The sequence below is a fragment of the Angelakisella massiliensis genome (assembly GCF_900104675.1).
GTDB classification, from domain to species: domain Bacteria; phylum Bacillota; class Clostridia; order Oscillospirales; family Ruminococcaceae; genus Angelakisella; species Angelakisella massiliensis.
Window position 1 is genome coordinate 2,193,627 of sequence record NZ_LT629945.1, and the last position, 800,056, is coordinate 2,993,682.

Sequence of the window (800,056 nt, forward strand, 5' to 3'; positions counted from 1 at the left end):
CCAAAGGGGGCTTTCCGGGAGAGAAATTTGATGTGGAGCTGGAGCTGAAGCTGCTGGCGGACGTGGGCCTGGCGGGATTCCCCAATGTGGGTAAATCCACCCTGGTTTCGGTGGTCAGCGAGGCGAAGCCTCAGATCGCCAACTATCATTTCACCACCCTGACCCCTGTGCTGGGTGTGGTGAAGGTGGATGAGGACCATAACTTTGTGATGGCGGATATTCCCGGCCTCATCGAGGGGGCCAGCGAAGGGGTTGGCCTGGGCCATGAGTTTCTGCGCCATGTGGACCGCTGCCGTCTGATCGTCCATGTGGTGGATGTCTCCGGCTGTGAGGGGCGGGACCCCAAGGAGGATTTCCGCATCATCAACGAGGAGCTGGAAAAATATAATCCAGACCTGGCCGCCCGTCCCATGCTGGTGGCGGGAAACAAGTGCGATATCGCCCAGCCGGAGCAGGTGGAGGAGTTCCGCCGCTTTGTGGAGGAACAGGGGTATGAGTTCTATCCTATTTCCGCCGCTTCCGCCACCGGAACCCGGGAACTGGTTTATGCCATCGCACAGAAGCTGCAAACCCTTCCGCCCATTGTGGAATATGAGCCGGAGCCCGCTCCTGTACCGATGGAGCGTCAGGAAAAGAACCAGTTCAAGATCACAGTGGATGAGGACGGCGTCTATGAGGTGGAGGCCGATTGGCTGATGCACACCCTGGGTATGGTGAATGTGGACGACTATGAATCCCTTCAATATTTCCAGCGGGTGCTGCGCAGCAGCGGCATCATCGACAAGCTGGAGGAGATGGGAATCCAGGAAGGGGATACCGTTCGTATTCTGGGCTTTGAGTTCGATTTCATCAATTGACAGATTGTCAAAACGGAAAGGAAGTGGCCTATGGAGGCTCTTCACGGGGAGCACACCGCCCCTCAGCTGCTCAGCCCCTTGAACTTGGCCTTTATCGGGGACGGTGTTTATGAGCTGTTGGTGCGGGAATACCTGCTTGGGCTTGGTAATCGCCCGGTGGGTCAGCTTCACTCCATGGCGGTGGAACTGGTGTGTGCCAAGGCTCAATCCGACGCCTACCAGGTGTTGGCGCCGCTGCTGACAGAGGAAGAGGAGGCTGTTTATAAACGGGGCCGCAATGCCCATAACACCAAGGCCCCGAAACATAGCGATCCAGCCCAATATCGCCGGGCAACAGGCGTAGAGGCACTGTTTGGCTTTTTGTATCTTTCCGGCCGAGTGGAGCGGCTTCATCAGCTGTTTCAGGCTATTCTGGCAGCAGAGGAGCAAAAGACAGTATAAATGTGTTTGTGAGGAGGGTCGTGATTGTATTGAATAAGGAAAAAGGGAACATCAGACGGTATCTGGGGGATATTGTCTATGACGTTGTAGGCTCCTTGTTTTTTGCTGTGGGTCTGAGCTGTTTTTCGGCTCCCAGTGAAATCGCTCCTGGAGGAGTATCCGGTATTGCCGTTATTCTCAATTACTTGTTCGGCCTTCCTCTTGGTATGGTGACGATGGCCATCAATATACCGCTGCTGCTGCTGGCCTGGTTCTTTCTGGGGAAAGATTTTACCGTCAAGACGCTGAAATCTGTTTTGATCCTCACCATCATGCTGGACTATGTGGCGCCCTATTTTCCCATCTACAAAGGGGAATACATTCTGGCGGCACTGTTCGGCGGTCTGGGCATCGGCGTGGGATTGGCCATCATCTTTATGCGGGGCTCCACTACAGGAGGCACCGATATTCTCTCCCGTCTGATCCAGCGGCGCTACCGTCATGTTCCCATTGGAAAAGTCATGATGGGCATTGATGTGGTGGTGCTGATCTGTTCCATGATGGTGTTCCACAACATTGAAGCGGGTCTGTATGGACTGATTTGTATCTTTGCTTCCGCCAAAGCACTGGACAGTATCCTTTACGGTATGGACAATGGAAAGGTGCTGTTGGTTTTCTCCTCCAAGGTGGAGGAAATGAGCAAAAAAATCCTGGTGGATCTCTACCGTGGTGTTACCTTTTTACGGGGCGTCGGCGCTTATTCCGGGGAGGAGCGTCAGGTGATGCTCTGTGCCGTTCGTTCCAATGAGTACCACAAGGCGGAGGAGATCATCAAGGAGTTTGATCCTGAGGCGTTTGTCATTACGCTGGAGGCAGGCGAGATCCAGGGCTACGGATTCCGTTATCTGACCGAAGAAAAAGTGACCTGACAGACAAAGAAGAGCCGTTTTTAGATGTGAAGCTATTTTGCTTTACAGCTTAAAAACGGCTTTTTTACTGCATTTTTTCGGATTTCCCGGGAAATGTGGTTCCATACTTCTCCATCTGAACCAAAAGCAGCCGTCTCCATCCTGCCAGGACGAAGGCGGCTGCTTTACTTGTTTGAGGGGAAAATATTGTCTCGAAAATTTATTGCTGGTGGGGGAGAGTCTGTCATTTTTCCATGGAAATGGAGCGGCTTTAGCTGTTTGCAGCGATGCCTATCTCTCACCTATGGCATTCAGGCTGCCGGAAAACTTCCTGTAACGCTGTTCAATCTTCCTTGTGCGTCGCTGCCGTTCATTCTGGAAAACAACAGGAATCAAATGTTCCAGTGTGCTTTCCTTTCCCTGAAATACAGCAGTGTTAGTTTCACCGCAGCAGTGAAAGAGGCGTCTTACCGGTGCTTATCCCGGTTCCTTTTTCCATGGTTTGACAGGCGATTGCTTTTTGTCTGGCAGCCTTTGGTGAGGTAACCACGAACAGGCTTTATTCTTCCAGATGATCCGCAATATCTTTGAGGGAAAAGAAAATCGCGTCAGGCTGAACCTCAGAATTTTCAACATCCACCAGTTTGGTCTCGCCGGTCAGCACCAGTAAGCCCTTGGCCCCGTTTTTGACGCCGGTGGCGACGTCGGTATAAAGCCGGTCGCCCACAAAAGCGATCTCGTGGCGCTTGAAGCCGGTTTCCGCCAGGATCATTTCCACCGTTTCAGGGAAAGGCTTGCCCAAATACTTGGGCTTTTTGCCGGTGGAAAGGGAGATCATGGCGCACATACTGCCGCAGTCGGGAATAAAGCCATCCTCGGTGGGACAGTTGATATCCAGGTGGGTAGCCAGAAACAGCGCGCCATTGCGGATGAAGGTGCAGGCCCGCTCCAGTTTTTCGTAGGTGAGGGTCATGTCAAAGCCCACCACCACAATATCAGGCTGCTCGTTTGTCAGGGAGATACCGGCGCTGCGAAAGCTTTCTTCCAGCACCGGGGTCCCCAGCAGATAAACGGTTTTGCCTGGATAATGGGTCTGGAGATATTTGATGGTCACATCCCCGGAGGTCATGACATCCTTTTCTGTGACATGGCAGTTCATCTTTGCCAGCTTTTCTACATAAACAGAGGGGATCTTGGAGGAGTTATTGGTGAAAAACAGGAATTTTCGTCCGGTTTTACGGACTGTTTCCAGGAAATCCAGAGAACCTTCAATAATTTTGTCTCCCAGATAAAATGTTCCGTCCATATCCAGCACAAACAACCGGATACCTTTGAGCAGCTGTGTTTTGTCCATAGAGATAATCTCCTTTGTCAGGGATGTTTTGAGAAGGATAAGCCGCTGTGTGTTCATCCACAGCGTCCGGATACCGACCTGAGCCGGGACCCTGCCTGGAGGCGAAAAACATATCGCTTTCCTTGTGGGATTATTGTACCATGGGACCTTTCCCTTTGCAACCAAAAAGATGGACAGACAGAAGAAAAGTCATTTAAAAAAGGGGTTGCCTCCAAAACCGGTTCTAAAAAGACTTTCAGGAAAGAAAATTATTCAAACTATGGACGTATATTTGTGGTATAATAAAAAAAGCTGTGCAAAACAGCAAATATTCAGAAGGAGGCGTGTTTGATGAAACGCCAAATGAAAAAAGCGGCTGCGCTGGCTGCCGCGGCTCTGCTGGCCCTGTCGGTTGCAGGCTGTTCTGAAAAAACAGATCCTGCCTCCGCGGCCGGTTCCCAGAGCGAGGAGAAGAAGGGAACAGTGGTGGTATACACCTCGGAATCCCAGGACCTGGTGACCGATATGCTGGAGGATTTCAAAGCCAAAACCGGCTATGACTACTCCCTCTTCCGTTCCGGCACCGGCGACGTCATCGCCAAGCTGAACGCGGAATTGCAGACCGGCAGCACAGAAGCCAACGTGCTCTGGTTTGCCGATATCGGGTACCTGTACCAGCTGGATGAACAGGGACTCATTGAGCACTACACCCCGGCCGGAGCGGATCAGATCGACAGTAAATTCAATTACAATGACTCCATGGCCTTTGAGGTGCGGCAGATCTTCAACATCATCGCTGTCAATACCCTGAAGAATACAGTGGAGATCAAGGACTGGTATGATTTGTGCGATCCCGCCCTCAGCGGAAAATTCGCCATGGCCAATCCCAGCTACTCCGGCGGAGCCTTTACCACACTGGTGGCCCATGTAAACAACGATCAGCTGGGCTGGCAGTTCTATGAGGACATGAAGGCCAATGACATCAAATTTGAGCAGTCCAACGGCAACCTCCAGACCAAGATCTCCTCAGGAGAGTATATGGCGGTGTCGGTGGTGGATTTTATGATCCGCAACGCCCAGAATGAGGGAGCCCCGGTGGAGATCATCTGGCCGGAATCCGGAGCGGTGATGGTTCCCACTCCCGTGGCGATGCTTTCCAATGTGCCTGAGGAGAATCAGGCCGCCTGCCGGGCGCTGATGGATTATATGCTCTCGGAGGATGGACAGAAGTTCTTTGTGGAGCAGGGATATATCCCCGTCAGCGAAAATGTGGGTGTGCCGGAAGGGGCCCCCAACGTCAGCGATATCAAGGTGATGGATATGGCCCTGGATTCCTTCATCCAGGATTCCTCCGCCATCCGTGAACAGTTCGAAACCATCTTTACCGCCAACTGAGCCTGTTTCCTGACAGCCTGCCGCCTCATGGCAGAACATGAGGGGCGCTGTCTGTGAAACAGCCGACAGCGGACACAATCCATCCGGTACATCCGGAAAAAGCGACAGAAAGAAGGATGTGTTTGAACTCTTCACGGGAAAAGCTCCGGCAGCGGTGGAATTTGGAAGAGATGGCTCCCACACTCATCTGGTGGGTGACGGTGGTACTGCTTACCTTTGTGGTGGTGTATCCCTCTTTGGTGCTGATCTGGAACAGTTTTCAGACTGCTGACGGAATTGGCTTGGGGAACTATCTGGCGGTTTTTCAGGACCCCGGCATCCTCAAAAGTGTCAAAAACACACTGGTGGTGGTGATTCCATCCACCATTTTGTCCACCGCGCTGGGGGTCTTTTTGGCCTGGGCGGTGGTGCGCACTGATGTCCCCGGAAAGCGCCACTGGAAAACCTTGCTGGCCATTCCTTACCTGATCCCTCCCTTTATCGGGGCGGTGGCCTGGACCTTTATTCTGGGGCCGGTGGGCTTCTTCAACGAATGGCTGATGAAGCTCTTTGGCCTTACCGACGCTCCCATTAACCTGTATACTTTGGGAGGAATGGTTTTTGTCATGACCATCTACCGGTATGCCGTGCCCTATGTGGTGGTACTGCCGGCTATGAAAAAAATCGATTCCACCATTGAGGAAGCGGCAAGAGTGTCCGGAGCAAATCCATGGCGCACCATGATGGATGTCACCCTGCCGCTGCTCACGCCTTCCATTATGGGGGCGACGCTGCTGGTTTTTATGTTCATTCTGGCGGATTTCGGCGTATCCGCAGTGCTGGGCGCGCCCAACCAGATCCGCCTGATGACAACACAGATCTATTATCTCATCAATCGCCCCGACCTTCCCAATAATCTTCAGCTGGCGTCCGCTTATTCACTGCTGCTGGCGCTGTTTGGTCTGGCAGGGTTGTGGGCTTACAACCGGGTGCTGCGCACCAACAAATATGTGGTGGTAGCGGGAAAGAGCACGGCGGCAAAGCCTTCTCCCCTGGGAAAAGGCAAATGGCCTTTGTTCACTTTCCTGACGCTGATATTTACCGTCACCACAGTGGCGCCCATTGCGGCTACCGTGGTAACAGCGCTGACCAAAACCTTCGGTTTGCCCTTTGGCCCAGGCAATATCACCCTGCGGAATTTCGCACGGCTGCTGGACCTGTCCAATATCAAGAGGGCCTTTGGCAACAGTCTGTTTTTGTCGGCGGTATCCGGACTGCTTGTAACGGTGATTGCCCTGGCAGTGGCCTATGTGGCCATCAAAGGAGGGATCCGGCGGTTTCATGGTGTGCGCCTGATGCAGGTGATGGTGACGCTGCCTTACGCTGTGCCCGGTACCATTATTGCCCTGGCGATGATCCTGGCCTTTGCCCAGCCGCTGCCGGTGGTGGGGGTCAAGCTGTACGGAACCATCTGGATTCTTTTGATCGCCTACGTCGCCCGCTTTATGAATCTGGGATACAACAACATTTCCGGCGCCATCAGTCAGATTGACCGCTCCCTGGAGGAGGCATCCAGAGTTTCCGGAGCCTCTCATCTGCGAACCTTCCAAAAAATCATGCTGCCGCTGCTGATGCCCAGCCTGTACAGTTCTTTTTTCCTGGTGGTAGCGCCCACTTTGTCGGAGATCACCCTTTCCTCCCTGCTGTGGTCGGTGGGGAATGAGACCATCGGCACAGTGGTATTTTCCACTCAGGAGGAAGGGAAGATTCTGCTGACAGCCGCGCTTGCGGTCATCTTGATTTTGATCGTGGTAGTGCTGAATTACCTGGTGCGTCATTTTTCCGGCGACGATGTAGGAATTTAGAAAACAGGATAAGCCTTTGGCGCCAATGAAAATGAGCCATGAAACCAAAGCGGGATGCTTTCGTTTCATGGCTCGTTTTTTGTACGCCGAAACCGCCGGCAAAGGGAGGACGCTGTTCAGCTCTTTGTTATCACCACTCTGGCCAGCCGGTTCTGTCATTGGCGGTGTGCTGCCCGGCGGGGCGAGGGTCAGACCTGCTCAGGATCAGGGATGGCAGCAATGTCGCTCTTGACTGTTTTCAGCACGAAATGAGTATGAGTGGCGGAAACCCCCTGAATACTCTTGATCTGCCGGTGGATCTGCTCCAGGCTGTCTGAGGAGTGGGTGAGGATCTTGAGAATAAAGTCATAATCCCCGGTGAGGTAATAGCAGGAAACGATATTCTTGTTCTCCTGCACCATTTTGACAAAATCATCATAATAGTTGGGATGCTCCAGGCTGACTTCCATCACCGCGGTGACATCATTGCCCAGGCGCTTTTGATCCAGAACGACAGTATATCCCTGAATAATTCCGGAAGTTTCCATTTTATGGATACGGTCGATGACCGAAGAAACAGAAAGATTGATCTCGTCACTGATGGCGGAAGCCTTTTGACGGGCGTTATCCTTGAGGCAAGTCAAAATCTTGTGATCAATCTGATCCATGAAAAACTCCTCCTTTTATGCTTTAACGGTGAAAAACCGCTTGTTGGACCGATAGAAAACAGTGGAACAAGACCGAAAGATCCTGCTCCTGAACTTATTAAAGAGTAGCATATTTTGGGCGATCTTTCAATGATAATTTGGTTAATTTTATTTTAAGGCGGAATTTTTAAGGATATTGGCGATAAAATCCAGGAAATGGAGCTGTCGAAGGATGGTTCTGTTTTTTGCTTTTTTAAGATAACGCCGGTAAAATGCTGCACTTCCCAAAAATGGGAATCGGTCAAATCTATCCTTTTCTCAAAAAGAAATACTGATGGAATAAGGGCTGGAAATTTTTCATATCCAAGCTGCGGGGAGAGAAAAAGAGGAACATTTCATTTCAGCGGCAAGAGTCCCGGAACAGCCACGCTTTTTTGGAAAGAAGCGGTGACTTTTTCACTGATAAAACAAAACAGAAGTAATGGTTCTAAAACCTGTCCGCTTTTTCATATACTGGGACCAACGACCAGGAGGAGGGATGTCCATGACCAACATGGAGGAACTGGAAAAGGCGCTCAGGCTGCTGCCGGAACAGCTGGCCGCCGCGCTGAGAAAGCTGCCGGAAGGGGAACTGGCGCGGATCCAGGAGCTTCGCCTGCGGACAGGCTGCCCGGTATCCGTATTTGATGGAAGCGGCAGCCGGTTTCTGTCCCGGACAGGCCGCCTTCATAGCTTTCCCGCCCAGGGGGACTGGACCCTGTCCCGGCGGGAGGTGGAGGACTGCTTCTACCGGCTGTGCGAATTTTCCGTTCATACCCATCAGCAGGAGCTGTCCCAGGGCTTTGTCACCACCTCCTGGGGGGACCGGGCGGGTGTGTGCGGTGTAATGACGGCAGATCAACAGGGACAGGCCGCCTGCCGGGAAATTTCTTCCCTGTCCATCCGCATTTCCAGAGAAGTGCCGGGAGCGGCCCTGCCCTTACTGGAACGGGTGAACCCGGCAGAGGGGATTTTGATAGCGGGAATGCCGGGAAGCGGCAAAACGACCCTGCTGCGGGATCTGGCCAGAAGCCTCTCCATGGGGCTTGCGGGCCCCTGTATGAAGGTGACGGTGGTGGATGAACGTCATGAACTGTCCGCCATGATGGAAGGGGAGCCCAGGCGGGACCTGGGATGCTGCGACATCCTGTGTGGACTGACCAAAGCTGCCGCCATCACCCAGGCGGTGCGGACCCTGTCGCCCCAGCTGATCGTCTGCGACGAGGTGGGCAGCCTGGAGGAAGCGGAACAGATCTCTCAGGGATTGTGCTGCGGAGTGGCCTTTGCGGCCTCAGCCCATTGCGGAGGACGAAGGGAGCTCTTTGAAAGCCCCATTGTAAAGCGGCTGATGGCTACAGGAGCTTTTGGAACGGTGGCTCTGCTGGGTTCTTCCGCCCGGCCCTGTACCCTGGAAGCGTTGCTGTCAAAGGAGGAATATGATGCTCAGACAGATGGGAGTGCTGATGGTGGCAGGCAGCATCGGCCTGTATGGATGGTGGCGCGCGGCTCAGCTGCGGCAGCGGAGGGAACTGATGGAGGGGATGGGACGATACTGGGAACAGTTTGCCCTTCAGTTAGGCTGTCTGCGCCGGACACCGGGGGAAATTGCGGGACTGCTGGCGGGTTTGGAAGAATTTAAGCGGATGACCTTTGCCCAAAAGCTGGCGGAAACCCTCCGGGGGACGCCGGATTTTTCCTGGGCCCTGCGGCAAACGCTGAGCGCCTGCGGTTTGGAGGAGGATGGTGAGGTGATGGGGGCGCTTGCTCCCCTGTGGGATACAGTGGGCCGCCTGGAGCTGGAGATGCAGCAGACGGCGCTGCGCTCCGCCATCCAGCTTTTTGGAAGGGGAGGAAAGCGGGCCCTGGAAAGGGAGGAGCGATACGCCGGCCTGTACCGCCGTCTGGGGCTGCTTTGCGGCTGCTTGGCGGCGGTGGTGCTGCTGTAAGGTGAAAAAAGGAGGAAGATAAAGATGGATGTGGATCTGATCTTTCGCATCGCTGCCATCGGGATCATTGTGTCGGTCCTGTACCAGGTGCTGCTCCGCTCCGGCCGGGAGGAGCAGGCGATGATGACCTCTCTGGCGGGTCTGATCGTGGTACTGATGATGATGATCCAGGAGATCAGCAACCTGTTTGAGACGGTAAAGACGGTGTTTGACTTATGATGGTATCGTGGGAACAGATCGCGGTATTTTGTCTCATTTCCGCTATTTTGGCCCTGGTACTGCGGCAGTACCGGCCGGAGTTTTCCATGCTTATCTCCATGGCCTGCGGTATTGCGGCGCTGCTGTTCCTGCTGGAGGGGATCGGGGAGATCCGGCAGGAGCTGGAACGGATGCTGGCGGCCACCATGCTCCCCTCGGAGCTGCTGACGGTGGTTTTCAAGGGGCTGGGGATCTGTGTTCTGGGGGAATTTGCCGGACAGCTTTGCCGGGATGCCGGAGAAAGCGCCATCGCCCTGAAGGTGGAGCTGGCGGGACGGACAGCTCTGCTGCTGTTGGCGCTGCCCCTGTTTTACCAGCTGCTGCAAACGGTTTCCCAACTGCTGTCGGCGGTGGGATAGGAGGACGGAGATGAGGCATTTTGTTCTTTTTTTCGCTGCGGTGCTCATCCTGTTCTCCGGTATGGTCCACGCCTGGGCAGAGGAAGCAAGCTCTCAGCCCCAGGACAGCTTTCAGGAGGCTTTGGACGAATATCTGGAGCAGGGGGATGGGGAGGAACTGGTGCAGCAGGTGCCTCCCTCCGCCCGGGAAGTAGCGCCGGAGACGGGGGAAAGCATCCGGGATACCCTGGACAGCTTTCGGCCTCAGGTCCTGCTGGCCCGCTGTACGGCGCTGATCCGGCAGTATATCTCCGCCCCTGCCCAGGCGCTGCTGGTGCTGACGGGGGTGTTGATTCTGTGCAGCGTGCTGGACGCTATGGGTTCTTCTCTGAGCCAGGGAGAACAGGGGGCTGTGATGAAGATCCTTTTATGCGTCTTTGTGGCGGCTTTTATCACCGGTCCGGTGGTGGACTGTATCCTGGACGTGGTCAACGCCCTCCATGACTTTTCCCTGTTCATCACCACCTTTATCCCCATTCTGGCCGGGGTGATGACGGCAGGTGGGCAGCCCCTTACCGGAGCGGTTTACAACATCCTCCTTTTTGGGGCTTGTCAGCTGATGGCTTCCTTTGTCAGCGCCTTTCTGGCGCCGCTGCTGTGTGCTTACCTGGCCCTTTCCGTCACCTCGGTCACCTGTCCCGGATTTCATCTGGAGGATGCCGCAGCGGGCTTGAGGTCCTTCGGTGTCTGGGCCATGACGCTGTTTCTCACCGTCTTTACCGGACTGCTGACCATCCAGGGGGTGGTGGCTTCGGGAGGGGATCAGGCCACCGTCAAAACGGCCAAATTTATGATCGGCAGCCTCATCCCCGGCATTGGCGGAGCCCTCTCCGATTTATATGTGGCGGCCCAGGGCTATCTGCAAATCGCCAAGGGGACCCTGGGTGCTTTTGGGGTGGCGGTGACTGTACTGACCTTTCTGCCACTTTTGCTGCGGATTCTTCTGTGGTATCTTTCCCTGAATCTGGCGGCGCTGATGAGCGGGATTCTGGGCTCCGGCAGCATCTCCAGCCTGCTGCGTCAGCTGTCGGGAGCTTTGGGGCTGCTGCTGGCGGTGCTTTGCTGTCAGCTGCTGCTGGTGGTCATCTCCACCACCATGGTGATGATCGCCTTTCAGACCCCATAGGAAAGGAGGAAAAAAGATGGAGGAAGCGGCCCGATGGGTATACGCCATCTGTGTGGGGGCGATGATCTGCGGTATTGTTTCGGTTTTGTCCCCGGCCAAGGTTCTGGCGGGACCACTGCGGATGCTGCTGGGGCTTTTTTTGCTCCTCTGTTTTCTGCTTCCCGCTTCGGTGTCATGGGAAATACCGGATATTCAGTGGCAGGAGGCGGAGCAGCAGCGGCAGCAGGCGGCCCAGCGGGCCGGAGAGCCCTTTCGCCAGCGGCTGGAAGAGGAAGGGGAACGGCAGTTGGAGGAGGAGATCGGTCAGGTGATGGCCCGGATGGGGGCGGAAGAAGGGGAGTACACCGTATATCTGGAGCTGGAGACGGATGAGGCGGGAGAGCCTTCCCTCCGGGTCCGTCTGACACTGCCCCAGCAGCTGATGCAGCAGCATCTGGAGATCCAGGAGCAGCTGGAAAAACAACTGGATTTTCCCCTGGTAATCCAGTATAAGGAGGAGGAAGCATGAAACTGAACTGGAGCAAGCTGCTGCCGGAGAAAAAGCTGTTGTATCTGGTGCTGCTGGGCTTTGGAGGTATTTTTTTGATCGCCCTGACCCCGGCTCTGGAGAAAAAGCCCGCCCAGACGCCACAGGTGATCCAGCAGGAGGACAGCGAGCTTTATGCCGCCCGCCTGGAGCAGCGGCTGGAGACCCTGCTGGGGGAGGTATCGGGCGTGGGGCGGGTGGAGGTGATGGTCACCCTCAAAAGCGGGTACAGCAATGTTTACGCCCGTTCCGAGAAAAATGACCTGGACCGAACCCTGGATGACCGGGCGGAAGGGGGACAAAAGACCCAGGAACGCAACACCACCGAACAAACTTATGTGTTGGTGGACGGAGCAGACGGGGAAACGCCCCTGGTGACGGTGCGCATGGAGCCGGAGGTCCGGGGGGTGGTGGTGGTTTGCGACGGCGGCTCAGACCCTTCCACCGTGCTGTCGGTGACCGACCTGGTGCGGGTGGCGCTGGATATTCCGGCGGCAATGGTGTCTGTCTGTCCCATGAGCGCGGCAGCAGGAGAAACAGCGGGATGAAAGTTTGGGAAGGTTGTATATTCCGGGATCTTGCGCCATAAGATGTACCAACGTACAACGGGAGGAGAAGGTTGGATGAAGAAGATCAGACTTAACATGATTGTCAGCAAACGTCATATCATACTGTCCGCGCTGGTATTGTCCCTGAGCATCGCGGTATACCTCAACTGGCAGTATGTGCAGTCAAACGGCACGGATTTTATCGCCACGGAAAACATTGCCGCCAGCGCCGCCGCAGGAGAGGAACTGGACGGAGAGGTGACGGAAACGGCGGCCTATGGGGAAGCTTATTTCGCGGAAGCGAAGCTCTCCCGCAGCAAGTCCAGGGATGAAGCCATGGACGCGCTGAAATATATGCTGGAGGACGCCGATCTCTCCGATGAGGATATGGCTTCCCTGACCACCCGGGCGGCGGATCTGGCCGAGAGCATTGAAAAAGAGGGCAAGATCGAAAACCTCATCAAGGCCAAGGGCTTTGCCGACTGTATGGTTTATCTGGAAGAGGATAAAATCGATGTGCTGGTCAAGTGCGACGGCATGACAGACAGCGAGGCCGCCCAGATCAAGGACGCCATTCTGGGGGAGGTTACGCTGCCGGACGAAAAAATTTCAATTATCGAAATCAAATAGGTTGTTTCACCGAGAAAACATGGTATAATAACAGAAAAGGGAGAAGTGGAACAGGAGGTTCTGTTGCAGGCTTCTCCGTTCCGGACAGTCCGGAAACGAACTTTGACAATGTAAACTCAGATGAACCGGAGGTAGTACAATATGCAGGACATCAAAATGGACCGGTCCACTGCCGGCAGCCTGAAAATCTCTCACGATGTGTTGGCTTCCGTCGCGGGCTATACCGTCACTGAGATGGAAGGCGTGGCCTCTCTGGCGCCCATGAGCTCCAACCTCACCGGCTGGCTGCTGGAAAAGCAGACCATGAAGCCCATTTCCATCGATATCACCGACGGCGTGGCCACCATCGACATCCGCATCATCGTCAAGAACGGCGCCAAGATTCCTGAGCTGTCCAAGCGGCTCCAGTCCGCCGTCAAGGAAGCGGTCCAGAATATGACGGGCATCGTCGTTTCCAAGGTGAACCTTTACATCGCGGGCATCGAATTCGAAGAAACTCCCGCAGTCTGAGAAAAAACGAAACACCCTCCTTATGCGGCCTGCGGGACGCGGGAGCACCGGCCCCGGGGCTGGTTCGGATCTTTTGAAGGTCCGGCCGTTCCGGGGACTTGGGTTTTCTTCCGGGTCCAGGGCTGAATACGGGGGGTAGTTTGCTGTCCGGGGAAAAACTTCCCGCAAAAAACAGGAATGACCAAAACGGAGGAAAAGCATGACAAGAAGAGAAGCCAGAGAGCAGGCCTTTGCCCTGGTCTTTGAAATGGTGTTCAACAATATGCCTGTGGCAGAGCTGGTGGAAAACGCCACCGAATGCCGGGAAATTGAGATTGATGATTACGCGGTGGAAGCGGCACGGGCCGTACAGCTGCACCGGGATGAGATTGACAAGGTCATCGAGGCCAATTCCACTAAATGGAAGCTCAACCGTCTGCCCAAGGTGACGCTGTCGGTGCTGCGGCTGGCCATCGGCGAGCTTGATTATATGGAGGATGTTCCCACCGGCGCCATCATCAACGAGGCGGTGGAGCTGGCCAAGAAGTACGGCGGCGAGGATGACGCCTCCTACGTCAACGGCGTTCTGGGCGGATACGTCCGCGGCAAGGATCATCCATGACGCCGGGCGTGGTGCTGGGGCTGGATACCAGCAACTATACCACCTCCGCGGCTGTATTCGATCCGGAAAGCGGCGTCATCCTGCAGCGCAAACAGCTGCTCCCTGTTAAGGAGGGGGCCCTGGGCTTGCGGCAGAGCGACGCCCTTTTTCATCATGTGCGCCAACTGAGCGACCAGGTGCGGGGCGTGATGGCCGAAACGGACTGCCCTGTGGCCGCCGTCTGCGTATCGGACCGTCCCAGAGAGGTGGAGGGCTCCTATATGCCCTGCTTCCTGGCGGGGAAGATGGCGGCGGAGTGTATCGGGGCAGCGCTGCGGGTGCCGGTTTATTACACCTCCCACCAGGCGGGTCATGTAGCGGCCGCACTGTATTCCGCCGGAAAGCTGGAGCTGCTAGACAAGCCCTTTCTGGCCTTTCATGTCTCCGGCGGCACCTTTGAGGGACTTCGGATCACCCCGGATCAGCAAAAGGTGTTGTCGGCGGAAATTCTTGCCCATACTCTGGATATCAGTCCAGGACAGCTCATTGACCGTACCGGCGTCCGTCTGGGGCTTCCTTTTCCCGCCGGCCCCCATCTGGAGCGTCTGGCGGAGGGCGGGCACTGTGGCAAGGTCCGCAAACCGGTTCTCAAAGACGGCTGCTGCTGCCTGTCGGGGATGGAGAACCAGGTGGAGAAGATGCAGAAGGAGGCAGTGCCCCCTGCAGATATCGCCTGCTACATTCAAACCTACCTGGCGGGTGTTCTCACCGCTATGACCGACTGGTGTCTGGAGCGGACGGGACCGCTGCCGGTGCTGTATTCCGGGGGTGTGATGTCCAACCGCTTTCTGCGGGAGCGTCTGGCGGGGCCGGAACGGTATTTCGCTCAGCCCGCTTTTTCGGCGGACAACGCCTGCGGTGTGGCGCTGCTGGGCGGGTTTCTGGCCCAGAGGGAGGTACAGCCATGAATCAACCGGGACTGATTTCTGTCGCCCAGCTTACCCGGTATGTCAAATCCCTGCTGGAGGAGCAGCGGCAGCTGAAGGACCTGCTGGTGCGGGGGGAGATCTGTGATCTCTACTACCGCTCCGCCTCGGGACATCTGTATTTTTCCCTCCGGGAGGGGGAAAGCCAGCTGCGGTGCGTCATGTTCAGCCGGTATGCCGGTCAGCTGAAAAAGTGGCCGGAGGAGGGCAGCGCCGTTGTGGTCCGGGGAACGGTGAGCCTTTATGAGCGGGACGGCAACTTCCAGCTGATCGCTTACGACATTCAGACCCTGGGGAAGGGAATGCATAAAGAAACACTGGAGGAACTGAAAAAGCGGCTGTATCAGGAGGGGCTGTTCGACCCGGGCAGGAAAAAGCCGCTGCCCCCCATGCCCAGAACAGTGGGGGTCATCACTTCTCCCGAGGGCGCAGCCCTTCAGGACATTATCTCCACCTTCCGCAGGCTCAATCCCATGGTGCGTCTGATCGTCTATCCCGCTGCTGTACAGGGGGACAAGGCCGCTTCCTCAGTGATGGCCGCACTGGACCGGATGGAAGGGGAAGGGCTCTGCCAAAGCTGTGTCATTGCCCGTGGAGGCGGCTCCAGTGATGACCTTTCCGCCTTCAACGACGAGGCTCTGGCCCGGCGCGCGGCCGTCTGCCGGATCCCACTGGTGTCCGCTGTGGGGCATGAGGTGGATTATACCATCCTGGATTTTGTGGCGGACGCCCGGGCGGCCACCCCTACGGCTGCCTGCCAGCTGATGACCGGCAGCGTCTCCCTGCTGCGGGAAGAAGTGCTGCGGCGGCAGCGGCGGCTGGAGGACAGCTACCGGGGAAAGTTGGAATCCATCCGCAGACGGACGGAACGGCTGTCCCTGCTGCTGTCCCAAAATTCTCCCAGAAATGAACTGAAAAAAAATAGACAAACTTTAGAATATTTGATAAAATCTATGCAGGACATCCAACAGCGGCGGCTGGAACGGCTGCGCAGTCAGACCCTGTCCGTCCTGGCCCGTCTGGAGCTGGTCAACCCCGCCGCCCTGCTGCTGCGGGGATATTCCATCACCTGGCAGGGAGATCGGGTGCTCCGTCATGCCGCCGATGCGCTGCCGGGACAAACGCTGCGTACCAGACTGGAGGACGGAGAGGTTTTTTCCTCCGTCACGGAGGTACGGCTGCTGACAAAGCGGGATGACTGCGGTCCTCAACAGGACCAGAATGGAACGACTGTATGAAAAAAGAAACCTTGACCATTGAACAAGCCCTCAAACGCATGGAGGAGATCGTGCGGAAGCTGGAAGACAGCGGAACCACGCTGGACGATTCCATCCAGCTGTATGAGGAAGGACTCCAGCTGTCCCGGCAATGCCTGGGACAGATCGACGCGGCCCAGCAGATCGTGGAGCAGCGTCAGCCCCTGGAATAAGTGGAGGAAGGGATCTGTTTTGAACTCTTATACACAACAGTATCAGGTTTATCGGGACGCCGTGGAACAGGCGCTGCCGAAATATCTGCCTCACAGCGGAGGCCCCCACAGGACAGTGGAGGAGGCTATGGCCTACAGTCTGCTTTCCGGGGGGAAGCGGCTGCGGGGCGTATTGGTGCTGGCTTTTCATGAGGCCTGCGGGGGAGATTTTCATCACGCTCTGCCGGCGGCCGCCGCACTGGAGATGATTCACGCCTATTCTCTGATTCACGATGATCTGCCCTGCATGGATAACGATGACCTGCGGCGGGGGAAGCCCTCCTGCCACATCCAGTACGGAGAAGCGATGGCGCTGCTGGCAGGGGACGCTTTGCTCACCCATGCCTTTCAGGTCCTTTCCACCTGCACGAAAGAGCTGTCCGCCCGGCAGATCTGTGCCGCGGTGGCCGCTTTGTCCACAGCGGCAGGCACCGGCGGGATGATCGGCGGTCAGGTGATCGACATCCAGCAGGAGGGAAAGGAACTGTCCCCGGAGCTGCTCCACACCCTTCACAGAATGAAAACAGGGGCCCTGATCCGGGCCAGCATCCGGGTAGGCTGTGTGACTGCGGGAGCATCCGATCAAGAGTTGGCTGCTGCCAATCTGTACGGGGAAAAGCTGGGGCTGGTCTTTCAGATCATTGACGATATTCTGGATGTCACCGCCACGGCGGAACAGCTGGGTAAGTCCGTAGGCAGCGATGCCCAGAACCACAAAACCACCTATGTCACCCTGTATGGGGTGGAGGGCGCCCGAAAAATGGCCCGGCAGATCTCGCAGGAGGGAGCCTGCGCTTTGGCGGGCACCCGTCTGGACCAGCCATTTTTCCGGGAAATGGCCCGGCAGCTGGTGGAGAGAACAAAATAAACGAAGGGGGCCGCTGCATACCGGTTTTCCGGTAAGCTCCTTTTATCCGGTCCCAAAACATCAATGAGGAGACGAACCACATGGGGTCTACCTGGAAAGCCATTACAAGTAACTATATCATCAATCTGGCCTTTATTTCCTGGAGCCTGGCGCAGGTGATCAAAACCCTGCTGACACTCATTCAGGTCAAAGAGTTTCGGGCGGAGCGGCTGTTCGGTGCCGGGGGAATGCCCAGCTCCCATTCCGCTCTGGTCTGTTCCATTACAGTGGGAATGGCCAAGCTCCAGGGGTATGATTCCCCTCTTTTCGCCCTGACCCTCTGCTTCGCTGCGGTGGTCATGTATGACGCCATGGGCGTCCGCCGGGCGGCGGGAGAACAGGCAAAGGTCCTGAACAAGATGATCTTCAGCTTCAAGGATATCAGCAAAGTTTTTGATCTGCTCAATGAGGAGATCGAAGAGGAATACAACGAAAATACCGACAATATCGTGGGACACAAGGAGCTCAAGGAGTATTTGGGCCATACGCCTTTGGAGGTGTTTGGCGGCGCGCTGCTGGGAATCCTCATTGCCTCCCTTCTGCCGATGCCGGTATAAGGGGGAAAGGGTAGGATATGGAAAAAAAAAGACTGGATGCCGCTGTGGTGGAACGGGGCCTTGTTTCGGGGCGTGACCGTGCCAAAGGCATCATTATGGCCGGGCAGGTTTATGTCAACCAGCAGAAGGCGGACAAGCCGGGACAGCTGGTCAGTGAAACCGATCAGATCGAGGTGCGGGGGGAGACTCTTCGGTATGTCAGCCGGGGCGGGCTGAAGCTGGAAAAATCCATGGAGACCTTTCCCATCACTTTACAGGACTGCGTCTGCGGGGATATCGGGGCCTCCACCGGCGGCTTTACCGACTGTATGCTGCAAAACGGAGCCAGCAAGGTGTACGCTATAGATGTGGGCTACGGCCAGCTGGCCTGGAAGCTGCGGACCGACCCCCGGGTGGTGAATCTGGAGCGGACCAATGTCCGGTATTTGACAGAAGAACAGGTGCCGGAGCAGCTGGACTTTATTTCCATTGACGTTTCCTTCATTTCGCTGGCGCTGGTGCTGCCGGTGGCGTGGAAGTTCCTGAAAAATGACTGTAAAGTTGTTTGCCTTGTCAAGCCTCAATTCGAGGCGGGACGGGAGCTTGTGGGGAAAAAAGGTGTGGTCCGGGACCCTGCCACCCACCTGATGGTGCTGGAAAAGATCCTGGGGGTTGCCTGGGAGATCGGCTTGCGTCCCATGGGGTTGACCTATTCTCCGGTACGGGGGCCGGAGGGAAATATTGAGTATCTGCTGTTTCTTTCCAAGGAGGAGGGAGAGCCTCTGGTGACGGCGGAGGACGCCAGGCTTACGGTGGAGCAATCCCACCAGGAGCTGGATCACTGACGGCCCGTCACCAAGAGGAGGTAGTCCCCATGCGCTTTTTTATTGTACCCAATTACGGCAAGAGAGAAACGGAGGAGATTCTCGCAGAACTCCTTCGGCTGCTGGAACAGGGGAAGGACGAATACCTGGTGTTTCCCCTGGACCGGGAGCTGTTGGAAGCGGGCGGCGAGGATTTGGGCGCGCGGCTGACGGAATCACAGCGGGATTTTCTGGCCGGCTGTGATATGGTGTTGTCCATTGGTGGGGACGGCACCATTATCCACTGCGCCCGGTTCGCCTCAGCGGAAAACCGGCCTGTGGTGGGCATCAATGCCGGACATCTGGGCTTTTTGGCGCAGATGGAGCGGGAACATATTCCCCGGTATCTGGAGCAGCTGCGTCAGCGGCGTTATCATGTGACGGTGCGTAACGCTTTGGCTGCCACATTGGATGGGGAGGAATGTCCGGAGCTGGATTTTGCTCTCAACGACATCGTGCTGAGCAAAACCCCCGAGGAGAATATCGCCTGCTTTGAAATGCGCTGCAATGGCCGGAAGATCGACGCCTACCGGGCAGACGGGGTCATTTTTTCCACTGCTACCGGCTCCACCGCCTATGCGCTTTCGGCGGGCGGACCTGTGCTGGACCCCCGGCTGAAGGCCACTGTCATGGTTCCTATCTGCCCCCATGCCATTTCCATCCGCCCCATGGTTTTCTCGGCTGAAAACCACATTACCATTTCGTCTCCGGATTCCTCTCTGGCCATTATCGCCGATGGCAGAGGAAGAGTCACGGTTCCGCCAGGCTGCGTCATTGATATCCAGCAGTCCCGATATGAAGCCCGCTTTGTGGATTTTCACGATCAGGAATTCTTTGAGATCCTGACAACCAAGATCAAGCAAAGAGGATAAGCAATCAGATTGTCGCTGTGCTGACAGGAAAGGATTGTATCAACATGAAAGCAAAACGTCAAAGCAAAATTCTGGACATTATCGCCGCCCACACTGTCACCACTCAGGAAGAGTTGCAGAACTATCTGGCGCAGGAGGGATTTTCCGCCACCCAAGCCACTATTTCCCGGGATATTCGGGAAATGCGGCTGATCAAGGCTCTGTCGCCCAATGGTACCTATTATTATACTGTTCCTCAGGAAAGAAAGCCTGAGACCTTCACCGTCAATGTCAATTCCGTTTTTATGGAGTCGGTCAAAACGGTGGACCACGCGGGTAATTTTGTAGTGGTCAAATGCTTTACCGGCATGGCCAACGCTGTCTGTGCTACCATCGACAACATCAGCTGGAATGGACTGGTGGGTACCATTGCCGGAGACGACACCATCTTCCTGCTGCTGCGCAGTGAGCATAATGCCGAGGAATTGGCGGCTTACCTTTCTCAGATCACAGGAAGATCATCCCAGTAATACGGGAAGCGGGAGGCGATGAGGGATGCTCTCACAGCTTTACATTGAAAATATCGCTATCATCCAGAAAGCCTCCATTGAGCTGAGGGAAGGGCTGAATGTCTTTACCGGTGAGACCGGAGCGGGAAAAACCATGCTCATCAGCGCCATCAACGCGGTTCTGGGCGGACGCACCTCACGGGAGATCATCCGCAGCGGGGAGCGGCGGGCATTGGTTTCCGCTCTGTTTACCGATCTGCCGGAAGAGGTCTGCTCCATGGTGGAAGAGCTGGGGTATGAGGCGGAGGACGGCCAGCTGATGATCTCCAGGGAACTGGATACAGAAGGACGGGGCAGCTGCCGTATCGGAGGACGTCCCGCCACCACCGGGCTGCTGCGGCAGCTGGCGGGACATCTTATTGATGTTCACGGCCAGCGGGACAGCCAGGAGCTTCTTTCGCCGGACCGTCACCTCAGCTTTATCGACAACTTCGGCGGCATCCGTCTGGAGGAATACCAGGAGATTTTCCGCCGTCTTGCCGGTGTGCGGGAGGAGCTGGAGCAATCCAGAATGGATGAAAGCTACCGCCTCCAGCGTCAGGATATGCTTCGGTATCAGGTGGACGAGATCACCGCCGCCCAACTGAGCGAGGAAGAAGAGGAGGAGCTTGTTTCCCAGCGGGAGATCATACGCAACGCCGAAAAGATCACCAGTGCCCTGGGGGCCATCTATGACCTTCTCAACGGCACCGAGGATCAGCAGGGGCTGCTGAGCTCCTTTGAGCTGTTGGGGGAGGAGCTGTCCACCGCTTCCCGTTATCTGCGGCAGCTGTCGGAGTATGATGACCGTATCACCGAGACCGGTTATGATCTGCAGGAGCTGTCTTCCACCGTTCGGGACTGCCTGGACCAGTATCAATTTGATCCCCGGCAGCTGGATGATATTGAAAACCGGGTGGATCACATCCAAAAGCTGAAAAAGAAATACGGGGGCGAGATCCCGGATATTTTGGCCTATCTGGAGCGCATCAGCGATGAGCTGGAGCAGCTGGACCATTCCGACGAACGCATTGCTTCTTTGGAGGAGCAGCAGCGGCAGTTGGAGCAGCAGGCAGAAAAGATGGCCGGGGAACTGACCCAGCGGCGGAAAAAGGCGGCTGCGGAACTGATCCGTCTCATCCAGCAGGAACTGACCTACCTGGATATGCCTCATGTCCGGTTAGCGCTGTCCTGTCAAAAAAAGGATCTGGCCCTCAACGGCGCCGATGTGATGGAGCTGCTGATTTCTGCCAACCCTGGGGAAGAGCCCAAGCCTCTTTCCAAGATCGCTTCCGGTGGTGAGCTGTCCCGGGTGATGCTGGCGGTGAAGAACGTGCTGGCGGATCGGGATGATATTGGTACCATGATCTTTGACGAGATCGATACCGGCGTCAGTGGCCGGGCGGCTCAGAAAATCGGCCGCAAGCTCCGGGAGGTGGCCCGTCACCGTCAAGTACTCTGCGTGACCCATCTGGCTCCGGTGGCCGCCTACGGTACCCATCACCTGAAGATCTGTAAAGAGATCCAGGGGGACCGGACCTATACCAAAGTGCGTTCCTTGTCGCCGGAGGAGCGGGTGGAGGAGCTGGCCAGAATCACTGTAGGGGAGAACATCACCCCCAAGGCTCTGGAAAGCGCCCGGGAGATGCTGACACTGGCTGAAAAGGAGTTTGCCGGAGCCGATGGTGTTTGAACCGTTGTTTTCGGACTTTGCCAAGGGCCCCAATTTCAAAGCGGGCTTGACTTTTGGAAATAAATCATCTATAATCCACTTAATTGCTGTGAAAAGAATCAGTACTGCGGATAAACCGGCCTTCAGAGAGCTTTTGGATGGTGGAAAAAAGCGACCGTCTCCGCGGGAAATACCTCTTGGAGCTGCGGCCTGAACGGAATAAAGTAGGGCTTGCCGGGTGTGACCGTTATATCACGGGAGTTTCAGTTGGAACTTCCAAAGGGCAGGTACGGTGACGTCCTGCTGAACTGAGGTGGTACCGCGAATTGTTTCGCCCTCTGCACAAGCTTGTGCGGGGGGCTTTTTGTTTTTCCTCAGGCCTTTTGCACAAACCACATCAAAACAAAAGGAGATCAACAAAAAATGAGCAAGGTTTTTGAAGAACTGGAACGCCGGGGCCTCATTGCCCAGATGACCCATCCCGAGAAGATCCGGGAGAAGCTGGATAACGAAAAGACCACCTTCTATATCGGCTTTGACGCCACTGCGGACAGCCTCCATGTGGGACATTTCCTTCAGCTGATGGTGATCAACCACATGATCCGGGCGGGTCATACCCCTATCCTGCTGCTGGGCACCGGCACCACCATGGTGGGCGACCCCACCGGTAAAACCGATATGCGCAAGATGCTGTCGGTGGAGGAGATCAATTATAACGCCGACCGCTTCCTGGAGCAGATGGGACGGCTGGTGCCTCTGGACAAGTGCATTGTGGAGCGCAATGGCGACTGGCTGATGAAGCTCAACTATATCGAGCTGCTGCGGGATATCGGCGTTCATTTCTCCGTTAACCGGATGCTGACAGCGGAGTGCTTCAAGTCCCGTCTGGAGCGTGGTCTGTCCTTCATCGAGTTTAACTATATGATCATGCAGAGCTACGACTTCCTCAAGCTGTATCAGACCCACAACTGCACCATGGAGCTGGGCGGAGATGACCAGTGGTCCAATATCATTGGCGGTGTGGAGCTGGTGCGCCGTGTGGAAGGGGAGGAAGTGTGCGGCATGACCTTCACCCTGCTGACCACCAAGGAAGGCAAGAAGATGGGCAAGACCGAAAGCGGCGCCGTCTGGCTGGATCCCAAGAAGTACTCTCCCTACGACTTCTTCCAGTACTGGAGAAACGTAGGGGATGATGATGTCATCAACTGCCTGAAGCTGATCACCTTTGTTCCCATTGAGGAGATCGAGGAGATGGAGAAGTGGCAGGGCAGCGATCTGAACAAGGCCAAGGAGCGTCTGGCCTATGAGGTGACCAAGTTTGTCCATGGCCAGGAGGAAGCGGACAAAGCGCTGGCAGCGGCAAAAGCGCTGTTTGTTTCCGGCGGCCATGATGAAAATATGCCCACCACTGTCCTGGCGGAAGCGGACTTTACCGACGGCGCTATTGGCCTGACCGATCTGCTGGTAAAAACCGGCCTTGCGCCCTCCAAGGCAGAGGCCCGGCGGCTGATCCAGCAGGGCGGTATTTCGGTGGACGACCAGAAGGTGACCGACCCCGCCGCCAAGGTGGAACGGGAAAACATCTCCGGGCATATGATTATTAAGAAGGGCAAAAAGGTTTACCACAAGGTTACTCTGGCCTGATGCCCTGACGAAAGGAGCTGTTGACCATCGAGCGTATGTTTTTTGCCCTGGGGCTGTCCATGGCATCCGGATTGGCTACCTTGCTGGGGGCGGTAGTGATTTTTGCCGCCAGCAAAAAAAGCGAGCGGTTGGTGACGGTCTCTTTGGGATTTGCCGCAGGGGTGATGCTCAGCGTTTCCTTTGCGGATCTGATGCCCAACGCGGATGAACTGCTCCGCGGCGTGGCGGGGGAGAAGATGGGTACAGTTTTATCCATACTCTTTCTCATTGCGGGCGTATTGATGGCGGCGGCTCTGGACCACTTTGTTCCCCACGAGGCATATGACGATGCCACCGGGGAAAAGCCCCACAAGGATTTGTTCCGGGTAGGCTTTGTGTCCATGCTGGCCATTGGTCTGCATAATTTTCCCGAGGGAATCGCCACCTTTATGGCGGGGTATGATGACGCTGCTCTTGGCGCGTCCATTGCTCTGGCCATCGCTTGCCACAATGTTCCGGAAGGGATCTCTGTGGCAATGCCGGTGTATTTTGCTACCGGCAGCCGCTGGAAGGCTGTGCAGTATACCTTCCTTTCCGGTATTTCGGAACCGATTGGTGCGCTGCTGGCGTTTCTGGTGCTGCGCCCCTTTATCACCGATCTGCTGCTGGGGGCGATTTTCGCCCTGGTATCCGGTATCATGCTCCATATTTGTCTGGAGGAGCTGATCCCCAGCTCCAGACAGTACGGCCATGACCGGGACGCCCTCATCGCCACCTTTACCGGTATCTGCCTGATGCCCCTGACCCATTTGCTTTAAAATAAAAAACTCCCCTCTGCGGCGATATCAAACCGTTCCAGAGGGGAGTTTTTTCTGTACAGCAGAAACCATCAGCTCTGCCGGTAAAGGTCTTACACAAAAGGCTTTCGCCAACTATGGGGTAAAGCAGGCCGCCAACAATAATATCAGCGGTCAGAAGCTCCCGAAAAAACAGCTGTTATCCGTCTGTGTCCTGGGACAGGGAACATCAAGTGGGTTCTGGGAGGTATGTGGGGGACAAGAGCTGCTCAGACTATCCCGCTGTCGGTTACGCCTCATCGTAGGGGAGAAAGGATCAGCCCTTTTGCTTGATTACGCCCCGGCGGTAGGCGTCCAGCAGGTTTTCCAGTTCCACAATTTTGGCGGAAATGATGCGTCCCTCATCGGTGTCCCGGATCTTGACCCTTTGTGGGAATACCTCAATGGAGATATTCTTGGAGTGCATATCCTGATTTTCCTGGATGATGGCATCCAGGGAGGTAAAGGGCTGATGCTCCGAGAGCACCAGTTCATGGGAATTGGATACCAAGGTATATCCCGCGATGCCGGTTACCGGCTGGTACGCCTTGGAGATGCCCCCGTCAATGATCAGCAGCTTGCCGCCCGCTTTCACCGGCGATTCTCCCTTTTTGATCTTCACCGGTACATGACCGTTGACAATATGAGCCCGCTTGGCGGTGATGCCGAACTCCCGCAGGATCATCTCGGCGGTGGCTCTGGTGTTGATATAGCTGTAATACCAGTCCTTGTGCTCCTCCCAGCAGCTCTGATCGTCGATGAAGCAGCGCTCAAAGGTGGTCATTTTGTCCTTGCCGTTGAGGGGAGACATGGGGCCGCACCACAAAAACCACATAAAATCCTGGCCCTCCCGCTGGTCCTGTCCGGTGCTGTAAATGCCCCTGCGGCAGATGCGGTCACAGTAGTCCAGCAGCGATTGACCGCTGTATTCTACGCCATCTACAATAAATCCGGCGAATCCGCCATCCTCTGAAAGGGGGATGCAGCCGTGATACATCAGATTATCATTGTAAATTTTATACATTCCGCCCTTTTTGAACAGGAACCGGGTGTGTTGCTGGAGCTTTTCACTGTGAAGGAAGGACAAGCGCAGTCCCTCCATCAGTTCAGATTCCTCCGGCGGCAGCTGATAAGGATTGGCCGGGTCCACGGTGGGCATGGAAAGGTCGTTCATGGGCAGTTCTTTTCCATCAATAACTACCGTGCCCTTTTCCCAGTTGATTTTGTCCAGCAGCAGGCGGGACTCCATCTGATACTCCGGATGGCGCATGATCACCTGGCCCTCCAGCTTGAACTGGATGATGGAAATGGCTTTGTTGATTTTGGCGGCCATTTCCTGATCGTGGCTGCTCAAAGCGTTTTCCACCTCTTTTGGACGGAAGGAGACACAGGGATCGTTGCGGTATTGTTCCATAGCGAATACCGCCAGTGGCCGGACATTGATGCCGTAGCCGTCCTCCAGGGTGTCGAAATTGCCGTACCGAATACAGTTGCGGATCACATTGGCGATGCAGGCCAGCTGCCCGCAGGCGGCACCCATCCACAGGATATCGTGATTGCCCCACTGGAAATCCACATTATGATGCTTGCACAGGTCGTCCATGATAAAATGAGCCCCTGGCCCCCGGTCAAAGATATCCCCGATGATATGGAGCTTGTCGATGACCATCCGCTGTACCAGCTGGGAAATTTTGATGATAAATTCATCCGCCCGGTCAATATCAATGATGGTCTCCAGAATATTGGCGAAATACTCCTGCTTATTGGTCTCAAAATTATCTGTGTACATCAGCTCATCGATGATATACTGAAAATCCACCGGCAAAGCCTTACGTACCTTGGAACGGGTGTATTTGGAGGTAGCCACCCGGCACACCATGATCAGCCGCTCCAGGATAGTGCGGTACCACTCTCTGGTATTGAGGCCCTGGGCACAGATGGAGGCCAATTTTTTCTCCGGATAATAAATGATGGTGGCCAGCAGCTTTTTTTCCTCATCCGGTACAGTATCTCCGAAGCATTCGTCAATCTTCCGCTTGATGGAACCGGAGGCGTTTTTCAGAATATGGGTGAAAACCTCGTATTCTCCATGAATATCACTGATAAAGTGCTCGGTGCCCTTGGGCAGATTGAGAATGGCACGGAGATTGATGATCTCTGTGGAAGCGGTTTGAATGGTGGGATAGCTTTGAGCCAGAAGCTCCAAATACTTTAACGTCAGATCCTGAGGCTGCAGGTAGCGCTCCATATGGTTGTTCCTTTCTGTCCAATAATCTTTTCCCTCAAAATGGAAGGCAATAGGCTGAACTATCCCCCCTGGGGAATAAAAACCGCGCCGGCCCTGCTGTACAAAGGGAGCGGCGCGGGAAAAATCAAGCCTTTACCTGAAAGGCCCGTTCCAGTACCTGTGTCGCCCGCAGCTGATTGGCGGGGGAGACAATGAAAGAAATATCAATTTCAGAGGTGGTGATCATGATAATATCAATGCCCTGCTCCAGCAGCGACTGGATCGCCCGAGAGGCCACACCGGTCATCTCTCGCATCTCCTCACCATAAAGCTGCAGCTTGCAGTTGCCGGTGGAGACCATGATCTTGATCTGGCGGTACTGGTCCCGGATCCGGCTGATAACGGTAAGCACCTTGACTACCTGATGGGAATCAGTTGTAAAGGAAACATCCATTTCGGACCCCTGAGGCGCTGTTTGGGAAATCATATCAATGATGATACCTTCCTGGGAAAATTCCGAAAAGATCTTTCCGATCAGCTGGCTTTCACTGGTTTCATGACGCAAGGTAATGAGGGCCACGTCTTCGGTGACGGAAATTCTGGATACACCGTTCATATTTCATCCTCCTCAAGCTTGTTCCACAAGGTCGGCCATGGTGTACAGTCCCGGCTTTTTGCCCTGAAGGAACCGGGCCGCGTTGATCGCCCCCTGGGCAAAAATTTTCTTGGAATAGGCGGTGTGGGTGATGGTGATCACTTCATCCTCCCCGGCAAAAATCATCTCGTGCTCTCCCACAAGGGTACCGCCCCGGACGCTGTGGATGCCAATTTCGTGGGGGTCCCGCTTGGCCCGGACACTGTGACGGTCATAAACATATCTGGGCTGGTAGGGAAGGGCTTCCGCCACCGCGTCCGCCAGCATCAGAGCGGTCCCGCTGGGGGCGTCCACCTTCATATGATGATGCTTCTCCACCAGTTCCACATCATATTGGCCCCCCAGCACCTTGGCCGCCTTGACGCACAGCTCCCGCATCAGGCTTACGCCCAGGGACATATTGGCCGAAAAGAATACCGGCACCTCCAGGGAAGCCTTGTGAATGCGGTCAATCTGCTGCTGGGTGAAGCCGGTGGTGGCGATGACTGCCGGGACCTTGTTTGTTCCCACAAAGCGCAGCAGCCCGTCCAGATTGTCCGGATGGGAAAAATCAATCACCCCATCGCAGGAGCCGTTCCAGTCCTCCCACCGGTGAAAAACAGGGAAGGACTGGGACGATTCCTCCCGGGGATCAAATCCGGCGGCCAGCTGGCAGTCGGTCTGCTCTTGTATCATCTGGGTCAGAACCTTTCCCATGGTTCCGCCGCATCCGGAAACGATCAACTTCATCTTTTTTGAACCATCCTTCCAGGGTAAATCAGCCTAACAGTCCGGCGTCTTTCAGCGCTGCCGCCAGCTTTTCCCGATTTTTTTCTTCCATAGGCGTCAGAGGCAGACGGCATGGACCGCAATGGAATCCCATCAGATTCAGCGCTTCCTTGACAGGGATGGGGTTGACCTCGGAAAAGAGCGCTTCAATAAGAGGGATGTATTTCAGCTGCAACGCGGTGGCTTTGGCGGTCTCTCCCGCCAGATAGGCTGCCACCATTTCATGGGTCTCTCTGGGAGCCACATTGGCCAGCACCGAAATGACACCCTTTCCTCCCAGAGAAAGGATGGGCAGTACCTGGTCGTCATTGCCGGAATAGAGGGTCAGCGCGTCGCCGCAAAGTCTGGCAGTGCGGGCCGCCGCCGAAAGATCCCCGCTGGCCTCCTTGGCCGCTACGATACGGGGATGCCGGCTCAGCTCCAGATAGGTCTCCGGCTTGATGTTGACGCCGGTACGGCTGGGCACATTGTACAGGATGATGGGAAGGGTGGTGGCGTCGGCAATGGCGGTAAAGTGGGCCACCAGCCCTTTCTGGGTGGCTTTGTTGTAATAGGGGGTCACCTGGAGCAGGGCGTCCGCTCCTGCGGCCTCCGCCTCCTTGCTCACCCAGATGGCATAAGCGGTATCATTGCTGCCCGCCCCTGCGATCACCGGTACCCGGCCGGCCACCCGCTTGACAGCATAGGCGATGCACTCCACATGCTCCTCATCGGTCATGGTGGAGGATTCACCGGTTGTGCCGCAGATGATCAGGGCGTCGGTACCGTTGTCCAGCTGGAAATCAATGAGCCTGCCCAACTCCTCATAGTCAATGGAGCGGTCCTCCCGCATGGGGGTGACGATGGCGACACCGGAACCGGTAAAAATGGTTTCTTTCATAGCTTTGGGCCTCCTGACTTGATGAATGGGTGGGTTAGTCCAGATATCCCTTGGCCGCCAGCAGCTCCGCCATCAGGATCGCTCCGCCGGCCGCGCCCCGGACGGTATTGTGGGACAGGCAGACAAACTTGTAATCATACTGGGTATCGGGACGCAGCCGCCCCACAGAAATGGCCATGCCGCCCTCCAGATCCCGGTCCAGGCGGGTTTGAGGCCGGTCGTTCTCGGTGAAATAATGGAGGAACTGTTTGGGAGCCGAGGGCAGGCCCAGGCGCTGAGGCTCTCCCTGGAAGCGGGCCCAGCGGTCCAAAATCTCTTCCACAGAGACCTTGTTTTTCAAAGAGAAAAATACCGCTGCCAGATGTCCGTCGGAAACAGGTACCCGGATGCACTGGGTAGTGATGGGGGGCTCTTTGGCGGGATGGATGCCGTCCGCCTCCACGGTGCCCCAGATCTTCAGCGGCTCCTGCTCACTTTTTTCCTCCTCACCGCCGATGTAGGGGATCACATTGTCCATCATCTCCGGCCAGGTATCGAAGGTTTTGCCGGCGCCGGAAATGGCCTGATAGGTGCAGGCCAGAGCCTTGGTCACCCCCAGATCCAGCAGGGGATGGAGAGCGGGAACATAGCTTTGGAGAGAGCAGTTGGATTTGACGGCGATAAAGCCCCGCTTGGTGCCCAGACGCTTGCGCTGCACGGGGACGATCTCAGCGTGGTGGGGGTTCAGCTCCGGAATGATCATGGGGACATCAGGGGTGCCCCGATGAGCGGAATTGTTGGACATCACAGGGCACTCCAGGCGGGCATACCGCTCCTCCAGAGCCCGGATCTCATCCTTCTTCATATTCACCGCGCAGAATACAAAATCCACCTGAGCGGCGATGGCATCCGCGTCCTTTTCCGCGTCCAGAACGATGGTTTTGGCAAGTCTCTGGGGAATGGGGGCTTTCATGGCCCAGCGTGAACCCACCGCCTCCTCATAGGTTTTTCCGGCGGACCGCCCGGAAGCGGCCAGAACGGTAACCGTAAACCAGGGATGTCCCTCCAGCAGTGTCAGAAAGCGCTGTCCCACCATTCCCGTGGCGCCAATGACGCCCACCTGATAATTTTTCATTGCTGTTCTCTCCTTCGATCCGTCCAAAGACGTCAAAATATTGGTGATAGAAAAAAAACCGGTTGAAAACCGGCACTGAACACAATATAATAGAAGCGTTGACCATGAGACACCCCATGCCCAAGTCTCCCTGATAGCGCTTCGCCGGGATCTCCGGCGACAGTCGAATCCTTGTTCAGCAGTCCGACCAGAGAAGCGGATGCCGTTCCGTCCTCTTCGGCGGCGTTGCCTTTCTTTCCATTCGACCGGGCGGTCATAGCAAAAGGAAATACTCATCAAAGCCGCGCCTCTATCACTTCCTTAATATTATCATTATGCGGCGGGTCTGTCAATGTTTCCAGGAAAAGCCGAAAGCGGGAAAAAAGGGAAGAACAGGACTTTTTGAGCGGGATGACCGGGAGTGGAAAACACTGTTTTTCACTGAAGGTGTGGGGAAGAAAGGGCTCTATTATTTCAGGTCCCCCGGGGGACGCAAACAGGAGAATGACAACATCATGCAGAAATCGGATTTTTACTTTGACCTGCCGCAGGAGCTGATTGCCCAGACACCGCTGGAACAGCGGGACAGCTCCCGGTTGATGTGTCTGGACAAGAATACAGGGGCGGTGGAGCACCGGCATTTTCATGACCTGGTGGAGCTGCTCCAGCCGGGGGATGTGCTGGTGCTCAATGATTCCCGGGTACTGCCTTCCCGGCTGCTGGGACACAAGGAGGGCACCGGCGGCGCTATGGAGTTTCTGCTGCTGGAGCAGAAGGGGACCGACCTGTGGGAGATCCTGGTGCGCCCCGGTAAAAAGGCCAAGCCGGGAGCCCGGTTCGTTTTTGGGGACGGGCTGCTGACCGGGGAGATCGTGGAAGTGCTGGAGGACGGCAATCGCCTGGCCCGCTTTGAGTATGAGGGCGGCACCTTCTTTGACGTTTTGGAGAAGATCGGTCAAATGCCCCTGCCTCCCTATATCACCGCCAAGCTGGAGAACAAGGAGCGGTATCAGACGGTCTATTCCAGGGAAATGGGCAGTGCGGCGGCACCTACCGCGGGGCTTCATTTTACGCCGGAACTGTTGGAGGAGCTGAAAAACAAGGGCGTGGAGATCCGGTATGTGACTCTCCATGTGGGATTGGGTACCTTCCGACCTGTAAAGGTGGATGACATTACACAGCATCATATGCATTCTGAGCACTATTTTGTGCCGGAAGAGACCGCCCGTGCCGTTACCGCCGCCAAGGAAGAGGGGAGAAGGGTCATCGCCGTGGGCACCACTTCCTGCCGCACGCTGGAATCCGCCTTCAAGGATGGACGGCTGGATCCCTGCTCCGGGTATACGGATATCTTTATCTATCCCGGCTACCAGTTCAAATGCCTGGATGGGCTGATTACCAATTTCCATCTGCCGGAGAGCACCCTGATTATGCTGGTCAGCGCCCTGGCCGGCTACGAGCACACCATGGCCGCCTATGAGACGGCGATCAAGGAGCGTTACCGCTTCTTCAGTTTCGGAGACGCCATGTTTATCCATGACTGAAGCTTTTCAAAAATAACCTTTCTCAAACAAAACAAGAGGAGCGAATGTATCACCGTGTATCAGTTGATCAAAAAGGAAGGCGCCGCCCGCCGGGGTGTTTTTACCACCGTCCACGGAACGGTCCAGACTCCGGCCTTTATGAATGTGGGAACCTCCGCAGCCATCAAGGGGGGTATTTCCTCCCATGACCTGCGGGATCTGAAATGCCAGGTGGAGCTGTGCAACACCTATCATCTCCATGTTCGTCCCGGAGACGATGTGATCCGCAAACTGGGAGGACTGCACAAGTTTATGGGCTGGGATGGCCCCATCCTTACCGACAGCGGCGGCTTTCAGGTATTCTCCCTGGCCAAGCTGCGGCGTATCGAGGAGCTGGGGGTCACCTTCAACTCCCATGTGGACGGCAAACGGATCTTTATGGGGCCGGAGGAAAGTATGCGGATCCAGTCCAATCTGGGTTCCACCATTGCCATGGCCTTTGATGAATGTATTGAAAACCCGTCGCCCCGGCCTTATGTGGAGCAGTCGGTAGCCCGCACCACCCGCTGGCTGCGCCGGTGCAAAACGGAGATGGACCGTCTCAACAGCCTGCCGGATACGGTCAATCCCCACCAGATGCTCTTCGGCATCAATCAGGGGGGAACCTATGAGGACATCCGCATCGCCCATATGAAGGAGATCGCCCAGCTGGATCTCAATGGATACGCCATCGGCGGTCTGGCAGTGGGAGAGCCGGCAGAGGTGATGTATCAGATCATTGAGGCGGTGGAACCCTATATGCCGTCGAACAAACCCCGCTATCTGATGGGAGTGGGAACGCCGGTCAATATCATTGAGGGGGTTGCCCGGGGTGTGGATCTGTTCGACTGTGTCATGCCCAGCCGCAACGCCCGCCACGGCCATCTGTTCACCTGGAAGGGGATCATCAACATCCAGAATGCCAAATACCAGTTGGACGACAGCCCCATTGACAGCGAGTGCGATTGTCCTGTCTGCCGGAAGTATTCCAGAGCCTATCTGCGGCATCTGGTGCGGGCAAACGAGATGCTGGGAATGCGTTTGGCAGTGATGCACAACCTCTATTTCTACAATACCCTGATGGAAGTTATCCGCAAACATCTGGACGAAGATACTTTCCTTCGCTTCCGGGAGGAAATGGTTCCCATTCTTGGACGGCGGATCTGATTGCGGCACAACTTTTGTTTTTTTACTGGCTCAGGCTATTGAAACCGTAAGTGTTTCTGTGTATAATGATGAAAGTACATTTTGGAGGTAGTTAAAAATGAATTTATCTTTCCTGACCGCGGCACAGGCCGGCGGCACCATGAGCATGATCAGCACCTTCGGCAGTCTGGCTCTCATTATCCTGATCTTCTATTTCTTTATGCTCAGACCTCAGCAGAAGCGGGATAAGGAAGCCCAGAATATGCGCTCCAGCCTGGAGGTCGGAGATGACATCATCACCATCGGTGGTATCGTGGGCACTGTTGTCAGCCTGAAGGAAGACACTCTGGTCATCGAGACCAGCGGCGACCGCAACAAGATCCGCATTACCCGCTGGGCGGTACAGCAGAATGTCACCCCCAAGGAAACCAGCGACGACAAGAACAAGAAATAATTGGCCCGCTTCGCAGCGCATAACAAAACGCCCTGCTGAATAAAATGAATCGTATCAAGTATGAAGGGGGCGCTTTCCTTGAAAAAACCGTCCACGGCCCCGGAGGCCAGACAGTTTTCCCGCCTGTACCGTACCGTAGGGCTGTCCAGTCTGTTGGGGGTGGGCATTACCGCGGTGCTGCTGCTGTTGTTCGCTTTGGCGATGTCCTCGGTGGACCTTCCCCATGGGGCGGTCTTTCCGCTGGCGGCAGCGGCTGGCGTTGCGGGATGTGCCGGAGCAGGTTTTATCAGCGGTTATGTCGTCCGTAAAGGGGGGCTCTTGCTGGGGCTTGCCTGTGGTGGACTGATTTTTCTGCTGACCCTTTTCTGCGAGCTGACCTTCTGCGGCGGGGAAGTGGGCACACAGGCGCTGTATAAACTGGCGATCTGCTGTTTCAGCGGTATGACAGGCGGCGTGTTTGGCGTTAACTGTAAAAGAAAAGTGCGCTGAATGATTGAAAAGTTCTGTCACATATGGTATAATCACAATAACATCGATCTCAAGCAAAGGAGCGTTCATCCATGAAACACGTTAAAACTATCAATCACGCGAACCTCAAGGCTACTGCTGCCAAGGGCGGCTGCGGCGAGTGCCAGGCTTCCTGCCAGTCCGCTTGCAAGACTTCCTGCACTGTCGCCAACCAGAAGTGCGAGAACGGTAAATAAAACCGGAACAATTCCAAAAATGGGGGACAGTTACTGTCCCTTATTTTTTTGGCAGTTCCCAAAAGTTGATGCAAAGGTGATAAAGAGAAATGATCCACGCTTACAAGCTAAACGGCTACAACATTATTCTGGATGTTCACAGCGGCGGCGTCCATGTGGTGGACGATTTGTTCTATGATCTGACCACCTCGCTCACCCCGCCTTTGGGGGAGAGCTGTCCTCAGGACGTGCTGGACAAGCTGAAAGCAACCTATCTTGAGGAGGAGCTGAAGGAGGCTTATGAGGAGATCCTCACCCTCTACAAGGAGGGAAGCCTGTTCAGCGAGGACGACTATGACAAGTTCCAGAACCTGATGACCCTTTCCCCGGTGAAGGCCATGTGCCTGCATATCTCCCATGACTGCAATCTCCGGTGTGATTACTGCTTTGCAGGCACCGGCGATTACGGCAATGGCCGGAAGAATATGCCCCTGGAAGTGGGTAAAAAGGCCATTGATTACCTCATTGCCAAGTCGGAAAACCGCCGCAATCTGGAGGTGGATTTCTTCGGGGGCGAGCCGCTGCTGAACTTTGATGTGGTCAAGGAAGTGGTCCTCTACGCCAGAAGCCTGGAGGAGAAATACAACAAGAAATTCCGCTTCACCATCACCACCAATGGTCTTCTGCTGACCGATGACAAGATTGATTTTATCAATGAGCAGATGTACAATGTGGTCCTTTCCATTGACGGCCGCAAGGAGGTCAATGACCGGGTGCGCCATCGGGTGGATCACAGCGGCTGCTACGAGGCTATCATGCCCAAGTTCAAAAAGCTGGTGGACAAACGGGGAGACGGTCAGTATTATGTGCGGGGCACCTTCACCAAATATAACCTGGATTTTGCCGAGGATGTGCTTCACCTGAACCGCTGCGGTTTCGACCAGATCTCGGTGGAGCCGGTGGTTTCCGACCCCAAGTATCCTTATGCCATTACCGAGGCGGATCTGCCGGTCATCGACGCCGAGTACGAGCGTTTGGCCAAGATCCTGATCCAGCGGCGCAAGGAGGGGACCGGCTTCAATTTCTTCCATTTCATGCTGGATCTGGATCAGGGACCCTGTGCCATCAAACGTCTGCGCGGCTGCGGAGCCGGTAACGAGTATGTGGCTATCACTCCCGATGGTGATGTTTATCCCTGCCATCAGTTTGTGGGTCATCCGGAATGGAAGATGGGGGATGTCTTTACCCAGTCCATTGATCTGGAGATGAAGAAAAAGTTTGCTGCCTCCACCGTTTATGGCAAGGAGGACTGCCGCAACTGCTGGGCCAAGTTCTATTGCAGCGGCGGCTGCAACGCCAACAGTCAGACCTACTGCGGCAGCATCCTCAAGCCCTACCACCTCTCCTGTGAACTGGAAAAGAAACGGGTGGAATGCGCCATCATGATCAAGGCGGCCCTGGCCGACGGCACTCCTGTTTCTGCGCAGAAGGACTGCGGCAGCTGCGGTGAAGAAGGCTGCGGCGTCTGTGGGGAATAATGGTGAACATCCATGATCCTGTCTGACAAAACGATTCTGGCCCTGATGTCCGCCGGTCAGCTGGGGATCGAGCCGGTCACGCCGGAGCAGATCCAGCCCGCCAGTGTGGATATCCGCCTGGGCAACACCTTTTCTTATTTTTCCTCTGATAACCCGGACGTACCTCTTTCCATGAGCAGCCAGCCTACATATACCACTGTCACCTGTGACCGGTTTGTGGTTGCCCCCAAACAGTTTGTGCTGGCCACCACCATGGAGTACTTCCGTCTGCCGGACAATCTCACCGCTTTTGTGGAAGGCCGCAGCTCCATCGGGCGGCTGGGCCTGTTTATCCAGAATGCAGGATGGGTAGACCCTGGTTTTGAAGGGGAAATTACCCTGGAACTGTTTAACGCCAGTGACCGGGCCATTGAGCTGGAGGCTGGACGGAGGGTGGGGCAGTTGGTTTTCGCCCAACTGGACCGGGATGCCCTCAATCCCTACCGGGGAAAATATCAAGGGCAGAAAGGCGCTACCGGCAGCCGGATCTACCTGGATGCTGAAACTGGTAGCCTATAATATCTGGCGGGTCAGCTGTGAGTGAAGAAAATTTTCTCCTCTGATCAACCCTTCCGGAAAGTCCATCCTGCCGCTTTCCTAAAAAAGCTTGTACTAAACAGAATAGCCCCCGCATAGGATTGCATGAGAGAAGATCCTGTGCGGGGGCTTTTTCCATGTGTAAAAGGGGAGGAAGAACAGATGGTACGGATGGTAGCGACAATCACTCCAAAGGGAGGCAGGCAGTCCTGGCTGCGCTATGCCCGGGCACGGAAAAGTACCCTCCAGTTCTTTTTTCTGCTGTGCTGTGGGCTGGCCTGGGGCAGCTTTTATGCCCTGGGAGAGGGGGATGGAAGCCAGCTGCTGCGGGCTATCATGCTTAAAGAACTGGTTTTGCAGCAACAGCGCAGCTTCCGGGAGCTGGTCATCAGCGGGGCAGTGGGAATGCTGGGGATGCTCCTTTATCTTTACCTTTGCCTTTATTGCAGTAAGGGAAACTGGCTGGTCCTGCTGATCCCTTTTATATTTGGTCTGGCTACCGGCAGCCAGATGGCGGTGCTGCTGACAGAATATGGGCTGTCCGTTTGGGCCTATTTGATCAGCTGTGTTTTTATTCCCCGGCTGCTGATAGTGCTGTTGTTGCTGTCAGCCTGCAACAAATGTATCCGAAGCTGCGTTCAGCAGTCAACAGCATCCCGGACCTCTTTCAGAAAAGAGGAGAGGGGAGAGGAAATTTCAGTCCGTCTGTACTTTGTGCTTTTTTTGCTGGCGCTGCTCTTCCAGAGCTTCCTGCTGTACATCTTCCGGGGATTGCTGTGGCTCCAGTGAAAGCTGGAGGGGCTGGGGAGACTGATGGAAAGAGGCCAGGGGAGAGGCATCCGCCGCTTTTTCGATCTGACTGCCTGCCAGATGGGTATAGATTTCCGTTGTGCCCAGGTTGACATGCCCCAGCACATCCTTCAGTACCCGGATATCCACATGACCATGCTGATACATCAGTGTGGCGGCGGTGTGACGGAGCTTATGGGGGCTGATGCCTCGTCCGCTTAATCCGGCAGCCTGGAGATGTCCCTCCAGAATCTGCTCCACCCGGCGGGGGGAGAGGGGACGGCCCTGCTGGGAAAGAAAGTAGAAATCCTTGTATTTTGTCACGGAGGGCTCGCTGCGCACCTTGTCGTAGGCTGCCTTGGCTTCCAGGCAGGACTGATTAAGAAAAACAATCCGCTCTTTGTTTCCTTTTCCCAGCAGCCGCAGACCGTTGTCTCCCTGAAAGCTGGTGGTTTTGATCCCAACCAGTTCAGACAGACGCATCCCACAGTTGAGGAGAAAAACGATCATACAGTAATCACGCTGCCGCTGCTTGCCGCCGATGGCTTCCAATAACTGTATACTTTCCTCCAGGGTGAGATATTTGGGCATGGCCTTTTTCTTGGCAGGGGTCTCCAGGTGCTCCATGGGGTTGGTGGGAAGTTTTGTGGTCTTGGTTTGAAGATAGGTGTAAAACGCCCGAATGCTGGATACCTTCCGGCAGCGGGTGGCGGCGTTGTTTTCATTTTCCCGCAGGGCAAAGTTGAGAAAGCCGTAGGCGTCGGAGATGGTGGCCTGAAGGATCATTGTTTCCGGAATATCAGAGATGGTGACATCGGACAGATTTTTTTCCTCCATAGGCAGCCCGGTTTTGGAGGCTTTGAGATAGCGCAGGAAAAAACGCAGATCTATGTAGTATCCGTCTACTGTCCGGGGGGAGCGCCCCTTGATGGTGAGCATATAGGACAAAAATTCCCGCAGCAGCTGCGGCGCTTCATATTGATTTACATTAGTCATATTCGTTTCCTCAAATCAGTTATTGTTTGCGGTCTTTTTAATGCCTGGGTCTCCATCGAAGCTTCCGGGAGAACGAATCAGAGGTATCTGAAGGGCATAGGTATTTTTTTATGAATATAATTTCGCTAAATACAAATTTAGCGAAATTTAGGGGAGCGTAAATTTGAGTTCTTCAGGAAAACCCATCATTCCAACTTTTCTGGAGCTGTTCATCTGTCTGACTCGACCTTTCTCTATGTAACGATTTTTTCTCTATAAAACGCCTTGCTTGTTTATCTTCATAGCTTTGTCAATCCACTGTTGCCAGCGGAATAATTCCGCCAACGTCCAGCAATTTTCCTTTCCTTAGAAACACCGGCTCTACCTGATATCGTTCCAGAAAACGTACTACAGCCATTCCGCTGTGATAATACTCCAGGCTTCCGGTAAAAGCCATTCTTCTGGGATGGATCAGTCCACAGCAGCCACCAATGAATCCTGTATCATAGCCAGGCAGCAGGATGTCTCCAGGCGGCAGCTTTAATACATCCAAACCGGCGGCTGTCAGCAAACCATATAAAGTGGGATCGCTGGTGATGGCGCTATTGGAACTTACCAGACAGACTGAACATCGGGCGTATCCCTGGCGGCTGTGGAGGAAATGCCAGCGGTTTTCCAGGATGATATTCTTTAATGTATGGGACATGGCTTTTTGATGTCCGAAAACCATTTTTTCCACAACTAAAAAATTTAGCGAAATATCCTGGGGGTAACGATCCCCCAGAGGCAGATCGTTTATCACAACCTCATAGCCCTTTTGACGCAGTTGTTTTGATGGTTCCGCAGCCTCCTCAGCCGCCAGGACGCGATTTCCACCCAGCGGCATCAGCTGAAGATCCGCATGTGAAGCAACCGGCGCCGGAAGGACCGACAAGGGTGGAACAGTTAGTACCTCTATCCCCTCCCCTGCCAGAGCTTCCGTTATCGAAGGGAATCGGGAGGACACTGCGCACAGGCTGACCTGCTTTTCAGGCAAACCTGGAATCTCCAGAAATGCCATCCGTATGACCTCCTTTTTCTCTTGTATTTTGGCTTCAAATATCGAATAAAGGGAGGATAAGTGACACTTTGTCTTGAACAAAAAGCTGCCGCCGCAGCGGCAACCGGCTGTTTATGGGGCGCCGCGCAGGTGGTGGAAAAGCGAATAATTCAGCGTCTCTGGAAAGGCTTGTGAGGATAAAGCTTTTCTGATGGCTCCCAGCTGGGATATGGCTTTTTACAGCGATAATCCCAGGGATGGGATGGTCCTCATCCATCCCATCTCAGCGCTTCCACGGGACTGAGGCGGGCGGCAGACCTTGCCGGAACTACACCAAATATACCACCAATCAGCAGCGAAAACAACAGTACACCAGCCAGAAGGCCCATAGAAATCCTGGTTTCCAGGCCCACAACAACCCGCAGCAGCAAAAAGGTGGCCACCGAAGCTCCGGTTCCCCAAAGACCGCCCCGGAAGGTCAGCCAAAGAGCTTCCGCCAAAAATTCCAGCAAAATATCCCGCTTTCGGGCTCCAATGGCCTTTTTGATCCCAATTTCTTTGGTACGTTCCCGCACGGCGGAGGTCATAATGGTCATGATGCTCAGCCCCGATACCACCAGGGAGACCCCACCGATCCCCATCAGAACCAGGGTGATGCCATCAAAAATCCGACTCAGGCGGTCTTTCTGCATGGCCAGATCACTGGAACGGTACAGACCCCGATAGCCAGACTCCCTGTCCAAAACGCCGCAGATATTGGTACCGGCGGTCTCCGCGTCTATACCGTCGGTCAGCTGTACAAACAGCTGGTCCACAGCGCTGCGCTGCGTCATCTGAATCTGCCGGGTATAGGGAAGGTACAAAAAGGCCGGAATATAATCTCCCGCCAGGTTGGTGAGAATGTTCTGATCGTCCTGTACCACACCGATCACTGTGAAGGTTTCACTTTTATCCCCAATGGTGAGGGTCAGTTGTTTGCCCACAATATTGGAGCGGTGGTAGAAACTTTCCGCCAGTGCCCGGTCCACCACGCATACGGAGCTGGCGGAAGCGGTTTCGCCCTTGGTGAACATCCTGCCATGGAGCAGCTCCAGGTGAATGATATCCTGTCCGCTTTGATCAATACCGCAGGCAACTACATTGGCCACCATCCCACGCATGGAAAGCTGGCCAAAATCAGTCACCAAAGGCGCGGCAAGAGTCACCTCCGGCAGTTGAGCCAACAACTGAGCGCTTTCAGTATTCAGCTGATTGAGGGACTTGTCCGTGGGAGAAATGGTGATGCAGTCAAATCCCATCCGGCCCAGCTCTGTGTCCAGCAGCTGTCTGCCGGTCATGCCGATGATGGCGATAGTACATACAGAATAGACCCCGATGGCCACCCCCAAAATCGTCAAACGGGCTCTTTTATTCCCTCTGCCGGAGAAAAACAGGGCGCTGCCCACGCTCATTCAGTCTCCCTCCTTTGTCAGAAGGTACTGCTCCGGAATCTCTCCCGTTACAGCCAGGAGATCTCCCGGATTCAGTGAGCCTGAAACCTCCACCCGCTCCGCCAACTCTTCTCCTGTGGTCACCGGTACAGCGGACAGCCCCTGTTGTGAGACCAAAAACACAAACTCCTGGTTTTGGTCGTCCTGCTGTACACATTCATAGGGAACGGTCAAACACTGGCGGGGTTCTCCGGTGAGAATCCGACACTGGATGCCCGCTCCATGGCGGATGGTTTGGCCCTGCTGGGGATAAACCCGCACCCCCACATCCACCATAGAGACCAAGGCTGTCCCCTGAAGAGATTTTGAAACGGTGCTGCTAATCTGACAGACAAGCCCGGAGAGGTGCTGATCGTTGATCTCGCCCCCTGAGATTTCAGCAGTATCCCCGAGGGAAATTTTATCTACTTCATCGGCGGGAACCTGAACGGTAGCCAGATAGGAGTCATTTCCAAGGATGGTGCAAAGGCTTTCTCCCGGTCCCAAATACTGGCCTTCCTTGACCGTCAGCTGTGTGACTTTTCCGGAAACGGGAGCGGAAATGATTTCCTCTGAGGGCATCTCCCACTGGGACAGCTGTGAAAGGCCCTCGGTAAGCTGTTCCAGATCCTCGGGCACCATGGAAGGGTCCACCCCCTGCAGTGCTGCCAGCGCCGCCAGCTGCTCTGAAGAGTACCCGCCGAAAACAGCTCCGCTTTGCTGAGGGTCGCATATCAGAAAGGGCGATTCCACCGAGGATTGGGGCCGGACGCGCGCCAGAGGCGTTCCAGCTTCCACCAGGCTTCCCTCTGTCACCAGCAGTTCTTCCATCACCACGCCGGAAACCGGCATCAGACGGCAGCTGTTTTCTGCCTCAATGACGCCGGTACAGGATATTTCCGGCTGGACCTCAAAAGCTTCCACGGCGGCCACTTCCACAGCGGGTGTTTTTGCCAAAATCGCTTCCGGGATCATCCCGCAGCAAAATACCGCCCCCAAAGCCGCGGCGGCGCAAAATAATCTGTACTTCATGTCAGCTCTCCCTTCCGGCAGGGTAACGGAATGCTTGTATGATTGCCATTCCGTGTCCATACGCTGACAGATAGTTTTTGCGTTTGAGCGCCAAATATGTTGGCTGCTGTATATTTTTCCTGTCACTACGGGAAACTAATGATCGAAAATCCGTTCCCAGAAAAGGAGTGATCGGTTTATGTCCTGGATTCCCTGCACAGAGCCATGCCTGTATCAGCAGGAGGGCTACTGCACCCTGGACAAAGCGGATGATCCGCCACCGCAGCCTGCCGCCGGAATAAGCAGCTGCTTCTTCTTCGCCCCCCGGAAAGATGGCAAGCCGCCCTTATTTCTGGATGGCCCGGAAGGCCTCTGAAATATTGGAAACACCATAAAAGGTGGCCTGAGGAAACTGGCTTTGATCGATATGCCGCAGATTGCTCCTAGGCAGTACAAAGGTATCAAAGCCAAGGCGGTATGCCTCGCCTACCCGCTGGGCCACATGGGAGGCGGAGCGGACCTCACCGGTCAGACCTACCTCTCCCAGAGCAAGCAGCTTGGAGTGGATGGGGCGGTCCACCAGATTGGATACCAAGGCCAGCACCACCGCCAGATCCGCCACCGGCTCGTCGATTCTCATTCCTCCGGCGATGTTGAGGAAAACGTCCAGATTCCCCATGAAGTATCCCGCCCGCTTTTCCAGCACAGCGATCAGCAGCGCCGCCCGGTTGTAGTCAAAGCCGGTGGAAATCCGTCTGGGATTGCCGAAGCTGGTTTTTGCCACCAGAGCCTGGACCTCCACCAACAGCGGACGGGTACCTTCCATCAGACAGGTGATGCAGGTGCCGGAAACATCCAGAGGACGCCCCGCCAGCAGCATTTCGGAGGGATTTTCCACTTCATGAAGGCCCCCCTCCTCCATTTGAAACACACCGATCTCATTGGTGGAGCCAAAGCGGTTTTTGATGGAACGCAGGATCCGGTAGCTGAGGTTCCGATCCCCCTCAAAATAGAGGACGGTATCCACCATATGCTCCAGCACCTTGGGTCCGGCTATGCCGCCGTCCTTATTTACATGGCCCACAACAAAAAGGGGGATCTCGCTGCTTTTGCAGACATTCATCAGCAGCTGGGTGCATTCCCGCACCTGGGTGACGCTGCCGCAGGAGGAGGAGATGGAACGGATGGACAAGGTCTGGATGGAATCTACGATCACCAGATCGGGCTTATTCTGCAAAATAGTTTCATGCAGCTGCTCCGCGTCGGTGCTGGCGGTCATGAGAATATTGCCGCCATCCACCCCCAGACGGTTGGCCCGCAGCTTTACCTGACGCATACTTTCCTCGCCGCATACATAAAGAATCCGCAGATCCCGCTGGATGGTGCCGCACATTTGCAGCAGGATGGTGGATTTGCCAATGCCGGGATCACCGCAGACCAGGATAGCTGCGCCGGGCACGATGCCGCCTCCCAGTACCCGGTCCAGCTCCCTCATACCGGTTTTGTACCGCACTGATTCATCGGCGGAGACCGCCTCCAAACTGCGCACCTCAGAGGGCAGCGCTGCCGGTGGGGCAGAGATGCTCCGTCCCGCCGAACCGGAAACAGTCACCCGGCTTTCCTCCGTCATGGTATTCCAGCTTTCACATTCCGGGCATTTTCCCAGCCACTTGGGGCTTTCGTACCCACATTGAGAACAAACATATAATGTTTTAACCTTGGTTTTCTGTGCCAACAGGCTCCTCTCCTCCATGATAAAACTTCATCAGGGAATGACAGATGACCATTGCCACCTGGTCCTGATAATGAGACTGCTGCAGCAGGGCGGCCTCCTCCGGATTGGAGATGAAGCCGCATTCCACCATTACAGCAGGGGTGACCGTATTTTGATCCAGTATAAAAAGGGACTGATCCGCCGGTTTGATCTGTCTGGTATTATCCGGCTGAAGGTACTGGCAAAAACCCTGCTGAATGGTTTCCGCCAGAATATCGCTTCTGGGAGAACCGGGAGCGTAGAAAACCTGCGCCCCATGAACATAGGATTCTGGAAATTTATTCAAATGGATGCTGACAGCGATGGAACCGGGATCGGAAGTCATGATGGCCAGACGGTTATGAAGATCGGAAGTTTTTTGCTCCCGAATAGTTTTGGCCTGCTGATCATGGATGGAGCGGTCATCATCCCGGGTCATAACCACCTGAAAACCAAAGAGCTGACACAGCAGCCGTTCCTTCCGGGCCAAAATGAGGTTGATTTCCTTTTCATTGACGCCGTTAGCCTGGGCGCCGCCATCCTCTCCGCCATGGCCGGGGTCCAGCACCACCACCGGACGGTTTGCCGCGGTGGTGCGCATCACGCCGGTCATCAGTGTATCATCCAGCTGCCGCAGCCCGATAAGGCCCCACGCCAGCAGGGTCAGTACAAAGATGACAGCCAGATGAGGACGCAGATCGTGTTTCATGATGGGATTCCTCCTTGAGCAGGTCGTTTTCTACACTATATGCTCAGAAGGAAAACAGTATGGCTTTCCCTTCACTTCAAGGGGTGGCGGAGATAAACCATATCCCGCAGCACAACGCCATCCTCGATAATGGGATGATCGTAATGCCGGGTGAAAAAATCCTTGACCCGATGGGAAAACACAAATCCGCAGCGCTCATAAAAAGGCACCGTCAAGGGACTGTCCCCTGTTCCCACCAGCATCGCCTCCCCTTTTCCCTGGTAGAGGCGCAGCAAACGGCAGATCATCTCCTGGCCGAACCCCAGCCCCTGATCCTCAGGATTGGTGGCCAGGTTCTTCAGCTCAAAAAGCCCTTCCCCTTCCTGGGTGACCACAGCGCAGGTTCGTACTTTTTCATTCCACCACAGCAGGTACATTCTGCCCCGCTCCAGGTACCGATCGATCATGCTCTCCTGCTCATCCCCAAGAAGCAGCAGCTCCAGCCACCGCTTTTTCCCCTCAGAGACCTCTTGGAGAAGGACCGGCGGCAGCGGACAGATCAGGGGCATATCCTCTTTTGAGGCGAGAAAAGAGCCTTCCTCTCTCTGGGCGTCCCGGCATCCCAGGCCCCGATAAAAGGCGATGGTTTCTTCCGCGGGGTTGGCTCCTATCAGCAGCTTTTGGGCGCCGTGATTGACCGCCCAGGCACCGCAGCGGAAAAACAGCTCCTTTCCAAGCCCCTGGCGGCGATGCTCCCGGGAAACGTGGAGACTTGTCAGCTCCAGCAGATCTCCCGCTTTGTCCGGAGAAACTCCCTCCACAGACCCAAAGGCGATCAACTGCTCCCGATCCAGCGCTCCCAGCACCAGGCCGCCGGTTTCCAGCGTATTTTTCAGGCACTCCAGAAGGAACTGACGCTGTTGGAGACTCCAATTCTCCTGCGTCATACAAGAGGAAATCAGCTCCCACTGCCCATTTTTCTGTTTCTGCCACTGCCTCGGACAATACTGGGAACGGTCAAAGGGCGCAAAAAGCTCCAGAGCCAGCTCTTCTTTTTTCAACTTTCGGATCTGGACGGGCATACCGCTTCATCCTTTCCATCACTTTATAAAATAATCCCCTTGGGGGTTGAAAAAAGCGGGACAAAGGTCTATCATAATAGGCGGTCAAACACCCCCGGCATCATCCGCTTTTCTATTATACCGCCTGAGCACAATGGATGCAAATATTTGTTCTTGCTTTTCCTGATGGATCGGGCCGGGAAAATAAAGAACACTGACAGAAAGGTTGGTTCCGTATGAATGTATTGATCCTCAATGGCAGCCCCAGAAAAAATGGAAATACCCGCGCCCTGCTGGAACGTTTCGCGCTGGCAGCGGAAAAGCAGCATACCATCACCTTTGTGGATCTGCAAAATTTGAAGATCAACGGATGTATGGGGTGCGACGCCTGCCGTAAAAACGGCGGCAGCTGCGTCCAGAAGGATGACGCGCCTGCGCTGCTGGAGCAGGTATTGGAGGCGGACTGCATCATTTTTGGCTCCCCTGTTTACTGGTGGGGCATCTCCGCGCAGATGAAATCCGCCATCGACCGGATGTACGCGGCAGGAGAAAAGCTCAAAGGAAAAAAGATCGGTGTGCTCTCTGTGGGTGCCGACAATGTGGATACACCCCAATACCGCATTATCCGGGAGCAGTTCCAATGTATTGCGGAATATCTGGATTGGGATCTGCTGTTTTTCCAGGCTGTCAGCGCTTCCGCCGCCGGAGAAGTGAAAAAGCAGCCTGAGCTGATGGAAAAAATGACCGCGCTGGCAGGTAAACTGTAATCAAACGGCTCAAACTAAAAAATCAAGCAGGGACTGTTTTGTGAACGGTCCCTGCTTTTTCCATACAAGCTTTGCCAAAGACAGATATCACCACCGTCTGGGCCGACGGCTTGGTTTGGATTCTCAGCACCCACTGCCCTATACCCGCACTCGGGATATTGAAAAAACAAAACGTTCTTTTGCTGATCTGCTGGAGCGTCTGCATACTGACTATATCGACATCGGTATGATACATTATGTTGACAATGAGGAAGATTTCCAAACCGTTTTTGAAGGACCTGTTCTGGAATATGCAAAGGAACTGAAAGAAAAAGGAATCATCCGATACATTGGTATGAGTTCTCACAATCCCCATATAGCTTTGAAGGCTGTAGAAAGCGACTGGATTGATGTGCTGATGTTCAGTATCAATCCTGCCTATGATATGGAGGCTGCCGACACCAACATTTATGATCTGATGGAATTTAAAGGAATGGAAAAAAGCGGCCTTATGGTTGACGAAGCCCGTCAGAAATTATATTCTGCCTGCGAAAATACCGGTGTAGCTATCACTGTCATGAAGCCGTTAGGAGCGGGCACACTGCTGAAAGCAGAAAGTTCTCCTTTCGGTGTAGCTATGACCGTTCCCCAATGTATCCAGTATTGTCTGGACCGCAATGGTGTCAAAGTTGTAATCGTTGGATGCCACACTGTAGAAGAAGTATTGGAAGCCGTAAAATACTATGATGCCACTGATAAAGAGCGCAGTTATGCTCATATTTTCAGTGCAGGAAATGTAATCCACATGACAGGACGTTGTATGTACTGTAACCACTGCCAGCCTTGTCCTGCCCATATTGATGTTGCGGCTGTGACAAAGTTCCTGGATTTGGCGACACAACAGAATACAGTTCCAGAAACAGTAGCACAACACTACTGGGCTCTTCCAGCCACAGCGGATGATTGCCTGATGTGTGGGAAATGTGAATCAAATTGTCCCTTTGGCGTTAAAATTCGGCAAAACATGAAGAAAGCTCAAATTATCTTTTCCAAAGGAAAGTAATATCCTTTTACGCTGACTAAAAAACAGGAGCAGAAGCGGCTATACCGCTGCTGCTCCTCAAGATTACCCAAAGTATTGTGTTTTCAAGAGGGAAAAAGCTATTGTAATACACCCTTCCCCTGCAAAACTATTACCATCAAAACATCCCACAGATGCATCTCTTTCACCATCTTAATAACACTTCGCAATATAGCAAGGTAGACATAGATTTTATGGATCATTTTATCCGACAAAATTTTCAAAAGTATTTGCCACCAACATCATCGAAAGAGGTTTCGCGCTTTGTTTTCCCTAGTTTGATAAAATCCTTTGATTGCTCCTTTTCGCGGAACAAAAAATGCAACTAAAAAGTTGACTATCAGTTATTTCGTCTTACACAACCCATCCTGTGATTTTAGCTGTACTCAAAACCCTCATGGAACAACTGTTACACAGCAGTGACCATGGGGGTTCTTTCTATTTTGATCAGAAGACAGCTGGGAGACTGCTGCAAATTATCCCGTCACAGAGAACTACTCTCTGTTTCAAATCATTTTCCCGAAACTAATCCTATTAATACAAACGTCCCTTATTGCTTGCGTTTCATATCAAACACGCACCTCTTCCAGCAGCTCTTTCATCGTATGAAGATGCTTTAAAGATTTATGGTATCTGCGAATGGATACCATGGTATATAAAGCGTCCAGCAGTGCTATCTGAGCGATACGGGATGATACTGCTTCCCGCAGATACTGGGTTTCAGCTGTGGTCGTGACCAGACATATATCCGCTAATTGCGTAATGGGACTTTGCAGGTAGCTGGTGATGCACATGGTAACAGCTCCCGCTTTTTTTGCTGTTTCCAGCGCTTTAATGGTATCTTTTGTCCTGCCCGTATGTGAAATGGCAATAGCCAAGTCTTTCTTGCCCAGCTGTGCCGCAGAGATCCGCATGATATGTGGGTCCACAGCAAAAAAAGCAGGAAATCCCACCCGCATAAAACGATAATAGACATCTACTGCAATCTGTGCAGAGGTTCCCACACCATAAAATTCAATTCTATGAGCACTGGAAATTGCTTCACACGCCTGTTCAAAAGCATCCAGATCCAGCATTGACACCGTATCTTCCAAAGCTTTGCAGCTGGAAGAAAAAACTTTCTTTACAACATCCCCCGGAGCATCATATTGGTTGATTTCACCCAGTGGAATTTCTTCGGGATAAGCGGTAGATCGTGCTAAATCAATTTTCAGCTCCCGAAAGCCCTTATAACCTACCCTCTGGCAGAATCGCACAATACTGGACTCTGCAACACCTGCCCGTTTTGCGAGCTCTTTAACTGGCAAGCGCACAGCTGTGTCAGGATCACTGAGAATGGTCTGGGCGATTTTTTGTTCTGTTTCCAGCATATTAGGCATTAAATTCCCAATTTTCACAAGACAATCTATTTTCCGTTCCATATTGATTCCCACCTAAAAAACAATATTCCATTCTTAATTGTATTATAAAAATCAATATCCTGAATTTCAAGCAGTTTTTACAATGAAAAATTTTTGTAAATGTAAAATTTATATATAATAATTTGTTTAAACCGATAAAAAATAGTAAAATTTTAATTACCCATTGAATTGTTCATAATGTTATGATAAATTTGTATTGGAACAAAATGCTTCGAAAAATAATATTTTGGAATAAAACTCCAAGTAGAAGGTTGGTGTTCTCCTGTGGATACAGATGTGAGGGCGTATGTTTTGGACATGGATGGAACCCTTTATCGAGGTAATGATCCGTTGGATGGCGGGCAACGCCTCCTGGAATGTTTAAGCGGATTACCGTATCTGTTAATGACCAATTGTCCCCTTCACTCCCCCATATCTCTTTCACAAAAGCTTCTGAAAATGGGAATGAGAGTTGAACCCAATAAAATTGTGACTTCCGGACAGTTGGCCATCACCAGCTTAAAGAAAAAGGGAATCAGCAAAATTTTTCTCATCGGCAGCACGGAATTGGAACAACTGGCCGAAAAAGCTGGGTTGGTAATATCCGAAGATTCCCCCCAGGCGGTATTGGTTGGATATACAAACCCTGTATCGTCTTTTCATCTGGATGCTGCAGCCGCACACATCCGCAAAGGAGTCGCCTTCTACTGTACCAATATGGATATGACCATTCCCGATGGGCCGTCCTTCATTCCCCATACTGGCAGCTTGGTGAAGCTTCTGGAAGAGCAAACAGGCAAAAAAGCCATCAATATCGGCAAACCTTCTTCCAACTTTCTGTCTTATGCTTGTGAGCAGTTCCAGTGTACTCCTGACAGGATCTGCCTGATTGGTGATAATCTTGAAACTGATATTTTGATGGGGCAGCAATTTGGCTGCACAACATACCTGCTTTTGACCGGTGTGACCTCGCAGGAAGACCTATGCAAAAATCCTGCCATCCGCCCAAGTCGTATCTTTCAGGATCTGATGGAACTCATTACATATGAGTTTCCAAAAGAAAATAGAGTCGAATGAAAAGAAAGGAAGAATTTGTATGAAAATCTCGATCCGAAAACTTTTCGCGCTGCTATTGTCAATTTGTATGATCCTCTCCTGTTCTGCCTGTGGACAGACTGCCGCCTCCAGTCAGGGCGAGCCGGCTGCGTCCGGTTCTTCTTCTGCAGATGCAGCAAACTCAGGTGAAGAGATCACGCTATCCATCGCCGTCAACCAAAGTTGGAACAAACCCAATTTTGAACCCTTGCTGAAAAAATATGAAGAGCAAAATCCCGGTATTAAATTCGATCTCCAGGTCATTCCTGACGGTCAATTTGATGAGTTGCTGCTCTCCAAACTGCGTACTGGTGAAGGACCGGATATGGTTCACTATGGCATGACGCAGCTTTTCCAGAAATACAGTGTTGACGAGACACTGGTTCCCCTGGACGACGAAGCCTGGGTAAAAGATCTCATCAATCCTGACAGCGTCACCGTAAACGGCCATATTTACGGAGCGCCTTCCAACAGCATGGGCGCCATCAGCGGTCTGATCTATAATGAAAAAATGTTTGAGGAAAACGGTGTAGCTGTCCCCACTACATGGGATGAATTCCTCACCGTGTGCGAAACCTTTAAATCCAAGGGCATCACTCCCATCATGATTCCCGGAAAAGATGCCTGGACGATTGGAATGTGGATCTGCACCATGTTCCCCAACGTGATTGTGGATCAGGCACCGGAAATTTATGACAAGATCAACACCCAGGAAGTAAAATATGCTGACATCCCCGGTTTTGCAGACTGCCTGGACAAAATGAAGGAACTGGTGGACAAGGGTTATGTCAACTCCGATTATCTTTCCACTACAGTGGATATGGGACTTGTCATGCTGATGGAAGAAAAAGCTGCTATGGCTGTCAGCGGCGATTACTGGATTTCCGATGTTTATGCAAAAGATCCTGAATCCCGTCTGCGGATGGCTCCCCTGCCCGTTGTGGACAATGCTCGGCTCACCTGCGGAACCATCCGTGTTGTCAGCATCTTTAACAGCAGCGAACACATTGATGAATGCAAAAAGTTCCTCAACTTCTTGCAGGAATCTGAGCAGCAGGTAGCTACCAACAGCGACTGGGGTACACTGCCGGCCATGAATGGTGTGGAAATGGAATTGCCTGCATGGACTCAGGCTGTTAACGACAACTATGTCAGCAAGGGCCAGGTTCCCCTGGAACAGCTGGGAATGCGTCAGTATGTCGGAACCGGCGAAATGACCACCCTTACTTATGAAGTCCTTATGGGGAATATGAGTTCACTGGAAGCACTTCAAGAGTGGGATATCTATTATGAGAAGTTGGCCCGGGAGCAAAAATTCCCCGGCTGGGAAAATAAGTAATTCCCTTTTTCAGGGCCTCTGCTCCGTCTGTTTTTTCGGGGCAGAGGCCCGCACCCAACACCGTTAAACGGAAGAAAGGTGATTTTACCATGAGATCTGCCCTTAAAAAAGCTTATAATCCTTTTTTTCTGATACCTGCTGCTGCCATTTATCTGATTTTCTTTGTACTGCCTGTTTTAATGGGATTTATACTCGCCTTTACAGATTGGAACTCCTATACCACTGAACTGCATTTTGTTGGCTTACATAATTTTGTAGAGGCTTTTAATCATCGAGTAATCAAAGTCGCCATCAAAAATACGTTGATTTTTGCCATCATCTCTACTTTGGGAAAAAATATCATCGGACTGATGCTGGCGATCTTTTTTAATGAAAAATTTCGGCTGCGCAATTATGCCAGAACCATCTTTTATGTTCCATCCATTCTCAGCAGTGTTGCCATTGGCCTGATGTTCACTTCCATCCTTCATCCCTCTGGCTTGCTCAACACAGCTTTAAAGGCGATCGGCTTGGATTTTCTGGCACATGACTGGCTGGTGGAACCTGGTATGGGCATTATCAGTGTTGCCTTTGTGGAAATTTGGCAATGGGCCGGATATCATATGACCATTTTCCTTGCCGGTTTGCAGGCGATTTCTTCCGACTATTATGAAGCAGCAAGAATAGATGGCGCCGGTTGGTGGACCTCGCTGCGGCGCATCACCATTCCTTTGCTGATGCCGGCTTTCAGCGTGAATATTGTTTTATCTCTGATTGGCGGCTTTAAAGTGTTCGGCCCGGTCTATGTCCTTACCGGAGGAGGCCCCGGATATTCCACCCAAGTGGTCAGCACCTTTGTCTTCAAGGCTTTTGGTGAAGGAAACTGGGCTTTGGGTAATGCCGCAAATATGATCCTGTTTATTGTTATCGCCATCATCTCCATGACCGTCCTGCGCTATCTCAGAAAGAAGGAGGATGAAATCACATGACATTGTCTCAAAAGAAGCGATTGGAACTCGCCGTCGGTGATTTATGTATCCTTCTGCTTTCTTTGATCATTCTGATTCCTTTGAGCATGGTTCTGTTGGGTTCCTTTAAAACATCACGGGAAGCAATGGATATGTCCCTCTCTCTGCCTGCTCAATGGATCTGGCAGAACTATGTGGAGGTATTCATCCGGGGAAAACTCGCCAAGCCCTTTTTGAACAGCATGATCTTTTCCGTGTCCACAGTCGTGCTGAACATCACCATTACATCCATGGCTGCCTTTTATCTTTCCCGTGTTCAGTCCCGGATGAACAGCATCCTGAATATCTTTTTTACAGTGGGTATGATCTCCCCTCTCGCTATGATCCCCACCATCAAGGTTCTTCAGGCTCTTTCTCTGAATAACACCTACCTGGGAGTCATTCTGATCTATACAGCAATGAAAATTCCTTTTTCCATTTTCCTTTTTGTCGGCTTTATCAAAACTGTCCCCAAAGAGATGGATGAGGCAGCCATCATTGACGGATGCAACAGCGTACAGCTGTTTTTCCGTATTGTTCTTCCCCTTTTGGTACCGGTAGTGGTAACGGATGCTTTTATCGTCTTTATGTCGGTGTGGAACGATATCAACATTCCCTTGTACTTCCTCAACAGCACTGAAAAATGGACGATGTCCCTGACCGTATACAACTTCTTTGGACAATACTCCCGTGACTGGAATCTGGTATTTGCCAACCTTATCATTACCAGCGTTCCGGTAGTTCTCATGTATATGTTCGGCCAAAAATATATTGTCAAAGGGCTTACCGCCGGTGCGGTGAAAGGATAAGCAGGAGGAAATTGTCATGGCACCGCAATATCAAAAAGAATCTGCCCAAACCATTCGTTTCCCTCTGGGCGGAATTGGAACAGGCTGTATTGAACTGGATGGAACAGGCCGGCTGACAGATTGGGAAATTTTTGGTCGTCCCAACAAAAGCGGCCATAATGGATTAAGTCATTTTGCCATTAAGGCGGAAAATGCTCCGGGGACACAGGTTTTGGATGCCCGTCTGTTGTGCGGTGATCTTCAAAGTCCCTTCATAGGTGAAGTGGGAAACACCTTATATCGGGGATACGGCTTTGGACCGGACAGCTCATTTTTGGGGGGAATGCCCCATTTTGAGGAATGTGTGTTTGAAGATCATTTTCCTTTTGGCACACTTCACTTTCAGGATGCTCATTTTCCAGGGAAAGCTGCTCTTACCACTTTTAATCCCATGATCCCTCTTGACGTAGAAAATTCCAGTCTGCCAGCTGCTTTCTTTGAAGTTCATATCACAAACAACACCTCACAGCCTGTACGATATACCGTTTGTCTGTCAGTGACAAATCCTGCCCCCAGTGGACAGACCTGGAATCAGGCCATTGATGAGAACGGCTGTTATCTTGTGGAATTGAAAGACCGTCGTCAGGATGCCGGCATAACAGAAATGGATGTTGGCGAGGTAGTAATTGCCTCTGTGCAGCCGGAATGCGGCAGTGAAAATGGCGGAAATGTTCAGGAATATTGGTATCGTGGGCACTGGTTTGACAGCCTGAATATGTTCTGGCATGATTTTACCAAACCTGGTCCCCTGGTTCCACGGCAATATCATCAGCCATATCACCGGATGGACAGCGCCTCTGTATCCTCCTGGACACTTTTGTCCCCAGGGCAGGAGGCACAGCTAAAATTCATTATTACCTGGCGATATCCTCATATGTGCAACTACTGGACGAAATTGGAGCCTCAGGATAATGTGGGATGGTATTATGAATCTGCTGCTGAGGACCAGAAGCATCACTCTTCCCCTTGGTGGAAGCATGATTATGCTGTGCGTTTTTCTTCGGCGGCAGACGCAGCTCATTACTGCGTGAACAATTGGGACAGCCTGAAAGAAAAAACCCAGTTGTTTTCCCAAGCATTGTGGGAAACGACATTGCCCCAGGGGATGATCCAGGCCACAGCAGATAATCTGGCGATTCTGAAATCCCCCACCTGCCTGCGCCTGGAAGATGGGTCCTTTTATGCCTTTGAAGGCTGTCACAGTCATTGCGGAAGCTGCGAAGGCTCCTGTACTCATGTATGGAATTACGCCTATGCTCTGGCATTCCTTTTTCCACAGCTGGAACGCTCCATGAGACAGCTGGACTATCACTACTGTATGGATCAATATGGCGGAATGCATTTTCGTCTTCAATTGCCGCTGGAAGAAGGGAAACTCTCGGATCACCGTCCCTGTGTTGACGGGCAGATGGGAGGCATCATCAAAACTTATCGGGACTGGAAAATATCCGGTGATCTGGACTGGCTGTGTGCGCTGTGGCCAAAAGTCAAGCGTTCAATGGAATATGCCTGGAGCCCCGATAACCCGGACCGGTGGGACCCGGACCGCTCCGGCATCATCACCGGAAGACAGCACAATACATTGGACCTTGAATTTTTTGGACCGAACAGTTGGCTTACAGGATTTTATCTGGCTGCTCTGCAGGCATCGGCTCTGATGGCGGATGCTTTGGGTGATTCTGATTTTGCAGACCTGTGCCGGACCATTTGCGCCAAGGGCAGTAAGTGGGCGGCAGAAAACCTGTTTAACGGAGAATATTTTATTCAGAAAATTTCTTTGGATGACCCATCCATTCTAAAGGGATATTCCCTGTTCCGTGGAAAGGCAGATGACGATCCTGCCAGAATCTATTGGAATCAGGAAACCCATGAGGTAAAATATCAGTTGGGAGACGGATGTGCCATCGATCAGGTGGTGGCAGACTGGCATGCGCGTATTTGCGGCTTGGAACCAGTATTTGATCCAAATCAGACCCGCAGTGCTTTGACAGCTGTTTTTCGCCATAATCACCGCAGTTCCATGCGGCAATGGCCTAATCCATGCAGAGTATATGCCCTTAATGACGAAGGAGGCACTGTTCTGTGTTCCTGGCCAGAAGGCGCCAGACGTCCCGCTGTACCTGCACTCTATTCAGAAGAAGTATGGAGTGGGTGTGAGTATCAATTTGCAGCCCATCTGCTGCTGATGGGACTTACAGAACCGGCGGAACAAGTGGTAAATGCTGTACGTAAACGGTATGATGGCCGGGCAAGAAATCCTTTTAGTGAAATGGAATGCGGCAGCAGTTACGCCAGGGCTTTATCCAGCTACACACTGCTTCTGGCTGCTACAGGCTTTTCTTTCGATGCAGTTACAGCATCCATGGGATTTGCACCCAGATATCCCCTGCCCCTCCGTAGTTTTTGGTGTTTCGGAACAGCATGGGGCAGAGTAAGCATTACGGAAGAACAACTGATATTACAAGTGTATGATGGTAACTTAAAACTGGCCAGACTGTGTCTCCCCAAAGGCTTTCTTGCTTGTGATATCGTACAGGGCGCTGCTTCCCTACGCTGGAATCAACAGGAAGATACCGTATTCTTTGATCATACTTTACAACTGTCCTGCGGAGAATCCATTGTGATTACAATGGAAAAAGAGGAGGTTTAAAAATGTATCAAAATCCTTATGAAGAACTGGATTGGGAGAAATCACACTGGCTGCGGGGAAATTTTCACACCCACTGTGGAGCGAGGCCGGGAGATAACTGCGGAAAGCTCCCCCTGGATGACGTAGCTGCTTGCTATAAAGATTGCGGATATGACTTCCTGGCCATTACCAATCATGACGCTCTTACCATTTTGCCAAAGGCTGAACCCCATCTTCCTCTGCTATTGGAGGGCTATGAATATAGTTTTGACGGACACATGCTTTGTATCGGCAGTAAAAGCCTGTCGAAAGATGCTCACGAACAGGCAGCTTCCCTTTGCTGTCAGGAGGGAGGAGTCGTTATTGCCTGCCATCCCCACTGGAAGAGAGAGGATTATTGGACTGCTGAAAAAATTCTTTCTTACGGGGATATTACAGGGATGGAGGTTTATAACGGCGTTATTTCACGGCTTTCCGGCCGCGGACTGGCTTCCGACACATGGGATGAAGTTCTTTCATCAGGACGTTTGATCTGGGGCCTTGCAAATGATGATTTCCACCGATGGTATGACCTTGCCAGATGTTGGAACATGTTTTTTTCCGCCCCAAATCAATGCGCCATTATAGAAGCTGTGAAAAAAGGCAGGTTTTATGCGTCCACCGGTCTTTATCTCACGGAGCTGAAAATTACCGAGGGACAAATGCTTTCTCTTTCCGCCGTCCATCACAATGGATTTGAGGAAGAAATGCGGTATGAATTTATCGGCTCCGGTTCAAGAATTCTGTCTGTGAAATACGGTACATCAGCTTCGTTGCTGCTGGATTTCGAAGAGCCTTATGTGCGCGTTTGCATTACCGCTCAAAACGGTGCCAAATTATGGACCCAGCCTGTTTATCGGTCTGAATTTTTTGAAAGGAATCAATTATGAACCCTGCCAGCGTAACCTTTGGTATTTTCGCAGATATTCATACCGAAATTATGCCGGATGGCAAAAAAAGATTAGCTGCATTTCTGGATGCCTGCGAAAAAGAACAGGTGGATTTTATCATTCAGTTAGGAGATTTTTATTATCCCTCCCACAGATCCCCTCTCAAATGCCCTCCTGAACAAACTCCTGTAAATGTAGCGTACGCGCTTCATGCAGGAAACCTGTCCGAGGGCGAAGAAATTTTTCAACTTTTTCGCAGCTGTCCTATCCCCCACTACAGTGTATTGGGCAATCACGATTTGGACTTCTGGAACAAAGAGGAAGCCATTCACGCTTTGGATATGCCTGCGCCTTACTACTCATTTACCGCCAATGGCTTCCATTTCATCGTATTGGACGGAAACTGGTACCGGGACAGCAGTGGTATCTTTCACCCCTATGACCACGGGGACTATTTTGCCTGTAAAAGCAATGAACTTCCCTGGCTGGACCCACAGCAGTTGGATTGGCTGGAAAATGAGCTGAACAAGATTCAAGGGCCAGTGGTGATCTTCTCCCATCAAAGCCTTCATGATCAATTGTATGCCATTCATAATCACAACCTCCTGCACCAGCTGCTTCGCCAGAAAGCACAGCGAGATGGAAATTTGGTTGTGTCTATTAACGGTCATAATCATATTGATCATATCGTTCAAAAAGATCAGGTCTGGTATTGGAATCTCAACAGTATGTCCAATTGCTGGCTGGGAGAAGATTTTGCCACCGAAAGATATGGAGCGCAAACAGATAACGCCTATCCCAATGTCCGTTACACCGTTCCCTATCAAGAGCCCCTTTTTGCTATTGCTGTACTGAACAACAATACTTTGGAAATAACTGGACGGGAAAGCTGTTTTATAGGTCCTTCCCCTGATGAACTGGGCTTCCCTGCCAACCGTACATTTGCTCCGGTATCCGCAAAAGTCTCCTCTTTTACCATATCTGTATAAACTTTCTTCTTTCTCCCTTTCAGAAAGGCTCCTTGAAGATGGATTCCAAACCATCCTCACGGAGCCTTTCATTGCTGAAAGAAAAAGCTTGAGCACATCTCGGTCCAAGCCCTTGCCGACAGAAAACTGGAACCCCTCATATTTCTCTTGGTCGGAAAACCGATCCGCCCCCCAAAAGCAGGAGCACGTCCTGATCCCAGTCCTGGTGGGCAAAACTTAAATATCTTCTATTTTTCCTGATATGGAAAACTCACCTAAGCCAAAGAAAGAAGTGAAGGCGACTTTGCCCCAGTCCTGGCCCATAAAAAGCCCAACCTCTTATATTTCTCTGCAAGCGGACGCTTATCCCCCGCAAAGCGGGGGGTATTTCCGTTTCAGGCATAGCCTTAATACTACACGCATAGGATTTACTTGCTACCCGTAAACGGGTCTCTGGGATCGTAAAGACTTATTTGATCACTTTCCAGGTCCATCTTTCATTGATTCTCGACATACTCTTTTATTGCTTTTGTATTCTTTCCTACTGTGTCCACGTAATATCCTTTGCACTAAAATTCATGGTTCCCATATGCAAACTTCATATTCCCAAACTTTTGAAATATCATGAAACTGCTTTTTCCCTTGAAGTATCCCATAAATCCCGATACACTCATTTTTGAGGGGATACTTAGAAGCAAATGGATGTGATCTGGACATACTTCTTCCTCTATGATCTCAACCCCCTTCCATTGACACAGTGTTCTGATGATATCTCTTATTGCTGCTCTTTTTTCGTTATAGAATACTTTTCTTTTGTACTTTGGTACAAATACCACATGATATTTATAATTCCACTTCGTATGTGTCAGACTGTTTATGACGTTATTTTGCTCTGTCCTCCTAATGTGTTTTTCGGCGTAACTGGCAGGTCACGCTTTTACTTTGACACATTAGGAGCTTTTTTATCTTTTCCACCGCTTAACCTCTTTTGAACCACGCGACTATTTGCGTGGTTTTCTTTACACAAAAAGGCCCTCTACCTTTGGTGAACACCGATAAGGAAGTATTAAAAACATACTAACTTAACGGCTGACAAACAGGTGCTGCTAGTCAGGACCCCCGGCTAAGCCGGGGGCTTGGGATAGCCCTAGAAGGGCATGATACGGACAACGCCCCTAAAGGGGCCACGAATGGGTCGGCCAACTGCATTGCTGACTCATGGCGGGCCCCTGAAGGGGCGTTCCTTTACGCCTTGGTATTCTTGCTACCCGTAAACGGGTCTATGAACTCCTTTAAACTCATTTGATCCGCTATCTGGTCTGTCTCTAACTGTTGTTTGATGTATTCCTGTATTTGCTTTTTATTTCGCCCCACTGTATCTACATAATATCCTCTTGCCCAGAAATGTCTGTCCCTATACTTATACTTCAGATTCGCATGTCTGTCGAAGATCATTAAACTGCTTTTTCCTTTGAGATATCCCATAATTTGTGATACACTATACTTCGGTGGAATACTCAGAAGCATATGGATATGATCTGGGCACGCTTGTGCTTCTATAATTTCCACTCCCTTTTGCTCACACAGCTTTCGCAGTATTTGTCCGATATCTTTCCTGATCTGACCATATATTGCCATTCGCCGGTACTTTGGCGCAAATACCACATGATATTGGCATCTCCATCTTGTGTGCTGCAAACTTTCTATATCTTTTTCTTTCATAGAAAAGACCTCCTGGTTCTTTATTGTTGCAGTTGGCCGACCGCAACTCTATTCTACCAGAAGGTTTTTTCACTATATAATTTCTTTTACTCTCCCCGGCTTAGCCGGGGGTTCTCTTTTCGCTAAAGCATACTAAAAGAACGCTCATGATTCTCAATTGTAGAATCATGAGCGTTCTCCTTATTTTTTCTGGCCTTCTTTTATAGCCATGGCAATTTTTCGTTTATGATTCTTTATTAAGGCATCTGCTTCTTGATCGTTGAGCTTCAATATTCCCTTTGCCTTTTTTGCATAGTCAATAAACGTTTGTTTTTCGTCATTACGAGAATAAATACTATATAATTCTTTTGCTGATATATGCCTACCTTTAGATGATGTCCAATTACTGCGTCCAATGGTATGAGCTTTTCGACGCATCCTGTAATAATATTTTGTTATTGCACGTGGCCTTATTATGAATTTTTGGGGGTATATAAAAACAGCGCCCTTTTTGAAATGCAAAATCAAAAAGGGCGCTGGGATTTTTTCTGAAAACAAAAGGTTCGAATCATGCCAGTGCCTAAAATCGGCCATAGGCGATCTTTTGTTTCAGAGCTGAAATTTGGGACACAAAAACCCCGGAAAAGGGCGATCGGATGCGGGTTTATCCGCATCCGATCTAAAGTGTTCCCACTTGATGGTTGGGCTGGCAGGATTCGGACCTGCGGGATGGTAGAGTCAAAGTCTACTGCCTTACCGCTTGGCTACAGCCCAGAATAGAAAATGGGATTAGGCCAAGAGATGACCTCTTAAAAACCTAATCCCATATGTTGGGGTGGATAGTGGAATTCGAATCCACGACCTCCAGAGCCACAATCTGGCGCGCTAACCAACTGCGCTATACCCACCATATATGCACACATCTGATGATGTATGTATCAAGTTGTCGCAAGGGAAAAGTGGTGCGCCAGAAGGGACTCGAACCCCTGGCCTACTGCTTAGAAGGCAGTTGCTCTATCCAGCTGAGCTACTGGCGCATAATGGAGCGGGTGATGGGAATCGAACCCACGTAACCAGCTTGGAAGGCTGGAATTCTACCATTGAACTACACCCGCAAGGACACATCACTTCAAGCGACGCGTTTTATTTTATCAAACATTCTCTGCTTTGTCAACAGCTTTTTCATTTTTTTACGCAATTTCTTTCCAGCTTTTTTATTCAACCAGAAAAAGGCTTGTATATCAAGAAATAAGCAGTCCAGCATTGTCTGGTTTTTTATCCTGCCTAAGCCCCGGAAAGCTCTGATTTTGAGCCTTTAACAAATCTGTTTTCCCTCCTGTCCTGTAAGCAGAAGTTTTTATAGGATGGGAGGGCATCCTCAGACTGGCTGGCAGCGCAGCACTCCTTTTCCAAAGCATAAAGACGGAAAAACAGATTTCTTGGAAATGCATCCATTTTAAAAAACATTTTAAAACTTGTCTTTGGAAGATAACAATTCCCCGCTCCCTTATCCCAACATCTCAAACAGATCCTTCCGTTCCAGACTGTCAAAACCAAAGGTCTTTTTACCGACATGGCGGAAATGCACAGAAAATGTTTTTCGCTGGAGATTGATCTCTTCTATCGAGCCAGTACCAAAAATGACATGGGCAACTTCCATTCCCTGACGCAGCATCTTGCCATTGACGGCGAAAACGGTATTTTCCGCAAAAGGAAGGAACCGGCTTTCCAGCAAATCGTATCCCATTCCCACGCAGGGAGCAAAAACAGACAAAGTATTTTTGGCTCTGGTCATGGCGGTGTAGAAAAGGCGGGTCTCTTCTTCCAATGCAGCATGATCCCCCAAAATCTCATCATCCACAGCCTCTTTGGCTGGGAAAATTCCCTCCAGAGCGTCCCCAATGATCACATGGTCATATTCCTGTCCTTTGGCCGAATGAACTGTAGACAAGCGGATAGCTGCGTCAGCATCATTTTGTCCCAACAGCTGTTCCGCTGACGGCAGCCAAAGCAGAAATTGTTCTGCGGAATGAAAATCCTCCGCCAGCTGTCTGAGTAATATCAGACGAAGAATATAGCTGTTGAGCTGATAGGTTGTGGCATCGCGCCGCTCCAGGAACTCCAGATATCCCAGCTGATCCACAATTGTACGGATTTGTACTTCCGGTGCTTTTCCCCGCATCTTTTGCAGCATTCTATCGGTGTAAAGTATTTTACCTGTACGCTTATTTACTGCCGTATCATGGTCCACAATCCACCGCAGATAGGAATCTCTCTTCTCCTCCAGCGCCCTTTGCACGGTTTCTCTGGAGATGCCGCATCCCAGCAGCGGGTATGCCCGGCGAAAATAGTCTGGATTGGAGGGGTCCAACGCCAGACGAAGGAGAGCGGAAATATCCCTGGTGATAAAGTCAGCGCCATATCCCAGCTTGCTTTCACTGGCAGAGTATGGAATCCCTTTCTTTCTGAGGATTCTGGCCACGCCCATACCAGTATAAGAAGAGCGGTACAAAACCGCACAGCTTCCCTGTCGGCTGAGCCCAATAGCCAGCTGAGCAATGGCTTCGTATTCCTGTTCCAGGGTACAATCCCGATACAAGCGCACCTGTTCCCCCTCCTCACGGCTGGTGAAGATCGCTTTGGGATACCGGCTGCTGTTATGGCGGATGAGCTTGTCCGCGGCGGAAACAATACTGCTGGTGCTGCGATAGTTTTCCTCCAGCTTCATCAGATGTCCATCGGGAAAGGTCTCAAAAAATTCCAGCATTCCCTGAGGATAGGCACCCCGAAAGCCATAGATACTCTGGTCCTCGTCCCCCACCAGAAAGAGGCTCCCCTCTGTCAGCAATTTCAGCAGTTCATACTGAATTTTGGAAATATCCTGGGCCTCATCCACCAAAATATGGTCATAGCGCTGGCGGGTACGCTGCAAAAGCACAGGATAACGTTTCAGTGCAGTAACGGAAAACAGCAGCATGTCATCAAAATCCATGAGATTTTCATTACGCTTGACCTCAATATACCGCTGATAAAGCCGCGCAAAATTTTCCAGGGAAAAGCGGGCCTGCACATCTACCGCTTTAGCCCCCATATTGACGGTATAGCTGATGGCGCTGGAGAGGCGATTGAGCTGTTCCTCCCCGATAAACTCCCCTGTCAGCTCTCTATAGATACTGGACAGCAGCCGTTCCCGGCCACCTTTCTCCCCTTCCAGCAAAGTGGGCATTTTGGAGCCTTTCCAGCTGGCGTAATCCCGCAGCAGGTGGAAGCAAAAGCTGTGAACGGTGGAAAAACGGGGCTGCGGCAGCTTGAGGGGATCAAAGAGCTTGTTCCATCTGACCAGCATATCTTTGGCAGACTCCCGATTGAAGGTAAGCACCAGGATCCGCCGGGGATCTGCCCCGGTATTCTTCAGCAAATGGGCGACGCGGGAGGTGAGGACGGTCGTTTTGCCGGCCCCCGGCACTGCCAGCAGTAAAATTCTGCCCACCGGGGCCTCCACCGCTTCCCGCTGCTGCTGAGATAAGAAAATATGCTGCTGTGCACTCAGATAATCAGGGACTGAAAACATAGGGTTGGAAATTTCCCTCCTCCGCGAAAAAACAACTGCCGCTCCAGCACAGAAAGCGGCAGCTGTCCCATAAAACCAATTATTTTTTCTTTTTCCTGTCGGTCAGCAGCTGATGGCGGGCCGAAGCGTAATCGGATACCTGGGTGGAAAGTCCTTTTTTCTCCAGACGCCAGCTGAAGAATTCTCTGGCCAGGCCGAAGAGAACCGCCAGCAGCGGCACACCAATGATCATACCCACAAAGCCATACAGTCCGCCGAAGAGGAGAATGGCAAAGATGACCCACATGGCACTCAAACCGGTGGATTGTCCCAGGATAGCCGGCCCCAGGATATTGCCGTCAAACTGCTGAAGCACCAGCACGAACAGGGCAAAGCCCAACGCCTGGGCGGGACCGCCGCCGATGAGCACCAGCAGGATACCGGGGATGGCACCGATAAAGGGGCCGAAATAAGGGATGATGTTGGTCACGCCCACGATGAGGCTGACCAGTGTAATAAAGGGCATCTTGAAGATCCACATACCAATGCCGCACAGGATGCCGATGATGAGAGAATCGATGATCTTGCCGATGATGAAGCCGCTGAACTTTTCATTGCTGTCATGGGCGATATCGATCAGGCGGCAGACCATCCGCTCAGGAAAGAGGGCGTAGAGGATCTGCTTGCACTGTGCGAAGAGGGTCTCCTTGTTGGCCAGCATATACAGCGAGATGATGGCTCCCATGATCAGGTCGATGACGCCGGAGGTCACCCGAGTGGTGAGGCTGACCGCCTGGAGCATGGTCGTTACCACAAAGGAGGTAATGCCCTGGACAAACTGGTCGATAGCCTTGCCCACCTCTTCCGAGAACAGCTCCTCAGGAATCATGGCCGTCAGCTCCGAAACGATGGTATCCACCTGAGTGGAATAGAAGGCAATATTTTTAGCGATTGCGGTGACGCTTTCGGCCAGGGTGGGGATGACCACCAGAAAAAAGATGACCGCCACAAACAGGGACAGCAGATAAGCCAGCAGCAGCGCCAGATTTCTGCGCATCCGCCCCGACAGCTTCTGTCCCGGCAGCCGCCGCTCAAAAAAGACCATAAGGGGATTAAGCAGAAAAGCGATGCCAAAGCCATAAACAAAGGGCACCAGATAAGCGAAAATGGTTTTGACCAATCCCCATACCTTTTCGTAATTGACGGCAAACATTCCAAACAGGATGGATGCCGCAATGACCAGGAAGGCATAAATGGCGATGGTAGTGTAACGAGGCTCCCAGTCGAATCGTTTCATTCCATGTTCCTTTCTTACTGTTCTTGGGCCTGCTCCTCCAGCAGCAGCCAATGGTCCATACATTCCTCCAACTGCTGCTGCTTCTCCTGCTGCTGAGCGCACAGCTCCTGAAGGAGAAGATAGTCCGCGGCGGTTTCCGGCAGCGCCAGCTGACGCTGGATGTCCGCCAGCTCCTGTTCCAGAGCGGCAATGGCCTTTTCGGTCTCAGCGTGGTCCTTCCGCCGCTGCGCCTCCTCCCGGCGGGCTTCCTTTCCTCTGCGGTAGGCGGCCTTTTGAGGAGAATCAGGCTTTTGCTCGGCAGCCGGTTCCTTTTTGGAAACGGAATGCTCCACCTTTGCTTTCAGATATGCGGTGTAGCCCCCTTTATAGGCTGTCAGGATACCGTCCTCCAGCTCCATGATCCGGTTGGGCAGACGGTCCAGCAGATAACGGTCGTGGGAGATCATCACCAGTGTACCGGTGTAGGCGCTCAGGGCCTCCTCCAGTACCTCCTTGGTAGCCAGGTCCAGATGGTTGGTGGGCTCATCCAGCAGCAGGACGTTGGAATCCGCCAGGCAGATGATGGCCAGCTTCAGCCGTGCCCGCTCTCCGCCGGAAAGCTGTCCCACCTGCTTGAAGGCGTCCTCTCCCGTCAGCCCCAGAGCCCCCAGCATGGAGCGCAGAGGCGTTTCATAGCTTCTGGGATAGTGCTTCCACATGGTATCCAGTACTGTCAGCTGCAAATCCAGGTTTTCGCTCCCCTGTTCGTAGTAAGACAGGCGCACACCACGTCCCCAATCCACCCGGCCTTTACAGCCCTCCGGGTGCATCAGGCACTTGAGCAGAGAGGTCTTTCCCGCGCCGTTGCCGCCGATAATGGCCACCTTGTCCCCGCGGGCCACCTCAAAATCCGCCTGAGGAATCAGGATTTTCCGCTGTTCCCCTTCCCCTACCGCTACTTCCAGACCAGAGACCCGCAGCACGTCCTTCACCGGCTCGCTGCTGTAATGCAGCCGGATCACCGGAGGCTTCAGCCGGGGCTTGGGGGCTTCCACCGGCTCCATCCGCTCCAGCATTTTCTGGCGGCTCTGAGCCATCTTGGTGGTGGAGGCCCGCACCAGATTTCTGGCTACATAATCCTCCAGCTTGGCCCGCTCCTCCTGCTGGGCCTCGTACAGCTTTTGCTGTCTTGCGTCCCTTTCCTTGCGCAGAGCCAGATACCGGGTATAGTTTCCGGGAAAAACCGTCAGCTCTCCCCGGTCCATCTCCCAGATCCTTGAGCACAGGCGGTCCAGGAAATACCGGTCATGGGAGACCACCAGCAGTCCTCCCTTGTAAGTGGACAGATAATCCTCCAGCCAGCCCAGGGTTTTGAAATCCAGATGGTTGGTGGGCTCGTCCAGAATCAGCAGCCGGGGCTCCTCCAGCAGCAGTTTGGCAATAGCCAGCCTGGTCTGTTCCCCGCCGCTGAGCTTGTCGATGGTCTGGTCCTCGCTGAACTCCGAAAAGCCCATACCGGTAAGCACCGTGTTGATCTTCACATCCACATGGTACCCATCCCGGGCCAGGAAGCGGTCCTCCAGCAGATGATACCGCTCCTCCGCCTCCCTTCTACGGGGGCCCTCAGGCGCCTGGGCCATCTCCTCCGCGGCGGCCTGCATCTGTGCCTCCAACTCATAGACGTCCGCAAACACCCGACGCATTTCTTCCCTGATGGTGTTGCCCTGACGCAGCCCGCTGTTCTGCCGCTGGTAACCGATGGTCAGGTCAGTGCCACGGGCCACCTCCCCTTCGTCCGCCTCCAGGCTTCCGGCAATGATGTTGAGCAGGGTGGTTTTTCCGGCGCCGTTGGCCCCTACCAGACCCACACGGTCATGATCCTCTATTTTTGCGGTCACGTTCTGAAAGATCAGATCGCTGCCATAGGATTTTTTAACATTCTGTAATGAGATGAGCAATTGATTCCCTCCTGGCCGCCGCTTCCTTTATAAAAACGACGGACGATTTCTCCCGCCTTCAAGGGAAGAGCTTCGATTCAAAAACAGTATAACACAATCATCACAGATGCACAACAAAGGGCCCGGTGTCGCCGGGACCCTTATGATGATAGTATATTTTTTCCATTCCTTCAAGTATCATCCTGTGATCAAAGTGTGAATATAAAAGCTTTTTCACAATTGCATTTTCCCGAGCGCCGCCCGTCTTTCTCCCCTGCCCGGATTGTTCGTGGGAAAACGGTTGCTGCCCCGGATCTCCAGGCAGTCAGAGGGATTGCGTTGGTTTTGCCGTGAGCAGACGACCTATGATCTGGAACGCTGACGCTTTTGAACCTCTGAAAAGCTGGAGATGTGTCCGGGAGAATGTCCAGATTCCCCTCTTTCTGATTTTGCAAGCACAGCAGGCGGGCAAAAGATCAGGACGTGTGCCTCTTTTTATGATGACGGCTTCTATTTTTCCGGCACACTTGCCTTGCAGCGATTTTTCACTCTCCCCTGCACTGTAAAAATGCATACCGCCTTGATGGGACACCAGGGATATGATAAGATAGGAGCGGTGAAAATGATGGTGGAAGAGCGGCCGCAAAAAGTTCCGCTTTTCCGTGAAAATAAGGAGAAAGAATAAGATGCTTCAAAAAAATGATGTCATCCAATTGGAGATCCAGTCTGTCACCAATGAGGGCAGCGGTGTGGGCCGTCACGAAGGTATGGCGGTGTTTGTCCCCATGACCGCCGCCGGCGAGCTGGTGCAGGTGAAGATCGTCAAGGTACTCAAAAACTACTGCTACGGCATTGTGGAGCAGGTGCTGCGCCCCTCTGAGCAAAGGCTCGTTCCCGACTGTCCTGTTTTCCGCCGGTGCGGGGGTTGTTCCCTGCGCCATTTAAGCTACCAGGAGGAGCTGCGCTGCAAGGGGGAATGGGTACGGGATGTATTGCAGCGGATCGGGGGGCTTTCCCTGACTGTTCCGCCGGTTCTCCCTTCCCCTCTGGAGCGGGGATACCGCAACAAAGCCCAATATCCCTTCGGCCTGTCTCCGGATGGAAAAGCCTACTGCGGCTTTTACGCCTCCCGAAGCCACACGATCATACCGGCGGAGGGGTGCCTGCTTCAGCCGCCCTTTTTTGAGAAAATCTGCCGGGCCGTTTGCGCCTACATCGACCAGACCGGCGGGGATATATATGAGGAGAATACCGGCAAGGGTTTGTTCCGGCATCTGTATCTCCGTTGGGCGGAGGCTACAGGGGAGGTCATGGTTTGCCTGGTGATCAACGGCGAGCGCATTCCACGGCCCCAGCTGCTGGTGGAACGGGTTCTGGCCACCTGTCCTCAAACCGCCTCCATTCAGCTGAACATCAACAAGCGCAATACCAATGTGATCCTGGGGCAAAAGAGCACCGTTTTGTGGGGCAAAGAGGCCATCACCGACATTCTGGCGGGGGTACGGGTGCGGATCTCTCCCCTCTCCTTTTATCAGGTCAACCATCAGGGAGCGGAACGTCTGTACCGCACCGCCGCTGAGATGGCCCAGCTCCAGCCGGAGGACCGTCTGCTGGATCTGTACTGCGGAGCGGGCACCATCGGCCTGTCCATGGCGGGGCAGGTACGGGAGCTGACGGGGGTGGAAATCGTGGAAAGCGCAGTTCGGGACGCCCGGCAGAACGCCGCGGAAAACGGCATTCACAACGCCCGTTTTTACTGTGAGGACGCCGGGATGGCAGCGTCCCGCCTGGTTCGGGAGGGACTGCGTCCCGATGTCATCGTTCTGGACCCGCCCCGGAAGGGCTGTGATGAAACCACCATCGACGCGGTCTGCGCCATGGCCCCCAAACGGCTGGTGATGATCTCCTGCAATCCCGCCACTATGGCCCGGGATCTGAAACTGCTGGTCCAGCGGGGCTACCAGGTGGAGCGGGTCCAGCCGGTGGATATGTTCCCCAGGACCAACCATGTAGAATGCTGCGCCGCCCTTACAAACAGCGGCAAATGACCGAAAGCATCTGCTATGGGATATAGAAGCGGGAGGGGTTTTTCCGTGTTCCACAAATGGGAACAGCCAGAAGGACTGTGTTTCCTTTTTGCAGCGTCCAAACTGTTTCCCGGTGATGCCTCCCGGGGCGCGGGCGGCCCTCTGCCCCGGCAAAAGGAAAGGCGGTCCCGCCTTCGCTTTTAAAAAGCCGGGCCCTAGGCAGGGATGATGAAGATCGGATCAAAAGGAGCGTATTTCCATGAGGCAAAAACTGGAACAACTGTTTCTTTGCTTTATGCTCTATTCCTTTTTGGGCTGGTGCTACGAGGTGTTTCTGGAAGTGGTGGTCTACCGCTGGGGTTACTCCGATCGGGGGGTGCTGGTGGGGCCCTATTGCGTGGTCTATGGCTTTGGGGCGCTGCTGATCATTGGCTGTCTGAGCGCCCTTAAACGCAGAAGGATTCCACTGGGAGCGGTAAACATCACACCGGTTTTGGTGTTTTTAGCCATTGTGGCGCTGACCACAGCGGTGGAACTGGCGGCAAGCTATCTGATGGAATGGACAACCGGCGGCTGGATGTGGGATTACACCCGCTTTTCCCCCAATTTCCAGGGACGCATTGCCCTCAATCCCAGTCTCCGCTTCGGGGCGGGGGGAATGGCGATTTTGTATCTGATCCAGCCCTTCTTTGACCACCTGCTGAACCGTATTTCAGTCCGTAACCGCAGCGCTGCAGCGGATTTGCTGGGAGTTTTGCTGGCTGTGGATGTGGCCTATACCCTTTGCCGCCTGTAAAGAACGGATAAGAGCCTGTAAACCTGGCGGAATGAAGCAGCACTCCCAGCCTGTGGAAAAATCTATTGATTGAAAAGAAATTCAGCCTGATTTTGATAGCACCGCCCATGTCCGCAGGGGCTGGAAAACGGGGTATCCCGCCGGCTTTGTCCTCAACCAAGCGGACCTGCTCAGAGACACTGGGCATTTCCAGCGTATCTAACTTTTGTTACACACCCCCTCTCCCTCCAGTTCCATCTTGTGGTTCCCCGACGGACGTTTTTATGGCGGCAAGGCTTTTCTTCGTAAGCGTCCTTGCCTATTTTTTGTTCCCTCAAACAACGAAAGGAGCCTTTGATCATGACACAGAAAATCCCGGATTCTTCCACCAGCCCCTGCTGGCAAACCGACGGTGCCGGCATACGGCTGCTGACAAAGGAACAATACGCCTCTCTGGCAAAGGAACTGCCCAAAGGGGATGTTTTACTCCGGGGTTTATCTCATATCCGCTACTCCAAGGAAGAAAATTTTTCCTCCTGCAGTCAGGGGTTGATCCATGTCCCTCACAAGCGTCTGTCCTTCGGATTTTATTTTGACGCCCGCCAACTGCTGCTGATTGACAGCGGAACTTCCAGAGAGCTGGCCGGCGCTCTGGAGCGGCTGGCTCCGAATCTTCCCGCCCGGTCCACCCCTGCGTGCCTGCTGCTGCGGCTGCTGGAGCTGCTGATTGCCGACGATCTTCCCATGCTTCAGCAGACAGAGGAACGCCTGAGCAAGCTGGAGGACGAATTGCTCCGGCGCACTCCGGAGCATTTTTATGAAACCATCATCGCCTTCCGGAAGGAGTTATCCGGCTATCATTCTTATTATGAGCAGATGGGAACGCTGGGCGAACAGCTCCAGCAGTGTCTCTGCCTGACCATGGACGAGGAACAGGTGAGAAACTGGCAGCTGTACATCAACCGCACCGACCGGCTTCACGACCACTGCGAACGTCTGCGGGAATATCTGCTGCAAATCCGGGAGTTGTACCAGTCTCAAATCGAGGTGCGGCAGAACAAGATCATGACCTTTTTGACGGTGGTGACCACCATTTTTCTTCCCCTGACGCTGATTGTGGGCTGGTACGGCATGAACTTTCCGGATATGTTTGCTCTGCGCTGGCGGTACGGCTATCCGGCGGTGATTCTTATTTCCGTTGGAGTTGTGGCTGCGGAAATCATCTATTTTCATAAGAAAAAAATGCTGTGACGCAGCGCAGTTCATTGATTGGAGGCTTTCCTATGGCGACAGAAAACCGGTCCATGCGGGTCATCGCACGGATTCACTCAGATTTTCCCACCAAGTTCGGCATTCCCCGCCAGAGCGGTTTAGTAAAAAGCCTGCGGTCCCGGATCATATTCGAGCCGGAGTTCCGTGTTCCCGAAGCGGTGCGGGGTCTGGAGGAATTTTCTCACATCTGGCTGGTGTGGGAGTTTTCCCAGTCGGTGCGGGAGGGCTGGTCCCCCACCGTTCGCCCACCCCGTCTGGGGGGCAACAAAAGGATGGGGGTTTTTGCCACCCGTTCCCCCTTCCGGCCCAATCCCATCGGTCTGTCCGCCGTCCAATTGAAGCGGGTGTATCTGGATGATGAGCTGGGGCCGGTACTGGAGGTGCTGGGGGCGGACCTGATGGACGGGACCCCTATTTTCGACATCAAGCCTTATCTCCCCTTTGCTGACAGCTATCCAGAGGCATCGGGCGGATTCGCGGAGCCCCTGCGGGCTCACCGGCTGGAGGTGGAGCTTTCGGAGCCGTGGAGAAGCATGGTTCCTCAGCCGCTTTTGGAAGGGCTGCTGGAGGTATTGGCCCAGGACCCCAGGCCCTCTTATCAGCATGATCCCACCAGAGTATATGGTTTTACCTTCGGCGGGATGGAGGTGCGCTTTACCGTAAAAGAGGACCGGCTCACCGTTGGGGAAATCCTTCCCCTGTCCCGGAAGGAGGAGTGAAAACGGCGATGCCCGTTTCAGTGTTAAGAAAAAGTTCGGCACACTTTCAGAGGTATCCCATATTGCTGGATCTGCAGCAGATTCCTGACGAAACCAGCGTCGGTCCCCTCCGGTCTCACACCCCTGCTGGTCCGGAGCTATGATTTTAGACTTTGCTTTTGGGACACAGGTTTTTGGCCGTGCGAAGCGGAGCTGTCCGTTTCTTTTTCAGAATACTGCCGTTGCCAGCTTAAAAATTTCTTTTTTCGCCCGGAAAGCATATTGTTCCAGAGGGCAAAAAATGCTATAATCAAACGTCGTATGGAGTAAAGACTGCGGCAAAATTCCACTGGCTTTCATGCCGTTTTCATTGGAAAGGAGCAATCGTAGATGACCATTCGTATCGGTATTCTCGGCTATGGCAATTTGGGACGGGGTGTGGAGTGCGCTGTCCGTCACAATCCGGACATGACCCTCGCCGGCGTATTTACCCGCAGGGATCCCGCCTCGCTCACTCTGCTCACCCCTGGTGTAAAGGCTTATTCCATCGCGGAGGCTCCCGCTATGGCCGATCAGATTGATGTGATGATCCTCTGCGGAGGAAGCGCCACCGATCTGCCGGTACAGACCCCGGAGTTTGCCGCGCTTTTTAATGTAGTGGACAGCTTTGATACCCATCCCCGCATCCCGGAGCATTTTGCCGCGGCTGATGAGGCGTCCAAAAAAGGCGGGAAGGTCAGCGTCATTTCCGCCGGATGGGACCCCGGTATGTTCTCTGTCAGCCGTCTGTACGCTCAGTCCATTCTTCCCGGAGGCAGCACCTACACCTTCTGGGGCAAGGGTGTCAGCCAGGGCCATTCCGATGCCATCCGCCGCATTTCAGGGGTAGTGGATGCCCGTCAGTATACCATTCCTGTGGACGCAGCGCTGGAGGCTGTACGCTCCGGGTCTGAGCCGGTCCTCACCACCCGCCAGAAACATACCCGTGAATGCTTTGTGGTGGCGGAGGAAGGGGCCGATACCGCCAGAATCGAGCATGAGATCAAGACTATGCCCGACTATTTCGCGGATTATGACACCACCGTACATTTTATTTCTCTGGAAGAGCTGCGTCGGGATCACAGCGGCATTCCCCACGGCGGTTTTGTCATCACCAGCGGAAAGACCGGCTGGAATGATGAAAACACCCATGTGGTGGAGTACCGTCTGAAGCTGGATTCCAATCCGGAGTTTACTTCCTCCATTCTGGTGGCCTGCGCCCGCGCCGCTTTCAGAATGAATCAGGAGGGCCGTACCGGCTGTGTGACCCTGTTTGATATTCCCCCGGCTTATCTGAGCCCCAAGAGCGGCGAGGAGCTTCGCAAGGAGCTGCTGTAAGCCTGCTTGCCCGTATGGTTTTTACCCGGCGGCCTTTCGCTCCAACGGAGGGCTGTCGGGTTTCGTTTGCACAAGATTTTGGGATGAAATCCATCGCTCCGGCCGGTCCGGAGTGTCTGGGAGGAACCATTGATGAAACAAGATCACAGTGAAGCGCTGGAGATTGCCGTTTATGCCGGAAATATTCTGCTGCAAAGCGGCGCAGAGATTTTCCGGGTGGAGGAAACCATCGACCGCATCACCAGCGCTTACGGTGTGGAATCCTGCAATTCCTTTGTATTGAGCAGCGGCATTTTTACCACCGCCGGAAGCCAGCGGGAGGAATATTTCGCCAAGGTCAAGCACATTCCTCTCAGCGGCGCCAGGCTGGACAAGGTGGAGGCGGTCAATCAGCTTTCCAGAGAGATCTCCCGTGGAGAGCACACTCTGGAGGAGGCTCGCCGCAGGCTGGAGGAGATTGATGCCATGCCCAAAAAGTCTGCCCGCTCCAGGATTCTGGCCTCGGGGGTAGGCAGCGGGTGCTTCTGTCTGCTGTTTGGCGGCAGTCTGCCGGATTGCTTTGTTTCTTTTTGGGCCGGGCTGCTGCTGTACTGCTATCTGTATGGGATCGAAAACCGTTCCCTTTCAAAAATCACCTCCACCATCGGCGGCAGCGCCCTGGCGACGCTGGTTTCGGTAGTGCTGTTCCGTCTTGGACTGGGGGCTAATCTCAATCAGATCGTCATTGGTTCCATCATTCCTCTGCTGCCCGGGGTTTCCTTTACCACCGCCATCCGTGACATTGCCGACGGAGACTATATTGCCGGCAGCGTGCGGATGCTGGACGCCATGCTGGTATCGCTGTGCATCGTGGCCGGCGTGATGCTGGTATATACTCTTTATCACCGACTGACAGGAGGCTTTCTGTAATGCTGCTTCAGATCATAGCCGCCTTCACCGGCACCATTGCCTTCGCGCTGCTGTTTCATGTGCCAAGACCCTATTACTTCACCTGCGGCGTCACCGGCGCTCTGGGTTGGGCCTGTTATCTGCTGCTGGCGCCATCCACTTCTCCAGCAGAGGCTGCGTTTTTCTCAACCGCTCTGGTGGCGCTGCTGTCTCGCTTTTTCGCCATTCGGGAGCGGTGTCCTGTAACCATTTTTCTTATTTCCGGCATTTTGCCTCTGGTGCCTGGAAGCGGCATTTACTGGACCGCTTACTATTTGCTGCAGGCGGAAACTGAAATGTCCTCGGCCAAAGGCTTTGAGACAGTCAAAATCGCCGTTGCCATGGTATTGGGGATCGTATTCGTTTTTGAATTACCCCAAAAGCTGTTCCGCATCTTCATTCCCCATACTAAACCGTCGAAATGAGGTTCTGTAATGAAACCCTACGAGAAGCCGTCAAAAAAACAAAAAGAAACGGTGCGTACCGCCAATCCCGCTGCCTGTCCCCTGGCTAAAAAATGCGGGGGCTGCCAGCTGCAAAACATGAGTTACCCCCAGCAGCTCCAATGGAAGCAGCGGAAGGTAGAGCGTCTGCTGGGAAAATTCCATAGGGTGGAACCCATCATCGGGATGGAGCATCCTGTTCATTACCGAAACAAGGTTCAGGCCGCTTTTGGGCTGGATCGCGGCCGCAGGATCATTTCCGGAGTGTATCAGTCCAGCACCCACCGCATCGTACCGGTGGACAGCTGCATGATCGAGGATCAAAAGGCGGATCAGATCATCACCTCCATCCGCCATCTGCTCCCTCAATTCCGTATCCAGCCCTTTGATGAGCGGACCGGCCAGGGGCTGCTTCGTCACGTTTTGGTCAAGCGGGGCTTTTCCAGCGGGCAAATCATGGTGGTGCTGGTGACGGTCTCCCCTATCCTGCCGGCCAAAAACCGTTTTGTGGAAGCGCTGCTGCAAAAACATCCTGACATCACCACGGTTGTTCAGAACATCAATCCCGGTTTTACCAGCATGGTTCTGGGGGAGCGGGAAAAGGTGCTTTATGGTCCAGGCACAATTGAGGATACCCTGTGCGGCTGTGTGTTCCGCATTTCCGCCAAGTCCTTTTATCAGATCAATCCCGTCCAAACGGAGGTTCTCTATTCCAGGGCGCTGGAAATGGCCCGGCTGGCCGGTTCAGAACGGGTGATCGACGCTTACTGCGGCATCGGCACCATCGGGATGATCGCGGCCCGCCAGGCTGGACAGGTTCTGGGAGTGGAGCTGAATCGGGATGCTGTCCGGGACGCCATTTCCAACGCGAAGCGAAACAACATCACCAACATCTACTTTCAGTGTGCTGACGCTGGAGAATTTATGCGGGAAATGGCTGCCGAAGGCGAGACAGCTGATGTGGTGCTGATGGATCCGCCCCGTGCGGGCAGCGATGAGGCGTTTCTGTCCTCTCTGGTAAAGCTTTCCCCCACAAAGGTTGTATATATCTCCTGCAACCCGGAAACCCAGGTGCGGGATGTAACCTATCTGACCCAAAATGGCTACAGTGTCTGCGCCATTCAGCCGGTGGATATGTTCCCTTATACCAACCATGTGGAAACGGTAGTACTTTTGTCCAAACTTAATACCAAGCAACATATCGAGGTGGAGTTGAATCTGGACGAACTGGATTTGACGTCGGCGGAAAGCAAGGCTACCTATGAGGAAATCAAGGCGTATGTACTGGAGCATACTGGCCTGAAAGTCAGCCATCTCTATATCGCCCAGGTCAAACAGAAGTATGGCATTATTGAGCGGGAGAACTATAATAAGCCAAAGTCTGAAAATGCCAAACAGCCGAAATGTCCGCCAGAAAAGGAAGCGGCAATTACAGAGGCACTGAAGTTCTTTGGGATGATTTGAGGTGAACAACGTGGAGCGTGCGATCTCTTGTGAGTTCAATTTGGATACAGCCTGCGTTGAACTGAAATTTGCTGATGGTAGCATGATTTCGATTGATACGGTTGCTGTTGAAAATGAGGTAGCAGACAATATGTATCAACGATCCGAATTGGACTGGTTAATCTATAACCAGCCACTAGAATATGCAAATGTAGTGTTGAACGGAGGCTTGGAGAAATATATTCACGGAACACCCCAGCATCGTTTGACAGATTAACTGCATAGATTTGTAAAGCCCATCGGTCAATACTGACCGATGGGCTTTGTTTTAAGGTTCTTTCCACAACTCTGTAAGATTTATGGTGCTACTTTGTGGTTGCTGTTGTTTTGGCAATAAATCAACCTGCACCAAAACAGGGAAATTGGAAGCAACGCCAGTAAAGATACACGCTCCTTGTGGCAGGACAGAGATCATTTCATATGAAGTGTTGTCAATGAATGCCACAGCTTTACCAATGGCTCGTATATCCTCATTGTTAACCAATCGATGAATGAAATAGTTATGCAATTGAGAAATAATGGTTTCCGATATGTCAGATGGACGCTGACTTGATATAGTTAAAAACGTTCCAAACTTTCGCCCTTCTTTGATGATTTCTTCAAAAGTTTCTAAGCGGTAATCTTTCCATGTCTGACTTTCTCGCTCCGATGTTGTAGACAAGACATTATGCGCTTCGTCAATGATAATATGTAAACTACTACCGTTGAAGTTTAGCCGTTGACGTTCATAGAAATACTTGCAAATAATTAGGGGAACAATCTTTTTGAATTCCACATTAACATCAACCAATGAATATATTGCCAGCCAATCAGCGGGAGGATTGTCACATATTTTGAAAAGACGCTTTACTCGTTTTACACGATTTTCAAATCTTGAGATAAGTGGACCAACGTGCTCCTCATTGATATACTGCGAGCATAAAGAATCTAAGTATTTATACCGTAAAGCATACTCAAATATCAAATATTCATCTTCATTTTTATAATTGTTAGGGAAAAACACTGAATCCAAAATAACAGAAACAAATTGTTGTTCGTAATCATCAGAAGTATTTCCCCAGTGATCACCATCATCATCTGCACGGCAAAATTTTGTGCCATTTGCACGAACTTGGATGCTATTTAAAATTTTGATTCCAGGTTCGGCATCAACAAATAGCAATGCCAGAATATTCTTAAGTCCTGTCAATTGCCGCAAAAACATTTGAGGGTCATCATAATATCGGAGAAGCAGATTTCTTAACATTCCACGGATATATGCCATAAGATTATCTGTCTCGCGCAACCGACGGTATAGATCAATGCTCTTGCTTAGGAAAGGCTTTTGCGTTTTCTCTGTTGCCTCACATATTATTGACCAGAGTTCAACATCTTCCAAGAAAGATTGATGAATAGGGATTGAATCTCCTGTATCAACTCTTGTTGATAGTCGATATACCCGCTTGCTGTCATCGAAGGCTTGGGTGTACTCCCCATTAAAATCGATAAGAAGAAATCTACTTTTAGCAAATCCGGGCATTCCTTTAAAACGTTGAAAGCACTCAGTGTATATTTTGGCTAACGTATTTGATTTACCACTTCCGGTATTCCCGAATATTCCTATATGACTGGCGAAGAGCGAATTTGCCGAGATAAAAAGTTTTTCTTCTTTGTAATCGTTAATAGAGCCAATGCACACAGAAGTAGTTAAATCAGAGCTAAACTCAAAAATCTTTTGTACTTCTGTATCAGCAAGCATATATGCGTCCGAGAAAACCAGCGGAATGTCAATTAAGCCTCTCTGGAAACGCCCGTCATTCAGCACACCCATAATGCTTACTTCGATAATGCGATCAATGGTTTCGCTTTCTTTTGAAAAGCGGGGTTGGCAGTTATTCTCACCTGTAGACTTATTCTCTTGAATGTATTCTCCTTCTATACGGCCAATGATATTGCTGAATCCTTTTGGAATCTTTACAAAACTACCGACAGACACATTTTTAATAACGTGTCCTTGATATACCAAAATATTGCTGTTTTTGTTTTCAAAAACACGTATACGAAGTTTTTGTCCGCGTACTTCAATCACTTGTCCGATTTTATAAAAATCGTTCATACCAATTCACCTCTATTACAATAAATTTGGACAGAAAAGCCGGGCAGCCAGTCCGGCTTTCCCTCCATCTCGTGCCTAAGCTACAATAAGAGGAGCAACTGGCTAACCTATCACCTCTTGGACTTCCATGTCCGCAAGAAAGACTGTTAGCCATCCTCTTGTTGCAGCGTTCGATTTAAGCAGGTTGAGCCACCGGATGCCGGAGAGTTCGCGTCACGCAATAGATTGAATCGGCAGCGAGAAAAGATGGATTCCAGTTGCGGATTCTTTGTATTGGGGGAATGTGAATGAACTGCGTTGGCGTCGATGTTTCTAAAGGGAAAAGCATGATCGCTGTCATGCGCCCCTTCGGAGAGGTGGTGGCTTCACCCTTTGAAGTGCGGCACACCGCCAATGAACTAAGCGAGCTGGCAGGGCTGCTCAAAAGTCTGGACGGTGAGACCCGTGTAGTGATTGAATCCACGGGTAATTACCATGCGCCGGTGGCCTGGCTGCTCCACGACGAAGGCCTTTATGTCTCGGTAGTCAATGCAATGCTGGTGCATGACTACGGAAACAACAGCTTAAGACGGGCCAAGACCGACAAGAAGGATGCCGTGAAGCTGGCCAACTACGGCCTTGACCACTGGCTCACACTGCCGAGATATGTCCCCGAGGAGGATACCCGTCTCATGCTGAAGACCTGCTACCGGCAGTACCAGCAGTATTCCAAAGTACAGACCATGTTGAAGAACAACTTGATCTCTCTACTGGACACCGCTTTCCCGGATGCAAATCGCCTGTTTACCAGTCCGCCCCGTGCTGATGGCAGCGAGAAGTGGGTGGACTTTGTAGCTGCTTTCTGGCATTGCGAATGTGTCTGTGGTCTGTCTAAGAAAGCTTTTACATCCAAGTACCAGAAGTGGTGCAGAAAGCACGGCTACTATTTCAGCGAAGATAAGGCATTGGACATATACGCCTCTGCCTGTGGGCACTTCGGTGTCATGCCAAAAACGGATACGGCAAAGCTTTTGGTAGAACAGACTATTTCCCAACTCCGGGCAACTTCCGCCGCATTAGCTGCTCTCAAACAGGAGATGCAGTCTCTGGCAGCTTCTCTGCCGGAGTATCCTGTAGTGATGGGGATGTTTGGTGTTGGCTCCACACTTGGCCCCCAACTCATAGCTGAAATTGGCGATGTGCGCCGTTTTCATTCCAAGAAAGCGCTGGTGGCCTTTGCGGGCATTGACGCCCCGCCCTACCAATCTGGCCAAATAGATGTCCGCAGCCGCAGCATTTCTAAACGGGGATCTGCATCATTGCGCAGGACACTTTTTCTGGTGATGGGCGTCATCCTGCAATGCGCTCCAATAGATGAGCCGGTCTACCAGTTCATGAACAAGAAACGCTCTGAAGGCAAGCCATACCGTGTCTACATGATGGCATCCGCCAACAAGTTCTTGCGCATCTACTACGCTTCTGTGAAAGCCTACTTGGATTCCCTGGAACACGGCTGATTTCCCTGTTTTATTCCATCTGGCTGGCCGCCGTTTCGATTTTGAGATGCTCAGCGGCTCGATTTTGTGTTGCCTTTTTTCCCGCTCCCAAAAGCTGAAATTTTTACTTGACTTTTATTAGCAGGTCTTTCTTTTAGGAATGGATATGCGACAAAATCTGATTGAAATAGTTCAAAGACAGGTTTTCTCCATCAAGTGCAATATAAGTAATGTTATTATTTTTCACTTCACCGAATAGCTTTTGGAAATCCTCAATTGCGGTGGCCTGATATACAAAAATGAGTATTTTCAACGATGGGTTAACCATAGAGCGTTTTACTAAATCTAGGATATGCTCATCCCTAAAAGAAAAACCATTGACCACCAGAAGTGAGTTCTCCTTCTCTAATTCATTAGAGAAAATACGTAAAAGCTCATAGTAATTCTTGTTCAACAGCGTGTCACTAAATTTTTCCTTGGTTGGATTCACAATTAGAAAAGCCATTTTGTACGCTTGAATGAATTTGCCGTAGTCGTCTTCTTTAGCAAGCAATGTATCGAAAATACTGCTTGCAAATAAAGATTGAATTTGCTTATTAGCTTCATCTGGCCGATTCGCTGTGAAACGTGCATCAATAGTTGACACCATAGTAGTATCGAACCACGTTGAATAAGTATTTGTAAAGTACCCTATTTTATCGCGATACTGCCGATATATAATACCGCCCCAGAAAATGTCTTGGCCCCAAGTAACAGATCCGTGTAATTTCAAAAGATTCACCGAAGGAATTTCTGCTTTCCTATTGGAGAATATGGCTTGTCTGTAATATGTTTTCGAATAATTATCAGTGGAAAAACGAGGCTCGATTCTCCCCTCAAAACCATCATTGCATATGCAATTTGAATGGTCAAAAATCAGCTCGATTATTGGATCATAATTGGTTGTAAAAATGCTAAACTGCCTATCTAACGCCGGATTGCCTCTTTCAGAAAAAATTCGGTATACAATATCTCCGAAATTTTTATATGGATCAAATGAGGAATCATATGTCGATATCTTAGAAATCGGTTCAATACATCTAACGAAAAACGACCAATACAAAAAAGCGGATAATATCGTAACTTTTTTCCTTTCATCCTCATTTTTCGCTTGGTATTTTTGCAGCGCTTCAAAAATCACCTCATTATTGCTCAAAGTTCCTAACAGATTTGCAGAGAATCCGGCGCCAAACAGGAAATTCACTCTACATCCAGAAAACAAGTTTCTGAGTATGGATTTTGTATCTTCTGAAATTGTAACCTTTCCAGCATCTACTGGAATTTCAATTATTTTATCCATGATTTCCTCTTTTTCTAATACTTATTTGTGCAGACCTTTCAGATGTTCTCTTATGCGAATCGTCTCATCGAGAGCACCCACAATATTTTCGATGTGAGTAAAGGAATCAATCGTAAGTGCTTCACCCTTATGTTCCTTGAACCACTTGTCCAACACTTGATGCCCACCAATTTGATATTTCCATACTTCTTGAGAAATGCCGGTGATACGTTTATTGGCATTTAACTGGAGCACTCCATTTTTATATTTAATGGCTCCGATTTCCATCTCATCAGGGGTATTGGGTTCAAGAGCTAGTTCTGCTGGGGCTTTAATTTGCATTAGATGCAGCTTTCTCAATCGCTCACCCGCAGAAACATACTCTCGATATAGTTCTTCGCTAACATAAAATTCCCCTTCGTCTCGTTCTTTCTCCGGTGTGTTGATGATTGGGACACGAGGAAAATCCCTGCAAAGATACTGTTCGTATTTCTCACAATATACAGGGTCATGTAAGATACCATACACATAATCAAATATCTCTATTGGCTCCGGCTTTTCAGACAGATATTGCGTTAATTTATTGAATGCTTCGTCGTTCAAATTGGCAGTCCAGCTTTCGCCAGTCAGTCCAGATTCAGAGCGGAGATAAAGTGGGGCAATATAGGTAATCTCGCACATAGCTGAGAACAGCCGATGGGCAATAATATTTTGTGATACAAACGGGGAAAAGAAACTTCTGGAAGTTTTGCAAAAGACCAAACCGATATTCGCTCCAATCGGGCAATTTGGTTCTGCCAGCAAATGTCCCATCGTGTTCTTTTCTCGGGGCCAAAGAACCCATCCACAAGAATTCCCAGAATAATATGTCCAACGAGAATCAAACGGACGAAATGAAATCGGAGTTATAGTGCCTCCGGACAATACATCATTTTGGATTTTCTCAGCTGTTTGTCCACGGCTAAATCTGCCCCATAAATCGAAAATATCTTTTTCCTCTGTGGCATTCTTAACAATGTCCATTCTCCTAATCAATTCAGCTTTTGTAGGAGCAATGGATGCTCCGTCATTACCAGAGACAATCCCTGTCACATTTACTGGGAACAGTTCGGCTACGCTAACACCTTTATCATAGGCTTCCTTCCCATTACTTCCAAACGGGATAAAATACGCCATCTTTTGATCTAGTTTCAACTGAGAGAAAACCAGGTTGCCCTTGGCCAAGGCTTCAAATTTTGCTTCTCGAGTTCCCCAAATATCCGTGTAGTACACCTTTGCCCAATCGGTTTTTTTAGTTTTCTTGACACCAATAAACAAAGAAACCCCCTGCATAATGTCAAAGATGTTTTCATCCTTGCTTCCATCTGGAGCAGTTTCCTTTTTGTTGGCACTACCGTGAAGATTCACAATATAAATTTTATCAAAGGTTCGCAGAAGGCTACCACGCATACCTCTAAAGGTCGGATTATCTAGATATCCATTATTAGATACAAAGGCGAGGACACCTTCTTTATTCTTATCAATGATCTGTTCGGAAAAACGGAAGAATTTTACGTAGTCATCATTCAGCCAGTGTTTCTTTTCACCGAAGTCGGTTACTCCATCTGTTTCGGTCTTGTATGCTGAAATGTCGTACGGGTTTGTAGATGCTGCCAAATATGGGGGATTGCCAATAATTACCTTAATTGGGCGGCGTGTTTTCCATGTATCAGCATTATAGGCTTCCTCTGTTATGGCAGCCGAAAAATCAAACAAGGTCAATTGTTCTCCACGTTCCAAATCGGACATGGGCGGTGTCAGAGTGTTGGTCAAAAAAATGTTTGTGGGAAGCTGAGTTGTCGGCAAATGACCAAGTGTTTCATCAATGGTACGGCGAATCTTCAAGTGTGCAACAACATAGCTCGTCATCATAATCTCAAACCCAATTAAGCGGGAAAGCAAGCCGTTCTCTTGCTGAATATAGTTTTCGTAAAATACTGACCGAGCACCAGAAAAATATGTGTTTTTAATGTATTTGATAATTTCCGCACCAAAAGAGCCAGTACCGCAGGCTGGATCTAGAATGGCTACACGGGGTACGGAAATCGTCATCTCGTCTGACCACTTGTTTTTCGTTATCTTGTATGGCGCACACGGAACTTTCGCAGTGATCTGTTCGTTATTAGACAACCCACCTTCAATAGCAAAATCTTCGACCAAAATTTTATCTACAAAGGAAATCAGGTATTGCACAGCTTGAACTGGTGTGTAAAAAACGCCAAGAGATTTTCTTAATGCCGGGTCATAAAAAGTCAAAAATTCCTCGTAAAAGTGGATGATCGTATCTTTCTTCTCGTCTCTTTCCAGCAAATTAGAAATATTACAAATGCGGTACAAAGAGCATAGCTTATCAATAACACCTTCAAGGGTGGGATGTTTTCTTCCAGTTCCTGTAATATGTAAAAAGAACTGCTTGAGAAGTTCAGATTCTTCTTGTAAATATTTGATGGCCTCATACCTATCAAATGAATCCGGCGTTGTGTCATTATACCTGGCAATAAATAACCCATAAACGATAGTCTGGGCATACATATCTGCAAACTCACGAGTGTTCATTAAGGGACGAAGGTCAGATTTAATCCTGCGATATAACCCGTATAGCTCCATGAACATAGGCAACTTCTTTTGATTATCAGTCAAGAGCGGTTGCCCAGTACCATCATCTTTAAGAATACCAGAAATAATGCTGCGTATTGTACGGGCGTGCATTGCCATATACTCAGCCAGCTTAGTAGATGATTTTATTTGTGCGGGGTCACGGAGCAAAAAATCTTCTAAAAGGCTAAAAAACAATTCGATATTGTCTTCTCTCAGAACTAGCTTTCCATCAACCAATTCCATAATTCGCAGACCGGTATACATCTCTGTATCACCTGCACGCCAAAACCGCCATTCAATATTGTCAGTCAAAATAGCGTTGCCATATCTATCAGCTTCAATCTTGATCTGAGAGAGCGCCCTTTTATCAATGCCACCAACCTTTTTAACTTCAACGCCGGCAAAAGGTTCGGTTTCTGTAACTTCTTCTTCGGTATGCCAAAGCTTGATATCAATATTTTCTCCAGATTGTCCTTTGCGTTCACCAGACAAATCACGGGCTGCACAGCCAATATCCGTAAATAAAGCCATTATTGGGGCATTATAAGATGATTCGACATTCCCGAGGCTATATGCGTCACACACCGCCTTGAAGTATTTCGTGATAATTTCTGTTATATTGGTTTTCTCCATGTTAGCCTCCTGCTTATACTCTATATAAAATCATACGAAAATCGTTCTTTCTTCTGCTTTTGCCATAGCGGACACATGGGAATTTGCAAAAACAAGGCAATATCCCATGTAGGAAAATCTGAGAACCACGACCCTATGGTGAAAGTGTTTTTCAGATTTTACATTTTTGACAGCGTGGAAACCACCCAGCTTTGAGAGGGTGGATACCATTGCTGCCAAAAATAATAGGGTATCCAAAGGGGAATATCCCCTTGGCTCTGGGTTTCCAATAGGGGCGAGCAGCATCCCTGTTGGCACACGATTTTCCGTAGGAAAGTCTAGTGTGTTATACCTTTGCTTCCGGCTGATGCCGGGAAGGGGCTGTCTGCGGCATCTGCAACCTGGGCAGATGGGCAGCGGACAGACACTTTTTGGCGGCAGTAGGGCAGGCGGATTTTGTACGATTGCGGACGAAACCGGGATTTGCACACAGGGCAAAATCCGCCTGACCGAAAAAGGAAGCAAAGGTATATCAACCCCTCGTCCCGCCGCAGCGACAGCGCACTAATACCACCACGGCAGTTCCAGCCAGAGATTGTCCAGCGCCAATGCTTCAGTTGACCTTGCACGGCTCTCACTAAGATGGAAATGCAGAGCTGTTCCTACAAGAGGATGCTCCATGTCATCCTCAAAGCCAAAACGGTACAGCAGATAAACCCGCTCCCGTTCTGATATGCGCCGCAGTCCTTCATAGAGCTCTTTCCGTTTTTCCGCTTCCTCCATAATCTTATCCGGCTCTGACGCATAGGGGTCGGCAATCAAGTCGGAACGCTGCATGGAATCCTCGCCGGGAAGCAAATCATCCAGATTGATTCTCTCCATGGGGATACCATCTTTGTCAGACTGCATCCGCTGTTCAAAGGTCGCAAAAGCAGCCGAGATCAAATCCATCATGGCGTTGCGGATGGCAGGCCCCGCATAGGTCAGAAACTTAATTTTTTTGCCCGGGTCATACAGGGAGATAGCCCGGAGCAAGCCGATGCTCCCCTCCTGAATCAGGTCATCGTGGTCAATACCCAACTCACTGTTTCCAAGGCCAACACTGATGTACAATTCATTTGCAGTTTTTCGGATATACCCCAGATTGTTCTGCACCAGCTGCTCCTGCGCCTGTGTATCTCCTCGCTGCGCCAGCGTGCAAAGCCGCTCATTGGTCATCGTTTTCATCGCTTTGCTTAGGCTGCATACTTTCCATCATGTGAAGCAGCGCCTGCTGTAATTCCGCCAGTGATTCATCCTCTGCCAGCCCCATCTGGGATATAGGCTGCACGACCATAGCGGCAAGCTGCTCTGGGGAAACCGATGGATGATGAAGATCCTGTCCTTTGGTCAGTTCTGAGAACATCTGCTCGGTAAGCTCTTTTGTCATGTTCTGGGAAATCCCCTCCCCAGAAGTCATTTCCTTTTTGATCTCTCGAAGAACGGCCATAAATTGATTCTGAATATTGGTCAAATCGGCTTGGAAAACCGGAACCTTGTTAAGAGAGACTGCCTGTGCCGCTTGCTGTGACGCTTTCCGAATGTCCGGCTGTTCTTTTCCGGTCATCAACAGCATGGAACTTAACGATTGCAGGATTTGGTTCTGTGCGGCAAATCCGGAAGCCATCGTTTCATCAAAATACAGGGCAATCATACTGGTCAGCTGGGCAAAACGGCGATTTTCCAGCAGGCGGCTCACCACTTCCGGGTTTACCCGTCCCGTATAGAGATTGCGTGCGGCTTCGGCAGAAAGGCCAAGCTCAGAGATGTCATAATTCTTCTTGTCCGGCACATTGGTCAGACAAAGGAGAAAATCCGAGGATACATTAAAAATCCGGGCAATACGGATGATTTGCTCGATAGTCAGTTTATTCTTTGTCCCATTCAGAAAACGGCTGATGGAGCTTTCCGCAACGCCAATTTTAGAAGCAAGCTCTGCCTGCGTAATTTTATACTCCTTCATCAAATCTTGTAATCTCTGCTGTGGAGTATCACCAGGGAGATATTCCTGTCCCATAGGCAGATCACCTCGTTTCTTTTCTGTATTTCCCGCTTTTAATGCGGGCATCGGTTGGTTTTTCTGCATCCTCCGGGATAATCCAGCGGCTTCCTGCTCTTTGTGCACCGGGAATCCGGTCTTGGTTGCAGAGGATGCCGACCCGTCGGGGAGAAATCCCCCATTTCTCTGCAATTTCAAACGTAGAAAGATATTTCATAACCAGCCCTCATTGTTTATAATTCTACTTTTTATTATATTCCATAACAGGAATAATCTCAATCCATATTTTAAGAATCCAGCCGCCTTCTATCTTGCAATTCTGCAAGTTTGGGAGGCGGTATTTTATTTTCTTGCAAGACTGACGGATTTTTTGAGCCATGCCCTTTTTCTCCGTACATTGAGGTGACAGGAGAAACCTGTACAAAGATGAAGGAGGAACATGGCATGGATATTTTTGTAACTGTAAAGGCGGCAGTTACCGTAAGTCAAGCCGCTGAACACTATGGGCTGCAAGTCAATCGAAACGGTATGACTTGCTGTCCCTTTCACGATGACCGGCACCCCAGCATGAAGCTGAACGAACGGTATTTTTACTGCTTCGGCTGCGGGGCCACTGGAGATGTGATCGACCTGGTGGCGAAATTGTTTGATCTGAGCAGCTACGAGGCGGCTAAAAAGCTGGCTCATGACTTCGGAATTGGCCCGGACAAGCCCCCTTCGGCAGTTGCACTGCCCAAACCGGAGCGTCCCCTGCTAAAAGCATATCGGCAGGAGGAAGTGCGCTGCTTACGGGTGCTGTGCGACTATCTGCATCTTCTGGAACGCTGGAAGGTGCAGTACGCACCCAAGACAGCGGCAGATACTCTGGATGATCGGTTTGTGGAAGCCTGCCAGATGCTGGATTATGTGGAGTATCTGGCGGATTTGCTGATTGCCGCCGAGCTGGAACAGCGGGTAAAAATCGTAAAAATGCTGAACAAAGATGGCCTGATCGCCGGTTTGGAGGAACGGCTAAACAGGCTGAAAAAGGAGGACAACGCCCATGAAAAACAAAGCGCAGCTTGACGGGATGCCCGTCTGGTTTGATGGAAAAAGCATCAACGAAGCCCTGTTTTGTGAGGAGTTCTTGCAGACGCACAAGATCATCTTCACAAACGGGGCTTTTTTCACGCCCGAAGGCCGTGTGACCGATGAGCTGCCCATGCGGGGAGAGATTTTTGAGGAGCTGAAATACTGTGCGGTCAGCAACATCCCCCGCAAAATCAGCAATATTGTGGAGCTGATGAAGCTGGCGGCGCTGGCGGAGGATTTTCCCCCGGAGCCGGACCGGATTCACCTTTCCAATGGGACGCTTTTTCTGGACGGAACCTTTGCGGAGGGAAAGCCGAAAATCGTCCGTAACCGCTTCCCTGTGGCCTACAACCCCAATGCCCCAAAACCTGTTCTCTGGCTGCAATTTCTGGATGGCCTGCTCTACCCGGAGGACATTCCCACCTTGCAGGAATATATCGGCTACTGCCTGATTCCCAGCAATAAGGGACAGCGGATGATGGTGATTAAAGGCAACGGCGGCGAGGGAAAGTCTCAGATCGGCGCTGTGCTGGGAACTTTGTTCGGCTCCAACATGAAGGACGGCAGCATCGGGAAAATATCGGAGAACCGATTTGCCCGTGCCGATTTGGAACATACCCTCCTGTGCGTGGACGACGATATGCGGATGGAAGCCCTGCGCCAGACCAACTATGTGAAATCCATTGTGACTGCCCAGGGTAAGATGGACTTGGAGCGCAAAGGCAAGCAGAGCTATCAGGGATGGATGTGCGCCCGGCTGTTGGCATTCTCCAACGGAGATTTGCAGGCGCTGTTTGACCGCAGCGACGGATTTTACCGCCGCCAGCTGGTGCTGACCACGAAAGAAAAACCAGCTGGCCGTGTGGATGATCCCGACCTTGCGGAGAAGATGAAAGCCGAGGTGGAGGGCATTCTGCTGTGGGCTTTTGAGGGATTGCAGCGTCTGGCCGCTAATAACTTCAAGTTCACCGAAAGTGACCGCACCAGAGGGAACCGGGAGGCAGTCAAACGGGAAAATAACAATGTCTATGATTTTCTGGATTCTGACGGATATGTTCGCCTGAAAGCCGATATGTCCGCCAGTTCCAAAGAGCTGTATGAGGCGTACCAGATTTATTGCACCGAGAACAATCTGCCCGCCCTGAAACCCCGCAGCTTCAGCGAAGCCCTGATTGCCTGCCAGAGCCGCTACAATCTGGAATACTGCAACAATGTGACCAACGCCGCCGGACGGCGGGTGCGTGGTTTTCTGGGGATTGAGGTATTGGTGAGAAATCATATATCAGTGTTTTCCGGTGATTCGATGCGTACGTACGTACCGGAAGATGTGCCGGAGGAATGGCGGCGCTGAACCGTGTACGTACGTACGCTTTGATTGACCCTTGTTCTCCCTTTTATAGCAATTCGGCGGCTATGGCAGTCAGAATCACCGGTCAAATCCCCATGCTAAATCAAGGCAAGTGGGAATCGAAAAGTATTTGACGGTTGGAAGAAATCATTTTGCGAAACCGTGCTTCTCGCTCCGGTGAACCGGGTACATGGAATCATGGGAAAATGCACGGTTTCAAGCCAAGTCACACGGAACGGAAAAGTCGGATGGTGCGGCTTATGGACAGGACATCACACCGGCAATTCTGAACGGATTTGGTGACAAGGAGATTTTGCACGACACAGCGAAGCGGTTATGCCAGAGGGCATACCGGCTTCGCTTTTTTATCAAGTAAACAGGAGGATTTTTGATAATGACGGTACGCAACGAAATTAAGGCACAGATCGTCCGGGCGGGATACACCATGCAGGAGGTAGTTGACCGGCTCCATGAGGAATACGACTGGTCGGACAGCGTTTCCAACCTGTCGGCCAAGCTCCAGCGGGAATCTATCCGCTATAAGGAAGTTGTGGAGCTGGCCGATGTGCTGGGATATGACATCGTCTGGCAGAAACGGAGGGACAGAGCATGAGCAAGCCGCAATATGCCATCCTCCGCTTTGCCAAGTACAAAGGGCCGGAGATCGGGAACATTGAAGCCCACAACGAGCGCACCAAAGAGAAATACGCCAGCAATCCCGATGTGGACATCAGCAGGAGCAAGTATAATTTCCATCTGATCGAGCCGGAGCAAAAATATCGTGCGGAGGCAGAGCGGCAGATCAAAGAAGCCGGTTGCCGTACCCGGTCAGACAGTGTTCGAGTCGTGGAAGCCCTAGTAACTGCCACACCGGAGTTCTTTCAGAGAAAGAAGAAATCTGAAATCAGAGCCTATTTTCAAGAGGCGCTGGCCTTTCTCCAGCAAAACCAAGACCCCAAAACAATCATATCTGCTGTGGTGCATATGGACGAGAAAACGCCCCATATGCACCTTTCTTTTGTCCCGCTGACTGCGGATGGCAGGCTCAGTGCCAAGGAGATCGTGGGAAACAAGAAAAAGCTGACCCAGTGGCAGGACAAGTTCTGGGAACATATGGTGCGGAAATATCCTGACCTGGAGCGTGGGGAAAGCGCCAGCCAGACCGGACGTGACCATATCCCGCCCAGAGTGTTCAAAGAGATGACCCGCTTGACCAAGCAAAAGGCAAAACTGGAGGAACTACTGTCCGGTATCGGAGCCTTTAACGCCAAAAGCAGAGCTACCGAGATTGCAGCTCTACTGGATAAGTATATCCCAGCGGTGGAGCAGATGCACAGCACTATGAAGAAGTATCAGGTGGCATTCACGGAAACCACCGTAGAGAACAAAAAGCTGAAACAGGAGAACGCTCAGCTGGAGCAATCCCTAGAGAAAGCAACCCAAGAAAGCACTTTGAAGCAGCTGGCCGATGCCAAACTGCAACGGGATTATGAGGATGCTGTGGCTGTACTGGATCGTATCCCGAAAGAAGTGCTGGCGGAGTACATGCACAAACCGGACAGACGGAGGATAAATGCCTATGATAGATGAGTGGAACGGCCTTGCCGTTTTGCTGGCAGATATGATTGAAAAATATGCTGGGGAGCTGGACTTGGATGCTTTGCCTGATCCGGTGTTCCCCGAGGATAAAATCACAAACCACGACACAAATAAAAATGTTTACAAAGAAAATGTTGAAACGTCAAAAGCAGCATGATACAATAATCGTGAGAAAAGTGTCCAAACTAATTTTCCAAGGGAAGAAATACTTCCCTTGGAAAATACATAAGGAACTGTTGAGCAGTATAAGCGAGGAAGAACCATGGCAAAAGAAAAGATAAAAGTTTATACCTATACACGAGTGTCTACCGCCATGCAGATTGACGGCTACTCGCTGGATGCCCAGAAATCCCGCATGAAGGCTTTTGCGGAATTCAATGATTATGAGATTGCTCACGAATATGAGGATGCGGGAAAATCGGGTAAATCAATTGAAGGCCGTACACAATTTAACCAGATGATGGAGGACATCAAAACCGGCAAGGATGGTGTTTCCTTTGTTCTGGTATTCAAGCTATCCCGCTTTGGCAGAAATGCGGCAGATGTCCTTTCCACCTTACAGGTCATGCAGGATTTTGGCGTCAACCTGATCTGCGTGGAGGATGGTATTGATTCCTCCAAAGATGCGGGAAAGCTGATGATTTCCGTCCTATCGGCAGTGGCGGAAATTGAGCGTGAAAACATCCGTGTCCAAACCATGGAAGGTCGTATCCAGAAGGCCAGAGAGGGCAAGTGGAACGGCGGCTTTGCCCCCTACGGCTATAAACTGGTGGATGGCAAGCTGGAAATCAACGAGGAGGAAGCTCCGGCGATTCGCACCATCTATGAGCAGTATGTTACAACCGATTCCGGTGCAAATGGGATCGCAAAATATCTTGAAAATCATGGAATCAGCAAAGTCCAGCGCCAAAACGGGAAAAATCCTCTTTTTGATGCCCGCCTGATCCGCATGATTCTGAAAAATCCGGTTTACTGCGGCAAGATTGCCTATGGTAGGCGAAAAACTGAAAAGGTGCATGGAACCAGAAACGAGTACCGTTTAGTAGAACAAGAAAACTTTTTGTTGGTGGATGGCCTGCATGCGGCCATTATCCCGGAGGATGTATGGCAGGCAGCACAGGTCAAGTTGGCTGCTCAAGCCAAGCGATATGAACACGTCAACAAAGGGAAAAACGAATGCACACACCTGTTGTCCGGCATTGTAAAATGTCCCATATGCGGTGTTGGAATGTATGGTAATAAGTGCGTAAAACGGAAAGCAGACGGCAGCAAATACAAGGATTTCTACTACTATGGCTGCAAACATCGCTCTATGACCCGTGGACATAAATGCGATTACAAGAAGCAAATTCGGAAAGAGCTTCTGGACGATGCTGTGGCGGAGGTAATCTGCAAGCTGGTCAGCAATCCCAAATTTGCGGCGATGATGCAGGAAAAGATCAACATGAAAGTCGATACCACGGCGATTGAGCAGGAAATCAGCAACTATGAAAAGCAGCTTCGTCAGGCTTATTCCACCAAATCCAAGCTAATTGAAGAAATCGACTCTCTTGACCCAGATGACCGGCATTACAGCAGGCGGAAATCAGACCTTGATGATCGGCTCTATGGGATGTATGATAAGATTGAAGAATTGGAATCTCTACTGATTGCAGCCAGAGCCAAGAAACAGGCTATTGAGGCAGAAAAGCTGACCGGCGATAATATCTACAAGGTTCTAATCTACTTCGATCAACTCTATGGAAAGATGAACGACAGAGAGAAACGGCAGCTGATTGAGGAACTGATCTCTGAAATTCAGATTTATCCGGAGCGTCAGCCCAATGGACAGTGGCTGAAATCCATTAAGTTCAGACTGCCTATCATAGAGGAAGATATGAATATCAGTTTGGACAATGAACAGCAAGTTGAAAATATCTGTCTTTTAGCCAAAGCCCCCAAAGCAAAGCCACAAAATGACAGTTTTCTCCATGGGAAAAATTAACGTGCAGATGATGCGAACGCTGAGTATGCTCGTGTTCCTGTCTTTTCCAGAACTCTGATCCTCTGTCCTTGAAGATCCTGGTTTTACTTGTCTTTCCCATCCTCAGAAAATTCTCACAGACATATGGCGTATTTGGGAAAAGATTAATGATGGAATCATTTTTTTGGATGGTAGGGAGAACTGCCCCCAAGTCCCGTCAGGTTCGGGAAAGTCTTCTTCCCATTGGAGAGAGACAAGATTTTTTAAGCATCATACCCCGAAACGAGTTGTCAAGGACTTTTTAATCAAATTCACAAAAAAGCCACAAAAAAAGTGCCAGGAAGCAGATTTTAGCTCCTGACACTTTGGCGGATGGGTTATTTTCTCCTGCTTAACAGTTCGTCGCAAAGGTACGCATATTCCGGCAGTTGGTCGATATAGGGTTTCCAGCGCCACTTAATCTCGGCCAGTTCCAGCGGATCGGCGTCCTCGAAGTCATGGTCGTTTCCGGTCATTCCAAAAACATCCAGTGCTATATCATTCAAGCACTCATAACAAAGGCCAGTAGCGGACTCTATCCAGTTGCCGGTATCAATATAGACCGGGTCGATAGATATTGCCAGCCACACATAGCCGACCTTGTCCGACCAAACCAAATCATAAGCGGTCATTTGTTGGATATGTTTCTCAAACACTTTGCGGACGCGCTCAATCTCATTTTTCTCTTTTTCTGTGTACAGCATTTTCATGTCCTCCTTGGATAAAAGTTTTGGTGTGTACCGTCATCAGTTTAACACAAGGCGACTGGCTTTATCAGCCGGTCACATCTGCTGTATCTCGTTTTTGAGCATACGCTTGATTTTGTCGCTCATGGTTTCGGTGCTGGTCTGGCTGAAATGGACGCGCACCTTGTAGGTGGTCTTGCCGATTTTCTTTACCAGCGCGGGGGCATCCTCCGGCGCTCTGGTAGGGGTGGTGTCTGCGGTCTGTATGGTACGGGTTTCTTCGCTCATGGTGCTCCTTTCTCCGGGCGGGGCTGTGCCGTCCGGCAAAAATTACTCATGCTTGCGGTTTACAATGTCTTTCGCCGCCTGTCTGGTGGCCCCGGCGTTTTCCTCCCGGAAGTTTTTCCCGGCAAAGAGGATCGGGGCGCACCGTTCCAGGATGCGGTCATAGATACGGGCGTGGGCCAGATCGGGCGGGTTTTTGAGTTCGGCCAGCTTCAGGTTGGTGGTGATGATCATGGGCCTGCGGCTGCGGTAGCGGCTGTCAATGACGAAAAACATCTGCTCCATCGCATACTCGGTACTGCGCTCCACACCCAGATCGTCAATGATGAGCAGGTCGTACTCGTCAAAGCTGGCGATAAAGTCAGCCCTGTCCTCAGAGAACATCCCTGTCAGGCGGTTCAGGATGGTGGGAAAGTTTGTCATCAGCACCGGCACATCCCGGTCAAGCAGGGCGTTGGCGATACAACCGGCGAAAAAGGACTTGCCGGTTCCCACATCCCCAAACAGAAGCAGGCCGGTGTTGTTTTTGTATGCCTCCTTCCAGTTCTCCACATAGGCGCGGGCCTTGTCCATCAGGGGATTTTTGCCGTTGTCATTGGCAAAGGTGTAGTCGTACAGATAGCGGTCTTGCAGGCCCTGGGCCTTCCTGCGCTTGATACGCTCCATGCGGCGCTGCCGTTCCTCGGCGGCCTTGCGTTGTTCCTCGGCCTCCCGCTGGCACTGGCAGATACAGCGGGGCATGAAGTAGCCGGGTTTCCCAAAGCATGGCACAACGGTCTGCCTCTGGCCGCCGCACTTTTTACAGTGAATGAGGCCGTCTGCCGGGTCTATGTACTCGTCCCCGGCCAGTTCCATACCGGCGGCTGCCTTGTCGATCAGTGCCCGGATTTCTGCGGTAATCTCCATCATACGGTTTCATCCTCCTTTACGCTGTAATCCCGGTTTCGGGTGGGTGGGGCTGCTTTCCTGGCGTCCTCACCGGCCCAGCGCCGGATGGTGGCGGCATGGCTCTGATACCGCTTGCCGGTAGAAGCCATGTACTCGGACAGCTTTTCGATGTACTGGCCCCATATCGTGGGAAAGCTGGCCTGCAGGTCTGCCAGTTCCTCGTCCGTCAGGAAAACATTCTGGTAACGGCCATAGGCGCGGGCGGGGCGTCCCTTCTCTATCTCTCTCTTTATCTCTATCTCTTTCTCTAACTCTATCTCTATCTCTGGTGGACGAATGTCGGACAAATGTCCGCCGTTTGTCCGGGGCGCGGAAAGGGCCTTGTTTTGGAGCCTTGCCGCCCGCTTTCGCTCGGCCTCGGTGGAGGACTGGCCGATCAGCAGTTCGATATTGCTCATGTAGAAGGTGCCGCTGTCCAGCACTTCCACAAGGCCCAGCTTCAGGAAGATTTGCAAGGCCCTCTCCACAGTGCCGATCTGCTGGCGGGTGATGGTGGCAATCATCTGTGCCGTGTAGGGGATATTCTCGTCAAGCTGGAGCCGCCCGCCGTGTTTCAGGGATTTCAGATACAGCTTGAGCAGGATGTTGGAGTACAGAACACCGTCCTGCATACTTTCCAGCAGCACGATGGAGTCATCGTCAAAATAGTTCTCTTTGAGTTTCAGGTAGTAATATTTTCGATTGTCTGACATGGGTTCCTCCTTGGGGTTTGTTTCAGGGGTCTGTACGCCTTTAGAGGGCCGTTTTGGGGGCCAGAGGATAAATCTATCAGGCCCCCAGCGACACCCTCGAAAAAGTCCTTGATTTACAAGGGTTTTTCAGCCCCTAAATGCGTAGAAAGGTAGTATCTTTTCCGCTGTCGTTCTGCCTCTTTGCGGCGGCGTACCTGAACAGCACATTCCGGGCAGTATTTGGCCCGGTTGGAGCCGGGGGTGAACAGCGTCCCGCAGACGGCGCACCGCTTGGCGTCCAGGCGGTGGAACAGGGCCGTTTCCAGTTCTCTGTCCAGCGGCAGCACCGCCGCCCTAAACCACTGGCACAACAGGGAGTAGGAAATGGACTGGACGCAGACACATTCCTCCCCATCGTCCAGCGCGAGACAGTTGCCGCCGTCATAGTTGCAGCACTCATGTACCAGCCGCCGCGCCCTGCGGTACTGGCGGTAGTCCATGACGGGGACGGGTTCAGGCTTGCTTTTCTTCATGCTGGCATTTCCCGCATCCGCCACAGTTGCCGCAGCCCTGGCAGGCATGGGCCTCCGGCTCCGGGCCGGTGGGCGCGTCTGCCGGTTCCGGCTCCAACAGGGCAAGGGGCAGGCGGATGTTCAGGTGGACGGTGACAGGTAAAATAATCTGCTTCATAGGGCACTCTCCTTCCGTGAGTGAATGTTGACAGTTCTGTGCAAAGGTGTGTCGTGAAACGCGACGCCCCTGAAAGGGGGCGGCAAAACGCCGTACCCTTTACCGTTCCGGCCCCCGGGCATGGGACTTGTCCTGTCCCTGGCGGGCCAGTTGGTCGGCGGCCTTGCGGAGCCGTTCAACGGCTTTCAGTTCCTCCCGCATGGCTTTCATGTCGATGGTGTCCACCTGCTTCTGGGCGGTCAACAGGTCGATCTCGCGCTGCCATGCCTTGGGGGTGATTTCCTCGCCGCTGTCCTTCAGTTCTTTCAGATACCGGGCCGCCGCGTCATAGAGGATCAGTTCCCGGCTGTAGCGCTGCTCGAACAGTTCCCGTTTCTCCGGCTTTACCTTGGCAAGCTGCTTGCGGATGGGCTTGTACTTGTTGTACTGCGCCCACATCTCCCCACGCTCGGTGAGGGTGGCAATCCGGCGCTCGGCCTGGACGATTTTCCCCCGCAGGTCATAGTAGCTGCTGTTCATATCGGAGATTTTATCGTGGAGCTGCTGCATGGTCTTAATTTCGTTTGCCTGCATAAAGCTGAACAGGGCGGCGCTCTCCTGCAAAGCCCGGATTTTGCCGGTGCGGGTGTCAGGCCGCTTGAGCTGCTGCTGGGCCTCCCACAAGTCAATCATGCTGGGCTGCTGGCCCTCCGGCTTCTCCGCCTCGGCCTTAGACCAGTTGTAGAGGCGGGTAATGCGGGCCTTGATTTCCTTGAGCAGCTTATTGTCGGCGGCGATCTGCCGGTTGACTTCTCCCTTGTCGGTGCGGATGCCGCGCTTCTCCATCTGGCTGGCCGCTGGCCCCAGGTGGACAGAGGGGATTTTATCAATGCCCCGGCGCTTGTAGCTGCGGTGGTCTACCAGGGCGGGCTGACCGGCGGCCTCCAATGCCCGGTTGGTATAAGCCGCCCATGCCGCCCGCCAAATCTCCACATTCCCTTTGTCGTTCCAGTCGGTGGTGTCCTCCCGGTGGTTTTTCCAGCCGCCTTTCCCATCCGGGATACGCTGGCCGTTCTCGTCCAGGTCGTATGCCTTGCGGCACTTCGCGCCCCATGCGCCATTTTCCTTCAGGGGCCGGACAGTCAGCATGACATGAACATGGGGGTTGCCGGTTCCCTTGTCATGGATGGCAAAATCAGCACACATCCCCTTGTCTACAAAGTTGTCCTTCACATAGGCCCGGACAAGGGCAAGCTGCTGTTCCCTGGACAGTTCACGGGGCAGGGCTGCCTCAATCTCGCGGGCAAGCTGGCTGTCCCTGGCTTTCTCGATCTGCTCCACACTGTTCCAGAGGGTGGAGCGGTCTGCAAACTCCGGCGGGGCGTGGGCGGGCAGCATGATTTCCGCATGGACAACACCGCCCTTCCGGGTGTAATCATGGGTCAGGCCGTCCCATTCATTCGTCAGTTTGGTTCCGCTGCGGTAGGCGGCTGCGGCAACAGCGGAACGGCCCTCGCTGCGCCTGATGATACTGACGGGAATATGACAAAAATCTATGGGTAGCACCTCCTTTCGGCGGGGATATTTCAGGCTCCGTGGAGCCGAACAGACGCGAAGCGGGTGTTTGGCTGCGCGGGGCGCACAAGGGGTTTGGGGAGTGTAGCTCCCCATCGCGGACGAAGTACGCAACAGCCCCCGGCAGGGCGCACGACACCGGCAACGGTGTATAAGTGCGCCCTTGTAAACAAGGGACTTATGGCGTGTCCCCGGATTTTGGCAGGTTTGCAGTCAATTCCGCAGCCCCCGGAAGATGGGACAGGGCAATCAGGAACGCTTTAACCTCTGCGCCGGAAAGGTCGGGAGCCAACGGGAAAATCCCCTCCAAAACGGCTCCACGCTCAATCAGACGGCGGGTGCGGGCCTTGCGTTCCTCGTTGCGCTGCTTGTTCTCCAAAATCTTCTGGCGGTTCTCAAGCTGCCGGATTTCCTTCAGGACTTCTTCGCGCTCGTCTTTTTTCTGTTTCGCTTGGGCGGTGCTGTCTTTGTGCATATCGTTTTCTCCTTCGGCGGCTTCATCCAGCCGCGCTTGATATAATATTTCTGTAACTTGATAATGGCGTTGCGAACCGTGACGATGGCTGCTGATGTCGTGAAGCCTTCGGCCTCGGCAATCTCCTTAAACTGCTTGCCCTCCCAAAACCGGGCGTGCAGGCAGCTTGCCTGCCGTGGCGTCAGGGTGGCAAGGGCCTCCCGGAGCCGTTCCATCATCAGGGCATAGGCGGCCTCCTGTTCCCGTTCCGTTTCTTTCTCCATCAGAATATCTTCCGGGGAGATGACCTGTTCCGGGAAATGGTGTTCTATGCCGGGTGAAGCGTCCAGAGAGTAACAGTGATAGTGCTGCTTTGCGTCATTTGCGTTCTCTGCGCGGCTTTCCTCCACAATGGCGTCTGCAACCTCGTCCGGCACTTCCACAAAAGTGTCCTTCTTGCAAATTGGGTAGTAGTATTTTTTCAGGTTGATGGTTTTCATAGGCCGCTTGTCCATTTCCGGCGTATGAAGTACCGGCGCAGACGCCGGAGCGCCGCATGGATGGACTTCCCGGCCTGGGATGGGGTAATGCCCTCCATCGCGGCAATGTCCTTCACTTTCATCCCCAGCATATACCGGGCATGGACGCGGCGGGCCTGCGCTGGGGTCAGAGAGGAAATGGCCTCATAGAGCCGCCGGAGCAGTTCAGCATATTCGGCCTGCGCCTCCTTTTCCATCAGGCAATCCTCCGGCGATGGCTGCGCCCAGCCAATGGCGGCGTTCTCAATCCCATCATTGCAGTCAAGGGAATAAAACGCCTTGTAGCGGTACATCTTGCGCTCCCTGGCGGCTTCGGCCCGCTTGTCCAGCAGGAACGCCTCGACAATTTCATCCGACACCTCCACAAAGGTGTCCTCGGTGCAGAACGGGTAATATTGCTTGAGGTTGATGGTCTGCATAGGCACGCCCTCACTCTGCCGGAAAAAGGCAGTCATAGCAGCGGCGCATATTCCGCAGGCCCCGACGGATGGCAACGCTAACCTTGCTGCTGTCTACGCCCTCCCTCCGGGAGATTTCCGGCTGGCTGATACCGGCGATGTAGTAGGCCCGGACGCGGCGGGCCTGTGTGGGGGTGGCATGGGCCAGGGCCTCCGGCAAGGCAGCCAGCAGCCGCAGATGGGCGGCCCGTTCCTCGCGCTCCAAAATGATTTCCTCTGACGATCTGCCGTGTTCCAGCGCGTAGTTCTCCGTCCAGCTATATGCGTCCAGGGAGTAGTAGGCGTGGTGGTAGACCTTCCGGCGCTCATAGTTGTTCATCTCGCGCTGGGCCTGCCGCATAACCTCCCAAACCTCATCGCTGACCTCCACAAACTCGTCATACCGGTAGTGGGGATAAATCCACCGCAGATTGATTGTTTTCATAGGCTTACCTCCTGAAAATGGGAGAGGCGGGCAGCTTGTCCGCTGTCCGCCTCTCACTGGGATAAGGGAAACAATCCCTTTCACTTGGTAGCCCGAAAAGGGGTCATTCGTTAGGGTAGTTCGCAAAGAATTTCAAAAATTTTTTCCGAACCGCGTCAATGCTCTCATAGACGGATACTTTGGAGCAGCCGCACACCGTTCCGATCTCCGCAAGGGTCAGCCCGTCCAGGGCATAGAGCAGGAACCGGCGGCGCTGGGCCTCGGTGCAGGTGTCCAGGACGGCCATCAGCTCGCCCAGCGTTTCCATGCGGCAAAGGTATTCCTCCGGCGTTTCGCCGTAGATGCCCACGCCCTCGGTAGCAACTATGTATTCGTCAAACTCCCGGCCATCCCAATGCCGCCGCTGCTCATGGGACAGGTTCTCGGCTTTGTGGTCGGCCCGGTCAAGAAATTCATAGACTTCCAGCGTGACTTCCACGGCCACAGCTTGTCCGTTGTAATTGATGGTGACTTCCATCGGCCTTTCCTCCGTTCAGATTTTTGCGGGAAAATCTGAACGGGGTGGCGGGGAACGGCACCGGGGGCAAGGTTCGGGCCATGTTGGCCCGATGTTCCGGCCCCACAGGTATGAAAAAACGCCCGGACAGCATGAAGCTATTCGAGCGCAAAAAATACGGTATTCAGTTACATTGTGACAATTTTCGCACTGGCTGCCAGACGGAGCCGGTTCAGTGGCCGGGCTTTTTTTGACGATAGTGCAAATATCGTCTGAATTTGTTGGCGGTCAGTGTGCTTCATGGCGGCTCCCTCCTAAAGCCGCCGTGTCAGCGTATGGGCGTCACTCCTTCGTTGAGGGAATAAGGAACGGCGGCCTTGACTTTGTCAAAGCCGCCGCGATATATAATGATGGCATGATGATTGCCTACTGAACGACGGCTTTTTTTCTTTTGCCGTCGTCCGGCAGGTAAAACTAATTATTTTGCTTTCCTGTTCAGCCCTTTCAGAATGAAAAGCGCCAGAGCAGCACAGGCCAGCAGAACTATGATACCAATGAAAACCTGAACCATATTTGCATCGTAATAGCCGGAGATATTGAAAACGGCTGTCATGGGATACACCGTTTTTAGCTGGCTGGACATACTTGCGAACAGTCCGGCGAACGAATAAATTTCAGCAAATACCAGCGCCAGCCAGTAACCCTTTTTCATCCGGGCCACCAAAGCGATGATCGGAGAAATGGCAAGGAACACACCAATCCCGTCCAGAAGATATGTTTTCAGGTTTTCCAAAACAAGGCCAATGGAAAGAGCTTCAAAGTGTAAAACGGCCTCAACGAGAAAGGTAATCGCAAAAAGCAGAAGATAGATTAAGACGCTGAACACCAGAGCAAGCACCATTTTGGAGAGCGTCAGCTTCACTTCATCCACGGGAATGAGCCGCAGGGATTTTAGGGTGTCCTCCTGTTCCTCCCGGCAGATCATATAGCTTCCCAGCAGGGCAATGACCGCAGGCAGCACATAAAAGGTGGCGAGGGATTGGGCCGCTGTCATAAACCATCCGGCACCGTCAATATAGCGGCTTTCATAAAATGTGAACTGCCCCTGTGCAAAGACAATCAACGCCACCATGACCGTTGCAAAACCGGCAATCCACAAAATTTTGGAACGGCGGAGTTTCCGGCGCTCCGCCCAAAGTAAAAGCTCCATTTCAAATGCACCTCACTTTCTCTTTTTCAAAGCAGCCCCAGCCAGCAGGACAGAAGCAACGCCCCACACGCCTATGCAAAGGAACGCCCCCGGAATATTGAGTGGCTGGGTAATTACGACACCCGGAATATCCCGCATAACAATGGCGGTCATGCTGGACAGCGGATGCAGGTACATATTCACCATCAAGAGGATAAAGCCGAGGAATGTATAAACCAGCGTCAGGCAGACGGGAAGAATATACCCCTTCTGCGCTGCGGCAGCCGCCAGTATTGGCAGTACCGCAAAGGCGGTCAGCAGAGAGATTTCCATACACTTCCGCAGAAGATAAAGGACGCTCCCGCTGTCAAAGGCAATATAGCCGGGCAGTACGCCGGTAAGGATGGACGCGGCTGCGGTAATCAGCATGAAGCAGACCGAGTACACCAGCACCACAGCAAATTTGCTGAAAAAGTACGCCATCTTATTGACCGGCACGATCCAGAGCTGTTTGAGCATATCATATTGGTTTTCGTTATACATCAGCATGGTACACAGCATCCCCAGCACCACCGGCAGGATGATCCACGGGGTATAGCTGAACGCCGTCCACTTGTAAAACTCGATGGGTTCCACGCCGGTTCCCTTGACACTTGCAAAGTAGAACACGGCGGCCAGCGGCATAAACAGAGCTGCCAGCAGCATGAGCCAGATAAACTTTCTCCGGCGCAGCTTGAGAAATTCAACCTGTATCAGTTTAAGCAATGCCCTCTCCCCCCGTGATCTGCTTGAAATAGTCCTCAAGGGTATCATTGCAGATTTGGGAGCTGATTACAGCCACATCCTGCACCACAAGGGCCTTGTTGATTGCTGCCATATCCAGTGCGGTGTCATAGAGCCGCAGGTTATGTTCGTCCTGCACCGCATAATCCGTCACATGGAACTGCCGTTCCAAAATCAGTGAGGCTTTGGGGACATCCGACACCTGAAGCTGGATGTATTTCCGATTTTTCTTTTCCAAATCCTCCATGCTGCTTTCTTCCAGCAGTACGCCGTGGTCGATGATGCCAATATCATCTGCCAGAAGTGCGATTTCGGAAAGAATGTGGCTGGAAATCAGGATGGTTTTGCCGCGATCCACGCTTAAATCCTTAATAAAATTTCGCACTTCGGCAATGCCGATGGGGTCAAGCCCGTTGGTCGGTTCATCCAAAATCAAAAGCTCCGGGTCATGCAGAATGGCGTTGGCAATGCCGAGGCGTTGTTTCATGCCGAGAGAATACTTGCTGAACAGCTTTTTGTCCCGGTAAGGAAGCCCCACGACTTCCAGTGCGTTCTTGACGGCGTTGGGCCGGGGCGTCCCGCGTAGCTTCGCAAAGATTTCAAGGTTTTCTGTGCCGGTCAGGTTCGGGTAAAAGCCGGGAGTTTCGATGATAGCCCCAATACGGGGATAAATGCGTTTCTCATGGCCTTTGATGTTCTGGCCGAACACATCCACTTCGCCGGAAGTGATTGGCGTAAGGCCCAAAATCATTTTCATAATGGTGGTCTTACCGGCTCCATTTCGGCCCAAAAGCCCGTAAATCCGGCCCGGCTTCACATGAATATCCACAGAACTGACGGCGGTTTGCTCGCCGTAAATCTTCGTCAGCTTTTTGGTTTCAATCACAAAGTCACTCATAAAGATGCCTCTCTTTCTTATTCTGCTTCATTTTTCCAAATGACATAGTTGTAAAGGCTGCCATCCGGGGAATAGTTGATGAACACTTTGAAATCGCCCTTTTCACAGGGCATGACAAATTCAACACGGATTTGGTCGGAGTGTTCCGGCACATAACAGGACACCTCCGGGGAAGCGTCCTCCGGCAATCCGCCCAGCTTATCGGATTCTTCCTCCCATGTTTCCTGTATCGCCTCCGCAGAAGTGTTGTCCTGTACGCCCTGCGGCAGCGCATTGAAGAAAGTTTCAAAATCTCCATCCATCATCTGGTTAAAGTATTCGGTTGCTTCCTCTGTAATGGCCTGCTGGTCGGGGGCCTCGCTGGAAGATGGGGCGGCCTGCTGGCAGGCGCAAAGTGAAAAAGTGAACAGAACACAGAGGAATAAACTAATCAATCGTTTCATAGGTCTTTCCTTTCAGTAAGATTGCTTTTTTAGAGCCACGACGGATGCGGCGGCAAACGCGGCACCGATCAGGAGCAGCGAACCGGCACAAACAAGCGGCGAAGTGTTAGGCAAAACGCCTTGCATCAGGCTTTCTACCATAGCGGCGGCCGCTTCGGAAATATGGGGATAAATTCCCATCACGCTTGCCAGCGGGTGTATTCCCGTAAGATAGGCCGGGGCAATGACTACGGGAACCAGATACAGCAGCGTTGCACCAATAGGCAGGATATATCCTTTTGACAGTGTGGCAAGAAATACAATCGGAAGCATGGCTATGGGAACCAGAAACCCGCCCGCCAGATACAAAAGGCCGGCATCCATCAGTGTATGGGCGTTCAGATCGGGAAATCCCCCGGCAATCAGCCCGCCGACAACGCACAAAAGAAAGGTAATCAGGCACAGCCCTACGGACATCAGAATCACCACAGCGACTTTTGAAAAGTATAGCTGCGCTTTCGAGATCGGGATAATAAGCAGTTCTTTCAGCGTGTCGTTCTTGTGTTCGTCAAAAAACAAGGTTGTGGCGAACATTCCCAGCACAATCGGCAGGAACAGGCTGGACAGGTTCTTAAACGCCAAAGTGTAGAGGTCGCCAAAGCTATCCATGTAGGGGCTGCTCCTTGCAATGCTGCAAGCCCGCTCAATCGCAAATGCTCCAAACAGCAGCGTCAGAGCCAGAATACACCAGACAATCTTATTTCGTTTCCATTTCTGGATTTCAGTTGCAATGATCGTCATGCGGTTTCCTCCTTTCATGGTTCCCATTATAAAGGCCAAACCTTGCCATAACCTTGCCGAGAAAAAATTTTTTCAAAAAAAGCTCTGTGATTTCACAGAGCTTTCGGAAGTATGATGGTAAATGTTGTTCCAGCTTCAAGGATACTGTCTGCCGTGATGGTTCCTTTATGGACGCTTACCAGTTCCTTAGCAATGGAGAGGCCCAGCCCGTTCCCTTTGGCAGATCGGGAGTGGTCGCATTGATACATCCGCTCAAAGATATGGGGGAGATCAGCGGCGGAAATCCCTTTCCCGTTATCAGCCACTATGATTTTTGCCTGCTGCTCCGTTTCGGTCACGGTCAGGGTCACTTGTCTTGCGCCGCTGTGCGTCAGGATATTTTGCAGCAGGTTATTGAGAATACGGGTGTAGGCGGTAGGGTCAACCCTCGTCATGTATTCTGTTTCGGGTATCTCAATTTCATAGGTGAGATTGTGACTTTCCAGCAGCGGCACCCAGTCGGCCATGATGTCGCGGGAAAGCTCGTTCAGGTCGCAGACTTCAAAATGAAAAATCTGCTCCCCGGCATCCAGCTTCACCCATTCAAACAGGGCGGTCACAAAGTCTTTCAGGTGGTGGGCTTTTTCCATAGCTACCCGAATATATTCTTCCTGCTCGGCCCCTGTCACCATCTTGCTTTCCACGGCTTCCAAATAGCCCACCAGAGAGGCAAGCGGCGTTTTCACATCATGGGAAAGGCTTGTCATAAGCCGTTTATAAGCCTGCTCGGATTGCTTCTGCTGTATCAGTCGGGATTGGCTGCTCATAGCAATCTCGTTGATGTCATAGCAGATTTGTTTCGTCAGATCGCTTTCCCGCGCCAGTACACGGCGGTTCAAGTTCCCGTTCTTTATATCTGCCAGAGCGTCTTTGATAAGGGAAAGCTGGCCCCGGACGCGGTGAAGTTTTGCCAAAAGGTAACCGATTACCAGTAGGGCAATCAATAGGGCCAGCAGCAGATAAAGATTTAACTCCATGCTCATGCCTCCTTATTGAACCGATACCCCACACCCCGGACGGTTTGGATATAAAACGGCTGTTCTGGATTTGGCTCAATCTTCTTCCGTAGTTTACTGATAAAGGCCATGATATTGTTATCGTCAAAGTCGTATTCTTCCGTCCATACCTGCGTGTAAAGTTGCTTTTTTGTAAATACCCGTCCCTTATTGGACGCCAAAACCAGAAGCAAATCAAATTCCTTGCCGGTTAGCTCTACCGGGATATTTTGGACAGTCACCGTCCGATTGACTTTATCAATCACCATATCTTTCAGAAGTATGGTGGCGGCCTCGTTCCCGGTCACGGGATTTAGGGTGGTGTAGCGCCGGATTAGGGAATTGACGCGGGCCATCAGCTCGTTAATGCTGAAAGGTTTTGTCAGGTAATCGTCCGCCCCCAGCCGCAAGCCGGAAACCTTATCTTCCTCGTCGCTTTTGGCAGTCAGCATCAGCACCGGCACATTATTTTTCTCCCGGATTTTCTGCAATACCTGAAAGCCGTCCATACCCGGCATCATCACATCCAGAATAATCAGGCAACAGGTGTCTTTGTTTTCTCCCAGCAGCCGTAAGCCCTCTAAACCGCCATGCGCCACCACCGCAGACAAGTTTTCCTGTTCCACGCATTTCTTCATCAAGGCACAAAGTTCCTTATCATCGTCTATAATCAAAACACTATTCATGTTTCAAAGCCCTCCCTTGCTTTGTCCTGCCGTCCACCGGCTTTTTAGCATCTTTGGGAATTAACCATAGTGTTGCCATTTTCACAGCGCCGGGAATACGGCCAGCTACGCAGTAGTAGTTTATTTGACGGGCGGAAATGCCCCATTTTTCGCCAGCTTCTTTCAAAGTCATGTATTCCATCTCGCATTCCTCCAATATATCCATTATATTTCTTGATCTCGAAGAATACAAGATACAAAGCGTGTCGGAATTATGAATTTAGGCAGAGGCCAAAGCCTCTGCCTAAAAACTAATTGTGGTAAATCAGTTCGTCTTGAATAATTTCCTCTGCCTGCGCTTTCAGCGTGTTCATCAGCCCCACCCAGCGCATAGGGTCACGGGCTTTCAATTCCTCGGTGACGCCTGCCGCCTCCATCATGCGGGGCAGCATGGCGTCCATCCGTTCACACGCCGCCCGGTCAATCTCCAACAGGTGCGGGTACAGCTTTTCGCTCAAAATCAAGCTGCTGTAAAGGCCGGGCCGGTGTTCCTTCAGGTAGCGTTGCCGCATACGGCCATACTTGCCGATGGGGGCCTCCGGCTGCTCGGAAAGTTTCAGGTCGGGGATGTAGTAATCCCCGCAGCGGGTGTAAGTCAATTCGTTCATGTTCGTCCTCCTTTGCACTGTGATGATTAAACTGCGGCGCTGGCCGGTAAGGTGGCCTTGCGCGGCTCCTGCTTTGGTAACTGACTAACAGGAATAAAAACGCCTTTTTCCATATCCTCGGCCCGTATTGCGGCCTTTGCCGCCTCCACTTGGGCCTTGCGCTTGGCGTTGTAGCGTTCTTCCCATTCCTTCTGCTTGCCGTTTGCCTTTCGGCGCAAGTAGTTCTGGTGAAGCCTGTCTTTGCGTTCCTCCTTCTTCCGCAATTCTTCCTGTTCCTCCGGGGTCAGGGGAACCGGCTGCAAGGCAGGTGGGATATACCGGCCCACAAAATTGAAGTAGATTTCAACCTCCTGCGTAGTGTCCTGGCTGCCTTTGCGGGCGCGTTCATGGACAAGGATTTTCTCTACAAACTCGTTGAGCATGGTATTTGTCAGCGTGTCGAAATTCTCATACTTGTCAATCAGGGCTATAAACTTCTCCGCAGATTTCCGGCTCTGCTCATAGCCGGTAACGGCCTTTTCCAGTTCCGTGATTTCCGCATTGAGGGCGTCCTGCTCTTTGGCGTACTGTGCGTCCAGAGCCTCATACCGGGCGTCCGGCAGCTTACCCAGGGCGTTGTCCTCATAGATTTTGCAAATCAGCCGTTCCAGTTCCCCGGCCCGCTTTTGGGCGGCGGCCAGCCGTTTCCGCTTCTTGGATATGTCGGCGGTCTGCTGGGCGGCCTGCGTTTCCTGAACGGTGCGGATAAACTCGGCCCGGTCATTCCTGGAATACTCCGCGATAGCCCGGAGCATATCGGTTATCAGGGTCAAAACAGCCTCGGCCCGGATGCGGTGCTGTGTGCCGCAAAGCGTCCCGCATGGGATTTTGCTGTACTGGCTGCAAGTAAACTGTGGGTCACGCTTGCCGTTATTGACGCGATGGACATACATCTTCCCGCCGCAGTCAGCGCAGTACATCAGGCCGGTCAGGGGCTGGGCCTCGCCCCAGCCGTCCGGGTAGCGCCGGACATTTGCCCGGATACGCTGCACATTGTCAAAGGTTTCCTGGTCGATGATGGCCTCATGGGTATTCTCGAAAATCGTCCACTCGCTTTCGTCAACATAGTGGCTTTTCTTGTCCTTGAAGTGCTTGCGGGTTTTGAAATTGATGGTGTGGCCCAGGTATTCCCGCTTTTTCAGGATGTTCACAATGGTGGATGATCCCCAGCCGTAGGGGTCTTTGACCGGCTTCGTCCTGTTTACTCCTTCGTCAAAGCGTGCCAGATGGACAGCGGGAATTTCAACCTTTGCCTCGGACAGCAGCTTGGAGATTTGATAGGGGCCGTAGCCCTCCATCGTCAGGGAAAAGATACGGCGTACCACTTCGGCGGCTTCTTCGTCCACAAGCCAGTGTTCCCGCTTTTCGTCCCACAGGTAGCCGTAAATGACAGTGCCGGTCAGGTGCTTGCCGCTCATGCCCTTGGACTTGAACACAGAACGGATTTTCCGGCTGGTGTCGCGGGCGTAAAACTCGTTCATAATGTTGCGGAAAGGGGTAAAATCATCATCTCCTCTCAGACTGTCCACACCGTCATTGATGGCGATCAGACGGACGCCGTGCTGCCGCAAAATCTCCATAACCTGGCCGACTTTCAGATAGTCACGCCCCAGGCGGCTCATGTCTTTGATAACAATGGCCTCCACCCGTCCGGCCTCGACTTCCTCCATCATCGCCAGAAAGCCGGGGCGGTCAAAACGGGTTCCCGATACGCCGTCATCGGTGAAGTGGGTGGGGTTCGGTAGCCCATTTCGGCGGGCAAAGTCCTCCAACATCTTTTTCTGGGAGTTACTGTATAAAGGGTGGTTTACGCTACCTACTACATTACATCGGCTGACGGTTCATTTGTGGCAAAAGTGAAAAGTGATAACCAGCAGAGGGAAAGGAGTCATATATGCAACGGGGCATGGCGCTACGGGAAGCGCCATGCCCCATCTTATTCGGCCCCCCGACAAATGGGAAGTTACTTGTTCCTTTTTGCTTTAGCTGCTTTTATGCCCCAGCCAATCAACAATATAAGCCAAGCGCATAATCCTGCGATAAACCCTGTAGTCCCTATGCTTTCAAACTGCAATTTCAGCGCAACATTGAATATTTTTACAACAATAGTTCCACATAGCATCAAAGCAAGCAATAAAAGAACTTCCAATCCAATATATTTAAAAATTTTATTTTTCATAAATGGCCGCCTCCACAGCTTCTAATTTGTTGCCCTGTTTGTTCTTAATTATAACACATAAAGGAAATCGCTTTCAAGTTGTCCCTGGCCAGAAAGTAATTATACCTAGGGCGCACTTACTCACCACCCGCAAGCGGGCGGAGGTACTGCCTGACGGCAGCCGTGCGCTCTCCGAGGGGGACGCTCCAGCGGGCCCACGTCCTGCTGGTAGCACCGAAGCTGGGAGCCGTCAAAGGACCGGCTTCGGTGCTACCAGCTTCAGTGCTTTATGGTGGCCAAGAGGGGCTTAAGCCCCTCTCTTTCAAAATGTGTGCTTTTCAGGGGGAAAAACCCTTGACAAATCGCTTACTGGTTCGATATGGAGTTACTCTCGCCCTGTAACTCATCATCGCGGCTCAAACGCTCATACAGCGGGGTGATTTTTTCGTTTCTCATGGCTGTACCTCCTGAAATGAAAATGCTCTAAGTGATTGCTTCACTAACCATGACAAAAACCATGATTAAGAAGTCACTTAGAGCATACATCTCCTGTTCGTGAAAAGGATTTTCTGCCTTCTATCACGGGCAGGGTATCTCTATTTTAGAGCAAAATATTTATTTTTCCATGGATCTGGCGTCCCGTGAAGGCATCCCTTTCGGACCAATGACCCCAAATATGCCCATCTTTTCAGGAAACTGTCTGGGGAAATATCTTCCGGAACAACAGCCTGGTCACCGGTCCTGCCGCAAACAGATTCCATAACAACGCCATGGGAAAGTTTTGCAGCACAGTCCTGACCCAGTAAGCCGGCAGCTCTCCCCAGCTTCCGCCCCCCAGTACTACCGAGAAGAGCACAGCGGCCACAGCGCTCATACTGGGGCACATCACCAGCACTGTTGTAGCGGAGGTCATCAGCCATACCCACAAAGGATTATTCTCTTTGCCGAGAACCTTTCCCGCCACAAGATGTCCCAGACGGTTTCCCCACAGATTGGAAATAACAAAAACAAACAGCCACATATATGATGTTTCCAGCAGCGCCTCTCCAAAAACTTTGTTTGTCATTACGGAAAGACCGCCCGTCTTGATTGCCATGTTGTACACCTCCATTCCGTAGGCCATCGTGATGGACATCAGCAGTCCAAAAAACGCTCCCTGTAATTTTGTTTTCGGCATTGTTTCTACTCTCCTTTCAAAAATAAAAAGCGCATGATCGCTCTCGCCATCATACGCTTTGCCGCTTTATTATTTGCTACACGCTGAGAATATTATAGCTCTTGAAAAGCAAAAAGTCAAAACAGCCGATAAATTTTTTGCTGGACACCTTGGCAAAAGAGGACTACCGACCCGTAGCAGTCCAAAAGGAGGAGGCATAAAGGTCATCTTTCTCCCCCTCCCAAAGGACTGAGGAGCGTGCCAGAGCTCTGCTGCTGAGATGCGTTTCGCGTCAAAAGCCGTCCTTTTTAATCCCTTTGAGCGGAAAAGGTCATCCATCCCCTCTTTTTCACCAGGGACAACCATCACTTCCGGGCCACTCCGCTGCGCCGTGCGGCATCCGCTACCGCCGCCGCTACAGCGGGACAAATCCGGGGATCAAAAGCAGCGGGAAGGATATAGTCGGTCCTCAACTCCTCCATGGGGATCAGCTCCGCGATAGCATGGGCCGCGGCGATCTTCATTTCATCGTTGATATCCTTGGCCCGAACATCCAGCGCCCCCCGGAAAACACCTGGAAAAACCAGAACATTATTGATCTGGTTGGGAAAATCCGAACGTCCGGTACCTACCACAAAGGCTCCCGCCGCCAGCGCCTCATCAGGCATGATTTCCGGTACGGGATTAGCCATAGCAAAGATGATGGGGTCCTTGGCCATAGAGCACACCATTTCCGGGGTAACCAGTCTCGGAGCGGAAACGCCCACAAAAACGTCGGCACCCACAAGCGCCTCCGCCAGTCCTCCCCGCACCTGAGGCTGGGTCATCTCAGCCAGTTCAGACAAAGCGGGATTATCGGCCAGATCAGGGCGACCGGGATAAACCACGCCGTTGATATCGCACAGAACCGCTTGACGCATTCCCATTTTCCACAGCAGCTTGAAGATGGCGGTACCAGCGGCCCCTGCCCCGGAAAAGACCACCTTTACAGAGGAAAGCTCCCGGCCCTTGAGGCGCAGGGCGTTGAGCAGAGCGGAGGCCACAATGATGGCCGTTCCGTGCTGATCATCATGAAAGATGGGGATGTCACACTGTTCCTTCAGCAGCCGTTCCACTTCAAAACAGCGGGGCGCGGCGATATCCTCCAGATTGATTCCCCCAAAGGAACCTGACAGCAGAGAGATGGTACGGACAATCTCCTCCACCTTTTGGGAACGGACACACAGCGGAATGGCGTCCACGCCTCCAAAGGCTTTAAACAGCACGCATTTGCCTTCCATTACCGGCATACCCGCCTCGGGTCCGATATTCCCCAGGCCCAGAATGGCAGAACCGTCTGTTACCACCGCTACAGTGTTCCACCGACGGGTCAGTTCAAAGCTTTTTTCGGGGTCCTTTTGGATCTCCAGGCAGGGCTGGGCTACTCCCGGCGTATAAGCCAGCGCCAGAGCCTCCGCGCTGTCCACAGGAACCCGGGGAGTAATCTCCAGCTTCCCTTTCCACTGATAATGTCTCTCCAGCGCTTCCTTCGCGTAATCCATCTTTATGCTCCTCCTTTTCATTGTCTGGTACTGACTTCTATGATATACATCACCATTACATATGTCAAATATCGTTTTCTTTTGATTTTATAATTTTTATCTATAATAAAACTCTTTTTCTCTCCCCTCCAGGAAAGCTCTGTCCCCAGGCAACTGCCTTCCGCCTTTGTTATCCAGTAAAAACCCGGAAGATGACCTGGGCACATTTGAACCATTTCTTTGAGACGGGGGCAGAAAGTTCCTGCACTCTGCCGATCTTTTCCCTTTCCTACAGCTTTCATTCCATGAGAGCGGTCCCGGCATTTTTCACCGTAAACAAGTTTTCCCTTGGAGATAAGAAGGCCAATGACAAAAATGGAAACGGCACCTGCCTTTTCCCTGCCCCGCGCCTAGAGCCGCTATCCGCTGAGGACAAGATCGCCCATTGGTCAATTTATTTTTCCTGCTGCCTGAACAAAAGGCTCTTTATTTTCAGCAGTGGAGCCGGCGTCAAAGCTGCACAAAAAAGCGGCATGATTTTAAAAACCATACCGCTTTCTCTGAAACACTTTAAAATTGTTTTTGACCTTGCCGGAAACCGATTCCAGCACCCCGGAGAGCGTCAGCCCTCCGCCTCGATCTGATGGATCTTCTCCACCCGCTTGGCGTGACGTCCCCCCTGGAACTCCGCACCCAAGTAAGCCTTGACGATCTCCCAGGCCAGCTCCACACCGATGGTCCGTGCGCCCAGGGTGATGATATTGGCGTCATTGTGCTCCTTTGTCATTCTGGCGGAATAGCAATCGCTGCACAAAGCAGCCCGGATTCCCCGCACCTTGTTGGCCGCGATGCTCATACCGATACCGGTGCCGCAGATGAGGATTCCACATTCTGTTTCACCTTCTGTAACGGCATGGGCCACTTTGACGGCGATATCAGGATAATCCACGGAATGAAGGGTCTCGATTCCCTTATCCGCCACGGTATATCCCGCTTCGGTCAATCTTTTTTTCAGCTCTTCCTTCAGCTCAAAGCCGCCATGATCGCATCCAATTGCAATTGTTTTCATGATGTAAACTCCTTCTCCGCCCTTGAAATCCTCGGACTTCTTTTTCCGGCAAATGTTCTCATCAGCCATGTCCCATTCTAAGGCTTTCCACCTGTTCCGTCAAGAGGGCCATGGGCGGCTTTCCCCTCTTTTTCTTTGATGGTCCTGCGCTGGTGATGAAAACAAATCCACGCGGCAGCCACTGCCGTCAGCGTCAGCTGCGGAATCAGAAAAAGGAGCACAAGATCACGAAACTCACCATGATTATATCCCAGCGCTTTGCCCCAAACCAGTAAATCCACCGCCATTACAGCCGGTATGGAAATCCATGCCAGATTCCTTTTCCATTTCCAGAAGAAGATCAGCGAAATTACAGCAGGCAGAAAATAAGCCATATAAGAAAATACCGCGCTGCCGTTTACAGAGCAGAACCAATCTCTCAAAGCCCATTCCTCCCCTTCAAATTCCGCTTCCAAAACCCCTAAAAATCGTTTCTTACTCCTTGGGGCAAAGGGCGAAGCACCGGGCGGGAAAACCTGTTCCGCCGGAAACCGCCGGGAAGGTGCAGAAAACCAGTCCGCCCACCGGGGGACACCGGTCCACATTGGTCAGCAGCTCCAGATGCATCTTGTTTTGGGAGAGGATGTAGTATTCCACTTCATAGTTGGTTTTTCCGGAGGTGATGGGCGCTTCTGTATCGGAGGTTTCGTGCCCCACCCCGCCGATGTTCCGCTGCTCCACCAGGAATTTCAGCGTCTCCAGCTGCCAGCCGGGGAAATGACGGTTGCCTTCGGCGTCCAGGTTATCCATCTCCGCCGCGGGGCGCTTGCTCCAGCCGCTCTGGAAAATGACAAAAGCCCCAGCGGGAATCTGTCCCCAGGTCTTTTCCCACTCCAGGATACCCTCCACGGTGAGCACATAGTCAGGATTCTCTGCCACAGCGTCCCGCTTGTCCACCACGCACAGGGGCATGACCATCTCCTCCACCGGAATCTGATCCAGGGTCCTGCCGCCCCGCACCATATGAGCGGCTGAATCCACATGGGTGCCATATTGTCCCACCGTGGTATAGCTGTGGGCGCTGAAAAGCGAATTGTCCAGGCTGGCCATGGTTTCCACCTTCAGCGGGGGCCATCCCACCCAGTGGGGTGTCTCGGGGCTGAGAGGATGGGTCAGGTCCACCCAATCGCATTGTGTTTTCCATGCGGCGTATTGCTGCCAAAGCTGTAGATTTGCCATGTGCATCCTCCTTTTGTCAAAAAAGCTGCGGGGCCGAAAGGCGCCTCTTGGAAAATATTATAACATCCCCCCATATTGAAAACAAGAGCGCCCCATCCCATCAGATGAAGCGCTCGATACTGCAGAAAAACCTGTTGCACAGGGTGCAAAATGGGCCTTACAGCTGATAGGGCAGATAAACACCCTGGCAAGGATTGCCCCGGCAGATGTAAGCGGTCTCGTTTTTAAAGTCACAGATCAGGGAAGCCACCGTCATCAGCCCTGCCATGGGATCCTGGGTGGGATCATTTTTGTGGTTGCAGATGGCTTCGGGGGCATATTCGTGGTCCTTCATGCACTCCATGATCACAGCAGGGTCAATGGCACCCCAATGCTTCCGCAGCAGATAGGCCAGCCGGTTATCCCGGTTCTTTCTCCGGTCGGTCAGGCGGTCGATCTCAGGGTTGACCACAAAATGGTTGGCATGGGTGAGAATACCGTCCACAGGCTTCAGCTGGTCTACACCGCCGGGATGAGCTTCGATATCCACGGCCCGGCCAAAGCGTCCATCCACCAGCAGCATATTGTTGGAGACGCACCGCTTGGAGTGGACCAGCCAGCCGTAGGCTTCCTCGAAGGTTTTACTGGCCAGAACCCGGCGGCGCAGGAAGGTGACGGGAATACCGGTGCCCGCCGTATCATAAATGGATTCGATCATATTGTTGCACAAACCGACACCGTTGGAATTAAAGCCCTCCCGGATCAGCTGTCCCGCTTCGGTCTGGCCCAGGATTTTTGTGCCATCCGGCTGCTCCAAATGGACAATAACGATTTTATCCAGCACGCCGGGACGGTAATCCCAGTTTTTGATAAGATAGGTTCGGCCGTCGGAACTGGCTTCCGGCAGGACTGCTGCCGTGGTGCACTCCTGGGGCCGCAGGGGATATTGGGTGATCTCATACCGGGTGTTGAGGACCATCAGCTCCTCCAGGGTGATACCAGCCCCCTGAGCGATACCCTTGGCTTCCTCCAGTATCTCCGGCATAACGGCTTCTATTGTGGGCAGATAGGCCGCGGCGTATCCCAAGGTTTCATCCCAGGTGCGTCCGTGAGTCTCAAAATAGTGCCGGTAGTTCTCCACTCCCGCCTGGATTTTGTCTGCGGCTTGCTCGCCGTATTGAAGGCCCCGCTCCAGAGGCGTTTTCCCCGATACTGTCACCAACTGAAAACGATCTTCCATACTTCTGCTCCTTTCCAAGTCCATAACTTTTTGTTATTTTCTGTTTTCTGTTCTGATTTCGCTAAAATACCAGAGAAAATCAGGGCATTTATTCCTAAAAATCAGTGGGCAATCCTTGTATTTTTATGGAATACCCCTTACAATTACTATTGTACTCTTTCATGAAAATTTGTCTAATAGAAATCTTTCATTTTATCTATAACTATAAGTTATGGACAAAGGAGCCCTTTGTATGGACCTCAACCGCATGAAATACATTATCACCGTCGCCCGAACCGGGAACATTTCACAGGCGGCCCGGGAGCTGTATCTGTCCCAGCCTGCCCTCACCAAAGCCATCCAGAAAACCGAGGAGGAACTGGGAGTAAGGTTGTTTGAACGGGACAGCCTTCCCCTTCGCCTGACCTTTGCCGGGGAGCGGTATGTGCAGCAGTGCAAAAAAATTCTCAACATCCAGCGAACCCTGACCCGGGAAATGCAGGACATCGCCCAGGGGAAAAACGGGCGGATCGTGGTGGGAATCCCCCGGGAGCGAGGCTGTTTGTGGCTTCCCCACATTCTTCCCGACTATTGCCGCACTCATCCGGAAGTGGAAATCATCATCAAAGAAGGCACCAGCCAATACTTTGAGGAGGAGCTGCTCCGCGGAAATATGGATTTCTGCGTTTCCAGCCTGCCAGTCTATTCCGAGGAATTGGATTATGAAATCGTATGCGACGATCCTATCCTGCTGGTTGTGCCGCAGGAGCACCCTCTCAGCCGGAAGCTGGGAGAGCAGGGCCGTTCTCCTCTTTCCCCCTGTTTTCTGCCTGCGGGACTGGTGGAGACAGAAACCTTTCTCACCCTGACGCCGGAACAAGGGATGTACCGCACTGCCCAGGAGCTTTTTATCCGCCATGGCATCCAACCCCAGATCCGGATGCGCCTGCGGGGAAACGAGACCGCCTACCGCCTTTCCACAGCGGGAATGGGGCTGATGTTCACCCCTCTTTCCACCACCTTGCGGACCGAGCCGGTATCTCCTCCCAGATTTGCCACCCTGGACCAGCCTCTTTTCTGCCGGAAAATCATCATCGCCCACGGGAAAGGAGACTGCCTGTCACAGAACGCCCGGGACCTGGTGGATCTGACAGTGGAGCGGGTGAGGACCGTTCCGGAACTGTCCCCTCCCCTGCCTCTGGAGCAACTGAACCGGCAGATTCTTTTCCCCCAGCTGTAATTGGGAACAAACGCCCCTCCAGGAAAGAAATCCTCCTTGGAAAATCATTTTCTATGACGTTTTTGGGGGGGCGGAGATTCTTCCCTCTTCTACGGAAAAATTGTACAGAAGCACACAGGCCCGGAGTACTACAATGAACTCCGGGCCTGTCTTATCCAAAAAAGGGGCCAGCTTTTTGTCCTCCAATTTTTATTCCAATAAAAGGCCCGCTCCATTCAGACCTCAGGGAAGCTCCACCACCAGCGCCGATGTACAGGAGAGATACTGATATTCTTCTCCTGAAATACTCATTTGCAGGCTTCCGCTGCGGATAACGGTAGTGTCGTCGGCGGGACTGTAATATTCAAAGGAAATGCTCAGCCGGTCCCCGTTCCATGTCGCTCCCACCACCTTGGAAGAAGCGGCTCCCCCTAAATAATTCATTACATAAACGCCCCTGTCCGGGTCATACTCCTGCGACTGCCGGAGAAACTCCCGGGAAACGTCGAAGTGGGACATCACTTCCTGCTCCAACACCTGCTGATCCACTGTCTCCTCCCTCTCCAGGTCCCGCTCTGCAGGATGAACAGGATCATAATACATGGATAATGGGGCGTATGGCGGTGCGCCGTATCGCCTGCCGGAGAAATTCGGACTGGCTGATACCATAGGGCGCAAGCCGCGCTGTGAAGTCGGCGTATTCTTCTTCGGACAGCCGGGTTTTCACAACGCGGCTGCGGTGGGGCGTGTTGTATTTCTTTCGCATAGGCTGAAAACCTCCTCTCACTATTCTTATTGCTGAATTTTTTCGGATTTTGGGCGGAGAAATTTTTCCCCTCATTCCTCCTATTGGGCAACTTTTTTGCACTTTGGGCGGAGAAATCTCTCTATTCCTTTCATTGCTGAACTTTTCGGGAAATAACAAAAACTGTTTTCAGTTTTTTTCGCCCGTAAGGGCGCAAAGCAGGGTTTGGGGAAGGCACTCCCCAACAAGTTTCCCGCGAGGGGCAAAACCGCAGAATTGCGGATTTTGGCACCGTGGTAGAAACTTGCTCTGTAACTGCCGCAGACTGCTCCTGTCGGGTTTTTCCGTACATAGAACGGACAGGACAGGACTTCTGGCCCGCTGTGGGCGGCCTTTTTTCCTTTCGCCAATATGACGCCGGAACGGGGCTTTGCTGCCCGCTGGCTGCGGCTTTTTCCCTTTCCGCTAAAGATACATTTCAAAGGCCGCCAGCTACCCGCTGGACGGGGATTTTTCAAAATTTCTTTTGCTTCTGTAATGTGGAAAACAGGATTTTGGCAACCGGCGGGCAGAGAATTTTTCCTTTCACTCCCTACAACACCGGCATATCCCAGTTGGACGGGAAAACTGGAATTTTTCGCTTTGTTCTCTACTACGGACAAAAATCAAAAATGCCAAACGCCGGGGCAAAAAAATTTCCCTTTCACTTACTACTACAATCCGAACAGGGCAAAATGGCCGGGAACGGAGCCGGGCAACAAAAAAAGCAGCAAATCTTTTTCAGACTTACTGCTTTCGCTGGCCGCCGGTGGGCGGCTGGTATTCAGTTTAGTAAAAGGTTATCAGTCAAATAATGTTGCAAGTGATTTTGTGGTGACTTAAAGCAGTTCTAACGCTCTTTTATACAATGGGTCTAATTCACACCCGCAACTTCCACATTCCTCATCAGCCTGCTTAATTGCTGATATTAAAGATTCTTTATCAGATTTTCCGTCTAACCATTGTTGCGCGGGAATAGCTATTAAATCCCAACCGGATGCAACAAATTTTTGCATAATAGTTTTTAATTCTTCCATAGTGCGGCTCCTTTCAAGATGGCAACTGACAAATTTGCGGGTACTCTGATTTTACCATATCTACGGTACAAGGTCTATGCTTATCGGTCAAATCGAAACTTGAACAGGGCAGAAATTAGCTTCTGCTTCACATGTTCCTCAACCTCCGCGTTGACTTTCCCGTGTACTCTGGAACAGTAGCGGATATATCCGGCGTAGTGGGAAAGAACGGTGTCGATTGCGTCCGGGTCGCCCTTATGCGCCTTGACGATTGTTTCATAGGGGAGAAGTTTACTCATAGCGTTTTCCCTCCCTCCATAAGCCGCCGGAGCCGCTTCAAGGCAAGCTGGATATGCCGCCCCGCTGTGCTGCGTGTCCGGCCGATATGTACGCCGATCACGCGCTGCGGCTGGCGCAGGAAATAATAGCGGAAAATTTCTTCCTGTGCCTGCTCCGGCAAGAGTGCAAGGGCGGCGGCAAGCTCCGCATGATACAGAACGGCGGTCTGGCCGCAGGCATTAAAAAGATATTCTTCAATCTGCTCCGTCTCGGCAAACTGGACAAACTTCTCATTCATCAGGTAGTCAAGGGAAACTTCCCGTTCCCACCTCCGGCGCAGCTTCAAAATTATATCTATGGCGGCGTGACGAATGACAACCTTGCAAAAGGCGTTAAAGGTGTACTGGATATGCACCTTGTAGGCTTCATCTTCGGTCATGGAAATTCCCCCTCTCTGATAATAGTGCGGGGCGGCAGCACTCCTTGCTGTCGCCCCCTTGATTGCCTATCAGCAAAGGCGGGCGGGGCTGTCAACGGCGGCGCGTATGCGCCGTTTATCTTGACCGTTGACTGGCTCGGCTGGCTTTGCTATGACAATATAGTTATTTCCAGTGCTTTAATTGCGAAAGGTACAAATCAAACTGATTACGTCTGGTTTCTTCATCTGCGTTATCGGGATTTGGCATATTCGCAACCAGATAATCCAATAAAGATTCCTTGGATTGATATGCAAATTCCCCATTAGCATAGCACCATTTACAATAGTCCTCGTTATAGCTTCCGTCTGGTTCTCGGCTAATCAGACCATCTTCATTCAATGGCATTCCGCAACACTGACAAACAAGTTGCCGTGGAGAACCCAGAAGCGTATTGATTGACACATCAAAAACTCGTGATAACAGTTTTAAGGTATCTGTATTTGGCTGTGTTTCGCCTGTTTCCCAGCGACTAACCGCCTGTCGGGTAACTTGCACACGTTCAGCCAGTTGTTCTTGCGTAAGGTTGTTTTTCTCGCGTAAATTTTTAAGAATACCTTGTATTTCCATGCCCGTCCCTCCTAAAGGTTGTTTTTACTCATTATAACTTCAAAACGGGGTTTTAACAAGCAACTCGCTGTTGCTGCGGAATAGTGGGCTGCTGTCTATCAATTCTTATGTGTTACTTTATGGCACATGAGCATTGGGGAAGGGCTGCCAACACCTGCCCCAGCCGCAGAAAAAGCTGCTCCTCGCCGTCATCCGAATATTCCCGCCATACCGGGTCCTCCGGTGCCTCCTCCAGCGCCTCCGCGGCAAAGGCTGTCCTGCTCCGTGCCGCTTCCCTGCGGCAGTAGTCCAGGGCGCAGGACTGCACCGTTTTGACCCCGTAGGCCACCAGCTGGGGCTGAGAGAGCTTTTTGATGGTTTCCATCCGCTTGATGAGCCGAACCATAGCGTCCTGTACCAGGTCTTCGGCCAGGTCCCCCCGGCCCGCCCATCCACACCGACCGAGAATGTCCAAAGCCTTATTTTTGAGCAAGGCAGAATAGTTGAGATAAAATTCCGTCAGACGGTCCCTGTCCTTCGGGTCCTCTATATCCTGCAACAGCAGCAGAAACAACATCCACCACCTCCAATACAAAATTCACTCAAGGCAGTTTCTCTTATTCTTTCAATCAATAAGACGCAGCAGATTGCTCTTTGCAACGTTTTTTCAAAATAAATTTTCCATTTCTCCGTTTTCACACCGTACCGCCATTGGCGAAGATTTTTCTCATTCCAAGGGGAACGGATGAAGACGTCTGTACTCCCCCGCCTTGTACGGTCCTCTGTCCCCTATCCATCATCTCACAAACAAAAAAGCATCCCCGAAACTTTTTTGGAAGCTTCGGAGATGCTTTTTCATTACAGGTAAGGGGCACCGCTGGAGTAATCAGCCCAGCGCTTTTAGAAGCAGTTCCCGCATAACGGTGGGATTGCCCTGTCCCTTGGACAGACGCATACACTGACCCACCAGGAAGCCCAGAGCGTTGCTCTTGCCGCCCTTGTAATCCGCCACTACCTTGGCATTGGCCTCCAGCACCTGCTGGACAATCCCCTCCAGGGCGGAGCTGTCACTGATCTGGGCCAAGCCCTTCTCCTTGACCACATCATCGGCGGTCTTGTCGCTGAAAATGATCTCCTCCAGCACCGTCTTTCCAGCGGTATTGGAGATGGTCTTTTTCTCAATGAGAGCGATCATATCGCACAGCTTGTCAGGGGTGAGGCTGGTCTTATCCAGACCGATGTTCTTTTCATTGAGGATACGGGAAACATCTCCCAGCAGCCAGTTGGAAACATTCTTGGGCTGGCAGCGCTCCAGAGCCATGCAGTCCTCAAAGAACTTGGCCTTATCCACATTCTCGGTGAGGAGATTGGCGTCAAAATAAGGCAGACCATACTGGGTCATATACCGTTTGAGCTTGACGTTGGGCAGTTCGGGGATCTCGTTTTTCAACTCCTCCAGCCGGTCCTCATCCACCACGATGGTAAGCAGATCCGGCTCGGGGAAGTAACGGTAATCCTGGGCGTCCTCCTTGGAGCGGAGCAGTTGGTTTGTGCCGGTGGCGGCATCCCAGCGGCGGGTCTCCTGTTGGATGGTACCGCCCGCTTCCAGGATTTCGATCTGGCGCTTGGCCTCATAATCAATGGCGGCCACCACATTGCTGAAGCCGTTGACGTTCTTCATCTCGCAGCGGGTGCCGAATTTGTCGCTGCCCTCAGGATGGACCGAAACGTTGACGTCACAGCGGATGGAACCCTCCTGCATCTTGCAGTCGGAGATATCCAGGTATTGGAGGATGGAGCGGATGGTCTCCAGATAGGCTCTGGCCTCGGCGGAAGAGCGCATATCCGGCTCAGAGACGATCTCGATAAGGGGCACACCGCAGCGGTTGAAGTCCACCAGGCTCTTGCCGGGATAGGGGTCGGCGTGGATGATCTTGCCCGCGTCCTCCTCGATATGGATACGGGTGACGCCGATGCGCTTGGTATTGCCCTCCTCGTCGATGATGGCATCCACATAACCATGCTCACAGAGAGGAATGTCAAACTGGGAGATCTGGTAGGCTTTGGGCAGGTCGGGATAGAAGTAGTTCTTCCGGTCGCTCTTGCAGACATTGTTGATCTTGCAGCCCAGAGCATAACCCATCTTCACTGCGTACTCCACCACCTTCTCATTAAGGGTGGGCAGGGTGCCGGGCATACCGGTACAGACGGGGCAGCAGTTGGAGTTGACTTCGGAACCGAAAGAGTTTTTGCAGCTGCAATAGATTTTTGTTTTGGTGGAAAGCTCGGCATGGACCTCCAGGCCGATGACGGTAACATAGTTCATTTTTTCGCCCCTCCCTTAAAGTGCCGCGACGGCGCACAGGCCGCCCCGCTCCTGCTCCAGCACCCGGGAGACGTTGAAGAGCCGTCCCTCGGAGAACCGGGGTCCGATCAGCTGGAGACCAGCGGGCAGGCCATCCACCATGCCGCAGGGCAAGGAAATGGCGGGCAGGCCGGCGATGTTGACGGTGACGGTGCAGATATCGGAGGCATACATTTTCAGCGGATCGCCGACGTTCTCCCCCAAGCGGAAGGCGGTGGTGGGAGTGGTGGGGGTGGCGATGATGTCGCACTGCTCAAAGGCGGCGGTGAACTCCTCGGCGATGGTCTTCTGCAGCAGCTTGGCCCGGTTGTAGTAGGCATCATAATAGCCAGAGCTGAGCACGAAGGTACCCAGCATGATGCGGCGTTTCACCTCGTCGCCGAAGCCCTCGCTGCGGGTGCGCTCATACATATCGGTGAGGCTGGTGTATCCTTCTGCCCGGTAGCCGTACTTGACGCCGTCGAAGCGGGCCAGGTTGGAGGAAGCCTCAGCGGAAGAAATGATGTAGTAGGCGGACAGGGCGTAATCGGTGCTGGGCAGGCTCAGCTCCACAACCTTGGCGCCCTTCCGCTCCAGGGTATGGATGGAATCCATCACTGCGGCGCGAACGCCCTCCTCCACACCGGGGCCGAAATATTCCTTGGGCAGGCCGATCCGCATTCCCTGCACATCGCCGGAAATCTGGGCAGCAAAATCGGGATACTCCCGGCGGGCGCTGGTGGCGTCCATGGGATCCCGGCCGCAGATAATACTGTACAGATTGGCCACATCCTCCACCGTCCGGCCCATGGGACCGATCTGGTCCAGAGAGGAGGCAAAGGCCACCAGACCATAACGGGAAACGGAGCCGTAGGTGGGCTTCAGGCCGATGATACCGCAGCAGGCGGCAGGCTGGCGGATGGAGCCGCCGGTATCGGAGCCCAGGGTGACCACCGCTTCACCAGCGGCCACAGCAGCCGCGGAACCGCCGGAGGAGCCGCCGGGAACCCGGTCCAGGGCCCGGGGATTATGGGTGAGCTTGAAGTGGGAGTTCTCACAGGAGGATCCCATGGCAAACTCATCCATATTCAGCTTGCCGATCATGACCGCATCCACGCCCTCCAGCTTGTCCATTACCGTGGCATTGTAAGGGGGAACGAAGTTATACAGCATCTTGGAAGCGCAGGTGGTGGTGACTCCCTTGGTGCAGATGTTGTCCTTGATACCCATAGGGATGCCGGCTAGAGGATGGATTTCCTCCCCGGCAGCGATTTTGGCGTCCACTTTTGCGGCCGCGGCCTTTGCCTGCTCGCCGGTGACAGTCAGATAAGCTCCTACCTTCTCCTCACAGGCGTCGATACGCTCCAGCACCGATTCGGTGATTTCCACGGCGCTGCACTCCTTGGCCAGAAGCTTCTTGTGAAGCTCACCAGCGGAATATTCAAACAAATTCATGGGTGTGCATCCTTTCCTTGTTGTTACAGTCAAAACCTGTCAGGATTCGGTGGTCTTGGGCACCACCACACAGCCTGCGGCTGTTTCCGGAGCGTTTGCCAGGATCACATCCCGGCGCAGGGAGGGCTTGATTTCATCCTTCCGCAGCTCCATGCGGTTGGCGCGGTCCACCGGCAGCACCCGGCTTTCCATTTCCGGCAGCCGCTCCACCATGGCGATGATGTCCCCCATCTGCCGCTGGAACATTTCCACCTTTTCATCCTCAATGCGAAGTCTTGCCAGCTTCGCCACATGTTTGATATCGATCTCCAACATTCTATCCCCTTTCAGCCATGGCTAAAAATTCGCTTTCACTGATCACCGGAATCCCCAACTGGTTGGCTTTGGTCAGCTTGCTGCCCGCTTCCTCACCCGCCAGTACATAGGTGGTCTTTTTGGAAACGGAGGAGGAGGTTTTCCCGCCGTTTCGCCCAATGATGGCGGTAGCCTCGCTCCTGGTGAGGGTGGGCAGGGTCCCGGTGAGAACAAAGGTCATTCCCTCAAAACGGTTTCCTCCTTCTCCCTGAAGAGAAGAGGTATTGACACCCAGCTCCTCCAGCTGACGGCAGAGGTCCTGGTTGTTTTCATTGGAAAAATACTCCGCTACACTGCGGGCCATAATGGCGCCGAAGCCATCAATGGAGCTGATCTCCTCCTCGGAGGCTGCCCGGATGGCATCCAGGGTACGGAAGCGGTTTGCCAGCAGCTTGGCCGCCTTCTCCCCGATATTGTGGATACCCAGGCCGAACAGCAGCTGCCACAGATCGTTCTCCTTGGATTTTTCGATGGCCGCCGTCAGCTTTTCCGCTTTCTTTCTGGCGAAGCCCTCATATTCCATCAGGTCCTCCGGACGCAGCCGGTACAGGTCCGCCACCGATTTGGCCAGCCCTTCCCGGTACAGCAGCGAACAGACGGAAACACCCATGCCGTCGATGTCCATGGCGCCCCGGGAACAGAAGTGAATCAGGCTGCGGACCACCTGGGCGGGACAGCTGGAATTGGGACAGCGGATCACCGCCTGGTCAGGATCCCGCACCAGCTGGGCCCCGCAGGAAGGACAGTGCTCCGGCAGCTGATAGGCGGATTTTTCCGGGTCATGCCAGGCCACCGACACCACCTCGGGGATGATATCCCCCGCCTTGCGGATGATGATCCGGTCTCCAATGGCCAGATTCTTTTCATTGATGAAATCCTGGTTATGAAGCACTGCCCGGCTGACAGTGGTGCCCGCCAGAAGGATGGGCTCAAACACCGCTGTGGGGGTCACCGCGCCGGTACGCCCCACCTGAACCTGAATATCGGTTAACAGCGTCTCCTTTTCCTCCGGGGGATACTTATAGGCTACCGCCCACTTGGGATACTTTGCCGTGGCCCCCAGCCGCTCCCGGTGGTCGAAGCGGTCCACCTTGATGACCGCCCCGTCGATGTTGAAGGAATAATCCCCCCGGCGCTTACCGATCTGCTCTACCTCCCGGATAGCGTCCTCAATATCGGCGCAGCGGAGATAGGAGGGAGAAACGGGAAAACCCTGGCTTTTCAGGTAATCTAAGGACTGGCTGTGGCTCTCCAGGGTCTTGCCCTCGATCTGCTGGAGATTAAAAACAAAAACGTCCAGTCCCCGTCCGGCGGTCACCCTGGGGTCCTTCTGCCGCAGAGAACCGGCGGCGGCGTTCCGGGGATTTTTGGCCGGCTTTTCGTCATTGAGTTCCTGCTGCTCCACCAGACGCTCAAAGCTGGAAATGGGCATATACACCTCGCCCCGGGCTTCCAGCCGGGGAAGCTTGTCCGGCAAGGTCTGTGGAATGGAACGGATGGTGCGGATATTCCCCGTCACATCCTCCCCTACAAAACCGTTGCCCCGGGTGGAGCCGATGGTCAGAAGGCCATCCACATAATCCAGGGAAACGGACAGGCCGTCGATCTTGGGCTCCACCACATAAGTGGCCTCAGGAACCGCTTCTTTCACCCTGCGGTCAAATTCCCGCAGCTCCTCAAAGGAAAACACATCCTGGAGGGAGCCCATCTGCACCCGATGCTCCACCTCGGCAAAGGTATTGAGGGCCACGCCCCCCACCTTGACTGTGGGAGAATCGGGGGAAGCGTATTCCGGATGAGCCTGCTCCAGGTCCATCAGCTGATGGAGCAGTTTGTCATATTCAAAGTCGGAAATCTCAGGATCGTCCAGATTATAATACCGGTTGGCGTGGTAGCTGACCAGCTCCCGCAGCTGTCGGATCTGTTTTTCCACGGATTCACTCATCATCTCACCCCATTTTTGGGTTTAGTATGCCCCAGAGGAACACTTTTCCCTGGAACAAGCTCAAAGTATGCGGCAGCGGGAAACGGGATGGGAGACTTTTTCCCCATAATCTTTCCTCCTGCATCCCCTTTTCCAAACACCCAATGTCTGCCGCCGCATATCGCTCCGGCTATTATATCATATCCACTGGTAAAATTCAAACAAAACCGCTGTTTCTGCCTCACTGTCCCAGTTCCATACGCTGCTCGGCGGCGTCGTAATCCTGTATCAGCCCCACCAAGGGATCTGTGCCATCCCCCACCATGGTGTAGGCATCCGGCACCAGCCCCACAATGACCGTCTCTCCCAACACCACATCGGTCTCCACATCGCTGGAAACCGCATACCCCGGCAGCACCGCGCTGATGGTCAGGCGCACATGGAGGAGGATCTGATGCCGGGTCTGATTGATGCCGGCTGCCTCAAAGTGATTGCGGATACTGGTCTCGATAAATCCCGCCGGAATCAACCGGAATTCCAGCTCCGGGCCTCTACCGGAAAAAAGCTGGCCTCCAATAATGCTGCCCAGCGGCACCAGTACCGACTGGGTACGGAACTCCATCACCCTGTCAATGATCTCCCGGGTAAGGGTAGCCTGAAGGCGATTCATCTCCACCACATTGGTCTGCAAAGCGGCCACATTGCCCTGATCGTTGTATTCCAGCGTCACCAGCTCTCCATAGGAATTGCCCTCCTCGGCCAGTTCATCATAAACCGCGTCATTAATGGCCTGGACGGCGAACACCCGCGCTTCATGAGAAGCCAGCAGTTCAATGGTGGGGCGGATACTGGAATCCAGCAGCATCACCGCCGCCAGAAGTCCAAAGGCCGCCATAAAACATTTTATTTTCCGGGTCATTTTCCATTTTTTCCGCCATCCCCTCATCCAAAACGCCCCTTTTTTCGGAATAGTACAGTATATTCCCCAGCTGGCTTTTGTTGAATGGAAGGCGTTTTTTTCCTTCCGGCATAAGATAGAGCAGCGCATCCTGCGCGGGAAAGGAGTTTTTTCAATGGATCTGAGCCGTTACCAGGCGGAGGGACCTTATCCGGAAATGGAAAACCGTTGCCCCAATCCCAAAGCTCTGACCATGCTCTACCCCCTGTATGCCGGCGCGGCCAGTGAGCTGAGCGCCATTCATCAGTACACCTATCAGCGTTTGCTCTGCTGTCCGGATGAGGTGACAGAGACACTGGGAGGAATCGCCGCGGTGGAGATGCACCACCTGATGATGCTGGGACGTCTTATCCGCAGCTTCGGCGGGGACCCCCGTTTCTGTCAACCCAGCCGCCGCCGGTGGTGGGACGGTGGGATGGTCTGCTACGAAAACCGCCTCTGCAAACTGCTGCTCAAGGATCTGAGCGACGAACATAACGCTGTCACCGCCTATCTTTACACCGCCCAGCGGATCGGTCATCCCTGTGCCGCCGCGCTGCTGCGCCGCATTGCCAAGGATGAAGAGCACCATATCATTCTGCTGACCAAGCTGATCAACCAGTTCTGCCGCAAAGGCTGACCCCTGCCCCATGGGCAAAGCCATGGGATTCCCCTTTCAGCGATCATGGCAGCGGCGCCGGAGAGAAGACTTCCCCTCTCTCCGGCGCCGTGCTTTTGTTATGAAGGCAACACCGCACAATTGACGGCGAACGCCTCAGGCGACGTGTCACCCCAAAATTTTCCGTGATATTTCCCCAAATCCTTACCAATCCATCAAGAATCCTTTGTACTTTCCGGTTCATTTCACAAAAAATTTTCAGGTGCACCCCACCACCTGGAATCTTGCGATATTGCCTTAAATCAGCTCGGGTACACTTAACTCGCCCCGCAAGTCTTTTTCCATGGCAGCCTTGATCTGGGCTTCCTCATATTCCTGACTGAACAGATAATAGAGTTTGGCTACAGCCGCTTCCACTGTCATATCATATCCGCATACCGCGCCGCCCTTCTTCAGTTCAGCGCTGGCCTCATAGGCGCCGATATGAGCGGAGCCCCGAAGGCATTGGGTACACACCACCACAATGGTACCGTTTTGCTTTGCTTTATCCAGCAGTTCAAGGAGACCGTTGCCCTCACTGGGAATATTTCCGGCTCCGAATGCCTCCAATACAATTCCCTTCACGCCTGATGTGACAAGATTCTCAAAAACCTCGAAGCGGATTCCCGGAAAGACCTTCAGCACAGCGATCTGAACCGGCTGGAATAGATGGACCCGCAGCTCGGTCCCCCTTGGGCGAATATTCTGGGGGCTGAGGGTGATCCGCACCCCCGCTTTGGCCAGTGCCGGATAGTTGGGGGAATCAAAGGCGATCAGCTCATCGGCGCTGAGCTTAGTGGCCCGGTTGCCCCGAAGAAGGCGGCCGCTGAAATAAAGACATACCTCCGGTACCTGCCCCTGGGCGGCGATCATCACAGCGGTGGTAAGATTGTCCCGGGCATCACTGCGCAGCTCACAGAAAGGGATCTGGGAACCGGTGAGGACCACCGGTTTTTCCAGCCCCTCCAGCATAAAGGAAATGGCCGATGCCGTATAAGCCATGGTATCGGTGCCATGAAGCACCACAAAGCCATCGTAATCAAAATACCGCTCCCGGATGGCGGCGCCGATCTGATTCCATTCCCGCACCGACATATTGGAGGAATCCAGCAGCGGATCAAACTCCACCAAATCATATTCCGGCATATCCGGAGAAGAAAATTCCGGCATCCTTGCCATTTGGCTTGCCAGATAATCCTTTCGGGGAACATAACCCTGCTCGCTGGGCACCATACCGATGGTGCCGCCGGTATAGATGATGCACACTCTTTTTTTCATCCCAAACCCTCCCCGGTTACAAATTACCGCAATGATGCAAAAAAAGCGCTGATCGTTCCCAATCAGCGCTTTGTTGGAGCGGGTTACGAGGCTCGAACTCGCTACCTCCACCTTGGCAAGGTGGCGCTCTACCAGATGAGCTAAACCCGCGAAATGGTGGCCCCGGTCGGAATCGAACCAACGACACGCGGATTTTCAGTCCGCTGCTCTACCAACTGAGCTACAGGGCCAAAAATAAAGACCGGAACAAAGACCGGCTCTTTATTGGAGCGGGTTACGAGGCTCGAACTCGCTACCTCCACCTTGGCAAGGTGGCGCTCTACCAGATGAGCTAAACCCGCAAAAAATGGTGGCCCCGGTCGGAATCGAACCAACGACACGCGGATTTTCAGTCCGCTGCTCTACCAACTGAGCTACAGGGCCAAAAAATTGGCGACCCGGATGGGGTTCGAACCCACGACCTCTAGCGTGACAGGCTAGCGTTCTAACCAACTGAACTACCGGGCCATATGGTGGGAACAACAGGGCTCGAACCTGTGACCCTCTGCTTGTAAGGCAGATGCTCTCCCAGCTGAGCTATGCTCCCATTCATAATAAAATCGTCCGAAGCGTTAACCGCCCCGCGGCGACGAATGTTATTATACTATAGCTTGTCCCATGTGTCAACACTTTTTACAACTTTTCCCGAAAAAATTACCATGATCATCGATGAAGCGGCGGTGGAACACTATTTTGGCGGATGATAGCCTGATTCTGTCATACCGCGAGAAAAGGAGTGTGAAACCATGAACGAGAACCATATGCTGGAAGAAATCCATCAAAACGCGGAAATGGCCCTCTATTCCCTGGACACTCTGCTGCCCAAGGTAGCGGACGGAGAAATTCACGGGGAATTGACCCAATACAAAACCACCCTGGAGGACATTGCCGGGCGGGCCGAACAGATGCTCCGCAAGCGGGGCCTGGAGCCGGAGGAAACCGGCGCTGTCAGCAAGATGGGCGTCTGGAGCGGTATCCAGTGGAACACCATGAAGGACGCTTCCCCCTCCCATATTGCCGAGATGGTCATTCAGGGAGACACCATGGGAATCACTTCACTGACCCGGGAACTGAACAACAATCCTCTGGCCAGCAGCGAAGTGACCGCCTTGGGACAGGAGCTGATCCGCTCCGAGCAGCGAAATATTGAATCACTGAAAAAATATCTGTAACCCACCTGCCCGAGCCCAATCCGATCCCGCAACGCGTATCGTCAAACCTCCCAACCCTGATCCTTCCTGAAGAGGGCTGAAAAACAGGACAAAAAATACAAGCTTTCTCCCAGACAATCAGAACAAACTGTGTGGCGTCTCAGAGACGCTTCCTTCAGGTGCAGGCATAGTCCAGCAGTCCCCGGACTGTCTGTTCCCCGATTCCTTCCAGACGTTCCAATTCCCACAGATCTTCGTAGGGGCCGTCCAGAAGCCGGCGCTCCACAATACGCTGGGCAAGGGTGGGGCCGATTCCCGGCAATTGGCACAGCTCTTCCACGGAAGCGGTGTTGATGTTGACAGCCCCTTCCTCCAGAAAAGCTGTCACTGTGATTTCATCGCTGTAAACCGGCGTGCCCACTGTACTCTCCCCCTGACGGTACTCACGCAGTGAAACAAGGGCGGGAGTGGTAAGAACGGCACAGGCAATCACAGCTGCCGAAAAAAGCAAGTAGGCCGCTGTACCAAAACCTTTTTTCATCCTACTCTCTCCCCTTTCCTTTTCAAAGCCCGACAGTGTGGCAGGAGGACTTCCCGGCATTTTCCCTCTGCTCAGGCCAGAAGAATCCAGACTTGTGCCCGTTTCGGCCCAAAGCCGGCGGTTACACTTATTTTGTCAGAAACCTGGCCGCGCACCTGAGGAAATCGCTCATTCGCCTGGAAGCACATCTCAACTTTCCCAACACACTCAGCGGAGCAGAAGGACTTTCCTGCCCTCCTGCTCCGCTTTTTACGTTTTATTTATTTTTTCAGTGTCAAAGCCCGCTTGGTCTCCGCCACGATGTTGGAAGCGCACAGACCAAACTCCTCCAGCAGCTCAGCGCCCTTACCGGAATGACCAAACTGGTCCTTGATGCCGATGCGCACCACAGGAACAGGGCAGGTCTCGGAAATGGCATCCAGAACAGCACTGCCCAGGCCGCCGATGATGGAATGCTCCTCAGCGGTGACCAGGACGCCGGTCTCCCGGGCGGCCTTCTGAATCAGCTCCTCGTCCAGAGGCTTGATGGTATGGATGTTGATGACCCGGGCGGAAATACCCTCAGCTGCCAGCTGTTCCGCTGCTTTCACAGCCTCCCACACCAGCAGGCCGGTGGCCACGATGGTCACATCGGAGCCATCCCGCAGAGTAACGCCTTTGCCCCAGTGGAACTCATAGGTGTCGGGATCATTGAACACCGGCACACCCAGACGGCCAAAGCGGAGATAAACCGGACCTACATACTCAGCGGCAGCCTTGACAGCGGCTCTGGCCTCCACATCATCAGCGGGGTTGATCACCGTCATGCCGGGGATCGCCCGCATCAGGGCGATGTCCTCGTTGCACTGATGGGTAGCGCCGTCCTCACCCACCGATACACCGGCATGGGTAGCGCCGATCTTGACATTCAGGTGGGGATAGCCGATGGAGTTGCGCACCATCTCAAAGGCTCTTCCCGCCGCGAACATGGCAAAGGTGCTGACAAAGGGCACATAACCGCAGGTGGACATACCGGCGGCGGTGACCATCATATTTCCCTCGGCAATACCGCAGTCAAAGAAGCGCTCGGGGCAGGCCTTTTTGAACAGGTCGGTCTTGGTGGCCTTCGCCAGGTCCGCGTCGAAAACCACGATCTTGTCATTGGTCTGAGCCAGTTCCACCAGAGCCTCGCCGTAGCTTTCTCTGGTAGTTTTTTTCTTCATATCCGCCATCTTACCGCACCTCCGCATCGATCTTGTCCAGGTCTTTGACCGCTACCTCATACTGCTCGGCATTGGGAGCCGCGCCGTGCCAGGAAGCCTGATTCTCCATAAAGGAGATGCCTTTACCTTTGACGGTCTTGAAGATGATGGCCACAGGCTTGCCCTGGACCTTCTTCGCTTTGTCGAAAGCGGCCTCAATCTCATCAAAGTCGTGTCCGTTAGCGTTGATGGTCTCAAAGCCGAAGGCGGCAAACTTCTCATCAATGGGATAGGGAGAACAAACATCGGCAATATCGCCGTCAATCTGCAGGCCGTTGTTGTCGATGATGTAGCAGAGATTATCCAGCTTGTGCTGGGCGGCGAACATCGCGGATTCCCAAACCTGGCCTTCCTGAATCTCACCGTCTCCCAGGATGGTGTAAACCCGATAATTCTTACCGGCCAGCTTGCCTGCCAGCGCCATACCCACAGCAGCAGAAACGCCCTGTCCCAGAGAACCAGCGGTGAAATCCACACCGGGGCACTTGTTCAGATCGGGATGTCCCTGAAGGCGGGAACCCACACGGCGGAAGGTTTTCAGCTCCTCCACCGGAAAATAGCCCCGCAGTGCCAGCGCCGCGTACAGTGCCGGGCAGACATGGCCCTTGGAGAGCACCAGACGGTCCCGGTCCTCCCAGCGGGGGTTCTCAGGATCGATTCTCAGCTCCTGGAAATACAGATAGGTCATCACATCGGCAATGGACAGCGATCCGCCGGGATGGCCGGATTGGGCGGCGTAAACCGCTTCCACAGCCCCTCTGCGGACCTTATTGGCCGTTTGCTGGAGTGTTTTTTTCTGTTCATCCTTCATGTTTGTTCCTCCTTTTGATTGGGGCGCGACGTGCGCGATGAACCAATTATCCCTGCTGCCGCAGCTTCTCCAGTAATCGCTGGAAATATTCCGGCAGCGCAGAATCAAAAAACAACCGCTCCCCTGTGCGGGGATGGGTAAAACCGATGGTCTTTGCGTGGAGGCATTGTCCCTGGGTATCTTTGATGGGCGTCTTTTTTGGCCCATACAGCGGGTCTCCCGCCACCGGATGGCCCAAATAGGACAGATGGACCCGGATCTGATGGGTGCGTCCTGTTTCCAGACGGCACCGCACATGGGAGAAGGCCCGGAATTCCTCCAGCACCTCCACATGGGTGACAGCCGCACGGCCTCCCCGATCTGTAACACACATCTTTTTCCGGTCCACAGGACTGCGCCCGATGGGAGCATCCACCGTAAAAGCAGCCTCTTTGAAGCGCCCATGAACGATGGCGGCATATTCCCGGGTAAAACTGTGGACCTTGATCTGTTCCGACAGAGACTGGTGGGCCAGATCATTTTTGGCGACGATAAGAAGCCCGCTGGTATCCTTGTCGATGCGGTGGACGATGCCCGGGCGGATCACCCCGCCAATGCCGGACAAACTCTCTCCGCAATGGGCAAGGAGGGCGTTGACCAGGGTTCCGGTATAATTTCCCGGTGCGGGATGGACCACCATCCCCTTGGGCTTGTTGACCACCAGCAGGTCATTGTCCTCGTAGACGATCTCCAGAGGAATGTCCTCCGCCTCCACCTCCAGGGGCTCCGGGTCCGGCACCTCCACCGTCACCTGATCCCCCGCCCGCACCTGAGCGCTTTTGGAAGCGGGAGCGCCGTTGAGCAGAACCTGTCCGGCGGCGCAAAGGTTCTGTACCGCGGAACGGGACAGCTCCGGCAGCAGCGCTGAAACCGCCTTGTCAATACGGAAGCCCTCCTGCTCCTGGGTCACTTCCAGCAACTGAGAGGTCATGGCTCCTGTTCCTCCGTCTCAGCCTGCTCCGACTGAGCCTCCTCTTCTGCTTCGGTCTGCCGGGGCTGCTCTTCCACCGAAGCGCTCTCCTGTCCCTCTGTCTGGGAGGGCAGCTCCCCTGCCTGATGGACAGCGGCAGCCTTTTTCCCCTGCCGTCCGTCGATAAACAGCAGATAGAAGGCCAGCAGCACGGTGCCGCAAACCACACAGCAATCCGCGAAATTAAAAATGGGGAAATTGATCGGCTCAAAATAGATGTAATCGATGACGTAGCCCAACCGCACCCGGTCCACCAGGTTCCCGGCTCCTCCGGCAATGATCAGCCCCAGAGAAGTCAGCAGCAGAGGCCCCCGTACTTTCCGCAGCAGGATGGCCCCGGCCAGCACAAGGAGCACCACTGCCGTTACCGCCACCAGAAAGAAGCGTTTCTGCTGCAAAATCCCGAAGGCGGCGCCGAAGTTCTCATGATAATGGAGGCTGAGAACATCGGGAATCAGATCAATGGAACCCACCGGTTTCAGGGAGGTGGCAGCCCAATTCTTGATCAGAGCGTCCACACCCACCAGAAGAGCGGATAAAATCAGCGTTACGATTCCTGACATAGAAAAACTCCTGACGGCCAGCCGGAAAAAGGAAGTGCGGTCCGGCTGCAACCGGCCGCACTCCGGCCCTTTCGGGCTCGCCTGTTTTAATTATTTCAGCACGGCGGCGCAGCGGCTGCACAGGGTAGGATGCTCGGGGTCCTGACCCACTGTTTCGCTGTACATCCAGCAGCGCTCACACTTCTGGCCCTCCGCCTGGAGAACATCCACAGACAGGCCGGCCACATCACCATGGAAGCTGCCTTCCCCGCCGGAGACGATCTCCACAGCGGAGACGATAAAGGCGGCGGGAAGCTCGCCCTCCACCGACTTGGCGAAGGTGTAGGTGTCCTCATCGCAGTGGAGCACCACCTTGGCCTCCAGGGACTTGCCGATGGCCTTATTGGTACGGGCAATCTCCAGAGCCTTGTTGACATCGTCACGGATGGTATGGATCCGCTCCCACTTGGCCAGGAACTCCTCGGTCACCAGGTTCTCGGTGGGCAGAGGCATATCGTTGAGCATGACGGAATCCTTGTTGTTCTCCTTGCTGTCCGGCAGGCAGTCCCAGATCTCCTCACTGGTGAAGGTGAGGATAGGCGCCAGCAGCAGCGTCAGAGAACGCAGGATGGTGTAAATGGCAGTCTGAGCGGAACGGCGTTTGAGACCGTCGCTCTTTTCGGTATACAGACGGTCCTTCAGCACATCCAGATAGAAGCTGGACATATCCGCCGCGCAGAAGTTATGGATGGCGTGATAGACCAGATGGAAGTCGAAGGCGTCATAAGCGTTTCTGGCATCGGCAATGAGCTTTTCAGTCATGGCCACCGCCCACTGGTCGATCTCCATCATCTCATCGAAGGGCACGCTGTCGGTATCGGGATGGAAGTCGCTGATATTGCCCAGGATGTAACGGGCGGTGTTGCGGATCTTCCGATAGCCCTCGGAAAGCTGCTTGAGGTACTCAAAGGAAATGCGGACATCGGAGTGATAATCGGAGGACGCCACCCACAGACGGAGGATATCGGCGCCATACTGGTTGATGATCTTCTCCGGGGCGGTACCGTTGGCCAAAGACTTGGACATCTTCCGGCCTTCGCCATCCACCACCCAGCCGCAGGAGCAGCAGGTCTTGTAGGGAGCGGAGCCTCTGGTGGCCACAGCGGTCAGCAGAGAGGACTGGAACCAGCCGCGATACTGGTCAGCGCCCTCGATATACAGGTCACAGGGCCAATGGAGACCGTTTTCCTCGGTGAGCACCGCCGCGTGGCTGGAGCCGGAATCGAACCAGACGTCCATGATGTCCTTCTCCTTGCGGAAATGGGTACCGCCGCATTTGGTGCACTTGGTGCCGGCGGGAAGGATCTCAGCGGCCTCATGGAGGTACCAGCCATCGGAGCCCTCCTTGCGGAACAGGTCGGCCACCGCCTGAATACTCTCCTTGGTGATGTAGGGCTCACCGCAGTCCTCACAGTAGAAGATGGGGATGGGCACGCCCCAGGTACGCTGACGGGAAATGCACCAGTCGCTGCGGTCATTGACCATGTTGCGGATGCGGCCCTCGCCCCAGGCGGGAATCCACTCCACATCCTCAATGGCCTTGAGAGCCTGGTCCTTGAAGCCGTCGATGGAGCAGAACCACTGCTCAGTGGCCCGGAACAGCACCGGCTCCTTGCAGCGCCAGCAATGGGGATACTGGTGCTCGATGTGCTCGGAGGCCAGCAGGCTGTTCGAAGCGATCAGGTCCTCCTTGATGGCCTTGTTGGCCTCGGTGGTGGTCAGGCCCTCGAACTTGCCCGCCTCGGCGGTCATGCGGCCCACGCTGTTGACAGGCACCACAATACCAATATCAGGATAGTTCTGGCAAACCTCAAAGTCCTCCACACCGAAGCCGGGAGCGGTATGGACGCAGCCGGTACCGCTGTCCAGTGTGACGTGGTCGCCCACGATGATGGGAGATACCCGGTCCATAAAGGGATGGGTGTAGGTCATGTACTCCAACTCGGCACCGGTGATGAGGCCCAGGATCTCATACTCGGAGATACCGGCAGCCTTCATGGTGTTGTCCGCCAGCTCCCGGGCCACTACATAATATTCACCGTTCGCCTTGACCACACAGTAGTCATAGGAGGGACCCACACAAATGGCCAGGTTGCCGGGGAGGGTCCAGGTGGTGGTGGTCCAGATGACGAAATAGGTCTTGTCCAGCTCTGCACCCAGGGCTGCCAGCTTGCCCTTGTCGTCAGCTACCTTGAACTTCACATAAACGGTATCGCAGGGATCCTCGGCGTACTCAATTTCCGCCTCAGCCAGAGCGGTCTGGCACTCGGGGCACCAGTAAACCGGCTTGAGGCCCTTGTAGATATAGCCCTTGCTGGCCATCTCGCCGAAAATCTCAATCTGCTTGGCCTCAAACTCGGGGCGGAGAGTCAGGTAAGGATGATCGAAATCACCCAGAACGCCCAGGCGCTCAAACTGCTCCCGCTGGACCCCTACATAATGCAGGGCGAACTCCTTGCAGATTTTCCGCAGCTCCACGGGGCTGATGCCGCTGTCCACACCGGCCTTTTTCCGGGCCTTCAGCTCAATGGGCAGGCCGTGGGTATCCCAGCCGGGGATATAAGGGGCCTTGTAGCCGGTCATATTCTTATGGCGGACAATGATATCCTTCAGCACCTTGTTGAGGGCTGTACCCAGATGGATATCGCCGTTGGCATAGGGAGGGCCATCATGGAGGATGTAGAGGGGCTTGCCCTCGTTGCGCTCCATCATCTTATGGTAAAGGTCCTGCTCCTGCCAGTGCTTGAGCGTCACAGGTTCCTTCTGGGGAAGACCCGCCCTCATGGGAAAATCTGTCACAGGCAGGTTTAAGGTGGCATTGTAGTCCTGAGCCTTCATTGTTTTTATCTCTCCTAAAAAATGATCTGAGACGGCGCCGTTGGAAGGATCCCCTCCGGCGTGTCCCGATAAAAAGGACATTTTCGGCACACCGAAACCCTTCGGCGTCCTTTTGGGGAATATTTTCCACTCCCCTGCCGGCCCTGGTTCCGGAAGAATCCGGGGCAGGCCCCGCAGCCTGTCCCAAAGGACGGACCGGGGTATCAAAATCAGGTATAGATCCTGATTTTTTCACATCGTCAAATCTTTAAAAGCTTGTCTGAGGCTGGAAAAATCTCCGATTTCTCAGTCATCCTGCAAATCAAAGGAGTCACCGAATTTCAGCACCCCATACTTGGAGCTGACAACACGCTTTTTCCTGGTAGGAATCTGGAAATCCTCCTCTTCCTCATCGTCCTCATCTTCATATTCCGCCTCATGACGAGGGACACGGGGCCGGCGCTCCTGCTGGAACTCTTCCTCGTCCTCCTCTTCCTCTTCTTCCGGCTGCTGAGGCGCGGGCTGAGGGGCAGGACGGGATTCAGCGGCTTTTCTTACAATCGCTTCCTCCGGAATCTCCTCTTCCTGCTCAGGCTCGGCTTGTTCTTCCTCTTCCGCCTCCTGAGCCTGGGCCTTGGCTTTGGAAGCGGCGGCCTGCTCGGCGGCGGCCTTCCGCTCCTGCTGCTTCTTGGCGGTGGCGTCGTCTACAGGGATATATTTGATCTGATCCAGATGTGCCTTGTATACCCGGATGAGGCCCTCTTTAAAGTCCGCTGCCGCCAGCTTGACCCGCTCCAGCTCCTCTTTTTCATGCTCCAGCTGGATGTGGGCGTCCTCAATGATATGGCCCGCCTTGGTGGTGGCGTCCCGGATAATGATCTCCGCCTTGTTCTTGGAGTCCTTGAGGATGCTGTCCCCCAGCTTCTGGGCGCCGATGAGGGCGGAACGGAGACTGTCCTCCTCCTCCCGATACTTTTCCAGACTGGTGGCCAGCACTGTCATCTTTTCCTGAAGGACCTCGTTTTCCTCCTGAAGCTCCTTGATCAGGCGTAGCGCTTTTGTTACAAATTCATCCACATCCTCGGTCTTGTAACCAAAGGCCACCGCTTTATTAAAGGATACGTCGAAGAAGCTCTCCGGAATTTCCATACCCAAAACCCCCTACTGATACTTTCTGAAGATAACCTTCCATTTATTTTTCTTACTCAGTCCCGTCTCGCCGTCATAGATAAATTTCCCGGTTCCCCGAATGGAGATCTTGCTGCCGGGAACAATGGGATGATCACACCGCAGCTCCGGCTGGCCGTCCACCGACACCAGGCCGCCGCGCACCAGCTCCGCGGCCCGGCTACGGGAAGTATTGGCCAAAAAAGCGGTAACGCAGTCCATCCGAAGGGAAGAAAGTGTGCCGGACAGCTCCTGAAAACTGCACTGGAACGTTACTTCCGCCGGAGAGATCTCCTTACAGCTGACGGCAGCGCCGCCCACCCGGGTCAGTTCCCGCAGAATGACCGGCTCCACGGTGTCGGTAACAAACACCACCGCCCGCTCCGGTTCCACCAGGATGTCTCCTATGGTTTCCCGCTTCAGGGCAAGGCCCATCAGCGAACCCAATATATCTCTGTGGGTCACCTTTTCGCCCCGGTGCCAGCGCAGCTCCACACAGCGGATGGGATAAGCCTCCTCCGGCAGTTCCGCCTCCAGGGACATCCCCACCATAGTCCGCTCCGCATCCTCATATCCGCCAAAAAAGCGGACGGACAGGCCGGAATACCGCAGCCCGTCCTCCGCTAAGCGGCGCTGTGAATCATCCAGAAAACCCAGAAAGCAGCGGATCGACCGCTCTCTGGCCCGTCTGGCCTGATCCTCCACCCGGGCAAGAAAAAGCTCCCGTTCCTGCTTAATAGTAAACGCCATTGCCGCCGGAAGTGTCGCCCTCCTCTGAGGTGGAGTCTCCCATTACGCCCACAGTGCTGGGGGTAATGACAAAGGTGGTGTTGGAGGCCTTTTTGATGGTACCGCCGTCGGCGTAGGCCACACCGCTGAGAAAATCAATGAGTCTGCGGCGGATATCCTGGGCCAGCGAATCGGTATTGACCACCACAGTACGTTTGGCCTGCAGATGGTCCGCGATGGTGCTGGCATCCTCAAACCGCTCCGGCTTGACCAGCACTACCTGAAGCTGGCCGTCGTCATGGATCCTTGCCACTTTGCCCGACTCCTCTCTGCTGGAACTGAAGGGATTGCCGATGGAGGCGTACGGGTCCGATCCTCCAACAGAATCCAGTCCGCCCGCATCGCTTCCATAACTATAGGAAACAGGCTCCTCCTCGCTGTCCATTTCATCCTGCATCGTATCTTCATCATCTTCCAGATCTTCATCCGGGGGGATCATTCCCATGAATTTCCTGAAGCCTTCGAATGCCATACCCGTTTTCCTCCCGATCACGCTCCAAAGCGTTTAATTCTGATAATTCCGTTTGCCGAACAGCGCGGTTCCCACCCGCACCAGGTTGGAACCGTGGCGAATTGCCAGCCCGTAATCGGCAGACATTCCCATTGATAAATATTCCATGTTACCATTATCTATTTTTTTGTGCTTTGTGTCAACAAACAATTTATACATTTGGTCAAAATATCGCCGGGTTTCTTCCTCTTTTTCGCACACCGGAGGGATGCACATCAGCCCCCGGACCCGCACCCCCGGCAAAAGAGCCGTCTGCTCCAGCAGTCTCTCCAACTCCCCCGGCAGGACGCCTCCCTTGGACGCTTCCCCGCCGATGTTCACTTCCAGAAAGATATCCATCGCCTGCCCTGCTGCCAGTGCCCGCTTGCTGATCTCCTGGGCCAGGTGCAGGGAATCCACCGATTCAATACAGCTGACCTTCCCAATGATCTGCCGGACCTTGTTGGTCTGAAGGGTGCCGATAAAATGGATATTGGGAGCCTTGAAGGCATAATCCTCATATTTTTCCGTCAGCTCCTGGGCGCGGTTTTCTCCAAAAAGGGTGATCCCCGCCTCCCAGGCATAGTTGACCACCGCGGCAGGTACCGTTTTGGTCACGGCCATCAGATGTATCTCCTCCGGCCTGCGTCCGGCAGCCAGGGCCGACTGCTCAACGGTTTGACGAATCTCACAGACACGGCGCTCAATATCTTCCCTGCTCCAATGGTTTTCCATCATAAAGGTCATTCCCTTCCACAATGATGACATCAAAGATATTCAGATAGATGTCGCTGGAATAATCCAGCTTGCTCAAATAAAAATCTTTGCCTGTATACACAATATCCACCTGTTTGAACTTGACTGCGGAATTTCCCTTGACGAAAACGCCTTTCTTGCCATCCTGTATCCGCAGGGCCTGGCGGCTGAAACGCACTCCCTCATAATCGGAAAAGCCCAGTTTTACTGAAGCGGTACGGCGGGAAACCGTATCCCCATTGACATCGGTGCTTCCAATGACCAGCACTGCCTGGTTTTTTTCCTTCTCCTCCTTGACCTGCTCCACCCAGCCGCTCACAGGGTCTTCTGTGCTGCCTACAAAGGTGATGGTCAGGTCCGCTCCCTCCTGAAACATTTCCGCGTCCTCCAGCGGAATAACGGTCACATAATACCACTGATAGCTGTTGACGCACTTGCCAAAGGCCTGGGTATCATACGGATACTCCTGCTCCAGCATCTGCTGAACAGTATCTCCGTCCAGCGTTTCCAGCAGCTGGGGAGAAAACTCTTCCTCACAATGGTCCACAAAGCGGGAAAAATAACCGATCCGGTTGCAGTAAATCGGCGTCCCCTCCTCTACCGCAGGCATTTGCTGCGTCAGGGTGCGGATCCGGCCATCCAGGTCTCCCTCTTCACCGGTGATCAGCTGACGCCGTCCCGCCGCCTCCAGCAGATCCAGACGGCTTCCCTCCATATCGGTCACTGTGCCCAGAGAACCGTCCGCTGTCAGCTGGCGAAGGGTCACCGACACATCGTTATTGAGCAGCGACAGCTCCGCCAGTTCATCAGGGTTGGTGCTCTGCTTGATCCCTTGTAAGGTTTGGAGCTCCCTTTGAAGGGCGTCCCGTTCCTCGGCGGCCTGGGCGGCCTCCTGGGAACTGTAAACAGTGGCGATGGGGGTATCGGGAATGAATTTGTGCCCCTCTTCCAGCGTATAACGAACCACACCGTTTGTCTGCTGATCAATGACCGTTTCATCCCGCAGCAGGATCCCATGGGTATTGTAGGAACGGGCCACCTCAAAGCGATAGGCGTTTTCTGTTCTGTAGCTGGTATAAATGTAGCGGAATGCCTGATAACCGGTATAAGAGAGCAAAAACAGGGCGATCATCACGGTCATAAATTTACTCAGCGCATTGTTCATTCCCTATCTTCGCCTCCCGTCACACCATCCTCCACCGCCAGCTCCAGAGCCCTGGCCAGAATATGTTCAAAATCTCCCAAAACATCGGTTTCCAGCCAATGAATCCGCTGGTCCCGGCGGAACCAGGTCAGCTGCCGTTTGGCATATCGACGGCTCTCCTGCCGTACCCGCTCCAGGGCGGCCTCCAGAGACTCCTCCCCTGCAAAATAACCTTTCAGTTCCTTATAGCCGATGGCCTGGGCGGCGGTGGCTGACAAACCCTCCGCCAGCACCTGCCTTGCTTCCTCCAGCAGCCCCTGGCGGACCATCTCATCCACCCGGCGGTCGATGCGGTCATACAGCTTCTGTCGGTCCCGGCAGCACAGCCCGATCATAGACAGCCGGTAAGGAGACGGCACCAACCGGGAGCGTCTGCGCTGCTCTGTCATGGTGATGCCAGTGGTGTGGTACACCTCCAGTGCCCGGATCACCCGCCCCAGATTGTTGGGATGAATGGCCGCCGCGCTCTCCGGGTCCAACTGCTGCAGCTGGCTGTAAACCGCCAACACACCCTGCTCTTCAGCCAGCTTTCTCAAGCTCTCCCGATATGCCTCATCGGAAGGAGCCTCGGAAAAGGTGATGTTATCCGCGACGGTGTTGACATAGAGCCCTGTGCCTCCCACCATGATAGGCAGATGACCCCGGGCTGCCACCTGGGCGATACAATCCCGGGCCTGCTGGGCATATTCAGCCACGGAAAAACTCTGATCCGGCTCCAGAAAGTCCATTAAATGATGAGGGACCCCCTCCATCTCCTCCGCCGTGGGCTTGGCGGTGGCAATGTTCATCCGCCTGTACATCTGCATGGAGTCGGCGGAAATGACCTCCCCGGAAAGAGCCTTGGCCATGGCCACCCCCAGCCTGGTCTTGCCTGACGCTGTAGGGCCCACAATAATCAGTAAGGGCTGTTTTTTCTCTTGTGCCATCGCCATCCTCCTTTCACCGGCGCTTTGATTTCTTACTGGATTCGCCCGAACATTTTTTCCAATTCTCTTCTGGTCAGGGCGATCATCACCGGACGCCCATGAGGGCAATTCCGGATACTTTGGTCTTTTTGCAGCAATTTCAGGAGATTTCTTTGTTCTTCCTCACCAGTAAAGTATCCTCCCTTTACAGCTGCTTTGCAGGCGATGGAGTGGAACAGCTCGTCAAAAATATCCAGCTCCAGGTGGGTGTAGTTGCTCAGCAGCATCTCCGCCATCTCCTGCACCACCGTCTCTACCTGCTCCAGTTCCACAATAGAAGGGATTTCCCGAACCAGTACCGATCCATCCCCGAAATCCTCAATGACAAAACCCACCTGCTCCACCAACTGGGGACGTTCCAGCAGCGCGCCCGCGCCTTCCCGTGTCAGACGAATACGGACCGGCGCCAGCAGCAGCTGACGGTCCACTCCCCCCTTGCGGTGGGCGGCTTTCAGCTTTTCAAACAAAATCCGTTCATGGGCAGCGTGTTTATCCACCAGCAGCAGCCGGTCTCCCTGCTCTCCGATGATATAGGTACGGAAAGCTTCCCCCACCAGCCGGATCTCCGGTTCCTCCTCCTGAAGAACCGGTGGATTGGCCTGGGAAGGAACTTCCGCCATCATCCCTGGGGAATCAACAGCAGAAACCTGCGTTTTTTCTGGAAGGGATGCCGCTGGAGGCTTGTCCAATTGCCGGACGATAGGCTCTGGAGGCCGTTTCTCCGCTTCTCCAGAAAGAACAGGCTCTCTTTGTTTTGATTCCACCCCGAAGGAAGCTGTTTTGTCTGTCTGGGGTGAAATCTCCGCCCTGTCTTGTCTCAACGGAACAGCCGTCTCCGAAGAAGGGCGCCGCTCTACAGCCGCCCCGGTATAAGCGACGGTTTTGGGGGGAAGATCCGCCGCCGGCTCTTCCGGCTGGCTGTTTCTCCGTTCCAGCTGCCGCCGGTACAACTGTTCCACAGGGTTATCCCCCAGCAGCAGTGCGCCTTTTTTGACAGCTCCGCCGACGGGGCGGACAACAGCGGATTTGTTTTGCTCCGGCTGATGACGGCTATTTTGTTCCGCCGCCACTGTTTCCCGGTATTCCCGGGCGGACATCCGCTGCTGTTCCCCGGAAAGAGGACGATTGGTCAGATCAAAATAAGTGAGCTTCTGGATCTTCTTGCTGGTATCCGCGGCGGAAACTGCCTGATCCATCCGCTGCAAAGCACCCTTGCAGGCGGCATAAACAGCCTCAAAGAGTACCCGCTCATCGGAGAATTTCACCTCCAGCTTGGCGGGATGGACATTGACATCCACCATCCCCAGGGGCAGCTCCACATTCAGTACACAGCCGGGGAACTTTCCGGTCATGATGCTGTTTTTATAGGCTTCCTCCAGAGCAGCCAGCATGGTTCCGCTGCGGATGTACCGCTGATTGATGAAAAAATGCTCCATGGAGCGGCTGGCCCGGGCTTTCTCAGGCCGGGTGATATAGCCTATGACCCGGATATTGCCGCTGCGCCCATCCACCGGAATCAGCCCGCCGCTGAAATCACTGCCGTAAACCCCATGAATAGCGGAAAAGAGCTTGCCGTCTCCGGGGGTCTGGAGCTTTCTTGCTCCCTCCCGGATGAGACGGAAGGAAACCTCGGGATGGGACAGGGCCAACCGGTCCATCAGTGTGGCGATAGCGTTGCCCTCGGTGACATCCTTTTTGAGGAACTTCATCCTGGCGGGCACATTGTAGAAAAGGTCCCGCACCTGGATGGTGGTGCCCTGAGGGCAGCCCGCCTCCTCCAGTCCCAAGTCCTCACCGCCTTCAATGCGGTACCGGCAGCCCAGGGCTTCACCCTCGGTCCGGGTCAGCAGCTCCACCCGGGAAACGGCACAGATGGAGGCCAGCGCCTCCCCCCGGAAGCCCAGGGTCCCGATCTGATACAGGTCCTCCTCGGTGCGCACCTTGCTGGTGGCGTGGCGGAGAAAAGCGGTGGGCACATCCTCCCGGAGGATGCCGCAGCCGTTGTCCGTCACCCGGATCAGACGGATACCACCATTTTTGATTTCCACCGTCACCGAGGTTGCTCCGGAGTCGATGGCGTTTTCCACCAGTTCCTTGACCACCGAGCTGGGACGCTCGATCACCTCTCCGGCAGCGATCAGTTCAGCGGTTTTCCGGTCCAGAACATTGATTCTGCCCACGGCTGTCCCCTCCTTTCCTGTGATGTTCGATCTATGTTATGTAGGGAAATGTCTTGTTCTCTCTGGCGCTCAAACCAGCTTTTTCAGCTCATAAAGAAGATTCAAGGCGTCCCTAGGGCTCATGGCATCCACATCCGCTTCCCGCAGCCGGCGCTTGAGCAACTCCGCGTTTTCGTCCACAAAGGCCATCTGCTGCTGTTCCTCGGTGCGGGCCTTGCCCCTGGTGCGGATCTTGGCCGCTTCCACCCCGGTGCCATTTTCCAATCCCTCCAGCACCTGGAAAGCCCGGTTGATGACCCACTGGGGAATTCCTGCCAGCTTGGAGACCTCGATGCCGTAGCTGTCGTCCACTCCGCCAGGGAGGATACGACGGAGGAAAATGATTTCCTCGCCCCGTTTTTTGACGGCAATATTATAGTTTTTGACGCAGGGTATGATGCTCTCCAGCACCGTCAGTTCGTGGTAATGGGTGGCAAAAAGGGTCTTGGCCCCCAGCTTCTTTTTGTCGGCGATGTATTCGATCACCGCCCGGGCGATGCTCATTCCGTCAAAAGTGGAGGTGCCCCGTCCGATCTCGTCCAGAATCAGCAGGCTTTTGCTGGTGGCGCATTTGAGGATTTGGGCCACTTCATTCATCTCCACCATGAAGGTGGACTGCCCGGTGGAAAGGTCATCGGAGGCCCCTACCCGGGTGAAGATGGCGTCCACCACGCCGATATGAGCGGAACGAGCCGGTACAAAGCAGCCGATCTGAGCCATGAGGGTAATGAGGGCCACCTGGCGCATATAGGTGGACTTACCGGCCATATTGGGGCCGGTGATAATGGCGATCTGGTTTTCCCGGTTGTTCAGGTTCACATCGTTGGGGACGAAGGGGGTGCCTGCCAGCAGTTCCTCCACCACCGGATGGCGTCCGTCCTCGATGACGATCTCGTCGGAGACATCCACCACCGGCCTCACATAATCCCCCCGCACCGATACCACCGCGAAGCTGGTGAGCACATCCAGCCGGGCGATGGCTGCCGCCGTAGACTGGATACGGGACAGCTGGGCACTGACGGCATTGCGGACCTCCTCAAAGATCCGGCTTTCCAGCTCCAGGATCTGCTGCTGGGCTCCCAGCACCCGGGCCTCCAGGTCCTTCAGCTCCTGGGTAATGTACCGCTCACAGTTAGCCAGGGTCTGTTTGCGGATATATTCTGCCGGAACCTGATCCAGATTGGTGCGGGTGACTTCGATATAGTAACCGAAGACCTTGTTATACCCTACCTTCAGGCTCTTGATGCCGGTGCGCTCCCGCTCCTTGGCCTCGATAGAGGCGATCACTTCCTTGGTGTGATCCGCCAGGTACCGCACCTCGTCCAGCTGCTGGTCATAGCCCTTGCGCACCACATCCCCGTCCTTGAGGGCGATGGGAGGATCATCACTGATTGCTTGGGCAATCAGCTGGGCCACATCGGTCAGAGGGTCCAGACGGCTGTAGATGTCCTGCAATTCCCCGCACCGCACTTCCTCCAGCAGCTGACGCAGAGGAGGAATCCGCTGGAGAGCGCAGCCCAGGGAGGTGAGGTCCCGGGGAGAGGCACTGCCGTAGACGATCTTGGTCATCAGCCGCTCCATATCGTAGATTCCCGTCAGCTGGTCCACAATATTATCCATAAGGACCCCGTCCCCCGTCAGCTCCTCCACCGCGTTGAGGCGGCGGTTGATGATGGCGGCGGAAATCAAGGGCTGCTCAATGGTGGCTTTCATCAGCCGTTTTCCCATAGAGGTACGGGTCTTGTCCAGCACCCACAACAGGGAACCCCGCTTCTCCCGGCTCCGCATGGTTTCCGTCAGTTCCAGGTTCTTCCGGGCGGTCAGGTCCAGGCGCATATACTGGGCCTCGTTATACAGCTTCACTGTCTGGATCCGCTCCATACCAGTGCGCTGAGTCTCCCGCAGATAGGCGATCAGCCCTCCCAGGGACTCCACCGCAAGGGGCATATCCTCCAGGCCCAGCTCCAGCAGAGACCGGACCCCGAACTGCTGCAACACCGCCAGTTGGGCGGCATTTTCTTCAAAATATTCCTCATCCCACTGGTCGGCAGTGCAGCACAGCTTCTCCCGAATGAAAGCGATCACCTCCTGCCGGTCCATAAAGGCGGCATTATAAATGATCTCATTGGGGCGGAACTTGCCCAGCTCGTTGATGACCATCCCCTGGTCCTTCCCCTCCAGCTGGGTGACATTCATCTCGCCGGTGGAAATATCGCAGAAGGACAGACCGCAGCCGTTTTCTCCGCAGCAGATGGAGCAGATGAAGTTGTTGCTCCCCTCGTCCAGAATATCCGATTCAATGAGGGTGCCCGGCGTAACCACCCGGATAATGTCCCGCTTGACCATTCCCTTGGCCAAAGCGGGATTTTCCAGTTGCTCACAGATGGCCACCTTATAGCCCTTTTTGATCAGGCGGGCAATGTAGGTATCCACACTGTGATAGGGCACACCGCACATAGGAGCCCGCTCAGGCAGGCCGCAGTCCCGTCCGGTGAGGGTCAGCTCCAGTTCTCTGGAAACCAGCACCGCGTCGTCGAAGAACATCTCGTAGAAATCTCCCAGACGATAGAACAGCAGTTGGTCCTGGTGGGCCCGCTTCATCTCCACATACTGGCGCATCATGGGGGAAAGCTGCTCCACATTCACCTGATCCATCAGTTGGCTGCTTAGTTTCATCCTTTTTCCTTCCTCCTGTCCCGGAACGGCCAAAAGACTCCCTTTGGTCCCTGCCAAAAAAGGGATTTCCCGGGAAATCCCTCCTTTGGCCGCTGCCCGTCAAAATGGACAGCGCCGAAATTCTGATGTTTGAAGCGATTCCACCGGGCACCTGAAAATTCTGAGTATAAAGGTAAACTCTCCTTCACTTCACCTTTTCGGTGCCCGGCTCCCTGCCTATCCCTTTTGGTTCTCAGTGGCAACCGGAGCAGGAAGAGCAGCTGCCGGTGCAGCCCTCAGTCTCCTCCTCCACGGTGTAGGGGTCCTCGCCGTTGGCGGCGCTCACCAGAATCTGCTGCATAAAGTTCAGCACCCGGTCCAGCTCCACCTTGGTGGTGTTGTAGGCCAGCATACTGGGGTTGGCCATGATGGTGTTATAGAGGCTGCGGACCTCGGTATTCAGCTGATTGATCCGCTCCTCGTTCTTCTCGGACTTCTGGACCTCCTGGCTGAGGGTGATCTTCTTCAGGTTAAAGTCCCCGATAAGCTTCTGCAGCTCCTCGTCGTTGTCGGCGGCGTTGCGGGCCACAGTGTGGGCCAGATACTCGTCGCTCTTCTGCATCTCCGCAGCCAGGTCACGGGTCATTTTGATGATATCCATGTCTTTTCCTCCAAAATAAAATCATTTTTTAAAATCACGGCGCTGACAGGCCGAATTTCGCTTTATTTGACAACTTCCCCTTTCAGGGCCCAGTTCATCGCTCCGGTGATCTGCACCTCCACGAAATTTCCCACCAGACTGGGGTCTCCGGGAAATTCCACAATCAGGTTTCCATCGCTGCGGCTGGTGAGGGTACCTTCCTCCCGTCCGGGGCCCTCCGGCAGCACCCGCAGGCGGCGGCCCACATAGCTGTCCATGATCTCCTGGCCGATGACGCCCTGAAGGTCCAGCAGCTCCTGGAACCATTTGGACTTCTCCTCCGCCGTCACCACATCCGGCAGCTTTTCCGCCTTGGTGCCGCTGCGGCGGGAATAGATAAAGGTAAACAGGGAGGTGTAGCCCACCTGCTTGATCAGTTCCAGGGTCTGTTCAAAGTCCTCCCTGGTCTCCCCCGGAAAGCCCACGATGATGTCGCTGGTCAGGGAGATGCCGGGGACACGCTCCTTTGCGTATTGAATCAGCTCCAGATAGTGTTCAATGGTATAATGGCGGTTCATTTCCTTCAGCACCCGGTCGCTGCCGCTCTGCACCGGCAGATGGAGATGCTTGCACACCTTGGGACAGTCTGCGATGGCGTCGATCAGCTCCCTGGTGCAGTCCCGGGGATGGGAGGTCATGAAGCGGATGCGGAAATCCCCCTCCACCTCATCGTTGAGGCGGCGCAGCAGGGTGGAGAAGTTGATCTTTTCCTCCAGCCCCTTGCCATAGGAGTTGACATTCTGCCCCAGGAGGGTGATATCCCGGCAGCCCTGGGAAACCAGCTGCCGCACTTCCTGGATGACACTGGCGCTCTCCCGGCTCCGTTCCCTGCCCCGGACATAGGGGACGATGCAGTAGGAGCAGAAATTGTCGCAGCCGTGCATGATGGGCACCCAGGCTTTCAGTGTGCCGTCCCGGCGCACCGGCAGCCCCTCAATGATGGGGCTGTTCTCCGAATCCTCCGGGCCCTTGAAGTACCGCTGGTTTTTGGTCAGCCGCCCGAACAGCAGCGCCGGCAGCCGGATGAAGGCGTTGGTACCCAGCACCAGGTCCACATGGCGATAACTTTTTTTCAGCCGGTCTGCGATATGCTGCTGCTGGGTCATGCATCCCACCACAGCGATAATCAGGTTTGGCCGGTGTTCCTTATAGTGCTTCATGGCGCCGATATTGCCCAGCACCCGCTTTTCAGCATTTTCCCGGACGGCGCAGGTGTTAAGGAGAATCAGCTCCGCCTCCTCGGGGCGGTCGGTGAAGCCATAGCCCATCTCTGCCAGCAGCCCGCTGTACCGCTCGCCGTCGGATACATTCTGCTGGCAGCCGTAGCTGTGGACATAGGCCAGGGGCGGCGTTTCATACCGCCGGGCCAGCTCCTGGGAGACCAGCCGGACATATTCCCGGGCATCCCCCTGGAAAAAGCTCTCCTCCCCTTTTTCAGGCTTTTGAGGGGTGGGAGCGAACAAATCATACTGTTGTGTCAAGGTCATCCTCCTGAAAGTATCCCTGCCGCCTTTCCTCTTTAGGGGAAGAACAGCCTGGACATTAATGTTTTTAGTTTACCACTTTTTGCGGGATATTTCAATCCGCGTCTCCTGCCGTCGGCAAGTTTTACGGTACTGTCTATGGGACAGCTTTCTCCTTTTTGCATCACTTTTCACCCCTATGGGACAAAAACAGCCTGGAAAGGCAAAACTCCCTTCCAGGCTGTGGATACTATTCCGATTGTCAGCCGATGGCCTTGCCCAAGGCTTCGCCCAAAGCGAACGCCTTGTCCAGATCCTCAGCAGTGGGGACAAAGTTCACCTTCAGCCCTTCCGCCGCCAGCGCGCACTTGAGGGAAGTCAGACGGGCGCAGACATTGGGCACGCCTTCGCCGCTCCAGCCATAGGAACCAAAGACCACACAGGGCCGTTTGGCGCTGCCGATGGCGTCAAAGCAGCTGAGCAGCTGCCAGACAGGGGGCACCGCATCCCGGTTGATGGTGGGGGTACCGATGGCAAATCCGTCGCACTCATTGAGCAACTCCGCCAGCTTGCACAGGTCATGGTCGATGATGTCATACAGCTCCACATCGGCATCCATGACGGACAGGATACCTTCCGCCACCTTTTTGGCCACCTTTCTGGTGTTGCCGTAGGCGGAGGTGTAGAACACAGGCACCAGCTTCTTCTCCCGCTTTTCGGGGGTGCTCCAGAGGCGGTATTTCTCCAGGGCGTAGTCCAGATAACCGCCCTGCTCCCGGGTCAGAACCGGACCGTGGCTGGTGAGAGCCATGTCATAATCCAATGCCGCCAGCTTGCTCAGACCCGCCAGCACATACTTCTTGAAGGGCCCGAAAATCGCCTGATAGTAGCCCAGGAAGGCCTCCTCATACTTCTGGGGATAGGCCATCCGGTAATCCCACAGATAAGGCTCGCAGTAATGGGAACCCAGGAAATCACAGGTAAAGACCAGCCGGTCCTCCGGCAGATAGGTGAACATGGAATCGGGCCAATGGAGGAAGGGCGCGGGAATGAAGCGCAGGGTCTTGCCCCCCAGGTCCACAGTGTCGCCGTCCTTGACCACCTTCAGATTCAGGTCGGTGCGGTTGGTGATGGCTTTGACATAAAGGGAACCGGCCTGGGTGGTATAGATGGTCACATCCCCCACCTCTTCCAGCAGGCTGGCCAGCGCGCCGGTGTGGTCCGGCTCATTGTGGTTGAGGACGATGACGCTGATCTCCTTGGGGTCGCACACCTGACGGATATTGTCCAGATACTGGGGCAGGAAGGACTTGTGGCAGGCATCGATAAGGGCGGTCTTTTCGCTGCCCCGCACCAGGTAGGAATTATAGGAGGTGCCGTAATCGGTCTTCATGACGATATCAAAGACCCGCATGGCGGGGTTAAGGGCGCCGATGGAATAAACGCCGGGTTTGACTTGGAATTTCATCTTTATACTCACTCCTTGCTGATGGGTCCGGCAGCCGGTGATTCCGGAGCCGTTTCTGGCTGTGTGTAAAAGGCGGGATTCCGCCGGGGAATGTGTTCAAAGCACCTTTTCATCCCCGGCCAAAAACCTCCTCCGCTTTGGAAATGGAAGACACTGAAAAAATGTGCAAGCCAGTGGGGAGCTCCCCTTTGGATTGCACACCTTTTCACACGCCGGTCTTAACGGGGCGATTATTCAGCCTCAAACATGGATTTGTCCACGCCGCACAGGGGGCAGGTGAAATCCTCGGGAACATCTTCCCACTTGGTGCCGGGGGCGATACCAGCATCGGCATAGCCTTCAGCCTCGTCATACACAAATCCGCAAACGGAACATACATACTTTGCCATGATAACGTCTCCTTTTTTCTTTACTGATATTTGATCTTGGACCCTGTCCAACTCTGAGATTAATATACCACAAGAGTATATTTTTGTAAAGGCTTTTTTGTCCGAAGGACAAATTTTCACAAAATTCCGTCAAACAAACTGAAAATGAGGGGGATTTCTGAGAAACTTTTGCCCGTTACGCCTTTTCTTCCCCATCCCGGGAGCGCTCCAGCACCTTTTTCAGGTACTTGCCGGTGTAGGAAGCCTCACAGGCCGCCACATCCTCCGGTGTACCGCAGCACACCAGCGTACCTCCCTTATCTCCCCCTTCGGGGCCCAGGTCGATGAGGTAATCGGCAGTTTTGATGACATCCATATTATGCTCAATTACCACCACAGTATTGCCGGCGTCCACAAATTTTTGCAGCACCTCAATGAGCTTTTTCACATCGGCGGCATGGAGGCCGGTGGTGGGCTCATCCAGGATATAAATTGTCTTGCCGGTGGAGCGGCGGGACAGCTCGGTGGCCAGCTTCACCCGCTGAGCCTCACCGCCGGAGAGGGTGGTGGCAGGCTGGCCGATCTTGATATATCCCAGGCCCACATCATAGAGGGTCTGAAGGCGGCGCTTGATTTTGGGATGGTTCTGGAAGAAATCCAGTCCCTCCTCCACCGTCATTTCCAGCACATCGTAGATGCTCTTGCCTTTATATTTGACCTCCAGGGTCTCCCGGTTGTACCGGCGGCCCTTGCACACCTCGCAGGGAACGAACACATCCGGCAGAAAGTGCATTTCGATCTTGATAATGCCGTCACCTTCGCAAGCCTCGCACCGTCCGCCCTTGACATTGAAGGAAAAACGGATGCTCTTGTAGCCCCGCATTTTGGCGTCGTTGGTGGAGGCGAAAACCTCCCGGATGTCATTGAAGGTGCCGGTATAGGTAGCGGGATTGGAACGGGGGGTACGGCCGATGGGCGACTGGTCGATGGCGATGACCTTATCCACATTCTCCAGCCCTTCGATTCCCTGATGCTTGCCGGGGCGTACCCGGGCCCCTCCCAGCTGGACACAGAGGGCCTTGTACAGCACCTCATTGACCAGACTGCTCTTGCCGGAGCCAGAAACACCGGTAACTGCGATAAAGGTCCCAAGAGGGAAATCCACATCGATCTTTTTCAGATTGTGCTCCTGGGCTCCCAGCACCCGCAGGACATTGCCGTTGCCCTTGCGGCGCTGTGGAGGCAGCGATACCTTCTTCCGTCCGCTGAGGAACTGGCCGGTGATGGAATCGGGACAATCCAGGATTCCCGTGGGGGTACCGGCATAAATGATATTGCCCCCATGGATGCCGGCGCCGGGGCCCACATCCACGATAAAATCCGAAGCCAGCATGGTATCCTCGTCGTGTTCCACCACAATGACGGTGTTGCCGATATCCCGCAGCCGTTTGAGGGTGGCAATGAGGCGGTCATTATCCCGCTGGTGGAGGCCGATGCTGGGCTCATCCAGGATGTAAAGCACTCCCACCAGGGAGGAGCCGATCTGGGTAGCCAAACGGATACGCTGGCTTTCGCCGCCGGAAAGGGTACCGGAGGACCGGGCCAGGGTAAGGTATTCCAGCCCCACATTAATGAGGAAGCCCAGACGCTCCCGAATCTCCTTGATGATCTGTCCTGCGATCATCTCCTCGGTAGGGGTCAGCTCCAGCCCGGAGATAAAATCATAGGCCTGGGCCACCGACATCCGGCACAGCTCCGCGATGTTTTTGCCGCCCACCGTCACCGCCAGCACGATCTTTTTCAGCCGGTCCCCATGACAGACGGGGCACTCCACTGCTGTCATATAGTTGGCGATCTCCATCCGGGAATAGTCGCTTTGGGTCTCCCGGTAGCGCCGCTCCAGATTATTGATAATACCCTCAAAATCAGAATAATAGGACCCCTGCATGGTGCCGGTCTCCCGCTCCATAAGGAACTTCTCCCCTTTTGTTCCATACAGCACCAGGTCCAGCTTTTCCTTGGGGATGTCCTTGACGGGAACATCCAGGGGCAAACCATATGCTCTGGAAAGGCCGTCAAAATACATCTGGGTGATGCCCCCCTGATCATAGCTCCAGCCGCAGGCACGGATAGCCCCATCCCGGATGGAGAGATTGGGGTCCCGGATAATGAGATCCGGGTCCACCCGCTGGAACACTCCCAGGCCGGTACACTTTTCGCAGGCTCCGGCGGGGTTGTTGAAGGAAAAGAGCCGGGGGTTCAGCTCCTCAATGGAAATATCATGGTCAGGGCAGGAGTAATTCTGGGAAAACAAAATCTCCTCTCCGCCAATGACGTCCACCAGTGCCAGTCCTCCAGTGAGAGCGGAGGCTGTCTCAATGGAGTCGGACAGGCGGGAGCGGATCTCCTCCTTGATAATCAGGCGGTCCACCACCACCTCGATGGTGTGCTTCTTGTTCTTTTCCAGCTTGATGTTTTCGGTCAGCTCGTACATGATGCCGTCCACCCGGACCCGGACATAACCGGAACGGCGGGCGTTGTCAAACTCCTTGACGTGCTCCCCTTTCCGCTGGCGCACCACCGGAGCCATTACCTGGATTTTGGTGCCGGTTGGCAGCGCCATGATCTTGTCCACGATCTGGTCCACCGTCTGCTGCTGAATGACCCGGCCGCAGACAGGGCAATGGGGTACGCCAATACGGGCGTACAGCAGGCGGAGATAGTCGTAAATCTCGGTGACAGTACCCACAGTGGAGCGGGGGTTTTTGGAAGTGGTCTTCTGGTCAATGGAGATGGCAGGAGAAAGTCCCTCAATATAATCCACATCCGGCTTGTCCATCTGTCCCAAGAACTGTCTGGCGTAAGAGGACAGGCTTTCCACATACCGCCGCTGGCCGTCGGCGTAGATGGTATCAAAGGCCAGTGATGTCTTACCGGAACCGGACAGCCCTGTAAAAACGATCAGCTTGTCCCGGGGCAGGGTCAGGTCCACGTTTTTCAGGTTGTTTTCCCGTGCGCCCTTGATGATGATTTGATCCTTTGGCAAAATTGTTTCCTCCCATATATCAGCAGCGTTATTTGAGCGGGGCGAGGGTGAAAAGTCAGACACATTTCCTGATTTGAGTGCGCCCCGAAAGCTGGATGCACTTCCAGATAGCCGCTCCTTCTTCCGGGATACGCCCCAGGATCGCTGACGAGATCACCGGTGGCATCCCTGATGTCCCCATCCGGCGGCAGAAAGCGCAGGACAACAACCAGACGCGTCTGCTGATTTTCATGATTTAAAATGATTGTATCCGCTGAAAGCAGCTTTCTTCGCAGACTGCTTACTTCTGCTCTTTCAGTTTTTTGATCTTGTCCCGGAGATAGGCGGCGTGCTCAAACTCCAGCAGCTGGGCGGCGTTCTTCATCTCCGCCGTCAGCTTGGCAATGGTCGCCTCCCGCTCCTTCTGGGACATGGTGCGGGCCTTGTGCTTCTTCTCGCCCTTCTCGTTGGTGGAGATCTCCAGAATATCCCGGATTTCCTTGTGGATGGACTTGGGAACGATGCCGTGGTCCTCATTGTATTTTTTCTGGATCTCCCGGCGGCGATAGGTCTCGGTGATGGCCTTTTCCATAGATTCTGTCACCGTATCGGCATACATGATCACCTTGCCCTGGGCGTTTCGGGCGGCCCGTCCAATGGTCTGCACCAGGGAGGTTTCGGACCGGAGGAAGCCCTCCTTGTCGGCATCCAGAATCGCCACCAGAGACACCTCGGGAATATCCAGGCCCTCCCGCAGGAGGTTGATACCCACCAGCACATCAAACACACCCTGGCGCAGATCCCGGATGATCTCCATCCGCTCCATGGTGTCGATATCGTGGTGCATATAACGCACCTTGATCCCTGTTTTTTCCAGATAATCGGTCAGATCCTCCGCCATCTTTTTGGTGAGGGTGGTCACCAATACCCGTTCCTGCTTCTGGGTACGGAGGTTGATTTCGGAAATCAGATCGTCGATCTGGCCGTCCACCGGGCGCACATCGATCTCCGGGTCCAGCAGGCCGGTGGGCCGGATGATCTGCTCCACGATCTGGCTGCTATGCTCCTTTTCATAATCCCCCGGGGTGGCGCTGACATAAACGATCTGATTGAGCTTCCCCTGAAACTCCTCAAAATTCAAAGGCCGGTTGTCCAGAGCCGAGGGCAGACGAAAACCGTACTGCACCAGGTTTTCCTTTCGGGAACGGTCTCCCCCGTACATTCCCCGCACCTGAGGCAGGGTCACATGGGATTCATCAATAAACAGCAGAAAATCCTTTGGAAAATAGTCCAGCAGCGTGTAGGGCGTGCTGCCCGGCGCCCGCCCTGAAAGGACCCGGGAATAGTTCTCAATGCCGGAGCAGAAGCCCACCTCCAGCAGCATTTCCAGGTCGTAGTTGGTCCGTTCCGCGATCCGCTGGGCCTCGATGAGCTTTCCTTCCGAACGGAAGTAGGCCACCCGCTGGTCGCATTCCTCCCGCAGCTCCTCCACCGCTTTGAGGATCCGCTCATGGGGAACGATATAATGGGAAGCGGGATAGATGGCCACATGAGAAACGAAATTCTTCACCTCGCCGGTGACGGTGTTGATCTCACACAGCCGCTCGATCTCATCCCCGAAAAACTCCACCCGGATGGCGGTATCACTGGAGTAGGCGGGATAGATCTCCACCACATCCCCACGGACCCGGAACTTGTTGCGGACAAAGTTCATATCGTTGCGCTCATACTGGATCTCCACCAGCTTTTTGATCAGCTCATCCCGGTCCTTCTGCATCCCAAGCCGCAGGGAGATGACCATGTTCCGGTAATCAATAGGGTCGCCCAGGGTGTAGATGCAGGAAACGCTGGCAACGATAATTACATCCCGCCGTTCCGACAGAGCAGAGGTAGCGGAGTGGCGCAGCTTCTCGATCTCATCGTTGATGGCGCTGTCCTTTTCAATATAGGTGTCGGTGGCGGCGATATAGGCTTCCGGCTGATAGTAATCGTAGTAGGAGACGAAATACTCCACCGCATTGTTGGGGAAAAACTCCCGGAACTCACTGCACAGCTGGGCCGCCAGGGTCTTATTATGGGCCAGCACCAGCGTAGGCCGGTTGACCTTGGCGATGATGTTGGCCATGGTAAAGGTCTTGCCGGAACCGGTAACGCCCTTGAGCACCTGCTCCCGCTCCCCTGCCAGCACCCCTTTGGACAGGGCTTCAATGGCCTCCGGCTGGTCGCCGGTGGGGCTGTAGGAAGAAACAAGCTGAAATTGATCTGCCATGGCTTCACCTCATCACATATCTGGAAATTCTCTATTCAAAAATATTGTTTTTCTCAAAGAAAACAGAAACATGGGTTTTGCGGCAGAATACCGAAACCTTTCTTGCTGAAAAAGCTCCATCCAAAATCATAAATGATCAGGACACACGTCTGATTTTTAACCCCAAGCCAGCATCCAGTGGGGTGTGAAAAAAGAGGGTTCACCACTGGTTTCGGCAGGAGCCGGCAGCGTATCCAGGGGATATGGGACACCCTCCGGAAGTGTACCCAACACTTTGGAGATGTACACGCAAACAAATGTTTTGCGGTTCTACTATAGCACACTTTTCCCACCTCTGCAACGGCAATTTTCCGCTTTCCTATCGTGATCCTCAGGTAATCACCGTTTCATTTTCTCTTGCGGGCCCTGATTTCTGGCGTCCGCCCCACGAAAGAATCCTTGACAGGACAGGAAGTTTCTGCTACAATGACCCCGTTCATCGGAGGGTGTATCATCAGGCGAACATGGTATGCTGGATAAGATGCTGTACGCGTCTTATCCGGCTTTTTTTGTTGCTTTGAAAAAGGAGTGTTTGATATGGACGTGCTTACCGGCGATGTCCGAAAACTGTATCTGCGTTATCTGGCCGCGTCTTTCGGCAGTGCTCTGATCGTATCCATCTATTCCCTGGTAGACTGCGCCATGGTGGGACAGTATGAAGGGCCGGACGGCGTGGCCGCTTTGGCCACAGTGGCCCCTGTCTGGAATATTCTGTACAGCTGCGGGCTGCTGTTCGGCATCGGCGGGTCCGTCCTGATGAGCGCCGCCAAAGGGGCGGGAAATACCAGACAGGCATACAACTATTATACCCTCTCCTGCCTGGGAATGACTGCGGCGGCCCTGCTGACCTGGGGGCTTGTGCTCTTCGCGCCTGTACCCATGCTGACATTATTCGGCGCCGACAGCCGTCTGCTTCCTTTGGCGCTGGAGTATCTCCATTATGTCCGCTTTACCGCACCGCTGTTTGTTCTGGGCCAGTTTCTTTCCGCCATGCTCCGCAATGACGGCACCCCCGCCCTGGCTACTGCCGCCACACTGGCCGGCGGCATTTTCAACGTCTTCGGGGATTATTTTTTCGTCTTTGTGATGGACATGGGCATACAGGGAGCGGGACTTGCCACCGCTTTGGGGCAGGTCCTTTCGGTGCTGCTCCAGTGCAGCCACTTTTTCTCACGGCGCTGCGGACTGAAACTTGTTATTCCGGTCAAGCCTTGTACCGGAACAGGACTGATCGCAGCCACAGGATTCTCCTCTTTTTTCATCGATATCGCTATGGGAATTCTGTCGGTGATGTTCAATAATCAGATCATGGGGCTGGCAGGCAGCGACGCTCTGGCCGTGTACGGCGTCATCGTCAATGTCAGCACCTTCGTTCAGGCCTGCGCCTATGGTGTGGGACAGGCAGCACAGCCCATCATCTCCACCAATTACGGAGCAGGAAAAATGGAACGTGTCCATTTGGCTTTCCGGCTGGGGCTGGGGACAGCTCTGATGCTGGGAGGGGGCTTTACCCTGTTGACCATGGCCTTCCCGCTGCCCCTTACCCATTTGTTCATGGACGCAACACCGGCGGTACTGGATATCGCCGCTCCTATCCTCCGCCGCTATTTCCTGTCCTTTCTGCTGCTGCCCTTCAACATATACGCCATCTATTATTTCCAGGCTGTCCTTCGTCCCAAGGCATCTTTCCTGATGTCGGTGCTGCGGGGATTGGCAATCAGCGGACTGCTTATTCATCTTCTTCCGGCTTTTTTTGGGTGGAAATGCTCTTTGGTTCGCTATGCCGCTGACTGAGCTGCTGGTAACCATTCTGTCTATATTTCTGATCAAACACTCCCCACAGCGTTCAGCAAGCTATCGACCGGAAGAGGCGTAAAGCAGCCCCCCAATCCATTGCCATTTTTTAAAAAGCACACTGACATCCCTGTCCCGTTCCTTTCCAGTCTTCGCTCCTTCTGCTGCCCTTGTTGGGTTGGGAGATGGACGCGGACATTTCTCCGGCAAACTGACAGTATGGCCTTCTTTCCCGAAAAGCCGGGAAAAACACGGTCAGGAACATATTCCGTCTGGAAAACCTGCCCCTCTTTTTCCACTGAAAATATCATTCCCTCTCCTCCGCTCTGGTACAAGCCAGCGAGACATGATATAATGTGGAGCGTAACAAGAAACGGGATATTGCCCGCTTTCTCCAAAAGAACTGTGAGGAGGCTTTCCACCATGAACAATACCGAAACAGCCACTGCTGTCCCATCTTCCCAGCAAGACCTCTCCCCCTCTCCCACCACTGGGGAAAATGCTTCCCCCTCCCCTATCCCTGCGGATGCGGAAGCTCTGGCGCTGCTGCGGCAGATGGAATCAAACATCGCCCGCCAGCTGCGCTATACCAAAATTTTCACTTTGCTTTGCGCCATCATGCTGGCCCTGGTGGTGGTGATCTGCGTTGTTCTTCTCCCCAGGCTCAATACCATTCTCCAGGATGTCAATACCCTGATGACCCAAGCCACCAGCATTGCCGGCGACCTGGAGACCCTCACCAAGGAAATCCTTGACGCGGATATCGGCGGCATCCTCTCCGACGCGTCTAAGCTGGTGAAGAACACTGACGCCGGTGTACAGCAGTCCCTCCAAGAGCTTCAGCAAGCTTTGGAGAAGCTCAACAGCCTGGATTTTGAGGGCCTCAACCAATCCATTGCTGATCTCCAGGCCATTGTTGAGCCTTTAAGCAAGTTGTTTGGCGGACGATAACAGCCATTTTACGGAATGATGGTTCTGTGTCTCTTTTCTCCCACCTCCGGATTATTCCAAACCGAAATTTATCTTCTTTTCATATGCCCTCAACTTTCCCATCCTGCCAAACCCAGGACATGAAAAAGATCCGGAAACCAATCCGGCAATAGCATCAAACCGTTTTTTAAAATTTAAAGGGAATCCCTTATCGGCGCTGTCTGCCACCAGGGATTCCCTTTTTTGTTTTAACGCTGTGAAAAAGCACCAGGCACCGAATCCCGCCGCAAATCAATCATCGTCTCCGTCAGAATCCATAGCCGCGGCCCAATCGGGCTTTTTTCTTTCCTTCGGCTGCTGGTGAAACAGCACAGGAGAACTGTTGCTTCCCGGTACCGTTACCACATGAGGATATGGGAACTCTACGCCCCGGCGGTCAAACTCCTCTTTGATAGCCAGACGCAATCCCCGTTCCACCTCCCACTGCATAGCGGGTTTGACCCGGCAGGTAAGCCCGATATCCACGCTGGACCCGGCAAATTCCGTGATTCCCAGCACCACCGGTTCCCCTTCCACCAGCTCCTGATGGGTATGGGCATAGTGCTCCGCCGCCTGAGCGATCACCTCCATCACCTGACGGGTATCAGCCTCATAGGCAGTGGAAATGGTCAGACGGGCGATATTGTAGCCTCTGGAATAGTTGATCACCCGAGAGATGGAGCCATTGGGTATGATCACCTGCTCTCCTTTGGGATTACGCAGATAGGTGACCCGAAGGGCTGTGGCTTCCACTGTTCCCTCCTCAGTCTCTGTTTTGATGTAATCTCCCACCGAGAACTGGTTTTCAAACATCATGAACAGTCCTGTCACCACGTCCTTCACCAGGCTCTGGGCGCCAAAGCCGATGGCCACGCTTCCGATACCGGCTGCGGCGATGAGGCTGCTCATACCGCTTGTGAGATTAAATTGTCCCAAAATCATATAGGCGGCAATAAAATAAATCCCATACCGCGCCACACTGCGAAAAAGGGTCATCATACTGCTGACCCTGCGGCTGTGCTGTTCATTATTTCGCCGCTTGGCCTGTTCGATCATTCCTTTTGTCCACCTGGAAACCATAAAAAGGATGATCCGGGCCAGGATGAGAATGACCACTACCATGATCAAACGCCAAATCAGTTCTCCCAGGTGATCCAGAATATAATACCAAAGCTCTACCACCTTCTGGTACAGCTGCTCTGTGATGCTGAGGGGATCTTCCCGAGTCAATGTCGTCAGCGGCATTAAGGTCATGTTGTTTCCTCCTGTGTTTGTTCCCGGCGTGATTCTTCCTCCAGCTTGTTGAGCAGTTCATCCAACTCCTTGGGATCGTAGTCTCCATCAGCGAAAGCGGCGCTGCTGCGAAAGCCTTCCAATGTGGACGGAGACAGCATTCCTCCTCCGGCCATGGAAATATATTCATCACGGGCTACGATGATATGGTCCAGCAGACGAATGGAAACGCCTTGCAGAGTGTTGTACAGCTGAATGGTGGTTTGCTTGTCCTTTCTGGAAGGCAGAGCCAGACCGGTGGGATGGTTATGGGCCAAAATCACACTGGTGGCGTTGCAGCGGATGGCCACCTCCACGATCTTCCTGGTGAGAATGGAGACGGAATCCCCTGTACCCTCGCTGATGGCCCCAAAGTACAGCACCCTCAAACGATTATCCAGACAAATCAGGTAGCTGATTTCATGGACCTCGCCAATATACTTGGCCACCAGCTTCTTGCCCAGATAGTCCACCAGCGAACCGGTATGTTCTGCCTGATCATGAACCTTTTCTTCATAATACAGCTGGCAAAGCTGAGGAATCAGTTTAAGCAGCAGAGCGGAATTTTCGGAAATCCCCTCCACCTTGGTCAGCTCTTCCACAGGCGCGTCCAGTACCCGGGAAAATGTTCCGAAAGCTTCCAGCAAACGATGGGCAATCTCATTGGTATCCCGGCGGGGTATGGCATAAAACAGCAGCAGTTCCAGCACATTATGGGGTTCAAAGTTCTTCAGCCCTTGTTCCCGAAAACGTTTCTTTACCCGTTGACGGTGTCCCTCATGTGGATGGTCCACGAGAACACCCTCCTTCCGCCGTTTTTTCCTGTTTATTATACACGTTTCGACGGAAAAAGGAAATAGGCGGGTAATGTGATTCTTTTTCACCGGCAGACATTTCATATCTCATCGCCTTTTGACCGGTTTTGAAGAATCGGCGGCTGCATTGCCGGTCCCCTGGGAACAGACTGCATCATGTCCGCTCAAAAAACATTCCTCTGCCTAAAAATCATAAGACGGCATGATCGATTTCATCCGCAGCGTTTTTCAGAATACCTTCCACATCTGCTCCCTTGATATCCAGATTTTCCGCTTTGAAGCACAGGACCTTTGGAACACCATAAAACGTGCCTGCAAGAGCTTTTACATAATCATACCCCAGGTTATTGCCGCCCACAGGGCCTCCTGCCGTAGTCACATAGAAAATCCGTTCTGCCTTGCACAATCCTTCCGGCACCCCTTGAGGCGAATACCGGAACGTCACCCCAGTTACAGTGACATATTCCAGATAGATCCTCAGCACAGACGGAAATGCCAGATCCCAGTAAGGCGCTGCAATCACAATATCGTCCGCGGCGGCAAAGTCGTTGGCATACTGAAATATAGGAGCGGAGAAATTCCGGGACGAAATAAGCTGGTCTCTCTGCCGCAGCAGTTCCCAGTCAAGGGGCTGCATCTTCTCCTGGAAAAGATCCACTTCACTGACTTCTCCCTCCAGTCTTTCCAGCACCTTCTGCGCCAGCAAGCGGGTTCTTGAATGGGGTCTTGGACAGGCGTTTACAAACAATACCTTTCTCATACAGTTCCTCCTTCAGTTGTCAGCACTTTCATAGGATAAGGTTTTTCTGTGGTAAATTCCATATGCAATGATCGCTGTGATCAGTTCTGAAACCCAGAAGGCATGCCATACTCCTGTCGCTCCCAAAAGGCGGCTGAGGATAAATGCCGCAGGTATGATCAGAATCGCATAACGGAGCAGAGAAATGATTAAAGATGGGCTTCCCATGCCCAAGCCTTCCAAAGCCCCGCACGAAATGACCGAAACCGCAGAAACGATAAATCCTATACTAATGATCCGCAGGGCAGCGCTGCCCGCCATGATGGTTTCGGTATTGGTGGAAAACAAACCAATCAGCTGCCCGGGAATCAGCCAGCACAACACTGTACCCGCCGTCATAATGCAGGCTGAGAGGACAAGGGCCATCCGATAGATCTTGCGAACCCTGGCGTATTCCCCTGCCCCGAAATTATATCCGATAATGGGACGCATTCCCTGAACAATGCCGTTGGCAGGCAGATAAAGGAAGGTCTGCAATTTATAATACACACCCAGCACCAGAACATAGACCTGAGAATACCCGGATAAGATGATGTTCAGGCACGAGATCAACAGGGACGGCAGTGCCAGATTCAGGGTGGCGGGAATACCGACAGAATACATTTTTTTGGTTAAGCGGAGATCCAGCAGATCGGCTCCAAAATGAATATGAACCGGGAAACGTCCCACAGCGTAGCAAATCACATACATCAGCAAGCTGAGCACCTGTCCAAGACCCGTTGCCAGAGCTGCTCCTTCGATCCCCATTTTGGGAAAAGGTCCCAGACCGAAAATCAGCACAGGGTCCAGAATGATATTGGCGATACAGCCGGACATCATGCAGACCATTGTTATCAGCATTTTTCCCGCTGCCTGAAAAATCTTTTCCATAGACATGGAAACCGCCATAAACACCGCGAAGCCAAAAGCAATACGCGAATACCGTACACCCATATCCACAACCTGCCGGTTCGTTGTAAACAGTCTCAGGAAAAATGGCATGATGCCAATACAGACGACCGTCAGGACAATTCCATGAAGCGCATTATAAATGATGCTCTGCCCTGCTGCCGCATCGGCTCTTCGTTGGTCCCGCGCCCCAAGGTGATAAGAAATCACAGCGTTTGCGCCAACGGAAAACCCGATTGTCACAGCATTGATCAAATTTTGCACAGGGAAAACCAAGGACAGCGCCGTCATGGCATCCTCGCTGATTTTGGCCACATAATAGCTGTCAACGATATTGTACAAAGACGCCACCATCATGGACAGCACCATCGGCAGAGACATTGACAAAATCAGCGGCAAAATCGGTTTTGTTTTCATAAAGGTTTGTTCCATACTTCAATAACAGCCTTTCTCCAATTGTAGGTAAACATAAAAAAGCCACGTAATTATCCAAAAGATAACTACGTGGCGAAAAGTAGAAACTACTAAAAATCCACAATCGTCCAATGGGAGGACGGTTTTATGTTTTAAACATATAATAATTTTGCTTTGGTGTCAAGCTCTTTCCCCACCCTGCTGGGAAAATTTCCCCTGTAGCCATTGAGATTCTGTCTTTTTCAGGCTGGAAACAGAGTTTTCCATTCCAGAAAAACTTTTAATTTGCCTTTTCCCCTGCAACCCGTTATAATGTTGTCCGTTACCTATCGTCTGAAAAGGAGGGCCGGAAATGAGGTCCTTTACCATCAATCAAAATGACAGCGGCCAGCGGCTGGACAAGTTTCTCACCAAAGCCGTCCCTCTGCTGCCCCAAAGTATGCTGTACAAGGGCATCCGCACCAAGCGCATCAAGGTCAACGGCAAGCGGGCTGAAATTTCCACTCGTCTGCAGCCGGGGGATCTGGTGGAGCTGTACCTGAACGATGAGTTTTTTGTCCAGGAAGACCAGCCTCTTGCTTTCTGCTCCGCCAGGGATGAACTGAGCATTATTTATGAGGATGAACATATCCTGCTGGCGGACAAGCCGGTGGGACTGGTGGTTCATGAGGATGATGAGGGAACGGTGGATACCCTCATCAACCGCATCACCAAATACCTCTGGAAAAAGGGAGAATATGATCCCGCCCGGGAGAATTCCTTTGCTCCCGCCCTGTGCAACCGTATCGACCGCAACACCAGCGGCATCGTCATCTGCGCCAAGGACGCCGAAGCGCTCCGCATCCTCAATCAGAAAATCAAAGACCGGGAGCTGGAGAAAACCTATCGCTGTCTGGTGTTCGGCGTTCCCAGCCCCGCTCATCAGTTGTGCCGGGCCTACCTGAAAAAGGACAGCGCCCACAACCAGGTGACGGTCAGCAGCCGCCCCTCTCCCGAAGCCAGAACCATTCTCACCGAATACACGGTCCTGGAGCAGGACAAAAATTTCAGCTTGCTGGAGGTACGGCTGCACACCGGCCGCACCCATCAGATCCGGGCCCATTTGGCCTTTTTGGGGCATCCCCTGGTGGGGGATACCAAGTACGGCACCGCCAAACAGAACCGGGGGCTACCCTATCGCTTCCAGGCTCTTTGCGCCTGGCGTCTTACCTTCCGTTTCACCTCTCCGGCGGGAGAGCTTGCGTACCTTAATGGCCGCAGTTTTACTGTAAAGGAAATTCCCTTTTCACTAAAAGACCTTTATAAAAAGCCAGTTTAACAGATACCATTTCTTTTTCTATTCAAAAACAATATGTCGCAAAAAGACAGGTCCGTGCCGTTTCTTCTCCGGTCGAACCTGTCTTTTCTTGTCTCGTTTTCCAGTTTAAATGGAGGGATTCAGCTTTTTCTCCTCTCAAACAGGCATACAGCTGTTGACATAAGCGCCAGCAGCGTCACCTGAAAAAACACATTTAAGACAGTGAAATTATAACTGTTGGACACTTCTCCAAACTCCAGCAGATACCGGCAAACAAGTCCTGACGCAACCAGGAATACATTGAAAACGGCAATCCTTCCCCCGGACCATTTGGGAAAAACAACAGCTTCCAAAGCACCAACAGCCTGATGGAACCATAACGCCCCCATCACCACCAGCAATCGGTGCAGAATGCCAAGGTCTACAGGGTTTTGAGGATTAAAGTTGACCATGGGGAAAAAGCCACCGTCAACAACAATGGAACAACAAAGGATACCCGCCAGAATTAACTTTTTGTGCTTCCGTGCCATTTCTTTCCCATCCATGTAACGCCTCCACCTCCCGGCAAAATTCCAACTATGGAAAAACCTGTTGGATAAGCAGATAAAACCGATCATTACCAGAAATCAGAACATACGCCTTATTTTTAGCCCCGTGCTCACGAAAGAAGGAAAACAGAGTACCACCGTTGGTTTCATCAACAGCAAACAGTATCCTAAGGAGCCATTTGGTCCCCCGGAAGCGTGTCCAACTTTTGGAGCACGCTCAAAATTCCTGTTATCTTATTAAAAGCATCCGCCCCAAAAGTTTTCTGTGCCGCCGCAGTCCAGGCCGTGGGTCATACTGGGATCACCTTACCCAAAGCGAAGGAATAAAGGATCCTTTGGGTGATGGTGATATCCAGCTGCTGCTCCAGAATCGACTGATACAGCCGCAGCTGCCCGGCGTACCTGGTGCGCAGGGTTTCCTCCTCCCGCACCAAATCGGTCTTGTAGTCCACAATGGTTCCCACGCCGTTTTCCATCATCACACAGTCGGCAATACCCTGAACCGTGACAGTGGAGCGCACCTGAAAAGCGGGATCGATGGCCCCCAGCTCCTGGGGCGTAAACTCCCGGAGAAAGCGGATCTCCCGGTAAAGCTGGTCCGCGGCAAGCATCCGCCGGCCAAGGGGGCCTTCCAACAGTTTCCGGAGCATCTGCCGGTCCATAAACTTCCCTTCCTCGGGGGTGATATAGCCCCGCTGCGTTAAACGGGCAATTTCTCCTTCCACATCGGCGGCAGCCTGGTGAAAGTCGGCAAACTGCATGAATTTATGGGCGGCAATTCCCCGCTCCGTGGGAGTGAGGGCCTGCCGAGTCAGCAGCTTGGGCCTGCGGGTGAAAAGGTATTCCTCCCGGTCCCCGCTGTGGACCAGCTGGGAGACGGAAACCTTGGCGGGGGTCTCGGTATCCTCCTCAAAGGGATAATGAAAGCGCAGCCGCTCTTCCAGTTTTTTGACCAAAGAGAGATTGGCGGGAGGCGCTTTGTGGGTCCCCGCCGCTTCCCGGGGCTGCAAAGTCTCGGAACCCGCCATACCGGCAAGGAGGCTTCCATCCTCAATGGGGCTGCGGCAGCAAACCGGCGGGCGCTGCAACAGAGAAGGGGGAAAATCCGGATGGTGGCAAAGAGCCGCCGCCAACCAGTCGTAATAGCAGGAGGCGGTACGGGCGGTCCAGCCGCTCACCTTCCCCGCTTCCATGGGCTGTGCTGCCAGCTTTTCCATCCGCTGGAGCCCCTTGTCATTGGCGGTGATAATCAGCCTCTCTCGGGCTCTGGTCATGGCCACATACAAAATCCGCAGCTCCTCCGACAGGGTGGCCCGCTTGTTTTCCAGCCGCACCGCCGCCAGGGGAAGGGTCTTGTGCTGGAGCATCCGCCGGTTATCCCGCAGGATACAGGCAAAGCCCAGCTCCGGATGAAGCTGCACATCAGCGTTGAGGTCCATAAGGTTGAAGGATGCGGCGGTATCGCAGAGGAACACCACCGGGAACTCCAGCCCCTTGGACTTGTGAACGCTCATCACCGACACAGCGTTGCCCGCCGCCGCGGTAGCCGAGGGCAAATCCTCCTCATACTGTTCCAGGGCGTACAGATAGGTGACAAAATCGCTGAAATCCCCTCCCACGCTTCCGGTATAGGAGGCGGCAGCCTCCATCAGAAGGTGCAGATTTCCCTGGCGCACCTCTCCCTGAGGCATGGCCAAAGCCTTTTGCTCCAGCCCTGTGAGGGTATAAATCATCTGGATAACCCCCTGTGCCGGTTGGGAAAGGGCCTCCCGCCGCAGGATGGTATAATCCTCTAAAAAGCGTCGGCAGGGCTCGTCCCCTTCTCCCGCCAGCTGACGTACCCCCAGGAACAAAGGCTCCTTTTCCGCCTTTTGGCGCACCTGGGCCAGCTGCTGGGAGGTAAAACCATAGAGGGCGGAGCCCAGCACCTGGGCCAGCTCCAGATCCACCATGGGGTTGACCAGAATTTTGAGATAAGAAACCACCGGAGCGATCTCCTTTGCCTCCAGAAATCCCCCTTGGCTGTCTGCCCAGTACCGAATGGACCGGGCTTCCAGCTCCCGGAGATACCGCTCTGACTTATTTTTGGGGGAGCGCAGGAGGATGCAGATATCCCGTGGCTCAATGGGCCGGGGACCGGATTTGTCCGTCACCAGGATTTTTTCCCGGAGCATCCCGTCGATTCGCTCCGCAACATACCGGGCTTCCAGGGCTACAGGGTCCTCGTCAGGGAACAGGGCGGGGTCCACCACCATCAGCTCCACCGGCAAATGCTGGCTCTCATCATAGGATGCTTTGGCGTAGAGGGCATCCTCCGGGCCATAGTCCATCTCTCCCACCTTGGGGCTCATCACCAGGGAAAAAAGATAGTTTATCAAACCTGTAGTCTCCTGGCGGGTGCGGAAATTGGCACTGAGGGAGATTTTCGCCGGGAAGCGGCCGCTTTCATAAGGGAAGTACCGCTCCTTCTTCTCCAGGAAGTTTTCCGGGCGGGCCTGGCGGAAGCGGTAGATGCTCTGCTTGACATCCCCTACCAGGAACAGGTTCCCCTCCTCCCGGGCCAGGGCGGAAAAAATCAGCTCCTGGGTGCCGTTGGTGTCCTGGTACTCGTCCACCAGGATTTCCTCATACTGCTCTCGCAGGGAAAACGCGATCTCCGAAGGGCGGCGGCCCTTCCCTTCTCCGGTATACAGCAGCCGCAGTGCTCCATGCTCCAGGTCCCCGAAGTCCAGCACTCCCCGGTCCAGCTTGGCGGCATCCAGCGCCCGGCCAAACTCCACCGTCAGACGGAACAGCTGCCGGGCCACCGGAGCCAGCTGAGCCATATCCTGGTGATATTCTGCTTCGGTCATGAGAAAAACCCGCTCCGACAGCTCCTTGAGGATGTCCTTATACTGGCCGCGCAGTCCTTGAACGGTGTTTTTCTTCTCCTCATCCTCGTACTTGGAAAGCCGCCCCAAAGGCTGGAAGGATACACCCCGAACCTGCTGCACCACCTGGCCCCAGCTTTCTGATGCCATCGTCTCCAGTAAACCCTCCACCTGGGCAAGGTCGCTGTGATAGGCCGGACCATAGGCGTTTTCCATGGCCTCGTCCCCTGCCATCAGCTCCAGCGCCCGCTCCAGCAGGGCTTTGCAGTGGCGCAGAGCGTCTTTGGCGTAATCCAGCAGGATCGCCGCCCAGGGGGTCTCATTAAGGGGCAGGTTTTCCTCCCACTCCTTCCCCAGCTCTGTCAGCCATTCCTCATAGAAGGGGTGGTTGCGGGCAAAGTCATATAGCCGCAGAATGGTTCGCTCCAGCTTCTGATCGCTGCGGGTAGAGGAAAGAAGCTCCACCAAATCGTAAAATCCCGGTTCCTTCTTCTGGTATTCCTCCTCCACCAGCTGCCGGACGGTGTCCATCCGCAGCACATCCAACTCCCGCTCATCGGCGATGCGGAAGTCCGCCGGGATCTCCAGCTGATGAAAATGCTGCCGCAGCAGAGTAATACAGAAAGAATGAATGGTGCTGATCTGGGCTGAATCCAACAAAATCTGCTGCCGGGCCAGCCGGGGGTCCCCAGGATTCTCCTCCAGAAGCTCCCACAGCTTCCGGGAAATCCGCTGCTTCATCTCCCCTGCCGCCGCGTTGGAAAAGGTAACCACCAGCAGATGGTCAGCATCCACCGGATGCTCCGGGTCAGTGAGGCGGCTGATGACCCGTTCCACCAGTACGGCGGTTTTGCCGCTGCCGGCGGCGGCGGACACCAGAATATTGCCCCCTCGACCTTTAATGGCCTGGAGCTGCTGTGGAGTCCATTTTACCTCAGCCATGATGTTCCTCCTCTCCCGTCCCCTTGCCGGCGATGTCCCGGAACAGGGGTGTATTGCGGTTGTTGCACAGGATGCCGTAATCACAGTAATCACAGGGGTTGAGATTGCCGCTATGGACCGGAAAGGGGGCGATTTCCCCTTTGGTCAGTGCGTCGGCCATCTGGGTGATCCGGTCATAGACTGCCTCCCGGATACGCCGGAATTCCCCGGCGCTGCCCACCTTGGAGGCGGCGGTGAGACCGCCCCCCTTTTTCTTTTTCACTGGAATGTACCGTCCCGCCAGTTCCCGCTCCATGGCTTCCAGCACATCGGGGTCATCCAGCACCATGCCCTTCATCCGCAAACTGCCGTCCACCTGGGAGCGGACCTGAGAAGCGTCCGCCGAGGAAGGCAGTTCCGCCGGGGACACCTTGCCGGGCATATACAGAATACCAGCAGGCTTCACCGGCCCGAAGGGGCTGCGGGGATCGTCGCACAGGGCGAAAAGATAGATGAGCATCTGCATATTCAGGCCATGGAACACCTCTTCCAGGCGGAAATCCTTGCCGCCGGATTTGTAGTCCACCACCCGGGCATAGCGGTCCTCCCCCTTGGCAAACAGGTCCACCCGGTCAATCTTTCCACGGATAACCACCGGCGTGCCATCCTGGGCTGTCAAAGGGGCGGGATGCACCATGCCATCGGGGCCCACCGGCACCTCCATCCCCGCTGCCTGGAACAGGCTCTGGTCAAAATCTTCTCCCACATGGCGCACCACCAGCAGCAGTACCGCCGTCAGACGTTCCAACTGATACCGGAAGCGCCCAGTCAGCTGGGTCAGGTCCGGCACCATGGCGCGGATATATTCCTCCAGCAGGCGGCGGATCTCCCTCTCCAGCTCCTCATCGGTCATGGAGGTAAGCCCCCTGCCGCCACGGCTGCGGAGCAGCTGCTCCAGCACATAATGGATGGCGTTGCCAGATTCCAGGGGGCTGTATTCCACCCTCTTCCGGGGCCGCAGCCGCAGCATACTGTCACAGAAGAAAAGGAAGGGACAGCGGTAAAAGTTTTCGATCCTGGTGGGCGAGACCGCCACCCTCCCCCGCAGCAGTCCCTTGGCGGCGGCAGGCTCCACCGGTCCCGCCGGAAGGTCCAGAGAAAGGCGCTCCATCAGTGCCAGGTAACGGTCGTCCCCCTGGCGGCGGAGAAGCTCTTCCAATGTTCCCTCCTGGGCCAGTCCCTTCCCTCTGGAGCGGGCATACTGCTCCCGGGCGGTGAAAAGATCCACCACAAAAAACTCCGGGGGCAGCTCTGAAGCGGTCTGTACCTCTCCGGGGAACATTCCGGCTAGCTGTACCACCGCCAGAGAAGGTTCCAGCTGTCCCCCTTCCAGGGTGGAGGCGGCGTAGGTGATGTACAGCCGCTCCCGGGAGGCAGTGAGGGCGGTATAGAGATAGAACCGCTCCTGGAGGGCCCGCTGATACCGTGGGGCGGACAGCTCCACCCCCCTGGCAATCAGCCGGGTCCGCTCCTGATCAGTAAACACCCCATGGGGCTGATAGCGGGCGGGAAAAACACCCTCGTTGACCCCTACGGCGAACACCACCTTGGGGGAACTGAGACGAACACGGTCGGCGGAACCGGCGATCACCTGATCGTTGGTGTTGGGGATATGGCCGATTTCCATACACCCCAGCGCCAGATGAAACAGCTCCACAAAGGTGTTCAGTGGATATCGCACCGAACCGATGCTGTCGCAAAAGAGATCCAGCACATCCACCAGCATCCCCCACAGCTGATCGTTTTCCTCCAGTTCCCGGCGGTCCTCGCCGTAGCTGTCCCGGAAGTGCTGTGCCAGATGGTCAAGGCCCCCGATGTCGGTCATAAAGGTATAAAGACCCATGGCGAACCCCTTGCCGTCGCACTGCTCCAGCCGCTTTTTCAGGGCCATGAGGGGCTCCATCACTTTGCGGCGGACTTCCTCCACCTGGGCCAACCGCTGTTCATAATCTTCCGGTGAGGCGCCGGTCATGCCGTCGGGGTCGTTGCGGAAGGGCTGGGTCCAGCCCTTTCCCTGGACCGACCAGACATAGGCGTAATTTTCCAGCGCCGCCGATTCCTCCATGGTCAGCCCCATGGCCGGAGACCGGGCCACTTTCAGTACAGCCTCCGCCTTCCAGCTGCCCCGGACACTGTCCAGCGCCGCCGCCAGCACCGCCACCACCGGCTTTGCCAACACCTGCTCCTTCCGGTCAAAAAACAAGGGAATGCCATAGGCGGTAAATACCGTCTGCAAAGCGGTCTCATAGTCCCCCATGGACCGGCAGACCAGGGCCATATCCCGGTAACGCAGCTTTTCCTCCCGGACCAGGCGGGAGATTTCCGCCGCGGCGAAATGGATTTCCTCATACTTGTCCCCACACCGAACAACAGCGATCCCCTCGCTGTTTTCCGGGGTCTGCTCCACTCTGCCCGTGGACAAAAACTCCTCCACAGTCTGAAGGGCCGGCAGCCGGGTACGGTGGTTTTCTTCCAGGCGCACCGGTCTTGCGGTGGGTATCCCGTGGCTGGAAGCGAATTGCAGCAGCCGCCGGGCTGTTTCCTTCTGGTCGTGGAAAATGTCTCCCCCTTCCCGGGTAGTGAGACCATCGGCGCAGAGGGAAAGGGTCACCTGCTCCCCCTGTTCCAGCATCAGTTCCACCAAATACCGCTCCGGCGGGCTGAAAAAGCCGAAGCTGTCCAGAAACAGCGTCTTCCCCCGGAAATAGCCCTGATCCCGGGCCAGCTGACCCGCCCGGGCAATATCATCCAGGGGATCGGCATAATCCCGGTCCACGATAGCCTGATAAGCCTCATATACCCGGATGATGTCCCGCAGCTTCCCTTGCAGCTGACTGTCCCCCAGGCCTTTGGCGGCCTGACGCAGGTCCTCCGGATAGGTACCGCAGCTTTTCAGCTCCTCGATGGTTTGGAGCATGGTGGTGAGAAAGGTGGTTTTCTGGCTCTGGCGCTGGTACATTTCCAGGGTATCCCGCACCTCCCCCACCGCCAGGCGCATCAGCACAAACCGGGCGGTGTCGGTCAGCCGCTTCCGGGCAAGGCCACCGTAAGCACGGAAGATATTTTCCGCCAGACGGCTGAAGCTGAGAACCGACAGGTTCATCGCCTGAGTTCCCCGCAGGGCCTGGGAGGCCTTCCGCTCCATCTCAAAGGAAAACTGCTCCGGCACCAGCAGAATCACCTCCCGATCCTGCCGGGCGGCCTGGATGGCCTCCTCCAGGATACGGGTGGTTTTGCCTGTTCCGGTTTTTCCCACAATCAGCTGAAACATATTTTTCCTCCCTTTGGACAAACAAGCCCTGGTTCTTCTAAGAGTACCCGGCGTTCCTTGAAACGCTTTGAGGCAGAAGATTTCATCTCTGATGGCTATCCCCCATCAGCTTGTTGATCACGCTGCGGGATTCAGCAAAAAAGTACAACATCTTCTTTTTGGGTTTATTGTATCATGAAGGGTCAAAAAGAACAATCGTTTTCCATCACTCAGTTTTGTTGTCTTTTATTCGGTTATCGGTTGAAAAAAAATTGTCAATGGAGTAAGATAGGAGCGTACAAAAGTTTTTCCCTCTCATCTTTTCTCTTTGGTCAGTTTGGACAGAAGGCAGGAAAACTCCTTCCGCTCTTCAGAGGCGATGCCAGAAAAGAAATTTTGAAAAAGGTGCCTTGCCGGGATTTTTTCGTGTCACTCTGGTGGTTTTTTGACGGCTGTTTTTCATCTCATGGTACCGGATGCTGATGGCGGTATTTTTTCTGCCCGCTTTTCTTTAGGAAAAGCTGTTTATGGTCGTCCCATCACAGTGGTTTTCTCCAGCCGGACAGGCTGATCTATGTAAAGCGCTCCCCTTCTCATTGCTGGCGTTGGGGAGAAAATTTATTTTTGCCAGCTGTTCCTGTTTCATTTCCAACAACGGCAATAAAGCCGGACAACATCATACACAGAAATGAGGTTTTTTGATGAAGGTCCATTCCAATCCCCACACTCACACCACCTTCTGCGACGGAAAAAGCACACCCCAGGAACAGGTCCTGTCCGCCCTTCAAAAAGGATTCACCGCACTGGGCTTCTCTGGCCACGCCCTCACCAGCTTTGATCTCAGCTGCTGCATAACACTGGAAAAATACCCGGAATATCTCCGGCAGCTGCGGCGGCTGCGGCAGCAATACTGGGGACAATTGGACATCCTGATCGGTATGGAGCAGGATTCCGCCCAGCTGATAAAGGCTGAAGACTTCGGCCTGCCTGCCGGTACGCCCAAGGAGGAGTGGCCCATCCAATACCGGATTGCCTCGGTCCACTGTATTCCCTCCCCCCAGGGTGGTCTGCCTTATGTGATCGACAGCACCCAGGAAGATGTGGCCCGGTGCTGCGACGAGGCCTTCGGCGGAGACGGTCTGGCCATGGCAAAAGCCTTTTTCAAAGAGGCCGTCCGCAATGCCTGGGAAGGCCAGGGGGATATTCTGGGACATTTTGATCTGATCCGCAAGCTTAATAATGGTCGTTTCTTTGATGAGGAAAGCCCGGAATATCAGAAAATCGCGCTGGATGCTCTGGAAGAGGCAGCGGAAGCGGGCATTCCCTTTGAGGTGAACACCTCCGGTTTCCGCTATGGCGCTCAAAACGCTCCTTATCCTGCCATCTTCCTTCTGCGCCGGCTGGCCCAGCGGAAGATTCCCATCATCCTCAGCTCAGACTGTCATTTGGCTTCCCAGCTGGATTTCCAGTTTGAGCGCACGGAAGAGCTGCTGCGGGAGTTGGGCTTCGATTCTGTTTTGGAGCTGGATGGCGGCGCTGCTCTCTTCAAAGAAACCAGCCTGAGATAAAAAGTTCGTATACTTCAAACTATTTTATAAAATTTCTTTATTCATTTTCTATCGGGCAGAAAACAGCAAGCCCCGCCGTCCCTGTAAAAAGGAGCGGCGGGGCTTGCTGCAATCCGGGAAGATTCCCGGAGCTGAGGAGAAGAATCAGTTTCAGATTTTCAGGGCGGTTCTGTAAGCGGTATGGAACGCGTCAAAAATCTTGCCGGGCTTGACGGCGTCGCCCACCAGATAAGCCTCCTTGCCGGCTTCACACAACTGCTGGTGCAATCCCTGCTGGGCCTTGAGGCCGATGGCCATGATCACAGTATCCGCCGGGATGGTAAAGGTCTCCTTGCGGTCCTCAACCAAGATTTCATTGGGACGGATTTCCAGCAGGCGGGTTCCGGTATAAATGGTCATATCCACTTTGGCGATCCGTTCCTGGTAAGCCAGACAATCGGTAACCGCCACGCCGTGCATAATCTCAGGCAGCATCTCCACCAAAGTGACCGGTGTACCTTTTTCCGCCAAATGGAGAGCGGTTTCAGTCCCTACCAGGCCTCCGCCAATGACCACGGTTGCCCCTTTTACTGGGGAAACACCATTGAGCACATCCAAAGCGTCAACAGCATTGGGCAGTTCCACACCCGGGATATGAGGAGTAATGGGACGGCTGCCTGTGGCACAGATAACAGCATCATAATCCGCCAGCTCTTCTGCCGTCACCTTCTTTTGAACAACCGGAATACCCAGCTTTTGGATCTGGCAGATCTGATAAGCCATCAAGGGACGGATATCCGCCTTGAATTCCGGTGTGGACGCTTCATGAAGCAGACCACCCAGTTCCTTTTCCTCAAAGAGGGTGACGTTGTGGCCCCGGAGGCGGCACACTCTGGCAGCTTCCATACCGGCGGGACCGCCGCCTACCACAGCGATCTTTCTGGCCTTGGCAGCGGGCAGGATCTCCAGCTCCCCTTCCCTGCTGATCACCGGATTGAGAGCGCAGGTGATGGAACGATAGTTAAAGAAGGTCCGCTCCAGGCAGCCCTCATTGCAGCGAATACAGGGACGGATATCCTCAGGGCGATCCTGCTGAGCCTTCATCGGCCATTCCGGATCGGCCCACAGGGGACGACCCAGACCCACAAAGTCTCCCTTACCGCTGGCCAAAATTTCCTCTGCATACTGAGGCAATGTGATGGAGCCGGATGCAATGACCGGCACCTTGACGGCCTTTTTCACCGCTTCCGCCGCCCAGACATTGTGACATGGCTCAATTGCCATGGGAGATACCTGATGGATCATCATATGGTGATCGCCGCCGGAGATGTGGAAAGCGTCAATTCCCTCTTTTTCCAGCACCTTGGCCAAAGCGACGGTTTCCTCAATGGGGAAGCCGTCCGGCTCATAGTCGGTACCGCTGAGACGGATGGTAACAGGAAAATCGGGTCCTACTTTCTTCCGTACATCCCGGACGATCTCCACATAGATGCGCATCCGGTTTTCCAGACTGCCGCCGTAAAGGTCGGTGCGATGGTTGGTGGTGGGCGAGAAGAAATTGGTCAGCAGATAGCCATGGGCTCCATGGATCTCCACCAGTTCAAACCCCGCTGTCTTTGCACGGAGAGCGGCATCGCCAAAAGCGTGAACAATGTCCTGGATCTCCTCAATGGTCAGTTCCTTCGGCACCGCCTGAACACCGTACTGATTCCACAGTTTTGGCCATGGAATGGCAGAAGGCGCACGCATGGGCTGCGTTCCCAAAAATTTCTGCCGCCCGCAATGCTCGATCTGGATGGCAGGAACAGCCCCCTGCTCCCGGATATTGTCCGCCAGCCAGCTGAGCCCTGGGATATGTTCGTTATTGGAGATACCCAAATGACAATGAGCGGATTTCGCACCGATGTCATCCACATAGGCATATTCCACAATGATCATTCCTGCTCCGCCCGCGGCCTGTTTGCGGTAATACCGAACCAGCCGCTCGGTCACGCTGCCGTCAAGGTTGCTCATACCGGAGGACTGAGGAGCCTTCATGATTCTGTTTTTCAATGTGAGGGTACCGATTTTTCCTGGTGTAAACAGATGGGGAAACATGGTGGACATACAATGGGACCTCCTTTTGTGTCTTTGTTTATTGGGGGAAGAACTTTGCTTCCCGCTTGTTCGTTATTATTTTAACAGTGTTTTTCTCCAGTTCTGTATCTTGTGATACTTATAACAATGTTGTATAATAAAATTACATACAAAAGAAGGTGAATGCTGTTATGGAATTTGCCGGAAAAGACCGTCAACGTGGTATTCATTTTAATCTGAAGGATTCTCTGAAACCATATCGAGAGTTGTTTTTACAGCGCTTTGTCCTGCGGAAATACCCAGCCGGATATTTGTTTAATATGGCGGGCTTTCCCCCTGTCGGCCTTTTTTATCTGGTGGAGGGAGAGGTACATATTTATACCACCAGCAGTCAGGGAGATATTCGCTTTATTGGTATCCATCGGGAGAATACCCTGTTTAATCTGGACAGCTTCCGATGCGGCTGTGATGCTGTTATCACTTCCAAAGCCTTTGGACCAGTCCAGGCTCTTCCCATCACACAGCAGCAGCTTTTTGAACTGATGGCGGAATATCCTCAGCTGGGGCGTGATCTGCTGTGTTATGTAGGGGATGTTCTGCGGCTGATGTGTTATGACGCTGAGGCGCAAAGCATTCATGATGTGAAAACCCGGCTGATTCGTTTTTTGCTGGTGTACTCCGCGGATTCCCATACTCTGGTGGTACCCCTGTCCCAATATTCCATTGCCTGTGCCATCAACGCCTCACGGATACAGGTGGCACGGGTGTGCGGAGAACTCAAACAGGCAGGGCTGATTCAAATCCGCCGTGGAAAGATCCTTTTGACAAATCGGGAAACGCTGGAACAATATGAACAGCAGCTGCTGTCCTTTGAAGCTTTGCCTCCCCAACGTTAAGCTTGATACATATCCCTGCGATTCCATCATTCCCTCCCCTTTTCCATGAGGAACACCGTTCGAACCGTTACGGCGCCCGAAAATAAAAAGCAGAACTGTCACCTTCCGGAACAAAAAACATCCGCTCCCTAAAGACAAAATACAGGCCCTTTTTCTTTTTGTTTTATCCCCATTTCTCTGTCTTACCCCAATGATGATCATGGCCTCCGGATTAGCCATGAGGACAGGCAGGCTTTTACCTCTCCATATGCACTGAACAATCCGTTTCCCGCATCTTCTGCACGGCAGCATACAAACAGGTGATTTCTGTTCCGGCAGCAGCTTTTGCCAACCGTTAAAGCTGCTGTTTTTTCTCGTTTCGCTGAACGCTTGAAACAAAAACTTTTTTACGCTCCTGTGTAAAGCTGAGGTTCTTCTGCCGCTAAAGCATACAAAAAGGCCCTGCCGCTATAAAAACGGCAGGGCCTTTTTGTTCATTTATCCAGTTGTAATCTCAATCAGGCCTGGTAGTTTACACCGATCTCAATAGCCTTCATGTTCAGCTCCACCAGCTGAGGCTTGGTGGGAGGAACGCACTTCTCCACCGCCTTGCGGATGGAATCCAGAGAAGTGAAGTTGGTTGCCTTATACAAAGCTCCCAGCATGATCAGATTGGCCAGCTTACCAATACCATTGTCCTGGGCCAGCTTGGTAGCGGGAATGCGCACCTCTGTAATATCTGTCCGCCCCGATTCATGAGCCACCAGAGCGCTGTCCACCACCGCAACGCCCCCGGGAATAACCGTGCTGATAAATTTATCATAGGAGGGGTTGTTCATCACCACCAGCGCGTCGGGATTGATCACCAGGGGGGAACCGATGGGCTCTTCCGCCAGGCAGACAGAGCAGTTGGCGGTACCGCCGCGCATCTCGGGACCATAGCTGGGCAGCCAGGAAACCTCTCTGGAATCAATCAGGCCGGTATAGGCGGTCACCTTACCGCTGAAGAGGATACCCTGTCCGCCGAAACCCGCGAAAACAAAATTCCAGTTCTTACTCATTGCAGAATACCCCCTTTTCGGTTCTGTCCTGATACACACCCAGAGGGTAATAGGGCATCATGTTCTGGCGCAGCCACTCCAGTGCTTCCACCGGGCTCAGGCCCCAGTTGGTGGGACAGCTGGAGAGGATCTCCACGATGGAGAAGCCCTTTCCTTCAATCTGAGCGGTAAAGGCCTTCTTGATGGCAGCCTTGGCCTTGCGGATGTTGGGGACGCTGTCCACCGCCACACGCTCGGCATAGGCCACGCCGGAAAGGGTGGAAACCATCTCGCACACCCGCACCGGGAAACCGGCCTTGGTCACATCACGGCCATAGGGGGTAGTCTGGGTCACCTGCCCGGGCAGGGTGGTGGGAGCCATCTGACCGCCGGTCATGCCATAGATGGCGTTATTGACAAAGATGATGGTGATATTCTCACCTCTGGTGGCGGCATGAACGGTTTCAGCGGTACCGATGGCCGCCAGATCGCCGTCGCCCTGATAGGTAAACACCACATTGGTGGGGATGGCACGCTTGAGGCCGGTGGCCACCGCCGGAGCCCGTCCATGAGGGGCCTCCACCATGTCGCAGGAAAAATAATCATAGGCCATAACCGCGCAGCCAACAGGGGCTACGCCCACGGTTTTGCCTTCCACACCCAGCTCCTCAATGACCTCAGCCACCAGCTTGTGGATGATGCCATGAGTACATCCGGGGCAATAATGGAACGGCGCGTCGGTGAGCACCGAAGATTTCTGATACACCACTGCCATTACTTCACACCTCCAGCCATCGCGCTCAGCTTCTCCGCCACTTCAGCGGGAGTGGGGATCATACCGCCGGTGCGTCCATAGAACTCCACCGGAACCCGGCCTTCCACCGCCAGACGGATATCATCCACCATCTGTCCCATGTTCATCTCCACGGACAGGAAGCCTTTTGCCTGACCCACATATTTGCGGACATATTTCTCCGGGAAGGGCCACAGCATCACCGGACGCAGCAGACCGGCCTTGATGCCCTTGGAACGGGCGATATCCACCGCGGACTTGGAAATACGGGAGGAAGCGCCGAAGGCCATAACGATGTACTCCGCATCGTCGCAGAGATACTCTTCGGCCCGCTGCTCCTCCGCCTTGACAGTCTCGTACCGGGCAAAGCGCTCCCGGACGATCTTCTCCAGCTGGTCGGGCTTCAGGTACAGGGAGTTGACCACATTATGGGTCCTCTTGTTCTGATGGCCGCAGGCAGCCCAAGGCTTATCATAGGTATGTACCTCCACCTCAGGGAAGGAGACAGGCTCCATCATCTGGCCCATCAGGCCGTCAGAAAGGATCATGGAAGGCATCCGGTATTTTTCCGCCAGCTCAAAGGCCCGGAACACCATGTCCACCAGCTCCTGAATAGAACTGGGAGCGAACACCAGCACATGGAAGTCGCCATGACCCAGTGCGCGGGTAGCCTGCCAGTAGTCGGACTGAGCCGGCTGAATGCCGCCCAAACCAGGGCCGCCCCGCTCCACATTGACGATCAGACAGGGCAAATCGCTGCCGGCGATATAGGAAATACCCTCGGTTTTCAGAGAAATACCGGGAGAGGAGGAAGAAGTCATCGCCCGTACGCCGGCCGCAGCCGCGCCCAGCACCATATTGATGGCAGCTACCTCAGACTCCGCCTGGAGGTAAGTACCGCCGATCTTGGGCATCTTTTTGGACATATAAGCCGCCAGCTCTGTCTGGGGCGTGATGGGATAACCAAAGAAATGACGGCAGCCGGCACGGATGGCCGCTTCCGCCAGGGCCTCGTTGCCCTTCATCAGTACACGTTCAGCCATGTTGGGAGCACCTCACTTTTCCACTGTAATCGCGCTGTCCGGACACATGATTCCGCACATGGCGCAGCCGATACACAGGCTAGCATCCGTCACTTCGGCGGGATTGTAGCCCTTGTCATTGATCCGCTCGGCAGCCAGCCGCAGGATCTTTTTGGGACATACCGACACGCAAAGACCGCAGCCCTTGCAGACCTTTTCGTCAATGATCGCTCTTGCCATCCATATCTTCCTTCCTGTCTAGTTTTCCCATGGGGCCCTGACATAGATCTTCACCGGCAGCAGGCCGGGCAGCTGAAGGCCGTCACAGAGGCTTTCCTCTGCCGCCGTATACAGCACCGGCAGCCCCGTCCGCCGGGAAAGCTCCTCCAAATAAGGCGCCGATTCCAGCAGGACTTCCCGGGTGGTTTCCCGTCCCAGGTTGGTGGTATTGACCAGGTGGGTGATCTTCAGCCGGGAGCTTTCCTCAATGGCGGCCATCAGCCTCAGCTCCGCCTCCAGATCCGGCTCCAGATAGCGCCGGACATTGACGGCATACAGCATCTCAAAGGGCTGTCTTGACAGCTTTTCATGATAGCTGCCCAGCGCAACGGCACCATCGGCGTCGCCGCCCACATCGATCACCAGTTGGGTGGAGGGGTTGTCGATAACCGCTCCCAGGCGAGGGGGCAAAATGGGAATGTCCAGATTCGTGTTGGCGAACCGGGGCGCCACCAGCTCGATCCCCTGCCGCTCCATCAGGGCAGCGAAATCCGCTGTGCGAAAATATGGATTGACAATATCCAGATCCGCGATAACCGTCCTCTTTCCCTCCGCCGCGGCACGAAGCGCCAGATTGACCGATAAATTGGTTTTTCCCGCGCCATAGTGTCCGCAGACAATTGTGATCCGTGTTTGCTGCAAGCTTTTGGCCTCCTTTTGGCTCCCGGGGAATCGTTACCCCCGCAGGTTATTGATTATCATACTACTTTTTGTGGAACAGTGCAAGAAAATTGTCTCAATTTTTGTAAAAAACCTCTTTCTCCCCAAAAAACACGTCGAAAAGCCATTCCCATACAAAAAACAAATTCTTTTTCCGCCTGTTGCCCATATGAAAACCTCAAATACGCTTTTTTCAAAAGATTCTTTGGAAAAACGCCCAAAATCCCTGTTTCCTTTTGATCCGCATAAGCATAAACGGCGTCTTCCCGGGCAAAACTTTCTCCCGGGAAGACGCCGCGGACCGGTAAAACCATTTTACCGTCAAAAGGGCTATTGCAAAATACTGCCGAAAACAAGTCACTATCATACAAAATTCTTTTTTCCGTGTTCAGGTGTATGCCGGAGAATAAAAGAAGAAATCTTCACCGCACTTTAACAGGCAAACCTGCTCTCACTGGACCACATCTCTGAAATCTCTTATCAGCAGCGCTTTCGTCACACGCCGGGAGCAGCTTTTGGACCTTCTTCTGCGTCATTTCCAACTACCCTCAAACGGGAAAAGGATTTTTTGACTTTTCCATGCTCCCTTGAAAAAGGTGATCAAAACCGCTTCAGCGCAGGCTGCCGGAACGCTCTTTGAGGCGGATCTTGTCCGCGATCATAGCAATAAATTCCGAATTTGTGGGTTTTCCTCTCAGATTATGGATGGTATAACCAAAATATGAATTGAGGACATCTACATCTCCCCGATCCCAGGCCACTTCAATGGCATGACGGATGGCCCGCTCTACCCGGGAAGCCGTGGTGCCGTTCTGCTTGGCCACAGTGGGATACAGGACCTTGGTAACGCCGTTGATCACATCAGGCTGGCGCACCGCCAGAATGATGGAATCCCGTACATACTGATAGCCTTTGATATGGGCCGGGACACCGATTTCCAGAATAATATCCGTTACCACCGATTCCAGACTGGGCGCGTTGGCTCTGGGAGCCTCCCGCTTAATGGCGGAAACGGGATTAAAACCCGCGTAAAATACGATTCTCTCCGCCAGAATTTCCGGATCGAAAGGCTTGTTGAAGTAATACACCACTCCACTGTTGAGCATCCGCTCCTGAAGCAGCGGGTGATCCACCGTGGACGATGCCAGAAACACCGGGCGCGGACCGAAATCCTCCGACTGTACCCTGGCCAGTACACCTTCCGCGTCCACGTTGCGCATGAACACATCCAGCACCACCACGGCAGGCTTTTTCTCCTGGATCATCCGCAGTACCGCCTGACCGTCTTTTGGGCAGCGGATGGCCTCAAAGCCTTTTGTACTGAGAGCGGCGGCGCAGCGTTCGCAAAAATCCTTGCTGTCATCCGCAATCAATACAATTTTTTGGTTATTCACTGATATTCCCTCCTGATATCTTGCATTAAACCAAAATCAGCTTACCATATCCTGATATTTTTGACAATACATTACACGCAATAAAATTTCTTTTTTATTCATCCTTTCTTAACAAGTTCCGACATTTATGCCGCATTATCAACAGTTCCACACATATTTTTTGCATCATTATAAATAGTTTCTGCGAAAATTCCGAACCCCCGTGTCGGATCGTTGACAAAAACATGGGTGACCGATCCCACCAGCATTCCGTTCTGCAGAATGGGGCTGCCGCTCATGCCCTGAACGATTCCTCCCGTCTGGGCCAGCAGCTCCGGATCGGTGACATGGACGATCATATTCTGACCACCGGCTCCGCTTCCGGTGGAGATCTTTTCCAGCTCCACTTCATATTCCCGGGGGATACTGCCGGAAATGGTGGTGCGGATCACAGCCCGTCCAGGGCGCACCTCATGGCTGAGGGCCACCGGCACTTCTTCCCCCAGGTAAACGCTGCGGCTCTGGAGATAACCATATACTCCGGTGGGTGTATTGGCCGATAGCCAGCCCAAGGCGCTGCCGCTGGAAAAACGACCTTTCAGCTCTCCGGGCTCACCGCTCTCTCCCCGTTTGCAGCCGGTGATCTCCGCCGACACAATTTCCCCGTCGGACAAAGGCATCAGCTCACCGGTGTCCACATCGCACACTGCATGGCCCAAGCCGGTGAACAGACCGCTGTTGGGGTCATAATAAGTCATGGTTCCAATCCCGGCTGAACTGTCCCGGACCCAGACTCCCAAACGATATTTCCGGTCTCCCACCGACTGGACAGGACGCACCTGAAATGTCAGCTGCTCTTCTCCCCGGCGCACAGTCAGTTCCACAGGCTCACCGCCGCTTTGTTCCACCAGCTCACCCAGCTGCTCGTTGGTGCGCAGACGCACGCCGTTGACGGTTTCAATGATGTCCCCGATCTCCACACCCGCTTCCCGGGCAGGATTGATCCGCTGACCTTCTCCGGTCACCTCGCTCATCCCCACCACCATCAAGCCGTCGGTAAACATTTTAATGCCAAAGGGCGCACCGGAAACCCTTACCATTTTCCGGTCCACCACACTGACCTCCACCGTTTTGATGGGAATGGCCCCCATCAGCTTGAGATCCACCTGATAGCTTTCTCCTGCGGTTTCCGCTCCTTCCAGCGGCTGCTCCGGTGTATCCAGCAGCACAGGATAGGAGAAACGTACTGTCTCCCCCTCCAATACATAATACTGATCCGGCAGCTCATACTCCATATAAAAAATCAGCAGCAGCGTGATCACAGTCAAAAAATCAAAGACGGCGGCAGCTGCCCTGACAACCTTTCGCATGAAAAACAACTCCTTTCCGTCTTTACTCTGCACCGGAAGCGACAGTTTATCAGAGGCAAATCCAGCAATAAATCTGGATGAACCTCCTAGTGGAAAGGTTTTCCCCTTTTCATGCCTTTTTTCGGCTTCAATTCTGGATTTTTTAACCTTCCAACAGTCCCGAGGGGTCCGAAAGCACTACATCCGCCACAAATTTACAGGAAGCTTTTCCCAGCGGATCAGGCCAAGTATCTTCTAATATTTTCCAAATTTCAGGCTTCTGCCAGGAGAGCGCCTTGCCTGTATCAAAAAGATCGATTCCCTTTTCTTCCGTTATCTGCCGCCACAGCTGCTCTCCCTGAGCCTCCAGCAGACCGGCCAGCTCCCCTTCACCAAGGTCCAGCTGTGCGCTTTCCTCTCTGGCCCAACGCAGTTCTCCCCGACAGCGCAAGGTAATGGTCAGCCCGAAGGTTTCTCCTGTTTCGTCCCAATGAACCTGGCAGACAAGGTTTTTTATCTCCACCTCCAGCCCGCTTTTCTCCAGCATCACCCATCGGCTGTTTCTTCCGGCGGTGGACAGCGGCAGCAGCAGCCCATCCTGCAAAGGGAGAACCGCTGCCTGCTCACTGCCCCAAAGAACCGTTCCCTTGCGGACCATTCTTTCCTCCTCCAGCTCCAGCACCACCGAAGCGGTGCAGCGGGAGGGGTCCTTCAGGGTGTTCAAATGGTCCTTCAGGGTCAGTCTTCCGCCATCCATCCTTCTGTTATTGGAAAAGAAGCGATCCCCTTCCCCGCCCACAAAAAGTTCCGGGTCCTTTTCCGGGGTCAGCATCCGCTTTGCAATTACCGCTACGGGAATCGTCGGCCGAAGCTTCAGGGTCTTGTCCACTTCTTCCAGCAGCTGCCGGAATACCGTTGTATCCGGCGGACAGCAAACCAGCAAAACACGGCAGTTCTCCAGATACAGGGACCTTCCGCTTTGCTGCTCTATGGCGCTGAGGGCAAGGTGGAGCTCCTCTCCCTCTCCTGTCAGCACTCCATAGGCCGCAGGCTGATCCGGCGGGGTCTGCTGAAGATATTCCACCGCCAGCTGCCATCCATCCTCCGCAGGTGTGATTTCCAGCGCCGTCACAATGGTCTGATGCGCGATCCGGTCGGTTCTTCCGCAGCCGCATAAGCAAAGCAGAAGCATCGCCGCCAGCAAACACCTTTTCATGCTTTTTTCTTCCTTTCCTCATGCCGCGCGGCTGAAAATCCCACCAGCGGCAGGAAAAACACGCCCAGCACCGGCACCCATCCCATCGTCATACTCCTGGTCAGCCATCCGCCTCCATGGAAGGCATCCACCAGCAGTGCCGCCGCCAAAAGTCCGCCGCTGTGGACTGCCGTCATCAAGCCGGTAACAGGGCGTTGGAGCACCTTTCCCCACAGCTGTGTCATCAGCCACAAAAACAAGGTCACCTTTACTAGTCCCAGCAGAATCCACAACCCCAAAAAGGCGGAATCCAGCCGTTCCATAAAAAGCAGCCGGGCCGCCTGGGCCGCAGAGAAAAGAGGATATTCCTTTCCCTGACCATAGTAGCCCAAGGAAAAGGTCACACCCAGGCCCATTCCAACGGTCAGTAAGGAACACAGTCCCAGCAGCGTCCACACTGCTCCGGTACGCAGTCCGCCCTGGGTGGTGGCGGATTGGAGCAGCAGGATCGCCATCAGCTCAAAATTCATAGCCACCCCCTGCCAGATTCCCTGGAGAAAGAGATTTTTATCCCACAGAGGCATCAAAAAGTTTTGTGGGTCCGCCGTTCCGGCCATTCCTCCTCCCAATAAAATCAGCCCCACTGCTGTCAGCGCCAGCAGTACCGTAGAAGCTCTGGCTAGCGCTTCCACACCGCGATTGGCGCAGAAGCCCACCGCTCCGCAGAAGGTGGCCGCCAGCACCCATAAAAATCTGCTGTCATAAAACGCTTCAGCCAAAAAGCGGATAAAACCTACCACGGAATAAAGGCATACCGCTCCCACCAACAGCCAATATCCGGCGGCGACGATCCGCCGCAGCGGCCCTGTACCAGCGGCAGAAAAGGACAAGTGGGAATTTTCCCTGCCTCTGCGGCAAAAAAGCAATCCCAAACCCAGCAGCGCCATCTGTGCCAGGGGAGAAACCAGCAGTCCCAGCAGCAGCACCAATCCGTTTTTCTCCTGTCCCTCCATGGCGGGGACATAGGTCATAATGGTAAAAAGCCGGGACAAAAAAAGCAGAACCGTCAGCTGAAAGGGGCTGATGAGACCCTGACGCTCCATTTTCACCCCTCCATTCTCAGCGATCATCCTTTTTTTGAGCTCCCGGAACATCACCCACCCGAAGATCGGAGCGCTGGAGCTTTTTCCAGCTGGAGCGGATGAACAGATCCCTCATGCTTCTCCGGTCAAAAGGTGACGCCGGAGCGGTGACGGGGATTCCCAGCGTCTGAAGGGAGCACAGATCCACCAGAAAGATACCCAGTCCCAGGTAGATTCCATACAATCCCAGCGTTCCCCCCGCCACTAAAAACAACAGCCGCAGCACTGTCACCGGCTGATACAGGGAAGGCACCACAAAGGAAGTGACTGCGGTAAGGGCGATGAGAATGACCATGGGCAGTCCCACCAGTCCCGCCGTTACAGCTGCGTCCCCAATCACCAATCCTCCCACGATGCTCACGGCATGGCCAATGGGACGGGGAAGGCGCAGCCCCGCCTCCCTCAGCAGTTCATAAAGCACAAACACCAGCACCGCTTCCCAAAAGGCCGGCAGGGGTGTATAAAGGACCGAGCCTACAAATGTACTGAGCAGCAGGTCCGGAATCAAATCCGGGTGGTAGGTGACAACCGCCACATAATATCCCGGCAGAAAAACGGTGGCAATGAAGGAGACCATCCGCAGCAGCCGAAGGAAGGCGGCGAAATAAGGCCGATGGGTATAGTCATCCATCGTCTGAAAGTGCTCCGCAAACAGGAATGGAACAATCAGGGCAAAGGGTGTCCCATCCACCAGCACCCCAACCCTGCCTTCCGCCAGCTTGGCGCACAGCACATCGGGCCGCTCTGTAGACCCCGCTCCCGAGAAGAAGGAAAAGCGTCCCCCATCCAAAAAGGGCTGCAAATAAGCGGAATCCAGCACCACGGAAATGTCCACCTGTCTCAGCCGCTCCCGAACTGCCCGGACCAGCCCGGCGGAGGCAGCTCCCCGCAGATAAAGCAGCTTTACTTTGGTGCGGCTCACCCGTCCCGCGTCCAAGGATTCCACTGTCAGCAGTCCGGATTTGATCCGTCTGCGCACCAGCGCCACATTCAGGGTGATGATCTCACAAAACCCTTCCCTGGAGCCCCGAAGGTTCACCTCCGAGGAGGGTTCCCCCACACCCCTGGTGGAAAAGCCCTGGTAACCCAGTGCTACAGCAGATTTCTGCCCATCCACCACCACCACGGCAAAACCGCTCATGGCAAAAGCCAGCACCTCATCCAGGGTGCGGGCCTCCTTCTGGTCGCTGGCCAGCAGCGATCCGCTCCGCAGCCAGTTCATCACCCCCTGGGAGCCGCCCTTTTCTTCTGGCAGCTCCAATCTGCCCAAGGGACCCAACAGAAGCTGGGAAACCTGCTGATTGGATATTTGCCCCTCAAACATCACCACCGCCAGCTGACATCCGGCCACAGAATGCATCTGGACCACCAGATCATCACTGTTGCCGGTGCGGGCCCGCAGCTCCACCAAAAAATCCTCCAAATTTTCCGGCAGCAGCCGATCCGCCTCCGGTTCCAGCTTTTCATAGGCGTCTGAGCAGCGTCCCGCATCGAACTTCATACCGGCCTCTCCTTCCAAGGGTCATTTTTCATCATCATTCCACCAATTCCATCTTTTATGTATTTCCGTATAAGCCGGTATCCTTCGCCCATACTACCCTGGAAAGGCAAAAGAACAGAGCAAACTGTGGCAGGATCTGTTCCGTAGAACAAATAAAACACCCCTCATAAACGCACCTGATTTTTATACCTCACCGCTGCCTGCGGGGGCTGGAAAACAGAGGACCGAACCTGGTTTTATCCGCAGCCAGGTTTGTTTGCGTTCAGATGGTATCCTGCATCCGCCGGAAGCATTCTGTCTTTTTGAACGCACTGCGCACAAACGCTGCATTGATTTGCTCATGCGTTTCCATTTCCCGCTTCCCAAGTATTTGTCCTGAAAAGATTGGTTTCATTGCGTTTTCCCCCTTTCCGCTTTGTTGAAAATTTTCTCCATAAAAACGGTACGAAGGCGGCAACCGACGTGACAAATCCTCTCTATACTTCCCTTTTCCCCAAAGAGCTTTTCCAGCGAAAGGAGCTTCTCTATGCTTGTGGTTTTCTTCCGTACCTTGATCCTTTACTGTGTGATCGTATTCGGTGTGCGCCTGATGGGAAAAAGACAGTTGGGAGAACTGCAGCCATCGGAACTGGTAGTGACCATCCTCATTTCCAATATCGCCACACTGCCCATCGAGGAGATCGACACGCCTCTGATGGTTGGACTGCTGCCTATCCTGTCTCTGGTTGTGTTTGAAATCATTATTTCCATCATCAATCTCCACTTTCGGGAGGTTCGGCGGGTATTTTCCGGTACTCCTGTGGTGGTGATCCACCATGGTGTTGTCGATCAGAAAAAGCTGCGGCAGCTGCGGTATTCCGCTGACGACCTGATGGCACAGCTGCGCAGCCAAAATATCTACTCCCTGTCTGAGGTGGACTTCGCTTTGGTGGAGACAACGGGAAAGCTGTCCGTCTATCAAAAATATCTTTCCCGCCCTGTCACCGGAGAGGCTCTTTCCCTGCAGGATCAGCCGTCCCAAAACAGTCCTCCGCTGGTATTGGTAAGCGAGGGGCGGGTCAATGAAGCCTATTTGGAACTGTGCTGTAAAGACCGTAAGTGGCTGGAACAAACGATTGCCAGCCATCACCTTACTTTAAATCAGGTGTTTTTGCTGACATTGGACCAAAAAGGGACCGTGGAGCTGATTCCCAGGGAGGTAAAAAAATGAAGCGTCTGGCAATAGCTGTTGTTTTATTGGTGGTACTGCTGTCTGTCAGCGGCTATTCTTTATGGTCTTTGCGTCAACTGACCACCCAACTGACACAAACCGCCCAGCAGCTCAGGGAGCTTCCCACAGACGGTCCGCTGGAGGAGGCCAGCCGGGATTTGGTCCGGCAGTGGGAAAAGGCGGAGGATCAGCTGGTGCTGTATGTAAATCATGAAAAACTGGAAAGGATCAGCCAAACCGCCGCGGAACTGTTGGCCTTGGCTCAATATGAGGACTACAGCATTTTTTACAGCAAGGTAGACCTTTTGATCACACAGCTGGACGGACTGTGGGAGGAATCCCTTCCTAATTATCGGAATTTGCTGTAAAAGATAAAAAATATACCATATTTGTATAAAAATAGCTGGCTTTTGACAAAATCCGTGCTATAATAGGAGCGTAAGCCTGCGGCGTCTATTTCCAGCGCCGCCATCTTTAAAACATGATGGGAGGATCATTATGGATGCCACCGCTCTGTTCAAACTTACCTACGGTCTTTTTATCGCTTCTACCCAATGGGAGGATAACCGCTGCGGCTGTGTGATCAATACCGCCGCCCAGGTGACCGATACCCCCTGCCGCATGAGTGTTACCATGCAAAAACGCAACTTTACCACCGAGCTGGTGCTCAAGAAGAAGAGCCTGACCATTTCCGTCCTTTCCCTTTCTTGCCCTCTGGATGTCATCACCCATTTCGGCTATCAGTCCGGGCGGGATACCGATAAATTCGCCTCTGTTCCCTTCCAGACCGACAGTCTGGGCAATCCCTATCTCAAGGATCATATGGTGGCCTATATGAGCCTGAAGGTGACCGATGTCATCGATCTGGACACCCATTACCTTTTCCTCTGTGATGTAGTGGAAGCGGAAAACCTGGACAGCGGTAAACCCATGACCTATGGTGATTACAGAGCGCTCAAATCCGGCGCCGCCGCCCCTGCCGCTCCGGCGCAGGCACATCAGCCGGTGGTGAAATGGGTCTGCCCTGTCTGTCATTATGTCTATGATGGCGAGGTTCCTTTTGAGGAACTGCCGGACGACTACGTCTGTCCCATCTGCAAAAAGCCCAAGAGCATATTCCAGAAAATCACAGAATAACAGTTGTGAACTGCACTTGGGGAATGGGGAATAGAAGTATCTCCCCATTCCCCGATTTTGGCTTTTCCCATCAGTCCATCCAAACAGTATCTTTCTTCCATAGGGTTACAGGGGGCAAACAAATGAACGAAAAACAAAGTCTTCTGTGGGTCATTGGCGTTGTCACAATAGGAGTCATTGTTATTTCTCTGATTCCTTTTATTTTTCGTGTTTTGCTTGGTTAATGGGGCGTTTGGGGTAAAAACAAGGTTTTTTCCCTCTATTCCCTGTGCTTTTTGCTCTTTTTTGGTATCGTCTGGGTTTTTCTTTCGTCAGACTTGACAAGAGAGAAAATATGTGGTAAGCTATACAAAGTTTCGCGGGCATAGTTTAGTGGTAGAACTCCAGCTTCCCAAGCTGGTCGTGGGGGTTCGATTCCCCTTGCCCGCTCCACCAAAAATAGCCTGGAGCTTATTTGTGCTCCAGGCTATTTGTTTTGTACGGCATTGTTTTACCTGTGCCAAAAAAATCAATGAAATCGTCTTTTCCAAACTGCCGCAGGTGTATGTCACTTGCGGCAGTTTTAATTCCTTTGAAAAACTGTTGGACCTCTCTTCTTTGCTGCGGTTTTATTTTGCCCAACTTTCTTCTGCAAGCTTATACCAGTTTCCACTTTACTGACAAACTGTTCCCTGCCCCGGATCAATTTTCAGTCCCCATCAAGTGAAAAACACAAACCATCTCCTGTGTTTTCATTCTGCGGAGATGATTTGTGTTTTTCAAAATATTTATTTTCTCAGAAAAAGATCACTCCATATGCACCATTGTCATATCCCATTTTGAAAGCTCATATTTCCTTTCACTGTTGCAACGGTGTACAAAGGGAACATAATAAAAAACTTAATAATGGACTGCCAATCTTACACAAAGTACCGCCCAAACGAGACTAGCACACCTTCTCCCGAACAGTCCATGCGTACAAAAAGGAGATCGAGTCAGCAGAGGCCAAGTAATTGCCAAGTGTGGGAATAGCGGCAATACGAGCGAACTGCACATCCACTTTCAAATTCAATACGGAAAGAGTTTTGAAATATCGGCAGGACTACCAATCTTAACCATTCGCAACATTGTTGTCCGGGGCTGCTGATAGTATAATATAGTTGTAAGGTTGGTAGCTCCATTCCAACAAGGAAAGGAGCCCAATATGGAATTTACAAGAGCGCCGTTTTTGCTGTAATCTTCCGTTCCGTTGGATACCAGTCCCGCTCCAACTGTTTTCTCAATCCAGTTGTCACTTACCAAAGCCTGATATCCCTCCATCAGGATACCCCGCCCATAGCGAACTTCATAAATGGTATTGTGCTTTACCACATAGTCTCTGCCCTGATTTCCCACCAGGGAATTGGCCCATAGCGCGATGCCGTCATCTCCGGTGTTTTCCACCCTATTGTACATCGCATGGCCGTCAATCACACCATAAAACGCAATGCCATCCGCTGTGGTATTGCGGACATTGCAATCCACCACCCAGACATGCTCCACCTTTGCCTGGTTCTGTATTCCAATTGCCCCCTGATCGATTGTCACATTGACAAACTGGACGCCGCTGGTCACATACGCGTCTGAGCCTGAAGATATGGTTCTGGCCGGGTTATAGTAATACCGGTGATCGGTAGTTCCATAAAAAGTAAATGTAATGTCCCGGACAGAAATCTCCTCTGAGCCGCCCAAATACCATCCCACATAGGGCGAGGAAGTCTGGATAAAATCGTTTCCTTGGTCGATGCCATAATATAAAAAGCGGATGATGCTTTTTTCTCCTTCACCCAAAATGTGGATGTTGGAAATACGCTGGAACTCAGGATCATTTTGATTTTTCCCTGGACGGACGGTTGGATTGAGATTCCAATATGCATTTGTCTGATCAGGGGCGGAAAATGTATAGATCCCCTCCGGCACATAGATGATTCCGCCCTGCTGCGGTCCCACGCCATTATTCAGCAGATAATCCCTGGCTTTGGAAAAAGCCTCTGTATCATCCTTATCATCTTTTCCATTGGCGCCAAAGTCTCTGACATCGGCCACCAGCATACTGGTGTAATCAATGCGGGGCATCTCCTCCAAACCGTCCCGCTGATAAAAGGTATCCGGCAAATTGGTGACTGTAACTTTGGGGCTTTCGGAAAAAGAACAACCTCCCAGCGCGAATATCGCCATGAGAACAGCACATACCGTTTTTCCAATACTTCGGCCCGCTTCACGATTCATAATTTACCTCCCCTAAGTGCGCATATTTTATTGGGCATAATTGATTAGATTTTTTAATTAATTATGCAACTTTATTTTACCTCATCAGAGCACTTTTTGCAATATTTTTCCTTGAAATACTGTATTTTCAGTAAATATAGCCAACTATTCTGCTGATTCTTTCTTCAAACAACTGTTTTCTTCATCAGTGAGAAGACAACATCATTTCCCATACCCAGCCATGTTTCCAGTGACGTTTTCCCCCTTCGTCTTTGGGAAACACGGCTCCATTGCTGAAAGACTGTTCAATAGCGGACGATCCCACCACAAGGAAGCTTTCAAGGATACTCCGGCAGACGGCGGTTGTTTTTCTCCAGGCAGACACCTGAATTCTTCTTTCGTGAGGATATGAAGCTGCACCTGAAGTGAAAACTGTACTGTTCTGTAGCCATCATTGGCGCATTTGCCCCTTTAAAACACCCGTGACGCAAACACAAAATCCCTTTCAAAAACCCTTTCCTTCTCTTTTTCAGTTTTTCCTTGCCTCCTTGCAGCATATAGATAAAAAAAGAAACAGCGGGAGGGATGGTTCATCATGGGCAGAGCGCGAAGATTTGTGGGAAATGTACTACTACTGACTGGGACCTCCCTGCTGATGCGGCTGATCGGACTGGGATTTCAAATTTACCTCACCAGGCAAATCGGCGCGGAAGGAGTTGGATTGTACCAGCTGATCATGTCCGTGGAACTGTTTGCCTCCACGCTGGCCGTGTGTGGAATGCGGCTGGCCTCCATGCGCCTGGTCACACTGGAAATTGCCGCCGGCGGTCCCAGCCGCGGGAAACGGGCCGTAAGATATTGTTTGTGTTATTCCCTGTTCTTCGGCAGCATGGCTGGCGCGCTGCTGTTTACCACAGCGCCTTTTATCGCGGGCAAATTGCTCCAAAGTCCTGACGCCAGCCTGTCCCTGCGCATCCTTGCTTTAAGTCTCCCGGCCTTGGGCGTTTCCGCCACCTTGGGAGGGTACTTTACCGCTATTCATAAAATCGACCGCAGCGTTGTCGCTCAATTTGCCGAGCAATTCTGCCGCATAGGCTGTACGGTGGGGCTGCTAAGCCTTCTGCTGCCAAAGACTCCGCGGATGGCTTGCGCGGCCGTGGCTTCCGGAGCGGTGATTTCTGAAATTTTTTCCTGCCTGATTCAGCTTTGTTTTTGCCGCAGGATCGTCCGGTCCATCCCTCTGCCCCATTCAGGCCCACGGCTCCACGGACAGCTTTTAGGGCTGGCCCTGCCTATCGCTGCCAGCGCCCTGCTCCGTTCCGGTCTTTCTTCGGTAGAATCCATTCTCACCCCCATTGGTCTGGGACAATCCGGAATGTCCTATCCCGATGCTCTTTCCGTTTATGGTATGGTGCGGGGCATGGCGATGCCGGTGCTGTTTTTTCCTGTTGCTTTGCTCACCTCTCTGGGAGAACTGCTGGTGCCGGAAATTACAGAGTGCCAGGCAAGCCGCCGTATCAAACAACTCCATTACATCCTTTCCCGGGCGTTTCAGCTGACAGTTCCCTTCTCCATCGGTGTGGCAGGAATCCTTTACGTTTATGCCGAACCTTTGGGCCTTCTTCTCTACCAAAACCCCCAGGCCGCTGATTTTATCCGTCTGCTGGCTCCCCTGGTGCCTGTGATGTATGTAGACACGGTAGGCGATGGAATGCTCAAAGGGCTTGGGGCACAGGTGGCATCCATGAACTATAACATTCTGGACGCCTTCATCGGTATCTGCTTTGTGCTCATCTTCCTGCCCCGCTATGGCGTCGCCGCCTACATTGCCTCCATCTATGTAACGGAAACCATCAATTTTCTGCTGACAATGAACAAAGTCATCGCCATGACAGATTTTCATTTCCGCTGGGGCGCCTGGGTTTTCAAGCCCGCTTTCTCCATTTTAGGCGCCTTATCCGCCGCAGCTCTGCTTGGGCGGAGGATTTTCCCCGGAGGAGTTGTTTCCTCGGTACGGCTGTTTATACTCATCTGCGCGGTGTTGTTTGTTTATCTGCTGGCGCTGGTGCTGTTTGCCTGTGTCACCAGAGAGGACCTGCGATGGATGGCGGGTCTTGCCAGAAGCGACCGGGCCAAAAAGCAGAAAGGAGGATACCAGCGGCGGCTCAGCGCCTATTAAAGATTTCACCCCAGTCTCTTTTTCTCCTTCTCAACCAAAGAAAAATCATCAAATTTTCATCCCTGTTTCAGCTTTCTGTGGTATCCTTATAAGGGATCGCTGTAAATTCTTTTATTTTCTCTGCGAAATCCTTATTTTACCAAAGATTTTTACTGAAATACCCTTTTGCCGGATATTGGAACTGCTCCGCAGGATCGGCCATAGGGAGAACGGGAAGGAGCTGTTTCTTCCCAGAAAGGGAGCGATGCACCGATGAATATTTTGGTGGTGGAGGATGAACGCCGCCTGGCTGACTCCATCGTTGACCTGCTGCACACCAATAATTATGCCGCCGAAGCGGTTTATGACGGGGCGGAAGGGTATGACTGCGCCGCCAGCGGCATCTATGACCTGCTGATTCTGGATGTGATGCTTCCCCACATGGATGGATTCCAAATTGCCAAAAGGCTGCGGCGGGATCGTGTGGGAACCCCCATTCTGATGCTCACCGCCCGTTCCGATGTGAACGACCGGATTGGGGGGCTCAATTCAGGGGCGGACTATTACCTGACCAAACCCTTTAATACCGGCGAACTGCTGGCCTGCGTCCGGGCATTGCTGCGGCGGCAGGGTCCTCAGACGGAGGTGCTGTCCTACGGCAATACTACCCTGGACCTGTCCACCAGCATTTTGTCAGCGGATGGGGGCGATTCCATCCGGCTGAGCGCCCGGGAATTTGATCTGATGCGCCTGCTGCTCACCTCCCAGTACCGCAATATCTCCAAAGAAACCCTGCTGACCAAGGTTTGGGGATATGATTCCAACGCTGATGAAAATCATGTGGAGGTCTATGTTTCCTTCCTGCGGAAAAAGCTGACCAGCATCGGTTCCAACCTTCATATCGAGGCCATCCGCAGGCAGGGATATCATCTGGAGGTGACCCAGGATGATTAAACGGCTGAAAATCAAATTTGTCTGCATCAATATGTCCATCGTAGTGGTGATGCTCACCGCCATTTTTGTGATGATGTTTGTCAGCACCTCTCAAAATCTGGAGCGGGAAAGCGTGGATTTTCTCCGGGACGTAGCCGCCAATCCCATGCGCACCTCCCGCCCCGGGGAAGGGGAAAGCGGCATATACCTCCCCTATTTCTTTCTGGATATCAGCAACACCGGGGACATTATCACCATTAACAGCGGCTATTATGACCTGCGAGATGAAGCCCGTCTGCGGGAGCTGATTTCCATCCCCATTTCCTCTCCGGAGCGCACCGGCATTATTGAGGGGTATCATCTGCGGTACTACCGTCTTTCCACCCCCACCAGCCAGCGGATCGTATTCGGGGACATCTCCAACGAACTGAACACCATTTCCCATCTGGTACAGCATTTTCTGCTCATTGGGGGACTTAGCCTGCTGGTATTCCTGCTGATCAGCATTGCCCTGGCCCACTGGGCCATCCGCCCTGTGGAGGAAGCCTGGCAGCAGCAGCGGCGCTTTGTGGCAGACGCCTCCCATGAGCTGAAAACGCCTTTGACCGTCATTCTTGCCAATACGGACATGATCCGGGACAGCGGCTATGATCCTGCCCAGCTGCCGGAGCGGATGGACAACATTGCCGCCGAATCTGATCAAATGCGCCAGCTGGTGGAGAGCCTGCTGGAGCTGGCACGGGCGGATGACGGTTCAGCGTCCCAGGTGTTTGAGCAGGTGGATTTCAGCCATGTGGTGGAAAGCCAGCTGCTGACCTTTGAACCGCTGTTTTATGAAAATGGTTTCAAGCTGGAAAGTGATATACAGCCAGGCATCCGGCTGTATGGTTCCACCCGTTCTTTGGGACAGGTAGCGGAGATCCTGTTGGATAACGCTTCCAAATATACCATACCAAAGGGGCATATTGCCGTCTCCCTCAAGCAGCTGGATCACCGCCATTGCCTGCTTTCAGTGGGCAGCGAAGGCGAAGCGATCCCTCCTGATGAGCTGAAGAAAATCTTTCATCGCTTCTACCGCAGAGACGCTTCCCGGGCCGCTAATGGAAGCTATGGGTTGGGATTGTCCATTGCGGAGAATATCGTGAAAAAGCATCGTGGACGGATCTGGGCAGAAAGCAGCTGCGGCGTCAACACCTTTTTTGTCCGCCTGCCCTTGAATGGAAAGCGTTCCTTCCTGTCATCTGCTGTCCATAAATGAAATCTTCTCAGCAAATCCAACTGCTCCCCTTTCTCACCCCTCCGGCAAGCATGATCATGCCCCTTTTCTCACTTCTTCTTCCGCTTCCGCCTGCGGCGCTTCAGATCGAACATAGAGGCGGACACCTGAATATCCTCTTCTGTTGCCCCCATGGTTCAGCGGGCCTCACTGGCTTGCCCTCGCCTTGGGGGCAATTCTTTTTATTTTTCCATCAGGCAAAGAAATGGCGCCAAAGGCCAAAACACTTCTGCCCTGCCTTTCAGCGGGATGAACAAGTCTTAAAAAATCCTTGGAAAGGTTCAAAGTTTATTTACATTTTTGCTTAAAATTTTCAGCGTCCGTTAAGCGAGAGAGTGTAAAGTGAAGATGTTGGCTGAAGGAGCGTTTTTCCTTCAAAAAAGCAAAAAGGAGCATAAGCATCATGAAACATCTCAGTTACAAACGGATACTGGCAGCAGTCCTTTCCGCAGCGCTGCTGTGGATGATGACAGTAACCGCCTTTGCGGCGGGAGGGCTGGAAATGAGCACCGATTATCCCGGCATGACCGCCAAGGCCGGTGATGACCTGACCTACAGTCTGGACTTTTCCAACACCAGCGGCGCGGGCGCAAGCGTATCCCTGTCGGTCACAGATATTCCTGAGGGCTGGAGCGGCTACTTTACCGGCGCCGGCAACACCATCAGCCGGGTTTATGTCCGTCCCGGAGATAACGCCTCCCTGGCTACCTTCAATCTGCAAATCCCCGATGACGCCCAGGAAGGAACCTATACCGTTACACTGAACGCTGCAGGCGGCAGCATGAGCTCTTCCCTGGAGCTGGAGCTGGTTCTGGATGAGGAGGAGATTGGCGAAGGCGGCCTGACCACTCAATATGCTCAGCAGGAAGGCTCTGCCGACACCAGCTTTACCTTTACCACCACACTGACCAACAACTCCGCTACCGAGCAGACCTACAGCCTCTCCGCCAACGCCCCTTCCGGCTGGATGGTCAGCTTCAAGCCCTCCGGTGAGAGCACCCAGGTTGCAGCTGTAACGGTGGACCCCAGAGGCAGCCAGGCCCTCAATGTCACTGTCACTCCCCCTGTTGGCATCGCCGCCGGTGATTATACCATTCCTATTTCCGCCATCTCCTCTACCGAGAATCTCTCCTCCGAGCTGACAGTGGTCATCACCGGTTCCTATGAGCTGGATCTGTCCACCCCCAGCGGACGCCTCAGCTTTGACGCCTCCGCCAACAAGGAAAGTGCCGTCACCCTGAGCCTGATCAATAACGGCAATGTGGATCTGCAAAATATCAATCTCACCTCTTCCGCTCCAACCAACTGGACCGTCACCTTTTCCGAGTCCACCATTGATGTGCTGGAGGCGGGAGCCACCAAGGAAGTGACCGCTTACATCACCCCCGCCAAGGACGCCATGTCCGGCGACTATGTGACCGTCCTCACCGCCAGCAACAGCGAAACCAGCGATACCGCTGAATTCCGGGTTTCGGTCAAAACCGATACCATCTGGGGTGTTGTGGGAATCCTGATCATTGTGGCGGCCCTGTGCGGCCTGGGTTATGTCTTCCGGAAATACGGGAGGAGATAAACCATGACCGAACGCATTATTCTGGAAACCCATGATCTGACCAAGCAGTACGACGATGTGACGGCAGTGGATCATCTGAACCTGTCGGTTCGGGAAGGGGAAGTTTTTGGTCTGCTGGGACCCAACGGCGCCGGCAAAACCACTACGACCCTGATGCTGCTGGGGCTGACGGAACCCACATCGGGCAGCGCCATCATTGATGGGATGGATTGCGTTCGTCAGTCCATCCAGATCAAATCCACGGTAGGTTATCTGCCGGATAATGTAGGATTCTATCCGGATCTGACCGGGCGGGAAAATCTCCGCTTTACCGGACAGCTCAACGGATTGTCCCCTCAGGTATGCGAACAGCGTATCGACCGGCTGCTGGAACGGGTGGACATGACCTATGCGGCAGACCGGAAAGCGGGCACCTATTCACGTGGTATGCGCCAGAGGCTGGGGATCGCCGACGTTTTGATGAAGGATCCCAGGGTGATCATCATGGATGAGCCCACTCTGGGCATCGACCCTGAAGGTATGCGGGAGCTGATCTCCCTGATCCGCCGGCTGTCCACCGAGGACGGCAGAACCATCCTCATCTCCTCCCACCAGCTGTATCAGATCCAGCAGATCTGTGACCGTGTGGGGATCTTTGTCTCTGGCAAGCTGATTGCCTGCGGTCCCATCAAGGAGCTGGGCAAGCAGCTGGAGAGCGAAGGAAGCTATATCCTGGAGCTGTCCGCGGAGCCTGACGACGGGATGCTGGAAAAAAAGCTTTCCGCCCTGGAGGGAGTTCGGTCGGTTACACGGCAGGATGACCTGATCCATGTGGATTCCTCCCGGGATATCCGTCCCGAGCTGATGCCTTTGCTGATGGACGGCGGCTATCAGCTGCTGCACCTCCATCTGCGGGGCGGAGACCTGGATGAGATCTACAGAAGATATTTTGAAAAGGCAGGTGAGAGCAGTGAACATCCAACAGCTGAAAAAAAGCGTCCCGGACTTCTGGAACAGCTTCAGAAAAAACGGGGATGAAGAAAAAGGCGTTTCCTGCTCCGGCGGTCTGGCAGCTCTTTACCGCAAAGAATTGGCGGACCATCTCAACAGCAAACGGTTTTTCATCATTTTCATGCTGCTGCTGGTGGTGACTACCGCCAGCCTGGGCGGCGCACTGTCCAATATCCGGGAAGCGGTGGAGGAAAGCAGCGACTTTATCTTCCTCAAGCTTTTCACCACCAGCGGCAGCGCCATCTATTCCTTTGCCACCTTTATGGCCTTTCTGGGGCCTCTGGCGGGGATCACTCTGGGCTTTGACGCGGTGAGCAATGAACGCTCCCAGGGCACTCTCAATCGTCTGGCGGCACAGCCCATCTACCGCGATTCCATCATCAACGCCAAGTTTCTCGCCGGCTCCACGGTCATTTTCCTCACGGTGTTCATGCTGGGCTTCTATATCAGCGGTATGGGGCTGATGCTCATCGGTATCCCCCCTTCCGGAGAAGAGGTTCTGCGGATTTTCGCCTTTCTCCTCTTTACCTGGGTGTATATTTCCTTCTGGCTGGCTTTGTCCATCATCTTCTCAGTGGTGTGCAAGCACGCGGCCACAGCCGCCCTGGCCAGCATGTCCATTTGGCTCTTCCTCAGCCTGTTTATGAGCCTGGTGGCATCCGCTGTGGCCAACTCCATCTTCCCCACCAGCGGTATTGCCGGTTTCGCAAACATTTCCTCCAACTATTCAGCCACCCTGGCGCTCAACAGAATTTCTCCCTACTATCTGTTCAGCGAAGCGGCCACCACCATCCTCAACCCCAACGTCCGTTCCATTGGTATGGTGACCATGTCCCAGCTCTCCGGCGCTATTGCCGGACCGCTTCCCTTCTCCCAGAGCCTGCTTCTGGTCTGGCCCCATCTGGTGCTGATGATCGCTTTGGTCATCGCTGGGTTCGCCATCGCCTACATCGCTTTTATGAAGCAGGAAATTCGGGCTTAAATAATAAAAGCATACAGCAGTATGTTTTTATAAACTGTTCAGGGGTGTAGAGCCTGAACAGGATCGGTTTCAGCACAAGCAGCGGCGCAGTCTTACAGACTGCGCCGCTGCTTACTGTACATTAGAGCTAACTCACTGTTTTTAAAAAAGTTTACAAAATTAGTATACATTTATTGCGGCAGGTGGCTTATAATAATCTGGTCAAGCATATTGGAAGAAACGGAGCGTAATACCAGTCATGAAACTGATTTTAAGCGATCGCCCCCTTCAGCTGGACCTGAATGATCAGCAGGAAATACGGTTTATTGATTTATCCACACTGAAGATTACCAACTGCGTCGGCTGTTTCGGCTGCTGGACCAAAACTCCCGGAAAATGTGTGATCCGGGACGATGCCCCCCATGTATATCCCCTGATCGCCCAAAGCGATGCTGTTCTATATATCAGCCGCATTCGGTATGGAGGATACGACACTATCATGAAAACCATGCTGGAGAGAGCAATTCCCATCCAGCAGGCCTTTATACGGATCGTGGATAGCGAAACCCACCATGTCCAGCGAAAGGTAGCCCCCAAGAATGCTGTTATCCTGGCCTATGGTGCTGACAGCAAGGAGGAGCAAAACCTTTTCCGCCAGTTGGTGGCCCGTAACGCCCGAAATATGAATTTTGAGCACTTTCAGGTTCATTTCTGCACCGAAGATTCCCTGGAAGCCGCCGTCCGGGAGGAGGTAAAAAAATGGAGCGGATCATGATTCTCAACGGCAGTCCCCGGGCATCGAAATCCAATTCCAGGCGATATGGCGCTATGGTCTCAGCCTGCTGCAAAGGAAAGGCGGAATATTTTGCCATCACCAGACAAAATCATCGGCAACTAGCAGAACAGATGGAGCGCTTTTCTCATGTGGTACTGGTGTTTCCCCTTTACGCCGATGGTATTCCGGTGACGCTGCTGAATTTTTTCAAAACCCTGGAGGAGTATCCTCCTGAAAATAAACCTGTTATCTCGGTACTGATCAACTGTGGATTTCTGGAGTATCAGCAGAATGATATTGCGGTGGAAATGGTGCGCTTTTTCTGCAGGGAAAATCACTATCCCTTCGGATCGGTTTTAAAAATTGGCAGCGGAGAGGCAATTCTGGATACCCCTTTTCGTTTTCTGGTTTCCGGAAGCATCAGAAAATTCTCCCGTTCCATTATGGCGCAGAAATACCGCACCTTTCATGTCTCGATGCCGCTGACCAAAAAGCTGTTCGTCAAAGCCTCCACTAGCTATTGGACGGAATATGGCCGCAAAAACGGCATCACTGTAGAGCAGATGCAGACCATGGAGATTGAAGGCTGAAAACAGCTTTCCATTTCCAATCAGCTTGCTGCCACACATTTTTGAGGATGGTACCCCGTATTTCATCATGCCTCAGAGTAGATGTCATCACACACAATGCAGCACCTTTTCTTTCAATATTACCGTCACAGATTTCAGCATATTTATCTTTTGCTGCGCAGCTGAAACGGATGCAGAAAAAAACTGCCTGTCCCGCTTTTATACGGAACAGGCAGTTTTTGGTTTCATCAATCTGATTGGATGCTCACAGCGATTAAGCCATGAACTTGGCGGAAGCATAGACGATAAAAGTCACAGCAAAAAAGATAATGACCAATACCTTGGTTACTCTGTTGAGGGTTGCGTTCATAGAACGGTCATTATTGGTGCTGAGGAAGGAATTGCCACCGCCCAAAGCGCTCAGCCCGTCGCTCTTGGGATCCTGAAACATCACGATCACAACAATAAGGGCGCTGACAATAATCATTACGAATGCGCCGATCATTTCGATTGGGTTCACACTAACACCTCCAGCCTGGACAAAATAGCACTATAAGAGTATATCACATCAATACTGGGTTTTCAAGTATCAATGAACAAAATTTATCGCAGCAGGAATATTTTTCTTGGGATATGCTGAAAGGTATGACACACAATAAGCTCAGGTTCTCCTCCTTCGGGCGTTTGCAGGGAGAAGAGCCAACAGCCCGCGGGGATCTCATCATGGGAAAACCGCGGGCTCTGCCGCGTTTACAGAGGATCACAGGGTCATCTGCTCTCCCCCGTTGGTGCTGCGGACAATGGCGCCGGTGGCAGGGAGATTCTTGGTTCTCAGGCGGTGGGGATTGTCCACCATTCCCTCCTCATAGGAAGAAACCTTGATCACCCGCACACCTGTTTTCATGGTCATCACCTGCACACCCTGGGTATCTCTGGTGGATTTAGCCGCCAGCATAGCGGTGCTGACAATAAGCATCCGGGAAGCGGAGGTGGCAAAGAGATATTCCTTGTCCTCCACGCAGCTTTCCAGGTACACCAGGGGGGATTTGACGCTGTAGGCGCCCAGCAGCTTTTTCCTCTTGGTCTTGGTCTCATAGGAAGAAAGATCGATCTTGGCCGCCTTTCCGTTTTCAAAGACGAAGAACATAAAGCCCTTATAATCAGAGGTCACCGCCATATAAATGGCAGATTCCCCAGGGTCCATCCCAAGCTTGGAGGGGATATAATCCCCCAGGACGCTGGCCTTGGTGTCGGCAAATTCGCTTGCTCTGGACTTGTAAACCTGACCCTTGTCGGTAAAGAACAGCAGATTGACGCTGTTCTGGCTGTCCAGCTCCTGAACGATCCGGTCCCCTTCCTTCAGTTTATGCTCACTGGACATCCGCCAGGACTGGGGGGTGATCTTCTTGAAATAGCCCTCAGCGGTGAAGAACAGCTTCACAGGATAATCCGGCAGCTCCTCCTCTTCCGGCTCCTCCGGGGCGTCCTCCTGATACAGCAGCTGGCTGCGCCGGGGCTCCCCATAGGTGCGGATGATCTCTTTCAGCTGGCTGATGATGACAGCGTCCAGCTTTTTGGGGGTGCGCAGGATCTCCTCCATCTCCTGGATATCCTTTAAGAGCTGTTCGATCTCCTGGGTGCGTTTGAGGATATATTCCCGGTTCAGATGCCGCAGACGGATCTCCGCCACAAACTCCGCCTGGACCTGATCGATGCCGAAGCCAATCATCAGGTTGGGCACCACTTCCCGCTCCTCCTCAGTCTCCCGGACGATGGCTACCGCCTTGTCGATGTCCAGCAGGATCTTCTGGAGGCCTTTGAGAAGATGGAGCTTTTCCTCCTTCTTGTGGAGGTCAAAAGTGATGCCACGGCGGACACATTCCCGCCGGAAAGCGGTCCATTCCTCCAGCAGCTCCCCTACTCCCATCACCTTGGGAGAACCGCCGATGAGGACGTTGAAGTTGCAGGAGAAGGTGTCCTCCAACGGTGTGGTGCGGAACAGCTTCTGCATCAGCTTGTCCGGGTCCACGCCCCGCTTCAGGTCCATAGTCAGCTTGAGACCGGACAGATCCGTTTCATCCCGGATATCGGAAATTTCCCGGATCTTTCCCTGCTTGACCAGGTCCACAATCTTGTCCATAATGGCTTCCACCGTGGTGGTGGGAGGAATTTCAGTGACGTCGATACAGTTGTTCTGCTTGTCGTAGGCGTATTTGCTCCGCACCCGTACCGAGCCCCTGCCGGTGCGGTAGATTTTTTCCAGCTCGTCCTCATCGTACAGGATAAAGGCGCCGCCGGAAAAATCCGGTGCTTTCAGGGTGTCGATGAGGCGGCAGTTGGGGTTTTTGATCCAGGCAATGGCGGTCTCGCACACCTCCAACAGGTTGAAGGAGCAGATATTGCTGGCCATGCCCACGGCGATACCGGTGTTGGCGTTGACCAGGATGGAGGGAAAAGTGACCGGCAGCAGCACCGGCTCCTCCATGGTGTTGTCATAGTTATCGGTAAAGTCCACGGTATCCTTGTCAATATCCGCGAACAGCTGGGAGCAGATCTTTTCCAGCTTTACCTCAGTGTACCGGGAAGCAGCGTAAGCCATATCCCGGGAATAGGCTCGGCCGAAGTTGCCCTTACTCTCCACATAGGGTACCAGCAGCGCCCCATAACCACGGGAAAGGCGAACCATGGTTTCATAAATGGCAGCGTCGCCGTGGGGGTTCAGGCGCATGGTCTGGCCCACCACATTGGCGGACTTGATCTTGCCTCCGGTTAAAAGCCCCATCTTGTACATGGTATACAGGATCTTCCGGTGGGCAGGCTTGAAGCCGTCGATCTCCGGAATGGCCCGGGAGACGATGACGCTCATGGCGTAGGGCATATAATTCTGCCGGAGGGTATCGGTGATGGGCTGAGGCACCACCAGTCCGGCGTTTTCAATATGTCCGGTGAGGGTGCCATGACGCTGGGTTTCCGGTTCCTTTTTCTTTTTAGCCAATGGCCTGCGCCTCCTGTTCCTTTGATATTTCTGATGCTCCGGGATACTTCTGGGCCGTTCTCAGCAGCAGATGAAGTGCATGGGAAGAAGCCAGATACCGAATCAGCTCCCGGGCGTCTCCATCCCTGCGGTTGAGGTTCAGCTCCAGCACTTCCTTGTGCCAGGAGCTGTCCACCGCCACATAAACAAGGCCCACCGGTTTGCCTTCCGATGGCTCCGGTCCGGCGTTGCCGGTCACTGCCACCGCCAGGTCCGCCCCGGAAAAACGCCGCGCACCAGCTGCCATCTCCCCGGCGGTTTCCGGAGAGACAGCGGAATAGGTGTTCAGAGTCTCCCGAGAGACCCCCAGCATCTTTTCCTTCATTTCATTTGAATAGGTGACCATTCCGCACTGGAAAACCTGGGAAGCGCCGCTGACTTCTGTGATCCGCTTGGCTACCAACCCGCCGGTGCAGCTTTCAGCGGTGGCAGCGGTAAGGCCCTTGTCCCTGAGGAGATGGACCAGAGCGCTTTGCAGCTCCCCATCGGTCTCACTGTAAAGATACTGCCCCGCCTCTTCCTTGATCCGGTCCACCACCGGCTCCAGCAGCGACGCTGGGTCCTCTCCATCCCGCACCTGGGCAGTGACCCGCAGCATCACCTCACCAGTTTTGGCGTAGGGGGCGATGGTGGGATTGACAGCCTCCACCATCATATCGTGGAGCCGCTGCTCCAAAGCTGATTCCCCGATGCCGAAGAAATGAAGGTTCCGGGAAACCAGATGGGTATCGCTGTCCTTGCGGATATAGGGCAAAGCCTGCTCCAGCAGCATGGGCTTCATCTCTCTGGGGGGCCCGGGGAGCATAATGGCCATCTTGCCGTTTCCTTCCAGAGCACAGCCGGGAGCGGTGCCGCAGCGGTTCTCAAAAACGGTGCAGCCTTCCGGCATCATGGCCTGCTTGCGGTTGTTCTGGGTGAAGCTGCATTGGAGGCGGCTGAAATAGGCTTCGATCCGCCGCCAGCTCTCCTCATGGAACACCAGCTTCCGTCCGAAATACTGGGCGATGATCTCCTTGGTCAGATCATCATAGGTGGGCCCCAGGCCACCGGTGGTGATGACCAGATCAGACCGGGAAAAAGCCAGATGCAAGGCCTCTGTCAGCCTTCCAGGGTTATCCCCCACCACCGTTTGATGATATACATTGATGCCCAGCGCCGCCAGCTCCTTGGCAATCACGGCAGCATTGGTGTTAACCACATCCCCCATGAGCAGCTCGGTGCCCACGCAGAGGATCTCCGCAGAAGTGATGTGCATGCCTTCATTCTTCCTTTCTGTCAGCGGTGCGGGGTTCAGGAGATATCCGCCAGTTCCAGATACAGCCCGCCGTTTTCCGCGATATATTCCTTTCGTCCCGCCAGATTGTCCCCCAGCAGCAGCTCGAACATCTCCGCTGTCTCGGCTGCGGCGTCGGGAGTGACCCGGATCAGTCTCCGGGTTTCAGGATTCATGGTGGTCAGCCACATCATTTCCGGCTCGTTTTCGCCCAATCCCTTGGAGCGCTGGAGGGTATACTTGGTATTGCCCAGTCTGGCGCAGATGGCGTTTTTCTCCTGCTGGTCGTAGGCAAAATAGGTCTCATCCTTGGTGTTGATCTCATAAAGGGGGGACTCCGCGATATAGACGTACCCCTCCTCAATAAGGGTTGGGGTCAGGCGGTAAAGCATGGTGAGAATCAGGGTGCGGATCTGGAAGCCGTCCACGTCGGCATCGGTGCAGATGACGATTTTGTTCCACCGCAAGCCCTCCAGATCAAAGGAATTCAGTTCCTTGTTGGACCGGGAGGAAACCTCCACCCCGCAGCCCAGCACCTTGAGAACGTCCACAATGATATCGCTTTTGAAGATGCGGTCATAGTCCGCCTTGAGACAGTTGAGGATTTTGCCCCGCACCGGCATGATGGCCTGGAACTCGGAATCCCGGCCCAGCTTGCAGGAACCCAGAGCCGAATCACCCTCCACAATGTACAGCTCCCTGCGGCTGACGTCCTTGCTGCGGCAGTCCACAAACTTCTGCACCCGGTTGGACATATCCAAAGTACCGGCCAGCTTCTTTTTCAGATTCAGGCGGGTCTTTTCAGCATTTTCCCGGCTGCGCTTGTTGATGAGCACCTGTTCCCCGATCCGGGCGGCATCGTCTGGATTTTCAATGAAATAAACCTCCAGCTGATGCTTGAGGAAGTCCGCCATGCACTCGTAAATGAACTTGTTGGTGATGGCCTTTTTGGTCTGGTTTTCATAGGAGGTCTGGGTGGAAAAGCTGGAGGAAATGAGCACCAGGCAGTCCTCCACATCCTGGTAGGTGATCTTGGATTCATTTTTCTGATAGCGGTTGCCCTGTTTGAGGTAGGCGTCGATCTGGGAAACCATGGCCACCTTCACCGCCCGCTCCGGGCTGCCGCCGTACTCCAGAAAGCTGGAATTGTGGTAATATTCCGTCAGGTGCATTTTATTGGAAAAACACAGGGCCACATTGAGGCGCACCCGGTAATCCGGCTTGTCCTCCCGGTCCCGGCCTTCCCGCTCACCGCTCCAGAACTGCACCGGCGTCAGCTGCTGGTCTTTGCTCAGCTCCTCGCAATAGTCCCGGATGCCGTTTTCATAGAGGAAAACCGTCTCCTGGAATTTGCCGTCCGGCTGCTGGCTGCGCAGCAAAAATTCCACGCCGCTGTTGACCACCGCCTGGCGCTTGATCACATCCAGAAAATAGCTTTCGGGAATGTCGATATCAGTAAAAACCTCCAGATCGGGACGCCAGCGGATGCGGGTGCCGGTTTGTTTGAGGCGGGTGGCTTCCTTTTTGAGGCCACCAATATTCTCGCCCTTCTCAAAGTGGAGATTATACTTAAAGCCGTCCCGATAAACCTCCACATCCATATATTCAGAGGAATACTGGGTAGCGCAGGAGCCCAGGCCATTGAGGCCCAGGGAAAACTCATAGCTTCCATCCCCCTGGCTGTCATATTTACCGCCGGCGTACAGTTCACAGAACACCAGCTCCCAGTTATACCGCTGTTCCTTGGGGTTATAATCCACGGGACAGCCCCGGCCAAAGTCCTGCACCTCCACCGAATGGTCCTTGAACCGGGTGACGATGATCTTTCGTCCATAGCCCTGGCGAGCCTCGTCGATGGCGTTGGAAAGGATCTCAAACACCGAATGCTGGCAGCCCTCCAGACCGTCGGAACCAAAAATAACGCCGGGCCGTTTCCGCACCCGGTCCGCCCCTTTCAGGGAGGAAATGCTCTCGTTATCGTATACGTTTTTCTTTCCTTTTGCCGCCACTATTTCTCCTCCGTCCTGGTTGATTCTGCCTTCAAAGCCCTGAAACTAAAAAGACAACTCATTTTATTATGAAGGTTGCCGCCGTTTTTGTCAAGGCTGAGACAATGGGGGCTTCCCGGCCTTTTTGCAAAAGAAGCCGAAAATTCATCACTGTTTTTTGAAAAAACGGGAAAGCTGCCGCATTAGGGGTCTTCATTCCTTTCCCTCTGTCACCCTTGCTTTGTCCTCTTCTCCCTTCCCCTTTTCCTCCTTTTTATTCAGCCGGGAAAGAATCAGTCCGGTACAGAGCACCAGCAGGATACACAGGTACATCCCCATTCCCAGCACAACAGCAATTTCATAGGAAAGTCCGTTCAAAAAATGTCCGAACATATCCGAAAAAAGCAGCCCGCCCACGGCTATAGCTATACCCAAGAGAATCAGTCGGAGAATGTTCAGCAGTTCATGATTTTCCATTTTGTGCCTCCTCTTACAGGAAATACTCCCCTGTTGTTTTTTCATATCCGGCGCTGATCTATTCATCCAGCCTCTGGCCTTCCAGATCCCTTTCATCGCCGGGTAAATATCCCCATTAAAAAACGTTCTGGCCCCTCAAAGCTGCTGTCTCCAGTATAGAAATACAGACAGTCGTTTTAAGGGGAAATCAGTAACAAACACCGCTCTTTACACAGGGCAGCCTAAAGGGAAAGAGACCCGGCTGACCGGGTCTCTTGATGCTTTTCAGTGAAACAACAAAATCACATTATTGGTTGTTCTGTTGATCCTGATCAGGCGCTGCTTCCTCCTGCGCGCCGGTGGTCTCCTCATTTTGGGCTTCCTCCGGCTGCTTGGGGCTCAGCTCACCTTTCATCAGCTTCTCAAAGGTCTCGCCATCGATCTTCTCATTCTTCTTCAGATACTCGGCCAGCTCATGAAGCTTATCCATATCCGATTTCAGAATCTCGGTGGCTTGATCGTAAGCGGTATCGATGAGGCTGCGGATCTCCTCGTCGATCATAGCGGCCACCTGCTCGGAATAGCCGCGGTCCTGAGCCAGATCCATTCCCAGGAACACTTCGTTCTGATCCTTGCCGTAAACCATGGTGCCCAGCTTCTCGCTGAAGCCGTACCGGGTGACCATGGCCCGGGCGATCTTGGTAGCCCGCTCAATATCGTTGGAAGCACCGGTGGAGATATCCTCCAGCACCAGCTGTTCCGCCACACGTCCGCCCAGAAGGATGCAGATATCCTCCTTCATCTCATTGCGGGTCTTATACATGACATCCTTCTCCGGCAGAGACAGGGTATAACCGCCTGCGCCGCCCCGGGGAATGATGGAGACCTCATGGACTTTATCCTGGTTGGGGAAGTGATAGGTGACAATGGCATGGCCAGCCTCGTGATAAGCAGTCAGGCGGCGCTCCTTTTCCAAAATGACATGGGAACGCTTCTCCGGTCCCACGATCACCTTGATGGTAGCCTCCTGGATCTCCTCCATGGTGATGGCCCGCTTATCCTTCCGGGCGGCCAGCAGCGCCGCTTCGTTGACCAGGTTTTCCAGATCCGCTCCGGTGAAGCCGCCGGTGGTCTGAGCGATCACCTTCAGATCCACATCGGGGCCCACAGGCTTGTTGCGGGTATGAACCTTGAGGATGGCCTCACGGCCCTTGACATCGGGATAGCCCACTGTTACATGGCGGTCAAAACGGCCGGGACGCATCAGGGCCGGGTCCAGAATATCCTTTCGGTTGGTGGCGGCAATGACGATAACGCCGGAATTGGCGCCGAAGCCGTCCATCTCTACCAGCAGCTGGTTAAGGGTCTGCTCCCGCTCATCATGACCGCCGCCCAGGCCGGCGCCTCTGTGACGGCCTACAGCGTCGATCTCATCAATAAAAACAATGCTGGGAGCGTTCTTCTTGGCCTGCTCGAACAGGTCACGGACACGGGAAGCACCCACGCCCACGAACATCTCCACAAAGTCGGAACCGGAGATGGAGAAGAAGGGTACGCCCGCCTCACCGGCAACCGCCTTGGCAAGAAGGGTCTTACCGGTACCGGGAGGGCCCATCAGCAGCACGCCCTTGGGAATACGGGCGCCCAGAGTATTATACTTCTGTGGATTTTTGAGGAATTCCACAATCTCCTGAAGCTCCTGCTTTTCCTCATCGGCTCCCGCCACATCGGCAAAGGTGACCCGGTCCTTATCATCCTGCATCCGGGGCTTTGCTTTGGCAAAGGACATGGGGTTCCCGCCGCCCCGGGCCTGGCGCATAATGACAAACCAGAACACCGTCATCACACCGATGAGCAGCAGTGTGGGCAGCAGCGTCACCCACCAGGGGGTAGCCTTGGGGGCGATATAGTTCTGTACAATGGGAGAATCCGGATGGGTCTCATTGTACTCCTTGACCATCTCATGGGTATCGTTGTAGAAAACGGTGAGATTGGGGACCATGTAATAAACCTCTTTATTGTTGTCCCGCAGCTTGATGGTCAGCTCACCGGTTCCATAATCCAGGGTATATTCTTTTACCTGATCGTTTTGGAAATAACTGAGAATCTCGTTGTAAGGTGTTGTTTCCGGAGTATTGCTCACGGAGTACACCTGGGTCGCCACGATCATCAGCACCACAATAATGGCCAGATAGATGAACAGTGACTTTTTGCTGTTACCTCCCAATGGTTTCAACTCCTGTCTGTGTCTCGTTCAAAATTCCCCGGATGACCCGCCGGAGACGGGCAGCCTGATACGGCTGGTTTATTCCCCTTCCTTGTTATATACCTTGGGGGAAAGGATGCCCACAAAGGGCAGGTTGCGGTACTGCTCATCATAATCCAGACCATAGCCGATGACAAACTCATCAGGAATGGTGAAACAGGTATAATCCGGCTTGATGTCCGCGGTGCGCCGCTCCGGCTTATCCAGCAGTGTGGCAATGCGGATGCTGGCAGGCTGCCGCTCCCGGAGCATGGCGGTCAGATAGCTGAGGGTCAAACCGCTGTCCAGAATATCTTCCACAATCAGGATATCCATTCCCTCAATGGGTTTATCCAGATCCTTTAATATTCTAACCACACCGGTGGTCTTTACCCCCGCGCCATAGCTGGAAACCGCCATAAAATCCATTTTCAGCGGCAGTTCAATATGGCGGATCAGGTCCACCAGAAAGGTCACAGAGCCCTTGAGGACACCGATGATCATCAGATTTTTGCCCTCATAGTCCTTGGTGATCTGAGCTCCCAGCTTTTGGGTGGCTTCCTTGAGCTCTTCTTCCGTTATCAGAACACGTTCAATATCACTGCTGTGAAAATAACTCATTCTACGTCCTCCAACACTTCAATGTAAAGAATCCTGCTGGTCTGCGCCGTCACCCGGCAGCGGTCCGCCGCTCCCAGGCCCTGAGCCCAGATGATACCCTCACGGTCCTCCATCACCAGCATTCTGGAGATGGCGCCGCTGGTAAGGCCCCGGCTTCCCGTCCGATACAGGAAGGGAATGCCGTTGTCTTTCCCCCGCTGCCGCAGCAGATCCTGCGGCTTTGGAGAGCGCAGTAAAACAGCTTTACATATTGTATCATAATCCAACTGGTTTTTTAAGTCCTTATTGTTAATTTTTTCTGCCGAAATCCCTGTCTTTTCCGGTAAAACCGTCAACCGCAGATTTCTGCCGGGAAAAACGGGGTACAAAAGGCTCTTTTCCCACGGTAAATCCAGCCACGGCGTTTCAAAAGGCGGAAGCGGCGGTATTTCCCGCTCCAGCCAAACCTCCCGGGAAGCGGCCCGCAACCGCAGTCCCCGGCGCGGCTCCACCGCTCCCTTTCCCTGGAGGGTACAGCGCTCCAATCTCTCCAGCACCCCGGAGGAAACCGGAACCTTCTCCCGTTCCAGCAAACGCAGCCACAAATTTTCCCGTACAGGAGGCGGCAGATCCAGCAGACGCTGCCGGTCCAGACGGCCTGTTTCCAGCGTACACTCCCGTTCCGCCCGGTCTGTCAGCTCCTCGGTCATCTTCCACTGGTCGGTCATCTGAGCCATCAGGCTCTGAAAAGCCCGGGGCAGACCGGAATTGAGCTGACGCAGCACCGGAAGCACCTGATGACGAAGCTTGTTGCGGCTGTAGATATCGGTACAGTTGGTGGAATCGGTGCGGTAGTCCTGTCCCGCCTCCATCAAAAAGGCTTCCACCTGCTCCCTGGTGCAGTCCCGCAGGGGACGGATGATTCTGTCCCGCACATAAGGAATGCCCCGCAGGCCGCGAATCCCGGTGCCTCTGGTAAGGTTGAGAAGCACTGTTTCCATGGCGTCATCCAGGGTATGGGCGGTAGCGATGATTCCATCCTCCCCTGCCCACTGATGGAAAAATTCATAGCGCCGCAGGCGGGCATATTCCTCCAAGCCCATCCCAGCCTTTTTCGCCTCAGTTTTAGCATCGAAGGAGCTACAGACAAACTCCACCCCCAGCTTCTGAGCCAGACGGCGGACAAACTCCTCATCGCCGTCGCTTTCCTCCCCCCGCAGGCAGTGGTTCACATGACCCACCTTTAACTTCAGCCCCAAACCGGGAGCGATCTGCCGCAAAAAGACCAGCAGGGCGACAGAATCCGCGCCACCGGAAACCCCCAGCAGCACACTGTCACCCTGTTTGAGCATATGATGTTGTTCGATGGTTTTGGCCGCGATCAGCGGCAGTGTCTGTTCCTCTTTCAACCTCTGCCCCCTGCCGGTTTATTCTTCACTGGCATAATTCACACTGCTGAAACGGGTGAACTGTCCATCCCAATACAGGTCAATGGTGCCGGTGGAGCCATGACGGTTTTTGGCCACGATACATTTGGCCTGGGTCTGATCTTCCAGATCATCATTATAATAAGCGTCTCTGTACAGAAACATGACAATATCCGCGTCCTGCTCGATGGAGCCGGATTCACGCAGGTCGGAAAGCATGGGCTTGTGGTCCGCCCGGGATTCCGTTCCACGGGACAGCTGGGACAGCGTGATGACCGGTACATTCAACTCCTTGGCCATGATCTTCAGATTCCGGGTGATCTCGGAAACCTCCTGTACACGGCTTTCGGTGCGCTTGTTGCCGGACATCAGCTGGAGGTAATCGATGACCACCAGTCCCAGATCCCGGATACGGCGAAGCTTCGCTTTAATATCCGCCACCGTCACACCGGCGGTGTCGTCAATGTAGATAGGGGCTCCCGCCAAAATCCCTGTAGCCTGAGAGATATTGGTCCAATCCTGGTCGGTGAGGTTTCCCGTCCGCAGCTTCTGACTTTCCACCAACGCCTCGGAGGAGAGCAGACGCTGAGCCAGCTGTTCTTTACTCATTTCCAGAGAAAAGATGGCCACCGGCTTTTTGCTTCGGATGCCCACATTAGCGGCTATATTCAGCGCGAACGCGGTTTTGCCCATGCCAGGACGGGCAGCGATCAGGATCAGGTCCGATTTATTCAAACCGGTAATATAGCTGTCCAGCGCTCCATAACCGGAGGAGATACCCAAATATTCCTTGCGGTTCTCGCCGCTGATCTTCTGGAGATGGTCGTAGGTTTCCACCAGCACTTTACTGATGGGTACAATGCTGCCGGTATCCCGTCCCTGACGGATATCATAAATCTTCTGCTCCGCCAGGTTCAGCAGCTCCGAAGCGTCCGCCTGGGCGTCGGAGGCGCTGTCCACGATCTCCCGGGAAGCTTGGATCAGACTGCGCAGATAATATTTTTCCTGAATGATCCGGGCGTAAGAGGCCACATTGGCGGTAGTGGGAACGATCTGGGCCAGCTGGGTCAGATAAATCCGGGCATCCTCCGGCGTTTCGAAGATACCCTCCTTCCGGGCATTATCCAGGATGGTGATAATATCGATAGTCTCACCGGTGGTGAACATACGCACCAGCAGCGCATACAGGTCGCTGTGCTGTCTGCGATAAAAATACTCCGGCTTGACATATTCCATGATCTCAGGGATACGCCCGGGATCAATAATGGCCGCGCCCAGCACCGACTGCTCCGCTTCCAGGCTGAAAGGGAGCTGCTGTGTATAAAAATCCCCCCCTGGGGACAGCTGATCCGCCATGGATGATCCTCCTTTGCTGCGGAATGTTGGTCAGATGGATACGCCCTGGTGAACAAGAGGAGCTTATTCCTCCCCTACCATGGCATAGACCTTGGCGGAAACTCCTGCTACAAATTTCACCTCGGCGGTGTAGGTACCAAAGGCTTTGATCTCAGCATCCAGAGAAACCTTCCGCTTGTCCACTTCCACACCCAGCTGCTTGGTGATGGCCTCTGCCACTTCCTTGGCGGTGACAGAGCCGAACAGCTTGCCGCCGGCGCCGGCCTTGGCGGTCAGCTTGACCGTCTTGCCGCCGATGGTCTTGGCCGCCAACTGGGCAGCTTTCAGTTCCTCCGCCGCCCGATGAGCGGCAGCAGCCTCCCGATTCTTCAGCTCTGCCATGGCCTGAGCTGTGGCCTGGATAGCCAGGCCCTTCTTGAGCAGAAAATTATTGGCGTAACCGTCGGAAACCTCCACCAGCTGGCCTTTTTTGCCGCTGCCTTTGACGTCCTGCTGCAAAATCACTTTCATGTGTATTTTCTCCCTTCAAATGGTTGATTTTTAATTATGTGCACGCCTCTAAGGCGCTGTCACCCTGTTTCTTCAGTATGCCGGAACATCAGGCATACTTCGGGGATATCCACATCCCCTGCTTCCCACTCCTTTAGGTGCGGGACTGTGAAATTCATTTATTGACCGGGATTTTTTGATAAATCGCATTACTGGTTTTGGCCGCTGTCCTGAAAATACTGATCAATGGCAGCCAACAGTTTCTGACGGGCATTTTCCATAACAATGTCCTTCATCTGCACCGCCGCCATGGTCAAATGACCGCCGCCGCCCAGCGCTTCCATAATGATCTGAACATTCACCGCCCCCATACTCCGGGCGGAAATGGATACACCGCCGCCGATCTCATACAGTACAAAGGACGCATTGACGCCATTGATATTCAGCAGCTCGTCGGCAGCCTGCGCTGCCACAATGCGGATATCTTCTCCGGGATTTTCCGTATAGGCAATGGCACAGCCGCGGTAAACTTCCGCCGCCGCCACCAGCCGGGCTTTCTGCTGGTAGGTCTCCATGCTGGAGGCGAACAGCTTGCGCACCTCCACTGTATCGGCGCCCATTTTCCGCAGATAGGCCGCCGCCTCAAAAGTGCGCACCCCGGTGCGGATGGTAAAGTTCTTGGTATCCAGCATGATACCCGCCAGCATGGACTCCGCCTCCGGAACCGTCACCTTGGGGTGCTCGCTGAGATACTGGACCAATTCCGCCACCATTTCGCTGGCGGAGCTGGCATAGGGCTCATGGAAGAAGATAATGGCATTATCGATGTGGTTGACCATCTTCCGGTGATGGTCGATGACCACCACATTTTTGCAGTTCTCATAGATCTCCGGGGACTCCACCAAAGTTTTGACATGGGTATCCACAATAATCAGCAGCGTCTCCCGGCCAGCCAGAGGCAGCGCCTCCTCCGGGGACAAAATAATATCCTGGTAGCCTTCCTCCACCACTTTGTCATAAAGGGGCTGAGCCAAGCTGGTTTTGGTGTTGAGAACAATATTGATCCGCTTTCCGCACTCCCTGAGCCCGGCACACATACCAATACCGGAACCCAGACAATCCAGATCGGCGAAACGGTGACCCATAATCAGAATGTTGCTGCAGGTGGCCACCATCTCGCTGATGGCGTTGGCAACGATCCGGGTACGGACCTTGTTGCGCTTCTCCACACCCTTGCTGACGCCGCCGTAAAACTCGTAGCCGCCTTTCTGCTTGACAGCAGCCTGATCGCCGCCCCGGCCCAGCGCCATATCCAGCGCCTGGCGGGCCAGCACCTCCGCCTCGTGAAGATCCCCCTCCTTGCTGCCCACACCAATGGACATGGTAGGCGGGATCCGGTCACCGGTGACCACGCTGCGGATCTGATCCAGAATGGCAAACCGCCGCGCAATGATCCCCCGCATATACCGCTCCTCAATGATGGCGATATACCGATCCTTTTCCAGCTTCCGCAGCAGGCCATGGTTTTCCTCAGCAAAGGTCTCAATGATATGCTCGATCTCGCCCATGATCTTGCTGCGCTCGTTTTCCTTGGCGTCGGTAAACAGCTCAGCGTAGTTGTCGATAACCATCAGCAGCACCGACGGGCGGGAATCAAAATATTCCTTGGTATAATTTTTCAGGTCGTTGTCATCCACCAGATAGGTGACAAAAACCGGCTCTGCACGATGATCGGTTCGGACGATATAAGCGCTGTACTGCCGACGGCCCACAGTAACATTGATGCCGCCGTCAAAATGCTCCGCCTGAAAATCCACCTCCGGCAGCAGCTGGAACAGGCTTTGGTGAAACAGGTCCTTCCCCTCCAGCACCATATCCCGGCACTGGTCGTTGACCCAAACGATCTCCCCATTCTCCCTGGCAACAATGGTAGCCATGGGAAAGCGGGCCAAAGAATCCTTTTGGGCTCCGAACAGGGATTCCCGCAGGCAGGTAAAAAAGCGCTCATTGTCCCTGCTGATGAGATATCCCTTGATCAGCACAAAAGCCGCCATCAGCAGCCACACCAGACCCCAGGTGAAAAAATACCGCCGGTCAATACCATAGGTAAAACCTACCGATATGCCGCTGACCAGAAGTAAAATCAGGCAAAGGGGACGGTAAAGATTCATCCGGTCCATCATAAGGCTACCCTCCCTCACTATCCGCCTCCTTCCGGGGGCGGTCACATGACAGTCAAAGAAAGACTGCCGCTGGTTAAATCATAGTGTTTTTTAGTATAGCACAGATCACAAAAAAAATGAAGCTTTTTCCTTTCCCACTATGCGCTCTTCCCTTTCGTATTCCAACTCATTGCAATCCGTGCCTTCGAGGAGTACAATATGCGGGTGCAAACATAAAATACTTACCAGAACGCACAGGAAGAAAGGACGAAAGAACCATGAACAAGCTGAAATTGGATCATATTGGACTGAACGCTGCCAATAAAGGGGAGGCGCTGGTGCTGGCACAAACCTTTTGCCAATTGCTTGGCTGCTGCATTGATGAAAAGCCCGCCTCCGTATATGCTGGGCCCTCCATTGAAGTAATGGCCGGAGGCGGTCGGGGTACAAAAGGGCATCTGGGCTTTGCCACGGAGGATCTTCAGGGAACCATTGGTGAATTCAAGGCCAGAGGCATTTCCTTTGATGAAAGCTCAGGTAAATATACCTCTGAAGGCAAACTGCGTCTGATCTACCTCAAAGATGAACTGGCCGGTTTTGCCATCCATCTGATGGAGAAATAAATTCTGGCGGGAGACAACAAAAGATGAAACATATCTCTACTCTGCTGATCCAGCTGTGGAAAAAGCAGACTGTCCTGTGCATCGCGGGACTGGCGGCGCTGCTGTCTGCCTTCCCTGTTTCCTTTTCCCCTGCCGCTTTTGCTTCGGTAGATTTTCGGGTGCTGGGACTGCTGTTCTGTTTGATGTCGGTAGTTGCCGGGCTGCGGACCGCGGGCGTTTTTGAGTTTCTTTGCCGGGCGCTGGCGCAAAAAACCGCCACCAGCCGGGCGCTGGCACTGACACTGGTGCTGCTCTGCTTTTTCAGCTCCATGCTGGTAACCAACGACGTTTCCCTGCTCACCTTTGTTCCCTTTGCCATTTTGACGATGGAGCTTTCAGGACAGCAGAAGCATTTGCCCCTGGTCATCACCATGCAGACCATTGCCGCTAATCTGGGCAGTATGCTCACGCCGGTGGGAAATCCTCAAAACCTGTACCTGTATTCCAATTACGCAATGACGCCGGGTGAATTTTTCCCCGTGACGGTGCCCCTTACGTTGGCGGGACTGGTACTGGTCTGCGTGGGCTGTCTTGCCGTCCCCCAGCATCCCATTTCCTTCTCACTTCCCCAGCAGAAGGCGCCCGACCGTATCAAGCTGATTCGATACGGTCTGCTGTTCCTCCTTTGCCTTGGAACAGTGTTCCATTTGATTCCCTGGCAGGCGGTGGTGGCCGTAGTGATTGTGGTGATGCTTATCTGTGACCGCTCTCTCTTTTTGCGGGTAGACTATGGACTGCTGGTAACCTTTGTTTTCTTTTTCCTCTTTGTAGGAAATCTGGGACAGATGGAAACGGTGCGCAGCCTTCTTTCCAACCTGCTGACAGGACGGGAGTTGTGGGGAGGCATCCTCCTCAGCCAGGTCATCAGCAATGTTCCTGCCGCGGTGCTTCTTTCCGGCTTTACCGATTACGGCGCCGCTCTGTTGGCCGGAACCAATATCGGCGGCCTGGGGACACTGGTGGCTTCTCTGGCCAGCCTGATTTCCTATCGTCTGTACTGTGGTATCGAGGGCGCAAAGCCAGGACAATATCTTGGGATTTTTACAGCGGCCAATCTTCTCTGCCTGATCCCGATGACGCTGTCGGGGTGTTTGATCGTTTGAAATCCTGTCTGAAAGGAGCAGAATGATTGTGGAAGAAATCGAAAAGCTACAGCAAATGATTGATCAAAGCCGCCGCATCGTATTTTTCGGCGGTGCGGGGGTATCCACCGAAAGTGGCATTCCCGATTTCCGCAGTGAGGACGGACTGTATCATCAGCAGTATGACTGGCCCCCGGAAACCATCATCAGCCACAGCTTTTTTATGGCCCATCCAGAAGAGTTTTTCCGTTTTTACCGGGATAAAATGCTCTGGCCCCAGGCCAAACCCAATGCCGCTCACCTGTTCCTGGCACAGCTGGAGCAGTGCGGACGTCTTTGCGCTGTCATCACCCAAAACATTGACGGCCTGCATCAAATGGTCGGAAGCCGTCGTGTATTGGAGCTTCATGGTTCAGTCCATCGCAACTACTGCATGAACTGCCGTCGCTCCTATCCGCTGTCTGCCATCACAGACAGTGAATCCACCATTCCCCGGTGCAGCTGCGGCGGCATCATCAAACCGGATGTGGTGCTGTATGAGGAAAGCCTGGATGAGGATGTCCTGACCCAGTCCATCAACGCCCTGGAACAGGCAGATCTGGTGCTGGTTGGCGGCACTTCCCTGAATGTTTACCCTGCGGCCGGTCTGCTCCGGGTTTGCCGAGGAACATCTATCGTGCTGATCAACCGCTCCCCCACTCCTATGGATCAGAGAGCTTCTTTACTCATTTCCCAGCCCATCGGACAAGTATTCAGTCAGCTGCGGGCCACTTCTTTTTAATATACGGCAGTTTCCTCCAGCCAGGAATGGTCTGGTTTTCCTGCAGGCCGAGGAAAAAACTAAAAATTACATGATATTATATCGTCTTTGACGCTGACACACAGCAAAAAGAGCGGAGGCCGGAAAAACCGGTCTCCGCTCCTTCTATTGGAGGGAAAGTACAGGCACACCAAAGGATGCCAACTGTTCTTACTGGAGCAGCTGGAGCACGCCCTGAGGAACCTGGTTGGCCTGAGCCAGCATCGCCTGAGCGGACTGGATGAGGATGTTGTTCTTGGTGTAGGACATCATTTCCTCGGCCACGTCGGTGTCGCGGATGGTGGACTCAGCATCCTGGATGTTCTCCTGCATTACAGCCAGGTTGTTGATGGTGTGGTCCAGACGGTTCTGGGTAGCGCCCAGAGTACCACGGACATCGGAAACGTAGTTGATGGCTTCCTTGATCACTTCAACAGCAGCCTTAGCGCCAGCCTGGGTGGAGATGTCGATACCGCTGAGGCCCATGGAAGCAACGTGCATGTCCTTCACGCTAACCTCCAGCTGGTTGTAGCTGTCAGCAGTGTCGCCGATCTGGAGGGTCAGACCGCCGCCGGACGCCAGACCAGCGCCAGCAGTGCCGTCGTTACCCAGCTGATAGGTTGCGTCGTTGCCAGAGCCACCAGTCAGGAAAGCAGAACCCTTGATGGCACCATCAAAGGAGACAGTGACGCCGGCATTGCCCTCGCGGAGCAGAGCGTTGATCTCGGCAGCAGTGTACTCCTTGTCGGCATCCAGGTTCAGCGCCACATCGCCGTTGGTACCGGTAACAGCGCCCTCAGCAGTAGTATCAGTGTTGCTGATGGTGATGGTGCTGGTATTGACACCAGCCTTGTCAGCGGTGAAGACCAGATTGGCTTTGCCGCCGTCAACATTTGTCAGTTTGCCATTGTCTTTTGCGGTAGCATTGGTGGCGTCCTTAACCTCGGCAGCATTGACCTGGACAACATCGCCAGTACCTTTCGTCTCAATCTCGATATTCTTATCAATCTTGATGCTGAGGCCCTTGGCAGATTCGGGCAGGGTAGCATTCTTGATGATGTCATCGATATCAGCCTGAGTGATGGTACGGCCAGCCTCAGCTTTCAGAGACAGGGTAACATTGCCATTGGAATCCACACTGATTCCATCAGCGCCTGAATCGCCATTAACGGTCTTGATCGTTACGGTCTTGCCAGCCTCCAGGCCGGAGATCTCAAAATTCACCGCCGCCTTAAAGTTACCAGCGGTACCGCCAGTGTTGGCGGTAGAAGCTGCCTTCACACCAGTGGTGCCGCTGCCCAGAGAGCCGTCCAGCAGGTTGATGCCGTTGAAGTTGGTGGAATCGGCGATACGGTCGATTTCATCCTTCAGCTCAGAAACTTCCTTCTGCAGCTGCTCACGGTCTTTAGCATCATAGGTGCCGTTGGCGGACTGGTCAGCCAGCTCCACCATACGGTTGAGCATGTCATGAACCTCGGTCAGAGCACCTTCAGCGGTCTGCACCAGGGAGATACCGTCCTTGGCGTTCTTCTGAGCAACGTCCAGACCGGTGATCTGAGCGCGCATCTTCTCGCTGATGGCCAGACCGGCAGCGTCATCACCGGCACGGTTGATCTTGTAGCCGGAAGACAGCTTCTCCAGGTTCTTGGACAGAGCGCTGGTGTTGCTGGTGTAGTTGCGGTAGGCGTTCATCGCCATGATGTTGTTCTGAATACGCATGATTTTTTCCTCCTTGAAATATTTAGGATAAGTTCCATCTCATCCCTGCAGGCTTCGCCGCTTCCGCAGGCCTTCACGCAAGCTGTTCTGAAGCCTTACATTTCTTTTATCGTCCGTTTATCTGTAAAGATAAGGGGGAAAGAAAATATTTTTTTCTTTGGGGCATCAATTTTTTCTTTTGTCCTCAATCCATTCTTCTGTTTGTCTGAACCTGTAAAATTTTCTCACTTATTCTATACTATTCTGGCCACAAATCAGAATAGCAAAAGGGGATCGGATGGAATAATCCCCGATCCCCTTGCAGGCAGTCGCTTATTTCTGAACCGCCTGAAATTAATACTTGTCGCCGGAACGTATCATTTGCAGTTCTTTTTCATCAGAAGCAACTGCCACAGGAGTATAATCCGCACATGCAGAGCTGCTGATATTGAACTGGGCCAGCAGATTCTTCATTACGCCAGCCTGTCCGCTCAGCTCCTCGCTGGCTGCAGCGCTTTCCTCAGAAGTAGCAGAGTTGGTTTGAACCACGGAAGAAATCTGATCGATACCCACAGAAATCTGAGAGATAGAAGAAGCCTGCTCTTCAGAAGCATGGGCGATCTTCTCGATCATGTCCAGCATATCCTGCGCGGCGTTGGCCACTTCATTGAAGGCAGCATCGGTACGCTCCGCGATTTCCTCACCCTGAGAAACGTGCTGGAGGGAGTTTTTGATCAAATCAGTGGTTTCCTGGGCAGCGTTGGCAGATTTCTGGGCCAGGCTGCGCACTTCATCGGCTACCACGGCAAAGCCTTTACCAGCGTTACCGGCACGGGCAGCCTCCACCGCGGCGTTAAGGGCCAGAATATTGGTCTGGAAGGCAATGTCATCAATGACCTTGATAATGCTTTGAATGTTGTTGGAAGCGGTAGCAATATCCTGGATGGAGACCAGCAGCTGGCCCATCTCATTCTTACCCTTATTGACAATCTCCCGGGCGTTCTGACCCAGCTGGTCCGCCTTTCTGGAGAACTCCGCGGTGTCGGAAATGCGGCTGGAAATATCAGAAATGGAAGCAGACAGCTCCTCAATGCTGCTGGCCTGTTCTGTAGCGCCCTGGGCCAGTGCCTGAGCACCGTCAGCAACCTGGTCTGCACCGGCACTTACCTGAGAGGAAGCAGTTTCCAGCTCGGAGAGGATATCTCTCATCCTATCCTGGAAGTTTTCAATGGACTTCTGAATGCTGGCGAAATCACCAATAAACTGAACGGGGCAATGGCAGCCGAAGTTGCCCTTGGAAAACTCAGACATACCATAGTCAATGGCATCCACATACTTGGACAGTTCCTGGAAGGAAAAATTCAGCCGGTCGGCCAGCTCGCCAAACTCGTTGGCTCCTTCATAATCCACTGTAGTCTTCAGATCACCCTGAGACAGCTCGGAAGCAGCCTTCTGGATCTTGCTCACAGCCCCTGTGATCATCCGGGTGGTCTTGAACGCTACCAGCAGGCCGAAAATCAGCGCCACTACAAACACAACACCCAGTACCGCCATGAAGATCCGGAGCATGGCCATGGTGTGGTTCTCCTGGTTTACCCGCTCCTGCTCGGTAACAGCGTTAATCTCGTTGGCGATGCTGGCAAGCTGGCTCATTGCGGGGGAACACTGAGTCAAAATGGTCTGTGTAGCCAGCTCACGGTTTCCGCTGTCCAGCTGATCCATCACCTGAGTTGCAATGGAAAACCAGTTGTTGAAAGCAGTCTCATATTTTTGTGCCAAGCCATCCTCGGTGCCATGGGCCTTCTTAAAAACCTCAATCTGCGCCTGGATCTCTTCCATGCTTTCATTGATGTTGGCTTTCAGCTTGGCAGCATCATCAGCGTTTTCCGTAAGAGCCATTTCCCGCAGATCACGGGCAGCTATATTGGCCTCAATACGGCAGGTCTTTACAGCGCTGTCTGCAGCCAGAGTCTTGTTAACCAGCTCATCTGTATTGTTGCTGGTGTTCACCAGACCAAAGCAGCCCACAGCGGTAATGATTCCCGCCAGAACGATCAGCACAGAGAAAACCGTTAAAAGATATGGTTTTAATTTCATCTTATGAAACATGATGATTCTCCTTTTCTCTAAGATTATGAATTGAAAACAACATCAGCACAGCTTGTGATGAAACCCCGCAAACTTCAACCGTCAAAGTGTAAACCTCAGAAATTGGTATCCATCTCCGCTTCTCCGGCATCAATACATCATGAAAAGCTCACACAGATCCTTTCACAGAAAGACCACGAACTTCTGTTGTAATGAAGAGGAAAAAACATTTGTTATATACATAACACCAATGGTTCCCCATTTGCTGTATGATGATTTGCATTCCATTTCATTGTGTATCCGCTTCCCCTTCCGAACCGGAGGTTTTGGTCAGCCTTTTTCCTGAAGATATTTTGCCAGTTTGCGATCTTCAATTTTAATATGAGAAACAAGGATTCCCACCACTTGATTCAAAGACGCCAGCATTTTTACGCTTGGGCCTGTGGCCAGCAGCTCCCGGGTTGTCTCCTGGAGCTTTTTCTTATAGTTTTCATGAAAGTTTTTATGAGTTTCATAAAAAGGATAAGCAGCGCTTACCTGCAGCTTTTCCTCATCGCCGAAATGCCGGTTGACATACCGATTAAGAAAATCCGCTGTCTCTACCAGCTGATCACGTCCCTTGCCCTGGGCACAGGCATCAAAGAGCACATTGATGGCATCAAAAAGCTGCTGGTGCTCCTGGTCAATCAGTTTGTTTCCAGTGAGAAGGTCTTGAGTCAATTCATATTTCATTTTTTCTACTCCTCGTCTTTCCGTAAGTATAAAATAAAATCGCGCAGAGTATTTGATTAAATATTCCACGCTTATCTGTATCGGCCAGTTTGGAAGAAAAATAAGGGCTGAGAAAAAACTTCTCTCTCCCCTCATAAAGTCCCAACCCTTCAGCCCGCCTTCTTCCAAGAAGAAAAGGCAAATTTTTTCCAATATTCCCAGTTCAATTTCGTTTTCAGTGCAGGGGCTTGTCCTTACAATTTTGATGGAGCTCCTTTTTTGTTCTGCTTCTGCTCCGCTGCGCCCTAAAAAATTCATCTTTTGTTTTGTCCTGTGAAAATAGTTTTGAAAGCGAAAGGAAAATGGATGATGTTGTTTCGCTGAAGAAGGATTGGTAATGATAAATTACCGGTTTCAAGCGCTTATTTTTTCTGTAAACGTGACGATATGATAAGTGTTCGCTCATAAGTTTCGTTCCCAAGCGGATGGCAAGTATGTGCTTGAGCCGGGGATTGCTGCAATCGGGCATTTGATTTTATTTGAAATAAATCCAGTATGTTACCCTATCTCTTCAGCGCGTCAAAGGAGGATGCAGAATGTTTTCAGGGATTAAACCCATAGGAGTTGCCCCGCCTTCCGGGATCTCCTCCTACAATAGTTCCGTCTCTGCTGCGGAGCACACTAAAATCAGTCAGCAAAATTATGATCAGTTCCTCTGCGGCGCCCAGCCTGGCGGAGAAGAAGGGCGTATCAGAGAGACTGTTAACCAAATCTCCCAGAAAGCCCGTATTCGTCCTACCAATCATGAGCTTGCTCATTTGCAGCAACAGATCAAAAACGGCACCTACCAGCCCAACGCCCGTGAGATCGCGGCGAGGATGCTGATGAGCAATGTGCAGGAGGACTAAAAGATGATGGATGTTTCAGCACTTATCGAATTTCTGGAATCCCTGGATCGGGAAATCCATCTTCTTACCGAGCTGCAGTCTCAAAAGCTGGAAGCGGTGCACGCCCATGATCTGGAGCGGCTCAATGACTGCATCAAACAGGAACAGGCCATCTCCCTTTCCCTGCGGGGCATGGAGCAAAAACGCAGCAAGCTTCTGGCAGGGCTTGGATTATCCGGGGTGCCGCTGCGGGAGCTGTCCCAGAATTGTCCCCCGGAGCAGCGCGCCGCTGTTTCCACAGCGGTGGAAAGGCTGCTGCGGGACCGTCAGCTCCTTTCCAGCGCACAGGCAGCAGCCCGTACCGCCATGGAAAGAGACCTGCACATGATCAGCCGGGAACTGGAGCATCGGGGAATCCTTCCCGAAGCAGACCATCCTCTGGAACAAACGCCAGATGCTTTTTCCGGTATGGGACATACGAATCTTAGGGCTTAAGGAGGCTAATTCCGTTTATGAGTACATTCGGCACTTTCAATACAGCCCGTTTGGGTATTTACGCCGCCCAAAAGGGCCTGGATGTAACTGGCAACAACATCACCAACATCAACACCGTCGGTTACACCCGTCAGCGGCTGGATCAGGTGAGCCTGGTCACTACCGCCTCGGACAAATATTTTTCTCAGTATAAAACCCGTGTGGGACAGGGCGTCCTTACTACCGGTGTTTCTCAAATCCGGGATCCTGGTATGGATCTGCTGTACCGCAATTCCCAGGCAAATGTGGGAGCGGCGGATCAGAAGCTGGCAGGTCTGGAGGATCTGGCCTCCATTCTGGATGAGGTTGGAAAAGGTGACGGTGAACAGGATGACGGTGTGATCCTCAGCCGTCTCAATGATCTGCGGGATCTCATCAGTCAGGCTGTGACCAATGGTATTGATGGCTACAACAGTGAGATCCGCACTTCTGCCAGCTCCCTGTGCACACTTTTGAACAAATACGCAAACGATCTCTCCGAATTGAAAGAGACTTATGAAACCACCCTTGAGCAGGATGTTTCCAAAATCAATACCATTCTGGAACAAATCCAGGATCTGAATACTTCCATTCGGGACGCCGACATCCGGGGAGACGACGCGTTGGAGCTGCGTGACCAGAGAAACCTTTTGCTGGACCAGTTGAGCGGCTTTATGAAGATCGATGTCAAATACACCACGGAGGACGTTGGCGCCGGGCTGATGGTGGAAAAGCTGACGGTGTCTCTGGCCACAGGCAATCACAACACCCTGATTGATGGTGAGTATGGTACCCAACTGACGCTTCAGCCGGATGATCCAAACTATTCCATCAGTCTGGACGCGCTGCGGGATGAGGATGGAGAAAAGAAAAACCCCGGCGATCCTGACAGTGTCACTTTGGGCGATACCGATTTGTACGGATCTCTCCAGTCTTTGCGGGAGCTGCTTACCGAGCGGGGTGAATACGCCACCGATGCTGATGTGGCCATTGATCCCGATGCAGCCATTAAAAGAGGAATTCCCTACTATCAAAACGCCCTGGACAGCCTGGCACGGGAGTTTGCCAAGCAGATGAACGCACTGAACAATGTGGATGGCGCCGACATTCCCGGCGAGGGAAATCTGTTCAGTGTCAGCAGCAATTCCAATGATGTGGTTGACGCCAATGGCAATGGCATCACCGCCGCTAATATTGCCGTTTCCAAGGGCTGGTCAGATGGTTCCATCTCCATGATCGCCTCCAAGGATCCTTCCGCTTCTAGCGGTGATACCTCCAATCTGGCGGCCTTCCTGGATGTTTTCAATAAAACTCATTCTTTCAATCCCGATGATATCGTGGCCGGCGCTGTAGGCGGCACCTCCCCTTTCCGCGGATCTTTTGAGGATATGCTGCTGCGTATTGAATCCACATTGGCTGAGGACCAATCTTCCACTTCCGCTGTGTTGACCAACTATTCTGTTACAGCCAATGAAATCTATACTGCCCGGGACGGCGTCTCGGGAGTGGATCTCAATGACGAAGCTACTAACCTGATGGTTTACCAGAAGGCTTATACCGCTGCCTGCCGCTTGATGACGGTGCTGGATGAAGCGCTGAACACCCTGCTGGCTATATAACATTTTATCCTCAGTAATCAAAAGGCCTGAAGCTTTCCGGAGACGGAACCATTTCCTGACAAGCGCAGCAAAACCTTCCTGCACAGGAAATAATCTGGGAAAGCGGCAGGAAGACTTCCGGTTTTGGGAACACGTTTTGTTCCTTATCTACCGAGGATATACTTCATTTTTTGAAAGGTGAACCAGTATGATACGCGTTACAACAAACAGTTCTCTTTTTAATTATCGTTCCAATCTGATGCAGGTTACAAACAACCTCAATAACGCTATGACCACCGTTATGACCCGGCGGAATTTCGATACCTATGCGTCCGACCCTGCGGCTGCCACCCGTGCTTTTAAAATCCACAGCTCTCTGAATGCCACTCAGGCCCAGTACAACAATAACAAGACGGTTACCAGCAAATTTGAGACTGCCTGGAGCACAATAGAAGGCATCCTGGATGATCTGACCAACAAGTTGGGCAGTGTTCCTGCTCTGGAGGGCCTTAACGGCACCAATCTGGACGATCTGGACACACAGGCTCAGGTGCTGCGTGCAGGCGCGGAAGCCATTGTCCAGAGCATGAACGGCAAATATGGTCAAGATTACATTTTTGCCGGTTCTGATAATCAAAACGCGCCCTTCGCCATTAAGGATGGACATGTAACCTATCGCGGCATTGCAGTGGATGACGCCACCTCCCTCAATGAAATCTACCACGACCCCAAAACCGGAGAACCCATGCTGGACAGCGATGGAAAGGAAATGACCAACGCCCAGGTGCTGGATGTTTGGGCCAAGGATGATCCCCTGTACGCGGATATCGGTTTGGGCTTTGAACTGGACAGCAACGGCAAAGTGATCGATTCAACCGCTTTCGATTCCTCCATTCCCGGAATTTCTATTCTTGGATACGGAGTTGACGAGGATGGAGACCCCAAAAATCTGGCGTCCATCATGCTCCATCTGGCTGATACCTTTGAAAATTATCAGCCTGGCGCTTCTGATCCCTGGGGCGGCAGTTCTGAACTTGCCAACCGTCTGGTAAAGAAGTTTGCTGATTCCAGAGAAAATATGATCAACGCCCACTCCGACCTGGACGCGAGAGTTACCTTTTTGAACAACAATGAATCTCAGCTGGAATCCACATTTGACGCTTTGAACACCGAACGCAGCAGCATTGAAGATGTGGACGCTGTAGAAGCAATCGAAGCGCTGGTATGGGCTCAAACCTGCTATAACGCTGCCCTGCAGGTTGGCTCCAACGTCATTCCCCAATCACTGATGGATTATTTGAAATAAATTTTGCAATCATTTATAATTAAGTTGGCTAAAAGGAGTATCCTGAGATGTATCCGCTGATAGAAATCCAAACTGTTCCCATTGAAATCCGCATGAAGGTGACCGACGCAAAGTTGGAATATGCCAGAGGCAGTGCACAAATGGAGATTTCCCGGGATAAAGGAGGACTTCATATCCGCAGTCAACCCATCCGGGTCAATATTGATACTTTTGAGGCTCGCAGCTCTGTGGTCCCCACCACTGCGCAGCTGATCCGCAAAAATGCCCAAGCCGGTACCCAGGCCTCCTATCAGGCCACCGCTGTACTGTCCCGGGAGGGCCGGATGATGATGGAAGCCAAAATCGGCGAAAATGTGATTGCTCAATTGGCCAGGGAAACTACCCTTCCCGATCCCGCGCAGCTGAACATTCAGTTTCTTCCCAATGCTCCGGCTGACATCTCCTGGACCGGCGGGGAACTGGATATCCAGTATGAAATGGATAAGCTGAACTTTGACTGGCGTATGGAACAGATGGAGTTTACCTTTGTTCCGGGAGACATTGAATTTACTGTAACTCAACGTCCGGATGTGATTGTGAAATATGTGGGCGGCCCCCTGTATGTTCCGCCGTCCTCAGATCCCGACTACGAACCCATTGATGTAAAAGCCTGAGAGGAGGAATCTCTTTGGAGCTGAAAACCAAATATTTTGGTCCCATCGAATACACACCGCAGGATATTCTCTCCTTTCCCAACGGGTTATTTGGATTTGAAACAGAAAATGAGTTTCTGCCTCTGCCCTTCGATGGAAGCGGCGGTGATCTTATCTGCTTCCAAAGTGTACGCACACCGGAGCTTTCCTTTGTTGCCATGAATCCTTTCTCCCTGGACCCTTCCTATACTCCTGTGCTCTCCCCTGAGGAGCTGAAATTTATGGGAGTGGAAAAAAGCGAAGAGCTTTGTTATTATGTTCTTTGCGCAGTCCGTGAACCAGTGAGTGAAAGCACCCTGAATCTGCGGTGCCCTGTGGTGGTTCATCCCCAGCGAAAAATCGCGGTGCAGGTGATTTTGGAGGATACTCCTTACCATATGCGTCACCGTCTGGGAGATTTTTCGGCGGGAGGTGACGCTCAGTCATGCTGATCCTTCGCCGAAAAGTAGGAGAAGCTTTTCTGATTGGAGATCAAATCAGTATCACCATTTTAGACGCTGATGCCGGAGGTACTGTGAGCATCGGTATCGACGCTCCCAAAAACCTGCTGATTCTCCGCAGTGAATTACAGCAGGCTGTGTCTGCCAACCAGGATTCTGCTCTCTCCCCCGCTTCCCTCCAGGAGATGGAGAGCTTGGAAAATGCTTTGCTCAAAAGTCTGGCTCAAGCAAAGCAGCCCCCCAAAGAACCATAACCAAAACGTCTTTCCCCTACTATATGACTATTTAAAAACGCGGAACCTGTTTTTCCTGACAGGCTGCCGCGTTTTTGTTTTTAGAATATAATTTCGGACACTAAAGCAATCTGAAAATCCATCCGACTGAAAAACACTGACTTTTGTTTCACTTGCTTTTTTCATCATAAGAGCCAAAGAATAAAAAAATGCTGTCGTTCTTATCCCTTGTAACTCCATAACCCTCTTCCCTTCCAATCAGAATCCGGCAAAGCTGGCAGCTTAGCTTGAGGAACCCTCAGCAAAATGTGACTTTGATAAAACTTGCAAGAAAATTTCTGCTCTCGCATTCTCGTTCTCCAGCCATAAAGGAACAAACATTGTTTTGAGGAACTTTTTTCCTCCCCAATCACTTGCCTGTTGGCAAATCATTTCTCCCAAAGCTTGAAGCTGAAGCTTTTGACAGGAGGCTTCCTCCAGAGCAGCAGGTGGTTTCTATTTATAAAAAACGGGAAAGCAGCTGTGTGATGCTTTCCCGTTTTCCATATTCATAATGAAGCTTTTCTTACCGTTCCTCGCGGAAATAATTCAGTCCCAAAGCTGCCGGCAATCCGCTTCCCTCCCGTTTGCGGATGGAAGTAGCAACCAGCACAATGGCTGTGATGATAAAGGGAAGCGCCTGGTACAGCTGAGAAGGCACCGCTGCCAGCCAGCCCAGTGAATCCGGAAAGGCCGCTGCCAAACTGCTGCCGGAAACCCGCAGGGTATTGAAAAAGCCAAATACAAAGGTTCCCAAAATCGCCATAACAGGATTCCAGTTGGCAAAAATGACCAGCGCCACAGCAATCCAGCCGTAACCGCTGATCCAGCAGCTGCTGGAAAAGGAACCGCTCATATTCAGACCCATGTAATAACCGCCGATTCCCATAATGCCACAGCCCAGGCAGATGTGAATATACTTGTACCGTTTGATGTTGATACCAACCGAATCAGCCGCGCCGGGATTCTCTCCCACTGCCCGCAGCCGCAGACCGGTGCGGGTTCCCCGCAGGTACCACCACATCACAATGGCGATCACAACCGCCAGGTAAACCAGCAGATTATGGGTAAACAATCCTTTGCCCACCAACGGCAGCTGAGAAAGAAATGGAATCGGGATATCAGCAAAGCCGTTCTTGATGTTGGCATAATCGTTCATGGCAGGCCAGCTGATGGCCTTCACGCCATTGCCCACAAAGAAATAAACGCCCAAGCCGAAGGTGGTCAGGGTCAGACCGGTGATATTCTGATTTGCCTGGAGAGACACTGTCAGCGCGGCAAACAACAGACCGCACAGCGCACCTGCCAGAAAAGCCACCAGAATTCCCACAGCCAGACTGTTGGCATAGCAGCCGACGATATACCCGAAAATAGCGCCCACTGCCATAATACCTTCCACGCCCAGATTGAGGCTGCCGGATTTTTCTACCAAAATCTCTCCCACGGTGCCGTACAGCAGAGGGATATTGTAAACAACGATATTGTGAACAAAGGTGGTTACAACGCCCAATTTATCCATTTCCATTGTTCTTTCCCTCCTTTTTTACAGGCAGTACCTGGAACCGGGTGCAGAAATCCGCCGCCAGCACCAAAAACAGGATCGCACCCTGAAGCATATTGGCAAAGCTGGAATCTACCTGGGAGAAGGTAGCTGCCGCCACGTCAGAACCGTAATGAAGCATACTGATGAGTGCGGAAACGATGAAGATGGCCAAAGTATTCAGCTGGGAAAGCCAGGCGACGATGATACCGGTCCAGCCCACATCATCGGTGATATTGGTGGAAAGGATACCGGCAGTTCCCACCTTGAAGGCTGCCGCCAGACCGATGAGACAAGCGGAAAGAAATACGGTGCGCAGAACGATCTTTCCTACCTTCATACCAGCATAATGGGCTGTTCCGGTACTGTCTCCCACTACAGCGATCTCATAGCCCTGTTTGGTATATTTAAGATAAATGAATACCAGCACACCCACCACAAGGGTAAGGATCACACAGATATTCAGGCCAAATTTTCCAATGGGGATTTTGGGGAAGGAAGCCAGGTTGGCAAAACGGCCGAAAATAGGCCGTACCGAGGTGGGGTCCAGATAAAAGTTCCAGTCCGCTTTGGTATCCTCCAGGAACGTAATGAAGTACAGCGCAATGTAGTTGAGCATCAGGGTCATCAGCGTTTCATTGGTACCGAACTTCACCTTGAGGGCGGCGGCGATCAGTCCGTAAAGTCCAGCCGCCAGCATTCCTGCCAGACACATCAGCACCAGCGTCAGGCCCTCTCCCACAACGGGTCCCAGTTTGAAGGCCACTGTTGCCGCGGCCACCGCTCCCAGAATAAACTGACCTTCGCCGCCGATGTTCCAGAAGCGCATCCGGAAAGCCAGGGACAGCGCCACCGAGGTCAGCGCCAGAGGAGCGAACACTTTGAGATAGTTTTCAAAAGCCTTGTAAGCGATCTTGTTGCCCACCATACCCATGGTGAACATCCGGCCGTAATAAGCCAGAGGATTGACGCCCATAGCCAGCAGCAGACATCCGCCCAACACCAGGGCCGCCGCCACCGCCAGAGCATACATCCCCAACTTTTTCCACAGGGGACAGTTCTCCCGCTTGACCACATGAAAGCGCATGGTCACTCCTCCTTTCCAGCGGCGGTATCCGGGGCGAAATTGGTATCCCGGGCAATACCCGCCGGCTTGTCCTCGTACTTATTGGTCAGGTCCAGAGCGCCGGTCATCATCATGCCCAGCTCCTCCTTGGTGGTCTTGTGGGCATGGACCACACCCATCACCCGGCCATAGCACAGCACCAGGATCTTGTCGCAGAGGGCCATCATGACATCCAGATCCTCACCCACAAACAGGATGCCCACCCCATCCTTCTTCTGCTGGTTGAGGATATTGTAAATGGCATAGGAAGAATTGATGTCCAGACCCCGCACCGGATAGGCAGTCACAATCACATTGGGCCCTGCCTTGATCTCCCGGCCCAACAGCACCTTCTGGACGTTACCGCCGGAAAGGCGGCGCACCGGCGTTTCCGCCGAAGGGGTGACGATCCCCAGCTCCTTGATGACATGGTCCGCGTCGGCTCGTCCCGCCTTCCGGTCCACAAAGGGACCTTTGCTGTCCCGGTAGTTTTTCAGGATCATGTTATCAACAATGGACAGAGAAGGAGCCAGTCCCATTCCCAAACGATCCTCCGGAATAAATGACATGGCAATGCCCTTTTCAATAATGGCTTTGGGGCTCAGGCCCACAATATTATCGCCCTTGTGGATCATCTGTCCGCTCTCAATGGGCCGCAAACCGGCAATCGCCTCGCACAGCTCCTTTTGTCCGCAGCCGGCGATGCCTGCCACACCCAGGATTTCTCCGCCCCGGATGTAAAAATTCACATGGTCGATGGCCACCGCGCCTTCATCATTGCGGATGGTCAGATCCCGGATCTCCAGCAATGGCCGTGTCTTTTCCACCATCGGCCGCTCAATATTCAGGTCTACCTTATGGCCCACCATATATTCTGTCAGCTGCTGCTCGTTGGTTCCGGCAGTATCCACCGTGCCAATATACTCCCCTTTGCGGAGGATGGCCACCCGGTCGGAGATCTCCAGCACCTCATTGAGCTTATGGGTGATGATGATAATGGAATGTCCCTCCGCCTTCATCCGGCGCAGCACCTCAAAAAGCTTGGCGATTTCCTGCACCGTCAGAACCGCGGTGGGCTCGTCCAGAATGATCACCTTGGCTCCATAATACAGCACCTTGATGATCTCCAGGGTCTGCTTCTCCGAAACCGCCATATTGCGGACCTTTTTCCGGGGATCAATGTCAAAACCGAACTTTTTGGCTACCTCCCCGATTTGGTTGTACCGGTCCTTCTTCAGCAGAAAGCCTGCCTTTTCCTGTCCCATCCAGATGTTGTCCGCTGCGGAAAAGACATCCACCAGTTTGAAATGCTGATGAACCATACCGATGCCCAAACGCTTGGCATCCTCAGGGGAATCAATGGAAACCGCTTTCCCCTCCACCAGAATCTCACCCCGGTCCGGCTTATAGATTCCTGAAAGCATATTCATCAGGGTGGTCTTACCAGAACCATTCTCTCCCAGCAGCGCCAAAATCTCTCCCTGACGCACGCCGAGATTTACATCCTTATTGGCCACCACGCTGCCGAAGGTCTTGGTAATCCCCCTCATTTCGACGGCATACTGTTCCGCCATGAAATCCCCTCCTCCTGCTTGAGATATGGATACACGAGATAGACGGCAGAGCGGCATTGTGCCCCCTGTCCCTTATCTCCTGTCTCCAGTCCCGAAAGTCCACGGCGGACCGGCCGGTTGATGTTCCGGCCGGTCCAGCCGCACTGGAAACGGACAAGCCTACTCCCCTTTATCGGCGGAGAAAACCTTCCATTTTTTGCTTCTTGTTTCAGGTAAGGCAGCTTAAGCAGCCTTGACGCCCTCTACAAAGTAGTTCATGGTACCGGTGATGACGCCATCCTCAACGGAAGGACCATCGGCAGGTACGATCTCGGTGCCGTCATTGGTCACCAGGGCGCCGGCGGTCTTGTTGACGGTAACAGTGCCATCCTCATTCACGGTATAGGTGAGCTTGGTGCCGGAGAAAACATCCCACTCGCCGGAAGCGATCAGCGCCTTGACAGCGTCGATGATGGCCTGGGTGTTGGGATCGCAGTTCTCGGTCAGGGGGCTGACATCCACAAAGCCCTCGTTGAGGCCGCCGTAGTAAGCGGGGCCACCCATAGCGGTAACAAAGTTCTCAGCACCACCGCAGGTCATAGCAGCCTCAATGGCGGTACGATAATAAACATTCCAGTTCCAGATAGGAGCGGTCAGGTGAGCGGTGGGAGCGTCAGCGGTCATGTCGGAATTGTAGCCGCAGCCAAAGACACCGGCGTCAGCAGCAGCGATCTGAGGCTGAGCGGAATCGCAGTGCTGGGCGATCACGCAGCAGTTGTAGGTATCGATCAGCTCTTTGGCGAAAGCGGACTCATTGACCTCATCAGCCCAGTTGCCCAGCTCCTTGACATAGACAGTGGCATCGGGGTTGACGGACTGAACGCCCAGAGTGAAGCCGTTGATACCGGAGCAGGTCTCAGCATACTGGGTGCCGTAAGCGGAAACATAGCCGATGTTGTTGTTGCCCAGCTCCAGGCTCTTGAGACCGGCGGCGATACCAGCCAGATAACGGGCCTGATAGATACGGCCGAAATAGTTGTTGAAGTTGGTCTCGTTGCTCTTGTAGCCGGTGGCATGAGAGAAGATCACATCAGGATACTCCTCAGCTTTGTCTGCCATGGCGTCCATATAGCCGAAAGAAATACCGAAAATGATATTGCAGCCTTCGCTGACCAGAGTGTCCACAGCGGTGGAAACCTGATCATAGTCTTCCAGAACCTCGTCCTGGATCACCAGCTGAGTGTTCACATCCAGGCCCAGCTCTTCCATGGCCTTGGTGATGCCGTTATGATGGGCAAAGGTGTAGCCAGCGGTGTCGTTCTTGCTGTTGATGTAGATAGCGCCCACCTTGAAGTCACTTGCAGCGGTGCTTTCGCTCTCCGCAGCAGACTCCGCCTGGCTCTGGCTTTCCGCAGCCTGGCTCTCGCTCTCTGCGGGAGCTTCGCTGCCGCCGCAGGCCGCAAGGCTGAGGACCATGGACATCGCCAGGATCAGTGCAAAGATTTTCTTCATGTCTAAAAGTTCCTCCTTCGATTGGTTCCGTCTGAGTTTGGACGGTGTTGTTTATTAAAACCGGTCTTTGCCGGCTTTAATCCTTCAGGCACCAACAGTCAAAAAACTGCGCTATGACACGGGATCCGCCGGAATGCCTTCCGGCTTCAGATCACCCTCATACCGCAGTTAGATGCACCAATACAATTTTTCTCTTCGCTCCATAAAAACCGGACTTCCAGCATAACGCAGGATATGCCTTGGGATTAAAACCATGGCTGTGACTGTCCGGATGCAAATACGTCATGCTGTCTCACCCCTTTCCCACAAGCGGAGAGGCTTTACCTCAAAAACAACAGCGTGGCCCAAATCCATTGAGCCACGGCAGATTATCGTACACAGATATTTTACATAATAATTGTAGATTCTGCAATCCCTTTTAAGAAAAAAATCATTTTTCCCTTTCTTTCATTTTTTTGATCTATTTTACGCGGCTGCCGCACCATTGTCATTTTCAGAAATTTTTTGAGGGAATAACAGCCCCGGTAGGAAAGAAAAGTATCTGCCGAACATTTTCGTGATGATCCCTGTCAAAAGGGCGGCAATCAGCGTTCCTTCCCGAACCCCCTGCAGCTGTCCGAAAAACACAATGGAAAGCAGTCCCGCGCAGATGGTCATGGAGGCGTCAAAAATCACTTTCACCGTTCCAAATTCCTTTTTTGTCAGCGTCTGGCAAACCGCCCGGACAAAGGATTCACCTGGCAGCATCACCACATCCGCCAGCACCTCTATGTAAACCCCCAGGCCCAGGATAGCGCATCCTCCCAACAGAGAAAGCAGGCACATGGGATAGCTTTGGGGGTTGAGACCGCTCAAAAGTTCCATGGTCAAATCAATAAAAATGCCGAAAAGCACCGAAACCGGTATCTGAAGCAGATGCTCCAGAGGAAAACGCTTTCTCAGCAGCAGCAGCTGGAAGGCAATCAGCAGCAGGCTGAAAAAGATGGTAAATTCCCCTAATGTCATGGGCAGCTGCAGGCTGAGCACATAAGGGATAGAGGAAATGGGCGATGTTCCCAAATCAGCCTTGGTAATAAAGCTGACGCCAAAGGAACTGAGAAAGAGCCCTGCCCCAAAAATCAGATATCGTTTGAGTTTTTCCATCTTCAATCTTTCTTCCTTTCCACTTCTGTCAAATATGAAACAGCGCCGCTCACATTACGGCGCTGTTTTCCTCTTCCAATTCTCTCAGCCGCTTGTAAAGCCGCTCCAGCTGCTCCATAAACATCTCTTTTTCGGCGGGTTCCATCACTGAAAAAACTTCTTTTTCCAGCAGTTCAAAACGCTCCCACACCAATTGAGCTGTCTGACGGCCTTTGGGAGTAAGAAAAATGTAGAGAGAGCGGCGGTTTCCATGCAGCATTCTTCGCTCCACCAATCCCTGCTCCTCCATTTTGGTCAAAATAACGGTGCAGGTAGCCCCTTTGATATGACAGGCCCGGGCAACCTCCTTTTGCTCCGCCCCCTCATTCTCCCGAAGGAAATCCAGAATCTTGGGCTGCCCCGGCGTCAGACCTGTTTGACGCAATCCCTCAAAAAACAGCTGCCGCAGCAGCGCATGGCTGGCCATTGCCAGGTAGTGATAGCTGTGTTCCATCATATCGGGCACTCCATCAATTAGCTTTCTAATAATTAGCTTCCTAATTATATTATTCTCTTTTTCCACCGCTGTCAAGGGCCCCTCCGGTCTTTTCCAGCAAATCTGTCACCTGTTTATCACCGTGGCCCGAAACAGCAAAAACCCGGCGCATCCCAAAATGCACCGGGTCCAGACTGTCGAAGAACCTATTTCAAAGGATAAATAAAATTCAAAATCATAAAAATCAGGACATGTGCCTGATTTTTATACCTTGACCCGCGCCCACTGGGGCGCGAAACCGGGGGTATCGCCGCCGGTTTCATCAGAAACCAAGCGGCGTATCCAGGGGGACTGGGTCCCCCTGGAAGTGTGCCGAAACCCTTCGGCACACTCAGAGGGACATGTGCCTGATTTTTATACCACAACCCGCGCCCACTGGGGCGCGAAGCCGGGGGTATCGCCGCTGGTTTCGTCAGGAACCAAGCGGCGTATCCAGGGGGACTGGGTCCCCCTGGAAGTGTGCCGACACCTCTTCGGCACACTCAGAGGGACATGTGCCTGATTTTTATACCTTGACCCGCGCCCACCGGGGCGCGAAACCGGGGGTATCGCCGCTGGTTTCGTCAGGAACCAAGCGGCGTATCCAGGGGGACTGGGTCCCCCTGGAAGCGTATCAACAAGTTGTCCGTAAAGAAATATCCGCTGCCTAATCGCAGCCACACCCGACAATATACTGCCGGCTGTTCTGGCTCTTATTTTTCATCTTCCCAGCATTTACCAGACTTGCCGGCCTTATAATCCTCGTAGATAGAGGATGCTGCCCGCTGGCCTTCGGCAAGGACCCAGGATTCCTCTACCGGCAGCAATTTCTTGTTCTCCACCAGCATTTTTCCCGCCACCCAAACAGTATCCACATCATGACGGTTGGCGTTATACACGATAGTCGCCACCGGATCATCAAATACCGGCACCAGATTGGGACTGCGCAGATCCATCAGAACCACATCCGCCTGCTTGCCCACTTCCAGAGACCCGATTTGATCCCCCAACCCCAACGCCTGGGCAGGTACAAGCGTGGACAAACGCAGCGCCACATGGGCATCCGGCAGTTCATTGGGACATCCGGCCATCCGGGCAGCCATAATGGCGGTGCGCATATTGGTCCAGGGGTCCATGGTCACCCAGTCGGTACCGTAAGCCATCCGTACCTTGCTGGGATACAGCTGCGCAATGGGCGGAAACTTTCCCCGTTTGCCATACATCTCCGCGCAGTGGGCCACTGTGGCTCCTCCTTCTTCCAGCAAGCGGATATCCTCTGTCGTGGCGCAGGTGCAGTGGGCCGCGATCAGATTTTCTCCCATCAGACCGGTTTCCTTCAGATATTCCACCGGTGTCAGCCCATAGGTCTCCCGCAGGAAGTCCACCTCCTGATCCTTTTGCGCCACATGAATATGGAAGCCCACCTGATACTGATGACCCAGTTCAACAATCTTTTTCGCCAGCTCCACCGACACAGTATCGGTGGCATGGGGGCCAAAACGGCAGAAAATCCGTCCATCCCTGCCGTGATACTCCTCGATCAGGCGGCAGTTTTCCTCCACACGGGCAGCTCCCTCCTTGGGAATACGGGTATAGTCATTATATTGGATGGTTCCAAGATCAGTTTCGATGATCTTCTGTGCCAGAACGCCCCGCATCCCCAGCTCATCCACCGCCTGAGCGGTAGAACGCATAAAATGATAAATATCATTGATGCAGGTGACACCCGCTTTCAGGCACTCCACCGCACCCAACATGCTCAGGGCATAGGTGGTCTCCGGAGTCAGCAGACGCTCCATGGGAAGAGCCAGACCATAAAACGCCCCCACAGGGTCCTCTGTCATTCCCTTGAACAGAGAGCCGCAAACATGGGTGTGAACATCCACAATTCCCGGCAGCACTGCCATTCCGGCAGCGTTCACCGTCTTATCGGCAGTCACTTCCGCCGGTACCTCTCCCTGCCCCAACGCAGAGATCCGGTCATCCTCCAGCAGCAGCCATCCTTTGAGCCACACCTGATCCTGAGGGTCCTGAGTAATAATGATACCATCTTTTATCAGTGTTTTCACAGTATGCTCTCCTTTCTGTTCCACCGGGTAAAATAGATGCGTCCTTTTTGCTGAGCATCCTTTATCCTCCATTGTACTGTCGCCGTCAAAGGCTTGTCAATCCCTGTTTTCACCCTTGACAAGCCTTCTCCCAAATCGGATAATGAAAACAGATTTGCCAAACAGGAGGGATCTGAAATGAGACAGTGCATGGACGCGGAAAACCTGCATCGGCGGCTGAAAAAGATCATCGGCCAGGTACAGGCCATTGACCGGATGGTGGATGAGGATATTCCCTGTGAGGACGTCCTTTCCCAGATCAACGCCGCAAAGTCTGCTCTCCATCGGGTAGGACAGGTGGTGCTGGAGGGACACATCAAGCATTGTGTCCGGGACGGTATTGAGCATGGCGACGCGGAACAGACCATCGAAAATTTCACCAAAGCGGTGGAACGGTTCGCCAATATGACCTGATTTTTCCCTTCGGCTGCGTATGCCGAGGGGATTTTTTTATACTTCAGCGAGAATTGGTCTTGACTTTTTATACCCCTATGGGTATCATCAAGGTATACCCCCATGGGTATAAGAAGGAGGAAAGATCATGAAATCTCTGGAAGCTTTGTTGGAATGGGGCGGAATCAAACGGAAAATTGCTTGTCTGATTCTGTCCGGTATAGCGCTGCTGGCCAGTATGATCGGCCTGCCGGGATTACCTTTTGATCCGGCGTGGGCAGCAATTATTCTTTGCGGTATCCCCATTATCCTGGAAGCTGTCATCGGCCTGGTTACCGCATTTGACATCAAGGCCGATGTCCTGGTTTCCCTGGCTCTCATCGCTTCTGTGCTCATCGGCGAGGATTTTGCCGCGGGAGAAGTGGCTTTCATCATGCAGCTGGGAGCGCTGCTGGAGGATTTGACAGTAGCGAAAGCCCGGGCAGGCATCGAAAAGCTGGTGCGCCTGACTCCCCGCACCGCCAGACGGATCACCCCCGACGGAGAGGAAACTATCCCCGCACAACAGGTGCAGGTAGGCGATCTGCTTCGGGTCCTTCCCGGGGAAAGTATTCCGGTGGATGGTATGATCCTTTCGGGAAGCACTTCCATCGACCAGTCGGTAATGACAGGGGAATCCCTTCCAGTGGATAAAACGACGGGAGATACTGTTTCCAGCGGTACAATCAACCGGTTCGGCGCCTTCGAGATGAAAGCGCTGCGGGTTGGTGAGGACAGCGCCATCCAGCGGATGATCCGGCTGGTTCAGTCCGCCGACGCCGGCAAAGCGAAGATCGTGGGGATGGCGGACCGGTGGGCCACCTGGATCGTGATTACCGCCCTCACTGCCGCAGCCCTCACCTGGCTGGCGACAGGAGAAATCATTCGGGCAGTCACAATCCTGGTTGTCTTTTGTCCCTGTGCTCTGGTACTGGCTACTCCTACCGCCATTATGGCGGCCATCGGCAATGCCACCCGACACGGCTTTCTGGTGCGGGAAGGAGACGCACTGGAGCGGTTGGCTGGTGTATCCCACGTTGCCTTTGACAAAACCGGCACCCTCACCTGCGGTACCCTTCAGGTGAGCCATATCATCTCCTTTCTTCCCCACTGCTCTCAGGAGCGGCTGTTCGCTCTGGCTGCTGCTGTGGAGCTTCGTTCTGAACATCCCTTGGGAAAAGCGGTGGTTGCCTCCTACAGGCAGCGGACTTCCCAGGAGCTTTCCCAGCCCCAGCAGTTTCAAATGATTCCGGGACAGGGAGTGTCCGCCGCAGTGGAAGGGCATCAAGTGGCCGCTGGAAATGAAGCGCTTCTCACTGCTCTGGACGTTCCTCTTTCCCCTCAGGCGTGCCAAACCGCGGAACAATGGCGCAAAGAAGGCTGTACGATCATTTATCTGGCGCTGGACGGTGAATTGGCGGGGGCATTGGCGCTGTCTGACACCCTGCGTCCCAACGCCGCTGAAACCATTGCCCAGATCCATGCCGCCGGAGTGGTGCCTGTGCTGCTGACAGGCGACCATGAGGAAGCTGCCGTTACCATTGGCACCCAGGTGGGGTTGGCGGAGATTCATGCCAACTGTCTGCCGGAGGATAAGCTTCTGGAAATCCAGCGGCTGCAAAGCACCGGACAAATGGTCTGCATGATCGGCGACGGCATCAATGACGCTCCCGCTCTGAAAAAAGCCCATGTTGGCATCGCTATGGGGGGCGTGGGCAGCGACATTGCCGTGGACGCCGCGGATATCGCTCTTGTCAGCGACGATATCCGACAGCTTCCCCACCTGCTGCGTCTGTCCCACCGGATGATGGGGACGATCCGGCTCAATCTCACCTTTTCCATGGCGCTGAACTTTGCCGCAATTCTCCTGGCTATGACCGGCTGGCTCAACCCCGTAGTGGGAGCACTGGTACATAATGCCGGTTCTGTGCTGGTGATTCTCAACTCCGCCTTTCTCCTGCGCTGGCAGCGTAAAACCCTCTGCTGATGTTTCTCCTTTCCCTTCCGGTCCGGAACAGCTGTATCGCTGCGCCGGACCCTTTGCTTTTGGACGGATTGTCCCTTTCCTTGTTATATCTGCACGGACAGTCTCTATCGTCCTTGTCAAATTTGAACAAATCGTAAACCCCTGTCCACAGGAGCTGGAATTCCACCGTTTTCATTGACAACCTGCTTCCCTTCGCATAAAATAAGGTTGTATCTCAATGATATCTCTGCCGGCTCCCCAGGGATTCCCTTTGGAAATGGCGGCGAAACGCTATGGAAAAGGAGCGGTCCCATGAAGTTGAAGGTATTGCTTTTCGCCCTTTGCGCCTGCTTGCTGCTAAGCTCCTGTATGCCGTTGCAATCCAATGTGGAGGAACTGATGCAGCCTCCCAAGCTGACGGAGGAACAGTTCCAGGTGGAAGAGGCGCTGCATAACGCTGTAGGCTCTGATATCCATTTAAAATATCCCCGCAGCGGCAGCTACCGCTCCGCCTTTACCTTCTTTGACCTGGATGAGGACGGCAGTGAGGAAGCTATTGTTCTTTATTCTCAGGGAACCGAAGCGGAGATCCGCATCGCTATCCTGGCCAATCAAAACGGGCAGTGGTCTATGGTCAGTTCTTATCCGGGCCTCAGTTTCACCTCAGAGGTGGATTTCATCCGGTTTGAAAGCTTGTCCTCCCGCCAGGGAAAAAACCTGGTGATCGGTTGGGGCACCGGAAACAGCGTCAACAATATCGTCACTGTCTATACTTATGATTCTTCCCGCAGCTCCGCCGACCGACTGGTGCGTTCCTACATTGGGGACTACTCTCAGGTAGCGGTGGATGATTTCAACCGGGACGGCCTGCAGGAACTGCTGCTGGTAACCGCGGCGGATGGATATGATATTGATACCCCTACCGTGCGTATGGTGGGAGAAATGCCAGACGGCAATATTGATGACATCTCCCGTGTGGAGCTCAACAGCAACATTGCTTCCTTTCTGCAGCCGGTATGCGGCCTTTTGTCCGACGGGATGTATGGGGCCGTGGTAGACTGCTATACCACCTCCGGCATGATGTGCACCGTTGCCATTGTTGCCGAGGAAAACACCCTGACCCTTCCCCTGAACACAGGAGACGGTGAGCTTTTCCGTAAAACATCCCGGCATCAGGAGGTCCTGTCGGGGGATATCAACGCAGACGGTGTGTTGGAGATCCCACTGGAGTTTCCCGCTCCCGGGCATGAAAAACTGGGAGACGACGCTTTGTATCTGACCAATTATTCTGTCTTTTCCGGGCAGGACTTTGAAACGGTGCAGCGTGCTTTTGTCAATCAGGCTATGGGATACCGCTTTTGTTTCCCCAAGGCATGGGAAGAGGAACAAATTACTGTTATGCGTCAAGGCACACGGGAAACCTTTGTTTTCTACGTCTACCATGAGCGGGATTTATATGACCAGAGTGAGGAGGTGCTGCGGCTGCGCTCCTACTCCACCCAGGATGCCCAGGACAAACTGGAAACCAACACCTATTTTCCCCTGGGTACCAAGGGGACCATGGTTTACTGCGCCGCTCTTCCGGAGAATGTTGACTCCGACCTGATCCTGACTCAGGAAGAGGTTCAGGAATGTTTCAGCTTTTTATACTGATGAGCGAGAGGAGGTCTTTTTATGACAAAACGAATCCTTGTTTGTGAGGATGAAGACGGCATCCGGGAGTTTGTGGTTATCAACCTGACCCGGGCCGGTTATGAGGTAACGGATGTTTCTTCTGGAGAGGCTGCCCTGGAAACCTATGAGCGGGAAAAAGGCCAGTTCGGTGTGGCGCTGCTGGATGTGATGCTCCCGGGCATCGACGGCTTTACAGTATGCAAGCGGCTGCGGGAAAAAAGCAGCACCATCGGTATCATTATGCTCTCGGCAAAAAGCCAGGAGATGGACAAGGTCAACGGCCTGATGCTGGGAGCGGACGATTATATCACCAAACCTTTCAGTCCCTCCGAGCTGATGGCACGGGTGGACGCCCTGTTCCGCCGGGTCAATATGGCCGTGGTGAAAGCCGAGCCGGATAACGAAATTGTATCCGGTCCCTTCGTCCTGAATATCCGCAGCAGAAGCCTGACCAAAAACGGCAAACGGATCGATCTGACCCAGGTGGAGTTCCAGCTGATGGAACAATTCCTGCGCAACCCCAATGTGGCCCTGGACCGCAGCGTACTGCTGTCCACTGTTTGGGGAGACAGCTATTTTGGCGACGATAAAATCGTTGACGTCAATATGCGTCGTCTGCGGATGAAGATCGAGGACGAGCCCAGTAATCCCAAATATCTCACCACCGTCTGGGGCTTCGGCTACAAATGGGTGGAAAATCCCTGAATTTTTCTTCAGGACATTTCTGAAAATGAGGAAACAAATTTTCTCCAGGAAGTGAAGGTTTGAAAGGAAAAGCGCGGGTATCCCTTTGGATTTCCCGTATCTTTATCTGTCAGGCATCACTCCCCGCAGAAAAGATGAAATTCCGGCTTTTCAGAATGTTTCTAAATATCTGCTGGAAAGGGGGCGCTGTCCGGTGGCGGTCAAAAAGATCACCAAGCGCTGGATCTTCAACAGCTTCGGCATCATTCTGGTACTGGTCATCGCCATAGTCATCGGCGTATCCCTCAGTGTCAAAAGCTACTATTATAATGGGGTGCGGCAATATATTCTCTCCCGGGCGGATTCCGTTTCCGCCAAGCTGGTGGAATATTCTCAGGATTCCTCCACCAGTTTTCTTTCGCAGGTACGGCGGCTGGTGGAGGAATTTGAGTACAAAACCCAGATGGAACTGATGGCGGTGGCGGATAAGGACACCATCCTCATCACCTCCAGCGGCTTTGAACCTACCGGCGGAATAGAAATGCCTGACTATGAAGCGGCGCTGTACGCTCAGGACGGCGTGGGAGAATATGTAGGCTTCATCGGCAATGAAAAGGTCATGGCCATCTCCTGCCTCTCCCGGGTGGTGGGAGAAGATCTGTCCGCCATGCGGTATGTGGTCTCCCTGACCAAGGTGGACGAACAAATCGTATTCGCTATCTTTCTAGCCACCCTGCTGGGGATGTGCATTATCTTCTTCGTCATTTTTTCCAGCTCCTACTTTGTCAACTCCATCGTCAATCCCATCAGTGAAATGAGCGAAACCACCCGCCAAATTGCTCAGGGAGATTTCGCCGTGCGCCTGGAGGTGACCACTGATGACGAGATTGGGGAGCTGTGTCAGTCCATCAACAACATGGCTGAAGAGCTTTCCCTGTCGGAACAGATCAAAAATGATTTCATCTCTTCTGTTTCCCATGAGCTGCGCACTCCCCTCACCGCCATCCGTGGATGGGGCGAAACACTGATGCAGGAGCCCGCCCCCGATCCTGAAACCCTGCGAAAAGGGATGCACGTTATTATTAACGAAACGGAACGCCTGTCCTCCATGGTGGAAGAGCTGCTGGACTTTTCCCGCCTTCAGGGAGGACGCCTCAAGCTGGAAATGGAGCGGATGGACGCTGTGGCAGAGCTTTCCGACGCAGTGCTGATGTTCACCGAGCGGGCCCGGCAGGAAAATAAGACCCTCACTTATGAAGAGCCGGAATTTTTCGCTCCTGTCACCGGCGATCACAACCGGCTGCGTCAGGTGTTTGTCAATATTCTGGACAACGCTTTGAAATACTCCGATCCCGGGGATTCTGTTACTGTAACCACTCAGCTTTCAGAGGGACAGTTTGTTGTCTGTGTTTCCGACACCGGCGTGGGCATTTCTTCTGAGGATCTGCCCAAAATCAAAACGAAATTCTTCAAAGGCAAAACCACCCGCCGCGGCTCCGGTATCGGTCTTGCGGTGGCGGATGAAATCATCGCTATGCATGGCGGTTCCCTGGAGCTGAGTTCCCAGAAGGATGTAGGGACCACTGTCCGGATCACTTTGCCACTGGCGAAATAAAGACCAGTACAGGTCTGTATCAAGGAAAGGAAGAAGCTCTTTGTCTGTTTGCAAAAGAAAAACCTCCATCGGTGGCCAGGCGCTCATCGAGGGAATTATGATGCGCGGCCCTCAGTTGACCGCTATGGCTGTCCGCCTGCCCTCCGGGGAGATCGATGTGGAAAGCTGGCCTACCTATCCGGAAGGAAAGCGCCCTTTTTATAAGACTATGCCCTTTCTCCGTGGTATTTTCAATATGGTGGAAACCTTTTCTCTGGGGTTCCGCTGCCTGATGAAGTCCGCTGAAAAGGCCGGCGTAGAAGAGGAGGAACCTTCCAAGTTTGAGTTGTGGCTGAGTGATCATCTGGGGGCCAATCTTAATACCGTGGTCTCCACTGTGGCCATTTTATTAGGTGTGGCGCTGGCTGTGGGGCTTTTCATTGTAATTCCCACCTTTCTCGCCTCCTTCCTTACCCCTTGGATAAGCAGCACCACTGTTCTGACGCTGATTGAAGGGGCTATCAAGATCGTTATTTTCATTTTTTACCTCTATATTTGCAGCCGCAACAAAGATGTAGCCCGGGTTTTTGAGTACCATGGGGCAGAGCATAAAACCATTGCCTGCTATGAAGACCTGGCGGAACTGACCCCCGAAAACTGCCGCCGGTATACCCGCTTTCATCCCCGGTGCGGCACCAGTTTTCTGCTGATCGTGCTGGTCATCTCTATCCTTGTCACCTCTCTGGTGGGAATTTACAATCCCCTGCTGCGTATGCTGGTCAAACTGCTGCTGCTGCCGGTGGTGGTAGGTATCTCCTATGAGATCATCAAGCTGGCAGGACGATATGACAATATCTGCACCCGGGTCATTTCCGCTCCCGGCCTGTGGCTTCAGCGCCTGACCACCAAGGAGCCGGACGCAAGTGAGCTGGAGGTAGCCATTGCCGCCATGAAGGTGGTCATCCCGGAGAACGAAGGCGATGACAAATGGTAAACTGACCCTGGAACAGCTGTACCGGCAGGGCCGCAAAACCCTGGCCCAATCCCCTTCCATTGGAGAGGATGCCGGGTTTGAAGCTCTTTTGCTGTTCCAGAAGGTGTTTCATCTTTCCCGGGAGGAACTGCTGCTTCAGGGCAATCACCTTCCCTCCCCTGCCCAGGAGCAGGAATATGCCGCACTGTTGGAAAAAAGACTGGCCGGTGAACCCCTCCAATATCTGTTGGGTGAATGGGAGTTTTTTGGTTATCCATTTGCCGTTGGTCCCGGCGTGCTGATTCCCCGTCCTGAAACCGAGCTGCTGGTGGAACTGGTGTTGGAGCACCTTTCCGGCACAACTGCTCCAAAGGTCCTGGATTTATGTTCCGGTACCGGCTGCATCCCCATTACCATTGCCATGGAACATCCCGACGCCGTTTGTGTGGGGGTGGAGCTTTCGGAAGAGGCGCTTCCTTATTTCAGAAGGAATCTGGAACTGAACCATTGTGACCGTGTCACCATTATCCCTGGAGATGTGCTGCATCTTCCTGCCCATCCTGAATTGACCGGTCCCTTCCATGTGGTTACCTCCAATCCCCCTTACATCGCACGAAAAGAGCTGTCTCAGCTGCAAAAAGAGGTGCTCCGGGAACCACAAATGGCCTTGGATGGTGGAGATGACGGACTGCTGTTTTATCGCAGATTGCCTGAAATCGCTTTCTCTCTCCTGGCTCCCGGCGGACTGCTGGCTATGGAGATCGGAGAAGATCAGGGGGATGCGGTTGCAGCCCTCACCCGGCAGGCTGGTTTTCAGCAGGTAAAGGTTCATCAGGATCCAGCTGGACATGACCGGGTAGTCACAGGGCTTTTCCTGGTTTGATGCCAGCCCCTGGCTGCAATTGTAACATCCATCCATCATCTACCCATTGCCCTGCTTCTGGAAGGACAAAACAATCTGTGAAAATTCTGAAACCACCGGTAATGCTGGTGGTTTTTTATTGAAGCTGTTGGGAAATATCGCTCCTGAGCACTGCCAATACACTCATCAGCCAGCTTTTCAATCCGAAAGATTATTTTTTCCTCCGCATCTTTGAGAACCGGAACTGTCAGACAGAATTTCAACATCACATTTCTTCTGATGAAAAAATCATCTGCACTTCTTTTTGAACACCCGGATTTAATCCTGACAAGATTTACCTGCGGCAGTGACGCCTTTTCTGCCAAAGAAAAAACGGATGAGAACCTTTGCTCGGTTTTCATCCGTTTTTTAAGCTTTATTTCGTGCTGTGACCAGATTCCTCCTGAGGATCCTCCATGGATTCCTCCATACCCTCCGGGCCTTTGTCCCACTCAGGATCCCCCGCAAACAACTGCCAAAAACGTTTGGCTGGTGCGGAACAATAGCTTCCCTTCCGCCGCACCAATGCTACCTGGGTCATCAGCTGAGAATCATCCACCACACGGCTGCAAAGGCTGCCATCATCCATCATCGGTACCATCGATTGCGGTACCAACGCAACACCCAGTCCTGCTCTGGCCCACATCAGGCAGGTGCGGGCATCATCATTTTTACAGGCAGCCTCCGGCGTCAAACTCAACTGCTGGAATGCCGCATTTAAAAGATGCTCAAATCTTCTGTAATAGATCAGCGGCATTCTCGCCAAATCGTGGAGTGATACTGTTTTTGCAGGATAGTCCTGGAAAAATTCTTTCTTCGCAGCCACCACCATCGGCTCCTGCTGGAGATAGATACATTCCAACCCATCTTCTCTGAAAGGGGTGCGAACCAGCGCCAGCTCAATGCCGCCTCTTTGGAGCTTTTCCAACAGCTCAAATGTATTTCCTTCCCAAAGTTCAAAAGAAATATGGGGATAACGCTGATGATAAAGCGGCATCCGCTCATCCAGCAAAACAGCGCCGCAGGAAGAGATGGTCCCTAAGCTTAGCAGACCATGCAGCCCTCCTGCCAATTCCTTCAGTTCTCTGGTGGTGGATTCCGTCATATCCACAATCGAGAGGGCACGGCGGTACAGCAGCTGTCCGGCATCGGTCAAACGAATCCGACGCGCGCCCCGATCCATCAGCCGAACCCCCAATTCCTCCTCCAGCAAACGGATCTGGGTGCTCAGAGGAGGCTGGGAAATCTTTAGTTTTTGAGCCGCCGCGGAAATATTGCCTGCTTCCGCTACCGCCAAAAAATATTCCATCTGCCTGATATTCATATCATTCTCCTCCAGAATATCAGACACCGCCGAAGCGGAAAACCACACCCACTACAGCTGAAGCCGCAATGGCCAAAACAGGATGGGGGTTAAATTTCTTCATTGCGATATAAATAAGGACAGCCAATACAATTGCCTTCCAGTTAAAAAGATCCGCAACAGCGCCCGTTACCTTAAACAGATCCACTTGCAGCAGAGCCAGTTTGAAAACGGAAAATCCTGCCGCCGCAATCAGGCCGACAGAAGCTGGCCGCAGACCATAAAAAGCACCTTTGACCAGCTTGTTCTCACTGAAGGCTCCCAAAAAGCGGGCGATGATAATAATGATGATGATGGAAGGCGCCACCAGTCCCAAGGTAGCGACTACCGCGCCAGGCAGGCCGGCTGTGGTATATCCCACATAGGTGGCCATATTGATTCCGATGGCTCCTGGAGTGGATTCTGAAATAGCGATCATATCCGCCAATTGTCCATGGGTAAACCATCCGGTAGAGTTGGAAATATCATAAAGGAAGGGCAGTGTTGCCAAACCGCCGCCGATGGCAAACAGTCCCGCTTTGAAGAACTCATAAAACAGCTGAAGAAAAATCATTTATTGTCCCCTCCTTTTTTCCGACTCTGCACAGTAACATCCAGTGCGATACCGGCAATACCAGCAACCAGTACAAACAAAATAGGAGAAAGGGAAAAGACTGCCGACCCCAAAAACACCAGTACAAAAATCACCATCGTGGGAGCATCGATCACCGCTTTTTTCCAAAGCTTGATAACTGCGTTGAGGATCAGCACACAAACACAAACCCGGATACCGGCAAAAGCATTCTGTACCACTGCCAGCTCCGCAAAGTTACTGATAAAGGCGGCAATGATTGTAATAATGACCAGTGATGGAAATACCACGCCCAATGTGGCGATGATTCCACCCAAAATTCCTTTATTCTTATGTCCGATAAAAGTGGCTGTATTGACCGCGATAATACCGGGGGTACATTGCCCGATGGCATAATAGTCCATCAGCTCCCCCTCTGTAGCCCAGCCTCGTTTTTCCACAACCTCCCGCTGCAGCATAGGCAGCATGGCATAACCTCCTCCGAAGGTCAAGCCGCCAATACGCGCGAAGGTCAAAAACAAATCCAGATACTCATTCATGCTGTTTGCGCTCCTTCTCTCTTCCTTTGAAATTTTGGTATAATGGATACTTCAAAATTTCTATATTGGATTGCTATTTTTGATCAGAAACTTATATCTAATCCATATACTATAGCCATGATATCGTGATTCTCTCCTCTTGTCAAGCAGCATTTGAAAGATCTGGCAAAACAAGCCAAAACACCAGTAAAAATAACCATTCATTCTTAAAATTTGTCCTTCTCAACGATACAATCGTCTTGATACGGACTTGCTTTTTTTAAACAACTGCGCTGATCATTTCCTTTTTTCTTTTTCGCTCTCTATACCGTACCGCCTTTCCAAGCTGCGAAAAAGGGCTGCCGTCTGTATTTCCAGACAGCAGCCCTGCATTTACGCAAATGTATCCATCCACTTAAAAATTGTATGACAGTCTCCAGCACTACCTCCTGCTAATGACCTCTTCGGCGGATTTTCTGGGACGGGCAGCAACCTCCCCTTCCGGATAACCCATAGGGGCCACCGCCACCACAGTCTCGTTTTCCGGCAGCTGGAGAACCGCTTTTACCTGATCGGCATAAAACGCTCCCAGCCAGCAGCAGCCCAACCCCTGTTCCACAGCCTCCAGCATCATAAAGGACAGTGCAATGGAACAATCCATCGGCTGCGCAAGCTGCCCGCAAGCCATAGCCCGAGGCTCTGCGGTCATGGTCACCACCAGAACTACTGGGGCCTCGCGCACAAAAGTCTGACCACAACACGCCTCCGGCAGTTTCTCTCTCAACTGCTTATCGGTAACGGCAATAAAATGCCACTGCTGCTGATTCCGGGCGGAAGGTGCCAGCCGTCCCGCTTCCAGGACCTGCTGCAATTTCTCTTCCTCCACCGGACGATCCTGATATTTTCTGATGCTTCTTCTGGCGCGAATCGCTTCCATCACTGTCATCTGCTTCACACTCCTTACCTATCGGCGACACAAAGGAACCCCCATTTTTTCGCACCGTCTGCCTGAGCGTGCCGGAAGGCTCCGACACATCTTCGAGATGTACCCATATTCCTAACGAAACCAACGAACAATATCTCTGATTTTCCACCCATATGAGCGCAGGCCACAGCATAAAACCAGGGGTGTGTTCTGATTTTTTATGATCTCAGCTTTTACTTGTTTCCCAAAACAGGTTTCTTCATAATCTATAGCGGTGCGAAGGAACCGCAAATTCCTCCGCACCGCCTGCTTCTTTTGGATGGACAGTCTGTCAGCCCATACCCAAAACTCTTTGATACATCTCCATATACTTCTTCGCGCTGCGCTGCCAGGAGAAATCACACTCCATAGCGTGGCATACCGCATCCTGCCACAGGTCGGGGTTGCGATACAGTCCCACTGCCCGCTTGACAGCTCCCAGCATATCATGAGCGTTATAAGTCTTGAAGGTGTAGCCGTTTCCATTCTCGCCGCCCAGATCCTGAATGGAATCCTTCAGGCCGCCGGTTTCCCGAATGATGGGAATGGTACCATAACGCAGTGCCACCATCTGTGCAAGACCGCAGGGCTCGCTCTTGGAAGGCATCAGCAGGATATCCGCTCCCGCATAGATCTTCCGGGCCAGATCAGGCACAAAACCTTTCCGCACCGCAACGGTTCCCGGATAGCGTGCAGCCATCTCGGCAAAGAAATTCTCGTAAATATAGTCGCCGGTACCCAGCACGACAAACTGGATGCCTTCCGCAATCATGGAATCGAAGATATACCGCACCAGATCCAGGCCCTTCATACCTACCAGCCGGCTGACCATCGCCACCAGCGGCTTATCAGGTTCCACATTCAGGCCCATCTGCTTCTGCAGTTCCGCCTTGTTGATTCCCTTATCCTTGACGGTTTTAACGGTATAGTTCTTATAAATCTCCGGATCGGTAGCGGGATCATAGCTCTTGACATCGATACCGTTAAGGATACCGCACAGTTTATACCGCTTTTCCCGCAGAATACGGTCTAAACCAAAGCCGAACCAGCTGTCCAGGATCTCCTCCGCATAGGTGGGGCTGACGGTAGAAACCACGTCACTCTGATCAATGGCGCCTTTCATCATGTTAACATTATGATCATATTCCACGATGGGAAGGGCGTAATCAGGCAAACCGGCGATATCGGTAGCGATCTCCATTCCATACTTGCCCTGATAGGCAATGTTATGGATGGTGAACACGGTGCGGATACCTCTGAATTTCTCAATGCTGCGATAATAAACATTCAGAAAAACAGGTACCATGGCTGTCTGCCAATCGTTGCAGTTGATGATATCCGGCGCGTAGTCGATCTTGGTGAGCATCTCCAGAATCGCCTTGGAGAAAAACACGAACCGCTCCGCGTCATCATAGAAGCCATAAATGCCGGAACGCTTGAAATAATACTCGTTATCCAGCAGGTAATACTTGACATTATTGGCTTCCGCCTCAAACAAACCGCAATACTGGTTGCGCCATGCCAACGGCACATTGAAGTGGGTGACATACCGCATTTTCTCCCGCAGCTCCGGCTTGATGTCCCCATACAGAGGCATCACCACACGGCACTCCGCCCCTTCTTTTTTCAGGGCGGCAGGCAGGGAACCTGCTACATCGGCCAACCCACCGGAGGCAATAAAGGGCAGCGCCTCGCTGGCTGCATACAAAATTTTCATGTGATCGCTCCTTTTCGCCGCTGTGCACCGGCTGTTTTATCCGGCCTGGAAGGACCCCTGCCGCGCACAGCTTTCGGCAGCAAAAGTCATTCCAGGCCACGGACTGGCCCAGGGTCAGATCTGCCGTCCCTTGGGCACATACAGCGGATAAGTCAGGTATCCCGCCAGTTTTCTGCCATCCTTGATCAGCACATCCTTATCTGTGATGACATAATCCAGCTGAGCCCCATCCTCAATGGTAGTGCCCTGCATGATAATGCTGTTGCGGATGACCGTACCCTTGCCTACCTTGACGCCCCGGAAGATGATGGAATTTTCCACCTGGCCCTCAATGATGCAGCCGTCAGCCACCAGGGAATTCATGACCTTGGCCTGGAGGCCATACTTGGCGGGAACCTCATCACGCACCTTGGTATAGATGGGCCGCTGGACATTAAACAGCTCCTTACGGACATCTGCCTTCAGCAGCTCCATGTTGGTCTGGAAGAAGCTCTCCATATTGTGGATGCGATCACAGAAGCCGTCAAAACGATAGCAGGCGACACGTCCGTTCTCCGCTTCCTCCGCAATGACATCACGATAGAAATCCGTCTTGTTCTGGGCTACAGCGTTGGTGACCCGGTGAACCAGCAGATCCTTATTAATGATGGCAATGTTCATGTAAATCTCCTGGTCTCCCTGTACATCAGGATTCCAGTAGATATCCCGAAGCATATTGTTCTTGCCTACAGCCAGCACCGCATTGTCCTTCTCCCCGTCCTCAATCTCCCGGACGGTATAGGCTACGGTAATATTGGCTCCGCTGTCAATATGGGCCTTCAGCATATCCTTGAAGTCAAAGTTGCACACCAGATCGCAGTCGCAAAGAGCCACATAAGGGCTTTTGGAGGCCTGAATATAACCCAGGATACCGGCCAGGGCGTTAAGACGTCCATGATAGATGCCGGTACCGGTGCGGGAATAAGGGGGCAGCAGGGTCAGTCCGCCGATTTTCCGGGCCAGATCCCATTCACGGCCGGCGCCCAAGTGGTCCATCAGAGAATGATAGTTGCTTTTGGTAATAATACCTACATCCTTGATGCCGGAATTAACCATGTTGGACAAAGCAAAGTCCACCAAACGATATCTGCCGCCAAAGGGAACAGAGCCCATGGTGCGGTGTAAGGTCAGCTCGGAAAGGGCGTCATCATGCATATTGGAGAAAAGGATACCCAGCATTTTTGCATCAGCCATCTTTCTCCACCTCCTCTTCTTCCGCAACGGCGGGAATATCTTTGTCGATCATACCTTTGGGCGGTACAACCGCCTTGGCGCCGACTTTCACATCGGCGGCCACAACAGCCACACCCCAGGCGGTCTTGTCATCACAATGCTCAGGGCTTGCGCCGATGCTGGCGCCTTCTTCAATGACCGCGTTCTCGGCTACGATGGCATATTCCACTGTAGCGCCTTTCTTGATCACAGTGCCGGGCATCACGATGGAGTAACGGACAGTAGCGCCCTCTTCCACGGTAACACCGGCAAACAGGATGGAAAAGTCCACATCGCCTTCAATGACACAGCCTTCCGTGACCATGGAATTTTCCACCTTGGCTTTATCGGAAACATAGTGAGGGGGCATGACAGGGTTACGGGAATAGATCTTCCAGCTGGGGTCATACAGGTTCAGCTGTGTTTTGGGGTCCAGCAGATCCATGTTGGCTTCCCACAGGCTGTCAATGGTGCCTACATCCTTCCAGTAACCGGAGAAGGCATAAGTAAACAGGCGCTCGCCGTTGGCCAGCATATTGGGGATAATGTTCTTGCCGAAGTCATTGCTGGAGGTCTTGTCGTTTTCATCATTGATCAGATATTCCCGCAGCTTCTTCCATTTGAAGATGTAGATGCCCATGGATGCCAGGTTGCTCTTGGGCTCTTTGGGTTTTTCCTCAAACTCATAAACGCTGCCGTCAGGATTGGTATTCATGATACCAAAGCGGGACGCCTCCGCGATGGGCACCTCAATGACGGCAATGGTGCAGTCAGCATCATTTTCCTTGTGCTGGCGAAGCATGGCGTTGTAATCCATTTTGTAGATATGGTCGCCGGAGAGGATCAGCACATTTTCAGGATCATACCGCTCGATAAAAGGAATGTTCTGATAAATGGCGTTGGCGGTGCCGGTGTACCAGTCGGAGCCGGAGCTCTTCTGATAGGGCGGAAGCGTGAACACACCACCGTCATTGTGGTCCAGGTCCCAGGGCTGGCCGTTGCCCAGATACTCATTCAATACCAGCGGCTGATACTGAGTCAGCACACCTACTGTATCGATACCGGAATTGACACAGTTGGACAGTGGAAAATCGATGATGCGATACTTTCCCCCGTAAGGCACCGCCGGTTTCGCCAGTTTTTGTGTCAGCGCATAGAGTCTGCTGCCCTGGCCTCCGGCCAGAAGCATCGCGACCCACTCTTTTTTCTTCGCCATAACTGGTTCCCCCTCATTAATCAAAGGTAATTTATTTACAAATCCAGCCGCTTTCTTCCCAGCAGGAGAAAACGTCCGCTTTTGTCCCTTGTCAGATGCTCTCCTTCTTTTTTCTGCCGGAAGCCTTTGCAGCGGAAGCGGTTTTGCCTTTTCTCGCTCCCGACTCCTTTGCTTTTTTGGATGCCGCGGAAGCGCCTGCGGCTTTTTCCGGTTTGACGGTCTTGCGCTTGCGCAGCTTGAAATAGACAGTGGACAGCGGCGCCAGCTTCAGGGTGACCACACGTTTGTACTCCCCGCAGGAGCCCTTGCGGCTCATGATCCTGGTACCGTTGGTAACACCGCTGCCGCCGTAACGCACATCGTCGGAGCTGAACACCTCATAGATGCTGGAGCAGTCATCAGGTACACCCACAATGTAGTTGTCCCAGGGCACCGGTGCGAAATTGCACACCACCATCACCTGTTCGCCTTTTTCATCCATCCGCAGATACGCCAGCACATTATGACTGTTGTCATCGGCGTTGAGCCAGCGATAACCGTCCCAGCTGTCCTCGATCTGCCAAAATGCCGGGTTGTCCAGATAAAAGTGATTCACGTCCCGGGTAAAGTCCTTCATCTGCCGGTGACTGTCATATTGCAGCAGCATCCAATCCAGCTGCTTCTGATAATCCCATTCGATAAACTGGCCAAACTCACTGCCCATAAACAGCAGCTTTTTGCCGGGGCTGCTCATCATATAGCCCAAAAATGCCCGCAGACCTGCAAATTTCTGCTCATAGCTGCCCGGCATTTTATTGATGAGGGAGCCCTTGCCGTGAACCACCTCATCATGGGAGATGGGCAGGATAAAGTTTTCCGAAAAGGCATACACCATGCTGAAGGTGAGCTTGTCATGGTTATAGCTGCGGAAATAGGGGTCCATGGACATATAACGAAGGACGTCATTCATCCATCCCATATTCCACTTGTAAGTAAAGCCAAGACCTCCCACATAATCGGGCTTGGTCACCATGGGCCAGGCGGTGGATTCCTCGGCGATCATCAGCACGCCGGGATGCTCCGTGAGGATAGCGCTGTTGAGCTTGCGCAGCAGCGCCACGGCCTCCAGATTCTCCTTGCCGCCGTGAATATTGGGCATCCACTGTCCGTCCTGACGGCCATAGTCCAGATACAGCATGGACGCCACGGCGTCCACCCGGATACCGTCAATATGGTACTCTTCCACCCAGAACATGGCGCTGGAAACCAGAAAGCTGATTACCTCGCACCGACCGTAATCAAAGGCCCGGGTGCCCCATTCATAGTGCTCCCGCTTTCTGGCGTCGGCGTATTCATAGCAGAAGCCGCCGTCAAACTCATACAAGCCGCTTTCATCCTTGGGGAAGTGAGCGGGAACCCAGTCCATGATCACTCCTACGCCCTGCTGATGACAGAAATCCACAAAGGCCATAAAATCCTCAGGCTTGCCATAACGGGAGGTGGGAGCAAAGTATCCTGTCACCTGATAGCCCCAGGAACCATCAAAGGGGTATTCTGTCACAGGCATGATCTCAATGTGGGTATACCCCATTTCCTTGACATAGGGCACCAGCTCTTCCGCCAGCTTGCGGTAGTTAAAGTGATTGCCGTCCTCATAGGTCTTCCATGAACCCAGATGGACCTCATAAATATTCATTGGCTGACGGAAATGCGCCCCGGCATCCCGGGACTGCCGCCAGGCATCGTCTTTCCACTGATATTGTCCCAGACGGTAGAGCTTGGACGCTGTACCCGGGCGGGTCTCGGTGTGGAAGGCATAGGGATCCGCCTTATGCAGCTTTCGCCCATCCGCCGCCGTAATGAGATATTTATAAGAATCGAACTCTCTGACCCCTGTTACAACAGCGTGCCACAGGCCCTGCTCATTGACACGCTCCATGGGATCTTCCTGGCCGTCCCAATTGTTGAAATCGCCCACGACCGCCACTGCCTGAGCGTTGGGAGCCCAGACATAAAACTCCGCGGTGGTTTCATCCAGCCAGTGGGCGCCCATCATCTGGTAAGCCTTATAGTTGGTTCCCTGATGAAACAGATACGCCGGAAAGAGCTCCTTTTGATCCTGTTGTGACTTATGCTCCATTCCACATCCCTCCTCTTTTATACATTTTATCATCAACGTTTTCATATTTCAAGTATTGGTTGGTGATTATTTTGAAAAGGACTTTGTCAACAAACTCCTTTTTTATCTATTTTACACAGATTTGACTGACATTCTGCACTGGCCATACAAACTCTTTTTTTGTACAAGCATCCAAATCTCATCATAGAAATATGCACCCCGCAAAGGAAAAAGAACCGACGGGCGCTTGTGTGCCCCATCACCGCCGGAAAAGCCCCCAGCATCATGCCAAAATGCCTTCCCCCATCTTTCCTCTTTCATGTCTGGGGACCTCCGTTTTTGACGCTGCGTCATGTTTTTCCGTCAAAGTGATGGAAAGTTGCCCTGTGTTATGCTAAAATGGATATTGTTTCTTTTGCTCCCCAAGAGCGCCCCTGTGGATGATTTCCCTGCCCTTCCGCGGCGGAAAGGAGCTGCCATGTTCGTCGATCTTCATCTTCATTCCTGCTTCTCTGACGGCACCCAGACGCCGGAACAGATTGCTGCTGTGGCCAAGGCCCGGGGCTTTTCCCTCATCGCCTTGGCGGACCACAACACCTGTGCCGGATATCCCGCCCTTCGGGAGGCCTGCGGCCTGCTGGGGGTGGATTGCCTGCCGGGTATGGAGCTGGACTGCCGGTATGACCGGTATGAGATCCATATTCTCGCTTACGGCTTTCGTATGGAAGAGCCCTTGCTGGCGCTGGCCGGGCAGTGCCGTCATCTGCTGCTGGAAATGAGCCGTGATCTGGTGCTCCGGATGGAAAAGGACCATCCTACCCTCTCCCTGGAAGAATATGATGCCTGGGATTATGATCCCACCCTGGGCGGCTGGAAAGGTCTGCACTATCTGCTCCGCAAGGGTGTGACCCAGGAGCTCACCGAGGGGATGGCGCTGTACGCCGCTTATGGGTGTGATTACACCGATTATCCCTTCCTTTCGGCAGAAGAGGTTTGCCGGGTGATCCGGCAGGCGGGGGGAATACCAGTGCTGGCCCATCCCTGCAACTGGTTTGACGCTGGGGACCAGGAAGGTCTGCGGACACATCTGGATCGTCTGGTGGAAGCGGGAATCGGAGGAATCGAGTGTTATTATCCCGCCAACTCTCCGGAAATGACCCGTTTTTGCCGGGATTACTGTCAGCGGAAAGGGTTGCTGATCACCGCCGGCAGCGACGCCCATGGAGACTTTCAAAAGCGGCTCCACGGGGTGGAATATTACATTGGCGCAGTGCGGGTGGAACGCTCCCAGGTGGCGCTTCATCCCCTGCAAACTGAAAACAGCGAAGGAGAATTATAACTGATGAAACTTGGTATTATGTGCGCTTCCCAAAACGAGCTTCGGCCCCTGACCGGAAAACTGGAAAATTCCTCCGTATCCTCCTATCTGGGGCGGGAATTTTTCAGCGGCAGTTACCATGGTGTTGATACTGTGGTGGTAATGGGCGGTGTGGGCAAGGTCAACGCCGCCGTCACCGTCCAGACCCTGATCCAGTGCTATGGAGTGGACACCATCATCTTTATCGGCGTGGCGGGAGGCATGGACGACAGCCTCTCCATCGGGGATGTGATCATCGGCACTCAGCTGCTTTATCACGATCTGCCCATGGAGCTGGTCAATAACAACGATATGTTCCCCGATATGCCCCGGGACTGCTTCTCTTCCGATCCTGCACTGGTGGAACTTTGCCGCGGTCTGGGAGCCAACCTGCGCTTTGGCAAAATCGTTACCGGTGACGCTTTTATCACCGGAGACGGACGGCATGAGATCATCGAAAAACACCATCCCCTGTGTGTGGATATGGAAAGCGCGGCAGCGGCACAGGTCTGCTGGTTCTTTCACACTCCCCTGCTGGTTATCCGTTCCCTGTCTGATTTCGCAGACGATGAAGCTGCCGATACCTACGAAGAGAATGTGCGGGGCAGTGTGGCCTCCGCTGCCCAGGTGCTGGATGACGTGGTGCGCAAGCTGGGTGAAAAAAGCTGAGACTTCTGGAACAAGTAACCGGAACGGGGGACACAGGCATGGAGGAAGGAATTTTTATTCTCACAGAGGATCGGGCGGGGGAATACCGCTTCCGCTTCCAGCTGCGAAACGGACAGATTCTGGGCTCCAGTGAGGGCTACGCTTCCAAGGCCGGCTGCCGCCGGGGCGTGGAAAGTGTGCGCCGCAACGCCTCCAAGGCCGATATTGTGGAGGAGGGCTATGGCCGCTGTCCCAAGTTTGAGTTGTTCAGTGACCGGAGTGGAAAGTTCCGTTTTCGGCTGCTGGCTTCCAATGGAGAAGCTATTCTGGCCAGCGACGCTTACAGCGATGTGAAACAGGCGGAAGAAGCCTGCCGGAAAGTGCAGTATCTGGCCATATCATCCCCTGTGGAGGACCATAGTGTATAGGCATTAACCTTTACACACCCTTTGGTGCAAACAAAAAGGACCGGAAAATTTCAGCAGTATTGCCGAAATCTTCGGTCCTTTTCTTTTTATGTCTCCCGCTTTTTATTGGATCTGATGAAGCGTGCTCGGCCAGTCCCTTCAAACAGAGAGCTCATTTCTGCCCATTGGGACCCTTTCCAATTTTCCTGTGGTCAGGTTTGAGTTCATTCCTCAGCCTGAAAATCCAAATTCAGCTTTTGACGGATGATCTCTACCTGCTCCTCTTTCAGCTGCACATCTGTACGCAATAACAGCAGACATTTGGGATACCGGATCATCATCTCCCTTCCCCCATCAGACCAGGCTCTTTGGGCGCCCCACAGGGTCGCCAGATCCTCCCGCTCTGTGGTTCCGGGCTGCTCCCATTCAAGCTGGTCATTTCGTTCCTGCCATTCTGCGGTCAGGCGGTCCAGCGGATCGGACCAGAGAGAACGGTACACGGTATAGCTTAAATCCCAGGTTTCTTCTCCAGCCAAAGAGGCATAAGAATCCTGATCTCCTTCCAGCTTGGAAAAGACAGGGGATGAGCTTTGATCCAAACGGTAAGAGTAGATGTCCTTATCAACTTCATATCCCAAGTCCTCCAGCGTCAGAGGCAGCTGGTCACGGTACAGGGTAAAGGTCATAGTGTGGCCATTATTGGTGACGGTGTAAGGGATACTCCCGGCTTCCTGTCTGGCCTCAATGGAGGAAATCCCCCACCACACCAGAGCGGAGATGGCAGCAAACATCACCAGCAACTGAAAAATCATCACAAGAATCAGATTTCTTTTTGCGGAAACGCCGGTTCTTTTCAGCTTTTTCCGCAGAAGGAATCCCAACCCCATGGATAACAGGATAACACCCATAGAGGGCAGCATGATCCAGCGGTTTTCCTGTTTCAGTACCCACCATAGAGTAAACAGCACCGCTGCGGCGGAACAAACCATCATCCAACAAGCCATCATTTTTCTCAGCCGGTAGTTTCCCTGAGGACACCGCCCTCCTGCCTCTACCGCCCTTTTGGCAGACCGGTACCATAACGCGGTATCCACCATTACAAAAAGAAGATAGATCAGCAGCATCAGCCACAAAACCGATGAAGCCAGCAGCGGTCCATTGGAAAGATATTGGTCCGGTGACTGACAGTACAACCATCCAAAGCTGGCCCACTGGATCAAAATCAGCACCACTATCAGACTGTAATTGCGGAAAACCAATTTTTTAAGACCTTCCCAGCTGTTTTCCAGCTTTACCCTCTCGTCGCTTTCAATGGGAACAGGGTTTTCCCGGTCGCTGACAAAAATCTCGTTTTTATTCCAATTACAGACGTATTCCCATCCTGCGGCGCGGCAATAATCCCGGTAGGTCTGCTGCTCTTCCGTAGGGCCTGGAGAAAAATCTGAAGCATCCCGGTTATAAACCACTGTGTAGTGCCTGCGGGCGGGTTCCTCTTGGCGGTATGTCCAGAAAAAACTGCCGGTCTCCTCCAGTATCCAGCCTTTTTCCGCCATCCGGGACAGATGTTGGGAAATGGTTTCAAAATCATTGAACTGAAACAGCTCAACCTGTCTTTTTTTCATCGCTCCTGCTCCCCCTTTCTTCGGTAGATCCGCTTAAAGTCCTCCAACTGCCGCACCAGACGGCGGACCTCCTCCTCCAGCATCTCCCGTCCTGTTTCCGTAAGGATATAACTGCGTTTGCGGCCTTCGCTGCGGGTCTGGCGGATCATCCCCTCCTGTAAAAAGCGGTCCAGCAGCGTATACAGGGTTCCGGGGCCCACCTGAACCCTCCCGCCGCTCATCTGCTGTACCCGTTCCATGATGTCCACTCCGCAGCACTCCTCCTCCAGTGCCAGGAGGATGTAAAACATCTGCTCGGTCAGGGTCTGAAATTTTTCTCTTGCCATGGGAGCACCCTCTTTCCCGGGAAATATCGAATATCAATATCGATGATAGATATATTATAACCTCGATATTCGATATTGTCAATTGTCAGCGGTCTTTCTTCCCTGTACAGGTGTGCTGCATTCAAACAGACGGGCGGGATCATCCTTTCCGGAGAAAATCCTTATCTTATGGTCAAAGGAAACTTTTATTTTTTCCTGAATTTTCCCATAACGGGTCCGAAATTTCCAATATTCCCTGCTCCTTTGCCCAACTTATTCCATAACACTTTGTCCATTTTGTTGGCTTTCTTCATTTTTCCCGTATCTTTTTACCTGCTGCGTCATAGAATAGAAGATACGCCGACTAAAAACGGTCCATACAGATTTTTGAATTCCGGCCGCCTTCCTTAGGGATGGAAAGCTGGAAGAAAGGAGTTATAGAATGGAACGCTCTTATTATCAACACCTGCAAAACAATGATGATCCTTATGCCGCCGGTTATCCCGGTATGGGGATGGAAGAAAACCGCTGGTTTTCCGTTCAGGGGGATGTGGACGACTTTATCTTCTATGAGCCCGATCCTTTTGATGATTTCCCCCGGGGCTACCAGGGACACAGTCTCCGATAATGATGCTGTTTTCGGCAGTCCCGCTTTATTCTCTGAAAAAAATGGTCTCCTTGCAGCAGTTTATTTTGCTCACCATAAGGGCTGAAAAAGGCCGGAACCCTTGAATCCATGGGATTCAGCTGGTTCCAGCCTTTCTTTTTTGATCGTTATCCTTTGCTTCTATGTTTTTTTACTTCCTGACGTAAAGCCGGGGTACGCGGGGGGCAATGGCGCAGACGCATTCATAGGAGATGGTATCTGCCAGCTGAGCCAACTGATCAAAAGTGATGGTTTCTTCCCCATCCTGGCCCACCAGCACCACCTGGTCTCCCATTTTCACTGGAGGAAGACCGGTAACATCCACCATCATCTGGTCCATACATACCCGGCCAACCACCGGAGCGGGGCAGCCATGAATCAGCACCTTCCCCCGGCCACCCAGTATACGGGCATAACCATCGGCATAGCCTACAGGGATGGTGGCAATCTGTCTGGGCTCTTGCGCCGTGAAGCGGCGTCCATAGCTGATGGTGTCTCCCGGCAGCACCGTTTTGACCATCGCCACCGTGGAATGTAGAGACAGAATGGGCCGCAGCTGCGGTACAGAGCGGGCCATTTCTCTGGACGGTGACAACCCATACTGGGCGATTCCTTCCCGAACCATATCCATCGCCATTTCCGGAAAACGCAGAGAAGCGGCGGAATTGGCGCAATGGCGCAGCCCAAGAGAAAATCCCGCCTTCTCCAAACGGGCACAGGCCTGCCGGAAACGATGAAACTGCTCTCTGGTAAAGGCTTCCTGCTCCCCTCCCAGCTCATCAGCCACAGCAAAATGAGTAAAGGTACCTGTCAGCTCCAAATGCGGACCCAATGCGGCGCGAACCTGCTCCTCCAGATCTTCCCTGCGGGCGTCAAAGCCCAGACGGTTCATGCCGGAATCGATCTTCAAATGGCACTTGACATGGATTCCCAATCCCGCGGCCGCTTCCTCCAGCGCCTGTCCATATTCCACGGAAAACAGCGCCTGGGTCAGATCATATTCATCCAGAGCAATGGTATAAGCCACCGGAGTATAACCCAGAATCAAAATGGGACGGGTGATACCTCCCTCTCTCAGAGACATCCCTTCCTGGACGGTAGCCACACCAAACCAATCCGCTCCCAGCCGCTCCAGTTCCCGGGCCACCGGAACATCTCCATGGCCATAGGCGTTTGCCTTGACCACCGCCATATACAGACTGCCCTCCCGGCGGAGGGTGCGATAATTATCTCCAAGGGTGTCCAGATCCACCTCTGCCCAGATCCTTCTCTCCAGCTTCAAGTCGTTTCCTCCTTTTCCCGTGTCCGGTAAATGTCCCTTTTCACGGTTGGATTCCTTCCATAGTATATTGCAATTTCCCGGTATTTACAACACCCATTTCCTATACTATAATAAAAGCCTGTGAAAATCAGCGAAAAACCAGTCTTTTCACCTGCCGTTTTGTTCGCTGTTTCTTTGTACTTTCCGGCCTGATGGCCACTGAAAGGCGGTATCTTTTTGACTGCTTCTTCTCCTCTTTCTCCCAAACGGGTCCATATGATGGACGAGCTCCGGGGCGTTCTCATTCTGCTGGTAGCGCTGTACCACCTTCTTTATGATCTGGCGGTGCTGTTCCCTGTAGGAATCCCCTGGATGTTTGACCCATGGATGAATAACCTGCGCAACCTCTGCACCGGTACGCTCATTTTTATCTCCGGCATCTCCTGCCTTTACAGCCGCAGCAACCTCCGCCGGGGCCTTAAAACCTTCCTGTGGGGCATGGCGCTGACAGTGGGGACCTTCCTTGTAATGCCCAGTCAGCTGATTCTTTTTGGTATTCTCCACTTTTTCGGTGTGTCCATGATGCTCTATCCCCTGCTTCGCCCCCTTCTGGATAAAATCCCTACCGGTATCGGTATGTGGAGCTGTGTGGCGTTATACTTCCTCACCTTTCATGTTTATAGCGGTGTGTTCGGACTGCCTGCTCTGGGGCTTTCCGTCCCCATGCCGGATTTTCTCTACGGCCATCCCCTGCTGTTCTTTGTGGGATTTCCCGCAGAGGGCCTTTCCTCCGCAGACTATTATCCCCTGATTCCCTGGATCTTCCTGTTTCTGGCGGGGACCTTCTGTGGGCGGTGGCTGCGGGCAGGAAAATTCCCCGACTTTGTCTATCAGTCCCATAACCCCCAGTTGGCTTTTATCGGCCGCCACACCTTATTGATTTATCTGGTCCATCAGCCCCTGTTTTACGGCCTGCTGACGCTGATCTTCTTTCTGGTGAGCGGCAGATGAAGTCCTCTACCCTGTCATTTCAAAAAACAACCGCGCGGGTTCCAGCGTCAAAGTCATGGAATCCACGCGGTTTTTCTTTTTTTAAAAGCTTTTACAGCTTTTCCTTTTCTTTGCGCAGCCGGCAGTGATAAGCAGGATCATCCGCCGCCGCTTTTGTGACATATTCAAGATTTCCTGCCTGGATCATCTGTTTCAACCGCAGCCACACCCAGGTATCCCCAATGCCCAATGGATACTTTCCAAGCACTGTGCCAACCAACCGGGCCGCCATAAACTCCTTTGGCTGTTTCTCCAACTCCCGCAGAATAAAGGAATCATACAAAGTTTCAGGCATACTTACCAAGCGGCCATTCAGCAGTGCCCGCAAAGGGGCGTTTTCCTGCTGAAGAATCCGCCACCGATTCCCCATACCCCGAGCCAGGTTCACTGGCAGCTTTTTTCCCAGGGCTGTCATTTCTCCCCATCGGTGAGGTTCCATCTCTCCCCAGCCTGAGTATTGCTGTACTGTACCGTCTGGCTGCTCCTCAAAATCCGGCAGCCGCACCAGCGTAAGTTTCAGGTTTTCAAAGCCGATAGGACGCAGCTGTTCCATGAGCCAATATAATCCGCAAATCTCGTCAGGATTGTTGCCGCTCCAAATCCGTACCGGCTCTCCCCCGGCAGCTCTTTGCCGCAATATTTCCAGACTTTTGCGGCTGCTTTCCAGCATCTCCTGTGCGGCCTGTTCTCCTTGGGGATAGTGGTCCATCAGCATTCGGAGGGCCGCTTCCCGCTTTGGCCCAATCCCCTCCTCATTGATTTCCCCTACGCTCAGGGCGCAGGAAAAGCAGATAATATCCTTCCGGCTCCCCTCCAGTGGAATGGCCCGCTCCCAGTTTTTCCGTTCCCGCTCCTGGGCCTGCCGCTCCATCTCCTGTATCTCCTCCGGCGAAGGTTTGGGACCATCGCCCGCTACAACAACGCTGACCACACCGCCGATATCTTTTCCTTTTCCCATCGCAACGGCCATACTGCCTGCGGCGCTGTCGCTGAATACAACTTCCAGCATCCGTCCTCTTCCTCTCCATCTTTTTTCTATCAATCACTGATTTTCCGTCTGCTTTCTGTTTGTTATTATAGCAAGTCCCGCGGAGGGATTCAATTTCAGCAGGACGGTATTGTCTGAGCCATACTTTTCTTTACCAGTTGTCTCCGATGAAAAGGTGAGAGCTGTTTTGAGACAATCAAATGTCCCAACGATTCTCCCCTGCATTCCCCTTGTTTTCAAAAGGTTTGCGTCAGCCGGGCAGCAGGCAGTTTCAGAGCAACCGCAAATTCAAAACCCAAACTGTCCCCTCATCCAAGTGCAGCATAAAACTTCCTGCGCTCCACCCTTTTCCAGTGTTTGGGCTCCCTATTTATTGAAAGTATAGATACTTTGGAAGCAAATCATGGACCAATGATGAACAGCTGTGAATCAATTGTAAATTATCATAAATATCATTGACAATATTATTTTTTTAAAATATTATATATGCAGCATAAATAATATAAAAATAAAGAAAGGATGAACAGGTTTGGAGATCATCCGCTTCAAAAACACCATTTGGGACGAGCTTCGGCTGGTCAATGAAAAAATGGAACGGGTATTCCGGGACAGCACTGATCCCTGCGGTCTGACCCTGATGCAGCTTCGGCTGCTGGTGGAAATTGCCGAACATCCCAATACCACTGTAGGCTCTCTCAGCAAAACCATGTCCATGGCCGGTGCCAATTGTTCGGTCATGTGCAAGCGTTTGGAAAAATGCGGCCTGATTGAGCGGTTCCGAAGCCCAGAAGATGAACGGGTGGTACAGATGCGTTTGACCGAGGCAGGCAGTAATGCTGTAGAAGAAACTACCAGGAGCTTGCGTCAACGCTATGAGCCCATTATCCATCAAGAACCTCGGGAAAACATCAATGCTATCCTTGACGGTCTGAGCCGTCTGAACGATTTGCTGGTTCGTATGGAGGAAGCCTCCTGCAGCGATTCCACAAACACATCCATTCCAACAAAGGAGTGACATTTTATGCACGAAGAAAAAAGTCCCCGCAAACCCTTGCTATACTACTATTGCATTACATTATTGGTACTGATGCTCCTCAACGCCCTGGTATTCCCCTCCCTCATGGGCAACCGTGTAACGCCGGTGGATTACAACACTTTTCTCAATGAACTGGATGCCGGTCATGTGACCCAGGTTACACAGGACGGGGAGGAATTATTGTTTGTCACCGAGGTGGATGGCAAAGAGCATATTTACTCCACTGCCTGGGATGACCCTGATTTGACAGAACGGCTTCGGGCTCAGGAAAACATCAGCTTTGGCAAAATCGTTCCCAAAGAAAACTCCCCGTTGCTCAGCTTCATCCTCACCTGGATCTTCCCCATGATCCTCTTTATCGGCATCGGCCAGCTGCTGATGCGGCAGATGCAGAAAAGAATGGGCGGCGGCCCCAATGCCATGACCTTCGGCAAGGCCAACGCCAAAATTTATGTGGCTGCCCAGACAGGCAAAACCTTTGCCGATGTGGCCGGTGAAGATGAAGCCAAAGAAGCTTTGTCAGAGATCGTGGATTTTCTCCACAACCCGGAGAAATACGCCCGCATCGGCGCTTCCCTTCCCAAAGGCGCGCTGCTGGTAGGCCCTCCCGGAACCGGTAAGACCCTGCTGGCCAAAGCTGTGGCCGGTGAAGCCAATGTTCCCTTCTTCTCCATTTCCGGTTCCGAGTTTGTGGAAATGTTTGTGGGTATGGGCGCGGCCAAGGTTCGGGATCTGTTCAAGCAGGCCAACGAAAAGGCTCCCTGTATCGTCTTTATCGATGAGATCGACACCATCGGCAAAAAGCGTGACGGCGGCGGCGTAGGCGGCAACGATGAGCGGGAGCAGACCCTCAACCAGCTGCTTACCGAGATGGACGGCTTTGACGGACGCAAGGGCGTGGTGATTCTGGCAGCCACCAACCGTCCCGAGAGCCTCGACCCTGCACTGCTGCGTCCCGGACGTTTTGACCGCCGGGTACCTGTAGAGCTGCCTGATCTGGCGGGACGGGAAGCGGTGCTGAAAGTCCACGCCAAGGACGTCCAAATGGAACCTGACATCGACTTCAACGCCATTGCCCGTGCAACCTCCGGCGCTTCCGGCGCGGAGCTGGCCAATATCGTCAACGAAGCCGCCCTGCGGGCTGTCCGTATGGGACGGGACAAGGTAAGCCAGAGTGATCTGGAGGAGAGCGTGGAGGTGGTCATCGCCGGTTACCAGCGCAAGAGCGCCGTTATCTCTCCCAAGGAGAAGGAGATCGTTGCTTACCATGAGATCGGTCACGCCCTGGTTGCGGCCAAGCAGACCAACTCCGCTCCTGTCCACAAGATCACCATCATCCCCCGTACTTCCGGCGCTTTGGGATACACCATGCAGGTGGAAGAAGGGGAAAAGGTGCTGATGACCCGTGAGGAGGCGTTCAATAAGATCGCTACCCTCACCGGCGGCCGCGCGGCGGAAGAGCTGGTGTTTGGAACCTTTACCTCCGGCGCTTCCAATGATATCGAGCAGGCCACCCGCATCGCCCGTTCCATGGTCACCCGCCTGGGTATGAGCAAAAACTTTGATATGATGGGCCTGGAAACAATTCAAAACCAGTATCTTGGGGGAGACGCTTCTCTCACCTGCTCTCCTGAAACCGCCGCCAAGATCGACGACGAGGTTCTGGAACTGATCAAGTCCGCCCACACCAAGGCTATAGAAATTCTTCAGAACAATCAGGCAAAGCTTCATGAATTGGCGGCTTATCTGTTGGAAAAGGAAACCATCACCGGCGAAGAATTCATGAACATCCTGGAGAAGGAATAAGCTTGATCAAAATAATCCTCTTCTGCCATCAGCGGACCATATCACATCTCCGCTCGATCCCCCATGGCGCAAAGAGGATGAAACAAGGTCACTTGATTGTCTTTGGTCTTTCGTGTTGCATTTAGTATCGGACGTTTGACTGACTGCGGCCCGGCCCTGAGCCGGGCCGCCTGAATCAAATGGACTTTTTTCTCCTTATTGAGAATATTCTTCGCTTGTGAAAGGACGGCTTTACACCCATGAATACCCGTACCAATGATTTGGGAAGGGACCCTGTCCATCCCCTGCTGCTTCGTTTGGCCCTTCCCTCTATTCTTGCGCAGCTGGTCAATATGCTTTATAATATCGTGGACCGCATTTACATCGGTCACATTCCCGGAGTGGGGGCCGCGGCCCTTACCGGTGTCGGCGTTACCATGCCGGTCATCCTGCTGATCACCGCTTTCAGCTCCCTCATCGGCATGGGCGGCGCCCCCAGAGCCGCCATCAAAATGGGACAGCAGGACAACGACGGCGCAGAGCGGGTACTGGGCACCTGCTTTACCACACTACTGGGAATTTCTGTTGTTCTGACAGTCTTTTTTCTCGCCTTCGGACGGCCTCTGCTGATGGCCTTCGGCGCCAGTGAAAGCACTATCGACTACGCTGTGGCATACATGAATATTTATGTCTGCGGCACCATTTTCGTTCAGATGGCTCTGGGGCTGAACACCTTCATTTCCACCCAGGGACTGACCCGGATCAGCATGATGACCGTTGTCATCGGCGCTATCATCAATATTGTTCTGGACCCTGTTTTTATCTTCCTGTTTGGCATGGGGGTGGAAGGTGCTGCTCTGGCCACCATCCTTTCTCAGGCGGTGTCCGCTGTATGGGTATTAAAGTTCCTCTCCAGCTCCAAATCCTCCCTGCGGCTGCGGAAAAAATATCTCCGGCCGGACCCCAAAATTCTGGGGGCCGTATTGGCTTTGGGTGTTTCTCCTTTCATTATGCAGTCCACCGAAAGCCTGCTGAATTTGGTTTTCAACACCTCCCTGCAGTGGTACGGCGGCGATCTGGCTGTAGGTTCCATGACCATTCTGGCCAGTATGATGCAGTTTATGATGCTGCCCCTGATGGGGCTTACCCAAGGTACTCAGCCCATTATCAGCTATAATTACGGCGCGCAGAACAACGGCCGCGTCCGTCAGGCTTTCAGCCTGCTTCTTCGCTACGCCATCGGTTATACCGTCTTTTTCTGGGTGCTGATATTGGCCGTTCCACAGCTGTTCGTCTCCATGTTCACCTCTGATCCCCAGCTGGTGGAATATGCCTCCTGGGCGATGCGGATCTATTTGGGGGCCAGCTGTATCATGGGCGCGCAAATCGCCTGCCAGCAAACCTTTATCGCCGTTGGGCAGGCGAAAAGCTCTTTGTTCCTGGCGCTGCTGCGGAAAGTCATTCTTCTCATTCCGCTCATTCTCATTCTGCCCTTTTTCTTTGAAAACAAGGTCATGGCCGTCTTTCTGGCTGAGCCCGTGGCAGACCTGATGGCCACCACTGTCACCGTGATCATGTTCACCATCCAGTTCAGAAAAATCCTGGCTAAAAATGAACCACACTCCAAGGAGGAACCTGTATGATGCAACGGATGCTTATCCGCTTCCAACAGTTTATGGCCGGCCGTCACGGCTTGGATCAGCTCACTGTGGCGCTGCTGTGCGTCAGCCTTTTTTCAAACCTGATGCTGGGCCTGACCCGCTGGATCTGGTGGTATCCTCTGGAACTGGCGGCGCTGGCGCTGGCAGTGTTCCGCACCCTTTCCCGCAACCATCCAAAGCGCTGGGCGGAAAATCAAAAATTTCTCTCCCTTTGGAATCCCTTCCGCCAGAAATGCCGGCGGCTTTGGATCGATCTGAAGCAGAAAACCCTCTCCTTCTCCGCTTCCATGGAAGACAAACGAACCCATCGTCATTTTCAGTGCCCCCAATGCGGCCAAAAAATCCGGGTTCCAAAGGGCCGGGGAAAAATCATTATCACCTGCCCCCGGTGCCGTCATGAATTCCAAAAAAAGACCTGATTATCAAAATGCGCCCATTTTTCTCTGTTTCCACAGGGAAATGGGCGCTTAAACGATTGATCAGCCTGCTTTGGAAAGCCTAAAATTCCCTCCGGCCAGAAAAACATCCAAATTTAGCCAGCTTTGTCAGGACAAATACTCCACACAGACTTTATCCATAGAAAACAAAAGGAATCACATCCGCCGGATTGTTGTTTTCAGAATTGAACAGCATCAGTCAAAACAGCCGCGGACATTTTGGAGCGAACCGAAATGCCGCTGTTGGGGCGATGAATTCCAATGGTCAAATCCCTTTAGCAAACACCGACTGTGTTTCCCTTTTCCCCCGATTTCAGCAGCATAAGCAGCGCCCGCCCCCCTCCCGGAAAAGGGAGAAGGACGGGCGTTTTTCATACAAAATTTCTCTTTACAGGGAGGCGTCCTCGATGAGCACTTCCATGACGCCTCCGCACACCATTCCCTCATCCTCGGCAGAACCGGTCAAATCCACCTCATAGATCTTCCAGCCCCCTGTACCAATGAGGTCCAAGGCTTCCCGAATCACACCGGCTTCCGCGCAGCCGCCGCCGATGCTGCCCACTGTGCTCCCCCAGGGAGTGATGAGCATCTTTGCCCCCGCGCCTCTGGGGACAGACCCCTGGGAGGAAAGGATAGTGGCCATGGCCATGGGACCACGGTCCTCCTTGGCCAGCTCATCCAGTACCTCCTGGTCAAAATCAGAGCGGTTGACCACCTGACGGTGCCGCTCCGGCTGGTCGCTGCCCAGGCGTCGGAAGCAGATCAGCTGTGCCATAATGGAAACCGCGATCTCTTCCGGTGTCACAGCGCCAATGGACAAACCAATGGGGGTGCATACCCGGGCCAGACGGTCCTCCCGTATCCCTTCCTTGGCCAGCAGCTCCTTAACAGCAGCCACCCGGCGGCGGGAACCGATCATCCCGATGTATCCCGGCTCTTCCCCCTGGAGAATCATCCGCAGGCAGGCGGTATCATGACGATGACCCCGGGTGACGATCACCACATAGTCAAAGGCATTGAGCCGCAGGGCCGGGATCACTTCCTCAAAGCTGCCGCAGCATACCTTTTGGGCAGCGGGAAACCGTCCTTCATTGGCAAAGGACGGACGGTCATCCACCACAACGATGGAAAAGCCCAATTTACTGCCAAACTCCACCAAGGGCAGCGCAATATGCCCTCCACCCAGAATCACCAGACGGGATTCCGGAGAAAAGGGCTCCACCACGGTCAGATTCTCCCCTTCCCGAACAAAGGAAGGAATCCCCTTGGCGTAAGCCTGAGTCAACAACTGTTCCCAGGTATCGCCGTCTTCCTCCAGCAGTTCCTTGCAGACCCCCGCAGCGGTATAGGTGCTGAGCAAACCGATTTTTCGATTTGCTTTGAGCGTAGCCGCCAATTTCTGATAGATGTTTTCCATCCTCTGCTCCTTTCTCCCGGAACCTTTTTTTGATGCAGCCATAGGATATGGTAGTACTTTCATTTTATCACGGAGAACGCTCCGGGAAAGGAGGACTTTATGGAATACGCTCCCGTTATCAGTCTCCCCGCCGCCTGCATCCTGCTGGCAGTGGTGATGCTGGGCTTTGCCATATGGGGATTATTTTTATGGCTGCGTACCCGCCGATAGGCCCATACCTTCTGATTATTGTTCGCCGCCGTTTGAAACCGGCTTTTGGCGATGGGCTACATAGTCCAGCACCGCCCGCTTGAGGGTCAGCTCTCCCATAATGGCACAGTGAATATGCTCCTGGTCCAGCTTGCCGTCATCGGACAGCTCCTTTTCCAAATCTTCCCTGCTTATAGTATAAGCCGCCATCACCGGTTTGTCCAGCGCCAGTTTTGCCGCCAACGCGGCGCTGGCCACCACCGGAGCGCAGGCCCCCTCACTGATGGTAAAACCGGCGTCCACTACCATTTGCCGGGGATTGACCTGGAGATAAATACGCATCACATCGCCGCAATGGGGTTCCACAGTCTCCCCAAAGCCGTTATATTCCGCCGGCACTCTGGCCAAGGTTTGATCCGAAGCCAATTCCAGCACCTTTTCCCTGTTGGTTGCCATATCAATACACTCCTGTTCTTTTTACCGGAAGGACTTTCCCGGCAGGCAGCTGTCTTTGCGGCTGCTTCCCGGGGAGGTCCTTCCTCTTTAAAGGACCGCTGCACCGGCTTATCCTTTTGATGGACTTCCCCGTTTCACCGTATCCAGACAAGCACCTCAAAACCCACTCTGTATAAGGATATCAACTTTTAATGGTTTTTGAAAGCAGATTTCAGAAGTCAAGATTTTTCTTATCCGGCCCCGGCATTCCGCCGCCGGTCAGCCTGCAAACTTTCCGACGGCGGATATCTCAAAAACGAGAAGAAATGAAGACAAAAACTTACAGCTCCAGAGAGCGGCGGATCATAACCTTTGCCATGTCGATCTTGTAGGCATTGCGCTCCAGAGGAATCGCGCCCTCCAGCGCCAGTTCCGCAGCCTTGGCAGCGGTTTCTGCGTCGGGCTTTTTGCCGATGAGGTACTGTTCCGCCTTGGTGGCCCGCATGGGAACAGGGGCCACGGCGCCCATGGTGATACGGGCGTCGGTGATTACACCATTCTCCACCGTATACAGAGAGGCAATGGCCAGAATGGCGAAATCAATGGACTTCCGGGTACGGTACTTATCATACTTGGCTACAGTACCGGGAGCCACAGGGGGAACGATCAGCTCCAGCACCACTTCGCCCTTCCGCAGCACCTTGCTGACCTTGGTATCAGCAGCCAGCAGCTGCGCGGCGGTGAGGGTCCGCTGGCTGGTGCGGATGATGGCGTCATAGGTCAGCAGCATATTGGCGATATCGCTGGGGTTGACCGCCAAGCAGCCGCAGTTGAAGCAGCGGGCCGCTTCCGCCTTGGCCTCGGGAGCGGTGAGGCCGGCCATATCTTCCTTATCCATCGCCCGCTCTTCCGGAGGCAGAAGCTGCTGCTTCTGAGCCTGACGGCAGGTGTGGCAGACGCTGTCAAAGGTCGCAAGGGCCTTCCGGGGACGTGCTTTCTCCACCTTTTCCACTTCCAGCTCAGGGCCGCCGCAATACTGGTTGATGGACAAAGCAGTAGCCTTACCGGCAGCCACAGCCTTGACCACGGTTGCGGGACCAGTGGTGACGTCGCCGCCGGCGAAAATGCCGGGAACGCTGGTGCTGTTGCCTTCAGCGGCTTTGATCCGGCCCCGTTCTGTCTCCACCTTGTAAGCGCCATCCAGGAAGGACAGGTCCGCCCGCTGGCCGATAGCCATCAGAATGATGTCGGCATCCAGCTCCATGACGTTATCCTCATCGTAGACAGGATTGAAGCGACCGGTATCATCCAGAACACGGGGACAGGATTTGAACTGGATTCCCCGAACCTTGCCTTCCCCATCCTTCAGGATCGCCTTGGGGCCCCAGCCGTTGATGATCTCCACCTGTTCTTCCAGAGCACGGTCGATCTCCTCCTGGTTGGCGGGCATTCCCTCCCGGGATTCCAGGCAGACCATCTTGACGCTTTCAGAGCCCAGACGGCGGGCGGTGATAGCCACGTCCATGGCCACATTGCCGCCGCCCACGACCACAACTTTGGAACCGGGCTTGTCCAGAATGTAGGAGTTGACGTCAATGAGGAATTCCAGACCGAAGCGGGTCATTTCCTCTCCCGCCAGGCCGATGAGAGGCCGCTTCCAGGTACCGGTATCCAGCATTACGCTGTCATGCTGGCGATAGATCTCCTCCAGGGTAATATCCTCGCCCACATGGGTGGAGCAGCGGAACACAATACCCATGGCTTCCAGGGCGGAAATGAACTTCTTGACAATATCCTTGGGCAGACGATAGGCAGGAATGGCGTAGGTAAGGCAGCCGCCGGGCTCCTTCTGCCGCTCATAGACAGTGACGCTGTAGCCGCTCTGCCGCAGATAATAGGCGGTGGTCAGTCCAGCGGGACCGGAACCGACAATAGCGATCTTCTTGCCGTTTTCCTGTTCGGGGGCCTTCATGTATTCATCGCTGTGCTCCAGGATATGGTCACCCAGAAACCGCTCCACCGAACCTACATTGAGGCTCTCGTCATAGGTGCTGCGGTTGCAGCCCTCCATGCAGAAATGGGCGCAGACACGGCTGGTAATGGCGGGCATGGGGTTGACCTCCAGGATCACCCGGGCCGCGCCGTCAATATTCCCTTCCCGGATCATCTCCATATAAGCGGAGATATCGGTATGGGCGGGGCATTCCATGGTGCAGGGTGTCTGGCAGACCTTGGCCGCACCAAAGATGGAGTGGTAACGATTTTCACCCATCATGGCGGAGCAGAGATGGCCTTCCTTCCGGGCACAGTTGATCCGTCCGCCTACGCTGTTGGGATAGCGGTAATACCAGCAACGGATGTCCTGGCAGATGTTGCCGCCGATGGTGGCATGGGTACGGATATTGGGGCTGGCCACAGAGTAAGCAGCATCAGCCAGGGCGTTCCAACCCTCTTTTACCACAGGGGAGGAAGCGATCTCATCCAAAGTGGTCATAGCGCCGATATGCAGGCCGTCCGCTTCCTTGCGGATAAAGCGGAGACCGGGAACATTCCGCATGCTTACCACCTTGTCGGGATAGGTGGGCAGCAGATGCTCCTTGAGAACCCCCAGCAGGTCGGTTCCTCCCGCCTCCAGGACGGCGTTTTCGGATTGCAGAATCCGGGAAACCTCAGAGACAGACTCCGGGGCGGTATAGTGGAAGTGTTTCATCGTTTATTTGCCCTCCTTCTCTTTGAGCGCCGCCAGGATCTTGGCGGGGGTAAAGGGATAGCTGTTGAGCTTGATGCCGCAGGCATTGTAAATGGCCAGGCGGATGGCGGGGCCGCCGGGAGCCAGCAGCGGTTCGCCGACACCGAAGGCACCGAAAGGATATTCGGTATCCCGGCCCTTGTTGGATTCCAGAATGATGTGGTCATGGGGTACCACATCGTTGAAGGTGCGGACCTTGTAGTCGATGTTGCTGGGATTGAGAACGCGGTAATCATTGGGGTCCCAAACGGTTTCTTCCATGCAGGCGATATCCACACCGGCGAAGAAGGACTGCACCTGATTGCGCAGCGGCAGCGGATTGACGATCACACCGGCATCGGAGCCGCCGAAATGATCAATGATCTTGAAGGTGCCCATCTCCTTATCCACCTCTACCTCCACAAATTGCAGATGGTAGATGGTGCTGTTGTGGACGCCGTCAAAGTGGCCGCAGCCGGTGACACTGTCCACCTTGCCCATCAGGCGGGGGAAGAGGGTGTATTTTTCCTCGGGATTGGACAGGCGATAAACATAACCATCCCGGAAACCGCAGTCATCCTTGGGGATGCCGATCTTTTCCTCAGCCAGGGTGAAGATCTTGTCCAAAGCGTCCTCACAGGCCCTCTTGACGGCAATACCGCCGCAGTAGGTGGAACGGGAACCGGTGGAACCGAAGTCCGGCGGGGTGACGCCGGTATCGGAGGGACTCAGACGAACCGCATCCAGGGGAACGTTCAGGGTTTCCGCCGCAACCTTCAGCTGAATATCACGGGTACCGGCGCCAAACTCTGCCATACAGGTGGAAACATATACCGCGCCCAGACCGGTGATGGTGACGTTGGCATTGGAGGGCTTGCCGCCGGTATCAGAATGTCCCGCGGCTGCGACGCCCACACCTCTGGCCCGCTTTCCGTCGGCAGATACCCAGGTGGGAACTCCCCAGCCCTTCCACCGCTCGGACCAGTGGAATGCCTTGGCAGTCTCAGTGACCAGATTGCTCCAGTCGGCGGCCATGTTGTTCTGCCAGAAGTGAGGACCCGCCATTGCGTTGTGGTACCGCTCTCCCAGCTTCATGGCATTCTTTTCAAAATATGTTACAGGATCGATGTCCAGCTTTTCACAGGCTTCAAAGATGGCCTGGGTCAGCAGAGCGGTGGATTCCATGTAGCCGTAGCCCCGGAAGGAGCCGGAAGGGATATGGTTGGTGACCACCACATCGGCATCAAACTTCTTGTTGTTGGTTTTGCAGAGGATAGGCAGGGTGTTGGTGCCTACCGCCAGCATAAACTCCTGGGTGGAGGCACAGCAGCCGGCATCGGCGTACTGGCGCATCTCAATGGCGCTGGCCAGGCCGTCCTTTTTCATGCCGAACTTGATGTGGGCCTTGGTGCTCATCCGGTTCTGGTGGGCGGCAAAGTGCTCTTCCTTGGTGTAGCCGTACAGCACCGGGCAGCGTGCCGCTTTCGCCATGATGGCGGCGTAAACCAACACCTGAACGTTGCCGCTGTACAGCTTGGAGCCGAAGGAACCGCCTACCGCCGGAGCAATGAGACGGACACATTCATAGGGAATATCCAGGGAGGAAGCCACATTCTGGTGGCAGTAAGCAGGTGCCGCGGCGGAAGCGATGAGGGTAACGGTCTCCCCTTCCCAGCTGGCGATGATGATAGGAGCTTCCACCGGCAGCGGATTCTGGCCGTTGTCCATAGCGGCATCCACTTCCACCACCACGTCGGATTCTGCAAAGCCCTTTTCGATATCTCCCACCTCGAAGTTCAGGTTGTTCTTGTGGGGGGCAATGTTGCCGGGGAACTCCGGGTACAGCTGAGGAGCATCCGGGGCCAGGGCTTCATCAATGGTGAATACAGGCTTGAGCACCTCATACTCCACCTTGATCAGCTCCAGGGCCTCCATGGCAATGTCCTCGGTCACTGCCACTACCAGCGCCACGGCATCGCCAATGTAACGGACATACTCATCCATAATGTGATAGTGCTTCGGAGGAGTAAAACCATTGGTGATGTAAATGTTCCGGTCCACATCCTTCCAGGTGACCACAGCAGTCACGCCGGGAAGCTTTTTGGCCGCTTCCACATCAATGCTGATGATTCTGGCAAAGGGATGGGGGCTGCGGAGGATCTTTCCATACTGCATTCCGGGCAGCTTGAAGTCTCCGGTATATTTGGCCCGGCCGGTGACGATCTGTTCGCCCAGCAGACGGTGGCTCTCTTTACCGATATGTCTGAATTCGTTGTTCATTTGCCATTCCTCCTCTGCTCCACATAGGCCATAATGGATTCCACCGCGGTATAATGGGTGCCGCAGCGGCAATAGTTGCCAGCCAGGGCTTCCCGCACCTCTTCCTCCGTGGGGTCAGGATTGTGATCCAGCAGCGCCTGGGCGGTCATAATGATGCCGGGAATGCAGAAGCCGCACTGATAACCGCAGTTGTCCAGAAACGCCTGCTGCAATCCGCTCAGCTCTCCGGTGGCAGCGTCCGCCAGGCCTTCAATGGTGGTAATGTCTCCCCCATCGCAGTCCATGGTAAGGGTCATGCAGGAGGTGATGGGCTTACCGTTCATAATCACGGTGCAGCAACCGCAAGCGCCCTGGTTGCAGCCTATTTTCAGGCCGGTGAAGCCCAGACGGTCCCGCAGGGTGTCCGCCAGGGTCTCGCTCTCCGGCATATCGGTCAAACCGTCTCCTACGCTCAGTTCGTAGGTCCTGCCGTTGACCCGCAGCGAGATGATTCTTTGGAGTCTCTCTTTCATGGAATGGTTACCCGCCTTTCTTGGTCATAAAATCTGCCTCTTTGGGAGGACGTTCATGGTCCGGGGCCCTGACAAAAGCCGGGTCCCGGACACACAGTTTTAAAAGATGGAAAGCACTGATCAGTCTTTCTGTATCAGCGCGCTGAACACCACCGCCAGCACCAGGCATCCCAGGAAGGTATACCAGATGAGGCTGTAATTGCCGGTGGCGTCGATGACCGCGCCCACAATAGCGGGCTGAATCATACTGGAGGTTTGGAAGATCAGGTTCTGAGTGGATACTGCGGTGGCGCTGTACCGGTCACCAGCCCGCTGCATCGCCAGGGTGGTGAAGTGGGTGGATGGCAGATAAGAGAAGGCGCCATAGATGATACCAACCAGAATCAGGCCGGTGTAACCTCTCTGGAAGGAGAACAGCAGCGTCAGCACACCCATTCCGGTCAGGGAGAACAGCAGGAAGCTCTTGTGGTTCATCTTCATTTTCTGTGCCAAAGAACCGGAAACGCAGGAACCGATAATGCCTGCCACAGAATAACAGGTGATGATCAAACCGCCCTCCGCTTTGGTGAAGCCCAGGGTTCCGGCATATGTATTGGCCCAGGTGGCAAAGCCCACGGAAACGAACATGAACATAAATCCGCCGATGCCCAGCAGCAGCTGTTCTTTATCGGTGAAGAAGACCTTCAGTCCCTCCAGCATTCCCGCTTTGGCGGGGCCGCCGGCAGGAGCGGACGCCTTGGGCGCAGGCTTGACAAACAGCAGCAGGCACAGCACTACCACCACCGCCACCAGGCTTACCGCCAGGAAGGTGTTGCGCCAGCCCAAAGCAGCGTTCAGCGGAGCGCCCAGGGAGTTGGCCAGGGTGATGCCGATGGGAGGAGAGGCAAGCAGGATACCCATGGCGGAAGCCCGCTCCCGGGGAGCGAAGTTCAGCGCCACTACCTTGGAGCAGCTGGCCATAACGCAGCCGCTGCTGACGCCGGTGACAATACGGAAGAAGAGTCCCGCCTCATAGCCGGTGATCGTGGACATCAGCGCTGTCATTACGCCGCCCAGCAAGGTGCACACGATCAGAATCACCTTGGGCTGGAGCTTGTCCGCCATGATGCCGCCGGGAATTTGGGTGATGAGATATCCGGCAAAGAAAGCGGACATATACAGTCCTGCCTGTACCGCCGTGATGCCGAATTCCGCTGTGACATCGGACATCAGGGGGCTCCAGATATACCTGCTGACAAAGGTGAAGGTAAATGCGAGGGTGACCGCCAGCAGCGCCAACCACTTGTTGCCTGTCCGCTGGACCTGTGCGTTTTCCGCCATGACAATTTCTCCTTTCAGCTTGCGCGGATCAAATTTACTATACAAACCGCACTTTGTATAGTAAATATTATCATCACTTTGTTATTGTGTCAACAAATAATGACAAAAATAAATCAATCACATCAGTTTTTCTACCTATATTCCTATTTTTATTTCATTTTATTTTTTAAAATTAGATATTAACACGAATTTTATCTAAAATAACACAATTATACAAAACCATATTTGTATAATAAAACTGAAAGGTCCTGGATTCCCAAACAGATTTTCGGCCATAACCTCCTCAGCATATTTCTGATTTCTTTTCTCCCCTCCCGCAAAGTGTGCAAGCTCCATCCCAGTAAGATATCCGGAACAATACAGGGCTTTAAAAAATATTTTTCCAGATACTTTCATATGGGGGAAGCAAAGGCAGATTCTATTCTTCAAACACGTTATCTTTTCACATCAGCGGGGATTTTTCCTTTGGGGCGTTTCTCTTTTTCAAAAAATGTGGTAAAATTTGTGCGGAACTATTTAAAAATGGTTACTTTGTCTTTTTATTCCAAGAAAGCAGAAAGCAAAATCTTAAAACAAAAGCTCTGACGCAGAGAGGATATTGATGTGAGCACAAGTCGCGAAAAACACACCAACCTGAAAGAAGAAATTCTGAATATCGCTCAGTCTATGTTCAGGGACTATGGATACGACGGCACCACTTTCCAAAAAATCGCTGATCAGCTGGGTATTACCAAAGGCGCCATCACCTATCATTTTAAAAACAAGCACCTGATCATGGCGCACTTTTTCGATCTGTATTTTCAGTCTTTGCGGGATTTCATCGACTCCTACCCCGATGATTACCGCAATGTCTATTGGCGGTACTGCGTCATGTATATCTACGCCTATCGCACCATTATGAAAAACCCCAGGAACCAAAGTCTCTTTTTCCATCAGGATCAGATGTCACTGTGGGAATCTTCCAAGGTACCCACAGTGGCGGAAATCTATCGGGCCATCGCCAAAGACTTCCATAAGACTTTTACTGAAGAAGAACTGTTGGTTTCTACCTATATGGACCTGGGAGCACGGCGCCGCCTTTATCGGGAATACGTCAACAATAACCAGCTTTTACCCATTGATAAATTCTGCTATTATCATATTTATCTCATGGGGCTGCTGGCCCGGCTGGATCTGGCTACGGTGGAGGAAAACATCGGCTTCGCCTTTGCCTTTGCCAACAGCCATTATCCGCCCACCATTCCCCTGCTGGAATAACAGGACCTATCTGAACGAAAGGCGGTTATCATATGAAGGAAGCATGGTGGAAAGAAGCGGTCGTATACCAAATCTATCCCCGCAGTTTTATGGACACAAACGGAGACGGTGTGGGAGACCTGAGAGGCATCCTGGAAAAGCTGGACTACCTGGTGGAACTGGGAGTGGACGTGGTTTGGCTCTGTCCCATCTATCCTTCCCCCAACGATGACAACGGATATGACATCAGCGATTATCAGGGGATCATGGCTGAATTCGGCACCATGGAGGACTTTGACCTGCTGCTGTCTGAGATGCACCGCCGGGGCCTGAAGCTGATGATGGATCTGGTGGTCAACCATACCAGTGATGAGCATCCCTGGTTTCAGGCTGCTCTCCGGGATCCCAAAGGGCCTTACCGGGACTACTATTTCTTCCGGGACGGCAGAGAGGACGATCCACCCAATAACTGGGGAAGCTTTTTCGGCTTTTCCGCCTGGGAACGGGAGCCGGGCGGAGAACAATATTACCTGCACCTGTTTACAAAAAAGCAGCCGGACCTCAATTGGGAGAATCCCGCTGTCCGGGAGGAGGTCTGCCGGCTGGCGGAATTTTGGGCCAAAAAAGGGATCGACGGTTTCCGCATGGACGTCATCAACCTTATTTCCAAAACCCCAGGCCTGCCGGATCTTCCCGGTCTGAAGGAAGGGGAAATAAAGGTCCCCCATCTGTATTGCGCCAACGGGCCCCAAGTCCATGAGTATCTGCGGGAGCTGAACCGACGGGTTCTGACCCCATACAGCCTGATGACTGTGGGAGAAATGATCGCCGTTGACCCTCAAAAGGCCCGGCTGTACACCCATGAGGACCGGGAAGAACTGAATATGGTCTTTACCTTTGAGCACATGGACCTGGACGCGGTGGGCGGGGACAAATGGAAGCTGCGTCCCTGGCGTCTGGACGAAATGAAAGAGGTCTTTGGCCGGTGGCAGCGGGAACTGGCGGAGGGCTGCTGGAACAGCCTCTATCTCAACAACCACGATCAGCCCCGGATGGTCAGCCGTTACGGTGATGACGGTCCATATCGGGTAGAAAGCGCCAAAATGCTGGCTACCTTCCTCCACACCCTCCAGGGCACCCCTTATATTTATCAGGGGGAGGAACTGGGGATGACCAACATCCGCCTGGAGCATATTGAGGATTACCGGGATGTGGAGATCCTCAACCACTACAAAGAGGCGGTGGAGGTATTCGGTCAGAACCCCAATGAGGTGATGGAGGCCATCTATACCAAAGGACGGGACAACGCCCGCACCCCCATGCAGTGGAGCGACCAGCCCAATGCCGGCTTTACCACCGGCACCCCCTGGCTGGCGGTCAACCCCAACTATACCGTCATCAATGCCGAGGCCGCCCGAAAGGATCCGGACAGCATTTTCCACTATTACCGCCGCCTTCTTGCCCTGAGAAAACAGTACAAAGTGATGGTTTACGGCGATTATTCCCCGGTTTGTGAGGAGCATCCCGCTGTCTGGGCCTACCTCCGCCGATATCAGGAAGAGGCGCTGGCAATAGTGCTCAACTTCTTTGGTACCCCGGCGGAAATTCAGCTGCCGGAAGGAACCATCCCTCAGGAAAGTACGGTGCTCATCAGCAACTACAAGGATTTTCCCTCCCCTTCAGATCACTTGTCTCTGCGGCCCTATGAAGCGGTAGTCTATCATTTCCACCTGTGAAAGGAGAACGGCATATGGAACAGCAACGTGATCCACTCCCTCCCTACGGCGGTATGTTCTGGCCTGGAATGGTGGAAGAGGAGGCTGTCCCTTCTCCCACAGCGCAACAGCAGCCTATCCCCTCCCCCGCACCCGAGGAAGAGAAACCGGCAGAGGAACAGAAAGCTTCGGAGGAAGTGCCCTATGAACTGCCGGAGCTTTCTGCATATTTGGAATTTTTCCAGGGGCTTGCACAGCTGGAGGAAAGGTCTGAGCCTTCCGATAAAAACACAAAAATATAGCCCCTGCAAAAGATTCATCCCATATCCCGCCATTGTTATTTGTTAAACAAACTATTTTTCACGCTTTATCGTTGACTTCTTTTGTCTATCTTGCTATAATCTAACTGCAAGCAGGAGAATTTCTCCTGTACATATGTGTCGGAAGATGGAACCGGGAGAGACTCACCGGCATTTTGGTTTGTGTGGGAGCCAACGGGGTATGTGCGAAAAAACTCTCAGGCAAAAGGACCGGTTCCGGACGAAACTCTGGAAAGCCGCGCTGTCCCATACAGTGCGGCACCGATGAAGCAACCCGGCTTCACTGGCCGGGGAATCTTTCAGGTATCCAAACAGAGACGCGCTTTTGTTTTGGCGCGTCTCTGTTTTTTTATTATCCAAAGGAGGAATCGGTTTTATGGAACTGAAAACCCCGCTGTACGACCGTCATGTGGCTCTGGGGGGAAAGATCGTCCCCTTTGCCGGATATCTGCTGCCGGTGCAGTACGAGAGCGGCGTCATCACTGAGCACAAGGCGGTGCGCTCTGCTGCCGGTCTTTTCGACGTCTCCCATATGGGGGAGGTGACCTTCTCCGGGCCGGATGCCCTTAAAAATCTTCAGCATCTGCTTACCAATGATTTCACCAATATGGCTGCCGGAGATGTCCGCTACAGTCCCATGTGCAACGACCGGGGAGGCGTGGTGGACGATCTGATCGTCTATTGCCTCCAGCCGGTCACCAGCTATCTGGTGGTCATCAACGCCGCCAATCGGCATAAGGATGTACAGTGGATGAAGGACCACCTGTCGGGAGAGGTGGAATTCCAGGACATTTCCGATCAGGTGGCCCAGCTGGCCCTCCAGGGGCCGGAGTCCCAGCTGATTCTTTCCCGTATCACCAAAGGTGAAACCATTCCCCAGAAGTATTATTCCTTCTGCCGGGATTGCTCTGTGGCGGGGATAAACTGTCTCATCTCCCGCACCGGCTACACCGGAGAGGATGGCTTTGAGCTGTACTGCGCTCCCGCCGATGCTCCCCGCCTGTGGGATGCTCTGCTGAAGGCCGGAGAGGACCGGGGCCTGATTCCCTGTGGTCTGGGGGCCCGGGATACCCTGCGTCTGGAAGCCGGAATGCCCCTCTATGGCCACGAGATGAACGATGAGATCACCCCCTGCCAGACAGGTTTGGGATATTTTGTAAAGATGGAGAAGGAGGATTTCATCGGCAAAAAGGCTATGGAGGAGATGGGCCCCCCCACCATCAAACGGGTGGGGCTGAAAATGCTGGGCCGGGGCATCGCCCGGGAAAACTTCCCGGTTTACGCCGGGGGCAAGGTCATCGGCCATACCACCAGCGGGACCCACTGCCCCACTCTGGGCTGCGCCTGCGCCATGGCCCTGGTGGAGAAAGAGGCCGCACCCCTGGATGCTGTGGTCCAGGTAGAAATCCGTGGAAAGCTGGTGGACGCCCAAGTGGTCCGTTCCCAGTTCTATAAAAGAGGATAATCCCTAAAAAGTGCCAGAGAAACATTTTATATGATACAGGAGGTAACTCAAATGAAAAATCCCGCCGATCTGCTCTACACCAAATCTCATGAATGGGTCCGGAAGCTGGAGGATGGTTCCGTCCAGGTTGGTTTGACTGATTATGCTCAGCATCAGCTGGGGGATCTGGTTTTTATCGGCCTGCCCCAGGAGGGGGACGCTGTGACAGCGGGCGAAAGCTTTTGTGACGCTGAATCGGTCAAAGCGGTATCCGAGGTGTACAGCCCTGTCACCGGAACGGTGCTGGCTATCAATGAAGAGCTGCTGGATCATCCGGAACTGGTCAATGAAAACCCCTATGACGCCTGGTTCGTCCAAATCGGGGAGATCACCGGGGAGGAGGAGCTGCTGGGAGCGGCGGAATATGAGGAATTGGCTGCAAAGGAGGAAAAATGAATGGGCTCCTATGTCCCTTCCACTCCCGCCCAGCGTCAGCAGATGCTGGAAAGTATGGGGCTTTCTTCTATGGAGGACCTGTTCCGTCAGCTTCCTGAAGAGGTGCTGCTGCGCCGGCCTCTGAACATCCCCTCCGGCTGCTGCGAAATGGAAGCATTGGGAAAGATGGAGACTATGGCGGCAAAAAATACCGTTTTTTCCTCCATTTTCCGGGGGGCGGGAGCCTATGACCACTACATCCCCGCCATCGTCAAAAGCGTTACCTCCAAGGAGGAGTTTCTCACTGCCTATACCCCCTATCAAGCGGAAATCAGCCAGGGGGTACTCCAATCCATCTTTGAATATCAGACCATGATCTGCCAGCTGACCGCCATGGACGTTTCCAATGCTTCGGTTTACGACGGCGCTACCGCTGCCGCTGAAGCCGCCGCTATGTGCCGGGACCGCCGCAGGACTGTCACCTACGCCTCCGCTGCCTGCCGCCCCATGACTTTGCGGGTTCTGGAGACCTACTGTTTCTCCGCCGGTACACCCCTGGTGCTGATACCGGAAAAAGAAGGGCGCACCGACCTGGAGGCCCTCAAAGAGTTGATGGACCCTGCCGCTGCCGCCTGTGTTTATCTGGAGCAGCCCAACTTCTACGGCCAGCTGGAGGAAATGGAAAAAGCTGCCGGGATCGCTCACCAGGCGGGAGCCAAATTCATTGCCGGGTGTAATCCCATTTCTTTGGGAATCCTCACCCCTCCCGGTGAATACGGCGCCGATATCGCCGTGGGAGAAGGCCAACCTTTGGGGCTGCCTCTTTCCTTCGGCGGACCCTATCTGGGCTTTATGGCAGCCAAATCCGCCCTGACCCGGAAGCTGCCGGGACGCATCGTGGGAGAAACCACCGACGTGGACGGCAAACGGGCCTTTGTGCTGACCCTCCAGGCCCGGGAGCAGCATATCCGCCGGGAAAAGGCATCCAGCAACATCTGTTCCAATCAGGCTCTCTGCGCCATGACCGCCGCGGTCTATCTGTCTGCCATGGGAGCCCAGGGACTGGCTCAGGCCGCTGCCCTCTCCATGTCCAAAGCCCACTATCTGGCGGCGGAGCTGGAGAAAATCCCCGGCTTCCAGCGAAAGCACCAGGGAGAATTCTTCCATGAATTTGTCACCGGCTCCCCGATAGAACCTGAAGCGCTGATGAAATCCCTGGAAAAAGAGGGCATTCTGGGGGGACTGCCCCTGAACGGCGCCTATAAAGGTTGTATCCTCTGGTGCTGCACCGAGAAAAACACCAAGGCCCAAATCGACCGGTTGGTCTCCATTGTCAAGGAGGTGGCGGAAAAATGAAGCTGATCTTTGAGCGAAGCATTCAGGGTCGGGGCTGCGCCATTCTGCCCCCCTGTGATGTTCCTGTGACGTCCCTGCCTGAGGCGATGGTCCGCAAGGAGCCCCCAAAGCTGCCTCAAGTGGGAGAAATCGATCTGTCCCGCCACTATACCCAGCTGATGAAGCAGACCCACGGCGTCAACGATGGATTCTATCCCCTGGGCTCCTGCACGATGAAATACAATCCCCGGGTCAATGAGGAGGCCGCCGCTCTGCCCGGCTTCCGCCGCATCCATCCCCTCCAGCCGGAAGAGACTGTTCAGGGCTGTCTGGAGGTGCTGGTGACGGCGGAAGAATTGCTGTGCGAGATCACCGGCATGGACCGGATGACCTTCCAGCCGGCGGCAGGCGCCCACGGAGAACTGACCGGCCTGCTGCTGATCAAAGCCTATCACCATCACCGCCAGGATACTGCCAGAACCAAGATCCTGGTGCCAGATTCCGCCCACGGTACCAATCCCGCCAGCGCCGCCATGGCAGGCTATCAGGTGGTGAGCATTCCATCAGGTCCTGACGGCTGCGTGGACGTGGAAGCACTGCGGAAAGCCGCTGGTCCCGACACTGCCGGTCTGATGCTCACCAATCCCAATACCGTGGGTCTCTTTGACCGGAACATCCTGGAAATCACCCAAATCGTTCACGAGGCAGGCGGACTGTGCTACTACGACGGCGCCAACCTCAACGCCGTCATGGGCATCGCCCGCCCGGGAGATATGGGCTTCGATGTGGTTCACCTGAATCTCCATAAAACCTTTTCCACCCCCCACGGCGGCGGCGGACCAGGCTCCGGCCCTGTGGGCTGCAAGGAACTGCTGGTCCCCTACCTGCCTATTCCGCTGGCTCAGCGGGATGGTGCGGGAGGATACCGCCTGGATTGGGACCGTCCTTTGACCATCGGCGCGGTGAAAGATTTTTACGGTAACTTCCTGGTAGTGGCGCGGGCCCTCACCTATATCCTTACCCTGGGGCGGGAGGGCATCCCGGAGGCAGCTGAGAACGCTGTCCTCAACTGCAACTACCTGATGACCCGGCTGAAGGATGTTTACGACATGGCCTTTGACACCGGCTGTATGCATGAGTTTGTCATCACCCTGGCCCGCCAGAAGAAGGAGCTTGGCGTAACTGCCATGGATGTAGCCAAAGGGCTGCTGGATCATGGCATCCACCCGCCTACCATGTATTTCCCTCTCATTGTGGAGGAAGCGCTGATGGTGGAGCCCACTGAGACGGAATCCAGGGAGACCCTGGATGAGGCAGCGGAAGCTTTCCATGAAATTTATCGGACTGCCCTCAGCGATCCGGAGCTGTTGCATCAGTCTCCTCTCCACACTCCGGTGCGAAGGCTGGACGAAGTGGCAGCGGCTCGAAATCCCAGACTGCAATACCATTTTCCCGATTGACAGGAGGTCCTCAAAAGCAGCGGCGCTCATTTTTTAACGCACAATACCAACAGCTTCCCCGGCAGAAAGGAAAACTTTCTCTGCTCCACGATGAAGCTTTCGCAGGGCAGAAATCCATTTCATTCTGTCCATCTCCATACCACTGCTTAAAATATTTTCTCCCATATTCCCGCTTTGCTGTAACAGCAAAAGGCTTACCTACTGACAAGGCACATTCAGACAAAAAACTTCCGGAGCAGCAGACAAAGTCCACTGCTCCGGAAGTTTTTTTAATTTTTAAGTTGCCGAACAATCTGATTTTATTTGGTGGTCTTTTTAGCAGGGGTCTTACGGGCCGCCGCAGGCTTTTTCTCCGCAGGAGCTTTTTCTCCGGCGGGCTTTTTGGCGGCAGCAGACTTCTTCTCAGCGGGAGCTTTCTCCGCAGCGTTCTTCTCTTCCGCAGGCTTCTTTGCCGCGGTCTTTTTAGCAGCGGCAGTTTTCTTTTCCGCAGGGGCCTTTTCCGCGGCAGGCTTCTTGGCAGGGGCTTTCTTTGCGGCAGGCTTATGGGCGGGAGCCTTCTTTTCCTCAACGGGCTTCTCTGCCTTGGGAGCGGAAACAGGAATCAGCATCCACTTCTGATTTTCTCCATCCAGGTCGTCCCACAGCTGTATACGGGCGCCGTCGCTGACAGACATAGCCACAACGTCCAGGCAGCGGCCGCTCACCTTGGAACGCAGCTTGAAAAATCCGTCCGCCTGCTGCTCCGCCAGCCACAGCTGGTTCTCTGCTCCCAGATCATCCCACTGGTGGATCTGCGCGCCGTTCTGAGTACCGGCCAGCATAACATCCATCACCTTGCCGGTAGCCTTGCTGACAATCTTCCAGCAGCCGTCGCCGTTGTCAACAAAGGTCCAAACCTGGCTGTCCGCACCGGTTTGCTCCATCATCATAACGGTGTCATTTTTTGCTTCCATCGCCTTGCTGCTGCGCACCGAAACGATCACATAGTTCTCGTTGTTCTTAATGGTTTTTTTCATCATTACTGCACTCCTTCATTTCCATCTTTATGTATCGGCAACTGAGGAAGTATCCGTTTTATTCTAATGGTTTTCAGCTTTATCCCCAAGGCGGGAGCTTTGGACATTACTTGAAACTTATGATACCACATTCATCCAAAATGTCAATTTTATTCCTGTAAAAATTTCCCGGCACGGCAAGAAAAAATCCAGTGAAACCGCCGTTTTCTCCTCAAAACATCTCCAAATTCGCTCTTTTTCGGGAGCTTTTCAGGCGGCAAAGCTAAAAATTAATTCTCTTATATTCCATGATTCTCCCCAGGCAAATCAGTAAAAGTCATGGTCCGCCAGTTTTTCCCGCCAAAGCTCGGCCAGGACCTGAAGATCCTCCATAAATTCTTCGGAAGTCTGTTCCGGCTTCTTCTCCAATTCCTCCAGCAGCTGAAAGCGGAATGCTCCAGGGCCGTATTTGCGCCAGTCCTCCCCCAGCTTTCCATAGGCGCACAGATTTGTACTCTGCGCAAACTGAAACTTGTTTTTGCTGCCTGCTATATCCCGTTCCGCCAGCAGCAGCATCCGTCCTGTAGCATCGTTGACAATGGCAAAAACGCCTCCCGTGACCGGGCGCTCTTTGTAACTGGAAATCAGCTTTTTTCTCGTGTCTTTATCCATATTTTCCTCCATACGTTCCCGCAAAATCTTTCACTGATTGTATCACCCTTTTTACATCTGTCAAGAGAAAATTTTGGTATGTGAACGTTATGTTGGCTTTCTTTTGACGGCCGCTTAATAAACTTTTCCCAGCACTTATCATTCCCTCTTACAATATAAAAACAGAGGGATAGGATCAATCCTATCCCTCTTCCGCCGCAGGCAAAATATGGATTCAGCCTTTTCACAGGCCTCCCTCTTCCGTTGCCTGTCTGCGTTGCCATTAAAATATATCGCTAGCCGTTCTGAAGCCACATCGGCTGCAGCTGGCGTCCCTCCAGTGCTGCCAGCACGGCTTCCTCAATGCGGTCAAAATCCGCTATCATGGATGCGGGCTTTTTCTCAGGAGAATCCTGAGCCATAGGAACAAAATAAATGTTTTTGGTATTCATCAAAAGCCCAATATTTTTTGCTGAGCCACTGAGGGCGTCATTGGTAGCTGGAGCCAGAATCAGGGGTTTGCCGCCTCTCAGCTGGGCTTTACAGGCCATGGTCACGCCATTGTCGGTGATGGCGTTTGCCAGCTTTGCCAGCGTATTGCCGGTGCAAGGAGCCACCACCAGGGCATCCAGGTAACTCTTGGGGCCAATGGGCTCCGTTTCCACCACTGTGGTCATGATCTTTCTCCCACAGGCATCCTCCACTGCCCACCGGAAATCCTCCGCACGGCCGAAACGTGTATCCGTACTGTAAGTAATAGGCGACATGATGGGATACAAATCATATCCCTTGGCCGCCAGCTGGGTCAGCACCCGGATGGAACGCTCCAGGGTGCAAAAACTGCCGCACATGGCATATCCCAGCTTCAGCTTCCGTTCCATAGTTTTCCCTCCATTCTCCAAGTTGCAGAAAAATCTTCGCTATCTCTCTTTTCTCAGGAGTTTTTCCACCGTCCGGGCAATGGCCTCGCCTGCGGTCCTGGGCGCGCATTTTCCAGGCAATCCCAGCCCATGGATGGCTTTGATTCCCCGTACCCTTGCCGCCTCAAAATCTGTCCCTCCGGGTAAGGATGCCAAATCAATGATGACACCGTCCGGTCTCATCCCGCTGATAAAAGCCTCCGTCAGCACCTGCGCCGGAGCGGTGTTAAAGGCAATATCCACCCACTGAGCAGCGCTTTGAAGCTCTTCCATGGGCAGCGTCTGACAGCCCTCCGTTTCCGCCCAGGCAAGCTCTTCCGTTCCCCGGCAGGCGGCCGTCACCTCAGCACCCAGCGCCCGGAGTATTCCACAAAGAAGCCGTCCGATCCTTCCATAGCCCACCACCAGACATTTGGAGCCCCGGATGGTTCGGTCCGTTTCCCGCAGGGCAATTTCCAGCGCCCCTTCCGCGGTAGGCAGGGCGTTGCGCACCGTCAGCTCCTCCTGATCCAGCAGTTCAGTCAGTTCCAGCTTGCCCTTCCCGGCCATGGTGCGGATTACACCGGTGATGCCGCCGCCAAACACCTTGGTTCCTGCCGGCAGCCCCTCCAGACATACCGACAGGGGCACTTCCCCCTTCCATAAGGGAGCGTTGAGCCATAGCCCCCGCTGGCAAACAGGTACCGGCAGCACCACTGCCGGGCAGCGGGCCAGAAGGGACTGCTCTCCCCCCTCCAGATGCACCTGAGGGTCAAAAGGATATCGACCCTCCAGATAAAAAACATGGACCTCAAAGCTGTGGGCCAAAGCATTGGCCAGATAGACGCTTCGCAGGTCCCCTCCCAGAATTCCAATCACATTTGCCATGGTCCCATCCTCTTTTCTTCTGTAGCAACCGTCGGTTCAAGTTATCCTATGCGTCTGCCGGGACCTCTGTGCCGTATAAAGGAGGCAGTCATTCTGCCTGTTGTGTCAAGGCAATAAAAAAAGGCCCTTTCCCGGGAGGTATTCTCGGGAAAAGGCTTCCTTTTGCTTCTGATTCTTTTTTATGGCTTACTCAGACAGCCAGTTGGTCAGTTCCTCCATTCCTTCCCCGGTAACGGCGCTGACCCGGAAAACCCGGGAAGCCCCCGCCAAACGAAGCAGGCTCTCCGCCTGTTCCACCTGAGCTTCAGTGGCAAGGTCGGTCTTGGTGACCACCCCCACCACAGGATTGGCAAACATAGAGGCCTGACCGGGAGAAAAACGGAAACGGCTGTCGGTGGCGTCCTGCACAAAAAGGATCACATCCGCTTCCACGGCGGTGACCACCAGGGCCTTGTACATCCCCCGGTTCTCCAGATATTCCCCGGGGGTATCGATGGCGGAGGCCACCACCTCAATAGCCTGGGTCTTTTTATAAACCAGCTGTTTTCCCGCCAGACGCTGGCAGAGGGTGGTTTTGCCGCAGAAGGAGTTGCCCATGAGGATGATCTTTTTCATGGCTCCTCCTCAGGTTCTGGTGATTTGGGTGGGAGTGAAGTGGAGGATCTTCTCCAAAACATCCAGCACCGCTTTCAGGGACGCCTCCACACTGGCTACATCCCCGCAGATCACCAGGGACCCGCTGAACCGGTCCACAAAGACGATCTCTACACCGGCGGCCTTGGTAGCCACATCCGCCCCGATGATGGCCGCCTCACTGGGGGTAATGGTGAGAATGCCGATTGCTCCCCGATTATCACTGATGATCCCCAGCTTCTGATACAGCTCCTCATTGGGATTGGCGATGAGATGGGCCAGGGTCACCTGTTTACCAGGGACATACTCCTGGATAATTCGCTGTTTTTCCTCCGGCATCCGGTTCTCCCCCCTTTTTTTGAAAAGACAAAGTTAAATTCCTTACATCAGGCTGTCGAAAATCTCCTGGCGAGGATTGGGAATGACCACGCTGGAAACCACCATCCCCTGGCTGTTCTCCGCCTGGATACCGCACCGGACCGCCTCGGAAACTGCCGCCACCTCTCCGGTGAGGATGACAAAGGACTTGCCGCCGATGCCAGTGCCCAAACGGACATCCAGCAGCGTCACATCCGCCGCCTTCACCGCCGCATCCGCCCCGTAAATGGAAGCGGTGACGCTGAAAAATTCCATCACGCCCACGGCGTTGTGCTCCGAAGGAGGAGCAGCCAGATTGATGGCCTTGATGACCTGGGGATGGACCCGGGGGATGACGCACTGATCCACAACATGAGCCCCACCCACAGCGGCGCCGGCATCCAGGGAGGCCTTCACCGCCGCCACTTCGCCGGTAAAGAGAACATGATATTTGCCGGGGCAGCTGGGCTTGGCGAAGATCAGGTCCACCTCCGCCGCCTTGAGGATGGCATCCGCCGCTTCGATCCCCTTGGCAATGCTGTTGAGTTCCAGAAAGCCGATGGTCTCGATCATCGGACATCATCCTCCTTTACAATGGTGATCCGTTCTTCTACCTGCTCCACCCGGCCGTCAAAGGGGGCGTGAAGAACCGCTCCCAACTGGCCTTCGGGACAACCGGCAATCAACTGGCCGGCCTTTACCCGGTCTCCGGGGGAAACAACAGGGGAAGCCGGAGCGCCGATATGCTGCCGCAGAGGCAGGGACACCTTTTCCGGCGCGAATTCCTTCATCTGGGTGATCTGAATGTGGTAATAATCTCCCACACCTGCCCGGGCCGCCGCCTTGGCGGTGGGAATCTTCCGCATCTCCCGCCAGGGATTCTCTTCTCCCTGACCCTCGCCTTTGGGGTAGCGGATCTTCTGCTCCCCCAGCAGTTTTTTCAGCGTGGCGTTGACCCGCCGGGGCTGCAGCCCCATGGGACAGGCCACCAGCTCGCAGATGCCGCACTCGCAGCACAGCTGGGCCCGGCGCACATCCGGATCCTCCAGGATTTCATGGAGATCCGGCGCGGCGGCCAACTTTCGCATGATCCGGTGAGGCTCCAGAGGATGACCCATCAGATGACGGGGGCACATCTCGGTGCAATAGCTGCACTGGATGCAGGCGGAACGGGCCCGGTTGAGCATATGGGCCAGAGGAATCTGATGGGAAATGGACAGATGGCTGTCCTCCGGCAGCACCAGGATACCGGAGGTGGTCTTGGTCACCACCGCCTGGGCTGCCTGCTCCATGGTCATGGGAGCTCCCATCATGGGACCGCCGGAAATGACAAAATACCGGCTTTCCGTCGTTCCTCCCGCCTGGGCAATGCAGTCGGAAAAACTGGTGCCCAAAGGTACATGAAGAACGGTAGGCTCCCGCACCACCCCGGTGACGGTGAGATACTTCCAGGTAAAGGGGTGTCCCTCCATGGCGTCCCGGACGCAGACCATGGTGGCGGCGTTGGACACCACGCACCCCACGTCCAGAGGGATTCCGGCGGGAGGCACCACCCGTCCCGTTACTTCCCGGACCAATACCTGCTCGTCTCCGGCGGGGTAAAAGCTCTCCATCTTGTGAAGGGTGATGGGGGCTCCGGTCTGGGCGATAGCCTCCTCCAGGGCGGCGATCTCCTGCCGATAACTGCCCTTGAGGCCGATGACCCCATGGGCCGCCCCCAGATGCTCCTTTACCGCCCAGGCGGCCTCCACCAATTCCCGAGCCCGGTTGCACATCAGCCACCGGTCGGTGCGCAGCAGCGGCTCACATTCAGCGCCATTGACGATGAAATACTCCACCTGGGCGTTGAGTTTGACATGGGTGGGAAAACCGGCTCCGCCGCAGCCGACAATTCCCGCCTCTTTGATCTGTTGGATGAGGTTCAATGTTTCACCTGCTCTCCGCTTCTTTGTCTACTACCGGTCAAAGGCCCTTTTGCAGCTTCTCCCGGTCCACCTCCAGGGAATCAATGATGCCCACAATGGCACAGTCCACCGCCACATCATCCTTGCCGAAGGCCCGGCGGGCAGTACTGCCGCTGACCACCAGTACCCGTTCCCCAATGCCCGCGCCCACCACGTCGGCGGCCACAAAAACCGGGGGCTGCTTCTGGCCGGTCTCCAGCTGGCGTACCACCATCAGCTTCATCCCGTTGAGGGTCTCCTCCTTTTTGGTCGCCCACACATGACCAATGACTTCACAGATAATCATGGGCTGTTCTTCCTTTCTCCCGGGGTGGGAATGAAATGGCCGGGGCGGATTCCCCGATGGTTGATGGAACCAGAGGCTTCCCTTGGGACAGGGCAGAAAAACAGCCACTGTTTTCAGCCTGTACCGAAAATCAGGAAACCGACTCCGGTTCCAATACTTTTTCGATCAAACATATTCCAGGCGCTTACCGCTGTGGAGAAACACATCCTTTGCCGACGGCGTTACCACAGTTGACCGGGGAATGGAGATCACTTCCCCGGACTGGGCTGCCAAACGTGCCGCCGCCGCTTCGGTAATCACCTTCTCCACAGGAGCCGCAGCCTTTTTTTCACCGGAAGGGCAGCAGGTGGCTCCGCTCTTCTTGCCAACGATGCGTACACCATACCGCTCCAGGGTGCGGACATATCCCTCCAGGGTTTGATACAGGGCGGGACTTCCCTTGCTGCTGTAGCCCCGATGAGGCAGGGCAGATTCCAGCAGCTGTACCTCTTTCCCCTCCAGCAAAGCGTGAAGGACGGCGCACTGGGCCGGACGACTGTCCCTGCCCAAAGCGATGTCCGCCAGCTCCGTCAGGCTCAGGGCAGTGACGCACAGCTTTTCAAAGCCCTGTACCGAACCGCTGCACTTATATTCCTCCAAACCAGCCAGCCGGCAGCCTGCCGCCAGCTCTGCCGGCACCTTGTCCATGGGGCCGATCACCAAGATAGCGGGGCCGCCGGAGGGAGTGGATTTCTGCTCCCCCATGGCCCGCAGCACCTCCCGGGTCACCAGCTCCACCAGCTGTTCCATATTCTCTTTCACGGCTTATTCTCCCCCTTTCCAGGGCAGGAGCGTACCCTTGGCATCGGGCGTCAGGCCGCAGGCATTGGCTTCGTCAAAATCAATGTGCATGGCCAGACTGAATTTGGGGCTGACCCGCACCGTCACGTCCTCAAAGGTCACCGGACGGCTGCTGTCCACCCGGACCCGCACTCGCTGTCCCTGGGTCACGCCGTAAAGCCGGGCGTCCTCCGGGGTCATGTGGATGTGGTTCTTGGCGGCAATAACGCTGCCCTTTGCCTCCAGGCAGCCCTTTTCTCCCACCAGATAGACATCCCCGGCGCCGCTGAGATCGCCGGAAAGATTCACCGGAGCCTTGATCCCCAGCACTCTGGCATCGGTGAGGGAAAGCTCCACCTGCACCGCCTGCCGCTCCGGACCCAGCACCGCTACATTGGCGATCTCGCCCTTTGCAGTCACCAGCTTCACCCGCTGGTCGCTGAGGAACTCCCCCGGCTGGGACAAAGGCCGCTTCTGGGTCAGCTTTGCTCCCTTGCCGAAGAGCTTTTCCACCGCCTCTGCCGTCAGATGCACATGGCGGGCGGAAGCCTCCACCAGGATAGGGGGCGGGGCGTCCATGGTTTGCCCTTGCTCCAAAACCTCCCGCACAATCTTGCGGATCTCCTGTTCTGTCATTTCCCATCCCCCTTTCCATAATAACCTGCCAAACGACGGCAGAACAAAATATACACACAGCTGCTCAGGCGGTTAAGGGCCTGGATCAGGTCCACCCGTTCACCGGGGGTACTAAAGGCCGTCACTGCCGCCAGCTCCGTTTCCCGCACCTGGGTCCGGAGGCAGTTGAGGGCTACCGCCAGGCGGCCCATCCGGTAGTCCGGCACCGGATGATCGATACCGATCTCCTCCCGCACATGGTGAGAGACATACCGCAGCCGGTCGCTGTCCATTCCCAGCAGCTTTTTACCTGTAAAGGGAGTGTCCTTTACCTCCGCTGCCAGCAGCTCCCGGACAAAATCCAGCAGTTCTCCCAGGTCCTCCGTCAGTTGCTGACAGCCCTCCTCCCAGGCCAGCAGCTGGAGCTCCAGAATCTTCGCCTCCAGACTGTCCAGCCTGCCCCGGAGGAGAATCCGGGGATGGGTCTTGGGCACCAGGAGATTGCCCCGGAGATGGGTCATCTCCTCCGGCTTTTCCGCCATGGGTTCCCCGGTGAGAGCGTTGCGGTACTTTTCCCTTCCTTCTCCCATAGGGGTCTGAGGCATCACCTTGCTGCTGCCCCGGGGTACCACCGTCAGGGTGATTCCCCGGTCCCGCAGATATTCCCGGGCCATGGGGGTGATAAAGGTTCCCTCCTCCACCCGGTACTCCTTGGTACCGGAAGCGAGGCACATGGCCCGCAGCTCATATTCAGACAGGGTCTTCATCTCCATCCCCCCTTTCCCTTATCACCGTCATCCGGCCTTACTTTCTGTCGCAGTTATCCAGGGTGGGGAGGATGTACTCCACCTCGCCATGAGGCCGGGGAATGACATGGACCGACACCAGCTCGCCTACCTTGGCCGCAGCTGCCGCGCCCGCATCAGTGGCCGCTTTCACAGCGCCTACATCCCCACGGACCATAACGGTCACCAGTCCGCCGCCCACATGGACCTTGCCGATGAGGTTGACGTTGGCCGCCTTGACCATGGCATCCGCCGCTTCAATGGACCCTACCAGTCCTTTGGTTTCGATCATACCCAGAGCCAGTAATGTATCTGCCATTTCTTTTTCCTCCAGTCAATGTGATCATGGGCGCCGGGGAAGGGCAAAAAATCTTTTCTTCCCTCCCCTGAAGCCGCCGAAAAGGTTTATTTTCTGTCGCAGTTGTCCAAAGTGGGCAGAATGTACTCCACCTCGCTGTGGGGCCGGGGAATGACATGGACCGACACCAGCTCGCCTACCTTGGCCGCAGCCGCAGCGCCCGCGTCGGTAGCCGCCTTCACAGCGCCTACGTCTCCGCGAACCATAACGGTCACCAGTCCGCCGCCTACATGGACCTTGCCGATGAGATTGACGTTGGCCGCCTTGACCATGGCATCCGCCGCTTCAATGGAGCCTACCAGTCCTTTGGTTTCGATCATACCCAGAGCCTGCAATGTATTTGCCATTGTAATAACCTCCTGTTTTTCAGTTCAGTTGAATTTTTGATGTAAAATGAAACTTATCTTCAAACTCCGGTGCCGCCGGAAGATTTGACCATTACTGTTCTGCCGACAGCCGCCGCAGGACCGCCCGGGTGATCTCCTCGATCTCCGCCCGGGTGAAGTTCCCCGCTGTCTGTCCGCAGCTTGGAGTCGCGCAGGATGCTGCCTGAGGAGCGGGAGCGGTACCCCGCAGCTCCGCCAGTTCCCGGCATCCATAGGCCACCCGGCGGATGTTCAGCAGATTCATGGGCCCCACGTTATCGGAGGTGGCGCTGCCGCCTACCGAACCGCAGCCCAGGGTGAGGGCGGGCTGGAGATTGGTGGTAGCTCCCACTCCACCCAGGGCGGCGGGGGTGTTGACCAGCAGCCGGGAAACCGGCTTTTGGAGAGCAAACTGACGAATCACTTCCTCATTTTGGGAGTGGATGGTCATGGTGTGGCCCACTCCTTCATTAAAGAGGATAGCCATGCTCCGCTCGCAGGCCGCTTCCCAATTTTCCTCCACATAAAAGGCCAGGATAGGACACAGCTTTTCCCGGGAATAGGGGTTCTGCTTGCTTACTTCCGTCTGACGGGAAACCAGCACCCGGGTCCCCTCGGGAATGTCGATACCGGCCATATCAGCGATCACCTTGGCACTCTTACCCACGATCTTGGGGTTCATGGTGCCGTTTGCCCGGAGAATAAATCCCGAGAGCTTTTCGCTCTGCTGGGGTGTGAGGAAGTAACCGCCCTGACGCTTCACTTCCGCCACCACCTGCTCCTCGATGCACCGCTCGGTGACGATGCTCTGTTCCGAGGCGCAGATAGTGCCGTTATCAAAGGTCTTGCTGTCGAAGATCTGACGGACAGCGGTGGGAATATCGGCGCTGCGTTCAATATAAGCAGGGCCGTTGCCGGGGCCCACGCCGATGGCGGGATTGCCGGAGCTGTAAGCCGCCCGAACCATGGCCTCGCCGCCGGTGGCCAGGATGATGCCCACATCCCGGTGGGTCAGCAGGGCGTTGGTGGCGTCCATGGTGGTCAGCTGGATGCACTGAACCAGGTTTTCCGGTCCGCCAGCTTCCTGAATAGCTTCAGTGATGATCCGCACCGTCTCCAGAATACATTTCTTGGCGTTGGGATGGGGGCTGACCACCACCGAATTTCCCGCCTTGATGGAAATAATGGCCTTGTACATGGTGGTGGAGGTGGGGTTGGTGGATGGAATGAGAGCAGCCACCACGCCCATGGGGACGCCGATCTCCATCAGTCCCCGCTCCTTGTCCTCCCGGATGATACCCACCGTTTTCAGGTTGCGGCAGCTCTCCCAGGTCATGGTGCTGCCCAGAAGGTTTTTCAGCACCTTATCCTGCCAGACGCCGAAACCGGTCTCCTCCACTGCCATCTTGGCCAGCGGTTCGGCCTGAGCGGCGCAGGCGTTGGCGATATGCTCCACCAGCCGGTCGATCTGCTGCTGGCTGTAGGATGCCAGCTTCTGCTGGGCCTCCTTGGCCTGGCGCACCAGATTGCGCACCTCCTGGATGGATTGCAGGTCTCTGTCCAGAGTCATCTTTCTTTCCCTCCTGACAAATCAGTATGCAACGGGGCTGTCGGCGATGGCGCAGACCGTCTCGGCGAAAGCCTCGCAGGCCGCCTTGCAGGCCGCCTGATCCCCCACCAGCAAGCCGCCGGCAAAGTTGGTTTCTGTTGGGGGGCCATAAAATACCTTCATCTCCACCTGGGCGGCTTTCAGCGCCGCGTCCAGTCCGCAAACTGCTTCCAGGGGAGGAGCGATGAGATAGGCCATGGCGGTGCCCTCGGTCACTTTGGCCTGCTCCGACAGATAGGAGCCGGTGCGGGAGATGCAATGGGCAAAATATGTAATGCTGTCGTCCTCATTGGCGCTGTAGAAGCTGGCGTCGTTTTCAATAAAGCTGACCGCCGCTTCCAGGCCGCTGCGGACCTCCGCCGGGTCCGGCGCCACCAGGATGCCGATAAATTCTCCCGCCAGCTTGGTGGAGGCGTTGGAGGAACCGGCATACATACTCCGGGCGTACAGCACCCGGACATTGGCCTTTTTGGTGGCTTCATCCAGGGCGGCGTAGGAAACATCATCACAGTCGGTGGTGAGGATGCCCAGGCTCCTGTCCCCGCTGGACGCCCGCAGAGAGCGAAGCAGCAGCGGGTCAGCGTTGGGGATGATCCGCACGCTGAGGACTTTGGTTCTCACAGGATCATGCTTCATCTGCTCACCCCCTACTTTTTCAGGTTGACGCCGCTGACCTTCTGTTCCAGGATCTTGGCGATCAGCTCCGCCAGATAGGCTCCCGCCTCCACCGCCGCGATGCCGCCGCTGTAGATGTTGGAAACCACTGTCCGGTCCGCTTCCGGCATACCCACCCGAGCGTTATAGGCAAGATAAGCGCTCATGCTCTCCGCTGAGCCCAATCCCGGGCGCTCTCCAATGAGAACACAGACCACCTTGCACCCCAGAGCCTGGGCGATATGCTCCATGGAAGCCACCCGGCCATATTTTACAAAGAAGGGGGTGCCCACCGAGATTCCCCGGGATTTCAGGCCCTCCATCAGCGGAGGCAGCAAATCCGGCAAATTGGCTTCCAGCGCTCTGGAGCTGAGGCCATCGGCAGCGTAAATGACCACATCCGCTCCGGGTGTGCAGCGTTTTTTCAGCTCCTCCAGGCTCTCAGGCGGGAAATCCCGCCCCAGGTCCGGTCTGGTGAGGTACTGATTGCGGTCAGCACATTTGGTGGTGATGGTAAAGAGCCCCAGCCGGTCCAGCATTCCCTGATCCACATCCAAAAACACCGCGTCCCGGGCGGCAGCATGGTCCGCCCGCAGGGTCAGCAGAGTTTGGGTTTTCAGCCGGGTGCCCGCCCGGCCCACGCCGATACGGGCGGAGGTGCGGGACATCATCCGCCGCAGACCCTCCTCGTCCTCCGCTTTCAGCAGCGGCTCTCCCCTCATTTCCGGGGAAGTAATGTCCGGCAGGGATTTCCCGCTTTGAGCCGCCTGGGATGGAGCGGACGGGGGAACTGTTCCTGCTCCCCCTTTCTGAAGCTCCGCCAGCACCGCGCTGACAACAGCTTCGATCATCTTCGCATCGGTCATGGTATCACCCCTTTCGTCTGAGGAAAATGGTGGGATCTCCGGCGTACTTGGTCAGGCGGCCGTTTTCCATAATCCCCATCTTTTCCAGCCACTGCTCAAACTCCCGGATAGGCCGCAGCCCCAGCAGCTCCCGCACTGCGGCGGTGTCGTGGTAGGCGTTGGTCTGGTAGTTGAGCATCACGTCATCGCTGGTAGGCACACCGATGACATAATTGACACCGGCGGTGGCCAGCAGCACCGTCAGGTTTTCCAGGTCGTTCTGGTCCGCCATCATGTGGTTGGTGTAGCAGCAGTCGCATCCCATGGGGATGCCGGTGAGCTTGCCCATAAAGTGGTCCTCCAGGCCCGCCCGGATCACCTGGCGGCTGTCATAGAGGTACTCGGGACCGATAAAGCCCACCACCGTATTGACCATAAAGGGATGGAAAGCCTTGGCGTAGCCGTAGCAGCGAGCCTCCATGGTCACCTGGTCGGCACCGAAATGAGCGTCACTGGAAAGCTCCGAGCCCTGGCCGGTCTCAAAATACATCACATTGGGGCCGGTGCCGGTCCCCTGCCGCCGCAGCAGCTCCTGAGCCTCCCGGATGGTATCGGTGGTGAAACCGAAGGCATTGTTTCCCTTCTGGCTGCCGGCGATACTCTGGAAGATCATATCCGATGGAGCTCCCTCCCGGATGGCCTGGATCTGGGTGGTAATGTGTCCCAGAACACAGATCTGGGTGGGGATCTGGAAATCATGTTTGATCTGGTCGAACCGCTTGAGAACCTCGCTGAGGCTGGAAACGGTATCATTAACCGGGTTCAGGCCGATGAGGGCATCTCCGCAGCCGTAGCTGAGACCCTCAAAAACGGAGGCGGTGATCCCTTCCACATTGTCGGTGGTGTGGTTGGGCTGGAGCCGGGTGGAAAAGGTCCCCCGCAGGCCGATGGTGGTGTTGCAGTGGGCCGGAACCCGTACCTTACCGGCGGCGCAGATCAGGTCCAGATTGGTCATCAGCTTGCAGACACCGGCAATCATCTCGCTGGTCAGGCCGTTGGAGATGCGGCGGATATCCTCCTCGGTGGTGCTGCTGTCCAGCAGCCACTCCCGCAAGTCGCTGACGGTCCAGTTGCGGATGCCGTTATAAATATGTTCGTTGACGCCGTCCTGAATGATTCGGGTGACGTCGTCCTCCTCGTAAGGGACCGCAGGATTTTCCCGCAGATCGCTGAGGAGCAGGTTGGCCAGCACCTCTTTGGCGGCGATTCGCTCCATGCCGGAGCTGGCGGCGATGCCCGCCAGAATGTCGCCGGATTTTTCCTCATTTGCCTTGGCAAGCACTTCCTTCACCGACTTAAACTCAAAGGTCTGGCCGGAAAGGGTGGTTTTGAGAATCAAAGGTCATTCCTCCTGTCATCCGAAGATCAGGGTTTTTACAACAACGGGGATAGCCATCCCCCCCAGCAGAGGCCGTCCCAGGTCCAGATAGTCGCCGGAACCGGCTTTGATGCTGTCAATGGCCACCACTGTCCGCTCCGGGGCCAGCCTGGAAACACATTGTCCCAGAGCTTTGGCCATATCCGTCTCGATCACCAGCAGCAGGGGCGCCGTTGGCGGCAGCAGAGCCGCGGCGGCTTGGGAGAGACTGTGGGCCAGTTTTTCCAATTCTCTGTAGGCAGGGCTTTTTTTCCCTGGAAGAACCAGCGCCGGATATTCCGCGTCGCTTTGATGGATAAACCACCGCAGCTTTGTTTCCAGCAGTGAACTGTCTCCCTGGAAGCACCGCTCCTGTTCCCCTGCGCTCACCCGCACCACGGGGATATTTTTCAGGGGAAACACATCCCTGGAGTAATGGATGGTACTGCCGGAAAGGGTGGTGGTATAGGTTCCCGCCCCTACTACAGTTGCCCGGATGGTCTCCTCCGGTTCCACCAGCCGGAAGGCGGAAAGCAGGCGGCTTTGACGGATGGCCCGTCCCAGATAAACGCCGATATCCCCATACCGCAAGGGGTCCGTTTCCTCCGCCCGGTAAATAAGGTCCGCCACTCCGCCGGAAAAACAAATGGCCTGCACCGCTTTAGGCAGCACACAGGGGGTTGCTCCCGGCGTCTCGATCTGACGTAAAAGGGGCTGCTGTGGACAAAGGCCCATCTGCTGTTCCAAAAGGTGGGCCATCTCCCCGGTGAGGGCCTCCAGCTGAGCCGGTTCCGCCCTTTTTCCCACTTCCAGAGGCAGATGTATCGTCTGTGCCACTGCCGCGGCGGGAGGACTGATGGAAAGCACCGTTCCGTCCGGGGCCAGACGCACCAGCCGTCCGCCGATGTCCAGACAGCCCTTGGCGATCACGTCCCCCTGGTCAAAAAGAGCCAGATTGGTGGTGCCTCCGCCAATGTCCAGATTCATCACCGTGCAGGCCCTCTGCTCCGAATAAGCCTGGGCTCCGCTGCCCTTTCCGGCAATAATGGCCTCCAGGTCCGGCCCGGCGGTGGCCACCACAAAATCCCCCGCCAGCCCGCTGAGCTTTTCCAGCACCAGCCTGGAATTTTCCTTCCTGGCGGATTCCCCGGTGATGATGACCGCTCCGGTGCCGGTATCCCCCGGATGAAATCCCGCTTGCCGGAAGTCCCCTTCCACCAAAGCCCGTACCGCATCTCCATCCAATAGGCTTTCATTTACAAGGGGGGTAAGGTGGACTGGACTTTTATATACCACTTCCTTATCCACAATAGTGGCCCGGGGAATGGTAAAATAGTTGGCGGTATTCTCCACCCGCAGACGGCTGAAAATCACCTGGGTGGTGGAGGTGCCGATATCCACTCCTACACTGAGAATGTCATCTCCCATCCAGCCGCCTCCCCTCTGCTTAAAACATCAAAAAACAAAACAGGACCAAAGCATTGCCTTCGCAATACCTCAGCCCTGTTGCCCAATTCGCCTGCACCCTGTTGTGCCGCGCTGTGTCCATATCATCGATGTTGACAAAAAACTGTTACAGGCCCTTATACCGGAGCATCCCGGTCCAGATCCCTGCGGAACTCGATCATCGCGCAGGTACCGCCGGTGCCAGATGAAATCCTGAACTCCCCTTTGAGCTTTTCCTTCACCGTGGCTTCCACAATATTCAGACCCAAACTGCTTTTACTTCTGGCCCCGGGATAAAAGCCGATGCCGTCATCCCGGACGCTGACGCTGTGATACAGATTGCCGTTCTGGATGGTCACGGTGATGTGACCCCTATCCCGTCCTCCAAAGCCGTGTTCCACCGCATTGGAGATCAGCTCACTGATGCACAAGCCCACAGCAGACGCCATTTCAGCGGGAAGAACAAAATCGTCTCCCTCCACTGTAATGACCAGTTCTTTGTCCTGAGGGGCGATGGACTGGATATTCCTCCGCAGTTTATCTGCCAGGCAGCGTATACTGACGGCATCCTCGCCTCCCGTTGTCATCAGTATATCATGAATGGAGGCGATGCTCAAGACCCTGCCGACATTTTCTTTAAACGCCTTGCGGACCTCCGGGATGCTGCTGTTTCTGGCCTGCATATTAAGGATGCTGGCCACCATCTGGAGGTTGTTTTTGACCCGGTGGTGGATCTCCCGCAAGGCCGCTTCCTTGCTGTCCTCTGTCTGGAGCGCTCCCAGGGTATCCGCCCTGCTTTCCACCGTCCGTATCAGTTCCTCATATTTCTTGTCCTGCCGGACATAGGCACTGATATCCTTTTCCCGGATCAGGACCCCGATGACCTTCCCCTCCGGATTTTTTACCGGCGCCACATCCTGCTTGACCGCCACATTCTCCTGGGTGATGGCCTTGATGTCCCGCAAATGTAAGCGGAGGGCGAACTGCCGGGTTTTGCCTCCGCCACCACCAGAGCTCCGCTTCCTCCGTTCATCATGCAATCAATGAAAATGTCAGAGCCGGTAAGGTCGGCAGTATATTGGAGATTGGCTTCCAGCGATTCCAGCTGGCGGATATCCCGGTCTGTCAGATCGGTATAGCTTTCGCAAAGTTTCCGAAGCATTTCCCCTTCTCCTCCCCTTTCCAGCTCAGCGGATAGAGGCCAGCACTTCCCGGGCTGCCTGCTCCACGGTGACACCGTGGGTCTTTGCCAACCCCTGAAGCCGCTTATATGCTCCGCTTTCAGACAGCGATTCACACTTCATCAGCAGTGCCTTTGCCCGGTCCACCAGCTCCTTTTGGCTGTGATTTTCCACCACCGCCTTGGCCAATGTTCCTACGGGACATCGTTTGTCCATACTCATCTGCCGCAGCTGCCGATAGGCTTCCCCTTCGGTAATGCTGTTTTCTTTGGCGATGATCTCCTTTGCCCGCTCAATATATTTGCTCTCCTCCAGCTGGCGCTGAGCGGTGCGCGCCTCCTGACGCAGTACCCGCAACCGGATGCTTTGAGCCAGGGCCACTTCGATGGTGGGCAGCAGCAGCCGCTCCTCCACCGGTTTGACCAGATACCCCGTGACCCCGACCTGGTTGGCCCGTTCGATCAGCTCCCGGCCGCTGTAAGCAGTCAGCAGCACCACACAGCCTGCGATCTCCTCCCGGATAATGGTTTCCGAGGCACTGAGCCCATCAAAGATAGGCATTTTGATGTCCATGAGCACCACATCCGGTTTCAGTGTTCTGCACAGCTCGATGGCGTCAAAGCCGTCGGCGGCGGAGCCCACCACTGTAAAGCCCTGTTCGGTGAGCATTCCCGCCAGGTCCATCCTGGTAATTGGCTCATCATCTACTACTATCGCGGTACGCACCGCGCCACCTCCTTCTTTCCGCCGTCTTCACGGCAGAGCAAAGGGTCATCCCTCCGCCATGATCTGACGCACCCGGTCCGGATAATTGCCGATGATGCCATCCACACCCAGTGCCAGCATCCGCCGGATATCCTCCGGTTCGTTGACCGTCCAGGTATTGACTTCCCGGCCGTGGGCCTTCATCTCCGCAAAATGTTCGGGAGTCAGATTATAAAAGATGGGATGGATGCAGTGGACCCCCTGGGCCTTGGTATAAGCACCCATGGCGATGATCCAGCTCTCCTCCAAAAACGCCACCTTCAGATCAGGCGCCAGCGCTTTGGCACGCATGATGGAAAAATGATTGAAGCTGGAGATGATGATATTGGACCGCAAACCATATTCATCAATCATGGCCAGGGTCTTTTTCTCAATTTCCGGATACTCGTATACACCGGTTTTCAGCTCGATGTTGGTGAGCAGCTCCTTTTTGTCCTTCACCAGCTCAAAATATTCCCGCAGTGTGGGGATCTTCTGGAAGCCCCAGGGGCCGGGGAAATGAGCCGAAGCGTCAAAACGGCACAACTCTTCATAAGTATAATCCTTTACCAGCCCCGTGCCATTGGTGGTGCGGTCGAAGCGTTCATCATGGATGATGACCAGTACATCGTCCTTTGTCAGGTGAACGTCAAACTCGATGCCATCGCATCCCGCTTCCAGCGCTTTTTCAAAGGCGATCATGGTGTTTTCAGGATAGCAGCCGCTGAATCCCCGGTGAGCAATATTCTTTGTCATGGTTTATTCCACTCCGTTCTGCCGTGAAGCTCACAGCTCAATGCAATTTTCCTTCTTGATGACCATCCAGACTTCCTCATTGGTGTTATAAATGGTAGAGGTACGGAACAGCACATCCACATCCACCGGCTGGTTTCCTACATAGACCTGATACCGAAGAATGTTGCCGTGGGGCAGGCTGTCGCCGATTACGCCCTTGAAGTGATAGCAGCCCTCCGCCTCAATGGGCTTGCGGCTGATTTCCACCACTTCCGGACGGAAAGCAACATCCTTGCACTCCAGAGACGCGCCGGTCATGCGGTTGAAGTCGGCAGCCGACATGATATTATAGTGGCCGATGAAGGTTGCGGCAAACTTGGTTCTGGGATTGGTATACATTTCAGTGGGGGCGGCGGACTGGTCGATCTCACCCTCATAAAGCAGATGGATGACATCGGACATAACCATGGCTTCATCCTGGTCATGGGTAACAAAGATAGCCGTCATGTTAAAGTCCTTTTGAATCCGCCGGATCTCGATCTGGAGGGTATGACGCAGCAAAGCGTCAATGGCGCTGAGAGGCTCATCCAGCAGCAGCACCTTGGGCTGAGTGACAATGGCGCGGGCCAGAGCGGCGCGCTGCTGCTGACCGCCGGAAAGCTGGGAAGGATACTGTCCCGCTTTGTCCGACAGGCCCACGATCCGCAGCATTTCCGAAACCTTGCGGTCGATGTCCTCCTTGGGCACCTTTTTCATTTTCAGCCCGAAACCTACGTTCTGGGCCACCGTCATATTGGGGAACAGGGAATATTGCTGGAACACCATGCCGATATCACGGTCTTTTGGGTTGACATCGGTGATATCCTTGCCATCCAGAAACACCTTGCCGGAGGTGACAGTCTCCAGGCCGGCCAGACAGCGCAGCAGTGTACTCTTTCCGCAGCCGGAAGGACCCAACAGCGTTACCAGCTGTCCCTGCTCGATCTCCAGGTTGATATTTTTAAGAACATGGTTCTGGCCGAATTTTTTATTGAGATTTTCAAAGCGAATATATGACATACTTCATTACCCCTTTACTTTCTGGTTTCTGTGCTTGGTCTCCCTGCTCTTGAGATACAGCACCAGCAGGGTGATGAGGAAGGTGGTGATCATGATAATGACGAACACGGCACTGGCCTTGGTGCTGGAGCTCTTCATGGTCAGGAACAGATAGATCTGCACATTCTTGAAGGAAGTTCCGGCAATGTTGCGGATCAGCACATAGTCGCCGAAGATGATACCAACCGCCAGCAGTGAGGATACGGTGATACCGGAAATGATATTGGGCACGATCACCCGGAAGAAAGCATAGAGCTTGGAGGCGCCCAGCATCTCCGCCGCTTCCAGCAGCATGGGCATATTGACCGCGTGCATACTGTTGCGGATGCCCTGATAGATATAGGGCAGAATGATGATACAGTAAGCGCCGGTGAGCATAACCAGACGATTGCCCAGCACACCGGGAGAGGCCGCGTAAAGGGAAATGATACTGACCGACAGGATAACACCCTGAATGGTGTAAGGGATCATACAGATCAGCTGGACATATTTTTCCAGCTTTGGGAAATAGATGGTCACCGCGAACAGCGCCAGCAACACCAGCAGCACCGTCAGGAAAATAGGAATAATGCAGATGATGATGGTGCGTCCCAGGCTCATCATGAAGTCCTTTTCCGTCAGCAGCTCCACATAGTTCTGAACGGTGAAGTTCTCCGGCAGAAGGTCGGTCCATTTGGCAAACAAAGAATAAATCGCGGTGGCAAACAGTGGGATCAGCAGATAGACGATCACCACAATGATGATCAGCGTGGAAGAAAGAGAACGCTTTTTCATAATGTCATCTGCCCACCTTTCTGTTCTTTTTGGCGATGTAGTTGTTGATGAAAATAGCCGCTACCATCAGCAGCATCATCACCACCGACAGCGCACCGCCCATTTCCTTTCGCTGGGTAACGTCGCCGACGAACATACCGGAAATATTGATGGGCAGCAAAGCGTAGTTGTTCATCAGCAAAGCATACGCAGTGGCGTAAGCCGCCAAAGCGTTGGCAAACAGCACGCTGATGGTGCCCAAAATAGAAGGCAGCAGCACCGGCACGCCGATCTGGGTCCAGAAAGTGGTGGGGCCCGCTCCAAAAAGGGTGGACGCCTCCATCCACTCCTTGCGGATGCCCTCAAAGGCGGGGATCAGCAGCAGGGTGGATAGTGGAATCTGGAAATAGACATAAATCATTGTCAAACCGGTACCGGTATAAAGGTCAAAATTAGCCAGGGCGTCAATGCCGTAAACCTTGCCGAACTCGATCATCACACCGGAATTGCCCAGCAGGATCATATACGCGAAGGCCAGAGGCACGCCGGCAAAGTTAGAGGTCATATTGAGCACTGTCAAAAAGGCGTTCTGCATTTTGGGTCCCGCGCTGTTGGCTGCTTTGGCTCCCAAAAAAGCAATAAAGATTCCGATCAGAGAGGACACCAGAGAAATTCGGATGCTGTTCCAGATCGCCTTCTGGTAAAGAGGCTTGGTAAAGATATCAACATAATGCTCCAATGTAAAGCCGATCGCGTTTTCCGGCATAAAGCTGTTGAAAACGATCATCAGCAAAGGGACAATCTCATACAGCAGCGCTACCACCAGAAACGGCAGCAACACCAAGAGGTAGATGTAGTTTTTTCTGGTTCTTGTCATATCATCACCCGTTCCGCCGCTGCGGTCGGCAGTTTATTTCCTCACCCTTGCCGCCGCAGTCATGCAAAGATGTTTTTATCAGGGCCTTTCTGAAAACGAAGAAACCCATGAATTCTTCACAGCAAATGCGGGACCGCAAGATAAAAAGCACAGGAATTCTTTATGGACCCCCAGCATTTCCAAGTTACGGCAAGCACCGCATCCTGTGGAAAAGATGGGCCTTTCCGCCTTTCAAAAGTCCCTAAATATTTCCCTTCAGCCGTACCTCCAGCTGCTGTTTCATTTCCGCCGCCGGAGGAATTTCCAGCAGCCGGCACAACAGCGGCGCCACATTCAGCTGAGTAATTTCTGTATCGGTAAAACGTCCCGCTTCCACCTTGTCACTGAACAGATACAGCGGCACCGTTCTCTGGTCCTCTGTGGGGCCGCCGTGCAGTCCCAGACTGTTCATGCCGTGGTCAGCAGTAATCGCCACCTGATAGCCCTCTTCCAGCCATACCGGCAGCAGCCGGGAAAGGAATTCGGCTGCCTGCTGCACCGCGCAGGTATACCGCTTATGATCACTTCCCTCCAGATGGCCCCAATAGTCGATATTCATAGAGTGCATAAGCAAAAAGTCCGGATTGTACCGCTGCCGCAAAAACTCTCCATCCAAAAACAGATGGCTGTCGGGATATTGATCTTCAAAGTAAAAAATGCCATGTTGGATACCTTCGTCCCGCTCCAACTGATAACGATCTGTCAGAGGGTTGAACACAGGATTATTGTACAGCTCACTATACCAAACATAGGCCGCAGCAGCTGTAACCAAACCATGCTCCCGGCAGAGAGAAAAAAGATTGGGATAACGGGAAAGCCTCCGCACATCGTTGTTGACGATGCCATGACGCCAAACAGGCAGACCAGTCATTAAAGTTTCATACATAGGCCTGGACATGGAGGGCAATTCCCCCCGTATACGGTATTTTGCGCCCTTGCCATAATCAATCATGTGCTCCAGATATCCTGCCGTCTGTGTGATGGCGTCAAAACGGCAGGCATCCATCAGCACAAGGATCAGCTTTGCCATAGCTCCCATCTTCCTCCTTCATTCAGGACGATTCTCCCTGAATTTTTGATCTCTTTGGAAAAAATGTGGGGTGTACTCAGGCGGTACACCCCACATCCGCTCGGTCAGCCTGTGAGGGCGCGGCTGCTTTGGTGTGGGCTGTGGAAGTGAGCCGCAGCCCTCCTGGTTCTAACCGAATTCATTTTTTCTGTTGTAACATCAGCTCATCAGAGGAATGATCTCTTCCTGCCATCTCTGAGCGATCTCGGCGCAAACCTCAGCATACTTGACGGGATCAGTGATCGGAACAGCATCCTTGGTCTGCTCCTGAGGAATGGTCTTGGCCTGGATTTCCTCGGGAATAACAAAGTCGGTACGGGTGGGAATAGCGCCCGCGATAGCCAGGTTGGTCTGGCCCTTATCGCTGAAGATGTACTCTCTTGCCAGCGCAGCGGCATGAGGATGAGGCGCCCACTTGTTGATGATGGAAGCGTAACCGCTCATGATAGCGCCGTCAGTGGGAACGCAGACATCAAAGGTGTAGTTGGGGGTCTGGTCCCGATAGCCCAGAGCGTTGTAGCTCCAGGTAACACCCAGCTGAACCTCACCGGCCTGGATACGCTGCAGCAGGATATCGCCCTGATCGATCCGTCCGGCCTCAGCCATTTCTTTCCAGAACTCGAAAGCGGGCTCCAGATTGTCCATATCGCCGCCGAAAGCATAAGCGGTGGCAAGAACGTTGCCCTGTCCGGTAGCGCCAGTTACCACGTCGCCAATGGTGATCTTGTAATCACCGGCACGAACTTCTTCCCAGGTCTTGGGAGGATTGGCAACCAGGTCGGTGTTGGTAATAAAGGTGGTAACGCCGGTATAAGCCATCATCCAGTGACCATCGGGATCCTTGGCCCAATCCGGAACGCTGTCCCAATAGCTGGTCTTGTAAGACTGGGTTACACCCTTCTCCTTGGCTTCAGGACCAAACTTGTGGCCCACGTCACCGATATCCTTTGTCGGGGCGTTTTTCTCCGCCTCAAACATGGCAATCTCTTCACCGGAGCTCATATCAGTATCATTATGCTCGATGCCGAACTCCGCCTCGATGCCATCCCAGGTGCCCTGCCAGTTGGCCCAGGAACCGGGCATACCAACCGATTCCAGCTTGCCTTCCTTTTTGGCGCCTTCCACAATTTCTTCATAGGTCAGAGAGTTCAGGTCCAATGCTTCTTCTTCAGATGCTCCGCTGGAAGAACTGCCGCCGCATCCGGCAACTACCGCCAGCATACTGATTACGAGTACCGCCGCCAGAAATCTGAAAAACTTCGTTTTACGCATACGCTCTCCTCTTTTCTCTTCCATACTTTCCCTTGACACATTGCATTGCCAGGGATTGTGCAAAATCAAATCCGGGTCCTTCAGCACTCATGTATCTGCGTCCAATGTAAAGGGATTGTAAAAAGTGCATATTTTTTTATTTATTTGAGGTGAAAGATTATCGGATTTGTTACATTCATTAAACCATATTTGTCACCTAACGTCAATCAGTTTTTCAACCAGTTAAATATTTTACCTTTACATCAATTTAAGTTCTCATTTTTGTGCAAATTACTTTTCTTTCCGTCTTTTCATCAAAAATGGATATGAAATATTTTCCAACATTATCATAAAAATGTTTTGTCAAGGAAACCACTGGAAAAATATGCATAAATTACATATAAGAAAATAATGTAAAAGATATAAGCCTCTGTTAAAAATTGTTAAAAATCCTTCTTCCCTATCATATCGTCATGATAATTATACGCTTTAAGCCGTATACCCTTCCTGGCCTTCAGAAGCTGTCCCAATGGCTCCAAAATATTCCAAATACCAGCTAAAAGGCTCTCCCAAAGTTTCGTTCCACTGTCCACATTCTTTTGCCAACAGCGTTTTCCAGCCTTTTACCCCGCTCCGCTGAAGAAAATAACGCATTTCAAAATGGAATTGACAAATCCTTTTAAGGCGATATAATAGAATCATACAAAAACATATGTTCTTTTTCTATATATTCCTTTTCCTTTTAAAAATGCTTTTGCTGATGTGCGGCCCGGTTGCCTCAGCAATATGGATTTCCGGCAGAAAGGCGGTTTCCTCATGGACCTGTACGATAAACTGACCATCCTTGCCGATGCGGCAAAATATGATGTGGCTTGTACCTCCAGTGGTTCAGACCGTGCCGGAACAGCAGGTTCCATTGGCAGCACCGCTCCTGCCGGTATTTGTCACAGCTTTTCCGCCGACGGACGATGTATTTCCCTGCTGAAAGTACTGATGACCAATGTTTGCGTCTATGACTGCAAGTATTGTGTCAACCGCCGCTCCAACGACACCCGGCGGGCCGCTTTCACACCCCGGGAATTGGCGGAACTGACCATCGGCTTTTATCGCCGCAATTATATTGAAGGGTTGTTTCTCAGCTCCGGCATCATGAAGAATCCTGATTACACCTGTGAGCAGATGCTTCGAACGTTGGAACTGCTGCGGAATGAATATCGGTTTCGGGGATATATCCATGTCAAAGCCATTCCCGGCGCTGATGACAGGCTTATTGAGCGCCTTGGACTGCTGGCAGACCGGATGAGCGTCAATATCGAACTTCCATCCCGTCAAAGCCTGACGGCGCTGGCTCCTGATAAATCCAAAACTGATATTCTCCGTCCCATGGGGCAGATCTGTCAGGAAATCCACCGCAGCCGGGAAGAGCTGGTCCGATATCGTCATGCTCCCACCTTCGCCCCTGCCGGACAAAGCACGCAGATGATCGTGGGAGCAAGCGGAGAAAGTGATTTTCAGATTCTCAATCTCACCCAGGGCCTGTACCGGAAATATGAGCTGAAACGGGTCTTTTTTTCCGCCTATACACCGGTGGTCAGCGACAAGCTGCTTCCTGCCCTCAATACCAAACCGCCCCTTCTGCGGGAGCATCGCCTCTATCAGGCAGACTGGCTGCTGCGGTTCTACGGCTTTGAGGCGGGAGAACTGCTGGATGAAGCCCATCCCAACTTTGATCCGCTGCTGGACCCCAAAGCCAACTGGGCCCTTCACCATCAAGATCAGTTCCCGGTGGAAATAAACAAGGCCCCTTACGAAATGCTCCTTCGGGTACCAGGGATCGGCGTGCGCAGCGCACGGGCCATCCGAAGCGCCAGGCGGGTAAGCACCCTGGACTTCGGCGACCTGCGGCGGATGGGGGTGGTTCTCAAAAGGGCACAATATTTCATTACCTGCCGTGGACGTCTGGCGGAAGGGCTGCGGATCACGCCGGAGGGAACCTTCCGGGCAATGGTATCCGGAAGGCTGATCCGGGAGCTGGAACCGGACTATGGACAACAGCTTTCCCTGTTTTCTTCCATGGATGCCGCTCCCACCAGAGAGGAGGTGCTGCAATGTCTCACAGGAGAGCTGTGATTTATCACTACGACGGCAGCTTTGAAGGCTTTCTTTGCTGCATTTACGAAAGTTATACCCGGCGGGAATTGCCCTTGGATCTTCTCCCCCCCGAGCTTGCCCAACCTTCTCTCTACCCGGTGCGGCAGGTGGACACCGACACCGCCCATGCTGCCCGGGTCTTCGATTCCCTGGCTAAAAAGCTGGGCCCACAGGGGGAGGATTTTGTTGCAACCGGCTTTCTCTGCGGACGGGAGGATAAAGCATTGCTGCTCTACCGGTTTGTGGAACTTGGGTACGAAATTGGTCCGCGGGTGACTTCCATGCGGGGGCATCCGGCAGTGGAACCCGTCTGGCAGATGAACCGGGCTGTGCGAAGCGAAGCCCACCTAATGACTGGTTTTTTGCGTTTCTCCCAATACGGACAGGCCTTGGTGGCCATCATGGAGCCGAAGCACTTTATTCTTCCCCTGATTGCTCCCCACTTTTGCGGGCGTTTCCCGGAGGAACAGTTTTTGATTCTGGATCGTTCCCACTGCGCCGCTCTCATTTACAGGCCCTATGAATCCCGATTGATCCCCATGGATAATCTGGAGCTCCCTGGGGCAAGCCAGCAGGAACGGCTGTTCCGCAGTTTATGGCAAGGCTATTATCAGGCTATCTCCATCCAGTCCAGAGAAAATCCCCGATGCCGCATGACCCATATGCCCAAACGGTTCTGGCCTTGTATGACGGAATTTCAGGAAAAAGAGGATGCAGGAAAGTTACAGCTGCCTGAGGAGGATTCCACCTCGCCGTTTTCCAAAGAGGTGCTGCCATGATTCTCAGTGCCAGCCGCCGGACCGACCTTCCAGCCTTTTACAGCGACTGGTTCCTGCGCCGCATGGAGGAAGGGATGGTGATGGTCCGTGATCCTCATCACCCCCATCTATGCCGCAGGATCTCTCTGGCAAAGGGGACGGTAGACGGCGTGGTTTTCTGGAGCAAGAACCCTGCCCCTCTTCTGCCTGCGCTGCCGCTGTCCCTGGGGATAGATTGTTCCCTCCAGTTTACGCTGACCCCATACGGCTCTCCTTTAGAGCCGGGCATACCGGAACTTAACCGTCGCCTGGATACCTTCCGGCTGGCTTCTGATATTTTGGGAGCCGGGCGGGTCATCTGGCGATACGATCCCATTCTTCTCACCAAGCGCTGGACTGTGGAGGAACATTTGAAAGTGTTTCAGAAGTTGGTCCAGGTCCTGGCAGGTTATACATACCAGTGTGTCATCAGCTTTTTGGACTTTTATCCTGGGACTGCCCAGCGGATGAAGGCTGTGGAACTGCTTCCCCTTGCCCCAGAAACCTGCCTCTGGTTGGCAAAAACCTTCCAGCAAATTGCTGCCGAATATGGCATCCAGTGTCGGGCTTGTTGTGAATCATCAGGGCTGCTCCCCTCTGGCTTTCCCTCCTCACGATGTGTGGATCCGGATCTTTTCCCCAAAGCCGGGCTTTTCCATCAGCGGGACCGTGGGCAGCGCCCCGGCTGCGGCTGCGCGCCCAGCGTCGATCTTGGCGCTTATGGGACCTGCCTTCATGGCTGCCTTTATTGCTACGCCACTCATAACTTTCCCACTCTGAAGCACTGGCAAAGGAACCATGATCCGGCCTCTCCCTTGTTATGGGGAAAGCCCGGCCCCAACGATCAAATCATTCCCTGGGAGGACCGGTGTTCCGACCAAAATCAGCTGCGGCTGGAAGGATGGTAAATGTCCTCCTCGTTTCCAGCCAGAATGCCAAACCATCTCCCCTGTTTTTCTCTGCGGCAAGTCATATCCATCAGCTAAGCCGGTTGTTTGAGTTGCCCCTGCAAGGGCCTATTATCGGTATGTGTCTCAAAGCACACTGAATCTTTATTTCACTCATATCTTTTACCCCACAACCTGTAAACGGGCAACCACTGTCTAACCAACGTTTTTCATCTTTGATAACTTGCTGTTCACAGCTCACTTTACTCAATGTTTGGGGCTAAAGCTTTTTATGGGGCACCTCCACGGGCGGAGCCAATGGTTTCCATTTGATGAAAAGAGGCGCTGTACTTGTCATATCGGACAGGTACAGCGCCTTTTGATCTTATTTGAAAGGAGAGAATATCTATACTTCCTCTTTCTGTTTCCATTCGCAGATGGCTTTGACAAAAAACAGAACCGCCTTTACAGCAGCTTCATCAGCTGTTCCGTCACAAACACCATAGCCACTGAACCCAGCGCCACTGTCAGCAATCCCTTTTTGGCTGCCGCCAGCACCAGAGCCACCACAAGTCCTGTGGCCGCCGACACCACACTGCCGGTAGCCCCGAAAATCTCCGGGAAGGTCATAGCTGCCAATACAGCGTAAGGCACATAATAAAGGAAAGAACGGATAAAGGGGCTTTGGATCTTCTTTTTGAGAAACACCAACGGCACCATTCTGGGCAGATAAGTCACCAGCGCCATCACCAAAACGGCTGTGAGAATCCAGGATAAATCTCTCATTGCTCTTCTGCCTCCTCTCTCACCGGGAAGCGGTAAGCCGCATACGCCGAAGCGATCACAGCGCAAAGGATGATCCGCCAGCCGCTGGACAAACCGCTGACCACCGGCAGCCAGCTGAGGCCACAGCTGAGCAGCACCGCCAGAATAATCGTAACGGTAATGGGCTTGGCTTCACAGGCCGGAGGAATGATGATGGCAATGAACATTCCGTAAATAGCGATGCCCAAAGCGCTGCGGACCGCCATAGGCAGCAGACTGGTGGCGGTAGCGCCCAAGGCTGTTCCCAAGGCCCAGCCCCAGTAAGGCGCGAAAATAAGTCCTGCCAGATAGGAAGCGGTCAGCAGTCCTTTCTGCTGCACTCCCACCGCGAAAATCTCATCAGTAACGCCAAAGGAAACCGCCAGCCGCTGTGGAGTGGTCATGGCCGGGGAAGCCTTTTGGGCCAGGGAAAGGGACATGAGCATATACCGGATATTGATAACAAAGGTGGTAACGGCAATCTCCACCAGAGAGCCGCCGGTGACGATCAGATCCAACCCGGCAAACTGCCCGGCTGAGGTGAGGTTGGTCATGGAAATGAGTACCACCAGCCATGGCGGCAGTCCGCACTCTGTTCCTTTCATACCAAAGGTGAAGGATACCGAAATATATCCCAAACAAATGGGGATGCCATCTTTTAGTCCCCGTATAAACGCTTGTCTGCGCTCCATAAGTCACGCTCCTGCCGCTGAAAAACAGCATGTCTTTCTTTTGCCTTCTGCCGCTGTCCGGCTCAGGCGGTGTTTATTATAGCACCTTCCTTTGGGTAAGAAAAGTCCGGGACAAAAAAAGTTTCCGGCACACCTTCATGTACCGGAAACAAAAAGCCTTTGAGACTGGAAAAGCAGTCTACCGAGAGTAAAACCGAAAGTTACAGCCCCGGCGGATCTCCTTTTGGAAGCCCATTACCCAGGCTTCGGTATTTAAGATCCGTATCCAACGTCTTCTGCCATTTAGCGCTGCACTTTTTGTGTGAAAGTCAGCGATATCTGGACTTATATTCATTTTTACTGAAGAAAAGCAGAGGGGCAGCGCCTTTCCCAAAGGAATCGATTCCTCACATCAGGGGGGCGAACAACCGCAGGATATCCTGGAACAGCCGTGTCAATCTGCCGCACTGGCACAGCTCAGGCGTCATTTCCTGGCAATTTTCCAGAGTTTTCAGGTAATCCTCCTTGACTGCCGCTACCGTTGGTGTATCATAAACACAAACGCCGCATTCAAAGTGAAGATAGAGACTGCGAAAATCCATATTGGTGGTGCCCACCGTGGCAATGGCATCGTCCGAAACAAAGGTTTTGGAGTGAAGAAATCCCTTGCTGTATTCATACACCCGCACACCGCCTTTTACAAGCTCCCGATAATAGGAGCGGGTGGTGATGTGGACCAAACGCTTGTCCCACCGGTGAGGGGTGACGATCCGCACATCCACTCCGCTTTTCGCCGCCAGAATCAGGGCGGAAACCATACTGTCGTCCACAATCAGATAGGGTGAATTGATGTACAGATAATCCTTGGCGCTGTTGATAATGTGAAGATAAACGTGCTCCCCCACATTCTCGCTGTCTAGGGGGCTGTCGGCATAGGGCTGGATCAGTTCGTCTCCCACCCGCTCCGGTACGGGCCGGAAGCGTTCCAAATCCTCGGTAGTTTTGCGGCAGAAGCTCCACATTTCCAGAAACATCACCGTCATGCTCCAAGCAGCCTCTCCCTCCACCAAAATGGCGGCATCCTTCCAGTGACCGTATTTGTCAAAGGCGTTGATGTACTCGTCCGCCAGATTGATGCCCCCTGTAATAGCCGCCTTGCCGTCAATAACAGCGATCTTCCGGTGATCCCGGTTGTTTTGCAGCGCTGACAGGATGGGGCGGAAGGGATTGAATACGCAGCAGTGGATTCCCATTTTTTCCAGGGTTTCAGGATAATTCTGGGGCAGCAGCAGAAAACAGCCCAGATCATCGTAAATCAGCCGCACCTCTACCCCCTGAGCCGCCTTCTTTTTCAGGATGCCCAAAACGGAATCCCACATCTCCCCTTCCGCCAGAATGAAGTATTCCAGAAAGATGTATCGCTCCGCCTTTTGCAGCTGCTCCAGCAGGCAGTGCCACATTTCTTCTCCAGGCGTCAGGTATCGGGTGCGGTTGCCCTCGTAAACAGGAAAGTCCGCATAGTTCTGAAGATACCGGGCCAAAGGCTGATAGCGCTCCGGCACTTTGGGCAGACTGTCCTCCGATTTTTGGCGCAGCGGTTTTACCCGCTTTGATACCCGGGCCAGTCCCTTCCGAAACCGCCGTGTGGAGGACTGGAAACGGAACAGAAGATAAAACAGCCCACCAAAAAGAGGAAACACCAGAATCTGAAAAATCCAGGTCATCCGGTAGGCGGCCTTTTCCCGGCGGCTGATGATATACAGAGCTACTCCCAGACTGATGGCGGACAGAAACCAGTTGATGATTCTGTATCTGCCGCTGGTGCTGAGGACAGTATATAAAAGAAATACCAGCTGAAGCACGATCAGCAGTCCCACAAAGATCCGGCGCTGAATCAGACGCCGCATCCACTTGCGGTGAAATCCTCTCTTTTTTCTCAATCGACGCAGTTTGCTGATGAGGCTCACCTTTCCTTTCCAACACAGGGGCTGCTGTTATCCCAATAAAGAATCCCCTTGAAAATCCATTTATATTCTTTATCAGTATACTACATTTTTCCTCTGCGCAAAATGATAAATCCCTGCTTTCTTTCCACTGATCCTCACAAAATCGCCTTATTTCAGCAGCATTCTGCCGTTTCCACCCTCTTGCGCCGGTTTATTTTGTGCTTGACGTATTCACTTTAATGTGCTAATATACTAACAAGTTAAAACAAGGAGCCGTGATCCATGAAACGCTTTGATAAAGTAACTCCTGAAGGGACCCGGGATCTGTTATTTGAAGACTGCGCCGTTCGCCAGCGGCTGACCAACCGGCTGACGGAGCTGTATCACCGCCGTGGTTATCGTCAGATCATCACTCCGGGGGTGGAGTTTTATGATGTGTTTACACTGCCCTCCTCCGGTTTCCCTCAGGACAGCATGTACAAACTCAGTGATAACCGGGGCCGTTTGATGGTACTGCGGCCGGACTGCACCATCCCCATCGCCCGGTTGGCTGCCACCCGTCTGGCGGGGATGGCCAAACCCCTGCGGATCTATTACGCCCAAAACGTCTATCGGATGGAGCAGAGCCTGCGGGGCCGCCTTTCGGAAATCTGGCAGGCAGGCGTGGAGCTGATTGGAGACTGCTCCCTTCGCAGTGACCTGGAAATGGTGGAGCTGGCAGCCTCCTCCCTGGCGGGCCTTGGGCCGGGCAGCCGCATCGAGCTGTGCCATATCGGGTATTTCCGGGCGGTCATTGACAGTCTGGAAGCCGACACAGATACAAAAGAAGAGATCCGCCAGTGTGTGGAACAAAAAAACTATGCCGCCCTGGGGAACATTCTGGACCGCTTCCCCGGTGATCCCGCCGCCGCTGCTCTGAGAAAACTTCCCCGGCTGTTTGGCGGAGAGGAAGTGTTCGAGGAAGCTGCCGCCCTCTTTGGAGAAAACGGAGCGGCGGAAAGCCTTGGGTATCTGCGGGATATTTATGAGGCCCTTTGCCGCCTGGGCCTCTCGGATCAGATTCTCATTGACCTGGGGCTGGTCAATCAGGCGGAGTATTATACCGGCATCGTCTTCCGGGGATATCTGGACGGCGTGGGAGAGCCGGTTCTCTCCGGCGGCCGGTATGATAACCTGCTGCGGGATTTCGGGGAGCCCTGTCCCGCTATCGGTTTTGCGGTGGAGCTGGACCCGGTGGCTGCTGTGACGGAGCATCTCCCCTCCCCTCCTGCGGACGCGCTGGTGTTTGCTGATGAAAAGCATCTGCCTCAGGCTATCCAGTGCATCAAGGAACTGACTGCCCAGGGCAAGGTAGTGGAAAACTGTCTGCTGGATGATGTATCCCAGGCGATTGCTTATGGCAGACAGCAGGGCATCCCTCTGCTTTATGTGGCGGGAGAGGATCAAAAGCCCCTGGATTTGACTGTGGAAGGAGGCGGGGACCGGTGAGACCCATTCGCATCGCCCTGACCAAGGGCAGGCTGGAAACCGACAGCATTGCGCTTTTCCAAAAATTAGGATATGATTGTTCTGCGGTCCTCAATAAAGGCCGCCGCCTCATCCTCCCCATCAGCGATGGAACCAATGAAATGGAAGTGGTGCTGGCCAAGGCTGCCGACGTAGTCACCTATGTGGAAAACGGCGTCTGCGACATCGGCGTGGTGGGTAAGGATACCATCATGGAGATGGGCGGCACCTTCTATGAAGTGGCAGACCTGGGCTTTGGCCGCTGCCGCTTCGCTCTGGCCGTTCCCAAGGGGAAGGATTTTTACAGCGGGTATCATACCCGGCGCATCGCCTCAAAATACGTCAATGTCACCCGGAGCGTTTTTGAAGCGAAAAACATGGACGTCAACATTGTCAAAATTGAAGGCTCGGTGGAGCTGGCTCCCATTCTGGGGCTGTCCGACGCCATTGTGGATATTGTCCAGACAGGGCTGACCCTCCGGGAAAATGGCCTGGAGGTGGTGGAGGATCTGGCGGACATCAGCGCCCGGCTCATTGTCAATATCGCCAGCCTCAAGCTGCGCAAAAGTGAGATCGACCCCTTCATTACACAAATTGAAAATATCCTGAAAGAGGAGGAACCCACATGATTGAGATCGTAACAGCCGACGGCCGCGCTGAACAGGAGCTGCTTTCCTCCCTGCGCCAGCGGAGCGGCGAGGTAGACCGGAAAGTGACCGCGGCGGTCACCGACATTTTGGACCAGGTGCGCCAGCGGGGCGATGAGGCGGTACGGGAATACACCACCCGCTTTGACGGCCGCTGCCCGGAATGCTTTGAGGTTTCTCCTCAGGAGAGAGATGCTGCTCTGGAACTGGTGGACCCCCGCTTTCTGGAGGCGATGAAACGGGCGATGGAGAATATTGCCCGGTTCCACGCCCGGCAGAAGCAGCAAAGCTTTATTGACACCCAGCCTAACGGGGTCATTATGGGTCAGCGGATCCGGGGCCTCAAGCGGGTGGGACTGTATGTCCCAGGAGGCACCGCCGCTTATCCCTCCTCGGTACTGATGAACTGTGTTCCCGCCCGTATCGCCGGTGTGGAGGAAATCATCATGGTCACTCCCCCCCGGAAGGACGGCACTGCCAATCCCGATATTCTGGCGGCGGCGGCCATCGCGGGCGTAGACCGCATCTTCCTCATGGGCGGTGCTCAGGCAGTGGCGGCTATGGCCTACGGCACCGAGACCGTCCCCCGTGTGGACAAGATCGTGGGCCCCGGCAATATCTATGTGGCAACTGCCAAACGGCTGCTGTACGGAGTGGTGGACATCGACATGGTCGCGGGTCCCAGCGAAATTCTCATTGTAGCTGATGACACCGCCAACCCCCGGTATCTGGCGGCGGATATGATGAGCCAGGCGGAACATGACGTACTGGCCTCCTCGGTACTGCTGACCACCAGCCGCCGGGTGGCGGAAGAGACGGTGGCAGAGCTGGAGCGGCAGCTGCCCACCCTGTCCCGGGCAGAGATCATCCGCCAGTCCCTTGAAAACTATGGGGCCATCATCTGCTGCCCCAGCGATGACAGAATGGTGGAGCTGGCCAATGAGCTGGCGCCGGAGCACCTGGAAGTGATGACCGCCAACCCCATGGAATACATTGGACGGCTGGACAACGCCGGTTCCGTCTTTCTGGGACAGTATTCCCCTGAGCCTTTGGGGGATTACTACGCCGGACCCAACCATGTTCTGCCCACCTCCGGCACCGCCCGTTTCTTCTCCCCCCTGGGAGTGGACAGCTTCATCAAGCGCTCCAGCTTCATCTATTACACCAGGCAGGCTTTGGAGGACGCCCGGGAGGACATCGTCACCATCGCCCGGCGGGAGGAGCTGACTGCTCACGCCAATTCCATTGAAGTGAGGTTTTGACCATGTATCAGCTGCCTCAAAAGCTGCGGGCCCTTACGCCTTATGAGCCCAATACCGGTGTCTACACCGTTCGGGTGGATGCCAACGAAAGCTTTCTGGAGCCCCCGGAGGAGCTGCGGCGGCAGATCGCCCAGGCAGTGTCCGCCCTCCCCTTCAACCGCTATCCCGATCCCTGCTGCACCGTCCTGCGTCAAAGCTTTGGGCGGTACTTCGGGGTGGACCCCTCCCTGGTGGTAGCGGGCAACGGCTCTGATGAGCTGATCGGCCTGATTTTCAGCGGCTTCACCGGTCCCGATGACACAGTGGTAACGGTGAGCCCGGATTTTTCCATGTACGACTTTTACGCCCAGTTCAACGGCGCCCGGGTGGTCCGTCTGGACAAGTCTCCGGACCAGCTGGCTCTGGACCCGGATCGGCTTATCCAGCTGGCCCGGAAGGAAAAGGCCGGTGTGGTCATCTTCTCCAACCCCTGCAATCCCACCTCCCTCACCGCCTCGGCGGAGGATATCCGGCGGATCGTGGAGGCCCTGGAGGACTGCCTGGTGGTGGTGGACGAAGCCTATATGGAGTTCTCCTCCGGTTCGGTGCTGTCCCTGACGGCTCAGACCAATAATCTCATCGTCCTCAAAACCTTCTCCAAAGCCTTCGGCATGGCAGGCATCCGTCTGGGCTTTGCCGTAGCTTCACCGCAGATCGCCCGGGCGCTGGACGCGGCCCGTTCCCCCTACAACGTCAACGCCATGACTCAGGCGGTGGGAACGCTGCTGCTCAGGCACAAGGATTATCTGGAAGAATGCAGCCGAACTATCTGCCGGTCCCGGGACGACTTATACCATGCTATCGAAGCCTTGGCGAAAAAGTATCCCCGGCAGCTGTCCGGGGTGGTTAACACCACCGCCAATTTCGTCTTTCTCCGCCCCAGCGATGCGGAAGAGCTGTTCCGCTGGTTTGGGGACCGGGGTATCGCGGTGCGGAAGCTGGGAGACCACCTGCGTATTTCCGCCGGAAGCCCCTCGGACAACGCCGCCGTGCTGGAAATGCTGGAAGAATACCTGAAGGGAAAGGAGCCCCAAGCATGAGAAATGCTACCATCCACCGGAAAACCTATGAGACCGACATTCAGCTCACCCTGGAGCTGGACGGACAGGGCCGCTTCTCCGGCAGCAGCGGCGTAGGCTTTCTGGACCATATGCTCCACGCCTTTGCTGTCCACAGCGGCTGCGACCTCACCCTTCAGATGACCGGGGATCTGGAAGTGGACTGCCACCATTCGGTGGAGGACCTGGGAATCGTCCTTGGCCAGGCTTTGAAAGAGGCTCTGGGTGATAAGGGTACTCTCACCCGGTATGGCAGCTTCACCCTGCCCATGGATGAAGCGCTGGCTTTCTGCGCTCTGGATGTCAGCGGGCGGCCCTATCTGGTCTTTGACTGCCCCTTCCGGGGTCCGGCCATGGGGGATCTGGACTGCGCCATGGTGGGTGAATTTTTCCGGGCCCTGGCCATGAACAGCGGTATTACCCTCCATCTCCGGCTGATGTACGGAGAAAATGATCATCACAAGGCGGAAGCTCTGTTCAAAGCCTTTGCTCACGCTCTGGCCATCGCTGTCCAGCCCCGCCAGGGGACCATCCTCTCCTCCAAGGGGGTGCTGGAATGATCGCCATTATCGACTATGGAGCGGGCAACCTGTTCAGCGTCTGCAACGCTCTGGACAGTTTGAACATCCCCCATCAGGTCACCGGGGATCCCGGTGTACTGGAAACGGCAGACGCCATGATCCTGCCGGGAGTGGGCGCTTTCCCCGACGCCATGGAGCGGCTTAACACCGCCGGGCTGACCACCGCCATCCGGGAACAGGCGGAGAAAAAGCCCCTGCTGGGCATCTGCCTGGGGATGCAGATTTTGTTTGAAAAAGGGCTGGAATTCCGGGAGACCGAGGGCTTGGGACTGATTCCCGGTCAAGTCCAGAAAATCGAAGCTCCCGGCCTGAAAATCCCCCACATGGGATGGAATGATCTGTCCGTTCCCCATCCCTGCGCCCTGACGGAGGGAGTAAAACCGGGGGACTATGTCTACTTCGTTCACTCCTACCGGGCCGAGACCTCGGAGGAATACGTTTCCTGCTCCACCTGGTACGGAGAGACCATCCCCGCTCTGGTTTGCCGGGGCAACGTTTTCGGCGCTCAGTTCCACCCGGAAAAGAGCGGAACGGTGGGGCTTCGCATCCTACAAAACTTTGCAAGGCTGGTGACCAAATGATCCTTTTACCTGCAATTGATATTCATAAAGGGCAATGTGTCCGTCTGGTACAGGGGGACTTTTCCACCGCCCATCAGGTGGCGGCGGACCCGCTGGAAACCGCCCTTTCTTTCCATAAAGCGGGAGCCAAGTGGCTTCATATGGTGGACCTGGACGGGGCCAAGGAAGGCCGCCGGGTCAATGAGGCCCTCTTTTTGAAGGTGGCCCGGGATTCCGGCCTGGAGCTGGAGCTGGGGGGCGGTATCCGCACCATGGAGGACATCACCTTTTATCTGGAAAACGGCACCAGTCGGGTGATTCTGGGCTCGGTGGCCCTGCGGAACCCGCAGCTGGTGCGGCAGGCCGCTGACCAATGGGGAGAACGCATCGCCGTGGGCATCGACGCCCGGAACGGCATGGTGGCTACCGAGGGGTGGCTGGCGGGCTCCAATGTCTCCTACCTGGACCTGGCAAAGGCTATGGAACAGGCGGGGGTACGAACCATTATTTATACTGATATTGCCCGGGACGGCACCCTCTCCGGGGTGAATCTGGAACAGCTGGAAGCCCTGTCCAAGGCGGTCAGCTGCCGGATCATCGCCAGCGGCGGGGTGCGGAACCTGGAGGACATCCAGGCCTGCAAGGAATTGGGGCTGTATGGGGCCATCTGCGGAAAATCCCTCTACAGCGGTTCCCTTTCCCTGGCAGAAGCTCTTGAAACGGCAGGTGAATAATATGCTGGCAAAACGAATCATCCCCTGTCTGGACGTGCGGGACGGCATGGTGGTCAAGGGGGTCAACTTTGTAGGTATCCGGGAAGTGGGCGACCCGGTGGAATGTGCCATGGAATACTCCAATCAGGGTGCCGATGAAATCACCTTTCTGGATATCACAGCCACCCATGAGGGACGGGGCACCATGCTGGAAGTGGTGCGCTCCGCCGCCCGGAAGGTCTTTGTTCCCCTGACGGTGGGAGGCGGCATCCGGACGGTAGAAGACTTCCAAGCCCTGCTGCGGGCGGGAGCCGACAAGGTTTCGGTCAACTCCGCCGCCGTTCGGGACCCGGAGCTGATTGCCAGAGCGGCGGACCGTTTCGGCAGTCAGTGCGTGGTGGTGGCCATTGACGCCCGGAGACGCCCGGATGGAGGCTTCACGGTGGTGGTCAACGGCGGACGCATTGACACCGGCCTGGACGCCATCCAGTGGGCTCAAAAATGCCGGGATCTGGGGGCGGGAGAAATCCTCCTCACCTCCATGGACACCGACGGCTGCCGGGACGGCTACGATCTGGAGCTGACCCGGGCAGTCACCGATGTGGTCAATATTCCTGTCATCGCCTCTGGCGGCTGCGGCTGCCTGGACCACTTCTCCCAGGTATTTGAGGAAACGGGTGCCGACGCCGCTCTGGCCGCTTCCCTGTTCCACTTCCGGGAGCTGACGGTGGGCCAGGTGAAGGAACATCTGGCATCCAAAAACATCCCTGTCAGGAGGTAAAACCATTGGATCTGGATAAATTTTTTCAAAAATCTTCCCTCATCCCCGCCATCGTGCAGGAGGCTTCCACCGGTGAGGTGCTGATGCTGGCTTATATGAACAAGGAAAGCCTTTCCAAAACCCTGGAGACAGGCACCACCTGGTTTTACAGCCGTTCCCGGCAATGCCTGTGGAACAAGGGCGCTACCTCCGGCCACTGGCAGAAGGTGCTGTCCATTACCGGCGACTGTGATGACGACACCCTGCTCATTCAGGTGGTACAGACCGGAAACGCCTGCCACACCGGCAGCCACAGCTGCTTTTTTAACACCATTTGGGAGGATAAACAATCATGAGCGTACTGAATGAACTGTATCAGGTGGTGCTGGACCGGAAAGCCCATCCACAGGAAGGCTCGTACACCTGCTATCTTTTTGAAAAGGGGCTGGACAAGATCCTCAAAAAGGTGGGAGAAGAATCCAGCGAAGTGATCATCGCCGCCAAAAACGGTGTGGCGGAGGACACTGAAAATGAGATCTGTGACCTGCTGTACCATCTGCTGGTGCTGATGGCGGAGCAGAATATCCCTGTAGAGAATGTGGAAGCGATTTTGGAGCAGCGCCGGCAGAAGATCGGCAACCTCAAGCAGTTCCACCAGGTGGACCATCAGACCTGAAACTTGATTTTGTGAAAATGGAGCTGTCGATTCCGCCATGAGAAAGGAAAAGACACGCTCTCTTTCCCGACAGCATAAAAGAACAATGGTCAAGGGGAGAGGGTAAAAAGCCTGAAAGGCTTTTTACCCTCTCCCCTCTTTGTTTTGAAATCAGTAACCGCTGTTTTCTTCGGAACGATTGTATTCTTCCAGGTCCTCCGCCAAGGGATACAGCCGGGAAATCTCCTCCATCAGTGGGGCGCTTTTTCCCAAAAACACTGTGCAGCTGCTGTCAAAGGCACCAAACTCCACTTCTGCCAGGGGGTGAAGGAAAGCGATGGGATTGTTCCAATACGCCGCCCCATTCTCTCCATCCGGCAGCGGAAACCGCAAAACCGCTTCCGGCGAAATGGTGGTTGGAAAAGCACTGAGAACACCCCAGATCCACTGAAAGTCCTCCTGCCGCAGCATTTCTGTCAGTTGCTTGCCGGTAAGCCAGGCATAGCTCCCTTCCAATATTTTTGCAAAATCCGGCGTTTGAGGATAACACTGGGGGTGGGAAATGAGCCAGTTGTATTCTGTGGATAATTGCGGGAGATTTTCAAACAGCTTTCCAAACGCAGAATAAAACGGTTCCCCTCTGCGCAAAATCAGTCCTTTTATCATACTTTATCTCCTGCCTGAAACGCTCCTTATCTCCTTCTTTGTTTTCTCAGCAAAAGCAGCGTCACCACCAGCGCCAGCAGCGCCAAAACCACCAGCCACAGCATCCCTGTCAGCAGTTCATAAGGGTCTTTTTTAGGGGTGGGGTTCCCCCGCTCGCAAAAGCTGAACACAATATTTTCTTCCGGCAGCTCCTCCAGTGTCGCCTGATAGCTGCCGTCCTTCTGGCGCTCCAAGGGAATACTGCTGTCTACCAATTCCATCGCCTCACTGGGCGGAATCACCTGAACCGTCAGTTTTCCAAAGCTGTTCCAGCGTTTTGCAGGATTGGTCAAATACCGATAGGTGTATATCGGTTCCTGCGTTTCCCGACGATCCATACTGCCCTGCATCTGATATTGCACCGTCATCTCCCGCTGCTGTCCCGGCTGGAAATCTACCGTATACAGCACTACCGCCAGACGATCATCCCGCAGCAGCGAAGAAGCCACTGCATCCAAATCTATCTCCTGGCTTTGGGATGCTTCCTTCTGAAATTGTTGGAACAGTCGGTCCCACTGTTCACCCTCAGGTAAAGGGATTCCTGATTTTCCACTATACTGCTGGATACCCTCCATTAACCATTCCAGCCAGGTGGAACGGGTAGTTTCCAGCTTGTATGCCGTCTTTTCCAAAGGCTGTTTTTCCTCTATGGTGTACGCCTCAATGGTCAAATCCTCCCGTGGCTCTCCCTTGAGGAAAAATGTCAGACTGTCCTTCTCCACATCATAAAAACGGGCGCCAAGCACGGTCTGTTTTTCATCCCCCACATAGCTGCTCAACCCATAAGCGGAAGCTCCCCTCACCTGATCAGGAATGGTCACCTCCACCTGGCAATTCTCAGCAGGGGGAACCAGACGGTAAACCGTGCCCGCGGGATTGTCCGACGGAAGGGCAACGGTATCATCAAACACATCTTCCAATACCTGTTCCAGATCCAAATGATTCAGATAATCTTCCTGGCTGTTCTGATAAGGAAGTCCATATACCGCGCTGCCATAAAAAGTCTGATGGTCCAATGGCTGGCCGTCCACGGAAACGCCGGAGAATTCAGTTGAAATTTCCAGCACACTGCTGATCAGTGGAAAGGCCATCTGGACAGAAGCCGCCGGCTGCTCTTTCGGCCAGGACATCTGGTAGGTGGCAGTGACCACTGCGGCGGGGCTCCAACCCCAAACACTGTCCGGATCGTTGAAATCAAACAGCAGTTCTTCCTCCACCACGTCCAGCGAGCTCTCTTCCAGCGCTACAGGCTCAAAAGAGGGACCATTATTCCAGTAAGCCGGGCCGCTGTTAGCCATAGCAACACAGTGCATCACGGAAGCGATCAGAACCGCTGCCAGCAGACCACAGAACTTCTTCATCCAAATCCCCTCTTTCCACTTTGATTCTGTTATATAAAACGATGAAAGTACAGAAATTATTGAGCACTATCTTTAAATTGCGGAAAAAAGTTTCCGGTATAGGAGTCAAAGACTTTCTCCCGGCTATCTATTTTTTAAATTTGAGAAAAGGAAGGAATTTCTTTCCATCATCATCTTTGGGGAATCAAAACAATTCCCCAACAACAAAAATCAACGTTAGCATCTATGCGGCATCTGCACACACCTTTAACCTTTGACAATATACAAAAATCCCCCGCCTGCAAAGATATCTTCACAGGCGGGGGTACATTTATACTTCTATTTCCATTACACTGACAGTTGGTTGAGGTACAGACTGAGCTACCGTGTAAGCTGCTCTGGCCTTAGCCCGGCGGACTTTCCGCTCCTCCGGGCTCTCTGTGTCAACGTCAATGGGTCCACTCTTCGATTCAGGCTGACCAGTCCCTTCCAATGGCTGAGGAACGTCATTTTTTCCCTGTGCGGCAGAAGGCTTCGTATCCACCTCATCCTGGGCAGCCTCCGCTTCTTCAGCACGGGTGGGCAACTTTGCAAATTCTCCACTGGCTACAAATTCCCTGGTACTCTCCGCGATGCGATCCACCCGCTGTTTCTCTGTCATGGCAATTTCAAGCTTCTTTGAAAGCGGAATGTTGGGATTGTGCTCCACCGCGCGCACCCGGGTCAAGGAAGTATTGATTCGAGTCATCCGCAGCCGTTCCACTTCTTCCTGGCTCTTGCACCTGCGAAGCTGCTGTTCATAAGCCTTCTGCTCCCGCTCCATATTCACCAGCTCCCGGTATGCCTCAGGATCATGATTTTGCAGATAGTCCCGCTCTTTCTGGGTCAGCTTTCCCCCGGCCTCCAGCTTTTGATGAATCTTTCGCAGCGTCTTGTCCCCACCGCTTCCATAAGGTGTCTCGGTTTGCTCCATCTGATGTGTAGGCCCATCCAGCCATTCTTCCAGCGTATCCCCTTTGGTGTCATAATTGCCGGTCTGCTGCTTTAGAGTCCATTGGGTTTGAAGCTTCAGATTCTTGACATAACAATTCAGGTTACCGACCGACCAAAAATCCATCATGTCTTCCTCCTCTGAAAAATGAATTTACTCTCATATGAAATTACGCCGCCATCTGCCATTCCCTTTTGGGACAAACTCCAGCAATACTCAGCTGCCGTCAAAACTGCTGTCCTTCTGATAACCTCTGCCAAAAAATCAATTGCAGTGGTCGGTTCTGTGCAGCAGGCCAACATGAATACCTCCGGATTTTCAGCGAACCATTTCCATCGGACCATTTTACTGCTTTTTAATCTGCCGGACTGTATCATCTGTGGTTTTTCCATGCTGAACCGTCAGACTGCCCTCTTTATACTGTTTGGCCCCCGTTTGAAGGCGTGTCGGAAACAGCAGTTTCAGACGCTGTCCTCACCGTCTCACTTTTCCCAACAGATATTTCCACACCCGGCGATTGCTCTTTTTCCAAATCTTTACCTTTCAATAAAGTTTGCCAACGTTTTGGATCATCATTTTGTTTGCGCATCAAAGTCGCCATTAAATACTGTATGGGATCTTTCCGTTTGAGATAGCGCCGATCCTGTAATGGTACCCGATCACCCGCCTTGATACGGGCCGCGATCCGGGCACAGAGTCTGCGAACCTTCATCTGCTCCGACATGGTCTCTGCCATCGACTCCACCGAGTCCTTCTCCTGCTGCTGTTGGGACCTCAGCAGCTGCAGAATATTCTTTTCTTCCTCCTGGGAAGGCAGCTTGCACGATAACAACAGACAATCTGTATTTCTCTTTGCTGCACTTTTCTGAAGCTGAGGTTTGACAGTCACATTTTTTCTCTCACTGATCATGACATCAGATACTCTGCCATTGTTGTTATTGGAAATGGTTAATGACATCGTAACAGCTCCTTCCCTTTATCTTTATGTCCATAATCACGGGGTAATCATTTCAAGCCATTCCCTTGAATCTTTTTGGAATGTACAACTCCAACCATATCGTGTTCTGCCTCTGTCCCGATAGAGCATCCATATTAAATTTTTCTGTTTTCCGTTTCGTACCGTACTGCTATCTGTCCGCCTGGTTTCTCCAAGTTCATTCTCATTGCCGGGCATTTCTTTTCAGGCATGGAAGCGCTCAATATCTATAGCCCGCTTCTTTTTTAAAGCACCAAAAGAAGACTTGAAATCTCCAACTATTACTTTGGCAAAACCCTCTGTGTCATCCGGTTCTCCCCAAAATATGATGTTTTGATGTGCGCATCCGCAGCTTTCCACTTTTTGCCCGAAAGGAGCTTCTATAAATCATATCGGCATCTTTTTGAAACATTTAACAGTACGGTCACAAACTTCCCATCACTGCACCAATAGCATAATTTAACGCTCCAAACAATAAGTCTCTTTTTTACGGCTATGGCAATGCTGCTTGGATTCACCATCGTCAGAACACGGATAACAGAAGCCGCAGTTAATTCTTTCAGCTGCATACACCTGACAATTTTCCTGTTTACACGGTTTCCCACCCAAACAAGTCCACTGAATCTTTCATCCTCTGATTTTAAATTTAACTGGGCTCCCGTATTCTCACAGAGTTTTCTACGGAACGGTTTCCAGCTTTGTCTCTCTTGTCATTTTCTTTCTGTACAGGCAATCTCTTTTTCCTCACTCCATATAATTTTATCGTATTCTTCGCAAACAAAAGGATGGGAGTGATCATTTTGTATATCGATCTGGTCGCCGCAGCTCTGTGCAGTCTGCTACATTTTGCCCTTCATGTCACAGGTTCAGGCTCCTTCCCCAAGCCATTGACTGCAAAAGAGGAAAGAGCCTGTCTGGAAAAAATTCGTAATGGTGATTCAAAGGCAAAAAACGTGTTGATTGAACATAATCTCCGGTTAGTGGCTCATATTGTAAAAAAATATTACGCAGTTTCCGGCGAGCAGGATGATCTGATCTCCATCGGCACAATCGGTCTGATCAAAGCGGCCGGAACCTTTGACTATGAAAAAGGGACCCGATTTGCTACCTATGCCAGTCGATGTATTGAGAACGAAATCCTGATGACATTCCGAAGCAAACGGAAAAGCGCCGGGGATGTGTATATCAGCGACCCCATTGATACTGACAAAGACGGCAACAGCCTGACTTTGATGGACCTAATGTACGAGGAGCAGGACCTGGTGGGTATTCTGGATCTGCAAATGCGGTCCAAGCAGCTGTACCGTTACCTGGACGAAAATCTTGACCCACGGGAACAAAAAATCATTGTCCTGCGCTACGGCCTTCATAACCGCCCCCCTCTGACACAGCGGGAGGTAGCAAAGCAACTGGACATTTCCCGCTCCTATGTCTCCCGCCTGGAGAAAAGCGCTTTAAGCAAACTGCGCCGGGCTTTTGAGACAGAGGGAACATCATGATATTCATCCTATCCTTCCAGTTGAACAGGCTTCGCTTTTGTTTTTCTAACAAAACAGGGCTTTTCCCAAACGCCAAAACTGATTATTCAACAGAGCTCTCTTCTATCGCCTGAGCGAAAGACCTGTATGTTTCCAAAATGCCATCATAGGTCTCCCCGGTCATCTCCAAACGGTATTCCCCAGCTTTCTCCATATAGAATTTTCCTTCACTTTGATATACATAATAGACTGTCTCCGGCTCCCCCATCTGGATGAGCAAATAGCTTGTCACTGGGGGAGTTTTGTCTACCATTTCCTGGGCTTCCATACCACTAAGGAGCAGGGACGCCAAAAGGGTACCAGTCTGGGAATCCTCCCCGGCAATCAGGGGCTGTTCTTCTCCCTCCACCACCTGGCGGAAACCCACATAATATCCACCAGGATGTTCGCCATTGCCGGAAGCCCGGACAATATATCCCTCCAGGGCTTGAAGCAATCTCCCGGTCTCCTCATCGCTGAGACCATAGGACAGAGATGGCTTGACACCATCATTGCCCCAAACGCTTCCAGCAGTAAAATAAAGGGTAAAATTTCCGACGCTTACCTCCGGTGGTCTGCGAAACTCCAAGCTGAAATCCCAAGGGCGATTCTCGTCCCGGTTCTGGGACAACGGCTGCCGTGTCACTTCTAGGGAAGAAATGAGTGCGGAAAGCTCTTCCAGATCCTGATCATTTTCCAAAAGATAACTATTTGTCTTTCCCGGCATCACCACTTTTACCGTCTTTCCCCAGATAACATCGTGGTATGGGATTCCTGTTTGCTGCGAAAGAGGGATAGTATTCAAAGGATTGGATGCCAGCCCTACTGTCAAAGCTGTTACCAGTATCAAAATCACCAGCAGCACCCCAAAAGCAGGCTTTTTATAACGGAGAATATTTTTGATCCGCCCCGACACATCCTTTTCCCCAAACGCCAGAGGGCTGGATAAACCACTTCTCCGCATAGAAATGGACAAAAGCGAACCAGAATAATCCTTACGGATTTCTGTTCCCATCTTATCCATCACACGTTCGTCGCAGGACATCTCCATATCCCGGCACATCAACCGATAAGCAAACCAAAGAACAGGATTGAACCAGTGAAAGAACAGCGCCAGGAGTGACGCTGCCTTGATCCAGTGATCTTTTCTATGGATGTGGACCTGTTCATGACATAAAATATACTGTCGTTCCTCACTGCCAAGTCCCAGAGGAAGATAAATTCGGGGACGGAAGAACCCAAGAACAAAAGCCGTTGTGATCCGGTCACTGGAAAAAATATTTTCTTCCTCCCGTACAGCTTGACAGAGCATATGGCGGAATCGAAGATAGGACACCAAACTGCAGATCAACAGCAGTACAACTCCCATCATCCATATAAAAGCCGCTATTGCCAAAAAAATTTGAATTGGATTGACGCTGGCGGCAGGCGTTCCCGCCGGAAGGCTTCCATTGACTGCTTGATCCAATATCCTGATGCCGCTATGGATCTGGGGCTGTGAGGCGTAAATGATGTCTTCTGGAATTGTTTTTGGAGAGACCGGCATCAGGCTGAACATCCACTGAAAGGAAACAGGACAAACCATTCGAAACAGCACTACTGCCCACAAACTGTAGGAAAAGATTTTAGGCGCCCGTTTCAAAAGAGCCCTGGCTGCCATTACCAAAAGTGCTGCCCAGGTAGCGGAGAGGCTCATATTCAGCAAAGCAATAAAAAAATCTGTCAGGGTCATGTCTCTGTCGCCTCCTCTATGATTCGTTTCAGTTCCTCCGCTTCCTCCCGGGAAAGCTTCTGTTTACCCAGAAAAGCGGTGAGAAAACCTGGAAGGGAGCCGTCAAAAGCCTTTTCCACCAATGTCTGGCTCTCATATTGCTGCACCTGCTCCCGTTTTACCAGGGCAGTAACTACTGCGTTTTCATTACGCACGATCCTCCGGTCTCCCAGCTTACGCAGCACCGTGTAAGTGGTAGGTTTTTTCCATCCCAATCTTTCCTGACATACCCGGCATAGCTGGGTGGAATTGACGGGTTCCAACTCCCAAACAATGGACATGAAACGATATTCCGCATCAAAAAGTTTATAAGGTTCCATCCGGACCGCCTCCCGCAAAAGGTTTATTCTGATAAATCTCTTGAATTAAGTTTATCGTAATAAACCTTTCTTGTCAAGAGTCCAATTTTCCGCTCTATAATCAAAGTCAGCAGTGGAATTGATGGTTTATACCATCCCTAAAAGGGCTTGTTATCAATATGCGCTTTAAGACGCACTGAATTCCGCTCTGCTTGCATCCTTTATCCCGCGATCATGCAAGGCAGTCGCTGTTCTGGAAAGTTTTTTCATGGGCAACGATCAGCTGTTCGTCGTTCTCTTCACTCAGTACTTGAAACTAAAGCTTTTTACATGATACCTCTACCGGCAAAGCTGGCTACTTCCGATCCACAATCAAAACCACCAGTTGAACTGGTGGTTTGCACCAGCCCTAGAAGGGCATATTACCGGCCCGCGTCTTAAGACGCACTGAATGTTGCTTCGCTTGCATCACTTGCTCCGCAGCCCGTAAACGGGCAATCGACATTCATTGGAATTTTTTTTCATTGACGAAAATTTTCTCCTTGCAGCTCGCTTCGCTCGATGCCTGAAGCTAAAGCTTTTTATGGGATGCCTCCACCGGCAGAACCGGTGGTTTCCATTAACAACAAAAAGAGTACAGGAATCTTTCGATTCCTGTACTCTTCTGCATCTTTATTCAGCTTTTCCCACTTTCTCTTGGCCTAAAATCTGGGATTTTTGGCGTTTTTTCGTGGGACGGTGATAACAACTAAATTATTTCACCATGCTGGCGACTTCGCTGGCGAAATCATCCACGCGCTTCTCAATGCCTTCACCCTTCTCATAGCGGGTGTAGGTCTTGATGGAGATTGTGGTACCCAGAGCCTTGGCGGTATCAGCAACAAACTGACCCACGGAAATATCGCCGTTCTTGATGAAGGCCTGATCCACAAGGCAGTTCTCCTTGTAGTACTTCTTGATCTTTCCTTCGATCATTTTCTCCTTGACCTGAGCGGGCTTGCCCTTGGTCTTGGGATCATTCTCGATCTGAGCCAGCAGAATCTCTTTCTCCTTGGCAATCACTTCAGCAGGAACGCTCTTCTCATCCAGATAAGCGGCAGGCAGAGCAGCAATCTGCATGGCGATATCCTTGGCCATATCCTTGAACTCGGCCTTGGAAGCAGCAGCCTCGTCGGCAACATCAAAGGACACCATAACGCCGATACGGCCGCCGCCATGGATGTAGCTGACCAGATCGCCCTCGTAACGCTCGAAACGGCGAACCTTCATGTTCTCGCCGATCACCAGGATCAGTTCCCGCAGCTCTTCCTCCACGGTACCCTTGCGGCCGCTGACAGTGGTAGCCATCAAAGCATCCAGATCAGCGGGAGCAGCATCGATTACGGTAGCAGCGCAATCCTTGACAAAGCTCATGAACTTATCGTTCTTGGCAACGAAGTCAGTCTCGGCGTTGACTTCGATGATGGCGCCCACCTTCTTGGCCTCGTCCACAACAGCGTAAACGGTACCCTCGGCGGCGATCCGTCCAGCCTTCTTCTGAGAAGCAGCCAGGCCCTTCTCACGAAGCAGCTCGACAGCCTTGTCCATATCACCATTGGCCTCGGTGAGAGCCTTCTTGCAGTCCATCATGCCGCAGCCGGTGGACTCACGCAGAGCCTGTACGTCTTTAGCGGTAAAAGCAGCCATAAATACATCCTCCTAAACGTGGTTTCAACATATTCCGTTCAAAGAAAATGCCCGATGTTTTATCCGTCGGGCATTTTCCACATTCGTTATAATACAGCCCGGATTATTCCGCAGCCTCGGCGCTCTCGGCAGCCTCGGCCTCAGCCTCAGCGGCACCCTGCTGGCCCTGTCTGCCCTCGATGATGGCGTCAGCCATGGTCTGGGAGATCAGCTTGACAGCGCGGATGGCATCGTCATTGCCGGGGATGACATAATCCACTTCGTCAGGATCGCAATTGGTATCCACGATGGCCACCACGGGGATACCCAGCTTCTTGGCCTCGGAGACAGCGATCTTTTCCTTTCTGGGGTCGATAACAAACAGCGCGCCGGGCAGCTTATCCATATCCTTGATACCGCCCAGGAACTTCTCCAGCTTCTCGATCTCCAGGTTCAGCTTGGCGGCTTCCTTCTTGGTCAGACGCTCAAAGGTGCCGTCCTCCTGCATCTTGCGCAGCTGCTCCAGACGAGCGATCCGGCGGCGGATGGTCTTGAAGTTGGTCATCATACCGCCCAGCCATCTGGCGTTGACATAATAAGCGCCGGCTCTCTCAGCCTCTTCCTTAACGGAATCAGCAGCCTGCTTCTTGGTGCCGACAAACAGAACGTTGCCGCCCTCAGCCGCCACGTCACGGACGAAGAGATAAGCCTCCTCCAGCTTCTTGACGGTCTTCTGCAGGTCGATGATGTAGATGCCGTTGCGCTCAGTGAAGATGTAGGGAGCCATCTTGGGGTTCCATCTTCTGGTCTGGTGACCGAAATGTACGCCGGCCTCCAGAAGCTGTTTCATAGTTACTACTGCCATTGTTGTGTTCTCCTTTCGTTTTTGGACCTCCGCACCCCGCGCTTTACAGCACCACCGGAAATTTTCCGGCAACAATACTGCAATTGGGGCACGTGCGTATTCCGTTCGCTGTAACATGATATCACATTCAAATTAAGATTGCAACTCTTTTTTTGATGCAATCTTCCTTTATTTTGCTTCCCCGCTGTTATTATGTCCCCAGGAAAGCGTAGAATGCTCGATCGTCTCTATACATACCCGATTCGCCTCTTCATTGTCGCCTTTTTCCAGTGCTTTGTAGATTCGCATATGAAGTTCATCTGAAAAATCATAATCCGGCGGCAGGATCTTGGTTGTAGTGGTGGTCACCTTGAAGTAATCCAGAAAAGTTTTCGAACAGAGCCTGTAAATCATGGTCAGCAGCTTATTGCCTGACATTTCAATGATGCATTCATGAAAATCCGCGTCGGCCTTTGCGATTTTCTCCCGGTCATACTGCAAAACAGCTTCATGAAAATTGTGAAGGCACCGTTTCAGTTGCTCCATCTGCTCCGGAGAATGGCGCTGTACCGCCAAGCGTATCCCAATTCCCTCCAAAGCGATTCTCAATTCCAGAATGTCCTGCAAAGAAGCCATGTGGGTCAGCAATGAACCAATTTCTTCAAAATAGGTACTGACAGAGATTTCTTTTACATATGTGCCATTGCCTACCTGAACTTCAATAAGTCCAAGGGTCTGCAGCTTTTGGAGAGCCATGCGCAGAGACATTCTGCTCACCCCAAGCTGATTTGCCAATTCCGGTTCCGAAGGCAGTTTATATCCCGCCGGCCATTGTTCTGTCAGAATCAACTCTTTTATAGTATCAAAAATCTGGTCTGTCAGTTTTGCTTTTTTTATATTGCCCACCTGTGGAATATTCTGATTTGTCACCATTATTTCCCATCCTAACATAAAATTTCATTGTTCCTATTATCAGCTTTTTCCGTTGGAAGTCAATGAAATGCAAAATTACCTTTTCTGTGCAGATGTTATTTTCTGATTATTGCACAAAAAACAGGTTGAAATTTATTAAAAAAATGTATTGTGTCTGCTGACTAGTTGTTATACAATTGTTGTCGGACAGCAGAGTTGTCCGCACAACTTCAAGTAGGAGGGTTATTATGAAAATCACCAAAGTGGATGTGTTCCGGATCGAGTCCGGAATCAATGCTCCTGTGGGATGCCGGATCTACACCGATGAAGGGATCTATGGAGACGGTGAAGCCGCTCTTGCCTATGGCAAAGGCAGCCATGCCGCCTTCGGTATGCTTCAGGATCTGGCTCCTATGATCATCGGAATGAATCCCATGGAACACGAAGTGATCTGGTATAAGCTGTTTGAAAAATCCTTTTGGGCTCAAAATGGCGGTCCCGTCGTTTATGGGGGCATCAGCGCCATCGATATGGCCCTCTGGGATATCTGATTGTTTCCCTGAGCGCAGCACTCAATATCTTTATGATGATCCGCTCCCTCATGTCTTTGACCCTGGCACTGGCGGGAGTGAGCATTCTGCTGATGATTTTGTGCGGACTGTACATTTATCTGCGCATGAAGAAAACAGATATGACCATCTATTCTTCTGTATGGGTTCCCCAGGCTGAAAGCAACGCGGCAAAATAATCACACATCTTTTATCCCCTCACTTTTCAGTACAACAGCATAAAAAAGTTCAATGGCGATTGAGGCAAAGTTCCTGCCCAATCGCCATTGAACTTTTTTATCCAAACAGCCAATTCAGCGCTGAATTTTTCCGCTGAAATTTATGTCCCGGAGGATAACAGTACTTGACCAGGACCGCATCCTCCCCTATACACTCAATTTGTTCCCAGGGGATGACCGTATCCTCTTCTCTGCCCAGCAGTCCCAACAGCCGGGGTCGGCCGTAAATGATCAAAGCCCGCACCCGGGCACAAGTGGTATCCACCTCCAAATCCGATACACAGCCCATACAGCTGCCGTCGTTGATGTTGACCACTTCCTTATATCGCAGCTCCATGACACTGCACATCATCTGTAGCGCCCCCTTCCGCTTTATCATCCTATGCGGCGCGGAGGCCGTCCCATGTCAAATCTGCTTTTTGATCCGTTCCAGTGCGCCTTTTTCGATGCGGGATACCTGGGCCTGAGAAATGCCAACCTGCCGGGAAACCTCGATCTGGGTTTTGCCGGAAAAGAACCGCAGGGAAAGAATCTTCTTTTCCCGCTCGCTCAGCTCTCCCATGGCCTGGCGCAGCGCAATCTCCTCCAGCCAGTCACTGTCTGTACTGCGGTCCTTGATCTGATCCATGACAAAAATGGTGTCCCTGCCATCGGAATAAACCGGATCATACAAAGAACTGGGCTCCATGATGGATTCCAGCGCCAGCACCACATCCTCCTTGGGGCTGCCCATCTCACGGGATATTTCCTCCACCGTGGGCTCCCGGCCGTTTTTGCCCTGAAGCTGTTCTCTGGTCTGCATGGCTTTGTAGGCAAGATCCCGCATACTGCGGCTGACCCGCACCATATTATTATCCCGAAGATACCGCCTGATCTCTCCGATGATCATGGGGACCCCATAGGTGGAAAACCGGACATTGAGATTGGGATCAAAATGGTCAATGGCCTTGATCAGCCCCACACAGCCCACCTGAAACAAATCGTCCAGGTTTTCTCCCCTGTTGGTAAACTTTTGAATCACACTGAGGACCAGACGCAGATTGCACCGGATCATCTCGTCCCGGGCCTGCTGGTCTCCAGCTCTTGCCCGTCGGAGCAGTTCCATTTTCTCCGGCTCCCGAAGGGTCTTTAATTCCGCGGTGTTGACGCCGCAAATTTCCACTTTATTCAGGTACATCTGCCCACCATCCCATCCTGTTTTTTCTATGGATAGTATGGCTGACCGGGCTGATGTTTAATCTCTTTGGCTGCAAGTGGTAAAAAATGCAGCTTGTTTTGTCAGTAAACCTTTTCCAGCTCCCGCCGCAGACTGCGAATAATTTTCTTTTCCAGACGGGAGATATAAGATTGGGAAATACCGATCATATCCGCCACTTCCTTCTGGGTCCGCTCAGGCTTTCCTCCCAAACCAAAACGCAGCTCCATAATGGTCCGCTCCCGCTCATCCAGCTGGGAAACCGCCCGCAGCAGCAGATTTCGCTCCGTCTCCTGTTCCACAGAGCGATGAACCGTATCCCCTTCCGTTCCCAGCACATCAGATAAAAGCAGCTCATTACCGTCCCAGTCCACATTCAAAGGCTCATCAATGGAAACCTCGCTGCGCAGGTTCTGAAACTTCCGCAGATACATCAAAATCTCATTTTCAATGCATCGGGAAGCGTAGGTGGCCAGCTTGATGTTTCTCCCCGGGCAAAAGGTGTTCACTGCTTTGATCAGCCCGATGGTACCAATGGAAATCAGGTCCTCGATCCCCACACCGGTGGATTCAAACTTTCGGGCAATATATACCACCAGCCGCAGATTATGTACAATCAACTGCTGACGGGCTTCTCTGCTGCCCTCTGCCAGCGCTTCAAAAACCTTCTGTTCCTCCTCACGGCTCAGGGGCGGAGGCAGTGTCTCCGGTCCGTTGATGTAACAGACTTCCCCCGTTCTGGAAGCCGCCAGCGCTGTCATCAATCTTCTCCATATCCTTTGCCCCAGCAACAGAAGTCCCAGTTTCATCATGTCCCCAACCCTTCCCCTATGCAGATTCCATTGTCCGCTCCCTGAAAACGGACCATTTCCGGCGGGAAAACACCCTGAAAGCCGCCGCCTCCCACCGGATGAAGGCTGACCGCAACCCAACCATCTCCCTTTTGGATCCTCTCCCCTCTGCTGAATATCAGCCGCTGGGGATGAAAGGCACAAAGCATTCCTCCCCCGCCCACGTCCCGGAAAAACACAGGCCTCAGCCCAGGGCAGCTCTCTGCCTTGCCCTCAAAGATCGCCTGTTCCTCTGCGGGGGTCAAAAGCGGATGAATCCGTTCCCAGTCCGCCACCAGCACCGGCTGGCCGGAAAAGGGCTCCCGAAGGCTGCATCCAGTGTCCCGCAAGGCGGTAAAGGATACTGTACGGCCTGCCCGGGTCACCTCCACCTTCCACAGCTCTCCTTCCGATACTTCACGTCCGAAAAGCCGGTCAAACAGGCAAACAAACAAATAGGCCGCCGTCACACAGCCTGCCAGCAGCAGAGGCGGAACATCCCAGTAAAAAGCGCCGTTGGCAAAAGCGATGCGGTCACTGGGAAAAAGCAGCCAAAGTCCCAGCACCCCGCCGGCCAGCAGGAAGCTGACGGCAAAGAACACAACCACTACCTTGCCGAATACGCGCCAGGACATTCTGCCGTAAGCTGCCAACACAACCAGCAGCGCGGAGCCGGCCCGAACCAAAAGCTCCATCCACCAGCCATGTACCGGAAGAAAAATGGAAAAGGAGCAAAGAGCCCCTGTGAGTGCCCCTAAATATTGACGCTTGCCCCGAAAGGGGATCCCTGTTAATCGTCTGGTCAGGCGGAGCAGCAGAAGATCCACTAAAAAGTTCACCGCCGCCAGCACATCTCCATAGATGACCAATCCTGTCCCCCCTCTTCCGCAACACTTCCAGTATATGCGTAAGGAGGGGAAATTATTGTCGCAACGGCTCAGAAATACCAAAACCCACCGGACCGCAGCGGGCTTGCGCAATGACCACCGATGCAAATTATATGGAAGCAGAGTCATGAGCCTGCTGTTTATCGCCGGAGAAAGCTTTTGTGTCCAAACTTTCTGCCCCTTTTTCTTTTTTAAATACAGCTGGATCAATTTCACCTTGTTTCTTGAAAAAGTTCCAGTATATGCTATAATATAGAAGCATATGGGAGTTTTTGGAAGAAAGATATCTGCAAAGGGCTCCTGAAAACGGAAAGAAAAGGAAGAAGGTTTACAGTAAATGAAACGATTTGTTGCTATCCTGCTGGCGGTGATGCTGGTGGTGGGTTTGACTGCCTGCGCCGCTCAGGAGGCCGCCTCCACCTGGGAGGACCAGTATGAATTGGGTATCCGGTACCTGTCGGAAGGAAATTATGAAGAGGCCATTATCGCCTTCACCGCCGCCATCGAGATCGATCCTATGCAGGTTGAAGCGTATGTGGCACGAGGCGACGCCTATTTCCAGAGCGGGCAGCCGGAAAAAGCTGAATCCGACTATCGCAAGGCGCTGGAATTGGACGATGATGATGACGATACCGCCAGCAAATTGGTGGACGCGCTGATCCAGCAGGGAAAGCTGGAGGAAGCCGCTGAAATTCTGGAGGATCTGATTGAGAAGAATCCCAGCAATCCTGATTACTATGACAAGCTGGCAGATATCTATGAGCAGCTGGAACAGCCTGAAAAAGTGCAGGAAACCCTGGAAAAGGGTGTGGAACAAACCGGCGATCAGCAGCTCTCTGACCGGCTGGAGGAAATCGCACAGGAAGCCTCTGGTCTTCCCCCTGTTCCTGACGATGGCATCAGCCGGGAAGTGGTGGAGATGTCCAGCGGTGATGAACTGATGGAGCTTTCCTTCGCCGAAGGGGTGGAAAATCTGGAAATCCGGCTGGGAGACGGAGACTATAATGTGGATTCCTTCTTCCTTTATGGTGCTGAAAACGTCTCCATTATCGGCACCGGCAACACCCGTCTGGTATCTACCTATGGTACTGAAACCATCATCTCGATGTATGACTGCGACAACATTCTCCTTTATGGCCTGATCATGGGCCATGACCTGGAGCCCTCCATGAGCTGTTCCACCGGCGTTGTGGAGCTTCTCAGCAGTAAAGATATCAAAATCATCGGCTGCGATATCTATGGCTGCGGCCTCCACGGTATCAACGCCAGCGAAAGCCGTTTTGTGGTGGAAAACAGCATTATCCGTGATTGCAGTATGCACGGCGCTATGCTCTATTCCAGCCGCGGTATCTTCACCAACTGCACTTTCAGCGGCAACTGCTATCAGTACACCAGCAACCCTGTCTTTGACCTTTGGGGAGAGTCTTGTTCTGTGAATCTCAACTCCTGCGTCATTCAGGATAACCTGGGTGAAAGCAAATATAAGTTGGCTGATGGTGCGGAATTTGAAGAAAGCGACACGATCGAAACCGGAAACAGCTGGCAATAATCCTCATGATCACACATATATGAAAGCTCCAATGCTTTCAGCGGAGGACCATATCGCCCAAGCCGCACCGGCTTCCCCGGCCAGTGGGCGAGGAAAAATGGGAAGCAGCTTTGTTTTTCAGACGCTTTGGACTTCTCTCATCACAAGTAAAAAAGAATCCTCCCCCTGCTGCTTCGTCGCAGTAAAGGGAGGATTCTTTTTGTTTGATGATCAGGCGGCCCTTACATATGTCTCAAATCAGGCCTTCATGAATCAGCTTGTACTCCAGGGAATCTCGCAGGGCCTGCCAGCTGGCCTCCAGAATGTCGGTGGAAAGGCCCACAGTAGTCCAGTAATTGACCCCATCGGTGGATTCAATAAGAACCCGTACCTTGGCGGCAGTTCCCACCCGTGTCTCCATCACACGGACCTTGTAATCATACAGCCGCACCTGCGCCAGCACCGGATAGAAAACCTCCAGCGCTTTTCTCAGCGCCACGTCCAAGGCATGAACGGGACCATCCCCCTCGGCTGAGGTCATTTCAATGGTATCTCCCACCTGGACCTTGATCATCACCGAACAGGAACGCTCCGCTTCCACAGCCGGCTGTTCTCCCAGGGTCTTGAAATACAGCAGCGTGAATGCCGGATGATATTTTCCCAGCTGTTTGCGGGCAAATATCTCAAAGCTGGCCGCGGCGGACTCAAAGGCATAGCCCTCATATTCCAGCTCCTTGAGCTTTTCGATGATCTCTCCTGTCACCTGACTGTTTCGGGTAACAGTGCCGTCCAGCGCCATGATCTTGTTGGCAATGGCAGTGCGTCCGGCAAACTCCGACACCAGAATATTCCGGGTGTTGCCAACTGTTTCCGGCGGGATATGCTCAAAGGAAATGGAGTTTTTGTAGATACCGTCCACGTGCATTCCGCCCTTGTGGGCAAAAGCGCTTTTACCGACGTACGGCATACTGGCGGGCAAGGCCAGATTGGTCATTTCCGCAATATACCGGGCGGTCTTGGTCAGGCGGACCATCCGTTCCGGGGGAATGCAGCGGCATCCCTTTTTCAACTGAAGATTGGCGATGATGGTAGAAAGATTGGCGTTGCCGCACCGCTCTCCAAAACCGATATAGGTTCCCTGGACATGGGTCGCTCCCGCCGCCACTGCCGCCATGGAATTGGCTACCGCGCAGCCCACATCATTGTGGACATGGATGCCCACCGGAACCCTGACCTGAGCCACTACCTTTCCCGTGATCTCAGCAATCTCTTCAGGGAAACAGGCGCCGTTGGTGTCACAAAGGCACAGACGCTCGGCGCCCGCTTCCTCTGCCGCTTTCAGCGCCTGAAGCGCGTATTCCGGAGCGTTTTTGAAACCGTCAAAAAAGTGCTCCGCATCAAAAATGACATGGCGGCCATGGGCCCGGAAAAAAGATACCGTATCCCGGATCATCGCCAGGTTTTCTTCCAGAGTGGTGCGCAGCACATCCCGCACATGAAGGTCCCAGCTCTTGCCGAAAATAACCACCCAAGAGGTTCCTGCATCCAGAAGGGACCGGACATTCTGGTCCTCCTCCACAGGGATCTCCTTTTTTCTGGTGGCGCCAAAGGCACAGATATTGGTTTGGTCCGTATCCATCCCGGATACACGCTGAAAATACTGGATATCCTTGGGGTTGGAAGCAGGGTTTCCCGCCTCTACAAAGGAAACCCCCAGTTTGATCAGCTTGCGGGTGATGTTCAGCTTATCTTCCAGGGAAAAGCTGATTCCCTCCCCCTGGGCCCCGTCCCGAAGGGTGGTATCCAGAATTTCAATATTCCGCTGTTCCATCCTCAGCCCACCACCTTGTTGACCGCGTTGAGATATGCCTTGATGCTGGCCTCAAAAATATCCGTGGAGATGCCCCGGCCGGTGACATTATTGCCATCCTTGCGCAGCTTTACCACGACTTCTCCCAGGGCGTCCTCACCTTCGGTAACAGCATGGATGTTGTAGCTGACCAGCTGGCAGCCGGTTTTGGTGATCCGCTCAATCGCTTTATAAGCAGCATCCACCGGTCCGTCTCCCCGGGCCACATGCTCCATCTCTTCGCCATTTTTCAGCAGCTTGACCACCGCTGTAGCGGAAATGACCGTGCCGCTGTTGACCACAAAGCTGTGCAGACGGTAGGTTTCAGGCAGCGCATACCCCAGCCCTGCCACAATGGCTTCAATATCTTTATTGGTGACGCTCTTTTTACGGTCTGCCAGGTCCAAAAAGCGCTTGAAGGCTCGCTCCAGCGCTTCGCCCGACAGCTGGTATCCCAGCTCCTCCACCCGCTCCTCAAAGGCATGGCGGCCGGAGTGCTTGCCCAGCACCAGATCGCTTTCATAAATACCGATGGTAGCAGGAGACATGATCTCATATGTAAGAGGATTTTTCAGCACACCATGCTGATGGATTCCCGCCTCATGGCTGAAGGCGTTGCGGCCCACCACCGGCTTGTTGGCGGGGATCTTGGCGCCGATAATGGTGGAAATCAGCTTGCTGGTGCGGTAAATCTGCCGGGTATTGATCCCAGTCTCCATCCCCAGGGTGTCTCCACGGGTATGGATGGCCATAATCACTTCTTCCAGCGCGGCGTTTCCTGCCCGCTCCCCAATGCCGTTGATGGTACCTTCCACCTGGTCCGCGCCGGCCCGAAGCGCGGCCAGAGAATTGGCCACCGCCATTCCCAGATCATTGTGGCAATGGACAGACAGACGAACCTTTTCCTTCTGATGGAGGTTGTCCCGGATATAGCGGATCAGGTCATACATTTCCTCCGGGGTATCGTAGCCCACTGTATCGGGGATATTGATGGTGGTAGCGCCGCAGTCCACCGCCAGATTGCAGCACTCCAGCAAAAATTCCCTGTCGGAGCGGGTGGCGTCCTCTCCCGAAAACTCCACATCCTCACAGAGGCTTCTGGCATAGGTGACGCATTCCCGGATCTTTTCCAGAGCCTGTTGGCGGGTGATATTCAGTTTGACCTCCAGGTGCAGGTCGCTGGTGGCGATAAAAACATGGAGACGGGGATGAGCCGCTTCCTTCAGCGCCCGGGCCGCTGTATCGATATCATTCTGAACACAGCGGCAAAGAGCCGCTACCGTACATTCCCGCACCTCCCGGGCAATGGTGGAAACCGCCTCAAAATCATCGGGAGAGGCCACGGGAAATCCCGCTTCTATCACATCCACGCCCAAGCGCTCCAGCTGTTTGGCAAACTCCAGCTTCTCCCGGGTGTTCATGGTGCAGCCCGGGGCCTGCTCCCCATCCCGCAGGGTGGTATCAAAGACAGTAATTTTTCTCATCTGTCCAAGCCTCCTTTTAACACACCGGACAAAACGCTTCTTCACGCTCTGCCGATAAAGCCCCAACGCCAGTAATGGAGCCTCATTACCGCCGCAATGGTGTTTGCAGTTATGATACCACAAACTTCCTCTCCCCGCAACGGCCATCTGCTTCCCAAAAGCCCAAAAGATCTGCTTATATCCTCGTATTCTATTTGGGAGCACTCTTTTGGGCAGCAAAAAAGAGCGGCGCGCATTCAAAACAGCACGCCGCTCTTTGCAGACAGATGTCATTTATTACAGCACAACCCATTGGGAATAGCCTTCCCCTATTTTCAGCTGAACAGTAGCCAGGGAATTTCCTTTGGAGAAAACCCATTCTCCTGCATCCGCCAGCTCAGGCATACAGCTGTAACCGTTTTTCCGCATACATTGAATCAGGCTTTTTTCCGCTCCATCGGAACGGGCAACATAAACCGCCGGCTCCTCCTGTATCTGTTCATAGGGAGAATCGGTGAACATCACCTTGGCCAAGCCAATACCGGCCGATATGGGATTGGCCACCCCCAGCTGCTGGACGGAAATACAGACCGACCATACCGATACTACCAGAATCACTGCAAGAATAGAAATAAAAACCTTTCCGCTCTTCTGCTGCTGCATACCATCCGCTCCTTTTTTCGGCCTGAATCAGCCTTTGATTGTTGTTTCTTCTATTTATTACAACGCAAAAGTCCCACATTTTATTGCAGCTTTTTATCATTGTTTTCAAAATATTCATAATCCCGCCTTTGCCACGCCCAAAGCACAAAATAAAACAAGAATATTTCCTGCTCAGGAAGGCTGAAAAGGAAAAAATAAGCCGGCCAGTTGTATCCGGCAGCCATCATAACAGCGGCGTATTTTCTTCCTTCCATTGTCCCTGTTCAAAAGTTGTGCTACAATAAATGCGACGATACAAAGCAAAAATCCCTATGATTTTTGAGGCTCATTGCCTGCTGCGGCAAACTTTTTTCGGGTAATGGCCGCTGCAAAGACAGTACGTTTACCCATTGAGACGGAGGCTCTTTATATGATCATTGATTTCCATGCACACCTTTTTCCCGATTCTCTCGCTTTTCGTACCATTCCCCATCTCCAAAGGATCTGCGGTTTGACCCCCACCTCCGACGGCACCCGGGATACTCTGCTTGCCCGAATGGAGCAGTGGGGAGTGGATCTGGCTGTGGTACAGCATATTGCAACAAAACCCCATCAGCAGCAAACCATCAATGATTTTGCCGCCTCTCTCCAGGGGGAAAAGCTTCGCTGTTTCGGCACCGTCCATCCCGACAGCCCGGAGCCTGAAAAAGAGGTGGAGCGTATCCATCGCCTCGGATTAAAAGGAGTCAAGCTGCACCCTGACTACCAGGGCTTTTTCGCCGATGATCCCAAGGCAGACCCCATCTATGAAGCTTGCCGGGCGCTGGGGCTGCCGGTGCTGTTCCACGCCGGCTGGGATTATATTTCCCCCGAAGTATCTCATGGCAGTCCCAAAGCCATTGCAGCGGTTCTGGACCGTTTTCCCGGCCTGACCATTATTGCCGCCCATCTGGGGGGAATGGCACGCTGCAAAGAGGCAGAAGAATATCTGATTGGACGTCCGGTATATATTGATACCTCCATGGCCTGGAATTTTTCCTCCCCGGAGGAGGCAAAACGGATTCTGCTCCATCATGACCCCCAACGGATCCTCTACGGCAGCGACTGCCCCTGGGGTTCCCTGGAAAAAGATCGTCCTTATCTGGATGCCTTGGGCCTTCCGGAAGATCTGATGGAAAAAATCTGGTTCAAAAACGCTCTTGCGCTGTTGGGGGAATGATTCATCCCCAAAATGGAACCAGAATCAGATCAACAAAAATTTTTCCCTGTTTCCTGTCTCTTTTTCATTTCTTCATCTCATTTCAAAACAGGCTGCCGATGAGAAAAAACAGAAAAAGCCGCTCACTGCTTCTTCCCCATAAAAAGCAGTGGGCGGCTTTTGTGCTGCCATGATTCTTTTTCTGTCAGCAGCCAATGGATGAAAACAGATCATCCTTTTTTCCCATTTTCAGATGGAATACAGATATACCTTTATATAGTAACGGGAATCAGACCAAAACGGCCGAACCATCAGCATCCGCTTACGCCAGCTTTCACAGACGGCTCCTGTTCTGTCTTCATTAAAATGTAAAGCGTTGTCTTCAAACATCCTATAACGCTTTTCCTTTTTGCTGACGCGTCGGTCAGTAAACAGACAGCCTCGCCCCAAAATGACAGCTTCATCTTTGTCAGCTTTTATCCCTGGGGACATACAAGAGCTTTCCTCTGCTCCTCTTCCAGAAAGCCCACACCTTTCCGTGTCATCTGCTCCATCATGAAAGCCACCTGCTCCGGCTGCTGCTTCATTCCCTCATTGAGCCACCGGTACATGACGCCTACACATCCGGAAACGATGTAACTGCCGCAGTATTCCCGCTGCTGCGGGGTAGTGGCCTTATAAAGGCTCATCCAGTCAGTGACGCATTTATCCTGCAGCATCCCTTCCAGCCTTTTATAAAAGGTCATATCACCATTGCGGCTCAGCAGCATCCGGCAGAGATCGGCATTTTCCTGAATATATTGAACCATCGCTAAAAAAATGGCATATAACGAATTCGTCAGCTTTTCTGCCGGAAAGCGCTCCAGAATCTCCCGGACATCTGCCACGGTTTCTTCCTCGATCTGCTGGTAAAGGTCATAAATATCCCGATAGTGGACATAGAACGTTGCCCGGTGCAGATCTACAAAGTCCGTCAGCTCCCGCACCGAGATATCTTTCAGTTTTTTCTGTGTCAAGAGATAAGACAGCCCCTGTCGCAGCATTTTTTTCGTCCTGCGGACCCGGCGATCACCATGTTCCTCTCTTTTTTCATTCATAAAAAGTTTACCTCCTTTGCCCAAGATAAAAGACATAAACTGTATATCTGTCTATTAACAGTCCAACATAACAGTTTATTGTTTATGGATTTTCTTCAATAACTCTATTATAATATCAGCAGAACATTTAATCAACATTTGTCTATTAACTTTATTGTTATTCAGGGAGTGACCCCACTTGCAGAAACTGACAACATGGATGCTCAAAGCCCGTTATGGGATCGTGGCCTTCTTTCTGGCAGCAACCGTCGTATGCGGCGCACTGACGATGCTGGTCTCCGTCAACTACGATATGGTGGACTATCTGCCTGACGAAGCCCCATCCACCATCGCTTTGGACGTGATGGACAACGCTTATGAAACCGCCGTTCCCAACCTGCGGGTGATGGTGCCAGATGTATCCATCCCCCAAGCACTGGAATATAAGGAACGTCTTGCCCAGGTTCCGGGGGTAGATGATATTCTGTGGCTGGATGATCAGGTAAGTCTGACCGTCCCCCTGGAAACGCTGGATCAGGAAACTGTATCCGACTGGTATTCCGATGGCTGTGCTCTGTTCTCCATTACCGTTGCGGAGGAGGGGCAGCTGGAAACCTTGGAGCAGATCCGCCAGATCATCGGTGATGGCGGCGCCATCAGCGGAAACCCCATGGATACCGTCAACGCTCAGGTAACCACCAGCTCTGAAGTGAAACGGATGATGTCCTATATCATTCCCATCCTGTTTCTCATCCTGCTGCTGACCACCACCTCCTGGTTTGAGCCGGTGCTGTTTATGGTCAATGTAGGCATCGCCATTGTACTGAATACGGGCACCAACCTGATTTTCGGCGAAATTTCCTTCATTACACAAACCACCGGCGCTATCCTGCAGCTGGCCTGCTCCATGGATTATGCCATCTTTTTGCTGGATCGCTTTGAAGAGATCCGTAAGGAAAATGTTCCTCCCATGGAGGCTATGGCCCAGGCAGTGGTCAAATCCGCTTCCTCCATTCTCTCCAGCGGTCTGACCACCGTGGTGGGCTTTGCCGCTCTTATTGCCATGCGCTTTAAAATCGGGCCGGATATGGGCTTTGTGCTGGCCAAGGGAATCGGTCTTTCCCTGATCACCACCCTGATCTTTATGCCCTGCCTGACCATGTGCTGCTACCGGCTGATTGACAAAACCATGCACCGCTCCTTTATGCCCACTTTTGAGCGGACCGCCAGAGCCACCAGCCGGATCAAAAGCTTTGTCACCATTATGGTGGCGGTGCTGCTGATTCCCTGCTGTCTGGCTCAGCAGAATCTTTCCTTCCAATACGGAATGTCCGGTATGGCGGCTCCCGGCTCTCAGGTAGCCAATGACCGGGATGCTATCAATGAAAAATTCGGAGAATCCGCCTCCTTTGCCCTGATGGTCCCAGAGGGCAATTCCGCCGCTGAAAAGGCCCTCAGCGAGGAGGTCAAAGCGCTGCCCCAGGTTGCCAGCGTGATCTCATACGCCGAAACGGTGGGCAGCTCCATTCCTGACCAATATGTTCCGCCGGATCAGCTCAAAGAGCTGAATTCAGGAGGATATACCCGGCTGGTGATCACTGCCCGCATCCCTCCGGAAAGCCCGGAAACCTTCGCTTTTGTCAAAACATTGCGTCAAACCGCTCAAAAGTATTATCCCGATTCCGCTCTGCTGGCAGGGGAATGCGCCAATGTTTATGACATGAAGGAAACCATCACCGCCGACAGTGTAAAAGTCAATGCCATCGCCATCGGCGCCATTGCCCTGATCCTGCTGGTCAACTTTCATTCCATTACCCTCCCCTTCTTCCTGCTGCTGACCATTGAGTCCTCCATTTTCATCAACATCGCCGTTCCCTATTTCACCGGCAGCTCCATGAACTACATCGGCTATCTGATTATCAGCTCGGTACAGCTGGGAGCTACTGTGGATTACGCTATTCTTTTTACCAACCGCTATCTGGAAAACCGGGCACAGATGCCCCGGAAGCTCTGTCCCGCCAAAACCATCCAGGATACTGCCGGCAGCATTCTTACTTCCGGCGGCATCCTCACTGTGGCCGGCCTGATTCTGGGGCTCATTTCCACCAATGGCGTCATCAGTCAGCTGGGTATCCTGGTGGCCCGGGGCGCGGTTCTTTCCGCCATCCTTGTGCTGGTGTTCCTCCCTGCGCTGCTGACCGCCTTTGAACCCCTCATCCTGCGGACCACCCGCAAGCTGCATTTCTATCAGGAGAAAGGAGCCGCCCAAACATGATCAAACGCTTTTGTTCCCTGCTTTTATCGCTGATGCTGGGGATATCCGCCGTTACCATCTCCTATGGGGCTGAGAGTGAAAAACCTCAGCTGTTGGATGTGGTCCTTTATGAAACCTCTGTCTGCCCCGGACAAAGTGTTCATGTGGGGATGGACGCCTGGTGTTCCGGAAATCCGGAACAGCTTTCCATAACCTTCCTCCAGGAGGAAACCGGCTCTGTTCTGGCCCTTTCCCTTCGTTCCACCGCTCCCGGTTCCATGGTGGGCCAGCGGTATGAAGGAAATCTCACCCTGCCGGAAAACGCCGCTCCCGGCCGCTACAGTCTGCGGACAGTAACTCTGATGGACAGCCAGGGCAACCGGATACGGTATACCTCCTGGGACAGCGGTGAGGAGCTGCTGTCGGATGTGCTGGATGAACTTCCCGCTTTCACTGTGGTATCCGGTTCAGGACGTCCGCTTCTGACGGGATGCTCCGTTTCCCCCGCTTCCCTGACCCCCGGTGAGGAGGCTACTGTCAGCCTTCAAACCTCTCTGTCCTCCAGCGAACTGGAGCGCGCTTCCCTGCTGTTTCGCAATGAAGACAACGGCCATGTGCTGGTCCTTTCCCTGGAGGAGGAGGACTGGGTCGGAGATGGGATGTATCAGAAAACGCTGGAAATTCCTCCTTATGAGGAAGCGGGCAGTTTCCAACTGGTAAAGGCAACCATCAAAAACTCCGCCTCAGGGGAACAAACCTGGAGCCATCGCCTTCATTTGGACGATGAGGACGCTCCGGATCAGCTGCCCATCCCTTTCCAGTGCGGCTTTCAAGTAACAGGCACCAGCCGGAGCGACGCTTCCGCCCCTGTTCTTTCCTCTGTAACCGTCACCGATATTCGACAGAAAATCGACAGCGGAGACCTGGAATATCATTTGGAAGCCCGGGCTTCCGATGATCGCTCAGGAGCGGCCAGAATCACTCTGCTATTCCGCAACAGTGCCAATGACCGAACTCTCTCCGCTGTGCTGTGGCCTGATGACGAGGATTCCCAACTGTTTACCGGCACCATGACCGTCAGTTCCTGGGAACCGGCGGGGGCATTTTTCCTGGAACAGGCAGGCGTCACTGATGAAGCCGGTAATTTCCAGAGCTATCGCAATGCCTGGGACCTGGGACAGGCCGGCACGGATCTTCCTCTCCCCCAGGAGCTCACGATTGAGGTGAATACAGGCAGCGAGGCGGCCGATGACACGGCCCCTGTTCTGGAAAGCCTGTCTCTTGACCGTCAGACCATCTCCCGGGGAGAGACTGTCGCAGTCACCGCCAAGGTGTCCGATGACCTCTCAGGGGTCAAGGACGTTTCCCTCCAGTTCCGCAGCCGAAGTGACAGTCCCCTTTCCCTGGTACTCTATCAACAGGGAGATGCCTGGGTGGGCACCATCAAGGACACTCAAAAGCTGGAACTGGGCCAATACCGTCTGACCCGGGTCACCCTCCGGGATGAAGCGGGCAACCGCCGGGGCTACTACGAATCCCCCGGCAGCTACAGTGAAGGGCTCCCCGTTTCTCTCACCTTTGTGGTGGAGGACTAATTTCTCAGACGCTGAAAGTGAAATTTGCGGCTGATATTTTGTTTTACTTTGTTCAAAAGACTGCCTTTGCAGTCCCCTATTTATCTCTGTCAGTTCATCAAAGGAGGAACCTTCCTTGTTCTACAAACCTTTTCATGCCTGCCTGTCCCTGACACTGGCGGCAGCGTTGGCGGTATCTCCCGTCACCGCCTGGGCTGAGGCGCCCCAGGAAAAAAACACGCCAAAAGAAGAAGTGATTTACGTCAACCTCAAAACCGACGGTTCCGTGGATCAGATCTATGTGGTCAATCAGTTTGATCTCACCGGGCAAACCCAGGTGGTAGATTACGGTCATTACAGCAGCGTGCGCAACCTCACCACCACTGACCAAATCGTGGTGGATGGCGATCAGGTCACCTTTACAGCCCCCCAGGGCAAATTCTATTATCAGGGAAATCTGGAGAGCAAAAATATCCCCTGGGATATCTCCGTTGTCTACACGCTGGACGGCAAACCGGTCCAGGGAGAAGAACTGGCGGGAGCCAGCGGACATCTGGAAATGACCCTGAGCTTTGCTCCCGCCCCCGGTTCCGATCCTGTATACAGCGATCATTTCGCACTCCAGGCAACTGTACTGCTGGACAGCGAGAAGTGTACCAACATCTCCGCCCCCAACGCCACTCTGGCCAATGTGGGCAGCGACAAGCAGATGTCTTACATCATCCTGCCGGGCAAGAGCAAGAGCTACACGATTTCCGCCGATGTCACCGACTTTGAAATGAGCGGAATTCAGATCAACGGCATCGCTCTGCAGCTGGATATCGATGACCCCGACACCACCGAGCTGAAAGACAAAATCTATGAGCTTCAGGACGGTGCGGTGGAACTGGACGACGGCGCGGTACGGCTGGACGATGGCGCGGCGGAGCTGTATGACGGAATCACCCAGCTGCAAGATGGCGGCAGCGATCTGAAGGACGGAGCGGAGGATCTGTACGATGGCGCCAAGGACCTGCAAAAGGCAGTCCGCCAGCTGAAAGGCGGCAGTGCGCAGATCGTTCAGGGCGGAACTGAGTTGTCTGACGGCTTTGGACAGCTGAACCAGAACACACCCCAGCTCAAAGGCGGTATCGCCTCCTTCCAGGATCAGGGGGCGGGATTGTTGGCTCTGGCAGGCATCAGCGTTCAGCTGCCCCAGCCTCCTAAGGATGATCCGCTGAATACCCAAATTCTCATTGAGCGCGGCGCTGTTCTGGACCAGGCTCTGAAGGAACTGGCAGACCAGTTGGCCAAGGAGAAAAAGGAACCCGTACCTGGAGCTTCACAGCTGATGGTGGGGGCATCCTCTCTGAATGGATCATCCCGCTCTCTTTTGGACAGTCTGCTTCCTCAGCTGGTTTCTCAGCTGCGCCAGCTGAACGCCTTGATGACCGGAACACTTCAGTACATCGCCGGTACAGAGGCACTGGAAACCGGCTACAGTCAGCTTTATCCCTTCCTGCTGGAGCTGGATGGCGGCCTTGGGCAGCTTTCCGGAGGTACTGATGAGCTGAAAAGCGGCTCCAAAAAGCTCTATGATGGTTCCTCGGAGCTGAAAGACGGCACAGATCAGCTGAAAGACGGTGCAGTCCTGCTGCGGGACGGCACCATCCAGCTGACCGACGGCACCCTGGAACTGCGGGATCGCTCTCAGGATATGGAGGGAGAGGTGGATGACCGCATTGATGAAATGATGGATGAATACCGCACTACAGATTTCACCCCTGTCTCCTTTGTCAGCGCCAAGAACACTCAGGTACAGGAAGTACAGTTTGCCATGAAGACCCCTGACATCCAGAAGGATGAGACGGTGCAGGAAACCCCGGTGGACCAAGGACCCCAAAATCTGTGGCAGCGGATCCTGTATCTCTTCGGCTTTGATTTCTAAAAACCTCCACTTTTTCCCTCTTCCCTTTAGTTACTCAGCTGAAGGGAAAGTGGTGGCCCATTGTGTTTGGCGCTTTCCACCGAAAAGATAACAAAAGCCCCCTCGCTTTGGGACCATGTCATTGACAAGGTTCCAGAGCAAAGGGGTTTTTTTCTTCTTTCTATCAGGCTGTTCCATGGGCCTTGAAAGACTACAATTTTAACAGCCTTTATCCGCCGGCATTGTTCTTCTTCAGGCCCGGACAGTTTCCGCGGCTCTGCGGCGGATCATCAGCAGCAGACGGCAAAGGCCTATGGCCAACAGGATGTGTCCAATTCCCGCGATGCCGGAGATGGAAGCATCCAGTCCCCGGGAAAGCGGGGACCCCAAGACTTGAAATACACCCCGGATCAGCAGCAAGGCGGCAGTCAGCCCCAAACCGCAGTGATAAAACAGCAGGCTGCGCTTCAAGCTCCGTTCCTCGCCGTTTAAAAGCAGTGCCGGTTCCAGAGCAATGAGCAGAAGCATCACTCCCGCCCCCAGAAGCAGTAAGTGAGGATGGACCAGTCCCAATGCGGTACGCCCGGAAAATCCCTGGAACTTGGTAAACTCCCGATAGAATACCCCGGCAGCCAGCCCGGCGATCACATAGATAAAGGCAGCGTCAGCAAGTTTTTTCTTCATTTCAGATTCCTTCCTTTCTCATCCTTCCAGCCCATCCAGACAATCCAGACATAGGCCAGGGTTTTGGGAATCATCAGTGTTCCCACCAACGGGTAAATATCCGACCACAGCACCACCGGGATATAGAAGCCAAAGGACAGGGTGATAGCAAGCCACATCCATTTCATGGCGGGATCCCGATCACCGGAGGCTTTGCGATAAAACAGCACAATCATCAGCAGTCCCAAAATGGCAAAGGGGATGTTCCGCCAGATGCCCCAGGACAGGGGCGGCATGGGAGAAAGCCAGTCATTCTGCGGCATCAGACACAAAATGATCCGCACTCCGGCCAAAATCCCCACCACGGCATCCAAACCTCTGGAATTTTTTACCTCATAGCGTTTTTTCCACACCAGATACAGCAGCAGATAAAAAATGGTCATTGTCACTGAGGTGACCAGCTTGCCGAAGCCCAGGGAAGCGGCATGGGCTTCCAGTCCTCCATTCCACAGTGCCCAGGCTCTGGGAACCAGATGAAAAGCGTCTCCGCAGCCCAGTACCACCGCCATGGTGCCAAAACCCCGGCGAAGGCTGCCCGGCTGACCCTGGCGGATCATCAGTACCCCCAAGGTGATAACCGTGGTCAAATACCAGATATCAAATAAAGTCTCCATAATAGCCTGCATGGCTTATTCCTCCTTGTTTTCTTGCTTTTTCACTCCCGCCTGTGTGGAGCGGCGATATAAAGAGCTTTCCAACACGGCGATAAAAAATTCCGGTGATTCCTCCCCCCGCAGCAATGACAGAAGAAGATTATCAAAAATCCACTCCGCTGCCCGTGCCGGATTCATCACCTGATTCCAGGTTTCCGTGGAAATATCAGGGTCCGCCAGCAGCAGCTGTTCCAGCCCTTTGGTCACCTGATCAAAGGGCGGACGGCGGCTCAGGGGTGTTGCGCTCCCCTGACGATCATCCGGCAGCAGCGCCCGTATCCGTTTTGGTCCCAGGGGCCGCAGACTTTCCCACAATCCCTGATAAATGATATGGATATGGTGCACCAGATCCGGCCTGCCGCCTCCCCTCGGACCGGGCATGGAGGTAAACAATCCCTTCCAGAATTGCTCCACCACTGCCAGAGTAAGCTCCTCTTTGTCCCGGAAAAAATTGTATACCGTACCTACCGAAACGCCGCAGCGGGCGGCAACCCGGCGGATGTTCAGCCCTTCAGGACCCTCCTCCGCCAGAACCGCGGCAGCCGCTTCCAGCAAGGCTTCCCGGGGACGGTCAGAAAAAGGATTCATTGTGTCACCTCCATTTGAACATTGTTCATATCCATAGAATATCCCATTCATCTGCTTTTGTCAAGAAGAATTTGAACTTTGTTCAAATGCAATATTTGCCGTCTTCCTCACTTGAGTAACCAATTTTCTTTTGCTATGATAAAAAGTATCCCCAAATTGAGGACGAAAAGTTCTTTTTTATCACCAGTGGGCCAAAAGAGTACAAAACTTATTTTTCACAGGACAGTTTTATTAAAATCACAAATATCCGACCTGCCCACCACCCACTGCAAAGGGACCAAAAGCGGGAATATGGGCACAGGTTTCATTGGAATCAAGAAAAGTTCTGTATATTCTGGCAGTGTATCAAGCTTTGGGGTATTCCAGCTTCTGTATTGCAGAAAACAGGAAGCCAAGGGGACAGTATTGCTCCCTTTTGAGGACAGCACGAAAAGGATTTGACTGAGAGGAGCCGAAGAACAGATGGAAAATTTCCTGGCACTGTGGAACCGGCCATTGGAAAATACAGAAATACTGGCGATCCTTGGGGCAATCGCCCTTTTGATTTTATTGAGTATCTGGAGAGATTCGAGACGCCGCGCCGCAAATGCCAAGCGATTTTCCCGCAAGCATCCCGGAGCGGCGCTCATCTGCCTGTATTTTGGCGGCCAGCCTGCATACAAAGGCGATTTGACCTGTGAGGAGGGAATCGTCTGTTCCCCTTTTCTCCTTTCCGCTGCCCACCATCCCGGGAGAGAAAAAGGGCTGGCTTTTTATGCCTCTCCGGGGCTGACGACTGTACGGCTGATGCTGCGGGCGCCCAAGGGCGCTTCCGGCGGGGCGGCAGTATCGGGACGCATTTCTTTTCAGGCTGAACCCAATGGCGTATACCGTGCTCAGATTTGGCCTGATGGCCGCACAGAGCTATCTTTGCTCAAAGGACGGGAATTTCATTTTGTGGTGGAAGAACAAAAGCCTGCCCCACAGCATGAGTTTCCGCTGTCAGAACCGACCCGCCCGGAAATCCTGTCGGATTTTCATTTCCGTGAATTTCGGCGGCTTTTAGGCTCCTGTCTGTGCCTTCTTCTGCTGCTGGGTTATCTAGTGGCAATAGGAGGACTGCCCGCCATTGTACTGGCAGCGCCGCCGGCCTTATGGATAATGATGCTGATGGTAGCCTTCACAGTGGGGACCCGCAGCTTCCATCAAACCTGGGACACGCTCCCCCTGCAGCGGCAGGAGCAGATCCAGCTGGAGTTCCAGCAGCCGCACCCCATCTGCAAGCTGTTTATGGGAGAGGTCCACCTTCTTTCCCATTGCCTGATCTGCCGTCACGGCGGCCGCCTGTCTTTGATCCTTGTTGATGAAATCGTTTCGGTCCGAAGCCTTCGTTATGGCAAAACCTACGGCATGGCCAAAAGTTTAATTCTCCAAACCACATCCGGGAAAACCTTCCAACTGGAATTTTGGGCCGGAGGGCAGGCGGAACTGCCCAAGGTGGAAAGCTGGATCATGGAACAGAACCCCCGTGCAACTGTGATGGACAGTTAACTTTCTTTGCTGCGATCATATCCAAACAAATCCCGGAGCAAAAATAAAGCGAAGTGAAACAGCCACAGGTTCCATTTTTCTAAATACTTAGTTATACCCGATCATATTTTTTGTGTTTGTATGTGGGACTAAATCCATATGAAAAGCCCATGAGAAGCGTAACCTGCCCTGAACTCCAGCCCGGAAGAAAAACATCGCCGTTTCCACTTTCTCCGGACGCGGGCCGCAATTGCAGGCAAAAAACCAATTGGGCGCGCGACTTGGCGCCGGGCCCGTGCCCGGTTCTCTGAAAACGAGAGCGGATTCTCGCGCTTTGGGGTGGCGTTCCGGTAGACAAAAAGCTAGAATCAGGGCAGAACCATCCCAAAAATCAAAACCCACGCAGGAGGAATCAGTTATGGAATCAAACGCCATGGGGGCTTTCATTGCCGCTTTGCGGAAAACCGCCGGTCTTACCCAAAAAGAGCTGGCAGACAAGCTTCATGTTTCGGACAAATCCATCAGCCGATGGGAACGGGGAGAAGGGGCGCCAGACCTTTCCCTGATCCCGGTCATCGCTGAACTGTTCGGCGTCACCAGCGACGAACTGCTCCGGGGACGCCGTCAAAATGTTCCTTCATCGGAACAGGAGGAACCTTCCCTCAGCCCCAAACTGCGTCAGAGGGTACTGGCAGCCAGCTTTTCCCGCTATAAAAGCCGCAGCGCCATTGCCGCCGGACTGTCAGGATGCGGCTTGCTGGCGGCACTGACTGGGAATCTGGCTTTTCTTCGTGCCTATCTGGGCTTTTTTGCCGGAGCGGTCTTTTTTCTGGCGGCAGCGATAACGCAGCTTATCTGTCTCAACAGTGCTTTCTTGGCGGTCAGCGGTGAGGAATTTCAGCAGCCCCAGGTGGATGACTACCGGTATCGGTGCGTTCTTTGGGCGGAGGGAATCCTTGGACTGACAGCGGTACTGTTCGCTTTTACTCTTCCTCTGGTACTGCTGACGGGGGACGCCTATCTGGGTCTGAGCGGCGACAGCCTGATGGCTTATGGTCTTCCCTTTTCCCTGGCAGCAGTAATCTTTTGGTGCTGCGTGGTGTGGCTGGTCAATCACCAGCTGATACGAAACGGCAGACTGCGGCCCTGTAATCCGGAGCAGGCACGGTATCGGTCCTCCCTCAAGGGTTGGTGCGCCGCGGGATTGGCAGTTCTGCTTACCGTAACAGGATTCGTTCATCAAGGGCTCAAGGGCTTTGGGGACCCCACCCTCATCTCTGAAAAGATCGTCTTTGAGGACTTTGATTCCTTCAAAGAATTTATGGAACAGGATATTCCCTGGGACCCATCAGACACTGCGGCAGATCAGGCAGTCCCTCCTGCTCCCGTGGGGCCGGTCCAGTATTATGATGAAAGCGGCAATCCCATCACTGAGGAGGAGGCTCTTACTGAAACCATCACCGATAATCAGGGAAACATTTTATGTACCTTTCTGCGCCGCAACCAATCTGTCTGGAGCTGGAAATACGGTCATTTAGATGGAGAAATTCTGCCCATCACCGTTTACACACAGCAGCATCTTGAACAGGCCCGAAGAAGGATGGCGCTGATGGACCAGGTGTTCGGACCCATATACTGCCTGGAGACAGTGGGCGCGGTGTTTGTTTATTTCCGCCTTCGGCAGAAAAAGCGGACCAAAGTATAAGATCATCCGGGAATGGGCCCGGCGAAAACATTCCTTTTCCCAGTTCTCTTGACATTTTCTGCCCGTTGTGATATGTTAACGGCAGTTTCATTATTTTGCCGCCGGGTAAACGCCAGGAACCATTCCGTCAGGCCTCAGCAGGGATGGTTTACAGGCGTTTTTTATTTTCATATTTCAAACAGGAGGTTTATCAGTGATGTTTCGGGAAATGAGAAGAAAAAAACAAGCCCTCTCCCATGAAAAAGCCGTGGAGATCCTGCAGCGGGGCAGCTGCGGTGTTCTGGCTTTGCTGGGGGATGAAGGATATCCCTACGGGGTTCCTCTCAGCTATGTGTGGGATGATGGACGGATTTATTTCCATTGTGCAAAAGCGGGACACAAACTGGATGCCATCCGGGGCTGTGAAAAGGCTTCCTTCTGCGTCATCGATCAGGACGACGTCAAGCCGGAAACCTATACCACCTGGTTCCGCAGCGCCATCGCCTTTGGCCGGATACACATTCTGGAGGAAGATTCCCGGAAACGGGCCGCCATTGAAAAATTGGCTCAAAAATATGCCCCCAATGATACAGCTGAAAATCGCAGCAGGGTCATTGATTCCGAGTGGGGGCCCTTGTGCCTGCTGGAAATGACCGTGGAGCATCTTTCCGGCAAGGAAGCCATTGAGCTTGTCCGGGGCGGTAACGCATGATTTTTCATGATGGCTGTGAGGCGCTGAACCATACCTGATTTCTTTTTCACTGGACGGCAAAAAACAAGCGCACAGGAGGATATCTGTCCATACCCTTCTGTGCGCCTGTTTCATTGTGATGCTGAATCTTTTTCTGTCAGCTTCTTCCGGCTTTCCGCCTTATTTCAAGTGTCATCGGCTTACATCCATATGATTATTCCATCGGCTTCATGGTCTCCAGCAGACTATCCAAAGGCTCCGCTGAGGTCACTGCCACACCGGCGATCTGCATCAGCCAGCCATCCCGCACCTGTACCCAGATCACCTGCCGGGCACTTGTGCCGGTGGGAGTAAGGGTAACCCCACATTCCATCCGCAGCCAGGTGCTGCCTGCAATGGTGACCGCTGAAGGTTCAGATAAATCGGGAAAGTATTCCAGCAGACTTTGACGGAGCGTATCCGCAGCCTGTACACTGTCCCCTTCCGCCCAGGACATACACTGGAACTGGAGACTGGCCGCCAGCTCATCATTGATGATGGTCAATTGGGTCAGCGCCTCGCTGTCCTGACGTTCTCCATCGATCTCCTTTTGCTCCATCTGGCTTTCCGCCAGACTGCTGGCGGTGTCCAGCTCCCCGGAGGACAGGAATCGCCATCCGCTGGAAAGCTCAAGGGAAAAGTCAAAAAAGCTGCTTTCCAGATGAGTTTCCCCCACCCCTTTGAGCAGCTCCTCGGGCGTGGGAGCTTTCTCCTGTTCAGAGGCGGACGAACTGGGGGTGGATAAAGACGGCTCACTGGAAGCGGATGAGGAGGCTTCCTCCTTTGTCCCGCAGGCGGCAAGGGTCAATAATCCAAAAATCAATACCAGTGAAATCAACTGCTTCATGGAACTTCCTCCTGTTCCGTTTTTTTACATGAAATCTTGCTGTTAGTATGAGATGGAAAGGCGAAAAAATACCTTGTACGGATATTTTCACACAGACGAAAAGTACTGTTTCTTCCCTTTCCTTCTGTCTGTCTATCATATCACAGTTTTCCGCTGCTGTCCCCCCCTTTTTCGACGGCGAAGTCTGTGCTATACTGGTGGACAGGACCATGATCAAGGAGGAAGAAACATGGGAATGAATGAAGCAAAAGAACATTTGAGGGCCATGGGGCTGGAGGAGCGGATCATCGTTCCTGAGGCGGATACCGCCACCGTGGAACTGGCGGCTCAGGCTCTGGGGGTGGAACCGGGCCGCATCGCCAAAACCCTCACCCTGCAGCATGGAGAAAGCGCAATGCTGCTGCTCACCGCCGGAGACACCAAGATCAATAACGCAGCTTTCAAGGCCCGTTTTCACTGCAAGGCCAAAATGCTTTCCCCAGAGGATGCCCTGCGTTTTACCGGCCATCCCGCCGGCGGAATCTGTCCCTTTGGACTGCCGGCTCCGCTGCCGGTGTATCTGGACGTTTCCTTAAAGCGCTTTGACACTGTTTTCCCCGCCTGCGGCACTGCTCATTCGGCAGTTCGTCTGACCTGTGAGGAGCTGGAACGCGCTTCCGGAGCTCTGGAATGGGTGGAGGTCTGTGTATTAAAATAACCGTTGCCCAGCCGACACGTTTTTTGCGGAAGGCTTTATGGGTTCCCTGTAAATTTGGGGGAACAACGGCATCGTTTAAAAAGAAACGGGAGCCCTTCTTTTCAGCTACTTTTTCACTCTTAAAGGATGAATGAACAACACTCTGACCAAAGTCAAACAGAAGGAGGTTTTACGGATGAGCAGCCAGCAAAGCAGCCATGGCATGACCGACATGACTCAGGGCCGCCCTGCCCGTCTGATTTTCTTTTTTGCCCTGCCTCTTTTGGTGGGAAACATTTTTCAGCAGCTGTACAATATGGTGGACAGCATCGTGGTGGGCCGGTATGTGGGAACCATCGCCCTGGCCGCCGTCGGGACAGGCTTTCCCCTGATTTTTATGCTCAGCTCCCTGTTCATGGGGCTGGGCATCGGCGCAACTGTCATGGTAGCGCAGTATTACGGCGCTCAGGATCATGAAAAAGTGCGCCGCACAGTGGACACCATCTATACCGCCCTGGTGGTGGGCGCCATTCCCCTGACCGTCATCGGACTGCTTCTGACCGACCCGCTGTTATGGCTGATGAACGTTCCCGCCGATACCATGGCTGACGCCCGGACCTATGTTCTCATCGTCTTCGGCGGCATTGTGGGAACTTTGGGCTATAACGTCAACGCCGGTATCCTTCAGGGATTGGGGGACAGCCGTACTCCCCTGCTGTTTCTGGCCATCGCCTGCGTGATCAATATCGTGCTGGATCTGACCTTTGTCATCGTCTTCCACATGGGCGTGGCAGGAGTGGCCATCGCCACCATCATCGCTCAGATTTTCAGCTGGATCTTCGGCATCTTCTATATCAACCGCAAGTATCCCATGCTTCAGATCCACCCCTTCAGCTTCCGCTTTGAACGGCAGCTTTTTTCCCAGCTGATCCGCCTGGGTATTCCCGCCGGAATTCAGCAGGCCCTTTTCTCCCTGGGCATTATGACCCTTCAGGCTCTGGTCAACCGCTACGGTGCGGACTTTATTGCCGGTTTCAATGGCGCAAACAAGCTGGACACCTTCGCCTTTATGCCCATCCAAAGCTTCTGTACCGCCGTGACCACCTTTGTGGGACAAAATATCGGCGCCGGACGAATGGACCGGGTCCGTTCCGGAACACGCTCCGCACTGGTGATGTCCTGGGGCTTCTGCCTGGGCGCAAACCTGCTGCTGCTCCCTTTCGGCCCGGTATTCATGCGGATGTTCAGCACCTCCCCCGCCGTTATTGACGCGGGTATGGCCTATCTCAACCGGGTTCTTCCCTTCTATTTTCTGCTGGCGCTGTTTTTCACCCTTTCCAGCGTCATGCGGGGAGCCGGTGAAATGATGATCCCCATGATCAGCAGTATCCTTTCCCTGTGGCTGGCCAGAGTGCCCGCCGCTTATCTGCTGGACGCTTTGTTTGGGCGGGACAATATGTTCTTCTGCTATGTGGTGGGCTGGCTGGTGGGCGTCATTGTCTCCGGTGTCGCTTATTTCCATGGAGGCTGGCGGAATAAAGCCGTGGTGACACAGCAGTCCTGAAGTCTGTTTTTGCCTTTGAGAAAAAAATTGATTGCAATATGGGGAAAAATGGAGTAAACTTTTCACCATGAATCGTGACAGCGTTCCGGAGTCGTGGAGTATTTCCCGCCCGGTGAGAAAGGAGTCCCCATGAGCATCGCAGAAATTTTCGCCCGCAAAAAGACCGAGGGCCGTCCGGTATTTTCCTTTGAGATCTTTCCGCCCAAGAAAGACAGTCCGGTGGATACCATCTATCGTACCCTGGACGGTCTCCAGGGAATGTCCCCGGATTTTATCAGCGTCACCTTCGGCGCGGGAGGCTCCGGGAAGGATCAGCCCACCCGGGATATCGCTGCGCTCATTCAGGGACAGTACCATATCCCGGCTCTGGCCCATCTCACCTGCGTCAACTACAGCCGCCAGGAGATCGCCTCCCTGCTGGAGGACCTGAAAGCAGCGGAAATCACCAATATTCTCGCTCTCCGGGGAGATATCAATCCCAACATTCCGCCCCACACAGATTTTCATTACGCTGCGGAACTGATTTCCTTTATCAAAGAGCAGGGAGATTTTCACGTCTCCGCGGCCTGCTATCCTGAAGGACATTGTGAGTGCCCCGATCTGGTCACTGATGTGCTCAACCTGCGCAAAAAGGTGGACGCCGGGGCGGAACACCTGGTCAGCCAGCTGTTCTTTGATAACAACCTCTTCTATTCCTTTGTGGAGCGGGCCCGTATCGCAGGGATCAACGTTCCCATCGAAGCGGGTATCATGCCGGTGGTCAACAAACGGCAGATCGAACGGATGGTTTCCCTCTGCGGAGCCAGCCTTCCCGCCAAGTTCAGCCGGATGATGAGCCGCTACAGTGATCGCCCCGAAGCCCTTCGGGACGCCGGCATCGCTTACGCTGTGGATCAGATTGTGGACCTTATTTCCAATGGTGTGGAAGGTATCCATCTGTACACAATGAACAATCCCCAGGTGGCTCGGCGGATCTGGGACAATGTTTCTTCCCTGCTGTAAAAAAATCATTTCCTCCATCTGATGGATTTTTCATAAGGGATGAAGGGCGGCTTATTCGCAGATTGTTTTCTGAAAGAAAGGAAACATACGGCTGCGGCAAACAATGCCTTCCTTCTTTTCCCACCATCAGGGGATTCCAGCAAAAAGCGCCGGGAGTTCTTTTTGAATTTCCAGCGCTTTTATCAAATGGCGGAATGCGCCGAAGCTTTTGCCGCGGGACATCCCTCAAAAGGCATTGGCCGCCACCGTTTTAAGGTCAAACCCGTGCATTGGTGGGACTTTATTCCCTGATTGACGGTAAAAGTTTGATTTTTTCAGCTGAAAGGAACACTGCCCATGGAAATTACTCTCGACTTTGAAACCTTTCCTGTTGGAGAGGCTTTGCGTTATCTGGGCTGTGCCCAGCAGGACGAGGATTCCCGGCGTCTGGTAACAGAAGCTCTTGGACCTTTGCTCTCATCGATCCACCCCCGCTACCTGTGGCGCCTGCTGCCCCTGGAACGCATCTCTGACAAGCTGTCCGCGGGAGGACTGCCTCTGGAGGGCTCTGATATCCGCCGCCACCTGGAGGGGTGTGACCGGGCGCTGCTTTTTTGCGCCACCCTGGGTCATGAAGCAGACCAGCTGCTGCGGCGGACGCAGGTGGAGGATCTGTCCAAAGCCGTGGTATTGGACAGCTGCTGTACCGCCGCCATCGAAGAGGTATGCGACAGAGCGGAGGAACAAATGAAAGCCCGCCTGCCGGGAGCTTTCTTTACCACCCGTTACAGCCCTGGTTATGGAGACCTGCCTCTTACCATTCAGGAGGCCTTTCTGTCCCTGCTGGAGGCCCCCAAGCGGTTGGGATTATGCGCCAGTGACAGCTCTATTCTGACCCCCCGCAAATCGGTCACCGCCATCATCGGCGTATCGGAGCACCCTCTCACCCCTGCAGGTCAGCGGCGTTGTGAAAGCTGCTCCGCACGGGAAAACTGCCCTTACCGGAAAAAGGAGGAATATTGTGGACGTTAATACTTTACTGAGTTTGGACCGGCCCATCCTGCTGGACGGCGCCATGGGCACCATGCTGCAGCAAAAGGGATTGCCCGCCGGGGCCCCTCCAGAATCGGCGGCCTTGGAGCATCCCCAGTGGCTGCTGGATATCCACCGTGCCTATCGGGAGGCTGGCTCAGATATTTTGTATGCCGACACCTTCGGCGCCAGTGAAAAAAAACTGGCTCGCTGGGGGCTGACCCCGGAGCTGGTGATCCCCGCCGCGGTGGATCTGGCCCGTCAGGCAGCAGCCGGAAAAGCCCTGGTAGCGCTGGACCTGGGACCTATCGGTCAGCTGCTGGAACCGGCGGGGACCCTCTCTCCTCTGGATGCCTATGAAATATTCGCCCGACAGGTACGGGCTGGAGCCGCCGCCGGGGCCGACCTGGCGGTCATTGAAACCATGACTGATCTGGCGGAAATGCGGATGGCCTTGCTGGCTGTGAAGGAAAACAGCTCCCTGCCGGTGCTGTGCACCATGACCTTTGAGGAAAACGGCCGGACCTTCACCGGCTGCTCCGCCGCCGCCATGGCCCTTACCCTCACCGGAATGGGAGCGGACGCCATCGGTCTCAACTGCTCCCTGGGACCCGCCCAGCTGGCCCCTATTCTGGAGGAAATGGCCCGCTATACCAATCTTCCCCTCATTGCCAAACCAAATGCCGGTCTGCCGGACCCTCTCACCGGCGTTTACGATGTGACCCCAGAGGAATTCGCGGGGCAGATGTCCCTGCTGGCTGACCGGGGGATCCGGTTCCTGGGCGGCTGCTGCGGCACCTCTCCCGCCACCATCGCCGCTCTCCGCCAGGCTGTCTCTGGCAAGGTCAGCCGCCGGAAGGTGGTGGAAGTGCCTGCGGCTGTGTGCAGCGCCACCCAGGTGGTGCCCCTGGACCGGGTGCGGGTTATCGGCGAGCGGATCAATCCCACCGGCAAAAAGAAGTTCAAGGAAGCGCTTCTGCGGGAGGATATGGACTATCTTCTGGGACAGGCTTTGGAGCAAACCGCCGCCGGAGCTGATATTCTGGATGTGAATGTGGGGCTGCCGGGCATCGATGAAAAGGAGATGATGGTCCGGGCAGTAAAAGCGCTGCAGGGTGTGACCGGCGCTCCCCTTCAGATCGATTCCACCAAGCCGGAGGTTCTGGAAGCAGCCCTGCGGGTTTACGCCGGAAAGGCCATTGTCAACTCAGTCAGCGGCGAGGAACGCTCCCTGTCCACGGTGCTGCCGCTGGTAAAGAAATATGGAGCGGCAGTGGTGGGCCTGACCCTGGATGAAAAAGGCATTCCCAAAACCGCCGCAGAAAGGTTCGACATTGCCCGCAGGATTCTGGACCGGGCTGTTTCCCTGGGGATTCCCCGCCAGAATGTGTACATTGATTGCCTCACCCTCACCGTTTCCGCGGAACAGGATTCCGCTGTGGAGACCCTGGAGGCGGTTCGCCGGGTGCGTCAGGAGCTGGGGCTGCAAACGGTACTGGGGGTATCCAACATCTCCTTTGGCCTGCCTGCCCGGCCTCTGGTGAACCAGGCTTTCCTCACCATGGCCATGGCGGCCGGACTGACACTGCCCATCCTCAACCCCAACCTGGACGCCATGATGGCGGCGGTGCGTTCCTTCCATCTCCTCACCGGCAAGGACCGGGATGCCCGGGAATTTGTAGCTGCATACGGCGGCGACACCTCTCCCGCCCCTGCCGCTTCTCCATCCTCCCCTTCCTCCGTAACGCTGGAATACGCTGTGGAACATGGCCTGAAAACAGAAGCCGCCGCAGCGGCCCGAACCCTCTTGGAAACTGAGGAGCCGATGACGGTAGTCAACACCCGGCTGATTCCCGCCCTGGATGTGGCAGGCAGCCGTTTTGAAAGTGGAAAAATCTTTCTGCCCCAGCTGATCCAGTCCGCAGGCGCCGCCCAGGCCGCCTTTGAGGTAGTCAAGGAGAAAATTTCCACCTCATCCGGCTCGGTGAGCAAAGGGACAGTGGTTCTGGCCACCGTGAAAAACGATATTCATGACATCGGCAAAAATATCGTTAAAGTGCTTCTGGAAAACTACGGCTATACGGTGGTGGACCTGGGACGGGATGTTCCCAAAGAACAGGTTGCCGACGCGGTGGAACGGCACCATGCCCCCCTGGTGGGACTGAGCGCTCTGATGACCACCACCCTTGGGAGCATGGCGGAAACCATCGCTCTGCTGCGGCAGCGGGAACTTCCCTGCAAGGTGATGGTGGGAGGCGCGGTGCTTACCGCCGATTATGCCGCCTCCATCGGCGCCGATTTCTATGCCCGGGACGCTAAGGAAGGGGTGGACATCGCCCGACAGGTAATAGGATAAGCTGAGGTTCCTTCCAAGGTGCGTGGACAATCTTTGTTTTCCGTTTTTCCTGCCAACGCCTTCTTTTGCTGTCCGGCTAAATCAGCCGCCAAAATATTCATGATTTAAAAAGCCCCTGGAAAGACTTTTTTCTTTCCAGGGGCTTTCAGCCTGTAAAAAAACTGCTTCAAAGAAGAATTAAATCTCCAAACCATAAAAATCAGGACTTGCATCTGATTTTTACACCACGATCTGTTTTCACCGGGGCGCGAAACCGGGGATATCGCCGCTGATTTCTTCAGAAACTGGCGGCGTATCCGGAGGACACCCAATACTTCGAAAACGTGTCCAAACTTTTTCGATACCCTCAAAGCCCCCGGAAAGATTTTTGGCGTCTTTCCAGGGGCTTTGCCTTTGATGCAGAAGCTTACAGCTGCTCCATCAAATAATTCATATAAGTATTGTAGTGATAGAACACGATGCCCGGTTCCTGCAGCTCCTGATTCCATCTCTTGACCCACTCCAGGGTGATAAAGCCGTCATAGCCATTGTCTTTGAGCAGTTTGAGGATATCAAAGACCGGCAGATCGCCATATCCCATCATCCGGTAGACCACTTTGCCGTCATGATAGACAGAATCCTTTACATGGGTATATTTGACATATTTTCCAATGTTGCGGAAGGTGACCTCAGGAGTTTCGTTGCAGAAGCGGTAAGGATGGTGGAAATCCCACAATACGCCCGCCGCCTGGGGATCAGTCCCCTCCATAAAGCGGGCCATGGTGGTGGAATCCGCCAACACACCGTTTGTCTCAATCAGCGCGCAGGTACCGTGGGCTTTGGCGAAATCAACCAGCTCCAGATACGCCTTTTTGGCCATCTCCAGGTCCACTGCTTCCGGCTGCGGCTGGGGGGAAATCATAATGCGGACATAAGGTACCTTCAATCGTCCCGCCAATTCCAGGTAGTCCTTTGCTTCCTGCATCCCGCTTTCCAGACGTTCAGGCATACCGATGACCGCGCCCGAGGTGAGGGTGGGAATCTCCAGACCCGCTTCCTTCAGGCTGCGCAGGGTTTCAGGAGCCTGCTCAGGGCTCAGCTCCGGGATGCGGGGAGCATACATCTCACTGCCTACGCCACGGATCTCGATCCCATCAATCTTCATATCCTTTGCTGTCGCAAAAATTTCCTTCCAGCTCCAATTGGGACAGCCTAAGGTGGAAAAAGCAAATTTCATCTTAATCAGCTCCTTTTGTGTTAATCGCACAAGCATCCGCTGCTGTAACTTTCCGGGTCAATCCTTTTCCGGCCTGCTGTAGGAATATTCGCCGCCCACTGAGGATTCTTCCTCTTCGGACGTTTCCTCTTCCTCAGGGATCTGCTTGATGGTCAGAATAATCTCATCGCTCTCCCGGGAGATGCGGGCGTTATATCCTTTGTTGGTGGCAATCACTGTACCGGGAACACCTTCGCTCTCAGGATTGGCATCATAAATAAACTCGTAATCAACCTCCAGGTTGGTGAGTATCCGACTGGCGAAATCCTGGGAACTGCCGATGAGATAAGGCATTGTTACATATTGGGAGCCCTTGCTCACCTTCAGATGGATGGTTCCATCCTCCGGCATCGGCTGCCCTACAGCAACGGACTGCTCAAAAATCACGTTTTCTGGATAGACTTCATTATATTCATACTCTGCCTCATAAACGAGGCTGCCGAACAAGTTCAGATTCTGCTGGACAAAGGGATAATAAACCCCCACCAGCTGCTGCTCCATCAGTGCCGGTTCCTCCACCGGCTCGGAAACGGGCTCCTCCGGCTCCATCGCCAATCCCCCGGGCGTAGAAAACAACAGCCCCAACAGCATCAGGTTCACCACAGCGCTGATGGCCAGGCCTATCAGCCAAACATTTCCCTTGCCCTTTCCGCTTCCGCTTTTGGAAGGCTCCTGCAGCTTGGGATGCTCCTGCTCCGAAGCCTCCGGGCGAAAAACCGCGGTGTTGGAGGAGGATTCCTCCAGCAAAGCCGCTGTGAATTCATCCACCGACTGATAACGGTCCTTTTTGGAAAAGCGCATAGCCTTGGCGATGGCATCAGACACATATTCCGGGATGGCCGGATTTTCCTCCACCGCATCCTTCATAGGGTCTCTGCGCTCCCGCTGAAGGGCCGGAAGGGGTTCTTTTCCCGTCAGCACCCGGTAAAGCACTGCCGCCAGGGAGTAAACATCGGTCCACTCTCCCTGCCACAGGTTTTTGGAATACTGCTCCGGCGCACTGTATCCACCGTAAAGCTCAGCAGTCAGGCCGCTGCCCATGGTGCGTACTTCCGGCAGGGAAAATCCTGTCAGTACCATTTGTCCCCGCTTGTTCAGAAGGATGTTTTCCGGCGCGATGCCGCAGTGAAACATTCCCTGATTATGCAAAGAGGATACCAGCGTCATCAGCGGCATAAAGGCGGTGCGGGCCTGGGGCCATGTCATGGGCCCTTCCTCATCCAGCCAGTCCTCCAGTGTATGCCACCCCACATAAGATGTGATGCGATACTGGGTCTCCCCCCATTGCAGCAGCTCCCTTGTTTTAAGCAGGCACCGGCTGTCCATGCGCTCCAACCGCTTCCAACGGTCGGAAAGATCGGAATAAAGGGTGGAATAACGAACACGGTTCTGTTCCTCTACCACCACTCCCACGCCATCCTGACGGCGTCCTGCCAGGGATTGGGGAAAAAATTCTTCAATATAAACCCGGACCTTCTTGTGCAAGTGATAGCCCAGATATAAAATGGTCAGATCATTCTGATGGATCACCGTTCCCACCAGGTAGGTGTCCGCCAGTACCGTTGCGGCAGGCAGCGCTCCCTTGGGATTTGGGATCTGATTATCATAGGCGCAATGAGGGCAGACTGTAACTCCCGCATCCAGGGGAGACATACAGCCCATGCAGAGCCTTTTTTCTTTGTCCATGCGCCTCACTCCAATTCAAGCGTCTTTACGCGGTCTCCTCGGAGTCATCAAGGTTAAACTGTTCCACCGCCCATTCACGCAGACGGAACTTCTGGATCTTTCCGCTGGCGGTCATGGGGAACTCATCCATAAAGGCAATGTACTTGGGCACCTTATGTCTGGCCATATGGCTCTTGACTGCCGCCTTGATCTCATCCTCGGTGCAGGAGCCCTTTTCCTTGAGGATAATGCAGGCCATCACTTCTTCCCCATACTGTTTGCTGGGTACACCGATGACCTGAACATCCTGAACCTGAGGCAGGGTATAAAGAAACTCCTCGATCTCCTTGGGATAAATATTCTCTCCACCGCGGATGATCATATCCTTGATTCTTCCGGTAATCTTATAATACCCTTTTTCGTCCACAGTTGCAAGGTCTCCGGAATGGAGCCAGCCATCTTTGTCAATTACCTGGCGGGTGGCTTCCTCCATCTTATAGTACCCTTTCATGGTGTTATAGCCTCTGGAGCAAAACTCTCCGGGCTGTCCGGGCCCCAATGTCTCCCCGGTCTCGGGATCGATGATCTTGGTTTCCACAAAGGGCATGGAGCGTCCAACGGTGCTCACCCGCAGCTCGATGCTGTCCTCGGTGGTGGTCATGGTGGTGGCGGGAGACGCCTCCGTCTGACCATAAGTGATGGTGATTTCCTTCATGTGCATCTGATCCACCACCTGCTGCATCACCTTGATGGGGCAGGGAGAACCGGCCATGATACCAGTGCGGAGGCAGGTAAAATCATACTTACTGAAATCCGGATGCTCCAGCATGGCAATATACATGGTGGGAACGCCATGGAAGGCAGTGCACCGCTCCGAAGTGATGGCGTGCATCACCTTTACCGGAGAGTATACATCCACAGGAACCATGGAGGTGCAATGGGTCAGACAGGCCATCACCGCCAGCACCATGCCGAAGCAGTGGAAAAAGGGCACCACGATGCACAGCTTGTCGTTCTCGGTAAATTTCATGCAGTCGCCGATGCTGCGGCCATTATTGACGATGTTGTAATGGGTGAGCATCACGCCTTTGGGGAAGCCGGTGGTACCGGAGGTGTACTGCATATTCACCACATCCTGGGGATCAATGGAATACTTGCGCACCTCATACTCCGCCACAGAGACCTTCTCTCCATCCGCCTCCAGCTGCTTCCAGGGGGTCATCCCGGCAGGACAGTCCCCACCGCCGGCATAGACGATCTCCTCCAGACAGGGGAGCATGGGATTGAGCTTCTCACCAGCTTTGCCCAAGCCCTTGCAGAGGCTCTGAACAATTTCCACATAATCGGCGTCCTTGAAGCGGTCGATCATCACCAGCATCTTGGTATCCGACTGACGCAGCAGATATTCCAGCTCAAAAACCTTATAAGCAGTATTTACCGTTACCAGAACCGCACCCACTTTTGCTGAGGCAAAAAAGGTCAGCAGCCACTCGGGCACATTGGTGGCCCAGATAGCCACTTTATCCCCCGGCTCAATGCCATGGGCCATCATTCCCCTGGCAATACGGTCCACTTCCTGGTCAAACTCCCTCCAGGTGCGGCGGTAATCCCGGTCTGTGTATTTGACCGCTTCCTTATCCGGAAACCGGTCCGCCACCTGCTCCAGGAGATCTCCCACTGTAATGGACATTAATTCCTGCTTGCTCATTGTTTCTTCCTCCAATCTGTTTTGGCGCCCCCTTCCCGCAATGGGGATGGCGGCAACGGCTGGAAGCAGAGGAGAAAACAAAAAAGCCTTCGTCCTCTGCAAAGAAGACGAAAGCTGAAAACTTCCGCGGTACCACTTCTGTTGACGGCAAAAAAACCGCCCACTCTGTCTGTGTCCAACAACACAGCCTCCCGTTAACGCTGGAGATGCGTCCAAGCCTACTTTGTTCGGTTGACCACTCAGGAGCCAGTTCACATCCCCGAATACCGCTGCTTTTCAGCTGCCGCAGCTCTCTGTAAGGCTTCGCGTGGGTGCTACTACTCTCCGTCATCGTGTTCTGGGTTTTTGATTTTTTATTATATTATCAGCTTTATTTCTGATTGTCAAGGGTCCTGGGGCAAAAAAATTTCTCCTCTGGGAACAATAAAATCCCCCTCCAGTTCCTCCAAAGGCGGCTGTTTTTCCATCAGCCGCGATGGATCCCAGGTAAGTCCCCGTTTCTCCAGCAGCTGCAAAAAGTCCTCCGGAGGCGGAGCATCCACTGCTGTACAGGTCCCTGTAAGAGGATGAGGGAAGAAAACCCGGGCGCAGTGGAGAGCCTGACGGCCAGTATCCTCACTGGGCGCGCCATACAGCGGGTCCCCCACCAAAGGGTTTCCCAGACAGGACATATGGACCCGGATCTGATGGGTACGGCCTGTATAAAGGAGAAACTCCAGCAATGCACACTCCTTCCCCTCCTCCAACACCCGATACCAAGTGACTGCGTCCTGTCCCTCCGGTGTGACGATCCGCTTCAGCTCCATGGGACGTTCCCGCTCAATGGGCAAACGGATCAGGCGGCGGGAATAGCGCGGGATCCCCTCCACCACCGCCACATACCGCTTGGTGACAGCCTTCCACAGCTTTCCCGCAGCAATCTGGTTCCGGGCCGCTACCACCGCTCCGGTAGTATCCTTGTCCAGCCGGTTGATGGGGCGAAAGGGCGTCACCTGGCCTGTAGCAGCACAGTGGGCGGCATAGACCCCGTCCAGCGTACCAAAAATGTGTCCTCCGGACTGATGAACAGGCATCCCGGCAGGCTTGTTGTAGACAATAACGTCCTCATCCTCCAGCAGGATATCCACAGGGATTTCGCACAGCGGCATCCTTTTGGCGGTTTCCGGCAGATTGATCTCCAGCAGGTCCCCTGCCTGGAGCAGGTCCACCGTCCGGGTATGGACCCCATTGAGGAGCATCCCTTCCGGCAGCTTTTTCAGCGCGGTGATGACACGGCGGGAGAAGCCCTGCTTTTTCATCAAAAACTCCTCTACCTTTTTTCCCGTATCCTCCGGCTCAATGGTATACTGAATGGTTCGCATTGGTTCCAGCCTTTCTGCGTACTGCTTTTAAGCAGTCAGCAAATCATGAGGTGCACACCAGGATAAAAACAAAAAAATCAAAACCTTTCGCTTCCGCTGAAAAACAGGGGGCATCCCGGCTCGCATCGGTCAAACGGTTCCGGTAAACTTTTCCTTTTTTCCCTTGTCATCCTCAAAAGTATTTATTGCATTATTTTAGCGAAAAAACTTGCCGGACGCAATGGAGAGGGAAAACGAAAATACGCACAAAACAGTTTCTCTCATACCCGTTGGAGGAAAATGGACCATAAAAAGGAGCGCTCCCTTCCCGCGGCAAATAGATTGATGCCGCTTTTCCCCTTCCAGCAATAGCAGGAAATCAACTTTGCCGCAAGCTGATTCCCACCCCGGAAAGCGCCTGAAAACAAACCTTGCAAGAAAAAACAGACAAAGATCACATACCTGTTTTCACTTCTGCCGGCACTTTGGCTTTTGGTCCGCCGGGGGCGTTCCATGCTCCTGTCTTTTTCGCAGATATTTTGTCCTGTCCGCAACGCTGGCGGGCCTTTGCCGGTCGGTCCACCACACCTTTTGAGGCGTGGCGGGCGTCACATCCCTTGGGGTCAGGGGCGCATTCTTCTGAGCGTCCCATTTCTCCGCCAATTCCGGGAACGCGGTTTGCAGGTCATTAAATCCCGGCAGCACCTTTTTGTTGGCGCAATAGGGGCAGCCTGAACTGCGGTTGGTACGGCTGTTGGGAGAAGCCTGCCAGCTGTGAACCCAGATTTTCCCAAAGCGGTCTGTGACCGTATGCTTCCACCATACCTTTTTGGCATAGCCATAAGAAACCTCTGTGGGCAGCAGCTCATTTTTCTCCTGATCCCATTGGGCGGCCAGCTGGGGATGGGTGGTGGCAAGATCATTAAAACCGGCCAAAATGATTTTTCCATCACAGACCGGACAGCCTGTCCCACTGACCCTGGCCCGCACCGAAGCTCTCCAGGAATGAACGCTCTCCCCATGCTCCGTTTTGACTGTATGCTTCCACCAAACTGATTTTTGGCTGCCGGGAGTAATCTGGTCTGGTTTCAAAGGCTGATTTTTCTCAAAATCCCACTCCCTCACCAGCTTGGGAAAGGTGCTGGCCAGGTCATTGTAACCGGCAAGCACCTGTTTACCGCCGCAAATGGGGCAGCCATCTCCACGAAGGGTGCGGCTGCATACCTGACTGCTCCAGCGATGAACAAAAGTGATTCCATCTCTGGTAACCGTATGTATCCAATGAACCTTCGCCCCGCTTCCGGCCAGTACGGCGTAGGGAGACAGCCCACCGTTTCGCTGTGTGTCCCATTGTTCCAGCAGCTGAGGATACAGCGCCCCCAGACTTCTTTCTCTGATAGAGCCCAGATACTGACCATAGATCTTCTGTCGGTCCCGCTCCAAACAAACAAGAATGGGCTGTCTCAGATCCCCCCGCTCCATCAGTTCACTGCTGATGGCATCCATCACCGGAATGAGATGAGAATAGTCCTGCCGCTCCACGCAATAAATCTGATGTCGCTGAGGATCGTGGCAATTTTTGTTTTTGGATTCATTGACCTCTATGAGCAGGATTCCCTTTTGCTCACAAAGCTTCCGTTTTTGCCGGTCCAGCTCTTTTTTTCTGGGGGTACTGTGGGACCACAGGCCATTATACTCCACCGCCACGCCGATGGAGGGGAGATATAAATCCAATTCATGGCCTTCCAGGGCCGTGGTGTCCCTGTTCACACAATCGGGAAAAACCTGCTTGAGATAAAAATATAGTGCCTGCTCAGCAAAGGAAGTGCCATACCGCTGGGCGCATTTGGGGCGTCCCGCCCCCATCACCCGGTTATGTACCGATGCCGCCCACCGATGGCCGCAAAGATCACAGACCCAATGGACCTTCCGGTTGGAGCCAAAGGTAATTTCCTGCGGCGAAAGATCCTGATTGCGCTGCCAGTCCCATTGAGCGGCCAGCTCCGGCGCGGCGGAGAACAGATCGTTGTACCCTGGCATACATTGGCTCCCGTGGCAAACAGGACAGCTCCCCAGCCGTACATACTGGGGAAACGCCTGCCATTCGTGAATATAGGTTTTTCCGTCTTTTTCCACTGTATGACGCCACCAGAACTTTTTTTGGGCACAGGCGAAAACCATGTCCGGAGAAAGGGAGCCATTCTTCTCCGGGTGCCACAGTGCCGCCACCTCTGGATTGACGGAGGCCAGATCATTGAAACCCTTCATCAACTTTTTGGGAGGGACCGATGTATAAGGACAACCGGCTCCCCCGGCACGGTTGGATATCAGCGCCTGCCATTCCAGCAAAAAATGTTTGCCGAACCGAACCTCCTCCACCTGCCACCAAACCTTCCGTGAGCTGTAGACACAGACGTCAGAAGGGGTCAGTTCCCCGTTGCGAAATGGATGCCACTGCTTGGCCAGATCCGGGCGTACCGTTTGCAGATCATTGACCCCTTGAATCAATTTGCCGCCCATCTGTTTTCCTCCCTTTTCCCCAGCGCCCGCTTTTCACTTCGCACCGTTTTTTTACTGTCCCAATGCCGCTGATATCCCATCTTCAAACATCTTTTAAAAACCATGCTTTCTGGTCGTTCACGATATTGTATGTAATCTCCGCAAGCGAAAACAGACAGCAGATAAAAAACAGGCGCCGCTCCTGTCCTCATCTTTACATCCTCTGTTTTCCCCTCGTCCGGCTCCCAGGAAGTTGGAGAAGTTTGGATACCTTCCCTACAACTGATGGCTCACCGTATTTTCAGAAGCAAAAGAAAAATCAGTATCAGAGACAGGTCCACTTTCATAAAAGCATCCGTCCTCTGTCTGCCAAGGACAGCTGTATCAATGGATACAGCAACAGCCCCGCCCGGACATCCATTTCCCAGACGGGGCCGCTATTTGCATTTTATCGTCTTACCGACGGGCAAACAGTGCCGCACCGATGATTCCGGCATCATTTCCCAACTGACAAACCTCGATCCGGGTCACACGGCCATCCCCCATGGGGAACTGATCCGCCTGGACCAGCTTGCGCAAAGGCGCCAGCAGCACCTCTCCCGCTCCGCTGATACCGCCGCCGACACAAACCATCTCCGGCTGCACCAGATTGACGATGTTTGTAATGCCGCAGGCCACATAATGAACATAGGCATCAAATACCTCTTTTGCTGTGGCGTCCCCCAAAGCCAGGGCGTCGAACAGAGTCTTGCCTGTCACATTTTCCAGCTCGCCGCCGCAAATCTCCCACAGGCGGGATTGGGGAGCCTTGACCATAGCGATCTTGGTCTGACGAATCAGGGCCGTGGCGGAAGCATAGGCTTCAAAACAGCCTTTCCGCCCACAGGTGCAGGGGTCGCCATCATAAACGATGACCATATGTCCGCCCTCTCCCGGACGGATGACGCCCCCGGGCAGAACCACACCGCAGCCCACACCGGTACCCAGGGTGATGGTTACCGCTGAGGCGGCTCCCCTGGCCGCGCCTGCCGCAACTTCACCATATGCCGCGGCGTCAGCATCATTGAGGACTACCGTATGCATCCCCAGCCGCTTGCTCAGTTCCTCCACAATGGGGGCATTGCGCAATCCCAGATTGCCGGCAAAAACGATCACGCCATTATCCATATCGATCTGCCCGGGGCTGCCCAGACCTACCCCGGCCACCTCTTCGGCAGACAAAGCCATATCCTCCATCAACCGGCGGCAGAGATCCGCAATGGCCTCCGCCAGCTGGCCGCAGGGAACATTTTTCGGGGTAGGAGCCGACATCTTCCGCAGCAGCCGGGCCTCCTCATCCACAACACCTACAGCAATATTGGTTCCTCCCAGGTCAATTCCCAGATAATGCTTCATTTTCTTCCACACTCCATCTTATTGATGATCTGTTTGAAGGACGCCGCAGAACGTCTCAAAGGGGAACTTCCGGTCCTTATTATAGCATAGTTTACCACTGTCGCCAACAGCCTCCAAATGGAAGGGGATGTACTTTTTCCCCAAAGGTGAGCAATACGTCTCCCTCAGCGCTGTGCCCCTCCGTTCCAGCCGTGAAAGCTTTCCAAAATAAACATAAAGAGCTGTTTTCCATTATCGTCAAAGTTGGTACCATGCCGGTAAAAAGCTTCCAAAATCTCATTTCAGCGTATGTCAAGCCTGTTTTGGTTTCTGCAATTCTCATCCCTGCCGCCTGTAAAGGGCCGCTGCTTATGGTGCCGCAGGTTCTCGGACAGGCGGACAGGATATAAAAAACTCCCACAGGGCCGCAAGGCTCCCATGGGAGTTCTCCTCTGTTTCATTGAACTGAATCTTTCGCCTTTTGGGGCAGAAAGTGTTCTCATAAAAAGCCGGTTGCTTTTTACCCCTCAGGCAAGGTCCATCTCCCGCAGCTTTACCTGCTGGAGGATGTTGGCTGTAGCCAGCCTTGCGGGAGGATTGGTACCGTCGGTCAGACAGGCCGCCGTACCGAAAGCCGTCGCCATCCGCACACAATTTTCCAGATCTCTGCCCTGCTGCATCGACATAATGAATCCAGCCAGTGCACTGTCTCCGGCGCCTACCGATGACACAACGTCAATTTCCGGTACCTCCGCACGGATGGCTCTGTCATGGCCCACATACATCAGCCCCTCCTGACCAACGCTGATGATGCAGTGCTCCACACCGTGGGCGTTCATATCCCGGCCAATTTCAACCATTTCTTTCCAGTTGACCATCTTTCTGCCTACGATGCCGCAAAGCTCCGCGTAATTGGGCTTGATGGCCCATGGCTTGATCTCATAAATATCCTCCTGCACCAGCGAGGAGGTATCAAGGGCGATCTTTGCTCCCAAGCTGTGAATATGGGCGCAGATCTGCTTGAAAATACGGGAATTGATCCCCTTGGGCAAACTGCCGGAAATCACTACCAGACTGCCAGCCTCCACAGATTCGGCCAATACCTTCTGGATCTCATCCACAGCCTCGTATTCCACATAAAAGCCTTCCCGCAAAAGTCTGGTAACAGTGCGGTCCGGCTGAACGATGCTGATATTTTCACGGATGTAGCCTTCAATGGTGATAATGCGGTAATGGACCCGTTCATTGCGCAGCTGCTGCTCATAGCGGTGGAGATTATGACATCCCGCCAGAACAATCGCCAAATTGTCCACATCATAATACCGCAGGGTGCGGGAAACATTTACAGCCTTGCCTGCGGCGTCATACCGCTCGTCCTGTACGATGTTGTCGCTGTCCGGCATCAGTGTTTCGGTCCACAGGGTCACATCCAGCGCCGGATTGAGGGAAAGGGTGATTATCTTACTAAACATCATTCGCCATCCTCTTCATCTGATCAGGTACGGTTTTTCTGCCATTCCGGTATAAAAGAAGGGCGGCCGCCTGGACGCAGCCGCCAAAAGCTATTTCTATTATACAAAATCCGGAGCCCCACTGCCTATGAGCAAATCTGTCAAAGAAACTCAAATTTCCCGCGAAGTTATGGTAAAAAAGTAGGTGGGGCGGATTCTCTCTTTTCCTTACCACTTCCACAGTACACAAAAAGGAAGTTAATGGGAAGGATACACCCCTTCCAGGTGAAAGGACGGGGTATAATCGGCTGTTGCGGAGCTTTTTTCCTGCATATAGCCGGGCATACCCAGTTCTGCCGCACGGTTGACCACCTGATTATACTCATAGCTGCTCACCGGACGGGTCAGCTCCTTCCAGGGGCCCTGATAGAAAGAAGGCGTGTACTGGCTCATCAGGCTCAGCAGAACGGTTTCACACCCAAAACGCTGCCACAGCCATTCCACCACCGCGGCGGAATCCTTCCGGCCTCCGGGAAGCACCAGATGCCGCACCACCACGCCCTTTTGGAGAAGGCCGTCCTCTCCCAGGCGGAAGGGTCCGGTTTGACGGACCATCTCCTCAATGGCGGCGGAAGCTGCCGCGAAATAATCCTCCGCACCGGAATATTTTTTCCCCCGGGCACTGTCCACATATTTCAGATCCGGCAGATAAATATCCACCGCTCCCTCCAGCATCCGCAGCGTTTCCACCCGCTCATAGCCGCCGGTATTATAGACAATGGGAATGCTCAGCCGTGGACGGGCCAGCTCCAGCGCTTCCAGAATCCAGGGAACATACTGAGTGGGGCTGACCAGATTGATATTGTGGGCTCCCTGCTGCTCCAGCTCCAGAAAGATGTCCGCCAAACGTCGGGTGGTAATGGCCGCTCCGAAATTTTCCCGGCTGATCTCCCTGTTCTGACAAAAACAGCATCGTAAAGGACAGCCGGAAAAAAACACCGCACCGGAACCCCGGCTGCCGCTGATACAGGGTTCCTCCCACTGATGAAGGGCAGCCCTGGCGATGCGCACCTCACTGCCGCCGCCGCAGAAACCCGCTGTCCGGGTCCGGTCCGCCCCGCACAACCGTGGGCAAAGAGTACAGTGGGAAGGGACAAGTGATTCCACTAAAACAAAACCTCCTTACAGCTGGGAGCGCAGCGCCCGATACACCAGCGCCGCCACCAGGGTATTGGCGATTCCACCCACCAGCAAAGACGGGATATAAGCGAAGTAAAGGGCCCATCCCCCTACCGGCAGCACCAGCAGCGCCGCTACAAAGCTGTTGCCCAAAGAAGCCAGCACCACCGCCGCCGCCAAAGAGGGGACGCTTCCCTTCCGGCCCACCAGGCGGAACAGCAGCGCCAGCAGCGCCATTACCAGAGCGAGAGCCAGATGCATGGGCAGGCTCATGGGAAAACCGGAAAGAGCGGAGGTGAGCAAATGTCCCGCCGCAATCACCACTGCTCCCTGCCACCCTCCCATGGCCAGAGCCGCAAAATATCCCGGGCAGGAATCAAAGGCCACTGTTCCAAAGGGACTGGGAATCTTAATGAGAGCGCCGACAGCGCTCATGCCTACCAGCAGGCCCATCCAGACCAGTGTGCGGGTAGCGGTTTTGGTCATCTGCATCGTCTTGTTCATCATCTTTCTCCCTTTCCTTGTTCATCTTTTTCCAAAGGCCGCAAAGCCCCATTCTCACACCAGGCTGCCGGTCCATGGCCCCCGCAGAGAAGCACCGGCTGCACTGGGGACTGCCCCAGCAGCTCCAGCACTCCAAAGCGCATAGCCTTTGCCTTTCTGGAATCCAGGTTGACGCTGGTCATCAGTTCCGGAGCCAGCTTGCTGAACTCCCGCAGTTCCGGGGAAAATCCGGCGATATTCACCACAATATCCCCGGTAAAGGCCACACCCCGGTCCCGGCAGAAAAATGCCATCTCCCCCGGCAGATGGCCGCCGCTGCCTTCCCAGACCTCAAAGGTCATATCCCCCACCTGGAAAGACCCGATCTCCAGCAGCTGGTCGTGCTCTCCGCAGTCCTTTTCATCAAAATAGTGGAACCGCTCCGGCGCTGGGGGATGATACCAGGATACGATACGGCTCAGGCGGCTGTAACCCATACACTGCTCTTTCTCTTCCCGCTTGTCCGGCAGCCCCGCTGCCTGAAGGGCCAGCGCTTCGCCGCTTTTTCGGTTGAGCCAGATCTTCCCTTCCCCCAGTACCGACAAAAGCCCGCAGTGGTCCACATCGGCGTGGGTGATGAGCAGCCGCTTTTTCTGCTGCTGCCACTGGGGAAACAGCTGCCGCAGCAGCGCCAGCATCTCCTCCGCGTAAACAGCAAAGCCGCTGTCAATGAGGGTCAGTCCTTCCGGGGACTCCAATATATAGGTATTGCTGCCGCAGGGCGGCTCGATGACGGTCATGCGCACCTGGGGCGACAGGCGCATACAGGACAGCTGCGCGTGAAAAGCCGCTCCCTTTCTGCTATGTACAAAGCGGGCAAAAGACCGCACATCCTCAAATACCTGCCGCTGTTTTTCTCCCCGGGCGTCCAGCACCTGAAGAATGCGGTCCGTCTCCGCAATAAACTGGAGGGTGGCTTCCCGGCTCAGCCCCGCGATCCGGGCCATCTCTCCCCCAAAGCGGAGATAAAAAACAGTGTTGTCCAGCGTGGTCTCACTGTCGTCATAGTCCACCACCGACACCGGATAAAGGGCGCTCAGCTCCTCCAGCACATGACGAACGGCATCCGGCTGGCTGACAAGCAGCCCCATCCGAAACCGCCGGTCCGGTGAGCCGCCGGAATAATAGTTGAGATAGGAAATATTGATCTGATGCCGGTCCAGCACCTCCAGCGCCGGATACAGCTCCCCCGGCGCGTCCGGAATCTGAAGATCCACCACCAGCACCCTGGTCTGCTCCCCCGGGTCGGTCAGGTAGCCGATCTGAGCCAGCATACGCTGAATCTCCTTATGAGCTTCCTCTGTGGCTGTCACATCCAGAAAAATGGTGTGGGCATCCACCGCCTTGTTGTAGCTGACCCGGGCCAAATTTCCCCCCTGGGCGGCAATGATCCCTGCCGCGGCTTTGAATGCCCCTGCCCGGTCAGGAGTTCGGGTGACATAGGTTCTTGTTTCCATACCATTCCTCCCCCACAGCAAAGCTCAAACAAAAATGCCCCGCCGTGAAGCCTTTTCTCTTCCTTCCACCCATTTTCCGCTGCTCCATGGGCAGACTCGCTTCCATCTTTCCCCAAGCCGCCTGGTATAAAATATTTCCATACATTTTCCGGCATCCGATCTTGTGGAAACTCTTTTTTGAAATCTTATTCAATATACCATATTTTCAGCTCTTTCCGCAACGCTATTCCAAGGATTTCACCAAAAGCCGCGGAATATTTTATCGTTAAATAGACAAATTTTACCTCTTTGCAGTCTGATCTCCTTTTTGTTTTCGCTGAAAAAAGAAACAAAATGCGAAAAACAACAAAAACGCTCTGGCATTTTTTCTCCTTTTCCTGTATAATAAATAACAATCAATCCTCGAGCCTGCTGTCCTACGGGACCGCCTATGGAAAGCAGGCCGGATGGCTTACCGCTGTCCAAAGGGTGTTCCGGGAAACCGGGGCGCCTTCCGCTTTGAAAAGGGGAGCGTAACGGGTAAATTCTGCCTGTCCCTTCCCGGGGCAGGTTTTTTTATACCCGGAAATGATCCGCGTTCAAATCCAGCCGGCGGCATCTCCACGGCAGAAAGAAAGGAAGCGACCCTGATGAAACTCATCAACACCACCGACGCGGTAGGTCATGTTCTGTGCCACGACATCACCCAGATCATCCCCGGCGTCACAAAAGACGCTGTATTCCGCAAGGGGCACATTGTCACTGAGGAAGACATCCCGGTGCTGCTCTCGGTAGGCAAGGAACATCTTTACGTCTGGGAAAAGGACGAAAATATGCTTCATGAAAATGAAGCGGCACAGATTCTTTACGAAGTCTGCAAAAACGAGCATATGAGCCCCACCCCCGTCAAAGAGGGAAAAATCGAACTGATCGCCGACGTGGACGGCGTGTTCAAAGTGGATGTGGAACGTCTGGAAGCAGTCAACAGCCTGGACGACATCATGATTGCCACCCGCCACAACAACTTCCCCGTCAAAAAGGGAGACAAACTGGCGGGCACCCGGATCATCCCCCTGGTGATCGAAAAAGAGCGGATGGAACAGGTGCGTCAGGTGGCTGGGGACAAGCCCCTGCTGGCGCTGCTGCCCTATCAGAAAAAGAAGGTGGGTATCGTCACCACCGGCAGCGAGGTCTACCACGGCCGCATCAAGGACGCTTTCGGTCCGGTCATCCGGGACAAGCTGGCGGAATATGACGCTCAGGTACTGGGGCAGACCATTGTGGACGATAACCAGGAAATGATCACCGGCGCCATCCGCTCCTGGCTGGACCAGGGAGCCGACATGGTGGTATGTACCGGCGGCATGAGCGTGGACCCTGACGACCTGACCCCCAGCTCCATCAAGGCCCTTGGGGGAGAGATCGTCACCTATGGCGCTCCCGTGCTGCCGGGCGCCATGTTCCTGCTTTCTTATGTAAACGGCAATATTCCCGTCATGGGGCTGCCCGGCTGCGTCATGTACGCCGCCCGCACCATCTTCGATCTGGTGCTGCCCCGGGTGATGGCGGGAGAACAGCTGACCAAAAAAGACCTGGTCAAGCTGGGGCACGGCGGCCTCTGCCTGGGGTGCAAGCCTTGCCATTATCCCTATTGCAGCTTCGGCAAAGGAGAGTAAGGACCTATGGAAACGCGCATTTCACTGGAGCGGGCCATCCAACTGCTGCTGGAGCGGTTCTCTCCTATTACCGACACCGTTCTGCTGCCTTTGGATGAAGCGAATGGCCGTATTCTGGCTCAGGACGTTTATTCCCCCATCGCCCAGCCTCCCTTTGACCGCTCCCCTCTGGACGGCTACGCTCTGCGGTCCAAGGATATCGCCGGTGCTTCCCCCGACTGTCCCGTTACCCTGGAGGTCATCGGAGAAAATTGTGCCGGAAGCGTGTTCGATGGCGTTGTGGGACCGGGACAAGCTTTGCGGATCATGACCGGGGCCTGTCTGCCCAAGGGCTGTGACTGCGTTATCCGTCAGGAGGACACCGACTGCGGAGAGAAAATGGTAGCAGTGTACCGCCCTGTCCGTCATCATCAGAACTACTGCTTTGCCGGAGAGGATATGAAGCAGGGACAGCTGCTGATGAAAGCGGGAGAAAAGCTGAACTTTGCCCATCTGGGGGTTCTGGCTGCCGCCGGAATCGACCGTGCGCTGGTTTACCGTCCCCTCCGGGCAGCGATCCTCAACACTGGCGATGAAGTGATGCTCCCCGGGCAGCCTTTGCTTCCGGGTAAGATCTATAACGCCAACCGGCAGCTGCTGGCCTCCCGTCTTCAGGATCTGGGCATCCGATTGGTGGATGACCGTCAGGTGGGAGATGATCCGGAGCTGGCTGCTTCCTTCCTGCGGCAGATGCTGCCTCAGGTGGATTTCATGATCACCACCGGCGGCGTTTCGGTGGGCAAAAAGGATATTATGCATCAGGTGCTGCCCCTCTGCGGCGCGGAGCAAATTTTCTGGCGTTTGCAGATGAAACCTGGCACCCCCATGATTGGCGCCTGTCTGGAAGGAAAGCCGGTACTGTGTCTGTCCGGCAATCCCTTCGCCTCCATCGCCACCTTTGAACTGGTGGTTCGGCCGCTGCTGGCCCGGTTGGGTTCGGATTCCTCTCTGACTTATCAAACAGTCACCGGGGTGCTGGCAGAGGGCTTTGATAAAGAAAGCATGGGTCGCCGCTTTATCCGGGCCCGCTATGAAAACGGAACCGTTCATCTTCCCCAGAACCATTCCTCCGGGGTGCTGGCCTCCCTCATCGGCTGCAACGCTCTGGTGGATATTCCCGCCGGAAGTCCTCCCCTCCCCTCAGGGACGGAGGTTCAAACCATCCTGCTGTAAAGGAGTATTTCCCCTATGGAACAAAAACTCACCCATTTTGACCAACATGGCAACGCCATTATGGTAGATGTTTCTGATAAAGAAGTTACCCAGCGCATCGCCACCGCCCGGGGCTCCATCCATGTCAACCGCCCCACCTTTGAAGCCATCCAAAACGGCACTGCCAAAAAGGGCGACGTGCTGGGGGTTGCCCGTGTGGCGGGCATCATGGCCGCCAAGCGCACCTGGGAACTGATTCCCATGTGTCATCCCCTGATGCTGACCAAATGTACCATCGATTTTGAGCTGCACGAGGAGGACCTGCGGGTGGACGCCTTCTGTACCGTCAAGGTGGGAGGCAAAACCGGCGTGGAGATGGAAGCCCTCACCGGCGTCAATGTAGCGCTGCTGACCATCTACGATATGTGCAAGGCTATGGACCGGGCCATGGAGATCACTCAGGTTTACCTCTGCCACAAGGCGGGAGGCAAGAGCGGCGAGTTCATCTCCCCCCGGCTGCAGCAAACCGATCATTATCAAGAGTAAGGAGGCGGCCTGATTGCTGGACCGTCAAAACAGAACCATTGATTATCTGCGCATTTCCGTTACCGATAAATGCAATCTTCGCTGTACTTATTGTATGCCCGCCGATGGCGTGGAGGATCTGACCCACGAGGAAGTTCTTTCCTTTGAGGAGATCCTCCGGGTGGTAAAAGCCATGGTGCCCCTTGGGGTCAAAAAGATCAAACTGACCGGCGGAGAGCCGCTGGTGCGGAAAAACCTGGTGTACTTAGTGGAGCAGCTTCATCAGCTCCCCGGCATTGAAGATATCACCATGACCACCAACGGCCTGCTGCTGGAAGAAAATCTTCCCGCATTGCTCAAAGCCGGTCTCACCGCTGTCAACATCAGCCTGGACACCCTGGACCCGGACCGCTTCCGGCAGATCACCCGCCGGGAAGGATTGGACAAAGTCCTTTCCGCTCTGGATGCCGCTTCCCGCAGTTCCCTTCGTTCAGTGAAAATCAACTGCCTGGCGGTGAAGGAATTTAACGAGGAAGAGCTGCCCCGGCTGGCTCTGCTGGCCAAGGACCGGGAAATTGAGGTGCGCTTCATCGAGCTGATGCCCATCGGTTTCGGCAAAACTCTCACTCCTATCCCCAATACCCAGATCCTGGAGACGCTGGAACAGGTGTACGGCAAGTCGGTTCCCTATGAGGGACGCCTGGGCAACGGTCCCGCCGTCTACTATCAGCTTCCCGGCTTCCAGGGAAAAATCGGCTTTATCAGCGCCGTCAGCCATCGGTTTTGCAGCCAGTGCAACCGGGTGCGTCTGACTTCCAGCGGTTTTCTCAAGCTCTGCCTGCATTATAATAACGGCATCGAGCTGAGGCCCTTACTGCGGGACGGCATCAGCGACCATCAGCTGACCGAGACCCTGCGGGAAGCCATCTACAACAAGCCCCTCCACCACAGCTTTGACGGCGTCAAGCCGGAGGGCGAGGATGACCAGCTGGAGCTGAAGAATATGTCCCAGATCGGCGGTTAATCCTCCGCCGGTCTCACATCAATCGCGGCATACCGCCATCCCCTATTTTCAAAAAGGAAGGTCAATCATGGAACAAAAACAAGGCAAAGTCATCGCCGTCTGTCTCTCCAAGGAGACCGGCACCAATAAAGTCAACGTGGGCTCCGCCCGCTTCATCGAAAACTGGGGTCTGGAAAATGACGCCCATGGCGGCAACGGTCACCGTCAGGTGAGTTTGCTCAGTTACGACAAGGTTCAGGAGTTCAACGCCCGGGGCGGCAACGTCAAGGATGGAGACTTCGGGGAAAACCTGGTGGTGGAAGGCTTTGACTTTAAGAATCTGCCGGTGGGGACTGTCTTTGCCTGCGGCGATGTGGTGCTGGAAATGACCCAGATCGGCAAAAAATGTCATCACCACTGCGCCATCTTTGAACGGATGGGCGACTGCATCATGCCCCGGGAAGGGGTCTTCGCCAAGGTGCTTCACGGCGGAGTCATCTCCAATGGGGACATCATGACGCTGGTCTCCATCCCTGAGTAAGGGAAAGCATTTCTTTTTGATTTTCACCGAACAGGAGTGTATCATCCATGTCTTTTCGTGTAGCGATCCTCACTTCCAGCGACAAGGGCTATGCCGGACAGCGTGAGGACGTCAGTGGAGCTGTCATCCGGGAAATTGCAGAAAACGCCGGATATGAAATAACTGCTTATAAGGTTCTTCCCGATGAGCGGGACCAGTTGGCAGAACAGCTGCGGCTGTGGTGCGATGAGGACCAGGCGGACCTGATCCTCACCACCGGCGGCACCGGCTTCTCCCCCAGGGACTGTATGCCTGAAGCCACCATGGATGTGGTGGAGCGTGCTGTCCCCGGTATTCCCGAAGCCATGCGCTGGGCCAGCCTTCAGATTACCAAGCGTGCCATGCTCTCCAGAGCTGCCGCTGGTATCCGGAAACAGACCCTCATCATCAATCTCCCCGGCAGCCCCAAGGCGGTCCGGGAGAACCTGGAGTTCATCATGGACAGCCTGCACCATGGACTGGAGATCCTCAAAGGCCAGACTGGAGAATGTGCCAGAACCTAAGGACTCATTTGCAAAGCAAATCTGCCCCCTGAAAAGGGCTTGCGGGTAAATCCTTCCGGGACAGCAGTCCCTCAAAGGCTTTTCCTGCTGTTTTATACCACAGGGAAAATGTACCTTTTGGTGATGGGGCTCAATGACGTTTTTTCTCTTTCTTTGTCACGCCGCGCAAACAGGACGGAGAATAGGTTTTCCCCTTCCTACTTTCCATAACAGCGGCTTTCTATGAGAATAAACCTTTCCCAACAGGTTTTCTGGCAGTGTATATCTGATTTCCATTTACATCTCTTTTCTTACTTTATGGATGAAAAGCACCTTTTTCCCTCTCCATGGCGCCAGGAGGGGGTGTGATTGGTATCGCTTTTTCATAAAATAAGCCGCCCTCTCCTCTTGGGTATGGGGACGGAACAAGAAAGGAACTTTTTACAATGAAAAAAATATTTTCCTTTTGTCTGGCCGCTCTGCTGATTCTGGCGGGCTGCGGCAGTCAGCCTGCTTCCTCTGCGGCGGAATCCTCCGGCACTACTGAATCGGTTTCCAGTGAGGCCGCCGGCAGCGCCTCCAGTGAGGTATCCTCCAGCGAAGAGGCTGCCTCAGAGGAGCCTGTCACTATTCTGGTAGCTGCCGCCGCAAGCCTGGAATATTCCTTTGTGGATGAGCTGATTCCCATGTTCCAGGAAAAATATCCCTACATCACCGTAGAAGGAACCTATGACAGCTCCGGCAAGCTTCAGACCCAGATCGAGGAGGGGCTGGAAGCGGATGTGTTCATGTCCGCCGCCACCAAGCAGATGAACGCTCTCAAAGACGAGAGCCTGGTGGATGCCGATTCCATTGTCAATCTGCTGGAGAATAAGATCGTTCTCATCACCGCTGCTGATTCCACTTCCCCTGTCACCACCTTTGAGGAGATCGGCAACGCTCAGTCTATCGCTTTGGGCGATCCCGCCAGCGTTCCTGTGGGGCAGTACGCTCAGGAGGCTCTCACCACTCTGGGATTGTGGGATGCCATTCAGCCCAAGGTAAGCCTGGGCACCAATGTTACCGAAGTGCTCAACTGGGTGGCCGAAGGCAGCGCTGACGCTGGCATCGTTTACGCTACCGACGCCGCCACCACCGATAAAGTGACCGTTGTGGCGGAAGCTCCCGAGGGCAGTCTGGCAGAGCCGGTGATTTATCCCGTGGGAGTGGTATCCGCTTCCCAGCACAAGGACGCCGCCGCGCTGTTTGTGGAGTTTCTCCAAAGCCCTGAGGCCTTGGCTGTCTTTGAGGCTTACGGCTTCTCCGCGGCCTGATCTGTAATTTTTCCTTTGATGATGGGGCGGGGGCCGTTTCAGTCGGTTCCCGCCTTGTTTCATTTATTTTTCCCTCCTCCCGCCGGTGCGGCAATCAGAACGAAACATTTATCCCAGCCTTACCAGCGTAACGGGTAAAAATGACCTTTCAGTCATAGAAAATAACTTTTCAAAGCAAACGGCTTTTCCACTTTCCTCAGACAGCCCTTTTTATCCTGGTCCTGAAGCTGTCTGCTTTTGATACTCTTTTTCCGGCTTCGACTCTGTATCCCGGTACTTCCAGCATCCAAGCACAGGAGGGATTTCACCATGGATGTTTCCCCTATTCTCATTTCCATGAAAACCGCGTCCGTCACCATCGTCATCACCTTTTTCCTGGGGGTGGCCGCCGCCCGCTGGGTGGTGGGACTGCGAAGCAAACATCTGCGAACCATAATGGACGGTTTGCTGACGCTGCCGCTGGTACTTCCCCCTACGGTGGCCGGATTTTTCCTGCTGTACATCTTCGGAGTCAAGCGCCCGGTGGGGGAATTTTTTCTCAATTACTTCGGCTATAAAATCGCTTTTTCCTGGAGCGCCACAGTGCTGGCCGCCACAGTGGTGGCCTTTCCGCTGATGTACCGCTCCGCACGGGGAGCCTTTGAACAGGTGGATGAAAATCTCATCTTTGCCGGACGGACCCTGGGACTGTCGGAACGGGAGATTTTCTGGAAGATCATGATGCCCAACGCCGTCCCGGGGGTCCTCTCCGGGGGAGTGCTGGCCTTCGCCCGGGGACTGGGAGAGTTCGGCGCCACCGCTATGATCGCCGGAAATATCGCCGGAAAAACCAGGACCCTTCCGCTGGCCATCTATTCCGCCGTATCGGCGGGTGATATGGACAAAGCCTGGGATTATGTGGCCATTATTGTAGTGATTTCCTTCCTTACTGTGGTAGGGATGAACTACTTCTCCGGCAAAGAGAAAAAACAAGCAAAGAGGGGGCAGCGGCATGTCTCTTGAAGTGGCATTGGAGAAAAAATTAAAGGGCTTTTCCCTGGATCTCGCTTTCCAGGTCCATTCCGGCTGTTTGGGGATTCTGGGAGCCTCCGGCTGCGGCAAAAGCATGACCCTCAAATCCATTGCCGGAATCGTGCGGCCGGACCGGGGGCGAATCGTACTCCATGACCGGGTACTGCTGGATACAGACAAAAGAATCGACCTTCCTCCCCAGAAGCGGAAGGTGGGCTATCTCTTCCAAAACTATGCCCTGTTCCCCAATATGACAGTGGAAGAAAATGTGGGCATTGGTCTGCGTCTCTCCCGCCAGGAAAAGGAACCGGTGGTGCGGCAGATGATCTCCCATTTTCGGCTGGATGGCCTGGAGCAGCGCTATCCATGGCAGCTCTCCGGCGGACAGCAGCAGCGGGTGGCCTTGGCCCGGATTTTGGCCTACCATCCTGATGTTTTGCTTCTGGACGAACCTTTTTCCGCTTTGGACGCCTACCTGAAGGAGGAGCTTCAGATGGAGCTGGCCAGGCTGCTGCGGGAATATGACGGCCTGGCTATTCTGGTAACCCACAATCGGGATGAGGTCTATAAGCTCTGCGGCAACCTGATGACCATCCATCAGGGGCGGATGATCTCCTTTGGGGATACCCGGGAGACCTTCCACAATCCTGTCCATCCCCAAGTTGCCCGTCTGACCGGCTGCAAAAACCTGTCCCGGGCGCAGGCCGTGGGCGAAAATCAGGTGCGGGCGCTGGATTGGGGCGTGACCCTCCAGACAGCTCAGCCGATTCCCCCGAAGCTGACCCATATCGGTATCCGGGCCCATGACTTTTATCCTGTGGGAGAACAGGAGAATGTCATCAATCCCATTCCTTTGCTGACGCCGGAGGTATCTGAGGCTCCCTTTGAATGGAATGTCATCTTCAAGGCGGACCCTTCTCTGGGGGACGGCGGACAAATCTGGTGGAAGCTGACCAAGGATATCTGGAGCGCCTATCTTCAGCATCCCCCCACCCGTCTGGCAGTGAAGCCGGAGCATATTCTCCTGCTGTCGGAAAAGACTGGGAATCCGCCTGTTTGAGCTTGTTTTCTCTCTTGTCCCATGGTACAATGAACCCGCAAAGAAAAGCCTCCGGCTTTCCCAAGGAGCTGTCGCCAACAGCTCTTCTTGTCTGGGATAGAGCCGCCTTGTTGTTTCCTTTACGGCGGCTGTTCTTCTTCAAAACAGCTTGCCTGAGGCCGTTATAAAAGCTTTTGCGGCTGTGCGGAACCTATGTTTGGGGATTGGAGGGATGAGATATGGACGAAAAAGAATTGCAGGCTTTTTCCCAGCTGTTGGACAGCAAGCTTTCTCCCTTCCACCGCAAATTGGATCAGCTGGATATCCGTCTTTCCAATCTGGAAAGGCAGCTGAACACCCTGTCTGGGACAACCGGGGAGATTCATCAGGATACCAGCCGGATGAAGGAGCAGCTGGACATTCTCTACGGTTGGGTGGATGAAATGGAGCTGCGTATCAAAGCACTGGAACAGCTGACATGAGAATTTCAAAAGCTTTCCACCATACAGCGATTTTTAACTTTTTCCTTTGCGATAACTTCATCCTCTCACTGGTTTGATATCTCTGCCTTTTCTGATTGACGCACTCTTTTGCGATGCCCTCCATGATGAGGGGGCCGCAGATGAGTGTTTCTTTTTACACATTTTTTACAATCTTTTGGTCACTGTTAGCTTTTTCTTATATGATTCTGATAATTTTCTGTATTTCCTGACTTTTGAAGCAAAATTGCTCTTGCCTTTTTGGGCATAAAGGAGCAAAATAGGACTATTCGTTTTGCCGTATTCCATTGGGAGAAGCGGCTTTTTTCTTTTTGTGCCCCGATTTGTCGGCGCTTTGACAAAGGAGAGGATCATTCCGTCATGTTGTTCAGCAGAAAAGATCTGGTACGATTAATTTTGCCTTTGATGGTAGAGCAGCTTCTGGCCATCACCATTGGCCTGGCTGATACCGTCATGGTCTCCACCTGTGGTGAAGCAGCTATTTCCGGTATTTCACAGGTAGATTCCATCAACGTTCTTCTGATTAACATCTTTTCCGCTTTAGCCACCGGCGGAGCTATTATTTCCGCTCAATATCTGGGCCGCAATGAAGACGATAACGCCAGCGTCGCTGCCAAGCAGCTCGTCTATACCACCGGCTTTTGCGCTGTAGTGGTGGCAATCCTCTGCATCATCGGCAACCGCTTCATTCTCTCCCTTCTTTTCGGTCAGGTAGAACCGGAGGTCATGAGCAATTCTGAAATCTACTTTTTCTGGTCGGCTCTGTCTTATCCTTTTCTGGCCCTGTATAACTGCGGCGCCGCCCTTTTCCGCTCCATGGGCAACTCCAAAATCTCCATGTTTGCGTCCTTGATCATGAACATCATCAATATCTCCGGCAACGCTCTGCTGATCTACGGCGCTGGTCTGGGAGTTGCGGGCGCTGCCATTGCCTCCCTTGCCTCCAGAATTTTCGGCGCGATCGTGATGCTTCGCCTCCTGCACCACCAGGAAAACCGCATTTATATCCACGATATGCGTCATCCCCATTTGAATCCTCAAATGATCCGCAACATTTTGGGCCTGGGTATCCCCAATGGTATGGAAAACGGCATGTTCCAGATCGGCAAAATCCTGGTCCAGGGGCTGATTGCCAGCTTCGGTACCGTCTCCATTGCCGCCAACGCTGTAGCCAACAGTGTCTCCACTATTCCTCAGATCAGCGGTGGTGCTATCGGTCTGGCAATGATCACTGTGGTGGGACAATGTGTGGGGGCCGGAGATTATAAGCAGGCCAAGCAGTATATTTTAAAGCTGGTGGGACTTACCTATATTTCCATGGGCCTGCTGCATGTTTTCATTCTTATTACCGCCCCTTTCATCGTTTCCGTTTTCGGCAACCTTCAGGCGGAAACCGCGGATCTGGCCGTCCTTCTCATACGCAGCTGCAGCCTTTTCGCCATCCCCTTCTGGCCCGCCTCCTTCACCCTGCCCAATGGTCTGAGAGCTGCCAGCGATGTAAAATTCACCATGACAGTTTCCATTTTCAGTATGTGGGTATTCCGCATCTGCTTCAGCTTCCTGCTGGCCCGCTATATGGGACTGGGAGTATTGGGCGTCTGGCTGGCAATGTACATTGACTGGATCTTCCGGCTCATCTGTTTCATTATCCGTTTTGTTCGCGGAAAATGGCAGCACCAGCAGGTTGCGGCGGCATAAGCTTTCCCGCCATTAAGGCTTGCGCTCACTGGCACCAGTCATTATAATGAATAGTATCATGCACAGGGGGAGGACCATCTATGGATACACAAGCCGTTACAAAGGAAATGATGGGAACTTTTCCTTTACTGTTCAAGCTGGTTTTTCAGCCCTGCGGCTGCGATACGCCTCTGCCCACTACTCAAATGCAGGCGCTGCTGCTGCTCAGCCTTCAGGGGCCGATGAATATGACCCAGCTGGCCTCCAGACTGATGATCTCCAAACAGCAGCTGACCAAAATAGCGGAGGCTTTGGTGGAAAAGGAGCTGATTGAGCGTGTGGGGCACACTGCCAATCGCCGTGTTATTTTTCTTTCTCTGACAGCTCAGGGGCATCACTTCTTACAGCATCAGCTGGATCAAAAAGCCGCTTCCCTCTCGGCCTTTCTGGCTCTGTTGTCTGAAGAGGAGCAAAAGACCATTTTGGAGGCTTTTCAAATCCTTCAGTCCACCCTGAAGCGGATGAATACAACCACAGAATTTTAAAATTCCGCCTGTCGCCGCGCAAACAGATATCACAAAGCGCCTCGTTTTATCCGGATTTTCCATCCTATAACCCGGATAAAGCGAGGCGCTCGTATTTTATGTCTCAATGTTCAGGATCTGCGGTATACAGTGAGAATAAACTCTCCATCGGTGGTCAGGTGTTCCACTGTTTCCAGACGTTCCCTTCCTTCTTTGGGTGTGCGCCAGAAATAAGGAGTCATTTGAAACAGCGCTTTGATCTGCTGCCGGCCTTCCAATTCCATTGTTTGCCGGATAGTAAGCCGTTGTGTCTGCACAAAACCCGGTACCGCAATAGGCTCGATATCGTTGCGGTAGGGCTGGGGATAAAGAATCTGCTTCATCTCAAAAAGATGTTCCGCACCAGGGGTCACCGTCACAAGATATCCCCCCGGGCGAACCACCCGGGCAAACTCTTCTGCCGCCAGCGGCGCAAAAATATTCAGCACCAGGTCCGCTGACGCTGTTTCCAACGGCATATCAAAGATGGAAGCTACCGCCCAGGTAATACTCTTGTCCTTTTTTCCGGCGCTGCGCAAAGCGAATTTAGAGATATCAAAGCCAAATATTCCCCCCGGACTTTGCTGTTCCCGCAGCGCTTGGGATACACCACAGGTATAATACCCTTCTCCACAGCCTGCATCCACCACAACAGGCACACGCCGGTCCTGCATCAAACGCACACAGAGCTGTGCCGCTTCCCTTCGCAAAAAGCCGTATGCGCCGCTTCCCAAAAACTGTTCCCGGGCCGCCACCATCTCTTTGGAATCCCCAGGTACCGCCGTATGCTTTTTGGAGGAAAGAAGAAGGTTGACATACCCCTGTGCCGCCAGATCAAAGGAGTGGTTCTTCCCGCACCGGTATTCCTTTTCTCCCCGAATCAGCGGCTCTGAGCAAACCGGGCATTTCATTGTTGTCATTCCATTGCCTCCCAGACGTCAAAGAGGACCGAAGCAAAGTCCTCCGGTCCTCCGATTTTTTATTGTTTCTCAGCCCTCAGGCAGCTGCTCCGCACCGGCTGCAACCACATCTTTGGGATCTGAGCTCATCAGTTCCTTAAGAGATACCGCCAAACCTGCCACAGACTGAATCTCGCTGGGAATGATAATCTTGGTAGCCTTGCCATCCGCCACCTTCACCAGGCTCTCAAATGCCTTGAGGGCAAGGACACGGTCGGAGGGACTGGCTTCGTTGAGCATCCGGATGGAATCCGCCAGCGCTTTCTGAACCAGCATGATGGACTCCGCTTCGCCCTGGCCTTCCCGGATCTTCTGCTCCTTGACAGCATCCGCATGAAGGATGGCAGCCTGTTTTTCCGCCTCGGCGTTGAGGATCTGGGATTCCTTGTTGCCTTCCGCCACCAGGATCTGGCTGCGCTTTTCGCCTTCTGCCCGGAGGATGGATTCCCGGCGCTCCCGCTCCGCTTTCATCTGCTTCTCCATGGCATCCTGGATCTCTCTGGGCGGGATAATGTTTTTCAGCTCCACCCGGTTAACCTTGATGCCCCACTTATCGGTAGCCTGATCCAAAGAGGAGGTGATGCGGGTGTTGATCACATCACGGGAAGTGAGGGTATGATCCAGCTCCATCTCACCGATGATATTACGCAGGGTGGTGGCGCTCAGGCTCTCAATAGCCAGGATGGGACGCTCTACGCCATAGGTATACAGCTTCGCGTCAGTTACCTGATAAAACACGATGGTATCGATCTGAATGGTGACATTATCCTTGGTAATCACAGGCTGAGGAGGAAAGTCCATCACCTGCTCCTTCAGGGAAATCCGTTTTGCGACTTTGTCAATGATGGGAACCTTGAAGTGGATACCTGTCTCCCAGGTGCCGTAATAAGCACCCAGACGCTCCACCACATAAACAGAAGCCTGGGGAACAATCCGTACATTGAAAGCCAAGATCAAAATTACCAACAGCAGCAGAATCGCGAAAAAGTAGATCATTGTACAGCCTCCTCTTGTTTCCTCATTTTATTTTGGGGGACACCACCAGTTTTACACCTTCGATGCGCTCCACCATTACTGTTTGACCCACGGGGATCTGTTCTCCCGCGGCGCTGCGGGCCGTCCAGTCCAGGCCATTGGCCCGTACCCGTCCCGTTTCCTCCAGGTTATCAATGGCCTCCAGCACCGTACCTGTCTGGCCAATGACACTGTCCGCGTTTGTGGCCACTCTTTTGACCCGGACCGAATCCCTTGCTGTACGGCCAACCACCGCCAGCAATACACCGGAAACCACCACAAACACCACCAGCTGCACCGCGCTGCCCGCGCCAAATATGGCCGCAATGGCGGCTGCCAGTGCTCCGGCGGCAAACCAGATGCTCACCAGCTGGGTGGTAGCGGCTTCCACCACCACCAGCGCAACCATTGCCACCAGCCAAAGCAGCGGAACCTGATATTGCGTGAGAAATGCGATCAGACCATCCATATCCTTCCTCCTTTCCCATTACCGGAAGCTATACTGTTTTGATCTCCGTTTCAGTGTATCCCAAAATTTTTACCCCTGAAAAAGCATCCGGTGAACAAAAGGTGAATTTCCGCCGTCTCAGTGGCTGCCCATCTCCTCCAGCAGCTGCTGCTTGACATCCCACAGCTTTTGGGACAGATCCACATAATACCGGTGAGGATACTCAAAGCGCTTGCTTTCATCCCATAGGGTGTCCAGCTGAGCGGCGCAGAAGCTGCGGATCTCTTCCACCGTGGGGGACTGATAGCACAGCTTGCCATGATCAAAAATCTGATGCAGCAGCTTTTCCGCCCGGAAATCGTAAACCTGCTTCCGTTTCCATACCGCGTTGGGGTCGAAGATGGTCAAATCCTGTGTATCGTCCACTTCCTCCCCTCTGAGGGTGATATAATCTGCCAGCGCTTTGCCATTCTCGCGGCTGTACAAGCGATAAACTTCCTTGAAGCCAGGTGTGGTGATTTTTTCCACCGATTCGCTGATCTTGATTTTGGGATGATAATTTCCCTGAGCATCCTGAACCGCCGCCAGCTTGTATACACCGCCGAAAACAGGCTCCGATTTACTGGTGATAAGATTTTCTCCCACACCAAATAGATCCAGCTTGGCGCCCTGGAGCAGCAGATCCCGTACAATATACTCATCCAGGGAGTTGGACGCCATGATCTTTACATCAGGATATCCCGCGTCATCCAACATTTTTCTGGCCTTCTTGGAGAGATAGGCCAGGTCGCCGCTGTCGATCCGTACCGCCTTGGGACGGAAGCCGGCAGGAACCACCACTTCATTAAAGACCCTGATTGCATTGGGAATACCGGATGTAACAACATTATAGGTATCCACCAGCAGCGTGCAATTATCGGGATAGGTTTTTGCATAGGCCTTGAATGCCTCATACTCATTGTCAAACACCTGCACCCAACTGTGGGCCATGGTGCCGGAAGCAGGAATGCCAAAATCCCGGTCCACGATGGAACAGGCCGTACCGGCACACCCGGCAATATAAGCTGCCCTGGCGCCAAGGATAGCGGCGTCGTAGCTTTGTGCCCGGCGGGAACCGAACTCCACTACGCCCCGTCCCTCCGCCGCCCGGACGATGCGGTTGGCTTTGGTTGCCACCAACGTCTGATAGTTGATGGTCAGCAGCAGCATAGTCTCCACCATCTGCGTCTGAATAAGAGGACCCCGTACGGTGACGATAGGCTCATAAGGAAACACCGGGGTACCTTCCCGAATGCTCCATACATCACACTCAAAATGGAAATTGCGCAGATAATCCAGGAATTTCTCGCTGAACTGCTTTTTGGAACGGAAATATTCAATATCCTCCTCGGTAAAATGCAGGTCCTTCATATAAGAGATCAGCTGATCCAATCCCACAAAGACGGCAAAGCCGCCTCCGTCAGGAATCCGGCGGAAAAACATATCGAATACCACGATCTCATCCGCGATGCCGTTTTCCAGATATCCGTTGGCCATGGTAAATTCATAAAAATCCGCCAGCATGGTCAGATTACGCTGTTGCTCCAATGACATCAAAATTCCCCGCTTTCGGTGGGCCGCTGCCGCAGTCCTCTTTAATCAATTCATTCTGTGGATAATACCTATTTAAAAGAGAAACCTTTCTGCTCAGAAAATACCCAAAAACTTTTTGCGCTTGACACGAATGACAATATCCTGGGAAAATGTTGTGATTGCTTCCATAGACTGGTCATCATATACCGTCAATGTGGCCGTTACATCATAAAATCCTTCCTCGAGTGTTACCGACAAACGATCTTTCTGGATGCTTTGGCCCGGTTTGAGCATCGCTGAAGTATAAATCAGCTCTCCTGTATCCGTCAGCCGATACTGCAGCTGCATGGGGTACATATTGCCCGGGGTATTCTCCACCATAATGTCCCCTTCTCCCCCCGGTTGGTCAAAGGTGACGCCGCTGTTGAGAAGGTAATTGAACGCATCGGCATTGGTGTTGATCTCCTGATCTTCATATCCCGGCAGCCGGCCATCCACCACAGCCTCTTCGTTGCCTCCGGGATAGCCTCCCGTGGGAGCGTCAATACCGCTGTTTCCCTGTTGGCTGGAAGAACTCTCCTGCTGGGAGGAATCCTCATCTGAATCACCTTCCGGCAGGGAATCATTTTCCTGGCTTTCCTCTCCGGACGTCTCCTCTTCTTCCCCTGAGGATGAAACCTCATCTTCCTTTTCCTCTTGCGCCGATATAGAGGATTCTCCAGCAGGCCCCACAGGCAAACTGTCCTCCGGAGTGAGCGCCGACAGGGCCGCGGCAAGGCCAACAGATACCGCGATGATCAAAATAGAAATGATCGTCAGTTGAATCCCGCCTTTGTTCACATTCAACCTCCTCATCCCCGCAATGCCGGAAAAACCGGTGTGCTGGATAATATAACGACGGGCAGCACTGAAATATTTACTCCCCGCCGTAAAATCTTATTTCATATCCTGCTCCGGCAAAAGTGCCTAAAAATCCTCCGGAGCCGCTTATCAGGATGAACCATATTATACACCATTTTGCCCCGCCTGACAATCTTTTGGCTGTTTTTCCCTGATGTAACCATCTTCTGCCGCCTTTGAAACCGAAAAAGAAGGAATGGTTTTGTCATAAAAGGGATAAAATGTTAGAAAGAAAAGAGAAAAAGCATTTTTTTGGTTTACACCATGTAGAAATCATATTATAATAAAATAAAATGTCTGACAACAAGTGTTGCCTGGCGTGGCCACCGCATAAGGTCCGCTGTTCTCGGAAAGCTTTTTTCCGCTTGTAATAAATGGAGATGTGTGATGAAAAAAGGAACCCTCTTCCGGCTGCTGGCCAGATTGGCCGCCTCTTTGATCGTGGCAGCCGCTTTACCTGTGACGGCTTTGGGATTGACCCCTGATCTGAATATCTATTCTGACGCCTATGTGGTGATGGATGCCGCATCCGGTCAGGTTTTGATCGAGAAAAACATGAACAAACAGAAAGCTCCCGCCAGCATCACCAAAATCATGACGCTGGCACTGGCGCTGGAGCGGTGCAATATGGATGACACCATCACTGTCAGTCAGGAAGCAGTCAATTCCATCGAGCCCGGCAGCACTCATATCGCTCTGGTCCCGGGGGAAGTCATCACTTTCAGGGATGCTGTCATGGGCACTCAGCTGATTTCCGCCAATGACGCGGCCAACGTGGTGGCGGAACACGCCGGCGGCAGTATCAGCGCCTTTGTTGATTTAATGAACGCCAAAGTGGCCGAGTTGGGACTGACAGGAACTCATTTTGTCAACCCCAACGGGCTGGATGCCGACGGACACTATGTTACCGCTTATGATATGGCAGCCATCACCCGATATGCCATTTCCGTTCCGGGCTTTCGGGAGGTATTCGGGGAAACGGAATACCAAATGCCCCCTACCAATATTAAATCCAGAGATTATGTTTTTTATGCCCAAAACGCCGTGATGTTTCCGGAAAACGCAGAATATTATGAAGGTATCGAGGGCAGCAAGCTGGGCTATACCTATAATGCCAACCATACCTTGGTAGCCCTTGCCAAGCAGGGAAACATGGAACTGATTGTGGTGGCCCTGGATTCCACCGGTAAGGATCAGAAATATGAGGATATGGCCACACTGCTGGACTATTGCTTTGCCCGTTACGAAACCATGACCCTGCGGGCGAAGGAACTGCAGACCATGGAGGTCCCCATTGCCAGTATCGAAAGGCCCACTGACATGGTAGAGGTGGCGGCGGATGAGGACTACACCTTCGTGGTGCCTCTGGGAACCGCCAAAAGCAGTCTGGAAATCCGATACAACATCCCGGATCTGTATAAAAGCGAAAGAACCGTAGACCCCTCCTTTTCTGTATATGGCTCCAATGGCGAATTGCTGTTCTCAGCACCCCTGTCCTATACCATCCAGCCGGTAGAACGCCCGGCGGAAGCAGCTCCCACCGAATCAGTACCAAAGGATGACCGTCTTCTGGCGCTGCTGATTTTGGCTATCAAATGTCTGTGTGTGCTTCTTGGCGTATTGGTGGTGCTTTTGCTGGTGGTACGCACTTGTATTATGATGAACTATCAGAAAAAGCAAAAGGAAATCCAGCGGAAAAAGCAGGAGGCGATTGCCCGCCGCAAAAAAGCCCTTCAGCGGCAGCAGGATGAGCTTCGCCGCAGAGAGATTTCCGATCTGGCGAAAGGACGGATCATCCATAACGATCCCCGAATTGAAACACCTCCCCCGGTTCCCGGCCTGCCTGATAACGTAACCATCATCCATCCCAACAGGCGGGTTCCTCAGCAAAATACAAGGAATCGTCAGCAAAGCGGCGGCCAGCGCCGTCCCCAGCCCCAAAACGGAAAGGTTTCTTCCGGACAGGGCAGCAGAGGCTGATGCTTGCCTCGATCTGTTCTCAGGCTCTCCCCTTCCGGGAGAGCCTGATTTTTGTGAAGCTGCCATCTATCAGCGGAAAATTTGCGAACCTGTCCGCGGCACTGCGTTTTCTGTTTCTTCACAGCCCTTGGGCAGGCTTGCGCCTGATGATAAATTGTGCTAGACTGAAACAGGATTTTGCAAACCAAGTGGAGGATTTTGTATGAAAATCATTCTTTGTGATGAAGAGATGCCTCAGGTGAGCATTTTTATCACCGCGGCAGTAGAAAAGGAAACAGGACTGGATATCGCTGTTCTGGAGCAGGAAAATGAAGATTTTCCCGGCAGCCTTGGGCGTGAATTCCACTATCATCTTCATGTGGAGCCCCAGTATCTGGATAAGCTGACGGAGGCGCTGATGGTTTCTTCCCGGCTGACCCGCCTGGAAGAGCTTCTGCTGGAGCGCTTCTCCGGAATCAATGGTCTTGCCCGCATTCAGGCTTTTTGTGAAGAGGCTCAAGTCCCTTTTTCCTGCGAAGCACCGGAGCTGTGAGATTCTCAAAAGCAGAATCTTCTTTTCATCCATTCAAAAAGGCCGGAGCTGCCACTTGGCAATTCCGGCCTTTTTGCTGCTTTATGCGCATTTATTCATCATTCAATACCATGGCGTGTTCGATAATCCGCCAGAAGCAGATCTACCATCCGCCCATAGCTGGCCACCCCGTCACTTTGACTGTTGGCTTTCAGGTACACATCGTTGACCTTGGTGGAGAACTCTCCAAAAGAACTTTTATGCGCCTGATAATATTCTGAATCCGCCTGCAGATCCAGCATCACCTGATCGGAGAGCGCAGCCATTACCTGCCGATAACTTTCGGTATCCACTCCATAAAGAGCATTGGTCGCGTGAATCAAAGCGGTCATGGTGCCGCTGTACTGAAAATCTTTACTGGCACTTTCCCTGCAGGCAAGATAAGCGATAAAATTTGCCTCATCCTCCCGCATGAAACCGACAATATGGCACAGCTCATGGCACATAGCATGAGGGATATCAATATCAGAGGTATGTATATTAACGTTAGCCTCCATTGTATAAGGGAAAAACACACCCACAATCTGCATATAGGACATAGCTTCTGAAAAAAAGACAGGCTTTGGCCGCACTCTCCCCGCCAGTGTCAACAGCTGCTCCCATTGTGGATTGGCATTTATCAATGCCTGATAGCTTTCCATCGCCTGTTCAGACATCTCCCAATGGCTTGCAGGGGCGTAGGTGTAAACTCCCCGCTGATCCTCCTGCAGACCGCTGCGCAGTTGGTTGGCTGTATCGGCCAGCTCCTGACACAGCGCTGTCAGCTGGGATACCGGAGATTCTTTGACCTCAAGACCACTATAGAAGGAAAATGGGTATCGGTAATAATTGAGCCCGCCGGACAAAGTAAAGAAAAACAGGACCAAGGCTGCCGCTCCTCCTGCCCGAAACAGCATCAGCAGCAATAAATAGCTTCTCTCACCTTTTTTATGTGCGATTATCCATATGGAACGGATCAGAAACGCCAGCGCTCCCACCGCCGCCAAAATTACAATCCACTCTGCCAGAGAAAAAGGAACCGGTGTTGTCAACGCAGCCAAAACGCCGGCCCATCTGGGATAGAACCACAGGCTGTAGTATTGTTCCACCCAGTCTGGATGACCTTTGGCCCACCAAACCAGTCCCAAAGCCAATGCCCCCAGCAACCAGCATATTGTAAAAAACAGCCGTTCTTTTCTCCCCAGTCTGGAGAAAAAAGTGATTTTGGTCCCCTTCAATCTGTGTATCCCCCTATAAAACGACAATTGTAATCCCATGATTGATTCGTGCGTAATCCTGGTCCCTGCACAAATAAGGATAACGGGCAATCGCCCATCGGCTACTTTCATCAAAGGGGGAAAAATCCTCACCGCAGATATAGCAGCGAATCTCCCCAGCCTCCGCGCGAAGGTTCAGCTCCCGACGGACCGCGCTGCGGATAGCGCCTCCCTTTCCGGTGGAACCGTAGCCATGAATCAATTTGATCACATCGGTTCTTCTGCTTTTGGCAGTCAACAATGTCTGCCGCAGCTGAATCATTGCCCGATCCACTGTGGGCATACCCGATTCCAAATTTACAACGATCATTTTTTCCACCCTTCTGCCAGCGGCTCAGCAGCAATTTTTTTCATTATAACTGCAATTGATGAACAAGTAAACAGAACCACTGATCATAAAATATGATTTTGTCAGCTATCATGATTTCATAGCGGAACTTGACCGAAAAAGTGTATTCTGTCAGCAAACACTTTGTATCATTTTGTTTTCTTCACAGGGATGTTTCCTGTCGCTGGTTTAACCTCAGGCACTAGTCTAATTGCCGATTTTTTTGTAGATAATTGTCTAATTTTACGATTTCATTGTATTCTTGAATAAATTTTGAACATTGAATTTACAAATGGTTCAAAATTGATTATGCATTTTGACCACTAAACACCAGTTTATAATAGGCAATGTGTATATATTGAAACAGATGATACAAAGTTTATCCTGCTACAGACAAAAGGGGCAATTTCTGTTATCTTATTCACAGGTGATTTTGTGCCGCAATCAATTAAAGGAGTGAAATCAAACATGGCAAAAGAAAATGCACCTGTCATGAAAGAAAAGAAGAAAAACCGCTTCCCGGATGTATACGCTCTGCTGTTCATCCTGTGTATCGCGGCAATGGTACTGACCTGGATCATTCCAGCCGGCGCCTTTGACCGTGTAGCTGAGGGAAGCATCAATCGCGTAGTGGCCGGCAGCTTCCACTACATCGATGGCGTTCCTCAAAACCCCTGGGATATGCTGCAATGTATCTATCAGGGCTTTATTAACAGCTCCTCCACCATCTTTATGATCTTCTTCTGCGGCGCTGCTATCGGTATGCTGGAGGAAAGCAAATCCCTTTCCACTGCTTTTACTGTTATGGCCAACAAGCTCCGCGGCAAGGAAGCCATCTCCATGGCCGTTATCATGTTCGGTCTTGGTCTTGGTAACTCCGCCGGCGTGTTCGGCAACCTGGGTATCGCTATCGTTCCCATCGGTATCTACCTTGCCCGTGCTATGAACGGCGATGACTTCCTGGGCTTCCTGATCATCTACTTCGGCCTGATGTCCGGTTTCTCCATCGGTTTTGCCAACCCTGGTATTCTGGGTGTTGCTCAGACCATTGCCGAGATTCCGATTTTCTCCGGTACTCTCCCCCGTCTGATTTGCTGTGTGGCTAACATCACCTTCCTGTACATCGTTACCGTTTTCTATTACAAGCGCATTCAGAAGGATCCCACCTGCAGCCTGAACTACGAGCCCGGTATGCAGCCCTATCAGTATATCGGTAATGCCCGCAGCGGCGGCAACGCTGAGGATCCCAGCAAGCTGAAGCTGAATAAGCGTCAGGCCATCGTTGTGGTCTTCTTCCTGGTTGCTGTTGTTGCCTGTGTTTCTCTGACCATCATCAACAGCTGGGGCACCAAGCAGATTTCCGCCTGGTTCCTGGGCACTGCTGTGATCGTCGGTATCCTCTCCGGCTTTGACATGAACGATATCGCCAAGAAGTTTATCAAGAACTGCGCTCCCATGGTTTCCGCTTCCTTCGTTGTCGGTATTGCCAGCTCTGTGGCGCTGATTCTCTCCAACGGTCAGGTTATGGATACTATCGTTAACGCTCTGAGCGCTCCTCTGGCCCAGATGGGTGCCGTTGCCGGTGCCGGCTTCATGGTAGTTATCAACGCTCTGATCAACATCCTCATTCCTTCCGGTTCCGGTCAGGCCGCTGTGGTTATGCCTCTGATGACCCCCATCGCGGACCTGGTTGGTATCACCCGTCAGGTAGCTGTTCAGGCCTTCCAGTTCGGCGATGGTCTGAGCAACCTGGCTACTCCCCTCAATGGACCTCTGATGGGATGCCTGGCCATTGCTGGCGTAAGCTTCCCCAAGTACTTCAAGTGGGCTATCAAGTTCATTCTTATTGAGATCGCTGTCTCCACTATCGTAACCATGGGCCTGCAGGCCGCTGGCTGGGTCGGCTATTGATCTCCCCTCTGTGGTTATAAACGCCCGGCCTCTTCTGCTCGAGGGGGCCGGCGTTTGTATTTTGCATGGGGACAATCCCCAAATATTTTTGATCATGAAAAGGAGATGTTTGTGATGATTGATGTTCGTGCGGCAGTAAAGGAGATCACTCCTGAAATCACTGCAATGCGCAACCATATCCATGAATATCCGGAGCTGAGCATGAAGGAGTACAACACCTGTGCTTACCTGGAAGAGTATGTGAAAAAGAACGTACAGTATGATCGCCTGAAAAGAGTGGGTGAAACCGGTCTCTTCTTTGAAATCAAAGGTACCAAGCCCGGTCCCGGTCATGTGATCGTTTTCCGCGGCGATATCGATGCGCTGCCCATTCAGGAAGATCCTTCCATGTCCCCCTGCAGCAAGGTTCCCGGAGTTATGCACGCCTGCGGTCATGACGTCCACGGCACCATCAATGTGGGCGCTGCCAAGATCCTCAGCCAGTGCAAAGATCAGTTCTCCGGCTCCATTTACTTCTTCATTCAGCCCGCTGAAGAGACTCTTTCCGGCGCTAAGCTGTTCCTCAATGATCCTGAGATTGATTTTGATAAGATCGACGCTGTTGCCGCTCTTCATTGCTCTGCGGAACTGGATGCCGGCACCGTTGGTATGCGTTATGGCGCTATTCTGGCCAGCGCTGACGAATTCAAAATCACCGTTAAGGGCAAAGGTGGCCACGGCGCTCACTGCCACACTGTGCGGGATCCCATCGTAGCCGCCAGTGCTATTGTCACCGGCCTCCAGCCCCTGGTTTCCAGAGAGACCAATCCTGCCAACTCTGTTGTTGTTTCTGTCTGCACCATCCATGGCGGAAATGCCCACAACATCGTGCCTGACACTGTGGAGCTGACCGGTACTGTCCGTACACTGAACGCTGCTGATCGTGACCGTGTGGAAGAAAGCCTCAAGCGTGTTGCCACCAGCGTTGCAGAAGCTTATCGGGTTACTGCAGAGGTGGATTATATGCGCGGTGTTCCTCCCTTTGTTTGCGAGGATGAGTGGGTTGACCGTGCGCTGAGAGCCAGCAAGAAGATGCTGGGCGCCGACAACGTCAAGATCATGCCTTATGCTGCTATGGGCGGCGAGGACTTTGCCTTTATTAAGGAAAAGAAACCCGGTATCTTCATCCGTCTGGGTTCCCGTACTCCTGGTGGTCCTTACGGTTCTGCTCACTCCTCCACCTTCTACAGCGATCCCCTGTGCATTCCCACCGGTATGCTGACCATCATTGGTCTGGCGGCTGATTATCTGGGCTTTGAGGTGTAAGCCGTTTCCAATCAACTGTTCAAATCTGTCCGGAGGGCTGAAAAACCGGTCCTCCGGACAGGTGATATGATAACAAAGGAGTGTGTTGTGATGATTCCATTTCCCGCTCATGAACGTGCCGTAAAGCTGAGAAATATAATGGCTGAACAAGGCCTTGACTTTTGTCTCCTTTCCAGCCCTGAGAACATGGAATATTTCAGCGGTTTTCAGGCCATTACCTACACTCGTCCCATTCGTCTGGTGGTTACCGGGGACTGCACCCATCTGATCGTGCCTGCCTTGGAGGAAGAACACGCCACTCTGGATTCCACAGTGGTGGATCACCTCCACATCTATTATGAGCATCCCCCCAAGGCCCAGGAGAATCCGGGAGCCTTTGCTATCCTCAAAAATATTCTTTCTGAGAAAGCCAATGCCGCTGTTGGTGTTGAAGCGGGTTCTCTCAGCCTGGCACAGGCGCAGATGCTGGAAAGCTGGGGCTGCCGCCTGAAGGATATCTCTGCCCTTCTGGTACGGATGCGTGCCATCAAGGATGAGTACGAAAAGGACTGCATTCGTGAGGCGGGCCGCCTGTGCAGCTATGCCATGGGCGTTTCTCTTGAGCACGCCCGTCCCGGCATCAGCGAGTTGGAATTTGAGCAGTATGGTACTACCGCTCTGTACAACCTGATCTCCGGCGATGATTATCCTTATGTGTTCTCTTCCCCCACCTGCTTTACTCCTTCCGGAATCAAACGCACCAATATGCCCCATGTGTTCTCCGGTCTGAGACAGTTCCAGGACGGCGATATGGTCATCCATGTGCGCAAGCCTGCCATTAACGGCTATCATGGTGAGCTGGAGCGTACCTTCTTTGTGGGACATCCCAACGAAAAGGCAAAACGCGCCTTCTCCGCCATGGTGGAAGCTCAGATGACCGTGCTGGATGCCATTCGTCCCGGTGTTACCGGCGGCGAAATGGATGCTCTGGCCCGGAAGGTACTGAATAAGTATGGCTATGGGGAATACGCCATCCATCGGGTTGGCCACGGTCAGGGTCTGGGCCGCCATGAGGAACCCTTCCTGATTTATGATTCCAACCTGGTGCTGGAAGAAAACATGGTCTTTACTGTGGAGCCCGGTATCTACATCCCCGATGTGGGCGGTTTCCGTCATTCCGATACCCTCATTATTACCAAGGACGGCTACGAAAACACCACCCCCTTCAAGCGGCTTCCTGAGGAATTGACCTTCGCCTGATCCTCATTTGTTGGCCTGCACCGAATGGAAAGCACGAAACTCCCTCCATCCATGCAATTGATTCCTCTCGCTTTTCCGTTCCGGTTTCGGCATATAACCGCTGTCGTGATTGCTCTACCCTTTCACGACGGCGGTCTTTTTTATTGCGTCATTTTCTTTACTGGACAATTTTTGTGGGCATCTGGCATGAAAATGTTGGAAGCCTTGCTTCCCCGGAGTTTTTATGCCATAATTAAAACATACTTGGGCAGCTGCTTGTCCTTGTGTATTTCCTTCTTTCAAGGTTGTTTATATTGGTTCAATCAGCTGCATCCAGAAAAAATGAAATGTTTCCTATGGGGTCCCCATTCCATAGTCAGAGAAATATAGAGAGGAGCTTGTTACAATGAATCCCCAGCAATGCCGTGAAGCGGTGGTGTATGCCGCACACAAAATCTATGAGCGCCAAATGGTCAATACCAACGAAGGAAATGTATCTGTCTGCTACGACGGACGGGTTTACATCACTCCTTCCCAAGTGTGCAAAGAACTGCTGACCCCAGAAATGATCGTTGTGACCAACCTGGAAGGCAATCAGCTGGAGGGGACAGGGAAAGCTTCTTCCGAACTTCTGCTCCATCTGGAGGTCTATCGCTGCCGTCCTGATGTTCACAGTGTCGTGCACACTCATTCCCCTTTCGCCACTGCCTTTGCCATTGCACGCAAGCCTATTGAGACCAAAGCCTATACGGAAATGATTTATTTTTATGATAAAATCCCTGTTGCGGCTTATGGTGCGCCGGGTACTCCTGCCATCACTGCTGATGTAGGCCGTGTACTGAAAATGAGCGATGTTTTTCTTCTCGCCAATCACGGGGCTGTGGCAGTGGGAAAAGATGCCACCGATGCCTATCTCAAGGCGGAATCCATGGAATCTCTGGCCAAAACTCTCACGATCAATCGAATCATTGGCGGTGAGGCTCCCCTCAGCGACGAGGAACTGGAATTTATGTATCGTCAGCGGAAAGAAAAACTTGGATTGGGACGGGTGGAATAAGGACAGGTTTTCTGCTTTTTAAAGACCACTTCCGCTTTCTCTTTATTTCTTGTTTTTTGATCACAGCAAAAAGGGACACGGTGGCAAGAACCATCGTGTCCCTTTTGTGCAATTTAAAAACGCAGCAAGCAATATGCCTCATTTCATTGCCGCTTTGGAAAAGCCAGTCAGCAGATACTTCTGGAGCACTACAAATACCACAATGATGGGCAAAACGCCGATCACCGCTCCGGCCATGATCTCATGGTTGTTCATGGTCTGCATACCCGCAAAAGTATTGCGCAGCATGGCTACACCAATAGCAATGGTACGGCGGCTCTCATTGGTGGTAACCATCTTGGGCCAGAAGTAGCTGTTCCAGCCGTCAATGAAGGTAATAATGGTGACTGTCAGCAAAGTAGGTTTACACATGGGGCACAGAATCCGGAAAATGATGCCGATACGACCCATGCCGTCCACTTTGGCCGCTTCCAAATAGCTGTTATCCACCGACATGAAGGTTTGCCGAAGCATGAAGATAAAGTAGGCAGAAACCGCATTGGGAATAATCAGCGCCCAGAAGGTATTGATCCACTGCATCCGGGCACACATCACATAAATGGGAACAAATGTGACCTGGATGGGGATCATCAAAGCTCCCAGTACCACCAGAAACAGGACATTCTTGCCTTTGAAATCGCCCTTGGCAAAACCATATGCGGCAAAAATACCAATTCCCAGCTGCAGCGCCATAATACCTGCAGTGGATACGATGGTATTGAAATAGTAAAGGCCAAAGGGCGCTTTTTTCAGCACATTGAGGTAGTTCTCAAAATGCCACTCCTTGGGCCAGAATGTAGGCACCGGAGCCAACAGTTCTTCTGATGATTTGACAGAAGAAATCAGCATCCAGAAAATCGGAAACAAAATGATCAGCGTCACCAGAATCGCCACTGTATACTGGAGGGCGACCAGCAACCGGCGGCGAAAAACCGCTTTTTTGTGATCGACAAGCAAAGAATCTGACATTGATTGCTCTCCTCCCCGTTAAGAATCGTAGTTGACGCTCTTGTTGGACCATTTGAGAGTTGCGGCGGTGAAGGTCACCAGAATGATGAAGAACACGCAGGACACCACTGCGGCCCGGTCCACGCGGAAGTCCTTGAAGGCCAACTCATAAATCCAGTGGACCATCACCTGTGTGGAACCGTAGGGTCCGCCTTCAGTCATGACGTCCACAGACTGGAACACCTTCATGGAAGCAATAAAGGTGGTCACAAACAGGAACAACGTTGTGGGGGAAAGCAGCGGAACGGTGATACGCCAAAACTGCTGGAAGCCGTTGGCGCCGTCCAGCGAAGCGGCTTCATAATAATCCTGGGAAATCCCCCGAATGGCAGACAGATAAATCATCATGGCGTAGCCCACGACGCGCCACGCTGTAAGCATCAGCACTGATAACAGCGCTGTTTTTTCCGAAGTTGTCCACGCTACACTCTCAAACCCCAGTTTATTCAGCACGTAATTGAGAATTCCGCTTTCACCGTTGAGAATCCACAGAAAAACGATAGCGGAGGTGGAGACCGCAATATACTTGGGCATAAACACAATTGCCCGCATTGCGGAAAATGGCTTTGAAATACGGTTGAACAGCAGCGCCAGCAGAATTCCTCCCACCAGCGTAATGGTCAGTTCACCCAATGTATACAGGGCAGTGACCTTCAGGGATTGCAGGAATGTGTCCCAACCGGAACCCTGGAACAGCCAGATCCAGTTTTTAGCTCCTACATAAGTATAAGTATCTTTAATCAAATTCCAATCCGTAAAACTGATACGGAACAGGTCCACGATGGGATAGTAAGTAAAAATCACCAGAAAGATCAGGGCCGGAATCACACACAACAGGTCTTTAAATTGTTCCATCCGTTTGAGCTTGCTGGGCTTGTTAAAGGGAATCTCTGCTGCCATGGGCTTGCTGACGGAAGTGTTCGCCGGAGCGGTCGTCTTCATTGGTTTTTCACTCTCCTCTTTTGGCGGGGGAAAAGGCGGTACAAGAATACCGCCCTTTCCCCCAATGATGCAGACAGATCGATCGGCAGGTGGTGTCAGGCGTCAGAGAGAACCTCATTCATCTCTGTTACCGCATTCTTCATATCCGCCGCAATATCACCATTTTCCAGAATGGATTTTGCCATAGTTTCCTTCCAGATATTAGCAAAGCTGCTCCATGCGGGATGCTGGATACGGGGATTGATGTTGTCCAGATTGTCAAACACTGCCTTGAAAGCAGGCTTCTCAGCCAGGAAGGCTTCGCCTTCCTCAGTCTGGAGAACAGAGTTACGGGTAGGCATATAGCCGGACTCAGAGGCCCAGATCATGTTGACTTCCTTACTGCACAGATAGGACAGCAGTTTCCAGCCGGCATTTTTGACTTCCTGGCTGTTCTTGGCAGGGATCAGCAGGACGCAGCCGCCAACCTCGGAATCTCTGGTGACATCACCGGGATAGTAGTGCATGCCCACTTCAAAATCGCAGTTATCCACATAGGTGTTGTACAGAGAAGTAGTGTGCATCACAGAGAAGGTCTTGCCATCGATGAAGTTCTGGCGCATGATGGAGGAAGCGTCTGTGCCATAGGCCCAGTAGGCATAGCCCTTATCGCACCATTCCTTGAGTTTCTGGGCAGTCTCAATGGCCAGATCGCTGTCCAGGTCAGTAGATACCTGATCGTCATTGACCAGCTTGACGCCTCTGTTGAGATAGTAGGGCTCAAAATACCACTGGTCCCAACCGGGGAAAACTGTAGCGTACCGGCCATCCTTGGAAGCTGCTTCCATAAAGGCGTCCATCTCATCCCAAGTCTCGGGAAGTTTGATGCCTTCCTCGTCAGCCATAGTCTTGTTGTAGAACATGATCTGAGTGGAAATCAGGAAGGGCAGAGCCACCTGCTGGCCATCATATTGGGTGGAAGCAACCAGGCCCTCGCCAAAATCGTCGATCTCAAAACCGGTGGCCTCAATGTAGGGATCCAACACCTCGCACAGGCCGGAAGCACCGTACTCTGCCACATAGGGAGTATTGGCTACCACCAGCGCAGGGAGGGTATTGCCAGCAGCCTGAGCAGCGATCAGCTTCTCATTGAGCTCGGTATAGCTGCCTTGATAAATGGCGTTGACCTTAATATTGGGATTCTGCGCTTCAAAATCCGCGATAACCTTGTCGATGGTTTCAGCATACTGAGACTCCTGCGCATGCCACCACTCAATCTCAATGGGCTCGGTGACCTCGAACTGATCTGCTGTGGGAGCTCCGCCATCCTCTCCTGTCAGGGCAGTGGAGGAAGATGAAGCGGGGGCTGTTCCGGTGCTGCCGCCGCTACAACCGGCCAGAGTGGTCAAAGCCAAAGCAGCAGCCAATACAATAGCCAATACTTTTTTCATGGTTCCTACTCCTTTTTTCTAAACTCTCCTTTTTCGATCTATATAACGGCCTTGAGCCGCCATATACAGACAAAACACACGCATACACTGAATCCTGATTCCCGACTTCTTTGAGAATCTTAAAAACGAAAACAGGCTTGTTTTCCTATCGTCAGGTCACTTTCTGAGAAATTCTTGTTCCAAAATTTCTTTTCCCTGCCGCAGTTTCTCCACCGGAACGCCAATATTGTACTCCAGTGTCAGATTCAGCTGCCTGCCGGTATCTTTGATGATCTGGAACAGCCCGGGCCAATCCACAGTCCCTTCACCGATAGGCAAATGACTGTCCCCGCTTCCATCGTTATCATGGATATGCAGTGCACAAAGATTATCCCGTACGCCCATCAGCAGCTCTCTCAGATCCCATCCATTCATATGGGCATGGCCGATATCCACGATCGTTCCGGCACCCTTGGGGAGGCGTTGGCAGAAGTCAATAAATTCCTCCATGGTATAAAGGGATGTGGCCTGACTGCCGACATTCTCCATCAGCAGCCGTACATTCCACGGAGCGCTGAACTCCAGCAGCTCCTTCACCGCCTCCTGCACCCTGCGGCGCCCTGTTTCTTTACTGAAGCAAGTGGCATAGCAGAAACCAGGATGAATGATGATTTGATCCGCACCCAAAGCCGCCGCAAACCGGATTGTTTCCTTGTAGGTCTCTATTACGGCGCGGCGCATATGCCAGTTCTCACTGGTCAGATTCACATCCCATACGGGGGTATGTACAGAATAGGTTACCGGTTTGCTTTTCAGCTCCCGGGCCAATGTGTCAATGCGCTGATGGAAGCAATCCTATCCTTCTCCATCCAGCATCAGCTCAATGTGTTCGGCTCCTCCCGCGATCAGACGATCCACATTCGCGCCCGGGGCCCCACCCAATACGCACAGTTCAGAATAAAAAATCTTCATGAACACGTTCCTCATTTAATCAGATAAAATAGAAAGAAGTCAATAGTTTTATTAAATTTTTAACTACTTTTACCTTTAATTTACCTCTTTTTTACTTCTCACTTTTCCACTTCGGACAAATAAATTATAACAGTCATCCCATTTAAGTCAATAGTTTTTTTAATGCTCCACTATTTTTTAGCTAAAATGCTGCATATAGTTTTTGATTTTTTTGCAGTAAGATTAAAAAAAGCCTTGCCTTTTGATCTTTTCCTGATTATAATTTTAATTGTAAAGTGTACTAAATTTTTAATAACGGAGGGGATTTAATGAATAAAAACAGCAGACCAACCCTTTCCCAGGTCGCCAGTCTTGCCGGTGTATCCACCTCCTCAGCATCGCTGATTCTTAATAACAGAGAAGGTGTTTCCTTCACAGCAGAAACCATTGAACGGGTACATACCGCTGCCGCTCAGCTGGGATACATGGTCAAAAGCTCCCGCTCATCCCGGGGCGACATGTTGCTGGACGAGCACACCATTGTGGTGTTGGCCCCCACCCCCATCAGCCCTTATTATGCCACCCTTGTGCAATCCATCGACCAATCAGCCCGCAGCTGTGGTTTTGAAACCATGGTCTATTATACTTATCGGGACCCACAGCGGGAAAACCATCTGGTGATCCTGCTGCGGAAAGCGCCTGTAGCGGGGGTCATCTTCACCATGGCCCCCCAGGCCGCTGAACCGGTGGAGGAACTGAATCGCACGGTACCGGTGGTGGTCATTGGCGACCGGGACCGCACCCTGGATGTGGATACAGTGGAAACCCGCAACTTTGTGGCTGGTGTCATGATCGCCCGCTATCTGCTTCAGTTAGGCCACACCCACATCGCCTATATCTCCACCACCCTCAACAGTGTCAATACCGCCCGGACACAACGTCTGGAGGGCCTGCAGCAAACATTTCGCGAGGAATGTCCTGAGGGAACCATTTTGGTCCGCTCCCGGGACATCACACCGGTGGAAGAGCTGAACACCACATTGGTGGAGCATCAGGTGGGATTCCAGCTGTGTCAGGAATGCCTGAAAGAAAGCAATCTGACTGCCTTTGTGGCTGTCAATGATATGGTCGCCTACGGGGTCATGGACTGCCTGCTGTCCAATAATCACCGGATTCCGGAGGACTACAGCGTGTGCGCCTTTGACAACAATTTTCCTTCCCGCATGACAGCGGTTTCCCTGACTACAGTGGACAGCCATATTGAGGACAAGGGGCATAATGCTTTCGATATTCTGCACACCAAAATTTGTCAGTCTCCGGGGGATGCTCCCGCTTACATTACGCGGATCGAATATCCCCACCAGCTGATTGTCAGAGGTTCCACCGCAGCTCCCCGAATTGGATAAATCGTTTTTCCGCGGGCTTGTTTCCCGCTGATCAAAAAATAAAAAAGAAGGGTCTTGTTTATGACAAAGAACGTTGCCCACAGAGGTTTTTCCTCCCACTACCCTGAAAACACTATGCTGGCCTTTGAACATGCAGTAGCCGCCGGCTGCGACGGCATCGAACTGGATGTACAGCTTTCCAAGGACGGCCAGGTGGTTATTATCCACGACGAAATGGTGGACCGCACCACCGATGGTACCGGCTTGGTTCGGGATTATACATTGGAGGAGCTTCAGAAATTCAACGCCGCAGCCAAGTTTGCTTCCCCCTGCCAGCCGCAGCACATCCCCACTCTTCGGGAATATTTTGAATTTATGAAGGATAAGCCTCAATTTACCAATATAGAGCTGAAAAACGGCATTTTCGTCTACCCTCAGCTGGAAGAAAAGGTGCTGGAGCTGATCCAGGAGTTTAAGCTGGAGGATCGCACCGCTTTTTCCTCCTTCAATCACTATTCTATGGTCAAGTGCAAAAAGCTGGCTCCCCACATTCCCACCGGCCTGCTCACCAGCTCCTGGATCGTGGATGCCGGCGCTTATGGCCAAAAGCTGGGCGCCGACTACATCAACGCCCAGTATTGCTCCTTTACTCCTGAAAATATTCAGGAGATTGAGGACCACGGCCTGGGCTGCAACGCCTGGACCGTCAACCGGGAGGAAGATCTTCGCCGTTTGATTGCCGCGGGCATTACCTCGGTTATTACAAACTTCCCTGATTTGGCGGGTAAAATTCTCAAAGAGCAGCAGTAATTCCGCCTCTTTCCCCCGCCGCTCCAAAAACATAAAAAAAGCAAGTGGCACCTGGTTTCTGAACTGCACCCCATTTGTTAGACAGTATGATATACTGACTAAGAAGTGGGGTGCTTTATTATGCCAAAAGGAATACCAAACAAACGTTATACGCCAGAATTCAAGAAGCAGGTGGTTGAGGCAGTCATGCAAGATGGCCTTAGCTATGAGGAAGCTGCCAAGCTATACGAAGTCCATGGACATGGACGCATTCAAAGCTGGGAACGGATTTATCTGGAAGAAGGTCCGGAAGGCCTTGCTATAGAGCGTCGAGGACGCAGGAGTACGGGCGAAACGGAGAGACTGCCAAGCAAAGTGGAAGAGGATTTACTCGCTGAGGTTCAGCGGCTACGAGCAGAAAATGCTTACTTAAAAAACTTGCAAGCCTTGGTTTTGGAAGAAGAGCGACGCCAGCACAAAAAGCGCAGGTAGTTCAAAAACTGAGGCATGAATTCTCGCTGTCGTTTCTGCTCGAAATCGCTCAACTTCCTCGTGCTACCTTCTACTATCATCTGAAGCAGATGAGGGTACCAGACAAATACAAGGAAGTCAAAGCAGAAATCACCCTGATTTACCACGAGAACAAAGGACGGTATGGGTACCGCCGTATCACAACTGAGTTACATAACCGTGGATTTATTTGCAATCACAAGACTGTCCAGCGGCTTATGAAAGAATTAGGCTTAGTCTGCCGTGTCAGAATCAAGAAATATCATTCTTACAAGGGAGAAGTGGGCAAAATTGCTCCTAATTTGCTAAACAGGAATTTCTGTGCTGAAGAGCCAAACCAGAAATGGGTCACCGATGTGACAGAGTTCAGCCTATTTGGCCAGAAGCTCTATCTTTCTCCAATCCTGGATTTACACAACGGGTATTTGGTGAGTTATGCCATCTTTGACCGACCGATTCTGAGTATGGTTACTACCATGCTGGATAAGGCTTTTGAAACAATACCAGATACAACAGAGTTAATCCTTCATTCCGACCAAGGTTGGCAATACCAACATAAGCAGTACCAGCGTATGCTTCGTAAGAAAGGAATTCAACAGAGTATGAGCCGCAAAGGTAACTGTCTGGATAATGCTGTTATGGAAAATTTCTTTGGCTTACTCAAAAGTGAGTTGCTGTATCTGCAAGAATTTGAATCTATGGAGCACTTCAAGCGGGAACTGCTGGACTATCTGGATTACTACAACAACCGCCGCATCAAGGCAAAGCTGAAGGGCTTGCCGCCTGCTCTTCACAGACAACAAGCCCTTTCGGCTGCTTAGACAATTTTTACTTTCAAATATTGTCTAACTTTTTGGGGTCACTTCATTCTGGCCGGTACCACTTGTTTTTTCTTTTTCAGAAGATTTTTCAGGGAAGAATCGGGCCCACTCCCAACTCCAGATGCAAAGGCAGCCGTCTCAAAGCAATACTGGCAGCGGCAGTTATTCGGGAAAGATGTCAAGAACTTATCTCCAGCGCTTTCCATGAACTTTCATCAGATTTCATTTTGACCATATCCCGAACCACCTGTATAGCTTGAAAATCACCCATAGGAATGTTTGTTTTGGGAAGAAAAAATTTAAAGAACCAGGGTTCCCTTCTTCTGATAAAAGAAAGATCTGCGTCTCGACTATAATCCCCTCTTATGGTATACTGATTAACGTTATGTTCTCACAAAAAGGGGAATTTTTATGAGCGGGCAAACAGAAGAAAACAAGCAGAAAATACCCATCTGCGCAGGGCTGCTGGCCCATGTGGACGCAGGCAAAACCACCCTTTCCGAAGGGCTGCTGTATCTGGGCGGCTCTATCCGGCAGCTGGGGCGGGTAGACCATCAGGACGCCTTCCTGGACACCTTCGCACTGGAGCGTCAGCGGGGAATCACCATCTTTTCCAAGCAGGCCATTCTCCCCCTGAAAGAGGTGGAGCTAACACTGTTGGACACCCCCGGGCATGTGGATTTTTCCAGTGAAATGGAACGCACCCTCCAGGTGCTGGACTGCGCCATACTGGTCATCAGCGGTCCCCAGGGCCTCCAAAGCCACACCCGGACCCTGTGGAACCTGCTGGAACGATATCACATCCCTACCTTTATCTTCTGCAATAAAATGGACCTGCCGGGAGCGGAAGCGGAGAACCTGCTCCATCAATTGGGGCAGCTGCAAAAAACAGGATTCGTCAACTTTTCTCCAGAGGAGCCCCTGGAAAAGAGACTGGAAAATCTGGCTCTCTGCGATGAAAGGACGATGGAAACCTATCTGGAGCAGGGGGAGATCACCAGGGAAGAAATTCGCCGGCTGGTAGCGGAAAGAAAGGTTTTTCCCTGTTACTTTGGCTCCGCCCTGCGCCTGAATGGAGTTGAGGAGCTGCTGGAAGGGTTGGATCAATACGCTCCCCGCCCTCAATATCCCTCTGCTTTTGGCGCCAGGGTCTTTAAAATTGCCCGGGACCCCCAGGGAGTACGGCTGACTTATCTGAAAGTAACAGGAGGTGAGCTGAAGGTAAAAGCCCTCCTTACCAACCGCCCCGCGGGAGAGACGGCACCCGGGGAATATTGGGAGGAGAAGGCGGACCAGCTGCGCCTTTATTCCGGCGCCAAATACCAGACCATCTCCCTGGCACAGGCTGGAACGGTCTGCGCTGTTACGGGACTGACCCATACCTATCCCGGTGAGGGCTTAGGCTTTGAGGAAAACAGCGAAAGCCCTTTCCTGGAACCGGTTCTTTCCAGCCGCATGATCCTGCCGGAGGGATGTGATCCTTACGCTGTCTTTCTCCGTTTGCGGCAGCTGGAGGAAGAGGATCCCCAGCTCCACCTGGTATGGAACGAAAGCCTGGGAGAAATCCATTTGCAGGTGATGGGCAAAATCCAGCTGGAAGTGCTGCGTCAGGTAATCAGCGAACGGTTTGGGCTGGAAGTGGACTTCGGCCCCGGCAGCATTCTTTACCGGGAAACGATTCTGGATACGGTGGAAGGCGTGGGGCATTTTGAACCTCTCCGCCATTATGCCGAGGTCCATCTCATTCTGCGGCCAGGTCCCCGGGGCAGCGGCCTGCAGTTTGATTCCAGCTGCAGTGAGGATCAGCTGGACCGCAACTGGCAAAGGTTGATTCTCACCCATTTGAAGGAGCGGATTCATCCCGGTGTTCTTACCGGCTCCCCCATCACCGATCTGCACATCACTCTGGCTGCGGGAAAGGCTCATCTCAAACACACCGAAGGAGGAGATTTCCGCCAGGCCACTTATCGGGCGGTACGCCAGGGGCTGATGAAAGCCCAAAACCAGCTGCTGGAGCCCTGGTATTCCTTCCGGCTGGAGCTGCCCTCTGCTGCAGTAGGCCGGGCCATGTCTGATCTGCAGCGTATGGGCGCTCAGTTTCAACCGCCGGAAACCAGCGATGGACAATCCATTCTAACCGGCAGCGCTCCCGTTTCCGCCATGGGGGATTATCAAACCGAAGTTACCTCCTACACCCAGGGACAGGGAAGACTTTCCTGCACAATTCTGGGGTATCTTCCCTGCCACAACACCGAAGAGGTAGTGGCAGCCAAGGGTTACGACCCTCTGCGGGACCTGGAAAATCCTCCAGATTCTGTTTTTTGCTCTCATGGAGCCGGTGTCGTGGTGCCCTGGGACCAGGTGGACAGCCAGATGCATCTGGAAAGTGTGCTGAAAAAGCCTTCCTCCCCCACTGTTGTAGTGGCTGGATCGGTGCCCCGCTCCAGTTATTCCGGCTCCCTGGAGGAGGACAAGGAGCTCCAGGCTATCTTTGAACGAACCTATGGTCCTATCCGCCGCCGGGATACCCCTCTCCCTTTGGGGCCGGAACGCTCCCTCACCCCGCCTCCTCCCCCGGAAGAACCGGTACCGGAATACCTGCTGGTGGATGGCTACAACATTCTTTTTGCCTGGGAGGAGCTGAAAACCCTGGCCAAAACCAACATCGATGCGGCCCGCCAGGCGCTGATGGATCTGCTGTGCAACTATCAGGGATACAAAAACTGTGTTCTCATCCTGGTATTCGACGCCTATAAAGTACCGGGCAATACCGGAACCGTCAGCCGCTATCACAACATTTATGTGGTGTACACCAAGGAAGCGGAAACTGCCGACGCTTATATTGAAAAGGCCACTTTCGATATCGGCCAGCGGCATAAAGTCCGGGTAGCCACCTCTGACGGCCTGGAGCAGCTGATCATTCTGGGCCATGGCGCTCTGCGGATCTCGGCAAAAGCCTTTCGCGAGGAGGTGGAACGGGTGGAGGGACTGATTTCCGCCGCCATCGCAGAAAACGCCCGCCGCAACCGCTTCCGGGACAAGGAAGCTGCCGGAATTCCCATCCCGGACCTGGAAGAATCTCAAGAGGATGTGAAAGGATGACTTTGGATGCATATTCCCAATCCCCTGGAAAAACGTTCGCCGGTACTGTCCTTTAAAGAAGCCTTGGCCCAGTCCATGGAACCCGGTCATGACTATGATCCCGGACAGTGGCTCTATGTTCCCTGCGCCTACACCGATTACCGGTATATTCTGGGCACACGGGGACAGCGTCCTTTGATCTGTGTGGGAATCAACCCTTCCACCGCCGCCCCCAACGCTCTGGACAATACCCTTTGCTCGGTACAACGGGTGGCTCTCCACAACGGCTATGACAGCTTCATCATGTTTAATGTCTGCGCTCAACGGGCTACCCGTCCCCAGGATATGGACCGGGACTGCGATCCCTATCTCCATCAGGAGAATATGGCCGCCTTCCGTTACATACTGTCCCTGTCCACTGAGACCCCAGCCATTTGGGCCGCCTGGGGAACCATCATTCAAACCAGGTCCTATCTTCCCCGCTGCGTGGAGGAGATGATCGCCATAGGGGAGGAATATGGGGCCAAATGGTTCACCGCCGGTGCCCGGAGCAAAAAGGGAGGGCATCCCCACCATCCCCTGTACCTGAAAAAGGACAGCCCCCTGGATCCCTTTGATCCACAGGCATACCTGGAATCACTGACAGGAAAAGTCACTGCAAAAGTTTAGATCCGCCGGGAATTATCTTCCCGGGGAGCAATCTATAAAAGGCCCTTCCCCCAAAAACATTATAACCAAGCCGAACGCCGGTGCCTCCTGGGAGACACCGGCGTTCGGCTATATGGAGAATTACTACTTGCTGTTGAAGGAATTACTCAGCCAGAGCATACTTTGCTGCGCTGGCACCGGCGATCTTACCCCAGACAATGCAGCTGGTATTGGCCAGACCACCAATGTTGCAGGCACCGCCGATATTGGCGCCGCCCGCCAGCTCGCCGCACTCATAGAGGCCGGGGATAGGCTGTCCGTCAGCATTGAGCACCTGAGCATCCGCGTTCATCAGAGGACCGCCCTTGGTGAGCATCACATAAGGCACAGTCTTGACAGCGTACAAAGTACCGGTGAGGGGAATCAGAGACTCGGTACGGCCAAACTGGCTGTCCTTACCGGCGGCGCAGTCAGCGTTATAGGTGTCGATGGTGGCCTTGAGGGCGGCAGCATCCACACCGATCTTGCCGGCCAGTTCCTCAACGGTATCGCCCTTGAATACTACCTCGCCCTTCTCCAGCTCTTCATCGAAACGGGCCCAGTTTTCATCGCCCTTGCTGTTGACGGAGAGGATGGGATCCTGGGTATCTCTCATTTCCTGGGAAATGATGATGTACACAATGTTATGGGGAGCGGTGGCCCAGGCGTTCTTCTTTTCGCTGTCCAGGCAGTTGTATTCGTTGAGCATCCGGTTGCCATCCAGGTTCACCCAGATCGCGCCGGGATAAGCAGTCTCCTTGGCGGTGACGGAGCGGACAAAACCGGTGTCGGATACCGGCACGCCGCCGGCATAAGCGGGCAGATAGTCCATATTGGAGAAGACCGCGCCGGCCTTTTCCGCAAACACATAACCATCACCGGTGACAAACTCGGGAGAAGTGGTCAGAACATTCTCATAATTGTACTTATGGAGCCACTCTTCATTGTGGCCGTAACCGCCGGTGGCCAGGATGATGGACTTGGCTTTATACTGGGTACCGGCATCGTCATTGATGATCACGCCGGTAACAGCACCATCCTCAATGATGATATCCTTTACCTCGGTGTTCAGCAGGATCTCCAGATTGCCCTCGGCAACCTTCTCGTCCAGCAGAGGCTTGACCAGCTCTACCATGGCCGCGCCGCCGCCGGTAACACGATGCTCACGGGGGATCTCAAAAGCGTCGTAGGTCTGGGGCTGCTTGGGCTGACGGTCACCGAAATCAGCGCCCAGAGAATCCATCCAGTCCACAGCCGCAGCGGCGTTCTCCACATGCTTCTGGGTCAGCTCAGGAATATTCCGTCCGCCGCCCATCCGCTCAATGTCCGCAATGAAGTCCTCGGGGGAATCTTCCACTCCGGCCTCCTGCTGCATCTTGGTACCGGCGCCGCTGAGGGTACCGCCCGCAAAACGAATGGAACCGCCCACAGCATTGTTCTTCTCAATAAGCATCACTTTGGCGCCGTTGTTGGCAGCCTCCAAAGCGGCGTTCATGCCGGAAAACCCGGCGCCAATGACGATAACGTCAGGATCGGTAAAGGCGATCTCTGTAGCGCCCTCTTCCTCCACCTCTTTGCCTTCCGCCTTGGCCAGAGCAGTGGCGACAGCGCTCTTGATGGCCTCAGAGGTGATGGTGGCGCCGGAAACCGCATCCACATCAACAGAATTGGCCTCCACAATAGCGGCGGGAATATCAGAGATAGCGGGATCAGAAATACCAGGGGTCTCCTGATGCTCGGTCACTTCCACAGCGGTGATGTTGTTGGCGTCCACAGTCACAGACACCTTCACATCCCCGTTCATGCCGGCGGCGGAAGCCTCATAAGTTCCGGCAGTATATTTACCGGCCGCTTCGCTGGACGGTGCGCTCTCAGAAGAGGACGCACTGGAAGCGGGCTGAGAACAGGCCGCAACAGACAGTGCCATTGCCGCTGCCAGCAGCAGTGACAGGATCTTTTTGCTTAAATGTGTTGTCATTTCTCTTTCCTCCTTCAGTCAAACCATCGGACCAATCCGATTCTCCCATTCCATTGCCGCCGCAGGGAATGCTTCCTTCTGATCATCACAATCCTCAGGTTTGTTACAATTATAACACTCTCTTGAAACATAATCCATGACTTTTGCAGCTTTTCGTATACATCACTGAAAAATTTCTGACAAAATCAGTTTATCTAGTCTGATTGTTACAAAATTATCACTCTTTTGTAAATTTTCACCTTCCATTATCTTTTTCTTTCATGAAATACCCCACTGATCAGCAGCACAACTGCGTTAAAAGCCTTTAGGTTTCCTCCTCCTAATGTAATCTGTCCATGGGTTACATAAAGTCAAAGCACCCTTCTCAGCCGGCTCTGAATAGCCCGCAGCACTGCTGTTCATTTGCCGCTTCCCCATCTCTTGCCAGTGCAGAAAAGATTTGTAAAAAACAGCGCAGCTCAAATCCCCGGATGATTGAGCCGCGCGGTTTTCAGCAGTTTTTGATTGTAACGATCGCACAATGATTTTTTCAGAAGGACGGAGGTGTAATGGCAAATATCGCACGCACTTCCACATCACCCCGGTTGTGCCAGACATGATTGGCACGAGGCGGTATCCTCACACTGTCTCCGCAGGCGAGGGACAGTTCTGTTCCGTTAATTTCCAGTACCACACCCCCGGAAAGCAGATAAACAACCTCTTCCCCCTCATGGCTGCGGGCATCGCGGTATGAGCTCATGCCCGCAGGAATGATCATCATACAAAATTCAATGTTTCCCTTTGTATCCGGTGTAAGCAATTCATAACGGATATCCGGTTCACTTTTGGAGCCCATGGTCAACCTGTTTTCCGGATGGACAACAGGAGCCTCATTTTCCTCCTCCTGAAACAGCATATACAAAGGTGTATCTAAAATACTGGCCAATGTGCGAAGTGTATTAATGGACGGATTGACCTGATCATTCTCAATTTGGCTCAGCATAGAAGGGGTAATCTCCGCAAGACCCGCAGCCTTGCGAACAGACATCCCCTTGGCCGCACGGATACTCTGTATTTTTTTGCCCAAGCTTCCTGTACTCATGTAGTTGCTCCTTCGTTGAAGTGTGACTGTTTCCACAGGTGTTTTTGTTTATTATCTCACACAAACCTATGAGTGTCAAACTATGGAATCCGGTCTGGTGTCAGCTGAAGCACAGGGATACGGCAAACCTATTTTTCATCATCACGGCAGCGTCGTTAAAGACCTTGCGCAGCAATGGTTATGATGTGCCTGAGCAGGAAATTCTGACTTCCCGCTGGCGGCGCCCACCGTTTATTTCCTACTTTTGCAAGTCGCAAATGTACATTTTCACTTAACATTTTTGGTGAAAAAGGTATTGTGAAATGCTACAGAATATAAGGCTATATTCTGTAATATCAGCCTAAATATTTCATTTAATGCAAAAGAATATTGACATCCGGCCTAAACAAGTGTTAAATATAATTAAACGTTTTAGGGCCCCAAAAATGAATGCCGTACGGTCTGCAGCGAGCACGGCGGTCATAAAGGAGGAAATCATCTTGCTGGATATCCTGATTAAAAACGCCAATATCATTGACGGCAGCGGAAAGCCTGCATATCGTGGAAATGTAGGTGTCAAAGACGGAAAGCTGGTACTTGATACCGAGGGTGCGGAAGCCGCGAAAACCATCGACGCCGCCGGACGCTGCCTGGCTCCCGGTTTCATCGACGCTCATTCCCACGGTGATATGATTCTCGGCAGCGAGGACGCTCACCTGTTCAAAACCACTCAGGGCGTTACCACGGAGATCGTGGGACAGTGCGGACTTTCCATGGCACCTGTGGTTCCGGAAAATATGCAGGCCACCCAAAATATGCTTTCCATGGGCACCACCTGGTTCCCGGATGACATGAAAAACTGGAACAGCTTTTCCCGCTATCTGGAATACGCCGACAAACAGCCGCTGACTGCCAACGCCAAAATGTATATTGGCCACAGCACCCTGCGGATCTCGGTCATGGGTATGGCCAACCGTCCCGCCACAGACAAGGAACTGGATACCATGAAGGGCGTGCTGCGGGAAGCTATGGAATCCGGCGCGGCAGGTTTTTCCACCGGTCTGATCTATACCCCCAGCTGCTACGCTGAGGAAAAGGAAATTATTGAACTGGCCAAGGTGATCGCTCCCTTCAACGGCATTTACGCCAGCCATATGCGTGATGAAGCCAATTTTGTGGTGGATGCCGTTAAGGAGACAATCAATGTGGGCCGTCAGGCTGGTGTCCGGGTGGATATTTCCCATCATAAGATGCTGGGCAAACCCAACTGGGGCAAGCAGAAACAAACCCTGGCACTGATCCATCAGGCCAATGATGAGGGCATCCGCACTATCTGCGATCAGTACCCCTATACCCGCAACATGACCACCCTCAACGCTTGCATGCCCCCCTGGTACTTTGAAAACGGATTTGCTTCCATGACCGACAAGCTGCGGGATCCCGCCTTCCGGGAAAAGCTGCGTCAGGAGATGGAGGATCCTGCCACTCCTTATGATAACTATTACCTGAACGCGGGCGGCTGGAGCGGCGTATATGTCTATTCCGCTGCCAAGACCCCCGAGGCTGAGGGACGCTTTATTACCGAATACGCGGAACTCATCGGCAAGGATCCGTGGACTGCTTTCTTTGATCTGTGCGTGGAAAACAACTGCTCCACCGGCGGTGTTTATTGCAGCATGTGCGATGAGGATGTATGCGAAATCATCCGCGATCCCTACTGCATCGTAGGCAGCGACGGTCTGACCCGCAGCTGGAAGGAAAAGGGACATCCCCGTGCCAGCGCCACCTTCCCCCATGCCATCACCTACTTTGTCAAAGAGAAGGGCATCCTGACCCTGGAGCAGGCAGTCAACAAGATGACCGGTCTTACCGCCGAGTATCTGCTGATCAAAAACAAGGGCTTTATCCGCGACGGCTATGACGCTGACCTGGTGCTCTTCGATTATGACAGACTGCAGGATACCGCTACATACATCAATTCCAACAGCATTACAAAGGGTATCGACTGCGTCATTGTAAACGGAGCGATCGTTTATGCCGACAAGCAGTTTACCGGTGAGTATTCCGGCCGGATGATCCGTCACAACGCCTGAGAAAAACCTCACCACTTCACAAAAAGCCATCATAGAAAGGAACATCTGTCATGTCCCCATTAATTGCTTTTTTGATCATCTTTGTTCTGCTGCTCATCGCCCTGATCAAATTCAAGGTCACCCCCTCTGTGGGCCTGTTTGCCGCCGCCGTTATCTTTGGTTTGATGGTGGGTATGCCTGCCGCTGATGTGCTGAGCACCCTGCCTGCCGGCTTCGGCAATATGATGACCAGCATCGGTCTGCTGATCGTATTCGGCAGCATCTTCGGTGATTTTCTGGGTGAATCCGGCGCCACGGAAGAGCTGGCCAAAGGCATGGTTCGTTTGTTCGGCAAGAAAAACGATCTGCTGGCACTGAACCTGGTGGGATTCATTCTGTCTATTCCCATCTACTTCGGCTGCGCCTATGTTATGACTGCCCCCCTGGTGGTGGCACTGCAGAAAATCAGCAGAAAGAACATGAAAGCCTATGTCATCGCCATCTTCACCGGTCTGATGCTCACCCACAGCTGTGTCGCTCCTACTCCTGGTCCTCTGGCCGTTGCCGGTCAGGCAGGCGCCAACATTGGCTGGTTCATCATCTGGGGACTGGTCGTCTGCCTGCCCGCTTCTCTGCTTATCGGTTGGGTCTATGCGAATTTTGTCGCTTCCGCCGAGGAAAAGAAAGCCATGCACGATGGAATGAAGGCCATTATGGATGATGACAAGCTTCTGGCTCCCGATCCCACCAAGCCCTCCGCCATGAAGAGCTTCCTGCTGGTGATCCTGCCCATCGTGATGATCGTCTTTGCCTCCATCTTCTCTCTGTTTGTCACCGAAGGCCCTGTTTACACCGTAGTCAATTTCTTCGGCAACTCCAATATCGCCCTGTTCATCGCCATGCTGGTCACCGGCTACACTCTGCGCAAGTACATTCCCAACAAGACTGTCATGGGCTTTATTGATGAGTCCGCCAACCGCGTGGGCAACATCCTGCTGATCGTAGGCGCCGGCGGCTGCTTCGCTTCCATGCTGGGCGCCACCACCATGAGCACCGATCTGGTAGAGATCATGTCTGCAACCAATATGCCCGTCATCCTGCTGGGCTTCCTGCTGGCATTCTGCATCCGCGCCGCTGTTGGTTCCGCTACTGCCGCCATGCTCACCTCCATCGCTATCGCCGGTCCGGTGTGCCTTGCCGCGGGAATATCCCCCATTGTTGCCGGTCTCTCCGTCTGCCTGGGAGCCCACAGCGCCACCTTCCCCACCGACGTGACCTTCTGGTTCCCCTCCACCTATAATGGACTGAACACCAAGGATTGCCTGATGACTACCACCGTTCCCTGCATCCTTTCCGGTATCGTTGGCATGGTGATCCTGGCTGTCCTCAACGCCTTCTCCGGCGTGCTGCCCGGTATGTTCTGATTTCAGAACACCTGACCTTATCATCAATCACTTACTCCCACTGGGATCTAAAATCGGGATATCACCACTGGCCTCATCAGAAACCAGCGGTGATATCCCGAATGCACCCGTCATTTCACAAAGCGTGCCTGCCTTTCAAGACACGCCGGACCCTATATTACACAGTTTTCAGTAAAGAGGTAATCATGATGAATTCCAAACAGACCTTCTGCGGAAAAACCGCAGAGCAGCTCCGCCTGGAGTCTCCGGTATTTCGTGCCGTGGAGGCCCTGCAAGAAACCGTATGGATCAATGACAAAAAAGTGCCTTTTGACGAGGCCGCAGCACAGTGTCCCCTGACTATGGATGACGTACGGGATGCCGAGGCAAGGCTTGCACGCTTTGCCGACTATTTCCGCATCGCTTTCCCCGAAACAGCTGCGGCGGGTGGTTTGATCGAGTCCCCCCTCAGAGAAATTCCAGAGATGAAAGCTGCCATGGAAAAGCAGTATCACGTTTCCATTCCCGGTCATGTTTGGATGAAAATGGACAGTCACCTGCCCATTTCCGGCTCCATCAAGGCCCGTGGAGGTATCTATGAGGTTTTGAAAACCGCAGAAGATATCGCCCTCAAAAACGGTCTGCTCCATGAAGGAGATTCCTACGCCTGCTTTGATTCCGACGAGTTCCGCCAGCTCTTCTCCCGCTACTCCATCGCCGTGGGCTCAACAGGCAATCTCGGCCTTTCTATCGGCATCATGAGCGCCAAACTGGGCTTCAAGGTTACCGTTCATATGTCCGCGGACGCCAGACAGTGGAAAAAAGATATGCTGCGCAGCAAGGGCGTCACTGTGATGGAATATGAAAGTGATTACAGTGTTGCGGTGGCCCAGGGCCGCAAGGATGCTGAAAAGGATGAGTATTGTCATTTTGTGGATGACGAAAACTCCAAGACCCTGTTTATGGGATACAGCGTCGCTGCCCTGAGACTGAAAAACCAACTGGCAGAGGCAGGCATCACTGTGGATGCCCAGCATCCCCTCATGGTGTATCTCCCCTGCGGTGTGGGCGGCGGTCCCGGAGGTGTGGCTTTTGGTCTGAAAATGGTATTTGGAGACGCGGTACACTGCTTCTTCGCTGAACCCACCCATTCCTGCTGCATGATGCTGGGCATGGCTACCGGTCTGCAAAACAATATCAGCGTACAGGACATCGGTGTTGACAACCGCACCATCGCTGACGGCCTTGCTGTTGGCAGAGCTTCCGGCTTCGTAGGAAAGCTGATGGCACCCTTCATGAGCGGCTGCTACTCCCTGCAGGATGAGCGGATGTCCGCCCTGCTGGCTCTGCTGGCCGACAGCGAGAAGGTTTTTCTCGAGCCCAGCGCCCTGGCGGGAATGTATGGACCGGTGCTTACCGTTTCTGATAAAGGCATGAAGGAATACACCGAAACCATCGCAGCACCGGAAAAAGTCACCCATCTTGTATGGGCTACCGGCGGCAGCATGGTACCCCCGGAAGAAATGGACAAATACTATCGGCAGGGAAAAGTTCTGCTGTAAGGTCCCGGGGCATTGAGACAAAGCGTCTTGCCAAATGAGGCTGAAAGACCGTCCGTACCGCTGAAATAACCAGCAAAAATGGATGTACGCTTTCCCGGTTGTGTCCATCGCCTGATGGCAAAAAGCAATATACAAAACGCCCTTTAAGGGACCGGAAATGAGCTGAGGACAACGGTTCACTCCTATCCGGCACCTTAAAGGGCTTATTTTATGCTGTGAAGATCACGCAGAGCCACAGAAGATCATTTCAGTCTGCCGGCTCCACAGAAAATACAAAATGGAAATTTGTCGTATAGTGGATCTGATACTGCCTTGCGTATTGTTCATTCCAGCTGACACTTTTATTTTCCTGGTAAAGGGCATCGGCATCCAAGGAAAATCCCAAATTGTTTGGAATATAAAACAGTTCCCATTCTTCATCTGTTTCCTCACTGATCCCGCCGTATAGAGTAAACGGCTTTTCCTCATCCGCCGGAAACGGGCCTGATAGGCTGGCCGGTGCGCTTCTGGGGTGCAGCCATACGGTCACCGTTTCCAGCCGGCTGCTTTCCCCCTGAGCGGCATCCTCTCTCCCCTGCCGCCAAAGCGAGGGAATATCGTAAGCGATCAGCATCACAGCGGCTGCGCCAAGATACAGCACTGCCACAAGGCCGATAAACGCCGCGCAACAGGAATTGCGGTAATGACGCCATATCAGCAGGTCAAACAAGAGCATCAGCACACCGCCTGCAGCCAGGCTGATCAGCCAGAAGCCATAATAAGCAGAATAGGCCCGGAGCAGTTCCATTGGTGTTTCCAGTCTGTTCACCATAAGGGGAAACAGCTGCTGGGGAAGAAAAGCAACTTTCATAGCTAGAAACAGTCCCGCGAAAATCAGAAGCATCGGCAGAAAAACTGGACGCCATAAGGTTTTCAGCCGCATCAGAACTCCGATCTTTTCTCCACCCGGCAGCACATACCCCAGACCGCCGCACACCGGGCAAAAATTCATCTGAAAGTTTTCCCCTGGCAGATAGCCGCTGCTTCCGCAATTGCTGCATGGTATGCTTCCCTCCGGCGCGGCCAAAGGACGGGAACGCAGTGGAACCGCGTCGACATTCCGGGGAATATTCCTGCTGGATGCCTGAGGCATTTCGCCGCTCTCCAAAAAGCGCTGGTACTCATTGTGCAGACAAAAGGTGGCTTGGGTGGCATACACTCCAGCCAGAATGAGCCAGAATCCCGCCGGAACGCCTGTTTGGATCGTCAGGACAAGGGTAACGGCACAGCCATAAATCAAAAGAAAGACGGATAACACACGGTTCAGGGTGATTCCGGCACCCAAGCCGCAGACGATCAAAACGGCCATATCCACTGCGGCCCAAAATTCCGGGATGCCGTGGTTTTGATAGATCTCTTTCCCCGGCAGCAGATAAAATACCGCTATACACAGAAGCGAAAAACCAGCTGCCAAAGAAAATCGGGCTCTAGCCTTTCCGCCGGCATGCTTTTTATAAAACTCTTTTTTTGTCATCTCCATGAGCGTTCCCGATTTTCCCCCTTTTCCCAGCAGCTCCTTACAGAGGCAGCGGTTGTTTTCTTACCATGGTTTTACCCCCCCCCAGAAAAAGCCCATTGGCACTGTAAAGGCGCTTCGGCTGTCTCTGGGAAAGCTGAGTATATTTGTTTGAGCCATTGCTGAGACTCCTCGGCCTGATCCGTATGTTTTGAGGAATTACATCCCAAACTTTTCCCAATCTGCCGCCGACTGGATCACCGGTATCCAGCTGTCGATTTCAAACTTCTCCGTCGTGCAGGGATCTGCGTATCCGTCCACCACCAAGGTTCCAGCACACTGGATGTGGGCCTTACGGTCCCTGATTTCAAGCACTTTCAGCTGATAGTTCACCAGCGGCTCATGCTCATAGATATAAAACGTGTCTTCCCGGTCCATGCTCTCTTCCATGGTGTCAACGGAAAAAGAAGCCCCCGCAAGGTCCCCCACAGAGCGCTTATCTGTATCGATGGGATTGATGCAAAGGGACGGCAGAATCTCCTCCCCGTCAAAAGCCCCCTGGGCAAATCCAACACTTACCGACCAGGATGCCGGTTCTTCCTCGTCCCCCTGGTCATAATAAAGAGCACTCCGCCTGTGGCTCCAATCATCCTCAAATACAAAAGAGTCCCCTATTTTTAACATTGCCACACCTCCTCAGGCTGTCCCGGCCATTGGAACAGCACTTTTTGCAGCCGTTTAGTTTTTGCTGGGATGATAATATTTCTGGTACTCCGGCAAAACACCGTACCGGTCGGTGATGATCTCCTTGGACAGCGGCAGCTCAAAGGGGGTGGACACATAGGGAGATTCCCGGAAGGGCTTTTGACCCTTCCACAGCTTTTCATACAGTCCCCACCGCTCTGCTGTCATGGAGCCGGGGGTATTTTTGTCCTCATGCTGCCAGTACTGTACACCCAGAAGATAGCTTTCCATCATTTCTTCCCAGTTCTGAAAAACCTTCTGAGCCTTTCTTCCTGCGTCCACAGCAATGTCCAGCATTTCCTGCATATCCACATAACCGGACAGGTAACACCACTGAATGATAAAGGCACATCGTCCCATATCCCAGCCCAGCAGGGCGTTTTCCCCATAGCGGCGCCATGCCAGCAGCATTTTGGGCAGATAGCTGTCCTCATCGGCGTTGGGATCTATTTTCCGTACTTCCTCCACCAGCTGCTCTTCGGTGTACATCTGATACTGGAGGGCAAGCCGCTCCATATCTTGCTTATACTGGGCACGCATCCCCTCGGTAAGCAGCGAGCGCATTTCTTCCAGGGCGGTGTCATGGCTCTGAATCCCCCAGTAGTCCCATAATGTACGCCGCAGGCTCTGCTGCTGGCCGTTTAACAGAACACGGTATCCGTAGCCGCCCAAATAGCGAAAATCCGCGGACTCGTTGGCGGCCAGCAGGATGGATCCCGCTGTATTCATCCACCGCAGGGTGGGCGACAAAGGATTAAAGGTGTCCACCCGTTTTTCCCTGGGCTTGAATTTCAGATACAGCACAGCTGTGATGCCAAGGCCGAAGGCCAATGTAGCGATCAAAGCGATAAAGCCAGCCATTTCTCCGGACAATACGCTCAGCACTCCAATCAAAATAACGATCAGCGCACTGACGATAATGGTTGCTTTCATCTTTTCAAAACTCCTTCCTCACTCTCTGCGGACCATGCTCCTTATGCCCGTCCATCCTGTGCCGCTCTCACCAGAATCTCTCTGGCGCTGCGCAGGATCCTGGTATCCTCCTCGATCCGGCTGCGCTGCTGCGCAATGGGAACGTCAATGAGCGCGTCAAAGGGATTGCGCATCTGGGCGCAGGTCACATACATGGTTTTGTCACAGAAAGCCAAATACACTTTTCCCTCCATGGCTTCCTGAAAAGCGGTGATGTGCTCCAAAACATGGGGTGTGAGGATATAAAAAGCGTTCTGCTCATTCTCCGCGAACACCAGAAAATTCTCGTTAAAGACGCTGTTTTCTGTCTGGATGTTCAGCGGTGCTGTGGTATTCTTGATTTCAGACAGTGCCTTTTTGGAAAACACCTGCACAAAACCCTGGCTGATTTTCCGGTCATCAAAGGTGGAAAAGGTCACGATCTGTCCCTCAAACAAGGTATCCGGCAGGGAGCGGCGGCCATTTGCCTTCTTGCCGGTGAAAACATTGGCGGCCCGAAAACGAACGCCGTCCAATACTCCTCTCAGCTCATCGAAGCTTTTGTAAAAAACCTTTTCACCTTTGGGAATGAGATTCATCAGACACATTTCTTCATAGGAAAAGCCCCCCTGGGTGTTATACCGCAGCTCTGAAAAACCGGGAAGCTGCCGGATGGTATCCAGCACATACTTGTTTTTGAAGCTGAAATTGAAGCGGTCATAAGCCTTCTGCCATACCAGCATCATATAGAACACATAGATGACTGCCGACAGAATAGCGGACATCATCAAATCACCCACCAGCATCCATAAACCGCCTGTGGAAACGGCATCTCCCCAGCCATATTGGCCGATATAAAGAAATAAAAAACCTTCCTTCAGCAGGGAGAGCCCGGCAAACACCAAAAAACATACCGGCAGCAGCCTGCGCTGGATCTTATGTTTTTTCAGCGCTTCCTGCCGCAGCTTTTCCAGCTTGATGCCGCTGATATTCTGTTCCACCATTTCCATCTATCATTCTTCCTCTCTTTCTCTTGTATGACGCTCCTGTTACCACATCAGGTGGTCAAATCCCCGGCTGTCCGGTCCCTGTCCTGTTCCAGATGGATCAGAATATCCCTGGCTTTTCTGACCATTTCCGCGGCCAGCCTGATGCTTCCCACTTGTTCCTCCAGGGGCAGCTCTTCTTTGGGCTCAAAGAGATTGGCTGCCTGCGCACAGCCCACATACAGGGATGTGCCGGAAAACACCAGGTACACTTTGTTCCCTATAAGCTCCGAAAACCTCAGAATATCTTCCATGACCCTGGGGGTGAGAATATAAAAAGCGTTCTGCTCATCCTGAGCATATACGGAAAACTTCTGGTTGAATGTCTCGTTTTCCGTCTGGACCTCATGGGGAAAGGTCAGCCCCTTGGTTTTTTCTCCGCTCCTTTTTGCCAACACCTGCACAGGAGTTTCACTGACCTTCCGCTCATTGAACAGAGAAAAAATCATCACCTGTCCCTCGAAAAGCATGATATGGGACTGATACGGCGAAAAATCCAGCTGTGCGGCCCGGAAACGGATGCAATCATAGTTCCCCTCCCAGTAATCACAGGACCGGATCTCCGGCTGATTTGAGGCGGAGGGCAAGCAAGCTCTGCACAATTCCCGGGCGGGCAGGCTCCGGTCCGATATGTATCTCAGTTGGGAAAAACCAGGAAATTCCCGCAGCTTCATCAGCACATATTTGTTTTTATAGTTTTGAGCAAATTCATCACAGGGCTTGCCGGCAATCCATACCACGCAAAGATATACGAGCAGAGACACCAAAAAGGATATAAGTATCCCTCCCAGGGTCATGGCAGCCAGACCAATGAAGAAATCCCCTGATACCCCCGCCGGCAAAACAAGAATCAGGCCATAAACGGACCAGGCCAACGTCCCCAGAGTACCGGCGCCGAAGATTCCCAGGCGTATTCCCTTTGCGATCCTCATTCTGCGCTGAGCCTTCTTCCGCAGCCGCTCCAGCTTTACCTCGCTGATATTTTGCTGGACCATCGCCATCTTTGCTTCCTCCAATGTACCCTGTCACGAGGGCTATTTTTAATCATAATGCTGATACGCGGGCATGATGCCATACTGATCGGTGATCACTTTTTTGGACAGAGGGGTATCAAAGGCAATGGTGACATAAGGGATTTTTTCATAGGGCTTTTCTCCCCGCCAAAGCTTCTCATACAATTCCCACCGTTTGGCCGTTACGGAATCGGGGTCACCAGCATCTTCCCGTTTCCAATACTGGAACCCCAGGAGGTAGCTTTCCATCATTTCCTCCCAGTTCTGAAAAACCGCCTGGGCTTTCTTTGCTCCCTCCACACCGATTTCCAGCACCTCTTCCATGGAAAGATAACCGGCAAAATAACAGTTTTGGCAATTATAAGCGGCCCGCCCCACATCCCAGCCTAAAAGAGCGTCTTGCCCATATCTCCGGTACGCCACCAGCATCTTGGGAAGAAAACTGTCCTCACTGGCTTTGGGATTCTCCTGCTTTGCCACTTCGATCAGCTGTCTTTCAGAATAACCGGCATACATCATCTCCAGCTGGCGCATTTCCCAGTCATACTGCCGCCGCATACCGGTGTGTATCAGAGAAGTCATTTTCTCCAGGGCGCTGTCGTGGCCCTGAATTCCCCAATAATTCCAAAGCATTTTTTTGATATTGGCAACCAAATTTTCGTCCCGCTCTGCCCCTGGATAAAAAATGCCTCCCATATACCGGAAATTATTTTTATTCCAGGCAAGCAGGATGGAGCCCGCTGTATTCATCCATTGGAGCGTGGGGGACAAGGAAGTGGAGGTGTCCCCTTTTTGCTCCCTCGTTTTGTGAAAGCGAAAATAGAGGACGCGAATGGTCCAGAACAATGCCACGATTGCCACAGGCATCAGAATGATCTTTAAAATCGTTGATGTGACCTCCGGTGGAACCGACACAGCATCACGCCTCCTTAAAACTGTACCTTGAATTCTCTTTTCTTTTCCTCCACAGCGTAAAATTTGGCTTCCTTCATGCCATGGAGCTTGGCTACCACCAAGTAAGGGAAGGTGGCGATTCTCTGGTTATACATGGACACATTGGCGTTATACAGCCGCCGGGCAGCCTGGAGGTGTTCCTCCGTGTCAAAAATATCCCGCTGAAAATGCTCCATGGATATAAAGGAATACAGCGTTGGATACTGCTCTGCCAGCGCGTTGATGGAGGAGTTTACCCCGCTCAGTCCCTGCTGGACAGAGGTAAGCAGTCCCAGCTTCCGGTCCAGGCTGATCTGATGTCCGGTCAGGTCGCTGGCGGCGTTTTCCACAGACTCCTGCCCGTCAGCACCACCCTGGCCCCGCTGCTGCTCCAGCTGCTGACGGATTTGCTGCATTTGCTTCTGCTGCTCCATAATGGTCTCCCCAATGGTCTTGACCGCTTCCTTGGACAGCGCCTTTTTTTTCCTCGAACGCCGCTTCGTCCAGTTCCTTTCCTGTGCGGATGGCTGTAATTTGAGTATACACCTCATGCTCATGCCGGAGGAACTTCTTCACCGCTTCGATTTCCTCCGATAGAAGATCGTATCGTTTTTCCAGGGCGACATCAATGCCGGCACTGCCTTCCTCCACTTTGACAGAAAGCCGCCGCAGACGGTTATATGCCTTGATGTAAAAAACAATGAGCACCACAATGACCGCAGCCGCTAAAATCAGAATTTCCATCCCATCTCTTCCTTCCTGTTGAGTATTTATTCTTTTTCATCGGGGTATCGCATATGGGGTTCCATGCCCTGTTGCTTTTTCTTCTTTAAATTCCAAAGACCGCGAATAAAGCAGTATGCTGTGAAAAGCAGCATCCCGGCAAAAATCAGACAAAGCTCCTGCTTCGTCCCCGGATCTTTTACAAAAAGCAGACACAATATAAAGCCCCCAACCATCAGCAGGGCAACAAGTAAAAATGATAAACAAAAAGCCGCCCGCACTATTTTGGGATCATTTGTCCGCCATGTGATCTGCACCCGGTGTCCCTTGAATTTGCCGCTGCTGAACATTCCGAACTTATCCCTGCTTCCGGAAAAAGTCCGAAACTCCTTGCCGCTGACAAAGCCATCCTCCGGTGTTTGGGTGACTTTTTCCACTGTGGTACAGCAGCCGTCCTCATGCTGCCTTTGCCGCAAAATTTCCCGCTTCATCGGTACCCGCCTTTCTTTCTGGCTATATGCTGTTTTCACCAAGTCATCATCCTGGATCAGCGCGCTTTTCCAAGGCTTTGCAGCTCTCCTCCCATGTACGGAGGGCAAACTGCGGACAGGTAGCTGAAAAAATTCAGCTGTTTTCCATTCTGCTTTTCCCTGCATCGGTCTATGAAGCAGATTGAAGACTTTATGCTGCAAGCTGCAAAGGCACCTTGCTTTTCGCTTTATGAATATGTACTCTTCAGCAGACAAAAGGGCCCTCGTTTTTTCCGGGACAGGCCTGCTCCCAGCAATATTTTTTCTTTTGCGAGAACGGAAAACCGTATCATCGGCCTTACCAGGAAAACTTCCGAGGGCCCTGTCAGTCAGCATGAATGAGGTGGCTGGAAGGCTTCATACCGCAGCGCTCAAACTTCTTTCACCCGCTCCATATGAGAACTGCTCCTCATAAACCACAGACTAAATCCATCCTGGTTCCGGCAATGTTTTTATCGCCGGACCCACTTGCCGCCGAAGAAGGTCTTCTTATAGTGCTTCAGCTCCTCCTGAGCCTGGGAATGGTCTCCAGCCTTTTGCAGCAGTGCCACGCCTTTCTGGATATCCTCCGGTCCGCCCAAGCCTCTGGCATAAAGATAGCCCAAAAGATAAAAGGCGTTTTTGCTCTGCCAGTCCACCATCTCCAAAAACTTCCGGGCAAGGGCATAGTCCTGCTGTGTGCCGTATCCGTGAGCGTAGCAGGAACCCAGGTAATAGGCGCCCCAATTGTTTGTGGTATCCTGATCGTATGCCCATTTGAGAAGCTGGAATGCCTTTGCATAGTCCTGAGGAACACCTTTTCCATCATAATACAGCGCTCCCAGCCGGTTGCTGCATCCTATCCGATGGAACTGCGCCTCTTCCAGGCCCTTTTTGTAATATTCCGCGGCTTTGGCAGCATCAGTCTCCACACCCTGTCCCAATTCGTAGGCCACGCCCAGATAGTAGCAGACATTCACTTCTCCGCCTTCCAAAGCCTTTTTCAGCCACCGGAAGGCTTCATCATACTGCTTTTCCTGCCGCAGCTGGGCACCATAATTATACTGATAGTTGGGATAGCCATACTCCGCACCAATGCGGTTGATGTCCTGGGCCTTCTCAGGCTGGGGCAGTACCAGATCCTCGTCTCCGTTTTGATAATAATGTTTCAGGTTATTGCCGCCCCAGAACACACCGCCCCGGAAAGCCTTCCAGAACCAATCCTCACATTTGACAATATTTTCTCTCAGGTAGCTGCGCAGCTCCTCCTGGCTGGCAAAATCATTTTTGTCTTTTCCCTGGATGCTGATAAAATCCCACCAAAAATAGGAATTGCCGATGGTGTATTGGCAGAAAGGTTCTCCTGCCTGGGCCTTGGCCAGAACTTCATCAAAGGCCTCCTGCAAGCTGGCAAAAGGCATTTTCTGCATCAATTCCGGGGTCAGCTCTCTGGAACGGAGCGCTACCAGCACACCAATGGCACTGCCCTGCTCCACAGATTTATGGAGAAGCTTGGTCGCTTTGAGGTCATCTTCCGGAAAATGATGGCCGTCCCATACATACTGGTCACCGCAGTAGCAGCGGGCCAGCAGACAGCTGGCATCTCCATCTCCCGCGGCGGAGGCTTGCTCCAAATTTCTCATCGCCTCCTGTCCCCGGCCGGTCCACATCTGATAATAGATGTCCCGAAGCGCCTGTTCCACTGTGTCACTGAAAAAACGTCCCATAATCGTTTGCTCCTTTGTTGGTTTGTGTTATGGATTACTCCTTGATGTAAGGAGTAATCGTTTGATGTAATGTGTTCAGCGTTTGACTGTGTAGATTTCCCGGTCCAACCGATCCACTTCAAACTGATCTGATGATACACGGATCAGTCTTATTCCCACCGGACGGTCCAGGTATATGAAAATATCCGGGTCCAGCCGCTGCCATACCAATCCCACCGGCAGCAGCTGGATGTTGTGATAATCATCCAAATAGCCTTCTTCCTCCGTTCCGGAGGCAAAAAAACCACCCGCTGTCCTGGTCATTATAGGGTTCATTTCGCTCCATATATCCAACTTTCCAGCCCTCTTCCAGGATCTTTTTGGAGACACAGGCACTTTGGCTCAGCAGCATACGCCGGTTTCTCATCGCCGTGTAGCTTTCCTGTCGGCTTTGAAACTCCGCTACAGCATCGGAGGAAACATCCACATCTGTGTTCATGGTCTCGATATCAGCGTCCCAGAGCCGCTTGTCATCCGCCTCCCTCCGCAAAAGGACAGCCAGTTCCATCAATTCCTGCTCTGCGGCTTCCACCGGAACTGTCACCTGCTTCAAAAACTGCTTGCCCTGTTCACTGTAAAGAAACACATCTGCTGTGCCGCTGCGGTTGAGGTGCAGCTTGACTGCGCCCAAATTGTCTTTATCATCGTAAAATACCATAAAGGACGGCAAACGGTCGTTGACATACCAGTCAAACTCTGTTCCGTTCTGCCCATTCATATAAAAAAGAGCGCCACCCTTTTCCAGTTCTTTGTCTGTAACTGCCGGCAGCCATTGGTTCCGCTGCCGGTCCACGACCGCGCGAAGCTCCTTTAAAATTCGGTTCATAACATCCACTCCATAGGCCTTTACTTTTCCGCAAAAGGGGTTCTCCAAATTCTCCAACCTGATGAATAGTTTATATCCTGCGGTTCGTTCTTTCTGATTCGGAATTATGAGAGTATGGCCAACCCTTCGCCATTGTGTCTGCCTGATAAGCAGGAGGCAGCATTACAGATATGATTTGGACCTTCTCATATCGGTAACCAAATCCTCATTACCGTCCGCCTTCATCAGCTCAATGAGCTTGGGAAGATTATTGGGGTCCTCAATAATCGCCTGAAGTTCCGACTGGGTGATCCCTACCAGCTGAATGAATTCAGTCTTTCCATATACGGATATCTGCGTCTGTGCCTCTGTATCCCTCACCAGCAAAAGCGCTGTGATCAAAGAATCCGAACCCATTTGCAGCGGGGTTCCATTGCCCTTCACATATTGATTGGGCTCAAAGAAACGCTCGGTCTTATAGGTATATCTTGCCAGATTGGACATCATATCAATGGCCCACATACAGTTCTTTGTGTCGGTTTCCTTCAGCTTCATGGTCATTTCATAGCCCCAGCCATTCCACTGGCCGCCAAAGGCATCCTCATCACCGTAAAGCACGGTCATCCCATAAGTAACCAAATGTTTATAACCTTTTGGGGAGCTGTATATGGAAAAACCATCCAAATATTCATCGCCGCCCATCATCGCCCTTGAGGTGAGAACTGTTCCGAAATGTTCCGGCTGCTGTCCTGGATAAAGCTTTTCAAAAGCGTCATCAATAGCTTGCCAGCCTGGGGAATAATTTTCGTCTTCTCTTAAGCGGGCCAGGAACTCTTCTTTTGTCATCGTCTTTCCTCCAGTTCCGATTTACCTTGAGGTTTTCATCCCTCTCACCATGCCTGTCTGTCAGGGCCAGTCTCCTCACTCAAAGCTCCATTTTCTCATAACCGGAAACATCCACGCTTTGGAGATGATAAGCTGCGAAGAAGCAGGCAATCGCCACACACACATCGGACACCACCCGTTCCCACAGGCAAGGGCTGCCGTGAACAGGAGCACCGATCTCTACCATGTATTTGCCCTGATCCGGGCCATCCGGCTGCTGCTTTTTACTCCACCACACAATGAGAAGGATAAAAGGAACAGCAATCAGACGCAGCAGCACCAGCAACAGAATGCAGATCGCCAAACTCCATGACCATTTAAGATAAAAACCTTTCTTCCCTGTTTCCTTCGTCTCCACAAGATCCCCTACCTGTCCAAATAATCCCTGTACTGATGAAAAAGCTCTTTGGCAAAGTGCCTTAAACAGGTTTGATCAAATTCGTTTTTGAAGGACAACTGCTGCTGTGAGCATTTATGATGCAGTACTCCCGCTGCTTCAATATAGCCCCATTTTACAGCCTGGAACTCTATAAAATCTCCCATTCCATAGGGTTCTTCCAATCTGGCCTTTCCTGACAACGTCTCATACAATTGACACAGCTCTTTGGAAAAGCGCGCAAGAGCCTTGATTCCGATATCCATTGTCGTCACTGCGGAAAAACCATCGCTGCATACGCTTACAGTCAATATGGTATTCACCGGATATTCCAGATCCTCTTCAAATGTCTTGCATTCCAACTTCAGTTCAAACGTATCCGCAGTCAGTTCGTGTACCCTGGCCAAAGCTGTCCCCCTCTTCGGTTCGGTGAACGGTGGAAAACCGGAGCTTATCCATAAACATAATCTTTAAAATAATCTGTTTCGTCCTGATGGTCCAACCACAATTCAAACCACCCTAAAAAATCCTGCCGCTCACAGCAGGGTTGAACGCCCATTCCGGAAAAGCTCCACACCTCTCCCCGACACTTTCCCGTAACAATCAAATTATACGTCATACCATCCCCAACATCAATCAGCTCGATATTGCCTTGGAACGCTTTTTCTGCTATTTCTTTTTCAATTATATTTTGTCTTTCACCATATCTTCCGTCCTCATCTTCCCAGATCCACTCTTCTTCCAGCCGGAAGGGCTTGGACAGATCTTTTCTCTCCATATCCTCCAGCCCATTGAGTTTAAAACCGTCAAGCATCTCCTCGCAGCCATTTCCCACCTGTTTTAAAAACATACGGTATGCTTGGGGCAGCTGAACATGGCAGCTCTCTTCAAATGCTGTAATGACTTCTTCTGAGAGGCACCGGCCCATTTCAATCTTTGCTGCGGCTGTTTTGGTGCGAATACGGGCAATTATTTTTTCATAATCCTTTGGCGCGTAAACAGGCATATGTATCGTTCCTTTTTCGTTGATTTTTTTCGTCATTGGGTTATCTGTCTGTCGAGGAATCAAACCTGGTGGAGATCTGAGGAGTGTACAAGGGCTTTGCCTTCTGGCCCCAGGGACCTGTTTTGAGGGAGTAAACCACAGCGGTCTCACTTTTTCCGGCCGCTCCTCGCCTCACTGTGCGCTTTGACCCCTTATTTTTTGAGGCGCTACTTTATTTTGAATCTGCTTTGATGCCTTAATAATTCACCCTCATGAAATCATTCTCCTTATTTATTTTCGGCTGATTACTGAAATTTATTATACTCTTTATGCTCGTCTTGCGTCTATGATATGAAAAAAAGATGCATTCTTTTCCTTCTATGTTCCTTGACCTGCTTGGCTGGAACATTCCTGCCGCTTCACTTGACCCCTTTTGATTTCAATGCTATTTTATTTACAGACATTTCCCACTGACAGGAGTGATTTTTCATGCTCAAGCCTGGTGATAAAATCGCTTTGGTTGCCTGTTCCAACGGGCTTCCCCTTTCCGAAAAGGAAAAACTGGATACACTGTCTGAGCGGTTGATCAGCTGTGGTCTTGTACCTGTATGGAGCGACCACATTTATCAAACCCACTCCGTATTCAGTGCCACCGCAAAAGAGCGTGCCCAGGCACTGATGAAATTTTATGGTGATGCTGATATCAAAGGGATCTTTGACCTTTCAGGGGGAGATCTCGCCAACGGCCTGTTGGAGTTTCTGGATTATGATTTCATTCAAAAACATCCCAAGCCCTTCTGGGGATACAGTGATTTGACCACTGTTATCAATGCCCTTTATACCAAAACAGGAGCGGTCTCCTGCCTGTATCAGCTGAAAAACCTGGTGCGGGACACCAGCGGAAATCAGCTGGCAGACTTCCGGCGCACGGTTTTGGAGGGGTATGACGATCTTTACAGGATCCACTGGCAGCCAGTACAAGGCTCACAAATGGAAGGGACTGTCATAGGAGGAAATGTCCGCTGCTTTTTAAAGCTGGCCGGCACCCCCTACCTGCCGGAATTTGAAAACAAGCTTCTGTTCCTGGAAAGCTATGGCGGTGGAGCTGCACAAATGACCACCTATTTTTATCAGCTGCGTCAGTTAGGCGCTTTTGATAAAATCAATGGATTATTGTTGGGGACCTTTACTAAAATGGAAGAGCAGCAGGAAACCCCCACCGCCGTTGAGCTGGCTTTGCAAATTATCGATAATCCCCGTCTGCCTGTGGCAAAAACGCAGCAGGTGGGACATCAGCGTACCTCCAAATGCCTGATGATCGGAGCAAAATATAAGCTTGTATTTTAAGCAAACCTTTTTTCATGACGCAAAAGCCCGGATGATCCTGTGCCGCAGCACTGTCATCCGGGCTTTTTTTGTGCATGGTATGTTCTCCCAAGCGTCAGCCGCTATATAGATAAGTAAATTCAGTGATCCTTATTCCAAAACTGCCGCTTTTGGAGAGCGTTTCATCAAAGCGCTGCCATGGCCATTACCACTGCTGCGTCCGCCTTTATTTAGCAAGGGCGGCAACCTGACGATTCAGATCCTTCATCGCATTCTGATCCATGGCGTGTTCCGCAAGCTTTGCGGAGGAAAGGGTGGTATTAAGGGCTGTACAGGTTTCCTGCAGCAAAGCATTCTGTTCATTGACCTTGGAAATATCCTTGTCATCCTCATTGCTGAATGGGTTGCTGATGAGCCTGCCATAGAGCCCCACCGCCTGCTGATGCTGTTTCTGGAAAGCAAGGCTGCTTTCAAAATACTGCTTTTGAAGATTCAGCCATTCCTCTTCCCTTCTTCCCTGGGCGGCTTTCAAATAAGTTTTTTTGATTCTTTCCTCGATGATCGACCCCTGGGAAACCTGCGCTGCCCGGGTCTTTACCTGAAGATCCTGTGCCGCATCCTCCTTATATGTCACAACCGGAGGTCCTGAGGGCTGTTCTTTTGTTTCCTGCGGCGTGCCTGCAATCAGCTTCTGCATCAGCATCTTAACAAAAGCTTTGTTTTCCAGCTGGAACCTTTCCCGAACCTCCTGTGTACGGGATGCTGTAATGCACCCATACTGCTGGCTGCGTTCCTCCTGCATGATTTCCATATTACTTCCGGCATCAATAAGCGCCCGGTCAATTGCCGCCATATGGATGACGATTTTCTTGACCTCCTGTCCTTCACCGTTGGAATCTGCATTTGATTTTTGCCGTTTATCCTTTTCCGCCACAGACAGATCCGACATTTTCTCATCCAGCTGCTGCTGCTTTTTCTGCTTCTGATCAATTTCCTTATTCAGCGCAGACAGCTTCTTTTCCATTGTCTGCTGCTGCTTGTTCAGTTTATCCAGTTCCTTCTTCTCTTTGGGGGAAGCGGAGCCGGAAAGCTGGTCTTTGCGGCTGATCAGCCGCTGATATTCTTCCTGAAGCTTTGCCTTCGCCTCGCTCTTGTCGGTAAGCTGCTGATGGATCTCCAGCTGGGACTGCTGGACCTTGTTGAGCCCTTTCATGTGTTCATCCAACAGGGAATTGGTGTTTTTCAGCGAATCCCGCAGCAGCTTATCTGTTGATTTGCCTATCGCCGGAGCGGAGTCGGTTTTTTCTGTTGCCGAAGCGCCATTCTGCGCCTGCAGTTCCATCTGCCGCATCCGTTTGCTCAAGGCCTTGGCAATATCATACTCCTTGCCCCAGGAAGCATCCCCGTGGTATTTATATGCTTTGAAGGTGTTGAATACGGCCAAAGGATCCTTGCTGGCCAACTGGTTGAGATACTCCTCATCACCCAGCTTCTGCTTCTGCTGCTCCACAAAAGTATGCCAATCTGTGGTGGGGTTGCCCTGGTCATCCACCTGTATCCCGGCTGCGTTGGCAATCTCCAGCGTATCCTGACGGATCAGTTCCACCCGATGAGCTTTCTCCAGAATTTGAGGAAGCTGCTCATGTAACTTGGCCAGCTGCTGATGCACCTCAATATACCGGGCCGCCGATTCTTTCATGGTGCCCTGGAGCATCTCCAGCAGCACAATGGATTGCTTGAGACGCATGGTGTTACGGATCTGCCCCAGACCCCAGGTGCCGGCGTTTTCGTCCAGGATGCGGCAAACCTCCTGATTTCTCTCCTCCATCTCCTGCACAGAGGCGGTGAGTTTTTCTAGGCGCTGGATCTCCTGCTCAAAGGAGATGGCTCCAGGCTTGTTGAAGTTCAGCTGTACATCGTTGACAAACTTCAGCTGATCCTGAATATAGAAAACCTGTCCCTGAATGGTAGCGTTGCCCAGGTTGTAATGGAACAGGTTCCAGGATTTCATCAAAGAACGGGACGATACATCAAAAACGGACGGAACTACTAAACCGGCTTTCAGATACACATCAAAATCCAGTCCCGCCGACAGCCCATAAGTGAGCTTTGTATTTTCCCGATCCAGAGAGATGGCGTCCAGAAGCTTTGCCTGGGTGGAATCGTAAAGCAGCTGCAAAGTTCCGTTGGCGTTGCCGTCCACATTGAGGGAAACACTGCCCGCCAGTCCCAGCACACCATGCAGACCGGGAACGCCGATTTCCAGATTGGCGCCTACACCCGCCTCCAGAGAAGCGTTGCACTGCGCGCCAAAGCTGCCTGTAAAGGAGCCCGAAGCAAAGGCGCCGCCTACAAACCCCTCAAAGCCTATGCCGCCATTGAGGAAGGGGCTGATATCCACCGTAACCATGGGGAAAATCGGGTAAACAAAAGCCTTAAAGGTCATCAGCGACTTTTTGGCCTGTTTATCTTTTTTCCGCTCTTCCGGCAGATAATAGTCTCCCCGCAGCTCTGCCCCGATCTGACCCTTTTCCTTCTGATAACTGAGAACCAGCTTGAGGTGATCGTTGATCTTCACCTCACTCTGGAGGGATTTGACCAAAACGTTCCGGGGGTCCAGTTCAAATCCGTTGGGGCCATAGCAGACCTCTGTGATCAGCAGGTCCACCGTTGGAGCCATCGCGATCATTTTCTTGAGCATGGAGGTGGCTTCGCTGTCTTCCTGACCGCCCACAGCGCCGGTTTTGTCACTTTTTTCAATGGAGACGTCCTTGAAGATAAAGCCCTCGGCCCCTTCCCGCTTTGAGATGGAGCCAATCTCAGCCTTGCCGTATCCCTGCACCTCCGCTACGATATTATCGCAGCTCTCCACGGACAGCCGGTACTGGTTTTCTTTGAGGAAGCCCAGGGTCAACTTACCGCCCAGCTGGGAAATGAGGCCGTCACCTTCATACTTCAGGCCGCCCCCCAGTTTGATGCCCTCCACTGCGCTGAGATTGGGCGCCACAACTGCAGCCTCCAACCCTTCCAGCATCACGGGACTTCCAAACAGGGAGATACTGTTGCCGATCTCCGCGCCAATGGCGCCTACTGTAAAACTGCTCAGGTCGGCTGCTATGGTCAGGTCATACACCTTCAGGCTCAGATCCTTGATTCCCACAGCGTCTTCCACCATGTCCGAAATGGTCTGGTTACGCAGGGCGACACTGCCAAAACGGATCTCACTACCCAGCTGGAGCGTTTCAATTTCACTCTCTACAATGGTATCTCCCACTGTCAGCTGCATTGTGGTGTCCCGTAGGCCAGGATGGAGCCCGTCTTGCTGGATGCTCAAGGCAAAGGTAGGCTTTTTCAGGGAGATCTCAGCGTCTCCAATGGAAACGGAAAGATCATTTTCCAGCCCCAGCGCCGCATCATAATTGCCCTGGGCATCCTTTTTGAGCAGAATGCTGTCGCCGATTTTCTTGCCGAACACCGTGGGCTCGGAAAAGTAGATAACAAATTCATTGGCTGTTGCCCCGGCGGCGCTCACTGAAAGATTTCTCACCTTCACTGTGCCGATTCCAGAGAACTGGTCGCTCAGATCCCGGAAATCCAAAAACGCGTCGGCATTTCCCAGCAAAAATGTACCGGCCCTCAGAGCGATCTGATCGGTGAACTGTACATTCGCCACCTTGGTCTCGCCTACTTTGACCTCACCGTGGATCTGGCCGCTCACCGTTCCCTCAAAGCCGCCCATTTGTTCATTGCCACCTTGGGACGCCGCCTGACCGGCACCCTGCGCACCTTCGGCAGGTGCCTGAGGGACCTTCCGGATATAGCTGAGGGATACCGTCATGGGGTTTCCTTTCAGCTCCAGAGGCTCGCCATCATATTCAAACTGGCTGGAAGCGTTGAGGGCTATTTGCAGCTCTCCAGGCTGCTTGCGCAGGGAAACTGTTCCGTTGACCACCGTCATGGACGGCGCAGCCACCGGATCTCCCTGCTGCAAACTGGCTGTGGCCTCCTCAAAAAACACCCCTTCTGCGCCCAGCCGAAACTGATTTACCGTAAAATCAGCGTGCTTGAGCACCATGCTGATGGGATCATCGTAAACCAAAGCCGCACCGGCTATCTCAAAATGACGTTCCTTAGCCGCCATCTGGATGTTGGAACCGGTCAGCTTTCCTTCCAGCCCGGAGAGGGTTTCCATGCGGGCGGAAAAGCCCTGGTTAAAATCATACTCCAAATGCACCCCATGGAACTGAAAACCGCCGGCCGAAAACTCCAGGGGATGGAACTGAATGGCTGCCGGTTTCTCCGCCTTATTGAGGGTGAAGGTCATATTGCCAAACAAATCGGTTACATTTTTTTCAACCTTGCCGTTAAAGAGCCGGAGAAAATACATCTGAGCCGGCATGGCCAGCACAATATTACCGGCAGCATCTATCTGAGCCTCCGCTTCCGCTGTGCCGGGAGTGTCTACGCTGAGAAACTTGAAATTGCCCATATGCAGGCTCATTTGATGAAGCTGTACCGACAGCGCCGCTGTGTCTCCCTGCTTTGCCAGGGTCAGGCAGGTCCCTTCCGCCTGCAGCCAGGAAGGCAGCAGCGTCTGCTTTTCTTCCAGCGTCCGCTCCACTCCTTCCAGCTGAAAACCTTCCTGGGCAGAAAGGGTAATGGTTCCTTCTTCAAAGACAGGCTCGACCCCTGTGCCGGGGAGGGTGCGGTTCTCCACCCGGATGCCTTTGCCCGTCAGGGCGGACAAATCCTCCAGCTTTCCTTCGGGAACAAAGGTCAAATCCAGCTCTCCTCCATGATAAAGGAACCTGGCGCTTTCTCCCGCCTGGAAACTTTGGGTCTGCTGGTCAGCGGTGAGCATGATATGTTCAAAATCCAACCGGTCATCCCGGAGATGGATGGTGCCGTTGGCGGTGACCGAACCATCCTCCCGGCTGAGCACCCGTACTCCTTCTTCACTGGTCCAGTTCACCTGCTGTCCCAGTACTTGAGCGGAACCGGCCATTGCCAAAAGGCTGTCGCCGTCCCCTTTTTGCAGGGTGAGGGTCACACCGCCCAGGGTCAGGCTGCCGCCTTCCTGGAGCTGGGGAGCCTCCGCCGGTTTGGATTCCGGATCTTCTGTGACCTCTTCTGCCGGCAAAGCTTCTGTTGCCGCCGCAGTTTGTTCCAGCTTTTCACTCTGTGCCTCAAGAGCCTGTTTCAGCTCCTCGCTCTGTACGGCGGGAGCCTGCTTTGGCTCCTCACTCTCCGCCGCGGCAACCTGTTTCAGATCCTCACTCTTCACCTCGGGAGCCTGCTCCGGCTCCTTGCTCTTCGCCGCGGGGGTCTGCTCAGGCGGAAGCGTATTCAGTACCGGGTCAGGCGCCGGTGCCTGCACCTGTGTCCCGGCAAAGGTATCCATGGTATCTTCTCCGCTTTTGGCTTTGGTATTGCTTTTGGAGGAAAACATCCGGGAAAATACTCCCTTTACCCAGTTCCAGACACGACGAAAGAACCCCGGCTTTTTTTCCGCGGTAGCAGGAGCTGCGGTCTGCTGAGGCTGCTGCTGGGGGCTTTCGTTTTTCTTTTCCCGACGAACAGCATCCTTCTGTTTCTCCGATGGTTTTTGTGTCTTTGTGGGTCCCATCCCATTATCACCTCTGGCTGGATTCTTTGAAGCAGCCTCCGTAAGGCCCCATATCCTGGGGGCTCAGACGCTTTCCGTGCTTGGAAAACTGCTTTTGAATGGCGTATAAAAGATCGCCCATGGTAATGGCCCGATCCTGCGCCGCTGCTAAAAAAGCCGCTGAGAGGGCCGAATTTTTGATCATGGCTCCGGTCATTTCAAACCGCTGGGCCAAAAATTGCAGATCCACCGTCCCATCCAGAGGCGCCTCCCTGGGGAAAACCCCTTTCCAAAGGATTTCCCGCTGTTCCGCGTCCGGAAAAGGAAAATGAATGATATAACTGATCCGCCGCAAAAAAGCGGAATCGATATTGGTCAGAAGGTTGGTGGTCATAATGACCGCCCCTTGGTACTCCTCCATCTTCTGCAGCAAAAAGGAGGTTTCCACATTGGCGTATTTGTCATGGCTGTCCTTGATCTCACTGCGCTTGCCAAACAGGGCGTCCGTTTCATCAAAAAACAGGATGGCATTGTTCTTCCCTGCCAGATCAAAGATCCTGCCCAGACTTTTTTCCGTCTCTCCGATGTATTTGGAGAGCACTCTGGACAGATCGATCTGAAAAACCGGCAGCCCCAGTTCATTGCCGATAATGGAGGCCGCCATGGTCTTGCCGGTGCCGGGAGGCCCCTCAAAAAGCATGGATAATCCCCGGCCATACTTGACCTTCTGTTTGAAATTCCACTGATCATACACCTGGTAGCGGTAACGGATGTGGTCCATGCCTTCCCTGATCTGCCGCTTTTCCTCCGGGGGCAAAATCAGGTCCTCCATGGTGTAGCCGGTATTGAGGCGATCCGCGCAGTTGCCCAGGTCGTCGCCGGTGCGGTCCAGACATATCCCCTCAATCTGGGAAAGGGTGATGGTCTGCCTGCCTTCCATGCGGCTCCGCTCCCGGCAGGTGTTGAGAATATGTATGATCTGTCCCGGAAGAAACCGGTATTTACCCGTCAGCTGTGCCCCATCGGCTCCATCCTCCAAAGGCAGGGGACCATTCTCCCACAGCGCTCTGGTGGCTTTGGGGTCCAGTTCTCCCAAGCGGAACAGCTGCTGGGAACACAGCTCAGGCAGCGTAATCTCCGGGTCCAGACGAAAGCACAGAACCGGCGATGCCGGACGCAGTATCTTTTCCAGCTCCCGTACAAGGGTGGGATCCGGGGACTGGCGGAAATCCGTCAAACAGCAAACAGCCCGCTGAAGCCGCAGCTCAAAAGCAAGGGTTTCCAGGATCTCCGGCCAGGTCTGTTCCAGCAGCCGCTTCCAGGAAACCAGCAGCAGGTTTTTCCGGGCTTTCCGGCAGGCGTGACGCAGCAGAAAAAGCCTTCCGCTCTCCGTTTCTCCCTGGAGGACCACGTCCACAGACGTCTCCCCCTCCAGCGCTGACACCAGGAATTCTTCCTCCTTTTCCCGGCCATACAAGGGTGTGAGGGATTCAAAAACATGGTAGGATTCTCCCCAGGAAAAGCTTCGGAGGATGCTGCCGCCGGACAGAAGATCCATCACCCTTTGCCTGGGCTCCAGAAAGGTCTGATCCAGCTGTGTCTGATGCCGGTCATAAGAGAAAAGCAGAGGAAGATAACTTTCTTCCGCCTGGCGCAGCCGAACCTCGTCCCCCTCAAAAAACAGCTCCAGCGCCAGGGACAAGCTCAGCCTGGGCGAACCGCCCGGATGATCGCAATAACGCAGAAAGTCTGAAAAGCACCGGTCCCGGGCCGTCCAGAAAGCGCACATCACCAGCAGCTTGCCCGTCCAGGGGATTTGAAAGGTACTGCACAAATAGTCCAGGGGGAAAAATACGCCTTCCTTCCCCTCCCGTTCCAGCAGCTGCCCCATCATCTGGTGATACTGCCTCTCGCCCTCTTTGGAGAGGGTGAACCTTCTGACATCTTCTCCATTGAGCCGCTGCATCAGGGAGGAAAGGCTCCACTCTCCAGGCTCAGAGAGATGGATGGGAGATTGGCGCCAAAGAAGATATTCCCGCAGCAGTACGGTAAGAATCGACCGATACTCCTCATATTCCTCCCAGGGATCTTGATAGGGCAACACAGTAAACACCACTTTCTGTAAAGCTATGAGCGCCGTTTAAAATCAGTTGGAAAGATAGTCCTCAGCGTTCAGACTATTTCCGTAAAGGGCCTTCATCAGCACGGGGCCATAAAAGTTCATGGCAGCCATATTCATATTGATGCTCAGGTCTGCCAGCTGGAGAAGGGTCTCCTCCGTTGCGACAGGGGGCAGGAAGGTGGAGGTGCGAAGGCGTACCTGTCCAGCGTTATCCCCCGTGAGGACGATCTCAAAGTCGCCAAACCAGATTTGGCAGTTGATCTGATGCAGCAGGGAGGAGAAAAGCTCTCTGCGCTCCTGGGGCACCATGGCCGGAAGGACAGAGAAATAGCAAAAACTGTACTCCTCATCCACTTTCAAAAAGGAATTCCAGGAAAACTCATTGCCGCTGACATCCACTTTGAGAATGTTGTCCTTTTCCAGATAATTCCACTGTTTGGTTTCCAAATACTTTTTGAGCAGCTCTTTGGCCATAATATCCTCTCCTTTGTTTTGAGAATCACATTATCATTCTGTTTCGGTATTATTTTCATTCTTCGCCGGCCGCTCTACCTCCGGCAGCGGAACTTCGGGCAGCTGATAGGAAGTGTAGGCTTCCACCTTTTGGGACTGCTGCTGCGCCCCGGAACTGCCCACAAGGACCTGCTGAAAATAGACATCCTCTTCTTCGGCGGAATCATACCGGGCCCGAAGCTGTTTCAGCCCCTCCCATCCGGTCTGTTTATAACCATAGTCCAAGGTCCTGATCGCCAGATCCGCCTGATCATCCGACCAATAGATCTGGGCCTTTTTTTCATACAATACGCCTTCCTGAGGATAATCCTGAACAGCCTGATCACAGAGGCTCAGCGCTTGCTGATGATCTCCGGTTTTGGTCAGACGGTTGATCTGAAGAAGGTACTCATCCAGAGAAACCGTCTGGCCCTGTACCCACCAAAGAGCTCCCGCTCCTGCCAACAGAATCACCATGATGATCATCCATCGGCGCAGCCGTTGTCCGGCCTTCTTTTTCATTGACACTGCCTCCCAATCCTTTGTAGCTCTCCATCCTGTAGTAGGCGGCCAGAAGGTCCTGGCTGTCCTGACGGCAGATGGTGTCAAAAATCTCATAGGCGGTTTGGTAGTCGCCATTACGGAAGCTGCACAATCCCTCTTCAAAGGACATTCTGGTTGTCAGCTGAGTGGGATTTTCCTCCTCTGAAATCAGCTGATAAAAGGACGTTTCTTCCACCCATCCAGCCATACGGTAAGAGTATCCCGACAGGCGGCCATCCATCTGCCCTTCCTTTTGCGTCAGGAAAAATCCCCGATAACCAGGACCCGTCCAACGCTCTTCCAGGCTGCGCAGGCGATTGCCTTCTTTTGAGAGGGTCAATACCCGTTTGACAGACTGATCCCCGATGACTCCTGCCTCAAGAACTGCGGGCGTGAGGAAAAGCGTGCTGCAATGCTTTAAAACCGGATGATCCAGCAGCTGCTGCAGCGCCGCCAAAGCCTGTTCTTCTTTCTCAAAGCAGCAGCGCAGCATTTTGTGATCAAATCTCACCAACAAGCCCTGCTGCCGGCGCACCGCTTCCATCCCCTCTTCCATCAGCCGGTTTACAGGCTGAGCCAGGTTGGAATGAAAAGATATTGTCAGCAGCATCACATTTTGCTTTACCATCTGACCTGCATGAACCTGAGCGAAGGAATCCGCGCCCATCAGCCGGATCATATCTTTGGGGATCAAAAGCTCATACTGTCCGTTGCAGGTACGGATATCCCTGAGATACACCTGAATGCTTCCGGTCATCGCCTTCATGGTCTGAGCGGTTTCCGCCACTTCATCCTGCCCGGCAAAATCTGTGATCTTCCATTCTCCTGACGCGGCAGACCGGGAAAGCTCATGGTTTAGTCTGCGCAGACGCTTCATAAACAGCCAGATGAGCAAATTTTCCACCAGCAGCAGAATCAGCCAGGTGCCTGCCGCTACCCGCAGCAGCACCAGCACCGATTCCAGCGTCATCACCTGCTGACTGTATCCATCGGTGACCGAAGCCGCAACCAATTCGCAATTTTCCCCTCCCTTCAGGGAAAAATCCGCTGCCGATATGACATACCGCAGAATCCCTGCACTGCGCTGGTCCTCAAAAGATTGGCTCACTCCAGTCTCCACAGCCTGCTCGCAATAACTTTGCGCCTGCCCGTTGATGGCATATTCCACCGGAACCGGAGCGGTCAGATCGGAACTATACACACAATACCACTGTCCATTTTGCCGCAAAAACAATTCGTACCCATAATCCAACCCACTGGCTGTCTGCGTACTGATCCAGCTGTTGAGGCTGCTGGTCAGCTCCTGGGGGAGGCCATAAATTCCTCCCTCATATATTTCCACACTGCCTTTCCGCTCCAGTACCCCCAGCAGGGACTGCACCGCGTTGGCACTGTTGAGCTGCTGTCTCTGCCTGGAATACTGCTGCATAAACATACTGGAAATTATGGTGATAATTGCCGCCCCTGCCATCGCAATGGCAATGGAACTCAAACTGATCCGGGTACGGACACTGAGGAAATATCGTTCTCCTTTTTGGCGTCCGTTTCGCTTACGCACCCAAAACAGCCAGAAAAATCCTAAAATCACCAGCTCCACCAGCAGGGCTGTCAAAAAGCAAAGTCCCGCAATGTGCTCCCGAAGATCTCCCTGCAAATACCGGAAAGTTTGTACACTACTGCCATCCCAATAGATACCGCTCAGAGCGCTTCCATCCTCCATAGATGCGCAAAAAGTGCCGTCAGACCGGGGATGGACATTCTGCAGCGCTGACAAGTTCAGCTCCTGTGGAATAGGTTGAGAAGAAACAGCGCCGGTATGCAGATTCACCTGAATGATACTGCGCTGATAAAAATCCAGAAAAGACAGTGTCCCATCCTCATATCCCAAGCCATTGAGGAGGATGGCCCCGGAATCCGTGCTGGGATAAATCTTTTCATTCTGCAAAAAGATTCCCTGGTTTCGGTAAAGAGCCAGCAGACCCATTTCAGTATAAACATAACGCTCCGGTTCACAGCCAAGGCGCTCTGTTGCGCTCACCTGTCTGGTGGGCTCCCCAGGTTTTTTCGCATAGGTAAGCAGCTGGTCAAAGGATGCCTGATAGAGGGTAAAGTACAGCTCGCCGTCTATCACACTGAAAAGCTGTTCTGACTGGAAGCTGCCCTCCACCTCCTCTTCTGAAATCTCCCACACCAAACGAAGTCTTTCCCACTGAAAATCTGCCTGGTAGATGGCCTTGGTCTCATTCCCCCCCGGTTCATGAAGGGTGCAGGCCACATAGAGCGTACCGTTTTCATCCTCGATCAGCTGATCAAAGCTTTTTACGCTCTGCCGCCCCAGATCAATGTTCAGCACCTGAATATTTCCCGTCAGCTTTCCATCGGCATCAGTACAGAAAATGTGAGACAAAACCCCATTCTCCTCAATACCGGCAAAGCCGTCCCCATATGGGATCAGTGTCTTGCAATAATCCACTTCCAGGTGGGTATCCGAATAAGTGACCACACCGGTGAGCAACAAAGGAAGCATCAGCAGGCAGACTGCCAGCAGCAGCCGTTTCAGCCATTTTTTCACACCTGTTCCTCCTTTTGCAGCCCACCTGTTTGAGCATCGATCAGTCTGATATAATAAAGCGCCGCATGGTCCTGGGGATAACGGCAAAGGGCCTGAATGAAGCTGCTCCGGGCCAATATGTACTGTCCCCGGAAGAATTGCTCCACTCCCCGCTCCAGATCCTGCTGGCCAATTCGGTACTGGTTGGCAGAGGAATCCAGGAAGCATTCCATCAAGCCCTGGCAGTCCAGCAGACCTACCTTACGGAAGCTCCACTTTTCCCGCTCCAATGGGAAGGAGCCTTCCACCGCCAGTACACGGCAGCGCATCCCGTCCCGATAAGCGCAAAGAGCTTCCTTGCGGTTCTGATCTTCCGGGAAAACCAGAAAACGATATTCCTCATTCACGCCCAGCACCTGCACCGTCACCGGCGTATGATCAAAGGCGATATAAACATTGGGATCCTCCTGCGCCGCTGCCGCTGCCGCATAAAAGAGAGAGGCTTTTTGGGAAACCAGGACGATCTCCTCCCCGGTAACAGAGGCGAAAAATCCGTCACAGGGCTCCATCCATCCAATCAGCTTCTTGGTCATTTTTTGGATCTCGTCAAAGGTCCTCTCCCCTATATTGAGATAGGCAATATAAAGGGGAAGGGTCTCCTTCTCCTCAAGTGTCAGCTGGGCCACACTCTTTTTATGGAACAAAGCCAAAATCTGTTTGGAAAAATAAGCCTTGCTCAAATCCTGAAGATACCCAAGCTGCTGGATACTGTCTCCAAACTGCTCTGCCAGCTGCCGGAAGGTATCCTCCAGGTCGGTGATTTCATTGCGTACCCCTTCCCGGGGAGGCGTCAGCTGGGGAAGTTCACCCAGGGTAAGCTGCTTTGCCATCCTTCTGAGGCTGGAAAGAGGTTTGAGGGAGAAATAAATGACCGGCGCCAGCAGCAGTACCAGTAAGGCGCAAAAAACGATCTGCCAGAAGGCAAAACGATAGATCACCTGCTTGACCTGATTGTCGCCTTCAATGCGGTCGCCCAAAATCAGATAAAAGCCATTGATCGTACCATCTTCCAGCCGGCTGGGCAGAATCAGGCCCATGAACTTCTGATTGGTTTCGCTGTAATAGGTGAACATCTGATCCGTATCCGCTGCTATGGTATCCAGAAAGAACTCCAGCTCCCGCGGCGCCATCCACTGGTCCAGGGGCAGCATGGAATAGGGGCCGTATATGGAGTAATAGGCATTGTCCTGCCGGTCCAGTCCATAATATTCGATGGTGCAGTGATACTGATTGGAAAACTCCTGTTCTGCATCCGCGTCCCAAATCGCCGGCTCTTCATACAGCTGAAGGGAAAGGATCCGCAGATCATAAAACATGGTATAGTAGTCTTCCAGCATGGTAAAGTCGTTTTGCTCCAGGCCCTCGATGATGATATGGAAATCCTCAATGGTCTGATGGACGCCATAAGAATGGAGCTCTTGCGCAATTGACTCCATAGTCTGCTGATCCTGCTGCTGATGGTACTGGGTCAGCAATACCGACACCAGCCAGATAGACCCGCAGGAAAGCAGAGCCATTGTGGGGATCATGGCGGACAGAATCTTCACCACCACCGAGCCATGATTCCAAAGGTAACGGGCCAGAAAACAAATTCCCAGCTCCAGCGCCCCCAAAACCAGCACCAAAACCACACACCACAGTATAAATACCGGCGTGGCCACTACTTGGGAGGAATCGTATATATGGAACTGTCCGTCCCATTCCACCAAAACTCTGGGCATATCCAGATCATAATAAGCGGCAGCGAAGTTCTCCTCATCCACCATGCTCAAATCACCCACGCCCCGCAGGGAAAGGTCATATTCCCACAGGCGGTTGAGGGGGCTCTCCCAATTGATCTGCAGCTTTTTTTCTCCTGGTAAAACCCGCTCTACCACACAGTCAGTCTGATTGACGGCATAAACAAAACCCTCTTTACTGGTAAGCAGATCGGAATAGTGGTCCGATGAAAGCTGCTGACCATCGCTGTAAATTCCGCGGAGCCCGTCATACAAAGAAATCCGGATATCGCCCCACTTGATATTCCTCAGCAGGGGAGCCGAAATAGGTGTGACCTGTTCCAGCGTACAGGTGCCATCCTCGAGGGCAAAGGAAAGATCCCAATAATCACCATTTTCCGTGGTTCCAATGGCATAAAAATACAGGACGTCACCCTCTGTGGTGATATCTGCCCGTCGATCTATGTAAGCGGAAATGCCCCGCTGGGCGGCCTGCTCTTTAACCATCGTTTCCAGGTTCTCATAAAGAAGAAGCATTTCCTGCTGCTGAAAGTCCAGATAATACAGATCAAAGCAGTCATCGGTTTCACCGATGATATTGTAAAAGTCCACGAAATACCAGCCTTCATCTCCCTGGATCAGCTTCCAGGCAAGGTGGTGCTTGCCGCCCTCCATACGGTCGTAGGAAATTTTTCCCACAATGCGGTTTTCCTCATTCAGTTTCAGTATATTGGTCTGTTCATCATTATCGTCCACAACCACGACATAATCCTCATCCCTTCCAATCAAAAAAGGATGATGATAGGTATAATTGGCTACATATCGGTGGAGAAACCAACAGCCCGCCACTGATGAAACGATCCAGAGAAACAGAAGAAAAAGCCATCTCTTTTTTCCCATGGTGCTGTATCCTCTTATCTTCATGGAATTTGAATGGTGGTTTGCCCGGGATTGGTGATTTGGATCATTCCCCCATAGGCGCAGGTCAGCTTGCAGCTGTTGTTAAGCGCCGGCTGCCCTCCGATCAGGCAGGTGGGCGATCCCGGCGCCCAGGGACCTGGAATCACAGGAATACAGGGCATAGGCGTAAGCACTCCCAGGGCTGCCGCTGTGGCGGAAGCCACGGTTGGGTTTGCCATGGAAGAGCACATCCCAAAGGGCATGATGTTGACCATAGGCTTGTTGTCCATGATGTTGGCCAAGCCCATCACATTGGTCACCTTATTCTGCGGGAGCACCATCAGGGAGGAAGGCGCCATTCCAAAACTGCACTGCAGCATCGCGCCGCCGCAAACAGCCAGAGCCATTGTCATTCATCTCCTGTTCGTTTTCTGGATACCAGCAGCTGCCCATCCCGGTCCACAAGATGGAGGGCGCTGCAGGAAGCGGGCAGCGGGATGTCGTAGTTTTCCAACCTTTCATCCAGCTGTACCGCCGTAAAAATTCCTGTACGATAGTCCATGGGCCATGGACAGGGACGGTCCAGCTGATAAACGCCATCGCTTTTTCCCTGGGGACTAAGCCAGAAAAGCCCCCTCTTATTCTTTCCGCCGTCAATCCAAACGCGAAGGATGGAAAAAGCGGGGCCTGTATCATAAAGGGCCAATTCCTTGCCGCCGGAGGCAAAGGATTCCGTCAGCTGAAAGCGGGGAGGCTTTTGCTCCAGAACCGCCCAAACCGGCTTTTTTGAAGGAACAGTGCCTGTCAGCCACTCCACCGTCTGGGCGAAAGGAAACTGTCTGCCCGGAAACAATCCCACCTCAATGAGGGAAAAGTTTTGTTCCACCGGCACCATGATCTCCTTGGACTGATAAAAAGGCGCTTCCACAATGATGGTATAGAGCGCGGCAGGCAGATTGAGAAAAACCCAGAAACCATCCTTTTTCCGCTGCGCCGCAATACCGTTGTTCAGGCGCACCCGAACGCCATTCTCCAGCGGTTTGCCTGTCAGCGCATCGGTCACTATCAGTGCCAAGCTTACCTTTATGATTCTTTCAGCCATAACACACTCCTTCAGTTTTGCCTGGTATCCACCACAAATTCCCGTACCCGGGCCACTTCTCTGCTGCGGGTGGATTCCACGATCACCGCGCGGGCGGAAACAAAGGCGGAAACCCGGTACAGATGGGAGGAGCTGCCCCAAATCTTTTCCCGCTCTTCCAGGGTGGGGCTGCACAGCTCCAGGGTAACGGTTTCACCCTCCTCCTGGGTGAGGAGGCTGTTGTCGTTGATGATCTGAAACACCCTGCCCAAAAGAGTCTGCTCCTCCTCAAAAAGGAATTTCACATCGCTTTTGAGGTAGGGGGTTATCATATAAAACAGGTCCAGCACCAGTGGAGGATATTTTTGGGTGAACAGGGTTTGATTGCTGCGTCCGCTGATTCTGGCGTGCTCCGATTGCTGTACATTGTACAGATACACGCCCAATGAAAAGTCTCCCCTGTTGTCAGGCGCGCAAAGTCCCACGGCATCTTCCCGCAGCAGTTGAGGGGCCAGCCCCTCCCGAAGCAGTCCTACCAGCTGCCGGCTCACCTGCGCGATGGCGGTGTATTTCATTGCAAATCCTCCCCGTTGCCCAGATACTGTCCATTTAAAAAGGTCCCCTGACAAACAAGATTTCCGCTGGCATCATACAGCGTCCCCTGACCATTGAGGGTATTTTTCAAAAAGCTGCCCTCGTACCGGCGGATTCCGGTGGCACGGTCGTACAGAATGCCCTCACCATCCATCTGTCCTTCCTTGAAATTGCCCTTATAATAAGTAACGCCGGACTCCGGAGCATACAGAACCCCTTCTCCATCAAACAAGCCGTTTTTAAAAGAGCCGGTATAAAGCAGATTTCCCGTTTCCAGATCATAGGCGCTGCCGGAACCCTGATAGTTTCCCTCTGAAAACTCTCCCTCATACACCAGCACATCGTCTACATACTGCCGTCCGGAACCGCTCAGCTGCCCCTGCTGAAAGGTTCCCTCATAACGGAGTTTCTGTCCGCTTTCACTGGTGAGGTTCAGCACGCCGCTCCCCTGATAAACGCCACCGGAAAATTCCCCGGTGTAAAGCACCGTGCCGTCCTGGTTATAAAGGGTTCCTTTTCCCTCATACAGACCATCGGCCAGCCCTCCGCTGTATTTGAGGGAGCCGTCGGGATAATTTTCTTCTCCGCCGCTGCCGGTAAGGAAAACATCAGCGGAAAATGTGCCGGAATAAAGCACCGAACCATCAGCACTGTATTCCACCCCTTCTCCTTCCCGCTTGCCTTCCAGAAACTGTCCCCTGTAGGCCAGTACGCCGTCGTGATACAATTCTCCCGTTCCGCTGTACTGCCCGGCTTTGAATTCTCCCGTATAAGCCAGGGAACCATTTTGAGTATACAGGGTACCTTCCCCTTCAAACAGGCCCGCGGCAAATTCGCCCTCATAGCGCAGGGCGCCGCTGCGGTAGTAAAGACTGCCCTGGCCCTGATACAGGTTCTCTGCAAATTCGCCCTGATAGCACAAAACACCGTCGCTGTAGTAAAGCTCCCCTGTTCCGCTATACTGCTCCTGCTCAAAGTTACCGGTATAAACCAGATTCCCGCAGGTATCATAGAGGGTGCCATTTCCGTTGATGCGGCCATCCTCCAGCGCTCCCTGGAACAAAAGCGTTCCCCCGTCGGTATATAGCCGCACTTTTCCATTATAGCCGGCAATCAAAGACGAATCGATCTGCAGATCCCTGGTGAAAAAGGCGGATACCACCTGGGGATACACCACACGGATCAGTATCGCTGCCAACAACAGTATCCCCAGAACGATCGCTGCCAGCAGCACTTTGGAAACATAAAACCGGCCAAAGTCCAGATAATCCTTTCGGGAGGTTGGCTGAAAACCGATCTTTCCCTTGCCCAGCTCTTTGACATCCTGTATCACTTCCTGGCTGAGGGAATGAACTCCCAGCATCCTGGAAAGCCTCCGGGCACCGCCGGTAACAGTCTGGGCGACGGAGCGCTGAATCGTTGCGGCAGTATATTCCATACTTTTTTTCAGATCATTTGTGGGGTCGAACTTCATCGCCCTCCTCCTCTCCCATCAGGATTGCAATATCACTGTGCCGATGCTGTGAAAAGCAGGCACACTCAATGAATCATCCGGAAAAACAGCTGAAATCAAAAACCAGATGGCCCCCAGCAGTACCAACACCATCAGCACCTTTTTGAGAACCGACACGGTCTTTTTGATCTTTTTCCAAAAGCGAACGCTTCTGCTGTCCGCCTCCCGTCCCTTTCGTCCCAACTCATCTTCCAGGGACTTGCGCACCGGCAGAAAGCGCTGATACAGTTCCAAAAAGGACCCGGGCGGATGACGCCGCTGACTGTCGCAGAACTCCACCAGCTCCCTGGCCTGGCCTTCCTGAAGCTGCTGGGCAAAAAGCTTTTCCATCCCTTTCTGCCACAGGAGGATAAAGTCTTCCATCCCCAGGTCCGGGCATTTTCCCGGTTCCTTCAGATCATAAAAGCAGCCAGGTGTCCCATCTATGCATCCCCCTATATTTCCCTCAGCCATCAGATCGGCGGCGATGCCCACAGGAACCTCCCGGATGCAAAGAGCTGTAAGGACGTCCTCCGCCAGCCGAAGTTTCTCCTGCCAGGAAAGCTCCTCCTCGTTCCACGCATCCTTCAGACTGCGGTCCATGGAAGCACAGGCCAGTACGACTACCAGCCCTTCCTTCCAGGAAAACACATCCTGCAAATCTTCAAAGGTCTGTTCTTCCTTCAGGGACAGAAAATAGGGAAAAAGCTGCTGGGTAAGTGAGGCGTCAAACCACAGAGCAATCCATTTCCGGTCTCCGCCCCTGCAAAGATAGCTTTGAAAGCCCTTTCCTTTTCCCAGCAGACAAAGCACATCATATTGATTGGAAATATTCTCCAGAACCAAAAGCGCACCTCCCGTCAGGGTTTAACCACCAAAAAGGTATTGGCCTTCACATCCGGATCATAGGCACAAACTGCCTGCACCTCATAAACGCCCGGATGATTGGGGGCCGTGTAGCAGCCATTGCCGTTGATGGAGCCGCTGTTTTCTCCCACTACCGACCAGATGAGATCAGTGGGATTCATCTGCACAAACTTCACCGACAGATAAACAGATTCCATCACCCGGATACTCTTGGTCGGGCTGGAGATGAGGAGCTTTTTCTCCTGCGCCAGCTTCTTCTGATCCTCATACCGGAAGGCTGTCCAGTGGATTTTCAGCTCATACTGGGTGGTGGCTTCCAACAGACGGGCTCCGATGATAAAGGTCCCCTTGGCAGGGTCCAGCAATGCGGCCGTTTCCGCCATCACCACAGCCTGACGTTCGTCAAAAATCTCCGGGGAACCGTACACCACTCCCCGCTGCTGAAACTCATTTTCCTCCACGCCCAGTACGATCGTTACCTTTCCCAGGCCCAAGCCGTGGGCGATTTCTTCCGAGAAAAACCGCTTTCCCGCCTTTCCTCCGATACCCAAAGGGATTACGGCGTCTCCCTCCGCCATGGCGATGGGACTCTGCCACTCCCGGGAAAGGTCCTTTTCCTCCTTTTCCAGAAAAAGCCGCTGCTCCATCCAGGAAAGCCGCTCCTTGAGCACCATGTTTTCCAGCGCCAGCTCCCCGTTGGTAGCCACCCGCTGTCCAAAGGGAACTTCCCTGATCCGCTGCAGTTTTCCCTGGCCGTCGTAGTAAAGCGCAGCCAGACAAATATCCCGGCAAGGCCGGTAGGAAGCATACTGAAAGATCCGGGCGCTGTAGTCCTCAGTGACGCAATCCTCCACTGAACGGTTGGTGATGACCGCCTGAAGCTGAACCGACTGAGACAGCTTTCTGACAGAATGACCTGCCTCCAGAGAAAAGCCCTGGGGGTCCAGCTGGATTTGTGCCAAGTCCTCTGTAATATTCATGCTTTGGCACAGACAGCTCATCTGATAGGCCCCATCCACCAGCGGGGTGTTCTGGCTGAGGAGGGTGATGTCAATGAAATCCTTCCCCTCACACCGTACACAGTGCAGCCCCAGACGCATTTTCAGCGAGAACGCTCTGGACAGATCCCGGGACAGCACCCTGACCGTCAAATAAAAGGGCTTGCCGGAAGAGAGATACCGGGGCAGGAAAAGCTGCACCTGGAACTGATCGTCCTCATAAATCACCCGCTGGGTCCAATAAAAAGCGTCCACTGTCCCTGTATCCGGTTCGGGGGTACGGTCGCTGAGATAGAGGGAATAATCTTCCACAATGCTGTTGCAGCAGCTGTCCGCTCCCTGCTCCATCCCATATTCCTGCTGACGCACCTCATCGGCGGGGTGTTCATTATATTCCAGATAGAGATATTGTTTGGAGGCGGACGTATGGGGGGAATAGCCCTCTACGTCGGTGAGCCTGCGGACATCCGGCTTGGCCACTACGATCTCCCGGCCATAACCGTCCAGACCTACACCTGGCTCAATGGAAATCCGCTCCTCTGATACCGCTACCACCTGAAGGCCGCAGACCACTCCAAAACCACCCAAAAAGCGGTTGGACAGCCGCCTTTTGTCGTTCATATATTTTTGCTCAGTCTCAAATTCAGAAACTGACAACAGCTTTCCATCATAATAGCGATTCCGCTTATAGGGAAAATAACTTAGATTGATCACTCTTCTTCCCCCATTTCAGGTTCTCTCAAAATGATACTGCCGAAAGGCGAACCGGCCGCCCCCGATGACAGATAGCAATCCTGTCCCAGACGAATTCCGGTATTGCGGGATTGTTCGGAAATTAAAATTACTCTGGCCTGCAGATTGACCGGCTTGCAGCTATCCAGAATATTCAGCAGCGCAAGATACTGATTTCGGCCTTGAATCAAACGGGACGGCACCAGCACCGTAAAGACGTAGGGATTTTGAAACAACTGTTCCCGGCGCACTCCCTGGGGACAAACAAAATCCGGATCGTCTTTCTGGTGATATTCCACGATCTGCACCGGCTCCCCCAGATAAAGCCGGCAGAGAAACTCTACCGCCCAACGGGTTCCCATCGACTGATACAGCTCCCTGGCATGGGCCAGAAGCACCCGCAGCTGTTCCCTGCTCCAGAGACTTTCCTCCCGAATGCAATACCAGCTGGCCAGCCACCGCAAAAACTCTTCCGGCGCCCGCTGCGGCGTATAATTTTTTACGGTGGTTTCAATGCGCTCCTCCATCTCCTCATATATGGTCTGGAAGATGGCCAGATACCGCTGCAAGAAACCATCATCCTGGGTTTGGAAAAGCTCCGGCAGGTTTCTCAGCCACGATTGGCCCCCAAAGAAAAGCTTCATCTGGGCAATCTTTGGAGACTGCTCCTGGGAGGAGACCAGCTCCAATCCAAACCAGAGATACCGCCCTCTTGCCCCATACAGCAGCAGCTCCGGCTCCAGGGGCAAACGCATGACCTGAAAAGGAGCAAACTGCCGCATTTTTTCCTCCCAGGAGACAGAGGAGGCAATATACTGTTCCAAATCCACCCACTGTCCGTCGGCCAGCTGGATGGTACTGGCCTCGCTGGTAAAGACCGCCAAATAGCAAAAGGTGTTGTTGGGCAAAAGGCACTGGGTGCTCAGACGGTACCACTGGGTTTCCTTGGCGCCGCTGTCAAATGGTCTGGAAATCAGCCTTCCGGTACAGCCGGAGGGGAGGGTGATCCCTTCCTGCCAGCAAAGCTCCTGCCCCCAAAATCCCCGTTGGAATTCCTGCAAACGATTCAAACGGAAGTACTTGCTTTTCTCTCGCATCATTTTCTTGCTCCATCAGCATTAAAAATCATTTGTCCGCATACTGAGGTTCAGCTGGCCCAGTCTGGGCAAACAGCCTTCTTCCAGCACAATATCTCCGCCCTGCATCGTTCCATGGCCCCCGGAGAAGGATAATTCCAGCATATCCACAGATTGCAGTTGGGGCAGCAGATACAAATGGTCCAGCAACTCGTTTTTGCTGATGACCGCGCCAAAGTGCATATCCGGACCTTCAAAATAATCCGAAAGCACCTGCCGAACCCCTTCCTCAGAAATGGAGAACTGGGGCTTGACGCTGAGCTGTACATAGATTTTCAGCTGTACATACACCGGCGCCAAAAAGTTGAGCTTGGTATTGATCATCAGCCTGGGCAAAAGAGCCTGTTTGAGATTCTCCACTACGCCCGGATGAAGCGTCCTGTTGTCTCCCAAAGTTTCCAGCGCCAAAAACACCTGATTGGGCGCCTGTTCCTTGACAAAAGCACGCACTTTCTTCAAATAGGTCCCGGGAACATTCAGAGCTGCCCGCTCCAGATCTCCCAGGGTCACACACCGGCGGTCACAATGTTCCAGCTCCCGCTTTACCCGGCGGAAGCATTCCTCCGCGGTTTCCGCAGCTCTTCCCCCCTGAGCCGGCCGGACACAAGCCGCCTGACTTACAGTGCTGCCTGAAGGTGCTGTCAAGTATCCCTCTTGAATGTTTCCCATTTCTCCCAGACTGGTGCTCCAGGAAAGCAGCAGCAGCTCACCTTCCGGGGCTTGGCCATGCTCCCCATCGCCAAACTGAAGGGCATTGGATAAGGCGTCAAAATAATACTGCCGTGAGGAGGGTCCCCCAGAATTGAGATCCTCCGTCCGCTGCCAAAAATACCAGTTTCCATCCGGTTCCCGGACAAGAAGTTCCAGGCTGTCCGGCAGCAGATTTTTCTCCGGCAGGGGCAGACTGAAGCAGGCGATTCCATTGGCTCTGCCCAATCTTCTGAAAAGCTCCCCTTCTTCCTTCCAGGTCACTACCCCCACAGTCTCAAAATCCTCAGAGGAAAGGCGGATCCTTCCCGGAGACACATTCTCCCATTTCAGCGGGACCCAGCGTTCTCCTTCCACCCCATAAACTTCCATATGTCCTGTGCCGGACAAAGCATCCTGCTCAATGAGCAAATCCCGCTTACCATCGCTGTGATAGATCCGGCACTGGGAGATCGTCTCCCGCTGCAATACTTCCACAGCATTGAAATGAATGCCGCAAATGACCGGCGCCTTGACATAACTTCCATCCTCTACAGTAAAGCGCAGGGGAAAACCTTGCCCGGTCATGGAAGGATGGCCATCAGGCGGCAGCTGAAAGCGGAAAATCCCGCTGTGGAAAAAGCTTTGGGTATGATCCTCCAATACTGTAAGGGGCCTGTACCGCCCCTGATCCCAGTACTCCCCGCGGATGGTGACATAAGGATGGAAAGTGGAGGCTTGCTGCCAATTCTGCCCCTCCTCTTCTATCTGAAACCACAGCTGAAGCGGCATCCCCACCGGCAGTGTACGGTCAAAAAACAGCGTGAAATCCAGATCCTGTCCCGGTATAAAGGGACAAAATTCCAGCTTTCCTCCGCCCCGCTTGACCTGCTCCAGATCAGTGAAAAGCTGGTCGCTGCGCTGCAGAGAAGTCACCTGCGCCTGCACCACTGTCAAAGAGGCGGTGGTCTCAAAAGGAATGTCCTCCGCCCGAAAAACAGCGTTTTGCTCAACCATTCCTTCCCCTGACAGGGACAGCAGCGCCTTTGCCGGCCGCTGGGGATCGGGGCTGGCCCCCAGCAGCTTCAAATAAGCCAGCTCATGTTCCAGGCTCAGCGCGTTGAGATGATACTGCTGCACCTCTTTATACCAGGAGAACAGCTCCAAAATCATCACACCGGGGTCCGATGGGTTGTGATTGGTCCATTCTGGAGTGAGCAGGGATATCTGCTTGATGGCCTGATTGAGGATCTCATCAAAACTTTGATTATCCAATTGCTCCGGAATCAGCATATACACCCTCCTCTCTCATACTCAATAAATGGAATGCTCCACACGAACATCAATGTGGATCTCTCCCGCTACAGCCAGCGCCATTCCCTGCTCCTCCAATTGATTGAGCCGGGATTCGGTCAGCTCTTCCCCGTTCTCCAGACATACCCGAAGGGTGAACTGATCAATGCGTACCACCGCTCTGTGGTTATCCAACAGGTTGCGCAGCATCATGCGATTGGGAATTTGCCCAATCTGCCAGCCCTGCCGGTCATTGCCTCCGCTGATGGGGTCAAAATATGCACGCACTATCTCCGCGGTTTCCTTCTGTGCGGCAGCGACCGTACGATCATCCGTCACCACCACTTCGCCGGTAATGTGGTAAACCAAAAAGGCGGGGGGAACCAAAAACAGCTGCTCTTTCTGCAAGCCTCCGCATCCAAGGGTCAGCAGCTGGCGGCGGATACGCTGGCAATTGTCTTCAAAATGATCCATATCCTCAAACAGCAGCACCAGCGTGACCGCCCCATATTGCCGCTGTCCCTGGCCGTTTACACAGCTGAGGCATTTGATTTTGAGAATATCCCGTTGCGTCATCCGCACCGCCCATTCGTAATCGAAGGCGGTACATGCCCGCCCGAAGCAGCGAAGGGCCGCGCTGCTTCTTTTCAGGGTCTGGTCCAGTGTTTCCCGGTCCTGTCCTCCAAAACTGGGCAGAGGATTGATTACCTGGGAGATCATCCCCAGATTGCGGTCGGCCATGGAAATGGCTCCCACCGGCAGATTTCCCTTTCGGCCTCCTCCCACCGTATAGGCGACGCGGACATTTTCCTCCTCGCTTTCCGGAGGCACCCGGCCGGCAAGACCATTTCCAAAGTGTATCAGAGACTGATCTCTGTCCAGCTGATAGCAGCGCTGTCCTTCTTCCGCCCGCTGAATGTCGTCGATCTCCTTCCACAATACCCACAGATGGATCATTGTTCCGTCGCTGTTCCACTGGCCCTCCGCCTTTTTCTCTGCGATCCATCTTTCCGCCGTGGCAGGTGATGTCTGAGAAAGCTCATCCACATATACGCTTGCACGGTAGATGTCGGGATTACGCAGACGGCAAACCCGCTCCTCTTTGGCGTCGATACGAAAATACTCATAGTCCTGCTGCCGCAGATTGATCGCCCACACTGTATTGAGGCAAAGCTTTTCCAGGCGCATCGGACCTTTTTCCCTGTCCCCGGAGGTTCTGGCCCGAAGCCAGTAACCGGTTTGTCCAAACAGTGTGAGGGGGACGAAGCTTTCATTTTTTTGCAGACTGAGCAGGCCGGTTTTGGACAGTCCCTGGGTGTCGTCCTGGCAGGAGAGCGCCTGAAATCCTCCCTCGGCTCCATACTCCCAATACAGCGACGTGTGTGTGGAGGCATTTTCCTTTCCCACAACGAAAAGCAGCCGGATCATCGGATGGTTCAGCGGTGCGTCAAAGCAAAAATATACCGCCTGCCCCACTGTCGGACTGCCATAAGCCGCTCTGATGGAATCCGCCCGTTCCTGCCGTTTGGAGAGCTTCCGTTCCAGGCAGTTTTCCCGCACCAGATAGGGGGAAAAATGGGTATCCAGGTACCAATAGGAGAACACCGGCTGACTGACAATGGGAACCACATAGTACCCATTCTGCTTGAGATAGTTCTTTATGGATGCAATCCTCGCCCGGATACACCGCATCTCCCCCGACGGCAGAAATGCCTGCTGCAGGTCGGCAGGGCAGTTGAAGGTGACGCAAACCATCGTGCCGTCGTTTGTTCCGTCAAACACATCACTGTATCTGTCATCCTCAAACAGGCGCACCCAGCCAAAGCCGTTGTAATATTCCCACACCACACTGAGGATGGACACATCATATTCCTTGGGCTTCTCCAGCTTGGATTTTTTCATGATGTGCTTCCACTCAATGTCCTGCTGCACCGCTTCCTGGATCGGTTCCCGGTGATAATCCAAATAGAATTCCAGCTTGACGGTTGCCCCCGGCTTATGAAGCAGGCAGTCCGAAGCAAAGTAAACCGAAGTATAAGGAATGGGATTGGTGTCAAAGGGCTGAAAATGGTTTGTTTTCAGCTGGCTGATCTCATTGAAAACGCCATCAAGGCGCCATTTTTCTCCCTGGGAAGAGACCTTTACCCCTTTGAGATAAATCTTTTGGGGAATATCAAGCAGAGAAAAACGCAGAGAAATCCAGTAACCCTCTATCCCCTCCAGCACTGTGGGGGCCGGAAGCTCCTGGGAAAGCTTCAGCACCAGGGTACTGCCGGTACTTTCCTGGAACAGTGCCGGACGAAAGCCTGTTTCGGTGCTGTATGTAACCTGAGCGGCGCCTTCTTTGAACATCGCCAGGAAACGCCGGATCAGCTCCGGCTCGGTATCCTCAAACTCAAAGGAAAGGGCAAAGGTACTGCCGGAACACAGATCCATACACTCTCCCGCCCAGATGGAAAGGACATGAGACTGTAAATTAATCCCCTGCTCTTCAAAGAGACGGATGCGCTCCCCCTGGCTATTTTCCTCCCCCTCATAGCAATGAGAGATCCAGTCCTTTTTTGTGTTCTCATAGAAAACATGGCGCAGGCGGCTGTTGACAGCATACAAAGGCTGCTGGGTGCTGAATACCAGGTTTTCCCCCTCCTCACTGGCGGCTGAGGTTTGGGCCAGCACCTGGACGCCTTCCGGTAAAAATTCCCCGGGGACATTTTCCGGCATACCGGACACTGAACACTGAACATAACTCCGGGCCGGTTCCAACTGCAGGGGAGACGCTCCCAGATGGCGGAAAAACTCCACCATATTCTTTTCCGCCGTGCGGTTATACCGCTCCACCACATCCTGCATCATGCCGGCAAAAATAAGCGCGGCAACGCTTCCCATATCCGGATTGTGGCTGTTAAACTGCCACTGGGGGAGATAGGATTTTGCCAACTGTTGAATCTGTTGGATGAAGTCTTCTTTATTTCGTTGGTCCAGCTTCGGGATTTCCATAACGTCTCCTTTTACCAATCAGAAAGATGGAATAGAATCAGGCTGTTTCAGTGAGATAGAAAGGATAAACCAGATTGTAGGGATTGTTGGTGCTGCGCACCACATAGGAAATATCGATCAGCACCATCCCGCTGTTCGACGCATCCTGTCTGCACCGGACCTCCAGATCGATGATACGGGGCTCCCACATGGTCAGCGCGCGGCGCACTTCCTTTTCCATCTGTGACAAGGCGGTATAGCTCATTTCCTGAAACGAGAACTCCCTGAGGCGGCAGCCAAAATCCGGCCGCATGATCCGTTCCCCTGGCTGAGTTTGCAAAATGATCTTGATGGAGTCGGCAATGCTCCGCTCCCACGCGCTTTCCTCCACCCTGCCGGAAACGTAATCCAGACGGACAGGAAAACTCCAGCCCCGTCCTAAAAATTCCTTCTGTGATGCCATGGAGTCCACCTCCCGTCAGTTTAACTTCAGCATCGAGCCCTTGATCTGAGCAATGCCGCTGCATTCCGCTTTAAAGGTACCCTGAGCTTTCAGCTCAATGGTGCTGCCCTCCAGCTTGGTTTGGCTGGCCTTGCATTTAAGGCTTTTGCCGTTTATATTCATCTGATCCGCATCAAGGTCCAGGCCGCTTTTGCTGAGCTTCAGCACATCCTTGCCCCCTACCTTCACGGAGAAATTCTCTTTCGCCTCCAAAGTGATGCTGCCGGTTTTTCCGTTGAGCTCCAGGCTGCTCTCCCCTTCCTTGGAAATGACCTTGACCACCTGGTCTTTATCATCCAGCACCACCTGCTGCTTCTGGGCTGTGAGCACTTCCACCTTATCCCCCTGCTGATCTTCGGTGATACGCATCAGGGTGCCGTTGGAGAAAGAAAACACCTTTACATCGTTCTTCTGATTGGCGCTGTCGGCAGGAAGTTTGTTCTCCTTCTGGTTTTTCTTCAGCCAGGTGCATCCCAGCACCACCGGCGAAACGGAATTGTCATCAATATAGCCGATCACCACAGTGGAGCCTACCTCCGGCAATAAAAAGCATCCCGCACCGTTGCTGGCGTAAGGGGTGAGTACGGGCATCCAGTCGCTTTCCAGTTCCCCGTCATTGGGCGTGGCAATCAAAACCTTCACCATCCCTGGATTGAGGGGATTCCAGTTCTCCTTGACTACACCCAGGGTCAGACTTGCCGGTCTGCCGCCGCCTTCACCTTCCCCCTGGCTATAGATGCTTTCTCCAATTGCCATCGTTTCAGCCTCCTATATCATTCCCAGCCCTCTATCTGAAAGGATGTTGTGTATCCCCCCGTGCCAAGGTTATGGGTCACAGAAGAAATCAGATACTTTTTGTCATTCCAATTCGGGTCCAGTCCCGAAACACCGATACACCGTCCCGGCACCAGTTCCGGAAGGCCCACGCAAACACCGCTGGCCTGCTGAGCCTTGCGGACCTCATCCAGCGCCAGCCGGGTGGCATATTCCTTGCAGTCGGAAGCGCTGAGAAGCGGAACATTTTCCTGGACGATGGTTTGTTCCCGGTCCATGGAGGTCTTGTACCGGTCTCCTGTTTTGACGGTACTCTCTCCCTTGATGTTCTGGAGCCGGTCCCCTGTGACGCACACCTTTACCTTTCGGTAAGAAGGGGCCGCCGAAAAGGAGAGCAGCCCCTTTCCCCGTCCCAGCGTTGTAAGCTTCGAGCCCAGGCTCATGGGGTCGTACAGATGTCCCTCTCCTCCCACCAGAACAAAATCTCTGCCGCAGTATTTGCAAAGGACATTTTTAACGAAATTATAGTCATTGGTCTTTTGCACCAGGTGGCCATGGGTTTTCAGGATGGGCTTGATGTTCATGGGCGAAAGGGTACAGATATCGGCATAGCGGCTGAGGATCTCCGTGATGGTCTGCAGATAAAAGCCGTTTGCTTTCCAGTGGCGCTCCTGATTGCCCCCATCCATCATCAGCTTGACCCCGTCAAAAGCCGTCACCTTCAAAGAGGGATGCTCATCAAAATCATAACCGATGGTGTCCACATAGCCAACAAAAACCGTAGACAGTACAGACCCGTATCCCAACTGGATGGAAATTTTGGAACCCACCGAAATATTGCTGGTAAACCTGCGCAGTTCACTGTTGTAGCAATCCAGGATCCGGAATGTGGCGCTGCTGGCGGCATCCTTGTTGAGGGTGATGCTGACCCCATCTGTACGGATGCTGCCGGAACCGGAAAATCCTAAAAGAGACAGCACCAGACTGAACAGACTGTTATTGACCGTCACCCGCATCACCGGAGTTTGAAAGCCGCCATATTTTGCTGTAATCGCCTCCCAGGGGAGAGGGATGAAACCAAAAAGGCCCATGGGTCATTCTCCTTTTGTGTCACTGAATGGGAGGCAGCACCACCATCATCCCAGGATAAATGTCCAGAGGATTTCGGATGCCATTGTATCTGGCAATGGTTTTCCACTGATCCGCATCACCATATTCCTCATAAGCAAGCTGCCACAGGCTGGAGCTTTCGTCCAGCACTTTATATTTGGTCCGGTCCGGGGATTCCCAGGGAGAGGACTTTTTGGAAAAGATGGGGTCCAGCACCGACTGAAACGTAACGTCCACCACAGCCCGCACCGGTTTGCCGCTGTCCAGGAACATGGTAAACTTCTGCCTGACATCGGTAACCACCCCATCAAAGCTCAGGCTCCCCCACTGAAAGGTGCACTTGGGCGGATGATGGAGAATACCCTTGATCTGGGTCAGTTCATAAATTTTCTTGGTATAGCTGCTGACATCCTCCATTTCATCCTCTGAGGGGGATTCCAGCCGCCCGCTGTCGGGATTGTAGCGGGGCGGAAGATATGTATTGAACATCAGCTGCACCACCAATGTATCCTGCTTGCCGGAAATATATTGAGTGATGGGCCCATCCATCCCGGGGACGTTAATATTGCTGTAGTTTGCGCCGGTGTCCAAATTGTACTCCGTGGGATTGAACATCACCTGGATATCCCGCCCGCCGGTAACCTTGATCACCGCTTTCTGAAACACTGCCCCTCACCTCCTGTGCTGCTTGTTAACCAAAACCGTGCCGCTTGGCAGCCAGCCTGATATCTTCTTCAATATGACGATAGAAACGCTGTTCCATCAGCGCCTGATCCGCCTTGAACAGAACTTCTTCCGCCAACTTCGCCTGCTGCCTGCGTATCACATCCAGCTGCTGTTCATAAGTGGTAAGCTGCTGATGCAGCTTGGCAAACTCTTCTTCCTGACGGCGTACGGATTCCTGGGAGGAATTGCCGCCGCTGCCGCGGCTGTATTGGAAGGAAAATCCTTCCCCCGCAGGAGAGCCTCCTGCTGTCAAAACGATTTCCATGCTGCGGCTGTCAATAAAATAGGTTTCACTGGTCTGATCATACCCCGCAAGACGGAAACGGCCCCGTACCTCACCGGAGGACAAAGGATGCACATTGCGGTGTATCACAAAAGCCCCAGCCATAATCCGTACACCCGCCTGACCCGCTGTCAGGCGAAGCATCCGGTTCTCTGCCATTTCCGCAGGACGCTGCCGCTGGTGTATATCCAGCTCCTCCCGCTCCAGCCGGGAAAGACGATGAAGCAGCATGACGGCAGGAAGCAGCTGCTGCCCAGGCTGCGTTTGAGACAGCATCCCCGGCTCCATATTCCGCTCCTGCTTTCCGGTCTGCGGAGAAAGGGGCTGCATGGTCCGTTCCGTCAGCTGCCTCTCCCCCGGAAGGGCCTTGCCTGACTGTTCGTCTGCCTGCTTTGATCTTCCCCCTGCCAGGACGGAACGCTCCCACTCTTCCGGTGGGAAGGTTCCAGTTCCCCTCTGACGCTCCAGCACCCGCTGCCGCAGCTGAAGAACCGCCTGACGAAAGCCTTCCTGGCGCTCCTGCGGCACATACTGCATCAAATATTCCAGTCCGTCCCGCCCATTCTCATCCAGAAAACCAGCCCTGGTGAAGGCAGCTTCCATTGCTGTTTTTCCGTCTGCCTGTGGTGCGCCATTTCCAGCAGAGGCCTCTTCCTCCACACCGGCGGAAGCCGCTTTGGGTTTTCTCTGCTGCTCCACAATATGCTGACGCAGACGGAGAACTGCCTGGTGAAAAACTTCCTGCTGCTGCGGAAGGACATATTCTTTCAGATGCTGCTCAATATCATTGCTGGTAAGGGCCAGGAACCAACCACGCCGTGAAAAATCCATTGAAAGCGTTTTTTCCCCTTCACCGCTCGACGGCATCCACGGCAGGATCTGTTTCTCCGAAGTTTGAAACACCGATGAGGGAAGAGCCTGGAGGTAACCCTCCTTTAATTGCTGCCGGATGCTTTGGAGCATCTCTCCAGCGCTGCCCGGTTGTTCCTCCCGGGAAGACTGAGAAGAATCTTTTTCCTTCATGGTTTGCTGCCAGATTCCTCTGATCTGCTCCAGCACCGAAGCCGCTTGGGAAAAGACAGACTGATCTTGCTCCTCCTGATTTTCCGGGGCGTGCTGACGGAGAAAAACCAGCGTCTCCTCCCGGTCCAGAATCCCCTCCCATTGGGTAAGGGGTGTTTCTTCCAAACGATTTATCACATCTTCCAGAACATGATAAACCGTTGGCCCCGTTTTTCCCGACTTCAAAAGAGGAAGAACCTCCGTCGCCCTCTTTGCCAGAAGCTCCCTGACCTGATGAGAAAAAACAGAAGCTGCCGGTTTGGTCAGCGACGCTGCCACAGGGGTGGAGTGGAGATAGGTTTTGATTTCTTCCCCATATTCCCCTGCCATTTCACGGCTCCGCTTCAGCAGCTGCTCCTGTCCCGGCAAATAGGGGGCTGCCTGAAGCAGCTCAGTCATCCGGGGCAGGTCCTGGGGCGACAACTGCTCCACATAGCCAGCGAAATAGTTGAGGGCGCCTGCCTTTTTCTCAGGCAGAAAGGGCTGCAGCAAGGAGGCCAGACCATTGTCCGGCTGCCGCAAAAATTCTTGCAGCTGCGCGGAAATCTGACCGCTCTGCCAAGCTTGATGCTGGCTCATGGTGGGTGAATCAGGGGCGGTGCACAAAATCCGTTCCAGTGATTCCGCCAGCTTCAGCTCTCCTGGGGTGCAGCGCTCTCCCCGCTCCTGGACCTGGGAAATGAGGTAGGCGCTGACCGTTTGCAGCAAAGCGCCATCCGCCTGATGCAGCCACTGCTCCATCTGGGCTTCTGACCAGGGGTGGGGGAAGGAAAAGCTTCTCAGGGCCGGCAGAATCGTCTCTCTTTGAAGAAGATGCTGCTGCCAGACCAAGGTACGAAAGCTTTCCCAGGGATGATCTTCTTTCGCTGCCGCCAGCACCAGTCCCTGTTCTGTCCAGTCAGCGATCTGATCCCAGGTATCCCACTGAGCATCCTGGAAATCATGCTCCACAAGGCTTTTCCAAATCGCCTGCCTTAAATGGGAGAAATCCGCCGTCTCCTCATCACTCCAGGCCTGAGAAGAAATTTCCGGCAGGTGCTGCTGCTGCCACTGTCTGAGTGCTGGAGACCGGCTCCATCTGAGGAAAGCCCGGTTCCATTCATCAGTCTGTTTGCGGCTGAAAGACTGCAGAGAAGCGGGATCCTGGGCAGCCCAGGCAAAAAGCCACTGAGCCACCCGGGGACTGCTCTGCTGAAGATGCCGGGCCAGCTCCAATGGGGCTTGCTGCTCCGGCTGCCGCAAATATTGCGAGGCCGCATAAGCCAAAAAATCCACCGCAAAGGAATTCTCCTGCAAAGAGGAGGAAAGCCACTGTTCTTTGACCGTCGAAGATTGTGTAAAAAACTCTGTGGCAAAAAGCTTCTGCACCCTTTCCCACAGCTCCCTGCTGTCCCGTTCCAGGCCATCCACCCGCTGCTGCGTTTGTGTCAGCTGCTGGATCTGTGTACGCAGAGTTTCCAGTTCCTTCTGGGAAACAGCTCCCTGACGAGACAGATCTTCCAGTACAATATCCAGCTGGGTGAGATCCGCTGTCTGAAAAAATTCCTCCAGCGTCTGTTGTCTGCCGGCGTAAAGGCGGGGAGCGATCCGCTGCTGCTCATAAATCCACTTTTCCAGCTGCTCCAGATGCGCGGCATTGGTCCGGCCTGCCCAATAAACCAGCTGATCACGGGAGGTGAGCCGCTCAAAGGACTGCCTGCCTTCATTTCCCGGCAGCTCAAAAAAAGGCTCCTGCCGCAGATGTTCCAAAAGTTGGTCGGCACTGGGCTGATCCAACTGAGAAAAAACACGGCTCCAGGCTGTCCGGGTCTCTGTCAGCCGTTCCAACCGTCCCGCATTGTCTGTCAAAAAGGAATAAAAAGAGCGCTGCTCCTTTTTGATCAGGTCGGGATGCCTGCGAAGAAGAGTATAAAGATGGGTACTGAGACTTTGCAGCACCACCCGCTCCTCCCGGGGCGTGAAAGAAACCGAGCGCTTTTTCACCACTGGGGCGGATATGCTTTCTTCCTGCACAAAAAGACGGGAACGCACTTGAGCGAGGCTTTTCAGAACTTCAGCGGAAGAAAAGGAAGGCTGGGGATTTTGCTGCTGCTCCACCAGTTGGTTATAACACCCGCACACCGTTTGATACTGTGTGACATTCAAACCGTTCTGCATCCCAAGGAGCAGCCTGATCTGATGGGTCAAATGTACCATATACAGAGATGGCGCCTGACGAGGATGAGCCAGCAGACGGGCCAGCACTTCCAGACAGGAAAGGAGCTCTTCCAGGTTCTGTTCCTCGCCGCGGACCGGCAGCAAATAGGTCAGCGTTCCTTCCTGGGATACCTGCTGAGGGGAAAGACTGTGCCGTGCCAGCACACGGTCCCCCAGACCGTTTCTGCTGCGCCGCAGCATCCGATTCGGTTTTGGGACCATCCACTTGAGCATTTATTTCATCCTTCCGCTTACAAGAATCCCTGTGTGCGCAATGGTAAAGGTCTTGATCACCACAGAAGAGCTCAGGGCATCCAGATCTCCCAGCTGCCAGGATATCAGCATCCCCGATTCTATATAGTAGCTTTCCACTGTTTTTCCGTTCTTTTGCAGGTCAATGGTCAGCCCGGGTATCTGGATGCCGGGCTGCAAAAGCTGAAGCACCTGCTGATCCACGGCGGAAACGCCTTTTTCCAGCGTAATGGTCCCCGCAGAGGTGGAGGGGCGGTACAGCAGATGCATCCGGCCGCCCCCTTCCAGGTAAGCATCATATTCCACAGAGCCGCTCAGCCCTCCTACTTTGGAAAAACCCAGCTCCAGGCCAAAAAAGCTGACCCGAAAAACCGCTCCATTTACCAAATCCCCAGCAGCCATGCCTCTTTCCTTTCTGCCATAGAATAAAGCTTAAATCGAAAAAACGTTCTTGCGCTCCTCCTGTCCTGAAGCGGCGTTGATTTTGCCGTTTATCTTGGAAATCTCGCCGCACCACTTGATCCGGTCCTGATGGGACATCTGGAGAATCTCTTCCCGGCTCCAATGGGTATAATAGGCCAGAAAAGCGCTTTCTTCATAGAGCTTGTCCTGAGCGTACAGCCTTATCCGATGGCTTCCATAAAATTTACCGGGACATCCACCTCTTGCCCGCAGTGAGGACAGACGCAGCGATATTTCGGCATTTCCATGGAATTGATCCGCTCATAAAAGTCCTGCAAATACGCCAAATCCAGGGTGAAAAGGCCCTCAATCGTTTTGGTGGTGATCATGGGGAGCGTCCCCAGTTTGGTAATGACCCTTGTCAGCAGAATGATGGTGAGATAACCGGGATTCTGCTGTACCTTGGGATCCCTCAATGGCAAAATCTCATCTGCCGCGTTGGCCAGACGCATCACACCCTCCCGATGGACGGTTCCATCCTGATCCACATAGCCCCTGGGCAGCACAAAGTGGAATTCCGTTTCAAACGTCATGACGGCCATTTCTCCTTTCAAAAAAGCACTGCTGCAGCATAATCGAAATTCTTTCCAGGCATCCTGAAAAATACAATCAGATTATGATACAGCAGTGGCAAAGAATTAAATTCGTATTTTGTTGTTGAAATTTGATTACATCACACGGGTCATGCCTTCGTGTGCCAATTCAATGGTTTCAACAGCAGCCTCAGAGGCAGTAGCGTTAAAGTCGGGAGCAGTATACTTGACAGGCCATGCCTCCTCAATGTTCCAGGTGGCAACATCGTTTCCGTCGTTGTCCATCAGGGTGATGGCCAGGCTCTTCCGCTCAGGCTCCTGGTCGGCGGCAACAGTCCACCAGTCCCAAAGCTCGGTGGCGTTCGCTTCTGAAACCGCCCGCTTGAGGGTAACATTGCCATACTTGCGCAAACCAGATACCTTCAGGGGAGTGGTTTTCTGGCTGCCTTCCCGATATTCAAATACATCCACATTGGCGTCAAAGCCGGTCACTTCTGAAAAATATTCAGACAAACCGTCACACTCCACACGGAACCGAAACTTTCCGTAAGGATAAATACCAGCCATAATCTATCTTCCTTTCCTTATGTAATCATGCCGGCAAAATCAGCCCGCTTCGCCGGTCTTCTGCGTGATCCGGAAGATAACAAACTCTGCCGGTTTTACAGGAGCGACACCGATCACACAAATCAGACGTCCGTTGTCTATATCATCCTGGGTCATGGTGCTGTGGTCAATGTTGCAGAAGAACGCTTCCGCCTCTGTTGAACCCGCCAGCGCGCCCGAACGCCACATGGTCTTCAGGAAACCGTCAATGGTACGCTTGACTCTGGCCCACAAACGCTCATCGTTGGGCTCAAAGACCACCCAATTGGTGTTGGCCTTGATGGATTCTTCCAGATAAATGAACAGACGGCGTACGTTGACATATTTCCAGCTGGGATCGGAAGAGGTGGTTCTGGCACCCCATACCCGAATGCCCTGTCCGGGGAAGGAGCGGATCAGGTTGACGCCCTTGGGGTTGAGGATGTCCTGCTCGCCCTTATTGAAGGGAACGCTCAGGCCGACGCAGCCCCGCACCACCTCATTGGCCGGTGCCTTGTGGACGCCTCTGCTGTTGTCGCTGCGGGCATAAATACCCACAACAGATCCGGAAGGCGGAATGTTGATGTTTCTCTTATCCATGGGATCGAACACGGTCAGCCAGGGATGATACATTGCCGCATAGGTGGAATCCACCATGCTTCTGTGGGTAAGGATCTCATCGGTTTTGGAAAGATCCTCCGGCATATCCAGCACCGCAAAACGGCTGGCCAGGTTCTCGCAATGGGCCACCAGAGTCAGCTGCACGCTGGGATCGGTAATGCCGGGAACCGCCATGATGGAAGCGGTATCATTGTCCAGGAAAGCCTGGATACCGGTACGTTTGCCGGGTCCGTTGTCAGTACCCATAAACACGTCGGGAGTGACCGCAGCCTTGCTGCCGTTGCTGCCTCCCTTGAGAGTAACAGAGGCGACGGAGCCGTCTTTGGAGAGAGCCTGGAAGGGATCTCCTTCAGGCACAGACACTACCTCACACCGTACCAAAGAGGATTTTGCCACTTTGTTGAGCAGATAGTTTGCACTGTTGATGTTGAAGGAAACATCACCATAGAACTCATCCACATCATCATATTTGACTTCCAGATTGAATTCGCAGGTGGAAATAGTGGTCTGAGGCACCAAACCAGTGTCCACACACTCTTCCTCAAATTCCTCGGCAAACTCAATGATGTTGTCCAGGCTCTTGACAACCACATTGTACTTTTTAACAGAGGGGCCTTCCAGCACCACTACATCGCCATTCTCGAAGCCAACAGACTTCTTGACGCGATATTTTGCGCCGTCGATCTTTTCCAGGATCTGGGTTTTGGCTTTGCTGGCGGGAGTGAGGATCACATTGATATCATCGCCCCACTGGCCGGGATTGGCCGCGAAAAAGCGAATCATGGGGTTTTCCTCAGGAATGCTTCCTTCCGCCACCTTGGCATCAGCAGGCACGCACCGGGAAATAAAGGCCCGGGAGCCGCCGTTCAAAAAGAAATGCTCCACACAGTAGGCGAGAAAACGATAATCGCCAAACTCACTGGCGGAAAGATATCCGCCAAACTTTCTCTTATAATCGGCAAAATTGGTAACCAAAACCGGCACGCCGCCAACCGGGCCACGCTCGGCCAGTCCGACAAAGCCAGCTGTGCTGGTTCCAACGCCCTCCATCGGCTTACCGCCAGATTCAAACTCTTCTACATAAACTCCAGGGGATAAATACTCTGCCATACAATTACGGTTCCCAAAAGAGAACCGGCAGCCTCCTTCCTTCGCATAAAGCTTATTTAAACTCCCTTGCATTTCTGACCCAATTAAAGGAAGTCATGCAACATTATCAAAGCGATCATGATCGCCCTTCAGACTGCAAGACAAAACAGCCCCTCCGCTGATTCTCTCCATTTCAAAGAAAAATCAGCTTTTGTCCCAGTTACGCTCAAAGCCGACAGCTGTCATCATGGAATAAAACACTGAACCGCTCATCTGTTTCCCAGAAGGAACACGCCTTGCGGCAGTTCTTGTGAAACCAGCCTCACAGCATCAAAACTTTTTTCAAAAGCTTTGGTTACACATTCCACTGTACATTCAGTATGGTGTACAATCCATATGTTTATGGCTTGTCTTTCTGGAATATGCTCAGCGCAGCCGCTTTGCCTTACAGCCGAAATACTATCCGCAAGATGTTATGGAAACTTTGGATAAAAAGTTCACCGAATCGACAAGAAAAGAGAGATTCATTTTCTTCGTTTTTCGACATTTTGCGTCTTTCTTTCGTTTACTTATTATATGAAATTATCAGTCTCCCGTCAAGGCATAAATCCGCTTAAAATCAGTCATTTATCGTCCAAAAACAATCTTTCCGTTCCCTCCAAAACCCATCTGTTTCTGAGGATTAAAAATAGGAAAATAGCAAAAAAAATCCACCTACACTAAAGCTGAACTTTCTGTCCATTTCAGTGTAAGTGGATTTTTATACAAAGATCAAAACAAATTCATCTTTTCAGCAGCCCGCTGTATCATCTCTGATTTTGGTATCTCCGAAAAAATCAGGCGGACAGCAGCTCTACCTGAGCGGCCAGATTGGCCTCCAAGCGGCTGCGGATGGCTTTGAGCAAGCCGGCGTTATCCGGTACCTCCACCACGTCAGCGGGATCGCAAAGGATCGCCAGATCCTGGGAAAGGATTCCTTCCTCCATTGTCTGGATACCAGCATCCTCAAGGGCGTCGGCAAAGGCCATCAGAGCAGAATTATTGTCCAGCTCTCCCCTCTTTCTCAGCGCGCCGCTCCAGGAAAAGATAATTGCCAAAGGATTGGAGGAAACCGCCTCACCTTTCAAATAGCGATAGTAATGATCGGTAATGGTGCCGTGGGCAGCCTCATACTCAAAGTTTCCATCGGGGCTTACCAGCACGCTGCTCATCATGGGCAAAGATCCCGCCGCAGCGGCCACCAGGTCGCTCATTACATCGCCGTCATAGTTCTTGCAGGCCCAGATCATTCCGCCCTTGGAACGGATGACCTTGGCGGCGGCATCATCGATCAGCGTATAGAAATACTTGATGTTCGCTTTCTCAAACCGGTCCCGATATTCCTCATCATAGATCCGCTGGAAAATCAGCTTGAAGGTTTGGTCATACTCTTTGGAAATGGTGTCTTTGGTGGAGAACCAGAGATCTTCTTTTCGATCCAAAGCGTATTCAAAACAAGCCCGGGCAAAGGATTCAATGGAATCATTGCGGTTGTGCATCGCCTGGAGAACTCCGGGACCATCAAACTCCGCAACTGTTCTGCGGTATGTCTCATTGCCGTTTTCATCAGTGAACACCAGTTCCGCTTTGCCGGCTCCGGGCACCCGGTATTCCACCGCCTTATATACATCACCATAAGCATGGCGCGCAATGGTAACAGGACGCTCCCAGCATCCTACAACAGGTTTGATCTTGGACAGCAGGATAGGAGTACGGAAAACCGTGCCGTCCAAAGCCGCCCGGATTGTGGCATTGGGGCTTCTCCACATCTTTTTCAGAGAATATTCCTGCATCCGCTGGAGATTGGCGGTAATGGTGGAACATTTCACTCCCACATGATGAACCTTGATGGCGTTGGCAGCATCCACTGTCACCTGATCGTTGGTGGCGTCCCGATTAGGCAGACCCAAATCATAGTATTCTGTTTTCAGATCCACAAAAGGAAGAATCAATTCATCCTTGATCATCTTCCACAGAACACGGGTCATTTCATCCCCATCCATCTCCACAATGGGATTGAACATTGGAACCTTTTTCATCCTGCTGCACCTCTTTCTATTGGGTTCATCATCGTAAAAATACACGCTCCCGGTACTGCGGCAAAATGACATCCCTCATTTGGGGAGGCCATGGAAAATATTCCTTACATGGACATTTCGCGGCATGATAAGAAGGAGCATTTTACTGTGGCGCTGCATCCTGTGTGTTTTGGGGAGGCAGTTGATTGTCACTGTCCCCAGTATAGCACACATTTGAAAATAATCAACAGGTAAAAACCAAAAAATGAAGTAAAATTATTTTTTCTTGCAAAATTAAGTACAATCTCCTTCAAGAAACGCCTTTATATGGATATATTTAATAACAACCTGCAATAGTAAAGAAGATGTAAATTAAATCCTGCATAAAAGGATCAGAACAAACACCTTCCGCTCCCGGTTTTCTTCCTTCACCTTTTCATCACACACTCTGGTTTTTAAATCATACAGTACTTCCCAAAAACTCCCTTATCTTTTGGATTTCTTCTTTACGGTTTGATGAAATAACTTCCTGGCATTCGTGGGAATTTTTCGGCTGTCTCATTTCCTGCCTATTTTTTTCTCATGCCGCAGCACCCGAGACAAGGTCTTCCGCTTTGCTGGTGGCTTGGCAGTGCCCTGCAGGGGTTTTATGCCGGCAAACTTCTTCATTCTGTCTCTCCCACCACTCGCTTCACTGTCTGTAAATGAAGCATTTTCTTTCTCTTTGCTGCTTTATCTTGTTTTTTGCAGTATCCCCCTTCACCGGAAGACTGAAACGAAAGCGCTCCCCACTTCCCTGCAAAGCCGGAGGGTAAAGTCTGCAAAATAAAACAGCAGAGCTCAGTTTGAACCGTCGTTCCAACAGAGCTCTGCTGTTCATGATTGTTTTAAACTGAAAATCGAATGGACGGAAGAATCAATCAGCCGGGCAAACCTTCACGACCCATCCCATCTCGTCGGGCAGATCGCCATACTGAATACCGGTCATGGTATCGTACAGCTTTTGGGTGATGGGGCCAATTTCTCCGTTATTGAAGGTAAGGATCTCCCCCTCCCACTTCAGCTCACCGATGGGAGAGACCACAGCGGCGGTACCGGTACCAAAGGCCTCCTGCAGTTTGCCCGCCTTATTGGCCTCAGACAGCTCCTCCATGGTAATGCGCCGTTCGGAAACAGGCAGACCCCACTTCTTGAGCAGCTCAATGGAGGATTTTCTGGTGATGCCGGGGAGGATGCTGCCGCTGAGCATGGGAGTGAGCACTTCGCCATCCACCACAAAGAAGACGTTCATGGCGCCCACTTCTTCGATGTACTTATGCTCCACACCGTCCATCCACAACACCTGAGAATAGCCCTGATTGTGAGCTTCGTCCTGCGCCGCCAGAGAAGCAGCATAGTTACCGCCGGTCTTGGCCGCGCCGGTACCGCCACGAACCGCACGGACATAATTGTCCTCCACATAAATCTTCACCGGAGCCAAGCCGGAAGCATAATAGGCGCCGGAAGGAGAAATGATGATGATAAACAGATATTCATCACCGGGCTTGACCCCCAGCATAGGATCGGTGGCAATAATGAAAGGACGGATGTACAGGGAGGTTCCCTCCTTGCGGGGGAGCCAGGCTTTATCCACCTCTACCAGTTCCTTTACCGCTTCCACACACAGCTCCTCGTCAATGGCGGGGATGCACAGACGCTTATTGGAAGCGTTGAGACGCTTGAAGTTTTCCTCCGGACGGAACAGGCGAACATTGCCATCTTTACCGTAATAAGCCTTCATTCCCTCAAAAACCGTCTGGCCATAGTGGAAGCACATGGCGGCCGGGCTGAGAGAAAGGTTGTCAAAAGGAACGATGCGCCCATTGTGCCAACCCTTTCCGGTCTTATAGTCCATCAAAAACATGTGGTCAGTAAAAAGTTTACCGAATCCCAGATGGTCGGGATCAGTGGGTTTTGCCTTGGGAGCGGTGGTATAGGTTACGGGAAAACGAGCCATCTTTCATCCATCCTTTCAGCAGGGAACGTATTCCCCCGCTTTTGTTGGGCTCCGCCAAAGCGGGACCATTTTCCTTATTGTAGCACGTTACATCTGTTTGTCAATGAAAAAGGAAGATATACCGTCAATTGGGTCGGGTTTTTTATTGTCAGCAAATATTTTTTCCTTAAAAATTTGTTCAGAAGGGATGGTTCCCATATTTTTTTCGTTTCAGCTGGAGCACCCATCTCTTCTCCCTGAAACCAAAGTGATAACACAAAATCCAGGACTGCTCCTGGATTTTGTGCTTCCTTTTCAAAATAAGCCAAAGGGAAAATTACTCAGCGAAGACAGGGCCGCCGTTGCTCTCAGCCGCGGCTCTTAAACCCCATGATTCTAAGACCCACAACTGAACATCACAGGTGTATGGAATCAGTAGCACACACCCTGAGCAACCATTGCGTCGGCCACTTTCAGGAAGCCGGCAATATTGGCGCCGGAAACCAGATCGCCCTCCACGCCAAAGTCCTTGGAAGCAGCATAGGCATTCTGGAAAATGTTCACCATGATCTGATGGAGCTTGGCATCCACTTCCTCAAAGGTCCAGCTGTAGCGCATGGAGTTCTGGCACATCTCCAGACCGGAGGTGGCCACGCCGCCTGCGTTGGCAGCCTTGGCAGGTCCAAAGAGAACGCCCGCCTTCTGGAAGGTCTCCACCGCTTCGGGGGTGCTGGGCATATTGGCGCCCTCGGCCACAGCCATCACGCCATTCTTCACCAGCAAAGCCGCGCTCTCGCCATCCAGTTCATTCTGGGTGGCGCAGGGCAGGGCAATGTCACAGGGAATAGACCAGATGCCGCGGCAGCCCTCTGTATAGGTGGCGCCGGAAACCCGCAGCGCGTACTCCTTGATGCGTCCCCGCTCCACTTCCTTGATCTGCTTGACCACATCCAGCTTGACGCCGGCGGGATCATAAATATAACCGTTGGAGTCAGACAAAGCTATTACCACCGCGCCCAGCTGAGTGGCTTTTTCAGCGGCATAGATGGCCACGTTGCCGGAACCGGAAATGACCACTTTCTTGCCGGCAAAGCTCTCCTTCTTCATATGGGAAAGCATCTCCTGGGTGAAATAGCACAGGCCGTAGCCGGTGGCCTCCTTACGGGCCAGGGAGCCGCCATAGGTGAGTCCTTTGCCGGTGAGGACACCCACAAAGCTGTTGGTCAAGCGCTTATACTGGCCGAACATATAACCGATCTCCCGGGCTCCTACGCCAATATCACCGGCGGGCACATCGGTATCGGGGCCGATATGACGATACAGCTCAGTCATAAAGCTCTGGCAGAAGCGCATGATCTCCCCATCGCTCTTGCCTTTGGGATCGAAATCGCTTCCGCCCTTGGCGCCGCCCATAGGCAAACCGGTCAGGCTGTTCTTGAACACCTGCTCAAAGCCCAGGAACTTGATGATGGAAGCATTGACGGAAGGATGCAGGCGCAAGCCGCCCTTATAGGGGCCGATAGCGGAATTGAACTGGACCCGGAAGCCCCGGTTCACCTGTACCTTGCCCTGGTCATCCACCCAGGAAACACGGAACAGGATAAAACGCTCCGGCTCCACCATCCGGTCAATCACACCGTTGGAAATCAGCTCCGGTCTCTTCTCCACAACAGGCTCCAGAGAGCTGAGAACTTCACCTACCGCCTGGATAAACTCCGGTTCGCCGGAGTTGCGCTTGCAGACTGTGTCATAAACCTGACGCAGGTAGCTGCTTTTGAATTCCATATCAAGTTCCTCCTTTTATCGCTGTGAATGAAAAAATATTTTTTCCTATTTTAGCATCACCTTCCTTTTATTGCAATATTTTTTCCGTCATTGTCTCATCATTGTTACAAACTTTTCGATTTTAGGAAATAAATCCGGAATTTGTGCAGGAAAATCTATGTAAAACTGCACTTTTTCCTTTTCAGTCATAAAAAGGGCTGACTTTTTTCTTGCCTGAAAGCCTTCAAAATGCTATAATACTTTTTTGAGTGGACCGGACAGCAGCGGGAACAGTGCCGAAAGGCCGTTCATGAGGAAAGTCCGAGCTTCGCAGGGCAGGATAGCTGTTAACGGCAGCCGGAGGCGACTCCAGGGACAGTGCAACAGAGAGATACCGCCGGACTTCGGTTCGGCAAGGGTGGAAAGGCGGGGTAAGAGCCCACCAGCCTGTGGGAGACCACAGGGCTATGTAAACCCTATCCGAAGCAACACCGCACAGGGATCAGCACGGTGGCCCGCCGGATCCCGACCAGGTGGCTTGAGCCATGGGGCGACCCATGGCCTAGATAGATTGTTGTCTAAAACAAAACTCGGCTTACAGGTCCACTCATTAAAAAGTACATTTTAAAAAGCGGCAGGCTCATATTCCGGAAACGGCGTATGGGTCTGTCGCTTTTTATGGGCGGCTGCATAAAATTGGTCTATCTGTCCATAATTTCCGCATAAATATGGTACGGGAGGCTGAGACCTATGGTGGGGATTTCATTGACTTCGGCAAAAGCGGCTGCGGAGCAGGCCGAGCAGCGGCAGCTGGGATTGCTTTTGGAGCAGGTATCAGAGGATATTTCCCGTACACAGGTGTTGTTTGATCTGTGTGAAGACGAGCGTTTGACCGAATCGCTGATTTATCAGCTCAAATCATTGGAGCTCTACCGGGACTATCTGATCATCCAGGCCAGGAAACCCCATACGGCACAACCCGCCTCCAGGGAGGTGGAGCTGATGGGGTAGAAACCATGACGGTAGCTGCCGGATTAGGAGTATTGTTCATTCTGGGAGCATTGCTGATATTCCGTTTGCGCCGTCTGCTCAAGGCAATGTTTTTTTCCGCTGTGGGCGGAGGGGTGGCCCTGGCGGCAGTCAATCTTACCGGCCTGATTACCGGGGTCACGCTGCCGCTGAATCTCTTTTCCATGGGTGTGTGCGCGGTTCTGGGCGCTCCCGGCGTTATCAGTCTGCTGGTGATGCAGCTGTTCTGGTAGCGTGTTTCCAGGAGCGTCCCGCTTTTCCTCAACTTCATCAGAATTTTAAAGGGCCCGATGGGTACATCCCATTGGGTCTTTGATCTATATTGGAAGGGAAAGACTCTTCAGTCTGTCTCCAAAACATCGATGAAAAAGTCTAATTTAAAATAATCATGGTCAGGCCCCCATGATTTCCAGGGTGCATCCACATCTACCCGCTTGGAAAGCCGGTGGTATCGCCTTTGATTCCGGCAGCAGCCTGCGGCGTATCCGGGGAGTATCTCCTGGAACCGTGAGGTTTTTTTGACCTATGCTCAGGGCCCGGCGAAAAATTTCCGCCGGGCCCTTATTTTCCTCGCTTCGGGAAGGGCAGAGGGGCCGCTTTATGTACGGCCGTCCCTGCCGCCTCCCAGGCCAAAACTGATGGAAAGGGCCCGGTCTACTTCTTCCATATAAGGGTCCTCCAACCGGCCCATTTTTTCTTTCAGGCGCTTTTTGTCGATGGTTCGAATCTGTTCCAGCAGTACAATGGAGTCCCGCGACAGCCCGCAGTCACCTGAGTGGAGCTGGATATGGGTGGGCAAACGGGATTTATCCTTCTGGCTGGTAATGGCCGCCGCGATCACTGTGGGACTGTACCGGTTACCCACGTCGTTCTGGACAATGAGGACCGGGCGCATTCCCCCTTGCTCCGACCCCACCACCGGGCTCAGATCCGCATAATAAATATCTCCCCGCCGGACGCTCATAGCGACGCACGCTCCTTTACTTTTTCGGTCTTGCGCGGCGGAAGCCGCAATTTTATTCTTCCCCTTCTCCCGTCGGTTTAATCAAACCCCGCCGGAAGGAGAGCGGAATCCGCTGCGGCTGCCGGTCCCGCTTTTCATCCTATGCCCTCATCATCTGTTGGGATATCGGAGTTTCCCGGACAATAACCGCCCAGGTCTCAAAAAGCTTCTCCCCGCTGTGAACTCCACGCAACCTGCGGGGTAAAACGGGCCTTTTGGGGAGTAAAAAAATCTTGCCCGCCCAGCCCGCCATGGACGGCGCTGATCAAACATGATATGATTGGTCCATGGCAAAGGAGCGGTCTGGCCGGACCATCACCTGAAATGGGAACACAGCTCAAGGAGGTACTTATGGCTCACCGATGGAGCAAAATAAGAAAAATATTGGAGCAGGATCTGCTCTGTCCGGTCCTGCGGGGACGGGTACAGTATTTCTGCACCCATTATCACAAAGCACCTGACCAGTATGGCCGGGTCTGTCTGCGGGTGGATGGAAAGGAGTATGCGAAGGCAAACCCCTACTCCTATTATGTCAACGGCTACCATATCATGGAGCGAAGACTGAAGGAAGCACAGTCCATCCCCTGCCGGGAATGGGAAGGGGGACGCTTTCTCCATGAGGAAGAAAATGCCCAGGTGGAAGAGCAGGTGCGCCGTACCGCAATTTGGGACGGCAGCTTTGATATCTGTGACTTTACCCAGGCGCTGGAGAGGTATCGCAGCGCCCCCATCAGCGAGAGCCTGTCTTCCCCGGAACCACTGGTGCGGATGCTGGCGGTTCTTGACCGGAGAGTGGGAAAGAGAACCCTTGGAAGGCTGAAAGAACAGCTGCCCCAGCAGCCCCAGTGGCTCCAGTTTTTCTACCGTCTGCGTCTGGAGGCGGAGGGAATGGAACCACAGACTACAAAGACACTATAAAAGTGGCTTTCGCCCCTCTAAAACTTTTTCCCTCAAAACCGGCTGCAACCCATTGGTCCCCGTGTTGGGTGAGGTGAGGGGCGGAGAGTCCCTGCTGATTTTTCTGAGACGAAGCAAAACATTTCAAATACGATTTTTGTTTGCCGGCAAGAGTGCCAAACTTTTCCGGCGCGCACAAAGGCTCCCTTTGCCAAACCGGTAAAGGGAGCCTGAGCGTGTCGAAAAAGTTCGACACGCTTCCAGGGGGTATCCAATACCCCCTGGATACGCCGCTTGGTTCCTGACGAAACCAGCGGCGATACCCCCGGTTTCGCGCCCCAGTGGGCGCGGGTCGTGGTATAAAAATCAGGCGCATGTCCTGATTTTTATGATTTTGAATTTCATTTGTTCCTTAAACCAGGTTTCTCTACAGTCTAAGGCTCCCTTTGCCAAAACGGCAAAGGGAGCCTCGCTCTTTGTATGGAATCATTATATCTGAATGGAAGATGAAAAAAGAAATGGGAAAGGATTCCCTTGGGCAATTTTCTCCTCACTGCCCGGTGACAGTAACCACCGTGCCTCCTGCGGGAAAAGCGATGGCCCGCAGCTGGAGCGGTTCTCCTTCCCAGCACAGCTCCACCGGTTCCAATCCCACAGTGCCCTCCGCCAACAGTCTCTGACCATCCCATCTGGCGTCTGTCAGCCGCTGTCCTCCCTCCAGCAGCGTATTCCGAAGGGCTGACAGCACCGACTGTTCCGGAATCTCCTCCGCCAGAAGGGGAAGCTTCATTTCCCGGTAGCGAACCTCCACCGATGTTCCCTGGAAGGTCACGTTCAAACCATCCAGGTCCTCCGGAGCGGTAAAATCCAGCTGCATCTGATCCCCTTCCCACTGGACAGACAGCGATACCTCCTCCGCCAGCTCTTCTGAGGCGATCACTCCGGTAAAGGAGCCGGAAGAACCAAACCATTGTACCGCTGTTTCCATAGGGTCCGGCTTTTTCTCACCGCATCCGGTCAGCAGCAGCGCCAATGCCAGCGCTGTGATCCATCCCTTCATCATTCCCTCTTTTCCCGGAACGGCAGGCTTCCAGGGTGAGGAAGGCCTCTCCCAGGGCGTCAATGACATCAGTAGGGAGCATCCCCTCTCTGGACCACCGGCGGGCGGCAGCCTGGGCCGCCATCCCCTGGAGCACCAAACCACATCGGGCCGCCTCCCACAAAGGCAATCCCCTGGCAGCCATGGCCCCCAGAATTCCCGCCAGAACATCGCCGCTTCCGCCCCGGGCCAAACCGCTGTTCCCCAGGAAAGAGGCGGTTTTCTCCCCATCTGGTCCGTAGAGCCAGGTGACCGCTCCCTTGAGCAGCAGTACCGCCCCTGTCTCCCGGCTGAAAGCCGCAGCCGTATCCGCAAGTTCTTTCCCTCCATCTATATGCGTACCGGTCAGGCGGGAGAACTCGCCGGGATGTGGAGTGAGCAGCAGCGGAGCGGCAGACCGGCGAAGAACCTCCGTCTTTCCTGCCAGTGCATTAAGGGCATCAGCATCCAGAATCAATGGTGTTTTGCAGTATTGCAGCATCCCCAATACAAGGCTCTTGGTCTCCTCCGTATTTTCCATGCCGCAGCCCATCACAACAGCGTCCGATTCATTGGCCCATTTCAGCAGACGGGAAAGCTCCGTCGCGGCAATCCCGCCATTCCAGCTCTGGTGCAGGGGACGGCGGAGCAGACCGGGATAACGTCCTCCCGCTTCCCGGCAGACATCCAGTGTGGATGCCAGGATCACATAGCCTGTGCCTGCCCGTAAAGCCCCTCCGCAGGCCATCACGGCCGCGCCGGGATAAGCGGCGGAGCCGCAGATGAGCAGCAGCCGTCCGTTGGTGCCCTTATGGCTCCACCCCAGCCGTCTGGGAAAAGCGCAGATCTCCGGCTCAAGGGCATCCGTCAACAGGCCGCTTTCCTCCGCTACCTGGGTCAGGGGCGTGCGGGCCAGAAGAACTTCATCGGTATATTCCTTTCTCCAGCTCACCAGATGCACCGGTTTCAGGCAAGCCATGGCGATGGTCAGGTGAGCCGGGAAGCAGCTTTCATATCGTCCTGTGTCCCCTTCCACGCCGCTGGGCAGGTCCAAAGCCACCCGGAAGCCGCGGCTCCGGGCGCACCACTCAAACAGCTCCCGGTCCGGTTCTCTCAGCGCTCCCCGGAAACCGATGCCATAAAGGGCATCCACCAGCAAATCACAGCCCTTGATGGTATCCGACAGGGAAGCTTCGCTCCGCTCCAGGATCTCCACCTTCTGCGGCATCATCCGAAAGGCTCCCTGGGCCGTATCGGTGGCAGGAGGACCCTGTACCAAAACCACCGTCACCAAAGCGCCTTGTTCCGCCAGGCAGCGGGCCACCACAAAGCCATCCCCGCCGTTGTTTCCCTTGCCGCAAAGGATCACAGCCTTTTTTCCGGTGAGAGGCATCCGCTCCAACAGGATGCGGGCCGCTTCTTCTCCCGCTTCCAGCATCATCTGGTCATAGCTGGTCCCCTGCTGAAAGGAGCGCTCCTCAATGCGCCGCATAGCGTCCACCGTAGCGAACTTCATCCTTCATTCCTCCTCCCACGCCACCACAAAGGCGGTAGCGGTGCTGGCTGTATGGGTAATACTCAGGGAGAACTTTTTTCCCCCACACAACTGCGCCGCCCTGCCGGTGGGAACCAACCGGGGCGCTCCCAGCTCATCCACCACAACCCCCACCTCATGGGGGCGAAATCCCCGGAAACCGGTTCCCAGCGCCTTGGCAAAGGCTTCCTTGGCGGCAAAATATCCCGCAGCAGTGGGAGCCGGATGCTTCATTTTGCCCAATCGCTGCTGTTCCTCCGGAGTGTATACTCCTTTGAAAAAGCTGTCCCGGGCGATGGCCTTTTCCACCCGGGCGATTTCTATACTGTCCACACCTGTATAAAGCTTCATCCCTTCATCCTTCCCCTTTCAGATGCCATAATGGATGACTGTTTCCCCTTTTGCGGCCGCCCGCTCCAATAGCTGTGTCAAGGGATAAAACTCCGGATTTCCATTCTCTTTGAGTATCCGGACCATGGGGAGCAAAGAACGGGGCGGAATGAGTGTAACGCCGTACCAGGCAAGGCCGTGTGCCGGGCGGGACATGGTATGCCAATAAGTTTCCAGCTCCTCCTGCAGCTGCTCCGCCACCTCCAGCAGCAGATCGTCCTCCACCTTTATACACTCATAACGCTGTGGCTCATAACTATCCCCGTAATCCCGCTGTGGGTCCACCTGAGGCAGGATGCCAAAATCATGGGCGCACATTCTGATTCCCCCTTTTGCTTCATCTTATCACGGCAAAGGTTGGAAAGGCAACTGCTTCCCTTGACAAGTCTGATTGAAAATGTTTATCATCACCATGAAAGAAACATTTTTTTGCATCCTGAATTTTTTTGTTTTCCCTTTGAAACCACCGTCAAAGGAGGTTCCCATGAATATCATTCTGCTCCATGGTCTTGGTCAGTCCCCCGCCGCCTGGGATGAAGTCATCAAGGGTTCTCCCCTGCTCCAGGACAGCCGTTGTCCCAATCTTTTCACTCTTCCCGGAAGAAAAAGCGACAGCTATCAAGCCCTGTTTGATGCCTTTTCTCAGTATTGTCAGCAGCAGCCCAAGCCTTTGCATCTGTGCGGACTGTCTCTGGGAGGGCTGCTGGCCCTTGATTATGCCGGAAAATATCCCCAGCAGGTGGCCTCCCTGGTACTTATCGGCATCCCTCACCGCATCCCACCGGTGCTGATGGGACTGCAGGACCTGGTATTTCGCTTCGCCCCTGATTCTGTGGTAGGGGGAACCGGTCTTTCCCGGGAAGGCTTGCGCTCCCTCTGCCGGTCCATGGCCAGGCTGGAGCCTTCCTCCTGGTTACCGGCGGTACAATGCCCCACCCTGGTGCTGTGCGGGCAGCGGGATCGGGCCAATAGACGTTCCGCCTGTATGGTGGAAAAGGGGTTGGCCCGAAGCCAGGTGGAACTGATCCCCGGCGCGGGTCATGAGGTGAACCGGGACGCGCCGGAAATCCTGAGAACCCGCCTGGAGGCTTTCTATGATTCGCTGGAGAAATGAGTGAAAAAGCGCCTTTGTAAACCTCCGGGAAGGGCGGGAAAATCCAATTTTCTCCCATTTCCACAGTTGCAAAGGGGTAAAAATTGTGCTATCATGTCCTTTGTAGCAGAACAAACCCTGTGATCGAGAGAGTAACCGGCTCAGAGCCACACAGAGAGGACCCGCCCAGGCTGAAAGCGGGACCTGACGGAGGACCGGTGAAGTTCACTCGGGAGGGGCGCCGCGGAAGCTGTAGTAGGCGGCGACGGGACAGGCTCCGTTAAACGGCCTGCAAAGTGTCCGGCTTCTGCCGGAAAGCTGGGTGGTACCGCGGAATGGCGTCTTGCCTTTCGTCCCATATTGATGTGGGGCGAAGGGCTTTTTCTTTTTCCCTCCCCCAACTGACCGATCTGCCGCACACAAACCAAGTGAGAGGAGAACCGCTATGAAATCAGCATTGGAGGCCATTCGTGCCGCCGCACATGAGCAGCTGCAAAACACCGCTGATCTCAAGGATCTGGAAGAGATCCGCATTAAATTTCTGGGCAAAAAGGGCGAGCTGACCGCCATCCTCAAGCAGATGGGCAAGCTCACTCCCGAGGAGCGTCCGGTAATGGGCCAGCTGGCCAACGAAGTCCGGGCCTTTATCGAGGAGGAGCTGGCCACCCGTCAAAAGGCCCTCCAGGAGGCCGCCACCAAAGAAAAGCTGCGTCAGGAAACTCTGGACGTCACCATGCCCGGCAAAACCCGTTCTCTGGGCCACAAACACCCCCTGACCCTGGTGCTGGATGAAGTGAAGGAGATCTTCATCGGCATGGGCTTTGATATCGTGCAGGGTCCCGAGGTGGAGCTGGATTATTATAACTTTGAGGCTCTCAACCTCCCCAAGGATCATCCCGCCAGAGATACCCAGGATACCTTCTATATTACCGACAACATCCTGCTGCGGACCCAGACTTCCCCCATGCAGGTGCGCACCATGGAACAGCGGAAGCCTCCCCTGCGGATCATCGCTCCCGGACGGGTTTACCGCTCCGATGCGGTGGACGCCACCCACTCCCCCGTTTTCCATCAGATCGAGGGACTGGTTGTGGACAAGGGCATCACCATGGCTGACCTGAAAGGCTGCCTGGAAGCCATTGTCAAGCGGCTGTATGGTCAGGATGCTGTGGTGCGGTTCCGTCCCCATCACTTCCCCTTCACTGAGCCTTCCGCCGAGGTGGACATCCAGTGCTTCGGCTGCCACGGTGAAGGCTGCCGCCTGTGCAAGGGCGAAGGCTGGATCGAGATTCTGGGCTGCGGCATGGTCCATCCCAAGGTCCTGTCCAACTGCGGCATCGACCCCGAGGTGTACAGCGGCTTTGCCTTCGGCATCGGCCTGGAGCGTCTGGTAATGGGCCGGTACAGCATCGACGACCTGCGGCTGTTCTATGAGAACGACCTGCGGTTCCTGGAGCAGTTCTGAGCAAGGGAGGAGTAGAATTATGGATCTGTCAATGAGATGGCTGAAAGATTATGTGGATGTGGACCTTCCTCCCCGGGCTTTCTGCGAAGGAATGACCATGTCCGGTTCCAAGGTGGAAGGATATGAGATGGAAGGAGCCGAAATCTCCAACGTGGTGGTAGGCCAGGTGCTGGAGATGGAGCGTCATCCTGATTCCGACCATCTGTGGGTATGCAAGGTGGATGTGGGCGGCGAAGCCCCCATTCAGATCATCACCGGCGCCCAGAACGTCCATGTGGGAGACTATGTGCCCGCCGCTCTCCACAATTCCACCCTTCCCGGCGGTGTGAAGATCAAGAAGGGCAAGCTGCGGGGATTGGAAAGCAACGGTATGCTCTGCTCCCTGGGTGAGCTGGGGCTGACCAAGCACGATTTCCCTTATGCGATTGAAGACGGCATCTTTATTCTTGGGGAGGACTGCACCCTGGTTCCCGGCACCCCCATCTGCCCGGCTATCGGTCTGGATGATATGAAGGTGGAGTTTGAGATCACCTCCAACCGTCCCGACTGCCTGTCCATTATCGGTCTGGCTCGGGAAGCCGCCGCTACCTTCGACCGTCCTCTGAAAGTAGAGGCCCCGGTGGTCAAGGGCTGTGGTGGAGATATCCACGACTATCTGTCGGTGGAGGTCCTCAATGGCGAGCTGTGCCAGCGTTATATGGCTGGTGTGGTCAAGAACGTCAAAATTGGTCCCTCTCCCCGTTGGATGCGGGAGCGGCTGCGTGCCTGCGGCGTTCGTCCCATCAGCAATATCGTGGACATCACCAACTATGTCATGCTGGAGTACGGCCAGCCCATGCATGCCTTCGACCTGGAGAACGTCCGGGATCATAAGATCATCGTCCGCAATGCCAAGGAAGGCGAAACCATCGTCACCCTGGATGACGTGGAGCGGAAGCTTTCTCCTGAGATGCTGGTTATTGGAGACAGCACCGCCCCCTCCGCCATCGCCGGCGTGATGGGCAGCGAAATGTCCGGCATCAACGACAACACCCACACCATCGTTTTTGAGTCCGCCTGCTTCAAGGGCAGTTCCGTCCGCCTCACCGCCAAGAAAGTGGGCCTGCGTACCGAAGCTTCCGCCCGGTATGAAAAAGGTCTGGACCCCAACACCTGCCCCATCGCTCTGGCCCGTGCCTGCCAGCTGGTGGAACAACTGGGCATCGGTGAGGTGGTCGGCGGCGTCATCGACGTCAACAACAACACCAAGGAGCCGGTGAAAATCCCTCTGGACGCCGGTTGGATGAACCGTTTCCTGGGCATTGACATCCCCGAAAGCCAGATGGTGGAGATCCTGCGCAAGCTGGAAATCCCGGTGGAAAACGGCATGGTCATCGCTCCTTCCTTCCGTGCTGATCTGGAGAGCAAGGCGGATGTTGCCGAGGAGATCGCCCGGATCTATGGTTACAACAACATCCCCACCACCTCTCTCACCGGCCTGGCGGAAGGCAGCTACACTCCCCGGCAGCAGTTTGACCGGAAGATCCATTCCACGCTGCTGGCCTTGGGCCTGTCGGAAATCATCACCTACTCTTTCATCAGCCCCCGGCTGTATGACAAGATCCTGATGCCTGCCGACAGCCCCCTGCGCAATTCCGTGACCATCCGCAATCCCCTGGGTGAGGACACCAGCATCATGCGCACCACCGCCCTGCCCTCCATGCTGGATATTCTGGCCCGGAACTACAATAACCGCAATCCCCAGGCTCGTCTCTATGAGATCGCCACCGAGTACCTTCCCACCCAGCCGGATCAGCTGCCGGTGGAGAAGCCCGACGTGGTGCTGGGTATGTACGGAAAGGAAGAGGATTTCTTCACCCTCAAGGGAGCGGTGGAAAACCTCCTCAGCCAGCTGGGCGTCTCCGGCTGTGAGTATGTCCCCTGCAAAGATGAGCCCGCCTATCATCCCGGCCGCTGCGCCAAGCTGGTGCTGAACGGCAAGGAAGTGGGTATTCTGGGCGAGATCCATCCTCAGGCGGCATCCAACTTCGGTATTGATACCCGGGTGTATGTGGCTCAGCTGGATGGAGATGCTCTCTTTGAGGCCCACAGCACCGAGAAGAAATATCATCCCCTGCCCAAGTTCCCCGCTTCCACCCGTGACGTGGCCGTTACCTGTGACGAGGAGCTGCCGGTGGCAGAGATCGAAAAGGTTATCCGCGCCAACACCGGCCGGCTGCTGGAGAAATTGGAGCTGTTCGACGTTTACCGCGGCAGTCAGATTCCTCAGGGCAAAAAGTCCGTCGCTTACTCCCTGGTACTGCGGGCTGCGGACCGCACCCTTACGGTTGAGGAATGCGACAGAATGATGAACAACATCTTCTCCGGACTGGAGAGCATCGGCGGCGAAATTCGTAAATAAATAAGACTGGGCGCCCCTTGGAACCATCGTCCTTTTTGGGGCGCCCTTATTTTTCGGCAATGTGCCGAAAAAGCCGGTTAAAATATTACATTTTTGTGAAATCATTTATTGTCTCTTGTAATCTTCCTTAAAATCGGGTAGAATGAAAGCAATAAGTTTATTGCGCGCCGATTGAAATGGGGTGTAAAAATGGCAGCACATGAACCAACAATATCGTTTTCCATTGAAGATGACAAGGAACGGGAAGTCAAAGCTGTTCTGACCACCGTTTATGACGCTCTGCGTCAGAAGGGATATAATCCCATCAACCAGATCGTCGGATATATCCTTTCTGAGGACCCCACCTACATCACTACCTATAATAATGCCCGCAGCTTGATCCGGCGCATCGACCGGGATGAGTTATTGCAGCTGATTGTCAAGTCCTATCTGGACAATGCCTGATTCTTGTTCTTTCGTGATATGGAAGCGCAAAGGCCCAGTTGCCCTCAACTGGGCTTTTCTCTTGGCGGCAAGAGAAAATATTTTGCGCCTTTGGTTTGCTACTGTGCGGCTGGACAATTTTTCAGCCGCTCTTAATAATAGAAGGAGGTTTTTTAGATGGCAGATACCGTCAAAAATGATACCATGCTGATGTACCGGGGGAAACCTCTGGTGCGCAAAGGCAATACTGTTTATTACGGCTATCCTGACGAGCCCTATGTGGCAATGCTTCTGATCCTCAGTGCTGCTCCGGTAGAAGGGCTTTCCACTGCCAGTCGGGTTATGGTGCAGCTGCTGTCCACCGATGAAACCAAAAAACCGGCGGAACGCATTATCAAAAAGGCGGAGAAAAACGGCTTGTATGAAGGACTGCATATTGCCAGCATCTGGCTGGAGCGGTCATTGAGCGAAGAAAAATAAAATCCGGATAAAAGAAAGCGGTGAGGGATATTTCCCACCGCTTTTTTCTTTTGCATCTATAATGCTATTTCCCTTGCAGCCGCCTCAATAGTAAAAAGCGTTCCATCGCTCCCTATATGCGGGAAGGCTGGAACGCTTTTTTATGTGCTATGCCCTTATAAGCAGAAGTATGTTATTCCCCATCAATTTGCGGACATGGGCTGAAACATTCCCCTTTCTTTCTCAATCCCCGCTGATGGTTCCCCCGCCCAGCACCAGGTCCCCATCATAAAAAACCACGGCCTGTCCTGGTGTCGGTGCCCGCTGTGGCCGCTCAAACTGTACCAGAACACTGCCATCCTCCTGAGGAATGATTTCTCCCTTCGCCGTCCCCTGGCTGTAACGGATGCGGATTTCCGCCCCTCTGGGAGCGGTCAGCGGCGGGATGGAAAGATAGCTGACATCCTCTGCCCGAAGGCTGTCCCGAAACAGCAGGCTTTCGTCCTCTACCAGCGTAACCGTCTGGTCTGCCGAGGAAATGCGGCTGACATACATGGTCTTGCCCAGGGAAATTCCCAGCCCCTTCCGCTGGCCCACCGTGTAGCGGGCAATTCCCTTGTGCGGGCCCAGACGGGTCCCTTGCTGGTCCACAAAATAACCCTGCTTCGGCGCCTCCCCAGTGTAACGACCGATGAAGGCGGCATGGTCCCCATCCGGCACAAAGCAGATGTCCTGGCTGTCAGGCTTTTTGGCCACTACCAAACCGCTGTCCCGGGCAATCTGACGCACTTCCTCCTTGGAATAGTCCCCCAGCGGCAGCAGGAACATACTCAGCTGCTCCTGAGTCAGATGATACAGCACATAACTCTGGTCTTTCTCCGGATACAGGGCCCGGCGCAGCTGATAGCGCCCGCTTTCCGGGTCCCTGGTCACTCTGGCATAATGCCCGGTGGCGATATAATCAAAACCCAGCTCCCTGGCACGGCGGCTGAACGCGTCAAACTTGATATGCCGGTTGCAAAGGATACAAGGGTTGGGGGTGCGCCCCTGTCGGTATCCCTCCACGAAAGGCTCCACCACCGTCCGTCGAAACAGGTCCTTGTAATTGAACACATAATGGGGGACGCCCAACTGGGAACAGACATACCGGGCATCCTCCACATCGTCCACTGAACAGCATTTGGACTCTTCCGTTTCCTCCCCGGACCACAGAACAAAGGTGGCCCCGGCCACTTCATAGCCCTGCTGATGCAGCAGATACGCCGTTGCGGCGCTGTCCACGCCGCCGCTCATTCCAACCAAAACCCGTTTCGACATCCCTGTTCCCTCCTGTTATCAAAGAAAAAGATTGGTCACATAATAGCCCAGAGCGATGACCACACCGCTGTAAATGCAGTTGCCCACCATGGAATAGATCCAATAAGGCCAGAAATCCGCTCCCAGCATCCCGCTGACCACACTGCTGAAAGTGCGGATGACCGGCATCATCCGAATGAGCACCTGTCCCCGGACACCATAACGGTCATTGAGACCGGCCAAACGATCATACAGCTCCATAAAGCGCTTCTTTTGTCCAAAACGCCGCCGGACCCAGTCCCCTGATTTGCGTCCCACCCAATACATCAGCGCCATGGCCAGACCGGAAGAAACCATGCCAGCAAAAATCCCTTGAAGGGGCCAATCAGCTCCATCCGCCCCAAAATACCAATGGCAGGCAAAATCAGTCCTCCGGGATAACCGGGAATCCCCAGATACTCCAGAAAAACCAAAATAAATACAGCGGGAGCGCCCCACAGCTCAAAAGCTTTGGAAACCGAGGCAAAAGTCATCCCATCAGTCCTCCCTGTTTTTTTACTCAGCATCATAAAAGAAGATCTTTCTCTCCCACTGTTTTTCCCTTATCATCATCAATCTTACATCTTCAGAAAAACAATGTGTCCCCATCCTGGTGTACCAAAGCAATCCATTTATGCTATAATAAATGGGAACAATTGGGGCGGAGCAAAAAAATCAGCAAACACATCATTTTATTTCCACCCCGGTAATGGAAGGATAAACGCCTGCATATGAGGCTGAACCCATCCATCCAAACAAAAAGGAGTGTTGCTTCATGGATCAGTTCGCACAAGCTATTATCCAAAAGCGTCTGGAGACCGCAGCCAAAGCCCTGCGGGCTAATCGTATGGACGCGGAGATCCTCTCCGGCCCCCAAGAGCTGCTGGAAAAACTGCGTCAGCTGCTGCCGCCCAAAGCGATCATCTGCTCCGGCGGCTCCATGACCCTCAAGGAGACTGGAGTCAACGATCTGCTGGCCAGTGGTGAGTATGATTTCTATTACCGGGGCCGCACCGATGAAAACGGAGAGCCCATCGATGTTTTCCGCAAAGCCTTCTCCGCTGACTGGTATTTCTCCAGCTCCAACGCCATCACCCTTAACGGCGAACTGTACAATGTGGACGGCAACGCCAACCGGGTGGCAGCCCTCACCTTCGGTCCTGAACATGTGGTCATCATCGCCGGCGCCAACAAGATCGTACCGGACCTGGAGGCTGCCCGCCAGCGGGTACGGACCATCGCTGCTCCCGCCAACTGTCTGCGTCTGGGAATCCAGAACGGATGTCATCAGACCGGCCACTGCATCGATTGCAAGGCCCCGGGACATATCTGCTGCACCACTGTCATCCACAGCTTCCAGCGGATCCCCGGACGGATCAAAGTGTTTCTGCTGCCTCAGGAGTTCGGGTATTGATCCGGTAAATATCTTTTTGGAACAAAATCGCCTTCGTCCCCCAAAACGGGAGCGGAGGCGATTTTTATCATGCGTCTTTCCTGTGAACCAGAGCCAAAGCCCTTTCTCCCACCGTTACGATCACCACACCCATTTCCTGGGTGCGCAGCAGAATATTGGCAGCCACATAAATCAGCCCGCCTGCCGCCACCGCCACACAGAAGGACAGGAGCAGCGACTCCGTCGCGCCGAAAAGAAGATCATAAACCGGACGTACCGCCGCCGCCATCAGCACTGTAGCCACAGTCATTTTCACCAGGCTGATGATCAGCCGCCGAAGCCCCAGCCTGCCGATCTTCCGCCGCAGGCTCCAGGCCAGCAGCAGCAGCGTGATGGTGCCGGAGAGGGTCGTGGCCAGCGCCAGGCCTTTAACACCCAGCGGTTTGAGAAGAAGTATATTGAGTACAGTATTGATCACCAGCGCCAGCACCGAGTTGACCGTGGGAGTTTTGGTATCCTGAAGCGCGTAAAAAACATTGAGCATCACATCCTTGATGCTGAAGGCCAAAAGCCCCAGGGAATAGAAAAACAGCACCTGTGCTGTCGCCTCCACATCCTGCTCTGTAAAAGCGCCCCGCAGGAACAACAGGGCGACGATCTCCCGGGAAAAGACCATGGCTCCCGCTGAAATGGGCAGCACAATGAGGGACATCAGCCCCGCGCTGGTGGCGAAAGAACGTTTCATCTTGCGGATGTTGTTGGTTGCGCTGAAGCGGGAAAGCTGGGGGAAAATAGCCGTAGCCACCGACACCACAAAAACTGCCGTCACAAATCCGGTGATCCGGTTGGCATAGCTGAGGGCGGAAACACTTCCCTCCGGCAGCACCGAAGCGATGGTCCGGTCCACCATGGTATTGAGCTGGGTGATGGCTTTACCCAAGAAGATAGGGAAAACCACCACCAGCAGATGGCGGATATTTTTGTCACCGAAATCAAAGCAGGGGCGGAAGCGGAACCCTTTTCTTTTGGCGGCGATCAGCAGCATCACAAACGCTGCGCCATAACCGATCACCACTCCCCAGCCCAACCACCGGTAATGCTCCTCATTGGAAAGACAGATGGAGAGAATAACAGCAATATTCAGCGGCACGCTCACCATACCCACAGCAAAAAAGCTGCCGTGGATCTGGAGATAGCCCTGAAGAATATAGTAGACGCCGATAAAAAGGATGGAGATCATCATCAGCCCGGAAAGCTCCACTGCCAGGTCCATGGTGCTGCCGGTAAAGCCTACAGCGAAAAGCCGGACGATCTGCCGGTCAAAAATCAGAAAAACCGCCAGCACGGCCACCGATACCAGAAAGATCATGGTCATGACACTGTCGCTGAATTTGCGCAGCTCCTTGGGACGGTTGTTCTGCAGATTGGTATAAATGGGAATATAGCTGGTGAGAATGGCAGTACCGATGCCTGAAAAGATGATGGTGGGGATGGAGAAGGCCACAATATAAGCGTCACTGACGGCCGAGGCCCCAAACACATAGGCAAGGGACAGCTCCCGGGCAAAGCCCAGGACTTTTGCAAAGATCGTGGTAAAAATCAAAATGAGGGTATAAACGGCGGTATTACCCAACAATAACACTCCTTCTGCGCTGCCTTTTGTCTGGGGCGGGTCACTTCAGCACGCCGAAATTCTCAAAAGGCCAAAGGGTGAAAATCGCTTTACCGGTGATTTTGTCCCCGGAGATATAAGGCTGCTCCCAACTGCGGGCATCCATAGAGCCGCTGCGGTTGTCTCCAAAGAAGAGATAGCACCCCTCAGGCACCTGAAATTCCCCTGACTGGCGGGAAATGAATTTTACATAGGGCTCCGGGTATGGCTCGTCATTGATGGTCAGCGCTCCGGTATCATCAATAACCACATGGTCTCCCGGCATTCCGATCAGCCGCTTGACCAGGGTTTTGCCCAGCTCATCAGATTCAAAAACCACAATGTCTCCCCGCTCCAGCTGCTTTTCCGGATTCCGCACCCGCAGGGCAAACAAAAAGCTGTGTTCGTCAATGGTAGGAATCATGGACCCGGTGGGAACAATGACAAAGAAACAGACAAACTTGATCAGCAGCAGCACCACCAGAATTTCAATGCCAAAAGGCAAAATCCATTCACGAAACACTTTTTCCATCTTTCCCATAAGCCGTGATTCCATTCCTTTCTTGCGGGACCGTCCCCGCCTTTACCTGCAATACAGAGAAAAGGGGGCCGTCCCCGGCAAATGTCCAAGGACCATACTGCCGGAGAACATAGCACCCCAAAAATACGGTTTCAAACAATTAAAAATTATTATAATATCTTCCGGCGCTGAACACAAGCGTTTCCCGGGGAATCAGCGTTATCTTTCATGAAATGTTCATCTTTTCCAGCTTGAAGCGGCCTTTCATTCTTTCAAAAGCCTGGGGAAAAGACCCTTTCATCTCATTTCGCCGATGATCACACCTTTTCCCGCCGCCGCCAACTCCTCCCCTGCCTTCCTGGAAACAAGGGCCACAGCACAAGTGGCGGGACCTGCTGAACGCTCCAGATCCAAACAGCAATCAGAAACAGGCTGAAAGTCCCGTCCCCTCAGCTGTGCCAGACAGCGCCCCTCCCAGGCGATACCCTTGGAACCGCAGGGGGAAATTTCCCGCACCTGAGGCTGGGCCAGCAGCCATTTCAGCTGCTGGTAGGAAAAAAGCTCCGGGTCCCCTTCCAGCCCCACTTCCGCCCCCACTTTCGGGCGGCCGAAGCAAAGAAGCAGATCCCCCGCTTCTCCCGGGTCCATCCGCAGCCGGGAAGCGAAACCTACCACCGTCATCCCCACCGCTGTCATCACTGTGGGGAAGTTTTCCTCGGTGGAACCGGTAAGAAGTGTATCCGGCAGCTCCGCCGCTTTCAGCTCCGCCTGTATCCCCCGAATAATTTCCCGTCCTGTGGGCTCCATCTCACAGGCCACTCCGTTGCCGATGACCACAGGAGAGGCCCCAATGGCCATTACCTCCAGCAACCCCACCCGGGCGGTAAAACGGCCCACATAATAGCTGCCGCACGCAAAGGCGTCGCCAGACTTCTCCCCGATACCACCGCAGCTGTCACAGGAGACCACCAGTGTCCCCTCAGGGAGATGAATGAGATTGAGATCCCGTCTTTTTTCCATCCTCATACCAGCGTCCTCCTTATTTCAGCTTCATGGGCAGCCCGGCAAATACCTGCCAAACTTCGTCGCTTTCCGTCGCCAGCCGCTGGAGAGCCTTGCCCAGCTCCTCCCGCCACCGACGCTCCACCGGGTCCACCGGCACGATACCCCCGGTAATATCGTCACACAAAAGAATTTTATCTCTCAGCTCAGGCAGCAAGGGAGAAAGAAGCTCCACAAAATCTTCCTTCCGCTCTGCGGCGCCCAAGGCCCACAGATGAAGACCGCAGATACACCGCTGCGCCGGAACAAAAGGCTGTTCCTCCCTGCGGCATCGGTAAAAGTCCCGGGAAGTCAAATGATGGGCCAGAGCCGCCGTCCGGCTTTTACCCTGATATGCCCCACCCAAATAGAGGATCATAGCCGATTTCTCCCTTCTTTCACTGCCACAGCCAGCTGTACACTACAAAAAATCCGGCGTCAAACAGGGTCAGGCAAAATCCGCACACATCGCCGCTGATGCCTCCCAACAGCTTGCGGCACAGCCACAGCCCCAGCAAAAAAGCCGCGGAGGCGCAAACAAACGCCCCTGCTCCTGAGGTCCCCACCAGCGCCGACAGCAATACTCCCGTAAGCAGGAACACCGTCAGCGCCATCAGCTGGTCCAGCTGCCTGCCGGTATGGAAAGCGGCGGCAAAGCCGGTCTCACTGATAGGACGGATGGTTTGCAGCGCCCAGGCGGTAAGCGCTCTGGCTGCCACCGGCTCCAATACCCATACCGCCCAGGGAATCCCCAGCCCCTGCCACAGCTCATAGAAACTGGTCCACAGCAACAGAAACAGCATACAGGCAGAAACCACCGCAAAAGGACCACAGGCGGGGTCCTTGAGGATGCGGCGCATCCCTTCCTGATCCCGATGGGAAAAAACGGCGTCACAGCAGTCCAGGAAGCCGTCCAGATGGATCATGCCTGTGAAAATCACCGGTACTGCCAGCAGCAGCACCGCCGCCAAAGCCGGAGGGGGCGGAACCAGGCGAAGCAGCTCTGCCACACCCCACCACAGCACGCCCAGCAGCAAGCCCACCAAGGGAAAGAACCGGGGAACCAGACGGGCAGAGGATTCCTCCCACTGGGAGCGCACCGGTATGATGGAAAACATGGAGATGGCCAGCAGCATGGCCCGTCTCTTCTTTCTGGAACTTTTCATACCTTTTCTCCTCCTTCATAAGGGCCAGCGTCCCTTGTATACCTCCGGCAGTCCTGCCCGGAACCGGACCACCAACTGGGCTTTCTCCGCCAGCAGCTGGTGAAGCTTCCCCAGCCGCCGCCGATACTGCTCCACAGAATCGGGATACCGCAGCGCGTCGGAAAAGGTGTCATCCGATACCAGCACCAGTCCCCCCAGACCCTTTTCCCGCTCAAACAGATGGTCCGCAAGACGCTGTTCTTCCCAGCCACCGCCGTCATAAAGATGATTGCACAACAGCAGTGTCACACTGTCCAGCAGCACCACATCCTGAGGACCAAAACCATCAGGCGGGGGCGTCAGGGCAAAGGGGGTTTCCAGTGTATGAAATCCCCAGCCCTCACGGGCTTCCAGGTGCCGTCTGATCCGCTGGTGATCCTCCTCATCTCCCGGGATCATGGTGGCGGCATAAAACAGCCGTCCCTCCCCTTTTCGGAGGAAAACCGCCATTCTCTGGGCAGCCATGCTTTTGCCGCTGCTGCTGCCTCCGGCCAATAATACCGTCACTGCTTTCCTCCTCCCAGCATCCCAAATGGGATTTCCTGGTTTCTCAAACCCCTGGGAAAATCCCATTTGCAGAAAATATCCCTTCCGCAGACACAATACGGCGCGGCGAAACGATTCCACCGCGCCGTATTCTTCCTTCTTTATTTGATGACCTGGGACAGGAAGCTCTTGCCCTCCACCTCCACAGGCAGGCCAAGATACTCCAGCACCGTGGCGGCAATATCGCAGAAACCAGTACGGGTCTTCAAATCCACACCTTCCCGGATATTTTTGCCATACAGCAGCACCGGGGTATGCTCCCTGGAATGATCGGTGCTGGGGGTGGAAGGATCACAACCATGGTCCGCTGTAATCAGCAGCAGGTCCTCCTCCCGGAGATGCTCCAGAAGGTCTCCCAGCTGACCATCAAACTCATTGAGGGCTGCGGTGTAACCGGGAACATTGTTCCGGTGACCATAGACCATGTCAAAGTCCACCAGGTTAACAAAGCAAAGACCCTCAAAATCCTTGTCGACGTATTCAATGGTCCGCTCCATTCCATCCCGGTTGGATTTGGTGCGGACAAATTCAGTGATACCCTTGCCGGCAAAAATGTCGTAGATTTTGCCCACGCCAATGGAAGCCAGACCGGCAGCGGAAATCAGATCCAGCATGGTGGTACCGGGGGGCGTAAGGGAAAAATCATGCCGGTTGGCGGTACGGGTGAATGCCCCCGCCTCCCCCACAAAGGGACGGGCAATGATCCGGCCCACACCATGCTCCCCCTGCATGATTTCCCGGGCAATGCCGCAGATGCGGTACAGCTCTTCCACAGGGATGACCTCCTCATGGGCGGCAATCTGCATCACGCTGTCAGCGGAGGTGTAAACAATGAGATCCCCCGTGCGCATATGCTCGGGACCATAGTCCTTCAGAACCTCGGTGCCGGAATAAGGCTTGTTGCACAGAATCCCTCTCCCGGTTCGGGCGGAAAGCTGATCCAGAATCTCCTGGGGGAATCCCTCAGGATAGGTGGGCAGCGGTCTGGGCGAAATAATGCCCGCGATCTCCCAATGCCCGATGGTGGTGTCCTTGCCTTTGGAGGCTTCCGCCAGCCGTCCAAAAGCCGCTGTAGGATGAGCTGTGGGCTGGCCGCAGCCTACACCCTGGATATTGAAAAGGCCCATAGTCTCCATCCTGGGAACAGAGAGCTGGCCGGAACGATAGCAGGCAGCCAGGGTGTTGCTGCCCTCGTCCCCATATTCAGCGGAATCCGGCATTTCACCGATTCCCACACTGTCCAGAACAATCAAAAATACTCTTTTTGCCATTTTGGAATACCTCCTTTTTCCCGTCAGGCTTTCTTTTGCCCAGGGAACCGTCCTTATTATAGCACAAGAAAAGCAAAAGTGACAGCGGCTTTTCTTTGGCTGAAACAGCCCTGGCGGCTCTTGCTGCAAACCTTGAAGGAATACTCATGTGCGGTAAAGTAACACACAAAAATTTGAATGACAGTCCCCTACACTATTTCGTAAAATGGAGAGCTCAATAGAAAAGATCATGATTATCTGTTACAATTTTTATAATCAACAGGATCAAGTTCGCAAATTAGGAACAGCAAAAGAAAAAAATGAATTTATAATAGCTTTGAGAGAGGAGCGCATGAAGTGAAATATGAGCAAATAATAGATGATAGTATACTCTACATTAAAGAGCATATAAATGAAGATTTAACGGCACAAAACATAGCAAATTATGTTGGCTATTCTGTTTTTCATTTTTGTAGGATTTTTTCCTTAATAACAAATCTTACAGTAATGGAGTATATAAGAAAATATCGTTTATCTATTGCAAGAAGTGAACTTGAAGGCAATAAAAAAATTATTGATGTGGCTTTACAGTATGGTTTTGAAACTGCCAGCGGTTTTACAAAATCATTCCGCAAAGAATTTGGTTATACGCCTACTTCGTATATTGTTAGAATGAATCATACAGATCGTACATTTATCAAAAATATAGGTGGAGTATTATCGCCACCCGAAATTATTCAAAAAAAGTCTTTTAAAATGGCGGGATATGGGATTTACACCAACATTGCAGAACAGAATATTCAAGATGTTTCAGCATATTGGGACTCTTATCAGGGAGCTAATCTTGAAAACAGATTATATGAACAATTACAACCACCCCAACATGGCGAAATAGGAGTATGTCTTCCATATCAAAACAGCGAAAAAGGAGTTTATTTATTTGGTGTCATGGTTGAAAATTTTGATAAAGTAACTTCTGATATGTTAGTTGCAGAAATCCCTGCTGCTACATACGCCGTTTTTACAACTCCACCCGTAAATAATTTGGATACCGCCACAATGTATGACAAAGACCCTTTAGCCATTTCAGTTAAAGAAACATGGCGATATATCTTTACAGAATGGTTTGCTCAATGTTCCTATAATATTGATGAAACAAAATATGTGTTTGAGTTATATGATGAACGCTGTCATGCGTCAGAAAATGCTGTCATGTCCATTTATGTGCCAATAAAAGCAAAGGGAACAGGTGATGTATGATGAAAAGCACAAAAAATTATTATGGTAGTTTATGTACCGAAATGTATGAAATATTACACGAAAAAGCATCACAGGATGAGTTGGACTTCTATCTTTCTTATGCAGAAAAAGGAAAGAAAATTTTAGAGCCTTTATGTGGCAGCGGGCGTTTCCTTGTTCCATTTATGGAATGTGGTTTTGATATTTGTGGGATAGATTTATCTGGTGAAATGCTGGAAAAGCTAAAGCAAAAGGCTCCCAATGCAAAAATTGTGCAAGCAGATATTTTAGAATATTCATCCAGTGAGAAATATGACTATATTTTTATCTCCTCTGGTTCCGTATCGCTGTTTACTGATATTGCCCTATGCAAGAAGATTCTGGCGAAACTAAAGAAAATGCTGGTTCCTGCAGGTAAGTTTGTGTTTGCTGTTGATACCGTTGCCGACAGATGTGAGAACGACAGCGATTACAAAACTGCCGTTTCTGTAAAAACAGAACAGGGATTTGACCTGCTGCTAAGAAGCAAGAATTACTACGATGAGGAAACCCAGACGCAGTTTTCTCCGGCAATCTATGAGTTGTACAATGGGACAAAGCTGTTACAGAGTGAGTTGATGGACTTTCAAACCCATCTATACAAATTTGGCGAGATGGAACACTACTTGAAAGAAATTGGATTTACAACCCTAAAAACCTATTCCTCGTTTGAAAAAGAAAGAGCTGTTGACGATCAGTGTGAAATGTTCTTGTTTGAATGCGATGTAAAAGAATGAAGTCACAAAAATTATTATATGATCTATACAGAACAGCCGTAGCAGGACTTAATCCCGCAATGGCTGTTTTCTATTTTTTGCAGAATTGTTTCTCCAGTATCATTGCCATTACATAGCCAGGCGACTGTTTTGCAGCTGTCTGGCTATCTTCCTGTCCACTTCTCGTTTTAAGGTGCACATAAAAACGAGTGTTGTGGCAAAATTTTTCAAATTAAAGAAGGACAATCTATGGAATTTTTCAACAACGCGTTACAGTTCTTCGGATTTTGATCATTGCTCTTGGTGCCGATCTTGGCATTTGCGGCGCAATCAACCCCTTGAGGGCTACGGCAATGACAATCCTTGCTCAAACTGAACGGCGTCTCCCTTTTCACAGAAAAAGGAGTTGTGTGGAACACTACCTGTTTTGGAGCAGACAGGATACCTTGTTTTGTGTTCCACTTTTCATGGAGCCATAATATCAGCAAAGATCAAAGTCAATCCATATCTGCGCCCTCTGTGGGGGCATCTTTCATCACTGCCCCGTCGCCCGCCTCTGTGCGCTGGACTGCAATGAGAAATTTGATGGGAATACCCTGAGCGGAAAACATCTCCTCATGTTCGGTGGGTACGTTTTCCTCAAAACCGGAGCCAAGGAGATCCCGGGTGAGATACTGCACCTGCCATCCAGCTTCCTCCAGATAGAGAAGGGTATCCTCAAACAAGGGATCATCATCTGTTTTGAACCACAGCTGTCCTTCCGGTTTCAAAAACTGACGGTACAGCAGCAGCTGCCGGGTATGGGTCAGCCGATGCTTGGCATGGCGGGGCTTGGGCCAGGGATTGCAGAAATTGATATAGATCCGGCTGATCCGGTCTTTTTCTCCCAATATCATTCCCAGCCGCTCAATATCCTGGGACATAAGCCGCAGATTTTCCCCGGGTGTACGGCCCAGGGGCTGCAGCATCTCCTCCGCTTTCCGCTTGGCAAGCACCAGCACTTCGCTTTTCAGATCTACCCCGATAAAATTAAGTTCCGGATGGGCTGCCGCCTGAACCGCCAGAAAGCCCCCCTTGCCGCAACCCAGCTCCAGCACCAAAGGATGGTCATTGGCGAACTCCTCCTGCCACCGGTTCCGAAGCTGAGTAGGATCATCCACATAAAAATCACAGGCCGCCAGCTCGGGGCGGGCCCAGGGTTTTCTTCTTAAACGCACGTTCTGTTCTCCTTTTTTGCCTGTTGATGCTTTGCATTATAGCATAAAAAGCCCTGCCGCAAAAGCCCCTGTCCCATTTCCGCCGGTTGCGTCCGGAGAAGGACCATGCTATGATAAGAAACATCTCACCATGGCCTCCCTTTTCTTTAAGAGGGCCATTCATCGATTCCATTTGTAAGGAGCTGTGTTTCATTGATTCCGTCTGATTTTTCCGCCGCGTCCAATCAAAAAGAAGTCTATCGCCTGCTGCTGGCCCAAATGGAAGGGCTGTTGGAGGAGGAGCCTCACGTTCTTCCCGCCCTCTGCAATGCCTCGGCTTTGGTGATGGCTGCTCTGCCTCAGCTGAACTGGAGCGGCTTCTATCTCATGGCCCAAGGGCAGCTGGTGCTGGGCCCCTTCCAGGGCAAACCCGCCTGCATTCATATTCCTCTGGATCGGGGAGTTTGCGGCGCCGCAGCCAGAGAAAAACAGACCCAAAGGGTGGCTGATGTTCACCTTTTTCCCGGACATATCGCCTGCGACAGCGCCTCCCGCTCCGAACTGGTGGTTCCTCTTGTGCGCCAGGGACAGGTGTTGGGCGTGCTGGACCTGGACAGTCCCATTCCCAACCGGTTCAGCGAAGAGGACCAGGAGGGGCTGGAAGCCTTAGGCACTCTTTTGGCAGAGAAGTGTCTGTGGGACGGGTTCCGGTATTTTGAGTAACTATATCCACAATAAACAAAAAGCAAAAGGATTTTTGGGGACCACACATACCTCCTGCTTTTTCTGTCCTGCCTTCCGGACAGAAAGAACCGAGTATCAGTCTTGCCGGAAAGCCGTCTCCACTCCAAAAGTCCTTTTGTAACTGGACAAACGATAAAACAGGGACTGTATGGGCTAGTGCTCATACAGTCCCTGTCTTTTTCCCGCCCGGTGCTTTGATCTTTTTCCTGTTCCCCCCAAAAAATCTATCCCAAATCATAAAAATCAGGACATGTGCCTGATTTTTATACCACGACCCGCGCCCATTGGGGCGCGAAACCGGGGGTATCGCCGCTGGTTTCGTCAGGAACCAGGCGGCGTATCCAGGGGGACTGGGTCCCCCTGGAAGTGTGCCGAACCTCTTCGGTATGCTCAAGCCCCCGGATCTTGGACCCGGGGGCTGACTTTATTTCTGAGGAAAATACATATACAGCTGGCACTTGACCATACCGTTATACAGCTTGCGCCGCTTATCGGCAGGGCGGCCAAAGCAGCTTTCAAAATTCTCCAGACCGCTGATGATAAAATAACCTGTGGTTTCGCTGGGGCGGAAGGCACGGCCCAGATCCCGCACCAATGCTTCCGTCTCCTCCTGGGTCAGCATCCGTTCACCATAGGGAGGATTGCACACAACAATTGATTTTTCCCCAGGGGGACAAAAGCCCCGGGCATCAGCTACTTTTGTTTCAATCAGTCTGCTGACGCCTGCTTTTTTGGCGTTGTCCATCGTCAGCGCGACAGCATCGGGGGAAATGTCGCTGCCAAAGCCCCGGAAGGTGACATCCTTGCGCACCATGCTCATGGCACGCTCCCGCTCACTCCTCCACACCTGAGCAGGGATACACTCCCACTTTTCCGCGGCAAAACGGCGATACAGCCCCGGGGCAATATTCCGAGCTTTATAAGCTCCCTCAATCAGGATGGTTCCGGAACCGCAGAAGGGGTCATACAGCCGGGTATCCGGATAGATCCGGGCCAGATCCAGAATCCCGGCGGCCAGCGTTTCCTTGATGGGAGCCAGATTGGAAATACGGCGGTAGCCCCGCTTGTGCAGTCCGGCTCCCGACAGATCCAGCAGCACCGTTACCTGATCCTTGAGGATGGAAAACTGGAGCTGATGGACCGGGCCGGTCTCTTCGAACCAGTTGACCCCATACACACGGGACAGACGCTTGACCGCAGCTTTTTTGATAATGGATTGGCAATCGGGTACGCTGTGCAGCTGAGAATTGAGGGACCAGCCCTTGACAGGAAATGCGTCCTTTTTGCCGATAAACTCTTCCAGCGGCAGCCGCTCCACCTGGTCAAACAGCTGAGTAAAAGTGACTGCCCGAAAGCTTCCCAGCAGAATCTGCACCCGTTCAGCGGTGCGCAGCCACAAATTTGCCCGGGCTGCCATCTCCCAGTCTCCGGTAAATTCCACCCGCCCGTCAAAAACGGTCACATCTTCCGCTCCCATACGGCGGGTCTCCCCGGCCAGGACGCTTTCCAGGCCAAAATTACAGGGGCAGCTTAGTTTTAATTTCATCCTCTGATTCCCTTTCCACAAAGCGGAGGCAGCAAGCAGAGCTTGCTGCCTCCGTTCTTCTCATTTTTTGCCGGCCGCCATAGGCCGGGATTGTCCATCAGTCGGCGATGGGCTCCAGCAAACCATAGTTGCCGTCTTTGCGGCGATAAACCACATTGATCTCCCCGGTATCACCGTTGCGGAACATGAAGAACTCATGATCCAGCATATTCATCTGGAGAATGGCTTCCTCCACATCCATGACCGCAACCTGGAACTTCTTGGTCTTTACCAATACATCCGGCTCCCCATCCGCAGGGGCCAGGGGCTCCAGTTCCTCCAGAAAAGCAGGCAGACCTTTGGCCTTCATCTTCTTCTCCAGACGGTTCTTGTTGCGGACAATCTGATTGGTAAGGATATCGACCACAAGGTCCATGGAAACCTGACGATCATCACTGGTTTTCTCCGCGCGGAAGAACATCCCGTGGGACTTGATGGTGACCTCCACCGTTTCCTCCTCGTTGTTATTGGAAACAACGACGGTCACGTTGGGGTCATCGTCAAAGAATTTCTCCAGCTTACGCAGTCTTTTTTCCGCGTACTCCTTGAACTGATCTTTTACGACAGTCTTTTTTCCGATGTACGTGATCTTCATTGTGATCTCTCCTTGCTTTTCAATTTGTCAAGGGTACAGGAAAAGGGACGGGTTATGCTTATTTCCCAAATTCCTGATTAGATTATAGCATTATTTATTAGATATTACAATGGATTTGATGACTGATGTGTAAATTTTCCATCAATCATTACCCATTCCGGCCGTACCAACAGACCTACAGGAGGCTGGCGGAACAAACACAGGTCGGCGTCCTTGCCTGGGGCGATGCTTCCCACGCGATCACTGATTCCCGCCGCCTCAGCGGAGCGGATGGTGACCATCTCCAGGGCCTTTTCCCACAGCAGCGGCCGGCTGCCCGCTCCTGCCGCAATAGCAGCCGATGTCAGCAGCATATCAATGGGCAGCTCATTGGCGTCAGTGTTGATGGAAACAGGCACTCCAGCTTCCATCAGCAGCATGGGGTTCTCCCGGCAGGCATTGGCCAGCTCCGGCTTGCCCCTGGTGGTGATAATGGGGCCGCAAACTACCGGCACCCCCGCTTTGCGGATGGCGTCCGCCACCAGATAACCCTCAGTGCCATGGATAATGACGCCGTCCAGGTCAAATTCCCGGAAAAGACGCAGAGCGGTGCAGATATCGTCCGCCCGGTGCGCATGGACATGGGCCTTGATCTGCCGCCGCAGCACCGGCAGCAGCGCCTCGCACTTGATATCGTAGTCCGGCGGATCGGTGTCCTCATCCTCCTGAGAGCGCTCCAGATCCTGCTGGTAGCGGCGGGCCTTGTACAGCTGCTCCCGGATGATGGAAGCAATGGCCATCCTGGTCACCGGCTGCTGGGATTTGTCACTGTAGGTGTTTTTAGGATTCTCCCCCAAAGCAAATTTCATGGCGCAGGGAAAACGCACCACCATATCGTCAATGACATTGCCCCAGGTTTTCATGGCGCAGATCTGCCCGGCAATGGGGTTGGCGCTGCCGGGGCCTGTGACCACGGTGGTGATGCCATAGGAAAGCGCCTCGCCAAAGGCCCGGTCCCGGGGATTGATGGCGTCCAGGGAACGCAACTGAGGGGTGCAGGGATCGGTTTCCTCGTTGCCGTCATCCCCCTCAAAAGCCAACCCTTCCTCCCACATACCCAGGTGGCAATGAGCGTCGATAAAGCCGGGGGTCAAGAATCCTCCCTGTCCGTCCAGCACCTCCGGATCATTGCCGGTATACTCACCCTGGCCTACAGCGGTAATCTTCCCCTCTTTTACTTCCACATACCCCTGTTCCACCACTTGGCTGTCCTGGCAGGTGATGATCCTCACGTTTTTTATGACCATAGTTTTCTCCTTTTCTGCTGTACTGAAAAAAGCGGGACTGGAAGGCGGCGATCATCCGCGCTCCCGGTCCCGCTGATGGATTGAAGGTTTTTTACTTGGAATGTCCGCGACGGCTGTTGCCGCTTCTGCGATTGTCGATCCGTCTGAGGTCGGACATCTTGTCATCGCTGGTACGTTTGAAGCGATTCATCATGTCCTCAAAGCTGTCCCCAGTGCTGGCCGGAGCGGAACTTCTGCCATAGGAACGGGGAGGGGTAAAGGGACGTCCTCCCTGACCGCCGCCCTGGCGTCCACCCTGAAAACGAGGGGCCGGAGCCGGTTTGTCCAGTGTCGCCTTGATGGAGAGACTGACTTTGTTCTGCTCGTTGATGCCGATGACCTTGACCTTGACCGTCTCACCCACCTTCAGATGGTCGTTGATGTCTTTGACATAGGTGTTGGCCACTTCAGAGATATGTATCATCCCTGTGCCGCCGCCTTCAAAGTCCACAAACGCTCCATAATTGGTGATTTTTGCGACTTTGCCCTCTACAATACTACCTACCGCAAGCTCCATACCCTGAAAAATTCCTCTCTTTTTTTGACTTATTTTGCTCCCGAGGTGTCCACGTATACGCGCTCCTCAGGATGAGCATAATCCAGCTTTTCTCTGGCGGAGCGCTCCATATAGGAATCATCCCGCCGCAAACTCAGCTCCAGGTCCTTATTGACCAAACGCTGCTGCTCCACCTGCTGCTGCACAGCTTCCAGCTTCCCCTGCATGGTCGAAATGTCATGCTGGGTTTTGACACAATAAATCACTAATGAAATCAGAAGCGCCAACGTTACCAATTTCAAAAGCCGGTTGTACTTATAGGTTTTCTGACCCATGGCGCTTCCCAGCCTTTCCTTTGATATTGTGGTCTTTTTTATTATACAACATTGCCGCTTGCAATTGCAAGAAGCTTTTTCCTCTTCCAAAGGCTTGTAAAAGAATTTTTTTCAATTTTCCGACGCATCTTTCCCCATATTCAGACAACCATACAATCGGCCTGAGCAGAAACATCACGATCTTGATCAAACCATATACCAATCCGCAGGCGGCTTTGACCACAAAGGAACTGATGGTCACATTATAAAGAAAAAAGCTCAGCGCCGCTCCAGTCACCACAAATCCCCGTACTTCCCCATAACAGTGATCGGTCAGATAGACCAAAAGAACGATACCAGCCAGCAAAAAGAAGCACAGGTCCTCTCCAAAAACGGCCGCGGCGGAAAGATGGAACATCCGGCGGCTGACCCGAAACAGATCATATCCCATCCCCAACAGGATTCCCAGGGCAAGCGCGCCCAAAAACTGCTGTGTCTGCTGGGCCAGGGTGAAGCCCATCACCGGAACAGGCGGCTGAACAATCCCCCGCCCATGGGCTGGCTGTCACTGTATGACAGTTCCCAGATCTCTCCCTCCAGCTCCAGCTCTCCGGTATTCACATCGATCCGGCCGATGTGCAGCCCCAGCCCCTTAATGGTCAGTTCTCCCAAAGGCGTGGAAAGCTGTACCGCCTGTTCATCGAAGCTTTCCACATCGGTGACGCCGGTAATCTGCATCCGTTTGCGCTCCTGCACAGAAATGGTATGGGGTTTCATTCTTTCCAAATTATATTCCAAGCTGCCGCCCTCCCTTCGGTTCTATCAAAAGGATATGCGGCAAAGGATGGACACAGAACTTACCGCTCCTCCAGCACCTCATAGTTGGAGGAGGCGTTATCTTTGTTGGTCACCTCATTGAGCGCCAGGACCCGTACCTTCAGGGGACGGGCGCCCAGCTGAACCTCGATGATATCCCCCAAGCGGACCTCATAGGACGCCCGGGCGGCTTTGCCGTTGACCAGTACCCGCTGGGCATCGCAAGCCTCGTTGGCTACTGTCCGGCGCTTGATGATGCGGGAAACTTTGAGAAATTTATCCAAACGCATATGGGATTCTCCCTTCTTTTCTACAATGTCAAAAAAACCGGCGCAAAAGCACCGGTTTCCCTGAAAGCTGTAAGCAGCTGTTTATTTGATCGCATCCTTGAGAGCCTTACCAGCCTTGAAAACGGGGGTCTTGGACGCGGCGATGGTAATGGGCTCCTGAGTGCGGGGATTGATACCGCTGCGCTCCTTGCGCTCCTTAACCTCAAAGGTGCCAAAGCCTACCAGAGAAAACTTGTCGCCAGCCTGCAGAGCCTCGGTGATGGAACCAAAAACAGCGGCAACTGCCTTCTCGCTGTCCTTCTTGGACAGACCGGTCTTTTCCGCCACTGCGCTAACCAATTCAACCTTTGTCATGATGTACCTCCATAATTTTGATCATACTTTCTTTTTGGCATCCTTCCAGATGTCATTGAGCTTATCAATCGAACAGGCCTCCAAACGAAGGTTGCTGTCCGTTGCCAGCTGTTCCATTGCCGTAAAACGGCGGATAAACTTGTCAGTGGAGCGATACAGCGCTTCCTCCGGGTCCAGATGCAGCATCCGGCCCACGTTGACAGAGGAAAACAGCACATCGCCCAGTTCCTCCATCATATTTTCTTCATCAGCGGCGTCCATAGCCTGCTCCAGCTCAGCAATCTCGCTCTTCAGGTCCTCCAGCGCTCCCCGGACATCAGGATACTCAAAGCCGGTGCGGGCCGCTCTTTTTTGCACCTTGCAGCTGCGCATCAGTGCCGGCAGTGCCCGGGAAACCCCCTCCAGCGTGCTGGCAGCGGTGGTCTGGCTTTTTTCTTCTTTCTTGATGGCGTCCCAGTTGCGCAGGACGGTGCCGCTGTCCTCCGCCGTCACATCCCCAAAAATGTGGGGATGACGGTGAATGAGCTTTTTGCAGATGCCGTCACAGACATCATCGAAATCAAAGCTCCCCTGTTCCCGCTCCATTTGAGCGTGAAAAACTACCTGGAGCAGTACATCCCCCAGCTCTTCCTCCATCAGAGTCTTGTCGCCGGTGTCGATGGCCTCCACTACCTCATAGGTTTCCTCAATAAAATTATTGCGGATGGAGCGGTGATCCTGCTCCCTGTCCCATGGGCAGCCGTTCTCACTGCGCAGCAGTTCCATGATCCGCAGCAGATCGGCGATGGTATAACGGTCTTTGATTTCGAAATCCACTTTCATGCTTATTCCATCCATTTCTTGGCAGGCAGAAAAATAATCGGGACAGAGCTTTCTGTGACCATCTTCCAACGGCAACCGGCCAATCTTCCCCGCCTCGAATTACTTTACCTATTTTAGCGGATATAGCGCTCCATTGCAAGTGTTTTTCGCATTTTTTCCCCAAAAGGAAGCATTTCCAGGTCGCTTTTTTCCAATGCGCCGGTGAGCAGTACCAAAATACCATATACTACTGCCGCTCCCGCCATAGCTCCGGGCAACCGAAGCGCTCCCATGGCGGGAAAAAGACCATACACTGACCATCCAGCGGCAGCGCTGCATATGGCGCAAAAAAACGGTTTGAGGATCACCTGTCCCCACCTCAGACGAATACCGGTACACCGCAGCAGGCTGATGAGCCCCAGGGACAGGATCAAACCGTAGCATAGTAAGGTTCCCCAGGGAACGCCCAGGATATTCATTTGAGGCCGGGACACCAGCAGGCAGTTGGCCCCCAGCTTTACTGCCGCCCCCAGCAGTAAAAAGCACAAAGGAAGCCTTTCCCGTCCCAGTGCCTGCAGGATACTGTTGACCGGTGTGGCGGCAGCCGCCAAAATGGCCGCCGGTCCCAACAGCCGGAGCGCCGGCGCAATGATAGCCGCCTCAGGGCCTCTGGCGGGATAAAGGAACTGTAAAACAGGGCCCGCCAAAGCGAACAGCCCCAGTCCCGCGGGCATGGCCAGCAGGAGGGTCAGCCGCAGGATGGCTGAAATGGTCTGTTCCAGGCTTTCCCGTCCCCGGCGGACAGCTTTGGTCACTGCCGGAATGGCACTGACGCCCATAGCCGCTGTCAAAGAAGGCACCAGATTGAAAATGGAACAGGCAAGGCCGGAATAACATCCGTACAAATACTCCGGCAGCACCTCCGCCGTCACCTCCGGAGGCACCCGCCCCACATAACGGGGCCACAGCTCCCCTGTCTGAAGCGCCGCTTTGAGACAGTTCATCACCGTTGCCAGATCGATAACCACCGAAAGGTTCAGCACCAAAGCGCTCAGGGAAATAGGAATTGCCGCCCACAGCAGCGCTCTGCCCATCCCTTTGGGAAGGACACCCCGCTTTGTTCCTTTTTCCTTTCTTTTGCGGTGCAGCAGAAGAATACATACTGCGCCTGCCGCTGTACTGAGGGTGACCCCCAATACAGCCCCGGCGGCACCCGCTCTGGCGGCGGCCAGGGCTGCCTCTTCCTCTGTCATCGCAATCAAACCGGCATGATACCGTCGGTAAAACAGCGCAACCGCTCCCCAGGCCAGAAGAATTCCCGCAGTCAGACGCACTACCGCCTCACATACCTGAGACAAAGCAGTTGGTACCATATCCGATAGCCCCTGGTAGTATCCCCGGTAGGCGGCGGAAAAGCAGCTGAACAGGATCGCCGGAATGATGGCCCAAACAGCGGGAAGAGCCCCGGGATTCTGCACCGCCTGTACAAAAGCCGGGGCCAGTGCCAGCATGACACCTGCTCCCACTGCACCCAAAAGGAAAAACATCCTTCTGGACAAAAAAAGCAGCTGATTGGCCTGATCCATTCTGCCCCTGGCGGCGGCATGGGCAACACTTCGGGATACCGCCACACTCAGCCCTGTCACTGTAAGGCTGTAGACGGGGGTAAACAGATCATAGGCGGACATAAAGCAGCCCATCCCCACACCGCCCAGCAGGTTGACCAGGGGAATTTTGAACAGCGCTCCCAGCACCTTGACCACCGCCGTCGCCGCCGACAGCACCAGCGCTCCCTCCAGAAAGCTTTGGGTCCGTTTTGTCCGCTCCACAGGTGTCTCCTCCCTCCCTCTCCCCAAACAAAAACATGGGAGAGTATTCCTCTCCCACATTTTATGACGAAAAAAACAGATTATACCGGAATGTCTATGGAGAAACAAGAGCGGAAAGCGGCCTATGGATGCCGCAAGTGAAAATGGAACGCCCAAAATTTCAGTGTCTTTACATAATATAACTTCCTCCGCCTGTGCTTTCAGCGTGTTCATCAGCCCCACCCAGCGCATGGAGTCACGGGCTTTCAGTTCTTCGGTGACGCCCGCCGCTTCCATCATACGGGGCAGCATGGCGTCCATCCGTTCACGCGCCTCCCGGTCAATCTCCAACAGGTGCGGGTACAGCTTTTCGCTCAAAATCAAGCTGCTGTAAAGGCCGGGCCGGTGTTCCTTCAGGTAGCGTTGCCGCATACGGCCATACTTGCCAATGGGGGTCTCCGGCTGCTCGGAAAGTTTCAGGTCGGGGATGTAGTAATCTCCGCAGCGGGTGTAAGTCAATTTGCTCATGTTCATCCTCCTTTGCACTGTGACGGTTAAACTGCGGCGCTGGCCGGTAAAGCGGCCTTGCGCGGCTCCTGCCTGGGTAACTGGCTGACGGGGATAAAAACGCCCTTTTCCATGTCCTCGGCCCGGATCGCGGCCTTTGCTGCCTCCACCTGGGCCCTGCGCTTGGCGTTGTAGCGTTCTTCCCATTCCTTCTGTTTGCCATTGGCCTTGCGGCGCAAGTAGTTCTGGTGAAGCCTGTCTTTGCGTTCCTCCTTCTTCCGCAGTTCTTCCTGTTCCTCCGGGGTCAGGGGAACCGGCTGCAAGGCGGGCGGGATATACCGGCCCACAAAGTTGAAGTAGATTTCAACCTCCTGCGTGGTATCCTGGCTGCCTTTCCGGGCGCGCTCATGGACAAGGATTTTCTCTACAAACTCGTTGAGCATGGTGTTTGTCAGCGTGTCGAAGTTCTCGTACTTATCAATCAGGGCAATAAACTTCTCCGCAGATTTCCGGCTCTGCTCATAGCCGGTAACGGCCTTTTCCAGTTCCGTGATTTCCGCATGGAGAGCGTCCTGCTCTTTGGCATACTGTGCGTCCAGGGCCTCATACCGGGCGTCCGGCAGCTTACCCAAGGCGTTGTCCTCATAGATTTTGCAAATCAGCTTTTCCAGTTCCCCGGCCCGCTTTTGGGCGGCGGCCAGCCGTTTCCGCTTTTTGGATATGTCGGCGGTTTGCTGGGCGGCCTGCGTTTCCTGGACGGTGCGGATAAACTCGGCCCGGTCATTTTTGGAATACTCCGCGATGGCCCGGAGCATATCGGTTATCAGGGTCAGGACGGCCTCGGCCCGGATGCGGTGCTGTGTGGGGCAAAGGGCGCCGATAGGGTACTTGCTGTACTGGCTGCAAGTAAACTGTGGGTCACGCTTGCCGTTATTGACGCGATGGACATACATCTTGCCGCCGCAGTCGGCGCAGTACATCAGGCCGGTCAAAGGGTGGGCCTCGCCCCAGCCGTCCGGGTAGCGCCGGACATTCGCCCGGATGCGCTGCACATTGTCAAAGGTTTCCTGGTCGATGATGGCCTCATGGGTATTCTCGAAAATCGTCCACTCGCTTTCGTCAACATAGTGGCTTTTCTTGTCCTTGAAGTGCTTGCGGGTCTTGAAATTGATAGTATGGCCCAGGTATTCCCGCTTTTTTAGGATGTTCACAATGGTGGACGATCCCCAGCCGTAGGGGTCTTTGACCGGCTTTGACCTGTTTACGCCCTCGTGAAAGCGGGCCAGATGGACAGCGGGGATTTCAACCTTTGCCTCGGACAGCAGCTTGGAGATTTGATAGGGGCCGTAGCCCTCCATCGTCAGGGAAAAGATGCGGCGTACCACTTCGGCGGCTTCTTCGTCAACAAGCCAGTGTTCCCGCTTCTCGTCCCACAGGTAGCCGTAAATGACAGTGCCGGTCAGGTGCTTGCCGCTCATGCCCTTGGACTTGAACACGGAGCGGATTTTCCGGCTGGTGTCGCGGGCGTAAAATTCGTTCATGATGTTGCGGAACGGGGTAAAATCGTCGTCGCCTTTCAGACTGTCCACACCGTCATTGATGGCGATCAGCCGGACGCCCCGCTGCCGCAAAATCTCCATGACCTGGCCGACTTTCAGATAGTCGCGCCCCAGGCGGCTCATGTCTTTGATAACAATGGCCTCCACCCGTCCGGCCTCGACTTCCTCCATCATCGCCAGAAATCCGGGACGGTCAAAGCGGGTTCCTGATACGCCGTCATCGGTGAAGTGGGTGGGGTTCGGCAGCCCATTCCGGCGGGCAAAGTCCTCCAACATCTTTTTCTGGTTCGATATGGAGTTGCTCTCGCCCTGTAACTCATCATCGCGGCTCAAACGCTCGTACAGAGGGGTGATTTTCTCGTTCCTCATGGCTGTACCTCCTGAAATGAAAATGCTCTAAGTGACTGCTTCACTAACCATGACAAAAACCATGATTAAGAAGTCACTTAGAGCATACATCTCCGGAAACGTGCCGAAGTTTTTTGGCACACTCATGATGATTTCATCTGCTCCCGAATCAGCTTTCCTGCATAATCCACTTCGTAAAAATTATCCTCCCAATCATATACCTTGATGGAGCGCTCACCAAGTACAAAAGCATTTTCTCTTGTTTGAGATACAAAAATATCCCTGCCGCTAAATGCCCATACCTTATGGAAGTTCAAATCCAGCATGATGATTTCCATCTCACCGTAAATGATATAACCGTCTGTTACCCGGTACAGTCCAAAGGTGCATCCAAAACATTCAAATTCTTTATGGAGCATCAATGCACCATCGTCAACACATATTTGGGATATGGTATTGTTCTGCATCACAGTCAGCACTCTGCCCTCAAGAACAGCACAATGGGAGTCATAAGAACAGAAGTCTCCCACCAGGGCAATATCCATTTGACGGCTGAATAAATCAATATGGATGGCCAATGTCTTATAATGATCGTTATGCCTGTAATTCTTTGGATTCCATTCCAAATCATAGTGCCTGTTGTCAGAAGATTGGACAGCATATGTTGAATCCACCAAAATTTCTACAGAACATAATTCATTCTCCAGCTTCAAACTATCTCCCCCTTTTTTCATTGTACCACAAGTTCACTGCTGCAGAAATCATCGTTTATCTTCTGCCCATCTGTTTTCCGGCAATCTGCTTCCATCCTGACAGATGGTCTGTACATCATTTGGACACCAAGGCAGCAAAATCATTCATCCCACAGTCCATGGACCACAAAAAGGGGACAAAAGGACTCCTTGAAGTCATTGCTTTTTTCCTCCCTGTTGTTATAATAAAAACAAAGGTTGGAATATTTTTTCCGACACTTTGAAGTGAACATATTGCCGATCAAAGTGACTGTACAGGAGGGATGCCCATGAAAAAGTTTTGTTTCACTTTTATGGTTCTGCTGATACTGCTGGCAGCAGGTTGCCAGCAATCTGAAACGCCTGATACTTCTCAAAGTGTGGTGTCCTCCTCTTCCACTGTATCATCGGAACAGTCCCAGCCTGCTTCCCAGGAGGAACAACATACGGAAGCCGATCAGCCGGAAATCTTCTTTTTAAAGGACAAATTGCCACTGGAGCCGGAGGAACTGCTCTCTTTCCAGTATGAGGAACTAAGTGCCCAGGAGGAACGGAGCGTCACTTTAACCGGCGAGGATGGGGTCCGGGCCATGGAAAGCCTGCTTGCGTTCCAAGTTTCCGTACAGGAGCCGGGAGATGAAGATCCCATCACAGGCGGCGCAAAACGCTATACCATGGAATTTTCTTCCGGGGAAACGGTTGTCGTTTATGACACCGGTATGCTTTCTATCAACGAAGAAGCGAATATCTATAAGCGGGATGGAAATGAATCGCTGGTTCTTCCGGAAAATCCCTCCTGGACTACCTATCATGTAGACCTGATCACTGGCGAAAAAACAATCTTGGAAGCGCCTGCCTCCACTCCACAGTCCTAAGGATGACAAAAGGGCCGAAGGAAATTCCTTCGGCCCTTTGTTATTTTCTCAAACGCATTGCTGCTCCAAAGCTTCTTATTGCTCTGCTTCCTTCTCCACTTCCAGAGGAACTTCAACCGCAGGGCTTTCCGACGCCTGATGACTGGAAGAGCGCAGCGGACTTCCGCACTTGTTGCAGAAGTTTACTTCCATGCTGTTGGCGGCGCCGCACTGGGGACAAAGAACCATCCCATTCATAGCGGCGGTCTGGGTTTTCAGCAGTTCCCGCTCTTTGAGCAGACCATCGATCTCACTCATCACCATTTCCCGCAGCTGCTCATTGGAGCGGCCCAAGCGGGAGGCATCATAGGTGAGCGCTCCCAAGCGCTCATAGGCGTCCCTGATCTCTGAATTGAGGCGAACTTCCGACAGCTTGGTTTTGGAAGTATCCACCACTTCCCCTGCAACCTTTCCAGCAGTAGCCGCGGCACGGCGGGCCTGGCTGGCCAAACGATCCCATGAAATTGCCATCTGTTATTCCTCCTTTTTCCGGCTCTATCCTTTACAGCGGATACTCCAGGATTTTCTGCTTCCGCTCCAAAATGGTATCGAAGCGGCTGATATACTCATATGGATATTTCAGATTGAAGATACGCTCGATCCGGACATTATCCCAGCTTTCTGCTCCGGCAGCTCCCGGCATCACCATCTTGGTGACGCCTCCCCCGCCCACAGAAAGAATGGTGTGGGTCTCATCCATGATGAAAATATTATACTGGCAGGCTGTACCCGGCTTGGAATAACCCACGTTTTCCAGACAGTCGATGGTATTCTTCTGCCGATAGAGATAATAAGGCTCATATCTCGTCGCCCGAAGGGCCTGCTGGGAATAGTCGATCATTCTGGACACCGGCGTTGCCTGGGCCTGACGTTCCCCGGCGGGAAGCAGCTGCTTTTTCTCCTCCGCCAGACGGGCCGCCCGCTTGACCGTAAGGGAATGGACTGTGATATTTTCCGCCCCCAGGCCGATCACCTGGTCCAGAGAGCGGCAGAAGGATGCCTCATCCTCCCCCGGCAGTCCGGCGATCAGGTCCACATTGATGGCGTGAAAACCCTTGGTTTTGGCCAGGGCGAACTTATCAAAGAACTCCTGGGCAGTGTGCTTGCGGCCAATGGCTTCCAGAATATGATCGTTGGTGGTCTGGGTATTGATGCTGATGCGGTCCACTCCACAACGGCGCAGGGCATCCAGCTTCGCTTCTGTGATGGTGTCGGGACGCCCGCCCTCCACAGTAAACTCTGTACAGTCGCTGAAATCAAATTCCTCCCGGACTGCCGACAATACCCGCTCCAGCTGTTCCGCTGTCAGCACCGTAGGCGTACCGCCCCCCATATAAACGGTCTGAAGGCGCAAACCCTTTTCCCTGGCGATCTCTGCGGTCTGACGCAGCTCCACCAGCATCTTCTCCAGATAATCGGGAATCAGCTTCCAGGTCTTTTCAATGGAATGGGAGACAAAAGAACAATAGCTGCATCGTGAAGGACAAAAGGGAATCGACAGATACAGGCTGTAGCCGTGGGGCAGCGCGCTGTCGATCACCTGCGCCTGGTTACGGTCGGTATCAATACACAGCTGGGCCTTTTCCGGGCGGGTGAGATACTGGTTACAGAAAATCTCCTGGATCTCCTGGGGAGTTTTTCCCTGCTTGCGCAGCACACGGGCCACCTTCACCGGACGGATACCGGTGAGGACGCCCCAATCCATCTGCCGTCCTGTTCGTTTCACAAACAACTGATACAAAACCCGTCCCATGGACAGGACCGAATCATGCTGATTGTTCTCAGACATTTCCTCTCCCGAAAGCTCCTGTCCATCACCAAAGCGGATCTCCACCCGGTTGCACAGCCGGTCCCCTTCCTCCACGGAAAAGGTCCGCACCAGGGTTTCTCCCTCCGCCGGTGGCTGCTCCAGGCGCTCCACCGGCGTGATGGTCTCGTTGGGAAAGAAAATTTGAGCAATATTGGCCAGCTCATAGTGATTCTTTTTATTTTCTGCCACAATAATCATGTATATTCTCCCAACAGCTGCTGTAAAAATCTCCGGCTTTCTCCCAAAGTACAAATGCTCTCATGACCGGGATAAACCGTTGCTCTGTCATCCCCCGCCAGAGTGGAAAGCCGACGCAGGGAAGCAATCATCGCCACAGGGTCTCCGCCATACAGATCCACCCGGCCGTAGCTATGATCAAAAAGGGTATCGCCGGAAAACATTCCCTTATCCCACTGATAGCAGACGGAACCGGGGGTATGACCGGGCGTTTCCAGAACGGTAATGGCTGTCTGGCCCAGCTGGATCACATCCCCTTCAGCCACCCAGCGCTCCACCTCAATTTGGTACTGCTGGGGATCGTCGCTGTACATCCGGCCCAGATTTTTTGCGGGATCGGTAAACAATTCCTCATCCTTCCGGCAGCCGGTCACCACCGCCTGGGGAAACGCGGCCTTCACCTGCTTCACTGCGCCGATATGATCAAAGTGGCCGTGGGTCAGCAGAATCATTTCCGGGGCAAGACCCTTCTGGCGAAGAGCATCCACAATACGGACCCCTTCCGCCCCAGGGTCCACCACGGCACAGCAAGCGCCGTCGGTCACAATATAACAATTGGCGGCAAAAGAATACATGGGAACCTGAACGATTTCCATCCCGTCACCTCATTTCATCATTTCAGCGGTATCCATCACCAGGGTCACCGGACCGTCGTTGACCAGCTCGATCTGCATATCGGCGCCGAAAACACCAGTTTGCACCGGGACACCGCTCCACTGCTTCAGACGCTCCACAAAATACTCATACAAGGGTTCCGCCTGCTCCGGCCGGGCCGCCTCCACAAAAGCGGGACGCCGCCCCTTGCGGCAGTCGGCATAAAGGGTGAAGTTGGATACCACCAGCATCTCTCCGCCGATATCCGCCGCGGACAGGTTCATTTTATCCTGCTCATCGGTGAAGATCCGCACTTCACCGCACTTTTTGGCCAGGTAATCCACCTCACTCCTGGTATCCTCATGGGTCACACCAAGGAGGATCAGAAGGCCTTTGCCGATCTCCGCGTGAACATTGCCATCTATGGTCAGACGCACCCGGGCCACCCGCTGAATTACTGCTTTCATTCTGCTGCTCCTTTTATCTGTTCTGTCATCATCAAGCCAAACCCCAAACCGCGCATATATACGAAGCAATACCTTTTGCCCGGACCACCGTCCCCCAAGCAAACATTTTTTCAGGTGATTTCCATAGAACAGGCGGTACTTTCGGACCTTTGCGTCTAAATGCAGGCGAAGTGGGGGGAAAGCCATCTCTTCTGATTAACGAAGCTTCTACAGTGTAAAGCGGAGGGATCACCTCCGCTTCATGCTGCTTTTTATTGTCCGGTACGCTCGATGGAATGGATGCCGTTTATTTTTCTCAATGTGCTGATGATACTGCGCAGCTGATCCAAACCACTGGTACCGATGGTCACCTGAATACTGGACATGTGGTCCTTCAGCTCACGGGCCAGCAGGGTATGGATAGGCACCCGCATATTGCTCAGGGCCACGCTCACATCCGCCAGCAGACCGGGACGATCTGCTCCGATAATCTCAATGGTGGATTTGAAGGTTTCCTGTACCTCGCCTGCCCAGGTGCAATTGACCCAGCGTTCTGAGTCTCCGCTGGCGTTGATGACATTGACACAGTCCTTTTTGTGGATGGAGACGCCGAAGCCACGGGTAATGAAGCCGACGATATCGTCTCCCGGCACCGGATTACAGCACCGGGCAAACTTGACCAGACATCCGTCCAGCCCCTCCACGATCACGCCGCTGGAGGCTTTGCTCTCCCGCCGCTTCTTGGGAATGGGAGGAATGGCTGTCTGCTGTGGATTGGAACGATACTGACGGAGGAAATCCTCCTTGATCCGGGGCATGATCTTCTGAAGGGACAGACCGCCATAGCCAATGGCCGCCAGAAAATCATCGGTGCTGTTATAGCGCTGACGGGCGGCAATATCCGCCAGAAAGCTCTCCCGATCCTCTTCGGGGACGTTGATGAGATTGCGCCGGAATTCCTTCTCTATGGCGCTGCGGCCCTCGGCGATGTTCTCCTCCCGCTTCTCCTTTTTAAACCAACTGCGGATTTTGTTGCGGGCCTCGGAGGTTTTTACAATGTTCAGCCAGTCACGGCTGGGGCCGGTGCCCTTGCCCTGGGAGGTGATGATCTCTACGATCATACCGGTTTTCACTTTGAAATCCAGAGAGACCATCCGTCCATCCACCTTGGCGCCGATCATCTTGTTGCCCACTGCTGTATGAATAGCATAGGCGAAATCAATGACAGTGGAATCCACCGGCAAGCTGATGACATCTCCTCTGGGGGTGAAAACAAAAACTTCTTCCGGCGCGATATCGGTCTTGATGGATTTGACAATGTCCTCCACATCATCCGATTCCTTCTGGGATTCCAGCAGCTGCCGGATCCAGGAAAGGCGTTCCTCCAGGCTGTCCTTGCCGTTGAGGCCGATTTTGTACTTCCAGTGGGCCGCCACACCGTATTCCGCGGTGTAGTGCATATCCCAGGTACGGATCTGCACCTCAAAAGGAATACCTTCCTTATCAATAACAGTGGTATGGAGGGACTGATACATATTCTGCTTGGGGGTGGAAATATAGTCCTTGAAACGGTTGGGAATCGGACGGAGCATATCATGGATAACGCCCAGAATGTTGTAACATTCCAGCACCGAATCCACGATGATCCGCACGGCATAGACATCGTAGATCTCATCCATGCTCCGCCCCTGCATGTATACCTTCCGGTAGATGCCGTAAATGCTCTTGACCCGGCCGTACATGGATGCCTGGATGTGCTCCTGGTCCAAACGCGCCTGGATGCGGGCGATGATCCGCTGGAGAAAGGCTTCCCGCTCCTCCTTGCGCAGCAGCAGCTGCTCCTCGATCTCGTTGTAAGCGATGGGGTCCAGGTACTTCAAGGAGATGTCCTCCAGCTCTTCCTTGACCCCGCTGATGCCCAAGCGGTGAGCCAGGGGAGCGTAGACCTCCATGGTCTCCAGCGCCTTCAGGCGGCGTTTCTCATCAGGCAGATAGGCAAATGTCCGGGCATTGTGGAGCCGGTCCGCCAGCTTGATGATGATGACCCGCACATCCTTGGCCATGGCCAGCAGCATCTTGCGTACATTTTCCGCCTGCTGCCGCTCCCGGGAGGAAAAGGGGATCTTGCCCAGCTTGGTCACGCCGTCCACCAGCAGCGCCACTTCGGGGCCAAAGCTTTTCTTCACCTCATCCAGAGTGGTATCGGTATCCTCCACCACATCATGGAGAAGGGCCGCCACAATGGAATCGGTGTCCATCCCCAGTTCCACCAGAATCATGGCTACACGGATGGGATGGTCAATGTAAGGCTCGCCGGAACGGCGCAGCTGACCCTGATGAGCGTCCCGGGCCACTTCATAGGCCCGCCGGATCTTTTCCATCTCATAGGGCTTGTTGGTCTGTTGAATCCTGTTTTCCAGCTGCTCAAACAACTCATCCATTCAGCTCACCACCTTCCAGCCGGATAGTTTTTGATAGGTAGGAGAAGCCGTCAAATCGGCTTTCTTCTCCGAGGGCAGTACACGGATCACATCCACGCCATCCTCCCCGATGACGGAAATCAGCCCCACTTCCCGCAGTACAGCCAGGGAAACCAGGATCTGAAAATAATCCACCTTTTCTCCCAGGCTCCAGTAGAGGCCGTCCGCCTCTCCCCGATAGGGGGTAAAGCCCCGGAGGAACCGGAACACATGGCTCATGGCCTCTCTGCCGAAGGAACAAGCGGGAAGCGCTTCCCGGGGGTCCTCCCCCCGGCACAGCCGGTCATAGGCTTCCTGCCCCGCCAGCTTGCCCGCCATGTCAAAGCCGTGGGGCCGCAGACTGAGAATCCGCACCGAAGGCCGGTCCACACCCTGATAAGTATTGACCGAAAGGGTCACAGCGCAATCCAGCCGCTGTCCCGGTTCAAAAAGGAAATTCTGCTGCTTCATACCGAAGTAAACAGCCTGGCAGGAGCTGCTGCCCTGACGCAGTCCCAGCCGCAAATGATTGCCTCCACCAATGGGGGTAACAGATTCCAGCGCCACATTCCACAGCAGCAGCACCGGATAAGGATTCTCACAGCCAAAAGGAGCCAGCCGCTCCATCTGACGGATCTGCTCCAGCGTCACATCCGACAAGGGGATGACACCATCCACCAGCAGGGAATGGACCGGCATCCTGGGAGCGCTGTCCCTGGCCACCGTCTCCAGCCGCTGCCGGAAAGGCTCCAGATTCTCTTCCCTCATAGATAAGCCTGCCGCCATGGGATGACCGCCAAAGCGCTCCAGCAGGTCCCCGCAGCTTCGGATGGCATTGATAATGGAAAAGCCCTCCACGCTCCGGGCAGAGCCTCTAAGCTCTCCCCCTTCCATCCTGGTCAGCAGGATGCAGGGCTTGCGATATCGCTCCACCACACGGGAGGCAACAATACCGATCACACCGGGATTCCAGTTCTCTCCCACCAGTACCAGTACCCGGCTGGACAGCAGCTGCGGCTGTCTGGCTGTCATGGCACTGATGTCTCTGGCGATCTCTTCCTCCATTCCTTTCCGGCTGGCATTGAGGCTATTGATTCCATGGGCCAGCTCCGCCGCCCGCTCCGGATCCTGGCACAGCAGCAGCTCCACCGCCTGGTCCACCGAACCAATCCGTCCGGCGGCATTGATGCGGGGGGCAAGACCGAAGGTAACATTATCGCTGCTATGGGTTTCCAGGTTCAGTCCCGCTTCCCTCGCCAGAGCCTGCAGCCCTTCCCGCTGGCTCATTTCCAGCAGCTCCAGCCCCCGGCGTACCAGATAGCGGTTCTCACCCCGCAGCGGCACCACATCCGCCAGTGTCGCCACGCAAAGGATATCCCCATACAGCTCCAGCAGCATTTCTTCCTGGTCATCCTCCAGGGCACAGAGAAGTTTATACGCCACTCCCGCACCGCAGAGGTTTTTATCCGGATAGGGGCAATCCTGCCGATGGGGGTCCACCACTGCCACGGCCTCAGGAAGCCGCGGTCCGGGCTGGTGATGGTCTGTAACCACGGTATCAATGCCCTTTTGGGAAGCCAGGGCGATTTCATCCAAAGCGGAAATGCCGTTATCCACAGTAATGATCAGTTTTACCCCCGCCTGATGGATTTTCTCCACGGCGGCGGCATTGAGACCGTAACCTTCCCCCTCCCGCTCGGGGATGTAATAGAGAACATCGGCCCCCAGGTTTTCCAAATAATCATAGACCATCACCGTGGCGGTCACACCATCACAGTCATAGTCTCCATAAACCAGAATCTTTTCATTTTCCTCCAGCCCCTTGCGGATGCGGGCTACCGCTTTGTCCATATCCGCCAGCAACAGCGGAGAATAGCCCGGGTCCTCATATGTAAGGAAAGCATGGGCCAGTTCAGGGGTGTTTATACCCCGTGTTTCCAGAATTTTCCCCAGAAAGGCCGGCAAATCTGCCATTTGCCCCGGCGCCGGAGCACTGTCCTTTTTGGGAGGCATCCGCCAACTGATAAAACGCATCCGGCACCTCCTTTCAGTTCAAAAGGGGGGCGCCGACAAGCAGCGCCCCTGAGCGTGTCGGAAAAATCCGCCACGCTTCCAGGGGGTATCCAATACCCCCTGGATACGCCGCAGGTTCCTGACGAAACCAGCGGCGATACCCCCGGTTTCGCGCCCCTGTGGGCGCGGGTCGTGGTATAAAAATCAGGCATATGTCCCTCTGAGTGTGCCGAAGGGGTTCGGCACACTTCCAGGGGGACCCAGTCCCCCTGGATACGCCGCAGGTTCCTGACGAAACCAGCGGCGATACCCCCGGTTTCGCGCCCCTGTGGGCGCGGGTCGTGGTATAAAAATCAGGCGCATGTCCTGATTTTTATGATTTTAAAACCACAGTTCTAAAAAAGATTTTGTTATCAATTGGGGCGCCGACAAGCAGCGCCCCTTCCGTTTTTCCGGCTGCCGCCCTTCTTTCCGCCCCTTGTGGACAAAAATGGAAGGGTTTTGCCGCTATTATATCATTTTTCATTCTTTTGTGCAATCCACCGGACCAGAGCCCACCGTCAAATCATTCAGCGCTTTTTGCCAAATAAAATTCTTTCCTATACCTGGCGCTTTTTCTGCACTTTCTCTCATGTGTCCTTTTTTATCCGGCGCACCTGGCTGGAGAAGGGATGGCACCGAAAATGATTTTCCTCTCAGTCATAAACCGGACGGCCGCTGGCTACGATCTGCTGAGCTACACGAATACCATCCACCGCGGCGCTCATAATTCCCCCGGCGTAACCGCCGCCCTCTCCACAGGGATACAGTCCTTCCGCCAGAGGTGAAACCAGTGTCTGCTGGTCCCGCAGCAAGCGCACAGGGGAGGATGTCCTGGTTTCCGGGCCGGTAAGCAGACTGTCGGCAGCATCAAATCCCCTTTGGCGGCGGCCCATCCACTGGATGCCCCGGCGCATATATTCCGGAACCACCGGCGGAAACAGTGCCGCCAGATCACCCGGGCGAACCCCCAAAGCATAGGTGGGTTCCACCCGGCCGAAATCCGCCCCGGGGCGGCCTTCCAGAAACCGTCCCACTGTCTGACAAGGGGCCTGATAACCGCCCGTCATTTGATAAGCGCCTCTCTCGATCTTTTCCTGAAAAGCAATGGCATCCAGGGGATTGTTTCCGAAATCCCGCTGGTCCACCGACACCACCAAAGCTGCATTGGCGTTGCGCCCGTCTCTGCTGTGATAGCTCATGCCATTGGTGACCACCGTCTCCGGCGCCGACGCTGCCGGTACCACATACCCACCAGGACACATACAGAAGGTATAGACCGCCCGGCCAGCCTTGTCCCTCCAGGCCAGCTGATATTCTCCCGGGGGCAGGAGAGGATGTCCGGCAAATTGTCCGTAAAGGGCCTTGTCCACTTCCGACTGGAGATGTTCAATTCTGGCGCCCACCGAAAAGGGCTTTGTTTCCATCGGCACTCCCTGTGCCATCAGGGTACGGAAAGTATCCCGGGCACTGTGCCCCAGGGCCAGCACCACCTGCTGGGCGGGGATCTCCTCTCCCTGCGCTGCGACACCGGTGATTCTTCCGTTTTCAAACAGCAGCCGTTCCATCTGACACCCGAAGCGGATCTCTCCGCCCAGCCGCAATATCTCCTGCCGAAACGCCACTACCACCTGCCGCAGGACGTCGGTACCGATATGGGGTTTGGCTGCCCACAGAATCTCCTGGGGTGCTCCCATTGCCGCAAAATCCCGGAGGACAGCAGTACAGCGGGGGTCGTTGATGCGGGTGGTCAGTTTGCCGTCAGAGAATGTACCTGCTCCCCCTTCACCAAACTGAACGTTGGAGCTGGGTGACAAAATACCTTTTTCATGGAACAGACGAATGGATTCCATCCGCTGCTCCACCGCCTCCCCCCGTTCCAGCACCAAAGGACGGTATCCCTGCCGGGCCAGATACAGGGCACAAAACATTCCCGCCGGGCCAAAGCCCACCACCACCGGACGCTGGGAAAGAGCCTGTGTTCCCTGCTCAAAAACCAATGGTTTTTCCTGTGTGCGGCCCACATCAATGCTCAGTTCCACCTGGCTTTCGTCCTTAAGAACGTAACCTACGGTGTAGGTAAAACGAATATGATCTTTTTTTCTGGCATCCACCGACCGTTTGACGATTCTTTGCTCCAATACCTGACTGCGGGGAATCTTCAGACGGCGCAGACCCATTTCATAGCACTTTTGCTGGTCCTCATCCAGTCCCAGGGAAATACCTCTGACTAAAATCATCCCGATCCATCTCTCCTTTCCAGACAACCGGCAAACAGAACTCAAGCCCGCCGCTTGGGACGGGCTTGAATGGGAAATTCTTTATTTTTCCTGTACGCTGACCACAGCGGTATACTCACCGATGGCCCATACCAGACCCTTGTTGGGTGCGTAAATCTGAACGGAAACCTCATACTGACCGGTCTGCACTTCCTGGTCGGCAAAGTCAATCTCTGCTACCAGGTCGGTGGATTTGAGCCCGTCAATGATCTCACTGGGGCCGATCATGCGCACATTGTTGATAGACCGTGTAAGCAGCTGAGCGTCATAATCCGGCGGCACATTGCGGATGACGATATTGCGTACCGACAAGGTTTTCGCTTCAAAGCCTTCGGAATTGAACTCCACTACCACATTTTCAATATTATTATAGTTGCGGATGGCATCCGGCAGCTGCAGCTTAAAGGTGAGGCTGGAGTTGACGGTCAAATCCAACTGGGACAGATCCACATATCCAATGGGGACCTCATAATAACGGCTGAGGGTTTCGGCAGTGGCCGCCACAGTGATGTAATCGTTGGAAAGGGTATACTCCAATTCCTCCAGCGGAAAATCTGTGGGAACATTGATAAAGGAAAGGGTGGTTGGCAGCTCTACAATCCGCAGCACCGGAATCTCTACCCGCACTGTCTCATAATTGCAGGTAACCAAACTGCCTTCCGTCCCCACCGGGACCGTATTTCCATCGCTGTCCAAAAATACAATGGGCAGATCCAGCTTTTCTGTGGCGGACAAAGGTTCCGTCAAAGTAGCACGCACCACGCCACGGGCGATCCGGTTTACCTGGGTCTCCGGCCCCTGAATGGTAACCATTGTGGGGCTGATGGTCGCCTCTCCCAGCTGGAACGCCTCTTCATCCGGTACCTCCGCGCCGGTCAGCTCCAGCTCCAGAGGGATGTCCCGCTCCACCTCACGGTCAAAGGTCACCTCAATGGTGGAAGGGGTAATGGAGAGCACCTCATATTTTCTTCCCTCCTCATTGACCGCCTCCACCCGCAAGGTGTAAGTTCCGGGCTTGGTAACACCGGTCAGAGAAGCCTGCAAACGCACATCTTCTCCATGAAAATTACCGATATTGTAGCGCATACCCGAAATTTCCGCGGTAACGGTGGCATCTTCCCCTTCCACTACATTCAAATCAGAGGTGCTGGGAAGATTGATTTCCACCGGAACATCGTGGACTGTCTTTTTCCAATCCGTCTCCCCCGAGGAAGTAATCACAAACCACAATACCACTGAACATATAATCGAAAAGGCAATGGTAACGCTGGGGCGTTTGGAAAATTCAGAAAGATTGAAATTCAGGTTCAGCTTCATTTCTTCACCCGCTTGAGAATTTTGCTCACATTATGCTCCTTTTTCTCCTCCGTCTCATGAATCAACTCCCGCTGGAGAAGCTCCTTGAGTTTCGCCGGGGTCAGCCGCATATTCAGCTGCCCATTGAGCGCTACTGTAATGGCGCCGGTCTCCTCTGAAACCACCACCACCACCGCGTCTGAAACCTCGCTGACGCCCAAAGCGGCCCTATGGCGGGTACCCAGCATCCTGCTGATCTCATAATTTTGGGACAAAGGCAAAAAGCATCCCGCCGAATGGAGCCGGTTTTCCCGGACTACCAAAGCGCCGTCATGCAGGGGCGCGTTGTGGAAAAAAATGTTGCCGATTAGCTCCGGACTGGGATCACTGTTGATAATGGTACCGGTGGAGATGATATCTCCCAGCTTGGTTTCCCGCTCCAGCACGATCAGCGCGCCGGTTTTATCCTTGGAAAAGGCTGCGCAGCTCTCACAGATGGCATCAATCAGCTGCTGTGTTTTCTGCCGCTCCTGCTCCTTGGCCTCGCTGCCGGGACCGAATAACTGGATATTGGAAATGGTAGAAATACTGGAACGGCCCAACTGTTCCATGGCTTTGCGCAGCTCAGGCTGAAACAGCACCAGCAGCACCATAGCTCCATAAGGAAGGATGAATGCCAGTACCGCCCGCAGCATCCCAAAACCGAACAATTCGGCGATCCAATACAGCAGCAATACCGCCAATACGCCTTTTACCAGCTGACCGGCGCGGGTATCCCGTACCAAGCCCACCATTTTATAGATGAGAAAGGCCACAATGCACATATCCAGCACGTCGGACAGCTGGATGGATGTGACCATATTGATAAACCAATCCCACATCAGTTGAATCTGCGGGATCTGTGTTGCTTCCGTCATCATGCAGACTTCCCTTTCACTACTGAGAAGATCACCGGACCGCAGACACCGCGGTATTTATTGCTCCGCCAGCATCCGTTTCCAACGCTCCAGCATCCGTCGGATTTTCCGGCGGGCAGATTCCTCTTTTGTTATTATTCTGCACCGTTGAGAATCATGCTGCGGCATTGGGGCCTCTTTTTCCTTCCCCCTTTCACCGGGGGCCTTATCGAAAAAACTGTGTGCCGGACTTCCTGGGCGGAGTTTCATTGTTCAGCTGATTGAGGCTCTCCTCAAAGCCTGCCAATGTCTGAGAAATATGACGGCGAAATTCCTCCAGCTCATCCTTCAGTTGAGCTACATCGCCCTGAGGCTGGGGGCCGGTTTTTTCCTCTTTTTTCTGCTGATGCAGCTGCTCCTCCGCCTGCCCTTTCCCAGCGGCACGCCGCTTTTCGGCCTGCTGACGGTTCAGCTGGATCTCCGCAGCCAAAATCCGGAGTTTGCTTTCCTGCTCCGCGTTTTTATTTTGCAGCTGACGGTTCTGCTCTGCCTGGATCTGGATCTCCTTCTCCCTGTGACGAAGCTCCTGCTCCTGACGTCCATTCTGCTCCCGCAGACGCTGGCAGATCTCCTTTAATTCCTCCAGCTCCTCCTGAGCCTGAAGATGCTGCTGCTCCAGCTCCTGACGCTGGCTTTCACTTTCTTCCAGCTCCTGCCGCAGCTGTTCCAGCTGGCGCTCATATTCCTCCGTCCTGCGCTGCTGCTCCTCATCCTTCTTCTTGGCTGTGCAGTCCAGTTCATAAATATAATCCAGCACCGCTTTTTTATCGAAACCCAGCATGGCGGTGGCAAACACCTTCTGCTGCTCCACAAAAACACCCCTCTTTCCATCCTCGCCCCAAGAATTCCCATCCGCGCCTGTTTCCCTGTGCTTTTTAATACCGCACGGAATAACAGCGGGCATACCTGTATCAAGGCCAGGAAAGGCAGCTGAAAGCTGCCGATGCAAATTCTTTGGCAAAATCAATTATAGCATCCTGCTATTGAAAAAACAAATAGAATCCATGAACGTCCATCATACAAAATGTGACCCGGAACGTCATCGAATATTAAGATGGAGACCCGCTTTCTCAGCCTTTTCAGCACTCCAAAGCGAAAGAAATCCTGCATTTTCACCCCAGTTTCCCGTAAAAAACGGAAAATCCTTCTTTTTTGCAGGCTGAAATTCTCCATGCCAAACATTTGATACAACGCCGGACGATGGTATTTTATTCTTTATCAGGGGCGAAATTCACAAAAAATTTGCAATTGCCGCAAAAAAATTCCAGGCAGCCTGAACGACCGCCTGGGATTTATGTTGAAGTGCTCTGAAAATCACCCGAAATCAGCCTTTGATGACCTCGCCGTACACAACGCCGGACAGAGCGGCCGCATTGGCCTCGTCGGTATCAAAATGAGCAGCCAGAGCGAACTTGGGAGAAACACGGACCACCACATCGCCGAAGATGGTGGAACGCTCGTCGTTGACCACCTTCAGAGAAACGATCTCCTTATCGGCAACACCCAGCTTCTCAGCATCCTCGGGGGTAGCGTGAATATGACGCTTGGCAACGATGACGCCTTCCTTCAGCTCAACCTCGCCGCAGGGTCCTACCAGCTTGCAGCCAGCGCTGCCGGCCACGTCGCCGGATTCACGGATGGGAGCGGACACACCGATGGAACGGGCGTCAGTCAGGGACAGCTCCACCTGAGTGGCGGAACGGGTGGGGCCCAGGATGGACACGCCGGACAGGGTGCGCTTGGGGCCGACAACGTCCACTCTCTCCACGCAGGCAAACTGACCAGGCTGAGACAGATCCTTTTTATGAGTCAGCTTAGCGCCCTTGCCGAACAGGGTCTCCAGGTCCGCTTCAGTAACATGAACATGACGGGCGGAAGTTTCAATCAGAACTTTGTTTTCCATGATAACCATACCTCCATTTTTGCTTCGGGCCATGCCGGTCCCGATTGCCTTGAGGAACGATCTGCTGTTTCCACACACAGAAACAGCGTCCGGCCACCGGAAAAGCGGTATTCGGACGTTCCGTATTCATTGTAGCATAAATCTATTCCTGCCGCAACGGCATCCGACAAAATTCTCCTCTCTTTCCGGGGCATTCTGAAAAGTTGAAATTTTCATTTTTTGTGCAGGAGATGGTATCTGCTGTATCAAAAATACCGTGTGTCTCCAAGGCGCCTGCTTTTTTCCCTTGCCCCCTGTACTTCCCGGGAAAAATCTTAGGGGTTCTTTTGGAAAAGGCTCTGAAAAACAGTCTTTGCTGCTGCTCCGCTGAAAACACCTGCTTCCGGCAATCGCCCAGGATGGGAGAGGATAAAACACAAGGTCTGCCATTCAGGCTGTTTTGCGGGCAGACAAATGGGGGCCTTATGGATACCTGTCCTGGTACCCATGCTGCAGGTCCCCCTGAAGGACTTAACACTGGATATTTTTTTTGCTATAATATCCTTGATTCTCATCGATCCATACAGCTTTTTGGCGGCGGCAGGATGAGGAAAATTTCGGGTGCGGCCCTATTCTTCCGCTGCTTTTTCCTTATTATAAAATCATAGCTTATTGCCAGCTTGACAGGAGGCGTTTTCAGGATGACAGGTATGATGGAAGATTTTCAGCAGCTCCAGCAGACAGTGGAAAGCTGTACCCGCTGCGATCTGTGTCAGGGACGGCACCATGTGGTGTTCGGCACCGGCAATCCTCAGGCCAAGGTGATGTTTATCGGGGAAGGTCCCGGAGAGCAGGAGGACCTGAAGGGGGAGCCCTTTGTAGGACGCAGCGGCCAGCTGATGGATAAGATGCTGGAATATGTGGGGCTTTCCAGAAAAACCAATATTTATATTGCCAATATGGTCAAATGCCGTCCCCCTCAAAACCGGGACCCCTCCAAGGATGAAGTGGCGCTGTGTATAGGATATCTCCGCAACCAGGTTTATCTCATCCGCCCCAAGGTCATCGTCTGTGTGGGACGGATCGCCGCCACCGCTTTGATTTCCCCCACCTATAAAGTAACAAAGGAACATGGCACCTTTGTGGAGCGCAACGGCACATTGCTGATGGGCACCTTCCATCCCGCGGCGCTGCTGCGCAATCCGGACAATAAATCCGCCGCTATGGAGGATCTGTTCCGTCTGCGGGATAAACTTCTGGAATTGGGACTATTACAGCCGGAAGAGCCGGAACACAACTGCTGAGCTAGGAGGAGAGGTTATGGCGCAAAAACTGCTTTTTCTGGTCAATCCTCACGCCGGGCGTTCTGAGATTAAAAATTATCTGCTGGAGATCGTGGATCAGTTTACCAAGGAAGGGTGGGATACCACCGTTGTGACCACCCAGCGGGCCGGACAAATCCCTTTATTGCTGGATGAGCGCCGGGGGGAATTTCAGCGGGTCGTTTGCTGCGGCGGAGACGGTACCCTCAACGAAACCATCAATGGTTTGATGAATTGGAGTCCCCGTCAGCTGCTGGGATATATTCCCGCCGGGACAACCAACGACTTTGCTTCCAGCCTGGGGCTTCACCGGTCCATGCCGGATGCAGGCCGTACCTGTGTGCAGGGTGAGCCTTTTCCTGTGGATATCGGCCGTTTTGGAAGCAGATATTTCGCTTATGTAGCCGCTTTCGGAGCGTTTACCAGCGTCTCCTACGGCACGCCTCAGCATTTCAAAAATCTTCTGGGGCGGGCGGCTTATATCCTGGAGGGCATTCTCAGCCTGCCAACAATTAAAACCTACTCCATGACAGTGGAATGTGATGGACAAATCATTGAAGGAGACTATGTCTTCGGCATGGTAGCAAACTCCACCTCTGTGGGCGGCATTCCCATGGGCCGGCGGCTGGATGTTTCCCTCAACGATGGGCTTTTGGAACTGGTGCTGGTGAAGTACCCCCACAGCGCGATTGAGGCCCAACAGCTTCTCACCGCTTTGGCCGCCCATGAGCCCAGCAGCGAGTTGCTCCGCTTCTGCCGCGCTTCCTCTTTCCGCATCCATTCCCAGGAGCCCCTCTCCTGGACCTTGGACGGAGAATTCGGCGGCGAGGTCACCGATGTGGAAATCAAGGTTTGCCCCCAGGCGATTTCCGTCCTCACTCCTTCCGGCGCTGTTCCCGGCACTGGGGAAAACCATCTGGCAAAAGAAGACTGATCAGCGCTGCGCCATAGCGGCCTTTCTCTGCCGCCTTTTCTTTGCAGCGTCATTATTATAAGAAAAGATTCATAGAAAGGGCTGTTTTCGGCCCAATATTGCGATAAAAGCTGCTTGAACGCACTTTGAAGCCGGTGGAAGGATGCACCGGCTTCTTTTTTATGGGGAATTTGTTTTTTCCCTTTCTCTGCACAGGTTTTACCTCCGGAAACAGCGGCGCTGTGTCACTTTTTCTTTCTTCGCATAGCATGATACTGCACTGACTGTCATCTTTCCGCCTGTCTTTTTTGTCGGGGCGGTATCATGTGAAGGAGGAGTTCCACCATGCCTGAAACTAAAATCCTGCGCTTTTTTCTGGGGGCCAACTCCGCCCAGGGCTTTGTCTCCCGCTTCGACCAGCTGGGAGACCCTCGGGATGGATGGCGTTTGACCATTCTCAAAGGTGGCCCCGGCACCGGAAAATCCACTTTGATGAAGAATGTGGCTTCCAAACTGTCTGACCGCTGCCAGGTTGTAGAGGAAATTCACTGCTCTTCCGATGTGGATTCCCTGGACGCCGTTCTGTTCCCGGAATACCGTCTTTCCATTGCCGACGGCACCGCCCCCCACACCCTGGACCCCAAATATCCCGGTGCCTGTGAAACCATCGCCAATCTTTCTGATTGCTGGAATGAAAGCAAGCTGTTTGATTCCAGGGATGCCATCATGGCCTCTGTAAACCGGTGCTCCGACCTCCACCGCAGCTCCTCCGGCTATTTGTATGCTGCCGGTTCCCTGCTCACCGAGGTACAGCTGATGGCCCGGGCCGCTACCGATGAGGAAAAGGTCCGCCGCCTGGCCCGCTCCATCGCTGCCAGGGAATTTCCCAAATCCTCCGGCAAGGAAGGACGGGAGAGGATCCGTTTCCTGTCCGGGATCACCAACAAAGGGCTGGTTGTGTTTGAGGATACCGCCCGCGCTCTGGCTTCCCGCATTCATTTGCTGGAGGACCCATGGGGCGTCTCGGCACCTCTGCTGCTGGGAGAGCTTCGTCAGCTGGCTCTGGCCGCCGGCCTGGACGTGATTTCCTGCCCCTGTCCTCTGTTTCCCTTTGGCCGCATTGAGCACCTGTTCCTGCCGGAGCTGGATCTGGGCTTCATGATGTTTAACCGGTTCCACTCCGTGACGCTGACGCCGGAGCGAACCATTCACGCCCGCCGCTTCACCGATCTTGAAATGATCCAGAGCAGAAAACGCCGAATCGCCTTCCTCCAGCGGGCTGCCTGGAATATGGTGGAACAGTCCTGTACTCTGCTGGCTCAGGCGAAAGAGGAGCATGACCGTCTGGAAAAATATTATGTTGACGCCATGGACTGGACAGCACAGCAAAGCTTGACTGAACAGGTCACAGAACGGTTTGAAACTTTGTCAAAGGCAGAGTAATCAATCAGGACCTCCAGCTAAGCCGGGGGACTTGGGTTGGTAGGACATCATACCGGCAAACCTCTCAAGAGGCACTGAAAGATCTGTCGCCTGCATCACTTGCCCGCAACCCACAAACGGGTACTTAGCACACGGAATCCGCCTTTGCGCACAAATGCTTCTTATTCTTTTTTACTGCGCTGGATCCTTGAATCTAAAGTTTTTTAATTTTCCCGGCTCAGCCGGGGTTGTCGTTTCGCTAAAACATACAAACAGACGGCATGGAGGCGTTTGCTTTCCTCCATGCCGTCTGCTTTTTATTGTTGTGAAAACAGGCGCTGCCTTCGTCAGCCGAGCCATGCCATTATCAGCAGGCATCGCCATCGGCCTTTACGCCATCTTCCTGTGATTTCCACTTTGGAAAACTCAGACGCCCTTTGTCCGCCAGATACTTCAGAAAGATCACCACCACCGGCGCCGCAATAAAGCCACCGAATCCCGCAATACGCATTCCCGCATACATAGCGGTGATGGTAACGACCGGATGCAGGCCGATCCTCATCCCCACCACCCGGGGTTCAATGATATTCCGGGCCACTGTTACCACGGCATACAGAATCAGCAGCCCAACCCCCAATGGATAATGACCGGTAACCAGCTGATACAGCGCCCAGGGCAGAACGATGCCGCCGGTACCCAAAAAGGGCAGGATATCAAATATCGCAATAATGAACGCCAGCTGGAATGCCCCTTCCACCCGCAGCAGCAGCAGACCGATGGACAGCTCTCCAAACGTAATGCAAAAGATAATGAAATAAGCCTGGAACATCTTTGCCAAAGTGCCCCCGATAAAACCTCTCAGGTCCTCCAGCACTGTACGCACATTTGGGGGAACGAAAGCTAAAATGGAGTGGCAGATGCTGCCGTAATCAGCACTGATGAATACAGAACAAACAATGGTGAAAATCAGTGTCAGCAGTATCAGGGGCACCTTGGTGATGAGCGCAGTCGCATAGGAGATCAGCCCGCTGGAAGCGCCGGTAACCAGGGAGGCCAGCTGTCCCACCACATTATACAAGGTATCCGCCAAGGTATCGGCGATATCGGGCGAAAGCATTTTGATGACGCCGGTTGCCCAATCATTGAACTGAAGCAGCGCAGGCTGGATATGTCCGGCGTAAAAATCCGGAAGATATCTGACCATTTGGGAGATCTGTCCCACCAGCAGTAAGCCCAGCAGCCAAATCAGCACCCCCACAATGGCATAAAAACAGCCAATTACAAAAAGCCCGGTTCGTTTTCGCTGAACTCCGCCGGTCCACTTTTCAATAAGCCGAACCACCGGGCGGAGAAAATAGGCGATGAGAAATCCTGCCACGAATGGAGCCAGCCAAACCAGAACATATTTTACAGTCAGAACCGTCAGGGCCGCAATGACCCCGTAAAAGGCCATATCTACAATAAATTTCTTTTTTTGTTCCGTGGTCATGGTTCTTCCCTCATCCCTTTCAAAAGGAACTGTTCACAGTCTTTCCAATTTATTCAAAAGCCGTTCCTTTATTCTGATTTTATCCCCTTTTCATGACATGCTTCCGCCATGATGGTAAACAGTCTGTTAATATTTTCCCCTTGCCTGGGGCCGGTTTCTTCAAATGACCCATACGCCTTTTTCAAAGAGGGTCATCCGGCTGCCGTCGTCCCGCTGCCCCACTACCAGCAGATCTTCTGTGCCGAACATGAAGTCTACATGAGAGACGCTGTCATTAAAGCCTCTCTCAGCCCGCTGCTGGCGGTCCATCTCCAGGCAGTCTTTCATATTGCTGGGATACGCGCTGCCTAGTGCCAGATGGCAGGAAGCATTCTCATCAAACAAGGTGCTGTAAAACAGCAGGCCGCTTTGACGGATGGGCGAAGTATAAGGCACCAGTGCCACTTCCCCCAGATACCGGGAGCCTTCATCGGCCTCCAGCAGCATTTTCAGGGTTTCCAGTCCTTCTTCCGCTGTGTACTCTACCACCTGTCCCTGGCGGAAGGTGAAGGAAAAGTTTTTAATCAGGCTGCCCTGATAGCTCAGGGGCATGGAACTGACCACCCTGCCGCTGACCTTATTTCGGTGAGGCATGGTAAAGACCTCTTCTGTAGGCATGTTGGCCTGGAAGGAGACCTCTTCCACTGTATCATCGGAGCCACCGCACCAAACTGCCCCCTGGGCCAGAGGAACGGTCAGATCGGTCCCCAGGCCGGAATGGAAATGCAGCTGTGTCACACCGCTTTCATTGAGCAGCCGGCAGTAACGCCGCAGCGCCTGATCGTGTTCCCGCCAGGCTTCCACCGGGTCCGGCGCATTCAAACGCATCGCCTGAAAAATTCCATCCCACAGCCGGGCCATGCCTTCCTCCGGCGGCAGCTGCGGAAATACCTTGGCGGCCCATGCGGGAGTAGCTACCGCGGCGATGGTCCACTGGTTCTCTCCCCGGTCCAGCATATCATAAAAGGGCTGCATCTTATGGCTGCGGGCATTGACCGCCGCTCCCACCTTGGTGCTGTCCAGCCCTTTGAGGGCGTCGGGATCGTCTCCCTCAATGGTGATGTAGCAGGCTTTCCCTTTGGGATAACCGATCCGCTGCTCCAGTTCCCAGGAAGGCACCTGTTTAAGGGTCTCCAGTGCGCCGTACTGATACCGCAGGCGGCGCAGCACATCATCCCGGAACAGCACCAGCACATCCTCGGCTCCAGCCTTCCAGCACTCCTCTGCCACCAGGGCAGTAAAATCCGCTCTCTCCGCCGGAGCGCTGATTACTGCCACCTGTCCGGGCTGAAGGTTTGCTCCCACCTGAACCACCAGACGGGCGTATTTTTCCTGTATTTGCTGACGGTACATCATCATTTCTCCTTTTGTTCCCTGTTAAATTCATTTGTTTTCTCTTGGGAGGATGCCCCTTTCAGGCCTCCGTTACGCAGGTTCCTTTTGCCTTCATGGGGATTTTTATTTCCTCCCCCAAAGCGCAGACGATAACCGCACCGCTGGCAAAGAGGCTCTTTTACCTGGCGGTTGGTCAAGTCCCTGGCCATGGCGGTCATCCGCTTCCCTTCCACGATCTCGCCAAAGGGCTGCTCAAAGAGGTTGCCCAAAGGACACTCCCCTTCTCCATCCAAACAGCAGGGCACCACCGTTCCATCCGCCAGTACCGCCGCCATGGTCCGGGCGCCGTAGCAGGTACCCTGATCACCCAAAAAAGGATTTTGAAGGGAGGGCCAGACAAATTCCTCCTCAAAGCTGACAAAAATCCCCTTGTCCAGCGTCACGGAACGATAGCGCGCCGCCATCTCCCTGATGCCTCCGGGCTCCACGGAAAAACTCCGTTCCAAGAAATCCAGTGTTTTTTGTCCATCCCGGGTGGTTTCCCGTTTGTCGTCCAGATTCCAAACCCGAAAAACCGTATATCTGCCCAACTCAGCTGAAGCGCGGGCATAATTCGTCAGTCTCTCCAGCCATTCCTCCAAGGGGCCGTGGGTAGCCTGGGTATAGCTGTGAAGGGAAAGATTGGTCTGGCGCACCGCCGGAGCCGACAGCAGAAGCTGCTGCCGCATGGGAATCAATACCCCATTGGTGGTGAGATTCACCTGAAAATTCAGCTGGCGGCAAATCTCCAGAATCTCCTCCAGCTGGGGATGGATCAGCGGCTCCCCCTTGACATGGAGATACAGATAATCGCAATAAGGCCGGATCGCTTCCGCTGCCCGACGAAACTCCTCCGCTGTCATGGTTCTGGCAGGTCTGGAAGAAACAGGACAAAAACTGCAATGAAGGTTGCAGCGGTTGGTAATTTCCACATAAACACGCTTGAAGCGCACAGGATGCCCTCCCATTATTTTGATACACTTTCGGGATAAAGCGGCAGCTGGTAAACTTTTTTTCGGTCCGGGAAAAATGAAAAGCTGTTTTGCCTTCCCCTGTTTTTTCCCAGAAAACCCTTTTTCTCCACTTTATCGGCATTTTTCATTATATATGATACTGGGCCGGAAATCAATTTTTCCCGGCAGGCGGCTATAATTCGGCAGCGGGAGCGCTATAGCTGACCCAAAACCGCTCTTATGCAAAAGGCCGGAGCCTCCATACCAATAAAAGTACAGGGCTCCGGCACAATCATTCCGGTGTCTCAATTGGGAGAGCTGCACAGAAGCTCTCTTTTTTTACTGCAAAAAGAAAATCAGATCTTACCCAAACTCTTCTGGGTCAGATAAGCATTGATAAAACCGTCAATATCGCCATCCATCACAGCGTTGATGTTGCCGGTTTCATAACCGGTACGATGGTCCTTGACCAAGGTATAGGGCATGAAAACATAGGAACGAATCTGGCTGCCCCAGGCGATCTCCTTCTGGTCGCCTTTGATATCCTCGATTTTATCCAGGTGCTCCCGCTCCTTGATTTCAATCAGCTTGGAACGGAGCATATTCATAGCCACTTCACGGTTCTGATGCTGGCTGCGCTCCACCTGGCAGGCTACCACGATGCCGGTGGGGATGTGGGTCAGACGGACCGCGGAGGAGGTCTTGTTAACCTTCTGGCCGCCTGCGCCGCTGGAACGGTAAACATCCATCTTCAGATCCTCTTCCCGGATCTCCACGTTCATATCCGCTGTAATCTCCGGCATTACCTCCAGAGAAGCGAAAGAGGTGTGACGGCGGCCGGAGGCGTCAAAGGGCGAAACCCGTACCAGCCGGTGAACGCCGCTCTCAGACTTCAGGAAACCATAGGCATTTTCACCCTCCACCAGAATGGAAGCGCTTTTCAGGCCAGCCTCATCTCCATCCAGGTAGTCCAGGATCTTATACTTCATTCCCCTGCGTCCCACCCAGAAGGTGTACATCCGGTACAGCATCTGGGCCCAGTCCTGCGCCTCAGTGCCGCCCGCGCCGGCATGGAAAGTCAAAATGGCGTTTTTAGCGTCATATTCTCCGGTGAGCAAAGTGGAAAGCTTGGTGTCCTGAATCATCAGGTCCAGCTTGTCACAATCTGCCAGTGCTTCGTCATAAACAGACGCGTCCTCCGCTTCCTCCGCCAACTCGATGAGCGTCATGGTATCATCGTACAGTCCACACATCTTCTGATAGGATTCCAGCTTGTTTTTTACTGTACCCTGACGCTGGAGAACCTTTTGGGACTGCTCCTGATTATCCCAAAAACCGGGAGCCGTAGTCTTGGCCTCCAGTTCCTCGGCTTCCTTTTCAAGCCCTTCAATATTCAGCGCTGTATGGAGCTGACGAAGAGATGGCTCCAGTCCTTGCAGACGCAAACGCAGTTCTTCAAATTGCAGCATAGAAAAACATTCTCCTAAATAAAAAATTCCGCTACCGGCAGGCTTTCCTTTTACTACCGCATAAACGATCACTAGTATATAATACCAGACCAGCGCCCTGTTGCGCAAGATTCTTTACAAACTATTAATTGAAAACTTTTTCTCCCTATACTATAATATTTTTATTATCTATGGTAGGAGTTGATTTGTGTGCCTGTGTACACCGGCTGTAAATGCCCTGTTTGTCAAAAAGAATTTGCCCCCGGAGATGATATCGTTGTCTGCCCGGTTTGCGGAAGCCCACATCATCGGGAGTGCTACCGGCAGCTGGGACACTGCGGCAATGAGCATCTGCATGAGGAAGGGCGTTCCTGGCAGCCCGACGGCGGTGCGGAAAATCAACAAAACGGCGCAGCAGCAAACGGTACTGTCCTTTGTCCCCGCTGCGGAAAAGAAAATCCCCAGGAAAATATCTTTTGTCAAGTCTGTGGTGAACGGCTTATCGGTGCTTCCCAAAACACCTACGGAGGATACAGTCAGAATCAGGGCTATGGGCAGAATCAGCACTACGGTCCCCAGCAGGGATACGGCAGCTCCGGACAGCACAACAGCAATAACCCTTATGCCGATTTTGTCCGGGCACAGCTGGATTATTCCGAGGTGCTGGACGAAGGGATTACGGTAAAGGATCTGTGCGACTATGTAGGGCCCAATAACATTTCCTTTGTACTCAAGTTCAAAGGCATGATCCGCAGCAGATTCCCTGTGAGCATCAATTGGTGCGCCCTGTTTTTTGGATTCTACTACTGCTTTTACCGCAAAATGTACAAGCTGGGGGCTATTTTGCTGGGGCTGACCCTTTTGCTGAGCGTGCCCATCAATTATCTCACCTTCCAGGCCATCAATGAAGCCATTGCCGCCAATGGGCAGCAGGCCTTTTTTGATGCAGTGCTTACCTATGGTATGAATGGCATGATGAACAGCTTTGTGGATGGACCAACCCTCCGGCTGCTGCTTGTCCTGTCACCGGTGGTCAATTTTCTTTCTCTTGCTCTGCGCCTGTTCGCCGGACTGTTTTTCAACCATTTTTATTACAAGCATTGCCTGCGGCAGATCAAGCGGCAGCAGCAGTGCGCCCACTGCTCCATCGGCACCGTTGAATACAGTTACGCTCTCACCCGTGCCGGCGGCGTCAACTTTAACGCTGTTGCCATCATGGTGGTCATCAGTGTTGTGGGTGTGTTGGCATTATCTTATTTAATGACGTTGACCCTTGCTCTTTGAGCGTTCCATTTTTCACATTTTGATTTTATCGTTTTGAGGAGGACTTCATTATGGCAAAGGTGACAAAAGCTGTCATTCCTGCCGCGGGTCTTGGTACACGGGTATTGCCGGCCACCAAATCCATTCCCAAGGAAATGCTTCCTATTGTGGACCGCCCTGCTATCCATTACATTGTGGAAGAAGCGGTACGCTCCGGTATTACTGATATTTTGATCATTACCAGCCGAAACAAGGTCAATGTAGAGGACTATTTTGACCGGGCTCCTGAACTGGAGGAGCGTCTCCTTGCCGCCGGGAAGCGGGAAGTCTATGACGAAATTGTCTCCATTGCCCATATGGCCAACATTCAGTATGTACGGCAGAAGGAAACAAAGGGATTGGGTCATGCGGTATTATGCGCCAAAAGCTTTGTGGGAAATGAACCCTTTGCGGTACTGTATGGTGATGATGTGATCATTTCACCTCCGGACAAGCCTGCTACCGGTGAACTGTGCGCCGCTTACGAAAAGTATGGCAAAGGCGTGGTGGGCATCAAAGAGGTCAGCCCCCAGGCGATCCTGAAATACAGCTCCTTGTCTGTTACCCCTCTGGAGGACCGCATTTTTGCCGTCCATGATATGATTGAAAAGCCTGCTCCCGATCAGGTTCTCTCCCTTTACTCCATTCTGGGGCGCTGCGTTCTGCCCCCTGAAATTTTTGATATTTTGGAGCAAACTCCACCCGGCGCCGGCGGAGAAATCCAATTGACTGATGCCATGAAAACCCTGACCCGCTGCGGCGGTATGACTGGTGTGGATTACACCGGTACCCGTTACGATATGGGAAATAAGCTTGGCGTGATGCAGGCCGCTGTGGAAGTGGCCCTCAATCATCCGGAAATCGGTAATGACTTCCGGGAATATCTGAAAAATATTGCAAAAACCCTCTGAAATTCATTGACAAAATAAATTTCCTCTGCTAAAATAAACCTGTTATGCCGGTTTGATCGGCTTAACTCCTTGCTCTGTCAAACAGACAGGGCCTAATGTCCATAAGGAGGTGTAAAGAGATGACCAACAAACTTTCCAGCTACGAAACTGTGATGGTGCTCAGCACCAAAAACGGCGAGGAGGCTACCGCTGCTCTGGTGGAGAAGTTCAAAAACCTCATCAGTGCCAACGGCACCATCGAGTCTGTCGATGAGTGGGGCAAGCGCAGACTGGCCTACGACATCAACTATGAGTCCGAAGGCTATTATGTACTGGTGAACTTCACCAGCGAGCCCAGCTTTGCTGCTGAATTGGATCGTGTGTACAAAATCACCGATGGCGTTCTGCGTTCTCTCATTGTTGCTAAAGGGAAATAAGGAGATTTGTGATGTTTAACAAAGCGATTCTCATCGGCAGAATTACTGCTGACCCTGAGCTGAAGCGGACAAACACTGGAATTTCTGTGGTAAGCTTCTCCCTGGCCGTTGACCGGCGCTTTTCCGGTCGGGACGGAGAGCGGAAGGCTGATTTTATCAACATTACCGCATGGAGACAACAGGCTGAGTTTGTCTGCAAATACTTCCACAAAGGCGACGCTATGGGCGTTGAGGGAAGTATTCAGACTCGCAATTATGAAGACAAAAGCGGCAACAAGCGTACTGCCACTGAGGTCGTGGCAGACAACATTTTCTTTGTAGGCGGCAAAAGTTCCAATGCCGGCACTTATACCGCTTCTCCTGTGCAGTCCGCTCCTGCTCCCATGAGCGAGAGTGTTGCCTACTCCAGTGGCACTGCCAGCGATTTTGAGGAAATGGAACCCGATAATGACCTTCCCTTCTGATTCATTTCAGAAGCACAGTTTCATTTTATCGTAGCAAGGAGGTTTTACCAACATGGAGCGTAACGACAGACCCCGCGACAGAAAGCCCAGAAGAAAGGTTTGCGCTTTCTGCGTCGATAAGATTGAGTCCATCGATTACAAAGATGTTCCCCGCCTGCGGAGATATCTTTCTGAGAGAGCTAAGATCGTTCCCCGCAGAGTGACCGGCACCTGCGCCCGTCATCAGCGGCAGCTGACCATTGCGATCAAGCGCGCCAGACATCTGGCTCTTCTCCCCTACATCAGCGATTGATTGTAGATAAAATTTCGTCCCCCATTGTTCCAAAGAACAATGGGGGACTTTTTCTGTCTGCCTTTCATCCATTTCCCATTATAATTTCAGCTGCAAAAGATTTTATGAAGAAAATTTTAGGTTATCGCTGAAAGCCCCGGAAATACGGGCATTTCGCAGGATATGAGAACTCAATTTACTACCAATTTACTACTTTCGGATTGAGCCGCATATATGCTGAACCATACTGCTAATACCCGCCACCCCAAATACGGCACATCATAAATTGAATACGACACCGTAAACGCGGCGTTCCTCTTTCCCGTCATGGGAGAACAGGACGCCGCTTTTTTATGCCCAAATAGAGAAAGGAGGCGACGCCATGCTATTTACTTCCGGCCCTGACCGGGCGTTTGAACGGCTGATGCAGGAAAAGCCCGGTTTCGATCACTACGACGGCGGCGGGGCGGACGCGCCGGAGGATTGCGGCACCTGCCGATTTTACCGCCCGGATTGGAAATATCAATTCTGCCAGTTTGCAGAGTGTCCCTATCAGCCGGGCAAGCTGACCGACTATGCAGCGGTCAAATTCACAGTGAAAGGAGCGAACAACGCTATGGCAGTTTTCCGTGTGGAAAAGAACAAAGGCTATACGGTGATGTCAAATCACCACCTGCGGAATAAGAACCTGACCTTAAAGGCCAAGGGCCTGCTGTCGCAGATGTTGTCCTTGCCGGAGGATTGGGACTATACCCTAAAAGGACTGTCCTATATCAACCGGGAAAGCATCGACGCGATCAGGACAGCGGTATGGGAGCTTGAAAAAGCTGGATATATCCGGCGTGAGCAGGGCCGTGACGCAAAAGGCAAAATGGCCGATATGGTCTATACCATCTACGAACAGCCGGTATTGGAAAACCCGGTATTGGAAAATCCAACATCGGATAACCCGGTGTTGGAAAATCCGACATCGGATAATCCGGCGTCGGAAAATCCAACGCAATTAAATAAAGAAGTACAAAGAACTGACTTATCAAAAAAAGAAAAAATAATTACAGATGGACAAAGTACCCATTCCATTCCTATCCCATCCCCGACCCCTGCCCCTATGGAGGGCGAGGCAGCGGCTACGCCGCCGGAACGGAAAAGGACAGGAAAGGATGAGGCTGTACGGATTTATCGGGAAATCATTTTGGAGAACATCGAGTATGCCTATCTCATTCAGGACAGGAGCATTGACCGTGAACAGCTTGACGAAATCGTAGACCTGATGCTGGAAACCGTCTGCACCGCCCGAAAGACAATCCGTGTCGCCGGGGACGACTACCCTGCCGAGCTGGTGAAATCCAAGTACATGAAGCTGACCGGCGAACATATCCGCTTTGTCCTTGACTGTCTGCGGGAGAACACAACGAAAGTCCGCAATATCAAACAATACCTGCGGGCTATGCTGTTCAACGCCCCCAGCACCATTTCCAACTACTACACGGCCCTTGTCGCGCACGACATGGCACAGCCCGATTGGGGAAAGCCTAAATCCGGCCTGCCGGACTATTCCTGCGGCGAGGGCGAAAGCCTGTAACGAGAAAAGGAGGACGACCCTATGAAGCAGGGCGCATTGATTTTTGACGAGCGAACAGACCGTTACGACATCCGCTTTGATCTGGCCGACTATTACGGCGGCCTGCATTGCGGGGAGTGTTTCGACGTGATGATCGGCGGCAAATGGAGGCCCACCCGCATTGAAATGGCCGAAAACTGGTATCTTGTCGGCATCCGGGCCGACGACCTTTCCGGCCTGCGGGTGCGGATTTGACCTATATCTACCTGCGGCGTCTGGTGGTTCCGCCTTAGACGCCGCTTTTGACTTTCTGACAAGGAGGGATGCGATTGCAGGAAGAAGTTACTCAAAAGACCATTGCCCTGTCCATGAAAACGGGCAAGCTCACGGCTCAAGTGCTGCAAGCGGCGCTGAAAAAGTACCTGCAACACCGGGCCAAGGGCAAAAACACGCTGCACCACGGCCAGCAGAGCCTAAAGCAGCTTAAAAAGCATGGGGCTGATCTCTCCAACATTGAGATCACCGAGGCCAACATTGGAGCGTTCAAGCCATGCGCCAAGAAATACGGCGTGGATTTTACCTTACGAAAAGATAAGACCACCCAGCCGCCCCACTACGTTGTGATTTTCAAGGCCAAGGATGCAGATAACCTTGATCTGGCGTTTCGGGAGTTTACCGCCAAGACGCTTTCCAAGGAGCAGCGGCCCTCTATCCGCAAGGTTTTGTCCGCTGTGAAGCAAAAGGCGGCGGCCCAGACCAAGCAGCGGGCCAAGGAGAAAATCAAGGAAAGGGGGCTGGAACTGTGAAGCCTGACGTAAAGAAATTGCTGATCCTGAACCTCCCGTATCTGATTTTTGTGTACCTGTTTGCGAAATGCGGGGAGGCGTACCGGCTGGCCGCTGGTGCTGACCTGTCGGGGAAGCTCCTGCATTTTGCGGATGGTTTTGCGGCGGCTTTTGCCAACCCGCTGCCAAGCCTGCACCTGTTTGACCTGTGTATCGGTATCGCCGGTGCCGTGATCGTGCGGCTGGTGGTGTACTGCAAGAGCAAGAACGTGAAGAAATACCGCAAAGGCATGGAGTATGGCAGCGCCCGCTGGAGTGCATAATTTTAAGTGTAAAGGACACCTATATGGACGCACAGGAGGTTATGCACATGACTGATTATAGCAAAATTACCGCCCTTTACTCCCGCCTTTCCGTAGGCGACGAGGACAGGGACGGCGGCGAGAGCAACAGCATACAGAACCAGAAAATCTTTTTGGAGAACTACGCCAGAGGGCAGCACCTAACCAATATCCGGCACTACATTGACGATGACGAAAGCGGCAGATTTTTTGACCGTTCTGCCTACTCCCGCATGATGGACGATGTGGAAAACGGCAAAATTGGTGTCTGCATTATGAAAGACCTTACCCGCTGGGGGCGCGACTATCTCCAAGTCGGCAACGCTATGGAGATATTCAGACGGAACAACGTGCGCTTTATCGCGGTAAACAACGGCATAGACAGCGAGAAGCCCGACACATTGGAGTTTGCCCCCTTTATCAACATCATGTCGGAGTGGTACGCAAAGGACATCAGCAAGAAAGTGAAAACGGGCATTAAGACCAAAGGCATGAGCGGAAAGCCGATTGCCACCGAAGCCCCCTACGGCTATATGAAAGCCCCCGACAGCAAGGATTTTTGGATAATCGACGAGGAAGCCGCCGAGGTTGTACGCCTTATTTTCCGCCTGTTTCTGGACGGGAAAAACCGAAACCAAATCGCTGTATATCTGACACAAGCGCAAATACCGACCCCCACTTTCTACATGAAAGACCGGGGGCGGGGAACTTGTAAAAATAAGACGCTCAACGAGGATAACCGTTACAAGTGGAACAAAGTCACGCTGACCCATATCCTCACGCGGCAGGAGTATTGCGGCGATGTAGTCAATTTCAAAACTACAAAGCATTTCCGGGATAAGCGAAACCACTATGTAGACAGAAGCCAGTGGCACATCACAGAAAATGTGCATGAGCCGATTATCGACCGCACAGACTTTGAAAATGTGCAGCGGATTTTGGAAAACGCGCCCGTCAAACGCCCCAACGGGGACGGAGAAATCCACCCTCTGTCCGGCTTGCTTTTCTGTAAAGACTGCGGCGCAAAAATGCACATTCGCATAGATTACCGAAACGGCGGCAAGCGGCATATTGCCTATTGCAGCGAGTACCACAAGGGGAAAGCCAAAAATCCTAAATGCCATTCCCCGCACATCATCGACGCGGATCTGCTTATGCAGACCGTCGCAGATGTGCTGAAAAAAATCGCGGAATACTCTATCAGCAACAAGGCGGATTTTGAAGCCTTAGTGAAAAAGAGCCTTGCCATGCAGCAGACCGACAAGACAAAGAAACAGCAGAAGCGTATCCCGCAAATCACGACGCGCCTTGAACAGATTGACAAGGTACTGAATAAACTTTATGAGGACAACGCGCTGGGTACTATCCCGCAAGACCGCTATGAGCAAATGTCGCAGAAGTATTCAGAAGAATACTACACGCTGAAAGCGGAGCTTGCTGCACTCCAAGAACAGCTATCCGCTTTTGAAAATGCGGGAGGACGGGCGCAGAAGTTTTTGAAGCTGACGGAACGCTATGCCGCCTTTACCGACCTTACCCCCGCAATTCTCAACGAGTTTATCAGCCGGATTGAAGTGCATGAGCGCGACCAGAAAAGGGCGAGATACGCCATTCAGCACATCGGGATATATTTCAACCACATCGGCAGGTTTGAAAACGAAGTGACACAGCTTGCCGAGCCGACGGAGCAGGAAATCCGGCAAATGCGGGAGGAAATCGAGGAAGCAAAAAAGGAAAGGAGCCGCGCTTATCACAGAGCGTATTCAAGGGAGTACCGGGCGCGTAACCTTGAAAAGCAGCGGGAATATGACCGCATGAAAGCGCGGGAATACAGGGCGAGGAAAAAGGCGCAGGCAGCCGCCGCAGCCCCCGCACAGTAAAACAGAATAGCCGACAGCAGAGAGGGATTTTCCAGATACGGGAAATCCCTTTTTCGCGCCCGGAGAAAGGAGTTGCCATTGACAGAAAAGAAAGGAACGCCTATCCCGCCGACCAAGCCGGACGGAGTTATCACGACACAGGGAAACGGGCAGACCATTGTTGCGGAATTGTTTTTTAACCGCAGCGGCACAGAAACTTTCCGCGACAAGCTGCTAAAACTGATACTTGCCGACAGTTTGCGCTTTTCCGCGTCTGACGGTCAAGAGCCGGAAAAAACGGAAACCTTGCGATAACAGCCGCCCCGACGATACATTCCCCGTCCGGGCGGTTTTTATCGTCAAAAACGCCGTTTTTCCCAAGTCAAGAGCCGGGGAAAACACCCGAAAAATGCCCCTATTGCGTAACAGGGGCGCAGAAAGGAGAGTTTATGAAAACAGGGCTTACCAAGCAGGAAAAGACCACCGACATTTGGTTTGACGAGAAAGACCCTCTTATCCATATCCGCACCCACAACACCGCCTTAAAGAAGCGGCTGCTTGCATACAGCCGCCGTTATCCGGCGAATTGCCAGCAGACCGACGCAGACCCGGAAACGGGCTGCATGGAGTTTGATATTGAGAAAGGACGCTTCTCTTTCCGTCTGACCGCCCCATACAGCGAGGAACGGCGGGAAGCAGCGCGGCAGTATGCCAGAGAGAACAACGCCGCCGACAGGCTAAAATGATGTAGATTTGTTCATAGTCTTGTGCTATACTTAAAAAAACAAGCCAAAGTAAACCGAGCGGCAAACTGAAAATTTAAAAGGAGAATAAATGATGAAAAAGTTCCTTGCCTTTTTGTTGTTATTAAGTATGACATACCTATTTTGCGGATGTAGTAATATTCATTTAAGAGGAACGGCACCTCATTATGAAGAAAATACATATTCTGCTTCGGACGAGATTGAAAGCGTTACGATAGATGAGAAAAATACTCCCATTCAGATAGTCAGTTCAGATAGTAAAACTGTTTCTGTCACATATTATCGAGCAGATGATGGAAGTGAAGATTATGAGATAACAGAAGAAAATGGAGAGTTGACGATTACAAAGCAATCTCAATCTAATATAGGGGATAGATATTCTGAAGATGACTCTTATAAAAATGTTAAATTAGTGTTATCGCTTCCCGATAATTACACCGGCAATTTGTGTATTGAAACACTGGATGGTGATATAAATATCGGAAATGTGGATATTCAGGATATAACAATAACTACTAATAATGGAAATATAGCTTTTGGAAGTGCGACAATCAACCATTTGCAAATAAACACACTTGATGGTAATATTTCTTTTGACAACACCGCTATAATGCAAGAGTTAGCTTGTGAAACGAAAAATGGGAATGTTATAGGAACATTTAGTGGCAACATGGCAGATTATAGTATTGTTACCGAAACCGTAGGTGGTAATAGCAATCTCAATTCTAAGGTTGGCGGAGATAAAACAATATCAATTTCAACACAAGATGGGGATATTGATATTTCGTTTGATAAATAAGCCAAAATGCCGACATAGAATACAATATGCGACTTCCAGATTAGCAAGAAAAACACAGTAAAATTAAATAAACCACCCACAAGGGACAGCCGAGAAAATCGACTGTCCTTTTTCTATGCCAACAGGCAGAAAGGAGCGACCAGCTATGACGAAACCGAGAGAGAAAACCCGCGAGGAATTGACCGCCGAAATTGAGGACAGCAAGAAGAAAATCCAGCAATACGAAAACCGGGAAAAGGTGCTGCGGCAAAAGCTGACGCAAGAGGAACGCCGGACACGCAGCCACCGCCTTATCGTCCGGGGCGCGGTATTTGAAAGCATTGTGCCGGAAGCAAAGACCATGACCGACGAGGAAGCCGCCGCGCTTCTTAGGCTTGCCTTGACGAGCGAGCCAGCGCGGGAATATCTGAAAAAACGAGCCGAGGACGGGAACGCCGGATAAATCCCTTAGGCACTAAGGGCGCACTTATACACCCTTACGGGCGTGTGCGCTCTGCCGAGGGCTTATCTCTCCACACAGCACCTTGCTATGTTCCGAGATTGGCGGCTTTGCCGCAGACAGGGGAAGCTACACTTCCCCTGCGACAGCTTACGCTGTCTACCCTTTTGTGTACTTGCCGGAAGCAAACACCTTGCGTTGCAAGCTGTTCCCTTCCGACAAGTCTGAATGACGCTCTAACGGAGGTGATACCCATAGCCATTTACCATTGTAATATCAGCATAAGAGGGTGCAGCCCTCTTGCCGTCTATCTCTGTTCCAGCGGGAAGCTCGGCAATGCTTCCAGCAGTTTCAGGGAAATGCGCTGCCGTATATCTTCGTCAATGACTTTCTTCTTTTTGCCGTTTGCCTGTCTGATCTCCACCGTGGAAAGCTCGTTGATGTAGTCAGCATAATGGGCCAACACTTTTTCCGTGGCCCACCTCTCACCGGCAACGGCGGCTTTGATCGTTTCATAGTCCAGCAGCTTTTCTTGTCCGTCCATCCTGATACCCCCGTCAGACTGATTTTTTCTATGATACCATATTCGGAAGCATGGAACCAGAGAAAACGGCGCTTTTCTGCTGGTAAATTCTACGCATTTAGAACAGCACTTCGGCGGGGATAGGATAAAACACCCACATACCCCGCTGACCATGCCGGAAAAGCCTTGAAATATAAGGGCTTTTACAGCTCTAAGTGCGTAGGTTTCCAGTATCTTTTCCGCTGGCGCTCGGCCTCTTTGCGGCGGCGCATCCGTTTGGAGCAGGCCGCGCAGTATTTGGCCCGGTTAGACTTCGGCGTGAACGTGGCCCCGCACTCACAGCAGCGTTTCACTTCGTCCCGGTCTTTGGTGATCTCGGCATACAGGGCCGCATCCAGCGGGAGGACAGCGGCCTTAAACCAGCGGCACAGAAGCGAATAGGAAATGCTCTGTACGCAAATACATTCTTCGCCGTCGTCCAGCAACAGGCAGTTGCCGTCACAATAGTTGCAGCACTCATGCGTCAGCTTCCGGGCCTTGCGATATTGAGGGTAATTCATTCGTGGAATACTCATAGCTCTTGCGTCCATTCCTTTCCCGGCGTCATACGCAAAATGCCGTCCACATTCTGCTTGATGATGCCGTATTCCTGCATCTGCTTTTTCGCTTCGCCGTACTTCTCATACAGCCGTTCCTTTTCCTCGGCCAATCGCTTGTAGCTCTGTTTGTTGGAAATGTACTTGCGCTGATTTACCATATCCACGGCACAGAAAATAATGTGATTGTGGACGTGGCCCTTATCAATATGGGTAGTCAGCACATAGGGATATTTCCCTTGCAGCACTTCCTCGGCAAGCTGCTTCCCGATCTCATGGGCCTGTTCCGGCGTGGCTTCGCCGGGGGCAAAGGATTGTATCAGGTGGTGGCCCAGATTATTGCCCTTTTGGTATGCCTGCGCCAGCAGCATTTCAAATTCAATGTCCGCTGTTTCATAAGAGCAGGCAAAGGAGGCCACCAGCAGCTTGCCGTCAGTTTTGTCCGGGTTCTCGATGTAGTCAAGGGCTTTTTTCAGCGTTGACTTGATAGGATGTATCTTTGTAACTGCCATATCTGCGCCAGCGCCCCCTTTATATCCTCGATGTCCTGTGCGTACACCGGCCCCATACCGTTCAGCCTCTTTGCAATCTGATTGACGTTGACGCCGATCTTCTGTATCTCGGCGGTCTGCGCCCGGATGTCGCTGGTGTCCATGTTGACGATATAGCCGTCAATGAGCATCTTCCGGGCGTAGGCTGAAAAGTTCTTCGTATGCAGCAGCGCCATTTTCTGTTCAATCATAGCCCGTTCCTCCGGCGTCACAGGGACGCGCAGCACGATTTTTCGCTTTCTGTTTGCCATGCTTCACCGTCCTTTCCATTCAGGGGTTTGGGGATTTCCCCAACAAGCAAAACGGACGCGGCCCGGCAGGGACGGGGCAGGCCGTTTTTCCGGGAGTGGCTACACTCCCTATGCTTGCTACGTTACTGTTTCTCCACTAACAAGACGTTTCCAAAGCCCCAAACTACCCGCAAAATAGCCCTCTGGAAAGAAAAAAGTGCAAAAAAATAGAAGCTACGCTGTGCAGCTCCCGCTAAAAGTAAAACAGAGGATGCCAGTTACACATCCTCCGTTTCATTCTTCTTCGGCTTTTCAATTAGTATGGCGCTGTCAATCGCGCCCTCGATGATCGGCAGGTATTCTTCGGGGCAGAGTTTCAGCTTGTGGCTGACCCTTTGCCGCAGTTCGCTTTCCTCCCGCATGATCTCCGGGTTAAAGTAGCGTTCCACAGGAAGCCCGCAGGCTTTAATAAGCTGTATGACAACCGGCAGACTGGGAATGGCCCCGTCGTTTTCGATGTTGGCAAGATAGCGCCAGTCAATATTTATTTTCTCTGCCATTGCTTTGCGCGAAACGCGCTTTGCTTGCCGGGCCGCTTTCACATCCGCGCCGAAAGTTTCAAAGCCGGGACAATCTTCAATATTCGCCATATCGCACCTCCCACTTACATTGTATATTTCATACTCTGCCCGTGGAATGTTGGTATATGCACCTTTCTTAAAGTTTATATTTCACATTTTGTTTCTTTTATTCTTCGAGCAAAAGAATTATAATGTACCCTGTGGAGGTGTACTATGGACTACATGACGTTGAAAGAGGCAGGCGAGAAATGGGGTGTGCCCCCACGATGGATAAACTACTATTGTGCTGCGGGACGCATCCCCGGCGCTGTAAAGATGGCGACGATCTGGCTCATTCCCAAAACTGCGGAAAAGCCGATTGACAGGCGTACAAAGAAAGGAAAGGCGGTTACTGAATAGTATAATGAAACCGGCGCATTTTGGATATGGTTTTGAAGAGAGAGAAAGCATGGTATTTTGTCACGGAAAAACTATAAGATGATAGATGGCAGGCTGCTCCAGACCGATAAAAAGTATTCTCATCTGAAACAGAAAGAAAAGATTTACACATGGATGTATGAAGAAGCGAAACTTTATCATGACAGAAATGGAAAATGCCCGAAACAAAGACGAGGAAGCTGCTGCTGTATCAGCCGTATATGGTAGAATTGAAAAGGCCGGCATCTGGATTCTTTATGGTGAAGTCTCCAGACATTGGATAACTGCTGGTCTAATGCGCCTTTGAGTATGGGGTGATTGATTTTAATACCGGGGAGGTACGGCTTTTTGAGGAAAATATTCTGGGATTTACATTTGGCGATTATTACATTTCCTGTAACTGCAAGGACACGGATGATGAAGATATGAGGAATATAGACTTGCTGATTTTCTACTGTCTTGAACGGTATTAGGACTGAATCTGCTGCGCGGAGTGCGGCAAGAGCGACCGGAGGGAGTACACACAGGCCCTGCCTGTGTGAAAAGCCATACCGCAAGGTGCATTCGCAAAAAAGAGGCCGCGCATTTTGCTGAGGCTTGGGGTGTCCCCAACAAGCAAAACGAGAACGCCGCAGGCGGGCAAGTGGTGGATCAGAATATCCGTAAAGGATATTCTGATCCATTGCTTGCCAGTATTATCGGGATGTTTTGACAACCGCTGTAATCGAAACATCCCAAACATTAAGAAGGTGTTAATTATTATTATCTTGATTTAATTCGTTTAAACCAATAATATAGATACATACACCATGAAAAGAAGCGAGTATCCCAATGACGGATGATTAAAATCCGAAAAGAAATCGCTTTGAAACTACAGGGAAACTATAGACTGTTATGTTATCTTCTTAAAATGGAGGGATTTTTATGTCGATACGAATTCTACTTGTCGAGGATGATGATCATATCTGTAATACAGTAAGGGCGTTTCTGGCTGAGGCAGGATATCAGGTGGATGCCTGCACAGATGGAAATGAGGCATACACCAAGTTTTACGAAAACACTTATCAACTGGTTATTCTTGATATTATGCTGCCCGGTATGAACGGGCATGAACTTTTGCGTGAATTTCGTGCGAAAAATGATACTCCCATTCTGATGATGACAGCCCTGTCGGATGACGAAAACCAAATCCGGGCGTTTGATGCAGAGGCAGACGACTATGTAACAAAGCCATTCAAGATGCAGATTTTACTAAAGCGGGTGGAAGCCCTGCTGCGGCGCAGCGGTGCGCTGGCAAAGGAAATCCGTGTCGGCAGGCTGACACTTCTGCCGGAGGATTTCACGGTACTTTGTGACGGTACAGAGCTGCCCCTGACACGAAAAGAATTTGAAATCCTTTTGCTGCTGGTGCAGAACAAAGGCAGAACCTTAACGCATGAAATCATTTTGTCACGTATATGGGGATATGACTTTGAGGGTGATGGCAGCACAGTCCACACTCATATCAAAAATTTGCGGGCCAAGCTGCCGGAAAATATCATCAAAACCATTCGCGGTGTAGGATACCGATTGGAGGAATCATAATAATGGAAAGAAAAGGGATTTTCATTAAGGTTTTTTCCTATACGATCATTGTCCTGCTACTGCTTGTCGGTGTAACAGCAACACTGTTTGCACAGCAATTTGTGTCTTATTTCAGAGTGATGGAATTACAGCAAACAGTAAAATCCTATCAGCCATTGGTGGAACTGATTCAGAATAGCGATAGGCTTGATATTCAAGAGGTGGCAGGGCTGTTTCACTACAATAACCAATCCTTTGAGTTTTATATTGAAGATAAAGAGGGAAGCGTACTCTATGCCACACCAAATGCCAATACATCAAATAGTTTTAGACCCGACTTTCTTTATGTGGTACATAGAGATGATAATATTTCGATTGTTGCTCAAAGCAAGGCAGGTGTGGGATTGCTTTATCAAGGGCTGACAATTCGGGGAATTGTTATGATTGCGATAATGGTTGTATTCAGCCTTTTATGCGCGTATATCTTTGCGCGGCAAATGACAACGCCGATCAAAGCCTTAGCGGACAGTGCGAATAAAATGGCAAACCTGAAAGATGTACCGCCGCCGCTGGAGCGAAAGGATGAGCTTGGCGCACTGGCTCATGATATGCATTCCATGTATGTCAGGCTGAAAGAAACCATCGCAAGGCTGGAGGATGAAATCGCAAGGGAACATGAGTTGGAGGAAACACAGCGATATTTCTTTGCGGCAGCTTCTCATGAGCTAAAAACGCCCATCGCGGCTACAAGCGTTCTGTTGGAGGGAATGCTTGAAAATATCGGTGACTACAAAGATCATTCTAAGTATCTGCGCGAATGCATCAAAATGATGGATAGGCAGGGCAAAATCATTTCCGAAATACTGGAGCTTGTCAGCCTGAATGATGGGAGAATCGTACCCATAGCTGAACCGTTGGACATAGGGCGCACGGTTGCCGAGTTGCTGCCCGATTTTCAAACCTTGGCAGAGGCAAACAACCAGCGGTTCGTCACAGATATTCCAGCCGGGCAAATTGTCCTGTCCGATCCGAGGCTGCTCCAAAAGGCACTATCCAATGTCATATTGAATGCAGTTCAGAACACGCCGCAGGGAGGCGAGGTACGGATATGGAGTGAGCCTGGTGCTGAAAAATGCCGCCTTTTTGTTTTGAACATGGGCGTTCACATTGATGATACTGCGCTTCCAAGGCTGTTCACCCCATTCTATCGCATTGATCAGGCGCGAAGCAGAAAAAGTGGGCGAAGCGGTTTAGGACTTGCCATCGTACAAAAAACGCTGGATGCCATGAGCCTCCAGTATGCGCTGGAAAACACCTCGGATGGCGTTTTGTTCTGGCTGGATTTACCGCTCACATCAACATTGTAAATATTTAAAACTTAAATGATTTTGACCGACAGGTATAACCCTGCCGGTCTTTTTTTGCTGCTACAGGAAAACTACAGACTGGCTACAGGGAAAGTACAGATGCGCTTGCCATAATAACAATCGTACCAGCCACAAATCGTAGTTTTATTGCAAAGGAGGCATTCGATCAAATGGAAAAAAGCAACTATCATTCCAATGCGGATCATCACAAACGGCATATGAAACAATCCGTGGAAAAGCGGGCTTTTCTATGTGCGTTCATTATTTCGTTCACAGTCTGCACGCTGTTTTTGGGGTGGAGACTGGCTTCCGTATTGGAGGCAACACAGATACCGCCCATCCCTGCAACTCATACAGGCAGCAGCACTGACGTAGTGGAGAATTTGGAGGAAAACGCTCTTGCCACCGCCAAAGAACAGGGAGATGAACAGGAATGGAGCCTGATTTTAGTGAACAGGCAGAACCCCATCCCCGCACAGTACGATGTGGAGCTTGAGCAACTATCAAATGGTGAGCGGATAGATATTCGGATTTCTCCCTATCTTCAAGATTTGTTTGATGCCGCAAGAACTGATGGAGTTTACCCGATTGTCGCATCCGGATACCGAACAACAGAAAAACAGCAAGAAATTATGGATGAAAAAATTGCCGAATATAAGGCGAAAGGCTACACCTCTGCACAGGCTAAAGCGGAAGCAGAAACTTGGGTGGCCGTGCCGGGAACGAGCGAGCATCAGCTTGGTCTTGCTGTGGATATCAATGCGGACGGAATTCATTCAACAGGCAACGAGGTTTATAGATGGCTGGATGAAAACAGCTATCGTTTTGGTTTTATTCGTCGCTACCCACCAGACAAGACAGAGATAACCGGTGTGAGCAACGAGCCGTGGCATTACCGATATGTTGGCATCGAAGCTGCCACAGAGATGTACAACCAAGGGGTTTGCCTTGAGGAATATTTAAAACCAGAAAAATGAGAAAAGGATGTTATGTTATGGACAGAAAAAGATTGACACAGCGTTTCCCGTTCCTGCTTCCAATGAGACGGGCGCAGAGAAAAATGTGCTTTTATGCGGGAATGAGATTTGACGGCTGTCGCTATGCGCAGACGATAGGGGAAAAATCGCTTTCCCATTTGCTCTTTGAAACGGATTGCGCATTATACAACCACAATACCGGATTTGACATGATATACCAGGAAAACAAGGTGTTCAACTTAAAGCTGGCAGCAAAGACCTTAAACGGCTTATTGATAAGACCGGGGGAAACCTTTTCTTTCTGGTGGCTGGTACGCCATGCGGACAAAGATACCCCCTATAAAGACGGCCTTACGGTGACCAATGGTAAACTCACCACCATGTCGGGCGGCGGTATGTGCCAGATGAGCAATTTACTATTTTGGATGTTCCTGCATACGCCATTGACAATTATCCAGCGCAGAGGTCACGAAGTAAAGGAGTTTCCAGAGCCAAACAGTGACGAGATTAAAGGGGTGGATGCAACCATTTCAGAGGGCTGGATTGATTTAAAAGTGCGAAACGATACCGACTGCACCTACCAAATATGGGTGACCTTAGATGATGAGAAAATCATCGGTCAGGTGTCCGCCGACAAAGAGCCCCAAGCATTATACAAAATTACAAATGGCAGTATCCAGTATGTCCGTGAAAGTGGCGGGATTTATGAATATGCCCAGGTTAAACGGATGCAAGTTGCCTTAGGTACCGGGGAAATAATAGATTGCAAGCTGCTTTATACAAACAAATGCAAAATCTGTTATCCCCTCCCGGAAAGTGTGGATATTCAGGAGGAGAACCAATGAGAAAAAGTGTGGGCATTACTGTTTTTGGATGCGAACAGGATGAGGCAAATGCTTTCCGCGCTTTATCGCCGGATTTTCATATTATCCCTACGCTGATTAGCGATGCGATATCGGCAGACAACGCAAAATTGGCCGCTGGCAATCAATGCGTTAGCGTAGGCCATAAGTCCGAGGTTTCCGAGGCGACAATTCTTGCGCTGAGAAAGGTCGGGGTAAAATACATTTCTACCCGCAGCATCGGCTGCGATCACATTGATACGACTGCCGCCGAGAGAATGGGAATCTCGGTTGGCACGGTTGCGTATTCGCCGGACAGCGTTGCGGATTATGCTTTGATGCTGATGCTGATGGCCATACGGGGTGCAAAACCCACCATGCACGCCGTGGCGCAACAAGATTTCAGATTGGATCGTATCCGGGGGAAAGAACTGGGGGATATGACTGTGGGAGTTATTGGAACCGGCCATATCGGGCAAGCGGTCGTCAAAAGGCTGCGGGGATTTGGATGCCATGTGCTGGCCTATGATAACAGCCGAAAAATGGATGCAGATTATGTCCAGCTTGATGAGCTTCTAAAAAACAGCGATATTGTTACGCTCCATGTGCCGCTTTGTGCGGATACCCGCCATCTGATCGGTCAGAAGCAAATTGGAGAGATGAAGCAAGGCGCATTTTTAATCAACACCGGGCGCGGAGCGCTTGTCGATACCGGGGCGCTGGTGGAGGCGTTGGAAAGCGGAAAGCTGGGTGGTGCGGCACTGGATGTGTTGGAGGGCGAGGATCAGTTTGTTTATACCGATTGCTCGCAGAAAGTGCTTGACCATCCCTTTTTGTCGCAGCTTTTAAGGATGCCGAATGTGATCATCACACCCCATACGGCGTACTACACTGAGCGTGTGCTGCAGGATACTACAGAAAAAACAATCAGGAATTGTCTCAATTTTGAAAGGAGTTTACAGCATGAATAGAATAAAAGTCGCAATCATCTTCGGCGGTTGCTCGGAGGAACATGATGTGTCGGTAAAATCCGCAATAGAAATTGCTGCGAACATTGATACGGAAAAATTCGATCCGCACTACATCGGAATTACAAAAAACGGTGTATGGAAGCTATGCAAGAAGCCATGTACGGAATGGGAAGCCGACAGTCTCCCCGCCATACTCTCCCCGGATAGGAAAACGCATGGGCTGCTTGTCATGAAAGAAAGCGAATACGAAACACGGCGTATTGATGTGGCTTTCCCGGTTTTGCATGGCAAATGCGGGGAGGATGGTGCGATACAGGGGCTGTTTGTATTGTCTGGTATCCCCTATGTGGGCTGTGATATTCAAAGCTCCGCAGTTTGCATGGACAAATCACTGGCCTACATTCTTACAAAAAATGCGGGCATCGCCGTTCCCGAATTTCAAATGATTGATAAAGGTGACAAGCCGGAGGCGGGTGCGCTTACCTACCCTGTCTTTGTGAAGCCGGCACGGTCAGGTTCGTCCTTTGGCGTAACCAAAGTAAACGGTACGGAAGAACTTAACGCTGCGATAGAAGCGGCAGGACAATATGATGGAAAAATCTTAATTGAGCAAGCGATTTCGGGCTGTGAGGTCGGGTGTGCGGTCATGGGGAACGAGGATGATTTGATTGTCGGCGAAGTGGATCAAATCCGGCTGAGCCACGGTATCTTCCGCATCCATCAGGAAAACGAGCCGGAAAAAGGCTCAGAAAATGCGATGATTACAGTTCCCGCAGACATTCCGGTCGAGGAACGAAATCGGGTGCAGGAAACGGCAAAGAAAGTATATCGGGTGCTTGGATGCAGAGGGCTTGCCCGTGTTGATCTTTTTTTGCAGGAGGATGGCGGCATCGTTCTAAATGAGGTCAATACCCTGCCCGGTTTTACATCGTACAGCCGCTACCCACGTATGGTGGCCGCCGCAGGAATCACGCTTCCTGCACTGATTGACAGCCTGATTACATTGGCGTTAAAGAGGTGATAAGTATGGAAAATGGTTTTTTGTTTTTAGATGAAATGTTGCATGGCGTCCGTTGGGATGCCAAGTACGCCACATGGGATAACTTCACAGGAAAACCGGTGGATGGGTATGAGGTGAATCGCATCATCGGCACAAAGGCCGTGGCGTTTGCTCTGCGCGAGGCACAAATCCATGCGGCTGCGCTTGGCTATGGCTTGCTTTTATGGGATGGATATCGGCCAAGAACTGCGGTGGACTGCTTCCTGCGTTGGGCAGCGCAACCGGAGGACAACCTCACAAAAGAAAAATTTTACCCCAATATAGAGCGAGCCGAGTTGATTACAAAGGGTTATGTGGCCTCACAATCCAGCCATAGCCGTGGAAGCGCAATTGATCTTACGCTCTACCACCTGGATACAGGGGAACTTGTTTCAATGGGAAGTAACTTCGATTTTATGGACGAACGGTCGCATCATACAGCAAAAGGGATAGGGGATGCAGAGGCACAAAATCGAAGATGCTTGCGTAAAATCATGGAAAGCAGCGGATTTCAGTCTTATCGCTTTGAATGGTGGCACTATAAGTTGATTGATGAGCCATACCCCGATACCTATTTTAATTTTGCCGTTTCATAATGAAAGTATTGGTTTTGTATCAGATTTTGGATTTGATAAAATCTATGCTGGTCATGGACAATCTTTTACTGGAAAGTGGTTAAAGCATCTTTTGTAATACATTGCAAATTATAGTATTCAATCTGCCCAGCGGCAGAAAAGAAAAAAACCGCTGTTGGGCAGACCTTTCCCACGCCCATTTTGTATTTTGCTGGCGGCGGTTTTGAGAAATCAAGGCCGCCGTTCTTTTCTGGCAGCAAAAGGTGTGGCGGCCCATAGGAGGATGCCGCTATGCTGTTTTGCTATTGCCATGCTCTAATCCACTTCCACCACTCAAAAAAAGCCTTGCCCCTCCACAGGGCTATTCCGGTTATGAGTATGTACTATACCATGTAAATCAGCAGCATAGCAAAGCATTTTCTCGCCCGGTAGGTTTGCGACCTGCCGGGCGATTTTTGTCGTCTTTTGCGGCCCGGCTGTCCCCAAAAAAATTTTTTGAGAAATTTTCAAAAAGGAGGTATTTAGCGGGTAGCTGGCGGCCTTGTCAAAGTCTTGTTAGCGGAAAGGGAGAGAACCACCTAAGTCCCCCACAGAAAGGGGGTGAGAAGATGGATGCTATCCCCCGCGACTATGAAGCGCGGTGCATGTTCGATGCTTTTTGCAAGACGGTACTGCGTAACGAGGCCAAAAGCTACTTGGCTGAAATGAAGCGCCGCCGTGACCGTGAAGTGTCACTAAGCTCTTTGTCACAGGCAGATTTGGACAAGCTCTGTACAGTAGATCACTACCCCAGCGACAGCTTTACGTTTTCGTCGCATGGCTATGACCTACATATCAACAATGAGCTTGTTGCCGAAGCCTTTGCCGCGCTGCCCAGCATGGAGCAGAGTATTTTAATCCTGCACTGTGTTCTGGATATGGCAGATGGTGAGATCGGCGGCCTTGTGGGAATGTCCCGGAGTGCCGTTCAGCGGCACAGGACAAATACCTTATCGGAGCTGCGGAAACAGCTAAAGGCGTTGATGCCGAAGGGAGGTTAGACGCGGATGAAGAACCCGAACTACAAGGGCATTGAGCTTTTGCCCCTTTCGGTGATCGAGGCCGCCCGCGCTGGGGATGCCGGAGCCGTAGAGCGCGTTTTGCAGTATTACAGCGGTTACATGAACAAGCTGTGTACCCGGACGCTCTATGACGAAAACGGCTATCCGCATGTGTGTCTGGACGAGGCCATGAAGCGCCGTCTGGAAATCAAGCTCATCCACGCTATCGTCACGAACTGACGAACCGGCCCCGGCAGCATGAAACGGCTTACCCTTTCCCCGTTTCGGTGTTTTCCCGGTGGCCTGATCGCACCTTGATAAATATGCCCGCAAGATAACGGCGGCGCATCATAGGGCATACGGACACATTCTGTCTGTGCCGAGCCGGACGGCTGGTGCGCCATGATACTTTTCCCTACGGGAAAAGCGGAGCGAGGAACACCACGCCGCAATGTGAGCGTGGCGGCTTGCGGGCGACGACGTACAGGCAGGACTATGATACTCCCTTATAGCCACAGTCCGAGCGTTAAAAGCGTCGCAGGCAATGGGTAGGGCCGCGTGAGAACCACGCGGGGGTGAAAGTCCCGTGGAGCTGTGCCAGCAGCCGTCCGTCTATGCCCCTAAATCACACAAACCTTTGAATTTGTGAAAGGGGGCTGCATTATGAACCATGATGTGCCTATTTGGGAAAAATACACGCTGACGATTGAGGAAGCGTCTAAATATTTCCGTATCGGAGAAAACAAATTGCGTAAGCTGGCCGAGGAAAATCCGGCCTCTGGCTGGGTCATTATGAATGGCAACCGCATCCAGATCAAACGCAAGCAGTTTGAGAAAATAATTGACACTTTGGACACAATCTAATAGTGAAAAAGGGCCGCAGATATGTTATAATAATTTATAAGCATATATGCGGCTCTTTCCGTCATGGAAAGGAGCATGACGAGATGTCAGAAAAAAGACGAGACAGCAAAAATCGCGTTTTGCGGTCTGGAGAGAGCCAGAGAAAAGACGGACGATATGCTTACAAATATGTTGATACCTTTGGAAAACCGCAGTTTGTTTACTCATGGAAGTTAGTGCCTACGGATAAGACCCCGGCAGGTAAACGGGAGGATATTTCACTCCGGGAAAAGGAGAAAGAAATCCAGAAAGACCTTGACGACGGGATAGACACCATCGGCAAGAAAATGACCGTCTGCCAGCTCTACGCCAAGCAGATCAGGCACCGGGGCAATGTGAAGCACAACACCAAACTGGGCCGGGAACGGCTGATGCGTATTCTGGAACAAGATCGGCTGGGGAGCTGCCCGATTGACAGTGTGAAGCTGTCCGACGCAAAGGAATGGGCGCTTCGGATGAAAGAAAAGGGCCTTTCTTATAAGACCATCAATAACGACAAGCGTTCCCTGAAAGCGGCTTTTTACACCGCCATACAGGACGATTGCATCCGAAAAAACCCGTTTGACTTCCAGCTTAGTGACGTTCTGGACGACGATACGGAACCAAAGGTGCCTCTTACACCAGCACAGGAAGAAAGTTTTCTGTCCTTTATTCAAGGTGATAAGGTTTACCAAAAGCATTATGACGCAATCGTTATTCTGCTGGGGACAGGGCTTCGCATTTCGGAACTGTGCGGACTGACGGACAAAGATTTGGATTTTGAAAACCGGGTAATCATCGTGAGCCACCAGCTTTTGAGAAATACCGGCGTCGGTTACTATATTGACGAACCCAAGACCCAAAGCGGCGTCAGAAAAATCCCCATGAATGAGGAAGTGTATCAGGCGTTCCAGCGAGTGATAAAAAACCGCAAAGGTGCAAAGCCGTTCATTATTGACGGGTATGCCAATTTCCTGTTTCTCAAACAGAACGGCTATCCCATGACGGCGGTAGATTATGGCGGGATGTTTGGCAGGCTTGTGAAGAAGTACAACAAGAGCCATGAAGAAGCGTTGCCGAAAACGACGACGCCCCATGCTATGCGTCATACATTCTGCACCCGGTTAGCCAATGCGGGAATGAACCCCAAAGCCTTGCAGTACATTATGGGACATTCCAATATCACCATGACGCTGAACTATTATGCACACGCCACATTCGATTCCGCAAGGGCAGAAATGGAACGGCTGGCAGCCTGACACAAGGCCGGTTTTACTACTCCATTTACTACTTTTGAGGGGGAAATGGTGAGAGGTAATAAGAACATTTGTAAGTATCTAACAATATCAAAAATGCCGGAAAAGCCCGGAAACACGGGCTATACCGACATTCAAGAACTTCTAAAAAGATAATCTAAAATCCCATATAATTTTATCTCATAAAACAAAGCATCTGACAGCTTATCTTCCATCCGGAAACGTCATTATAAAATCACATAAAAATAAACCGCCAAGAAGTGGCAAATGCTGCCTGCTAAAACAAAAAGGTGCCAAATAAAATGAAAATACGGTATCTTTCTGCTGTAGAAAAAAGTTCCTGCTGTATAGAATATCCCTCCCGACACTAGTAATGAAAGCCCTTGCAATGATAATGCCTGGGTCAGAGGAACAATGCTTGTCACTACCGCCCATCCCATCAGAAGATAACAGGCCATAGAAAAGCGTTGGAACTTTTCGATACTAATAGCATTTAAAACAATGCCGATCAAAGCTGTCACCCAAATAAAGGCGAATAACAGCCATCCCCTCTTCCCCGGCAAACAAAGCATGGTAAAAGGTGTGTAGGTTCCGGCAATCAACAGAAAAATGCTGCAATGATCCAAAACCTGTAATACCCTCTTGATGGACGGTACAGTTATAGCATGATAAAGTGTAGACATTAAATATAGCAGTAGTAATGTGCTGCCATAGATCAAGGAAGCCGTCAGTTTCATTCCATTTCTCTGTATTGCAGAAGCATTAACCATCAGACAAAGCGCTGCAAAGGACAAAACAGCTCCTATGCCATGGGAGACAGCATTTCCCACTTCCTCACCCAAGCTGTATCTGCGAAAGTATTTTGAATCTGAGATCATTTTATTCCCTCCTGTGTGGCTAAAAATATCTTCCATGATAGGATGGATGATTTTTTCTCTTTCATTCATCCTTTTCATTATTTAGTTTTTAAAACTAGATAATTAAGTTTTTATAGCTACATAATACCACGCAAGAGACGAATATTCAAGGGAAAAAAAGAAAAAACAGGATCTCTGGGGCGACTGCACTCGCCTGCAGAGATCCTGTTCAGCCGGAACGACAAGAAACTGTCTGATATTTCTTGCCGCCCAATATTTAAGATAATAAGGAGGAGAAGTCCTATTATCACCAGGTTTGCCATGAAAAGGAAAAACTGTCCCTGCATCTGCAAAAGACAGTTTTAGCATTGAGCATGGAACCTAAAGAGGACCGAACTCCTCCTCAGTTTGCCATTCCACATACCAAAACTCCTTTTCTAAGGTGGAAGGTAGGGAAGTTTCCTCCCCTGCCCTTAAACCGCTTTGCTAAAAACGGTTTCGCTTTCAGTGCCATAACAGTTTTCACTGCGTTAGGCGCTGAAAATCGGAGCTTTTTTTATGAAATTTTAATTCAGGCGGCAGCTGTTTCAGCAGCCTCCTTCTTTTTGAGTCCTTTTTCCGCAAAAGCGCTGACGGCAATACTGATTTGCAGCAATAACACCATGGGAACACCCAGACAAATCTGAGAGATGACATCCGGCGGTGTAATAATCGCAGCCAAAACAAAAATAACCAAAATCAGCAAACCTTGTTTCCGTTTCAAACCACGAGCGGTGATCACGCCCAATTTTGTGAAAAGGAAAGAAAGTACCGGCATCTCAAAAACCAATCCGAAGGATGCCAACATTGTATTACAAAAGCTGGCGAAAGATTGGATTGAAATCATGGGGTTGATATCGTCAATGGTGATGTTAACAAAAAAGCGCAGCGTAAAGGGCAATGCGACCTTATAACAAAACACAACGCCCAGCGCAAAGAATCCAACACCCGCCACTAAAGAACAAACCCCATAAAAACGCTCTTTGGGATAAAGGCCTTTTCTGATAAAGGCCCAAAGTTGATAGATCGTCAGCGGAGAACAGATGATAACCGACAATAACAGCGCTAGTTGGATATACACCATGAAGAGCTCCTGAGGCTCTACAAAAACGAAAGTGAATCCCGGATTGAGGGCCAACAAATACGCCATCATCTTCTCTGCAAACTGGAACAGGACCATCGCAAGCCCCAGATTAACCACAAAGATGATAACCAGCCGGTGCCGAAGCTCAGCCAGATGATCTACCAGAGTCATTGAATTATTCTGTTCCGACACTGGTTCAGCCTTTCCTTATTCCGCTTTGGGTTGTGCAGGTTTTACTTCCTCAGCCTTGGGAGCTGCAGCAGGAGCAGCGGGGGCTGCGGGAGCCGCAGGAGTAGGATCCACAGCAGTCTCCAGATCCTTGGTCAGATCCTGAGTGCCCTTGCGGAACTCCTTAACCGCCTGACCCATGGACTTTGCCAAAGCAGGCAGTTTGGAGGGTCCAAAAATAATCAAAGCAATACACAAAATCAAAATCAGTTCAAAGGGGCCGATTCTTCCCATGTTACAATTCCTCCTAAATCGATTCGTACCGCCGGTCCTTACTGACAAGTTCGATACTGCGTACCACTCAATCCCTTCTATGTACTGTAATGAAAGGATATCTGACGTGATACTGCCGGCATACATAAATGCTATCTGCAGAAGATCCAGCAAAACATTGCTTTATCCTCCAAAACTGACGACATATATCGCCCAGTTTCCAGCCTTTATTTTACTCCAGCATCCATCCTCTTGTCAACCATACGGCAGTTTGCAGCTTTTTCCAGCAGCATTCTGCAGCATCTTTTATAGGTAAGCGGTAAAAAGGACAATTTTCTTTTCCGGCCTATTTCGGATGTCCAGTGACAGCGCCGTGGAAATTACGTCTGCCTATGGTAATCCTGTTCAAATTCCCATCTGAAAAACAAACCATTCCAAACGGTAAGCGTCACGTTGTACATCTGAATCTTGATCGCTTCCAAAAATCTTTACGATCCGAAGCAACCAAAGCCTGGTTTCCGCTCTGTCAACCGCCGCTTCCAATATTTCCGCAGAACATCGGATCACTCAGCCAAAAGAGCATCCAAGCCCGACACGGCTTTTCCAACTGTTTCATTTCAAAGCTATCAATATCTCGCCCGTATTCTGTTACGGATTCTGGTGTTCCTCCACTTCCACCTGTTCAATAAGCGCCCGAGCATATTTCTTGGACATAAACTGGGTGGAATAAATACCCATTGCGCCGTTGGAGGCAGTGACAGTATCAATATCAGAATACCGGTCGTCAAACTTCATCCGGGCAACCGCTCCCAAAATCTCATCTTCAGAAAAGAAGAAAGGATATTTGCGAAGCTTGGAAAATTGGGTGGGGCGAGGATAAAGCTTGCAGTCGCTCCGTGCAACAGTGGCAATTGTATACAGGATATCCTTGTCCTCCAGCATCGAATCAATTTCCGCAAAATGGCGGGTCATCATCTGCTGGTCGAAATAGTACAAATCCTTCTGCCCTTGAACGAAGCTGATGTTCTCCAGTGCCGGATCTGCCTCCGCTGTACCTACAGCGGCCAGAAGGGCCGTTACCTCCTCCTGAGTGACACCCTCCGGTGGCTGGAGCCGGGTCTTTTTCAGCGGCGCCACATGAGAGTCAATGGAACACTGGCGTATATAGTCTGCCAGCTTTTGGGCCGGGGTCTTTTCCGCCGGCTTCTTCTCCTGAGCACTGTCCTCGGTGGACAACTGCTCTTCTTCAGTCTGCTCCTGGAGCTGCTCCGAAACTTCCTCCGGCGCAGATGCCTCCTGCTGAGAAGAAGATGTGTTCAAAACTTCATCCATTGTGGTTCCTCCTGTAAAAGGCCGCGGCAGCAATTTCACCGCCGCGGCCCTCGGGTCAATGTCTCAAAAAGGGATTACGCGGGCAGCAGGTTCTTGGCTGCCAGAGCGTCAGCAACATCGGTCAGACCAAACTTCTCCAAAGTAGCTCTGGTGGGAGCACCGGTGGTCTCATCCCAACCAAACTCTTTGTAGAACATGGTCAGAGCAGTCTGCCAGTCGTCACGATCCAGCTTGACGGTGCCTTCCTCAAATGCCTTGAAGTCGGGATCCATGTCAAAGATGAAGTTGGAAACGACATCATGCTCATTTCTCATGTCAGTGGTGCCAAATGCCTCAACGGTCATAGCTCTCTGGAGCTGAATGACGCGCTCAGCAGCCTCATTGAGGGAATCCTCGGTCCACTCCTTGCCGGTAACAGCAGTCATGTACTGAGCCTCAACACTCAGGTCGCCCTTATAGCCGCGGTCCTTCCGGGGAGAGAAGGTCATGGGCCATACCCAGTTGCACAGGGTCATGGAGTCATGGATAACCTGACGGATGACACCGAACTTGGCAAACTTGGCCTTGTTCTCGTTCATGGGAGTGTAAGCCTTGGGCTTATCCAGAGCGCCGGTGCCGAAGATCTCCTCAATGATGGACTTCTGGAGATCATAAGGCAGACCGGAACCGGTGATGTTCACGATGGTATGGCACATACCGTCACGGTTGTAGATGATGTTGGTCAGCAGACCTACCTGAGCGGCGCACTCGTTGCCGTGATGACGCTTGCCGCCGATGGGGCCCCACAGGGTCATAGCCTGGCTGTGGATGTACTCATCACCCAGAATGTCATGATACCGCTCGCTGACGTTGTAAGCACCGTCGGCCAGGTGAGAGATCTCGCCCTTGTTGCTGGCAATCAGCTCCAGCATATCCTTGATAAAGGTAGGATCGCCGGCGTTTCTCTTATCCCAAGGAATGGAGTTGAACTCTTCCTCAGGCAGGATCTTCTTGAGCAGCTCGCAATCATTGTTCATGAAATAGACCAGAGTAGCGCTCAGATCGCCGTAGTTATCCCACAGGCCCAGATCATCAGCAATGGTGCAGCCCAGATAACCAGCCATGAACTCGCCGTCGCCTTCCTCAGCGATATCCTGGAAGGAGGGCAGCAGCTTGGCATAAGCGCCGTTAGCCATGCAGGTGTTGGCATGAGCAGCCTTAACACCAGTCTTCTCCTCCAGAGCAGGAACTACCAGAGAACCATAGCAGCGGACAGGGCAAGTGGCGCAGCCGGTCATCTTGACAGTGTACTTCTCAACCAGGTCGCCCCAGTCAAAGACAGCCTTCTGGCAGCGATAACCCATCTTGGTGGGCTCTCCGGGAGGAGATTCGCCGGTATCAACAGGGCCGCCCTCAGCAGCGCCCCAGGTCAGGCCGGGATGGCCGGTCCAACGGGTGCTGGCGTTCTCATACTCAGACCAGGACTGAGCAACGGTGGGAACAACGTGGTTGTTGTTGGAGCCCATCAGATCGCTCATGACGTAGTTGTTCAGTTCCAGAACCTTCTTGGCATCAGCCACATGAACAGCCTGGGTTCCATAGATGGCCAGAGCCTTGACCTTCTTGCTGCCCATGATGCAGCCCAGACCGCCGCCGCCGCTGTGACCGCCGTTGTTCATCATGTTGGACATCAGGATGCCGTTCTCACCGGCAGGGCCGATGGTGACAACGTTGACGCCGGAACCTTCCACGCGGCAGATCTCAGCCACAGTGTCCATGGTGGTCTTGCCCCAGACAAAGGTAGCGTCCTTAACGGAAACATCGTCGTCCTTGATGTTGATGTATACGGGGGTCTCAGACTTGCCCTCGATGATGATAGCATCGTAACCGGCATACTTCATCATGATAGCGGTGTCGCCGCCCATGTGAGCATCGACAACAGCGTTATTCTTGGTGAAAGTAGACAGGAAGGAAATGCTGGTACGGCTGGAGCAAGGGGCGCTGCCGCCGCAGTTGGGGCCGGCCGCGAAAACGACCTTGCTGGCCTCGTCCAGGGGCTTGGTACCGGCAGGAACCTCATCATAGAGGATGCGGTTGGCCATACCCTTACCGCCGATGTAATCAAAATATTTTTCACTGCTCTCAACAGAACATTGCTTGGTGCCAACGTTCACGCGGAGCATTTTTCCAGTCCAACCATTCATGGATCAAAAAACCTCCTTCATCCCTAATTACTGCTGCATAGCAGCTGCAACGTCCTCCCAGGGGATCATGCTGAGAGCGCTGGTGGGGCAGCCGCTGACGCAGGCGCCGCAGGTGATGCACTTGGTAGACTTCTTGGTCTCGGGATCCACCTTGGGCATACCCCAGGGGCAAGCCTGAGCGCAGGCGCCGCAGCCGACGCAAACGCTGGTATCTACCACACGGGCACCGGTGTTGGGATCGGGCTTGATAGCGCCCACAGGGCAGGCAGACATACAGGCAGCATCCTTGCACTGCTTGCAGGTCTCAGGACCCATGTCCCACTCGCCCAGGAAGCCGCCGCCGTGAGCATAGTCATCAGCGATGGTGGTGGAACCAAACACAACGCTGTCACGGACATTCAGGCGGGCCAGCCAAGGCTGAGCTTTGCCGTCATTGGCCAGGGTGCAGTTGGTCTCGCATCTCTGACATCCGGTGCATTTGGCACGGTTAACCACCAACAGCATTTCGGGAAGGGCCACGGTCTCCACAACGCCTTCATCTACCTCTTCCTGGGTGCAGCCAAAAAGAGTAAGCATAGCGGCGGTCATGCTCAGACCGGCCAGTCCCTTACCGGACATCTTCAGGAACTGACGTCTGGTATACTCTTTATCAAGTATACCTTTTTTCATTTCTTCAGACATTTCTTCTCCTCCTTATAACAAGGTGCTTGCGAAAAGCGCTATGAATCAGGCTTCATAACGCTTGCATATTTATTGTATCGTAAAACTTACGTCTTGTCAATTAATTAACATCTATTTCTTTGTTTTTCTGGTTATAATGTAATAATAGGTGTGTTTTTTCTCTGTGTAAATTACACATTTTGCCATTCAAAATTTAATAAAACTTCAATCAGAAGTCAACGCGCTTAAAAAATTCATTTTGCGGTCACAAAAGCTCGTTTTTAAAAGATATAACATGATATAATATAGATGTTGAAATGGTACATTGATTTGTATGGATTTATTTTCATGGGGGTACTCTATCACAAAAGTTTGCCGATACCCCTTCCCATAACCGGCTCAATTATCATAAACGCAAGATTTCGTCCTGTCTTGTCCCTTTGCCCAATGGAACAATTTTGGCAAAAGAATTTTTCCTTTGCCCATATCTGGCGCAGCGATCTGTATTGCATTAGCCTATACCGTATGATACCTCATCAGGAAAGGAGTTTTTATGGAACAAAAAACACTGTATTATGGCGGCAACATCCTCACAATGGATGACCATTTTCAAGGACAAGGTGTCCTGACCCAAGGCGCCCGAATTTTGGGCGTTGGCGAACTTTCCCAGCTGAAGGCTCAGGCAGGAGATTGTACAGTGGTGGACCTGAAGGGAAAAACGCTTCTGCCCGCCTTCATCGATCCCCACAGCCATATCACATCCCTGGCACGCACTGTGGGGCTGATTCACCTGGCGGGAGCTGCCAGCTTTGAGGAACTGTCTGGGCGAATCCAGCGGCATATGACAGAGTTTGCTCCTCAGCCCGGAGAATGGGTGATGGGCTTCGGCTATGACAATAATCTCATGCCTGGATGCCGCCACCCTACCAGAGAGCTGCTGGATCGGCTTTGTCCTGATAACCCTTTGCTGATCTCTCATGCTTCCGGACATATGGGAGTGGCCAATTCCGCTGCTTTGGCGGCGCTGGGCATCACTGATCAAACTCCAGACCCTGATGGAGGAAAAATTGGTCGTGAGGAAGGGACCAGGCAGCCCAACGGCTACCTGGAGGAAACTGCTTTTACTATGCTGGGTTCCCGGCTGCCTCAGCCCGACTTTGCGCAGCTTTCCAAACAGATACAAATGGCGGAAAAAACCTATTTCCGTTACGGCATCACAACCATACAGGATGGATTGACCCGTGAAAGCGAATGGAATCTGCTGAAGAATATGGACCAGGCAGGCGCTTTGACCGCGGATGTGGTGGCCTATATCAATATGGTGGATTCTCAAAAAGTATTAGAGGAGAATCAAAAATATCTCCATGCGGATGGCCATCTTCGCATTGGGGGCTACAAAATTTTTCTGGACGGTTCACCTCAAGGAAGAACCGCCTGGATGAGTAAACCTTATCTGGGTGAGCCGGCTGATTATACTGGATACCCTATTTTCTCAGATCAGCAGGTAAAAGAATATATCCGCACTGCTCTGGACCAGCAAACACAGCTCCTTGCTCATTGCAACGGCGACGCTGCGGCGGAGCAATTTCTCCGCTGCTGTGAAGAGGTACAGCGCGAAACAGGAAAAAACATCGCTTCCATTCATCCTGTCATGATTCATGCCCAGCTGCTCCGCCGGGATCAGCTGCCGCGGCTGGTCTCCCTGGGAATGATCCCCTCCTTTTTTGTTGCTCATGTATACCATTGGGGAGACGTGCACATCCAAAACTTTGGTATGGAAAGGGCGGCTTTCATCAGCCCGGTTCATTCCGCCATTCAAGCAGGGCTTTCTCCCACTTTCCATCAGGATACCCCTGTGATCAGTCCGGATATGATGGAAACGCTGTGGTGTGCGGTCAACCGGATCACACGAGATGGTGTTGTATTGGGAGCGCAGGAACGAATCTCCCCATGGGAGGGGCTAAAGGCCATTACCATCAACGCTGCCCGGCAGTACCGGCAAGAGGATGTGAAAGGTACCATTGCACCGGGTAAAAAAACGGATTTGGTAATTTTGGATCGCAATCCCCTCACCTGCCCTGTCCATGAGCTGAAAGACATCCAAGTGGTCACCACCATTCGTGAGGGACAAGTCGTTTATCATGCCTGAGGTAAAAGCCTGCTTTGTGATTATTTAACCTGTGTCAATAAACAGAGGCGGAAGGATGAAAATATCCTTCCAGGGGGACCCAGTCCCCCTGGATACGCCGCTTGGTTCCTGACGAAACCAGCGGCGATACCCCCGGTTTCGCGCCCCTGTGGGCGCGGGGCGTGGTATAAAAATCAGGCACATGTCCTGATTTTTATGATTTTAAAATTTATTTCTTTCTTGAAAGAGTTTTTTCTACAGTTTGAGGCGGAAGGATAAGAATATCCTTCCGCCTCTCTGTTTTTCCATATTTGCTGATATTTTCTGTCCCGCCTGTCATGGGGCAGCTGCATACCATTTTTAATCAGAAAACATCTGGTTAATCCAGTCTTTGTACCCCTATACCCATTAGTCCTGGTCCTGTATGTACCACTAACACCGGGGTGATCTGCCCTTCCACATCTACCTGCTGTCCAGGCAGCAGCTCAAGCAGCTCCTTTTTGACTTCCTCCGCTTCTTCCGGCGCTCCTCCGTGCATTACCGCCAAGCGGCAGCGGTGTCCTTTGGCAAAATCCGCCGCCAAACGAACCGCACACTGGAGGGATGCTTTCCTTCCCCTAGCCTTTTGGACTGTATAGTAAACGCCATCCTCATTGCAGGAAATGACAGGCTTGATCCCCAGCATAGTACCCAATGTGGCCGAAACCAAGCCGATACGTCCACCCTTGCGGAGATATTCCAGTGTGGAAACACAAAAATATACCTTTGTCTCCTTTACAGACCGTTCCAGTCGCTCAGCAATCTCTTCCATCTCCAGCCCTTGTTCTGCCAGTTCCCGGGCCAGCATGACAGTAAAGCCTGCACCAATACCAATATTTTTAGTATCTATCATCCGGAATTCCAGTTTACCAAATTCCTCCGCCGCTGCCTTCATCACCTGCATGGTGCCGCTCAGTCCGCTGGAAATATTGATAATCAAAACTTGCCGGTATCCATCCTCCCAAATCTGTTCCAGCATTTGTTCTACTTCACTGCTGCTGGGCAAAGAAGTTTTGGGAATTTCCTGCTGGAAGCGGTCATAAATCTCCTCGGCGGTGATATCAACCCCATCCTTATAACTGCTGTCTTTATAGTGGATGCTCAGCGGAACACAATAAATTCCCCATCTGCGCCGGTAATCTGCGGGAACATCCCCGCCTGAATCCATCAGAATCGCTATTTTCCGCTGTTCCATTGGCTCACCTCATTAAAAAAATCGAATCATTTAGTATTTAAAACTAGAATATCATGTGTGTAAGTATATGTCAATGTAAAAAGCGATATTGACACTTTTTTTTCATCCTGCTATCATAAATGGTGACTTTATGACCCATGTAAAAGTAAAAGGAGTGATGGCAAATGGAGCGCTTTGAAGATTCCCCATTGGCACAGGAAATGACGCAATTCCACTGTCCAAGAATGAATGAGTTCCCAGACCTGGAATTATATATGGATCAGGTGCTGACCATTTTGCAGAATGTCCTTTCTCCTTTTGCTGAGGACAGCAGAGAAAAGTTCATCACATCCACCATGGTCAATAACTATGTAAAGCAGAAAGTGGTTTCTCCTCCCCAAAAGAAAAAATATAACCGCAAACATTTAGCTTATCTGATGGTGGTATGTATTTTAAAGCAGGTACTGAGCTTATCAGAAATCTGTCAACTGATCCGTCACCAGATTTCTACCTACCCTATTGAAGAAGCTTATGATTTTTTCTGTGCCCAAATTGAGATGACCCTCAAGGCCACTTTCACCGACCGGGATTTTTGCTGTCAGCCGCCAATGAAATCCCAAACGCTTGAAACACTGCTGGTTCAATCCGCGGCACTGGCCTTCGCCAACAAAATTTATATGCAAAAGTATATTCGTTTTTGTAAAGAACAGCAGGCTGCAAAAAAAGATTAATTTTTTTCTGAAACCCCTTGCAATCCATTCAGAAATATGATATTATAATCAAGCTGTTTCTGGGTGTGGCGCAGATGGTAGCGCGCTACCTTGGGGTGGTAGAGGCCGTGGGTTCAAATCCCGCCACTCAGACCATGCGGAGTATCATTAAAGGATCTGAAAAGGTCTGCTGATGATACTCCGCATTTTTATTTCCAAATCTATATGGCAATCTGTGCGGGGGCGTAGCTTAATGCTACGCATTTTCTCGTTTCCAAAAGAATGTCCTGCTCAGGGATTTTCCGGCGATCCGGCACCTCAAATGCACCGATGCAGTTGTAATGGATCGTCACCCGCTGATTGGTAACACCGTCCTCCTTGACCGCAGGATAGACCTCGATGTACTGAATGAGCTCGGCAACCATGCGCTTGGTGATGGTGGTGGCGTCGGTGTAGCGGCGCACCGTTTCCAGAAAGGTATCCACATCCATCCGCTTATCTTCCAGCTTTTTCAGCTCCAGCCGCAGGGCCTTGATCCGTCCGGCGTTCTCTCCCTGCTCCTGCTCATATCGCTTGGACATTTTGGCAAAACGGGCATCGTCGATCTTGCCGGACACATTGTCCTCGTAGAGCCGCTCAAAGAGCATGTCCAGCTCCCTAGATAGGTTGGTCGATTCCTGATACATACCGTACCATTGCCGACTTCCCGAATCGCTCCTTTTCGCTCTCGGTCATTGCACCGCCTTCTCGAACAAGTTTGCACCCGGTTTCTGTATTGAGCCGGTTGGTTAAAACTGTCATGACCTGCCTGTGGATTTTTCTGCAATCAATACTGATACAGGTAGCGAGCTGAAAATAATTCTGTATTCCCAGAACCATTGAATTGAACAGCCTTATCTCGTCTAAAGGTCTTTTTCTTTTGGACGGTCTGGCAATCCGTTTCGCTTGTTCCACCAGCTTTTGCCTTTCCAGTTCCAACTTTTTGTCACAGATATGAGATTGCACAGCGTACCTACCGCTTTTTGGTCTGACCCGTATCTTGAATCCGAGAAACTCTGAATAGCGTTCTCTGGCATTGACTATCCTTGTTTTCTCCGGCGATACTTCGAGCCTTAGCCTCTCAGTTATCCACGCTGTTACAGCTTCTTTTGTTCTCATAGCGTCCTCTTTATCCCGACAGAAGATTCTGAAATCATCTGCATATCTCACGATGTACATTTCTTTCAGTCCCGTTTTCCTCATTTTGAGAAATGCCTTGCTCCGGTCAAAAGTAATCGAGTTTCTGATTTTCCTCTCATACCCGTATTCCTTTACAAGAGGGTGGTTCTGCCATTGGCTCTCTACCCAGTTATCCAGTTCATTCAGCACGATATTCGCAAGTAGCGGTGAAATGATACCACCTTGCGGTGTGCCTTTGTCTGGAATGAGGGTAGTGCCGTCTGGCATTCTAATCGGTGCTTTCAGAATCCGCTTGATAATAAAAATCAACTGTTTGTCGTGTATTCCCAAAGCCCATATCTGCCGCACCAGCTTACTGTGATTTACATTATCGAAAAAGCCCTTTATATCAAACTCAATCACATAATGCAGATTCATTCGCTGGAGCATGGTATAAGTTCTCTGCATGGCGTGTTCTACGGAGCGGTTCGGGCGAAAGCCGTAGCTATTGTCGCTGAATTTCGCTTCGCAGATAGGCTCCATGACCTGCTTGATACATTGCTGTACTCCTCGTTTGCGAAGTCGTTGTCGGTCTTAATCCATTCGTACATCACGTTCACCCCCTTCCTGGGCTGGGAGCCATATCTCGATTATACCAGCACCAGGAAGGGACACACAAGGAGGAAACAGCAGCATGAAAGCAGAACTTAAACGAGCCGCCGACCTCGTCGCCTTCCAGCGGCGCGAGGCCCTGTCTCGGAAGCGGCTCTCGGGAGACCCCCGGAACCCCTTCCGCCCCCGGTATGGCGCGGAGCTGACTTTCGCCGCCGCGTCACAGGAGGCCGAGACCCTGGGCTATATTCTCAAATTGCTTGAGAAGGAAGCGGCCCGGGAGTGTGCGAGGCGGGTCTTCCCCACGCTGGACGCGATCCTCGACTTCGTCGTCGGCCTGGGCCTCATGGCCCTCGGGGGCCTGGGGCTCGCCGCCGCGTGTGTCGTGGCAGGAGCGCCGGACAGCTTCACCCGTGCGGCGGCACTGCTGGGCCTGGGGTTTATGGCAGCGGTCAACCTGCACCGGCAGAAGCGGAAGTAAATCTAAGAACGACTACACAGGAAGGAGGACAGCGGTGAAAAGCAACGGTAAACTTTGCCCCCTGGGGAAGCTCGTCGTCAAGGCACTCACTGACCAGGACAAGACGAAGACGCAGCTCGCCGCCGAGATCGGAACGTCGCCGCAGTATCTAAGCTACATTCTCTACGGCGTCCGCTCGGGCGAGAAGTACCTCCCGGCGATCATCGCGGCCCTCAACCTCGACCCCCGGAAGGTCGAGAAGGTAACGGCAGCGTAACACCAGGAAGGGAGGGACAGGAGTGCCGGACGTATTCATCGGGCTCAAGGAGGCCGCAGAGTTTGAGGGCGTGAAGTATAACACCCTCGTCCAGCGGATCAAGCGAAGCCCCAATCAGTACAAGACCAGAACGCAGCCCCAGGAGAACGGCGGCAGAGAGCAGGTGCTCGTCTCCGTCGACTCCCTGACAGCCAAGGGCCGAAAGGCGTGGCGGGCGGCACAGAAGATAGACGGGAGGGACGTCGTCATAGAGAAGCGAACAGAGTCCGCGCCCTGGTATGTGGGCGTCGACCTCAACCACTACACCGAGCAGCACAAGAAGGCGTTCTACGAGGCCGTCGAGCTGGCGGCGAGGGTGCAAGACTTCATCGACTACGACGGCCCCGACCGCACGGCCTACGCCGAGCGGTACGCGCTGGGCCTGGGAGTGAGTCTCCCGACCCTCTACCGCTACGTCGACAACATCCTCAAGGCGAACGCCTGGGCCCTCAAGATGGAGAAGGAGGACGGCCAGAGCCGGGACTATTTCCGGGCGCTGTCCTTGTGTCGGAAGCCGAAGGCGACCGCCACCTTCCCGAGTCTCACGGATGAGCAAAAGGCGCTCATTCAAAATATATGGTTCGACCGGCGCTTCGCGGCCAACCTGGGAACGATCGAAATGCTCTACGAGAAGTTCGAGGAGGTCGCCGAGGGCCGGGGCTGGGAGAACTACCCCAGCATCAAGACGGTCGCCCGGTACATCAAGCACCTCATGGACAGCCGGGGCGGAGAGTCGGCCCGCTACCTCGCGGCCAACGGCTCCCGGGAGTGGAAGAACAAGAAGATGCTCAAGGGCAAGCGCGACGCGACGAGCCTCAAGGTCATGGAGTACGTCGTCGGCGACGAGCACACCTTCGACTTTTGGGTTCAGTGGGTCGCCCCGAACGGGAAGATCAAGGCCGTCCGCCCGAAGCTCGTCGCATGGATGGACATGCGGAGCCGGGCGATCGTGGGCGACGTGGCTTGTGTGGATGCCAACAACCAGACCCTCAAGGAGAGCCTCGTCAAGATGCTCTACTCCCACCCGGGCGGCGTCCCCCACATCCTCCACGTCGACAACGGCAAGGACTACACGGCGAAGACCATGACCGGCCAGAGCCGCAAGAAGCGGAACATCGACTTCGAGTTCGACGCCGAGACCGTGGGCTTCTACCAGAGCATCGGCATCGAGGAGGTCGGGCGGTCGCTCCCCTATCAGCCGTGGGACAAGCCGATCGAGCGCTTCTTCTCGACCGTGTGCTCCAAGTTCTCGAAATGGTTCGAGAGCTACACGGGCACCCTCACCGGCTCCAAGACCTACGCCAAACGACAGAAGGACGTCGACGGTAACACCATCTATTGTAATTGTTCAGTCGAAGTTGGAATCATCGTCAGCTGGGAATGTGGTTGCGTATGTAATCTCAGAAAATGTTCGTGTAATTGAGGGAACGATAGTATTTTATGCTTGATCTTGGGCAATGAAATGTAGTTCTCCAAATACAGAAGTGCAGTCATTACTTATATACACATCAATAGTCCCGCTTGGGCGCACAAATATAGCACTCCATCCATAAGGCCCATACGAATATTCCATATTATGTTTCATAAAAGCAGGTCGGAATCCTTCGGGTATCTGAGCGATTGCACTATAGCTTCCAGTCTTAAATCCATCAATTTTTCTAATTGATATCTCAACAGAGACAACACCCTCTTGATCCTTGTAGTACACATTTTCATAATTGGCGCTGCCCGTGTGAGTTTCATATCCATCAGATAACGGCAAGTTGAACTTCTGCGGCGGTGTTTTCTCCGCCTTATTCGACTAATGCGGAAATAAAAATTAAGTTAGGAGTGAAAATCTATGGATTATAAGCACTCTTGCGTTATTGATGCGCAAAATCTCTATAAAACCTTTGTGCTGTTACTCATTGTGGAAAATGAGGAACACCAGCAGGAGGAACAGATCCAGTATTATACCCTACAGGAAGGCGAACAGCTTTTAGATACCGCCCCGCCTGCCATGCGGCCTTATGCGGGCGCTGTGGGCTTCGTTTCTCCCAAGTGGGATACAAGCACCTCTGCATGGGTTGAGGCCGCAACCGAGGAAGAAATTGCTGACTGGGAAGCGTAGCACCCGGCCCCGGAGCTGCCCGATCCCCCGCAGCCGTCCGGTGACTTGGAGCAGCGCGTGGCTGATCTGGAAAGCGAAAAGGCCGATAAGACAGAAGTGCAGGCCGTGTGGGATCAGATGGCCGAAGCCTATCAGGAAGGAGTGCAGAGTGCATGAAAAACCAAGAATTAGTGCTTGATGTGATGCGCGCCCAGGGTAAGTCCGACGCGTTGGATCTCCGAGCACGGGCGGCGGAGCTGGACGGTACAGCGGTGATTGCGGAGGAGGCAAAAGCGCCAGCCTGGGACAGCGGTAAGGATTACTCCTCCTGGCCCGTGGGGGCCCCTGTGACGGATGTTGGGCAGGTGTACAAACTGCTCCAGCCCCACAATGCCAGCCACTACCCGGACACTACCCCAGCCACGTTGCCCGCGCTGTGGTCGGTCTGTCACACCAAAGACCCCAATAAGGCAAAGCCCTATATGGCCCCCGACGGCCAGAGCGGCATGTACATGACAGATGAATGCTGCACGGATGAGGGGCATGTCTGGCGCTCCAAGGTTGACAACAACGTGTGGGCCCCCAGCGGCTATCCGGACGGATGGGAAGATCTCGGCCCGGTTGAGGAATAGTCCCTTATCGGCGAGGCCGACCAGTGAAAATGGTCGGCCTTGTCGAATAAGGCGGAGATTGGACCACCTCAAAGGTTTTTGCTACCTCTCTCTGATGACTGGCAGATTAGTAGTGCTGCATACTACTGGAAAAACCAATTTGGCCTGGTTACTGTAAGCTTTGAATTAAATAAAGGCACCACTGATGAAGATATTATATCGCCGGGATTCCACAATTTGGCGGTGTTGCCGGAAGGATTCAGACCCATCGGGTACACTGCTCACACAGCTGCTGTGATAAAAGGGGTAAGCACTATAAATTCATGTTATGCGTGGATTTATCCGGACGGACGAATGGTAACACAGCTTTTTAATACCGGAAATGAGGTCATTGGGTCTATATTATTTTATCCTTAATCGTCAGCAATGTAAGAAAAAAAGCCAAATGCATAGAGGTACTTTTCAGTCGCGGTCGGTCCTACCCTAATTAATATTTCTCCGGTGCTTCCACTGATGAATCCCCATGTACTCTCCCTTACTTGCTGGTTTGACATAATTATGCAAATAGGCATATCACCTTTTGGCCTAAATCCAATAGGCAGTATCCCAAGGATGTCATTTGTAGCTACAAAACCCGATTTTTTTTGACTTCATAGAAGCATCCAACCTCATTAAATTGGTTTCTCCAATATACACTTTTGGCTGTGTGTGTAAATAATTCTGTGGTGGGCAATGGTAGCTCCATTGGTGGTGCTACATTCGCCTTATTCGACAAAGTTGTAGTTTTCCCGTTATACTAAAAGCAAAAACGGGAGGCGTTGGGTATGGATGCAAAACAGGAATTAGTGGGACAGCTTGCGGCATTGATGCCGGGGATGGTGGAGGAAATCGCTCGTATTGTGGGAGATTACCGGATCAGTCGAGAGCTATCACGGGAGCGGTGCGGGCTGGAGCGGAAAGTATCCGCATTTCTGGCGGCAAGAAAAATCGACGGTCTATCACCTAAGACCTTAAAGAACTACCGGGAAATGCTGAGCGCTTTTGCTGCAAAGGTAGAAAAACCGGTGACCCGGATCGATACAGACGATATTCGGGGCTATATCGCCTATTTGGCCCAAGAGCGTGGACTAAAGGACAGTAGTATCCAGACCCACATTAATACCCTACGGAGCTTCTTTTCCTGGTTGGATCAGGAGGATGCGATCCGTAAAAATCCTATGCGGAAGATCAAATCTCTCAAGTTGGACAAATTCCAGGCCCGCAGGCCCCTTACCCCAGAGGAGCTGGAGCGGCTGCGGGACGGTTGCCGCTCCTATAAAGAAAAGGCCCTGGTGGAGTTCCTGGTCTCCTCTGGCTGTCGTCTTTCGGAGGTGGCAGGAATACGTGCCGATCAAATCGACTGGCGGGAACGCAGTGTGGAGGTGTTAGGAAAGGGCGGTAAGCGGAGGGTGGTGTATTTCTCGGTCCGCGCTTCGCTTATGCTCAGGGCCTATATAGAACAACGCAAAGGCGGTGAGGCGCTGTTTGCCAGCAGCAAGGCTCCCTATGAACCTATGTCTCCTCGGGCCATCGAGCGAGCCGTGGAGACGGTCGGCGTCCGGGCTGGAGAGCGGAGGCGGATACATCCCCACCTTCTGCGCCATACCTTTGCCACCAATGCTCTCCATGGGGGAATGGATCTCACGGTTATCCAGCACCTGTTAGGACACAGCGATCCAAAGACAACCATGATCTATGCAGAACTTCGGCCTGATGCTGTTAAATATGCTTATGAGCGAGTCATTGCATAAAGGCGCTCACAGTGCGTCAATACATTGTGAGCGCCTATAGAATTAGTTCTAAAAAATATGAGGATTTTTCTTAAATTAGATGTCCGCATTTCTCATAAATCTTGTCGCGCAACACTGACCCATGGCAAAGTTCTGGTGAGCCATATCGTGGGAAATAGAGTTGGGGAATTCGTTGAAATAGCCCTTGGTGTTGAGCTCATTGAACATATCCAGAGCGGTAACATAGCCGGGATCGGTGAACTCGCCGGTGGTCTTCTCATAGTCCTTCATACGGACATCCTGAGGAACCAGCTTCTGGTTGAGGCCGGTGATGTAGTGGCAGGCAGCCCAGGGATACTGGTCACCAAAGGCCAAAGGAGTAACGCCATTGCTCTTGAGGGTCTCGCAGAGGGTCAGGAACTCATCCCAAGTGGTGGGAGCGGTCAGACCGTACTGATCGAAGATCTCCTGATTGTAAACAAAGAACTTGCCGTTCAGACGCAGCGGAATACCATAGTTCTTGCCATCAGAGCTGAAGGGCTCCAGGCCGGCTTCCATCAGGGTGCTTCTCCAGGCGCCGTTGTCAGCGTCCAGAGCCTCGGTCAGATCCATAACAGCACCGGCAGCAATGAACTTTCTGGCGAACTCACCGCTCCAGGAGAAGAACACGTCGGGGCGGTCGTCAGAACCCATCATAACTCTCAGCTTATCCTTAATAGGCTCGTCGGCAACAGCTTCAGAAACGATGGTGATGTTGGGATGCTCTTCCATGTAGGCGGCAACGATCTCATCAAAATATGCAACGTTTTCAGGCTGAGGCCATTTGTGGAGGAACTTCAGGGTAATCTGCTCTCCCGAAGTCTCGGAAGAGGGAGCCGCCGCATCGCCGCTGCTGCTGGGAGCAGCGGAAGAAGAAGCAGTGCTGCCGCCGCAAGCGGCCAGACCCAAGGTCATTGTCAATGCGAGAAGCAAGCATATCAGTTTTTTCATTCGTAGTAATCCTCCTGTCGTTTTGTTTTATGATGTAACGGCCGGTATTAAAAGTCCCCCAAGCCGTTAACTCCTCAAACTTTCAGCGAATGTCGGTTTCGTAACCGAAAGTTCCGGCAACCAGACAATTCTTGGCGGCAAACTCGGCGGCATTGGCCATGCTCTGCTGAGTTTCCTCACCGCTGTAAATACCCGCCAGATAACGGGCAATGAAAGAATCTCCAGCACCCATGGTATCCACCACATGGTCGATATGGTAAATACCCTGATGATAATAAACACCGTCACGATAGAGCATGGAGCCCTTGAAGCCTCTTGTCATCAGGATGTGCTTGGGGCCAAGCTCCGCTACCTTGGCAATAAAATCACGGAGCACTTCCTCTTCCCCATCGCCGCCGGAGAAAATGGCAAAGTCCACATAAGGAAGTGTATCGCGGATCTCTTCCAGATTCAGGTGGTCGGAGTAGTCATAAGAAATAGCGGGGCCAATGGCCTTCATCTGAGGAAGACTGTCGTTGATGCCGCTGTAAACGCTGGTGTGAATCAGCTGGTATGTAGCGATAAACGCCTCGTCTTCCTTGTTCAGTACAATGTTATGGGAAACACCCACCGAACCGCCCATATCGCCGCTGAGGAAGGTTCTGTCACCATCCACCAACGTTACGTTGGCATAAGCGTTGGGCCCCTCCATAACACGAACATGGGAGGTGTCCAGCCCCTCGCTGCGAAGGGCCGCCAAAACATGAGCGCCAGCCGCATCGGTGCCCAGACAACCAATATAAGCTGCCTCCGCCAGGCCGGACCGCTTGGCCAAAACCGGCACGTTCACCGCGTTTCCACCAGGATACATCTTGTTTTTATACAGGTACCGGTCCACCACATTATCACCGATACCGATGATACGAAACATTCGACTTCCTCCTTTCGCAACTGGTATAGTATAATACCAGTTCATGAGATTAGTTTAACACCGTTGATATTCAAAGTTAATAAAAACCTGTTAACATGTGGTATTAAAACTATACATATTTTAGTCCAATTTTTAATGCATTTCCGCAAAACGTTCCTTGATGTAAAGTTTTTGCCAAGAGCTATTCATTTGCCCCGCTTTGTATGATATACTAATATCAAATAATCCCCCGCCCGTTTTTGGGCGTTTGATATAAGGAGGAAAACGCGGTGAAAAACCTTTTTGACCCAATGGTCATTCGTGGGATGGACCGCATCGCTCAATTGATTATAGAGGAGGAGATGAAACCTGGTTCCCCGATTCCCTCCCCCGGTGAGCTTTCCCAGCTGCTGCTGATGCCGGAAGATATCATCTCCAGAGCACTGCTGCAGCTTTTCTATGAAGGTACACTTAACGGCGATCCCGGCACACAGCAATATTGTGTCGCTCCCCCAAAGCTGGTTCTTAACGCCTGGCCTACCATCGACCACTTTATCGGAAAAGAATCCATTTCCCCCACGGTTGCCTTTTTTGCGGTGGTTGAGGCCTCCAAGGCTGTTTCCAACGCTCTGAGACTGCCCTTGGGCATCAATGTATATTGCCTGCGGCGTCTGTATCAGATACCACAAGGCCCCCGCATTCTGGTCACCTCTTACCTGCCGGAAAGCAGATTTCCCCATTTGATGGTACATGACTTTTCCAGCCATTCTCTTTATGATGTACTGGAAAAAGAATATGGTATCCAGGCGGACAACCAGTTTCTCGATTTTCTGGTGGATTCTCCAACGGAGGAAGATTGCCAGCTGATGGGAATTTCTCCAAAAGAGCCATTGATGATCCTGTCCCGTCAAACGTTCAGTCAGTTCGGCGATGTTTTTGAATACTCCATTTATAAAAACCCCGGCCGAAACACCTGTTACAAAAGCACACCTACTCTGAGAGGCTCTATGTAACCAAAAAGGAGGTCTCCCGTCCTTGCAAAATACACTGCCAATTCATGTACAACTGGAAAATCTGATCCGCGATAAAATCGCCAACGGAGAATACGCCATCGGCTCATGTCTGCCGTCGGAACGGCGGTTGGCGGAAACCTATGGCATCAACCGCCTCACTGTGCGCGCGGCACTGAAAAACCTTCGGCAGGAAGGTTTGATTGTAGCTCACCAGGGACGGGGAAACTTTGTCAATTCCGCCAGAATGCGTTTAAGCTTTTCCAGCATCCGCGGTTTCGGCACTCAGCTGAAATCTCAGGGTGTGGTTCACACCAGCAAGGTGCTCATTGCCCAAAAGGTTCCTGCCAACCACAAGCTTTCCCGCTGCTTTCAGCTGCCCATGGGAACCCCTCTGTATCATTTGACAAGAATCCGGATTGGGAACAGCCATGCCATCGTTATTGACGACACCTACTTCCCATTTTCCCTGATCCCCGATGTGGAAAAGATCGATTTTTCTGTAGAGTCCCTGTATCATAATTTTGAAAAAAATCAGATCATCCTGGCTGAAGCGAGGCAGACGTTGATGGTGACCATTCTCACTGATGAGGACGCACAGTTGCTGGAACTGCCTCCCAACAGTCCGGTTTTCTGCATCAATCATCAGGTATCCGATGTCTCCGGAAGGCTGGTGGAATATACCCTTTCCTACGTCAACCCCGAACGGGCCAATATTACATCCTATTTAAAAAATCAGCTCTGAAAACAGCTCCATACCAAACAAGGCATATCGCTCACCTCAGGCAGAGGCTGGCGATATGCCTGTTTTTTCGCTTTTTGGAACGCATTGCATATCAAATAACAGCTTTCATCCTTGCTTTCTCCGGCAGATGCGTTTAATGGGTTGCTTGTGCCGTTCCAGCTGAAATGGTATAATATACCAAAGCCAAAGTGGGTTTGTAAAAAGAAATCGCCGACAGGTATACGGGGTGAATGAGATGGACAATATGTATTTATCCAGAGGCGCCTCCAAGGTGGTGCAGATGTGCGCGGGGGTACAGGCGGGAGAACAGGTTTTGATCATTACCGAACAGTCCCGGGAGAGCATCGCCCGGGCGTTGGCAACGGAGGTTTACCGTGTGGGGGCTGAACCCATTCTCTGTGTTATGGAACCCCGGAGCCAGGATGGTCAGGAACCGCCCCGGTCCATCGCGGCGGCCATGAAAGTAAGCGACGTTTTTCTCTCGGTGGTAGGGCGCTCCATCACCCATACCCATGCGGTAAAGGATGCTATTGCGGCAGGATCCCGTGGACTGGTGCTGACCCAGTTTACCGAAGAAATGATGATCCACGGCGGCATCGAAGGGGATTTTGCTTCTCTCAAGCCGGTATGTATCGCCATGGCACAGGCTTTGGCCGGCGCAGAGAAAGTAGTCCTCACCTCCCCCGGCGGAACCCATCTGGAATATTCCGCTGCCGGACGCAGAGGAAATCATCTGTACTGCATGGTGGAGAAGGGGCAGTTTTCCACACTGCCCACTGTGGAAGCCAATATTTCGCCGCTGGAAGGGACCGCAAACGGCGTCATCGTCGCCGATGGAAGCATTCCTTATATCGGTATCGGCGTATTGGAAGAACCGGTTACCATGAAGGTAAAAGACGGCAGGATCACCTCCATTTCCGGCGGACGGCAGGCTCAAATACTGGCGGATGACCTGGCCGCAAAAAACGATCCCAATGTATACAATATTGCCGAGCATGGGGTGGGACTGAATCCTGCCTGCCGCTTCTGTGGGTTTATGCTGGAGGACGAAGGAGTATATGGTTCCTGCCACATCGGTATCGGCACCAGCATCACATTGGGAGGAAAGGTCAAGGCCAGCTGCCACTATGATGTCATTATGAAAAATGGTACCATCATCGCCGATGGCAGAACGTTGATGAAGGATGGACAGGTACTGCTCTAAAGCATGGATCGCCAAAGGAGCACCTGAAAATCTGTCCGTCGCTCATCAATCCATTTTGGGTAAAGTGAGAAAAGCCTTACAGGAAAGGAGCACATTCATATGCTGCTGGGTGTGGATTACTATCCGGAACAATGGCCCCTTGAACTGCTGGAGGAGGACCTGGACCAAATCCGGCAGCTGGGCTGCAATGTTATTCGTATCGGCGAGTTTGCCTGGAAACTGATGGAACCTCAAGAGGGAGTATATGATTTCTCTTTCTTTGATCATGTGATCTCCCGTGCCAAAGAGCGGGGTCTGAAAATCATCTTCGGCACGCCCACTGCCACTCCCCCCGCCTGGCTGGCCGCCCGTTGGCCGGAGGTGCTGTCCCATTTTGAGGACGGTACTTCCAGGGCCTTCGGCGGGCGCCATGTATGCTGCTACAGCAGCCCGGTTTACCGGGAATATTGCAGCAGGATCGTCACCAAATTGGCGGAGCACTATCGGGAAGAACCGGCTATCATCGCCTGGCAGCTGGATAATGAGCTGAGCCATGAGGGCAGCGATCTCTGCTGGTGCGGCAACTGCCGGGACCGGTTCCGCCAATGGCTTCATGACCGCTTTGAGGGAGATATCCAGCGTCTCAATGAGGCTTTCGGCACTGTCTTCTGGGGACAGCAGTATGGGGACTTTGGGGAAATTCCCCTTCCCTCCTCCACCATCACCACCCACAATCCCGCTTTGCGTCTTTGCTGGGAACAGTTCCGCGCTTTTTTGCTGGAGGACTTCATCAGCCAGCAGGCCCAGCTTGTGCGGCGGGTCATTCCTCAGGCAAAGATCCTGCACGACTTCCCCGGCGGAGGTCTGGGCAAACATGCAGATTTTGCCGCCATGGCCCAGTGTCTGGATCAGGCAGCCTACAACAACTACCCCGTCTGGGGCGGTCAAAAGGAGCCGCTGCCTCCCCATGAGATCGCCTTTGGTCTTGATTATATCCGGGGTCTGCGCCGTCAGAATTTCATGATCACAGAAGCCATTATGGGCGCTCAGGGCCACGATATTACCGGTTATCTCCCCCGTCCGGGACAGGCTAAATTGTGGAGCTGGCAGGGAATGGCTCACGGATGTGACAGCCTGCTGTATTTCCGCTATCGGGGAGCCGCCGCAGGAGCAGAACAGTTCTGTTATGGTCTGCTGGACCCGGACAATATTCCCCGCCGCCGCTTTCGGGAGGCCGGAGACTTCTTCCGGGATGTGAAAGAGTATGAAGACGTCCTCACCGCTCCCATTTCCAGTCCTATATGTATTCTGTATGATTTTGATTCCCTCGCTTCCTTCCGCATCCAGCGTCAAAGCCTTCTGCTGGACTGTGAGCGGGAGATGAAAGAATTGTACCGGGTATTTTTCCGGACCAATCAGATGGTGGACATCATCCCCTCCCGGGAGGATTTTTCTTCCTATAAGATAGTAGTGGTGCCCAACATGATTGTCACCGACAAAGAGTTTCTCACCCGCCTGAAAGAATATGTGGCGGCAGGTGGCTGCGCTGTAGTCACATACCGTACTTCCGTCAAAGACCGCAATAACAACCTTGTCTTTGGTAAGGTTCTGCCTGTGGATTGTGACGATCTGCTGGGGGTGACAGTGGAAGAAACAGAAAGCGTTCAGGAATATGACCTTTTTCCCCTTCGGGGGGCCGATGGGCAAACCGGCTCCGCAGGAATTTTCCGCGATATGCTCCAGCCCACCACCGCCCAGGTCCTTTATCGGTATGACGATCCTTTCTATCAGAATTACGCCGCTGTAACAATGAATCCTTGGGGCCGGGGCAGAGCCTATTATCTGGGTACTTCATTGGAAAGAAAGCTGCTGGAAGAAGTGCTGAGGGAGGCTATGTCTTTTGCGCAGCTGACCCCTGTGGAAACGCCCGATGGAGTGGAAGCGGTAGTGCGCAAAGGAGAAAAACGCACAGTTCGTTTCCTTCTCAATCACAATCCTTTCCCTGTTTCCGCTCTGGGACATGAGCTGGAAGCCTTTGAAGTCCTGGGGGAAGAATTGACGTAAGCTCCTTACTTTGTGAGAGGGTTCAGAAATTGGAAGATATCCTCCTGTACCCATCCCAAACAGCGCATATCCTTCCCGGGCGCACCTGTGCTGCCTGTTTGCTGCTTTTGTCGGATCAAGCCTTTTGGGAAATGCGCGGTATGGAAGCCCATGAGGACCGCTTGATTTAAAAATCAAGGGTTGGGCATTTTCAGTGTGCTGAATTCACTGGGAAGGAGCCTGTCTTTCAAAAGGAATAATTCCTTTGGGCACAGCTCTCCTTTATTTGTTTTCTGCGCCGGCCTTTTCATCCAGGCATTTCTCCCGTGCTTCCAAAAGAATCACATCCATCCTGGTCCTCTCCTGCCCCCGCGGGGAGGACTTTTTTGTTGGCAGAGAGAATGGTTTGTAGTATAATGGCTCCATAAAAATACAGGGGCTGGACGATTCTCCCATCATCTGCCTCTATCTTAACTTACGAAAGGTGACCAATATGAAGCGACAAGATTATATTTCCTGGGACGAATATTTTATGGGCATCGCCCTTCTCTCCGCTCAGCGGAGCAAGGACAACAACTCCCAGGTGGGGGCCTGCATCGTCAGCCCCGATCATAAAATTCTGTCCATTGGGCTATAATGGTATGCCCATCGGGTGTGACGACGACGAAATGCCCTGGGACCGGGAGGGTGATACCCTGAACACCAAGTATGTTTATGTCTGCCATGCCGAACTCAACGCCATCCTCAACTATGCCGGCGGTTCCCTGAAAGGGGCTACCCTCTACGGCACCCTGTTCCCCTGCAACGAATGTGCCAAAGCCATCATTCAGAGCGGTATCCGCCGGGTGGTCTATCTCTGCGATAAATATGCCGACACCGAATCGGTCAAGGCCTCCAAAAAGATGTTCGATATGGTGGGCGTGGAGTATGTTCCCTATCAGCCTTCCGGCAAGGCGCTGACCCTGGAGCTGTGAGGATGGAGCCTGAACGTTTGCAGCAGATGGCACAGCCGCTGCTGGATTGGTACGACAAAAACGCCCGTGTCCTCCCCTGGCGCAGTCAGCCCACCCCTTATCGGGTATTGGTATCGGAGATCATGCTCCAGCAGACCAGGGTGGATGCGGTAAAACCCTATTTTGCCCGCTTTATGGAGGCGCTGCCGGATCTGGAAAGCTTAGCTGCGGCCCCGGAACAGACCCTCCTCAAATTGTGGGAGGGCCTTGGCTACTACAACCGGGTAAGAAATCTGCAAAAAGCCGCTCAAATGGTGGTGCGGGAATATGGCGGCGTGCTGCCCAGGGACCCGGAGGAGCTGAAAAAGCTGCCGGGCATCGGGGACTACTGCGCCGGTTCCATCAGCTCCATTGCCTACAATGTTCCCTGCCCCGCTGTGGACGGCAATGTTCTGCGGGTCATCACCCGTCTGACAGGAGATTTTTCCGATATTGCCAGCCCCGCCACCAAAAAAGCCATTACCGCGGCAGTGAAGCAGATCATCCCTGCACGGGCGGGAGATTTCAACCAGGCCCTGATGGAGCTGGGGGCGCTGGTCTGCCTGCCCAACGGCGCACCTCTCTGCGGCCAGTGTCCCCTGGCGGGCATCTGTATGGCACGGGAACAGGATCTCACCAGCCAAATCCCAGTGAAGGCCCCCAAGGCCGCCCGGAAGCAGGAAGAAAAAACTGTTTTTCTGCTGTTATGTCAGGGAAATGTCGCTCTGGTACAGCGGCCTGAGAAGGGACTGCTGGCCGGACTGTGGGAGTTTCCTTCCTGCCCTGGCAGGCTGAAAAAGGCGGAAGCTCTGTCCCGTTTGAGAGAATGGGGCTTTGAACCCAAAGAGGTGGAGAAGCTGCCTGGAAGCCGCCATATTTTTACCCATCTGGAATGGCTGATGGCCGGATACCTGGTACGCTTGGAGCAGCCGCCGCAAAAAACAGATTTTCTGTGGGTATCCCTGAGGGAGGCTTTGGAGCAATATCCCATCCCATCGGCCTACCAGCTTTACCGTCAACGGCTGGAAAAGGAGGAAAAGCAGGATGGATGAACAGCAGCTGCTGGACCTGGCGGGGGATGTGGGATTTGCCTTGCTCAAAAGCGGGGGTGAAATCTATCGGGTGGAGGAATCCATCCGCAGAATCTTTCTGGCTTATGGCCAGGACTCCGGCGACGCTTTTGTGATCCCCTCTGTCATTATCGTTTCCTTCACCACTCCCCAGGGCCGTTCCTATACCAAAATGCTCCGGGTACGGGGACAGACAGTGGATTTGGAACGGGTAGAGCGTCTGAACTCTCTTTGCCGGAAAATCTGCCTGCATCCCATGGAGCCGGAAGCAGTTCGCCGGGAGCTGGAAAGCATTGAAGGTGTCTCCCGCTATGGCTATCATTGGCGGATGGCCGCATATGCCATGGTTGCTTTCTTTTTCACCCTGCTTTTTGCCGGAACAGCAGGGGACGCGGTGGCCGCAGGGCTGTGCGGTCTTGCCACCTGCATTGCCTGTGAGCAGATGAACCGCTTTCATACCAACTCCTTCTTTGTCAACACCATTGCCAGCGCCATCATCGCTGCTATGGCACTGGGAGCTGTAAACCTGGGGCTTGGGAGCCATTATGACCGGATCATCATCGGCGCGCTGATGAACCTGGTGCCGGGGGTAATGATCACCAACTTTATGCGGGATATCATCGCCGGGGACCTGCTGGCGGGGCTGATCAAACTGACCGAATCCCTGCTGGTGGCAACCGCTATCGCTCTTGGAGCCGGTATCATCCTCACTGCCGCACGGCTGCTGTGGGGCATCGGCTGAAAGGAGGAAGTATGCTGACAAATTTCTGGCTTCCCTGCTTCTATGCCACACTGGCCAGCACCGGCTTCTGCATCATCTTCAATATCCGCCGGCCCAAGCGCATCTTTTTCGCCGCTCTGGGGGGCGGACTGGCCTGGGCTGTTTATCTGCTGGCCGCTCCGGTCGGCAGCGATCTGTTCCAGTATTTCGCCGCCACCATCGCTTTGTCGATGTACGCCGAGGTGATGGCCCGGATATTCAAATGCCCCGCCACGGAATTTTTGCTGGTGGCCCTCATTCCCCTGGTACCGGGTGGCGGTATCTACCACACCATGGAATACTGTATTCAGGGGGACACCTCCGCTTTTCTGGAAACAGGGCTGCACACCCTGGGCATCGCCGCCTCCCTGGCAGTGGGAATTCTGCTGGTATCCTCAGCGGTACGCTTGTATCAAACGGTAAAGGTGATGAAAAGGCGCTGAGCTTTGACCCATGAAATGCGCCTCTTTCGTGTGAGATCCCTTATTCAGGTTTTATGCACCGGTTTTGTCACCTTTTGGCCGCTTTTTCGGGAGCATTTCCTTTTAAAATGGATTTGCTCCCTGTTTTTTTGCATTTTTTTGCGTCAAAAACATATTTTTTTCTTTTCAACCTCCTGGAAAAATGCTATGATAGGGGACAGGGAAAAAATGGCGGCTTTTCCGCCTGCCCTGCTTTGTATGAGATTGACACCAGGAAAGAAAGAAGGAATCCCCATGGAGCGTTATTACCAGCCGGAGATCGAATGTGCTTCCCGAGAGCAGATCCTCTCCTGGCAGAATGAGCGTCTGGTCAAGCAGGTCAGACACGTTTATGACAATGTTCCCTATTACCGTAAAAAAATGGAGGAAAAAGGCGTTACTCCCGACGATATCCGTTCGGTGGAGGATCTGCATAAACTGCCCTTTCTGACCAAAGCGGACCTGCGGGACGCTTATCCCTACGGGCTGTGCGGTGAGCCCCTTTCCAAATGCGTTCGGATTCAGTCCACCAGCGGCACCACCGGCCGCCGTGTTGTGGCTTTCTACACCCAGCATGACATCGACCTGTGGGAGGATTGCTGTGCCCGGGCCATCATGGCTGCGGGCGGAACCAATGAAGATGTGGTTCAGGTCTCCTACGGCTACGGCTTGTTCACCGGCGGCGCGGGACTCCATGGCGGCTCTCATAAAATCGGCGCCCTTACCCTGCCCATGTCCTCCGGCAATACCGACCGGCAGATTCAGTTTATGTGCGACCTGGGTGCTACCATCATCTGCTGCACCCCCTCCTACGCCGCATATCTGGCGGAGAGCATCAATGAGCGGGGCCTGCGGGATCAGATCCATCTGAAAGCCGGCATCTTCGGCGCCGAGGCCTGGACCCAGGAAATGCGCCGGGATATTGAAAATTCTCTGGGCATCAAAGCATATGATATCTACGGCCTGACAGAGATCTCCGGCCCCGGTGTGGCCTTCGAGTGCAGCGCCCAAACCGGTATGCACATCAATGAAGACCACTTTATTGCTGAGATCATCGACCCTGAAACCGGCGAAGTGCTGCCGGAGGGCTCCAAGGGCGAGCTGGTGTTCACCTGCCTGACCAAGGAGGCCTTCCCCCTGCTCCGTTACCGCACCAGAGATATCTGCGTGCTGACCCGGGAAAAATGCTCCTGCGGACGCACCCATGTAAAGATGTCCAAACCCATGGGCCGCAGCGATGATATGCTCATTGTCAAGGGCGTCAATGTCTTCCCGTCCCAAATCGAGACTGTACTGCTCAACAAGGGCTATGCCGCCAACTATCAGATCATTGTGGACCGTGTGGGCAACAGCGACCGTCTCGAAGTACAGGTGGAGATGACTCCCGAAATGTTCTCCGATACCGTCACCCTCATCACCGCCAGAGAGCGCGAGCTGGTGGAGGCCCTCAAGGCAATGCTGGGCATCTACGCCAAGGTGACACTGGTCGCCCCCAAATCCATCGCCCGCAGCGAAGGCAAAGCAGTGCGTATCGTTGACAAGCGGAAGCTTTATTGAGAGAAGGAGGTATTGTCGTGACTGTTAAGCAGATTTCTGTCTTTATTGAAAACAAACCGGGACGTCTGGCGGAATTCACCGATATCCTCTCCCGCAACGGCATTGATATGCGGGCCCTGTCCATCGCGGAAACACCGGAATTCGGCATCCTCCGCATCATTGTGGATGATCCCTTCAACGCCGCCCGCATCATCAAGGACGCAGGGTATGTCTGCTCCATCACACCGGTACTGGCTGTGGCCATCCCTGACGAACCGGGTGCGCTGTTCCGCATCCTCACCATCCTGGGTGACGCCGGTGTAAATCTGGAATATACCTATGCTTTCACCGCCCGCAAGGAAGATACCGCCTACATGATCTTCCGTGTGGAAAACAACGAAAAGGCTATCGAGGTGCTGACCCGCAATGGAATCCGTCCCCTCTGCCGCAGCGACCTCAACCATATGTACCACGACGAGGACTGATCCTCGCCTTTCCATCCAAACCAAAACGCCGCCGAAGCTGCAACAAGGCTTCGGCGGCACTTTTTATGGGAAAATCTCCGTTTTGAATCTCTCTCTGGCGGGGGAATAAATCACTTTTCCATGCAAGGGACGGAAGGAATGGTCATTACTGCCGGGAATCTCTCTCTTCCTCAGCCAATACTGCCAGTGCCAGGGAGACGTCCGTCACCAACAAATTTACCAGACCGGACCGAAGGGCCGCCGCAACCGCCGCCCCCTTATGCCCCCCCAGAGCAATCCCCACCCGGCGGGGAGTGGACAGCAGCGCTCCCCCCGGTCCCGCCATCAACCGCCGTTCCAACGGTCCATCATCCCGCTTACCTTGTGGTCCCAACAATCTGCCGAAAACGCTGCCCACCAATTCCCCTTCCAGCGGCGGGCTCAGGTATTGCCGCCACAAAGGATGCCTCACCGCCAGGGTGGATGTGCTGCTGATACCAGTGACAGCGGCCTTCATTCTCCCGTAGGCTTCCCTTAGCCCCATCAAGGCGGGTTGTGCCCATAAATCCTGGCGCAGCTGCTTTCCCTGGATATACAACGGGGCAGGAAAAACCCCCGCCTTGCCGCCGCAGGCTCCTGCCATGGCTTGGGCCAGCGCCCCCGCTTCCAAGGTTGGGTTTTCCAGGCTGGCCCAGCCGTTGAGGGGCAGCAGCTCCACCGCCGGAAAAGCACCGTCCCCCATAGCAGGCAGCAAGCTTTGAACCGTCTTTCCCCAACTGACCCCCATCCTGTCCCCGGGGCTCAGCTGCCGTGCCAGTTCCTCCGAGGCCATCCGCCCCAGCTGGCGCAATGTCTCCCCATGGGAAAGATATCGGTTGTTCAGCACCAATGCCTGACGCAGTCCGAAGCGGTCCATCAGCCGCCGCTCCATCTGCCGGTTGCGGTTGTCCGGAAGATGGATCAGGATTTCCACCACCCCTTCCTCCCTTGCGTCCAGCAGATACTGGGAAACCTTAAACCGGGTCGTGCCCAGACGTTCTCCAATCTGGGCCTGGGTCAGGTGCTCATTATAATACAGGTGGGCCATCTCCGCCAACAGGTCCCAACGTTCCTTTCCTTGAGGCTGCTCCATGGGCCGCTCCTTTCTGTTCATTGCGCTTTGTTTTTCACAAATGTTTTGTCGTGATTCATATGTTGTTTTCATCTATGGTCTATGGTACCATAATTTCAGAAAGACACGCAAGGGAAAGGAGCGTTTTTTATGTCTATTCTGTTCACTCCCGGAAAAATCGGCAAGCTGGAACTGAAAAATCGGGTGATTTTCCCCTCCATGTGCAATTTCTATTGCGATGAAAAGGGATTTGTCACCGACCGGCTGCGGGCTTTTGTGGAAGCACGGGCCGCCGGTGGAACCGCCATGATCATCATGCCCGGCTCCCCTCATGGTACCCCCGGTCCCGGACGTCCCGCTTTATCCGACCCCATTTATTATGATGGCTGGCGCAGCCTGCGGGATATCTGCCACCGATACGGCTGCAAGCTGGTGGTGCAGATTCATCCTGCCAAAGCCCAGGCGGGACGGGACCCCTCCCTGCTGCTGCCGGACAATATGGATCAGCAGTACATCGACCTTGTGGTAAACAGCTATGCCCGCTGCGCTGCCGCCGCCCGGGAAATCGGTCTGGATGGGGTGGAGATTCACGGCGCTCATGCTCATGAAGTGGCTCAGTTTATGTCCCCCTACTACAACCACCGGCAGGACGCCTATGGCGGAACCCCTGAGAAACGCTGCAAGCTGGCTGTGGACATCATCCGGGCCATCAAGGAACAGGCAGGAGAGGATTTCCCCCTCATCTTCCGTCTCAGTTCCAGCGAGCGCTTCCCTGGGGGACGGACGGTGGAGGAAACGGCTGAAATCGTTCCCCTCTTGGAGCAGGCGGGAGCTGACGCTCTCCATGTTTCCACCGGAATGCCCCTGTCGGAAGAATTCATCTCCGCCCCCATGGACGTGCCGGATGGCTTCAATCTCCCCCAGATCGCCCGTATCAAAGAGGAAGTATCCATCCCCGTTATCGCGGTGGACCGCATCAATACACCTCAACTGGCACAGCAGGTGCTGGAACAGGGATTGGCAGACTTTACCGCCATCGGACGGGGACAGTTGGCCGACCCGGATTTTGTGCGGAAAGCCCAGACGGGAGAACCCATCTGCCTGTGTTTGGGATGTAATCAGGGCTGCCGCAAATCGGTGACGAAAAAAGCCATTTACTGTGTACAAAATCCCCGCACCGGCCGGGAAGATACCCTTCGCTTCACCCCCGCCCCCCATCTGAAGGACCAAAAAATCCTTATTATCGGCGCCGGTGTTTCAGGGCTGGAAGCGGCAATAGATCTTGCTCTCCGGGGAGCGTCTCCGGTGATATGGGAACGCCGCGACTGCCCCGGCGGACTGATGGAACTGGCGCAGCTTCCTCCCTCCAAATCCGCTATGGCCCGGATGGTGGAATACCGTCTGTCTATGGCGAAAAAGCTGGGCATCGCCATCCATACCGGCATGGAAGCTACCCCTGAAAAGATCCTGGCGTATGGGCCGGACCTTCTCATCATTGCCACCGGCAGTGTGCCTGCCGTTCCTCCCATTCCGGGACTGGAAGGGGCAGGTGTGGTCACCGGTGATGAAGCCTTGAGAAATCCCGCTCTGGTCACCGGACAGGTGGCGGTGCTGGGAGGCGGACTGGTAGGAACTGAGGTAGCGGAAACTCTGGCCGCCAGGGGCGTCTCCGTCACAGTAATGGAGATGGGCGACGCGATCGGTGCGGGACTGAACAAAAACCGCATGGTCTTTGTCCGCCGCCGTCTGGAAGAAGGCCATGTGACACTGCTGACCAAAACCCGGGTGGTATCGGCAGCGCTGCCGGATATCACCGTGGAGGACGAAACCGGTGTTCACACCCTTACCGGCTTTGATACCGTGGTGGCGGCAACGGGACGGAAGCCGGAAAACCAACTTGAACAGCAGCTGAAGGCCGTTCATCCCCATCTGCCGGTTTATCTGGTTGGCGACGCCAAACAGCCGGGCATGGCGATGGATGCGGTAACCAGCGCAGCGCTGTTGGCGGCATCCCTGTAACAAGGAGAATACCGTTGCTCAGCGGGCAAGGGATAAAAACAGCATAACCAAGATGGGGCACAGATCGTTATAATCAAAAGGCGGCTTTCCCTTGAAAATCCGTGGTGGAGATTTCCTGATTTGCCTGATCCGACAAATGCTTTCCACCATTTCGATTGGTATCTTTTAGGTCCAAAAAGAACAAACAAAAAGGCAAGCTGCACCTTTACGCCCTGCCCTCATCTCTCTTCTTGTTTTGGGCAAGCTGGCAAAAAACGCTGAACATTTTGATGGGAAAACTTTTTATTCTTTTCCCCAAAGAAGCTTATAAGCAAGCAACAGGGCCGGACGGATGTTAAACCGTCTGGCCCTGTTTGGCATTTTTAAAACTATAAAAGAATGTGAGATCAAGGTTATAAAATTTGTGAGGCCGTTTTCAAGAGCAAATTTTTTCAGCAGGGACCGCATTTTACCTGCGGATATTGCCGACTGAGTTTTGGTATATAACCAGTTTTATAGGAAGAAAATCGCCCTTCACCCCACTACATCTTCCTTGCAAATAAACTCTCAAGGGCACTCTCTATAGCAGGCTGAACCAGCATTATTTTTTCTGTTTCAGGCGCTGGTTTCTTCCAAACTTCCAAAATCAAGAGAGCCCAGCTGCCGCTGCAAATAATCCAGGCTGAAATCAGCGTCATATTGCCGGACACCATGGCTGGCCGCCTGCTCTGCCGTATACTCCGACAAGGGGAGGATGGTCAGCTGAGAAAAGCCCGGTCCATAATGGGTGACGGTGGGGATAAATTCCACCTGTTCCAGTTCCACTCCCTGGCCTTCTGTCACTGAAAATTCCAGACGAAGCAGCCCTGCCAGCATATTTTCTGCGCCCACCTGGGCGGAGATGAAATTTCCCAGGGAATAAGCCACATAGCTGCGGCCCCGGCTGGTGGTCAGCCATTCCCCGCCCTGCAAGACATGGGAATGATGCCCCAGAATGATGTCCGCTCCCGCTTCCGCCAGCTGCCGGGCCAGTTCCTTCTGGCTGTCACTGGGTACAAATGCTCCCTCCGCCCCCCAGTGGAGACTGAGGACCACCACATCCGCTTCTTCCCGTGCCTGAGCCAGCTTTTCCCGGATGGTATCCATCTGGGAGAGGAGCAGCACCCCTCCCTCACTGCCAGTTGGGAGAGTGAGGCCATTGGTCAGTTCGGTGGCGGCGATGAGAGCCACCCGGATACCCTCCTCATTGGTGATGACCGGAACCCGGTCCCCGTGATCCTGTGTGGCATAACTGCCGGTGACGGCGGCTTCCGGATGGCTGTCCCAGAAACTTTGGGATGCGTTCAGCCCTTCCTGCCCCTGATCAAAGCAATGGTTGTTGGCGGTGGAAATGAGATTGAAACCCAAAGAAAGGATCTCCTCTCCCACCTCCGGCGGAGAACAAAAACGGGGATAGTTGGAAAGGGGCAGAGCCGCTCCTGCTAAAATCGTCTCCTGATTGATAAAAGCAAAATCCGCGTCTGCCACCAGTGGAGCGATGTTTTCATAGGCAGGGGCAAAATCATAGCCCGTTCCCCCAGTACGCCGCTGGGCCTGGAGATAAATCACATCATGAATGAGATTATCCCCCGCAGCCACCAGCACCCCATGACGGGTTTCCGGCTGGGCCGGCTCCTGGGATGAAACCGATGCTTCTTGGAGCTGACTTTGGGAGGAAGGAGGCAGGGGAATCTGGGAACTTTCCAGCTTCTGCTGACCTGAGCATCCTCCAAGGAGCAGCAAGGCTGCCGCTGCAGCCAATAGCCTCTTCACAATATTCATATAAATATCCTCCTCAATGAAGCTGCACAAGGGGGCGTGAGCCGGCAACAAAAGAAAACTTTCTTCTTTCAGGTGCTGCTTCCTGCTGTTTTTATTCGGGAAACGATGGAATCATTGCTGTCTCCATCAGGCATAGGGCATCATTGTGTTCTATTATATCGTGCTTTCTTTTTCTTGACAAGGCGGCCAAAACTTCCATAAGCTCCCATTTTGTTCACCGTATTGACACTATTCTCCCTATGTACAATAATAGATGACGGATTACATACAGATGGGGCGATCATATTGAAGTTGAAATTGGCGATACTGTTGTCTATGCTTTTGCTGATGGTTTCCTGTGGGGGAGATACCGCTGCATCTTCCTCCTCCGCTTCCAGTCTTTCTCCCGCTGAATCTCAATCGCAACCTGTTGTCTCCCCCCAGCAATTGGAAGAGGAACAGCGTCTGGCCGCTTTGGCCGAGCAACAGGCTTTGGCCCAGCAGCGCGCGCTGATTTCCCAACAGCTTGAGCCTGAAATAGAAGAAATCTGCCGCAATTACAATGTAACCGGTATGAGCCTGGCAGTGTTTGATGAAAATGGAGTTTTTTATCAGCAAAGCTACGGATTTGCCAATGTGGAACAGCAAATTCCTGCTTCAGAGGATACGATTTATCGTATTGCTTCCATCTCCAAAAGCGTTACTGCGCTGCTGGCGCTGGAATTGACAGAGGAAGGATCGTTGTCGCCGGAACAGCCGCTTCCAGCTCTTGGTGGCTGTGAAATCCTCAACCCCAACTTTCCGGACAAACCCATCACTCTGCGGCATCTGCTGACCCATACTGCCGGTATTTTTGACAGCGGCTCTTATTGGCAGGCAGTGGAATCTCCTTCCATCCCTCCACTGAACACCTTTTTATACACCTGCTATGGTGCGGAACCTGGAGAACAATACTGTTACAGCAATCTGGGAATGGGACTGGTCAGCGGTGTGATCGAGACCGCTTCCGGCCAGCGTTTTCTGAACTATACCCGGGAACAGATTTTTGAACCCATGGGCATAGACGCCGCCTATTCCTACACTCAGCTGGAACAAAAGGACCGGGTTGCGGACATTTACCAAAACGGTGAGCGTACTGTCCATATGGCGGACTGGAGCAATATGAGCGCTAAATATACCAATCTGCCTTTAGGGCAGCTTTACGCCTTAGGTCATGGGGATTTATTCATCACTGCCAAGGACCTGACCCGCTTTGCCAGAATCATGGCGGGATGTCCCCAGGACGGCGAACCGGTAGTCCTTACGGGGTCCACACTTCAAATGATGCAGACCGTTCAGTTCAGTCAGGAACTGCCGGAGGAAAGCTATCCCAACGAGATCATGCGGGGATTGGGCACCCATATTACCGACCAGCTGGTACCGGACCGTCGGATGGTAGGACACCAGGGCAATGCCTATGGTTCCATCTGCGGGATGTTCTTTGATCCTCAGCAAAAGAACGGATTTGTACTGTTGACAAACGGCTCCTCCTGTCAGACTGACCAAGCAGGGTTGTATCTGGTCAATAAAGAAACCGCTCAGGCCGTTTACAGTGCCTTTTTCGGTTTCACCCCAGCAACAGAATAATCTGTCAAACAAAAACAAGATCCTCTTTCGCTTCTGCGTCAGGGGATCTTGTTCTGTTCTCATCGGGTGGTCAGCTGCACCAGCTTCCATCCCTGATTAGTTTGGATGAAATCCAGACGGTAGCTGGAAGGATATCGGTATTCCTTATAACCCTGGTAAATGAGATAATCAAAGGAAAGGCTGGCGCTGAAAGCTCCTTCCCCTGCCACGGTAATCTCTTCCCGGACCAGATTCTCATAGGCATATCCTGTATGTTCAATATACCAGCCGTTATAAAACTCCTGCATGGCCTGATAAAAGGGCGTACCCGGCAGTAAGTACTGATTGAGCTGATTTCTCTCAGCATCTGACGTAATAAAAGCCGCATAGGTCTTGGCAGCCTGCTCTGCCAGCGCCCAATATTCCTCGCTCTTCTCCTCTGTGGGAATGACTGATACAGCAGCAGTCAGACTTTCTCCCTTTTCTTCCAGAGGTGTGACGGTACAGTTCATTCCCTCCGGCCCCTGGACAGACAGCTGAGGTGGGGCCAGAAAACCTTCCACCCGATAACTGAGCCACTGGGGTGCCTCTACGCCTTCCGGCAGCTGCTCGTAACCAGGCGCAGACTGCTGCCCTGTACAATATTCCTCTCCCAGCTGGAGTCCGTCCGCGGATACCGTTACAAAGGCCGGCGCTGATACCTCCACGGGAGGAATCGTTTTTACCTGTGTGCGTACCTGCCAGCTGTATTTGCTTCCCTCAGGAGCAGAAGACAGCTCCAATCGGGAAATTTCCCGGTCCGCCGTCATCAAAGCGTAGGTCTGTTCTCCGCTGCCGCTGACCCGAACCAGAGCATAATCTTCCGGGAGCTCCTCATAGGTCCGCTGCAACCAGGCAATGTAGTCCTCCCGGTCCGCTATGGCTGTGGGCTGAAAACCGGATTCTTCATAAATCGCATCCCACTGGCCGTCCCGTACCCGTTCCAGATACCGGCGGACAGAGGACTCCGGTGTATTGGCCTCATACCGGGCCAGTTCTCCCCACAGCCATCCCAAAGCCGCCGCCCCCAATATCAGCAGCACACCGGCAAAGATACACAACCCCATCAAAAACCGGTGACGGCTGCGCTTGGCTGAAACTGACATGATCCTTCTTCGCTCCTTTTGGAATCATTTTACTACAAAAGCGGTAGGCAGAGGGCGGGAACCGTACAGCGACGCGCAAACATTCTGCACCTCTCCATTATATACCAGCATACTGGAGGAACCTCCGTCCAGGTTGGCGGCATTGACCGCTCCATATTCCAGCATTACATCAATACAATCCTTATAAGTAGCTCCAATGCTGTGAGCCTGGCGTCCGTCGATGACCAGCATCAGCACCGCTCCATCCGCCCGCTGGCCCAAAACGGTGCGGGGATTCAGGCCGCCGCCGGAACCGGCCACATCCAAAGCCTTGCCGTTGACAATGAAGGTGGGGCCGAAGGAAACCGCGTCCCGGATGCCCCGTTCCAGACACTCCCGTCCGGTCATGGTGCCCACCACCAGCTGATCATTTGTATCAAAGCCCACAATAGGCTGAGGACTGTCCATGCCGCCGTTGAGCAGCTGGCCGTCCTTGATGACGATGCCCAAGGGCATACCGCCCTTTCCCACGCCGCCTTCATCCAGGAAACCGCCGCCGTTGATGGCCGCCACAGCGTTTTCCTGCTTGGCGAAATCCTCCACACGGACGCCGGAAGCTTCCTTGTCAAAAACCGGGGCCACCGCCACCTCCACCCGGGAGGGATCATGCACAATCAGCATCTTTCCCTTGAAGGTGGGGCCTGTGACGTCCACCAGCTCGATGGTATCCTTGGGCACACTCTGGTCCCCTTGCTCAAACTCCATCTTTTCGGTCACTTCCACCGTTTCCACCACGGAGTTTTTGGCCCGAATGGCGTCGATCTCCTCCTGGGAGAAGCAGATATAAGCCATAAACTTTGCAGCACTCGTCTCCATCACTGTATTGACAAACAGGTCCCGGGCTGTGGGCGAGGGGCCTTTACAGACAATGATGATGGCCCCCAACAGCAAAAGCAGCACCATCAGCAGTGTCACCCCCAGCACCGCCAGGGTTCGCAGAACGATCCGCTTTCCCCTGCCGGCGCGGACGGATTCAGTCATGGACAGGTTCCTCCTTTTTCTCAGCGGAGCCCTTTTTGGGGGCAAAAACCCACTGTCTCTGAATCTGAAAGCTGATAAAAAACAGCAGTGTATCGGTGATGATCTTGGCTGCTACCGACGGCAAAAACAGCACTGCCGACAGCAGATAAACGCCGCCATAGCTGGCCGCTGTCTGGATGACACATAAGGTATAGTACCGGACCATGGCGGGACCGGGGCGTTCCCGGCTGGCAAACACCAGCGTACGGTTCCCGGCGAAATTGCACAGGGAAGAAACCACCCGGGCGATCACAGTGGCCCCCAGCAGCCTTAATTCAGGTCCCACTCCTCCCAGCAGCCAGTCAAGGAGCGTAAACAAGGCCACATCCAACACCGTGGACCCCAAACTCACCGAAAGAAACCGGAAAATCTGCCGGTAAATGGCCAGGGAATCCTTCAGAGGATTAAAATGTGAGGTGGCGTTCTGATCCAAATAGACGGTACGGATCGGCACCTCCACAATGGGAACTCTCAGCTTGGAGGTGGCAAGAAGCATATTGGTTTCGTATTCATACCGGTCCCCCGGCACATCCAGCAGCGCCCGGAGAAAATCCTTTCCCATAGCCCGCAGACCTGTCTGGGTGTCGGACACCCGAACACCACACAGAAAACGGAAACACCAGGCTGTGGCTTTGTTGCCGAAAGCGCTGCGGAAAGGAACGTCCTTGCCGTCAAAGCGGCGCACCCCCAGCACCAGGCTTTCCGGCGCCTTCTCCAGCGCCTGGGCACACCGCACCGCGTCCTGGGGATCATGCTGGCCATCCCCGTCCACTGTCACCACGCCCACATCCTCTTCACAGTGCTCCAAAAACCAGGCAAAAGCAGTTTTGAGGGCTTTGCCCTTACCGCCGTTTTGCTCATGGCGCAGCAGAACACAGCCGGGCTGCTCCTGAGCCTGGCGAAAAAAGGCTTCATAATCCTTTCCGCTGCCGTCATCCACCAGAATGACCCGCTCAAAACCCGCCTGCCGCAGCCCCGAGAGTACACCGGATAACTTCTCATCCGGCTTATACGACGGTACCACTGCCATTACTTTCATGGATTTCGTCCCCTTTTTCTCTTGATAAAAATACTCAATACCAGGAACACCAGCACCACTGCCCCCAAAGCAGGCCAGACAAAAGATTTCCACTGGGGCTGATGCTGGGGCCCCGCCTGACTGCTCTCCTGTTCCGGTGGAATCTCCGGCTGGGAGGGCTGGGGCTCAGGCTCTTCCACCGGCGGCTGATAGTCGGAATAATCCTCCTCCGTCAGCCCTTCAAAGAAATCGTTTTTCGCCTCATCCGGCCCAATGGTACTGCGATAAAGGCCAAAAAGCCGGCAGTCGTAGGGGCCAAAATCCTCCACCTTGAAGAAGGTTTGCTGAGAAACATGCTTTTCAAACCCAAGCCGCGCCATTTCCACCGCTGTCTTTCCGTCAAAGGCTTCCAGCGGGATGCTCCAATCCATCACCACCGGGTTCTCGGAATAAAGATGGAGATAGGTTTTGGGAACATCCCAAACGCCCCACTTCTCTGCGCTTTCAGGGTACTCTTCCGGGTCGCCGCTCAGCTCCAGCGCCTGCTGTAAGGTATAGGTATTGTACATATGAGCGCCGTGGCCGTATTCCCCGTTGACATCATGGCCCACCACCACTTCCGGTTTGAACCTCCGCAGCTGCTCCACCTGCCAGGCAATGGCTGTCTGTTCATCATAGAGGCTGCGGGCTTCCTCCAGGCTCCCCGCATACTGGTCCACAAAGTCCGACATAATGGGATATGCCCGCACTCCCACCGTCCACAAACCGTTGAGCAGCTCATGAGGCCGGTAAGGCTCCCCCCAATGGTTGGTGAAATAGGCTACCTGAACCTTTTTCCCCAGTTCTCCGGCATAGTAGGGCATCGTGCCGCCGAAAAACAGGTGCTCATCATCGGCGTGGGTAGGCAGCAGCAACAGGTCCGCGTCCTCCAAAGGGGGCTGCCACTGCTGTACCCAATCCGGGATCTCCCCTTCTCCAAATGCGTAAATATCGCAGCACAAAGCCCCCTGAGGAAGCTCCAAAACCGCTTTTGTCACTGGAGCCTCCAGGGGAATATACTCATGGATAAAGCCATATTGACCGCCGGTAATAACGGTTTCTCCTGCTTGTCCCGTCCAATTTCCCGGCGGCTGATCCCAAATCACATAAAGAGCGGAAAAGGGCGTCTCACTTTCCACCGTCAGCGCTCCCCCTGGCCATTGGATCTTGGTGGTGCGGTTGCTGTCCGCCAGCATCCACTGGACAGCCCCCTGCTTGTCCGTCATGGTACATACTGCTTCAGGGGCTTGCTCTGCCCACGCTGTCACAGGCCAGCAGCCGATCACCAGCACCAGCGCTGTCAGCAGGCAAATCCATCTGTATCTGTTTTTCACCTCGCCGCCTCCTCCAGCTTCCCCCGACTGCTTCGCTGAGAAAAAATCTCGCCTTTCTGTAAGCTGCCGGTCAGAAAGCCGTTTCCATTTGAGTTTACGGTATCATTTTACTTCATCACTTGAAATGTGACATTTATGACAATCTTTACCCATTCTAACATATCGGCTCATACTTTGCCAGCGGAAAGAGGGGAAAGATTTTTTCTTTTCCTGCGTCCTGCCATTTTCACCTGCATCCAGCTTTTCAGTCAATAAAACAGCCCTCTTCCACCCATAAAACGGAAGAGGGCCGCTGTTTGTTGCACCTTATTGATTATTTTCTTCTGACGGGGCAGAAACCTTTTCATTTTCTTCCCCTGTAATGACCTGAGGAATGAATTGTCTGGCAAACCGCCCGGTCCCTCTTTGTTTAACATAGAAAAAGCCGATAAAGGAGAACACCACCGCACCGATAAAATTCACAAACAGATCCTTCATGGTGTCGTTGATGCCGATATCCAGGTATCCTCCAAGGCCCAGAGCCCGTTGGGAACCGTCGGCTGTAACCACGATCACATCGGTGATATGGCGGATAATTTCAGGATGATTGCCGCCTGTGGGGTCCAGCATCACCGTGCTGATGGCATGGACTACTGTATCCTTCTGCATATCCAGGAAAAAGATGTTGTCCATCCCCCACTCAAAAACTCCCAAAGCACCCCTACGGTCATGGAAAAACAGAAGGCCGCCACCGCCAGATAAAGGGGCGAAAGGGAAAAGCTGAACCGTCCGCCGCGGTTGAGGATATCCACCAGAGAAAAACCGATAGCCGCACACAAAAAGCCGTTCAAAGTATGAAGCATGGTGTCCCAGTAAGGGAACTGAATATAGTAGGCCCGGATCTCCCCCAAAATCTCCGCGGAAAAGATAAACAGCAGAATGATGATTTCCAGCGTATCAGGAACATCGATGCGGATGGTCCGCTCAATAAAGCTGGGAAGGGTGAAAAGGAACAGCGTCAGCACACAGAGAAACACATTTTCAAAGTTGCCGTTAAAAAACTGGGCCACCATCACCATCATGACCAGCACACGCAGCACCACATAAACAATGGTCACCGGTTTGTTTTCCGTCAGCTTTTCCCGCAAGGTCTTTCGGCGCTTCTCCGGCCCGTTGGAACTGTTTCCTTTTTTCTTCATCTTCTTCATTCCTTCCAGCCGCCGTCAGCAGCTCCTTATTGCCACTCTTCAGGCCACGGTATTCCCCACTCTGCCAGAGCAGGGGCCACAGACACCATTACCCCTGTAAAAACCATCAGGCAGATCGCATGGGCCGAGCTTCATCGGTCCACTGTATGTCCGCAATGGGGACAATACAGGCCGCAGCCTCTGTCCAGAAATCCTCCGCAATGGGGGCACCTCCAGAAAAGGGTCAGAAAGACAATCTCCCCCACCAGTACCAGACATCCCAGAAGGATCAGAGGGATCAGCCTGAGGCCCGCACCGGCCAGTATCACAACAAGCCCCAGAATACACAGCAGCAATGCGATTTGTCTTACTTTTTTCAGCGGTATCCTTTTCACAGAAGCACCTCCCTGGAGAATTATGTTTTCTTTCATAAACAGTTTAGCACAGCGGCGAAGTCCCGGCAACTACATTCTCCTGTTTCACTGTTTTTCCCTGCGGTAATATCAGCAGCATAGCCGCTCTCACTGCCGCGGCATTTTTCCATTTTCTGCCGGTACCAAAAATAGGAGCAGACACAAGGGATCAGGGCAGCCGCCAGAATCGCTGTCATCAGGCTCCAAAAAAGGACCTTTTCCGGCAGCAGCAATGCGGCGGGTATCCCATAAAGTCCTGCCGCAAAAAATAACTTGCCGCACAGGCGATTGGTCCGGTTCCAAACATCCGGGTCGGACAGGGTCCATGGGTCCGCACACCCATGAAAAAATTGTTCTTCACCTTCGGCAGCAGATTACCCAGAGTCAAAAACAGGACGCTGACCAAAATCGTCACTGCCTGATACACCACGATCCGCCCCGGCCAGAAAGATTCCGACAAAATCATCAGCGTTACCAGCACCAAAACCCCCATGGTCATCAGGGAAAGAAGTTCGTAGTACCGCTGAAACCGTTTATAATTTTCCTGCCGGGGATCAATGCGGGGCAGATACAAAAACATTGGTCCCATTATCACAGACAGTCCACCGATGAGCAGCAGTTCTTTCTTTTCGCCATACCGCACCACCCCATCAAAGCCCCATTGCAGCGGCACCTGCTGGGGCAAGTTGGTATAACACAGCAGAATCAGCACCAGAGGTAAGAAGGATAAGATCCACAACAGCCCAGAATACTTCTTATTTTGCATCCCCGTTCTCCCCTTTCAAAGACGCCGCCCAGACCATAATTTCATCCAGAACAGAGGTGTTCAGTTCATAATAAATATACTTCCCCCGCCGGTCATCACTGATCAGTCCCGCTTCCTTGAGCACCGCAAGATGATGGGAAATGGTGGGAGCGGTCATCTGAAAACTGCCGGAAATCTCCCCCGCCGTTTTTGCTCCGTCCCGCAGCAGTTCCAGTATCTCTCGCCTGGTGCTGTCGGAAAGGGCTTTGAAGGTCTGCTGAAATCCCACTTTGAGTACCCCTTCCAATTATATTTAGATCATCTTCTAATTGAATGTTATCACAGGCCATCGTCATCGTCAAGAACATTTCGATATTTATCTAAATATTGCCAAAAGCGATGTTTCCATTCTCTATTCCATATCGTCGCCAAAAGGGGATGGGAAAAAGCAAAAGCTGTTCCTGGGGGAGTGCCATTTTCCCAAGAACAGCTGGCAGAACCATCATTTGGCTTTAAACAATGGGCAGCTTATTCATATTTTTTACCCATAAGATACATGGGAATAAACAGGCCTCCCAGAAGGAGCATCAGCATCACAAAATTGCCCATCCCGGTCCACAGCTTTGGCCCAATCATCAGACTGAGACCTGGAACAATCACCAGGGATAAACAAGCCCAGCTCCGTGCCACGTTGACAATATGGGGCCAGTTGCGGTTGCTCATACGCAGACCCAACAGATTCATTCGAAACGGTCCGTCATACATCGCAGAGATCTTGTTTTCATCATAGTAAGCCGGCAGCTTCAATGGGACAAAAAAGCAAAAGTAAATGCCAAAGCCGGCAGCCAGACCCACACTGGTCCAAAAGGGTTCCGTCAGAACTCCATGCAGGCGGATACCATAAGTCATCTGAAATTGATGTTGCTGTCACACCTCTGGTGCTGCTGCTGGCCAAAGTCCAGTCCATTGAGAACAACAAGCTGGATACTTCCTGTGTGGAGGGCTTTTATCTTCCCAAAGGCACCGCTGTGGAGCTGTATGCAACCACACTCCATTTCTCCCCCTGCAAGGTATCCGATGAGGGCTTTAAATGTATCGTGATCCTTCCCAATGGAACAAATGAATCCCTGCCGCAGCTGCCCCAGAACCCCATAGCTGAAGAACAACTGCTGTGGATGAGAAACAAATGGCTGCTTGCACATCCTGAAAGCGCTCCCGCCGCCAAAGGCGCCTGGGTTGGCTTGACAGGGGAAAATCTAAAGTTATACTATAAGTGAGGTTTATATGTGGTGTTATAAACAGCCTGTAGCCATTTACTTTGGCTGCGGGGAAAGAGCTCGTCTGAAGGAACTGATCCAAAATGCCGGCTATACCAAAGGTCTTTTGGTCTGCGATTCCTTCCTGGCCGGCAACGGTACTGCCCAGCAGCTGATGGACTGCTGCGGTTCCCTGCTGCCGGCGCTGTTCTGCGATATTCGTCCCAACCCAACTGTTGTGAATGTGGATGATTGCGCCCGGGCTCTCAAAGAGCTTCACGCTGATTTCGTCGTGGCTCTCGGCGGCGGCTCTGTCATGGATTGCGCCAAGGCGGCGGCAACCATGGCTTTGGCAGAAGGCTCCATCACCCAGTATCATGCTACTGGGGTCCCGTTGCCCTGCGCCCATCTGCCTTTGATCTCTATCCCCACCACCGCTGGAACCGGGACAGAAGTCACTTGCTCCTGTGTTCTTTCTGACGAAGCCAAAGGAATCAAAGCTCCCCTGCTTCATGATAACTTTTACTCTGCCATTGCCATTATCGACCCGGAACTGACCTATACGGTTCCTCCAAGGATCTGCGCAGGTACCGGTTTGGATGTTCTGGCTCATGCGGTGGAGGGATACATGAGCGTCAACCATCAGCCTGTTTGCGACGCCATCTGCGTTCACGCCGCGCGGCTGGTCCTGGAGAATATTGAGGCCGCCTGTGGAGCGGATTTGGATATTGCCGCCAAAAGCGCTATGGCGGAGGCTTCGGTCATGGCGGGAATGGGATTTTCCATTCCAAAGACCGACGCTTCCCACGCTTGCTCCTTCGTACTGACCAACAAGTATCATATTCCCCACGGGGAGGCCTGCGGCCTGACACTGGACTATTTTATGAGCTTCAACGCCAGGTCCGGCGATCCCCGGATGCAGGAGTTTGCTCATCTGCTGGGATTTGACAGCTGTGAGGAACTTTGCCGTCGCATTGCGGAAATAAAAGTTCACATCGGCGCCAGAACCAATTTGAAGGACCTTGCCCTTTCTGATGAGGATATCGGTTTTCTTGTAAAAAACAGCCATCACCCCAATCTCAAAAACAATCCTGTAGAAATCACTGACGAAACGCTGTACGATCTTTACACCTCTTTGCGATAATTTTTTTGACAGAAGTCTCCTGCCCATGCAGTCCAGAAAACAGAATGGAGGAGTGCATCAGAATGGCTATAAAAGGCAGAAACATGGTAGACATCAAACAAGGAAACCGCAATGCGATTCTTACCCTCCTTCATGAGCAAGGAGGCCTCTCCCGCAAACAACTGGCCGCCCGTTTGAATCTCACTCCAGCCGCTATTACCATGATCGTCTCCGAAATGATTCAAAATTCCATCCTCCAGGAAGGCGAGGTACTCCAAAGCAAAGGAAGCGCCGGCCGGAAGGAAATCATGGTGAGAATCAACTCCAATGACTTTTTTGTCACAGGAGTTTATTTCGGTATCGAGCAGGCGATTGTTTCCGCCACCGATCTTTGCGGAAATCTGCTTGTAAGCGAAACCTTTTTGTACGACTACAACAGCGGTGTTCAGTTTGTGGTCAACCGCATCTGCCAGATCATCAACGACACCATTCTGCGTCTGGAGCAGCAGCAAAAGCGCTGTGTGGGCGTAGGTATCGCGGCCCGTGGCATCATCGACGATACGCGCGGAATTTGTTATAACTCCTACGGCGGATGGCCGGAAACCGATGTACCTTTGCTGCATATGATGGAAGAACAGCTGCGGGGACAGGTCATCAGTTTTCAGCAGAATGTCCGCGCGCTGGCCAACGCGTATATCTTTCTCAATCGCGGACAGTCCATTGAAAGTATGCTGTTCGTAAAAAATGATACCGGCATCGGTGCGGCTTTGTTGTTTGACCACAAGGTATATTCCGGTTTCAACAGCAACGCCGCGGAGATGGGACATATTGTTGTAGAGCGTAACGGCCGCCTTTGCCGCTGTGGGGGAAGAGGATGCTTGGAAACAGTCTCCTCCATGCGCAGCATTGAAAACGATGTCCGTGATATCTTTTCGGAAGAAGCCACTCCTGCGCTGTATCGTCTGGTGGACGGGAACAAGCAAAACGTCTCTTTCCCACTGATTTGCCGGGCGATCCAGGAAGGTGACACAAATGTCCAAAACATCACCAACAAGGCTGTGGACCTGCTGGCTGAGGTGCTGCGTTCCCAGATTTGTGTTCTGGATGTGCAAAGGATCGTTCTCCATGGCATCGTATTTGAAAATCCCTATTTCTTCAATCGCCTTTTGGAAAGCATCAATTACGATGGTCGGTATCCCTGCCTGTCGGAACTGATTACCACCACTCAGTCCTTCCCCGCGCTGGACACAGTTTGCAGCCCCATTTTGGCTATCAGGGAGTTTTATCGCCGCGGCGGCATGATCGACCACACCGCAAAAGGATGATTTTCTCCTTTCCTTTACAGGTAAGCCAAAACAGCCGTAATCCTGTTTTCCTCTGAGATTTTTACATGGTGGGATCACATTTGCGCATACAAAACGGTGATTGACAAAATCAGGTTCCTTTTCTCTCAGCTTAAAACAGTTTCCTTGTCCTGGACAAAAATAGCCGGGATTTCTTCTTCCAAAATTGGAAACTGGTCTTGCGCAAAATACATGGCAATCAAAAACCACCGGAGAAAGGTCAGTCCTTCTCTCCGGTGGTTTTTTGTTGTTTTGACTGCTGGGTTTTTCTTTTCAAAGCGGTACTGTGGATAACGGCTTCCCTTTTTCCGGGAATAAGCTTTCCGTAATCCGGCATATGCCGCAGCAGGGGCACTAACGGCCATATATTTTTAAAAAGCCGCCGCCTTCAGTTTTTACCGCGTTTGACGCCATGCCGTCCTTTCCTGTGCCGGAACGGCCTGGGCCTTCGTCCGCCATCCGTTTTCAGCACCGCTTCAAACTTCCCTGATCACTTTTGGGCGGCAGCCTTATCAATACAGGCCATAGCGTTGAGGCTGCGGGGATATCCAATATAGGGCAGACACTGGGAAACTACCTTTACCAAAAATGCTTTGTCATTGCCCAGCCGCATATTGCCTCCCGCATGGGCGATCAGCTGGGGCTCACAGCCACCCTGGGCAGCTAAAAAGCAGAAGGTGATCATCTCTCTTTGGGCCAGGGTCAGGCCGGTACGGGTATAATAGTCTCCAAAACAGTTGGCCGCCAGCCAGCGGTTGATATGTCCCTTTTTCCACGCCTCTTTCATGGCTTCACCAAAAATTTCCGCCTGTACTTCCACTCCCCGCTCCAGCCGGTTTTCCATTGTAGTGGTTCCCTGCTTCGGCAGTTGGAGGGGGATCCCCCGCTCCACGAAAATCCCGTTCGCCGCATCCAGAAAGGGGCGGACGCGTCCCATCCCCAGATAATCCACTCCCTGGTAAATCAGTTCCTTGATCATCACCGGAGAAAGGCCTCCATCCAGCGCCCGGGGCACTGCCAGTTTAAATTCTTCCAAGCCCTGGCACCCCATCAAAACGGCAAGAATCGCCAGGTGCCGGGTAATCTCATCCAACTGCTGCCCCTCTTCGCGGACAACTTCCTCAAAGGCAAAATGTTCCCATCTCTCCGCAAATTCCGGATCAGTCTGGTGATCGTTCATATCTGCGCCTCCTTACAGCGTTTGCGTCCTTGGATTGCTGCTGATGCAGGCTTTTCAGGAAAAACTCTCCTGGCCGCAGCTCCATGAAAAATCATCAGCAGCCCCATGGCTTTTTTATTGAATCATTCTTCCAATGCGGCATAAGTTTCATCATCCACCGGTTCCAACCACTGATTGGAAGTTTCCTCCCCGGGAACTTCCACGGCAATGTGAGAAAACCAGCTGTCCTTTTTGGCTCCATGCCAGTGCTTGACCCCGGCAGGGATGGTGATCACCATTCCCGGTTCGAGACTGACCGCCTTTTTGCCTTCCTCCTGGTACCAGCCTTCTCCTGCGGTACAAATGAGCAGTTGGCCGCCTCCTTTTTTGGCCTGATGAATATGCCAGTTGTTCCGGCAGCCCGGTTCAAAGGTGACATTGGCTAAAAATACCGGGCACTTTCCCGCTTCCGTCAAGGGGTTGAGATAGGAATTACCGATAAAATAAGCTGCGTAAGCGGTATTGGCCTGCCCCTGGCCAAACATATTCTCTTTCTCAAACATTTCTTTACTGCTGATTCTCATAAACTGCTCCTTTCACTGGCTGCCTGTACAGGCGATTTCTGTTTGTTTCTTTTATCAATCAAAAGCTCTATCCTTCATCATCACTTTCAGGTTGACTAAAAGTTTCTTTTTACATCAGAAGGATTTTTTGCTATCAAAGTCCTGCCGGAAAACCTTCATACTCCAAGCTCCAGCCCATTCACCCACTGCTGGATTTCATCCCCAGAGGCACTGCCGCTGAATCGCTGGCCATCCATCCATTGGGCATCGGAGGCCAAGTCATGAAGATTGGAGGCGCTGGAACCAATACCGCTGCTGCCTGAGGTGCAAAAGGGAACGATCACTTTGCCTGAAAAATCATAGCTTTCCAAAAAGGTGCTGATGATTTTTGGCGCTTGCCCCCACCAAATGGGATATCCCAGAAAGACCACATCATAGTCATCCATGTTTTCCAGGCTTTCTGAAATGGCGGGTCGAGCGGAAGGATCGTTCTGCTCCTGATTGGCCCGGCATTCATCCTCACTGTAGTTGAGATCCTCCTGTGTATAAGGGACCTGGGGAATGATCTGATAAAGATCGGCTTGCAGAAGATTTTGCAGCTCAGCGGCAATGCCTTCTGTATTGCCTGTGGCGGAAAAATAGGCTACCAAAATATTGGTGGCGCTATCCTGGGGCTGACTGGAGGACGGAGTTTGCTGGGAAGTTTCACCCTCCGCATCGGCATCAGAAGTGCCCTGGGAGCTGGAGGAGGATTGTTCCTCAGGCCCTGTATCAGAAGAAGACTTTGAAACCGGCGCCTCTGATGTTTCAGAGGATGGTTGGGCGGTGGAAGAACCTGCCGCGGAAGAACCGGAAGCCGTGCTTGATCCCCCACAGCCTGCCAGGGGAAGCAGCATGGTCAAAGCCATAAAAACAATCATTACTTTTTTCATTATGACATCCTCCTTGATTTTGTTTGATTTGATCCCCGTCAAATTAAGGGACAGAACAGTTTCCCAAAGCATATGTTTCCTTCCTTTCCACGCTCAAGGAAAAACTGTTTTCTTTCTGATTTTGATCAATCACTTTTTGAGCGGCCGCTGCTCATTTATGTACATCCTTGGGGAAAAGATGAAACCGGGCTGCGTCTTCATTTTTTTCGTTCGTCCTGCTGTTTTCTCAGTTCATGACGCAAATAGTCCAGTCGGCTCAGCTGCCGCTCCCTGAAATGCAGTGCATCCAGGATCTCATCCCGTTTCCGGTTGAGCATGATGAGCCTCGGTTCCTCCCAATGGTTTTCCTCCAATGTCAGCCTCATATAGATTTCAATCTCCTGGCTGCTGAAACCGATGTCGTGCAGCGTCATGATCATACTGAGCCGTTCCAAATCAGTATCGTCATACTGCCATGCTCCCATCACCTTTTTTACAGCACCGCACAGTCCCCAGCTCTCATATTCCCGCAAAATTTTCACAGGGATCTTATACCGCCTGCTTGCCTCCTGTATGGTCATATGCCGCCTCCATCATGCTTCTCACCAGCTGAACCAAAAGCCCGGCCAAAAGTTTGTTGTCCCCCATTTTCATATCCTGCTTCCATAAGGGCTATTCTCTCTGAACCATCATTACTTTTCTTCCCCAACATCTGCAAAAGCATCCGCTTCTCTCCGTCCGTTTCTCATCCCTAAATGAAATGATTTCTCCGGCTGGGAAACAAAAAAGCAGGTGTCCTTTTGGGGACACCTACATTGTATACAAACAGATTTTCAATGTCTAATACTTATATTGAATCATTATAAATAGCTAAAAAGCATTTTTAATGTAATTGACCAAAGCATTCAGCACCGGAGGAAAGGTTTCCGCTTTTTTCCAGACCAACACCGTGCCGGATTCTATGGGCGGCGACAGAGGAATAAAGCGCAAACCCTCATATATACAGCGCAGCTTCACCGTCAGCAGCACTCCTATACCCTCCCTGGCCAAAATGGCCATATTATAAGGAAGGTTGCCGCTGGCCACAATTTCCATCTGGTTTGCCCGCTCTCCAAACCAGTGCTCCAACTCCTTTAAGACCAATTCACGGCGTGAAAGAATCAGCGGCATTTTTTCCAGATCCCCGGCTGTTACAAATTCCCGCGCAGCCAGGGGAGAATCTTCCCGCACCAGCACGCCCCATTGTTCCTTTGCAGGCAAACGGACAAAGTCGTATTTGCTGATCTCCACCGGCTCCATCAACAGCCCGAGATCCAGCAAACCTTGTTCGATCCGTTCCTTGATATTATCAGAATTTCCGCTGTAAAGCTGATATTTAACCTGGGGATGAAGCTGATGAAAAGAGCCCAGCATCTTGGATAAACAGGACATAGCCTCCAGATCACCACTGCCGATAGAGATCTCTCCCCTCAGCTGCTCATCCCGCCGAAACTCCCGTCGGGTCTTTTCCTCCAGCTCCACCAGCTCCTGAGCCCGGCGGCGCAGCAGCATCCCATCTTCCGTCAGGGTCACCCGGTATTTCCCCCGGTGAAACAGCTGTACGCCCAGTTCTTCCTCCAGCTGCATCAGCTGCCGGGACAAAGTGGGCTGCGTCAGGTGGAGCATTGCGGCTGCCCTGGTTATATTCTCCTCACGGGCCACCGCCAGAAAATATTTTAATACACGCAGTTCCATCATATATTCCTCCCTGGTAATAAGCTTACCATAGGGTGAGATCATCTACAAGAAAAAGACCGATATCATCCTGTATTTTAAGCGACGAAAAACAAAGAACCCTGTCCCGGAAGAACTTCGGCAAAATTTGAAAGACGAATTCTGAATATAAAACACCGTTTTCTTCTTTACGCAGCAGCACCCCTGCACAGAAAAATCAATCTGTACAGGGGCGCCTTTTTAAAGCTTCACTTTTTAGGGGGAAACATTTGCGCTGATGAAAAAGATGATTTATTTCTTTCCCTGCTCCTGGCAGCCGCAGCCCCGGTCAAAAGAGGGGTTGATGGCATAGAAGTTCTTGCTGTCCAGGTGCTCCCGGGCAATATCCAACGCCTCGCCGAAGCGCTGATAATGAACGATTTCCCGCTCTCTCAAAAAGCGGATGGGGTCCAGTACATCGGGATCATCCACCAGCCGGAGGATGTTGTCATAGGTGGTGCGTGCCTTTTGTTCCGCAGCCATATTCTCATGGAGATCGGTTAAAACATCTCCCTTGCAGGCGAAGGCGGAGGAAGTAAAGGGCGTGCCGGAAGCAGCCTGAGCCCATACGCCTACAGTATGATCCACAAAATAAGGCTCAAAACCGCAGCGGCGAATTTCCTCCAGAGACAAATCCCGGGTCAGCTGGTGAACAATCGCACCCACCATTTCCAGATGGGCCAATTCTTCTGTACCTATATCGGTATCCAATATGCCTTTGAGAAAACTTCAAAGAACGGTTCCCGTTTATCGGCTTAAAACTGATAGGGAGACGCCAAATTTTGCAGCAGTGCCACCACGCTCCAGGCCGCCAGGGTACTACTGCGGGGATTTTCAGGGTCCGGCAGCGATGCTGTTTCCAGTGTCACCCGCACGGAAGCGTTCTGGCCATGGATGCAGTGTGTGTTCTCCTCCAGGCCCGGTACGCTGATAATATCCACAGTGGTATTTTCCGGACCAATACCGGAAAGCGCCGCCGCCACCGCCACATTGACATTCTTGGGGAAGCTTTGGATGGCCTCCAGAGCTGTACCGGAGAAAACCAGCTCCTCCTGCTCTCTGGAAAGGCAGCGTCCAGCCAATCCCGGCGCCCCTTCCAGGCTCTCAGGGGCTTTCCGGTTCTCTACCCGGACCTTCATTTCGCTCCCCATCAGGCGCATTGCCCGCAGGACATCCAATCCGCCGATGGCTCCGGAGGGCAGATAAATCTTTCTGTCCGATTCCTCTGCCGCTTTTTCCAGCGTTTGCCGGAAGTGATGATCTGCCAGCGCTCCCACCGACAGCAAAATCAAATTGCTTCCTCCTGCCAGCACTTTTACACCATACTGCCGCACCGCATCGCCTCCGGCAGCCTCCACAACATAATCAGGGGTATCCCCCATCAGCTGCTCCAATGTGCTGTATGCCTTGCTGCCGGTCTTATCCGCCAGCGCTTTGGGCTCCTCCGGCGTCTGACCCAGAATGCCCAGCAAAGAGTATTTTTCCCCCAGCAGCTCTGCCAGGGCCTGGGCAATCGCGGTGCCCAACGCGCCGCATCCGATGACTGCCACCGTCTTTTTCATCTCTCGTTCCTCCCCATCATTACTTTTTCCCTCGAACCTCATCAATATAGCTGTATACTGTCACCCGGGAAATGCCCATCCGGCTGCCTACCTGGTCCACCGCGCCTTTCATCAGGAATATACCTCGCTGGTCCATAAACCGGATCAGCTCCAGCTTTTCCTCCCGCCGCAGCCGGGCAACATCCTTGTCCCCTATGATCTTGTCGATAAGATCCGTGACAATCTCACTGACATGGGTGACCTCCTCCTCGGCGGAAACCTCCTGAGCCGCAGAGTTATCCTCCGAGCTGGGGATCAGGCTTTGGAGCCAATCAATTTGCGCGGTGATTTTGCTGGTATCAATATTGATGCACAGCGCTCCCACCACCTTACCCGCAAAGTCCTTCAGCAGCGCGGTGGAAGACTTGACAAGCCTGCCATCCTCCGTGCGGAAATAATAGTTTGTCACTACATCGTGATCCAGTTTTTTGGAAAGGATAACCTGTGGGACAAGATGATCAAAGCTCTGCCCCACCTGCCGGCCGGTGACACAGTTGTTGACCGTGTAAACAACGGATTGCTGAGGATTTTCCAGGTCATGAAGCACCACCTCGCAATCATCGCCAACGGTTTTGGCGATCATGTGGGCAATGGGAATGTATTGAGCCAAAATGGGTTTTATCATGTATGAACAGCGCTGTCCGGGCCGGGACGCAACGCTTTCCTCCTCTCTGCATTTGCCGGATACAAAATTGATACGTCACTTATCATAGCACGTTTGAAAAGATGGTGCAATAAACTTCCTGCCGGTACAGACAGCGACCGCTTTTGAAAGCCCTGATCCTTCTTCCCAAAAAGAAAATAAATTACAGCGGAAAACAGGTCCGCCGGTATGGTGGGCCTGCCTTCCGCTGTGAATTGTCTTTAATCCTTATAAGTGAGGTTTTGCTCCAGGGACAATAACAGCTGAATGTATTCGTCCTTGGTCATTTCAGGTTTGAAATTCTTCTTGACTCTTGCCGCTTCGGAAGCCCCGTCCGCCAACAGATCGATCACTGTACAGGCCAGCATTTTCACTGGTGTGATAAAAGCGTCCTCCAGATCAATGACCCGGTAGTCCTTGGAATGAAGGCCGCCCTCCACGCCGGAAGTGATGCAGTGAAGCACCGGCATGAACAGAGACAGATCGCCGATATCAAAGGAAGCTGTGCTCTCCATGCAAGGCAGAATCTTTTCCTCAGGATAGAAACGGACGGCATTGCCTTTGAAAATCTCGGCCATGGTCTTGTCCGCCGCCAGAGGCATCTGTCCAGGGCTGTCCTCCACGGTGGCGCTTCCGCCCATGGCGATGGCCGCGCCGCGGATGCAGCGGTTGACCTTATCGTTGGCATCCTTCAGGGCGGTCAGGTTTCTGGCACGGACAGTGGTCTCCAGCTCCACATCGTCGGGAACCGCGTTGACAATATCGCCGCCCCGGTTGATGATCTGGTGGATCCGCACACAGTCCTTATCCTTGAAGGTCTCACGCTGAGCGTGCATGCTGTTGATGGCAATGGTAGCCATATTCAGCGCGTTGACGCCATCCCAGGGAGCCGCTCCCGCATGGGACTGTTTGCCCAGGAAGTGGGTCTTTTTACCGATAAATCCGTTACCGGTATTCATGGGAGCACATTTGTATCCATCGGCCTCAATGGGGAAGTTATGGGCCATCATGCACATATCCACATCATCATAGGCTCCGCGGTAAGCAAGCTCCGCCTTTCCGGCATAGAACCGGATCTTTCCCTCATCCCGAAGGCTCTTGCGATAGTCAAGCTCAATGTACTCCTCCGCCGGTACCGCCATAAAGTCCACACTGCCATCCAGCTGTTCCATTACGCCGGAATGAATCAGTGCAGCCGCCACACCGTACATCACCGAAACCTGAATGTTATGGCCGCAGGCATGCATGGCGCCGGTGGTGGGATCACAGTCGGGATGATTGTGGCATACCACAGAATCCAGCTCTCCCATTACAGCGATCTTGGGGCCCTTTTTGCCCTTGTTGGCATAACCCCGGCAGCCGGTGTAGGCAATGTTCCGGTCCACCGGCAGGCCCAGCTCCTCCAGAGCCTTGGCCAATGTTTCGGTGGTACGCACCTCACGATAACCGGTCTCAGGGTGCTGGTAAATTTCCTTACCCAAGGCCAGGATAGCGTCCCGGTCCCGATCCACTTGCTGGATGACCAGTTGTTTCATTTGTTCCTTATCCATAGGACGCAGCCTCCTTTTGACTTCAATAGGCTTAAAAAGTTTAGATAATGCCCTGGAGGCTCAGGATGGCCTGGGCAATGAGGGCGGAACCGAAGAATGTACCGCAGAACACCACAACGGCGACCAGGATCATCTTCCAGCTGAGGCGCTTGATATCATCCAGTTTGGTTCCAATAGAGATACCGGCAACGGCCAGGATCACAGTACCGATTTGTCCTGAAGAGATCTGTGCGGTCATATCCAGCAGAATATCAGCAACAGGAGACCAGGGAGTAGTCAGCAGCAGAGACAACAGGGAAGCCCATGCGAAAGCGGGGATTTTCCACGGGATCAGGCCCTTGATCTTCAGTGCCACTACACAGATTGCGATGATGCACAGCATACCAATGCAGGCTTTGCCTACCTCAAAGGAAACGCCGCCCCGCATCAGATTCACCCATTGGGTGACCAGCACAACGGCGCCGCAAAGCACCAGAGCCTTAAGTTGGTTAAGAGTCTTTGTCATAGCGATATTCCTCCTCTGTTATGGCTTGCAGCCTTAAGCATTGGTTTTGTTCCGATACATCACCGCGGACAGCTTCTTATAGATGAAGTTGGCCACAGGCAAGGCAATGAACAATTCCATATACAGTCCATCCACGTTGGTACAGATATTGGAGGTGGCAGCAAAGGCCAGCACTTCCTCCGCCATTTCCGGAACACTGGCTGCCAGAGCCTGGGAAGCGGCAGTCATCATAGAGCCGGAACCCATGCCGCAGGCCATGCCCAGCGCATAGGGATGGATACCGGTCAGTACACCGAAGGAACCCAGCAAACCGAAGAAAATAGTACCGAAGAGATTACCTACCATATAAGTACCCATAACGCCGATACCCTCGGGAGAATCGATGCCATAGATCTCGGAAATCAGGCCCAGGGTAGGCTCACGGCAGATGGACAGGGTAGCGCCCACTGCTTCACGGCGCATTCCCAGCAGCATTGCAACAGGCAGACCAACGACCATGGTGCCCAGGTTGCCGAACTCCTGGAGAATCAGAGCGGGACCAGCTTCAATAACCTTTGTGATGTTGGGGCCTGCAGCCATACCCAGCTTAACGCCCAGGATCAACAGGACCAGCATCATGATGTCCTCAGACAGCTTTACTTCCTTCTCGCTGCAAATCTGTTTGAGAGCCTCGATCTTTCTGCCCAAAGCGTCGGGGGTGATGAGTACCGCGAGGATCATTGCGAAAATCATAGGCAGAATGATCAGGTTGCCGGGGCCTACAGGAATACTGATCGTACCAATGATTTCGCCGATCCCCGCCGCGATACCGCAAACCGCAAACAATTTGATGAATACGGGCCAGCGGCCTTTGGTGCTCAGGTTGTCCTGCTGAGTGTTGTCGGGTTGGTTTTTCTCCACTTGGTTTGACATGAATACTCTCCTCCTGTCAAAAAATCAATGTATGACTCACACAGACTGCTCACCGGTTTTCAGTCAGTGTGTAGACATCCTTGCGGCGGTGGGCCAGCAGCGGCAGCTCCCGGCGCACCTGGGCGACACGATCCAAATCAAGTGTGCACAGAAGCATCCCTTCCTGCTCTTCCAAGCGGTCCATCACATCTCCCCAGGGAGAAACAGCAATGGAGTTGCCGTAGGAAGTATAGCCGGAGGACGGGTCCCTGGATGGGGCCGCCCCCAAGGTGAACACCTGATTGTCCAGCGCCCGTGTGCGGAACAAAATTTCCCAATGAGCGGGTCCTGTTGTCATGTTGAAGGCGGCGGGAACCAAAATCACCTGCGCCCCCCGGTCCACCATCAGACGGCTCAGCTCCGGAAAACGGAAATCATAACAAATACATAACCCCATGACACCAAACTCTGTTTCAAAGGTGGTGACGCTGTTGCCTGGGGTGAGGGTATCCGATTCCCGGAAGGACTGCCCCCCTGATACGTCGATGTCAAACAAATGCATCTTCCGATGCTTGGCGATCTGGCGACCTTCACGGTCAAAAACATAGGCGGTATTATAAATCTTTCCCGCTTCATCCCGCTCCGGCACCGAACCGGCGGCCAGAATCACCTTCTGTTCCCTGGCCATCCGGGACAGCTCCTGCCATACTTCTTCCCCTTCCTGCTGAGCATAGAGAGGAAAATTCTTGGTCTGGTAGGGACAGCAGAACATCTCCGGCAGCAAAACCAGATCTGCCCCTTCCGCCGCGGCTTTCTTGATAAAGGACTTCGCCCGTGCCAGGCTGTCCTTTGTCTCCGGCTGTACCTGCATCTGGACCAAAGCCGCTTTCAAACACGCAGACATGGCGGTTCCTCCTTATTGCAGACGGCCACGGCACAGGATGGGAAGCTCTTCCACCACCTCGCCGCCGGAAACCAGCACCATTTTCTCGTACAGATTGCACACAGGGCAAATATGAACCGGATAAAACTCCACCTTGTCTCCTACCCTTACCTCGTCCCGGAACGCTTTATTGTAAATAATCGCGTGTTCATCGTACACATCAAAAATATGTACATCCTCATGGCCTTTGACCGTTCCCAGTCCGGGAGTGGCACAGATGCCCTTCTGGCGGGTCTGGGCGGTGAGGCCCTTGGCGCCTACATCAGTGATCACACGCTCGGCGGTGGGACGGCTGATGACGGTGGTGAGAACTGTGGCGGCACAGCGGTCCAGGGTTCCAATGGCGTGGCCCTGGCTGGCATCCATCAGCACATAGGTGCCGGGACGGATTTCGGTGACGCCGGGGAGAATATCAAAGCCATTCATCAGCGACGGAGTGGAGCCGATGCTTACAACCTGAGGAGCCATCCCCAGCTCCCGGGCCAGACGGGCAAAGGAAAGGGTCCGCTCCTGGCTGGTGATAAACTTTTCGTGGCAATCCTCCACGGTTTCGGCGTTATAGCAATGGCCCTCATGGGAGAAGATTCCCACAAACTCCACATGGTCACAGCGGCGGATGGTCTCCAGCAGCGCGGTAAAATCCGCTTCATGGATGATACCGGAGCGCTCCTCGCCCACTTCGATCTCCACCAGCACCCGGGCGGGGATCTCTTCTCCGGCAAAGACCTCATTGGCGGCCTCCACCTGGCAGGGAGTATCTACCGCGAAGGAAATGGTCACACCGCTGCGGCTCAGGGCCCGAATCCGCTCCAGCTTCTGCTTGCCGACGATCTCATTGGCAATAAAAATGTCTTTCAGACCATTTTGTGCCATCACTTCAGCCTCGCCGACCTTAGCTACGGTGATGCCCTTGGCTCCCAGCTGTTCCTGAAGTTTGGCGATGGCCGGGGTTTTATGGGTCTTGGTATGGGGCCGCAGCGCCACCCCCTGACGGTTGGCATAGTCCTGCATAAAGTGCAGATTGTTCATCATCCGATCCCGGTCAACAATCAGTGCCGGGGTATCCAGCTCCTTATAGTTCATCCCAGAACCCTCCTTACTGCTTCAGTTGCGCTACCGCTTCCACTTCCACCAGGCAGCCGCCGTACAGATTGTTGGTGGGCACCACGATTCTGGCGGGCTTGTGGTTTCCAAAAAAGCGTGCGTATTCTTCGTTCAGATCCGGCCAATAAGCTACATCCGGCACATAAACCCGGCACATCACCACATCGGTGCGCTTGGCGCCTGCCGCGGAAAGAACGGTATCCAAGTTCTGCAAGGCCTGGGCAGCCTGGGCTCTGATACCCTCCGGTGCTTTTCCCGTTTCAGGGTTGATGGAAAGCTGTCCGGAAACATACAGGGTTCCATTGAGGACCATGCCTGGGCTGTAATGCCCCCCATCCCGTACTGAATACTGGGTTTCTATTTTCTCCATATCAGGTGACAACTCCTTTTGGTGGAATTCCATCCTTTTTTCATTGCCTTGGATCACTGAGGAAAGGATTTGTCTTTATCATATAGACAAAAATATATAAAGTCAATACTTTTTTCTACATTCATATAACTTTATCTATATCGACAGGAAATACCCTCTTCATTTGTGCACAATTCAGAAAATATTCAAAATTTATCCACTTCAATTTTATTGATTTCTTCTGTCCTCCTTTATTTTTGTTCTTATTTTCCGTATAAAAAATTATACAGCACCATTATTTTGTTTCTTTTCAGACCATATGGCGCAAAAGTATTTTTCATACATAAGCCCACCGCTGCTTTTCATATAAAAATATTGAGAATCTTCATTTCCAACAGAAAACAGGCTGAAAGGAGAAGGCTCGATCTGATTTTCCCCTTTCAGTATCCGTATTTCATTCTCCCTAAAGCAATCCGGCGTACAGGTGCAATAAGCAGGACCCTTTTCCAATGTCCGCACCGCTGAATCACTTTTCACATACGGACCATATTTCTGCACAGGAGCTGCCGTCCCATGAAACAGCCATTTCACATCGCTATTTCCAATCTGCCTCCCCCTGCACAGATTTCAAAAAGGAGAGAAAAATTTACACGGCAGCTTTTATCGGCATTGCTGGAAAGCTTCGCGGCGGAAGAAAAAATAACCCCGGAACAATATACTCACTATTGTGAACTGCTGCACCGGTCATCCCGGAGAGCCTTTGATGAGACACTGTAAAAGGGGGGCGAAAATTGCTTCAGGTAGCGGCGTACTGTCGGGTGTCCACCGATCACGAGGATCAAATCCATTCTTTGGAAAATCAAAAAAGATATTTTGAAGAGTATATCCAGGGCAATCCCCTGTGGCAGCTGACCAAAATCTATGCTGACGAAGGGATCACCGGCACAAGCGTTCAAAAACGTCAGGCTTTTCAGCAGATGATCCGCGATGCCCAACGGGGATGCTTCAAGCTGCTGCTGACCAAAGAGATCAGCCGCTTCGCCCGCAACACCCTGGACAGCATCTATTACACCCGCCTGCTGAAACAATGGGGAGTGGGCATTATCTTTTTGCGTGACAATATCAATACACTGGACCCGGACGCGGAGCTGCGCCTGACCATCCTTTCCTCCATCGCTCAGGAAGAAAGCCGCAAAACCTCCGACCGGGTCAAGTGGGGGCAAAAACGGCGAATGGAACAAGGGGTGGTGTTCGGCCGCAGTATGCTGGGCTATGATGTAAAAGACGGACAACTCTTTGTGAATGAAGAGGGCGCCCGAATCGTCCGGCTGATTTTCCATTTGTTTGTCACTGAGGGAAAGGGGACCCACACCATTGCCAAAGAGCTGCAGCAGGCAGGAGTACCCACCTATCATGGGCTGGCGCAGTGGTCCAACACCGCTGTACTGCGGGCCCTGCGCAACGAGAAATATTGCGGCGATCTGATACAAAAGAAAACCTATACGCCCGATTACCTCACCCACCAGAAAAGAAAGAACCTGGGGGAGGAGCCCCTGGTGATTCTCCACGATCATCACCCACCCATTATTTCCAGGGCCCTGTGGCAGCAGGCCCAGGAGGAGCTCAAACGGCGGGGACAGCAGGCCCGACAGCGCCAAAGCCGCTATTCCTGCCGGTACTGTTTTTCCGGAAAGCTGTACTGCGGCTTCTGCGGCTCCCCTTTTGTCTGCCGCAGGGATCTGAGAAAGGATGGGGAGGTACATCTTTCCTGGCGCTGCCGGGAGGCCTCTTGTCATGGACGGATGAGATTAAATGGACAGGGCGACGCCAGCGGCTGCCTTTGCCGGCAAATCAGCCACCAAGTACTGCTGGAGGTGATGGCGCAGCTTCTTTCCGCGCTGGAGCCATTCCAGCAAAATATTGACGGCGCGCTTCGGTCTCTATGGAGTGCTGATAAAAAGGAGCAGTCGTCAGCCTCATGGCAGCAGCCGTCCTCCCCCACCGCCGCTCTCCTTTCCAAACGCCGGCTGCGCCTGCTGGAAGCTTATCTGGATGGAGAAGTGCCGCTGGAAGACTACCGAACCCTGTCCCAGCGGTACGAACAAGAGCTTCAGCGGCTGGAAACAGCCCGGAAACAAAAAAGCGTTCCTCCTGCGGGGCAGCCTCTCTCGTCAGAGCTGATTTCCACCGCCAGGGAACTGCTTCAGGGCAGGCTGCAAAAGGAAAGTTTTTACCAAGCTTTATTGGATCGGATCACCGTCTATGACCGATTTCGTATGGATGTCTACCTCAAAGGGATGGACCAGCCGCTGCATATCACTTTGATTTCTTCCTCTGCCAATACGCCTCCATAATCCCTTCCCCGGTAAGGGCTTTTAAGAAACCGATGTACCGATATCGGTCAGCAGCCCCGCCAGCTGAGGACAGGGCATGGTGTAACGCTGGGAAAGATACCGCAGCGAAGCGCCCATTTCACCGTCCGGTCCGCCGTACTGGCTGAGAATGATCTGTGCCGCCTTGGCGTTGGGGCGGGTGATTTTTACCGGATATTGCAGTCTTTTTTCATAACCCCACATTTCTCAGCATCTCCTTTCCCAGGGCCAGGGGCCCTCTCCCCAGGCCCAAGTACCGGAAACCACTCCGCAGCTGCCGGATGTAATGGGGCCGAATTTTTCTGTGTACGCCGCAATCGCCTGGGCCGCCTGAGCCTGATACCGCTGCATCTCCGCCAATGCTTTGGGGTCGCAGGGATGGGTATCCAGATACAACCTGGTTTCATCCACGGCAAAGCACGTCTGCTGGACCCGCAGCATCATGCATTCCCGCTCCGTCTTTCCATTCATGTGCAGCGCCTCCCGCAAAATGGTTTATTCAGTTCCGGGAACAGGGTGCCTTCTGTCAGCGCCTGCTCCAAGGAATAAACGGTATTCCAACGCTGCCGGGGAACATACGCCATAGCCAAAGGAAGTTCCGGGGCAGCGGGACGCTCCGCTTTCTGGACCGGCGCAGGGCGTTCCTGCCGCCGGACGCCGGTATGCATAGAGCCGGGGGACATCTGATTTCTCATCAAGATCCACCTCTCCTTTCTGATTCTCACCTATGGCTGAGCCACAGGCTCAATACCATGCTATGCGCTTTCTTCCTCTGCTGTTCCCTTCTTTGCGCCTTGCCAGAAAGAAGGGAATCGGTTATACTGAAAAAGTTATCAGAAACAGCGGCTCTCCGGCAATAAATCTATCCCAAAATGCCGGAAGCGGAACGGAGCAAAAATATGAGCAAAATCCAATGGAAGGGCAGCACCCTTCTGGGACCCATCCCACCCACCATGGTCACCTGCGGCACCATGGAACATCCCAATGTCCTGACTGTGGCCTGGACCGGCATTCTCAATACCATCCCGCCCAAAACCTACATCTCCCTGCGGCCGGAACGTTTTTCCTATGATCTGGTGAAAGAAAGCGGTGAGTTCGTCATCAATCTCACCACCAGGCAGCTGGTACGGGCAGCGGATTTCTGCGGAGTTCGGTCCGGACGGGAACTGGATAAATTCGCCCTGACCGGGCTGCATCCCGCTCCCGCTTTTCAGCTTTCCTGCCCCCTGCTGGAAGAAAGCCCCGTCAATCTGGAGTGTAAGGTGACCGACATTGTGCATCTGGGCTCCCATGATATGTTTCTGGCAGACATTGTGGCGGTGGATGTGGAAGAGGAGCTGCTGGATCAAAACGGAAAGCTCTGCCTGGATCGCTGCCAATTGGCCGCCTTTGCCCACGGAGAGTATTTTGCTCTGGGGGAACGGCTGGGCACCTTCGGCTTCTCGGTTCGCAAAAAGCCCAAGGGAAAGGCCAGCCGGCCAAAACGCCGCAAAAAATAATGAAAGAAGGCATATAAATCATGACCTCTGTTACTGCCATTACCGTGCGCTACAATGAAACCGACCGCATGGGTATCACCCACCACGCGGTGTACCCGGTGTGGTACGAACAAGCCCGCACTGATTTTATCAAAAAGCTGGGGATCTCCTACAGCCAGGTGGAACAGTTAGGAGTGATGCTGCCCCTGGTGGACCTGAGCTGTCACTACATCGGCAGCTGCACCTATGAGGATCAGCTGGAAGTATCGGTAAAGGTGGTACAGCTGACCCCTGCCAGGATCCGCTTCTCTTATGCCATTACCAAGGCAGGGGAAGAAAAGCCCTTTCACACCGGCTCCACTACCCACGCCTGGGTGGACAGCGCCTCTTTCCGGGTGATCAATCTGAAAAAGCGTCTGCCGGAGCTTTATGAAAAGATCGCTTCGGCGGTGGAACCGGAGGATTGACCCACCGGAGGAAACCGGGACTACCGGGAAAGCTTTTTCACCTTCCCGCTGTCACGGCCTTACACTTTCTGCACCGAAAAAACGCAATTGCCGGACAAACCAAGATTTATCATCTTTTTAAACAAACCAAAAGCACCAGAGGCCTCTCATCAGGGAGAAGCTCCGGTGCTTTTTTGCTGTCGCCGCAGGGGCGAACATCATTTTTCTTTTATTGCTGGTTCTGAGCCATGGAGCGAGCCTTGATCTCCACCCGGCGGATCTTGCCGCTGATGGTTTTGGGCAGCTCATCCACATATTCCACGATACGGGGATATTTATAAGGAGCGGTCTGGTGCTTGACATAATTTTGCAGCTCCTTGGTCAGCTCCTCACTGGGCTTATAATCCCGGGTGAGAACGATGGTGGCCTTGACCACAGTGCCGCGGATGGGGTCCGGAGCGCCGGTAACAGCACATTCCAGCACTGCGGGATGCTCCATCAGCACGCTTTCGATCTCAAAGGGTCCGATGCGGTAGCCGGAAGCCTTGATGACATCATCGGTGCGGCCCACATACCAGAAGTAACCGTCCTCATCACGCCACGCGGTATCGCCGGTGTGATAATATCCGTCGTGCCAGGCTTCCTTGGTGCGGGCGTCGTCGTTGACATATCCCCGGAACAGACCTGCCTGGGGACCATCCGCCTTGACCACGATCTCGCCCACATCACCGGTGAGGGTGTCTCTGCCATCTTCATCCACAATATGCACATCGAACAGCGGAGAGGGCTTGCCCATAGATCCGGGCTTGCTGGTGGTGCCTACCAGATTGGCCAGCAGGACGGTGGTTTCGGTCTGACCGAAAGCCTCCATCAACTCCAAACCGGTATATTCCTTAAAGCGGTTGTATACCTCCGGGTTCAGCGCTTCTCCTGCGGTGGTAGCATAGACGAGGCTGCTCAGATCAAAGCCCTCCATTCCTTCCTTGATAAAGAAACGGTAGATGGTGGGAGGGGCGCAGAAGGTGGTGATGCGGTACTGCTCGATCTTATGGAGCAGATCGCTGGGATGGAATTTATCAAAGTCGTAAACAAAGATGCCCGCTCCGCAGAACCACTGGCCGTACAGCTTACCCCACAGGGCCTTGCCCCAACCGGTATCGGAAACCGTCAGGTGAAGACCATTGGGCTGGACATTATGCCAATACTTGGCGGTGATGATGTGGCCGATGGCATAAGCGCAGTCGTGAGCCACCATTTTGGGATAGCCGGTGGTACCGGAGGTGAAGAAGATCACCATGGTATCGGAGGACTTGCCGGGAATCCGATCCAGCTGGTCGGAAGAAGCGGCCACCTCTTTGTCAAAATCGATCCAGCCCTCACGGCATCCCCGGGCCATGATCCGCAGCACCGGCCACTTGATCTCCTGGCAGGCTTCCTCCACCGCTGTGGGTACATCCCCATCGGCGGTACAGACAACCGCCACGGCGTGAGCCGCTTCCACCCGGTACACCACATCCTTCTTGGTGAGCAGATGGGTGGCGGGGATGATGGTGGCCCCGATCTTGTGCAGGGCCAGAATGGTGAACCAGAACTGATAATGGCGCTTGAGGATGACCAGCACCCGGTCCCCTTTTTTCACGCCTTTGCTGAGCAAAAAGTTGGCGGTGCGGTTGGATTCCCGGCGGATGTCGTCAAAGGTGAAGATCCGTTCCTCTCCCTTGTCATTGCACCAGACCATAGCCCGGCGTTCCGGCTCCAAATCAGCGATGGCATCCACCACATCATAAGCGAAGTTAAAGTTTTCAGGAACCACAGGTTCCCAGGTTTTCAGACAACCCTTTTCATCAAAGGTCTCCTTGCAGTATTTTTGATATAAAAGCTCTACCTTTTCCAAGCTTGATCTTCCTTTCCACCCAGGGCGCAGTTTTCTGCCCCTCTGCCGCTTTCGCTTCTTTCCTTATTCTTCCTTCATGATGACTGCCAGAAATACGCAGTCCTCGCCGCCGGTGGCGATCATGCCGTGACCGTGGCCGGAATCGTAGTAAACGCAATCCCCCTGATACAGGGTTTCGGTATGGTCCTCAAAGGCCACTTTCAGACTGCCCTTGAGGATGAAGTCAAATTCCTGTCCTTTGTGGTAGGACAGATGGATGGGAGCATTCTGCTCCTCCTCGGAATAAGGGGCGGTGACCAGGAAGGGCTCGCACTTCTTATCCTTGAACAGATAACCCAGATGCTGGTAGGTAAAGCCCTTGCGGCGCTTGATGGGAAGACCCCGGCCCTGGCGTACCACACTGTAGAAGGTCAGCCGAGGCTCCTCACCGGTGACCAGCTCGATCATATCCACGCCCAGCACCTCGGCACACTTCAGCAGGAAGGAGAAGGAAAAATCCTCACTGCCGGCTTCTTTTTCCCGGTACTGCTCCACCGTCATGCCGCAGGCTTTGGCCATCTCTTCCTCACTGATATTCAGAATGTCCCGCAGGCAGCGAATTCGCTCGGCAATTTCCTTGAGTCTGACTTCCATCTTGACAACCTCCTGTTTTTCTTCCCCAAAGGGAACTGTTTATTTTATGCAACAAAAAAGCCGCCCCTTGGCAAAACTGCTGAGGGACGGGCAAAAATCTGCTCGCGGTACCACCCTGATTGCCTCCGAAACCGGAGACCACTCAAAAGAATCTGACAATTCCGACCGGGTAACGGCGGTCAGCCGGGAAAGCCCTACTTTGTTCAGGCCTCCTGCTCCGAGGTGATGGGAAAAATATCACCGTTTATATGCTTGCACCAACCGCATACTCTCTGGAAACGGGGAAGGACATTTTTCCGTCCTCATCATTGCTTTCTTGGGGCGTTTTCAATTGTTGTGGTTAATCATATACCTTTCCAAAGGAAATGTCAACCACTTTTTTCTCCAAAATGGATTTTATTGCTGCGCCGCTGCCAAAATCAGCTGTTTGAGCTGCTCCACGGTATGGGCAATGGCATCGGCCCCGGTGCGCCGCAGCAGTCCTTCCTCCTTCATTCCCCAAGTGACGCCGATGGTATAAAAGCCGCCGTTTTTTCCCGTTTCCATATCCACCTCGGAATCCCCGGTATAACTGACGCAGCAGCCCTCCAGCTTCTCCAGCACCTGGCGCACCCCTTGGGGATCGGGTTTGAGGGGCACTCCCTCCCGCTGGCCCTGGGCCAGATCCAGCAGCGCTCCAAAGCTGCTCTGGACTACGGCTCTGGTCTGGTTATGGGGCTTGTTGGACACTGCCGCTGTCAGAATATCGTGGCGGTGCAGCTCCTCCAGCATTTCCGCCACACCGTCGAACAGCGGACAGCCATGAGCGCATACATCGCAATAAATGGTATCATAATCCCGCTTGACCTGGAGGAAGGTTTTCTCGTCCGCCTCTGCCGGCAGGGCGCGCCAGATCAGTTTATCCATGCCATTGCCAATAAAGGTCCGATACTCCTCCGTCTCATGCTCCGGCAGGCCGGAAAGACGCAGAGCCGCGTTGCAGGCTAAGGAAATGCCCTGCAAGGAGTCAATCAGAGTACCGTCCAGATCAAATACCGCTACCTTTTTCATCTGTAAATAAGTCCTTTCCTTTTCTTCCTCTGGCGAAGGCGCCGCGCTGAGAAAAGAAGAGCCCGTCTTTGCGGACTGCGGTGACGCTTCGTTTCGTCCCTGTTTGAGGTCCTTCTCTGTCCCGTTTTTGTCTGGCAGGACGTCAGGGAGCTTTTGACAGGCCCATTATAAAGACTTTTCTTTATCATTGCAACCAATTTTGGCGCACAGCAAAATTTTATGGGGATTTTTGTTGACATTTTATAAAATCAAGTTTATACTGATGGCACAATCAACAGGGGGGCCCGTATCGGCGGGCTGAGATTTGGGGACCACCCCATGACCCTTCGACCTGATCTGGATCATGCCAGCGTAGGGAGTGACATTATTGTGACCTTTCCCAAGGACGCCTGGCTTTTGCGGGCGTCCTTTTTTCGCATCATCCACACAGGCGACCAAAAGAAAGGAAGAATGTATCATGAATCGCAGCGGAAAAACCTTTGTCCTGGTTAAATGCGCCCTGCTGGCCGCTCTGGCTGTGGCGCTCAACTTTGTCAAATTCGCTCCCTGGCCCAACGGCGGCTCCATCACCGCCGCCGCCATGGCCCCCATCGTTCTGGCCGGTCTGATGTTTGGGTACAAATGGGGACTTCTCACCGGCTTCACCTACAGCCTGCTCCAAATGCTTCTGGACGGCATCAGCGCTCCCCCCGTGGAAACTGTATTCTGGTACGCTCTGGTGGTGCTGCTGGATTATGTGGTGGCCTTTACTGTACTGGGTCTGGCGGGAGTAATCGCCAAGCCTTTTTCCAATCCCGTGAAGGGAGCGGTGGTTGGCACCCTTACCGTTACCGCCGTTCGCTATCTCTGCCATTTTGCCAGCGGCATCCTCATCTGGGGTGTTTATGCTCCGGAGGGTACACCTGTATGGCTCTATTCCCTGCTTTATAACGGCTCCTACATGATTCCTGAAATGATCATCACCACCATCGTCGTCAGCCTGATCGTCAATGCCATTCCCAAGCGTTCTTTCGTCTGTTAATAAATGTTTTCCCGCTTTTATTGGGGAGAGAAAAAGTCTTCCACTGTCCGTCTTTCCGGCTGTGGGGACTTTTTTGTTTTACGGCAGATTTTTTCTTCAAAATTTCTGTAGTTTACCGACAAAAAACTGCTCTTTTTTCCGCTTTTATGCTATAATGACCATATGAGCGGCGGAAAGCTTTTGAGCCGCCCGCTTCGGCTGAGGAAGAAGAAAAGGAGAATCCATCCTATGAGCAAAAACGATCTGTTCAAATCCGCCGTCATGGGCTATGACAAGGAGGAAGTGGCCTCTTTCATCAATCACATGAAGGAAACCACCCAGCAGGAAAAAGCAGACCTGACCGCCCGGTTGGAAACGATGGAGAAGGAAAAGGAAGCCCTTGCCCAGAAGCTGGAGGCCAGCGAAAAGACCCGGGGCGAGATGCAGACGGCTATGGATACCGCTCAGGAGTATATCACCACCCTGGTCAACAAGGGCAAGGCGCTGGAGCGGGAGCTGGACGACGCCAGGGAAAAGGCAGCCATCTATCTGGAGCGGCAGGACGCCATTTCCCAGCTGCTTTCTGACACCCAAAGCCGCTGCGGACAGCTGATTGAGGAAGCCCAGGCCCATGGGGAGAGCATCCGCAGACAGGCTCAGGAGGAAGGCAAACAGATTCTGGACGATGCCCGGAGAACCGCCCAAAATATCATCCAGGATTCCAAAACCGACGCGGATAAAATCCAGAACGGGATGCTGGAGCAGTGCCGTTCCATGACTTCCGCTATGGACCAAATGCATCATCTGCTGGCACAGATGGCGCAGTACAGCCAGCAGGCAGCCCAAATTGCCCAGGACCCCTATGCCTATTGCTACAGTGACAGAACCCCTCTGGAGGAGCTTCCGGCAGAAAAATAAAAAACGGGCCTGAATGCGGTCGCGTTCAAGCCCTTCGGAACAAAGCAGAGCGTTCCTTCCTTTTACAAAATAAAGAGCGGTACGTTTCCTTTTCCCAGGAAGCGCACCGCTTTTTTATTTGATTTTTTGAAGTTTTTGTTCTCTGTATTTATTGCACCAGCCAGTACTCCACACTGTAAGGAGGCAGTTCCAGCGCTCCATCCAGGCGTATCTCCTTCCCGGACAGCAGCCCCTTCGCTTGAGCACCCTGACCATCAAACCGGGCAGTAAAAGGCTGATCATCCCCATTGACGGCACAGTAAACCTGCTGGCCCTGAAATTCCCGGCGGAAAACCACCTGCCGGTTGGTCAGCGCCATACTGCGAAAGTCTCCGTGACACAAAGCCGGGGTCTGCCGGTGAGCCGCTGCATACCGGGCGATCTGTTCCGTCAGTTCATTCCACTCCGGCGTGGGCAGGGCGGGGCGGAGCGCTCCATCCCCCTGAGACTTCTCTCCCTTGACGCCCCATTCGCTTCCATAGTAAATACATGGAATGCCCGGCATAGCAAACAGAAGCCCATAAATCAGCGGCAGATGGGCGGGATTATGGAGGATACTGGCCACCCGGGTCACATCATGATTATCCACAAAGGCCAGCAGGTGCTTACCCTTGTACAGCGTCCAGTTCTCCGGACCGAACTGCCGCAGCAGGGAGTGGGTGATCTCAAAGAGATTCATGGAATTGAAGCTGGAATAAAGGCCCTTGTAGCATTCATAATTGGTGACGCTGTGGAGCATCTGGTCGTTCATAACGCTGTTATAATCCCCGTGGAGCATCTCCCCCACCAGAAACAGCTCCCGGCCCAGGCTGTCGCAGAAGCCGCGCAGGCTGCGGAGAAAGTCCCGGTCCAGGCAATAGGCCACATCCAGCCGGATACCGTCGATTTCAAACTCCTCCACCCACATCCGCACTGTTTCCAGCAGATAGCCTACCACGGCGGGATTGCGCAGGTTCAGCTTCACCAGCTCATAATGCCCTTCCCAGCCTTCATACCAGAAGCCGTCATGATAGCAGCTGTCACCGCCAAAATTCAAGTAAAACCAATCCTTATAGGGGGATGCCTCCCGTTTTTCCCGGACATCCTCAAAGGCCCAGAAGCCCCGCCCCACATGGTTAAACACGCCGTCCACCACCACACGGATGCCCGCCTGATGGAGGTGCCGGCACAGCTGCCGGAAATCCTCATTGCTGCCCAGACGGCAGTCGATGGTGCGGTAATCCCTGGTATCATAGCCGTGGCGGTCTGACTGAAACACCGGGCAGAAATAAACCGCATCCACCCCCAGCTTTTGCAGGTGGGGGATATATGCTTCAACCTGTAAGATTCTTGGAACCAGCCTTCCATCATTTTCCGCAGGCGCCCCGCACATCCCCAATGGATAAATCTGATAAAAAACGCTGTCATAAGCCCACATGGGAATACTCCTCCTTTTTCTCATGATACTCCTGGCGCATCCGACGCAGCAGCTTCATGGAGCCCTCCGCTTCCTGATGGTTCATTTCAAAGCCGCTCAAGGCCGCCGTCTGTTCCGCTGCGGAGAGAAACAGTTCGCTTAAATTCCACAGCGCCTTCCACTGTTCCCCCTCCTCAGGACCGCACCAACAGGACAACAATCGTCTCCAGACATCCGCCGGTAATAATTTTTCCAGCTCTCCGCAGCATTTTCCTACCGAAAGCTGAAAATCTTTTTCATATCCTGCCTTCCAGGAGAGCATCCGCAATAATTCTTTTCTCAGGCCCTCCAGGTGATGCAGCACATACAGCGGCTGATGCCGGCATAAGCCCTTCGCCACATATGGAGCAACCCACCAAAACTCATTGCAGCAGTCCCGATACTCCCCGGCTGTGGGACGTTTGACCCAAAAAGCTCTGTCACTTGGCGACGGAAGGCTTTGGATCCTTTTATCCTTATCCAGCAGTAGCCGCACCTGACTGTCCTGAGAAAGGTAACGCTCCAGGTCCGTCAGGGGAAAAAGGAGCAGATCCACCCTGTTTCCATCCTCAAACTGCATCAGCCAGGTATGCCATCCCCCCAGAGAAGGGGGAAAAAGCTCCATGTCTTCGGGGGTTTGCATCAAAAGCCTTTTCCCAAAGGGTTCCAGCCAATGATTTTCTGCCAAAAAGGGGGATAAATCGGTAACCCCCCAGGCAATATCATAATCCTGCCACTGGTCATTTGGTTTTTCCGCCGCCCTGGAACCGTTTAAAAAAACCAAGCGGACCTGCGGCGTATTTTCCGCCTGATTCAGAATCAGACTGAGCATTTCTTGTTGAGAGCGCACAAAAATCATTCCCTTCTGACCGGGATAGTATACCATATTTTCAATAAAAGCACCACCGTTTTAAGCAAAAAAGCGGTCCCCTGTTTCCATGAACAAGGGACCGCTTCAGACTGTAGAAAAACCTGGTTTAAGGAACAAATGAAATTCAAAATCATAAAAATCAGGACATGTGCCTGATTTTTTACCACGACCCGCGCCCACCGGGGCGCGAAACCGGGGGTATCGCCGCTGGTTTCATCAGGAACCAAGCGGCGTATCCAGGGGGTATTGGATACCCCCTGGAAGCGTGTCGAACTTTTTCGACACGCTCAAGCGGTCCCCTGTTTCCATGAACAAGGGACCGCTTTTTTCAAGTGGCCATAACAGCAAGGATTCCTTTGCCTAGTAAAAGCTATAGTGGCTCACCCAAAGAACAGAAAAGCTTACTGAAATGCTTTACTGCTCTGTTTTATTTTCCGGCTCATCAGCGGATGTATCTGACAACTCAGGGGGAAGGCCCTCCTGCTCCACAAACGCGTTGTCATAAACACCGTATTGGTGGGGGTCAGGCCCTTTTTCCTCCTGCTGCTCCTTCTTTTTGCGGCGGAACAGGCCCCGGCGTTTCTTTTCTCTGGGGTCCTTTTTGCTCATCAGCAGATAGAAGTTGGGCAGCAGCAACAGCGTCAGCAAGGTGGAAGCGCACAAACCGCCGATGATGATCACCGCCATGCCCTGCATGATCTCAGAACCATCGCCAATGCCCAAAGCCATAGGAACCATGGACAGAACGGTGGTCAAAGTGGTCATCAGAATAGGACGCATACGGGTTTTTCCTGCGTAAATGAGGGCGGTTTCCGCATCCATACTGCTTCTCAGCTGGTTGGTGGTATCAATAAACAGAATACCATTGTTGACCACGATACCAACCAGCATCAGCAGGCCCATCAGAGAAGGCATACTCAAGGTGACACCCGTCAGGAACAACGCACCGAAAGAACCAATGAGAGAGAACGGGATACACAGCATAACGACCAGGGAGAAGCGGGCAGATTCAAACTGCATGGCCATCACCATAAACACCAGGAAAACAGCGGAAAGAATGGCGCTTCCCATGGCGGAGAATTCTTCATTCATCGCCTCAGCGGAACTGCCCTGGCGCATCTGAACACCAGTGGGCAGATCCATCTGGGCCACCTTGCCGTAAATCTCCTGGGTAGCGGTGAGGCGGGCTTCGGTTGTGGGCTGACCAGTGATGGTCACCACATACATATTGTCGATCTTGGTGATGCTCTGGGGGGCGTTGGAGTAAGTGATCTCCGCTACATCCAGCAGCGGCACCCGCTTGCCGGTGGCAGACATGATGGTCAGACCCGACAGGTCGCTCACCGTCTCATACTGATCCTCCGGATACTCCACCCACACCTCATACTGGGTACCTTCATCGGTGATGGTCATGGCGTTTTTACCATCCATCACATTGCTGACAGTGCTGACCACCTGATAGGGGGACAGGCCGGCCGCGCTGGCCTTGACAGGATCCACCACGATCTCCGCCTGAGGATTGCCATCAGTGAGATCGGAAGACGCCTTAATGATGCTGTCGCTTTCCCGCATCATCGCCAGCACCTGCTCAGCGGCGTCTTTCAGCTGATCACGGTCGGTACTCTCCAGATACAGCTGGACACTGCCGCCGCCGGACATCATATCGGCCATGTTATAAGAGCTGACGGAAACGGTGTAGTCCACGGTATCCGCTGTCTCCTGCCGCCACTGATTGACCACCTCATCAGTGGTCATCTGGCGGTCTCCCTTCAGATAAACGGAAATGCTCAAAGAACCGCTGCTGCCATTGACGGAGTACCGATCCACATCGGGATGGGCCTGAATCATTTCCTCCAAGGATGTGGCAATGGCGTCCACATTTTCCAGTTTAAGGCCGGGACGGGTCTCCACTGTGATATCAATGGTACCCTGGTCGATGGAGGGGATCAGCTCCATGGGAACAAAGCTGAGCAGTACAAAAGAGATGACCAGCAGCGCAACGGAAATGAAAACCACCAGTTTTTTGCGGGGGAACAGTTTCTTCAAAAACCGTCCGTAAGCCTCACCGGTACGGTGCAGCACTCTGGTAACCCAAATATCCTCCTTCTCTCTGGGCTCAATGCGGCAGAAGAGAAGGGGAACCAGTGTCAAAGCAGAGAGCAAAGAGGCAATCAGGGAGAAGATGATGGTAAAGCCCAGCTGCTTGAACAGCTGTCCGGTCATACCCTGCATAATGGAGATCGGCAGGAATACCACAATGGTGGTGATGGTGGAGGCAATGATGGAGTTGGTGACAACCCGTGCGCCTTCCAGCGCGGAATCCTGGAAACTCATCTTCTGTTCCCGATGACGGAAGCAGCTTTCCAGTACAACGATAGAGTTATCCACCATCATACCTACACCGATGACCAGACCGCCCAATGAAATGATATTGAAGGAAAAGCCCATACCATTCATCAGAATGATAGTGGTGAGTACGGAAATAGGCATGGAACTGCCCACAATCAGTGAGGCTCTCCACTCGCCAAAAAAGATGAACAGCACCACCATAGACAAAATGATACCCAGTATCAAGGTGGAGATAACAGTTTGAATGGAACTGATGATCTGTTCGCTGCTGTCATTGATGACGGAAATCTCAACGCCCATCTGCCGGCTGTTAATGCTTTCCATCGTGCTGATGGCGCCCCGGCTGACATCCAGCGTGCTGGCGCTTTGCCGTTTGGTAACGCTCAAAGTCACTGTTTCCTCACCATTATAACGGCTGATGGATTCAGCGGGACGTTTCGCTTCATAAACATCCGCCACATCGCTCAGGTGAATCACTCCGCCGGTGGCGGTGGTAATGGGCATCTGCCGCAGGCTTTCCACCGAATCATATGTAACGCCGCCACGGATGGTCAGTTCCGCGCTGCCCCGGTCGGCGGTACCCGCAGGCAGAGAAAAATCAGCGGAGGACATGGCGGAAACGATCTGGCTCATATCCAAACCATATTGATTCATCTGATCTTCCCGCAAGCAGACACTGATATAATCTTTCTGACCGCCCGATACATCCACCGACGCTACGCCGGAGATTTTTTCAAACTCGGGGACAATGGTATCATCCACATAGTTGAGCAGATCCACATCACCAGTGGCCTTGACCGACATGGTGATGGTAGCCATGGCATCCATGGACATCTCGATGATGGTAGGATCAGTGGCAGTATCCGGCAAAGCGGCAGAATACATATCCAGCTTTTTTTGCAGGTCCATATGGGCCACATCCATATCTGTGCCATAAGAAAACTGCAGCGCCAGCATCGCCATGCCTTCCTGGGACACCGACTGGATCGTTTCCACGCCCGACATGGTGGAAACGGCACTCTCCAGTACGCTGGTGACCATTTCCTCCACCTCTTCGGGACCTGCGCCCGGATAAGAACTCATGACGATCATGATGGGCATCTCCATCTCCGGGATCAGTTCCAGAGGTGCCCCCAACATAGCCTGCACACCAAAAACAATCAGCGCCAGCAGAATGATGAACACTGAGACTGGACGCCTCATGGTAAGTTTTGTCAAGTTCACCGTTTTTTCCTCCTGTTACTGGGCTGCGACCGCGGACACTCCGTCCACCATGTTGGGATGCCAGGATGTAATCACCTGATCTCCATCGGTGATGCCGGAAACAATTTCCACCTGTTCCGCGTTGGAAATGCCCGTTTCCACATCAGTGCGGACAACAACTCCGTCCTTGAGCAGATAGAGATAGGCGGAACCATTATCATAATAAACCGCATCCTGCGATACCAGCAGCGCGTCCTCCGCCTTCTGGGTCGGGGCGGTCACCTTGACAGTCAGACCGGTAAGCAGCTCCGGCGCCTCCTGGGAGAGGGTGGCTTTGATACCAAAGAGACCGGTCTGGCTGCTGACCATGGTGCCTACTTCAGTAATCGTTGCCTCATATGTCTGATTTCCCTTCTCCACGGTGACGGTATCGCCTACCTTCATAGCCATGACAGCGTCAGAAGAAACATTGAAATTGATGGTCAGCGCATTCTTATTGGAGATGATAAATGCCGCCGAACTGGGAGAAGCAGAGTTCATCTCGGTGACCGACACACTCTCCACCACGCCGTCAATAGGAGCGTATATTTTGGCGTTATCCAAGGTCTCCATGGCGGCATCCAGTGCTACCTGAGCCTGTTCCAAAGTAGCTGCTGCCACTTCGTCCAGTTCCTCTTTGCCCTCCAGCATGGTGATATTATAGGAGTTTTTGGCATTGTTGTAGGTTTTTCGGAGATAGTCCTCGGCGCTCTTCAGTCCTGGCAACTGTTCTTGCAGCTTTGCCAGCTGCTCTTCCATCTCCAGCCTGCTGGCTCCCAACGGCATCCCCTGAATCTGCTTTTCCAGCTCCCGGATGGCATCCTCGCACTCATCTACAGCATCGGACGCGCTTTGATACTCCTCATAGGCTTTGTCAAAAGTGGTATCCAGCTGCTGCAGGCTGGATTTATAGCTGCTGCCGGTCATCTGATCCACCTGTGCTACAGCGGAACGGTAGGCTGCCTGCGCCTGCCGCACAGAAATCATCATATCTTCCGTACTGATCTGGAATAACAGGTCGCCCTTTTTCACAGTGTCTCCAGGCTGGAAATTCACCTTTTCCACTGTGCCGGACACCTTTGGCGTTATGGTGACCATCTGATCCGGCTGCACTGTGCCCACAAAGGCAGTGTTCAGCTCCATATCTCCTCTGGAGGCCGGCTCTACCGACACCAGAATCGCTGACGTCTCCTCAGTGGAAGCCGCGGCAGCCGCCTCCGGCTCCCCGGAGCAGCCCGCTGCGGCCAGAACCATTGCTCCCGCCGCTGCCAGCGCCAACACTCTTGCAACATTTCTGTTCATTCTCTGTATCCTCCCAATATCAAACCTGCCGGACGAGGCCGCCGCCCCGCAGCACGAACGGGCAATAAGCCCTGTCGTTCCATTTTGTACCATTGCATTAGTATAATGTAAATCATACTACTTCTGTTATCATTGTCAAGTGAAAATCTTTTTAGCTTTGGTGGGCTAAACCACTTGCTCATGGTTGAAAAATTGATGATATTGCTCCTCACAAATACTCAAATATTCATCCATCGCCTGTAAGCCATCCAGCACCCGATGCTGCAGTTCCTCGGAAGTGTCCTGCCCCCGAAACTGGTAAAAACGGTCATGCTCCTGCCAGGTGCGTTCAATCAGTTCCCGGCCGCTGCGGGTCACATCTATGTAAACGACCCTCTCATCTTTTTCACTTCGTTTTCTTTGCACCAGTCCCTGCCTTTCCATCCGGTTGCACAGAGAGGACAAATTTCCTTTGGTTACCTGAAGTTTCTGGCTTAAAGCACTCATGGTCATTTCTCCTGAGCGCACCAGCTCCCCCAATACATAAGACTGGGCCAATGTTACGCCGCAGTCCTCCTGCACCTGCTCCAGCAGCCGCTGCATTCTCAAAAACAAATTTCTGGCCTTAGCGGTCCATTCCCGTTCAAACTGTTCCAAATCCAACGTCCCGCCTCCAAATTCATTGTCAATTTTTCCTGCTGTCTGAAATCCACGCAAAAATTTCCTGCTCGGCTATCCTGATTGCGAAAAATTAGTTTATATGTAAACTATTCCGGTTGTGATTATATGTTCTTTCCATTGCACTGTCAAGGAGACTTCCAAGGTATTTATAAATTGTTCAGAAATTACTCTTCCGTCCCCTGTTTTATCCCGCTGATATTCTCTTTGGTGGAACAAATTTTTCCTGGGGAAGATACCTCTGGAATGTTTTTCTCATTGCCTTTGAGGCGTGAAAAAACGCCGCCAATGTGTCGGAAGCGTACCGCTGCCCTTGGGAAATATCTGGGCATTCAAAAACAAACACAGAAAAATCAAGAGGCTGTTTCTCCATTCTGTCCGGCAGCTTGATTTTCTATTGTCTCAAAAGAGGAAAGTTGAACTTTTGATGGCATTTCAGGCACAAAGAACGCAGAAAAGCTTTGCCCATATTCGTTGCTGTTCTGCTATTCACCGCCTTTTTCCTTGTCGGGCGGGTACTTATTTCCGCACAGTGCTCCCCGCCAAAGAATCGCAAGATAAAATTGATATCCTCCACAGATTGTGATATGATGAAAAAAGTGTCGTATAAGGTCCAAAACTGTATCTTCATCATTTGAAAAACAGATTTTTTATTGGGAGGCCCTTCCATGGAAAAGCAGGAATTATATACCCAGCTGGATCGACTGGGTTTCCACACACAGGAGGCCCTGAATCGGTTTATGGGTAATGAAGCCCTGTTTCTCTCCTTTGTGCGCCAGCTGCCGCAAAAACTGAATCTTGCCTCTATTCGTCAGGAGCTGGAGGCCGAGGATGAGGAAACATTCTATATCGGCGTCCACAATCTGAAAGGCTTGGCTGGAAACCTGAGTATGGTACACATCCAGGAGTGCGCACAGGCTATTCTGGTGGAATTCAGAACCTCCAAATTCAAAAACAAGAAAAAGCTGTCTTCACTCATCCAGGAAGCGGAAACGGAAAGCGAAGCCATTGTCAAAACAATTGAGCAGTATCTGAAGGAGGAGCAGGCATGATTCGGGATACTTTATTGATTATTGATGATTCGGAGCTGGATCTTGCCATCCTCAACGAGATATTTAAAAACATCTTTCATGTGGAATGCGCAGCCGATACTCACCGGGGCTTGAGCTTTATCCATCAGCATCATGAAAGGATCTGCGCTGTTTTGCTGGATATCTGCCTGGAACGGCGGGGAACTGGTTTTACCGTGCTCCACCAGCTTCAAACAAATCCTTCTACCGCTGCCTTGCCGGTGATCCTGATTACCACCGACGCCAGTGAGACAGATGTTGTTGCCAGCGTGGAACGAGGTGCTGTGGACTTTCTGGTCAAACCCGTCAATCCCCATACTGTTCAAACCCGGGTTTGTGATGTGATCCGGACTGCCTGGCCAGCCGGATCTACCGTTCTGGACCGAAAAAATGATTCCCCAGCCCCTAAACCGGAGAATCAAAGCCAGACCCTTTCTGATCCGGAGCACATGGAGCTGGATGCCGCCCGCGCTTTTTATGACACCTGGAACCGCAAGCTGGAATCGTTCTGCCGCCTGCGCCGGGGAATGGATATGGAAGGACACCGTCAATTGGGGAAGATCACCATGCTTCTGGCACAGCGTTATGCGCAGCAGTTTCCCCAGTCGGGAATCACCTCAAATGACGCTGTTTTAATTGGCTTTGCGTCTACTTTCTGCGATATCGGTCTGCTTGGTTTGCCCGATAACGTGGTGGAAGCGGGAGAAAAACTGAATGACACCAATGCCGCTCTTTATTTCCAGCATATCTGGCTGGGGTATGAGCTTTTTGCCCAGGAAAATCAAAAATCGCCTCTGCTCCAATATGCCGCTGAAATCGCTTTGTGGCACCATAAAAACGCGGATGGCTCCGGATATCCCCAGCAGGCGGACAGCTCCGCCATCCCCCTGAGTGCGCAGCTGACACATACCGCCCTGCGTATACAGCACCACCTGAGCTATTGTAAAGATCGCGCCGACCGGATGGAGCGGGTCCTTTCAGCACTGAAAAATGATATCGGGATCATCATCTCTGCTGAAATGTATCAGATCGTTTTGCTGGAGGCACAGACTCTTTCCAATATTCTCTCATCCATCTGAATAAAAACGCAGAACCCCCGGGACTGACCTCCCAGGGGTTCTGTTTTTTATAAAGCTTTTCCTCTGATTGAATAACAGCTGCTCTTTTGCCCGAACAGGGCTTGTCCGGTTTTACTATAAAGTTTTATAGAGAAGTGTTTTGCGGATGCTGCGGTTCATCCTCCGGCTGGTCCGCTTCGGGCTCCTCCACACGCAGCAGCATTCCCGCAAAGGGCGCCAAATCCAGCTTTACCTGACCATGATCATCCGCCTGGAGAACAGCGGGAATCTCCCTGCCGCTTCCGCCCAGTTCCAGCGCGTCGGTATTGAGCAGAACAGTGCAAACCGCCAGGGGCGGCAATCCCCGGAGCATATACCCTTCCCAAAGATGCTCCGAAAAATTAAACACCGCCGCCAGATGGCTATCCGCCAGGTCCCACCGCTCATAGGCAAATACCGACTGCGACCGGTTGTCCACATCAAGCCACCGGAAACCCTGAGGATGATAATCCGCTTTCCACAGGGCAGGTTCCCGGCAGTACAGATGATGAAGCTGCCTCAAATAGCGGTGGAAGCAGTCATGGGCCGGATACTGGAGCAGATTCCATCCCAGTGCCTTGCTTTCATCCCACTCTTTGAACTCTCCCAGGTCATTGCCCATAAAGTTCAGCTTTTTTCCCGGATGAGTGAACATAAACAAATAAAGGGATTTCAGCTGGGCAAATTTTTCCTCAAAGATCCCCCAAATCTTGTCGATGATCGTCCGTTTGCCATGGACCACCTCATCGTGGGAAAAGGGCAGCAAAAAGTTTTCACTGTGGAAATAGCTCATGGCAAAGGTGAGCTTGTTGTGGCTGTCACTGCGGTATTCAAAAGGCAGGGCCAGATAATCCAGCGTATCGTGCATCCAGCCCATAGCCCATTTATAGTCAAAGCCCAATCCCCCGTACTCCACCGGAGCGGTCACCTTGGGATAGGTGGAGGAATCTTCCGCAATCAATATGGCGCAGCAGTGTGCCTGATGAAGCGCAAAATTAGCGTTTTTCAAAAACCATACTCCAGGCTCATTGACGCCGCGGTCCGTATTGCCGTCCCGATAAACCAGATTGGCTACAGCGTCATAGCGGATGCCGTCGAAATGGTAAACACTCAGCCAAAAATCCAACGCCGATTTGACAAAACTGAGAACATGGGGCTTTGTAAAGTCAAACAGCGCCGTTCCCCACTGGGTGTACCGCTCCTCCTCCCGGTCCGGCTCATACAAGCAGGAGCCATCATACAGGTGGAGGGCATAAAAATCCCGTACAAAGTGCAGCGGTACAAAATCCAGCAGCACACCGATGCCAGCCTGATGACACCGGTCCACCAGCTCCATCAGCCCTTTGGGGCTGCCGTAACGGCTGGTAGGGGCAAAATAACCGGTCACCTGATAACCCCAGGATGCGTCCAGAGGATGCTCCATCAGGGGCATCAGTTCCAGGTGGGTATAGCCCATCTCCTGCAGATAGGGCACCAATTCCTCCGCCAATTGGTGGTAGGAATAGAAATTGTTCTCTCCTTTGGGATCGTCCGCCGCTGGAGGGTTCCTCCGCCAGGAGCCGGCATGGACCTCGTAAATGTTCATGGGACGATCATGACAGCGGCTGCGCCGGGACAGCCATGCCTCATCCCCCCACTGGTAGCCTTCCAATCGGGTGACAATAGAGGCGGTATTGGGACGCCGCTCACAACAAAAAGCATAGGGGTCCATCCGGTCATGGATTTCTCCGGCGGCCGTGGTGACACGATACTTATACATGGCCCCCTCCAGATTCCCTTCCAGATACAGCCGCCATACCCCATACTGATCCCGTTCCATAGGAAGCGGCTGCCAGTTGTGCGCACTGCAAATAAGGCTGACCGCGGCAGCAGCTGGAGCATATACCGCAAAAGATGTGCCATTTAGCTCTGGATGCGCTCCAAATATCTCCCATCCCCGCAGAGAGCCTCCCCGCAGATAGTCAAGGAGTTTTTCTTCCTCTTTCATGGCTGTCGCCGCCTTTCCCGGAACCATATCACCGTATTGGATGTACTTTTCTATTATGGCAATACCGCATAAATGCCACAATCCGCATTATACAACAGGTGCCAAGTAAAAACTGTGGATAACCTCGGAAGTTTTTGTCCGCAAAGGCGCACTAACTCAAGCTGCCAGACAGGGTCTGTCAGCCAGAATCAGATTTGCTAACGCAAACATGATATTGAATTTGGCTTGCTGCTTTTCAAGCCCTCGGTATCGTGTTTTTCGAAAACGCAGCTGCTTCTTAACGACACCGAATACATGCTCTACTTTTGCCCGGACGGAAGATTTCGCCCGTTCCGCTTTCTTTGCTGCGTACTGTCCGCTTTTGCTCAGTTTCTTCATCTGCGATGGACGACGATTGATCTTGTACTTGATTTTCCGGCCAGCTTTGTTTCGGACTACGGCATCTTCGCGCTTACCTGCGCCGAGATAACCGCTGTCTCCATAGACTGTTTCTTCCTCTCCCGTCAACAATTTCGGCACTTCCGCAACGTCGTGGACATTTGCCGGTGTGGCTTCCACTGTGTGAACCAGTCCGCTGTCCTTGTCCACGCCGATATGTGCTTTGTACCCAAAGTGCCAGGTGTTGCCCTTCTTGACCTGATGGGCATCCGGATCCCGTTTCTTTTCCTTATTCTTGGTAGAAGAGGGGGCGGAAATGATGGTGGAATCTACAATGGTGCCCTTTTTCAGAATGAGGCCACGTTCCATGAGCGCAGCTACCACCTGAGCGAACAACTTTTCCTGCAGTCCGTTCTTGATCAGCAAGTTCCGGAACCGGCCAAGGGTATCCCCGTCCGGAACCTGGTTGCTGGAATCGACACCGCAGAACTCCGAAAATGCGCGGCTGTCGATGGCTTCTGCCACTGTGGCCTCATCACTCAGGTCATAGAGGTTTTGCAGCAGATACAGTCGGAGCATGATCTCCAGCGGATAGGGTTTGTTGCCGCGCTCTCCTTTGTAATAGCACGGCTGAATCATGGCAAGCCATTCCTTCCACGGGACAATCCGTTCAATCTGACTGAGAAATTCCTTTTTCTTCGTCCGCACCTGTGCCAATTCGTCACTGAATGCGGAAATCGTCATCTGTTTATCCATAGGTTTATTATATCACACTTGGCGGTATCTGGCACTTTTTTCTGTGCGGTATTGCCTTATANAGTACGTATATAGCTTCCAATATTTATCTGGAACATCTGTGGTATGGCGGGTAAGTTTTATTAAGACACTGTTTACTTTTGGTTTAGGATGAAAGCATTCCGCTGGCAGCTTAAGCAATTGCTGAATCGAGACTTGAGTGTGCAAGAGCAACCCTAGTGTTCGGTGAATATCCAAGGTACGCTTGTAGAATCCTTCTTCAACAATCAGATAGATGTCAGACGCATGGCTTTCAAAAACCACTTTTTTAAGGCAATACCGCATAAATGCCACAATCCGCATTATACAACAGGTGCCAAGTAAAAACTGTGGATAACCTCGGAAGTTTTTGTCCGCAAAGGCGCACTAACTCAAGCTGCCAGACAGGGTCTGTCAGCCAGAATCAGATTTGCTAACGCAAACATGATATTGAATTTGGCTTGCTGCTTTTCAAGCCCTCGGTATCGTGTTTTTCGAAAACGCAGCTGCTTCTTAACGACACCGAATACATGCTCTACTTTTGCCCGGACGGAAGATTTCGCCCGTTCCGCTTTCTTTGCTGCGTACTGTCCGCTTTTGCTCAGTTTCTTCATCTGCGATGGACGACGATTGATCTTGTACTTGATTTTCCGGCCAGCTTTGTTTCGGACTACGGCATCTTCGCGCTTACCTGCGCCGAGATAACCGCTGTCTCCATAGACTGTTTCTTCCTCTCCCGTCAACAATTTCGGCACTTCCGCAACGTCGTGGACATTTGCCGGTGTGGCTTCCACTGTGTGAACCAGTCCGCTGTCCTTGTCCACGCCGATATGTGCTTTGTACCCAAAGTGCCAGGTGTTGCCCTTCTTGACCTGATGGGCATCCGGATCCCGTTTCTTTTCCTTATTCTTGGTAGAAGAGGGGGCGGAAATGATGGTGGAATCTACAATGGTGCCCTTTTTCAGAATGAGGCCACGTTCCATGAGCGCAGCTACCACCTGAGCGAACAACTTTTCCTGCAGTCCGTTCTTGATCAGCAAGTTCCGGAACCGGCCAAGGGTATCCCCGTCCGGAACCTGGTTGCTGGAATCGACACCGCAGAACTCCGAAAATGCGCGGCTGTCGATGGCTTCTGCCACTGTGGCCTCATCACTCAGGTCATAGAGGTTTTGCAGCAGATACAGTCGGAGCATGATCTCCAGCGGATAGGGTTTGTTGCCGCGCTCTCCTTTGTAATAGCACGGCTGAATCATGGCAAGCCATTCCTTCCACGGGACAATCCGTTCAATCTGACTGAGAAATTCCTTTTTCTTCGTCCGCACCTGTGCCAATTCGTCACTGAATGCGGAAATCGTCATCTGTTTATCCATAGGTTTATTATATCACACTTGGCGGTATCTGGCACTTTTTTCTGTGCGGTATTGCCTTATATCAAAGGCATCCTACAGCAACAAGAGCCGGAAATCAGTTTTATCCAAGCTCCCCAACAGCTGCCCGCATTTTCATCCCCGCAGCACAGATGAACTTTCACCAAACACCATACTTTTAAACAAAATAATTCATATTTTTCTATTTTTTTCAAATAATTGTTGAATTTCCATTTTATGTATGTTATAAATAAGAAAAAGGAGGTTTTAAAATGCACGAAAATATCACAAAGTATCTGGACTTTTTCAGTAAAAACACCCTATCCAAAGAAGAGCTTCAGGAACAAATCAATTTGTTTGTCCGGGATTTTTCCCAATCTGAGTTCATGAATCCCGACGCAATGGACATCATGGGTATGCGCGGCTGGGCAACCAGATCCGCTCTGCAAAATGCCATCCCTACTATGTCCGCTGAAGATGCGTGCGCCTGCATTTCCGCTTTTGTCGTGCAGGAAAGCTTCTTCCAGGGAATTGTGCTGGATCAAATCCAGCAGGGCATCCTCCCCCGTATTTTGGAACGCTTGAAAGAACTGGATGGCTGAATCACTCTTGCATATCGCACATGAAACCGCAGTGGGATTTCCCTCGGCGGTTTTCATTTTTATAAGCCCGATATCTGTACCCAAAACAAGAAATCTTAAAACGCCATTGACACAAGCTACAAGATATAGTATTATATCCCTGCAAAGTCAAAAATAAATTCAATATCTTGTGATACTGCATCGGTGCCTCTCCCTTTGCCGGGAGGGGCCGAAAGAGGGAAGCGGGTGAAAATCCCGCGCGGTCCCGCCGCCGTATGGAAGCAAACAGGCTCTTTGAGATCCTGTTCCCTGCCCGCTATCACGCCACTGGGAATCCTCCCGGGAAGGCGCGGGCAGCGGTCCAAAGCCGGAATACCTGCCGATGTATGCCGCCGCCACGGAGTATGGCGAGGAGCGGGCTAGCGATGCGCGTGCCTGTCCCGGGCCGCGCTTTTTTTGTGTCCGGGTGCACAACAGCCGTCCTTCACAGGGTAGCCGGAGAAAGGAAGATGCTGTCATGTCAACAATCCAGTCCATCCGTAAACGCAGTGGTGAAGTAGTCCCCTTTACCCCTGAAAAAATCACCAGAGCTATTTTTAAAGCTGCCAATGCCGTAGGGGGCAATGACTGGGAACGTTCAGAGGAGCTGTGCCGCCAGGTGGTGGAAATGGCCGAGGAACGTTACCCTGCGGGTACAGTGGAAGTGGAGCAGATCCAGGACCTGGTGGAAAAAGTCCTCATCGAGAACGGACACGCCCGTACTGCCAAAGCCTACATCCTCTACCGTGAAAAACGCCGGGGAGCCCGGGAGGCCAACGCTCTCATCGGCGCCACCATTGAAATGTTCTCCAGCTATATGGAGGACATGGACTGGCGGGTGAAGGAAAACGCCAACGCTCAAAAATCCATCAACGGTATGAACAATTATATCCGGGAAACCTTTACCAAGCAGTATTGGCTCCATGAGATCTACCCGGAGGAAATCCGCAAGGCTCACCTCTCCGGTGACCTCCATCTTCACGACCTGGGCTTCTTCGGGCCTTACTGCGCCGGGTGGGACCTGCGGCAGCTGCTGATGCTGGGCTTCGGTGGCGTTCCCGGCAAGGTGGAATCCAAGCCTGCCAAGCATCTCCGCTCTTTCCTGGGGCAGATCGTCAACTCTACCTTCACCACCCAGGGAGAAACCGCCGGAGCCCAGGCCTGGTCCTCTTTTGATACCTACTGCGCACCCTTTATCCGCTATGATAAGCTGGATTATACCGCTGTCAAGCAAGCCCTCCAGGAGTTTGTCTTTAACCTCAATGTCCCCACCCGGGTGGGCTTCCAGTGCCCTTTCTCCAACCTCACCTTTGATCTGGTTCCTCCCAGAACACTGCGGGATCAAAAGGTCATCATCGGCGGAGCAGTGATGGAGGAGTGCTATGGTGATTTTCAGGCGGAAATGGATCTGCTGAACACCGCCTTCTGTGATGTGATGATGGAAGGCGACAAACAGGGACGGGTCTTCACCTTCCCTATTCCCACCATCAACGTCACCAATGAGTTCCAATGGGACAGCCCTGTGGTGGACAAATTTATGGAGATCACCTGCAAGTACGGTATCCCCTATTTTTCCAACTACGTCAACTCCGACCTCTCCCCGGAAGACGCCTTGTCCATGTGCTGCCGCCTGCGTCTGGATACCAAGGAGCTGCGGAAACGGGGCGGCGGACTGTTTGGTTCCAATCCCCTCACCGGCTCTATCGGTGTGGTGACCCTCAACCTGCCTCGGGCAGCCTATCTCGCCCGGGACAAAGAGGACTATAAAGCCCGTCTCCGCAAGCTGGTGGATATCGCCAAAAACAGTCTGGAGATCAAACGAAAAACCATTGAAGAGCAAACAGCCAATGGGATGTACCCCTATTCCGCCCACTATCTGGAGGATGTGAAAGCCCGCACCGGCAGCTATTGGTACAACCATTTCAATACCATCGGCCTGGTAGGGATGAATGAAGCCTGCCTCAATTTTCTGGGCAAGGATCTGACCACCCCTGAAGGACAAGCTTTCGGTCTGGAGACGCTGGACTATCTTCGGGAGCTGATTTCCGCCATTCAGGAAGAAACAGGCCATTTCTACAACCTGGAGGCCACCCCCGCCGAGGGCACCAGCTATCGTCTGGCCCAGCTGGACAAGGACCGGTATCCGGAGATCATTACCGCCGGAGAGGAGGTTCCCTATTATACCAACTCCACCCAGCTGCCGGTGGGCTTCACTGACGACATTTTCGAGACCCTGGATCTTCAGGATGAGCTGCAGTGCAAATACACCGGGGGCACTGTCCTGCATCTCTATCTGGGAGAGCAGATTCGGGATATCGAAGTGGCTAAAAAGCTGCTGCGCCGTGCCTTCCAAAACTACAAGCTTCCTTATCTTTCCCTGACACCCACCTTCTCCGTCTGCCCGGAGCATGGGTATATTTCCGGCGAGCACTTTACCTGCCCCACCTGCGGACATGAGGCGGAGGTTTGGACCAGAGTAGTGGGTTATCTGAGACCGGTACAGAATTTTCATAAAGGCAAAGCGGAAGAATACCGCCTGAGGAAGAAATATATTCTTCCCTGGGAGGAGGAAGCAGTATGATCTTCGGCGGGCTGCAAAAGGTGAGCACCATTGATTTCCCTGGTAATCTCAGCTGCGTGGCCTTTGTTCGAGGATGCGATCTGGACTGCTTCTACTGCCACAACCGGGAACTGCTGTCCCCCGGTGAAGGAGAACTGACCAGTGGGGAGGTTCTGGACTTTCTCCGCCGCCGTCAGGGACTGCTGGACGGCATTGTGGTCAGCGGCGGAGAACCCACCCTCTACAGTGATCTGACGGATTTTCTCAAGCAGGTGAAGGCTCTGGGCTTCCAGATCAAACTGGACACCAACGGGCAGCATCCGGAAGTGGTGCAGGCCTTGATACAGCAGCGGTTGGTGGATTATGTGGCGGTGGACTGGAAAGCCCTGCCCCAGCACTGCCTGGAAGTAACAGGTCGGGAGAACGCATGGGAAAAAGCCCGGCAAACCATCCTTTTGCTGATGGATGAGAAAACTGCCTTCGAGGCCCGCACCACCCTCTACCCTGGCCTGACCCGGGGAGAACTGCTGGAACTTGCATCCCTGCTGCCGCCGCTGCCCCGGTACCGTATAAACTTTTTTCATCAGCCGCCTGAATTTCGTCCTGAGGATCAGCAAAGACTGGAGCTGCCCTGCCTGAGTAAAAAAGATCTGGCAGCTATTGAAACTGCGATCCGCAGCTTTCAGCCTGGTTTGATCTGGCAGCGGGACTGATTCCTTTCTGACACGTATCCCGCTTTTTATACTTTTGCTTGTCTTTTAAAACAGTTTTCTCTACAGTCCAAAACCTTCCCGAAACTATGATGATTCGGGAAGGTGAGCGTGTCGAAAAAGTTCGACACGCTTCCAGGGGGTATCCCATACCCCCTGGATACGCCGCCTGGTTCCTGACGAAACCGGCGGCGATACCCCCGGTTCCGCGCCCCGGTGGGCGCGGGTCGTGGTATAAAAATCAGGCACATGTCCTGATTTTTATGATTTTGAACTTTATTTTTTCCTGGAAACAGGTTTTTCTACAAGCTGACCTTCCCGAGCCTATAATGATTCGGGAAGGTTTTTTAGTTTATTTAAAGTTGCTTTGAGAAAATTTCCTCAAGAGCTTCCTTTCTCTGTAACGGAGCTATTGTGCTGAAGTCAAAAGAAATCTTTTACTGAAAAAAATCTTTATTGGTTTTGGCGGAACATTTTGAGGACAAATTTTCAATAAAATCCACACGGTCCTGAACACTTTCTATCCTTTGGAGCGCTGTAAAAGGATTCCCGGATTTACTCATCTTTTTATTTGATGGTTCCAAAATTCAAAAATTCTTGAGGATTTTTCACTGCTCCTGTGCTATCATAAACGCCACATCTTCTTTGGAAAAGGAGGAACGGCCTTGACAAGAAAAAGATGGAAAAAGCGGTTATTGTTTTTCCTTATGGCTCTGATTCTGCTGCCTGTGCTTCTTTTGGGCTGGGCTCGTTATATAGAACCTCACCTTCTCTTGGTGACCCATCTGAAAGCGGATACAGGACAAACCGGCGCTCAATGTCGTGTCGTTTTTTTCTCCGATACCCATTTCAGCTCCTCTTACGGCAAAGAGGAAGCCGCTGCTCTGGCTCAAAAAATCAATCAGCTGGAACCTGATATTGTGCTGTTCGGCGGCGATTTTCTGGATTCCTACGCCCGGGATCAGCAAACGCTGGAACTGGATGCAATCTGCGAAGCATTGGACAGTATAAACGCTCCCGGAGGAAAATTCGCTGTATGGGGGAACCATGACTATGGCGGCGGAGCCTCCCGCGTCTATCCGGAGCTCATGGAGCAGTGTGGATTTACCCTCTTGAAAAACGAATACATCACATTGGAGGATTACTCTGTCACCATTATTGGCTGTGACGATGTGATGCTGGGCTCCCGCACCATGCAGCAGCTGCCGGAAGACGGAAACTTTCATCTGGTATTGGCTCATGAGCCAGCCAGTCTCGGTCTTTTGGATGGCAGTGCAGAAGGTATCATGCTGACCGGACACACCCATGGCGGACAAATTTATCTGCCTTTTTTGACAGAACAGGTCCTTCCTCCCGGTTCAGATGGGTATATTCGAGGGCTGTATGCGCAGGAAGAAACCCAGCTGCTCTCCAACGGATTGTATGTCAGCCGGGGAATCGGCACGACCCATCTTCCCCTGCGGCTTTTTAACCCTCCCGAAATCGTGGAACTGGAGCTTTCTCCAACCTAGAAAACACATGAACAATGGACAGACCTAGTATGTACTGCAAAGATGGACAACCAAAATACTTTCCTCGCGTTGCAAGGTTTTTGTATCACAACTGGCTCAAAGCCACATTCCTGATTTGTCCCTCTCCCCTCCTCCTTACACCATACATAACATTTCAAAATGGCCGGCAGCCTTTCCTGAAACGGAGGCTTCCGGCCATTGTTTTTACTTTTTGCCTAAAGAGAGATCATTTCTTTTTGAAGGGCTGGCGTCAGCCTCCCAAATAGGCTTTCTTTACTGCTTCATCGTTGAGCAGCTCCGCACCGGTGCCGGTGGCGACGATTTTACCTGTCTCCAGCACATAGCCCCTGTGCGCCACCGAAAGAGCCATTTGCGCGTTCTGCTCCACCAACAGGATGGTAACGCCTGCGTGATTAAGCTCCTTGATGATATCAAAAATCTGCTCCACCAGAATGGGCGCCAAACCCATGGAGGGCTCATCCAGCATCAGCAGCCGCGGCTTGGACATCAGCGCCCGGCCCATTGCCAGCATCTGCTGTTCGCCGCCGGAAAGGGTACCGGCAATCTGCCGCCGCCGTTCTTCCAGCCGGGGGAAACGTTTGTAAACATCCGCCAGGCTGTCCGCCACCTCAGAGGCAGGGCGGGTAAAGGCGCCCATCTCCAGGTTTTCTTCCACGGTCATCTGAAGAAAAACCCGCCGGCCTTCCGGCACATGAGCCAGACCGTGAGCCACCACCTGGAATGGAGGAACCCCTGCCAGGGACTTGCCCATAAACTCAATGGAGCCGGTTGTGGAGCGGAGCAGACCGGAAATGGTCTGAAGGGTGGTAGACTTTCCCGCGCCATTGGCGCCGATGAGGGTAACGATTTCCCCGTCGTTTACATCAAAGGAAATATCCTTGATGGCATGGATGGCGCCGTAATAAACATTGATATCCTGTACTTTCAGCATGGCGTCAGCCTCCCTTCTTGCCGGAGCCCAGATAGGCTTCAATTACCTTGGGATTGCGCTGGATCTCCTCCGAAGTGCCTTTGGCAATGACTTCACCAAAGTTCAGTACGCAGATACCCTCGCAGATACCCATCACCAGATTCATATCGTGCTCAATGAGCATGATGGCAATGTGGAAGGTATCCCGGATCTTGATGATATTTTCCATCAAATCGTGTGTCTCGGAGGGATTCATACCCGCGGCCGGTTCATCCAGCAGCAGAAGGCGGGGATTGGTGGCCAGAGCCCGGACGATCTCCAGCCGCCGCTGGGCACCGTAAGGCAAAGAACCCGCCTGATGCTGAGCCAGATCCTCCATATGGAAGATGGACAGCAGCTCCATGGCCTTCTCATGAGCTACTTTCTCCTGTTTCCAGAACTGAGGCAGCCGGAACACACCGTCCCACATGGGATACCGCACCTGATTGTGCAGACCGATGCGAACGTTATCCTCCACTGTCAGGTTGGTGAACAGACGGATATTCTGGAAGGTACGGGCGATTCCCGCACGGTTGACCTGAGTGGTGCTCATACCGTGGGTATCCTTTCCATTGAGAAGGATGGTGCCCCGGGTGGGCTGATAAACCTTGGTCAGCAGATTGAATACCGTGGTTTTTCCGGCGCCGTTGGGGCCGATGAGGCCCGCAATTTCAGTGCGTCCAATGGTGAGGTTCAGCTCATTGACAGCAGTCAGACCGCCGAAGTCGATACCCAGATGGCTGCATTCCAGCACCGGCATCTGATCCACATCCCGTTCGGGAACGATGGAATGGCTGGGAACCGGAACCATTTTTCCCTTTTGAAATTCCTTGGCCATCAGTTTTCCACCCCTTTCATGGCACGCTTGCTGAGAATGCGGCCCACTCTGGAAAAACGCTGGGCCAGGAACTGGCGAATACCAATACTGTTGGTCAGCAGCATCACCAGAATCAGAATAATAGCGTAAACCAGCATCCGGTAATCATAGAACTCACGGAGCAGCTCCGGCAGCACCACCAGCAGCGCGGCAGCGATCACGGAACCCCGAATGTTCCCCAAACCGCCCAGCACCACAAATACCAGCACCAGAATGGAGGCGTTGAAGTCGAACTTTTTGGCTGCGATGGAACCGAAGCTGAGGGCATATAAAGCGCCTGCCGCTCCCGCCAAAACAGCGGAAGTGACAAAAGCCATCATTTTATATTTCGTGGCGCTGATACCTACGCTTTCAGCGGCGATCCGGTTGTCACGAAGAGCCAAAATCGCCCGGCCAGCCCGGCTGTGGACCAGATTGAGAACGATTGCCAGAGTGATCAGCACCAGGATGAATCCGGCGGTAAAAGAGGAAAGCTTGCTGTAGCCGCTGGCGCCCATGGGGCCCTTGACCACTGCTTTTCCACCCTCGGCCAGCACCAGAGCCGCCTGGCTGGTAGCGAAATGGATGCCGTTTTCATCCACACCGATGTACAGGCAGTTGATAACATTTTTGATGATCTCACCAAAGGCCAGGGTCACAATTGCCAGATAGTCGCCCCGCAGCCGCAGCACCGGGATACCAATGATGAATCCCGCAAAGCCGGCCATCACCGCGCCTACCGCCAGTGCCGCCACCAGCCGCAGAGAATCCATGGGAATCACCTGCTGAAGGGCCACCGTCGCCACCACACCGGAAAAGGCACCCACGCTCATAAAGCCGGCATGGCCCAGGCTCAACTCCCCGGAGATACCTACCACCAGATTCAGTGATACTGCCATAATGACATACGCGCAGATAGGAATCAGCTGACCTTCCAGGGTGCTGGAAAGCAGTTCCGCGTTGGACATCAGCTGAAGGACCAGATACGCCACAATGACAATTCCATAAGTCAGGGCGTTATCCAAAAGCCGCTTGCGGGCAGGAGATAATTGTTTCATCATACGCACCTCACACCTTCTCCCGGATCTGCTTGCCCAACAGACCGGTGGGCTTGACCAGCAGTACTACGATCAATACTCCGAATACCACCGCGTCATACAGATTGGTGGTGATATAGGACTTTGTGAAGGTCTCGATCAGTCCCAGCAGAATACCGCCCAGCATAGCGCCGGGAATGGAACCGATGCCGCCGAATACCGCCGCTGTAAAAGCGCGGATACCAGGCAGAGAACCTGTAGTGGGCATCAGGGTCGGATAGGTGGAACACAGGAGCGCTCCCGCGATAGCCGCCAGCGCAGAGCCGATGGCAAAGGTCATGGAGATTGTGCGGTTGACATCAATACCCATCAGCATGGCAGCGCCCTTGTCCTCAGAACAAGCCCGCATTGCCTTGCCCATCTTGGTGCCGCTGGTAAAGAGGGTCAAAACCACCATGATGACCACGCAGGTGAGCATGGTGACAATGGAAGTATAGGTGATGGTCAGCTGACCGTCAAAAAGCTGAATGGAGCCGCTGCCTACCACGGAAGTAAAGATGCGGGGCTCGGAACCCCACAGCAGCAGCGCGGAGTTTTGCAGAAAGTAGCTGACACCAATGGCAGTAATCAGTACTGCCAGGGAAGGCGCCTGACGCAGCGGCTTATAAGCCAGCCGCTCGATGACAACGCCCAGGACGGTACAAACGATCATCGCCAGCACCACTCCCGCCAGCGAGGGAACTGCCATAGCGGCAAGGGAACCGGGTTCAAACAGACTGGAAAGCCTGCTCATGGTGAAAAAGCAGATATAAGCGCCTACCATGATCACGTCGCCGTGTGCAAAGTTGAGCATCTTGGCGATGCCGTAGACCATGGTATAACCCAGGGCAATGATGGCGTAAACACTCCCCAGGCTGATGCCATTGATAAGGTTAAAAAGCAGGTTCATGATGTTCAAAGAAGCGCACCTCTTTCTGTTGAAGTCCACAGACAGAAAATGATGATATGGCAGAAACCTCAGCAGCCCAAACGGCAGTCACTTTCCAGAGCGCCGGGCTGCGGACGTTTCCGCCATACATACGGCTTTTCCCCCTGATAAGGCGGAAAAGGGGGCCGCCGGCGAATGGCAGCCCCCTTGCCGGTTGAAACCGTTGGGATAGGTCAGTTGGCGACATAAACGCCGTCCTGAACGGTAAAGACCTGAGGAGCCTTGGTCACCTGACCGCTGGTGTTCCAGGTCATGCCGGAACCAGTCAGACCGTCCACAGAGAAGTCAGCACTGGTAAAGGTGGCAATCAGCTTCTCACAGATGTCCTCATGGCTCATATCGGCAGTGATGCCGGCCTTCTGGCAGGCCTCATAAATGGCATACATGCAGTCATAACCATCAGCCGCAAACTGGTTGGGAATACCGCCATAGGCTTCCTGATACTCGGTGACAAACTTGGCGGTGCGCTCCTCGGTGGAAGCAGCATTGAAGGGAGTCATCAGCATCAGACCCTCAGCCAGGCTCTTGTCAAAGCCGTCCATATCCAGGATACCATCCATGCCGTCGCCGCCGAAGAAGATGGGAGCATAGCCCATGGCCTTGGCCTGGTTGAGCACCAGGGAGGCGGGAGTATAGTAGATGGGCATGAACACCAGCTCAGCACCGCCGTTCTTGGCCGCGTTCAGCTGTACGGAGAAGTCGGTGGTGGTATCATCGGGGAAGGTCTGCTCCGCAACGATCTCCAGACCCAGCTCTTTTGCCTGGGAAATAAAGCCCTGGGCAATACCGGTAGAATAGGCGTCACCATTGTTGTAGATGACGGCGATCTTGGTAGCCAGGCCCTTGTCCTTGACAAATTGGGCGGCGGTCACACCCTGGTCAGGATCGGTAAAGCACATCTGGAACACGTTGTCCTTACCATCGGTGACGTCGGTGGAAGAAGCGGAAGGGGTCAGCTGGAAGTACCGATCCTCATAGGTCAGGCTGGCCACAGTCACACAGGGCTGTGTGGTGGTGCAGCCATAAAGGATCTGCATTCCCTTGTCCTTGAGGGTATTGTAGGCGTTGCCGGCCTTTTCAAAGTCACCCTCATCGTCCTGGAAGTTCAGCTCAAACTGAAGTCCGCCCAGGGCATTGATCTCTTTTACAGCAATTTCCGCACCCTGCTTGGTAGCCAGGCCGTAAGTAGCAGCAGAGCCGGTCAGAGGACCGATGCCGCCGATTACAATGGCGCCCTCAGAGGCAGCGCCTCCCTCAGAGCCAGCTTCCGAGGAGGTGGAAGCTTCAGAAGAAGCAGCCTCACCGGAAGATGCAGTGGAAGAAGTACCGCTGGAGCAGCCGGCCAGTGTGCTGAGAACCAGCGCACCAGTCAGAAGAACCGCGAAAAATCTTTTCATCTTGAGTTACCTCCTTCAAATTTCTCCTTTTGGGAAGTTGCCCTCCTTCTTAGGAGAAAAACCCCAAAATGCTTTAACATTTAAGGTTTCTGCTATTATAATGGAGAATTTTTTCATTGTCAACGGGTAAAATGAACAATCTGTAAACAGAAATCCATCGTCTTCTCCCCCTTGATCCGCTGTTTGGAGGTGCTCTCAAGCTCCTGGGGAACTTTTCACTTCCATTCCCCTTTTACACTTTGATGGTTTACTGTAAGAAACAGACTAAAAAAGCTCTCTGCTCCTTGTAAATACTGTGCGAATTTAATCGTTATGCCTTTTTGTCTTTTTTTATACAAAATTGTGCTTTTTGCCGAAAATCCATTCTTTTCTCTTTCTCTTTTTCACCCTAGACTATATAAAAGATAAATTTTACGGTCAAAATGATTCAAAACAGTATTTTATATGGGCATAACAAAGCTGTTTTTTCTGATATGAAGGTGCTTTTTATTGAAACAAAACCTGCGCCTCAAAGAAGCTGCTCCGCTCTTCATCAGCATGACAAGGATCAGCTTCAGCCTGCATAAGGCCGGTACCTTCTCTTTTTTAACCCAGCCGATGGTGATACCGGTTTTTTTGGTTTTCGGTATCAATTTCCAAAAATATTTTTCTTTCATCAGTTAAGCTTTTTAAACACTACAATCCCAATTCCTTCAGCTGCGCCACCATGGTGATATATTCATCTATTACATCCCAGCTCTCCCCTCGGGCTTTCAGTGGGCGCCTGCGAAAATCCACCTCATCCATATGGGACACGCCCCGGCCTTTCACGCCCCGCCAAACCTCCTGAAAACCGGTCCAACGGGCGGATTTGACTGTAACCAGGCCATCGTTTTCTCCTTCCACCCAGCCTATGATCAAATTTTCCCACCACAAAAACAGATCACACCTGGGAGAATCCATCGCTCCGGCGTAGCTGCGGTAAAGAATACCGGGCACATCGGGGTTTTGACGGTTGAATTCCTCCGCCCAGGCGGTGGTGAACTGCACACAGGTGGCATAGAAATCCGGATGACGGTCCCCGATCAACCGGTACCAGCCGTTGACGAAAAAGCCCGCCAGCTTCAGTGCCCAACGCGGCAGACGGCAAATGACATCCATTGTTTCAGAGCCCCCGTTGGGGACAGCGATCAGATTTACCGACGCCACATAGGGCGCCATACCCAGGGAGGACACCAAATATCTTGCATCCAAGCCACCCTTGGAGTGGGCGATCAGATGAATCTTTGAACTGCCTGTCTGCACCAGAATCTCTTCCACACGTTTTTTCAGTGCCGCAGCGTTCTGCTCCACTGTAGCCCAACCATCCTGTCCGCCCAAAAAGACCTGAGCACCCCGCTTCTCCAGCTCACGGGGAATCCTCCCCCAATAGCTTAATCTCTTCCAGTCCCGAAATCCGGTTCCATGAATAAGAAGGATGGGATAACGGGTTTGACAAACAGAACTTTCCAAAAACTTCATCTCCAATAACAGACTGCATTTCTTTTCCCTTTGGCGCAGCCGATTCCATTTTCCATTAAAAACATCTTTGACGGGGCTATTATAGCATGGGACTTTTATCTTCTTCAACTGGTCTCTTTCATGAGAAGTTATGGATCATTGTTAATTCCATTAGGTAAAAAACAGCATTAATACAACTTATTGTATATTAATTTCTCTTCCAAACTGTCTTTTGACGGCTGTTTTCGTCTCACTTTCCCGTCACTCTTGCGGTAAAAGGGAGATTTCAATATAATATCTTTTGAAAGCACACATCACAGATGGTTCCTTTAACTGACACAAAGCAGAGCTGGTCCGGCAGCGTGCGAAAACATCTATGACAGCGGCTTTCCATACCATCTGTGTAAAAAAGGAGAGACCATCCGTGCTTCGTTTGGGAAAGCTTTGGGGCGTTTTAGTGGTTCTTGCTGTTACCAATCTGGATGTGTTGAAAATTCAGGCTTCCTTTGGATGGACTGCTTATGGCGTTCTTCTTGGAATTTTGCTGCTGGCTTTCACCATGGTCAATATCGCTCCTAACTGGGGCAGACAAAACTTTTCCCGTCTGGGCATCATGCTGGGTGGAGAGACCCTGATAGAAATTTATCTTTTTTCTCTGACCTGCAATCTGATCATAGGGATTTACCTGCTGCGGATACTGTTTCCCCGTCTTTCCTTCACTCCTTCTGTCTGGAGCATCCTGCTTCATGTCCTTTTTTCCCTGCTGGCGGAAGGAATACTGGCTTGGAATGGCTTTATCCGGATTTATCTCTCCTCTGTTCAGCTGGGTATCAAATGGAGGGTACTGTTTTTGCTTTTCTGGTGGGTACCCCTTCTGAATCTGGTACTGCTGGGCAGAATATGCGCCATCGTCCGGGCGGAATACGACTTTGAAACAGAAAAGGAAGCTCAAAATAAAATCCGCCGTCTTAATGAAAGCTGCAAAACACACTACCCCATCGTGCTTGTTCACGGGGTTTTCTTCCGGGACCGAAAATACTTCAATTACTGGGGCCGGATTCCAGGGGAACTGATCCGCAATGGAGCAGTGATTTTTTATGGAGGACAGCAATCCGCGGCGGCAACCAAAGACGCTGCTGCGGAACTGAAAGAAAACATCCTCCGGATCATCGAAGAAAGCGGCTGCCAAAAGGTAAACATTATCGCCCATTCCAAAGGTGGGCTGGAAAGCCGCTATGCCATCACTCACCTGGGATTGTCCTCCTGCGTTGCCTCCCTGACCACCATCAACACACCCCATCGGGGCTGCGCCTTTGTGGATTGGCTGCTGGAAAAAATGCCTTCCTGCGTCTGCAAATGGCTGGCAAACAGCTATAATGGCGCGCTTAAACGGCTGGGAGACACAAATCCAGACTTTCTGGCGGCGGTGCGGGACCTGACTTCCCGCAACTGCCAGATTTTCAATCAGGAAACACCGGACGCGCCGGATGTGTTTTACCAAAGTGTCGGTTCCAAAATGAAAAACTGGCGCAGCGCCCCTTTTCCTCAAAGTCTATCCTATCTGCTGGTACGGCATTTCGAAAAAGAAAATGATGGGCTGGTGGGGGTGGAATCCATGAAATGGGGCAGCCGCTTTCAGATGGTACCGGCTGCGGGAAAAAGAGGAATCTCTCATGGAGATATGATCGATCTTTACAGAGAAAATATTTCCCACTTTGACGTTCGGGAATTTTATGTGGAATTGGTACGACAGCTGAAAGAAGAGGGATTCTGACGTTTTCGCTTCCAAACCATTGAAAGTAAAAGCCCTTCGGTGTAGTCCGAAGGGCTTTGCAGACTGTAGAAAAAGCCTGTTTGAAAGAGTAAACAAAATTCAAAATCCCCATAAAAATCAGGACATGCGCCTGATTTTTATACCACGACCCGCGCCCACTGGGGCGCGAAACCGGGGGTATCGCCCCTGGTTTCGTCAGGAACCAAGCGGCGTATCCAGGGGGTATGGGATACCCCCTGGAAGCGTGTCGAACTTTTTCGACACGCTCAAAAGCCCTTCGGTATAGTCCGAAGGGCTTTTACTTTTACTGTAATATTTTGAAGCGCCGATATGTCATCAAAGGTAAACCTGTTAAAAATTATACCGGCTGGCCCTCTTCCAGCTGAATGCGGCGGCGCTGCAGCAAATAAGCCGCGCTGCGCACCATCTCTTTGCAGGGACGCTTTTTATAATAAGCCGCTGTGCGGGCGTCGGGTGTGGGATTGGTATCTTTTCCTTTTTCCCCCAGCAGGTCCCGGCAGACAATGGAGCCGTTTTCATCCTGAAACTTTCCTGCCAGCTCCTGAACCAGGGCATACAGCTGGGCCTTTTTCTCTTTGGATTGGACAGTACCATCCCCATACAGCAGGCCCACTACCATCATCATTCCGCTGACCGCGCCGCAGACCTCCCGCATCCGTCCGATTCCGCCGCCAAAAGGAGCAGAAAGCGACAACAACGTTTCTTCATCCAAAGGCAGCTCATCCCGAAATGCATTCAATACCGCCTGGGCACAGTTGCAGCCGGAAGCAAACAACTCTACCGCCTCGTCTCCCTTTTCTTCCGGCGAAACCATCTTTTTCTGTTCCAGTTCTATCATTACAGCAATGCCTCCACTGTTTCAGCCGCGCTGTCCATCCAGTCTCCCTCAAACAGCTCCACAACACCCTGATCCACCACACGGGCCAAGGCGGGATCAATGGGCAGACGAGCCAGGACCTTCAACTGATGCTTTCCGGCCACCTCGTCCAGATGGCTTTCGCCAAAGACCCGGATCGCCTTACCGCAGTCAGGACATTTGACATAGCTCATGTTTTCTACAACGCCCAAAACAGGAATGTTCATCATGGCAGCCATATTTACCGCTTTTTCCACAATCAGGGAAACCAGCTCCTGGGGAGAAGTGACCACGATGATACCGTCCAGAGGGATGGACTGGAACACAGTCAGGGGCACATCTCCGGTTCCCGGAGGCATATCCACAAACATAAAGTCCACATCGTTCCAGATAACGTCGCTCCAGAACTGCTTGACAGTACCGGCGATCACCGGACCACGCCAGACCACAGGAGAGGTTTCATCCTCCAGCAGCAGATTGACAGACATCACATCAATACCAGTCTTGGTGGTGCAGGGCAGAATACCGTACTCATTGCCCCTGGCCATCTCATGAAGGCCAAAAGCCTTGGGAATGGATGGACCGGTAACATCCGCGTCCAGGATTGCGGTATGATAGCCTTTGCGGTTGAGCAGCACAGCCAGCATGGAGGTAACCATGGACTTACCTACGCCGCCCTTGCCGCTGACAATGCCGATCACCTTTTTGATGCTGCTCATTTCATGGGGCTCCACCAAAAAGCTCTGCGGCTCCTTGCGTTCACCGCAGTTCTGGCTGCAGGTACTACAGTTGTGGGTACATTCCTCACTCATCTGTAAACAACTCCTTCTATTTCATTTCCTCCGACGGATGCTCCTGCTGCCCCAGGCAGCAGTGTCCACAGCCGCCCCCTGTACGGCAGCAGCCTTTGGCCACCACATAGTTTCCTCCGCCGATGACCAATCCCCGGCCCTCCCAAAGAGCCCGGGCCACCGTTCGGCGGGCAGAATAGAGAATCCGCTGGAAAGTACCGCGGGACACATCCATATTGCGGGCGGCGGCGTCCTGATCCATCGCTTCCATATCGCACAGGCGGAGCGCTTCCAGTTCTTCCACCGTCAGGCTTAACGCCTCGCCTTCACCAGGCTTGTCCGGAATAAAGCTCCGGCTGCCGGGAACTCCGCAAACCCGTCTGTTTTTGACTGCTCTGGACATTTCACTCCACCTCCCGCTCTCATTTTCAGTGCTGTGACCGCAGTTCCATCCCATATTATAGTGTGCATATGCCCATATGTCAACAGGCATCAACCTTGATTTTCCTGCTTCTGATTACAGAAACATTCCCCGCTGTCTGCTCCGCTGTGGTGAGATTTTTTCGAATAACGGCAGGCTGGATATTCCGCAGCCTTTTCACCTTGAAGCTGCTGCCAAACCTGTTTATAATGTAGTCATGGAATGCATGAGCCTGGAGGAAAGTGGGATGATGTTTTTGGAGCAAAATCTGCGAAAAAACTGGCGGAAGCTTTCCATGACCGGCAGACTGTGCTATCTGTTCCTGTGCATCGAGACCTATCTGACAACACGCTATCCCCAAAAGGATTGGACGCCGGTGGCCAAAAGATGCTGGCAGTGGACAAAGAGCTGGTGGAATGATGGATGGGAGATCTATTCCGCTGTTGTTCCTGAATTTCTGTTTGAATTTGACAGTTATGAGGAAACAAACGAGAAAAGCTTTGACGGCCAGCTTTCTCAAAGGGATTATATCCAACTGGTCAATCTCTTTTCAGGAGTGACCACCGGTGACAAAAACGATGAAATCAATCAGCTTTTAATGCTGCCCATTCACTTCAGCAATGGATGTGAGGGGGTAGACTTCGGCTATGCCAGTAATGAAACCATGTGGATTTTGGATGAAGCGGAAAAAATCCTTTCTTCACACCACATTCCACTTCCCGATATGAGCCGGCTGGAGCACCTGAAAATCAGTTCAAAATACGGCTGGAACGGATGGGGTGACTTTATCGACAGTGAAAATCTTTCCCTGATCCTGAACCACCAGCACCATGATACCCTCTGATCCCGGCGGATAAAGCTGTTGCTCGTCTATATAAACATAAATGGAATTCCCCAGCCTGCCTTGTGCAAGCCGGGGAATTTTTCTGTCAGCGATTATCAACACATTTCATTAAAAATGCTCATTGTTCACCTGGAAAAACGCTCTGCTGTGACCGCAAACCGGACAAATTTCCGGAGGCTGCGCCCCAATGTGAACATGGCCGCATTTACGGCAGATCCACACCGTCTGGGCGCCTTTGGAAAAGACGGTTCCCTCCCGAACATTCTGGAGCAAAGCCCGATACCGCTCATCATGAGCCTGTTCCACACGAGCTACGCTGTCAAAGAGAAAAGCGATCCGCTCAAAGCCTTCTTCACGGGCAGTCTGAGCAAATTCCGGATACATCTTGGTCCACTCAAACTGTTCCCCATCCGCCGCTTTTTCCAGATTGACCTTGGTATCTCCCACACCATTATTGATCAGCTTATACCAGATCTTGGCGTGCTGCTGTTCATTCTCAGCAGTTTTGGTAAAAATCTCCGCAATTTGCTCATAACCGTCTGCTTTTGCCTTGGCCGCATAAATGCCGTACTTCATCGCCGCCTGGGATTCTCCCGCAAAGGCTGCCAGCAGATTAGCCAGTGTCTTGCTGCCCTCTAGTTCCTTCATGATCCACAACTCCTTTCCTTTTATAGAAGAAGTATGGGTCACAGAACAGAATTTATGCACACTGGGACTTATTCATAGCTGCGCATCAAACCAACCACGCGCCCCAAAATCCGCACAGAGTCAGTGATAATGGGTTCCATCGTATCATTTTCCGGCTGAAGGCGGTAATGACCGTTTTCCTTGTAAAACCGCTTGACGGTCGCCTCATCCTCCAGCAATGCCACTACAATTTCGCCGTTATTGGCAACCGGTGTACGAGCCACCAAAATCACATCGCCATCCAAAATGCCGGCATTGATCATGCTCTCACCCCGGACATGAAGGGCAAACAGCGAACCTTTTTCATACCCACGCAGATGATAGGGAATGTAGCTTTCCACTTCCTCCACAGCCAGAATAGGCTGGCCCGCTGTAACGGTTCCCAACAAAGGAATCCCATCGGGGTGCTGCTTGGTCAAACGGATCGCCCGATTGAGATTGTCGCCCTTTTCAATAAAGCCTTTATCCCGCAATTCTGTCAGATACTTGTGGGCAGTAGAGGTTGATTTGATCCGAAGATCCCGGCAGATCTCCCGTACCGAGGGGGGAAAGCCCTCCTCAACTCTGGTTTCAATATAATCCAATACCTGTTTTGCTTTTTCGCTGATTTCCGGCATGACACTCGCTCCTTTCCGGGGTTTTGGGGCAGCCTCTGCTTCTTGCTGTTTTTATACCACGGGCCTTTTTCCCATTAGCAGCCGCTTCAGTGAAGGGCGGCAGCGCAGCCGGAGATGCCGCTTTCCCGCAGCCAACCTGCCCTGAGAGCGCACCTGCTCATCATTGTGTGGGAGAAAAAGACCTCATCTTCTTTTTATGGTTATTGTAGCATATTTTTCCGGAAAAAGCAAACAAACGTTTTTCACAAAACCTTATCCCTTTATTCACAAGAGTGTAACAAATCTCCCCGCCTTAAGGGATATAATAAAATCGTACCAAGGGAGAACAGCCCAACGGTACAAAATACTACCCTCCTCAAAAACACACACCTCAAACAAAAGAAAAGGACGTCCGGGTCGGGACGTCCTTTTCTTGTTTTTAAACATCATCACTCGCAGTTGATGGGGCACAAAACAGTTTTCTGAAACGGCAAAACCGGTATTGTCAAAACCAAGAACATTGACAACACCGGTTTTTCATTTCGTTCAGCTCTTTGGCCCTTCATTCACTGAGGATCATTCTTCAGCCCCTCTTTCACTTCCTACCTGGAATGGTAAAAGGGCTGTTTTGCCGCTTTATCCCTGCACGGGCTTGTCCTTATCCCGATGGCTGATACTGACCTGATAGCTCAGCTGACGCAGGTATTTTCCCAGATGCTCCGCCACAGCCACTGAACGGTGTCTCCCTCCTGTGCAGCCCACCGCGATGACCAGCTGGCTTTTCCCTTCCGCCACATACATGGGGGTAAGAAATTTCAGCAAATCCTCCAGCTTACTGAGCAGTTCCTGCGTCTGAGGCCATTTCATCACATAGTCCCGGACACAATCCTCCTGCCCGGTATGCTCCCTAAGCTCCGGAATGTAAAACGGATTGGGCAGACAGCGGACATCAAACACCAGATCCGCCTCCGGCGGCAGGCCGTTGCGAAAACCAAAGGACATACAGCTGATAAGCATCGGCTGTCCTTCCCCCTGCTCCACCATGGACAGCAGCCGCTCCTTAAACTGACTGGAAGCTGTCAGTGAGGTATCCACTGTATAATCAGCCATCTTCCTGACAGGCTCCAGCATTTCCCGCTCCATCCTCAGCGCATCCTGGAGCGTGAGCGCCTTATCTCCCAGAAGGGGATGCCGCCGTCTGGTCTCCTTGTACCGCTGGAGCAGCACCTTGTCCGAGGCGTCCAGAAAGAGGATCTTATAGCTTACCTGCTCCCCTTTCAGCTGATCCAGCATCTGAAAAAAGCTGCGGAACATCTCACGGCTCCGGGCATCCACCACCACAGCGATTCGGGAGACGCTGGCATCCCCACGGGTTTGACACAGATGCACCAGCTCCGGCAAAAACTGCGGAGGCAGATTATCTACACAATAATAGCCGATATCCTCCAAAGCATTGATGGCTTTGGATTTACCAGCACCGGACATTCCTGTTACGATCATCAGCTGCATCCTGTCATTCCCCCATTCGACAGCATTATCCTACCACATTTTCCAAAGGGGTTCAAGAACCGTTTCTCTGTCATCAGCGGCGCCCCGGCAAAGCGACACTGCCCCATTTTTCAATCTCGATGGGAAAGAGCAGAAAACCCGCTTCCGGAAAAATCTCCGGAACCGGGCTTTTTTTCCTGATCTGTACGGAACTCACTTCTTGGCCTGAATGCTCAGATTCACCTGCCGGTAAATCTCTTCCGGGTCCTCTCCCACATGGAAAACGCCATCCTCATAAAGGATCTTTCCCGCCACCATGGTCATCTTCACGTTCTGCTTGCTGCCGCTGTAAACCACATTCTTGGTGATATTGTTCAGCGGCTGCATATTGGGCTGATGCAGATCGATCATTACCAGATCCGCCTGTTTGCCCGGGGTAAGAGCATCGCAGTCAGTCAGGCCCATGGCCAGAGCGCCGCCGGAGCAGGCCATCTTCAGCACCTCCCAGGCGTCCGTGGAGGCTGCGTCATTATTTTTCAGCTTCTGCAGACCGGTGACCAGGAACATCTCCCGGAAGAAGTCCAGGCAGTTGTTGCTGGCGGGGCCGTCAGTTCCAATGGCCAGGTGGATTCCCCGCTCCAGCATTCTGGAAATGGGAGCAATACCGCTGGCCAGCTTGGTGTTGCTGCCGGGATTGGTCACCGCCCAAAGCCCCCGCCGCTCAAATACATCCAGATCTTCCTCCGTCATATGAACGCAGTGGAAGCCGCCGCCGCCATAGTTGTATATCCCCAGCTTCTCCAGATAAACCGCCGGTGTCAGACCGTGACGCTCCACACAGCCGGTGGATTCCACCTCCGTCTCCAGCAGATGGCTGTACACCGGGGCATGATATTTTTCCGCCAGCGCCGCCACTCCCTCAAGCAGCTTTTCACTGGTGGTATACTCGCCATGGAATCCCAGCTTATGGCTGATGAGAGGATGATACTGATTAAATTTGAGATAGTTCTCCTCCATGGTCTCCAAGCTGCTGGCAAAATCATTGAGGCCCTCACAGAATACGGTCCGGAATCCGCTTTCCACCGAGGCCCGGGCCACATCGTCGGTATGATAATACATATCAAAATTGGCGGTAATGCCGCTGGTGAGATACTCAAGAATTGCCAGACGGGACTGCCAGTAACAATCTTCCCCGCTCAGCTTTGCCTCCATGGGAAAAATCTGCTTTTGCAGCCACTCATGGAGCGGCAGGTCATCGGCATAGGAACGGAGAAAAGTCATGGGAGAATGGGTATGGGCGTTTTTGAATCCAGGAAGGATCAGATTGCCCTGGGCGTCGATCTGGCGGTCCCACTCCTGGTCATTCTCCCTTGCCGGCCCTACATACTCCACCCGGTCCCCACGGACCCACAGCTCCCCTTCCACCGGAACAGGGCCATCAGTCATGGTGAGAATCCGGGCATTGGTAAAACGAATATTCACGGGGATTCCTCCTTCAGAATAAGGCTGGGGGAACCCCTTGGAAGGCTTCTTCCGCCGGGTTCCCGCTTGTCAAAACTGTTTTGCCGCAGATCAAAACAATATCTTTCCTGTCAGCGCTTGCCTTTGTCGTAGATTTCTCCCAACGCTCTGGGCGCGCGGTTGCTCTTGGAGAAAAAGACCAGCAGCAGCAGGGTGAGCACATAGGGCAGCGTCATAATCAAATCGCTGAAGGTGCTGGGCAGCGCCAGAATCTGGGCGATCTTATAACCACCGGACCGGGCAAAGCCAAACAGCAGGCAAGCCCCCAGCGTGGGCATGATCCGCCAGTTGCCGAAGATCAGCGCCGCAATGGACAGGTAGCCGAAGCCCACATAAATGTTGGGGGAAAAGTTGGCGGAGATGGAGTAGGCAAAGCAAATGCCTCCCAGACCGGACAAAGCGCCGGAGATCATCACCGCGCTGAAACGGATCTTGGCCACGTCGGCGCCGGCGGCATCCACCGCGTGGGGATTCTCGCCGCAGGCCCGCAGACGCATTCCGTAACGTGTACGATAGAGCACATACCAGGCCAGCACCGTCACCAGAATGATGACCACCTCAAAGGGATAGACATCGGTAAACACTGCTCCCAGCACAGGAATATCCGACAACACCGGAACGGTAAAGCGGCTGGATACACCCAACTGGAACTTATTGGAGGGTTTGCCCAACACCGCTGCGTTGATCTGGCTGGTGAGGAAGGAGGTGAGGGCCATGGCCAAGATGTTGATGACCACACCGCTGATAACTTGATTGGCTTTGAACTTGATGCACAGCAGGCCGTGAAGCATGGCATAAAGCGCACCGCCCAGCACCGAAAAAATCATTGCCAAATAAAAGGGCACCTGAGAATCCGCCGCGAAGTTCCCTGCCGTCAGGGCCACCACCAAAGCGCCGAAGAAAGCGCCCACACCCAGCAGACCTTCCAGCGCCAGATTGGTGATACCGCTGCGCTCGCTGTAAATACCGCCGATGGCGATAATAAAGAGGGGAAGGGCGAAGGAAAGACCATCAATGATCACTGTATCCATCAGCCGTCAACCTCCTTTCCGTTGTGCTGTTCCGCCTGTGCCTCTGTCATACGATCCTTGGAACGCTTGACCATATACTGAATATAAGCGCCGCAGGCAGAGAAGAGCAGGATCAAGCCTGTAACTACGCTGGCGATTTCCTGAGGCACACCCACGGTAGAACTCATATAGGTACTGCCCTTGGTAATAGCCGTGATCAGGAATGAGGAGAAGAGGATGCCCACCGGATTGGAATTGCCCAGCAGGGAAACGGCAATGGCGTCAAAACCGGTGCTGGCCAGGGTCCGGGGACCGATGGAGGCATAATATCCCAAATAATAGGTCACGCCCGCCAGGCCCGCCAGACATCCGGAGATCATCATGGAAGCCACAATGCTCTTTTTAACATTGATACCAGCATACCGAGCCGCCTTGCTGTTGGCGCCCACTGTTTTCAGCTCATAGCCCAGACGGGTCTTGTCCATCAAAAACTTCACCGCAGCCACGGCAATAAGAGCCAGAATAAAGCCCAGGGGGATATTCATTTTCAGCCCGCCGATCTCGGTGTCCGCCAGGGTCAGCCGTGCGGAAGCCAATACATACCGGGACTGCCGGGAAACCGGGTCCACATAATTGGTGTAGATGAGAAAGCTGATAACATACTGGGCGATGTAGTTGAGCATGATGGAGGAAACCACTTCATTGATATTAAAGCGGTACTTGAGAAAACCGATCAAACCGCCTACCAGAGCTCCCACCACAATACCGATAAGGACCACCAGAGGTTTTGCCACCACGCCGGGGATCTCCAGATAGCCCACAGCCGCAGTAGCTGCGAAACCGGCACACAGCATCTGGCCGGAGACACCGATATTAAACAGCCCCGCCTTGAAGGCCACCGCCACCGCCAGCGCCGCAAACAGCATGGGGGTCATCAGATCCAAAAAGCTCATAAAATCGGTGAGCATACTTTTTTTGGCGGCATAGGATGCCTTGGGCCACAGTCCGGAGCCCTGCATCAGGCTCTGAAAAGCGGTAAGCGGATTTTTTCCTACCAGCAGAATAACGATAGCCGCCGCGATCAAGCTGAGCAAAATGGCAAAGACCGGGATAGTGATGGCTTGCCACCGCTCATTGCCCAAAAGCCGGACCAGAAAACGGTCCTTCATGGAAACTGTTTTTTCACCGCGTTTGCTCATGCCTTCACCCCCATCATAAATTCGCCCACCTGTCTGGAAGTCAGGGTGGAAGCGTCCGCAATTTTCAGCAGCTGGCCGTTATAAATAACACCGATGGTATCCGCCAGGTTCATAATCTCATCCAGCTCCAGGGAGATGAGCAGAATGGCCTTGCCCTGGTCCCGCTCTCCCAGAATCTGCTTGTGAATGTTCTCAATGGCGCCGATATCCAGTCCTCTGGTGGGCTGGACAAAAATCATCAGCGGAGAGCCCAGTTCGATCTCACGGGCGATAATGGCTTTCTGCTGGTTACCGCCGCTCATGCTCCGTACCTGGGTACGGATACCCTGGCCGCTGCGGATATCATATTCCCCAATGAGCTTTTCGCCGTAGCGGTCAAATTCCTCTTTGTGGAGGATGCCTTTCTGGCAGAAGGGAGGCTGAAAGTAATTCTTCAGCGCCAGATTTTCCGCTAATGTGAAATCCAATACCAGACCATAGCTCTGCCGGTCCTCTGGAATGTAGGAAATTCCATCCAGCGTTCTCTCACGGATCTCCGCATTGGTAATGTCTTTGCCTGCTAAGGTAATGGTACCGCCGGAGGCTTTCATCAGTCCGGCGATGGCGTCGGCCAGCTCCACCTGTCCGTTGCCGGAGACACCGGCGATGGCAAAGATCTCACCGCCCCGGATGGAAAAGCTGACGTCCTTGACCACCTCAAAGCCGTCCTGATTCTTGACCGACAGGTGCTCCACCCGCAGCACCTCCTGCCGGTACTGAGCGGGAGACTTCTCCAGCTGGAAGGAAACTTCACGGCCCACCATGAGATTTGCCATCTTCTTTGTGGAAGTGGAGGCCACATCCAGCACATCCACCAGCTTGCCCTGGCAGAGGATGGCGCAGCGGTCCGCCACCTGCTTGATCTCCTCCAACTTATGGGTGATGAGGATGATGGTCTTGCCGCCGTCCCGCAGTCCCCGGATGATTTCCAGGAGGAATTCGATTTCCTGGGGGGTGAGGACCGCCGTGGGTTCGTCAAAAATCAGGATCTCCGCTTCCCGATACAGCATTTTGAGGATCTCTACCCGCTGCTGGATGGAAACGTTCACATCCTCAATCTTTTTCAGCGGGTCTACTTCCAGACCGTATTGCTGGGACAGCTGACGGATCCGCTCATTGGCGCTCTTCATATCCACATAGGGGAACAGACCCAACGCTTTTTTCTGCGGCTCAATACCCAGTACGATGTTTTCTCCAATGGTATAGTTCTGCACCAGCTTGAAGTGCTGATGCACCATACCGATGTTCAGTTTGGTAGCCTGACTGGGAGAAGAGATCCGCTCCTGTTTTCCCCGAATCCAGATTTCTCCTTCGTCCGGCTCATACATGCCGAAAAGCATACTCATCAGGGTGGATTTTCCGGCGCCGTTTTCTCCCAGCAGCGCGAAAATCTCTCCCTTTTTCACCTGGATAGTCACATCGTCGTTGGCGACAATTCCCGGAAAACGCTTGGTAATATGCCGCATCTCTACAATATACTCGCCCATATGTCCTCCTTACCCTCAAGCTGTGCCGGCGGCTTTGCCCGCTGCTTCTGCTGTGGAAACAGCCGGCAAAACGGCCGGCCAAACCTGCGGCAAAACAAAAAAGCGCGGCCAAAAAGCCGCGTTCTCACCGGTTGTCCAGGCCCCGGAAGGTCAGTCCCCGGAAGGCTTGCAGCAGGTTGTCTCCACCAGCGGCAGAGGTTTCTCCATGCCCCTGCCGCTGGTAGGATCTGTTCAGTTGGATGTAATCCCTTAGTTCAGTCCGGGAAAGTTCTCGGGAGTGCTGCCCTCGCTGAAGTTGGAGGGAGGAACGATGGTGCCGTCCTTGACCAGCGCATAGGTCTCGTCCAGCTTGGCAACAGTGTCCTCAGACATCTGATGACGGCCCTCGGACTTGACAAAGCCGGTGGAATCGGTGTCAGCCTTCAGGATGACGTTCTCGCCCTTGAAGGAACCGTCCAGTACCCGCTCCAGAGCACGGTCCACGTTGATGCTCATCACCTTCAGACCGCTGGTGAGGATGATGTTGCTGTCGCCGTTGACGCCATCGTCATACTGGTCTACGTCGCAGCCGATGACCTTGACGTTGCCGTTCTCCTTGGCAGCGGTGAACACACCGTTACCGGAGTTGCCGGCGGCCACAAAGATGATGTCGCAGCCCTCAGCGATCAGAGCGTCGCCCACGACCTTACCAGTGGACTCGTCATTGAAGTCGCCCACATAGTTGCCGCCCACATTGGCGCCGGTGACGTCGGTACCAGCATAGGAAGCGATCTCCACCACCTGAGCAGTGGTGCCGTACTTGGCATTGGCATAGTTGACGCCAGCCTCAAAGCCGTACTGATAGTTGACGTTGGAAGGATAAGCAACGCCGTTGACTACAGCGACCTTGTTGGTCTTGGTCTCCAGAGCAGCAGCAACACCGGCGAAGAAACCGCTCTCCTGCTCAGCGAACTGCATGGCGTACATATTGTCCACCACGATCTCAGCGCCGCTGGCGTCAGAGGGGAAGGAGTCCACCAGGATGAACTTCTTGTCGGGGTTCTCCTGAGCGATGGTACCTACGCCGGCAAACTGGAAGCCGGGGGTAACAATGACATCATAGTCAGCCACGATGTCGGCCACAGCCTGAACAGCGGCAGCCACGTCGCCGGTGGTCTCCTGGACATGGGTCACAGTAGACTCGGGATGCTTTTCAATGAAAGAGAGAATACCATTGTAGTTGTCCTGGTTGAAGGAGCCGTCATCCACACCGGAAGGGCTGGTGACAATGGCAATCTTCAGGCCAGTGGCAGCAGCTTCCTCAGCGGGAGCGGAAGAAGCCTCGCTGGAAGCAGCGGTGCTGGATTCCGCAGCGGCGGAAGAACTGCTGGCGGTCTCGGTGGAGCCGCAGCCGGAGAAAGCTGTCAGCGCCAGCGCCAGAGTCAGAGTAAGCGCAAGAATTTTCTTCATCATGAAAAAAATACCTCCTGATTTTTGGATCTTTCCTCTTTTTAGGTCCCCGTGAAGACAGAAAACCGGCAGAACCGGTTTATCTCTCCACAAAAGGCCATGAAAAATTATAGCACAATTCCCTGCTACTGACAAGGACGCCAACGGTTTTTTCGTCAGTTTCCTTTGGATTTCCTTTCTTTTGACATCATGATAGGCGGCAAAAATCCGCATATCATCTGCTTTTGAAGGGTATACTAGCCGTATTTCCAAAAGGCGCGGTCTTTTTCGTTTTTCCCTGCTGGAAAAACTCACAGAGCCGAATTTTCCCGCAGCAGGAAGGGCCGTTGTTTTACTGTCCTTTCCATGTTCCCTCAGGCGATCCGATTCAAACATCCCTTCGGTCCGAAAATCTCCGGCTTTTTGATTTAATGAAGAAAGGAAACAAAACAGATGAAAAAAATTCTTTGTTTTTCCCTGGCCTGCTTGCTGGCAGCCTCCATGGCCGCCTGCTCCAAGGATGAGGATTCCTCCAGCAGTCAAAGCTCCTCCAATTCTTCCCAAAGCCCCTCTCCCACCTCCTACACTGCTACCAAATCCGGCTACGGCGGGGATCTAACCGTCCGTACCATTATTGAAAACGGTGTGATCAAGGACCTGGAGCTGGTGGAAGACAATGAATCCCAGGTGGTCATCAAACGGGCCTTTCCTGTCCTCAAGGAAAGAATCCTTCAGGAAAACACCGCCGATGTGGATACGGTTTCCGGCGCCACCTTTTCCTCTTACGCCATAAAAAGCGCTGTAGCGGATGCCATGGCCCAGGCAGGCATGGAACAGCCTGAAATCGGCATCAACGATAAAAAGGAATATGAAGCTGTCACACTGGAGGATGTGACCACCGATATTATTATTGTAGGCGGTGGTCCCAGCGGATTGGCAGCAGCCATCACCGCCAAGGAAACCGATCCCCAGCTGAAAGTGATGGTGGTGGAAAAACTGGATATCCTGTCAGGCAACGGCAAATTCGATCTGAACTTTTATGATCTGTTCAACTCTGAGGCCCAGAAAGCCCAAGGCGTGGAGGACAGCAAAGAGCAGTTCATCGCCGATATGCAGGATGCCGGAAACACACCGGAACGTCTCCAGGTATGGGCAGACGGCGAGGAAAAGATGGACGCCTGGCTGCGGAGCTTCGGAGTGACACTGGACTATAACTACGGAGGCCGGAACCATATGGCCACCAAGGACGATTACGCGGGACCCATGATTCAGCAGAAGATGGAGGAGCGCGCCAACGCTTTGGGTGTGGAGATCCGCACCGGCACCGCAGGCACCGATTTGATTTTTGACGGTGAAAAGGTAGCGGGGATCACCGTCACCAACAACCGCAACCAGTCCTACCGCATTCTGGCACAGAAAACCATTATTGCCACCGGAGGATTCTCCAACAACCAACAGCTGCTGGCACAATATGCCCCTGATTATGTGGGCTACGGCACCTCCAATCAGCTGGGAACCACAGGCGACTTTGTGCCAGTGTTTGAAAAATATGGCTTTGCCCTGGAAAATATGGACAAGATCCGCATGATCCCTCTGACCCTTCTCCCCAGCCGGGACGTCACCAACAGCGGCAGCGGCACTGTGCTGGTCAACCAGGACGGCCAGCGGTTTGTCAACGAGCGGAGCAGTGAACTGGCCCTGGCTGAGCCCATCCGGGAACAGGAAGCGGTATGGATGATCGTGGATTCCCAGAAGGTAACCGACCACGCCAATGTCCGCAAACAGGTGAAGGAACAGCGCTTCCAGGAAGTAGCCACCCTGGATGAGGCGGCACAGGTAATCGGGTGCGATCCTGAAACCCTCAAAGCCACCTTTGCCGACTACAATGAAAACGCCACCAACAAAACAGAAGATGAATTCGGCCTCGTTCCCGAACGGGCGGTGCTGGAGGAAGGTCCCTATTATATTTCCCGTGCCGCTTCCGCCGTCCACATGACCAAAGGCGGCGTAGGCTGCAATGAGATGGCCCAGGTCCTTTATGAAAACGGCGGTGTGGTGGATAGCCTCTACGCCTGCGGAGAGGTCACCTGGCAGTCCGGCGGCTACAGCCAGTCGGTGGTCTTTGGCCGGGTGGCTGGAGAAAACGCAGCCAAGGCAATCACCGAAAAAGCCTGACGCAAAATTCCCACAACAAAACAAGCGCCGGAGGATATCGCAAGGATATTCCCCGGCGCTTACGCTTGTAAAAACGAAAAGGAGGGACCTGAACCCTACAGGAAGGTTCTGCATCCCTTTAAAAATTCATCACTTATGTTTTGCCATCCCAAGTTTTGCGGAAAAACATCTGTCGTCATCGGAAGCAACACAAGAAAATAATGGCGGTCCGGTTTCTCTGGCCACAACTTTTTATGTCTATGAAAACAGCCGGAAACGACGGGTTTCATCCATTGTCCAAAATTTCCATCACTTGCCCGGACGAATCAGAATGGCAACAAACGGTCAGCTGCCCTACCACCAGCGGGAAACTGGAAAAAGAAAAAGCACCGGAACTGTCAGTTCACGGAACCGATGCGTATCGACAAAGTAAAAACCCCAACCGCTATTGCAGTCGGGGTTTTTGGAGGCGCCACCCGGAATCGAACCGGGGATAAAGGTTTTGCAGACCTCTGCCTTACCGCTTGGCTATGGCGCCATATGGAGCGGGTTACGAGGCTCGAACTCGCTACCTCCACCTTGGCAAGGTGGCGCTCTACCAGATGAGCTAAACCCGCGCATTGCCACATCAAGCGGCAAAGTGGTCTACAAAGACCAGAGAAAAAAATGGCGACCCGGATGGGGTTCGAACCCACGACCTCTAGCGTGACAGGCTAGCGTTCTAACCAACTGAACTACCGGGCCATACTGTCTGGAGAAGTTTTGAGCCTCTCCATTTTGCCGTTCTCACTGTTCCAGTGTTCCGGCGACAGTTGCTATTATATCAACTCTCAGAGGATTTGTCAACACTTTTTTCTTTGGAAATTTCCAGAAGTTCTTCCTTGCTGAAATGATACTTGGTATTGCAGAAATGACAGCAGACTTCTGCTTGTCCATCCTCCTCCGCCATATTTTGAAGTTCCTGGGCGGAAAGGGATTCCAGCGCCCGTCCCACCCGCTGGCGGCTGCAATCACACCGGTATTCCACTGTCCGCTCGTCCAGCAGCTCAGGATTCATCCCCTCCAGCGCCCGCTGAGCGATCTCCTCCGGCGTCATACCCTCAGCCAACATTTTGGAAATAGGCGGCATCTGCTGAAAATTCTGTTCCAGCTGGCTGATGTCCCCTTCGGTGGCTCCCGGCAGCAGCTGCACCATACAGCCTCCCGCAGCCTTTACCGTCAGATCTGGATTGACCAGCACCCCCAAAGCGCAGACTGTGGGAATCTGTTCGCTGACAGCGAAATACTGGGTGATGTCCTCAGCAATCTCTCCTGACACAATGGGAGTCATGCCGATATACGGCTCCTTGAGGCCCAGGTCCTTAATCACATACAGGGACCCTTCCTTCCCCACCGCTCCGGATACATCCAGCTTGCCGTACTGGTTCAGGGGCAGCTCCACAACAGGATTGGCAACATATCCCTTGACATTACCTGTTGCGTCCGCCACCGCGATCACCGCTCCTACAGGGCCGTCTCCATTGAGACGAAGGGTAACTGTATCCTTTTCCCCCTTCAGTCCCGCTCCAATAATGCTGGCCGCGGTCAGCAGACGTCCCAAGGCCGCGGTAACCACAGCACTGGTCTTATGGATCTGTTCCGCTTTTCCCACCATATCAGTGGTATCCACAGTATAGCAGACTGCTCCGCCATCAGCGGAAATCGTTCTGATGATCTTACCCATATGAATAAACACTCCAGTTATTGTTCTCTCTTAAATGCACCACGCTATAAACAAAGAAGAAAGGTTCAGCTTTCATTTTTTACTGACACACAGCGCAAAAATCTGGAAGCTCAGCTGCTGTGGGCAGCATAAAAATCTCCCGGCTGAAAGCGCCTTTGCCCCGCTGCCGCGGATTTTTCCCCTTACACCCGACGGGCCACATATACCAGCCGTTCTTCCTCCGGGCCCGGAGCAGAACCGGTATAATCCCCCTGGACCTCCAGCAGCTGGAACTGATTCTCTTCCAGCAGGCGGCGAACTGTTTCCACTGAATAGCTGTACTCCCGGAAACTCTCCATCTCCCGGTAGTAGCAGCCTTTTTCATCCGGAATAAAAAAGTCCAGATCGATGTCCACGGCGCCCTCCTCCGGGGACCAGGTATTCTGCCAAACACAGTAGACCTGATCGGTATCATAGACAAAGGTATTGTCTTCCAGCACTTCCCGGTGTTTGTAGGGGGTATTCATATCAAACAGAAACAGGCCCCCAGGCTCAATAAAATATTGCAGCCGATGAAGCGCCTGTCCCAAAGCTTCCTCTCCCTCCAGATGGTTGAGGCTGTCCAGCATACAGATGGCCGCGTCCACTGTTCCGTAAAGGTCCAGCTCCTCCATCTCCTGGCAAAGATACAAAACCGGAGGCTGGCACTCCCCGCTTTTTTCCCTGGCCTGGGAAAGCATCTCAGGAGAAGCGTCCACCCCGATGACTTCCTTGCCCCGGGCCGCCAGCTCCACTGAAAGGGACCCGGTACCACAGGCCAGATCCAGTATCAGCTGGCAGCGATCCCGGTACCGGGCGATCAGCCCCAGGAAAAAGTCTGCCTTGGCGCCATAATCCACCGCTCCCAGCAGATCATCATAAAAAGCGGCAAAGGTCTGGTTATACCCCGGCATCTTCCTTCTCCAACCTTTCAAACACCACACTGTAGCCATCCGAGCCATAGCTGAGAGAGCGATTGACCCGGCTGATGGTGGCGGTGCTGGCGCCAGTCTCCTTGACAATGTCGCTGTAAACCTTGTGCTCACTGAGCATCTTGGCCACCTGGAGACGCTGAGAAAGGGCCTTCAGCTCCGGCACTGTGCACAGATCGTCAAAAAAGCGGTAGCACTCCTCCATCGTTTCCAAGGACAGAATCGCCCGGAACAGATAGTCCACATTCAGCTCCTTGAGTTTGGAATTCATGGTAACACCTCTGCAACAGATATTTTGGGCGCCGGCAGGACCGGCGCCCACAACTTCTTTTTCAGTTTAACATTTTATTGCGTAAAAGTAAAGAGCCGTTCACTTTCGTTCACGAAAATTTCACTGACAGAAGCTTACTCCTCATCGTTGCGGATCAAGTCCTCATAGGTCTCCCTGCGGATGATGACCCGGGCCGCCTGGCCATTGACCAGCACCACCGGCGGACGGCAGCTGCGGTTATAGTTGGAGGCCATGGAATAGTTATAGGCTCCTGTGGCCAATACCGCCAGAATATCTCCCGGATGTACCTCCTGGAGAGGCACGTTTTCTCCCAACAGATCGCCGGATTCACAGCATTTGCCGGCCACCGTCACTCCCTGAACCTTGGCATCCGCCGCACGGCTGGCCACGGTAAAGGTATACTGGGACTGATAGAGGATGTAGCGGGGATTGTCGGTCATGCCCCCGTCCACAGAGACATAGGTACGCACACCGGGGATCTCCTTGACAGCGCCCACCCGGTAAAGGGTGATGCCGGCGGGGCCCACAATGGAACGGCCAGGCTCAATGAGGATGAAGGGAGTTTCCATTTTCCGCTGCTGGCAGGTCTTTTTTACCGCCTGGGACACCCGCTCCATATAGCTGTCGTAGGCGGGAGGATCGTTATCGCTGGTATAGCAGATGCCGAAGCCGCCCCCCAGGTTCAGCTCTGCCAGGGCTACCCCTGTCTGATCCCGGATATCGGCCATAAAATCTGCCATCACCTGGGCCGCCAGCTCAAAGGGTTCCACATCAAAGATCTGGGAACCGATGTGGCAGTGCAGACCCCGCAGTTCCACACCCGGAGCGGCCAACGCGGTTTTGACCGCTTCCATGGCCTCTCCTGTTTCCAGAGCAAAACCAAATTTGCTGTCGATCTGACCGGTGCGGACAAAATTGTGGGTATGGGCGTCGATGCCCGGCTTGATGCGCAGCATAATATGGGCTGTTTCCTTCTTGCTTTTGGCCAGCTGACTGATCAAATGCAATTCCACTATATTGTCCACCACAATGCGGCCCACGCCATAGCTGATAGCCATGGCCAGTTCGTCCGGGCTCTTGTTATTGCCGTGAAAAATGATCCTGTCTGCCGGAAAACCCACGCTCATGGCGGTATACAGTTCTCCGCCGGATACCACATCCAGGCCCAGTCCTTCCTCCATTACAATGCGGCAGATCGCCTTGCAATTGAAGGCTTTGGAGGCATAAGCCACCAGCCCCCGGCCACCATAATATTTGTCAATGGATTGGCGATAACTGCGGCAGTTACCGCGGATCTCATTCTCATCCATCACATACAAAGGGGTACCATAAGTTTGGGCCAGCTCCACTGTATCCCGTCCACCGATGGTCAGATGTCCTGCGGCATTAACGCCCAGGCAGCGTGCATTTAACATGGGTCTTCATCCTTTCTGCGCCCCGGCAGCCGGGGGAATTTCTGTTGTCAGGTCTCCTGAGGCGGTAAATCCTCATCCCGGTCCGCCTCGATCTCATTGATAATCTCCCGCAGAGCCTCCACTCCCAGGCCGGTCACCGCTGAAAAGGGAATCACTGTGATCTGGTCCCCATAAGGCAGCTCCTGCTCCAGCTCCTCCAGACGCTTGCGCTGCTGGGCGGCGCTGAGTTTGTCCGCCTTGGTGAGAACCACCACAAAGGGCAGTTCGCTTTCAATGAGAAATTCGATCATCATCAAATCGTCATTGGTGGGGGGATGGCGCATATCCACCAGGGAAAATACCAGCCGGATATCCCGGTCCTGGGCGAAGTAGCCCTCAATGAGGGAGGCCCAGCGGAGCTTTTCCTGACGGGAAACCTTGGCGTATCCATAACCGGGCAGGTCTACAAAGCGCATCTGCCCGCCCCGGAAAAAGTTGATGGTGGCGGTTTTGCCCGGCGTGGCGCTGACCCGGGCAAGGGATTTCTGGCTGAACAGCTTGTTGATCAGGGAGGACTTTCCCACATTGGAGCGTCCCGCAAAAACAAGCTCCGGCATCTGGGAGGGAGGAAGCTGGTCCAGCCGGCCAAAGGAGGTCTCAAATCGTACCTGCTGAAAATTCATACCTTCCTCCTCACTGACGAATCGAGGTGTCTTCTCCCCGCTCACCTACCGGCACCATCGCCGGGGCCGGCGGTTCAATCACCGGACGGGGAATGCGCACCAGCGCTGTCTCCAGCACTGTTTCCATCCGCTCCGCGGGAACGAACTTGATATGTTCTTTCACCACATCCTCCACCTCTTCCAGATCCGGAACGTTGGCAGCGGGAATGATGACGGTTTTCATACCATACTTGTAGGCAGCCATGGTCTTTTCCCGCAGGCCGCCGATGGGCAGGACCCTTCCCCGGAGGGTGATCTCACCGGTCATGGCCACATCATGGCGGATGGGGATGCCGGAAAGAGCGGAAACCAAAGCCGTGCAGGTGGTGATACCGGCGGAGGGACCGTCCTTTGGCACTGCCCCTTCAGGGAAGTGGATGTGAAGGTCCTTATCCTTATAGAAAGTCTTGCTGATGCCGTACTGGCCCGCCACACTGCGGATATAGGTGATGGCGGCAGACACCGATTCCTTCATCACATCTCCCAGGGAGCCAGTGAACTGATCCTTGCCGCTGCCCTCCATCACGGCACACTCCACCTGGAGCATCTCGCCGCCTACGGAGGTCCAGGCCAGACCATTGGCCACACCGATCTCATCCTTCCGGGTCAGCTCGTCGTCCCGGAACTTCCGGGGCCCCAGATAGGTGCTGAGATTCTTGGCGGTAACACTCAGGCGCTTGGTATCTTCCTTGGAAACGATGGTAACGGCAGCTTTGCGGCAGACCGAAGCAATCAGACGCTCCAGATTGCGCACGCCTGCTTCCCTGGTGTAATAGTCGATCATCTCATACAGGGCGCTGTCAGCAATGGACAGCTGCTTGGCGGCGATGCCGTGGCGCTTCAGCTGTTTGGCCACCAGATGCCGCCGGGCAATCTGGAATTTTTCCTCCCGGGTATAGCTGGACAGCTCAATGATCTCCATCCGGTCCAGCAGCGGCGCGGGAATGGTGCTGCGGTCATTGGCTGTGGCGATGAAGAACACCTGAGACAGATCGAAGGGAATTTCGATAAAATGGTCCCGGAAGGCATTGTTCTGCTCACTGTCCAGCACCTCCAGCAGCGCGGAGGAGGGATCGCCCCGGAAGTCGTTGCCCAGCTTGTCGATCTCATCCAGAAGCATCAGGGGATTGGCGCTGCCTGCCTGCTTGAGGGCGGTGATGATCCGGCCGGGCATGGAGCCAATATAAGTTTTGCGGTGTCCCCGGATATCCGATTCATCCCGGACGCCTCCCAGGGACAGACGGACATACTTCCGGCCCATGGTCTCGGCGATGGAACGGGCGATAGAGGTCTTGCCCACACCGGGAGGACCCACCAGGCAGATGATCTGTCCCTTGATCTCCGGAGAGAGCTTGCGCACCGCTAGGGTTTCCAGAATACGCTCCTTCACCTTTTTCAGCCCGTAATGCTCGCTGTCCAGCAGGCGGCGGGCCTTTTCAATGTCGATCTTATCCTTGGTATGTACGTTCCAGGGCAGCTCCAGCACGGTATCCAGATAACCCCGAATGACAGACGCCTCGTTGGAGTTGGGAGGCATCTTCTCCATCCGGTCCACTTCCTTGAGAAGCTTTTCCTCCGATTCCTGGGGCAAAGAAAGCTTCCGGATCTGCTCCCGATACCGGTCCAGCTCCTCAAAGAGCTCTTCCCCTTCTCCCAGCTCGCTGGAGATGGCTTTCATCTGCTCCCGAAGATAGAATTCCCGCTGGTTTTTGTCAATCTGCTCCTTCACCTTTTCATGGATATCCTGCTCCAGGCTGAGGATCTCATTTTCATTCTCCAGCAGTTTGGCAATCAGCTCCAGGCGCTTGATGACACTGGATTCCTCCAGCACCGCCTGCTTATCCTCATAGCGCAGCTGAATGTTTCCGGCAATGAACTCCGCCACATAGAAGGGGTCCTCCGACGCCAGAATGCCGTTGACAATATCCTTGGGCATCTTGGGGGTGAGGTAGCAATATTCCTCAAACAGATCCTTGACGGTACGCACCAGTGCGTCGCAAAGGGCCTTGTTGGTGATCCGCTCCCGGACGGGATACTCCTCCACCACGCCGCTGAAGAAGGGTCCGTTTTCATCGATGTTCAGCAGGCGGCCGCGATACCGTCCATCCACCACTACCCGGAGATTATCCCCCTGGGTGCGGAGAATCTGGCGGATCTCTCCCACCACACCCACACGGTACAGCTGTTCGCCGGTGGGATCATCATCCCGGATATCCCGCTGGGCTACCAGGAAAATCTTCCGTTCGTTGCTCATGGCTTCATTGAGAGCCAAAACGGACTTTGCTCTGCCCACATCGAAGTGGAGGACCATATGGGGGAACAGCACCAATCCCCGAAGTGCCAGCACCGGCATAGTCTCCTGCTTGCGGGGAGATGCCTTGCTGACGATAATCTTTTTTTCACTCATGGATCAATAACCACCTTTCCGTGCCGTCTGAAACGGCACTGGAGAAAGGACAGCCATACGCCGCCTTTCATCAGGGTATCATTATACAATAGGGGCCGTGAATTTTTCAACAAGTTCCTGTGTTTTCCAAATGAAAAATCCATGACCGGAAATGTCCGGATATGGCACCGCCTCCGCTGGTTGGGCGGAGGCAGATTTGTTCACACACATTCAGGATACCGAGCTGCGTCTGCGGGAAGCAGCTGCGGACTGAGGCTGATTCAGTTTCAGCTTTACCGGCTTTTTCAGGGGATTACGGGTAATCTCCGCCGGTTTTTCGCCCAGAACACACTCCCGGGTAATCACAATTTTCTCAATGGTGGGGTCGGATGGAGCCTCAAACATGATGGGGCCCAATACTCCTTCCATAATGGCCCGCAGGCCCCGGGCGCCGGTTTTCAGGGCAATGGCTTTTTCCGCCAGAGCCTTGAGCGCATCGTCGGTGAATTCCAGTGTGCAGCCATCCAGCTGGAACAGCTTTTTGTACTGCCGCACCATGGAATTCTTCGGCTCGGTAAGAATCTTGATCAGCGCTTCCTCGTCCAGGGGGTCCAGGGTGGCAATGACCGGAATACGGCCCACCAGCTCCGGGATCAGACCAAAGCGGACCAGATCGTGGGGAACCACCTGCTTGAGCAGCTTGCGGCTCCGCTCCTCCTTACTCTCCTTCAGCTGGGCTCCAAAGCCCATGCTGGAGTTGTCGGTGCGCTTTTCGATGACCGATTCCAGGCCCTCAAAGGCGCCGCCGCAGATAAAGAGGATGTTGCTGGTGTCGATCTGAATGAACTCCTGCTGAGGATGCTTCCGTCCTCCCTGGGGCGGGACGTTGGAAACAGTGCCCTCCAGGATCTTCAGCAGCGCCTGCTGCACGCCTTCACCGCTGACATCCCGGGTGATGGAGGGATTTTCCGACTTACGGGAGATCTTGTCGATCTCATCGATATAGATGATGCCCCGCTCGGCACGGGCCACATCGAAGTCCGCCGCCTGGATGAGCCGCAGAAGGATGTTTTCCACGTCCTCGCCCACATAACCCGCCTCAGTGAGGGTGGTGGCGTCCGCGATGGCGAAGGGCACATTCAGCACCCGGGCCAAAGACTGGGCCAGCATGGTTTTGCCCACGCCGGTGGGGCCCAGCAGCAGAATATTGCTCTTGCCCAGCTCCACATCTTCGCCGCTGCCGCCGAAATAGATCCGCTTGTAGTGGTTATAGACTGCCACGGACAGAGCCCGTTTGGCCTCCTGCTGACCTACCACATATTCATCCAAAAAGCTTTTGATTTCTGATGGCTTTGGGATGGTCAATTCCACTTCTTCCCGGACCTTTTTCTTTTCCGGAGGACGCTCATCCAATACGGCCTGGCACAGCTCAATGCACTCGTTGCAGATGCATACGCCGGGACCGGCGATCATTCGCTCTACCTGATCCTGCTGTTTGCCGCAGAAGGAGCATCGAAGCTGCTTTTTGTTATCATTTGTTGCCATTGTTGCTGCTACTCTCCTCGCTCATCACATTTCGCCATCCCCAGGGACGGCGCCGGTGGGATTCAATCTCTGTGGGCAATGACCTTGTCGATCAGACCATAGGCGCAGGCGGCGTCAGCATCCATGAAGTTATCCCGCTCAGTATCCCGCTGGATCACTTCCAGAGGCTTGCCGGTCTGCTGGGCAAGGATGGTGTTGAGCTTTTCCCGGATGTGGATCAGCCGGTCCGCATGGATCTTGATGTCGGTGGCCTGGCCCTGGAGACCGCTCATCAGCGGCTGATGAATCATGATCTCGGCGTTGGGCAGCGCCAGGCGCTTGCCGGGAGTGCCGGAAGAAAGAAGAAACGCGCCCATGGAAGCGGCCATACCCACACAGATGGTGGAAACATCACACTTGATGTACTGCATGGTATCATAAATGGCCATGCCGGCGGTAATGGAGCCGCCGGGGCTGTTGATATAAAGGCTGATGTCCTTCTCCGGGTCCTGTCCCTCCAGATACAGCAGCTGCGCCACCACCAGGCTGGCAGTAGCGTCGTTGACCTGGTCGCTGAGCATGATGATTCTGTCGTTGAGCAGACGGGAAAAAATATCGTAAGACCGTTCTCCCCGGCTGGTTTGTTCGATGACCATTGGCACAAGGCTCATGTTGGATGCACCTCCGTAGATTCGCGTGGATTTATGCAGGGCGGGTCGCCCAGAAGGAAACCCGCCCTATGTAGAGGCCCGTCCGTACGGGAATTATTCAGCGTCCTTAGGGGTCTCCTCGGTGATGACGGCATTGGCCTTCAGCAGGTCGATGGCCTTGTTGAGGCTCAGGTTGGAAGCCACATTCTCAGAGGGCAGGTAGGTCTTGACCTTCTCCACATCCATCTTGTAGGTTTCCGCCATCTTGTTGTACTCCGCCTCGATCTCCTCAGCAGTAGCTTCCAGATTCTCCAGCTGAGCGATCTTCTGGAGAGCCAGAGTGATGCGCACCTGCTTCTCGGCCTGCTCCTCAAAGGTCTTGCGGAAAGCAGCCATGTCAGCGCCGGTGTACTTGATGTAATCATTGATGTTCAGGCCCTGGCCCTGGAGACGGTAAGCGAAATCCTGTACCATCTCGTCGATCTTCCGCTCGATCATGACATGAGGGATCTCCACAGTCATCTTCTCGGCGGCAGCGTCGCACAGAGCGTTCTCCATGGCTTCCTCAGCCTGGCGCTCCTTGCGCTCCTGGGTCTTGGTGCAGATGTCCGCCTTCAGCTCATCCAGGGTGTCGAATTCGCTGACATCCTTGGCGAACTCATCGTCCAGAGCAGGGGTCTCCTTGACCCGCAGGCTGTTCAGACGAGTTTTGAAAACAGCGGGCTTGCCCTTGAGCTCCTCAGCGTGGTACTCCTCGGGGAAGGTGACGTTGACATCAAACTCCTCACCGATGTTCTTGCCCACGATCTGCTCCTCGAAGCCGGGGATAAACTGGCCGGAACCCAGCACCAGGGAATAACCCTCGCCCTTGCCGCCTTCAAATGCCTTGCCATCCACAAAGCCCTCAAAGTCGATGTTGGCGGTGTCGCCCATGGCGGCGGCGCGGTCGTCCACATCCAGCATACGGCTGTTGCGGTCGGCCATGGCCTTCAGCTCATTCTCAACTTCTTCATCGGAGACAGAAACAGACGCCTTGGTCACAGGCAGGCCCTTATAGCCCTCGATGGTCACTTCCGGCTTGACGGTAACTTTCGCCTTGAAGGTGTAGCCCTCGCCGTTTACCTCGGCGATCTCCACATCGGCACGGTCCACAGGCTCCAGCTTGGATTCATCCAGAGCGGCGCCGTAAGCGGCCTGATAGGTGGCGTTGATGGCTCCGTCATAAAAATATTCCTCACCGACCATTTTCAGAACCATGGCCTTGGGAGCCTTGCCCTTGCGGAAGCCGGGGATGTTGAGGTTCTTGGAGTTCTTCTTATAAGAAGCCTCCAGGGCCTTTTTATACTCCTCACCGTCCACACGGATCTCCAGTTCATAGAGATTGGTATCGATCTTATTGGTGGCAATCAGTTTCATCTTGTTGTTTCCTCCAGAAGAATAGTATTCAAAATCTTCCTTAGTATAGCATATCCCAGGATAAAAAGCTACTGGTTTTGTGCATTTCCCGACGCATTTTTGCCTCTTTTCTCATCCTCCTGCCCCTGGGAAGGCACCAGCATTGGGCAAAAACGAAGATAATCCGCCGACACCAGCCGCAAAGCGATGCCGTCAAAATCCCCCACATAGGCGTTTGCCACCGACGGGCCGTGAAGATGGCCGTAATAGCAGCGACGCACTCCGAATTCTTTCATCAGGTTGAGATACGCGGGGATCTGCTGGCCGCAGTAGACCGGGGGATAATGAAGAAACAGTATTCGTTCCAGGCCCTCCGGCGCCGCTTCCAGGGACATTCTGATCCGTCCCGCCTCCCGGTCGATCACCAGCTGATCGGCGGCGGCTCCGTTTTCAAAAATCCATCCCCGGCTGCCGCAAAGGGCCAAGCCCTCCGCTTCCACGGCGTTATTATGGAGTATTTCCAGGGTGGTTAATCCCTTGGAAGCAAAAAAAGCCTCCATTTTTTTCCGGGTGCTCCACCAATAATCATGGTTGCCCTTCATCAGCAGCTTTCTTCCCGGCAGGCTGTCCAGAAAACGGAAATCCGCTTCCGCCCGCTCCAGCTGCATGGCCCAGGAAATATCTCCCCCCACCACCACTGTATCCTCCGGGGACACCAGCCGCCGCCAGTTTTCCTCCAAACGGCGAACATAGTCGGTCCAGCCGGAAAAGACTTCCATGGTTTTTTCCGGAGCTGAAAGAGGAAGATGCAGATCCGATATGGTAAAAATTGCCATATATTTTCCTTTCCCGCCTAAGGCGTCGGGCAAAAAATTTCCGGAATAGACAGGGCCTGTTTCGGTCAATACTATTGTTGTCCGGAAAAAGAAAAAACGGACAGGGAAACGGACGGCGGCGGACATGGGAAACTTCCGATGTCCTTCACTGTCCCGCCAAGAAAGGAGTAGAATACCATGGCTCACAAATGTATTGACGGATGCGAATGTATTGAGTATATCCAGTGCGATGCCAAAAACTGCGTTTATAACGACAAGAAGGCTCATTGCACCGCCCAACAGATCCAGGTAGGACCTGCCTCCGGTCAGAACAGCAACGCTGCCTGCGCCACCTTCCGTGCTGAGGGCTGAGGCCGGTTCCGGCCTGTGAGGCCTTTCCTCTTTGCCGCCTTCGGGCGGACCTCTTTCTCAGGCCGGAGCAGATGCTGTTCCAGCGGTTTTGATTGATCCAAAGTCAAAGAAAAACAGGATACAACCATCTGATCCGCCATACAGCGGCAGACACAAAAGCAGAGGGCGGGAGCGCGGAAAGCTCCCGCCTGAGCGTGTCGAACTTTTCGACACGCTTCCAGGGGGACCCAGTCCCCCTGGATACGAAGCTGGTTCCTGATGAAACCAGCTTCGATACCCCCGGTTTCGCGCCCTGGTGGGCGCGGGTCGTGGTATAAAAATCAGGCGCATGTCCCTCTGAGTGTGCCGAAGGCATTCGGCACACTTCCAGGGGGACCCAGTCCCCCTAGATACGATTCTGGTTCCCCATGAAACCAGAATCGATACCCCCGGTTTCGCGCCCCGGTGGGCGCGGGTCGTGGTATAAAAATCAGGCGCATGTCCCTCTGAGTGTGCCGAAGGCATTCGGCACACTTCCAGGGGGACCCAGTCCCCCTAGATACGATTCTGGTTCCCCATGAAACCAGAATCGATACCCCCGGTTTCGCGCCCCGGTGGGCGCGGGTCGTGGTATAAAAATCAGGCGCATGTCCTGATTTTTATGATTTCAAATTTTATTTTTCCCTTCAAATAGATTTTTCTGCAGTTTGGGGCGGGAGCATGAAAGCTCCCGCCTGTTTGCTGTTTTCCGGCAAAATACCCTTTCTCAAAACGTTTTCCCGCCGCTGAAAAACACGGCACGAGATGCGTTTTTTCGCAAACAAAGTTCCTCTGCGCTCACACAGATCCGTTTATTTCAGCAGAAAACTTTTCACCGCATCCGGCATCTCAGCAGGAGCGCAGCAGGCGTCAAACCGCTGGGACCGATCACGGAGGGCTGAAATGGGAGCTGGAATGGAAACGCCGCTGAGACGCTCCAGCAGCGCCGCTTTCTCAAAATCGTCCTCCGGTATATCGGTTCTGCCCAGAGCGGACAGAACACTGTCGGCAAACTTATAGGGACTGGCGGTGGAAACCACTACCATAGGTCGGTTGTCCCCCGTCTCCCGCTGATACTGCCGGGCCACATTCATCGCCACAGCAGTGTGGGGATCACAAAGATAGGAATACTCCTCAAACAGATCCCGAATGGTGGCCTTGGTTTCCTCCTCGCCGCAGCAGCCGCCCCAGAAGCCCCCGCGAAGCTGTTCCATGGCATTTTCGCTCAGCTGATACCGGCCGGTAGCGGAAAGGCTCTCCATCAGTTGCCGCACGGTCTCATCAGAACAGCCGGAAAGCTCATACAGCAGCCGCTCCAGGTTGGAGGAGATGAGAATATCCATGGAAGGAGAAATGGTGGTGTGGAAGGGACGGTTGCGGTTATAAACGCCGGTGTTCATCAGCTCGGTGAGAACATCATTCTCATTGGAAGCGCACACCAGCATTCCCACCGGCAGGCCCATCCGACGGGCGTAATGGGCGGCCAGAATGTTGCCGAAATTCCCGGTGGGGACACAGAAGTTCACCTGATCCCCCAATTTGATTCTGCCGTCCGCTGCCAAATCACAGTAGGCGCTGATGTAATAAACGATCTGGGGTACCAGCCGTCCCCAGTTGATGGAGTTGGCACTGGAGAGGACAAAGCCCTTCTCTCCCAGTTCTTCCTGGAGAGCCCGGTCGCCGAAAATCTTTTTCACGCCGGTCTGGGCATCATCAAAGTTTCCCTCAATAGCCATCACCGACACATTGTTTCCCTGCTGGGTGGTCATCTGCCGCTTCTGCATCCGGCTGACACCCTGCTGGGGATAAAAGACCATGATCCGGGTGCCGGGCACATCCCTGAATCCCTCCAAAGCGGCCTTTCCGGTATCGCCGGAGGTAGCCACCAGGATCACCACCTGGCGTCCATCCCCTTCCTTGGCCATCGCCGCAGTCATCAGTCGGGGAAGCAGCTGGAGAGCCATATCTTTAAAGGCGCAGGTGGGACCGTGCCACAGCTCCAGCAGCGCGGTGCCGTCGGAAAGGGTGGACAGCGGCGCGGGGCGACCCTCATCGAAGCCCTCATCATAGGCCCCTTTTACACACTGTTCCAGTTCTTCCTTGGTGTAATCGGTCAGGAACATTCCCAAAATCCGGGCTGCCCGCTCCTGATAGGTCAGGGGGCAAAGCTCCTCCAGCATCTCCCGGGAAAGGGCCGGGATCTCCTGGGGAAGATACAGGCCGCCGTCCGGGGCAATCCCTTCCAGAATCGCCTGGGCTGCTGTGCGGCTGTGGGAACCGTCTCTGGTGCTGATATACTTCATCCTGTCCACCTCGTTATTTCTCATCAGTGTCATTGGGCCGGGCTATCAGCCCAGCGTTCTGCGGAGGAAATCCCGGGCGTTGCCATAGAGAATTTTACCGGTCAGTTCCTCTCCCAAACCTGATTGTAACATAGCATCCCGCAGTACCGCAACCCCGGAAAGGCTGTCAAGGAAAGACGGCATGATGGCGCCGTCGGAATCGGAGCCCAGGGAAACACACTGTTCTCCACCCAGCTCCAAAAAGTGCCAGATATGCCGTACCATCTGCTCCGCCGTGGGGTCCGGGTCTCCCGCCAGAAATTCCCGGCAGAAATTGATGCCCACGATACCGCCCCGCTCCGCCAAAGCCCGGAACTGATCGTCGGTAAGGTTGCGCCGGTGGTCCCACACCTTGCGGCTGTTGGAATGAGTGGCCAGGAAGGGCTTTTCCGATTTTTCCACCACCTGCCAGAAGGTTTTTTCATTGAGGTGGGAGACATCCACCAGCATCCCCAGCCGTTCCATCTCCCGGATGACTTCCACGCCAAAATCCTTCAGCCCCTGGTCGGTGGCGGCTCCCCCGCCAATCTCGTTTTCTCCGTTCCAGGTGAGGGTCATCATCCGCACGCCGTCATCCCACAGCTTTTGTACCTTCTCCAGGCGTCCGCCCAGGGCAGCGCCTCCTTCTACCGACAGGATCGCCGCTGTTTTGCCCTCCTCCAGCAGCGCTTCCGCCTGGGTCATGGTCCGGGCCTGACCGATGTGCTGGGGATACAGCTCCAGCTGACGCTGAAAATGCTCCCTGGCCCGCTCATAATAGTCCACTGCCGCCTGTCCCCGGTACTCATCAGGAATAAAGATGGCGCAGGTTTGGCACCAGCGGAACTCCTCCGGAATCTTACCCAGATCGAAACGGGCTATTCCATCGGCAAGATCATAATGCCGGCCCAGTCCGTTGGTAATGGTATCACAATGCAGATCCAATACAGGAGCAGTCTTGTTCATTTATTCTCCCTCGCTTCCGTCAAAGGCCGACGGCCAGTATTCCACCGTAAACCGGGGAAGCTCCCCCGGGAACACTGTCACCGCAGCCACATCGAACCGGGGCTGGAGCTCTGTTTCCCCCAGCTCCATCAAATACGCCTGAGCGGAGCGGATCAGCTTGCGCCGCTTGGTCCGGTTTACCGCTTCCAGAGGGCTGACCATCGCCCCCGGCTTACGGGTCTTTACCTCCACAAAGGCCAGAATTTCCTCTTTTCTCGCCACCAGGTCCAGCTCTCCCCAGCGGCAATGCCAGTTCCGTGCCAGCAGTTCATAACCTTGAGATAAAAGATACTCCGCTGCCGCCTGCTCCCCCATGGCTCCCGTTTCCTTCCGGTCCATCACTGCTCTCCTGTCAGCTTTTTAAGGAAGCTGCGGCGATGGATGGGGGAAATGCCATGCTCCTCCAACATCTGATAATGGAGCTTGGTGGGATAGCCCTTATGTTGGTCAAACCGATATTGAGGGTACTGCTGATGCAGCCGGAGCATCTCCCGGTCCCTGGTCACCTTGGCCAGCACCGAAGCAGCGGCGATGGCAGCGGAGCACCCATCCCCCTTCACCACCGTCACTGTGGGCAGCGGCAGCCTCGGGTCCCTGTTGCCGTCCACCAGGGCCAGCTGGGGCGCCTGGGGCATTTTGGCCGCCATTTCTTCATAAGCCCGTCTCATGGCCAGAAAGGTGGCCTGGAGGATGTTCACCCGGTCGATCTCCTCCGGGGAAGCGGAACCGATGCCATACCAGGCCAGATCTTCCCCGGTGATCTTTTCAAACAGCTGCTCCCGCTTCTTCTCCGTCAGCTTCTTGGAATCGTTGAGGCCATCCAGTGCCGCCCCTGGACGGAACACCAGACAAGCCGCTACCACTGGTCCCGCCAAAGGGCCCCGGCCCGCTTCATCCACCCCGCACAGTACCGTAACGACTTTTTCTTCCAGCATCCGCCGGTCAAAATCCATCAGCTCTTCAAAGGTCATTGTTCCGTCTCCTCCAGCTTCGGCTCCCGGGGCGCATACTGCTGTCCCGGCGCTTCCAGCGTGATTCGGCCAATGACGCCGCCCCGGAATTCATCCAAAACCATGATGGCGGCCCGCTCCGTATTCACATGGCCGCCGGCCATCATCATTCCCCGCTTGCGGCCAATGGCTTCCAGAAGATCATACCCGTCCAGCTCCCGGACCGTCTCCTCCTCCAGCTTGTACCGCTGGGCCACCAGGTCCCCGTAGGGCTCCCGCAGCACTTCCAGCAGCCGCATCGCCAGATATTCCACATCCAGGATATCATCCTTCACCGAGCCTACAAAGGCCAGCCGTTCCCCCGCTTCCTTGTCCTCAAACTTGGGCCAGAGAACGCCGGGCATATCCAGCAGCTCCATGCCGCTGTCCAGGGTGACCCACTGCTTGCCCCGGGTGACACCGGGACGGTCCTCCACCTTGGCCCGCTTGGACCCGGCCAGGCGGTTGATGAGGGAGGATTTGCCTACATTGGGGATACCCACGATCATCATTCGGATGGGGCGGCCACCCATTCCCTTCTGCTCCCACTGGGCCAGCTTATCCGCCAGCACCTCTTTGGCGGCGGCGGTGAAAGCTTTCAGGCCCTTGCCGCTGCGGCAATCGGTAGCCAAGGCCACAATGCCTTTGGAGCGATACCAATTGAGCCACTTCTGGGTGACAGCGTCATCCGCGGAATCGCTCTTATTGAGCAACACAATCCGGGGCTTTTTTCCTACGATCCGGTCCACCTCCGGGTTGCGGCTGCTCATGGGAATGCGGGCGTCGGTCAGCTCCACCACCAGATCCACCAGCTTGAGATTGGCCGCCATCATCCGGCGGGTTTTGGCCATATGGCCGGGAAACCATTGTACAGAAAGCGTTTCCGCCATGCTCGTTCCTCCTTTGTTCTTTTATCCCACAGCGCCCATCCGGCTCAGGGGAAAGAGCCGCCAGACCACTTTGCCTTGAATATTTTCCACAGGAATCATCCCTGTCTGGGAACTGCGGCTGTCTACCGAATGGTTCCGGTTGTCCCCCATGATAAAAACATAGCCCTCCGGCACCGTTACCGGAAAGGTCACATCGTAAGCGAGTTTGGTAGGCTCTGACAAATAGGGTTCCCATAATTTGTGTCCATCCACATATACCCCGCCGGTGACAAAGTCGATATCCACCGACTGGCCTCCCAAAGCGATGACCCGCTTGACAATGGCCCGGTCCTGGCCGCCGCCGGTACGAATGACCACAATATCCCCCTGTGCCGGTTTATAATCAAACACCTGCACCACCGTCAGATCCCTGTTCAGGAGAGTGGGTTCCATGGAAGCGCCGCTGATGACCGCCACCCGGAAAAAGACGCTGAAAACAAGAAACAGCACCACCGCGGCTGCAGCGGCCAGCAAAATCCCCGCCACCGACCGACGGAGCGAAAAACGTTCCTCGCCGGTAAGAAGGTCATCCTTGCCGCCCTTTTCCTGGCGCAGTTTCTCGAAATTCATTCTCCCCACCTCCTATCATACCACCGGCAATCAAAAGGTCAACATCACCGGCTATTTCTCTTACAAACCGGCAGTTACAATCCCCCATGATGGCCCGCGGCGAAAGCTGCGATAAAAAAGCGCTGAAAAACAGAAAAGAGGACAGCGGACTGTCCTCTCTTCCCTTCGGTTTTGATTACCGCAGTGCTTCTTTGACTTTGGCGGCCTTGCCCACGCGGTTGCGCAGATAGTACAGCTTGCTTCTGCGAACACGGCCGGTACGAATGATCTCGACGCTGGCAACGTTGGGGCTGTGGATGGGGAATACACGCTCCACGCCTACGCCGTGGGACATCCGGCGAACGGTAAAGGTCTCGGAAACGCCGCCGTGCTTCTTGGCAATAACGGTGCCCTCAAAAGCCTGGAGACGCTCTCTGTCGCCTTCCTTAATCTTAACCTGCACGCGGACGGAATCGCCGACGTTGACCTCAGGCAGCTCTTTCTTCATGCTGTCCTGGGCAATGAGTTTCAAAGCATCCATGGTTAATCCTCCTTCAAAATATCCGAACATTCATACCTCTTGCAAATGGGCAGCGGACTGCTCGGTCCAATGTGCGCAGCGGTTGTCCACTGCGACATCAAAACCCGCCGGACACGCCCGGCAGTTCTCATGCCAAAATATCATATCATATTAAGCCCTCAAATGCAAGGCTTTTTTCTCCGCCCCAAGGGACTTTTTTGCTCTCAGGTGAAATCCGCTCCCGATTCGGTCAAAATAGCCAGTCTCTCCACCCGCACATAATCCATGGTCCGGCCGGAACAGGCGGCAAAAGCCTCCAGCACCAGGGCGGGACTGACATTGAGATGAATCCCCGCCGCCAGCCGCAGCTCCGCTTCCATCCAGCCGTCCCGGCAGCTGAGAGAACGCAGCTGCATCAAAGGCTTTAAATCCAGCTCCCGCTCCGCCTTCTTGGTCTTTTTCACCACCGTGATCTGGGGCTGATCCAGGAAGGCCCGGAACTGCTCCGCCAATTTCTCCGGCTGCTCATCGGGAATACGAATAGCATAATCCGCCTGAGTGATGGCCTCCGCCTTGCAGACCGGCTCCCCGGCCCGCAGCGCCCGGATGCCCTCCGGCAGCACCGGATTGAGGCGAACGGGAATCTCTTCCACAGGGAAGCTGTCATCGGTGAGCTTGATGTCAAAGGATTCGCAGCCGCTTTCATACCCCAGGGACAGGGGCAGGGCGAAGGTCATATAGATCCGGGGATTAAAGCCCTCGGTGTACCATACCGGAATATCCGTCCGGGCAAAGGCTCTGGAAAGACAGCGGGTGATATCCAGGTGGGAAATATACCGGGCCCGGTCCCGCTTTTCAAAAAAGATCCGTACCAGCTTCAAAAGCAGACACCTCCCACCAGTTTGTTGGCTCCGCAGCCGGCGCACCGCTCCCGGCAGTTGGGGATGGCCACGCTCTCATGGGCCTTCTGGTTCTCCCGGGCCAGGAACTCCTTGGTGATGCCGTAGTCCAGGTGGTCCCAGGGCATCTTTTCCTCGTAATCCCGGCGGCGGCAGGCATAGAAGTCCATATCCAAACCAAACTTGTCCATAGCCTGCTGCCAGCGGGCGGCGTCGAAGTGGGTCTCCCACCCTTCCAGGTTTCCGCCCTGGCGCCAGACCTCCTCCACCACCTGGCAGAGGCGGCGGTCTCCACGGGCCAGCACCGCTTCCAGGCGGCTGGTAATGGCGTCGTGGTAGTTAACCCGGATCTTCCTGCTGGTGACGGAATGGACCAGGTGCCGCTGCTTCTCCTTGAAGCTTTCCAGGCTGTCCTGAGGCTCAAACTGGAAAGGGGTAAAAGGCTTGGGCACAAAGCAGGCGACGCTGACAGTGACATTTACCGCCTTGCCCTTCTGGCGGGTGGGCAGGGAATAATACAGGTCCACTGCCTTCTGGGCCAGAGTGATGATGGCGGTGATATCCTCCATGGTCTCGGTGGGCAGGCCCATCATAAAGTACAGCTTGACAGCGGTATATCCACCCTCAAAGGCCATGCGGCAGGTGTTCATCACCTCGTCCTCGGTGACATTTTTATTGATGGCATCCCGCAGCCGCTGGCTTCCCGCCTCCGGGGCGAAGGTGAGGCCGCTTTTGCGCACCTTCTGCACCATTTCCAGCAGCTTGGGGGAGAAGTTGTCTACCCGCAGGGAAGGCAGGGAAATATTCACCCGTTCCCCATCGGTCCAGGAAAGCATCCCTTCCATCAGCTGTTCCAGACCGCTGTGGTCGCTGGTGCTCAGGGAGGTGAGAGATACCTCATTGTAACCGGTGCTGCGGCAGAGGGTATGAGCCTGCTCACTGATGAGATCGGGATTTTTTTCCCGGAGAGGCCGGTAGATATAACCTGCCTGGCAGAACCGGCAGCCCCGGATACAGCCCCGGAGCACTTCGGTCATGGCCCGGTCATGAACAATGTCCACAAAGGGGACCACAAAGCTGTCGGGATAATAGACCTTGTCCATATCCCGGATGATCCGCTTTTTCACCACAGCGGGAGCGCCCTCCAAAGGGGTCACTTCCTTCACCCGGCCATCCTCCTCATAGGAGACCTGATAAAAGGAGGGGACATAAACGCCTCCCAGCTGAGCGGCACGGCGGAGAAACTCCCGGCGGTCCACCCCTTCCCGGCGGCAGGAGCGGTAGAGGGCGTTGAGTTCCAGCACCACTTCCTCCCCTTCTCCCAGAACGAACAGGTCGAAAAAGTCGGCAATAGGCTCCGGGTTGCAGGCGCAGGGGCCGCCGCCAATGACCAAGGGGTACTCCCAGCCATTTCCCCGGTCGGCGGTACGCACCGGCACCCCGCCCAGGCGCAGCATATTAAGGATGGTGGTATAGCACATCTCATACTGAAGAGTGAAGTCCACCATGTCAAACTGGTCCAGGGGATCAAAGCTCTCCAAGCCATACAGCTTGACGCCGTTTTCCTCCATCAGCTGCTGGAAATCCACATCCGGCGCGAACACCCGCTCGCACCAGGTTCCCTCCTCATTGTTAAGAAGCCCGTAGAGAATCTTCATCCCCAAATGGGACATACCCACCTCGTACAGGTCGGGAAAGCAGAAGGCGATACGCAGGTCCACCTGGTCCTTCTCCTTGATCACGCTGCCCGGCTCCCCGCCGCAGTAGCGGGCAGGCTTTTGGGTCCGCAGCAGCAGGCGGTCGATTTTTTCTGGTATCATGACGTTCCTCCAACGCCGGAACAGCTCCCGGCTCTTTTTACATCATTACATAAGTAGGTTTATTTTACATCATTTATGGCAGGGATTCAACTATGAAGCCGGTGGGAAAGACCTTTTTAGGAAAATAAGCCATGATGCTGCAGAATTTCTTTTTCCTTTTCAGCGTAAAGACAACAGGAAAGGGCTTTGCCATCTCTTTATGCCCCTGCAGGCAGCAGCGCCAATGCCAGCATCACTAAAACAAAGGTCTGAAAGCACAAACCATTTTTCATTATTTCCAGCGCCAGCAGTGCCAACACGCCCAGCCACAGGATACAGAAAATCCCTTTGCTTACCTGCTCTCCCCTCTCCATCCCCCAGAAGCGCCGGCAGCAAATTTCCAGAATACTGCCGCCGTCCAGACCTCTGGCAGGGAGAAGATGGAACAGTCCCAAGGCACAGTTGGCGGCGGAACATTCCATCCATCCCAAAAGAAACAGCACCAGTGCCGCCAACAGATTCATTCCCGGCCCCGCCATAAGAATCAGCAGCTCCCGTTCGGGGGAAAGACTTTCCCGTCCCCGGCGGATGTGGATACCGGCAGCAGTCAGTTCCACCTGCCGTACCGGCACCCTCATGGCAAGCATAGCCAGCAGGTGCCCTCCTTCATGGAGCAGGCAGCCGGTCAGCACCCATAAGGCCATCCCACCGCTGTCCGCCAGTAAAAACAAAAACACCAACAGAAAAAAGCCGAAGGTGGCCCGCACCACCACCCCGGCCAGACAAAAGCTCACCACCGAAACAGCTCCAGCGGGTCCAGATAGCTGCCGTCCAGCAGCACCGATAAATGGACATGGGGTCCAGTGGAAATACCGGTGCTGCCCACCTCCGCGATCCGTTCACCAGCCCGTACGACAGCCCCTTCCGGAGCCAAAATCTCACTGCAATGACAGTAGACCGTTTCCAGCCCGCCGCTGTGGGTCAAGCGGATATAATTGCCATAGATATCAGAAACGCCAACCTCCGCCACCTCACCTGGAAAAACCGCGTAGATGCTGGACCCCATGGGAGCGGCAATATCCAGTCCCGTATGGAAATCCGCCGCGCCGCTGATGGGATGCTCCCGCAGACCAAAGAAGGAGGTGACCGTCCCATAGGCAGGATACCGGGCCGCCGCCGTCGTCACCACCGGACCTGTCACCACATTTTCCGGAATCCAGGGGTTCTCTCCCCCCATCCCGGTCAAAGGAGTGAGCGGAAGCCCTTCCAGTTCTGTCCACTCCTCCAACTGTTTCAGATACTCCTGGATACGTTCAGGGGTGATAGGTTCCCCCAGTATTCCCACCGCTGTCTGAGCCGCTTCCGGCTGGCCCATCACCGCCTGAAAGTAAATCCCCAGCTGCTCAAACCGTTCCCCACTGACAAACTGCATGGTAAACACCGACAGCAATACCATTAAACAAAAGGCTGTCTGCACTGCTGTCAGCACCGCTCCCGGTTCTCCTTCTTCCCGTCCCCGCCTGTTGAAAGGTCTGCGGTGGATGGTCATCCCCGGCCTTCTCCAACTTCTTCTCATCGCCCTTCCCCCTTTGTCCCTTTCTCCAATGTATGACGGGAAAAGGGAAATCATGCGGACAAAGGGCTTTTGTTCTGTTCTCCAAGGTTTGAAAATCTTGTAAGGCACATGAAAGCATGATATCATGAAAAAAGAAAACTTTCAGCCGCAAAGGAAGGTGGATCAAGATGGGAATGCAGGTAAATTATTATATGGATCATGAAACCTTTTTGCTTGTAGCACAAAAGGCCCTGAAAGAAGGCTGCCTGATTCTTCGTTGGGAGCATACTTCCCAGCCCCAGCAGCCCGCAAGGGATCTTTCCATCGTAACGGAAGAGCAGATGAGATATTATTTTTACCTGCCGGAGCTTGCTCCCCTGGCATACAAAACCGATAAAAACGGCCAGTATTACCTGGACAACAGCTTTAGTCCCCTTTCTCTGGCACTCATTGAAGCTTCCTTTTCCCGTCACTGGCCCGCCCACGGGAGCACTTTACCCAACATCAACCCCGCCCGTTTTTATATCCCCACCGGTTTTTGGGATGAGAACAGGCAATGGGTCCCCCGTTCGGAGCGTCTGACCAAGGTTTACCAGAAGCTGGCACGGTTGGCCCGGAAGCTGGCTCCCTCTGCAGCCCTCACCGTGGATGATATCGACTATAACCAGGAGGGAAATCCTGAGCCTGTTCAGCGTCCCGGCCGCGTTTACGCCTCTCCCCGTTGTCTGGAATGGCGGGAGGAGGGATTTGAGTTTTCCCAGCTGCTCCGGGCAAAGGAACGATACCTGCAATATATGGAAGATCAAAAACAGTAAGAGGACCCGATAATATCCTGCATGAGGGAATTATCGGGTCCTCTTTTCGCTTTTTCTTCCAGATATTAAGTATCCGGAGCATACCTTGTTCTGTTGAGGTGCAGCCGAATCTGCCGGCGATTTTCAGGAACTTGTCTCCGGGAGTGCCCCATCAGAAGAGCTGACGGATCCGGAGGAGGAATTCTCCGAAGAGCTGCTCGTCCCTGCCGAAGAAGACGGCGGGAGACTGTTCCCTGACCCGGACGAGGCAGACTCAGATGAGCTGCTTCCCCCTTCCCCGGACGCCTCCACAACCGTTATCCTGCACTGTGCGGTCTTTCGCCCATCATCAGTGGTGACAATAATAACCGCTGTCCCGGGCGCAATGGCCGTGACTGTTCCGTCATCTTCAATCTCTGCCACATCAGTATTGCGGCTGCGCCAGGTGACACCCTTGTTGGCAGCGTTTTCCGGTGTAATGACCGCTTCAAGCGCCATGCTCTCCCCTGCCTGCAGTGTCACTTCTGCCGGATTTACAGAAACGCCAGTAACACTGGTGTTTCCTTCCTCTGAAACGGTGACGGTGCAGGTATCCGACAGATCACTGTAATCGGTAAGTGAAACTGTAATTTTGGCTGTGCCTGTTGCCTTGGCGGTAACGGTACCATCGGCGGATACCTCTGCCACCGCCGGATCGGAACTGCTCCAGACTACCCCTGCCGCCGCCGCTCCCTCCGGTTCCAGCGACCAGCTGAGTTTGCCGGTCTCTCCCGGACGGAGAGTGAGACGGGTCTTGCTGATAATCAGATACTCCGGCTCCACCGTTTCCTCGGTCACAGTCACCTTGCAGGAAGCGGTATAGCCTCCCTCTTTGGTGGTGACGGTAATGGTGGCTTCTCCCGCTTTCCGGGCCTCCACCACGCCGTCAGCATCCACAGAGGCGATTTTATCGTTGCTGCTGCTCCAGCTCAAAGCGGTGTTGCCGGCGTTTTCCGGCTTGATTGCAGCTTCCAGCTGCTGGGCGGAACCCACCTGTAAGGTGAGGCTTTCACGGTCCAGCGTGACGCCGGTCACCTTTTCGCCGTCCTGGCTGCTGCCGCTGCTTTCACTGCTGCTGCCGCTGCTCTCGCCGGTAACAGTGACGGTGCAGGTATCTGTCTTGCCGCCGTCAGTGGTGGTGACCGTGATTTCCGCCTTACCGGCGGCCACCGCTGTCACCTTGCCGGAACCGCTGACTGTAGCTATCTTCTCATCACTGCTGCTCCAGCTGACCGATTGGTCGGAAGCGTCGTCCGGGCTTACAGTGGCCGTTAACTGGGCCGTCTCACCGGGAGCCAGCGTCAGGCTGCTTTCATCCAGACGGACTCTGGAAACGGAAACACCGCTGCCGCTGGTGTCCACCTTGCCTACCGATTCGGTGCCGGTGCCGTAATCACCAGCGGACATCTGATTGATATAGCTCTTGAGGGTAGAGACGATACCGCTGGCAATACTCTGCTGTACCGAGGAATTGAGCAGACGGGAATATTCATCATAGTTGCTGACAAAGCCGATCTCCGACAGCACCGAAGCATACTGAGATGTTCTGGTGACCCGGTACAGGCCATATTTCACCCCGCGGTCAGTGCCGATGGCGTTGCCGATACCGCTGTTGACATAGGTTGCCAACGACTTGGAGAAGGGATAGAAGTAGTAGACTTCATGGCCCTTGGCCGAGGTGTTGAGGGCAGAGTTGCAATGGATACTGATAAAAATCTGAGGATTAAAGCTGGAAGCCTGTGCAATACGGTCATCCAGCTCCACCTTGGCGCTGCCGCTGGTGTCGATGCGATAGACGTCAGCACCGGCGTTGTTGAGTGCGGATTCCAGCTTATCCGCCACCTTGGCGGTGATAAAGCTCTCATGCTTGCCGGAAATGTTGCCCAGCGCGCCGGGATCGGTACCACCGTGGCCGGGATCAATGACGATCCGGGCGTTGCTCAAAGAGGTGGGCGGATTGTTAAAGCGCAGTGTCAAGGTATTGCTGCCCTCATCATAGCTGGCCCGATAGCCCATCATCCCTCCGGACACCCGGAACTTCAGCGTCAGAGCAGTGCCGCTCCAGGTGGCGGAGGAAAAGAGAGGATTCTTGGACAAGCTCTTGAGGCTGCCGCATACCTCGTCTGTGTAGTTGAAATCAAAGGTCATTGCCGAGGCGCTGTAGGTGGCCTGATAGCTGACATTCTGGGTCATGGACAGGATCACATCGGTGTACTGGCCATTGTTTTTCACTGCCATACCGGTGATCTCATTGCCGCCCGCCTCATCGGAGGTCTCAGCAATATCCTTGGAATAGACACGCATTCCGGATTCCAACAGATAGTAACGGTAGGTAACGCTGCCCTGGCGATAGATGATCTCATCTCCCACCGTGTAGTCCAGCGCTCCCCGGGGAAGCGGATAACAATTGGGGTCAGAATAGTCGTCCGATGTATTGGAGGGGAATACCTCCGCCTGACTGGCTGTCACCCGAATGGGAACTCCGGAGCCCACTTCCGCCCGCTTATTGACGGTAACATAAGCGCCCTCCATGGTCTCAGTCTGTCCCTGATAGGTGGCTGTTACCTGGATGGTACCCAGTTTCTGAATGGTATCCGCCGCGTCCGGGGCGGTAAAGGTGCCGTAATAACGGACATAGGAGGAGTTCTTATCGGTGGCGTCGTCCTCGGCGTCCCCTTCTTCCAAAGTGATGGTGCGCCCATTGAGGCTGGCGCTGACAGAGGAGCCTTTATAAGCCTCCACTGTAATGGTAATGCCCATTCCTCCATCCACAGTCATATTGCCCACGGGGGTAACCGATTGCAGCACCTTCACCTGCCGGGTGATATTATAGGTAAAAACTTTATCCTTGGACTGAACGGTAAAGGTATTCAGTCCAGGTTCCAGCTCCACCGATACCGAGAAATAACCATTCTGGTTGGTGCTTACTTCCTCACCATTGATGGTGACAGGAATACCAGGATAGGTAGCGCCCTGGAAGGTGACGGTGGGCTCAAAGGTCTCATAGGTCAGCTTGGCAGGCTGAGACATGGCAAGTTCCGCCATAATATAATCGGAGCTGACCTCATCGTTCCAAAACTTTACCAGCAGGCTGGCGGCATCATTGGGATCCTCCGCCAAGCGGGTAAGGCTGTTGAAAATGCTGCCCTTATAGCCATCTACCTTCTGGGCCTCCACGATCTGCTTACTGATCTGATCCGCCGAGGACCATCCGGTATTGCTGGTGCAGATGCGGTCCGAAGCCTGTACCAAATAAAAGGGAATACCGCCGGAAGCTGCTACCTCTCCCCACCAGTCGGCCACCGTGGCAAAGGGGACCTTGGGATCAGTGAGAGAACCAAAATTCTCCACTGCCAGAAAGTCCGCCAATCCATTCTCCACCCAGCCTTTTACATCGGCGCCGCCATCGGTGTAGGAGGAAAAAACATCTGTGGTATTGGAGCCGTTTTCATCTTCTACCTGAGCCGCCCACTGGCAGTGGGCCAGCAGTCCCACCTGCATTCCCCGGGCATTTTCCCGGACAATTTGGGCCGCTTTGGTCACTGCCGCTGTGGATGCCGCCTGACGGTACCGTTCATAGCCGATGCCGCCGCCGCTTTCCAGATAACGGGCGTAGCCATCCTCCCCGCCAGGATTATAGTATTCAGAAAACAGAATTCCATCAGGCTGATACGCTGTAACAAAGGCCTTCAGCTCCGCTGACATCTTGTCCATGACCTCATTGTCAATAAAGGTCGCTGCTGTCAGCTTGTCCTCCTCATCAGGAAATGTGAGAAGGTCATAAATACAGTAGACATACATTCCCCGCTCCCGGGCCGCGGAAATGGCATAGCCAATGGGATCAAAGGCCGTTGCCAGCTGGGGGCGGGTACCGGAGGGATATGCTGCCCCCTTTGAAGTGGAGGTGACCAGCACCACCGTATTCATCGTCAGGGAAACTGCCTGATCCAGCGCCGTTTCAATTTCCCGCTCCACCGCCTGCTGGCTGCGGTCCTCCCCTGCCAGATACTCCTTTCCCGGTGTGAGATAAACCGCCCGCATTTCATCGGGCCGGTTAAAGATCACCGGCTGTTCTTCCTCGGGAGGCTCCTGCTGCTGCTCATCCTCCTGATGATTTTCATCAGCAGTTTCATCATTCTCCGGTTTCTCCTCCGGCTGGGACTGGGAAGAACTCTGGTCCTCGGCAAACAAAGGGACCTCACCGCCCTCCAGCAGGATTGCGGTGAGTCCCATGATGACAATGATCGCCGAAAAGAGGACGCCCAACAAGGCGACCAGGCGTTTGTTGCTGTTAAGCAGATTGTGCATCCAGGTTCCTCCGATGAAAATTACGTCCGGGGATCATGCCCCTTGAAAAACATTCCCGGGGAAGGGACGGAAAGCTGTCGAAAACATCCTGCCGGCAGTATTTCCATACCCTTCCCCCGCAAACTGTAAAACTCTATGTGGCCGCTTTTTCAAACAGCATCTCAGAGAACATCCCTGAGATTGTCAAGCTCCGTTTCCACCTGGTCCCAAACGCCGGAGGAATAAAAGCTCTTATAATTAAAGGTACTGTCATAGCGGTAAAGCACAAAACCGCCATATTCTGACAGCTCCCGGGCCGCCTCCACCTGCCGGGCCAGCAGATCGGTGCTGTCTACCCATTCATTTTTGCCGCTGCCAGCCCAGGTATCCACATTGCCGAATTTATAGGTGGCAAGGCCCACATAGATTTTGACGCTGGTGCCTTTGGCCATTTTATTGAAGCTCTCAATGGTACTCTGATAGGGACAGCCGCTGTTTTTGAATCCGAAATACATCTGCGGACAAACATAATCCACAATTTCAAGGGAGATGATCTCAGCAACATCCACATACTGGGAATTAAGGTTATTGCTGTTGTTTCCCTGGGGGCTGATGCCAAAGGTAGCGGAAGAATCCACACTCTTGACGGCGCTGTAAACCTTTTCCACCAGCTGAGTAACATTGCTCCGTCTCCAGGCAGCCAGGCTCTGGGTACCGCCGCCGGACTTATAGTCACTGTACATCTCACTGTCAAAAGCCGTGTCAGTGGTAGGATAGAAGTAGTCATCAAAATGGATGCCATCCACCTGATAATTTTCCACGATCTCCCGCACGCCGTCCACAATCAGGTCCTGGGCTTCCTCGCTGCCGGGATTATAGGAGATCACCTCTCCCATCTTCACCACCGCGTCGCTGCCTTCATCCAGCCAAATAGCAGCTGGATTATCACTGCTGAGCGCACGGGCCGAAGAGGTACGCACCCGGTAGGGATTAATCCATGCCTCCAGCCGCAATCCGGCGGCATGAGCCTCCTCCACTGCCACCTCCAAAGCGTCAAAGGGAACCTCTCCCACACCCTTTTCCTTGCCGTCAAAAAGGTAGGAACCAGGGAAATAATCCGATGGATAAATGGCGTCACCATAGGGGCGCACCTGCAAAATAATTGTATTCAGACCAAAATCGGCACAGGTTTCGCAGGCTTCCCGGATATTGGCCGCAAACTGGGAACGGGACTTTCCAGTAAGCATGGTGCCAAGCTCCAAATAGGAGATCCACATCGCCCGCACTTCATCCCCTGTATCCACTGGAGAGGACGGCCGTGACTGACTTTCCGGTTCCTCCTGTTCTTCCTCCCATTCTTCTTCCGGTTCTTCTTTTTCTTCCTGGCTCTCCGAAGAGCTCACAGGACGGGAAGCGGCAGAAGAAGCCTGAGAAGAGGAAGAGGAAGGAGCCTGAGAGGAACTGGAAGAACTCTCCTGCTCAGAAGAAGAAGCAGGCTGCTGAGAAGAAGATGAACTGCTGTTCTCATTTTCTTTGGAAGAGGAGCTCTCCGTTTCCGGCACAGCCTCCGGGCTTTCCGGCGGATGAGATGGCTTTTCTTCCTGGGAGCTGGAAAAAATCAGCACCTCAGAACCACTCACTATGCTGCCGGACTGCTCCGGAGGTTCTTTTCCGCTCCCGCAGGCCGCCATGGAAAATACCAATGACAGCGCTAACATAAAAGCAATGGTTTTCTTGAGCAAAACAGATCCCTCCGACTTTATTTGACATCAAACGCCGCCTTCCGACAGTCGCTCCCCCTATTGTAACGATTTCCGCCCTGCTGGTCAATACCGCCGGGGAGCGGAAAATCCTGCCGGTACACAACAGCGGCCTTTGTCTTTACAAAGGCTCCGCTTTTATGGTATGCTGAAAACTAAGAACTCTTTCCTTGATTCAGTTGGATTTTTCATTGCGGCTGGAGGGATCATTTTGTTTTTTATCGGCATCTTTGGCTTTGACCATAAAATGAAGCAGCTCAGGGGCGGTATTTCCGGGACCTGTCCCGGCTGTGGACAAGCTGCTTTTTTTACTCTTATGGTAAATTACGATTATTTCCACTTTTTCTTTTTGCCCCTCATTAAATATCACCGCCAATATATTGCGGTCTGCGGTGGATGCGGGGCCGTTTGTCAGGTGGAAGAAAGTGTTGCGAAAGAAATTGCCGCCGGACAGCGCGCCTCTTTTCGTCCAGGAGAGCTGCGGCTGCTTCGGCGTGCCGCTCCCCCATCCGGCCAATGTCCCTATTGCGGTCATCCCAATCCTCCGGGCAGCGCCTATTGCAATCGGTGCGGGCAACGTATTTGACCAGAAATCCAGCATCACTGTCATGCCCCCGGCTAAGCCGGGGGCATCGTTTCTCTGAAGCATACTAAAAGTAAAAGCGGCCGGTCTTTCGCGACCAGCCGCTTCTTTCGTTGTGAAACCAGATTTTTACTCTTCTTCCGCAGCAGGAACTTCACCTGTCAGCAGAGTGTAGGGCAGATAGAAATACCGCTCATTCTCCATCTCCAAAGCCATGTTATCAGCATCAGGTTTTTCACCGGAAACCAACAGCTTGGCCAATCGGGCGGCACTGGCACCCAGTTCATTGCTGTCGGAGCCGCAAGCCATCAATACCTTGCCGCTCTCCACCAACTGGCGGGCGCCATCGTCCACACTCAGCACAACCAGCTGGGTAAGAGGACGGCTGGCAAACTCCAGCGGATCGTCAAAATAGTCTACGATCTTTTGAGCATCCACACTCCGCTCGCAAAGGAACAGTTCCGATTTGTCATACAGGGAATCGTCCACTACATCATACAGATCATAGTCGTAATAACGGGTCTCAGAATCCTGCATCAGTTCACTTTCGATCTCTGCGTCTGCCAAAACTCCCTCAAAAACATCCTGATTGCCGCTGTTCTCCATCCCTTCAGAGGTGAAGGCGGAATAGGCCAGCACATCGGGGTTATTGGTGCGGTAATCCAGCAGATCCTGATTGAGATTCCAGATGCGGACGATCTCTTCAGCCGCAACTTCTACCGGATCATAATCGGTAAAGCCAATATAATACAGCTTATCGCCCTTGTTCAAGGTCTCAGCATCCGGCTCCGCCCCCATGAAAATAAGGGGAATATCCTTTTCCACTGCCGCTTCCGCAAAGGAATCCGCATTGGTGGTATCGGCCAGGTCTACAACGATTACAGAATAATTCTCATCCAGCATCTTGCGGAACATCACCTGCTGGGTGTCGCTGTTGCCAGCGGCATCCAAAGTGTGGACCGATGCTTCTTCTCCCAGGCTCTTTTCAAAAGAGTTCTTGAAACGGGCAGTTTCCACATCATCGGCACATTCCAGCAAAATACCTGCCTGGATCGGCTGTGCCTCTTCCTCTTCCGCCGGTGCTTCCGCCACCGCGGCTGCGATACGGGCAACAGGCATAAAAGAGGGTTCGTCCGGCATCTGAGAGGCAGCATGGGCGCCAATATAAGAGAAGATGAGCGCTCCCACTACCAGATAAACAAAGATATGTTTCATTTCAGTCCCCTTTTCTCCCTTTTTCCGAAAAAGCTCCGGTCATCGGGAAAGGTTTGATTTGATCCTGACCGGCCTGACAAGAGGACGGTCTGCTCCATAATCATATGTATTTTATCATACCTAAGGTGCTTTTGCAAGGAGACAAATATGAACAAATTCAACCGGGGCTGTTCGACATTTTGTCAAAACCATGTCATGCATCCTTTGTTTTTCCTCAAAAATGCCTGCGCCGCTTTCTTCAGAATTATTTAATGAGATTGAAATTGAGGAATACGCCAGCAAAAACAATGGCTACCACTGAAAGCAGTTTGATGAGAATATTGATAGCGGGACCACTGGTATCCTTGAAGGGATCGCCCACAGTGTCGCCCACAACAGCGGCTTTGTGGCACTCGCTGCCTTTGCCGCCCTCATGTCCGGCCTCGATGTACTTTTTGGCGTTATCCCAGGCGCCGCCCGCGTTGGACATCATCACCGCCAGCACAAAGCCGGAGATGGTGGAGCCCGCCAGCATACCGGCCACACCGTCAACACCCAGAATGATGCCCACCAGGATAGGAGCCAGCAGGGTCATCACAGCGGGAGCTACCATTTCCTTCAGAGCGGAACGGGTGCACAGATCCACGCAGGTTTCATAATCAGGCTTTCCTTCGCCGGTCATGATACCTTTGATCTCCTTGAACTGACGGCGCACCTCAATAACGATGCTCTGAGCGGCTCTGCCAACAGAATCCATGGTCATGGCGCCGAAAACAAAGGGAAGCATCGCGCCGATGAACAATCCCACCAGCGTGGGCGGATTGGTAATGGCCAGATTGAACTGGAACTGAGGATCCAGCTGATTGACCTGATCAATAAAGGCGGCGATCAGCGCCAAGGCGGTAAGAGCAGCGGAACCGATAGCAAAGCCCTTGCCGGTGGCAGCGGTGGTATTGCCCAAAGAATCCAGAGCGTCGGTGCGCTCCCGAACCACTTCTTCCAAACCAGCCATCTCAGCAATACCGCCGGCATTGTCAGCCACAGGACCATAAGCATCGGTAGCCAGGGTGATGCCCAGAGTGGACAGCATACCTACAGCGGACAGCGCGATACCAAACAGTCCCAGATTGAAATCAGCACTGCCGCCGGACATATAGAAGCTCACCAGTACCGAGATGCAGACAATAATGACCGGCACCGCGGTGGACAGCATGCCCAGAGACAAACCGCCGATGATGATGGTGGCGGGACCTGTCCGGGAGGTGGTGGACAGCTTCTGGGTGGGCTTGTAGGAATCGGAGGTGTAATACTCGGTGAAATAGCCGATGAGCACACCAGCCAGCAAACCGGACAGAATCGCCCAGTAAACGCCGAAGAACTTAGGCTCCAGCATCCAGCGGACCAGGAAGAAGGAACCCACAGCAACCAGGATAGCGCTGATATAGGTGCCTTTTCTCAATGCGGACAAAAGATTACGCTGGGAGGCGTTTTCATCGGTCTTGACAAAAAGGGAGCCGATGACGGAAGCCAGAATTCCCAGTGTGCACAGGGCAACAGGCAGCGCCATGCCGTTTGCGCCGCAGCCAGCGGCTACAGCCAGAGCACAGGCGGACAGACGGGCGCCTGCGTAGGATTCGTACAGATCCGCACCCATACCGGCCACGTCGCCCACATTGTCGCCTACGTTATCGGCAATGACAGCGGGGTTGCGGGGGTCGTCCTCGGGGATACCGGCCTCCACCTTACCCACCAGGTCAGCGCCCACATCAGCGGCCTTGGTGAAAATACCGCCGCCCACACGGGCAAACAGCGCCATGGCGGAAGCACCCATACCAAAGGTGACCATGGAGGAGGAAATCTCCCGGGCCTGAGCGGCAGGCTCCAGACCGGAGAAAACGAATTTCAGGATATAGTACCAGATGGACATATCCAGCATACCCAGGCCCACCACTGTAAAGCCCATTACAGCACCGGCGGAGAAAGCCACCTTCAGGCCGCTGTTGAGGGAATGACGGGCGGAATTGGCGGTACGGCTGTTGGCGGCAGTAGCGATCTTCATGCCCACATAGCCGGAAAGTGCGGAAAAGATACCGCCGGTAATGAAGGCCATGGGAACATAAAAGTTCACATATCCCACAAAGGCCAGCAGCTCCAGCAGCACAAACACACCCACAAAAAAGACAGCTACCGTCTTATACTGCCGTTTGAGGTACGCACCGGCACCTGCCCTGATATGGCCGGCGATCTCCTTCATACGGGGGGTTCCTTCCTCCGCCTTCATGACCCGGCCCGCCAAAAGCGCTGCATAGGCCAGCGCCACGACGGCTCCTACCGGAGCCAAAAACATCAGATCCATTCACATCATCTTCTTTCTTTTTCCATAATCATGCCCATTAAGGTAACTTATATTTTACGGTCCCTTCATAATTATGTCAATAGGATTTTGTCTATTATAAATAAAAGCGGGTGGCAAAAATCTAATTTTTTTCCGACGATAATTCGTTTATTACAAATCTTGACAAGATTAAAACAATCTTATACAATGAATTTGATTTCGCTTTTATTACATTTTATTGCATTTGCTGTATGCCGCTGCGCGGCGGAAGGAGCTGCCCATCCCATGACCAAAAAAGAAAGAGCCCTGCGGGCCATTGCGCTGTTGGAAGAAAAGTATCCCGGCGCACAATGTTCTTTACAATATCGCAAGCCTCATGAGCTTCTCATTGCCACCCGCCTGGCCGCCCAGTGCACCGACGAACGGGTGAACATTGTCACCAAGGATCTGTTTGCCAAGTACCCCACCATCGGGGATTTCGCCTGTGCGGAGCTGTCGGATGTGGAGCAGTGCATCAAATCCTGCGGGCTGTATAAAACCAAGGCCCGGGATATTATCGCCTTGGCTCAGATGATTATGAGTGACTTTGGCGGAGAGGTTCCGGACAATATCGATGATCTGGTAAAGCTGCCGGGAATCGGACGCAAAACCGCCAACCTGGTGGTGGGCGATATTTTCGGCAAACCTGCCATCGTGTGTGATACCCACTGCATCCGCATTACCAACCTGCTGGGGCTGACCACGGGGAAAGATCCTTTGAAGGTGGAAAATCAGCTGCGTCCTTTGCTTCCTCCGGACAAATCCAATGACTTTTGCCACCGTTTGGTTCTCTTTGGCCGGGAAACCTGCATCGCCCGCCGTCCCAAGTGTGAAAATTGCATTCTGGGTGAAATTTGCGAAGCAAAGAAAAAAGGCATCACTTATATTGCCAAGTAATCACTTTCTTTTCCTGGGAAACATAACATTATGACAGCATTAAAAATCGGACCGGTCTGTGAGGATCGGTCCGATTGAGCGTGTCGAAAAAGTTCGCCACGCTTCCAGGGGGACCCAGTCCCCCTGGATACGCCGACTGGTTCCTGATGAAACCAGCGGCGATACCCCCGGTTTCGCGCCCCGGTGGGCGCGGGTTGTGGTATAAAAATCAGGCACATGTCCTGATTTTTATGATTTTGAATTTTTTCTTGGAAACAGATTTTTCTGCAGTTTGAAATGGACCGGTCCGTGAGGATCGGTCCGCTTTTCTGTTTGCGGAAAATTTTTGTCACTGCTATAAAGAACATCAGGGCAAATTCTTTTGGCCCAGCTGTTCACACAAACGAATCCTCCGGAAATATTTGCCGCATCGCCATCCAACGGAATCGGTTGGCTTTGTTCTCTTTTATGCGGATAATCCAAGAAATCAGGCGACCATGTTTATATGGGAACCAAAACAAAACGACCCCTTTAGCGGTTTCCTTAAAACGAAAAAAGTACCCGCCAAAACCATGGCAGGTACTCTCTGAACGGTTCGTGAGCGCCTCGGCATGAAGATTCCAAAAAAGCGCACCTCTTTGACTGCGGGTTTTCCATTTCACAGCTTTTGGCCACAGCCATCATTTTCCTTGCGGCTGCTCTCCCTTGGGTGCCCGGAGAATGGTTCCCTCCGGTAAAGGCTGGCCGCAAGCCATGGAAAAAGGGGCGGCGGCACGATTGGCGCAGGGAATCTTCTCTCCCGCTTCATTCCGCAGGTCCCTTGCCTCCAGCTCCACCGGCATCCCCCGGGGAATCAGCGCTTCCAGCCGGTCCCCCTCATAAAAGCGGTTCCGCTGTACACAGTAGAGGCGTCCCGCTTCCCAGCGCTCCACAACCGCCGCCACATCCCACTGACGGATATAGCCGCCGCTTTCATAACACTGGGCCTGTTCCGGCCTGCCGTACAGAAAACCATCTGAATAATCCCGATGGCTCACCTTCCGGGTTTCCTCCAAAAGCCACTGAGGCAGCTGGTAGTTTTCAGGGTCCTTCAGATACAAATCCACCGCGTTGCGGTAAGCGTTGGTCACTACCGCCACATAATAAGCGGATTTCGCCCGGCCTTCGATCTTCAGCGAGCTGACCCCCGCCCGGCACAATTGATCCAATGATTCGATGAGACACAGATCCTTGGCATTGAGGATATAGGAACCCTTCTCATCCTCAAAAACCGGAAAATACTGCCCCGGCCGCTTTTCCTCCATCAGATAGTAGGACCAACGGCAGGGCTGAGCGCACTCACCCCGGTTGGCGCTGCGCCCCACAAAATAATCGGACAGCAGGCATCGCCCGGAAAAAGACATACACATGGCCCCATGCACAAAGCACTCCAGCTCCAGCTGGGGCGGTGTATTTTCCCGGATACAGCGGATATCCTCCAGGGAAAGCTCCCGTGCAAGCACCACACGACTGGCTCCCAGCTTGTACAGCTCCGTCGCTGTCAGGTAATTGGTCACCCCTGCCTGGGTAGAAATATGGATGGCTGTTTGGGGAGCCGCCCGACGGGCCGCCATCATCACACCGATATCCGCCACAATAAAGGCATCCACCCCTGTGCCGGCCACCTCCGCCAGGTAGGACTCCAGGGCAGGGATCTCCCCATTGACAGGAAGGGTATTGCAGGTAAAATACACCTTTACCCCCTGCCGGTGGGCCAGTGATACCGCCTGGGCCAGTTCTTCCGTGGTAAAGCTGCGGGTGGACGCCCGCATATTATGCAGCTTTCCCCCCAGATAAATGGCATCCGCCCCATAGCGCAGGGCCGCCAAAAATCGCTCCATATCCCCCGCGGGGGCCAGCACCTCCGGTGGGCGCAATGACATGGGTCATCTCTCCTTTAATTTTCAAAGTTTTTCTTTTATTGTCACCTTTCCTGCCTCTGGGGCATAGGATAAATCACCACCCGCTCCTTCCGTCGGCGAGAGAGCGGGGGACTATAACGTGAGGTGACTACTTATGAACTGCTGTGGACAGAAAGTATGTGGGCTGCTCAACAATAACTGCTTCCTTATCCTGCTGCTGATGGTGGTGCTGCTCAATAACAGCGACTGCTGCTGCTAAAAAACATCCCCTGTTTCGGAGGGCCGGATGGGATGATCTGCCGCCCTCCAAAATCGCACAAACTGCCCGGACATATGTTGACCGGACATGGAGAAATCCACTTTTCTCAGGTGTGTACCCAGCTGAAAATCAGGTTTATCCGCTGATTGCCGAGGCTGCCGCCAGCTGTGACACAAAACTGAATTTGCCGGCAGATGAAATCCAGGGACAGGAGCAGATGGTTTCCTTGTCCCTGGATTTCCCCTTTTCCTCCCCTTTCCCGCAGCAAGACACAGGAGGAAGATCTTATGTAAAAAGTCTTGGGTGACAAATCATCCATTTTATCCGGCTTTGGGGGAAGCCAGGGAGTTTTTCTGTCCTGGCGCCGTGTGGAAAGGAAACCCGCCGTTTAATCCGTCTGAGCGGGGATGACCCTTTTTTCTGTCACCACCCAGTTCACCGGATGGTCAAATGGCTCCCGGGGCAGCTGTTCCAGCACTGTTTCCTCCCGGACAAGCACTGCTGTTTCTCCGGGAAAATGAAGCAGAAAACGGTCATAATATCCACCGCCGTATCCCAGGCGGTATCCCTGCCGGTCCGCCGCCAATGCCGGAACCACGCAGAAGGCTCCCGTCATCTCAGAAACCTTCAGGGCAGGAGTCTCCCGGGGCGGTTCCAAAATGCCGTGAAAACCCGGTACCAGCTTCCGGTGATCGTCAAAGAGGCAAAAATCCATCTCCCCCTGACCATAACATCTGGGGATCGCCACAGCCTTTCCCAGTCCCAAAGCATGGGCAACCAATATAGAGGTACCGATCTCCCAGGGAGTGGACAGATAAAGCAGTACCAGCTGCGTCTGAAGATAGGCGGACATTGCCAATACCTGACGGGCGATATCACTTTCCAGCAGACATCGCTGCGCCGGGGTCAGGGCTTTGCGCTGTTCCAGCAGCATCCTGCGCAGAAGCCGTTTTTCCTGATCTGCCGGGTTCTTCCAAGGGGCCTGCTCCATGGGACCGTCTCCTTTCCTGTGACATCAGTCCAGCGCCAGGGCAAAATATCCTCCTACAATGATTTCCTCCCCCAACGGAGAAGCATAGCGGGCCATGGCAAAGGGGCGGCAGGAAAATCCCAGCCGTTCCCCAGTCTCAATGGGCAGACGGAACTGGAAATCACTGTCCGGGAACATCTTTGCCAACGCTGCCCGACAGCCGGGTACCAGCTCCCGGGGAGCCAACAGCTCCTTACAGTAAACCTGATTCTCCCATCGCTCCACCACGCAGCATCCTGCGCCTCCATCAAACAGGTACAAACCGCCGCCCAGCAAACAGGACTGCTCCTGCTGGAAGGCCAGCGCCTGCCGTCCCCAGCTGCAATGGGAGAGATTGCCCAGCAGCCTTTCCCGCACCGTAAAATAGTCCACGGCATTGGTGCTGGTGACGGACAGAGGTTCCGCCTCCGGCAGTCTTCCCCCATCGCCGAAAGCCAGCCAGGAACAAACACGGTATCCCCGCTTGCGATAAAATTCAAACAGGCTTTCTTCTCCCGGTACCAGGATCGCCGCCTGACATCCCTGGGCCATTGCCCCCTGCCAGATTCCCTCCAGCAGTTTGGTGCTCAGCCCCCGTCCCCTCCACTGAGGATGAGTGGCCACTGAATACAGATAGATGCAGGGAAGGGCGGCTCCTCCCTTCCGCCACAGGCAGGGCAGGGTAAAGGCCATCGCCGGAACCTTTCCTTCTTCCTCCCACACCCAACAGTCCCGTTCCAGCACAACTCCCTTGCTGTAAAACAGGCTGAGCCATTCCTCACTGTCACCAAAACAAAGGCGGCTTAGTTCCATCAGGGCGGGCAGGTCCTCCCCGCGGGCGGTTCTTATCATATCGTCAGCTCCTTCTGATTCAATGGGGGCAAATCGTTTCACTCCGGAAAAGCAGCGCCAAAGCGCTCCTTTTCCAATATACTCCGCTCAAACAGATCCGCTCTGTACACCTTATTACCAGGTGGCCAGCTCTTTTTCCACCAGCAGATCCGGCTGGTAGGAAAGCTTCGCCTTCCGCAGGCCCTCGTCTCCCGTGTCATCCTCCCGGTTGATCCACAGAAGACCCGGCAGCTTCTGCTTCAGGTAGCGGACCATTTCCCTGTTGATGATGGTATAGGCTCCGGCCACCTCCGCAAAAGCCTTTTCAATGTGGACATCCACTGCCTCCGTACCCAGGGGCGAAGCCATGGAATAGGCTACCACCTTTCCCTCCTGATCCCGGATCAGACCGCCCAGCAGCCCCAATTCCTCATAATGGCGGAAACAGCGGCGCACCGCACAGGCCTCTTCCTGGAGGGAGGAGTTTTTATCGCAGTCATTGCGGCGGCACCAAGCCTGATTCATGGAATAAACCTCGTCGATATTTTCTGCCGTGATCGTTTCAAACCGCCAATCAGGATTGAGCTGGATGAATTTATTGATATGGTTGCGTTTGCCGTGAAGCTTTTTGCCTGCCAATTCGGACAGCTTCTCCACCCCATAGACATAATCGGCATACTCCCGCATGGGCTGGTAAAGGAACTTGCCCGGGAATGCGGCCTCCAGACGCTGCCGCTCCTCAGCTTCCACCCCCCAGATGGTCAGGGGGACGCCATGCTCATCCGACCAGGCCTTGATCTGCTCCACCGGCCAGGTGAGGTCTGTCTTTCCTTCCTCCCCCAGGGGCAGGTAAAAGCTCTCCCCTGCCCGGATAAACAGCCATCCATCCTGTTCGCACCACTGCTGGTCGAACAGCTTTCCCCACATATACAGGGTAGTGAAATTCCGGTGAGCGCTCAGATTCCCTTTCCGCAGCAAAAAGCGGTTCATCGCCTGCTGATCGGCGCACTCAATGGGTTTAAATTCCAGCATAAAATTCCTTTCTTTCCTCTATGGCTATCATCATCCCAGCACCGGACGGACCGCCGCCAGCACCTGACGGTGGATCTCCTCCGGCGGATAGGGATCGCTGCCATCGCAGCAGCGGATGATCCGCCAGCCTTCCTTCTCGCCGCCGTAAAGGGCCGCTTCACGACAGTGGAAGAGATATTCCAAATTTTTTTCATGAATGTCCCTGCGGCTCTCGTCTCCCTGATATCGCTTGCTCAGCAGCCGCCGGGAGGTGTTGGGGTCCATGTCCAGATAAACCACAAGATCGGGGGCGGGCAGTCCCACCCGCTCATATTCCAGCTCCCGCAGCCAGCGGAGATAATCATCCCACTGGTCCCGGGGGAGCTTTGACATTTGATGGGGAATATTGGAGGTGGCATACCGGTCGGAAAGGATCAGTCCTCCCGCCTGATAATCCCTCTTCCAGTTTTTCAGATAACTGGCATAACGGTCCACCGTATAAAAGAGGGACGCGCCGTAAGCGCCCACCTCGTCCACTCCTCCCAGTTCTCCCGACAGGTACATTTTCACCAGCGCCGAGGAGGGGGAATCATAGTCGGGAAAGGTGATGCGCCGGGGCTCTTTTCCCTCCCGTTCCAAAGCCTGGCACAGCAGGCCCGTCTGAGTGGCCTTTCCGCTTCCATCCAATCCTTCAATTACAATCAGTTTGCCCATTTTTCCCCGCCTTCTTCCATCAGCCTTCTTCGTTGACGCCAAGGGAAGCATATTCTTCCCGTACCTGCGCCATCCTGCCGCAGCTCATCTTTCCCTCCGGGCAGGCTCCTTTCAGGCAGGGAGGACCGCTCTGGGCAAACAAATGGGGAGCCACCTGGCGCACCTGACGGAGCATCTCCTTGGCTACCGCCCGGATCTCCCACTGGGCCCGGCTGCAGCACCGTTCCCGGAAAAAGTTCCGCAGGCTCCGCGCGTTCATGGTCATGATCATTTTGGTGTCGCAGGCGTTGGGCAGCACAAAGCGGGCATCCTCAATGGCGGATTTTTCCGCCTTTTTCAGCGCCTCCTTCTCCTCCATCCCCTGGGCCATCAGGCGGGCTGCGTGGTTCTTTTTAAGGATGGCGGCCAGCTTCTGATAGTGGGCCTCAGCCTCCTCCATAGCCAGACGAAATTCCTCAGCGGCTTCCGCATCCGCGGAAATCTCCGGCGGGGTAACAAAATCAAAATGATCCTCCCGGACATACCGCTGGCTCTGGACGCTGAAAGAGGCGATGCGGTGACGGGTGATCTGGGCCAGCAGCGAACGGGAAACCCCCTCGATACCAAAAGTGAAGCTGGCATGCTCAATGGGGCTTTCATGGCCCAGACCGGCCAGCATATCCAAAAATTTAGCGGCCTTCTCCTCATCCAGGTTATCCATCACCGTACCGATCTCCGCCGGGGAATAGCACAGCTTGGCGGCTGCGGCCACGGTGATCTCCGGGGCGGGGGTATAGGCAAGCAGAGTTACTTTCATTTAGGTTCCTCCTTCTTCTCAGCCGATCTTTTCCAGCTTGATATAGCTGGCCATCAGCTTCTTGGTGCTGCCGGAATCAAAGGCGATCTGCACCAGATGATCCCCGCCCATGGGTGTGACGGAAAGGATCTTGCCATCTCCAAATTTGTAATGGCGCACCCGGTCCCCCGCCTTGAGGGTGAAGGGCTCGTCCTTCTTGGGAACAGCGGAAGCCGGCTTGGGGATGGACGCAGGACGGACCCCCGGCGTCATGGGCTTGGCAGCGGTACCGCCGCCGAAGCTGTAGCTGCGCATGGTCTCATCCTGCAGGTCGATGATATCCCGGGGGATCTCCCCGGTGAAACGGGAGCGGCGGTTGCGGGTGGTATGGCCGAAGAGCATCCGTTCCCCGGCGCTGGTGAGGTAAAGGCGCTGCTTGGCTCTGGTGATGCCCACATAAGCCAGACGCCGCTCCTCCTCGATCTCGGTGGGGTCGTTGAGGACCCGGGAACTGGGGAAGATATTCTCCTCCATACCGGCGATGAATACCACAGGAAATTCCAATCCTTTGGCGGAATGGAGGGTCATCAGCACCACCGCATCGTCCTCCGGAGAAAGACTGTCCAGATCGGTGTACAGGGCAATTTCCTCCAAAAAGCCGGACAGGCTGGGCTCCTCTGTTTCCTCCATATATTTGATGACGGTGGTCCGCAGTTCTTCCACGTTTTCCAGCCGTCCCTGACTTTCCATATCCTTTTTGGCCCTGAGGGCGTCGGTATAGCCGCTGCGCTCCAGCACCTGGTCCAGGGTGTCGATGAGAGAACTGGTCTCCGCCAGCTCAATGAGTTCCGAAATCAGGGAGGCAAACTGAACAAGAGCCCCCGCTTTTTTGCTCAGAGGGGCGTAATCCCGGGCGGCAGCGATCACCTCAAAGGGGGTCTGCCCCACCATGGCGGCAATTTCCTCCACGGTGTCCAGGGTAGCGTCGCCGATGCCCCGCTTGGGCTCGTTGATGATCCGTTTCAGCCGCAGGGTGTCGGCGGGATTATTGATGACGCTGAGGTATGCCAGCACATCCTTGACCTCCTTGCGGCCAAAGAAGTTCTGTCCTCCCACGATCCGGTAAGGGATGCCCCTGCGGATAAACATCTGCTCAATGACGTTGGACTGGGCGTTCATCCGATAAAGGACCGCGTGATCCCGGTAGGCTCCCCCCTCCCGGACGTCCCGCTGAATGACATCAGCGATAAAGGAAGCCTCCCGCCGCTCGTCGGTGCCGTTAAAGACCTGAATGTTGGCCCCCTCGCCGTTGTCGGTCCAAAGGGTCTTGCCCTTTCGGCTGAGGTTGTTGGCAATGACATGGTTTGCCGCGTCCAGAATATGGGAGGTGCAGCGGTAGTTCTGTTCCAGGCGGATGACCTTGGTATCCTTAAACTGATTTTCAAAGCTGAGGATATTTTCAATGGTTGCGCCGCGGAACTTGTAAATGCTCTGGTCATCATCACCCACCACGCACAGATTCTGGTGGCGTCCCGCCAGCAGGCTCACCAGCAGATACTGGGTATGGTTGGTATCCTGATACTCGTCCACCATGATGTACTTCCAGCGCCGCTGATATTTCTCCAGCACCTCCGGGAACTGCTGAAACAGCCGCACGGTCAAAATGATCAGATCGTCAAAGTCCACCGCGTTGGCGGTCTTCAGACGGCTCTGGTACTGCTGATAGACTTTGGCGGCGGTCTGCATCAGGTAGTTGTCTCCTCCCGAGCGGCCCAGCTGCTCCGGGGTGAGCATTTTATCCTTGCCGGAGGAGATGATCCCCAGCAGTGTTTTGGGCGGGAACTGCTTTTCGTCCAGGTTCAGCTCCGCCAGACACTCCTTCACCACCCGGAGGCTGTCATCAGCGTCATAGATGGTGAAGCTGGACTGGTAGCCCAGATGACTGATCTCGCTGCGGAGAATGCGGACACAGGTGGAATGGAAGGTGGCCGCCATCACTTCCTGGCCGTCATCTCCCAAAGCATCAGTCAGGCGCTGCCGCAGTTCCGCCGCCGCCTTATTGGTGAAGGTGATGGCCAGAACGTTCCAGGGCTTGGGCCGGTCCCAGGCGATGAGGTCTGCCGCTTCTTCCAAGCGGGAACCGTCCCGGGCACACTGCTCCAGCAGGTCCATTTCCTCCTGGGACAGCACCGGGACCTCACCCTCCTCCGAAGCGGAGCCAAACCGCAGCAGGTTGACAATACGGTTGATGATGACGGTGGTTTTGCCGCTGCCGGCCCCCGCCAGAATCAGCACCGGACCTTTGACGGCATAAACTGCTGAGCGCTGCATTTCGTTGAGCTTACCAAAAAGATGGCCCAATATCTCCAGCTTCAGCCGGCGGTATTGTTCAGGGGAAAACTGAGTCATAAGTGATGATCTCCTGTTCATGGTGATAAAGCAGGCCCGTCCAGGAACTGAACGGACCCGGCCGGTATGATGAAAGCATACCTGGGAATAATACTCTTATTAAAAATGGAGGACGAGCCGGACCGGACAAAGATGCAGATCATTTCAAAGGTATGGACGTTTTTTGTCCATGAAGACACTGTTTTCAGCATTCCGTCCCATTCATCAAACTTTCCCTCTCCCCATAAATGGCCCAAAGGCTGCGGAAAAAGGTAATTTTCTCCAATCGTCCCCATTATAAAAGATTTTATATATTATACCATTATCATCGTTGTTTTGAAAGCAGGCAGAAGTCCCAAAATTGCTCATAACTTTATCTTTTTTCATGTTTATGCTACAATTGGGACAAAAAGCGCCCTTTCTCGCTGTGGAGAAAGAGCGAATCAAGGGGACTGTATTATGGATCAACTTTATCAGACACTGACCAAAGACATCACCTCCCCCCTCCTCCAGTTCGGGGCATGGCTGGTAATGCTGGCAGCCACGGTGATACTGGGGATCGTACTGACCAAAGTACTGGTCGCCTTTGTAGGCAGGATGCTCCGGCGCACTTCCATCAACAATGCCGCCATTCCCTTTCTCTGTTCCATCCTGCGGATTTTCTGCTATGTACTGGTAGGTATCTCGGTGGCGGATGCCATGAACATTGTGGAGCCCAGCTCCATTGTGGCAGCTTTGGGCGCTGTGGGACTGGCAGTTTCCCTGGCAGTCAAAGATTCTCTGACCAATCTGGCGGGAGGCATCCAGCTGGTACTGACAAAATCCTTCCAACTGGGAGACTATGTTGATATTGATGGAATTGCCGGAACTGTCACCCAGGTGGACCTGCTCCATACCACTCTGAACACCCCGGACAACAAACGGATCATGATCCCCAACGGACAGGTGACCACCGCCAAAATCACCAATTACAGCAGTGAATCCTCCCGCCGTGTGGATATATCTCTGACCATCAGCCGTGACAGCGACCTGAACCAGGCGGAACAGCTCCTTACCGCCGAAATGGCCCGGCATCCTTTGGTCCACAAGGATCCGGCTCCCACTGCCCGGGTAGATCGCCACGATGACCTGGGAATGGTAGTGGTCTGTAAGGCCTGGACGGATACCGCTGATTACTGGACCGTGTATTACGATCTTCAGGAGGGGCTGAAAACCGCCCTGGATCAGGCCGGTATTCAGATGCCGGTACGAATGCTGAGGCAGCAAGGGCAGTAATTGATATTCCCTCCCGGAAAGGTCACTGGCAGACAGCGCCTTCGATCAGATCTCATCCGGCCTCAGCAGCACAAAATGGAGATGATCCTCCCATACTCCAGCAATGCGCAGATATTTGGGTGACATTCCCTCCAGCTGGAAGCCGCATCGCTCTGCCACGGCAATGGAAGGCAGATTTCGGGGCATGATGTTGGCTTCGATCCGGTGCAGTCCTTGTTTTTCCAACCCCCACCGGCAAAGAGCCATCACCCCTTCGGACATATATCCCTGGTGCTGGAATTCTTCCCCCAATTTATATCCCAGAAAGCAGGAGCGGAAGGCTCCCCAGACGATATTGTTGAGCCCTGCCAGACCGATGATCTCCCCCGGCTGCTGCCGCAGGACCAGATAGAAACGGAAGCTTTGCCGCTGCTCAAACTGCTCCCGCTCTGCTTCCAGCAGCACTTGCTGGCCCTCAGGAATAAAAAAGGAAGCCTCCCTCTGTGGGTCCAGGGGAGCAAAAAAGTCTCGGTTCTTATGATAAAAAGCCGCTGTCTTCCACGCAAGATCCGGGTGGGCGGGTAAAAGAAGCAGACGCTCCGTTTCAATGGGTTCCATGGATATACCCTCCTTCCAATAAAACAAATTGTTTTTATTATGATATCCCATAAAAGCTGGAAAAACGCTGATCCCAGCATATCAGAAAATGGCATTAAAAGCAAAGAGGAGGATTTTGATGGACAAGGGAACAAAACTTTATCAGGAAATGATGGACGGCCTTGTAAAAATGTCCCGCAGCTGTGCAGGCGCGTCTAACCTGCGTCGGGGCAAAGCTCCTGGCGATTCATCGGAACAACTGAATCTTGTTCTTTCCCAACTCAGCGAAGAGCAGCGGAATGTGCTGGCGGACTATCTGCTGGCAGCCTATGTGGATGGGATCTACGACACGTTGGATCATCTGGAATGGCTCAGATGTGTTAAGAATATGAGCATATCCCTGGAGGGAGAAGAGCTTCCCGCCGGAAAATACGAAGGCTTATCCTATGACTTCATTGGGCGGCGCCAGGGCTGGGAATGGCCCTGCGAGTAAATTTCTTTTTAAAAATCCGCATTTTACATAAAACCTGCTGGCAGAATTCAATCCGCCAGCAGGTTTGTTTTTATTTCTTGGATGCTGTTGTCCACTGCTGCTGAGGTGCATCACCTCAAGCCATCACGACGGGACCAAACCGTTTTCGGCGCCCAAGGGGAAAGACGTTTTCCTAAATCCAATGCATCTGCGCCGGTATTTTTCATCCTGCATTCCACAAAAAGGCTGCGTCCTCGGCATCGTTCAGACAGGCACCCTCTGTTTTTGCCTTATCCGGTACTTTTGCATCTTGTTCCCGGCAGACATACTTTGGGGAAATTTTATATTTCCCCCACTGTATCAAGCTTTTACAGCAGCTGGGTCCTTTCTTCCTCCAGCAGTTGAGTAGCGTCATTCCCCAGCTGTTCATTGACATCAACGCCCAGCAGCTCCGTGGCCTCAGCGTCCAGCTGCTGAATAATATCGCCGCCCAGCAGCTGGGTGTCTCCACCCGTCAACTGCGCTGTGGCACCTTTGAGAACCTCTGTCCCTTTGGCCGGTGCGGTTTTTTTCTTCTCAGCAGAGGAGGCATCGCCTTCCGCCTTCTCCGGTACATACCGGGGCTTTGTGGCCGTAAATACAATTGCTGTAATAACAGTAAGTATCATCAGCCCCACACCACTGTAAAAAAGCATCTGTCCTGTGGTCATACCCATCCCTCCTCTGTCAGTTCAGCCAGCCGCCGGAACGCAGCTGCGCCATCAGTCCCTCCAGCTGCTGGAGATAGGTGGTGTCTGTATCGCTTCCACCCGCCAGCGCCACTGCCTGCTCATACTCGGTGACAGCAGGAGCATAGTTCCGCTGGTCCTGGGCTTTGGTGTTCTCAATCAGAATATACAAGGTGGCCCGAAGGGCATGAGGAACATAGGAGTTGGGATAAGTCTCCTCCATCCGGTCCAGCACCTGGGAAGCGTTGGCGTACTGTCCCACCGATTGCCAGGCTGTAAAGGCGTTGACATACAGATATTCCTTCGCCACGCCCGCTTCCGTCACCCGGGTAAAGTATTCTGCCGCCTGGGTCAGGTCCTCGGTGCTGCCGCTTTGGACCCCTCGGTTATAATAGGCCGCTCCCAGCATTTCATAAAGCACCGTATTTCCCTGGAGCTCCGGCTGGGTCAGCGCCTGCTGGATGATAGCAATGGAATCGTCATAGCGCAGGCTGTCCCGGTAGGTTTCCGCCAGGGCCATATAGCACCGGCGGCGCAGACCCGAATCCTCCGTCTGCTTCAGGACGGACTGGAACGCCTCTTCCGCCTGATCATACTCTTGTTGGGCATAGTACAGCTCACCCCGGACGTAATCGGTCACTTCCGAAGATGCCCCGGCAGCTGACAGCTGCTCCAGCACAGTCTGCGCCTCATCCGTCCGGTCCAGACGGGCCAGACAGACAGCGTAGTCTCTCAGATTTCCCTCATCCATATCAGAACTTTGGGCCCCCTGATAAAAGCTTTCCGCCGCTGTCTCATAATCACCCAATTCGTAACTGGCGGAGGCCAGGATCAGGGTCAATTCCCCGTCTCCCGGGAAGGTTTCCAGCTGCTGCCGGACATAGTTCACACATTCCTCATACCCACCGGTGCGGTAGAGGTAATAGGCTTCCTGGCGGTAACTCTCCACCCGCTCAGGACGCAGCTGCCGCGCCGCCTGAATCTGTTCCAGCGCCGCCTGAGGGTCGGTGTTCAGCAGTGTCTGGGAATCCTGAAGCATCTGCTCATATTGGGCGGTGATCTGATTTTCCCGGGCGACAGCCTCCCTGCCCATCACCCACCAGCCGCTGCCCATCAGCGCCAGGGATGCAAGAAACATCACCGTCACCAGCATCACCCGCAGCTTTTTGGTGCGAACCACCTTTTGATAAGCCTGATCAAAGCGATAGCTGTGCTCCAGATCATCCAGCAGCTGCTCCACATTCTGGTAACGGTCCGCCGGCTCCGGCTGGACGCACCGGGACAAAATATATTCCATGCCGGGGCTCAGCTGAGCAACCAACTGTCTGGCGGGAACGAACTGATACGGCGGCTCATAGGGGCTTTTTCCAGTGAGGAGGTGATACATGGTCACTCCCAGGCTGTAAATATCAGTGCGCTCATCGGTCTGGGCCTTGCCGAACTGCTCCGGCGCGGCGTAGCCCTTTGTTCCGATATAGGTGGTGTCTGCGGTAGCCTCCTGCTTATATTCCCGGGCAATGCCGAAGTCAATGAGTTTGAGTGTGCCATCAGGCTGAAGCATAATGTTGGAAGGCTTCATATCCCGGTAAACAATGGGGTTGGGCTTGCGGCTGTGGAGATATTCCAGCACCCCGCAGAGGTCCTTAAACCAACCGGTCCCCTGTTCCTCCGGCACCCGCTGATGCTCCTTGAGCCAGTCCTCCAGGGTAATGCCTTCCACAAAATCCTCTACCACATACACATTGTCTTCGTCCTCAAAGATGTCCACAATCCGGGGCAGCATCGGATGCTGGAGCTTTTTGAGGATATTGGATTCCGCCAGAAAATCGAAGCCTCCCGCTTGCCGTTTGTAAACCTGCTTGACGGCCCATCTGGTATGCAGGCGCTTGTGCTCCGCCAGATAGACGGCGGACATTCCTCCCTTACCGATGAGGGATTTGATCTCATAAGTATCATTGAAGGTCTGGTTCATACTCTCATTCCTGTCTACATCATGATATGGAAAAAGCAAGGCGCCGCAGCGACCCATCCCTCAGAAAAGAGGAAAAAAACAGGCCGCTGCCGCACCCAGAGCAATAGGCAGTGAAAAGGGCAGCTCCCGCTGGGTGCCCTCCAAAGGTTCATAAGGCTGGAAGGACCGCAGCAGGATGAGCCCCTTCAGATAATGCCAGATTCGCTGCATCCGCTGCCGCAGCTGTCCCCTTCCCAGCAGCAAAGCAAGGCCCAGGGCCGCGCCGATCACCAGGGACCAGCAAAAGCAGCCGCAGAGCCATCGCCAACCCATCAGCGCTCCCAGCGCCATCAGGAGTTTTGCGTCCCCCGCCCGAAACAGGTGCAGCAGCCAACAGCCCATGCCCATCAGGGTCCCCACGGCAAAGCCCCCTGCTGATGCCAGCGGACCTTCCAGAAAAAAGGACATTCCAAAGCCTGCCAGAGCCAAAGGAACTGTAAGTTTATTGGGAATCTTTCCGGCGGTAAAATCCTTCCATACTCCCAGGGCCAGTCCCAGAGCCAGCACCAATATCCGCAGCTGTTCCACCTTTTTACCTCCAGCTTTTGGCCGCCCGCACCAGTATCGCAGTAATATTATCCGACGCGGCCCCTTCCAGTTCCTGAGCCAACACCTGATCCAGCAAGGTCTGTACAGAGGCGGGGGGATTTTTCCCCAGCCACTCCGGATTCAGCTCCTGGTAAAAGCCGTCAGAGCACAGCAGCAGACCGCTGCCGGATGGGATCTTCCCCCGCAGACGCTCCAAAATGTATTCCGGCCGCACGCCCAAGGTGCTGATGAGCATATGGCGCATGGGGTGGACAGCCGCTTCCTCCCGGCTCAGACGTCCCGCCTCCACCTCCCGGGCACACCAGGTCTGATCTCTGGTCAACTGCCGGAGGGAACCGTCCCAAACCAGATAGGCCCTGCTGTCCCCTACCTGAAAGAGAAGGTATTCTCCCTGGTAGACAAAGGCCATTGTCAGGGTGGTACCTGCCTGGCCCGGATTCTCCTGTCCGCTTTGGCGGATGGTGCTGTTGATCCGCTCCACCGCTACAGTCAGGCTGTTTTCCACCTGCTGCCAGTCAAGACCATGGGAAAGCAGCTGGGGCAGCTGCTCAGACCACCACTGATCCAATAGTCCTGTGGCGCAGCCGCTTGCCACCTCGCCCCTGGACATTCCTCCCATACCGTCCGCCACCGCCAACAGCAAAAAGTCCTGTCCGTCAATACTGCCCCGACGGATCAGCAGACTGTCCTGATTGACAGAGCGCACTTTACCCACATGGGTGATGTAGCCGGTCTGATATGAATACTTGCTCATCCTGTCACACACCTGTTTTGATGATGATGATCTCCCGACCCAGCCTCAGCTGGCATTCCTCCGGCAGAAGCACCGGGGTATAGGGCGGAATCATCTGTCCGTCCAGATAGGTATGATTGCTGGAGTTCTCATCCTGAACATAATACTGTCCTGCCTGCTCCAGCAGCGTGAGATGCTTTTTGGATATTGTAGGCTGAGGAAGAATGAGGTCACAGCCTATCCGCCCGATGGTAAAGGGAAAATGGGTGATGGTCGTCAGCCTTCCCTGACAGCTTACCGTCAGGCTTCTGCCCATGCCGGGCATATCATCAGTCAGGCAGGCGGTTCCTCCCTGATTCTGCTCCATTTGCAAAAAGGTGGTACCGTGCCACTGTTCTGCCCCCTGGTGGGGAGCGGGCTGGACCGGAGGCTGATAAGCTTGCTGGGAATAAGACTGCTGAGGATAGGCAGCCTGCCCCATACCATGGCCATCCCCGGCCACCAGATGGCGTTCCTTATTCATCTCCACCACAGCTTTTTCCTTGGGGGCCTTTTCCTTTTTGCCGAAGAGCTGGAAGCCCTTTTTCTTTTCCTCCTGAGCCGGAGCGGAAACCTCTCCTCCCGGTATGGCAAAGCCGCCGGGAGCCTTTTCCGCCTTCTTCGCCGCCGGTGCGGGCGCACCTGGAACAGCAAAGCCGGGTCCACCCGCACCGGGCACGGCAAAACCGGGATTAGGCGCGGCAGGAGCTATTTTCTCCTTCTTTTCTTTGGGCTTTTTAGGCTCCTTCTCCTTATGCCCAAAGACAGAGAACCCCTTCTTTGCTGGCTGTGCGCCATCGGCAGAAGCAGGAACAGACACGCTCGCCCCCTGAGAGACAGAAGGCTGCGGCGATACAGAATTGACCGGGGCAGCGGCAGGATCAACAGGAGCTGCCGTTCTCTGCTCCGCCGGGTGCCGGACGGGAGATGCAGAACTGGAGCTGCCGGAGGACAGCTTTTCCAGCAGCTTCCGCAGTTCCTCCAGCTGAAAATCAGGACGGATCAAATAAGCCACCACCTCATTGAGGCGGCTGCCGGAGCGCCCATTGGCAGTACAGCTGCCCAGCAGATGAATCAGGTAATCCCGCAGTTGGGCACTGCCATCCCCCGGGTCATTTTCCAGCGGCACCAGGGGCAGGTAAACCTCCAGCTTCTGATCAGCAAAGGTATATTCTCCTTCCAGCAGACAATGGCTCGCCTGAAGGAAGTATTCCGGCAGGTTATGCAGCGCCTCGGTGAGATTGCGCAGCAGCCGTATGATCCCTTCCTCTGACAGATTCTGTTCCATAATCAGGTCGGTCAAACGCTTTTTGCCTGTAATATCAAAACAAAGACGTACCCGATTGTCCACCATTTGGCGATACATTGGCAGCAGACCGGGGATCTGATTGCGCTCCGCCATAGAAACGCAATAGGCCACCGGCCACACATCTTCCGCCAGCTCCGCCACCAGATAGGTACGGGGTTGGATGACCATATATTCCATTTTGCTGATCTGTGCTTTCATCACTGTTCCTCCATCCAATCAAATGAGAGCTCCAAAAAGCAGAAAAGGCGCCAGGGGCAAGCTGCTTTTTACCTGAACTTTTTTCCGTATCAGCTGTATCACGCCGAACACCGCCATGGCCAGCATCCCCCGGAACAGCAGATACAGCAGTCCCGGAAAACCGGAAATGAAGCCGCAGGCTGCCAGCAGCAGAACATCTCCGCCCCCTACCGACTGAGGCCTCAGCAATCGGGGCAGACCCAGCACTGCCGTTCCCACCAGCGCCCCGATAAGGGCGGAAAGCATTGCCGCCAGGGAAAAGGCCGTCAGGTGATAAACAAGGAAAAGGCCGCTGTAGCACAGCACACAGTCCATATGGATCTGCCGCCGCCGCAGGTCGGTGACGGATGCCGCCAGCAGCAGCCCGGAAAGAAGAAGCAGTCCCACGGTACTCCGGCTCAGTCCTCCGCAGACCCACACCAGATACAGCCCCATCACTCCTCCCACACCGGCCAGCAGCCAGCGCTGACGGTGCCAGCGGCCTTTCATCCGGCTCAGGCGTACAAACAGCTTCCAATCAGCGAAGCCTCCCTGAGCAAAGAAGGCCGCCGCCAGACCGCTCACCGCTCCCGCCAGAGCTCCCAACAGATAATCCATCGCTTGTATCCTCCCTTTTATCCGCCCCTCAGGCCGGGGGTGCTGCCGCCGATCCAGGGATGGACTACCACCTGCTGTTTGACCCGGAAGCCATCGGTGAAGATGGAGAAAAAGGGATCGTCGTACAAATAGGTGGCCGTAAGGATCAGATCATATCTGCCATCGGTGGAAATATACAGATCATAGTCGATATCCCCGGAAATGCAGTCCCGGTTCACCTTCATCTGATCCAGATAGTCATCCACCATCGCTTCCACCAGCATTCCTCCGCCGGTCTCCACCATGCCGGTGAGGACCAGATTGGCCATATCATCCCCGGTGATCCCCCGAATTTTGTCCACCAGATTGCCGCTGGCGCTGACGAAGCTTTTGCCGTTTTCAATCAGGCCGGGAAGGGTATCCAGGGAGATTCCGCTGTTAAAGCTGGAAAGGGTGTTCCCGGCAGTCGTATAAAACTGGTTGACTGCCTCTCCCAGCTCCTGGGCCTTGGCGCTGGTTTCCTCCTGAAGGGTCAGCTGATCCATCCCCAGGGTCAGGTCGATGGCGTAGCAGTATTGAGCCAGGGTGGAGCCGGCACTGTTGAGACCATGCTGGATAACCTGATGGACATAATAAATATTGAGAAAATTGGCCAGAAAGGTCAGCAGCAGGATATAAAAGGGAAGGACAATGGCGGCTTCCACTGTGATGGAGCCTCGTTTTTTACCCATACTGTTCCCTCCTTAATAGCCCATGCGGCTGTATACAGTAAAGTCCATCTTTCCGTCCCTCTTCAGGTCGGCAGGCAGAAATGCCGCGCTCATAAACAAAAACCGGGTCTGCCCGTCCAGCTTGCTGGAGATGGAGACGTAGGAGCCGTTCATGGCAAACTCCTCCTGGCCACCATAACGGAGATTGGCCTGAATCAGCTGCTGGATCCGCTGCACCTTGGTCTTGTTGCCGGCAAAAAGCAGGAAGATGCGCATGTAATCCATGTAATCCAGCTTCACCTCAAAGACACCGCCGGTATTGCTGCCGGTGTTGACCACCTGGCCGCTGGGAAGAATCTTGTTCAGACTGTTTGTGATGGCTTCGGTGGCCTTCTTTTTCAGGTCGTCAGAAAGCCCATTGACCTTCTCCTGAAGCTTGTCGCTGACCGAACGAACAGATTGGTTGACCTTCACCAGCGCCTTGTCCCGGGTGTTGTCGATGAGGGAAAGGGCCTCGCTCTCCACTGCTCCCACACCGCTGTTGAAAGCACTGCTGACGGTGCCGGCATCCACTCCGGGCACCGCAGAGCCCAGCTCCTGGCTCCATTCCGACAAAGTGGACTGGGCGGCGCTGGAAGCAGCCTCCACACTGGAGGAAGCCTTCTGGAAAGCGTCGTAAACCGCCCGGTTTGCCACCTGTTCCACCGCTCCCGCCGCATCGCTGATGGCGCCGTTGACAGCGTCGGTCACTTCATCGCCTACATAGTCCACCGCTTCCTCCACCACTTCGCTGACAATACCCTCTACCGACATCTTCCAGGATTTTCCTTGCTTAAACAGCTCAACCTCCTCGCCATCCAACAGGCTGGCTACATCCAACACCGATTCCGCCAGTGCCCAGGCGATCAGCAGGCCTACCGAAACCAGAGGGGCGAAAGGGCCGGAGATAGAAGCTGCCAACGCGTTGGCCTGAGCCACCTTGGCTGAGTCAGTGAAGATGGCAGCGGTATTGAGCGCCATCCGAATACCCAGCAGCCGGGCGGAAATATTAGCCACACTGCTTCCGGTATCAGCGTCACCGGTGAGGATGTATTCCAGCTCCGCCTGGGTGGCGTTATACTCATAAAAGTATTTGCTGGTATCCATCAGGTAGGCATTTTGGGCATTCTTGGCAATATCCTTGTCCACGGCATTGTAATGCTGGACATAGTTGGGGAAATAGGCAATGGCATATTCATTGATATAGAGGCTGTCCCGGGCGCCTTCCAGCACCTCTCCGATCTTTTTGATCAGATCCAGTCCCGCTCCAATGAGAGCGCTGGTTTCTTCCGAATCCATCGTGGTGGTAACGCTCTCATCCCAGTCTTCTTCCTCTACCGTCTCATAGGGTACACTGAGATCTTCACTTTTCAGGTCCCGCAGTTCATCTTTTTTTACCTTCTCCTCGGTTTTGCTGTTGGCGGTGCCGCCATCAGAATCCACCGTCTTGATGGTCACTTCTTCCTGGTCCCGGAAGGTTTTGGCCATTTCATTCAGGGTGGAGAGGGCTTCCTTCAAATCATCCAACAGCATCCCCATTCCTTTGCCAAAGGGTTCCAGCTGGTTAGCGGCCATGGTCTCCAGGCTGCTGGATACACTGCCTTCTCCATCTTCCCCATCTATCCGGTAGTCGATCACCTGAGCGCTGAGGGCCTGAAAGGTACGCCGGGCATCCTCCGCGTCGGCGGCGATCTTATCGGTATAGGCCCGGCTCATCAGAACCAGGTCGATGTTTTTGAGCATCTCACCACAGGAGCTTTCCGCCAGCTCGATCTCCGGCAGATAGACTGTCTTGTAGTTTTCGTTGTCCGGATCTTCATTGAGTTTGCCCTTCAGTTCATTGATATAGCTCTCATACCGGTCCGCAATGCCATAGGCCCGGTCTCTGAGCCCATTTGCCTGGCGGTGAAGGGCATCGGCATTGCTATAGGCCATGGCATATATCAGCGCCTGGGCATCAGCCGCTCCCTCAAACTCCCGTTGGAACCGCGCCTTTATGCTCTCTTCACTCTCGCCGCTGCCTTCTTCTTCCTCTTCTTCCTCAGCCAGTTCCGCAAGCGCTTCATTCATTCGATTTTCAATTCCATCAAATTTGGTATCCAGGTCCCGCAAATAGTCATAAGGATCATAGGGGGTATCTCCACCGGTGGCCAGGGAAAGATGAGGCGCGCTGGTATAGGCCAGCAGCCGCTTGTTGAAGGCGTCAACATCCTGAATAAGCTCCGCGGAATCAGCAAAAAGCTGCTCCTTGCCCTTGGTGGTCTCCAGCTTGTCCTTGGTCAGCTCCAGCCGCTCAGTAAGAGAAAACAATCCCTCCAGCTTTTCCACAAAGCCATCCATATCTCCCACCAAGGCTTGGGGCGCCCGATATTTCATATGGTCAATAATCTGAGCCTCCACCGCTTCGGTATTGGCTAAGGTCACCGACTCATTTTCTACCATAGTAATATTGGTATCAAAGTTGTACAGATCAAAATACTGCTCTGATTCTCCTGATGCCGCCCCTTCCATGGCGCTGGTGACAGCGGCAACCAGGGATTTGACTGTGCTTTCATCCACTTCCGCCACACCCAAGGTCTTTTCAGTGTAGTCCGTAAGCAGTTCTATGATTTTATCCTCGCTGAGGGAATCTGTGGCAAAAAGACCGTACAAATCATAAAGCATCTGATTATAGTAGGACAGCACCGAAGCCGAAGCGCTGTCCAGCGCCCCCTCCGATACCGCCCGGGCCATCCTCAGCCGCCCGCTGTCCACCAAAAGACCAATGAGGGCATAGTTGGACACAAAAATGATGGCCAAAAAAATACTGATGGCGCCGTTTAAGCGTTTTTTCCATTTCCACTTCATGGTCAATCCCCCTTATACCCTACACCTTTGACCAGATCGTAAATAAAGGACACATTCCGGATGAATTCTCCCGGCGTGTTCAGCGGCGCCGAGGCGGTGATAGTGTTTTCCGCCGGTACGCTCAGCCCTACCTGGGCCATGAAGTCCTCAAAGGGATTGACATACTTTTTGGTGATGGTGACGCTGACATATTTTTGCAGAATGTTGCCGCCCTTGGTCACCACAGGTTCCTCACTGCCGGCATCCTCCCCCATCACCGAGGGATTTCCGCTGGTCAGCCAGACGGCATAGGCTTTGATATTTTTCAGCCGGTTTTCCGACTTGGTATCCAAAATATAGCGGTAGGGGTCGTGGTCGCTGTAGTCGGAAGCCACCAACAGCCCCCCCTCGGTAGAGGGGTCACTGGTCTGGAAATCCCAGGCTCCCGGACCGCCCAGCTTATCCCAGCAGGCGGCTCCCCTGGCCGCAGCCTGCATGGCGGCGGTACCGGCGACAATGTTCTGATAATGAACGATACAGATATAGAGAATCCCCAGAATGGTAAAGAAAACCACCGGGAACAGGATAGCCATTTCCACCGTCATGGAGCCTTTTTTTCTGTTTTTCTTTCTCATCATAGAGATCCTCCTTTGGGTATTGCGCTTTTTAGGGGCCGGACGGAACCTTTCAGCGTCAGCCGCAGGCTCCGCCCGGTCCGCCCGGAGTCATTACTCGTCAACGCCAGGGATTTTGTCAGGATTGAAGAACTTATCCATCAGAGCTTTGACAAACTTGATGATGGCTTCTCTGAAAATCAGCGCCACAGCCACCAGGATACCAATGAGGATCACCAGCTCCACAGTGCCGAAGCCGTCCTCTTCCTTCCAGAAACGACGCAGCATCTCTTTCATGATGTTTCCTTCCTTTCTTTTTAACTTGGGCGGAAAGCCAAACCAGACCCCGCCGTTTATATGGCCATTCCCATGACGGCGGGAGCCGCCACAAGGATGATCACCGCAATGAGCATCAGCATCATGGGAAACAGCAGCTTGGTGGAGGTTTCCTCGGCAACCCTTTTGGCCGCTGCCTTACGGCCGTCCCACAGCTCCTTGCCGATATCCCGCAGGGCGATAAGGACGTCCTGACCGCCCCGCTGCATATTTTGCAGCACCACCGACGCGAACCGCCGCACTTCCGGCATATTGCAGGCCACTGTCAGCTGATCCATCGCCTCTTCGTCGGTGGAGCCGTGCTCCATCTTCTCCACCACCTGGCCCAAAGCCCGGTAGAGAGGGGTATCCATCTGCATCTCATTGGAGATTTTTATGAGGGCTCCCCGAAGGGTCAGGCCCGCGCCGGAAAGGATAATGATCTGATTGGTCAGGTCCGGCAGATCCACCGCTACCTGGAGATGACGCTTTTCCACCTTGTTTTTCACATCGGCAAAGGCGGACCAGGCCAGGGCCGCCGCCAGCGCCGCTCCCACACCCAGCATCACCGGATCACCGCCCATGGCCGCGAAAAAGAGGGAACCCATCAGCAATCCCAGAAAGGCGTTGGTCACCGCCTGGGCCCAGATGACCCGCAGATAAAACTCCTGATACTCCGCTGTATACAGCTCCGCCACCTGCCGCCGCAGCAGCCGGTCCAGGTTGCTGCCGTACCGGTACCGGGACAGGTCCATCAGGGAAAAGCCCACCGGCATAAAGTCCTTGAGGCTGTATTCCTTCTTGTCCAGGGCATTGACAAAGGAGGCATACTGCTTTTTCCCTTTGGAGTACAGCAGAGCAAACAGGATCATCAACACCAGAAAGGGGATATAAACGAGATTTTCCATTCTGCTTTCCTCCTTAAACGGTGATGTCGGTGAGCTTGAGGCCCCACAGATATCCCACAAAAATCAGCGCCAGGGCAAAGGTGCTCACAATCCGTCCCCCGATGCTGTTGAAGAGGGGCGCCATAAAGTCTCCGGTGGTCTGGGTGAGCAGGAACATCAGCAGAATGGGCATGACAGCCAACACCTTCTGCTCCATCTTTTTCTCCGCCAGCATGGTATCGATCTCCACCTTGGTTTCGATCTTCTGGCTGATAACATCGGAGGTCTGGCGGATGATCTGAATGAGATTGCCGCCGGTGCGCTTGGAAATCTCAAAAATATTGGCAAAGGTGCGGATGTCGTCGATGCCGGAACGGTTGGAAAGATCCAGCAGCAAATCCTCAATATTCTGGTTGAGGGACAGCTTGGATACCATCAGCTCCAGCTCCTGGATGATAGCGGTGTTGGGATTGACATACTGCCGCTCCATGTCCTCCAGCACAATGCTCATGCTTTGCTCCACTGAATTGCCGGCAGAGAGGGCGGAGGAAAGGCTGTAAAGCATATCCTTGAACTGAAGCGTGAGCTTCTGCCGCCGGGAAGCGATGATCTGTCGGGTGCGGATGGCCGGAAACCGGAAGGCCAGCAGCGCCACCAGCGCCGACAGGATCACCGAGCGGTAAAAAACATAGCCCAAGGCAAACAGAGCCGCTGCCGCCAGCAGCAGATACATCAGATATTCTCCCGGTTTCATATAGTAGACCGAATAGTCCAGGCCCCCGGTTTCTGTCCGTTCGGGACGGCGGGGCTCCTTGACCCTCTTTTGTTTTGGTTCCTTCGTTTTGCTCATTGTCACTGCACCCCTCTGTTGATGGTGGTTTCCACGCCGGACATTTCAAACTTCTGCATATGCTGCATGGGGTTTCCGGTGCGGCGCAGGCTGCCCAGCACCTCACCCTTGGGGCCGGTCCCCTCCTTCTCAAAATGGAACAAGGGGTTCAGCTCATATTCCCCGTGGTGATAACCCACCAGTTCCACAATATCCAACGTCTTGCGGCTCTTGTCGCTGAGGCGTCCCAAATGGACGATGATATCGATGGCGGCGGCGATCTGCTGCCGGATGGCGTCCATGGGGAAATCCGCCCCGGTGAGGACCATGGTCTCCAAACGGGAGAGCATATCCTGGGGAGAGTTGGCATGGCCGGTGGACAGCGAACCGTCATGGCCGGTATTCATGGCCTGGAGCATATCCAGCGCTTCCGCGCCGCGGACCTCGCCCACCACGATGCGCTCGGGACGCATACGCAGGGAGGAACGGATCAGATCCCGGATGGTCACCTCGCCCTTGCCCTCGGTGTTGGCGTTTCTGGTCTCCAGCCGCACCAGATTGGGAATGGTACGGATCTGCAGTTCCGCCGAGTCCTCAATGGTGATGATACGCTCGTCCGGGGGAATAAAGCTGGACAGGGCGTTGAGGAAGGTGGTTTTACCGGAGCCGGTACCGCCGCTGACGAAAATATTGTACTTGGCCCGCACCGCTGCCTGAAGGAATTCCGCCGCCTCAGGGGTGATGGCTTTCCAGGAGATCAGGTCCGAGAACTGGAGCACCTTTTCCGGGAATTTCCGGATGGTGACCACGGGACCGTCCAGGGCGATGGGATTAAGGACCACATTGACACGGGAACCGTCCTCCAGGCGGGCGTCGCAGATGGGATTGGAGGTGTCCACCGTCCGGTTGACCCGGGAGACGATCCGCTGGATGATATCCTCCAGCTGCCTGCGGCTTTCAAAGCGCAGATCCAGCTTCCGCAGCCGCCCCGACTGCTCCACAAAGATATTGTCTGGACCGTTGATCATAATTTCGGTGATATTTTTATCGTCCAGAATCGGCTGAAGGGGCCCCAGCTTTTTCATCTGATTGAGAACCCCCGACACCAGCTCCCGCCGGTCATTGACGCTGAGATATTCCCCCGCCAGCAGCTGGGTAAGCACCTCCTGAGCGGTCTGGCGCACCTGCTCGTCGGAGATTTCCCGGGTACCTTCCAGCCTTCTGGAAACCATGGCAATCAGTTGTTCCCGGATATTTTTGATATCCACAGGCTCGTCTCCTTTCTCCCTCAGAAGTTGATCAGTTCAGCGCAGCCCTTCTCCATATCCGGATTGCCCTGGAGCACCACCCGGACATCGGAGACCTGGGTGAGGGTATTGGAATGGGGAAAGGACACATTGTAGCGGCCGTCAGTGTATTTTTGGCGGCACTGGTTGCCTACGATCAGCTCCTTGCCGGCGCAGGGCATGGCAGAGAAACCGGGATCCTGCAAAAACAGCTGCCGCTTTTTGTCGCCCATCCGGTCATCTCCGTACACCAGGGCTACCCGGTCGCTTTGCTCCATAGCTTTGAGGGAAAGATCCCCCAGCGTGGAAGAAAGGTCCAAAATGATGTAGTCCAGCTCCCCATACCGCAGCAGAATTTCCAGCAAATACCCCAGGTCTTCTCCGGTGATGTCCTGCTGGTCCCGGATACTGCCGGGAATGGGCAGCACAAAGACTCCATGGCTGTTGCGGGTAAGGGCGGGTAGGATGGTTCGGGTGGGGTCTTCCCGGTCCTTGACAGCACAAATGTATTCCTCCGCTCCCACTGTACCGCAGGGGGTGTACAGCGGCTCCACACAGGGAGCGGTTTCCAGGTTCAGATAGGCGGTCTTTCCCTGCTCTGCCGCCTTGATGGCGGTGAGATAGGCCAGGGTGGTTTTGCCGCTGCCTCCCTGGGTGGAGAAAAAGGAGAGGATCTTGGTGCTGCTGTGGCGCACCGAAGCGGCAGCCAGCAGATCGTTGGCCCGGAGGATGTTTTTCAGATCATCCACCAGGTCCTGACGCCGCTGATACATATTCACCGTCAAAGGAGCTTCCAGGGATGTTTCCTCCCCCAGAGCGATCTGGAGGCCATCGGCGAGGTCCATCAGCCTCAAAAAGCGGGGAGAACCTAAAATGCACTGGACCTCCTCCCCGGAGCGCTCCAGAAAATCCACCGCCCGCTGGCTGTCGGTGAAATACAGCACCTGAAAGGAGCGGGGGTCCTCGCTGAGGGCCAGGTTCAGATGATCTCCGAAATAACGGTCCTGGCTGCAAAACAAAATTTTAACCGGCATATGTACTGACCTCCAAGCAGCGCCCCGCCTGCAAAACGGGGATAATATTTTGATGAAAGAAAAAGGGTTGTCCAGGATGGAAGCGGTCATTCGTAGGTGGTGACATACTCAACAGATCCATCAAAATTGTAGCGGGTCGTACTGATGAAGTTACCCGCTTCATCATATTCATAGACATCATACCAATTTAATGTTCCATCCGAACCATAGAGAGAGTCTTTGACTTTTTCTCCCGCTTCGTTGTATTCAGAAATACGGGTATCATGCAGATATCCATCCGCATCATATCTTGCTATTGTACATGTTTTTCCTACATCGTCGTAAATTCTTGTTTCATATGACCACATTATCCCATCTGGTGAAAAAGAATTTTCCCTGATTTCACGTCCCTGATGGTCATACTCATAAGTAGAATAGCTGTCCAACGATCCGTCTGAATTATATGAATCCTGTCTTACCAGCTTTCCTTCTTCGTCATATTCCATTATCTCACAGAAAATTTCTCCCGTTTCACCTACATAACTATAGGTTTGCAGCGGTCTGTTTGCCTCATCATATGTCAATTCTATAAAACCAATTTGTGTGTTGTTTCCGTTATATGCTGTTATAGCAACTTGCCTGCTCTGAGCATCATATGTATATTGGTGGTACCATATTAAATTACCCGATTCATCATAGCCGGATTTTTTTCTGACATTGCCGGAAGCATCAATAATGGTTCCGCTCTCGATTTCCGCAATTTTGTCGGCAATGGCTGCGTCCCCGCCGGTCTTGTCCAGGCCCTCCTTCAAAATCTCCAGCGCCTTGTCATAGTCCCCCTGGCGGATATAGATATCAGCAAAACCCAGCCACAGGTCGGAACTGTTGTCTCCCAGTTCCTTGGCCTTCTCATAGTCGGTCAAAGCGGCGGACAGGTTCTCATCTGTTTCACCGGAGAAAACCGTCGCCTGCGCACGGCCAAGATAGGCTGTGGGATTCTTGGGGTCGATTTCAATGGCGGCAGTGAAGGCGATAATGGCCTCAGCGTAGTTGCCCTCTGACAGATAGCGAATACCCAGATCATACTGGTCCTGCCAGGTAAGCGTAGAAGCAGACGTTGATTCAGCGGTTATGGCGGACGCCCCACCGGCAGCTCCACAGGAACAAAGGATCAGCATCAGGCTCAGAACCAGCAGTAAGTCAAAGAGGCGGACAGGCTTTAGCACTTCAACACATCCCTTGTTTTTTGTAAAAATCATTCATAGGTGGTGACATTCTCAACGGTGCCGTCGCTGTTGTACCAGGTTTCGCTGATGAGCTTTCCGCTTTCGTCATATTCATAGATCTGGTACCAGTCTGTGGTTCCATCAGCGGAAAACTGAGAATATCGGATCAAATCTCCCTGGTCGTTATACTCTCTGGTCTGATAGCACTCCATCACACCATTGGAATCATAAAAGGAAACTTTGCCGCGGCGGCCATCCCCGTCATATTCGGTGGTCACATAACCGTTGGGCGTACCGTCCGGGGTGAATTCATTCTCCCGAATCTCCCTGCCCTCTCCGTCATACTCAAATGTCCTGTAGTCCTCCAGGGTGCCGTCGGCTGCGTAACGGGTCTCCTTGCTCTTTTGCCCTGCCGCGTCATACTCGTAAACAATGGCGAAAACTTCTCCTGACTCGTTGTACCAGCCATAGGTGTTCAGAGATTGTCCGTCTGCCGCATAGGTCAGCTCCAGATATCCGATCTGTGCGCCCCTTGCGTCATAGGCCGTTACGCTGGATTTCTTCCCCTGGGCATTATAAGTATATTCATGGTACCAGGTGAGATTGCCGGAGGCGTCATACTGGGACATCCGCCGGGTGTTGCCGGAGGAATCGGTGATGTTCCCGCTCTCTATCTCGGCAATTTTGTCGGCAATGGCTGCATCCCCGCCGGTTTTATCCAAGCCCTCCTTGAGGATCTCCAAAGCCTTGTCATAGTCCCCCTGGCGGATGTAAATATCCGCAAGACCCAGCCACACTTCTCCGCTGTTGTCTCCCAGTTCCAAAGCCTTTTCGTAGTCGGCCAGGGCAGCGGACAGGTTCTCATCTGTTTCACCGGAGAAAACCGTCGCCTGCGCACGGCCAAGATAGGCTGTGGGATTCTTGGGGTCGATTTCGATGGCGGCGGTAAAAGCAATGACAGCTTCCTTGTAGTTGCCCTCCGACAGATATCGGATACCCAGATCATACTGGTCCTGCCACTGTTTTTCTATATTTTTTCCGCATCCGCATAGTCCGGACAAAAGCATGATTGCCAGCAGAATACACCATACCCGTTTCATAAACCCACCTCTTCATCATTCTGCCGGTATCTCTACAGACAGAATCAAATATCCTAAAATGGTCCCTTCCCCATCCAGCGCATACAGCAGCACCTGCTGGGTGGTTCCAAGGTCCTCCGTCCATACCGGAAAGGAACCGTTGGAATCGGGATAATCCTTCCACAAGCTGCCCTCTGCCTTCCATAACGGCTCATACATTCCGGCCAGCTCATAAATTTCCTCATCAGAAAAGCCTTCCGGTGACCAGGCGGCAATCAGCGCTGTCCAGATTCGTTCCGAAAGTTCCGGCGCAATCTGATCTGTATCCCATGTATAGGAAAATCGCAGCTGCCCTATAGAATCCGTATTGGTCCCGGCAATGGGCGGATCCAGCACAACCTCTGTTATATTGGCTGTAAAATGAACCAGATCGCTCACAGCCGTATCGGAAGCAGGGGCTTCATCCTCCATCTCCATAGAAGCAAGGGCATCCTTCAACGCTTCGTCTCCCGTTTCATTCCACCCTTGTTCCAGCGTTTGTATCGCTTTTTCATAATCTCCCTGCTGGATGTAAATGTCCGCTATACCCAGCCACACTTCCCCGCTGTTGTCCCCCAGCTCCCGGGCCTTTTCATAGTCGGACAGAGCGGCGGACAGATTCTCCTCTGTGTCCCCGGAAAAAACGGCTGCCTGGGCACGGCCAATATAGGCCGCAGGATTTTTGGGGTCGATGTCTATGGCAGCGGTAAAGGCGATGACGGCCTCAGCGTAGTTGCCCTCCGACAAATAGCGGACACCCAGGTCATACTGAGTCTGCCAGCTGGAGCCGCCGGAAACTGTTTCCGGCCCTCCGCAGGCGCAGCAACCCCATAATATGCAAACCACTGTCAGCAAAGATAGTAACCGATAAAATCTCATGGGGCAAAAGACCTCTTTCACATCTTCCCGGCAAGGAGGGAATACATTTTTCCAGTTTTTCACTTCATCAATTGTTCACGAAAAATCTAGAAATTGGCAATCTTAGATTGATTATATCCTTTTACAACAAATTTTTCAATATTTTAGTAATATTTAGATGATATTGAAAAATAAAAACAGATTTATCATTAACTTTCCATTATCTGTTGTTTTTTAGCTGGATTAATGTATTAAATTTACTTTTTATAGAATTTTAAGGAATTTATTTTTTCTCACAACCCTTTTTTGAGGCACAAAAAAATAGCTTTCAAACAGCATATGCCATTTGAAAGCCATTTTTCAGTCACAATATTTTAAACTCATTTCCATTTTGCCACAGCAGGACAGTTCCATCCTCCAGACAGGCGGCAGCATAAACACCGTTTCCATATAACCCTGTCAAAGGTGCGGACAGCGTGACCTCGCTTACCTGTCCATCCCTTGTGATCCGCAGCAAACGTCCATCGGCATCCTCCATCAGCATCACGGAGGAGGCGCACGCCACAGTACGAACCCCGAAGCCAGGATACACCCCGCCATTATTGGTGGACTGCCAATCTCCTGCCCGGTAAGGTATTCCATACAGGCTGCCGTCGGAACCAATCCATGCTGCCTGTCCTCTGCCCAGAGGGGTGAACTCCACTACATCGCTGCCCAGCAGCTGCCATTGTCCGCTTTGGCCGGAGACATACAGCTTCCCCTGGCTGGTGAGGATGTAGCAGCTTTCGCCATCGCTCTCCAGAGCAATCACCGGCGGGAACTGCTCCAGTTTGGTGAAATTCTGTCCCACGGCACCGCCGGACTGCCACAAGCTTCCGTCTGTGCGCAGTACCAGCAGCCGTCCCGGGGTTCCAGCCGCCGCGGCTATATCCCCTGTATCCATCAGACAGGTCCAGCCGCTCTGAGGCAGGGCGGTACCATAAGAAAGCCCCATCTGTCCCCAGCGGTTTTCTCCCGCCGCCCACAGATTGCCGGTGCGGTCCACCACATAGCTGGTTTGACCGCCGCTGCTGACCCGCAGGGCCTCACCGGGAAAATCCGCGGGCAGAAAGTCCTCCTGGGTCATCTCCTTTTCTCCCAGCCAATGATCTGTCCCCAACTGGCCCAAAACATTGGAACCCCGGCTGAGCAGCTGTCCATCCTGAATCAGCAGAGCCTGATTTTCACCGCCGCAGTAAGGCCAGGGCCGCTGAAAATACAGCTCCAGTACCTGCTGCAGCAGCTCATAATACTGATCCTCATCGGTCTGGGTGATCAGCTGTTGGATCAGCTGGACCGCCTGGCTCTCCCTGCCGCTTTCCACATAAATGTTGACCAGTTCCTCCGACAGTTCCCGGTCCGGCCGGTCCTCATCCATCGCCTCCACCAGCACCTGACTGGCCATCTCATATTCACCATTCCCCGCATAGGCCTGAGCCAGACCGATCTGAGCGTCCTTATTGCAGGGGTCCATGGCAATGGCATTGGAAAACTCCAGGATGGCTCCTGAAAAATTCAGTTCCGACAGGTACTGCCGTCCCAGCGTAAGGCAGGAGGCGGCGGTGGCGGTGGAAAACAGGGTGTTCCATATCCCGTAAGCGGCTACTGTCAGTATCACCAGCAGCAGCGGCAATAACAACGGCCCCTTATTAGCTTTGAGCGTTTCCATCCGTCACCCCTCCTTTCTGCAGCTGTTCCATGATCTTCATCTGCTCTCCGGTGCAGTCCAGCAGAAAGCTTCCCTGGGCCACCACCGAATGGCTCTGATCCAGATAAGCGCTGTCCCCCGACAGCAGCCGCACCGTGCCATATCCCTCCAGAGCCCCTGTTTCTCCCAGCTCCACCGGTCCTTCCACAGCCCCCTCCTGTGCCAAGGGAGTTTCCGGCTGGAAGAACAGCAAGCCTTCCACCGACAGGGACAAGGTGGCGGCGGCATCGGAAATATTTTCGGTATCCCGCACCCGAGCGCTTCCCAGAACCACAGTACCATCGGGAAGAATCATCGTCTGGCTGCTGGTAAGCCACACATTGCCCAAATGGAAATCATGTATCTGAGACGTTTCTCCCGCGGCCACCAGATAGTCATAGGTAATTGCTTCTCCATCCGCTGTCTCCAATATGACTTTCTGCCAGCCCGGCTCCGAAAACGGTGTCCCCTGCACCCGCAGAACGCTGTCTGAAGCGCCTGTTTGCAGGGTCATGGTCTCACCACCCATGGTCACTCCCGTCACGAGGCTGAGATTTTCACCGGTGAGGGTAAAGGAAAGGGATGCGTTTTCCTGCTCTGCCAGCCGTTCCAGATTCTCCGCCCAGATAAAATTGGGGGAAACGCCTGTAACCGCAGGCAAAACCTCTTCTTCCACCGGCAAGGCATAGTCCACCCGGACGCTGCTCTTGCCATCTGAAACGGAAACAAAGAAATATCGTCCGCTGTCTGTCTCCGGATCAGGCGCGGTATACCGCAGCTGTACACTGTTGCCGATAACGCCTGCCAGACTGGCATAGACGCTTACCAGCTCGGTGGAGCTTTCGGCGCGGATATACTGACCGCCGGTGGCGTCGGCAATCTCCTGAAGCAGCTGGTCGTTGACGCTGCCGAAACCGATGGTGTGAATCACCACACCCTGCTGTACCGCCTGCTCCACCACCGACTGATCCAGTCCGCTCTGGCCATCGGTCATCAACAGCATGGTACCGCCTATTCCATGTTCTCCCAGGGCCTCCAGCCCCATACTGATGCCGGCGGAAATATTGGTCCCGCCCAAAGCACTCAGCTGCTGGGCCGCGTACAGCGCCGCCGCGTGGTCCCCGCTGGAGGGAGCCAAGATCTGAGCTGAGTCGGAAAAGCCCACCAGAGACAAAAAGGTGGTTTCATCCAGACTGCCGATAAAGCTCTCCAGGGCCGCCCGGAGATTGGCGATAGGAGTTCCTCCCATACTTCCGCTCTGGTCCACCACACAGCAAAGCTCCATCATGCCCTGGCTTTCAGGAAGCTTCGCCTCATACTGTACCGGCTGCCGGGTATCTTTGGCAATGACCTCTTCCTTGTCCAAGACCTGATGAATCACTTCCTCCCGGCCGGCCAGGGTCACTGTTACCTGGGGATACTCTGTCAAATCCACTTTAGCGGCGTACAGATCCCGGCCATAGGTCTTCTGCTGGCTGACGATATAATCGGAAAAATCCCGGGTAATACCGCTGGCGCTGATACCCGCCATATCCGGTGTACCGGCAGTGAGCACGGTGGAAACGGCATCCCGGAACTCCACCGAATCGGTGCCGATATCCGGCTGGCTGTCATACACCTGCTGCAAAATGTTCAGGGCGCTGCGCAGTCTGGAATCGGAGGTGAGCTTTGCCTCCACCGAGTCAGCGGCATCCAGCAGCCTTGTCACGGCATCCTCATAGTCCCGCATGGCGTAATAAAGCCTTGCCCGGACAATATCCGCCTCCAGGGAATGGATGTCGGCAATGGAATTGAAGGCCCGGTAAACAAAGAGAAAATCATACTCCTGTTCCAGCTCCTCCTGGCGCTGATACAGCTCCTTTTTCTCCTCTTCCAGTGCCTGCTGCCCTTCCGCCGGAGACAGGGAAAGCTGCTCCAGACGCAGACGCACCTCTTCCAGCTCCTTGGACAGCTTTTCTCTGGTCCCTGAGATGCTGCCGGGAACATTTCCCTCCTCATCGGCAAAAAGGGCTCCGTCTATCTCCTGACCCCGGTAGGCACACTCGGCAATCACCTCCGCCAACAGCAGGCGGTTTTCCGCTGACCCCCGCAGCTTCACCAGGGACACGCTGTTTGCCATTGCCTGGTACCAGTTTCCGCTGCCCATCGCCCCGTTGATGGAAATGCGCAGCTGTTCCTCTTCATTTTGGGAAGAAGCCGCCCCATCAGGGGACTGCTGCTGCCCGATCCACTGGCCGGTCTCCATCAGAAAGCGCTCCTGAAAGCGCTGCTCCGCTTTTTCCGACAGCTTCATCTGGTCACGGAGAATGGATATGGCCGTCAGACAGCTCTGGATATCGTTTCCCTGTACGGCCCTGATCTGCAGGGTCACATTTTTTTGCTGCTCATTTCCAGCCAACGATTCCAGGCTGTCGGCCTTCATCTGGGCAATGAGGCTGTTTCCCCGCATCTGTTCCAGCACCGCCCGGGCTCCCACGGACACAAAGGTATCCCGGCCTACCTTTTTCAGATAATAGTCCGCTTCCTCCAGCCGCTGCTGCTCCAAATAGCACAGGGCCAGATAGGTCCGCTGCCGGTCTTCCTCTTGCTGCTTCCAGTTCACCCAGCTGAAGGCTCCCCCGGCGCCGCTCCCCAGGACCCCCGCCGCAAGCAGTGAGGCCATCCAGCGGCGGGGGAGCTTTTTCCGCAGCAATATACCTGCCGCTGCCAATAAAAGACCGGCGGCGGCGATTATCAGCGAAACAATCATACTCCCCCTCCTATTCTGTAGCCGCATTTGATGCAGAACTTGCGCCCCGGCATCAGCTCCGCGCCGCAGGAGGGGCAGACCCCCGGCCGCTCCTCCGTTTTCGCAGCGGAAGTCTGTTCCTCACGGACCGTTTCTGCTGCGGCAGACCGCTCATCGCCATCATCCTTTGTGGAGGAGACCTGCTCCGGCATATTTTGTGGTTTTTCCTCCTGCATCTCTTCTGCCATCAATACTGTGGCGGAATCGGCGCTGCTCTTTTCCCCAGGGGCAAAAGCCTCCCCTTCCGCAGACTCCGGCTTGTCCGCAGATTCTTTTTCCACAAGCTGTTCCGAAGCCAGAAGCTCTGTCCCATCCGTCAGGGGGAGTTCCTGTTCCTCCATCAAAAGGGTATCCCCTCCCACGGAAGCCGGAGATGCGGCATCCAGCGTCTCCCGGGTCAGCAGCACCGTCTGGTCTGCCGGGACATTTTCCACTTTATTCTTTTCTGGTGTCTCCAGCAGCACAGTTTCTTCCGGGGCCGGAGCCTCAGGCTGAGAAGACAAGGCGGCATTCTCTCCTGAAGCCGCCTGAGAAGCCTCTTCCATCAGCACCGTTTCCGTCTGCTCCTGCAAAAGTACCGTTTGATCCTGAGGCGGGGACTGTTTTTCGGAACTGGACTCTTTCAAAAGTACCGTTTGGGGCTCCTCAGCCGCCGCTGGACCCATTCCCGCAGCGGGAGGAATTTTTTTCTTTTCCCCAGTGGAACCCGGCTTTTTGCTGCCTTTGGCTGGGGGAATCTTCTTTGCTGACACAGGAGCTGGATTTTTCTCCTGTTTTCCCGACGCCGGCGCCAGCTTCTGCTTTTTATCCCTTTTTCTCAGTCCCACTGCCGCCAACAGCAGCCATATCAGAAGCGCCGCCAAGGCGGTATACTGCCAGCTGACCGACAGCACCCGCCCCAGACCAGTGGAAAGCCGATAGGCCCCCAATCCCCGCAGCAGCAAAAAAGCTGTCACGGAGTAGGCCGTCAGCAGCGCCGCCAACACCAGCAGCGCCGCTCCTATTTTCTTCTTCATACTTCCCTCCTGGAGACTGGAACGCACCTCTTTCCCGTCTCCGCTTATCTGTCAAATCACTGGCTGGATTTCACACTGGCTCCGCAGTTGCCGCAGAATATCGCCCCTTCATCCAAAAGCTGACCGCACTCGGGACAAGTATGGGCAGGAGCAGGCTCCCCCTGGGAAGACTGCTGAGCTGCTGCCATGGGAGAACCACACTGGGGACAAAAACGATTGCCCCGGACCACTTCGGCCCCACATTGGGGACACAGCTCAATATTCTTCAGTTCCCGGATGGCGACCCGATCCCGCTCGATCTGGGCCTCCACTTCCTTGATCTGTCCCAGGATCTCATCCACTTTGGGGTCACCCACCGGCAGCAGCTCCGGCCGCTCCAGCAGATATCTCCCCAAAGCGGCGTGATTTTCCTTGATCCGCTGCTCCAGGCCGCCAATCTCCATATTCAAGCGGGTGACCTCCGCCATCTCCTTACTCTTGCTCACCGCGTTCTGCGCAAAGCGGCTGACACTGTCTTTCCATGCTGCCATTGTTTTTTCCTCCTTGTTATTTGTATGTTATCACTTCATCTTTATATGGACAGACCTACGGAGCAGCTCCGTCAGTCATATTCCCTTCGAACCGCTTCTTCGATCCCTTTTCGCTTGCGTCCCAGTGTCACAAGCAGTACCACACCCAGCAAAAGGCCCAGTACCACCAGACCAATGCCGCCCGCAAGAAGCAGCATCCCTTTGGTCAGCACCATTACGCACCGCCTCCTTCTTCCAGATCCCAGCCCAGCTGCTCCAGTTGGGCCACCATCTCTTCCAGACGGATCATTTCACTGTCCTGGACACCTGCTGCCTGATATAACCGGCGGGCCTCGCTCCAGCATTCAGCCATGCGGCTGTAGTCTCTCTGGTCTGTTTCCCGGCTTCCCTCCAGATCCCCATACAGCAGCGCCAGCCTCATGGGCACCCGGTAATCCCCGGGATAACGCTGCTCCATTTCCATCAGCAGCGCTTCCGCTTCCTCATACCGGTCCAGCACCTGGAGCACCACAGCTGTGTTCTGCTCCACAGTAAAGGTGACATAACCTTTCGCCAGCAATTCTTCCAACAGGGACAAAGCCTGCTGATACAGCTCCTGCCGCTGCTGGGGGTTCTCATTGGCCTTCCGCAGCAGCGCTTCCGAAAGCATCTGTGTCTGAACGCTGTTGGACGCCGCGCCCAGACGGTCCCGGGCCTCCTCCAAAACAGCAATCTCCTCATCGGTGCGTCCCAACTCCATGCAGCAGTTGGCCGCCTGGATATAGGCCCGGCCCATTACCGCCGGATCACCGGCGCCCTGGGCTGCCGCCATCAGCTGAGGCAGCGCCTGGTCGTATTCTCCATAGGCATATGCGATCTCCCCACGGGTCAGCGCCAGGTCCTCCTGCTTTGCGCCGATGCTCTCCATCACAGCCACTGTCTCCTCCGCCAGCTTCTGGTTGCCGGTGCGGGCATAACAGATGGCCAGTTCCCGCTGATACTCCGGCAGATCCGGCGTCAGCCACACCGCCAGCTGATAACTCTCCAGCGCCTGCTGATATTGTTCCAGGCGGTAAAAACAGTTCCCCTCCAAATAACGGATCTGTCCCTGAGCCGCCTCAAATTCCTCCTGGGTCATGGCGTCCGCCTTATGGAATTCCACTCCCTCCAACAAATCGATGGCCTGCTGATATTCCCCCTGCTGGTACAGCAGCGCCGCCAACTGGCTGTAGGCTTCGATACGGCTTTGATCCAGCGCCACCGCCTCCAGCAGCACCTGCTGGCTTTGGGCGTATTGCTGCTGCTGCCGCAGGGTGCTTCCCTGCTCCACCAATGCCAGGTAATTTCCACGGTTTTCCTCTTCCAAAGTCCGCAGGCCCAACAGAATTCCCAGCACTCCCAGCGACAGGCACAGACCGACACAAAGCCCGGCTATGCGGGTCTGACGCACCCAGCGGCGGTACCGGGCATCCAGGCGGCTGAGGTTGTTGAGGGCCCGCAGCATCTCTCCCGCCGAGGAGAAACGCTCTGACTGTTTGGGGGCCATTGCCCGTTCCAGCACCTGCCGGAAGGCATCCCCCAGCTGGATATCATAGTCGGTCAAAGGCGTCACCCCGGCGCACCACACCGCCGGATCATAACCGGTGAGCATATAATATCCCAGAGCTCCGATGGCATACAGATCGGTACGGGGCGTCACCTTGCCATAGCCCTGTGCCGCCCGCACCACAGGCAGCAGCGGGCTGCCGGCAGGAAACCTCTGAGGAGGCAGATTATACTGCTCGGGGGCGGCAAAGCCGGAGGAAGCGCCAATGGCTTCCTGTCCCTCCTCCCGGGCTTCCAGGGAAGCGTTGAAGTCAATGACACAGATATCCCCCTGAGGGGTGATCATGACATTTTCCGGCTTGAGATCGCTGTGGATAATGGGGGGACGGCGGGTGTGCATATATTCCGTCACCTCACACAGCTGCCGGACCCATTTCAGCGTCAGCTTCTGGTCCAGCGCGCCTTCCCGGCGGACATACTCCCGCAGAGTACAGCCCTCCACAAACTCCATAATGGTATAACAAAAGCCATCAGAGGCCAGCTTCAGGTCATAAATCCGGGGAAGATACTGGTGGCGCAGGGCCGTCATGATCCTGGCCTCGCCCCGCTGGTCCAATCTGCCCTGGAAACGTCCCTGAACCCGCTTGATGACCACATCCACATCCAGCCCCACTTTATGGGCCCGGAACAAATTGCTGAAACCTCCCTGCTGCCCCAGAGGGCGCACATCCACCAGGTCGTCTCCCAATACCTCTCGCGGTATCGCGGAAACACCATCCTCCAAAACTGTTGCCATAGCTCCGCCCTTTCCGCGGCTGCATAAAGCGTCTCCACAAAAGGGAAACATCTGCTCCGCCTTTTTCATATCAATGGTAATATTATACTGGGTTTTTCTTCCTGTTTCAATCAATTCTGTCGAAAAATGACTTTTTCCAAAGATGCAGACAGGTGTGTTTTTCTCTTCCAAAGGGCATCCGCCTTGAAACTGAGCGCTTTCAGTTTTGAAAAACTTTTTCATCAGGTTTTCAGCGGAATAAAAAAGCATGGCGCTGCCTTCCAGAACAAAAGGCAGCGCCATGAAATGATCTGCGCCATTTCAAAAAACAGAAAGGGGGGGATCTGCATTTTCAGCACTTCCCCCTGGTGGAGGGATATTTACGCCTGAGGCAGATGGGCCAAAATGTCCAGCACCAGTTTCTGAAGTTCCTGGCCCTTGGCCTGGCCGATTTCGATGACCTCTTCCTCTGTGAGAGGCTGGTCCAGAATGCCGGCGGCCATATTGGTAATCAGGGAAAAGGCCAGCACCTTCATCCCGCAGTGGGAGGCGGCAATAGCCTCCGGCACAGTGGACATTCCCACAGCATCCGCTCCCAATGTGCGGAAAGCCCGAATCTCGGCAGGGGTCTCAAAGCTGGGGCCGGTTGTGGCAAGATATACGCCCCGCCGCAGGGAAATGCCCAGCCGCTGCGCCGCTTCCAGTGCCAGCTTCCGCAAAGCCGGGGTATAGGTATAGCTCATATCGCAGAAACGGGGGCCCATTTCAGGAGCATTTTTGCCGATAAGGGGATTTCGGCCCATGAAATTGATGTGATCCTCCAGCAGCATCAGATCCCCAACCTTGAAATCCAGGTTGACACCGCCGGCGGCATTTGTGAGAATCAGGGTCTCCACACCCAGCAGCCGCATCACCTGCACCGGCAGCACCACCTCGGTGATATCATGTCCCTCATAGCAGTGCAGACGGCCCTGCATACACAGTACCGGTACACCCGACAGCCTGCCGCAGATAAAACGGCCCTTATGGCCGGGCGCGGTAGAACAGACAAAGCCGGGGATCTCCCCATAGGGAATGATTCTTCTGGGCTCCTCCAGCTTTTCTCCCAGATCTCCCAACCCAGAGCCTAAAATCAGCCCAACCTTTGGGGTCTCAGGCAGCAGGGGACGCATATAATCAGCAGCCTCACACATCTTCTGGTAATTCATCGTTTATTCCTCCTGTGTTTTTTGTCTGGATGGAATGCTCCAACATATTTTCCCCAAAAATGGGCAAGGGGTCCTCTTTTCCATAACAGACGCTGACAACATTATAATCTGGCACAGCCAGCTGCGTCAATCTTTCTCTCCCGCTGCGGTTTTCACTGATGGAGGTGATCGCCTCAAAATCAAATGAAAGGGCAAAATAAAAGACAGGGCTCTCTCTCTGAGATTCTCTCTTTTCAAGAAGAAAAACGCCCTTCGCCGCATTTTTATAGACACGGCGAAGGACGAAAAACATCCCATTAAACAGGAAATTCTTTTTTACCGCATAAAGCAGTCGGGCACATTCTTTTGCTGATAACCGCCATTATTCCTGGGGAATGGAATTGGCCAGCAAAGCCTCCATGTCCTCCCGGGTGACATCCACATGATACATCACTTTGTAATAATCAATAGCCACATCCACGATGTCAATGTCATAGAGATCAGGATACAGCAGGTTGGCCATCCAGTGCAGGCCGATAAAGCGGTTGACAGACGGAGGACGGTCCGCCCAGCTGTAAGGCAAATCGGGCATCTTGTAAACCCGGCCATTCTTTACCGCGTCAATGGTAGCCCAGTTGGGATCGCTGAGAATGGTCTCATAGGCGTTGGAGGTACCCTGTGTGATGATGATCTGAGGATTCCAGCTGAGAATCTGTTCCATGGAAACAGCAGACTGACCGAAACCGGACTTGGCGTCCACCTGAGCCACATTGATAGCACCGGCGGTATTGAAAACATAGGAACGGTTGGAGCTGGCGGGTTCGGTAGCCAGTCCGTCATCACCCTCGGCGTAATAGAGGGTCACCCGCTCCTCCTCAGGAACCTGGGCCGCTACAGCCTCAACCTTCTCCACGATATCGGAGGTGTAGGCAATGATCTCCTCCGCGTCCTCTTCCCGGTCGATGATCTTGCCCAGCAGGCGGTACGCCTCGGCATAATCCGCCATCTCACCACTGAAAAGCACCACAGGGATATCCAGCTGAGCCTGAAGGTCATCCGCCTCAGAAATATCGGTCTCGGTGATGGTGCTGGTGCCCATGCTGAGAATCACCTGTACATCGGCGTTCTTAATGGCTTCCAGATTCAGGGAGCCATTGCTGCCGGACATGGTACCATAGCTGGGCAGATCCCACACTTCTTCGGTAACGAATTTTTTCTGCTCCTCTGTAAAGGCGCTGCCGGTAGAGCTGGGGGCGGCGGTCATCTTATCGGGAGCCAGGGTATACAGCAGCATCAGCGCGGTGGAGCCGGTGGGATAGATCCGCTCCAGATTTTCCGGTGAGGGAATGGTGAGCGTACGTCCACCCATATCCACAATTTCCACAGTACCGTCAGAAGCTGCGGCCTCGCTGCTCTCCGGCGCCTGGGAGTCGGCAGCCTCACTTGCCGGTGTGGATGCCACGGATGATGCCGCGCTGGACGCGGCCTGGCCTGCGCAGCCGGTGAGTACCAGCAGCAGCACCAGTGTCAGTGCCAGCAGGGACTGAAACTTTCTTTTCATGAAAATCCTCCTCTTTTTTTCAGATCTTCCCTTTCCCTGTCAGACGGGACGGGAAAAGGACCTCCGGCAAAGATAACGGCCGGGGGACTATTCCACAGGCTGTTGCACCTGAGAATGACTGATATCCACATGGGCACAAGGTTTTGAAAGGTTATCTTTCCGTTCCCAGCCGGGGAACCGGAATGCAGATGGTGGCCTCCCGCTCCGCCTCCACAGAAACGGTGCGCACCTTGATTTCCATTCCATACAGCTGCTGCATGGTCGGTTCCGTGACCACCTGGGAGGCGTCCCCCATGGCAACGATCCGGCCGCCCCGCATGGCGATGATCCGGTCCGCGCAGTAAAGGGCATGGTCCGGGTTGTGGGTAACCATCAGCACCCCCATCCCCTCCCGGGCAAGGCAGCGCATCTGCTCCAGCACCAGATACTGGTTGCCAAAATCCAGACTGGCGGTGGGCTCGTCCATAATCAGCAGATCAGGCTGCTGGGTCAGGGCCCGGGCGATGAGCACCATCTGCCGCTGTCCTCCTGAAAGCTGGGTATAGCACCGGTCAGCATAGGCGGATATCCCCAGACGCTCCATAGCCTGCCGGGCAATTTCCTGGTCCTTTTTGGTGGGCTGGCACATCCGGCTCAAGTGAGGCGTCCTTCCCAGCAGCACCACGTCCCGCACGGTGAAGGGAAAGGGCGGAGTATGGGTCTGGGGAATATAAGCGATTTTTTTCGCCAGGCTCCGCTCATCCATATGGTGTACATCCTGGCCATAAAGGCGGATGCTTCCCTGCTGGGGCCTCAGAAACGCCAGCATGGTTTTGAGCAAAGTGGTTTTTCCGCAGCCATTGGCGCCCAGAATGCAGACATATTCTCCTTTGTGCAGATCAAAGGAAACTCCATTGAGCACCGGGCGGCTGCCATAGCTGAAATGCACTTCGGAGACCTCTATCATGGTTTGCTGTTCACTCATGGCCGTTCCCTCTCCCGCTGCCGTATCTGAAAATCAGGAAGAAAAACGGCACGCCGATAAAAGATGTCAAAATACCGATGGGCAGTTCCACCGTAAAAGCGGTACGGGCCACATCGTCCACCAAAAGCAGAAAGGTGGAGCCTAAAATGGCACAGGTGGGCAGCAGGCGCTTGAAATTGGGGCCCACCAGTGCCCGTCCGGCATGGGGGATCACCAGTCCCACCCAGCCTACCATGCCGCAAATGGAGACACAGGCGGCGGTGATGAGGGTGGAAGCAATGATCACCTGATGGCGCACCCGGGCGGTTTTGATTCCCATGCTCCGTGCTTCCTCCTCACCGAAAGAAAGGACATTCAGCTGCCAGCGGACTCCGAAAAGGATGAGAAAGCCCAGAGCAACCGGCACCAAAATGCTCCACAGCTTGGTTTTGTTAATGGTATTGAAGCTGCCCATCAGCCAGAATGTGATCTGGGGCAGCTTATCGTCAGCGTCAGCCAGCAGCTTGATGGCGGAGGTACCGGACTGAAAAAGGGTACTGACCATCATCCCCCCCAGCACCAGACCCAGAATGGCGTCCTGACTGAAACGGTTGGTAACAGTGGTGGCGATAAACACCGCCAGGATTCCCCCCAAAAAGCCCAGCAGCTGCACCTGGATATTGGGCAGACCCAGCAGCATGGCGATACAGGCGCCAAAGCCCGCCCCGGCAGAGGCTCCCAGAATATCAGGGGAAACCATGGGATTTTTAAACATCCCCTGATAGGCAGCACCGGAGACCGCCAGACCGCCTCCTACCAGCAAAGCTGCCAGCACTCTGGGCAACCGGATATTGAACAGCGTTGTTTCCATATTGGGGTTGATGATCTGGCTGGGATCAACAAAATGATAATACAGCGTATGTAAAAGGTCCGGCAGCGCAATGGGAAAGCTGCCGATGGTAAAGGAAAACAGAAACGCCCCCAGGGGCAGCAGCAACAGCAGCGGCCAACAATCCGCCAATTTTTGTCTCCAATTCACAGGGAATACCGCTCCTTTCCGGCATCAGCCGGGATTTACCTCTTTTTCCATGATGATCCATCTGCCGTTGTCCTGGGTATGCAGGAGCTGGTATGGAATATTGCTTTCTCTGAGGATCTGTTCCAGGGAAGCGTCTGTGATGGACCCGCTTTTTGCCATCACATCCTCAGGCCAGCCGGGACGGATCTGCTGCATCCGGGGCCGGATCTGCTCCACCAGCTGCAGGCTTCCCATGCCGCCGCCCACATAAGTGCGGCCTCCCGGCGCCAGGATCCGCCAGATTTCCTTCAATGCCTTGGGCAGGTCGGACCAGATATGATAAGATCCTCTGCTGACCACCAGATCGGCACAGCCATCCTCCAGCTGCGCCAAATGGTGTACATCCCCTTGCAAAAAACGGCACCGGTCAGTCAGTCCTCGCTGGTCAGCGTGTTTTTGGGCAAGATCCAGAGCCGCGTCATTGACATCTACAAAAATCCCTGTCAAGCGGCTTTGTTCCAGCAGCGCCATTCCAAGATGTCCGCCGCCGCAGCCGATATCTACCATGCATCCCTGGCGAATACCGGTCCGCTCCAGGATATCCTGGGCAATCACCGGATAAATGGGATAAAAAATATACTCCGCGATAAAATCAAAAGGGAATTTTTCCCCCGCAGACATATCACTGTATCCTTGTTTTTGTTCCTCCTGGCGCTCCATTGCGGAGCCTCCTTTCCTTCCTCCACTGTGGGAAGGTATTTTCACCCTCAAAATCCTCGTGCCGCAAAACTTCTTTCCTATTGGGCGCTTTCCCCTGGCGCTGTGTGTCGCTGAAACGCATGACTTTTCGCATGGAAAGCTTCTCTGTCCGCCCCGGATACAGCCAATGCTATGGGCTGCCTGAAAGAAGGTGGGCCCTCGTTATCTCTGGTAAAGTATAACGATTTTCCCATTGAATGTCAACCCTGTAACGAACCTTTTTCACCACTGTTCATCACTTTTTCCATCCTGCAGAAACACTTTCAGACCGCTGTAAAATCCATGGCCTGCGCCTGCCGGGGCGTGAAACCGGGGACCAAAGCTGCTTTCATCAAAAAACGGCTTCGTATCCAGGGGGTACCCAGTTCCCATAAAAGTGTGCCGCACTTTTGAGGGTACGCTCTTTTTCTCACAGCTGCCGTGAATGGGACGGCACAGCAAAGCTCCGGCCCGCTGGCTGAAAAACAGCGGGCCGGAGCCTCAAAACCTGAATATTTTTGACACCCTGTACCAATATCGGGACCGATTCCTATCCCCAATCAACTCAGTACGCCATCCAGGAAACGGATCAAGCCTTCCTCCACCTCATCCCGTAGCTCAGGCTCATTATGGATCTCATGACGATAACCGGAATAAGCCTTTACCGAAACAGGATTGCCGCTGCGGGCAAGGAGGTTGGCAACATGATAAAGCCCTTCGCCATAGTTGCCGCAAGGGTCCTGATCACCGGAAATCAAATAAACCGGCAGCCGGGAGGGAACCTTTTCCGCCCACTGGGGATTTTCGATAAAGTGATACAGCTGCACAAAGTCCCACACCAGCTCCAAAGTGGTATCAAAGGTGTTGAACATATCGCTTCCGTGGTCTGCCACTACCCGAGGATCATTGGCAATCCAGTCGGAAGGACCGTTGGGATTGGCGATGCGGTCTGTCATACCGCTGAACACCCTCCCAAACCACGGACCGGCGGGCTGATAGGGGTCCGCTTCATAAGCCGCCCGGAACTCCTCATTTTCATAGGCCTCCTCACAGCCCTTCCACTGGGAACAAAGACCGCAGAGCATCAGCGCTGTCAAATCCTCTCCATAGCAGGCTGCATAGGCCCGGGCCAGCATGGAGCCCCAGCTGTGGCCAAACATCAGATAAGGAAGCGCCGGATAGTCCGCTGCGGCAATATCATGGAGCTGTTTTTCGTCCTTCAGATAGGTCTCATAGCCGCCGGAATGGGGATCGCCCAAAGTCCCGCCATCATAGCCGGTTTTTCCATGCCCGATGTGATCATCGGCATACACCACAAAGCCCGCCGCCTGGAATTTGCCGATCATGTGGAGATAGCGCCGGGAATGTTCTCCATACCCATGAATCAGTTGGATGACGCCTCTGGGCTTCCCCAGGGGAGTGTAGGCCCAGGCTTTGACAGTATCCCGCCCGTTGGCGGATGGAAAGCTGATTTCTCTGATAGACATGGTCGCTCCTCCTTGTGTTGTGTTTTTTACTATGAACGAGGGGCAAAACGATTTTGTGCAGACAAGACCTCACCTGAAAGCGTTTTCCCCTCACTTTACCGGGAGCATGCCCCATCTTTGAAGGTTTCCGCAAACAGCGCGGAAAAATCACACTGGGGCGTTTTCATAAATCTGACACCCTGCACCTTGGTTTCTGGGGATATTGCCTGGCGAAAAGAAAGGGCCGGCGTTTACACTTTCATAAAAATCATCGCGGCCCTTTTCCACTAAGCGATCAGTTTGGAAAGGAAAAGCCCAAATGTTATATCCTGCAAAAGCCAGAAAAATCGCGGCAGCGGGAGGTTCTCCTTTTCTCCGTCCGGCTTTTTCCCGCTCCTGTGCCAGGATTTACTGATCCCCCATCCGGCGCAGCTTCTCCAGCACCGGACGCGCGTCCTCACTCTCCAAATACGCGAACGTGGTAGGCGGCACCAGGGGCCGAACGCCCTCCAGATCTCCCTGAGCCAGCAGTGCACGCACCCGGGAAGCACTGATGGGCTGGCCCTCCTGTTCCTTGCGGGGCAGCTCCACCACCTGGATCTCCGGCTCCAGCCTCTGCTTGAGGGTTTGGTTATAAATCGCCGTTACCGGGGATAGAGGTTCTGTACCAACATACCTCCGTGTCACACCCAGCGTGGGAGCGGTGTGGGCCTTAAAAATCTCGGCGTCAATGGCACAATGGGCATAGGCCAGCTGGGTCTCCTTGGTAAAATAGGAAGGGAAAGTCAGAGAGGATACTGCATACCTTCCTCCCGGGAGCACCACCACATTGGGCAGGTCTGCCGTCCCTTCCCTGATCAAGCGAATACGGTCCTCAAAGGGGAAGACCGAAACATCCTCCTGAACCGCCAGAATCACCACTTTGTCGCACTGGGAGGCCGCGGTCTCTACCAGATACCTGTGGCCCAGGGTGAAGGGATTGCAGTTCATCACCATTGCGGCAGTCAGAGGCGCCGGGGCGCCTGCGGCTTCCCTGATCTGAGCACAGTATTCCTCAATGCCGGGCCGCCCCCATTCCATCAGCGCCGCATAGGGCCGGGCAACAGCCACCTGACGGAAGCCCAGTCCCCGGAACATCACCGCCTTTTCCGGCTTGGTGAACAGGTGCAGGTTGGTTCTGCCCCTTTCCCGGGCCTTGCCGATCAAATGGGTGATCACCGTACCTGTCAGATCCTCTCCCTGATGCTCGGGGCTGACGGCCATCATCTGGATCATATCCTCCCACAGTGAGCCTGTGGCCACCAGCTCGTCATCCTCAAACACACCCACTGTATACTCCGCTTTATAGTTGGGCGTCAAACCGCACTGTCTCAGCAGCGGTTCCGCCTGATGCAGATCAATGGAATATTCTTCCCGCATGGATGCACCTCCTTGTCTTTGGCCGGAACCATCTTGCGGCTTCCGGCTTCTTATGATATGATAACATATCCTGCTTTTTCAGGCAATGAGAACCACTTTTTTTCTCCCGGAAACGGTGGGATTTCTTTCCGGGATTTTCACTGAAAAATCTATGGTCCCCCCAGGGGAAACGATTCTTTTCTTTTCCGTCAGCTGACTGAGGAAGGTAAAATTTTTCAAATCCTGCCGCTGATGATTGACGGCAAAACTCACATATTATATAATAGAAACTGCAATGTTCTCATAGGTTATGCACAGAAAAATGCCGTTTATTGGAAATTTTCTCCTTTAGCGGTTTTCCTTTTTTTCATAACCTGACGGCTTCAAGCTGTTCCAGGCTGGCAACCGCTGTGTCCGCTCCGGCTGACTCCATGGAAGCAGTTGATACAGGAGGTGTTTGTCCTTGACGCAAAAAGAACTGATTTACATCACCACTATCGCTGAGGAAGGGAATATTTCCAAAGCGGCGGAAAAGCTGTTCATCGCTCAGCCTTCTCTGAGCCGCTGTTTGTCCAACATTGAAAAATCCCTGGGCGTGGAACTGTTCAAGCGCACCTCCGATGGAATGAAGCCTACTCCCGCTGGGGAGTATTATATTGCCAGCGCCAAAATGATCCTGAAAACCTACAGTGACATGAAGGTACAGATTTCCCGGCTCAATGATATGAAAGCGGGAAAGCTGACCATCGGCACCACCACCTTTTTGGGCTCCTTCGCCCTGCCCGCAGTGCTCAAAACCTTCAGCACCCTTTACCCCAACATAGAAGTGAGCATTGTGGAAGACGTTTCCGTGAACATTGAAAACGAGATTATCAAAGGAACGGTGGATCTGGCCATCCTCCATACGCCTCTTGTAACCGACGCGGTGGAATATCAGCGGCTGACCAGGGAGCGGTTTCTGCTGGCTGTACCGCCGGATGACCCGCTCAATGATCAGTACTACGTCAAAGACGACAGCCAGGAAAAATATCTGGATATCCGCCTGACTGCCAATCGCTCCTATATTCTCACCCATCCCACCCAGCGGACCCGGCAGGTATCCAACCGGATTTTGGCAGAAGCAGGAATCACTCCCAAGGTACGTTTTTCCACCAAAAGTATCCAGACCGCTACCCGGCTGGTGAGCGCGGATCTGGGGTTCACCCTGGTGCCTCACAGCTACTGCTCTCTGTTCAGCCAGGACTACAGCCCCAATTATTATTTTTTGGAGGAGCTGTATCATCCCTACTGGGAACTGGTGGTTTGCTATTCCCGTGAGCTGCCGTTGTCCAAAGCCGCTGAGGAGCTCATCCGCATCAGCACTGAAACCATGCCTTACCTCTACTATCATCAGGAACGGGGAAGGTAAAATTCGTACAAGCTTTGCTTTCAAGGGGACAGGAGGGAAATGCCTCTTGTCCCTGTTTTTATTGAAATTTGTGGAGGTAAATCGAGAATGAGCGGCACATTGAGTTTCAGAACTGCCCAGCGGAAGGATATTCCTTTAATCCTGCAATTCATCAAGGAATTGGCAGACTACGAAAAAATGCTTGATGAGGTTGTAGCTGATGAAGATACCCTGGAAACATGGATCTTTGACCGGCAGAAAGCCGAGGTGATCTTCCCGCTGGTGGATGGAAATGAAATTGGATTTGCTCTATTCTTCCATAATTTTTCCACCTTTCTTGGACGGGCCGGAATCTATCTGGAAGACTTATATATAAAGCCTGAATTCCGCGGCAGAGGCTACGGCAAAGCCATGCTGCAAAAACTCGCTTCCATCGCGGTGGAGCGGGGCTGCGGGCGATTGGAATGGTGGTGCCTTGATTGGAACAAACCCAGTATTGACTTCTATCTGTCTTTGGGCGCACAGCCAATGTCTGACTGGACAGTTTACCGTATCGCGGGAGACACCCTCACCCAGCTTGCGCAGGAATGCAATGATTGATTTCCCGTCTGGTCTGCCAAAGTGAAAAACACCACCAGCGCTGCCGGCTGAGGCATTCTTTTTTCTGGATGGTAAAACAGGGAAAGTGCCTGCTCTTTGCGGAAAATAAGCTGCTGTTTTTTCGCAGAATTTTTTTGCGGTGGGGCAGAGAAAAGAATTTTTTTTACAAAATCGGTTGACAGTCCCCTTAAAAAGTGCTTTAATATTGCTAAACCGATGAGGCGGAGATAAAACCAGAAAACGAACCTACAGAGAGCCGGCGCTGCTGAGAATCCGGCGGATGACGTTCTGGACAAATGGACCGCTGAGGGCGGGGAGGAACGGCGCAAGCCCAGTATATCCCGACGCAGGACCAGCGTTAGCGGGTCAGGAATGTGTTGGCATTCCCCAGAGTGGTCGCTGTCAAAGCGGCAATCAAGGTGGTACCGCAGGTGTAATTTCAAGCATCTGTCCTTGTTTACAGCAAGGGCAGGTGCTTTTTTATTTCTCCCGGCGCCGCCAAATCCTTCAGACCTTCTCCACTCCAACAGGTGGAAGCATATCAAACAAGATTGGAGAGGAAACACATGAAAAAGAAAAACAACCTGCTCAACAAGACCCTGGCCTTCCTGCTGTCCTGCGGAATGCTCCTGGCAATGGCCGGATGCGGCTCCTCCGCTTCCTCCAGCGCCTCCTCCACAGCTTCTTCCGCTTCGGCCTCCACCGCCCAAAGCAGCAGCCAATCCGCCGATGAGACCACCTCAGGAGAAAAGCTCCGCATCGGTCTGGTACAGCTGATGGACCACCCCTCCCTCAACGAAATCCGGGATTCCTTCATCGCCGGCATGGCCGAGCTGGGGTATGATGAGAGCAAGGTGGAATATGACCTGCAAAACGGCCAGAATGATCCTACCATCCTCAACTCCATCGCCCAGAAGTTTGTGGGGGACGATGTGGATTTGATCGTGGCCATCGCCACCCCTGCCGCTCAGTCCATGGCAGCGGCCACCAGCGATATTCCCATTCTCTTCTCCGCTATCACCGATCCGGTCTATGCCGGTCTGGTACAGTCCCTGGATGCTCCTGGCGGCAACATCACCGGCACCAGCGACGCTATCCCGGTGGAATCCATCTTCCAGCTGGCTGACGAGCTGACCCCCGGCATCCAAAGCTATGGTCTGCTCTACAACGCCGGTGAATCCAACTCCCAGTCGGTCATCGCTCAGGTAAAGGAGTATCTGGACAGCAAGTCCATCGCCTACACCGAGGCTACCGTCACCAACTCCAGCGAAGTGCAGCAGGCTGCCCTGAACCTGGTCACCCAGTGCGACGCTATCTTCTCCCCCATTGATAACACTGTCGCCTCCGCTATGCCCGCTCTGGCCACTGTGGCCATTGAAAACGGCAAGCCGGTCTATGTGGCCGCTGATTCCATGGTCAACGACGGCGGTTTGGCCACTGTTGGTATCAGCTACACCAACCTGGGCAAGGAAACCGCTGAAATGGCGGTGGAGATCCTGGAGGGCGGAGATCCCGCCACCATCCCGGTACGCACCCTTTCTGAGTTCAGCCGGGTCATCAATCCCGATACCGCCGCCGCCCTGGGCATTACCGTTACCGAATAATTTTCGGAGATATCCGCGGGAACAGCTCCTTGCCGGGCTGTTCCCCTTTGCACTCCTTTCACCGGATGCTCCTTTTTGGGGACTCTGAGAATTGACACTTTGCTCTTTTTCCCATCAAAACAACTTCTGGAGGTTGTGTACGTTATGAATATCATCCTCATCGGCGCGCTGGAACTGGGACTGATTTACAGCATCATGGCGCTGGGTCTGTTTGTATCCTATCGGATGCTGGATGTGGCCGATCTGACTGTGGACGGAAGCTTCACCACCGGTGCCGCTGTCTGCGCTGTAGTCAGCCTTACCGGTCATCCTCTGGCAGGGCTTATGTTGTCCATCCCTGCGGGAATGGCCGCCGGTCTGGTCACCTCCCTGCTGCAGACCAAAATGAAAGTCCAGCCCATTCTGGCCGGTATCCTCACCCAAATGGCCCTCTATTCCATCAACCTGCGGATCATGGGCAATAAATCCAACCTCTCCCTGCTGGGAAAAGAGAGTGTCTTTACCCTGACTGAGGGATGGCTGCCCCAGTCCATGAGCCGGTTGGCAAAATTGCCGGTCATTGTTCTGATGGTGGCGGTTATCTGCCTGCTGCTGGCCTTTTTCCTCAAAACCAAAACCGGCCTGTCTCTTCGGGCAACCGGCGATAATGTGGAAATGGTCCGCTCCTCCTCCATTGATCCCCATTTTACCAACGCCCTGGGCCTGGCTATCGCCAACGGCCTGGTGGCCCTTTCCGGCGCTGTGCTGGCTCAGTACCAGCAATACTCCGACCTGAACATGGGCGTGGGCATGGTGGTCATTGCTCTGGCCTCCATTATTATCGGTGAGGTGATCGTCGGCCGCCGCAATATCCCTGTTCATATTCTGGCGGTGGTGGCCGGCTCCATTCTCTACCGGCTGTTTATCGCGCTGGCTCTCCGGGCGGCCTCTCCCAGCGATCTGAAGGCCATCTCGGCGGCGATCGTCGCTCTGGCCATCTCCTATCCCGCCATCAAGGAAATGATCGCTGTGGCCAAACTGAAACGAAAGGGGCGTGTCACCCATGAATAAAATGCTGGAGCTGGAGGGGATCTCCAAAACCTTTTTCCCTGGTACCCCCAACGCCCACAAGGCGCTGGATCAGCTCTCCCTGACCCTGGAGCCGGGGGATTTTGTTACTGTTATCGGCTCCAACGGCGCCGGTAAATCCACCCTCTTTAACGTCATCAGCGGAATGTTTCTCCCGGACGAGGGACGCATCCGCCTGGATGGACGGGACATCACCTTTGAAAAGGAGCACAAGCGGGCCGCTGTCATCGGCCGCATCTTCCAGGACACCACCAAGGGTACCGCTCCGGGCATGACCATCGAGGAAAATTTGGCCCTGGCCTATCTCCGCAGTACCGGCAAACGCTCCCTGATGGGCATTACCGCCGCTGACAGGAAGCTGTTTCGGGAAAAGCTGGCTCAGCTGGATTTGGGATTGGAGGACCGCCTGACTGCCAAGGTGGGGCTGCTTTCCGGCGGACAGCGGCAAGCGGTGGCGCTGCTGATGAGCACGCTGGTGACCCCGAAGCTGCTGCTGCTGGATGAGCACACCGCCGCTCTGGACCCGGCCACCGCCGAAAAGGTACTGGATATTACCCGGCGCATTGTTCGGGAACAGAAAATCACCTGTATGATGATCACCCATAACATCAGTTCTGCCCTCACTTTGGGCAACAAAACCATCATGATGGACAGCGGGCGGATCGTTCTGGACCTTCAGGGAAAAGAGCGGCAGGAAATGACTGTTCCCCGCCTGCTGGAGCTGTTCAAGGAAAAGGTATCCAAGGACTTTGATAATGATCGCACGCTGCTGGGACAGGATTGAAGCCTCTCCCCACAACGGAATATGGGATGAAACGGATGGAAAGGAGCCTGTTTGACCATGAAAATCACATTTTTGAGCCATGCCTGTTTCCTGCTGGAGGATGGAAAGCACAGTCTGCTGATCGATCCTTATCTCACAGGCAATCCTTTGGCTGCGGCAAAACCGGAGGAGCTTTCCCCCGACTTCATCGCCGTTACCCATGCCCATGGCGATCACCTGGGTGACACCGCCGCCATCGCCAAGCGGTGCGGCTCCACCATATTCGCGGTGGCGGAACTGGCGCGGACACTGAGAGGAGAATGTCTCACCGTATCCGATGGCAACCTGGGAGGCAGTCAGCCCACTGCCTTTGGCCGGTTAAAATATGTTCCCGCCTGCCATGGCAGCGGCATTGCCGGCGGTCTGGCCTGCGGCCTGCTGGTGGAGATGGACGGCAAAAAAATTTACCATGCAGGAGATACCGCGCTGATCAGCGATATGGCGCTGCTGCGGGAGGAAAAAATCGACCTGGCGCTGCTGCCTATCGGGGATTATTACACTATGGGGCCTGAGGATGCCCTGCGGGCAGCTGAGATGATCCGTCCCGGGATGACCATCCCCATGCATTACGACACCTTCCCTGTTATCCGGCAGGACCCGGAAGCTTTCCGTGCCGCGGCCCAAAAGCGGGGGCTGCCTGTGCGGGTGATGGCCCCAGGGGAAAGCTTTGTCCTTTGAACCATCATTCCTGACTATCTGCGGAATATCAGAACAACTATTGGTCCTCAGTCTGTTTCAGGCTGGGGACCTTGGTATACTCAAAAGAGTTTGACACATTCCCCCAAGGTATCCCGCTCCCCCATGGACACGTCCCATGGCTATGATGAAGCCAGCGGTTATACTTCCGTTTTCCCGCCTCTTTGGGCTGGTCGTGGCATAAAAAATCAGACACACTCAAAGTAATCCGGTCCTCTCTGGATATACCGCCGGCTTCTTGAAACATTTTTACAAGTCTGCGATCCCCAGCTCACTTCAAAATGGGGATCTTCCCCGCCCTCTTGTGTGTCTGCCTGTAAAAGCAGAAAAAATTTTCCGTCTCTATTTTCTTTTTCCCCTGAAGAAGATGGAAATCCCCTATGCGGGCCTTGATTTCATCCGGGCAAAAAGGTATGATGGAAACGGTTTTTCTCTATTTTTCCGGAAAGGAAGTTATTTATGATCCTGTTTCAATGTGACTATACCCATGGGGCTCATCCCAATATCATTGAGCGGCTGGCTCAAACCAATCTGGAGCAGACCCCCGGCTATGGTGAAGACCATTATTGCCAGGAAGCTGCTCAGCTGATCCGTCAGGCCTGCGGCGGAGCGGATCTGGACGTTCATTTTATGGTGGGCGGCACACAGGCCAATTTTACTGTTATTTCTTCCGCGCTGCGGCCTTATCAGGGGGTGCTTTCGGCAGAATCCGGCCATATCAACGTCCACGAAACCGGAGCTGTGGAGGCCTGCGGCTACAAGGTTCTTCCCCTGCCTTCCTCCGACGGAAAGATCACTGCCCAGCAGGTGGAGCAGGCGGTAACCGCCCATTGGCAGGACTCTACTCATGAACATATCGTGCAGCCGGGAATGGTTTATATTTCCCAGCCCACCGAGGTGGGAACCATCTATACCAAAGAGGAACTGACCGCCCTCTCCCAGGTCTGCCGTAAATTCGGACTGCCCTTATATGCAGACGGCGCGCGTCTGGCCTGCGGACTCACCGCAGAGGGCTGCGGCCTCACCCTGGCTGATATGGCCCGCCTCTGTGACGCCTTTACCATCGGCGGCACCAAAATGGGCGCGCTGTTCGGTGAAGCGGTGGTGCTGACTCATCCGGCGCTGCGGAAGGATTTCCGGTATCTCATCAAGCAAAAAGGCGGCATGTTGGCCAAAGGCCGTCTGCTGGGCATTCAGTTCTGCGAACTGTTCCAGAATGATCTGTACTGGCAGCTGGGCCGCCACGCCAATTCCCTGGCGATGGAGATCCGTCGGGCCTGCATGGAAAAGGGATATCCTTTCCTGGTGGACAGTCCTACCAATCAGCAGTTCCCCATCCTGCCTGACAGCCATCTGGAGCGTCTGGCGGAAAAATATGTTTACAGCTACACTCAGAGAATGGATGAAAGCCACAGCGCTGTCCGCTTCTGCACCTGTTGGGCAACCCGAAAAGAGGATGTAGATCAGCTGGCAAAGGACATTCTGGCGCTGTAACATTCGGTTGGGTAAATGCCGCTGAAATCCTGGCTCCAAAATGTACAGCGCCGCTCCTTTGGCTTTCCGTAAATTCAAGATCTTTCCTTCAGTGAATCAAGTGGCAAAGGCGCCTGTGATGATATATCCCAATTGGAAAGAACCGTTTTGTGCCTTCTTTTCAGCGGTATCCATCTTTGCACGCCTGCTTTTAAAGAATCTTTTCTTATTTTGTACAGTCCCATTTTCAGAGCAGGCACAGTGATTCTCCCTGTGCTCTCTCATAAAACATCTCACCAGGTTCCATCCTCATGATTGAAAAAGGGTGGAACCTGTTTGTCTGCCCGACACCATCAGTCAGCTTTCCCTAAAAAAAGGAGGACTGTCGGGTTTGACCATCATGTTTTTTGACCCATACTTTTTTGAGCAGGGTGCAAAATTTTCTGCGTATACCACGGTGGTGCTTTCTCCTTTTGGTTTGACATTATCGGAGGAATCTCCTATAGTATTAACGAACGGCTCTCCATGAGGGAAGCTGAAAAAACAGGCAGCAATTTTCCCTTCATGCAGCAGATTCCCTTGCCCAAAAGCGTTTCCCGTCATTCCGCGCTTTTCGGCTTAAAAGTTTGGATGTCCATTGCGGCATTTCCCAGCTCTCAGGAGGTATTATGAAAAAAATCATCGCGATCATCGTGTCCGCTCTTCTGATTCTCTCCCTTGCAGTCGGATGCGGCTCAACTCAGGATCCGGAAACGCCGGAAATCCAATATACCAAATATCAGGCCCAGTTTTTCAATTCATTTGACACCATCATTCAGATCATTGGTTATACTGAAACAGAAGAAGAGTTTGACCGCTATGCCCAACTGGCCGAAGAAGAATTTCTCCGTCTGAACAATTTGTTTGATCGTTTTCATGAGTATGAAGGGATCAATAACATCTGTACCATCAATAAAAATGCCGGCGTCGCTCCGGTAGAAGTACCGGAAGAAATCCTGGACCTGGTGGAATTCTCGATCCAGTGGTACGATGAAACCGGCGGACAAACCAACATTGCAATGGGGCCTGTGCTCAATATCTGGCACGGTTATATGGAAAAATACGCCGGAGGCTCTCCCGACGCGGTGCTGCCCCCCATGGAGGAGCTGGAGGAAGCGGCCCTCCATACCGATATCACCAAGGTTCAGGTGGACCGGCAGGCTGGCACAGTGTTTTTGGAAGAGCCCGAAATGATGCTGGACGTAGGCGCTGTGGCCAAAGGTTATGCGGCTCAATTGGTTGCGGACCTGTTGTACGAGGAGGGCTTTCACTCTTTCCTCATCAGTGCAGGAGGCAATATCGTCACCAAGGACGCTCCCCTGGATGGCATCCGGGAAAAGTGGGGAATTGGCATCCAGGACCCGCAAAAGGATTCTTCTGATCCCAACGCATCCAGCATAGAGGTGGTGTTTGCTGTAAATGAGGCCGTGGTCACCAGCGGAGATTACCAGCGCTTCTATATGGTGGGTAATCAGCGTGTTCACCATATCATCGATCCGGATACGCTGATGCCCGCCAGCTATTACCGGGGGCTGACGGTGGTCAATGATGACAGCGGTCTGGCAGACCTTCTTTCCACCGCTCTGTTCTGTATGGATTACGACAGCTGCCGGGCTTTTGCGGAGGAGCATGACCTGAAGGTACTGTGGATTTTCGCCGATGGCACCGTGGAATATACCGATAACCTTTTGCCTCAGCTGCGGGATCGGGGCGGAGCCACCGCATCCATTGAGAAATCTTGACCAGTGCTCAACTGGAAAAAGATTGGATGTTTCTTACCGATTTGTTCACAATTTCTTTCCCTTTTATTCTTAGGGCAATACCGCATAAATGCCACAATCCGCATTATACAACAGGTGCCAAGTAAAAACTGTGGATAACCTCGGAAGTTTTTGTCCGCAAAGGCGCACTAACTCAAGCTGCCAGACAGGGTCTGTCAGCCAGAATCAGATTTGCTAACGCAAACATGATATTGAATTTGGCTTGCTGCTTTTCAAGCCCTCGGTATCGTGTTTTTCGAAAACGCAGCTGCTTCTTAACGACACCGAATACATGCTCTACTTTTGCCCGGACGGAAGATTTCGCCCGTTCCGCTTTCTTTGCTGCGTACTGTCCGCTTTTGCTCAGTTTCTTCATCTGCGATGGACGACGATTGATCTTGTACTTGATTTTCCGGCCAGCTTTGTTTCGGACTACGGCATCTTCGCGCTTACCTGCGCCGAGATAACCGCTGTCTCCATAGACTGTTTCTTCCTCTCCCGTCAACAATTTCGGCACTTCCGCAACGTCGTGGACATTTGCCGGTGTGGCTTCCACTGTGTGAACCAGTCCGCTGTCCTTGTCCACGCCGATATGTGCTTTGTACCCAAAGTGCCAGGTGTTGCCCTTCTTGACCTGATGGGCATCCGGATCCCGTTTCTTTTCCTTATTCTTGGTAGAAGAGGGGGCGGAAATGATGGTGGAATCTACAATGGTGCCCTTTTTCAGAATGAGGCCACGTTCCATGAGCGCAGCTACCACCTGAGCGAACAACTTTTCCTGCAGTCCGTTCTTGATCAGCAAGTTCCGGAACCGGCCAAGGGTATCCCCGTCCGGAACCTGGTTGCTGGAATCGACACCGCAGAACTCCGAAAATGCGCGGCTGTCGATGGCTTCTGCCACTGTGGCCTCATCACTCAGGTCATAGAGGTTTTGCAGCAGATACAGTCGGAGCATGATCTCCAGCGGATAGGGTTTGTTGCCGCGCTCTCCTTTGTAATAGCACGGCTGAATCATGGCAAGCCATTCCTTCCACGGGACAATCCGTTCAATCTGACTGAGAAATTCCTTTTTCTTCGTCCGCACCTGTGCCAATTCGTCACTGAATGCGGAAATCGTCATCTGTTTATCCATAGGTTTATTATATCACACTTGGCGGTATCTGGCACTTTTTTCTGTGCGGTATTGCCCTAGAGAAATAAAACCCCCTTCATATTTGCTGGATATAATAAGGCCATCAAGTTCAGGAACAGTAAAAAACACCTGATCATGCTGCCAGCCCCCGGCGGACGGAATACCGGCCGGGCAACCGGCAGAACCAATTACTTCTTCCCATTTTTTCGGGAGTTTTTATACGCATTCTTCTTTCTTCTTTCTTCCTATTCTTTGCAAAAGCGCGGCCGCAAAACGCCGCGCTTTTTGCATTCCTTCATATGCGGTTGAGGGTTGCTTTTTGTTTGGGAATTTTGTAAGATGAAATCATTGGCAAAGGGGATTATATTCAAAGCTTTATATATACTCCGGTTTATCCCGGACTGTTATCAACCAAAATATAAATTGAACAGAACCTGTTAAAACATATCCGAAAAAATTCACCAATCATCAGAAGAGGGGTTTCTCTCTTCCACAAGGAAACGAGGTTGATTCCATTATGGACAGACTTTACCTGGTCATCCCCTGCTATAACGAAGAAGAGGTGCTGCCGGAAACATCCCGCAGGCTGGAGGCAAAGCTGAAAGAACTGATTGGAGCCGGACAGATCTCCCAGGACAGCCGGATTCTTTTTGTGGATGACGGTTCCAAAGACCGCACCTGGGAACTGATCACAGCCCTCCACCAAACAAACCCTATGATGGAGGGACTGAAGCTTGCCCATAACCGGGGCCATCAGAATGCCTTGCTGGCCGGCCTCATGACAGCAAAGGACAGAGCCGATATGGTCATCTCCATGGATGCTGACCTGCAGGATGATATCGGGGCTGTAAACGCTATGGTGGCCCAATACCACCAGGGATGTGATATTGTATACGGTGTTCGCAGCGACAGGGCTACCGATACCGCTTTCAAGCGGGGAACCGCTCAGGCGTTCTACCGCATCATGTCCTTTCTCGGGGCTGATATGGTGTATAATCACGCAGACTACCGCCTGATGAGCCGCCGTGCTCTGGAGGGACTGGCTGAATATCGGGAAGTCAACCTGTTCTTACGGGGAATCGTTCCCATGATCGGCTACAAAACAGCCACCGTGGAATACAGCCGCGGAGAGCGCTTTGCGGGAGAATCCAAATATCCCCTGTCCAAAATGATTAATTTCGCCCTGGACGGCATCACTTCCCTTTCGGTCAAACCCATTCGCTTCATCACGCTGCTGGGCTTTCTGATTTTTTCCGCCAGCATCCTGATGCTTGTGTATTTTCTGGCTGTACATTTTCTGGGGCACACAGTTCCTGGTTGGACTTCCATTGTGGTTTCCGTATGGGCCATCGGCGGCCTTCAGCTTCTGTCCATTGGGGTAATCGGGGAATACCTGGGTAAAATTTATCTGGAAACCAAGGCCCGTCCCCGTTATCGCATTGAAACCCTGCTGACCCACGACCCGCAATAAACCATGTGATAACCAGGCGTATTTGAAGCATACAAATAAATTGGTTTTCAATTAAAGGGAGGAGGCCTTTTACTATGGAACAATGGAATATCATTCAGCCTGAACAACTGGAGCGTTCCCCTTTTCAAATGATCGGAAAGGACTGGATGCTCATCACTGCTGAAAAAGAAGGCAAAGTCAACACCATGACCGCCAGCTGGGGCGGCATGGGGGTCTTATGGCGTCGAAATGTGGTTTTTGTATTTGTCCGCCATTCCCGTCATACCTACGGATTTCTGGAAGCTGCCGATGGCTTTTCCTGCACCTTTTATCCCGAACAATACCGGCAAGCCCTTTCCTACTGCGGAACAGTTTCCGGAAGAGACGAGGACAAAATCGCCCACTGCGGTTTCACAGTGGATCACGCCCACGGGGTTCCCTTTTTCCAGCAGGCCAATACCGTCATCATCTGCAAAAAAATCTATTCACAGCAGATAGAAGCAAAGGACTTCATAGATTCTCAGATCCTCTCACAATGTTATGAAGGAAACGCCGGCGACCTGCACCGGATGTATGTGGGAGAAATCGTGGAAATCCGCAGTAAAAATTGATGAAAAAACCTTCAGCGGCTCAGGATCCTCCTGGGTCGCTTTCTTTTCCCATAAAAGATTTCTCTTCTCCCCTTGCATTCAGCATCAATTTATGGTATGGTAATGGTCAGATTATTTCCATTATGGAGATGTACCCAAGTGGTTGAAGGGTCCGCACTCGAAATCATGTTTCCACTTTGGAAGTCCAAACTGCCGAAAAGCCAGTAACCATGCGGGTTTGCGGGCAAGTTCAAATCGTGAATTGGGGTCTGTTCTATCCTGTTGTTCTTCCCAATTTCCACGGCTTGAATTTTGCGGGAAAATGGCTATAATGAGAGCAGCCATCTGACGGCCACTTTGAGAGGTGTATTTTGGGGTTCCGTAGTTACCGCTATCGTCCCTGATTTACCGTCATCATCCAAGTTGGTGTAATGATTCGAAATCAGGTTTCCTATGCGGAGTGCCAAACGGCTGAAACCCTTGGAACCATGCGGGTTCCAGCCGAGTTCAAATTGAATAATGTTGCTTGTTCTATCCTGTTGTTCTTCCCGATTTCCACCGGCTGAATTGGTCGGCGGGTCGGGACCAGGGATATAACATAAATTTGGAGATGTACCCAAGCGGTTGAAGGGTCCGCACTCGAAATGCGGTAGGTCGGCTCAAAACCGGCGCGAGAGTTCGAATCTCTCCATCTCCGCCATGAGGTCTGCCAGCGAAAAGCTGGTAGACCTCTTTCCTTTTTATGGAGAAACCGCCGATAGGTTTTGCAGCATGGGCGCCACAATGTCCTGCTCAATGGCTGCGGCGGATTGTTTTTTCGTGGCATATTGCAGATGCCCGTAAATATCCACCGTTGTTGAGATCTCACTGTGTCCCAGCCACTCCTTTACCTGTTCCATCGGAACACCGTTAGCCAGCAAAAGCGAGGCACAGGTATGGCGAAGATCGTGGAAACGAATGTGCCGTAAATTGTTCTTGGCAAGCAACTTCCCAAAGGTCGAGGACACATAGTTGGGTTTAATAAGATTACCGATCACATCGACACAGACATATCCCAGATATTCTTTGTTGTAGGAACGCCCGCACAGCTTGCGATTTTCTTCCTGCTGTTTCTTGGCCTCCAGCAACCGCTCTTTCAAAAAAGGAATCAATGGATAAGTCCGCAGACTGGATTTGTTTTTTGCCTTGTCCTTCTTAATCGTGACCCGTTCTCCCTTTACATTGCAAGTTGTTACCGTATGCCGGATGGAGAAACAGTTATGGTTGAAGTCAAAGGCACTCCATTTCAGACCGATAACCTCACTGCGGCGCAGGCCGTAAAAAGCAGTCAGAAGAACTACCAACTCGATCTTATGCCCCTTGATGACTTCAAACAGATTCAAGACTTCCGAATCCAGGTAGTAGTCACCTTTGAAGGGTTCAGGCTTGGAAATGATAATCCGGTCAGCCGGATTGCTTGGGATCAGATTTTTGTCAACCGCATAATTCAACGCCCCATGAATCAGAGCGTGGTAATGTTTAACGGTGGTCGGCTTGACCCGTTCCAATTCTTTCTCATAAAAAGCGAGAATATCTTGTTTGGTAAGGTCACAAAGGGCGACAGGATGCTCTCGGAAATACGGGGCGATGGGGTTGTTAAGCTGCTGTTCATATCCCGAATAGGTCGAGAGTTCGATGGGCTTGCTGTCCATCACCCGTCCGGTAGCAGACTTGTACTTGTGCTCAAGCCACTGATACAGGAAATCCACAAAGGAAATCTCTGCGGATGACGGGCCAGACGGAGAAGCCGACTGCTGTGAGGCCGTAGCCTCCTGAAGCAGCTTTTCCGTCCATTCCTTTCGGATGGTGGGAAGCATATTGTTTGCCCAGGTCTTGTTGCCCTTGGCTTTCTTATGGGTGGGAATCCATTTGGGCTTTCTCTTACCGTTCTCATCGGTAAGGTTTAGAACCCAATAGAGATACCCTTTTTTCTCGGCCACATGGCCGGAGATTAGTTTGCTGTTTTCTTGCAGGTGTACCGCTGGCATACTGATCTGTTCCTCCTTTTGCGGTATTGAGTTCACCTACCAATGACACCTTTATTGTATCATCGGACAGAACAAAACTCCAGGTAAATCCGCGTCAGAATTGTTAACTTTCTGCGTCTATCCGGTGAAGATCGACATCATAGCCTGCTACTCCGCCAAAGTGGAGCAGGTAATTTTCAAATAGCGAAGAATGTGGGCTTTAGGGATGCGGTAAGCCCGTCCAATTTTCAGGTACTCAATTTTCCCGTCTTTAAGTAACTTGTACCCGGTTTTTGTACTGACGCCAAGCGCCTCACACATTTGGCCAATGTCCATCACATCCGGGTAGTCTTTTAACATCAATCGGTAGGCATCTCTGGGAGAGAGTAGGCCGCCGTCATTTTCATACATTTTGAGTCCTCCTTTCGTTGGGGTATCCTATGCCAATGCTGATTGCCAGGGCTGCATCTACCTCCAGCATTTTTTCTTTGCTGATACGCCCAATGTAACCACGGAGCCGCTTCCGGTCTATTGTCCGCAGTTGTTCCAACAGAAGCAGAGAGGTAGGCGCAAGCCCCGGCACATTCTCAAGTAGGATATGGGTAGGCAGACTGTTCTTCGCTTTTCTACTGGTGATGGCTGCCGCAACAACGGTAGGACTAAAGTGATTCCCCACATCATTTTGGATAACAAGGACTGGGCGGATGCCGCCTTGCTCGGAGCCGACCACCGGGTTCAGGTCTGCATAGAACAGATCGCCACGCCGGATAGCCTTTCGCATAAGCTGACCTCCTGAATATTAAGTAAGCCGGAAATAGGGCAGGCCATAAGACCTGCCCCATTTCCGGCGAAATACTAAATCCGATTTGTTTTCTTTCTATGTGCCATTTGTCCTTGACACCCCGCACATATTGGGAAGTCATCAGTGACCGGCAGCGAACCGGCCCACGGGAATCTCACCCCTCCGAGGATCTCTCCGAGCTGCCCCCATTGTGTGAACTGTGGCTGGACAGGAGTACCATTATACCCCTTTTCGGTCATGGCCGCGCCAGGTGCTACCCGGTTTTTACAGGCTGCCGTTACTCGCTCATACGGGACAGGATTGTATGCAAGACCAATTATGATAATCAGGTGGGATCTGCTCATCATGTCCGTATATCATGGCGCGGCCCCTGAATCAGCTTTTGCTCATCGCACTGAAAAGGGGGATGTTACTGATGAATGAGTATGCGGTTGTCAAGGTACAGGTGAAAGAAGAACACTCGAAAGAATGCCTTTCACCTATCGTCCTGAAACCGCAGGGGTGTCAACCCTGTGCTGCAAAATATTTTTTAAGTTTGGCAATCGCCAGGTTTATGGACTTGGCAACGGCTTGATGGCTTGTCCCTTCCATGCGACCAATTTGCCGGGTAGAGAGTCCCTGAAAAACATGAAGCCGGAATCGCCGTTTCTGAACCTCGGTCAAAGCGCCCACTGTAAAAAGCTGCTCCAAGGCTTTCCAGGCATACTTGCGGTTCTGTATGTCAACAACTCGTTCTTCCCATTCTTCATCCAGTGCACGAGTGGCACAATGCTCCGTTTCCTCCAAACCGTGTATTGAAACATCCTTGCGGGTCTGGGCGCTCTCTGCCCGATCCTGCTCATAGTAGATTTGATCGGACAGGGCTTTCAGCTCTGCAAAGTCATGTTCCGTTTTGTCAGGATTCTCCTTCAGATAATCCTCCAGTGTGATTTCTATGATTTCCTTATGAAAGCGATAAACGATATTTGGGCTGTTTTTGTTTATCGCATAGTCGCTTTTGCGATAATTTTGCACTTCTGTTACCTCCGATTTGTTTTTTGCGGAAAACAAATCGGAGGTGGTGGCCCCCTAACTCTTTGTTCAGGGAGCCTTAAATGAAAGCGGCCGACTTTGTATCGGAATACAAAATCAGCCGCTTTCTGGATATGTGCATTGAGAAGTCCAATAGGGCAGGCAGCACCGGCAGGCGGGGGTTTGTCCCCGCTTGGGGAAAACTCCCGCGCACAAAAACGCAGACCAACGCCTATTGAAATTTGTCCATTGAAAGCCGTGTGTCGTTGATATGGGACAAAAAGCAACTTCTCAATGCTGCGGATTTTCTGATCCATAGCACTGTTACTCCTTGTCTGCTGCTATGCGGACGGCACACAGGCGGCTGGCATCATCCCCTTGTATTATAGAGTAGTAGTTATTAAAGCCCCTCTCCAAGGGCTGTGCTACACTGTAAGGGATGCTGTGGATTGGTGATCATCTCCTACCACAAGATGGCTCAAGAAAGGTTCCAACCACAGCCCCTTACACTTTTGTTGATCAGTTAAATACCGCCAGACGGTTTATGTGGAACAAGGCTACAAAAGTAAGGCGCACTGTGGATGCAGCATCACATATTTACCGCTGGAGGGATTTGTTATGGTGATTTCTGTTGGTATCGATGTCTCAAAGGATAAACACGATTGCTTTATCGTCAACTCTGAGGGCGAAGTCCTGGCAGATGTGTTCACTATCCCCAACAACATGGATGGGTTTCACTATCTGTTACAACGAATCCAGGATTGCGCCAACACGCAGAACAAAATAAAAGTAGGGCTTGAGGCGACCGGACATTACAGCTACAATCTGCTCGGGTTCCTTCTCGACAACGGTCTACCCACCTATGTCTTGAATCCCTTGCGCACAAACCTTTACCGAAAAAGCCTCAGTCTCAGAAAGACCAAAACCGACCGGGTGGATGCACGAACGATTGCCACTATGCTGTTATCCGATGCGGGCCTCAAGCCCTACACAGATACAGCATACCACAACGAGGAATTAAAGTCACTGACCAGATACCGTTTTGACAAGGTGAAGGAGCGTGCCAAGCTGAAAAGTTCTGTCTCCCGACTGGTCTGCATCCTGTTCCCCGAACTGGAAAAGCTGGTTCCTTCTCTGCATACTGCTTCTGTCTACACCTTACTGGAAGAATTCTCCGGTGCCAAACAAATTGCCGCAGCTCATTTGACGAGGCTGAAAACACTGCTCGAAACCGCCTCTAAAGGCCACTACAAACGGGACATGGCTCTTGAGATCCGAGATGCCGCCAGAAACTCTATTGGCTCCTGGATGCCCGCCAAGTCCCTTGAATTACAGCACACCATCCGGCTCATCCGTGAACTGGATGTCGAGATCGCCGAGATTGAGGAACAAATCCAGTCCATTATGGATGAGCTGTGTTCTCCCATTACCACCATCCCAGGGCTGGGGTTCCGCATGGCTGCCATGATCTTAGCCGAGGTGGGTGACTTCACCCGCTTTGACTCCCCAGACAAGCTATTGGCCTATGCGGGGATGTCGCCATCCACTTACCAGTCTGGGCAACTCAAAAACTGTTACCCCCACATGGAAAAACGCGGCTCCAGATACTTACGCTACGCCCTTTACAACGCGACCAAATATGTCTGTCACTGGAACCCGACCTTTGCTGCCTATCTTGCTAAGAAGCGTGCGGAGGGCAAACACTACAATGTCGCGCTTTCTCATGCTGCCAAAAAGTTGGTTCGTCTAATCTTTGCCATGGAGAAATCCAGGCAGCCATATTGCTCGGCAGCTTGAGGGCAACTACTTAAATAGCCAGCAGAGGCCTGACAAGACCTTAGCTTTGCTATACCTTTTTGAGCTATCCTTTTTCACCACCACCATTCATTTTGGGGCTTGACTTTTAATAGTTAATCTTTCTTCCATCAATGTGGCAGTTCTACGCTGCCGCCTTTGCTGATAATTTTTAATTGTAAGTTCTAAATTTGGGGAACCTTGACGGTTTTCCTCGGAATTTGTCGATAGCATAAAGAAAGGCGGCCCTTATCCATAAGATAAAGACCGCCGTTTGCGCTGATTATGTATGATACTGTTTTTGCAGCCCCTCATCGGCCTCACCTCACTTTTTCCCAGGGGATGGGTAGACTGTCACAGTAAGAGTTTATCTTGGAGAAATCATCAGGACTTCATCGAGAAATGTAAAATCTCCTTGTATTATAGAGTAGTAGTTATTAGAGCCCCTCTCCAAGGGCTGTGCTACACTGTAAGGGATGCTGTGGATTGGTTTCAACCTCCTACCACGAGATGGTTCCAGAAAGGTTCCAACCACAGCCCCTTACAGTTTTGTTGATCAGTTAAATACCGCCAGACGGTTTATGTGGAACAAGGCTACAAAAGTAAGGTGTACTGTGGATGCAGCATCACATATTTATCGTTGGAGGTATTTGTTATGGTGGTTTCTGTTGGCATCGATGTCTCAAAAGATAAGCACGATTGCTTTATCGTCAGTTCCGAGGGCGAAGTCCTGGCGGATGCATTCATAATCCCCAACACCATGGACGGGTTCCACTACCTTTTACAGCGAATCCTGCATTGTACCGCACCGCAGGATAAAATAAAAGTAGGGCTTGAGGCTACCGGACATTACAGCTACAATCTGCTCGGGTTTCTTCTTGACAACGGTCTGACCACCTATGTCCTGAATCCCTTGCGCACAAACCTTTACCGAAAGAGCCTTAGCCTGAGAAAGACCAAGACTGACCGGGTGGATGCACGAACGGTTGCTTCTATGCTGTTATCCGATGCGGGCCTCAAACCCTACACAGATACAGCATACCACAACGAGGAGCTAAAGTCACTGACCAGATACCGTTTTGACAAGGTGAAAGAACGTGCCAAGCTGAAAAGTTCTATCGCCCGGCTGGTCTGCATTCTGTTTCCGGAATTGGAAAAACTCGTCCCTTCTCTGCATATTGCTTCTGTCTACGCCCTGCTGGAAGAGTTCCCGGGGGCCAAACAGGTTGCCAATACCCATTTAACGAGGCTGAAAGCGTTGCTCGAAACCGCCTCCAATGGCCACTACAAACGGGATATGGCTCTTGAAATACGAAATGCCGCCAAAAACTCTATTGGCTCTCAGATGCCTGCCAAGTCCCTTGAATTGCAGCACACCATCCGGCTCATCCGTGAACTGGATCGTGAAATTGATGAAATCGAAGAGCAAATCCAATCCATTATGGATGAGCTTCATTCTCCTATTACCACTATCCCTGGGCTGGGGTTCCGCATGGCTGCCATGATCCTGGCAGAAGTCGGCGACTTCACCCGGTTTGACTCCCCAGACAAGCTGTTGGCTTATGCAGGGATGTCCCCCTCCACTTACCAATCCGGACAGCTCAAAAATTGCTACCCGCATATGGAAAAGCGTGGCTCCCGATACCTACGCTACGCACTTTACAACGCAACCAAGTATGTCTGCCACTGGGACCCGACTTTTGCTGATTATCTCGCCAAGAAGCGGGCGGAGGGAAAACACTACAACATTGCCATCTCTCACGCGGCCAAAAAGTTGGTTCGTCTGATATTTGCCATGGAGAAGTCCAGGCAGCCATATTGCTCAGCGGCTTAAGTGCAGCTACTTGAATAGCCAGCAGGGGTCTGACAAGACCTCAGCTTTGCTATACCTTTTTTGAGCCATCTCTTTTTCACCACCACCATTCATTTTCGGGGTTGACTTTTAATAGTTAATCTTTCTGGGGGCGGCGCTCGGCCGCCCCCGATAGGGATTGGAATATGGCGGGCGATCAGGACACGGCAGCTTCTTCGTTCTGTACGGCGGCCTCATACGCTTCCAGTACAGCGGCGGAGAGCTTTGCCCGCAGTTCCTTCGTCATGGGGAAGCAATGCTCCACCCATTCGCCCTTGACATTCCGGCGGCTGGGCAGGGACACAAACAGCCCCTTTTCGCCCTCGACGACCCGCACATTCTTCACCAGAAAGCAGTCATCCAGGACCACGCTGCACACCGCCCGCAGCTTGTCGGGACCGGTAAAAGTCTTTTTGATTTCCGCTTTGAACTCCATTGAAAAACCTCCTGTCAAAAATTAGGGCGGGGCCGATGGCCCCGCCGCTGCTTGTTCCGATCAGCCGCCGTAGTTGAACATATCCTTGATGCGCTGAGTGATGGTGGGCAGCACGGTGTCGTCCACGATCAGGTACAGACCGGCCAGGATCAGGGCGCCCAGGACAATGGAGATCAGCACAGTAATCGCCACATCCAGCGTACCCTGACCGGTGCGGTCGGTCAGCGCCTCCGCCGTGCGGTCAGCCAGCTCACGGGCCTTCTGCTTGGCAGTCCAGATAGAAGTCATAGCCTTAACCTGAGTGTTGCGGATGAAGTTAGCCATAGTTTTTTCCTCCTGTTAATAAAATGATTTATTTAGTAAGGCGCGGAAATCGCCTGTACTACGGAATGTATCCCGGCTTACTGGTAGTAGCCGAGAATCAGGTTCAGGGTGGCGGAACCGAGTACGGCGCCAATGCAGGACACCACCGCCACAACAATGCGGTTGTTCCACTTTTTCTGATCCATCTCGTCAGCCATGCCGCGCCGGATGCAGAAATAGATGATAAGCAGACCGGCTACCACCGGCGCCAGCACCATCAGCCAGGTTGTCACATCACCGACCAGTTTCTCGGTTCCCTTGACAATCTGACTGTCCTGCACACCAGCGGCATAAGCCGGTGCGGACATAAAAAAAGAGGCGGTAAGTGTGGCAATACCAACACCCACCGCCCGGACAGTCTGTTTCAGCCTGCCCGCCGTCTGGTTGATTTTCTCTTTCATTCAAAACCTCCTATGAGTTAATCATCATCAAGGCCACCGCCCATAGCGCCCTTTTGCTGCGAAAGGCGGCGCATGATGTCCTTCTGGTAGTAAATCCAGATGTTCCACAATGCGATTTCTTGCTTCGTGTCGGTGATGATTGGCCGTTTCTGTTCCCGTTCTTCCCGCAGCCTGCGGTTATGCTCCACATCTCCCAACCCCAACATCTTGTTGAACATCCACTGAGAAAGGTCGGGCGCATACATCATAGCGGGGTGGTCGCGGCTGGTGATGATTTGATGGGGACGCTTGACGCGCCGGACCTCATCGGTATTGAGCAGCTTCCTCTCGGTCAGGCTGACGCTCTGGGAGTTAGAGGGGGTTGTGTATTTGCCGTTGCTGGCCGAAAGCTGGTAACTGGATGTGGTGTAGCTACCGAGTTTGTCGGACATCTCCCGCAGCGTTTCCGGGTCATCGCTTTGCAGGTACGCCCAGACCTGACAGTTGCCCTTGATCGTGTTGGCGATATTGTCGCTGTACTTTTCTTTCAGTTGGTCAAAGCCCTGCACAAACAGGGCATATCGCATCCCACGGCCAGCCGCCACGGTCAGTTTGTTTGTCATGTCGCTGATGGGAGTAAAGTTGCCATACTCGTCAAGGATGAAGTTGACACGGCGTTCCAGACGCCCGCCGCGCCGGTCTGCCGCCTCTGCCAAAAGTTCGTATTGCTGCGACACAATGAGAGAAGCAATGGGATAAAAGGTGGTTTTCTCGTCGGGCAGGATTACAAACAACGCCTGCTTTTTACTGCCCATATCTGCAAGGGTAAAATCGCTGGTATGGGTGATAGCGTAGATGGACTTCGAGGTGAACAGCCGCAAGGTGGTCAGGGCAGAGGTGTAGAAGCTGCCTCTGGTACGGGACGGCGCCACATCGGAAATGGACAGAAGCGCCCGTGCCGGGTGGGATGGAGAGAGCTTCTTGACATACTCCAACAGCGGCATCTTATTTCCGATGGTACGGCACATTTCCGAAATGAACCAATACACATTGGTCATGTTCTGAAATTCCGGTCGTTTTTGGTTGTCGCACACCACGCAAAGAATGGCAGCCGCTATGATGGAACATTCACCGTTTGTCCAAATCTTTTCGCCCTCCGGCTTACCAACCAGATTGTTCGTCAAGTCCCAGGCCAGCATTTCTGCACGGTCGGTGTCTCCCTCACTGATGGCGTCAATGATGGGCTGGAGCAGATTGTAGCGCATACTCTTTTCGGGGTTCTTGAAGTCCAGCACCAAAACCTCATAACCCAACTTTTTCAGGAAATCAGCGGTGTAGTGGAACAATTCGGCTTTGGGGTCGGAGCAGAAGATGGATTCTCCGGCGAGTCCCAAAAGACAGATACTTTCCAGAACCAGACATCTTGATTTACCGGAACGAGTGGCGCCAACGCAGAGCAGGTGGCAGTCATCACCGACAAAATAGATTTTTTCTTTATCGCCCTCCTTTCGCATACCTACCACCACGCCGCCTTTTTTCAGCGGAGTATCCGCTCCCAAAGGTTCCTGCTTGGGAATACCTTTGGGGTGAAGGTTCAACTTCAATTTATCGCCTCCTTATTTTTCTTTGAGAAAATCCAAACCATCGTATCCGGTATCTAAGAGCTGCCGGATCGTTGGGTTGTGCGGGTCAAGAATATAGCTGTCAAATGCTTTGTCTTTCTCGGAATCGGTCATCCACCGGGCTGAACCATGCTGGTATTGGCCCACGGCTTTGGGTGTCTGAATTTCCGGGGTGATCGTGTCCAGGTCTGATTCATACGGCCTCATGTTGGTCAGGAAGAACATAACCGCCAACACACTTACAAACCCTTGCAGACACAGATACAACATCATGTGCTGGCGGTTGGAAAATAGGCTGGCAAGGCAGTCCCCGATGGGGAGAAGTGAAAGCCGGGTGATCTCTCTTGTCAGCAGACCGTGAACCGCTGTTGAGAAAAACAGGTTGAGAATCGCGCCGGAAACGAAGATTAACGCACACACCATCAGTTTAGGTTTTGTTTTCAAAACGGTAGTTCATCCTCCTGTTCATCCTCATCCTCAAGGGCATCCAGAAGTGAATCCAGATACGCCTTCTTCTCTAAATTCCAGGTACTCACCATATCCGACTCGTACTCGGTAAACGGTAAAATGCGTTCGGTGCCATCCTGAACACATTGTTTTGAGTTGAAAAAGCCAATATCGGCAAATTCATTATTGGAAATGAGAGTACCGTCATCTGTGCGAAACATGATTGGCATATTGTTGCCGTCTGCATAGTAAAGGAACCGATTCGTTGCATACGCAAGCCGGGCAATATCGCCATCGAGCAAAATAAAATATGGAATCTTTCGCTCACCGTTGATTGCCGGATATTTGTTGAACTCATCCAGAAACTCTTGGAGTTCGGGGCAGACCTCACGAACAGTCAGTTTGCCTGTTTCATTACGGGTAATTCTTTCAACTACATCTTCCAGTGCATGATCGGCAGTTAATTGACAGCCATACCAAGTAACAGCAGTAATAGGGAATGGCGAAACAACTCCGTCTATTTCTTTATAGACTTGTGTATTTTCAAAAAAATAGTGGGGCCAGTGACTTTTCATGTTATCGTCTGCCTTTTGACGCAGCGATATGTCCGCTTCGATAATGAAGTGATTTCCTTCCAGGTCGAAATCCAGAATTTTCATTGCAAATACCTACTTTGCCGCCTGTGGCTTCATAATTCCATATCATCTTCAACGGCGAAATCATCCAGAAACGCTTCGTTATCCTGATCCTCGGTCAGCTTGATTTCCTGCGGCTCCGTTTTGCCCATCTGCATGGGAATCAGAACCGGCAGCAGATGATCTTGTAAAAAATCAAAATCTACGCATTGGTCAGTGAACATACCAACGGTATTCAGAAACGGGGTATCCAGCGGGGTACAGATCATCAGGTCGCCGCGCTCTTTCCCCATCTTCACAATAAAAGAGGCAAGATTGACCGGATCGGGGTCCAGGCAGAACGCTTCATGCAGGCCGCCCTCCGCAGGGGCATACCCGATTAAAAAAGGATAGCCGCAAGCAGTATGGTTCTGTTTGGCTGCGCTGATAAGTTCAGGGGTGACAAACTTGGTGAGTTCTTCGGCAGCCTCATTTCTGACTGGCTTATCCAGAAGCCAGTCTTTCAAACTTTCCGGCTTGACGATGCCACAGAAGTCATGTCGTTCCCAATGAATGTATTTGCCGGTCAACAGGCTTTCTGCATACACGGCCTGACCTCTGGCTCCATAAATACATCCAAAACCGTTACGGGCATACCAGATGGAGTCATCGGCAGTCATGTCCTTGCCCTTGCTGCTCACCCCGGGCTTGAGAACCAGAAATTGATTTTCGTAGTTGTACTGGCTACTGTCGGGGATGCAGTCATTTATGTCCAGAGGGCGATCCGACTGGCGGATCATTTTCTGATTCTTCACCATATCATCGGATACATAGAGAATCGGGAGTTGCAGAAAAGTAGCCAGGCCAATTTCGTCCTTCATTCCCTGAGAGATGGTGTCGCCCATTACCCAGAGTTCATCGCAGCGCTCCAGCAGTTCGTGACCCATTCGTAAGCCCTGTTCCCGCTGCTCCGGCACTGCGTCATTCAGATATTGCGTGAAAATCGTGTGCGGCGCCAAGGGAATCACGCCGCAGGATGCTGCATAAGCACAGTAGTCCTTTGCCTTTTCCATGTTTTTTTCCATATCTCCCCGCAAGGGGGAAGAAATATAGACCAGCCTCAAAGTAACACCTACCTTTCCAAATTAAGCCCATCCACCCAACAGATGGACGGTGCAAAAGTCGATGAAAACTGCCCACCGGCCACGGAACATAGCCCGCAAACCTCTGAGTTTCAAATTTCCAGATCTTCCTCGTCCTCTAAATCACAGGCGCTTTCCACATCGGAACCGTAATCTGTGAACGGCAAAATGTGTTCTGTGCCGTTCTCGACATTTTCCTCGGATTCATACAGCCCCATATCGGCAAATTCATTGTCGGAAACAAGAGTTCCGTCAACGGTACGGAACATCAGCGGCATATAGTTACTGTCCTCGTAATACAGAAACTCATTGGTCGCATACGCCAGTTTTGCAATATCGCCGCCGTGAAAAATGAAGTACGGAATCGTTCGTTCCCCGCTGATAGCCGGATATTTTTTGAGTTCATCAAAAAACTCTTGAAGCTCTGGACAGACATAATGAACGGTCAGCTTGCCGATTTCATTGCGGGAAATGCGTCCGATCACATCTTTCAACGCATGATCGGCAGTCAGTTGATAGCCAGCCCAGGCAACGGCTGTAATTTGGAACGGCGAAACAGCGCCGTCCGTTTCTTTATAAACTTGCGTGTTATCAAAGTCGTACCGAAGCCATTGACACTCCATATCATCATCCGCCTCTTGGCGCGGCGAAATGTCTGCTTCGATGATGAAGTGACTTCCTTCCAGGTCGAAATCCAGGATTTTCATTGTAAACTCCTATCTTTCCAAGTCCAGCCCGTCCAGCTCATAGTCTGAAACAGGCGGTTCAAAGGCCGTATCATAGGTCACATCATCAAGCTGCCGGATTGCGTCCAGACGGGCCGCTGCCTGCGGATCAGTAACAAGTTCCTGTTCCAGCAGGGCGTCCGCAACGATGGCGTTGGAAACCGGATCTGTAAAACAAAGGTTCTCACCGTCCTGTGCGGCTTGTTCCATCACAGATTCCGGCAGGATTTCTTCGGCAAGGGCCTTCGGCACTTCCAGCCCACGTTTCTTTGTGCCGACGATCTCATAAATGCCCACGGCGATCTCCCCGCAGGTGATGATGTTTCCCCAAATATCAGGATTCGGGCGTCCATCACGCATACTTTGTCCCTCCATCTTCCTCATAAGGCATATAGGCTATGACGGTGAGGTAATCCGTACCCAGGCGCCGCAAAAGAGCATCCTGATGTTCCATGACCTGATCGACGATATGCTCCGGGCAGTATTTCATCAGGTCAGCTACATATTGCCCCACATCCAAGCCAATGGGATGCGCCAGGTATTCTTCATCCGTCATGCCCTCAAGCTGCTGGTTCAGCCCGTGTTTATACATCAGGAAACGGGCGATAGCGATGGTCTGATTTCTCTTGCTGCTCATTCTTGCTATCCTCCAATCTCCATTTCTTCCTGCTGGCCGAACTCCATATCAAAGTCAAACTCCATTTCCTGCTCCCGCAGCTCCGGGATAATGTCCTCGATTTTGTCAAGAATCCGTTCCACAGATTCACGGGCCTCGTTGGAAACATCCTGATCGAGTATGCTCATCTTAACCAAACCCGCATGAAGGACCCGGAGTTCTTCTTCGGTGAACAGCGCACGTTCATCCACCAAACCGCTCCGTTTGGCGAAATCCTGCCCTGCAAATTCCTTGTTGTAAAAAATCTGGCGGGCCATCATTTCGCCGGAATCCGGGGCGGTGCGGTAGGTGGAGAACACATAGCCAAACAGATGATGCTCCTTGCAGGCGAGAGTCACGCCATTGTATTCTGCCAGCTTATAAGAGCCATTGGGAAGTTTCTCATTGGCGTCAGTATAAGGACAGTCGCGGCAGATACCCGCTTTGTTCGCCGTGTCCTGGGCCGTATCGTTGATAAGGCGAATGAGTTTGTCCTTGACTGTGACAAAGGGGTTCTGGATCACCGTATCGGCTTTGGAGAAATAGGCCACAAGCTGGTTCTTGAAATAAATATCAGCGATGTAATCGGAAGATTGGGACCGCTTCACATCAAAGCCGCGCCGGGCAAGCTGTTCAAAGAACAGCCTGTAAAAATCGGTTTTATTTCGCAATCGGTTTCCTCCTTTCCTGATAACCTTTTCGCTTCATTACATCTTTGAGAACTTCAACGAAAGCAAAAATGCGCTCTGCCGCCGCCTGATTTTTGGGGTAAACCGCAGGCAGCGGAGGGCGCCGCTGTTTTTTCAGATCGTACCATAGACAGCCGCCGTCCCTTCGTTCAGGGAACATACAGGACGGGACAGAGGTGCGCAGGGTATAAGGGCAGTTATGGCAGGGGTGTCCTTTGGGGTATTCATATTGGTGAACCGTCAAAGGGGCAATGCCATACGAACCGCTCGGAATCGACACCGGCACACCATTTTGCTTATAGGAAGTGTTCGCTTCTATCATCCTTTCTCCTTTCTGGAACCGGGTGGCCGGTCACTTTTTTGCTTTTCAAAAAATCTTCTGAAAATAGAAAAAGCAGCCCCGCAGGACTGCTTTCTGTATGGCAATATCAATTTTTTCAAGGGACTTTTCTTCCAAAGTCACAACTTTTTCAAGGGACTTTTTCCGGCAGACAGTAGATTTTCATTGAGTTTCATCTGGTGTTCGATGTCAATACTCCGCACTGAGCAGGAAATCCGCTATGTGCATTGTCTTGATTCCCTCATAGTTCCCACCGGCAAATTCGTCTGTTGTGAGAACAAATTTGGGGTAATTATCCGGTATTTCAAGCAGGCGGCTATATTCTCTCTTTTCTGTCTTTTCCGAGTTGATCTCCTGCGTCACCTGAACATAGATTTTTTCGTTTTGTCTGACTGCTACAAAATCAATCTCGCTATCTCCGGTTTTCCCCACATTGACAGTATATCCCCGTCGGCAGAGTTCCAAATATACGATATTTTCAAGGCTGGAAGCAACGCTGTCTGCGTTATAGCCGAGAACACTGTATCGCAAGGCAACATCGGCCAGATAGAATTTTTCCTGCGTTTTCAGGATTTCCTTCCCCTGCAAATCATATCTGGAACAGCGGTGAAGCAGATATGCCTTTTCCAGCTTTTCCAAATAGCTGTAAACCGTTTCGTTGTCGAGGGATCGCCGTTCTGCTTTCAGGTAATCTGCAATGGACTTGGCGGAAAAGGTGTTGCCGACATTATTGAATGTGTATTTTACGACACGCTCCAACTGGTCGATCTTCCGAACCTGATTTCGCTTTACAATATCCGAGAAGATCGTGGAATTGTATATATCCCGGACAATCGTGTAGATTTCATCCTGAGAATACGCCTGCAAATGCGTTGCCGGAAATCCTCCCAGGCGAACATAATTGGCAAGTTCTGCTTTCGGCTCCCCAACATTGGCGAATTTGCTTTTGAACATCAGATATTCGCCAAAAGACAGGGTAAAAATGCGGAAGGAAATGTATCGGCCAGTAAGATAGGTCGCTATTTCAGAGGACATCATTCTGGAGTTGGAGCCTGTAATATACAAGTCAACATCAAAATCGGATGCCAGCGAGTTTACGACCTTTTCCCAGCCTTTGATTTCCTGAACCTCGTCCAGAAACAGATAGGTCCTTCCTGTGGAGGAAAGCTGATCCTTCAATAGCGTGTAGATCTGCTTTGCCGTCATATCCTCATATTCCATAGAATCAAAACGACAGCTTATAATGCGATCTTCCGGGATGTTTCGTTCCGTTTTCAGCCTTTCCATAATCATTTTCAGTATGGTAGATTTTCCGCAGCGGCGCACCCCTGTAAGGATTTTAACAAAAGGAGTATCTACATAGGCCATAATCTTATCCACATATAACGGTCTTTCAATCATCGTGACCACCTCCATTCGCTATTATTATACCGCAAAACGCACAGGCGGTCAATCAGTTTTGCGGTTTATAATCGCAAAACTTTTCGATAATACATTTATTTGCGGATTGCTATGGTTCCACCCCCTTGTCCTTATGCCGCAGATACCACTCTTTTCGGGCCGCCTTTGACAGTTCGGTACTCATGGCCTTTTGCCGGTCGTCGTATTCCATGTCAAAACTCATAGCAGCCTGCTCCAGCGCTATTAGAATTTCGCAAATCATCTGTTCGGTGAAGTAGGCTTTCCGGGCCTCTGTATATTCAAAAGACTGGACCTCACGGTCTTTGCACAGCATGGTACGGATCACATCGAGAATTTTATTGGCGATCAGCTTATCGGCCTCTGCCACAGCCTTTTCCTGCTGTTCTTTGATGTGGGTCGGGTCGGTGTCATAGAGCATGGCAAGGCGGGTTTTGCTCTCCACATAGTCCTGAACCAGATTGTGGATGTACTCGTTGTTTTCTTTCAGGAAGGCAACAAAGGCATCCACTTCGACCTTCACATCCTCTGGCAGCAATTTGTAATACAGCCGTCCCTTTTTCGGCATTTTCTCCTTCAGCGCGAACAGGCGTGAGAGAAAGGGGGCAATCTTCATTGCACCAACAACGCTGTCCAAAGGGGAAGTCCCCAGTTCATCATCCGTGATTCGCCCAAACGCTTCACGCAGGCGGCGATATTCCTGCGGGTGAAGCTGTTCCATATACTTCTCAAACTCGTCGATCATTTCGTCTGTGATGGCCGACAGGTGTTCCTTGGCCTGCTGTTTGTCCTCGCAATATGCCTTGATGCGCTCGGCAAAGGTATCCCGAATGAGCTGCTTACGGATTTTATCCGGGATGCTTGGATGGACAAAAGGGACCATTGTTCGCTGATGTTTATTCCAGAACACCACATGGATGTGAGGATGACCTTTTTCGTTATGGTGGGAGGCCACCCATTGCAAATCCTGCACCCTGATTCCATTGAACTTTGCAAGGGTCAAAATGTGGCGGTCAATATAGTCCTCCCACGCTTTGTGATCGGACAGCCCCAATTCGGCAGCCGTTTCCGGCGAAAAGGAAATAATTCCCCGATACATATTGACACGGCGATAGGACAGCTCCCGAACCAGGCGGGCGGCTTCCTGCCAAGTGTCAAACTCTTTGACCGCCCCCAACTCCAGTTTGCCAAACAGCCCGTGGCGCATCCCCTCATTCTTCACGGCACCGGGACGAGTTGCAATGTAACCAATATGTGCATAGTTGCCTTTTGGAGTTTTCTTATAATTGGGGTGCCGGTGGCGCTGCTTATAAATCAGAATCGACACGGGACCCTCCTTGTACGGCATGGATGGCTTTCTGCATTTCCTCGTCATCCATGAAAGTACGCAACGCATCCGCGTTTTTCTGATTGGCAAATGCCAATGCCCGCTTTCGGGCCGCCGACTCAATTTTTTCAAAAGACGAATAGCGATCTTGGTCAATAAGGTCTGCGATAATGGCAATGTTGGCATAATAGCCCGCAGCCGATATGATCGTCAGGCGGTTTATCAGTCCGGCCAACCGATTTCCCAGGGCTTTGAGCTGCCCGCTGAGTTCCTGCCGGATGACCCCGTTTATCATGTCAATATTTTCGGCGGTGGTTTCCAAATCCAGATATTCGTCAATCGCCCTGCGCACTTCTTTGGAAAAGTCCGTCCCGTTCCTGGCCGCCAGCTTATTGAGCGCCCGAATGGTATCCTCCGGCAGATGGAGCGTCTTGCGCTCTGTTTTTATGGGCGATTCCTTCAAATCAATCCTCCCTTCCAGCAGAAAAGGCGCCGGTTCATCCGGCGCTCTGACAAAATGCTTTTCACATTCTAACCATTCTAACCATTCTAACGCAGAGGATGGTTAGAATCGGTGGGTAGAACGGATACAAAGTGCGGTATGACAAAAATCACACCAGAATCAAAAAATCATACTCTTTGAAATCCTCAAAACCCCGTTGAAAGCACGGCTTTCAAGCTGTTAGCCCGCCGTCAGGTATGACGGCTATTCCTGCCTTAACCGAGAACCGCAGGGCGTGGCCTGCGGATTCCGGTTGCGGGGCGCCCCCGCAGGGGGGCGGGCAGGTACAGATGAAAAGAAAAGTGCGGGCTGTCACAGTTCAAAGTCATCTTCCAGATCTTCTTGGGCGGGCGCCCACTCGGTAAAAATCTCCGCCATGATTTCGTCCTTTGTTCCTCGGACAGAGCAGCCCTCATTGGCGTAGTCCTCCAGATTGGAGAGCCGTTCAGGGATACGGTAGAACGCAAACTGCCGTCCCGGTGTCTGAATGAACAGCCGCATTTCATACCCGTCCTTCGGGTTCATTGCGTCCATCAGTTCATCCAGGGTTCCAACCCGTTCGCAGGCTTCGTGCAGGATGGAGTGCAGCATATCTTTGGGGATCTCCGCAGACCAGAGAGAGTAATCGTCTTTCCCGTGACAGGTGATGGTCTGGACTTTTGCAAAGGCAATCCGGTCGATCTTCTCCAGCGCAGAGTTCAAAATTGCCTCGGCCTCCGGCGGATGGTGGCCGCAGAGTTCCATATCCACCACAGTCCCCACGGCTTCCGCCTCTTGTTCGGTCAGAACGATGTCCACTTTTTTCTGTTCATAGGTATTTCCACGGCCATTGAGCATCAGGGAACATTCGGCAGCAATGCGGAACATCCTGTAATAGTCGTCCGCAGTTTCTCCCAATGTCTTGCCGGTAGCAAAGTTTTGAAAATAGCGCTTGCCATCTTTGTCGCGGCAGGCCAGGGAAATGTCCAGATAGATACCTTCGCTGGCCCCAAAATTGGGAATACAGAGCGCCTGGTCAAATTCAGGTAGCTCGCCCGTCAGTTCATCGGAGAACAGGAAATACTCATCCGGGAGCAGACCTTTCAGTTCCAGGTGCGTTTGCAGTCTGTCAAAGGTTTCTTTTGCGTCGGCCATGCCGATGTGCCGGACACGCCGCTTTTCATCCGGCTCACTCCAGCGATCCAATTCAAAGGTTTTGATTTTTGCCAATTTTACACCTCCATACCTTGTTCCGGTTCTTCCTCGGCGCTCTGTTCAAATGCGGTTTCCAGCTCCGCCATACGCTGACGGTCTAAATCCTCCACAGAACGCCCCTTCCGCATTTCCACCAGGTCGGTGTTAAAGTCATTCAAATGTGGCACATGAACCGCGCAGGCATATCCCTTTTCGGTGTATGCCTTCATCCATTTTGCCGCTGTAAGCTGCCCCCAATTTCGCAGTTGCCCATTCTTGTCACGGGCCAGATAGTCATTGTCCACTGCAAACACCAGCCGCTTGATCTGCGGATGGCCTTCCAGATAACGGTCAATGGCTCCATTCCAAAGGCAACCGGTAGAGATACGGTGATCTTGCATCCAGTCACGCCCATAAAAGTCAGCGGCAATAGAAGCATGGCTCATCAGGTCGATGGGCGCCTCGGTGACAATCAGCAGATCGGTTTTGCCCTCGTGGAAGAAGGGGTAGCTTTTATCTGAGCCGGTCGCATCCATTTTGAAGGAGCTGTTATCTCTGGCCGCCCGCATGGAGCAGTACCGGGCGGTTCCTTCCGCATCGTAGCCTACAAACACGCAGTTGCCATACTTCTTTTCCTGATAAATCATCTTCCGATTCATAAAGTGGCTTACGATTTTGGGGCTGATACCTCGGACAGAAACCAGATACCAATATCCAGGCTCACAGTCTAATCCCTCCGTTTCTTCCTGCAATCGCTCCAAATACTCGTCGATGTCCAGTTCCTCATACTGAAATTGGAGCGATTCAACGATTGCCGGATTGCAGTCCTCCGGCAGATGCTCCTTTACAGCATCCTGAACATCCCGGATTTCCCCCAGGAATCCCCAGCAGCTATCCACCTCCACATCTTCCTTGAAAAGCTGGAATCCATAGCACTGGTTGGTCAGGTAGTAATCGTACTCCTTGACTTCGGCTTCCAGGGTTTGACGAACCTTCTCCAATATTTCAGGGGTGATTTTCCCGTGTTCCTGCTCGATCATCGCTTTATCTGCGTAGATCCAGCCAACCTGACCGGAATCCCACGGGCAAGAAAAGCCGCAGGTGTTCATGGTGATCCCGCTGTGATCGTACAGGTAAAGCGGAAGAATCACCATACCATCCATTTGTTCTACCAGCGAAAACAGTTCGCCGGTGGTGAGGGCAGAAAGGCAATCATCCAAAAACCAGTCCGGGACTTCATCTTTCAACGAGGCCGCATAGCTGGAGGACACATACCAATCGCTGTCTGAACTCCAGTGCTGATTCTCCCGCAATTCCCACTCCCGCGTGGAGCGGTTGTATTCCAATCGGGCATCTTTGGCCTTGCCAGATTTGAGAAATGCAAAAACCGGATTGTTCCGGTCATGGCCGCTGGAGTATTCAGAAAACAGCAGGTTCCGCAGGAAATCGCTTGGCTCATCATAATCGTGCTTCTCGCCCAGGCTGTATCTGCTATGCCAGCAGACCATTTTTCCCAGGCAGTCGTGATCCTCACGAGGGTTCAGAGGGGTATCATCATCCAGTATGAAAAGGGTGTAGGGCGCCATTGTCGCTGTCATCGGCATATCGCTTCACCTCCCTCCAGACAGGTCGATTCGCTTAGTTGGCGCCGTGGCGGTTGCGATACCAGCCAAAATAGAAAAGGCCGCCAATCATGGCGGCGGCAGCGGATACACTCAAAATTGCTTTTTTCATATTGGCTCCTTTCAAAAACCAGATTTACAGTTCCATATCCTGTTCTTCCTCACAGTCCAATACAGGGCTGTCCGGCGGGGACATCCCATGTTCTTCAAACTGCTGTCGGGTCTGAATCGCAGCGGACAGTTTGGAAAGCAGGTCAAACATTTTGGTGCTGTTCCGGCTGCCTTTGAAATAGCGGTAGTTCCATTCTCCAATTTGGGGATCGTACCGGATACTGTGAAGCGAATTGATGATCCAGCCCTGTGTTTTGAGAGGAACAGGAATTTCATGCTCACGAAAGAGCTGCATAATGAGAGATTTGCCGTTGATCTCCCGGTTTATCACCTCCTTGTATTATAGAGTAGTAGTTATTAAAGCCCCTCTCCAAGGGCTGTGCTACACTGTAAGGGATGCTGTGGATTGGTGATCATCTCCTACCACAAGATGGCTCAAGAAAGGTTCCAACCACAGCCCCTTACACTTTTGTTGATCAGTTAAATACCGCCAGACGGTTTATGTGGAACAAGGCTACAAAAGTAAGGCGCACTGTGGATGCAGCATCACATATTTACCGCTGGAGGGATTTGTTATGGTGATTTCTGTTGGTATCGATGTCTCAAAGGATAAACACGATTGCTTTATCGTCAACTCTGAGGGCGAAGTCCTGGCAGATGTGTTCACTATCCCCAACAACATGGATGGGTTTCACTATCTGTTACAACGAATCCAGGATTGCGCCAACACGCAGAACAAAATAAAAGTAGGGCTTGAGGCGACCGGACATTACAGCTACAATCTGCTCGGGTTCCTTCTCGACAACGGTCTACCCACCTATGTCTTGAATCCCTTGCGCACAAACCTTTACCGAAAAAGCCTCAGTCTCAGAAAGACCAAAACCGACCGGGTGGATGCACGAACGATTGCCACTATGCTGTTATCCGATGCGGGCCTCAAGCCCTACACAGATACAGCATACCACAACGAGGAATTAAAGTCACTGACCAGATACCGTTTTGACAAGGTGAAGGAGCGTGCCAAGCTGAAAAGTTCTGTCTCCCGACTGGTCTGCATCCTGTTCCCCGAACTGGAAAAGCTGGTTCCTTCTCTGCATACTGCTTCTGTCTACACCTTACTGGAAGAATTCTCCGGTGCCAAACAAATTGCCGCAGCTCATTTGACGAGGCTGAAAACACTGCTCGAAACCGCCTCTAAAGGCCACTACAAACGGGACATGGCTCTTGAGATCCGAGATGCCGCCAGAAACTCTATTGGCTCCTGGATGCCCGCCAAGTCCCTTGAATTACAGCACACCATCCGGCTCATCCGTGAACTGGATGTCGAGATCGCCGAGATTGAGGAACAAATCCAGTCCATTATGGATGAGCTGTGTTCTCCCATTACCACCATCCCAGGGCTGGGGTTCCGCATGGCTGCCATGATCTTAGCCGAGGTGGGTGACTTCACCCGCTTTGACTCCCCAGACAAGCTATTGGCCTATGCGGGGATGTCGCCATCCACTTACCAGTCTGGGCAACTCAAAAACTGTTACCCCCACATGGAAAAACGCGGCTCCAGATACTTACGCTACGCCCTTTACAACGCGACCAAATATGTCTGTCACTGGAACCCGACCTTTGCTGCCTATCTTGCTAAGAAGCGTGCGGAGGGCAAACACTACAATGTCGCGCTTTCTCATGCTGCCAAAAAGTTGGTTCGTCTAATCTTTGCCATGGAGAAATCCAGGCAGCCATATTGCTCGGCAGCTTGAGGGCAACTACTTAAATAGCCAGCAGAGGCCTGACAAGACCTTAGCTTTGCTATACCTTTTTGAGCTATCCTTTTTCACCACCACCATTCATTTTGGGGCTTGACTTTTAATAGTTAATCTTTCCCGCCATAATATTTCCTTCGGCCTCACGGATGGCGGAATCGTAACGGGCCTGTCGTTCTTGTGCCAACTGCTGTTCACGGGCGTCTTGCTGCGCCCGCCTTTCATCAGCTTGACGCTGCCGTTCCGCAGCAATGGGGGCATTGTGGGCTTTTGCTTCCTCATACCGTCCAAGCAGATTGGCAAATCCCAGATCAGCCCACCGGTCCGGGGCTTCCATACTCTGATTGAAAACCCTCTCGATCTCACCCCGGATGCCATGCTCCAGCGTAGGCAGCCATTTCAGGACTTCCTCAAGTCGGTGCCGCTGGTCAATGCCCACCATAAACCCGTCACATGGAATATAAACCGTTTGGAAGAACTCCCGTTTCTTCTCCATTGTGTAGAGTTCAATGCCGTTTTCGTTGTAGAAGCGGTAGTAGTAGTGCTTGTTGCCCATCAGGTCTTTGGCAAAGACCCGGTTCTCGTCTTTTTCCTTTGGCGGAAAGATGTCCTTTTTCTTTTCATCCGGTCGGGTATAGCGGGGCGAAAGACCGGTGCGCTCCAAACTGTCTGCAATCAGCTTTTGGACTTTTTCAATACCGCCATGCTTCTCAACGAAACCGGCCAAGTCCTCCGCTTGCTGGAGAGAACAGAATTGCAGTCCGGTTTTTCCTTCATAAACGGAGCCTCTATGCTGAAACAGGTCCAGGCCAAACTCATTGCGGACCGGCTTTGTTTCTTGGGCTGGCAAAAAAGCACCTTCTCGAAAGAGATAGCCGACAGCCGAATGTTTCTCGCCCATATATCACCACCTCACATCACTGCTCCAGCTCATGCTCGTTGTCATCGTCCAGGCGCAGAGCAAGGAACTCTTTGATACAGTGTTCTGCCGCCTCGTCAGTGGGGTACAGCAGTTCCAGCGTCAGGTCATCCAAGTTCTGATCTTCCAGACGGGGATAGCCCGCCAGAGTGTTTTTGATATACGCCGTGAGAAGATCGTGGGGGCTGAATGCCTCCAGCAGCATGATCTTATACTTCGGCAGAAGCGCAGGCAGGAACTCTTTCAGAATCCCAATCTTCCTCGCCATCAGATCGTTGTCCGTTTTCATCCAAAATCACCTCGCTTTCCTGTAATGATTCAAACTCCAACTTAGTGTTGATTTCCGTGAGTTGGGCAACCTTTTCCGACAATTCTTCCTCATAAAGAAACGGCTGTCCAACCTGCTGTTGGGCAACCGCCAGTTGTTTTTGTGTTTCTTTCAATTCGCGCCGTGCATCTTCAAGATAGTTGGGAATCCGTTCAGCAAGATTCTCGATACGGGTAATCGTTCCCTGACCGGAATTGCCTATATCCGTCCCATACAGCAAAGCGCCCCTCAGAATAATATCCCTTTCAAACGGATTGAAGTTCACGAAAAGAGAAAAGCCACGATATGAACCAATTTCAAACTCATATTCATCTTTTCCACGGCCTTCACTTATCATCCGATAAAGAAGGGCAAATGCTTCGCCCGCTGCCGGTCGCTCCGTATAATGCTTTCCATCCAGCACGATGGAGAAATCCTTGCCTTCGGTCTGACCCAACAGAGAAATGTCCTGCGTGACTCGCTCAATTTTCTGCTCATATTCCCGGATGCGGGATGGATATGTCAAGTTAACCTTGTGTTCCAAAGCAAGCTGTTCATTGCTCCACGCACCACGCAGAATTTTCAATTCCGTGACCCGGTTTTCCAATTCCATCTTCTGTGCGACCATCGGATTGTCGGTAGCGGCCGCCTTGAACTGTGCGGCAGACAGGACGGTTTCATCCACATCCTCACAAGAGCGGGCAATGTGTTTTCCGGTGAGAATCTGCGTGATATAGCGCAATTTCTGCTCCTGAATCTGCCAGAGATACGCATCAAATGTTCCTTTGGCTACGAATTGCTTTATCATAATTTCAGGGTTTTCGTTGCCCTGCCGTACCCCACGTCCATTTCGCTGTGTAATGTCAGAGGGCTTCCACGGACAGTCCAGATGGTCAATGGAGATTACCTTATTCTGAACATTCACGCCGGTTCCCAGCTTGCTGGTGCTGCCGATTAAGATACGGACTTTTCCTTGGCGGGTACGCTCGAACAGTTCCTGCCGCTGTGCTTCAGAAGTGGCGTCGTGAACAAAGGCTATCTCCGATTCCGGCACACCCTTTGCCAGCAGCACATTTCTTATTTCATCATATACATTGAATTTCCCGGCTTTGGGAGTGCCAACATCACAAAAGACAAGCTGCGTGGAAGCAGAGGCGGCGGTGTCCTTCCAAACCTGATAAACATCCTCAATGCAGACACTCAACTTACTTCCTGTACCATCCGCATCCGGTCGAATCAGGCGCGGGTCAATCGCCATCAGGCGGGCCTCACCGGTCAGCTTCAGCATATTATCTTCTTCCGGCTTCACTCGGCCGGTTCGGATTGCTTCCGCCCGCAGAATAAAATCGGCCATGATCGCCTGCTGTGCAGGTGTGGCTTCCACCGAAACAATCTCCGCTTTACCAGTGCGAACAGCCGGGAGTCCGGGAATATCCAACATATCCGCTGTTTTGATGTCAGCGACCTCACGAAAGACAGCCATCAGTTCAGGGAGATTGTAGAAACGGACGAAGCGATCACGCATCCGATAGCCGCCGCCCTCGGGAACGAGTTTGTCAAGATGATTTTTGCAAGTTTTCTAAATTCAAATATTTATCCGCTGAAAAATCTCCCAACATCTCGTGTCTGCATATTTCTTGAAACACCGTATTCAAAGGCTTCTTCGCACTTTCCGATTGCTTCACATTGACAATAAAAGTTGTTTTGCCTATTCGTGTTGTATAAGATAAAGTGTTTTCTTTCATATAGTCCGTTTCTCCTTTTCATAAATTGACTGGTGGGGCATTCCGTTTGGAACACCCCACAAATACAGCCTGTTTCATCGGAACATATCAAGAAGTCATTAAGTCGTGAGTATAATGGAAATGGTTATCTCTCCATATCCCGCTTGTTTCTTCGTGCCTTGGTACGCTCTTGTCTTTCTTTTTCCCTTGCTTCTTTTTCGGCTCGTTCCTGTGCTTCCTTAAAAGAAAAAAGTTGCTTCACTTTTTCGGTAAAAAGTTTAGCAACTTCGGGGAAATGTTCCAACGCTTCAAGAAAAGGTCTGCACTTTTCTTTCAGTTCGTTGTATTTGGTTTTCATTCGTTCCAATGCGTTTGCACTGTCCATATACTTCTGTCGGTAAAAATTTGCACTCTGCTCAAATTTTTTGATTTCCGCACGACTGGTAATACCCTCTTTGGCAAGGGCTGTCAGTTGAGAATAATCCTCTTTGGAGATTGCCATTTTACCTGTGATTGTTTTCTGCCCCATACTGTCAATCTCGTTTAAGGTTTTGGAGATATGACGGGCAGGCTCATACTTGACCTGTTCCTTTTGAATACGCTTCTGCAACTTCTCCAATCGCTCTTTGTCCTGTTGGATTTGATATTGCAGGGAAGTCAAATGCTCTGCTGTACTTCCGTATTCGCCACGCTGAAAGCCTTTGAACCCTTGCTCCGTCATATAGTGAAACAATTCATCTTGCAGTATGCTGTACGAAGCTCTAAACATCGGCTTTCCGTTCTTCCTAAGAAGCGGCTTTCCTTTTTCATCGGTCAGCGGAATATCCGATTTCCATTTCTTTGAATGGCTTATCTGATTAACAACTTCCTTGACCGTTCCTCGCAGTTTTTCGTCTTTGCAACGCTTACTCCATAGGATTTCTTTCTCCACCACTGGCAGAACCATAGCGTGAAGATGATAATGGTAAACCTCTTTTCCCAGTTCCTCGGTTGCGGCTACATTGATTTCATCAGCGTGCATTACTGCCGATATAACATTGTCAGCACCGAATTTTTCCACGATGAAACGATAGGCTTCTTCATAAAACTGCTTTGCGTATTCATAGCCACCATTACGCTCGAAGTACATCGTATTCACATCAATCACTATCTCATTAAAGAGTGTTGCGTCTCTCCTCAACCCACGAAGCGACACCTGACCGTCTGCTTCCATCTGTTTTAACTGTTCCATATAGGTAGGGGCAGTCGGCTTTTTGAAATGCACATTAAAGGGTATTCGTTCCTCAATCACATTCATATTTTCGTAGGTTTCATTCTTGCGTTCGTTGTGCCTTTCCGCCTTGCTCACATCAGAAGCGGTGTACTGTTTTACCCTTGCACAACTCATATCCGCCTTGTCGATTTTTGCCATTTTGCTCTCCTTTCTCGGCAGGGGCGAAGCCATTACACAACATTCTTTGAATGTGTGTAACCCACTATGACACTTTCAGACTTCGTCTGCAAAGATGTCGTGGGCAAGGGAGTTCCCCCTTGACCTCCTTTTGATACCTCAATCATAAAAACAGACTGTCCTCCCATCAGACAGCCTGCTTTTATTCTCTCGGTATATCGCCCATCGGCAAAGACCAGTACCACAGAAAGCCTTTCTTTTGGGAGATAACTTCTGCTTTCTTCTTTGCCTTTTTGATGGTCGATTTTTTGAACCCAGCGGCTTCAAGTCTTTCTTCGCAATCCGAAGAAAGCATTTCTCCGTCTTTCAGCATTTCCAAAAGAAATTCTTTCGCCTTGGTTTCCTTTTCGTTCGGTCTGCCCATTTTAGGGGCAAGGGACTGGAACGCTTCTTCTGCTGTCATTTCCATTTCAGAAATAAAGTCCACTCCCTTTTCTGCAACCTCAAAGAGAATTGCAGAGCCTGTCGGGGCAAGGTTGGATTTCACTTGAACCATATATCTTTCCGCCGGTGCTTCTTTGTTCGGTGTGCGTGTGATTGCAAAAATACTTCTTGCAGCACCCGCAATATCAATCGAACCGTTGGTACGATAAAGAGGGTTGGTATCTCTCATCTTGTTCATATGAGCGATAATCACGATGGCACAGCCAGTATTTTTTGCAACTGCAATCAAGTGATTAAACTCTGCCCTTGTTTCGTTGGCATTGTTCATTGAACAGTTCTCTCCGATATAGGAACTCATCGGGTCAAGAATTAAAAGTTTTGCGTGATACTTTTCGATTGCTTCAGCAATACGGTTATCTCCAAAGGATAAAGACTTTTCATCTTCCTTGATGAAGATAAGGTTTTCTCCGTTCCCACCGGCAGAGTTAAATCGGGGTACTACCGTATCGTCTGCATCATCTTCCGTTGTCTGATAGATGATAGTCATAGGCTCATTTTCTTCCGTTTCAGTAAAAGGCAGAGGTTCGCCCTTAGAGAGCAGTGCGGCGATTGACAGCATTAACTTGCTTTTTCCATCGCCCGGATCGCCCTGCAACAGCGTAACCTTGCCGTACGGAATATACGGATACCACAGCCATTTCACTTCCTTCGGCTCAATCTCACTTGCCTTAATAACTTCGAGAGGGACATTTACATTCATTTCATTTTCCATTTGCTTCATTTTTCTTCGTTCTCCTTTTCGATAAATACTTAGGGCAAAGCACCACGATACAACGGAAACTCTGCTTGCAGTCATTACTGCATTTTCTGCAAAGTTCGTTGTAGGTAATGCGATTTCTTTCGTTCAGAAACAATGCCCAATCTTGTTTCCGTTTCTTACTCATTCTCGGCATATCAATCCTCCTTTCCGTCTGAAAATAAAAAAACCACAGGAAAGATACTCAGAGCCTTGTTTCTGTCATTTTTCGGGGCGAAAATCGGGCAAAATTGCCTTTCTAAGCCTTTCAAAAAAATCACGCAAGGTATTTGTACTAACCTGTGGTTATGTATGAAATTGTAGGGTTTGGGGCAACAAAAAACACCGTATTTCTACGATGTTTTCTGTCATTCAAGTAGCAAAAAACGTGACCACTAAAATTATAATCATAAGAACAGGCAAAAAGCGAAGATACCGTTCTAATAGAGCTTTTTAGACTTGTTTTTTGGGGCTTTATATTACTTTCCCTATTTTTTAAGGGTATAGGGTGTTACATCAAGTTCTTAGTATATGAAATTTGCAGATTATTCTTGGATTTGGCTCAAATCAAATGCACCGTTCTCAATCAACTTCAAAATTGTGTCTGCCAAGTTGTTTTTTACAGTTTCACTTTCATTTTCAACGCCAGAATACTCTACATAAATAGTGTTCTCTCCCATATCAAAGGTTGCATAATATATTACGGTTTTGACACCTTGACTATTTGACTTTGTTACGAAATATCCTGCGTTGATATCAACGCCGTCTACACTTGAAGTGATTGTATTTCCATCAATGATAGTATCTAATAGATTTACACCCTGTTTAGAAACTACCATTCTTGTATCATCAATTTTTCCCTCAAAACCCAGAATATTATGATTGTCAGCATCAAAATAAGCATCTGCGGTAACAGGCAAGTCTGCAAAAAGCATTTCAATTTCAGCATCGCTCAAAGGTCTTGTTGTTACATTTAAGTTAATTGAAGATTGTGATAAGTCATTTTTAACAAAAGTAATTGTTTCTCCATCATTCAGCGTGGCAATATCGTTTTTTGTACCAAACAGATTGCTTTGAAAAACTCCCACTCCAATCACAGCAACGAGTACGAAGCAAGCTGCAACAGACACCCATTTTTGCCGATTAGTTATTTTACTTGTTTTTTTCATAGGTTCAGCCTCCTTAATATACTGATTATCGACATTTCCCAATGCCCTTAAAAGTTTCTTTTCTTTCATACAGAGATACCTTCTTTCTCTAACAATTTTTTGAGTTCGTTCCTTGAACGAAATAATGACATCTTGATTTTGCTCTCGCTCATACCATATTCCGTTGCAATTTCTTTAATGGGCGATAAATACCAATATCTTCTCATAAAGATTTTTCGCTGTTCTAATGACAGGGAAGAAAGAAAGCGGTTGAGAATATCCGTTAGAGCGATTTCTTCAACAATGTTTTCTGTACTATCCAACGATGGTATGCACTCTTGTATTTCATCAAAAACCAATGGCATTTGCCCACCATTACGTTTCTTTGCATTAAGCAGTTCGTACCTGTCCAAAGATAGGTTGCGAGTAATCTTCCCTAAAAAAGTTTTTAGGACAGATGGACGGTTAGGCGGTATGCTGTTCCAAGCTCTTAAATAAGTATCATTTACACATTCCTCGCTATCTTCGTCATTGTGAAGAATATTAAAGGCTATGTATCTGCAATACTTTCCGTATTTTTTTGAAGTTTCGGATATAGCAGCTTCGGAGCGCTCCCAATATAAATCTAATATCTGCTTATCATCCATAGGCTTCTCCTCCTTTCCCTTGTATTAAGGCCTTTCACCCTAATAAACGGGAAAAATGTGTCAAGCGTCACTTAAATTCAAAAAATATTTATTCAAAGATTAGCTTTCATTTTTTGAAAGAATATAATAAAACAGCAAAAGGCTTACACCTACAAGTCTCTTAATATTCAATGCGGAAAATTACAATTCATCACTCTCATTTTAACACATCATACCATCTTTATGAACTTTCAATTTAACCACTTCCATTACACTCACGACTTAATGACTTCTTGAATACTTCCCGAAAAAGAAAACTGCCATCAGTAAAGACAGCAGTTCCTTTTCGGCTGGTATGCTATTAGGAATACACAATATCGTTCAATACAATCTCATCTGCACAGGCTCGGATATTATTCATCAATCCGACCCATCTCATCATATCCTCCGCTTTCAGTTGTTCCGTCACACCTTGTTTTCTTGCCATTTCCTTTATCAGATACTCCGCCATATTACACGCCGAAGTATCAATTTCAGCAAGGTGTTCATATAACTTTCCGCTTGTAAGCAGATTGCAATATAAGACTTTCCTATGCTCCCTCAAATATCTTTCCCTCATTCTTCCGTATTTTGTGAGCGTAGGCGGTTCTTCGTTTTCTATCGTCAAGCAGGGATAGTAATAATCTCCGATGAGTTCGTACTGGATACCAGTTCTTTCGTCTGTAATAAATCTTTGCATTCTGATTTCTCCTTTCGCTTCTTGTGATAAAATTCCAAAGATTTCTCGTTGTGATTTTGCTTTTGACATTCTTCGGAACAGAATTTCTGCTGACTGTGTGCAGGCCAGTAGGTACTGCCACACACAGCACATACACGCTGACGATAATAATGATTTCCTTTTTCTGCTTCTCTGTCGGCTTTTGTCTTATCCTGCCTTGCCTGATAGCAACAATCCTTTGAACAGAATATCTGTCGGTTACTTGTAGGCACAAACTCTTTTTGACAGTGAGGACATATCTTTGTCTTGACGATTTCTCCACCGTTTTCAGCGAGTTTTTTCGCCTTTCGCTTCTCTCGGTAGGCTTTTTCACGCTCACGCTGTTTTGCCAAGCGTTCCATCTCAATCTGTTCTTCCTGTGCCTTTATTTCAGCAAGTTCTTCTTCTGTATAGGCAATATCGACCTGCCCGACATAGTTGAAGTAAATATCAACCTTTTGTGTCCTTGCTTTTCCCACACCCTCTGCTTCATAAACCACAATCTTGTCAATGAGTTCAGCAAACATCAAATCGGAAATTTCTGTCGGCTCTTTGCACTTGCGAATTAAAGAAATGAAATGCTTAATATCAACAGCATTTACTTTTTCTTCGGTAAGTTCCTTTTCCATTTCCTCAATCTTCGTTTCCAGTTCAGCCTGTTCGTCATCGTACTGCTTCATCAGTTGCTTATACTGTCTTTCGGGCAGTAATCCCGAAACAAGATTTTCATACAAGCCACGAATAAGTTTAGACAATTCATCGTATCGCTTCTGAAAACGGTGCAATTCCGATTTATTGTGCTTTGGCTTTTCTGTCTGCTTTTCATTCCAAAGTGCTTGAAGTTCCTTTGCAAAGGCTTCTTCGTCATTCAGAACAAATCTTGATAATCGTTTGACAGCCGATAATATCAAGGCTTCAACATTATCAGCACTAATTGAATGGGCAGAGCAGGAGTTTACTCTGCTTGCATACCCACCGCAACGGTAAGAATACTGCACCGAACGGTCTTTTTTACTGTAATGCGTTTGCAGGGTCATTCTTCTGCCACAATCCGCACAGTACAGATAACCGCTTAAACGGTTGCTATGCGTACCTTTGGCTGCTGTCCTGTTCGCTCGTTTCTTTCGCTTCTGAACGCTGTCCCAAAGTTCCTGCGAGATGATAGGCTCGTGCGTATTATAAAATACATACTGTTCATCTTCATCGGTATTCTTTCTTTTGTGCAGTTTGAAATTGGTGCTGACCGATTTACGCAAAACAGTATGACCGAGATATTCCTGTCTGCTTAAAATCGCTCTTATGGTTGACATTCCCCAAAGATACGGGTCTGTAAACTTTATTCCATTATACTGTTCGGGGTGATATTCCTTTGCGTGTGCAGCCGGAATTAAAACCTTTTCTTCGGTAAGCAATTCAGCGATTGCTCTCGGACTTTTGCCCTCGTTGGCAAGCAGAAAGATACGCTTTACCACCTCAGAAGCCACAGGGTCAACGACAAGCGTTTGTTTGTCGGTTGCTAATCGGTTATATCCATAGGGAATTGAACCGCTACAACGCTTTCCGTCTTTCATACGAGCATCAAACACAGCCTTAATTTTATTGCTTGTGTCTTTGGCGTACCATTCGTTCATTATATTCAAAAATGGGGCAAAGTCATTATCAGAAGCATTATTACTGTCAATGCTGTTGTTTATTGCAAGAAAACGGACATCTTTCTGTGGGAACAGAACTTCCGTATAAAAGCCGACTTGCAGATAGTTTCGTCCTAATCGGCTCATATCCTTAACAATAATCGTTGCGACATTTCCTGCTTCTACTTCCTTAATCAACTCCTGAAAACTCGGACGATTGAAATTCACACCCGAAAAACCATCGTCAGTAAAATGACGGATATTCGTAAAGCCATTTCTTCGGGCGTAATCTTCCAAGTATTGCTTTTGGTTGGTGATTGAATTTGACTCACCATTGAGGTCATCATCTCTTGATAAACGCTCATAAATTGCTGTAATCTTTGAAGTCCTTGACATTCTCTTATCCTCCTTTCTTTATGTAATCTGATTTAGCATTACAGGGATTACTCCCTCTGCTAATAGGAGAAAATAGGGGTGCAAAGCGGAACTGTTTTTCAAGAAAATTAAAAGATTTTTTTGAAGTTCCAAAACCGATTTTGATAGCCTATTTTCAATTTAGGAACGCATTATTTATCGTCCTACTAAATTATATCCTTC

Annotated in this window: 755 protein-coding genes, 16 tRNA genes, 1 other RNA gene, 15 pseudogenes, 7 riboswitches and 4 other annotated features (1 of these 798 running past the window's edge); of the genes and pseudogenes, 280 read left to right on the forward strand and 507 right to left on the reverse strand. The window is 53.0% G+C overall.

What is annotated here, in order from left to right; translation table 11 throughout:
- The 3 genes in view from obgE to BQ5383_RS15785 are tightly spaced (at most 30 nt apart) and all read left to right on the forward strand, a layout consistent with a single transcriptional unit that may run on beyond the window.
- On the forward strand, positions 1–857 hold the 3' portion of the coding sequence (obgE, locus tag BQ5383_RS15775; RefSeq protein WP_071433566.1) for a GTPase ObgE. 415 nt of this gene lie to the left of the window's left edge; the window shows 857 of its 1,272 coding nt (coding positions 416–1,272); its start codon lies beyond the left edge, outside the window; the stop codon is at positions 855–857.
- A gap of 30 nt (positions 858–887) precedes the next feature.
- Positions 888–1,298 carry a Mini-ribonuclease 3 gene (locus BQ5383_RS15780; RefSeq protein WP_071433568.1) on the forward strand — a complete coding sequence of 137 codons (411 nt, stop codon included), beginning with the start codon at positions 888–890 and terminating at the stop codon, positions 1,296–1,298.
- A gap of 29 nt (positions 1,299–1,327) precedes the next feature.
- Positions 1,328–2,206: a YitT family protein gene (locus BQ5383_RS15785; RefSeq protein WP_139193449.1), complete on the forward strand. Its 879-nt coding sequence runs from the start codon at positions 1,328–1,330 to the stop codon at positions 2,204–2,206.
- Positions 2,207–2,744: 538 nt separating this feature from the next.
- On the opposite strand, the gene BQ5383_RS15790 is transcribed toward BQ5383_RS15785, so the two are convergent.
- Positions 2,745–3,539, reverse strand: a complete 795-nt coding sequence (locus BQ5383_RS15790; protein ID WP_071433570.1) for an HAD-IIA family hydrolase — start codon at positions 3,537–3,539, stop codon at positions 2,745–2,747.
- Positions 3,540–3,869: 330 nt separating this feature from the next.
- Here BQ5383_RS15790 and BQ5383_RS15795 point away from each other — a divergent pair, with 330 nt between their 5' ends.
- Both BQ5383_RS15795 and BQ5383_RS15800 read left to right on the forward strand, forming a co-directional pair.
- Positions 3,870–4,913, forward strand: a complete 1,044-nt coding sequence (locus BQ5383_RS15795) for an extracellular solute-binding protein (protein WP_071433572.1) — start codon at positions 3,870–3,872, stop codon at positions 4,911–4,913.
- 122 nt (positions 4,914–5,035) lie between these two features.
- Complete coding sequence (locus tag BQ5383_RS15800; RefSeq protein ID WP_071433574.1) at positions 5,036–6,757, forward strand: ABC transporter permease; 1,722 nt, start codon at positions 5,036–5,038, stop codon at positions 6,755–6,757.
- 188 nt (positions 6,758–6,945) lie between these two features.
- Here BQ5383_RS15800 and BQ5383_RS15805 read toward each other — a convergent pair whose 3' ends face one another.
- Positions 6,946–7,404, reverse strand: a complete 459-nt coding sequence (locus BQ5383_RS15805; protein ID WP_071433576.1) for an Lrp/AsnC family transcriptional regulator — start codon at positions 7,402–7,404, stop codon at positions 6,946–6,948.
- A gap of 523 nt (positions 7,405–7,927) precedes the next feature.
- Here BQ5383_RS15805 and BQ5383_RS21660 point away from each other — a divergent pair.
- The 21 genes from BQ5383_RS21660 (at position 7,928) to zupT (ending at position 24,216) form a co-directional block, all read left to right on the forward strand.
- Positions 7,928–9,061 (forward strand): hypothetical protein, encoded by a 1,134-nt coding sequence (locus BQ5383_RS21660; RefSeq protein ID WP_071433578.1) that lies wholly within the window; start codon positions 7,928–7,930, stop codon positions 9,059–9,061.
- Positions 9,048–9,368 carry a hypothetical protein gene (locus BQ5383_RS20250; RefSeq protein ID WP_476726767.1) on the forward strand — a complete coding sequence of 107 codons (321 nt, stop codon included), beginning with the start codon at positions 9,048–9,050 and terminating at the stop codon, positions 9,366–9,368. Before BQ5383_RS21660 ends, BQ5383_RS20250 begins: the two co-directional genes overlap by 14 nt.
- A 24-nt stretch (positions 9,369–9,392) precedes the next feature.
- Positions 9,393–9,587 carry a stage III sporulation protein AC gene (gene spoIIIAC / locus BQ5383_RS15820; protein ID WP_071433582.1) on the forward strand — a complete coding sequence of 65 codons (195 nt, stop codon included), beginning with the start codon at positions 9,393–9,395 and terminating at the stop codon, positions 9,585–9,587.
- Positions 9,584–9,985, forward strand: coding sequence for a SpoIIIAC/SpoIIIAD family protein (locus BQ5383_RS15825; protein ID WP_083390020.1), 402 nt, complete (start codon positions 9,584–9,586; stop codon positions 9,983–9,985). Before spoIIIAC ends, BQ5383_RS15825 begins: the two co-directional genes overlap by 4 nt.
- Positions 9,986–9,995: 10 nt before the next feature.
- Positions 9,996–11,150, forward strand: a complete 1,155-nt coding sequence (locus BQ5383_RS15830; RefSeq protein ID WP_071433584.1) for a stage III sporulation protein AE — start codon at positions 9,996–9,998, stop codon at positions 11,148–11,150.
- A gap of 16 nt (positions 11,151–11,166) precedes the next feature.
- Complete coding sequence (locus BQ5383_RS15835) at positions 11,167–11,658, forward strand: hypothetical protein (RefSeq protein ID WP_071433586.1); 492 nt, start codon at positions 11,167–11,169, stop codon at positions 11,656–11,658.
- The gene (locus tag BQ5383_RS15840; protein WP_071433588.1) at positions 11,655–12,224 is read left to right on the forward strand and encodes a hypothetical protein; all 570 of its coding nucleotides are present in this window, start codon (positions 11,655–11,657) and stop codon (positions 12,222–12,224) included. The genes BQ5383_RS15835 and BQ5383_RS15840 overlap by 4 nt, the downstream gene beginning before the upstream one ends.
- A 75-nt stretch (positions 12,225–12,299) precedes the next feature.
- On the forward strand, positions 12,300–12,854 hold the full coding sequence (locus tag BQ5383_RS15845) for a SpoIIIAH-like family protein (RefSeq protein ID WP_071433590.1): 555 nt from the start codon (positions 12,300–12,302) through the stop codon (positions 12,852–12,854).
- 141 nt (positions 12,855–12,995) lie between these two features.
- Complete coding sequence (locus BQ5383_RS15850; protein ID WP_083390022.1) at positions 12,996–13,364, forward strand: Asp23/Gls24 family envelope stress response protein; 369 nt, start codon at positions 12,996–12,998, stop codon at positions 13,362–13,364.
- 199 nt (positions 13,365–13,563) lie between these two features.
- Complete coding sequence (gene nusB / locus BQ5383_RS15855; protein WP_071433592.1) at positions 13,564–13,965, forward strand: transcription antitermination factor NusB; 402 nt, start codon at positions 13,564–13,566, stop codon at positions 13,963–13,965.
- On the forward strand, positions 13,962–14,912 hold the full coding sequence (locus BQ5383_RS15860) for a tRNA (adenosine(37)-N6)-threonylcarbamoyltransferase complex transferase subunit TsaD (protein ID WP_071433594.1): 951 nt from the start codon (positions 13,962–13,964) through the stop codon (positions 14,910–14,912). The genes nusB and BQ5383_RS15860 overlap by 4 nt, the downstream gene beginning before the upstream one ends.
- Complete coding sequence (xseA, locus tag BQ5383_RS15865) at positions 14,909–16,168, forward strand: exodeoxyribonuclease VII large subunit (RefSeq protein ID WP_071433596.1); 1,260 nt, start codon at positions 14,909–14,911, stop codon at positions 16,166–16,168. Before BQ5383_RS15860 ends, xseA begins: the two co-directional genes overlap by 4 nt.
- Positions 16,165–16,359: an exodeoxyribonuclease VII small subunit gene (xseB, locus tag BQ5383_RS15870; protein ID WP_071433599.1), complete on the forward strand. Its 195-nt coding sequence runs from the start codon at positions 16,165–16,167 to the stop codon at positions 16,357–16,359. Before xseA ends, xseB begins: the two co-directional genes overlap by 4 nt.
- Before the next feature lie 19 nt (positions 16,360–16,378).
- Positions 16,379–17,266, forward strand: a complete 888-nt coding sequence (locus tag BQ5383_RS15875; RefSeq protein ID WP_071433601.1) for a polyprenyl synthetase family protein — start codon at positions 16,379–16,381, stop codon at positions 17,264–17,266.
- An 80-nt stretch (positions 17,267–17,346) separates the two neighbouring features.
- On the forward strand, positions 17,347–17,862 hold the full coding sequence (locus BQ5383_RS15880; protein ID WP_071433603.1) for a divergent PAP2 family protein: 516 nt from the start codon (positions 17,347–17,349) through the stop codon (positions 17,860–17,862).
- A 17-nt stretch (positions 17,863–17,879) separates the two neighbouring features.
- Entirely contained in the window at positions 17,880–18,686 is an 807-nt protein-coding gene (locus BQ5383_RS15885; protein WP_071433605.1) for a TlyA family RNA methyltransferase, read from the forward strand.
- A 29-nt stretch (positions 18,687–18,715) separates the two neighbouring features.
- Positions 18,716–19,576, forward strand: coding sequence for an NAD(+)/NADH kinase (locus BQ5383_RS15890; protein ID WP_071433607.1), 861 nt, complete (start codon positions 18,716–18,718; stop codon positions 19,574–19,576).
- A gap of 44 nt (positions 19,577–19,620) precedes the next feature.
- Positions 19,621–20,085, forward strand: a complete 465-nt coding sequence (gene argR / locus BQ5383_RS15895) for an arginine repressor (protein ID WP_071433609.1) — start codon at positions 19,621–19,623, stop codon at positions 20,083–20,085.
- Positions 20,086–20,110: 25 nt separating this feature from the next.
- Positions 20,111–21,796 (forward strand): DNA repair protein RecN, encoded by a 1,686-nt coding sequence (gene recN / locus BQ5383_RS15900; RefSeq protein ID WP_071433611.1) that lies wholly within the window; start codon positions 20,111–20,113, stop codon positions 21,794–21,796.
- 79 nt (positions 21,797–21,875) lie between these two features.
- Positions 21,876–22,117: a binding site (T-box leader), on the forward strand.
- Between the two features lie 81 nt (positions 22,118–22,198).
- Positions 22,199–23,419: a tyrosine--tRNA ligase gene (gene tyrS / locus BQ5383_RS15910; RefSeq protein WP_071433615.1), complete on the forward strand. Its 1,221-nt coding sequence runs from the start codon at positions 22,199–22,201 to the stop codon at positions 23,417–23,419.
- 35 nt (positions 23,420–23,454) lie between these two features.
- Complete coding sequence (zupT, locus tag BQ5383_RS15915; RefSeq protein ID WP_071433617.1) at positions 23,455–24,216, forward strand: zinc transporter ZupT; 762 nt, start codon at positions 23,455–23,457, stop codon at positions 24,214–24,216.
- Between the two features lie 295 nt (positions 24,217–24,511).
- Here zupT and BQ5383_RS15920 read toward each other — a convergent pair whose 3' ends face one another.
- From BQ5383_RS15920 to asd, 5 genes are all read right to left on the reverse strand, one after another.
- On the reverse strand, positions 24,512–26,482 hold the full coding sequence (locus BQ5383_RS15920) for a fructose-1,6-bisphosphatase (RefSeq protein ID WP_071433619.1): 1,971 nt from the start codon (positions 26,480–26,482) through the stop codon (positions 24,512–24,514).
- 124 nt (positions 26,483–26,606) lie between these two features.
- Positions 26,607–27,077: an ACT domain-containing protein gene (locus BQ5383_RS15925; protein WP_071433621.1), complete on the reverse strand. Its 471-nt coding sequence runs from the start codon at positions 27,075–27,077 to the stop codon at positions 26,607–26,609.
- A 12-nt stretch (positions 27,078–27,089) separates the two neighbouring features.
- A complete protein-coding gene (gene dapB, locus BQ5383_RS15930) occupies positions 27,090–27,845 on the reverse strand; it encodes a 4-hydroxy-tetrahydrodipicolinate reductase (protein ID WP_071433623.1) in 756 nt (251 codons plus the stop codon).
- Between the two features lie 28 nt (positions 27,846–27,873).
- Entirely contained in the window at positions 27,874–28,764 is an 891-nt protein-coding gene (dapA, locus tag BQ5383_RS15935; protein WP_071433625.1) for a 4-hydroxy-tetrahydrodipicolinate synthase, read from the reverse strand.
- 34 nt (positions 28,765–28,798) lie between these two features.
- The gene (gene asd, locus BQ5383_RS15940; protein WP_071433627.1) at positions 28,799–29,878 is read right to left on the reverse strand and encodes an aspartate-semialdehyde dehydrogenase; all 1,080 of its coding nucleotides are present in this window, start codon (positions 29,876–29,878) and stop codon (positions 28,799–28,801) included.
- Positions 29,879–30,004: 126 nt separating this feature from the next.
- Positions 30,005–30,178: riboswitch (Lysine riboswitch) on the reverse strand.
- A gap of 194 nt (positions 30,179–30,372) precedes the next feature.
- On the opposite strand from asd, the gene queA reads away from it, so the two are divergent.
- The 8 genes from queA (at position 30,373) to BQ5383_RS15980 (ending at position 36,605) form a co-directional block, all read left to right on the forward strand.
- Complete coding sequence (queA, locus tag BQ5383_RS15945; protein WP_071435185.1) at positions 30,373–31,401, forward strand: tRNA preQ1(34) S-adenosylmethionine ribosyltransferase-isomerase QueA; 1,029 nt, start codon at positions 30,373–30,375, stop codon at positions 31,399–31,401.
- A 54-nt stretch (positions 31,402–31,455) separates the two neighbouring features.
- Positions 31,456–32,586, forward strand: a complete 1,131-nt coding sequence (gene tgt, locus BQ5383_RS15950; RefSeq protein ID WP_071433629.1) for a tRNA guanosine(34) transglycosylase Tgt — start codon at positions 31,456–31,458, stop codon at positions 32,584–32,586.
- A gap of 97 nt (positions 32,587–32,683) precedes the next feature.
- Entirely contained in the window at positions 32,684–33,019 is a 336-nt protein-coding gene (yajC, locus tag BQ5383_RS15955) for a preprotein translocase subunit YajC (RefSeq protein ID WP_071433631.1), read from the forward strand.
- 78 nt (positions 33,020–33,097) lie between these two features.
- Positions 33,098–33,508, forward strand: a complete 411-nt coding sequence (locus BQ5383_RS15960) for a TIGR04086 family membrane protein (RefSeq protein WP_071433633.1) — start codon at positions 33,098–33,100, stop codon at positions 33,506–33,508.
- A gap of 71 nt (positions 33,509–33,579) precedes the next feature.
- A complete protein-coding gene (gene scfA / locus BQ5383_RS15965) occupies positions 33,580–33,723 on the forward strand; it encodes a six-cysteine ranthipeptide SCIFF (protein WP_071433635.1) in 144 nt (47 codons plus the stop codon).
- A gap of 89 nt (positions 33,724–33,812) precedes the next feature.
- Positions 33,813–35,240, forward strand: coding sequence for a thioether cross-link-forming SCIFF peptide maturase (scfB, locus tag BQ5383_RS15970; protein ID WP_071433637.1), 1,428 nt, complete (start codon positions 33,813–33,815; stop codon positions 35,238–35,240).
- Between the two features lie 12 nt (positions 35,241–35,252).
- Positions 35,253–35,798 (forward strand): dCTP deaminase, encoded by a 546-nt coding sequence (dcd, locus tag BQ5383_RS15975; RefSeq protein WP_071433639.1) that lies wholly within the window; start codon positions 35,253–35,255, stop codon positions 35,796–35,798.
- 180 nt (positions 35,799–35,978) lie between these two features.
- Positions 35,979–36,605, forward strand: a complete 627-nt coding sequence (locus BQ5383_RS15980; RefSeq protein WP_071433641.1) for a hypothetical protein — start codon at positions 35,979–35,981, stop codon at positions 36,603–36,605.
- On the opposite strand, the gene BQ5383_RS15985 is transcribed toward BQ5383_RS15980, so the two are convergent.
- The 8 genes and pseudogenes from BQ5383_RS15985 to BQ5383_RS22085 form a co-directional block, all read right to left on the reverse strand.
- Positions 36,513–37,601: a tyrosine-type recombinase/integrase gene (locus BQ5383_RS15985; RefSeq protein ID WP_071433643.1), complete on the reverse strand. Its 1,089-nt coding sequence runs from the start codon at positions 37,599–37,601 to the stop codon at positions 36,513–36,515. The genes BQ5383_RS15980 and BQ5383_RS15985 overlap by 93 nt on opposite strands.
- A 289-nt stretch (positions 37,602–37,890) precedes the next feature.
- The gene (locus BQ5383_RS15990; RefSeq protein WP_071433645.1) at positions 37,891–38,640 is read right to left on the reverse strand and encodes a DUF6873 family GME fold protein; all 750 of its coding nucleotides are present in this window, start codon (positions 38,638–38,640) and stop codon (positions 37,891–37,893) included.
- Positions 38,641–38,888: 248 nt separating this feature from the next.
- Entirely contained in the window at positions 38,889–40,070 is a 1,182-nt protein-coding gene (locus BQ5383_RS15995; RefSeq protein ID WP_071433647.1) for an ABC transporter permease, read from the reverse strand.
- Positions 40,071–41,120, reverse strand: coding sequence for an efflux RND transporter periplasmic adaptor subunit (locus BQ5383_RS16000; RefSeq protein ID WP_071433649.1), 1,050 nt, complete (start codon positions 41,118–41,120; stop codon positions 40,071–40,073).
- A 325-nt stretch (positions 41,121–41,445) separates the two neighbouring features.
- Positions 41,446–42,834, reverse strand: a complete 1,389-nt coding sequence (radA, locus tag BQ5383_RS16005; RefSeq protein WP_420835669.1) for a DNA repair protein RadA — start codon at positions 42,832–42,834, stop codon at positions 41,446–41,448.
- Positions 42,812–43,561: an N-acetylmuramoyl-L-alanine amidase gene (locus BQ5383_RS16010; RefSeq protein WP_071433654.1), complete on the reverse strand. Its 750-nt coding sequence runs from the start codon at positions 43,559–43,561 to the stop codon at positions 42,812–42,814. Before BQ5383_RS16010 ends, radA begins: the two co-directional genes overlap by 23 nt.
- A 71-nt stretch (positions 43,562–43,632) precedes the next feature.
- Positions 43,633–44,109, reverse strand: a complete 477-nt coding sequence (locus tag BQ5383_RS22080) for a GNAT family N-acetyltransferase (protein WP_071435187.1) — start codon at positions 44,107–44,109, stop codon at positions 43,633–43,635.
- A gap of 51 nt (positions 44,110–44,160) precedes the next feature.
- Positions 44,161–44,622 (reverse strand): annotated as a pseudogene (locus BQ5383_RS22085) (GNAT family N-acetyltransferase); the annotation flags it as partial.
- A 215-nt stretch (positions 44,623–44,837) separates the two neighbouring features.
- On the opposite strand from BQ5383_RS22085, the gene BQ5383_RS16020 reads away from it, so the two are divergent.
- On the forward strand, positions 44,838–45,368 hold the full coding sequence (locus BQ5383_RS16020; protein ID WP_071433656.1) for a flavodoxin family protein: 531 nt from the start codon (positions 44,838–44,840) through the stop codon (positions 45,366–45,368).
- Positions 45,369–45,408: 40 nt separating this feature from the next.
- Positions 45,409–46,410, forward strand: a complete 1,002-nt coding sequence (locus BQ5383_RS16025) for an aldo/keto reductase (protein WP_083390027.1) — start codon at positions 45,409–45,411, stop codon at positions 46,408–46,410.
- A 587-nt stretch (positions 46,411–46,997) separates the two neighbouring features.
- Here the strand turns inward: BQ5383_RS16025 and BQ5383_RS16030 are convergent.
- The gene (locus tag BQ5383_RS16030) at positions 46,998–47,849 is read right to left on the reverse strand and encodes a MurR/RpiR family transcriptional regulator (protein ID WP_071435188.1); all 852 of its coding nucleotides are present in this window, start codon (positions 47,847–47,849) and stop codon (positions 46,998–47,000) included.
- 264 nt (positions 47,850–48,113) lie between these two features.
- On the opposite strand from BQ5383_RS16030, the gene BQ5383_RS16035 reads away from it, so the two are divergent.
- From BQ5383_RS16035 to BQ5383_RS16065, 7 genes are all read left to right on the forward strand, one after another.
- Positions 48,114–48,905: an HAD-IIA family hydrolase gene (locus BQ5383_RS16035; protein ID WP_076944493.1), complete on the forward strand. Its 792-nt coding sequence runs from the start codon at positions 48,114–48,116 to the stop codon at positions 48,903–48,905.
- 19 nt (positions 48,906–48,924) lie between these two features.
- Entirely contained in the window at positions 48,925–50,262 is a 1,338-nt protein-coding gene (locus BQ5383_RS16040) for an ABC transporter substrate-binding protein (protein ID WP_071433660.1), read from the forward strand.
- Positions 50,263–50,351: 89 nt separating this feature from the next.
- The gene (locus tag BQ5383_RS16045) at positions 50,352–51,230 is read left to right on the forward strand and encodes a carbohydrate ABC transporter permease (RefSeq protein WP_071433662.1); all 879 of its coding nucleotides are present in this window, start codon (positions 50,352–50,354) and stop codon (positions 51,228–51,230) included.
- Positions 51,227–52,057: a carbohydrate ABC transporter permease gene (locus BQ5383_RS16050; protein WP_071433664.1), complete on the forward strand. Its 831-nt coding sequence runs from the start codon at positions 51,227–51,229 to the stop codon at positions 52,055–52,057. Before BQ5383_RS16045 ends, BQ5383_RS16050 begins: the two co-directional genes overlap by 4 nt.
- 16 nt (positions 52,058–52,073) lie before the next feature.
- Positions 52,074–54,746 (forward strand): GH116 family glycosyl-hydrolase, encoded by a 2,673-nt coding sequence (locus BQ5383_RS16055; RefSeq protein ID WP_071433666.1) that lies wholly within the window; start codon positions 52,074–52,076, stop codon positions 54,744–54,746.
- Between the two features lie 191 nt (positions 54,747–54,937).
- Positions 54,938–55,654: a CehA/McbA family metallohydrolase domain-containing protein gene (locus tag BQ5383_RS16060; RefSeq protein WP_139193450.1), complete on the forward strand. Its 717-nt coding sequence runs from the start codon at positions 54,938–54,940 to the stop codon at positions 55,652–55,654.
- Positions 55,651–56,643 carry a metallophosphoesterase family protein gene (locus BQ5383_RS16065; RefSeq protein WP_071433670.1) on the forward strand — a complete coding sequence of 331 codons (993 nt, stop codon included), beginning with the start codon at positions 55,651–55,653 and terminating at the stop codon, positions 56,641–56,643. The genes BQ5383_RS16060 and BQ5383_RS16065 overlap by 4 nt, the downstream gene beginning before the upstream one ends.
- A gap of 407 nt (positions 56,644–57,050) precedes the next feature.
- Here BQ5383_RS16065 and tnpA (BQ5383_RS16070) read toward each other — a convergent pair.
- The 10 genes and pseudogenes from tnpA (BQ5383_RS16070) to BQ5383_RS16120 all read right to left on the reverse strand — a co-directional run bounded on the left by tnpA (BQ5383_RS16070) (position 57,051) and on the right by BQ5383_RS16120 (position 65,107).
- Positions 57,051–57,500: pseudogene (tnpA, locus tag BQ5383_RS16070) on the reverse strand (IS200/IS605 family transposase).
- Between the two features lie 367 nt (positions 57,501–57,867).
- Entirely contained in the window at positions 57,868–58,344 is a 477-nt protein-coding gene (gene tnpA, locus BQ5383_RS16075; RefSeq protein WP_071433672.1) for an IS200/IS605 family transposase, read from the reverse strand.
- A gap of 180 nt (positions 58,345–58,524) precedes the next feature.
- The gene (locus BQ5383_RS16080; RefSeq protein ID WP_071433674.1) at positions 58,525–58,917 is read right to left on the reverse strand and encodes a hypothetical protein; all 393 of its coding nucleotides are present in this window, start codon (positions 58,915–58,917) and stop codon (positions 58,525–58,527) included.
- A 104-nt stretch (positions 58,918–59,021) separates the two neighbouring features.
- A tRNA-Gln gene (locus BQ5383_RS16085) sits at positions 59,022–59,097 on the reverse strand.
- A gap of 57 nt (positions 59,098–59,154) precedes the next feature.
- Positions 59,155–59,231: transfer RNA gene (locus BQ5383_RS16090), tRNA-His, on the reverse strand.
- A 52-nt stretch (positions 59,232–59,283) separates the two neighbouring features.
- Positions 59,284–59,360, reverse strand: a tRNA-Arg gene (locus BQ5383_RS16095).
- 4 nt (positions 59,361–59,364) lie between these two features.
- A tRNA-Gly gene (locus tag BQ5383_RS16100) sits at positions 59,365–59,438 on the reverse strand.
- 392 nt (positions 59,439–59,830) lie between these two features.
- Positions 59,831–61,894 carry an ATP-dependent helicase gene (locus BQ5383_RS16110; protein ID WP_071433678.1) on the reverse strand — a complete coding sequence of 688 codons (2,064 nt, stop codon included), beginning with the start codon at positions 61,892–61,894 and terminating at the stop codon, positions 59,831–59,833.
- Positions 61,895–61,973: 79 nt separating this feature from the next.
- A complete protein-coding gene (locus BQ5383_RS16115; RefSeq protein ID WP_071433680.1) occupies positions 61,974–63,170 on the reverse strand; it encodes an AI-2E family transporter in 1,197 nt (398 codons plus the stop codon).
- A gap of 14 nt (positions 63,171–63,184) precedes the next feature.
- Positions 63,185–65,107, reverse strand: a complete 1,923-nt coding sequence (locus BQ5383_RS16120; protein ID WP_071433682.1) for an ABC-F family ATP-binding cassette domain-containing protein — start codon at positions 65,105–65,107, stop codon at positions 63,185–63,187.
- A gap of 388 nt (positions 65,108–65,495) precedes the next feature.
- Between BQ5383_RS16120 and BQ5383_RS16125 the strand changes: the two genes are divergently transcribed.
- The 10 genes from BQ5383_RS16125 (at position 65,496) to BQ5383_RS16170 (ending at position 74,325) form a co-directional block, all read left to right on the forward strand.
- Positions 65,496–65,771 carry a hypothetical protein gene (locus BQ5383_RS16125; protein ID WP_071433684.1) on the forward strand — a complete coding sequence of 92 codons (276 nt, stop codon included), beginning with the start codon at positions 65,496–65,498 and terminating at the stop codon, positions 65,769–65,771.
- Position 65,772: 1 nt separating this feature from the next.
- Positions 65,773–67,134 carry a 23S rRNA (uracil(1939)-C(5))-methyltransferase RlmD gene (gene rlmD, locus BQ5383_RS16130; protein WP_071433686.1) on the forward strand — a complete coding sequence of 454 codons (1,362 nt, stop codon included), beginning with the start codon at positions 65,773–65,775 and terminating at the stop codon, positions 67,132–67,134.
- A gap of 238 nt (positions 67,135–67,372) precedes the next feature.
- Entirely contained in the window at positions 67,373–67,909 is a 537-nt protein-coding gene (locus BQ5383_RS16135; protein ID WP_071433688.1) for a putative ABC transporter permease, read from the forward strand.
- 339 nt (positions 67,910–68,248) lie between these two features.
- Positions 68,249–69,139: a magnesium transporter CorA family protein gene (locus BQ5383_RS16140; RefSeq protein ID WP_071433690.1), complete on the forward strand. Its 891-nt coding sequence runs from the start codon at positions 68,249–68,251 to the stop codon at positions 69,137–69,139.
- Between the two features lie 32 nt (positions 69,140–69,171).
- On the forward strand, positions 69,172–69,879 hold the full coding sequence (gene tsaA, locus BQ5383_RS16145; protein ID WP_071433692.1) for a tRNA (N6-threonylcarbamoyladenosine(37)-N6)-methyltransferase TrmO: 708 nt from the start codon (positions 69,172–69,174) through the stop codon (positions 69,877–69,879).
- Between the two features lie 369 nt (positions 69,880–70,248).
- Positions 70,249–71,235 carry a diaminopimelate dehydrogenase gene (locus BQ5383_RS16150; RefSeq protein WP_071433694.1) on the forward strand — a complete coding sequence of 329 codons (987 nt, stop codon included), beginning with the start codon at positions 70,249–70,251 and terminating at the stop codon, positions 71,233–71,235.
- Positions 71,236–71,367: 132 nt separating this feature from the next.
- Positions 71,368–72,144: a threonine/serine exporter family protein gene (locus BQ5383_RS16155; protein WP_071433696.1), complete on the forward strand. Its 777-nt coding sequence runs from the start codon at positions 71,368–71,370 to the stop codon at positions 72,142–72,144.
- Positions 72,144–72,587 (forward strand): threonine/serine exporter family protein, encoded by a 444-nt coding sequence (locus BQ5383_RS16160; RefSeq protein WP_071433698.1) that lies wholly within the window; start codon positions 72,144–72,146, stop codon positions 72,585–72,587. The genes BQ5383_RS16155 and BQ5383_RS16160 overlap by 1 nt, the downstream gene beginning before the upstream one ends.
- Before the next feature lie 9 nt (positions 72,588–72,596).
- Positions 72,597–74,069 (forward strand): 23S rRNA (uracil(1939)-C(5))-methyltransferase RlmD, encoded by a 1,473-nt coding sequence (gene rlmD, locus BQ5383_RS16165; RefSeq protein ID WP_083390031.1) that lies wholly within the window; start codon positions 72,597–72,599, stop codon positions 74,067–74,069.
- 1 nt (position 74,070) lies between these two features.
- Positions 74,071–74,325: a DUF6061 family protein gene (locus BQ5383_RS16170; protein WP_476726768.1), complete on the forward strand. Its 255-nt coding sequence runs from the start codon at positions 74,071–74,073 to the stop codon at positions 74,323–74,325.
- 51 nt (positions 74,326–74,376) lie between these two features.
- Here the strand turns inward: BQ5383_RS16170 and BQ5383_RS16175 are convergent, their stop codons facing one another.
- Positions 74,377–76,203: an ATP-binding protein gene (locus BQ5383_RS16175; RefSeq protein ID WP_071433700.1), complete on the reverse strand. Its 1,827-nt coding sequence runs from the start codon at positions 76,201–76,203 to the stop codon at positions 74,377–74,379.
- A 287-nt stretch (positions 76,204–76,490) separates the two neighbouring features.
- Here BQ5383_RS16175 and BQ5383_RS16180 point away from each other — a divergent pair, with 287 nt between their 5' ends.
- Entirely contained in the window at positions 76,491–77,699 is a 1,209-nt protein-coding gene (locus BQ5383_RS16180; RefSeq protein ID WP_071433702.1) for an IS110 family RNA-guided transposase, read from the forward strand.
- A gap of 133 nt (positions 77,700–77,832) precedes the next feature.
- Here BQ5383_RS16180 and BQ5383_RS16185 read toward each other — a convergent pair whose 3' ends face one another.
- From BQ5383_RS16185 to BQ5383_RS16205, 5 genes are all read right to left on the reverse strand, one after another.
- Complete coding sequence (locus tag BQ5383_RS16185) at positions 77,833–79,017, reverse strand: SIR2 family protein (protein WP_071433705.1); 1,185 nt, start codon at positions 79,015–79,017, stop codon at positions 77,833–77,835.
- A 21-nt stretch (positions 79,018–79,038) separates the two neighbouring features.
- Positions 79,039–82,266 (reverse strand): type ISP restriction/modification enzyme, encoded by a 3,228-nt coding sequence (locus tag BQ5383_RS16190; RefSeq protein ID WP_071433706.1) that lies wholly within the window; start codon positions 82,264–82,266, stop codon positions 79,039–79,041.
- Positions 82,267–82,809: 543 nt separating this feature from the next.
- Entirely contained in the window at positions 82,810–83,463 is a 654-nt protein-coding gene (locus BQ5383_RS16195; protein ID WP_235822001.1) for a sigma-70 family RNA polymerase sigma factor, read from the reverse strand.
- Entirely contained in the window at positions 83,453–84,301 is an 849-nt protein-coding gene (locus tag BQ5383_RS16200) for a helix-turn-helix domain-containing protein (RefSeq protein ID WP_071433710.1), read from the reverse strand. The genes BQ5383_RS16195 and BQ5383_RS16200 overlap by 11 nt, the downstream gene beginning before the upstream one ends.
- 7 nt (positions 84,302–84,308) lie before the next feature.
- Entirely contained in the window at positions 84,309–84,500 is a 192-nt protein-coding gene (locus BQ5383_RS16205; protein WP_071433712.1) for a MerR family transcriptional regulator, read from the reverse strand.
- 227 nt (positions 84,501–84,727) lie between these two features.
- Between BQ5383_RS16205 and BQ5383_RS16210 the strand changes: the two genes are divergently transcribed.
- The 6 genes from BQ5383_RS16210 (at position 84,728) to BQ5383_RS16235 (ending at position 90,285) form a co-directional block, all read left to right on the forward strand.
- Positions 84,728–85,348 (forward strand): CHC2 zinc finger domain-containing protein, encoded by a 621-nt coding sequence (locus BQ5383_RS16210; protein WP_071433714.1) that lies wholly within the window; start codon positions 84,728–84,730, stop codon positions 85,346–85,348.
- The gene (locus tag BQ5383_RS16215; RefSeq protein ID WP_071433716.1) at positions 85,326–86,705 is read left to right on the forward strand and encodes a DNA primase family protein; all 1,380 of its coding nucleotides are present in this window, start codon (positions 85,326–85,328) and stop codon (positions 86,703–86,705) included. Before BQ5383_RS16210 ends, BQ5383_RS16215 begins: the two co-directional genes overlap by 23 nt.
- 391 nt (positions 86,706–87,096) lie before the next feature.
- The gene (locus tag BQ5383_RS16225) at positions 87,097–87,315 is read left to right on the forward strand and encodes an LLM class flavin-dependent oxidoreductase (protein WP_207646819.1); all 219 of its coding nucleotides are present in this window, start codon (positions 87,097–87,099) and stop codon (positions 87,313–87,315) included.
- On the forward strand, positions 87,312–88,292 hold the full coding sequence (gene mobV / locus BQ5383_RS16230) for a MobV family relaxase (RefSeq protein ID WP_071433720.1): 981 nt from the start codon (positions 87,312–87,314) through the stop codon (positions 88,290–88,292). Before BQ5383_RS16225 ends, mobV begins: the two co-directional genes overlap by 4 nt.
- Positions 88,282–88,458: a hypothetical protein gene (locus BQ5383_RS21225; RefSeq protein ID WP_172724650.1), complete on the forward strand. Its 177-nt coding sequence runs from the start codon at positions 88,282–88,284 to the stop codon at positions 88,456–88,458. The genes mobV and BQ5383_RS21225 overlap by 11 nt, the downstream gene beginning before the upstream one ends.
- Before the next feature lie 105 nt (positions 88,459–88,563).
- Positions 88,564–90,285, forward strand: coding sequence for a recombinase family protein (locus BQ5383_RS16235; protein WP_071433721.1), 1,722 nt, complete (start codon positions 88,564–88,566; stop codon positions 90,283–90,285).
- Positions 90,286–90,641: 356 nt separating this feature from the next.
- Here the strand turns inward: BQ5383_RS16235 and BQ5383_RS16240 are convergent, their stop codons facing one another.
- From BQ5383_RS16240 to BQ5383_RS16365, 25 genes and pseudogenes are all read right to left on the reverse strand, one after another.
- A complete protein-coding gene (locus BQ5383_RS16240; RefSeq protein WP_071433723.1) occupies positions 90,642–91,007 on the reverse strand; it encodes a hypothetical protein in 366 nt (121 codons plus the stop codon).
- Positions 91,008–91,085: 78 nt separating this feature from the next.
- Entirely contained in the window at positions 91,086–91,277 is a 192-nt protein-coding gene (locus tag BQ5383_RS16245; protein WP_054704492.1) for a transposon-encoded TnpW family protein, read from the reverse strand.
- A gap of 42 nt (positions 91,278–91,319) precedes the next feature.
- Entirely contained in the window at positions 91,320–92,183 is an 864-nt protein-coding gene (locus tag BQ5383_RS16250) for an ATP-binding protein (RefSeq protein ID WP_071429085.1), read from the reverse strand.
- Positions 92,180–92,914 carry a phage replisome organizer N-terminal domain-containing protein gene (locus BQ5383_RS16255; protein WP_071433725.1) on the reverse strand — a complete coding sequence of 245 codons (735 nt, stop codon included), beginning with the start codon at positions 92,912–92,914 and terminating at the stop codon, positions 92,180–92,182. Before BQ5383_RS16255 ends, BQ5383_RS16250 begins: the two co-directional genes overlap by 4 nt.
- A gap of 113 nt (positions 92,915–93,027) precedes the next feature.
- Complete coding sequence (locus BQ5383_RS16260) at positions 93,028–93,426, reverse strand: cysteine-rich VLP domain-containing protein (RefSeq protein ID WP_071433727.1); 399 nt, start codon at positions 93,424–93,426, stop codon at positions 93,028–93,030.
- The gene (locus tag BQ5383_RS21230; RefSeq protein WP_172724651.1) at positions 93,407–93,583 is read right to left on the reverse strand and encodes a hypothetical protein; all 177 of its coding nucleotides are present in this window, start codon (positions 93,581–93,583) and stop codon (positions 93,407–93,409) included. The genes BQ5383_RS16260 and BQ5383_RS21230 overlap by 20 nt, the downstream gene beginning before the upstream one ends.
- 99 nt (positions 93,584–93,682) lie before the next feature.
- Positions 93,683–95,128 carry a MobQ family relaxase gene (mobQ, locus tag BQ5383_RS16265; protein ID WP_076944495.1) on the reverse strand — a complete coding sequence of 482 codons (1,446 nt, stop codon included), beginning with the start codon at positions 95,126–95,128 and terminating at the stop codon, positions 93,683–93,685.
- Between the two features lie 187 nt (positions 95,129–95,315).
- The gene (locus tag BQ5383_RS16270) at positions 95,316–95,612 is read right to left on the reverse strand and encodes a DUF3847 domain-containing protein (protein ID WP_071433730.1); all 297 of its coding nucleotides are present in this window, start codon (positions 95,610–95,612) and stop codon (positions 95,316–95,318) included.
- Positions 95,552–96,091: an RNA polymerase sigma factor gene (locus BQ5383_RS16275; RefSeq protein ID WP_071433732.1), complete on the reverse strand. Its 540-nt coding sequence runs from the start codon at positions 96,089–96,091 to the stop codon at positions 95,552–95,554. The genes BQ5383_RS16270 and BQ5383_RS16275 overlap by 61 nt, the downstream gene beginning before the upstream one ends.
- Entirely contained in the window at positions 96,088–96,549 is a 462-nt protein-coding gene (locus tag BQ5383_RS16280; protein ID WP_071433734.1) for an RNA polymerase sigma factor, read from the reverse strand. Before BQ5383_RS16280 ends, BQ5383_RS16275 begins: the two co-directional genes overlap by 4 nt.
- A gap of 10 nt (positions 96,550–96,559) precedes the next feature.
- On the reverse strand, positions 96,560–97,012 hold the full coding sequence (locus BQ5383_RS16285; RefSeq protein WP_071433737.1) for an RNA polymerase subunit sigma-24: 453 nt from the start codon (positions 97,010–97,012) through the stop codon (positions 96,560–96,562).
- A 103-nt stretch (positions 97,013–97,115) separates the two neighbouring features.
- The gene (locus BQ5383_RS16290; RefSeq protein WP_009322139.1) at positions 97,116–97,529 is read right to left on the reverse strand and encodes an RNA polymerase sigma factor; all 414 of its coding nucleotides are present in this window, start codon (positions 97,527–97,529) and stop codon (positions 97,116–97,118) included.
- A 457-nt stretch (positions 97,530–97,986) separates the two neighbouring features.
- Complete coding sequence (locus BQ5383_RS16305; RefSeq protein ID WP_071433743.1) at positions 97,987–98,718, reverse strand: ABC transporter permease; 732 nt, start codon at positions 98,716–98,718, stop codon at positions 97,987–97,989.
- 12 nt (positions 98,719–98,730) lie between these two features.
- Positions 98,731–99,462 (reverse strand): ABC transporter permease, encoded by a 732-nt coding sequence (locus BQ5383_RS16310; RefSeq protein ID WP_071433745.1) that lies wholly within the window; start codon positions 99,460–99,462, stop codon positions 98,731–98,733.
- Positions 99,455–100,378, reverse strand: a complete 924-nt coding sequence (locus BQ5383_RS16315) for an ABC transporter ATP-binding protein (RefSeq protein ID WP_071433747.1) — start codon at positions 100,376–100,378, stop codon at positions 99,455–99,457. The genes BQ5383_RS16310 and BQ5383_RS16315 overlap by 8 nt, the downstream gene beginning before the upstream one ends.
- 17 nt (positions 100,379–100,395) lie before the next feature.
- The gene (locus BQ5383_RS16320) at positions 100,396–100,821 is read right to left on the reverse strand and encodes a DUF3887 domain-containing protein (RefSeq protein ID WP_071433749.1); all 426 of its coding nucleotides are present in this window, start codon (positions 100,819–100,821) and stop codon (positions 100,396–100,398) included.
- A 12-nt stretch (positions 100,822–100,833) separates the two neighbouring features.
- Positions 100,834–101,601: an ABC transporter permease gene (locus BQ5383_RS16325; RefSeq protein WP_071433752.1), complete on the reverse strand. Its 768-nt coding sequence runs from the start codon at positions 101,599–101,601 to the stop codon at positions 100,834–100,836.
- A 92-nt stretch (positions 101,602–101,693) separates the two neighbouring features.
- A complete protein-coding gene (locus tag BQ5383_RS16330) occupies positions 101,694–102,617 on the reverse strand; it encodes a sensor histidine kinase (RefSeq protein ID WP_071433753.1) in 924 nt (307 codons plus the stop codon).
- A gap of 2 nt (positions 102,618–102,619) precedes the next feature.
- Entirely contained in the window at positions 102,620–103,321 is a 702-nt protein-coding gene (locus BQ5383_RS16335) for a response regulator transcription factor (protein WP_071433755.1), read from the reverse strand.
- Complete coding sequence (locus BQ5383_RS16340) at positions 103,314–103,502, reverse strand: helix-turn-helix domain-containing protein (RefSeq protein WP_071433757.1); 189 nt, start codon at positions 103,500–103,502, stop codon at positions 103,314–103,316. The genes BQ5383_RS16335 and BQ5383_RS16340 overlap by 8 nt, the downstream gene beginning before the upstream one ends.
- Before the next feature lie 109 nt (positions 103,503–103,611).
- Positions 103,612–103,968 carry a TnpV protein gene (locus BQ5383_RS16345; RefSeq protein ID WP_071433759.1) on the reverse strand — a complete coding sequence of 119 codons (357 nt, stop codon included), beginning with the start codon at positions 103,966–103,968 and terminating at the stop codon, positions 103,612–103,614.
- A gap of 26 nt (positions 103,969–103,994) precedes the next feature.
- Positions 103,995–105,797, reverse strand: a pseudogene (locus BQ5383_RS16350) (DUF4368 domain-containing protein); the annotation flags it as partial.
- 173 nt (positions 105,798–105,970) lie between these two features.
- A complete protein-coding gene (locus BQ5383_RS16355; RefSeq protein ID WP_071433763.1) occupies positions 105,971–106,186 on the reverse strand; it encodes a hypothetical protein in 216 nt (71 codons plus the stop codon).
- Positions 106,187–106,853: 667 nt separating this feature from the next.
- Positions 106,854–107,342: a hypothetical protein gene (locus tag BQ5383_RS16360; protein ID WP_071433765.1), complete on the reverse strand. Its 489-nt coding sequence runs from the start codon at positions 107,340–107,342 to the stop codon at positions 106,854–106,856.
- Between the two features lie 344 nt (positions 107,343–107,686).
- Positions 107,687–108,862: an NAD(P)-dependent malic enzyme gene (locus tag BQ5383_RS16365; protein WP_071433767.1), complete on the reverse strand. Its 1,176-nt coding sequence runs from the start codon at positions 108,860–108,862 to the stop codon at positions 107,687–107,689.
- 191 nt (positions 108,863–109,053) lie between these two features.
- On the opposite strand from BQ5383_RS16365, the gene BQ5383_RS16375 reads away from it, so the two are divergent.
- Positions 109,054–109,485, forward strand: a complete 432-nt coding sequence (locus BQ5383_RS16375) for a hypothetical protein (RefSeq protein WP_139193451.1) — start codon at positions 109,054–109,056, stop codon at positions 109,483–109,485.
- On the opposite strand, the gene rpiB is transcribed toward BQ5383_RS16375, so the two are convergent.
- From rpiB to BQ5383_RS16395, 4 genes are all read right to left on the reverse strand, one after another.
- Positions 109,464–109,910, reverse strand: a complete 447-nt coding sequence (gene rpiB / locus BQ5383_RS16380; RefSeq protein ID WP_071435198.1) for a ribose 5-phosphate isomerase B — start codon at positions 109,908–109,910, stop codon at positions 109,464–109,466. The two genes, BQ5383_RS16375 and rpiB, sit on opposite strands and share 22 nt — an antisense overlap.
- 77 nt (positions 109,911–109,987) lie before the next feature.
- Positions 109,988–110,332 (reverse strand): hypothetical protein, encoded by a 345-nt coding sequence (locus BQ5383_RS16385; RefSeq protein WP_139193452.1) that lies wholly within the window; start codon positions 110,330–110,332, stop codon positions 109,988–109,990.
- Between the two features lie 52 nt (positions 110,333–110,384).
- On the reverse strand, positions 110,385–111,128 hold the full coding sequence (locus BQ5383_RS16390) for a cyclase family protein (protein ID WP_071433775.1): 744 nt from the start codon (positions 111,126–111,128) through the stop codon (positions 110,385–110,387).
- Positions 111,129–111,285: 157 nt separating this feature from the next.
- Positions 111,286–112,347 carry a C45 family autoproteolytic acyltransferase/hydrolase gene (locus BQ5383_RS16395; protein ID WP_071433777.1) on the reverse strand — a complete coding sequence of 354 codons (1,062 nt, stop codon included), beginning with the start codon at positions 112,345–112,347 and terminating at the stop codon, positions 111,286–111,288.
- A 232-nt stretch (positions 112,348–112,579) separates the two neighbouring features.
- Between BQ5383_RS16395 and BQ5383_RS16400 the strand changes: the two genes are divergently transcribed.
- On the forward strand, positions 112,580–113,566 hold the full coding sequence (locus BQ5383_RS16400; protein WP_071433779.1) for a LysR family transcriptional regulator: 987 nt from the start codon (positions 112,580–112,582) through the stop codon (positions 113,564–113,566).
- A 222-nt stretch (positions 113,567–113,788) separates the two neighbouring features.
- Here BQ5383_RS16400 and BQ5383_RS16405 read toward each other — a convergent pair whose 3' ends face one another.
- Positions 113,789–114,094: a hypothetical protein gene (locus tag BQ5383_RS16405; protein WP_139193454.1), complete on the reverse strand. Its 306-nt coding sequence runs from the start codon at positions 114,092–114,094 to the stop codon at positions 113,789–113,791.
- A 49-nt stretch (positions 114,095–114,143) separates the two neighbouring features.
- A pseudogene (locus BQ5383_RS16410) lies at positions 114,144–114,311 on the reverse strand (plasmid mobilization protein); the annotation flags it as partial.
- A gap of 362 nt (positions 114,312–114,673) precedes the next feature.
- Here BQ5383_RS16410 and BQ5383_RS21675 point away from each other — a divergent pair.
- Positions 114,674–115,144, forward strand: coding sequence for a hypothetical protein (locus BQ5383_RS21675; protein ID WP_235822002.1), 471 nt, complete (start codon positions 114,674–114,676; stop codon positions 115,142–115,144).
- 24 nt (positions 115,145–115,168) lie between these two features.
- On the opposite strand, the gene BQ5383_RS16420 is transcribed toward BQ5383_RS21675, so the two are convergent.
- From BQ5383_RS16420 to yunB, 10 genes are all read right to left on the reverse strand, one after another.
- The gene (locus BQ5383_RS16420; protein ID WP_024738890.1) at positions 115,169–115,366 is read right to left on the reverse strand and encodes a hypothetical protein; all 198 of its coding nucleotides are present in this window, start codon (positions 115,364–115,366) and stop codon (positions 115,169–115,171) included.
- 80 nt (positions 115,367–115,446) lie between these two features.
- Entirely contained in the window at positions 115,447–115,644 is a 198-nt protein-coding gene (locus tag BQ5383_RS16425; RefSeq protein ID WP_071433785.1) for a helix-turn-helix domain-containing protein, read from the reverse strand.
- Entirely contained in the window at positions 115,641–116,063 is a 423-nt protein-coding gene (locus tag BQ5383_RS16430; protein ID WP_071433787.1) for a sigma-70 RNA polymerase sigma factor region 4 domain-containing protein, read from the reverse strand. Before BQ5383_RS16430 ends, BQ5383_RS16425 begins: the two co-directional genes overlap by 4 nt.
- Before the next feature lie 163 nt (positions 116,064–116,226).
- Positions 116,227–116,670, reverse strand: coding sequence for a zinc ribbon domain-containing protein (locus BQ5383_RS16435; RefSeq protein WP_071433789.1), 444 nt, complete (start codon positions 116,668–116,670; stop codon positions 116,227–116,229).
- Between the two features lie 112 nt (positions 116,671–116,782).
- Complete coding sequence (locus tag BQ5383_RS16440) at positions 116,783–117,226, reverse strand: RNA polymerase sigma factor (RefSeq protein ID WP_071433791.1); 444 nt, start codon at positions 117,224–117,226, stop codon at positions 116,783–116,785.
- 309 nt (positions 117,227–117,535) lie between these two features.
- The gene (gene gatB, locus BQ5383_RS16445) at positions 117,536–118,975 is read right to left on the reverse strand and encodes an Asp-tRNA(Asn)/Glu-tRNA(Gln) amidotransferase subunit GatB (RefSeq protein WP_071433793.1); all 1,440 of its coding nucleotides are present in this window, start codon (positions 118,973–118,975) and stop codon (positions 117,536–117,538) included.
- A gap of 15 nt (positions 118,976–118,990) precedes the next feature.
- Positions 118,991–120,448 carry an Asp-tRNA(Asn)/Glu-tRNA(Gln) amidotransferase subunit GatA gene (gene gatA / locus BQ5383_RS16450; protein ID WP_071433795.1) on the reverse strand — a complete coding sequence of 486 codons (1,458 nt, stop codon included), beginning with the start codon at positions 120,446–120,448 and terminating at the stop codon, positions 118,991–118,993.
- Between the two features lie 39 nt (positions 120,449–120,487).
- A complete protein-coding gene (gatC, locus tag BQ5383_RS16455) occupies positions 120,488–120,763 on the reverse strand; it encodes an Asp-tRNA(Asn)/Glu-tRNA(Gln) amidotransferase subunit GatC (RefSeq protein ID WP_071433797.1) in 276 nt (91 codons plus the stop codon).
- A 1-nt stretch (position 120,764) separates the two neighbouring features.
- On the reverse strand, positions 120,765–122,735 hold the full coding sequence (ligA, locus tag BQ5383_RS16460; protein WP_338061424.1) for an NAD-dependent DNA ligase LigA: 1,971 nt from the start codon (positions 122,733–122,735) through the stop codon (positions 120,765–120,767).
- A 232-nt stretch (positions 122,736–122,967) separates the two neighbouring features.
- On the reverse strand, positions 122,968–123,645 hold the full coding sequence (yunB, locus tag BQ5383_RS16470) for a sporulation protein YunB (RefSeq protein WP_172724652.1): 678 nt from the start codon (positions 123,643–123,645) through the stop codon (positions 122,968–122,970).
- A gap of 154 nt (positions 123,646–123,799) precedes the next feature.
- Between yunB and BQ5383_RS16475 the strand changes: the two genes are divergently transcribed.
- Complete coding sequence (locus BQ5383_RS16475; RefSeq protein WP_071433805.1) at positions 123,800–124,303, forward strand: ferritin-like domain-containing protein; 504 nt, start codon at positions 123,800–123,802, stop codon at positions 124,301–124,303.
- Positions 124,304–124,579: 276 nt separating this feature from the next.
- Here BQ5383_RS16475 and ansA read toward each other — a convergent pair whose 3' ends face one another.
- The 7 genes from ansA to BQ5383_RS16510 form a co-directional block, all read right to left on the reverse strand.
- The gene (gene ansA, locus BQ5383_RS16480) at positions 124,580–125,599 is read right to left on the reverse strand and encodes an asparaginase (RefSeq protein ID WP_071433807.1); all 1,020 of its coding nucleotides are present in this window, start codon (positions 125,597–125,599) and stop codon (positions 124,580–124,582) included.
- A 74-nt stretch (positions 125,600–125,673) separates the two neighbouring features.
- Positions 125,674–125,749: transfer RNA gene (locus BQ5383_RS16485), tRNA-Gly, on the reverse strand.
- 4 nt (positions 125,750–125,753) lie between these two features.
- Positions 125,754–125,829 (reverse strand) — tRNA-Phe (locus tag BQ5383_RS16490).
- Positions 125,830–125,864: 35 nt separating this feature from the next.
- Positions 125,865–125,940, reverse strand: a tRNA-Gly gene (locus BQ5383_RS16495).
- Between the two features lie 6 nt (positions 125,941–125,946).
- Positions 125,947–126,022 (reverse strand) — tRNA-Phe (locus BQ5383_RS16500).
- A gap of 7 nt (positions 126,023–126,029) precedes the next feature.
- A tRNA-Asp gene (locus BQ5383_RS16505) sits at positions 126,030–126,106 on the reverse strand.
- Between the two features lie 3 nt (positions 126,107–126,109).
- A tRNA-Val gene (locus tag BQ5383_RS16510) sits at positions 126,110–126,185 on the reverse strand.
- A 199-nt stretch (positions 126,186–126,384) separates the two neighbouring features.
- Here BQ5383_RS16510 and BQ5383_RS16515 point away from each other — a divergent pair.
- The gene (locus BQ5383_RS16515; protein WP_071433809.1) at positions 126,385–126,810 is read left to right on the forward strand and encodes a hypothetical protein; all 426 of its coding nucleotides are present in this window, start codon (positions 126,385–126,387) and stop codon (positions 126,808–126,810) included.
- A 154-nt stretch (positions 126,811–126,964) separates the two neighbouring features.
- On the opposite strand, the gene BQ5383_RS16520 is transcribed toward BQ5383_RS16515, so the two are convergent.
- The 19 genes from BQ5383_RS16520 to uvrA all read right to left on the reverse strand — a co-directional run bounded on the left by BQ5383_RS16520 (position 126,965) and on the right by uvrA (position 151,100).
- Positions 126,965–127,330 carry a ComEA family DNA-binding protein gene (locus BQ5383_RS16520; RefSeq protein WP_071433811.1) on the reverse strand — a complete coding sequence of 122 codons (366 nt, stop codon included), beginning with the start codon at positions 127,328–127,330 and terminating at the stop codon, positions 126,965–126,967.
- Positions 127,331–127,590: 260 nt separating this feature from the next.
- Positions 127,591–128,541, reverse strand: coding sequence for a transketolase family protein (locus BQ5383_RS16525; RefSeq protein WP_207646820.1), 951 nt, complete (start codon positions 128,539–128,541; stop codon positions 127,591–127,593).
- A gap of 1 nt (position 128,542) precedes the next feature.
- Positions 128,543–129,382, reverse strand: a complete 840-nt coding sequence (locus BQ5383_RS16530) for a transketolase (RefSeq protein ID WP_071433813.1) — start codon at positions 129,380–129,382, stop codon at positions 128,543–128,545.
- A 46-nt stretch (positions 129,383–129,428) separates the two neighbouring features.
- On the reverse strand, positions 129,429–130,352 hold the full coding sequence (locus BQ5383_RS16535; RefSeq protein WP_071433815.1) for an RluA family pseudouridine synthase: 924 nt from the start codon (positions 130,350–130,352) through the stop codon (positions 129,429–129,431).
- Entirely contained in the window at positions 130,349–130,954 is a 606-nt protein-coding gene (lspA, locus tag BQ5383_RS16540) for a signal peptidase II (RefSeq protein WP_071433817.1), read from the reverse strand. Before lspA ends, BQ5383_RS16535 begins: the two co-directional genes overlap by 4 nt.
- Positions 130,955–131,044: 90 nt before the next feature.
- Positions 131,045–133,831 carry an isoleucine--tRNA ligase gene (gene ileS / locus BQ5383_RS16545; protein WP_071433819.1) on the reverse strand — a complete coding sequence of 929 codons (2,787 nt, stop codon included), beginning with the start codon at positions 133,829–133,831 and terminating at the stop codon, positions 131,045–131,047.
- A 285-nt stretch (positions 133,832–134,116) separates the two neighbouring features.
- Positions 134,117–134,959 carry a DivIVA domain-containing protein gene (locus BQ5383_RS16550; RefSeq protein WP_071433821.1) on the reverse strand — a complete coding sequence of 281 codons (843 nt, stop codon included), beginning with the start codon at positions 134,957–134,959 and terminating at the stop codon, positions 134,117–134,119.
- 12 nt (positions 134,960–134,971) lie between these two features.
- Complete coding sequence (locus BQ5383_RS16555; RefSeq protein ID WP_071433823.1) at positions 134,972–135,727, reverse strand: YlmH/Sll1252 family protein; 756 nt, start codon at positions 135,725–135,727, stop codon at positions 134,972–134,974.
- Positions 135,711–136,238 (reverse strand): cell division protein SepF, encoded by a 528-nt coding sequence (locus BQ5383_RS16560; RefSeq protein WP_235822003.1) that lies wholly within the window; start codon positions 136,236–136,238, stop codon positions 135,711–135,713. The genes BQ5383_RS16555 and BQ5383_RS16560 overlap by 17 nt, the downstream gene beginning before the upstream one ends.
- Before the next feature lie 33 nt (positions 136,239–136,271).
- Positions 136,272–136,994, reverse strand: a complete 723-nt coding sequence (locus BQ5383_RS16565) for a YggS family pyridoxal phosphate-dependent enzyme (RefSeq protein WP_071433825.1) — start codon at positions 136,992–136,994, stop codon at positions 136,272–136,274.
- Positions 136,960–138,177: a biotin/lipoyl attachment domain-containing protein gene (locus BQ5383_RS16570; RefSeq protein WP_071433826.1), complete on the reverse strand. Its 1,218-nt coding sequence runs from the start codon at positions 138,175–138,177 to the stop codon at positions 136,960–136,962. Before BQ5383_RS16570 ends, BQ5383_RS16565 begins: the two co-directional genes overlap by 35 nt.
- Positions 138,174–139,142 carry a tRNA (adenosine(37)-N6)-dimethylallyltransferase MiaA gene (miaA, locus tag BQ5383_RS16575; RefSeq protein WP_071433828.1) on the reverse strand — a complete coding sequence of 323 codons (969 nt, stop codon included), beginning with the start codon at positions 139,140–139,142 and terminating at the stop codon, positions 138,174–138,176. The genes BQ5383_RS16570 and miaA overlap by 4 nt, the downstream gene beginning before the upstream one ends.
- Positions 139,143–139,174: 32 nt before the next feature.
- On the reverse strand, positions 139,175–141,361 hold the full coding sequence (gene mutL, locus BQ5383_RS16580; RefSeq protein ID WP_071433831.1) for a DNA mismatch repair endonuclease MutL: 2,187 nt from the start codon (positions 141,359–141,361) through the stop codon (positions 139,175–139,177).
- Positions 141,362–141,430: 69 nt separating this feature from the next.
- A complete protein-coding gene (mutS, locus tag BQ5383_RS16585) occupies positions 141,431–144,076 on the reverse strand; it encodes a DNA mismatch repair protein MutS (protein WP_235822004.1) in 2,646 nt (881 codons plus the stop codon).
- Positions 144,077–144,308: 232 nt separating this feature from the next.
- The gene (locus BQ5383_RS16590; protein ID WP_071433833.1) at positions 144,309–144,716 is read right to left on the reverse strand and encodes a YlbF/YmcA family competence regulator; all 408 of its coding nucleotides are present in this window, start codon (positions 144,714–144,716) and stop codon (positions 144,309–144,311) included.
- A 62-nt stretch (positions 144,717–144,778) separates the two neighbouring features.
- Positions 144,779–146,236, reverse strand: coding sequence for a tRNA (N6-isopentenyl adenosine(37)-C2)-methylthiotransferase MiaB (gene miaB, locus BQ5383_RS16595; RefSeq protein WP_338061425.1), 1,458 nt, complete (start codon positions 146,234–146,236; stop codon positions 144,779–144,781).
- 244 nt (positions 146,237–146,480) lie between these two features.
- The gene (locus tag BQ5383_RS16600) at positions 146,481–147,686 is read right to left on the reverse strand and encodes an FprA family A-type flavoprotein (protein ID WP_071433835.1); all 1,206 of its coding nucleotides are present in this window, start codon (positions 147,684–147,686) and stop codon (positions 146,481–146,483) included.
- A 230-nt stretch (positions 147,687–147,916) separates the two neighbouring features.
- Positions 147,917–148,075 (reverse strand): rubredoxin, encoded by a 159-nt coding sequence (locus BQ5383_RS16605; protein WP_071433837.1) that lies wholly within the window; start codon positions 148,073–148,075, stop codon positions 147,917–147,919.
- A gap of 175 nt (positions 148,076–148,250) precedes the next feature.
- Positions 148,251–151,100: an excinuclease ABC subunit UvrA gene (gene uvrA, locus BQ5383_RS16610; protein WP_071433839.1), complete on the reverse strand. Its 2,850-nt coding sequence runs from the start codon at positions 151,098–151,100 to the stop codon at positions 148,251–148,253.
- Between the two features lie 95 nt (positions 151,101–151,195).
- On the opposite strand from uvrA, the gene BQ5383_RS21235 reads away from it, so the two are divergent.
- The gene (locus BQ5383_RS21235; protein ID WP_172724653.1) at positions 151,196–151,339 is read left to right on the forward strand and encodes a hypothetical protein; all 144 of its coding nucleotides are present in this window, start codon (positions 151,196–151,198) and stop codon (positions 151,337–151,339) included.
- Between the two features lie 41 nt (positions 151,340–151,380).
- Here BQ5383_RS21235 and uvrB read toward each other — a convergent pair whose 3' ends face one another.
- Positions 151,381–153,348, reverse strand: a complete 1,968-nt coding sequence (gene uvrB, locus BQ5383_RS16615) for an excinuclease ABC subunit UvrB (protein ID WP_071433841.1) — start codon at positions 153,346–153,348, stop codon at positions 151,381–151,383.
- Between the two features lie 576 nt (positions 153,349–153,924).
- Between uvrB and BQ5383_RS16620 the strand changes: the two genes are divergently transcribed.
- Complete coding sequence (locus BQ5383_RS16620) at positions 153,925–155,181, forward strand: MATE family efflux transporter (RefSeq protein WP_338061426.1); 1,257 nt, start codon at positions 153,925–153,927, stop codon at positions 155,179–155,181.
- Between the two features lie 423 nt (positions 155,182–155,604).
- On the forward strand, positions 155,605–156,132 hold the full coding sequence (locus BQ5383_RS16625; RefSeq protein ID WP_071433844.1) for a hypothetical protein: 528 nt from the start codon (positions 155,605–155,607) through the stop codon (positions 156,130–156,132).
- A gap of 270 nt (positions 156,133–156,402) precedes the next feature.
- Here BQ5383_RS16625 and BQ5383_RS16630 read toward each other — a convergent pair whose 3' ends face one another.
- The 4 genes from BQ5383_RS16630 to BQ5383_RS16645 all read right to left on the reverse strand — a co-directional run bounded on the left by BQ5383_RS16630 (position 156,403) and on the right by BQ5383_RS16645 (position 160,356).
- On the reverse strand, positions 156,403–157,404 hold the full coding sequence (locus tag BQ5383_RS16630; protein ID WP_071433846.1) for a mechanosensitive ion channel family protein: 1,002 nt from the start codon (positions 157,402–157,404) through the stop codon (positions 156,403–156,405).
- Positions 157,401–158,216 (reverse strand): JAB domain-containing protein, encoded by an 816-nt coding sequence (locus tag BQ5383_RS16635; RefSeq protein WP_071433847.1) that lies wholly within the window; start codon positions 158,214–158,216, stop codon positions 157,401–157,403. Before BQ5383_RS16635 ends, BQ5383_RS16630 begins: the two co-directional genes overlap by 4 nt.
- Positions 158,217–158,427: 211 nt before the next feature.
- Positions 158,428–158,997: an NAD(P)H-dependent oxidoreductase gene (locus tag BQ5383_RS16640; protein ID WP_071433849.1), complete on the reverse strand. Its 570-nt coding sequence runs from the start codon at positions 158,995–158,997 to the stop codon at positions 158,428–158,430.
- A gap of 12 nt (positions 158,998–159,009) precedes the next feature.
- Entirely contained in the window at positions 159,010–160,356 is a 1,347-nt protein-coding gene (locus tag BQ5383_RS16645; protein ID WP_071433851.1) for an MATE family efflux transporter, read from the reverse strand.
- A 334-nt stretch (positions 160,357–160,690) separates the two neighbouring features.
- Here BQ5383_RS16645 and BQ5383_RS16650 point away from each other — a divergent pair, with 334 nt between their 5' ends.
- Complete coding sequence (locus BQ5383_RS16650) at positions 160,691–161,656, forward strand: RluA family pseudouridine synthase (RefSeq protein WP_071433853.1); 966 nt, start codon at positions 160,691–160,693, stop codon at positions 161,654–161,656.
- 119 nt (positions 161,657–161,775) lie between these two features.
- Here BQ5383_RS16650 and BQ5383_RS16655 read toward each other — a convergent pair whose 3' ends face one another.
- The 3 genes from BQ5383_RS16655 to BQ5383_RS16665 all read right to left on the reverse strand — a co-directional run bounded on the left by BQ5383_RS16655 (position 161,776) and on the right by BQ5383_RS16665 (position 169,305).
- Positions 161,776–162,180, reverse strand: coding sequence for a hypothetical protein (locus BQ5383_RS16655; RefSeq protein ID WP_071433856.1), 405 nt, complete (start codon positions 162,178–162,180; stop codon positions 161,776–161,778).
- A 293-nt stretch (positions 162,181–162,473) separates the two neighbouring features.
- A complete protein-coding gene (gene addA / locus BQ5383_RS16660; RefSeq protein ID WP_071433858.1) occupies positions 162,474–165,995 on the reverse strand; it encodes a helicase-exonuclease AddAB subunit AddA in 3,522 nt (1,173 codons plus the stop codon).
- Positions 165,988–169,305: a PD-(D/E)XK nuclease family protein gene (locus BQ5383_RS16665; protein ID WP_071433860.1), complete on the reverse strand. Its 3,318-nt coding sequence runs from the start codon at positions 169,303–169,305 to the stop codon at positions 165,988–165,990. Before BQ5383_RS16665 ends, addA begins: the two co-directional genes overlap by 8 nt.
- A gap of 680 nt (positions 169,306–169,985) precedes the next feature.
- Here BQ5383_RS16665 and BQ5383_RS16670 point away from each other — a divergent pair.
- Positions 169,986–170,852 (forward strand): histidinol-phosphatase HisJ family protein, encoded by an 867-nt coding sequence (locus BQ5383_RS16670; RefSeq protein ID WP_071433862.1) that lies wholly within the window; start codon positions 169,986–169,988, stop codon positions 170,850–170,852.
- A 150-nt stretch (positions 170,853–171,002) separates the two neighbouring features.
- Here BQ5383_RS16670 and BQ5383_RS16675 read toward each other — a convergent pair whose 3' ends face one another.
- A complete protein-coding gene (locus tag BQ5383_RS16675) occupies positions 171,003–172,937 on the reverse strand; it encodes an NAD(P)/FAD-dependent oxidoreductase (RefSeq protein ID WP_071433864.1) in 1,935 nt (644 codons plus the stop codon).
- A 161-nt stretch (positions 172,938–173,098) separates the two neighbouring features.
- Between BQ5383_RS16675 and BQ5383_RS16680 the strand changes: the two genes are divergently transcribed.
- Positions 173,099–173,803 carry a Crp/Fnr family transcriptional regulator gene (locus tag BQ5383_RS16680; RefSeq protein ID WP_071433866.1) on the forward strand — a complete coding sequence of 235 codons (705 nt, stop codon included), beginning with the start codon at positions 173,099–173,101 and terminating at the stop codon, positions 173,801–173,803.
- A gap of 497 nt (positions 173,804–174,300) precedes the next feature.
- On the opposite strand, the gene BQ5383_RS16685 is transcribed toward BQ5383_RS16680, so the two are convergent.
- From BQ5383_RS16685 to BQ5383_RS21790, 12 genes are all read right to left on the reverse strand, one after another.
- Positions 174,301–174,843: a 2-oxoacid:acceptor oxidoreductase family protein gene (locus tag BQ5383_RS16685; protein WP_071433868.1), complete on the reverse strand. Its 543-nt coding sequence runs from the start codon at positions 174,841–174,843 to the stop codon at positions 174,301–174,303.
- Positions 174,836–175,597 (reverse strand): thiamine pyrophosphate-dependent enzyme, encoded by a 762-nt coding sequence (locus BQ5383_RS16690; protein ID WP_071433871.1) that lies wholly within the window; start codon positions 175,595–175,597, stop codon positions 174,836–174,838. Before BQ5383_RS16690 ends, BQ5383_RS16685 begins: the two co-directional genes overlap by 8 nt.
- On the reverse strand, positions 175,597–176,658 hold the full coding sequence (locus tag BQ5383_RS16695) for a 3-methyl-2-oxobutanoate dehydrogenase subunit VorB (protein ID WP_071433873.1): 1,062 nt from the start codon (positions 176,656–176,658) through the stop codon (positions 175,597–175,599). The genes BQ5383_RS16690 and BQ5383_RS16695 overlap by 1 nt, the downstream gene beginning before the upstream one ends.
- 12 nt (positions 176,659–176,670) lie before the next feature.
- A complete protein-coding gene (locus BQ5383_RS16700; protein WP_071433875.1) occupies positions 176,671–176,877 on the reverse strand; it encodes a 4Fe-4S dicluster domain-containing protein in 207 nt (68 codons plus the stop codon).
- An 18-nt stretch (positions 176,878–176,895) separates the two neighbouring features.
- Entirely contained in the window at positions 176,896–177,558 is a 663-nt protein-coding gene (locus tag BQ5383_RS16705; protein WP_071433877.1) for a hypothetical protein, read from the reverse strand.
- A gap of 56 nt (positions 177,559–177,614) precedes the next feature.
- On the reverse strand, positions 177,615–177,947 hold the full coding sequence (locus BQ5383_RS20865) for a hypothetical protein (RefSeq protein WP_139193459.1): 333 nt from the start codon (positions 177,945–177,947) through the stop codon (positions 177,615–177,617).
- Between the two features lie 240 nt (positions 177,948–178,187).
- Entirely contained in the window at positions 178,188–178,970 is a 783-nt protein-coding gene (gene spo0A, locus BQ5383_RS16710) for a sporulation transcription factor Spo0A (RefSeq protein WP_071433879.1), read from the reverse strand.
- A gap of 125 nt (positions 178,971–179,095) precedes the next feature.
- Positions 179,096–180,319 (reverse strand): SpoIVB peptidase, encoded by a 1,224-nt coding sequence (gene spoIVB, locus BQ5383_RS16715; protein ID WP_071433881.1) that lies wholly within the window; start codon positions 180,317–180,319, stop codon positions 179,096–179,098.
- A gap of 142 nt (positions 180,320–180,461) precedes the next feature.
- Positions 180,462–181,514, reverse strand: a complete 1,053-nt coding sequence (locus BQ5383_RS16720; protein ID WP_071433883.1) for a Ger(x)C family spore germination C-terminal domain-containing protein — start codon at positions 181,512–181,514, stop codon at positions 180,462–180,464.
- Positions 181,511–182,596, reverse strand: a complete 1,086-nt coding sequence (locus BQ5383_RS16725) for a GerAB/ArcD/ProY family transporter (protein WP_139193460.1) — start codon at positions 182,594–182,596, stop codon at positions 181,511–181,513. Before BQ5383_RS16725 ends, BQ5383_RS16720 begins: the two co-directional genes overlap by 4 nt.
- A gap of 16 nt (positions 182,597–182,612) precedes the next feature.
- Positions 182,613–184,136: a spore germination protein gene (locus BQ5383_RS16730; protein ID WP_083390037.1), complete on the reverse strand. Its 1,524-nt coding sequence runs from the start codon at positions 184,134–184,136 to the stop codon at positions 182,613–182,615.
- A 262-nt stretch (positions 184,137–184,398) separates the two neighbouring features.
- On the reverse strand, positions 184,399–184,530 hold the full coding sequence (locus BQ5383_RS21790; RefSeq protein WP_268874637.1) for a hypothetical protein: 132 nt from the start codon (positions 184,528–184,530) through the stop codon (positions 184,399–184,401).
- Positions 184,531–184,662: 132 nt separating this feature from the next.
- On the opposite strand from BQ5383_RS21790, the gene BQ5383_RS16735 reads away from it, so the two are divergent.
- The 4 genes from BQ5383_RS16735 to BQ5383_RS16750 all read left to right on the forward strand — a co-directional run bounded on the left by BQ5383_RS16735 (position 184,663) and on the right by BQ5383_RS16750 (position 186,915).
- Positions 184,663–185,346 carry a DUF421 domain-containing protein gene (locus BQ5383_RS16735; RefSeq protein ID WP_071433886.1) on the forward strand — a complete coding sequence of 228 codons (684 nt, stop codon included), beginning with the start codon at positions 184,663–184,665 and terminating at the stop codon, positions 185,344–185,346.
- Positions 185,343–185,714, forward strand: a complete 372-nt coding sequence (locus BQ5383_RS16740) for a DUF4363 family protein (RefSeq protein ID WP_071433888.1) — start codon at positions 185,343–185,345, stop codon at positions 185,712–185,714. Before BQ5383_RS16735 ends, BQ5383_RS16740 begins: the two co-directional genes overlap by 4 nt.
- Before the next feature lie 130 nt (positions 185,715–185,844).
- On the forward strand, positions 185,845–186,483 hold the full coding sequence (locus BQ5383_RS16745) for a flavin reductase (RefSeq protein ID WP_071433890.1): 639 nt from the start codon (positions 185,845–185,847) through the stop codon (positions 186,481–186,483).
- 358 nt (positions 186,484–186,841) lie between these two features.
- Positions 186,842–186,915: transfer RNA gene (locus BQ5383_RS16750), tRNA-Gly, on the forward strand.
- A gap of 615 nt (positions 186,916–187,530) precedes the next feature.
- Here BQ5383_RS16750 and BQ5383_RS16760 read toward each other — a convergent pair.
- Complete coding sequence (locus BQ5383_RS16760; RefSeq protein ID WP_071433894.1) at positions 187,531–188,730, reverse strand: right-handed parallel beta-helix repeat-containing protein; 1,200 nt, start codon at positions 188,728–188,730, stop codon at positions 187,531–187,533.
- A 574-nt stretch (positions 188,731–189,304) separates the two neighbouring features.
- Between BQ5383_RS16760 and BQ5383_RS16765 the strand changes: the two genes are divergently transcribed.
- The 8 genes from BQ5383_RS16765 (at position 189,305) to BQ5383_RS16805 (ending at position 197,965) form a co-directional block, all read left to right on the forward strand.
- Positions 189,305–190,888, forward strand: coding sequence for an oligosaccharide flippase family protein (locus tag BQ5383_RS16765; protein ID WP_076944497.1), 1,584 nt, complete (start codon positions 189,305–189,307; stop codon positions 190,886–190,888).
- Between the two features lie 252 nt (positions 190,889–191,140).
- Complete coding sequence (locus BQ5383_RS16770; protein WP_071433898.1) at positions 191,141–191,821, forward strand: response regulator transcription factor; 681 nt, start codon at positions 191,141–191,143, stop codon at positions 191,819–191,821.
- Positions 191,814–193,058: a sensor histidine kinase gene (locus BQ5383_RS16775; protein ID WP_071433900.1), complete on the forward strand. Its 1,245-nt coding sequence runs from the start codon at positions 191,814–191,816 to the stop codon at positions 193,056–193,058. Before BQ5383_RS16770 ends, BQ5383_RS16775 begins: the two co-directional genes overlap by 8 nt.
- A 421-nt stretch (positions 193,059–193,479) precedes the next feature.
- Complete coding sequence (locus BQ5383_RS16785) at positions 193,480–194,649, forward strand: NEW3 domain-containing protein (protein WP_071433904.1); 1,170 nt, start codon at positions 193,480–193,482, stop codon at positions 194,647–194,649.
- Positions 194,650–194,652: 3 nt separating this feature from the next.
- The gene (locus tag BQ5383_RS16790) at positions 194,653–195,666 is read left to right on the forward strand and encodes an ABC transporter ATP-binding protein (RefSeq protein WP_071433906.1); all 1,014 of its coding nucleotides are present in this window, start codon (positions 194,653–194,655) and stop codon (positions 195,664–195,666) included.
- Positions 195,599–196,621, forward strand: coding sequence for an ABC transporter permease (locus tag BQ5383_RS16795; RefSeq protein WP_235822005.1), 1,023 nt, complete (start codon positions 195,599–195,601; stop codon positions 196,619–196,621). Before BQ5383_RS16790 ends, BQ5383_RS16795 begins: the two co-directional genes overlap by 68 nt.
- 238 nt (positions 196,622–196,859) lie before the next feature.
- On the forward strand, positions 196,860–197,375 hold the full coding sequence (locus BQ5383_RS16800; RefSeq protein ID WP_071433910.1) for a flavodoxin family protein: 516 nt from the start codon (positions 196,860–196,862) through the stop codon (positions 197,373–197,375).
- The gene (locus BQ5383_RS16805; RefSeq protein WP_071433915.1) at positions 197,360–197,965 is read left to right on the forward strand and encodes a hypothetical protein; all 606 of its coding nucleotides are present in this window, start codon (positions 197,360–197,362) and stop codon (positions 197,963–197,965) included. Before BQ5383_RS16800 ends, BQ5383_RS16805 begins: the two co-directional genes overlap by 16 nt.
- 253 nt (positions 197,966–198,218) lie before the next feature.
- Here BQ5383_RS16805 and secG read toward each other — a convergent pair whose 3' ends face one another.
- The 11 genes from secG to BQ5383_RS16860 all read right to left on the reverse strand — a co-directional run bounded on the left by secG (position 198,219) and on the right by BQ5383_RS16860 (position 212,995).
- Positions 198,219–198,464: a preprotein translocase subunit SecG gene (gene secG, locus BQ5383_RS16810; RefSeq protein ID WP_139193461.1), complete on the reverse strand. Its 246-nt coding sequence runs from the start codon at positions 198,462–198,464 to the stop codon at positions 198,219–198,221.
- 240 nt (positions 198,465–198,704) lie between these two features.
- Positions 198,705–200,939 (reverse strand): DNA gyrase/topoisomerase IV subunit A, encoded by a 2,235-nt coding sequence (locus BQ5383_RS16815; RefSeq protein ID WP_071433918.1) that lies wholly within the window; start codon positions 200,937–200,939, stop codon positions 198,705–198,707.
- Positions 200,932–202,233 carry a competence/damage-inducible protein A gene (locus tag BQ5383_RS16820; RefSeq protein WP_071433920.1) on the reverse strand — a complete coding sequence of 434 codons (1,302 nt, stop codon included), beginning with the start codon at positions 202,231–202,233 and terminating at the stop codon, positions 200,932–200,934. The genes BQ5383_RS16815 and BQ5383_RS16820 overlap by 8 nt, the downstream gene beginning before the upstream one ends.
- A 35-nt stretch (positions 202,234–202,268) precedes the next feature.
- Positions 202,269–204,260 carry a DNA gyrase/topoisomerase IV subunit B gene (locus tag BQ5383_RS16825; RefSeq protein ID WP_071433922.1) on the reverse strand — a complete coding sequence of 664 codons (1,992 nt, stop codon included), beginning with the start codon at positions 204,258–204,260 and terminating at the stop codon, positions 202,269–202,271.
- 192 nt (positions 204,261–204,452) lie between these two features.
- Positions 204,453–204,716, reverse strand: coding sequence for a hypothetical protein (locus BQ5383_RS16830; RefSeq protein ID WP_071433924.1), 264 nt, complete (start codon positions 204,714–204,716; stop codon positions 204,453–204,455).
- A gap of 286 nt (positions 204,717–205,002) precedes the next feature.
- On the reverse strand, positions 205,003–206,922 hold the full coding sequence (ftsH, locus tag BQ5383_RS16835) for an ATP-dependent zinc metalloprotease FtsH (protein WP_207646821.1): 1,920 nt from the start codon (positions 206,920–206,922) through the stop codon (positions 205,003–205,005).
- Between the two features lie 78 nt (positions 206,923–207,000).
- On the reverse strand, positions 207,001–207,561 hold the full coding sequence (gene hpt / locus BQ5383_RS16840; RefSeq protein ID WP_071433926.1) for a hypoxanthine phosphoribosyltransferase: 561 nt from the start codon (positions 207,559–207,561) through the stop codon (positions 207,001–207,003).
- Positions 207,558–208,949 (reverse strand): tRNA lysidine(34) synthetase TilS, encoded by a 1,392-nt coding sequence (gene tilS, locus BQ5383_RS16845; protein ID WP_071433929.1) that lies wholly within the window; start codon positions 208,947–208,949, stop codon positions 207,558–207,560. Before tilS ends, hpt begins: the two co-directional genes overlap by 4 nt.
- An 18-nt stretch (positions 208,950–208,967) precedes the next feature.
- A complete protein-coding gene (gene dnaB / locus BQ5383_RS16850; RefSeq protein ID WP_071433930.1) occupies positions 208,968–210,323 on the reverse strand; it encodes a replicative DNA helicase in 1,356 nt (451 codons plus the stop codon).
- Positions 210,324–210,386: 63 nt separating this feature from the next.
- Positions 210,387–210,833: a 50S ribosomal protein L9 gene (gene rplI / locus BQ5383_RS16855; RefSeq protein ID WP_071433932.1), complete on the reverse strand. Its 447-nt coding sequence runs from the start codon at positions 210,831–210,833 to the stop codon at positions 210,387–210,389.
- Between the two features lie 188 nt (positions 210,834–211,021).
- Positions 211,022–212,995 carry a DHH family phosphoesterase gene (locus tag BQ5383_RS16860; RefSeq protein WP_071433934.1) on the reverse strand — a complete coding sequence of 658 codons (1,974 nt, stop codon included), beginning with the start codon at positions 212,993–212,995 and terminating at the stop codon, positions 211,022–211,024.
- Between the two features lie 257 nt (positions 212,996–213,252).
- On the opposite strand from BQ5383_RS16860, the gene BQ5383_RS16865 reads away from it, so the two are divergent.
- The 3 genes from BQ5383_RS16865 to BQ5383_RS16875 are packed head-to-tail and all read left to right on the forward strand — an operon-like array spanning position 213,253 to position 215,499.
- Positions 213,253–213,597 carry a VOC family protein gene (locus tag BQ5383_RS16865; protein WP_071433936.1) on the forward strand — a complete coding sequence of 115 codons (345 nt, stop codon included), beginning with the start codon at positions 213,253–213,255 and terminating at the stop codon, positions 213,595–213,597.
- Positions 213,598–213,620: 23 nt separating this feature from the next.
- Positions 213,621–214,739 (forward strand): SLC13 family permease, encoded by a 1,119-nt coding sequence (locus BQ5383_RS16870; RefSeq protein WP_071433938.1) that lies wholly within the window; start codon positions 213,621–213,623, stop codon positions 214,737–214,739.
- A gap of 28 nt (positions 214,740–214,767) precedes the next feature.
- The gene (locus BQ5383_RS16875; protein ID WP_071435212.1) at positions 214,768–215,499 is read left to right on the forward strand and encodes an NAD-dependent protein deacylase; all 732 of its coding nucleotides are present in this window, start codon (positions 214,768–214,770) and stop codon (positions 215,497–215,499) included.
- Between the two features lie 189 nt (positions 215,500–215,688).
- Here the strand turns inward: BQ5383_RS16875 and BQ5383_RS21820 are convergent, their stop codons facing one another.
- The 3 genes from BQ5383_RS21820 to BQ5383_RS21685 all read right to left on the reverse strand — a co-directional run bounded on the left by BQ5383_RS21820 (position 215,689) and on the right by BQ5383_RS21685 (position 220,332).
- Entirely contained in the window at positions 215,689–217,236 is a 1,548-nt protein-coding gene (locus BQ5383_RS21820; protein ID WP_071433940.1) for a flagellin N-terminal helical domain-containing protein, read from the reverse strand.
- 333 nt (positions 217,237–217,569) lie between these two features.
- Positions 217,570–219,324 carry a methyl-accepting chemotaxis protein gene (locus tag BQ5383_RS16885; RefSeq protein ID WP_071433942.1) on the reverse strand — a complete coding sequence of 585 codons (1,755 nt, stop codon included), beginning with the start codon at positions 219,322–219,324 and terminating at the stop codon, positions 217,570–217,572.
- Between the two features lie 309 nt (positions 219,325–219,633).
- Complete coding sequence (locus BQ5383_RS21685; RefSeq protein WP_235822006.1) at positions 219,634–220,332, reverse strand: bacteriohemerythrin; 699 nt, start codon at positions 220,330–220,332, stop codon at positions 219,634–219,636.
- 278 nt (positions 220,333–220,610) lie between these two features.
- Here BQ5383_RS21685 and BQ5383_RS16895 point away from each other — a divergent pair, with 278 nt between their 5' ends.
- From BQ5383_RS16895 to BQ5383_RS16925, 7 genes are all read left to right on the forward strand, one after another.
- Positions 220,611–220,922 (forward strand): flagellar biosynthesis anti-sigma factor FlgM, encoded by a 312-nt coding sequence (locus tag BQ5383_RS16895; protein ID WP_071433946.1) that lies wholly within the window; start codon positions 220,611–220,613, stop codon positions 220,920–220,922.
- A gap of 3 nt (positions 220,923–220,925) precedes the next feature.
- On the forward strand, positions 220,926–221,396 hold the full coding sequence (gene flgN, locus BQ5383_RS16900) for a flagellar export chaperone FlgN (protein WP_083390038.1): 471 nt from the start codon (positions 220,926–220,928) through the stop codon (positions 221,394–221,396).
- A 17-nt stretch (positions 221,397–221,413) separates the two neighbouring features.
- Positions 221,414–223,033, forward strand: a complete 1,620-nt coding sequence (flgK, locus tag BQ5383_RS16905; RefSeq protein ID WP_071433948.1) for a flagellar hook-associated protein FlgK — start codon at positions 221,414–221,416, stop codon at positions 223,031–223,033.
- Positions 223,034–223,220: 187 nt separating this feature from the next.
- A complete protein-coding gene (locus BQ5383_RS16910) occupies positions 223,221–224,318 on the forward strand; it encodes a hypothetical protein (protein ID WP_071433951.1) in 1,098 nt (365 codons plus the stop codon).
- Positions 224,319–224,365: 47 nt separating this feature from the next.
- A complete protein-coding gene (locus BQ5383_RS16915; protein ID WP_071433953.1) occupies positions 224,366–224,971 on the forward strand; it encodes a DUF6470 family protein in 606 nt (201 codons plus the stop codon).
- A 14-nt stretch (positions 224,972–224,985) separates the two neighbouring features.
- Positions 224,986–225,441: a flagellar assembly protein FliW gene (gene fliW / locus BQ5383_RS16920; RefSeq protein WP_071433955.1), complete on the forward strand. Its 456-nt coding sequence runs from the start codon at positions 224,986–224,988 to the stop codon at positions 225,439–225,441.
- Complete coding sequence (locus tag BQ5383_RS16925) at positions 225,435–225,704, forward strand: carbon storage regulator (RefSeq protein ID WP_071433957.1); 270 nt, start codon at positions 225,435–225,437, stop codon at positions 225,702–225,704. The genes fliW and BQ5383_RS16925 overlap by 7 nt, the downstream gene beginning before the upstream one ends.
- A gap of 544 nt (positions 225,705–226,248) precedes the next feature.
- Here the strand turns inward: BQ5383_RS16925 and BQ5383_RS16930 are convergent.
- From BQ5383_RS16930 to BQ5383_RS16960, 7 genes are all read right to left on the reverse strand, one after another.
- Positions 226,249–227,247 carry an ABC transporter permease gene (locus BQ5383_RS16930; protein WP_071433959.1) on the reverse strand — a complete coding sequence of 333 codons (999 nt, stop codon included), beginning with the start codon at positions 227,245–227,247 and terminating at the stop codon, positions 226,249–226,251.
- The gene (locus BQ5383_RS16935; RefSeq protein ID WP_071433961.1) at positions 227,234–228,349 is read right to left on the reverse strand and encodes an ABC transporter permease; all 1,116 of its coding nucleotides are present in this window, start codon (positions 228,347–228,349) and stop codon (positions 227,234–227,236) included. The genes BQ5383_RS16930 and BQ5383_RS16935 overlap by 14 nt, the downstream gene beginning before the upstream one ends.
- Before the next feature lie 2 nt (positions 228,350–228,351).
- The gene (locus BQ5383_RS16940; RefSeq protein ID WP_071433963.1) at positions 228,352–229,941 is read right to left on the reverse strand and encodes an ABC transporter ATP-binding protein; all 1,590 of its coding nucleotides are present in this window, start codon (positions 229,939–229,941) and stop codon (positions 228,352–228,354) included.
- Between the two features lie 222 nt (positions 229,942–230,163).
- Positions 230,164–231,432, reverse strand: coding sequence for a BMP family ABC transporter substrate-binding protein (locus BQ5383_RS16945; RefSeq protein ID WP_071433965.1), 1,269 nt, complete (start codon positions 231,430–231,432; stop codon positions 230,164–230,166).
- A 465-nt stretch (positions 231,433–231,897) separates the two neighbouring features.
- Positions 231,898–232,575: a YczE/YyaS/YitT family protein gene (locus BQ5383_RS16950; protein WP_071433967.1), complete on the reverse strand. Its 678-nt coding sequence runs from the start codon at positions 232,573–232,575 to the stop codon at positions 231,898–231,900.
- 49 nt (positions 232,576–232,624) lie between these two features.
- A complete protein-coding gene (locus BQ5383_RS16955) occupies positions 232,625–233,071 on the reverse strand; it encodes a MarR family winged helix-turn-helix transcriptional regulator (protein WP_235822007.1) in 447 nt (148 codons plus the stop codon).
- A 731-nt stretch (positions 233,072–233,802) separates the two neighbouring features.
- A complete protein-coding gene (locus BQ5383_RS16960) occupies positions 233,803–235,158 on the reverse strand; it encodes an amidohydrolase family protein (protein WP_071433969.1) in 1,356 nt (451 codons plus the stop codon).
- Positions 235,159–235,335: 177 nt separating this feature from the next.
- Here BQ5383_RS16960 and BQ5383_RS16965 point away from each other — a divergent pair, with 177 nt between their 5' ends.
- From BQ5383_RS16965 to prmC, 7 genes are all read left to right on the forward strand, one after another.
- On the forward strand, positions 235,336–235,611 hold the full coding sequence (locus BQ5383_RS16965) for a metal-sensing transcriptional repressor (RefSeq protein ID WP_071433971.1): 276 nt from the start codon (positions 235,336–235,338) through the stop codon (positions 235,609–235,611).
- A gap of 127 nt (positions 235,612–235,738) precedes the next feature.
- Positions 235,739–237,616: a heavy metal translocating P-type ATPase gene (locus BQ5383_RS16970; protein WP_071433973.1), complete on the forward strand. Its 1,878-nt coding sequence runs from the start codon at positions 235,739–235,741 to the stop codon at positions 237,614–237,616.
- A 291-nt stretch (positions 237,617–237,907) separates the two neighbouring features.
- Positions 237,908–239,248: a hypothetical protein gene (locus BQ5383_RS16975; RefSeq protein WP_071433975.1), complete on the forward strand. Its 1,341-nt coding sequence runs from the start codon at positions 237,908–237,910 to the stop codon at positions 239,246–239,248.
- A 21-nt stretch (positions 239,249–239,269) separates the two neighbouring features.
- Entirely contained in the window at positions 239,270–239,974 is a 705-nt protein-coding gene (locus BQ5383_RS16980) for a response regulator transcription factor (protein ID WP_071433977.1), read from the forward strand.
- Between the two features lie 193 nt (positions 239,975–240,167).
- Positions 240,168–241,568 (forward strand): sensor histidine kinase, encoded by a 1,401-nt coding sequence (locus BQ5383_RS16985; protein WP_071435218.1) that lies wholly within the window; start codon positions 240,168–240,170, stop codon positions 241,566–241,568.
- A 40-nt stretch (positions 241,569–241,608) separates the two neighbouring features.
- The gene (locus BQ5383_RS16990; RefSeq protein ID WP_071433979.1) at positions 241,609–242,541 is read left to right on the forward strand and encodes a DUF1385 domain-containing protein; all 933 of its coding nucleotides are present in this window, start codon (positions 241,609–241,611) and stop codon (positions 242,539–242,541) included.
- Entirely contained in the window at positions 242,528–243,403 is an 876-nt protein-coding gene (gene prmC / locus BQ5383_RS16995; RefSeq protein WP_083390040.1) for a peptide chain release factor N(5)-glutamine methyltransferase, read from the forward strand. The genes BQ5383_RS16990 and prmC overlap by 14 nt, the downstream gene beginning before the upstream one ends.
- A gap of 394 nt (positions 243,404–243,797) precedes the next feature.
- Here prmC and BQ5383_RS17000 read toward each other — a convergent pair whose 3' ends face one another.
- The 9 genes from BQ5383_RS17000 to BQ5383_RS17040 all read right to left on the reverse strand — a co-directional run bounded on the left by BQ5383_RS17000 (position 243,798) and on the right by BQ5383_RS17040 (position 253,440).
- Positions 243,798–244,745, reverse strand: a complete 948-nt coding sequence (locus BQ5383_RS17000; protein WP_071433981.1) for a LysR family transcriptional regulator — start codon at positions 244,743–244,745, stop codon at positions 243,798–243,800.
- A gap of 19 nt (positions 244,746–244,764) precedes the next feature.
- Complete coding sequence (locus BQ5383_RS17005; RefSeq protein WP_071433983.1) at positions 244,765–245,337, reverse strand: chromate transporter; 573 nt, start codon at positions 245,335–245,337, stop codon at positions 244,765–244,767.
- Positions 245,334–245,894, reverse strand: a complete 561-nt coding sequence (locus BQ5383_RS17010) for a chromate transporter (RefSeq protein WP_071433985.1) — start codon at positions 245,892–245,894, stop codon at positions 245,334–245,336. Before BQ5383_RS17010 ends, BQ5383_RS17005 begins: the two co-directional genes overlap by 4 nt.
- 421 nt (positions 245,895–246,315) lie before the next feature.
- On the reverse strand, positions 246,316–246,819 hold the full coding sequence (locus BQ5383_RS17015) for a nitroreductase family protein (protein ID WP_071433987.1): 504 nt from the start codon (positions 246,817–246,819) through the stop codon (positions 246,316–246,318).
- 310 nt (positions 246,820–247,129) lie between these two features.
- The gene (gene glgA / locus BQ5383_RS17020; RefSeq protein WP_071433989.1) at positions 247,130–248,554 is read right to left on the reverse strand and encodes a glycogen synthase GlgA; all 1,425 of its coding nucleotides are present in this window, start codon (positions 248,552–248,554) and stop codon (positions 247,130–247,132) included.
- 114 nt (positions 248,555–248,668) lie between these two features.
- Positions 248,669–249,787: a glucose-1-phosphate adenylyltransferase subunit GlgD gene (glgD, locus tag BQ5383_RS17025; protein WP_071433991.1), complete on the reverse strand. Its 1,119-nt coding sequence runs from the start codon at positions 249,785–249,787 to the stop codon at positions 248,669–248,671.
- Positions 249,780–251,021 carry a glucose-1-phosphate adenylyltransferase gene (locus tag BQ5383_RS17030; RefSeq protein WP_071433993.1) on the reverse strand — a complete coding sequence of 414 codons (1,242 nt, stop codon included), beginning with the start codon at positions 251,019–251,021 and terminating at the stop codon, positions 249,780–249,782. Before BQ5383_RS17030 ends, glgD begins: the two co-directional genes overlap by 8 nt.
- A 91-nt stretch (positions 251,022–251,112) precedes the next feature.
- Complete coding sequence (gene glgB, locus BQ5383_RS17035; protein ID WP_071433995.1) at positions 251,113–253,140, reverse strand: 1,4-alpha-glucan branching protein GlgB; 2,028 nt, start codon at positions 253,138–253,140, stop codon at positions 251,113–251,115.
- A gap of 111 nt (positions 253,141–253,251) precedes the next feature.
- Positions 253,252–253,440, reverse strand: coding sequence for a hypothetical protein (locus BQ5383_RS17040; protein ID WP_071433997.1), 189 nt, complete (start codon positions 253,438–253,440; stop codon positions 253,252–253,254).
- 157 nt (positions 253,441–253,597) lie between these two features.
- On the opposite strand from BQ5383_RS17040, the gene BQ5383_RS17045 reads away from it, so the two are divergent.
- The 3 genes from BQ5383_RS17045 to BQ5383_RS17055 are packed head-to-tail and all read left to right on the forward strand — an operon-like array spanning position 253,598 to position 255,552.
- Positions 253,598–254,458 carry a PHP domain-containing protein gene (locus BQ5383_RS17045; RefSeq protein WP_071433999.1) on the forward strand — a complete coding sequence of 287 codons (861 nt, stop codon included), beginning with the start codon at positions 253,598–253,600 and terminating at the stop codon, positions 254,456–254,458.
- 3 nt (positions 254,459–254,461) lie between these two features.
- Positions 254,462–255,145 carry a 5'-methylthioadenosine/adenosylhomocysteine nucleosidase gene (locus BQ5383_RS17050; RefSeq protein ID WP_071434001.1) on the forward strand — a complete coding sequence of 228 codons (684 nt, stop codon included), beginning with the start codon at positions 254,462–254,464 and terminating at the stop codon, positions 255,143–255,145.
- 38 nt (positions 255,146–255,183) lie between these two features.
- On the forward strand, positions 255,184–255,552 hold the full coding sequence (locus tag BQ5383_RS17055) for a YegP family protein (protein ID WP_071434003.1): 369 nt from the start codon (positions 255,184–255,186) through the stop codon (positions 255,550–255,552).
- Between the two features lie 203 nt (positions 255,553–255,755).
- Here the strand turns inward: BQ5383_RS17055 and BQ5383_RS17060 are convergent, their stop codons facing one another.
- A complete protein-coding gene (locus BQ5383_RS17060; RefSeq protein WP_071434005.1) occupies positions 255,756–257,153 on the reverse strand; it encodes a DUF2812 domain-containing protein in 1,398 nt (465 codons plus the stop codon).
- Positions 257,150–257,479, reverse strand: a complete 330-nt coding sequence (locus tag BQ5383_RS17065; RefSeq protein WP_071434007.1) for a PadR family transcriptional regulator — start codon at positions 257,477–257,479, stop codon at positions 257,150–257,152. The genes BQ5383_RS17060 and BQ5383_RS17065 overlap by 4 nt, the downstream gene beginning before the upstream one ends.
- A 421-nt stretch (positions 257,480–257,900) precedes the next feature.
- Here BQ5383_RS17065 and BQ5383_RS17070 point away from each other — a divergent pair, with 421 nt between their 5' ends.
- Positions 257,901–258,086: a hypothetical protein gene (locus BQ5383_RS17070; protein WP_071434009.1), complete on the forward strand. Its 186-nt coding sequence runs from the start codon at positions 257,901–257,903 to the stop codon at positions 258,084–258,086.
- 169 nt (positions 258,087–258,255) lie between these two features.
- On the opposite strand, the gene alr is transcribed toward BQ5383_RS17070, so the two are convergent.
- Positions 258,256–259,386, reverse strand: a complete 1,131-nt coding sequence (gene alr / locus BQ5383_RS17075) for an alanine racemase (protein WP_076944498.1) — start codon at positions 259,384–259,386, stop codon at positions 258,256–258,258.
- Between the two features lie 216 nt (positions 259,387–259,602).
- On the opposite strand from alr, the gene BQ5383_RS17080 reads away from it, so the two are divergent.
- Positions 259,603–260,376 carry a heparan-alpha-glucosaminide N-acetyltransferase gene (locus BQ5383_RS17080; protein WP_083390042.1) on the forward strand — a complete coding sequence of 258 codons (774 nt, stop codon included), beginning with the start codon at positions 259,603–259,605 and terminating at the stop codon, positions 260,374–260,376.
- A 91-nt stretch (positions 260,377–260,467) separates the two neighbouring features.
- Here BQ5383_RS17080 and BQ5383_RS17085 read toward each other — a convergent pair whose 3' ends face one another.
- On the reverse strand, positions 260,468–261,424 hold the full coding sequence (locus BQ5383_RS17085; RefSeq protein ID WP_071434011.1) for a DUF3658 domain-containing protein: 957 nt from the start codon (positions 261,422–261,424) through the stop codon (positions 260,468–260,470).
- Positions 261,425–261,932: 508 nt separating this feature from the next.
- Here BQ5383_RS17085 and BQ5383_RS17090 point away from each other — a divergent pair.
- The 4 genes from BQ5383_RS17090 (at position 261,933) to BQ5383_RS17105 (ending at position 266,304) form a co-directional block, all read left to right on the forward strand.
- Positions 261,933–262,418 (forward strand): MarR family winged helix-turn-helix transcriptional regulator, encoded by a 486-nt coding sequence (locus BQ5383_RS17090; RefSeq protein ID WP_071434012.1) that lies wholly within the window; start codon positions 261,933–261,935, stop codon positions 262,416–262,418.
- Between the two features lie 6 nt (positions 262,419–262,424).
- Entirely contained in the window at positions 262,425–264,245 is a 1,821-nt protein-coding gene (gene ftsH / locus BQ5383_RS17095) for an ATP-dependent zinc metalloprotease FtsH (RefSeq protein WP_071434014.1), read from the forward strand.
- A 239-nt stretch (positions 264,246–264,484) separates the two neighbouring features.
- Complete coding sequence (locus tag BQ5383_RS17100) at positions 264,485–265,867, forward strand: MATE family efflux transporter (protein ID WP_071434016.1); 1,383 nt, start codon at positions 264,485–264,487, stop codon at positions 265,865–265,867.
- Positions 265,864–266,304: a hypothetical protein gene (locus tag BQ5383_RS17105; protein WP_083390043.1), complete on the forward strand. Its 441-nt coding sequence runs from the start codon at positions 265,864–265,866 to the stop codon at positions 266,302–266,304. Before BQ5383_RS17100 ends, BQ5383_RS17105 begins: the two co-directional genes overlap by 4 nt.
- 406 nt (positions 266,305–266,710) lie before the next feature.
- Here the strand turns inward: BQ5383_RS17105 and BQ5383_RS17110 are convergent, their stop codons facing one another.
- Positions 266,711–267,739 carry an XdhC family protein gene (locus BQ5383_RS17110; RefSeq protein WP_071434018.1) on the reverse strand — a complete coding sequence of 343 codons (1,029 nt, stop codon included), beginning with the start codon at positions 267,737–267,739 and terminating at the stop codon, positions 266,711–266,713.
- 99 nt (positions 267,740–267,838) lie between these two features.
- Here BQ5383_RS17110 and BQ5383_RS21805 point away from each other — a divergent pair, with 99 nt between their 5' ends.
- The gene (locus BQ5383_RS21805; RefSeq protein WP_172724655.1) at positions 267,839–267,949 is read left to right on the forward strand and encodes a DUF4448 domain-containing protein; all 111 of its coding nucleotides are present in this window, start codon (positions 267,839–267,841) and stop codon (positions 267,947–267,949) included.
- A 15-nt stretch (positions 267,950–267,964) separates the two neighbouring features.
- Here BQ5383_RS21805 and BQ5383_RS17115 read toward each other — a convergent pair whose 3' ends face one another.
- From BQ5383_RS17115 to BQ5383_RS17135, 5 genes are all read right to left on the reverse strand, one after another.
- The gene (locus BQ5383_RS17115) at positions 267,965–268,384 is read right to left on the reverse strand and encodes an iron-sulfur cluster assembly scaffold protein (RefSeq protein WP_071434020.1); all 420 of its coding nucleotides are present in this window, start codon (positions 268,382–268,384) and stop codon (positions 267,965–267,967) included.
- A 319-nt stretch (positions 268,385–268,703) separates the two neighbouring features.
- On the reverse strand, positions 268,704–271,073 hold the full coding sequence (locus BQ5383_RS17120) for an FAD-dependent oxidoreductase (RefSeq protein WP_071434022.1): 2,370 nt from the start codon (positions 271,071–271,073) through the stop codon (positions 268,704–268,706).
- A gap of 3 nt (positions 271,074–271,076) precedes the next feature.
- The gene (locus tag BQ5383_RS17125) at positions 271,077–273,371 is read right to left on the reverse strand and encodes a xanthine dehydrogenase family protein molybdopterin-binding subunit (RefSeq protein ID WP_071434025.1); all 2,295 of its coding nucleotides are present in this window, start codon (positions 273,369–273,371) and stop codon (positions 271,077–271,079) included.
- Positions 273,368–273,883 carry a (2Fe-2S)-binding protein gene (locus tag BQ5383_RS17130; protein WP_071434027.1) on the reverse strand — a complete coding sequence of 172 codons (516 nt, stop codon included), beginning with the start codon at positions 273,881–273,883 and terminating at the stop codon, positions 273,368–273,370. The genes BQ5383_RS17125 and BQ5383_RS17130 overlap by 4 nt, the downstream gene beginning before the upstream one ends.
- 120 nt (positions 273,884–274,003) lie before the next feature.
- The gene (locus BQ5383_RS17135) at positions 274,004–275,203 is read right to left on the reverse strand and encodes an MFS transporter (RefSeq protein WP_071434029.1); all 1,200 of its coding nucleotides are present in this window, start codon (positions 275,201–275,203) and stop codon (positions 274,004–274,006) included.
- Positions 275,204–275,806: 603 nt separating this feature from the next.
- Here BQ5383_RS17135 and BQ5383_RS17145 point away from each other — a divergent pair.
- From BQ5383_RS17145 to gcvPB, 7 genes are all read left to right on the forward strand, one after another.
- Positions 275,807–276,460, forward strand: a complete 654-nt coding sequence (locus tag BQ5383_RS17145; RefSeq protein ID WP_071434033.1) for a TetR/AcrR family transcriptional regulator — start codon at positions 275,807–275,809, stop codon at positions 276,458–276,460.
- Between the two features lie 32 nt (positions 276,461–276,492).
- The gene (locus BQ5383_RS17150) at positions 276,493–278,175 is read left to right on the forward strand and encodes a glycoside hydrolase family 13 protein (RefSeq protein WP_071434035.1); all 1,683 of its coding nucleotides are present in this window, start codon (positions 276,493–276,495) and stop codon (positions 278,173–278,175) included.
- 14 nt (positions 278,176–278,189) lie between these two features.
- On the forward strand, positions 278,190–278,456 hold the full coding sequence (locus BQ5383_RS17155) for a hypothetical protein (protein WP_071434037.1): 267 nt from the start codon (positions 278,190–278,192) through the stop codon (positions 278,454–278,456).
- 142 nt (positions 278,457–278,598) lie between these two features.
- Positions 278,599–278,697: riboswitch (glycine riboswitch) on the forward strand.
- Between the two features lie 3 nt (positions 278,698–278,700).
- Positions 278,701–278,791: riboswitch (glycine riboswitch) on the forward strand.
- 59 nt (positions 278,792–278,850) lie between these two features.
- Positions 278,851–279,939, forward strand: coding sequence for a glycine cleavage system aminomethyltransferase GcvT (gcvT, locus tag BQ5383_RS17160; protein WP_071434039.1), 1,089 nt, complete (start codon positions 278,851–278,853; stop codon positions 279,937–279,939).
- 51 nt (positions 279,940–279,990) lie between these two features.
- A complete protein-coding gene (gene gcvH / locus BQ5383_RS17165) occupies positions 279,991–280,374 on the forward strand; it encodes a glycine cleavage system protein GcvH (protein WP_071434041.1) in 384 nt (127 codons plus the stop codon).
- The gene (gcvPA, locus tag BQ5383_RS17170) at positions 280,375–281,709 is read left to right on the forward strand and encodes an aminomethyl-transferring glycine dehydrogenase subunit GcvPA (protein ID WP_071434043.1); all 1,335 of its coding nucleotides are present in this window, start codon (positions 280,375–280,377) and stop codon (positions 281,707–281,709) included.
- A complete protein-coding gene (gene gcvPB, locus BQ5383_RS17175; RefSeq protein WP_071434045.1) occupies positions 281,706–283,148 on the forward strand; it encodes an aminomethyl-transferring glycine dehydrogenase subunit GcvPB in 1,443 nt (480 codons plus the stop codon). Before gcvPA ends, gcvPB begins: the two co-directional genes overlap by 4 nt.
- 33 nt (positions 283,149–283,181) lie before the next feature.
- On the opposite strand, the gene BQ5383_RS21245 is transcribed toward gcvPB, so the two are convergent.
- The 29 genes from BQ5383_RS21245 to BQ5383_RS17310 form a co-directional block, all read right to left on the reverse strand.
- Positions 283,182–283,337 (reverse strand): hypothetical protein, encoded by a 156-nt coding sequence (locus BQ5383_RS21245; protein WP_172724656.1) that lies wholly within the window; start codon positions 283,335–283,337, stop codon positions 283,182–283,184.
- A gap of 110 nt (positions 283,338–283,447) precedes the next feature.
- Positions 283,448–284,167, reverse strand: a complete 720-nt coding sequence (locus BQ5383_RS21250) for an RICIN domain-containing protein (protein ID WP_071434047.1) — start codon at positions 284,165–284,167, stop codon at positions 283,448–283,450.
- A gap of 303 nt (positions 284,168–284,470) precedes the next feature.
- A complete protein-coding gene (locus BQ5383_RS17185) occupies positions 284,471–284,815 on the reverse strand; it encodes a GIY-YIG nuclease family protein (RefSeq protein WP_071434049.1) in 345 nt (114 codons plus the stop codon).
- Positions 284,816–285,090: 275 nt separating this feature from the next.
- On the reverse strand, positions 285,091–285,675 hold the full coding sequence (locus tag BQ5383_RS17190) for a dipicolinate synthase subunit B (protein ID WP_071434051.1): 585 nt from the start codon (positions 285,673–285,675) through the stop codon (positions 285,091–285,093).
- A gap of 39 nt (positions 285,676–285,714) precedes the next feature.
- Positions 285,715–286,581: a dipicolinate synthase subunit DpsA gene (locus BQ5383_RS17195; RefSeq protein WP_071434054.1), complete on the reverse strand. Its 867-nt coding sequence runs from the start codon at positions 286,579–286,581 to the stop codon at positions 285,715–285,717.
- 186 nt (positions 286,582–286,767) lie between these two features.
- Positions 286,768–287,196, reverse strand: a complete 429-nt coding sequence (locus BQ5383_RS17200) for a EutP/PduV family microcompartment system protein (RefSeq protein WP_071434056.1) — start codon at positions 287,194–287,196, stop codon at positions 286,768–286,770.
- Between the two features lie 9 nt (positions 287,197–287,205).
- On the reverse strand, positions 287,206–287,553 hold the full coding sequence (gene eutS / locus BQ5383_RS17205) for an ethanolamine utilization microcompartment protein EutS (RefSeq protein WP_071434058.1): 348 nt from the start codon (positions 287,551–287,553) through the stop codon (positions 287,206–287,208).
- A 42-nt stretch (positions 287,554–287,595) separates the two neighbouring features.
- A complete protein-coding gene (locus BQ5383_RS17210) occupies positions 287,596–288,144 on the reverse strand; it encodes a BMC domain-containing protein (RefSeq protein ID WP_071434060.1) in 549 nt (182 codons plus the stop codon).
- Positions 288,141–289,496, reverse strand: coding sequence for a 4Fe-4S dicluster domain-containing protein (locus BQ5383_RS17215; protein ID WP_071434062.1), 1,356 nt, complete (start codon positions 289,494–289,496; stop codon positions 288,141–288,143). The genes BQ5383_RS17210 and BQ5383_RS17215 overlap by 4 nt, the downstream gene beginning before the upstream one ends.
- A gap of 37 nt (positions 289,497–289,533) precedes the next feature.
- Positions 289,534–289,821: a EutN/CcmL family microcompartment protein gene (locus BQ5383_RS17220; RefSeq protein ID WP_071434064.1), complete on the reverse strand. Its 288-nt coding sequence runs from the start codon at positions 289,819–289,821 to the stop codon at positions 289,534–289,536.
- Positions 289,822–289,986: 165 nt separating this feature from the next.
- A complete protein-coding gene (locus tag BQ5383_RS17225; protein ID WP_071434066.1) occupies positions 289,987–290,622 on the reverse strand; it encodes a hypothetical protein in 636 nt (211 codons plus the stop codon).
- A 3-nt stretch (positions 290,623–290,625) separates the two neighbouring features.
- Positions 290,626–291,276, reverse strand: a complete 651-nt coding sequence (pduL, locus tag BQ5383_RS17230) for a phosphate propanoyltransferase (RefSeq protein ID WP_071434068.1) — start codon at positions 291,274–291,276, stop codon at positions 290,626–290,628.
- On the reverse strand, positions 291,273–292,022 hold the full coding sequence (locus BQ5383_RS17235; protein WP_071434070.1) for a hypothetical protein: 750 nt from the start codon (positions 292,020–292,022) through the stop codon (positions 291,273–291,275). The genes pduL (BQ5383_RS17230) and BQ5383_RS17235 overlap by 4 nt, the downstream gene beginning before the upstream one ends.
- Positions 292,023–292,059: 37 nt before the next feature.
- Entirely contained in the window at positions 292,060–292,359 is a 300-nt protein-coding gene (locus BQ5383_RS17240; RefSeq protein ID WP_071434072.1) for a BMC domain-containing protein, read from the reverse strand.
- Between the two features lie 86 nt (positions 292,360–292,445).
- Positions 292,446–292,745, reverse strand: a complete 300-nt coding sequence (locus BQ5383_RS17245) for a BMC domain-containing protein (RefSeq protein ID WP_071434074.1) — start codon at positions 292,743–292,745, stop codon at positions 292,446–292,448.
- A gap of 91 nt (positions 292,746–292,836) precedes the next feature.
- Positions 292,837–294,333, reverse strand: coding sequence for an acetaldehyde dehydrogenase (acetylating) (locus BQ5383_RS17250; RefSeq protein WP_071434076.1), 1,497 nt, complete (start codon positions 294,331–294,333; stop codon positions 292,837–292,839).
- Positions 294,334–294,354: 21 nt separating this feature from the next.
- Entirely contained in the window at positions 294,355–295,008 is a 654-nt protein-coding gene (gene eutL, locus BQ5383_RS17255) for an ethanolamine utilization microcompartment protein EutL (protein WP_071434078.1), read from the reverse strand.
- Between the two features lie 11 nt (positions 295,009–295,019).
- On the reverse strand, positions 295,020–295,892 hold the full coding sequence (eutC, locus tag BQ5383_RS17260; RefSeq protein WP_071434080.1) for an ethanolamine ammonia-lyase subunit EutC: 873 nt from the start codon (positions 295,890–295,892) through the stop codon (positions 295,020–295,022).
- 4 nt (positions 295,893–295,896) lie between these two features.
- The gene (locus BQ5383_RS17265) at positions 295,897–297,270 is read right to left on the reverse strand and encodes an ethanolamine ammonia-lyase subunit EutB (RefSeq protein WP_071434082.1); all 1,374 of its coding nucleotides are present in this window, start codon (positions 297,268–297,270) and stop codon (positions 295,897–295,899) included.
- Positions 297,271–297,285: 15 nt separating this feature from the next.
- Positions 297,286–298,716 carry an ethanolamine ammonia-lyase reactivating factor EutA gene (locus tag BQ5383_RS17270; RefSeq protein WP_071434084.1) on the reverse strand — a complete coding sequence of 477 codons (1,431 nt, stop codon included), beginning with the start codon at positions 298,714–298,716 and terminating at the stop codon, positions 297,286–297,288.
- A gap of 155 nt (positions 298,717–298,871) precedes the next feature.
- Positions 298,872–299,666, reverse strand: coding sequence for a histidine kinase N-terminal domain-containing protein (locus BQ5383_RS17275; protein ID WP_076944499.1), 795 nt, complete (start codon positions 299,664–299,666; stop codon positions 298,872–298,874).
- Positions 299,636–299,896, reverse strand: coding sequence for a histidine kinase N-terminal domain-containing protein (locus BQ5383_RS20275; protein ID WP_076944500.1), 261 nt, complete (start codon positions 299,894–299,896; stop codon positions 299,636–299,638). Before BQ5383_RS20275 ends, BQ5383_RS17275 begins: the two co-directional genes overlap by 31 nt.
- Positions 299,897–299,921: 25 nt before the next feature.
- Positions 299,922–300,641: a GAF and ANTAR domain-containing protein gene (locus tag BQ5383_RS17280; protein WP_139193463.1), complete on the reverse strand. Its 720-nt coding sequence runs from the start codon at positions 300,639–300,641 to the stop codon at positions 299,922–299,924.
- 45 nt (positions 300,642–300,686) lie between these two features.
- Positions 300,687–301,415, reverse strand: a complete 729-nt coding sequence (locus BQ5383_RS17285) for a glycerophosphodiester phosphodiesterase (RefSeq protein ID WP_071434088.1) — start codon at positions 301,413–301,415, stop codon at positions 300,687–300,689.
- A 30-nt stretch (positions 301,416–301,445) separates the two neighbouring features.
- On the reverse strand, positions 301,446–302,453 hold the full coding sequence (locus BQ5383_RS17290) for an ABC transporter ATP-binding protein (protein ID WP_071434090.1): 1,008 nt from the start codon (positions 302,451–302,453) through the stop codon (positions 301,446–301,448).
- Between the two features lie 6 nt (positions 302,454–302,459).
- Positions 302,460–303,266 carry an ABC transporter permease gene (locus tag BQ5383_RS17295; protein ID WP_071434092.1) on the reverse strand — a complete coding sequence of 269 codons (807 nt, stop codon included), beginning with the start codon at positions 303,264–303,266 and terminating at the stop codon, positions 302,460–302,462.
- A 4-nt stretch (positions 303,267–303,270) separates the two neighbouring features.
- Positions 303,271–304,122, reverse strand: a complete 852-nt coding sequence (locus BQ5383_RS17300) for an ABC transporter permease (protein WP_071434094.1) — start codon at positions 304,120–304,122, stop codon at positions 303,271–303,273.
- A gap of 241 nt (positions 304,123–304,363) precedes the next feature.
- On the reverse strand, positions 304,364–305,191 hold the full coding sequence (locus BQ5383_RS17305) for an alkaline phosphatase family protein (RefSeq protein ID WP_071434096.1): 828 nt from the start codon (positions 305,189–305,191) through the stop codon (positions 304,364–304,366).
- A gap of 198 nt (positions 305,192–305,389) precedes the next feature.
- Positions 305,390–306,502, reverse strand: a complete 1,113-nt coding sequence (locus BQ5383_RS17310) for an ABC transporter substrate-binding protein (RefSeq protein WP_071434098.1) — start codon at positions 306,500–306,502, stop codon at positions 305,390–305,392.
- Positions 306,503–307,297: 795 nt separating this feature from the next.
- Here BQ5383_RS17310 and BQ5383_RS17320 point away from each other — a divergent pair.
- The 3 genes from BQ5383_RS17320 to BQ5383_RS17330 are packed head-to-tail and all read left to right on the forward strand — an operon-like array spanning position 307,298 to position 310,337.
- Positions 307,298–308,611 (forward strand): putative DNA modification/repair radical SAM protein, encoded by a 1,314-nt coding sequence (locus BQ5383_RS17320; RefSeq protein ID WP_071434103.1) that lies wholly within the window; start codon positions 307,298–307,300, stop codon positions 308,609–308,611.
- The gene (locus tag BQ5383_RS17325; protein WP_071434105.1) at positions 308,590–309,411 is read left to right on the forward strand and encodes a TIGR03915 family putative DNA repair protein; all 822 of its coding nucleotides are present in this window, start codon (positions 308,590–308,592) and stop codon (positions 309,409–309,411) included. Before BQ5383_RS17320 ends, BQ5383_RS17325 begins: the two co-directional genes overlap by 22 nt.
- Complete coding sequence (locus BQ5383_RS17330) at positions 309,408–310,337, forward strand: DUF1848 domain-containing protein (protein ID WP_071434107.1); 930 nt, start codon at positions 309,408–309,410, stop codon at positions 310,335–310,337. Before BQ5383_RS17325 ends, BQ5383_RS17330 begins: the two co-directional genes overlap by 4 nt.
- Positions 310,338–310,781: 444 nt before the next feature.
- Here the strand turns inward: BQ5383_RS17330 and BQ5383_RS17335 are convergent, their stop codons facing one another.
- The 3 genes from BQ5383_RS17335 to cls all read right to left on the reverse strand — a co-directional run bounded on the left by BQ5383_RS17335 (position 310,782) and on the right by cls (position 313,698).
- Positions 310,782–311,102: an AzlD domain-containing protein gene (locus BQ5383_RS17335; RefSeq protein ID WP_071434109.1), complete on the reverse strand. Its 321-nt coding sequence runs from the start codon at positions 311,100–311,102 to the stop codon at positions 310,782–310,784.
- Positions 311,099–311,812, reverse strand: coding sequence for an AzlC family ABC transporter permease (locus tag BQ5383_RS17340; RefSeq protein WP_071434111.1), 714 nt, complete (start codon positions 311,810–311,812; stop codon positions 311,099–311,101). The genes BQ5383_RS17335 and BQ5383_RS17340 overlap by 4 nt, the downstream gene beginning before the upstream one ends.
- 386 nt (positions 311,813–312,198) lie before the next feature.
- Positions 312,199–313,698: a cardiolipin synthase gene (gene cls, locus BQ5383_RS17345; protein WP_071434113.1), complete on the reverse strand. Its 1,500-nt coding sequence runs from the start codon at positions 313,696–313,698 to the stop codon at positions 312,199–312,201.
- A 321-nt stretch (positions 313,699–314,019) separates the two neighbouring features.
- On the opposite strand from cls, the gene hisZ reads away from it, so the two are divergent.
- Genes hisZ through hisE form a run of 10 tightly spaced genes read left to right on the forward strand, consistent with a single transcriptional unit; the run spans position 314,020 to position 321,539 of the window.
- Complete coding sequence (gene hisZ, locus BQ5383_RS17350; RefSeq protein ID WP_071434115.1) at positions 314,020–315,225, forward strand: ATP phosphoribosyltransferase regulatory subunit; 1,206 nt, start codon at positions 314,020–314,022, stop codon at positions 315,223–315,225.
- The gene (gene hisG / locus BQ5383_RS17355; RefSeq protein ID WP_071434117.1) at positions 315,222–315,872 is read left to right on the forward strand and encodes an ATP phosphoribosyltransferase; all 651 of its coding nucleotides are present in this window, start codon (positions 315,222–315,224) and stop codon (positions 315,870–315,872) included. The genes hisZ and hisG overlap by 4 nt, the downstream gene beginning before the upstream one ends.
- Entirely contained in the window at positions 315,869–317,152 is a 1,284-nt protein-coding gene (hisD, locus tag BQ5383_RS17360) for a histidinol dehydrogenase (RefSeq protein ID WP_071434119.1), read from the forward strand. The genes hisG and hisD overlap by 4 nt, the downstream gene beginning before the upstream one ends.
- A gap of 2 nt (positions 317,153–317,154) precedes the next feature.
- Entirely contained in the window at positions 317,155–318,231 is a 1,077-nt protein-coding gene (locus BQ5383_RS17365) for a pyridoxal phosphate-dependent aminotransferase (RefSeq protein ID WP_071434121.1), read from the forward strand.
- Complete coding sequence (gene hisB / locus BQ5383_RS17370; RefSeq protein ID WP_071434123.1) at positions 318,228–318,809, forward strand: imidazoleglycerol-phosphate dehydratase HisB; 582 nt, start codon at positions 318,228–318,230, stop codon at positions 318,807–318,809. The genes BQ5383_RS17365 and hisB overlap by 4 nt, the downstream gene beginning before the upstream one ends.
- Complete coding sequence (hisH, locus tag BQ5383_RS17375; protein WP_071434125.1) at positions 318,806–319,411, forward strand: imidazole glycerol phosphate synthase subunit HisH; 606 nt, start codon at positions 318,806–318,808, stop codon at positions 319,409–319,411. Before hisB ends, hisH begins: the two co-directional genes overlap by 4 nt.
- Positions 319,408–320,124, forward strand: a complete 717-nt coding sequence (gene hisA, locus BQ5383_RS17380; protein ID WP_071434127.1) for a 1-(5-phosphoribosyl)-5-[(5-phosphoribosylamino)methylideneamino]imidazole-4-carboxamide isomerase — start codon at positions 319,408–319,410, stop codon at positions 320,122–320,124. The genes hisH and hisA overlap by 4 nt, the downstream gene beginning before the upstream one ends.
- Before the next feature lies 1 nt (position 320,125).
- Entirely contained in the window at positions 320,126–320,884 is a 759-nt protein-coding gene (hisF, locus tag BQ5383_RS17385; protein ID WP_071434128.1) for an imidazole glycerol phosphate synthase subunit HisF, read from the forward strand.
- A gap of 5 nt (positions 320,885–320,889) precedes the next feature.
- Entirely contained in the window at positions 320,890–321,219 is a 330-nt protein-coding gene (gene hisI / locus BQ5383_RS17390) for a phosphoribosyl-AMP cyclohydrolase (RefSeq protein WP_071434130.1), read from the forward strand.
- Positions 321,216–321,539: a phosphoribosyl-ATP diphosphatase gene (gene hisE, locus BQ5383_RS17395; protein ID WP_071434132.1), complete on the forward strand. Its 324-nt coding sequence runs from the start codon at positions 321,216–321,218 to the stop codon at positions 321,537–321,539. Before hisI ends, hisE begins: the two co-directional genes overlap by 4 nt.
- A gap of 150 nt (positions 321,540–321,689) precedes the next feature.
- Here hisE and BQ5383_RS17400 read toward each other — a convergent pair whose 3' ends face one another.
- The 4 genes from BQ5383_RS17400 to BQ5383_RS17420 form a co-directional block, all read right to left on the reverse strand.
- Positions 321,690–322,184: a hypothetical protein gene (locus BQ5383_RS17400; RefSeq protein WP_071434134.1), complete on the reverse strand. Its 495-nt coding sequence runs from the start codon at positions 322,182–322,184 to the stop codon at positions 321,690–321,692.
- Positions 322,185–322,210: 26 nt separating this feature from the next.
- Entirely contained in the window at positions 322,211–323,584 is a 1,374-nt protein-coding gene (locus BQ5383_RS17405) for a hypothetical protein (protein WP_071434136.1), read from the reverse strand.
- Positions 323,585–323,894: 310 nt separating this feature from the next.
- The gene (locus BQ5383_RS17410; protein ID WP_139193464.1) at positions 323,895–324,683 is read right to left on the reverse strand and encodes a hypothetical protein; all 789 of its coding nucleotides are present in this window, start codon (positions 324,681–324,683) and stop codon (positions 323,895–323,897) included.
- Positions 324,684–324,969: 286 nt separating this feature from the next.
- On the reverse strand, positions 324,970–325,512 hold the full coding sequence (locus BQ5383_RS17420) for a hypothetical protein (protein WP_071434145.1): 543 nt from the start codon (positions 325,510–325,512) through the stop codon (positions 324,970–324,972).
- 818 nt (positions 325,513–326,330) lie between these two features.
- Between BQ5383_RS17420 and sigK the strand changes: the two genes are divergently transcribed.
- The gene (gene sigK, locus BQ5383_RS17425; RefSeq protein WP_235822008.1) at positions 326,331–327,029 is read left to right on the forward strand and encodes an RNA polymerase sporulation sigma factor SigK; all 699 of its coding nucleotides are present in this window, start codon (positions 326,331–326,333) and stop codon (positions 327,027–327,029) included.
- An 82-nt stretch (positions 327,030–327,111) separates the two neighbouring features.
- On the opposite strand, the gene BQ5383_RS17430 is transcribed toward sigK, so the two are convergent.
- The 5 genes from BQ5383_RS17430 to BQ5383_RS17450 form a co-directional block, all read right to left on the reverse strand.
- The gene (locus tag BQ5383_RS17430; RefSeq protein WP_071434147.1) at positions 327,112–328,779 is read right to left on the reverse strand and encodes a M56 family metallopeptidase; all 1,668 of its coding nucleotides are present in this window, start codon (positions 328,777–328,779) and stop codon (positions 327,112–327,114) included.
- Positions 328,776–329,138, reverse strand: coding sequence for a BlaI/MecI/CopY family transcriptional regulator (locus BQ5383_RS17435; RefSeq protein WP_071434149.1), 363 nt, complete (start codon positions 329,136–329,138; stop codon positions 328,776–328,778). Before BQ5383_RS17435 ends, BQ5383_RS17430 begins: the two co-directional genes overlap by 4 nt.
- Positions 329,139–329,870: 732 nt before the next feature.
- On the reverse strand, positions 329,871–330,803 hold the full coding sequence (gene tsf, locus BQ5383_RS17440; protein ID WP_071434151.1) for a translation elongation factor Ts: 933 nt from the start codon (positions 330,801–330,803) through the stop codon (positions 329,871–329,873).
- A 103-nt stretch (positions 330,804–330,906) separates the two neighbouring features.
- The gene (gene rpsB, locus BQ5383_RS17445; RefSeq protein ID WP_071434153.1) at positions 330,907–331,647 is read right to left on the reverse strand and encodes a 30S ribosomal protein S2; all 741 of its coding nucleotides are present in this window, start codon (positions 331,645–331,647) and stop codon (positions 330,907–330,909) included.
- 168 nt (positions 331,648–331,815) lie between these two features.
- A complete protein-coding gene (locus tag BQ5383_RS17450; RefSeq protein WP_071434155.1) occupies positions 331,816–332,559 on the reverse strand; it encodes a FadR/GntR family transcriptional regulator in 744 nt (247 codons plus the stop codon).
- A 227-nt stretch (positions 332,560–332,786) separates the two neighbouring features.
- On the opposite strand from BQ5383_RS17450, the pseudogene BQ5383_RS17455 reads away from it, so the two are divergent.
- Positions 332,787–333,086: pseudogene (locus BQ5383_RS17455) on the forward strand (mandelate racemase/muconate lactonizing enzyme family protein); the annotation flags it as partial.
- Between the two features lie 53 nt (positions 333,087–333,139).
- Positions 333,140–333,286 carry a hypothetical protein gene (locus tag BQ5383_RS21255; protein WP_172724657.1) on the forward strand — a complete coding sequence of 49 codons (147 nt, stop codon included), beginning with the start codon at positions 333,140–333,142 and terminating at the stop codon, positions 333,284–333,286.
- Between the two features lie 97 nt (positions 333,287–333,383).
- Here the strand turns inward: BQ5383_RS21255 and BQ5383_RS17460 are convergent, their stop codons facing one another.
- From BQ5383_RS17460 to BQ5383_RS17475, 4 genes are all read right to left on the reverse strand, one after another.
- Complete coding sequence (locus BQ5383_RS17460) at positions 333,384–333,677, reverse strand: YlmC/YmxH family sporulation protein (RefSeq protein ID WP_071434159.1); 294 nt, start codon at positions 333,675–333,677, stop codon at positions 333,384–333,386.
- A gap of 54 nt (positions 333,678–333,731) precedes the next feature.
- Entirely contained in the window at positions 333,732–334,502 is a 771-nt protein-coding gene (gene sigG / locus BQ5383_RS17465) for an RNA polymerase sporulation sigma factor SigG (RefSeq protein ID WP_071434161.1), read from the reverse strand.
- A gap of 101 nt (positions 334,503–334,603) precedes the next feature.
- Positions 334,604–335,329, reverse strand: coding sequence for an RNA polymerase sporulation sigma factor SigE (gene sigE, locus BQ5383_RS17470; protein WP_071435231.1), 726 nt, complete (start codon positions 335,327–335,329; stop codon positions 334,604–334,606).
- Entirely contained in the window at positions 335,329–336,219 is an 891-nt protein-coding gene (locus BQ5383_RS17475) for a sigma-E processing peptidase SpoIIGA (RefSeq protein WP_071434163.1), read from the reverse strand. Before BQ5383_RS17475 ends, sigE begins: the two co-directional genes overlap by 1 nt.
- Positions 336,220–336,574: 355 nt before the next feature.
- Between BQ5383_RS17475 and BQ5383_RS17485 the strand changes: the two genes are divergently transcribed.
- Positions 336,575–337,786: a right-handed parallel beta-helix repeat-containing protein gene (locus tag BQ5383_RS17485; protein ID WP_071434167.1), complete on the forward strand. Its 1,212-nt coding sequence runs from the start codon at positions 336,575–336,577 to the stop codon at positions 337,784–337,786.
- Positions 337,787–338,018: 232 nt separating this feature from the next.
- Here the strand turns inward: BQ5383_RS17485 and cimA are convergent, their stop codons facing one another.
- The 4 genes from cimA to BQ5383_RS21260 form a co-directional block, all read right to left on the reverse strand.
- Positions 338,019–339,596, reverse strand: a complete 1,578-nt coding sequence (gene cimA, locus BQ5383_RS17490) for a citramalate synthase (protein ID WP_071434169.1) — start codon at positions 339,594–339,596, stop codon at positions 338,019–338,021.
- 2 nt (positions 339,597–339,598) lie between these two features.
- Complete coding sequence (locus tag BQ5383_RS17495; RefSeq protein ID WP_071434172.1) at positions 339,599–341,098, reverse strand: 2-isopropylmalate synthase; 1,500 nt, start codon at positions 341,096–341,098, stop codon at positions 339,599–339,601.
- A gap of 276 nt (positions 341,099–341,374) precedes the next feature.
- On the reverse strand, positions 341,375–341,740 hold the full coding sequence (locus tag BQ5383_RS17500; protein WP_071434174.1) for a hypothetical protein: 366 nt from the start codon (positions 341,738–341,740) through the stop codon (positions 341,375–341,377).
- A gap of 80 nt (positions 341,741–341,820) precedes the next feature.
- Positions 341,821–341,994 carry a hypothetical protein gene (locus tag BQ5383_RS21260; RefSeq protein WP_172724658.1) on the reverse strand — a complete coding sequence of 58 codons (174 nt, stop codon included), beginning with the start codon at positions 341,992–341,994 and terminating at the stop codon, positions 341,821–341,823.
- 155 nt (positions 341,995–342,149) lie between these two features.
- Here BQ5383_RS21260 and BQ5383_RS17505 point away from each other — a divergent pair, with 155 nt between their 5' ends.
- Positions 342,150–342,938 (forward strand): amidohydrolase family protein, encoded by a 789-nt coding sequence (locus BQ5383_RS17505; RefSeq protein WP_071434176.1) that lies wholly within the window; start codon positions 342,150–342,152, stop codon positions 342,936–342,938.
- Positions 342,939–343,393: 455 nt separating this feature from the next.
- Here the strand turns inward: BQ5383_RS17505 and BQ5383_RS17515 are convergent, their stop codons facing one another.
- Positions 343,394–344,014, reverse strand: a complete 621-nt coding sequence (locus BQ5383_RS17515; protein WP_071434180.1) for a TetR/AcrR family transcriptional regulator — start codon at positions 344,012–344,014, stop codon at positions 343,394–343,396.
- Positions 344,015–344,192: 178 nt separating this feature from the next.
- Here BQ5383_RS17515 and BQ5383_RS17520 point away from each other — a divergent pair, with 178 nt between their 5' ends.
- The 3 genes from BQ5383_RS17520 to BQ5383_RS17530 all read left to right on the forward strand — a co-directional run bounded on the left by BQ5383_RS17520 (position 344,193) and on the right by BQ5383_RS17530 (position 349,748).
- Entirely contained in the window at positions 344,193–346,268 is a 2,076-nt protein-coding gene (locus BQ5383_RS17520; protein WP_235822009.1) for an efflux RND transporter permease subunit, read from the forward strand.
- Complete coding sequence (locus tag BQ5383_RS17525) at positions 346,265–347,842, forward strand: hypothetical protein (RefSeq protein WP_071434182.1); 1,578 nt, start codon at positions 346,265–346,267, stop codon at positions 347,840–347,842. The genes BQ5383_RS17520 and BQ5383_RS17525 overlap by 4 nt, the downstream gene beginning before the upstream one ends.
- 115 nt (positions 347,843–347,957) lie before the next feature.
- Positions 347,958–349,748, forward strand: coding sequence for a hypothetical protein (locus BQ5383_RS17530; protein WP_071434184.1), 1,791 nt, complete (start codon positions 347,958–347,960; stop codon positions 349,746–349,748).
- Between the two features lie 231 nt (positions 349,749–349,979).
- Here BQ5383_RS17530 and BQ5383_RS17535 read toward each other — a convergent pair whose 3' ends face one another.
- The 3 genes from BQ5383_RS17535 to BQ5383_RS17545 are packed head-to-tail and all read right to left on the reverse strand — an operon-like array spanning position 349,980 to position 351,691.
- Positions 349,980–350,411 carry a DUF2871 domain-containing protein gene (locus BQ5383_RS17535; protein WP_071434186.1) on the reverse strand — a complete coding sequence of 144 codons (432 nt, stop codon included), beginning with the start codon at positions 350,409–350,411 and terminating at the stop codon, positions 349,980–349,982.
- Positions 350,408–351,076 carry a hypothetical protein gene (locus tag BQ5383_RS17540; RefSeq protein ID WP_071434188.1) on the reverse strand — a complete coding sequence of 223 codons (669 nt, stop codon included), beginning with the start codon at positions 351,074–351,076 and terminating at the stop codon, positions 350,408–350,410. The genes BQ5383_RS17535 and BQ5383_RS17540 overlap by 4 nt, the downstream gene beginning before the upstream one ends.
- 3 nt (positions 351,077–351,079) lie before the next feature.
- Positions 351,080–351,691 (reverse strand): TetR/AcrR family transcriptional regulator, encoded by a 612-nt coding sequence (locus BQ5383_RS17545; protein ID WP_071434190.1) that lies wholly within the window; start codon positions 351,689–351,691, stop codon positions 351,080–351,082.
- 462 nt (positions 351,692–352,153) lie between these two features.
- Between BQ5383_RS17545 and BQ5383_RS17550 the strand changes: the two genes are divergently transcribed.
- The 3 genes from BQ5383_RS17550 (at position 352,154) to BQ5383_RS17560 (ending at position 355,596) form a co-directional block, all read left to right on the forward strand.
- A complete protein-coding gene (locus BQ5383_RS17550; RefSeq protein WP_071434192.1) occupies positions 352,154–353,221 on the forward strand; it encodes a hypothetical protein in 1,068 nt (355 codons plus the stop codon).
- Between the two features lie 397 nt (positions 353,222–353,618).
- Positions 353,619–354,905: a helix-turn-helix domain-containing protein gene (locus BQ5383_RS17555; protein ID WP_071434194.1), complete on the forward strand. Its 1,287-nt coding sequence runs from the start codon at positions 353,619–353,621 to the stop codon at positions 354,903–354,905.
- 196 nt (positions 354,906–355,101) lie between these two features.
- On the forward strand, positions 355,102–355,596 hold the full coding sequence (locus BQ5383_RS17560; RefSeq protein ID WP_071434196.1) for a pyridoxamine 5'-phosphate oxidase family protein: 495 nt from the start codon (positions 355,102–355,104) through the stop codon (positions 355,594–355,596).
- A gap of 193 nt (positions 355,597–355,789) precedes the next feature.
- Here the strand turns inward: BQ5383_RS17560 and BQ5383_RS17565 are convergent, their stop codons facing one another.
- Positions 355,790–356,461, reverse strand: a complete 672-nt coding sequence (locus BQ5383_RS17565) for a hypothetical protein (protein WP_071434198.1) — start codon at positions 356,459–356,461, stop codon at positions 355,790–355,792.
- Positions 356,462–356,690: 229 nt separating this feature from the next.
- Between BQ5383_RS17565 and BQ5383_RS17570 the strand changes: the two genes are divergently transcribed.
- The 6 genes from BQ5383_RS17570 to BQ5383_RS17595 all read left to right on the forward strand — a co-directional run bounded on the left by BQ5383_RS17570 (position 356,691) and on the right by BQ5383_RS17595 (position 363,070).
- Positions 356,691–357,158, forward strand: coding sequence for a YbaK/EbsC family protein (locus tag BQ5383_RS17570; protein ID WP_071434200.1), 468 nt, complete (start codon positions 356,691–356,693; stop codon positions 357,156–357,158).
- A gap of 175 nt (positions 357,159–357,333) precedes the next feature.
- Positions 357,334–358,701, forward strand: coding sequence for an MATE family efflux transporter (locus BQ5383_RS17575; RefSeq protein WP_083390049.1), 1,368 nt, complete (start codon positions 357,334–357,336; stop codon positions 358,699–358,701).
- 129 nt (positions 358,702–358,830) lie between these two features.
- Entirely contained in the window at positions 358,831–359,703 is an 873-nt protein-coding gene (metF, locus tag BQ5383_RS17580) for a methylenetetrahydrofolate reductase [NAD(P)H] (RefSeq protein ID WP_071434202.1), read from the forward strand.
- A gap of 39 nt (positions 359,704–359,742) precedes the next feature.
- A complete protein-coding gene (locus tag BQ5383_RS17585) occupies positions 359,743–359,994 on the forward strand; it encodes a hypothetical protein (protein WP_071434204.1) in 252 nt (83 codons plus the stop codon).
- A 45-nt stretch (positions 359,995–360,039) separates the two neighbouring features.
- Entirely contained in the window at positions 360,040–360,714 is a 675-nt protein-coding gene (locus BQ5383_RS17590) for a hypothetical protein (RefSeq protein ID WP_071434206.1), read from the forward strand.
- Positions 360,704–363,070, forward strand: coding sequence for a homocysteine S-methyltransferase family protein (locus BQ5383_RS17595; protein ID WP_071434208.1), 2,367 nt, complete (start codon positions 360,704–360,706; stop codon positions 363,068–363,070). The genes BQ5383_RS17590 and BQ5383_RS17595 overlap by 11 nt, the downstream gene beginning before the upstream one ends.
- A 406-nt stretch (positions 363,071–363,476) precedes the next feature.
- On the opposite strand, the gene BQ5383_RS17600 is transcribed toward BQ5383_RS17595, so the two are convergent.
- The 10 genes from BQ5383_RS17600 to BQ5383_RS17660 all read right to left on the reverse strand — a co-directional run bounded on the left by BQ5383_RS17600 (position 363,477) and on the right by BQ5383_RS17660 (position 377,541).
- Entirely contained in the window at positions 363,477–364,286 is an 810-nt protein-coding gene (locus BQ5383_RS17600) for a sugar phosphate isomerase/epimerase family protein (protein ID WP_071434210.1), read from the reverse strand.
- 57 nt (positions 364,287–364,343) lie between these two features.
- Positions 364,344–366,011, reverse strand: a complete 1,668-nt coding sequence (locus tag BQ5383_RS17605) for a protein kinase domain-containing protein (protein WP_071434212.1) — start codon at positions 366,009–366,011, stop codon at positions 364,344–364,346.
- A gap of 25 nt (positions 366,012–366,036) precedes the next feature.
- Positions 366,037–367,698 carry an AMP-binding protein gene (locus BQ5383_RS17610; protein WP_071434214.1) on the reverse strand — a complete coding sequence of 554 codons (1,662 nt, stop codon included), beginning with the start codon at positions 367,696–367,698 and terminating at the stop codon, positions 366,037–366,039.
- A gap of 100 nt (positions 367,699–367,798) precedes the next feature.
- Positions 367,799–368,038, reverse strand: a binding site (T-box leader).
- A 43-nt stretch (positions 368,039–368,081) separates the two neighbouring features.
- Positions 368,082–369,059, reverse strand: coding sequence for an RluA family pseudouridine synthase (locus BQ5383_RS17615; RefSeq protein ID WP_071434216.1), 978 nt, complete (start codon positions 369,057–369,059; stop codon positions 368,082–368,084).
- A 447-nt stretch (positions 369,060–369,506) separates the two neighbouring features.
- Entirely contained in the window at positions 369,507–371,558 is a 2,052-nt protein-coding gene (locus tag BQ5383_RS17625) for a zinc-ribbon domain-containing protein (RefSeq protein ID WP_071434218.1), read from the reverse strand.
- A gap of 435 nt (positions 371,559–371,993) precedes the next feature.
- Positions 371,994–372,932: an ROK family protein gene (locus BQ5383_RS17630; protein ID WP_071434219.1), complete on the reverse strand. Its 939-nt coding sequence runs from the start codon at positions 372,930–372,932 to the stop codon at positions 371,994–371,996.
- Between the two features lie 506 nt (positions 372,933–373,438).
- Positions 373,439–374,386: a 1-phosphofructokinase family hexose kinase gene (locus BQ5383_RS17640; RefSeq protein WP_083390050.1), complete on the reverse strand. Its 948-nt coding sequence runs from the start codon at positions 374,384–374,386 to the stop codon at positions 373,439–373,441.
- Positions 374,387–374,620: 234 nt separating this feature from the next.
- Positions 374,621–375,529 (reverse strand): radical SAM protein, encoded by a 909-nt coding sequence (locus BQ5383_RS17650; protein WP_071434227.1) that lies wholly within the window; start codon positions 375,527–375,529, stop codon positions 374,621–374,623.
- A 15-nt stretch (positions 375,530–375,544) separates the two neighbouring features.
- Positions 375,545–376,048 carry an ECF transporter S component gene (locus BQ5383_RS17655; protein WP_071434229.1) on the reverse strand — a complete coding sequence of 168 codons (504 nt, stop codon included), beginning with the start codon at positions 376,046–376,048 and terminating at the stop codon, positions 375,545–375,547.
- Positions 376,045–377,541 (reverse strand): MBL fold metallo-hydrolase, encoded by a 1,497-nt coding sequence (locus BQ5383_RS17660; protein ID WP_071434231.1) that lies wholly within the window; start codon positions 377,539–377,541, stop codon positions 376,045–376,047. The genes BQ5383_RS17655 and BQ5383_RS17660 overlap by 4 nt, the downstream gene beginning before the upstream one ends.
- Before the next feature lie 388 nt (positions 377,542–377,929).
- Positions 377,930–378,066: riboswitch (molybdenum cofactor riboswitch) on the forward strand.
- A 104-nt stretch (positions 378,067–378,170) separates the two neighbouring features.
- Between BQ5383_RS17660 and BQ5383_RS17670 the strand changes: the two genes are divergently transcribed.
- The 12 genes from BQ5383_RS17670 (at position 378,171) to BQ5383_RS17725 (ending at position 389,062) form a co-directional block, all read left to right on the forward strand.
- The gene (locus BQ5383_RS17670; protein ID WP_071434236.1) at positions 378,171–379,196 is read left to right on the forward strand and encodes a molybdopterin-binding protein; all 1,026 of its coding nucleotides are present in this window, start codon (positions 378,171–378,173) and stop codon (positions 379,194–379,196) included.
- A 6-nt stretch (positions 379,197–379,202) separates the two neighbouring features.
- Entirely contained in the window at positions 379,203–380,408 is a 1,206-nt protein-coding gene (locus BQ5383_RS17675) for a molybdopterin molybdotransferase MoeA (protein WP_071434239.1), read from the forward strand.
- Between the two features lie 15 nt (positions 380,409–380,423).
- A complete protein-coding gene (gene moaC, locus BQ5383_RS17680) occupies positions 380,424–380,933 on the forward strand; it encodes a cyclic pyranopterin monophosphate synthase MoaC (protein WP_071434241.1) in 510 nt (169 codons plus the stop codon).
- A gap of 13 nt (positions 380,934–380,946) precedes the next feature.
- Positions 380,947–381,936 carry a GTP 3',8-cyclase MoaA gene (moaA, locus tag BQ5383_RS17685; RefSeq protein ID WP_071434243.1) on the forward strand — a complete coding sequence of 330 codons (990 nt, stop codon included), beginning with the start codon at positions 380,947–380,949 and terminating at the stop codon, positions 381,934–381,936.
- 67 nt (positions 381,937–382,003) lie between these two features.
- A complete protein-coding gene (locus tag BQ5383_RS17690) occupies positions 382,004–382,456 on the forward strand; it encodes an MOSC domain-containing protein (RefSeq protein ID WP_071434245.1) in 453 nt (150 codons plus the stop codon).
- Between the two features lie 47 nt (positions 382,457–382,503).
- Positions 382,504–382,998, forward strand: coding sequence for a MogA/MoaB family molybdenum cofactor biosynthesis protein (locus BQ5383_RS17695; RefSeq protein WP_071434249.1), 495 nt, complete (start codon positions 382,504–382,506; stop codon positions 382,996–382,998).
- A 425-nt stretch (positions 382,999–383,423) separates the two neighbouring features.
- Positions 383,424–384,290 carry a molybdate ABC transporter substrate-binding protein gene (gene modA / locus BQ5383_RS17700; RefSeq protein WP_071434251.1) on the forward strand — a complete coding sequence of 289 codons (867 nt, stop codon included), beginning with the start codon at positions 383,424–383,426 and terminating at the stop codon, positions 384,288–384,290.
- 309 nt (positions 384,291–384,599) lie between these two features.
- On the forward strand, positions 384,600–385,292 hold the full coding sequence (gene modB / locus BQ5383_RS17705; RefSeq protein WP_071434253.1) for a molybdate ABC transporter permease subunit: 693 nt from the start codon (positions 384,600–384,602) through the stop codon (positions 385,290–385,292).
- A complete protein-coding gene (locus BQ5383_RS17710; protein ID WP_071434255.1) occupies positions 385,282–386,361 on the forward strand; it encodes a sulfate/molybdate ABC transporter ATP-binding protein in 1,080 nt (359 codons plus the stop codon). The genes modB and BQ5383_RS17710 overlap by 11 nt, the downstream gene beginning before the upstream one ends.
- Before the next feature lie 218 nt (positions 386,362–386,579).
- Entirely contained in the window at positions 386,580–386,822 is a 243-nt protein-coding gene (locus BQ5383_RS17715) for a hypothetical protein (protein ID WP_071434257.1), read from the forward strand.
- Between the two features lie 381 nt (positions 386,823–387,203).
- Positions 387,204–388,538 (forward strand): MATE family efflux transporter, encoded by a 1,335-nt coding sequence (locus BQ5383_RS17720; RefSeq protein ID WP_207646837.1) that lies wholly within the window; start codon positions 387,204–387,206, stop codon positions 388,536–388,538.
- An 80-nt stretch (positions 388,539–388,618) separates the two neighbouring features.
- The gene (locus BQ5383_RS17725) at positions 388,619–389,062 is read left to right on the forward strand and encodes a MarR family winged helix-turn-helix transcriptional regulator (RefSeq protein WP_071434261.1); all 444 of its coding nucleotides are present in this window, start codon (positions 388,619–388,621) and stop codon (positions 389,060–389,062) included.
- 110 nt (positions 389,063–389,172) lie between these two features.
- Here BQ5383_RS17725 and BQ5383_RS17730 read toward each other — a convergent pair whose 3' ends face one another.
- The 5 genes from BQ5383_RS17730 to BQ5383_RS17750 all read right to left on the reverse strand — a co-directional run bounded on the left by BQ5383_RS17730 (position 389,173) and on the right by BQ5383_RS17750 (position 393,913).
- Positions 389,173–390,000, reverse strand: coding sequence for a putative RNA methyltransferase (locus BQ5383_RS17730; RefSeq protein WP_071434262.1), 828 nt, complete (start codon positions 389,998–390,000; stop codon positions 389,173–389,175).
- 69 nt (positions 390,001–390,069) lie between these two features.
- Positions 390,070–391,035 carry an SPFH domain-containing protein gene (locus tag BQ5383_RS17735; protein WP_071434264.1) on the reverse strand — a complete coding sequence of 322 codons (966 nt, stop codon included), beginning with the start codon at positions 391,033–391,035 and terminating at the stop codon, positions 390,070–390,072.
- Positions 391,036–391,057: 22 nt separating this feature from the next.
- Positions 391,058–391,522: an NfeD family protein gene (locus BQ5383_RS17740; RefSeq protein WP_071434266.1), complete on the reverse strand. Its 465-nt coding sequence runs from the start codon at positions 391,520–391,522 to the stop codon at positions 391,058–391,060.
- Positions 391,523–391,639: 117 nt separating this feature from the next.
- Positions 391,640–393,094, reverse strand: a complete 1,455-nt coding sequence (locus BQ5383_RS17745) for a nicotinate phosphoribosyltransferase (RefSeq protein ID WP_071434269.1) — start codon at positions 393,092–393,094, stop codon at positions 391,640–391,642.
- 93 nt (positions 393,095–393,187) lie between these two features.
- Positions 393,188–393,913 (reverse strand): hypothetical protein, encoded by a 726-nt coding sequence (locus BQ5383_RS17750; protein WP_071434270.1) that lies wholly within the window; start codon positions 393,911–393,913, stop codon positions 393,188–393,190.
- Positions 393,914–394,360: 447 nt separating this feature from the next.
- Between BQ5383_RS17750 and BQ5383_RS17755 the strand changes: the two genes are divergently transcribed.
- Together BQ5383_RS17755 and BQ5383_RS17765 are read left to right on the forward strand one after the other, a co-directional pair.
- Positions 394,361–395,953: a D-alanyl-D-alanine carboxypeptidase family protein gene (locus BQ5383_RS17755; RefSeq protein WP_071434272.1), complete on the forward strand. Its 1,593-nt coding sequence runs from the start codon at positions 394,361–394,363 to the stop codon at positions 395,951–395,953.
- Positions 395,954–396,155: 202 nt separating this feature from the next.
- The gene (locus tag BQ5383_RS17765) at positions 396,156–396,485 is read left to right on the forward strand and encodes a hypothetical protein (protein WP_071434276.1); all 330 of its coding nucleotides are present in this window, start codon (positions 396,156–396,158) and stop codon (positions 396,483–396,485) included.
- A gap of 98 nt (positions 396,486–396,583) precedes the next feature.
- Here the strand turns inward: BQ5383_RS17765 and BQ5383_RS17770 are convergent, their stop codons facing one another.
- Both BQ5383_RS17770 and BQ5383_RS20875 read right to left on the reverse strand, forming a co-directional pair.
- Entirely contained in the window at positions 396,584–397,741 is a 1,158-nt protein-coding gene (locus BQ5383_RS17770; protein ID WP_172724659.1) for a DUF3810 domain-containing protein, read from the reverse strand.
- Positions 397,742–397,754: 13 nt separating this feature from the next.
- The gene (locus tag BQ5383_RS20875) at positions 397,755–398,090 is read right to left on the reverse strand and encodes a Smr/MutS family protein (RefSeq protein WP_071434278.1); all 336 of its coding nucleotides are present in this window, start codon (positions 398,088–398,090) and stop codon (positions 397,755–397,757) included.
- 486 nt (positions 398,091–398,576) lie between these two features.
- Between BQ5383_RS20875 and BQ5383_RS17780 the strand changes: the two genes are divergently transcribed.
- The 4 genes from BQ5383_RS17780 to BQ5383_RS17795 all read left to right on the forward strand — a co-directional run bounded on the left by BQ5383_RS17780 (position 398,577) and on the right by BQ5383_RS17795 (position 403,599).
- Positions 398,577–400,019, forward strand: a complete 1,443-nt coding sequence (locus BQ5383_RS17780) for a YfcC family protein (RefSeq protein WP_083390052.1) — start codon at positions 398,577–398,579, stop codon at positions 400,017–400,019.
- 114 nt (positions 400,020–400,133) lie between these two features.
- Positions 400,134–401,324, forward strand: a complete 1,191-nt coding sequence (locus BQ5383_RS17785; protein ID WP_071434280.1) for a M20 metallopeptidase family protein — start codon at positions 400,134–400,136, stop codon at positions 401,322–401,324.
- A 90-nt stretch (positions 401,325–401,414) separates the two neighbouring features.
- Entirely contained in the window at positions 401,415–402,563 is a 1,149-nt protein-coding gene (locus BQ5383_RS17790) for a M24 family metallopeptidase (RefSeq protein ID WP_071434282.1), read from the forward strand.
- Positions 402,564–402,948: 385 nt separating this feature from the next.
- Entirely contained in the window at positions 402,949–403,599 is a 651-nt protein-coding gene (locus BQ5383_RS17795) for a class II aldolase/adducin family protein (RefSeq protein ID WP_071434283.1), read from the forward strand.
- Positions 403,600–403,737: 138 nt separating this feature from the next.
- On the opposite strand, the gene BQ5383_RS17800 is transcribed toward BQ5383_RS17795, so the two are convergent.
- The 4 genes from BQ5383_RS17800 to BQ5383_RS17815 all read right to left on the reverse strand — a co-directional run bounded on the left by BQ5383_RS17800 (position 403,738) and on the right by BQ5383_RS17815 (position 407,834).
- A complete protein-coding gene (locus BQ5383_RS17800; RefSeq protein ID WP_071434285.1) occupies positions 403,738–404,607 on the reverse strand; it encodes a carbohydrate ABC transporter permease in 870 nt (289 codons plus the stop codon).
- A gap of 18 nt (positions 404,608–404,625) precedes the next feature.
- Complete coding sequence (locus BQ5383_RS17805) at positions 404,626–405,588, reverse strand: carbohydrate ABC transporter permease (RefSeq protein WP_235822010.1); 963 nt, start codon at positions 405,586–405,588, stop codon at positions 404,626–404,628.
- 95 nt (positions 405,589–405,683) lie between these two features.
- Positions 405,684–407,018 carry an ABC transporter substrate-binding protein gene (locus BQ5383_RS17810; protein ID WP_071434287.1) on the reverse strand — a complete coding sequence of 445 codons (1,335 nt, stop codon included), beginning with the start codon at positions 407,016–407,018 and terminating at the stop codon, positions 405,684–405,686.
- Positions 407,019–407,174: 156 nt separating this feature from the next.
- Positions 407,175–407,834, reverse strand: a complete 660-nt coding sequence (locus tag BQ5383_RS17815; RefSeq protein ID WP_083390054.1) for a TIM barrel protein — start codon at positions 407,832–407,834, stop codon at positions 407,175–407,177.
- Between the two features lie 443 nt (positions 407,835–408,277).
- On the opposite strand from BQ5383_RS17815, the gene BQ5383_RS17820 reads away from it, so the two are divergent.
- The 6 genes and pseudogenes from BQ5383_RS17820 (at position 408,278) to BQ5383_RS17845 (ending at position 415,203) form a co-directional block, all read left to right on the forward strand.
- On the forward strand, positions 408,278–409,354 hold the full coding sequence (locus BQ5383_RS17820; protein ID WP_071434288.1) for a LacI family DNA-binding transcriptional regulator: 1,077 nt from the start codon (positions 408,278–408,280) through the stop codon (positions 409,352–409,354).
- A gap of 60 nt (positions 409,355–409,414) precedes the next feature.
- Positions 409,415–410,143, forward strand: coding sequence for a glycerophosphodiester phosphodiesterase (locus BQ5383_RS17825; RefSeq protein WP_071434290.1), 729 nt, complete (start codon positions 409,415–409,417; stop codon positions 410,141–410,143).
- 120 nt (positions 410,144–410,263) lie between these two features.
- Positions 410,264–410,488, forward strand: a pseudogene (locus tag BQ5383_RS22090) (transposase); the annotation flags it as partial.
- Between the two features lie 15 nt (positions 410,489–410,503).
- A pseudogene (locus BQ5383_RS17835) lies at positions 410,504–411,453 on the forward strand (IS3 family transposase); the annotation flags it as partial.
- Between the two features lie 411 nt (positions 411,454–411,864).
- Positions 411,865–414,555, forward strand: a complete 2,691-nt coding sequence (locus BQ5383_RS17840; protein WP_071434294.1) for a translation factor GTPase family protein — start codon at positions 411,865–411,867, stop codon at positions 414,553–414,555.
- A 6-nt stretch (positions 414,556–414,561) separates the two neighbouring features.
- Positions 414,562–415,203 carry a DUF1643 domain-containing protein gene (locus BQ5383_RS17845; RefSeq protein WP_083390055.1) on the forward strand — a complete coding sequence of 214 codons (642 nt, stop codon included), beginning with the start codon at positions 414,562–414,564 and terminating at the stop codon, positions 415,201–415,203.
- 142 nt (positions 415,204–415,345) lie between these two features.
- Here the strand turns inward: BQ5383_RS17845 and BQ5383_RS17850 are convergent, their stop codons facing one another.
- Both BQ5383_RS17850 and BQ5383_RS17855 read right to left on the reverse strand, forming a co-directional pair.
- Positions 415,346–417,199, reverse strand: a complete 1,854-nt coding sequence (locus tag BQ5383_RS17850) for an FAD-dependent oxidoreductase (protein ID WP_071434296.1) — start codon at positions 417,197–417,199, stop codon at positions 415,346–415,348.
- 529 nt (positions 417,200–417,728) lie between these two features.
- Entirely contained in the window at positions 417,729–418,280 is a 552-nt protein-coding gene (locus BQ5383_RS17855; protein ID WP_071434298.1) for a cupin domain-containing protein, read from the reverse strand.
- Positions 418,281–418,759: 479 nt separating this feature from the next.
- On the opposite strand from BQ5383_RS17855, the gene BQ5383_RS17860 reads away from it, so the two are divergent.
- The 3 genes from BQ5383_RS17860 to BQ5383_RS17870 all read left to right on the forward strand — a co-directional run bounded on the left by BQ5383_RS17860 (position 418,760) and on the right by BQ5383_RS17870 (position 423,296).
- The gene (locus BQ5383_RS17860) at positions 418,760–420,352 is read left to right on the forward strand and encodes an N-acyl-D-amino-acid deacylase family protein (RefSeq protein WP_071434300.1); all 1,593 of its coding nucleotides are present in this window, start codon (positions 418,760–418,762) and stop codon (positions 420,350–420,352) included.
- A gap of 50 nt (positions 420,353–420,402) precedes the next feature.
- Positions 420,403–421,755, forward strand: a complete 1,353-nt coding sequence (locus BQ5383_RS17865; RefSeq protein ID WP_071434302.1) for a GntP family permease — start codon at positions 420,403–420,405, stop codon at positions 421,753–421,755.
- Positions 421,756–421,940: 185 nt separating this feature from the next.
- Positions 421,941–423,296 (forward strand): D-serine ammonia-lyase, encoded by a 1,356-nt coding sequence (locus BQ5383_RS17870; protein WP_071434304.1) that lies wholly within the window; start codon positions 421,941–421,943, stop codon positions 423,294–423,296.
- A gap of 247 nt (positions 423,297–423,543) precedes the next feature.
- Here BQ5383_RS17870 and BQ5383_RS17875 read toward each other — a convergent pair whose 3' ends face one another.
- From BQ5383_RS17875 to BQ5383_RS17945, 16 genes are all read right to left on the reverse strand, one after another.
- Positions 423,544–424,749: a hypothetical protein gene (locus BQ5383_RS17875; RefSeq protein WP_139193470.1), complete on the reverse strand. Its 1,206-nt coding sequence runs from the start codon at positions 424,747–424,749 to the stop codon at positions 423,544–423,546.
- A 261-nt stretch (positions 424,750–425,010) separates the two neighbouring features.
- Entirely contained in the window at positions 425,011–425,475 is a 465-nt protein-coding gene (locus BQ5383_RS17880) for a trafficking protein particle complex subunit (protein WP_071434310.1), read from the reverse strand.
- A gap of 54 nt (positions 425,476–425,529) precedes the next feature.
- A complete protein-coding gene (locus BQ5383_RS17885; protein WP_071434312.1) occupies positions 425,530–426,468 on the reverse strand; it encodes a DUF1266 domain-containing protein in 939 nt (312 codons plus the stop codon).
- 41 nt (positions 426,469–426,509) lie between these two features.
- Positions 426,510–427,496 (reverse strand): DUF3137 domain-containing protein, encoded by a 987-nt coding sequence (locus BQ5383_RS17890; RefSeq protein ID WP_071434314.1) that lies wholly within the window; start codon positions 427,494–427,496, stop codon positions 426,510–426,512.
- A gap of 47 nt (positions 427,497–427,543) precedes the next feature.
- Positions 427,544–428,533 (reverse strand): DUF3137 domain-containing protein, encoded by a 990-nt coding sequence (locus BQ5383_RS17895; protein WP_071434316.1) that lies wholly within the window; start codon positions 428,531–428,533, stop codon positions 427,544–427,546.
- Positions 428,534–428,572: 39 nt separating this feature from the next.
- On the reverse strand, positions 428,573–429,460 hold the full coding sequence (locus BQ5383_RS17900; RefSeq protein ID WP_071434318.1) for a DUF1266 domain-containing protein: 888 nt from the start codon (positions 429,458–429,460) through the stop codon (positions 428,573–428,575).
- A gap of 14 nt (positions 429,461–429,474) precedes the next feature.
- A complete protein-coding gene (locus BQ5383_RS21695; RefSeq protein ID WP_235822011.1) occupies positions 429,475–429,912 on the reverse strand; it encodes a LemA family protein in 438 nt (145 codons plus the stop codon).
- Complete coding sequence (locus BQ5383_RS21700; RefSeq protein WP_235822012.1) at positions 429,842–430,222, reverse strand: LemA family protein; 381 nt, start codon at positions 430,220–430,222, stop codon at positions 429,842–429,844. The genes BQ5383_RS21695 and BQ5383_RS21700 overlap by 71 nt, the downstream gene beginning before the upstream one ends.
- Positions 430,223–430,248: 26 nt before the next feature.
- Positions 430,249–431,067 (reverse strand): hypothetical protein, encoded by an 819-nt coding sequence (locus tag BQ5383_RS20880; RefSeq protein ID WP_139193471.1) that lies wholly within the window; start codon positions 431,065–431,067, stop codon positions 430,249–430,251.
- 116 nt (positions 431,068–431,183) lie between these two features.
- The gene (locus BQ5383_RS17920; RefSeq protein WP_071434322.1) at positions 431,184–432,437 is read right to left on the reverse strand and encodes a tetratricopeptide repeat protein; all 1,254 of its coding nucleotides are present in this window, start codon (positions 432,435–432,437) and stop codon (positions 431,184–431,186) included.
- A gap of 75 nt (positions 432,438–432,512) precedes the next feature.
- Entirely contained in the window at positions 432,513–432,686 is a 174-nt protein-coding gene (locus BQ5383_RS20885; protein ID WP_172724661.1) for a hypothetical protein, read from the reverse strand.
- Entirely contained in the window at positions 432,679–433,302 is a 624-nt protein-coding gene (locus tag BQ5383_RS17925) for an immunity protein Imm33 domain-containing protein (RefSeq protein ID WP_071434323.1), read from the reverse strand. Before BQ5383_RS17925 ends, BQ5383_RS20885 begins: the two co-directional genes overlap by 8 nt.
- Positions 433,303–433,464: 162 nt before the next feature.
- Positions 433,465–434,127 carry a suppressor of fused domain protein gene (locus tag BQ5383_RS17930; protein ID WP_071434324.1) on the reverse strand — a complete coding sequence of 221 codons (663 nt, stop codon included), beginning with the start codon at positions 434,125–434,127 and terminating at the stop codon, positions 433,465–433,467.
- 79 nt (positions 434,128–434,206) lie between these two features.
- Positions 434,207–434,470, reverse strand: coding sequence for a hypothetical protein (locus tag BQ5383_RS17935; RefSeq protein ID WP_071434326.1), 264 nt, complete (start codon positions 434,468–434,470; stop codon positions 434,207–434,209).
- A 62-nt stretch (positions 434,471–434,532) separates the two neighbouring features.
- A complete protein-coding gene (locus BQ5383_RS20890) occupies positions 434,533–434,949 on the reverse strand; it encodes a WapI family immunity protein (protein ID WP_071434327.1) in 417 nt (138 codons plus the stop codon).
- A 44-nt stretch (positions 434,950–434,993) separates the two neighbouring features.
- Positions 434,994–435,548, reverse strand: a complete 555-nt coding sequence (locus BQ5383_RS17945; RefSeq protein ID WP_071434329.1) for an SMI1/KNR4 family protein — start codon at positions 435,546–435,548, stop codon at positions 434,994–434,996.
- A gap of 468 nt (positions 435,549–436,016) precedes the next feature.
- Here BQ5383_RS17945 and BQ5383_RS17950 point away from each other — a divergent pair, with 468 nt between their 5' ends.
- A complete protein-coding gene (locus BQ5383_RS17950) occupies positions 436,017–436,874 on the forward strand; it encodes a S66 family peptidase (protein ID WP_071434331.1) in 858 nt (285 codons plus the stop codon).
- 205 nt (positions 436,875–437,079) lie between these two features.
- Here the strand turns inward: BQ5383_RS17950 and BQ5383_RS17955 are convergent, their stop codons facing one another.
- The 28 genes from BQ5383_RS17955 to gdhA all read right to left on the reverse strand — a co-directional run bounded on the left by BQ5383_RS17955 (position 437,080) and on the right by gdhA (position 478,712).
- The gene (locus tag BQ5383_RS17955) at positions 437,080–442,479 is read right to left on the reverse strand and encodes a hypothetical protein (protein ID WP_071434333.1); all 5,400 of its coding nucleotides are present in this window, start codon (positions 442,477–442,479) and stop codon (positions 437,080–437,082) included.
- A gap of 7 nt (positions 442,480–442,486) precedes the next feature.
- Positions 442,487–444,562, reverse strand: a complete 2,076-nt coding sequence (locus BQ5383_RS21705) for an ATP-binding protein (protein WP_071434335.1) — start codon at positions 444,560–444,562, stop codon at positions 442,487–442,489.
- A gap of 42 nt (positions 444,563–444,604) precedes the next feature.
- Positions 444,605–445,054 (reverse strand): type III secretion system chaperone family protein, encoded by a 450-nt coding sequence (locus BQ5383_RS17965; RefSeq protein WP_071434337.1) that lies wholly within the window; start codon positions 445,052–445,054, stop codon positions 444,605–444,607.
- A 33-nt stretch (positions 445,055–445,087) separates the two neighbouring features.
- On the reverse strand, positions 445,088–445,594 hold the full coding sequence (locus BQ5383_RS17970) for a hypothetical protein (protein WP_139193474.1): 507 nt from the start codon (positions 445,592–445,594) through the stop codon (positions 445,088–445,090).
- Positions 445,482–448,187, reverse strand: coding sequence for a hypothetical protein (locus BQ5383_RS17975; RefSeq protein ID WP_071434341.1), 2,706 nt, complete (start codon positions 448,185–448,187; stop codon positions 445,482–445,484). Before BQ5383_RS17975 ends, BQ5383_RS17970 begins: the two co-directional genes overlap by 113 nt.
- The gene (locus tag BQ5383_RS17980; RefSeq protein WP_071434343.1) at positions 448,184–450,844 is read right to left on the reverse strand and encodes a hypothetical protein; all 2,661 of its coding nucleotides are present in this window, start codon (positions 450,842–450,844) and stop codon (positions 448,184–448,186) included. The genes BQ5383_RS17975 and BQ5383_RS17980 overlap by 4 nt, the downstream gene beginning before the upstream one ends.
- A 20-nt stretch (positions 450,845–450,864) precedes the next feature.
- Entirely contained in the window at positions 450,865–451,251 is a 387-nt protein-coding gene (locus BQ5383_RS17985) for a DUF4280 domain-containing protein (RefSeq protein ID WP_071434344.1), read from the reverse strand.
- 2 nt (positions 451,252–451,253) lie between these two features.
- Positions 451,254–451,946, reverse strand: coding sequence for a peptidase associated/transthyretin-like domain-containing protein (locus tag BQ5383_RS17990; protein ID WP_071434345.1), 693 nt, complete (start codon positions 451,944–451,946; stop codon positions 451,254–451,256).
- A gap of 11 nt (positions 451,947–451,957) precedes the next feature.
- Complete coding sequence (locus BQ5383_RS17995) at positions 451,958–452,500, reverse strand: Pvc16 family protein (RefSeq protein ID WP_071434346.1); 543 nt, start codon at positions 452,498–452,500, stop codon at positions 451,958–451,960.
- A complete protein-coding gene (locus tag BQ5383_RS18000) occupies positions 452,497–453,993 on the reverse strand; it encodes an MORN repeat-containing protein (protein ID WP_071434347.1) in 1,497 nt (498 codons plus the stop codon). Before BQ5383_RS18000 ends, BQ5383_RS17995 begins: the two co-directional genes overlap by 4 nt.
- Positions 453,994–454,011: 18 nt before the next feature.
- The gene (locus tag BQ5383_RS18005) at positions 454,012–454,857 is read right to left on the reverse strand and encodes a hypothetical protein (RefSeq protein ID WP_071434348.1); all 846 of its coding nucleotides are present in this window, start codon (positions 454,855–454,857) and stop codon (positions 454,012–454,014) included.
- A 14-nt stretch (positions 454,858–454,871) separates the two neighbouring features.
- Positions 454,872–456,590 carry a hypothetical protein gene (locus BQ5383_RS18010; RefSeq protein ID WP_071434350.1) on the reverse strand — a complete coding sequence of 573 codons (1,719 nt, stop codon included), beginning with the start codon at positions 456,588–456,590 and terminating at the stop codon, positions 454,872–454,874.
- On the reverse strand, positions 456,587–457,708 hold the full coding sequence (locus tag BQ5383_RS18015) for a phage tail protein (RefSeq protein WP_071434353.1): 1,122 nt from the start codon (positions 457,706–457,708) through the stop codon (positions 456,587–456,589). The genes BQ5383_RS18010 and BQ5383_RS18015 overlap by 4 nt, the downstream gene beginning before the upstream one ends.
- 18 nt (positions 457,709–457,726) lie before the next feature.
- On the reverse strand, positions 457,727–459,724 hold the full coding sequence (locus BQ5383_RS18020) for a baseplate J/gp47 family protein (RefSeq protein ID WP_071434354.1): 1,998 nt from the start codon (positions 459,722–459,724) through the stop codon (positions 457,727–457,729).
- A 21-nt stretch (positions 459,725–459,745) separates the two neighbouring features.
- Entirely contained in the window at positions 459,746–462,721 is a 2,976-nt protein-coding gene (locus BQ5383_RS18025) for a baseplate J/gp47 family protein (protein ID WP_071434358.1), read from the reverse strand.
- A 37-nt stretch (positions 462,722–462,758) separates the two neighbouring features.
- Positions 462,759–463,163: a GPW/gp25 family protein gene (locus tag BQ5383_RS18030; RefSeq protein WP_071434365.1), complete on the reverse strand. Its 405-nt coding sequence runs from the start codon at positions 463,161–463,163 to the stop codon at positions 462,759–462,761.
- A 15-nt stretch (positions 463,164–463,178) separates the two neighbouring features.
- Positions 463,179–463,958 carry a phage baseplate assembly protein V gene (locus tag BQ5383_RS18035; RefSeq protein ID WP_071434366.1) on the reverse strand — a complete coding sequence of 260 codons (780 nt, stop codon included), beginning with the start codon at positions 463,956–463,958 and terminating at the stop codon, positions 463,179–463,181.
- Between the two features lie 17 nt (positions 463,959–463,975).
- On the reverse strand, positions 463,976–465,067 hold the full coding sequence (locus tag BQ5383_RS18040) for a phage late control D family protein (RefSeq protein ID WP_071434368.1): 1,092 nt from the start codon (positions 465,065–465,067) through the stop codon (positions 463,976–463,978).
- Between the two features lie 19 nt (positions 465,068–465,086).
- Positions 465,087–465,752 carry a CIS tube protein gene (locus BQ5383_RS18045; RefSeq protein ID WP_235822013.1) on the reverse strand — a complete coding sequence of 222 codons (666 nt, stop codon included), beginning with the start codon at positions 465,750–465,752 and terminating at the stop codon, positions 465,087–465,089.
- Positions 465,753–465,777: 25 nt separating this feature from the next.
- Entirely contained in the window at positions 465,778–469,587 is a 3,810-nt protein-coding gene (locus BQ5383_RS18050) for a hypothetical protein (protein ID WP_071434370.1), read from the reverse strand.
- Complete coding sequence (locus tag BQ5383_RS18055) at positions 469,588–470,007, reverse strand: phage tail protein (protein ID WP_071434372.1); 420 nt, start codon at positions 470,005–470,007, stop codon at positions 469,588–469,590.
- A gap of 30 nt (positions 470,008–470,037) precedes the next feature.
- Positions 470,038–470,301, reverse strand: coding sequence for a DUF6760 family protein (locus BQ5383_RS21950; protein WP_338061438.1), 264 nt, complete (start codon positions 470,299–470,301; stop codon positions 470,038–470,040).
- Positions 470,229–470,600, reverse strand: coding sequence for a hypothetical protein (locus BQ5383_RS18060; RefSeq protein WP_071434374.1), 372 nt, complete (start codon positions 470,598–470,600; stop codon positions 470,229–470,231). Before BQ5383_RS18060 ends, BQ5383_RS21950 begins: the two co-directional genes overlap by 73 nt.
- 135 nt (positions 470,601–470,735) lie before the next feature.
- Positions 470,736–471,167: a phage tail protein gene (locus tag BQ5383_RS18065; RefSeq protein ID WP_071434376.1), complete on the reverse strand. Its 432-nt coding sequence runs from the start codon at positions 471,165–471,167 to the stop codon at positions 470,736–470,738.
- A 39-nt stretch (positions 471,168–471,206) separates the two neighbouring features.
- Entirely contained in the window at positions 471,207–472,916 is a 1,710-nt protein-coding gene (locus tag BQ5383_RS18070) for a phage tail sheath family protein (RefSeq protein WP_071434378.1), read from the reverse strand.
- Between the two features lie 815 nt (positions 472,917–473,731).
- Positions 473,732–474,973: an NADP-dependent isocitrate dehydrogenase gene (locus BQ5383_RS18080; protein ID WP_071434382.1), complete on the reverse strand. Its 1,242-nt coding sequence runs from the start codon at positions 474,971–474,973 to the stop codon at positions 473,732–473,734.
- A gap of 895 nt (positions 474,974–475,868) precedes the next feature.
- On the reverse strand, positions 475,869–476,948 hold the full coding sequence (locus tag BQ5383_RS18085) for a branched-chain amino acid aminotransferase (RefSeq protein ID WP_071434384.1): 1,080 nt from the start codon (positions 476,946–476,948) through the stop codon (positions 475,869–475,871).
- A gap of 411 nt (positions 476,949–477,359) precedes the next feature.
- Positions 477,360–478,712, reverse strand: a complete 1,353-nt coding sequence (gdhA, locus tag BQ5383_RS18090; protein ID WP_071434386.1) for an NADP-specific glutamate dehydrogenase — start codon at positions 478,710–478,712, stop codon at positions 477,360–477,362.
- 245 nt (positions 478,713–478,957) lie between these two features.
- On the opposite strand from gdhA, the gene rnpB reads away from it, so the two are divergent.
- The 3 genes from rnpB (at position 478,958) to BQ5383_RS18105 (ending at position 479,953) form a co-directional block, all read left to right on the forward strand.
- Positions 478,958–479,305, forward strand: an RNA gene (rnpB, locus tag BQ5383_RS18095) — RNase P RNA component class A.
- Between the two features lie 136 nt (positions 479,306–479,441).
- Complete coding sequence (locus BQ5383_RS18100) at positions 479,442–479,702, forward strand: DUF2508 family protein (RefSeq protein WP_071434387.1); 261 nt, start codon at positions 479,442–479,444, stop codon at positions 479,700–479,702.
- Between the two features lie 5 nt (positions 479,703–479,707).
- The gene (locus BQ5383_RS18105; RefSeq protein ID WP_071434389.1) at positions 479,708–479,953 is read left to right on the forward strand and encodes a pro-sigmaK processing inhibitor BofA family protein; all 246 of its coding nucleotides are present in this window, start codon (positions 479,708–479,710) and stop codon (positions 479,951–479,953) included.
- Between the two features lie 365 nt (positions 479,954–480,318).
- Here BQ5383_RS18105 and BQ5383_RS18110 read toward each other — a convergent pair whose 3' ends face one another.
- On the reverse strand, positions 480,319–480,684 hold the full coding sequence (locus BQ5383_RS18110) for a type II toxin-antitoxin system PemK/MazF family toxin (protein ID WP_071434391.1): 366 nt from the start codon (positions 480,682–480,684) through the stop codon (positions 480,319–480,321).
- A gap of 390 nt (positions 480,685–481,074) precedes the next feature.
- On the opposite strand from BQ5383_RS18110, the gene BQ5383_RS18115 reads away from it, so the two are divergent.
- Positions 481,075–481,641, forward strand: coding sequence for an SF0329 family protein (locus tag BQ5383_RS18115; protein WP_071435250.1), 567 nt, complete (start codon positions 481,075–481,077; stop codon positions 481,639–481,641).
- Between the two features lie 529 nt (positions 481,642–482,170).
- On the opposite strand, the gene BQ5383_RS18125 is transcribed toward BQ5383_RS18115, so the two are convergent.
- Genes BQ5383_RS18125 through BQ5383_RS18140 form a run of 4 tightly spaced genes read right to left on the reverse strand, consistent with a single transcriptional unit; the run spans position 482,171 to position 484,940 of the window.
- Positions 482,171–482,683, reverse strand: a complete 513-nt coding sequence (locus BQ5383_RS18125; RefSeq protein WP_139193475.1) for a hypothetical protein — start codon at positions 482,681–482,683, stop codon at positions 482,171–482,173.
- A complete protein-coding gene (locus tag BQ5383_RS18130; protein ID WP_071434397.1) occupies positions 482,625–484,214 on the reverse strand; it encodes an NAD(P)H-hydrate dehydratase in 1,590 nt (529 codons plus the stop codon). The genes BQ5383_RS18125 and BQ5383_RS18130 overlap by 59 nt, the downstream gene beginning before the upstream one ends.
- A 3-nt stretch (positions 484,215–484,217) precedes the next feature.
- The gene (gene acpS / locus BQ5383_RS18135) at positions 484,218–484,583 is read right to left on the reverse strand and encodes a holo-ACP synthase (protein ID WP_071434399.1); all 366 of its coding nucleotides are present in this window, start codon (positions 484,581–484,583) and stop codon (positions 484,218–484,220) included.
- Between the two features lie 18 nt (positions 484,584–484,601).
- Positions 484,602–484,940: a hypothetical protein gene (locus BQ5383_RS18140; RefSeq protein ID WP_071434401.1), complete on the reverse strand. Its 339-nt coding sequence runs from the start codon at positions 484,938–484,940 to the stop codon at positions 484,602–484,604.
- A gap of 166 nt (positions 484,941–485,106) precedes the next feature.
- Here BQ5383_RS18140 and BQ5383_RS18145 point away from each other — a divergent pair, with 166 nt between their 5' ends.
- The 5 genes from BQ5383_RS18145 (at position 485,107) to BQ5383_RS18165 (ending at position 490,484) form a co-directional block, all read left to right on the forward strand.
- On the forward strand, positions 485,107–485,736 hold the full coding sequence (locus BQ5383_RS18145; protein ID WP_071434403.1) for an alpha/beta fold hydrolase: 630 nt from the start codon (positions 485,107–485,109) through the stop codon (positions 485,734–485,736).
- 110 nt (positions 485,737–485,846) lie between these two features.
- Positions 485,847–486,076, forward strand: a binding site (T-box leader).
- Positions 486,077–486,160: 84 nt separating this feature from the next.
- Positions 486,161–487,180, forward strand: a complete 1,020-nt coding sequence (gene pheS / locus BQ5383_RS18150) for a phenylalanine--tRNA ligase subunit alpha (RefSeq protein ID WP_071434406.1) — start codon at positions 486,161–486,163, stop codon at positions 487,178–487,180.
- Between the two features lie 19 nt (positions 487,181–487,199).
- Entirely contained in the window at positions 487,200–489,581 is a 2,382-nt protein-coding gene (pheT, locus tag BQ5383_RS18155; RefSeq protein ID WP_071434408.1) for a phenylalanine--tRNA ligase subunit beta, read from the forward strand.
- A gap of 189 nt (positions 489,582–489,770) precedes the next feature.
- The gene (locus BQ5383_RS18160; protein WP_071434410.1) at positions 489,771–490,025 is read left to right on the forward strand and encodes an IreB family regulatory phosphoprotein; all 255 of its coding nucleotides are present in this window, start codon (positions 489,771–489,773) and stop codon (positions 490,023–490,025) included.
- A gap of 156 nt (positions 490,026–490,181) precedes the next feature.
- Entirely contained in the window at positions 490,182–490,484 is a 303-nt protein-coding gene (locus BQ5383_RS18165; protein WP_071434412.1) for a hypothetical protein, read from the forward strand.
- Between the two features lie 222 nt (positions 490,485–490,706).
- Here the strand turns inward: BQ5383_RS18165 and mnmA are convergent, their stop codons facing one another.
- The 3 genes from mnmA to BQ5383_RS18180 are packed head-to-tail and all read right to left on the reverse strand — an operon-like array spanning position 490,707 to position 492,292.
- On the reverse strand, positions 490,707–491,780 hold the full coding sequence (mnmA, locus tag BQ5383_RS18170; RefSeq protein ID WP_071434414.1) for a tRNA 2-thiouridine(34) synthase MnmA: 1,074 nt from the start codon (positions 491,778–491,780) through the stop codon (positions 490,707–490,709).
- An 18-nt stretch (positions 491,781–491,798) separates the two neighbouring features.
- Positions 491,799–492,116 (reverse strand): DedA family protein, encoded by a 318-nt coding sequence (locus BQ5383_RS18175; RefSeq protein ID WP_071434415.1) that lies wholly within the window; start codon positions 492,114–492,116, stop codon positions 491,799–491,801.
- Positions 492,086–492,292 (reverse strand): hypothetical protein, encoded by a 207-nt coding sequence (locus tag BQ5383_RS18180; RefSeq protein WP_071434416.1) that lies wholly within the window; start codon positions 492,290–492,292, stop codon positions 492,086–492,088. The genes BQ5383_RS18175 and BQ5383_RS18180 overlap by 31 nt, the downstream gene beginning before the upstream one ends.
- A 281-nt stretch (positions 492,293–492,573) precedes the next feature.
- Between BQ5383_RS18180 and BQ5383_RS18185 the strand changes: the two genes are divergently transcribed.
- Entirely contained in the window at positions 492,574–493,212 is a 639-nt protein-coding gene (locus tag BQ5383_RS18185; protein ID WP_071434417.1) for a lactate utilization protein, read from the forward strand.
- 67 nt (positions 493,213–493,279) lie between these two features.
- On the opposite strand, the gene murJ is transcribed toward BQ5383_RS18185, so the two are convergent.
- The 7 genes from murJ to BQ5383_RS18220 form a co-directional block, all read right to left on the reverse strand.
- Positions 493,280–494,824, reverse strand: a complete 1,545-nt coding sequence (gene murJ, locus BQ5383_RS18190) for a murein biosynthesis integral membrane protein MurJ (protein ID WP_071434419.1) — start codon at positions 494,822–494,824, stop codon at positions 493,280–493,282.
- 40 nt (positions 494,825–494,864) lie between these two features.
- The gene (gene lepB / locus BQ5383_RS18195) at positions 494,865–495,383 is read right to left on the reverse strand and encodes a signal peptidase I (protein ID WP_083390059.1); all 519 of its coding nucleotides are present in this window, start codon (positions 495,381–495,383) and stop codon (positions 494,865–494,867) included.
- Between the two features lie 276 nt (positions 495,384–495,659).
- Positions 495,660–496,388, reverse strand: coding sequence for a hypothetical protein (locus tag BQ5383_RS18200; RefSeq protein ID WP_071434423.1), 729 nt, complete (start codon positions 496,386–496,388; stop codon positions 495,660–495,662).
- Positions 496,389–496,401: 13 nt separating this feature from the next.
- On the reverse strand, positions 496,402–496,782 hold the full coding sequence (locus tag BQ5383_RS18205; protein WP_071434425.1) for a bifunctional adenosylcobinamide kinase/adenosylcobinamide-phosphate guanylyltransferase: 381 nt from the start codon (positions 496,780–496,782) through the stop codon (positions 496,402–496,404).
- Positions 496,783–496,801: 19 nt separating this feature from the next.
- Entirely contained in the window at positions 496,802–497,569 is a 768-nt protein-coding gene (locus tag BQ5383_RS18210) for an adenosylcobinamide-GDP ribazoletransferase (RefSeq protein WP_071434427.1), read from the reverse strand.
- A gap of 15 nt (positions 497,570–497,584) precedes the next feature.
- Positions 497,585–498,115 (reverse strand): bifunctional adenosylcobinamide kinase/adenosylcobinamide-phosphate guanylyltransferase, encoded by a 531-nt coding sequence (locus tag BQ5383_RS18215; RefSeq protein ID WP_071434429.1) that lies wholly within the window; start codon positions 498,113–498,115, stop codon positions 497,585–497,587.
- Positions 498,116–498,255: 140 nt separating this feature from the next.
- Positions 498,256–499,425, reverse strand: coding sequence for a phosphopentomutase (locus tag BQ5383_RS18220; protein ID WP_071434430.1), 1,170 nt, complete (start codon positions 499,423–499,425; stop codon positions 498,256–498,258).
- A gap of 336 nt (positions 499,426–499,761) precedes the next feature.
- Between BQ5383_RS18220 and BQ5383_RS18225 the strand changes: the two genes are divergently transcribed.
- Together BQ5383_RS18225 and BQ5383_RS18230 are read left to right on the forward strand one after the other, a co-directional pair.
- Positions 499,762–500,664 carry an AraC family transcriptional regulator gene (locus BQ5383_RS18225; protein ID WP_071434432.1) on the forward strand — a complete coding sequence of 301 codons (903 nt, stop codon included), beginning with the start codon at positions 499,762–499,764 and terminating at the stop codon, positions 500,662–500,664.
- The gene (locus tag BQ5383_RS18230; protein WP_071434434.1) at positions 500,661–501,419 is read left to right on the forward strand and encodes a class I SAM-dependent methyltransferase; all 759 of its coding nucleotides are present in this window, start codon (positions 500,661–500,663) and stop codon (positions 501,417–501,419) included. The genes BQ5383_RS18225 and BQ5383_RS18230 overlap by 4 nt, the downstream gene beginning before the upstream one ends.
- A 476-nt stretch (positions 501,420–501,895) precedes the next feature.
- Here BQ5383_RS18230 and trmB read toward each other — a convergent pair whose 3' ends face one another.
- Complete coding sequence (trmB, locus tag BQ5383_RS18235; protein WP_071434436.1) at positions 501,896–502,615, reverse strand: tRNA (guanosine(46)-N7)-methyltransferase TrmB; 720 nt, start codon at positions 502,613–502,615, stop codon at positions 501,896–501,898.
- Between the two features lie 192 nt (positions 502,616–502,807).
- On the opposite strand from trmB, the gene BQ5383_RS18240 reads away from it, so the two are divergent.
- Positions 502,808–503,317: a GAF domain-containing protein gene (locus BQ5383_RS18240; protein ID WP_338061427.1), complete on the forward strand. Its 510-nt coding sequence runs from the start codon at positions 502,808–502,810 to the stop codon at positions 503,315–503,317.
- Positions 503,318–503,762: 445 nt separating this feature from the next.
- Here BQ5383_RS18240 and BQ5383_RS18245 read toward each other — a convergent pair whose 3' ends face one another.
- The 14 genes and pseudogenes from BQ5383_RS18245 to BQ5383_RS18305 form a co-directional block, all read right to left on the reverse strand.
- Positions 503,763–504,884, reverse strand: coding sequence for a THUMP domain-containing class I SAM-dependent RNA methyltransferase (locus BQ5383_RS18245; protein ID WP_071434438.1), 1,122 nt, complete (start codon positions 504,882–504,884; stop codon positions 503,763–503,765).
- Between the two features lie 97 nt (positions 504,885–504,981).
- A complete protein-coding gene (hpf, locus tag BQ5383_RS18250) occupies positions 504,982–505,518 on the reverse strand; it encodes a ribosome hibernation-promoting factor, HPF/YfiA family (protein WP_071434440.1) in 537 nt (178 codons plus the stop codon).
- A gap of 104 nt (positions 505,519–505,622) precedes the next feature.
- Positions 505,623–506,804: an amidohydrolase gene (locus BQ5383_RS18255; protein WP_071434442.1), complete on the reverse strand. Its 1,182-nt coding sequence runs from the start codon at positions 506,802–506,804 to the stop codon at positions 505,623–505,625.
- Positions 506,805–506,895: 91 nt separating this feature from the next.
- Positions 506,896–507,360 (reverse strand): S1 RNA-binding domain-containing protein, encoded by a 465-nt coding sequence (locus BQ5383_RS18260; RefSeq protein WP_071434444.1) that lies wholly within the window; start codon positions 507,358–507,360, stop codon positions 506,896–506,898.
- Positions 507,361–507,389: 29 nt separating this feature from the next.
- On the reverse strand, positions 507,390–507,674 hold the full coding sequence (locus BQ5383_RS18265; RefSeq protein ID WP_071434446.1) for a septum formation initiator family protein: 285 nt from the start codon (positions 507,672–507,674) through the stop codon (positions 507,390–507,392).
- Positions 507,655–508,173, reverse strand: a complete 519-nt coding sequence (yabQ, locus tag BQ5383_RS18270) for a spore cortex biosynthesis protein YabQ (RefSeq protein ID WP_071434448.1) — start codon at positions 508,171–508,173, stop codon at positions 507,655–507,657. Before yabQ ends, BQ5383_RS18265 begins: the two co-directional genes overlap by 20 nt.
- Positions 508,173–508,451: a sporulation protein YabP gene (gene yabP / locus BQ5383_RS18275; RefSeq protein WP_235822014.1), complete on the reverse strand. Its 279-nt coding sequence runs from the start codon at positions 508,449–508,451 to the stop codon at positions 508,173–508,175. The genes yabQ and yabP overlap by 1 nt, the downstream gene beginning before the upstream one ends.
- Before the next feature lie 59 nt (positions 508,452–508,510).
- Positions 508,511–508,759, reverse strand: a complete 249-nt coding sequence (locus BQ5383_RS18280) for an RNA-binding S4 domain-containing protein (protein ID WP_071434450.1) — start codon at positions 508,757–508,759, stop codon at positions 508,511–508,513.
- 81 nt (positions 508,760–508,840) lie between these two features.
- Positions 508,841–509,113: an HU family DNA-binding protein gene (locus BQ5383_RS18285; RefSeq protein WP_071434452.1), complete on the reverse strand. Its 273-nt coding sequence runs from the start codon at positions 509,111–509,113 to the stop codon at positions 508,841–508,843.
- 21 nt (positions 509,114–509,134) lie between these two features.
- Positions 509,135–509,935 (reverse strand): nucleoside triphosphate pyrophosphohydrolase, encoded by an 801-nt coding sequence (gene mazG, locus BQ5383_RS18290; protein ID WP_207646823.1) that lies wholly within the window; start codon positions 509,933–509,935, stop codon positions 509,135–509,137.
- 113 nt (positions 509,936–510,048) lie between these two features.
- Positions 510,049–511,803, reverse strand: coding sequence for a putative polysaccharide biosynthesis protein (locus BQ5383_RS18295; RefSeq protein WP_235822045.1), 1,755 nt, complete (start codon positions 511,801–511,803; stop codon positions 510,049–510,051).
- A gap of 108 nt (positions 511,804–511,911) precedes the next feature.
- Positions 511,912–512,250: pseudogene (locus BQ5383_RS21710) on the reverse strand (TnpV protein); the annotation flags it as partial.
- 26 nt (positions 512,251–512,276) lie between these two features.
- On the reverse strand, positions 512,277–514,157 hold the full coding sequence (locus BQ5383_RS18300) for a recombinase family protein (RefSeq protein WP_071434456.1): 1,881 nt from the start codon (positions 514,155–514,157) through the stop codon (positions 512,277–512,279).
- A gap of 122 nt (positions 514,158–514,279) precedes the next feature.
- A complete protein-coding gene (locus BQ5383_RS18305; RefSeq protein ID WP_071434458.1) occupies positions 514,280–514,849 on the reverse strand; it encodes a hypothetical protein in 570 nt (189 codons plus the stop codon).
- A 308-nt stretch (positions 514,850–515,157) separates the two neighbouring features.
- Between BQ5383_RS18305 and BQ5383_RS18310 the strand changes: the two genes are divergently transcribed.
- The gene (locus tag BQ5383_RS18310) at positions 515,158–515,742 is read left to right on the forward strand and encodes a hypothetical protein (protein WP_071434460.1); all 585 of its coding nucleotides are present in this window, start codon (positions 515,158–515,160) and stop codon (positions 515,740–515,742) included.
- Positions 515,743–515,817: 75 nt separating this feature from the next.
- On the opposite strand, the gene BQ5383_RS18315 is transcribed toward BQ5383_RS18310, so the two are convergent.
- The 11 genes from BQ5383_RS18315 to pduL (BQ5383_RS18370) all read right to left on the reverse strand — a co-directional run bounded on the left by BQ5383_RS18315 (position 515,818) and on the right by pduL (BQ5383_RS18370) (position 529,813).
- A complete protein-coding gene (locus BQ5383_RS18315) occupies positions 515,818–516,252 on the reverse strand; it encodes a zinc ribbon domain-containing protein (protein WP_071434462.1) in 435 nt (144 codons plus the stop codon).
- Positions 516,253–516,283: 31 nt separating this feature from the next.
- Positions 516,284–517,789, reverse strand: a complete 1,506-nt coding sequence (gene hemZ / locus BQ5383_RS18320; RefSeq protein WP_071434464.1) for a coproporphyrinogen dehydrogenase HemZ — start codon at positions 517,787–517,789, stop codon at positions 516,284–516,286.
- On the reverse strand, positions 517,786–518,424 hold the full coding sequence (locus BQ5383_RS18325) for an MBL fold metallo-hydrolase (protein WP_071434466.1): 639 nt from the start codon (positions 518,422–518,424) through the stop codon (positions 517,786–517,788). The genes hemZ and BQ5383_RS18325 overlap by 4 nt, the downstream gene beginning before the upstream one ends.
- A 9-nt stretch (positions 518,425–518,433) precedes the next feature.
- Positions 518,434–518,889 (reverse strand): D-aminoacyl-tRNA deacylase, encoded by a 456-nt coding sequence (gene dtd / locus BQ5383_RS18330; protein ID WP_071434469.1) that lies wholly within the window; start codon positions 518,887–518,889, stop codon positions 518,434–518,436.
- Positions 518,890–519,140: 251 nt separating this feature from the next.
- Positions 519,141–521,309, reverse strand: coding sequence for a RelA/SpoT family protein (locus tag BQ5383_RS18335; RefSeq protein WP_071434471.1), 2,169 nt, complete (start codon positions 521,307–521,309; stop codon positions 519,141–519,143).
- A complete protein-coding gene (recJ, locus tag BQ5383_RS18340) occupies positions 521,310–523,361 on the reverse strand; it encodes a single-stranded-DNA-specific exonuclease RecJ (RefSeq protein WP_071434473.1) in 2,052 nt (683 codons plus the stop codon).
- A gap of 674 nt (positions 523,362–524,035) precedes the next feature.
- Positions 524,036–525,619 carry an NAD(P)/FAD-dependent oxidoreductase gene (locus tag BQ5383_RS18345; protein WP_071434475.1) on the reverse strand — a complete coding sequence of 528 codons (1,584 nt, stop codon included), beginning with the start codon at positions 525,617–525,619 and terminating at the stop codon, positions 524,036–524,038.
- Positions 525,620–525,700: 81 nt separating this feature from the next.
- Entirely contained in the window at positions 525,701–526,975 is a 1,275-nt protein-coding gene (locus tag BQ5383_RS18350; protein WP_071434477.1) for a CdaR family protein, read from the reverse strand.
- The gene (cdaA, locus tag BQ5383_RS18355) at positions 526,972–527,874 is read right to left on the reverse strand and encodes a diadenylate cyclase CdaA (protein ID WP_083390061.1); all 903 of its coding nucleotides are present in this window, start codon (positions 527,872–527,874) and stop codon (positions 526,972–526,974) included. The genes BQ5383_RS18350 and cdaA overlap by 4 nt, the downstream gene beginning before the upstream one ends.
- A gap of 202 nt (positions 527,875–528,076) precedes the next feature.
- Positions 528,077–528,721 carry a hypothetical protein gene (locus BQ5383_RS18360; protein ID WP_139193478.1) on the reverse strand — a complete coding sequence of 215 codons (645 nt, stop codon included), beginning with the start codon at positions 528,719–528,721 and terminating at the stop codon, positions 528,077–528,079.
- Positions 528,722–529,234: 513 nt separating this feature from the next.
- On the reverse strand, positions 529,235–529,813 hold the full coding sequence (gene pduL, locus BQ5383_RS18370; RefSeq protein WP_071434484.1) for a phosphate propanoyltransferase: 579 nt from the start codon (positions 529,811–529,813) through the stop codon (positions 529,235–529,237).
- Between the two features lie 689 nt (positions 529,814–530,502).
- On the opposite strand from pduL (BQ5383_RS18370), the gene BQ5383_RS18380 reads away from it, so the two are divergent.
- The 3 genes from BQ5383_RS18380 to BQ5383_RS18390 all read left to right on the forward strand — a co-directional run bounded on the left by BQ5383_RS18380 (position 530,503) and on the right by BQ5383_RS18390 (position 533,470).
- Positions 530,503–531,096, forward strand: coding sequence for a uracil-DNA glycosylase (locus tag BQ5383_RS18380; RefSeq protein WP_071435260.1), 594 nt, complete (start codon positions 530,503–530,505; stop codon positions 531,094–531,096).
- 16 nt (positions 531,097–531,112) lie between these two features.
- Positions 531,113–532,048 (forward strand): diacylglycerol/lipid kinase family protein, encoded by a 936-nt coding sequence (locus BQ5383_RS18385; protein WP_071434488.1) that lies wholly within the window; start codon positions 531,113–531,115, stop codon positions 532,046–532,048.
- 324 nt (positions 532,049–532,372) lie between these two features.
- Complete coding sequence (locus BQ5383_RS18390) at positions 532,373–533,470, forward strand: hypothetical protein (RefSeq protein WP_071434489.1); 1,098 nt, start codon at positions 532,373–532,375, stop codon at positions 533,468–533,470.
- Between the two features lie 346 nt (positions 533,471–533,816).
- Here the strand turns inward: BQ5383_RS18390 and ytvI are convergent, their stop codons facing one another.
- The 4 genes from ytvI to prfB all read right to left on the reverse strand — a co-directional run bounded on the left by ytvI (position 533,817) and on the right by prfB (position 538,773).
- Positions 533,817–534,938 carry a sporulation integral membrane protein YtvI gene (gene ytvI / locus BQ5383_RS18395; RefSeq protein ID WP_071434491.1) on the reverse strand — a complete coding sequence of 374 codons (1,122 nt, stop codon included), beginning with the start codon at positions 534,936–534,938 and terminating at the stop codon, positions 533,817–533,819.
- A gap of 159 nt (positions 534,939–535,097) precedes the next feature.
- A complete protein-coding gene (locus BQ5383_RS18400) occupies positions 535,098–536,330 on the reverse strand; it encodes an aminopeptidase (protein ID WP_071434493.1) in 1,233 nt (410 codons plus the stop codon).
- 2 nt (positions 536,331–536,332) lie between these two features.
- Positions 536,333–537,304: a radical SAM/SPASM domain-containing protein gene (locus BQ5383_RS18405; protein ID WP_172724663.1), complete on the reverse strand. Its 972-nt coding sequence runs from the start codon at positions 537,302–537,304 to the stop codon at positions 536,333–536,335.
- Positions 537,305–537,660: 356 nt separating this feature from the next.
- Positions 537,661–538,773: a peptide chain release factor 2 gene (gene prfB / locus BQ5383_RS18410; protein WP_071434497.1), complete on the reverse strand. Its 1,113-nt coding sequence runs from the start codon at positions 538,771–538,773 to the stop codon at positions 537,661–537,663.
- Positions 538,774–538,962: 189 nt separating this feature from the next.
- On the opposite strand from prfB, the gene BQ5383_RS18415 reads away from it, so the two are divergent.
- From BQ5383_RS18415 to BQ5383_RS18480, 14 genes and pseudogenes are all read left to right on the forward strand, one after another.
- Positions 538,963–540,036, forward strand: coding sequence for an RING finger protein (locus BQ5383_RS18415; RefSeq protein WP_071434500.1), 1,074 nt, complete (start codon positions 538,963–538,965; stop codon positions 540,034–540,036).
- A 50-nt stretch (positions 540,037–540,086) separates the two neighbouring features.
- Positions 540,087–540,965: a UTP--glucose-1-phosphate uridylyltransferase gene (locus BQ5383_RS18420; protein WP_071434504.1), complete on the forward strand. Its 879-nt coding sequence runs from the start codon at positions 540,087–540,089 to the stop codon at positions 540,963–540,965.
- Between the two features lie 119 nt (positions 540,966–541,084).
- Positions 541,085–541,381, forward strand: coding sequence for a 30S ribosomal protein S6 (gene rpsF / locus BQ5383_RS18425; RefSeq protein ID WP_071434506.1), 297 nt, complete (start codon positions 541,085–541,087; stop codon positions 541,379–541,381).
- An 11-nt stretch (positions 541,382–541,392) separates the two neighbouring features.
- Positions 541,393–541,845 (forward strand): single-stranded DNA-binding protein, encoded by a 453-nt coding sequence (locus BQ5383_RS18430; protein WP_071434510.1) that lies wholly within the window; start codon positions 541,393–541,395, stop codon positions 541,843–541,845.
- A gap of 52 nt (positions 541,846–541,897) precedes the next feature.
- Positions 541,898–542,137, forward strand: a complete 240-nt coding sequence (gene rpsR, locus BQ5383_RS18435) for a 30S ribosomal protein S18 (RefSeq protein ID WP_071434512.1) — start codon at positions 541,898–541,900, stop codon at positions 542,135–542,137.
- 361 nt (positions 542,138–542,498) lie between these two features.
- Positions 542,499–543,698, forward strand: coding sequence for a DUF6017 domain-containing protein (locus BQ5383_RS18440; protein ID WP_002317296.1), 1,200 nt, complete (start codon positions 542,499–542,501; stop codon positions 543,696–543,698).
- 21 nt (positions 543,699–543,719) lie between these two features.
- Positions 543,720–543,932: a DUF5348 domain-containing protein gene (locus tag BQ5383_RS18445; RefSeq protein WP_002317295.1), complete on the forward strand. Its 213-nt coding sequence runs from the start codon at positions 543,720–543,722 to the stop codon at positions 543,930–543,932.
- A gap of 74 nt (positions 543,933–544,006) precedes the next feature.
- Entirely contained in the window at positions 544,007–544,483 is a 477-nt protein-coding gene (locus BQ5383_RS18450) for a PcfB family protein (RefSeq protein ID WP_002317294.1), read from the forward strand.
- Positions 544,480–544,776, forward strand: a pseudogene (locus BQ5383_RS18455) (VirD4-like conjugal transfer protein, CD1115 family); the annotation flags it as partial. The gene BQ5383_RS18450 and the pseudogene BQ5383_RS18455, both read left to right, overlap by 4 nt.
- 32 nt (positions 544,777–544,808) lie before the next feature.
- The gene (locus BQ5383_RS18460; protein WP_071434517.1) at positions 544,809–546,683 is read left to right on the forward strand and encodes a recombinase family protein; all 1,875 of its coding nucleotides are present in this window, start codon (positions 544,809–544,811) and stop codon (positions 546,681–546,683) included.
- Between the two features lie 78 nt (positions 546,684–546,761).
- Positions 546,762–546,977, forward strand: coding sequence for a transposon-encoded TnpW family protein (locus BQ5383_RS18465; protein WP_071434520.1), 216 nt, complete (start codon positions 546,762–546,764; stop codon positions 546,975–546,977).
- A 134-nt stretch (positions 546,978–547,111) separates the two neighbouring features.
- A complete protein-coding gene (locus BQ5383_RS18470) occupies positions 547,112–547,408 on the forward strand; it encodes a hypothetical protein (protein ID WP_071434522.1) in 297 nt (98 codons plus the stop codon).
- 88 nt (positions 547,409–547,496) lie between these two features.
- Entirely contained in the window at positions 547,497–548,225 is a 729-nt protein-coding gene (locus tag BQ5383_RS18475; RefSeq protein WP_083390064.1) for a DUF4097 family beta strand repeat-containing protein, read from the forward strand.
- 145 nt (positions 548,226–548,370) lie between these two features.
- On the forward strand, positions 548,371–548,667 hold the full coding sequence (locus BQ5383_RS18480; protein WP_071434529.1) for a DUF3847 domain-containing protein: 297 nt from the start codon (positions 548,371–548,373) through the stop codon (positions 548,665–548,667).
- 304 nt (positions 548,668–548,971) lie between these two features.
- On the opposite strand, the gene BQ5383_RS18485 is transcribed toward BQ5383_RS18480, so the two are convergent.
- From BQ5383_RS18485 to BQ5383_RS18505, 5 genes and pseudogenes are all read right to left on the reverse strand, one after another.
- Positions 548,972–549,208 (reverse strand): helix-turn-helix domain-containing protein, encoded by a 237-nt coding sequence (locus BQ5383_RS18485; RefSeq protein WP_002330520.1) that lies wholly within the window; start codon positions 549,206–549,208, stop codon positions 548,972–548,974.
- A 182-nt stretch (positions 549,209–549,390) separates the two neighbouring features.
- Complete coding sequence (locus BQ5383_RS18490) at positions 549,391–549,762, reverse strand: cysteine-rich VLP domain-containing protein (RefSeq protein WP_002595216.1); 372 nt, start codon at positions 549,760–549,762, stop codon at positions 549,391–549,393.
- 95 nt (positions 549,763–549,857) lie between these two features.
- Positions 549,858–550,295: pseudogene (locus tag BQ5383_RS18495) on the reverse strand (relaxase/mobilization nuclease domain-containing protein); the annotation flags it as partial.
- Entirely contained in the window at positions 550,256–550,585 is a 330-nt protein-coding gene (locus tag BQ5383_RS18500; protein WP_002317278.1) for a plasmid mobilization protein, read from the reverse strand. The gene BQ5383_RS18500 and the pseudogene BQ5383_RS18495, both read right to left, overlap by 40 nt.
- 257 nt (positions 550,586–550,842) lie before the next feature.
- A complete protein-coding gene (locus BQ5383_RS18505) occupies positions 550,843–551,214 on the reverse strand; it encodes a helix-turn-helix domain-containing protein (protein WP_002317277.1) in 372 nt (123 codons plus the stop codon).
- A 144-nt stretch (positions 551,215–551,358) separates the two neighbouring features.
- Between BQ5383_RS18505 and BQ5383_RS18510 the strand changes: the two genes are divergently transcribed.
- The 13 genes from BQ5383_RS18510 (at position 551,359) to BQ5383_RS18570 (ending at position 562,077) form a co-directional block, all read left to right on the forward strand.
- Entirely contained in the window at positions 551,359–551,544 is a 186-nt protein-coding gene (locus BQ5383_RS18510) for a MerR family transcriptional regulator (protein WP_002317276.1), read from the forward strand.
- A gap of 178 nt (positions 551,545–551,722) precedes the next feature.
- Entirely contained in the window at positions 551,723–551,869 is a 147-nt protein-coding gene (locus tag BQ5383_RS21265; protein ID WP_162183096.1) for a hypothetical protein, read from the forward strand.
- 617 nt (positions 551,870–552,486) lie between these two features.
- Positions 552,487–553,146: a vancomycin resistance response regulator transcription factor VanR-B gene (vanR-B, locus tag BQ5383_RS18520; RefSeq protein WP_002317273.1), complete on the forward strand. Its 660-nt coding sequence runs from the start codon at positions 552,487–552,489 to the stop codon at positions 553,144–553,146.
- Positions 553,147–553,148: 2 nt separating this feature from the next.
- Positions 553,149–554,492, forward strand: a complete 1,344-nt coding sequence (gene vanS-B / locus BQ5383_RS18525) for a vancomycin resistance histidine kinase VanS-B (RefSeq protein WP_002382867.1) — start codon at positions 553,149–553,151, stop codon at positions 554,490–554,492.
- A gap of 170 nt (positions 554,493–554,662) precedes the next feature.
- Positions 554,663–555,469: a D-Ala-D-Ala carboxypeptidase VanY-B gene (locus BQ5383_RS18530; RefSeq protein WP_002416070.1), complete on the forward strand. Its 807-nt coding sequence runs from the start codon at positions 554,663–554,665 to the stop codon at positions 555,467–555,469.
- 17 nt (positions 555,470–555,486) lie between these two features.
- Entirely contained in the window at positions 555,487–556,314 is an 828-nt protein-coding gene (gene vanW-B, locus BQ5383_RS18535) for a glycopeptide resistance accessory protein VanW-B (RefSeq protein WP_010815683.1), read from the forward strand.
- Entirely contained in the window at positions 556,311–557,282 is a 972-nt protein-coding gene (locus BQ5383_RS18540) for a D-lactate dehydrogenase VanH-B (RefSeq protein ID WP_002382874.1), read from the forward strand. The genes vanW-B and BQ5383_RS18540 overlap by 4 nt, the downstream gene beginning before the upstream one ends.
- Complete coding sequence (gene vanB, locus BQ5383_RS18545) at positions 557,275–558,303, forward strand: D-alanine--(R)-lactate ligase VanB (RefSeq protein ID WP_042958124.1); 1,029 nt, start codon at positions 557,275–557,277, stop codon at positions 558,301–558,303. Before BQ5383_RS18540 ends, vanB begins: the two co-directional genes overlap by 8 nt.
- Positions 558,304–558,308: 5 nt before the next feature.
- Positions 558,309–558,917 carry a D-Ala-D-Ala dipeptidase VanX-B gene (locus BQ5383_RS18550; protein ID WP_002317266.1) on the forward strand — a complete coding sequence of 203 codons (609 nt, stop codon included), beginning with the start codon at positions 558,309–558,311 and terminating at the stop codon, positions 558,915–558,917.
- Positions 558,918–559,504: 587 nt separating this feature from the next.
- Entirely contained in the window at positions 559,505–559,936 is a 432-nt protein-coding gene (locus BQ5383_RS18555) for a sigma-70 family RNA polymerase sigma factor (protein WP_002317264.1), read from the forward strand.
- Between the two features lie 6 nt (positions 559,937–559,942).
- Entirely contained in the window at positions 559,943–560,176 is a 234-nt protein-coding gene (locus tag BQ5383_RS18560) for a helix-turn-helix domain-containing protein (protein WP_002317263.1), read from the forward strand.
- Positions 560,177–560,599: 423 nt separating this feature from the next.
- Positions 560,600–560,800: an excisionase gene (locus BQ5383_RS18565; RefSeq protein WP_002317261.1), complete on the forward strand. Its 201-nt coding sequence runs from the start codon at positions 560,600–560,602 to the stop codon at positions 560,798–560,800.
- Between the two features lie 83 nt (positions 560,801–560,883).
- Positions 560,884–562,077, forward strand: a complete 1,194-nt coding sequence (locus tag BQ5383_RS18570; RefSeq protein WP_002317260.1) for a site-specific integrase — start codon at positions 560,884–560,886, stop codon at positions 562,075–562,077.
- Positions 562,078–562,301: 224 nt separating this feature from the next.
- On the opposite strand, the gene trhA is transcribed toward BQ5383_RS18570, so the two are convergent.
- From trhA to BQ5383_RS18600, 6 genes are all read right to left on the reverse strand, one after another.
- Positions 562,302–562,952 carry a PAQR family membrane homeostasis protein TrhA gene (gene trhA, locus BQ5383_RS18575; protein ID WP_071434530.1) on the reverse strand — a complete coding sequence of 217 codons (651 nt, stop codon included), beginning with the start codon at positions 562,950–562,952 and terminating at the stop codon, positions 562,302–562,304.
- Positions 562,953–563,344: 392 nt separating this feature from the next.
- Positions 563,345–563,493, reverse strand: a riboswitch (molybdenum cofactor riboswitch).
- Positions 563,494–563,502: 9 nt separating this feature from the next.
- A complete protein-coding gene (tatC, locus tag BQ5383_RS18580; protein WP_139193479.1) occupies positions 563,503–564,246 on the reverse strand; it encodes a twin-arginine translocase subunit TatC in 744 nt (247 codons plus the stop codon).
- Positions 564,247–564,261: 15 nt separating this feature from the next.
- Positions 564,262–564,516 carry a Sec-independent protein translocase subunit TatA/TatB gene (locus BQ5383_RS18585; protein ID WP_071434534.1) on the reverse strand — a complete coding sequence of 85 codons (255 nt, stop codon included), beginning with the start codon at positions 564,514–564,516 and terminating at the stop codon, positions 564,262–564,264.
- Positions 564,517–565,143: 627 nt separating this feature from the next.
- Entirely contained in the window at positions 565,144–565,827 is a 684-nt protein-coding gene (locus BQ5383_RS18590) for a hypothetical protein (protein ID WP_071434536.1), read from the reverse strand.
- Positions 565,828–565,901: 74 nt separating this feature from the next.
- Entirely contained in the window at positions 565,902–568,010 is a 2,109-nt protein-coding gene (locus tag BQ5383_RS18595; RefSeq protein WP_071434537.1) for an aldehyde ferredoxin oxidoreductase, read from the reverse strand.
- Between the two features lie 27 nt (positions 568,011–568,037).
- Positions 568,038–568,691 carry a ferredoxin-like protein gene (locus BQ5383_RS18600; protein WP_071434539.1) on the reverse strand — a complete coding sequence of 218 codons (654 nt, stop codon included), beginning with the start codon at positions 568,689–568,691 and terminating at the stop codon, positions 568,038–568,040.
- A 532-nt stretch (positions 568,692–569,223) separates the two neighbouring features.
- On the opposite strand from BQ5383_RS18600, the gene BQ5383_RS18605 reads away from it, so the two are divergent.
- Positions 569,224–570,819 (forward strand): amidohydrolase, encoded by a 1,596-nt coding sequence (locus tag BQ5383_RS18605; protein ID WP_071434541.1) that lies wholly within the window; start codon positions 569,224–569,226, stop codon positions 570,817–570,819.
- A 358-nt stretch (positions 570,820–571,177) separates the two neighbouring features.
- Here the strand turns inward: BQ5383_RS18605 and BQ5383_RS18610 are convergent, their stop codons facing one another.
- Positions 571,178–572,032 carry a DegV family protein gene (locus BQ5383_RS18610; RefSeq protein WP_071434543.1) on the reverse strand — a complete coding sequence of 285 codons (855 nt, stop codon included), beginning with the start codon at positions 572,030–572,032 and terminating at the stop codon, positions 571,178–571,180.
- A 164-nt stretch (positions 572,033–572,196) separates the two neighbouring features.
- On the opposite strand from BQ5383_RS18610, the gene BQ5383_RS18615 reads away from it, so the two are divergent.
- Entirely contained in the window at positions 572,197–572,742 is a 546-nt protein-coding gene (locus BQ5383_RS18615) for a DUF1836 domain-containing protein (protein WP_071434545.1), read from the forward strand.
- A gap of 59 nt (positions 572,743–572,801) precedes the next feature.
- A tRNA-Pro gene (locus tag BQ5383_RS18620) sits at positions 572,802–572,877 on the forward strand.
- Between the two features lie 65 nt (positions 572,878–572,942).
- Here BQ5383_RS18620 and BQ5383_RS21370 read toward each other — a convergent pair.
- Together BQ5383_RS21370 and BQ5383_RS18630 are read right to left on the reverse strand one after the other, a co-directional pair.
- Positions 572,943–573,368 (reverse strand): DUF4368 domain-containing protein, encoded by a 426-nt coding sequence (locus BQ5383_RS21370; protein WP_071434547.1) that lies wholly within the window; start codon positions 573,366–573,368, stop codon positions 572,943–572,945.
- Positions 573,369–573,378: 10 nt separating this feature from the next.
- Positions 573,379–574,440 (reverse strand): annotated as a pseudogene (locus BQ5383_RS18630) (reverse transcriptase domain-containing protein); the annotation flags it as partial.
- Positions 574,441–574,573: 133 nt separating this feature from the next.
- Here BQ5383_RS18630 and BQ5383_RS18635 point away from each other — a divergent pair.
- The 3 genes from BQ5383_RS18635 to BQ5383_RS18645 are packed head-to-tail and all read left to right on the forward strand — an operon-like array spanning position 574,574 to position 576,690.
- Entirely contained in the window at positions 574,574–574,972 is a 399-nt protein-coding gene (locus BQ5383_RS18635) for a hypothetical protein (RefSeq protein ID WP_021920679.1), read from the forward strand.
- A 34-nt stretch (positions 574,973–575,006) separates the two neighbouring features.
- Positions 575,007–575,228: a helix-turn-helix domain-containing protein gene (locus tag BQ5383_RS18640; protein WP_021920678.1), complete on the forward strand. Its 222-nt coding sequence runs from the start codon at positions 575,007–575,009 to the stop codon at positions 575,226–575,228.
- 22 nt (positions 575,229–575,250) lie between these two features.
- The gene (locus tag BQ5383_RS18645; protein ID WP_235822015.1) at positions 575,251–576,690 is read left to right on the forward strand and encodes a transposase domain-containing protein; all 1,440 of its coding nucleotides are present in this window, start codon (positions 575,251–575,253) and stop codon (positions 576,688–576,690) included.
- 15 nt (positions 576,691–576,705) lie between these two features.
- Here BQ5383_RS18645 and BQ5383_RS20900 read toward each other — a convergent pair whose 3' ends face one another.
- Positions 576,706–577,029 carry a hypothetical protein gene (locus tag BQ5383_RS20900; protein ID WP_139193480.1) on the reverse strand — a complete coding sequence of 108 codons (324 nt, stop codon included), beginning with the start codon at positions 577,027–577,029 and terminating at the stop codon, positions 576,706–576,708.
- A 78-nt stretch (positions 577,030–577,107) separates the two neighbouring features.
- On the opposite strand from BQ5383_RS20900, the gene BQ5383_RS18650 reads away from it, so the two are divergent.
- From BQ5383_RS18650 to xerA, 3 genes are all read left to right on the forward strand, one after another.
- Positions 577,108–577,377, forward strand: coding sequence for a hypothetical protein (locus BQ5383_RS18650; protein ID WP_071434550.1), 270 nt, complete (start codon positions 577,108–577,110; stop codon positions 577,375–577,377).
- 152 nt (positions 577,378–577,529) lie between these two features.
- The gene (locus BQ5383_RS18655; RefSeq protein ID WP_071434552.1) at positions 577,530–577,988 is read left to right on the forward strand and encodes a hypothetical protein; all 459 of its coding nucleotides are present in this window, start codon (positions 577,530–577,532) and stop codon (positions 577,986–577,988) included.
- Between the two features lie 803 nt (positions 577,989–578,791).
- On the forward strand, positions 578,792–579,757 hold the full coding sequence (gene xerA / locus BQ5383_RS18660) for a site-specific tyrosine recombinase/integron integrase (RefSeq protein WP_071434555.1): 966 nt from the start codon (positions 578,792–578,794) through the stop codon (positions 579,755–579,757).
- A gap of 75 nt (positions 579,758–579,832) precedes the next feature.
- Here the strand turns inward: xerA and BQ5383_RS18665 are convergent, their stop codons facing one another.
- Both BQ5383_RS18665 and BQ5383_RS18670 read right to left on the reverse strand, forming a co-directional pair.
- A complete protein-coding gene (locus BQ5383_RS18665) occupies positions 579,833–580,726 on the reverse strand; it encodes an ABC transporter substrate-binding protein (protein WP_071434557.1) in 894 nt (297 codons plus the stop codon).
- A gap of 82 nt (positions 580,727–580,808) precedes the next feature.
- Entirely contained in the window at positions 580,809–581,636 is an 828-nt protein-coding gene (locus BQ5383_RS18670; protein ID WP_071434559.1) for a PfkB family carbohydrate kinase, read from the reverse strand.
- 269 nt (positions 581,637–581,905) lie between these two features.
- Between BQ5383_RS18670 and BQ5383_RS18675 the strand changes: the two genes are divergently transcribed.
- The 10 genes and pseudogenes from BQ5383_RS18675 (at position 581,906) to BQ5383_RS18720 (ending at position 591,900) form a co-directional block, all read left to right on the forward strand.
- Entirely contained in the window at positions 581,906–582,628 is a 723-nt protein-coding gene (locus BQ5383_RS18675) for a GntR family transcriptional regulator (protein WP_071434561.1), read from the forward strand.
- Positions 582,629–582,650: 22 nt separating this feature from the next.
- Positions 582,651–583,370 carry a GntR family transcriptional regulator gene (locus tag BQ5383_RS18680; protein WP_071434563.1) on the forward strand — a complete coding sequence of 240 codons (720 nt, stop codon included), beginning with the start codon at positions 582,651–582,653 and terminating at the stop codon, positions 583,368–583,370.
- A 244-nt stretch (positions 583,371–583,614) separates the two neighbouring features.
- On the forward strand, positions 583,615–584,574 hold the full coding sequence (locus BQ5383_RS18685) for an aminopeptidase (protein WP_235822016.1): 960 nt from the start codon (positions 583,615–583,617) through the stop codon (positions 584,572–584,574).
- A gap of 99 nt (positions 584,575–584,673) precedes the next feature.
- Positions 584,674–586,617 carry a beta-galactosidase gene (locus BQ5383_RS18690; protein WP_071434567.1) on the forward strand — a complete coding sequence of 648 codons (1,944 nt, stop codon included), beginning with the start codon at positions 584,674–584,676 and terminating at the stop codon, positions 586,615–586,617.
- 472 nt (positions 586,618–587,089) lie between these two features.
- Positions 587,090–587,570: pseudogene (locus tag BQ5383_RS18695) on the forward strand (deoxycytidylate deaminase).
- Positions 587,571–587,572: 2 nt separating this feature from the next.
- On the forward strand, positions 587,573–588,640 hold the full coding sequence (mutY, locus tag BQ5383_RS18700) for an A/G-specific adenine glycosylase (protein WP_071434569.1): 1,068 nt from the start codon (positions 587,573–587,575) through the stop codon (positions 588,638–588,640).
- Positions 588,633–589,400 carry a threonine/serine exporter family protein gene (locus BQ5383_RS18705; RefSeq protein WP_071434571.1) on the forward strand — a complete coding sequence of 256 codons (768 nt, stop codon included), beginning with the start codon at positions 588,633–588,635 and terminating at the stop codon, positions 589,398–589,400. Before mutY ends, BQ5383_RS18705 begins: the two co-directional genes overlap by 8 nt.
- Before the next feature lie 11 nt (positions 589,401–589,411).
- On the forward strand, positions 589,412–589,861 hold the full coding sequence (locus tag BQ5383_RS18710; RefSeq protein WP_071434573.1) for a threonine/serine exporter family protein: 450 nt from the start codon (positions 589,412–589,414) through the stop codon (positions 589,859–589,861).
- A gap of 273 nt (positions 589,862–590,134) precedes the next feature.
- Positions 590,135–591,436, forward strand: a complete 1,302-nt coding sequence (locus BQ5383_RS18715; protein WP_071435262.1) for a phenylacetate--CoA ligase family protein — start codon at positions 590,135–590,137, stop codon at positions 591,434–591,436.
- 17 nt (positions 591,437–591,453) lie between these two features.
- A complete protein-coding gene (locus BQ5383_RS18720; protein WP_071434575.1) occupies positions 591,454–591,900 on the forward strand; it encodes an ACT domain-containing protein in 447 nt (148 codons plus the stop codon).
- A 145-nt stretch (positions 591,901–592,045) separates the two neighbouring features.
- Here the strand turns inward: BQ5383_RS18720 and BQ5383_RS18725 are convergent, their stop codons facing one another.
- Positions 592,046–593,011 carry a sugar-binding transcriptional regulator gene (locus BQ5383_RS18725; RefSeq protein WP_071434577.1) on the reverse strand — a complete coding sequence of 322 codons (966 nt, stop codon included), beginning with the start codon at positions 593,009–593,011 and terminating at the stop codon, positions 592,046–592,048.
- Between the two features lie 129 nt (positions 593,012–593,140).
- Here BQ5383_RS18725 and BQ5383_RS18730 point away from each other — a divergent pair, with 129 nt between their 5' ends.
- A complete protein-coding gene (locus tag BQ5383_RS18730; RefSeq protein ID WP_071434579.1) occupies positions 593,141–595,009 on the forward strand; it encodes an oxidoreductase in 1,869 nt (622 codons plus the stop codon).
- Between the two features lie 594 nt (positions 595,010–595,603).
- Here BQ5383_RS18730 and BQ5383_RS18735 read toward each other — a convergent pair.
- A complete protein-coding gene (locus BQ5383_RS18735) occupies positions 595,604–596,809 on the reverse strand; it encodes a CapA family protein (RefSeq protein ID WP_139193481.1) in 1,206 nt (401 codons plus the stop codon).
- Between the two features lie 285 nt (positions 596,810–597,094).
- Here BQ5383_RS18735 and BQ5383_RS18740 point away from each other — a divergent pair, with 285 nt between their 5' ends.
- Positions 597,095–598,414: a serine hydrolase domain-containing protein gene (locus tag BQ5383_RS18740; RefSeq protein WP_071434582.1), complete on the forward strand. Its 1,320-nt coding sequence runs from the start codon at positions 597,095–597,097 to the stop codon at positions 598,412–598,414.
- Between the two features lie 59 nt (positions 598,415–598,473).
- On the opposite strand, the gene BQ5383_RS18745 is transcribed toward BQ5383_RS18740, so the two are convergent.
- The 11 genes and pseudogenes from BQ5383_RS18745 to BQ5383_RS18790 all read right to left on the reverse strand — a co-directional run bounded on the left by BQ5383_RS18745 (position 598,474) and on the right by BQ5383_RS18790 (position 606,056).
- Entirely contained in the window at positions 598,474–599,538 is a 1,065-nt protein-coding gene (locus tag BQ5383_RS18745; protein ID WP_071434585.1) for a hypothetical protein, read from the reverse strand.
- A 24-nt stretch (positions 599,539–599,562) separates the two neighbouring features.
- Positions 599,563–600,558, reverse strand: a complete 996-nt coding sequence (locus BQ5383_RS18750; RefSeq protein WP_071434587.1) for a phosphodiester glycosidase family protein — start codon at positions 600,556–600,558, stop codon at positions 599,563–599,565.
- Positions 600,551–601,636 carry a bifunctional glycosyltransferase family 2/GtrA family protein gene (locus BQ5383_RS18755; RefSeq protein ID WP_071434589.1) on the reverse strand — a complete coding sequence of 362 codons (1,086 nt, stop codon included), beginning with the start codon at positions 601,634–601,636 and terminating at the stop codon, positions 600,551–600,553. The genes BQ5383_RS18750 and BQ5383_RS18755 overlap by 8 nt, the downstream gene beginning before the upstream one ends.
- Positions 601,633–602,988 carry a PIG-L deacetylase family protein gene (locus tag BQ5383_RS18760; protein WP_071434591.1) on the reverse strand — a complete coding sequence of 452 codons (1,356 nt, stop codon included), beginning with the start codon at positions 602,986–602,988 and terminating at the stop codon, positions 601,633–601,635. The genes BQ5383_RS18755 and BQ5383_RS18760 overlap by 4 nt, the downstream gene beginning before the upstream one ends.
- Positions 602,989–603,090: 102 nt before the next feature.
- Positions 603,091–603,240 carry a hypothetical protein gene (locus BQ5383_RS21270; protein WP_172724664.1) on the reverse strand — a complete coding sequence of 50 codons (150 nt, stop codon included), beginning with the start codon at positions 603,238–603,240 and terminating at the stop codon, positions 603,091–603,093.
- A 54-nt stretch (positions 603,241–603,294) separates the two neighbouring features.
- Positions 603,295–604,166, reverse strand: a pseudogene (locus BQ5383_RS22030) (DUF2238 domain-containing protein).
- Between the two features lie 140 nt (positions 604,167–604,306).
- Positions 604,307–604,549: a hypothetical protein gene (locus tag BQ5383_RS18770; RefSeq protein WP_071434593.1), complete on the reverse strand. Its 243-nt coding sequence runs from the start codon at positions 604,547–604,549 to the stop codon at positions 604,307–604,309.
- Between the two features lie 32 nt (positions 604,550–604,581).
- Complete coding sequence (locus BQ5383_RS22035; RefSeq protein ID WP_420835673.1) at positions 604,582–604,851, reverse strand: SdpI family protein; 270 nt, start codon at positions 604,849–604,851, stop codon at positions 604,582–604,584.
- Positions 604,764–605,333 carry a DUF1648 domain-containing protein gene (locus BQ5383_RS18780; RefSeq protein ID WP_071434597.1) on the reverse strand — a complete coding sequence of 190 codons (570 nt, stop codon included), beginning with the start codon at positions 605,331–605,333 and terminating at the stop codon, positions 604,764–604,766. Before BQ5383_RS18780 ends, BQ5383_RS22035 begins: the two co-directional genes overlap by 88 nt.
- Positions 605,323–605,601, reverse strand: a complete 279-nt coding sequence (locus tag BQ5383_RS18785; RefSeq protein ID WP_071434599.1) for an autorepressor SdpR family transcription factor — start codon at positions 605,599–605,601, stop codon at positions 605,323–605,325. Before BQ5383_RS18785 ends, BQ5383_RS18780 begins: the two co-directional genes overlap by 11 nt.
- A gap of 239 nt (positions 605,602–605,840) precedes the next feature.
- On the reverse strand, positions 605,841–606,056 hold the full coding sequence (locus BQ5383_RS18790; protein WP_139193482.1) for a hypothetical protein: 216 nt from the start codon (positions 606,054–606,056) through the stop codon (positions 605,841–605,843).
- A gap of 62 nt (positions 606,057–606,118) precedes the next feature.
- Between BQ5383_RS18790 and BQ5383_RS18795 the strand changes: the two genes are divergently transcribed.
- The 3 genes from BQ5383_RS18795 to BQ5383_RS18805 all read left to right on the forward strand — a co-directional run bounded on the left by BQ5383_RS18795 (position 606,119) and on the right by BQ5383_RS18805 (position 609,016).
- Positions 606,119–606,589, forward strand: a complete 471-nt coding sequence (locus tag BQ5383_RS18795; RefSeq protein ID WP_076944505.1) for a DUF4867 family protein — start codon at positions 606,119–606,121, stop codon at positions 606,587–606,589.
- A gap of 7 nt (positions 606,590–606,596) precedes the next feature.
- Entirely contained in the window at positions 606,597–607,712 is a 1,116-nt protein-coding gene (locus BQ5383_RS18800; protein WP_071434605.1) for an iron-containing alcohol dehydrogenase family protein, read from the forward strand.
- Between the two features lie 62 nt (positions 607,713–607,774).
- Positions 607,775–609,016, forward strand: a complete 1,242-nt coding sequence (locus BQ5383_RS18805) for an ROK family transcriptional regulator (protein WP_071434607.1) — start codon at positions 607,775–607,777, stop codon at positions 609,014–609,016.
- Positions 609,017–609,524: 508 nt separating this feature from the next.
- Here the strand turns inward: BQ5383_RS18805 and BQ5383_RS18815 are convergent.
- The 16 genes from BQ5383_RS18815 to BQ5383_RS18885 form a co-directional block, all read right to left on the reverse strand.
- On the reverse strand, positions 609,525–610,214 hold the full coding sequence (locus BQ5383_RS18815) for a carboxymuconolactone decarboxylase family protein (protein ID WP_071434612.1): 690 nt from the start codon (positions 610,212–610,214) through the stop codon (positions 609,525–609,527).
- A gap of 122 nt (positions 610,215–610,336) precedes the next feature.
- Entirely contained in the window at positions 610,337–610,777 is a 441-nt protein-coding gene (locus tag BQ5383_RS18820) for a cupin domain-containing protein (protein ID WP_071434613.1), read from the reverse strand.
- 155 nt (positions 610,778–610,932) lie between these two features.
- Positions 610,933–611,688, reverse strand: coding sequence for a flavodoxin (locus BQ5383_RS18825; protein ID WP_071435264.1), 756 nt, complete (start codon positions 611,686–611,688; stop codon positions 610,933–610,935).
- Positions 611,689–611,885: 197 nt separating this feature from the next.
- Positions 611,886–612,248: a MerR family transcriptional regulator gene (locus BQ5383_RS18830; RefSeq protein WP_071434615.1), complete on the reverse strand. Its 363-nt coding sequence runs from the start codon at positions 612,246–612,248 to the stop codon at positions 611,886–611,888.
- Positions 612,245–612,391, reverse strand: coding sequence for a hypothetical protein (locus BQ5383_RS21275; protein ID WP_172724665.1), 147 nt, complete (start codon positions 612,389–612,391; stop codon positions 612,245–612,247). Before BQ5383_RS21275 ends, BQ5383_RS18830 begins: the two co-directional genes overlap by 4 nt.
- Before the next feature lie 146 nt (positions 612,392–612,537).
- A complete protein-coding gene (locus BQ5383_RS18835) occupies positions 612,538–613,404 on the reverse strand; it encodes a LysR family transcriptional regulator (RefSeq protein WP_235822017.1) in 867 nt (288 codons plus the stop codon).
- 267 nt (positions 613,405–613,671) lie between these two features.
- Positions 613,672–614,133 (reverse strand): manganese catalase family protein, encoded by a 462-nt coding sequence (locus BQ5383_RS18840; protein ID WP_338061439.1) that lies wholly within the window; start codon positions 614,131–614,133, stop codon positions 613,672–613,674.
- 41 nt (positions 614,134–614,174) lie between these two features.
- Positions 614,175–614,981: an aspartate dehydrogenase gene (locus BQ5383_RS18845; RefSeq protein WP_071434619.1), complete on the reverse strand. Its 807-nt coding sequence runs from the start codon at positions 614,979–614,981 to the stop codon at positions 614,175–614,177.
- A gap of 19 nt (positions 614,982–615,000) precedes the next feature.
- Positions 615,001–615,630: a helix-turn-helix transcriptional regulator gene (locus BQ5383_RS18850; RefSeq protein ID WP_235822018.1), complete on the reverse strand. Its 630-nt coding sequence runs from the start codon at positions 615,628–615,630 to the stop codon at positions 615,001–615,003.
- 254 nt (positions 615,631–615,884) lie between these two features.
- Positions 615,885–617,213, reverse strand: a complete 1,329-nt coding sequence (locus BQ5383_RS18855) for an amidohydrolase (RefSeq protein WP_071434623.1) — start codon at positions 617,211–617,213, stop codon at positions 615,885–615,887.
- A gap of 40 nt (positions 617,214–617,253) precedes the next feature.
- Positions 617,254–617,718, reverse strand: coding sequence for a hypothetical protein (locus BQ5383_RS18860; protein ID WP_071434625.1), 465 nt, complete (start codon positions 617,716–617,718; stop codon positions 617,254–617,256).
- 33 nt (positions 617,719–617,751) lie between these two features.
- A complete protein-coding gene (locus BQ5383_RS18865; RefSeq protein WP_071434627.1) occupies positions 617,752–618,630 on the reverse strand; it encodes a DUF3100 domain-containing protein in 879 nt (292 codons plus the stop codon).
- Positions 618,631–618,679: 49 nt separating this feature from the next.
- Complete coding sequence (locus BQ5383_RS18870) at positions 618,680–619,513, reverse strand: carbon-nitrogen hydrolase family protein (protein WP_071434629.1); 834 nt, start codon at positions 619,511–619,513, stop codon at positions 618,680–618,682.
- A gap of 12 nt (positions 619,514–619,525) precedes the next feature.
- Complete coding sequence (locus BQ5383_RS18875) at positions 619,526–620,635, reverse strand: alanine racemase (RefSeq protein ID WP_071434631.1); 1,110 nt, start codon at positions 620,633–620,635, stop codon at positions 619,526–619,528.
- 13 nt (positions 620,636–620,648) lie between these two features.
- Positions 620,649–621,026, reverse strand: coding sequence for a RidA family protein (locus BQ5383_RS18880; RefSeq protein ID WP_071434633.1), 378 nt, complete (start codon positions 621,024–621,026; stop codon positions 620,649–620,651).
- A gap of 261 nt (positions 621,027–621,287) precedes the next feature.
- Positions 621,288–621,596, reverse strand: a complete 309-nt coding sequence (locus BQ5383_RS18885; RefSeq protein ID WP_139193484.1) for a hypothetical protein — start codon at positions 621,594–621,596, stop codon at positions 621,288–621,290.
- Here BQ5383_RS18885 and BQ5383_RS18890 point away from each other — a divergent pair.
- Both BQ5383_RS18890 and BQ5383_RS18895 read left to right on the forward strand, forming a co-directional pair.
- On the forward strand, positions 621,579–621,782 hold the full coding sequence (locus tag BQ5383_RS18890; protein ID WP_071434637.1) for a hypothetical protein: 204 nt from the start codon (positions 621,579–621,581) through the stop codon (positions 621,780–621,782). The genes BQ5383_RS18885 and BQ5383_RS18890 overlap by 18 nt on opposite strands.
- Before the next feature lie 14 nt (positions 621,783–621,796).
- A complete protein-coding gene (locus tag BQ5383_RS18895) occupies positions 621,797–623,359 on the forward strand; it encodes a recombinase family protein (RefSeq protein ID WP_071434639.1) in 1,563 nt (520 codons plus the stop codon).
- Positions 623,360–623,392: 33 nt separating this feature from the next.
- Here the strand turns inward: BQ5383_RS18895 and BQ5383_RS18900 are convergent.
- From BQ5383_RS18900 to BQ5383_RS20480, 3 genes and pseudogenes are all read right to left on the reverse strand, one after another.
- Positions 623,393–623,581 (reverse strand): annotated as a pseudogene (locus BQ5383_RS18900) (manganese catalase family protein); the annotation flags it as partial.
- A 3-nt stretch (positions 623,582–623,584) separates the two neighbouring features.
- Positions 623,585–623,848: a spore coat protein CotJB gene (locus BQ5383_RS18905; RefSeq protein WP_071434641.1), complete on the reverse strand. Its 264-nt coding sequence runs from the start codon at positions 623,846–623,848 to the stop codon at positions 623,585–623,587.
- On the reverse strand, positions 623,845–624,072 hold the full coding sequence (locus BQ5383_RS20480) for a spore coat associated protein CotJA (RefSeq protein WP_071434642.1): 228 nt from the start codon (positions 624,070–624,072) through the stop codon (positions 623,845–623,847). Before BQ5383_RS20480 ends, BQ5383_RS18905 begins: the two co-directional genes overlap by 4 nt.
- A gap of 204 nt (positions 624,073–624,276) precedes the next feature.
- On the opposite strand from BQ5383_RS20480, the gene BQ5383_RS18915 reads away from it, so the two are divergent.
- Both BQ5383_RS18915 and BQ5383_RS18920 read left to right on the forward strand, forming a co-directional pair.
- Entirely contained in the window at positions 624,277–624,876 is a 600-nt protein-coding gene (locus BQ5383_RS18915; RefSeq protein WP_071434644.1) for a flavin reductase family protein, read from the forward strand.
- A 20-nt stretch (positions 624,877–624,896) separates the two neighbouring features.
- Positions 624,897–625,322, forward strand: a complete 426-nt coding sequence (locus BQ5383_RS18920; protein ID WP_071434646.1) for an acyl-CoA thioesterase — start codon at positions 624,897–624,899, stop codon at positions 625,320–625,322.
- 208 nt (positions 625,323–625,530) lie between these two features.
- On the opposite strand, the gene BQ5383_RS18925 is transcribed toward BQ5383_RS18920, so the two are convergent.
- The 3 genes from BQ5383_RS18925 to BQ5383_RS18935 form a co-directional block, all read right to left on the reverse strand.
- On the reverse strand, positions 625,531–627,195 hold the full coding sequence (locus BQ5383_RS18925; RefSeq protein WP_071434648.1) for an AMP-binding protein: 1,665 nt from the start codon (positions 627,193–627,195) through the stop codon (positions 625,531–625,533).
- Between the two features lie 63 nt (positions 627,196–627,258).
- Positions 627,259–627,828 (reverse strand): helix-turn-helix domain-containing protein, encoded by a 570-nt coding sequence (locus tag BQ5383_RS21715; RefSeq protein WP_071434650.1) that lies wholly within the window; start codon positions 627,826–627,828, stop codon positions 627,259–627,261.
- 79 nt (positions 627,829–627,907) lie between these two features.
- Positions 627,908–628,146 (reverse strand) — a binding site (T-box leader).
- Positions 628,147–628,224: 78 nt separating this feature from the next.
- Complete coding sequence (locus BQ5383_RS18935; protein WP_071434652.1) at positions 628,225–628,878, reverse strand: HAD family hydrolase; 654 nt, start codon at positions 628,876–628,878, stop codon at positions 628,225–628,227.
- A 266-nt stretch (positions 628,879–629,144) separates the two neighbouring features.
- Positions 629,145–629,252: riboswitch (TPP riboswitch) on the forward strand.
- Between the two features lie 83 nt (positions 629,253–629,335).
- Between BQ5383_RS18935 and thiT the strand changes: the two genes are divergently transcribed.
- Positions 629,336–629,899 carry an energy-coupled thiamine transporter ThiT gene (gene thiT, locus BQ5383_RS18940; RefSeq protein ID WP_071434654.1) on the forward strand — a complete coding sequence of 188 codons (564 nt, stop codon included), beginning with the start codon at positions 629,336–629,338 and terminating at the stop codon, positions 629,897–629,899.
- Between the two features lie 228 nt (positions 629,900–630,127).
- The gene (locus BQ5383_RS18945) at positions 630,128–630,796 is read left to right on the forward strand and encodes a hypothetical protein (RefSeq protein WP_071434657.1); all 669 of its coding nucleotides are present in this window, start codon (positions 630,128–630,130) and stop codon (positions 630,794–630,796) included.
- A gap of 148 nt (positions 630,797–630,944) precedes the next feature.
- Here BQ5383_RS18945 and BQ5383_RS18950 read toward each other — a convergent pair whose 3' ends face one another.
- The 5 genes from BQ5383_RS18950 to BQ5383_RS18970 all read right to left on the reverse strand — a co-directional run bounded on the left by BQ5383_RS18950 (position 630,945) and on the right by BQ5383_RS18970 (position 638,676).
- The gene (locus tag BQ5383_RS18950; protein WP_071434659.1) at positions 630,945–632,252 is read right to left on the reverse strand and encodes an alpha-amylase family glycosyl hydrolase; all 1,308 of its coding nucleotides are present in this window, start codon (positions 632,250–632,252) and stop codon (positions 630,945–630,947) included.
- Complete coding sequence (locus tag BQ5383_RS18955; RefSeq protein ID WP_083390070.1) at positions 632,239–633,156, reverse strand: aminoglycoside 6-adenylyltransferase; 918 nt, start codon at positions 633,154–633,156, stop codon at positions 632,239–632,241. The genes BQ5383_RS18950 and BQ5383_RS18955 overlap by 14 nt, the downstream gene beginning before the upstream one ends.
- Positions 633,157–633,555: 399 nt before the next feature.
- Positions 633,556–636,714, reverse strand: coding sequence for an efflux RND transporter permease subunit (locus BQ5383_RS18960; RefSeq protein WP_076944508.1), 3,159 nt, complete (start codon positions 636,712–636,714; stop codon positions 633,556–633,558).
- A gap of 15 nt (positions 636,715–636,729) precedes the next feature.
- Complete coding sequence (locus tag BQ5383_RS18965; protein WP_071434663.1) at positions 636,730–638,034, reverse strand: efflux RND transporter periplasmic adaptor subunit; 1,305 nt, start codon at positions 638,032–638,034, stop codon at positions 636,730–636,732.
- Between the two features lie 165 nt (positions 638,035–638,199).
- Positions 638,200–638,676, reverse strand: coding sequence for a MarR family winged helix-turn-helix transcriptional regulator (locus BQ5383_RS18970; RefSeq protein WP_139193485.1), 477 nt, complete (start codon positions 638,674–638,676; stop codon positions 638,200–638,202).
- A 683-nt stretch (positions 638,677–639,359) separates the two neighbouring features.
- On the opposite strand from BQ5383_RS18970, the gene BQ5383_RS18980 reads away from it, so the two are divergent.
- Together BQ5383_RS18980 and BQ5383_RS18985 are read left to right on the forward strand one after the other, a co-directional pair.
- Complete coding sequence (locus BQ5383_RS18980; RefSeq protein WP_071434669.1) at positions 639,360–639,743, forward strand: hypothetical protein; 384 nt, start codon at positions 639,360–639,362, stop codon at positions 639,741–639,743.
- Positions 639,740–640,840, forward strand: coding sequence for a response regulator (locus BQ5383_RS18985; protein ID WP_071434671.1), 1,101 nt, complete (start codon positions 639,740–639,742; stop codon positions 640,838–640,840). The genes BQ5383_RS18980 and BQ5383_RS18985 overlap by 4 nt, the downstream gene beginning before the upstream one ends.
- Positions 640,841–640,964: 124 nt before the next feature.
- On the opposite strand, the gene glgB (BQ5383_RS18990) is transcribed toward BQ5383_RS18985, so the two are convergent.
- From glgB (BQ5383_RS18990) to BQ5383_RS19000, 4 genes and pseudogenes are all read right to left on the reverse strand, one after another.
- Positions 640,965–642,845, reverse strand: coding sequence for a 1,4-alpha-glucan branching protein GlgB (glgB, locus tag BQ5383_RS18990; protein WP_071434673.1), 1,881 nt, complete (start codon positions 642,843–642,845; stop codon positions 640,965–640,967).
- Between the two features lie 156 nt (positions 642,846–643,001).
- Positions 643,002–643,967 (reverse strand): IS5-like element ISBian1 family transposase, encoded by a 966-nt coding sequence (locus tag BQ5383_RS18995; protein WP_083389760.1) that lies wholly within the window; start codon positions 643,965–643,967, stop codon positions 643,002–643,004.
- Between the two features lie 27 nt (positions 643,968–643,994).
- Positions 643,995–644,291 (reverse strand): annotated as a pseudogene (locus BQ5383_RS20300) (rRNA adenine N-6-methyltransferase family protein); the annotation flags it as partial.
- A gap of 98 nt (positions 644,292–644,389) precedes the next feature.
- Positions 644,390–645,355 carry an IS5-like element ISBian1 family transposase gene (locus tag BQ5383_RS19000; protein WP_083389760.1) on the reverse strand — a complete coding sequence of 322 codons (966 nt, stop codon included), beginning with the start codon at positions 645,353–645,355 and terminating at the stop codon, positions 644,390–644,392.
- Between the two features lie 281 nt (positions 645,356–645,636).
- Between BQ5383_RS19000 and BQ5383_RS19005 the strand changes: the two genes are divergently transcribed.
- The 4 genes from BQ5383_RS19005 (at position 645,637) to BQ5383_RS19020 (ending at position 650,765) form a co-directional block, all read left to right on the forward strand.
- A complete protein-coding gene (locus BQ5383_RS19005) occupies positions 645,637–645,966 on the forward strand; it encodes a DUF6508 domain-containing protein (protein ID WP_071434675.1) in 330 nt (109 codons plus the stop codon).
- A 164-nt stretch (positions 645,967–646,130) separates the two neighbouring features.
- Positions 646,131–646,343, forward strand: a riboswitch (cobalamin riboswitch).
- Positions 646,344–646,462: 119 nt separating this feature from the next.
- Complete coding sequence (locus BQ5383_RS19010) at positions 646,463–648,565, forward strand: ribonucleoside triphosphate reductase (RefSeq protein WP_071434678.1); 2,103 nt, start codon at positions 646,463–646,465, stop codon at positions 648,563–648,565.
- Positions 648,562–649,257 carry an anaerobic ribonucleoside-triphosphate reductase activating protein gene (locus BQ5383_RS19015; RefSeq protein ID WP_071434680.1) on the forward strand — a complete coding sequence of 232 codons (696 nt, stop codon included), beginning with the start codon at positions 648,562–648,564 and terminating at the stop codon, positions 649,255–649,257. Before BQ5383_RS19010 ends, BQ5383_RS19015 begins: the two co-directional genes overlap by 4 nt.
- Positions 649,258–649,919: 662 nt before the next feature.
- Complete coding sequence (locus tag BQ5383_RS19020; RefSeq protein WP_083390072.1) at positions 649,920–650,765, forward strand: metallophosphoesterase; 846 nt, start codon at positions 649,920–649,922, stop codon at positions 650,763–650,765.
- A 250-nt stretch (positions 650,766–651,015) separates the two neighbouring features.
- Here the strand turns inward: BQ5383_RS19020 and BQ5383_RS19025 are convergent, their stop codons facing one another.
- The 5 genes from BQ5383_RS19025 to BQ5383_RS19045 all read right to left on the reverse strand — a co-directional run bounded on the left by BQ5383_RS19025 (position 651,016) and on the right by BQ5383_RS19045 (position 656,013).
- Positions 651,016–651,717, reverse strand: coding sequence for an ABC transporter ATP-binding protein (locus BQ5383_RS19025; RefSeq protein ID WP_071434682.1), 702 nt, complete (start codon positions 651,715–651,717; stop codon positions 651,016–651,018).
- A 4-nt stretch (positions 651,718–651,721) separates the two neighbouring features.
- The gene (locus BQ5383_RS19030; protein ID WP_420835674.1) at positions 651,722–652,546 is read right to left on the reverse strand and encodes an ABC transporter ATP-binding protein; all 825 of its coding nucleotides are present in this window, start codon (positions 652,544–652,546) and stop codon (positions 651,722–651,724) included.
- Positions 652,547–652,572: 26 nt separating this feature from the next.
- Positions 652,573–653,649, reverse strand: coding sequence for a branched-chain amino acid ABC transporter permease (locus BQ5383_RS19035; protein WP_071435270.1), 1,077 nt, complete (start codon positions 653,647–653,649; stop codon positions 652,573–652,575).
- Between the two features lie 10 nt (positions 653,650–653,659).
- Positions 653,660–654,577, reverse strand: coding sequence for a branched-chain amino acid ABC transporter permease (locus tag BQ5383_RS19040; protein WP_071435273.1), 918 nt, complete (start codon positions 654,575–654,577; stop codon positions 653,660–653,662).
- A gap of 212 nt (positions 654,578–654,789) precedes the next feature.
- The gene (locus BQ5383_RS19045) at positions 654,790–656,013 is read right to left on the reverse strand and encodes an ABC transporter substrate-binding protein (RefSeq protein WP_071434686.1); all 1,224 of its coding nucleotides are present in this window, start codon (positions 656,011–656,013) and stop codon (positions 654,790–654,792) included.
- Positions 656,014–656,502: 489 nt separating this feature from the next.
- Between BQ5383_RS19045 and BQ5383_RS21280 the strand changes: the two genes are divergently transcribed.
- A complete protein-coding gene (locus BQ5383_RS21280) occupies positions 656,503–656,676 on the forward strand; it encodes a hypothetical protein (RefSeq protein WP_172724666.1) in 174 nt (57 codons plus the stop codon).
- A 12-nt stretch (positions 656,677–656,688) separates the two neighbouring features.
- Here the strand turns inward: BQ5383_RS21280 and BQ5383_RS19055 are convergent, their stop codons facing one another.
- The gene (locus BQ5383_RS19055; protein WP_139193487.1) at positions 656,689–657,504 is read right to left on the reverse strand and encodes an esterase/lipase family protein; all 816 of its coding nucleotides are present in this window, start codon (positions 657,502–657,504) and stop codon (positions 656,689–656,691) included.
- A gap of 412 nt (positions 657,505–657,916) precedes the next feature.
- On the opposite strand from BQ5383_RS19055, the gene BQ5383_RS19060 reads away from it, so the two are divergent.
- Positions 657,917–659,266, forward strand: coding sequence for an esterase/lipase family protein (locus BQ5383_RS19060; RefSeq protein WP_083390073.1), 1,350 nt, complete (start codon positions 657,917–657,919; stop codon positions 659,264–659,266).
- A 358-nt stretch (positions 659,267–659,624) separates the two neighbouring features.
- Here the strand turns inward: BQ5383_RS19060 and BQ5383_RS19065 are convergent, their stop codons facing one another.
- From BQ5383_RS19065 to BQ5383_RS19075, 3 genes are read right to left on the reverse strand one after another with little or no spacing between them, the layout of a single operon-like run.
- On the reverse strand, positions 659,625–660,125 hold the full coding sequence (locus tag BQ5383_RS19065; protein ID WP_235822019.1) for a C-GCAxxG-C-C family protein: 501 nt from the start codon (positions 660,123–660,125) through the stop codon (positions 659,625–659,627).
- Complete coding sequence (locus BQ5383_RS19070) at positions 660,125–660,955, reverse strand: Mrp/NBP35 family ATP-binding protein (protein ID WP_071434692.1); 831 nt, start codon at positions 660,953–660,955, stop codon at positions 660,125–660,127. Before BQ5383_RS19070 ends, BQ5383_RS19065 begins: the two co-directional genes overlap by 1 nt.
- A gap of 16 nt (positions 660,956–660,971) precedes the next feature.
- Positions 660,972–661,337, reverse strand: coding sequence for a DUF134 domain-containing protein (locus BQ5383_RS19075; protein WP_071434694.1), 366 nt, complete (start codon positions 661,335–661,337; stop codon positions 660,972–660,974).
- A 265-nt stretch (positions 661,338–661,602) separates the two neighbouring features.
- On the opposite strand from BQ5383_RS19075, the gene BQ5383_RS19080 reads away from it, so the two are divergent.
- On the forward strand, positions 661,603–662,199 hold the full coding sequence (locus tag BQ5383_RS19080) for a hypothetical protein (protein ID WP_235822020.1): 597 nt from the start codon (positions 661,603–661,605) through the stop codon (positions 662,197–662,199).
- A 108-nt stretch (positions 662,200–662,307) separates the two neighbouring features.
- Here BQ5383_RS19080 and rbr read toward each other — a convergent pair whose 3' ends face one another.
- The 8 genes from rbr to BQ5383_RS19125 form a co-directional block, all read right to left on the reverse strand.
- A complete protein-coding gene (rbr, locus tag BQ5383_RS19085; protein WP_071434696.1) occupies positions 662,308–662,847 on the reverse strand; it encodes a rubrerythrin in 540 nt (179 codons plus the stop codon).
- Positions 662,848–662,915: 68 nt separating this feature from the next.
- On the reverse strand, positions 662,916–663,503 hold the full coding sequence (lexA, locus tag BQ5383_RS19090) for a transcriptional repressor LexA (RefSeq protein ID WP_071434698.1): 588 nt from the start codon (positions 663,501–663,503) through the stop codon (positions 662,916–662,918).
- A 615-nt stretch (positions 663,504–664,118) separates the two neighbouring features.
- Positions 664,119–664,991, reverse strand: coding sequence for an RNase adapter RapZ (gene rapZ, locus BQ5383_RS19095; protein WP_071434701.1), 873 nt, complete (start codon positions 664,989–664,991; stop codon positions 664,119–664,121).
- 192 nt (positions 664,992–665,183) lie between these two features.
- Positions 665,184–666,452: an amidohydrolase gene (locus BQ5383_RS19100; RefSeq protein ID WP_207646824.1), complete on the reverse strand. Its 1,269-nt coding sequence runs from the start codon at positions 666,450–666,452 to the stop codon at positions 665,184–665,186.
- A 110-nt stretch (positions 666,453–666,562) separates the two neighbouring features.
- The gene (locus tag BQ5383_RS19105; RefSeq protein WP_071434703.1) at positions 666,563–667,522 is read right to left on the reverse strand and encodes an ABC transporter permease; all 960 of its coding nucleotides are present in this window, start codon (positions 667,520–667,522) and stop codon (positions 666,563–666,565) included.
- Entirely contained in the window at positions 667,522–668,700 is a 1,179-nt protein-coding gene (locus tag BQ5383_RS19110) for an ABC transporter permease (RefSeq protein ID WP_235822021.1), read from the reverse strand. Before BQ5383_RS19110 ends, BQ5383_RS19105 begins: the two co-directional genes overlap by 1 nt.
- A complete protein-coding gene (locus BQ5383_RS19115; protein ID WP_071434705.1) occupies positions 668,697–670,226 on the reverse strand; it encodes an ABC transporter ATP-binding protein in 1,530 nt (509 codons plus the stop codon). Before BQ5383_RS19115 ends, BQ5383_RS19110 begins: the two co-directional genes overlap by 4 nt.
- A gap of 249 nt (positions 670,227–670,475) precedes the next feature.
- The gene (locus BQ5383_RS19125; protein WP_235822022.1) at positions 670,476–671,678 is read right to left on the reverse strand and encodes a BMP family lipoprotein; all 1,203 of its coding nucleotides are present in this window, start codon (positions 671,676–671,678) and stop codon (positions 670,476–670,478) included.
- Positions 671,679–672,107: 429 nt separating this feature from the next.
- On the opposite strand from BQ5383_RS19125, the gene BQ5383_RS19130 reads away from it, so the two are divergent.
- On the forward strand, positions 672,108–673,829 hold the full coding sequence (locus tag BQ5383_RS19130; protein ID WP_071434709.1) for an FAD-binding protein: 1,722 nt from the start codon (positions 672,108–672,110) through the stop codon (positions 673,827–673,829).
- A gap of 443 nt (positions 673,830–674,272) precedes the next feature.
- Here the strand turns inward: BQ5383_RS19130 and BQ5383_RS19135 are convergent.
- The 13 genes from BQ5383_RS19135 to BQ5383_RS19195 form a co-directional block, all read right to left on the reverse strand.
- Positions 674,273–674,346, reverse strand: a tRNA-Cys gene (locus tag BQ5383_RS19135).
- Between the two features lie 3 nt (positions 674,347–674,349).
- A tRNA-Gly gene (locus tag BQ5383_RS19140) sits at positions 674,350–674,425 on the reverse strand.
- 50 nt (positions 674,426–674,475) lie between these two features.
- A tRNA-Asp gene (locus BQ5383_RS19145) sits at positions 674,476–674,552 on the reverse strand.
- A gap of 79 nt (positions 674,553–674,631) precedes the next feature.
- Positions 674,632–675,531 carry an Hsp33 family molecular chaperone HslO gene (gene hslO / locus BQ5383_RS19150; RefSeq protein ID WP_071434711.1) on the reverse strand — a complete coding sequence of 300 codons (900 nt, stop codon included), beginning with the start codon at positions 675,529–675,531 and terminating at the stop codon, positions 674,632–674,634.
- Between the two features lie 182 nt (positions 675,532–675,713).
- Positions 675,714–676,463, reverse strand: a complete 750-nt coding sequence (locus tag BQ5383_RS19155; protein WP_071434713.1) for a class I SAM-dependent DNA methyltransferase — start codon at positions 676,461–676,463, stop codon at positions 675,714–675,716.
- Positions 676,450–676,752, reverse strand: a complete 303-nt coding sequence (locus tag BQ5383_RS19160) for a YerC/YecD family TrpR-related protein (protein ID WP_071435287.1) — start codon at positions 676,750–676,752, stop codon at positions 676,450–676,452. The genes BQ5383_RS19155 and BQ5383_RS19160 overlap by 14 nt, the downstream gene beginning before the upstream one ends.
- A gap of 134 nt (positions 676,753–676,886) precedes the next feature.
- A complete protein-coding gene (gene lysA, locus BQ5383_RS19165; RefSeq protein ID WP_071434716.1) occupies positions 676,887–678,188 on the reverse strand; it encodes a diaminopimelate decarboxylase in 1,302 nt (433 codons plus the stop codon).
- A 47-nt stretch (positions 678,189–678,235) separates the two neighbouring features.
- Positions 678,236–678,850: a ribosome biogenesis GTP-binding protein YihA/YsxC gene (gene yihA / locus BQ5383_RS19170; RefSeq protein WP_071434718.1), complete on the reverse strand. Its 615-nt coding sequence runs from the start codon at positions 678,848–678,850 to the stop codon at positions 678,236–678,238.
- Positions 678,851–678,860: 10 nt separating this feature from the next.
- Positions 678,861–681,296, reverse strand: coding sequence for an endopeptidase La (gene lon, locus BQ5383_RS19175; RefSeq protein ID WP_071434720.1), 2,436 nt, complete (start codon positions 681,294–681,296; stop codon positions 678,861–678,863).
- A gap of 210 nt (positions 681,297–681,506) precedes the next feature.
- A complete protein-coding gene (clpX, locus tag BQ5383_RS19180) occupies positions 681,507–682,820 on the reverse strand; it encodes an ATP-dependent Clp protease ATP-binding subunit ClpX (RefSeq protein WP_071434722.1) in 1,314 nt (437 codons plus the stop codon).
- Positions 682,821–682,882: 62 nt separating this feature from the next.
- Positions 682,883–683,470 carry an ATP-dependent Clp endopeptidase proteolytic subunit ClpP gene (clpP, locus tag BQ5383_RS19185; RefSeq protein WP_071434724.1) on the reverse strand — a complete coding sequence of 196 codons (588 nt, stop codon included), beginning with the start codon at positions 683,468–683,470 and terminating at the stop codon, positions 682,883–682,885.
- Between the two features lie 93 nt (positions 683,471–683,563).
- A complete protein-coding gene (gene tig / locus BQ5383_RS19190; RefSeq protein WP_071434726.1) occupies positions 683,564–684,865 on the reverse strand; it encodes a trigger factor in 1,302 nt (433 codons plus the stop codon).
- A 68-nt stretch (positions 684,866–684,933) separates the two neighbouring features.
- The gene (locus tag BQ5383_RS19195) at positions 684,934–685,680 is read right to left on the reverse strand and encodes a metallophosphoesterase (protein WP_076944523.1); all 747 of its coding nucleotides are present in this window, start codon (positions 685,678–685,680) and stop codon (positions 684,934–684,936) included.
- 177 nt (positions 685,681–685,857) lie between these two features.
- Between BQ5383_RS19195 and BQ5383_RS20305 the strand changes: the two genes are divergently transcribed.
- Positions 685,858–686,031, forward strand: coding sequence for a DUF1540 domain-containing protein (locus BQ5383_RS20305; protein ID WP_083390076.1), 174 nt, complete (start codon positions 685,858–685,860; stop codon positions 686,029–686,031).
- Positions 686,032–686,861: 830 nt separating this feature from the next.
- On the opposite strand, the gene thrC is transcribed toward BQ5383_RS20305, so the two are convergent.
- From thrC to BQ5383_RS19250, 11 genes are all read right to left on the reverse strand, one after another.
- Positions 686,862–688,352, reverse strand: a complete 1,491-nt coding sequence (gene thrC / locus BQ5383_RS19200; protein ID WP_071434728.1) for a threonine synthase — start codon at positions 688,350–688,352, stop codon at positions 686,862–686,864.
- Between the two features lie 45 nt (positions 688,353–688,397).
- On the reverse strand, positions 688,398–689,336 hold the full coding sequence (locus BQ5383_RS19205) for a dipeptidase (protein WP_071434730.1): 939 nt from the start codon (positions 689,334–689,336) through the stop codon (positions 688,398–688,400).
- Complete coding sequence (locus BQ5383_RS19210; protein WP_071434732.1) at positions 689,337–689,714, reverse strand: YraN family protein; 378 nt, start codon at positions 689,712–689,714, stop codon at positions 689,337–689,339.
- Positions 689,714–690,346, reverse strand: a complete 633-nt coding sequence (locus tag BQ5383_RS19215) for a ribonuclease HII (protein WP_083390077.1) — start codon at positions 690,344–690,346, stop codon at positions 689,714–689,716. Before BQ5383_RS19215 ends, BQ5383_RS19210 begins: the two co-directional genes overlap by 1 nt.
- Positions 690,343–691,254, reverse strand: coding sequence for a ribosome biogenesis GTPase YlqF (gene ylqF, locus BQ5383_RS19220; RefSeq protein ID WP_071434734.1), 912 nt, complete (start codon positions 691,252–691,254; stop codon positions 690,343–690,345). The genes BQ5383_RS19215 and ylqF overlap by 4 nt, the downstream gene beginning before the upstream one ends.
- A 21-nt stretch (positions 691,255–691,275) precedes the next feature.
- Entirely contained in the window at positions 691,276–691,863 is a 588-nt protein-coding gene (gene lepB / locus BQ5383_RS19225; RefSeq protein WP_083390078.1) for a signal peptidase I, read from the reverse strand.
- Positions 691,864–692,038: 175 nt separating this feature from the next.
- Positions 692,039–692,383 (reverse strand): 50S ribosomal protein L19, encoded by a 345-nt coding sequence (gene rplS, locus BQ5383_RS19230; protein ID WP_071434736.1) that lies wholly within the window; start codon positions 692,381–692,383, stop codon positions 692,039–692,041.
- A 203-nt stretch (positions 692,384–692,586) separates the two neighbouring features.
- A complete protein-coding gene (locus BQ5383_RS19235; RefSeq protein ID WP_071434738.1) occupies positions 692,587–693,243 on the reverse strand; it encodes a TIGR03936 family radical SAM-associated protein in 657 nt (218 codons plus the stop codon).
- Positions 693,240–695,081, reverse strand: a complete 1,842-nt coding sequence (locus BQ5383_RS19240) for a TIGR03960 family B12-binding radical SAM protein (protein ID WP_071434740.1) — start codon at positions 695,079–695,081, stop codon at positions 693,240–693,242. The genes BQ5383_RS19235 and BQ5383_RS19240 overlap by 4 nt, the downstream gene beginning before the upstream one ends.
- Before the next feature lie 197 nt (positions 695,082–695,278).
- Positions 695,279–695,854, reverse strand: a complete 576-nt coding sequence (locus BQ5383_RS19245) for a zinc metalloprotease (RefSeq protein WP_139193489.1) — start codon at positions 695,852–695,854, stop codon at positions 695,279–695,281.
- On the reverse strand, positions 695,851–696,636 hold the full coding sequence (locus tag BQ5383_RS19250) for a M23 family metallopeptidase (protein ID WP_172724667.1): 786 nt from the start codon (positions 696,634–696,636) through the stop codon (positions 695,851–695,853). Before BQ5383_RS19250 ends, BQ5383_RS19245 begins: the two co-directional genes overlap by 4 nt.
- 167 nt (positions 696,637–696,803) lie before the next feature.
- Between BQ5383_RS19250 and BQ5383_RS19255 the strand changes: the two genes are divergently transcribed.
- Positions 696,804–697,430 carry a hypothetical protein gene (locus BQ5383_RS19255; protein ID WP_071434746.1) on the forward strand — a complete coding sequence of 209 codons (627 nt, stop codon included), beginning with the start codon at positions 696,804–696,806 and terminating at the stop codon, positions 697,428–697,430.
- Positions 697,431–697,553: 123 nt separating this feature from the next.
- Here the strand turns inward: BQ5383_RS19255 and BQ5383_RS19260 are convergent, their stop codons facing one another.
- The gene (locus BQ5383_RS19260; protein ID WP_071434748.1) at positions 697,554–701,756 is read right to left on the reverse strand and encodes an Ig-like domain-containing protein; all 4,203 of its coding nucleotides are present in this window, start codon (positions 701,754–701,756) and stop codon (positions 697,554–697,556) included.
- Positions 701,757–701,917: 161 nt separating this feature from the next.
- Positions 701,918–703,477 carry a glycoside hydrolase family 10-like protein gene (locus BQ5383_RS19265; RefSeq protein ID WP_071434750.1) on the reverse strand — a complete coding sequence of 520 codons (1,560 nt, stop codon included), beginning with the start codon at positions 703,475–703,477 and terminating at the stop codon, positions 701,918–701,920.
- A gap of 334 nt (positions 703,478–703,811) precedes the next feature.
- Here BQ5383_RS19265 and BQ5383_RS22040 point away from each other — a divergent pair, with 334 nt between their 5' ends.
- Positions 703,812–704,081: a zinc-ribbon domain-containing protein gene (locus BQ5383_RS22040; protein ID WP_420835675.1), complete on the forward strand. Its 270-nt coding sequence runs from the start codon at positions 703,812–703,814 to the stop codon at positions 704,079–704,081.
- Between the two features lie 126 nt (positions 704,082–704,207).
- Here the strand turns inward: BQ5383_RS22040 and BQ5383_RS19275 are convergent, their stop codons facing one another.
- Entirely contained in the window at positions 704,208–705,293 is a 1,086-nt protein-coding gene (locus BQ5383_RS19275; RefSeq protein WP_071434753.1) for a substrate-binding domain-containing protein, read from the reverse strand.
- A 244-nt stretch (positions 705,294–705,537) separates the two neighbouring features.
- Positions 705,538–707,628 (reverse strand): sodium-translocating pyrophosphatase, encoded by a 2,091-nt coding sequence (locus tag BQ5383_RS19280; protein WP_071434755.1) that lies wholly within the window; start codon positions 707,626–707,628, stop codon positions 705,538–705,540.
- A 264-nt stretch (positions 707,629–707,892) separates the two neighbouring features.
- Between BQ5383_RS19280 and nth the strand changes: the two genes are divergently transcribed.
- Positions 707,893–708,543, forward strand: a complete 651-nt coding sequence (nth, locus tag BQ5383_RS19285) for an endonuclease III (protein ID WP_071434757.1) — start codon at positions 707,893–707,895, stop codon at positions 708,541–708,543.
- A 659-nt stretch (positions 708,544–709,202) separates the two neighbouring features.
- Here the strand turns inward: nth and BQ5383_RS19295 are convergent.
- The 7 genes from BQ5383_RS19295 to BQ5383_RS19330 all read right to left on the reverse strand — a co-directional run bounded on the left by BQ5383_RS19295 (position 709,203) and on the right by BQ5383_RS19330 (position 717,431).
- Positions 709,203–710,444: a peptidase U32 family protein gene (locus tag BQ5383_RS19295; protein ID WP_071434761.1), complete on the reverse strand. Its 1,242-nt coding sequence runs from the start codon at positions 710,442–710,444 to the stop codon at positions 709,203–709,205.
- A 626-nt stretch (positions 710,445–711,070) separates the two neighbouring features.
- The gene (locus tag BQ5383_RS19305) at positions 711,071–711,673 is read right to left on the reverse strand and encodes a 5-formyltetrahydrofolate cyclo-ligase (protein ID WP_071434765.1); all 603 of its coding nucleotides are present in this window, start codon (positions 711,671–711,673) and stop codon (positions 711,071–711,073) included.
- Positions 711,674–711,697: 24 nt separating this feature from the next.
- Positions 711,698–712,543 (reverse strand): GNAT family N-acetyltransferase, encoded by an 846-nt coding sequence (locus BQ5383_RS19310; RefSeq protein ID WP_071434767.1) that lies wholly within the window; start codon positions 712,541–712,543, stop codon positions 711,698–711,700.
- Between the two features lie 114 nt (positions 712,544–712,657).
- Positions 712,658–713,554 carry a DUF2156 domain-containing protein gene (locus BQ5383_RS19315; protein WP_071434769.1) on the reverse strand — a complete coding sequence of 299 codons (897 nt, stop codon included), beginning with the start codon at positions 713,552–713,554 and terminating at the stop codon, positions 712,658–712,660.
- A gap of 30 nt (positions 713,555–713,584) precedes the next feature.
- Positions 713,585–714,247 (reverse strand): dTMP kinase, encoded by a 663-nt coding sequence (locus BQ5383_RS19320; RefSeq protein WP_071434772.1) that lies wholly within the window; start codon positions 714,245–714,247, stop codon positions 713,585–713,587.
- A gap of 19 nt (positions 714,248–714,266) precedes the next feature.
- Positions 714,267–715,043: an FAD-dependent thymidylate synthase gene (gene thyX / locus BQ5383_RS19325; RefSeq protein ID WP_071434774.1), complete on the reverse strand. Its 777-nt coding sequence runs from the start codon at positions 715,041–715,043 to the stop codon at positions 714,267–714,269.
- 18 nt (positions 715,044–715,061) lie between these two features.
- Positions 715,062–717,431 (reverse strand): ATP-dependent helicase, encoded by a 2,370-nt coding sequence (locus BQ5383_RS19330; protein ID WP_071434776.1) that lies wholly within the window; start codon positions 717,429–717,431, stop codon positions 715,062–715,064.
- A gap of 438 nt (positions 717,432–717,869) precedes the next feature.
- On the opposite strand from BQ5383_RS19330, the gene BQ5383_RS19335 reads away from it, so the two are divergent.
- Positions 717,870–718,685 carry a mechanosensitive ion channel family protein gene (locus tag BQ5383_RS19335; protein WP_071434778.1) on the forward strand — a complete coding sequence of 272 codons (816 nt, stop codon included), beginning with the start codon at positions 717,870–717,872 and terminating at the stop codon, positions 718,683–718,685.
- A 45-nt stretch (positions 718,686–718,730) separates the two neighbouring features.
- Here BQ5383_RS19335 and BQ5383_RS19340 read toward each other — a convergent pair whose 3' ends face one another.
- On the reverse strand, positions 718,731–719,282 hold the full coding sequence (locus BQ5383_RS19340) for a GNAT family N-acetyltransferase (RefSeq protein WP_071434780.1): 552 nt from the start codon (positions 719,280–719,282) through the stop codon (positions 718,731–718,733).
- A 118-nt stretch (positions 719,283–719,400) separates the two neighbouring features.
- Between BQ5383_RS19340 and BQ5383_RS19345 the strand changes: the two genes are divergently transcribed.
- A complete protein-coding gene (locus BQ5383_RS19345; RefSeq protein WP_071434783.1) occupies positions 719,401–719,754 on the forward strand; it encodes a DUF6547 family protein in 354 nt (117 codons plus the stop codon).
- A 347-nt stretch (positions 719,755–720,101) separates the two neighbouring features.
- Here the strand turns inward: BQ5383_RS19345 and BQ5383_RS19350 are convergent, their stop codons facing one another.
- The 31 genes from BQ5383_RS19350 to citC all read right to left on the reverse strand — a co-directional run bounded on the left by BQ5383_RS19350 (position 720,102) and on the right by citC (position 754,327).
- Entirely contained in the window at positions 720,102–720,443 is a 342-nt protein-coding gene (locus BQ5383_RS19350; RefSeq protein ID WP_071434785.1) for a hypothetical protein, read from the reverse strand.
- 16 nt (positions 720,444–720,459) lie between these two features.
- Positions 720,460–722,433: a serine/threonine-protein kinase gene (locus BQ5383_RS19355; protein WP_071434787.1), complete on the reverse strand. Its 1,974-nt coding sequence runs from the start codon at positions 722,431–722,433 to the stop codon at positions 720,460–720,462.
- A gap of 60 nt (positions 722,434–722,493) precedes the next feature.
- Positions 722,494–723,000, reverse strand: coding sequence for a prepilin peptidase (locus tag BQ5383_RS19360; RefSeq protein ID WP_071434789.1), 507 nt, complete (start codon positions 722,998–723,000; stop codon positions 722,494–722,496).
- Between the two features lie 4 nt (positions 723,001–723,004).
- Positions 723,005–723,775 carry a PP2C family protein-serine/threonine phosphatase gene (locus tag BQ5383_RS19365; protein ID WP_071434791.1) on the reverse strand — a complete coding sequence of 257 codons (771 nt, stop codon included), beginning with the start codon at positions 723,773–723,775 and terminating at the stop codon, positions 723,005–723,007.
- A 4-nt stretch (positions 723,776–723,779) separates the two neighbouring features.
- On the reverse strand, positions 723,780–725,300 hold the full coding sequence (locus BQ5383_RS19370) for a DUF6382 domain-containing protein (protein ID WP_071434793.1): 1,521 nt from the start codon (positions 725,298–725,300) through the stop codon (positions 723,780–723,782).
- An 18-nt stretch (positions 725,301–725,318) separates the two neighbouring features.
- A complete protein-coding gene (locus BQ5383_RS19375; RefSeq protein WP_071434795.1) occupies positions 725,319–725,936 on the reverse strand; it encodes a prepilin peptidase in 618 nt (205 codons plus the stop codon).
- A gap of 17 nt (positions 725,937–725,953) precedes the next feature.
- Positions 725,954–726,646 (reverse strand): TadE/TadG family type IV pilus assembly protein, encoded by a 693-nt coding sequence (locus BQ5383_RS19380; RefSeq protein ID WP_071434797.1) that lies wholly within the window; start codon positions 726,644–726,646, stop codon positions 725,954–725,956.
- Positions 726,647–726,658: 12 nt separating this feature from the next.
- Positions 726,659–729,511, reverse strand: a complete 2,853-nt coding sequence (locus tag BQ5383_RS19385; RefSeq protein WP_071434799.1) for a DUF5702 domain-containing protein — start codon at positions 729,509–729,511, stop codon at positions 726,659–726,661.
- Between the two features lie 2 nt (positions 729,512–729,513).
- Complete coding sequence (locus BQ5383_RS19390) at positions 729,514–730,128, reverse strand: TadE family protein (protein WP_071434801.1); 615 nt, start codon at positions 730,126–730,128, stop codon at positions 729,514–729,516.
- A gap of 90 nt (positions 730,129–730,218) precedes the next feature.
- A complete protein-coding gene (locus BQ5383_RS19395) occupies positions 730,219–730,401 on the reverse strand; it encodes a Flp1 family type IVb pilin (protein ID WP_071434803.1) in 183 nt (60 codons plus the stop codon).
- Between the two features lie 56 nt (positions 730,402–730,457).
- Positions 730,458–731,327 carry a type II secretion system F family protein gene (locus BQ5383_RS19400; RefSeq protein WP_071434805.1) on the reverse strand — a complete coding sequence of 290 codons (870 nt, stop codon included), beginning with the start codon at positions 731,325–731,327 and terminating at the stop codon, positions 730,458–730,460.
- 13 nt (positions 731,328–731,340) lie between these two features.
- Positions 731,341–732,156, reverse strand: coding sequence for a type II secretion system F family protein (locus BQ5383_RS19405; RefSeq protein WP_083390085.1), 816 nt, complete (start codon positions 732,154–732,156; stop codon positions 731,341–731,343).
- A gap of 2 nt (positions 732,157–732,158) precedes the next feature.
- On the reverse strand, positions 732,159–733,403 hold the full coding sequence (locus BQ5383_RS19410) for a TadA family conjugal transfer-associated ATPase (protein ID WP_235822024.1): 1,245 nt from the start codon (positions 733,401–733,403) through the stop codon (positions 732,159–732,161).
- Positions 733,404–733,423: 20 nt separating this feature from the next.
- Positions 733,424–734,455, reverse strand: coding sequence for a CpaE/TadZ family protein (locus BQ5383_RS19415; RefSeq protein WP_071434807.1), 1,032 nt, complete (start codon positions 734,453–734,455; stop codon positions 733,424–733,426).
- 86 nt (positions 734,456–734,541) lie between these two features.
- On the reverse strand, positions 734,542–735,693 hold the full coding sequence (locus BQ5383_RS19420) for a tetratricopeptide repeat protein (RefSeq protein ID WP_071434809.1): 1,152 nt from the start codon (positions 735,691–735,693) through the stop codon (positions 734,542–734,544).
- Positions 735,690–736,760, reverse strand: coding sequence for a tetratricopeptide repeat protein (locus BQ5383_RS19425; RefSeq protein ID WP_071434811.1), 1,071 nt, complete (start codon positions 736,758–736,760; stop codon positions 735,690–735,692). The genes BQ5383_RS19420 and BQ5383_RS19425 overlap by 4 nt, the downstream gene beginning before the upstream one ends.
- A 15-nt stretch (positions 736,761–736,775) precedes the next feature.
- Positions 736,776–737,657: a tetratricopeptide repeat protein gene (locus BQ5383_RS19430; protein WP_071434813.1), complete on the reverse strand. Its 882-nt coding sequence runs from the start codon at positions 737,655–737,657 to the stop codon at positions 736,776–736,778.
- A 343-nt stretch (positions 737,658–738,000) separates the two neighbouring features.
- Positions 738,001–739,344, reverse strand: coding sequence for a tetratricopeptide repeat protein (locus BQ5383_RS19435; RefSeq protein WP_071434815.1), 1,344 nt, complete (start codon positions 739,342–739,344; stop codon positions 738,001–738,003).
- Complete coding sequence (locus tag BQ5383_RS19440; protein ID WP_071434817.1) at positions 739,325–742,111, reverse strand: vWA domain-containing protein; 2,787 nt, start codon at positions 742,109–742,111, stop codon at positions 739,325–739,327. Before BQ5383_RS19440 ends, BQ5383_RS19435 begins: the two co-directional genes overlap by 20 nt.
- Positions 742,108–743,166 (reverse strand): zinc ribbon domain-containing protein, encoded by a 1,059-nt coding sequence (locus tag BQ5383_RS19445; protein ID WP_071434819.1) that lies wholly within the window; start codon positions 743,164–743,166, stop codon positions 742,108–742,110. Before BQ5383_RS19445 ends, BQ5383_RS19440 begins: the two co-directional genes overlap by 4 nt.
- Positions 743,167–743,222: 56 nt before the next feature.
- Positions 743,223–743,696, reverse strand: a complete 474-nt coding sequence (locus BQ5383_RS19450) for a zinc ribbon domain-containing protein (protein WP_071434821.1) — start codon at positions 743,694–743,696, stop codon at positions 743,223–743,225.
- A 71-nt stretch (positions 743,697–743,767) separates the two neighbouring features.
- Positions 743,768–743,911 carry a hypothetical protein gene (locus tag BQ5383_RS21285; RefSeq protein WP_172724668.1) on the reverse strand — a complete coding sequence of 48 codons (144 nt, stop codon included), beginning with the start codon at positions 743,909–743,911 and terminating at the stop codon, positions 743,768–743,770.
- Positions 743,911–746,187, reverse strand: coding sequence for a protein kinase domain-containing protein (locus BQ5383_RS19455; protein ID WP_172724669.1), 2,277 nt, complete (start codon positions 746,185–746,187; stop codon positions 743,911–743,913). Before BQ5383_RS19455 ends, BQ5383_RS21285 begins: the two co-directional genes overlap by 1 nt.
- 188 nt (positions 746,188–746,375) lie before the next feature.
- Entirely contained in the window at positions 746,376–747,203 is an 828-nt protein-coding gene (locus tag BQ5383_RS19460; RefSeq protein ID WP_071434826.1) for a purine-nucleoside phosphorylase, read from the reverse strand.
- Positions 747,181–747,333: a hypothetical protein gene (locus tag BQ5383_RS21290; protein WP_172724670.1), complete on the reverse strand. Its 153-nt coding sequence runs from the start codon at positions 747,331–747,333 to the stop codon at positions 747,181–747,183. Before BQ5383_RS21290 ends, BQ5383_RS19460 begins: the two co-directional genes overlap by 23 nt.
- Positions 747,334–747,564: 231 nt before the next feature.
- The gene (locus BQ5383_RS19470) at positions 747,565–748,743 is read right to left on the reverse strand and encodes an ABC transporter substrate-binding protein (RefSeq protein ID WP_071434830.1); all 1,179 of its coding nucleotides are present in this window, start codon (positions 748,741–748,743) and stop codon (positions 747,565–747,567) included.
- Between the two features lie 151 nt (positions 748,744–748,894).
- Complete coding sequence (locus BQ5383_RS19475; RefSeq protein WP_235822025.1) at positions 748,895–749,707, reverse strand: ABC transporter ATP-binding protein; 813 nt, start codon at positions 749,705–749,707, stop codon at positions 748,895–748,897.
- Complete coding sequence (locus BQ5383_RS19480; protein WP_071434832.1) at positions 749,700–750,725, reverse strand: FecCD family ABC transporter permease; 1,026 nt, start codon at positions 750,723–750,725, stop codon at positions 749,700–749,702. Before BQ5383_RS19480 ends, BQ5383_RS19475 begins: the two co-directional genes overlap by 8 nt.
- Before the next feature lie 24 nt (positions 750,726–750,749).
- Complete coding sequence (locus BQ5383_RS19485; RefSeq protein ID WP_083390087.1) at positions 750,750–751,424, reverse strand: class I SAM-dependent methyltransferase; 675 nt, start codon at positions 751,422–751,424, stop codon at positions 750,750–750,752.
- A 578-nt stretch (positions 751,425–752,002) separates the two neighbouring features.
- Complete coding sequence (locus BQ5383_RS19495; RefSeq protein WP_071434836.1) at positions 752,003–752,929, reverse strand: alpha/beta fold hydrolase; 927 nt, start codon at positions 752,927–752,929, stop codon at positions 752,003–752,005.
- Between the two features lie 387 nt (positions 752,930–753,316).
- Positions 753,317–754,327 carry a [citrate (pro-3S)-lyase] ligase gene (gene citC / locus BQ5383_RS19500; RefSeq protein WP_071434838.1) on the reverse strand — a complete coding sequence of 337 codons (1,011 nt, stop codon included), beginning with the start codon at positions 754,325–754,327 and terminating at the stop codon, positions 753,317–753,319.
- A 442-nt stretch (positions 754,328–754,769) separates the two neighbouring features.
- Between citC and BQ5383_RS19505 the strand changes: the two genes are divergently transcribed.
- From BQ5383_RS19505 to BQ5383_RS19545, 9 genes are all read left to right on the forward strand, one after another.
- Positions 754,770–755,714, forward strand: a complete 945-nt coding sequence (locus tag BQ5383_RS19505; RefSeq protein ID WP_071434840.1) for a LysR family transcriptional regulator — start codon at positions 754,770–754,772, stop codon at positions 755,712–755,714.
- Positions 755,715–755,801: 87 nt separating this feature from the next.
- Entirely contained in the window at positions 755,802–756,293 is a 492-nt protein-coding gene (locus tag BQ5383_RS19510; RefSeq protein ID WP_071434842.1) for a GNAT family N-acetyltransferase, read from the forward strand.
- Positions 756,294–756,859: 566 nt separating this feature from the next.
- On the forward strand, positions 756,860–757,897 hold the full coding sequence (locus BQ5383_RS19520; RefSeq protein ID WP_071434846.1) for an ABC transporter substrate-binding protein: 1,038 nt from the start codon (positions 756,860–756,862) through the stop codon (positions 757,895–757,897).
- A 144-nt stretch (positions 757,898–758,041) separates the two neighbouring features.
- Positions 758,042–758,947 (forward strand): ABC transporter permease, encoded by a 906-nt coding sequence (locus tag BQ5383_RS19525; protein ID WP_071434848.1) that lies wholly within the window; start codon positions 758,042–758,044, stop codon positions 758,945–758,947.
- A 1-nt stretch (position 758,948) separates the two neighbouring features.
- Positions 758,949–759,749: an ABC transporter ATP-binding protein gene (locus BQ5383_RS19530; protein ID WP_071435298.1), complete on the forward strand. Its 801-nt coding sequence runs from the start codon at positions 758,949–758,951 to the stop codon at positions 759,747–759,749.
- Positions 759,750–759,806: 57 nt separating this feature from the next.
- Entirely contained in the window at positions 759,807–760,466 is a 660-nt protein-coding gene (locus BQ5383_RS19535; protein ID WP_071434850.1) for a metal-dependent hydrolase, read from the forward strand.
- A 477-nt stretch (positions 760,467–760,943) separates the two neighbouring features.
- The gene (locus BQ5383_RS19540; RefSeq protein ID WP_071434852.1) at positions 760,944–761,978 is read left to right on the forward strand and encodes a threonine aldolase family protein; all 1,035 of its coding nucleotides are present in this window, start codon (positions 760,944–760,946) and stop codon (positions 761,976–761,978) included.
- 370 nt (positions 761,979–762,348) lie between these two features.
- Positions 762,349–762,486, forward strand: coding sequence for a hypothetical protein (locus BQ5383_RS21295; RefSeq protein ID WP_172724671.1), 138 nt, complete (start codon positions 762,349–762,351; stop codon positions 762,484–762,486).
- A gap of 139 nt (positions 762,487–762,625) precedes the next feature.
- Complete coding sequence (locus BQ5383_RS19545) at positions 762,626–763,738, forward strand: FAD:protein FMN transferase (RefSeq protein WP_071434854.1); 1,113 nt, start codon at positions 762,626–762,628, stop codon at positions 763,736–763,738.
- Positions 763,739–763,910: 172 nt separating this feature from the next.
- Here BQ5383_RS19545 and BQ5383_RS19550 read toward each other — a convergent pair whose 3' ends face one another.
- Positions 763,911–764,876, reverse strand: coding sequence for an IS5-like element ISBian1 family transposase (locus BQ5383_RS19550; protein ID WP_083389760.1), 966 nt, complete (start codon positions 764,874–764,876; stop codon positions 763,911–763,913).
- A gap of 526 nt (positions 764,877–765,402) precedes the next feature.
- On the opposite strand from BQ5383_RS19550, the gene BQ5383_RS19555 reads away from it, so the two are divergent.
- The 3 genes from BQ5383_RS19555 to BQ5383_RS19565 all read left to right on the forward strand — a co-directional run bounded on the left by BQ5383_RS19555 (position 765,403) and on the right by BQ5383_RS19565 (position 767,628).
- Complete coding sequence (locus BQ5383_RS19555) at positions 765,403–766,359, forward strand: glycosyltransferase family 2 protein (protein ID WP_071434856.1); 957 nt, start codon at positions 765,403–765,405, stop codon at positions 766,357–766,359.
- Positions 766,360–766,433: 74 nt separating this feature from the next.
- Positions 766,434–766,949: a flavin reductase family protein gene (locus tag BQ5383_RS19560; RefSeq protein ID WP_071434858.1), complete on the forward strand. Its 516-nt coding sequence runs from the start codon at positions 766,434–766,436 to the stop codon at positions 766,947–766,949.
- 585 nt (positions 766,950–767,534) lie between these two features.
- Positions 767,535–767,628 (forward strand) — tRNA-Ser (locus tag BQ5383_RS19565).
- 40 nt (positions 767,629–767,668) lie between these two features.
- Here BQ5383_RS19565 and BQ5383_RS19570 read toward each other — a convergent pair.
- The 5 genes from BQ5383_RS19570 to BQ5383_RS21300 form a co-directional block, all read right to left on the reverse strand.
- Complete coding sequence (locus BQ5383_RS19570; RefSeq protein WP_071434860.1) at positions 767,669–768,955, reverse strand: tyrosine-type recombinase/integrase; 1,287 nt, start codon at positions 768,953–768,955, stop codon at positions 767,669–767,671.
- 147 nt (positions 768,956–769,102) lie between these two features.
- Positions 769,103–769,345 carry a helix-turn-helix domain-containing protein gene (locus tag BQ5383_RS19575; RefSeq protein WP_058963940.1) on the reverse strand — a complete coding sequence of 81 codons (243 nt, stop codon included), beginning with the start codon at positions 769,343–769,345 and terminating at the stop codon, positions 769,103–769,105.
- Positions 769,338–769,715: a type II toxin-antitoxin system PemK/MazF family toxin gene (locus BQ5383_RS19580; protein WP_071434862.1), complete on the reverse strand. Its 378-nt coding sequence runs from the start codon at positions 769,713–769,715 to the stop codon at positions 769,338–769,340. The genes BQ5383_RS19575 and BQ5383_RS19580 overlap by 8 nt, the downstream gene beginning before the upstream one ends.
- 525 nt (positions 769,716–770,240) lie before the next feature.
- A complete protein-coding gene (locus BQ5383_RS19590; RefSeq protein WP_071435300.1) occupies positions 770,241–770,750 on the reverse strand; it encodes an RNA polymerase sigma factor in 510 nt (169 codons plus the stop codon).
- 5 nt (positions 770,751–770,755) lie between these two features.
- Positions 770,756–771,064, reverse strand: a complete 309-nt coding sequence (locus BQ5383_RS21300; protein ID WP_162611130.1) for a hypothetical protein — start codon at positions 771,062–771,064, stop codon at positions 770,756–770,758.
- A gap of 304 nt (positions 771,065–771,368) precedes the next feature.
- On the opposite strand from BQ5383_RS21300, the gene BQ5383_RS19595 reads away from it, so the two are divergent.
- Positions 771,369–772,544, forward strand: a complete 1,176-nt coding sequence (locus tag BQ5383_RS19595; protein ID WP_071435302.1) for an IS110 family RNA-guided transposase — start codon at positions 771,369–771,371, stop codon at positions 772,542–772,544.
- 655 nt (positions 772,545–773,199) lie between these two features.
- Positions 773,200–774,375, forward strand: coding sequence for an IS110 family RNA-guided transposase (locus BQ5383_RS19600; protein WP_071435304.1), 1,176 nt, complete (start codon positions 773,200–773,202; stop codon positions 774,373–774,375).
- Between the two features lie 175 nt (positions 774,376–774,550).
- Here the strand turns inward: BQ5383_RS19600 and BQ5383_RS19605 are convergent, their stop codons facing one another.
- The 18 genes from BQ5383_RS19605 to BQ5383_RS19690 all read right to left on the reverse strand — a co-directional run bounded on the left by BQ5383_RS19605 (position 774,551) and on the right by BQ5383_RS19690 (position 788,255).
- Positions 774,551–774,829, reverse strand: a complete 279-nt coding sequence (locus BQ5383_RS19605) for a SpoVG family protein (RefSeq protein WP_055180693.1) — start codon at positions 774,827–774,829, stop codon at positions 774,551–774,553.
- A 60-nt stretch (positions 774,830–774,889) separates the two neighbouring features.
- Positions 774,890–775,153 carry a DUF6133 family protein gene (locus BQ5383_RS19610; protein ID WP_025544405.1) on the reverse strand — a complete coding sequence of 88 codons (264 nt, stop codon included), beginning with the start codon at positions 775,151–775,153 and terminating at the stop codon, positions 774,890–774,892.
- A gap of 77 nt (positions 775,154–775,230) precedes the next feature.
- Positions 775,231–775,593 carry an Mbov_0395 family pilin-like conjugal transfer protein gene (locus BQ5383_RS19615; RefSeq protein WP_025544406.1) on the reverse strand — a complete coding sequence of 121 codons (363 nt, stop codon included), beginning with the start codon at positions 775,591–775,593 and terminating at the stop codon, positions 775,231–775,233.
- Between the two features lie 17 nt (positions 775,594–775,610).
- Positions 775,611–777,176, reverse strand: coding sequence for a VirD4-like conjugal transfer protein, CD1115 family (locus BQ5383_RS19620; RefSeq protein ID WP_071434867.1), 1,566 nt, complete (start codon positions 777,174–777,176; stop codon positions 775,611–775,613).
- Between the two features lie 12 nt (positions 777,177–777,188).
- Positions 777,189–777,638, reverse strand: a complete 450-nt coding sequence (locus tag BQ5383_RS19625; RefSeq protein WP_071434868.1) for a TRAG family protein — start codon at positions 777,636–777,638, stop codon at positions 777,189–777,191.
- Complete coding sequence (locus BQ5383_RS19630) at positions 777,635–778,300, reverse strand: hypothetical protein (RefSeq protein ID WP_071434869.1); 666 nt, start codon at positions 778,298–778,300, stop codon at positions 777,635–777,637. The genes BQ5383_RS19625 and BQ5383_RS19630 overlap by 4 nt, the downstream gene beginning before the upstream one ends.
- A 29-nt stretch (positions 778,301–778,329) precedes the next feature.
- Positions 778,330–779,379: a DUF7768 domain-containing protein gene (locus BQ5383_RS19635; protein WP_071434871.1), complete on the reverse strand. Its 1,050-nt coding sequence runs from the start codon at positions 779,377–779,379 to the stop codon at positions 778,330–778,332.
- 110 nt (positions 779,380–779,489) lie between these two features.
- Positions 779,490–780,104 (reverse strand): hypothetical protein, encoded by a 615-nt coding sequence (locus BQ5383_RS19640; RefSeq protein WP_071434873.1) that lies wholly within the window; start codon positions 780,102–780,104, stop codon positions 779,490–779,492.
- A gap of 9 nt (positions 780,105–780,113) precedes the next feature.
- Entirely contained in the window at positions 780,114–780,482 is a 369-nt protein-coding gene (locus BQ5383_RS19645; RefSeq protein WP_055180680.1) for a hypothetical protein, read from the reverse strand.
- Entirely contained in the window at positions 780,475–780,759 is a 285-nt protein-coding gene (locus BQ5383_RS19650; protein WP_006354118.1) for an aldo-keto reductase family protein, read from the reverse strand. Before BQ5383_RS19650 ends, BQ5383_RS19645 begins: the two co-directional genes overlap by 8 nt.
- A 5-nt stretch (positions 780,760–780,764) precedes the next feature.
- Positions 780,765–781,448: a hypothetical protein gene (locus BQ5383_RS19655; RefSeq protein ID WP_071434875.1), complete on the reverse strand. Its 684-nt coding sequence runs from the start codon at positions 781,446–781,448 to the stop codon at positions 780,765–780,767.
- Entirely contained in the window at positions 781,438–781,788 is a 351-nt protein-coding gene (locus BQ5383_RS19660) for a hypothetical protein (protein ID WP_058963980.1), read from the reverse strand. Before BQ5383_RS19660 ends, BQ5383_RS19655 begins: the two co-directional genes overlap by 11 nt.
- A 207-nt stretch (positions 781,789–781,995) precedes the next feature.
- Positions 781,996–783,207 carry an ATP-binding protein gene (locus tag BQ5383_RS19665; protein WP_025544412.1) on the reverse strand — a complete coding sequence of 404 codons (1,212 nt, stop codon included), beginning with the start codon at positions 783,205–783,207 and terminating at the stop codon, positions 781,996–781,998.
- Positions 783,208–783,316: 109 nt separating this feature from the next.
- Positions 783,317–784,552 (reverse strand): MobP3 family relaxase, encoded by a 1,236-nt coding sequence (gene mobP3 / locus BQ5383_RS19670; RefSeq protein WP_071434877.1) that lies wholly within the window; start codon positions 784,550–784,552, stop codon positions 783,317–783,319.
- Positions 784,533–785,015: a ribbon-helix-helix domain-containing protein gene (locus tag BQ5383_RS19675; protein ID WP_071434879.1), complete on the reverse strand. Its 483-nt coding sequence runs from the start codon at positions 785,013–785,015 to the stop codon at positions 784,533–784,535. Before BQ5383_RS19675 ends, mobP3 begins: the two co-directional genes overlap by 20 nt.
- A 351-nt stretch (positions 785,016–785,366) precedes the next feature.
- On the reverse strand, positions 785,367–786,263 hold the full coding sequence (locus tag BQ5383_RS19680; RefSeq protein ID WP_055180672.1) for a hypothetical protein: 897 nt from the start codon (positions 786,261–786,263) through the stop codon (positions 785,367–785,369).
- A 2-nt stretch (positions 786,264–786,265) separates the two neighbouring features.
- Positions 786,266–787,831, reverse strand: coding sequence for a DUF3991 domain-containing protein (locus BQ5383_RS21725; RefSeq protein ID WP_071434881.1), 1,566 nt, complete (start codon positions 787,829–787,831; stop codon positions 786,266–786,268).
- Between the two features lie 154 nt (positions 787,832–787,985).
- Positions 787,986–788,255 (reverse strand): hypothetical protein, encoded by a 270-nt coding sequence (locus tag BQ5383_RS19690; protein ID WP_207646825.1) that lies wholly within the window; start codon positions 788,253–788,255, stop codon positions 787,986–787,988.
- A gap of 283 nt (positions 788,256–788,538) precedes the next feature.
- Between BQ5383_RS19690 and BQ5383_RS19695 the strand changes: the two genes are divergently transcribed.
- Complete coding sequence (locus BQ5383_RS19695) at positions 788,539–789,714, forward strand: IS110 family RNA-guided transposase (RefSeq protein ID WP_071435302.1); 1,176 nt, start codon at positions 788,539–788,541, stop codon at positions 789,712–789,714.
- Positions 789,715–789,820: 106 nt separating this feature from the next.
- On the opposite strand, the gene BQ5383_RS19700 is transcribed toward BQ5383_RS19695, so the two are convergent.
- From BQ5383_RS19700 to BQ5383_RS19745, 11 genes are all read right to left on the reverse strand, one after another.
- Positions 789,821–790,567 carry a hypothetical protein gene (locus BQ5383_RS19700; protein WP_235822026.1) on the reverse strand — a complete coding sequence of 249 codons (747 nt, stop codon included), beginning with the start codon at positions 790,565–790,567 and terminating at the stop codon, positions 789,821–789,823.
- A 67-nt stretch (positions 790,568–790,634) separates the two neighbouring features.
- Positions 790,635–790,904 carry a hypothetical protein gene (locus BQ5383_RS19705; protein WP_154024564.1) on the reverse strand — a complete coding sequence of 90 codons (270 nt, stop codon included), beginning with the start codon at positions 790,902–790,904 and terminating at the stop codon, positions 790,635–790,637.
- On the reverse strand, positions 790,846–792,468 hold the full coding sequence (locus BQ5383_RS19710; protein WP_071434885.1) for a helicase C-terminal domain-containing protein: 1,623 nt from the start codon (positions 792,466–792,468) through the stop codon (positions 790,846–790,848). Before BQ5383_RS19710 ends, BQ5383_RS19705 begins: the two co-directional genes overlap by 59 nt.
- A 31-nt stretch (positions 792,469–792,499) precedes the next feature.
- Positions 792,500–792,688, reverse strand: a complete 189-nt coding sequence (locus BQ5383_RS19715) for a transposon-encoded TnpW family protein (protein ID WP_004452856.1) — start codon at positions 792,686–792,688, stop codon at positions 792,500–792,502.
- Between the two features lie 124 nt (positions 792,689–792,812).
- Complete coding sequence (locus BQ5383_RS19720; protein WP_071428837.1) at positions 792,813–794,078, reverse strand: plasmid recombination protein; 1,266 nt, start codon at positions 794,076–794,078, stop codon at positions 792,813–792,815.
- Positions 794,079–794,259: 181 nt separating this feature from the next.
- Positions 794,260–795,282, reverse strand: coding sequence for an AAA family ATPase (locus BQ5383_RS19725; protein WP_207646796.1), 1,023 nt, complete (start codon positions 795,280–795,282; stop codon positions 794,260–794,262).
- Positions 795,263–795,454, reverse strand: a complete 192-nt coding sequence (locus tag BQ5383_RS21730; RefSeq protein WP_054325471.1) for a hypothetical protein — start codon at positions 795,452–795,454, stop codon at positions 795,263–795,265. Before BQ5383_RS21730 ends, BQ5383_RS19725 begins: the two co-directional genes overlap by 20 nt.
- A gap of 388 nt (positions 795,455–795,842) precedes the next feature.
- Positions 795,843–796,535, reverse strand: a complete 693-nt coding sequence (locus BQ5383_RS19730; RefSeq protein WP_054690455.1) for a hypothetical protein — start codon at positions 796,533–796,535, stop codon at positions 795,843–795,845.
- Positions 796,532–797,092: an RNA polymerase sigma factor gene (locus BQ5383_RS19735; RefSeq protein ID WP_071428839.1), complete on the reverse strand. Its 561-nt coding sequence runs from the start codon at positions 797,090–797,092 to the stop codon at positions 796,532–796,534. Before BQ5383_RS19735 ends, BQ5383_RS19730 begins: the two co-directional genes overlap by 4 nt.
- Before the next feature lie 340 nt (positions 797,093–797,432).
- Entirely contained in the window at positions 797,433–797,810 is a 378-nt protein-coding gene (locus BQ5383_RS19740; protein ID WP_054325472.1) for a TnpV protein, read from the reverse strand.
- Positions 797,735–799,855: a recombinase family protein gene (locus BQ5383_RS19745; protein WP_071428840.1), complete on the reverse strand. Its 2,121-nt coding sequence runs from the start codon at positions 799,853–799,855 to the stop codon at positions 797,735–797,737. The genes BQ5383_RS19740 and BQ5383_RS19745 overlap by 76 nt, the downstream gene beginning before the upstream one ends.
- Positions 799,856–800,056: the final 201 nt, after the last annotated feature.

Excerpts from the sequence above, each read along its gene's own strand:
- BQ5383_RS15780 (WP_071433568.1), top strand. The coding sequence starts at position 888 with ATGGAGGCTCTTCACGGGGAGCACACCGCCCCTCAGCTGCTCAGCCCC.
- BQ5383_RS15790 (WP_071433570.1), bottom strand. The coding sequence starts at position 3,539 with ATGGACAAAACACAGCTGCTCAAAGGTATCCGGTTGTTTGTGCTGGAT.
- BQ5383_RS15795 (WP_071433572.1), top strand. The coding sequence starts at position 3,870 with ATGAAACGCCAAATGAAAAAAGCGGCTGCGCTGGCTGCCGCGGCTCTG.
- BQ5383_RS15805 (WP_071433576.1), bottom strand. The coding sequence starts at position 7,404 with ATGGATCAGATTGATCACAAGATTTTGACTTGCCTCAAGGATAACGCC.
- BQ5383_RS21660 (WP_071433578.1), top strand. The coding sequence starts at position 7,928 with ATGACCAACATGGAGGAACTGGAAAAGGCGCTCAGGCTGCTGCCGGAA.
- spoIIIAC (WP_071433582.1), top strand. The coding sequence starts at position 9,393 with ATGGATGTGGATCTGATCTTTCGCATCGCTGCCATCGGGATCATTGTG.
- BQ5383_RS15825 (WP_083390020.1), top strand. The coding sequence starts at position 9,584 with ATGATGGTATCGTGGGAACAGATCGCGGTATTTTGTCTCATTTCCGCT.
- BQ5383_RS15830 (WP_071433584.1), top strand. The coding sequence starts at position 9,996 with ATGAGGCATTTTGTTCTTTTTTTCGCTGCGGTGCTCATCCTGTTCTCC.
- BQ5383_RS15835 (WP_071433586.1), top strand. The coding sequence starts at position 11,167 with ATGGAGGAAGCGGCCCGATGGGTATACGCCATCTGTGTGGGGGCGATG.
- BQ5383_RS15840 (WP_071433588.1), top strand. The coding sequence starts at position 11,655 with ATGAAACTGAACTGGAGCAAGCTGCTGCCGGAGAAAAAGCTGTTGTAT.
- BQ5383_RS15845 (WP_071433590.1), top strand. The coding sequence starts at position 12,300 with ATGAAGAAGATCAGACTTAACATGATTGTCAGCAAACGTCATATCATA.
- BQ5383_RS15850 (WP_083390022.1), top strand. The coding sequence starts at position 12,996 with ATGCAGGACATCAAAATGGACCGGTCCACTGCCGGCAGCCTGAAAATC.
- nusB (WP_071433592.1), top strand. The coding sequence starts at position 13,564 with ATGACAAGAAGAGAAGCCAGAGAGCAGGCCTTTGCCCTGGTCTTTGAA.
- BQ5383_RS15860 (WP_071433594.1), top strand. The coding sequence starts at position 13,962 with ATGACGCCGGGCGTGGTGCTGGGGCTGGATACCAGCAACTATACCACC.
- xseA (WP_071433596.1), top strand. The coding sequence starts at position 14,909 with ATGAATCAACCGGGACTGATTTCTGTCGCCCAGCTTACCCGGTATGTC.
- xseB (WP_071433599.1), top strand. The coding sequence starts at position 16,165 with ATGAAAAAAGAAACCTTGACCATTGAACAAGCCCTCAAACGCATGGAG.
- BQ5383_RS15880 (WP_071433603.1), top strand. The coding sequence starts at position 17,347 with ATGGGGTCTACCTGGAAAGCCATTACAAGTAACTATATCATCAATCTG.
- BQ5383_RS15885 (WP_071433605.1), top strand. The coding sequence starts at position 17,880 with ATGGAAAAAAAAAGACTGGATGCCGCTGTGGTGGAACGGGGCCTTGTT.
- BQ5383_RS15890 (WP_071433607.1), top strand. The coding sequence starts at position 18,716 with ATGCGCTTTTTTATTGTACCCAATTACGGCAAGAGAGAAACGGAGGAG.
- argR (WP_071433609.1), top strand. The coding sequence starts at position 19,621 with ATGAAAGCAAAACGTCAAAGCAAAATTCTGGACATTATCGCCGCCCAC.
- recN (WP_071433611.1), top strand. The coding sequence starts at position 20,111 with ATGCTCTCACAGCTTTACATTGAAAATATCGCTATCATCCAGAAAGCC.
- tyrS (WP_071433615.1), top strand. The coding sequence starts at position 22,199 with ATGAGCAAGGTTTTTGAAGAACTGGAACGCCGGGGCCTCATTGCCCAG.
- zupT (WP_071433617.1), top strand. The coding sequence starts at position 23,455 with ATGTTTTTTGCCCTGGGGCTGTCCATGGCATCCGGATTGGCTACCTTG.
- BQ5383_RS15920 (WP_071433619.1), bottom strand. The coding sequence starts at position 26,482 with ATGGAGCGCTACCTGCAGCCTCAGGATCTGACGTTAAAGTATTTGGAG.
- BQ5383_RS15925 (WP_071433621.1), bottom strand. The coding sequence starts at position 27,077 with ATGAACGGTGTATCCAGAATTTCCGTCACCGAAGACGTGGCCCTCATT.
- dapB (WP_071433623.1), bottom strand. The coding sequence starts at position 27,845 with ATGAAGTTGATCGTTTCCGGATGCGGCGGAACCATGGGAAAGGTTCTG.
- dapA (WP_071433625.1), bottom strand. The coding sequence starts at position 28,764 with ATGAAAGAAACCATTTTTACCGGTTCCGGTGTCGCCATCGTCACCCCC.
- asd (WP_071433627.1), bottom strand. The coding sequence starts at position 29,878 with ATGAAAAATTATCAGGTGGGCGTCATTGGCGCCACGGGAATGGTGGGA.
- queA (WP_071435185.1), top strand. The coding sequence starts at position 30,373 with ATGCAGAAATCGGATTTTTACTTTGACCTGCCGCAGGAGCTGATTGCC.
- yajC (WP_071433631.1), top strand. The coding sequence starts at position 32,684 with ATGAATTTATCTTTCCTGACCGCGGCACAGGCCGGCGGCACCATGAGC.
- scfA (WP_071433635.1), top strand. The coding sequence starts at position 33,580 with ATGAAACACGTTAAAACTATCAATCACGCGAACCTCAAGGCTACTGCT.
- scfB (WP_071433637.1), top strand. The coding sequence starts at position 33,813 with ATGATCCACGCTTACAAGCTAAACGGCTACAACATTATTCTGGATGTT.
- dcd (WP_071433639.1), top strand. The coding sequence starts at position 35,253 with ATGATCCTGTCTGACAAAACGATTCTGGCCCTGATGTCCGCCGGTCAG.
- BQ5383_RS15980 (WP_071433641.1), top strand. The coding sequence starts at position 35,979 with ATGGTACGGATGGTAGCGACAATCACTCCAAAGGGAGGCAGGCAGTCC.
- BQ5383_RS15985 (WP_071433643.1), bottom strand. The coding sequence starts at position 37,601 with ATGACTAATGTAAATCAATATGAAGCGCCGCAGCTGCTGCGGGAATTT.
- BQ5383_RS15990 (WP_071433645.1), bottom strand. The coding sequence starts at position 38,640 with ATGGCATTTCTGGAGATTCCAGGTTTGCCTGAAAAGCAGGTCAGCCTG.
- BQ5383_RS15995 (WP_071433647.1), bottom strand. The coding sequence starts at position 40,070 with ATGAGCGTGGGCAGCGCCCTGTTTTTCTCCGGCAGAGGGAATAAAAGA.
- BQ5383_RS16000 (WP_071433649.1), bottom strand. The coding sequence starts at position 41,120 with ATGAAGTACAGATTATTTTGCGCCGCCGCGGCTTTGGGGGCGGTATTT.
- BQ5383_RS16010 (WP_071433654.1), bottom strand. The coding sequence starts at position 43,561 with ATGAAACACGATCTGCGTCCTCATCTGGCTGTCATCTTTGTACTGACC.
- BQ5383_RS22080 (WP_071435187.1), bottom strand. The coding sequence starts at position 44,109 with ATGCCCCTGATCTGTCCGCTGCCGCCGGTCCTTCTCCAAGAGGTCTCT.
- BQ5383_RS16020 (WP_071433656.1), top strand. The coding sequence starts at position 44,838 with ATGAATGTATTGATCCTCAATGGCAGCCCCAGAAAAAATGGAAATACC.
- BQ5383_RS16030 (WP_071435188.1), bottom strand. The coding sequence starts at position 47,849 with ATGGAACGGAAAATAGATTGTCTTGTGAAAATTGGGAATTTAATGCCT.
- BQ5383_RS16040 (WP_071433660.1), top strand. The coding sequence starts at position 48,925 with ATGAAAATCTCGATCCGAAAACTTTTCGCGCTGCTATTGTCAATTTGT.
- BQ5383_RS16045 (WP_071433662.1), top strand. The coding sequence starts at position 50,352 with ATGAGATCTGCCCTTAAAAAAGCTTATAATCCTTTTTTTCTGATACCT.
- BQ5383_RS16050 (WP_071433664.1), top strand. The coding sequence starts at position 51,227 with ATGACATTGTCTCAAAAGAAGCGATTGGAACTCGCCGTCGGTGATTTA.
- BQ5383_RS16055 (WP_071433666.1), top strand. The coding sequence starts at position 52,074 with ATGGCACCGCAATATCAAAAAGAATCTGCCCAAACCATTCGTTTCCCT.
- BQ5383_RS16065 (WP_071433670.1), top strand. The coding sequence starts at position 55,651 with ATGAACCCTGCCAGCGTAACCTTTGGTATTTTCGCAGATATTCATACC.
- tnpA (WP_071433672.1), bottom strand. The coding sequence starts at position 58,344 with ATGAAAGAAAAAGATATAGAAAGTTTGCAGCACACAAGATGGAGATGC.
- BQ5383_RS16080 (WP_071433674.1), bottom strand. The coding sequence starts at position 58,917 with ATGGCCGATTTTAGGCACTGGCATGATTCGAACCTTTTGTTTTCAGAA.
- BQ5383_RS16110 (WP_071433678.1), bottom strand. The coding sequence starts at position 61,894 with ATGTTTTCAGTCCCTGATTATCTGAGTGCACAGCAGCATATTTTCTTA.
- BQ5383_RS16115 (WP_071433680.1), bottom strand. The coding sequence starts at position 63,170 with ATGAAACGATTCGACTGGGAGCCTCGTTACACTACCATCGCCATTTAT.
- BQ5383_RS16125 (WP_071433684.1), top strand. The coding sequence starts at position 65,496 with ATGTGTCCGGGAGAATGTCCAGATTCCCCTCTTTCTGATTTTGCAAGC.
- rlmD (WP_071433686.1), top strand. The coding sequence starts at position 65,773 with ATGCTTCAAAAAAATGATGTCATCCAATTGGAGATCCAGTCTGTCACC.
- BQ5383_RS16135 (WP_071433688.1), top strand. The coding sequence starts at position 67,373 with ATGAGGCAAAAACTGGAACAACTGTTTCTTTGCTTTATGCTCTATTCC.
- BQ5383_RS16140 (WP_071433690.1), top strand. The coding sequence starts at position 68,249 with ATGACACAGAAAATCCCGGATTCTTCCACCAGCCCCTGCTGGCAAACC.
- tsaA (WP_071433692.1), top strand. The coding sequence starts at position 69,172 with ATGGCGACAGAAAACCGGTCCATGCGGGTCATCGCACGGATTCACTCA.
- BQ5383_RS16150 (WP_071433694.1), top strand. The coding sequence starts at position 70,249 with ATGACCATTCGTATCGGTATTCTCGGCTATGGCAATTTGGGACGGGGT.
- BQ5383_RS16155 (WP_071433696.1), top strand. The coding sequence starts at position 71,368 with ATGAAACAAGATCACAGTGAAGCGCTGGAGATTGCCGTTTATGCCGGA.
- BQ5383_RS16160 (WP_071433698.1), top strand. The coding sequence starts at position 72,144 with ATGCTGCTTCAGATCATAGCCGCCTTCACCGGCACCATTGCCTTCGCG.
- rlmD (WP_083390031.1), top strand. The coding sequence starts at position 72,597 with ATGAAACCCTACGAGAAGCCGTCAAAAAAACAAAAAGAAACGGTGCGT.
- BQ5383_RS16175 (WP_071433700.1), bottom strand. The coding sequence starts at position 76,203 with ATGAACGATTTTTATAAAATCGGACAAGTGATTGAAGTACGCGGACAA.
- BQ5383_RS16180 (WP_071433702.1), top strand. The coding sequence starts at position 76,491 with ATGAACTGCGTTGGCGTCGATGTTTCTAAAGGGAAAAGCATGATCGCT.
- BQ5383_RS16185 (WP_071433705.1), bottom strand. The coding sequence starts at position 79,017 with ATGGATAAAATAATTGAAATTCCAGTAGATGCTGGAAAGGTTACAATT.
- BQ5383_RS16190 (WP_071433706.1), bottom strand. The coding sequence starts at position 82,266 with ATGGAGAAAACCAATATAACAGAAATTATCACGAAATACTTCAAGGCG.
- BQ5383_RS16195 (WP_235822001.1), bottom strand. The coding sequence starts at position 83,463 with ATGACCAATGAGCGGCTTTGCACGCTGGCGCAGCGAGGAGATACACAG.
- BQ5383_RS16200 (WP_071433710.1), bottom strand. The coding sequence starts at position 84,301 with ATGGGACAGGAATATCTCCCTGGTGATACTCCACAGCAGAGATTACAA.
- BQ5383_RS16205 (WP_071433712.1), bottom strand. The coding sequence starts at position 84,500 with ATGAAATATCTTTCTACGTTTGAAATTGCAGAGAAATGGGGGATTTCT.
- BQ5383_RS16210 (WP_071433714.1), top strand. The coding sequence starts at position 84,728 with ATGGATATTTTTGTAACTGTAAAGGCGGCAGTTACCGTAAGTCAAGCC.
- BQ5383_RS16215 (WP_071433716.1), top strand. The coding sequence starts at position 85,326 with ATGAAAAACAAAGCGCAGCTTGACGGGATGCCCGTCTGGTTTGATGGA.
- BQ5383_RS16225 (WP_207646819.1), top strand. The coding sequence starts at position 87,097 with ATGACGGTACGCAACGAAATTAAGGCACAGATCGTCCGGGCGGGATAC.
- mobV (WP_071433720.1), top strand. The coding sequence starts at position 87,312 with ATGAGCAAGCCGCAATATGCCATCCTCCGCTTTGCCAAGTACAAAGGG.
- BQ5383_RS21225 (WP_172724650.1), top strand. The coding sequence starts at position 88,282 with ATGATAGATGAGTGGAACGGCCTTGCCGTTTTGCTGGCAGATATGATT.
- BQ5383_RS16235 (WP_071433721.1), top strand. The coding sequence starts at position 88,564 with ATGGCAAAAGAAAAGATAAAAGTTTATACCTATACACGAGTGTCTACC.
- BQ5383_RS16240 (WP_071433723.1), bottom strand. The coding sequence starts at position 91,007 with ATGCTGTACACAGAAAAAGAGAAAAATGAGATTGAGCGCGTCCGCAAA.
- BQ5383_RS16245 (WP_054704492.1), bottom strand. The coding sequence starts at position 91,277 with ATGAGCGAAGAAACCCGTACCATACAGACCGCAGACACCACCCCTACC.
- BQ5383_RS16250 (WP_071429085.1), bottom strand. The coding sequence starts at position 92,183 with ATGATGGAGATTACCGCAGAAATCCGGGCACTGATCGACAAGGCAGCC.
- BQ5383_RS16255 (WP_071433725.1), bottom strand. The coding sequence starts at position 92,914 with ATGTCAGACAATCGAAAATATTACTACCTGAAACTCAAAGAGAACTAT.
- BQ5383_RS16260 (WP_071433727.1), bottom strand. The coding sequence starts at position 93,426 with ATGAAGAAAAGCAAGCCTGAACCCGTCCCCGTCATGGACTACCGCCAG.
- BQ5383_RS21230 (WP_172724651.1), bottom strand. The coding sequence starts at position 93,583 with ATGAAGCAGATTATTTTACCTGTCACCGTCCACCTGAACATCCGCCTG.
- BQ5383_RS16270 (WP_071433730.1), bottom strand. The coding sequence starts at position 95,612 with ATGCACAAAGACAGCACCGCCCAAGCGAAACAGAAAAAAGACGAGCGC.
- BQ5383_RS16275 (WP_071433732.1), bottom strand. The coding sequence starts at position 96,091 with ATGAAAACCATCAACCTGAAAAAATACTACTACCCAATTTGCAAGAAG.
- BQ5383_RS16280 (WP_071433734.1), bottom strand. The coding sequence starts at position 96,549 with ATGCAGACCATCAACCTCAAGCAATATTACCCGTTCTGCACCGAGGAC.
- BQ5383_RS16285 (WP_071433737.1), bottom strand. The coding sequence starts at position 97,012 with ATGAAAACAATCAATCTGCGGTGGATTTATCCCCACTACCGGTATGAC.
- BQ5383_RS16290 (WP_009322139.1), bottom strand. The coding sequence starts at position 97,529 with ATGGAAGTCACCATCAATTACAACGGACAAGCTGTGGCCGTGGAAGTC.
- BQ5383_RS16305 (WP_071433743.1), bottom strand. The coding sequence starts at position 98,718 with ATGGAGCTTTTACTTTGGGCGGAGCGCCGGAAACTCCGCCGTTCCAAA.
- BQ5383_RS16315 (WP_071433747.1), bottom strand. The coding sequence starts at position 100,378 with ATGAGTGACTTTGTGATTGAAACCAAAAAGCTGACGAAGATTTACGGC.
- BQ5383_RS16320 (WP_071433749.1), bottom strand. The coding sequence starts at position 100,821 with ATGAAACGATTGATTAGTTTATTCCTCTGTGTTCTGTTCACTTTTTCA.
- BQ5383_RS16325 (WP_071433752.1), bottom strand. The coding sequence starts at position 101,601 with ATGACGATCATTGCAACTGAAATCCAGAAATGGAAACGAAATAAGATT.
- BQ5383_RS16330 (WP_071433753.1), bottom strand. The coding sequence starts at position 102,617 with ATGGAGTTAAATCTTTATCTGCTGCTGGCCCTATTGATTGCCCTACTG.
- BQ5383_RS16335 (WP_071433755.1), bottom strand. The coding sequence starts at position 103,321 with ATGAATAGTGTTTTGATTATAGACGATGATAAGGAACTTTGTGCCTTG.
- BQ5383_RS16340 (WP_071433757.1), bottom strand. The coding sequence starts at position 103,502 with ATGGAATACATGACTTTGAAAGAAGCTGGCGAAAAATGGGGCATTTCC.
- BQ5383_RS16345 (WP_071433759.1), bottom strand. The coding sequence starts at position 103,968 with ATGAACGAATTGACTTACACCCGCTGCGGGGATTACTACATCCCCGAC.
- BQ5383_RS16355 (WP_071433763.1), bottom strand. The coding sequence starts at position 106,186 with ATGAAAAATAAAATTTTTAAATATATTGGATTGGAAGTTCTTTTATTG.
- BQ5383_RS16360 (WP_071433765.1), bottom strand. The coding sequence starts at position 107,342 with ATGCCGAAAACAAAATTACAGGGAGCGTTTTTTGGACTGCTGATGTCC.
- BQ5383_RS16365 (WP_071433767.1), bottom strand. The coding sequence starts at position 108,862 with ATGGATTACGCGAAGGAAGCGCTGGAGAGACATTATCAGTGGAAAGGG.
- BQ5383_RS16375 (WP_139193451.1), top strand. The coding sequence starts at position 109,054 with ATGACCTGGGCACATTTGAACCATTTCTTTGAGACGGGGGCAGAAAGT.
- rpiB (WP_071435198.1), bottom strand. The coding sequence starts at position 109,910 with ATGAAAACAATTGCAATTGGATGCGATCATGGCGGCTTTGAGCTGAAG.
- BQ5383_RS16390 (WP_071433775.1), bottom strand. The coding sequence starts at position 111,128 with ATGGCAAATCTACAGCTTTGGCAGCAATACGCCGCATGGAAAACACAA.
- BQ5383_RS16395 (WP_071433777.1), bottom strand. The coding sequence starts at position 112,347 with ATGGAAGATCGTTTTCAGTTGGTGACAGTATCGGGGAAAACGCCTCTG.
- BQ5383_RS16400 (WP_071433779.1), top strand. The coding sequence starts at position 112,580 with ATGGACCTCAACCGCATGAAATACATTATCACCGTCGCCCGAACCGGG.
- BQ5383_RS16420 (WP_024738890.1), bottom strand. The coding sequence starts at position 115,366 with ATGGAAGAATTAAAAACTATTATGCAAAAATTTGTTGCATCCGGTTGG.
- BQ5383_RS16425 (WP_071433785.1), bottom strand. The coding sequence starts at position 115,644 with ATGAGTAAACTTCTCCCCTATGAAACAATCGTCAAGGCGCATAAGGGC.
- BQ5383_RS16430 (WP_071433787.1), bottom strand. The coding sequence starts at position 116,063 with ATGACCGAAGATGAAGCCTACAAGGTGCATATCCAGTACACCTTTAAC.
- BQ5383_RS16435 (WP_071433789.1), bottom strand. The coding sequence starts at position 116,670 with ATGGAAATACAAGGTATTCTTAAAAATTTACGCGAGAAAAACAACCTT.
- BQ5383_RS16440 (WP_071433791.1), bottom strand. The coding sequence starts at position 117,226 with ATGTTGTTTCTGCTGCTGTTGCAGGATATAGAGGACCCGAAGGACAGG.
- gatB (WP_071433793.1), bottom strand. The coding sequence starts at position 118,975 with ATGAACTATGTTACCGTCATCGGCCTGGAGGTCCATGCCGAGCTTTCC.
- gatA (WP_071433795.1), bottom strand. The coding sequence starts at position 120,448 with ATGAATTTGTTTGAATATTCCGCTGGTGAGCTTCACAAGAAGCTTCTG.
- gatC (WP_071433797.1), bottom strand. The coding sequence starts at position 120,763 with ATGTTGGAGATCGATATCAAACATGTGGCGAAGCTGGCAAGACTTCGC.
- yunB (WP_172724652.1), bottom strand. The coding sequence starts at position 123,645 with ATGACCCGGAAAATAAAATGTTTTATGGCGGCCTTTGGACTTCTGGCG.
- BQ5383_RS16475 (WP_071433805.1), top strand. The coding sequence starts at position 123,800 with ATGGATCTGAGCCGTTACCAGGCGGAGGGACCTTATCCGGAAATGGAA.
- ansA (WP_071433807.1), bottom strand. The coding sequence starts at position 125,599 with ATGAAAAAAAGAGTGTGCATCATCTATACCGGCGGCACCATCGGTATG.
- BQ5383_RS16515 (WP_071433809.1), top strand. The coding sequence starts at position 126,385 with ATGAACGAGAACCATATGCTGGAAGAAATCCATCAAAACGCGGAAATG.
- BQ5383_RS16520 (WP_071433811.1), bottom strand. The coding sequence starts at position 127,330 with ATGAAAAAAGGTTTTGGTACAGCGGCCTACTTGCTTTTTTCGGCAGCT.
- BQ5383_RS16525 (WP_207646820.1), bottom strand. The coding sequence starts at position 128,541 with ATGGCGGATATGAAGAAAAAAACTACCAGAGAAAGCTACGGCGAGGCT.
- BQ5383_RS16530 (WP_071433813.1), bottom strand. The coding sequence starts at position 129,382 with ATGAAGGATGAACAGAAAAAAACACTCCAGCAAACGGCCAATAAGGTC.
- BQ5383_RS16535 (WP_071433815.1), bottom strand. The coding sequence starts at position 130,352 with ATGACCTCTCAGTTGCTGGAAGTGACCCAGGAGCAGGAGGGCTTCCGT.
- lspA (WP_071433817.1), bottom strand. The coding sequence starts at position 130,954 with ATGTCAGGAATCGTAACGCTGATTTTATCCGCTCTTCTGGTGGGTGTG.
- ileS (WP_071433819.1), bottom strand. The coding sequence starts at position 133,831 with ATGAAGGCTCAGGACTACAATGCCACCTTAAACCTGCCTGTGACAGAT.
- BQ5383_RS16550 (WP_071433821.1), bottom strand. The coding sequence starts at position 134,959 with ATGGAAATTCCGGAGAGCTTCTTCGACGTATCCTTTAATAAAGCGGTG.
- BQ5383_RS16555 (WP_071433823.1), bottom strand. The coding sequence starts at position 135,727 with ATGGCGTTTACTATTAAGCAGGAACGGGAGCTTTTTCTTGCCCGGGTG.
- BQ5383_RS16560 (WP_235822003.1), bottom strand. The coding sequence starts at position 136,238 with ATGGCATTCGAAGGCTTCAGGAAATTCATGGGAATGATCCCCCCGGAT.
- BQ5383_RS16565 (WP_071433825.1), bottom strand. The coding sequence starts at position 136,994 with ATGATGGAAAACCATTGGAGCAGGGAAGATATTGAGCGCCGTGTCTGT.
- BQ5383_RS16570 (WP_071433826.1), bottom strand. The coding sequence starts at position 138,177 with ATGAACAATGCGCTGAGTAAATTTATGACCGTGATGATCGCCCTGTTT.
- miaA (WP_071433828.1), bottom strand. The coding sequence starts at position 139,142 with ATGGCACAAGAGAAAAAACAGCCCTTACTGATTATTGTGGGCCCTACA.
- mutS (WP_235822004.1), bottom strand. The coding sequence starts at position 144,076 with ATGAAACTAAGCAGCCAACTGATGGATCAGGTGAATGTGGAGCAGCTT.
- BQ5383_RS16590 (WP_071433833.1), bottom strand. The coding sequence starts at position 144,716 with ATGGATATCATCAAAATGACCCGTGACCTGGCTGCGGAGATGCAGAAG.
- BQ5383_RS16600 (WP_071433835.1), bottom strand. The coding sequence starts at position 147,686 with ATGAAATTCCAAGTCAAACCCGGCGTTTATTCCATCGGCGCCCTTAAC.
- BQ5383_RS16605 (WP_071433837.1), bottom strand. The coding sequence starts at position 148,075 with ATGGCAAAGTATGTATGTTCCGTTTGCGGATTTGTGTATGACGAGGCT.
- BQ5383_RS21235 (WP_172724653.1), top strand. The coding sequence starts at position 151,196 with ATGCACTTCCAGATAGCCGCTCCTTCTTCCGGGATACGCCCCAGGATC.
- uvrB (WP_071433841.1), bottom strand. The coding sequence starts at position 153,348 with ATGGCAGATCAATTTCAGCTTGTTTCTTCCTACAGCCCCACCGGCGAC.
- BQ5383_RS16620 (WP_338061426.1), top strand. The coding sequence starts at position 153,925 with ATGGACGTGCTTACCGGCGATGTCCGAAAACTGTATCTGCGTTATCTG.
- BQ5383_RS16625 (WP_071433844.1), top strand. The coding sequence starts at position 155,605 with ATGAACAATACCGAAACAGCCACTGCTGTCCCATCTTCCCAGCAAGAC.
- BQ5383_RS16630 (WP_071433846.1), bottom strand. The coding sequence starts at position 157,404 with ATGACCTTAATGCCGCTGACGACATTGACTCGGGAAGATCCCCTCAGC.
- BQ5383_RS16640 (WP_071433849.1), bottom strand. The coding sequence starts at position 158,997 with ATGAGAAAGGTATTGTTTGTAAACGCCTGTCCAAGACCCCATTCAAGA.
- BQ5383_RS16645 (WP_071433851.1), bottom strand. The coding sequence starts at position 160,356 with ATGGAACAAACCTTTATGAAAACAAAACCGATTTTGCCGCTGATTTTG.
- BQ5383_RS16650 (WP_071433853.1), top strand. The coding sequence starts at position 160,691 with ATGAGGTCCTTTACCATCAATCAAAATGACAGCGGCCAGCGGCTGGAC.
- BQ5383_RS16655 (WP_071433856.1), bottom strand. The coding sequence starts at position 162,180 with ATGGATGGGAAAGAAATGGCACGGAAGCACAAAAAGTTAATTCTGGCG.
- addA (WP_071433858.1), bottom strand. The coding sequence starts at position 165,995 with ATGGCTGAGGTAAAATGGACTCCACAGCAGCTCCAGGCCATTAAAGGT.
- BQ5383_RS16665 (WP_071433860.1), bottom strand. The coding sequence starts at position 169,305 with ATGTTTCAGCTGATTGTGGGAAAAACCGGAACAGGCAAAACCACCCGT.
- BQ5383_RS16670 (WP_071433862.1), top strand. The coding sequence starts at position 169,986 with ATGAAGGTCCATTCCAATCCCCACACTCACACCACCTTCTGCGACGGA.
- BQ5383_RS16675 (WP_071433864.1), bottom strand. The coding sequence starts at position 172,937 with ATGTCCACCATGTTTCCCCATCTGTTTACACCAGGAAAAATCGGTACC.
- BQ5383_RS16680 (WP_071433866.1), top strand. The coding sequence starts at position 173,099 with ATGGAATTTGCCGGAAAAGACCGTCAACGTGGTATTCATTTTAATCTG.
- BQ5383_RS16685 (WP_071433868.1), bottom strand. The coding sequence starts at position 174,843 with ATGAGTAAGAACTGGAATTTTGTTTTCGCGGGTTTCGGCGGACAGGGT.
- BQ5383_RS16690 (WP_071433871.1), bottom strand. The coding sequence starts at position 175,597 with ATGGCAGTGGTGTATCAGAAATCTTCGGTGCTCACCGACGCGCCGTTC.
- BQ5383_RS16695 (WP_071433873.1), bottom strand. The coding sequence starts at position 176,658 with ATGGCTGAACGTGTACTGATGAAGGGCAACGAGGCCCTGGCGGAAGCG.
- BQ5383_RS16700 (WP_071433875.1), bottom strand. The coding sequence starts at position 176,877 with ATGGCAAGAGCGATCATTGACGAAAAGGTCTGCAAGGGCTGCGGTCTT.
- spoIVB (WP_071433881.1), bottom strand. The coding sequence starts at position 180,319 with ATGCGAAAGGTTGTCAGGGCAGCTGCCGCCGTCTTTGATTTTTTGACT.
- BQ5383_RS16720 (WP_071433883.1), bottom strand. The coding sequence starts at position 181,514 with ATGAAAAGGTGTTTGCTGGCGGCGATGCTTCTGCTTTGCTTATGCGGC.
- BQ5383_RS16725 (WP_139193460.1), bottom strand. The coding sequence starts at position 182,596 with ATGGAGCGTCAGGGTCTCATCAGCCCCTTTCAGCTGACGGTTCTGCTT.
- BQ5383_RS16730 (WP_083390037.1), bottom strand. The coding sequence starts at position 184,136 with ATGAAGTTCGATGCGGGACGCTGCTCAGACGCCTATGAAAAGCTGGAA.
- BQ5383_RS21790 (WP_268874637.1), bottom strand. The coding sequence starts at position 184,530 with ATGAAACCAATCTTTTCAGGACAAATACTTGGGAAGCGGGAAATGGAA.
- BQ5383_RS16735 (WP_071433886.1), top strand. The coding sequence starts at position 184,663 with ATGCTTGTGGTTTTCTTCCGTACCTTGATCCTTTACTGTGTGATCGTA.
- BQ5383_RS16740 (WP_071433888.1), top strand. The coding sequence starts at position 185,343 with ATGAAGCGTCTGGCAATAGCTGTTGTTTTATTGGTGGTACTGCTGTCT.
- BQ5383_RS16745 (WP_071433890.1), top strand. The coding sequence starts at position 185,845 with ATGGATGCCACCGCTCTGTTCAAACTTACCTACGGTCTTTTTATCGCT.
- BQ5383_RS16760 (WP_071433894.1), bottom strand. The coding sequence starts at position 188,730 with ATGAATCGTGAAGCGGGCCGAAGTATTGGAAAAACGGTATGTGCTGTT.
- BQ5383_RS16765 (WP_076944497.1), top strand. The coding sequence starts at position 189,305 with ATGGGCAGAGCGCGAAGATTTGTGGGAAATGTACTACTACTGACTGGG.
- BQ5383_RS16770 (WP_071433898.1), top strand. The coding sequence starts at position 191,141 with ATGAATATTTTGGTGGTGGAGGATGAACGCCGCCTGGCTGACTCCATC.
- BQ5383_RS16775 (WP_071433900.1), top strand. The coding sequence starts at position 191,814 with ATGATTAAACGGCTGAAAATCAAATTTGTCTGCATCAATATGTCCATC.
- BQ5383_RS16785 (WP_071433904.1), top strand. The coding sequence starts at position 193,480 with ATGAAACATCTCAGTTACAAACGGATACTGGCAGCAGTCCTTTCCGCA.
- BQ5383_RS16790 (WP_071433906.1), top strand. The coding sequence starts at position 194,653 with ATGACCGAACGCATTATTCTGGAAACCCATGATCTGACCAAGCAGTAC.
- BQ5383_RS16800 (WP_071433910.1), top strand. The coding sequence starts at position 196,860 with ATGAAACTGATTTTAAGCGATCGCCCCCTTCAGCTGGACCTGAATGAT.
- BQ5383_RS16805 (WP_071433915.1), top strand. The coding sequence starts at position 197,360 with ATGGAGCGGATCATGATTCTCAACGGCAGTCCCCGGGCATCGAAATCC.
- BQ5383_RS16820 (WP_071433920.1), bottom strand. The coding sequence starts at position 202,233 with ATGCACATCACTTCTGCGGAGATCCTCTGCGTGGGCACCGAGCTGCTC.
- BQ5383_RS16830 (WP_071433924.1), bottom strand. The coding sequence starts at position 204,716 with ATGGAAAATCATGAACTGCTGAACATTCTCCGACTGATTCTCTTGGGT.
- hpt (WP_071433926.1), bottom strand. The coding sequence starts at position 207,561 with ATGAGTTATTTTCACAGCAGTGATATTGAACGTGTTCTGATAACGGAA.
- dnaB (WP_071433930.1), bottom strand. The coding sequence starts at position 210,323 with ATGGCGGATCAGCTGTCCCCAGGGGGGGATTTTTATACACAGCAGCTC.
- rplI (WP_071433932.1), bottom strand. The coding sequence starts at position 210,833 with ATGAAAGTGATTTTGCAGCAGGACGTCAAAGGCAGCGGCAAAAAAGGC.
- BQ5383_RS16860 (WP_071433934.1), bottom strand. The coding sequence starts at position 212,995 with ATGATGGACCGGATGAATCTTTACCGTCCCCTTTGCCTGATTTTACTT.
- BQ5383_RS16865 (WP_071433936.1), top strand. The coding sequence starts at position 213,253 with ATGAACAAGCTGAAATTGGATCATATTGGACTGAACGCTGCCAATAAA.
- BQ5383_RS16870 (WP_071433938.1), top strand. The coding sequence starts at position 213,621 with ATGAAACATATCTCTACTCTGCTGATCCAGCTGTGGAAAAAGCAGACT.
- BQ5383_RS21820 (WP_071433940.1), bottom strand. The coding sequence starts at position 217,236 with ATGCGTATTCAGAACAACATCATGGCGATGAACGCCTACCGCAACTAC.
- BQ5383_RS16885 (WP_071433942.1), bottom strand. The coding sequence starts at position 219,324 with ATGTTTCATAAGATGAAATTAAAACCATATCTTTTAACGGTTTTCTCT.
- BQ5383_RS21685 (WP_235822006.1), bottom strand. The coding sequence starts at position 220,332 with ATGAATTTTTTAGGGCGCAGCGGAGCAGAAGCAGAACAAAAAAGGAGC.
- BQ5383_RS16895 (WP_071433946.1), top strand. The coding sequence starts at position 220,611 with ATGTTTTCAGGGATTAAACCCATAGGAGTTGCCCCGCCTTCCGGGATC.
- flgN (WP_083390038.1), top strand. The coding sequence starts at position 220,926 with ATGATGGATGTTTCAGCACTTATCGAATTTCTGGAATCCCTGGATCGG.
- flgK (WP_071433948.1), top strand. The coding sequence starts at position 221,414 with ATGAGTACATTCGGCACTTTCAATACAGCCCGTTTGGGTATTTACGCC.
- BQ5383_RS16910 (WP_071433951.1), top strand. The coding sequence starts at position 223,221 with ATGATACGCGTTACAACAAACAGTTCTCTTTTTAATTATCGTTCCAAT.
- BQ5383_RS16915 (WP_071433953.1), top strand. The coding sequence starts at position 224,366 with ATGTATCCGCTGATAGAAATCCAAACTGTTCCCATTGAAATCCGCATG.
- BQ5383_RS16925 (WP_071433957.1), top strand. The coding sequence starts at position 225,435 with ATGCTGATCCTTCGCCGAAAAGTAGGAGAAGCTTTTCTGATTGGAGAT.
- BQ5383_RS16930 (WP_071433959.1), bottom strand. The coding sequence starts at position 227,247 with ATGGAAATGGATAAATTGGGCGTTGTAACCACCTTTGTTCACAATATC.
- BQ5383_RS16935 (WP_071433961.1), bottom strand. The coding sequence starts at position 228,349 with ATGCGCTTTCATGTGGTCAAGCGGGAGAACTGTCCCCTGTGGAAAAAG.
- BQ5383_RS16940 (WP_071433963.1), bottom strand. The coding sequence starts at position 229,941 with ATGGCGGAACAGTATGCCGTCGAAATGAGGGGGATTACCAAGACCTTC.
- BQ5383_RS16945 (WP_071433965.1), bottom strand. The coding sequence starts at position 231,432 with ATGAAGAAAATCTTTGCACTGATCCTGGCGATGTCCATGGTCCTCAGC.
- BQ5383_RS16950 (WP_071433967.1), bottom strand. The coding sequence starts at position 232,575 with ATGGAAAAACTCAAACGATATCTGATTTTTGGGGCAGGGCTCTTTCTC.
- BQ5383_RS16955 (WP_235822007.1), bottom strand. The coding sequence starts at position 233,071 with ATGATGGAACACAGCTATCACTACCTGGCAATGGCCAGCCATGCGCTG.
- BQ5383_RS16965 (WP_071433971.1), top strand. The coding sequence starts at position 235,336 with ATGAGACAGTGCATGGACGCGGAAAACCTGCATCGGCGGCTGAAAAAG.
- BQ5383_RS16970 (WP_071433973.1), top strand. The coding sequence starts at position 235,739 with ATGAAATCTCTGGAAGCTTTGTTGGAATGGGGCGGAATCAAACGGAAA.
- BQ5383_RS16975 (WP_071433975.1), top strand. The coding sequence starts at position 237,908 with ATGAAGTTGAAGGTATTGCTTTTCGCCCTTTGCGCCTGCTTGCTGCTA.
- BQ5383_RS16980 (WP_071433977.1), top strand. The coding sequence starts at position 239,270 with ATGACAAAACGAATCCTTGTTTGTGAGGATGAAGACGGCATCCGGGAG.
- prmC (WP_083390040.1), top strand. The coding sequence starts at position 242,528 with ATGACAAATGGTAAACTGACCCTGGAACAGCTGTACCGGCAGGGCCGC.
- BQ5383_RS17000 (WP_071433981.1), bottom strand. The coding sequence starts at position 244,745 with ATGAATATCAGGCAGATGGAATATTTTTTGGCGGTAGCGGAAGCAGGC.
- BQ5383_RS17005 (WP_071433983.1), bottom strand. The coding sequence starts at position 245,337 with ATGATTTTTCTTCAGCTGTTTTATGAGTTCTTCAAAGCGGGACTGTTT.
- BQ5383_RS17010 (WP_071433985.1), bottom strand. The coding sequence starts at position 245,894 with ATGAATGAGTATCTGGATTTGTTTTTGACCTTCGCGCGTATTGGCGGC.
- BQ5383_RS17015 (WP_071433987.1), bottom strand. The coding sequence starts at position 246,819 with ATGACAGTGATGGAAGCGATTCGCGCCAGAAGAAGCATCAGAAAATAT.
- glgA (WP_071433989.1), bottom strand. The coding sequence starts at position 248,554 with ATGAAAATTTTGTATGCAGCCAGCGAGGCGCTGCCCTTTATTGCCTCC.
- glgD (WP_071433991.1), bottom strand. The coding sequence starts at position 249,787 with ATGGCTGATGCAAAAATGCTGGGTATCCTTTTCTCCAATATGCATGAT.
- BQ5383_RS17030 (WP_071433993.1), bottom strand. The coding sequence starts at position 251,021 with ATGGCGAAGAAAAAAGAGTGGGTCGCGATGCTTCTGGCCGGAGGCCAG.
- glgB (WP_071433995.1), bottom strand. The coding sequence starts at position 253,140 with ATGGAGCATAAGTCACAACAGGATCAAAAGGAGCTCTTTCCGGCGTAT.
- BQ5383_RS17040 (WP_071433997.1), bottom strand. The coding sequence starts at position 253,440 with ATGAAAGAGGAAAGATGGGGGAAGGCATTTTGGCATGATGCTGGGGGC.
- BQ5383_RS17045 (WP_071433999.1), top strand. The coding sequence starts at position 253,598 with ATGTTCGTCGATCTTCATCTTCATTCCTGCTTCTCTGACGGCACCCAG.
- BQ5383_RS17050 (WP_071434001.1), top strand. The coding sequence starts at position 254,462 with ATGAAACTTGGTATTATGTGCGCTTCCCAAAACGAGCTTCGGCCCCTG.
- BQ5383_RS17055 (WP_071434003.1), top strand. The coding sequence starts at position 255,184 with ATGGAGGAAGGAATTTTTATTCTCACAGAGGATCGGGCGGGGGAATAC.
- BQ5383_RS17060 (WP_071434005.1), bottom strand. The coding sequence starts at position 257,153 with ATGAAAAAAAGACAGGTTGAGCTGTTTCAGTTCAATGATTTTGAAACC.
- BQ5383_RS17065 (WP_071434007.1), bottom strand. The coding sequence starts at position 257,479 with ATGGCAAGAGAAAAATTTCAGACCCTGACCGAGCAGATGTTTTACATC.
- BQ5383_RS17070 (WP_071434009.1), top strand. The coding sequence starts at position 257,901 with ATGGAACGCTCTTATTATCAACACCTGCAAAACAATGATGATCCTTAT.
- BQ5383_RS17085 (WP_071434011.1), bottom strand. The coding sequence starts at position 261,424 with ATGCTGGAAGTTGTATTCAGCGACAGCGCCGCAGGCAGTATGGCCGTT.
- ftsH (WP_071434014.1), top strand. The coding sequence starts at position 262,425 with ATGCACGAAGAAAAAAGTCCCCGCAAACCCTTGCTATACTACTATTGC.
- BQ5383_RS17100 (WP_071434016.1), top strand. The coding sequence starts at position 264,485 with ATGAATACCCGTACCAATGATTTGGGAAGGGACCCTGTCCATCCCCTG.
- BQ5383_RS17105 (WP_083390043.1), top strand. The coding sequence starts at position 265,864 with ATGATGCAACGGATGCTTATCCGCTTCCAACAGTTTATGGCCGGCCGT.
- BQ5383_RS17110 (WP_071434018.1), bottom strand. The coding sequence starts at position 267,739 with ATGGAAAACATCTATCAGAAATTGGCGGCTACGCTCAAAGCAAATCGA.
- BQ5383_RS21805 (WP_172724655.1), top strand. The coding sequence starts at position 267,839 with ATGGAATACGCTCCCGTTATCAGTCTCCCCGCCGCCTGCATCCTGCTG.
- BQ5383_RS17115 (WP_071434020.1), bottom strand. The coding sequence starts at position 268,384 with ATGGCAACCAACAGGGAAAAGGTGCTGGAATTGGCTTCGGATCAAACC.
- BQ5383_RS17120 (WP_071434022.1), bottom strand. The coding sequence starts at position 271,073 with ATGAAACACTTCCACTATACCGCCCCGGAGTCTGTCTCTGAGGTTTCC.
- BQ5383_RS17125 (WP_071434025.1), bottom strand. The coding sequence starts at position 273,371 with ATGAACAACGAATTCAGACATATCGGTAAAGAGAGCCACCGTCTGCTG.
- BQ5383_RS17130 (WP_071434027.1), bottom strand. The coding sequence starts at position 273,883 with ATGAAAGAGAGACTCCAAAGAATCATCTCGCTGCGGGTCAACGGCAGG.
- BQ5383_RS17135 (WP_071434029.1), bottom strand. The coding sequence starts at position 275,203 with ATGGCGGAAAACGCACAGGTCCAGCGGACAGGCAACAAGTGGTTGGCG.
- BQ5383_RS17150 (WP_071434035.1), top strand. The coding sequence starts at position 276,493 with ATGAAGGAAGCATGGTGGAAAGAAGCGGTCGTATACCAAATCTATCCC.
- BQ5383_RS17155 (WP_071434037.1), top strand. The coding sequence starts at position 278,190 with ATGGAACAGCAACGTGATCCACTCCCTCCCTACGGCGGTATGTTCTGG.
- gcvT (WP_071434039.1), top strand. The coding sequence starts at position 278,851 with ATGGAACTGAAAACCCCGCTGTACGACCGTCATGTGGCTCTGGGGGGA.
- gcvH (WP_071434041.1), top strand. The coding sequence starts at position 279,991 with ATGAAAAATCCCGCCGATCTGCTCTACACCAAATCTCATGAATGGGTC.
- gcvPA (WP_071434043.1), top strand. The coding sequence starts at position 280,375 with ATGGGCTCCTATGTCCCTTCCACTCCCGCCCAGCGTCAGCAGATGCTG.
- gcvPB (WP_071434045.1), top strand. The coding sequence starts at position 281,706 with ATGAAGCTGATCTTTGAGCGAAGCATTCAGGGTCGGGGCTGCGCCATT.
- BQ5383_RS21250 (WP_071434047.1), bottom strand. The coding sequence starts at position 284,167 with ATGATGAAAAAAACCATTAAGAACAACGAGAACTATGTGATCGTTTCG.
- BQ5383_RS17185 (WP_071434049.1), bottom strand. The coding sequence starts at position 284,815 with ATGGATAAAGACACGAGAAAAAAGCTGATTTCCAGTTACAAAGAGCGC.
- BQ5383_RS17190 (WP_071434051.1), bottom strand. The coding sequence starts at position 285,675 with ATGGAACGGAAGCTGAAGCTGGGATATGCCATGTGCGGCAGTTTTTGC.
- BQ5383_RS17195 (WP_071434054.1), bottom strand. The coding sequence starts at position 286,581 with ATGGCAAATGTGATTGGAATTCTGGGAGGGGACCTGCGAAGCGTCTAT.
- BQ5383_RS17200 (WP_071434056.1), bottom strand. The coding sequence starts at position 287,196 with ATGAAAAAGATCATCCTCATGGGCAACTCCTTCTGCGGCAAAACCACC.
- eutS (WP_071434058.1), bottom strand. The coding sequence starts at position 287,553 with ATGCCGGAGGAAAAACAGCGAATTATCCAGGAGTATGTCCCTGGTAAA.
- BQ5383_RS17210 (WP_071434060.1), bottom strand. The coding sequence starts at position 288,144 with ATGATCGAGACCATCGGCTTTCTGGAACTCAACAGCATTGCCAAGGGG.
- BQ5383_RS17220 (WP_071434064.1), bottom strand. The coding sequence starts at position 289,821 with ATGATTATCTGTGAAGTCATTGGTCATGTGTGGGCGACCAAAAAGGAG.
- pduL (WP_071434068.1), bottom strand. The coding sequence starts at position 291,276 with ATGACAGAACAGGAGATCCGCAAGATTGTGCGGGAGGTTTTGGAGCAA.
- BQ5383_RS17235 (WP_071434070.1), bottom strand. The coding sequence starts at position 292,022 with ATGAAGACCCTGTCTGAATATGAGCTGCGGGCCATGTGCCTCGCTTCC.
- BQ5383_RS17240 (WP_071434072.1), bottom strand. The coding sequence starts at position 292,359 with ATGGCAGATACATTACTGGCTCTGGGTATGATCGAAACCAAAGGACTG.
- BQ5383_RS17245 (WP_071434074.1), bottom strand. The coding sequence starts at position 292,745 with ATGGCAAATACATTGCAGGCTCTGGGTATGATCGAAACCAAAGGACTG.
- BQ5383_RS17250 (WP_071434076.1), bottom strand. The coding sequence starts at position 294,333 with ATGACTCTGGACAGAGACCTGCAATCCATCCAGGAGGTGCGCAATCTG.
- eutL (WP_071434078.1), bottom strand. The coding sequence starts at position 295,008 with ATGAAGCATGATCCTGTGAGAACCAAAGTCCTCAGCGTGCGGATCATC.
- eutC (WP_071434080.1), bottom strand. The coding sequence starts at position 295,892 with ATGACCGATGCGAAGATGATCGAAGCTGTTGTCAGCGCGGTGCTGGCG.
- BQ5383_RS17270 (WP_071434084.1), bottom strand. The coding sequence starts at position 298,716 with ATGGGAGATGACATTCTCAGTGTAGGAGTGGATATCGGCACCTCCACC.
- BQ5383_RS20275 (WP_076944500.1), bottom strand. The coding sequence starts at position 299,896 with ATGCTTCGGAAACTTTGCGAAAGCTATACCGATCTGACAGACCGGGAT.
- BQ5383_RS17285 (WP_071434088.1), bottom strand. The coding sequence starts at position 301,415 with ATGACAAAGAATATTGCTCACCGGGGATTCAGCGGCTGCTATCCTGAA.
- BQ5383_RS17290 (WP_071434090.1), bottom strand. The coding sequence starts at position 302,453 with ATGTCATATATTCGCTTTGAAAATCTCAATAAAAAATTCGGCCAGAAC.
- BQ5383_RS17295 (WP_071434092.1), bottom strand. The coding sequence starts at position 303,266 with ATGAAAAAGCGTTCTCTTTCTTCCACGCTGATCATCATTGTGGTGATC.
- BQ5383_RS17300 (WP_071434094.1), bottom strand. The coding sequence starts at position 304,122 with ATGACAAGAACCAGAAAAAACTACATCTACCTCTTGGTGTTGCTGCCG.
- BQ5383_RS17305 (WP_071434096.1), bottom strand. The coding sequence starts at position 305,191 with ATGGCAAAGCTGATCCTTGTGCTGATGGATGCCTGCCGTTTTGACGCC.
- BQ5383_RS17310 (WP_071434098.1), bottom strand. The coding sequence starts at position 306,502 with ATGCGTAAAACGAAGTTTTTCAGATTTCTGGCGGCGGTACTCGTAATC.
- BQ5383_RS17320 (WP_071434103.1), top strand. The coding sequence starts at position 307,298 with ATGGACCTGTACGATAAACTGACCATCCTTGCCGATGCGGCAAAATAT.
- BQ5383_RS17325 (WP_071434105.1), top strand. The coding sequence starts at position 308,590 with ATGTCTCACAGGAGAGCTGTGATTTATCACTACGACGGCAGCTTTGAA.
- BQ5383_RS17330 (WP_071434107.1), top strand. The coding sequence starts at position 309,408 with ATGATTCTCAGTGCCAGCCGCCGGACCGACCTTCCAGCCTTTTACAGC.
- BQ5383_RS17335 (WP_071434109.1), bottom strand. The coding sequence starts at position 311,102 with ATGAGAGATTTATCCTGGATTCTCACAGCCGTTTTGGTGATGGCGCTG.
- BQ5383_RS17340 (WP_071434111.1), bottom strand. The coding sequence starts at position 311,812 with ATGGAGCGCAGACAAGCGTTTATACGGGGACTAAAAGATGGCATCCCC.
- cls (WP_071434113.1), bottom strand. The coding sequence starts at position 313,698 with ATGCGGCGTCTGATTCAGCGCCGGATCTTTGTGGGACTGCTGATCGTG.
- hisZ (WP_071434115.1), top strand. The coding sequence starts at position 314,020 with ATGAAACGCTTTGATAAAGTAACTCCTGAAGGGACCCGGGATCTGTTA.
- hisD (WP_071434119.1), top strand. The coding sequence starts at position 315,869 with ATGATTGAGATCGTAACAGCCGACGGCCGCGCTGAACAGGAGCTGCTT.
- BQ5383_RS17365 (WP_071434121.1), top strand. The coding sequence starts at position 317,155 with ATGTATCAGCTGCCTCAAAAGCTGCGGGCCCTTACGCCTTATGAGCCC.
- hisB (WP_071434123.1), top strand. The coding sequence starts at position 318,228 with ATGAGAAATGCTACCATCCACCGGAAAACCTATGAGACCGACATTCAG.
- hisH (WP_071434125.1), top strand. The coding sequence starts at position 318,806 with ATGATCGCCATTATCGACTATGGAGCGGGCAACCTGTTCAGCGTCTGC.
- hisA (WP_071434127.1), top strand. The coding sequence starts at position 319,408 with ATGATCCTTTTACCTGCAATTGATATTCATAAAGGGCAATGTGTCCGT.
- hisF (WP_071434128.1), top strand. The coding sequence starts at position 320,126 with ATGCTGGCAAAACGAATCATCCCCTGTCTGGACGTGCGGGACGGCATG.
- hisE (WP_071434132.1), top strand. The coding sequence starts at position 321,216 with ATGAGCGTACTGAATGAACTGTATCAGGTGGTGCTGGACCGGAAAGCC.
- BQ5383_RS17400 (WP_071434134.1), bottom strand. The coding sequence starts at position 322,184 with ATGATAAAAGGACTGATTTTGCGCAGAGGGGAACCGTTTTATTCTGCG.
- BQ5383_RS17405 (WP_071434136.1), bottom strand. The coding sequence starts at position 323,584 with ATGAAGAAGTTCTGTGGTCTGCTGGCAGCGGTTCTGATCGCTTCCGTG.
- BQ5383_RS17410 (WP_139193464.1), bottom strand. The coding sequence starts at position 324,683 with ATGATGGATTTTTGGTCGGTCGGTAACCTGAATTGTTATGTCAAGAAT.
- BQ5383_RS17420 (WP_071434145.1), bottom strand. The coding sequence starts at position 325,512 with ATGTCATTAACCATTTCCAATAACAACAATGGCAGAGTATCTGATGTC.
- BQ5383_RS17430 (WP_071434147.1), bottom strand. The coding sequence starts at position 328,779 with ATGACCCTGACAGATTTTTTTATTGCTTTGCTGAATATGAGCCTCTCC.
- BQ5383_RS17435 (WP_071434149.1), bottom strand. The coding sequence starts at position 329,138 with ATGGAACCTTATAAACTTTTTGATGCGGAATATCGTTTCATGTCCATT.
- tsf (WP_071434151.1), bottom strand. The coding sequence starts at position 330,803 with ATGGCTGCTTTTACCGCTAAAGACGTACAGGCTCTGCGTGAGTCCACC.
- rpsB (WP_071434153.1), bottom strand. The coding sequence starts at position 331,647 with ATGGCAGTAGTAACTATGAAACAGCTTCTGGAGGCCGGCGTACATTTC.
- BQ5383_RS17450 (WP_071434155.1), bottom strand. The coding sequence starts at position 332,559 with ATGGTGACAAATCAGAATATTCCACAGGTGGGCAATATAAAAAAAGCA.
- BQ5383_RS21255 (WP_172724657.1), top strand. The coding sequence starts at position 333,140 with ATGTCTTTGACCCTGGCACTGGCGGGAGTGAGCATTCTGCTGATGATT.
- BQ5383_RS17460 (WP_071434159.1), bottom strand. The coding sequence starts at position 333,677 with ATGATGTGCAGTGTCATGGAGCTGCGATATAAGGAAGTGGTCAACATC.
- sigG (WP_071434161.1), bottom strand. The coding sequence starts at position 334,502 with ATGTACCTGAATAAAGTGGAAATTTGCGGCGTCAACACCGCGGAATTA.
- sigE (WP_071435231.1), bottom strand. The coding sequence starts at position 335,329 with ATGAAACTGGGACTTCTGTTGCTGGGGCAAAGGATATGGAGAAGATTG.
- BQ5383_RS17485 (WP_071434167.1), top strand. The coding sequence starts at position 336,575 with ATGAAACGATTTGTTGCTATCCTGCTGGCGGTGATGCTGGTGGTGGGT.
- cimA (WP_071434169.1), bottom strand. The coding sequence starts at position 339,596 with ATGGAACAGCGGAATATTGAAATTCTGGATACCACCCTTCGGGACGGG.
- BQ5383_RS17495 (WP_071434172.1), bottom strand. The coding sequence starts at position 341,098 with ATGAGAAAAATTACTGTCTTTGATACCACCCTGCGGGATGGGGAGCAG.
- BQ5383_RS17500 (WP_071434174.1), bottom strand. The coding sequence starts at position 341,740 with ATGCAGCAGCAGAAGAGCGGAAAGGTTTTTATTTCTATTCTTGCAGTG.
- BQ5383_RS21260 (WP_172724658.1), bottom strand. The coding sequence starts at position 341,994 with ATGGAAGGAAGAAAATACGCCGCTGTTATGATGGCTGCCGGATACAAC.
- BQ5383_RS17505 (WP_071434176.1), top strand. The coding sequence starts at position 342,150 with ATGATCATTGATTTCCATGCACACCTTTTTCCCGATTCTCTCGCTTTT.
- BQ5383_RS17515 (WP_071434180.1), bottom strand. The coding sequence starts at position 344,014 with ATGAATGAAAAAAGAGAGGAACATGGTGATCGCCGGGTCCGCAGGACG.
- BQ5383_RS17525 (WP_071434182.1), top strand. The coding sequence starts at position 346,265 with ATGATCAAACGCTTTTGTTCCCTGCTTTTATCGCTGATGCTGGGGATA.
- BQ5383_RS17535 (WP_071434186.1), bottom strand. The coding sequence starts at position 350,411 with ATGAAGAAAAAACTTGCTGACGCTGCCTTTATCTATGTGATCGCCGGG.
- BQ5383_RS17540 (WP_071434188.1), bottom strand. The coding sequence starts at position 351,076 with ATGCAGGCTATTATGGAGACTTTATTTGATATCTGGTATTTGACCACG.
- BQ5383_RS17545 (WP_071434190.1), bottom strand. The coding sequence starts at position 351,691 with ATGAATCCTTTTTCTGACCGTCCCCGGGAAGCCTTGCTGGAAGCGGCT.
- BQ5383_RS17550 (WP_071434192.1), top strand. The coding sequence starts at position 352,154 with ATGGAAAATTTCCTGGCACTGTGGAACCGGCCATTGGAAAATACAGAA.
- BQ5383_RS17555 (WP_071434194.1), top strand. The coding sequence starts at position 353,619 with ATGGAATCAAACGCCATGGGGGCTTTCATTGCCGCTTTGCGGAAAACC.
- BQ5383_RS17560 (WP_071434196.1), top strand. The coding sequence starts at position 355,102 with ATGTTTCGGGAAATGAGAAGAAAAAAACAAGCCCTCTCCCATGAAAAA.
- BQ5383_RS17565 (WP_071434198.1), bottom strand. The coding sequence starts at position 356,461 with ATGAAGCAGTTGATTTCACTGGTATTGATTTTTGGATTATTGACCCTT.
- BQ5383_RS17570 (WP_071434200.1), top strand. The coding sequence starts at position 356,691 with ATGGGAATGAATGAAGCAAAAGAACATTTGAGGGCCATGGGGCTGGAG.
- BQ5383_RS17575 (WP_083390049.1), top strand. The coding sequence starts at position 357,334 with ATGAGCAGCCAGCAAAGCAGCCATGGCATGACCGACATGACTCAGGGC.
- metF (WP_071434202.1), top strand. The coding sequence starts at position 358,831 with ATGAGCATCGCAGAAATTTTCGCCCGCAAAAAGACCGAGGGCCGTCCG.
- BQ5383_RS17585 (WP_071434204.1), top strand. The coding sequence starts at position 359,743 with ATGAAGGGCGGCTTATTCGCAGATTGTTTTCTGAAAGAAAGGAAACAT.
- BQ5383_RS17590 (WP_071434206.1), top strand. The coding sequence starts at position 360,040 with ATGGAAATTACTCTCGACTTTGAAACCTTTCCTGTTGGAGAGGCTTTG.
- BQ5383_RS17600 (WP_071434210.1), bottom strand. The coding sequence starts at position 364,286 with ATGAAATTTGCTTTTTCCACCTTAGGCTGTCCCAATTGGAGCTGGAAG.
- BQ5383_RS17605 (WP_071434212.1), bottom strand. The coding sequence starts at position 366,011 with ATGGACAAAGAAAAAAGGCTCTGCATGGGCTGTATGTCTCCCCTGGAT.
- BQ5383_RS17610 (WP_071434214.1), bottom strand. The coding sequence starts at position 367,698 with ATGAGCAAGCAGGAATTAATGTCCATTACAGTGGGAGATCTCCTGGAG.
- BQ5383_RS17615 (WP_071434216.1), bottom strand. The coding sequence starts at position 369,059 with ATGCGAACCATTCAGTATACCATTGAGCCGGAGGATACGGGAAAAAAG.
- BQ5383_RS17625 (WP_071434218.1), bottom strand. The coding sequence starts at position 371,558 with ATGGGCGGCAAATTGATTCAAGGGGTCAATGATCTGCAAACGGTACGC.
- BQ5383_RS17630 (WP_071434219.1), bottom strand. The coding sequence starts at position 372,932 with ATGAAGCATTATCTGGGAATTGACCTGGGAGGAACCAATATTGCTGTA.
- BQ5383_RS17640 (WP_083390050.1), bottom strand. The coding sequence starts at position 374,386 with ATGATGTTTAGTAAGATAATCACCCTTTCCCTCAATCCGGCGCTGGAT.
- BQ5383_RS17655 (WP_071434229.1), bottom strand. The coding sequence starts at position 376,048 with ATGATGAACAAGACGATGCAGATGACCAAAACCGCTACCCGCACACTG.
- BQ5383_RS17660 (WP_071434231.1), bottom strand. The coding sequence starts at position 377,541 with ATGGAAACAAGAACCTATGTCACCCGAACTCCTGACCGGGCAGGGGCA.
- BQ5383_RS17670 (WP_071434236.1), top strand. The coding sequence starts at position 378,171 with ATGAAACTCATCAACACCACCGACGCGGTAGGTCATGTTCTGTGCCAC.
- BQ5383_RS17675 (WP_071434239.1), top strand. The coding sequence starts at position 379,203 with ATGGAAACGCGCATTTCACTGGAGCGGGCCATCCAACTGCTGCTGGAG.
- moaC (WP_071434241.1), top strand. The coding sequence starts at position 380,424 with ATGGAACAAAAACTCACCCATTTTGACCAACATGGCAACGCCATTATG.
- BQ5383_RS17690 (WP_071434245.1), top strand. The coding sequence starts at position 382,004 with ATGGAACAAAAACAAGGCAAAGTCATCGCCGTCTGTCTCTCCAAGGAG.
- BQ5383_RS17695 (WP_071434249.1), top strand. The coding sequence starts at position 382,504 with ATGTCTTTTCGTGTAGCGATCCTCACTTCCAGCGACAAGGGCTATGCC.
- modA (WP_071434251.1), top strand. The coding sequence starts at position 383,424 with ATGAAAAAAATATTTTCCTTTTGTCTGGCCGCTCTGCTGATTCTGGCG.
- modB (WP_071434253.1), top strand. The coding sequence starts at position 384,600 with ATGGATGTTTCCCCTATTCTCATTTCCATGAAAACCGCGTCCGTCACC.
- BQ5383_RS17710 (WP_071434255.1), top strand. The coding sequence starts at position 385,282 with ATGTCTCTTGAAGTGGCATTGGAGAAAAAATTAAAGGGCTTTTCCCTG.
- BQ5383_RS17715 (WP_071434257.1), top strand. The coding sequence starts at position 386,580 with ATGGACGAAAAAGAATTGCAGGCTTTTTCCCAGCTGTTGGACAGCAAG.
- BQ5383_RS17725 (WP_071434261.1), top strand. The coding sequence starts at position 388,619 with ATGGATACACAAGCCGTTACAAAGGAAATGATGGGAACTTTTCCTTTA.
- BQ5383_RS17730 (WP_071434262.1), bottom strand. The coding sequence starts at position 390,000 with ATGACAACAATGAAATGCCCGGTTTGCTCAGAGCCGCTGATTCGGGGA.
- BQ5383_RS17735 (WP_071434264.1), bottom strand. The coding sequence starts at position 391,035 with ATGATCTACTTTTTCGCGATTCTGCTGCTGTTGGTAATTTTGATCTTG.
- BQ5383_RS17740 (WP_071434266.1), bottom strand. The coding sequence starts at position 391,522 with ATGGATGGTCTGATCGCATTTCTCACGCAATATCAGGTTCCGCTGCTT.
- BQ5383_RS17745 (WP_071434269.1), bottom strand. The coding sequence starts at position 393,094 with ATGTCATTGGAGCAACAGCGTAATCTGACCATGCTGGCGGATTTTTAT.
- BQ5383_RS17755 (WP_071434272.1), top strand. The coding sequence starts at position 394,361 with ATGAAAAAAGGAACCCTCTTCCGGCTGCTGGCCAGATTGGCCGCCTCT.
- BQ5383_RS17765 (WP_071434276.1), top strand. The coding sequence starts at position 396,156 with ATGAAAATCATTCTTTGTGATGAAGAGATGCCTCAGGTGAGCATTTTT.
- BQ5383_RS20875 (WP_071434278.1), bottom strand. The coding sequence starts at position 398,090 with ATGATCGTTGTAAATTTGGAATCGGGTATGCCCACAGTGGATCGGGCA.
- BQ5383_RS17780 (WP_083390052.1), top strand. The coding sequence starts at position 398,577 with ATGGCAAAAGAAAATGCACCTGTCATGAAAGAAAAGAAGAAAAACCGC.
- BQ5383_RS17785 (WP_071434280.1), top strand. The coding sequence starts at position 400,134 with ATGATTGATGTTCGTGCGGCAGTAAAGGAGATCACTCCTGAAATCACT.
- BQ5383_RS17790 (WP_071434282.1), top strand. The coding sequence starts at position 401,415 with ATGATTCCATTTCCCGCTCATGAACGTGCCGTAAAGCTGAGAAATATA.
- BQ5383_RS17795 (WP_071434283.1), top strand. The coding sequence starts at position 402,949 with ATGAATCCCCAGCAATGCCGTGAAGCGGTGGTGTATGCCGCACACAAA.
- BQ5383_RS17800 (WP_071434285.1), bottom strand. The coding sequence starts at position 404,607 with ATGTCAGATTCTTTGCTTGTCGATCACAAAAAAGCGGTTTTTCGCCGC.
- BQ5383_RS17805 (WP_235822010.1), bottom strand. The coding sequence starts at position 405,588 with ATGAAGACGACCGCTCCGGCGAACACTTCCGTCAGCAAGCCCATGGCA.
- BQ5383_RS17810 (WP_071434287.1), bottom strand. The coding sequence starts at position 407,018 with ATGAAAAAAGTATTGGCTATTGTATTGGCTGCTGCTTTGGCTTTGACC.
- BQ5383_RS17820 (WP_071434288.1), top strand. The coding sequence starts at position 408,278 with ATGAATAAAAACAGCAGACCAACCCTTTCCCAGGTCGCCAGTCTTGCC.
- BQ5383_RS17825 (WP_071434290.1), top strand. The coding sequence starts at position 409,415 with ATGACAAAGAACGTTGCCCACAGAGGTTTTTCCTCCCACTACCCTGAA.
- BQ5383_RS17840 (WP_071434294.1), top strand. The coding sequence starts at position 411,865 with ATGAGCGGGCAAACAGAAGAAAACAAGCAGAAAATACCCATCTGCGCA.
- BQ5383_RS17845 (WP_083390055.1), top strand. The coding sequence starts at position 414,562 with ATGCATATTCCCAATCCCCTGGAAAAACGTTCGCCGGTACTGTCCTTT.
- BQ5383_RS17850 (WP_071434296.1), bottom strand. The coding sequence starts at position 417,199 with ATGACAACACATTTAAGCAAAAAGATCCTGTCACTGCTGCTGGCAGCG.
- BQ5383_RS17855 (WP_071434298.1), bottom strand. The coding sequence starts at position 418,280 with ATGAGTACAGGAAGCTTGGGCAAAAAAATACAGAGTATCCGTGCGGCC.
- BQ5383_RS17865 (WP_071434302.1), top strand. The coding sequence starts at position 420,403 with ATGTCCCCATTAATTGCTTTTTTGATCATCTTTGTTCTGCTGCTCATC.
- BQ5383_RS17870 (WP_071434304.1), top strand. The coding sequence starts at position 421,941 with ATGATGAATTCCAAACAGACCTTCTGCGGAAAAACCGCAGAGCAGCTC.
- BQ5383_RS17880 (WP_071434310.1), bottom strand. The coding sequence starts at position 425,475 with ATGTTAAAAATAGGGGACTCTTTTGTATTTGAGGATGATTGGAGCCAC.
- BQ5383_RS17885 (WP_071434312.1), bottom strand. The coding sequence starts at position 426,468 with ATGAAAGCAACCATTATCGTCAGTGCGCTGATCGTTATTTTGATTGGA.
- BQ5383_RS17890 (WP_071434314.1), bottom strand. The coding sequence starts at position 427,496 with ATGGAAATGGTGGAACAGAATATCAGCGGCATCAAGCTGGAAAAGCTG.
- BQ5383_RS17895 (WP_071434316.1), bottom strand. The coding sequence starts at position 428,533 with ATGGCGATGGTCCAGCAAAATATCAGCGAGGTAAAGCTGGAGCGGCTG.
- BQ5383_RS21695 (WP_235822011.1), bottom strand. The coding sequence starts at position 429,912 with ATGGAGCAGCAGAAGCAAATGCAGCAAATCCGTCAGCAGCTGGAGCAG.
- BQ5383_RS21700 (WP_235822012.1), bottom strand. The coding sequence starts at position 430,222 with ATGGAAATTCTGATTTTAGCGGCTGCGGTCATTGTGGTGCTCATTGTT.
- BQ5383_RS20880 (WP_139193471.1), bottom strand. The coding sequence starts at position 431,067 with ATGCTGACTGACAGGGCCCTCGGAAGTTTTCCTGGTAAGGCCGATGAT.
- BQ5383_RS17920 (WP_071434322.1), bottom strand. The coding sequence starts at position 432,437 with ATGGGACGTTTTTTCAGTGACACAGTGGAACAGGCGCTTCGGGACATC.
- BQ5383_RS17925 (WP_071434323.1), bottom strand. The coding sequence starts at position 433,302 with ATGAACCGAATTTTAAAGGAGCTTCGCGCGGTCGTGGACCGGCAGCGG.
- BQ5383_RS17930 (WP_071434324.1), bottom strand. The coding sequence starts at position 434,127 with ATGACAAAAGAAGAGTTCCTGGCCCGCTTAAGAGAAGACGAAAATTAT.
- BQ5383_RS17945 (WP_071434329.1), bottom strand. The coding sequence starts at position 435,548 with ATGCCTGTTTACGCGCCAAAGGATTATGAAAAAATAATTGCCCGTATT.
- BQ5383_RS17950 (WP_071434331.1), top strand. The coding sequence starts at position 436,017 with ATGCTCAAGCCTGGTGATAAAATCGCTTTGGTTGCCTGTTCCAACGGG.
- BQ5383_RS17955 (WP_071434333.1), bottom strand. The coding sequence starts at position 442,479 with ATGGGACCCACAAAGACACAAAAACCATCGGAGAAACAGAAGGATGCT.
- BQ5383_RS17965 (WP_071434337.1), bottom strand. The coding sequence starts at position 445,054 with ATGGCCAAAGAGCTGCTCAAAAAGTATTTGGAAACCAAACAGTGGAAT.
- BQ5383_RS17970 (WP_139193474.1), bottom strand. The coding sequence starts at position 445,594 with ATGAAAAAGAAGGCCGGACAACGGCTGCGCCGATGGATGATCATCATG.
- BQ5383_RS17980 (WP_071434343.1), bottom strand. The coding sequence starts at position 450,844 with ATGGGAAAAAAGAGATGGCTTTTTCTTCTGTTTCTCTGGATCGTTTCA.
- BQ5383_RS17985 (WP_071434344.1), bottom strand. The coding sequence starts at position 451,251 with ATGGCTCTGGCTGTTTGCGGCGGCGCGATGCTGCAGTGCAGTTTTGGA.
- BQ5383_RS17990 (WP_071434345.1), bottom strand. The coding sequence starts at position 451,946 with ATGGCTGAAAGAATCATAAAGGTAAGCTTGGCACTGATAGTGACCGAT.
- BQ5383_RS17995 (WP_071434346.1), bottom strand. The coding sequence starts at position 452,500 with ATGAAATACACCGCCATCGCGCAGGTGAGCCGGCAGCTGGTAGGACTG.
- BQ5383_RS18000 (WP_071434347.1), bottom strand. The coding sequence starts at position 453,993 with ATGAAGTTCGACCCCACAAATGATCTGAAAAAAAGTATGGAATATACT.
- BQ5383_RS18015 (WP_071434353.1), bottom strand. The coding sequence starts at position 457,708 with ATGATGCGAGAGAAAAGCAAGTACTTCCGTTTGAATCGTTTGCAGGAA.
- BQ5383_RS18020 (WP_071434354.1), bottom strand. The coding sequence starts at position 459,724 with ATGCTGATTCCGGAGCAATTGGATAATCAAAGTTTTGATGAGATCCTC.
- BQ5383_RS18025 (WP_071434358.1), bottom strand. The coding sequence starts at position 462,721 with ATGGAAATCCCGAAGCTGGACCAACGAAATAAAGAAGACTTCATCCAA.
- BQ5383_RS18030 (WP_071434365.1), bottom strand. The coding sequence starts at position 463,163 with ATGGCATCACAGAAGGAATTTTTAGGACGGGGCTGGAGTTTTCCTGTC.
- BQ5383_RS18035 (WP_071434366.1), bottom strand. The coding sequence starts at position 463,958 with ATGGCAATTGGAGAAAGCATCTATAGCCAGGGGGAAGGTGAAGGCGGC.
- BQ5383_RS18040 (WP_071434368.1), bottom strand. The coding sequence starts at position 465,067 with ATGGGCCTTTTTGGTTTCATCCCTCTCCCCTGGGAGGCGATTACAGCA.
- BQ5383_RS18050 (WP_071434370.1), bottom strand. The coding sequence starts at position 469,587 with ATGCTCAAGTGGATGGTCCCAAAACCGAATCGGATGCTGCGGCGCAGC.
- BQ5383_RS18055 (WP_071434372.1), bottom strand. The coding sequence starts at position 470,007 with ATGGCTGCTGGGGATTTGGTAAATGGAGCGGTTTTTCGGGTCAGCTTT.
- BQ5383_RS18060 (WP_071434374.1), bottom strand. The coding sequence starts at position 470,600 with ATGACGTTTGAAACGGAATTCCACTTTGTGCTGCCCAGGGGCTATGTG.
- BQ5383_RS18065 (WP_071434376.1), bottom strand. The coding sequence starts at position 471,167 with ATGGCTGGTATTTATCCTTACGGAAAGTTTCGGTTCCGTGTGGAGTGT.
- BQ5383_RS18070 (WP_071434378.1), bottom strand. The coding sequence starts at position 472,916 with ATGGCAGAGTATTTATCCCCTGGAGTTTATGTAGAAGAGTTTGAATCT.
- BQ5383_RS18080 (WP_071434382.1), bottom strand. The coding sequence starts at position 474,973 with ATGAAAAAGGTTCCAATGTTCAATCCCATTGTGGAGATGGATGGGGAT.
- BQ5383_RS18085 (WP_071434384.1), bottom strand. The coding sequence starts at position 476,948 with ATGGCTCGTTTTCCCGTAACCTATACCACCGCTCCCAAGGCAAAACCC.
- gdhA (WP_071434386.1), bottom strand. The coding sequence starts at position 478,712 with ATGGAATTCAAAAGCAGCTACCTGCGTCAGGTTTATGACACAGTCTGC.
- BQ5383_RS18100 (WP_071434387.1), top strand. The coding sequence starts at position 479,442 with ATGGTGGGGATTTCATTGACTTCGGCAAAAGCGGCTGCGGAGCAGGCC.
- BQ5383_RS18105 (WP_071434389.1), top strand. The coding sequence starts at position 479,708 with ATGACGGTAGCTGCCGGATTAGGAGTATTGTTCATTCTGGGAGCATTG.
- BQ5383_RS18110 (WP_071434391.1), bottom strand. The coding sequence starts at position 480,684 with ATGAGCGTCCGGCGGGGAGATATTTATTATGCGGATCTGAGCCCGGTG.
- BQ5383_RS18115 (WP_071435250.1), top strand. The coding sequence starts at position 481,075 with ATGGCTCACCGATGGAGCAAAATAAGAAAAATATTGGAGCAGGATCTG.
- BQ5383_RS18125 (WP_139193475.1), bottom strand. The coding sequence starts at position 482,683 with ATGATGAAGGGATGGATCACAGCGCTGGCATTGGCGCTGCTGCTGACC.
- BQ5383_RS18130 (WP_071434397.1), bottom strand. The coding sequence starts at position 484,214 with ATGAAGTTCGCTACGGTGGACGCTATGCGGCGCATTGAGGAGCGCTCC.
- acpS (WP_071434399.1), bottom strand. The coding sequence starts at position 484,583 with ATGAAGCTTTATACAGGTGTGGACAGTATAGAAATCGCCCGGGTGGAA.
- BQ5383_RS18140 (WP_071434401.1), bottom strand. The coding sequence starts at position 484,940 with ATGTGCGCCCATGATTTTGGCATCCTGCCTCAGGTGGACCCACAGCGG.
- BQ5383_RS18145 (WP_071434403.1), top strand. The coding sequence starts at position 485,107 with ATGAATATCATTCTGCTCCATGGTCTTGGTCAGTCCCCCGCCGCCTGG.
- pheS (WP_071434406.1), top strand. The coding sequence starts at position 486,161 with ATGAAATCAGCATTGGAGGCCATTCGTGCCGCCGCACATGAGCAGCTG.
- pheT (WP_071434408.1), top strand. The coding sequence starts at position 487,200 with ATGGATCTGTCAATGAGATGGCTGAAAGATTATGTGGATGTGGACCTT.
- BQ5383_RS18160 (WP_071434410.1), top strand. The coding sequence starts at position 489,771 with ATGGCAGCACATGAACCAACAATATCGTTTTCCATTGAAGATGACAAG.
- BQ5383_RS18165 (WP_071434412.1), top strand. The coding sequence starts at position 490,182 with ATGGCAGATACCGTCAAAAATGATACCATGCTGATGTACCGGGGGAAA.
- mnmA (WP_071434414.1), bottom strand. The coding sequence starts at position 491,780 with ATGTCGAAACGGGTTTTGGTTGGAATGAGCGGCGGCGTGGACAGCGCC.
- BQ5383_RS18175 (WP_071434415.1), bottom strand. The coding sequence starts at position 492,116 with ATGGTTTCTTCCGGTCTGGCCATGGCGCTGATGTATTGGGTGGGACGC.
- BQ5383_RS18180 (WP_071434416.1), bottom strand. The coding sequence starts at position 492,292 with ATGACTTTTGCCTCGGTTTCCAAAGCTTTTGAGCTGTGGGGCGCTCCC.
- BQ5383_RS18185 (WP_071434417.1), top strand. The coding sequence starts at position 492,574 with ATGGATCAGTTCGCACAAGCTATTATCCAAAAGCGTCTGGAGACCGCA.
- lepB (WP_083390059.1), bottom strand. The coding sequence starts at position 495,383 with ATGGGAAAGATGGAAAAAGTGTTTCGTGAATGGATTTTGCCTTTTGGC.
- BQ5383_RS18200 (WP_071434423.1), bottom strand. The coding sequence starts at position 496,388 with ATGAGGATGGAAAAAAGACGGGATCTCAATCTCATTCATCTCCCTGAG.
- BQ5383_RS18205 (WP_071434425.1), bottom strand. The coding sequence starts at position 496,782 with ATGATCCTCTATTTGGGTGGGGCATATCAGGGTAAAAGCCGGACGGCG.
- BQ5383_RS18210 (WP_071434427.1), bottom strand. The coding sequence starts at position 497,569 with ATGAAAAGTTCCAGAAAGAAGAGACGGGCCATGCTGCTGGCCATCTCC.
- BQ5383_RS18220 (WP_071434430.1), bottom strand. The coding sequence starts at position 499,425 with ATGGCAAAAAGAGTATTTTTGATTGTTCTGGACAGTGTGGGAATCGGT.
- BQ5383_RS18230 (WP_071434434.1), top strand. The coding sequence starts at position 500,661 with ATGATGAAAAGCACAAAAAATTATTATGGTAGTTTATGTACCGAAATG.
- BQ5383_RS18245 (WP_071434438.1), bottom strand. The coding sequence starts at position 504,884 with ATGAAATTAAAACTAAGCTGCCCCTGTAATTTTGGCCTGGAAAGCGTC.
- hpf (WP_071434440.1), bottom strand. The coding sequence starts at position 505,518 with ATGAAGATCACGTACATCGGAAAAAAGACTGTCGTAAAAGATCAGTTC.
- BQ5383_RS18255 (WP_071434442.1), bottom strand. The coding sequence starts at position 506,804 with ATGGTCATAAAAAACGTGAGGATCATCACCTGCCAGGACAGCCAAGTG.
- BQ5383_RS18260 (WP_071434444.1), bottom strand. The coding sequence starts at position 507,360 with ATGGAGCTTGCGGTAGGTAGTATTGTAGAGGGCAAAGTCGCAAAAATC.
- BQ5383_RS18265 (WP_071434446.1), bottom strand. The coding sequence starts at position 507,674 with ATGGGTCAGAAAACCTATAAGTACAACCGGCTTTTGAAATTGGTAACG.
- yabQ (WP_071434448.1), bottom strand. The coding sequence starts at position 508,173 with ATGGGCTTCACCCTGGCCCAGCAGACACAGCAGTTTTTGGGCGCGCTT.
- BQ5383_RS18280 (WP_071434450.1), bottom strand. The coding sequence starts at position 508,759 with ATGCGTTTGGATAAATTTCTCAAAGTTTCCCGCATCATCAAGCGCCGG.
- BQ5383_RS18285 (WP_071434452.1), bottom strand. The coding sequence starts at position 509,113 with ATGACAAAGGTTGAATTGGTTAGCGCAGTGGCGGAAAAGACCGGTCTG.
- mazG (WP_207646823.1), bottom strand. The coding sequence starts at position 509,935 with ATGAAAGTGGATTTCGAAATCAAAGACCGTTATACCATCGCCGATCTG.
- BQ5383_RS18295 (WP_235822045.1), bottom strand. The coding sequence starts at position 511,803 with ATGTGGGAGAGGAATACTCTCCCATGTTTTTGTTTGGGGAGAGGGAGG.
- BQ5383_RS18300 (WP_071434456.1), bottom strand. The coding sequence starts at position 514,157 with ATGAGGAACGAGAAAATCACCCCTCTGTACGAGCGTTTGAGCCGCGAT.
- BQ5383_RS18310 (WP_071434460.1), top strand. The coding sequence starts at position 515,158 with ATGAAAAAGTTTTGTTTCACTTTTATGGTTCTGCTGATACTGCTGGCA.
- BQ5383_RS18315 (WP_071434462.1), bottom strand. The coding sequence starts at position 516,252 with ATGGCAATTTCATGGGATCGTTTGGCCAGCCAGGCCCGCCGTGCCGCG.
- hemZ (WP_071434464.1), bottom strand. The coding sequence starts at position 517,789 with ATGATTATTGTGGCAGAAAATAAAAAGAATCACTATGAGCTGGCCAAT.
- BQ5383_RS18325 (WP_071434466.1), bottom strand. The coding sequence starts at position 518,424 with ATGGAAATCGTTCAGGTTCCCATGTATTCTTTTGCCGCCAATTGTTAT.
- dtd (WP_071434469.1), bottom strand. The coding sequence starts at position 518,889 with ATGAAAGCAGTAATTCAGCGGGTGGCCCGGGTGCGTCTGACCATAGAT.
- BQ5383_RS18335 (WP_071434471.1), bottom strand. The coding sequence starts at position 521,309 with ATGGATGAGTTGTTTGAGCAGCTGGAAAACAGGATTCAACAGACCAAC.
- recJ (WP_071434473.1), bottom strand. The coding sequence starts at position 523,361 with ATGCGTTTTATCAGTTGGCGGATGCCTCCCAAAAAGGACAGTGCTCCG.
- BQ5383_RS18345 (WP_071434475.1), bottom strand. The coding sequence starts at position 525,619 with ATGATTTTAGTCAGAGGTATTTCCCTGGGACTGGATGAGGACCAGCAA.
- BQ5383_RS18350 (WP_071434477.1), bottom strand. The coding sequence starts at position 526,975 with ATGAAGCTGAACCTGAATTTCAATCTTTCTGAATTTTCCAAACGCCCC.
- cdaA (WP_083390061.1), bottom strand. The coding sequence starts at position 527,874 with ATGATGACGGAAGCAACACAGATCCCGCAGATTCAACTGATGTGGGAT.
- pduL (WP_071434484.1), bottom strand. The coding sequence starts at position 529,813 with ATGGAAAACAAAGTTCTGATTGAAACTTCCGCCCGTCATGTTCATGTT.
- BQ5383_RS18380 (WP_071435260.1), top strand. The coding sequence starts at position 530,503 with ATGATGGAAGATTTTCAGCAGCTCCAGCAGACAGTGGAAAGCTGTACC.
- BQ5383_RS18385 (WP_071434488.1), top strand. The coding sequence starts at position 531,113 with ATGGCGCAAAAACTGCTTTTTCTGGTCAATCCTCACGCCGGGCGTTCT.
- BQ5383_RS18390 (WP_071434489.1), top strand. The coding sequence starts at position 532,373 with ATGCCTGAAACTAAAATCCTGCGCTTTTTTCTGGGGGCCAACTCCGCC.
- ytvI (WP_071434491.1), bottom strand. The coding sequence starts at position 534,938 with ATGACCACGGAACAAAAAAAGAAATTTATTGTAGATATGGCCTTTTAC.
- BQ5383_RS18400 (WP_071434493.1), bottom strand. The coding sequence starts at position 536,330 with ATGTACCGTCAGCAAATACAGGAAAAATACGCCCGTCTGGTGGTTCAG.
- prfB (WP_071434497.1), bottom strand. The coding sequence starts at position 538,773 with ATGCTGCAATTTGAAGAACTGCGTTTGCGTCTGCAAGGACTGGAGCCA.
- BQ5383_RS18420 (WP_071434504.1), top strand. The coding sequence starts at position 540,087 with ATGGCAAAGGTGACAAAAGCTGTCATTCCTGCCGCGGGTCTTGGTACA.
- rpsF (WP_071434506.1), top strand. The coding sequence starts at position 541,085 with ATGACCAACAAACTTTCCAGCTACGAAACTGTGATGGTGCTCAGCACC.
- BQ5383_RS18430 (WP_071434510.1), top strand. The coding sequence starts at position 541,393 with ATGTTTAACAAAGCGATTCTCATCGGCAGAATTACTGCTGACCCTGAG.
- rpsR (WP_071434512.1), top strand. The coding sequence starts at position 541,898 with ATGGAGCGTAACGACAGACCCCGCGACAGAAAGCCCAGAAGAAAGGTT.
- BQ5383_RS18440 (WP_002317296.1), top strand. The coding sequence starts at position 542,499 with ATGCTATTTACTTCCGGCCCTGACCGGGCGTTTGAACGGCTGATGCAG.
- BQ5383_RS18445 (WP_002317295.1), top strand. The coding sequence starts at position 543,720 with ATGAAGCAGGGCGCATTGATTTTTGACGAGCGAACAGACCGTTACGAC.
- BQ5383_RS18460 (WP_071434517.1), top strand. The coding sequence starts at position 544,809 with ATGGACGCACAGGAGGTTATGCACATGACTGATTATAGCAAAATTACC.
- BQ5383_RS18470 (WP_071434522.1), top strand. The coding sequence starts at position 547,112 with ATGAAAACAGGGCTTACCAAGCAGGAAAAGACCACCGACATTTGGTTT.
- BQ5383_RS18475 (WP_083390064.1), top strand. The coding sequence starts at position 547,497 with ATGATGAAAAAGTTCCTTGCCTTTTTGTTGTTATTAAGTATGACATAC.
- BQ5383_RS18480 (WP_071434529.1), top strand. The coding sequence starts at position 548,371 with ATGACGAAACCGAGAGAGAAAACCCGCGAGGAATTGACCGCCGAAATT.
- BQ5383_RS18485 (WP_002330520.1), bottom strand. The coding sequence starts at position 549,208 with ATGGACGGACAAGAAAAGCTGCTGGACTATGAAACGATCAAAGCCGCC.
- BQ5383_RS18490 (WP_002595216.1), bottom strand. The coding sequence starts at position 549,762 with ATGAGTATTCCACGAATGAATTACCCTCAATATCGCAAGGCCCGGAAG.
- BQ5383_RS18500 (WP_002317278.1), bottom strand. The coding sequence starts at position 550,585 with ATGGCAAACAGAAAGCGAAAAATCGTGCTGCGCGTCCCTGTGACGCCG.
- BQ5383_RS18505 (WP_002317277.1), bottom strand. The coding sequence starts at position 551,214 with ATGGCGAATATTGAAGATTGTCCCGGCTTTGAAACTTTCGGCGCGGAT.
- BQ5383_RS18510 (WP_002317276.1), top strand. The coding sequence starts at position 551,359 with ATGGACTACATGACGTTGAAAGAGGCAGGCGAGAAATGGGGTGTGCCC.
- BQ5383_RS21265 (WP_162183096.1), top strand. The coding sequence starts at position 551,723 with ATGACAGAAATGGAAAATGCCCGAAACAAAGACGAGGAAGCTGCTGCT.
- vanR-B (WP_002317273.1), top strand. The coding sequence starts at position 552,487 with ATGTCGATACGAATTCTACTTGTCGAGGATGATGATCATATCTGTAAT.
- vanS-B (WP_002382867.1), top strand. The coding sequence starts at position 553,149 with ATGGAAAGAAAAGGGATTTTCATTAAGGTTTTTTCCTATACGATCATT.
- BQ5383_RS18530 (WP_002416070.1), top strand. The coding sequence starts at position 554,663 with ATGGAAAAAAGCAACTATCATTCCAATGCGGATCATCACAAACGGCAT.
- vanW-B (WP_010815683.1), top strand. The coding sequence starts at position 555,487 with ATGGACAGAAAAAGATTGACACAGCGTTTCCCGTTCCTGCTTCCAATG.
- BQ5383_RS18540 (WP_002382874.1), top strand. The coding sequence starts at position 556,311 with ATGAGAAAAAGTGTGGGCATTACTGTTTTTGGATGCGAACAGGATGAG.
- vanB (WP_042958124.1), top strand. The coding sequence starts at position 557,275 with ATGAATAGAATAAAAGTCGCAATCATCTTCGGCGGTTGCTCGGAGGAA.
- BQ5383_RS18550 (WP_002317266.1), top strand. The coding sequence starts at position 558,309 with ATGGAAAATGGTTTTTTGTTTTTAGATGAAATGTTGCATGGCGTCCGT.
- BQ5383_RS18555 (WP_002317264.1), top strand. The coding sequence starts at position 559,505 with ATGGATGCTATCCCCCGCGACTATGAAGCGCGGTGCATGTTCGATGCT.
- BQ5383_RS18560 (WP_002317263.1), top strand. The coding sequence starts at position 559,943 with ATGAAGAACCCGAACTACAAGGGCATTGAGCTTTTGCCCCTTTCGGTG.
- BQ5383_RS18565 (WP_002317261.1), top strand. The coding sequence starts at position 560,600 with ATGAACCATGATGTGCCTATTTGGGAAAAATACACGCTGACGATTGAG.
- BQ5383_RS18570 (WP_002317260.1), top strand. The coding sequence starts at position 560,884 with ATGTCAGAAAAAAGACGAGACAGCAAAAATCGCGTTTTGCGGTCTGGA.
- trhA (WP_071434530.1), bottom strand. The coding sequence starts at position 562,952 with ATGATCTCAGATTCAAAATACTTTCGCAGATACAGCTTGGGTGAGGAA.
- BQ5383_RS18585 (WP_071434534.1), bottom strand. The coding sequence starts at position 564,516 with ATGGGAAGAATCGGCCCCTTTGAACTGATTTTGATTTTGTGTATTGCT.
- BQ5383_RS18590 (WP_071434536.1), bottom strand. The coding sequence starts at position 565,827 with ATGGATGAAGTTTTGAACACATCTTCTTCTCAGCAGGAGGCATCTGCG.
- BQ5383_RS18595 (WP_071434537.1), bottom strand. The coding sequence starts at position 568,010 with ATGAATGGTTGGACTGGAAAAATGCTCCGCGTGAACGTTGGCACCAAG.
- BQ5383_RS18600 (WP_071434539.1), bottom strand. The coding sequence starts at position 568,691 with ATGTCTGAAGAAATGAAAAAAGGTATACTTGATAAAGAGTATACCAGA.
- BQ5383_RS18605 (WP_071434541.1), top strand. The coding sequence starts at position 569,224 with ATGGAACAAAAAACACTGTATTATGGCGGCAACATCCTCACAATGGAT.
- BQ5383_RS18610 (WP_071434543.1), bottom strand. The coding sequence starts at position 572,032 with ATGGAACAGCGGAAAATAGCGATTCTGATGGATTCAGGCGGGGATGTT.
- BQ5383_RS18615 (WP_071434545.1), top strand. The coding sequence starts at position 572,197 with ATGGAGCGCTTTGAAGATTCCCCATTGGCACAGGAAATGACGCAATTC.
- BQ5383_RS21370 (WP_071434547.1), bottom strand. The coding sequence starts at position 573,368 with ATGCTCTTTGAGCGGCTCTACGAGGACAATGTGTCCGGCAAGATCGAC.
- BQ5383_RS18635 (WP_021920679.1), top strand. The coding sequence starts at position 574,574 with ATGAAAGCAGAACTTAAACGAGCCGCCGACCTCGTCGCCTTCCAGCGG.
- BQ5383_RS18650 (WP_071434550.1), top strand. The coding sequence starts at position 577,108 with ATGGATTATAAGCACTCTTGCGTTATTGATGCGCAAAATCTCTATAAA.
- BQ5383_RS18655 (WP_071434552.1), top strand. The coding sequence starts at position 577,530 with ATGAAAAACCAAGAATTAGTGCTTGATGTGATGCGCGCCCAGGGTAAG.
- xerA (WP_071434555.1), top strand. The coding sequence starts at position 578,792 with ATGGATGCAAAACAGGAATTAGTGGGACAGCTTGCGGCATTGATGCCG.
- BQ5383_RS18665 (WP_071434557.1), bottom strand. The coding sequence starts at position 580,726 with ATGAAAAAACTGATATGCTTGCTTCTCGCATTGACAATGACCTTGGGT.
- BQ5383_RS18670 (WP_071434559.1), bottom strand. The coding sequence starts at position 581,636 with ATGTTTCGTATCATCGGTATCGGTGATAATGTGGTGGACCGGTACCTG.
- BQ5383_RS18685 (WP_235822016.1), top strand. The coding sequence starts at position 583,615 with ATGTATTTATCCAGAGGCGCCTCCAAGGTGGTGCAGATGTGCGCGGGG.
- BQ5383_RS18690 (WP_071434567.1), top strand. The coding sequence starts at position 584,674 with ATGCTGCTGGGTGTGGATTACTATCCGGAACAATGGCCCCTTGAACTG.
- mutY (WP_071434569.1), top strand. The coding sequence starts at position 587,573 with ATGGAGCCTGAACGTTTGCAGCAGATGGCACAGCCGCTGCTGGATTGG.
- BQ5383_RS18705 (WP_071434571.1), top strand. The coding sequence starts at position 588,633 with ATGGATGAACAGCAGCTGCTGGACCTGGCGGGGGATGTGGGATTTGCC.
- BQ5383_RS18710 (WP_071434573.1), top strand. The coding sequence starts at position 589,412 with ATGCTGACAAATTTCTGGCTTCCCTGCTTCTATGCCACACTGGCCAGC.
- BQ5383_RS18715 (WP_071435262.1), top strand. The coding sequence starts at position 590,135 with ATGGAGCGTTATTACCAGCCGGAGATCGAATGTGCTTCCCGAGAGCAG.
- BQ5383_RS18725 (WP_071434577.1), bottom strand. The coding sequence starts at position 593,011 with ATGGAGCAGCCTCAAGGAAAGGAACGTTGGGACCTGTTGGCGGAGATG.
- BQ5383_RS18730 (WP_071434579.1), top strand. The coding sequence starts at position 593,141 with ATGTCTATTCTGTTCACTCCCGGAAAAATCGGCAAGCTGGAACTGAAA.
- BQ5383_RS18735 (WP_139193481.1), bottom strand. The coding sequence starts at position 596,809 with ATGAATATTGTGAAGAGGCTATTGGCTGCAGCGGCAGCCTTGCTGCTC.
- BQ5383_RS18745 (WP_071434585.1), bottom strand. The coding sequence starts at position 599,538 with ATGTCAGTTTCAGCCAAGCGCAGCCGTCACCGGTTTTTGATGGGGTTG.
- BQ5383_RS18750 (WP_071434587.1), bottom strand. The coding sequence starts at position 600,558 with ATGACTGAATCCGTCCGCGCCGGCAGGGGAAAGCGGATCGTTCTGCGA.
- BQ5383_RS18755 (WP_071434589.1), bottom strand. The coding sequence starts at position 601,636 with ATGAAAGTAATGGCAGTGGTACCGTCGTATAAGCCGGATGAGAAGTTA.
- BQ5383_RS18780 (WP_071434597.1), bottom strand. The coding sequence starts at position 605,333 with ATGCAAAATAAGAAGTATTCTGGGCTGTTGTGGATCTTATCCTTCTTA.
- BQ5383_RS18790 (WP_139193482.1), bottom strand. The coding sequence starts at position 606,056 with ATGAATCTGTTGGGTCTGCGTATGAGCAACCGCAACTGGCCCCATATT.
- BQ5383_RS18795 (WP_076944505.1), top strand. The coding sequence starts at position 606,119 with ATGGGACAAAAAAGCAAAAGTAAATGCCAAAGCCGGCAGCCAGACCCA.
- BQ5383_RS18800 (WP_071434605.1), top strand. The coding sequence starts at position 606,597 with ATGTGGTGTTATAAACAGCCTGTAGCCATTTACTTTGGCTGCGGGGAA.
- BQ5383_RS18805 (WP_071434607.1), top strand. The coding sequence starts at position 607,775 with ATGGCTATAAAAGGCAGAAACATGGTAGACATCAAACAAGGAAACCGC.
- BQ5383_RS18815 (WP_071434612.1), bottom strand. The coding sequence starts at position 610,214 with ATGAACGATCACCAGACTGATCCGGAATTTGCGGAGAGATGGGAACAT.
- BQ5383_RS18820 (WP_071434613.1), bottom strand. The coding sequence starts at position 610,777 with ATGAGAATCAGCAGTAAAGAAATGTTTGAGAAAGAGAATATGTTTGGC.
- BQ5383_RS18825 (WP_071435264.1), bottom strand. The coding sequence starts at position 611,688 with ATGAAAAAAGTAATGATTGTTTTTATGGCTTTGACCATGCTGCTTCCC.
- BQ5383_RS18830 (WP_071434615.1), bottom strand. The coding sequence starts at position 612,248 with ATGACCATACAGGAGGCAAGCAGGCGGTATAAGATCCCTGTGAAAATT.
- BQ5383_RS21275 (WP_172724665.1), bottom strand. The coding sequence starts at position 612,391 with ATGCTTTTGCAGATGTTGGGGAAGAAAAGTAATGATGGTTCAGAGAGA.
- BQ5383_RS18835 (WP_235822017.1), bottom strand. The coding sequence starts at position 613,404 with ATGATGGAACTGCGTGTATTAAAATATTTTCTGGCGGTGGCCCGTGAG.
- BQ5383_RS18845 (WP_071434619.1), bottom strand. The coding sequence starts at position 614,981 with ATGAAAAAGACGGTGGCAGTCATCGGATGCGGCGCGTTGGGCACCGCG.
- BQ5383_RS18855 (WP_071434623.1), bottom strand. The coding sequence starts at position 617,213 with ATGGATAAGGAACAAATGAAACAACTGGTCATCCAGCAAGTGGATCGG.
- BQ5383_RS18860 (WP_071434625.1), bottom strand. The coding sequence starts at position 617,718 with ATGACAAAGACTCTTAACCAACTTAAGGCTCTGGTGCTTTGCGGCGCC.
- BQ5383_RS18865 (WP_071434627.1), bottom strand. The coding sequence starts at position 618,630 with ATGTCAAACCAAGTGGAGAAAAACCAACCCGACAACACTCAGCAGGAC.
- BQ5383_RS18870 (WP_071434629.1), bottom strand. The coding sequence starts at position 619,513 with ATGTCTGCGTGTTTGAAAGCGGCTTTGGTCCAGATGCAGGTACAGCCG.
- BQ5383_RS18875 (WP_071434631.1), bottom strand. The coding sequence starts at position 620,635 with ATGAACTATAAGGAGCTGGATACCCCGGCACTGATTGTTGACCGGGAT.
- BQ5383_RS18880 (WP_071434633.1), bottom strand. The coding sequence starts at position 621,026 with ATGGAGAAAATAGAAACCCAGTATTCAGTACGGGATGGGGGGCATTAC.
- BQ5383_RS18890 (WP_071434637.1), top strand. The coding sequence starts at position 621,579 with ATGAAACAGCCATTTCACATCGCTATTTCCAATCTGCCTCCCCCTGCA.
- BQ5383_RS18905 (WP_071434641.1), bottom strand. The coding sequence starts at position 623,848 with ATGAATGGAAAGACGGAGCGGGAATGCATGATGCTGCGGGTCCAGCAG.
- BQ5383_RS20480 (WP_071434642.1), bottom strand. The coding sequence starts at position 624,072 with ATGAGAAATCAGATGTCCCCCGGCTCTATGCATACCGGCGTCCGGCGG.
- BQ5383_RS18915 (WP_071434644.1), top strand. The coding sequence starts at position 624,277 with ATGAGCAAAATCCAATGGAAGGGCAGCACCCTTCTGGGACCCATCCCA.
- BQ5383_RS18920 (WP_071434646.1), top strand. The coding sequence starts at position 624,897 with ATGACCTCTGTTACTGCCATTACCGTGCGCTACAATGAAACCGACCGC.
- BQ5383_RS21715 (WP_071434650.1), bottom strand. The coding sequence starts at position 627,828 with ATGGAAGTCAGACTCAAGGAAATTGCCGAGCGAATTCGCTGCCTGCGG.
- BQ5383_RS18935 (WP_071434652.1), bottom strand. The coding sequence starts at position 628,878 with ATGAAAAAGGTAGCGGTATTTGATCTGGACGGTACTCTGATTGACTCC.
- thiT (WP_071434654.1), top strand. The coding sequence starts at position 629,336 with ATGAATCGCAGCGGAAAAACCTTTGTCCTGGTTAAATGCGCCCTGCTG.
- BQ5383_RS18945 (WP_071434657.1), top strand. The coding sequence starts at position 630,128 with ATGAGCAAAAACGATCTGTTCAAATCCGCCGTCATGGGCTATGACAAG.
- BQ5383_RS18950 (WP_071434659.1), bottom strand. The coding sequence starts at position 632,252 with ATGTGGGCTTATGACAGCGTTTTTTATCAGATTTATCCATTGGGGATG.
- BQ5383_RS18955 (WP_083390070.1), bottom strand. The coding sequence starts at position 633,156 with ATGGTATACTATCCCGGTCAGAAGGGAATGATTTTTGTGCGCTCTCAA.
- BQ5383_RS18965 (WP_071434663.1), bottom strand. The coding sequence starts at position 638,034 with ATGAACAGAAATGTTGCAAGAGTGTTGGCGCTGGCAGCGGCGGGAGCA.
- BQ5383_RS18980 (WP_071434669.1), top strand. The coding sequence starts at position 639,360 with ATGGAAAAGCAGGAATTATATACCCAGCTGGATCGACTGGGTTTCCAC.
- BQ5383_RS18985 (WP_071434671.1), top strand. The coding sequence starts at position 639,740 with ATGATTCGGGATACTTTATTGATTATTGATGATTCGGAGCTGGATCTT.
- glgB (WP_071434673.1), bottom strand. The coding sequence starts at position 642,845 with ATGAAAGAGGAAGAAAAACTCCTTGACTATCTGCGGGGAGGCTCTCTG.
- BQ5383_RS18995 (WP_083389760.1), bottom strand. The coding sequence starts at position 643,967 with ATGACGATTTCCGCATTCAGTGACGAATTGGCACAGGTGCGGACGAAG.
- BQ5383_RS19000 (WP_083389760.1), bottom strand. The coding sequence starts at position 645,355 with ATGACGATTTCCGCATTCAGTGACGAATTGGCACAGGTGCGGACGAAG.
- BQ5383_RS19005 (WP_071434675.1), top strand. The coding sequence starts at position 645,637 with ATGCACGAAAATATCACAAAGTATCTGGACTTTTTCAGTAAAAACACC.
- BQ5383_RS19010 (WP_071434678.1), top strand. The coding sequence starts at position 646,463 with ATGTCAACAATCCAGTCCATCCGTAAACGCAGTGGTGAAGTAGTCCCC.
- BQ5383_RS19015 (WP_071434680.1), top strand. The coding sequence starts at position 648,562 with ATGATCTTCGGCGGGCTGCAAAAGGTGAGCACCATTGATTTCCCTGGT.
- BQ5383_RS19025 (WP_071434682.1), bottom strand. The coding sequence starts at position 651,717 with ATGCTGAAAGTACAGGATATCAATGTTTATTACGGCGCCATCCATGCC.
- BQ5383_RS19030 (WP_420835674.1), bottom strand. The coding sequence starts at position 652,546 with ATGGTTCCGGTTCCCAGCCATTCCATCGTTCCCGAACGGGATGTGGAT.
- BQ5383_RS19035 (WP_071435270.1), bottom strand. The coding sequence starts at position 653,649 with ATGAAACAATTATCTCCTGCCCGCAAGCGGCTTTTGGATAACGCCCTG.
- BQ5383_RS19040 (WP_071435273.1), bottom strand. The coding sequence starts at position 654,577 with ATGAACCTGCTTTTTAACCTTATCAATGGCATCAGCCTGGGGAGTGTT.
- BQ5383_RS19045 (WP_071434686.1), bottom strand. The coding sequence starts at position 656,013 with ATGAAAAGATTTTTCGCGGTTCTTCTGACTGGTGCGCTGGTTCTCAGC.
- BQ5383_RS19065 (WP_235822019.1), bottom strand. The coding sequence starts at position 660,125 with ATGATAGAACTGGAACAGAAAAAGATGGTTTCGCCGGAAGAAAAGGGA.
- BQ5383_RS19070 (WP_071434692.1), bottom strand. The coding sequence starts at position 660,955 with ATGAGTGAGGAATGTACCCACAACTGTAGTACCTGCAGCCAGAACTGC.
- BQ5383_RS19075 (WP_071434694.1), bottom strand. The coding sequence starts at position 661,337 with ATGTCCAGAGCAGTCAAAAACAGACGGGTTTGCGGAGTTCCCGGCAGC.
- BQ5383_RS19080 (WP_235822020.1), top strand. The coding sequence starts at position 661,603 with ATGATGTTTTTGGAGCAAAATCTGCGAAAAAACTGGCGGAAGCTTTCC.
- rbr (WP_071434696.1), bottom strand. The coding sequence starts at position 662,847 with ATGAAGGAACTAGAGGGCAGCAAGACACTGGCTAATCTGCTGGCAGCC.
- lexA (WP_071434698.1), bottom strand. The coding sequence starts at position 663,503 with ATGCCGGAAATCAGCGAAAAAGCAAAACAGGTATTGGATTATATTGAA.
- rapZ (WP_071434701.1), bottom strand. The coding sequence starts at position 664,991 with ATGCAGCTGATGATCGTAACAGGAATGTCCGGTGCTGGTAAATCCAAA.
- BQ5383_RS19105 (WP_071434703.1), bottom strand. The coding sequence starts at position 667,522 with ATGGATACAGTGATCATTGATGGTCTTTCCTTCGCCCTTCCCCTCTTT.
- BQ5383_RS19110 (WP_235822021.1), bottom strand. The coding sequence starts at position 668,700 with ATGAGCAAACGCGGTGAAAAAACAGTTTCCATGAAGGACCGTTTTCTG.
- BQ5383_RS19115 (WP_071434705.1), bottom strand. The coding sequence starts at position 670,226 with ATGGGCGAGTATATTGTAGAGATGCGGCATATTACCAAGCGTTTTCCG.
- BQ5383_RS19125 (WP_235822022.1), bottom strand. The coding sequence starts at position 671,678 with ATGATGAAGAAAATTCTTGCGCTTACTCTGACTCTGGCGCTGGCGCTG.
- BQ5383_RS19130 (WP_071434709.1), top strand. The coding sequence starts at position 672,108 with ATGAAAAAAATTCTTTGTTTTTCCCTGGCCTGCTTGCTGGCAGCCTCC.
- hslO (WP_071434711.1), bottom strand. The coding sequence starts at position 675,531 with ATGGGTAAGATCATCAGAACGATTTCCGCTGATGGCGGAGCAGTCTGC.
- BQ5383_RS19155 (WP_071434713.1), bottom strand. The coding sequence starts at position 676,463 with ATGCCGGGGTATAACCAGACCTTTGCCGCTTTTTATGATGATCTGCTG.
- BQ5383_RS19160 (WP_071435287.1), bottom strand. The coding sequence starts at position 676,752 with ATGAATTCCAAACTCAAGGAGCTGAATGTGGACTATCTGTTCCGGGCG.
- lysA (WP_071434716.1), bottom strand. The coding sequence starts at position 678,188 with ATGTTAAATGCACGCTGCCTGGGCGTTAATGCCGCAGGACATCTGACC.
- yihA (WP_071434718.1), bottom strand. The coding sequence starts at position 678,850 with ATGAATTTTCAGCAGGTACGATTTGAGACCTCCTTTGGCCGGCTGGAC.
- lon (WP_071434720.1), bottom strand. The coding sequence starts at position 681,296 with ATGAGTGAAAAAAAGATTATCGTCAGCAAGGCATCTCCCCGCAAGCAG.
- clpX (WP_071434722.1), bottom strand. The coding sequence starts at position 682,820 with ATGGCAACAAATGATAACAAAAAGCAGCTTCGATGCTCCTTCTGCGGC.
- clpP (WP_071434724.1), bottom strand. The coding sequence starts at position 683,470 with ATGAGCCTTGTGCCAATGGTCATCGAACAAACCAGCCGGGGAGAACGG.
- tig (WP_071434726.1), bottom strand. The coding sequence starts at position 684,865 with ATGAAACTGATTGCCACCAATAAGATCGATACCAATCTCTATGAACTG.
- BQ5383_RS19195 (WP_076944523.1), bottom strand. The coding sequence starts at position 685,680 with ATGGCAATTTTTACCATATCGGATCTGCATCTTCCTCTTTCAGCTCCG.
- BQ5383_RS20305 (WP_083390076.1), top strand. The coding sequence starts at position 685,858 with ATGGCTCACAAATGTATTGACGGATGCGAATGTATTGAGTATATCCAG.
- thrC (WP_071434728.1), bottom strand. The coding sequence starts at position 688,352 with ATGAAGTATATCAGCACCAGAGACGGTTCCCACAGCCGCACAGCAGCC.
- BQ5383_RS19205 (WP_071434730.1), bottom strand. The coding sequence starts at position 689,336 with ATGAACAAGACTGCTCCTGTATTGGATCTGCATTGTGATACCATTACC.
- BQ5383_RS19210 (WP_071434732.1), bottom strand. The coding sequence starts at position 689,714 with ATGGACCGGAAGGAAACGGGAGCCATGGGGGAGCAGGCGGCAGCGGAG.
- BQ5383_RS19215 (WP_083390077.1), bottom strand. The coding sequence starts at position 690,346 with ATGACCTTTGAAGAGCTGATGGATTTTGACCGGCGGATGCTGGAAGAA.
- ylqF (WP_071434734.1), bottom strand. The coding sequence starts at position 691,254 with ATGGCGGAAACGCTTTCTGTACAATGGTTTCCCGGCCATATGGCCAAA.
- lepB (WP_083390078.1), bottom strand. The coding sequence starts at position 691,863 with ATGAATTTCGAGAAACTGCGCCAGGAAAAGGGCGGCAAGGATGACCTT.
- rplS (WP_071434736.1), bottom strand. The coding sequence starts at position 692,383 with ATGGATGCTTTGAAACTCATTGCCCAGGACAGCATGAAGAAAGAGCTG.
- BQ5383_RS19240 (WP_071434740.1), bottom strand. The coding sequence starts at position 695,081 with ATGATACCAGAAAAAATCGACCGCCTGCTGCTGCGGACCCAAAAGCCT.
- BQ5383_RS19250 (WP_172724667.1), bottom strand. The coding sequence starts at position 696,636 with ATGAGAAGAAGTTGGAGAAGGCCGGGGATGACCATCCACCGCAGACCT.
- BQ5383_RS19255 (WP_071434746.1), top strand. The coding sequence starts at position 696,804 with ATGGGAATGCAGGTAAATTATTATATGGATCATGAAACCTTTTTGCTT.
- BQ5383_RS19260 (WP_071434748.1), bottom strand. The coding sequence starts at position 701,756 with ATGCACAATCTGCTTAACAGCAACAAACGCCTGGTCGCCTTGTTGGGC.
- BQ5383_RS22040 (WP_420835675.1), top strand. The coding sequence starts at position 703,812 with ATGGTAAATTACGATTATTTCCACTTTTTCTTTTTGCCCCTCATTAAA.
- BQ5383_RS19275 (WP_071434753.1), bottom strand. The coding sequence starts at position 705,293 with ATGAAACATATCTTTGTTTATCTGGTAGTGGGAGCGCTCATCTTCTCT.
- BQ5383_RS19280 (WP_071434755.1), bottom strand. The coding sequence starts at position 707,628 with ATGGATCTGATGTTTTTGGCTCCGGTAGGAGCCGTCGTGGCGCTGGCC.
- nth (WP_071434757.1), top strand. The coding sequence starts at position 707,893 with ATGACCAAAAAAGAAAGAGCCCTGCGGGCCATTGCGCTGTTGGAAGAA.
- BQ5383_RS19295 (WP_071434761.1), bottom strand. The coding sequence starts at position 710,444 with ATGTCATTGCGCCCACCGGAGGTGCTGGCCCCCGCGGGGGATATGGAG.
- BQ5383_RS19305 (WP_071434765.1), bottom strand. The coding sequence starts at position 711,673 with ATGGAGCAGGCCCCTTGGAAGAACCCGGCAGATCAGGAAAAACGGCTT.
- BQ5383_RS19310 (WP_071434767.1), bottom strand. The coding sequence starts at position 712,543 with ATGATAAGAACCGCCCGCGGGGAGGACCTGCCCGCCCTGATGGAACTA.
- BQ5383_RS19315 (WP_071434769.1), bottom strand. The coding sequence starts at position 713,554 with ATGCTGGAATTTAAACCCATTGAGTGCGCCGATCAGCAGGCGATGAAC.
- BQ5383_RS19320 (WP_071434772.1), bottom strand. The coding sequence starts at position 714,247 with ATGGGCAAACTGATTGTAATTGAAGGATTGGATGGAAGCGGAAAGGCC.
- thyX (WP_071434774.1), bottom strand. The coding sequence starts at position 715,043 with ATGAAAGTAACTCTGCTTGCCTATACCCCCGCCCCGGAGATCACCGTG.
- BQ5383_RS19330 (WP_071434776.1), bottom strand. The coding sequence starts at position 717,431 with ATGACTCAGTTTTCCCCTGAACAATACCGCCGGCTGAAGCTGGAGATA.
- BQ5383_RS19335 (WP_071434778.1), top strand. The coding sequence starts at position 717,870 with ATGGATCAACTTTATCAGACACTGACCAAAGACATCACCTCCCCCCTC.
- BQ5383_RS19340 (WP_071434780.1), bottom strand. The coding sequence starts at position 719,282 with ATGGAACCCATTGAAACGGAGCGTCTGCTTCTTTTACCCGCCCACCCG.
- BQ5383_RS19345 (WP_071434783.1), top strand. The coding sequence starts at position 719,401 with ATGGACAAGGGAACAAAACTTTATCAGGAAATGATGGACGGCCTTGTA.
- BQ5383_RS19350 (WP_071434785.1), bottom strand. The coding sequence starts at position 720,443 with ATGACCACAGGACAGATGCTTTTTTACAGTGGTGTGGGGCTGATGATA.
- BQ5383_RS19355 (WP_071434787.1), bottom strand. The coding sequence starts at position 722,433 with ATGAACCAGACCTTCAATGATACTTATGAGATCAAATCCCTCATCGGT.
- BQ5383_RS19365 (WP_071434791.1), bottom strand. The coding sequence starts at position 723,775 with ATGAGCAAGTATTCATATCAGACCGGCTACATCACCCATGTGGGTAAA.
- BQ5383_RS19370 (WP_071434793.1), bottom strand. The coding sequence starts at position 725,300 with ATGAAAGCACAGATCAGCAAAATGGAATATATGGTCATCCAACCCCGT.
- BQ5383_RS19375 (WP_071434795.1), bottom strand. The coding sequence starts at position 725,936 with ATGGATTATCTGTTGGGAGCTCTGGCGGGAGCGGTGAGCGGTCTGGCG.
- BQ5383_RS19380 (WP_071434797.1), bottom strand. The coding sequence starts at position 726,646 with ATGGGTAAAAAACGAGGCTCCATCACAGTGGAAGCCGCCATTGTCCTT.
- BQ5383_RS19385 (WP_071434799.1), bottom strand. The coding sequence starts at position 729,511 with ATGAAGTGGAAATGGAAAAAACGCTTAAACGGCGCCATCAGTATTTTT.
- BQ5383_RS19390 (WP_071434801.1), bottom strand. The coding sequence starts at position 730,128 with ATGATGAGAAAGAAAAACAGAAAAAAAGGCTCCATGACGGTGGAAATG.
- BQ5383_RS19395 (WP_071434803.1), bottom strand. The coding sequence starts at position 730,401 with ATGAAAGAGATGCTGCGTCGTTTCTGGAAGGAAGAGGACGGCTTCGGC.
- BQ5383_RS19400 (WP_071434805.1), bottom strand. The coding sequence starts at position 731,327 with ATGGAAAATCTCGTTTATATCCCCTTTCTGGTGTTGATGATCCTGTTT.
- BQ5383_RS19405 (WP_083390085.1), bottom strand. The coding sequence starts at position 732,156 with ATGAGCAAAACGAAGGAACCAAAACAAAAGAGGGTCAAGGAGCCCCGC.
- BQ5383_RS19415 (WP_071434807.1), bottom strand. The coding sequence starts at position 734,455 with ATGCCGGTTAAAATTTTGTTTTGCAGCCAGGACCGTTATTTCGGAGAT.
- BQ5383_RS19420 (WP_071434809.1), bottom strand. The coding sequence starts at position 735,693 with ATGATTTTTACAAAAAACAAGGGATGTGTTGAAGTGCTAAAGCCTGTC.
- BQ5383_RS19425 (WP_071434811.1), bottom strand. The coding sequence starts at position 736,760 with ATGAAACGGGTATGGTGTATTCTGCTGGCAATCATGCTTTTGTCCGGA.
- BQ5383_RS19430 (WP_071434813.1), bottom strand. The coding sequence starts at position 737,657 with ATGAGATTTTATCGGTTACTATCTTTGCTGACAGTGGTTTGCATATTA.
- BQ5383_RS19435 (WP_071434815.1), bottom strand. The coding sequence starts at position 739,344 with ATGGAAACGCTCAAAGCTAATAAGGGGCCGTTGTTATTGCCGCTGCTG.
- BQ5383_RS19440 (WP_071434817.1), bottom strand. The coding sequence starts at position 742,111 with ATGATTGTTTCGCTGATAATCGCCGCCGCCGGTCTTTTATTGGCAGCG.
- BQ5383_RS19445 (WP_071434819.1), bottom strand. The coding sequence starts at position 743,166 with ATGAAGAAGAAAATAGGAGCGGCGCTGCTGGTGTTGGCGGCGCTGCTG.
- BQ5383_RS19450 (WP_071434821.1), bottom strand. The coding sequence starts at position 743,696 with ATGGCAGCATGGAAAGACAGTGTCAGCCGCTTTGCGCAGAACGCGGTG.
- BQ5383_RS21285 (WP_172724668.1), bottom strand. The coding sequence starts at position 743,911 with ATGGTGCTGACCAAAGGGATGCTGCTTCTTGCGGGCGGCATTGGTCTG.
- BQ5383_RS19460 (WP_071434826.1), bottom strand. The coding sequence starts at position 747,203 with ATGAATTACCAGAAGATGTGTGAGGCTGCTGATTATATGCGTCCCCTG.
- BQ5383_RS19470 (WP_071434830.1), bottom strand. The coding sequence starts at position 748,743 with ATGAAAAGAAAGTTTCAGTCCCTGCTGGCACTGACACTGGTGCTGCTG.
- BQ5383_RS19475 (WP_235822025.1), bottom strand. The coding sequence starts at position 749,707 with ATGAGTGAACAGCAAACCATGATAGAGGTCTCCGAAGTGCATTTCAGC.
- BQ5383_RS19485 (WP_083390087.1), bottom strand. The coding sequence starts at position 751,424 with ATGGAGCGCCAGGAGGAACAAAAACAAGGATACAGTGATATGTCTGCG.
- BQ5383_RS19495 (WP_071434836.1), bottom strand. The coding sequence starts at position 752,929 with ATGTCTATCAGAGAAATCAGCTTTCCATCCGCCAACGGGCGGGATACT.
- citC (WP_071434838.1), bottom strand. The coding sequence starts at position 754,327 with ATGCGGGAAGAATATTCCATTGATCTGCATCAGGCGGAACCGCTGCTG.
- BQ5383_RS19510 (WP_071434842.1), top strand. The coding sequence starts at position 755,802 with ATGAGCGGCACATTGAGTTTCAGAACTGCCCAGCGGAAGGATATTCCT.
- BQ5383_RS19520 (WP_071434846.1), top strand. The coding sequence starts at position 756,860 with ATGAAAAAGAAAAACAACCTGCTCAACAAGACCCTGGCCTTCCTGCTG.
- BQ5383_RS19525 (WP_071434848.1), top strand. The coding sequence starts at position 758,042 with ATGAATATCATCCTCATCGGCGCGCTGGAACTGGGACTGATTTACAGC.
- BQ5383_RS19530 (WP_071435298.1), top strand. The coding sequence starts at position 758,949 with ATGCTGGAGCTGGAGGGGATCTCCAAAACCTTTTTCCCTGGTACCCCC.
- BQ5383_RS19535 (WP_071434850.1), top strand. The coding sequence starts at position 759,807 with ATGAAAATCACATTTTTGAGCCATGCCTGTTTCCTGCTGGAGGATGGA.
- BQ5383_RS19540 (WP_071434852.1), top strand. The coding sequence starts at position 760,944 with ATGATCCTGTTTCAATGTGACTATACCCATGGGGCTCATCCCAATATC.
- BQ5383_RS19545 (WP_071434854.1), top strand. The coding sequence starts at position 762,626 with ATGAAAAAAATCATCGCGATCATCGTGTCCGCTCTTCTGATTCTCTCC.
- BQ5383_RS19550 (WP_083389760.1), bottom strand. The coding sequence starts at position 764,876 with ATGACGATTTCCGCATTCAGTGACGAATTGGCACAGGTGCGGACGAAG.
- BQ5383_RS19560 (WP_071434858.1), top strand. The coding sequence starts at position 766,434 with ATGGAACAATGGAATATCATTCAGCCTGAACAACTGGAGCGTTCCCCT.
- BQ5383_RS19570 (WP_071434860.1), bottom strand. The coding sequence starts at position 768,955 with ATGCCAGCGGTACACCTGCAAGAAAACAGCAAACTAATCTCCGGCCAT.
- BQ5383_RS19575 (WP_058963940.1), bottom strand. The coding sequence starts at position 769,345 with ATGTATGAAAATGACGGCGGCCTACTCTCTCCCAGAGATGCCTACCGA.
- BQ5383_RS19580 (WP_071434862.1), bottom strand. The coding sequence starts at position 769,715 with ATGCGAAAGGCTATCCGGCGTGGCGATCTGTTCTATGCAGACCTGAAC.
- BQ5383_RS21300 (WP_162611130.1), bottom strand. The coding sequence starts at position 771,064 with ATGGATCAGAAAATCCGCAGCATTGAGAAGTTGCTTTTTGTCCCATAT.
- BQ5383_RS19605 (WP_055180693.1), bottom strand. The coding sequence starts at position 774,829 with ATGGAGTTCAAAGCGGAAATCAAAAAGACTTTTACCGGTCCCGACAAG.
- BQ5383_RS19610 (WP_025544405.1), bottom strand. The coding sequence starts at position 775,153 with ATGGCTAACTTCATCCGCAACACTCAGGTTAAGGCTATGACTTCTATC.
- BQ5383_RS19615 (WP_025544406.1), bottom strand. The coding sequence starts at position 775,593 with ATGAAAGAGAAAATCAACCAGACGGCGGGCAGGCTGAAACAGACTGTC.
- BQ5383_RS19630 (WP_071434869.1), bottom strand. The coding sequence starts at position 778,300 with ATGAAAATTCTGGATTTCGACCTGGAAGGAAATCACTTCATTATCGAA.
- BQ5383_RS19640 (WP_071434873.1), bottom strand. The coding sequence starts at position 780,104 with ATGAAAATCCTGGATTTCGACCTGGAAGGAAGTCACTTCATCATCGAA.
- BQ5383_RS19645 (WP_055180680.1), bottom strand. The coding sequence starts at position 780,482 with ATGCGTGATGGACGCCCGAATCCTGATATTTGGGGAAACATCATCACC.
- BQ5383_RS19650 (WP_006354118.1), bottom strand. The coding sequence starts at position 780,759 with ATGAGCAGCAAGAGAAATCAGACCATCGCTATCGCCCGTTTCCTGATG.
- BQ5383_RS19660 (WP_058963980.1), bottom strand. The coding sequence starts at position 781,788 with ATGATAGAAGCGAACACTTCCTATAAGCAAAATGGTGTGCCGGTGTCG.
- BQ5383_RS19665 (WP_025544412.1), bottom strand. The coding sequence starts at position 783,207 with ATGATTGAAAGACCGTTATATGTGGATAAGATTATGGCCTATGTAGAT.
- BQ5383_RS21725 (WP_071434881.1), bottom strand. The coding sequence starts at position 787,831 with ATGCCGATGACAGCGACAATGGCGCCCTACACCCTTTTCATACTGGAT.
- BQ5383_RS19690 (WP_207646825.1), bottom strand. The coding sequence starts at position 788,255 with ATGCAGCTCTTTCGTGAGCATGAAATTCCTGTTCCTCTCAAAACACAG.
- BQ5383_RS19705 (WP_154024564.1), bottom strand. The coding sequence starts at position 790,904 with ATGGCGAGGAAGATTGGGATTCTGAAAGAGTTCCTGCCTGCGCTTCTG.
- BQ5383_RS19710 (WP_071434885.1), bottom strand. The coding sequence starts at position 792,468 with ATGCGTGATCGCTTCGTCCGTTTCTACAATCTCCCTGAACTGATGGCT.
- BQ5383_RS19715 (WP_004452856.1), bottom strand. The coding sequence starts at position 792,688 with ATGAAAGAAAACACTTTATCTTATACAACACGAATAGGCAAAACAACT.
- BQ5383_RS19720 (WP_071428837.1), bottom strand. The coding sequence starts at position 794,078 with ATGGCAAAAATCGACAAGGCGGATATGAGTTGTGCAAGGGTAAAACAG.
- BQ5383_RS19725 (WP_207646796.1), bottom strand. The coding sequence starts at position 795,282 with ATGAAGCAAATGGAAAATGAAATGAATGTAAATGTCCCTCTCGAAGTT.
- BQ5383_RS21730 (WP_054325471.1), bottom strand. The coding sequence starts at position 795,454 with ATGCCGAGAATGAGTAAGAAACGGAAACAAGATTGGGCATTGTTTCTG.
- BQ5383_RS19730 (WP_054690455.1), bottom strand. The coding sequence starts at position 796,535 with ATGAAAGAAAAGAAACTTTTAAGGGCATTGGGAAATGTCGATAATCAG.
- BQ5383_RS19735 (WP_071428839.1), bottom strand. The coding sequence starts at position 797,092 with ATGGATGATAAGCAGATATTAGATTTATATTGGGAGCGCTCCGAAGCT.
- BQ5383_RS19740 (WP_054325472.1), bottom strand. The coding sequence starts at position 797,810 with ATGCAAAGATTTATTACAGACGAAAGAACTGGTATCCAGTACGAACTC.
- BQ5383_RS19745 (WP_071428840.1), bottom strand. The coding sequence starts at position 799,855 with ATGTCAAGGACTTCAAAGATTACAGCAATTTATGAGCGTTTATCAAGA.